The following is an 897,370-nucleotide window of genomic DNA, read 5'->3' on the forward strand; positions in this document are numbered from 1 at the left end:
GAAAAATTTGTGCTGCGACGCAACACTCCAACGAGCAGAACCGGATTGTAGGAACGCTTTTATACATCGTCAAGAATAACGAACCAGAAAGTAATAGCCTTTGGTTATATGTAACAATGTCCTTTTCGCCGCTTTCACCTCCCCCCGATTCGGCGAAAGTCAGTACTGGTAAAGCATCGGAGCCATCCCCGCCGTGGCCGGCCAGGTAAAAAAATTTACAATTTGATGATGCAAATCAGGGCGATTTTTTTTCGCCTCGTCATGCGGATGTGCGGATAAATCCGCATCCATTACCCGGAAGAGCGCGTCGCCGCGCCTGGGCACCAACTGAATTCACTATGAAATACAACGACTTGCGCGATTTCATCGGCCAGCTTGAAGGCCTTGGCGAACTGAAGCGGATCGGCACGCCGGTGTCGCCCAACCTCGAAATGACCGAGATCTGCGACAGGCTGCTGCGCGCGGAGGGACCGGCAGTCGTGTTCGAAAACCCGAGCGATCCCCGGCGTGCTGGACACACTTATAGCGTGCCCGTGCTGGCCAATCTGTTCGGCACGACACGCAGGGTTGCGCTAGGTATGGGCGCCGAGAGCCTGGCCGACCTGCGCGACATCGGCCGCGTCCTGTCCGCGCTCAAGGAACCCGAGCCGCCGCGCGGCCTGCGCGAAGCGGGCAAGCTGTTCACGCTGGCGAAGTCGGTGTGGGACATGGCGCCCAGGCGCGTCGGCAGCCCGGCCTGCCAGGAGGTGGTGTGGGAAGGCAACGACGTGGACCTGGCCCGCCTGCCGATCCAGACCTGCTGGCCCGAGGACGCCGCGCCGCTGATCACCTGGGGGCTGGTGGTCACCAAGGGCCCGCACAAGAAGCGCCAGAACCTGGGCATCTACCGCCAGCAGGTCATCAGCCGCAACCAGGTGATCATGCGCTGGCTGGCACATCGCGGCGGCGCGCTGGATTTCCGCGAGCACGCGCTGGCCAGCCCCGGCAAGCCGTTCCCGATCGCCGTGGCGCTGGGCGCCGACCCCGCCACCATCCTCGGCGCCGTGACGCCGGTGCCGGATACGCTGTCCGAATACCAGTTCGCCGGACTGCTGCGCGGCAGCCGCACCGCGCTGGCCGGCTGCATCACGCCGACGCTGTCCGAGCTGAGCGTGCCGGCCTCGGCCGAGATCGTGCTCGAAGGCCATATCCAGCCCGACCCCGCTCACCCGAGCGGCTACCAGCACGCCCTCGAAGGCCCCTACGGCGACCACACCGGCTATTACAACGAGCAGGACTGGTTCCCGGTCTTCACCATCGACCGCATCACCATGCGGCGCGACCCGATCTACCACTCCACCTATACCGGCAAGCCGCCCGACGAGCCGGCCATCCTCGGCGTGGCGCTCAACGAAGTGTTCGTGCCGCTGCTGCAGAAGCAGTTCCCCGAGATCACCGACTTCTACCTGCCGCCCGAGGGCTGCAGCTACCGCATGGCAGTGGTGCGCATGAAGAAGCAGTACGCCGGGCACGCCAAGCGGGTGATGTTCGGGGTGTGGAGCTTCCTGCGGCAGTTCATGTACACCAAGTTCATCGTGGTGGTGGACGACGACGTGGACGTGCGCGACTGGAAGGAAGTGATCTGGGCCATCACCACGCGCGTGGACCCGTCGCGCGATACCGTGCTGGTGGACAACACGCCCATCGACTACCTGGACTTCGCCTCGCCGGTGTCGGGCCTGGGCTCCAAGATGGGCATCGACGCGACCGACAAGTGGCCCGGCGAGACCACCCGCGAATGGGGCCGCCCGATCCGCATGGACGACGCCGTCAAGGCGCGCGTCGACGGCTTGTGGGACTCGCTGTTCGCGCAGCGCGCCAGCGCCTAGGACACCATGTAAGATCACGCAACGCCACGCCGCCGCGCGCGGCAAAGTCAAAACCACGCCATCCGCACGTCCGCGACAGACGGACCCGAGGAGGAGACACATGACCACCCTTGAGGAAGGGAAACTGATGTGGACGCCGTCGCCGGCGTTCCGCGACGGCAGCCGCATCGCCGATTTCATGCGCTGGCTGGAGAGCGAGCGCGGCCTCGCCTTCGACGGCTATGCCGCCCTGTGGCAATGGTCGGTGACCGACCCGGAAGCCTTCTGGGACGCCATCCGCGCGTATTTCGACCTGCGCTTCGACACCGAACCGGTACGTGTGCTGGCCGACCCCGCCATGCCGGGCGCGCGCTGGTTCGAAGGGGCCACCCTGAACTACGTGCAGCAGGTGTTCCGCCATGCCGGCAGCGGCGCGCCGCGCCGGCGCGCGGCCATCCGCTTCGCCGGCGAGGCGGTCGGCGTGACGGAGCTGAGCTGGGACGCGCTCGAAGCACAGGTCGCCTCGCTGGCCCACGCGCTGCGGCAGATGGGCGTGGCGCGCGGCGACCGCGTGGCCGGCTACCTGCCCAATATCCCCGCCACCGTGGTCGCCTTCCTGGCCACCGCCAGCCTCGGCGCGATCTGGTCGGGCTGCGCGCCGGACATGGGCCAGGTCGCGGTGATCGACCGCTTCCGCCAGATCGAGCCCAAGGTGCTGGTCGCGGTGGACGGCTACCAGTACGGCGGCAGGCACCATGACCGCACGCCGGTGCTGGCCGACCTGGCCGCGGCCCTGCCTTCGCTGACCGACGTGGTGCTGGTGCCGTCGGGCCACGCCGACGCCGCCGCCCGGCCCCTGGCCCTGCCGCCGGGCATCCGCCGCCACGCGTGGCAGGACGTGCTGGCGCACCGCGTGGCGCTGGCCGTCGAGCCGGTGCCGTTCGACCACCCGCTGTGGATCGTCTATTCCTCTGGCACCACCGGCATGCCCAAGCCCATCGTGCACGGCCACGGCGGCATCGTCATCGAGCAGGTCAAGCTCATGGCGTTCCACAACAACCTCGGCCCGGACGACGTCTTCCACTGGTACAGCAGCAGCGGCTGGATCATGTGGAACGCGCAGGTGGCCGGGCTGCTGCTGGGCACCACCATCGCGCTCTACGACGGCAACCCGGCCTACCCGGATGCCGGCGTGCTGTGGCGCTTCGTGGAAGCCGCCGGCGTGACCGCCTTCGGCGCCGGCGCGGCCTTCTTCACGGCCGGCATGAAGGCCGGCATCGAGCCCGCCCGCGTGGCCGACCTGTCGCGCCTGCGCGCGCTCGGCTCGACCGGCTCGCCGCTGCCGGCCGAGGCCTACGACTGGATCTACCGCCACGTGCGCAGCGACATCTGGCTGGCGCCGATGAGCGGCGGCACCGATTTCGCCGGCTCCTTCGTGGCCGGCTGCCCGATCCTGCCGGTGTATTCCGGCGAGATGCAATGCCGCTGCCTCGGCGCGCGCGTGGAAGCCTTCGACGAAGCGGGCCGCGCGCTGACCGGCGCGGTGGGCGAGCTGGTCTGCACCGCGCCGATGCCGTCGATGCCGCTGTTCCTGTGGGGCGACGCCGACGGCAAGCGCTACCGCGACAGCTACTTCGACACCTACCCCGGCGTGTGGCGCCACGGCGACTGGATCAAGATCACCGCGCACGGCGGCGCCATCATCTACGGCCGCTCGGACGCCACCATCAACCGCCACGGCATCCGCATGGGCACCAGCGAGCTGTACCGCGTGGTGGAAGACCTGCCGGAAGTGCTCGACAGCATGGTGGTGGACCTCGAATACCTCGGCCGGGAATCCTACATGCCGCTGTTCGTGGTGCTGCGCGAAGGGCTCGTGCTGGACGAGCCGCTGCGCGAGACCATGCGCGCGCGCATCCGCGCCGCGCTGTCGTCGCGCCACGTGCCGAACGAGATCCTGCAGGTGCCGGGCGTGCCGCGCACGCTCTCCGGCAAGAAGATGGAGGTGCCCGTCAAGAAACTGCTGCTGGGCCACGCGCCGGACAAGATCGCCAACCGCGACGCCATGGCCAACCCGGACGCGCTCGACTGGTACTTCGCCTACGCGGAAGCGTTCCTGGCCGCGCGCGCCGGAGAGTCCGCCGCCGCCTGACGAGGCGGAACACGGACCGGCGGCGGACAAAAGGACGAAGGGACGAAGGAAGGGACGAAGGAACCCGGGCGCTGGACGCGCGTTCGGCGTTCAGAATTCCACTTCGAGCTCGCTGATCTCGTCCGGCTCCTTGCGCGCCTCCGCGATCCATTCCTGCAGTTCGGGCATGGCGAGGATCTGCTTGCAGTAGGCCACCGGCTGCGGATCGAGTTCCACGCCGTAGGTCAGGAAGCGCGTCACCACCGGCGCGTACATCGCGTCGGCCATGGTGCGCTGGCCGAACAGGAAGGGGCCGCCGTACTGGGTCAGGCATTCGGTCCAGATCTGGGTGATGCGGTCGATGTCGGCCTGGGCGCGCGACCACACCTTGAAGCCGGGGAAATGCCCCTTGAGGTTCATCGGCAAGGCCGCGCGCATGGCGGCGAAGCCGGAGTGCATCTCGCCGCAGATGGCGCGGCAGTGCGCGCGCGCGGCGCGGTCGTCGGGCAGCAGGCCGGCCTTGGGGCTGATCTCGTTGAGATACTCGGCGATGGCCAGCGTGTCCCACACCGTCACGCCCTGGTGGAACAACCGCGGCACGAGGATCGACGGCGACAGCAGCAGGATCTCCGCGCGCGCCGCGGCGTCGTCCGGCGGCACCAGTACTTCCTCGAAGTCGAGTCCCGCAAAACGCGCCAGCAGCCACCCGCGCAGGGACCACGACGAATAAGTCTTGCTGCTGATGGTCAGTGTCGTCTTTGCCATCGCGCCTCCTTGCCACTTCGATAAGCCATTGGGGCGCCCGCCAGCCCCGCAGGGAATTCCCGCCGCAATATCGTGCTAGGTGCTGCGTGCCGCCACTCCTACTATGTCGTTGTACTACATCGGGGGCGTGGCATGGCGGCCGATCCGGAGCCCTTCCCGGTGCGCCGCATGCGCGGCAAAGCGCCGCCGGGCGCGCGCACCGCCGCGGTGCGGCTTGCGGCACCAGCTTGAGGCCGCACTTGGGCGGCAGCCCGTCCAGGCACTTGCCGCACGCGGCGCAAGCGTCGCATTCGAACCAGAACCGGTCACCCGTTTCCCCACACGGACAGGCCCGCAAGCCTCATGCCAACGGAACGCCGTGGCACACATATTGCGGCGTATGAAGTCAACGCATAAAAGGGGGGGCGGCCATGCTGTATCAGGTGTACCAGACCTATGCGGACCTCATGCAGCCAGCGTGCAGCGTGGCCGACATGATGGCGGTGGCGCTGGCCGCCAACCCGCGCCTGGCCGCATGCGAGCCGATGCGCGCCACGCGCGCCGCCTGCGAGGTGCTGGCGCTGAGCCGGCTCACCCACCATCGCCCGGCCTTCGGCATCGACAGCGTCACCGTGGACGGCACGCCGATGCAGATCACCGAGGAGGTGGTGGCGCGCACGCCGTTCTGCTCGCTGCTGCGCTTTCGCAAGCACGGCGCGAGCCGGCAGCCGCGCGTGCTGCTGGTCGCGCCGATGTCGGGCCACTTCGCCACGCTGCTGCGCGGCACCGTGCAGACCATGCTGCGCGATCACGACGTGTACATCACCGACTGGCATAACCCGCGCGACATCTCGCTGGTGCACGGCCGCTTCGGCTTCGACGAATTCGTCCAGCACCTGATCGATTTCCTGCACGTGCTCGGCGGCGGCACGCACCTGATGGCGGTGTGCCAGCCCACCGTCGCCGCGCTCGCCGCCGTGGCCCTGATGGCGGAGGACGACGACCCGGTCCAGCCGCCCAGCCTGATCCTGATGGCGGGCCCCATCGACGCGCGCATCAACCCGACCAAGGTCAACGAACTGGCCACCAGCCAGTCCATCGAGTGGTTCGAGCGCACGCTCACCAGCTACGTGCCGCTGCGCTTCGCCGGCGCCATGCGGCGCGTCTATCCCGGCTTCGTGCAGCTGACCGCCTTCATGAGCATGAACGGCGAGCGCCACCAGCAGGCCTTCCGCGACCTCTACGACCTGCGCGCCAACGGCGAGCACAAGCGTGCCGACGCGATCCAGACCTTCTACGAGGAATACTTCGCCACCATGGATCTGAGCGCCGAGTTCTATCTCGAGACGGTGAGCATGGTGTTCCAGCGCTTCCTGCTGGCGCAGGGCCTGCTCGACGTGGGCGGGCGCCGCGTGGACACGCGCGCGATCCAGCGCACCGCGCTGCTCACGGTGGAAGGCGAGCGCGACGACATCTGCGCGATCGGCCAGACCATGGCCGCGCAGGACCTGTGCGAAAGCCTGCGCCCCTACATGCGCATGCACCACGTGCAGACCGGCGTCGGCCACTACGGGGTATTCAACGGCAAGCGCTGGGATGCGCAGGTCTACCCGATCGTGCGCAACACCGTGCACACGACTTCGTAGGCGAGGCAGGAGAGGGCCCCGGGCCCCCGGTCCCGGGGCCGCTAGGCGGCGCGATCCTGGGGCCAGGGCGTCACCGCCGGCACCGCGCACGGCCCCTCCACGTCGACCGTGGCGAAGTCGGCCGGCCCGACGATCTCCAGGTACTCCATGTCCGGCGAATAGTCGAACAGGTAGTGGGTGATGCCGGGGCGCTGGTGCACGCAGTCGCCGGTGGCGACCAGCGTCTCCTTGTCCTCGTACATGAAGCGCGCCCAGCCCTTGAGCATCAGCACCACGTGGAACTGGGCCTCGTGCCGGTGCCAGCCCGTGCCCTGCTCGGGCGGCTGGTTGGCCTTGACCAGTTGCACCAGCAACTTGCCGCCGGTGGCCTCGGCCACGCCCAGGTCGCGATAGAGGAAGAAGTCGCGCAGGCCCTGGTCGACAAAGGCGGTGTCGTGCGGGCGCACGTGCGAGAACTGCGTGGGGGAAAGAGCCGCGGCCAGGGCGCCGGCGGGTTCGCTGCTGGACTTGCTGTTGGACTCGGTGTCGGACTCGGCCATGACAAGCTCCTTTCGCTGGAGGGGAATGCGCTGCGATGCGACGCAACATCCGCGCCAGCGGGAAAGGCGGGCAGGACGCGGGGATCCGCGGGAAAATGTGGAGTCCGCGGCGCCAGGCGCGCCCGGCGCGCGGCAGCCGGCGGGCGGCATGCACCCGCGCAGGGCGCGCCGCGCGCCAGCCTTCTCCATGGCGGCACCGGCGCGGTGCCGGTTATGATTGGCCATTGCGGATCGCCATTGCGGATTGCCATTGCGCCCGACGTTGCACCCGTTCAGCTCCATTCCTTCATCGTTTCACCTTCTCGCCGAAAATCCTGCGCCGCATGCAAACGCAAACGCCCTCCTTCACGCAGTTCCAAGGCCAGGACCTGGTCCGCGTCGGCGGACAGGACGACTACCTGCTGCTGGCCCCGCAGGCCGGGGCGCGCCTGGTGCGCTGGGTGCATCGCGGCGAGGACATCCTGTTCTGGCCGGACCAGGCCGACTGGTCGCAGCCCGCCCGCGTGCGCGGCGGCAATCCGCTGCTGTTCCCGTTCATCGCCCGCCACTTCGTCGACGGCGTGCCCGGCGCCTGGCGCGATGCCGGCGGCACGGTGCGCGCGCTGCCCAGCCACGGCTTCGCGCGCGACCTGCCGTTCGCGCTCACCCGATACGAAGCCGGCAGCCACATCGCGATGACGCTGCAAGCCTCCGATGCGACGCGCGCGGGCTATCCGTTCGAATTCGCCTTCGAGGCCGGCTACCGCCTGCTCGAGGACGGCCTCGAAGCCACGCTGCGCACGCGCAATACCGGCACGCGGCCGCTGCCCTCGCCGCCCTCGCTGCCTTATTACGCCGGCCACCATTTCTATTTCGCGCTCGCGCACCAGGCGCGCGGGGCCGCCACGCTGGAGATGCCGCCGGCGCAGCGGATGCGCCAGCGAGCCGACGGCGCGCTGGACATCCTCGGCCCCGGCAGGGCGTGCTACCGTCTCGACGACCCGGGCCTGCAGGACACCTTCCACGTACTGCGCGAACCGCACGCCGCGCCGCGCGCCTGCATCCTGGCCATGCCGCCCAACCCCGCCGCCCCGCATGGCCGCCGGCTGGCGATCGAACTGGACGTGCCGGCCTCGCCGGCCGCCGCGCCGTGGTTCGCCGTCACCACCTGGTCCGAGCACGCCGGCTCCGACTTCTATTGCGTGGAGCCGTGGCTCGGCCTGCCCAACGCCATCCACCACGGCACCGGACTGCGCTGGCTCGCGCCGGGCCAGGAAGAGACCGCCGTGTGCCGCCTGCGCATCCTGGCATAGATTCCGCGTACCTCCGCGCACGAAGCCGCTTCAGTTTTCCTCCCCCGCAGCCGTAGACCGAGACAGCGCCCCGCTCCAACCAGAGGCGTTTTCCGTGCTGCGTTCCGTGCGCCGCGCAGCAGCGGACATAAAGCGCTGCACCCAAAGAGAGGAAGACGATGTTGAAGCACCTGTCCATCCGAGGCTATGTCAGCCTCATGGTCGTCCTGTTCGGTTTTACCCTGATGGTCGGGGCCGCGGCGGGACTGCTGTCCATGCGCGCCGGCAACGAATCGCTCAAGCAGATGTACACCGTCGACACCCCCGCGGTGGCCGACCTCGAAGGCAGCGCCGGCCAGTTGCTGCGCCTGCGCCTGGCCCTCGCCACCTACGCCTCGCTCACCGAGCTGAACGACCAGGAAGGCGCCAGCGCCGTGCTGGCGCGCTCCGGCCAGTACCTGAAGGCCTCCGACGAACGCCAGGCGCACTATCTCGCCTCGGCCGGCAACGGCGAGGAAGAGCAGCGCCTGATCAAGGACATGCAGGAAAAGCGCGCGAAGTTCCTCGGCGAAGGCGTCGAGCCGGCGCTGGCCGCGCTCAAGAGCGGCGACCGGCCGGCCTTCCTGCAGTTGCAGGCCCACAAGCTGCCGCCGCTCTACGGCGCCTTCGAAAAATCCATGCTGGCACTGGAAAAGCTCCAGCTCGACCGCGGCGCGCAGCGCTATGAGGAAGCGCAGGGCCGCTTCAAGGCCGTCAGCGCGGCGGTGGCCATCGGGCTGGTGGCCGCGCTGCTGCTGTCGTGGGCCGGGCGCGCGGCGCTGATGCGCGCCATCGTCGATCCCGTCACCGCCGCCATCGCCCAGTTCCAGCGCATCGCCGCGGGCGACCTGACCGGCCAGGTCGCCGTCACCAGCGACAACGAAATGGGCAGGCTCAGCGCCGCGCTGCAACAGATGCAGGCGTCGCTGATCGAGACGGTCGGCACCGTGCGCCGCGGCACCGAATCGATCAACGTCGGCGTGCGCGAGATTTCCGCCGGCAACACCGACCTCTCGCAACGCACCGAGGAACAGGCCGCCTCGCTGGAGCAGACCGCCGCCAGCATGGAAGAGCTCACCTCCACCGTGAAGCAGACCGCCGAGAACGCCAGGCAGGCCAGCCAGCTCGCGCACGGCGCCTCCGGGCTGGCCGCGCAAGGCGGCGCGCTCACGCAGCAGGTGGTTGGCACCATGCAGGACATCGTGGAGGATTCGCGCAAGATCGGCGACATCGTGGGCGTGATCGAGAGCATCGCCTTCCAGACCAACATCCTCGCCCTCAACGCGGCGGTCGAAGCCGCCCGCGCCGGCGAGCAGGGACGCGGCTTCGCGGTGGTCGCCGGCGAAGTCCGCTCGCTGGCCCAGCGCAGCGCCGGCGCGGCCAGGGAGATCAAGGGCCTGATCGGCGCCTCCACCGCGCGCGTGGAATCGGGCGCCGGCCTGGTCGAGCGCTCCGGCGCGACCATGACGGAGATCGTCGGCGCCATCACCCGCGTCAGCGACATCATGAACGAGATCGCGGCCGCCTCCGCCGAACAGAGCAGCGGCATCGACCAGGTCAACGTCGCCGTCGCGCAGATGGACGAGGTGACGCAGCAGAACGCCGCGCTGGTCGAACAGGCGGCCGCCGCAGCCGGCTCGCTGGAAGAACAGGCGCGCAAGCTGTCGGCGGCGGTGGCGGTGTTCCGCATCGGCGGCGCACAGGAGCGGCCGGCGCGCGGGGCCGCAACGGCGGCGCCGCGCATGGCGGCGCTCGCCGCGTGATCTCCGGCGAGTCCTCCGCGCGGGCGGCCTCGCCTTGCACATCGCCCGCGGCATCGGCCGCGGCCTGGGCGGCATCGAGGCCCCCACGGCAAGCATGCGGACCTCGCTCGAACTGACCCGCACCGCGCGCGCCGGGCGCATGGACGAGATCGGGCGCACCGTGGCCGCGCTCGACGCCGCGGTGGCCATCGCCGCGGCCACGCCGCCGCTCAGCTAGTTCTCCAGGCCGCGCACGTCGGCGTCGAGCCGCGCCGCCAGCGGCCATGCCGGCGATCTGCCGGTTCCAGGCATTCACTTTGCCGCCGGCGTTCTGCGTGCCGGCGATGACGGCGGAACCGCCGATTCCGTGGATCTCCACGCTTGGCCCGCCGGATCAACTCCCCGCCCCGCTTGCGCCGAATCACGCCCGTGTCACATCGGCTGCCTAGACTCGCTGCTTTTCATTGTCTCGGTCTTAAAACAACCAGACCGATTTCCTTCACATTCATGCGAACCCTCATGTCTTCCAACAGCGTGGCCCGGACGCTTGCCGCCTTGATCGTGGCAGCGACGCTCGCCGCATGCGGCGCCGACGACAGCGATGCGCCCGCGGCGGCTCCCCTCGATCCTGGCGCGGAACAGCCCGCGAAGCCCGCACCCGACAAGCGCTGCGCGCCCTGACGAACGCCCACGAATCCCACCAGCAATAAATCCAGAACAATGACTTCACGCCGCAACTTTCTGAAGACAGCGTCCGGCGCGGGCTTTGCCGCCGCGACGCTGGCCGCCTTCCCCCCGAGCATCCGCAAGGCGCTGGCCATCCCGGCCAACAACGCAACCGGCACCATCAAGGACGTCGAGCACGTGATCATCCTGATGCAGGAGAATCGCTCGTTCGACCATTATTTCGGCACGCTCAAGGGCGTGCGCGGCTTCGGCGACAGGTTCACCATCCCCCTGCCCAACGGCCGCAAGGTATGGCAGCAGGAGCGCACCGGCGGCGCCGTGCTGACGCCCTATCACCTCGACGGCAGCGCCAACAACGCGCAGCGCGCGGCGGGCGCCAACCATACCTGGGTGGACAGCCAGAAGGCCTGGGACAACGGCCGCATGACCAGCTGGCCAGCCAACAAGAAAGACATCTCCATGGGCTACTTCAAGGAGAGGGAGGTCCCGTTCCAGTTCGCGCTGGCCAATGCCTTCACGCTGTGCGACGCGTATCACTGCTCGATGCATACCGGCACCGACGCCAACCGCGCCTTCCACATCACGGGCACCAACGGTCCCAAGGCCGCCGGCGTCGCCTTCGTCAACAACGAGTGGGACGCGATCGACGGCCTGCCGGCCTCGGTCAACAAGGGCTACACGTGGAAAACCTACGCGGAGCGCCTTGAAGAAGCGGGGGTGAGCTGGATTTCCTACCAGAACATGCCCGACGAATGGGGCGACAACATGCTCGGCGCCTTCCAGCAGTTCCGCCGCGCCAACCTCGCGTCGGGCTTCCCGGTGTCCAGCGGCGGCTCGCCCGGCGTGCCTTACGCCAATACCGGCCAGGCCCTGCCCTACCACGCCTACGACGCGGCCACGGACAACGCCGGCAATCCGCTCTACAAGGGCATTGCCAATACGCTGCCGGGAACCACCCCCGAAAGCTATCTCGACGCGTTCAAGCGGGACATCCGCGAAGGCAAGCTGCCGCAAGTCAGCTGGATCAATGCGCCGTCGATCTATTGCGAACATCCGGGGCCGTCCAGCCCGGTGCAAGGCGCGTGGTTCCTGCAGGAAGTACTGGATGCGCTCACCGCGGTGCCGGAGGTGTGGAGCAAGACCGTGCTGCTGGTCAACTTCGACGAGAACGATGGCTACTTCGACCACGTGCCGTCGCCGTCGGCGCCGTCGCGCAACGCCGATTCGTCGCTGGCGGGGAAATCGACGCTCGCCGATGCGGACATGAGCTTCGAGTATTACGATCACCCCGCGCCGCCGGGCAGCAGCGGCCAGCCCGCGAAGGACGGCCGCGTCTACGGGCCGGGCCCGCGCGTGCCCCTGTACGCGATCTCGCCGTGGAGCCGGGGCGGCTGGGTCAACTCGCAGGTGTTCGACCATACTTCCGTGCTGCGCTTCCTGGAAGCGCGCTTCGGCGTCGTCGAGACGAACATCAGCCCGTTCCGCCGCGCCGTCTGCGGCGACCTGACCAGCGTGTTCAACTTCAAGACCCCCAACGACGAGCCCCTGCCGACGCTGAACGGCCGCAGCACGCGCGCCGCCGCGGACCAGTTGCGCAGCGCGCAGCAAGCGCTGCCGGCGGTGCCGCTGCCGGCGGACATGCAGTTGCCGATCCAGGCCAGCGGCACGCGCCCCTCGCGCGCGCTGCCCTACGAACTGCACACCAGCGCGCGCTGCAATGCCACCGGCCTGATGGAACTGGTGTTCTCCAACACCGGTTCGCAGGCGGCCGTGTTCCATGTCTACGACCGCCACAACCTCGGCCGCATACCGCGCCGCTACGTGGTCGAAGCCGGGAAAATGTTGAGCGACACCTGGAGCCCGCTCCAGGACAATCTCGGCATGTACGACCTCTGGGTCCTCGGCCCCAACGGCTACCACCGGCACTTCAAGGGCGACACCAACCGGATCGCCGATACCGGCATCGCGCCGGAGATCCGCGTGTGCTACGACATCGCCAACGGCGACGTCTACGTCGACCTGATGAACGGCGGCAGCCAGCCATGCAACTTCACCATCGCGCCGCAGGCTTACCGCAAGGACGGCCCGTGGCAGGTGACGGTCGCGGGCAAGGGCACCGAGTCCATGCACTGGTCGCTGGCCGGCAGCGGCCAGTGGTATGACTTCGCCGTGACCTGCGATGCCGACCCCGCGTTCTACCGGCGGTTTGCCGGACGGGTGGAAACGGGCAAGCACACGGTCAGCGACCCGGCCATGGGGGTGGGCACGGATCAGCCGGGCTGAACCGCGAGGGGCTCCCGGACTGGAGTGACGGGAGCCCTCCGGCGTCAGTGCGGCAAGCCCCGGGGTGGCGAGGCGCCGAAATGCTCCGGGCCTGCGAGTTATGCTAGAATCCGCGCCTGTTACGCCTTAGCGGGCGTCGTATAATGGCCATTACCTTAGCTTCCCAAGCTAAAGACGTGGGTTCGATTCCCATCGCCCGCTCCACTTCAGATTGAGACGAGCCGCCTTCGCCGCCTGGTCATCGACCGACCAGGCTCCGCCCGGCGGCTTTTTTGTTGCCATGCTTCCCCAAGATCCCAGTTCCGACCCGACGCCCGCCGACGAAGCGGGCAACGTACCCGACCCGGCCGCAGACGTGGCGCATCCGCGCCGCATCCGCTCGTTCGTGCGCCGCGCGGGGCGGACTTCCACCGGGCAGCAGCGCGCCATCGACGACCTGGGCCCGCGCTTCATCCTGCCCTACGCGCCACGGCCGCTGGACTGGGAAGCCACGTTCGGCCGCGCCGCGCCGGCGATCCTGGAAATCGGTTTCGGCATGGGCGAGACCACCGCGCATATCGCGCAACTGCGCCCGCAGGACAATTTCCTGGGCTGCGAGGTGCATGAGCCCGGCGTGGGCGCGCTGCTCAAGCTGATCGGCGAGCGCGGCATCGACAATGTGCGGATCATGCCGCACGATGCGGTCGAGGTCATCGCGCACATGCTGACCGACGGCTGCCTGGACGGCGTGCATATCTTCTTCCCCGATCCCTGGCACAAGAAGCGCCACAACAAGCGCCGCCTGGTGCAGCCGCCGCTGGTGAAGGTGCTGGCCAGCCGGCTCAAGCCGGGTGGCTACCTGCACTGCGCGACCGACTGGGAGGAGTACGCTCACCAGATGGTGGAAGTGCTGTCGGGCGAGCCGGCGCTGGAGAACACGTCGGATGCGCCGGGCGGCTTTGCGCCGCGGCCCGACTATCGTCCCGTCACCAAGTTCGAGCGCCGCGGCGTGCGGCTCGGGCACGGCGTGTGGGATGTGGTGTTCCGCAAGCGGGCCTGAACGCCTGGGGCCGGATCCGATGAAAAAGCGTGGCTGCTGGAGCCACGCTTTTTTTTACGTCCGCACCGGCGGCCGGCCGGGCTGCCCTGCGCGCGTCAGGCGTGCCAGGCGATCATTCCCGTATAGGCGGTGATCAGCACGATCACGCCGAACACGATGCGGTACCACGCGAACGGCTTGAAGTCGTGCGTGGCGACGAAGCGCAGCAGCCAGCGCACGCACAGGAAGGCCGACAGGAACGCGAACACGAAGCCGACCGCGAACACGCCGAGATCGTCGGCGGACAGCAGCGCGCGGGCCTTGTACAGCTCGTAGACGGTGGCGCCGAAGATCACCGGGATCGCCAGGAAGAACGAGAACTCGGTCGCCACCTGGCGCGACAGCCCGAACAGCATGCCGCCGATGATGGTGGCGCCCGAGCGCGAGGTGCCGGGGATCAGCGCGAAGCATTGCGCCAGGCCGACCTTGAGCGCGTCGCGCCAGTTCAGGTCGTCCACCGATTCGATGCGCGGCGCGCCGGCCTTGGCGGCTTCCAGCAGCGCGTTGCCGGCCGGGTGCGAAACCCGGCCGCGATGCGCCTCGCGCCATTCGGCCCACAGGATCACCACGCCGCCGACGATGAAGGCGGTGGCCACGGTGACCGGGTTGAACAGATGCGCCTTGATCCATTTGCCGAACACCAGCGCCAGCACGATCGCCGGCACCGTGGCGACGATCACGTTGATGGCGAAGCGGCGCGCCTTCTCGTCGGTGGCCAGGCCGCCCACCACGGTGGCGATGCGGCGGCGGAATTCCCAGCACACCGCCAGGATGGCGCCGAACTGGATCACGATTTCGAAGATCTTGCCTTTCTCGTCGTTGAAGTCGAGCAGCTGGCCGGCCAGGATCAGGTGGCCGGTGCTGGAGATGGGCAGGAACTCGGTCAGTCCTTCGACGATGCCGAGGATCACGGCTTTCAGGGCGAGCGCAATATCCATGCTGGTTGGGTGGGGCGAAGGATTGGAAAAGGAAAGAGGCCGCAAGGCGCCGGACCAGGAAACCCGCCGCGAACGGGCCGCGGCCGCGCGCTCACGGGCGGTTGATCTTGACGTTGATCCCGTTGGGCAAGACGGTGATTGTACCGGGCTCGACACTGCTGCCGGCAAGGCGCAGCTGGTCCGGGCGGAAGGTATAGAGCGGATAGCCCTGCAGCAGTTGCTCGGCCAGGACGCCGCCCAGCGCATTGAGCTGGCGCGCGAACTGCGGCGGCAGGCCACTGACGTCGAACTGCTGCACCTGCGGGTCCTGCAGCACCAGCGAGCGGCTGGGCGCGTCGTAGCGCAGGCCGCTGTCGAGCGCGAAGCGGCCGGTCAGCGGCTGGCCGAAGAACAGGCGGTTGTCGATGGTCGCGTCGAACTGCACGTTCACGCGGTTGCGTTCGGCATCGAGCGTGAGCCGCGGGTTGGCGAGCTGGATGTCGAACAGCTCCATGTAGCGCTTGTTGAACGGAAACTTGCGTTCCAGCGCGGCCTGCAACTGGCTTTGCGAGAAGGTGTAGTCGTTGCCGAACACGGCGCAGCCCGCCAGCGCGGCGGCGAGCGCGGTAGCACCACTTGCTGCCAGCCAGCGCCGGCGAGTCATCATGACCATCGTTGGTTTCCTTGCGTTCAGCCGGCCACGGCGGCGGGCGCGGGCGCCGTGGCGGCTTCCAGCCGCGCCAGCCATGCCAGCGCCTGCCCGCGCGAAGTGCCGCACATGTCGGCGGCGGGCCTCAGGCCGGCGCAGAACGCCGGCCGCGAAGGCTGCCCGAAGATCGCGCAGCGGCGGTCCGGCAGCAGTTGCACGCACGGCACGCCGGCAGGCTTGCCGTGCGGCATGCCGGGGATGGGCGACGTGATCGAGGGCGCGGTGCAACAAGCGCCACAATCCGGGCGGCAGGAGAGTTCAGACTGAGCGGGCATGGCAAAGGTTCAGGCGCGGACCGCGTCCGGCAGGCCGTATTGTGCCCCAAGCTTGCTGCGCCGCACCGCGCCGGCACGCATGCACACAGTCACCCATACGCGCACCGCGGCGCTCACATATCGCAACAATGGCGCGGCACAATGGCGCACATCCCCTGGCTTGACCGACTCCACCCGCTCCACTACATTACTGACCCAAGGGTTATTTATTGACACGTCTCGCAGAGAACGCGCCGGCATAGGCGCGCCGCGCCCCAAGTGAACAAGTCCCCAGACCAGAACCAAGCCGCGGCGAATCCCAGCAAGCGTTGGGCGCGCCGCAAGGCCGCGCGCCCGCAGGAACTGGTGGCCGCGGCGCTAGAACTGTTTGTCGAACGCGGCTACGCCGCCACCCGCCTGGAAGATGTCGCGGCGGCGGCGGGCGTGTCCAAGGGCACGGTATATCTGTACTTCGCCAACAAGGAAGAGCTGTTCAAGACGGTGGTGCGGGAGAACCTGGGGCCGGCGCTGGCCCGGGGCGTCGACCTGGTGGAGAGCTTCGAAGGCACCACCGCCGAGCTGCTGCGCGAACTGCTGCGCGGCTGGTGGGGCCTGATCGGCGCCACGCCGGTGGCGGGGCTGACCAAGCTCGTCATGGCCGAGGCGAATCACTTCCCCGACATCGCCCGCTTCTACCACGAGGAAGTGACGGTGCCCGGCGACGAGCTGTTCGCCCGCGTGCTGGCGCGCGGCATGGCCCGCGGCGAGTTGCGCGCGGTGCCGGCCAACCCCACCAGCTCGCTGATCTGCGCGCCGTTGATGTTCCTGATGCTGTGGCAGCGCGGGTTCGGGACGTTCTCCAATATCGAGATCGACCCCGAGGCGTTTATCGACAACCTGCTGCAGATGCTGCTGTTCGGCCTGACCACGGGCGCGGCGCGCGATACGCCGGTGCCGCCCAAGGTCGGGCCCTACGTCTGGGAACTGATGCAGCAGGAGCGGCAGGAGCAACGGGAACAGCAGGAACGACAGGAACGACAGGAAGCACTGGCACCGACCCAAACGCAGCAGGACGCGGCGGACACTCCGGCGCGGCCGCCGGAGACCGAATGACCCGACGCAGGAAGATACTGACAGGCGCGCTCGCCACCATCGCCGTGATCGCCGTGCTCGGCACCGCCGCCGCGGTGCGCAAGCCAGGCGCGGTACCAGCCGCCGCCACCGCCGCGCAGCCGGCCCCGGCCGGCCTGGTGGAGTTCCTCCCGTCCGACCTGGCCGAAGCCGCCGCGCAGGATCTGCACGTCTCGCTGCCGCTGTCCGGCGGACTGCGCGCGCTCAACCAGGCCTCGGTCAAGGCCAAGGTCTCGGGCGAGGTACGGCAGGTGCTGGTGCGCGAGGGCGAAGCCGTGCGCGCCGGCCAGGTCATCGTGCGCATCGACGCCACCGAATACCAGGCCAAGGTGGCCCAGGCCCGTGGCCAGATGCTGGCGGCGCGCGGCCAGTATGAAAATTCCCGGCAGACCTTCGAGCGCAACCGCGAGCTGGTCGCCAAGGGTTTCATCTCCAAGACCGCCTTCGACAACTACCAGAGCAACCTCGACGTGGCACGCGCCAACCTCGACGCCGCCCAGGGCGGGCTGGACGTCGCGCAGAAGGCGCTCGCCGACACCGTGGTCAGGTCGCCGCTGGACGGGCTGGTGGCGGCGCGCGCGGTGCACCCCGGCGAGAAGGTCTCGCCCGACACGCGCCTGGTCGACGTGGTCGACCTGCGCGCGCTGGAACTGGAGGCGCCCATCCCCACCGCCGACGTGGCGCGCGCCGCCATCGGCCAGGCGGTGCGGCTGGACGTGGAAGGCAGCGGCCGCTTCGAAGGCAGGCTGGTGCGCATCAATCCCTCCGCGGTGCCCGGCTCGCGCAGCATCATGGTCTACGTGCGCGTGGACAACCCCGACGCGCGCCTGCGCGCCGGCATGTTCGCGCAGGGCACGCTGGTGCTGGGCCACCGTGCGGGCGTGGTGGCCGTACCCGCCACCGCGATCCGCGGCGACGGCGGGCGCGCCTTCGTCTACAGCGTGGAAAACGGCGTGCTGGCCGAGCGCGAAGTCAGGCCCGGCATCCGCGACGAAGAAAGCGGGCTGGTGGAAATCGCCGGCGGCCTGGCCGCGGGCGCCCAGGTCGTGCGCAACAACCTCGGCACCTTGCGCGCGGGCAGCCGCGTCAAGCTGGTCAAGGCCTAGGGTCCGGAGCCAGGAGCGCGCCCATGTGGTTCACCCGCCTGTCGATCCATAACCCGGTGCTGGCCACCATGATGATGCTGGCCTTTGTCGTGGTGGGGCTGTTCTCCTACCAGCGGCTGTCGGTCGACCAGTTCCCCGACATCACCTTCCCGATCGTGGTGGTGCAGACCGAGTACCCCGGCGCCGCGCCGGAATCGGTGGAGTCGGACGTCACCCGCAAGATCGAGGAGATCGTCAACACCATCTCCGGCATCGACGAGATCTTCTCGCACTCGTACCAGGGCACCTCGGTGGTGGTGATCAAGTTCGACCTGTCGGTGGACGTGGGCCAGGCGGCGCAGGACGTGCGCGACAAGATCGCGCTGATCCGCCCGCAGTTCCGCGACGAGGTGAAGGACCCGCGCGTGCTGCGCTACGACCCGTCCGACGCGCCGGTGTTCTACCTGTCGGTGTCCAACGCGCCGGGCGCGCAGCGCAGCCAGCGCGAGCTGACCACCATCGCCGACCAGATCGTGCGCAAGCGCCTGGAAACCGTGCGCGGCGTGGGCGCCATCAGCCTGGTCGGCGGCACCAGGCGCGAGGTGGAGATCCGCATCCGCCCGGCCCAGCTCGAAGCGCTCGGCATCGGCGTGAACCAGGTCATGGACGCGGTGCGCAGCGAGAACCAGGAACTGCCGGCCGGCGAGCTGCGCTCCGCCGCCACCGAGACCGTGGTGCAGATCAAGGGCCGCATGGCCACGCCCGAGGCGTTCCGCAAGATCATCGTGGCGCGCCGCGCCGGCCAGCCGGTCACGCTGGACCAGGTGGCCGACGTGCGCGACGGCGAAGAGGAGCTGGAAAGCGTGGCCATGCTCGACGGCAAGCGCGCGCTGTTCCTGTCGGTGGTGAAGGCGCAGGGCCAGAACACCGTGGACACCGTGGACGGCCTCCTCAGGATGACCGACGAGGTGCGCCGCCTGGTGCCCGCCGGCGTGCAGCTCACCGTGGTCAACGACGCCGCGCGCGGCATCCGCAGCAGCGTCAGGGAAGTCCGCTCCACGCTGCTCGAAGGCGCCATGCTGACGGTGGCCATCGTCTTCCTGTTCCTGGGCTCGTGGCGCAGCACGGTCATCACCGGCCTGACGCTGCCGATCGCGCTGATCGGCACCTTCGGCGTGATGTACATGTTCGGCTTCACGCTCAACGTGATCACGCTGATGGCGCTGTCGCTGTGCGTGGGCCTGCTGATCGACGACGCCATCGTGGTGCGCGAGAACATCGTGCGCCACAACCTGATGGGCAAGGACCATCGCGCCGCGGCGCTGGACGGCACCAGCGAGATCGGCCTGGCGGTGCTGGCCACCACCTTCTCCATCGTCGCGGTGTTCCTGCCGGTCGGCTTCATGGGCGGCATCATCGGCCGCTTCTTCCATCAGTTCGGCGTGACCGTGGTGGCGGCCGTGCTGATCTCGATGTTCGTCTCGTTCACGCTGGACCCCATGTTGTCGTCGGTCTGGCACGATCCCGACCTGCACGGCACCGGCAACAAGACGAGCCTGTACGGCCGCACCGCCGGCCGCCTGCTGGACTGGTTCTCGGCGCGCATGGACGCGCTCGGCCACGGCTACGGCAGCATGCTGGGCTGGGCGCTCAGGCACCGCCTGGCCACGGCTGTCATCGCGGCCGCCACGTTCTTCGGCAGCTTCGCGCTGGTGCCGCTGATCGGCACCGAGTTCGTGCCCGCGGCGGACCTGGGCGAGACGCAGGTCGGCTTCACCACGCCGGTGGGCACCTCGCTGGCCGTCACCGAGGCCAAGGTCAGGCAGGTGGAAGCCGCGCTCAAGGCCTTCCCGGAAGTGGCCTACACCTACGCCACCATCAACTCGGGCAACGCCTCGGGCCGCAACAACGCGCTGGTGTCGGTGCGGCTGACCGACCGGCGCGCGCGCACGCTCACCACGGCGAAGCTCAACCCGATGATCCGCGCGCGGCTGGCGGGCATCGCCGGCATCACGCTGACCATGGTCGGCATGCCCGACGGCGCGGGCGGGCAGAAGGCGCTGCAGGTATCGATCCAGGGCGACGACCTGGAAACGCTGCGGCGCCTGTCGCTCGAGGCCGGCCGCCGCATGAGCGCCGTCCCCGGGCTGACCGACCTCGACTCCAGCATGAAGGACGACCGCCCCACCGTGGAAGTCCGCATCCGCCGCGAGCTCGCCTCCGACCTGGGCGTGGGCATCGCGCAGATCGGCAACGCGCTGCGCCCGCTGCTGGCCGGCGACGCCATCGGCGCCTGGCGCGCCCCGAACGACGAGAACTACGACGTGCGCGTGCGCCTGCCCAGAGACGCCCGCACCGGCATGGCCGACCTCAACGGCCTGATGATCGCCAGCACCCAGGCAGGCAGCGACGGCGCGCCGCGCATGGTGCCGCTGCGCCAGGTCGCCGAACTGGTGCCCACCACCGGCGCCAACCAGATCAGCCGGCGCGACCTCAGCCGCGAGGTGGAGCTGACCGCCAACACCACCGGCCGCTCGCAGGGCGAGGTGGCGCGCGAGGTCAGGGCGGCGCTGGACGGCATGAACTGGCCGGCGGGGTACAAGTACCGCTTCGGCGGCTCCACCAAGTCGATGAACGAGTCGTTCGGCTTCGCCGTGTCGGCGCTGGCGCTGGCGGTGATCTTCATCTACATGATCCTGGCCTCGCAGTTCGCCAGCTTCTTCCAGCCGGTCGCCATCATGACCTCGCTGCCGCTCACGCTGATCGGCGTGTTCGCGGCGCTGCTGCTGTTCCGCTCCACGCTGAACATGTTCTCCGTCATCGGCTTCATCATGCTGATGGGTCTGGTGACCAAGAACGCCATCCTGCTGGTCGACTTCGCCAACCAGGCCCGGCGCGGCGCCGACGGCCAGCCGCCGCTGCCGCGCGAGGCCGCGCTGGTGGCCGCCGCGCGCGTGCGCCTGCGCCCCATCCTGATGACCACGCTGGCCATGATCTTCGGCATGGTGCCGCTGGCCTTCAGCCTCGGCGAAGGCGCCGAGCAGCGCGCGCCGATGGGGCAGACGGTGATCGGCGGCATCATCACCTCGTCGATCCTGACCCTGGTGGTGGTGCCGGTGATCTACACCTACCTGGACGATTTCGGCGCCTGGCTGGGCCGGCTGTGGCAAGGCAAGCCCGCGGCGGCCCGGGCGGGCGTCCAGGCCCCGGCGGCGGACATGGCCGACCTGCCCGCGCGCGGGCCGGCCAGCGCGGAATGAAGCCGGCACCAGCGCGGGGCACGAGGCCGCGGCGCCGGCCGGATTGCGGCATGGAGGCGACACCTTGGCCCACGCGCTTGGGCAACTGTCTTGGCGAGGGGTTAAAATGCCAGGTTTGAATGGATTTCCCCCGGCCCTGGCACCGCGCGGCCGGACTCAGAACTGAACAAGCGGTTGGCACTGGAAGGAATGGCAAGATGGATCTCGAGAAAGCCCGATTCAATATGATCGAACAGCAAATCCGCCCGTGGGATGTGCTGGACCAGGAAATCCTGGACCTGCTGGCGGTGGTCAAGCGGGAACAGTTCGTACCGCAGGCGTATGCCGCGCTGGCCTTCGTCGACATGGAAATCCCGCTGCCGGGCGGCCAGAACATGCTGGCGCCGCGCGTCGAGGCCCGCATCCTGCAGGACCTGGCCGTGCGCAAGCATGAGCAGGTGCTCGAGATCGGCGCCGGCTCCGGCTACATGGCCGCCCTGCTGGCCCACCGCGCGCGCCACGTGCTGACCGTGGACATCCTGCCCGAGCTGGCCGCGCTGGCCCGCCAGAACCTGGCCGGCGCCGGCGTGGCCAACGTCGACGTGGCCGAAGGCAATGCCGCCGCCGGCTGGGCCGCGAGCGCTCCCTACGACGTCATCTGCATCTCCGGCGCGCTGCCCTCGGTGCCCGCCTCGATCCTGTCGCAGGTCAAGGTCGGCGGGCGCATCGCCGCCTTCGTCGGCACGCTGCCCGCGATGGAAGCGCAGATCATCACGCGCGTGAGCGAGACCGAGTACAAGACCGTCAACCTGTTCGAGACCGTCGTCACGCCGCTGACCGGCGCCGAGCAGCCGTCGCGCTTCCACTTCTGAACGGGACAGGCCACATGCAGGTCATCAACGCTCCCGAACTGGCACAGTGGCTGGCCGACGCCGGCCGCCCGCAGCCGGTGCTGCTCGACGTGCGGGAAGGCTGGGAGGTGCAGACCTGCGCCATGCCCGGCATCACCCATATCCCGATGGGCCAGATCCCGGCGCGCGCCGCCGAGCTCGACGAAGACGCCGACATCGTCTGCATCTGCCATCACGGCATGCGCAGCATGCAGGTGGCGGGCTTTCTCGAGCGGCAAGGCTTCGGCAAGGTCTACAACCTGACCGGCGGCATCGACGCCTGGGCCAGCCAGGTAGACCCGGCCATGCCGAAGTATTGACGGCGCCGCCAGGCGCCGGCACCAGGCAGTCCTTTTTCACGGCGCCGGCAGGCTTGCGGCGCCGGTCCCCTTGAACGCTGATCGATAGAAACCCACGCCGCGCGCACCCGCTGCCGGCCGACTGGAGATGTCATGAGGTTTGCGCTGAGGTATGCGCTGTTTCGTGTGCGGAGCCTGCCCGCGACGCGCCTGGCACTGACGGGCCCGCTGCTCGCGCTGCTGTACCTGCCGGCCGCGCATGGCGCCGACGACCTGCTCCAGGTCTACCGCGATGCCCAGGCCAACGATGCGCAGTTCGCCAGCGCCCGCGCCCAGCTGGCGGCCAGCCAGGAAAAGCTGCCACAAGGGCGCGCCGGCCTGCTGCCGCAGATCGCCGGCGCGGTAGGCGCTTCGCGCACCAAGGTCGACCAGTCCGCGCCGGTCGTCGGCGACCGCTTCATCAACGGCAACAACTGGGCGCTGCAGCTGACCCAGCCGCTGTTCCGCTGGGACCGCTGGGAAACCTACAAGCAGGGCGAGCTGGCCGCGCTGGCCGGCGAGGTCAGCTTCAGCCAGGCGCAGCTCGACCTGATCACGCGCACCTCGCAGGCCTACTTCGACGTGCTGGCCTCGCAGGACAACCTCTACCTGGCCGGCGCGCAGAAAAAGGCCATCGCCGAGCAGCTGGCGCAGGCCAAGCGCAACTTCGAGGTCGGCACCGCCACCATCACCGACGCCAACGACGCCCAGGCCCGCTACGACCTCGCCATCTCGACCGAGATCGCGGCGCAGAGCGACCTGGAAATCAAGCGCGCCAACCTGCAGCAGATCACCGGCAAGCCGGTCGACGAACTGCTCGGCCTGCGCCCCGCCGCCGAGCTGCCCGGCCCGGTGCCGGCCGACGTGAACACCTGGGCCAGCCAGGCCGAGGACACCAACCCGCAGGTCGGCCTGGCCCGCTACAACCTCGACTCCGCGCAGCGCGAGTACAACAAGGCGCGCGCCGGGCACCTGCCGACCGTCGACCTGGTCGCCTCCTACGGCTTCAACAATTCCACCGGCACCACCACGCAGACGGTCAACGTCGCCAGCCGCTACAACAGCGGCCAGATCGGCGTGCAGCTCAACGTGCCGATCTACAGCGGCGGCCAGATCCAGTCGCGCGTGCGCGAAACCATCGCGCTGGCCGACAAGGCCGCCAGCGACCTCGAGTTCGCGCGCCGCACCGCCGCCCAGAGCGCGCGCCAGAGCTACTCCGGGGTGTCCAACGGCCTGGCCCAGGTCAAGGCGCTGGAAGCCGCCGAGCATTCGGCGCAAAGCGCGGTGGAATCCAACGAGCTCGGCTACGAAGTGGGCGTGCGCATCAACATCGACGTGCTGAACGCCGAAGCGCAGCTCTACTCCACCCGCCGCGACCTCGCCAAGGCGCGCTACGACACCATCATGAACGGCCTGCGCCTGAAGGCCGCCACCGGCGCGCTGACCGAGAACGACGTGGTGCAGATCAATACGCTGCTGACCTCGGTGCCGGGGTCGATGTATAAGTTGCCGGAGAAGGTGAAGCTGGGCACGGCGGCGCCGGCCCCGTCGCACGGCCAGCGTGCTCGGCAGGAACGCCTGGCATTGCCCGCAGTGCCGCGTTCCTGACTCGGGAAATCCGCCCGGCCGCTACGCCGGCCGAACACTCGCGGCCGCGCGGCTGACGTCCGCCACCGTGGAGGGCTGCATGGCGGCCTCGAGATCGCCAGGAGCCTGCGCGGACCGCACCGTGCGCGCCTGCTGGCCCGCTAGACCCAGCAACAGCCCGATCAGCCCTGCATAGAACACCACGTTAGCCTGGTGTGCCGTGGTGACCTGGGTTAGGCCGCATATGAGGGAGGCCATCACGGCACCCAGACCCGCGCCGCACAGGCTGATGCCTTGCCCGTTGTGGCCCTCGCGGCAGGCGACCAGCGCACGCCCAAACAGCGCTGCCGGGACGAAAAACAACCCGAGCAAGGTCAGCAAGCCGGGAAGTCCGGTCGTAGACGCCGCCTCCACGACATCATCATGTGCATGCTCGAGCTTGCATGCTGGGGAGTCGGTCCATTGCTGGCAGAACGCCGACGCATGCAGAATGTTCGCGAACTGGCCAACGCCCACGCCGGTCCACGGATGCTCGACAAAATATTGCATGCCGATCTGCCAGATCTTCAAGCGCACACCCACCGAGGTATCGATATTGCCCAACTGGAATTGCTCGATCTCCTGCACTGCCTGGTCCAGCCTCTCGGATACTGGACTGCCGGGCACCATGTATGCGCCGACAGCCAGTGCGGCCGTGGTTGCGATCGAAACGAGAAACATACGTACGCTAAAACGCTGGTAGCGAATCAGGAGCATCGGAACCAGCGTCACCAGCAAGGCAACCACCGCGCCGCGCGTGCCATTGAGCATGAGGATGGACACCGCGCATAACACATTGAACCATGCTTCGGCATGCACACGGCGGCCATCGCCGGGACGCGCGAATCCGACCAGCGACAGTGCCGCGACCATGTTGGCAAAGGCAATCGGCTGCGTCCAGGCCGCGGGACGCGGATCGTGCAGTGCGAGGTATTGATAGCAGACGATTACCAGCGCAAAGAACAACGCAACCGTGATGCCTCGCCAGAGCTTGGCCGGATCGGGTGCCGTGCGAATCACCGTCCAGCAGGTCAGGATAGCCAGCAAAGATCGCGACGGATTGTCGATTACATTCCAAGGCGTGTGAAAGTAGAGCTTCGAGCCGACGTAGACCAGCATGAAGGCCAGCACCGCCAAGGCCAGCGGAACTAGGACCGCACCATGCTCCCGCCATGCGCGCCCCATTCCTCGCCACCCAGCCAACCCCAGCAGGACGACGCCCGCCAGGAACCCCCCGGCCCCACGCGGCACGCATAGGATCAATACAGGGAAGAAAAAGACAAGGATGTCGGCTAGCCAAGATAGCCGGTTTTTTTCAGGAACATTCATGGGGGTCACGATACCACGCGGCATGGCGCACGCCGCGAGGCAGTTCAAAGGCAGCCTGCATTTTAACGGATCGGTTGCGCCGCACCACGTAACCGCTCCTCCACGCTAAGCAACTGCCAGCGAATCGCCGGCGCATCCGCTGGCGGATTCGGCACCTGATACTCTCGCACGCGAAGCTTATAACTGACCCCGGGCTCGAAGTCGAGGCCCTCGATGGGACCATACCAAAGCTGCCAGGGCGCATCGGATGAATCACGCCAGCGGTAGCACTGCATGCGGCCAATACCCGGGCATTCCACACGTTGCGAGTCGATATAGACAATCCGCTCGCCGCCCGCCACCGCATCGATCTTCGCGCCGCGCCTGCCCACGCCTGCGCGCTCGACGAACTGCAGTAGGTCGCCGTCGGCGGTCTTCCAGATGATCTGGCGTCCGGTCGATCCCGCCGAGGGCTGCGTGCCCACGGTAGTGAACGGCGACTGCATGGCCTTGAGCAGCGCGCCTTCCAGTTCGCCGCGCGGCGGCATGCAGGCCATGCGCGTGCCGGCCATCCGGTCGAAGCGCATGCCGGCGTCGGTCTTGCCGTAGCCGCCGGTAAAGCGGTTGCAGCCGCTATAGCCGCTGACCGTGCCTTGCGCGGCGTCGATGCCGCTGTTGAATTCAAAGACGATGGGCTGGCCGTTGTCGCCGTGCGGAATCGGCCTGAGCGTGCCGTCGGGCTGTTGCCAACGCACCAGTTCCCAGCGGCTGGGGCCGCCGCTCTGCGTCTGGTTGAGGCTGGCGCCCGCGCCGGGGGAATCGGGTGCGGCGCCGGTGGCGCAGGCGCCCAGCGCCGCGACAAGCAGCACGGCCGAGGCGACGCGCGCTGCCCACGCAGCCGTCATGCGGGCGTGAGAATGGCGGGGGTTCTGCAGGTTCTGCATGGGATAGCTCCGGTTCGGGGGCGCGCGGCCTGGCCTGCCCGCGCCGCCCTGCGGGCGGCCCACGGGCCAGGTCAGGCCGCGAGACTGGCCCTCACGCGGGACAGTGTAGCGAACCACACAGCAGCGGCCCATCGGGCGCCGGCCTACATGCCGGCGGGGCCCGTGCTAGCGCGCCGCGCCGATCACCTGCGCCAGAGCCGCCATGGTCCGCTGCGTGGCGCCGCGATGGAGCACCGAGAATGCCCGCGCGGCATCGCGCATGGCGGCCAGGCCGGGCGCGTCGCCCAGCACCGTGGCGGCCGTGCGCATCAGTTCGTCCGCATCGGCCACGCGCCGGCAGGCGCCGGCGGCGATGGCGTCCTCGGTCGCCTGCGCGAAATTGAAAGTGTGCGGCCCGATCAGCACCGGCGTGCCCGCCGCGCATGCCTCGATCAGGTTCTGGCCGCCCAAGGGCAGCAGGCTGCCGCCGATGAAGGCAAGATCGGAAGCAGCGAAGTACAGCGCCATCTCGCCCATCGAGTCGCCCAGCAGCACGTCCGCCGTGACCGGCTCCGGCAAACCCGACTGTTCCCAGCCGGCGGCATCGCCGAACGCGCTGCGGCGCTGGAGCGAGAAGCCCTGGCGCGCCACCAGCGCCGCGACCTCGTCGAAGCGCTGCGGATGGCGCGGCACCAGCAGCAGGGCCGGGCGCGGCACGGCTGCGGGCGCGGGCGCGGCCAGTGCCAGCCAGCGCGCGAACGCGGCCAGCACCAGCGCCTCCTCGCCCTCGCGCGTGCTGGTGGCGGCAAACACGGCACGCGCGCCAAACCCTTTGCGCAGCAGGCGGCCGCGCCGCAGGCCGGCCTCGGGCGGCTCCATGTCGAACTTGAGGTTGCCGGTGACCTCGACCGCGGGCAGGCCAAGCGCGCGGAAGCGTTCGGCGTCGCCCTGCGTCTGCGCCAGCACCGCGGTGAAATCGCGGTACATCGCCGTGGCGGCCTGCCCGAAGCGCGCCGTGCGCCGGTAGCTGCGCGGCGACAGCCGGGCATTGACCAGCAGCAGCGGCACGCCCTCCAGGCGCGCGCCGCGCACTAGGCTGGGCCACACCTCGGTTTCCATCAGCATGCCCGCCACCGGCCGGAAATAGCGCAGGAAGCGGCGCACCAGCCAGGGCAGGTCGTAGGGCAGGTAGCACTGCGTTACGCGCGGCTGCGCACCGAACAGCTGGGCCCCGGTCTGGCGGCCCGTCGGCGTCATGTGCGTGAGCAGCAAGCGGTGAGACGGATAGCTGGCCAGCAGCGCCTCGATCAGCGGCTGGGCCGCGCGCGTCTCGCCCACCGACACGGCGTGGACCCACAGCCACGGACCAGCCGCGGGCAGCTTGCCGTAGGCGCCCAGGCGCTCGCCCACGTGCCGCACGTAACCCGGCTCCTTGCGCCCGCGCCAAACCAGGCGCAGCAGTGCCACCGGCAGCGCGACCAGCCACAGCAGGTTGTAGAGGGCACGCAGCATCAGCGCTCCAGCCCGCGCACGCGCCGCGCGGCGGCGTAGACCTCGCCCGGCGGCGGCACCACGCCATCGTCGCCCACGTTGGCGATGCTGTCCGACCAGTAGCCCTCGGTCTTCCAGCGCCAGGTGGCGGTATAGATTTCCACGGTGGGACGGCACAGCGCGGCGGCGATATGGACCAGCCCCGTGTCGACGCCGATCACCACCTCGGCGCGGTTGATCAGCCCGAAGCCCTGCATCACGGAAAAACGCGGCAGCACCTGCGCGCCTGGCACGCCGGCGGCAATCTCCTGCGCCGCGCGCCGCTCGGCCTCGCTGCCCCACGGCAGCAGCATGGCCAGGCCTTCCTCGGCCAGGCGGCGGCCGAGTTCGTGCCAGCTCGCCAGCGGCCATCGCTTCCTGGCGCCCGCGGTGGCATGGAAGCACACTGCGTAGCGCGCGGGCAGGCCTGCCCACAGCACATCGTCCACATGCAGGCTGCGCGCGCCTGGGCCGAAGAACTGCGGCGGCTCGGGCGGCGCGATGCCGGTAAGCGCGGCGCCCAGCAAGCGCGAGCGCCGCACCGAGTGGGTCTGCAGCGGCACGGTCACCGGCACGGTATAGAACAGCCGCGCGGCCGGCTCGTAGCCCGAGCCCTGCGTGGCATTGCCCAGCCCGATCACCGGCGCGCCCGGGCGGCGGCGCGCCACGCGCGCCACCACGGCGGTCTTGAGCAGGCCCTGGGTTTCGATCACGGCATCGTAGGCCTGCTCGCGCAGCGCGCGGCGGAAGGCGCCGATCTCGCGCCAGGCCGCGCCCTGGTAGACGCGCTTGCGCCAGCGCCGCAGCGCGAACGGAATCACCTTGCGCACCTCGGGCAGCAGGCGCACCAGGTCGGCATAGCCCTCTTCCACCACCCAGTCGATCTCGCATCCGGGCCAGCGCGCGCGCAGGTCGTGCACCAGCGGCATGTTGTGCACCACGTCGCCCAGCGACGAGACCTTGACCACCAGGATGCGCGGCCTCGCGGGCAGCGCGTAGGGCGCGGCGGCTTCGCCCGTGTTGCTCGTTTCGCCCGACACGGGCGCAGTCAACGGCATCCGCTCAGAACGGCAGTTGCGCGTCCGGCTTTTCAGCCAGGATCACGCGCTTGAATTCGGCCTGGATGCGGGCCAGCGCGGCATCGCTGTCGGCCTCGAAGCGCATCACCACCACCGGCGTGGTGTTGGACGGGCGCGCCAGGCCGAAGCCGTCGGCATATTCCACGCGCACGCCGTCGATGGTGATGACCTCGCGCGCGCCGTCGAACTTCGCGTTGGCGCGGATCTTGTCGAGCAGCGTGAAGGCCTCGCCCTCGGCGCACTTGAGCTGCAGCTCGGGCGTGCAGTTCGAATTGGGCAGCGCGTTGAGCACCGCGCTCGGGTCGGCGTGCCTGGAGAGGATCTCGAGCAGGCGCGCGCCCGTGTACAGGCCGTCGTCGAAGCCGTACCAGCGGTCCTTGAAGAACACGTGGCCGCTCATCTCGCCGGCCAGCGGCGCGCCGGTTTCCTTGAGCTTGGCCTTGACCAGCGAGTGACCGGTCTTCCACATCAGCGGCTCGCCGCCGTGCTGGCGGATCCACGGGGCCAGCTTGCCGGTGCACTTGACGTCGTAGATGATCTGCTGGCCCGGGTTGCGTGCCAGGATCTCCTCGGCGAACAGCATCAACTGGCGGTCGGGGAAGACCACCTGGCCATCCTTGGTCACCACGCCGAGGCGATCGCCGTCGCCGTCGAAGGCCAGGCCCAGTTCGCAGTCGGTCTCGCGCAGGCAGCGCATCAGGTCCTGCAGGTTCTCCACATGAGCGGGATCGGGATGGTGGTTGGGGAAATTGCCGTCCACCTCGCAGAACAGCTCGGTGACTTCGCAGCCGAGCGCGCGGAACAGGTCGCCGACGAAGGCGCCGGCCACGCCGTTGCCGGCATCCAGCGCGATCTTCATCGGGCGCGCCAGCTTGACGTCTCCGGTGATGCGGTCCAGGTATTGCTGGCGGACGTCGACCTGCTCATAGCCGCCGGCCCCGCTGGCGAACTGGCCTGCCTCGATGCGCTGGCGCAGCGCCTGGATCTGCTCGCCGTAGATCGCCTTGCCGCCCAGCACCATCTTGAAGCCGTTGTAGTCGGGCGGATTGTGGCTGCCGGTGACCATGATGCCGGAAGCGGCGCGGCGGCCGGCCAGCTCGACATTGGTGCCGAAATAGACCATCGGCGTGGCCACCATGCCCAGGTCGATCACGTCCACGCCCGCGGCGCGCAGCCCTTCGACCAGGCCGCCCAGCAGGTCGGGGCCCGACAGGCGCCCGTCGCGCCCGACCACCACCGCGCGCTCGCCCTGCTCCGCGGCGGCCGAGCCGAAGGACAGGCCGATCGCGCGCGCCACGTCGCGCGTCAGGGTCTTGCCGACGATGCCGCGGATATCGTAGGCCTTGAAAATGGAAGGATCTGCTTGCATGGGTCGCATCCTGTGGTAATCGGTCCAGGCGTGGACTGCCGCCGCCGGCGGAACGGCCGGCGGCGGCAAACGCGCCAAAGACCGTATTTTGCCGGAATGCGGATGACACGCCAGTTATAATCGTCCGGCTGTGCCCGAAATCGACGCCGCGGCCCTCGGGGCCGCCGCTGCCGGCAGCCTGCCCCGGCCGGCCGCCCCTAGTGCCTTGCCGTGCCTTGCCGCCTTGCCCGTGCCCTCTCCCCTGTCCGCCACCCGTCCGCGCGTTGCCTACCTGATCACGAACTCCGAGATCGGGGGAGCGCAGACGCACGTGGCCGACCTGCTGACCGCGCTGCGCGACCGCATCGAGCCGGTGCTGCTGGCCGGCGGCAGCGGCCCGCTGCTCGACCACGCCCGCGCCGCAGGCGCGCGCACCGAACGCCTGCCGCTGCTGGACAACGCCCTCTCGCCGCTGCGCGCGCTGGCCGCTTTCCGGCAGTTGCTGGCAGCGCTGCGCGCGGCCGCGCCCGACCTGATCCACACGCATAGCGCCAAGGCCGGCGCGCTGGGCCGGCTGGCCGGCTGGCTGCTCGGCGTGCCGGTGGTCTATACCGTGCACGGCTTCGCCTTCAAGGCCGCCGCGCCCGCGCGCCAGCGCCTGGCCGCGCGCGCGGTGGAATGGCTGCTGGCCCCGCTCACCACGCGCCTGATCTGCGTGGCGCAGGCCGAGCGCGAACTGGCCGCGGCCCTGCCGCTTGCCGCGTCGCGCATCAGCGTGATCCGCAACGGCATCGCCGACACGCCGGCGCGCGCCACGCCCGGCGCGCCGCTGCGCCGCATCGTCATGGTGGCCCGCCTGGCCGCGCCCAAGCGGGCCGACCTGGCGATCCGCGCCTTCGCGCGCGCCGCCCTGCCCGATTGCGAACTGGTGATCGCCGGCGAAGGCCCGCAACTGGAGGCCCTGCGTACCCTGGCCGGTGCCGCGGCGCCCGGCCGCATCCGCTTTGCCGGCGCGGTCGCCGACGTGCCGGCGCTGCTGGCGTCGGCCCAGGCGTTCCTGCTGGCCTCCGACCACGAAGGTTTCCCGTTATCGGTGCTGGAAGCCATGCGCGCCGGCCTGCCGGTTGCCGCCAGTGACCTCCCCGGCATCCGCGAGCAGCTCGACGACGGCGCCTGCGGCCTGCTGGTGCCCGGCAACGACGAAGCCACCTGGGCCGCCGCACTGCAGCGGCTGGCCGGCGATGCCAGCCTGCGCGCCGCGCTCGGGCAGGCCGCCCGCGCGCGCTGGGCGCGCGAATTCGGCCTAGCGCCGATGGCCGAAGCCACCTGGGCGGTCTACCAGCAGGCGCTGGCCGGCAGGCACCCAGCCGTGCGCGCGGCAGCCAGCAGCGGAGCCGGAACAAGATGAACAAGAGCCACAGCGTGGGCCGCGCCGCCCAGTTACCCCGTTCGCAGGGATCGGAAACCATCCGCCGCGCCAGCCGCATGCTGGTATGGGCTCTGTTCGGGCTGCTGCTGTTCGGCCTCAACGCCGCGCTGGCCGAACTGGCCCGCCACACCGGGCTGGTCACCCATGTCTTCACCCGCACCCTGCTGTGGTCGGTGCTGCCCTACCTGTTCGCCTTCGTGCTGCTGCACCGCTCGCTGCACCTGCCGGCAATGGAAGGCAACAGCCTGGTCGGCCTCGCCGCCACCCTGCCCTTCGCCGCGCTGCTGTTCGGCTTCGCCGCCTTCCATCTCGAATACTCGCGCGGCGCGCTGCTGCTCGGCTACCTCACCACGCTGGGCTGGATCTGGTTCGGCTACCGCCGCTTCGTGCGCAACTACGTGCCCGTATTCGGCTACACCGATGCCGCCACCCTGGCGCAGCTCGAACGGATCCTCGCCATGCCCGGCGCGGCGCCGGCCAGCCCCACCCGCTTCCAGGCCATCAGCTCGCTAGAGGAAGCCGTGCACTGCGACGGCCTCATGCTGGACCGCAATGCCACCGCCGACCCCGAGCGCACGCGCGTGCTGGCCCAGTTCAAGCTCAGCCACGTGCGCATGTACTCGGTGGAGCGCATCGGCGAAATGCTCACCGGCCGCGTCGGCCTGGCCCACATCGACGAGAACTTCCTCGACGACTACGCCGCCCACTACTTCTACAGTTTCACCAAGCGCGCGATCGACCTGGCCGCCGTGCTTTGCCTGGCGCCCGTCGCGCTGCCGGTGGGCCTCGTCGTGGGCCTCGCCATCCGGCTGGAATCGCCGGGCCCGGCGCTGTTCCGCCAGGCCCGCGTCGGCCTGTTCGGCAAGCCGTTCACCATGTTCAAGTTCCGCAGCATGGGATACGACGCCGGCGCCCCGGCGCAATTCGCCGCCCGCCGCGATCCGCGCGTCACCCGCGTGGGCCGCGTCATCCGCAAGTATCGCCTCGACGAGATACCGCAGTTGTGGAACGTGCTGGTCGGCGACATGAGCCTGATCGGCCCGCGCCCGGAGCAGGTGCCAATGGTCGAGGAGTTCGCCCGCACCATCGCCTACTATCCCTATCGTCACCTGGTGCGCCCGGGCCTGTCCGGCTGGGCGCAGGTGCAGCAGGGTTACGTCGGCACGCACGAAGAGACCGTCACCAAGCTCAGCTATGACCTGTACTACGTCAAGCACTGCTCGTTCGCGCTGGACCTGCTGATCGCGGTGAAGACGCTGCGGACGTTGTTGACGGGATATGGGGCGCGGTGAAGCAGCCACGCGGCCCCGGCCCGATTCGCCCGCCCATGCGCATCCTGCTGCTCAGCACCGGCCTGAAACTCGGCGGCGCCGAACAGCAGGTGGCCGCGCTGGCGCGGCAGTTCATCGCGCTGGGCCATGCGGTCGCGGTGGTTAGCCTCACACCCGGCTGCGAGGTGGACGTGCCCGGGGCGGCAACCCTGCTCTGCCTGGACATGCGCAAGACGCCCTGGTCGATGGCGCGCGCCTTGTGGCGCTTGCGCGGCTTCATGCGCGCATGGCGGCCCGACGTCATCCATGCGCACATGATCCACGCCAACCTGTTTGCGCGCGCGCTGACGCGCATCGCACGCACGCCGCCAGTGGTGTGCACCGCGCACAGCTATCGCGAGGGCGGCCAGTTGCGCATGCTCGCCTACCGGCTGACCGACCGCTGGGCCACGCTCACCACCCACGTCAGCGCCGACGGGCGCCAGGGCATGATCGATGCCGGCGCGGTACGGCCCGAGCGCATCGTCGTGGTGCCCAACGGCATCGACATCGAACGCTTCCGGCCCCGCCCCGAACTGCGGCAGGCCACGCGCGCCGCCCTCGGCATGGCGCCCGGCGCGATGCTGGTCCTCAATGTCGGCAGGCTGGTCCCGGAGAAGGCGCAAGACCTCCTGCTCGAAGCATTCGGCCGCCTCGACATGGCAACGGTACCCGACCGCACGCCGCACCTGGCGATCGCCGGTGACGGCCCCGAGCGTGCCGCACTGGCCAGCGCCATCGACCGGCTCGGGCTGACCGGCCGCGCCACGCTGCTGGGCATGCGGCGCGACATTCCCGAACTGCTGAGCGCGGCCGATCTGTTCGTCCTGTCCTCGCGCATCGAGGGCATGCCGCTTGTCATTGCCGAAGCGCTCGCATGCGGCTGCCCGGTCGTCTCCACCGATGCGCCCGGCGTCGCCGACATGCTCGGCGATGCGGGACAGATCGTCCCACGGGGCGACGCCGCCGCCCTGTCCGCCGCCATGCGCCGCGCGCTTGAGGCCGGCGCCGGCTCGCCCGAAGCCCAGGCCGCGCGCCGCCAGCGCATCGCCGCGCGCTTCGGCATTGAGGCGGTCGCCCGCCAGTGGCTGGACTGCTACGCCAGCCTCGCCGCCGCGCGCGGCGCGCGTTGCGCGGAGCCCGCCTGATGCGCCGCCGCGTTGCAGGCAACCTGTTCTGGATGCTCGCCGAGCGCGGCATCCAGGTCACCGCCGGCATCGGCATCGTCGCCATGCTCGCGCGCGCGCTCGGGCCCGAAGGCTTCGCCCACTTCCAGTACGCGCAGGCCGTGGTGCTGATCGCCGCCTCGGTCGCGCTGATCTGCGGCGGCGAAGTCGTCGTGCCCAGGCTGGTCGCCACGCCATCGCCGCAGGCGCAGCACCGGCTGCTTGCCCACGCGTTCTCGCTGCGGATCGGCGGCGCCGTGCTCGGCTACCTGCTGATGTGCGGCTACCTGCTGCTGCAACGGCCCGCCGCCGAAACCTGGGCCGCGGCGCTGCTGCTCGGCATCGCCATCCTGCTGCGCGAACCGTTCGGCATCGTGGTCGCCTGGATGCAGGCCCACACCAACAACCGGCCGAATACGCTGTTCAGCCTGGCCTCGCTGGCTGTCAAGGGAGGCCTCGTGGCGGCCCTGTTCACCGCGGGCGCGCACAGCGTGCCCTGGTTCGCCGGCGCCTTCGCCGCCGAAGCGGTCATCCTGGCCGGCCTGCTGGCGGTCTACTACCTGACGCACGCCGAACGCGGCCGCGTGCAATACGATTTGCGCTTCACCCGCGAACTCATGCGCAACGGCGCGCTGTTCTGGGTCAGCTTCATGCTGATGATGGGCGCGCGCCGGATCGACCAACTGGTGCTGCAGCCGGCGGTAACGCTCGCGGACTTCGGCGCGTATGCGGCCTGCATGCAGATTCTGGACAACTACACGGTGGTGGCCACCATCCTGGCCGCCGGCGTCGCACCGATCTACGTGTACAGCAGGGCCGAGTTCGCAACGGCACGCGCCAACATCGCCCGCATCGCCATCGGCATGACGGCGATCGGCCTCGGCGGCGCAGTCCTGATCGCCATCGGCGCGCCATGGATCGTCCAGTTGCTCTACGGCCACGCCTTCTCCTCCTCCGCCTCCCTGCTGCGCGCCGCCGCGCTCTCGTCGACGCTGATCTTCGCGGACGTCGGCCTGACGCTGCTGCCGGTCTATCTGCGGCGGCCCGAGTGGATCGCCATCAAATGGGGCGTGGTGCTCGGCGTCACGCTGGCCTTCGATCTCGTGATGGTGCCCGCCTACGGCGTCTGGGGCGCGGTAGGCGGCTATACGGCCGGCAATGCCGTGGCCGTGGCATTCGGGCTGTGGCTGTGGTGGCGCGGCAAGAAAGCCGCCGCACTGGCCACCTCATCCTCATGAAGACGCTGCCGACGATCTGCTTCCTGACCGGCACGCTCAACGCCTTTGCAGGTGCCGAGCGGATGACCGCGGTCATCGCCAATGCGCTCGCCGAGCGTGGATATCCGGTATGGATCCTGAGCCTGTGGGACGCTCGGAGCTGCTTTGCGCTGCACTCCGCCGTGAGGCATCACGCGCTGTTCGCACAGCGGCCGTCGTTCAAGCGAGCCTACTTGTCCACGGTTTCCGGCATCAGGCGTTTCGTCAGCGCACATCGCATCGATGTGCTGATCGAGGTGGACACCATGCTGACGTTGTTCACGCTGCCGGCAACGCTCGGTCTCAAGGTACGCCGTATTGCATGGGAGCATTGCCATTTCGACGAGGACCTGGGCAAGCCGGCGCGGCGGATTGCGCGGCGGCTTGCGGCCAGGTTCGATGATGCGGTGGTGGTGCTGACGGAGCGGGACCGTCAGCGGTGGATGGAGGCGCTGACGCCACGGTGCCGCGTCGAAGTCATTCCAAATCCGCTGCCGTTTCCATTTCCGGCCGTGCCTGCCAACCGCCAATCGAAGACGGTTCTGGCGGTGGGCCGGCTGGTGCACGCGAAGGGATTCGATGTGCTGTTGAATGCGTGGGCACTGGTTGCACCCGGCCATCCCGACTGGCGGCTCGAAATCGTCGGCGAAGGCGAAGAACGTACCGCGCTCGAATCGCTGGTCCGCGAGCTGGGCATTGCCAGTTCGGTCAGCATGCCGGGGACACGCCAGGACGTAGAGTCATGCTACTGCAGCGCGGCGATCTTCTGCCTGAGCTCGCGCTACGAAGGCTTCGGGCTGGTGTTGCTGGAGGCGATGGCGTTCGGGTTGCCGGTGGTGTCGACGGATTGCGAGACAGGGCCGAGGGAACTGGTGCGGGATGGAGAGAACGGGTTGGTTGCACGCCTTGAGAATTCTGGATCGTTAGGAGAAAAACTCTCAATATTGATGGACGACATGTCTTTGCAGGAAACGCTTGCGCGAGAGGGCAGGCACTTTGCCACCCCGTTCGGCACCGACGTGATCGCCACAAGATGGCAGCCGTTGCTTGCCGTGGTCGAGCGCACGCCCCATCTCGGCACCGTCTAGCAAGCTTGCGCCAGCAAAAGCAGGGAATGCGCATCAAAACAGGGCGATGTTGTGATCCGCGTTACAATCGACCACTCAAATGTACAAAGCTTCTTAGGCTTGTCCCCATGCCGTTTACACCAGAAAACTCGCCCGAGAACCTTTCCTCGAAAGCACTGCAATCGTTTCTCGCGAAATCCGCAAAGCTCCTGTTGGTAACCACTGTCATTGGCACTGCTGCCGCTATCGGATACTCCTTCTTCCAGCCGCCGCAGTGGACTGCGAAGATGACGGTGCAGATCGGCCAGGTGACGAGTCCTGGCGCGAGCGGAGGCAATACCAGCAAACTTATCGAGGCACAATTAACGGCATCTGACCGCTATAACCTGCCGAGCTTCCGCCTGGGCGTGCTCAAGAGCATGGGTCTGCCTACGCCGGATGCCGATCATGCGGAATCGGCGCTGCTCTTCGATTCGCTGCGGGCATCGCCAGCAAAAAGCCTGGATCTGATCAACGTCCAGGTCTCGGGATACTCTCGGGAACAAGCCATTCGTGCACTTGATGCCTCATTCAAGGCGCTGTCCGCAGAACATGAGAAGGTATATGCGCCTGCGATCGAACACATGAAAGCCGAACTCACTGACTCGTCGACGAAGCTTGCCGCAGCAGAACAGGACTATCAGCGGACATACACCACGCTGAAGTCGAACGAGAGTCGGACCACTACACAGGATCTATTCACTACCAATATCCTTGCCGTCGTCAGCGCGCGAGTCTTGACCCTGGGGCAGCAAAAGTTACAGCTTGAAGAAGGACTTGCGGACCTGAGGACCTACCCCACACGGGTGCTGGGAGAATACTACGCTCCCCAGCGCCCCTCGACGCCCGGCAAATTGCTGTATGCCGTAGCAGGCGCAGCCATCGGACTGATGGCCGGTCTCCTGATCGCGCTGGCGCGCAACACGCGTCGTTCGTAGGTGCCCGGGAGGGGAGGGCGAGCCCTGGCAAGATGAAGTCAGGGTTCGGGAAATATGCGTCTGCTATGGTCAAAAGGCTTTGACACGGTGGTCAGCTAGATCCGCTGATATCCTCCGCGCATCTGCTTGTGGATTACTTGCGCAGACAGCCGCTCCTGCGGATCCGCGGAATAGCGGTTGTCAGTGTGATTGAAGCAAACCGACTCCACCAGCTGAAAATGCGGAAACGCCGTGAACAGGCGACTATAGTCCAGTTTGTACGAGGTGATTTCAGCGCGGTGCGCGTAAGGGCGTGCGGTCGGCACGTCCGGCATGAAGTCCGTGATGCCGATCCAGCCACCATCGCGCAGGCAGCGATCCGCCTCGGCCACGACTCGCGTGATGTGTTCGCGGTCAACCAGGTAGAGGCAGAATCCGAACAGGGTGAAGTCCAGGGAATGGTCTGCAAAATCCAGCCTGTCCGCCGTCCCGACCCGCAGGTCCAGATGGGGAAACAACTGCAGACCCTTGCCAATCGCCTCGGCCGACGGGTCGATGCCGACGCCGCGGCACCCGGCCGCCTGGCAGATCGAGGCGAGGTTGACGCCCGATGAACTCCCGACTTCCAGTACCAGGTCGTCTTGCTTGATGTATTTCGTATACAGCGCCGCGGCCGCACTCAACTCGTCCGCGGAGCGCTTGTCGGAATAGAACGCGCGGTTGCGCTGGAAGTAGCGGTCGCCTTCCCCACCCGTTGAAAAAATTTCGTTCTGTCTTGCTGCCATTAAGGAATTCTCCAGTGTGGTCATGCGAAGGCCGATACGAAAAGATTGCACGGCGGCAACCCCCATGTACTTACTACAATACATGTACCATGCATTGTTAGAAGAGCCTAGCAGAGAGCCCCAACAGAAGAAAGGCCATCCAGCCCCTGTTGCCTATCGAATTTGTTTCAAAGAGATTCCAGCGTCATGGCAGCGCGCCATTGTGGCGCAGGAAGCAGCCGTACGGCGCACCTAGAACTTCGTTGCCACCAAGAGCAGCGAACCGCCAAATGGGAATCGCACCCCGACTTTGATGAACTGGCGCTCGATCGCCATGACCAGCAGCATCACGGCGTTGACAACAGGGTTGAGCCGCAGATCGGCCGCCGGATCGTACTCGGGAGAGTCCACCCGGTCAGGCCGGCGAGCCATATACATGAGGGGAAGCAGGAAACTCACGAACGAGGTCGTCAGGTCCACCGAAAATCCCGCCCGCTTCAGCTTGTCCGTCATCTCCGCGCGCGTATAGCGCCTCACATGGCAGGCCCGCTCATCCTGGTGACTCCACATGAACGGATGCTGCGGAACGGTTATCACGAGCTTTCCCTGTGGCTTGAGGGCCTTGTGGATCTCCGCGAGAACTCTCTCGTCCTCCTGGATATGCTCCAGCACGTCGAAGGTGCCGACGACATCGAACTCCGACCGAAATGGGATATCGCGTGCATCCATCTCGTAGAAATCGGCGGAAGGAACCCGCTTGCGCGCAAACGGCAATGCATTGCCGAACAGCTCGGTAGCCGAGAATTTCACCAGGGGCATTTCCTTCGCCAGCGCTGCAATCACGAATCCTGTGCCGCAGCCGATTTCGCAGAAGCTCGAGCCTGCCCGGAGCAGCGGCTTGGTCGCCCACAAAATGAGTTGATTCCTCGCCCGGAACCAGAAGCTATCGCTCTCGAGTTGGGCGAGCGTTGCGAAATCTTCCGCATGAAAACCCTCGCCCTGATTGACTTGTTGGCCTTGACGCATATCGGTGTCCGACACGGCCCCGGGGCCGCATAGCATGTTGGAATTCAATTTGGCCCGGCGCCAGTTCGCCAAGCCAAGGTACCGAGGTCGCTGACAGCATTGCCAGCAAGCACGCCCCTCGGGAGCGATGCAGCGGGACTGGCAACGACGTCAATCCGCACTAGGCGCGCTTGGTCAGAACCTCGGCGATCGTCTCGATCACTCGTGCCTGCTCTTGCGGCGAGAGCCCGACCCACAATGGCAGTCGCAGCAAGCGCTCTCCGGCCAAACAAGTCTCTGGAAGATCGCCTTCGGCCCGACAATAACGCAGTCCCGCCGGCGAGTTGTGAAGGGGAACGTAGTGAAAAACTGTCCAGATACCGCGCTGCTTCAGTTCAGCGATGACGTTCTGACGATCCAGCGACGAGGCAAGCAGAACGTAGTACATGTGGGCGTTGTGGCCACAGTCGGCAGGCACGATCGGCCGGCGCAGCGTCCCGTCGCGCTCCAGCGAGGCAAATGCCTGATGGTAGCGCTCCCAGATATCCAGCCGCTCACGCGTGATGCGCTCCGCCTCTTCCAGCTGCGCCCACAAAAATCCCGCCACCAACTCCCCGGGCAGAAAAGACGACCCGACTTCCTGCCAGGTGTACTTGTCGACCTCGCCGCGAAAAAACCGGCTGCGGTCGGTTCCTTTCTCCCGAATAGTCTCGGCCCGAATGCTGAATTCCGCATTGTTGACCAGCAACGCGCCACCCTCGCCCGAGATCACATTTTTGGTCTCATGGAAACTGTAGGCGCCGAGGTGTCCGATGCTCCCCAGAGCTCGCCCCTTGTAGGTCGACATCACTCCCTGCGCCGCGTCTTCGATCACCATCAACCCGTGCCGCTGCGCGATGCGCATGATGGTGTCCATCTCGCAAGCCACGCCGGCATAGTGGACCGGCACGATTGCGCGGGTGCGAGGCGTCAGAGCAGCCTCAATCAGTGACTCATCGATGTTCAGCGTGTCAGGCCGGATATCGATGAAGACGGGCTTGGCTCCCCGCAAAACGAACGCATTCGCCGTCGACACGAAGGTATAGGATGGCATGATGACTTCATCACCAGGCTCCAGGTCCAACAAGAGTGCCGCCATTTCCAGCGCCGCCGTACAGGAATGCGTCAACAACGCTTTGGCACTGCCGGTCTGCCGTTCGAGCCACGCGTGGCAACGTTTGGTAAAGGGCCCATCCCCCGCAAGCTGGCCATTGAAGTGCGCCTGCGCGATGTAATGGAGTTCCTTCCCGGTCATGTACGGGCGATTGAACGGCGTCGTCTTTTCTTTCATGTCATGACCCTGTACATGGTCTGCTTAAAGCTGGAAAAATGCCCGGACATCGGTTAATTCAGCCCTGGCTGGCCAGTATGGTACCGAATACGATGAATACCACACCGAATATCTTCAGCATGGACAAGGGCTCACCGAGCAACCAGGCACTGAGCATCAGCACTGCCACAAAACAAAGGCTGACGAAGGGATAGGCGTAACTCAGTTCGAACTTCGTCATCGCCACGATCCAGCACAGCGAAGCCAGGAACGCGGCAAAAATGCCCGAGAACACACCCGGGTCAAACAGCACGCGGATGACAAAAAGCGCCTTGTCCCAAAGCTCGACGGGCATCGTACCAAGCCGCTGCATGCGCCACTTCAGGATGACTTGACCATAAACGGTGAAGAAGATCGTCAAGAGAATCCAGAGGTAGTCCAGTGGACGTGCTTTCATCTAAATTGCATCATTGAAAGTTGAACGGGCCTACGACCGACACCACCGAATCCAACGGCGTCAGGAAACAGGGCGCGGCGACAGTTTCCCGCCGATGCGCGTGCCTCCGTAGAGGTTTTCGTAGTAGTAGGAGTTGAACCCCGCCGCCCGCATGGCCGCGGCCGTGCGATCTACGTCATACCCGACGCGATGGAGCGTAAACCCGGTGCCGTCCCATGTCGCAAAAGCGGCACCCGGATCGCCATCCCGCGGTTGTCCTACCGAGCCTGGATTGCAGTACGTTGCCTGCGCCCCTTGCCAGACGTACTGGACATGGAGATGCCCGGAAGCGAAGTAACGCCCGTCGAGATCGGCGAAATAGGCGTCGGAGGGCACGAGATATTCTTCGAGAGGATCGCGCCACCCGCCATGGATCATCCGCAAGCTTCCGGCCTCGAGTTCAAGTGGCAAAGCGCGCAGCCACTCCAGGTGTTCCACCGCAAGCACGGAACGCTGATAAGCCAGGCAGTCGTTCGCGCTCTGCGACCGCGGGCAAGGCTCACCACTGGCAAGATACCAGTCGTGGTTACCCATCAGCGTCGGAATATGCCGTTTGCGCAGCATGTCACAGCATGCATTGACTTCGCTGTAGTAACCTCCGACGTCTCCTAGGCAGTAGATCCCTTCGACCTGCATGGAATCCAGCGCGGCAAGCACGGCTTCCAGCGCGGTACTGTTGCCGTGTATGTCAGAAATGAGGCCGATCATGGATGACGTAGTCCTCGATATAACGCGCCGCAAACCCCTGCGAAATCATGGGCTGGTCGGGAAGCTTTCGCTTGATGAAATAGTCGACGCACATCTGGCTCTCGTTGTAACCAAAAGCCGCGCGCAGCGACGTGGACGAGGAGATGCGCGGATTGATCTCCAGCAGGCGCCACCCGCCCTCGTGAACGCGAAACTGCAGGTTGGTGGGCCCAAGCGGGTGAAAACGGGAAGCCAGCCGGGCGACGTCGGCGTCCAGCGTCGCGTCCCGCGCGACCCACGCCTTGGCGGTCGACCCGTCCGGCGCCAGCTTGCGCCTGAGCGTGATGGATGCCGCGATGCCGCCCGCTCCGTCACCAAAGATACCGACCGTATACTCCCCCTCATCCGACCCGACAATTGGCTGAGCGATCAGTTTGTCTCCCAGGTCGGTCGCGTGCGGTGCGAAGACTTCCGCCGACGTAACCCGCACAATGCCTTTCGAGGCATAGCTGCGACGCGGCTTCAGCAGGAACGGCACGCCCAGCCTGTCGGCCAGTTCGTCATAGCTACCCGAGGCCAGCGACGGAATGCGCACCCGGTCATTCGCCTCTTCCAGTGCCTGAAAGGTATGCCACTTGTCCTTGGACAGATCGACCAGAGCCTTGTCGTTGAGGACGCAGCGAATATGCCGGGCCTGCAGCGACTCGCGCGCGTCGGAAAGCCGGTGCAGATCCTGCTCGATGCCGGGCACGACGAGGTCGACGCCATGGCGCTCGACAATGCCGGCCAGCCAATCGAGGTAGCCGCTCGAACTCGTCAGCGGCGCCTGCTCGAAACCATCGCACCAGGCCTGTCCCACGGCATCCGGATAAATGTCGGCTCCAATTAGGCGATGCTCCGCGCCACTCGCGCGCAGCGAACGCAGTACGCCGTATCCGATGATTGCACCAACACCTGTCACCAGCACCGTGCTCATCGACCCTGCTCCATGGCCACGCACACGCGGCGTACTCTCGAAGAGCCCGAGCGGGATGGACCGAATCGGGAGAAAAAATCGTTCGACACAAGCTTGTCCATCAGCCGTGCGGCTCGGCTTCGGCGAGAAGCGCGCAGCTAAGCTCCGGGTAGCCGATCGCCAGTTGACAAAGAGCATCGGTGATGGCCGGGCTCAAGTCCAACTGCAGCAATTGGGCAGTGGTAAACGGCTTCAGGAAAATGCCTTCGATCGCGCAGATGTGGTAGCCGGCCTTCTCAAGTAGATCGAGCAGGCTCGCCTTGGAGTACTGCCGCAGATGTCCAAGCTCGCGATCCCCCTGTCCGAGCGCCATCATGTCCGCGAGCAGGCCCGCAGAGTGTCCCAGCCGACGATGCATGGACTCACCGTTCGGCACCGCCACGAAGCAGCGGCCGCCCGGCACCAGGAATCGCTTGAAATGCCGCAAGACAAGAGCCGGATCGACCACATGCTCAAGCACGAACCCCATCACGATGACGTCGAAGCGCTCTTCCGTCTCGAAGGATTCGAAATAGCTTTCGACGATCTCGGCAGTGCATTCCGGATGCTCGGCACGGAATTTCTCGATGACGGCGGCGGAGCCATCCACAACGAGGGTTCGCGCGAAGTAACGGGCAAACCGCAAGGTGGTATATCCATGCCCCACCCCCAGTTCGAGCACGCGCGCGGACGCAGGTACCTTATCGAGGATCCGCTTCGGATACCAGTTCAGTATCAGGTCATTGTCGAAAGAGTAGGCAAACCTCTCTCCGTATGCCTCGATGAATGAGTCAAGCCGATTAGTCACGTACAGGATTCCGGACAACGTTGCGGACGATATAGAGCGGGCGGCGTTTGACCTCCTGGAATATCTTGGCCACGTACAGCCCCAGCACTCCCAGCACGAGAATCATCGTGCCACTGAGAAACCATATCGACAGCATGACCGATGCGAAGCCGGACAGGACGGTATCGGGGGCCAGCAGCTTGCGCACCAGCAAGGCCACGCCGACGCCGATCGAGCCCAGCCAGATCAGGAGACCCAAGAGAAAAATGGCCGTGAGGGGGGCCACGCTGAACGAAGAGAAGGAATCCGCCACCTGGACCAGCTTGCGGGTCAGGCTATAGCTCGATGCCTGCGCGGCCGGCCGCTCGCTCTTGACCAGCAAGAGCTCCTCCTGCCTGAAGCCAGTCCATGCAAAGACGCCTGCGAGATAGAGCACGCGATCTCGCACCGAGAGCAATGCATCGACGTAGTCTCGCGTCATGAGGCGGCACGTCATCGGGTTGTGACCAATGCGTACCGAGGAGAACGCATTGAGCGCACGCCAGAACAGCTCTCCGAACGCGTTGGACCAGAAACTGGCGGTACGCTGGCGTTGCACGCCATAAACCACGTCCGCGCTGGTTTCATCCATGTGCCTGACAAACTCCAGGAGCCATTCTGGCTGCTCCTCCAGATCGGAATCGATCAGGAAAACACGCTCGCCCATCGCATGGCTCAGGCCGGCAACGATCGCGGCATGGTGGCCGAAATTGCGAGACAGGTCCACCACCGAAACCTTCGAGTCCGAAGCAGCCAGGATGGTCGCACGCTCCAGTGAGTCGTCAGGAGACCCGTCATTGACAAAGACAATCTCGTAGTCTTCGGTGACTTGACGCGCAGCAGCACTGACGCGGTCGTAAAACAGCGCGATGAACGGCGAAGAGCGATAGAGAGTGGAGACAATCGACAGCTTCATTTTCTTACATGCTTCATATAACGCGGAGCGTCTTCGCCGCAATTGAAAATCAGATCGAGTATGCTGACCCCGTGCTCGAATTCCCCCCAAAGCTGCGGATAAGGTTGGTAGCCGGAATAATCGAACCAGGAAACCCGGATACCACGCGCCTCAAATACGGCGACATCAAGGTAGTCTTGCGCGGCTGGCCCGGACACATATTCGGTCGCACCCGCCTGCCGGCAAAGTTCCGCCAGCCGTTCGGACCTGTCGCCACGTAATTCGTAGTCCGATGAATCCGAAATCTTCGTTGCGATACCAAGTTCCGCGCAGCCCCAGTCGAGCATGGCGCGATTCAGTTGCGACAAGTGTGTATATGCGCAATCTCGATACAACGGCTCCAGGCGCGCTGCGGTCTGCTTGAAGCAAGGCGCATGTCTGTAGTTCTGCTGCAGAATCTGCCAATGCGCGCGTGCCCAGGCAACGCCGTCGATCCGCGCCTCACGAATGGTCTGTCCGAAACGGCCACCTGTCTGCACCGGCACCGTCAGCCAACGCAAGCCCTGCTCGGTCTTGATCCGGTTGCGATTGCGCCAGTCGTTCTTGGTGTACTGGACACTATCGTACAGGACGAACTCGTCGACCGAGGCAATCATGTCGAAGTAGCCCTTCCAAGGCACGTAGTTGGACTGGACAATGGCGAGTTTTTTCATCTTGAAGTGCGTCGTATTACACTTTTATGGCGACTTGGCACGGCGTAGACGAAGCCGGCCACCGTTCCGGCCGCGGGGGATGGCCAACCGCAAGCGAAACCGGCTAGGGTGCCAGCCGCAGATTCTCTACCTTGGCACCCAGTGGCACCAAAGATTTTCCACTGTAGTCGCCCAGACCGTAGGTACCTTTGAATCCCGGGCAAAGAGCCGTATTCGGAAGACCATCTACCAGCGGCCTTTCCAAAAGGGCAGGAAGTAGCCAATACGCCTTGCATCCGATCTTCGCGACCAGGGTTTCGGGATTTTCGACCTTGATGAACACATCGTATGGCGTGTGGGCCCTTACCCGGTCAAGCAGCCCCAGCGTGTCCGAAAGATCCACGGGCGAGCGCTCGCTCCTGGCAAGAAACGTCCGTTTGAGAATCGGTCCCTGCAACGCGAACGCCGAAACCGCCACCAATAACGTCACGTACGCGAAAGCTGCCGACGACGAAGCCATCGGCAGGAAACCGACGAGCAGCAGCGGAAGCACCACCACCAGCGCCAGGGAGACAGCGTCCGTTCCGATCCATCCCAGCTCCCTGAACAGCGCGGACAGCGCCAGCCCGGCCGCCGCCATCAACACCAATTGGCCCAGCCCGACCCGATCCGGCCCCGAGGCAAGCCTGGCCGCGAGGAACGGTAGCGCCACGACAACAGGAATGCTCGAAAAATAATAAGCCGAGCCACCAGGCACATACAACGTCAACGACAACGCCAAGGCCGGCACGAGCAGGGCAAACAGCACCTGAAATTCCGCGCCCTTTACGTAGGCAAGACCCTGACTGCGCATACCAGCGCCAAAGCATAACCAGACCGGCAGGAAATGCACGGCCAGGAAAAACCATAGCTTGTGCGCAAGGTCCGTGAACAGGGGGCCGCTGACAAAAGTCTCGACAAAATCGAACGGCTTGACGAACACGACTTTCTCCGCGCTGTTGGCTGCCGCCACGATGAGGAAGTACATCAACGCCGACGCCAGCAAGACCGTCACCCAGTAGGCCGCAGTGCGGAAACGGGTCAGCCCGAACAAGCCGAATACGCACAGGCCGATTACGCCCACGCTGCCCTTGGCGAGCCCGGCGCAGACCAGGAGCAGCAGCGCTACGGCCAGCGAGAAATGGAAGCCCATACCACGTTCCGCCTCGATGCAACGCACGAACGTGGACAGCGAAGCTGCCAGCAGCACCAGCGAAACAAGGTAGGACTCGGACGCAATGTAACTGTCCCACAGTGCGGAGATGGCGAAGGCCCGTACCGCGATGCTGGCAAGAAACAGCAGTGCGATACTCAGCAGCGCGCGCCAGAACGGCAGTTGTCGATTCAGCCTGCAAGCCAGTCCCGCCAGGGAGAAAGCGAGCAATAGCGGGCCCATGCCGATATAGAAGTAGGCATAGCTCGCCAGGGTTTCAAAGCCACTGAGCGCGGCCAGTCCGGCAAATATCTTGTGCGAAAGCGTGTGATATCCAATCGGAACCAGGCCGTTCAGGCCGAGGGAGGCAACGCCATAGTGACCATACATCGCCGCGATCGCGGCATGGAAATAGGAGTCCAGCGTGAGGCCGCCTGCCAGAAGCGCGCTTTTGTACTGATAGTCAATGTAAATGCCTGAGCCCAGCATCGTCACCATCAGCACCGGCAACGCGAGCAGCGAGCGGCCGCGAACCAGCCATCCACGACCGAACAGGAACACGCATCCGATGGCGCCGAGGATATAAAGCGGATAGCGCAACGCAGGTACCAGTGGCAGACAGATCAACAGCACGACCATGGCCAGTGCGGCCGTGCCAGCCTGCCGCATTGCGAGAACAAGCAGAACATACAGGCCGGTCAACACCCCGCAAGTCAGGAGTGTGCGAGCCACCGCCTGCCAGGTAACGGCATTGAAGGCTAGCCCCGCCAGTAGCGCAATGAATAGCGTCGAGCCAAGCAAGTAACACTGGATAATGCCCCAGATCTCCTGCTTGCTTCCCTCAAGGGACAACCTCGTATCCATCGATGCCCTTTGCTCGGCCCCGGCTCCGCCTGCTACCCGCCGGGAGACGCGTGCGAAAGGCAGGGATTGCGAATTGCCGGCGTGAAGCTCGTTCGCCGCACCGCGGCCCGATAGACACTTACCGGGCATGGCCCAGCCGGCCCATTTCGGCCGCCACCCCGCGCAGGTAGTCTCGATACTCACATGCGGGCATCCGTACCAGCAATGCCTCGAACTCCGCCATCGTGAGGAATCCGCGGACCAGCGCCGCCTCTTCGGGACATCCGATCTTGACGCCCTGGCGCCGCTCGATCGCTTCGATATAAGCCGATGCCTCCTGCAATGCCGTGCTGGTGCCTGCATCCAGCCATGCAAAACCACGGCTCAGGCGATGCACCCGGAGCGCTCCACGCCGCAAGTACTCGAGATTGACATCGGTGATCTCCAGCTCACCACGCGGCGACGGACCGATCGTTCTGGCGATCTCGACCGCCTGGTGATCATAGATATAGATGCCGGGAACCGCATAGGCGCTGCGGGGATGAGCAGGCTTTTCTTCGATGGAAACCGCGTTGCCAGCCCCGTCGAACTCAACTACGCCGTAGCGCTGGGGGTCCTTGACATGGTAAGCAAAGATCGTCGCTCCTCCCCGGAACGCTGCCATGGCGCGCGGAAAATCGTCGCCGCCGGAAAAAATATTGTCACCCAGCATCAATACGACGTCGCCGCCATCGACGAAGTCTTCGGCAATAAGGAATGCTTGCGCAATCCCCTCCGGCCTGGGTTGCGGCCGGTATTCGATACTCACGCCCCATTGCTTCCCATCGCCCAGCAAGTGCTCAAAGCGCGGCAGATCCTTCGGCGTGGAAATCAGGCAGAAATCGCGTATCCCCGCGGCCATGAGCACGGTCAGCGAATAGTAAATCATGGGCTTGTCGAAGACAGCCTGCAATTGCTTGCTGGATATCTGCGTCAGCGGATAAAGGCGAGAACCGGTGCCACCGGCAAGTATGATTGCTTTCATGACAAATTCCTGGCTGCATCCGACTCGATGCATACCACTCCACGGCCACACCGTGGCGACTCGGATGTTGCTACGCCTACGCCGCTACGAGACAATGGCAGCCACGGTCCTGAGGATAATGCGCAAGTCCAGCCACATCGACCGGTTCTGCACATACTCCACGCAATACCGCAACTTGGCCGGCATCACTTCCTCGACATAGGTGCGCTCCGGATTCGCGCTCTTGCCAAGCAGCGCATTCTCGTCCTTGTACTCGATCGAGGCCAGATCGGTAATGCCCGGCCTCACGCTCAGCACGGTCTCGCGCACATCGGCCGGATACAGCGCCACGTACTTGGGCACTTCCGGCCGCGGCCCGACCAAGCTCATCTCGCCGGTGAACACATCAATCAGTTGGGCCAGTTCGTCAAGCTTGTACTTGCGCAAGAATGCGCCGCTGGCAGTGATGCGGCGGTCCGCGCCGATCGTGATCAGCGGCCCCTTCCCTTCGCCCGACACGACCATGGTGCGGAACTTGTGGATGCGGAACGTGCGCCCGTGCAGCCCCACGCGCTCCTGGCGGAAGAACACCGGGCCAGGTGACTCGCGTTTGATGGCGACGGCAATGGCAGCGAACACCGGTGCCAGCACGAGCAGACCGGCCGCGCTGGCGACCAGATCGAAGAGCCTCTTGATCAGCATCAGTTGAACGCGCTCCGAACTGTACGGATGACGCGCTCGACGTCTTCGTCGCGCATGCGCGTATACAGTGGCAGCGTGAGCGTGCGCTCGTAGATACGCTGGCTGACCGGGAACATCCCGGGCGTGAGCTGATAGGTGTCGCGCCAGTATGGCTGCAGGTGCAGCGGAATATAGTGAACGCTGCAGCCTATGCCTTGCTTGAACAGGTAGTCGATCAGCGCATCGCGCGTGCGCGGCGCGCCTTCGGCGAGCTGGATTACGTAGAGATGCCAGGAATGGATGTCGCCTTCGGCGGCGTGCGGCGGCAGGACCAGCGGCAGGTCGGCCAGCGCCTCGTCATAGCGGGCTGCGATGGCGGCGCGGCGCCGGTGGAACGCCTGCGCTTTCTTCAGTTGATGGATGCCGATCGCGGAGGCGACGTCGGTCATGTTGTACTTGAAGCCGGGTGCCACGATCTCGTAGTACCAGCTCGGCGCGGTCGATACGAAACGGTCGAACGCATCGCGGCTGATGCCGTGCAGGCGCATGACCTTGGCGCGCTTGGCGATCTCCGGGTCGCGCGTGACCACCATGCCGCCTTCGCCAGTGGTGATGGTCTTGTTGGCGTAGAAGCTGAACACGGTGGCGTCGGTGTCGAGCGTGCCGACCAGCTTGCCGCCGCTGGTCGCGGGCAGCGAATGCGCTGCGTCTTCCACCACGCGCAAGCCGTGCTTCTTGGCGATCGCGATGATTTTTTCCATGTCCGCAGCGCGGCCGCCGAAGTGCACCGGCATGATGGCGCGCGTACGCGGCGTGATGGCCTGCTCGATCGCATCCGCGTCGATGCACAGTGTCTCGGCGCTGACATCGACAAATACCGGGTGGGCGCCGAGGTAGCGAATGACCTCGGCGGTGGCGGTAAAGGTATGCGTGGTCGTGATGACTTCGTCGCCAGGGCCCACGCCCACGGCTTCCAGCGCCAGATGCAGGCCGGCCGTGGCCGAGTTCACCGCGATGGACTCTACTCCGCCGCCCAGGAACGCCGAGAAATCGCTCTCGAACTGCTTGGTCTTCGGCCCCGTCGTCACCCAGCCGGAGCGCAGCGTTGCCACGACTTCCGCGATCTCTTCTTCGCCGATTTCCGGCTGTGCGAATGGAAGGAACTCTGTTTTCATAATAATGATATGCGCCTTCTTAAGTGCGCCCCAAAAAAAGAGAGCCGCAGCAATTAGATCAATCCAACAATATCAAAGATATAGAAAATCTACCATCAAATTAATTTTATAAACACTCGGCACAACCGCCCCAATCTTACATTTCTTTCCCCATAAGATCTGCGAGATGGTCTTTATCGAAATAGCTTCTCATTATCTCTTCGTTTCCAAGATAGCGCTTATCAAATGAGTCAACCGAACCCACTATCCTCGCAGGATTTCCAGCTACCACTGAAAAATCAGGAATATTTCCCTTAACCACACTCCCAGCCCCGACCACACAGCCTCGACCGATTTTTGCACCAGGAAGCACGATTGAACTGGCCGCGATAAATGTGTAATCTCCAATCTCGACGGGTTCCCGAACATAGCCAATTCGATCCTCAACAGGAGTAGCAAGAAAATCTTTTCCAAGCAGCCGTATCGCTACATGGCTACTGTGAGAAAAAATACCGACAAATGCACCTATCTGGACCCCCTCACCAATCGAAACTCCATTGCTTGCATCCACAATTGAATGATGCCAGATCCAACAGTGATCGCCTATGGACAAATTCATGGGACTCAAAATAGTAGCCGTCGAACTGATTCGAGTATACTTCCGGAATGCGCAATCCTTTTTGCAAAAATATCCATACGCCATGAATGGGCGAAACAGAGTCGCAAACCCATTCATCAGAAAAGATATAATGTAGCCAAGGGGCGAAATATATAATTTCTTTAGCATAAATTCTATTACGCGAAATTAATCAGAAAAATTATACACAAAGCAATTTCTCAAACCAACGATTCAGTAAATTTGACGAATGCATCATGCTGCATATATTGATCAAATTTCGGTGCCAAAGCAGCTGAATTTTCCTTACAAACAGCAAGTGATGCATGATCATCAACTAGCACCGCGATAGCCGTCGCAAGAGACTCTGCATCCCCAGGCACATATTGTTTACCAAGATGATGATCAGCAATCAGGCGCCCAATCTCTCGCTCCAGCGAATTCACAATAGCAATGCCAGCCGCCAAATAATCATAGAACTTTATTGGCATTGACACCGTAGAACGCGCCAGATACGTACTCAGGCCGATATCGCAATATTTGTATATCAAATTGAGATCCTCGGGATCCAGGCGCCCCAAGTAAACGATATTACCCGTTGGCAATTTACAGACTGACTCGAGCAGGCCGCGTTGAGGGCCATCACCAGCGAAGAGAAATTTCACCGATTTCCCGACAAGGCATTCTGCACGGGCAGCCTGGATAATTGACTCCATGTCATAGCCCGCGCCTAAGGTACCGGCATAGATTACCCAGACCTCGCCTGGTTTCTTGGCATCAAGGCCCAGCTTTTGAAGCACCTCGCCACTTTCACTATCTATTGCCGCGCGTACCCTCGCGACATCGACCCCCCAGTAGGAAACCGCGGAGGGTACCCCAGGTGCCGCGCGAACCCCAATTTCCCGATAGTCCTCAGAAACACCGACGATTCCAGTACACGAGCGGAGTATGGCCGCACGTCGCATGTACAACGGTGCCAGCAGTACACGCTCTAGACCCTGAAGAGGTCGTGGCAATATCATGGCAAAAACCTCCGGCCATATATCAATCACATCGGCTACCAACTCCGCACCGATACTGCGTGCCATCTCCACAATAAATTTGCCGTAGAAGATTGATGGCTCCGCCAAGACGATCAGATCAGCCTTGTCCTTGGGATCCAACCTCACATGCTGAGCCAAATTCCGTGCAAAATTTCGCTCGCTGCGGATGCGTGCCAGAGAAACATGGCCGCTGTACGCGGTCGTTGGCACAATGCGTACGTTAACACCATTCTCCAGTTGCCGCTCTTCATATCCATCGCCACGAAATGTCTTGGAGCGATGCTCGAAGTTCGAGAGCCACCAGGTCACCTCGTGGCCAGCGCGAGCATAGGCTTCCGCCAGCATTGCGCTGCGGTACTCGCGCCACGCTTCGCCGGGCAGGCTACCGTAGGGATTGACAATCCAGACTTTCATTTGATGAATCTCGCGATCAAGTAAATTAGGCCGAACTGGAACATGACGAAGGGAAACATCATCACGTCTGCGACAAAGAGTATCGGGCTTGCCAACAGCACACACATCAGCGCCGTCAGACATCCAAGAGAGAGTATTGAAGGTGCGCTACGATACCAGCATTTACTGAGGGCAGTCAGTACACCAAGGATAGCCCCTGTCAAAATAAGCATACCCCATCCACCCTGCAAATAAAAAGCACCCGGCAGGGAGGGAAAAGCTCCCGCAAGGAACCAATCGGTATTGGGAGTCTGGATGATATGCAACTTTGCCGCCAAGCCCAGTGCCGTGATGAAAACCACAGTTGCAAAATTGTTCTCATACCCATAATCAGCTATCGCAACTGTAGTTGCAAAGCTATGTGAAAAATAAGAAATGGACATTACCGATAAATTCAGCAAACTGGTCAGCATTGACCTCGGATCCATGTCTTCCAGCCACGTACTTGGAAACAGACCAAGATCCTGGAGAACGCCATAAGAATAATCCGTCACCGACACTCCGGCAGCATCCGCGCGCTGAAGAAAAATAAATACGAAATACAGTCCACTGATGGAAACGAGCCCCAATGTCAGCCACCGCGATCTTCGACTCATCGCTGGGCCGCCAGCACGGTTTCTTCTACCCATCAAAATTCTGGTGGCAATATAGAACAACAGTGTCAGGATCAGCGTCGACCTGCCGCCCGTTAGCACAGTATTCGCAAAGGCGAGAAACGCTGCGCTCACCCCATAAACAATGACCCGCCTACCGAGATTGGCGTACGGAAAAAGGACGATTGCAGCTATATAGCAGGAACTTAGCAAATATCCCAAGGCACTAGCCGGGGACGATATCGCGCCCTCCCGTTCGGCTCCGAGCTCCCGCCATTGCTCTCGGGCGACAGCGAGGCCCGCCGAGTAATCTATCCCCTGCACCACGATCTTGTCATAAGCTAACGCAGCAGTTCCAAATGCGGACAGGATCAATGCAATCAGTACAAGCCGGCGATCGATCGTCCACCCCGGCATATCGGCCGAGGCATCTGGCCAACGCTCTACAGCCAGATAGCCAAGGGTCACCGCCAGTACAAAGATCAACTGAATCACAAACCCCAATAGCACCGCCTCCCCCATTGGCCTTACAGGCAGAATCAACTGCAGCAACCAATAGAAGCACCATGCGACGAGGAAACTCTTTAGTATCTTCACGACAAGTTCATCGACAGACACGAAAAACAGTGGAGCACATTTGATCGACCTCTAACCGCAACTCGTTCATCAGGGACCGTCGAGGCGCGCCAATGATGGCGACGCGACTGCAGCGAGGAAACGATATCCACACCATCAGATTCATTTCCCCCTCCCAACACGCGATGCAGTAAAACCAAATGCGAATGACAAGAACGAAAGCATCAATGTCAGGAAGGACAATCTGAAGAGCATCGGAAACGAGGCAACACAACGAGCCACGACAAGCCAAACAGAGATTGCACCCAACAAGACCGCTCCCTGACTGATGAATAATAAACGTGTCCTTGCAGAAATGATCAGATAATTGGACCAGAAATCCGAAGCTCGAAAAGCTGCAGCAGCCAAAAACAGCGGTATATAGTCCATCACTTCCGCATACTGGCGGTAATGAGTATCAATTCCCCACTTGATGATATAGAATCCCGGAACAGCGCTCACAGCCAGGGCAGCAAATATTCCAAGCGATACCTTGCACGTTTGCAGGCGCACGGACTCGGGACCGTCGTAGTAGACGCGCGCGGCAAGCCCCGGAAAGAGGTTGGCATTGATGGTCGCCTGGAAAGTCGATGCCATCGAGAGTAGTGTCCAGCCAAAGGCAAACTGAGCAAAAACCCTTTTGTCCAATACGTCCACAGCAATCCAGCGGTCGACGTTCTGAATTAGAAAAGCAAGAATCACGCTGAACAGAAGACCGCTGGCAACGTGCCATTCCGAACTGCGGAGGTGGCGAACGGCCAGGCGTGGCAGCAGACTGAGTCCCAACGGGAAGCGCTGCCCTGCCCGTACGGATGCAATCACCGTTACGGCGGCTGTGAGCCCTAGTTCCGCCACAAGGACTGCCTCTGCGCTACCCCATTTCAAAGCCGCGCATAGTCCGGCGATGGAGACAACGCAGCTACGCACGAACAATGTGATGGCAAACTCGACCTGCCTCAGCCGACTCTTGCTTTCCGTGGAGATCACGCCGAAGAGTTGGTTGCTCAGGCCGTGGAATGTGGCAAGTGCCAAGAGCAATCCCGCCGCCCCGGCAAGTGACGCACCCGTCAGGCTCAGAATGATGAGGGGAACAGCGGAGGCAAGAGTCACGAGTGTGACCTTGCTCATCAACACCATGCCACGCATGACACGCCCAGCCACGAACAATCGCGGCATATCCCGTTGCATCAGCAAATAGAGACCAAATGCGTTGACCATCCCGAGCGATGCGGAAATCAGCAGGCCGACGCTAAGAGTCCCGAATTGCTCGACATCGAGCACTTTGGCATACGCGAACATGCGGCACATCATCAGAATGGCCGCAAATCCGTTTAGGCAGGTGGTTACAAGATTTCTCTTATGGCTCATCGGTTATCGCGCTGTCGCCTCTCTCCACAAGGCCGTGCTCAAATCGGGTAACTTGTACCCCCAGGACGATTCTGCGGCCTTGAGGTATTCGGGTACGACGGGACACCCCCCAACTTGCCGTGGGCTAATTTCCGCGATACGGCACTCTGGCTCCTGACCGCGCCAAAAGCCGGGGACGGGGCAAACTGGTTAGCACCACTAAGGATACGAGGCAATCTCGTCGCACTTTTGTGCCCGGACTCTTCCGGTCCGCATTATCTATCGCCGATCGGCATGCGCTCGCGGATTGCATCCAGGTAACGAAACACGCCGCGACGATGCACGGCACGGTAAGTCTGCGGAATCGGTTTCTGCGCCTCGCGCAGTTCTTCCCAGCGCCGCTCATGCAACAGCTTCAGCACGCGGTCCTCGCCGATGGTATCCGAGGCGACTTCCGCATCGTCCGCCTCGATATGGCGGGTGCGCAGCAGGCGCTCGAGCCGCGTAGCATCCGGTTCCGGATTGTACGCATACTGTGTGGTCGTCCTGGCGCGGATGTCGTCCACGTACTGGTTGAAGCGAAAATTGAACGTGTAGGCAAAGCGCAGCACCTGCCGCGCGATCTCGTCCGGGTCTTGCCGGCCGACCATGGCCAGGTTGGGCGCATCGTCGGGACCATAGAGCTGGATCTGGAAGCCGGCCGTCTGGTAGATCGACGTACCGAGGGCGATGACCTGCTTGCCCAGCGCGCCAGCTTCGAACGCGGCGCTGCCGCCGTTGACTACCACGGCATCGGCCTGGGCGATCAGGCCCAGCGTGTTCGCCCGCTCCTTGCTGCCGATGATGTGCACGCCGCGCCGCTGCGCCCACTCGGTATACATACGCTCGGCAAGGCTGCCATCCCGCAGGCCGATCTTCTCTCCCCAGTTCGGGTGGCAGCGCAGGATGCAACTGGCCGGATCCACTTCGAGATGGTCGAACAGGAAGTCCAGCGCGGCGATCTGGTTTGGCCACCTGGTACGCCAGTCAGGATGCCCGTCGAACTCATTCAGGCTGCTGGGCGTGATCAGCAGCTTCAGGCCGTTGCGCTGCACCGGCCACGCGAGGTCCTCGGCATTGCGGTTGTAGGCACGCCATTCCAGCGTATTGGTGCGCAGGAAGCGGGCCGCGAGCAGCGAAGCCACGATGCGCGCCTGCGGCTCGGTAAGCGGCTTGTCCTTGTACGCGGCGACCACGCGGCCCACCTCATCGAGGGCCAGGCAATTCTGATCCGGAATCAGCAGGAGCCCGTCGCCGAACCAGGTGCGTTCCACCGAGATGAACGGAATGCCCTTGGCCTTGGCCGCTTCGAGCAACGCGCGCGGACCTTCCATGCGGCCGTTGAAGCAGATGATCCCGTCGAGCTTGCGCTCCTCGATCCAGCGGCTGGCCGCGGCGAAGGCCTCGGCCGAACCGGTGGCAAGCCGCTGGTGCAGCGCATGAAACTCCCCGGTCTGCTTGTCGGACTGGCTTTCGGTACGCAGGATGGTGCAGGCCCCGGAGAAGCCCCACTGCTGCGCGGAGTCCGCCGCGGCGGCGGCACCCGCGGGATCGCGATAGCGGCGCATCGAGTCGACCCCCGGCGCAAAGGAGCGAATCCCGCCCATGGTGCACTTCAGGCATTCCTTGGTGGCACTCGAATCGTCGCGCAGCTCGCGCGTGTAGCACTCCGACAGCGCGCTGTCGCAACTCAGATAGAACACCTCGTGCCCGCGCGCCTTCATCATCGACGAGAGGAAGTAGACGTGCTCGACGTGCGGGCGATAAGCGTAAATTGTGGCGAAACCGAGACGCATATAGTAATAGTTATGGGGCAAACGAGACAGCCGCGGCGAGACGGCGACGTGCCGGACTCAAGCGAGCAGGTCCCAGGCAAGCGGCGTCCCGCGGCTGATATCCCGCTTCACGGCGCGGCCAAGTACCTGGTCGAGGTGCCGCGGCGCGAGACCGAAGCCCGGGCGGATGGCGCGCACGCTGGACGCGTCGAGTACGTCGCCGGCCTTGAGATCGCGCGTGATGTAAAGCGAGCGGCGGAACACCAGCGACTTCTGCTCCGCTTCGGTGGGGCCGTAGCTGACGCTGCCAAGGCTTTGCCACGCGCGGCGCGTTTCCACCACCAGCGACTTGAACTCGGCAGGCTCGAGCGAGAACGTCGAATCCACGCCACCGTCGGCACGGTCCAGCGTGAAGTGCTTCTCGATCACGGTGGCGCCCATGGCGATGCTCGCTACCGACACGCCCACGCCCATGGTGTGGTCCGACAGGCCCACCTCGCAGCCGAACAGCTCTCGCATATGGGGAATGGTGCGGATATTGGTATTCTCGGGCGAGGCCGGATACGTGCTGGTGCACTTCAGCAGGATCAGGTCCTTGCAGCCCGCTTCGCGCGCCGCGCGCACGCTCAGGTCCAGCTCGGCAATGCTGGCCATGCCGATAGAGATGATCATCGGCTTGCCGGTCCGCGCCACCTTGCGGATCAGCGGAATGTCGGTGTTCTCGAACGACGCGATCTTGTAGACGGCGGCGTCGAGCCCTTCGAGAAAGTCGACCGCGCTGTCGTCGAACGGCGTGCTGAACGGAATCATGCCGTGCCCGCGCGCGCGCTCGAAGATCGCCTTGTGCCATTCCCAGGGCGTGTGCGCCTCATGGTACAGCTCGTAGAGTGACTTGCCCTTCCACAGACTCTTGGGATCCGAGATGAAGAACTCGCGCTCGCGGATATCCAGGGTCATGGTATCGGCCGTGTAGGTCTGGATCTTCAGCGCATGCGCGCCAGACGCAGCCGCGGCGTCGACGATTTCCAGGGCGCGGTCGAGCGACTGGTTATGGTTGCCGGACATTTCCGCGATCAGGAATGGCTCATGCTCGCGGCCGACGAGGCGTCCGCCGATATTGATCGTCATTTCGATGCTCCTTCGGGCGAGAAACACAGCGCGCGCAGCGCCTGCCGGTCACTCTCCCATTGATGACTGAATTTGGCGAAGCAGAGGATGTCCTCGCGCCGGCCTTGTTTCACATAGTGCTCGACGAGGCGGCCCTCTTCCCTGAAACCGAGCTTGCGATGCAGGCCCACCGACCCCTGGTTGAAGGCGAACGCTTCCGAGGCCAGCTTGTACATGCCCAGCGTATCGAACGCGTGGGCCAGCGACAGGTAAGCGAGCGCCGAACCGGTGCCTTTGGGCAGATTCTGCTCGCCCAGGTAGAAGCCCCAGGTGCAGCGTTGGTGTTCGCGGGTGATGCCGGTAAACGAACTGAAGCCGGCCGGCACGCCTCGCAGGGCGAACACCATGAACGACGCGTTCGGATGCTGCAGCGCCGAGGCGAACCAGCGCTCATGCTCCTCGGGCCTGATCAGGTGGTCCGTATACATATTGCTGCGCACCGGGTCGCTGTTGCGCCAGGCCAGCAGGATGTCTTTGTCGCCGAGGCGGATCGGACGCAGCTCGCAGTCGTCGAATCTATGCATGGGGCATGCCTTCGCAGATCAGGTCGGCCGCGGTCCGGGAACGGCGCCGGGTCAGTTCGCGGGCGCGCCGGGACAAGGCCATGCGGCCAGCCGTGTCGGCGCTCAGTGCCGCCACCGCACGGCCCACGGCTTCCGGCGTGACCGCCGCGACATCGCCCAGATTGACGATATAGCCTGCCGCCGCCAGGTCGGCGGCCGACCTGCGCTGGTTATCGGCCAGCACAATGGCAATCGTCGGCAAGCCGAGGAAACAGCGCTCCCAGGTGGCCGAGCCGCAGGCGCCGATGGCCAAGTCGGCCTGCGCCATCAACTCAGCCATATTGTCCACTTGTACATGGAGGCGGGCGTTCGGCGTGCCGCCGCACAAGGCCCGCACCTGCTCGCGGTGCGGAGCGGACGCGCCCAGCACCACGTCGATGGCGACACCGGCGCGGGCCGCGTCTTGCAGGCCGAGCAGCGCGATGCCGGTGGCGTTGTCCTGGTCCATCCCGCCCATGAAGAGCAGGATGCGCCTGACGGGGCCCGCTTCCCGGCTCAGCGTGCCGGCCGCGGCGGCGAATTCCGGCCGTAGCAGGGCATAGCCGGGACCCAGCAGGCAGGTACAGTGCGGTGGCACCAGCCCGGCGTAGCGCCGGTCCATGTCGCTGTAGTAATTCTGGTCGAACAGGAGGTCGCAATCGTGGCGCCGATCGGCCACGTCGTCGATGGCCATGATGCGCGGCGCATGGCGGCGCATCGCCTGCTCCCAGCGCCAGTCGATGCCGTAGTGGTCGACCACCAGCCAGTCTGGCGACCAGCCCGCCAGCGCCGCCGAACTCTGCGCGAGATCCTCTTCCCAGCGCACGCCCAGCCACGCGCTGTGGGCCAAGTCGCCGGCCGGCGCCGCCGGCACGGCCGGAGGCAGCACGTGGCACGGGTAGCCGCGCTGTACGAGCAACGCCTGGGCACCGCCTTGGTGGGCGCGGCTGATGAAACGCACGTCGGCGCCGCGCGCGCGCAAGGCATCGGCCAGCGTCAGGCAACGCATGACGTGGCCCGACCCGATCTGCACGGAAGCGTCGGCGCGAATCGCAACCCTCATGGCAATCAGCGCACCTTGAACAGCGGCTCGAGCGGGGCGCACTTCAGCATCTGCTCGATGCCGCCGTCGCGCACCGCCTGGACCAGCATCGGCAGGGTATGGTCATAGGCCGAGAACAGCTTGGCGATGTCCGTGTCGGTATGCTTGTAGCCCATGTTGTGCGTGCCGAAGGTCAGGATGCCCTGGGCCAGCATCTCCTGCATGAACAGGGTCTTCAGGTGCCACATCGGGTAGCGCGCGGTGTCCTTGATCAGCAGGAAGCTCCAGCTCGGATGCCCGGAAACCGAGAGAAAATCGTCCGCGCCGAGCGCGGCGATGCGCTGGCGCAGGCCGTCGATCACCACCTGCCCCTGGCTAACCAGGGTGGCGGTGACAGGCTCGCGCTCGAGCTTCTTCATGGTGGCCAGCGCTGCCGCCAGCGACAGCGTTTCGCCGCCGAACGTAAACGAGAAGAAGATCTCCTCCATGAGCTGCATGACATCGGCCCGGCCCGCGACGGCGGAAACCGGATAGCCGTTGGCCAGGCCCTTGCCGAAGGTAGCCAGGTCGGGGGTCACGCCGAACAATTGCTGGGCGCCGCCGTTGGCATAGCGGAAGCCCGTGATGGTTTCGTCGAACACCAGCAGCGCGCCGTGCTTGTGCGCCAGTTCCTTGACCGCCTGCAGAAAGCCGGGAGCCGGCTCGACCACGTTCATCGGTTCGAGGATGACGGCGGCAACCTGATCCGGGTGCGCCTTGAAGATGGCGTCGAGACTGGCAATATCGTTGTATGCCCAGGCATGCGACAGGTCGCGCGTGGCCTGCGGCACGCCGCGGTTGCGCGCGGTGGTACCGATATACCAGTCCTGCCAGCCGTGATAGCCGCACACCGCCACGTGATCGCGGCCGGTGAAGGCGCGCGCTACGCGCACCGCGCCGGCGGTGGCATCGGAACCGTTCTTGCCGAAGCGGACCTTTTCCGCGCAGGGGACCATCGACACCAGTTGCTCGGCGACTTCCATCTCGAGGCGGTGCGGCAGCGAGAAGATGATGCCGTCCTCCAGCTGGGCCCTGACCGCGGCATCGACGTCGGGATCGCTGTAGCCCAGCGTCAGTGCGCACAGGCCGCTGATCATGTCGACGTACTCGTTGCCGTCGACATCCCACACGTGGCTGCCACGGCCGCGCTCGATGAAATACGGCGACACGCCGAACGGGTATTGCGTGCGGCTCTTGCTGAACGTCTGCGAGCCGAGCGGAATCGTGCGCAAGGCGCGTTCGAGCAGGGCTTCGGACTGTTGGTAGCGTTGCGACATGATGTTCACACCCTTCGAGGTAGTTGGTCGTCTTGCACAAGAGATTTGAGATAGCCTGCGTTGCGGACCTGGCCAGAGTTGATCTCCAGCAGCTCCGGCCGCTGCGCCATCAGGCGCAACACGTCGGCCATCAGGAAGGCGGGGTTGTCGCCGTACAGCGCCTGATAGACGGCCTCGACGAACATCAGGTCGGAGGGCTCGTCCACGGTCCACCGCAGCGACGAAAGATCCTTTTCGCGCGTGAGGCCGCCCAGCCGGAAGCGCTCCGGATGCTGGTAGATGAACGAAGTCACATGCTCGCGCTGCGAGGGCAGGCTGGCTTCGCGCCAGATCGTCTCGAGCACGCTGAAGCGGAATACCTCCACATCCAGCCCGTCCGGATAGGTGGGCGGCAGAACGTTGCTGGCGTAGTCGTAGCCGCCCTCGAGATAGAAATCGATCACGGCATCGATGACCTCCGGATCAGCCAGCGGGCAATCGGCCGTCAGCCGCACCACGTGTTCCGGCCGGATATCCCTCACTGCCGAGTAGAAGCGGTCCAGCACATCGTCGAGGCTGCCGCGGAACACCTCGACGCCGGCCGCGGCGCAGCAGGCCGCAAGCGCGTCATCGGAGGGGCTGTCGCTGGTGACCACCATCAGGCGGCCGATGTTGCGGGCGCGCCGCAGGCGTTCGATCTGGCGCAGGATCATCGGCTCGCCGAGCAGCGGCTTCAGGACTTTGCCCGGCAAGCGCGTCGAGCTCGTGCGCGCCTGCAGCAGTGCCATCACGGTCATGGGTGCTCCTTCTTCAGCGCGGGCCAGTTCGACGGTGTGACGGCCGCCGACGGCGCCATATTGCATTCTGCGAAATCGAGAGAGAGACAGGCCGCGCTACGCTCCCAGGCCGAGGCTATCTGCTCGAGCTGGCCCTGGTCGAGCACGCCGACCACGACGTGGTCGATCGCGCCTTGCTGGCGCAGGAACGCAAGGCTGCCTTCGAGCTGGCTCGCGCCGGCCTCCCTGCATATTGCCTGGAAGCGGCCAAAGCCGGGCGCCAGCGCATGCAGGAATGCCGGCAACTGCTGGGACAGCAGGATGCCTTGCAGGAATGCCGAGCGCGTGTGGATCTCCACGCCGGCAGCCTTGAGGCGCTGCAGTTCGCCGGAACCGGTGAAGGACTGGTCCAGGACATTGAGCGGCAACTGCACGGCATCGATGCCGAAATGCTGTGTCGCGGCGCGCGCCTCTTCGACGCTGTAGACCGATACGCCGAGACGCTCGACCAGCCCTTGCGCCTTGAGCGCGTGCAGCGCGGCGTACAGTTCCTGCCCGCCTTCGCCCAGCAGGTCGCCCGCGTGATGCACCAGCAGGCCATCCAGGCGGCCAACGCCGAGATTGCGCAGGGAATCGTGCACGCCCTGCACCACGCGCCGGACCGCGGTGGCATCCGCCGCCGCCCCGCCGAGCGGCAACGTCTTGGTATAGAGCCGGAACGCGTGCGCCTCGCCTGCGCAGCGGCCCAGCACGCTTTCACTCTGCCCGTATGCCGCCGCCGTGTCGAGCACCGCCAGCCCAAGCTCGCGGGCCCGGCGCAGGATGCGTACCACCTCGTCTTCGGAAACTTGTCCCGCGGTATTCGTGATGCCGTAGGGCAATCCGAACTGCACGGTTCCCAGTGCCAGCTTCATGCAAGGATCCCGCGCAGGGTGGAGGCAACGTATTCCTGCTGCTGGTCACTCAGCCCCGGGAACATCGGCAGGCTGATCGCGCCGGCGTAGTACGCCTCGGCCCTGGGAAAATCGCCCGGCTTGAAGCCAAGTTCGCGATAGTACGGCTGCGTATGGACCGGGATGTAGTGCACGTTGACGTGGATGCCGGCGGCCCGCAGCGCGTCGAACACGGCCTTGCGGCGCGCGGCATCGTGCAGCACGACGGGATACAGGTGCAGGCCGGACAAGCCGTCGGGATGCTGGTAGGGTACCGTCAGCGCCGCTCCGGCCAGCAGTTCGCCATAGCGGTGCGCGATCTGGTGGCGCCGTGCCACGAAGGCGTCGAGACGATGCATCTGGCTGACGCCGAGCGCCGCCTGCATGTCGGTCATGCGGTAGTTGTAGCCCAGCGCGATCTGCTGGTAGTACCACGCGCCGTCGGCCGGCCCTGTCATCTCGGACTGGTCGCGCGTGATGCCGTGCGAACGCGCCTTGCGCATCGCTTCGGCCAGATCGGCGCGGCGGGTCACGCACAGGCCGCCTTCGGCCGTCGTGATGACCTTGACCGGGTGGAAGCTGAAAACGGTGATGTCGGCGTAGTCGCCGCATCCGATCGGCTTGCCCAGGTAGCGCCCGCCGATGGCGTGGGAAGCATCCTCGATGATGGCGAAGCCATACCGGTCGCCAAGCGCGCGAATGGCCTTCATGTCGCAGGACTGGCCGGCGAATGCCACCGGAATCACCGCCTTGGGCAACGCATTGCGCGCCGCGGCCTCCTCGAGCTTGGCGGCGAGCGCATCGGCACACATATTGTAGGTACGCGCATCGATATCGACGAAGTCGACGCAGGCGCCGCAGTAGCGCGCGCAGTTGGCCGACGCGACAAAGGTATTCGGCGTCGTCCAGACCGTGTCGCCGGGTCCTACGCCAAGCGCCATGCAGGCGATGTGCAGGGCGGAAGTCGCGCTGTTGACGGCAACCGCGTGCCCACCGCCGACATAGGCCGCGACGGCGGCCTCGAAGGCCGGCACCGCCGGGCCCTGTGTCAGGAAATCGGACTTCAGGACGGCTACCACCGCCTCGATGTCTTCCGCCGAGATGTCTTGCCGGCCGTAGGGAATCATGCCATCGCCTTGGCGTTGAATTCGCGGATTTCCTCCGGAGAGAGGAAATGCGGGTTGTTGCCGGAGTTGTACTCGAAGCCCTGGCTGACGCGCGTGCCGGTCTCGCCCAGTGCATTGACCGTGTAGTCGATGTCCGAGTGGTGGAACTTGATGGTCGGGCGCAGGACGTAATGGTCCTCGAATTCGAGCGTCAGGTGGGAGTCGTCGGCGGGACACATGATCTCGTGCAGCTTCTCGCCGGGGCGGATGCCGATCACGCGGGTGGCCACGCCCGGCGCGACCGCTTCCGCCAGGTCGGTAATGCGGATCGACGGAATCTTCGGCACGAAGATCTCGCCGCCGTGCATGCGCTCGAAATTCTTCAGCACGAAATCGACGCCGTCCTGCAGGCTGATCCAGAAGCGGGTCATGTCGGCGTGCGTGATCGGAAGTTCCTTCTCGCCCCTGGCCAGCAGTTGCTCGAAGAACGGGACCACCGAGCCGCGCGAGCCGACCACGTTGCCGTAGCGCACCACAGCGAACGAGGTCTGGTTGGCGCCGACCATATTGTTGGCCGCGACGAACAGCTTGTCCGATGCCAGCTTGGTCGCGCCGTAGAGATTGATCGGGTTGGCTGCCTTGTCGGTCGACAGGGCAATCACCTTGTGGACGTTATTGGCGATCGCTGCGTTGATGACGTTCTCGGCGCCGTGGATATTGGTCTTGATGCACTCGAGCGGGTTGTATTCCGCGGCCGGTACCTGCTTGAGCGCGGCGGCATGGATGACGTAGTCGATCCCGCGCATGGCCTGCGAAAGGCGCTCGCCGTCACGCACGTCGCCGATGAAGTAGCGCATCGGCGGCGCGTCGATCTCTTGCTGCATCTCGAACTGCTTGAGCTCGTCGCGCGAGTAAATCACCAGGCGCTTGGGCTTGTAGCGGCGCAGAATGGTGCGCGCGTACTTCTTGCCGAACGAGCCCGTACCGCCCGTGATCAAAATAGACTTGTTATCAAACATTGCGTATCTCTTCTGAAATATGAGCGGGGCCGCTTATACAAAGCGCTTGAAATAATCGACCGTCTTGGCAAGTCCGTCGCGGAAATGCACCGAGGGGTTCCAGCCGATCACTTCTTCGGCAAGGCGGGTGTCCGGGCGGCGTTGCGTGGGGTCGTCGGCCGGCAGCGGCTTGAACTCGATGGTCGAGCGCGAGCCGGTCAGCTCGATGACGTGGGTCGCCAGCTCGAGCATCGTCATCTCGTGAGGGTTGCCCAGGTTCATCGGCCCGGTGAATTCCTTCGGCGTGTCCATCATGGCAACGAAGCCGTCGATCAGGTCGTCGACAAAGCAGAACGAACGCGTTTGCTTGCCTTCGCCGAACACGGTGATCGGCTCGCCGCGCAGGGCCTGCATGATGAAATTCGACACCACGCGGCCATCGTTCTGGTGCATGCGCGGGCCATAGGTATTGAAGATCCGTGCAACCTTGATCTCCAGGCCGTGCTGGCGATGGTAGTCGAAGAACAGCGTTTCGGCGCAGCGCTTGCCTTCGTCGTAGCAGGAACGGATGCCGATCGGATTCACATTGCCCCAGTACGCCTCGGGCTGCGGATGCACGACCGGGTCGCCGTAGACTTCGCTGGTGGAAGCCTGGAAGATCTTGGCGCCGAGCCGCTTGGCCAGGCCGAGCATGTTGATGGCACCATGCACCGAGGTCTTGGTGGTCTGCACCGGATCGTGCTGGTAGTGCACAGGCGAGGCCGGGCAGGCCAGGTTGTAGATCTGGTCCACTTCCACGAACAGCGGGAAGGTGACATCGTGGCGCATGAACTCGAAGCGCGGATTGCCCAGCAGGTGTTCGATGTTCTGCTTGGCGCCCGTGAACAGGTTGTCGACGCACAGCACTTCGTTGCCCTGCTCGATCAGGCGATCGCAAAGGTGCGAGCCGAGAAAGCCGGCGCCGCCGGTCACCAGGATACGCTGGCGGGAATTGTAATTTCGCATGTTCAAGACTTTGTTCTAGGAGCGGCCGATACCGAAATACTCGAAGCCCTGTTTCTTCATCGAAGACGGGTCGAAAAGATTGCGGCCATCGAAAATCAGGGGGGTCTTCATTTCGCTGCGCATGGCTTCGAAATCGGGGCTGCGGAAAGCCTTCCACTCGGTGACGATCACCAGCGCATCGACGCCATCCAGGGCCGCCTCGGGCCGGTCGGCGAAATGCAGGTGCTGCAAGGCCTCCGGCTGGCCGGCCAGGTCCTGGGCCAGCACGCGGCGCGCCTCCTCGGTCGCCACGGGGTCGTGCGCGTGCACCACGGCGCCGCGCGCGAGCAGTTCCTGGATGATGACGCGGCTCGGCGCCTCGCGCATGTCGTCCGTTTCCGGCTTGAAAGCCAGGCCCCAGATGGCGAAACGCTTGCCCGCCAGATCGTTGCCGAAGCGCGCCAGGATCTTGTCGATCAGCACGCGCTTCTGGGCCTGGTTGACCTGCTCGACCGCGTCCAGCACGTGCATCGACTGGCCGAACTGCGCCGCGGTCCTTGCCAGCGCCTGCACGTCTTTCGGGAAGCACGAGCCGCCGTAGCCGATACCGGCATACAGGAAGCTATAGCCGATGCGGGGGTCGGAGCCGATACCCTGACGGACCAGTTCGATGTCCGCGCCGACGCGGTCGGCGAGGTTCGCCAGCTCGTTCATGAAGCTGATGCGCGTAGCCAGCATGGCGTTAGCCGCATATTTGGTGAACTCTGCCGAACGCACGTCCATGAAGTACATGCGCTCATGGTTCCGGTTGAAGGGCGCATACAGCGCGCGCATCATCGCCTTTGCCTTGTCGCCGGCCTCGTCGGCGGGCACGCCCACCACGATACGGTCGGGACGCATGAAGTCCTCGACGGCGGCGCCCTCCTTCAGGAATTCCGGATTGGAGACGACCGCGCAGTCGAGATGGGATGCCTGGCGCTTCGCCAGTTCTTCCGCGACCGCGGCCTTGACCTTGTCAGCGGTGCCGACCGGCACCGTGGACTTGTCGACGATCACCTTGAACGCATCCATGTGGCGGCCGATGTTGCGGGCGGCTTCGATGACGTATTGCAGGTCGGCAGAGCCGTCTTCGTCGGGAGGCGTGCCGACGGCGATGAACTGGATATCTCCATGGGCCACGCTGGCGGCCACGTCCGTCGAGAATTTCAGGCGGCCCGCTGCGCGGTTCCGGTCGATCAGGGCCTTGAGGCCCGGTTCGTAGATTGGCACCCCGCCATCGTTGAGCAAATCGATTTTCTTGGCGTCTACGTCAAGGCAAAAAACATTGTTGCCCAATTCGGCCAGGCAGGTCCCTGTCACAAGCCCGACATAGCCGGTTCCGATAATAGTAATTCTCATTTCTCAAGCCAATATTTGCTTACACAAAGCGGCGGCCGGAAAATCTGCTCCGTCGCCATGACTCCGCATTCCCGAAAAATAATCCCGCCGCCTTACCAATCTTCACATTTCTAAATACAGACATCTTCCGATGCGCAATCGGGTATTGACGGCTCATAACTCGATTGGAGCGCTGCGGCCCGGCATGCAGGAATCTGCGGCCGGGTGAGGAAGACGAGGGGAAAGGCTGCGCGAGCGGTTGCGACAGGACGCAAGACCGCGTCCTGCCTCCGTCTCTTGCCCACTTGCCCATGGCTGGCACAGGACAAAAACTCCCGGCATTTTGCCATAGTTTCAGTGCCTCGAAACGAAATGGCGGCGTGGCGCGGCGTGCCCGGCACATGGCGTGCGCCCTTGGCCAGACCATCGTTCCGGCTTCAGCGCAGCAGGCGGATACGGGGTGCCGGCTCTTCATGCAGGTGGTCCTTGATGTCGCGGTCGGGACGGAAACCCGACACGCATTCGAGCAGAATGTTCCGGATCGCCTCGCAATCGTTGCAATCGCAGGCCGCGATAAGGCTGCGCATTTCTTCGTCGAGTTTCTCGCGGCTCAGGCAGGACTCGTCCGCTTTCATGATGCGCGGATGACCGGTGCCACTGACGGCGTCGCCGATCAGCAGTTCCTCGTAAAGCTTCTCGCCAGGGCGCAGGCCGGTAAATTCAATCTCGATATCGCCGCCCGGATTGTTTTCGTCGCGCACTTGGAATCCGCTCAGGTGAATCATGCGGCGGGCCAGGTCCACGATTTTCACCGGCTGGCCCATGTCGAGCACGAATACTTCGCCGTCGCCCCCCATCGCGCCGGCCTGGATGACAAGCTGGGCGGCCTCGGGAATGGTCATGAAATAGCGGATGATGTCGGGGTGGGTGACGGTCACCGGGCCGCCGCTCGCGATCTGCGTCCGGAACAGCGGCACCACCGACCCGCTCGACCCGAGCACGTTGCCGAAACGGACGATGCTGAAGCGCGTGCGCACGTGCGGCTCCTGCGCGAAGGCCTGCAGGCACAGCTCGGCCATGCGTTTACTGGCCCCCATGACATTGGTCGGGCGCACTGCCTTGTCGGTCGAGATCAGCACGAACGCCTCGACGTTGGCACGAATCGCCGCCTCCGCCGTGACGCGCGTGCCGACGGTATTGTTCAGGATGCCCTCGGTCATGTTGAACTCGACGATCGGCACATGCTTGTACGCCGCCGCATGGTAGATCGTCTGCACGCCGTAGCGGGACATGATCCCGTACACCCGCTCGCCGTTCTGCACCGAGCCGAGCACCGGCACCAGCTCGATCGACAGCCCCTTGGCCGCCATGGTCTGCTGGAGCTCGTACTCGAGCGCGTACAGGGCAAACTCCGACTGTTCATACAGGACCAGCCGCAGCGGGTTGTTCTTGATGATCTGCCGGCAAAGCTCGGAACCGATGGAGCCGCCCGCGCCGGTCACCATGACACTCTTGCCGTCGATATTGCTCATCAACAGCTTCTTGTTGGGCGTCACCACGTCGCGCCCCAGCAATTCGTCGATCTCGACCTCGCGCACATCGTCCAGGCGCACCTCGCCGGAAACCATCTCGGCCATGCCGGGCACGGCGCGCACCTCGACAGCCAGCGGCTCGATCGCGTTCACGATCTCGATGCGCCGGCTGCGCGATGCCGACGGGATGGCAATCAGCACTTGCTGAACCGAGAACCGCTTGACCAGCGCCGGCAACTCGTCCGCCCCGTGGACCTTGATCCCGGCGATGCTCAACCCCCGCTTGGCGACGTCGTCGTCGACAAACGCCACCGGTTCGTATTCGCTGCCCACGCCCAGCGCGACGGCAAGCTGGCGGCCGGCGTCGCCAGCGCCGTAGATGATGACCTTCTGCTCGCGGTGGCCGAACGATGGCAGCATCCTGAACGCCGCCCGCACGAAAAAGCGGCTGCAGACGATATACACGATGGCAAGCAGCCAGTAGATCAGCAATGCCCCACGCGGCACGTTGGACAGATTGAGGAAAAAAATCAGCGAACCGAATATGCCGATCGAAATGGTGACCGCGGCCACGATGGTCAGGATGGCCCTGTCCTCCATATACCGCACCACGGACCGGTACAAGCCAAGCTTGATGAAGACGGGAATCGCGACGAGGGAGGTAACGAAATACAGACCGATCGGATATTGCGAGCTGACCTGCCAATGATCCGTGCGCAACCCGACCGCGGACCAGAGCGACAGCGGCAGCAGAAAGAAGTCTAGTACCAGCATCAGAAGAATCTTCTTCTGACGCGACATCTCCGAGATTTTCTTGAGCAGCATGATTGTTTTTGAATTAGTCGTCACGGCGGGCTGCCGGCGCGCACGCCGGCATGGCCACGGCGCTCGCTTCAGTCAAAGACTTCGGCATCGGCAAGGAAAGCCCCGCGGCGATCCTTCTCCGACTGAATCGGCCGCCCTTCAAGAGGCCAGGAAATACCCAACTGCGGTTCGTCCCATGCGATGGTCCGTTCATGGCTCTGGCTCCAGTATTCTGTTGTCTTATAAATCACTTCCGCCACGCTCGATAACACCAGGAATCCGTGCGCGAAACCGGGCGGAATCCACAGTTGCCGGCCATTCTCGGGCGATAACGTCATTCCCACCCATTGCCCAAAACGAGGCGACTGGCGCCGCAGATCCACCGCCACGTCGAAGATTTCCCCTGCCACGACCCGGACCAGTTTCCCTTGCGGGGGCCCGAGCTGGTAATGCAGGCCACGAATCACGTTCCTGGCCGACAGGCTGTGGTTATCTTGCACAAAAATGCCGCCAAAACCCGTTGCGTTTTCGAACGCACGCGCATTGAAGCTTTCAAAGAAATGACCACGGTCATCGGAAAACAGCTTCGGTTCAAGTACCAGCACTTCCGGCAGGGCGGTAGAGGTCGCTTTCAGGCTCATGGCTGGCTCGCCTCCGGCAATATCTGATCGAGCAGGTGATGCACGCCCAGCCGCCAGTCCGGCAAATGGATGCCGAAGATCCCGCGCAGCTTGGCGGTATCGAGGCGGGAACTGGCCAGCCGGGCCGCCAGCAACGGATATTCGCTTGCCGGAATCGCCTGCAACTGCGCGGGACCGGCCTTCAGCGCCACACCCTTGTCCACGGCATACTGCAACACCTCCCTGGCATACCCATAAGGGCTGGTCTCGCCCGCCGCGGCAAGGTGATAGACCCCTTGCGGAAATGCCTGCCGCTCGCCGAACAACCACCTCCGCGCCACGATCTGGGCCGTCACGTCGGCGATCAGGGCCGCGCCCGTAGGGGCGCCAAAGCGATCCCGGATCACGCGGATCGCGGCCTGCTCGCGGCCAAAGCGCAACATCGTTTTCGCAAAATTATTGCCATGTACGCCTGCCACCCAACTCGTGCGCAGAACAAGCGCAACCGGCCCTACGGCAGCGATGGCCTGCTCTCCTGCCAGCTTACTCCGCCCGTACACGGAAATGGGATTCACAGCATCGGTTTCCACATAGGGAACGTCCTGGCGCCCATCGAAGACACAGTCTGTCGAATAGTGCACCAGCAGGCTGCCGAGGCGTTTCGCTTCCTCGGCAAGAATGCCGACGGCGGTAGCATTGATGGCGAATGCGCCTTCCGCGTCGGTCTCGGCCCTGTCCATGCCAGTGCACGCCGCCGCATTGACGATCACATCCGGGCGGCATTCCCGCACGGCGTGGCGGATCAGATCGGCGCGCGTCAGATCGCAGGCGGCGCGGTCGAGCGCGACCACGCGCCCCAGGGAAGCCAGGGACCGCCGCAATTCGAATCCCACCTGACCGTTGCTTCCTGTTACAAGAAGCGTCGGCACATGGAATGGTTTATTGCGCACATCAGTCATTCTCGCGCCTTCCGATATGCCCCGGAGGTCACATGGGAAACCCACTGCTGATTGGCCAGATACCAACTGACAGTCTTGCGCAACCCGCTCTCGAAAGTCTCGGCGCAAGTCCAATCCAGCTCGGCCTGGAGTTTTTGCGAGTCGACGGCGTAGCGCCTGTCGTGGCCGGGACGATCGGCAACAAACGTTATCTGTTCCCGGTACGAGCCGGATGCCTTGGGCCGCAGTTCGTCCAGCAAATCGCACAGCTTCCGCACCACCTCAAGATTGGTTTTTTCGTTGCCACCGCCGACGTTGTAGGTTTCCCCGGGGCGTCCGCGGGCCAGTATCGTTCGGATGGCAGCGCAATGGTCTCCGACGTACAGCCAGTCCCGCACGTTGAGCCCATCGCCGTAGACCGGTAAGGACTCGCCTCCGAGGGCCCGCGTGATGACCAGCGGAATCAGCTTCTCGGGGAAATGGTAAGGGCCGTAGTTGTTCGAGCAATTCGTGGTCAGAACCGGCAGGCCATAGGTATGGTGATACGCCCGGACAAGATGGTCGGCGGCCGCCTTGGATGCCGAATATGGACTGTTCGGAGCGTAGGCGGTGGTTTCCGTGAAGGCAGGGTCACTTTTATTCAGTGAACCGAATACTTCGTCCGTGGACACCTGCAGGAAACGAAAAGCCTCGCGTTCCGCGACGGGCAAGCCTAGCCAGTAGGCCCGAGCGGCCTCCAGCAAGGTAAACGTGCCGACGACGTTGGTCTGAATGAATGCGCCCGGGCCTTCGATCGAGCGATCGACGTGACTTTCCGCGGCAAAGTGAACCACGGCGCGTGGCCGGTGCCTGTCGAAGAGCTGGTCCAGCGCCGCCCTGTCGCAAATGTCGGCGCGGCAGAAGATATGGCGACTATTGCCCCGCAGCGATGCCAGGGACTCTAGGTTGCCCGCATACGTCAGCTTGTCCACGTTGACGACCGCGTCCGCGCTGTCGTCGCGCAGCCAGTCAAGAACGAAATTGGCGCCGATGAAACCGGCACCACCAGTGACAAGTATGTGGGACAAGACCAGTGCTCCCTGCTATCTGATATTCGAGAACGCGGCGAGTGCCAAGTCTCCGCCTGACCCGATAGGGCGGCGTCATGTTAAGTATTTGCAGAAGTGGCGGTATTCTATCCGACAGAATCCTCCCGCTTAAGATACCCCTCCATCTTTTTGTAGCCTGTTGTAACGTATCTGTGCAGCCAAATGCCAAGCGGGCAACGACTTGGCGCAATGCTTAACCGGCCCTTATTTGTGACCCAAAATCATCATTTCGCCATCGGCGACCTCCAAGGCTGCGCCGGCTCGCTCGACGAACTGCTTTCCCGCCTGCCTCCCGACAGCGCCCTGCGCTTCGTCGGCGACCTCATCAACCGTGGTCCGGCCTCGGCGCGGACCCTCCGCACGGTGCGCGAACTCGGTGCCCGGGCCGAATCCGTCCTCGGCAACCACGACATCCATTTCCTGGCGGTGGCCGCCGGCGTGCGCAAGCGCGGGCGCAGCGATACGCTGGATGACATTCTTGGCGCGCCCGATTGCGACGAATTAATCACCTGGCTGCGCCATCGGCCGATGGCTATCCATGAAAACGGCTTCCTCCTCGTCCATGCCGGCGTGCTGCCGCAATGGAGCGCGGACCAGACCATGGAGCTGGCGCGGGAGATCGAAGCTCAGCTGCAGGGCCCCGACTGGCAATCCTTCCTCGCCGGCATCTTCGGCAACGCCGCCGACCGTTGGGACGACAATCTGCGCGGCATCGAGCGCCACCGGGTCGTCGTCAACGCGCTCACGCGCCTGCGCTTTTGCAGCGCGGATGGCGTGATGGACCTCAAGACCAAGGAGGGGCCGGGCGGCTCGCCGGCGGGTTATATGCCGTGGTTCGACGTCCCTGGCCGCCGCACCGAGGACACCACCGTGGTGTGCGGGCACTGGTCCACGCTCGGGCTGGTGATGCGGCCGAACCTGATGGCGCTGGATACCGGCTGCGTCTGGGGCGGCAAGCTGACCGCCGCGCGGCTGGCGGCGGATCCGGCCGGGCGGACGCTGGTGCAGGTCGAGTGCCCGCAGTACTGCGACCCGCTGGCCTAGCGCAGCCGGTCTATTGCGACGTAGCCGGCGCGGGCGAGCCGTCGTCCGCGAGGCCGGACAGGTCGTCGGCGGGCGCGGCCGCGCTACCGGCGCCGCTGGCGCTATTGACCCGCACCACCGCGTCCACGGCATGCTGCCGGGCTCCCTGGCTCAGGTGGCTGACCACTTCCCGCGCGGCCTCGGCCAGTTCGCGGCGGCTTGCCGACGATGCCCGCAGCGCGGGAGCGAAGCTCAGGCGCGCCGTGATCGGTCCCGCGCGCAGTACCGCGTTGAGCGTATCCATCAGGCTCAGGTCGTCGATATAGGCGGGCGCGGTGGTCGGCTGCCCGGTGGCGGCGGCGAGATAGGCCAGCCCGACCGGCTGTACCGGCAGTCCGCCGGAAATCGGCGCCTGCATCAGGTTGGCGTGAAACGGCAGCACGCTGGTGCCGTCGGTGGTGGTGCCTTCGGGGAACACGCAGACCAGGTCGCCCTGCAGCATCACGTCGGTGATGGCGTGCAGCACGCGGTGCGCGTCGCGCTTGCGGGCGCGTTCGATGAAGATGGTCCCGGTATGGCCGCACAGCCAGCCGATCACCGGCCAGTCGCGGATCTCCGACTTGGCGACGAAGCGCGGCGGGTACCAGCTGTTGATGACGTAGATGTCCAGCCAGGAGATATGGTTGGACACCACCATCGCGCCGCGCGGCGGCATTTCGCCGGGCTCCAGGCCCTGGACTTCGAGCGTGATCCCGCAGATGCGCAGCAGCCGGCGCGACCAGCGCCGGATGTGCCAGCGCCGGGACGATGCGCCCAGCCACGGGAACAGCACCGCACAGGTGACGATGCCGCGCAGCAGGTGGAGGATCAGCGCGGTCTTGCGCAGCCAGATCATGCGAGGCTCTCCGGCACCGGTTCAGTGCAGTTCGTGGACGACGTGGCCGCTCACGAGCGTGGTGCGCACGCGGCCGCGCATGTCGTAGCCGAGCCACGGCGAGTTCTTGCCCTGGCTCTTGAGCGCGCGCCGCTCGACCTTCCATTGCTGCTCGGGATCGAAGATGCAGATGTCGGCGGTGCTGCCGCTGGCCAGGGTGCCGGCCGGCAGGCCGAGCACGCGCGCGGGCTCGGAGGTGATGCGGGCGAGTGCGCTGGCGAGCGGGACCTTGTGTTGTTCGGCCCAGCGCAGCGTCAGCGGCAGCAGCAGTTCCAGCCCGGTGGCGCCGGGCGAGGCCTCGGCGAAGGGCAGCAGCTTTTCGTCGTCGTCCACGGGAGTGTGGTCGGAGCACAGGGCGTCGATGGTGCCGTCGACCAGCCCGGCGACGATGGCGTCGCGATCGCGGCCGCTGCGCAGCGGCGGCGAGAAGCGCATCTGCGAGTTGAAGTAGCCGATATCCATGTCGGTCAGCGAGACGTGATGGATATTGACGTCGCAGGTCACGGCCAGCCCTTCGCGCTTGGCCTGGCGCACCAGTTCGATGCCGGCGGCGGAGGACAGGCGGCACAGGTGCACGCGAGCGCCGGTGCTGCGCATCAGTTCGAAGATGGTGTGCAGGCGCACGGTCTCGGCGATCACCGACACGCCTGACAGGCCCAGGCGCGAGGCCACGGCGCCGCTGGCGGCCACGCCGCCGCCGAGGTACGGGTCTTCGGGGCGCAGCCACACGGTGAAGCCGAAGGTCTGCGCGTACTGCAGCGCGCGCAGCAGCACCTGGGTGTTATGGACCGGGGCTTCGGCCTGCGAGAAGCCGACGCAGCCGGCCTCGGTAAGCTGCGACATCTCGGTCAGCGTTTCGCCCTTGAGGCCGAGCGTGAGCGCGCCGAGCGGGTAGACGTGGGTCTGGTTGAGCGTGCGGGCGCGGAACTTGAGCATCTCCACCAGGCCGGGCTCGTCGAGCACGGGATCGGTGTCGGGCGGGCAGACCAGGCTGGTCACGCCGCCGGCGGTGGCGGCGGCCACTTCGGATTCGAGCGTGGCCTTGTATTCGTAGCCGGGCTCGCGCAGGCGCGCGGAGAGGTCGACCAGGCCGGGGCAGACCACCAGCCCGCTGGCGTCGATGGTCTTGTTGGCGTGGAAGTCCGCCGGCGCGCTGCCGACGCCGACGACCTTGCCGGCGGCAATGTAGAGGTCTTGCTGCGCGTCGACGTTCGCGGCCGGGTCGATCAGGCGGCCGCCTTTGATGTGGATCTTCATATCGTGTCGCTTGGCTTGTTTCGGTTGTTCTGGCTGGGCGCCCGGGGGCGGTCGCGGTCAGTCGTGGTTCCCGGCCACGATCCCCATCACGGCCATGCGCACGGCGATGCCGAAGGTCACCTGGTTGAGGATCACGGATTGCGGGCCGTCGGCCACGGCGGAGTCGATCTCCACGCCGCGGTTCATCGGGCCCGGGTGCATCACGATGGCGTCCGGCCTGGCCAGCGCCAGGCGCTCGGGCGTGAGGCCGTAGGCCTTGAAGTATTCCTGCGCGGACGGGAGCAGCGCGCCGCTCATGCGCTCGTTCTGCAGGCGCAGCATGATCACCACGTCGACGCCCTTGAGCCCTTCTTCCATGTTGTGGAACACGCGCACGCCCATCTGCTCCAGCCCGGACGGCAGCAGCGTGCGCGGGCCGATGGCGCGCACCTCGGGCACGCCCAGCGTGGTCAGCGCGTGGATGTCGGAGCGCGCCACGCGCGAGTGCAGGATGTCGCCCACGATGGCCACCGTGAGCTTGGTGAAGTCCTGCTTGTAATGGCGGATGGTGTACATGTCGAGCAGCCCCTGGGTGGGGTGCGCGTGGCGGCCGTCGCCGGCGTTGATCACGTGCACGTGCGGCGCGACGTGCTCGGCGATCAGGTACGGCGCGCCGGAGCTGGCATGGCGCACCACGAACATGTCGGCCGACATTGCCGACAGGTTGTTGATGGTGTCGAGCAGCGACTCGCCCTTGCTGGTGGACGAAGCGTTGATGTTCAGGTTGAGCACGTCGGCCGAGAGCCGCTTGGCGGCGATCTCGAAGGTGGTGCGGGTGCGCGTGGAGTTCTCGAAGAACAGGTTGAACACGCTCTTGCCGCGCAGCAAGGGCACCTTTTTCACGTCGCGGTCCGAATCGGACAGCGAGACGAACTGGCTGGCCGTGTCGAGGATGTGCGCGATCATCTCGCGCGACAGGCCTTCGATCGACAGCAGATGCTTGAGCTCGCCGTTCTTGGTCAGTTGCGGGTTGCGAAACGTCTTGATCATGGCAGTGGAAGAGAGCCGGGCGGCGGCGATTGGCTGGTCTGGAGCGGACTTGTTCGTTGCTGAGCTTGCAGGCCGGGCCCGCGTGCCGGGCAGTTGCCCGCGCGCCGGCCCGGCCTGCGGGCGGCCTCAGTTGCCGGTGGCCTCGACGGCAAAGGCGAAGCGCATGCCGGCGCCGCTGCCCTGGTGCGACAGCACCAGCGTGGTGCCGGGCGGCAGCTCGATGTGCGCGGCGACGAAATCGGCGGCGGCCGGCAGTTCGCGGCCGCCGCGGTCGGCCAGCACGGCCAGCGCCACGCGGGCCGGACGGCCGTAGTCGAACAGTTCGTTGACGGCGGCGCGGATGGTGCGGCCGGTGGCGAGCACGTCGTCGATCAGCAGGATCCTGCGGTCCTGCACGTCGAACGGCAGCGTGGTCGGCTGAGCCTGGCTGTGCAGGCCCTTCTTGGCGTAGTCGTCGCGGTGGAAGGCGACGTTGATGACCCCGTGGCCGGCCAGCTGCAGGTCGGCGGCCAGCCGCTCGGCGATCCAGGCGCCACCGGAATAAATGCCGGCCACCGACCACTGCGCGCGCTCGGCGGCAGGCAGCGCGGCCTGCACCTGGTCACGCAGCGTGCGGTAAAGCGCCTCGGCGTCTGGAGAGGGAGTCTGGGTCATAGGGGATGCTGGTCGAAGTACTGTTGCAGGATAAGTCGGGCGGCCTCGGCGTCGAGTTCGCCGGGCCGGTAGCCGGCCATCTGGGCCAGGCGCGAGGTGTAGCGTTCGTCCACCCACTCCACCGGCAGGCCGAAGCGGCCGTTGAGCTGGTTGCCGAAGCGGCGGGCGAGCCGCATCGAAGGCTGCTCGCCGCCGTCCGGATTGACCGGCATGCCCACCACGAACCGCACCGGCGCCCATTCCCTGACGAGCGCGGCCACCGCCTCGAAGCGGGCTTCCACGGTGGGGTTGGGCAGGATGACGAGGGGCCGCGCCTCGCGCGTGATGAAGTTGCCGAGCGCCACGCCGATCTTCTTCTCGCCGTAGTCGAAGGCCAGGACGGTACCGTCGGCGGGCAGCGGGCGCGGCGTGGACGCCGCTGCGCCCTCAGGCATGCCCGGCCTCGCCCGAGAGCATGGTGAAGTCGATGCCCAGCAGGCGGATGGCGGCGGCGAAGCGCTCTTCGGGCGGCACGCTGAAGATGATCTCGGGATCGGCCTGGACCGTCAGCCAGCCGTTGCGGCTGAGCTCGTCCTCAAGCTGTCCGGCGCCCCAGCCGGCATAACCCAGCGTGAGCAGGAAGCGGTGCGGGCCGCTGCCGTTGGCCACGGCTTCCAGCACGTCCTTGGAGGTGGTCATCTCGAGCCCGCCGGGCACGGCCAGCGACGAGACATAGATGCCGACCGGATCATGCAGCACGAAGCCGCGCTCGGTCTGCACCGGGCCGCCGAAGTACACGGGCTGCTGCGCCACCGGCTGGATCTCGAGCTTGAGGTCGATCTTGTCGAACAGCGTGGCCATGTCGATGTCGATAGGCCGGTTGATCACCAGGCCCAGCGCGCCGCGGTCGTTGTGCTCGCACAAATAGACGACGGAACCCGAAAAAGTCGGGTCTGCCATGCCGGGCATGGCAATCAGGAACTGATTGGTGAGGTTGATTGGGGCTTCCAGCGTCGCCATCCCTGCATTTTATCAAATCAAAGCCGTCCGTCCGGAAAAGATTCACCCATGCCGCGGTGCAGCATGGCGACGCTTTCCGGTCCCGGGTGCGCGTCGCCGCGTGCCCTATTCCTTGCGCGTGAGGGCGGCGAGGTCGTCCGGCGTCAGCCAGCGCCACTCGCCCGGCGCCAGTGCCGGCTCCAGCACCAGCCCGCCGATGGCGCTGCGGTGCAGGGCTTCGACGTGGTTGCCGGCCGCGGCCACCATGCGCTTGACCTGGTGGTACTTGCCTTCCGACAGGGTCAGGCGCAGGCTGCGCTCGCCGGTGGCCTCGCAGGCCACGGCGGCGATCGGCGCCGGCTCGTCCTCCAGCTGCACGCCGGCCACCAGCGCGCCGACCTGGGCCTGCGTGACCGGCTCGGCGGTCGTTACCTCGTAGACCTTGGGCACCTTCTTCTTGGGCGAGGTCTGGGCGTGGATGAACTGGCCGTCGTCCGACAGCAGCAGCAGGCCGGTGGTGTCCTGGTCGAGCCGGCCCACCGCCTGCACCTCGCGCTGGCGCAGCGGCACCGGCAGCAGGTTGTACACGCTGGGATGGTGGCGCGGGCGCTGCGAGCACTCGTAGCCCACCGGCTTGTTGAGCATCAGGTAGGCCTTGGTGTGGCCGATCCATTCCTCGCCGTCGACGGTCAGGCGCAGCCCGTCGATCTCGAACTGCGCGCGCGGGTCTTCGCACAGCACGCCGTCGACCTCGACCAGGCCGGCGCCGATCAGGTCGCCGCAGTAGCGGCGGGTGCCGAAGCCTTGCGATTGGAGAATGCGGTCGAGTGTGGTGGCCATGTCTTGCTTCTTGCTGTCTGGAATACTGGAGTTCTGTGAATCCGGAAAACCGGGAAATGCGTGCAACCCTGCGGGCCGCGGCGTGGCAGCCGGCGAGCCCTATGCTAGGGTAGCAGGCTTCATCCCGAGGAGTGCCGATCTTGCCTGCCCTGCCCGCCGCCGCGCGCCAGCCCTACCGGATCGACCGCCGGTTCGAACGCGGCCTGGTCTGGTTCCGGCGCGACCTGCGCGCCGACGATCACGCGGCGCTGCATTATGCCCTCAAGCACTGCCGCCAGGTGTGGTGCGTGTTCGTGTTCGACCGCGACATCCTCGCTGCCCTGCTGGCGCGCGGCCCGGCCGCCGACCGCCGCGTCGAGTTCATCCTCGCCTCGCTGGCCCCGCTGGACGCCGCCCTGAAGGCAGCGGGCGGCGGCCTGATCGTGCTCGATGCCGCGGCGCGCGCGGCCATCCCCGCGCTGGCCGCCGAGCTGGGCGCCGAGGCGGTCTTCGCCAACCACGACTACGAACCCGCCGCGCACGCACGCGACGCCCATGTCAGGCAGGCGCTGGCGGACGCCTCCCGCGTCTTCTTCACCTTCAAGGACCAGGTGATCTTCGAGCGCGACGAGATCCTGACCGGCCAGGGCACGCCGTTCTCGGTGTTCACGCCGTACAAGAACGCCTGGCTCAAGGCGCTGCTGCCGTTCGACCTGCGGCCCTACCCGGTCGAGCCCTACCTCCCGGCGCTCGCCCCGGTCCCCAAGGCCCATGCGCGGGCGCTGCCCACGCTGCAGGCGCTCGGCTTCGCGCCGTCCAACCTGGCCGAAATCGCCATGCCGGCGGGCAGCGCCGGCGCCCACGCGCTGCTCGACGACTTCAGCGCGCGCATGGGCGACTACGCCCGGCGGCGCGACTACCCCGCCCTGCGCGGCCCGAGCTACCTCTCGGTGCACCTGCGCTTCGGCACGCTGTCGATCCGCACGCTGGCGCGCGCGGCCCACGAAGCCGTGCTGCGCGGCGGCGCCGACAGCGCGGGCGCCGCGACCTGGCTGTCGGAGCTGATCTGGCGCGATTTCTATTTCATGATCCTGCACCACCATCCGCGCGTGGCCGCCGGGCACGCCTTCCACCCGGCCTACGACGCCATCCGCTGGACGGACGGCGCCACCGGCGAGCGCTATTTCCAGGCCTGGCGCGACGCCCGCACCGGCTATCCGCTGGTGGACGCGGCCATGCTGCAGATCAGGCAAAGCGGCTATATGCACAACCGGCTGCGCATGGTGGCGGCCAGTTTCCTGGTCAAGGACCTCGGCGTGGACTGGCGGCGCGGCGAGCAGTACTTCGCCGGGCAGCTCAACGATTTCGACCTGGCCGCCAACAACGGCGGCTGGCAGTGGGCGGCCTCGACCGGCTGCGACGCCCAGCCCTACTTCCGCATCTTCAACCCGGTCACGCAGTCGGAGAAGTTCGATCCGCAGGGGCGCTTTATCCGCAAGTACCTGCCCCAGCTGGCGCGGCTGCCGGACAAGTACGTCCACGCGCCGTGGACCGCGCCGGACGACGTGCTGGCGGCGGCCGGCGTGAAGCTGGGGGAGAACTATCCGCGCCCGCTCGTGCAGCACGACGTGGCGCGCAAGGAGACGCTGGCGCGTTATGCGGTGGTAAAGGAGAAGCACCCGGAGAAACGCCCACCGGAGGCGCCGGAGGGCGAGGAAGGGGCATGACGGCCTGGCCGCCCGGCCCCGCCGCTAGGCCGACAGCATGGCGCTTTCGCGATAGTGCTTCTGCGCTTCCTCGGGCCGCTCGGTTTCCTCGTACAGCCGGCCCAGCGCCAGGTGCGCGCGCACCCGCAGCCGGCGCTGCGATTCGTCGTCGGCATACCTGAGCGCGCGCTCGAAGCTCGACTGGGCCTTGCCCCACAGTTTCTCGCCCAGGCACAGCATGCCCAGCGCGAAATACAGGTCGGCGTCGACCGGATGCTGCGCCAGCCATTTCTCGGCCTGCTGGATCTGCGGCAGCGCGTGTCCCGGCTCGGCGCATTCGGCATAGCGCAGCACCAGCCGGCTGTCCCAGTTCACCTTGAGCGCGTCTTCCACGATCTTGCGCGCTTCGTCCTGGCGGCCGAGCGCGGCGAAGTAGCGCGCGGCGGGCTCGGCGATGCGGGCGGCGCGGCGCTCGTCGGCGGACAGCGAGCGCCACAGGTCCTGCAGCGCCTCGCCGTCGTGGCGGCGCTCTTCCAGCAGCGCTTCGCAGGCCAGTTGCTTGAGGCGCAGCGCCAGCACGGGGTGCAGGGCATTGCGCTTTTCCAGCGAGCGCGCCAGGCGCAGCACCTCGGACCAGTTCTTCAGGTGCTGGTGCGCGCGCAGCGCGATGCGCTGCACGTGGATCTGGCGGGCGCCCTGCGACTGCAGTTGCGCGATGGTTTCCAGCGCGCCTTCGGCATCGCGCGCGTCGACCAGCAGCTCGGCCATCGACACCAGCCGCGCCTGTTCGCGCTCGGGGTCGGTGACCTGCGTCATCCAGGCGTCGCGCCGCTCCATTTCCTGCATGCGGTGCGCGGCGCGCGCGCCGATCAGCGCCGCGGTCTGGGCCTGCTCGGGCCAGGCCTGGGCTTCGCGCGCGGTGCGCTCGGCGCGGGCGAAGCGGCCGGCGAACAGGTTCTCGATCGACTCGCGCAGCGCGGCCTGCGCGCGGTTCATGCGGCTGCGCTCGCGGTAGGCGGCCGCGCGGCCCGGCATCTCTGACAGGTGCCGCACCGTGGTGAGGATGGTCCAGACCACGAAGAACGCCAGCAGCAGCAAGGCCAGCGCCAGGTTGAGCGACAGTTCGACCCGGTACGGCGGGTAGAACAGCACCACGTTGCTTTGGTTGAATTGCGTAAACAGCGCCAGCCCGACCGCGCCGCCAAAAAGGATCGCCACCCAGAACAGAAGCCGCATGCGCTACTCCTTCTTGAGCGCCTGCAGCGCGCCGAGGCTGTCCGCCATGGTCGGCAGCTGGACCGACACGGCGCCGGCCTGCGCCTGCTTAAGCAGTGTCAGCGTCGCCTGCACGCGGCGCGACTTGGTATCGAAGTAGCGGCCGATCATGGCCTGCGCGGCGGCCAGGTCGTTGCGGAACACCGGCTCGTTGCGCGACAGCAGCGCCAGGCGCGCGTTGAGCAGGCGCAGCTTGACGTTCTCGCGCAGGAACCAGCCCTGGTCGCCGGTCAGCAGCAGCGCCTGGGCGTCGTCCACGCGGCGGATGCGGATGACCTGCGTCAGCTCGTCGCGCACGCTGTCCCACAGCCCGCCGAACCAGTTGCCGATGGCCTTGCCCGCCGATACCGCGGCGGCCTCGGTGCGCGCGCCGCTCCTGGCGCCGGCGCCTTTCTCCGCCCGGGCCTCGGGCCTGGCCTCGGCCTTGCGCGCGTCGGCCTCGCTGCGCTCGAGCATGCGCTCGCTGGACAGCAGCGGCAGCGTGTCGATCTGGTTGATGGCTTCGTCGAGCTTGATGGCCGCGCCGGTCAGGTCGGTGTCAGGCACCGCCTTCATGCGCGCGACGTCGCGCGCGATGGCCCGGCGCAGCAGGTTGTACTGCGGCTTGTCGGTGCGCGCCAGGCGGGTGTCGGCGCTTTGCAGCGCGGCCAGCGCCACCTGCACGTTGCCGGTCAGCTGGAGCTGCTGGCCGGCGTTGGTCAGCAGTTGCTGGATCTCGGCGATCTCCCAGTCGTCGCGGTTGCGCATCAGGTCCTGGTAGACCTGTTCCAGCGCGGACTGCTTGTCGCGCGCCTCGCCGAGCTGGCCGTCGAGCGCGCCGACCTTGGCCTGCAACTCCTTGACGGTGTCCTGCGCATTGCGCGACAGCACGCGCGTTTCCTGCACCAGCGCGTCATTGCTCTGCTGGCGCCGCGCGAGCTCCTGCGTGAGGTGCTCGACGCGGTTCTGCAGCCACCAGAAGCCGCCGCCGATGGCAAGGAGCAGCAGGACCAGCAGCGGCCACCACGGACTGACGCGCGCCGCGCCGCGGGCGGGCTGCGCCGCGGGCGGCGGGCTGGTGGCGGGAGGAGCGGTAGCGGTATGTTCTTGCGTCACGCGATCGGCCTTCGTTGACGTGGTTGACGTGGTTGACGGTATGACGGCAGCGGGGCCGTCCGGCTCGCCCCGGGGCGGGGCCGGCGCCATGGGCACCACGGGCGCCACGGGCGCGGCGGCGGGCAGCACCGGCATCGGCGCCGGCGGGCCGGCATGGGCCTGGGCCCACTGGCGGCACGCGGCAAGCAGGCCTTCGTCCCCCGGCGCGGCGCGCAGCACATGGACAAAGCCCAGCTCGGCGGCCTGCTCGGCGATTCTCGCATGGGGCGCGATGCACTGCACCTGGCGCAGGCCCGCCAGCTCCTGGGGGCTGAGCGCCTCGCGGGCCATGCCGTCGAGATTGCGCACGGCCTCGGAGCTGGTCAGCAGCCAGGCCTGCGGCGGCGCGCCCGGCTTCAGGCCATCGCGCACGGCTTGCCACTGCATGCTGCCGGGCGCGGGCACGGAGCGCTGGTAGGCCTCGACGGCGCGCACCTCGGCGCCGGCGCCGCGCAGGCGCTCGGCCAGCCAGTCGCGCCCGCCGTTGCCGCGGATGATCAGCACCGGGCGCCCGGCCAGCGCCGCGGCGCCGAGCTGGCTTTCGATCTGCTGCCACAGGGACTCGGAGTCGAAGCGGGTGTCGCCGTTGTCGACACCGTTGTCGGCACCGTTGTCGGTGCTGTTGTCAGCGCCGTCGCCGTTGTCGTTGCCGGCGTTGCCCGCCTCCTGCGCCTGGCTGCCCGCGGGCGCGATCACGCGGTAGCCGGGCGCGGCGATGCCGCGTTCGGCCAGCGCGGCCACGCTGGCCGGGCCGACCACCGCGAGCGGCACGGTGTCAGGCCAGCGCGCCGCGGGCTTGTCCTGCACCTGGGCCAGCGCGTCGAGCGCGAAGGCCACGGCATTGGGGCTGACGAACACCACCAGCGCGAAGTCCGCCAGTTGCGCCAGCGCGGCGCGCAGCGGGCCCTCGTCGGCCGCAGGGCCGATCGCCAGCAGGGGAAAGCCGAGCACGTCCAGGCCGGCTGCCGAGAGCGCCTCGGTCAGTTGCCGGGACTGCCCGGCGGGTCGTGTCACAACGACGGTCGGGCGGGGCATGTGCCGGCCTCAGGCAGGAGCTTGCGGCGAAGCCGGGTCCGCCAGCGCGGCCAGGATGCCGTCGGCGCCCTGGCCGAGCAAGTCCCGTGCGACCGCATTGCCGAGCGCCTCGGCGCGGGCCACCGCGTCCTCGCCTTCGACCACCGCCGAGGCACTGGCCCGCACGCTGCGGCTGCCGTCGGGCATGGCCACGAAGGCATCGATATGCAGCTGCGCGCCGTCCCAGCGCGCGTGCGCGGCCAGCGGCACCTGGCAGGAGCCGCCCAGCAGGCGCGCCACGACGCGCTCGGCGGTCACCGCCAGCGCGCTCGGCGCGTGGTTGAGCGGGGCGAGCCAGGCGGCCAGCTCGGGGCGGCCGGCGGGGATCTCGATGCCCAGCGCGCCCTGGCCGGCGGCCGGCAGCGAGCTGACCGGGTCGAGCACGGCGCGGATGCGGCCGGCCAGGCCCAGGCGCTTGAGCCCGGCCGCGGCCAGGATGATGGCGGCGTAGTCGCCGCGGTCCAGCTTGCCCAGGCGCGTGTCGAGGTTGCCGCGCAGCGGGCGGATTTCCAGGTGCGGGTAGCGCGCGCGCAGCGCGGCCTCGCGGCGCAGGCTGGAAGTGCCCACCACGGTGCCGGCGGGCATCTCGCCGAGCGAGCCGAAGCGCGCCGAGACCAGCGCGTCGTGCGGATCCTCGCGCTCCATGACGGCGGCCAGCGCAAACCCGGCGGGTAGCTCCATCGGCACATCCTTGAGCGAGTGCACGGCGAGGTCGGCGCGGCCTTCGGCCATCGCGATCTCCAGCTCCTTGACGAAGAGCCCCTTGCCGCCGACTTTCGACAGCGTACGGTCTAGAATCTGGTCTCCGCGGGTCGTCATGCCCAGGATGGACACATCGCACGCGGGATAGTATTGTTGCAACGCAGCACGCACATGCTCGGCCTGCCACATCGCCAGACGGCTTTCGCGGGAGGCGATGACAAGCTTGCGCGGCGCGGCGCCGGAAGGGGACTGGGAGACGGATGCTTGCATCCGCGCATGTTAGCACGCACCCCAAGCCGCTCCAGGCCACGAATAAGAGATACGAGACAACAGGAGATTGCATGACGCAGCAAGCTGCGCGCCCTGCCGGCCGGCGCAAGCCCACCGCCAGCCGGGCCGACGCCCCCGATGCCGCCACGGCCCTGGCCGCGGCTCCCGCAAGCCCCCCCGCCACCCCGCCCGCCCCCCGCGCCAGACCCGCCAAGGCCGCCAAGAGCACCAGGAATGTCGCCAGGAGCCGTCCGGCCGCACCCGCGCCCGCCGCCGGCACCCCGGCGCGGCGCGCCAGCGACAAAGACCTGCCGCTGCGCGAAGACATCCGCTTCCTCGGCCGCCTGCTGGGCGACTGCGTGCGCGAGCAGGAAGGCGAACCGGCCTTCGAGCTGGTCGAGACCATCCGCCAGACCGCGGTGCGCTTTCGCCGCGAGAACGACCGCGCCGCCGGCGCCGAGCTCGACCGCCTGCTCAAGCGCCTGTCGCGCGACCAGACCAACTGGGTGGTGCGCGCCTTCAGCTACTTCTCGCACCTGGCCAATATCGCCGAGGACCAGCACCACAACCGCCGCCGCCGCGTGCACGCGCTGGCCGGCTCCCCGGCCCAGCCCGGCAGCCTGGCGCACGCGCTGCAGGCCATCGACGCCGCCGGCGTGTCGGGCAAGACCCTGCGCGAGTTCTTCGACGAAGCGCTGATCGTGCCGGTGCTCACCGCCCACCCGACCGAGGTGCAGCGCAAGAGCATCCTGGATGCCGAGCGTGAGATCGCCCGCCTGCTGGCCGAGCGCGACCTGCCCATGACCGCGCGCGAGCGCGACCAGAACACCGCCCTGCTGCGCGCGCGCGTCACCACGCTGTGGCAGACCCGCATGCTGCGCAACACCCGCCTGATGGTGGTGGACGAGATCGAGAACGCGCTCTCTTATTACCGCACCTGCTTCCTGCGCGGCATCCCGCAACTGATGAGCGAGCTGGAGGAGGACATCGCCGCGGTGTTCCCCGCCTCGCGCCGCCACAAGGGCGCGGCGGCCGCGGCCGGTCCCGCGCGGCTCGCGCCCTTCTTCCAGATGGGCTCGTGGATCGGCGGCGACCGCGACGGCAACCCGAACGTCACCGCGGCCACGCTGGAGCAGGCCGCGGGCAAGCAGTCCTCGCTGATCCTGGAGTGGTACCTGGACGAGGTGCACGCGCTCGGCGCCGAGCTGTCGATGTCCAGCCTGATGGTGGAAGCCAGCCCCGAACTGCTGGCGCTGGCCGACGCCTCGCCCGACCACTCCGACCATCGCGCCGACGAGCCCTACCGCCGCGCGCTGATCGGCATCTACGCGCGCCTGGCGGCCACCTGCCTGGCCGTCAACGGCCAGGCCGCGCCGCGCCACCCGGTGGCCGACGCCGCCCCGTACGCCGATGCGCAGTCGTTCGCCGCCGACGTGCAGGTGGTGATCGACTCGCTGCGCGCCCACCACGGCGCGGCGCTCGCGCGCGCGCGCATCGACGCGCTGGCCAAGGCCATCGCCGTGTTCGGCTTCCACCTCGCGTCGATCGACATGCGCCAGGTGTCCGACGTGCACGAAGCCGTGATCGCCGAGCTGTTCGCCGCCGCCGGCGTGGAGGCCGACTACGCCGGCCTGCCCGAGGCGCGCAAGCTGGAGCTGCTGCTGGCCGAGCTGCGCCAGCCGCGCCTGCTGACGCTGCCCTGGCATACCTACTCCGAGCAGACCCGCAGCGAGCTGGCCATCCTGGACACAGCGCGCCAGCTGCGCGCGCGCTACGGCGCGCGGGTGGCGCGCAACTACATCATCTCGCACACCGAGACGCTGTCAGACCTGGTCGAGGTGATGCTGCTGCAGAAGGAAGCCGGCATGCTGCGCGGCGCGCTGGGCAGCAAGGCCGACCCGGCCCGCATGGAACTGATGGTGATCCCGCTGTTCGAGACCATCGAGGACCTGCGCAACGCCGCCGGCATCATGCAGTCGCTGCTGGAGCTGCCGGGCTTCGCCTCGGTGATCGCCGGCCACGGCGGCGAGCAGGAAGTGATGCTGGGCTATTCGGACTCCAACAAGGACGGCGGCTTCCTGACGTCGAACTGGGAACTCTACAAGGCCGAGCTGGCGCTGGTGCAACTGTTCGAGCAGCGCCGCGTGAAGCTGCGCCTGTTCCACGGCCGCGGCGGCACGGTCGGGCGCGGCGGCGGCCCGACCTACCAGGCCATCCTGTCGCAGCCGCCGGGCACGGTCAACGGGCAGATCCGGCTGACCGAGCAGGGCGAGATCATCAACAGCAAGTTCGCCAACGCCGAGATCGGCCGGCGCAACCTGGAAACGGTGATCGCCGCCACGCTGGAAGCCTCGCTGCTGCCCACGCAGAACGCGCCGAAGGAGCTGGCCGCGTTCGAGGCGATGATGCAGCAGCTCTCGGACCGCGCCTTCGCGTCCTACCGCGACCTGGTCTACGACACGCCGGGCTTCAAGGACTACTTCTTCGCCACCACGCCGATCACCGAGATCGCCGACCTGAACCTGGGCTCGCGCCCCGCCTCGCGCAAGCTGATGGACAAGAAGCACCGCCGCATCGAAGACCTGCGGGCGATCCCGTGGGGCTTCTCGTGGGGCCAGTGCCGGCTGCTGCTGCCGGGCTGGTACGGCTTCGGCAGCGCGGTCAAGGCGGTGCTGGACGCGGCGCCGGACGACAAGGCGCGCAAGGCCGTGCAGGCCACGCTGCGGCGCATGGTCAAGTCCTGGCCGTTCTTCTCCACGCTGCTGTCCAACATGGACATGGTGCTGGCCAAGACCGACCTCGCGGTAGCCTCGCGCTACGCGGCGCTGTGCGAGGACGCGGCGCTGCGCAAGACCGTGTTCGCGCGCATCAGCGCCGAGTGGCACCTGACCTGCGACATGCTGGCGCTGATCACCGGGCGCCAGGAACGCCTGGCCGACAACCCGCTGCTGGCGCGCTCGATCAAGAACCGCTTCGCCTACCTCGACCCGCTCAATCACTTGCAGGTGGAGCTGCTCAAGCGCTACCGCTCGGGCAAGGACGGCGACGACATCCGCGTGCGCCGCGGCATCCACCTCACCATCAACGGGGTGGCGGCGGGCCTGCGCAACAGCGGCTGAGCCAGCCCCGGGGGCTCGCGCGGGGAACCGCCGCGGCCCCGGGGACGCCGGCATTGTGCCGCGAGCATCACCCGCAGCGGCAGCCGGCGCGGCGACGCTGCGGGCCGGACGGCGCGGGCGCGCCGCCGGCTTCCACGCCGCCTGCCGCCGGCGCCGCCCACAAGCCGGGCTGGGAAGGCGGCGGCAGCGATATAATCGCCGTTTCCCCGATTTTCCCGCTCGCGCCGCGGTGCCGCCGCCGGCCTGCGAGCCAACCCAGCCTTACCGCCCATGACCTCCCAACTTGCCAAGAAAGGCGAAGCCTGGTCCGCCCGCTTCTCCGAACCGATGTCCGACCTGGTGAAGCGCTACACCGCGTCGGTGTTCTTCGACAAGCGCCTGGCGCTGTTCGACATCCAGGGCTCGCTCGCGCATGCCGCCATGCTGGCAAAGCAGGGAATCATCGCCGAGGCCGACCGCGCCGAGATCGAGCGCGGCATGGCGCAGATCCGCGGCGAGATCGAGGCCGGCAGCTTCGAATGGAAGCTCGACCTGGAAGACGTCCACCTGAATATCGAGGCGCGCCTGACCGCGCTGGTCGGCGACGCCGGCAAGCGCCTGCACACCGGGCGCTCGCGCAACGACCAGGTGGCCACCGACATCCGCCTGTGGCTGCGCAGCGAGATCGACGCCATCACCGGCCTGCTGGGCGCGCTGCGCGGCGCGCTGCTGGACCTGGCCGAGAAGAACGCCGACACCATCCTCCCGGGCTTCACCCACCTGCAGGTAGCGCAGCCGGTCACCTTCGGCCACCACCTGCTGGCCTACGTGGAAATGTTCACGCGCGACGCCGAGCGCATGGCCGACTGCCGCCGCCGCGTCAACCGCCTGCCGCTGGGCGCCGCCGCGCTGGCCGGCACCAGCTACCCGATCGACCGCGAGTTCGTGGCGCAGCAGCTGGGCTTCGACGGCGTGTGCCGCAACTCGCTGGACGCCGTGTCCGACCGTGACTTCGCCATCGAGTTCTGCGCCGCCTCGGCGCTGGTGATGACCCACATCTCGCGCTTCTCCGAGGAGCTGGTGATCTGGATGAGCCCGCGCGTGGGCTTCATCGACATCGCCGACCGCTTCTGCACCGGCAGCTCGATCATGCCGCAGAAGAAGAACCCGGACGTGCCGGAACTGGCGCGCGGCAAGACCGGCCGCGTCAACGGCCACCTGGTCGGCCTGCTGACACTGATGAAAGGCCAGCCGCTGGCCTACAACAAGGACAACCAGGAAGACAAGGAACCGCTGTTCGACACGGTGGACACCGTGGCCGACACGCTGCGCATCTTCGCCGACATGGTGCCGGGCATCTCGGTCAAGCCGGAGAACATGCGCGCCGCCGCGCTGCAAGGCTACGCCACCGCCACCGACCTGGCCGACTACCTGGTCAAGCGCGGCCTGCCGTTCCGCGACGCGCACGAAGCCGTGGCGCACGCCGTGCGTGCCTGCGACGACCGCCGCTGCGACCTGGCCGACCTCACCGTGGCCGAGCTGCGCGAAGCCACCGGCCTGGGCGACAAGGCCGCGCTGATCGGCGACGACGTGCATGCGGTGCTGACGCTGGAAGGCTCGGTCGCGGCGCGCGACCATATCGGCGGCACCGCGCCGGCGCAGGTGCGTGCGGCGATCGCCGCCGCGCGCGCGGCGCTTTGAACGAAACGCAGGCCGCCGGCGTAAGTTTCACGTAAGCTCCGCACCGGATGGAAAGCCGCCAGGGCGCATGCCCTCGGCGGCTTTTTTATTGGCCGCCGATATTTGCGCAATGCGGTAGGTATTAGCCCCAAGCGCCGATGCATTTTGTTACAGATAAACTAATCGGCGCAAAAACAGGGGGAGACAACCCATGTATTACTTGCTTGGTCTGTCACGGCAGATCGACAGGTTGAATCAGCACACGGGCAGGCTTGCAAACATCATGATCCTGCTGTCGTGCCTGATCAGCGCAGGCAACGCCCTGCTGCGTTACGGCTTCAACCTCAGCGACAACTGGCCGCTCGAACTGCAGTGGTACATGTTCGCCATCGCCGTGATGTTCGGCGCGTCATACACCTTCCAGCGCAACGAGCACGTGCGCGTGGACCTGATCTACGGCAACGTGTCCGAGCGCGCGCAGCACTGGATCGACATCTTCGGCATCGTCGTCTTCCTGCTGCCGTCGTGCGTGCTGTTCGCCTGGCTGTCGTGGGAATCCCTGTTCCTGCCCTCGTGGCGCATTCTCGAGCAATCCGGTAATTCCGGCGGCCTGCCGCGTTACCCGATCAAGCTGGTGGTGCCCCTCGGCTTCGCCCTGCTCGGCCTGCAAGGCGTGTCCGAGCTGATCAAGCGCATTGCCGCCCTCAAGGGCCTGGTGCGCATCGAATCGAAATACGAGAGGCCGGTGCAATGACGATTCCGTTGGAATATATGCCGCCGCTCATGTTCGGCGGCCTGGTGGTATTCATGCTGATCGGGTTCCCGGTCGCATTCTCGCTGTCGGCGGTCGGCCTCGCGTTCGGCTTCCTCGCCATCGAGTGGGGCTATTTCCCGGTCAGCTTCCTGCAGGCGGTGCCGAGCCGCGTGTTCGGCAGCGTGCTGGCCAACGAGCTCTTGCTGGCGATCCCGTTCTTCACCTTCATGGGCGCGATCCTGGAGAAGTGCGGGCTGGCCGAGGACATGCTCGACTCGATGGGCCAGCTGTTCGGCCCGGTGCGCGGCGGCCTGGGCTATTCGGTGATCATCGTCGGCTTCATCCTCGGCGCCATCACCGGCACGGTGGCGGCCCAGGTGATCGCCATGGCGATGATCTCGCTGCCGGTGATGATGCGCTACCGCTACAACATGAAGTACGCCACCGGCGTGCTGGCGGCCTCGGGCACCATCACCCAGCTGGTGCCGCCGTCGCTGGTGCTGGTGGTGCTGGCCGACCAGCTCAAGACGCCCGCCGGCAGCGCCGACGTGGGCAGCATGTACCTCGGCGCATGGGGCCCGTCGGTGGTGCAGATCGCGCTGTTCGCGCTCTACACCTTCGTGCTCACGCGCATCAAGCCCGACTGGCTGCCGCCGGTGCCGCAGGAAGAGCGCACGCTGCACGGCTGGGCGCTGTGGCGCAAATGCCTGCGCGGCATCGTGCCGTGCGCGGTGCTGATCTTCCTGGTGCTGGGCACCATCATGCTGGGCATCGCCACCCCCACCGAGTCCGGCGCCATGGGCGCGGTCGGCGCGCTGGTGCTGGCGGTGCTGCGCGACCCCGGCTTCGGCAAGCTGGACCGCACGCTCTACCGCATCGCCATCGCCGCCACCGGCATCGCCATCGTGGCCGGCTTCTTCGCCTTCGGCTCGCACCTGTTCCGCATTCCGCTGGCGGTGGTCTACCTCGTCATCGCCTGGCTGCTGCTGCGCGCGGGGCAACTGACCGGCCTGCGCCTGCTGATCGTCGATGCGTACCAGTCGACGGCGCGCATCACCGCCATGGTGGTGTTCATCCTGATCGGCTCCACCTGCTTCTCGGTGGTGTTCCAGGGCGTGGACGGCGGCGCGTGGGTGGAGCACATGTTCACCTCGCTGCCGGGCGGCTGGATCGGCTTCCTGCTGGTGGTCAACCTGTTCATCTTCTTCCTGGCGTTCTTCCTCGACTTCTTCGAGATCGCCTTCATCGTGGTGCCGATGCTGGCGCCGGTCGCGGTCAAGGTGCTGGCGCCGGTGGTGGCCGACTCGATGGGCGGCAACCCCGAAGCGGCCGCCACCGCGGCGCTGGTGTGGTTCGGCGTGATGCTGTGCGTGAACATGCAGACCTCGTTCATGCACCCGCCGTTCGGCTTCGCGCTGTTCTACCTGCGCGGCATCGCCCCCAAGGAAGTCAAGAGCTCGGACATCTACTGGGGCGCGCTGCCCTGGGTCGGCCTGCAGCTCATCATGGTGGTGATGGTGATGTTCTGGCCGGGCATGGTCACCATGTTCCTCGACAAGGGCTCGCTGCACCATAGCAACGCGGCGGAGGTGTCGATCCCGCTCGGCGGCGGCGACAGCGGCGGGGCCTCGGCGCCGCCGGCGGGCGGGGCCGGCACGCTCGAGCTGCCGTCGGCCCCGGCGCAGGACGAGCCGGCCGCGCCGCAATTCGAGTTCGACAAGAAGAAGTGAGCGGGCGGGCGGTGGGCCTGCCATCTCAAGGCCCCGCCTGGCGGGGCCTTGAGATGGCAGGCAAGCCTCCGGTTGCCGAAGGTTTGCTCCCCTCTCCCATGAAATGGGAGAGGGGCCGGGGGAGAGGGCGGGCACCCGCATTTGGCGAAAGCCCTCACTTCGTGGAAGCTCTGGCCCTCTCCCCCGCCCCTCTCCCGCAAGCGGGAGAGGGGAGAACACAAGCGGCACGCTGGCTTTGCCGGCAGTCCGAAGGTCCCGCACGCGGGACCTTTTTCTTTACCCGCCGCGCCAGGCCGCTCAGGGCAGCAGCACGATCGCGCCGGTGGTGGCGCGCGCCTCGGCCGCGCGGTGGGCCTCGGCGACCTGCTCCAGCGGATAGCGCGCGCCGATGGTGGCGCGGATCGCGCCTTGTTCGATGGCCTGGAACACGTCCGCCGCGTTGGCGCGGAAGGTCTGCGTGTCGGCGTTGTGCGGGAACACCGAGGGCCGGGTCAGGAACAGGCAGCCCTTCTTGTTGAGCAGTTCCGGCTCGAACGCCGCCACCGGGCCCGATGCCGCGCCGTACAGCGCCACCAGCCCGAACGGCGCGGTGCAGTCGAGCGAGCCCATGAAGGTATGCTGGCCGACCGAGTCGTACACCACGCGCGCCTTGCGCCCGCCGGTGGCGTCGATCACCTGCCGTACCCAGTCCGCCTGCGCATAGTCGACGGCGACATCGCAGCCGGCCGCCAGCGCGGTTTCGCACTTGGCCGGCGAGCCGGCCGTGCCGATCACCGTGGCGCCGAGCGCCTTGGCCCAGCTGCTGAGGATCTGGCCCACGCCGCCGGCGGCGGCATGCACGACCACGATGTCGCCGGGCTGCACGCGATGGGTCTTCTTCACCAGGTACTGCGCGGTCATGGCCTTGAAGAAGACCGCCGCCGCGGCCACCTCGTCGATGCCCTCGGGCAGCTTCACCACCTTGTCGGCGGCCACGTTGCGGCGGTCGGCGTAGGCGCCGATGCCGGCGTTCATGTAGACCACGCGATCGCCTTCGCGCAGTCCCTCCACGCCCTCGCCCACCGCCTCGACCACGCCGGCGGCCTCGTGGCCGAGGCCGGTCGGGCTGGGCAGCGGATACTTGCCCGCGCGCTGGTACACATCGATGTAGTTGAAGCCGATGGCGGTCTGGCGCAGCTGGACCTCGCCCGCCGCCGGCGCCGGCAGCTCCGCCGTTACCAGCCGCATCACCTCGACGCCGCCGAACTCTGTCAATTCCACCCTACGCGCTGAAGCCATTTCCACTCCGTCAGATTGGATTTCCACGTGCCGATGCCGCGCCGCGCCAGGTGCCGCCGCAGCTCACGCGCCACTCTAGCGCATTCCCGCGCAGGCTGCCGGGCAGGCACGCGGGCGCGGGCAATGAAAAAGGCCTCGCTTGCGCGAGGCCCCGGGGGTGCCGGCAAAGGCAGTCTGGCCGGTCCGGCGCGGCTTCAGCCGCTCTGCTTCACGCAGTCGACGAAGTACGCCCTGCCGCCGCCTTCGACTTCTTCCTCCACCAGGCCGTGGATGTCGGTTTCGAAGCCGGGGAACAGCTTGTTGAAGTCGCGCGCGAACTTCAGGTACTGCACGATGATGTGGTTGAAGCGCTCGCCCGGGATCAGCAGCGGGATGCCCGGCGGGTAAGGCGTGAGCAGGATGGCGGTGACGCGGCCTTCCAGCTCGTCCACGGCCACGCGCTCGATCTCGCGGTGGGCCATCATGGCCCAGGCATCGGAAGGCTTCATCGCCGGCTCCATGTCCGACAGGTACATCTCGGTGGTCACGCGCGCCACGTCGTTGGCCTTGTAGACGCTGTGGATGGCATCGCACAGGTCGCGCAGGCCCATGCGCTCGTACTGCGGGTGCTTGGCCACGAACTCGGGCAGCACGCGCCACAGCGGCTGGTTCTGGTCGTAGTCGTCCTTGAACTGCTGCAGCTCGGTCACCAGCGAGTTCCAGCGGCCCTTGGTGATGCCGATGGTGAACATGATGAAGAACGAGTACAGCCCGGTCTTCTCGATGATGATGCCGTGCTCGGCCAGGTACTTGGTGACGATGGCCGCCGGGATGCCGCGCTCGCTGAACTCGCCGTCCACGTCCAGGCCCGGGGTGATGATGGTGGCCTTGATGGGGTCGAGCAGGTTGAAGCCGTCGGCGAGGTCGCCGAAGCCGTGCCAGCGCTCGTTGGACTTGAGCATCCATTCCTCGCGGTCGCCGATGCCGTCCTCGACCAGCGCGTCCGGGCCCCACACCTTGAACCACCAGTCGCCGTTGTTGCCGGCTTCGTAGTCGCCCTCGACCTTGCGCATGGCGCGGCGGAAGTCGATCGCCTCCTGGATGCTTTCTTCCACCAGCGCGGTGCCGCCCGGCGCTTCCATCATCGCCGCGGCCACGTCGCACGAGGCGATGATCGAGTATTGCGGGCTGGTCGAGGTGTGCATCAGGTACGCCTCGTTGAAGCGGTAGCGGTCCAGCTTGCGCGTCTCGGAGTCCTGCACGAGGATCTGCGAGGCCTGCGACAGGCCGGCCAGCAGCTTGTGCGTGGACTGCGTGGCGAACACCAGCGCGTCCTTGCTGCGCGGGCGGTCTTTGCCGATCGCGTGCATGTCGCGATAGAACTCGTGGAACGCCGCGTGCGGCAGCCAGGCTTCGTCGAAATGCAGCGTGTCGATCTCGGTCGCCAGCATTTCCTTGATCTGCTCGGCGTTGTACAGCACGCCGTCGTAAGTGCCCTGGGTGATGGTCAGGATGCGCGGCTTCTGGTTCTTCGCCTGGCTGGCGAACGGGTGCGCGGCGATCTTGCGGCGGATGGTCTCGGGGTCGAACTCGCTCTTCGGGATCGGGCCGATGATGCCGTAGTGGTTGCGCGTGGGCATCAGGAACACGGGAATCGCGCCGGTCATCATGATCGCGTGCAGGATCGACTTGTGGCAGTTGCGGTCCACCACCACGATGTCGCCCGGCGCCACGTTGGCATGCCACACCATCTTGTTCGAGGTGGAGGTGCCGTTGGTGACGAAGTACATGTGGTCGGAGTTGAAGATGCGCGCGGCATTGCGCTCCGAGGCCGCCACCGGGCCGGTGTGGTCGAGCAGCTGGCCGAGCTCGTCCACCGCGTTGCAGACGTCGGCGCGCAGCATGTTCTCGCCGAAGAACTGGTGGAACACCTGGCCGACCGGGCTCTTCAGGAACGCCACGCCGCCCGAGTGGCCCGGGCAGTGCCACGAGTACGAGCTGTCCTGCGCGTAGGCGATCAGCGCCTTGAAGAACGGCGGCGCCAGCGAATCGAGGTAGACCCGCGCCTCGCGGATGATGTGGCGCGCCACGAATTCCGGCGTGTCCTCGAACATGTGGATGAAGCCGTGCAGCTCGCGCAGGATATCGTTGGGGATATGGCGCGAGGTGCGGGTCTCGCCGTACAGGAAGATCGGCAGGTCGGTGTTGCGGCGGCGCACTTCGTTGACGAAGGCGCGCAGCTTCTCGATGGCGGCCGCCTCGGGGCGGTCGTCCTCGCTGACGAACTCGTCGTCGTCGATCGACACGATGAACGAGGACGCGCGGCTGGACTGCTGCGCGAACGAGGTCAGGTCGCCATAGCTGGTCAGGCCCATGACCTCCATGCCTTCCTGCTCGATGGCCTGCGCTAGCGCACGGATGCCCGAGCCGGAAATGTTCTCGGAGCGGAAGTCTTCATCGATGATGATGACGGGAAAGCGGAATTTCATGGGGCATCCTTGGACGGCAGGAAGGACTTGAGCCACATGGCCCGGGGACGCACTCCCCTGGGCGGCATGTGGCTCGACATTCGGGTTTGGCGCGCGGCCCGCCGGCGCTCACTCGGGAGCCGGCGCATGCCGCGACGCGCGCATTGTAAAGCGATCAGGTCTTCGGCAGTGTGACACCGTGCTGGCCCTGGTACTTCCCGCCGCGGTCGGCATAGGAAGTCTCGCAGATCTCGTCGCTTTCGAAGAACAGCACCTGGGCGCAGCCCTCGCCGGCGTAGATCTTGGCAGGCAGCGGCGTGGTGTTGGAAAACTCCAGCGTGACGTAACCCTCCCACTCCGGCTCGAACGGGGTCACGTTGACGATGATGCCGCAGCGTGCGTAGGTGCTCTTGCCCAGGCAGATGGTCAGCACGCTGCGCGGGATGCGGAAATATTCCATCGTGCGGGCCAGCGCGAAGGAATTGGGCGGGATGATGCAGACATCGCCCTTGAAGTCCACGAACGATTTCTCGTCGAAGTTCTTGGGATCGACGATGGTGCTGTTGATATTGGTGAAGATCTTGAATTCGTCGGCGCAGCGGATGTCGTAACCGTAGCTCGAGGTGCCGTACGAAACGATCTTGCGGCCGTCGGACTCCCGTACCTGGCCGGGCGCGAACGGCTCGATCATGCGGTGCTGTTCCGCCATGCGGCGGATCCACTTGTCGGATTTGATGCTCATAAGGGTACCGGGATGAACAAATGTGGGCAGGCTCGGGCCCGGCCGGCTGGCAGCCTTGCCTGGCCGGGCAGCGGGAACGCTGCTCGCATTTGCTCACGGCACGCCGGACCTGCCGGGGCCTCGCGATGGGCCGCATTGTACAACCAATCGCCGGCGCTCCCGCCAGCGGACGGGGCGGCCCGCCGCGGACGGCGCGGCGCGGCCCGCCAGGGCAGGCGCGAGGCCGGAAACCGGCTGCGGCCGGCGTGCGCGCAAGGCGCGCCGGGAGGCGGCCGCGCGGTGCCGCAGCGGCCCGCCGCGCCTCCCGCGCCGCGCGTCAGGACTTGGCGATGACGCCGCAGGCGACGCGCCCGCCGGAGTTGCCGGTCGGCTGGGTGCGGTAGTCGTCCGGGTCCTTGTGCACCACCACCGCGCGGCCCACCACGCTGGTGGGGCCGGGGGCCACGGTCACGCCGGTCAGCTCGAAGCTGGCCTGGGCGCGGCCGCTGGCGTCGGCACGCAGGTTGTTGATGTCGCCGGCATGGTGGTCGGGCATCGACATCGAGCCGTGCGGCTTGCCGGTCGGGTTGAAATGGCCGCCGGCGCTCATGGCATCCGGGCTCGAGCAATCGCCCTTCTCGTGCACGTGGAAGCCGTGTTCGGTGTTGGGGGGCAGCCCGGTCACGTCGGCCTTGACCAGCACGCGGTCGCCGCGCTGGGTGAAGGTCACGGTGCCTTGCGTGGCGGTGCCGCTCTTGGCGTCGAGCCTGGCCACGGCGTTGTCGCCGCCGTCCATGCCCATGCTGCCGCAGCCGGCCAGGGCGCCCGCTACCGCCAGACCGAAAAGTACGCGTACATGCTTCATGCCGAACCTCCTCTCACGGTGTTGTGCGGCTGATTGTACCGCTGCCATGTGATGCGCTGGGGGGACTTTGGTGCGGGATGGCGCGCGCCGGCGGGCAAGCGGCGGGCGCGCGCGGCCGGGCGCACGGTCAGTGGCCCGGCCGGGCGCTCAGGCCAGCCCGAGCGCGCTGGCTTCGACCGCCACGAACGCCGCGAAGAGCCGCGCCACGCGCGCATAGAAGCAAGCCCGCGGGTGCGCGGCCAGGGTGCCGCCGAAATCGTCCGCCCACGGCAGCAGGTGGCGCGCGAAGAAGCGCCGCTGCTCGGCGGGGCCGCCGGCGCCGGCCTGCTCGCCCGCCATCAGCACGCGCATCACCTCGCACAGCGTGCCGAGGTGATCCTCGCTCTCGCCGACACCGGCGCGCCTGACCAGGCCATAGCGCGCCAGGTCGCCGCGCAGCGCCGGCAGCGCGCAGCCCCGCGCATAGCCGCCGCCCTGGAGCGGGACGGGGGCGGCCGCGGCGCCGTCCCGGCCGAACAAGGCCTGGTATTCGCCCGCCGCGTCGGCGGCGGCGGTGCCGGATGCCGCGTCGCACAAGCCGTTCCACGCGTCGCCCAGCGCCGTCCCCGCGTCGTCGCCGTGGGCGCGGTTGGCGGCGATATGGTGCAGCAGCACGGCATCGGGCGCGCGGTAGAACAGCGTGGCCAGCAGCCCGTACAGGTCCGCGCGGGCCGCATCCTCGGCGCGCGCGGCGGCATCGATGGCGGCGTCGGCCGCCGGCGGGATCAGCCGGATCGGCTGGAAGTCTGTCATCTGGCGGTCAGGTGGCGGCCGTCAGGCCAGCGGCCGTCAGGTGTTCTGCACCACGATGCTGGGGAACTTGCTGGTCATGTCGCGCGCGCGGTCGGCCACCTTGACCGCCACCTTGCGCGCCATCGCCCGGTACAGCTCCGCCACCGGGCTGTCCGGATCGGCCACCACGGTCGGGCGGCCGGTGTCGGCCTGCTCGCGGATCGAGCGGGTCAGCGGCAGGCTGCCCAGCAGGTCCACGTGGTAGTCCTCGCACATCTTCTCGCCGCCGCCCTCGCCGAAGATATGTTCGACGTGGCCGCAGTTCGGGCAGCAGTAGACCGCCATGTTCTCGACGATGCCGAGGATGGGAATGCCCACCTTCTCGAACATCTTCAGGCCCTTCTTGGCGTCCAGCAGCGCGATGTCCTGCGGCGTGGTGACGATCACCGCGCCGGTGACCGGCACCTTCTGCGACAGCGTGAGCTGGATGTCGCCGGTGCCCGGCGGCATGTCGACGATCAGGTAGTCGAGGTCGTGCCAGTTGGTCTGGCGCAGCAGCTGCTCCAGCGCCGAGGTCACCATCGGGCCGCGCCACACCATCGGGTTGTCCTGCTCGATCAGGAAACCGATCGAATTGGCCTGCAGGCCGTGGCCTTCGAGCGGCTCCATGGTCTGGCCGTCCGACGACTCGGGCCGGCCTTCGATGCCGAGCATCATCGGCAGGCTCGGGCCGTAGATGTCGGCGTCCAGCATGCCCACGCGCGCGCCCTCGGCGGACAGCGCCAGGGCCAGGTTGACGGCGGTGGTGGACTTGCCCACGCCGCCCTTGCCGGAGGCCACGGCGATCACGTTCTTGACGCCGGGCAGCAGCTTGACGCCGCGCTGCACGGCGTGCGAGACGATCCTGGAGGTGACCGCCACGCTCAGGTTGGCCACGCCCGGCAGTTGCCGCAGCGCAGCAGAAACCGCCTCGCGGATCGGCTCGAGCTGGCTCTTGCCGGGATAACCCAGCTCCACTTCCAGCGACACGTCGCCGCCATCGACGCGCACGTTGCGCGCCGAGCGGGTGGACACCAGATCCCGGCCCGTGTTCGGGTCGATCACGGTGCGCAGGACTTCGGTAACCTGGTCGGTGGTGAGGCTCAAGACAATCTCCGCTGCTGGATGGGTGGATATGGGGAAGGCGCGTACTGTATCAAAGTATGGGCCAGGCGCTGGCCGAGGGTGGCGCGGGGACGACAAGCCCATGCGCGGCGCATGGAATTACACGCACTTACAACTGTCACAGGCTCATGCTTGTGCACCCGGCATCATGTCCTTATTGTAGTGCGCCAGTAACGCCGCTCCGCGAGATACCGCCGGATACTTGTATTCACGTGCCTTCCGCGCTATTTCTAGCGGTGTCGTGCGCACCGTGTCAAAAAAAACCAGCCAACAAGATTCGTCCTGAAGGAGAAAGCATGAAACTCAAGCTCGTCAGCCTCGCCACCGTCGCCGTGCTCGCTGCCGGCTGCGCCACCGAACAAGGCACCCAGACCGCGGTCGGCACCGGCGTGGGTGCCGCGGTCGGCGCCGGACTGGGCAACCTGATCGGCGGCAACACCACCGGCACGCTGGTCGGCGCGGCGGTGGGCGGCGCCCTGGGCGGGGCCACCGGCTACAACTGGAACGCGATCCGCGGCAAGCTGAACAAGGACACGGCCGGCACCGGCACGCAGATCACCGAGCAGCCGGACGGCTCGCTGAAGGTGAACATCCCCAGCCAGGTGACCTTCGATACGGACAGCTCGACCATCAAGCCGTCGTTCCGCGCGGTGCTCGACCAGGTCGCGCAGACCCTCGGCCAGCACCAGGACGTCTCGGCCACCGTGGTCGGCCATACCGACAGCACCGGCAATCCCAGCTACAACATGCAATTGTCGCAGCGCCGCGCGCAGAGCGTGGCCACCTACCTGGGTGACCGCGGCGTCGCGCGCAACCGCTTGTCGGCCGAGGGACGAGGGCAGACGCAGCCGGTGGCCGACAACGCCACCGAGGCGGGACGGGCACAAAATCGCCGCGTCGAAATTTTTTTGAAACCAATTCAAGGATGACGCGGTCATAGAAACAGGTACCGCTTGTCACCGTTGCTGGCTCGCGATGGGTGACTGACCTCCCGGGCGGTACCTGATTTCTCCTCCTTTTCCGTTGTGGAAAGCTGCGCCGGCTCTGACCGGCGCTTTTTTTGTCCGCACGCCGCCAAGTGGCACATAAGTCACCAACGTGGACGCTTGCCCTGCGCCGCCCTGTCCGTGCCGCCGCGCGCCACCCGCGCCGGCGGCCCCGCTTGCTAGAATAGCCATCCTGCGGCACGCGCCCGCCTCCGGCGGCGGCGCGCCGCCCGCTTTCCCGTTTACCCCCTGACCGGCAATTCCTCCATGACCGCACGTCGCATCCTCGTCACATCTGCCCTGCCATACGCCAACGGCCAGATCCATATCGGCCACCTGGTGGAGTACATCCAGACCGACATCTGGGTGCGCTTCCAGCGCATGATGGGCAACGAGGTCTACTACGTGGGCGCGGACGACACGCACGGCACGCCCGTGATGCTGCGCGCCGAGAAGGAAGGGATCACGCCCAAGCAGCTGATCGACCGCGTGTGGACCGAGCACAAGCGCGACTTCGACAGCTTCCTGGTGTCGTTCGACAACTACTACAGCACCGATTCGGACGAGAACAAGCAGCTTTCCGACAAGATCTACCTGGCCCTGCAGGCCGAGGACCTGATCGCCGAGCGCGAGGTCGAGCAGTTCTACGACCCGGTCAAGAACATGTTCCTGCCGGACCGCTTCATCAAGGGCGAATGCCCGAAGTGCGGCGCCAAGGACCAGTACGGCGACTCCTGCGAGGTGTGCGGCACCACCTACGCGCCCACCGACCTGAAGAACCCGTATTCGGTGGTCTCGGGCGCCACGCCGGTGCGCAAGTCGTCGGCCCACTACTTCTTCAAGCTGTCCGACCCGCGCTGCGAGACCTTCCTGCGCGAGTGGGTGGCCGACCTGGCCCAGCCCGAAGCCGCCAACAAGATGCAGGAATGGCTGGGCGCCGAAGGCGAGGCCTCGACCTTGTCGGACTGGGACATCTCGCGCGACGCGCCCTACTTCGGCTTCGAGATCCCGGGCGCGCCGGGCAAGTATTTCTATGTGTGGCTGGACGCGCCGATCGGCTACTACGCCAGCTTCAAGAACCTGGCCGAAAAGAAAGGCATCGACTTCGACGCCTGGGTGGGCCCGCACTCCACCGCCGAGCAGTATCACTTCATCGGCAAGGACATCCTCTATTTCCACACGCTGTTCTGGCCGGCCATGCTGCGCTTCTCGGGCCATCGCACGCCGACCAACGTGTTCGCCCACGGCTTCCTGACCGTCGACGGCGCCAAGATGAGCAAGTCGCGCGGCACCTTCATCACCGCCCAGAGCTACATCGACACCGGCATGAACCCGGAATGGCTGCGCTACTACTTCGCCGCCAAGCTCAACGCCAGCATGGAAGACCTCGACCTGAACCTCGAGGACTTCATCGCGCGCGTGAACAGCGACCTGATCGGCAAGTACGTCAATATCGCCAGCCGCGCGGCCGGCTTCCTGGTCAAGCGCTTCGACGGCGTGGTGGACGAGGCCGCGCTGGCGCACCCGCTGCTCAAGCAGCTGCGCGAGGCCGCGCCGCAGGTCGCGCAGCTGTATGAAAGCCGCGAGTACAGCAAGGCGCTGCGCCTGGTGATGGAGCTGACCGACAGCGTCAACGCCTTCGTCGACACCGAAAAGCCGTGGGAACTGGCGCGCGACGACAGCAAGCGCGCGGCCCTGCACGCGGCCTGCTCGGTCTCGCTCGAGGCGTTCCGCCTGCTCACCGTCTACCTCAAGCCGGTGGTGCCGCAGATGGCCGCCGGCGTGGAGCGCTTCCTCAATATCGAGCCGCTCGACTGGCGCGGGATCGACCGGCAGCTGAGCGCGGCGCGCCCGGTGCAGCCGTATTCGCACCTGATGACGCGCGTGGACGCCAGGCAGGTCGACGCGCTGCTGGCCGCCAACCGCGATTCGCTGCAAGCCGCCGCGCCGGCCGGGGGTACCGCCGGCGCCGATGCCGGCGCCGCCGCCATCGAGCCCGTGGCCGAGACCATCACCATCGACGACTTCGCCAAGGTGGACCTGCGCGTGGCCAAGATCGTGGCCTGCCAGAAGGTGGAGGGCTCCAGCAAGCTGCTGCAGCTGACGCTGGACGTGGGCGAAGGCAAGACCCGCAACGTCTTCTCCGGCATCCAGTCGGCCTACGCGCCGGAGCAGCTGGTGGGCAAGCTCACCGTGATGGTGGCCAACCTGGCGCCGCGCAAGATGAAGTTCGGCCTGTCCGAAGGCATGGTGCTGGCCGCCTCGGCCGCCGACGAGAAGGCCACGCCGGGCCTGTGGATCCTGGAGCCGCACGAGGGCGCCGTGCCCGGCATGCGCATCCGCTGAGCGCGCGCCGGCGCGCAGCGCTTGCGCACCGGCCCCGCCCGCCCCGGCCCCGGCCAGACCGCCGGCCGGGGCGATTGACGACACCGCGCCGGCAAGCCCATACTGCATTCCTGCCCGCTACAGGGCGTTGATGGAGTACGCAGGCATGCCCGACAGCGTTCCCGGCCACGCTCCCGTCGCCGGCACTCCGCGCAGCGGACCTCGCCTGCGCCAGCCCTTCCCCCTCGCCGCCTTCCACCCGCGCCTGCTCGACAGCCTGCGCGGCTACGACCGCGCCACCTTCGCCAAGGACCTCGCCGCCGGCCTGACCGTGGGCGTGGTGGCGCTGCCGCTGGCGATGGCCTTTGCCATCGCCTCGGGCCTGCCGCCGCAGGCCGGCCTGTTTACCGCCATCATCGCCGGCTTCCTGATCGCCGCGCTGGGCGGCTCGCCGGTGCAGATCGGCGGCCCCGCCGGCGCCTTCATCGTCATCGTCTACGGCATCGTGGCGCGCTACGGCGTGGCCAACCTGCTGATCGCCACCATCCTGGCCGGCGCGCTGCTGTTCGCGATGGGGCTGTTCCGGCTCGGCACGCTGGTGCGCTTCATCCCGGTGGCCATCGTGATCGGCTTCACCAACGGCATCGCGGTGCTCATCATGGTGTCGCAGATCGGCGATTTCCTCGGCCTGCGCACCGGCAAGCTGCCGGGCGACTTCCTGTCGCAGATGCGCGTGCTGGGCCAGGCCCTGCCCACCATCTCGTGGCCCACGGTGGCGCTCGCGCTGGGCTCGCTGGCGGTGGTGGCGGGCTGGTCCCGTCTCGCCCTGCTGGCCGGGCGGCGCCGGCATGCCACGCCGGCGGACCCGCCATCCGCGCCGGGCCGCGGCGCCCGCATCCTGTCGATGGTGCCCGGCACGGTGGTGGCGCTGGTGCTGGCCACCGCGCTCAACGCGGTGCTGCACCTGCCGGTGGAAACCATCGGCACGCGCTTCGGCGGCATCCCGCAGGGCCTGCCGCCGTTCGCGCTGCCGCACCTGAGCTGGCAGCTGGTGCAGCAACTGGTGGCGCCCACGCTGACCATCGCCCTGCTCGGCGCCATCGAGTCGCTGCTGTGCGCGCGGGTGGCCGACAGCCTGATCGACGACCGCCACGACCCCAACCAGGAACTGATGGCGCAGGGCATCGCCAATATCGTCACGCCGTTCTTCGGCGGAATACCGGCCACCGGCACCATCGCCCGCACCGTCACCAATGTGCGCAGCGGCGGGCGCACGCCGGTCGCCGGCATCATCCACGCCGCCACGCTGCTGCTGATCATGCTGGCGGCGGCGCCGCTGGCCAGCGCCATCCCGCTCGCCACGCTGGCCGCCATCCTGCTGTACGTGGCGTGGAACATGGGCGAATGGCATGTGTTCGGGCTGGCGCACCTGAAGCGCTTCAGCAACAACTACCGCATCATCATGCTCGGCACCTTCGCGCTGACCGTGGTGTTCGACCTCACCGTGGCGGTGCAGGTGGGGCTGGTGCTGGCCTGCCTGTTCTTCATCTACCGCATGGCTTCGCTGACGCAGATCGAGGCGATCGCGCCGGCCGAGCTGCCGCCGGCGGCCGGCGGCGCGCTGCCGGCGGGCAAGGTGCAGGCCTACCGCATGACCGGCGCGCTGTTCTTCGGCGCGGTCAACAAGGTGGAGGCGCTGATCGACCCGCGCGACCGCAGCCAGCCGGCGCCGGCGGTGCTGATCCTGGAGGTGGGCAAGCTGGTGGCGCTGGACACCACCGGGCTGGACACGCTCGACGCGCTGCGCCGCACGCTGGCGCGCCGCGGCGGCACGCTGGTGGTGTGCAATGCCGCCGCCCAGGTGATCTCGCTGATGCGGCGCGCCGGCTTCCTGGAGCGGATGGGCCCGGCCAACTATTGCGACACGCTGGCCGCGGCCTGCGCCCGCGCGGGCGTGCTGGTGGCCGAACGGGATGCCCGCGATGCCGGAGCCGCGGCCGGGGCCGCCTCCGCCGCGCCGCCGGCCTAGCTAGCCGCCCTGCGTCTTCGACGGATCGTCGCTGCGCGAGGTGTGGGTCACCTTGCCGGCGGCGTCGAAGTGCACGTTGAAGAAGGCCTTGTCCTGCGAGCTTTCCCACCAGCGGTAGCCCCACACCTCCTCCTGCTTGAGCGCGAACGCTTCCACCTTGGTGGGCTTGCCCAGCAGGCGGCGGATGTCGTCGCGGCTCATGCCGGCGCGCACGCGCGCGAAATTCTGCGCGGTCAGCACCTGCTCGATGGCGCTGACCTTGCCGTCGGCGCCGATGGTCACCATCCACGTGGTGGCCCCCTCGGGCCCGCGCGGGTATTCGAGCCGGCGCGCGCCGTTGTCCTCTTCCCACACGATTTCCGGGCGCCCGGCCTGGCGCCGCACCTCCTCCTCGCCCGACTGGCCGATCACGATGCCCTTGAACAGTTCGCTGTCGGGCTTGACGGCGTTCCACACCGAACGCGCGCCCTCGCCCGCCTTCTTCATGGCTTCGTCGACCTTCTGCTGGTCGCACCCGAACAGGGCGAGCACGGAGGAAATCAGTCCCATGGCGGCAAGGCGCCGGTACGGCGCGTGAGTGGAGGAAAGGCGCCCGCCTGGCTCAGCGCGCCGCGGCATCCGAGGCGGCGCCGGCCGGCGCGGTGGTGCTGTCTGTGTTGTCGGTGGCGGTATCCTGGCTGGCATCGGTCTGGCTCCTTGCGCCCGCGGCGCGGGCAGGGGTGCCGCTGAACAGACTGGCCCAGCGGTCGAAGCGGCGATTGAACAGCACGGACAGGCCGTTGATCGAGCCGCCCTTGGCAATCAGCGACCAGCGCCGCGAGAAGGCCCACGTCAGCTTGACCACGTTGGAGGCGCTGGTCAGGCTCTGCTCGTAGCCGACCGAGATCTTCTCGGTCACCGCCTTGCCCACGCTCACCACCTGCTGGTCGTTCAGGCCCGCCGTGCTCGGGCCGATCGAGAATTCGTCGATGCCCAGATGCTGGACGATCCCCTTGCCGGCGCGCCCGCCCAGCATGCCCAGCGCCGCGCCGCCCAGCGCGCCGGCGTTGAGCTGCTGCGTCTGGCCGGCGGTATTGCTTTCGGCCCCGTAGCCGAACATCAGCCACGACAGCTTGTCCTCGTCCGGCACGTTGGGCTCGGACACCAGCCGCACGCGCGGCAGGCGCACCGTGCCGGTCACCTCCACGCCGGCCGATACGTCCTGGTTGCGGCGCATGGCGCGGATGTTCAGGTTGGGATTGTCCACCGGACCGTTGAAGTTGACGATGCCGCGCTCGATGTCCAGCTTGCGCCCGAATGCCTCGTAGGTGCCCTCGGTCACGCGGATGGTGCCGGTGGCGCGCAGCGGCGTGAGCGGCGCGCTGCGCACGCCGAGCTGCCCGCCCAGCTTGAGGTCGGCGCCCGCGCCGCGGAAGCGGAAGTTGTCGCCCAGGTCCAGCGTGAGGTCGATCAGCGGGCTGAAGCGGCTGGCCGGCTTGGTTTCCGGCACCGGCGTAGCGGCCGTCTTCAACTCGCGCTGGTCGCGCCGGCGCACCACCACCACGTCGTCGCCCAGCACCGGGGCGCTCGCCTTGGGCAGGTCGAACAGCCCGCGGTCCACGCGGAACTTGCCGCGGATCACGATCTGGCGGTTTTCGTTGAGGATGCTGGCGTCGCCGGAAACGATCAGCGTGCGCTCCGGGCTGGCGAAGATCTGCAGCTTGTCGGCCACGATCTTGCCGGTCAGGTTGGGATCCGTGTCGCCCAGCTTGATGTTGCCGGTGGCGACGATCTTGCCGTCGCCACCGTGGAACTCCACCTGGCGCAGCTCGATCGTGTTCTGGTCCAGCGCCACGCGCACGACGCCGTCGGTCAGGCGGATGCCTTCGTCGTACAGCGTCAGCGCGATGGCCTCGCCGTCGATGTTGCCGGTCAGCAGCGGGTTGCCCACCGTGCCCGCCAGCCGCAGCACGGCTCCCACCCGGCCCTCGAACGCATATTGCGGGCCGCTCAGCGCCTCGAGCGTCTTGAGCCGGGGAATGTCCGCCGTCACCTTGCCCGCCAGCGCGGAGGCCGGCGTCACCGTCAGCAGCCCCTGTTCCTGCAGCAGCCCGGCCGAGGCGTCCACCGTAACCTTGCCGAGCCGCGACGCCTCGATGCCGCCGCGCAGGTTGATGCGGTTGCCGGCCAGGTCGGCGCGCAGCGCGGTCTCGCCCAGGCCCAGCGTGGTGTACCCGCGCCCCGCGTTGACCGACATGTCGCCGCTGCGCCGGCGCAGTTCGGCAAAGCCGGCCGCGGTCTCGGCCAGCGTGACGTTCCAGCGCCCGTCCAGCACCAGGTCCGAGCGCACCGGCGGCGCCTCGCCGGTGAAGGCTTCGGCCAGGCGCAGCAGGTTGCCCACCTGCAGGCCGTCCAGGTTGCCCTGCGTGCGGATGCGCCCATGGTCGAACTCGAAGCCGTCGACGTTGACGCGGGCCCGCTCGAACTGCAGGCCGGCCGCGCCCAGCTTCACGCGCTGGTCCGCCACCTGCAGCGGCGCCGGCGCCAGCAGGCGCACGTTGACGGTGCCGCGCTCCTCCAGCGTGCGGATGGTGCCGCTCCAGCCCGCCGCGCCCTGCCAGGCGCCCTGCCCGGCCAGGGTCAGGTCGAGCGGCTTGTCGTGCATCGCGCCGGCCGCCTTCAGCTCGAACGCGTGGCTGGCCTGGGTGCCGCTCAGCGTAGCGTCGAGCGTGCGCAGCGAGGCGAACGGGCCGCGGTAGTCGCGCACGTTAAGCTGCAGCGCCAGCGTGCCGTTCAGGCCGCCGCGCAGCTCCGCCTTGCCGCTCGCGCTGGCCACCTTGTGCGGGCCGACCGCCAGCGCCTGCGCGCTGTAGCTGCCGGCCACCTCGGGCCTGGCCAGCGTGCCGGTGATGTCGGCGTCGAGCTTGAGCAGGCCGGCCACGCCGAACTTGAGCCGGTCGAGCTGGGGCGCGTCCACGTGCAGCCTGAGGCGGTCGCCGCGCGCGCCGAAGCTGCCGTCGAGCCGGGCCTGGTTGCCGGCCATGTCGAGCGTGGCCTGGCTCGGCAGCAGGCGCTCGCCGGCCAGCCGCAGCTTGCCTTCGCCGCGCATCGGCAGGCCGGCGTAGACGCTGTCGCGCACCGTGAAATCGAGCGACACGCGCCGCTCGGGCGCGAGCGTGCCGCTGGTGGCGAACTCCGCATTGATGTTGCCCGGCGCCACCTCGGCCAGCCGCGCGGGATCGAAGTTGGCCAGCCGGCCCTTGAAGCTGAAGGGCTGCTGGTCCTTGAGCGAGAGCTTGCCCTCGGCGTTGAGCGTGCCGTTGCCGATGCCGGCGCGCAGCGCGGTCAGCGTCACCGCGTCGGCGTCGAGGCGCGCGTCGGCAAACAGCTTGAGCTCGCCGCCGGACAGGTCCACCGCCACGCTCTGCCGGCCCGGCTCCAGCCGCACGATCACCGGCCCGGACAGGCGCACGCGGTTCAGGCTGCCGTGCAGGGCCTTCGGATCGAGGCCGCGCACGTCGAGGTCGAAGCCGCCGCGGCCGTCGCGCAGCGCACCGCTGCCGCGGATCTCGCCGCGGCCCGGCAGCGCCACGCGCAGGTCGCGCACCACCTGCGACGCCTCGCTCACCTCGATGCGCGCCTCCGCCGATTCCACCGGCAGGCGCTGCGCGTCGAGCGGACCGGCCTCGTGATTGACCACGCGCACCTCGCCGGCCACGCGCAGCGGCGCCGCGCGGGCGGGTGGCGCCACCGGCGCGGACGCCCCGGCGGCGGACGCCGGGGCCGCCGAGGGGGCGGACGGCGCCAGCGCCGGCGCCGCGGCTTCCTCCACCGGCCGCAGGTCGGCATGCACGGACAGGTTGGCGCGCGGCGCCGAAGGGCTGAACAGCTGCGGATTGATCTGTTCGCCGTCGACGCGCACGTGGGTAAACGGCACCTTGCCGAACGGCGTCAGGTCGGCGGCCGCGCGGCCGTGCAGGCGGTCGCCGCTGGCCTCGGCCTGGGCGTGCAGCGCGGCCAGCGAGCCGCTCGCGCTGGCGCTGATATGGAACGATTCCTTCTGCCAGCTGCCTTCGAGCAGCGCCCCGCCGGTGAGCGCGAACGGCGCCTGGCCGGCGATCTGCGCGTTGGCGGCCAGCTTGCCGTAGGGCGTGAGCAACTGGTCGATGCTGGCGCGATGGCGCAGTCCGTCCGAATGGAGCGTGCCCGCCAGCCCGGAGAACACCAGTTCGCTCGGCGTGGCCGGCGGCCCCTGCAGCAGCGCCAGGCGCTCCAGCGTGAGCGCGTCCACGTCCACCGCGAGCGGCAGCTCGAGCGACCGGGGCAGCGTGGCCGGCGCGCTGTCGGGCGCGGCCGGGGGCAGCCGCAACGTCACCTTGCCGATGCGCAGCCAGCTCACGTGCAGTCGCGCCGGCGACCAGCCCAGCGCCCACTCGCCCTCGGCTCGGTCCACCGTGACGCGGGTCTGGCCGCTGGCGAAGACCACGTCGCGCAGGCGCAGCCCGCGCGCCACCGTGCCGCCCTCCAGCGTGCCGGACAAGGCGCCGGCGGACAGCCGCGTCGCCAGCGACCACAACTGGCGCGTGCCGGCTTCGGTGCGCAGCGCCAGCACCGCCGCCAGCACCGCGGCCACCAGCGCCAGCAGCACCAGCGCGGCCAGCCACGCCAGCCAGCGCCACAGGCGCCGGCGGCCCGACCGCGGCGGCGGCGGCCCGCTGTCGCGGGCCGGCACCGGGGGCATGTCGGGAATGCTCATGCGGCGGATCCTCTGCGGGCGGGCTCGCGCATCGTCATCAGAAAGCGACTCCCAGCGAAATATGCGGGCGGAACTGCTTCTCCTGGATGCCGTAGCCCACGTCGAGCTGCACCGGGCCGACCGGGCTGCGCCAGCGCGCGCCGATGCCCACGCCGTTGTAGAGCCTGACGCCGGTCAGGTTGTCGGTCGCGGTGCCGGTATCCCAGAATATCGCCACGCCCCAGTCGTACAGGAACCAGTATTGATACTCCAGGCTGGCCGTGCCCAGGTATTTGGCGGGCAGCACGCTGGCGCCGCTGCGCGTGCCGATGGACTGGTAGCCGTAGCCGCGGATCGAGTCCGTGCCGCCGGCGCGAAAGCGCAGCGAGGCGGGGATCCCGGCCACGTCGCCATGCGTGATGTCGGCGCCCAGCTCAAGCCGCGCCACCACCAGGTCGCGCTTGCCCACCGGGATGTACTGGCGGATGCGGCCGTAGACGCGGAAGAAGGTCTCGTCGCTGAGCACGTGCTTGGCCGCCACGCCCAGCTGCGTGTTGATGACGTTGCCGCGGCGGGGAAAGACCGGGTTGTCCACGTCGCGCCGGGTCCAGGCGAAGGCCGGCACCAGCGCGTGGCTGAGCTGCGCCTGCTCGCCGTAGGGCTGCAGGTTGTCGTAGTAATAGTCGAGCGAGAGCGTGGTGTCGTACTTCTCGCGCGAGCGCGAGCGCTTCAGGCCGGTGCGCAGGCTGGTCAGGTCGGTGCTTTCCAGGTCGATGGTGCGTTCGTAGCTGCCGTAGACGCTGTTGCGGTAGGTGCGCGTGTCGGGCGGCATGGCCACCTCGGCGAAGGCGTACTGGCGCTTCTGCTCGAGGCGGGCCTGCGAGTCGAACACCCAGGCGCGGTTGAACAGGTTGTAATAGGAATAGCGCCCCTCCACCTGGGCGCCGGTGTCGGTGGTGTAGCCCACGCCGGACGAGAGCCGGTTGGCCGGATATTCGCGCACGCGCACGTAGACCGGCGCGGTCACATGGTCGGCATTCTGGTCCAGCGGCGGGTCGGCCTGCTCGCTGGCCTTCTGCTCGTCGCTCTGGTCGGCGTCGCCCTGGCTGCCCAGGTCGATCTCCACATTGGAGAAATACGGCTGGTTCTGGATCGCGCGCTGGAACTCGAGCAGCCGTTCCACGCGGTAGGGCTCGCCCTCCGACAAGGGATTGACGTTGCGGATGATCTGTTCGGGATAGCGGCGCAGGCCGCTGATCCGCAATGGCCCCAGACTGTAGGCCGGGCCGCTGGCATAGCGCGCGCTCAGGTCGGCGGCCTGCTCGTCGGGGTCGACGCGCGCCTGCGAGCCGGTCAGCCGCGCGCCGTAGTAAGTATGGCTCTGCAGCTCGACCAGCGCGTCCTCCTTGGCCTTGCTCCAGTCCGCCTGGCGGAACGGCTCGCCCACCGGCAGGCCCCACTTGGCGCGCAGCTCGGCCACCTGTGCCGGCGACTGCGTGGCGGCGGGGCCGGTCACGTCCACGTCCACCGCGTGGATCAGCGTGCGCGCGCCGGGGTCCACGGTGACATGGACGGTGCGCTGGTCGCCGCTGCCTTCCACCCGGGTGGTGGTGGTCGGGTCGAAATAGCCCTCGGTGGAGGTGAACTGGCGCACCTGCTCGCCCACGGTCTCGACCATGTAGTCGAACTGGTCCGGCGAGATGTCGTCGCGCGTGCGGTAGCGCGACAGGTCGAGGTGCTCCTCGAGCATGTCCTTGATCGCCTTGGGCGCCTCCACCTCGACCTTGTAGGTGGCCGCGGCGGGGAGCGCGCACAGCGCGAGGGCGACCGACACGGCCGCCGGCAGCAGCCGCGGCAGCCGCGGCGGGCGGCGCGGGACGGACGCTTTCCCCGGCGGCGGGCCGGAGGGCGCGGCAGGCAGCAGGCGCTCGTTCCCTGGATCCATCCTCATCGATCGGTGCACATCATGCGAAGTCGACATTTGACCACATCGGGCGCCCCGCCTGCCGCCGCGGCCCAAAAAGACCCCGGCCGGAAACCGCGCGCCGGGGCCCGGGCGGGTCCGCGCGGACCCGCTTGCGCGCAAACCCCTGCCGGCGCCCGCCGATACGGTAAAATCCCGGCTGCTTCTTCAATCTCACAAGTTTTCCGCCATGGCCGCCTACGAATCGGATATCACCCAGTTCCTGAAGTCGCTCAAGGAAGAGCATCCTTCCCTGGAGGCAGAACAGCGCCAGGGCCGCTCCCTGCTGTGGGACAAGGCGCCGATCAACCTCGAGGAGCGCGATCGCGCCCTCGCCTCGCGCGTGGCGCAGAAACCCTACGTCTACTCGCTGGACTGAGGCGTCCGCTGCGCCGCCCCCGCCCCCGATGAACCAGAGCGAGCAGGACAAGCTGTCGCTGGCGATCGAGCTGCCGAGCGTCGCGCCCGGCCAGGACTCCACGCCGGCGGCGGTCGACGGCATGGCCTTCGCGCGCCTGTACGGCGAGCCGCTGTTCAAGCTGCCGCAGGATCTCTACATCCCGCCCGATGCGCTCGAAGTCTTCCTGGAGGCGTTCGAAGGCCCGCTGGACCTGCTGCTGTACCTGATCCGCAAGCAGAACTTCAACGTCCTCGATATCCCGATGGCGCAAGTGACGCGCCAGTACCTCACGTATATCGAGCAGATCCGCAAGAGCAACCTGGAACTGGCCGCCGAGTACCTGCTGATGGCGGCCATGCTCATCGAGATCAAGTCGCGCATGCTGCTGCCGGTGAAGAAGACCGACAGCGACGAGGAAGCCGAGGATCCGCGCGCCGAACTGGTGCGCCGCCTGCTGGAATACGAGCAGATGAAGCTCGCCGCGCTGCGCCTCGACCAGCTGCCGCAGCTCGGCCGCGACTTCCTGCACTCGCAGGTGTACATCGAGCAGAGTCTGGCGCCGCGCTTCCCCGACGTGGAGCTGCCGGACCTGCAGGCCGCCTGGGCCGACGTGCTCAAGCGCGCCCGGCTCAACCAGCACCACAAGATCTCGCGCGAGGAATTGTCGGTGCGCGAGCACATGAGCAACATCCTGCGCCGCCTGCAGCATGCGCGCTTCATGGAGTTCAGCCAGCTCTTCGACGAAGCGGTGCGCTCCGGCAAGGGCGTGCCGGTGGTGGTGGTCAACTTCATCGCCATGCTCGAGCTGTCGCGCGAGTCGCTGGTCGAGATCACCCAGGCCGAGCCGTTCGCACCGATTTATGTGCGATTGGCGTACATTCCCAACTGATCCGCGCCGGCCAGCGCCGTCCGAACGGCGCGACATGCTCTACAATCCGCCGACAGCCGGCGCCGACAAGAGCGCCAGCCCGGCCGGCCTCCCGCCGCCATCCGCGCAGAACCGCGCCGGGCACACTCCTACCACGACCAGCACACCAACTTCATGAAAGTCATTTCCTCCATTCACGAGTTGCGGGACCAGTTGCGCGGGCAGAACCGGGTGGCCTTCGTGCCGACCATGGGCAACCTGCACGAAGGCCACCTGTCGCTGATGCGCCTGGCGCGCCAGCACGGTGACCCGGTGGTCGCCTCGATCTTCGTCAACCGGCTCCAGTTCGGGCCCAACGAGGATTTCGACAAATACCCGCGCACGCTGCAGGACGACATCGAGAAGCTGCAGAAGGAAGGCGTCTACGTCCTGTTCGCGCCCACCGAGCGCGACATGTATCCCGAGCCGCAGGAATACCGCGTCGAGCCGCCGCACGACCTCGGCGACATTCTCGAAGGCGAGTTCCGCCCCGGCTTCTTCAAGGGCGTGTGCACCGTGGTGATGAAGCTGTTCTCGTGCGCGCAGCCGCGCGTGGCCGTGTTCGGCAAGAAGGACTACCAGCAGCTCATGATCGTGCGCCGCATGGCCAACCAGTTCGCGCTGCCGATCGACATCGTGCCGGCCGAGACCGTGCGCGCCGAGGACGGCCTCGCGCTATCCTCGCGCAACCGCTACCTGACCCCCGATGAGCGCGCCGAGGCCCCCGTGCTCTACCGGACCCTGCACCAGGTGCGCGACACCGTGCTGGCCGCCGACAGCGCCAGCGCGGACCTGGCCGCCATCGAGGCCGGCGCCGTGTCCGCCCTGGCGGCGCGCGGCTGGAAGCCGGACTACGTGGCGGTGCGCAAGCGCGTCGACCTGCAGCCGCCCAGCCGCGACGAACTGGTCGCCGGCGAGCCGCTGGTGGTGCTTACCGCCGCCAAGCTCGGCGCCACCCGCCTGATCGACAACCTCGAGATCTGAGTCGCGGGCAAAGGCCCGGTCATGAAAAAGGGGCGTCCGCGGACGCCCCTTTTCTGCTCCGACGGAGGCGCCCCAGCCTCACGCCCCCTTCACCCCGCCGACCTGCGCGCGCTCCATCGTGCGCACCACATGCCTGCGGTGGCCGCGCCGCCGCTTCCACCAGATCAGGAAGCCGGTCACGCCGAACGCCAGCGGCGCCAGGCCGAACGCCGAGATGAAGATCCGCCCCGGCAGGCCGAACGCTTCGCCGGTGTGCAGCGGGTACATCCAGTTGAGGAAGGTGTCGCCGGCGGCGGCCTTCAGCGGGTCGCGCACCGCCACGCGCTGGCCGGTATGCGCGTCGAGCCAGAGCCGGGTGGCGCCGGTGTCGCGGCGCACCTCGCCCGGCTGGCGCAGGCGCACTTCGAACGGATCGCCGGGCTTGCGCGGGAAGCTCACGCGGGTGACATCGGCCTCCGGGTAGAGGCCCCGCGCGGCGGTGACCGCCTGCGCGATGCCCAGCAGCGGCGTGCCGGCCGGCGCCGGCGCCGAAACCGGCTTGCCCGGCGGCGTCACCGTCATGACGCTGGCCACGATCGGCGTCACCCACTTGGGCAGGTTCAGGTACCAGCCGGAGAACGCCATGGTGGCCAGCACCGGCGCGGCGAGGATGCCCGCGGTGCGGTGCAGCGAGTAGTTGAAGCGCGACCACGAGCCGCCGTGGCTGACGCGGAACGCGCGCAGCAGCGCGCGCGGCCTGAGCTTGGGCAGCCACAGCAGCACGCCGGCGACGATCAGCACCAGCAGCAGCATGCCGGTCACGCCGAGGATGGTGCGCCCGGTCTCGCCGGACAGCAGGTAGTGGTGCAGCTGGAACAGCGTGGGCATCAGCAGCGGGCGCGACAGGCCGGGCTGGCCCCAGATGCGCTCGCCCTTCACGGCCAGCGTGACCGGATCGACCATGACCTGGCGCGAGCGGCCCTCGCCGCCCGGCCCCTTGACCGGATACCAGGCCACGAAGACCTCGCGCGGCGAGGACGGCAGCATCATCATGCGCGGCCGGCCATAGTGCGGGTCGGCTTCGAGCCGCTCGGCGACGGCCTTGACGGTGGCGGGCGCCAGCGGCATCGGCACGTCGGCCGTGGCGCTCAGCAGCTCCGGGTTGATCAGGGCGTCGAGCTCGTCGCGCCAGGCGATGGTGGTGCCGGTCAGCCCCAGCATGATGAACAGCAGCCCCACCGACAGGCCGATGTACAGGTGGGTCTTGACGAGGACGACGCGCAGGCGGCCGGTGACCATGAGGACGGGATATCTGTATGTGGGGTGGGTACGGCGCACGGCATGCCGGCGGAAGCACCTTGCCCGCCGCCGGCAAAAATGAGAATGCGAAGGATTCGCGATTCTAGCAGGACGGCCGCGCGGCTGTGTATCCGCTGTGTGTCAGCGCCGGCCGGCGCGGGAGTTGGGGCAAAATGGCGAGCCTGACCAGCACCGCAAGCCGAACACACCGAACATGACCAGGACGATCGAACTGACGCCCGCCGGCCCGCGCGATGCGGCGCTGGTCGCCTCGCTCCACGCGCGCAGCTGGCAGCACGCCTACCGCGGCGTGCTGCCGGACGGCTATCTGGAGCAGGAAGCCCCGGCCCAGCGCCTGCGCACCTGGCGGGCGCGGCTGGTCGATGGCGCCGAGGCGCCGCTGGAAGTCACGCTGGCGCGCGTGGACGGCGAGCCGGCCGGCTTCTCCTGCCTGCAGCCGCACGCCGAGCCGGAGTTCGGCATCTACCTGGATAACCTGCATGTGATGCCGCAGTGGCACGGAATGGGCGTGGGCAAGCGCCTGTTCGCCGCGTGCGTGCGCCGCGCCATCGCCGGCTGGCCCGGGCAGCCGCTGTTTCTCTACGTGCTGGACGCCAACGTGCAGGCGCGCGGGTTCTACCGGCGGCTGGACGGCATCGAGGGCGAGCCGTTCGACGACCCGTTCCCGGGCGCGGACCTCATGGTGGCCGTGCGCCGCGTCAGCTGGAACGACCTGGACGCCCTGCTCGCGCGGCTGGGCGGCTAGGCCGCCGGTGCGCCGGCCGGGGCGGACGGGTCGGACGCGCCCGCCCCGGCCGCCCCGGCGGCCGCATGCGGCGCGGCGGCCCCGGCGGCGGCCGGGTCCAGCCAGCCGATGATGGGCTGCCACTGCTCCCAGTCGCGCGCCACCCGCGACGGCGCCACGTCCCACAGGGTCAGGCCGTGCGCGGCCAGTTGCACGTAGTTCTGCGTGTCGCGCAGGAAGCCCAGCACCGGCAGCCCCAGCCCCGCCACGAAGCGCTGCAACTGCTCCGCCGCGCGCGTGCGCAGGTCCACCCGCATGCCGATCACGCCCACCGCCACGTCGCCGTGGCGCACGCGCTTGTCGTCGGCCAGGCGGGCCAGGAAATCCTGGGTGGCGAGGATATCGAACATGGAGGGCTGCAGCGGCACCACCACGCGGTGGGCCAGCTTCATCACGTCGTTGAAGCGCCAGCCGTGCAGGCCGGCCGGGGTGTCCAGCACCACGTGGGTGGTGCCCTTGGGCGGCCGGGCGATATGGTCCGAGCTGATTTCCCAGGTGGCGATCGCGGGCGCCGTGGGCGGGCGCAGGCCCAGCCACGCGCGCGAGGATTGCTGGCGGTCCGTGTCGCCCAGCATCACCGCGTGGCCGGCGCGGGCAAAATAGCCGGCCAGGTTGGTGGCCAGCGTGGTCTTGCCTACGCCGCCCTTGGGATTGGCGATCACGACTACGGGCATTTCGGGGACTCTCCGCTAGCGGTTTCCAGGGCGGCCGCGGGCGCGCGCCGCATCGGCTCCTGCCGCCCGGGACATCGACGTTGCCGGCCCCCGGCGGCGCGGGCCCGCGTGCGAGTTTAGCAGTTGGCGGCGGCTGCGTGACTGCCGCCGGCGGGCGCTTGCAGCGGCGCCAGCAGCGCTTGCAGGTCGAGGTGGGCGGCCAGCGTATCGGCCAGGCGCTCCAGCGAGGCCTCGCGCAGCGCGGCCAGGTCCACGCCTTCGGCCCGCGCCAGCCCGGCCCAGCGCAGCAGCGCGCCGCAGGCGGCCGGCTGGTCGAACAGGCCGTGCACGTAGGAAGCCAGCACCTGGCCGTCCTCCGACAGCGCGCCGTCCACGCGCCCGCCGTCGAGCCACAGCGCCGGCCGCGCCAGCGCCGGGCCGGTGGTCACGCCCATGTGGATCTCGTAGCCCTGCACCGCGGCATCTGCGGCATCTGCGGCCGCCAGCGCCAGGCGCCCGGCCACCACCCGCAATTGCTTGTGGGGCGCCAGCTCGGTGCCGTAGTCGAGCAGGCCGAGGCCGTCGCTGCCGCCGGGCGGGCCTTCGTAGCCGGCCGGGTCTTCCACGCGCCGGCCCAGCATCTGCATGCCGCCGCAGATGCCGATCACCTTGCCGCCGTAGCGCAGGTGGCGCCGCAGCGCCGCCTCCCAGCCGTTGGCGCGCAAAAAGGCCAGGTCGGCGCGCACGCTCTTGCTGCCGGGCAGCACGATCAGGTCCGCCGGCGGAATCGGCATGCCGGGGCCGACGAAGCGCAGGTCCACCTGCGGATGGGCGCGCAGCGCGTCGAAATCGGTGTGGTTGGAAATGCGCGGCAGCACCGGCACGATCACGCGCAGCAGTTCGCCCCGCTTGGCCGCCTGCGCGCCGACGATGGCGTCCTCGGCGTCCAGGTGCAGGCCGTGCAGGTAGGGCAGCACGCCCAGCACCGGCTTGCCGGTGCGCGCCTCCAGCCAGTCCAGGCCGGGCTCGAGCAGGGCGATGTCGCCGCGGAAGCGGTTGATGACGAAGCCCTTCACGCGCGCGCGCTCGGAGTCCGACAGGCAGTCGAGGGTGCCCACCAGGTGCGCGAACACGCCGCCGCGGTCGATGTCGGCCACCAGCACCACCGGGCAGTCCACCGCCTCGGCAAAGCCCATGTTGGCGATGTCGCGGTCGCGCAGGTTGATCTCCGCCGGACTGCCGGCGCCCTCCACCAGCACCACCGCGTAGGCGTCCGCCAGGCGCCGGTGCGACGCCAGCACCGCCTGCATCGCCACCGGCTTGTAGGCGTGGTAGTCGCGCGCGCTCAGGTCCATGCGGGCCTGGCCGTGGATGATGACCTGCGCGCCGGTATCGCTGCTGGGCTTGAGCAGCACGGGATTCATGTCGGTGTGCGGCGCCAGCCCGGCGGCCTGCGCCTGCAGGGCCTGGGCGCGGCCGATCTCGCCGCCGTCGGCGGTAACCGCGCTGTTGAGCGCCATGTTCTGCGGCTTGAACGGCGCCACGCGCACGCCGGCGCGCGCCAGCAGGCGGCACAGGCCCGCCACCAGCGTGCTCTTGCCCGCGTCGGAGGTCGTGCCCTGCACCATCAAGGTACCGCGCAAGCCACCCGGCAGCGTGCCGGGACCGGCTTTGGAGAGAGGATTTTGCATCGCGGAATTATCGCACCCGCGCCGGGCCGGCCGGCCTCATCGCGAGCGTGCGGACCCCGGATGCGCCCGCTACAATACCCGGATGACTCCGGCCCATGCCTCCGCCACCGCCACCGAGCCCGCCGCCACTGCCACCGCCGCGCCGCAAGGCGAACGTGCGCCCCACGCCGCCGCGGCACCGCACGCTGCCGCCGCCGGCGGGCCGGCGCGGCAGCTCACGCTGGTGCTGGGCGGCGCGCGCTCGGGCAAGAGCCACTTTGCCGAGCAGCTCGCCGCCGACCATGCCGCGGCCACCGGCGGCCCGGTCACCTATATCGCCACCGCGCGCCACGACGACGACAGCGCCGACGAGGAAATGCAGCTGCGCATCGCGCTGCACCGCGCCCGCCGCCCGGTCGAGTGGGGCCTGGTCGAGGCGCCGCTGCACCTGGCCGACGCGCTCTACGCCAATGCCACCCGCGACGGCTGCGTCCTGGTCGACTGCGTCACGCTGTGGCTCAACAACCTGATCTTCCTCGACGCGCGCAGCTATCCCGAGCACGGCCTGGTGACGCCGCCGGCCGAGTTCACCGAGGAAATCGACGCGCTGCTGGCCGCGCTGCCCACCCTGCCCGGCCACGTGATCCTGGTCTCCAACGAGGTCGGCTTCGGCGTGGTGCCGATGGGCGCCATCACCCGCTTCTACGTCGACGAGCTGGGCCGCCTCAACCAGAAGCTGGCCGCCGCCGCGGACCGCGTGCGGCTGGTGGTCGCCGGCATTCCCGTCAGCGTCAAGGGCGCCGATCCGGCGTGCTGATGCTGTCCGCGCTTTTCGACTGGCCCGCCTGCGTGGCGGCGGCCGTGGCCGGCGTGCTGCTGGACCAGTGGCTGGGCGAGCCGCGCCGCTGGCATCCGCTGGTGGGCTTCGGCAACCTCGCCGCCGCGCTCGAGCGGCGCGTCAACCGCGGCGGCGCGCCGCTGCGCCAGCGCATCGCCGGCATCGGCGCGTGGCTGCTGATGGTGCTGGTGCCCGCTGCGCTGGCCGCCCTGCTGGTGCAGGCGGCCGCGCACCTGAGCGTGGCGCTGGCCTGGCTGCTGCAGGCACTGGCGCTGTACGCCGCGCTCGGCGCGCGCAGCCTGCACCAGCACATCGCGCCGATCGCCGCCGCGCTGGCGCGCGGCGACCTTGCCGAAGCGCGCCGCCTGACCGCGCGCATCGTCTCGCGCGACACCGCCGACGCGGACGGCGAGGCGGTGGCCCGCGCCGCCTGCGAGTCCGCGCTGGAAAACGGCAACGACGCCGTGTTCGGCGCCCTGTTCTGGTTCCTGGTCGGCGGCGCGCCGGCCGTGGTCGCCTTCCGCCTGGCCAACACGCTCGACGCGATGTGGGGCTACCGCACGCCGCGCCTCGTGTATTTCGGCTGGGCCGCGGCGCGGCTGGACGACCTGCTCAACCTGGTTCCCGCGCGCCTGACCGCGCTGTCGTACGCGCTGCTCGGCCACACCGCGCAGGCGCTGCGCTGCTGGCGCGCGCAGGCGCCGGCCTGGTCCAGCCCCAACGCGGGCCCGGTCATGGCCGCCGGCGCCGGCGCGGTGGGCGTGGCGCTGGGCGGCCCCGCGCGCTACCACGGCGAGTGGGAAGACCGCCCGTCGCTGGGCGCGGGCGTGGCCCCCGGCAGCGCCGAGGTACGGGCCTGCCTGCGGCTGGTGCGGCGCACCTTGTGGCTATGGCTGGCCCTTGCCGCCGCCAGCGCCATCCTCCTTCATTTCTTGCCCGCATGACCATGCCCATCCGCCACGGCGGCGACCTGCTCGCCGCCGAGCGCCGCTACGGCCGGCCCGCCGCCGGCTGGCTCGACCTCTCCACCGGCATCAACCCCGACGGCTATCCGGTCCCCGCCCTGCCCGCCGACGCGTGGCAGCGCCTGCCGCAGGACGACGACGGCCTCGCCGCGCTGGCCGCGCAAGCCTACGGCGCCGCGCACGCGCTGCCGGTAGCCGGCTCGCAGGCCGCCATCCGCGCGCTGCCGCTGCTGCTGCGGCCGGGCCGCACGGGCGTGGCGGCGCAGGGCTACAGCGAATACGCGCCCGCCTTCGCGCGCGCCGGGCATGAGGTGGTGGCGCTGGCCGAAGCGGATTTCGCGCGGCCGGACCTGCCCGCGCGGCTCGACCACCTCGTGGTGGTCAACCCCAACAACCCCACCGCGCGCACGCTGGCGCCGGACACGCTGCTGCGCTGGCACGCGCAACTGGCCGCGCGCGGCGGCACGCTGCTGCTCGACGAAGCGTTCATGGACTGCACGCCCGCGCTGTCGCTGGCGGCGCATGCGCACCGGCCCGGGCTGGCGGTGTTGCGCTCGCTCGGCAAGTTCTACGGGCTGGCCGGCGTGCGCTGCGGTTTCGTGCTGGCCGAACCGGCCCTGCTCGAGGCGCTGGCCGCGCATCTCGGCCACTGGACCGTGGCCGGCCCGGCGCGCGCGGTGGCGCGCCTGGCGCTGGCCGACACGGCCTGGCAGGATGCCGCGCGCGAACGGCTGCAGCGATCCGGCGAGCGCCTCGCGGCGCTGCTGCGCGCGCACGGGCTGGCGCCCGCAAGCCATCCGCTGTTCAGCTGGATCCCGCATGCCGGCGCCGCGCAGCTGCACGATGCGCTGGCGCGGCAAGGCGTGTGGACGCGGCTGTTCGACGCGCCCGGCGGCGACGCGCCGCCGAGCCTGCGCCTGGGATTGCCGCCGGCGCCGGCCGAAGCCTGGCAGCGGCTCGACGCCGCGCTGGCCAGTGCTTGCGGCCACTCATCCAATCCCACCCACGCATAAGCCGCACATGAGCCGCCCGCCGATGATCCGCGCCCTGCTTCCCCTCTCCGCCCTGCTTGGCTGCGCCCTGTGCGCCGGCGCCCACGCCGCCGTCTCGGCGGTCGACGACACCGGCCAGACCGTCACGCTGGAGCAGCCCGCGCGGCGCGTGATCTCGCTGGCGCCGCACGTCACCGAACTGCTGTTCGCGGCCGGCGGCGGCGAGCGCATCGTCGGCACCGTGAGCTACAGCGACTATCCGCCGCAGGCGCGCGAGATCCCGCGCGTGGGCGACAACAAGGCGCTCGACCTCGAACGCATCGCCGCGCTCAAGCCGGACCTGATCGTGGTGTGGCGCCATGGCAATGCGCAGAAGCAGACCGACCGCCTGCGCGCGCTCGGCCTGCCGCTGTTCTTCAGCGAGCCGCGCAAGCTCGACGGCATCCCCGGCAATATCGAGCGGCTGGGCGCGCTGATGGGCACCGGGCCCGCCGCCGGGGCCGCCGCGGCGAACTTCCGCCGGCAGATCGACAAGCTGCGCCAGACCTACGCCGCGCGCGCGCCGGTGACGGTGTTCTACCAGGTCTGGCAGCAGCCGCTGATGACGCTCAACGGCCAGCACCTGATCAGCGACGTGCTGGCGCTGTGCGGCGGGCGCAACCTGTTCGCCAGCGAATCGCTGCTGGTGCCGACGGTCTCGGTGGAGTCGGTGGTGGCCGGCAATCCCGAAGTCATGATGACCGCCAGCATGGGCGCCACGCGCGCCGACCGCCCGCTGCCCGACTTCGCCATGTGGGAGCGCTGGAAGCAGGTCACGGCGGTGGCGCGCGACAACCTGTACGCGATCGACGGCGACCTCGTCAACCGCGCCGGGCCGCGCCTGGCGCGCGGGGCGGAGATCATCTGCAAGGACCTCGACGAAGCGCGCGCCAGGCGGCCCGCGCAGTAGCGCCGGGGGCGGATCGTCAGATCCGGTTCCACCAGCGCAGCCGCGCCGCGCCGCCGCCCAGCGCGAAGCGGCAACTGGCGCCGAACGCCAGCTCCCAGCCGAGCGTGGTGGCCAGCGGCACGCCGAGCCAGTGCGCGGCCAGCATGCGCATCGGGCCGGCGTGCGTGACCGCCCAGACGCAGTCGGGCGAATCCGCCGGCAGCGCATCGGCCCAGGCCGCCACGCGCGCCATGGCCGCGGCCGCGCTCTCGCCGCCATGCGGGGCCGCGTGCAGCAGGTCGGCCGCCCAGGCATCCAGGTCCGCGCGCGGCACCGCGTCCCAGGCCTGCCCTTCCCAGTTGCCGAAATCCAGCTCGCGCAGGCGCGCGTCGGGCTCGGGCACGAGCGCATGGCCCGCGGCCAGCAGCGCGGCGGTCGCCTGCGCGCGCCGCAGCGTGCTGCACAGGATGCGCTGCGGCACCAGCCCGTCGAGCGCCGCCAGCATGCGCGCCGGCGCGGGCGAGACGGGCTCGTCCAGCGCGAGGTCGAGCGCGCCGTAGCACAGGCCCGCCGCCACCTGCGGCTGCGCGTGGCGGATCAGGACCAGGTCCATGCCGCCGCCACCAGGTAGACCAGCAGTTCGGCCAGTTGCTGCGCCATGCCGAGGCAGTCGCCGGTATAGCCGCCGATGCGCCGCACGAAATAGCGGCCCAGCAGCCAGCGCAGCGCCAGCAGCGCGGCCAGCACCGCCGCGGCAAACCCGGGCGACACCAGCAGCAGCGGCAGCGCGCCGCACAGCAGCGCGAACGCCAGCCCGAAGCCGGACAGGCGCTGCGCCACCGGCCGGGCCTTGCCTTCGGGGCGCACGTAGTCGAGCGTGGCGAGATAGCTCACCGCCATGGCGCGGCTGGCGCCGTGCGCGGCCACCAGCACCAGCAGCAGGTCCGCGGTGCCGCCGCGCATGGCGATGGCCAGCAGCAGCTGCCACTTGAGCAGCAGCGCCACCACCAGCGCGATGGCGCCGAACGCGCCGATGCGCGAGTCGTGCATGATGCGCAGCACGTCCTCGGGCCGGTAGCCGCCGCCGAAGGCGTCCACGCAGTCGGCCAGGCCGTCTTCGTGGAAGGCGCCGGTGGCCAGCAGCGTCGCCGCCATGCCGAGCAGCAGCGCCACGCCGGGCGGCCACCACTGCAGCGCGCCCCAGCTCGCCAGCGCGCCGAGCGTGCCCACCAGCAGGCCCACCAGCGGGAAATAGCGCGCCGCCGCGTTCAGGTAGTGCGGCGCGAAACCGACCCAGCGCGGCACCGGCACCCGCGTGAAGTAGCCGACCGCGGTGAGGAAGTAGCGAAGTTCGTCGAGCATGGGCCGGTGCGGGAGGGGGCTGAAAGAGAAGAAAGCGATCCGCGCAGTCTACGCCGACGCCGTGCTGACGCCGGCGCCGCCGAAGGTGGCCATTTCGCGCAGGAAGGCGGCGGCGGACACCAGCAGCGGGTAGGCCAGCGCGGCGCCGGTACCCTCGCCCAGGCGCAGGTCCAGCGCCAGCAGCGGCTCGGCGCCGAACTGCGCGAGCAGCCTGCGGTGGCCGTGCTCGTGCGAGCAATGCGAGAACACGCAGTAGTCGAGCACCGCGGGATCGAGGCGCTGCGCCACCAGCAGCGCGGCCGAGGCGATGAAGCCGTCCACCACGATCACCATGCGGCTGGCCGCCGCGGCCAGGAAGGCGCCGGCCATCATGGCGACCTCGAAGCCGCCGAACGCGGCCAATGCGTCGAGCGGCTCCACGGCATCCGCGTGCAGGTCCAGCGCCTGCGCCAGCACCGCGCGCTTGCGCGCCAGGCCGCTATCGTCCAGCCCGGTGCCGCGGCCGATGCATTCGTCGAGCGGCGTGCCGGTGAGCCGGCTCATCAGGCAGGCGGCCGACGAGGTATTGGCGATGCCCATCTCGCCGAAGGCGATCGCGTTGGTGCCCTGCTGCGCGTGGCGCAGCACGCGCGCCATGCCGGCGGTGAGCGCCGCCTCGGCCTGCTCCGCGCTCATCGCGCGCTCCCGCGCGAAGTTGTGCGTGCCGGCGGCGATGCGGCAGTTGACCAGCCCCGGCGCGGCCGGCAGCGGCGCGCGCACGCCGGCGTCCACCACCTCCAGCGCCAGCCCGTGCTGGCGCGCGAACACGTTGATGGCGGCGCCGCCGCCGAGGAAGTTGAGCACCATCTGCGCCGTCACCTCGGCCGGATAGGCGCTCACGCCGGCATCGGCGATGCCGTGGTCGGCGGCGAACACGATCACCGCCGGGCGCCGGAGCGCGGGCGCGGTGCTGCCGGTAATTAGGCCGATCTGCAAGGCCAGCGACTCGAGCCGGCCGAGCGCGCCGAGCGGCTTGGTCTTGGCATCGATGGCGGCCTGCAGCGCCGGGCGGAGGGAGGCATCGAGCGGGGCGATGGCGGGAAACTGCATGATGTCCGAATACTCGTAGTCGTTCTGGAGTCGCGTGGCGCGAGCTTACATCTCGATGCCGCGCTGGGCCTTGATGCCCTGCTTGAATGCGTGCTTGACCGGCGTCATCTCGGTCACCGTGTCGGCCGCGTCGATCAGCGCCTGCGGCGCGCCGCGGCCGGTGATCACCACGTGCTGCATCGGCGGGCGCGCGCGCAGGTCGGCGATCACGGTGTCCACGTCGAGGTAGTGCAGCTTGAGCGCGATATTGAGCTCGTCCAGCAGCACCAGGTCGACGGCCGGATCGCGCAGCAGGCCGCGCGCCACTTCCCAGGCGGCCTCGGCCTTGGCCACGTCGCGCGCGCGGTCCTGGGTCTCCCAGGTATAGCCTTCGCCCATCACGTGGAACGCGCACTGGTCCGGGAAGCGGCGCAGGAACATCTCCTCGCCGCTCGGGATCGCGCCCTTGATGAACTGCACCACGGCGGCCTGCATGCCGTGGCCGAGCGCGCGCACCACCATGCCGAAGCCGGAGCTGGACTTGCCCTTGCCGTTGCCGGTGGTGATGACGATCACGCCGCGCTCGTCCTGCGCGGCGGCGATCTTGGCGTCGACCACGTCCTTCTTGCGCGCCATGCGCGCCTTGTGGCGCTCGTCGCGTCCGGCGTCTTGCGGCGTGGGAGCGGTGCTGGATTGGGGTTCTGTCATGATGAAGCTCCGTCTTGTTCGGTAGGTCCGCCCGGTTGCGGATGAAAGGCGCCGTGCGCGATCAGCGCGGTGTGCCGGCCGTCGCTGACGCTGACGATGGGCGTGCGCAGCGCGTGCGAGCAGTGCGCCGGGGTGAGGACGTCGGCAGCCGGGCCGTGCAGGCACAGGCCGTCCTCGGCCAGCAGCAGCGCGTGGGTGGCGTAGCGGCGCGCCAGGTTGAGGTCGTGCAGGATCACGACGACGGCATGGCGGCCGGCGCGCGCAAGTCCCGCCATCGTGTCCAGCACCATGATCTGGTGGCGCAGGTCGAGGTGGGCGGCCGGCTCGTCGAGCAGCAGCAGCGGCGCCTGCTGCGCCAGCGTGGCGGCCAGCGAAACGCGCTGGCGCTCGCCGCCGGACAGGGTCAGCACGTCGCGCGCGGCGAGCGCGTCGAGATCGAGTTCGCGCATCACGGCGGCCACGATGGCATCATCCTCGCGGCGCGCCCAGCCCCAGCCGGACAGGTGCGGGTGCCGCCCCACCGCGACCGCGTCGCGCACGCTCATCGAGAAGGTATCGCTCACCGCCTGCGGCAGGTAGGCGCGCTGCAGCGCCAGCGCGCCCGGAGCGATCTCCGGCGGCGCGCGGCCGTCGAGCAGCACCGCGCCGCCGTCCGGCTTGCGCAGCCCGGCCAGCACCGACATCAGCGTGGACTTGCCGACGCCGTTGGGGCCGACGATGCACCATAGCTGGCCGGCCTGCACGGACAGGGTCAGGCCGTCGAGCAGCGTGCGCGCGCCGGCGCGCAGCTGCAGGGCCTGCAGCGCCAGCACGGGGCAGTTCGAGGCGGGTTCGTTCCAGCTTGGCATCGGCATCAGCGCGGCCTGCGCAGCAACAGGAAGAGAAAGGTCGGCACGCCGAGCAGCGCGGTGATCACGCCCACCGGCAACTGCGCCGGCGCGATCACGGTGCGCGCCGCCAGGTCGGCCGCCATCAGCAGCGCGCCGCCCAGCAGCGCCGAGGCCGGCAGCAGCAGGCGCTGGTCGTTGCCCCATGCCAGCCGCACCAGGTGCGGCACCACCAGCCCGACGAAGCCGATCGAGCCGGCCGAGGTGATGGCCACCGCGATCGCCACCGAGGCCAGCACGAACACCGACACGCGCACCGCGCCCACGTGCACGCCCAGCGCCTGCGCCACGGTCTCGCCCATCAGCATGGCATTGAGCGAGCGCGCCAGCGGCATGGCCAGCAGCACGGCCAGCACCAGCGCGCCGAGCGCCACGCCGTAGCTGGCGGTGCCGCCGAGATCGCCGGTCAGCCAGAACAGCATGCCGCGCAGGCGCGCCTCGGGCGCCACGCTCAGGATCAGCGTGATCAGCGCGCCCCAGCCCGCGGCCAGGATCACGCCGGTCAGCAGCAGGCGCGAGCCGGCCTCGTGGTGGCCGCCCTGCACCTGCGGATGCAGCAGGTCGCGCCGCGCCAGCGTGGCCACCAGCACCATCGAGAACAGCGCGCCGCCGGCGGCGCCGGCCTGCACCATCCACAGCGGCCACATCATCAGCATGGCGCCCAGCGCGCCGGTGGCGGCGCCGCCGGACACGCCCAGCACGTAGGGCTCGGCCAGCGGATTGCGCAGCAGCACCTGCATCAGCGCGCCGGTCAGCGCCAGCAGGCCGCCGCAGGCGAACGCCGCCACCGCGCGCGGCAGGCGCAGCTCGCGCACGATGGCGCTGGCGGTGTCGGCCGTGCCGGCACCGCCGCCGGCGAGCGCATGCCACACCTGCGCGGCGGTCAGCGGCACGCTGCCCACCGCCAGCGACAGCAGGAACACCGCCGCGCCGGCGGCGGCGAGCATCAGCCAGACGGCGAGCGCGCGCCGCATCTCAGGCCGCCGCCATCAGCGCTGGCGCCAGCCCAGCGTGACAAAGCCGGCGCGCCCCTGCGTGTTGTAGGGATAGGCGAGCTGGTAGTTCTTGTCGAACAGGTTTTCCACGCGGGCGGCGATGAACCATTGCTTGTCGATGTTGTAGCGGGCGTTGAGGTTGACGATACCGTATCCGCCCAGCGTGCGCGAGCCGCTGTCCAGGCGCGCCGACGAAACGATCCACTCGCCGCCGAGGCGGAAGTCGCCGAACTGGCGGCCCACGTCGAAGGCGGCATGGCGGCGCGCGCGGCGCAGCAGTTGGGTGTTGCTCTGCTCGTCGAGCGGATTCTGGAAGGTCACGCTGGCGCCCACGTCGGTGCCCAGCAGGCGGGCGCGCCACGAGGCCTCGATGCCCTGCACCCTGGCCTTGGCGACGTTCTGCGCCAGGTACAGGCCGCCGGGCTGCGGCGCCGAGACGATCAGGTTGTCGTAGCGGGTCTCGAACGCGGTCACGCGCAGCAGGCCGGCGCCGTCGGTGCTGTACTGCGCGCCCAGCTCGACCGACCTGGCGCGTTCGGGCTGGATGCCGGGCTGGCCGTAGCCGGGGTAGTACAGCTCGTTGAAAGTGGGCGCGCGGAAGGCATTGCTGGCATTGGCGATCAGCTTGAACGCCTCGGTCAGGTTATAGCCGTAGCCGGCGAAATAGCTGGCCTGGCTGCCGAAGTCCGAGTAGTGGTCGTTGCGCACGTTGAGCTGCAACTGGTGCTTGCCCAGGCGGCCGTCGTAGCCGCCGAACACCGAGGCGATATTGCGCACCGGCGTGGTGTACGAACTGGAATCCAGCTCCTGCTGCGCGTACTCGGCGCCGAACAGCAGCGTGTGGGCGGGCGCCAGCGCGTATTCGTTCTGCCAGGTGTATTGGCGGTTGCGCGTGTTGAAGCGGCTGTCGAACAGGCCGTTCCTGGTGGTGGTGCTGCGGTCTTCGCTCTGCGCCACCTTGAAATGCGTGCTCCAGTCCCGGCCCAGCTTGCCGTTAACGAAACCCGATACCGTGTAGAGCTCGCTGTTCATCCACCAGACGTCGGTGGGCTTGCCCGAGGTGCTGTCGTAGGACAGCTTGCTCTTGGAGTAGTAGGCCGTGACGCCCGCGTCCCAGTCGCTGGTGAAGCGGTGCTTGACCTGGCCCGAGATGCTCTTGTTGTCGTAGGGATTGTCGTTGGGGTTGGCCTTGGGCTGCTGCTGGGTGTTGACGGCGGAGAAGCCGTCGGTCTTGAAGACCGAGCCGGTGACGTTGAACGAGGTGTCGCCGACCTGGCCGCCGTAGCCCACCGTGGCCTGGCGCGTATTGTTGCTGCCGTACTCGATCTGCGCGTTGGCGGTGGGCGGCTGGCCCGCGCCGGTCTTGGTGAAGATCTGCACCACGCCGCCGATCGCGTCCGAGCCGTAGAGCGCCGACACGTTGCCGCGCACCACTTCGATGTGGTCGATCTGGTCGGGCAGGATGTTGGCCAGCTGCGCCGTGCCGCTGCTGGCCGACGAGACGCGCACGCCGTCGATCAGGATCAGGGTCTGGTTGCCGTTGGCGCCGCGCATGAACAGCGTGGTATTGGCGCCCATGCCGCCGTTGGCGGCGAACTCCACGCCGGCCTGCGAGCGCAGCAGCGTGCGCAGGTCGGGCGCCTGCGAGTTGACGATGTCCTGCTGCGTCACCACGGTGGTGTGCGGCAGCGCCTCGGTCAGCGCCTGCGCGGTGCGGGTGGCGGTCACCACCACGGGGTCGAGCTGCGCCGCGGCGGGTTGCGCAGCCGCGGCCGGGGCGGCCGGCTGTGGCGCGGAGGCCGGTGCGGGCTCGGCTTCGGGCGCCGGCTGCGCATGGGCAAGGCCGTGCGCGCCGGCGGCGAGCAGGGCGAGCAGGCCGGCGGACCACGACCGCAAGACGGAAACGGGAGCGCGCGCGGAAACGGAAGCGGAAACAGGAGCAGACTGGCGGAACGCCGGCAATGCCGGTCGGCTCGGCCGGGAAGACGATGAGCGCATGATGCGAAGAGGGAGAGAGCAGCCTGGTCCGTTCCCCCGCGGACCGTCTGGCGACGAAGCGCGCCACGCATCCGGTGGAAGGCGGCGCACTCTCGTCCAGGCCGGTATCCGGGCTGGCGACACCAGTCCGACCGCCTTCCCGGACCTTGCGGTCCAGTGGCTGATGGGTCGGCCTTGCGATGCTTCCGATCGCGGTCGCTTACCGTTGCGGGGGCAGCACAGGTTGGCCCGGCACGCGCCCTGGCGGCGGCGGCTGGCTCCCTGTTTCCCGTTGAACTGCAACCCTGTAGTGAACAGGATTGCGAGCACCTGGAACGTGCGCGAGTGTAGGCAGTTTCACGGCGAGCGTCAATGACGCCCGCAAGTACCCCGGCGCCGCGCCAAAACGCGTGGAAGCAGGCAAAAAAGCGCCGCAGCGGCGCCGGTTGGGCGACGTTGCATGCAACTTCGGCGCGCTGGCCCGGTCACACCGGGCTGCTTTCACGTCTGCGCGCGGAGCGCTTGGGCTAAAATCCCAGAACCCGAGACCCTAGATATGACAGGCTCTATGCTCACAGAACTCGAACAACTCGCCGCCAAGATCGGGCGCGTGCTGCACCACGCCGATACCCTGGCAGCGGAGAACCAGCGCCTGCGCGAGGAGATCGAACGCCTGCAGGCCGAAGCCAGCCAGCTGCGCGGCGACCGCGAGGCCATGGCGGCCGACCGCGAGTTGCTCAATATCAAGATCGAGGAAGCGCAGCTGCGCATCCAGTCGATCCTCGACAAGCTCCCCACCGCAAGCGACGCGCGCCAGCTCGACCTGCTGGGCGAGGGCGACACGGCTGGCCGCGCCGCGAGCGCCCAGGGCGCCCGCACCGCCGACAGCGCCCATGTCAAGGCACCCGGAGAAAACGCATGAGCAACAAGCAAGTCGAAGTCAGCATCGCGGGCCAGTCCTACCGCTTTGCCATCGCGCCGGACAACGAGGCCGCGCTGCTGGAGGCCGTCGCCCTGGTGGACGACCAGATGACCCGCCTCAAGAGCGGCGTCTCGGCCAAGGGCGTGGAGCGCGTGGCGGTAATGGCGGCCATCAGCATTGCCTCGGACCTGCTCTCGCTCAAGCGCAAGCAGCAGGAAGACGGCGCGATCCCGGTGGACGCCGTGCGCGCGCGCATCCGCGAGCTCAACGAGCGCGCCGACGAAGCGCTGCGCCAGTATGCCCACGTGGGCACCAACACGCCGGCGCCGCGCGGCTGAAGGCGCGCGCCGCGCGGCGCGGTGCCCCGCACGGCACAGTTGTGGCGGCAGCATGACCGCGGTGTGCCCGAGGTGCCGCGCGCGTCGGCAAAATGTAACGGCCCGGCACGGCGGGCTTGGTATGAAATGCCCGGCGGTGTATAGTGGAGCCAAGTCGCGCCAAGCCACATAGTCGCGACACCAAAGGTCGGGTTATCGTGCCTGGCCGCCGTTTTCATCCCATCCAAGTTAGAAACGGCAAACGTCTGACAGTCTGCGGAAGTGGTTGGTCCTGCGGCGAACAAAGTCAGACGTTTGACAGTTTCCCTGCCTGGTTCGTCAGGATCATATTCCTTGAACCGATAAGCATTTGTTGGTGCGGGACAATGCCGTGTGGGCGAGCGCGTCGCTTGGTTCAAAGTCTGCAGTCGGGACTCCCTGAGTCAGTGATGTACCCAAAATACGGCTTCCGCAGCCACTCTGAACCTCACTTGGGTTCAGGATGCCGATCCAGCGGCCGAGGCGGGGACCCCCTAAAAGGGCGGTGGTTTCAGACCACCGCCCTTTTTCCTTTTGCGCGGCATTTTTCCTGCACTGCGTTTTCCTGCGCCGCACGCATTCCCGTGCCGCGCGTATGCAGTGCCTGCTTGCGCGCCACGCCTGCGCTTCGTTTGCGCGCCGCCGACGCGCCTGCGCCCACCTTGAGTCCACGGTTTTCTTTTGGCCGGGCTTGCTGCACCATAGCGCTGTCGCCAACGCCACTCCGCCATGAGCCAACACGCCAATGAGCCGCTCCTCGCAAGCCACTGCCGCTGACCGGGCCCGCCAGTACTGGCTGATGAAATCGGAACCGGACGAGGCCAGCATCGACACCCTCGCCGAGCGCGGCACCCTGCCCTGGACCGGCGTGCGCAACTACCAGGCGCGCAATTTCATGCGCGACGCCATGCGCATCGGCGACGGCGTGCTGTTCTATCACTCGTCGTGTCCGCAGCCCGGCATCGCCGGCCTGGCCGAGGTCTGCTCGCAGCCCTATCCCGATCCCACCCAGTTCGACCCCGAGAGCGATTACTACGACGCCGCGGCCAGGCCCGACGCGCCGCGCTGGATGCTGGTCGACGTGCGTTATGTCGCCAAGGGTCCGCTGATCTCGCTGGCGGACCTGCGCGCGCACGAGGAACTGGCCGACATGGCCGTGCTACGGCGCGGCAACCGCCTGTCCATCACGCCGGTGACGCCGGCCGAATGGCGCTTCATCACCACGCGGCTGATGGGCTGACCTGCGCGCCGCCCCCGCGCGCCCTTCCCCGGCGCATCGACGCCAGCCACATCCACCACACCGATGAGGTCGATTCCCGTTCCATGAATGTCTCCCTGATTCCCGGGCTGCTGCTGCTCGGCGCCTTCACCGGCTTCTGCGCCGGCCTGCTCGGCGTCGGCGGCGGCATGCTGATGGTGCCCTTCCTCACGCTGCTGTTCACCTACATGGCCTTCCCGCACGAGGCCATCATCCACATGGCGATCGCCACCTCGATGGCCACCATCCTGTTCACCTCGCTGTCCTCGGTGCGCGCCCACCACCAGCGCGGCATGGTGCGCTGGAAGCTGGTGCTCGCGCTGGCGCCCGGCATCCTCGCCGCCGGCCTGATCGGCGGCGGCAAGGTCTTCGCCGCGCTCAAGACCGGCGGGCTGTCGCTGCTGTTCGCGGTGTTCGTCGGCTTTTCGGCCTGGCAGATGCTGCGCAACCGCAGGCCCGCGCCGCACCGCCAGCTGCCCGCCACGCCGGGCATGCTCGGCGCGGGCGGCGTGATCGGGTTCCTGTCCAGCCTGGTGGGCGCCGGCGGGGGCTTTGTCTCGGTGCCGTTCATGACCTGGTGCAACGTGCCCATCCACAATGCCGTGGCCACCTCGGCCGCGCTCGGTTTTCCCATCGCGGCGGCCAGCGTGACCGGCTACGTGTGGAGCGGACTGGACCAGGCCGGGCTGCCGGCGGGCTCGCTCGGCTATATCTACCTGCCCGCGCTGGCGGTGATCGCGCTGGCCAGCGTGCTGACCGCGCCGCTGGGCGCGCGCACGGCGCACCGCCTGGACGTGGCGCAACTGAAGAAGGCCTTCGCGTGCCTGCTGTTCTGCCTGTCGGCCTACATGCTGTGGAAGGCCTGGCAGGCGTTCTAGCGCGGGGCGCCGGAAACATGTGGATACAACGTTGTCGCCGCGTATCGGAACAATCACTTGCGCGGCGCGTCTGACACGCATCGTTTTAACGGGAGAAACCATGAAAAAACTGCTTGCCGCCACGCTGCTGGGCACCACCGCCATGATCGCTTCCGCGCAGGGCGGCGGCCCGGCCCGCGACGCCGCGCCCGCCGGCGTGCTGTCGCTGTCGGCCCAGGCCGCGACCGACGTCCCCACCGACGTGGTCCACCTGACGCTGGCCGCCGAGCAGGAAGGCGCCGAACCGGGCGCGATCTCGTCGGCGCTGTCGGCCAAGGCGCAGGAAGTGATCGCGCAGGCCAAGCGCACCAGCGGCGTCCAGGCCGAATCGGGCGGCTTCACCATCAACCCGTCCACCGACCGCAACGGCCGCATCAGCACCTGGCGCGGGCGCGCCGAGGTGATCCTGCAATCGCGCGATTTCACCGCGGTATCCCGGCTGGCCGGCCAGCTGGCCAGCCAGATGCAGGTGCAGAACATCGCCTTTTCGCTCTCGCGCGAAGCACGCCAGGCAGCCGAAGCCAGGCTCACGGAACAGGCCGTGGCGTCGTTCCGCGGCAAGGCCGACACCACCACCAAGCTGTTCGGCTACAGCAGCTACGCGATCCGCGAAGTGCAGGTCAACGAGATCGGCGCGGTGCAGCCGATGCCGCGCATGTACGCGGCCAAGGCCATGATGTCGGACGCGGCGCCGGTGCCGGTCGAGGGCGGCAAGGCCCAGGTCACGGTGACGGTGAGCGGCTCGGTGCAGATGCTGAAGTAAGCCGCGCCACGCGCGCCAGGATGCGCGCGTAGTCCTCCGGCGTATCCATGTCGGTGGTGAAGCGGTCGTGGCCGGCCTCGTGGACGAAGACGTCGTCCGGGTGGTCGGCGATCAGCTTGCGGCAGCCCGGGTTGACGTGCCCGGCCACGACCTCCGCGGCATAGCTGGCCGAGAACGCCACCGGGTTGCCGCGCTGGCCCGCGTGCACGGGCACCACGATCGCGCCGCGCGGCATCGCCGCGAACGCGCGCAGCAGCTCCAGGTAGTCGGCCGCTTCCAGCAGGACCTGGTCGGCCAGGCACACCAGCACCACGCTGCACGGCATGCGCAGCGCCGCCACGCCGGCCGCCACCGAAGTCATCTGCCCTTCCTCGTAGCGCGGGTTCGGCTGGAAATCGACCGGCAGGCCAGCGAGCGCGCCGATCACCTCGCGGCCCTTGTGCCCCGTCACCACCACGATCTCCTGCGGCCGCGCCGCCAGCAAGGCGCGCACGGTGCGCCGCACCGCCGGCTCGCCGTCCAGCGGCAGCAGCAGCTTGTGCTGCCCGCCCATGCGCGACGACATGCCGGCGGCCAGCACCACCGCGGAGAAGGCCGGCAACGCCGCGTCCGCCGGCGCACTCAGATGGTCGCTCACGTGGTCTCCCGCACGCCGCGCGCCGCCGGCAGGTATTTGTCCGGCTCGCGCTCGAACTCCACCTTGCAGCCGTCGCAGCAGAAATACACGCGCTGCCCGCCATGCTCGATCACATGCCTGGCCGAGGCGATGTCGACCGCCATGCCGCACACCGGGTTGACGTAGCGCGCAGCCGGCGCGGGCGCGGCCGGCGCCATCGATTCGCACGGCAGCACCACCGGCAGCGCGTCCGCATGCTCGGCCGGCGCCTGCGCGGCCCGTTCTTCCTCCATCTGCCGGCGCAGCGCCACCAGCCCGGCCACCGCGCCGAGCGCGATTTCCTGCGGCGTGCGCGCGTGGATATGCGGGCCGGCCGGCGCGTGCAGCGCGGCCAGCCGCTGCGGCGCGATGCCGCGCCGGTGCATGGCCTCGCGCAGCGTCTGCGCCTTGCGCTGGCTCGCCACCAGCAGCACCGCCGCGGCCGGGCCGCGCAGCGCGGCTTCCAGCGCGTCCTCGTCGGCGTCGCCCTGGGTGGCCACCAGCACCAGCCGCGGCGCCAGCGCGGCGAGCGCGGCCGCGTCGTAGCCTTCGACCACCTGGCGCAGGCCGAGCGCGGCCAGCGGTACCGTCACGCTGGCCGCGGCCGCCACGGCGAAGCCCATGCGCTGCGCCAGCACGCAGGCCTCCAGCGCGGTGGGCGTGGCGCCCAGCACCAGGGCCAGCGGCGGCGGCAAGGTCGGCTGGATGAACAGCTCCAGCGTGCCGTTGCTCGCGCACGGCATGGCGTGCATCTCGACGCCGTCCTCGGCCGCCGCGGGCGCGTTGCTGATGCGCAGCAGCTTGGGGGCGCCGGTGCGGATCGCCTCCAGCGCGGCCTGGATCACGATGGCGCGCGAGCAGCCGCCGCCGACCCAGCCGTGCAGTGCGCCGTCCTCCTCCAGCAGCGCCTGCGCGCCCACCCAGGCCGAGGTGGGCGGCTGCGCGCGGATCACGGTGACCACGGCGAACGGGCGCAGCGCCTCGGTCAGCCGCTGCTCGCGCTGCAGCAGCGCTTCGCCGCCGGTGGCATCCGCGGCGGCGCCGGTGGCGGTGTCCGCGGTGGGGTCTATGGTTGCGTGGTTCATGGCAGGGTCCGGAACGTCGTTTACTGCAATACCGACAGCACTTGCGGCAGCACCTGCCGCAGGCTCGCCAGGTCGCGCGCGCCAGCCAGCAGGTCGAGGTACGGCAGCGCCGCCGACATGCCCGCGCTGGCCGGCGTGAAGCCGGGCTGGCCCATCAGCGGGTTGAGCCAGACCAGCCGGCGGCAGCGCCGCCGCATCTTGTGCAGGGCCTCCTGCAGCAGGCCGGGCTCGCCCGCGTCGTAGCCGTCGCTGACGATCACCACCGCCGTGCGCGAATGCAGCAGCGCCGCGCCGTGGCGGCGGTTGAACGCATCCAGGCTCTCGCCGATGCGCGTGCCGCCGGCCCAGCCCGCCGACAGCAGCGCCAGGCGTTCCTGCGAGCGCCACGGGTCGGGGTCGCGCAGCGCCTGCCCCACGTTCGCCAGCGCGGTGTGGAAGATGAAGCAGTGCACGTCGGCCAGCCGCGCGCTCAGCACGCGCGCCAGGCGCAGGAAGAAAAAGCTGTACAGGCTCATCGAGCGGCTCACGTCGAGCAGCAGCACGATGCGCGGGCGCTGCCGCCGGCGCTGCCGCCACGCCAGCTCCAGCGGCTGGCCGCCGCGCGGCACGCTGCGCCGGATGGTGGCGGCCATGTCGATCAGGCGGCCCGACGCCGCGCTGCGCTCGCGCCGCGTCTGCACGCCGCGCAGCCGCTGCGCGAAGCGCCGGATCGCGTCGTCGATGGCGAACAGCGCGTCGGGCTGGTTGAGATGGCGGAAATCCGCGTGCGCCAGCGAGTCCGCCGCGCTGGCGCCGCGCGCCGCCGCGCTGCCCTGCGCGGCCAGCCCGTCCGCCTCGGGGCCGGCGCTGGCCAGCGCGGTGCCTTCGCTGTCGTCGCGCGGCCCGGCCTCGCGCCGCGGCTCGAGGCGCCCGGCGCCGCTGGCCTGCGCCGGCGCCAGCGCGCGCCGGTTGGGCCGCTGGAAGTAGGCATCGAACAAGGCGTCGAAGCGGCGCCATTCCTCGGCGCGCGAGCACAGCAGCGCGCGCAGGCTCCAGCGCAGCAGTTCGCTGTCGAGCTGGCCCATGCGCCGCGCCACCTCCATCGAGGCCGCCATGTCCTCGCTCGCCACGCGAAAGCCGTTGGCGCGCAGCCAGCCCGCGAAGCCGGTGTAGCGCGACACCAGCCGCGCCGCCAGATCCGCTTCGGGAGCGCGCTGCGCGGCGCCGGGCAGCGCGCTCAGCATGCGGCCGCCAGTTTTTCGACGACCGGGCGCGTCAGCCCGGCCAGGTCCGCGCGCGTCTTCACCAGCGCGGACAGCGAATCCATGATCTGCTCGGCGCCGCCCGGGTCGAGCGCGCTCACGCCCAGGCGCAGCAGGGCCGAGGCCCAGTCCAGCGTCTCGGCCAGCCCGGGGCGCTTCTGCATGTCCATCTGCCTCACCGCCTGCACGAACTCCACGATCTGCCGCGCCAGCGCCTCGGGCACGTCCGGCACCTGCATGCGCACGATCAGCAGTTCCTTGTCGAAGCCCGGGTAGTCCACGTACTGGTAGAGGCAGCGGCGGCGCAGCGCGTCGGAGATCTCGCGCGTGCCGTTGGAGGTGAGCACCACGTAGGGCCGCTCGGCCGCGCGGATCACGCCCAGCTCGGGGATCGACATCTGGAAGTCCGACAGCAGCTCCAGCAGGTAAGCCTCGAACGCTTCGTCGGTGCGGTCGATCTCGTCGATCAGCAGCACCGGCGCCGGCGTGGCGGTAATGGCGTCGAGCAGCGGGCGCTTGAGCAGGTAGCGCTCGGAGAAGATGTCCTGCTCCTTGTCGGCCACCGGGCGCGGGTCCTGCTCCAGCAGCTTGATCGCCAGCAACTGGTGCTGGTAGTTCCACTCGTAGAGCGCCGAATGGGCGTCCAGCCCTTCGTAGCATTGCAGGCGGATCAGGCGCGTGGCGAGCAGCCGCGCCAGCGCCTTGGCCACCTCGGTCTTGCCCACGCCGGCCTCGCCTTCGAGCAGCAGCGGGCGGCGCATCTCGAGCGTCAGCAGCATGGTGGCGGCGAAGCTGCGTTCGGCGATGTAGCCATGCTGCTCCAGGCGCTGCTGCAGCGCCACCACGTCCGGCATGCGGTCGGTGGGCATGGCGCCGGCTCCTCCGTCAGGTGGCCTTGTGCGAGAAGATCCCGCGCAGCCAGTCGCGCAGCACCGCCCACGCCAGCGCAAGGCCGTTGAGCTCCGCGCGCGGCGGCGGCGGCGCGGCCGGGGCCGCCGCGGAGGCCGCCGCCGGCGCGCCGTCGCCGGCAGGCGCCGCCGCCTCCTGCGCGGGCGCCGGCGGCGCCTGCCGCGACTGCGCCAGCGCGTCGAAGTTGGCCGCGAACTGCTTGAGGATCTGGTCGGCCACGGTGTTCATCATGCGCCCGCCGAACGCGGCCGCCTTGCCGCTCATGGTCACCTCGCTCCTGCCGGACAGCGCGCAGGCCGCGCCGCTGCCCTGCACGGTCGCCAGCAGGTCCATCGACGCGCCCGAGGTGCCGGTCGAGTCCGCGCCCTTGCCGGCCAGGTGCAGGCTGCGCGCGGCCGGGTCGAGGCCCAGCACTTCGATGTCGCCCTTGAACGACATCGTGGCCGGGCCGAGCCGCACGACGATGGTGCCCTTGTAGTGCGTGTCGTCCACGCGCTCGGTGATGGTGGCGCCCGGCATGCAGCCGGCCACCGCGGCGATGTCCTGCAGCGACTGCCAGGCCGCGTCGGCGCCGGCGGCGAGAGGGAATACCTTTTCGAGCACGACTTTCATCAGCTTGTCCTCGCAGGCTTGCGCGCCGCGGCGCGGCGCGCGTGGGCGGGCCCGGCGTCAGCGCTGCGCCAGGCCGAGCGCGCGGCATTGCTGCCAGACGCGGTAGGCGTTGTGCGGCATGTTCATGTGCGTGATGCCGAGGTGGGCGAAGGCGTCGACCACCGCCGAGGTGAAGCACGGGATCGAGCCCACGTGCGGCGACTCGGCCACGCCCTTGGCGCCGATCGGGTGGTGCGGCGACGGCGTGACGGTGAAGTCGGTGTCCCAGTGCGGCGTCTCCAGCGCGGTCGGCACGAAGTAGTCCATCAGCGTGGCGCCGAGCAGGTTGCCGGCCTCGTCGTAGGGCATCTCCTGCCCCATCGCCACCGCGAAGCCTTCGGTCAGGCCGCCGTGGATCTGGCCCTCGATGATCATCGGGTTGATGCGCGTGCCGCAGTCGTCGAGCGCGTAGAAGCGGCGCACGCGCGTCTCGCCCGAATGGCGGTTGATGTCGAGCACGCACAGGTAGGCGCCGAACGGGAACGTGAAGTTGGGCGGATCGTAGTAGTCCACCGCCTCCAGCCCCATCTCCATGCCTTCGGGCACGTTGTTGTAGGCGGCCCAGGCCACTTCCTTCAAGGTCTTGAACTTGCCCGGCGAGCCCTTGAGCACGAAGCGGTCGAGATCGAATTCCACGTCGTCGGGGCCGGCCTCGAACAAGTGCGCGGCGATCAGCCTGGCCTTCTCGCGGATCTTGCGCGCCGCGCGCGCCACCGCCGCGCCCGCCACCGGCGTCGAGCGCGAGCCGTAGGTGCCGAGCCCGTAAGGCGCGGTGGAAGTGTCGCCCTCCTCCACCTGGATCACCGAGGCGGGGATGCCGGCCTCCGACGCGATGATCTGCGCGTAGGTGGTCTGGTGGCCCTGCCCCTGCGTGATAGTGCCCATGCGCGCGATCGCCGAGCCGTCCGGATGCACGCGGATCTCGCACGAGTCGAACATGCCGATGCCGAGGATGTCGCACGCCTTGGACGGCCCGGCGCCGACGATCTCGGTGAAGGTGCACACGCCGATGCCCATCAGCCACTCGGCCTTGGGGTCGGCGCGGCGCGCGTCCTGCTCGGCGCGCAGCGCGGGATAGTCCACCGCGGCCAGCACCTTGCGCAGCGCGGGCTCGTAGTCGCCCGAGTCGTACTCCAGGCCGAGCGGCGTCAGGTACGGGAACTGGTCCTTGCGGATGAAGTTGCGCAGCCGCAGCTCGGTCTTGTCGATGCCGAGCTTGAGCGCCAGCACGTCGATCATGCGCTCGATCAGGTAGACCGCCTCGGTCACGCGGAACGAGCAGCGGTAGGCCACGCCGCCCGGAAATTTGTTGGTGTAGACGCCGTCGACCGAGACGAACGCGTTGGGGATCGCGTACGAGCCGGTGCAGACGTGGAACATGCCGGCCGGCCACTTGGTCGGGTCGGCGCAGGCGTCGAAGGCGCCGTGATCGGCGACGACGTTCACGCGCAGCGCCTTGATGCGCCCGTCGCGGTCGGCGGCCAGCTCGCCCTTCATGTGATAGTCGCGCGCGAACGCGGTGCTGCTGAGATTCTCCGCGCGCGACTCGATCCACTTCACCGGCCGGCCCAGCACGATCGACGCCACGATGGACACCACGTAGCCCGGATACACGCCCACCTTGTTGCCGAAGCCGCCGCCGATGTCCGGCGAGACGATGCGGATCTTCGATTCCGGGATCGCCGACAGCATGCCCACCACGGTGCGCACCACGTGCGGCGCCTGCGAGGTGATGTACACGGTCAGGTCGCCGCGCGCCTTGTCGTAGGACGCCACGCAGCCGCAGGTTTCCAGCGGGCACGGGTGCACGCGCGGATACAGCATCTCCTGCGCGACCGTGACCTCGGCGTTGTCGAAGGCGCGGTCGGTCTTGTCCTTGTCGCCGATCTTCCAGTTGAAGATGTGGTTGGGATGCCGGCGCGCGCCGTGCGCGCCCACCTGCTTGTCGCGGATGTCCTCGCGGATCACCGGCGCGTCGGGCGCCAGCGCCTGGTGCGGGTCCACCAGCGCGGGCAGTTCCTCGTACTCCACCTCCACCAGCTCGGCGGCGTCGGCCGCCACGTAGCGGTCGTCGGCCACCACGAAGGCCACCTCCTGGTTCTGGAAGCAGACCTTCTCGTCGGCCAGCACGGCCTGCACGTCGCCGGCCAGCGTCGGCATCCAGTGCAGCTTGAGCGGCTTGAGGTCGTCGGCGGTCAGCACCGCGTGCACGCCGGGATGCGCCAGCGCGCGCGACTTGTCGATGCGCTTGATGCGGGCGTGCGCATAGGGGCTGCGCACCATCGCGCCGAACAGCATGCCCGGCATCTTGATGTCATCGACATAGGTGCCCTTGCCCTGCAGGAAGCGCGGGTCCTCGCGGCGCTTGCGCGAGCAGCCCATGCCCTCCAGCGCGGCGAGGCGCTCGGCTTCGGCGTTCATCGTTCCCATGGTGCGTCTCCGTGCGTCTGCTTGAGACACCGGGCGCGGCCATCGCGCGCCCGGCATTGCCTGTTGCCCGTCCTGCCGGCCGCGTCAGTGCGCCGCCTCGTCCATCAATGGATGCGAGGTCTGCACCGCTTCGCCGCGCAGCTTGCGGGCGGCATACTGCACCGCTTTGACGATGTTCTGGTAACCCGTGCAGCGGCACAGGTTACCGGCCATCCAGTAGCGGATCTCTTCCTCGCCCGGGTCGGGGTTTTCCTGCAGGAGGCGGTACGCGCGCATCAGCATGCCGGGCGTGCAGAAGCCGCACTGCAGCGCATGCTCCTGCATGAAGGCCTCCTGCAGCGCATGCAGCTCGCCGCCCTGCGCCAGGCCTTCCACGGTCAGTACCTGCGCGCCCTCGGCCTGTACCGTGAGCACCGTGCAGGACTTGACCGACATGCCGTCCAGGTCCACCGTGCAGGCGCCGCAGTGCGAGGTCTCGCAGCCGATGTGCGGCCCGGTGTGCAGGCAGCGCTCGCGCAGCGTGTGGATCAGCAATTCGCGCGGCTCGGCCACCACGTCGGTGTCCTTGCCGTTGAGCTTGAACGACACCATCACTTTCTTGATCATGTCCGGTCTCCGCTGGGGGCCTGCAATGGTTTCGACAATCGGGACGGCAATCAGTGCGCCGCGCGCGAGAAGGCGACGCGCAGCGCCCGCTGCGTCATCTCGCCCGCCATCGCCGTCTTGTATTCGGCGTCGCCGCGCAGGTCCTCGGCCGGGTCGCAGATGGCCATCGCCAGCCGCGCCGCCTCGGCAATGGCCGCGTCGTCGAGCGGCTTGCCGCGCAGGCTCTGCTCGGCGTCGGTGGCGCGGATCGCCGTGGGCGCGACATTGGTCAGCGCGATGCGCACGTCCTCCACGCTCTCGCCGCGCAGGCGCAGCATCACGGCCGCGGCGGCGGTGGCGAAATCGCCCGACTTGCGCTTGAGCTTGGCATAGCAATGGCCGCTGCCCTGCGCCGGCACCGGGATGCGGATTTCCGTGAGGATCTCGCCCGGCTCCAGCAAGGTCATGTAAGTGCCGAGAAAGAAGCCGTCCGCCGGCACCACGCGCTCGGCCAGCCTGCCGGCCAGCACGAAGGAAGCGTCCAGCGCCATCATCAGCGCCGGATGGTCGTTGCCGGGATCGCCGTGCGAGATATCGCCGCCGATGGTGCCGCGGTAGCGCACCTGCGGGTCCGAGATCAGGCGCGCGCCCTCCACCAGCAAGGGACATTTTTCCTGCAGCAGGGGCGACCAGATCAGTTCGTTCTCGGTGGTCATCGCGCCGATGCGCAGCTCGCTGCCTTCCTGGCGGATGCCCTTGAGCCCTTCGACCTTGCCGAGGTCGATCAGGTGGGCCGGCTCGGCGAAGCGCAGCTTCATCATCGGCAGCAGGCTGTGCCCGCCCGCCAGCAGCTTGGCGCCGTCGCCGTATTCTTCGAGCATGGCGACCGCTTCGGGCAGCGTCTTCGGCGCATGATATTCAAACGGGCGGGGTATCACGCTGGTCTCCTTGTCTCGCATCGGCGCCTGCGCCGCCGGCGCCGTGCCGGCCGCTTGCGCGCCTCGCTGTGTTTTCAGAAGCATTTCATAATGCAGCGCAGCAAAGCAATGTGACTTCCCGAACGCACGGCAAGCCTGCGCCAACCGCCGGGAAACTTGCACGAACTACAGTGGGGACGTACAACAGAATGGCCGCGCAGGCGCGCGATAGGCCGACGTCTAAACCAGGAGATTGCAATGGACCGCCTTGCGCCGTTCACCCCGCCAGCCCCCGAGGTGCGCCGCAACGAGACCTTCCAGCACAAGCTGGAACAGTTCAACCCGGGCATCGTCTGGCTCGACGCGCAAGGCCGCGTCACCGCCTTCAACGATGTTGCGCTGCAGATCCTCGGGCCCGCCAGCGAGCAGTCGCTGGGCGTCAGCCAGGACCGGCTGATCGGCATCGACGTGGTGCAACTCCACCCGGAGAAAAGCCGCGAGAAACTACGCTTCCTGCTGCAGTCCGAGGACGCCAGCGGCTGCCCGGTCAAGTCGCCGCCGCCGCTGGCGATGATGATCAACATCCCCGACCGGGTGCTGCTGATCAAGGTGTCCAAGATGACCGGCAGCAGCGGTGTATGCGGCACCTGCATGATCTTCTACGACGTCACCGACATCACCACGGAGCCACACCAGGCACTCGCGGCCGGCAGCGCCCCCATGCCGCGCCGGCTGTTCAAGATCCCCGTGTACCGGAAGAACCGCGTGATCCTGGTGGACCTCAAGGACATCGTGCGCTTCCAGGGCGACGGGCACTACACGACGATCGTCACCAGGGACGAGCACTACCTGTCGAACCTGTCGCTGACCGACCTGGAGATGCGGCTCGATGACAGTATTTATCTGCGGGTGCACCGCAGCCATATCGTCAGCCTGGCTTATGCGGTGGAAGTGGTGAGGAACGAGGAACGCGTGCAGCTTGTCATGGACGATGCGCAGCGCACGCTGGTGCCGGTGAGCCGGGCGAAGATTGCGGAGTTGAGGGAGAGGTTGGGGGTGGCGTAGGGGGGATTTTTTCGTTCACATTAAAATTATTTCAAACTCAATTGTTTATTTCAAAAATAAACCCCTTAAAATCTTAAAACATTGAATTCAACATCAAATTCAAAATCTTAACGTCAAAGTCAAAGGCTTTCGCTCCCCCGGAGCGACCTACTTTCTTTTTTCCGAAAAGAAAGTAGGCAAAGAAAGCGGACTGCCTGGCCGGCAGGGGCAGAAACGTTGGGTTTCTGATTGTCTGGTGGTTTCGTGGTGGGGCCTGTGGTTCTGCTCGCATCCTGCCGTTACCGGTGCGGGCGGCCACTAAGCTGCGGGTTTTGTTGGTTTCGGGGTCAGACCTATGATGGCGGGCGCACTGCTTGTCCGGCCATCTACCGTTACCGGTTTTGGCGGCCACGACGTAGCACCCTCATAGTTTCGTGGTGGGCGTGGTGGACCGGGGTACGAGTGTGCCGGGCTCGTCTCAAGCCGGGGCCACCGCGCCCACCACGAAACCAGTGCCGTGCCCATGACGTGGCATCCGCCCCGGTCGCGGCAGCAGCCTGAACTACCTGGGCCAATGCCATCATGCAGCGCCACCACGAATCCAGCTCCGCTCGCAGAATAGTGGCCGCCAAAACCGGTAACGGCAGGATACCAGCAGAACTACAAACCCCACGACGAAACCATTAACATTAATAATCCCAACGTTTCTGCCCCTGCCGGCCAGGCAGTCCGCTTTCTTTGCCTACTTTCTTTTCGGAAAAAAGAAAGTAGGTCGCTCCGGGGGAGCGAAAGCCTTTGACTTTGATCTTAAAGACTTTGAAGTCAAGATTTTGACTTAAAATCCAAATCCTTCAAATCAAAAACCCAAGAAAAACCCAATCACGCCCGGGCCGCCAGGCCCAAAAACACCCGAGCCCCCCTTAATCCCCCCCAAACTGCACCCTCAACAAATTCTTCTGCACCTTCCCCATCGTATTCCGCGGCAGTTCATCGACAAGATGCACCCGCTTCGGCACCTTGAAATTGGCAATCCGTCCCTTGAGCGAGCCGATCAGGCTGGCCTCCTCCAGCGCCGAGCCGGGCTTGCCCACCACCACCGCCACCACGGCTTCGCCGAAATCCGCGTGCGGCACGCCGATCACGGCGCTTTCGGCCACGCCGGGCATTTCGTCGATGAAGCTCTCGATTTCCTTCGGGTAGACGTTGTAGCCGCCCGAGATGATGAGGTCCTTGCTGCGGCCGACGATGGTCAGGTAGTCGTCGGGCACCTTGCGTTCGCCGGCGTGGCTGAGGATGGTGCCGCCGAAGCGGCCGACGTCGCCGGTCTTGAACCAGCCGTCGGCGGTGAATTCTTCGCGGGTCTTCTCGGGCATGCGCCAGTAGCCCTTGAACACGTTGGGCCCGCGCACCTCCACGTTGCCGATCTCGCCGGGCGCGCAGGGCTTGCCGTCGCCGTCGACCACGCGCACCGACACGCCCGGCAGCGGCTTGCCGACGGTGCCGCCGATCCGCTCGCCGTCGGCGGCTTCGTATGGGTTGGAGACCAGCATCACGGTCTCGCTCATGCCGTAGCGCTCGAGGATGGTGTGGCCGGTGCGCTCGCGGAAGGCGTCGAAGGTCTCCATCAGCAGCGGCGCGGAGCCGGACACGAACAGGCGCATGCGGCGGCAGGTGTCGTCGTCGAAGCGCGGCTCCTGCAGCATGCGCACGTAATACGTGGGCACGCCCATCATCACGGTCGAGCGCGGCAGGAACCTGAGGACCTGGGCCATGTCGAGGCGGGGCGCCCAGATCATCTTGGCGCCGGCCAGCAGCGCGCCGTGCGAGGCCACGAACAGGCCGTGCACGTGGAAGATCGGCAGCATGTGCAGCAGCACGTCGTCGCTGCGCCAGCCCCAGTATTCGTGCAGCGTCTTCGCGTTGGAGGCGAGGTTGCCGTGCGTGAGCATGGCGCCCTTGCTGCGGCCCGTGGTGCCGGAGGTGTACAGGATGGCGGCGAGGTCGTCGGCGCCGCGCGCCACGGTGGCGAAGGTATCCGGCCTGCCGGCCGCGCGCGCCAGCAGCGAGCCGGAGCGGTCTTCGTCCAGCGTGAACACGTGCCGGGTGCCGTGGCGGAACGCCACCTTGGACACCCACGGGAAATTGGCGCTGCTGCAGACCACCACGTCGGGCTCGGCGTTGCCGATGAAGTAGTCGATCTCGGCTTCCTGGTAAGCGGTGTTGAGCGGCAGGTAGACGTAGCCGGCGCGCAGCGTGGCGAGGTAGAGGAACAGCGCCTCGGGCGACTTCTCCGCCTGCACCGCCACGCGCGCGCCTTCGGGCAGCTTGAGCGCGGCCAGCAGGTTGGCCAGCTTGGCGGTGGCGCGGTCGAGGTCGTCCCAGCTGTAGTACAGGCCGTCGTGGGTTTCGATGCAGCAGGCGCTGCGGTCCGAGGGGAAGCGCGATTCGAACAGGGCGAACAGGTTGGCGTTCATGTTGCGGAAGATATAGAACGGGATCGTCAGTAACATTGGCAATCGGGGGCCGGGGCCGCGGGCCGATAGCCCGAAAGGTCAATGAGGCAGTACGAGTGTGGTTAGGCGGACTTCGTCAAGCCCGGACTTGAGGCTGGCCGACAGCCGGCCATGATAGGCCCGCCGCTAGTGCCCGGTAAAGCGCGGCGCGCGCCGGGCCAGGAAGGCGGCCACGCCTTCGGCATGGTCCGCGCTCTCGCCGTAGCGGAAATGCGCGGCCAGTTCGTGCGCGTCGAGCGGCTCCGGGGCGGGCGCCAGGCGGCGGATGGTCTCCTTGTTGATGCGCGCGGCCAGCGGCGCGCCGGCGGCGATGCGCGCGGCGGTGGCGGCCACATCGCCGGCCAGCGCGGCGGCCGGCACCACGCGCGTGAGCAGTCCTTTCTCGCGTGCCTCGGCCGCGTCGAACACGCGGCCTTCGAGCAGGATCTCCAGCGCCACGGCGCGGCCGGCCAGGGCCAGCAGGCCGCCCAGCTCGCCGGGCGCCATCGGGAAGCCGAGCCGGTTGATGGGCACGCCGAAGCGGCTGTCGGCGGCGGCGATGCGCAGGTCGCAGTGGCAGGCGATCTCCAGCCCGCCGCCCACGCAAACCCCGTCGATCATCGCCACGGTGGGATGCAGGCATTGCGCCACGGCGGCCAGCGCCGGGGCGATGGTCTCCATGTGGTAGCGGCGCAGCGCGGCGGCATCGCCGCGCTCCTGCGGGAATTCGGCGATGTCGGCGCCGGCGGCGAAGTTGCCGCCGGCGCCGCGCACCACCACGCAGCGCAGCGACTCGTCCGCCGACAGCCGCGCGAAGCCCCGCGCCAGCGCGCGCCACATCGCCACCGAGATCGCGTTGAGCTTGCCCGCGTTGGCCAGCGTGACCGTGGCGACGTCGCCGTCGCGCGTGATTTCCACCGTGCCGCTCATGCCCCTGCTCCTGCCATCATCACCATCCCCTTGCGTCGAATCGGTCGAATCAATCGAATCAGTCGATCTTGGCGCCGGACTGCTGCACCACCTGCGCCCAGCGCTTGATCTCGGCGCGCTGGAACTGGGCGAACTGATCCTGCGTGAAGGCCGGCGTGTCCGAGCCGTTGGCCAGCCAGACCTGCTTCATCTCGGGCGTGTTGAGCGCCTTTTCCACTTCGGCGTAGAGCTTGTCGACGATATCCTTGGGCGTGCCCTTGGGCACCCACATCGCGTACCAGGTGGAAACGTCATAGTTGGCCACGCCGGCCTCGGCCGCGGTCGGCACGTTGGGGAACGCGGCCGAGCGCTTGTTCGACGCCACCGCCAGCGCCTTGATGCGCCCGGCGCGGATATGCTGGGCCGAGGAGCCGAGGCCGTCGAACACCATGTCGACCTGCCCGGCGATCAGGTCCGACAGCGCCGGCCCCGCGCCCTTGTACGGGATATGCGTGATGAAGGTCTGGGTCTGCAGCTTGAACAGCTCGCCGGCGAGATGGTGGGACGAGCCGTTGCCGGCCGAGCCGTAGTTGAGCTTGCCCGGGTTCTTCTTCGCGTAGTCGATCAGCTCGCCGAGCGTGTTGGCGGACACCTTGGCCGGGTTGACCACCACCACCTGCGGCGGCTGCGCGATCACGGTGACCGGGATGAAATCCTTCTCGATGTCGTAGTCGAGCTTCTTGTAGAACGACGGCGCGATGGCGTGGTGCGCGCCGCCGATGAACACCGTGTAGCCGTCCGGCGCGGCCTTGGCCGCGATGCTCGCGCCCACCGTGCCGCCGGCGCCGCCGCGGTTGTCGATCACGAACTGCTTGCCGAGCTGCCTGGAAAGCTGCGCGGTCAGCGGGCGGGCGAAGGCATCGGTGCCGCCGCCGGCCGGGAACGGCACGATCACGGTGATCGGCTTGGACGGCCAGGTGTCGGCCTGTGCCGCGGGGGCTGCCATGCCGAGGGCCGCGCCGAGCGCGCAGGCCAGCCCGGCCAGTTGGAACTGACGACGTTTCATTGCTCTGTCTCCTGTGTCTTTTCTCTGCGGAAAGTCAAACCACGGAACTGCCACCACAACAAGGCCATGGCCCGGCGAAGGACCTCGCCCGGGACCCGGCCAGGATCACAAGAACTTCCCCACGGCGCGGCTGATGCGCGGGTTGCCATTGCCGAGACGCGCCAGGTTGTCATCGAGCGCCTCGGGCACGTACAGGTAATTCACCATCATGCCGCACGACTGCGCGCGGCCCTTGCGCGACAGGTCGGCGGCCCAGTTCAGGCGCTCCACGCAGGCGCCGTTGCCGAGGTGGAAGCGCGCCACGGGGTCGGCCGGCATGTCGTGGTGGCGCTCGCGCACGAGGAAATGCGCGGCCAGCGCCAGCGCGGTGTCGCGCACCACGGCGTCTTCCCGGGCGCCCTTCTCGTGCGGGCCGTCCGCGGCGTCCGCGCCGCCGGCCAGCGCCGCCAGCCAGCCCGCGCCGTCGGCGGGCGGCTCGCCGTGCTGCTCGCGCCAGCGCGCCAGGCGCTTGTCGCCCAGCACCCCGGCCACCGCCGCGCCGTCGCGCTTGCGCAGCCAGTCGGCGAAGCCGGGAATGGGCGAGAGCGTGGCGAACTGCTTGAGCTTGGGAAACTCGCGCTGCAATTCCTCGATCACGCGCTTGAGCAGGAAGTTGCCGAAGCTCACGCCGCGCAGCCCGGCCTGCGTGTTGGAGATGGAATAGAAGATGGCCCACTTGACGCGGCGCAGGTCTTCGAGCGGCGCCGCCTCGTCGAGCAGGGCATGCACGTTGGCCGCCAGTTCCGGCACGAAGGCCACCTCGACGAAGATCAGCGGCTCGCGCGGCATGCGCGGGTGGAAAAAGGCATAGCAGCGCCGGTCGGAATCGAGCCGGTTGCGCAGGTCCGCCCACGAGGCGATCTCGTGCACGGCCTCATAGCGGATCAGTTTTTCCAGCAGCGAGGCGGGCGAGTCCCAGGTGATCGGCTGCAGTTCGAGCAGGCCCACGTCGAACCAGTTGGAGAACAGCGCCTCGAGATCGTCGTCGAGCGGACGCAGGCCCGGCATGCGTTTTTGCCAGCGCAGCATGTCGGCGCGCAGGCCGATCAGGAAATGCAGGCCGCACACGCTGTCGCCCTGCTGCCCGTGCAGCGCGGCGATCCGCTTGAAGAAACGGATGCGCGCGTTGGACAGCGCCTGCGACAGGCCGGGCGCGGCATTGCCATTGCCATCGGCGCCTTCGCCCGCCTCGCCCGCCTCGCCGCTGGCCGCCACTTCGGCCAGCACGCCGAGCATGGCCTGCCGTGCGTCGTCCCCCGCCGCCTCGTACCCGGCGCGCCACGACTGCGCGGCGGCATTGGCGGCGCCGTCGGTCAGGCGCGCGTCGAAGCACTGGCGCAGCTGCTCGCGCTGGCGGCGCAGCACGCGCGCCGGCAGCGCCGCCGGGGCCGTGTCCACGCGCGCCTCGGCCCTGGCTTCCGGCTTGCCGGCGCCGCGCTGGCCCTTGCGGCCCCACCAGCGGCCGAAACGCGAGAACAGGTTGCCGCCCGAAGACTCGGGGCCGGCAAGAGGGGCGCTGACTTTCTGCTCGCTGCTCAGGGAATCCATGGCGTACCTGCTATCGGACTGTCAAATGGCCGGGTATCGGGCGATGCATGCCGGACGACGGGCGCGGCGCTAGCGGGCGGCAGCCTTGCCCGGCGCCGCGGCGGGCGGCCCGGCAGCCTGCGCCTCGGCCGCGTCCAGCGCCCGGAGCGCGCCGCGCTGGCGCATCAGGTGGGTCTTCATCAGCGCTTCGGCGCCTTCGGAGTCGTGCGCCTTGAGCGCGGAGAACACCGAGAGATGCTCCGCGCACGACTCGCGGATGCGGCCCGGCAGCTTCAGGCTCTTGTGGCGCGACAGCCGCAGCACCTTGCGCAGGTCGCTGATCAGGCCGGACAGCCAGCGGTTGCCGGCCAGCCGCTGGATCGCCTCGTGGATCTGGTAGTTGGTTTCATAGTAGGCGTCGATGTTGCCGTCCTGCGCGTAGCGCGACAGATCGGCGTGCAGGTTTTCGAGCGCGTCGAGGTCGGCGGCGCCGGCGTTGCGCGCGGCCTCGAAGGCGCAGCGCCCTTCGAGCAGGGCCATCAGCGGAAATATCTCGTCGAGATCCTGCTCGGACAGCGCATTGACGAAGCAGCCGCGGCGCGGCTCCAGCCGCACCAGCCCCTCGGCGGCCAGCACCTTGAGCGCCTCGCGCAGCGGCGTGCGGGAGATCCCCATCGATTCGGCCACGCTGGCTTCGTCGATCCAGGCGCCGGGCATCAGCGCATGCTCGTCGATCAGGGTACGCAGGCGCTCCGCGACTTCGAGATACAGGGCCTGCTGGATGATGCGCATGGAGTTCTCCGGCGGGAACGTGGCAATGGCATCGAGGTGGCCGCGGCGGCACTTTCGCCAACTCAATAATTCATAATTATGAATAACGGCGGCGTTAACACAACAAGAATCGATGTTGCGCAGCGGCAAGCGGGATTTGTGAAGGCGTCGAACGAAACCGGGAAAGATGCGCCCACGCCGTGCGAGCTGGCCCAGGCAAGATGTTCTCCCCCTCCCCTCATGGGAAGAGGGGAGCAAACCGAGGGCAATGAACAAGCGCTGCGCCTCAGCGCATCGACGCGCGCACCGCCTCGCCGTGCCGGTAGGCCCACACCAGCATGGCGATGCCGGCCAGGATCATCGGCATGCTGAGCCACTGGCCCATCGAGAAATTCAGCGCCAGCAGGCCGAGGAAGTTGTCCGGCTCGCGCGCGAACTCGGCCAGGAAGCGGAAGCCGCCGTAGCCGATCAGGAACGCGCCCGAAACCGCGCCCATCGGGCGGGGCTTGCGCGCGAACAGCCACAGGATGATGAACAGCGCCACGCCCTCGCCGGCGAACTGGTACAGCTGCGAGGGATGGCGCGGAATGTTGTCGCCGGCCTGCGGGAAGACCATGCCCCACGGCAGGTCGGTGGGGCGGCCCCACAGCTCGCCGTTGATGAAGTTGCCGATGCGCCCGGCCGCCAGGCCGCACGGGATCATCGGCGCGATGAAGTCGGTCACTTCCATCCAGTGGCGCCCGCGCAGCTTGCCGAACAGCCACATCGCCACGATCACGCCGAGGAAGCCGCCGTGGAAGGCCATGCCGCCCTCCCACACCTTGAAGATCTCGAGCGGGTGGCTGAAGTAGTAGTCGGCCTTGTAGAACAGCACGTAGCCCAGGCGCCCGCCCAGGATCACGCCCAGCACGCCGAAGAACAGCATGTCGTCGAGGTCCTTGACGGTCCAGCCCTGCGCGGCGATGTGCGGCTGGCGGATGCGCAGGCGGCCGAACCACAGGAACATGATGAAGCCGGCCAGGTACATCAGGCCGTACCAGCGGATGGCCAGCGGACCGAGGTGGATGGCGACCGGATCGAATTGCGGGTGAATCAGCATGTTTGCCGTGAAGTAGGTTGTGGAACCGCGCCGCGTACCGGTGTACCGGCGTACCGGAATACAGGAGCCAGCACGCGGGCGGGAAATCAGCCGGCGGCCGCGTCCGGCTTTATGCCAGCGTTTTGCGTCACGGTCATGGCAGAGGCCAGCGCGCCGGCGATCTCGATGAAGGAACGCAGCACCGGGCTGACGCTGCCGGCGCCCGCCTCGCGCCACACCAGCCCGGTCTCGATGTCGGGCCCGGCATCGCGCAGCGGCAGGTAGGACACCCCGGTGCGGCGAAGGTTGCACAGCGAGGCCGGCACCAGCGCCACCCCCATGCCAGCCGACACCAGGCTGACGATGGTCTGCATCTGGATGGCCTCCTGGGCAATCGCCGGCGTCAGCCCTTCGCGCGCATAGCAGCCCGTAATGATGTCATAAAACGCCGGCGCGCTTCGCCGCGGGAAGATGATGAGGGGCTCATGGGCCGCGTCGCGCAGCGCGATGCCGGCCTGCGCGCCGGTGCCGGCCGCGCTGTCCGGTGCCGCGCCGCGCGGCTGCCAGCCCTGCGGCACGGCCAGCACCAGCGGCTCGCGCACCAGCGGCAGGTAGGACACGCCGTGCGGCATGGCCGGCAGTTGCGGGCGGATCACCAGCCCGGCGTCGATGGCGCCTTCCATCAGCGCCTCCAGCTGGATGTCGCTGGTGGCCTCGCGCAATTGCAGCTGCACGTTGGCGTGGCGCGCGCGGAAGCGCCGCAGCAGGTCCGGCAGGATGCCGTAGTCCGCGGTGCTGACGAAGGCCAGCGAAAGCGTGCCCGCCTCGCCGCGCGCCAGCCGCTGGGCCAGCCCGGGCAGCGCCGCGGCGTCGGCCAGCACGCGGCGCACCTCGGGCAACCATTGCTGGCCGGCCGGCGTCAGCGCCACCGAACGGCGCGTGCGCAGGAACAGCGGCACGCCGATTTCCTCCTCCAGCGCCTGGATCTGCTGCGACAGCGGCGGCTGGGTCATGGCCAGGCGCCGCGCGGCGCGGCCGAAATGGAGTTCTTCCGCCACCGTGACGAAGTACCGCAGCTGGCGCAGGTCCAATCGGCCTCCTGATATGTTTTTCGACTCAATAGAGGTTGAATAATATATTTGACACGATAAAACGCAAGCGGCATGCTTTCGCCCACAACACGGCAGACGCCCGCGCGGGGCCCAGGCCACCCCCGAAACCACCGCGCGGGCCAGCACCCATTCCCCGGAGATTCCCCATGGCATTCAACAAACGCTCGCAGCACATCACGCAAGGCGTGGCGCGCTCCCCCAACCGCTCGATGTACTACGCGCTCGGCTACAAGAAGGAAGACTTCGACAAGCCGATGGTGGGCATCGCCAACGGCCACTCGACCATCACGCCGTGCAACTCCGGCCTGCAGCGCCTGGCCGACGCGGCCGTGGCCGCCATCAAGGACGCCGGCGCCAACCCGCAGATCTTCGGCACCCCGACCATCTCGGACGGCATGTCGATGGGCACCGAGGGCATGAAGTACTCGCTGATCTCGCGCGAAGTCATCGCCGACTGCATCGAGACCGCGACGCAGGGCCAGTGGATGGACGGCGTGGTGGTGATCGGCGGCTGCGACAAGAACATGCCGGGCGGCATGATCGCGCTGGCGCGCACCAATGTGCCGGGCATCTATGTCTACGGCGGCACCATCAAGCCGGGCAACTGGAAGGGCAAGGACCTGACCATCGTGTCGTCGTTCGAGGCCGTGGGCGAATTCACCGCCGGCCGCATGAGCGAGGAAGACTTCGAAGGCGTGGAAAAGAACGCCTGCCCGTCGTCGGGCTCGTGCGGCGGCATGTACACCGCCAACACCATGAGCTCCTCGTTCGAGGCGCTGGGCATGTCGCTGCTGTACTCGTCGACCATGGCCAACCCGGACCAGGAGAAGGTCGACAGCGCCGCCGAATCGGCGCGCGTGCTGGTCGAGGCGATCAAGAAGGACATCAAGCCGCGCGACATCATCACGCGCAAGTCGATCGAGAACGCGGTCTCGCTGATCATGGCCACCGGCGGCTCCACCAACGCCGTGCTGCACTACCTGGCGATCGCCCACTCGGCCGAGGTGGAATGGACCATCGACGACTTCGAGCGCATCCGCCGCAAGGTGCCGGTGATCTGCAACCTCAAGCCCTCGGGCCAGTACGTGGCGACCGATCTGCACCGCGCCGGCGGCATCCCGCAAGTGATGAAGATCCTGCTCAAGGCCGGCCTGCTGCACGGCGACTGCCTGACCATCACCGGCCGCACGCTGGCCGAGGAACTGGAAAACGTACCCGACACCCCGCGCGCCGACCAGGACGTGATCCTGCCGATCGAGAAGGCGCTGTACAAGGAAGGCCACCTCGCCATCCTCAAGGGCAACCTGGCCGAGGAAGGCGCGGTCGCCAAGATCACCGGCCTGAAGAACCCCGTCATCACCGGCCCGGCGCGCGTGTTCGAGGACGAGCAGAGCGCCATGGACGCCATCCTGGCCGACAAGATCAACGCCGGCGACATCCTGGTGCTGCGCTACCTGGGCCCCAAGGGCGGCCCGGGCATGCCCGAGATGCTGGCCCCCACCTCCGCCATCATCGGCAAGGGCCTGGGCGAATCGGTCGGCTTCATCACCGACGGCCGCTTCTCCGGCGGCACCTGGGGCATGGTGGTCGGGCACGTCGCGCCGGAAGCGCACGTGGGCGGCAATATCGCACTGGTGCAGGAAGGCGACTCGGTCACCATCGACGCGCACAAGCTGCTGCTGCAGCTCAACGTGAGCGACGAGGAACTCGCCGGGCGCCGCGCCGCATGGAAGCAGCCCGGCCCGCGCTATACGCGCGGCGTGCTGGCCAAGTTCGCCAAGCTGGCATCGACGGCAAGCAAGGGGGCGGTGACGGACTGAGGTTTTTTGGTGGTAGGTTTGGGGGTCGGTCTGGAACTGGGCCCGAAGAAAAAAACCCGCGATTTCTCGCGGGTTTTTTTCTTGGCGCTTTTCTTATTTTTGCGGGAATTGTTTAACGTCAATTTCTTGAATTCAAAGATCATTGATTAATTGATTAACGTCAAAATCAAATTCTTTAAAATCAAAATCTTAACTTCAAAGTCAAAGGCTTTCGCTCCCCCGGAGCGACCTACTTTCTTTTTTCCGAAAAGAAAGTAGGCAAAGAAAGCGGACTGCCTGGCCGGCAGGGGCAGAAACATTGGAATTGCTGATTGTTGGTGGTTTCGTGGTGGGGCCTGCGGTTCTGCTGGCATGCTGCCGTTACCGGTGCGGCCCACCACGATCTTGCTGGCGGTATTGGTTTCGGGGTCAGACCTATGATGGCGGGCGCACTGCTTGTTCTGCCATCTGCCGTTACCGGTTTTGGCGGCCACGACGTAGCACCCTCGTGGTTTCGTGGTGGGCGTGGTGGCCCCGACTTGAAACGTAGCCCGGCACACTCGCGCCCCGGTCCACCGCGCCCACCACGAAACCAGTGCCGTGCCTATGACGGGCCCATCCGCCCCGGTCGCGGCAGCAGCCTGAACCACCTGGGCCATCGCCATCATGCAGCGCCACCACGAATCCAGCACCGCTTGCAGAAGCGTGGCCATTAAATCCGGTAACGGCAGGATGCACGCAGAACTACAAACCCCACCACGAAACCATTAATACTAGAAACACTGTTCGGCTCTGCCCCTGCCGGCCAGGCAGTCCGCTTTCTTTGCCTACTTTCTTTTCGGAAAAAAGAAAGTAGGTCGCTCCGGGGGAGCGAAAGCCTTTGACTTTGACTTTGACTTTGACTTTGAAGACTTTGAATTTGAATTTGAATTTGAGATTTTGATTTTAAAGCCTTTAACTTTGAACCCCCTTCAACACCCAAACTTAACCCTCCAAAACCATCCCCCCAACTCAAACCCCACCCGGATCCCTCTCAATCTCCTCCAGCGTGGCATCAAGCCACTCCACCAGCCGTGCCTCCAGCGCCTGCGTCAGCTCGGCGGCCAGTTGCGCGGTCAGCGGGGCCAGGCGCGACTGCAGCGTGGCTTCGGTATGGGCTTCCACCACCTGCGGCCACTCGGTGCGGAAACGCATCATCACGCGCGTGAGCAGCTCGCTGCGGACCGCGCGCAGTTCTTCGTCGCTGGGCGGCGCGGCATGCGCGGCGGCGTGCGGCATGCCGTGCGAGACCGAGTAGGCGCCGTCCTGCACGGAGGGGTTGGGCTGCCCCAGCGCCGGCACCTCGGGCATCGGCGTGGCGGCTTCGCGCGGCACGACCACGTGGGTCGCGGGGCCGGGCCAGGCCGGTTCGCGGGCAATGTGCGGCTGGGGCGGGCTGACGGGCGCGGGCGCGGCATTGGCATCCTGCGGCGCGTCCTGGCGGGCGGCATCGGCGGGCAGGTCGATGACTTCGGTCAGCAGCGGAATGCTGTCGTTGGGTCCGATGCGCGGGATCACGCGCGAGGTGGTGCGTTCGGTCATGCGGCCTCTCCCCTGGACTGGCTGGCCTGCGCGATGTCGTGGTGGGCCAGCGGATAGCCGCGCTCGCGGTAGAGGCGGAAGCGCTCGCGCCCGGCGTCGCGGTCGGCGGCGTCGCTGCCCACCACCTCGATCATGCGCTCGAAGCTGGCGAACTGCGCGGGCGGCTGCGTGTCCAGGTTGATCAGCAACTGGTGATGCGGGGCCTGGTCCAGCGTGGCGGCCAGCACGATCGGCGTGACCGCGGCCTGGGGGCTGTCGACGCCGCAGTGCGGGAGGAAGTCCAGCGGCGAGAACGTCCACAGCCGCGCATCGAGCTGCGCCAGCTGCTCGGGCGCGCCGTGCACCACCAGCTTCTGGCCGGCGCCGTAGGCCTTGCGGATCAGGCGGCAGGCGTAGCCGAGCTTGTCGGGCACGTTGCTGTGGAAGTCGATGCGCGTCATGGTCAAAAGCGATCCTCTGCGGAAGCCGGCGCCCGCGGGCGCCGGCCCGCGCCTGGCGTCAGCCGGCGCGGTCCATCAGGAACTGCGCCAGCAGCGGCACCGGGCGGCCGGTGGCGCCCTTGGCCGCGCCGCTCTTCCAGGCCGTGCCGGCGATGTCCAGGTGGGCCCAGTCGTACTTCTCGGTGTAGCGCGCCAGGAAGCAGGCCGCGGTCACGCTGCCGGCCGGGCGGCCGCCGATATTGGCCATGTCGGCGAAGTTGGACTTGAGCTGGTCCTGGTAGTCGTCGTCCAGCGGCATGCGCCAGGCGGTGTCCATGGCCTTGCGGCCGGCCTGCAGCAACTGGTCGGCCAGGCCGTCGTTGCGTGCGTACAGGCCGCTGTTCACGTTGCCCAGCGCGATGATGCAGGCGCCGGTCAGCGTGGCCACGTCGATCACCGCGGCGGGCTTGAAGCGCTCCACGTAGGTCAGCGCGTCGCACAGCACCAGGCGGCCTTCGGCGTCGGTGTTGAGGATCTCGATGGTCTGGCCGGACATGCTGGTGACCACGTCGCCGGGCTTGGTGGCGGTGCCGCTGGGCATGTTCTCGCAGGTGGGCACCACCGCGATCACGTTGAGCTTGAGGCCCATCTCGGCCACCGCCTGCAGCGTGCCGAGAACGGAGGCCGCGCCGCACATGTCGTACTTCATCTCGTCCATGCCCTCGCCCGGCTTGAGCGAGATGCCGCCGGTGTCGAAGGTGATGCCCTTGCCCACCAGCACCACCGGCGCCTGCTTGGCCGAGGCGCCGTCATAGCGCAGCACGATGAACTGCGGCGGCTCGACCGCGCCCTTGGTCACGGCCAGGAAGGCGCCCATCTTGAGCGCTTCGATCTGCTTGCGGCCCAGCACTTCCACCTTGAGCTTGTGGCGCTTGGCGATGGTGCGCGCGGTGTCGGCCAGATAGGTCGGCGTGCAGATGTTGGAAGGCAGGTTGCCGAGGTCCTTGGTCAGCTCCATGCCGCCGGCGATGGCCGCGCCGCGCACCACGGCCTGGGCCGCCGCCTTGGCGTCGGCCGCGTCCACGGTCAGCACCACCTTGCGCAGGCCGGTCTTGTCCTTGGCATTGGCGCCGGCGCGCTTGAGGCCGGGATGGCGCTCCAGCAGGCGGTAGCCCGCTTCGCGGATCAGCGTGACGGTCGTGATCAGGCGCCACGACAGGTCGGCGGCGTTGCCGGCCTGCTGCGAAGCCTGCTGCTGCGCCAGGCACCACAGCACGCTGGCGGCACGCGTGCCGGACAAGGCACGCAGAGCCGTGCGCACGGCTTCGGCGAAGGCTTTCTCGTTGAACTCGCCCTCCTTGCCCAGGCCCACCAGCAGCACGCGGGCCGCGCCCACGCCGGCCACCTCGTGCAGCATCAGCTGCGTGCCGCGCTTGCCCTCGAAATCGCCGAGCTTGACGAGCCGCGCCACCAGGCCCTTGGTCGCGACGTCGAGCGCCTTGGCCACGCCGGCCAGGCTCTGCCCTTCGAACAGGCCTACCACCAGGCAATCGGTCTTGGTCGCCAGGAAACCATTTTGGCCAGCTTTGCTCCAATCCAAGGCTTTTGTGCTAAATTCCATCGCGCTTCCTTCCAGGGGCTCGTCCAAAGAAAACCCCTATTATCCGCGATTTGCTGCCGCCGGTCCGCTATCCTGACTAGCAAGCCTTCCGGCGCACCATCGCCCGCGCCGGCCGGCAGTCCGGAACCGACAACGCATGATCTTTCAACAAGCCCTGCGTCGCGAGCTCGCCTACACCGCCGGGGCGGTGTTCCTGGTCATGCTGACCTTCATGCTGACCTCGCTCGTGATCCGCATCCTTGGCATGGCCGCCAACGGGCAGGCCAGCCCGAACGACGTCCTGATGCTGATCGGCCTGGCCACCATCGGCTACCTGTCGATCCTGCTGTCGGCCACGCTGTTCATCTCCACCCTGATCGTGCTCACGCGCTGGTACAAGGATTCGGAGATGGTGGTGTGGTTCTCGGCCGGCATCTCGCTGCGCGACCTGGTCAAGCCGGTGCTGCAGTTCGCCGCGCCGTTCATCATCATGTCGCTGCTGCTGGGCATGTTCGCGTGGCCGTGGGCCAACCAGCAGAGCGCGCTGTTCCGCGACCGCTTCGAGCAGCGCGGCGTGCTGTCGATGATCGCCGCGGGGCGCTTCATCGAGCCGGCCAAGGCCAACTACGTGCTGTTCATCGAAAGCATCGACGCCGACATGACCCATGCGCGCAATGTCTTCGTGGCCAGCGCGGAAGCGGGCAAGATCGGCGTGTCGCTGGCCCACCAGGGCCAGTTCCGCACCATGCCCAACGGCGACCGCCTGGTGGTGATGGAAAACGGCCGCCGCTACACCGGCCTGCCCGGCAAGCTCGACTACCGCATCGTCGAATTCGACCAGTACGCCGTCAAGGTGGACAACAAACCACCCGAGAGCGAGGCCGACCTGCCCACCAAGAGCCGCGACACCATCGACCTGCTGCGCAACCGCAGCAACGAGAACCTGGGCGAGCTGCTGTGGCGCATGTCGCTGCCGCTGCTGGCCTTCAACTTCGTGCTGATCGCCATCCCGCTGGCCTACGTCAACCCGCGCCTGGGCCGCTACACGCCGCTGGTGTTCGCGGTGCTGATCTACCTGACCTACAGCAACCTGATCAATCTCTCGCAGGCCTGGGTGCGTTCCGGCTCGATCCCGTTCGCGCTGGCCTGGTGGCCGTTCCACCTGATCGCGCTGCTGGGCGCGGTGGTGCTGTTCCGCTACCGCCAGAACATCAGCCTGGGTGGGTGGCGGGCCGTGCTCGGCCTGCCGCGCAAGACGCGCGCGGGAGGCCAGGCATGAGGTTCCTGCGCGTCTACGAGCGCTATTTCGGGCGCCTGATCTACGGCGTCTTCGCCTTCATCCTGTTCGCCGTGCTGGCGCTGTTCGTGTTCTTCGACATGCTCAGCGAACTGGAAAGCGTGGCCGGCAGCTACACCTCGCTGGTGGCGTTCTTCCACGTCATCCTGCAGGCGCCCACGCGCATCTACGAGGTGCTGCCGATCGCGGTGCTGATCAGCGCGATCTACGTGTTCTCGCAACTGGCCAGCCAGTCCGAGTACACCATCTTCCGCGTGGCCGGCCTCAATACCCGGCAGGCGCTGTTCTCGCTGTTCAAGCTGGCGATCCCGCTGGCCATCGCCACCTTCATCTTCGGCGAGTTCATCGGCCCGCAGGCCGAGCAGTACGCGCAGAAGGTCAAGCTGGAGGCGCTCGGCGCCACGGTGTCGGCCGGCTTCCGCTCGGGCGTGTGGGTCAAGGACCGCGACCGCGACGCCGCCCAGGGCCACGAGGTCACGCGCTTCGTCAACGTGGTCGGCCTGCGGCCCGACCAGAGTATCACCGGCGTGACCATCTACGAGTTCGACGACCAGTACCGGCTGAGCGTGATCCGCGTGGCCAAGGAAGGCCGCTACCAGGGCAGCCAGTCCTGGCAGCTCAGCGATGTCACCGAGACCCATTTCCTGGAACTGCCGCGCGGCGAGCCCGGCAAGGCCGACGCGCTGGCGCCGGTGTTCCGCGGCGAGCAGAAGTCCGTGCCCAGCATGACCATGCGCTCGGAGCTCACGCCGCAGATCCTGTCGGTGCTGCTGGTCGAGCCGGAACGCATGTCCACGCTGGACCTGTTCCGCTACATCCGCCACCTGCGCGACAATAAGCAGGACACGCAGCGCTACGAGATCGCGTTCTGGAAGAAAGTGGTCTACCCGCTCACGCTGTTCGTGATGGTGGCGCTGGCCCTGCCCTTCGCCTACCTGCACGCGCGCGCCGGCGCGGTGGGCGTGAAGGTGTTCGGCGGCATCATGCTGGGGCTGTCCTTCCACCTGTCCAACACGCTGTTCTCGCACGTGGGCCTGCTGCACACCTGGCCGCCGATCGTCTCGGCGCTGATCCCCGGCACGCTGTACCTGCTGGTGGCGCTGGGCGCATTGCGCTGGGTCGACCGGCACTAGGCGCGCCATGGACAACCCCGCCGCCCCCGCCAAAGCCCTGGTCCTGTTCGGCCACGGCGCGCGCGACGCGCGCTGGCGCGAGCCGTTCGACCGGCTCCACGCGAAGCTCGCGGCGGCCCTGCCCGGCAGCGCGGTACGCCTGGCCTTCCTGGAACTGATGACCCCTTCCCTGCCCGACGCCCTGGCCGAACTGGCCGGCAGCGGCGTGGCCGACATCACCGTAGTGCCGGTATTCTTCGGCCAGGGCGGCCATCTGCGGCGCGATTTGCCGGTGCTGCTGGATGATTGCCGGCGGCGCCATCCTGGTGTGGAGATTCGCTGCGCGACGGCTGTGGGGGAGGCTGAGGGGGTGTTGGATGCGGTTGTTGCTTATTGTGTGGGGGTAGCGAAGTAAGGTGAGGGGCCTTGCTCGGGCTGCTGTGGACCTGGCGGCTCGGGCTTGGTTGGTAGTTCTTGCTTTGGGTCCTTGTTCTAGCTGCTGTGGGCCGGAGGCTCGAACGGTATTGGTGGTACGGGCTTGGGAGAGATCGTCACTTTTCTTTGTCTCGGCGTGTGTCAAGGTAGTTGTCGCCTTGAGACGTGCCCGGTTTTGACTTGAGAAGTCATCCGATTCAAAGCAACCCCGCACACTCGCGCTGGGTCCACCACGCCCACCACGAAACCAGTGCCGGTGCTATGCCGTGACCACCAAAACCGGTAACGGCAGATGCCCGAACCAGCAGTGCGCCCGTCATCATAGGTCTGACCCCGCAACCCATACCGCCAGCCAGATCGTGGCCAGCCGAACCGGTAACGGCAGCAGGCCAGCAGAACCGCAGGCCCCACCACGAAACCACCAACAACCAGCAACACTGTTCGGCTCTGCCCCTGCCGGCCAGGCAGCCCGCTTTCTTTGCCTACTTTCTTTTCGGGGAAAAGAAAGCAGGTCGCTCCGGGGGAGCGAAAGCCTTTGACTTTGAAGTTGACGTTAAGAAGTTGAAGTTGAAGCAAAAACCCCAACTCCCCCTTATGCCGCCCGCGTAATCCCCTCCACCGGCAACCCCTCCGTCTCCCTCCTCCCCAACGCCTCCCCAATCATCAACAAACTAGGCTGCGCCGGGTCGATCCAGGCGGCCGCCTCGCCCGCCGCCATCTGCCGCAGCGTGAATTCCCGGCTGCGCTGGCGCGGCGAAGTGGCGGCCTCGACCACCCACGCGGGCGTGGCGGCGGGCTTGCCATGGGCGATCAGTTGGGCGGCGATCGACGCCGCCTGGTCGCGGCCCATGTAGTACACCAGCGTATCGGCCTTCACGTCGGCCTCCACGTCGATGGTGCCGGCGGCCTTGCTCTGCGTGGCGAAGGCGACGCTGCGCGCCACGCCGCGCCTGGTCAGCGGCTTGCGGATGGCGGAGGCGGCCGCCAGCGCGGCGGTGATGCCGGGCACGATCTCGTACTCGATGCCGGCCGCTTCGAGCGCCTGCAGTTCTTCGTCTGCGCGGCCGAACAGCATGGGGTCGCCGCCCTTGAGGCGGACCACGCGCTCATGCTTGCCGGCCATGTCCACGATCTGGCGGTTGATGAACAACTGCGCGGTGGAGCGCTGGCCGCAACGCTTGCCGACTTCCACCAGTTGCGCCTGCGGACACCAGGCCAGCATCTCGGGCGATACCAGCGCGTCGTGCAGCACCACCTGGGCTTCGCCCAAAAGCCGTGCGCCACGCACCGTAATGAGGTCCGCGGCGCCGGGACCCGCGCCGATCAGATAGACCTTGCCCATTGCCTTGCTCCTTAGCCTTCGCTTGCCTGTTCGCTACGCTTTATACACGCTCAGGCGAATGCACGGATCATGCCCGCCGCCACCGTGTGGTTGGTGGCTTCGTCGATCAGCACGAACGCGCCGGTGGCCGGATTGTCGCCATAGACGTCGCAGACGATGGGCTTCTGCAGCGAGAGCTGCACCGAGCCGATGTCGTTGAGGCTGATGTCGTGGCGGCCGGTTTCGTGCGACAGCGTGTGCACGTCCAGCACGCGGTCCACCGACGACACGCGCGCGAACACGGTGGCCGTGGTGTGCTTGAGCACGTACTTGCGCGCCGGGTTGAGCGATTCGTCGTCGAACCAGCACAGGTCGGCGGTCAGCTTCCTGGCCGATGCGCTGTCCGCGCCGGCGGCGACGAACATGTCACCGCGTGATACATCCACGTCCTCGGACAGGCGCACCGTGACGGTCTCGCCCGTGCTGGCCGATTCCGCCACGCCGTTGGGCGTCAGCACCTCGGCCACCACGGCGTCGCGGTTGGCGGGCAGCACGCGCAGCTTCTGGCCCACGCGCACGGTGCCGGCCTCGACGCGGCCGGCATAGCCGCGGAAATCGTCGGCCTGGGCACCGTCCTGGCGGATCACCAGCTGCACCGGGAAGCGCAGCGCGGCATCGCCCGCGGGCGCGGGCTCTTCCACCGGCAGCGCCTCGAGCAGCGGCAGCAGCGGCTCGCCCGCGTACCACGGCATGGCCTGGCTGGCGTGCACGATATTGTCGCCGCGCAGCGCCGACACCGGCACGTAGCGCACGTCCTTCAGGCCAAGCTGGCCCGCCAGCTCGGTGTAGGCGTTGCGGATCTGGTCGAAGCGCTCTTCGCTGTACTCGACCAGGTCCATCTTGTTGATGGCCACGATCACGTGCTGGATCTCCAGCAGCTTGAGGATGGCCGAATGGCGCTTGGTCTGCGCCAGCAGCTCGGCGCGGCCGTCGCTCACGGTCACGCGGGTGGCGTCGACCAGCACGATGGCGGCATGCGCGGTGGACGCGCCGGTCACCATGTTGCGGGTGTACTGCTCATGCCCCGGCGTGTCCGCGATGATGAACTTGCGGCGCGCGGTGGAGAAATAGCGGTAGGCCACGTCGATGGTGATGCCCTGCTCGCGCTCGGCCTCGAGGCCGTCGGTCAGCAGCGAGAAATCGATCTGCTCGCCGGCGGTGCGCTTGTTCTTGGCGCGGGTCAGCGCGGTCAGCTGGTCCGACAATACGGCCTTGCTGTCGTACAGCAGGCGGCCGATCAGCGTGCTCTTGCCATCGTCGACCGAACCGGCGGTGATGAAGCGCAGCAGGCCTTGGTGTGATGCTTGGTTGCTCATGATCAGATCCTTTGTTCCCCGGGGCGCTCGCTGCGGCGCGGATGCGCGAGGCAGCGCCAGGCGCGCGGGGCGACGTGTGCATCGGTGCACGGGCACCGCGCAACGGCGCGACGTGCCCGCCTATGCGTCCGGTGTCAGAAATAGCCTTCTTTCTTGCGGCGTTCCATCGACGCCTCGCTGGTCTGGTCGTCCATCCGCGTGGCGCCGCGCTCGGTGATCTCGGTCACCGCGGTCTCGGCGATGATCTCGATCGGCGAGGCCGCCACGCTGGCCACCGGGCACGTGCAGCTGATGTCGCCGACGGTGCGGAAGCGCACCGACAGCACCTCGCTCACGTCGCCGTCCTGCTTGGGCGTGATCGGCGTGACCGGCACCAGCAGGCCGTTCTTGCGCACCACTTCGCGCTCGTGCGCGTAGTAGATCGGCGGCAGCTCCAGCTCTTCGCGGGCGATGTACTGCCACACGTCCAGCTCGGTCCAGTTGGAGATGGGGAACACGCGCATCTGCTCGCCGGCCGCCATGCGGGCGTTGTACAGGCTCCACAATTCCGGGCGCTGGGCCTTGGGGTCCCACTGGCCGAACTCGTCGCGGAACGAGAAGATGCGTTCCTTGGCGCGTGCCTTTTCCTCGTCGCGGCGGGCGCCGCCCATCAGCGCGTCGTACTTGTGCGCCTCGATGGTTTCCAGCAGCGTCACGGCCTGGGCCGCGTTGCGCGAGTCGGTTTCCTTGCGCAGGCGCACGGTGCCGCGCTTGATGGAGTCTTCCACATGGCCCACCACCAGGCGCGCGCCAAGCTCGGCCACGCGCTGGTCGCGGAACGCGATGACTTCCGGATAGTTATGGCCGGTGTCGATGTGCACCAGCGGGAACGGCAGTTCGGTCTTGCGGTCGCCGAGGCGGAAGGCCTTGAGCGCCAGGTGCAGCATGACGATGGAATCCTTGCCGCCCGAGAACAGCAGCGCCGGGTTGCGGCACTCCGCCACCACCTCGCGGATGATGTAGATGGATTCCGCCTCGAGCTTGTCGAGGTGATCGTTCTGTACCTGCAGCAGGTGCGCCACGTCCGGCGCGCCCTTCAGTTCGTTCATGATGCCCATGTCGTCTCGGCCTCAATGCTTGATGTTCTGTTCGTGGAGCCCGCACTCTTTCGAGTCCTTGCTCTCCCACCACCACCGCCCGGCGCGCACATCCTCGCCGGCGCGCACCGCGCGCGTACACGGCTCGCAGCCGATGCTCGGGTAGCCCCTGGCATGCAGCGCGTTGACCGGCACGCCGTGGCGCTTCAGGTAAGCCCACACCTCGGCCTCGGTCCAGTCGGCCAGCGGGTTGAACTTGGGGATGCCGCGCGCCTCGTCGATTTCCTCGAGCGGCAGCTCGGCGCGCGTGACCGCCTGCTCGCGGCGCTGGCCGGTCAGCCACGCGTCCGCATGCGACAGCGCGCGGTTCAGCGGCTCCACCTTGCGGATGCCGCAGCAGCTCTTGCGCAGGTCCACGCTGTCGTAGATGGCGTTGAGGCCGTTCTTCTTGAGGTAATTCTCGATGGCCTCGGCGTCCGGCGTGAACCGCTCGATGTCGTAGCCGTAATGCGCCTTGACCGCGTCCAGCACGGCCAGCGTCTCGGCGTGCAGGCGGCCGGTCTGCAGCGTGAACACGCGGATGCCGGCGCGCACGGCTTCGCTGCCGCGCAGGATGGCGTCGGTCACCACCATGTCCTCGGCGGCCAGGCTGGAGGCAAAGCGCGCGCGGAAGAAGCGCCCGGCGATGCCGGCCAGGCGCAGGCCCAGCTCGCGCTCCTTGGCTTCGAGGTCGGCGATGCTGCCGGTGTATTCCGGCGCCGCCCACAGCGCGGGCGGGCGCAGCGACGAAAGCGACCCCTCGGCCTCGGGCGCATCGGCGGGCGGCGACAGCACGCTCACCGGCACGCCGGCGATGGAGATCCCGTTCATGCCGTTTCCCTGCCCAGCGCTTCGGCGCGGTTGCGGCGGAACAGCGGCAGCGGCTCGTCCACCGACGCCTGGTAGGCCACGGTGAACTCCGTGAAGCCCTTGATGGCGTCTTCGATGTTCTTGTCGGCGCGCACGGCGAAGGTGTCGAAGCCGCAGCGCTTCATGAAGTTGAGCTGGTCGCGCAGCACGTCGCCGATGGCGCGCAGCTGGCCGGCCCAGTGGTAGCGCGTGCGCAGCAGGTAGGCGGTGGAGAAGCCGCGGCCGTCGCGGAACACCGGGAAGTCCACCGCCACCACGGACACGCTGCCGAACGCGGCCTGCGCGTCGGCGGGCTCGTCCTCGGGCGCCAGCCAGATGCCGGTGATGTCGGCCGCGCGGCCGGCCAGCACGCCGTCCTTGTGCGCGAGCCACGCGGCGAGCGGGAACAGTACCTGGTCCTTGCCCTGCGCCGCGGCGGCGATCTGCTCGTCGGTCAGCGGCTGGCCTTCGGCGCCGCGCAGCACGGTCCAGGCATCGTCGAGGATGACCGGCGTCGGGTGGGCGCCTTGCGTGCCGCGTTGCAGTTGAATGATCTTTGCCATGTCTTGTTTCTCCGGTGCTCAGGCTTCGGCGCGTTCGCGCTGCCCGCTGGTACGGCCCTGGGCGTACACGCGCTCCTTGAACGGCGCGATGCCGATGCGGCCCAGCACGTCGATGAAGCGTTCGTCCTCGTGGCGGTTGGCCACGAAGGTGTCGATGATGCGCGACACCACGTCGGGCATTTCCTCGGCCTTGAACGACGGGCCGATCACCTTGCCGATCGCGCTGGCGTTGCCCTGCGCGCCGCCCAGCGTGACCTGATACCACTCCTCGCCATCCTTGTCCACGCCCAGCACGCCGATGTTGCCCACGTGGTGGTGACCGCAGGCGTTGATGCAGCCCGAGATGTTCAGCGAGATCTCGCCCAGGTCGTGCACGTAGTCGAGGTCGTCGAAGCGCTGCTGGATGGCCAGCGCGATGGGGATCGACTTGGCATTGGCCAGCGAGCAGAAATCCCCGCCCGGGCAGGCGATGATGTCGGTCAGCAGGCCCACGTTGGCGGTCGCCAGGCCGGCCTGCTTCGCTTCCTGCCACAGCGCGTACAGGTCGCGCTTCTTCACGTCCGGCAGCACCAGGTTCTGCTCGTGCGCCACGCGCAGTTCGCCGTAGCCGTAGCGGTCGGCCAGGTCGGCCACCAGATCGATCTGCGCGTCGGTGGCGTCGCCCGGGGGCGACACCACGCCCGGCTTGGTCGACAGCGTCACGGCCGCGTAGCCCGGCACCTTGTGCGGATGGACGCTGCGGCTCACCCAGCGGGCGAAGGCCTTGTCTTCCAGCAGGTGCTTTTCATAGGAAGCATCGGTGTCGGCCAGCTTGTCGTAGGCGGGCGGCGCGAAGTACTGCGCCACGCGGTCGAACTCGGCCTGCGTGATGGTGGCGGGACCATCCTTGCTGAACTGCCATTCTTCCTCGACTTCCTGCGCGAACTTCTCCACGCCGATGGCCTTGACCAGGATCTTGATGCGCGCCTTGTACTTGTTGTCGCGGCGGCCGTAGCGGTTGTACACGCGAATGGCCGATTCCACGTACGACAGCAGGTGCTGCCACGGCAGGTCTTCCTTGATCACCGAGCCCAGGATCGGGGTGCGGCCCAGGCCGCCGCCGGCCAGCACGCGCAGGCGCGTCTCGCCGTCGGCGTTCTTGTAGGCGTGGATGCCGATGTCGTGCATCTGCACCACGGCGCGGTCGTCGGCCGCGGCGGTGATGGCGATCTTGAACTTGCGCGGCAGGAAGGCGAATTCCGGCTGGAAGGTGCTCCACTGGCGCAGCAGCTCGGCCAGCACGCGCGGGTCCACGGATTCGTCCGGCGCGACGCCGGCGAACTGGTCGGTGGTGATGTTGCGCACGCAGTTGCCCGAGGTCTGGATGCCGTGCATTTCCACGCTGGCGAGGTCGGCCAGCACGTCGGGCACGCGCTCCAGCTCCATCCAGTTGTACTGGATGTTCTGGCGGGTGGAGAAGTGGCCGTAGCCGCGGTCGTAGGTGCGCGCGATATGGGCCAGCATGCGCATCTGCTTGCTCGACAGCAGGCCGTACGGAATCGCCACGCGCAGCATGTAGGCATGGCGCTGCATGTACAGGCCGTTCTGCAGGCGCAGCGGCAGGAACTCTTCCTCGCTCAGCTCGCCGGAGATGCGGCGGCGCACCTGATCGCGGAACTGGGCTACGCGCTCGTTGACGATGCGCTGGTCGTACTGGTCGTACTGATACATGGTGTGGGTCCGTTCAGTATTCGGTGTATGCGGTAAGGCGTTGAATTCAGGAGACGAGCTTGATGGCGACCAGCGTCAGCGTGGTCGCCAGCGCGGCGCGCACCAGCCGCTCGGGCAGCGCCCGCGACAATTGCGCGCCCAGCCAGATGCCGGGGATCGAGCCCACCAGCAACGACAGCAACAGATTCCAGTCCACCGTGCCGAGCCACACATGGCCCAGCCCGGCCAGCGCCGTGAGCGGCACGGCGTAGGCAATGTCGGTGCCGGCCACTTCGGCCGGCTTCATCCGGGGATAGAGCAGCAGGATCAGGGTGGCGCCCACGGCGCCGGCGCCGATCGAGGACACCGTCACCAGCACGCCGATCACGGCGCCCACCAGCACGGTGGCCACGGCCTGGGCGCGGCCCTGGAGGTGAAAGCGGGGATTGCGCGCCAGCCAGTCCAGCATCTGCTTGCGGAACAGCAGCGACAGCACGGTCAGGATCACCGACACGCCGATGGCCATGCGGATCGCGTACAGCCACCGCGCGTCGAGCTCGCCGGCGCTCTTGAGCACCAGGATGGCCGCCGCGGCGGCGGGAAGGCTGCCGATGCACAGGCGGCGCACCACCTGCCACTGCACGTGGCCGTGCGCGCGGTGCGCGAGCGTGCCGAAACCCTTGGTGATGGAGGCGAAAGCGAGGTCGGTGCCGACCGCCGTGGCCGGCGAGAAGCCGAACATCAGCGTCAGCAGCGGCGTCATGAGCGAGCCCCCTCCCACCCCGGTCAGGCCGACGAGGACGCCTACTAGCAGACCGGAAACGGTATAGGCAAGGGACATGGGGCGAGCGCCGGGCCGGTGAGCGCCGCGGCCGCCGGGATGCCAGGCGCGCGCGGAGAATCCGACCATTCGTTAACAAAGTTCGAGAATCGTAATAAACTGGCCTCATATCTCAAACTAATAAGAAGTTGTTTGTTTATACGACCTCAGTTATATGAATCTGCATCAGTTCCGCTTTGTGCGTGAAGCCGTACGTCAGAACTACAACCTGACCGAAGCCGCAAAAGCGCTCTACACATCACAGCCAGGCGTGTCGAAGGCCATCATCGAGCTCGAGGAAGAGCTCGGCGTGGATATCTTCACTCGCCACGGCAAGCGCATCCGCAGCCTGACCGAGCCGGGGCGGCGCATCCTGGTGTCGGTGGAAAAGATCCTGCAGGAGGTGGAAAGCCTCAAGCGCGTGGGCAAGGACTACGCCGCGCAGGACCAGGGCAACTTCACCATCGCCACCACCCACACGCAGGCGCGCTACGCGCTGCCGCGCGTGATCGCCGAGTTCACCAGGCGCTACCCCAAGGTGCGCCTTTCCATACAGCAGGGCAACCCGAGCCAGATCGCCGACATGGTGCTGCACGACCAGGCCGACCTCGCCATCGCCACCGAAGGCATCTCGGCGGACAAGAACCTGGTCTCGCTGCCCGGCTACCAGTGGCAGCATGTGGTGGTGACGCCACCCGACCACCCGCTGCTGGAGAAGAAGCACCTGGCGCTGGAAGACCTGATGGCCTACCCCATCATCACCTACGACCTCAACTTCGCCGGCCGCCCCAAGATCAACAAGGCGTTCGAGTTGCGCCACCTGGAGCCGGACATCATCCTCGAGGCCATCGACGCGGACGTCATCAAGACCTATGTGGAGATCGGCCTGGGCATCGGCATCGTCGCCGGCCTGGCCTACGATGCCGAGCGCGACCGCAACCTGCGCGGCATTCCCGCCGGCCACCTGTTCGGCACCAATGTGACGCACCTGGCGGTCAAGCAGGGCGCCTACCTGCGCAGCTTCGTGTATACCTTCATCGAGCTGTTCTCGCCCACGCTGAACCGCAAGCTGGTGGAGCAGGCCATGTCCGGCGACCACGAAGCCTACGAACTCTGATTTCCCCAACGGCACCGGCGTGGCCGGTGCCGGCGGCGCGCCCCGGCCTGGCGCGCCCTGGCCGCCCCCGCTCCTGCTCCCACGCGGGGCCGGCTTACCGAACCTGGCCTGAACCCGATATGACGAATCAAGTACAAAGCACCATCCACTGGACCGAAGACGGCGAGGACCGCAGCGCCAACTGGCGCTCGGAGTCCAATATGCCGCCGCCCCGGCGCGTGGTCGTCGCCGACGACACCACCAGCGCCGACACCGCCTACCGGCTCGCCTGCGAAGGCACCGGCCTGCTCTGGCGCGGCGACTTCCAGAACGCGCGCCAGCTGCTGCAGGCGCTGGCCCGCCGCGCCGACAAGCCCAAGAAAGCGCACCGCAACAAGGCCCAGGCCAAGCCCACCCCCACCGAGGCGTTCCACCTGCACCGCCAGGCGCAGTCCCAGCGCGCCCGCACGCTCGGCATGCTGCTGCTGCCGTTCGAGGCCGACCACAGCGTGCCGCTGCGCCGCGCGCCCGACGTGCGCGAAGCCTGCCTGGAGGCCCACGGCGAAGCCGGCGCCCCCTACGTGGCCACCATGCGCGAGCTGCTCGGCCTGATCGGCGCGCACGAATGGCGCAAGAAGGGCGTGGAGATCCCCGCGCTGGGCGAGCGCATCCATCCTTACTACGGTGTGTTCTCGCCGGTGCGCGGCGAATACATCGACCTCGTGGCCAAGGCCCAGTTGCCGGCCGGCGCCACCGAGCTGGCCTTCGACATCGGCACCGGCACCGGCGTGCTGGCCGCCCTGCTGGCCCAGCGCGGCGTCAAGCGCGTGATCGCCACCGACCAGGACCCGCGCGCGCTGGCCTGCGCGCGCGACAACATCAGGCGCCTGCGCCTGGACGGCCAGGTCGAGGTCACCGAAGCCGACCTGTTCCCGGAAGGCCGCGCCGCGCTGGTAGTCTGCAATCCGCCGTGGGTGCCGGCACGCGCCAATTCCCCGATCGAACATGCCGTGTACGACCCGGACAGCCAGATGCTCAGGGGCTTCCTGGCCGGCCTGGCGGATCACCTCGAACCCGGCGGCGAAGGCTGGCTGCTGCTGTCGGACCTGGCCGAGCACCTCGGCCTGCGCACGCGCGAAGCGCTGCTGGGCTGGATCGACGAAGCCGGCCTGAAGATGCTGGGACGCCTGGAAGTCAAGCCGCGCCACCCGAAGACCGCCGACCAGGACGATCCGCTGCACGCGGCGCGCGCGGCGGAAGTGACTTCGCTGTGGCGGCTGGGAGCGAAATAGGCGTTCGAGCATGGCAGGCCCGGGCGGCCTGCCTGCGGCAGCGGCACTAGGCGCCGGAACGCGCCGCGGGCCGCTGCGGCGCGCGCAGCGGCGGCCCGAGGAATTCGACCCCCCAGCGCTGGCCGAACGCGGCAAGCGCCGCGGGATCCGGCCTGCCCGCGCGCATCGCCTCGCCGAGCTCGGTGAAGAAGGCCAGGGCGTCCATCCCCGGCATGATCGTCACGAGCTGGCTCGCGGGCGTGTCGCCGATGTTGACGAAGCCGTGGGCGCAGCCGCCGGGCACCGTGACCATCTCGCCCTGGCGCACCTCGAACTGCCTGCCGTCGACCTCGAACAGGTAGCGCCCGGCCGTCACGTAGAAGATCTCGGTCTCGCCGTGGCGGTGCAGCGGCGGCCCGAAGCCGGGCGCGTTGGTGGTCTCGACGATGGCGACGCTGCCGCCGCTGACGTACTGCGGCAGGCGCACGCGCAACTGCAGGCCGATCGCCGGAATCGCGATGCGCGGTTCGTCGGCCTGCGAAATCGATAGCTGGAACGGCATCGCCACACCCCCTTCTCCATGTCTGCACCGACTGCATTGTAGGCACGGAAAATGAGGCGGGAATGAGGGCGGCCGCCCCCGCGGCCGGCGGGCGCTCAGCCGGCCAGCTTGCGGAACGCCTCCAGCACCGCCTCGCCCTTGAACGGCTTGACGATCCAGCCCTTGACGCCGGCGGCCTTGCCGCGGTCCTTCATGGCGGGGCTGCTTTCGGTGGTCAGCATGACGATGTTCACGGTCTTGTTGCCGAGTTCGCCGCGGATCTTCTCCACCATGGTCAGGCCGTCCATATTGGGCATGTTGACGTCGCTGATCACCAGCCGGATGCCGGAGCCCGCCTTCATCTTGGCCAGGCCGTCCTTGCCGTCCACCGCGGTGTCCACGTCCAGTCCGTTCTTCCTCAGGAAGCCCGCCACTTCGTCGCGCACGGTGCCCGAATCGTCCACCACCAGAATCTTTGCCACTTTTTTCCCCTGTCTTGTTCAGTCAGAACAGCTCTAGTTCCCCGCCGCTCTCTTCGACAGCTTCTTCGTCTGCCACGAAGTCGAGCGGCGCGCTCGTAAATACGCACACCGTCGCGCCGAGCTGCACGGTGTCGTTGATCGAGACGTCGTACGCGGCGCGATAGTCCGGCCCGAGGCCGTCGATGTGCGCCACGCAATTCGCGCTCAGCACGTACGGCGTCGACATGCCGAGGTCCGGGAAATGGCGCAGCAGGTCCTGGTTGATGGCCCCGCAGCAGAGATTGCCGGTTTCCACGAACGCCTCGCGCAGCGCGCCCTGGGCGCCCTCGCGCATGAAATACGCGCGGGTGGCCTCGTCGTCCTCGAAATGCAGGATCAGCATCAGCCGGAACACCACCGACGAGATGGTCAGCACCACCACCTCGGCATCGGCCCGGCCATGCGCCCGGCCATGCGCCCGGCCATTGTCGCGCTCATGCGCCAGGCCCTTCGGCGCCGGCGTGACGACGCAGGCGTCGCCGGCCTGCACGGGCAGCCGGGACTGCGCCGCGCGGTGGAAAATGCGTTCGAAACTATGCTGTGCGCGAGGACTGATCACGTTGATGCCTGTTCTCTGATGCCGATTGCCCGATGCCGCCCGCCGGATGCTCGATGCCGCCCGGTCGCGCTCAATGCAGCCGCGCCTGGAACTGGCTGGCCAGCGCCTCGACGCTGCTCAGCGACGCGGTGATCATCTTGCCGCCGGCCTGGATGTCCTGGAACGTGGCGGTGGTGGTGAGGTCGTTCTGGTGCAGGCTGTCGCTGTAGCTCTTGGACAGCGCCTCCGAGCGCGCGGCCAGCTCCCTGACCTCGCCGGCCACCACGGCGAAGCCGCGTCCCACCTGCCCCGCGCGCGCCGCCTCGATCGAGGCGTTGAGCGAGACGATCACCACGTGCCTGACGATGGACGACAGCTCCTGGTTCTGCTCGTGCATGGCCTGGTTGCGCGCCATCAGCGAGATCATCTGCTCATGCCAGCGCTCGAAGGTGGCGGCCAGCCCGCGCAGGCGCCCGGCCTCGCCGGCGATCTGCCGGGCCTGGCCGGCCCACTGGTCGCGCTCCTCGCGCGCGGCCTTGAGCGCCGCGCGCTGGCCGTCGGCGGCCTCGGCCTGGCGCGCCGCCTCCTCGCGCAGGCGCTGCACCAGCGCCTGCAGCGCCTGCTGCTCGCGCTCGGCCCCCGCGGCGCGCTCGCGCAGCTCGGCGCCGGCCCGCGCCAGCGCGCCAAGCTCGCGGTCGGCATCGGCGCGCAGCTGCGACAGCGCGCGCGCCTTGTAGAAGCGGTGCGCGCACAGCGCCAGCACCGCGCTCACCGCGCCGCCCGCGAGGGCGGCCAACAGATACTGTCCAATCACAAGCAATCCTTCCGGTTTAGCTGCATCAGATGGAGTTGGCGGCCGCGGCCTGCCCGGCCGCCGCGTTCGTCATCATGGCGACGCTGTCCACGGCAAGCCGGTCCGGCAGGCAGACGATGGTCTGGAACTGGCGGAACGCGGCGCCTTCGCGGTCGTCGGTGAAGCGCAGCTCGATGCTGCCCTGCGCGCGCGCCAGGAAATCGTGCACGGCATCCATGCCGACGCCGCGCCCCGATACCGCGGTGACGGCCGGCGCGGTGGAAAAGCCCGGGCGGAAGATGAACTGGGCGACCTGCGCATCGGCCAGCGCGGCGCCGGCCTCGATCCAGCCGCGCTCGGCGGCGATGCTGCGGATGCGGTCGAGGGCCAGGCCGCGGCCATCGTCGCTGAGCGTGATCTGCAGCATGTCCTGGTCGACACCCGCTTCGATCTCGATCGTGCCCGCGGCCGGCTTGCCGTGCGCGAGGCGCGCCTCGGGGGCTTCGATGCCGTGGTCGATGGCGTTGCGCAGCAGGTGCGTGAAAACGTTCTCCAGCAACGCGCCGGCCTCTTCGTGCACGCGGTAGCCGTTGTCCTGGATGCGCACCACCGGCGTTTCCTTGCCCAGCTCGCCGGCCAGCGAAGGCAGCGAACCGAGCACGCCCGCCAGCGCTTCGCCGAGGCTCTGCGTTTCGAGCAGGCGCAGCGTCTGGTGCACCGCCTTGCGCATCGACACCAGGTCGTGCAGGTTGTCCGGATTGGCGGCCTCGAGCAGGCGCAGGCTCTCGCGGATGCGCTCCTTGCCGGCCATCAGCAGCGGCGCCGCGCCGCCGCCCTGGCCGCGGCGGCCCAGGCTCACGGCATTGATGTGGGCGTAGCGCTCCACCGCCTCGCGCACGCGCGCCAGTTCCTGCATCAGGCTGTCCTGGTCCCAGCCGTGGCTGCCGTGCCCGGCCTGGCGCAGCGATTCGTAGCGCTGCTCGGTCTCGTGCACCACGTCGGTCAGGTGCTGCAGGTTGTAGGTGCGCGCGTTGCCCTTGATGGTGTGCATGTTGCGGAACAGCGCGGCGATGGCGGCGCTGTCCGCCTCCGAGTACTGGCGGATGATGCGCTCGTTCTCGTGGATGAAGCTGTTCGAGCTTTCGATGAACTGGTGGAACTTCTCCTGACTCACCGACAGGATCTCGCCGATGATCTCCAGGCTGCGGCGCTGCTCGCTGGCCTCGGCCGCGAGCTGGCGCAGCTGCGTCACGTCGCGCACGCACAGCATCAGCCGCGTCACCGTGTCGGCGTCGTCGGTGATGGCCGACCAGCTCAGGTCCAGCACCTTCACGCGGCCGTCCGGCATGCGCCGCGCCACCTCGCCCGCCAGCAGGTGCTGGTTGAACACGAAGTTGATGCCGTCCTGGCCCAGGCACGCGCCCACCGCCGCCTCGATCTGCGACAGCGCGTCCGCGCCCAGGTCGGTGTCGGCGAACACCAGTTGCATGAAGTCGCGCCCGGCGATGTCCGGGGTCTCGAAGATTTCTTCCAGGTACACCGAATACTCCGGGTGCACCGTGCCGCCTTCCACCACCGTCAGGATGCCCTGCTGCATGTTCTGCAGGATGGCCTGGATGTCGGCGGTCTTCTGCCGCAGCAGCGCCGCGTTCTCCTGGATTTTCTCGATCATCCGGTTGAACGCCACGATGGAATGGCCGATCTCGTCCATGCGGCCCACCGGCACGCGCCGCGTGAAGTCCTGGCTGGTGGCGATCTCGCTCATCATCGCCTGCATGCGCGTGAGCGGCCGGGTGATCTGCCGGTACAGCAGCGCGCCGATCGCCGTCAGCAGAACGATGGCCACGCCGCTGACCACGCCGATGGCGGTGGCCGTGGTCGCCAGCTTGCCGTTCAGCCCGGTGATGGCCTCGTCCTTCTCGCGGTTCTTTTCCACGCGCAGCGTATCGACGATCTTCTCCATCTCGTCGCGATAGCGCGCCACGTTGGCGAACAGGAAGGCCTGCGCGATCTCGTTGCGGCCCGCGGCCTTCATCTCGGCGGTCTCGCTGATCGCGCCGAAATAGTTGTCCAGGCTCTCCCCGGCCTGCGTCAGCAGGCCCTTCTGCGCCTGCCCGTTGGCGCCCCTGGCCTGGCGCGCGAGCGCCTCGCGCAGCGCCGCCTCCTTGGCCTTGAGCTCGTCCTGCGCCTGCGCCACCAGGTTGCCGTCCGGCGCATAGACCAGCGCCATGGTGGCCAGCTGCACGTCCTTCACCAGCGACACCACATCGGCGGAAGCCAGCGCGCTGGGCACCACGCCTTCCGTCACCTGCCTCACCTCCGAAGCCCCGGCCCGGGTCTGGTAGACGGCATAGCCGCCTATCGCCGCCAGTGCCACGAACATCAGGACTACCAATAACGTAATGCGATGACGGATGGTCATGCTCTAAGCCCCTGTCTGCAAGCGTGTCAAGCCCTATATAAAGGGAAAATTGCCCGTTTTAAACGGAACGAATAGTCGTGCGCCGTGATTATTGCTAAGTGAGTGTGACCGAGCGATGACGCACCGTTGCGCCGGCCACACCCCGCCGCCCCTCGCAAGTGGGGTTCATCGGTCCCCGCAGATCTGCCGCACGCGCGCGCGCCCTTGCTGCCCGCCGACACGCGCCGGACGTGGCTTGCGCGCGCCCCGCCCGTACCACCTCGGTGCCATCAGGCTGTCATGCCGCTGTCACCTGCCGCCACTAGCCTCGGCGCCACCTGGGGAGGACGAGCCATGCAAGGTCTGGTTGGGTTGCTGGAGAAAACGGAAGCCGGTCGCGAGGTTCTCGGGCAGCGCGCCGGCACCCTCGACCGGCGCAGCCGCGCGTTGCTGATCATGGTCGACGGCCGCACCAGCATGGCCGACATGGTCAGCCGCGCAGGCCAGCTCGGGCTCGACGCCAGCGCCGTCATGCAACTGATCGACGGCGGCCTCGTCAAGCTGGCGGCCGGCCCCGCCGGCGCAGCGCAAGGCGCGCCGGCCGCACAGCCCGCCGCACCGGCCGCACCGGCCGCCACGCCGTCCCCCGCCCCCGCCCCCGCCGAAGCCGGCAGGAAACGCTCCCTCGCCGCCGCGCGCATGTACCTGATGGACGTGATGGCGCGCACCTTCGGCACCTCCGACCATCCGCTGCGGGCCCGGCTCGTCGAAGCCACCGACCGCGCCGCGGTGGAACTGGTGTTCGACGCGTTCCAGGTCCTGCTCAACGACACCGCCAGCCCGTCGCTGGTGGCGCATATCGAGTCCTCGTTCCGCGAGCTGCTGCCGCTGGGCTGAAAAACGCCCGCGGCGCCACCCCGACGAAAGAATTCCGCCCGGCCTGTCGATTTCCCCCACACTGAACCGTCGTCCGGATAGCGGGCCGCACCGGCACCGCCCGTCACCCATGCGCCGACAGGCAAAAAGGAGATCAGACATGGCATACATCGATGGATTTGTCGTTCCCGTTCCCACCGCCAACCGCGAGATCTACAAGAAGATGGCCGAAACCGCGGCCGTGGTCTTCAAGGACAACGGCGCGCTCGCCCTGGTCGAATGCTGGGGAGACGACGTGCCCGAAGGCAAGGTCACCTCGTTCTCCATGGCCGTGCGGCGCAAGGAAGACGAAACCGTGGTCTTCTCCTGGATCACGTGGCCCGACCGCCAGACCCGCGACGCCGGCATGAAAGCCGCGATGGAAGACCCGCGCCTGAAAAACCACGGCGAGATGCCGTTCGACGGCCAGCGGATGATCTTTGGCGGATTCGAGGTGCTGGTGGACGCCTGAGCCCGCGGGGCGCCACGCCGGCGGGCGTGCCCGATGGCGCACCTGCGCCGGCGGCGGCGGGATGGCGCAGGTGAACGCAGGCCGACAAGGGCAGAGGAGAACGACAAGTCGACGGAAGATAAGGCTTACCGGGCGCCATCGCCGTGCCAGAATAGCGGCGATGGCACCCCTCATCCGAAGGGGCTTCAGTGCGCGACCCCCAAGCTTCCGATCACACGACTCAAGCCGGTTTCCTCCCATGAAGACACTGCTCCTGACCCTCCTCTACGCAGCGCTGTCCGCATTCGGCGCCCCAGCCTTCGCGCAGATCGACGACCAGTCGCATCCGCAGGCACTGATCCAGACCGCGACCCAGCAAGTGCTCAACGAAGTACGCAGCCGCGCTGTGGCACCGGACGACATCCCGCGCATCACGGCCATCGTGAACCGCGACATCCTGCCCTACACCGACCTGCGCCGCACCACGCAGCTCTCCATGGGCCGGTACTGGCGCACGGCGACGCCGGCGCAGCAAGAGCAGATCATCGAGCAATTCAAGATACTGCTGATCCACACCTACGCCGGCGCCATCGCGCAACTCCGTCCCGACCAGCAGATCGCCTACCCGCCCTCGCGCTTCGAGCCCACCGAGACCGACGTGGTGGTGCGCACGGTCGCGCTGGACACCGCCAGCGGCCAGCCCGTGCAGATCGACTACCGCCTGCACAAGACCCCGCAAGGCTGGCGCGTGTACGACCTGAACGTGATGGGCGCCTGGCTGGTGCAGACCTACCGCCAGCAGTTCAACGAGATCATCCAGCAAGGCGGCGTGGAAGGCCTGCTGCGCTCGCTCACCGAACGCAACAGGCTGCCGGTGGTGGTCAAGCAGTGAAGGCCGGCGCGCCCGGTGGCGCGCTATCCGGCGCGCGCCCGGCCGCATGACGGAATGACCCACGCATCCCTCGCGTTCCCTCCGGTCCCGCCGAGGGACCGGCGCCGGCACTCCCAAGGGAAATAGCGCCCGCGCTCCACATCGTCCTTTGCGCGCGATCCGCAGCCGCATCCGGCGGCGGCTGCGACGGTGCCCGCAACACCGTGCCATCCGCGCAATCCGTGCGTTGCCTCCGGCGCATCGCCGCGCGCCGCCTTGTCACGATTCCACCGCGCCACGTCCTCCGGTTCCCCCGCGGCCCGGCCCGCCGGCCCGCGCTCATCAAACGAAAAACCCGACAGGATCGTCGAAATAACCCCGGGATTTCGTCTCTGGCGCGTAACCCTGCTCAGCTTAAATTCGCCCACCCCCAACCTCATCACAGGTAGCGAGAGCATGCGAGCAGACCACCCGGCTTCTCAGGCGTCATCCCCCTTCCCTCTGCTGCGGGCGCGGCTCGCGCGGCGCCCTCGCGGCCGCATGCCGGTGCCGGAACGGGCAAGCGCGGGCCCGCAGCGGCAACGCGCGGCCGGGCTGGCCTGCTCGCTGGCCCTGGCCACGGCGCTGGCAGGCGCGCTCGGCGGTTGCGGCGGCGGTGGTGGCGGCAGTGGCAGCGCCGACGCGGCGCCGCCCGCGGCCGCGCCGCCCACGGCGCCTTCGGGCCCGGTGGCGAACCGCACGCTGCTGGTCGACCTCGACGGCGTGACCTACGGCGCGCTGCAGAGCGGCATCGCCGCGGGCGCGCTGCCCAATCTGGCGAAGCTGCAGATCCAGCTCGCCTACAGCGGCGGCATCGCCGGCACGCCGAGCCAGCAACCGAACCTCGACACCCCGGGATGGGCGACGCTGCTGACCGGCACGTGGGCGGCGCGCCACCAGGTGAACTCGGACGCGCCGAAGCAGGCCATGCACAGCAGCACGCTGTTCCAGGCGGCCAGGGCGGCGAGCACCGGCCTGAACGGCGCGGCGGTGGCATCGGCCGGGCTGGCCCAGCTGCTGTCCTCGGATCATGGCGCGGGCTACCTGGATACGCTGGCCGACTGCTCGCAGAACACCACCGTCGCCGACTGCGTGACGACCCAGGCGACGCAGATGATCGGCGGCAACTACGCCACGGTGGTGGCGCAGTACCACACCGCCAAGGACGCCGCGCTCGACTACGGGCTCGGCTCGTCCCAATACGCGGGAACGCTCGCGCAACTGGACAAGGCGGTCGGCAGTCTCGTCGCGGAAACGGCGAAGCACGCGGACAGCCGGTGGCTGGTGGTGGTGACCGGCAACCACGGCCTGAGCGCCGCCAGCCAGGACGACGGGCTGCCGCTGGTGCCAGAGTCGGCCACCTTCCTCGGCCTCAACCAGAGCGCCGGCAATGGCGCTCACGGCGTGGGCGTGGCGGTGCCGGCGGCACTGGGCGACCTGTACGCGTACGCCAGCATCGCCGACGTGGCGCCGACCCTGCTCGGATACCTGAACCTGCTGCCGGCCGCGAAGGACTATGCGATGGACGGCGGCAGGCTGACCGGCACGCAGCCGGTGTCGCAACTGGCCGCCACCGTGAGCGACAACAACTCGGCGAACGCGAGCGTGGTGCTCAACTGGGCGGCGCCGGCCAGCGGCGCGATCACGGTGCTGCGCGACGGCGAGGTGATCGCGTCGAACCTGCCGGCCGGGACGGCCACCTACACCGACAACCAGCTGTCGCAGATCCTGACGGCGAAGGGCACCTACCAACTGAGCTATACGGTGCAGGTCGGCGATGCGCAGGACATGGCGCTGCGGGCAACGCTCGCGCCGCCGGTGTCGTATGTCCCGCCGGTGCCGCTGGCCGCCACGCTGGCCAACGGGCTCGTCAGCTACTACCCGTTCAGCGCCTCGCTGCCGCCGGCCGACGCGCTCGGGCACAGCACGATGGGCCCCTACGCGAACGACCTGCCCGCCACCGCCGGGCTGGTCGTGCCGGGCCCCTTCACCGGCACCTACGGCCTGCTGGTGGACACCAACTTCGTGGACACCAACGGCTTCGAGGGCTACAAGATGACGCCGGCGACCGGCTTCGACATCGCCAAGGGCACGGCGCCGCAGTTCACGATCGGGTTCTGGTTCAAGGTGCCGTCGTGCATCGCCACCAACGACGTGCCCATCATTTCCAACAAGAACTACGTCAGCGGCGGCAACGCAGGCGTGGCGATCGGCCTGTTCTCCAGCAGCGGCAACCAGTGCGGCATCGCGTTCAACATCGGCTCCGGCGGCGGCGTGCGCGCCGACGGCCCGACCAGCCCGTACACCCAGGTCACCGTGAACCGGTGGATCTATATCGCGTTCTCGGTCGACGGCGTCGCCAAGACCATGAACATGTACGTGTTCGATCCGGTGACCGGCATCGCCAACAAGGTCGCCGCGGGCAAGTCGACGGGCACCGTGGATCTGTCGAAGCTGTCGCCGTTCTCGCAGTGGGGCATCGGCGAAGACGGCACCGGCACCTATCTGATGAACAAATGCAACGGCACGGTGACGCCGCCATACACCCCCGGCAAGTGCGCGACCGCGCCCACCTACCAGGAATGGTTCGGCGACCTGGCGATGTGGAACCGCGTCCTGACCGACGCCGAACTGCAGTCGATCTTCCTGTCGAACAAGCCGCTGTCCACGCTGCAAGCGAACTAAAGGGTACGCCGATGACATCGAAACTCTTCCCCGCGCCGCGCCGCGCCGGCGTCCGGCTGCGCATGCTGGCGGCGGCGGGCGCGGCCTGCGCCGCATGCCTGCTGGTCTCCGGCTGCGGCGGCGACGACGGCGCGCCGCCGGCCCCCGCCCAGGCAACCGTGCCGGGCAGCACCGCGGCGCTCGGCGCCGGCGGCGTGACCGGCGAGGTGCCGATCGTGGCGGCGCCCGCGCCCGGCCCGTGCGCGGCATCCGGCACGCCGGCGCTGCCGTCGCCGCTGCTGAACTCGCGGCTCGACTGTGCGCCCTGAGCGCGCGGCCACGGTCACGCACCCACCCCGACGACTTCCAGACACGGATCATCATGACCAGAATGAACCGCCGCCAGTTCCTGCGCACCGCCGCGGCCGGCGCCGCGCTCGGCGCCTTCCCGCCGGCCATCCAGCGCGCGCTGGCCATCCCGGCCAACAACGCGACCGGCACCATCAACGACGTGCAACACGTCATCATCTTCATGCAGGAGAACCGCTCGTTCGACCACTACTTCGGCACCATGCCGGGCGTGCGCGGCTATAGCGACCGCTTCACCATCCCGATGGCCTCGGGCAACCCGGTGTGGATCCAGCAAGGCGCGTCCGGCACCGTGCAGCCGTACTACCTCGACCCCAGCAAAGGCAACGGCCTGTACGTCGGCGGCGCCCACGACTGGTCCGACCAGCAGGCCGCGTGGGACGGCGGGCGCATGGCGGCGTGGCCCAAGGCCAAGAACATCAACGCCTCGATGGGCTACCTGCAGCAGGCCGACCTTCCGTTCCACTGGGCGCTGGCCAACGCGTTCACGATCTGCGACGCGTACCACACGTCGATCCATACCGGCACCTTCACCAACCGCATCTTCCTGTGGAGCGGGACGAACGGCGCGAACGTCGCCAACCAGGCCGTGGTGAGCAACGACAACTACGGGCCGCTAGGCCCGTCGGGCGCCGGCCTGACGTGGACCACCTATCCGGAACGCCTGCAGGCCGCCGGGGTGAGCTGGAAGGTCTACAACAACCCCAGCAACAACAGCAGCAACAACCAGCTCGCCGCCTTCGCCAGCTACCGCGCGACGAACGAGCGGCTGCAGGCCCAGGGCTCGCCGAGCGCGCCCTACTCGGCCGAGATGGAAGCGCTCTCGCCGCTCTACAAGGGCTACGGCAACACCATGCCGGACGGCGGCTACCTGCAGGCGCTCGCCGACGACATCGCCGCCGGCACGCTGGCCCAGGTCAGCTGGATCGTGGCGCCGGCCGCCTACAGCGAGCATCCGATCTCGTCGATCCCCAACCAGGGCGCCTGGTACATCCAGACACTGCTGGACATGCTCACCGCCAACCCCGAGGTGTGGAGCAAGACGGTGCTGTTCATCAACTACGACGAGAACGACTGCTTCTTCGACCACATGCCGCCGCCCGACCCGCCCTGGCGCAACGCGGACGGCACCTATGCCGGCAAGTCCACCGTCGACACCTCCAGCGAATACTTCACGATGCCCGCGCCGCCCGGAGACTCGACCCAGCGCACGCCCGACGGCAGGCCGTTCGGCCCCGGCGTGCGCCTGCCGATGCTGGTCGTCTCGCCGTGGAGCGCCGGCGGCTGGGTCAACTCGCAGGTGTTCGACCATACCTCGACGCTGCGCTTTCTCGAGCAGCGCTTCGGGATCGCGGAGCCCAACATCAGCCCGTGGCGGCGCACCGTGTTCGGCGACCTGACCTCGTGCTTCAACTTCAGCACGCCGAACAGCGCCAGGCCGGCGCTGGCCACGGCGCCCACCAAGGCCCAGGCCGACGCCGCCTACTCGCAGCAGGCCGCCGCGGGTGGCGTGCCGGTGCCGGCGGTCGGCTCCGTGCCGCTGCCCCGGCAGCCGCTCGCGGCGCGGCCGTCGCGCGCGCTGCCCTACCACCTGCACACCAGCGCCAACGTGGACCTGGCGCACGGCCAGGTGTGGCTGACCTTCGGCAACACCGGCACCCAGGGCGCGGTGTTCCACGTCTACGACGAGCTGAACCTGGCGGACTACCCGCGCCGCTACACCGTGGAAGCCGGCAAGGCGATCTCCGACGCATGGAACGCCCTCGCCGACAACGCCGGCAAATACCGCCTCTGGGTGCTCGGCCCGAACGGCTACCACCGCCAGTTCACCGGCGACATGGCGCAACTGGCAAGCGGCCCCAACCCGGAAGTGCGCGTCTGCTACGACCACGGCAACAACGCGGTCTACCTGACGATCATGAACACCGGCGACGCCCCCGCCACCGTGACGGCGACCGCCAATGCGTACCGCACCGACGGGCCGTGGACCTATACGGTGAATCCGGGCATGCAGGTCGAGCCGTACTGGACCCTCGACGCCTCCGGCAGCTGGTACGACTTCACGCTGGCCATGGGCACCAGCTTCGCGCGGCGCTTCGCCGGGCGGCTCGAGACCGGCAAGGACGGCGTCAGCGATCCCGCCATGGGCGTGGCGTGAGACGCCGGCAGGAAAGCGGCCCGGGCGGCGAACGCCCGGCGCCGCGCCGCCGCCCGGACGCCAGGCGCGCCGGTGACATGCAGCCATCACGATCGGCCCGCATGATGTCGCCTTTCAGAGCCGTGAAAGGGCCGGGAGAGGCTACCGTGACGTTCAACCAGATACGCGCGTTCATCGCCGTCGCACAGTATGGCGGCTTCGCGGCCGCGGCTCGCACGCTGGGGATCAGCCACAGTACCCTCAACTCCCAGGTCCAGATGCTCGAGCGGGAATACGGCGCCGAGCTGTTCCACCGGCGCGGCCGGCACGTCGAGCTGTCCGCGCTGGGCCTCGAACTGCTGCCGCTGGCCCGGCGGATGATGGCGCTCGAAGGCGACATGTCCGCGCTGCTCGACGACAGCGGCAAGCTGCGCCGCGGCCTGCTGCGCGTCGGCGCGGTCGGCCCGTTCCACGTCACCGAGATGATCGAGGCCTACCACGCCATCTATCCCGGCATCGGCTTGTCCGTCACGCTCGGCAACTCCGAGGTCGTGCTCGGCGACCTCGACAAATACGTGTGCGACGTCGGCGTGCTGGCCAGCCGGCTGCCCGACGAGCGCTACTACATGCAGCCCTACGCGCGCTATCCGGTGATCGCCTTCGTGCACGTCGACCACCCGTTCGCGCGCCGCGAATCGATCGCGCTGCAGGAGCTGGCCGGCAAGCCGCTGCTGATGCGCGAACCCGGCTCCACCACCCGCAAGGCCCTCGAGGACGCCCTGCTCGAACACGGCGTGACCGTGCAGGTAGCGATGGAAATCGGCAGCCGCGAAGCACTGCGCGAAGCCGTCGCCCGCGGGCTCGGCGTGGGCACCGTCTCCCAGTCCGAATACGTGCCCGACCCAAGGCTGCGCCCCGTGCGCATCGCGGGCGACGTGGTGTCGACGCATATCCACGTATGCTGCCTGCGCGAGCGGCGCGAAAGCCGGCTGATTTCGTCTTTCTTCGAGGCGGTCGAGCGTTGCATCGGACGCGCAGAGGGGCGGACGGTTCGCAGTCCTGAAGGGGCATCCCGCCCGGATGCCTAGTGCATTTCACCACCGCGATCGCGAAATATCCCCATCGAGAATCCGACGCTTCTGACGCCTGCACGGGTGGATCGCCAGCATCATGCCGTGGCACCGCATTGCACGGAGATCCGCCATGGCCCGCCAGTCCGACCTGCGCTTCACCTTCGCCGTCGTCGGCGGCGTCGACTTCGAGGTCATCGCGTTCGATCTCGACGAGGCCCTCTCCGAGACCTTCCGCCTCGACGTGCAGTTGGCCCATGCCGATCCCGGCCTCGACTTCGCCGCCATCCTCGACCGGCCCGCCCTGCTCACCCTCTGGCGCGGCGACGAACCCGTGCGCCATGTCCATGGCCTGGTCAGCGGCTTCGAGCAGGGCGACACCGGCTTTCGGCGCACACGCTACCGCGCCGTCGTCGAGCCCGCCCTCGCCCGCCTGCGCCTGTCCTCCAACTGGCGCATCTTCCAGACCCTCTCCGTGCCCGAGATCCTCCGGCGCGTGCTCGACGACCACGGCCTGGCCGCCCGCTACGAGCAGATCGTCACCGCCGGGCACCTGCCCCGCGAGTACTGCGTGCAGGCCGGCGACACCGACCTGTATTTCCTCGAGCGCATTGCCCGCGAGGAAGGCTTCTACTTTGCCTTCCGCCATGACGCCGACGGCCACCGCCTGATCCACAGCGACCGCCTGTTCGTGCAGGGCCGCATCGCCGGCGGGCCCGTGCTCTACAACCCCAACCCCGGCGGCGACCAGCCCGAGCCCGCCCTGCGCCGCTTCACCTACTCCGAGAACGTGCGCACCGCACGCCTCACCCAGCGCGACTACACCTTCACCCATCCCCAGTACGACCAGGAACACGCCCCGCTCGGCGCCGACCTGGAGCACCAGAAGACGCATTACGCGCACTACGCCTACCCGGGGCGCTACAAGCGCGACGAAGCCGGCAAGCCCTTCACCGAGGCGCGCCTGCGCGGCTACCGCCGCGACGCCCGCCTCGCCCGCGTCGGGGGCGACGACCCGCGCCTGGTGCCCGGCCTGTCCTTCGAGCTCACCGGCCACCCACGCCAGGATATGAACCGCGGCTGGCGCCCCGTGCGCCTGCGCCACCACGGCGTGCAGCACACCAGCCAGGCCGAGGAGAGCGCCGGCAGCGAACAAGGCACTCACTACAGCTACACCGCCGAGCTGGTTCCCGACCGCACCGAGTGGCGCGCCGAGCCGCTGCCCAGGCCGTGCATCGAAGGGCCGCAATCGGCCACCGTGACCGGACCGGCCGGCGAAGAGATCTACTGCGACGAATGGGGCCGGGTCAAAGTGCAGTTCCCGTGGGACCGCCAGGGCAGGCACGACGAGCACAGCTCCTGCTGGATCCGGGTGGCGCAGAACTGGGCCGGCGCCACCTGGGGCCACATGGCCATCCCGCGCATCGGCCAGGAGGTCATCGTCGACTTCTGGAGCGGCGACCCGGACCAGCCGGTCATCACCGGCCGCACGTACCGATCGAACCAGTTGCCGCCGTACGCGCTGCCACACCACAAGACCCGCATGACCATCAAGAGCCAGACCCACAAGGGCGAGGGCTACAACGAACTGCGCTTCGAGGACGAGAAGGACCAGGAGGAAATCTTCGTCCACGCGCAGAAGGACCAGAACATCCACGTCAACCATCACGAAACCACCTTCGTCGGGCATGACCGCAGCGAGCAGGTGCAGCACGACGAGACCGTCGCCATCGGGCACGACCGCAAGGAGACCGTGGGCAAGGACGAGCAGGTAACCGTCGGCCAGGACCGCCGGCATGACGTCGGCCAGGACGATTTCCAGACCGTCGGGCGCAACCACACGATCCGGACCGGCAAGGATCGTACGGAAGAGGTGGGCAACAATCGCCGCGACAAGACCGTTGCCCACCACTGGGTGGAGATCGGTGGGCATGCCGAGACGACCGTGCAGGGCCACCACAAGCTGCAGGCCGGGCAGAGCATCGAGCGCAAGACCGCGCGCTACGAACTGCAGGCCGGCCAGGTGGCCCGCCTGTGCGGGCCTGGCGGCACCATCACGCTGGACGACAGCGGCATCACCGTGGACGGCATCGCGATCTATCTCAAGGGACCGTTGAACCGACAGGCCGGAGGCGGGGGCAACACCACCGCCATCGACGGTACGCCCGCCGCCGGCGAACCCATTTGTATCAGTTGCTGGCTCAAGGCCGCCGTCCAGCGCAAAGCCCTGATGAAGGTGGAAGCATGATCGCCCGCCAGCTCCTGCAGGCATTCAGCGAGGACCTGCACTATAACGCCGGCGCACGGCCGTGTTACCTGATGGCCTTGATCGACATGGCGATGCTGACCCAAGCGCAACGCGAACAAGTGACCGCGCGCTTCGAGGGATTGCTGCACCCTCTGCTGCTCGACCCGGACTATGCCACGCTGCAACCCTTGGGCGCGATGCTGGCGGGCACGGACGAAAGCAGCCCGGCCGGCTTCGACACCCTCATCGCCAAGGCCAGCGGCTATGGTACCGACGTGATCCAGGCCTGGGTGACCAGCCTGTGGCCTCCCGACATGCTGGCCCGCCACTTCAGCCACGCCACTTTCGCGCAAGGCGGCGATGGCGAACGCTACCTGCTGCGCTATTACGATCCCCTGGTCTTGCCGGTCCTGCACCGCACGGCCAGCCCGGCCTGGGTGAGCTGGTTCTTCGCTCCCATCCTGTCCTGGTGGTTTGCCGGCGCCACGACGGAACACCCGCGCTGGAGCCGCATCCGCGGCGGCGCGCGCCTGCCGCAGCCCTCGCCGCCGGCGCTGACATTGACCGACGCCCTGTGGGAAGCCCTGGTTTCCGACCCGCTGCCGCATCAGTTGCTGCACACGCTGGAACAGGAAGCTCCGGCCGTCTTCGCCAGCGACTGCCGCGGCGTGCGCCTGGCGCAGATAGAAGCCCAGCTCGACGCCGCCCGCCAGCATGGACTGAGCCGCCACGACGACCTGACCACCTACGTCCTGGTGGGGTTGTCGATACCCGCTGCGCGCCTGGCCGCCGATCGCGACTGGCAGGATGCCGTGAAACGTGCCCTCACCGATCAACTTCCGCTGAGCCAGTCGCTGGCAGCTCTGCAGCACCGGGCAGACCCAAAGAGGCCGCAATCATGACCACGAACTCGCCTGCCACGCTTCTGCCCCAGGCACTTCGCGTTGCCCAGAAAACACGCAGGGACGAAGCGCCCGGTCCTTGTGTCGAGTGCAAGACGGAGGTAGCCATCCTGCCGCTGCGCTATGCGGTCCTCGCCCACGGCGACCTGAAGGCCTTGGACAAACTGGCGCCACAGCTATCGTCCAATCTCGGCAAGAACTTTCCGGCATTCGACAAACTCAATGTCCGGTACGCCGTGCGCAGCCTGCGAGAGGGATATCTCTATGCCTTCGTCAAGCGCCTGGGCAGGGAATGGTCCTGCGAGAGCGCCTGGCATGCCGTGCCTGCCGGTGTATTCCATCCGGTCTGGCCGTATGCGCCCCACCAGCCGATCTCCGAGACCCAAGGCATTCAACTGCGGAGTGGCTGGACCATTTGCTTCAAGGCGCCGGAGGATGTCGAAGAGCTGCGCCTGCTGTTTACCCCGGATCCGCTCACCAAGCGCATGGTGGATGACGTGCGCGACAATACCGCCTTGCGCGACAAGCTGCAGCAATTCGACATTCGGGAAATTGCCAAGACCTGCTCGTTTGCCGCCGACGTGCTCGACCCGTCCGCGATCGACGGCACCCTGTCGGATGCCATTGCCGGCACCGACAAGGCTCTCGCGCCGGTGCTCGCCGGCCAGCTCTACTCCAGCCCGGATTACGAATACCACGCGCAATGGGTAGCCTCGGAACTCAAGGAAACCGACCGCCGCGCACGCGGTTGCGCCGTGGTACTGCACGACCCCATCGGCATCACCCAGCAGCTCAACGCATGGCGAAACGAGGCGGCGGAACAACTCAAAGACTACCTCGGCCGCAAGAACCGGAAAGGCATCAGCAATGAACGCATGATCCTGGTAGCCCAGGCGTTCGACGACGTCAGGCAGCTGTTCGAAGAAAAATCGGCCGCCATCGCAGCGCAACACTACATCGATATCGAGCGCGCCAAGCTCCAGGACCCAGGCGCCGCCGCGACCCGCGGCTGGGTGCTCGGCAAGGAGCAGGACGCCCGCTGGAAACGGGCCGCAGAGCAACACATGAAGGACTACGAGGCGACCATCCGCGCGCGGGTGCAGACGAAGCTCGACAGCGGCGAATACCGCAATCGATTCGAAACCAGCTACGTCAATCCGCCGGACCCGCAGGCCGCCCTGCAGGTCCAGGCCATGAAAGCCAACCTGGCCAACTTCGAGAAGCAATGCAAGGCGCTGGAAGAATTGGCCGAGGGCCGCTCCAACGATCACCATAAATGGCTGCAGAGCGAGCAGTTGCTCTCGGCCCTGGATGTCTACGACAACAAGGACCACGCCAACGGCTGGCACTTCTCCGGCCAGACGGGCTTGTGCGTCCTGGGCGCGGAGGGTTGCAAGGCCACCGCCGATATCATCCAGAAGTGGTGGGAGGGCAGCGCCACCGACCGCGCCAATCTTGCCATGCGAGGCTTCGCGCTGAACCAGAAGGACATGCTCGCGGAGATGGCGCGCATGAAGGAGGCGGCCAAAGCCGCCCCGCTGCCCGTCACCGGGGCCGATATCTACGACTACACAGGCAAAAGCCTGGAGCGGGCCAAGACTCTGGGAGACATGTTCGACAAGGCCAACGGGCTGTACGAGGAAATGGAAAAGGCCGGCAATGCCAGGCTCGCCGGCGGCGCACCCGCCTGGTACACCAGCCTGGGGCGTCAGACATTGCGCCGCGCGCCCAAGGGTATGGAGTGGTTCGTCCACGGCTTCAGCCGCTCCTTGCTGGCCGCTGGCATCGGCAGGCAAGCCGTCAAACTGCGGCTCAAAGAGCTGCAGGCGATCGGGCGCAGCGCCGACCCCAAGTTCTTGCGCGCGCAGGTCAAGCGCAATGTGAACTTCGCCTTCGCCACCGAACTGGTCGATGCCCGCTCCAGTGAATTCTACAAAGTGCGCGCCAGTGGCTGGCTATTACTGTTCGAGGCCGCCCTGCTCAGCCATAAATGGCTCAAAGGCACCCAGGACGAAAAGGAAAAAACGGAGTTGAGCGCAGCCGCCATAACAACCTTCGCGGCAAGTCTGGAAGTGTTGGCCTGCGGCACCGAGGTGGTGCTACGCCAGTATGCCGCTGGCAGTACAACGAGCGTGGGAGCTGCGGTCTTTCTTGGTGGACTCAAGTTGTGGGGAGCGGCGCTGGCTACGACAGTTGGCATCTATCTCGTCAGGTACGACTGGTCGGATGCAAACGAGGCTCGAAACCATGGAAATAGTTGGCTAAGTATTGCATATCTCATCCGTTTTTCAGTAACAGTTTCCATGATTGCAAGCCAGGCCAGCATTGCATTTGCGGCGGCGGGGCCAATGCTCAAATTGTCAGTCGAGCGCGCAGTTTATTCTCGTTCGTCCACCTTGTTTAGCGCTCTTTCCAGATCCGCTGCATTCCTCGGCAAAGAAACTTTCGCCCTATTAATGCAACGCATCCTGTTTCGTGGCACCGGGGTCGTACTGGTCGTTAGTGCATTCATCGCTATTTTCGATGATGACGCCCTGCAAAAATGGTGCAAACGTACTATGTATCGCGGACCCAAGTTCGATCGGGAAAAGCCGTATAAGGATACGAAAGAAGAACTCGCCGGTCTGTACGGCGGACTGCACGAGGTGTTCTAATGTACTACGTAGAGTGGATGGCATGGTTGCTCAACATCAAGTCTGACCAATGGTTTGAGGAGAACATGGGAGAGGCCGAAGACTCAAAGAAATCACTGATGGAACCCGTGTACGCAGAATCCGTGACCGAAGACAAGGCGCGTCAGGCGGCGAAACGGTTCGCATATGCTGAAACGCGAGGGCCGGTCTATGCTTGCAACGACACTTATCTGGAAATGCGGTGCGGTGGCATGGAGGATAAGCGCGGGTTGGTAACTTTTATCTCGGGGGCTTTTGTTCTTCTCTTGTTCGGCATGTGGGTTGACTTTGCCTTGCCCATCTATTTGGCCTTGATCAGAGGCAATGAACCCGTATTTGGCAGGCCTTTGGATATTGGCGATATTTTCTATGCCGTGTTCGTAACATTAATTTCAGGTACACCTCTCTGGTTCTATTTCAAATACGCCTTCCGATTCACGCGCCTGGAAGCGCTGACCTCCCGCCACTTGCTCATTCGTTTCAACCGTATCACGCGCCAGGTCTATCTACATCGTCCTCCTAGCTGTGGCGGGATTGTGGTCGTGCCCTGGGAGGGCGTCAGCACGGAGGAAATCGCCGGGCAGCGTCTCCTTGTTGGCTGGTTTCCTGGCGACACGCCGTTGCCCTTTCCCGTCATGGCCTTCGTCGGCAAGCAAAGCAGCAGCGCGGACGACCTCAAGGCGGAGTGGGAATTCATCCGCCGCTACATGAACGAGGGCGGCCTGCAGGCCATTCCGAAGCCGCGCATCAGTTCGCAGTTGCCATTGCCGTGGCAAGCCTTCATCGCGCAATTCGAGGCATCAGGTCCCTTCCTGCACAATGGCGGCCCTCTCATCTGGTTGGGCTGCCTGATGATTTCGCCGGCCTTCGTCATCGTTGGCCTGTCGCACTGGGCATCGCTGCTGTTGTGCTGGCGACCGCGCTGGCCCAAGGTCCTCCGCGAGGCCGGCCTGCCGGGCAAGCCCGTACCCGCCTTGTCCACCGCCGATGACTACCCGCCCGGCGTCCGCGAGCAGCTGTTGGCCAACGAACACCGCTGGGCCGTGCGTCCTGGCAGGCGGCCCGAGCGGAAAGGCAGCGCCCGCGGCACGGATCGTTCCATCCGCGGGCAGCCTTGATTGCCGCCGTCGGCAGTCCATCTTCTTCCGCCGGCATCGTGTGATCAGCTGACGCGGCGCGAAATGAATCCGCGCAGATGCGCCAAGCAGTTTTCGTCGTCAAGTGCGCGGCTTCAGCCAAATCGCCATCCGCATCAAGCAGGCCCAATATTGCCCAGGCCGTCGCCGGCCCGCAGCAAGGCACCAGCCCTACGAGGAATCGGGCGCGGGATGCGCTACATGAGCGGCTGTAGCGGCCATGGCGCCTCCGTGAAACTGGCCTGGCCTCTCCACGACAACCACTATTTACCGTCGCACCGCCCCGATGCTAGCCTGCCCCGGCCCCTTCCCTCCACCAAGGAGACCGCATGCCCACCTTCACCACCTTGCGCATCGACCAGGACCCGCAATTCCCCCGCATCGCCCGCCTGCTGCTGAACCGCCCCGAGCGCCTGAACGCGATCACCGACGACACGCCGCGCGAGATCCGCGCGGCGGTGGAGTGGGCGCAGGCCAACGACGAGGTGCATGTCATCGTGGTGGAAGGCGCGGGCAAGGGTTTCTGCGGCGGCTATGACCTGGCCGACACGGCGCAGCAGTCCATCGAGCATCCGTGCCAGCAGGAGCAGTACCCGTGGGATCCGATGGTGGACTACGCGTACATGAAGCGGAACACCGAGGATTTCATGAGCTTGTGGCGCTGCAGCAAGCCGACCATCGCCAAGGTGCATGGCTATGCGGCGGCGGGCGGCAGCGACATTGCGCTGAGCTGCGACCTGCTGGTGATGGCGGAGGACGCGCGCATCGGCTACATGCCTACGCGCGTGTGGGGTTGCCCGACCACGGCGATGTGGACGTTCCGGCTGGGGCCCACGCGCGCCAAGCAGATGATGTTCACCGGCGACACCATCGACGGGCAACAGGCGCTGGCGTGGGGACTGGCCAACGAGATCGCGCCGACGGCCGGACTCGATGCGGCGGCGATGCGGCTGGCGCAGCGCATCGCGGGCGTGCCGCGCGCGCACTTGGCGATGCACAAGATGGTGGTGAACCAGGTGATGCTGACCATGGGGCTGGAGCAGACGCAGATGATGGCGACGGTGTTCGACGGCATCACGCGGCACAACCCGGAGGGGCTGTGGTTCCGCCGCTATGCGCAGGCGGAGGGCTTCAAGGCGGCGGTGCAGTGGCGCGACAGCGGCAAGCCGATTCCGGAAGGGGACGAGGCGCGCGCGCTGATCCGGGAGATGGAGGCGAAGGCGCGGCAGCCGGAATGAGCGATGCCGCCGGCCCTGCGCCGGCGACGCCGCGCAGGCGCCTCACATTCCCCGGAACAGATCGGCGTAGAGCCGGCTGACGCCCAGCTTGTCGGCGCAGCCGCGCAGGCTCAGCGTGAGCTTGCCGGCATCGTCGCGCGTGGCGGTGGCGATGGCGTCGGCGCGCACGATGGTGCCGCGGTGGACCTGCCAGAATACCTGCGGATCCAGCCGCGCCTGCAGCTCGCGCAGCGGCAGGCGGATCCAGTGCTGGCCGCCGGCGGTGACCACGCGCACGTATTTGTCGTCGGCTTCGAAGTAGATCACTTCGGCCACCGGCACCATGGTGATGGTGCTGCCGGCGCTGGCCTGGATCACCTTGAGCGGCTCGGCGGCGGGCGCGGGCTGCAGCGGCGTGCCGGCGCCGAGCAGCGCGCGCAGCTGGGCCAGCGTGGCGTCGAACGCGGGCGCCTGCGCGCGGTGCGCGAGCGCGGCTTGCAGGCGGGTGCAGGCCTTGGCCAGGCGCTCGGGCTGCACGGGCTTGAGGATGTAGTCGGCGGCGGCCTGCTCGAAGGCGTGCAGCGCGTAGCTGTCGAAGGCGGTGACGAACACCAGCAGCGGGAACGGCTTGCCATCCGCGGGCCAGTCTTCGGCCAGCGCCTGCGCGGCCTCCAGGCCGGACATGCCGGGCATGCGGATATCGAGGAACAGCAGGTCCGGCTGCAGCCTGAGCGCCTGCGCTACGGCGGCGGCGCCGTCGCCCACGGTCGCCACGATGCGCAGGGCCGGCCACAGGCGGGCAAGTTCGGCCTGCAGGTCGGCGGCGAGCAGGGCTTCGTCTTCGGCGATGAGGGCGGTGGCTTGCATGGAGCGTGCGGGGGGCGGGTTCAGGGAAGCGGCAGGCGCACGGTGGCAAGCGTGCCGCCGGCGCCGTCGGCGGCATTGTCGAGCGCGAAGCTGGCGCGGTTGCCGTAGAGCTGGGCCAGGCGCTCGCGCACTTGCGCGGTGCCAAAGCACGATGCGCCGGGCGCCGGCGCGAGCGGCATCACGCGCAGCCCGATGCCGGTGTCGCGCACGGTGAGCACCAGCGCGTTGCCGTCCCGGCGCGCGGCGAGGCGGATTTCGCCGCCGTCCAGCTTGGGCTCGAGGCCGTGCTTGATGGCGTTTTCCACCAGCGGCTGGAGCAGCAGCGGCGGCACCGGCAGGCCGGCGAGCCCGGGCGGCAGGTCCAGCGCGGTGCGCAGGCGCGGGCCCATGCGTACCTGCATCAGGCCGAGGTAGTCCGCGATGCGCGCGAACTCCGACGACAGCGGGTGCGGGCCGGAACGCGACGCCTCCAGCGTGGCGCGCAGGAAGGCGATCAACTGGTTGAGCATGAGCTGGGCGCGTTGCGGGTCCTGGCCGATCAGCACGCGCAGGTTGCCCAGCGTGTTGAACAGCATGTGCGGCTCGAGCTGGGATTCCAGCAGGCGCAGCTGGTTCTCGGCCGCGCTGCGCATGGCGGCCTGCTCGCGCGCGGCCATCGCGGCCAGGCGCCCGCGCGTGTAGAAGACATAGCTGATGCCCAGCGACAGCACCGCCACCACGATCGTGCTGACCATCAGCGCGCGCGGATTGCGCACCAGCTCGGCGGGGCTGCCGCCGGTGCCGGTAAGCCAGGCGGCCAGCGCGCTGCCGGCGAAGTAGCCCAGGATGCCCGACACCAGCACCCACGGGAACATCAGCCGCCAGCCTGGCCAGGGGCGCCCGCCCGGTGCCGGCGCGTGTTGCCTGAAGCCCAGGCGCAGCAGGCCCTGGCGGCCGGCCTGGATCAGTGCCTGGATCATGGCGGTGATGCAGGCCGAATAGACCAGGTTGATGCCGAACGGCTCGCGGTACAGCGCGCTGAAGAACAGCGCGACGCCCAACGCCACCGGCACGCCGATGCGCAGTTCGCGCAGGAGCCAGTGCGTGGAACGGTCGGTGGCAGCTTGCATGGAGACGGTAGTGTGAATGCGCAAGGCGCGGCGGGCTCAGCCGAGGGCACCGGCCGGCGCCGCCTGCCTGGCCGCGCGCCACATCGCCAGCCCGCGTGCAAGGAAGATACCGCTAACCGCGCCGCAAGCAAAGCCGGCCGCGAGCGCGGCGCGCGGGTCCGCCAGCCACGCGGCGTGCATGGCCTGGCCGGCGCCCAGGCTGAAGCGCACGGCGAACATGCCAAGGATGAGCGCCAGCGGCATCCAGCTGCCGGGCACCAGCAGGCAGCGCCCGGCCGCGGACCAGCGGATGCCGGCCCAGGCGCCGGCCATGTTGCACAGCACCAGCGCGAGCGCGGCGCCCACGGCCCAGGCGCCCAGCGCGCCTGGCTGGCCCGGGAAATAGCCGGGCACGCCGGACAGCGACAACAAGGCCATCGCGCCCGGCAGCGCGGCACCGCGCAGCAGCGTCATCCGGCGCGGCACGGCCTGGGCACGGCCCACTGCGATCAGCGCGGCCAGCAGAAACCAGACCCAGGCGGGGGTGTGCTGGAGGAGGTCTGCGTTCATGGCGTGCTCCGTCAGGTGGTTGGGGATGCGGCATGGTGACGGCCCCGGCCGGCACGCGGGAGCGGCCCGCGACGAAATGCAGGTGCGGTTCGCCAGATGCAGCCCGGCGGGCGCGAACCGCGGCGGGCTCGGGAACGAAGCCGCCGTTTTTTCCGGCACGGCAGCGTTCGCCAGCGTCGGCCCTCTCCCCACCCCTCTCTCCCGCGAGCAGGGCGAGTGGAGCAAACCCGCGTCCCCGGCCGCGTGAGCGCCCCCCAAAACCAGGCGCTACGTCCGCCGGACCTTGGCCGCGGCAACGGCCTGCGCGGGACGCCGCGCAACGCGGCGCCGGGCCGGTGCCGGCAAAGCGGGCGCCGCAGGCCCGCCAACCTCCGCCGCCGCGCGGAACACTTCCAGGATGCGCGCCAGGTCGCGCTGTTCGCCCGCTTCGAGCGGCACGGCGGTGGCGATGGCTTCGATGGTCCGCGCCGTCGCGCGGATCTCGTCGGCGGGCGCGCCCTCGAGCAGCGCCGGCAAGGCGCCGATGGCCGCGTCCGGCGCGATCCTGAGCAGGCTCGCCTGCCGGCGCACCATCCGCTTGAACGCCGCGAGGCCGGCCGCATCGTGCAGGCCGTGCCCGGCCGTGCCGTGCGATGCGTCGCGCGCCGCGTGCAGCGAGCGCGCCAGGTTGAAGCGGCGCTCGTCGGCCTCGCCCTGCGAATGGAGGATGTACAGCATGGCGCGCATGCCGGCTTCCTGCAGCCCGCCCTTGTCGATTTCGCCGCGCAGGGCCTCCAGTTCCGCGGCGACCAGGGCGCGGTGCTCGGGCGTGGTGCCGGGATGCTGGCGCGCGCTGTCGCCGGCGCCGTGGTTCAGGCCGGCCAGCGCCTGTATCCACGGATTGCCGTAGATGGCTTCGAAGGTCTTCTCGCAGGCGTCGTCGCGGACGTCGCGCCACTGGTCGAGCGCGGTCTCGATGATGCCGGACCACGCGTTCTGCATCCGCAGGAACGGGTTGTCCGCCGGCACCGGCTGGCGCGCCTCGCGTTCCTCGCGCACCTGCCCGGCCAGGCCCGCCACGCTGCGCGCGAGCGGATTGCGGTCGGACCATAGCTGGTAGGACACGCGCAGCGGCTGCAGCGCCTGCGCCCACCACGCCGATTGCGGCGTCACCCAGCCGCGCACCCACGGCTGCACCGCGCTGCGGTACAGGCCCAGGTTCACCTCCGACACGCGCGCGGCGGTGGCGAAGCGCCAGTCGCTCTCGGCATCGGGCTGCACGATCTTGCGCACGTCTTCGATGCCGCGCCTGGCGATGGAGAGCAGGTACGGGCCCTCGACCAGCGCGCCGCCCGGCGTGTCGGCGGTCTTGTCGCTGATCTGCGCCTGGTAGATGCCGGCGGGCAGCACGTCGATCACGTCGATATTGCTGACGAACTCGCGGTGCTCCTTGCGGCCGGTGCTGCCCGAGACGAAGATGCCGAGGTGGCCGATGCTGTCGTGCGTGGCGTAGACGATGGTCTGGTCGTGGCCGAGCACGTCGTCGTCGTCGCGGTACATGTCGGTGATCCAGCCCAGCGCCTGCGGCGGCGGCGTGATGTTGTCGCCGTAGGAGCAGAACACCACGATGGGCGAGCGGATGTGGCGCAGGTCCAGGCGCGTGCCGTCCGAGGTGATCAGCGACGCCGTGGTGAGCTTGTTGCCGACGAAGAGGTTGTCGACGATGTACTGCATTTCCACCGCGTTGAGGAAGACGTGGCCGCCCCAGTATTTCTCGAAGCCGAGGTAGCGCGGCGCCTCGGTATCGACGTTGGCGTAGAGCTGGTACGACTTGCCCCACAGCGTGTTGGCCGGGTTGAGGTTCTCGAAGTTCTGCACCAGCCAGGCGCCGTCGAAGCGGCCGTTGCCGAGGTCGCCGGTCAGCGCGGTGAGCCAGCTGCCGCCCAGCAGCCCGCCAGAGTAGCGCATGGGGTTCTTGCCGCGCCAGCCGGCCCAGTAGGACAGCGGCGCGCCGGCCAGGATGATGGGGCCGAACAGGTCCGGGCGCATGGCGGCGGTCATCATCACCTGCCAGCCGGCCTGGCAGTTGCCGATCACGGCCGGCTTGCCGGCGCTGTCCGGATGCAGCGCGATGACCTTCTCCAGGAAGGCGGCCTCGGCCAGCATCACGTCTTCCACGGTCTGGCCCGGCACCGGGTCCGGCAGGAAGCCGACGAAGTAGCACGGATGGCCGGCGCGCAGCGCGGCGCCGATCTCGCTGTCGCGCTTGAAGCCGCCGATGCCCGGGCCGTGCCCGGCGCGCGGGTCCACCACCACGAACGGGCGCTTGCCGGGCACGGCCGGCGCGTCCTCCGGCGCGGCGATGCGCACCAGCCCGTAGTTGACCGGGCGCGGCAGGTTGCGGCCGTCCATGACCAGCTCGGCGGCGAAATCCAGCACGTTGGGCACGGCCTCGGCCAGGTGGGCCAGGTACTGGTTGCCGCGCTGGCGCATGACGTCGGCGTACAGCACGCCGCGCTGCCAGGTGTCGGTGGCGTAGGCTGCCGCCGCGGCCCAGTCGAAACCGGGATAGCGCAATGCGGGGGACTGGCTGGCGTATTCCTTGGATGACATGGCGGTCTTGCTCCTGAAGGTCGACGCGCCGGGGGCGAGCGCGAGTGGAGTGGGTGCGGCGGAAGTGGCGAAGCGGCCAATGTGGCGGAGGTGGCCAATGTGGCCGATGTGGCCCATACCGCGCTCAAGCCATCTGGCTGATGGTCTTGCGGAACCGCCGCAGCGAAATCACGAACAGTATGGCCCCGATGGCCAGCAGCGCCAGGAACTGCGGCCACACCACGCCCGGCCCCGCGCCGCGGAACAGGATGGCCTGGCTGAGTTCGACGAAATGCGTGGTGGGCGCGGCCAGCATCACGTTCTGCACCAGCACCGGCATGCTCTCGCGCGGCGTGTTGCCGCCCGAGAGCATTTGCAGCGGCAGCAGCACCAGGATCAGCAGCATGCCGAACTGCGGCATGCTGCGCGCCAGCGTGGCCAGGAAGATGCCCATCGCGGTGGTGGCGAACAGGTGCAGCGCGGCGCCGGTGAGGAACAGCGCCACCGAGCCGCCGATCGGCACGTGCAGCGCGCCGTGCACGATCAGCAGCAGCGACGCCGCCGCCGCGGCCAGCACCACCAGCCCCATCGACCACACCTTGGCCAGCATGATCTGCGCGGGCGTGACCGGCATCACCAGCAGGTGCTCGATGGTGCCGTGCTCGCGCTCGCGGATCAGCGCGGCGCCGGTGAGGATGATCGACAGCATGGTGATGTTGTTGACCACCTGCATCAGCGCGCCGAACCAGGCCTGCGTCAGCGTGGGGTTGAAGCGCACGCGCACGGCCAGGTCCACCGGCAGCACCGCCGTGTCGCGGTAGCGCTGCAGGAACTCGCGCACCTCGCCGGAGACGATCTGCTGCACATAGCCGTTGCCGGTGAACGCCTGGCTCATGCGGGTGGCATCCACGTTGAGCTGCACCACGGCCGGGCGCCCGCCCAGCAGGTCGCGCTGGAAGTTGGGCGGGATATTGAGCGCGAAGGTGTAGTCGCCCGCATCCATGCCGGCGTCCTCGGCCGACGAGGTGATCATGCGCGGCTGGGTGAACTGCGGCGGGAAGAACGCCGAGGCAATGCGCGCCGACAGCGGCGAGTTGTCTTCGTCGACGATGGCGATGGGCGCCAGGTGCAGCGTGTCCGGCTGCGCGGTGGCGGCGGAATAGACCGAGGCGGTGAAGGTGTAGACGATCAGCACCAGCATCATCGGGTCGCGCGCCAGGCTCCACAATTCCTTGCAGCCGAGCCGGTAGACGTTGACCAGCAGGCGCAGCCACCGCTGCCCGCGCATGGCGGCCGGCGCGGGTGCCGGCGCCGCAGCGGGGATGGCGGCGGCGGGCGCGGTGCCGGTGTCGGATGCACGTGGAAACGGCGCCATCACTTCTCCTGCTTGTCGAGCAGCATGATCGTGGCGCCGAGGATCACCGGCACCGCCGCCAGCAGCGGCCAGAAGGCGGCATGGAGGTCGGCGAAGCCCAATGCCTTGTTGAACACGCCCCGGCTGATGATGAGCATGTAGGTGGCGGGATAGACCTCGCCGATCAGGCGCGCGCTGCCTTCCATCGAGGACACCGGCGTGAGCATGCCGGCGAACTGGATCGAGGGGATCATGGTGCCGATGATGGCGAAGAACATCGCCGCGATCTGGCTGCGCGTGAAGGTCGAGGCCAGCAGCCCGATGCCGGTGGCCACCACGTTGAATACCAGCACGCCCGCCAGCAGCGCGAAGAAGTTGCCCTTGACGGGCACGCCGAACACGGTCACGGCCAGCAGCGCCATCAGCAGGAAATTGAGCATGGCCAGCAGCACGTAGGGCAGTTGCTTGCCGACCAGGAACTCGGCGCGCGTGACCGGCGTGACGTACAGGTTGAGGATGGAGCCGAGCTCCTTCTCGCGCACCACCGACAGCGCGGTGAGCATGGCCGGCAGCATCAGCAGCAGCAGCGGCACCACCGCCGGCACCATGGCGGGCAGGCTCTTGACGTCGGGGTTGTAGCGGTAGCGCGTCTCGATGGAGAACGCCGGCGCGGCGCGCTGGCCGAGCCGCTCGCGCGCCTGCGTCTCCAGCCAGTTCTGGTGCATGCCCTGCACATAGCCCTGCACGGTCTCCGCGCGCGACGGCATGGCGCCGTCGATCCACGCGCCCACCTGCACCGCCTTGCCGCGCGCGGCGTCGCGCGCGAAACCGGGCGGGATCTCGATGGCCAGCGACAGCTCGCCGCTGCGCATGCGGCGGTCCAGGTCGTCGTAGTCGGTGATGGGCGCGTGCTCGATGAAATAGCGCGAGCCGGCGATATTGAGCGCGTAGTTCTGGCTCAGCGTGGTCTGGTCGCGGTCGAGCACGGCGTAGCGCAGGTCTTCCACGTCCATGCTGATGCCGTAGCCCATCACGAACATCAGCACCACCGAGCCCACCAGCGCCAGCGTGGCGCGCACCGGGTCGCGGCGCAGCTCCAGCGTCTCGCGCCACAGGTAGCTGATCATGCGCGCCGGCGAGAAGCCGCGGTGGCGCGCGGGCGCCGCCGCGTGCGGAGCAGCCGGCGCGGCAGCGGCCACCGGCGCGGCGGACTGCGCCTCGGCCGGCGTGCCGCCGCCGGCTTCCACCAGGTAATCGATGAAGGCCTCCTCCAGCGTGGCCGCGCCGCGGTCGCCGACGATGCGCGCGGGCGGGTCGCTGACCAGCACCTTGCCGGCGTGCATGAGCGAGATGCGGTCGCAGCGCGCGGCCTCGTTCATGAAGTGGGTGGAGATGAAGATGGTGACGTGGTCCTGCCGCGACAGCGCGATCAGCAGGCGCCAGAAGCTGTCGCGCGCCACCGGGTCGACGCCGGAGGTGGGCTCGTCGAGGATCAGCAGTTCCGGCTTGTGCACCATCGCCACGGCCAGCGACAGGCGCTGGCGCATGCCCAGCGGCAGGCTGTCTGGCAGGCTGTCGAGCACGTCGCCGAGCGCGAAGCGCGCCACCATCTCGTCCACGCGCGCGGGCACCTCGCCCTCGGGCACGTGGAACAGGCGCGCGTGCAGCACCAGGTTCTGCCGCACGGTGAGCTCGCTGTAGAGCGAGAACGCCTGCGACATGTAGCCCACGCGGCGGCGCGTGTCGATGTCGCGCGGGTTCACCTCGTTGCCGAACAGCCAGGCCTGTCCTTCGCTGGCCGGCAGCAGGCCGGTGAGCATCTTCATGGTGGTGGACTTGCCGCAGCCGTTGGAGCCGAGGAAGCCGAAGATCTCGCCGCGGCGGATGCGGAAGTCCACATGGTCCACCGCCACGAAGTCGCCGAAGCGCATGGTCAGGCCCTTCGCCTCGATGGCGACCGGCGTGTCGTCGCCGATGCGCAGCGGCGCGATCTCCACCGGCTGGTAGCCCTGCTTCTTGTCGTCCGGCAGCAGGCCGACGAAGGCGGATTCGAGGTCCGCCGCGCCGGTGCGCGCGAGCAGCTCCGCGGGCGTGCCGGTGGCGAGCACCTTGCCGGCGTCCATCGCCACCAGCCAGTCGAAGCGCTGCGCCTCGTCCATGTAGGCGGTGGCCACCAGCACGCTCATGCCTGGCCGCTCGCGCCGGATGCGCGCGATCAGGTCCCAGAACTGCGCGCGCGCGAGCGGGTCCACGCCGGTGGTGGGCTCGTCCAGGATCAGCAGGTCGGGGTCGTGGATCAGCGCGCAGCACAGGCCGAGCTTCTGCTTCATGCCGCCGGAGAGCTTGCCTGCGGGCCGCGCCAGGAACTTGTACAGGCCGGTGCTGCGGGTGAGGTCGTCGATGCGGCGGCGGCGCTCGGCCGCGTCATGGCCGAACAGGCGCGCGAAGAACTGCAGGTTCTCTTCCACCGACAAGGTGGGATACAGGTTCTTGCCCAGCCCCTGCGGCATGTAGGCGATGCGCGGGCAGACCGCGTCGCGGTGCGCGCGGCTGGCCATGTCGCCGCCGAGCGCGTGCACGGTGCCCGCCTGCACCGCGCGCGCGCCGGCCACCAGCGCCAGCAGGCTCGACTTGCCGACGCCGTCCGGCCCGATCAGGCCGATCATGCGGTCGGCCGGAATGTCGAGGTCGACGTGGTCGAGCGCCACGGTCTTGCGTCCATAGTGCAGCGAGACGCCGGCCAGCCGCACCACGGCGGGAACGCGCCCGTCTGTCATGGCCTACTCCGGCAACCTGACCGCGAGGCTGGCCGGCCAGGCCACCTTCGGGTCCACGCGCACCCACGCCACGCCCGGCAGGCCGGTCTTGACCAGCTTGAGGTGCTTTTGCAGCAGCTCGCGGCTGATCTGCGCCTTGACGCGGAACATCAGCTTCTGGCGCTCGCTGGCGGTCTCCACGGTCTTGGGCGTGAACTGGGCGGTGCTGGAGACGAACGAGATGCTGGCCGGGATCACGTACTGCGGCGCGGCGTCCAGCACGATGCGCGCCTCCGCGCCCATGGCCAGCTTGCCGGCCTGCGCCTCGGGCAGGAACAGCGTCATGTAGACGTCGGACAGGTCGACCAGGTTGAGCACCTTGCCGCCGGCGGCCAGCACTTCGCCGGGCTGCGCCACGCGGTATTGCACGCGGCCGTCGCGCGGGGCCCTGAGTTCGCTGTCGGTGATGTCGGCTTCGATGCGGTTGATGGTGGCCTGGGTGGCCTGGACCGTGGAGCGCACGCCGGTCACCTGCGCGCGGGCGGCTTCCACCGCGGACTGCGCCGCCGCCACCTGCGCGCGGGCCGCCGCCACGGCGGCGCGCGCGCTGCGGGCACGGGCGCGGTCGTCGTCGAGTTCCTGGATCGAGGAGGCGCCCTCCTTCGACAGCGTCTGCGAGCGCGACAGCCGGCGCTCGGCGGCATCCAGCTCGGCCTCGCGCTGCGCCAGCAGCGCTTCCGAGGTGGCCTTGTCGCTCAGGCGCGCGGCGGCCTGCGCCTCGGCCGCGGCCACGCTGGTGATGGCCTGCTGGTGCTGGGCGCGCGCTTCGTCGCTCTGGGCCTGCAGCACCTGCACCTGCATGCGCGCCAGCGGCTGGCCGGCTTTGACGAAATCGCCCTCGAAGACCAGGATGTCGTCCACGCGGCCGGCCAGCTTGGTGGCTACGTCGACTTCGGTGGCCTCGATGCGGCCGTTGCCGCTGGTGAAGCCCGGGCCGGGCCCGGTGTCGCGCAGCGAGGTCCAGGCGTACCAGCCCCCGGCGGCGGCGGCCAGCACGGCCAGGACGGGAACCAGCTTCTTGGCAGGGAGTTTCATCGGGAATGACCTTGGCTCATTGCGTTGGCTCATTACGGGGGAGGCGCATCCGCCTGCGCGGGCCGGGCGGCGTCGATGGCGGTGCCGCCGCCGCCCAGCGCCGCATAGAGGCTCACGCGGCTGGCCAGCAGCGCGCGGCGCGACTGCACGGCCTGCTGCTCGACGGCGAGCAGGTCGCGCTCGGCGTCCAGCACTTCGAGGAAGGCGGCGGCGCCGTGGTCGTAGCGCAGCTTGGCCAGGCGCGCGCGCTCGGCCTGCGCGGCCTGGGTGGCCTGCAGGATGTCCACCTGCTCGGCCAGCCAGCGGCGCGCGGACAGCGCGTCGGCCACGTCGCGGAAGGCGCCCTGGATGGCGCGCTCGTACTGCGCCACGGCCTCGGCGCGCTGCGCCTCGGTCAGCGCGAGGTTGGCGCGCAGGCGGCCGCCCTGGAAGATCGGCAGCGTGATGCCCGGCGCGAAGTTCCACGCCAGGCTGCCGCCGCGGAACAGGCCGCTCAGGTCCGCGCTGGCGGTGGCGAGCGAGCCGGTCAGCGTGATCTGCGGGAAGAAGGCGGCACGCGCCGCGCCGATATTCGCGTTGGCCGCGCGCAGCTGGTATTCGGCGGCGATGATGTCGGGCCGGTTCTCCAGCAGCGCGGAAGGCAGGCCCGGCTCCAGTTCACGCATCAGCTCGGCGTCGCCGATCAGTCCGGTGGCGGGCGCCATGTCCACGGGCCGCCCCACCAGCAGCTCGAGCGCGTGCGCCTGCGCGGCGCGCTCCTGCTCGAGCTGCGCCGCCAGCGCGCGCGCCTGTTGCCACAGCGTGGTGACTTCGGTCAGTTCCAGCCGCGAGGCGGAGCCGACCTGCTCGCGCCGGCGGAAGATGCGCAGCGACTCGGCGCGGCTGTCGATGGTGCGCCGGGCCAGCATGATGCGCTCGTCCAGCTCGCGCAGCGCCAGGTAGGTTTGCGCGACCTGGGTGATCAGCCCTTGCCCGACCGCGCGCTGCGAGGCCTCGCTGGCCAGGTAGCTGTCCAGCGCGGCGTCCTTGAGGCTGCGCACGCGGCCCCAGAAGTCGAGCTCCCACGGGCTCAGCGCCAGGCCCACCTGGTACTGGCTGGTGATCAGCGGGCGGCCGGTGAAACTGAGGTCGCCGGGCACGCGCTGGCGCGTGTCGCCGGCCACGGCGGCGAACGAGGGAAACTGGTCGGCACGCTGGATGCCGTAGGCCGCGTAGGCCTGCGCCACGCGCGCGGCGGCGATGCGCAGGTCGCGGTTGTTGTCGAGCGCCTGCGCGATCAGCTCGCGCAAGGTGGGATCGGCGAAGTAGTCGCGCCAGTCCAGCGCGGCGGCGCTGGCGGCGGCCGGCTGCGCGGCGGCATCGGGTTCCCACGAGGCGCGCACCGGCGCCGGCGGCCGCGTATCGGGCGGCGCCATCGAGATGCAGCCGCCCAGCACGGCGGCCAGCGCCAGCGACCCCACGCACGCCAGGATACGCCTCGGGTCCGGCAGGAAGGTTGGCGTCGGGAAGAGGGCTGGTGGCATCGGTTCCGTTGGGTCCGCGCGGGACGCCGCGGTATGCGGTGCGCCCTGGAGGCTGGATGGCATCCCCGGTAGGGGACTCCTGATTCTAGAGAGGATTCCCCGGCACATATCTGATATGTATCAAATGCCGCGCCCTTCCTCGAAGGAATCCGAGAGCCGTGACGGATGCCGCGCCTCAGTCCACCCCGATCATCCGCCGCACCGCGCGCAGCAGCGCGCCGTCGCGCTCGGCAAAGGCATCCACCACGCTGAAATGATGCCTGCCCGGCATCGGCACGTGCGCCGCGCCGGGCACCGACACATTGGCCGGCCACGCCGCGCGCAGCAGCGCGGTCTGGCGGTGATACTCGCCCGACTCCAGCTCGCCCACCGCCGTCACCAGCGGCGCGGCCGTGGCCGGCAGCAGCCGCGCCGGCGACATGCGCGCCACGTCCTGCTCGGTCAGGCGCAGGTCGGCCAGGAACGGCGCGCGGCGCAGCGGTTCCAGCTCGTGCAGGCCGCTGACCGACACCGCGCCCTTCACCAGCCCGGCGGGCAGGTCGCCGGCCAGGCCCGGCCAGTGCGTGGCCAGCATCATGGCCGCCATGTTGCCGCCCACCGAATGGCCCGCGACGAAGATGCGGGCGCGGTCATGGCCGAGCCGCTCCGACTGGCGGTACAGCCAGGCCACGCTGCGCACCGCCTGCAGCAAGATGGCCGCCACCGTCACCGCCGGCGCCAGCGCGTAGTCGACCACCGCCACCGACACCCCGCAGCCCGGCAGCGCATTGGCCACCAGGCTGTGGTCGCGCTTGTCCAGCGCGCGCCAGTAACCGCCGTGCAGGAACACCAGCAGCGGCGGCGCGCTGCCCTCGGGGTCCGCGTCGGCGGGAAAATAATCGAGCCGCTCGGCATCGGCGTGCGGGCCGGGCACGGCATCGGCGTAGCTCAGGTCCTCCAGCCAGCCGGTGCGCTCGCGCACCTGGCGCGACAGTTCCGCCCAGCGGGCGATGTCGGCGGGATGGTCCGGCACCAGGGCGCGGTTGTTGTATTCGCGGTCGAAGAAGGCAGGATCCTGCGACGGCAATCGCGCAAGGCTGGCCAGGGAGGGCGGGTTCGGCATGGGTCTCCGGGGGCGTTGTACCGAAGCCGCCATTCTTTGTGTTGATGCGGCGGCCTGCGGCAAGAAGAAGGGACCGGTGCCGCGGCGTGTCCGGCCAGTCCGGTGGACTCGGGACCGTCCGGCAGCCAGGAAGAAGTCGCTGCGGCGACGACAATGCTAGCCGAGTTCGCACACGGCCTTCCAGCCGGAAAAATCCCCAAATCGGAAGGAATCGTCTGCCCGCGGGCAGCGAAGGCGGCGATCGATCCGCCGGCGCGCCACGCGGGACAGCCCGGCGGCCAAGAGCGGCAGGACAGTCGCCCCCCTGTCAGGGGGCGGCGCCCAGGTTGTGGGCGATCAGGATTTGCGGCATAATTCCCGGCTCAGCACAGTGCTGGCCCGCCGGATTCCCGGCACAAGCCGCCGGCACCCACTCCGCCCGGGTGGTGAAACAGGTAGACGCAGGGGACTCAAAATCCCCCGCCGCAAGGCGTGTCGGTTCGAGTCCGACCCCGGGCACCAACAGCACGTCCAACAACCTCCATAGCCGTCCAAGAACCCCGCATTAGCCCCTGATTTTGCTGGGTTTTTTCCTTTTTGGCATCCGACGATGTCCAACTAGATCCGAAAAAGCTGATGGTATATTCGTTGGTACCTACTCCACCCCTGTTGGTATCAATCGCCCCATGAGCCTCACCGACCTAGCTGTGCGCAACGCCAAGCCCCTGGACAAGCCGTACAAGATGACTGACGGCGACGGCATGTTCCTGTTGGTACAGCCGAACGGCGGAAAATATTGGCGACTCGCCTACCGCTACCTCGGCAAGCAAAAGACATTGGCCCTGGGCGTCTACCCCGAAGTGAGTCTGGCCTCGGCCCGACAGCGGCGAGCGGAGGCACGCGAGAAACTGGCGGCAGGATTTGACCCTGGTGAGCTCAAGAAAAGCGACAAGCGCACTGCGCGCCTGGCAGCGGAAAACTCGTTCGAGGTGGTTGCAAACGCATGGCTAAAGGAGCACGGAAGCACCGTGACCCCCAAACAATGCGAAAAAACACTCTCGCGCCTCAAGAACGATGTCTATCCCTGGCTGGGAAAGCGCCCGATTACCGAAATCGAGGCCCCAGAGATCCTGGCAGTGCTGAAACGGATTGATGGCCGGGGAGCGCGCTTTACCGCGCACCGCGTGCGCAGCGAAATCGGCCGAGTGTTTCTCTACGGCGTCAAGGAAGGGCTCTGCACCAGTAACCCCGCCGCGGCTCTGGTCAAGGCGATCCCACCAGCGAAGGCCACGCACTTTGCGTCGATCACCGAACCGGCGAAGGTTGGTGAAATGCTCCGCGCCTTCGATGGTTTCAGCGGCACCTTCACGGTTCTATGCGCCCTCAAGCTGGCGCCGCTAGTATTCGTCCGGCCGGGGGAATTGCGCAAGGCAGAATGGGCTCAATTCGACCTTGAGAAAGGGGAGTGGCGCTATCTGGTCACAAAGACCAAAACGGAACACCTCGTTCCGCTCGCCACGCAGGTCGTCCAAATTCTCAAAGAACTGCAAGCAGTGACGGGTAACGAGCGATATGTGTTTCCGGGGGCTCGCTCCAGGCAGCGCCCTATGAGCGATGCTGCGATCAACGCCGCGCTGCGCCGGCTCGGCTACGACACGCGCACGGAGATTACCGGTCACGGCTTCCGTGCGATGGCTCGCACCATTCTTCATGAAGAACTGGAGCAAAAGCCCGAGGTGATCGAGCACCAGCTCGCGCACACGGTCCCCGATGCACTCGGCGCGGCATACAACCGCACTAAATTCATTAAGGACCGGCGAGTGATGATGCAGAAGTGGGCAGACTATCTGGATCAACTCAAGGCTGGGGCGAAGATCATCCCGTTGCTGGCGGTAAGTTAAGCCACGCGCAACATGAACTGATGGCGGCTGGATCCTCATTGATGCGCATGATGCGCGCTCAGCTACGAATCCGTGTTGTCCAGTGGCTGGAGCGGCCCCCTGAGACGCTGGACACAGTCCCCCACTTACAATAGCGGATAGTTGGCTCTTCTTGCTTCTAAGCGGTCACACAGATCAGCGAAAAACCTTTCTTTTTGCCCGACGCGCCCGCGGCTCGCGCATAGTCCCAGCTAGTTAACGGCAGCCATGCCGCACGACTTCACCCCGCTTTAGGAGGGCGGCCGTTCCAGGGGTCATCCCGCAAAATCGGGGGCCGCGCAGCGGCTGCATGCCGCGCTCGCGCGCATGAGTTGCCGCCAGCTGGCGGCGATTTCCCTCTTGAAACGACAAGAACGACGGATGAGCATAAGCCCGGAATCCCCGCGAGACATCTACCTGAACGTCTCGCGCGAAGTAGAGAGTATTTTGCGAAGGCTTGGCAGCGCATCGGAGGACCAGCAGGTATCGGAGGCCAAGAAGAATACCCGCGCCATCCTCGAGAAGTTCCAGCGAGACATCGAAGGCAATATCGCCGGGCTCGAGCGCCATGCCGAATGGGACACCTTCACCATCGCCTTTTACGGCGAAACCAATGCCGGCAAGTCGACCATCATCGAGACGCTGCGCATCATGCTGGGGGAACAGAGCAAGGCTAAGGCTCAGCAGGCCTTCCGGACACTGCGGGAAGAACTTGGCGTCAGCGAGGAGAATCTCGAGGCCCTGCGCCAACGAATCCGGCAGGGCGACGCACTGCTTACCGAGTTGCAGGCGCGCCTTGACGGACTCGTGCCGTACTATGATGAGCAGGAGCAGGCCTGCCGCGACGAGATCCACCGCCTGCATGCGCTGGTGGTCGAGAAAAAGAGAACGGCGACACTCTGGCAGAAGTTCCTGAACCGGCTGCGCCAGTCGCCTGAAGAACAGACCTTCACCGGCGCAGAAGCCGGCCTGCGGGCCCTGCTCGCCGAGAGGAACGGCGCCGTCGAAGACGTCGCGCGGCAGCAGCGCGAGACGCTGGATACAAAGCAAGCTGCCGAACGAGAACTCGAACGCGTGGAGCGCGACCAGCACAAGCTGGAAGCGCTGGCCGACGGCGTAATCATCGGTAACGGGCGCTCCGACTATACGCTCGAGACCCGAGGCTACGCATTCGAAGCCGGTGGCCACAAATTCACCTTGCTCGACGTTCCCGGCATCGAAGGCAAGGAAGCCATGGTCATGGACGGCATCCGCTCGGCAGTGCAGAAGGCCCACGCCGTATTCTATGTGACGGGCAAAGCTGCGGCTCCGCAGAAAGGCGACGAGCATACCAAGGGCACGTTGGAGAAGATCAAGGAACACCTCGGCGCGCAGACCGAGGTCTGGACCCTCTTCAACAAGCGCATCACCAACCCCATGCAGCTAGAGAAGGGCGGGCTCGCCAGCCAGGACGAACTCGAGAGCCTGCAGGACCTCGACGAAAAAATGCGCGAGCAGCTCGGCGAGCACTACCAGCGCGTCATCCCGCTGAGTGCCCAGCCCGCGTTCCTAGCCGTTGCCGACTGCCTGGTGCCCGGCTCACAGAATGCCAAGAGCAAGGACAAGTTCCTCGCCAGGCTCAAGCCCCAAGAACTGCTGCAGCGCTCGAACATGGAGCAGTTTCGCGAGCTTCTGGCCGGCAACCTTGTGCACGACTACAAGACCAAGATCAGGCGCTCCAATTTCAACAAGGCCAACCAAGTGGTCAAGACGGCGTCGGATGAGGTCGCCAGGATCCAGCGTGATTCGTTCAAGCCGCTGGGACAGCAGCTAAAGCAGGACGCAAATGGCTCCCGCGAGCAACTGACCATCGCGCTCCGAACGCTTAAAACACGCCTGGAAACGGAAGGTGAACGGACGATCACCGGTTTCAAGAACGCCGTGCGCAGGCGCATTTACGCACGCATCGAGTCCGACATCGGCAACGATACCTTCAAGAACGCGCTCGAATCCTGCATCAGGACCGAGCAGGCCAGCCTAGAACAGCGCCTGCCCGGGCTGATGGAGGCCGAACTGAATACCTTCAAGGCGGAGATCGCAGAGGTCGTCGAGCAGTTCCAGCAATATGCCAGCGAGTTGGTTGAGACCTACGGCAAGATCGGCATGGGCCAGTTGGACAGCTCGTTCGAGCTGAAGATCAGCATTGACAACGGTCTCAAGATATCCAACCTGCTTGGCTCGCTGGTCGGCGGAGTGCTGATGATCTGGAACCCGGCCGGGTGGGTCGCGCTGACGATCGGCGCCATTACGCTGCTGGTCAGCCTCGGCAAGGCCCTCGTCGGCTTCTTCAGCTCCAGCTACAAAATGTCCCAACAGCGCAAGTCGGCCGACCAGAACCTGGAGACCATCGCAGACAAGATGCGCGACTCGCTGCGCGGAAGCCTGGCCGTCGCCTTCCGCGAACTGGAGGAAAACGTCGAGATCATCAAGGAAGCGCTGAACGAGCCTGTCCGCCAGGTTGACGAAATCAGTGCGACGCTCCTCAAGTCCGTGGCAGAGCTAAAGAAACTATCCAAAACCATCGAAGCCGTAGGTGCACAGTAAATGGAAAAGACCCTAGACACCTTCAAGGCGCAACAATCCCGCGCCCTGGACATCTTGGAGAAGCTTCAGGGCTTCCTGCAACAAGGCGAAAGCGTCGGCGTGCAGATCGATCCGAACCTAAAGGCCAAACTGCAAACGGCCATCCAGGACGTAGCCGAAGAAAAGCTCAGGATTGCACTAGTTGGCGGCTTCTCGGAGGGCAAGACCTCTATCGCTGCGGCCTGGATGGAGCAACTGGACAAGTCCACCATGAAGATCAGCCACAAGGAATCGTCCAACGAAGTGAAGGTGTACGACGTGGGCTCCGATTTCGTACTGATCGACACCCCCGGGCTGTTCGGCTTCAAGGAACAATACAATGCGCAAACCCACCTCGTGGAGAAGTACAAGGACATCACCAAGAAGTACGTGAGCGAAGCCCACCTAGTGCTGTACGTAATGAACTCGACCAACCCCATTAAGGAAAGCCACAAGGAAGACCTGATGTGGCTGTTCCGCACGCTGGACCTCCTGCCGCGCACGGTGTTCGTGCTGAGCCGCTTCGACGAAGTCGCCGACGTGGAAGACGAGCGAGAGTACCGGGAAAGCCTGGCGGTCAAGCGCGACAACGTCAGCGACCGCCTGCGCAACCTGATCTGCCTGGACGCCGTCGAGACGGCCGCTCTGGCGATCGTCGCTGTGGCGGCGAACCCGTTCGACATGGGCACTGAGTACTGGCTGTCAAACCTGGACAAGTTCAAGACCCTCTCCCACATCGCCACGCTGCAAGCAGCCACGTCAGAGAAAGTCAAGGCCAACGGCGGCGCCGCAGCCATTGCCGAGGCCACAAAAGCGAGCATCATCCGCGACGTCCTGACCAAACAGCTGCCAGTGGCGGTCGCCAACGACGAGAAGATCGGCCGTGAGGTGGACAAGCTCGAAGCGATGAACACCAGGCTGGCCCGCCAGCTCGCTTCGACCGAGGGCAAGATCTCGGCGGTGCGCGTAAGCCTGCGCGAGTTCGTCTCCGACTACTTCACGGACCTGATCCTGCAGGCAAAGGGGGCGAGCCTGGCCACCTTCACCGAATTCTTCGAGCGCGAAGTGGGCAACAACGGCATTGTGCTGACGACGCGTCTGCAGAACGAGTTCGAGCGCCAACTGCAGGCGGTCACCCTGGAAGTCAGCAGGATGAAAATCGGTTTCAACACAGAAATCAACCACTTCAATAGTGCGGTCAAAGTGCTCGGTAAGCAGGGCCTTGACTACATGCTTAAGAGCAACCTGATCAATAACTCCACGGTGCTGGCGACGCGGGATGGCATCGTCGCCATTGCAAAAACGGTCGGGGTAGACTTGGGCAAGATGCTGAAATTCAAGCCCTGGGGAGCCGTCAATCTGGCCAAAGGAATCAACGGCGTGCTGGCCTTCGCGGGCCTAGCCCTGGAGGCCTGGGATAGCTGGGAGCAGGCCAAGCGCGAGGAGAAGTTCCGCGAGTCGATCGAGATGATGGTCGCAAACTTCAACAACCAGCGGATGGAACTGCTGCAGTTGATCGACGGGGTGCACTTCGTCGACCACTTCTTCTCCGAATACATCGAACTACGCAGCAACGTGGCGGAGGTGCAACTGGACGTGGTGCAGCGTCGGCAGCAGCGCGACCGCTTCAATGCATGGCGCCAAGCGGGCGAGGCCATCGACGCCGAGTTCACCGTCCTGCAGGACTGATCTGTTCAGGTCGTGCTTGCGCGCAAAGCGCGCCAATGACATCGTCGACGACAACAGCGTCTGCACCATCTGGCATCTGTACTCCGCCGAGAAGCGGCGCCTTGGCTCCCAACGATAACGACCTTCTTGATCCTTAGCAGACTCCGACATAGATCCCCACTTATCGATAGGTGGGGACTTATTGTTCTTATCGATGCTTCAGCGTCTAGACGGTGCTGCCCGGGCGCTTACCCTAAACATGAACCTTCGCACTATTTTCTTCGGAACCATTGCACTCCTGAGCCTCGCCTTCGGTATCAAAGACTTATTTCATCAAGCGTACTTTGGCGCCGTATCTGGAATTCTCGTTGCGGTGTCAATGGGCTTGATTGCCTTAACGGGCGAGAGCATCTTTGAAGAGAGCTCGCTTGCACAAGTCATCGTACTAGCTGCAGGGGCACTTGGCATTCCTGGCTTGTTCCTTGACAAAAGCCCTTTCTCGGTTGACAAGCAACGAGCACATGCGGAACTAACTCGATCGTTTGCGGAGCTGGTCGCAGATGACCGCGCCCTCAGGACACCTGTAGAGGCCCAACTGGCCAAAGCCGGGCTATTTGCTTGTGCCGGCAAGGAGTACTCCGACTTAGCGAATGTTGCCATGTCGGCCGGTAAGCAAATTCATCTCGGTCCCGTAACCTCTACGCTTGACAGAACATATTCTGAAGCGCTAGGCACCGCCCCAGCGGACGGTTGTCTGGGAGCCTTCCGGATGCTGTACAAGATGAACCCACAGGCATTCACGCTCTTGGAAGTCGATACCGCAAAGCAATTGCTCAAGGATGAAGGCTAATCTTTCGGAGCGAGAATCCATAGGTCTCCCTCTCTACTCCCCTTTGCCGTTTATTAACCCCATACTTCCATCTTCAGGCCTCGCGACGATGGGGCACCACGGCATCGTCACACACTAATCCGCCCAATCCTCATGCCGTACCGGCAGTCGATTCACCTCGTCCCGAATCTGCCGCCATTGCGGTATGAACCTGTCCATCAGGGACTGAATCCGTGAACCGCAGGACCACATCAGTTTCAACGTAAAGACATGCCCAGATGTCCCAGCCGTGCCTTCAGGCATCAGTGGGATGAGACGAAATAGTCAGCCGACAGTTCCGCCTCCCCGCTCCATCGATAAGCCACGAGTGGGCCACCGTTGCCCGCGCTGTAATCGACGCACACCACGGCCGACGACAAGACATCCGGCCTGCCGGTCATCCAGTAATGCCCGACGAAGACGGGCTTGTCGTCAGCGTAGGAAACCCTTGCACTCCCGGGAAGATCGGCATCTGGAAGCTGAACTCTGGTTTCGTGAGAAACCATGGCCGCCTGGCGATAATTGGTGGCTGACCCGTCCCACCAGCGAATACGGGCCTCATGTCGGGTATGTCCCGATTTGTCCTTGAAAGTGCGACCGGGCGGGAGCGGGACTTCCACACCCTTCAGAAGCGTTTCGACCAGACGGTATTCCAGCGTATCTTTGCGGCTCGCCTTGACCATCATCTCGATATCCAGCAGACGTCCGGGCCTCAGAAGTGGCTCAAGCTCCGCAATTGCGTCGGAGTGCCAGCAAGCATGAATCACCCTCAGTTCGGGGAGATCCAGCCAGAGAGGCAGGGAAAGAAACCACTCGATGATCTCGGCGTGGAGATCGGAGTTGCGCTCCACCTCATCGAGGAATGCCTGATGCTGTTTCCTGTTCTTCTGCCCCACTTCACCTTCGCGGGTGCGAAGGTATTTGTCGCTTTGGTCAGGATCTCGCAGATACCAGGCGATGGCATTGAATTCATGATTTCCCATGACGGCCAGTGCGCTGCCGGCCTGCACCATGGGGCGCACGATGTTGATCGTTTCTAGCTGATGCGGCCCGCGGTCAATGAAATCACCAACGAAGATGGCGGTCCGCTCCGGGTGCCGAAATGCCCCTTCTCGTTCGATGTAACCCAGGCGCACCAAGAGTGATTGAAGCTTGCGCGCCTCGCCATGGACGTCGCCGATAATGTCATAACCCATCATTGCTTTGTTCCGATATTTCTCAGGGGCCAACGCTTCTCGCGCCCTGGAACCTGCGCATAACCCTTGCCGCTTTGCGCTGGCAAGCTGCGATGAAACGTGGCATTGATAATCGTTAGTTCTGGACGCAGTAATTTCCCGCGCTGTGATACCCCGAAGGACACGGTCCGTTCTTGGGAATCACATTCTTCGGATTTGCGCTGTTGGCTATGCAATAGTTGCCTTCGCTATGCCAACCCGGCGGACAGGTGCCGTTCTTTGGAATAGCGGGTTTCGCGTTTGCGTTTGGCACGCACGTGTTGCCGGCAGAATGGTAACCAGGCGGACAGGATCCGTTCTTGGGGATCGGCATAGCTTGCATTGTCATGGACTTTTCCTTTTCATTCGGCGTTAATGGCGCCGCCGAACGCGCCTTGGGGATTAAAAGTCGGAAGGTGTCGAAAAATCCAGAACTGAATTTCCGCGGAAGCAACAGGATGAGTCCCCCAATTCATTTATTCTAATACATTTTTCTCGCACGTATTGCGGAACATAAGAGATTCCGAAAAATTAGAACAGCAAAAAAATGTGCCCTTAGCGTGCCTTTGACGGCACCACTAGGAACCGATCGAAAGAGGCCATATCCGATGGCAAGAAGTTGAGGCGCGCACCATCAACCTAACAGAGCAGCGAGTCCTGGAGGCTCGTAAACCTCACTGGGGCGAGCGCAATTATCTCGACCACATCCGGGCCTCGGCCGAACGCACGGAAAAACAACAGGCAAGAGTGCTGGCGTGCTTCCTATCAGTCCCCCTGAACAAGTTCACAAGTCAAGTCCTCGCGGACATGATGAACAACGAAAGAGCCAAGCGACCGACTGCAGTCAGCCAAGCGTACCGCTACCTTAGAGCCTTCATTCGTTGGCTACAGGACGTACCTCCGTACCAAGGAATTGTGCCGGCAGATCTTTACAAATCCCGCCAAATCCGCGATGGATTGCCGAAAGCCAAAGTTAAGGACGGGGACTGCCTGGAGCGCTTGCACCTTGCCGCATGGTTCCGAGAAGTTCAGGCGATCTCGAATCCAATCATCTCCGCTTACCTGCAGGGCTTGCTTCTGACAGGCGCGCGCCGCGAAGAACTTGCGAAGCTCGAATGGAAAGATGTCGACCTAAAAGCCCGCCGCATGACGCTGGACGACAAGGTGGACAAGGACAATGGACGCACCATACCCATTCCGCCCTATCTCGCCTCCCTTTTCGGCAAGCTCAAAACTCAAGGTGAAGCCTATGCCCAGAAAAAAGAGCGCGCTCCATCTCCCTACGTTTTCGAAAGCAAGTCAGCTGACCGTGGCTACATCGCGGAACCCCGCATTGCTCACAACCAAGCTCTGGAGCGCGCAGAATTAGCGCATGTCAGCCTGCATGGCCTACGCCGCTCCTTTGCCACGTTGGCGGAAGAATCTGGCGCGGCAAGCGGACTGATTGCTCAAATCCAGGGTCACCGGCCATCGGCCATCGCCGAGAAACACTACAAACGCCGATCGCAGGAGGTTTTGCTGGATTGGCACACCAAGATCGAAGCCTGGTTCCTCGAACAGGCCCGCATTCCATTTGAATATACCGAACCAGTCAAGAATTACCTCGCAGATCTGCGACGCACTAGCACGAACGGAAATTGATCCTCCGTTGCCCCGTCTACCCGCAGTTCAAGACCGAGATTGACGACCTCGGCATCCATTTCCTGCACATCCGCTCGAAGCACCAGGACGCGATGCCGCTGATCATGACGCACGACTGGCCCAGCTCTATCGTGGAGTTCCTAGAAACCATCGATCCGTTGATTAATTCGACCGCACATGGCGGCACGTCCAAGGATGCATCCCATATTGTGTTGCCGTCGCTCGCTGGCTATGGCTTCAGCGATAAGACCCGCTTCCCAGCTCGCTCCTATCATCAAGGCACTGGATGCTCGCGGCAGGGGCAGCGCTGACGAGAATGCAGCGCCACGGAGGCCGGTGGCATCGGCGCGAACCGCGCGTGCTCAAATTGGCCTGCGGCCGCCCGCTGCCTCAGTGGGAGGCCAGTGCGGCGTCGAGGTGCGTGCGGTACCTCGACGCTGCCCGGACTGGACCCATCTACCGGGACACGCTGCTAACGCGCCATCACATGCTAGCGCCCCCGATGGCCATGCGGCCGCACAGTTCCTACGCCTGCTGCGCGCGCGGTGGTCTCGGTGCCGTAGGAAAGCTGGCTGATGAGCCGGTCCAACGCCAGGATGCCGACCACCAGCCGGTGCCAGGCTCTGTCAACAGCATCCGCGCATAGCTCATGGACCGCAAGGCCACCAGCCGACGCGGCAGGCCGAGATAGAGCGCGATGAACAACACCAGCATGGCGGCCACGAAAGCTTTGAAGGAAAAGAGCCAGTCTCTTCCGGAAGGCTAAGTCATCATCGCGGTCAGGACTCCGCGCTGCCGGGGAGGGCGATGTTGCCGGCGCTGTCGCGCGCCGCAGCTGCAGCGCGCGACAGCGCGTCGAGCACGCGCAGCGCACCCTCGAAATCCTGTCCGCTGAGACCCGCGAACACACCCTACCGTCGCACTTAGCCAGTTCCCGCAACATCAGCTCAAGTTTCCATGCCTAGCCCGCACGCGAGCGATTCTCGATTGCCGCGAAGCAGTGGCAAGCCGTAACCAAGCATGAATAGCGCAGCTTCGACCTTACGTAGACCCTGCGCGCCAGCACACCACAGCGCATCCGACGAAAGACGCGCGGCTCCCAGTACCCAGCTCGCCCGCACATTCGCTTTGGCCCAAGCCGCGTCATCATCATTTTTCAATTTGCCGAACACGAAGCCGTCGCCGGATGGATTCCTCCGAATAGGCTACCAGGGCAATCCACTTGGATCGCCCCGCCCTCACCCGACTTCAGGACGCCTTGCGGAAACCCGCCGTACCAAAGAACACATTGGGCTTGCAATAGACAGCAAGCAGCAGGCAGCCCTCATCCGAATGCGTCTCGTGCAGCTAGCCAGGCTGCCGCCAAACGAATTGACCCGCGCGGCAGATGCCGTCGTGGTCGTAAAACGATCCCTCCAAGACATAGCTCTGCTCGATTTCCGGATGCTTGTGGAAAGGCAGAACCGCGCCCGGCTCCCACTTCAGCAGCACTGTCATCTCGCCTGCTTCGTCGTTGCGATAGCCGATCCAGAGGAACGTCCCATCACAACGATGGAACGCCTCTACTCGACGACAGCCGCTGTCGAAGCGCTTGTCGTAGATGAGGGCGATATCGTGACGGGTGATGGCGTGATTCTCGGGATCGATACGACTCCCTATCTGCTTGAGCGCTATCTTGGACCAGAGGTTTGCAGTGAGACCGCGCAGATCATGGAATACGGCGCCGCGCTTCGCGCCAATCAAAGCCGACTCCCTACGCGCCTCGCAAAGTAAAGCCCATACATAGGCTCGTATGATGGAGATATCCTTCTCACGACGGGCTGGCGGCCATTAGCACGTCACCTCACAGTCCGTCGTGCCGTGATTTGACCCCACGGCATTTTTCTTCCGACCGCGCAGTGAGACTGCGCGTTTTTTTGCACGACACACATCCATGTATCTGCAGCGGTGGATCGCAAAGCGCAACTTGATAGTGGATGCGCTACAGCGCCTAACAAGGCTCGCAATGCGCCGTAGTAGCCCTGCAGCATCGGCGCTCGTTTGCGAGCTGACCACCGCACAAAGCGGAGCCTCACGCCACATGACGTCCGACGTGTTCGCTAGTGAGTCCACGGAGGAATGCGAGTGAACACAAGAACACCTCTCTGCAGTGATGTCTGGGTGGCCATCTGTACGGATGTGCTCAAGCAGTACCCTCAAGACTTCTAAACGAGATGTTCTACCAGAGAAACGAGATTCTCTCGTGTAGTACTTTCGATTCTCGATCCGACGGCGCCACATAACTCACTCCTCATCGCCAGCAGCGCACATATCTGCATCAGGACCAACTATGGGGTGCATTGACCATAATGATAGCACCGGCTATCATTAGAATATGCGGTCCCGATAGTACTTTTAGCCTCCGACACGGCAGTTCGCCAGCGCGAGCATGCAAGCCTCGGAAGGGTCTTGCCAGGTTGATCGATCAAGGAGGCGAGGTGGTGTCAAAGGCCGGGCTACAGGCATCAGTTCGTTGCGATTGGTGCGGAGACTTGGAAGACTACTGCCGCTATCACGACAAAGAATGGGGCTTCCCAGTTCAGGATGACACACGGATCTTCGAAAAGGTCTGTCTGGAGGGATTTCAAGCCGGTTTGAGTTGGCTGACGATCCTTCGCAAGCGCGAGGCGTTTCGTGAGGCCTTCTCCGATTTCGAGATTGAGCACGTCGCTCGATTTTCTGAACGCGATGTTCAGCGACTGTTGGGCAATCGAGGCATTGTGCGACACAGAGGAAAAATCCAAGCGGCCATTCATAACGCCAAATGTGCGCAGGAAATGCTAAGGACGGAGTCATCCCTGGCTGCCTATTTCTGGCAATACGAACCCGACCCGAGGAGTCGTCCAACACGCGTGACACTGGAGGTGTATCGCGCGATGACCATCAGCCCAGAATCCATCGCCCTATCGAAGGATTTGCGAAAGCGCGGCTGGCAGTTTGTCGGGCCAACGAACATGTATGCCTTGATGCAGGCGCTGGGCTTGGTGAATGACCACGTGGAAGGCTGCTGGGCTCGGGATGCTGCATTTCGCGCCCGAGAGAAATTCAAGGTCCCACGTACATGACTACGCCCGACAGGTGCAGATTAAAAGAGTCTCCCCGATAGCGAGGTGTGACGGAGAGAACGTGTAAGGGGTGAGGGAAGATGGACCGGTTACATGCCATGGAGGTGTTCGTACGCGTAGTAGAGGCTAATAGCTTCTCCCGGGCTGCGAACGTCCTGCATATCTCCCGTACCTCTGTGACGATGATCGTCAAGAATCTAGAAGGGCATCTTCGGGTGCCCTTGTTGCAGAGAACGACACGCACCGTAAAGCTTACTCCTGAGGGAGAGGAATACTACGAGCATTCTCTGAGAATCCTGGCCGAGGTATCTGAAATGGAAGCCGTGATGGGAGGACCCGGAAATGGGCCTCGCGGCAAACTGCGCGTAAGCATGCCGGCCATCATAGGAAAATGGCTGGTCACTTCTCAACTGCAGCACTTCCATTCGACGTATCCGGACATAGCACTGACTCTGTCGTACTGTGACAGATGGGTGGACCTCATCGGAGAAGGTGTAGATTGCGCAGTCCAAGCCGGCGAGCTTGAGAGTTCCAGCTTCTTAATCGGACGTCGCCTAGCTGATATGCAGAAGATTACCGTGGCAACCCCAGATTACGTGCGACGCCATGGGCATCCCGAAGACATCGAAGATCTGAAGAATCACCAGGCACTGCACTATGTGTCGAGCAAGACAAACCGCCCCACGGATCTGAGTTTTCGAGTGGAGGGCGAGTGCCTAGATGTGCCGATGATGGGCAAGCTCAGTTTCCACGACGTCGAAGCATATGTCGAGTGTGGACTCACCGGCCTCGGGATATTGCAGCCTCCACGATTCATGGTCGAGGAGCACTTACGCATCGGTTCGTTTGTGGAGATTCTGCCGCAGTGGAAGCCAAGCTCACTACCCGTCTCGGCAGTCTATCCACAGAACCGCCATCTTCCTCCGAAGGTCAAAGTTTTCCTGGATTGGATCACCAAACTTTTCGAGCAGTCAGACTTGTTCGCGTTGGAAGATAGACCACGGAAGATACCGACGATGGCGGCCCCCATGCCTGGCTGCCCACTTCTGAGAGATAGCAAGAGAGGCTAAGCAGCTTTCGATGGCGACGCTCCTTGGGCCTTCTTCTTTGGCGGTGAGAGTATCAGCTTTTTGGTTTCGACCGCCGCAGCATTAAGTATCTCTCTCGCGAGCTCCGAATTGGACGGATTAATAGCTCTCGCGATAGCCACTACTCCAGCCAAAGAGGTCACCAGAAACAGCGCTCTGCGACGCGCCAGAGCCGGAGAGAGTGTCCTGCGCAGCGAGAACTCCATCAGCTTGGCAATCTCCGCCGTGCCGTCTGCAAAGGCCGCCATCACGCTCTTCGGCTGACGTGCAATCTCACCCGCATAAGCGGCCAGGGGGCAGTTGACCGTCGGATCCTGGCTCAATGCATAGAGCAGATAGTCGTCTATGTAAGCCAGAGCGCCGTTGCGGTCGCTGCTTTCGGCTTCCCAGCGTTCGCAACGCGAAGCTAGGTCAAGTCGGCAAGCTATCGCCGTGAGCTCGTCCTTGGAGGCAAATTGCCGATAGAACGCCCCTTGGGTCAGCCCTGCCTTCGCGCTGATCTCTGCGACACTCGCGCCATCGAATCCCTTCTCTTTAAGCAATAGTCTGGCGGCGTCGATCAGGGCTGCCCGGTTCTCAGCTACCTTTTCCTTGCTGACTTTCATGGTGCTGCCTCTTGTGCATCCACATCGCGTGCGCATCTGCCATCGCGATGCAGTCGATGGACCGCAGAAGTCGGGTCCCGCTGTATTGTTCAATTATACCAAACATTCTATTTTCAAATAATGACTTGAGAAGATGATGGTTTATCCGCTACTGTCCTAACGTCAGGATGCGATTCATTACGATCTCTTTCCGGCGACTCTTAGCTCTCCGTGGGAATTGCCGGTTTCTTCATCGGAAGGCTCCAGGTTCGGTTGGCTGCGTCCTGACTTTCTCTTATCCTCTCTCCCTGGCTGCTCCCGCAGTCAGGGAATTTTTTTGAGAGAAAAGGTTTGCAGCGATCTCTCGGATGACGGAGTTAGTCGAACAGAGAAGAGCTCGCGGCAGTGGCGCCCATTGCAACGCAAAGCGTTTTTCAATCGCTCGTCGCACGCTCTTAGCAACGGCGCTATAAGCGCGGAGATTGACTTTCGTTGCTAGACCTGGCCTCCATCCAGTCTAGTTTGTCCTGCACAAACCACCAACAGGCCAAGGTTACTGGTGCTCCTTCTCGATGGCACCCATCCGGCGCACCATCATCGCTACGCGGCCTGGACACATTATTGGCGCGTTCTTTCCAAAGCTAAATTGTTTCGTTGTGATAAATAAATCTTTCAGCATATTGAACTTGATTTCATAACACAAGTGACGATATTTTTCTAATCGGTTATAGCGAAATACGTTTCGATTTAGCTCATATGCCTTTTCCCTCTACCTGTCGTCTGAGCCTGACCCCGTGTCGAAACTCGAATGGTGCTCGCACGTCCTGACCTTTCTCCCCCGTCCCCTGGGCCGAACCGTACCGGCGGCCCAGGGGTTTTTTTTGGTACCGCAGAGTTGATAGAACGTGCGCTCTCGGAAATGCAGCATCCAATCCGATCGCTTTCGTTTCGTCCCACTGCTCGCAGAACGCTCGATTTATCGAAATTGACTCAATAGACCCGAGTCCCGACTACGCGATTTGGTGTGAGATTCCGCTGCAATGTGGCGATCGGGCCTGCTGGTTGCCCAATGAGCTCAATGAGCATCCGACGTCTGGTCATGCTAGCCACCGGCAATGATTGTTATCCGGGCGCGGGAGAGCGTCGCGGGCTGCGCGCAGAAAATGCGCTGCAAACGGCACAAATAGCCACATCAGGGGCGTGAACTGCCGCTTTGATGGTCCCTATATGTGCATTAAAATCCACAAACGTCCGACTGAAATCGCTGCTCCACAATGCGAGCCCGATTCCTCAGCCATCTCCCCATCCTGTGGGGAAATGTTTCCCGGCGCAGCCGGATACTGCTTTTCCGCTTCCGTTCATACACTTGCATCACCGGGTTCACATTGATCCGATTCACAACGGATTGGAAATAAAGTAACCCAATTTCGAGCGGTGTTGATTTGCTTTACCGCATGATAAATCGACGCCTTTTAGCTCTTATTGTTGATTCCGATTGACGTACTTTTAAATTGCGAAATTATCATGTCCAAGCTTTTTTCGACTGTTAAAGTTGGTGCCTACGAGATTTCCCACCGCGTTGTGATGGCGCCTGTATCGCGTATGCGCGCAGCAGAAGGTGCAATCCCGACGCCGCTGATGGCAACCTACTATGGCCAGCGCGCCTCCAAGGGAGGCTTCATGCTGACTGAAGCAGCCGCAGTAACCATGGGCGGCAACGGCTATCTGGGCTCGCCCGGTATCTACGATGACAGTCAAATTGCTGGCTGGAGTCTCGTCACCCAGGCAGTGCATGCAAAGGGCTCCAAGATTTTCATGCAGCTCTACCACGCTGGCCGCCAGTCGCATGCTGAGCTCCAACCCGATGGCGGCGTCCCCGTTGGTCCGTCGGCAATTCCTCACAGCGGTGTTGCTCACACCCGTGGCGGCTGGGTCCCGGCCACGCCGAACCGCGCCCTTGAGCTACACGAGATCGCTGACCTTGTGGAGAGCTTCCGTGCCGCCGCACAGCGCGCGGTGGAAGCTGGGTTCGACGGCGTTGAACTCTATGCGGCAAATGGATACCTGTTCGACCAGTTCCTCCAGGACGGCAGCAACAAGCGCACGGACACCTATGGGGGTTCGCTCGAGAATCGCGCGCGCCTGCTGGTCGAAACGATTCGCGCCGTCCTCGATGTGGTTGGTGATGGGAAGCTTGGCGTCAGGCTGAGCCCGAGCGGGGTATTCAACGATGTGTCGGACTCTGACCCCGTCACGCTCTTCACCTACGTCGCGCAAGAGCTTGCCAGGTTCGACCTGGCATACGTGCACATCATTGAGCCGCGCATCACGGGCGCTGGTGAAACAGAGGGGGCGAACCCGGATGCCATCGCTGCTCGGCATATTCGCAAGCACTACCCCGGCATCATCATCGCTGCCGGTGGATTCACCGGCAGCACGGCGCAGGAAATTGTCGATGCGGGCGATGCAGACCTCGTGGCGTTCGGTCGCCACTTTGTGGCCAATCCTGATCTGCCAGAGCGGCTGCGCAAGAACCTTCCCCTGAATGCTTATGACAGAGCAACGTTCTCCGGCGGCACGGAAGTGGGCTACACCGACTATCCGTTCTACGGCGAGGAAACGCGGGCCGCGGCCTGAGGCATCAATATCTGAGCGCGAGGGCGCCTGTAGCGGCCGCCCTCCAACCGTGAAGACCGCGGGATGGATCTCCTGGCCACTGCTCATTCGAGCTCTTGGATTCCGCGGATTCCCTTTGGAGCAGAGGGCAGTCAGGGCTTGTGAGCACGCGTAGCGATGGCAGTACTTCCCAATACCGCAAACCTAAGAACGAATCATGAGGATCTTTGACTTCCCCGATTTCCCGAATCCGCTTCGCGTCCGCATCGCACTGGCTGAGAAGAATCTCGGCTCTCTGATCGACTTCGTCTTCGTCGATTTGCCCGGGGCCGAGCACAAGCAACAGCCGTTTCTCGCGATAAATCCGGAAGGTACGGTGCCCGTTCTCGAACTCGACGACGGAACCTACCTCTCGGAATGCACCGCGATTATCGAGTACCTGGACCATGTGGAAGGCAAGCCGATGCTAACTGGAACTACGCCCAGGCAGCGCGCGGTGATCCATATGATGCAAAAGCGTGCGGAGCGCGAGTTGCTTTACGCCGTAGGCCACTACTTTCACTACGGGACGCCAGGCCCCGGCCCTATCTTGATGTCGTACAAGCGTCCGGAATGGAAGGCACGTGCCGAGTGGGCGGGCTTCGAGCGTGACCGAGCTATGGAGGCCATGTGCTACTTCAACGACCTGTTGGCGAAGCAACCATTCGTAGCTGGACAAGAATTTTCGATGGCAGATATCACCGTGTGGGCAGGGTTATATTTCGCACGCGTTGCCAAGCTGGAGATTCCCGAGGACCTCACTGCCCTCATGGCGTGGCACATCGAAATGAGCCAAAGACCGTCCGTCGTTTCCCCGGCATGACAACCTGACGGGCACGCCTTTCCACATCTCACTACGTCCAATCTTTCGAACATCAATGACGCGCGCAAATCGCGTCTCACATCTGGAGCTTGAAATGAAACTGCAAGATAAAGTGGCATTCATCACAGGCGGCACCTCCGGTATTGGTCTGGAGACTGCGAAGCTGTTTCTGACCGAGGGAGCGAAGGTTGCTATCGTTGGCTCCAATGCCGAACGCCTCGCAGCTGCCGGCAATGCGCTGGGAGGAAAGGCTCTCACCGTACTGGCGGATGTCAGAAAGGTCGCGGATATCGAGCGTGCTGTCGAGGAAACACGTGTGAAGTTTGGTCGTATAGACGTCGTTTTTGCCAATGCTGGCGCAAGCACTGTAGCGCCGCTCGAAGCCATCACGCCCGAATACATCGAAAGCAACTTTGCGCTCAACTTCAACGGCGTGTTCTTCACCATCCAGAAGGCGGTGCCCTTCATATCCAATGGCGGTAGTATTGTCGTGACCACATCGTTCCTCAACGAGGTAGGGATGCCTGGACTGTCCGTCCTGGCTGCCACGAAGGCTGCTACCCGGTCGCTCGTCCGCACACTCGGCGCGGAATTGGCCGGCAAGGGAATTCGTGTCAACGCCGTGAGTCCTGGCACGATTGCGACTCCGTTCTACGGGAAGATGGGCCTTTCCGAGGCTGATCTCCAGCAAGTTGCTGCGAGCCTGCAGGAAAAGGTACCCCTCAAGCGGTTTGGTTTGCCCGTCGAATTGGCCAAGTCAGTGCTCTATCTCGCTAGCGACGATTCTTCGTATACGAATGGAATCGAACTGGTGGTGGATGGTGGTCTGACGCAGGTCTGACGTAGTCGCGTCCGGAACATCGCCGAAGCCCTGGTTGCCCCTACGTCATAGAGACGTAAGGGCGACCAGAGTACTCCTCCTTTGGCGATTGGCTTCACCGCTCAACAGGGGAAGACCAAGATGGCCCGGACTTCGACACAACGCAGGTTTCGACTCTGCTGTTTCTTTGGTTTTCAAATTTTCGCACTGCCCACGATACGTTATCGCGGCAATGCCGGCGACTGCCAGCATGATGCAGTCCTATGCCGATCCTGCGGTCCATATGGGATTCGGATGCGACTACTCCCACCACCTCAACAAGTATGAGGTTCGGCTACTGTGGAACTCCAGTTTCGCTGGGAGCAATCCGCAGGGTTGGCAGACCACGTTGCCTTGGGCCGTGTGCTCCATTCGGGGTGGTCCGTCTCCACGTTGAACCCTTGCGTGGATACATCCGATAGCATCTTTCTCTTACAATCATGCCATCGATCTTAAAATGGGCAAATGACGTGGACCGTCTGGAAGCCATGGCGATGCTATTAAGTGCCGTCGACAAGGGAAGCTTGTCCGCAGCTGCACGCGAAATGAAGATCCCCGTCTCTACGCTAACCCGCAGAGTCACGGATCTTGAGGAATTTCTCGGTACCCGCCTGCTCACCCGGACAACACGCAAGCTGACGCTGACAGACGCGGGTGCCGCCTATGTCGCAGCGGCTAGACGGATTCTTGATCAGGTTCACGACCAGGAACGCGAAGCAACGGGGGAGTTCACCTCTCCTCGGGGTGAATTGGTCATTACTACCCCAGTCCAGCTCGGCAGACTCCATGTTCTGCCCATCGTTAACGAATTTCTGTCCCTATTTCCAGACATTTCGATCAAGCTGCTGCAGTCTGACCGTAATGTAGATCTAGTCGACATGCATGCTGACCTGGCAATACGCATTGGAGAGCTCGCCGACAGCAGCATGATTGCTACGCGAGTAGGAATGCTGCGCCCAGTCCTGTGTGCGAGCCCCGCCTTCCTGGAGAAGTACGGAGTCCCGCGCGAGCCTGACGCTCTTTCCAAGATTCCGTCTGTTGTTTTCAACAGCCCATATTTGTCGCCATGGCGATTCCGGCTACCGCAGACGGGAAAAACTATTACGGTCGTAGTCGACCCGCGGCTCCAGGTGACATCTCCAGACGCCGCGGCGGATGCTGCATCTGATGGCGTGGGCGCAACCTTGCTCCTCGAACACGACATCGCGGAAGCACTGGCAGCCGGTCAACTGGAAATCCTGCTGCCGGAATTCGAGGTCGAACCGGTACCAGTGCACATGATCCATGTTTCGCGCAGCCTGATGCCAATCAAGCTGCGCAAGTTCATCGATTTTGCCGCGCCCAAGCTCCGGCAGTCCCTCTCCGGATTTGGGAAGACAGTGGTCCTTGAGCGTCAGCCATCTTGATAGTCGGCCGTCGCCAGCAGTGCGTGACGGCCGTTTCAAGGCTCAGGAGATCATCTCTAGAGCCAGTGCGATACCTTGGCCACCACCGATGCACAGTGTGACGATTCCTCGCTTAAGGCCGTCTCGTTTCATCGAATGAAGCAACCGTGCTGTCAGGACGGCGCCTGTTGCGCTAATCGGATGCCCGTGCGCGACAGCGCCACCCTCCACATTGATCAGGTCTTCGGGCAGCCCTAGCTGTTTTCCAACAGCCAGCGGGACAGCAGCGAAGGCTTCATTTATTTCGATGCGCTCCACATCGCCAAGTGACCATGCGGCTCGTTCTAGCGCCAGTCGGACTGCTGGAACGGGCCCTAGTCCGAACATACTGAGCTCAACGGCGGCTACGCCAAAAGACACGAGACGCGCCATAGGCTCGATGCTCCTGTTCTCTGCTGCCGCCTGGTCAGCAACAATCATTGCGGCGGCGCCACTATTCAGGCCCGGAGCATTGCCCGCGGTGATACTGCCATCAGCCCGGAAGGCTGATTTGAGCTTTGCCAGGATTTCAACGGTTGTATCCGCACGAGGCGCCTCGTCGATGGCGAAGCTTTCGGTTCCCCGCTTGCCTTCTAGTTCAATGGGGACAATCTCGGCTTCAAGCCGACCGGCTTCGCGAGCGGCGGCGAAACGTTGTTGCGAGCGGGCTGCGAATCGGTCTTGATCCTCGCGAGTTAGCTGCGAAGCCGTCACGAGGTCTTCCGTGTGCCAGCCTGAGTGTTCCCCCGAGAACGCGTCTAGCAAGCCATGGGTCAGCATGCTGTCAAGGATCTCCGCCGGCTCCATTCGATAACCCCAACGGGCCGCGCCCATCAGATAGAGAGGACGGTCCATGTTCTCCGCGCCTCCGACAAGCGCCATCTCAGCTTCACCGGTGGCAATCTGTTGAGCGGCTGTAACGATAGCTTGCGCGCCAGAATCGCAGACTCGGTTGATGGTCATCGCGGGGACCGATTGGCGCAGCGCAAGGTCTCACGAAAGACAATCGCGCCGAGTTCGGTGGTCGGCGTGGATTTGAGAGCGCCGTTGTATGCACCGATGGCCGTCCTTACGGGTGGCAGAGCACAACATTCAGATTTCTCATTGGAACACTCCATCATAGAGACCAAGATAGTCCCGCTTTCCCAGCGGGACGCCGATGTGCCTAAAGATATCGTAGGCAGTTGTAATGTGGAAAAAAAAGTTGGGATAGCGGTTCCACTTCATCTAGGACTTGTTTTGGCTGCAGACTGAGAGATCCGCTTCTTCTATGGCAGTAAAGATCCGCTTGCACATGCCGTAATAATAGGCACCTTCCTCGGTCAAGCTGACGTTGCGCGTAGTGCGGCGGAATAGTGCAACACCCAGCTGTGATTCCAACAGAGTGATGCTCCGCGAAATCGTCGACTTCGGTATGCCCAAGGCTTGGGAAGCGCGGCTAAATCCGCCATGGTCGACGATGTGCGTGAAGACCCGCATCGAAGCCAGTTTGTCCATGATAACTACCTTACTATTGGAAGCTGGCCTGCATGCATTCTCGCAAGCAACACCATCACACGTTGATTGGTTGGCTAGGCGGGGACTCGGATGGCAGGACGCTGGCACATTTCGGAGTGCCATGCTCTGAGCGATTCACATCCTGGTGGCTCGTCTATGCCTAGGGACGATGCAACGTGCAGCGCCGACCATAGCGTAATGTCCGCCATAGAGAATCTGTCGCCAGCGACGTATGGCTGTGTTGCAAGCACATCGTCAAAGTAATGCATACCGCCGAGTGCCCTCTCTCGCTCAAGCGCAGCCCATTCTGGGCGACCATCTCAATGGGGCAATTGAAACGCTTCCAACGCCAAGCGTCCACCTGGGGTGCCGTAGTAGAAATAGCCTCCGAGAGCGTATAGGAGTTCCTGCTCCGCGCACCTCTGCATTCTCTGCACCAGCGCTCGTTCCTTCTGAGTCGTACCGGTCAGAACAGGACTCCCATCGAGGTTGTCGAGATGCTCGGTGATAGCAGTCACCCCAGAAACGAAGGTGCCGTCATCGAGCTCAAGTATTGGTACCGCACCGCCAGGATAGATGTCGGCGAAAGGCGCCTCGTCATGCGCGCTAGTGGGCATGTCGATTTCGACGAGTTCGATTTGATCGGACAGGCCCTTTTCGGCCAAGGCAACGCGAATCCGCAAAGAATCTGTGGAAGTTGAAACGTCATATAGGTGCATGATGTGCTCTTTGAATTCCTTTTTGTGTCAATGAGGCGCTGAAGTTGCCTCGCAATCATCCCTTCATCGAAGTCAGATTGCGCACACACGCTACTGACCGGTCTGTTTCCTATAACGATACAGACCGGTATGTAGTGAGTCAAGTTCTCGTGGTAGAGTGTGGCTATACAAGCAGAGGAACAGGCCAGATATGCCAGCGCTTCGAGCAGGCCGACAAGCGGAAGAATTAGGTACGGATGTGCGGCAAAAGGTGCTGGACGCCGCTTCGGACCTGTTCTACACACAAGGTGTCCGTGCTGTTGGCGTGGATTTGGTGATTCAAAAGGCCGGGGTTGCCAAGACCAGCCTGTATCGATATTTCGGCACGAAGGACGACCTGGTGGCCGCCTATCTTGAACGCGAAGACAAGGCGTTCTGGGAGACATGGAACGAGGTCGCCGCGAAACACACCGACGATCCCGGGGCAGAATTGGATGCTCATCTGGAGTGGATCGGTCTGCGTGTCAATGACCGTTGCTACCGAGGCTGTGCGCAGATCAATGCAGCTGCAGAATTTCCCGACCCTGACCATCCCGCCCGCAAGGTCGCAGCTGCCCACAAAAGCGAAATGCGCCGCCGCTTAAAGGCGATTGCCACGCGACTCAATGTCGCGGACCCGGACAGAGTTGCTGGTCAGCTGACCGTTTTGATTAACGGCGCTTTCGTTAGTATGCAAGTTCTTGAGCCAGATGAAGCCGTGATGCTTCTTCAAAGTGCAGCAAACGCTGTGCTCGCAGCAAACCAGGCAAGCTAGATTACACGCTCATCGATATCTCCGGAAGACATTTGCTGCGGGCGGCACGAGCACTGATGGCAATCTATCTTGATCTTGATATATATCTGCGGGTCGAGGACTACATGGCCATTGAGGAGTTGCCCAAACAGTCCCAATGTCCCATAGGTTTCTTCTTTGGATCGACCATCGGGAACCTGGAACCTCACGAGGCAATTGGCTTCTTGCGGCGCGCCGTAATGCTGCTAAGAGTCATTAACAAAACCATGTCATCGAACGGCGCCGGATGGACGTTAGCTGATAGCATGGCATGAAAGAAAATCAACAACGAACTGTGGAAGGCATTGCAGCCGCTGCTGCCGACGGTGGAGCTCATTTGGCGATTGCGAGCGAAGCTCCCAGCACTTCTCTCACAGCGGAGTTGAGATCGTCTTCAAACTTTGCCTCGTCCTCTGGATTTTTGCGGTCACGCAACATCGCCGCCATATGTTGAAGCGCGGCGACGGTGCGTGAGACTTGCCGTACGAGATAGCCTCGTACTCCACTGTCGGAGGGACCGAGTATGTCACCAACCTGAGAAGACGGAAGCTCGATCAACTGTTGCAAGGCGGCCCTGATGGACGAAATCGAGTCGACCACGACCGATGCCGAAGCGACGCTGGGCGTAGTATCACCAGCTTGGAGCTCGTTCTTGAGCGCGATAAATTGATCGCCAGTGCCGAACTCTGTGATAGCCGCGTCCAATATCGCCATCGCTTCGTCCCGGAGCCTCAACTCGGATTTTGCAAGTACGATGATAAGCTCAAGTTCTGCGCTTCGCATCTCCTGACGACGCGCAGCCATGCTCTCCAATGCGTGCTCAGGCCTTTGCAAGGCCAACATGAGCAGCGCACGATTGGCGAGCAAGTTGTTGCTGGCTAGCTTCCCGTCCACGGCGATGGCAGCATTGATTTCCAGAAGGAGGCCCTCGCCCGCCACCTTGTCCGCACCGGTCAATGGATGAAGCGTTGGCCCCAGAAGCTGCTGAATGGCAACTGCAAAGACGTTCTCCTTATATGCAGGGGCCGCACCGGGACGCGTTGCGAGGCGCTGCAGCACAACCCGAGCATCTGCTAGATCACCGTTCGGGCGCAGCAGTTGGGAGGTCGCTCTGTAGAAGTCCAGTTGATCGCGCGCTTGCTGCGTCGTGAGCGTATCCAGTCCTGACGGGATTACCGCGACATCGAGTGCGATCCAGTTCTTCTCCTTTAGAAGCAGCCGAAGCCCAAGGCCAAAAAAGACAAGCCGGAATTGCGACGACGCGCGATCTAAAATCTGCTCGGCGTCATCCAGGTGTCCCGGGCAAGCCCATATTCGCCAGCGACCAACAAGGACTTGATACGATGCTGTAGCTCGGTCCACGTCCAAGGCGTTGAAGCCTCTCCCGTCTTCAGCTGCTGCAACCTCGCTTGGATGCTGAGCTTTGTCGCTGCGGGCAGATTCTGGCAAATCTCAGCAAGAAGCACCGGGTCGTCGGACTGAGCGAGCACCTACAGCATGGCTTCCTTATTACTGTTGTCAAGCCTTCGCCATGCGGCTGTGAGGTCTTGTGCTGACGAGCCTTCTTCACGCGCAAGAAAGCGACTTGGGCTATACCTATCCGTGAGGGCTCCGACGCGCCCTTTTTCGGCATGCTCAATGACACTGCGCGAAATGAGCGTTTGCAAAGCGTCGCAAAGCTCCGTCGGCACGGCGCCGTCAAGTCAACCGGCCACGGCGCGTGCGAGCAACCGCACATGCCCTCTCAATGTTTGAGCGATGGTAGAGCGCAGGGATGGCCTCTCATCGTCCGGCGTCTCTCGCGGCAGCTTTGCGCTATCGAATGGGATTAGTAGCGCATCTCGGTTGGACGCGGCTTGTGCGAACGCGGTCGTGACGAGTCGCGCGGCCAGTTCTGCGGACAAGCTGGACGCACCGCATGGAGATCCCTTTAGCCTCATCGATTCGGCGCAAGTAGGATTGTTTAGAAGAACTAAACTCTGCTTTCCGATCAATGATCCAACGCATGAGACCAGGTTGGCTTAAGCTTTCATATTGACAATGCGAAAGCCACTCTCTGGTAGTCCGGAGCAGCGATCCCAGGCGAGACAAAGACACATCTCTGAGTCGATCCCGATTGGTTTCGCCAGAATTGGTGGCTGGGTGGATCCACTGATATGAGCAATGAACGAGGCCGCCCCCCGCAACCCCAGAAGGGTCGTGGGGCCATCAGCAACGTCCAGGGACGATTCGAGCGCGAACAGCGTGAGATGTTCGATGATGGCTGGGCTGAGCCAATCGACGAGAATCAGCGTGAGATTGATTCATCCCCACCGAAGTTGCTGACTCAGGTAACCATTGAGCACGCAAGGTCTATTCTCACGCGCAACAGTTCCCCAGACATCCGTTTCGACGTTTCGCTCAATCCCTATCGGGGTTGCGAGCACGGTTGCATCTATTGTTTTGCGCGGCCGTCCCACGCCTACCTGGATCTTTCCCCAGGACTAGATTTCGAGACGAAACTCTACGCCAAGACGAACGCCGCGGCGCGTCTTCGTGAAGGGCTTTCCAAGCCGTCCTACCGCTGCGAGCCGATTGCGCTGGGAGTAAACACGGATGCCTATCAACCGATAGAGCGAGAACATCGCATCACGCGCGAGATTCTCGAGGTGCTGCATGAAATCGACCATCCCGTTGCGTTGATAACCAAATCGTCACTAATTGAACGCGATATTGATCTATTGGCACCGATGGCCGAAAAGCGCCTTGTTTTCGCGGACATCACAATCGCGACGTTAGATGCCGACATTGCCCGTACACTAGAACCCCGCGCGGCAACACCGTCGCGCAGGCTGCGCACGATTCGCGAGCTTTCCAGCGCGGGCATACCCGTGGGCGTTAGCGTCGCGCCGATCATCCCTTTCATCACAGAGCCAGACCTCGAACGGATTCTCGAAGCTGCACAGGAAGCAGGCGCACGATACGCGAGCTATGTTGTGCTGCGTCTGCCGTGGGAGGTGAGACCATTGTTCCTCGAATGGCTCGAGGCTCACTATCCGGATCGCGCCGAGCGCGTGATGAACCGCGTGCGTGAGATGCGCGGAGGCAAGGATTACGATGCAGACTTTTCCCAGCGGATGAGTGGCACTGGAATTTGGGCAGATTTCCTGAGACAGCGATTTTACAAAGCTGCTGACCGTCTCGGCTTGAGCTATAAGCGGCTGAGACTCGATACATCTCTATTCCGTGCACCTGAACGATCACCTGCGTTGGAAACCTCTCGCAAGCGCAAGGACGACAGGCAGGCTCCCCTCTTCTGACAGTGGCAGGAATTGCGCGAATGCGCCGAGGATGCGAATCAAGCTGATGTCGCACTCCGTGGACATCGCGCTCGCCTGGTGCTCTAGTATGGCGTCGAATTTTCAAGCGAGATGATTGCTCGCTTAGCCGGAAGAAACATCAAGAAGCATCTCCCCGCCCAATGTTCGGCTATCTCCAGGCAATTCTTAGCGAGAATAGCCCGCGCCATTTGTACGGTGATAGCCCAATAGGCCGCCACTCACCCTATGGTGCTTACCGCTGCCGCTCGTCTTCAGCTCGATGCGAAAAGGATGACACCGGCGGCGCACCAAGCGCAGCTATTCCACGGCCACACCACTCTAGAAGAAATGCTTGCACGCAATTGCACCATCGAATCATGAATGGAACAAACATGTATTGTTCCGATACACAGAACGATTCTTTTGGAACATAGAACTTGAGTCTATGCATCCGCCGAGACTATGTTTTCAACAGTTAGACAGGATTTTTATCGCTGTCCTACGCACATTCATTCCATCGAAGCACAGGATCGACTCGGCGTCGAAATGAAAGATGCCTCCTCATTCAGCTTTCTCGCTCCCACGTGATGTCGCCCTGTTGCTTACGCCGCGAAGTGCACCCCTACTGCTGCAGCGGCTCATCTGCAGTTTGGTCGCTGGCCAGCGACTTCTTCGCCCCAGTTCGCTTCTTTCCCGCGGATTTGGAAGGAAGCTTTGCCAACCGCTTCTTCGCTTCTTCGAGGATCTGATCCGACAGACCCGGGTCGTCAATGATTCGCGACATCGTTACTGCGCCAATCATCGCAGACAACGTAAAGATCGCATCGCCTTTCGCCTCTTCCGAGTCGAAATACTCCGACGTGACGTCGATCAGCCCACGGAATCCATTCGAAGCAGCACGCCTGGTGTCTTCATCTGCTCGGGCAAGTTCACTTCCAAGCGCTACCAAGGGGCATCCGCCCAAGCGATCGTCCCGATACTCAGCGGATAAGAAATCTTGAATGTGATTCAAGAATTGCTCCGCCCCGCCTTCTGCGGCTGCCTCAGCTTTCTCTACTAGTGACCCCATGCTCGCCGCACAGGCCTCCGCGACGAGCTGATCTTTGGAAGAGAAGTGACGATAAAAGCCCCCGTGGGTAAGACCAGCGGCTGCCATGATTTCCGACACGCCTGTCGCATGAATACCGTTGCGCCGGAACATCCGCACCGCAATTTCCACGATCCGCCGTCTTGTCTCGGCAGTTTCTGCCTTCGACTTCTTCATTTGCAAGCTCCTTCAGGTCGCATGCGAGGCCGGTCAGAGCCCCGTATCGACTACGTCTGAACTATCGGTCAAAAAAATTATAGTGTCAAGCGCTCATCTAATTCTTGACTTTTTAGATGACGGATTTTATCTTACCTCCAGATAGCGTCAAGCAGTCATCTAACGCGGCCAACTGGCCGGGGAGGTTGGGGAGCCGCAGACGCTTCGGAATTAACCGGTGCCGGCTTGGGTGTGCTCAGCGGCGCAATCCCTCTCTAAGAGCAAACGAGGAATGAAGATGAATGACGACATCACCCGGCTGGACGCCGGAAGTAGCGCGAGCCAGGCTTCCCGCAGGAAGGGGACGACACTCTGGGTGGGCTCAATCGCCGCAGCAGCTGTAGTGGTGGCAGGCGGTGCATTGACGCTTTACACGGGAGGCTCGAACAAGGTGCAGGCCGCTCCGACGAAAGCACCAATCGTCTCGGTGAGCTCACCATTGCAGCGAGACATCGAGACGCGAATTGGATTTCTGGGTCAGTTCTCACCTGTCAAGAATGTGGAGCTTCGCGCTCAGGTCGGCGGCACTTTGAAGCAAATCAACTTCAAGGATGGTGACATCATTCGCGAGGGCGACGTCCTCTTCGTCATCGATCCAGAGCCTTACGAAATCACGCTTGCCAAAGCGCAAGCGCAGCTTGAAAGCGCAACCGCCCGGCTCGAATTGGCTGGGCGTGAACTGACCCGTGCGGAGACGCTGAAGAACACCGACGCTGGCACGCAACAGAACGTTGAGCAGCGTCTGGCGGAAAAGAGAGCCGCCCAGGCCGCAGTGAATGACGCGAAGGCACAGATTCGCGATGCGCGATTCGACTTGGAGCGCACACGAGTCAAAGCGCCCTTTACGGGACGCATCGGCACGCACCAGGTTTCAGCTGGCAACATCATCGCCGGCAGTCGTGCAGCGAACGGTCCTACCACCCTGCTTGCCACCATCGTGTCGATGGACCCGATTTACCTGAACTTCGACATGAGTGAAGCTGACTACATGAGGTTTCAGCAACAGCGCGCTAAGGAAAAAGGGCCGCTTGCGAACAAGATCGAGCTCTCCCTCAATGGCGAATCGAAGTACGACCGCCAGGGCACGCTGGACTTCCTCGACAACACCCTGGACCGCTCGAGCGGCACGATTCACGCGCGCGCCACGATTCGTAATCCCGACCTGGTGCTGACTCCCGGTGGATTTGCCCGTATCCGTCTGGCTGTAACCACACCTGAACCCACTTTGCTCGTGCCGGATGCTTCAGTGATGGCGGACCAGTCGGAACACATCGTCCTCACAGTAGGCAAGGACAACGTCGTCACTCCGAAGAAAGTTGAAATTGGCGATCTTCGCGGGGGGCTTCGCGTGGTCCGCTCCGGTCTCGCAGCCACGGACCAGGTCGTAATCGACGGTGTGCCTTTCGCAGCGCCCGGCTCCAAGGTTGCGCCGAAGCCGGGTTCTATCACGTTCGCCGAACAGGACTGATGCCATGAAGCTCGCTCACTTCTTTATTGACCATCCACGGTTCGCCGCAGTGCTCAATATTTTCCTGGTGCTATTCGGCTTAGCAGCCATGACAACGCTGCCGGTCGCACAGTATCCGGACATTGTCCCGCCAACGATCCAGATCACGACGACGTACCCCGGTGCATCAGGCGAAACCATCGCTCGCACAGTGGCTACGCCGCTTGAGCAAGCCATCAACGGCGTGGAAAACATGTCGTACATCAGCAGCCAGTCGACCGGCAATGGCTTGCTCACCATTACCGTCATCTTCAAGATTGGCACGGATCCGAATACCGCGCTGATGCTGACTCGCAACCGTGTACAGGACACATTGTCGCGACTGCCTCAGGAAGTTCAGCTCCAGGGTGTCCAGGTAAAGAAGACGATCCAGGCGTTGCTTCTTGGCGTGCATGTCTACTCGCCTGACGGCTCGCGTAGCGCGGAGTATCTGTCCAACTACATGCTTCGAGTCCGTGATGAAATCGCTCGAATCCCAGGCGTTGCAGACTTTTGGGCTTTAGGTGAACGGCGCTATGCAATGCGTATCTGGGTCGATCCGGATAAGGCGGCTGCATACAACATCAGCGCGAGCGAAATCATGGCGGCTCTCCGTGCACAGAACGCTCAAGTCTCAGCGGGTGCGCTGAATGTTCCTCCTGTCGCAAATAGCGCAGCATACCAAGTCAACATTGAAGCGCTTGGCCGTTTGACGACCCCTGAAGAGTTTGGCGACATCATTGTCAAGTCCGACAATAAGGGCCGCGTTACTCGCATCCGCGACGTAGGTCGCGTCGAACTTGGCTCGGTAGATTATGGATCGAAAGCTTATGCTGATCGCCACGTGTCTGCACCGTGGTGGGTCATTGCCACGCCAGATGCCAACGTGGTGGAAGTGCAGCACGCGGTCTGGGACAAGATGGCGGAACTCAAGAAGGACTTCCCGCCGGGCGTCGACTATATCAAGATCTATGATCCGACCAACTTCGTTACATACTCCATTGATGAAGTCATTCTGACCATCTTCATCGCTATCATCCTAGTCGTCGGCGTCGTCTACATCTTCCTCCAGAGCTGGAGAGCAACGATTATTCCGGTGATTGCTATCCCGATTTCGCTGCTCGGCACCTTCACGGTTCTGGCTGCGCTTGGAATGTCCGTGAACAATCTATCCCTATTCGGGCTAGTTTTGGCGGTAGGGATCGTAGTAGACGACGCCATTGTGGTGGTCGAGAACGTCGAGCGGAACATGAGTCTTGGTATGTCGCCGCTTGAGGCAGCGCACCAGACGATGACCGAAGTTTCGACAGCGCTGATTGCCATTGCGCTGACGCTGTGCGCAGTGTTCGTGCCGACGGCCTTCATCTCCGGGATCTCTGGCCTCTTCTTCAAGCAGTTCGCCATCACGATTGCCGCTTCGACGGTCATCTCCTGCTTCGTCTCGCTGACGCTGAGCCCGGCTCTGTGCGCAGTCATGCTGAAGCCGCATGACCATACTCATGCAAAGGCTCACGGCATCGGCGCATTCTTCCGTCTATTCTTCGGGAAGTTCAACTACGGCTTCGAATGGCTGTCGGATCGCTACGGCAAGGTGACTGCTCGTCTGGTCCGCGCTGGTGTGGTCGTTGCCGCGGTGTATGTTGGTCTGATCGGTCTTACTGGCCTGCAAATGTCCCGTATGAGCACGGGTTTTATCCCAGAACAGGACATCGGCTATTTGGCTGTCATCGTCATGTTGCCGCCTGGCTCGAGCTTGGAGCGCACAGACAAGGTCGTTCGCGAAGTCAACGAGATTGCCCTCAACACCCCTGGTGTTACGCATACTTCGCCTACCACTGGCTTTGATGTCACGACGTCGACTGTGTCGCCGAACGTTGGGACGATCTTTACGTCTCTGCCTTCGCTCTATGGCGAGCACATGAAGGGGGTGACCGCTGCATCGATGGTCCAGACTTTGCGGGAACGCTTGTCTGTCATCAAAGACGCTTACGTCATCGTCGTGCAGCCGCCGGCAGTTCAAGGGCTAGGTGCCGCAGGCGGCTTCAAGATGATGCTCCAGGACCGCGATGGACTGGGGCCTCAGGCGCTGGCCAAGGCAGCGAACGCTCTCGTTGCTGCAGCTAACAAGGATAAGACGTTTGGTGGTGTCTTCACGCTGTACAACGCTGGCTCGCCTTCGATCTATGCCGATATTGACCGTCTCAAGGCTGAAAAGATTGGCCTCACGACTACCGACGTCTTCTCGACGCTGCAGCTCTACCTCGGCTCGCAGTATGTGAACGACTTCAACTACCTTGGTCGCACCTATCAGGTGCTCGCTCAAGGGGATGAAGCGTTCCGTAAGACGCCCGGAGATATCGCCCGACTCAAGGTTCGCAATGCGGACGGAGAGATGGTGCCGATCGGCTCAGTAGCGACGTTTAAGGATCAGACTTCTCCGTATCGAGTACCGCGCCACAACCTGTTCCCTGCCGCAGAGGTGATGGGTGCCGCAGCACCTGGTGTTGCATCCGGTACGGCTATGAAGCGTATGGAAGAGCTGGCCAAGGAAGTACTGCCTCCGGGCATTGGCTTCGAATGGACCGACCTGGCATACCAGCAACAACAGCACGGCATTCCAACGATTGCAATCTTCGCGGCTGCCGCACTGTTTGTGTTCCTGGTGCTGGCCGCGCAATATGAAAGCTGGAAGACGCCTCTGGCCATCGTGCTGATTGTTCCGATGTGCTTGCTGGCTTCGTCCTCTGGCCTCCATTTGCGCAATATGCCGATCGACATCCTGGCTCAAATTGGATTCGTGGTGCTCCTTGGGCTAGCGGCGAAGAACGCGATTCTTATCGTGGAATTCGCCAAGCAACGGCAAGACGAAGACGGCGCCAATGCTGAAGATGCAGCTGTGCATTCGGCTCGGACCCGTCTGCGCCCGATTCTGATGACATCGTTCGCCTTCATCGCAGGTGTCGCACCTCTGGTTGTAGCAACCGGCGCAGGCTCAGAGATGCGCCAATCGCTGGGCACCGCGGTGTTCTTCGGGATGCTGGGTGTGACGATATTCGGCCTGATGTTTACCCCTGCTTTCTACAGCATGATTCACCGCGTCCGTAACAACCCGGCTGTATCGGGTGTTCTGAGCCGGTTCCGTATTGGGAGGTCAGCATGATCCGCATCCCTTCGAAGCTGTCCAAGACAGCAGTAGGTACTCTGTTGTTGACCGCCCTGTTGGCTGGCTGCGCAGTAGGCCCTGACTACACAGCGCCGAAGAACGACTTGGCTGCATTCCACAGCACGGCAGCGGCGGCTGGAAAGGCCGCTTCCGCCCCGTCCTTGGAAAACTGGTGGCATGGGTTCAACGACCTGATGCTGGTCAACATCGTGCAGCGTGCTCTGGGGCAGAACCTGGACTTGGCAGCATCGATAGCTCGTGTGCAACAAGCGCGAGCTGTGGCAAGCAGCGCAGGCGCGCAGCTTCTGCCCACCGTTGATTTCGATGCTGCGGCCGGTTACACGCACCAGAGCTTGCGTGGTCCTCTTGGCTCTGTCGCATCCGGGAGCCCTGGGTTCAAGCGCAACACGCCCTTCTACACCGTCGGCCCTGCCGCAAGCTGGGAAATTGACCTGTTTGGCGGGTTGCGTCGCGGGACTGCGGCCGCTGAGTATGAAGCCATCGCGGCCGAGGCCGACCATGCAGGGACTCGCGTGATTGTTGCGGCCGATGCAGCGGACGCGTATTTCCAGATCCGCGGCTATCAAGCTCGACTGGCTATTGCCGGGAAGCAGATTGAAACGGATGAGCGCCTGCTGGGCCTGGTCAAGGATCGTTACAACGCTGGCGCGGCGCAAGGACGTGAGGTCGCGCAGGCGGACGCGCTACTGAAGCATGCTTTGGCCTCAGTGCCGGCTCTACGCATCGGCCTGGAACAACAGCTCAATCGACTCGACGTTCTGATGGGGGTGCAACCAGGCACATACGCCCAGGAACTCGGTGCTGAAAGCGAGATTCCTGCTGTTCCCGGCGTGCCTGCTGATGCCGAGCCACAAGACGTTCTTCGGAGGCGCCCAGACATCATCGCTGCAGAACGCCGTCTGGCTGCCTCCAGCGAGCGGATTGGCGTAGCGATTTCGGATTACTACCCCAAGATTTCGCTGTCTGGAGCACTGGGATTTGACAGTTTGAACGCTGGCAAGCTCTTCACCTCCTCGGCGTTCACGGCGACTGGCGGCGGAGCCTTGCGCTGGAGACTGTTCGATTTCGGCAAGGTAGATGCTGAAGTAGCACAGGCGAAAGGGGCGAACGCAGAAGCTTTGGCGCTCTATCGCAAAGCTGTTTTGCGCGCTGCCGAAGACGTTGAGAACGCGTTCACGACACTCACGCAAACGGAGATCCATGTAGTCCAGCTTCGTGATGAAGTCCAAGCGCTGTTGAAGGCGCGCGACCTATCTGAGCAGGCCTACAAGGCTGGCTCCATTACCTTGACCGACGTTCTCGATGCTGACCGGCAATTGCTAACTGCGCGCGATGAGCTAGATGCGAATCGGGCGAATGCTGCGAGAGCTGCAGTCGGCGTATATCGAGCGCTCGGTGGCGGATGGGAACCTCCTCCTGCCAATGTGGCGAAAGCTAGCTAACTCTAAGACCGAGGACGGAGAAGGCGGCTTGGTCCAGCTTCTCTCCCTCAACTATCTGGCATGGCGCCGTTGTGCGCCATCAACCTGGAGTGAATGATGTCGAAAATTGTAGATACCTTCCGTAAGCTGCATGCCAACCCTTTGCCCCTAATCCTCGCAAACGCATGGGACGCGGGTACTGCACGCATCGTTGAAAATCTTGGCGCAGCAGCTGTGGGCACTACCAGCGCCGGCGTAGCTTGGTCTCTTGGATATATCGATGGTCGGACGTTGCCCATCGAGGAAACTGTGGGCGCGGTGCAGCGAATGATGCGTGTACTTAGCGTCCCTCTCACAGTCGATGTCGAGAATGGTTACTCGGACAAACCAAAGGTTGCAGCTGACAATATCATGCGACTGGTAGACCTCGGTATTGCGGGCATCAACATCGAGGACGGAACCGATGATCCGTCAGTGCTTGCTTCCAAAATCGAGGCTATCTCAACTGCAGTTGCCAAGAGTCGCACGAGTCTGTTTATCAACACTCGCTCGGATGTGTTTCTTGCTGGCTTAGCTCCCAAGGCCAAACTTGTCGAAGAGTCCATCCGTCGCGCCAAGATATATGCGAAGGCAGGAGCGGATGGCCTCTTTCTTCCAGGAATCTTGATGCCCGAACAAATTGCTGAGGTCGTGAGCGAGATTGATCTGCCTCTCAATGTCATGGCGTGGCCCGGGCTACCGGATGTGTTTGCGCTCGCGAAACTGAACGTCCGTCGTCTCAGCGCCGGCTCGGGGATCTCGCAGGTCAGCTTTGGCACGACCGAGGCACTCGCACAAGAATTCCTCAAATCCGGCCGTCTTGGACTAAGTGCGAATGCCATGCCGTACGGAAAACTTCAGGAGCTCATGGGTTAGGTCTCGCTCAATACAGAGCCGCCAGGGTGTGTGCTTGGAGCCAGAGCAGATAGCGTCAAGCACACGAAACTTACCTAAGTGGCCGACTGATTCTGAATCAGCTTGCCTTTCTTCTTTGGCAAGCCGCCTGCCCCTCCTCCCATAACAACTTGGAGACAAACAATGCTTGAGCTTCGCCCAAACTGTGAGCACTGTAACAAGGACTTACCGCCCGACTCTGCCGACGCAGTGATCTGCAGCTTCGAGTGCACGTTTTGTAGAGAGTGCGCAGACGGAGTTCTGAACCATAAATGCCCCAACTGCAGCGGCAACTTTGCTCCGCGGCCTGTTAGGCCTGCAGAGCTCCTCGAAAAATATCCAGCCTCTATCGAACGCATCTGGAAGCCGACGAATACCGAATCACCAAAAGAAGGCTGACGGATTGCCTAGGTTGCGACGAGCAGCGCGTAAAGTCGATGGCTTTTGCGAATACTGCCTCCCAAGCAGGCATTATTCCATGGCCACTAGGTCATCTCTACGTATCGTGCTGAGCAGACCTATTGGCGGACGATACTTCGTTATCGTAGTGCAGAAGCTTGGCATCATGAGCGTGCCTCTGTCTTCGAATCCGAGACGGAGGCGCTCGCGTCCATCGAGCGGGAATATCCCGAAGCCGACGTATCCAGAATGGCCGGGGAGCGACGCGCATCGCGAAGGACGCAACCTCGTTGAAAACGAAAGACCTAGCCGCATTCATCGTCACGGTACGCAATATTCGCTGCGCGATACGTGATAAGATTATTGGCTACAATCTGATGCAATAGTCTCTAGTCACTCGGTCATCGTCATGCTGCAGAAGAAGATTCGTATTAAAACGCTTTATCTTGATATTACGTCCCAAGCATATGCGAGGTGGATGAGCAATACGCAAGAGTCGGCGTTCTTGGAGCCAATCGCCAAGGCGCCACAGGCGATCTGGCTCACCAGCACAGCTGCAATTCAATATCTCGGTCATAAATTGGCAGCAGCTGCAGCAGCGAATGAAATTGCGGTGCTTGTCTTGTACAACATTCCAAAGCGCGATGATAGCGGACAATACTCATCCGGCGGGGCTCGTAGCGAGCAAGAATATCGAGACTATATTAAGCGGATTTGCGATTTCATCGATGACAAGCAGGTAATGGTCATCGTCGAACCTGATGCTGTACCGGATATGCTAAATGATGACTTCGACGCAAACGACAAAGCCTGGCGCACGAGGTTGATTATTCATGCGATAGACGAGTTGTCGCGCCTTCAGAACACCGATGTCTATCTGGATTGTGGTCATTCGGACTGGCCAGATGAAGCCAAACTCATGACTTGGTTGGACGGCGAAAGGATTCTGGACCGCGTGACGGGCTTGGCACTGAACGTTTCGAATTTCAGGTCTACCGAGGCCTGCCTCCAGCGTGCACGCCGAATCATCTTTAGGACGGACGCGTCACAAGAATTGCCAGTGATCGTTGATTGCAGTCGTAACGGCGCAGTCGTCGATCTTACAGGCAAGGATGCTTGGTGCAACCCACTGGGTGCGCGACTCGGTGATGAACCATCATTGACGGTCGACGGTTTTCATGGTCAGTTGTGGATCAAGCGGCCGGGTGAATCTGACGGAGACCGTAACAGTAAGACATCTGCAGGTGGTTTCGACCTCGAACTTGCCAAACGACTGCTTGGCATGTCGTAAGATTTTATCGAGCTCTTAGGCTGGGGACTTTCGCCTGAACTCTTCGCGCCTCGCCTGACGCTCAGCCTGGAAGCCTGCACTTACGAAAGCTTCCAGGTCTTGCCGCGACACCGGCATCCCACAATGGTCACAAACGTTCGCAAAGTGCGTATGCCAAATTGTCGAAGAGCCTTGGGGCGCAATGAAAGGCGTATCCCAAGGCGGATCTAGGCAGCATGAGCTTTCTTCAGAGACTGCGCTCCATTTCATCGAGCGTCTTCGAGAAGTGCAAAGAACCCTTCTTCGTCCAAGAGCTGGCGCACCCCGTCGTGCTCGCCAAATTTCTTGGTAGTCACCCACCATTCTCCGTTCGAACTCAGTGTCAGCTGGGCGTCGTATCGCAGGCCTTTCACCCCGATGACGCCAGCGGAACCGATGGCGCGTACATGTAGCGGGACGAACGATACGTGCTTGTCTTTGAACCGAAGCGTGTACGACTTCGTCAGAACATTTTCTTGGTCACAGAGTGTACGAGCATCCGAGACGCTTAACTGAATCCTCCCCTCTAGCCAAGCGCCAATTAGCTTGCCAAGTTCCTCGACTGCATTCTGAAACTTTTGTACCGCGTCATGGCCCGTTACTTCTACTTGGTCATAATTCACGAGACTTTGGAAGAATCTTTCCTTTGCGCTACTCATGTTGGCCTCCTGCCGCGATGTGCGAGTGGATATTGGGACGGCCACCATATTGTGCCGCGATATCTATTCGCAGGCTGTGAACACAGAATTCACTTTTCTTGACCATTGCCCGGATCGCCTCTTCCCTAAAGCGTCTCCTACTCCTTTAAATACATATCGAGTCGATGTGCAGCGTTCCTGAGATGTCGTTCGGCAGCCGCAGCAGCTGCGTCAGCATCGCCTGCAGCGTAAGCGCCCGGTCAGCACCGTCTAGACGCTGAAGCATCGATAAGCACAATAGGTCCCCACCTATCGATAAGTAGGGACCTATGTCGCAGTCAGCTAAGGATCAGGAAGATCGTTATCGTCGGGAGCCAAGGCGCCGCTTCTCGGCGGAGTACAAATGCCGGATGGTGCAGACGCTACTGTCATCGACGATGTCGTTGGCGCGCTTTGCGCGCGAGCACGATCTGAACCACAACCAACTGGCCAGATGGCGTCGCGAGTACGAGCAAGGCACGTATGGACCGATGGCGCAGGCGGGCGTGGAGTTCGTTCCAGCATGCGTCGGTCCGATAGGCAGTTCGTCCTCGCAAGTGGCCTCGTGCACCGGAGCGATAGCGACCGTTGAGCTTCATCTGGCCAAGGGCAGGATCGTGATGCACGATGTCGGCGTGGACTGTCTGCGCGCGCTCGTCGAGGCGCTACGATGATTGGCTTGCCTGCGGGAACACGTGTGTGGGTCGCCGCGGGCATCACCGACATGCGCTGCGGCTTCAATGGTCTGGCCGCCAAGGCACACACCACCCTGTCCGAAGATCCATACAGCGGTCACGTCTTTGTCTTCCGTGGCCGGCGCGGAGACCTCATCAAGGTGCTCTGGTGGAGCGGTGACGGTCTCTGCCTGCTGGCCAAGCGCCTGGAGCGAGGCCGCTTCGTCTGGCCGCAGGCTGACAGCGGCAAGGTCCACCTGACGCCGGCGCAGCTCTCGATGCTGCTCGAAGGCATTGACTGGCGTAAGCCAGAACGCACCTGGCGACCGACACTCGCCTTGTAAACTGCTGCGCCGCTTCCTACACTGCGGAGCATGCAAACCGATCCCGCCACGCTTCCCGATGACATCGCCACCCTGAAGGCGATGATCATTGCGCGCGATAGCGCGTTGCGAGATCACGCGATCGAGATCGAGCACCTCAAGCTGCTGATTGCCAAGCTCCGGCGCCTACAGTACGGCCATCGGTCCGAGAAGCTGGACCGGCAGATCGAGCAGCTCGAACTCAAGCTCGAAGAACTGCAGACCGATGAAGGCGTCGCTGCGGCAAGTGCACCTCGCGCGCACACTGCCCGTGGCAACGGTGGACGCAACCCGCTACCTGCGCACCTGGAACGCGAAGACGTCATTCACACGCCGGCGGAGACCACGTGCTGCGCATGTGGTGGTGCCTTCAAAGTCCTTGGCGAAGACATCTCCGAACAACTCGAACTCGTCCCTGCACGGCTACGTGTCATCCGACATCGGCGCGTGAAGCTGGCCTGCACCGGCTGTGATCGCATCGTGCAGGCGCCCGCGCCCAGCCGTCCCATCGATCGTGGCATCCCCGGCCCGGGACTGCTGGCCAATGTACTGGTCTCAAAGTTCTGCGACCACCAGCCGCTGTATCGCCAACGCGTTCGCTGGGAACGTGAAGGGATCGACCTGCCCGAGTCGACACTGGGCGACTGGGTCGGCGGATGTTCGGCATTGCTCAGCCCGCTGGTGGCTGCGGTGCAACGCTATGTAATGGGTGGCAAGAAGGTGCACGGCGACGATACGCCGATCCCCGTACTGGCGCCTGGCAATGGCAAGACGAAGACGGCACGGCTGTGGACCTATGTGCGGGACGACCGGCCATCGGCTGATGCCGCGCCACCCGCGGTGTGGTTCGCCTACTCGCCCGATCGCAAGGGTGAACATCCTCAACATCATCTGCGATCCTTCGCCGGCACCTTGCAAGCCGATGCGTACGCTGGCTTCAACGCGGTCTATGAAACAGGCAGAGTGCAAGAAGCCGCCTGCTGGGCGCACGCCAGACGCAAGTTCCACGAGTTGCATATGGTCCGGCCCAATGCCGTCACCGAACAGGCCTTGGCGCGCATCGGCGAACTCTATGACATCGAGCGCGAGATCCGAGGGCAGCCACCGGACCTGAGGCGCGAGATCCGGCAACGCGAGGCCGTACCTCGGCTCGCAACGCTCAAGGCCTGGCTAGAAGGGACCGCGCCCAAGCTCTCACGCAAGTCGGACACCACGGCGGCGATCCTCTACACGCTCAAGCGTTGGGACGCGTTCACGCGCTATGCGGACGATGGGCGCCTGGAGATCGACAACAACAGCGCCGAGCGCGCGTTGCGCGCCGTCGCCCTTGGCCGAAAGAATTTTTTATTCGCGGGAGCTGACAGCGGCGGGGAGCGAGCCGCCGCAATGTACACCCTCATCGGCACCGCCAAGCTCAACAACCTCAATCCCGAGGCGTACCTGCGCCATGTGCTGAGCCGCATCGCCGATCATCCGATAAACCGGATCGACGAGCTGCTGCCCTGGGCCGTCGCTGCCGAGTTGGCGACCCTCGACGCGCCAACGCCATAACTCCATCAAGCATCACGACCTGGCTTCGCCGACCGTCGTCAAGGACGATGATGGCCGGATGCTTACGTCCTTTCGCAGAGCCTTTGAGCGGCTGAAGAAAGATGCTCCAGAGCGAATGAACAAAGGGACACCCGTAACGCAAAACAACGTTGCGAGGGAAGCAGGAAGGGACCCAACTGCGTTAAGGAAGACGCGATATCCGAGCTTAGTAGCGGAGATTCAAAAGTGGGTTGAGCAACAAGCGGGTGCCTCTCGACCCAAGAAAGGTATGTCTACAACCGAGCGAATCGCGAGGCGTCGCTCTCTTGACGAGAAACTGGAAGAATTTCGGATTCAGCGCGATCATGCGCTTTCGCTATTGGTCGAAGCAGATGCATTGATCTTGGATCTAAAGCTTGAGAACAATCGCCTCCGCGCGCAACTCGCCAAAACAAATTAATAGCGGGTCAAGACGGCATCCAGATACGCCGTCGGTTTTTTGCCGGCTGCGGCATCCAAAAAGAGTTCGATGACCCGGGTAGGGTAGAGCCAAGCGGGACTTGGATTGCTTTCCGGCCACTGATGGCGACTATTAGTTCATCCTCTATGGCGGCGAAGCAGCCACGAATCGCTTCGGACACGACGTCCGCAGGCGAATCTCCATAGATTTGCTACCAGCCCCGCGGGATGTCAGCGCCAATCAGTCGAAGTGGTGGAGCTGGCCAATGCGGCCGCTAGTTAAGTGAGCCTTGCCAGTGTGCCCGGTGACCACCTGGCCCAAGTACAAGATTCGATACGTGCGGCCGCTGAGCGGCTGAGTGGATTAGAAGGGATCACGACACTTGAGGGAGACCTTGGCAATTTGCTCGCGGGCGCATGTCATATCACGGCAATTCATGCGTCCTTCAGCCTTTATCCCTTCCGCTCCATGTAGACAATCACAGTCGACCAACTCGACGTGGGATCCTCGGCGCTGCTAAACAAACGCGAGGCTTGGTCCACTAAATATGCTCACCGATAGGACTACAACACATGCGCGTAACAGCCTCCCGGCTGTATTTGGCGACTGATGCGAATGATCTGCTATATTGCGCACCGTTAGCCAATCAGATGATATTCCTTTTTTCGACTCGCCACCCAATTCTTCATACGGGATACATCCTGAAGGAATGCGTCACTGTCGCTCTCCAAGAGTAGCATTTTCGCTGACGAATGATCGATCACATGAACGCCTTTATGCTCAAGAATCTGCTCGATATCTTTTTGAGGCGCCGCGCCCGGGCCTCTAAAGTATAAGACGTAAGTGCTCATGAGAGCCCCCATTCATTTGGGTAAGCCGACGCCGACATCCTGCTTGGCGAATCCCAGTGCATCACATTTAGCGTAGAGCAGTTTCAGCAGTTCCGCTAGGCGTTCCGGTGTCCGAGGCTTGCCGGTTAGCGTGGGCTCATCCGACAGCAGACAGGCCGCGACCCCGCTGATCACCGGGGTCGCCATGGATGTTCCATCCAACGCGGCATAGCCGTCTGTGCCGATCGTGGATACGATGCCAACTCCCGGTGCAGCCAGATCTACTTTCCCAAAATTTGAGAAAGCAGGGACAAAGTCATCTGGATCCGTGCCGTGCGCTCGCCTCGACAGCCAAGCATGAATCGTGCCGGCGGGGAATGTGTTCGCACGACCAACCGCTCCGACGGATACTACTTTTGGATGCGCAGCAGGGTGGCATACCTGTGGCTGACCGAAATTGCCTGATGCCGCAACAACTAGGACACCTGCCGCCGCCGCATCCTCCACTGCCGATTCCAGTCCGGGATCGCTATCAACGTCTCCAACGCTCAGATTGATGATATCTGCACCGTCTTGCATGGCTGCGAGGACCGCCTGAATCAGGAGGTAGTTGTCGGTTTTGCCGCTATCCTGCTCGAAGACCCGATAGCTCAGCAACTGGGCGTTCGGAGCAACTCCGCAGACCACTCCATTCGCGCCGATGATTCCCGCTACGTGAGTACCGTGGCCGATGCCATTGTCATTGACCAGATTGTACGGAGGACTCGCCACGACCGTGGTGCGCTTCCCAACATTTGGCAGGTCCTTGTGCTGATCCACGCCCGTATCTACAACGGCGACCCGCACACCGCGTCCGCCCCGACTCATAACCGAGGGGTAGTGATGCTTTTTGCAATCTGCAAATGCAGCATCAAGCTTTTGCAAGGTAACAGTCTTCAGGCCATTTGCCGCATACAACGCAGGCTCGAACGCGGCCCAAAAATCCGAGAACGTCGAGACTACACAATCGGCAAAGCCCACTGGTGCGGAAATCGCCACATCCCCAAGGGCAGAGGTTATTCCGTGAATTGAACCGCCGATAGGCAGAATAAGCCGGACCTTTGCGCCGGCAATTGGAGTGCCGTTTTGGTCAGTGACCTTGATTTGAAAGGTGTTGGCTGGCGGTAGCGGAGCCGGAGGCACACTGGCCGTGATGCTAGCCAACAGGGCGCTGTCGATGCCCGCGATAAGCGAATAAGCCTTCAGCGGGTACAACTCTACTCGTGAACCAGTGCGTTCGATCGCTGCACGCTGGTCTTCTGTGACCTCAACAAGCGCCACGTCAGAATCAAGGGCTCCTCGCTCGACGGGAATCATGCCTTCGATGGACCCTGTTACCGCAGTCAACGCATCTGCAAGCGGATCTCGCGGCTTCGCGGACGATTGCCAGAAACCAGATCCACGCATGCCTTCTGCGCGACGCCGTACGCGCACAACATACTTTGCTGCCACCTCGTTCACACTGCCTCCTCAGTTTGTATTTCAGCCACGTGGCCTGATCCGCAGCGCCGTGCGGATGTCATTCAATTGCAACGCTGAACCCGCGATTAACTCTTGGCGCAATTCGTCGTATACATCCGCCTGCTTTTCCGGATCCGAAATCGTCAGGATAGCCGCAAACGCTATCCCTTCCTCCGGGAATTCGGCTTGGTCACGTGCAATGTAGTTGACAGTTAAACGCCAGTCAGATGATTGACCAACCCCCTTTAGCTGTCCTTCGAGGACCTTCACCGGACTCCATTTCAAGCCATCGACCAGCAATGACGCCTCCCTGGAGGTGCGCTTCAATCCGTATGAATGTACCGGCTTGACACGTGAGACATACCGAGTTTTTCCGTCCACAAGCTGCTCTTCGTCCTCATCCTCGTTGTTGACCGGCCCGAGTGTTGCCTGGCGAAGTGACGGCTCGAGCATAATCCGCGCGGCCTCAGCGCCGTATCGAAAGTCAACCGGCGGTGAATAGACAAGTGTGAGGCGAGCATTGCCGCGGCAGGAACCATCCGGACCGACCATCGCGCGAGGCCACTTGAAATCGATGATCGTGTTCTCTTTTATATGCAGCGAGTCAGCAACGACGACACCGAATGTATGCCGATCGAGAGTTAGGATATCTTCGCTGGATGCTGGAAATCCAAAGCCAACGAGATTTCGCGCATAACGCTTTACCGACCGCCCGGAAAGCGGCGCTTTCAAATGCGCGCTATGTAGCAGCATCGCCAGCAACACTTCTCTTGGCGCTGTTCCCTCGAGTTCAGCATCCAGCATTGCAAGCGTTTTCGCGACAAGCGGGGTGGCGTAACTGGTCCCCTGGACCGAGACGCGATTGCCAACCTTGTTGGTTGTATGCAATCCTGTAGACTCCCCATCACCCGCCGCCCCGCCAATCTGACAGACGTCGGGCTTGATCGACCCCCGCACTCCAGGTCCGCGCCTGCTATACCTTGCTGGCGCGTCCGGTAGACAACCTGGAACGCCATGACCATTGGTAGCCCCGACCGATATGTTGAGCAGCGAATCGGCCGGTCCGTACAATGTATCCATCTTGGATTCGATGAGTTGCGCGGCCGCGTAAGAAGGACGCCGATCCCACTCCGGCCGAGCATCATTTTCACGAGCGTTTCCGGCCGAGATGACAAAAAACACGTCATGTTTGCGGGCGATCTCATCGAGACGCGTTGCCTCTTCGCTGAATTGGCGTGTTGAGACCATTATCTGGTTGTTCAGGCTGAAATTAAAGACCCGAACTCCATGCTCCTGCCGCACATGTGCAACTATAGTTTCGAGCCGGTCAAGAAACTGACCCGATCCATTGGCATAGTAGTCGCCAGCGTGGACGTTATCCTTGTCTGGCTGCATGACTATATCGATAAGCCAGCATCCGTCTTGTTCAAGCCGGCCCATATATTGCCCATTAAACGAGTCGGCCCCTACTAGCAATCCAGCAATATTGGACCCATGTGTCAGGTCCCGATGGTCCTCGTCGATCTCCGTGTACCGACCAACCACCCAGTCTTTGAACTGTGCAGAAATGCCACCATCAACGATGGCAACCATAGGATAAGCCTGGCCCTGCTGCGGCGCGGGAAGATTCAGTGGCACCAAAGCGGGCGCATCCGATTGCCCTCGCCTCAGGCGCTGTTCTCCCAGCGCAGATTCGGTGAACCCAGCCTGCTTGTCGATTGCAAAAACCGTCGGCACCGAAACCCGACGAACATTCGGGTGCGCGCCAAGGAGTTCCAAAAGCTGCAAATGGTCCGACGGATTCAGACTCCCGTCCTCCCGCAAGTGTTCTGAGACCAGTTTCAAGTCTTTCGCACCGCGAATGATGGCAAAACCTGGACTGTCCGTCAGTCCAACATACACGCTCGGCACCAAACCTTCTTCATCGCCAAAGACAAGGTAAACGCCAATTTTTTGCCCGAGCTCTCTCACAGTCTTGAGGAACGACGCCGCTGGACTATCACCCTTCACGCGCGGCACGCCCTGAGCAGCAAGACTCGCAACCGACTCGAACAGTTGGACCGAGTACATCGGCGCAAGCCGATGCTCCTCGAATACCTCGATCGCTAGCCTCGCATCGGGCACGCTACGGTCGCCGACCGACCAAAGACTCAGTTGCTCAATTGCGCCAACCTCGGAGCGTGCGCGCGTAGTGTCAAGAACGATCCGCCCCCTACGATCCCGCTTTCTCCGCGTTTCAGGCTCGATGCCATCAACGTCTGAACGAACCCGCTCAAGGGACGTGGCGCTTACCTTGACTATCAGTTCGCCAATGTCGCTGTTCCCAACAACAGGATTCTCGTCCGGTGTAAATAACCGCTTGACGGGCCGATGAGTTTTCGCCCAGGCCTTCTCCTGCAGAGTCACCTTGACGAATCCAGAGGAACAGAAACGCTGTGCACTCTGATGCAAGACCGCTTGTACCTGCTGAATCTCCGAGGAGATGCGCGCCTTGTGAGCTGCCAGTTCGTTATCGCGGTCAGCAAAGAAATCTGTTTTCTTGCCTCCTGGATTGACAACGCGCTCCCTTCTCAGGTTCTTCGAATTTGTGACGTAGAGAAGTGGGTATTCTGCAGCCATGTCGCCCCCGAAATTACAGGATCAATTTAACCAACGAGCTATTGTTGTCCGATTAACAGAAAACGCCTGAGCCAATTCAGGCACGGAAAAATTATAACAGTTAGCAAGGAGTCCAGCGATTTCCCTGTCCGGTTTTGAAATTTCAGCAAGGTTCACTTTGGAAATCCGAGCTGCATGCGTGTACGCGATCATTCTCAGCCGCTCAACAAGCGCGATCGTTGCCCCCTGAAGCACCCAGCTTTTTCTGATCGATCGTACAAAGTCTTCGACCTCGGCTCCGGACGTGCCCTGCAACAGCCACGTGATCAACTTCAGCTCCCCTGCGGCAAATTCCAGAGGCATCGCATATTTTCGGATTATCGACATCCGCTCTACCGTACCGGGCTTCGGCAGCTCCATCTGAATCTCGAAACGACGCCAAACGGCAGGATCCAGGAGTTGCGGGTGATTGGTAATACTGAAAGTGAGGCCGTGCGCGGCGCGCTCGTCGATATTCTGCAAGAGGGTATTGACGACGCGTTTGATCTCACCGACTTCGTTCGGATCATCTCGCAGCTTCGCAATCGCATCGACTTCGTCAAGCAGCAACACAGCCCGATGGCGGTTTGCGAAGGCGAAAAGGTTTCCGATATTCCGCGATGTCGTACCAAGGAAGGATGACATCAGCCCATCAAGCCTCGCGAGGATGACTGGGAGACCGAGCCTCGAGGCCAGCCAGAGCGCAAGCTGCGTCTTACCGGTTCCCGGCTCGCCAAAAAACAAGCAACTCCTCGCGGGCTGGATGCCTACCTGAAGTAGCTCGGCAGATCGCTGCCATTCGGCTACAAATGACTCCAGGGTTGCATGAAGCTCGCTTGCGAGAATGGGAGGGGCCGACGGCAGGTGGTCACGATACAGGACACTTGCTAGTGGCGCTGCCGTCTCTCGGTCCACGGGAATGCGCGACGCGCGCGTCAGATTTTCACCGGGCAGGGCGATCGAGATCGCGTCCTTCTCGAGCGTATTAGGCGCAGCAGCCTCGGTGTCGCCAGGTGCCGTCGCGTTGCTCTCTGCGAGGAGCGCTCGAATAATAGCCCCCCCATCCGGGTCTCCCCTCTCGGCGACGATCTCCGACAGCCGTGACACGAGCGACCGGGAGCTCTCATTGTCCGAGATCGCTGCGCGGCATACATCGGTGAGAAGCGAAAAATGAATCGTTTTTTGGCGTTTCACGTGCAGGTTTTCTTGCAAAAGATGCAAATAACACTACAAACCGTGCAACTTCGTCAAGTACTTTATCCCAGCAGACGTGAGGCCACCACGACGGCGGCTTCACCGCCAAGACTAGTGGGCAGCGACAGCCTGCGTCAATTGCAGCGCAGTCCACAGCTCGTAGGCGCGCCCGCTCGACAGGCCCCATGCCAGCGCAAGGAAGAGGGAGCCGAGCGCTGCTCCAAATACCGACGAATATCGTGCGGTCAAGCGAGAAAGAAGATTCGTCGGCGACAACGTTTGCGCAATCAGAGTGCGAAGCGACACGAGAACAGTCACGAGGAGGGCCAACGCGCAGGAAATCACGGCTCCCTCGGCTTCGAGAACCACGCGACACCCGTCGGCAGACAGTCTGCTCCACATCTCAACAGCGCTGACCTGCTGCGCAAACGACAGGAGGTCCGGAGAGATCCGGTCGTTGAAATTCGTCATCATAAAAAGCCCAGCAATACTTAACATTCCTACTGGCAATCCGTTGACAGCAACCTTTAGCTTCGCACCTTCTTCCTGCCACGCGGCGGCAACGATGGCGATCAGGACGGGGACTACGCTCGTCAGGAAACCCACACGTAACACAAGATGCACGGTTTCGAAGTGCTTCAGGTACAGCCACGCAAAAAGAACTGAAACAGCGAACGCGCCGACAAGCACAGCGGGCATATCTGTCGAACCCACCGGTCGCTCCCCGCCCGGCCGGATATTTGTGATACGCACATTGGAGATCGACGTGTTTCCACTGTTATCTCCGAATGTGTTTCGATCACCCTTAACGTTGAATACGTTGTTCTGGAACTTACTCATTTTTCGTCCATTATTCCGGTTAACTGGAAATTGCCCTGCGCCTAACGGCGTCACGGATTGATCACGCCGCCGCTACGAACCCCGAGTTCAGGCTCGCGAAGTCAGTTCGATTTGGCACAACGCTACGGTACTCAAGGTCAAAGAGATTGATATCGATGACGTCGTGGGCATGGCCGCCGTGCAGCACCCGCAACAGTTCGGACATAGCCAGTGCTGCAGTAAAGACGCCGACGAACGCTGCGCCTACGGCCTTACCGGCGAGCGTCGTTACGCCACACTGATCAAGGCGCCCCTCCCGAAGCAAAGCGTCATACGCCCCGTTTGGAGCCTCCTTCGCGCGCTCCTGCCTTAGCGGCCAGACATCGACTGCCGCCCGCGAGCCCGGAAAGGTATGAATGCGTGCACACTGGAAATCGTCGAAGCGACTTCCAAGTCCAGCTTCAACGATGAAGGGAAAGCCGACCGTATCGAGCAGACGTCTCGCCACCGGATTGTCGACGCCGCATAGCAGTACTCCGGGGTCACTTTTTCCGCGCCGTGTATCCCCCTCAAATAGTCGTTCAACAAGTCGGGTGCTGAATCCTCTTTCCTCAAGCCAGCTCGCGACAACGCGCGTCTTCGGGCGTCCCACATCTGTCTGGCGGCTGACAACCGACGTGCTTTCCGTCGACTTCGATACGGAATCCGTATCCTGGACGATCACTCGTGCCTTCGAAGTTGCCGACGTGTCATATGGCAGCATGCCGAGGCACCAAGCGTACGCCTGCCCAAGATGTCCAAGGCCAAGCATCCAAATGTCGGATGGCAGATAGGTGAGCGGTGGCCCGTCGCTTGCCGCGGAGGCCCACGCGGGTGTGGCCGGATCCCAAAGAGAAATGCCGAGTGTCCGCCTGCCGGCGAGCGGCGAGATCCCGCTCACAGACAGGAATGCCTCGCCTACGGCGAGTGCTGCAGCGGCGACGGACGCGAGCGGCATGACGTAGCCTTTCACTTCGCCTGGATGGTCGCTCGCGGGAGCGATTCCGGCACGCCAGCCGCAGGTAACCAGTCTCACGTGAAAGCCCGACGCCAGCACGCCCGTAGTCTCGCCAATCGATACTACCGGGGTCTGCCCTGGCGTACCGATCTTCGCGCCTGCCTGCAGCAATGCGTCTACAAGAGTACCGGTGTGCCCGATACACGGGTGGGCTGGCGCATCCAGTTCGACGGATACGTAGACCCCACCGAGAAACACACGTCGGGCCAGCTCTACCGCTGTGAGCGCGGCGATCTGTCCGTGCTGCAGTCGCGCATGGTTCGCGTCGATGTGGAGCTGAAGTCTGTAGCCATCGAGTATCGCCTCTGCTTCCTCGAAGGTTTTCGCACGTCCGCTGTCGACGAGCTGTTTCAACGTTCGGTTGACGGTTTCGCTGTTGATGGTTTCGGTCATAGTGCCACCTAGATGCCGACGTAGAAAAAGTTAACCCTGTCTGTATTCACGACCGTGTGCCACTGTCGGCCACCGAGATAGCGATAGAGGCCCAGCGAGCCACGTCGCACTTCTCCCTGCGCGTAGTTCGGCACGATCAGCGAGATGTGACCGATGACGGAAATCATTGGGTTGAGCTGATCCGATTCACTCTGTTCCGGCCCGCCGGGATGCGTATGAACATCGGCCACAACCTGCAGATTCCGCTGGCGGCAGTACGCCCACAGCTTTCCCATGCTTGCACCGTTCAACTGCACGAAGCCTTTGTCGAGCGCATGGGGATCAATGTCATCGTACAGCACGAAGTCGCTAATGACCCGTGCGGTATCGTCTATTGAGCCTAGTAGAAAAGCACCACTTTCCCGGTGGCCAGCTCCCCGCTCGCGCAAGCCGCGCAACAACCTGCGCCACACGAACATGTCACACGCAAGCTCATGCTGCGGCGACCAGAGGCGACGTAAAGTCCGCCGAATGGAGTAGTTCATAGACTGCCTCGATATATTGGACGATGGATCCATCTGGCCGCCACAGTTTGGCGGGCATCTGGGCAATCCATCCAGGGTGGGTCGCGATAGTTACGCGGTCACAAGGAAGGTAGAGCGCGGTGCCAGCGTTCCAATCAAGTCGGAACACCTCCCCGACTCGACCGCCCTTGCTGCGAGGCCAGTGTGCGTCTGTCAGCCTCATGTTCGCGTTGACATCCCACAACTGTGCGGTGGGTGGTTGCGCGGGATATCCAGAAAGTTCAAACCGCAGAACGAACGTGCCAACCGACGCCGAGACCTCGATCAGGGCGATGGGCCACTCGACTCTGATGAGGTTCCATCGCCCGTCAGCGACGCCCATGCGGAATACCGGCTGCTCGATACTCACGGAGAATGCCCGGTGGTCCGGTGAAAGGGTGTCGGTCGCCGTGCTCATGTCTTACCCCTGGATCCGCTCGTTCGGTACGAGGTCGAACGCAACCACGCATGCATGACCTTGCGTGAGAGAACCGATATGAGTCGACGGCGAAGGACGTGTCAATGTGCCATGCAGTTGAAGAACATGTTCCGCAGCATGCGACGGGTCGACACGGAATTTCTCATCGGCCCATGCCTTAACAGCTGCTACCGTCTTTGAGGGTGAGAATTGATGCTTCGCCTCCTGACCGTTGAAGTACACAAGTACTTCGACCTTGAGGTGGCGATGGACATGGACTTTCGGATGTTGCTTTTTCTTCAGCAGGGCAAGAAAGGCTTCTTCCGTGATCGGCTCATCGCCGCCCTCCTCGAACACGAGGACTTCTTCGATTTCCATATCGTTGCCGATCAAGAGTTCCTTGAAAACCTTGAGATTCAGACCGTCGAACTGCTCGATGGCGTAAACTTGAGTAGCGCTTTGCTTTTGGACAAAAATAGTCATTTTTGACAACCCTCAAAGAATTAGGCACTGGCGAGCGTTCTCGCCGGCCCTGTACTTGAGAGATCGGAATCTGACGGGAAAAGCGGAAAGCAAGATCGTCAGATTTTTGTCTTCCATGCATCTCTGGGGAAGACGTCCTAGATCGTTAGGGGAGCAATGGCCATCGTGGGCGGGGTGGGCCACGCGCTTGAACGGCTTGAGGCAATCGTTGATGCCTTCGACTAGATTGTTAGCGAATGGCCTGCGAATATGGATCGGGTTCCGCGACCGATATGGCACTTTGATGACCATGCAAAACTGACCCACCTAAGCTGAGATTTTTCATCAAAAACTGACCCACATGTTGGCGCTCGAGTCCGGCCGGCCAAGTGCAGACCATGTACTGAACGTACTTGCCCGACTGAAGACTGCTGGCAGGGATAAGACGGATGGAGTGCAGACGTCGTTCAGGTTGAAAGAGGAGCCAGTCGCCAACGTCCACCGGTATGAGCGCCTGCGCTCGGTACATCAACCGGAGGACGGCCATGTCGAATGAGACCGTTGCTCAACTCAAAGCCCTCAAGCTGCACGGCATGGCGCGAAGCTGGCCAGAACTGCTTGGCCAGGCTCGGCATACTGGCTTCGAACCAGAGCGGTTCATGGACCTACTCCTGCAAGCCGAGACCGCCGACCGGCTGGTCCATCGCCTATCAGATGGCAGCAGCCCGCTTCCCTGCCCATCGAGACCTAGCAGGCTTCGACTTCAGTCAAGCCTCTGTGGACGAGAATCTGGTGCGGGAGCTGCACACTCTGCGCTTCTGCGACTCGGCGCGGAACATAGTGTTCATCGGCGGGCCCGGTACCGGGAAGACCCACTTGGCCAGTTCGCTGGGCATTGAGGCTATCCAGCAGCACGCCAAGCGAGTGCGCCTCTATTCGACAGTCGAGTTGGTGAACCAGCTCGAAGCGGAGAAGGCGGCGGGTAAGCCCGGCCAACTAGCGCATCGCCTAATGTATATGGATGCCGTGATTCTGGATGAGTAGGATTACTTGCCCTTTACCCAGACCGGCGGTGCCCTGCTGTTCCATCTGTTCTCAAAGCTCTACGAGCGGACCAGCATCGTCATCATCACGACCAACCTGAGCTTTACGGAATGGGCAAACGTGTTCGGAGACGCCAAGCTGACCATAGCTCTGTTAGACCGCCTGACCCACCACTGCCACATTGTGGAGACAGGGAATGACTCGCGGCGCTTCCGTAACAGCAGCACCGTAGAGAAAAAACGCGTCTACCAGGAAGGCCAGCGCAAAGGCCATGCCATCACCCTGAATCGATTCACCTGAGTAGGGTCAAGCGCGCTGTGGGGTGGGTAAAATTTAGATGAAAACACTGGGTCAGTATCCGGTGGAAATCAACAACCTGCTGAAAGACACCGGATGCATTGACCGGGAACGACTGCTACCAGTGACTTCATCCTGAAGTGAACGGACAGTCGGTAGCTAGGGTAAAAACCATTCAATGCACCGGGATCTATCTTACGGCCTCACAAACGGATTACATAGGGAGCTGCCTGATTCTGTGATCATTGGCATCACTCGTCCTGCGACAGCGTCAATAGCAGTCGGTCAGCGCTTTCCTGATCAAGACCACACGAATGTAGCGCGTCCGCGAATGACTCTGGCGGCTCTGAACCCGCCGAGCTTTGGGCGAAAGCGAGACGCACGAATTGCTGGGGCGCCCTGAAATGCGCTTCAAGCTCCGAAATCGATATTGCCAGGAGACGGGCGAGTCTTTTCACGAATGCTGCTGGGATCGTGTTAGGAAGCACCTGCCGATCGCGCAGCTTCTTAATGAAAGAGGATGGGACGCCGAGTTGTGTCATCAATTCACTATAGCCTCCCGAATCGAGTCGTGCGATGGGATTCCCTGCAGCTACAACATTCGGTTCGGCCTTAGCTGCTGCCTGCGCTCCAAAACGAAGGTTGTGAAACCGGCTGATCGCCCATTCCGCAACCGGATCGTGCGCCAGGACCGGCTCCGTGTCGCCCCGCAAGCGGACCTGAACCAGCACTGCAGCGCATTGCAAGAGCTCGCGCTCGAACTCCGGATACTGGCTGACGTACGCTTTCAACAGGCGCTCGTCCGGCAGGTCCTGCTCCGTCGAGAACTGCAGCAGGACTTCCTCTAGCGTGTCATGCTTGGATTGTGCGTTCAATTTTCACTCCTTAAGTTTTCGAGCTTCTCGCGGGCCCGTTTTTGGCGGTTTCTCACGGTTCTGCTGTCGACCTGGCATAGGGTCGAAATCGTCGACTCCTCCTTGTCGAGCGATTCGCTCTTGAGGCCAAGAATCGTATAGATCATGACCTCCTGTTCGTCCGCCGGGAGCTTCGCTAACGCATCGAGCACCTGTCCTGTGAAGACGCCTCGTTCAGGCTGACTTAGGCCGAGCGGCATCTGGGGAACCTTGCCATCGGCCAGCGTGCCCTCCATTTCGTTGCCCTCGTCGTCTTCACGCTCACACATCGGGACGATTCTCGACTGATGGATACGCATGCGCTTGCTTTCAGTCGACACCAGCGCACAGATAGCGTTATCGAAAAGCACCTCGTAGAAATCCAGCCTTTCGCAGCCGTGGCCACTCGCATCACTAGCGAACATGTCCACAAACCGGCCCATCACGTTCTCGGCGGCCTCTTGCTCTGCTCCGACGCCTCTCGCTCGCAAAAGCGAGCGGACGCGGGGCGTTACACGCCGCATAAGCGTATCAACCAGTTGGTTCAGCAATGCGCGTCGTCCTTCGCGCTGCGCATCGCGCGCCAGAGCGAGCAAACACTCACTCTGGATAGACCCTGCGGATTTCCGTGGCATCACCTTAACGCGACGGATCAGTTCGGATTCAGATAGCCGCTCGAGCATCGCCAGTTCCTGTTCAGTCGCGGGCAAACGCTGCATGGGGGTTCCATGAACCGTTTTTTTGGTCAGTTTCCTGGGCATGTATCCTCCGATTCGCCTGCCTCTACTTCCTAGATAGGAGGGCACTCAAAAAACCGGAAAGTGGTTGAGAGATATTTTTTTGCTTGGCCCTCCCCCCTCTGAGCGCTGCTCAAGGGAATGTACAGATGTTCGAGACATAGGCGCGTCAGGTGGGAACACGGTAGTAAGCGGAGAAGTCTGCTCAAGCTAGAGCCATGCTCCAACAGTTTGAACACGGCTGGGAGGAGCAGGACAGCATCTGAAGCGCCCGATGGGCATGATGTCAGATTATTTTCTACGGGCTCAGAGATTGCTCACGGTTTCGGCGATGTACCGCTACAGGAGAATATCCCTGACGAGGTTGACTATTAGCCGCTTTGGTAGCCTTGACGGAGCAGGTGCCTGGACCTTCATCCACTAGTATGCGCGGGCACTAGAGAGATTATCCAGCGCAATACCGACGCAGTCGCTGGTGCGCGCGTCGCGGAACTGCGCCGCAACCTTGAACGCCTCAAGCGCTATGACGATGCTACTCTGCTGCTGGCCAATGCGCAGGCGGAAGCTGCCTTGACAGCCTATCGCGCTAACACGGGTTCGCTGCTGGCGGTGGCGGAAGCGAATCACCGCGCCATCGATACTGCACTGGAACGGCTAACCCTGGAACAACGCACGACGAGGCTCTGGGCCGAACTGACGTTCTTGACGCCACTGCCCGAACCTGCCACCAAGGACTTCAAATGAACCCACGACTGAAGCTTGCCGCTTAGTGCCTGGCTTTGATCGGTGCGGCCGGATATGCCGGCTATCGCTACGGCGTTTCGCAGGGCACGTCCACGATGCCCGGCAAACCGGCGACGAGCGCGACAGCGAAAGCTAGTGATAGCGATCCGCAAACGGGCAAAAAGGTTCTCTATTGGCACGACCCGATGGTGCCGGGCCAGCGCTTTGACAAGCCTGGAAAATCGCCCTTCATGGACATGCAACTAGTACCGCTCTATGCCGACGGTGACGGTTCCGGCGGCAGTGGAATCTCCATCGACAGTCGCGTGACGCAGAACCTGGATATCCGCATCGCTGAGGTAAAGGCCGCTCGCATGGGTGCCATGCTTGAGGCACCCGGCAATGTCGCCATCGATGAGCGCAGCATCCAAGTGATCCAGGCGCGCACCACCGGCTTCGTGCAGCATGTGGGAGTGCGAGCCACGCTCGATTCGGTCCGAAAGGGTCAGACACTGATCACTCTCTATGCACCCGACTGGGTGGCGGCGCAGGAGGAGTACCTGGCGGTCGCCCGAATGCCTCAAGAGTTACAGGGCGACTTGGCGGATGCGGCAAAAGCGCGCATGCGGCAAGCCGGCATGACACCGGGGCAAGCCGATGCCGTCGCCCGTTCGGGCAAACTTCAGACAGGGCAAGGCATCGCCAGCCCGTTGGACGGCGTTGTCACTGAGATCACAGTGCGCGAAGGCATGACAGTCACCCCGGGCATGACACTTTTCCGGTTGGCGGATCTTGGTCAGGTCTGGGTGATTGCCGAAGTGCCGGAAGCACAGGCGCACGGTATCGCACCCGGACAATCCGTCACGGTATCGGCCACCGCCGCCCCGGAACCCGTGAACGGCAAGGTCGATGCGATCCTGCCCGACGTCAATCCCGCCACGCGCACCCTCAAGGTACGCATCGTCTTACCCAACAAGCAACACCGGCTGGTGCCCGGCATGTTTGCCAACGTGCGGTTCGACAGCGGCGATCGCCAGGACGTCCTGCAGATTCCATCCGAGGCCGTGATTCGTACGGGCCAGCGCAACGTCGTGATGGTCGATGCGGGGCCGAAAGGTTATGTGGCCACGGAAATCCGCACAGGCCATGAATCCGACGGCATGACCGAAGTCGTCTCCGGACTGAATGCCGGGCAAAAGGTTGTGACGTCGGGCCAGTTTCTGATCGATTCCGAAGTCAGCCTGCGCGGCACGTCGGACCGGCTGGCTTCGCCGGCCGGTGCATCCGCGCCCGCCGCGACTGTGCTGGAGCATGAGGGGATCGGTCGCATCGAAGCTGTGAACGCTGCGGGCCTGACAATTTCGCATGGACCGATTCCTTCGGCACAGTGGGGCGCTATGACGATGGATTTCGCCGCGCATGACCCTGCAATGCTCAAGGGGTTGAAACCTGGCGACCGCATCCTGTTCCGTTTCAGCCTGGACCAAGACGGTGCCGCCACGCTATCGTCGGTACAGCCGACCGGTGCTGAAGGAGCCAAGCCATGATCGCGCGCATCATCCTGGCGTCGATACGCAATCGCTTCCTGGTGCTCCTGGCCACGGTCATGCTCACGGCGTGGGGGCTGTGGGCGGTGCGCCGCTCGACGCGTTGCCAGACCTGTCCGATGTGCAGGTGATCATCCGTACTCCATTCCCGGGGCAGGCACCGCAACTGGTCGAAAACCAGGTCACCTATCCGCTGACCACGACCATGTTGTCTGTGCCGGGGGCCAAGACCGTACGCGGATACTCTTTCTTCGGGGATTCGTTCGTCTACGTCCTGTTCGAGGACGGCACCGACCCATACTGGGCGCGCTCGCGCGTGCTGGAGTACCTGAATCAGGTGTAGTCACGCCTGCCGGCAGCCGCCAAACCGGCGCTGGGGCCGGATGCCACCGGCGTCGGCTGGATCTATGAGTACGCGCTGGTGGACAAGACCGGGCGGCACGACCTCTCACAACTACGCGCGCTACAGGAGTGGTTCCTGCGCTTTGAGTTGAAGTCACTGCCCAATGTCGCTGAGGTCGCTCCCATCGGCGGGATGGTGAAGCAGTATCAGGTCGTATTGCAGCCGGATAGGCTGCGCGCCTTCAACATCCCCCAGTCCAGGATCCTGGAGGCTTTGAAGGGTACGAACCAGGAGGCCGGAGGCTCAGTACTTGAACTTGGTGAAGCCGAGTACGCGGTGAGAGCCTCGGGGTACCTGAAGACGCTCGATGATTTCTGGCAGATTCCGCTAGTGACCAGCGAAGCAGGCATTCCTGTACGGCTCGGCGATGTGGCCACGGTCCCGTTCGGTCCCGAGTTGAGGCGCGGTATCGCCGAACTCAATGGCCAAGGCGAGGTCGCCGGCGGTGTCATCGTGATGCGCTCGGGCAAGAACGCCCTGGAAACCATCGAGGCAGTCAAGGCCAAGCTCGCCGTGCTACAGAAGAGCCTGCCGGCAGGCGTCGAGATCGTCACCACGTACGACCGCTCGTCCCTGATCAATCGCGCGGTGGACAATCTGACGCACAAGCTGATCGAAGAGTTCATCGTCGTCGCGCTGGTCTGTCTGATCCTCCTGTTCCACCTGCGTTCGGCCGTGGTGGCCATTGTTTCGCTGCCGTTGGGGGTACTAGCCGCCTTCCTGGTCATGCGCTACCAGGGCGTCAATGCAAACATCATGTCGCTGGGTGGCATCGCCATTGCCATCGGCGCCATGGTCGATGCTGCGGTCGTCATGATCGAGAATGCGCACAAGCATCTCGAGCACTGGAATGCGGACAATCCCGGAAGGGAACTCTCCGGGGAGGAGCGCTGGCGTGTGATCGGCGAATCGGCGGCGGAGGTGGGCCCTGCACTGTTCTTCTCGCTGCTGATCATCACACTCTCCTTTGTGCCGGTGTTCACGCTGGAAGCGCAGGAGGGACGGCTGTTCTCACCACTGGCCTTCACCAAGACTTACTCGATGGCCGCAGCCGCTGGGTTGTCGGTGACCCTGGTGCCAGTATTGATGGGATATATGATCCGGGGCAGGATCCCCAGCGAACAGTCCAATCCGCTCAACCGATGGCTGATACGTGCATACCAGCCGATGTTGGCCAAGGTGCTGACCTATCCGAAGACCACGGTGGCCATTGCAGCAATTCTGCTGGCCGCGACCGTCTGGCCGATTACGCGAGTTGGCGGCGAGTTCATGCCGCCCCTTGATGAGGGTGACCTGCTCTACATGCCCTCTGCGCTGCCCGGCCTTTCCGCAGGTAAGGCCGCGCAATTGCTCCAGCAGACGGACAGGCTGATCAAGACTGTGCCAGAGGTTGCCACCGTGTTCGGCAAGGCGGGTCGCGCGGACTCGGCGACCGACCCGGCGCCGCTGGAGATGTTCGAAACCACGATCCAGTTCAAGCCGCGCGATCAATGGCGCGCCGGCATGACGCCGGACAAGCTGGTCGAAGAACTCGATCGCGTGGTGAAGGTGCCGGGCCTGTCGAACATCTGGGTATCACCGATCCGCAACCGGATTGACATGCTGGCCACCGGTATCAAGAGCCCGGTGGGCATTAAGGTGGCGGGCACGGACCTGAAGGAAATCGATCGGCTTGCCACGCGCATCGAGGAAGCCGTGAAAACCGTCCCGGGCGTCACTTCCGCGCCGGCGGAGCGTCTGTCTGGCGGACGCTACATCGACGTCAATATCGACCGGATGGCGGCGGGCCGCTATGGCCTAAACATCGAGAACGTCCAGAGCTTTGTGTCCTCTGCCGTCGGTGGCGACAATGTGGGGGAAGTGGTCGACGGATTGGCGCGCTTTCCAATCAATGTCCGCTATCCACGCGACTACCGCGATTCGGTGGAGCAATTGCGCGCCTTGCCCATCGTCACGGATCGAGGGCAGCAGATCACCCTATCCGATGTGGCACGCCTTGAAGTGGTGCAAGGCCCGCCGATGCTGCGCAGCGAAAACGCCCGTCTGTCCGGTTGGATCTACGTGGACATTCGCGGACGTTATCTGCGCTCAGCGGTCCATGACATGCAGGCAGTGGTGGCCAAGGCGGTGCCGATGCCAGCGGGCTATTCCCTCAGTTGGTCGGGGCAGTTCGAGTACCTGGAGCGGGCCACCGCAAAGCTGAAGGTAGTGGTGCCGTTCACACTACTGATCATCTTCGTCTTGCTTTATCTGGTGTTCGGCCGCCTTGATGAAGCACTGCTGATCATGGGCACGCTGCCGCTGGCGCTCATCGGCGGCTTCTGGCTGCTCTATGCGCTCGGCTACGACTTATCGGTGGCCGGCGTGGTCGGCTTCATCGCATTGGCCGGCGTGGCGGCCGAGTTCGGCGTGATCATGCTGCTCTACCTCAAGCACGCCTGGAACGAGCGAGAAGACAGAGGCAAAGCAAGCCTACCCGCGCTGCTGGAAGCCATCCAGGAAGGCGCGGTGCAGCGTGTCCGTCCCAAAGCTATGACGGTCGCGGTCATTCTCGCTGGCCTGATTCCCATCATGTGGTCGCATGGCACGGGCTCGGAGGTCATGCAGCGCATTGCGGCCCCGATGGTCGGTGGCATGGCGACCGCGCCCTTGCTTTCCCTGTTTGTTGTCCCGGCGGTGTACCTGCTGATACGCAAACGCCAGACAAAATCTGTCTCCCTTTCCACCCACCCCTCGCTTCCAGAGGAAACGCAATGAAACACGTCAACACTCTCGCATTCGTTCTCTCCCTTACGGCCGCCTCGGCGGCATTCGCGGCTGGATCCATGGACGGCATGGACATGAAAAGCATGGACATGAAGCCGTCTGCCGCATCGCCGAAGGCTCCGCAGCCTGTCGCAGCAGAAGTCAAGAAGATCGATGCCCAAACCGGCAAGGTAACACTCAAGCACGGCCCGATTGACAACCTCGGCATGCCCGCCATGGTGATGGCGTTTCCTGTTAAGGGCCGCGCTTCGCTACAGAACTTCAAGGAGGGCGACGCGGTTTCCGTTACGTTCGACAAGATCAACGGCGAACCGGCCGTCGTAGACATGAAGCGACGGTAAGCGCACGCAATTGCATGCGGTCGCTGTCGGTGGCATGCAATTGTCGTGCGACCCAATGCATCGGATTTCTTCGAAATAAGCCCGAGCGCCCAGCTGATGCGACCACTATATCTTCCGTCCAACGTCGTAATGGCGCACTTGGTCACCCTGGCGCTGACATTCTGTGCGATATGCTGGTTCGCCTGGCATCTCAGGCGCCATCATGGCACTCGTCGCCAGCGGACATCAATACAGGTGGCTCGCCCGCGCAAGAGGCGTCGCAAGCCAGGGGGAAGTCGCAAGTAAGCTGATTCTAGATAATGCAACAGCGTGCCTTGCGACGCCGGCAGCTACGCTTCGCCATCGGATGACCGCTCAACTCTCGTAGCCGCTATTGGGCGTTACGCAACGGATGACCGAGAAGGGTCGGTCAGGGACAACCACCTTCCCTGGCCAACGGCCGGCTCAGTCCGGCCACGAACGGCCGTTCGCATCTTACAGACTTTCTCTAAGGATCGAATGCAGTCGGTTGCATTCAAACCGTGTGGTAGATTCGTCTTAGCTGGCACGCTCCAGCGCGTACAGGTATGTTATTCCGAGGAATTACATGGGCCAAGCTAAGTTGAAGCAGCAGGACGCGTTCGCACGCAATCTAATAGAAGAATGGGAAAGCCGCGATTGTATCGACTTTGCTGTCGCACTCGCACGGCGCACTGGCTGGCTGCTACATGTTGACTGGTGGTCTACGTCGTCGCAGCGCCCCTCCGAAGACTGCAAAGAAAGCAACTTCTACCCGCTTCGTGTTTACGTGGCCGACAACGCAGATAAGATTTTTGATCCACGCGGCGTGATGTCGATTTTCGACTTTGCCGAACGGATCGTCAGAAGGCAAGTACGCGAGCGCGGTTTCAACAGCGGTGGCGTGCTGACTCGGTTCTATGCCGAGGACCGATTCGCGGAATTGCCTTTGCGCTACCAGCCCGATGAACAAATGGTCAGCCAGGCGCTTGCAGAAATCGAGGGGCACCGTAGCTTTCTTGCACGCATCCCCTCAAGAAATCCTTCCGGCATAGCCGCGCATCATGCCGCGCGCCTCAGCTTTGGATCGTGCGCAGTCTTTGCTGAAGCAATGCGCGAACATGCCGGGTTACAACCTACCGCACTTCTTGCCACGCGGTTTTTGCCAGGATGGGAAGGAACACAGATAAGCAAGCGCGGCTATTTTCACAGCGTTGTACTGCACTCGGATGGAGCAGGTGAAGACGCATGGGGAAAAGCGCCACTGAGTGACATAGCGTCGCGATATGGCGTCGCGGAGTTTGTAACGAGCGAGGAAGAGCATCGTACGGTGATTCAGCGCCTCAAACAGACTACACCCGACGTGTACGCGACGCGATACTCAGAAGCGCTTTCACTCATACAGGAGCACACTGATAGGTACGAGTAGATGCGCCACGTAGCGTTATCGCATAATCGACTTCACCTACGGCAAATACCGCAGTTCGCGCTTTCATGGGTTCAAAGGGAGCGGTCTGTTCGAATCCAGCTTACGGTTTATTCAATTGCTCACGCGTTTCGACTTCGAGCGACTGGCTGGAGTGAATGGCCGCAGTAGCTTGGACGCGGCCGAACATGGTGCCGAGTCCAACGTCGGCTCTGGGTTCTGCGACACTCGCGGCCATGGCTGCAGCCACCGCTAGTTTGTTCGCCTGAACGGTGTTTGGGCCAACCCATGCATCTCTCTAATGCAACTCTATTGCATCAGTTCGGCGACACTGCCCCACCCCCAACCGCCAGTTTTCGAACGTCCGTGCCGACATTTGAAAATGGCCGGCTGTACGACATTTGAGCAAAGCCTAGACAATGCGCGATCCTAGGCATTCGGTCGCCCCACGTTGACAACCGTAGCAGTATCCTGGCCCGCACAGCCTTGATCCCAAGATTTTTCAATCACATATCACTGACGTGAACCCGCCCCGGTATTGCCGTGAGGCGGCTCATCCATCGAGTTCTCTCTTCATGGAGTCAGCGTGATACCTATCCAACGACCTTCCCGACCGCTTCTGGTCATCGTCATCCTCGAGACCAGCAGACACGCTCGCCTCGACAATTTCACCAACCGCACGAAGGCTGCGCCGCGCTGCCGACTCACGGACAGCGGTGCAACAACGCGCCCGGCCTGTACGCTCCCGGGGAACACGCAATGACGCCGCCCTGCCCTCGCTGCAATTCCACCCGGATCGAAACACGCGACTACGCCCGCAAGGGCGCTGGCATCATCGGCGGCATTGCCGGCGCGGTGGGCGGTACCTCGGCCGCAATCGGCGGCGCGGAAGCTGGAGCCCTTGTCGGCTCGGTCGGTGGCCCCTTCGGTACGATCGCGGGCGCCATCATCGGTGGTCTCGTGGGCGGCGCCACGGGCTGCGTCACCGGCGCGCGGATCGGCGAGGCGATCGACGACGCCGTCCTCGACAACTTCCGCTGCCTTGATTGTCAACACGTCTTCAGCGCGCGCAGGCGCGAGTAGTTCCTTCAGCGTGACACCACGCCGCCTGCGTCGGCTGTCTCAATTCCCTGTGAGCCCGGCCCGCCCGCCGGGCTCTATGCCTTTTATGTCCCGCCACCATGGCTTGCGGTTACCACATCCCTCGCTCCGACGCATGACGGTCTCGAACATGACCTGGCTGTGAAGCAAGTCTAGGTGAAACGCACAGGCCTGCGTATTCTCGGCACCCTCGAACAATTCCGGGCTGCGCCTGCGTAACCAGCCTCGATTACCATGGCCGCCCCGTCTACTCCGGCAACACCGAATCGACCAGAACCTGGAGACACACGGCGCCGACGACATCGAATTCCGGGACGACTGGCGCGTTCCCCTTTCTGCATTTAACTCATCTCTTGGAGCCCGGCCTTGGCCGGGCTTTTGCATTTTTCTCTCTACAAGGATTTCTATCATGCATCTCGTACAAACAATGGCCTATGCTAACGAAACGCCCTGGCACGGCCTCGGCAACAAGCTAGCCGCGAATCAACCGCTCGAGGTCTGGGCCGATCGCGCCGGCATGAACTGGCGCATCGAGGAATCTGAAGTTCGCTTCGTCTCCGGCAACGCTGGACTGGGGACTATTCACGCATTCCCAGAACAGAAGGTGCTGTACCGCTCGGACACCAATGCGCCGCTCTCCGTTGTCTCTAGCCGCTACCAGGTTGTGCAACCTGCTGAGATTTTGGAGTTTTATCGGGATCTCACCGAGGTCGGCGGCTATGAACTGGAAACGGCGGGCGTGCTCAAGGAAGGCCGCAAGTTCTGGGCGCTCGCCAAGACCGGCCAGAGCGCCACGCTCAAGGGTCGCGACAAGGTCAATGGCTACCTGCTGCTGGCCACGGCCTGCGATGGAACGCTAGCGACCACCGCGCAGTTCACGTCGGTACGCGTGGTCTGCAACAACACCCTGTCAATTGCCCTGAGCGACAGCACCGGCGCCGTCAAAGTCCCGCATCGCAGCCAATTTGATGCGCAGGCAGTCAAGCGCCAGCTCGGCATCGCCATCTCCTCGTGGGATGGCTTCATGGCCCGCATGAAGGCGCTCTCTGAGTGCCGCGTCAAGGATGATGCCGCAGAAGCGTTCTTCCGGCGCGTGCTGACCTATCCCACGGGGAATGCCACGGATCGGCCTGCCGCCAGCGTCAACGACAGCGCGATCAAGACGGTACAACAACTCTACACCGGGCGCGGCAAGGGCGCGCTGCTGGCCTCGGCGGACAGCACCGCCTGGGGCCTGGTCAACAGCATTACCGAGTTCGTCGATCACCACCGCCGCGCTCGCAGTGATGACCACCGTCGCGATGCGGCCTGGTTCGGCGCGGGGGCTGCGCTCAAGCAGAAGGCGTGGGACGAAGCAATGAAACTGGTTGCATGATGACTCCGCAGCTTTCTGCTGCCTCTACGGCATAGCCGCCCGGCCGGGATGTTCCCGCCGGGCATTTTTTTATTCAGGAGGACGTATGTCTCAAGCGGTAATGACCGAGCGCGGCCGGAATCGTCCGGCATTGCGCCTGGTGGACACCAAGGGATTGAGCCGCGAAGACTGGCTCGCCGTGCGCAAGACCGGCATCGGTGGGTCGGATGCCGCCGCAGCGGTCGGACTCAATCCCTATCAGAGCCAGTTGGAATTGTGGCTGGAGAAGACTGGGCGGGATGCGGGCCTGGTCAAGCCCGACCCCATGGATACCACCGAGCCGGTGTACTGGGGCTCACTGTTGGAGCCGATCGTGGCAGCGGCCTATACCCAGCAGACCGGACGCCGGGTGCGCAAGGTCAATGCGGTCCTGCGTCATCCGACCGTGCCCTACATGCTCGCCAATATCGACCGGGAGATAGTAGGCGCGCCGGACGTGCAGATCCTCGAATGCAAGACGGCTGGAGAGTTCGGCGCACGGCTGTGGCGCGAGGGTGTACCGGAATACGTCCAGTTGCAGGTTCAGCATCAGCTGGCGGTGACCGGCAAGCAGGCCGCCGACGTGGCCGTGCTGCTCTGTGGCCAGAAGCTGGAAGTGCACCGGATCGAGCGGGACGATGCCCTGATCGGACAGTTGATGCTGCTGGAAGCGCGTTTCTGGCAATGCGTGGAAAGCGACACCCCGCCGCCTGCCGATGGTTCGGATTCGGCCGATGCCGCGCTGCGCTGCCTGTACCCGCAGGACAGCGGCCAGACCGTGGATTTCAGTGGGGACCGTCCGTTGAGCGCGACCTTTGCAGATTTGGTGGCCTTGCGCGCCGAAATCGCCCTGCGCGAAGGGGCTGAGGCCCGCCTCAAGCAGACGCTCCAGCAAGCTATGGGCGACGCCTCCCGGGCGCAATTCGAAACCGGCGAAGTCACCTTCAAGCGCAGCAAGGATAGTTCCGGCGTTGACCTGAAGCGCCTGCTCGCCGATCACGCCGACCTTGCCACGCAGTACGCCATTACCAAGCCCGGCTCACGCCGGTTCCTGATTCACCCTCATGGAGACAACCCATGCTCAAAGGCTTGAGTATCACCCCGCCCGTCATCGGGCGGATTTCCATCGGCCGCGTGGTCGAGAAGAACGGCAAGCGTCTGCCGGAGAAAGATGACCAATTTACCCTGACCAGCCAGATCCAGGGCCGCGACGGGTGGGTATTGCACCCCCTCGACGAAACGCTGCGCAAGGGCGCCAACGGCAAGCTGCGCGCGGTTCCCGTGCGTCTACTCTTTAATGATCCAAATTTGAATTTGCGTGCCGAATACTCCCTGTTTGATCGCGAGACCGGGCGGCCGGTCTGTGTGGGCAACGGTGAAACCTGCAAGCGGATGGGCAACGACGGCCTGGCCACGCTGCCCTGCCCGTCGCCAGACGGCTGCGGATTCGGCAAGGCTGGCGGCTGCAAGCCCTATGGGCGGCTGAACGTCATTGTCGGGGACGAGGACGAGATGGGTTCGTTCATCTTCCGCACGACCTCTTACAACAGCATTCGCACACTGGCCGCGCGCCTGCACTACTTCGGCGCGGTGTCGGGTGGGCTGCTAGCCTGCCTGCCGCTGGAATTGAAGCTGCGCGGCAAGTCCACCACGCAGAGCTACCGGTCCGCCATTTATTACGTGGATCTGGGTGTGCGTGCCAGCAGTACGCTGGAAACGGCAATCGCGGACGCCAGAGAGTTGAATGACAGGCGGCGCACGGCCGGATTCGATCAGGCAGCGCTGGACGAGGCCGCCCGGCTCGGGTTCAGCAATGGCGCGTTCGAGGACAGCCCAGAAGAAGCGGCTGCGGTCGTGGATGAGTTTTACCCCGCAGCCACGCATGGCGGGCCGGCATCGAGCGGTGACGGATCGGCCACGGGTGAGGCACCGGCAACGACGCTGCGTGACAAGCTAGACCGGCAAGCGGCGCTGCTCGGGGGCAAAGCAGCATGATAGGCGTTCGCCGCAGTGTCCTGGTACTGGCGGCGAGCGCGACAGTGACTGCGATCTGCCTGTCCGTGCTGGCTGGGTGGCAGCGTGGGGGTTCCCTGCCGGAGCGGTTGGTGTGGGTGGCAATCGGTGTGGTTCTCGTTGCCTGCGCACACCTGCTGCCAGCCCTGGCCCGGGAGTCGCCACCGGCGGTGCGCGGCGCGGCAACCGTGCTGTGGGTGGCCAGCCTGCTCACAACGTCGTACGGTCATCTGACCTTCTTCCTGCTCGCCCAGCGGCATGTCGGGGAACTGCGGGCGGCCACGCTACCTGTTACCGCGTCGCAGCCAGGCCGCAGTCTCACGGTCGTCATGGCGCAACGGGCCGACGTCACCGCACGACTGGCGGCGGCCAACGCGCAGCGCTGTACCGGCAACTGCCCAACGCTGGAAGGCCGGCGTGTCGCACTGGCTGCCACGCTCGATGCGCTGGAGGCCGAGACCGAAGACATCCGGCGCGGGCAAGTCGCGCAAGATCGGGCGGTGGAGCAGCATGACGCCGCGATAGCCGATCCGGTCACGGCGCGATTGGCGGCGTTACTCGGCACGACAGCCGCCCGGGTCGACCTGCTGTCGGGGCTGACGTTCGCGGCCGTCCTGGAAGGTGTCGCCTGCCTGCTATGGACCGTCACGCTGCGACTACCGCTACCGTCTCCAGATGCTCCGCCGGTCATACCTCCCGTCATCCCCAGTAATACCCCAGTCGCGCCGAGTCACGAGCCGGAGCCAGGCAGTCACGCGTCCGTGACTGGCGCCGTCACGCCGCAGGCTTCCCCTGGCCCTGCCAGTCATGCCGGGGCAGAGGACGACCTGACGCGACTACGCCAAGCCGTCGCAGCCGGTGAACTACGTCCGACCGTCACCGGCATCCGCCGGCATCTGGGCTGCTCCCAGGCCAGGGCATCGGCATTGCGCCGTCAGCTCGAATTCCTGCCCGGCGTCTCGTAGCCCGTCCGGCGTCTCCCCCGACGCTGGACGTTTTTGCTGACGTTCCAATGACCTCATTCGCGCATCCGGCTCGCCCGGAGGACCGCGTTCGTCCTGACGTTTTACATTCCCTGGAGATAAACCATGCAACAGACTCCCCTCGCGGCCGATCGCACCAAGCCGGTCGAAGCACCGTGCTCGGCAGCAACTTTTACCCCTCGCTTCGCACCCGGCCAGGTGCTTGCCACGCCTGCCGCGCTGGCGGCGCTCGCCCAAGCCAACGTCACCCCGCAGTCCCTGCTGCGACGGCATTTGTGCGGTGATTGGGGCGACCTCGATGAGCTAGACCATCAGCAGAACAATTTCGCGCTGGCAATGAGTGCGCGGCTGTTGTCGAGCTACGCCCTGCCCGGAGGCGGGAAGGTGTGGGTCATTACCGAGGCGGACCGCTCGGTGACAACCGTACTCCTGCCGGAAGACTATTGACATGGCAACGGCCCACCTGCCATCAAGACTGCGCACACCTGCTCGTGTCATGCTCGGCAACGTCTTCGTCTCGCTGGGCGCGCTGACTGCACTGAGCGCCGCTCGCACCCCGCTTGTCTACGTCTTGATTCGCCATGCGCGCGGTGATTGGGGTCAGATCACTGACGAAGATTGGCAACGCAACGAATACGCGCTGGCAACCGGAGATTACCTGCTGTCCAGCTATGTGCTATCGACCGGCCAAAAAGTCTGGGTACAGACAACAGGAAACCGTGCCGTGACATTCGTACTGCTTCCCGTGGAGCAAATGAGCTTGTCCCGCTTCCACGGGAAGCACTGCGAAGCTAGTGAGTCTCCACTTTAGCGACGCGCCAAGCGAGCGGACAGGCGTTCGACGATCTCGACCACCATAGTTCGGTCGTGATGACTCAGCTTCGAGAGTAGCCGCATCAAGTAATTGGCCTGATCGCTGGAGCGGTTGCTGGCCTCGGTCAGCAGGTCTGACGTCTCGCACTGAAAAATATCGGCCAGTTCGGCGAGCCGCCCGATGGTGGGCATCACCACGCCCCGCTCCATGCGGGAAACCGCCTCGTTACCAATTCCCAACCGTTCCGCGACCTGCTCCTGCGTCAGGTTGGCGGCTGCACGCTGTCTTGCAATCGCCCGTCCCACCACGCCGCCCAGTTGATCCATGTCTACTTTGTGCATGCCCTCTCCACGTCCACCTAAATGGTTGGGCATCGTCTTGTTGACATGAAGTGCTTTTGAGGTTGATATTCAACCTTTTTAGTCGTTAACCTGTTCGTTGCTGGCCAAACGGCTCGCCGTCATCGAGACCCTTTTCCGCTTCGACAGGCGGCTGCGATCCCAATCCGGGCTTGTGTCCCCATCCGCAATGGCCAGCACTGCACGACTTATTTCCAATCCAGGTTGCAATGAAGAACAAACAATTCAAGGAACTGATCGGTCCCCAGGGCCGTTTGATATCGCTGTTCAGAACAGTCCGGGCCGTCCCATTCAGCCTGGATCTGCCCGTCTTCGGCACCGTGTCGACCCTCGACGAGGTGCTCAACATTCACGACAACTTTGCCAAAGGAGAACTCCGGCACCCTGACATTGAAGACCATCTGTCCCACTCGGCGCAGCCTGTCGTGGTGGATTGCGGCGTCAACATCGGGGTGACGATCCGCTGGTGGCACTTCCTCAACCGGAAGGTGCGCGTCTTCGGCTTCGACATGATGAGCGAGGCCCATGCCTTCACCCAGGATCGCATTGGCACCTCGGGAAGCTGGTATGAGCCCATCACGTGCGCCCTGTCCGCGAGCGAGGGAGACAACCTCGAGATCAGCTTCGATGATCCACTCTTCGGAGAGAACAGTGTCAGCGCGACGGGACGCAGGCAGAAGCGCACCATCGAGACGGGCACGCTCGATGCGCGCCTGGAGAAATACGAGCTCGCGCAAATCGATCTGCTGAAGATCGACATCGAGGGGCACGGCGCCGAGGCATTGAAGGGCGGATCACACACGCTTCGGCGAACCCGGTATGTCCTCTTCGAAACGCACACCCGGCAGGAGATCTCCGACGCCTCGATCCTTCTTCATGACGCAGGTTTCCGGCTGATTGCCATGCGCAATCGGACGCTGGTCTACGCGCGCGACACCGGCACAAGCCCGATACAGGAGTAGCCAGGGTAGCCGCATCCGTCTTCAGATCCCCTTTCAGATTCCATCGTGCGGGCCGCCGTCCCCCCACAATGACCGCCTCTGACGGGGATTCAGGAAGGATCCGTCACCCATCTTTCATCAATTTTCCGATCCAGAAACAACATGGTGCTTTGGCGCCAACGTTGAGCCTCGCGCGCCTTCTTCGCGAGGCTCCATCCTTCAACAAGGAACCATCAATGAACCGATTCAACCTCAAACCAACCCTTCTGGCCGGCGTCTGCGCTTCCATGCTGGCCGCCTGCGGTGGCGGCGGGGATAGCAGCAACCAGCTTGCACCTTCCGCGCCAGCCACGCCCACGCCCGCCATCACCGGCAAAGCCATCGACGGCTACCTCGTCGGCGCAGCCGTCTGCCTCGACCTGAACAGCAACAACGCCTGCGATGCGAATGAGCCAAGCGCGATCACCGATGCCGATGGCAACTTCTCGCTGCCCTACAGCGGCGATGCCAGCGGCAAACGGCTGCTCGTGCAAGTCACCCCCTCCACCCGTGACCTCGCCCGTCCCGCCAGCTTCCAGTTCCCGGCGAGCTTCACTCTCTCCAATGTCGCGACAGGCTCTGCCGCCCAGGTCGTCACGCCTCTGACCACCATGGTCGCGGCGCAGATCGAAGCCGGCTTCACCCAGGCCGAAGCCATCGCCGCCATCCGGGCGCTCCTGGGCAGCCAAGTCGACCCGATGGCCAACTATGTCGCCGACGGCGACGCCGCAACGGCCACGGCCGCCAGCCAGATCGTCGACAAGGTGACCGCCTTTGCGTCAGCGGGCAAAGCCGATCCGGCGACGATTCGCCACGTGCTCAACGCCATCCTCGCCAAGGGCGACATCGCCTCCGTCACCCAGGCGGATGTCGATACCCAGGCCAGCAAGCCCGTGTATGCACAGGCCAACGCCGCGGAAGTCCTCGCCAAGCCACTCTACAGCTTGGTGGAGGCCGATACGGTCTATCTCGAGGGACTCATCATCCAGTCCGTCCAGCAGATTGCCAACGGGATGCTCCAGACGACCTATCAAAAGCGGCCGGTCAAGAGCGATGTCTGGACGGACGTATCCGCCGAGGACTCATTGAGCTATCTGGATCCGCGCGCCCAGTTCGTCATGAAGGCCGATGGCACATGGTCGGACATGCTCACGCCCGATCAATGGCGCGCGGCACAACCGCTATCCGCAACTGGCGTCACGCTATCGGGCACCGATCCGGTCACCGGTATCGGCTTCACCCTTGAGGAGCGCCGCGTCGACCTGAGCCATCAACCCATGACGATGGCCGTCTCAGGCACCCAGTTCGGCCCCGACGTCTCGTTTTACCCGGCGCACAGCACACCGTTTCCTGCAGGGACGACCGGCTATATGGGCATCCAGTCGTATGCCGGCGACCGCATCGTGCTGCCGCTGGGCCTGAGCAGCGGGTGCGAGTTCCCCTACCTGAAGGATGGCACATGTCCCAGGGGTCCCTCCTGGGCGCCTGACGCCGGCCTCAACCTGCCCCCGTACGACCCGAGCCGCCCGCGATACGACCCGAACCAGCCGCTCAATGACGCCAAGCTGCCAAGCCCCCTGACCTCCCTGCAGCAACTGGTCGGTCGCACGCTCATCGAGCCTGTCATCACCGGCGCCGAAGTGCAAATTTCCCCCGACGGCAAGGCGCAGTGGACTGTGGGCTGGTCAGCAGGAGGCACCCCGAACAAGTTTGTCAACGCCACCTGGACGGTCTACGCTCGCAACCCGAACGTGATAGTGTTTGACATGTCACGCTCGGATGCCGCTGCCGTGGCGGGGCTGAACGATAAAGCCTGGTCCATCGGCCAGGGCGCCAAGCTGGTCATGGCGTTGCGAGGCGGCCAACTGCAGAGTGGAGTGCTCTTTCCCGCTGGCTACGCGCAGCGAACCGTGCAGTTTGCCAATGCCCTGCCCAGCCAGCTCGCCATGCCAGCGGATCTGAGCCAACTGATGTCGAAACAGGTCAAGCAGACCAAGTAACTCCCTAGCCAGCGCAGGTGACAAGCTGGAACTCAATACCGGCCGGTACGTCTTTTCGATGTCCGGCCGGTCTTTTTTTGTCGTCGTGCAACCTGAATAAACAAGCGCCATTTTTTCTCCACCCCATGAATACCTTCGAAGATGCCTTGCTCGCCCATCGCCGAGGCGATGTGGCGACGGCCGCGCAAGGCTACCGCGCTGCCATCGCCCAGAATCCCGGCCATGCCCAGGCACTCCACCTGCTTGGCCTGCTATACCATCAACAGGGACAACACGATCTCGCCATCTCGCACATCGAGCGCGCCGCCACATTGCAGCCTCAAGATGCGACGATCCATCTGAATCTCGGCATTGCCCTGCGCGCTGCCGGCCGCACTGACCAGGCCATCGCGTGCTTTCGCAAGGCATTGGCACTGTCACCGACCATGGCGGCTGCCCACTACAACCTCGGCAACGCTTATGCTGCCGAACAGCGTCATACCGATGCAGTCGAGTCGTTCCTCGACGTCGTTAAACTGCAGCCCAACGACCTAGCTGCGCTCAACAACCTCGGCAATGCACTGCTGGCCCTCCAGCGCCATCGGGAGGCAGTGGATGTATTGGAGCGGGCGCTGCAGCTCGCACCAGGGCACGCCTTGCTGCATAACAATCTCGGCATTGCGCATCACGCCCTCCAGGAGACGGACCGGGCCATCGGGCACTTTACGGCAGCCGCTGCCGCGGATCCCGGCTATGTGTCTGCCCACATCAATCTGGGCAACCTCCTCCATGCGCAAGAGCGCAACGCCGCAGCCGCCGTGGCCTTCGAGACCGCGCTGGCATGTGACCCGGCCTCGGTCCCCGCCCTGGTGGGCGCTGGTAGTGCACTCAGCGCGATGGAACGCTATGCCGAGGCCGTCGCTCACCTGGAGTCAGCGGTTCGCCTCCAGCCACAGCTGGTGCCGGCCTGGTACAACCTGGGCTGCGCCCGGCTTGCTCTGCGTGCCTACGGCGCTGCGCTCGAGGCCTTCGACCAGGTCCTGCGCCTTGCCCCCGGCTTTGCCCCGGCCCACCTCAATCGGGCCCATACCTGGCTGGCCATGGGGGACTACCAGCGCGGGTGGCCTGAGTATGAATGGCGGTTCCAGACCATCCATTCCGTTCCATCCTCTCCCACATCCGACCTGCCTCGCTGGCACGGTGAAGCGTTGGACCATCAGGTTCTGCTCATCCGGGCCGAGCAAGGCTTGGGGGATACGCTCCAGTTCGTCAGATTTATTCCCCTGGCGGCGCAGCAAGCACCTCCTCTCGTCCTGGCAGTGCAACCGGAGCTCGTCCCGCTGCTGGATCCCAATGCCAAGGCGTGGGGCGTCAAGTTGATCGCCCAAAACGATCCCTGTCCGGAAGCCACCCTCCAATGTCCCTTGCTGAGCCTGCCGTACCGACTCGGCATGACATTAGAGACATTGCATCCTCCCTCGCCCACGCCTTATCTGGCGGCACCAGAAAGCTATCGGGCCAAATGGTGCAATGCGCTGCAGGATCTCAAGCGCCGCAAGATCGGGCTGGCGTGGTCTGGCCGCATCCGGCGCAACGAGAACCGCGCCATACCACTGGCAAAGCTCGCGCCTTTACTCGCGCTGGACCATATCGACTGGGTCATTCTCCAGCACGATATCGGTGAGGTCGATCTCGATATGCTCAAGAGCTCCCCGCATGCGGCGCGCATCCATCGCTTCGATGACACTGTGAAGGACTTTGCGGATACGGCCGCGCTGATGGAACAACTCGATGCTGTCGTCTCCATCGACACGTCGGTGGCTCACTTGGCCGGCGCGATGCATAAACCGCTGTGGCTCATGCTGCCATTTGCTGCCGACTGGCGCTGGTTTGCGGGATCCGAGTCCAGCTTGTGGTACCCGGCAACCCGACGGGTTTACCAGTCACAGCCAGGCGACTGGGGATCCGTCATTCAGGAAATCGTTACCCACCTGAGGCAAAAGCTCTCGCGTTCAAGTTGAGGCTACTGGCCTGCCCCTCACCCCAGTTGCGGGGTGAGAGGCATCGCAGCTGCTTTTTTTTCGTTCTGGTTCTGTGGGGGTGGTCAAGGGTCCCTAGACGACCCAACGCGGTCCCTCCAATATCCACAAAGCAGACGCTGGTGGTGCGGTCAGAGCACGCTCATCCACCCTGATGCTTCAAGGTGTCCGATGAACAAATCCAATGAATCGCGTGAGAGATCCAATGTCGCGACATAACCGCCTTTGCGATGAGGTTCGATACGTTTTACCAACGTAACTCCCGGGGCTCCTTCAAGGGTCCGGCGCAACACCTCAATCTCTGTCGCTGCGTCGGCCAAAGGGGAGTTTCGCCTCATCAGTCGGAGGCCGAAAGGCACAACTTTCAGCACGTGCGTCGACCATAGAGCGTCAAATTCAGCTGCAGTGATTGTGGTACCGATGAACTCAGCGGCGGCGTTAATCTCGGTAAGCGGCGGAACCGGAAGCAATCCTAGCTCAGTCCCATGAGCCGTGTGTTCGGCCCAGGCGTACCCAACCCGCCCATCTGCAAAAAACTCGAGCTTTCGAATTTCCATGCGTTGCTCGTCGAGCTCTGAGACAAGACGCGTAGGTTCCGTTCCCAGCGAGTGACGCCACTGAACGTCAATGAACTCGCATCGCGAGTTCTTCTGCCATCGCTTTGCCAATGAAAATGCGCGATGACGCAGTCGCTGCTCGATGGTAGGACTTTGCGCTAATGCGAGTAAAAGATCTGCCAACTCGGCATCAATTGGTTGGCCTGACTCTATCCATCCAATCGCGAGGCCAATCCAGTAATCCAAGCCCGACATGAGCCCCGCGACAACGGATTCTCTTGCTGATGATTCGCTATGAGATGCAGTCGAGTGGGGCTGTTCAAGTGGAAGAAGCTTGCTGCTTGGATTCTCGTGCATGTGTCTATGGTCGATAGCTAGGGAACTTGGTGCAGGACCTCGGCAAGGTTGGACATTCTATGCTTCGATGACCTCGCGCAGCCGGCCTAAGTCTGGCGACTCCGATTCGATGTAGAGAATATCGTCCGCCGAGCCTGTCACGTTGTCAGCGATGCCAATGACGAAATCGCGCCCGAATTGCAAGCGCAGATGGGCCAAGCGTGCAACGACACGCCCTATGTCAGCAAACCATTCGCATCGCTCGCGTCCGGGGTCGAGTAGTGCCAAGTTGATTCCAAGGTCCCAATCCGGCAAATCGCCTGGGCGACTCCAACGGCCACGCTCTTCTGGTTGACTACGAGCGGGCGTGAAAGGACCCAGCCCTGCGAGGCAACGAGCTCGACGAACTCCCCCTCGATGTCCACGACGTCGTCGTCGAGATCTGAACCATCTACGTATGCATACAGGGTGTGTTGTTGCATGGCGCTCTGGATAGTTGAGGACACGATCTACGCATTGTGTACAATCTAGTCGTTGATGTCGACTGGCGGCTTATGGCCGCGAACAGCCATTGTAGCTGCGGCGTGCTGCTCGAGCCGGTTCGCGACGGCGATACGGTAGTGGATGTGGCCAAGGCGTCAGCGCCGTACGTGATGGGAACAAAGGGACGGCACGCAGTCTATCAACGATCAGATATGGGGCACCTGATTATCCCAAATTACGTCCGACGTGCCCGCGATGCCGGTCGAAGCTTGAGCGCCCGGACCGGCATAACCCCGGTCATGGCACTATTTCCAGCGACGCCCCGACCGAGAGCCTTCCGACTTAACAAAAGCATCGGCGAAGCCGGTGCCTTCTGACAGATTGCTCCGCGCGGCAGCGTCACCCGATACTGCGCTTTCAACGCCAACCGATGGACCGGACTTACCAATCACAGAAGCCCTCAAGCCGTTTGCTGATCGCCGCTTCCGCTTTCTGATTCGTGCCAAGGCCGAATCAAAGCTGTCGGGCGTGAAATGGCAGCCCGCCCCCACTAGAACGTCTCGCACCTGCGAGCGATCATATCCACGCACAAGCAGGGCTTCCACTTCATCGATAACCGTCGCCAACCGCGCCGTCATGGAATTTTGCCTACAATCGGCCGCACGTGCTCGCAGGCGTTGAATCAGTTCGCCGTCTGAAAGCGAGGCTGCCGATTGCCCCATACCTGCATCTGCTTTGCCGGTGTAGTCCACCTGGTCTGCACTCCCTTTGCCTAGTAGGAGCACGCATTATGCACGGAAAGTGCACGCACAATGCACGCTCCCACAACGACTTACTAGGTGTCCGCCTTAGCCTGGTCGAAAGAGCCGGCGTCGAGCGAATCTGCCTGCACGCTGTGCGTCGGATCACCATCGAGCTTGGGCTTCACGGTACGCGGACGACCCGCTTTCTTCTTTTCCTTGACCCGGCTCGTACCGAACACGTGGCTGTCGCCGTGCTTGATCGTGAGGATCTGGTCCGCTTTCGTCATGTAGCGGATGTTGATGCGCAACGCCTCGCGCTTCTCACGGTCGTCCCAGTTGATCACGCCCGTACCCACGCCGTGGCCGTACTTCTCATGGAAGGCCTTGTTGGCGTTGCTGTTCCAGTACTGGCCCTTGCCACCCGTCATCTTGACCCAGTACTCCCCGATCTGCTTGGCGATATACACGTCGCGGCACGAATCTGCTGCGTTGTAGAAAATCAGCAGGTGCATGTGTAGGCCAGACTCATCGCCCTCCTCCAGCTTCCAGATGTAGTCATCGATGCCGCGCAGCAGCTTGTTGCCGCGGCGGTTGTTGAAGAACTGCTTGCGATACGCCTGGATCTCCTCGAAGGTGGTATCGTGACTGCGAAACCCGAAGTGCAGCATCAGCACAAGCGTGCGCGACTTGTTCTCGAACACTTGTCGCTCGACGGCCAGAGCCGTTGCCTCATTACGCTCCGCATTGCGCTTGCGTGCGCGCAGGCGGCTCTCGAACGCCGACGAAGCAACGATATCGCTGACGTGGTCACGCACGTCGTTGAAGATATCTGCGTGCGTCTTGCGCATGTCAGGATCGATCGTCTCGGGCTTACGGAACTGGAAACGCGCTGGCAACCCCACCGCCTCAATCGCCTCGATGACCGCCAGCACATGCGGGCTGTAAACGAAACGCAACAGCGGAGCGCAGTGTCCCCAAAAGTACTTGAGGGAGTTGAAGTACCCACAGGCCGCCGCCTTCGCCGTTGGCTTGACGACCGGCTTGCCACCCTCCTCGGTCTGGATCTCGAACCCCACGCTGCCTTTGTCGCATGCGATATCGCGCACCATGCGCTCCATGGCAACAAGGTAACGTCTGTTAGCCCGGAATTCCCCACTCACCTCGGGTGTATCCTCGCAGCCGTCGAACGACGCAGTGTTCCGCGCCAAATCCGAGTACTCGTAGTATTTGATGTAGTTGTCCTCTTCAAACGACATCATAACCTCCTATCTATATCGCAACGCGACAGCACATCCGTGTGCTGCCACTGGCAGTTGCGTTTAACTGAATCCCTGCGAAGGCAGGGTGACTGCCCTTCGCCCCTCTTATCACTCGCCCTGCGACCTCATGCGACTCATATGCCTGGCCATAAACCGTCAATTTCCAGCCGATGTGCCAATGCATTGACATGCTTTAGCAGCAGCACTGCTAACTACTGCATGCCATCGCCACCCTTACAGCACTCCCCGATTGGGTATTAATAGCGGAGCAAGCATTCCCTATGCAGTAGCATTCATTACATTTCATCGTTGCATTGCATTACATAGGTTCCATAAATAACTCCCGACATATCCTAACAATTCACACGGACCTTCCGATTAAAGCCCCCTTATAAAGCTGCGAAACAACCTCTTCTCGGGATATACTGATTTATGCCAAAATCAGATGGTCGAAACACTCCCTGCCGATGGCAGGAACATCCTGAGCCGGTCAGCATCCGACAAGAGGCTCTGCCAACCCGCTACGCGAGGGACCGGATCCACCTATAGTCGTAAGTTGTAGAGTTTCGGACTTAAGTTGTATGCACGGGTCGCAGTTCGTATCCTTCTAGTCAAGTCATCGCTTCGTGCTGCGGCGTGGTGTGCAGATTGGTTTCCGCCGCTACTTTTATTTCAATTGATTTTTAGATTTTTTTGACTGCGCTGGCCGACTGCCACCGTCGTGTCATATGCCACGACGGCAACTCGACATGCTCCGTGTTGCGCGCCAACAAAACAACGCACCATAATTAAAATACCGCGAGAATATATGGGCCTCAGATTTCCACACCTCCACAATTCACCGTAATCACCTTATATTGCCCACCATACTTGTATCTCACCCTGATTTTTGATAGGTCTCGACGCAATCTACGAAGCCATTTTTTACTTACGGTCCTATATCCCTTCAAAAAAGAATTGAACAGAGATCAGCGGCACTCAATGTAAGCACCGGATCGGCACGTTACAAGAATGCACAAATGATGGTCAATATTGAAAAAAACGGAAAAACAAAAGCTCCGTCCAACGACGTCCAATCCGATCCAGCCGGATCCAATCGCATTTTTTATTTGTGCAAAAATACAACACCACAACGACGGCATAGTGCAATTCTGGCGACGCTCAACACGTTGTTTGGTCCTAGAGACCAACCAATGCGTCGGGCATCACCATGGATGACCCGTTAGGTCAGTTCCAATGTGCCGTGCTCTCGATATTGCTGTTGATAGCCCATTACGCGGCAGCGCGCTGTGCACGCGAAGCAAGCCAGGCCTCGACCTCGTGCTCGTAGAAGCCCACGCAGCGTGCGGTCAACAGGATTTTGGGCGGAAATGTCGGGTCCTTCGCCATGAGCACGTACAGCGTCGCGCGAGACAGGCCAGTGCGCTCGATCAGTTGAGCCATGCGCAGAATGCGCAGGGCCTTGCCGAACTGAAACACCATCTGTGTTGCATTTGCCGAGGGGGCATGCAAATTGGGGAACGATTGTTGCGGCGGGGCTGAGTTGTGACGAAAGGTCGACATATCAAGATTCCTTGAGAATGAAGGCGAACGGGAAGTCGGATCCGCGCCCGCCGGTTACGGCTTGCGCCGCTCGGTAGGAATCTTGAAATTTCTAGGGGGGTATAAATCAACCCACTGACGTGCCCCCTTGTCCAGCAACGGCCTGAGGATCCAGTTTCTAGCCTATTTATAGTCAGGGGTGCCAGGTAGCGGACTTCTTCTGTCCATGTCCTGGCTTTCTTCCGGCTCGCGACTTCCTGGGAAACCCGTGTTTCTTAAAAAGCTGATTCAGGCGAGACTCACTAATGCCGTGCATTTTCGCAACCACCTTCCCTGTGTGCAACTTGTACTCCTCATACAACTTCTGCACCTGCTCTCGAGACCACGGGGTGCCAGCCTTGCGAGACTGCCGAACCATATCGGCCTTATCTGACGGTCCATTGCCGGGGGAAGGGCCATCAGCATCTCGATAGGGGATGCCGGACTCTCTCAGGAGGTTGATCGCCAACGTGCGCGAAAGAAAATAATGGCCTCGTCCAAGTCGAGCATCAAACGTCTCTATAGGGTGTCCGGCTCGGTCAACGATATTTAGCCCCTGGGAAAACTCCTCTTCAAGAGCGATCATCCCATGTTCGGCAAAGAAATCATCATGGCGGCGACGCTGCAATTCAACGTAGCTTTCAGTCACCAAGATTGGTTCCCAGTACTGCTCCTCGACGAGTTGCAGCGTCTCCATCTTTTCCCGAAAACCGGCCAAGAATCGCCCCTGCTCCCATTCGGACATCGGGTATACCAATGGCGGCAACTCATCCAGCAGGGCCGCCAGCAGCATTCTGTTTTTTAGGCTTAGCCTCGCCGGCAAGGAGTGCTCGGACATCATCCCGCGAATAGGTAGCGAAAGCTGAACCCCCGCCATGAAAGGGGGACACGGGATCGCATACGGCGTCGGATCGAAAAGTGCAGCCGGGAAATCGAGAGTTGCTTGTTGTTGCATGCGCTCGCCCGATGCGGAACCCTCAGATCTCGCCTTAAAGCTGTAGTCCACCATTTTCGAGCCAGTGATACATGCCATACCCGTCGCGCCTTCCTCTGGCACTGGATGGCGGAACGATGCGACAGCGCGCGCCAGATCATGGCAATCAATAAGTTCACCACCAGGCAACTCAACAGCAGGGGTAAGCACTTGGATCCTCCAAATTACAGACATAGGCCGAATTTAAGCTCTCAGCAAGGGATTCGGTTTTTGGGGCAAGCTCACTCAGGAAGATATTCGACATAGTTGTAGGTGCCCCGTCCCTATACGAACTGCCGGCCTTCGTGTCTCCACAGGCTATCGGCAGAGCATCGTAAAATTTAAGCGAGGGGCTATACCCCCAGCGGTCCGGTGGAAGTCTTGAGGCAGCGATAGACAACATCGGCAGACGCGAGATAAGGCTTGGGAAACGTTGGTACTTTTGATGGTATGCCTGGAATGGAAATATTTTTTATTCCAATAAATTCAAATACTTATACTTACAATTTGAGTCCGACCCCGGCACCATCTCTTCCCAGCAGTTCGGAAACAAGACAGCCCGCGTTCGGAAAACGAGCGCGGCGCACATGCGTGCGCCCTGCCCTTCGCCGGTGCCGCGCGCGTGGCGCGCAATGCCCGTCGGGGCCACGGCAACCGGGCCGCCGTGGCCCGACAGTTCAGCGCGCCGCCTCCGCTTCCCCATTGAGCAAACTGCGCGGAATCAGGACGATCAGCACGCAACTCACCAGCAGGCACGCGCCGAGCGCATAGGTGCCGTTGTTGATGTCGCCGGTGAGTTCCTTGGCCACGCCGGTGATCATCGAGCCGGTGAAGCCGGACAGGTTGCCGATGGAGTTGATCAGCGCGATGCCGGCAGCGGCCGCGGGGCCGGACAGGATCTGGCCGGGGAAGGTCCAGTAGATCGGCATCAGCGCGAGGATGCCGCAGGTGGAGATGGTCAGCAGGACGATCGACAACTCCACGTGCCGGGCGAACGCGGCGCTCAGGATCAGGCCCACGCCGCCGATCAGGGCCGGCACCGCGGCGTGGAAGCGGCGTTCGCCGGTCTTGCGCGAATGGCGGGCGTTCCAGATCATGGCGACGATGGCGCTCAGGTAGGGAATCGCGGTGAGCAGGCCGATGTGGAAGGTGTTGGTCACGCCCGAGGCGCGGATGATCGACGGCAGCCAGAACGCGAGGCCGTAGAAGCCGGTGTTGAACGTCAGCAGGATGAAGGTCAGCAGCCACACGCGCGGGTTCTTCAGCGCGGCGCCGACGCGGTGCGACTTGTTGCTGTTCTCGCGTTCGAGATTGCGCTCGAGCACGGCCTTTTCTTCGTTGCTCAGCCACTTCGCCGAGCGGATGCCGTCGCCGAGCGCGAACAGCACCAGCACCGCCACCAGCACCGAGGGAATGCCTTCGAGCAGCAGCATCCACTGCCAGCCGTGCATGCCGAACATGCCGTGGGTCTGCTCCATCAGCCAGCCCGAGATCACGCCGCCGACCGTCAGGCTCAGCGGGATCGCCACCAGGAAGCCCGACATCGCGATGCTCTGGCGCCTGGCCGGAAACCAGTAGTTCATGTAGAGGATGACGCCGGGGAAGAAGCCGGCCTCGCACAGCCCCAGCAGGAAGCGCAGCGAGTAAAACATGGTGGTGGTCTGCACGTGGAACAGCTCCGCCAGCGGCACCACGAACGCCAGCGAAGACGAGACGATGCCCCACGTGACCATGATGCGGGCGATCCAGAAGCGCGCGCCGAAGCGGTGCAGCAGCAGGTTGCTGGGCATCTCGAAAATGAAATAGCCCCAGAAGAACACGCTGGCGCCGATGGCGTAGACGGTATCGCTCATGCCAAGGTCGCCGAGCATCTGCAGCTTGGCGAAGCCGACGTTGACGCGGTCGAGGTAGGCCACCACGTAGCACAGCAGCAGCAGCGGCAGGATCCGCAGCATGACCTTGCGGTAGAGGCGGTCTTCGGACGTATCGGCGGCCGCCGGGATGGCGGCGGCCTGCGTGATGGTGGGCATGAACTTGTCTCCCGTTTCTTATATGGCTTCCGGCCCCACGCTGATGGCAGGGTTACCTTGCTGCCGCGCGGGAATGCGTTCGCGGCGGGCCGGAAGAGGTTCAGGCGGCGAATCCATTCGCCGCGGATCAGTGACGACACCGGTCTGGCACCGGCCGCGTGCGCTTCGCAAAGCTGGCGGCGAGGTCGGCCATGGTTATTATGGTACCGGTAACATTTCGGAGTGGAATGCGGACCCGCGAAACGCTCTGATACCGGTAACGAAAAATAGCACAGAGGCAATCGCGGCTTCAAGCCCGCGGCGCCAAGGGTATTCCCTTAGCGAGGCGCGCGCGCAGGATGGCGGTCATGTGGCCGGTATCATATGCGCACCTTTCACTCCTCCACCGCGCCAACCGATGGCCAATACCCCCGCTGCCCGCCACACCGCGACGCGCCAGTCCGGACCGCCCCGCATGTCGGATGTGGCCCGGCTGGCCGGCGTTTCCAAGATGACGGTCTCCCGCGTGCTGGCGGGACACAGCGTGGCGCAGGCCACGCGCGAGCGCGTGCAGCAGGCCATCGACGAGCTCGGCTATGTGGCCGATGCGGCGGCCGGCGCGCTGTCTTCCGGGCGCTCCGAATTCGTCGCGGTGCTGGTGCCGTCGCTGTCGAGCTCCAACTTCTCCGACACGGTGCGCGGGCTGAGCGACGCGCTGGAGCCGCACGGGCTGCAGTTGCTGATCGGCGACACCGACTATCACCTCGAGCGCGAGGAGCGGCTGGTGCGCTCCATGCTGCGCCACCAGCCGCGCTGCGTGGCGCTGACCGGCTCGCAGCACACCGAGACCACCCGCATGCTGCTGCAGCGCTCGAATATCCCCGTGGTGGAAATGTGGGACCTGCCCTCCGCGCCGATCGACACCGCGGTGGGCTTTTCCAACGTCAAGGCCGCGCGCGCGATGGTGCGCTACCTCGCCGAGCGCGGCTACCGTCGCATCGGCTTCCTGGGCGGCGCCAGCGAGCTGGACCGGCGCGGGCTGGACCGCATGAAGGGTTACCAGGCCGAGATCAAGGCGCTCGGGCTGGGCGAGCCGCGCGTCATCCGCCTGGGCGAGTCGCCCGTCACCATGAGCCACGGCGGCCCGGCCATCGCCGCGCTGCTGGCGCAGTGGCCCGATACCGACGCCGTCATGTGCGTGAGCGACATGTCGGCGTTCGGCGCCATCATGGAATGCCTGCGCCGCGGCCTGTCGGTGCCCGGCGACATCGCCGTGGCGGGCTTCGGCAACTTCGAAGTGGCCGCCTGCTGCTATCCGGGCATCACCACCATCTCGGTCGATGCGTACGGCATCGGCATGCGCACCGGCGAGGCGCTGCTCGCCGCGCTCGACGCGCGCGAAGGCGCCGGCGCGGCCAAGGCGCCGCCGAAAAGCGTCAAGATCGACTACGCCGTGCTGGCCCGCGAAAGCGCCTGAAAATACCGCCGGCGGACCAGCCTGGCGAGCCGGCCACGCTGGCCGCAGGCACCTGTGCAGGTCCGCGCATGCGTGCTAACATCCGAAATTGTTACCGGTAACTTAAACCCGCGGAACCCGGCCGCGCCTGCGCCCGATGCGGTACACGCTGCCGCGCCGGCACCGGTAAGCATCCCAGGTACGCACCACAGGCAAGCACCACAAACAGATCCTCACGGAGACAAGCAAGATGTCCCAATCCACGCCGCGCCGGCTGCGCAGCCAGAACTGGTTCGACGACCCGTCCCACGCGGACATGACCGCGCTGTACGTCGAGCGCTTCATGAACTACGGCCTGACCCGGGAAGAGCTGCAGTCGGGCCGGCCCATCATCGGCATCGCGCAGACCGGCAGCGACCTCGCGCCGTGCAACCGCCACCACATCGAGCTGGCGCAGCGCACCAAGGCCGGCATCCGCGACGCCGGCGGCATCCCGATGGAATTCCCGGTGCATCCGCTGGCCGAGCAGAGCCGCCGCCCCACCGCCGCGCTGGACCGCAACCTCGCCTATCTCGGCCTGGTGGAAATCCTGCACGGCTTCCCGCTCGACGGCGTGGTGCTGACCACCGGCTGCGACAAGACCACGCCCGCGTGCCTGATGGCCGCCGCCACGGTCGACCTGCCGGCCATCGTGCTGTCGGGCGGGCCGATGCTCGACGGCTGGCACCAGGGCAAGCGCGTGGGCTCGGGCACGGTGATCTGGCACGCGCGCAACCTGCTGGCCGCCGGCGAGATCGACTACGAAGGCTTCATGGAGCTGACCACGGCTTCGTCGCCGTCGATCGGCCATTGCAACACCATGGGCACCGCGCTGTCGATGAACAGCCTGGCCGAGGCGCTCGGCATGTCGCTGCCGGGCTGCGCCAGCATCCCGGCGGCCTACCGCGAGCGCGGGCAGATGGCCTACGCCACCGGCAAGCGCATCGTCGACCTCGTGCGCGAGGACGTGCGGCCGTCGCACATCATGACGCGCGCGGCCTTCGAGAACGCCATCGTGGTGGCGTCGGCGCTGGGCGCCTCCAGCAACTGCCCGCCGCACCTGATCGCCATCGCCCGCCACATGGGCATCGAGCTGAGCCTGGAAGACTGGCAGCGCGTGGGCGAGCAGGTGCCGCTGCTGGTGAACTGCATGCCGGCCGGCGAATACCTCGGCGAGAGCTTCCACCGCGCCGGCGGCGTGCCGGCCGTGCTGCGCCAGATCGACGCGGCCGGGCTGCTGCGCCGCGAGTGCCTGACGGTGTCGGGCCGCCGGATCGGCGACATTGCCGGCGCCGCGCCGGATGCCGACCACGACGTGATCCGCACCGCCGAAGCGCCGCTCAAGCACGGCGCCGGCTTCATCGTGCTGTCGGGCAATTTCTTCGACAGCGCGATCATGAAGATGTCGGTGGTGGGCGATGCCTTCCGCCAGACCTACCTGAGCGAGCCCGGCGCGGAGAACACCTTCGTGGCGCGCGCGATCGTGTTCGAGGGGCCGGAGGACTATCACGCCCGCATCAACGATCCCGCGCTGAAGATCGACGAGCGCTGCATCCTGGTGATCCGCGGCTGCGGCACGGTGGGCTATCCGGGCAGCTCGGAGGTGGTCAACATGGCGCCGCCCGACGACATGGTCAAGCGCGGCATCACCTCGCTGCCGTGCATGGGCGACGGCCGCCAGAGCGGTACCTCGGCCAGCCCCTCGATCCTCAACATGTCGCCCGAGGCGGCGGTGGGCGGCGGCCTGGCGCTGCTGCGCACCAACGACCGCATCCGCGTGGACCTCAACGCGCGCAGCGTCAACCTGCTGGTGGCAGAGGACGAGCTGGCGCGCCGCCGCGAGCACGCCACCTTCACCGCGCCGCCGTCGCAGACGCCGTGGCAGGAACTGTACCGCAAGCTGGTGGGCCAGCTGTCCACCGGCGGCTGCCTGGAGCCGGCCACGCTGTACCTGAAGGTGATCGAGGAACGCGGCGAGCCGCGCCACTCGCACTGAACGCCCGCCAACGGCGCCCCACGACCGACTTCCTTGCCGACTTCCTTGCCGACCCATGCGAACTCTCTCTCCCTCCGCCTGCCTGCCCGCTGACCTCGACCAGGCGCTGCTGGCCGGCCGCGTCTGGCGCCGCGCCGGCGGCCACGAAGGCCCCTGCGTGGTCGCCGTGCGCGGCGGCCAGGTCTTCGACATCACCGCCACCGTGCCCACCACCGCCGACCTGTTCGAGCGCGCCGACGCCGCCGGCATCGTCCGCCATGCCCCCGGCGAAGCGCTCGGCAGCGCCCAGGCGCTGCTGGCGGCGGCGCTCGCGGGCGACGCCGGCGCGCCCGTGCGCCTGCTCGCGCCGTGCGACGTGCAGGCCATCAAGGCCTGCGGCGTCACCTTCGCCGTCAGCCTGATCGAGCGCGTGATCGAGGAGCAGGCCGGCGGCGACCCGGCCCGCGCGCGCGACGTGCGCGAGACCATCACCGCGCTGATCGGCACCGACCTGTCGCAGATCGAGCCCGGCTCCGAGGCCGCCCGGCGGCTCAAGGCCGAACTCGAGCGGCGCGGCGCGTGGTCGCAGTACATGGAGGTCGGCATCGGGCCCGACGCCGAGGTGTTCTCGAAATCGCAGCCGATGTCGGCGGTCGGCTTCGGCGCCGACATCGGCCTGCATCCGGCCTCGGTGTGGAACAACCCCGAGCCGGAGATCGTGCTGGCGGTCAACAGCGCCGGCACGGCGGTGGGCGCCACGCTGGGCAACGACGTCAACCTGCGCGACATCGAAGGCCGCTCCGCGCTGCTGCTGGGCAAGTGCAAGGACAACAACGGCTCGTGCGCGATCGGCCCGTTCGTGCGGCTGTTCGACGAGCACTTCACGCTGGACTCGGTGCGCCGCGAAAGCGTGTCGCTGCGCGTCGAGGGCGCCGGCGACGGCTTCGTGCTCGACGGCATCAGCCACATGAGCGAGATCAGCCGCGACCCGGCCGACCTCATCGCCCAGACCTGCGGCCGCCACCACCAGTATCCGGACGGTTTCATGCTGTTCCTCGGCACCATGTTCTCGCCGATCAAGGACCGCGATGCGCCCGGCGCCGGCTTCACCCACCACCTCGGCGACGTGGTGACCATCTCCGCACCCGCGCTCGGCGCGCTGGTCAACACGGTGGGCCTGTGCACGGAGATCGCGCCGTGGACCTTCGGCGTGCGCGCGCTCTACCGCAATCTCGCGCAGCGCGGGCTGCTCGGCGCCGCCTGACGGCGCCGGCCGGCCCGCTGCCGCGCCGCAGCGGGCAAGGCCCGGGCCCTGCCCGGGCCGCCCTTCCCTCCTGCCGCCCCAGGCTTTTCCTGCCGCATGCCGCACGCCACGCACCGGCGCATCCCCTGCGCCGTCCGCCGCACATCGATACTGCTTAAATCACAAACAAAAGCTTTCAGCACGCGCACCAACTTGTGGCAGTGATAATGGCCCACGCCATCCCGCGCCGCCGGCAACGCGGCGCCGTTCCATGGAAGCCATCGTCCACCTGCTCGCCACGCAACCCGAGATCGCCCTGTTCCTGGCGCTGGCCGTGGGGCATGCCGTGGGCGCGGTCAAGGTGGGGCCGTTCCAGCTCGGCGGCATCTGCGGCACCCTGATCGCCGCGCTGGTGATCGGCCAGAGCGGCGCGCGGCTCGACGCCGACGTGCGCAACGTCTTCTTCGCGCTGTTCATCTTCGCGCTGGGTTTCACCGGCGGCCCGCAGTTCTTCGCCAACGTGGCGCGCAGCTGGCGCATCGGGCTGCTGTCGCTGGTGGAAGTGGCCACGGTGCTGGCGCTGATGTCGCTGGCGGTGGTGGCGCTGAACCTCGACCAGGGCACCGCGGCCGGGCTGCTGGCGGGCGCGGCAACCGAGTCGGCGGTGATCGGCACGGCGTCGGAGGCCATTGCGCGCCTGGGCGTGTCCGCCGAGCGCGTGCGCGAGCTGCAGACCAATATCGTCACGGCCTATAGCGTGACCTACCTGTTCGGCCTGATCACCATCGTGCTGTTCACCAGCCAGATCGCGCCGTGGCTGATGCGCATCGACCTGCGCGAGGCCGCCGCCGCGCTGTGGCACAAGCTCGGCGGCGAAGGCGACATGGGCGCGCGCCAGTATGCCGCGCTGCCGCCGCTGGTGGGACGCCTGCTGGAAGTGCGCGGCGGGGCAGGGCGCACCGTGCTGCAGGCCGAGCAGGCGGTCTCGCTGGGCGTCACGGTCCGGCGCCTGCGCCGCGACGGCGTGACCTTCAAGCCGGAACCCGGCGAATTGCTGCGCGCCGGCGACGTGGTGCTGGCCTATGGCCGGCGCGAGGCGATGGTGCGCTTCGTGCAGGACACCGGCACCGAACTGGCCGATCCCGCCGGCGACACCGACATGGAAACGGTGGCCCAGGTGGAGCAGGACGTGCTGCTCGCGCGCCGCGAGATCAGCGGCCTGACGCTGGCCGCGCTGCGCCGCATGGCCAGCGTGGGGCTGGGCCGCGGCGTGTACATCGACGGCATCAGCCGCGTGGGCCGCCCGATCCCGGCGCTGCCCGACACGGTGCTCGAGCGCGGCGACGTGCTGAGCCTGAGCGGCCCGTCGGAGGCGGTGGAGCGCGTGGTGCCCGAGCTGGGCTACCGCGTGGTGCCGACCATCAAGACGGATTTCGTGTTTCTCGGCATCGGCGTGCTGCTCGGCATGCTGCTGGGCCGGCTCGACCTGCGCCTGGGCAGCGTGGACCTGACGCTGGGCACCGGCGGCGGCTGCCTGGTGTCCGGCCTGGCCTTCGGCTGGCTGCGCGCGCGGTTGCCGCTGATGGGCTCGCTGCCCTCCTCGGCGGCGGAGATCCTCAAGGATTTCGGGCTGGCCACGTTCATCGCGGCGGTGGGCCTGTCGGCCGGGCCGGATGCGATCAAGCTGGTGAAGACCTATGGCCTGGCGCTGCCGGTGGCGGGCGTGCTGATCTCGGTGGTGCCGGCCTCGCTGTCGCTGCTGATCGGCCGCTGGCTGAAGATCGAGACGCCGATCCTGCTGGGCGCGGTGGCGGGCCAGCAATGCAGCACGCCGGCCATCATGGCGCTGACCGGCGCGGCCGGCAACAGCACGCCGGTGATCGGCTACACCATCACGTATGCCATTTCCAATGTCCTGCTGCCGCTGATGGGGCCGATCGCGGTGGCGGTGGCGGGCGCGCTGGCGCACTGAGGGCCAGCACCGACCGGCGAGCGCGCGGCACGGCGCGGAGCCGACCGATTTATCACGCAGCAGGAGCACAGCATGGAATGGTTGCACGGCATCTTCCAGAAATCCCCTGAAGCGGCGCTGTTCCTGTCGCTGGCGGTGGGCTACGCGATCGGCAAGATCACCTTCGGGCGGTTCCAGCTGGGCGGCGTGGCCGGCTCGCTGCTGGCGGCGGTGGTCATCAGCCAGGTGGGCGTGGAGATCGACAACGGCGTCAAGGCGGTGATGTTCGCCGTGTTCATCTACGCGGTGGGCTACGAGAGCGGGCCGCAGTTCTTCAACTCGCTCAACCGCAGCTCGCTGCGCGAGATCGCCATGGCCATCTTCATGGCGGTGGTGGGGCTGGCCACGGTGGTGATCCTGGCCAAGCTGTTCCACCTCGACAAGGGCCTGGCCGCGGGGCTGGCTGCCGGCGGCATGACGCAGTCGGCCATCATCGGCACGGCCGGGGACGCCATCACCAAGCTCGGGCTGTCGCCCGCGGAGGTCAAGACGCTGCAGTCCAACGTGGCGATCGGCTATGCCGTGACCTACGTGTTCGGCTCGCTGGGCGCCATCATCGTGTGCGTGAACATCCTGCCGCGCTTCATGAAGACGGACCTGAAGACCGATGCGAAGAAGGTCGAGGCGGCCATGCACGGCGGGCTGCCGCAGTTCGGCCCGGGCCAGCGCGGCGCGCTGCCGCGGCTGGTGGGGCGCGTGTTCCGCGTGACCGGCGCGGCCGGCAAGACGGTGGCGCAGATCGAGACGCGCGGCGAGGACCTCGTCACGGTGGAGAAGGTGATGCGCGGCGGCAAGGCGCTCGCGGTCACGCAAGAGCTGGTGCTCCAGCCCGACGACCTGGTGCTGCTGGTGGGCCGGCGCGACGCCATGGTGCCCACCGCGCTGGTGATCGGCGAGGAAGTGGCCGAACCCGAAGGCATGGGCGTGGTGATGCAGACGCGGCGCGCGGTGTTCACGCACAAGGACATGAACAACAAGTCGATTGCCGAGATCATCGGCATGGTGGAGCGCGAGCAGCGCCACGGCGTCTACATCGAACACCTGGAGCGCTATGACCATCCGCTGCCGATCCTGCCCGAGCTGAAACTGCAGCATGGCGACATCATCACCTTCTACGGCACGCCGGCCGACACCGCGCGCGCGGCCAAGGCCGCGGGCTACGAACTGGTGCCGAGCGAGAAGACGGACTTCGTCTACTTCGGCGCCGGCGTGCTGGTGGGCCTGCTGATCGGCCTGCTGGTGTGGCGCGTGGGCTCGATCCCGCTGACCCTGGGCGCCGGCGGCGGCGCGCTGCTGTCGGGCCTGGTGTTCGGCTGGGCGCGCTCCAAGCATCCCATGTTCGGCGCCATGCCGACCGCGGCCTGCCAGTTGCTCAAGGACTTCGGGCTGGCGGCCTTCGTCGCCATCGTCGGCATCAACTCCGGCCTGCAGGCAGTGACCACGCTGCGGCAAAGCGGGCTGACCATCTTCCTGCTGGGCGCGGTGGTGACGCTGCTGCCGCTGTTCCTGACCATGCTGTTCGGGCGCTACGTGCTCAAGTACGACAACGCCGCGCTGCTGGCCGGCGCGCTGTCGGGTTCGCGCAGCGCCAACCCGGCCTTCGGCGGCATCCTCGAGAAGGCCGAGAGCCCGGTGCCGACGGTGCCGTTCGCCATCACCTACGCGCTGGCCAACGTGCTGCTGACCCTGCTGGGGCCGCTGGTGGTGGGCCTGGTGTAGGTGTGCCGCGCGTGCCCTTTTCCGTTCCGCCTTGCCGTTCCGCTTTCCGGACCCCGACACCGCCCGCGCACCGGCGCCGGCCGGCGCGGTCCCTCGCCAACCAGCCTTACCTGGAGCAAGTGATGACCAAACCTGACCTTTCCAAGCTGTCGAGCCTGTCGCCATTCGAACTGAAGGACGAGCTCATCAAGCTGGCCGGCAGCGACGCCGACCGGCACATGCTCAACGCCGGGCGCGGCAACCCCAACTTCCTGGCCACGGTGCCGCGCCACGCCTTCTGGCAGCTCGGCCTGTTCGCCATGCGCGAATCGGAGCGCTCGTTCTCCTTCCTGCCCGAAGGCGTGGGCGGCTTTCCGCGCCGCGAAGGCATCAGCGAGCGCTTCGACCTGTTCGCGCGCGAGAGCGCCGACACGCCGGGCGTGAAGTTCCTGGCCGGCGCGGTGTCCTACGTGCGCGACCAGCTCGGCCTGAGCGCGGGCGATTTCCTCTACGAGATGTGCGAGGGCATCCTGGCCTGCAACTACCCGGTGCCGGACCGCATGCTCAGGCTGTCCGAGAAGATCGTGGCGCAGTACATCCGCAAGGAGATGATCGGCGACCACCCGTTCACGGGCAAGTTCGACCTGTTCGCGGTGGAAGGCGGCACCGCGGCCATGACCTACCTGTTCAACACCATCCGCGAGAACCACCTGCTCAAGGCCGGCGACACCATCGCGCTGGGCATGCCGATCTTCACGCCGTACATCGAGATCCCCGAGCTCAACGACTACCAGCTGGTGGAGCTGTCCGTCGACGCCGATCCGAACCAGCGCTGGCAATACTCCAACAAGGAACTGGACAAGCTGCGCGACCCCAAGGTCAAGGCCTTCTTCCTGGTCAACCCGAGCAACCCGCCCTCGGTGCGCATGAGCGACGAAAGCCTGGAATACCTGGCCTCGATCGTGGAGGAGCGGCCCGACCTCATCATCCTGACCGACGACGTGTACGGCACCTTCGCCGACAACTTCGTCTCGCTGTTCGCCATGTGCCCGAAGAACACCATCCTGGTGTACTCGTTCTCCAAGTACTTCGGCGCCACCGGCTGGCGCCTGGGCGTCATCGCCACCCACCAGGACAATGTGTTCGACGCGCAGATCGCCAAGCTGCCCAAGGCGCAGCGCGACGGCCTGCACAAGCGCTACAGCTCGATCACCACCGAGCCCGACAAGCTCAAGTTCATCGACCGCCTGGTGGCCGACAGCCGCACGGTGGCGCTGAACCACACGGCGGGGCTGTCCACGCCGCAGCAGGTGCAGATGGTGCTGTTCTCGCTGTTCTCGCTGATGGACACGCCCGACAACTACAAACAGGCGATGAAGCGGCTGATCCGCAGCCGCAAGGCGGCGCTGTACCGCGAGATCGGCATCGCGCCGCAGGACGGCGACCCCAACGCGGTGGACTACTACACGCTGCTCGACATCGAGCAGCTCGGCGGCAAGGCCATCGGCCCGGACTTCGTCAAATGGGTGCTCAGCTCGGCCGAGCCGGTCGAGCTGCTGTTCCGCCTGGCCGAGGAGGCCGGCGTGGTGCTGCTGCCCGGGCGCGGCTTCGGCACGCGCCACCCGTCCGGACGCGTGTCGCTGGCCAACCTGAACGAGTCCGACTACGTCAAGATCGGCCGCTCGATCCGCAAGCTGTTCGAGGAATACGTGGAGCGCTACAACAAGGCCACCGGCAGCAAGGCGCGCAAGGACGTGACGAAGAAATAGGCCGGGGCCGGCAAGCGCGGGCCGAAGAGCAAGCCGGAGAGCGGGCAAAGAACGGGCAAAGAACGGACCAAGAGCGGACCAAAGAGCCGGCAACGCGCGGCGCGGCAATAGCGGAAATGTCCGCATCCCGCCGCCGCGCGGCTCTGGTATGGTTGGCGCTCCGTCGAACGTCGCCAGCCGGGCGCTACGAGCCGCATGCCGCCATCCTTGTCACCGCTGTCCTCACTGCCCGCCTTGCTCTCCCCCACCGTGCCCGCCGTCTGGCTGGCCGCGCTGCCCGATGCCGTGGCCGCCGGCCTGTCCTCGGGATGGCCGTGGCTGTTCACGCTGGCCGAATGGCTGATCCGCCTGGCCATGCTGGTCTACGTGCCGCAGCGCCGCGCGCCGGCGGCGGCGCGCACCTGGCTGCTGCTGATCTTCTTCCTGCCGTGGCTGGGCCTGCTGCTGTATGCGCTGTTCGGCCGCATCTACTATCCGAAGTCGCGCCGCCTCAAGCTCGCGCGCATCAACCAGGGCATCGAGCGCGTGCGCGGTCCGCTCGAGCGCTTCGCGCCGGCGCAGCCGCTGCCCGCCGGCGTGTCCGCCGACGCCGCCGGCCTGATCGAGCGGCTCGGCTCCTACTGGCCCATGCGCGGCAATGCGGTGGAACTGATGGACAGCTACGGCACCGTGGTCGCGCGCATGATCGCCGACATCGACGGCGCCGCGCGCCAGGTCCACCTGCTGGTCTACATCTACGCCGCCGACGCCACCGCGCGCGCCTTCACCGACGCCCTGCTGCGCGCCGCCGCGCGTGGCGTGCAATGCCGCCTGCTGGTGGATGCGCTCGGCGCCCGCGCCGGCTGGCGCGCGTACGCGGACGAACTGCGCCGGGGCGGCGTGGAAGTAGTGCAGGCCCTGCCGATGCGCTCGCTCTCCGCCGTGCTCAAGGGCAAGAGCGCGCGCTTCGACCTGCGCAACCACCGCAAGATCCTGGTGGTGGACGGCCGCATCGGCTACATCGGCTCGCAGAACGTGATCGACGCCGAATCCATGCCCGGCCTGCCCAACGAAGAACTGGTGGCGCGCGTGACCGGCCCGGTGGTGACGCAGTTGCAGGCGGTGTTCCTGGCCGACCGCTACCTGGAAACCGGCGAGACCGCCAACGGCGGCTTCATCGCGGAGAATTTCCCGCCGCCCCAGGCCACCGGCGCGCACACCGCGCAGATGCTGCCCAGCGGCCCCGGCTACGGCACGCAGAACGCGCAGATGGCGCTGGTCAGCATGATCCACCGCGCGCGCGAACGCGTCGTCATCACGACGCCCTATTTCGTCCCCGACGAAGCCTTCCTGCAAGCGCTGCAACTGGCCTGCTACCGCGGCGTGGCCGTGCACCTGGTGCTGTCGCAACGGATCGACCAGCGCTTCACGCAGGCCGCGCAGGAAGCCTACTTCGGCGCGCTGCTGGACGCGGGCGTGCAGATCCACCTGTACCAGCCGGCCTTCCTGCATGCCAAGCACGTCACCATCGACGACGAAGTCGCGATGGTGGGATCGACCAACATGGACATCCGATCGTTCGCGCTCAACGCGGAAGCCGCGCTGGTCATCTACGACCGGGCCGTCGTGGCGCGCATGCGGGAGATTCAGGAGCGGTACTTTTGCCACAGTGTGCAGGTGGAACGGGCCGCTTGGCAGCGGCGGCCGCTGCGGCGGCGGACTTGGCAGAATCTTTGCCGGTTGGCGGATTCGTTGTTGTAGGGGGAGGGGTGATTTTTTGTTGGATTTTATATTTTATGTTTTGATACTTACCAATTTATTTTATTTAACTTTAAATTCAAAATATTAAAATAAAAGTCTTAAATTCAAAGTCAAAGGCTTTCGCTCCCCCGGAGCGACCTACTTTCTTTTTTCCGAAAAGAAAGTAGGCAAAGAAAGCGGACTGCCTGGCCGGCAGGGGCAGAAACGTTGGGGTTTCTGGTTGTTGGTGGTTTCGTGGTGGGGCCTGTAGTTCTGCTAGTATCCTGCCGTTACCGGTTTTGGCGGCCACTATTCTGCGAGCGGCGCTGGATTCGTGGTGGCGCTGCATGATGGCGTAGGCCCAGGTAGTTCAGGCTGCTGCCGCGACCGGAGCGGATGCCAAGTCATAGGCACGGCACTGGTTTCGTGGTGGGCGCGGTGGCCCCGGCTTGAGACGAGCCCGGCACACCCGCGCCCCGGTCCACCACGCCCACCACGAAACCATGAGGGTGCTACGTCGTGGCCGCCAAAACCGGTAACGGCAGATGGCAGAACAAGCAGTGCGCCCGCCATCATAGGTCTGACCCCGAAACCAACAAAACCCGCAGTTTAGTGGCCGCCCGCACCGGTAACGGCAGCATGCCAGCAGAACCACAGGCCCCACCACGAAACCATTAACACCAGTAATCCCAATGTTTCTGCCCCTGCCGGCCAGGCAGTCCGCTTTCTTTGCCTACTTTCTTTTCGGAAAAAAGAAAGTAGGTCGCTCCGGGGGAGCGAAAGCCTTTGACTTTGATTTTAAAGATTTTGACGTTAAGACTTTGTCTTTAAGACCCTGACTTTAATAAAAATACAAATAAAAAATCACCGCCCCTCGACAAACCCCAACACCGTCTCCAACATCACCCTCAATGCAGGCTGAATCCGCGTAGCCAGCGCTTCCTCATAGGCAAACGGATAAACCTCACTCATATACGCCGACTGCGTCAGCTCAAGCTGCACGGCATGCACGCCTTGCGCAGGCGCGCCGTACTGGCGCGTGATATAGCCGCCCTTGAAACGCCCGTTCAGCACCGCGGTGTGGCCCGGCACGGCGCTGGCGATGTCCAGCAACTGGCCGGCCAGCGCCGCGTCGCAGCTGGCGCCGTTGGCGGTGCCGAGATTGAAGTCCGTCAGCTTGCCCTCGAAGAAGCGTGGCAGCACCGAGCGGATCGAGTGCGCGTCCCACAGCGCGATGGTGCCGTGCGCGGCGCGCAGGCGGGCGAGTTCCTCGGCCAGCGCCGTGTGGTACGGGCGCCAGACCGCTTCGCGCCGCGCGGCGATCTCGTCGTCGGCGGGCAGGATGGCGTCGGCGTAGAGCGGGGTCTTGTCGAAGGTGTCGACCGGGCACAGGCCGGTGGTGTCCTGGCCGGGATAGAGGTTGGCGTTGTCGGGCGGGCGGTTCAGGTCGACCACGTAGCGCGAGTGCGTGGCCACGAGGATGGAGGCTCCCAGTTCGCGCGCGAAATCGTAGAGGCGTTCGAGGTGCCAGTCGGTGTCGGGCACGGTGCGCGCCTCGGCGGTGAGGCGGCCGGAGACCGAGGCCGGCAGGTAGGTGCCGACGTGGGGCATCGACACCAGCAGCGGGCGCGTGCCGCGATGGAGCGTGAAGGCGGGGGTATCGGTAGAGAAGGACATATCGTTCTGTTTGCAACGGTTTGCAACGGGTACGCGAAAAGGTACGGCTTCCATCCTCGCGCTGCGGCGCCCGGATGCTTGTCGTGTCAAGCATCCGGGCGCGCGACGGCGCCGGAATTCAGTCGGTCAGCAGGCTGGCGCGGGCGGCGGAGAAGCGCTCTCCCGCCTGCGGCTGCAGCGGGTGAGCGCCATGCTGCACGCGGATGCGGCCGGCGGTGCGGACTTCCGCTAGTGTCTCATGCCCGTGGTTGGCGAACACGTGGACGGCCAGCGCCTGGCTGCCGGGAAGGCCGGCCAGCGCCGGGTGGGCGCCGTCGAGCACGGCGAAATCCGCCTGCTGCCCCACCGCCAGCGCGCCGATGGCGCGGCCCGAGGCGCGCGCGCCGCCGGCCGCGGCGTCGAGGTAAAGGCGGTCGGCCACCTGGTGGTGGGTATCGGAGGCCAGCACGTTGCGGCGCTGCAGGCCGAGGCGCTGGCCGTATTCGAACAGCCGCAGCTCTTCGGCCACGCTGACGCTGGCGTGGCTGTCCGAGCCGATGCCCCACGCGCCGCCCTGGGCCAGGTAGGGCGCGGCGTCGAACACGCCGTCGCCGAGGTTGGCCTCCGTGGTGGGGCAGATGCCGGCCACCGCGCCGCTGTGGGCCAGGCGGCGCCGTTCGTCCCAGTCCATGTGGGTGGCATGCACCAGGCACCAGCGCGCGTCCACCTCGGCGTGGTCGAGCAGCCAGGCCACCGGGCGCGTGCCAGTGAGGGTGATGCACTCGTCCACCTCGCGCTGCTGCTCGGCGATGTGGATATGCACCGGCGCCTGCGCGTCCATCGCGCGCAGGCCGGCCACGGCTTCGGCCAGGCTTTCCGGCGGCACCGCGCGCAGCGAGTGCGGGGCCAGCCCGAGGCGGGCCTGTCCGTGGCAATGCGGGGCCAGCCGCGCGAGCAGGTCGAGCATGGCGCCGGTCTGGTGGAGGAAGCGGCGCTGGTCGGCCAGCGCGGGCTTGCCGCCGAAGCCGGCGGTCTGGTACAGCACCGGCAGCAGCGTGATACCGATGCCGGCATTCCGGGCCGCGCGCAGCAGGCGCAGCGACATCTCGGCCGGCTCGGCGTAGGGCTTGCCGTCCTCGCCGTGGTGCACGTAGTGGAACTCGCACACGCTGGTATAGCCGGCGCGCAGCATCTCCACGTAGAGCTGGGTGGCGATGGCTTCCAGCGTATCGGGCGACAGCCGCAGCGCGAAGCGGTACATCAGCTTGCGCCAGCTCCAGAAGGAATCGCTCTGGCCGCCGTCGCCGGCCGGCTCGCTGCGGTACTCGGTCAGCCCGGCGAAGCCGCGCTGGAACGCGTGCGAATGCAGGTTGGGCATGCCGGGCAGCACCGGACCGGCCGCGTGCGGCACGCCGGCGGCATCCGCGGCGCCCGCATCGGGCCGCACCGTCACCAGGGTGCCCGTGCCATCCCACTGGAACAGGACGTTGCGCGCCCAGCCGGCGGGCAGCAGCGCCTCGGTGGCAAACAGGGTTCCGGCGTTCATGCCCGTCCTCCCACCGCGCGATATAGCCGGCCTTGCCGCACTACCGCCGCGGCCGGATTGCGGCCGAACCAGTAGGCCAGCTCGGCGGGGGATTCGACCCGCCACAGCACGAAGTCGGCGCCGCGCCCGGCCGCCAGGATGCCGTGGCGGTCCGCCGCGCCGAGCGCGCGCGCGGCGTGCCGGGTGACGCCGGCCAGGACTTCCGGCACGGTCATCCTGAACAGGGTGCACGCCATATTCATCATCAGCAGCAGCGAAGTGACCGGCGAGGTACCGGGATTGTGGTCGGTGGAAATCGCCATCGGCACGCCGTGCCGGCGCAGCAATGCGAGCGGCGGCAGGTTGGTGTCACGCAGGAAATAATAGGCGCCGGGCAGCAGGACCGCCACCGTGCCGGATTCGGCCATGGCGGCCACGCCCGCTTCGTCCAGGTGCTCCAGGTGGTCGGCGGACAGCGCGCGGTGGCGCGCGGCCAGCACGCTGCCGCCCAGGTTGCTGAGCTGCTCGGCGTGGAGCTTGACGCGCAGGCCGTGGCGCGCCGCGGCCTCGAACACGCGCTCCGTCTGCTTCAGGCTGAAGCCGACCGACTCGCAGAAGGCGTCCACCGCGTCGACCAGCCCTTCCCCGGCCAGCGCCGGCATCATGGTGTCGCACACCAGCGCGATGTAGTCGTCGGCGCGGTCCGCGTATTCCGGCGGCAGCGCGTGCGCGCCGAGGAAGGTGGTGTGCACCGTCACGCCGAAGGCCTCGCCCAGGCGGCGCGCCACGCGCAGCTGCCTGCGCTCGGTGGCGAGGTCCAGGCCGTAGCCGGACTTGATCTCGATCGCGGTCACGCCCTCGGCCAGCAGCGGCGCCAGGCGCGCGGCGGCGAGCGCGAACAGCGTGTCTTCGTCGGCCGCGCGCGTGGCGCGCACGGTGGAGACGATGCCGCCGCCGGCGCGCGCGATCTCTTCGTAGCCGGCGCCGGCCAGGCGCATGGCGAATTCGTCGGCGCGCTGGCCGCCGTAGACCAGGTGCGTGTGGCAGTCGACCAGGCCGGGCGTGATCCACGCGTTGCCGGCGTCGTGGCGCGGCAGGCCGGCGTAGTCGGCAGGCAGTTCGGCGAGCGCGCCGAGCCACGCGATGCGGCCATCCCGCACGACCAGCGCCGCGTCGCGGATGGCATTGGCGGGATCGGCATCGGGCAGCAGGTGGCAGCGGTGCCAGACGCCGTCGGCCGGGGTGGCCTGCGCCGGATTCTGATTCATCGGGAATTCTCCATGACGAGGGTGACGCACAGGCAAAGCGCGGCTCCCGCCGCGGCGCGCACCTGCCGCGCGGCGGCCACGCCTTCGGCGAACAGCAGGCCGTCGCCGGCGGCTAGGCCCTCGCCGCCGCTATGCCAGGCGCCCTCGATGACAAACACCAGCACGGCATCCGTGCCGGGCTCGAGCGTGAAATCGCCATGCTGCGCGGCCACGCGGGCGCGGCACTGGCCGCGGCGCGTCATCACGTTGAAATCGCGCGTGGCGCCGGCGACCAGCGTGGCCTGCACGCCGCGTTCGCCGGCGAAGGCGAATGGCACGCCGACCTTGTCGAGCCGGTGGTCGAAGCTGCCGTCGTCGGCCAGCAGGCGCACGCCGGCGCCGCCGAGCAGCACGATCTGGCGGTCGACGCCGGGGAAGGCCGAGAACGGGCCGTCGGCGGCGATGTCCGCCACGCTCACGCGCCACTGGAACGTGTCCATGCCGGCGCCAGGCGGGAAGGCCGCGATCTCGCGCGTGACGCCGCCGCCGTTCTTCCACGGCTGCGGCGCCAGCGCGGCGAGCGAGAAGCGCCGGGCGCCGCTCATGCGCCCTGCCCCTTCGGCAGCATCGGCAGCATCGGCAGGTGGAGGCCCTTCTCGTGCGCGCAGTCGATGGCGCTCTGGTAGCCCGCGTCCGCATGGCGCATCACGCCGGTGGCCGGATCGTTCCACAGCACGCGCTCGATGCGCCTGGCCGCGGCGTCGGTGCCGTCGCACACGATCACCACGCCGGCATGCTGCGAGAACCCCATGCCGACGCCGCCGCCGTGATGCAGGCTGACCCAGGTGGCGCCGCCCGCGGTATTGAGCAGCGCGTTGAGCAGCGGCCAGTCGGAGACCGCGTCGGAGCCGTCGCGCATGGCTTCGGTCTCGCGGTTGGGGCTGGCGACCGAGCCGGTATCCAGGTGGTCGCGGCCGATCACCACCGGTGCCTTGAGCTCGCCGTTCTTCACCATCTCGTTGAACGCCAGGCCGGCGCGGTGGCGCTCGTCCAGTCCCACCCAGCAGATGCGCGCGGGCAGGCCCTGGAAGGCGATGCGCTCGCGCGCCATGTCGAGCCAGCGGTGCAGGTGGCGGTCCTCGGGGAACAGCTCCTTCATCCTGGCGTCGGTCTTGTAGATGTCCTCGGGGTCGCCCGACAGCGCCACCCAGCGGAACGGGCCCTTGCCGCGGCAGAACAGCGGGCGGATATAGGCCGGCACGAAACCCGGGAAGTCGAAGGCGTTGCGCACGCCTTCGTCGAACGCGACCTGGCGGATATTGTTGCCGTAGTCCAGCGTGGGCACGCCCATCTGCTGGAACGCCAGCATGGCGTCGACGTGCTTGACGATGGATGCCCTGGCGGCGGCCTCGACGGACTTCGGATCGGCCGTGCGCGCGGCTTCCCATTGCGGCACGCTCCAGCCTTCGGGCAGGTAGCCGTTGACGAGATCGTGCGCGGAAGTCTGGTCGGTGACGATGTCCGGTCGCATGCCGCCGGCCTGCGCGCGCCTGGCCAGTTCCGGCATGATCTCGGCGGCGTTGCCGAGCAGGCCGACCGAGATGGCCTGCCGGTTGCGCGTGGCCTCCTCGATCATCGCCAGCGCTTCGTCGATGGTGGTGGCTTTCTTGTCCACATAGCGCGTGCGCAGGCGGAAATCGATGCGCGACTCCTGGCATTCGATGGCCAGCACGCACGCGCCGGCCAGCACGCCGGCCAGCGTCTGCGCGCCGCCCATGCCGCCGAGCCCGGCGGTCAGGATCCACTTGCCGGCGAGGTCGCCGCCGTAGTGCTGGCGGCCGGCCTCGACGAAGGTCTCGTAGGTGCCCTGCACGATACCCTGCGTGCCGATGTAGATCCACGAGCCGGCGGTCATCTGGCCGTACATCATCAGGCCGGCGCGGTCGAGCTCGTTGAACTTGTCCCAGGTGGCCCAGTGCGGCACCAGGTTGGAGTTGGCGATCAGCACGCGCGGCGCGTCGGCATGCGTGCGGAACACGCCGACCGGCTTGCCGGACTGCACCAGCAGCGACTCGTCCTCGCCGAGGCGGCGCAGGCTGTCGAGGATGGCGTCGAAGCACTCCCAGTTGCGCGCGGCTTTGCCGATGCCGCCGTACACCACCAGATCCTGCGGGCGCTCGGCCACGTCCGGGTCCAGGTTGTTCTGGATCATGCGGTAGGCGGCTTCGATCAGCCAGTTCTTGCAGTGCAGCTCGGTGCCGCGCGGCGCGCGGATCTCGCGGCGGCCGCGCCGGGCGGCCTCGGTGAATTGGTGTTCGTTGGCGTTCATCTCTGGTTCTCCTGCATGTCCGGTGTCAGGCTGCGCTGCGGTAATTTCGAATGTGTCGCTTCGGGGGGAGCCGGCCAGGCGCCACCGGAAGCGAAGCCGATGGTTTCACGAGGCATGCGACGGCAGCACCGCCCGCACCGCCTCCGGCCAGCCCGCGCCCGCGTCGCCCTGCGTGACCCACTGCTTCATCGCCTCGATGTCGGGCGCGAGATAGCGGTCGCCGTCGACGAAGGCCACGCGCGCGCGGATGCGCGCGATCTCGCTTTCGATCAGCGGGGAAGACTGCAGCGGGCGATGGAATTCGATGCCCTGCGCGGCGGCCATCGCTTCGATGCCGACCACCACCGCGGTGTTTTCCGCCATCTCGCCCAGGCGGCGCGCGCCGTAGGTGGCCATCGACACGTGGTCCTCCTGGTTGGCGGAGGTGGGCAGGCTGTCGACGCTGGCCGGATGCGCCAGCGACTTGTTCTCGGAGGCCAGCGCGGCGGCGGTGACCTGCGCGATCATGAAGCCGGAGTTGAGGCCGCCGTCGCGCACCAGGAACGGCGGCAGGCCGGACAGGCCGGTGTCGAGCAGCAGCGCGAGCCGGCGCTCGGAGATGGCGCCGATCTCGGCGATCGCCAGCGCGATGATGTCGGCGGCGAAAGCGACCGGCTCGGCGTGGAAGTTGCCGCCGGAGATCACGTCGCCCTGCCCGGGGAACACCAGCGGATTGTCCGAGGCGGCGTTGGCCTCGATGCCGAGCACGCGCGCGGCGTGCTGCAGGTTGTCCAGGCACGCGCCCATCACCTGCGGCTGGCAGCGGATCGAATACGGGTCCTGCACGCGGCCGCATTGCTGGTGCGAATCGACGATGCGGCTGCCGTCGAGCAGCGCGCGCACCGCGCCGGCCACGGCGATCTGGCCGGGCTGGCCGCGCGCGGCGTGGATGCGCGCGTCGAACGGCTTGACCGAGCCCTTGATGGCTTCCAGCGAGAGCGCGCCCGCCACCAGGCCGGCGGCCAGCAGGTCCTCGGCGGCGAACAGGCCGGCCAGCGCCAGCGCGGTGGAGACCTGGGTGCCGTTGAGCAGCGCCAGGCCTTCCTTGGGGCCCAGCGTGAACGGCGCCAGCCCGGCATGGGCCAGCCCTTCGGCGGCGGGGCGGCGCTGGCCGCCGATCATCACCTCGCCCACGCCGATCAGCGTGCACGACAGATGCGCCAGCGGCGCCAGGTCGCCCGAGGCGCCGACCGAGCCCTTGGCGGGGATGCACGGCGTCACGCCGTGGTTGGCCAGCGCCAGCAGCGCCTCGATGATCTCGGGGCGGATGCCGGAGTGGCCGCGCGCCAGGCTCACGGCCTTGATGGCGAGGATCAGGCGCACGGTGTCGGGCGCGAGGTCGGCGCCGGTGCCCACGCTGTGCGACAGCACCAGGTTGCGCTGCAGGTCGGCCAGCTTGTCGTGCGGGATGCGCGTCTGCGCGAGCTTGCCGAAACCGGTGTTGATACCGTAGACCACGGCGTCGGCGTCGATGATGTCCTGCACGGTGGCCTGCGCGGCGCGCACGCCGGCCCACGCGGCATCGTCCATCGCCAGGCGCACTTCGCCGCGGTGGATGCGGCGCAGCTCGGCCAGCGTGACGGCGCCGGGCTGCAGGGTCAGCAGCGGGCGGGCGGCGGCTGGCCTGGTGCTGATATCGGTGCTGGTGTCTGTCATTGATCTGCTCCTGTCTATGCGGCCGCGCGCGGCATGGCGTCGTCCGGCCGCGCAATGCCGGCGTCCGGCGGGTCAGCCGAAGGCCGGGTTGCCGTCGGCGCGGAAGCGGCTGCCGAGGCGATAGCGGTTGCCTGGGTGCAGGCAGCGCACGAAGGTAACGGGCGTGCCGCCGGTCCAGGTGCGGCGGGTCAGCAGCAGGCAGGGCTGGTTGCCGGGCATTTCCAGCCGCGCGGCCTGCTCGGGCGTGGCGGCGATCGCGTCCACCACGTGTTCGATCTGGTCGTACGGCACATGGCGCAGCAGGTACTCGCCGGGCTTCATGGCGCTGGCCGCGGCAAAATCCTGGTTGATGAAATCCGGCGCCACGCGCGGGTTCACATAGCGGTCTTCGAGCTGGACCGGCACGCCGTCCTCGCGGTGCACGCACACCGAGTGGAACACCGATTCGCCGGTGCGCAGGTCGAGCGCGGCGGCCACCTCGGTAGAGGCGGCCACGCGCTCCACCAGCATCACGTCGCAGGCGTAGTCGTGGCCGCGCAGGCGGATCTCGTCCTGCAGGTTGACCACGCTGAGCAGCGTGGACTGCGGCTTGTGCTCGGCCACGAAGGTGCCCACGCCGGCCACGCGCACCACCCTGCCCTGCTCGGCCAGCTCGCGCAGCGCGCGGTTGACCGTCATGCGCGAGACGCCGAAGCGGGTCACCAGTTCCTGCTCGGACGGCACGCGGTCGCCCGGCTGCCACGCGCGGCTCTGGATCTGGCGCGCGATGTACTCCTTGACCTGCCGGTACAGCGCGGCGGGCATGGCGTCGGGCACGCCGCGGCGGGCGGGGGTGGCGGCTTTCATGGCGTCAGTGCCCGGCCGAGGCCATCGCTTCGGCGCGGATTTCCTCGGTCAGCACGGCCTTGAGCTCGGAGAACCCGGGCGAAGTCTTGATGGTGTAGTGGCGCGGGTGCGGGAAGTCCACCTCGACGGTGCGCTTGATGCGGCCGGGCCGCGCCGAGAACACCGCCACGCGGTTGGCCATGAAGATGGCCTCGTCGATATCGTGCGTGACGAACAGCACGGTCTTGCGCGACGCCTCCCAGATGCCCAGCAACAGCTCCTGCATCAGCACGCGGGTCTGGTTGTCGAGCGCGCCGAACGGTTCGTCGAGCAGCAGGATCTTGGGGTCGTTGGCGAGCGCCCGCGCGATGGCCGTGCGCTGCTGCATGCCGCCCGAGAGCTGCTTGGGGAAATGGTGCTCGAAGCCGCGCAGGCCCACGCGCTGGATGAAGAAGTCGCTGCGCTCGCGCTGCTCGGCCGCGCTCATGCCGCGCTCGCGCAGGCCGAAGCGCACGTTCTGCTCGATGGTCAGCCACGGAAACAGCGTGTACGACTGGAACACCATGCCGCGCTCGGCGCCGGGGCCGGTGACCGGCTGGCCGTCGAGCAGCACGCGCCCGGTGGTGGGCGCGTCGAGCCCGGCGACGATGCGCAGCAGCGTGGACTTGCCGCAGCCGGAGGGCCCGAGGATGGTGACGAAGTCGTTGTCCGCCACGTCGAAATCCGTGGGCTGCAGGGCCACGGTCTGGCCGCCGCGCGGATCGGCGAAGGTACGCGAGACCTGCTGGATGGACAGCGCGCTCATTTGATCGAACTCCACGGGAACAGCCGCCGGTTGGCCAGCTTGAAGGCGAAATCGGACACCAGGCCGATGCAGCCGATCACGATGATGCCGAAGATGATCTGCCCGGTGTTGAGCAGCGCCTGGCTGTCGGTGATCATGTGGCCGATGCCGGACGACGAGCCGATCAGCTCGGCCACGATCACGTAGGTCCAGGCCCAGCCCAGCACCAGGCGCAGGATCTCGGCGATCTCGGGCGCCGCGCCCGGGATCAGCACGCGCCGCACGATGCCGCTGCTGGTGGCGCCCAGCGTGTAGGCCGCCTCCACCAGGTCGCGGCGCGCGCCGCCCACGGTCACCGCCACCATCAGCACGATCTGGAAGAACGAGCCGATGAAGATCACCAGCACCTTCTGCGCCTCGCCGATGCCGGCCCACAGGATCAGCAGCGGAATGAAGGCCGAGGCCGGCAGGTAGCGGCAGAACGACACGAACGGCTCGAAGAACGCCTCGGCCGCCTTGTACGCGCCCATGAAGATGCCCAGCGGCACGGCCAGCGCGGCGGCCAGCACGAAGCCGCCCAGCACGCGCCACACGGTCATGCCGATGTCGCCGATGAAGTTGTACTCGGCGAACAGCAGCACGCCTTCGCGCGCCATGGTGAGGGGATCGGCCAGGAAAGTGCGCGGCACCATGCCGCCCAGGGTCACCGCCGCCCACGCGCCGAAGAACAGCACGAAGAACAGCAGCCCCAGGGTCCAGCGCGCGCGCGGCGAGACCGGCGCCAGCGGCGCCAGCCAGGGATGGCGGCGCGCCGGCGCGGCGGCCGCGGCCGCCGGCGCGCCGGGGGAAGCGGAGGCGGCAGAGGAGGCGGAAGAAGAAGCGGAAGCGGGATGAACCTGCGGCATGGCGAGCGCCTTCCTTACTTGATGAAGCGCGCGTCGTACAGCGCCGTGACGTCGGGAACCTGGCGGATCACGCCGATCTCGAGCAGCACCTGGCCGGCTTCCTTGCTGAAGCTGGCCAGCTCGCCGGCGAAGAACTTGCGGTTGGCCTCGCGGTCCTGCCAGCGCAGGTAGGCCGACGACCTGGCGAACTGCTCGCCGCTCTGCTTGACGGCCGCCCCCATGATGTCGTTGGCCCTGGCCGGCTCGGCCTTGATCATGTCGAGCGCCTCGAAGTAGCTGTCGACCAGCGCCTGCGCGGCCCTGGGATTGTCCTTGAGCCACTTGGGCGCGCAGCCCAGCGTGTCCATCACCATCGGGTAGTCGAGCGTGGTGGCGAGGATCTTGCCCTTGTCCGGGTTCTGGCGCACGCCGGAGAGATACGGCTCGTAGGTCATGGCCGCGTCGTTCTGGCCGGAGATGAAGGCCTGCGCGGCCGCCTGCGGCGACAGCGTGGTGGTCTTGACGTCCTTCAGGGTCATGCCGTTCTTCTTGAGCATCCAGGCCAGGCCGAAGTACGGCGCGGTGCCGGGCGCGTCGACGCCGACGGTCTTGCCCTTGAGGTCGGCGAAGCTCTTGACGTCGCCACGCACGGCCAGGCCGTCGGCGCCGTAGGACTTGTCGAGCTGCACGATCTGGGTGATGGGCACGCCGTTGGCATTCCAGGCCACGTGGGTTTCCACGGTGGTGGCCGCGCACTGGATGGCGCCCGAGGCCAGCGCGAGGTGACGGTCCTTCTGCGGGATCATCTTGATGTCGACTTCCACGCCATGCTTCTTGAAGATGCCCGCCTTGTCGGCCAGCGTCAGCGGCGCGAAGCCGGTCCAGCCGCTCATGCCGAGCGTGACCTGCGTGGCCTGCGCGTGCGCGGCGCCGGCGGCGCCCAGCATGGCGATGGCGCTGGCCGCGGCCAGCGCGCCGCCGCGAATGCGAAATCCCGGGGTACGAAATCCCATCTTCCTTGGCTCCCTTGGTGTGATGCGAACGATGGCCGCGCCGCCGCCGGCGCCGGCCGGACCGCCCGGCTCGTGGCGGCGCCGTACCTGCGGCGCCGCTCGTTTCCAGGCAATTTAGCAATCCTGTATATACAAGTCAATGCGGTAGTTAACCCGAGCCGGCCCGAACAACCGGCGTCGACGGCACCTGGCCATGGAGCCGCGCGCGGCCGTGGAGGGGCGGACGGCGCGCCCCTCCACGGCGCCGGGCGCGGGCTGCAAAACAGTGCCTGCGGCGGTTCGGCGCACCACGCGGGTGCCTCGCGCCGGGAAAAGACGGCTTGCTGTCTATACAGGATCGGGCGAGCCAACGGAAACGCAAATGCCGTGCCACCGCCGGCGCGTGCCGCGCGGCGGCATGGCCGGCTCAGGCATCGAAGAAGGCGCTCACCGTGGGATAGCGCAGGCGCAGGCGCAGCTCCCGCTTGAGACGGGTGTTTTCCAGCCGGCGGGATTCGCTCATGAAGCTGAGCAGGTTCGGCTCGACCGCCTCGCGCAACTGCGCGCGATTCAGGCGCGGCGGGCGCGGCAGGCCGCGGCGGTCGGCGACGAGATCGAAGTAGTCGGCCATGCGCATCTCGGTGTCGTCGCTGGCGTGCACCACGCGCTGGGCGCGCCCGCGGAACAGCGATGCCACCATCGCGCGGGCCAGGTCCAGCGCATGGATATGGTTGGTGTAGACGTCGTCCTGCGGCGCCAGCGCCGGCGTGCCCCTGGCCAGGCGGGCCAGCGGCAGGCGGTTCTCGGCGTAGATGCCGGGGATGCGCACGATCGAGGCGCGCCAGCCGCTGTCGCGCCCGAACTGGCGCACCGCCCGCTCGGCGGCCACGCGGCGCCGCGCGCGCGCGGTCTGCGGGCGCACCTGGTGCGATTCCTTGAGCCGCGCGCCGGCGCGGTCGCCGTACACGCCGGAGGTGCTGGCGTAGACGAAGGCCGGGCGCGCGGGCCGACGCGCAGGCCGTTTGTCGCCCTGCTCGGGTAGAATGGCGGGCTTGGCAGACCAGCCGGCGGCGCGGGCCGGCGAGCGCCGCCGGGCGCCTCGCCGCAAAGCGTGCAGCAGCGCCAGCGTGCGCGGGTCGCCCTCGCCGGCGGCCGGCGGCGGCGCCAGGTGCAGCACGCGGCCGGCCAGTCCGGCCAGGCGCGCGAGCGTGGCCGGGCGGTCCAGGTCGGCCAGCAGCGGCACGGCGCCGCTGTCCCGCAGCTCACGGCGGCGGGATGGCTGCGAAGTGGTGGCAAAGACGCGCCAGCGCGTCGACAGAATACGAAGGCAGCGCGTGCCCACGTCCCCGCAGCCTACGATCAGCAGGCGCGGCCGGCCCAGGCGGCGTCGCGACAGTTTTTTGCTCATAGAGTGATTATGGCTTACCAAGTTACCGTCATGCCCAGCGGGCGCCAGTTCGAAGCCGCCGCCGACGAGACCATCCTCGCCGCGGCCCTGCGCCACAGCGTCGGCCTGCCCTACGGCTGCAAGAACGGCGCGTGCGGTTCCTGCAAGGGCCGCGTCACCGCGGGCAGCATCGTGCAGGGCGACCATGCCGCCTCCGCGCTGTCCGCGCAGGAAGAGACCGAGGGCCGCGCGCTGTTCTGCTGCGCCAGGGCCAGCTCGGACATCACCATCGAATGCCGCGAGGTGCAGGGCGCCGGCGACATCCCCATCAAGAAGGTGCCGTGCCGCGTGGCCAGCCTGGAGCGCGTGGCCGACGACGTCATCGTGGCCCGCCTGCAGTTGCCCGCCACCGAGCGCCTGCAGTACCTGGCCGGCCAGTACGTGGAATTCCTGCTGCGCGACGGCAAGCGCCGCAGCTATTCGATCGCCACGCCGCCGCACCAGGAAGGCCCGATCGAGCTGCACTTCCGCCATATGCCCGGCGGCACCTTCACCGACTACGTGTTCGGCGCGAAGGAAGGCCAGCCCGCCATGAAGGAGCGCGACATCCTGCGCTTCGAAGGCCCGCTGGGCAGCTTCTTCCTGCGCGAGGATTCCGACAAGCCGATCATCCTGCTGGCCTCGGGCACCGGCTTCGCGCCGATCAAGGCCATCGTCGAGCATGCCGCCTACACCGGCATCACGCGCCCGATGACGCTGTACTGGGGCGGCCGCCGCCCGGCCGACCTGTACATGAACGCGCTGTGCGAGCAGTGGGCGCGCGAGCTGCCCAACTTCCGCTACGTGCCGGTGATCTCCGACGCGCAGCCCGCCGACGACTGGGACGGCCGCACCGGCTTCGTCCACGAGGCGGTGATGGAAGACCACGCCGACATGGCCAACTTCGAGGTCTACGCCTGCGGCGCGCCGGTCATGGTCAACGCCGCGCGCAAGGACTTCTCGCTGCGCTGCGACCTGCACGAGGACGCCTTCTTCGCCGACTCGTTCACCTCCGAGGCCGACATGCACCCGGCCCCGGCGGCCTGAGCGCCGCGCGCACCGTCCTGTTGCCGCAACAATGCCCGGCCCGTCCAAAATTCGTTTTGACAGCCGGGCGCATGCGCCTTATATTTGCCGCCATGAACTACGCAATGGTCCGACGCAGCTACCGTACGATGCTCCCCACCGGGGTGCCGCGCGGCTGACCGTCCATCGCTTCTGTTCAGGTCGACAAGCCACGGGCAACCCCCGTGGCTTTTTGTTTTCGTGCGCCGTTTCACGCGCCTTCTCACGCGTTTTCCCACGCACCCTTTTGCGCGCGCTTACCCGCTCTCCTCTCCCCCGTTTCTCGCCGACCCCTGGAGTCCGCCATGGCATTTGCTGAGTACCCCGTCCAATCCCTGATGTACATCACCAACCGGCCCGAACTGGTCTTCACCGAAGGCAAGGGCTCGTGGCTCACGGACCATAACGGCAAGCGCTACCTGGACTTCGTGCAGGGCTGGGCAGTCAACTGCCTGGGCCACTCCAGCCAGGTCATGACCGACGCGCTGGTGGCGCAGGCAGGCAAGCTGATCAACCCGAGCCCGGCCTTCTACAACGAGCCCATGCTCAGGCTGGCCGGCCAGCTCACCGAGCACAGCTGCTTCGACAAGGTCTTCTTCGCCAACAGCGGCGCCGAGGCCAACGAAGGCGCGATCAAGCTGGCGCGCAAATGGGGCCGCAAGCACAAGGACGGCGCGTACGAGATCATCACCATGGACCACAGCTTCCACGGCCGCACGCTCGCCACCATGAGCGCGTCGGGCAAGGCCGGCTGGGACACCATCTTCGCGCCGCAGGTGCCGGGCTTCCCCAAGGCGGACCTGAACGACCTGGCCTCGGTGGAAAAGCTGATCACCGACAAGACCGTGGCGATCATGCTCGAGCCGGTGCAGGGCGAAGGCGGCGTGATCCCCGCCACGCGCGAGTTCATGCAGGGCCTGCGCAAGCTGGCCGACCAGCACAAGCTGCTGTTCATCGTCGACGAAGTGCAGACCGGCTGCGGACGCTGCGGCACGCTGTTCGCGTATGAGCTGTCGGGCGTGGAGCCGGACATCATGACGCTGGGCAAGGGCATCGGCGGCGGCGTGCCGCTGGCGGCCCTGCTGTGCAAGGCCGAGGTGGCCAGCTTCGAGGCCGGCGACCAGGGCGGCACCTACAACGGCAACCCGCTGATGACCGCGGTGGGCAGCGCCGTGATCGGCGAGCTGACCAAGCCGGGCTTCCTGCAGGGCGTGCAGGAAAAATCGGCCTACCTGAGCGAGCAGCTGCTGGCGCTGTCGGCGGAATTCGGCCTGGGCGGCGAACGCGGCGAAGGCCTGCTGCGCGCGCTGGTGCTGAACAAGGACATCGGCCCGCAACTGGTCGAGGAAGCGCGCGAGATGCAGCCGGAGGGCCTGCTGCTCAATTCGCCGCGCCCGGGCCTGCTGCGCTTCATGCCGGCGCTCAACGTCACCACCGAAGAGATCGACCAGATGATCGGCATGCTGCGCACGCTGCTGAAGAAGCTGGCCTGACCGGCCTTGCCGGCTCCGCCCCGCGGGGCCGCGCGGACGTGAAAAAGCCCGGTGCAGGTTGAACTGCACCGGGCTTTTTTCCAGGCTTTTTCCAGGCTTCGGCCGGCGCGTTCGCGCCGGCGGCGCCGTCATTCGCCGAGGTAAGCCGCCCTCACCTTCGGGTCGTCCAGCATCTGCTTGGCGTCGCCGCTCATGGTGACCAGGCCGGACTCCATGACATAGCCGCGGTGCGCGGCCTGCAAGGCCAGGCGCGCGTTCTGCTCGACCAGCAGCACGGTCACGCCCTGCGCCGAAATGTCGCGCACCACCTCGAAGATCTTCGCCACCATGATCGGCGACAGGCCCATCGAAGGCTCGTCGAGCAGCAGCAGCTTGGGCTGGCTCATCAGCGCGCGCGCCATCGCCAGCATCTGCTGCTCGCCGCCGGACATGGTGCCGGCGAGCTGGTTGGCGCGTTCCTTCAGGCGCGGGAAGATGCCGAACATGCGGTCGATGTCGGCCTTGATGCCGGCTTCGTCGTCGCGCGTGTAGGCGCCCATCTGCAGGTTTTCGGTGATGGTCATGCGCGCGAACACGCCGCGGCCTTCCGGCACCATCGCCAGGCCCTGCTTGAGCAGCGTGTAGCTGGGCACGCCCTTGATGGACTTGCCCATGTACTCGACGTCGCCGCCGGCCCAGCCCTGCAGGCCGGTGATGGCCTTCATGGTGGTGGTCTTGCCGGCGCCGTTGGCGCCGATCAGCGTCACCAGCTCGCCGTCCCGGATCTCGAGGTCGATGCCCTTGACGGCCTGGATGCCGCCGTAGGCCACCTTCAGGCCGGAAATCTTCAGTAGAGTGTCTTTCATCGTCTCTTTCCCCCGTCAGTGCGCCGGGGTACCGAGGTAAGCCTCGATCACCGCTGGATTGTTCTGGACGTCTTGCGGCAGGCCCTGCGCGATGACCTTGCCGTAGTCGAGCACGGTCAGGCTGTTGCACAGGCCCATCACCAGCTTCACGTCGTGCTCGATCAGCAGGATGGTCTTGCCGTCGCTGCGGATCTTGTCGAGCAGGCCGCGCAGTTCCACCTTCTCGGTGGCGTTCATGCCGGCGGCGGGCTCGTCCAGGGCCAGCAGCTTCGGCTCGGTGGCCAGCGCGCGGGCGATCTCCAGGCGGCGCTGGTGGCCGTAGGACAGGTTGCGCGCGGTGAAGTTGGCGTACTTGCCGATGCCCACGTACTCGAGCAGGTCGTGCGCCATGTCCTCGATGCCTTCTTCCTCGCGCCGCACGGCGGGCGGGCGGAAGACGGCGCCGAAGATGCCGGCCTTGGTGCGCACGTGGCGGCCCACCATGACGTTTTCCAGCGCGGTCATCTCGCCGAACAGGCGGATGTTCTGGAAGGTGCGGGCAATGCCCGCCTTGGCCACTTCGTGCACGGCGGTCGGCTGGTAGGCCTGGCCGCCCAGCATGAACTCGCCCGAGTCGGGCGTGTAGAGGCCGGTGATCACGTTGAAGAACGTGGTCTTGCCGGCGCCGTTGGGGCCGATCAGGCCGTAGATCTGGCCCGGGCTGATCTGCAGGCCCACATCGGACAGGGCCTGCAGCCCGCCGAAACGCTTGTTGACCCCCTGTACCGACAGGAGGAAGTTTCCATTGCTCATCTCGTCCTCCTCGTCAGAAACGGCCAACGCTGCCGGCGCGGCGCACGACCGGGCGGTCTTCCTTGCGCGGCGACGGCCACAAGCCGGCCGGGCGGTACAGCATCACGATCACCAGGGCCAGGCCGAACAGCAGCTGGCGCAGCACCTCGGCGTCCACGATGGCGTGGCCGAAGATCATGCGCTGCGCCGGTTCCGCCACCACGCGCAGCAGTTCCTGGAAGCCGACCAGCAGGATGCCGCCCAGGATCACGCCCGGGATATGGCCCATGCCGCCCAGCACCACGATGGCGAGGATGTAGATGGACTCCCACAGCACGAACGATTCCGGCGAGACGAAGCCCTGGAACGCGCCGAACACCGCGCCCGAGGCGCCGCCGAACGAGGCGCCCATGGCGAAGGCCAGCAGCTTGACGTTGCGGGTGTTGATGCCCATGGCCTTGGCGGCGATCTCGTCCTCGCGGATGGCGACGAAGGCACGGCCGATGCGCGAGTTCTGCAGGCGCAGGCAGATGAACACGATCACGATGACCAGGAACACCAGCAGGTAGTAGTACATGAACACCGGCGTGAACTTGAGCCCGAATATCTCGTGCGACTTCGAGAAATCGAAGCCGAAGATATGGACCGGGTCCACCGCCGTGATCCCCTTCGGCCCGTTGGTGATGTTGATCGGGCGGTCCAGGTTGTTCATGAAGATGCGGATGATCTCGCCGAAGCCCAGCGTCACGATGGCCAGGTAGTCGCCGCGCAGCTTGAGCGTCGGCGCGCCGAGCAGCACGCCGAACGTCGCCGCCACCACCACCGCGATCGGCAGCACGAACCACATCGACAGGTGCAACCCGTTGGGGAACAGGTTGTGGATCCATTCGAACTGGTTGGACAGGTGGGGCGAGCCGAGCAGCGCCATCAGGTAGGCGCCGACCGCGTAGAAGGCGATGTAGCCGAGGTCGAGCAGGCCGGCAAAGCCCACCACGATGTTCAGGCCGAGCGCCAGCATGATGTAGATCAGCGCGAAGTCGAGCACGCGCACCCAGTAGTTGCCGCCCAGCGTCTGCACGAGGAACGGCGCGCACAAGGCGACCACCAGGAAGGCAAGCAGCGCGGCCAGGGTCTTGGCCGGCGTCTTGGTCAGCGGCGCGGGTTGCGCCGTGGATGGAATCGGGGCACTCATGGATTCTCTCCTCAGGCGCGTTCGGAAACCCGCTCGCCCATGATGCCGGACGGACGGAACACAAGGACGACGATCAGCACGATGAAGGCGAACACGTCCTGGTAGTTGGAGCCGAAGACCCCATTGGTCAGGTCGCCGATGTAGCCGGCGCCCAGCGCTTCGATCAGGCCCAGCAGCATGCCGCCGACCATGGCGCCGGCAAGGTTGCCGATGCCGCCCAGCACCGCGGCGGTGAACGCCTTCAGGCCGGGGATGAAGCCCATGTAGAAGTGGGCGTTGCCGTAGTTGGTGGCCATCATCACGCCAGCCAGCGCGGCCAGCGCGGCGCCGATCATGAAGGTGGCCGAGATCACGAAGTTCGGGTTCACGCCCATCAGCCCCGCCACCTTCTGGTTCTCGGCGGTGGCGCGCATGGCGCGGCCGAGCTTGGTGCGGTTGACCAGCGTCAGCAGGCCCGCCATGACCATCAGCGCCATGCCGATGATGACGATTTCCTTGCCGGTGATGGTGGCGCCGGTCGAGCCGATGTCGATCGGGCTGGACGGCAGCAGCTGCGGGAACGTCAGCGGATTGCGCGACCAGATCAGCATGCCCATCGTCTGGAGGATGATGGAGACGCCGATGGCGGTGATCAGCGGGGCCAGGCGCGGCGCATTGCGCAGCGGCCGGTAGGCGACCCGCTCGATGGTGTAGGCCAGCACGGCGCACACGGGCATGGCGATCAGCGTCGCGATGACCAGCGTGAGCCACTCGGGCAGGCCCGGGGCGATTTTCTGGATGCCGAGGATGGCTGAGAGGGCAGTCAGCGCGCCGATCATCAGGACGTCGCCGTGGGCGAAGTTGATGATGCCGAGAATGCCGTAGACCATGGTGTAGCCAAGTGCGATCAGCGCATAGATGCTGCCGAGCACCAGACCATTCACGATCTGCTGGATAAAGATATCCATGAAAACTCCTTGCTCCGTCCGAAGCTCCGCGGCATGGAGTGGTTGCCGGGCGGACGGTAATGTGTGAGTGGTTTGGTAGTGTGTTATGTGCTGGTAAGCGGCCTGCCTAGTCCACCCATGGTAAGGATGCTATACGTTCGGCGAGGCTAAAAAAACGGCACCGCAAAGTGCTCGCGGTGCCGTTCGGATGGGCCGGTAAGCCCGGATTACATCTTCACGACGTCGAGGACGGTCTTCTTCTTGTCCTTGTATTCGTAAAGGGTGATCGTGCCTTCCTTCATGTCGCCCTTGTCGTCGAAGGCGATGTTGCCGATCAGGCCCTTGTAGTTCGTCTTGGGCATTTCGGCCAGGATGGCTGCCGGTTCGGTCGAGTTGGCGCGCTTCATGGCGTCGACGATGACCATCACGGCGTCATAGGTGAACGGTGCGTAGATCTGCACCGGGGTGTTGAAGCGAGCCTGGTAGCGCTTGTCGAAGTCCGCGCCCTGGTCCATCTTCGACAGGGCCAGGCCTGCTTCCGAGCAGATGATGTTGGACACGGCGTCGCCGGCCAGCTCGGCCACCTTGTCGGTACACACGCCGTCGCCGCCGACGATCTTGGCGCCGATGCCGAGTTCCTTGGCCTGCTTGGCGAACGGGCCGCCGGTGGCGTCCATGCCGCCGTACATGATCACGTCGGGCTTCTTGCCCTTGATCTTGGTCAGGATGGCCTTGAAGTCGGTGGCCTTGTCGTTGGTGGCTTCACGCGCCACCACGTTCACGCCCGAAGCCTTGGCGGTCTTTTCGAACTCGTCGGCCAGGCCCTTGCCGTAGGCGGTGGCATCGTCGACGATGGCCACGGTCTTGGCGTGCAGGCTCTTGGTGGCGTAGTTGGCCAGCGCCGGGCCTTGCTGGGCGTCGGTGGCGACCACGCGGAAGGTGGTCTTGAAGCCCTGCTTGGTGTAGTCGGGGTTGGTCGACGACGGCGAGATCTGCACGATGCCGGCATCGCTGTAGATCTTGGAGGCGGGGATCGACACGCCCGAGTTCAGGTGGCCGACCACGGCCACGACCTTCTCGTCGACCAGCTTCTGCGCCACGGCGGTGCCGGTCTTCGGATCGCCCGCGTCGTCTTCGCCGACCAGTTCGAGCTTGATCTTCTTGCCGTTGATTTCCAGGCCGGCCTTGTTGACTTCTTCCACGGCCAGGCGGGCGCCGTTTTCATTGTCCTTGCCAAGGTGAGCGATTCCGCCGGTGAGCGGGGCCGCGTGGCCGATCTTGACTACGGTTTCACCGCTGCCGGCTGCGGGAGCGGCTGCGGCAGCAGGTGCCGACGCTGCCGCATCGGCCGGCTTTTCTTCCTTCTTGCCGCAAGCAGTAACCAGCGCCACTGCGGCTGCGATCGGCAGAATCTTGGCAAACGTGATTTGCATGAGTGATCTCCTAGGATTCACATGATCAGGGTAAACCAACGCCCCCCGGACGTTTCCCCTGAACCGCCTTTGTTTAGTTTCAATTTGAAACGCGCGAATTGTATCCCCTTTTTTTGCGGATGCAATATGCGACGCAACAACCTGAAGGATTAACCCACAAATTGAGCTAGGGAATTTCCCCAATGCACACATTGGGGCAATTCCCGCCTACTCGCGGGCTAGCCTTCGTTACTAACAAGAATCGTGCCTGCCTCTGTCCAGACCCTGCTTTTGCTGCGCTTGCGTCACTCACGGTAAGGCCGTATTAAATAGGCGTTTCATTTAATAGGAGCCCGTCGCTTCTAATACAAGACCTTAATTGCCCGGCACCATAATAGGGAAACTCCTAACTCTAGGGAATTCCCTTATTTGTCTGCCACCTCAGACACGTATATGCGAATGCGCACCGCCGCCGTGCATTATCGGCGGCGCCGCGCAATATATTCATGCTTCATTCTGGTGCGGTCCGGCGGCCCGGCCAGGGTGGCCGCCGGCAGGCGCGCGACATTGGCATGCGATGCCCCGTGAAAGAGCACGCGCGCTCCGGACCGGGAACGGCGGCGCGCGCAGTCGGCGCGCAGTCGGCGCACGCGTAGCCGGCGCGTGCGGCCAGGCGGGGGGGACAGGAAAGGAAAAGAGAAAGCGGCCGGCGCATGTCGCCGGCGCGGCGGCACGGCCCGCGAACGGGCCGGTGCCGGGGATGGCGCAGGTCAGACCGAAGGCACCAGGCCGCGCGGCAGCGGGAAGGACATCTTCTCCTCGATGCCGTCGAGCGCGCGCACGTGGCGCACGCCAAGCAGGCGCAGGCGCTCCACGATGGACTGCGCGAGCGCTTCCGGCGCGGACGCGCCGGCGGTCAGGCCGATGCGGCGCTTGCCCGCGACCCACTCCGGCCGGAGCTGGTCGGGCGAGTCGATCATGTAGGCCGGCACGCCGAGGCGCTCGGCCAGTTCGCGCAGGCGGTTGGAGTTCGAGCTGTTGGGGCTGCCCACCACGATCACGACTTCCACCTGCGGCGCCATGAACTTCACGGCGTCCTGGCGGTTCTGCGTGGCATAGCAGATGTCCTGCTTCTTGGGCTCGCGGATCTGCGGGAAGCGCGCCTTGAGCGCGGCGACGATCTCCAGCGTCTCGTCCACCGACAGCGTGGTCTGGGTCACGAAGGCCAGGCGGCTCGGGTCGGACACGTCCAGCCGGGCCACGTCCTCGGCCGACTCCACCAGCAGCATGCCACCCTCGGTCTGGCCCATGGTGCCCTCGACCTCGGGATGGCCGGCGTGGCCGATCATGATGATCTCGCAGCCTTCGGCGCGCATCTTGCCCACCTCGACGTGCACCTTGGTCACCAGCGGGCAGGTCGCGTCGAACACGTTGAGGCCGCGCACGGTCGCGTCGGCGCGCACTTCCTTGGACACGCCGTGCGCGCTGAAGATGACGGTCGAGCCGGACGGCACTTCCTCGAGCTCCTGCACGAAGATCGCGCCCTTGCGGCGCAGGTCCTCGACCACATAGGCATTGTGGACAATCTCGTGGCGCACGTAGATCGGCGCGCCGTAGCGCGCGAGGGCACGCTCGACGATCTCGATGGCGCGATCCACGCCGGCGCAGAAGCCGCGGGGCTGCGCCATCAGGATCTCGGCTTCGGCGGCTGTGGTGAGTTCGGACATGCGGGAATTCAGTTCAATGCGGCCGGCGCGGGTCCGGCCTGGTTCAGCTTAGAGAATGCCGATCAGCTGGACGTCGAACAAGATGGTCTGTCCGGCCAGCGGGTGATTGAAATCGAACAGCGCGGCGGTTTCGCCGATCTCCTTGAGCACCCCGGCGTACTTGCCGCCGCCGGGCGCATTGAACTCGACCAGGTCGCCCGGCGTGTAGTTCTCTTCGAACGAACTGTTTTCGCGCAGCGTGGCGAGCGACACCCGCTGCAGCAGTTCGGGGTTGCGCGGGCCGAAGGCATGCTCGGGCGCCAGGCGGTAGGTCATGCGCTCGCCCTCGGGCATGCCCAGCAGGGCCTGCTCCAGGGTGGGCGCGAACTGGCCCTGGCCCAGCAGCAGCGTGGCGGGCTTTTCTTCGAACGTACTGATGACTTCCGTGCCGTTCTCGAGGGAAATGCGGTAGTGCAGGGTCAGGAACGAGTCCGGCTGCACGGTCTTGCGACCGTCAGCGGCGCCGCCCTGCGGCCCTGACGCAAAAGTTTGCAGATTCATGGGTGCTCAACCAGTCGACAACCCGTATTGTAAGCGACTCGACCGCGCGCCGCCTTGTCCTTGCCCGGCGCGCGCCGCCACGCAATGCCATTGTTCCGGGGGGATCGTGTCATGCGCATTACCGACTGGCCCAGCAGCGAACGGCCACGCGAAAAATTGCTGCGCGAAGGAGCCGCCGCGCTGTCCGACGCCGAGCTGCTGGCCGTTTTCCTGCGCGTGGGCGTGTCCGGCAAGAGCGCCGTCGACCTGGCGCGCGAGCTGCTGAACGATTTCGGCACGCTCAGCGGCCTGTTTTCCGCCAAGGTGGAAGAACTTGCCCGCGTCCGCGGCATGGGTACCGCCAAATACGCCCAGTTGCAGGCCGCCCAGGAACTGACGCGGCGCGGGCTGGCCGAGCGCCTGACGCTGCCCGGCGGCCTCGATTCGCCGGCGGCGGTGCGCGACTACCTGCGCCTGACCCTGTCGGCCTACGAGCACGAGGTCTTCATGTGCCTGTTTCTCGACGCGCGCAACCGGCTGCTGGCCAGCGAGGAACTGTTCCGCGGCAGCCTGACGCAGACCAGCGTCTACCCGCGCGAGGTGGCGCGCCAGGCTTTGCTGCATAATGCGGCCTCCGTGATCGTGGCGCACAACCACCCGTCCGGCAACGCCCTGCCCAGCAGCGCGGACCTGGCCATGACCCGCTCGCTCACGCGCTCGCTGGCGCTGATCGACGTCAGGGTGCTCGACCATTTCATCGTGGCGGGCACGACGATCCACTCGTTCGCGGAGCATGGCGATCTATGATCGCACGCACGGCAAAGGCGCCTCGTGCGCCATATGCACAGCGAAATAGTGCGCAACACGTCACTAATAACTTGCCCGCGCACGGTAAACTGCGGAAGGCATTGATCCACCGGAGCTTTCCGGTCTATAATGCCCGTTTTGCTGAAGTCTTAACCGCTGCAGTCCGGGCCGCGCGCCTTTTGTTGATCTGTTGCGAACATTGTCCACGAATAGAAGATTTAGGAGTGCTTCATGGCACGCGTCTGTCAAGTGACCGGGAAAGCGCCGATGGTCGGCAACAACGTTTCCCACGCAAACAACAAGACCAAGCGCCGTTTTCTGCCCAACCTGCAGAATCGTCGTTTCTTTGTTGAATCGGAAAACCGCTGGGTGAGCCTGCGCGTCTCGAACGCCGGCCTGCGCCTGATCGACAAGAAAGGCATCGACTCCGTGCTCGCCGACCTGCGCGCACGCGGCGAAGTCTAATTAGGAGTACATCATGGCCAGCAAAGGCGGACGCGATAAAATCAAGCTGGAGTCGACCGCAGGTACGGGTCACTTCTACACGACCACGAAGAACAAGCGCACCATGCCGGAAAAGATGGAGATCATGAAGTTCGATCCCGTCGCCCGCAAGCACGTGTCGTACAAGGAAACCAAGATCAAGTAATTGATCCTTGCGTTCCGCATGCCGATTCGCGCGGCATGTCCGTGAAAACCCCGCATCCGCGGGGTTTTTGCTTTTCCGGGCCGGGCCTTTTGCCTTTCCGGCGCCCTCCTGCCTTTCCGTCGCGCGCACTTCCGCCACTTCCGCGTTTCGCTCCCGCCTCCGCATGCCCACGTCATGTCGCGCCGGGTGTACACTTTCCAGCTTTCCTGCCTCCCGGCCGCGCGCCGCGCGCCCCTTCGCATCATGAACTTCGATGTCGCCATTGTCGGCAGCGGACTGGCCGGTCTGACGGTCGCGCTGCAACTGGCCGACACCCATCGGGTTGTCATCATCTGCAAACGCGCCATGACCCAGGGCGCCAGCGACTGGGCCCAGGGCGGCATCGCGGCCGTGCTCGACTCCGGCGACAGCCATGACGAGCACACGCAGGACACGCTGGTGGCCGGCGCGGGGCTGTGCGACGATGGTGCCACGCGCTTCATCGTGGAGCACGGGCGCGAAGCGATCCAGTGGCTGATCGACCGCGGCGTGCCGTTCACGCGCGACGAGCAGGCCGAACTGGGCTTCCACCTCACGCGCGAAGGCGGCCACAGCCGCCGGCGCATCATCCACGCCGCCGACGCCACCGGCCACGCGGTGGTGACCACGCTGACCGAGCAGGCGCGCAGCCACCCGAACATCACCGTGATCGAGGACCACTTCGCGGTGGACCTCATCACTTCGCGCAAGCTGGGCCTGCCGGGCAACCGCTGCTACGGCCTCTACGTGCTCGACGACGCCAGCGGCGAAGTGCGCACCATCACCGCCACCCACACGGTGCTGGCCACCGGCGGCGCGGGCAAGGTCTACCTGTACACCACCAACCCCGACACGGCCACCGGCGACGGCATCGCGATGGCATGGCGGGCGGGCTGCCGGGTTTCGAACATGGAGTTCATCCAGTTCCACCCGACCTGCCTGTACCACCCCTACGCCAAGTCCTTCCTGATCTCCGAGGCGGTGCGCGGCGAGGGCGGCCTGCTCAAGCTGCCCGACGGCACGCGCTTCATGCCGGAGCACGACGAGCGCGCCGAACTGGCGCCGCGCGACGTGGTGGCGCGCGCGATCGACTTCGAGATGAAGAAGCGCGGCCTGGACTACGTGCACCTGGACATCAGCCACCAGCCCGAGTCCTTCCTGCGCGAGCACTTTCCCACCATCCATGCGCGCTGCCTGGAGCTGGGCATCGACATCGCGCGCGAGCCGATCCCGGTGGTGCCCGCGGCGCACTACACCTGCGGCGGCGTGGTGACCGACACCGCCGGCCGCACCGACCTCGCCAACCTCTACGTGGTGGGCGAGACCGGCTGCACCGGCCTGCATGGCGCCAACCGCCTGGCTTCGAATTCGCTGCTGGAGTGCATGGTGATCGGCCGCGCCGCCGCGCTCGACATCGCCTCGCAGGACAAGGCCGGCCAGCCCGACATCGCGCTGCCCAAGTGGGACGAGAGCCGCGTGGCGGACGCCGACGAGGAAGTCGTGGTCTCGCACAACTGGGACGAGCTGCGCCGCATGATGTGGAACTACGTCGGCATCGTGCGCACCAGCAAGCGGCTCGAGCGCGCGCAGCACCGCATCAGCCTGCTGCGCGAGGAGATTGCCGAGTACTACGCCAACTTCCGCGTGACGCGCGACCTGCTCGAACTGCGCAACCTGGTCGAAGTGGCGTCGCTGATCGTGGACAGTGCCTACTCGCGGCATGAGAGCCGCGGCCTGCACTACAGCAGGGACTATCCGGACACGCTGCCCAAGGCGCTGCCGACGGTCATGCAGCCGGTGTTCAAGCGGGAAGCGGGGAAGTAGGCAGGCGGGGAGGGTTCTGGCTTTCCTCCCCTCCCCCGCCCGTGTGAAGGCCGAGGGTTCAGAACCTGGCGCGGCTGTGCCGCGCTAGGCCAGGATCCTCAGCGAGTAGTCCGTGGCGCGCACGTCCTTCGTCAGCGCGCCCACCGAGATCCGGTCCACGCCGGTTTCGGCGAACACGCGGATGGTGTCGGCATTGACCCCGCCGGACACTTCCAGCAAGGCGCGGCCGTCGTTGATGCGCACGGCGTCGTGCATCATCGGCACGGTGAAGTTGTCGATCAGGATCGATTTCGCGCCGGCGGCCAGGGCTTCTTCCAGCTCGGGCAGGTTTTCCACCTCCACCTGCACCGGCACGCCGGCCTCCAGCGCGTGCGCGGCCTGCATCGCTGCGGTGATGCTGCCGGCCGCCGCGATGTGGTTTTCCTTGATCAGGATGCCGTCGTAGAGCGCGAGGCGCTGGTTCTCGCCGCCACCGACGCGCACCGCGTACTTCTGCGCCAGGCGCAGCCCCGGCAAAGTCTTGCGCGTATCCAGCACGCGCGCGCGGGTGCCCGCGATGATGTCGGCGTAGCGCCGCGTGGCCGTCGCCACGCCGGACAGCAGCTGCAGGAAATTCAGCGATGGGCGTTCGGCGGTCAGCAGCGCGCGCGCCGGGCCGGCGATTTCGCATACCGCGGAATCGGGCGCCATGCGCGCGCCTTCGGCCTGCAGCCAGCGCACTTCCAGCGCCGGATCGACGGCGCGCATGCACGCCTCGAACCAGGGCTGGCCGCACAGCACGGCCTGTTCGCGCACGATCACGCGCGCCTGCGCGCGCTTGCCCGCCGGCACCAGCAGGCCGGTAAGGTCGCCGCTGCCGACGTCCTCGGCAATGGCCGCGCGCACGTTGGCTTGCAGCGCCTCGGCAAGCGCGGCGCCGAAACTGTCGAAAATGGGGTTGATGCTCATGCTGGCTACCTTGCTCCCGTCGCTCATGCCGGACCGATTCCCTTGAACAGTGCCTGCTCGGCGGCGAGATCCCCGCGCGGGCGCACATTGGCTTTCTGCTGCGCGGCGAAGTCGAGCATGCGGTCGATGCAGGTCACGGCCTGGCGGCTGATGCCGGCATCGACATGGATTTCGTTGTGGCCGCGCTCCAGCACTTCGGCCAGGTTGGTCAGCGCGTTCATGGCCATCCACGGGCAGTGCGCGCAGCTCTTGCACGTGGCGCTGTTGCCGGCGGTGGGCGCCTCGATGAAATGCTTGCCCGGCGCCGCCATGCGCATCTTGTGCAGGATGCCGTTGTCGGTGGCGACGATGAACTCGGAGGCATCCAGCTCCACCGCGGCCGCGATCAGTTGCGAAGTGGAGCCGACCACGTCGGCCTGTTCCACCACGTGGGCCGGCGATTCCGGATGGACCAGGATCTTGGCCTTGGGGAATTCGCGGCGCAGCAGGTCCAGCTCGATGCCCTTGAACTCGTCGTGCACCAGGCAGGAGCCCTGCCACAGCAGCATGTCGGCACCGGTCTGCTTCTGGATGTAGCTGCCCAGGTGCCGGTCGGGCGCCCACAGGATCTTCTCGCCGCGCGCGTGCAGGTGCTCGACAATCTTCAGGCCGATGCTGGAGGTCACCATCCAGTCGGCGCGCGCCTTCACGGCGGCGCTGGTATTGGCGTAGACCACCACGGTGCGGTCGGGGTGCGCGTCGCAGAACGCGGCGAATTCGTCGGCCGGGCAACCCAGGTCGAGCGAACAGGTCGCGTCCAGGTCCGGCATCAGCACGGTTTTCTCGGGGCTCAGGATCTTGGCGGTCTCGCCCATGAAGCGCACGCCGGCGACCACCAGCGTCTTGGCCGGGTGGTCGCGGCCGAAGCGCGCCATCTCGAGCGAGTCGGACACGCAGCCGCCGGTTTCCTCGGCCAGGTCCTGCAGGTCGGCATCCACGTAGTAGTGGGCCACCAGCACGGCGTTGCGCGCCTTCAGCAGTTCCCTGATGCGCGCCTTGAGCGCGGCGCGCTCCGGGACGGACAGCACCGGCGGCACTTTGGCCCAGGCATGGGCGACGCAGCTCGCGCCCTCCGGGGACGCCGCCGAGAGGTTCGGTTTCTCGAACTCGACGGTCTTGATCGTTTGTGGGGTCATCTCCGTTACTCCTCTTGGCCGCCGCGTGTCTCGCCGCTGGCCCTGACATGGGGGAGTTTAGCGAAAACAAAAGCCCCGCCAGGGGCGGGGCTTTCGGGCGCAGTGCATTGTAGCAGGCCGCGCCGGATCAGGCTGCGGCCCGCCACTGGCGTTGGGCCTTGGCGGCCTTATGCGTAGCGGCGCAGGCGCAGCGAGAAATCGTGGAGGGCCTGGATGCCGCTGGCCTCGGCGCGGTGGCACCAGGCCTGCAGCTGCTGCAGCAGCTGTTCGCGCGTCAGGTTGGAGCGGCCCCAGATCGCGGCCAGCTCGCGGCGCATTTCCACGAAGGTATGCAGCGACTTGTTCTGCTCCACGATGTTCGCCAGCTGCTGGCGCTGCGGGTCGGCCAGCTTGGCCTCTTCGCGGTGGAACCACTTGCGCGCCGGCTTGAAGCTGCTGTACTCGGCCACGCTGGCTTCCTTGAGCTTTTCCAGTTCCTGCTTGTACGCGCTCTTGACGGCCTTGGCATAGCGCGCCATCACGTCATAGCGGTTGGCGATGATGGCTTCCAGCGTGTTGTGGTCCACCGGACGGGCCTCCACCAGGCGCGCCTTGGGCGGGGTCTTCTTGACCTTGGCCAGGCCGACCGCCTGCATGGCGCGGATATAGCCCCAGCCCACGTCGAACTCGTACCACTTGATCGAGAACTTGGCCGAGGTCGGGTAGGTGTGGTGGTTGTTGTGCAGCTCTTCGCCGCCGATGATCAGGCCCCACGGCGACACGTTGGTCGAAGCGTCCTCGCAATCGTAGTTGCGGTAGCCCCACCAGTGGCCCAGGCCATTGATGATGCCGGCGGCGTGGATCGGGATCCACAGCATCTGCACGGCCCACACGGTCAGGCCGATCACGCCGAACAGCGCGACGTCGACGATCAGCATCAGGCCCACGCCCTGCCAGCCGAAGCGCGAATACACGTTGCGCTCGACCCAGTCGTCGGGCGTGCCGTGGCCGAACTTGGTGATGGTCTCGCGGTTCTTGGACTCGGCGCGGTACAGCTCGGCCCCCTCGAGCAGCACCTTGCGGATGCCCCGGGTCTGCGGGCTGTGCGGATCTTCCTCGGTCTCGCACTTGGCGTGGTGCTTGCGGTGGATGGCGGTCCACTCCTTGGTGACCATGCCCGTGGTCAGCCACAGCCAGAAGCGGAAGAAATGCGCGGCAACCGGATGCAGATCCAGCGACCGGTGCGCCATGCAGCGGTGCAGATAGATGGTGACACCCGCGATGGTGATGTGCGTCACCACGAGGGTGTAGATCACGATCTCCCACCAGGACCAGTTGGCAAGGCCGTTCGAGGCCCAGTCAAGAATAGTGTCGAACAAACTGTTCTCCGTCGATTAAACAGGTGCTATTGCGGCACGACAGGGCGGACCGCAAACAGGTGCAGAAAAAAGGACTGCAAATTCAGTGATTGCGTCATATGGCGCCTGCCGGAAACCCCGGCATTCGCCGGAGCCCCCCGGGCATGCGCGTCTGGCGCCTTGGGCAATTGCTGCCTGCCGGCGGGACTGGGCACGAGCCGCTGCAATCTGGCGGCTGTCTGATGTGGGGGCGGGAGGTCGAAACTCGGAACCCGCAACTAATGTAATTCTACCGGATCGCCATCGAGCGGACATCCGTTTTTCCCCGGATTTGACGGTAAGCAACGCAGAACGTTCCGCAAGGTGCCCCAAACGTCCCGCCCAGGGCTAGGCCGCGCCGCCTTCGCGCGGGGCGGAATCCGCCAGAAGCGTCCGATCCGCCGCTTCCGCGCCCTGCCCGCCCGCCTGCGCTGCCGCCTGCCCCAGCATCCTCACCTCGCGCTGCGGATACGGGATCGAAACGCCATGTTCGCGGAACTTGCGCCATATGGCCCGGTTCAGCGCGGATTGCACCCCCAGCTTGCCGTTCTGCGGATCGGCGATGTAGCCGGCGAGCTCATATTCGATGCCATTGTCGGCGAACGCCACCAGAAACGCCGCCGGTGCGGGCTCCGCCAGCAAGCGGGGCACGCCCTGCGCCGCTGCCACGAGCAGGGCGAGCACCGTTTCGGGGTCGGACGCGTAGTCGGCCTGCACACGTGTCGCCACGCGCACATTGGTATTGGAAAACGAATGGTTCTGCACCGCCTGGGCCACCAGTTGCTCGTTCGGCACCAGGGTTTCGCCGTCGCCGTTGCGCACCACGGTGTAGCGCGTGCGGATCTGCGAGACGATGCCGGTGTACTTGTCCACCGTGATCTGGTCGCCCAGTTTGACCGAGCGGTCCAGCAGGATGATGAAACCCGAGATGTAGTTGCTGGCGATCTTTTGCAAGCCCAGGCCCAGGCCGACACCCAGCGCGCCGCCGAAGACCGACAGCACGGTCAGGTCGATGCCGACCAGCGACAGGCTCAGCAGCAACGACACCAGCAGCAGCAAGGCCTTTGAAAGCCTTGTCAGGACCACTTTCAGGTTGCTGTCCAGCGCGGTCGAGCGCATCAGGCGCTCTTCCAGCCACGAACCGAACCACATCGCCACCAGCACGGTGAGCAGGATCCACACCATGGCCACCAGCGTGTCGGCCAGGCTGATCTTCTGCTTGCCGCCGACCGAGAAGCGCACCGACTCCATCCAGCCGACCACGTCCCACAGCAGGCCCAGCACATAGAGCGCCATGGCCGCCCACACCAGCGTGGTCAGCACCTTCTCCACCAGCAGCAGCATGCCGTGCAGCTGGCCGCTGCCCGACATCACGCGCCGCAGGATATAGAAAGCGAAATAGAGGAATGTGATGCCGAACAGCGGCACCAGCGCCAGCCGCAGCACGCTGACCGACATCAACTGCTCCAGCCCGAAGCGCGCCACCGTCACCAGCAGCCAGCCGAACAGCGGGAACATGGCGCGCTCGAGGCTGGCGGCGGCAAAGCGCAAGGCAAAGCTGGAGCCGTCGTAGCGGGCTTCCAGCCGCTTGACCACCAGCCGCGCCAGCGGCCACGCCACCGCCAGGCTGGCGGCCAGGACCACCAGTTGCCAGATGAAGCCGGGCCCGCCGGCGTCGCGGATCAGGTCGTCGAGCATGCGGCCAAAGGCAGGATGCGATACATGGAGTTCGGTCAGGGAATTGGGGTTCATGCTTGGATGTGGCTGGCCGGGCGCGCACACGGCAATCGGCGCCGCCGGCGGGCGGGCGAGGCGCCCTGCGCCCGGCCCGCGAAAAGTCAGCCATTCTAGCCGCCCGGGGCGCGGCAGCCCACTCCCCGGATCCTGGCGGCCTCAGGGTGGCCCCCGGTGGCCGGCCTCATGGCAGCCTCAACGCGGCCTCAGCCGCAGCGCCCCCGGCAACCCGGCGGGTTGCGCCATGGCGCGGCCGCGCGCCGCAGCCGGACCGGCAGGTCGGCGCCGGGATGCAGCGCGCCGGCCAGCAGGCCGACGCAATAGTCGATCACCCGCGCGCGCCCCGGCGGATTCAGCATGCCGTGGTCGAGGCCCTCGACGGTTTCGATCTGCAGCATGCCGAAGCCGGCCAGGCCTTCGAGCCGCGGCCCGAAGAAGCGCGCCAGTTCGTACGGACCCGGATCCTCCGGCCCGAACAGCAGCCGCAGCACGGTGCCGCGCGCATCGAGCGTGCGCAGCAGCGCCTCGATTTCCCGCTGCTCGGCCGGCGGCGGCTTCGGCAGCACCGATGCCGCATCGGTGCCGGGCATCCCCTCCTCCGCCGTGGGCGCGCTGCGGCCATGGATCAGCCAGCGCGGACGGGTGAAGGTTTCGCGGCGCATCAGCCGCTGCAGGTTGACCAGCACGGCGCCCACCACGCCCGGGTGCGCCGCGGCCGCATGCAGGCTGACGTTGGCGCCGTAGCTCACGCCGAACACCACCACTTCGCCGTGGCCGCGGGCTTGCAGCCAGTCGCACGCGGCGACCGCGTCGCGATAGCCCTCCGGGTCGGCCGGCACCGCCTCCTTGATGGCCTGCGCGCCCACGCTGGCGTCGCCGATGCCGCGCACGTCGATGCGGAACGAGGCCACGCCGTGCTCGGCCAGCCGCCGCGCCAGCATGACGCCGCCGCGGCCGGCGCCCACGTGATGGGTGCCGCCCGCGTTGTTGATCAGCACGGCAGGCCGGCCCGGCCGCTGCGCGCGCGGCTCGCACAACATGCCGAACAGGCCCTGGCCGAAACGCGCCGGCGTTTCCACCCAGGCGGCGGCGCGCAGGCACGGCGCCACCGCCGGCACCGCTGCGCCGGCCGAGTCGCCCGCCACGTCCGCCGCCATGTCCGCCGCAGGGTCCCCGGCCGGCGCCATGGCGGCGAGCCAGCCGGCGACCGCGGCGAAGGTTGCCTCGGGCGGCGTGCCGTGCAGCGGGTCCTGCAGCCAGCCCAGCACCTCGGGAAACGGCACGGTGCTGACCTGCGCGCCCAGCGCCGCGTAGCGGCGGGGCAGCGCTTCGCCGGGCCCCGCGCCGGCGATGAAGATGCGCGGCGCCGGGGCGCGCGCGGCGGCAAGCAGGTCGATGCGGGCGAACGCCGCGATGTCGGCCGCCGTGAAATGGATGCCCAGGATGTCGGCGCCTTCCGGCGCGGGCGCCGAAGCCTCGTCCTCCGTCACCGCGCGCCCGGCCAGCGAGCGCCAGGTCTGGGCGATCATGCGCATCTCGCGCATCAGCATGCGGCCGCTCGCGGCCGGCGCGAGCAGCGCCAGCCCGGCCACGTCAAGCCCGCCGGCGCGGCGCGCGGCCGCCAGCGCGGCCAGCGCGGCGCCGCCGCGCACGCCGAGCAGCACGATCTCGCGCGCGCCGGACAAGCGCCGCAGCAGGTTGCCGGCCTGGCCGATGGACGCCACGCATGCGTCGACGCAGGAAGCGGGCGCCGCGCCATCGCTGCCCTCCCCCGAATCCGCCGCATCCCGCGAATCCCCCGTGCCGGGATAGTCGAACCGCAGCACCGGCACGCCTTGCGCCGCGAGCCGCTCCGCCAGGCGCGCCAGGCCGGCATGGGTCCACAGCGCTTCGTGGCCGACCGCGTTGCACAGCACCACCGCGCGCGGACCCGCCGCCGCGTGGTACCAGCCGAAACATCCGTCGAAGTGCAAAGGCGTCATGGGCGAACTCCGTGCGCGCCGGCGGCCCGGGCCGCGCGGCCGGACCGGCGCGGATCTCAGACCGCGGCCGCGCCGCTGCGCTGGCGCGCCGTCCCCGCGCCGGCGGCGTCGAGGTGCTCGCAGCGCGCCAGCAACTGGGCGCGGTCGATCTTGCCGTTCACGTTGATGGGAAATCCATCGAGGCAGACCACGCGGTCGGGCCGCGCGTAGACCGGCAGGCTGTGCTTGCAGGCGTGGCGGATGCGCGCCAGGCGCGCGCCCCTCACGCCCGGCGACTCGCCCGCAGGCCCCAGCACGAACGCCACCAGGCCGATCGGCTTGCCGGCCTCGTCCAGCGGCCATGCCAGCACCGCGCACTGCGCGCTGCCGCTGGCGGCCTGCACGACCTGCTCGATCTCCTGCAGCTCGATGCGGTTGCCGCGGATCTTGACCTGCGTGTCGATGCGCCCGTGGTAAAGCAGGCCATCGGGCGACTCGCTCACGGCGTCGCCGCTGCGGTACCAGCGGCGGCAGGCACGCCCCGGATAGGCGCGCGCGAAGAAGCGCTCGCCGTCGAGCGGGTTGGCCGACAGGTAGCCGCGCGCGAGCTGCGCGCCGCCGATCAGCAGCTCGCCCTGCGCGCCGGCGGCCACCGGCACCAGGTGCTGGTCGACCACCACGGTCTCGATGCCCGGGTAGGGCTGCCCCAGCGGCACCACCGGGCGCGACGCATCGGCGAGAAAGGCCGGCGTGAGCTCGAAGGTCAGCACGATGACCGTGGTTTCGGTGGGTCCGTAGCCGTTGACGATGCGGGTGTTCGGCGCGGCCCGCGACCAGGCTTCGGCCAGGGTCTTGGGCAGGGCCTCGCCGCCCATCAGGGTCATCCTCACGCTGGGGAACGCGCCCGGCGCCAGCTTGCGGAACTGCTGCAGCAGGGCCAGCACGGAGGGCACGCTGGCCCAGTGGGTGATGCCGTGCTCGCGGATGAAGCCGGCCAGGTAGAGCGGGTCCTGCAGCGTCGGCACGTACAGGCACGCGCCGTTGGCCCAGCACACGTGCACGTCGTGCACCGAGAAATCGAAGGTGAGATCCGCGAACTGGCTGAAGCGCGCGCCGGGCTCGCAGGGGTAGCGCCGCATCTGCGCCTCGACGTAGGCCACCGCGCTGCCGTGCGGGATCATGACGCCCTTGGGCGGGCCGCTGGTGCCCGAGGTGAAGATCAGGTAGGCAAGGTCGTCGGCGGCGACGGTGGCGGGCCACGCTGCCGGCGGATCGTGCACGAAGGGCGCGGACGGCGGCGGCACCGGCGGCGCGTTGCCGGCGGCGGCATCCCACGCCTGCGCGTCGAGCATGACGATGCGCAGGTCGGGCGGCAGCAGCGGCAGCAGCGCCGCGAGCTGCGGCGCGCAGACATGGTCGACCAGCATCACGCGCGCGCCCGAACGCGCGATGATGGCGGCATTGCGCGCGGCCGGGAACCGGGCGTGGATCGGCACGTAGGCCATGCCGGCGGCCAGCGCGCCGAGCAGTCCGGCGTAGGCGCAGGCGCTGCGGTGCGCGAACAGGATGCAGTTGCGGTTGGGGCCGCCGGCGAACGGCGCCAGCGCCAGGCTGATGCCGTGCGCGCGCGCGCGGACTTCGCCGTAGGTGTAGTAGCGGCCATCGACCCACAAAGCGTGGTCGCCGGGCCGCCGCGCGGCGGACTCGAAGAAAAATGAATGCAGCATTCCCCCTCCCGTCACTGGGCGCCGGCCCGGATACGCCGGAACGACCGCTTCCCTGTCGAAATCGCGCTGGCTGGAATGGGCCGCGCCTGTCGCGCGCCCGATCTTCGCCGGCGCGGCGCTGTCAGGTCAAGGTAGACGGCTTCGCACCACAAGACAAGTTGCGCCGCCTTAAATGTATTGAACCAGGACCGGTGGCAAAGCCGCCCGGATGGAGGAAGGAAATGTGGGCCGGCGCACCTTCACGCAAGGACGCCGCCGCCTGGGCAAGGGCCCGCGCGCACGGCCCGGCGGCCCGGCGCGGCGCCCAGCCAGAAGGCTTAGTCCGCCGAAACGGGTGGCGGGAAAAGACAATGGCGTGGCCGAATGCGGCGGTATCGGCAACATCCACGGTATCGGCGGTAGCGGGCAGGGTGGCGGCATTGCCGCATCAGATCACGCCCTGGCTCCGCAAGCGCTCCAACGCCTGCGGCGCCAGCCCGAGCGCGCCATAGATGTCCGCGTTGTGCTCGCCCACCGCGGGGCCGCTGCGCGGCGCGGGCGCGTCGTGGCCGGAAAAGCGCGGCACCACGCAAGGCGCGGGCACGCTGCCGAGATCCGGGTCGGGCAGGCGCACGACGGCGCCGCGCGCCTGGAAATGCGGGTCGTCCAGGATGTCGGCGATGGTGAAGATCTTGCTGAACGGGATCTCGTGCGCCGCCAGCGCGGCGGCCGCATCCGCGTACGCACGCGCGGCAAACCATGCGGCGATCTCGGCATCGAGCGTATCGATATGCCGCACGCGCGACGGATTGCTGCCATAGCGCGCGTCCAGCGCCATCTCGGGCCGCCCGAGCGCCGCGCACAGGCGGCGGAAGATCGGGTCGGACGATGCCACCAGGGAGACCCAGTGCCCGTCCGCGGTCGCGTACATGTTGGACGGCGCGGTGTAGGTCGCGCGGTTGCCCGCGCGCTGGCGCACCTGGCCGAGCTGCTCGTGTTCCACGGCGAGCGGCTCCAGCAGGCGGAACAGCGCCTCGGTGGCGGACAGGTCGATCTCGCGGCCCGGCATCGCCGCGCCGGCGGCGTCGCGCCGCCGCTCGGCCACCGCCGCGGCAATGGCGAAGCCGCCGAACAGGCCGGCGATCATGTCGCCCATCGGGTAGTTCATGTGCAGCGGCGCGCGGCCGGGCTCGCCCGCCAGGTTGGTGAAGCCGCTCATGGCCTCGAACACGCGGGCGAAGCCGGCGCGGCCGGCATAGGGACCGGTCTGGCCGAAGCCGGTCAGGCGCAACACCGTCAATCGCGGATTGGCGGCATGGAGCGTGGCGAGATCGAGGCCCCAGCGGTCCAGCGTGCCGGTGCGGAAATTCTCCACCAGCACGTCGAACTCCGGCAGCAGCCGCAGGAACAGCGCCCGCCCCTCGGGCTTGCGCACATCCAGCGTGATGCCGCGCTTGCCGCGGTTGGTGACCTTCCAGTAGAGCGGCAGGTCGCCCTTGACCGGCGCCAGGCCACGCAGCGGGTCCGAGCCGTCGGGCAGCTCGAGCTTGACCACGTCGGCGCCCATGTCGGCGCACAGCGTGCTCGCGAACGGCGCGGCCACCACGGTCGCCATGTCGAGGATGCGGATGCCGGCCAGCGGGCCGGCGCCGCGGGAAGTCTGTGCAGCGGTGTCTTGCATGATGGATGGCTCAGGTCTGCCCGAGCGGGCCGCAGGCCCGGCGGACTTGGGAAATAACGGACTTGGGAAATAAAAAAAAGCCGGCTCAGTCCGGCATGCGGACCACGTAGCGCCCGCGCGAGGTGCGCGCCAGCATGCGCGCCATCGCCCCGGGCAGCGCGTCGAACGCGATGACGCTGGCGATGGCCTCCAGCCGGCGCGGCCGGTAAGGGCCGGCGATCTTGGCCCACACGTGCTCGCGCAGCGCCATCGGGCTGTTGGCGTTGATGCCGATCAGGCGCACGCCGCGCAGGATGAAGGGCAGCACGTTGCCGTCGAAGGCCGCGCCGCCGGCATTGCCGAAACTGGTCGCCACGCCGTCCGGCTGCATCGTCCGCAGCATCCAGGCCAGCACCGCGCCGCCCACGGCGTCCACGGCGCCGGCCCATGCGCCGCGCTCGAGCGGCTTGCCCGGCGCCAGCGCGACATCGTCGGCAAGGATGTCCGACGCGCCCAGGCCGCGCAGGTACGCATGCGCGTCCGGCTTGCCGGTCAGCGCGGCCACGGCGTAGCCGCGCGACGCCAGCATGTCGACGGCGATGCTGCCCACGCCGCCGGTGGCGCCGCTGACCACCACCTTGCCGGCATCCGGGGCGAGGCCGTTGTGCTCCATCCAGTGCAGGCACAGCCCCGCCGTATAGCCTGCCGCGCCCAGCGCGCTGGCCTCCAGCAGCGACAGCCCCGCCGGCAGCGGCATGACCCAGCCGCCGGGCACGCGGGCATATTGCGCATGGCCGCCGTCGTGGTCCACGCCGATGCCGAAGCCGTGCACCACCACGGCGTCGCCCTCGCGCAAGCGCGCATCGCGCGAGGCCGCCACATGGCCGGCCAGGTCGATGCCGCCGATGCGGGGGTAGGTCCGCACGATGGCGTTGCGCCCGGCGGCGGCGAGGGCGTCCTTGTAGTTGAGGCTGGAATAGGCGACGCGGATCAGCACGTCGCCGGGCGACAGGTCGTCCACGCGCAGCTCGACGAAGCGCGCGCCGGGCGCGCCGCCGCCGTCCGCGTGCAGGCGGTAGGCAAGGAAGGTGGACATGGCTTGGAATCTCCGGGGCATGGCCATATGCCCGCGGACATGCGGACATCGCGGCCATGCGGCTGCGGTGTTTCAGGGACGCAACTGCTGGCTGAAGATGCGGCGCGCCAGCGTGGCGCGGTGCAGCTCCGAGGCGCCGTCGTAGATGCGGAACGGGCGCAGCTCGCGCTGGATCATCGACACCGGCGTATCGTCGGATACGCCCAGCGCGCCCATGATCTGCACGGCGCGGTCGGCCACGCGCCAGACCGCCTCCGAGACGAACACCTTGACCATGGCCGACTCGTGCTTGACCGGCAGGCCGGCGTCGAGGCGCTGCGCGCAATCGCGCACCATCAGCCGGCACGCGTGCAGGTCGATATGCGCGTCCGCCACCATGGCCTGCACCTGCTGCAGCTCGCTCAGGCGCTGGCCGAACGACTCGCGCTGCGCGGCATGGTGCTGCGCGATCTCCATCGCGCGCGAAGCGCGCCCGATGAAGCGCATGCAGTGCGACAGCCGGGCCGGCTCCAGCCGCGCCTGCGCATAGGCAAAGCCCTGGCCGATCTCGCCGAGCACCGCATCGGCGCCGACCGCGCACTGCTCCAGCACGATCTCGCCGTGGCCGCCGACCTGGTAGCCGTCCATGCTGCCGATATTGCGCACCAGCCGGTAGCCCGGCTGCGCGGTATCGACCACGAACAGGGTGGGACCGTGCGCGGTCTGCGCCAGCACGATGGCAAACGCCGCGCCGACGGCGCCGCTGATGAACCACTTGTGCCCGTTCAGCACCCAGCCGCCGCCGGCACGCTCGGCCACCGTGCGCAGCATGGACGGATCGGAGCCCGCGCCCGGCGCCGGCTCGGTCATGGCAAAGCACGAGCGGATCTCGCCGCGCACCAGCGGCATCAGGTAGCGCGCCTGCTGCGCCGGCGTGCCCTGCTGCAGCAGGTTGATCATGTTGGGCTGGTCCGGCGGCGCGCAGTTGAGCGCGGGCGCGCCGAGGAAGCTGCGCCCGGCCTCCTCCAGTACGCCGGCGCGCTGGCGCCAGTCCAGGCCGAGACCGCCCAGCTCGCGCGGCAGCTGCGGCGCGTAGATGCCGGCCCGGCGCGCCAGGTCGCGAAGTTCGCGCGTGACGGCGTCGAGCGCCGCGACGTCGTGCGCCAGCGCCGGGTCCTCGCGCGGGATGGCGTGGCGCTCGACGAATTCGCGCGTGGCCTCGCGCAGTCCGGCCTCGCGGGCGTCGCCCGCAATCTGAGCATGCATGGGAGCGCCCCTCAGTCCAGCGTGGTGCCGGTCGACTTGACCAGCGCCGCCCACCAGCGCGCATCGCTGCGGATCTGCGCGGCGAACTGTTCCGGCGTGTTGCCGACCGGCTCCGCGCCGAGATCGACCAGGCGCTTGCGCATGTCCTGCGAGGACAGGATCTTCACGGTGGCCTGGTTCAGCCTGGCGATCACCGCCGGCGGCGTGCCCGCGGGCACCATCAGGCCCTTCCATGCGGTCACCACGAAGCCCTTGACGCCGGCTTCCTCGGCGGTCGGCACGTCGGGCAGCGCGGAGGCGCGCTTCTCGCTGGCCACCGCGAGCGCGCGCAGCTTGCCGGACTGCACGTGCGGCATCAGCGCCGGCATGTTGTCGATCATCAGGTTGATGTGGCCGGCGATCAGGTCGGCCACCGCCGGGCCGCTGCCCTTGTAGGGCACGTGCTGCAGCTTGACGCCGGCGAGCTGGTTGAACAGCTCGCCGCCGAGCTGGGCCGGCGAGCCGTTGCCGGGCGAGCCGAAGCTGAGCTGCGCGGGATGCGCCTTGGCATATGCGATGAATTCCTTCAGGTTGCGCACCGGCAGGCTGGCGTTCACCACCATCAGGTTGTGCTCGCGCACCAGCATGGTCACGGGTACCAGGTCGCGCGCCGGGTCGAACGGCATCTTGGCGTAGAGGCTGGGGTTGATCACGGTGGGACCGGCCGCGGCCAGCAGCAGCGTGTAGCCGTCGGCCGCCGCGCGCGCGACCACCTCCCCGCCGATGTTGCCGCCTGCGCCTGGCCGGTTTTCCACGATCACGGTCTGCCCCAGCTCGTCCTTGAGGCGCTCGGACAGCAGCCGCGCCAGGATGTCGGTGGAGCCGCCGGGCGCGAACGGCACCACCAGCCGGATCACCTTGGCGGGATAAGCGGCGTCCGCCAGCGCGGGCCGCAGCGGGACCAGCGCGCCCAGCAGCAGGGGCAGGACGGCAAGAATGCGCTTGAACATGATGTCTCCTCGTCGGGTATGCGGGGGCAGGCTAGCCGCGCGCCGCGGCAAGCGCGAGCGTACGCTTGGCGATGTTGAGCTGGTGGATCTGGCTGGTGCCTTCATACAAGCGGAACAGCCGCACGTCGCGATAGAAGCGCTCGATGCCGAAATCGGCGATGTAGCCGTAGCCGCCGAACATCTGCACGCAGCGGTCCGCCACGCGGCCGCACATCTCGGACGCGAAGTACTTGCACATCGACGCCTGCATGGCCACGTCCTCGCCGCGGTCGCGCGCGCGCGCCGTTTCCAGCACCAGCGCGCGCGCGGCGTGGATCTCGGTCTGGCAGTCGGCGATCATGGCCTGCACGAGCTGGAACTCGGCCAGCGGCTGGCCGAACTGGCGGCGCTCGCTGACGAAGCGCACCGCTTCGTCGAGCATGCGGATGGCCGGCCCCGTGCACAGCGCGGCAAGGTGGATGCGCTGCTTGTTGAGCACCTTCATCGCGGTGCGGAAGCCCTGGCCTTCCTCGCCGCCGACCAGGCTGGCGGCCGGCACGCGGCAGTCCTGGAAATGCACCTCGGACACCGGCGAGCCAGCCTGCCCCATCTTCTGGTACGGCTGGCCGGTGCTCAGGCCGGGCGTGCCGCGCTCGACCAGGAAGGCGGAGATGCCGGCGGCGCCGGCGCGCTCCGGGTCGGTGCGCGCCATCACGGTAAACAGGCCGGCGATGGGCGCATTGGTGATGAAGCACTTGCTGCCGTTGAGCACATAGTGGTCGCCGTCGCGGCGCGCGCTGGTGCGCAAGGCGGTGGCGTCGGAGCCGGCCTCCGGTTCGGTGAGCGCGAAGGCGCCGGTGAGCGCGCCGCTGGCCAGCAGCGGCAGGTAGCGCTGCTTCTGCTCCGGCGTGCCGTCGGCCACCAGCGCCTCCGAGCCGATGCCGGTATTGGTGCCGACGCGCGCGCGGAACGCCACCGAGCACTGCGACAGCTCGATGGCCGCCAGCACCAGTTCCTCGGTGGTCATGCCGGCGCCGCCATAGGCTTCGGGAATGGAATAGCCGAACATGCCCGCCCCGGCCATCTCGTCCACCAGCGCCGCCGGCACCTCGTCGCGCGCGGCGACCTCGGCCTCGCGCGGCACCAGCCGCTCGCGCACGAAACGGCGCAACTGCGCCTGGAACGCCGCGAAGGCTTCCGGATCCCTGATCATCTGTCTCGCTCCATTGTGCGTTCCGCCCTTGCAGGACGGTATGCGCAGCAGCGTAGCAAGCGGCGCGCGGAAACAGGACCGTTGTTTCGCTATCTTGAACACCGCGCGTGCCGCCGGCAACGCCACGGCGGGCGCCGGCCGCTATGATGGAGGCTCGTCCCCGAAGGCCCTTTCCCATGCCCAGCCGCCCGCATCATCCCGACCCGGCCTTCGCCACCACGCTGGCGCACGGGCTGGCGCTGCTGCAGTGCTTCCGCGTGGGCGAGCCGGTGCTCAGCAACAAGGAGCTGGCCGAGCGCACCGGGCTGTCCAAGGCCACCATCTCGCGCCTGACCTGCACGCTGGCCGCGCGCGGCCTGCTGCACTACGACAACGCGCTGCGCCGCTACCGGCTGGGCACCACCACGCTGTCGCTGGGCTATCCGCTGCTGTCGAGCATGCGCGTGCGGCAGCTGGCGCGCCCGCTGATGAAGGCGCTGGCCGACCGCGTCGGCGGCTCGGTGTCGCTCGGGCTGCGCGACCGCCTGCGCATGGTCTACGTGGAGACCAGCCGCGGCCACGAGGCCATCGCGTTCCGGCCCGACATCGGCGCCACGCTGCCGCTGCTGGCCACCGCGATGGGCCGCGCGTGGCTGTGCCAGGCGCCGCCGGCGGTGCGCGACGGCGTGCTCGCCGCCTTGCGCCATGACGAGCCCGCGCAATGGCGCGCGCACGGCGCGGCGCTGGATCAGGCCGCGCGCGACCTCGCCACGCATGGCTTCTGCCTCTCGCGCGGCGAATGGCAGCCGGACGTGCATGCGGTCGCGGTGCCCATGCGCGACCCCATCGACGGCGACGTCCTGGTGTTCAACTGCGGCGTGCCCGGCGCGCGCATGACGCCGCGCAAGCTCGAGCGCGACATGGGGCCGCGGCTGCTGCGCATGGTGCGCGGCGTCGAGGCCGCGCTGCGCCAGCCATGACCATGCCGCCCGCCGCCGAACGCGACCGCCAGTTCGCCGGCACGCTGGCCAGCGGCATCGACCTCCTGCTGGCCTACCGGCCCGGCGAGGCGCTGCTGGGCAACGCCGAGTTCGCGCGCCGCACGGGCTTGTCCAAATCCACCGTGGCGCGGCTCACGCACACGCTCTGCGCGCTGGGCTACCTGCGCCGCGACGCGCTGCTGGGCAAATACCGCCTGGGCGCGGCCGTGCTGTCGATGGGTTATCCGCTGCTGGCCGGCATGCAGGTGCGCCAGACCGCGCGGCCGCTGATGAAGGCGCTGGCCGACCACGTCGGCGGGGCCGTGTCGCTGGGCCTGCGCGAGCGCACGCGGATGATCTATGTGGAGACGGCTCGCTCGACCGACAGCCTGGTGGTCACGCCCGATATCGGCGCGGCGCTGCCCATGCTCACCACCGCCATCGGCCGGGCATGGCTGGCGCGCGCGCCGGCCGCGGAACGCACCGAGGTGCTCAACCGGCTCAGGCTGGAAGACCCGGCCGCTTTCCGCCAGCTCGCGCCGGCGGCGGAGAAAGCCCGGCAGGACTTCGCGCGGCGCGGCTATTGCATCAACCGCGGCGAGTGGCGCGCGCAGGTGTACGGCTTCGCCGTGCCGATGCTGCAGCCGGTCGACGCGCAATTGCTGGTGGTGAACTGCGGCGTGCCGGCGCGGGCCGGCAGCTTTGCCGCGGTGGAAAAGGACGTGGCGCCGCGGCTGGTGGCCCTGGCGCAGGCCATCGAAGGCCTGCTGGGGATGCGGTGAGGAACGGTGCGGCGGGAAGCGCGATGAAAAAAGGACGCTGCCTGGCAGCGTCCTCGGTGTCCTCGGTGTCCGTAGCGTCCTGGTGCTGCTGCCGGTACCGGGCGCGGCGGCCTTGGCCTTAGCCGACGCGCTCCAGCACGGCGGCGAAGAAGCCGTCGGTCTGGTGCAGGTGCGGATAGAGCGCGAGCATCCCGGCGTCCTCGGGCAAGCCCGGCACCACGATCTTCTGCTCGGCCAGCACCTGCGCGGCCGGCACCAGGCGGAAGCCCGGATGCGTGGACAGGAAACCGCGCACGATGCCTTCGTTCTCGGCTTCCAGCACGCTGCAGGTGGCATAGACCACGCGCCCGCCGACCTTCACCAGGCGCGCGGCGGACTCCAGGATCGAGGCCTGCTTGGCGGTCAGTTCCAGCACCGACTGCGGCGACTGGCGCCACTTCAGGTCCGGGTTGCGCCGCAGCGTGCCCAGGCCGCTGCAGGGCGCGTCCACCAGCACGCGGTCGATCTTGCCGGCCAGGCGCTTGATCTTGGCGTCGTGCTCGGAGTCGATCTGCACCGGATGCACGTTGGACAGCCCGCTGCGCGCCAGGCGCGGCTTGAGGTTGGCCAGGCGCTTCTCGGACACGTCGAAGGCATAGAGGCGGCCAGTGGAGCGCATCAGCGCGCCCAGCGCCAGCGTCTTGCCGCCCGCGCCCGCGCAGAAGTCGACCACCATCTCGCCGCGCTTGGGCGCGACCAGGTTGCACAGCAGCTGGCTGCCTTCATCCTGCACTTCGACCAGGCCGTTGACGAACAGCGGCAACTGGTTGAGCGCGGGCTTGCCGGCCAGGCGGATGCCCGCGGGCGCCATCGGCGTGGGCTCGGCCTTGAGGCCGGCGGCCTCCAGCTCGGCCAGCGCGGCTTCGCGCGAGGTCTTGGCCAGGTTGGCGCGCAGGTCCAGCGGGGCCGGGCGCAGCCAGGCGTCGCCGAGCGCTTCGACGAAGGCCTGGTCGTGGCGCGCGGCGAGCTCGTCGAACAGCCATTCGGGCAGGTTGGCGCGCACGCGCGGCGCCAGGCTCGAGCGCTCGATGGTGGTCAGGCGGTCCAGCCATTCGCCTTCCTCGGGCAGCAGGAACGGCGTGAGGACATCGCGGCCGAGCGTGGCGGCCAGGCCCAGCAGGGCCAGGCGGCGCTGCGAGGCGCCCGTGCCGCTGGCGGCGAACTGCGAGAATTCGACGCGCCGGCGCAACACCGCGAACACCGCCTCGGCGATGATGCCGCGCTCGCGGTGGCCCAGCTTGGGGTTTTCGCGGAAGTAGTAGCTCACCACCACGTCGGACGGACGCGTGAACATCAGCACCTTGCCCAGCAGGCGGTCGATATGCTGGATATGCACGGCGTGCAGGCCGCCGTGCGGCGCCCGGCCCTGCTGCGGCGCGTGGCCGTCGCGGCTGTCGCCGGTGCGCGCGGCCTGGCGGATCGGGGTGGCCTTGCGCTTGTTGCGCACGGGCTGGCGCGCTCCTGTGGTATTCCGGCTCATGACTGCACCTCCGTAGCGGCAGCAAAGGCCGTAAACAACTGGGATTCTGGGGGTTCGACGCTGACCGCGCCGGCGTGCACGCGCAGGCGGTCCTCGACGAACCAGCGCACCGCGCGCGGGTAAATGACGTGTTCGGCCGGCAACAGGCGCTCGGCCAGGCTGTCCGGCGTGTCGCCCGGCAGCACGTCGAGCGCGGCCTGGGCGATCACCGGGCCGTGATCGAGCTCGGGCGTGACGAAATGCACACTCGCGCCGTGGATCTTGACGCCGGCCTCGATGGCCTGGCGGTGCGTATGCATGCCGGGAAAGCACGGCAGCAGCGAAGGATGGATATTGAGCATGCGCCCCGCGTATTTGTCGACGAAGCCCGGGGTCAGGATCCGCATGAAGCCGGCCAGTACGACCAGGTCGGGCGCGTGGGCATCGATGGCGGCGGCCAGGGCCGCGTCGAAGGTGGCGCGGTCGGCATATTCGGTGTGGTCCACCACGCCCGTGGCCACGCCGTGGGCGGCGGCGAACTGCAGGCCCTCGGCATCGGGCCGGTTGGACAGGACGGCCGCCACGCGCGCTGGCCAGCCCTCGGCGGCACAGGCGCGGACGATGGCTTCCATGTTGGAGCCACGCCCTGAAATCAGGATAACGATATTTTTCATCGCGCAATTCTACCAAGGCAGGGCCCATACACGGCCGAAGCGAGCGCATTAGGCACTTAAAACACGCGAAACGACCGTTGGCAAGCCGGATGGCATGGCCTGCGCGCAACGTCGTTAGCTTGTTCATGGATTGTGACGCCTCGCCCGCTCTGCTAGAGTGGCTGCTATCGTCCACGCGCAGACCGTTTCACGCGGCTTCAAGTGACAACAAGGACGAAGTGGAAAATTAGACGGGAAATCGCATGTCGAACGCTGCACCGACCTTGCTGGTGGTCGATGATCATCCCATGGCCCTGTCCGGCACCACCGCCTTCCTGGCGGAAGTGATGCCCGACGTTGCGGTCCATGCCGCCGGCAGCGCCAAAGAGGCGCTCAATACATTGCAGCAGGGGCTGAGGCCCGACATCGTGCTGCTGGACATCTGGCTGACCGACGGCACCGGCTTCGACGCTATGCAGGCGCTCAAGACGCTGGTGCCCTCGGCGCGCTTCATCTTCATGTCCGCCGAAGCCACGCCGGAGATCGTGGGCCGCGCGCGCGCGCTGGCCGCCTACGGCTTCGTCGGCAAGCACCTCGACGCCAATGCCTTCACCGCGGCCGTGCGCAAGGTGCTCGCGGGCGACACCTCGTTTCCTTCAGACGAAGCCCTCAGCGGCCGCGCCCAGTCCTTCGGCCCGGCCCACGGCATCCCGGTCACGCCGGCGGAACTCGGGCTGACGCCGCGCCAGGGCTCGGTGCTGGCGCTGGTGCTGGAAGGACTGCCCAACAAGGTCATCGCGCGGCGCCTGGGCCTGACCGAGAACACCGTCAAGGAACACGTCTCGGCGATCCTGCAGCGGCTCGGCGTGCGCACGCGCATGCAGGTGATGTCGCGCATGGAGCGTTTCCGCCTGCGCCAGTAAGCGCCCGGCCAGCCCGGCAGGGCCTTCCCCCTCCCTCTCCTCTCCTCAGGCGGGACGCAGCCAGCGCCGCAGCAGCAGCCGCAGCGCCGCCGGATCGACCGGCTTGGGCAGCACGAAATAGCCCGCCTCCTCGGCCGCCGCCAGCGCATCGGACTTGAGGTCGCCCGACAGCAGCGCGCTGCGCGCCTGCGGCTGGGTGTTCTGCCAGCGCTCGAGCAGGTCCAGCCCGTTCTCGCTGCCCGGCAGGCGCAGGTCGCAGAAGATGATGTCCGGCCTGAGCCCTTGCATGAACAGGTGGTCGGCGTCCGCGCCGTGCGCCGCGCAGGCGACCTGGATGCCCCAGGCTTCCATCAGCGCGATCCAGGCCTTGCGGATCTGCGTGTCGTCGTCCACCACCAGCACGGTGCCGCGCAGGTGGTCCGGCTTGGTCTCCTCGGCCGCCGCGGAGGCGCGCACGGCGCGGATGGTGGCCACGGTCTCGGCCTCCACCGGCGCCAGCGAGAACCAGAACACCGAGCCGCGCCCCGGCACCGAGCGCACGCCGTAGGTGCCGCGCATCAGGCGCACGCACTCCTTGAAGATGGCCAGCCCCAGCCCCAGCCCCTGGGACGGGTCGCGCTGGGGGTTGTGCACCTGGTAGTACGGCGAAAAGATGTCCGGCAGGTGCTCCGGCGTGATGCCGGCGCCGGTGTCCCACACTTCCACGCGGATATGCTTGCGGCGCTCGCGCGCGGTCACCAGCACGCCGCCGCGGCGGGTATAGCGCAGCGCGTTCTGCACGAGGTTGAACAGCGCCCGGCGCAGCAGCACCGGCTCGGCCATGGCGAACAGTTCCTCGGGCACGCGCGGGGTCAGGGTCAGGCCGCTTTCGCGCGCGTCGGCGGCGAACTGGCTCATCACCTCGTTGATCAGGTGGCCCAGCTCGCACGGCTCCAGCGTCGGCAGCACCTTGCGGCCCTCGAGCTTGGACAGGTCCAGCAGCGAGCGGAACAGCAGGTCGATGGTCTGGGTGCCGGCGGCGACCTGCTCGACCAGCGGGTGGAGCGAGGACGACTTGTTGCGCGCGCGCAGCGCCTCGACCAGCATCACCAGCGCATGCACGGGCTGGCGCAGGTCATGGCTGGCGGCGGCCAGGAAGCGGGATTTCTCCTCGCTGGCGTGCAGCGCCCGCTCCTTTTCCTCCTGGAACTGCTTGGCCAGCCGCCGGCTGTCGCTCTCGAGCTGGATGGCCCGCACCAGCGTGCGCTGCAGGTTCAGCGCATGGCGCGTGAGCATGATGGCGTAGACCACCAGCAGCAGCTGCACGTAGGTGCCGTGCCCGGGAAACGCGTAGTCGGCCAGCAGGATGTTGGGCACCAGGATCGGGATGCCGGCATAGACCAGGTTCGACGGCACCGGCGACTGCGCGGTGACGCCGCCGGCCAGCACCCCCAGCGCCAGCAGGTAAAGCACGCTGGAGAACACGGTGGAGCCGGTGAACAGGTGCAGCAGCGCGGAGCTGCCCCAGGTCAGGCCGGTGAGGAAGGCCAGCGCCCGCATATTGGCCCACCATTTGCGCGTATGGGCCGAGCGGCTCATGGTGGCGCCGTCGCGCAGGTAGCCGTAGTAGAACCACGTGGAGGCGGTCGCCAGGACCAGCATCACGCCGCACCAGCCCAGCAGCGCGGCATGGTCGGCGGCGGACCAGAAGGCGACGGCGGTGAGCGCCGGCAGCACCAGCGAGGCAACGGTTGCGGTGGGAGAAACGCGGTGGATGGTCGCCAGCAGCTTGGCCCGCGTTTCGGTATCGAGCGGAGGCCCTGGCGGCGGCAGGATTCGGTTGAGCAGCGCGTTCAATGGAAGGGCTGGGGCGTCGGATGCGATCCGCCGTATCATGCCGCCTTTTGGGGAGCGGCGCCACGCCGATGGGCCGATCCGTGCACAAAAACGCCAGCCTGCGTGCCGGGCCTGGCGCCTCCGGGGAACTCGTCCCCCATTCGCCTTATAATGCTCGCTTTACCCAAACGCTTGACGCCGTCCTCGTGAAAGTCTTCCGTGGCCTGCCCAATGCCGAGAGCCGGGCGCCCTGCGCCCTCACCATCGGCAATTTCGACGGTGTCCACCGCGGCCACCAGTCGCTGCTCGCGCGCGCGCGCGCGGCGGCCGACGCGCGCGGCCTGCCGCTGTGCGTGATGACCTTCGAGCCGCACCCGCGCGAGTTCTTCACCCCGGACAAGGCGCCCACCCGCATCGCCCTGCTGCGCGACAAGCTCGAGAGCCTGCGCCGCAACGGGGTCGACCGCGTGGTGGTCGAGCATTTCAACGCCCATTTCGCCGCCCAGTCGCCGCAAGCCTTCGTCGAGAACGTGCTGTGGCACGGCCTGCACGCGCGCTGGCTGCTGGTCGGCGACGATTTCCGCTTCGGCGCGAAGCGCGCCGGCGATTTCGCCTACCTGCAGGAGGCCGGCGCCCAGTTCGGTTTCGACGTGGAGCAGATGGGCTCGGTCTCCGAAGGCGGCGTGCGCATCTCCAGCTCCGCGGTGCGCCAGGCGCTGGCCGGCGGCGATCTCGAGCATGCGCGCCGCCTGCTCGGCCACGGCTACGCCATCAGCGGGCACGTGGTGCACGGCCGCAAGCTCGGGCGCGACCTGGGCTTTCCCACCATCAACCTGCGCATCTCGCACAAGCGGCCGGCGGTCAGCGGCATCTTCGTGGTGCAGGTGCACGGGCTGGGCGAGCATCCGGTGCCCGGCGTGGCCAGCATCGGCGTGCGCCCGACCATCGAGGATGCCGGCCGGGTCCTGCTGGAAGTGCATCTGTTCGACTTCAGCCAGAGCGTCTACGGCAAGCTGGTGCGGGTCGAGTTCATGAAGAAGCTGCGCGACGAGGCCCGCTTCGACGGCCTGGAGGCGCTGACCGCGGCCATCGCCAAGGACTGCGCGGATGCGCGCGCGTTCTTCGGCCTGACCGTGCCGGGCTCGCCCGAGGGCACGCCCCCGGCCGCGGGCGGGCGCGACTTCGCCACCTCCGCCACCGACCGAATTAGCTAGCGCCCCGTTCCCGCACCGCGGGACCCGGGTCGCTACCCCTTCAAACCCGAGGCTTCCCCGCAGCCAGCCCACGCCGTACCGCGCGCCCGCAGCCAGCCGAGCTGGTGCCCCGCGCGCCAACCGAATTGCCCCGAGAATCGACATGTCCAACGACAAACGCGCCAAGCCCGAAAAAAGCAAGTATCCGGTCAACCTGCTCGACACCCCGTTCCCGATGCGCGGCGACCTGCCCAAGCGCGAGCCGCTGTGGGTCAAGCAGTGGCAGGACAAGCAGATCTACAAGAAGATCCGGGCCGCCCGCAAGGGCGCGAAGAAGTTCATCCTGCATGACGGCCCCCCGTACGCCAACGGCGACATCCACATCGGCCATGCGGTGAACAAGATCCTCAAGGACATGATCATCAAGGCGCGCGGCCTGTCGGGCCTCGACGCGGTCTACGTGCCGGGCTGGGACTGCCACGGCATGCCGATCGAGATCCAGATCGAGAAGCAGTTCGGCAAGGGCCTGCCGGTGCAGGAAGTCCAGGCGAAGGCGCGCGCCTACGCCACCGAGCAGATCGCCCGCCAGAAGCTGGACTTCGAGCGCCTGGGCGTGCTGGGCGACTGGGACCATCCCTACCTGACCATGAACTACAGCAACGAAGCCGACGAGCTGCGCGCGCTGGGCAAGATCATGGAGAAGGGCTACGTGTTCCGCGGCCTCAAGCCGGTGAACTGGTGCTTCGACTGCGGCTCGGCGCTGGCCGAGGCCGAGGTCGAGTACAAGGACAAGACCGACCTTTCCATCGACGTGGGCTTCCCGTTCGCCGAGACCGACAAGCTGGCCCATGCGTTCAGGCTGCCGGCCGCGCAACTGGCGGCCAAGCCGGGCTGGATCGTGATCTGGACCACCACGCCGTGGACCATTCCCTCCAACCAGGCGCTCAACGTGCATCCGGAGGTGGAATACGCGCTGGTCGACACGCCGCGCGGCTACCTGATCCTGGCCACCGAGCGCGTCGAGGAACAGCTCAGGGTCTACGGGCTCGAGGGCAGCGTGCTGGCCACCACCACGGGCGCGGCTCTGGCGGAGATCCGCTTCCACCACCCGCTGGCCGGGACCGACGCCGGCTACGACCGCCTCTCGCCGGTCTACCTGGGCGAATACGTCACCACCGATACCGGCACCGGCATCGTGCACTCGGCGCCGGCCTACGGCGTGGAAGACTTCCAGTCCTGCAAGGCGCACGGCATGACCGACGCCGACATCATCAGCCCGGTGATGGGCGACGGCGTCTACGCCAGCACGCTGCCGCTGTTCGGCGGCGAGAAGATCTGGGACGCCAACCCGAAGATCGTCGCGGTGCTGGAAGCCTCGGGCAACCTGTTCAATTCGCACAAGTACACCCACAGCTACATGCACTGCTGGCGCCACAAGACGCCGATCATCTACCGCGCCACTTCGCAGTGGTTCGCGGGCATGGACGTGGACCCGGCCGACGACGGCCCCACCCTGCGCGAAACCGCGCTGGCCGGCATCGAGGCCACCGAGTTCTACCCTGCCTGGGGCAAGCAGCGCCTGCACAACATGATCGCCAACCGGCCGGACTGGACCCTGTCGCGCCAGCGCCAGTGGGGCGTGCCGATGGCCTTCTTCGTGCACAAGGAAACCGGCGCGCTGCACCCGCGCACGCCGGAACTGCTGGAAGAAGTGGCCAGGCGCGTGGAGCAGCACGGCATCGAGGCCTGGCAGACGCTGGACCCGCAGGAACTGCTCGGCGACGAGGCCGCCCTGTATGAAAAGAACCGCGACACGCTCGACGTCTGGTTCGACTCCGGCACCACGCACTGGACCGTGATCCGCGGCTCGCACCGCGCGGACCTGTACGATCCGTCGGCCGACCTGCCCGACGGCCGCCTGGCGGACCTGTACCTGGAAGGCTCGGACCAGCATCGCGGCTGGTTCCACTCCTCGCTGCTGACCGCCTCGATGCTGTACGGCAAGCCGCCCTACAAGGCGCTGCTCACGCACGGCTTCACCGTGGACGGCGAAGGCCGCAAGATGTCGAAGTCGGTCGGCAACACGGTCTCGCCGCAGGAGGTGTCGAACAAGATGGGCGCCGAGATCATCCGCCTGTGGGTGGCCTCGACCGACTACTCCGGCGAGCTGTCGATCTCCGACGAGATCCTCAAGCGCGTGGTGGAAGGCTACCGCCGCATCCGCAACACGCTGCGCTTCCTGCTGGCCAACCTGGCCGACTACGACCACGCGCAGCATGCGCTGCCGGCCTCGGAATGGCTGGAAATCGACCGTTACGCGGTGGCGCTGGCCGGCCGCCTGCAGCGCGAGATCCTGTCGCACTACGAGGCCTATGAGTTCCACCCGGTGGTGGCCAAGCTGCAGACGTTCTGCTCGGAAGACCTGGGCGGCTTCTACCTCGACGTGCTCAAGGACCGCCTCTACACCACGGCGCCCGGCTCGCAGGCGCGCCGCGCCGCGCAGAACGCGATCTACCACATCACCCAGGCCATGCTGCACTGGATGGCGCCGTTCCTTTCGTTCACCGCCGAGGAAGCGTGGCAGATCTTCGGCCACGGCACCGCGCACCGCGACACCATCTTCACCAGCACCTACTACGAGGTGCCGGCGGTCGACGAAGCCGACGACCTGCTGCAGAAGTGGCACACCATCCGCGACGTGCGCGCGGAAGTCACCAAGCAGCTCGAAGCGGTGCGCGTGGACGGCGAGATCGGCTCGTCGCTGCAGGCCGAGGTCACCATCCAGGCCGGCGGCCCGGTGCTGGCCGCGCTGCAAAGCCTGGCCGACGACCTGCGCTTCGTGCTGCTGACCTCGGCGGCCAAGGTGGAGCCGGCACCGGAGGGCGGCGACCTGCTGGTGACCGTGACGCCGTCGGTCCACGCCAAGTGCGAGCGCTGCTGGCACTACCGCGCCGACGTCGGCCGCGACCCGGCCCATCCCACCCTCTGCGGGCGCTGCGACAGCAACCTGTTCGGCGCCGGCGAACACAGGAGCCACGCCTGATGGCCGCCACCACCACGCGCGGCGCGCGCGCCGGCAAGCGCGCCAGCAAGGGCAGCAACACCACGCCGCTGTTGTGGCTGGCGTTCGCCCTGCTGGTGATCGTGCTCGACCAGTTCTTCAAGATCGTCATCGTCAGGACCTTCGCCTACGGCGAATCGCGCCCGGTGACCGGCTTCTTCAACCTGGTGCTGGTCTACAACAAGGGCGCCGCCTTCAGCTTCCTGGCCGACGCCGGCGGCTGGCAGCGCTGGTTCTTCACCGCGCTGGGCGTGGTGGTGGGCCTGTTCATCGTGTGGATGCTGTACCGCCACACCGGCCAGCGCCTGTTCTGCTTCGCCATCTCGCTGATCCTGGGCGGCGCCATCGGCAACGTGGTCGACCGCGTGGCCTACGGCCACGTGATCGACTTCCTCGATTTCCACGTCCGCAACTACCACTGGCCCGCGTTCAACGTGGCGGACTGCGCCATCACGGTGGGCGCGGTGCTGCTGATCATCGACGAGCTGCGGCGCGTGCGCCGGCACTGAGCGCGCCGGGCGCCAGCGAGCGCCGCGCTCAGTAGCGCACGGCGTACCAGGCGTGCTTGAGGTATTCGGCAAGCACCGCGCCCGCTTCGTAGACCACCAGCGACTTGTCGAGGCTCACGCCGGGGTGGACGCCGTGGGCGCCCCACTCGACCTCGCCCCAGCTCTGGCGGAACGATTGCAGGGCCCGGCTGGTGTGATACCAGCTGGTCACCAGCACCGCCCGGCGGGGTACGAACCGTTCCAGCTGCGCCCGCGTCATGCGGGCGTTTTCCATGGTGCTGCGCGACATGCACTCGTAGCCGATGCGCCCGCGCGGCACGCCGGCCATGACCAGGCGCCGCACGTTCAGCAGGCAGTCGCCGGTGCCGGTGACGAACACGAACGGCGCCACGCCGGCGTGGTACAGCTCCGCCGCGCCGATCACGCGCTCGCCCGACTCCCCGCCCAGCACCACGATCCAGTCCGCCCGCGCCGGCACATCCTCGCGCGGCAGCCAGTCCTTGGCGAAGGCCAGCAGCAGCAGGGCCAGCGCCAGGCCGGCGGCCAGCAGCAGCAGGATCCGGTTCTGCAGGCGCAGCGGATGCTGCGGGCGGTGCTGGCGGAACAAGGGACGTGGCGACATGAGGACGGTGGGAAAGTGAGAGGCCGGGATGGCCGGGAACGCCGGCGGCGGCGCGCGGCAAACGCGCGCGCGGGCAAGCCGGTATTATTGACGTTTCTCCGGCGCAGCGGCATGCAATTGCAGGGCAATTGCCAGGCAAGCCAGCCGCGGCACCCGGATCACACCTTCGAGCAAAGAGCATATCCATGGATCTGCGAGGCAAGCATCTCGTCCTTGGCCTGACCGGCGGCATCGCCTGCTACAAGTCGGCCGAGCTGGTCCGCCTGCTGACCAAGGCCGGCGCCACCGTGCAGGTGGTCATGACCGAGGCCGCGACCCAGTTCATCACCCCGGTCACCATGCAGGCGCTGTCCGGGCGGCCGGTGTTCACCTCGCAGTGGGACGCGCGCGTGGGCAACAACATGGCCCATATCGACCTCTCGCGCGAGGCCGACGCCATCCTGATCGCGCCCGCCTCCACCGATTTCCTCGCGCGGCTGGCACACGGCCTGTGCGACGACCTGCTCTCCACGCTGTGCATCGCGCGCGACTGCCCGCTGCTGGTGGCGCCCGCCATGAACCGCCAGATGTGGGGCGCGCCGGCCACGCAGCGCAATGCCGCCCAGCTGCGCGCCGACGGCGTGACCATCCTCGGCCCGGGCAGCGGCGACCAGGCCTGCGGCGAGATCGGCGACGGCCGCATGCTGGAGCCGGCGGAGCTGGTGGAAGACCTCGTCGCCTTCTTCCAGCCCAAGCCGCTGGCGGGCCGCCGCGTGGTGATCACGGCCGGGCCGACCTTCGAGGCCATCGACCCGGTGCGCGGCATCACCAACCGCTCCTCGGGCAAGATGGGCTTTGCCATCGCGCGCGCGGCGCGCGAGGCGGGCGCCGACGTGATCCTGGTGGCCGGGCCGACCGCGCAGCCCACGCCGCGCGGCGTGGCGCGCGCCGACGTGGAAAGCGCCCAGCAGATGTTCGATGCGGTGCTGGCGAACCTGACCGGCGCCGACGTGTTCATCGCCGTGGCGGCGGTGGCCGACTGGCGCCCGGCCGAGGTGGCCACGCAGAAGCTCAAGAAGGCGAACGACACCGACACGCCGACGCTGCGGTTCGTGCAGAACCCGGACATCCTCGCGGCCGTGGCGGCGCGCGCGAACGCGCCCTACTGCGTGGGCTTCGCCGCCGAGAGCGAGAAGCTCGAGCAATACGGCGAGCAGAAGCGCCAGCGCAAGAATGTGCCGCTGCTGGTGGGCAATATCGGCCACCAGACCTTCGGCCTCGACGACAACGAGATCGTGCTGTTCGACGCCAGGGGCGTGACGCGCCTGCCGCGCGCGGACAAGCTGACGCTGGCGCGCGACCTGGTGGCCGCCATCGGCCAGCGCCTGCCGGCACGCACATGAGCGCCTGCCGCTGAACCCCGGCCGCCCGACCCTTCGCACGAGTCCCCTTCCGCACGAGTCCCCACATGCCTGAAAGCAAACCCAAGCTGCGCCTCTCGGTGCTGGACCAGAGCCCGGTCATCGCCGGCCACAGCGCGCGCGACGCGCTGGCCGCCACGGTGGAGCTGGCGCAGGCCGCCGACGCGCTCGGCTACACGCGCTACTGGTGCGCCGAGCATCACGGCCTGCGCGGCGTGTGCAACCCCGCGCCGGAAGTCATGCTGGCGCGCCTGGGCAGCGTCACGCAGCGCATCCGGCTGGGCTCGGGCGGCGTGATGCTGCCCTACTACAGCCCGTTCAAGGTGGCCGAGCAGTTCCGCATGCTCGAAGGCCTGTTCCCGGGCCGCATCGACCTCGGCGTGGGCCGCGCGCCAGGCGGCGACATGCGCACCGCGCAGGCGGTGGCGATGGGCGACTACAACCGCGGCGACCATTTTGCCGAGCAGGTGCAGGATCTGTCCTGGCTGCTGCGCGGCGAGGTGCCGCCGGGCCACATCGCCGAGGGCGTGGTGCTGCAGCCGGAGATCGATACCCGCCCCGAGCTGTGGGTGCTGGGCTCGAGCGACTACGGCGGCGCGCTGGCGGCCAGGCTGGGCCTGCGCTTCGCCTTCGCCCACTTCATCAACCCGCACATGGGCCACGCCGTGGCGCGCCACTACCGCGAGGACTTCACGCCCGCCTACGACGAGCGGCCGTACAGCGCTGCGGCGATCTTCGTGATCTGCGCCGATACCGAGGCCGAGGCGGCGGCGCTGGAGCGCGCGGTGGACCTGCGCCGGCTGCAGATGGCCTACGGCGTCAACGCGCCGATCCCGTCGCTGGCGCAGGCCGCGCAGCACGAGCCCACCGAGCGCGACCGCCTGATCGTCGAGCGCGAGCGCCCGCGCACCATCTGCGGCACGCCGGAGCAGGTCGCGCAGCGCATGCTGGACCTGCGCGAGCGCTTCCAGGCCGACGAGCTGGTGGTGCTGAGCGTGGCCGCCAGCTACGCGGCGCGGCTGCGCACCTACGAGTTGCTGGCGCAGGCCTTCGATCTTTCGGCGCAGTGAGGCCGGCCGGCGCGGCGGCCCGTTCGGCTATCATCCCGGGTTGCCAACGTTTTTCGTTTCCGGGACCGACCAGCCATGACCATCGAAGCCAATCCGACCGTCGAAATCAAGGTGCTCGACGCACGCCTGCACGAGTGGGGCCTGCCCGCCTACCAGAGCGACATGGCGGCGGCGATCGACCTGCATGCCTGCCTGGATGCGGCGCTCTCCATCGAACCCGGCACGCCGGCGCAACTGGTGCCGGCCGGCATCGCCGTGCACATGGGCAATCCCTACATGGCGGCCACCATCGCGCCGCGCTCGGGCCTGGGCCACAAGAAGGGGCTGGTGCTGGGCAATTCCATCGGCGTGATCGATGCGGACTACCAGGGCCCGATCATGGTCAGCGTGTGGAACCGCAACGCGCCCGGCACCGAGCCGATCGTGATCCAGCCGGGCGAGCGCATCGCGCAGATGATGTTCGTGCCGGTGCTGCGGCCGGTGTTCAGGACGGTGGAGGATTTTTCCGCGGATACCGCGCGCGGCGCGGGCGGCTTCGGCTCGACCGGCGTGCATCACGCCGGCAAGGGCGCCTGAGCGCCCCGGGCCGGGAAGGCAGGCGCGCTCAGTGCGCCTGTTCGAACAGCAGCGCCACCCCGCCGGCCAGCGCGGCCGGGATCAGGCTCTGCGCCGGGCCGAGGTCGACCGCCCCCACACCGGCGTCGCGCCAGCCCGCGCGGGCCGCGGCGAGATCGGCGGTGCGCAGCCGGATGGCGGCATAGCCGGGCACCGCGCGCCGCACCTGCTCGGTGCCGGTGGCCGCCGACAGCGCCTGCGGCGTGGTCACGACCAGCGTCGCGCCGTCCAGCGCCAGGCTGCAGATGTGATCGTTGAGCTGGGTCATCTCGCCGCCGGTGAGTTCGGCGTAGGCGCGGCCGGCCGCGTCCACCAGCGCCGGCGCCACCACCAGGAACATGGTGGCGATGCCGGTGGCGCCGTTGGCGTGCGTGGTCCACTCGGGACGCCACAGCAGTTCCGGCGTGAGATGCTCGCAGAAGAAAAAGCGCGCTCCCGGGGCGTCGTCGATGGCGGTGACGCGGAACGTGGCGGGATGCTCGCTGCCGTCGTCCAGCCGCACCGGGCGCGAGAACTTGACCGGCTCCGAGGCATGCCAGCCGTCCGCGCGCAGCTGCGCCGCCGCCGCGACGCCGTCGGCGCTCTTGCAGGACAGCGCGGCGCAGCCGCCGCCGGCCTGCTGGGCATCCCAGTAATACTGGCGCGTGGGGCTGGGCGCGGTGACGTGCAGCAGCTCCAGGTAGTCGCGCTCCAGCATCACGCAGTGGTTCTGCGAGCCGAGCGTGTGGTAGCCGCGCGGCGTCAGGGTGAAGCCGAACCCGCGCCACGCTTGCGCAGCGGCATCGAGGTCGGGGCACACCATCACGGCATGGTCTAGCGGTTCCGTCGTCATCGCTACCTCTGCAATTTGCTGCAATCAATCGAACTGGATATTGGCCTTGCGCGCTACCGCCTGCCACTTGTCGTGCTCATGCCGCACCAGGCTGGCGAGTTCGGCGGGCGTGCCGCCGACGATCTCGAAGCCCTGCATGGCCAGCGCATCCATCACGCGCGGCTGCCGCAAGGCTTGCACCAGCGCATCGTGCAGGCGCGCCACCACCGGCTCGGACAGGCCGGCCGGGCCGAACACGCCGATCCAGGAATAGGCCTCGAAGCCGCGGTAGCCCTGCTCGCTCACGGTCGGCAGCTGCGGGAACTGGCGCAGCCGCGTGGTGCCGGTCACGCCCAGCAGCTTGACCGTCTTGGCCGCCACGTGCGCCTGCACGGCGGCATAGCTGGAGAAGAAGACGTCGACTTCGTTGGACAGCACGGCCTGCACCGCCGGGCCGCCGCCTTTGTATGGAACATGGAGGAAGCGCACCCCGGCCTCGGTCGCCAGCGCCTCGGCCGCCAACTGGTTGAGGCTGCCCACGCCAGACGACGCGTAGTGGATGCTCTCCGGCTTTTCGCGCGCCATCGCCACCAGTTCCTTCACGTTGGAAGCCGGCAGCGAAGGGTTGGCGGCGATCACCAGCGGAAAGCGCACCAGTTGCGAGATCGGCGTGAAATCGCGGAAGGTGTCGTACGGCAGTTGCTTGTAGGCAAACGGGTTGATGGCGTGGGTGTCGAACGCCATCAGCAAGGTGGTGCCGTCGGGCTTGGCGCGCGCCACCGTGCTGGAGGCGATCAGGCCGCCGGCGCCCGGCTTGTTGTCGATCACCACGGTCTGGCCGAGGCCGGCCTTGAGGCCGGGCTGCAGCTGGCGCGCGACGATGTCGACGCTGCCGCCGGGCGGGAACGGCAGCACCATCGAAATGGGCCGCCCGGGGCCGCCAATGGGGGCATCGCCGCCCTGGGCGGCGCGGCCGGGCACGGGAATCAGGGGCATCGCGCCCAGCGGCAGCGATTTGAGCAGCAGGCGGCGCAGCCGCGAGCGGTCGGTCAGGGACATCGGGTACTCAGGCGAATGGCGGGCTCGACGCGGCTGCCGTGGCAGCCGCACCCGGCCACAACAAAAAAGGGCGGCATTGCTGCCGCCCTGTATTTTGCCCGAGGATAGCACGAATTGCTGACGGCAGGCCTGCCGTCCGCCTTCGTGGCCCGCGCGTGCGCCTTACACCTCTGCCTTCTCGTTCTCGGGTGACTCCGGCGGTTCCGGCGGCTCCGCCGCGGCTTCGGTGAAGTCGAGCTTGATCTGGTCCTGCTCGTCGAGATCGACCACCACCTTGCCGCCCGAGACCAGCTTGCCGAACAGCAGCTCGTCGGCCAGCGCCTTGCGGATCAGGTCCTGGATCAGGCGCTGCATCGGCCGCGCGCCCATCAGCGGGTCGAAGCCCTTCTTGGCGAGGAACTTGCGCAGTTTCTCGCTGAAGCTGGCTTCCACCTTCTTCTCGTGGAGCTGTTCCTCGAGCTGCATCAGGAACTTGTCCACCACGCGCAGGATGATTTCCTCGTCCAGTGAGCGGAAGCTGATGATGGCGTCCAGGCGGTTGCGGAACTCCGGCGTGAACATGCGCTTGATGTCGGCCATCTCGTCGCCCTGCTCGCGCGCCGAGGTGAAGCCGATGGTGGCGCGGTTCATGGTCTCCGCCCCCGCGTTGGTGGTCATGATGATGATCACGTTGCGGAAGTCGGCGCGGCGGCCGTTGTTGTCGGTCAGCGCGCCGTGGTCCATCACCTGCAGCAGGATATTGAAGATATCCGGGTGCGCCTTCTCGATTTCGTCCAGCAGCAGCACGCAGTGCGGCTTCTTGGTGACGGCCTCGGTCAGCAGGCCGCCCTGGTCGAAGCCCACGTAGCCCGGGGGCGCGCCGATCAGCCGGCTCACCGCATGGCGTTCCATGTACTCGGACATGTCGAAGCGCAGCAGCTCGATGCCCATGATGAAGGCAAGCTGCTTGGCGACTTCGGTCTTGCCGACGCCGGTCGGGCCGGAGAACAGGAACGAGCCGATCGGCTTGTCGGTCTTGCCCAGGCCGGCGCGCGACATCTTGATGGCCGAAGCCAGCGCCTCGATGGCCGGGTCCTGGCCGAACACCACCGACTTCAGGTCGCGGTCCAGGGTCTGCAGCTTGCTGCGGTCGTCCTGGTTGACGCTCTGCGGCGGGATGCGGGCGATGCGCGAGACGATGTCCTCGATCTCGCCCTTGCCTATGGTCTTCTTCTGCTTGGACTTCGGCAGGATGCGCTGCGCGGCGCCTGCCTCGTCGATCACATCGATGGCCTTGTCCGGCAGGTGGCGGTCGGTGATGAAGCGGGCCGACAGCTCGGCCGCGGCAGTCAGCGCCGCCGCCGCGTACTTGACGCCGTGGTGCTCCTCGAAGCGCGACTTCAGGCCGCGCAGGATCTGCACGGTCTGGTCGACGGACGGCTCGACCACGTCGATCTTCTGGAAGCGGCGCGACAGTGCGGCGTCTTTCTCGAAGATGCCGCGGTATTCCGTGAAGGTGGTCGCGCCGATGCACTTGAGCTGGCCCGACGACAGCGCCGGCTTGAGCAGGTTGCTGGCGTCCAGCGTGCCGCCCGAAGCGGCGCCCGCGCCGATCAGCGTGTGGATCTCGTCGATGAACAGGATCGCGTTCGGATTGTCCTTGAGCGACTTGAGCACGCCCTTGAGGCGCTGCTCGAAATCGCCGCGGTACTTGGTGCCGGCCAGCAGCGCGCCCATGTCGAGCGAGTACACGACCGCCTTTTCGAGGATGTCGGGCACTTCGTTCTTGGTGATGCGCCAGGCCAGGCCTTCCGCGATGGCGGTCTTGCCGACGCCGGCCTCGCCCACCAGCAGCGGGTTGTTCTTGCGCCGGCGGCACAGCACCTGGACCACGCGCTCGACTTCGCTCTCGCGGCCGATCAGCGGATCGATCTTGCCGGCCTTGGCCAGCACGTTCAGGTTCTGGGTGAACTGCTCGAGCGGGCTTTCCTTGCCGTCGCCGCCTTCGCCCTCGGCCGCGCCCTCGCCATGCTTGGCGGGCTCGGCCTGGTCCTTGCGGATGCCGTGGCTGATGAAATTGACCACATCCAGCCGGGTCACGCCCTGCTGCTGGAGGTAGTACACCGCGTGCGAGTCCTTTTCGCCGAAGATCGCGACCAGCACGTTGGCGCCCGTGACTTCCTTCTTGCCGTTGGAAGTGGACTGCACGTGCATGATGGCGCGCTGTATCACGCGCTGGAAGCCCAGCGTGGGCTGGGTATCCACCTCGTCGGTGCCGGGCACCACCGGGGTATTGTCCGCGATGAAATTCTTCAGGCTGGTGCGCAGGTCCTCGATATTGGCTGCGCAGGCGCGCAAGACTTCCGCTGCCGTGGGGTTGTCAAGCAACGCCAGCAGCAGGTGCTCCACGGTAATGAACTCGTGGCGTGCCTGCCGCGCTTCAACAAACGCCATGTGCAGGCTGACTTCCAATTCTTGCGCAATCATGCTTCCTCCATCACGCACTGCAACGGATGACCCGCCTGCCGCGCGTGCGTTGACACCAGCTCGACCTTCGTCGCCGCGATATCCCTGGTATAGATACCGCAAACCCCCTTGCCTTCCCGGTGGACGGTGAGCATGATCTGCGTCGCCGTCTCCCGGTCCCTGCTGAAATACTGCTGCAGGATCATCACGACGAACTCCATCGGGGTGAAGTCGTCATTCAGCAGCAGCACCTTGTACATGGCGGGCGGTTTGAGCGCCTGCTCTTTCCGCTCCAGTACGGTGCCTGCTTCGCGTTGTGGGACATTTGCCAGCCGTGTAGCCATGGCTTTATTCTAACCCTTACGCACAACTCTGCAATTTGGGGAAAAGACACCGGATTCAAGAGGCCGATGCAGCGGCCGTCGAAATTCCGGAGATGCCGAATGCATCCGGGGACACTCGGGGAGCGCAAGGGCGCCGCCGGGCTCCAATCCCCTCCAAAATACCACCTACCGCCGTTCCTTTCCCGCCACACCCTACGGAGAGTGGGGAATCTGCCATCTTGACAGTGCGCGGGTTTGACAGAAGAATCGATCGCACATTCAGTCTGGTAACGCGAGCCAAGCAATAATCCGGACTTGGGTGATCCGTGAGCAGGGAGGCCCACGAATCCGGCGGCGGCGAGTCAGCATCCAGAAACTGGCCGCCACGCGGTACCCGCAAGTCGTGCCATCGTGCCCGGCCGGTCCGACCGGCCCGAGCGCTAGGCCGCATGCCGGGTACCCGGCTGGCCGCGGCGCTTTCCCCCGCTCGTATCCTGCTTTTTTTGTTGGGGGAGTTTATGGCAAGCGGTATCGTCAAATGGTTCAATGACGCCAAGGGCTTTGGGTTCATCAAGCCGGACGACGGCGAAGAAGAACTGTTTGCGCACTTTTCGGCCATCCAGATGAGTGGCTTCAAGACCCTGAAAGAGGGTCAGCGCGTGTCCTTCGAAATCATCCAGGGTCCCAAGGGCAAACAAGCCACCAATATCCAGGACGCTGCCTGAAGACGCTGTGCATGGCCGCACCAGCCGGCAGAGCTAGCGGCGGCCACGAAAGGATGCGGGGGAGTTCTCCCCGGAACGGGATCGGCCTGTAGCCCCCCGGAGACCGCCCGGCCTCAACCGCCGGGGTGCCTGGTCCGGAAAAAAGCAGGCTGAACAGCAGTACGCGGCGCATCCGTCAAAAAGCCCGGTCAGGTCAATGCCGGGCTTTTTGTTTGCCTGGACGCCGGTGCGGCCGCTCCCCGCTGCGCCGCCCGCGCCGGACAGGCGCGAGATTTTGGCGGACGCGGACGGGTCAATGCCACCTGGCGAACTCCTCCTGCAGGAATTCCACGCAAGCCCGGACCTTGGCGGACGTCGCCAGCCGGCCCGGGTAGACCGCCCAGACGCTCGCCGGCTGCGTGAATCCGGGCAGCACCTGGACCAGCCTGCCCTCCTCCAGCAAGGGCCGGACATCCCAGATCGACCTCAGCACCACACCCCTGCCCGCGAGCGCCCACTGCACGGCGACTTCGCCGTGGTTGGTCGTCAGCGGCCCCGACACCTTGATCGATTCCACGGCGCCGTCGCGCTGCAGCCGCCACACGCCGAACGGGTGATCGCGCTCCTTGATGATCAGGCACTGGTGGCGGGCCAGGTCTTCCAGCCGCTGCGGCGCGCCGTGCCGCTCGATGTATGCCGGTGACGCGCACAGCACCCGGTGATTGGGCGCCAGTTTCCTGGCGATCAGGCTGGGGGCGATTTCGTCGCCGATGCGCACGTCGAGGTCGAAGCCTTCGCTGGCGACGTCGACGAGCCGGTCGAACAGATCGAGGCGCAGCGCCAGCTTGGGATAGCGGTCCGACATCCTGGCCAGCGCGGGCGCGACGATATGCCGGCCGAAACCGAAGCTGCTGGAGATCCGCAGCGTGCCGCTCGGCACGCGCCGGGTATCGGAGACTTCGGTGACGAGATGCTCGACGTCGTCGAAGATCCGTTGCGCCCAGGCATAGACTCCCTCGCCCGCCTCGGTGACCGAGACCCGCCGCGTCGAGCGGTTGAGCAGGCGGGTGCCGAGACCCGCCTCGAGCACGCCGATCCGCTTGCTCACATAAGCGGCGGACACGCTCAGCGCCTCGGCCGCCGCGCTGAAGCTGGCGCGCCGGGCCACGGCGCAGAACACGCGCAGATCGTTGAGGTTGAGATCGGCGGCGCGCTCCGGGGTCCAGCGGTCGTCAGCTTTCATTGTTCACGGATCGTGCAGAGTGGATTAACCAAAGCCTCATTTTATTCCCGCTGGGGATGAACAAAAATTGGCGGCATCGTCATTGTTTACGGAGCGTGTTGATGAAGCCCAGATATCTTATCGCCGTCATCCCCGGCGACGGCATCGGCCTGGAGGTCATGCCCGAGGCGCTGCGCGCGCTCGATGCGGTCGGCAAGCGCTTTGGCATCGAGCTGGAGTACCGCCACATCGAATGGGCCAGCTGCGCCTACTACGCGCAGCACGGCCAGATGATGCCGGACGACTGGAAGGCCCGGCTCCAGGAATGCGACGCGATCCTGTTCGGCGCGGTCGGCTGGCCGGCCGAAGTCCCCGATCACGTCTCGCTGTGGGGATCCCTGCTCAAGTTCCGCCGCGAATTCGACCAGTACATCAACCTGCGGCCCGCGCGCCTGTTCGACGGCGTGCCCTGCCCGCTGGCGAACCGCAAGGCCGGCGACATCGATTTCTGGATCGTCCGTGAGAATACCGAAGGCGAGTATTCGTCCGTCGGCGGGACGATGTTCGAAGGAACCGAGCGCGAGTTCGTCGTGCAGCAGTCGGTCTTCACCCGGCACGGCAGCGAGCGGGTATTGAAGTTCGCCTTCGACCTGGCACAGCGCCGCGAGAAGACGCTGACCGTGGCGACCAAGAGCAACGGCATCGCCATCAGCATGCCCTGGTGGGACCAGCGCGCCGCCGAGGTCGCCGCGCAGTTCCCGGACGTCCGCTGGGACAAGCAGCATATCGACATCCTGTGCGCGCGCTTCGTGATGCAGCCGGACCGCTTCGACGTGGTTGTGGCCACCAATCTCTTCGGCGACATCCTGTCCGACCTGGGTCCTGCATGCACCGGCACCATCGGCCTCGCGCCTTCCGGCAACCTGAATCCCGAACGCGCCTTTCCCTCGCTGTTCGAGCCCGTGCACGGCTCGGCGCCGGATATCGCCGGCAAGAACATCGCCAACCCGGTCGCCATGATCTGGTCGGCGGCCATGATGCTGGATTTCCTCGGCAACGGCCAAGGCGCCGAACATGACGCCCACGAGGCCATCCTCGCCGCGATCGCGGCCGTGCTGAAGGAAGGCCCGCGCACCGGCGACCTCGGCGGCAAGGCCACCACCACCGAGGTGGGGCAGGCCATCGCGGTGCGGCTGGCGTAGGCGGGCGCAGAGGACCCCGGAGAGCCCCGAGGACGCGCAGCGCCGGGCAAAAAACCCCGCGGCACACAGTGCGCGCGGGGGTTCGCTGGTCTTCCGCCGGACGAGGCGGGGCGGGAGTACTTGCCGCTTACATGTTGTCGATCATCACCTGGCCGAAGCCCGAGCACGACACCTGCGTCGCGCCTTCGAGCAGGCGGGCGAAGTCATAGGTGACCTTCTTCGACAGGATCGACTTTTCCATCGACGAGATGATCAGGTCGGCGGCCTCGGTCCAGCCCATGTGGCGCAGCATCATTTCGGCGGAGAGGATTTCCGAGCCCGGGTTGACGTAGTCCTTGCCGGCGTACTTCGGCGCGGTGCCGTGGGTGGCCTCGAACATGGCCACGGAGTCCGACAGGTTGGCGCCGGGGGCGATGCCGATGCCACCCACCTGGGCGGCCAGCGCGTCGGAGATATAGTCGCCGTTCAGGTTCAGCGTGGCGATCACCGAGTACTCGGCCGGGCGCAGCAGGATCTGCTGCAGGAAGGCGTCGGCGATGGCGTCCTTGACGACGATTTCGCGGCCGGTCTTCGGGTTCTTGAACTTGCACCACGGGCCGCCGTCGATCGGCTCGGCGCCGAACTCCTTCTGCGCCAGCTCATAGGCCCAGTCGCGGAAGCCGCCTTCGGTGAACTTCATGATGTTGCCCTTGTGCACGATGGTCACCGAGGGCTTGTCGTTGTCGATCGCGTACTGGATCGCCTTGCGCACCAGGCGCTGGGTGCCCTGGCGGGAAACCGGCTTGACGCCGATGCCCGAGGTTTCCGGGAAGCGGATCTTCTTGACGCCCATCTCGTTCTGCAGGAAGGCGATCAGCTTCTTGGCCTGCTCGCTTTCCGCTTCCCATTCGATGCCGGCATAGATATCTTCCGAGTTCTCGCGGAAGATGACCATGTCGATCTTCTGCGGCTCGCGCACCGGCGAAGGCACGCCCTTGAAGTAGGCCACCGGGCGCAGGCAGACGTAGAGGTCCAGCTGCTGGCGCAGCGCCACGTTCAGCGAGCGGATGCCGCCGCCGACGGGCGTGGTCAGCGGGCCCTTGATCGACACCACGTATTCCTTCAGGGCCTGCAGCGTCTCGTCGGGCAGCCACACGTCGGGACCGTAGACCTTGGTCGACTTCTCGCCGGCGTAGATCTCCATCCAGGAGATCTTGCGCTTGCCGGCGTAGGCCTTGGCCACGGCGGCGTCGACCACCTTGATCATCACCGGGGTGATGTCCAGGCCCGTTCCGTCGCCTTCGATGAAGGGGATGATCGGATTGTCCGGAACATTCAGCGAGAAATCCTGGTTGACCGTGATCTTCTCACCGGCCGGAACCTTGATGTGTTGGTACATGACGTCTCCAGTGCGGAACGGGGGATTGGAACAGGCCGCCAGGCGCGCAGGCCGGGCGGCGAGATATGGGGGAGCGCGGGGCATTTTAGCGGGGATCGGCGCGGCCGCGATGACGCAGCGCATCATGGCCAGCACCCGGTGGCACGCTATATGCATTCCAGTCTTATATAAGACATAAGACCGTTTTCCATTATGCAGCAAAATTCCGCGTTCCGCCATTGCCGCGGCACGGCGCGGGGCTTGCCCGGGCGCGCGGCTGCGGCATACTGGCGCCCGCCGGCGCCTTGCCGGCAACGCCCCCGCATCCGCATGACCCTGATCGCCCTGAACAAACCCTTCGGCACCATGAGCCAGTTTTCCGCGCACCCGTCGCGCCCGACGCTGGCGGACTGCGTGGCGCTGCCCGGCGTGTATCCGGCGGGCCGGCTCGATGCCGACAGCGAAGGCCTGCTGCTGCTGACCGACGACGGCGCCTTGCAGGCGCGCGTGGCCGATCCGCATCACAAGCTGCCGAAGACGTACCTGGTCCAGGTGGAGAACGAGCCCGGCGCGGGCGCGCTCGCACGGTTGCGCCAGGGCGTGGACCTTGGCGACTTCCGCACCCTGCCCGCGCGGGCGCGCCTGATCGGGGAGCCCGGCTTCCTGTGGCCGCGCCAGCCGCCGGTGCGGTTCCGCGCGGCCATCCCGACGCAATGGCTGGAAATGGAGATCCGCGAGGGCAAGAACCGGCAGGTGCGGCGCATGACGGCGGCGGTGGGCTTTCCTACCTTGCGCCTGGTGCGCGTGAAGATCGGCGCGCTCGACCTGCGTGCGCTCGGGCTGGCGCCGGGGCAATGGTGCGAGATCTCGCCGGCCGATCTGGGCCTGGCGGAAACTGCCGCGCCCCGCCCGCGCGTCGCCCCCGGCGCGGACAAGGCGCGCCGGCCGGCCGGACGGCAAACCCGCGGCCCGGCGCGCCCGCGGCGATAAAGTTACAAAAATTAACAGATCGGGGGTCAACGGCCGGCCATCGGGTTTCGTTTTTGACAGTGACACGTCGCACACGAGTCACTCTTTCGAATCGATTCAACCTTCCGAGGTAGATAGCATGAACAAACTGATCGCTGCTCTGGTTGCCGGCCTGTTCGCCACCGGCGCTTTCGCTCAAGCCGCCGCTCCCGCAACGGCTGCCCCGGCCGCCGCGGCGCCCGCAGCGGAAGCTCCGGCCGCCAAGCCGGCCAAGAGCAAGAAGAGCCACGCCAAGCACGCCCGCAGCAAGACCAAGGCTGCTCCGGCCGCCAAGGCCGACGCTCCGGCTGCCCAGTAAGTTCATTGCTGGCGCGCCGGACCTAGCGTCCGGCATGCGAAAGGCAGGCTGCCCGCGGGCGCCTGCCTTTTTTGTTGGCCGCGCCGGGCCATCCAGGCAACCCAGCGAAACGATCGCGCCAGCCGCGCAGGCAATAGCTGCGTTATGCTGGCGGCTGTCCTGAACCCGTCATCCGCCGTTTTCCTTCCGTTTCCCTTCCATGCGTCCTGTCCTCCCGTTCCTTCTCGCCGGCGGCTGCGCCGTTGCCTTGCTGGGTTCCGCGTTTGCCCAGGCTCCCGCCGCCGGCCTGCCGGTCAGGCAGCTCACCGCGGGCATGTACGCGATCAAGGCGGAAATCGCCGCCACGCCGGAATCCCGCGAACTGGGCCTGATGTACCGCAAGAGCATGCCAGCCAACGAAGGCATGCTGTTCGTCTTCGAAGACAAGGCGGGGCACTGCTTCTGGATGAAGAACACCGACCTGCCGCTGTCGATCGCCTTCATCGCCGACGACGGCGCCATCGTCAACATCGAGGACATGGCGCCCCAGACGGAAGACAACCACTGCCCGCGCGCGGCCGTGCGCTACGCGCTGGAGATGAACAAGGGATGGTTCGCGCAGAAGGGCCTGAAGGCCGGCGCGAAGATCGGCGGCCTGCCGCAGCCGCGCTAGCGCAACGGCGCGCGGCGCGCGCGGCCGCCGCGCGCCGCGGCGAGATCAGTCGCGGAAGTTGTTGAAGTCCAGCGGCGCCTCGGAGACGTCCTTGCGCAGCAGCGCGATCACGCCCTGCAGGTCGTCGCGCTTGGTGCCGGACACGCGCACCGCGTCGCCCTGGATGCTGGCCTGCACCTTGATCTTGCTGTCCTTGATCATGCGCACGATCTTCTTGGCCAGGTCGCCGGTGACGCCCTTCTTGATGGTGATGACCTGCTTGACCTTGTCGCCGCTGATCTTCTCGGTCTTGCCATAGTCGAGAAAGCGCACGTCCACGTTGCGCTTGGCCATCTTGCTGATCAGCACGTCCTTGACCTGGCCGAGCTTGAAGTCGTCGTCGGCGAAGGCGGTCAGCTCGTTCTCCTTGTGCTCGACCCGCGCGTCCGATCCCTTGAAGTCGAAACGGGTGGTGATTTCCTTGTTGGCCTGCTCGACCGAGTTCTTCACCTCGACCATGTTCGCTTCGCACACTATGTCAAACGACGGCATTGCATTCTCCTTGTCTTGCTTGTTGCTGATGTTGCGGCGTAGCGCCGCCCGCCCGCGGCGGGCCGGCGGCGGCGCTTACGTATAATCCAGCCTACCCTGCAGTGCGGCGCCGCCGCGCGGCCGCCGCTTCACCTTTTCCTTGCATGGCAGATTTCCACGAATTTTATCCCCTGCGCCGCCACAATACATTCGGATTCGACGCGCGCGCGCGCTTCGCCGTGCACGTGCGCAGCGAAGCCGACCTGCAGGCGGCGCTGGCCGATCCGCGCGCACATGGCCTGCCGCTGGTGGTGCTGGGCGGCGGCAGCAACGTGGTGCTCACGCGCGACCTGGACGCCCTGGTGCTGCTGATGGAAATCCCGGGCTACGCGGCCAGCGCGGCCAGCGCGGCCGACGATGCCTTCCTGGTGACGGCGGGCGCCGGCGAGAACTGGCACGGGCTGGTCTGCCGCACCATCGCGGACGGCATGCCGGGCCTGGAAAACCTGGCGCTGATCCCCGGCACCGCGGGCGCCGCGCCGATCCAGAACATCGGCGCCTACGGCGTGGAGCTGCGCGAGCGCTTCGACAGCCTGCGCGCGTGGGACCGCCAGTCCGGCGCATTCGTGACCCTGACGGGCGAGCAGTGCCGCTTCGCCTACCGCGACAGCCTGTTCAAGGCCGAAGGGCGCGACCGCTACATCATCACCGCGCTCACGCTGCGCCTGCCGCGGCCGTGGCAGCCGGTGCTGGGCTATGCGGAACTGGCGCGGGAAATCGCCCGGGACCCGGACGCGCCGGTCAGCGCCGAACGCATCCGCGATGCCATCGTCGCCATCCGCTCGCGCAAGCTCCCGGACCCGGCCGAGATCGGCAACGCGGGCAGCTTCTTCAAGAATCCGGTGGTGGATGCGGCGCAGCGCGATGCGCTGCTGGCCGAGCATCCCGGACTGGTCAGCCATGCCCAGCCCGACGGCAGCTACAAGCTGGCGGCCGGCTGGCTGATCGACCAGTGCGGGCTCAAGGGCCTGCGCGACGGCGCGGTCGGCGTCTACGGCAAGCAGGCCCTGGTGCTGGTGCACCACGGCGGCGGCAACGGGCAGCAACTGCTGGCGCTGGCGCAGCGCATCGCCGAGACGGTGGCGGCGCGCTTCGGCGTGCGCATCGAGCCCGAGCCGGTCATCCTCTAGGCCGCGCCTCAGGCGAAGTGGCAGACGTAGTCCAGGGTTTCCTGCACTTCGATATCGAAGCTGCTATTACCCGGCACGTTGAACTGCTGGCCGGCGCCGTAAGTATTCCACTGCTCCTCGCCCGCCAGGCGCACGCGGCAGCTGCCGGCGTTGATTTCCATGATTTCCGGCGCGCCCGTGTTGAAGGTCAGCGCGGCGGGGAAGATCACGCCCAGCGTCTTGCGGGTGCCGTCCGGGAACAGCACGGTGTGGCTGACGCACTTGCCGTCGAAGTAGAGGTTGGCTTTCTTGACGACGGAAACGTTGTCGAACTGGCTCATGTCTTTGCTCCTTTGATGCGGTTCTGGGTGTCTCGATGGCCGGCATCGGCGGCGCTGGCGCGGCGCAAAAAAAGGGGCCGCGATGGCCCCTCCTTCCCACTGCCACGCCCGGCGCGCGCCGGGCCGGTAGCCGTCAGCGGGTTTTACTCGCCGCGCTGGCGACGTGCGTTCTCGGCGATGCGCATGCGCAGCGCGTTAAGCTTGATGAAGCCGCCGGCGTCGGCCTGGTTGTAGGCGCCGCCGTCGTCGTCGAAGGTCGCGATGGTCTTGTCGAACAGCGTGTCCTTCGAATCGCGCGCGACCACGATCACGTTGCCCTTGTACAGCTTGACGCGCACCCAGCCATTGACCTTGGCCTGGGTGTGGTCGATCAGGACCTGCAACGCGCGGCGTTCCGGGCTCCACCAGTAGCCGTTGTAGATCAGGCTGGCGTAGCGCGGCATCAGGTCGTCCTTCAGGTGAGCGACTTCGCGGTCGAGCGTGATCGACTCGATGGCGCGGTGGGCCTTCAGGATGATGGTGCCGCCAGGGGTTTCGTAGCAGCCGCGGCTCTTCATGCCGACGTAGCGGTTTTCCACCAGGTCCAGGCGGCCGATGCCGTGCTTGCCGCCCAGGCGGTTCAGTTCGGTCAGCACTTCGGCCGGCGTCATGCGCTTGCCGTTCAGGCCGACGATGTCGCCACCGTCGAATTCGATGTCGAGGTATTCGGCCGCGTCCGGCGCGTTCTCCGGCGACACGGTCCAGCGCCACATGTCTTCCTCGGCCTCGGCCTTGGGGTCTTCCAGGTGGCGGCCTTCGAACGAGATGTGCAGCAGGTTGGCGTCCATCGAGTACGGCGCGCCGCCCTTCTTGTGCTTCATGTCGATCTCGATGCCGGCCTTCTCGGCGTAGGCCAGCAGCTTCTCGCGCGACAGCAGGTCCCATTCGCGCCACGGGGCGATGACCTTCACGCCCGGCTCGAGGCCGTAGTAGCCCAGTTCGAAGCGGACCTGGTCGTTGCCCTTGCCGGTGGCGCCGTGCGACACGGCATCGGCGCCGGTGCTGCGCAGGATCTCGATCTGGCGCTTGGCGATCAGCGGACGCGCGATCGAGGTGCCCAGCAGGTATTCGCCCTCGTAGACCGCGTTGGCGCGGAACATCGGGAACACGAAGTCGCGCACGAACTCTTCGCGCAGGTCGTCGATGAAGATGTTTTCCGGCTTGATGCCGAACTTGAGCGCCTTCTGGCGGGCCGGCTCGAGCTCCTCGCCCTGGCCGATGTCGGCGGTGAAGGTGACCACCTCGCATTGATAGGTGTCCTGCAGCCACTTCAGGATCACCGAAGTGTCCAGCCCGCCGGAGTAGGCAAGCACGACTTTCTTGATATCGCTCATGTTCGACTCGATGCGCAAAGTAAGCGCGGCCGGCATGGTTGCCGGACACGCGAGAAATTGATGCGGAAAACCGCTATTTTGACACGTCCGCCCAGGCTTGGGCGGCACTTCCGGCCCTCAGGCCGCGTGGGCCCGCGGCATCGGCGCGCCGGATGTGCGCCATGCGCTGCGCGCGGCGGCGCCGGCCCGCGCCGCGCTCAGTAGCGGCCGCAGAGCAGGAATTCCATCAGGGCCTTCTGCACGTGCAGGCGGTTCTCGGCCTCTTCCCACACCACGCTCTTGGGACCGTCGATCACCGCTGCCTCGACTTCCTCGCCGCGGTGGGCGGGCAGGCAGTGCATGAACAGCGCGTCGGGGTTGGCGCGGTCCATCATTGCCGTGGTCACCATCCAGTCCTGGAACGCGCGCTTGCGCGCGTCGTTCTCGGCCTCGAAGCCCATGCTGGTCCACACGTCGGTGGTGACCAGGTCGGCGCCCTGGCAGGCGGCCAGCGGATCGGCGAACACGTTGACGAGGTGCGCGGCCGAAGCCGGCACCATCGCCGGATCGAGCTGGTAGCCCGGCGGCGCCGAGAAATGGAAGGTGAAGCCGAGCCGCTCGGCCGCCTGGATCCAGGTGTACGCCATGTTGTTGGCGTCGCCGATCCAGGCCACGGTCTTGCCGCGGATGCTGCCGCGCTGCTCAATGTAGGTGAACACGTCCGCCAGTACCTGGCACGGATGGTATTCGTTGGTCAGCCCGTTGATCACCGGCACGCGCGAATGCGCGGCGAAGCGCTCGATGATCTCCTGGCCGAAGGTGCGGATCATGATGATGTCGACCATGCGCGAGATCACCTGCGCCGCGTCCTCGATCGGCTCGCCGCGCCCGAGTTGCGAGTCGCGCGTGTTGAGGAACACTGCATGGCCGCCGAGCTGGTGGATGCCGGCCTCGAACGACAGGCGCGTGCGGGTCGAATTCTTCTCGAAGATCATGGACAGCGTGCGGTCGTGCAGCGGGTGCCATGTCTCGTAATTCTTGAACTTGGCCTTCAGAATCCGCGCGCGGTCCAGCAGGTACTCATACTCGTCGGGAGTCAGGTCGCTGAACTGGAGGTAATGCTTGATCGAAGTTGGGCTCATAAAACAAAGAAGGCGGCTCGGTGGGGGCACGCCGCCATGAAGGATTTCATGGCCTGAGCATGCCGCGGAGCCGCCTTTCGCGTCGCTTGCGCAATTTAACTGTAAGAATCATAAGGGATTATTTCTGCTTTGGCGAGCCTGCGCGGTGCGGCGAGGTGGCACCGGAGCTTATGCTCAGGTCTTATATAAGATATAATACTGGCTGATTCACGCGGGGCCAGGCATACCGATGCCACCGCCCGCCGCCGGCATCAAAAGTGCCCCCGCCGACACCGACGCCCCGCTGCCCAGGCCCGGAAAAGAAACGAACCAAACGTTTCCTGGCCGCGTCAAACGGGCTTTGCGTCTGGTCGAAGTCTGGCGGGTTTACCGTCGAGTCACCCGTCTTATCCCCGCAGTCCAATGAAGCCCAACGTTCGCGAATATTTCATCCAAGGCATCACCAAGGAAGGCAAGACCTTCCGTCCGAGCGACTGGGCTGAGCGGCTGTGCGGCGTGATGGCGCAATTCCGCCCCGAGGGAGACACCGGCGATCCGCGCATCACCTACTCGCCTTACGTGCGGCCCGTGATGACCGGCAACGTGAAGACCGTGGTGGTGGATGCGCGGCTGCGCGACATCGAACCCAAGGCGCTGGACTTCGTGCTCAACTTCGCGCGCGACAACAACCTGCAGCTGGTCGAGGCCTGCTCGATCGCGTAGGCGGACCCGGAGAGGTCCGGTGCCGCTGCGGCGGCAGGACCGCCGTCCGACCGCGGGCGGAGACGATGGAAAGCGCCACACAGAAAGAACCTGCCGGCGCATCCGCCAAAAAACAAAAAGCTCGTCGAATGACGAGCTTTTTTGCTGGGCACCGCAGCCCTGCGGTCCCACATTCCGGCTGCTTATCGTGCCGCCGCGCCCTGCGCCGGCGACCCGGCACGAGACAGCATGGCCGGCACGATGCCGGAGGCGCCTGGCATCGTGCCCGGCGCCGCAGCCGCTATCAGGCAGCCATCGACTTGATGGCCGACGACAGGCGCGACTTGTGGCGTGCGGCCTTGTTCTTGTGCACGATCTTCTTGTCGGCGATGGAGTCGATGATCGCTTGCGAGTTCTTGAAGATCTCGGCGGCGGCAGCCTTGTCGCCGGCTTCGATGGCCTTGCGGACGGCCTTCACGGCGGTGCGCAGACGCGAGCGCAGGCTGGAGTTATGAGCGTTTTGGGCGACGGCTTGGCGAGCGCGCTTGCGAGCTTGTGCGGAATTTGCCATTTAAGTAGATTTCCTGAATTCAGATGCGTGCTCCACGGACGTAACCGCAGGCACAATTAAGTGCACATCAAGCGACCCGGGATGCACTGGCACACGAATCCGGAACGCAACTATCCTTGTGAATCGGCAATTATACACACAAGAAAAAGCCGCTGGCAAGCTTGCCGGCATTTGCGGGCAAGCAGGTGACGCAAGGGGCCGCGCGCGGGGACGCCGCCGGGCCGAACCGTATAATACGCGCCACACCGGCCCGCCCCGCGTGGCCCCGATGCAACTTTGGCGCGCGCCCGGCGTCTCAAGCCGGTGCGCCGGCGGCACGCAGCATGCCGCCGCAGCCTCTCCCCCTTGCCGCCGACCACCTTGAACCTGCTCAAAGCGCTCGCCACCATCAGCAGCCTGACGATGCTGTCGCGCATCACCGGTCTCATGCGCGAGATCCTGATCGCGCGCGCCTTCGGGGCCTCGGACATGACCGACGCCTTCAACGTGGCCTTCCGCATCCCCAACCTGCTGCGGCGCATCTTCGGCGAGGGCGCGTTCTCGCAGGCCTTCGTGCCGATCCTGGGCGAATACCACAGCAAGCGCGGCGAGGGCGAGACGCGCGCGCTGATCGATGCCGTGGCCACGGTCATGACCTGGGTGCTGATGGGCGTGTCGCTGCTCGGCGTGATCGGCGCGCCGGTGGTGATGCTGGTGGTCGCCACCGGCTTTCACCGGCAGGGCGGCGAGACCTACGACGCGGCGGTCTTCATGACGCGCGTGATGTTCCCCTATATCGGCCTGATCTCGCTGGTGGCGCTGGCCTCGGGCATCCTCAACACCTGGCGCCGCTTCGCCATGCCGGCCTTCACGCCGGTGCTGCTCAACCTGTGCCTGATCGTGGCCGCGCTGTTCGTCGGGCCGCACATGGCGCAGCCGATCTACGCGCAGGCGTGGGGCGTGCTGGTCGGCGGCGTGCTGCAGCTGGCGGTGCAGATCCCGGCGCTGCGGCGGCTCGGCGTGATGCCGCGGCTGAGCTTCAACCTGCGCGCGGCCTGGTCCGATCCCGGCGTGCGCCGCGTCATGCGGCAGATGGCGCCGGCCCTGCTGGCGGTCTCGGTGGCGCAGATCAGCCTCATCATCAACACCAATATCGCCTCGCGCCTGGCCGCCGGCAGCGTGTCCTACCTGACCTACGCCGACCGCCTGATGGAGTTCCCCACCGCGCTGCTGGGCGTGGCGCTCGGGACCATCCTGCTGCCGAGCCTGTCGAAGGCCAGCGCCGAGGGCAACCGCGCCGAGTATTCCGGCCTGCTCGACTGGGGGCTGCGCCTGACCTTCCTGCTGGCCGTGCCGTGCGCGGTGGGGCTGTTCGTGTTCGGCACGCCGCTGACCGCGGTGCTGTTCAACTACGGCAAGTTCGACGCCCACGCGGTGGAAATGACGCGCCAGGCGCTGGTGTCCTACGGCACCGGCCTGCTCGGCCTGATCCTCATCAAGATCCTGGCGCCGGGCTTCTACGCGCGCCAGGACATCCGCACGCCGGTCAAGATCGCGCTGCTGGTGCTGGTGATCACGCAGTTGTCCAACTACGTGTTCGTGCCGCGCCTGGGCCATGCCGGACTGGCGCTGTCGATCAGCTTCGGCGCCACGGTCAACGCGCTGCTGCTGTTCCTGGGCCTGCGCCGCCGCGGTTTTTACACGCCGGCCCGGGGCTGGCCGCTGTTCCTGGCCCAGTTGCTGACCGCGGTGCTGCTGCTGGCCGGCATGCTGCTGTGGTTCGCCCGCACCTTCGACTGGGTGGGCCTGGGCGCCACGCCGCTGCTGCGCATCGCCCTGCTCGCCTCGTGCCTGGTACTTGCGGCGGTCGTCTACTTCGGTACACTGTGGCTCATGGGGCTGAGATACTCCGCTTTCAAGCGGAGAGCCGGCTAAGAGGCCCCGCCAGCCAGTCCGCCGGACGCCGCGCGCGGGAGTACGCGCGGCGCAGAGCCGGATGGCCGCGTGCGGTGCAGGGTCAAGGCAAGCGAGGTGGTGCCAGAATGAGTGCCAGAATGAGACAAGGCGGCCACGCCAGGACGGGCGGCCGCGCGAGCGCCGCCATGCCGGATTCGGGAATGCCGCGATGACAACCACGAAAGTCCTGGACTACTTCGCCAGCCTCGTGGCCGACGAGCACGGCATCCCGCTGACCGAGACGGTGCTTTCGATCGCCCAGGATGCCTACCCGGACCTGGACCTGCAGTCGGAACTGGCGGCGCTGGACGTGCTCGCGGTCCGGCTCAAGCGCCGCGTGGCCGACGGCACGCCGGCCATCCAGCGCCTGCGGCTGCTGAACCATTTCTTCTACCGCGACCTGGGCTTCGGCGCCAACGCGAACGACTATTACGACCCCGACAACTCGTACCTGAACGTGGTGCTCAAGCAGCGCCGCGGCATCCCCATCTCGCTGGCGGTGCTCTATATGGAACTGGGGCAGCAGATCGGGCTGCCGCTCAAGGGCGTGTCCTTTCCCAACCATTTCCTGGTGCGGATGTCGATACCGGCCGGCGAGGTGGTGGTGGACCCGCTCACGGGCGAGACGCTGTCCAAGGAGCAACTGCAGGACATGCTGGACCCCCACCTCGAGCGCGAGGGCATCGCCGATCCCAACGAGGTGCCGCTGGGCCTGTTCCTGCAGGTGGCCAGCCACCGCGAGATCGTGGCGCGCGTGCTGCGCAACCTCAAGTCGATCTATCTGCAGGAATCGCGCTGGCAGCGCCTGCTGGCGGTGCAGAACCGGCTGGTGATCCTGCTGCCCGGCTCGATCGAGGAAGTGCGCGACCGCGGCCTGGCCTATGCCAACCTGGAGTGCTTCCGCCCTGCGCTGGAGGACCTGGAAGCCTATGTGATGGCGCGGCCCGACGCGGCCGACACCACCCAGATCCGCGACCGCATGCCGGCGCTGCGCCTGATGAGCCGCAGCGTCAGCTGAACGTCCGCCGCGCTCAGGACGTGCGGCGCTTGCCGCCGCGCACCAGCTTCCACAGCCCGCCCAGCACCAGCGGCACGATGGCCGCGCCGATGCCGGCCAGCACGATCAGGTTCAGGTATTGCTTGATGAACGGCAAATTGCCGAAGAAGTAGCCGGCGAACACCAGGCCCAGCACCCAGGCGGCCGCGCCCAGCACGTTGAACAGCTGGAACTTGGCGAAGGTCATCTGCGACACGCCCGCGACGAACGGCGCGAAGGTGCGCACGATCGGCAGGAAGCGGGCCATCACCAGCGTCTTGCCGCCGTGGCGCTCGTAGAAATTGTGCGTCTTGCGCAGTGCCGTCTGGTCGAGGAAGCGCCAGTGCCCGTCGAACACCTTGGGGCCCACCCAGCTCCCCACCAGGTAGTTGACGGTATTGCCGCCGATGGCCGCCACCAGCAGCAGCCCGACCAGCGCCCATTCGTTCATGGCGCCCGTGGCGCAGAAGGCGCCGGCAATGAAGAGCAGGGAATCGCCCGGCAGGAACGGCAATACCACCAGGCCGGTCTCGGCAAAGACGATGGCGAAGAGGATGGCATAGACCCACGCGCCGTAGTTCTGGATCACGGTGCCCAGGTATTTGTCGACGTGCAGCAGCATGTCGATGAACTGCAAAGCGATATCCAATTCGATCCCCGTTATAGATTTAGCCGACATCATACAAGACCGGACCGGCGCCAAAGTCACCCGGGGCGGGCACCGGCCGGGCGCCCCGCACACGTATAATTCCGCCCATGCCTGCCGAAGCCATCCGCCCCGCCCAGCCGCCCCGCCCCATCCGCCCGCTGCCCGACCAGCTGATCAGCCAGATCGCGGCCGGCGAGGTGGTGGAGCGTCCCGCCTCCGTGGTCAAGGAACTGCTGGAAAACGCGCTCGACGCCGGCGCCACCCAGCTCAACATCCGCCTGGAAGAAGGCGGCGTGCGCCGCATCGTGATCGCCGACAACGGCTGCGGCATTCCCGCCGCCGAGCTGCCGGTCGCGCTGATGCGCCATGCCACCAGCAAGATCGCCTCGCTCGACGAACTCGAGTCCGTGCTGACGCTGGGCTTTCGCGGCGAGGCGCTGGCCTCGATCGCCTCGGTTTCCGAGCTGACCCTGACCAGCCGCACCGCCGACGACGCGCATGCCACGCTGGTGGCCGCCGATACCGGCAAGGTGCAGCCGGCCTCCGGCGGCGTCGGCACCACCGTCGACGTGCAGCACCTCTACTTCAACACGCCGGCGCGCAGAAAGTTCCTCAAGTCGGAGCAGACGGAGTTCGGGCATTGCCTGGAGATGGTCCGGCGCGTGGCGCTGGCGCGCCCCGACGTGACCATCACGGTCCATCACAACGGCCGCCCGATGGAACACTGGAACGGCGGCGACGTGGCCACGCGCACGGCCCAGGTGCTCGGCGCCGATTTTGCGCGCGCCCGCCTGCCGCTCGACGAGGAAGCCGACACCCTGCACCTGTACGGCTTCGCCGGGCTGCCGACCGCCTCGCGCGGCCGCCCGGACCAGCAGTTCTTCTTCGTCAACGGCCGCTACGTGCGCGACAAGCTGCTCACGCACGCGGTGCGCAGCGCCTACCAGGACGTGCTGCACGGCGACCGCTTCCCGTCCTACGTGCTGTGCCTGGACCTGCCGCCGGAGATGGTGGACGTGAACGTGCACCCGTCCAAGATCGAGGTGCGCTTCCGCGAATCGCGCGCGGTGCACCAGTTCGTCTACCACGCGGTGCAGCGCTGCCTGGCCCGCCAGGCCGGCGAACAGGGCGACAGCCTGCATAGCAGCGCCGACGCCGAAGACGGCGGCGCGGCCGCCATCCTGCCGCGCGGCGGCATCGGCGGCATCGGCGGCCTGGGCGGCCTGGGCGGCGCCCAAGTGGCAAGAAGCGGCACGGCGGGCGGCGGTATCGGTGGTGGTGGCGGCAGCGCCCGCCCCTGGGTCGACTACACCGCCGCCGCGCGCCAGACCGAGCTCGGCGTCGCCCAGCCGCGCCAGGCCTACCTCGGCATGGTGCGCGACGCGATCCAGCCCGGCGGCGGCTTCGTGCGCCCCGCCGCGCCGGCGCCCGGCGGCCATGCGGGCGGCGAATCCACGCCGCCCGCATGGCTGGCCGATGCCCGGGCCGCGCGCGAGAACGACCCGCCCGGCCTGCTCGACGCCGGCCCGCCGCCGGATGCCGCGGCCGACGACGCCAACCCGCTCGGCTTCGCCATCGCCCAGCTGCACGGCATCTACGTGCTCGCGCAGAACGCGCGCGGGCTGGTGCTGGTGGACATGCACGCCGCCCACGAGCGCATCCTCTACGAACAGATCAAGACCGCGCTCGACGCGCGCGAACTGGCGGTGCAGCCGCTGCTGATCCCGGTCACGCTGACCGCCAGCCCGGTGGAGATCGGCGCCGCCGAGGAACACCAGGACACGCTCGCGCTGCTGGGCTTCGACATCGCGCCGGTCTCGCCCACCACGCTCGCGGTGCGCGCCATCCCGGCCCTGCTCAAGCAGGCCGACACCGAGGCGCTGGCGCGCGACGTGCTGCGCGACCTGCAGTCGTTCGGCGGCTCGCGCGTGCTGGCCGAGCGGCAGAACGAGCTGCTCGCCACGCTGGCCTGCCACAACGCCGTGCGCGCCAACCGCAAGCTCACCGTGGAAGAGATGAACGCGCTGCTGCGCCAGATGGAGCAGACCGAGCGCGCCGACCAGTGCAACCACGGCCGGCCCACCTGGGTGCAGTTGTCGGTGGCCGAGCTGGACCGCCTGTTCCTGCGCGGCCAGTAAGCCTGCCGGCCCGCTTCGCACCACACCGCACCGCATCGCCTTGACCGTCCCCGCCTCCGCCGGCCACGCCGCGCCCGTCGTCTGCCTGCTCGGCCCCACCGCCTCGGGCAAGACCGCCGCCGCGCTGGCGCTGGCGGCACAGGCGCCGGTCGAGATCATCAGCCTCGATTCGGCGCTGGTCTACCGCGGGATGGACATCGGCACCGCCAAGCCGTCGGCCGCCGAACTCGCCGCGGTGCCACACCACCTGATCGACATCATCGACCCGGCCGAGAGCTATTCGGCCGCGCAGTTCGTGGCCGACGCCGAGCGGCTGATCGGCGAGATCCGCGCGCGCGGCCGCGAGCCGCTGGTCGTCGGCGGCACCATGCTTTACTACAAGGCGCTCACGCAGGGCCTGAACGACCTGCCGCAGGCCGACCCCGCCGTGCGCGCCGAACTCGATGCGCTGGCCGCCGCGCGCGGCTGGCCGGCGCTGCACGCGATGCTGGCCGAGGTCGACCCGGTCACCGCCGCGCGGCTGGCGCCCAACGACGCGCAGCGCATCCAGCGCGCGCTGGAGATCCATCGCCTCGCCGGCCAGCCGATGTCCGCGCTGCTGGCGCGCCAGGCCGACGAGCGCACCTTCGCCGGCGCCGCCGACCGGCGCTACCGCGTGATCGCGCTGGAGCCCTCGGACCGCGCCGTGCTGCACGCGCGCATCGAGGCGCGCTACGACGCCATGCTCGCCGGCGGCTTCATCGAGGAAGTGGAACGCCTGCGCGCGCGCGGCGACCTGCAGCCGACGCTGCCTTCGATCCGCTGCGTGGGCTACCGGCAGGTGTGGGAATACCTCGACGGCGAGACCGGCTACGCCACCATGCGCGAGCGCGGCCTGGCCGCCACGCGGCAGCTCTGCAAGCGCCAGCTGACCTGGCTGCGCAGCACGCCCGAGCGCGAGGTGGTGGACTGCCTGGCGCCGGATTACGTGGCGCAGGTGGCGCGGCTGGCCGGCATCGGACAGGCGTAGCCGGCGTCCTGGCGCCGCAAATACAACTGCAAATACAACAATTGCACCAGGATCGGGGCCCGCGAGATGGCTAGGCGATAATCACCGCTTATTGACTGACGATACCGCCACCAGCCATGCCCGCCCCCGACTTCGTCCTGCGCCCCGCCACCGCCGCCGATTGCGAAACCCTGTTCACGCTGATCTCGGCGCTGGCCGAATACGAGAAGCTGACCCACCTGGTCGAGGCCACGCCGCAGAAGCTGCACGAAGCGCTGTTCGGCCCGCGCCCGCTGGCCGAGGCGGTACTGGTGGAAGTGCCCGGCGCGCGGGGCCCGCAGGCGGTCGGCTTCGCCCTGTTCTTCCACAATTTCTCCACCTTCCTGTCCAGGCGCGGCCTGTACCTGGAAGACCTCTACGTGGATCCGGCCTGGCGCGGGCACGGCATGGGCCGGGCGCTGCTCAGGCACCTCGCGGCGCTGGCGGTCGAGCGCGGCTGCGGCCGTTTCGAGTGGACCGTGCTGGACTGGAACACGCCGTCGATCGACTTCTACCGGGCCATGGGCGCCGACGTCCTGCCGGACTGGCGCATCTGCCGGGTGACCGGCGACGCGCTGGCGAAGATGGGCGCGCCCGGCTGAAGCCCGGCCCGCAAGAAAAAACGGCACATGCTCGCGCATGTGCCGTTTTTTCTTGCGGACAGCCGGAACGCTCAGACCACCACGGTCTGCGCCTGGCCCTCGGCGCGCTCGCGGATCTCGCCGATCTGCCACACGGCTTCGCCGGCGGCCTGCAGATGGGTGATGGCGCGTTCGGCATCTTCCCTGGCCACGATCACCACCATGCCGATGCCGCAGTTGAACACGCGGTGCATTTCGTCGTCGGCCACGTTGCCCTGGGCCTGCAGCCACTGGAACAGCGGCGGCAGGGTCCAGGCGTCGCGCTGCAGCACGGCGGTCACGTTCTGCGCCAGCACGCGCGGCACGTTCTCGGTCAGGCCGCCGCCCGTGATGTGGGCCATGCCCTTGACCGGCAGGGTCTCGATCAGCGACAGCAGCGGCTTCACGTAGATGCGGGTGGGCGCCATGATGGCGTCCTGCAGGCGCTGGCCGTGGAAGTCGGCGTTCAGGTCCGGCCTGGCCACCTCGATGATCTTGCGCACCAGCGAGTAGCCGTTGGAGTGCGCGCCCGACGAGGCCAGGCCCAGCACCACGTCGCCCGGCACGATGGTGCTGCCGTCGATGATGCGGCTCTTCTCGACCGCGCCGACGGCAAAGCCGGCCAGGTCGTATTCGCCGTCGGGGTACATGCTCGGCATTTCGGCGGTCTCGCCGCCGATCAGCGCGCAGCCGGACAGTTCGCAGCCATGGGCGATGCCCTGGATCACGGTGGCGGCGGTTTCCACGTCGAGCTTGCCGCAGGCGAAATAGTCGAGGAAGAACAGCGGCTCGGCGCCCTGCACCAGGATGTCGTTGACGCTCATGGCCACCAGGTCCTGGCCCACGGTGTCGTGGCGGTTGAGCTGGAAGGCCAGCTTGAGCTTGGTGCCCACGCCGTCGGTGCCGGACACCAGCACCGGCTCCTTGTATTTCTTCGACAGTTCGAACAGCGCGCCGAAGCCCCCGATGCCGGCCATCACGCCTTCGCGCATGGTGCGCTTGGCGAACGGCTTGATGCGGTCGACAAGCGCGTCGCCCGCATCGATATCGACGCCGGCATCGCGGTAGGAAAGGCCTGCCTGGCCGGAAGTGGGGGATGCGCTCATAGAACCTGCTCGTCCTGGGGGTATGAAGTGAGGAATGCGGCGCTCGCGACGGCGATTTGCGGCCGCGAGTCCAGTAGAATCGCAATTTTAACGGATACAGGCTTCCGGCTTCCAGTTTCCGGTTCTTCGCGTCATGAAGTCTTGCCCCCGCTCCTCCCGGATGCACACCATCGCTGCCTTGCCCGGCCGGCGCGCCCGCGCGCGGGCCGCGGTCGGCGCGGGCGCGGCGCGGCGCGCCGGCCGGGCAGCAGGCCTTCTCCCCAGGTAACCGAAAAGCCATGTATCCGCGCCCCAAGCAGCTTTCGCTTGAACTTGGCAGTCCGCCGCCGTCGACCTTCGAGAATTTCTTCGTGGCCGCCAACCGCGAGCCGGTGCAGCGCCTGCGCGACCTGGCGCCGGCGGTGGCGCAGGAGCGCGCACCCGACCGGCTGATCTACCTGTGGGGCGAAACCGGCTCGGGCCGCACCCACCTGCTGCACGCGGTGTGCGAGAGCGGCTACCACGCCGGCATCCGCTGCCGCTACCTGAGCCCGCACCACGCGCTGTCGGACTTCATCTTCGACCCCAGTTGCCAGCTCTACACAGTGGACGACGTGGAGCTGCTCGACGAGGCACGCCAGATCGCCGTGTTCTCGCTCTACAACGAAGTGCGGGCCCACGTGCGCACCGCGCTGGTGGTGGCCGGCAGCGTGGCGCCGCTGGCCATGCCGGTGCGCGAGGACCTGCGCACGCGGCTGGGCTGGGGCCTGGTCTACCAGCTCGCGCCGCTGTCGGACGAAGACAAGATGACGGCGCTGGTGCAGGCCGCGCGCGAGCGCGGGCTGCAGCTTTCGCCCGAGATCCCGCACTGGCTGGTCACGCGCCACTACCGCGACATGCCCAGCCTGATGGCCCTGCTGGACGCGCTCGACACCTATTCGCTCGAGCGCAAGCGCGCCGTCACCCTGCCGCTGCTGCGGGAAATGTTCGCGGAGCTGCGCGAGTGAGCGCAGGCTGTCGGCCCCGTCCCCGCAGGCCCTGGCATGCCCCGTGCTTGCCTGCGTTGGCGCGCAGCGACGCCAAGAAACCGGCAACAATCACGTTAATGTAAAATCGCCGCCCATGAATCTGGCATTGTTCGACCTCGACCACACCCTGCTCCCGACCGACAGCGACCACGAATGGGGGCGCTTCCTCGTGCGCCTGGGCGTCGTCGACGAGGAAACCTACCGCCGCAAGAACGAGGAGTTCTACGGGCAGTACAAGGCGGGCACCCTGGATATCCAGGCCTTCCTGCGCTTCGCGCTGGCCCCGCTGGCCGCCAATCCGCGCGACCGCCTGGAAGCCTGGCGCAAGCAGTTCATGCGCGAAGTGATCGATCCGGTCATCACGCCGCAGGCGCGCGCGCTGGTCTACAAGCACCTCGACGCCGGCGACCTGTGCGCGGTGGTTACCGCCACCAACAGCTTCGTCACCGCGCCGATCGCCGCCGCCTTCGGCATCAAGCACCTGATCGCCACCGAGCCGGCCACCGCCAGCGGGCAGCCGGACGGCGCCTTCACCGGCGAAGTGGCGGGCCTGCCCAGCTTCCGCGAAGGCAAGGTCGCCCGCGTGGAAGCCTGGCTCAAGAGCATGGGCACCCAGTGGGATGCCTTCGAAACCACCACCTTCTACAGCGATTCGGCCAACGACCTGCCGCTACTGGAAAAGGTCAGCGAACCGATCGCCGCCAACCCGGACGATCGCCTGCGTCACCACGCCGCCGCGGCCGGCTGGCGCATCATGGATCTGTTCTGACGTGATCAAGAAGCTAATCAACCGGCTGCTCGGCAAGCCGGGCCCCCAGCAGCGCCCCGCCAAACGCCGTGGCCAGCGCGCCGGCACGCCGCGCATCGTGACCCACGACGAGCACCAGATCGACCAGTCGCTGATCTCGCGCAACGCCATCAAGGTCACCTCCACGCTGCAGCAGGCCGGCTACCAGGCCTTCATCGTGGGCGGCGCGGTGCGCGACCTGCTGCTGGGCATCAAGCCCAAGGACTTCGACGTCGCCACCAACGCCACGCCCGACCAGGTGCAGGCGCTGTTCCGCCGCTCGCGCATCATCGGCCGGCGTTTCCAGATCGTGCACGTGACCTTCTACGGCGGGCGCGAGCAGGAAATCATCGAGGTCTCCACCTTCCGCGCGCTGGTCGACGCGGTGGCCAGCGAGACGCTGCCCGAAGGGCGCCGCCTCAAGCGCGCCGAGCTCGACAGCAAGACCCACGCGATCGACGCCTCGGGCCGCGTGCTGCGCGACAACGTCTGGGGCTCGCAGGCCGAGGACGCGGAGCGCCGTGACTTCACCATCAACGCGATGTACTACGACCCGGCCGAGCAGACGGTATATGACTACCATCACGGCATGGAAGACATCCGCGCGCGCACGCTGCGCATGATCGGCGACCCCGTCACGCGCTACCGCGAGGACCCGATCCGCATGCTGCGCGTGGTGCGCTTTGCCGCCAAGACCGGCTTCGGCATCGACGAGGACACGCGCCAGCCGATCGCCGACCTGGCCTCGCTGATCCACAACGTGCCGAGCGCGCGCCTGTTCGACGAGATGCTCAAGCTGCTGATGTCCGGCCATGCCTGGGCCTCGCTGCAGGAGCTGCGCAAGGCCGGCCTGCACCGCGGCCTGCTGCCGCTGCTCGACGTGGCGATCGAGCAGCCGATGGGCCAGCGCTTCGTGCAGCTGGCGCTGGACAACACCGACCAGCGCGTGCAGGTAGGCAAGCCGGTGTCGCCGGGCTTCCTGTTCGCCGCGCTGCTGTGGCACCACGTGCTGCAGCGCTGGACTGCGCTGCGCGAGCAGGGCGAGCACGCCATCGCCGCGCTCAACACGGCGATGGACGACGTGCTGGAGCGCCAGACCGGCCAGCTCGCCATCCAGCGCCGCTTCGTCACCGACATGCGCGACATCTGGGGCATGCAGCCGCGCTTCGAGAAGCGCGTGGGCCGCATGCCGTTTCGCCTGATCGAGTCGCCGCGCTTTCGCGCCGGCTTCGACTTCCTGCAGCTGCGCAGCGACTCCGGCGAGCAGCCGGCCGAGCTGGCGCGCTGGTGGCAGGACTTCCAGAATGCCGACGGCGAAGGCCGCGAGGCCCTGATCGACGCCGTGCGCCCGCCGCGCGGCGGCAGGCAGGGCGGCGGCGGTAGCGGCGGCGCCGACGGCGGCGAGCCGTCCACCGACTGGGACAGCGGCGCCGGTGGCGAAAGCGGTGGCGAAAGCGGCGGCCCGGCGCGCAAGAAGCGCCGCCGGCGCAGTCCGCGGAAATCGGATAAAGTTTCCTCCCGGAGTGATATGGACGCGAGCCAGGATTCCGGCTCCGGTGAAGACCGGAACGCCGGCAAGGTACGCGTCCAGCCGGAGGAATCTTAATGACAGTTGCCTTTATCGGCATCGGGGCCAACCTGGGCGATGCCCGGCAGGCCCTCAAGGATGCCATCGTGTGCCTGGCCCAGCAGGTCGGCATCACGGTGCTGGCGAGATCGTCGCTTTACCGCACGGCCCCGGTCGACGCGGGCGGCGACGACTACTTCAATGCGGTGGTGAAGGTGGAAACCTCGTTCACCGCGCCCCAGCTGTTGCGCATCTGCCACCACATCGAGGACCAGTTCGGCCGCGAGCGCCCGTTCCGCAACGCGCCGCGCACGCTCGACCTGGACCTGCTGCTGTTCGGCGACGAAATCCACGGCGACGAGCATCTCACGGTGCCGCATCCGCGCGTGGCCGAGCGCGCCTTCACGCTGGTGCCGCTGCTGGAACTGGACCCCGCGCTGGTGATCCCGGGCCAGGGCCCGGCCGCCGGCTTCCTGCCGGCGGTCAATACGCAGCGCATCGAGAAGTTCTCGTTCTGCCAGTGCACGCGGCAGAAAGCGGAAGCGCGCGACGCTTCCTGACGGCGCGGCATCCCGGGGCGCGCGCCAAGGCGCTTCCCCGCTGCGCCCCCCTGGCCCACCGGATCCGCCCATGCTCGAACATCTGCGCAGAATCGTGGTGGAAGGCCCCGTCGGGGCCGGCAAGACGGCGCTGGCGCAGCGCCTGGCGCAAACCCTGCGCACCGGCGAACTGCTCGACGCCGCCCGCGACGACCCCTTCCTCGAACGCTACTACCGCGAACCGGCGCGCTACGCCCTGCCGCTGCAGCTGTCGCTGCTGAACCGGCGCGCGCAGCAACTGCAGGCGTGGCAGGCGGCGCTGCTGGCCGGCCAGCGCATGGTGGGCAACTTCCTCCATGCCCGCGACCGGCTCTATGCCGGCCTGACGCTGCCCGAGGACGAGCTGGCGCTGTACGACGCCCTCGCCGCGCGCCTGCCCGCGCAGGGCCAGCGCACGGACCTGGTGATCGTGCTGCAGGCCTCGCCGGCGCTGCTGCGCGAGCGCATCGCGCGGCGCAACGCGCCCGGCGAGTCCAGCATCGACGACACCTACCTGGAGCGCCTGTGCGGCGCCTACGGCGAGCTGTTCCACCGCTACGACGAGGCGCCGGTGATGATCGTCGACACCGCCCACTTCAGCCCGGTGGACAACGACGGCGATTTCCGTACACTACTGTCGCGCATCGAAAACATGCGCGGCCGCAAGGCCTTTCTCAATCTCGCTGCGCCCTGACAGGTTCCCGCCTGCCAGCCCGACCATAACGACAGCAGCCGCTGCCGCGCACCACGGCAAAGCGGATTGCAGGGGACAACGGCCCGCCGCATGGCCTGAAGCGGCCCGCCCGGTTCCCGTCTCTCTACCGGCCCAACGTCATGAGCTACCTCCTCGACCCCTCCCGCAAGACCATCACCATCCCCAAGCTGCAGGCGATGCGCGCCGCCGGCGAGAAAATCGCCATGCTGACCGCCTACGACTCCAGCTTCGCCGCGCTGCTCGACTACTGCGGCGTCGAGGTGCTGCTGGTCGGCGATTCCCTCGGCAACGTCATGCAGGGCCAGCAGACCACGCTGCCCGTGACGCTGGAACAGGTGGCCTACCACACCGAATGCGTGGCGCGCGGCAACCAGAGCGCGCTGCTGGTGGCGGACCTGCCGTTCGGCACCTACCCCACGCCGGAGACCGCCTTCGCCAGCGCGGCCGCGCTGATGCGCGCGGGCGCGCACATGGTCAAGCTCGAAGGCGGCGACTGGCTCGCGCCGACCGTGAAGTTCCTGGTCGAGCGCAGCATCCCGGTGTGCGCGCATATCGGCCTGACGCCGCAGTCGGTGCATGCGCTGGGCGGCTTCAAGGTGCAGGGCAAGACCGACGAGAGCGCCGCGCAGCTCAAGCGCGATGCGCTCGCGCTGCAGGCCGCGGGCGCCCAGATGATCGTGATGGAAGCGGTGCCGGCGGCGCTGGCGGGCGTGGTCACGGGCCTGCTGACGATCCCCACCATCGGCATCGGCGCGGGCGTGGACTGCTCGGGCCAGGTGCTGGTGCTGCAGGACATGATCAACGTCTACCCGGGCCGCAAGGCCAAGTTCGTGCGCAACTTCATGGAAGGCGCCGGCTCGATCGAGGCCGCCGTGCGCGCCTATGTGGCGGCCGTGAAGGACGGCAGCTTCCCGGCGGCGGAGCACACCTTCTCCGCCTGACCGCGCCCGCTTTGCCCGCTTTGCCCGCCCTGCCCGCCCTGCCCGCCCTGCCTCAGCCGGCGGCCAGCACCGCCGGCAGCACGCCGCGCAGGGCGTTGGCAACCGCCAGCGCCTCGCGGCGCGCCAGCATGGCGCGCGTGACCACCGCCTCGCGCACCGGCCCGCCCAGGTAGCGCGCGCCGTCGGCCAGCACCGCCGCGCGCATCACGCCGGGCAGGATGTGCGCGGCCAGCGGCGGCGTCAGCCAGGCGCCGTCCACCTTGACGAATACCGAGCTGCGGCCGCCTTCGAGCAGTTCGCCGCGCGTGTTGAAGAACAGGCTGTCGAAGGCGCCGGCGCGTTCGGCGGCCTGCCAGCCGGCGTCGAACACGGCGCGCGCGCTGGTCTTGTGGCAGCGCAGCGGGTCCGCGTCCGGCAGCGGCTGCGGCGCCAGCAACACCGCCGCCGGCGAGGTGGCCAGCGGCGCCAGCGCGCCGTGCGTCACGGCGATGCCGCCGGCCTTGTCCAGCGCCAGGCGCAGGCGCCACGCGCCGGTGCCGAGGCCTGCCGCGGCTTCGCGCGCCGCCGCCCGCGCGCGCGCCGCGTCGAGCGCGAAGCCAAGGCTGGCAGCCGAGGCGGCCAGCCGCGCCAGGTGCCGGTCCAGCCGCTGGCAGGCGCCGTCCTCCACGCGCATGGTCTCGAACAGCGTGAAGCCCGGATCGTGCGCGGTCAGGAAACGGGCCTTCCAGCCGCATTCGGCGTACTCGCCGGCGGCGTCGCTGTCGTGGACGATGCCGCCGCCCACGCCCATCTCGCCCGCGCGCAGGCCATCGGCGCCCGGCGCGCCCAGCACCAGCGTGCGGATCGCCACGGATAGCGCGAAGGCGCCCGGGAACCCGGCGCCGCTCCCGGTGCCCGGCGCATCGATCCAGCCGATCGAACCGGTGTAGAGGCCGCGCGGCGACCGCTCCAGCTCACCGATGATCTGCATCGTGCGCCGCTTGGGCGCGCCGGTGATCGAGCCGCACGGGAACAGCGCGCGCAGCAGCCCGGCCACGGTCGTGCCGGCGCGCGCGGTGGCGGTCACGGTGGACGTCATCTGCAGCACCTGCCCGAACGGCTCGACCACGAAGCGCGCCGGCACCGCCACCGTGCCCGGCACCGCCACGCGGCCCAGGTCGTTGCGCAGCAGGTCCACGATCATCACGTTCTCGGCGCGGTTCTTGGCGTCGGCGGCCAGCGCCGCGGCGGCCCCGGCATCGCGCGCCGGGTCGCCGCTGCGCGGCGCGGTGCCCTTCATCGGCCGCGTGACGAGGTGGCCCTGCCCGTCGTGCCGCACGAACAGCTCGGGCGACAGCGACAGCACCCAGCCGTCGCCGGGCAGGCGCGCCAGCACGGCATAGGGCACCGGCTGCGCGGCGCGCAACGCCGCATAGAGCGCCGCCGGCTCGCCGAACGCGCCGAAGCGCAGGCGCTGGGTGAAATTGACCTGGTAGGTGTCGCCGGCCTCGATCCACGCGTGGATGCGGGCGATGGCGGCGTGGAAAGCCGCCTCCGTGGTATCGGCGGCGATGTCCGTCACGCCGGCCGGCGCGCCTCCATGCCCGCCGGCCAGCCACGATGCGACCGCCTGCGTGTCGAGCCTTTGCATCCGCCGGAACCACAGCAGCCGCAGCGCGCCGTCGTGGAACGGCAGCGCATGGTCCACCTTGACCGGCACCCCGGCCAGCGGGCCGCCGAATTCGTACGGCGCGAACAGCGTGGCATGCCAGCCCTGGCGCCAGCCTTCCGCCAGCATGGCGTCGAGCGCATCGAGCGCGCCGCCGCCGGGCAGCACGTCCTCGCGCACGAAGCCGGTGTACAGGCGCGAGACGGCCGCGCCGGGCGCGGCGGTGGCATCGTCGAGCAGGACGAACGGTTCGGGCGAAGCAGAGGGGGAAACGGGAAGAACTGCCACGAGAAAATCACCAGCGTCGGTTGGGCGGCCGCGAAACGCAGCGATATCGCATTATCGCGCGCTTGCCCTCTCCCCCGGCCCCTCCCGCTTCGCGGGAGAGGGAGCAAACCACCAGGACACGGAAACTGCCCGGCTTCCCATGAACGTCTGTGGTCTCGCCTCTCCCGCCTGCGGGAGAGGGGCCGGAGGAGAGGGCAGGCGCACGCCGAAGCCACCGGCAGCAAGAACCGCCACCGGCAACCTCCTCGCCCCGGAAAAACAAAAAGCCGGCCACGCGCAACAGCATGGCCGGCCACTCGCCGCGAGCCGAACCGGCTTAGCTGAAGAAGCTCTTCACCTTGTCGAGCCAGGATTGCTCCTGCGGGCTGTGGCGCGAGCCGCCTTCGTGCACCGAGCGGTCGAACTGGCGCAGGATGTCCTTCTGCGCCTCGGTCAGCTTGACCGGCGTTTCCACGTTCACATGCACGTAGAGGTCGCCGGGATAGCCCGAGCGCACGCCCTTGATGCCCTTGCCGCGCAGGCGGAAGGTCTTGCCGGCCTGGGTGCCTTCGGGCACCGGGAAGCTGGCCTTGCCGCCTAGCGTGGGCACTTCCAGGTCGCCGCCCAGCGCCGCGGTGGCGAACGAGATCGGCATCTGGCAGTGCAGGTCGTCGCCGTCGCGCTCGAACACCGGGTGCGGGCGGATGTGCACTTCCACGTACAGGTCGCCCGGGGGGCCGCCGTTGATGCCCGGCTCGCCGTTGCCCGAGGAGCGGATGCGCATGCCCTCGTCGATGCCGGCGGGGATCTTCACCTCCAGCGTCTTCTGCGACTTGATCTTGCCCTGGCCGTGGCACTTGGTGCACGGCTTGGGGATGTGCTTGCCGGTGCCGTGGCACTTCGGGCAAGTCTGCTGCATCGAGAAGAAGCCCTGCGACACGCGCACCTGGCCCGCGCCGTGGCAGGTCGGGCAGGTCTCGACGTTGGTGCCGGGCTCGGCGCCATTGCCGTGGCAATGCTCGCACTCGTCCCAGTGCGGCACGCGGATCTGCGCCTCGTGGCCGTGCGCGGCCTGCTCGAGCGAGATCTCCATGCTGTAGCGCAGGTCGGCGCCGCGGTACACCTGCGGGCCGCCGCCGCTGCGGCGCCCGCCGCCCTGGCCCTGCTGGCCGAAGATGTCGCCGAAGATGTCGCCGAAGGCCTCGGCGAAACCGCCGTAGCCCTGGCCGCCGCCACCGAAGCCGCCCGCCATGTTGGGGTCGACGCCGGCGTGGCCGTACTGGTCGTAGGCCGCCTTCTTCTCGGGGTCGGAGAGCATCTCGTAGGCCTCCTTGACCTCCTTGAATTTCTCCTCCGAATCCTTGCTGTCCGGATTGCGGTCCGGGTGGTGCTTCATCGCCAGCTTGCGATACGCCTTCTTGATATCGTCGTCGCTGGCGTTCTTGCCCACCCCGAGCACTTCGTAGTAGTCACGTTTTGCCATGGTGGCTGGTTACCTGATTGGCCCCGCGGCGCGTAAGACCCGCCCGGGCAAATAGCAAAGAAAATAGCAAAAAAGCCGAGCGCGGCATCCGACGGCGGTGATCCGCTTGGTCCGATGTCCGTCGCCCGGCGTGGGGACAGGGGCTGGCGGCGGTGTCGCGCACCGCGCCCCTCCCCAGCTCATCCATTACTTCTTGTCGTTGACTTCCTTGAATTCGGCGTCCACGACGTTGTCGTCCTGCGGCTGGGCCTGCTGCTGGCCCGCACCCGCGCCCGCGGCACCGGCCGCGCCCGCGCCGCCCGCTTCGCCGGCCTTGGCCTGCATGTCGGCGTAGACACGCTCGCCCAGCTTCTGGCTGGCCTCGGACAGCGCATTGACCTTGGCGTCGATCTCGGCCTTGTCGCCACCGCGCGCGGCGTCTTCCAGTTCCTTGATCGCGGCTTCGATCTTTTCCTTCTCGCCCGCTTCGAGCTTGTCGCCGTATTCGGCGACCGCCTTCTTGGTCGAGTGGATCAGCGCGTCGGCCTGGTTGCGGGCGTCAGCCAGCTCGCGGGCCTTCTTGTCTTCCTCGGCGTTGGCCTCGGCGTCCTTCACCATGCGCTGGATCTCGTCTTCCGACAGGCCCGAGTTCGCCTTGATGGTGATGCGGTTTTCCTTGCCGGTCGCCTTGTCCTTGGCGCCCACGTGCAGGATGCCGTTGGCGTCGATGTCGAACGACACTTCGATCTGCGGCAGGCCGCGCGGCGCCGGGGCGATGCCTTCGAGGTTGAACTCGCCCAGCAGCTTGTTGCCGGTGGCCATTTCGCGCTCGCCCTGGAACACCTTGATGGTCACGGCCGGCTGGTTGTCGTCGGCGGTCGAGAACACCTGCGCATGCTTGGTCGGGATGGTGGTGTTCTTGGTGATCATCTTGGTCATCACGCCGCCCAGCGTCTCGATGCCCAGCGACAGCGGCGTCACGTCCAGCAGCAGCACGTCCTTGCGGTCGCCCGACAGCACCGAGCCCTGGATCGCGGCGCCCACGGCCACGGCTTCGTCAGGGTTCACGTCCTTGCGCGCTTCCTTGCCGAAGAATTCCTTGACCTGTTCCTGCACCTTGGGCATGCGGGTCATGCCGCCGACCAGGATCACGTCGTCGATCTCGCTGACCTTGACGCCAGCGTCCTTGATCGCGATGCGGCACGGCTCGATGGTGCGGGTGATCAGTTCTTCCACCAGCGCTTCGAGCTTGGCGCGCGTCATCTTCAGGTTCAAGTGCTTCGGGCCCGAGGCGTCCGCCGTGATGTACGGCAGGTTGATCTCGGTCTGCTGCGAGCTCGACAGTTCGATCTTGGCCTTTTCCGCGGCTTCCTTCAGGCGCTGCAGCGCGAGCACGTCCTTGGAAAGGTCGACGCCCTGGTCCTTCTTGAACTCGGCGATGATGTAGTCGATGATGCGCTGGTCGAAGTCTTCGCCGCCCAGGAAGGTGTCGCCGTTGGTCGACAGCACTTCGAACTGCTTCTCGCCGTCCACGTCCGCGATCTCGATGATCGAGATGTCGAAGGTGCCGCCGCCGAGGTCATACACGGCGATCTTGCGGTCGCCCTTCTCGTTCTTGTCCAGGCCGAACGCCAGCGCGGCCGCGGTCGGCTCGTTGATGATGCGCTTGACGTCGAGGCCGGCGATGCGGCCGGCGTCCTTGGTGGCCTGGCGCTGCGAGTCGTTGAAGTAGGCCGGCACGGTGATCACGGCTTCGGTCACCGGCTCGCCGAGGTAGTCCTCGGCGGTCTTCTTCATCTTGCGCAGCACTTCCGCCGAAACCTGCGGCGGCGCCAGCTTCTGGTCGCGCACCGACACCCATGCGTCGCCGTTGTCGGCCTTGACGATGGAGTACGGCATCAGGCCGATGTCCTTCTGCACTTCCTTTTCTTCGAACTTGCGGCCGATCAGGCGCTTCACCGCATACAGGGTGTTGCGCGGATTGGTCACCGCCTGGCGCTTGGCCGGCGCGCCCACCAGGATCTCGCCATCTTCCATGTAGGCGATGATCGACGGGGTGGTGCGCGTGCCTTCCGCGTTTTCGATCACCTTGGGCGTATTGCCTTCCATGATCGCGACACAGCTATTGGTGGTACCGAGGTCGATACCGATGATCTTACCCATTTGTTCCTCTCCTCTTGAGCCCCGCTATCCGCGGGCGCTGCAATTCGTCCTGGAGTCCGAAATGTGGCCGTCCGGGGCCATTTCAAGGGCGGCGGACGCAATTCCGAGTAATTTTCTCGGTTTTTCCAGGTGTTCAACGGCAGGCCGGCGGGGCGGCTTGAGCGCTGGCGCGCCAAAGCGGGCGCCGACCCGTTATTTATGACTTATTTGTCACTTTCGGCAACACGGCCGCGCTGCCACAGCACGTCGCCGCCGCCGGCGGCGCGGTTCAGCACGCGCGCCAGCACGAACAGCAGGTCCGAGAGCCGGTTCAGGTACTGGCGTGGCGCCTCGTTGAGCGCCTCCTGCGCGCCCAGCGCCACCAGCGCCCGCTCGGCCCGCCGGCAGACCGTGCGGCAGACGTGCGCCACGGCCGCGGCGCGGCTGCCGCCGGGCAGGATGAACTCGGCCAGGCGCGGCAGGGCGGCGTTGTAGTGCGCCAGCCATTCGTCGAGCTGCAACACCTGTTCCGGCTTGACCAGCACGTAGCCGGGGATGGACAGCTCGCCGCCGAGGTCGAACAGGTCGTGCTGGATGTGCAGCAGCGCCGCGCGCACCTCGCCGGGCAGGGTCTCGGCCAGCAGCACGCCGAGATTGGAGTTGAGTTCGTCGACCTCGCCGATGGCGGCGATGCGCACGCTGTCCTTGCCGGTGCGGCTGCCGTCGCCGAGGCCGGTGGTGCCGCCGTCCCCGGTGCGGGTGGCGATCTTGGTCAGGCGGTTGCCCATGCGGGTCTCCTGCGGTGGCGATCCCGCATTATGGCGCGCATCGGGGCCGCGGCGGGGGCGCCTGCCGCGCGCCGGCTCCGGCGCCCGATGTGCTGCGGCGGGCAGGCGCGGCGTAGAATACGGGATTCGCCCGCGACGCCAGCGGGTACCAGTGCCGGCACCGTCGCGCGCCGCCCGTTGCGGGCCGTCGCCCCACGGCAGCCCGCCGCCGCAGTCCCGCCGGAGACACCATGAACCATCCCACCCCCCATGCGGCGCTGGCGCGCCAGCCCTTGCCGGCCGCCGTGCGCGAGGCCCTGCAGGCCCGTTTCGGCGAGCGCTTTTCCACCTCCTCCGGCGTGTGCGAGCACCACGGGCGCGACGAGTCGCCGTTCCCGCCGGCCGCGCCGGACGGCGTGGTCTTCGCCCACAGCACCGAGGAAGTGGCCGAGGTGGCGCGCCTGTGCAACGCGCACCGCGTGCCGCTGATCCCCTACGGCGCCGGCTCCTCGCTCGAAGGCCACCTGCTGGCGGTGGCCGGCGGCATCAGCCTGGACCTGTCGCAGATGAATCGCGTGCTGTCGGTGCAGGCCGAGGACCTGAACGTGACCGTGCAGCCGGGCGTGACCCGCAAGCAGCTCAACCAGGAAATCAAGGACAGCGGCCTGTTCTTCCCGATCGACCCGGGCGCCGATGCCTCGCTGGGCGGCATGTGCGCCACGCGCGCCTCCGGGACCAACGCGGTGCGCTACGGCACCATGCGCGAGAACGTGCTGGCGCTGACCGTGGTCATGGCCGACGGCCGCATCGTCAAGACCGGCACCCACGCGCGCAAGTCGTCCGCCGGCTACGACCTGACCCGCCTGATGATCGGCAGCGAAGGCACGCTGGGCATCATCACCGAGGTCACGGTGCGGCTCTACCCGCAGCCGGAGGCCATCTCCGCCGCCATCTGCGCCTTTCCCAGCATGGGCAGCGCGGTGCGGGCGGTGATCGACACCATCCAGCTCGGCGTGCCCGTCGCGCGCGTGGAGTTCGTCGACGCGCTGGCCATCCGCGCCATCAACCGGCACGACAACCTCGCCATGCCGGAAATGCCGCATCTGTTCTTCGAATTCCACGGCACCGAGGCCGGCGTCAGGGAACAGGCCGGGACCGTGCAGCAGATCGCCGCCGAGCACGGCGGCCAGGGCTTCGAATGGGCCACCCGGCCGGAAGACCGCAGCCGCCTGTGGAACGCCCGCCATACCGCCTACTTCGCCATGCTGCAGCTCAAGCCGGGCTGCCGCGCCGTCACCACCGACGTATGCGTGCCGATCTCGCGGCTGGCCGAGTGCGTGACCGAGACCGAGCGCGACCTCGACGCATCCAGCCTGCCCTGCCCCATCGTGGGCCACGTCGGCGACGGCAACTTCCACGTGGCGATCCTGACCGACCCGGCCAGGCCGCAGGAGCTGGCCGAGGCCGAGGCCATCAACCGGCGCATCGTGGAGCGCGCGCTGGCCATGGGCGGCACCTGCACCGGCGAGCACGGCGTGGGCCTGCACAAGATGGATTTCCTGGTCAGCGAGCACGGCGAGGATGCGCTGGACCTGATGCGCGCCATCAAGAACGCGCTCGATCCCAACCACATCCTCAACCCCGGCAAGATCTTCCGCGCGACGCGCTGAAGCCGCGCATGGCCGCCGTGTTCAACCGCGTCCCGCCGCTGCACCTGCTGATCGCGTTCGAGGCCGCCGCCCGCCTGGGCAGCTTCGCGCGCGCGGCGGAAGAGCTGTCGGTCACGCCCAGCGCCGTGTCGCACCGCATCAAGAACCTCGAGGAACTGTGGGGCGAGGACCTGTTCGTGCGCTCCAACGCCGCGCTGCGGCTGACCGCCGCCGGCACGCGCTATCTGCGCAACGTGCAGGACGCGCTCAAGTCCCTCAACGAGCTGGCGCGGCCCGAGTACAACAAGCAGCGCACGCGCCTGCGCGTGGCCATCCCGCCCACCTTCGGCCGCCAGCACCTGGTGCCGCGCCTGCCAGAGTTCACCGCGCTGTACCCGCACATCGACACCGAGCTGCATCTGGCCATCCCGTTCCTGGACGTGAAGGCCGAGGACACCGACGTGGAGATCCGCTACGGCACCGGCCGCTACCCGGACCTGAAGACGACGAAGCTGCTGGTCGAGCCGGTGTTTCCCGCCTGCGGGCGCGAATACTACGAGCGCATCGACGGCCGCTCCGTCACCCGGCCCGAGCACCTGCACAACCTGGTGCTGCTGCGCAGCCCGCTGGAGCCGTGGAAGCCGTGGTTCGAGACCGCCGGGCTGGACTGGGCGGAGCCGCAGACCGGCCCGCAGTTCAACGACATCGGCCTGATGCTGGAGGCCATCGCCTCCAACCAGGGCGTGGCGCTGGTGCGCCAGCGCATGGCCCGCCAGTGGCTGGCGCTGGGCCAGATGGTGCGCCTGCTCGACATCGAATCGGTCTCGCCGCACGGCTACTACATCGTCGAGCGCGAGCAGGCGCCGCTCAAGCCGGAGGCGCGCTATTTCGTCGACTGGCTGCTGGGGCTGGAGTGGTAGCGGCGCGGCAGGGATGTGGCGCCGGCGTAGCGCGCCGGTGACGTCCGGCGCCGGCCGCCGGTGCTAAGCTGGAATCGCGCGCCTGCCCCGCGCCTGCCATGCCCCGGCGCGCCGCCGGCATGAGCGATTTTGATCGGCCTGCCATGCGGAATTCACGTCGCCGCGGTGCGGCGCGGCCGCCGGGCTGCGCTATAGTCCTTGCTCCCCACCCGCTCGCGCGCCGCCCAGGCGCCTGCCGGCGGCCAATACAGGAGTTGTCATGAACGCCCCGCACGAAGTCTCCCTGGTCACCGACGACGGCCGCCGCGCGGCGCTGCTCGAAGGCCTGGCGAAAATCCTGCCCGATGCGGCCCTGTTGTGGAAACCCGAAGACACCGCGCCCTACGAGTGCGATGGCCTGGCCGCCTACCGCCAGCTGCCGCTGGCCGTGGCGCTGCCCGACAAGGAAGAACAGGTCTGCGCCATCCTGCGCCTGTGCCACGCGCTGCAGGTGCCGGTGGTGCCGCGCGGCGCGGGCACCAGCCTGTCCGGCGGGGCCATGCCGATCGCCGCCGGGCTGGTGCTGTCGCTGGCCAAGTTCAAGCGCATCGTCAGCGTGGATGCGCGCTCGCGCACCGCCGTGGTCCAGCCGGGCGTGCGCAACCTCGCCATCTCCGAGGCCGCCGCGCCCCATAACCTCTACTACGCGCCGGACCCGTCCTCGCAGATCGCCTGCACCATCGGCGGCAACGTCAGCGAGAACTCGGGCGGCGTGCATTGCCTGAAATACGGCCTCACGGTGCACAACGTGCTGCGCGTGCGCGCGGTGACGATGGAAGGCGAGGTGGTGGAATTCGGCTCCGCGGCGCCCGACGCGCCGGGGCTGGACCTGCTGGCCGTGATGATCGGCTCGGAAGGCATGCTGGCGGTGGTCACCGAGGTGACCGTCAAGCTGATTCCCAAGCCGCAGCTCGCCCAGGTGATCATGGCCAGCTTCGACGACGTGGCCAAGGGCGGCGACGCGGTGGCCGACGTGATCGGCGCCGGCATCATCCCGGCCGGGCTGGAAATGATGGACAAGCCCGCCACCGCCGCCGTGGAGGAATTCGTGCGCGCCGGCTACGACCTCGACGCCGCCGCCATCCTGCTGTGCGAGTCGGACGGCACCACGGAGGAAGTGGCCGAGGAGATCGAGCGCATGAGCGAAGTGCTGCGCGCCTCGGGCGCCACGCGCATCGCCGTGTCGCAGAGCGAGTCCGAGCGGCTGCGCTTCTGGAGCGGGCGCAAGAACGCCTTCCCCGCCGCCGGGCGCATCTCGCCGGACTACTACTGCATGGACGGCACCATCCCGCGCAAGCACATCGGCACGCTGCTCAGGCGCATCGAGGAAATGGAGCGCAAGTACCGCCTGCGCTGCATGAACGTGTTCCACGCCGGCGACGGCAACATGCACCCGCTGATCCTGTTCGATGGCGCCGACCAGGACGAATGGCACCGCGCCGAGCTGTTCGGCTCGGACATCCTGGAAAGCTGCGTGGAGCTGGGCGGCACCGTCACCGGCGAGCACGGCGTGGGCGTGGAAAAGCTCAATTCGATGTGCGTGCAGTTCGCGCCCGAGGAGCGCGAGATGTTCTTCGCCGTCAAGGCGGCCTTCGACCCCGCGCGCCTGCTCAACCCGGACAAGGCCATCCCCACGCTGGCGCGCTGCGCCGAGTACGGCCGCATGCACGTCAAGCGCGGCGTGCTGCCCCACCCCGACCTGCCGCGCTTCTGAACATGGCAGGCCAGAAAGCCGCCGCGCGCGGCCAGCAGAAGCACGCCGCGCAGGTCCGCCAGCGCCTGGGCAAGCCCGAATCGGGCTGGCGCGAGCGCTGGTACACCATCATCTTCGAGGCCGACACGCACGCCGGGCGGCTGTTCGACATCGTGCTGCTGCTGTGCATCGTGGCCAGCGTGCTGGTGGTGGTGTTCGACAGCCTGCCGGCGGTGAGCCTGCGCCTAGGCACCGCGTTCACGGTGGCGGAATGGCTGTTTACGCTGCTGTTTACGGCCGAGTACGCAATGCGCATCCTGGTGGTGCGGCGCCCGCTGCGCTATGTGTTCAGCTTCTTCGGCGTGGTGGACTTCCTGTCGATCATCCCGACCTGGCTGGCCTTCTTCGTGCCGGAACTGGCCTTCCTGATCGACGTGCGGCTGCTGCGGCTGCTGCGCGTGTTCCGGATCCTCAAGCTGACCGTGTATTTCGAGGAGGCGCAGATCCTCTACCGCGCGCTGGCCAACAGCCGGCGCAAGATCTTCGTCTTCCTCGCCACGGTGTTCATCATCACCGTGATCCTGGGCACCGTGATGTACGTGGTGGAAGGCCCGCAACACGGCTTCACCAGCATCCCGGTAAGCATGTACTGGGCGGTGGTGACGCTGACCACGACCGGCTTCGGCGACATGGTGCCGAAGACGCCGCTGGGGCAGTTCATCACCTCGCTGACCATCCTGCTGGGCTACGGCATCATCGCCTTTCCCACCGGCATCGTCGGCGCGGAGCTGGCGGCCAGCATCCTGAAGCGCCCGCTGACCACGCGCACCTGCACGCACTGCCTGAGCGAGGGGCACGACCCCGACGCGGGCTACTGCAAGCACTGCGGCAACGCGCTGCCGCCTTACCGCGACGAGCGGGACGAGCGGGACGAAAGCGGAGGCGACAACAAACCCCTGCCCGCCGCGGCCAAGTCGCCGCCGGGCTGATCCCGCGGCCACGCGCCCCGAACCGGGCCCACATCGAAAACCAGAACCAGCCAGCACCCATGCCAGCCGACCAGCAAGCCACTCTCGACGCCTTTCGCGACACCATCCGGCGCGCCACGGACGCGCGCACGCCGCTGCGCCTGCGCGGCGGCGGCAGCAAGGATTTCTACGGCCAGCAACTGCAAGGCGAGGTGCTCGACACGCGCGGCTACAGCGGCATCGTCGACTACGACCCGCCCGAGCTGGTGATCACCGCGCGCTGCGGCACGCCGCTGGCCGAGATCGAGGCGGCGCTGGCCGAGCGCCGCCAGATGCTGGCCTTCGAGCCGCCCCATTTCGGCGCCGGCGCCACGCTCGGCGGCGCGGTCGCGGCGGGCCTGTCGGGCCCGCGCCGGCAGGCGGTGGGCGCGCTGCGCGACTTCGTGCTCGGCGTGCGGGTGATGGACGGCCGCGGCGACATCCTGGACTTCGGCGGCCAGGTGATGAAGAACGTGGCGGGCTATGACGTCTCGCGCCTGATGGCCGGCTCGCTGGGCACGCTGGGGCTGATCCTGGAAGTCTCGCTGAAGGTGCTGCCGGTGCCGTTCGACGACGCCACGCTGCGCTTCGCCATGGGCGAGGCCGAGGTGCTCGAGCGCCTCAACCAGTGGGGCGGACAGCCGCTGCCGGTCGCGGCCTCGGCGTGGCACGACGGCGTGCTGCACCTGCGCCTGTCGGGCGCGGCGGCGGCGGTGCGCGCCGCGCGCGAGCGCCTGGGCGGCGAGGCCGTGGCGCCGGACGAAGCCGTCGCGCTGTGGCGCGCGCTGCGCGACCAGCAACACCCGTTCTTTGCGCCGGTGCAGGCAGGCCGCGCGCTATGGCGCATCGCCGTGCCCACCACCGCCGCGCCGCTGGCGCTGCCGGGCGGCGGCCAGCTGATCGAATGGGGCGGCGGCCAGCGCTGGTGGCTGGGCGGCGCCGACAGCGCGGCCGATGCCGCCGCCGTGCGCGCCGCCGCCGCTGCCGCGGGCGGCCACGCCACGCTGTTCCGCAACGGCGACAAGGCTGCGGGGGTGTTCACGCCGCTGGCCGCGCCGCTGCACGCGATCCACCAGCGCCTCAAGGCCGGCTTCGACCCCGCCGGCATCTTCAATCCGCAGCGCATGTACGCCGGCCTCTGAGCCGCCGGCCAGGCCCCACCCATCCCAAGCAAAGGCACCGGAGAGTCCCCCCACCATGCAAACCACCCTGGCCGAATTCCTGCGCGGCACGCCCGATGGCGAAGAAGCCAAGTCCATCGTCGGCAAGTGCGTGCACTGCGGCTTCTGCACCGCCACCTGCCCTACCTACCAGCTGCTGGGCGACGAGCTGGACGGCCCGCGCGGGCGCATCTACCTGATGAAGCAGGTGCTCGAAGGCCAGCCCGTCACCGAAAGCACGCGCCTGCACCTGGACCGCTGCCTGACCTGCCGCAACTGCGAATCGACCTGCCCCTCTGGCGTGCGCTACGGCCGCCTGGTCGACATCGGCCGCAAGGTGGTGGACGAGCGCCTGGAGGCCGAGGGCGTGCGGCGCCCGGCCGGCGAGCGCTTCGCGCGCTGGGCCCTGCGCGAAGGCATGACGCGCCCGGCGCTGTTCGGCACGGCCATGCGGCTGGGCCAGCGCGTGCGCCCGCTGCTGCCGCAGGCGCTGCGCAACAAGGTGCCCCGCCCGGTTGCCGCCGGCGCGTGGCCGCGCAACGCGCATGCGCGCAAGATGGTGCTGCTCGACGGCTGCGTGCAGCCGTCGATGTCGCCCAACATCAATGCCGCCACCGCGCGCGTGCTCGACCGCCTCGGCGTGCAGCTGCTGGTGGCGCGCGAGGCCGGCTGCTGCGGCGCGGTGCGCTACCACACCGGCGACCACGACGGCGGCCTCGACAATGCGCGCCGCAATATCGACGCGTGGTGGCCGCTGGTGGAAGCCGGCGCCGAGGCCATCGTCATGACCGCCTCGGGCTGCGGCGTGATGGTCAAGGAATACGGCCACCTGCTGCGCGACGACGCGCGCTACGCCGAGCGCGCGCGCCGGATCTCGGCGCTCACGCGCGACCTGTGCGAGCTGCTGCCGGACTTCGCCGACAACCTGCAGGACATGGCCGGCGCCGCGCGGCGCGCCGGCAACGGCCAGCGCGTGGCCTACCACCCGCCCTGCACGCTGCAGCACGGCCAGCAGCTGCGCGGCCGCGTGGAGGCGCTGCTGACCGCGCTGGGCGTGGACGTCCGGCTCTGCGCCGACAGCCACCTGTGCTGCGGCTCGGCCGGCACCTACTCGGTGCTGCAGCCGGCGCTGTCCTACCGCCTGCGCGACGACAAGCTCGCCAACCTGCAGGCCTCGAAGCCGGACGCCATCGTGTCGGCCAACATCGGCTGCATCACGCACCTGCAGAGCGGCACCGACACGCCGGTGCAGCACTGGATCGAACTGGTGGACCGGCTGCTGGAGTAAGCGGCCGCGGCCGGCTGTCGCACCCCGCCGGCCGCGTCCGTCGCTGCGGGTTGGCTCCCCAGGGTTTGGCTCCCTAGGTTTGGCTCCCCTCTCCCGCTTGCGGGAAAGCGCGTGGAAACACGCGTGGTCTTCTCGCGGCGCCGGCGCATCTGCCGGCGGGGGCCGCTCCGGGTTACCATGCGGCTGCCCCAGATCCGCACGCTCCGGCGTGCCCTTCGCCATGCTCCAGACCTTCGCCATCCTCCTCGTCTTCCAGTCCGTCGGGGAAGCCCTCAGCTATGCCCTGAGCCTGCCGGTGCCCGGCCCGGTGATCGGCATGATCCTGCTGTTCTGCTGGCTCGCCCTCGACGACCGCATCCTGCCGGTGATCCAGGGCACCACTTCCGAGCTGCTCAAGCACCTGTCGCTGCTGTTCGTGCCGGCCGGGGTGGGCATCATGGTGCATGCGCACCGCATCGGCGGCGAGTGGCTGCCGATCGTGGTCGCGCTGGTGCTGTCCACCTGGCTGGCCATCGCCACCACGGCGCTGGTGGCGCGCGCGCTGATGGGCCGCGCGCGGGCCGGCGACGGAGAGCGCGCATGATGACGCCGCGCCTCAACGAAATCTGGGTCTACCTGGCCGCCAGCCCGCTGCTGGGGCTGACCGCCACGCTGCTGGCCTATGTGTTCGCCTTCCGCGTCTACGAGCGCGCGCGCTTCTCGCCGCTGGCCAACCCGGTGATGATCGCCGTGGCCATCCTGGTCACGCTGCTGACCGTGACCGGCACGCCATACAAGACGTACTTCGACGGCGCGCAGTTCGTGCACTTCCTGCTCGGCCCGGCCACGGTGGCGCTGGCGGTGCCGCTGTACCTGCAACTGCCCAAGCTGCGCCGCCATGTGCTGCCGCTGCTGGGCGGGCTGCTGGCGGGCTCGCTGGTGGCGGTGGTCTCGGCGGTGGGCATCGCCTGGCTGCTGGGCGCGTCGCCGGAGACCATCCGCTCGCTGGCGCCCAAGTCGGTCACCATCCCGATCGCCATGGGCGTGGCCGAGAAGATCGGCGGCCTGCCGTCGCTGACCGCCGTGCTGGTGATGCTGACCGGCATCATCGGCGCGGTCAGCGCGACGCGGCTGCTGAACCTGCTGCGCATCACCGACTACACCGTGCGCGGCTTCGCCACCGGGCTGGCGGCGCACGGCATCGGCACCGCGCGCGCGTTCCAGGTCAACCAGGAAGCGGGCGCCTTCGCCGCGCTCGGCATGGGCCTGAACGGTGTGCTGACGGCGGTGATGGTGCCGGTGCTGGCGGCATGGATGCCGCGCTGAGCGCCGCGCGGGGCACGGTGGCGGGGGCGGTGGCGGAGGCCGCACAAATGGCTGCTGACAGCACGTTGTCAGGAGCCCCCGCGCATGATCGGCCACTCCAACCCCAACCGCAGAGGTCATCATGAGTGGACTGATCAACTGGCTTGAAATCCCGGTCGCCGACATGCCGCGCGCCATCCGCTTCTACGAGCAGGTGTTCCAGACCGGCCTCAAGCGCGAGACCATGGAACAGGTGGACATGGCGGTGTTCGACAACATGGAGCCCGGCGGCGCGCTGGTGGCGGGCGAGTCCTACCGTCCCTCGGCCGACGGCTGCGTGCCGTACCTGCACGCGCCGGGCCTGGCGGCGCTGCTGGCGCGCGTGCAGGCCGCGGGCGGCAAGACCGTGTTCGGCCCGCTGCAGCTGCCTGGCGACATCGGCCATATCGCGCATATCATCGATACCGAAGGCAACCGGATCGGCCTGCACCAGCCGCTGGCGGGCTGAGCAGGCCGGCCCGAAGCCGCGCTGCCAGACGCACCCTTGCCAACCTCCCCGCCCGCGACATGAACCGAGCCCGATGAGCCGCCGCGCCGACCGCCTTTTCCAGATCGTCCAGGTGCTGCGCGGGCGCCGCCTGACCACGGCGGCGCTGCTGGCGCAGCGGCTCGGCGTGTCCGAGCGCACGGTGTACCGGGACATCCAGGCGCTGTCGCTGTCGGGCGTGCCGGTCGAGGGCGAGGCGGGCATCGGCTACCGGCTGCGCGCGGACTACGACGTTCCCCCGCTGATGTTTACCGCCATGGAAGTCGAGGCGCTGGTGGCCGGGCTGCGCCTGCTCAAGGCCTGGGGCGGCGGCGCGCTGGCCGCCGCGGCCGATCCCGCGCTCGAGAAGCTGGTGGCGGCGCTGCCGCCGGCGCGGCGCCATGCGGCGCAGCAAAGCCGCGTGTTCGCGCCCGAGTTCGTCAACCATCCACAGGTGCGCGACGCCTTCGACGTGGTGCACGGCGCCATGAACGCGCAGCGCCTGCTGCGCCTGGACTACACCGACGCGCAGCAGCGCGCCACCGACCGCGTGGTGCAGCCGCTCGGCCTGTTCTTCTGGGGCAACAACTGGCTGCTGGCCGCGTGGTGCACCACGCGCACCGACTACCGCAGCTTCCGCCTCGACCGTTGCCGCAGCATCGTCATGCTCGACGACCGCTTCCACGAAACGCCGGACCGCTCGCTCAACGGCTTCCTGCGCGCGGTGCAGGCCAGCGGAGCGGGCCCCGACACCCCCGCTCGCCCGTAGTGCCGAAGGCGCGGCTTACGCCGGCTCGGCCAGCAGCTTCTCGATGTCGCCCTTGATGTCCTCGGGCTTGGTGGTCGGCGCGTAGCGCTTGAACACCGTGCCGTCGCGGCGCAGCAGGAACTTGGTGAAGTTCCACTTGATGGCTTCGATGCCCAGCACGCCCGGCTTCTCGGAAGTCAGCCAGCGGTACAGCGGATGCGCGCTGGCGCCGTTGACGTCGATCTTGGCGAACATCGGGAAGGTGACGTGGAAGCGCGCTTCGCAGAACTGGCCGATCTGCGCGGCGTCGCCGGGCTCCTGCTTGCCGAACTGGTTGCACGGAAAGCCCAGCACTTCCAGGCCGGCGGCGGCGTATTGTTCCTGCAGCGCCTGCAGGCCGGCGTACTGCGGCGTGAAGCCGCATTCGCTGGCGGTGTTGACGATCAGCAGCACCTTGCCGGCAAAGCGCGACAGCGGCACCGGCTCGCCGGCAAGCGAACTGGCTTCGAACTGGTAGACGTTGCTCATGGCGGCTTTCCTTGGTTGGCCCGCGCGGCGCGCCGGCTTCAGATGACGTTGAGATGCTCGGTGCCGGCGCCGAGGTCGCTTTCGCGGTCGCGCGAGCCGTGCAGCTTGATCATCAGGCGCAGGTCGTTGAGCGAGTCGGCATTCTTCAGCGCGTCTTCGTAGCTGATCTTGCCGGACTCGTAGAGATCGAACAGCGCCTGGTCGAACGAGACCATGCCCTGCTCGCGCGATTTCTTGATGACTTCCTTGAGCGCGTGGATCTCGCCCTTGAAGATCAGGTCGGCCACCAGCGGCGTGCCGATCATGATTTCCACGGCCGGCACGCGGCCCTTCTGGCCCTGGCGCGGCAGCAGCCGCTGCGAGATCATCGCCTTGAGGTTGAGCGACAGGTCGATCAGCAGTTGCTGGCGCTTTTCCTCCGGGAAGAAGTTGACGATGCGGTCGATGGCCTGGTTGGCGTTGTTGGCGTGCAGCGTGGCCAGGCACAGGTGGCCGGTCTCGGCGTACTGCATCGCGTACTCCATGGTCTCGCGGTCGCGGATCTCGCCGATCAGGATCACGTCGGGCGCCTGGCGCAGCGTGTTCTTCAGCGCGATGTGCCAGGAGTCGGTGTCGATGCCCACCTCGCGCTGCGTGACGATGCAGTTCTGGTGCGCGTGCACGTATTCGATCGGGTCCTCGATGGTGATGATGTGCCCGTACGAATGCGCGTTGCGGTGGTCGAGCATGGCCGCCAGCGAGGTCGACTTGCCCGAGCCGGTGGCGCCGGTGACGATCACCAGGCCGCGCTTGGCCATCACGATGTCGTGCAGCGTCTGCGGCAGGTCGAGGTCGTCCACCGACGGGATGCGCGTGTTGATGGTCCGCACCACCATGCCCGCCTTGCCCTGCTGGATGAAGGCCGAGACGCGGAAGCGCCCGGCGTTGGGCACCGAGATGGCGAAGTTGCACTCGTGGGTGCCGTCGAACTCGGCGATCTGGCGCTCGTTCATGATGGAGCGCACCAGGCCCAGCGCCTGGGCCGGGATGAGCGGCTGCTGCGAGACCGGCGTGATCTTGCCGTCGACCTTGATCGCGGGCGGGAATTCGGCGGTGATGAACAGGTCCGAGCCGCGGTTGTTCACCATCAGCTCGAGCAGGTCGTTGATGTACTTGGCGGCGGAGTCGCGGTCGAGCATGGCGGTCACCTGGTTCGGGTACGCCGGGTACGGCGTCGTTCGGTTGCGCGGCCGGCGTCAGCCCGCGAAGGAGTCGGGGTTCTTGGCGATGGCGCGCGCGTCGTTGTAGCCGATCAGCCCGCGCTTGATCAGGTCCGACAGGCACTGGTCCAGCGTCTGCATGCCGAGCCCGCTGCTGGTCTGCATCATCGAGTACATCTGCGCGATCTTGTTCTCGCGGATCAGGTGGCGGATGGCCGGCGTGGCGATCATGATCTCATGCGCGGCGGTGCGGCCGTTGCCGTCGCGCGTCTTGAGCAGCGTCTGCGAGATCACCGCCTCGAGCGATTCGGACAGCATGGTGCGCACCATGTCCTTTTCCTCGGGCGGGAACACGTCGACGATACGGTCGATGGTCTTGGCCGCCGAGCTGGTGTGCAGCGTGGCGAACACCAGGTGGCCGGTTTCCGCCGCGGTCAGCGCCAGGCGGATGGTTTCCAGGTCGCGCAGCTCGCCCACCAGCACCACGTCCGGATCCTCGCGCAGGGCCGAGCGCAGCGCGTTGGCGAACGAGTGCGTGTGCGGCCCCAGCTCGCGCTGGTTGATCAGGCTCTTCTTGGAGGTGTGCACGAACTCGATCGGGTCCTCCACGGTGAGGATGTGGCCCATGTCGTGGTCGTTGCGGTGGTCCACCATCGCCGCCAGCGTGGTGGACTTGCCCGAGCCGGTGGGCCCGGTCACCAGCACCAGGCCGCGCGGCTTCATGCACAGGTCGGCGAACACCGCCGGCGCGCGCAGGTCTTCCAGCGTCAGCACCTTGGAGGGAATGGTCCGGAACACCGCGGCCGCGCCGCGCTGCGTGTTGTACGCGTTGACCCGGAAGCGCGAGAGGCCGGCGATCTCGAACGAGAAGTCGATCTCCAGGCGTTCTTCATACTGTTTGCGCTGGGTGTCGCTCATGATGTCGTACACCATGGCGTGGACATCCTTGTGCGCCATCGCGGCCACGTTGATGCGGCGCATGTCGCCGTGGATGCGGACCATCGGCGGCATGTCCGCGGACAGATGAAGATCGGACGCCTTGTTCTTGACGGCGAAAGCCAATAGCTGCGCGATGTCCATCTATAATGACCCCACCCTATTTTTGTCGTACTTTGTTGTACTTCTTGATATGTTCGCCGGATTATGTCTGTAATCGCCGCCAACTTGCAAGCCGTGCACCGGCGCATCGCGGCAGCCGCACAACAGGCCGGACGGGTGGCCGCCGACGTCACCCTGCTGGCGGTTTCCAAGACCTTCCCGGCGGATGCCGTGCGGGCCGCCTTCGATGCCGGCCAGCGCGCTTTCGGCGAAAACTACGTGCAGGAAGGCGCCGACAAGATCGCGCAGCTGGCCGACCTGCGCGCCGCCATCAGCTGGCATTTCATCGGTCCCCTGCAAAGCAACAAGACGCGCATCGTGGCCGAGCGCTTCGACTGGGTCCACGCGGTGGACCGCCTGCGCATCGCCGAGCGGCTGTCGGCGCAGCGCCCGGCAGAACTGCCGCCGCTGCAGGTCTGCCTGCAGGTCAATATCAGCGGCGAAGCCAGCAAGAGCGGGGTGGCACCTGAAGAAGTGCCCGCGCTGGCGCGCGCGGTGGCGGCGCTGCCCGGGCTGCGGCTGCGCGGGCTGATGGCGATTCCCGAGCCGGCCGCGGACGTGGCCGCGCAGCGCCGGCCGTTCGCCGCCATGCGCGCGCTGCTCGCCGCGCTGCGGGCGCAAGGCCTGGACGTGGACACCCTGTCGATGGGCATGTCCGCGGACATGGAAGCCGCCATCGCCGAAGGCGCCACCCTGGTGCGCATCGGCACCGCGATCTTCGGCGGACGCGACTACGGCCGCGCGCCGCAGGCGGCCGGCGCGGCGCCCGTCGCCCACGGCTGAACACCCCCGCCCCCCTGCGGTGGCCCTTTCCCCTTCCAGCAAGAAACAGAGACAACCGATGCTCGACACCCTCACCTTCGGCTTCCTCGGCGGCGGCAACATGGCCACCGCCCTGATCGGCGGCCTGATCGCCCGCGGCGTGCCCGCCACCTCGATCCGCGTGGTCGATCCGTTCGAGGATGCCCGGGCGCGCCTGCGGCGCGACCATGGCGTGCATGCGTCGGGCACGCCCGACGCCGCCTTCGGCGCCAGCGACGTGCTGGTGCTGGCGGTCAAGCCGCAGCAGTTCCGCGACGCCGCCGCGTCGCTGGCGCCGTACCTCGCCGACAACCTGATCGTCAGCGTGGCCGCCGGCATCCGCCTGTCCGACATGCAGCGCTGGTTCGGCGGCCACCCGCGCCTGGTGCGCGCCATGCCGAACACCCCGGCGCTGGCCGGCCTCGGCATGACGGGACTCGCCGCCGCGCCCGGCCTGGGCGAGCGCGACCGCGCGGTCGCCGGCGCGCTGGCCGAAGCGGTGGGCAAGTGCGAGTGGGTGGAGGGCGACGCGCAGATCGACGCCGTCACCGCCATCTCCGGCAGCGGCCCGGCCTATGTCTTCTACTTTATCGAGGCGATGGAGAAGGCCGCCGCCGAACTGGGCCTGAGCGCCGCGCAGGGACGCGCGCTGGCGGTGGAGACCTTCCGCGGCGCCGCGGCGCTGGCCGCGCAGTCGGCGGAGCCGGTCAGCGTGCTGCGCGAGCGCGTGACGTCCAAGGGCGGCACGACCTACGCGGCGCTGACGTCGATGCAGGCCGCGGGCATCGGCGACGCTTTCGTGAAAGCCATGCACGCGGCGGCCGCGCGCGCGACCGAGATGGGCGCGGAGTTCGGCAAGGATTGAGCGGAAGGCGCGAGAAATGGTGGCGCAAACCCGGAGCCATGAACGGAGCCGACGGTTTTTTCCGGCACGGCAGCATTTGCAAGCCCACGCCCCCTCTCCCGCAAGCGGGAGGGGAGCAAACCCAAAGCCCAGGAATCAGCGCAGCGCGTAGGCCGCCGCCGTCCCGGCGAACACGAACGCGCCCAGCCAGTTGTTGTGCCGGAACGCCGCGAAGCAGCGCATGCGGTCGCGGCCGCGGATCAGCGTGTAGTGATAGGCCGCGCAGCCGGCCGCGGCCGCCAGCCCCGCCCAGTAAGGCCAGCCCAGCCCGAGCCGGGCGCCGGCCCACGCCATCAGGCCGAGGAAGGCCGCATAACAGAGCATGATGGCCGCCACGTCGAAGCGGCCGAAGGTGATGGCCGAGGTCTTCATGCCGATCAGCAGGTCGTCGTCGCGGTCGACCATGGCGTAGGCGGTGTCGTAGGCCACCGCCCAGAACACATTGGCCAGCAGCATGATCCACGCCACCGCCGGCACCTCGCCCCGCACCGCGGCGAAGGCCATCGGGATGCCGAAGCCGAAGGCGATGCCGAGATAAGCCTGCGGGATGGCGAAGAAGCGCTTGAAGAACGGATAGGTGGCGGCGATGATGGCCGCCGCCACCGCCAGCCACCTGGTCAGCGCGTTGAGCGGCAGGACCAGCACGAAGGCCAGCAGCGCCAGCACCGCCGCCACCGCGATGGCTTCCCACGCGGCGATCTTGCCCGCCGTGAGCGGGCGCTCCCTGGTGCGCTTGACGTGCTTGTCGAAGTCGCGGTCGGCCCAGTCGTTCATGGCGCAGCCGGCCGAGCGCATCAGGAAGGTGCCGGCGAAGAAGATCCAGAACAGGCCCCAGGCGGGCGGGCCGCCGGCCGCCATCCACAGCGCCCACAGCGTGGGCCACAGCAGCAGCAGCGTGCCGATGGGCTTGTCGATGCGCACGAGGCGCGCGTACAGGGCGAGGCGTTCGAGCATGGCAAGGGTCCGCGCTGCGCAGGGCGGACGGAAAAGCTGGGACTTTGAACGAAAAACGCGCCTCGAGCCGGTAGCCGGTACCGGTCGAGGCGCGCGAGGCGGCCGGCGGTCAGCTGAGCCGGCGCGGGCGCCCGGACGACAGCCGCGCGACGCCCGGCCGGGCATCGACGGGCCGCCGACGCCGGCCTTCGGCGGCGCTCAGGCCAGCATCGAGCGCAGCATCCATGCGGTCTTTTCGTGCGTCTGCATGCGCTGGGTCAGCAGGTCGGCCGAGGGCTCGTCGCCGGCGGCGTCGATCACCGGGAACAGCGAGCGCGCGGTGCGCACCACGGCTTCCTGGCCTTCGACCAGCTTGCGGATCATCTCGGTGGCTTCGGGCACGCCCTCTTCCTCGGCGATCGACGACAGGCGGGCGTATTCCTTGTAGGTGCCCGGCGCCGGGTAGCCCAGCGCGCGGATGCGCTCGGCGATGGAGTCCACCGCCAGCGCCAGTTCGGTGTACTGGGTTTCGAACATCAGGTGCAGCGTGTTGAACATCGGACCCGTGACGTTCCAGTGGAAGTTATGGGTCTTGAGATAGAGCGTGTAGGTGTCCGCCAGCAGCTTCGACAGGCCTTCTGCGATCTTCTTGCGTTCTTTGTCCGAAATGCCGATGTTGACGCTCATCTCATTCTTCTTTGCCATGATAGGTACGCTCCAAATCCGGGGGTGGCCACGAGAACTGCCGCGCTACGGAAAACGCGGCACAACCCGCACATTATGGCATCACCCGCCGAAGACCGACAAACCGCCCGACAAAGTCCGGGCCGCGTCCAGGAACATCGCGGCCGCACCCAGCGCGATCACCGCCATGCCGATTTCCTTGCGCCACAGCTTGCGCTGCAGGCGCGCGGCATCGGCGCGGCCGCCCCGGTCGTGCGCGTCGTGGCGCAGTTGCTGCAATTCGCTGACGAACATGTCGATCATGGCCATGATGGTTCTCCTGGTCCTGCGTTGCCGTCCCGCCCGCGCCTCCGGGCGGCGGCGGGACGGCGCGGCTTCGTTACTTCAGGTTGAGCGCGCGCTTGACGCCTTCGCCGTAGGCCGGGTCGGCCTTGGTGAAGTGCTCGATCTGCACGCGCACGATCTCTTCGGGCACGCCCTGCATGGCGGCCGCGATGTTCGAGTACAGGCGCTGGCGCTGCGCCTCGTCGAACAGGCGGAACAGCGCGCCGGGCTGGCTGTAGTAGTCGCCGTCGACGCGGTGGTCCCAGTGGTCGGCGGCCTGCCCGTCGAGCGCCAGCGGCGGTTCGATGGCGCGTTCGCTGGATGCGAAGGCGCCTTCGCGGTTGGGCTCGTAGTTCAGCTTGCCGCCCTGGTTGCCGTCCACCCGCATCGCGCCGTCGCGGTGGTAGGTGTTGTACACCGGCACTTTCGGCGCGTTCACCGGGATCTGGTTGTGGTTCACGCCCAGGCGGTAGCGCTGCGTGTCGCCGTACGAGAACAGCCGGCCCTGCAGCATCTTGTCGGGCGAGAAGCCGATGCCGGGCACCACGTTGGCCGGGTTCATCGCCACCTGCTCGACTTCGGCGAAGTAGTTGTCCGGATTGCGGTTGAGCTCCAGCACGCCCACGTCGATCAGCGGGTAATCCTTGTGCGGCCACACCTTGGTGAGGTCGAACGGGTTGAGGTGGTACTTGGCGGCGTCGGCCTCCGGCATGATCTGCACGCGCACGTTCCAGCGCGGGAAGTTGCCCTTTTCGATGTTCTCGAACAGGTCGCGCTGGGCGCTTTCGCGGTCGCTCGCCACCACCTTGGCCGCTTCCTCGTTGGTCCAGTTGGCGATGCCCTGTGCCGACTTGAAGTGGAACTTGACCCAGAAGCGCTCGTTGGCCGCGTTGATGAACGAATACGTGTGCGAGCCGAAGCCGTGGATCTGGCGGTAGTTCTGCGGCAGGCCGCGGTCGCTCATCAGGATGGTGACCTGGTGCAGCGATTCGGGGTGGCGCGACCAGAAGTCCCACACGGCGATGGGGTCGCGCAGGTTGGTGTGCGGGTTGCGTTTCTGAGTGTGGATGAAGTCGGGGAACTTGAGCGGGTCGCGCACGAAGAACACCGGCGTGTTGTTGCCGACCACGTCCCAGTTGCCTTCGTCGGTGTAGAACTTGATCGAGAAGCCGCGCACGTCGCGCTCGGCATCGGCCGCGCCGCGCTCGCCGGCCACGGTGGAAAAGCGCATGAAGACCGGCGTCTGCTTGCCGACCTGGGCAAATACCGAGGCCTTGCTGTACTTGCTGATGTCCTGCGTGACGGTGAAGGTACCGTGGGCGCCGGAGCCCTTGGCGTGCACGCGCCGCTCGGGAATGACCTCGCGGTCGAAGTGAGCGAGTTTCTCGAGGAACCACACGTCCTGCAGCAACATGGGACCGCGCGGGCCGGCGGTCTGGGAATTCTGGTTGTCGGCGACCGGCGCGCCCGCGCCGGTGGTGAGAATGTCCTTGTCCTTGCTCATCATGACCTCTTTTTGTGGGTGATCGGGAAGTTCTGGCTGGGGGAACCGGCTTGGCAGGCCGCTGGGTAATTTCAGTACACCCGGGCGTAACAGGCAAGGCAATCGGCCACCGCGCCTGCCAGCGTGCGCAGGAGATTGCCCTGGTCGGTGGATTCAATGCTGTTCATCTGCGGCTCCCTTGGATGATCGGCACGCAATGTGTCGATGGAGGCAGTCTACGGACAATCTATTAAATTAGAAATTCAATAATTTCTAACTATGAAATAGGCGTCACCTATGTCGACCGGGCGATACCGGGAAATCAGCGGAAACGGGGAAGGGAGAAAACGCCGGGACGGGCAGGACACCCGCCCCGGACGGGGATGCAGAGGCCGGCTCAGGCGGCTTCGGCCAGCTCCTTGGCGGCCAGCTTGCTCACGCCGGGCAGCTCGCACGCGGCCACCGCGCGGCGCAGCGCTTCCATGGCCGGCAGGCGGGTGAAGCTCTTGCGCCAGGCCAGCACCACGCGCCGGTCGGGCACCGGGTCGGTAAACGGCACGTAGGCCAGCAGGTCGTTCTTGCCCGGCTTGAGGTCGGGCACCGAAGTGCGCGGCAGCACCGTGATGCCGACGCCGCTGGCCACCATGTGGCGGATGGTTTCCAGCGAGGAGCCTTCGAAGGTCTTCTGGATGCCGTCGGCGGCCTGCGAGAAGCGCGACAGCTCCGGGCACACGCCCAGCACCTGGTCGCGGAAGCAGTGGCCGCTGCCCAGCAGCAGCATGGTCTGCTGCTTGAGCTCGTCGGGATCGACGTGGCCGGCGTTCTCGAGCTGGTGGCCGCGCGGCACCGCCACCACGAACGGCTCGTCGTAGAGCGGCTGCACCGTGAGGCCGGAGTCGGCGAACGGCTCGGCCATGATGGCGCAGTCGATCTCGCCCTGCTTGAGCAGCTCGATCAGCTTGACCGTGTAGTTCTCCTGCAGCATCAGCGGCATCTGCGGCACGGTCTGGATCATTTGCTTGACCAGCGACGGCAGCAGGTAGGGGCCGATGGTGTAGATCACCCCCAGGCGCAGCGGCCCGGCCAGCGGGTCCTTGCCCTGCTTGGCGATCTCGCGGATGGCCATGGTCTGCTCGAGCACGCGCTGGGCCTGCGCCACGATCTGCTCGCCGATGGGCGTCACCGACACCTCGGAGGTGCCGCGCTCGAAAATCTGCACATTGAGCTCGTCTTCCAGCTTCTTGATAGCGACCGACAGGGTCGGCTGCGACACGAAGCAGGCTTCCGCCGCCCGGCCGAAATGGCGCTCGCGCGCCACGGCGACGATGTACTTGAGTTCGGTGAGCGTCATGACTTATCAATTCCCGTTAGGCGATAGATTTTACCTTCGATTCACGGTTCTGTCAGAGCCCGCCTTCGATGCGGCGCATACGCGGCTCCGGCGCCCCGGCAGGTGGCGGCCGGGCATCTTCTTGGTGCAGAACCGCCGGCTTTTGGCAGCTCAGGCCTTGAGGAAGTGCTCGCGCCCGCCAAGCCAGCGCAGCAGGTGGGCCTCCACCGCCTCGGGGTAATGCGCCAGCATCAGCTCGGCGGCTTCCCGGGCGTAGTCGACCAGCCAGGCATCGGTTTCCAGGTCGGCGAAGCGCAGCATCGCCTCGCCGGACTGGCGCGCGCCGAGGAATTCGCCGGGGCCGCGGATCTGCAGGTCGCGCCGGGCGATCTCGAAGCCGTCGGTGGTTTCGCGCATGGTGGCCAGGCGCTCCTTCGCGGTGGGCGACAGCGGCGCCTGGTACATCAGCAGGCAGACCGATTCGGCGCTGCCGCGCCCCACCCGGCCGCGCAGCTGGTGCAACTGCGCCAGGCCAAAGCGCTCGGCATGCTCGATCACCATCAGCGAGGCATTGGGCACGTCCACCCCGACCTCGATCACGGTGGTGGCCACCAGCACCTGCAGGCGGTTGGCGATGAAGTCGCCCATCACCGCGGCCTTCTCGGCCGGCGGCAGGCGGCCGTGCACCAGCCCCACCTTGAGCTCGGGCAGGGCCGCCACCAGGGTTTCGTAGGTTTCCACGGCGGTCTGCAACTGCAAGGCTTCGCTTTCCTCGATCAGCGGGCAGACCCAGTAGACCTGGCGGCCGTCGGCGGCGGCGTGGTGCACGCGCCCGATCACCTCGTCGCGGCGCGCGTCGTTGACCAGCCGCGTCACCACCGGGCTGCGCCCGGGCGGCAGCTCGTCGATCACCGAGACGTCGAGATCGGCGTAGTAGGTCATGGCCAGCGTGCGCGGGATCGGCGTGGCCGACATCATCAGTTGGTGCGGCACGGTCTCGGCGGCCGCGCGGCCGCGCGCGGGCGCCGCCGCGGGCTCGGCCTCCGCCTTGCCGCGCAGCGCCAGGCGCTGGGCCACGCCGAAGCGGTGCTGCTCGTCCACCACCGACAGCCCCAGCCGGGCGAACTTCACGCTGTCCTGGATCAGCGCGTGGGTGCCGATGACCAGCCGGGCCTCGCCCGACTCCACCCGCGCCGCGGCCTCGCGCTTGGCGCGCGCCTTGAGGCTGCCGGCCAGCCACACCACCGGCACGCCGAGCGGCTCCAGCCACGCCGAGAGCTTGCGGAAATGCTGCTCGGCCAGGATCTCGGTGGGCGCCATCAGCGCGGCCTGGTAGCCGGCGTCGATGGCCTGGCAGGCCGCCAGCGCGGCGACGATGGTCTTGCCGCTGCCGACGTCGCCCTGCAGCAGGCGGTGCATCGGGTGCGGCGCGCCCATGTCGGCGGCGATCTCTTCCACCACGCGCTGCTGCGCGCCGGTGAGCCTGAACGGCAGCGCGTCCAGGAAAGCGCTGAGCAGTCCGCCGGCGCGGCGCGGCATCGGCGGCGCGCTCTTGTCGCGGCGCGCGGCCTGCGAGCGCTTGAGCGAGAGCTGCTGGGCCAGCAGCTCGTCGAACTTGATGCGCTGCCAGGCCGGGTGCGAGCGCTCGGTCAGCGCGTGCTCGTCCACCTCCTGCGGCGGCGCGTGCAGCAGGCGCAGGCACTCCGGCAGCGGCCGCAGCTTGAGCTGCGCCAGCGGGCCCTGCAGCACCGGCTGGGGCAGCGTCTCGGGCAGCGGCGTGCGGCCCAGCGCGCCGCCGATGGCCTTGCGCAGGTAGGCCTGCGGGATGCCGGCGGTGCTCGGGTAGACCGGCGTGAGGCGGTCCGGCAGCGCCTCGCCGGGCGCCACCGCGCGCACCGCGGGATGGACCATCTCGGCGCCGAAGAAGCCGCCGCGCACCTCGCCGCGCACGCGCAGGCTGGCCCCCACGGCCATCTGCTGGGCCTGGCTGCCGTAGAAATTGAGGAAGCGCAGCGTCAGCTCGCCGCTGTCGTCGGCGATCTTCACCACCATCTGGCGGCGCGGGCGGAAGGTGACCTCGTTCGAGGTGACCACGCCCTCGACCTGCGCCGCCAGGCCCAGCCCGGCGCGCCGGATCGCCTCGGCGATCGGCAGCAGCGTGGTCTCGTCCTCGTAGCGCATCGGCAGGTGCAGCACCAGGTCGACGTCGCGCCTGAGGCCGAGCTTGTGCAGGCGCGCCATGGCCGAGGACGGCTTGCCCGCCGCCGTGCCCTTGGCCGCCGCGGCCTTGCCCGGCCGCCCCGGCTTGCCCGCGGCGCGCGCGGGGCTGTCGGTGGTTTCCTGGGTCGGGTCGGGAGCGGTTCCTGGCATCGGGCGGGCTGGGGTGGCGAAGGGAAGGCGGCGGCAAGCCTGTCCGGGTTGGCGCCGGCGGCGTCGATCGCGCAAAACGCCGCAATCGGCCGGCAAATAGGCGATATCATGCGCGCCCGGGCGGCGCTGCCGCCTCAAGCCTTACAATATCGGATTCGCCGATTGTACCTATGCCGGCCGCGCCACCGCGCGGCCGGTAGCCGTTTTTGCCCGTATTTGCCCGTATTCGCCCCCCTATGCTGACGTTGTCCGATTTCGATTTCCCGCTTCCGCCTGAACTGATCGCGCAGACCGCCCTGCCCGAGCGCGGCGCCAGCCGGCTGCTGGTGGTGGAAACCGACGCGCAGACCGGCGCCACGCGCATGGCGGACCGCGGCTTTGCCGACGTGGTGGATTACCTGCGCCCGTCGGACCTGCTGGTATTCAACGACACGCGCGTGATCAAGGCGCGCTTCTTCGGCCACAAGGGCAGCGGCGGCAAGGTCGAGGTGCTGGTCGAGCGGGTGCTGGACGCACATAGCGTGCTGGCCCAGGTGCGCGCCTCCAAGACCCCGCCCGAGGGCAGCCGGCTGCGCCTCGCGGATGCCTTCGACGTCACCGTGGGCCCGCGCGTGGACCAGTTCTTCACGCTGCGCTTCCCCGAGCCGGCGCTGGACCTGATCGAGCGGTACGGCCGCCTGCCGCTGCCGCCCTACATCACCCACGACCCCGACGCCTACGACGAGACGCGCTACCAGACCGTCTACGCGCGCGCGCCCGGCGCGGTGGCCGCGCCCACCGCCGGCCTGCATTTCGACGAAGCGCTGTTCGCCCGGCTCGACGCGCTCGGCATGCGGCGCGGCTTCCTCACCCTGCACGTGGGCGCCGGCACCTTCCAGCCGGTGCGCACCGAGAACCTGGCCGAGCACAAGATGCACGCCGAGTGGTACGAGATCTCCGAGGACCTGGCCCGGGCCGTGCGCGAGACGCGCGCCGCCGGCGGCCGCGTGATCGCGGTCGGCACCACTTCGCTGCGCGCGCTGGAATCGGCCGGCGCGGCCGACGGCACGCTGGCCGCGGGCCGCGGCGACACCGATATCTTCATCACGCCCGGCTACCGTTTCCGCGTGGTGGACGCGCTCATCACCAATTTCCACCTGCCCAGGTCGACGCTGCTGATGCTGGTGTCGGCGCTGGCCGGCGTGGAGCCCATCCGCGCCGCCTACCGCCATGCGGTGGCGCAGCGCTACCGCTTCTTCAGCTACGGCGACGCCATGTTCCTGACCCGCCAGCCGCAGCCCTGAGCGCGCCGCGCCAGCCCGAACCCGACTCCAGGATATCCGCCATGCTCGACTTCGAACTGCTCACCACCGACGGCAATGCCCGCCGCGGCCGCGTCACCCTCAACCACGGCGTGGTCGAGACCCCGATCTTCATGCCGGTCGGCACCTACGGCTCGGTCAAGGCGATGTCGCCGCTCGAACTCAACGAGATCGGCTCGCAGATCATCCTCGGCAATACCTTCCACCTGTGGCTGCGCCCCGGGCTGGAAGTGGTGGAAAGCCACGGCGGCCTGCACCGCTTCATGGGCTGGGACAAGCCGATCCTGACCGATTCGGGCGGTTTCCAGGTGTTTTCGCTGGGCGCGCTGCGCAAGATCACCGAGGACGGCGTGACCTTCGCCTCGCCGGTCAACGGCGACAAGCTGTTCCTCTCGCCCGAGATCTCGATGCAGATCCAGCGCACGCTGAACTCCGACATCGTGATGCAGTTCGACGAGTGCACGCCCTACGAGATCGAAGACCGCCCGGCGACCCACGAGGAAGCCGCCGCCTCCATGCGCATGAGCCTGCGCTGGGCCAGGCGCTCGATCGACGAATTCAACCGCCTGGCCAACCCCAATGCGCTGTTCGGCATCGTCCAGGGCGGCATGTTCGAGGACCTGCGCGACGAATCGCTGGCCGGCCTGTCCGAGCTGGACTTCCACGGCTACGCCATCGGCGGGCTGTCGGTGGGCGAGCCCAAGGAAGACATGATGCGGGTGCTGGAGCACGTGGCGCCGCGCCTGCCGGCGCACAAGCCGCACTACCTGATGGGCGTGGGCACGCCCGAGGACCTGGTCGCCGGCGTGGCCGCCGGCGTGGACATGTTCGACTGCGTGATGCCCACCCGCAACGCGCGCAACGGCTGGCTGTTTACGCGCTTCGGCGACGTCAAGATCAAGAACGCGGCCCACCGCAACGACACGCGGCCGCTCGACGAGAGCTGCGGCTGCTATACCTGCCGCAACTTCTCGCGCGCCTACCTGCACCACCTGCACCGCGTGGGCGAGATCCTGGGCGCGCGCCTGAACACCATCCACAACCTCCACTACTACCTGCAATTGATGGCCCAGATGCGCGAGGCCATCGAGCAGCACCGTTTCGAAGCCTTCCGCGCGCGCTTTGCCGCGGACCGCGCGCGCGGAGCGCAGTAGGCGGCACCCGGGGCGAGGCGCCGGGCGCCCGGAACTTTCCGCCGGACGCCGGTCGAATACGCGGGTCCGGCGCGCCTGCCGGGGCGGCGCGCAAGGCGCCCCGAACAAACCCGCAAATCCCCGCAAATGCCCCGATCGGGCATGGAAGGCGGTTGCAAGCGGGTGGTAGAATGACCGACTAACTGATTGACTTTGTGACGGAGAAGCGACGTGCTGATTTCTAACGCATTTGCCCAGACTGCCGGGATCACCGGCGGCGCGGCGGGTGGCCTGATGAGTTTCCTGCCCATCATCCTGATGTTCGCGGTATTGTGGTTCATCATGATCCGCCCGCAGATGAAGCGCCAGAAGGAATCGAAGGCAATGCTGGAAGCCCTGGCCAAGAACGACGAAGTCGTCACCGCCGGCGGCATCCTGGGCCGCGTGACCAAGGTGAACGAGCAATACGTGACGCTGGAGATCGCAGCCGGCACCGAAATCACGGTGCAGAAGAACGCCGTGACCACGGTGCTGCCGAAGGGCTCGCTGAAGTCCCTCTGAGCCGCGCACCGCGGGCGGCGCGCCGTACGCGACGCCGCTCCCGCAGCTCATTTTGACCGCTTTACTGCTTTTTCGCCGGCTTTTTCGCCCTTCCCGGCACGCCATTAGCGCGCGTGCCCCTGCAGCCGCCTGATCCAGCCCGGGTTGTCCGTGGATGCCAGGCGGCTGTTTGCCAACCGGTGCGGGTGCCCGATACCCCGCTGACAGTACCGTCCGACGGTATTCTCGGCCCCGCCAACCGCAGAACGACTGGCCAAAGATGAATCGTTATCCGCTTTGGAAATACCTCGTGATCCTAGTGGCGCTGGCCATCGGCATCATCTATACGCTGCCGAACTTCTTCGGCGAGGCGCCTGCCGTGCAGGTCTCCTCGGCCAAGGCCACGGTCAAGGTCGACCTGGCCACGCAGAAGCAGGTCGAGCAGGTCCTGGCGCAGAACAGCCTGCAGCCCGACGGCATGTTCTTCGACGTCAACGGCCAGACCGGCTCGGTCAAGGCGCGCTTTCGCACCACCGACGAGCAGCTCAAGGCCAAGGACGTGCTGACGCGCGCGCTCAACCCCGACCCCAACGACGCCACCTACGTGGTCGCGCTCAACCTGCTGTCGGGCTCGCCGCGCTGGCTGACCGCGCTGCACGCGCTGCCGATGTACCTGGGCCTGGACCTGCGCGGCGGCGTGCACTTCCTGCTGCAGGTGGACATGAAGGGCGCGGTCGACAAGAAGCTCGACAGCCTGGCCGGCGACGCGCGCACGCTGCTGCGCGACAAGGGCATCCGCCACGGCGGCATCGACCGCGACGGCGAGCGCCTGACGGTGCGCTTCAACAACGCGGACGACGCGGGCAAGGCGCGCGGCATCCTCGCCGACAACCTGCGCGAGCTGGCCTTCACCGCCGACGGCAACAATCTCACCGGCGTGTTCACCGATGCCGCCCGCCGGGCGGTGCAGGACGCGGCGGTCAAGCAGAACATCACCACGCTGCACAACCGCGTGAACGAGCTCGGCGTGGCCGAGCCGGTGATCCAGCAGCAGGGCTCGGACCGCATCGTGGTCCAGCTGCCGGGCGTGCAGGACACCGCCAAGGCCAAGGACATCATCGGCCGCACCGCCACGCTGGAGGCGCGCCTGGCCGATCCGGACGCGCCGCGCAACCCGCGCCCGGGCGATCCGATCCCGTTCGGCAGCGAACTGTTCACGCAGGGCAACGGCGCCCCGGTGGTGCTCAAGAAGCAGGTCATCTTCACCGGCGACCGCATCGAAAGCGCCTCGGCCGGCTTCGACCAGAACCAGCGCCCCTCGGTCAACATCAAGCTCGACGCCCAGGGCGGGCGCGTGCTGCGCGACGTCTCGCGCGAGAACATCGGCAAGCCGATGGGCATCGTGCTGTTCGAGAAGGGCAAGGGCGAAGTGCTGACGGTGGCGACCATCCAGTCCGAACTGGGCTCGAGCTTCCAGATCACCGGCTCGTACTCCACCGAGGCCGCCAACGACCTGGCGCTGCTGCTGCGCGCCGGCTCGCTGGCCGCGCCGATGGACATCATCGAGGAGCGCACCATCGGCCCGTCGCTGGGCGCGGACAACATCCAGAAGGGCTTCGACTCGGTCGCCTACGGCTTCAGCGCCATCGCCGTCTTCATGGTGCTGTACTACATGCTGTTCGGCGTGTTCTCGGTGGCCGCGCTGGCCGTCAACCTGCTGCTGCTGGTGGCGGTGCTGTCGATGCTGCAGGCCACGCTGACGCTGCCGGGCATCGCCGCCATCGCGCTGGTGCTGGGCATGGCCATCGACGCCAACGTGCTGATCAACGAGCGCATCCGCGAGGAACTGCGCGCGGGCGCCTCGCCGCAGATGGCCATCGCCACCGGCTTCGACCGCGCCTGGGCCACCATCCTGGACTCCAACGTGACCACCCTGATCGCCGGCCTGGCGCTGCTGGCCTTCGGCTCGGGCCCGGTGCGCGGCTTCGCGGTGGTGCACTGCCTGGGCATCCTGACCTCGATGTTCTCGGCGGTGTTCTTCAACCGCGGCCTGGTCAACCTCTGGTACGGCCGCAAGAAGAAGCTGCAGGGCGTGGCGATCGGCCAGATCTGGAAGCCGGGCTCGGACAGCCAGGGCACCGTCGCCAAGTAAGCGGCAACACGGCACAAGGCTGCCGCGCGCGGCGCGCGGCGGCCAATCAGCATAAGCACGGCGGCAAGGGCCGCCGTACAGAACAGGATTCAACATGGAATTCTTCCGCATCCGGCGCGACATTCCGTTCATGAAGCACGCGTTGGTCTTCAACGTGATTTCCTTCCTGACGTTTGCCGCGGCCGTGTTCTTCCTCTGGCACAAGGGGCTGCACCTGTCGATCGAGTTCACCGGCGGCACGGTGATGGAGGTCAACTACCAGCAGACGGCCGATCTCGAGAAGATCCGCGGCCAGGTCGGCAAGCTCGGCTACAGCGACGTGCAGGTGCAGAACTTCGGCACCTCGCGCGACGTGATGATCCGCCTGCCGATCCAGAAGGGCCCGGACGGCAAGCCCGTCACCTCGGCCCAGCAGAGCGAGCAGGTCATGGGCGCGCTGCAGGCCGCCACGCCCGACGCCAAGCTCCAGCGCGTCGAGTTCGTCGGCCCGCAGGTGGGCAAGGAGCTGGCCACCGACGGCCTGCTGGCGCTGCTGTGCGTGGTGGCCGGCATCGTGATCTACCTGTCGTTCCGCTTCGAGTGGAAATTCGCGGTGGCGGGCGTCATCGCCAACCTGCACGACGTGGTGATCATCCTCGGCTTCTTCGCCTTCTTCCAGTGGGAATTCTCGCTGTCGGTGCTGGCGGCGATCCTGGCGGTGCTGGGCTACTCGGTCAACGAATCGGTGGTGATCTTCGACCGGATCCGCGAGAACTTCCGCAAGTACCGCAAGATGACCACGCACGAGATCATCGACAATGCGATCACCAGCACCATCTCGCGGACCATCATCACCCACGGCTCGACCGAAATGATGGTGCTGTCGATGTTCTTCTTCGGCGGCCCCACCCTGCACTACTTCGCGCTGGCGCTGACCGTCGGCATCCTGTTCGGCATCTACTCGTCGGTGTTCGTCGCCGCGGCGCTGGCCATGTGGCTGGGCGTCAAGCGCGAAGACCTCGTCAAGGGCGACAAGAAGCCGGGCGAGATCGACCGCAACGACCCGAACTACGGCGCGCAGGCCTGACGGCCGCTGGCCGCCGCAATGAAAAATGGGCACCTCGGTGCCCATTTTTCTTGCCGCGCGGCAGCGGATCGGCCGCGGATCAGAACTGCTCGATCCACACCGCCAGGCGGTCGGCGGAGAATTCCGCGGTGTGTCCGGCCGAGCGGCAGACGATGGCGTCGCCTTCGCGCGTGGCCTTGAGCGCGCCGCCGGCCTCTTCCAGCCACAGCAGCCCGGCCAGCCAGGCGGCGTGCAGCGCCGAGACGTCCTGCTTGACCGGCGCGCCGAGGTATTCGGCCAGCGCGGCGGGCCGGGTCCACACCAGCGCGTCGCCGTCGCGGCGCACCGTGGCCGCGCCCTCGCCTTCAGCGCCTTCAGCGCCTTCGGCCAGCACCTCGGCCAGCACCGCCACCGCGTCGCCCGCGCCGCGGCCCGCGAAGCGCGCGCGCAGCGCGGCAAGCCGCGCCGCCACCGCGTAGCCGAAGCCGCCGCCGCGCTGGCTCTCCGCCGCCACGAGGTCGGCGTAATCCATCAGCAGCCAGTCCGGCTCGGGGTTCTGCACCCCGGCCAGCGCGGCCGAGGCGAGGTAGGTCTCCACCGGCTGGAAACGCGCGGGGCCGATCAGGCTGGCCGTGAGCGCGCGCACCAGCCCCACGCGCGTGGCGATGGTCTGCTTCTGCAGCACGCTCAGCTTTTCGCGCACGAGCTGGTCGCGTTCCTTGCGCAGGCCGGCCATCTCCAGCGCCTGCTTGAGCTCCATGCGCAGCGCGGTGATGTCCCACGGCTTCTTGATGTAGCGGTGGATCTGGCCTTCGTTGACGGCCGCGACGGTATGTTCGATTTCCGAATAGGCGGTGGTCAGGATGCGCACGATATGCGGGTAGCGCTCGCGCGCGTAGCGCAGCAGCTCGTTGCCGTACTCGCCTGGCATGCGCTGGTCGGAAACCAGCACCGCGAGGCTGTCGGCGTGGGCATCCAGCAGCGCCTTGCCTTCTTCGACCGAGCCGCCCGTCACCACTGGCGCCAGGGCGCCGATGGCACGCTGGAAATACTTGACTGCCGTGGCTTCGTCATCGACGAACAGAATCGCCGGTGATGGTGCCTGCGTGGCATTCGGTTCGTTCATCGATCACTCCTATGCATTCGACTCTTGGTATTGGGGAAATCCAGCGTGACGGTGGTACCCGCGCCGGCCGTTGACTCGATCCGGATGCCGCCACCGAACGACTGCATCACACGGTTGCAGAAAATCATGCCCAGGCCATTGCCGCCGGTGCTGGCGTGGGTGGTGACGGGATCCACCAGCAGGCGCCCCATCACCTCCGGCGGGATGCCCGGGCCGTTGTCGCAGATGCGGATCGCCGCCTCGGGTTCGGTCGCCACCACGAAGCGCAGCGACGGCGCGGCGACGCCGTCGAGCGCGCGCAGCGCGTTGGACAGCAGCGACGACAGCACCAGCGCCACGCAGTTGGGCAGCGTGCGCACGGCGAAGTCGTCCTCCATCTCCACCTGCACCCAGCCGCGCTGCGGCCCCGAGAACGGATAGGTGTCGAGCAACGAGGCGATCAGCCCGCCGGCGGTCACCTCGCGGCTGCCGGTGGCCTGCGTGCTGGGCCGGCTGCCGGTGCTGCGCACCGACTGCAGGAACGACGAGATGACCGCCAGGCAATACTGCGCGTTGTCGTGCATCGCGCTGGCCGCCTGGCCGATCTCGCCCTGGCGCTGCGGATTGTATTCCGCCGCGACCCGGCTTTCGATGCCGCGCGCGAAATTCGCGATCGCGGCCAGCGGCGTGTTGAGTTCGTGCGCGAGGAAGGCCAGCGTCTCGTCGATGGCCATCAGGCGCTGGTGGCGCATCGAGCGCTCGCGGTAGCGCTCGGCCGCCAGGCGCAGGGCGTCGCGCACCTGGCCCAGCCCGAGCGGCTTCTCCAGGATGCGGAACACCTCGCCGGTATTGACCGTCTGCAGCAGCATGTCCTTGTCGGCATAGGCCGTCACCAGCACGCGCACGATCTGCGGGTACTCGAGCGCCACCTGGCGCAGCAGGTCGCCACCGTCGCGGCCGGGCATGCGGAAGTCCGTCACCAGCACGGCCACGCGCGCGCTCTCGCGGCGCAGGATGCCGACCGCCTCGTCCGCGCCGCTGGCGAGCAGCACCTCGTACTCCGCGCCAACCGCGCGGGCGAAGTACTTGCATGCCATCTCCTCGTCGTCGACGTAGAGCACGGTAAGCCGGGGTTGCCTGGCGTCGCTCATGGCGTTCTCAGTCGGCGCGCGGCAGGTCGAAGCTGAACGAGGCCCACTGGCCAAGCTCGCTCTCGGCGAACAGGACCCCGCCGTGGCGCTCGATCACCGCATAGCTGATGGACAGGCCGAGCCCGAGGCCCTGGCCGACTTCGCGCGTGGTGAAGAACGGCTCGAACACGCGCGCGAGGTTCTCCGGCGCAATGCCGGGGCCGTTGTCCTTCACCGTCACGTGCAGGCGGCGCTCGACCCACTTCACGGTGGTGTGGATCGCCGGGCTGGGCGTGCCGGCCTTGCGCATGGCCAGCGCGGCGTTGGAGAACAGGTTGATCAGCACGCCGATCACGGCGGCCTCGTCGCCCAGCACCAGCGTGTCGGCGGGCAGCTCGCGCGTGACCGCGACGCCGCGCAGTTCGTGCGCGGTAAGGCGGATGGAGGAGTCGAGCGCCTTCTCGAACAGGAACGGCGTGCCCTCGGCCTCGGCCCCCGGCTTGCGGTAGGCGAAGGTCTTCAGGTCCGACACGATATGCTGGATGCGCTGCATGCCCTGCTTGGCGTCGACCAGGCATTCCTGCAGCATGGGCTCGTTCTTGGCCACCGGCTCTTCCATCGCGACCTCGATCGCCATCAGGCAGAAGTTCACCGGATTGTTGACCTCGTGCAGCAGGCCCGCGGCCAGCGTGCCGATGGCGGCCATCTTCTCCTGCTGCAGCATCTGGCCCTTGATGTCGACCAGCTTGCGGTTGATGACTTCCAGCTCGGCGTTCTTCTCCGCGACCTCGGCCTTGAGGCGGAACAGCATGAAGCGCGCGCGCTCGTTGAAGAAGGTATAGACCGCGCTGGCCGCGGCGGCGAACAGCAGGAACAGCGAATTGACGATGAAGGTGCCGACCGGCTCGATCCCGCCCGGATGGAACACGCAGGCCAGCAGGTAGAACAGGTAGGAGAGCAGGCCGAACACCAGGTTCTGCCACAGGCCGAACGGCAGCGCGATGCCGGAGGCGAAGATGGCCAGGTTCAGCCCCACGTAGTAGGGCGACTCCACGCCGTCGGTGTGCCAGATCATCCACGAGATCATGATCTGCGGCAGCAGCAGCCACGACAGGGTCAGCCACGGCGCGAAGCGGCGCCCGGCCGAGCTGTACAGCACCATGACGATGCCGGCGATCAGCAGGGACACCAGCACCCGCGCCACCGCGAACGGCGCCTGCAGCTGCGGGTACTGGCCGTAGTCCAGCCCCACGCCGAGCAGCACCAGCACGATGGCGGTATAGGCGCCGCCGCGGCTGAAGGCCAGGCGGAAGTCCGCCAGCTCGGTCTGGTAACCCGCGTAAAGTTGATTGGTGCTCATGGCTGGGCCGGCTGCTGGTGTGTCGCTGGTATGTCGGAACGGGTGTTCAGGATATGGTCGCTTCCGCGAACACGTTGACGCCGGTCTGGTCGACGTAGAGCTTGTGCCCGCTCGAGTGCTCGGGCAGCAGCATACTCATCCTGGCCTCGTCGCGGTAGATCAGGTACCACTCCAGCAGGTGTTCCATGCCGAATTTCTCGGGATTGGCCGAATGGACGTTGGTCACCAGCAACTGCCCGCCGGGGCGCGTGCGCGCGGCGAAATAGCTGAGCAGGCGGGCGCACACCTTGTCCGAGAGATAGTCGAACAGGCCGGCGCAGTACACCGCGTCGAACTCGCGCAGGCTGGCGTCGTCCGGCGCGATCTTGCGCTTGAGCAATTCGTGCACCGACTGGTGCACCATCTCCACCGACACCTTGTCCTTGTGGCCGGCCGCGGCCGCCGAGCGCTCGATCGAGGCCTTGGTATAGGCCAGCGTCTCCTCGCTGAAATCGACCAGCTGGAACGACAGCAGCTCGGGCTGCGGGTACTCGCGCACGAAGCGCTGGATCTCGAAGGCCGGCCCGCAGCCCACGTTGAGCACGCGGAACGGACGCCCGGCCGCGCGCGCGGCATCGGCCTGGCGCGACAGGAAATCGACCAGCAGGTCGATGCGGTTGCGGTGGGCGGTGGCCACGGCGGCCTTGAGGAAGGCCGTGTTGACGATCTGGAAGTAGGTGGTCGGGCCCTGCTGCGGATCGCTCAGGATCTGGTTCACCATCTCGTAGTCGCCGGCATAGCCGAGCGGCTTGGTGAAGGTGCGGTAGACGAACGGCGCGCGCAGCAGCAGCGGGTGCAGCGCGGACTGCGCGTAGGTGCGGTGCACCGGCGCGATCTCCGGGTCGACCTGCTCGGCCTCGCCCTCCAGGCGGTCCAGGTAGGTCTTGGTCTTGAGCATGATCGGCGTGGCCAGCTCGTAGAACACGTCCTCGCGCAGCCGCCCGTCGATCTTCGGCAGGTTCTCGGTCAGGTCGACCTGCTCGACCCAGCGCGAGACCTCGGAGAGGAAGGCGCGCATTTCGTTGACCACGATCTGGTAGTCGCGCCGGATATTGAAGCGCGCGTCCCAGTCGTTGATGAACAGCTCGGCTTCGCGCCGCACCGACTTGGGCTCGTTGGTCAGGTCGCTGAGCTCGCGCCATTCGTCGATGAGCGTCAGCGAAACCACCGCGGTGAGGCCGGTGTTGACCAGGCTCATCACCACCGCCTTGCCCAGGTACGCGTTCTTGGTGCCCATGCGCACACTCAGCTCGCTCAGCACCTCGCTGACCTGGACGATCGAGTACGGGTTGTAGATTTCCATCACCAGAGCTTTTCTCTGGAGATTGATAATTGTGCCCCGCACCTGCTCGCCCTGCGAGTTGCGGAAGCTGACCACCGGATCGATTTGCGTTTGGGAGTACACGGTATGGCGCCAGAGAAATCCGAGAAACGCTGCCGGCCGGCCAGTCCTTGCCTGACTTGGCCGGGTACAGCTCGTACGGCGAGGGGGATCGCTGCGATCGCTACGCTAGGCCGGCATCAAGGGGTACTGCTGGGATACATGTCGGTAATCGGTTGCGGGCATGGGCGTCCTCGGCTGATGGCAGGCAACGCACGCGACTACACCCTGGTGACTGTAAGCGGGAAAATGGCTGAAACGGCGACTGGGTGAGACTGTAACTGATTCTTGGCGAATCATTGTACTGTGGGCGCCAGGTGCCGACAACATAACGCGGCGGGAGCCCCGCGGCAAAGAAAAAGGCCGGGGATCGCTCCCCGGCCCTTGCCGTGCCACGTGCGTGCCACTTGCCGGGGACAGCGCCCCGGCAGGCCCGCGCGCTTAGTCCGCCCGCGCTTAGTCCGCCTTCACGCCTTCGACCTGGATGGCCAGCTTGACTTCGGGCTTGAAGCCCATCTTCACGCCGTAGTCGATGCCGAAGTCGGCGCGGTTGATGGTGCCCACGGCGTCGGCGCCGCAGGCTTCGCGCTTGAGCATCGGGTGCTGGATGCACTTGAACTCGCGGATCTCCAGCTTGACCGGCTTGGACACGCCGTGCAGCGTCAGCACGCCGTCGACCTCGGTCGGCACGTCGCCGTTGAACTTGGAGAACTTGCCCTTGTAGGTGGCTTCCGGGAAGGCCTCGACGTCGAACATGTCCGGGCCCTTCACGTGCTGGTTCAGCTTGGCGTTGCCGAAGTCGACCGAGGCGGGGTCGATCTTGACGTCGAGCGAGCCGGTCTTGGCCGCGCGGTCCAGCGTCACCGTGCCGCTCGACTTGTCGAACTTGCCGCGCCACACCGACAGGCCGCCCAGGTGATCCGCCTCGAAGCTCGGGTAGGTGTGGGTGGGATCCAGGTTGTAGGTCACCGTGTTGGCGGACGCCACGCCGAAGGCGGCGCTGGCGGTAATGGCCGCGGCAGCGGCGAGGATGGTACGCAGTTTCATGGGTGCTCCCGGCGAAAAAAGGAAATGGACAACGATGGAATGGTTATGGAAGCCGGCGCGGCGCGCTTACTTCTTGGCCAAGGTCACGATGTGGAACTTGATCTGGACGTCGTCGGCGACCACGGAAGTGTCCTTCCATTCGCCGTCGCCGATGTTGAACGTGGTGCGCTTGATCGGCAGCACGCCGTCGAACACCTGGCCGGCGGCGTCCTGGCGATAGGTGGCGGGCACCACCACGTCCACGGTCTTGCCCTTGATGGTGAGCTTGCCCGCCACCTCGTACTTGCCGGCGGCGCCGGCCTTGATGCTGGTGGACTGGAACACCGCCTTGGGGTATTTGGCCGCGTCGAACCACTCGCCGCCCTTGACCTCCTTGGTGGTCTCGGCGTCGCCGATCTCGAAGCTGGAGACGTCGATCTCGACCTTGGCCGAGGAGGTGGCCAGCTTGGCCGGGTCGAACGAGACGGTGGCGTCGAACTTCTTGAACTTGCCTTCCATCGGCACGCCGATCTGGCGGGCGGTGGCGGTAACCGTGCTCTTGCCGGCGTCGACCTGGGCCCAGGCAAGATTGGCGGCGATACCGGCGCTGGCCAGCGTGGCGGCCATCAGGAGCGCGCTCGGGCGGGGAATGCGTTTCATTAAAAACTCCTGTCGCTGAGAGGGCTGGTGCCCTCGGTCGGATTTTCGGATGATGCTGCGGGTGCCGCTTTACGCTTTACGCTTTGCGTTTTACGCCTTGCTTCAGGAACGGCAGCATGCGGGCCAGCGTGCCGTCGCGCTCGATGAACTGGTGCTTGACCGCCGCGGCCGCATGGATTACGACGATGGCGGCCATCAGGTAGTTCAGCCAGATATGCGTCTGCTTGAGGATCTCCGCTAGCCCCTCGTCCTTGCCGATCAGCACCGGCAGCGGCCACAGGCCCAGGTAGACCACCGGCACGCCGGCGGCCAGGCTGTACAGGTAGCCGGTCACGGGCACCACCACGATCAGCACGTACAGCAGCATGTGGGCCCCGTGCGCGGCGGCGGCCTGCCAGGCCGGCGTGCCCGCGGCCGGCGCCGGCGCGCGGTGGGTGGCGCGCCACAGCACGCGCAGCACGGCGATGGCGAACACCGTCACGCCCAGCCACTTGTGCCAGGAGAACAGCTTGAGCTTGAGCATCGACAGGCCCGGAATGCTGGTCATGTAGAGGCCCAGCGCGAAGGCGGCGAAGATCATCAGGGCGACGATCCAGTGCAGGCCGATCGCGGTCGCGCCGTAGCCGGCGGCGGACGATTGTGGTGAAGCAGCCCCGGCGCTGGCGCCGGTCTTGACTCGGGAATGCATGGAAGACCCCTGCCCGTGGCGGGCGTTTCATCGACTTCTGCAAAAAGCGCAACGGCGGCGGACTGACCGTCTGCCGTTGAATTCTCGCATTATTGAGCCGCGCGCAGGCGGGCGAATGGTCCGAAATTCATGGATTCATTCAAACCATTTGAAGTGACATTTCGCCGCGGGCCCCGCCAGACGAAAAAACCACCCCGCGGGGTGGTTTTTTCTTTCATGCCCGGTGGCGGCGGCCGCTGCGGCCGGCCCGCGTCAGGAAGCCGGGACCGACTCGGCCAGGCTCACGGCGCGCCCGATATAGCTGGCCGGGGTCATTTCCAGCAGCTGCTGCTTGGCGTCGTCGGGAATGGCCAGGCCGCCGATGAAGGTGCGCAGCGCCTCGCGCGAGATGCCCTTGCCGCGCGTGAGCTCCTTGAGCTGCTCGTACGGGTTGGGCACGCCGAAGCGGCGCATCACGGTCTGCACCGGCTCGGCCAGCACTTCCCAGCAGTTGTCGAGGTCTTCGTGCAGGCGCTCGGGGTTGGTTTCCAGCTTGCCCAGGCCGCGCAGGCAGGCCTCGTAGGCCAGCAGGCTGTAGCCCAGCGCCACGCCCATGTTGCGCAGCACGGTGGAGTCCGTCAGGTCGCGCTGCCAGCGCGACAGCGGCAGCTTTTCCGACAGGTGGCGCAGCACCGCGTTGCCCAGGCCGAGGTTGCCTTCCGAATTCTCGAAGTCGATCGGGTTGACCTTGTGCGGCATGGTCGACGAGCCGATCTCGCCGGCCTTGGTCTTCTGCTTGAAGTAGCCCACCGAGATATAGCCCCACACGTCGCGGTTCAGGTCGATCAGGATGGTGTTGGCGCGCGCGATCGCGTCGAACAGCTCGGCCATGTAGTCGTGCGGCTCGATCTGGATGGTGTACGGGTTGAAGGTCAGGCCCAGGCGCGACTCGATCACCTGCTTCGAGAACGCCTCCCAGTCGAACGACGGATAGGCCGACAGGTGCGCGTTGTAGTTGCCCACCGCGCCGTTCATCTTGCCCAGCAGTTCCACGCGCTGGATGCGCTCGATGGCGCGGCCCAGGCGCGCCGCCACGTTGGCCATTTCCTTGCCCAGCGTGGTCGGGCTGGCCGGCTGGCCGTGCGTGCGCGACAGCATCGGCTGGCGGGCGTTGGCGCGCGCCAGCTCCACCAGGCGCGCGTGCACGCGCTGCAGCGCCGGCACCACCACGCCGTCGCGCGCGCCCTTGAGCATCATGCCGTGCGAGGTGTTGTTGATGTCTTCCGAGGTGCAGGCGAAGTGGATGAACTCGCTGGCGGCTTCCAGCTCGGCGTTGCCCTTGACCTGTTCCTTGAGCCAGTACTCGACCGCCTTGACGTCATGGTTGGTGACGGCTTCGATTTCCTTGATGCGCCCGGCGTGCGCCTCGGTGAAGTTGTCCACCAGGGCCAGCAGCGCGGCCTCGGACGCCGGCGAGAACTTCGGCATGTCGGGCAGGCCGGCCTGCGACAGCGCGATCAGCCAGTGCACCTCCACCTTGACGCGGTTGCGCATGAAGGCGGCTTCCGAGAGCCACTCGCGCAGCGCATCGGCCTTGGAGGCATAGCGGCCATCGATGGGAGACAGGGCGGTGAGCGGAGAGAGCGAGGACGAGGACATGCTGGAAGACCGGAAGGAAGGGAAAGGACGGCGGCCTGATGCGATCTGGCGTCAAAAGAGCCCGGAAACAGATCGAAAGAGACCAATCAGGCGCGCCAACCGACCGGCGGCGCGGCGGAAAGCGGGCATTTTACCATCGTGGCCGCCGTTCTGTGGCCACCGCCGCGGCCGCCGCGCGGCGGCGCGTATCGGCACCACGACACCCGCACGGAGTTGGTGCAGGGCCGCCACATGCGGGGCACGGCGCACAGGTATACTCCCGCTCGCCAATCCACTAGCCTGTTATGAAGTGCATCGGGCATGCCGGCCGGACGCCTGACGCGCGGCCCGTCGTGCCAGAGAGCGCCGATGCACTTCATAACAAGCTCGAGGGGAGTCCATGAAGCTGTATGCATCGCAGACCAGTCCTTACGCGCGCAAGGTGCGCGTGGTGATGGCAGAAAAGAAGATCGACTACCAGATGGTGGAAGTGGATGTGTGGTCGCCCGACACCACCATCAGCCAGTACAACCCGCTCGGCAAGGTGCCGTGCCTGGTGATGGAAGACGGCGGCGCGATCTTCGACTCGCGCGTGATCGTCGAATACGTCGACACGCTCACGCCGGTCAGCCGGCTGATCCCGCAGGGCGCCCGCGAACGCGTGGAAGTGCGCTGCTGGGAAGCGCTCGCCGACGGGCTGCTCGACGCCGCCCTGCTGGCGCGCCTGGAGCACACCCAGCGCGAACCCGCCCAGCGCAGCGAACGCTGGGTCAAGCGCCAGCTCGGCAAGATCGACTCGGCGGTGGCGGCCATCGCCGACGGCCTGGCCGACCGCCCGTGGTGCTGCGACAACCACTACTCGCTGGCCGACGTGGCGGTGGGCTGCGCGCTGTCGTACCTGGACTTCCGCTTCGCGGACATCCCCTGGCGCGAGCGCCACCCGCGCCTGGCCGCCTACCAGGACAAGCTGGGCAAGCGCCAGTCGTTCATCGACACCGAACCGCCGCGCGCGTAAGCACGCGGCCGCGCCCGGGCGGGCGCGGCGTCCGGGCGGCGCGCGGTCCTCTCCGCTATCGGATGATGCCGCCGCCGAGGCAGACGTCGCCCTGGTACAGCACCGCCGACTGGCCTGGCGTCACCGCCCACTGCGCCTCGGCGAATCCCAGCCGCAGCGCGTCGCCCGCCAGCGCCGACACCGCGCACGGCGCATCGCTCTGCCGGTAGCGCGTCTTGGCCGACAGCGCGGTCCCCACCGCCGGGCCCTCGCCCGCCACCCACGACAGGTCCGCGGCCTCCAGCGCCGGCGTCAGCAGCCACGGATGATCGTGGCCCTGCACCACGTACAGCGTGTTGCTCGCCATGTCCTTGCGCGCCACGTACCAGGCGTCGCCGCTGCCTTCGCGGCTGCCGCCCAGGCCGATGCCCTTGCGCTGGCCCAGCGTGTAGAAGGCCAGGCCGATGTGCTGGCCGACTTCCTTGCCGTCCGGCGTCTTCATCGGGCCCGGGCTGGTGGGCAGGTAGCGGTTGAGGAAATCGCGGAACGGCCGCTCGCCGATGAAGCAGATACCGGTGGAATCCTTCTTCCTGGCGTTGGGCAGGCCGATCTCGGCGGCGATCTCGCGCACGCGCGTCTTGGGCATCTCGCCGAGCGGGAACAGCGTGCGAGAGAGCTGGGCCTGGTTCAGCCGGTGCAGGAAGTAGCTCTGGTCCTTGGTGTGGTCGAACGCCTTGAGCAGCTCGAAGCGGCCGTCCTGCGCCTGGCGCACGCGCGCATAGTGGCCGGTGGCGATGGTGTCCGCGCCCAGCGACATGGCGTGGTCGAGGAAGGCCTTGAACTTGATCTCGGCGTTGCACAGCACGTCGGGATTGGGCGTGCGCCCGGCCGAGTATTCGCGCAGGAAATCGGCGAACACGCGGTCCTTGTACTCGGCGGCGAAATTGACCGCCTCCACGTCCACCCCGATCAGGTCGGCCACCGAGACCACGTCCAGCCAGTCCTGGCGGGTCGAGCAGTATTCGCCGTCGTCGTCGTCCTCCCAGTTCTTCATGAACAGGCCGATCACCTCGTAGCCCTGCTGCTTGAGCAGCCACGCGGTCACCGACGAGTCGACGCCGCCCGACATGCCCACCACCACGCGCTTGCCACCCATGCCGCCACCCGTGCCGCCGCTCATGCCGCGCTCCCCGCGCCCTGCACCGAGACATGGGTGTAGAGCGCATCGAGCGCGAAGCGCTTGCCGGCCAGGTAATCTTCGACGCACGACAGCAGCAGCGGCGTGCGATGGCGCTCGGGGCAGGCGCGGATCTCGTCCGCGCTCATCCACACAGTGCGCACGATGCCCACGTCGAGCTGGCGCCCGGCGTCGAGCGCACCCAGCTCGCCGGTGAAGGCGAAGCGCACGTAGGTGATGTCGCCGCCCGGCCGCGCGCTGCTGCCGGCCGAGGCGGAACGCGCCATGTAGCAGCCCAGCAGCGCGCGCGGCTCGAAGGTGTGCGCGGTCTCTTCCAGCGTTTCGCGGATGACCGCATGCACCAGGCTCTCGCCGGGATCGAGGTGGCCGGCGGGCTGGTTCAGCCGCAGGCCGTCGGGCGTTTCTTCTTCCACCAGCAGGAAACGGCCGCCGCGTTCGATGACGGCGGCGACGGTGACGCTGGCTTTCCAGTCGTGTGACATGATGCACAAAATTTAGGCAATCCGGCATTCTACCGGCTGCCGCCTTTTCATGCATCCCGCCGCGCCGGCGCATCCCCGCCCGGCGCGGCTCAGGCGGGCAGCAAAGTGCGCTCCAGGTCCTGCGCGGCCGGCAGCAGGCCGATCGCCTGCTCGAGCCGCCCGCACAACGCGCGGCTGGCCGGCATCAGCGGCCGCCGGACCTCGGCGCCGGCCAGCCCGCACAGGGCCAGCGCGGCCTTGACCGGGCCCGGGTTGGGCTCCGAGAACAGCAGCGCGATCAGCGGCGCCAGGCGCGCGAACAGGGCGCGCGCGGCCTCGTGCCGGCCCGCCTCGGCCAGTTGCACCAGGCGCACGAACAGGTCGGGGCGGATATGCGCGCTGGCCGGCACCACGCCGTCGCCGCCGGCCAGCAGGTGGCCGAGCATCGCCTCGTCCTCGCCGCAGAGCACCGACAGCGCCTCGCAGCCGGCCAGCGCGCGCAGCCCCGCCGCGTCGCACTCCTTGACCGCCACGATGCGCGGATGGGCGGCCAGGCGCCGCACCAGCGCCGGCGACAGGCTGCAGCCGGTGCGGCGCGGCACGTTGTAAAGCATCAGCGGCCGCCAGGTGGCCTGCGCCACGCACTCGAAATGCCAGGCGATGCCGTCGTCGCCGGGCCGCAGGTAATACGGCGGCGGCACCAGGTAGCCGGCCAGGTCGAAGCGGTCGAGCTGGCGCACCTGCGCGCACACCGCGCGGGTGTCCACGCCGCCCACGCCGGCCATCACCGGCAGCGCGCCGTTGACCGCCTCCAGCACCGCGGCGGTCAACATCAGCCGCTCGGCCGGCGAGAGCAAGGCGCCCTCGCCCGTGGTGCCGAGGATGACGAGGCCGTCCACGCCGCTGGCGGCGTAGTACCCGGCCAGGCGCTGCGCGCACGCCAGGTCCGGCTCGCCGCCCTTGAACGGCGTCACCATCGGCAGCCACAGCCGGGGGCCGCCCGGCTTGCGCAGGCCGCCCGCCAGGGGCCCGGGTTCAATGCGCGGCATGGTCTTGCCCCAGCGGCGTGGTGACGCCGAACTCGGCGGCCGGCAGCGCCATCATGATGGCGTGCATGGCGGCATCGCGGCCGCCGCGCTCGACTTCCACGTGCACGGTGGTTTCGCCGTGGCGGTGGTCCACCTCGACCACGTAGATGCGCGCCAGCTTGCCGATCGCGGCATGCAGCGACTGGCGCAGCGCGAAGACCTGGCTGGACGCCACCGCCAGGCGCAGGCGGATCCACGAGCATGCGCTTTGCCCGGTTTCCGCCGCGGTGGCGTCGATGAGGGATACGGAAGGCGCGGGAGGCGCGCCGCGCCGTTCGGCGCGGGCGGATTCGGCGCGTGCATGGCGGCGGCGCGGCACGGAAACGAAGGCCACGGCAAGGCTCGACTGTCGCATGGGGTCGGGACCCGCGCGCGGCGGGTCGTCTGTGGTAGATGTAACGATGCTAGGCAGGCGGGCCTCAAGTTGATGCAACGATTGCCGCCCGCGCCGTCAAGAAGTCATCAAAACGGCCGCGCGGGCAGCGCGCTCAGAAGGCCTTGGTCAGCGAGGCGAACGCGGCCGCGCGGCCGATGTAGCGGCCGGACGCGCTGGTGTAGACCGAGCGGTGCGCGTTGGTGTCGATATACGCGACCGCCAGCGCGAAGCCCTTGCCCAGGTCCTTGGTCAGGCCCAGCTTCCAGTCGGTGTACGAGGCGTCGGTGACGTTGCGCACGTCCTGGTAGCCCACGTGCGCGTTCAGCGTCAGGTCCCAGAAGTTCAGCGGCACGTTGGCGCTCAGGTCGATGTAGGAGCTGTACTTGCTGTCGGCGAAGCCGAACAGGTTGGTCAGCGACTGCGAGTACTTCAGGAACACCGGGCCGTAGCCGGCGCCGACATACAGCTCGGTGGTGTTGGGGCGCGTGAAGCCGGCCGGGTAGTCGCCCGGGTAGTAGTACTGCAGCACGCCCATGTCGTAGTTCCACTCCAGGCCGGCGAGCGTGACGGTGTTCTTGAAGCCGCCGTAGAAGTCCATCTCGACCGGCGCCGAAACCTGCGGGTTGCTGTCGCCGAGCCAGCTGATGTTCGAGTTCCAGTTGCCGACGTAGAAGCCGCTCGCGTGCGCGTAGTCGAAGCCGCCTTGGATGGCCGGGCGGCGGTTGGTCTGCATCAGGCCGCGGTAGCGGTATTCGCTGGCCAGCGTCACGTTGGCCGAGAACGTGTGCGGCGAGGCGTCGGCCGGCGCGGCGTCGGGCGCGCCCTGGGCACGGGCGACGGAGGCGACGGACATGGCGGACAGGAGCGCGGCGCCGGACAGGAAGGCAGCGCAGGCGCGCGGGGCATCGAGGCGGAAAACAGTCATGGAAGGCTTGGCGGAAAACGGGGACGTCGATCGGAAAAGCGCCATCGGCGCTGCCGCGCGGCACTGGCCGCGCGGCGACCGGAACAGTACGGGAGCGCATCTCAAATCGGTGTCAAGAAAGCGCGGATGCGCCAAGCAAGCGCATAAAGACGCCAGCCGCGAAGCGCCCCGGAACGGGCTTGCGGGCGGGCTCGCCGGCGGCGGCCATGCAGCGCGCGGATGGCGGTCATGCGCGGTCCGGCCTTGTTGCGCAAAAGCCGAACGGCCGGTCACCACGGACCGTCAGTTTCCTGTAAGCTGCGGAAAAATTGTGCGCCGCGCCCGGCTCCGGCCGCGCGCGGCGGAACACAAGGGACCCGGCGCGGCACAGGGTCCGGGACGTCCGCCCCGCGGCACAGCCGAGCCAGGCCAGGCCGAGCGGGACAGAGCAGTGGCATTGTCGGAATGAAACTGAAACGATGCGGTTCCGGACAGGCACCCAGCCTTGCCGCGCCGCATCGCCAGGATCATTTTGACAGCGCCTCGAAGACGCCATCAAAAGGAGAAATTGACGATGCACATCGGCATCCCGCAGGAGACGCGGGCGGGTGAGACCCGCGTCGCCGCCACCCCCGAGACGGTCAAGAAGTACGTCGCGCAGGGCCATCAGGTCATCGTGCAGTCGGGCGCCGGCGTGCGCGCCAGCCAGCCCGACGTGGCCTACGAGGCGGTCGGCGCCACCATCGGCACCGCGGCCCAGGCGCTGGGCGCGCAACTGGTGCTCAAGGTGCGCGCGCCGGACGATGCCGAGCTCGCGCTGATGAAGCCGGGCGCCGCGCTGGTCGGCATGCTCAATCCCTTCGACGCCGACAACAACGCGCGCATGGCGCGCGCCACGCTCACCGCCTTCGCGCTCGAAGCCGCGCCGCGCACCACGCGCGCGCAGAGCATGGACGTGCTCTCCTCGCAAGCCAATATCGCCGGCTACAAGGCGGTGCTGGTCGCCGCCCACCATTACCAGCGCTTCATGCCGATGCTGATGACCGCCGCCGGCACCGTCAAGGCCGCGCGCGTGCTGATCCTCGGCGCGGGCGTGGCCGGGCTGCAGGCCATCGCCACCGCCAAGCGGCTCGGCGCGGTGATCGAGGCCTCCGACGTGCGGCCCGCGGTGAAGGAACAGATCGAATCGCTGGGCGCCAAGTTCCTCGACGTGCCGTTCGTCACCGACGAAGAGCGCGAGATCGCGCAGGGCGTGGGCGGTTACGCGCGGCCGATGCCGCCGGACTGGATGCGCCGCCAGGCCGAGCTGGTGCACGAGCGCGCCAAGGCCGCCGACATCGTCATCACCACCGCGCTGATCCCGGGCCGCCAGGCTCCGGTGCTGCTCAGGGAAGAAACCGTGCAGGCCATGAAGCCGGGCTCGGTGGTGGTCGACCTGGCCGCGGCGCAGGGCGGCAACTGCCCGCTCACGGTGGCCGACGAAGTGGTGGAGCGCCACGGCGTCACGCTGGTCGGCCATACCAACCTGGCCAGCATGGTGGCGGCCGATGCCTCGGCGCTCTACGCGCGCAACGTGCTCGACTTCCTCAAGCTCGTCATCGACAAGGACGGCCAGTTCACGCTGAACCTCGAGGACGACATCGTGGCGGCCTGCCTGATGTGCAAGGACGGCCAGGTCATCCGCGGCGCCAGCTGAAAGCGCGCCGGCGGCGCCGGTGGCGGCCGGCCAGCCTTAGAATGGCGCCAGGCGGTTCCCGGCGCGCCTGCGCGCCGCGGCATCCGCCGGCACGGCCGGCGCACGCGCACCGGCCCCTTTCCCGGCGGCCCGCGGGCTTGCCCCCGGGCTCACACGGCAACAAACCAAGGACGTATCACCCATGCAACGCATCATGCTCCGCGCCAAGCTCCATCGTGTCACCGTGACGCAGGCGGACCTCCACTACGAGGGCTCATGCGGCATCGACGAGGACCTGCTCGACGCGGCCGACATGAAGGAGTTCGAGAAGATCGAGCTGTACAACGTCAACAACGGCGAGCGTTTCTCCACCTACATCATCAAGGGCGCGCGCGGCACCGGCGAGATCTCGCTCAACGGCGCGGCCGCGCGGCGCGCGCACCTCGGCGACCATCTCATCATCTGCACCTACGCGCCGATGAGCGACGAGGAAATCGCCACCTACAAGCCCAAGGTCATCCTGGTGGACGACAACAACGGCATCAAGGAAATCAAGAAGGTGTAAGCGGCTCCCGGCCCCCCGGTCCGCTTCCCGCGGGCCAGCCGGGAGGAGCCGTCCGGCCGTCCATCGGCACGGACTTCGCGCGTCGCCGGCAACGGCGGCACGCATGCGAGAAGCAAGCGCAGCATCGGTCGGCACGGCCAGGTGCGCCGGGCCAGGCAGAAGAACACGGGACAACCGCGCGCAACGGCATTCAGGGCATTCAAGCAACGGAGGAGTAGGCGATGGAAATGGTGAACCACACGGTGATCAACCTGATCATCTTCGTGCTGGCGATCTACGTGGGCTACCACGTGGTCTGGACGGTGACGCCGGCCCTGCACACCCCGCTGATGGCCGTGACCAACGCGATCTCGGCCATCATCATCGTCGGCGCCATGCTGGCCGCCGGCCTGACCGAGGGCCTGGTGGGCCGCACCATGGGCACGCTGGCCGTGGCGCTGGCCGCGGTCAACGTGTTCGGGGGCTTCCTGGTGACCCAGCGCATGCTGGAGATGTTCAAGAAGAAGGAACCCAGGGCAAAGGCCGACGGCGCGGCCAAGGAGCACGGCAAATGAGCATGAACCTCGTCACCCTGCTCTACCTGCTCGCCTCGGTCTGCTTCATCCAGGCGCTCAAGGGACTCTCGCACCCGAGCACCGCGCGGCGCGGCAATGCCTTCGGCATGACCGGCATGGTGATCGCGGCGCTGACCACGCTGGCGCTCATCGTCAAGCTCAAGAACGAATTCCTCGCGGTCGGCGCGGGCCAGTCGCCGGTGGGCGAAGGGCTGGCGCTGATCCTGGGCGCGCTGGTGGTGGGCGGCGGCATCGGCGCCTACGTGGCGAAGAAGGTCGAGATGACCAAGATGCCCGAGCTGGTCGCGGCGATGCACTCGCTGATCGGCCTGGCGGCGGTCTTCATCGCGGTGGCCGCGGTGGCCGAGCCGGCCGCCTTCGGCATCACGCCGGCCGGTTCGCACGAGATCCCGATGGGCAACCGCATCGAGCTGTTCATCGGCTGCTTCGTCGGCGCCATCACGTTCTCGGGCTCGGTGATCGCCTTCGGCAAGCTGGCCGGGCGCTACAAGTTCCGCCTGTTCCAGGGCGCGCCGGTGTCGTTCGCCGGCCAGCACTGGCTGAACCTGCTGCTGGCGGTGGCGATGGTCGGCTTCGGCGTGACCTTCTTCCTGTCGCAGAGCTGGCTGCCCTTCCTGGTGATGCTGGCGATCGCCTTCGTGCTGGGCGTGCTGATCATCATCCCGATCGGCGGCGCCGACATGCCGGTGGTGGTGTCGATGCTGAACTCGTATTCGGGCTGGGCGGCGGCGGGCATCGGCTTCTCGCTGAACAACCCGATGCTGATCATCGCCGGCTCGCTGGTGGGGTCCTCGGGCGCGATCCTCTCGTACATCATGTGCCGGGCGATGAACCGCTCGTTCTTCAACGTGCTGCTGGGCGGCTTCGGCGGCGCGGCCGCGGGCGGCGCGGCGGGCGCGCAGCAGCAGCGCAACGTCAAGTCCGGCTCGGCCGACGACGCGGCCTTCCTGATGAGCAATGCCGAAACCGTGATCGTCGTGCCCGGCTACGGCCTGGCGGTGGCGCGCGCGCAGCACGCGCTCAAGGAACTGACCGAGAAGCTGGTGGAGAAGGGCGTGACCGTGAAGTACGCCATCCACCCGGTGGCGGGCCGCATGCCGGGCCACATGAACGTGCTGCTGGCCGAGGCCGAGGTGCCCTACGACCAGGTGTTCGAGATGGAGGACATCAACAGCGAGTTCGGCCAGGCCGACGTGGTGCTGGTGCTGGGCGCCAACGACGTGGTCAACCCGGCCGCCAAGACCGACCCCAACTCGCCGATCGCCGGCATGCCGATCCTGGAAGCGTACAAGGCCAAGACCATCATCGTGAACAAGCGCTCGATGGCGGCCGGCTACGCCGGCCTGGACAACGAGCTGTTCTACATGGACAAGACCATGATGGTGTTCGGCGACGCCAAGAAGGTGGTCGAGGACATGGGCAAGGCCATCGAGTAAGCCCGCCAGGGCGCCCGGCGCGGGCCGGGCGCCGTTTTCCGCCCGCCGGCGCCCCTCCCCTCCTTCCACCCCGCCGCGCCCCGGTTGCGCGGGTGCGCGGGCGCGCTATACTGGTTCCGGTCTTCGGCCACGGTGTGCACGCGGACCGATCCGCCGCCGGCGCCGCCGCATCGGCACCGGCCGCGCCGATCCACCCGCCCGAAGTGTCCGAGAGACACCCGTCCGAGAGACACCCAAGCCGAACGCAACATGACATTCAACCCCCAGGACAGGAATCTGTCGGTCTTCCATCACCCGATCCTGACGGTGCTCGTCGACGACAGCAAATCGTTCATCGACAGCCTGGCGTTCCAGATGGACCCGGCGCGCCCGGTGGTCACGTTCACCGACCCGCGCGAGGCGCTGCAGTGGGTGCGCGATACCTACACGCGCTTCACCGGCTTCCTGCCGGTGCGCGTGACCCACGACGACCTGACCTTCCTGACCGAGCGGCGCACCGTGCAGCTCGACATCGACCGCATCTACCGGCAGATCCACGACATCAACCGCTACGTGCAGCCGGGCGTGATCGTGGTGGACTATTCGATGCCGCAGATGAACGGGCTGGAGTTCTGCCAGGCGCTGCAGGACCTGCCGTGCAAGACCATCCTGCTGACCGGCACCGCCGACGAGGGCATTGCGGTGCAGGGCTTCAACCACGGCCTGATCGACCGCTACGTCAAGAAGCACGACAGCAACATGGTGGAGCGGCTGGACCAGGAGATCGACGCGCTCCAGCAGCAATACTTCGCCACGCTGTCGCGCACGCTGCGCGACCTGCTCACGCGCCACTCGTTTTCCTTCCTGTCGGACCCGGTGATCTGCGACCGCGTGCGCCAGATCACCGCGCGCTACGGCTTCGTGGAGTACTACCTCTATCCCAACCCGGCCGGCATCCTGATGCTGACGGCGCAGGGCCACGCCACGCTGATGGTGATCGAGACGCGCGCGGGGCTGATGAGCCAGGTGGAATCCGCCGAGGCCTACGACGCGCCCGCGGCACTGATCGAAGGCCTGCGCGAGGGCCGCATCGTGCCTTTCTTCTGGCCCGGCAACGGCATGTACACGCCGGCCTGCATCGACTGGGAGCAATACTGCCTGCCCGCCGAGCACTGCGTGGGCCGCGAGGATTATTTCTACGCGCTGTTCGACCTGCCGCGCCACCTGCTGCAGGAGCCCATCGTCAGCTTCCAGGACTTCCTGCAGGACTTCGGCCGGCAGCCCGAGCGCATCACCGGGCGCCGCTGAGCGGCGCCCGGCGGGAACCCGCCCGGGCCTCCCTGCGCTTCCCTTCCCTCTGGTTCCTTGCCTGCCGTCAGGACGGCGTCGTCGCGCCGTGGTTGCCGCGGTTGCCGCCGCGCACCATGTCGAAACGGAACAGGCGGCACTCGATATTGCCGTTGTAGAGCGGCGTGCGGCGCGATTCCTTGAGCCGCAGCCGGCGCGGCAGGCCGAGGTCGCCGGTGAAGACCCACACCTGCCAGCCGGCAAAGTTCTGCTTGAGCGTGGTGGCGAAGGCGCTGGCGAACTGGTTGGCGGCCTCGTCCTCGACGCCGTCGCCGGGCGCCTCGTCCTGCGGGCGGCGGCGCTCGCCGCGCACCGCGATGCGCTCGCCGTAGGGCGGGTTCATCAGCAGCATGCCGGGTGCGGCGAACGGCGGCTGCGCGAAGCGCGCGTCCACCTGCTTCAGGCGCGGCTCGCCCGGCAGGCCGGCGCGCTGCCAGTTGGCCTCGGTCATCGACAGCAGGTCGGTGGAAATGTCGCTGCCGGCGATCTCCAGCGGATCGGCCGCGGCGCGCTGGCGCGCGGCCTCGGCGTCGGCCTGCGCGGCGGCTTTCAGCGCCTGCCAGCCGCGCGTGTCGGCGCCCTTGAGCCATTCGAAGGCGAAGCTGCGGCCCGCGCCCGGCGCCAGGCCCAGCGCCACCTGGGTGGCTTCCACCAGGAAGGTGCCGCTGCCGCACATCGGGTCGTAGAACGGTTGTTCGGTCTGGCCCGGCACCCAGCCGGCCAGCCGCAGGATGCCCGCCGCCAGGTTTTCCTTGAGCGGCGCCTCGCCCTTTTCCATGCGCCAGCCGCGCTTGAACAGCGGCTCGCCCGAGGTGTCGAGGTAGAGCGTGACGTCGTGCTCGGTCAGGTGCGCATAAATGCGCACGTCGGGGCTGACGGTGTCCACGCTGGGACGCGCGCCGAGGCGCTCGCGCATGGCGTCGCACACGCCGTCCTTCACACGCAGGCCGACGAAGTTCAGGCTCTGCAGCGGCGAGCGGTGTGCCGTCACATCCACACGCAGCGTCTCGTCCGGCGAGAACCACTGTTCCCAGCGCTGGCCGCGGGCGAGATCGTAGATATCGTCCTCGCGGCGGTAGCCGCGCGCGGCCACGCGCATCAGCACGCGGCTGGCGATGCGCGAATGCAGGTTCACCGCATAGGCCGCCACCATCTCGCCCGAGAACGTGACGCCGCCCGGCATCTCGCGATGGACCTGGAACGGCGCGAGCGTGGCCATGCCGGGCCGGGCTGCGATTTCACGCAGCTCTTCGGCGAGCGCGCTTTCGAGGCCGCGCGGGCAAGGGGCAAAGAAGGCTTGGGACATGGCTTGGGATTTCCTGCAAACAAAAACGTCCGCCGCGGCGGACGGGGTCAGATAGCGCGCAGTGTACCGCGCCGCGGGGCTTCAGCCAGCCGCGAAGGCGCGCTCGAGGAAGTCCAGCCGGTCCTGGCCCCAGTAGGGCTGGCCCTCGTAGACGAACCACGGCGCGCCGAAGGCGCCGGCCGAAACCGCATCCTGGGTGTGCCGGGCGTAGTCCGCCTGCACCGCCTGGGCCTCGCTGGCCTTGAGCATGGCCGCGCCGTCCAGGCCGATGCCGTCGGCCAGCTGGGTCAGCGTGGCGGCGTCGGCGATGTTGCGCTGCTCGGCCCACAGCGCGCGGCCGATCACCCCGATCAGTTCCATGGCGCGCGCGGTGCCCTGCGCGAGCTGCACGGCGATGATCAGCCTGGCGGCGGCGTCGCCGGAAACCGGGAAATAGGTCGGGTGCGGATTGAGCGGCAGGCCCAGGAACTCGCTCCAGCGCGCCAGCTCCACCAGCCGGTAGGCCTGGCGCTGCGGCGGGCGCTGCGCCAGCGGCAGGCCGCCCGACACCGAGAACACCTTGCCCAGGTCGCAGGGCTTGAGATTGACCTGCACGCCGTACTTCGCCGCCAGCGCGGTGAAGCGTGCATGCCCTAGGTAGACGAAAGGCGATTGCGGGGAAAGATAGTAGTCGACCTGCTTGCTCATCATGTCCTCTGAACGGGGGGCGCGAGACAACGGCGCTTGGGACGGTGGGGAAACGGGGGAAATCGCCAAGGGGCGAAGGGGCTAAGGGGGCTAAGGGAGCGATGGCGAAAGCGGGGAAGCGGAACCGAGCGGAAACGATAAGGGAAAACGCCGGGCCACGCGCGTCTCGGATCAGAACGGCTTGACCACCACCAGGATCACCACCGCCAGCAGCACCAGCACCGGCAGTTCGTTGAACCAGCGGTAGAAGGTGTGCGAACGCGTGTTGCGCCCGCCTTCGAACTTCTTCAGCAGCACCCCGCAGCCGTGGTGATAGCCGATCAGCACCAGCACCAGCGCCAGCTTGGCGTGCATCCAGCCCTGGCCCGGGCCGCGCCCGATGCCGTAGCCGAGATAGAGCCACAGGCCGAACGCCAGCGCCGGCACCGCCAGCATGGTCATGAAGCGATAGAGCTTGCGCGCCATCAGCAGCAGCCGCTGCACGCCGGCGGGGTCGGTCTCCATGGCGAGATTGACGAAGATGCGCGGCAGGTAGAACAGGCCGGCGAACCAGGAGACGACGAAGACGATGTGCAGCGCTTTGACCCAGAGCATCGATTATCTAAAACGAGCGAAAGTAGTGATGAGAGATTTTTCCAGTTCCCTGAAGGATGGCAATACTCTTAGATGTTCAAAATCGGGGGTTTTCTCAGCCACCAAAGCGCGAATGCGCCTAACGGGAAGGCCTGCCAGTCTTCGCCCCTTTAAGCCGCTAGCCACACGAATTGCGTCAAACAGCTCCTCCTTTGGATCTGAAAGGCGCTCCCAATCCCCTGCGAGAGGAAGTCGCAACTTCTCTCGCCCATTCGGATTTCCCGCCGCAGCCCGGATCGCTCTTTCGCTACCCAGTAACCAAGCTTCCGTCATTCTCACAGGCACAATAGGGACCCAGTGTTGCACGCATTCCTTTGTCGCAGTCTCTATTTCCAGCAAACGATCTTCATAGGAAAGACGCTCTGCATCACGGTGGACAAAAAGCACCTCACATGGGTAAGCTCGAACAGCCTCTTCCACTCGCGCTCTCAGCCCATCACCTGCCGGAAGATCGTGCTGAGCAAACTGAGGGACTGTCCGCAAGGCTGGAAAATGGTTTTCAATTAGCCACTGAAGCGGCGCCATCAATGCACCATCTGATGTGCCATCGGCTAATAAAGTGTAGCGGACAGTCGTCAATGGGCAATCTCCCTCAAGGGCAACGTCAATTGAGTTTCCAGACGCTGGCGAACCGTTTCGCTTTGAGACCAGTCAGCCTCTTCCGGTTTACTAAGATATGCTACAAGTGTGCCTAGGGACGTCGGATGATGATCGGGCATAAGGGCTGCACGCCAAGTTTCCGCAACGAAGCTGAAATCCGTGTAGGTCGCACCATCTTGCCGATAGCTGCCACATACCACGAGATCCGCCGTGCGTAAACTTTGTACAACAAGCGGAGAATGGGTATTGATAATGACTTGTCTCAATGGATTGTCATCACCTACCGCCTCCTGAGGATCGACCGCCATATCTCGAAGCAGTCTTGTCATCGCGCTCACTCTGGATGGATGAATCCCATTTTCCGGCTCTTCCAGACAAATAACGCCACCGGCATCACGATCCGCATGCATGATCGCTAGGGCAAGGAATCGAAGAGTCCCATCTGACAATGCCTTTGCCGGGAAACTAATGCCATCTTTATTTGTCATCACCAACGTTTTGGTCTGGCGCCGCTCATCAATATCAACGGACAACTCACCGACGTCTGGGAGTAACTCGGAAAGACGACTTGCTATCAACCCGTCTGCCCCCAGCCGCCTAAGGGTGGCAGGCATATGAGCCCCGGTGGGAGATACTTTCACATCGCTAGGCGTCGAAAACTCGTCCTCTTTTCGGAGTGCGCTCGGCTCTAGTTGAAGCAGCACCCAAGACTCCATCTCTCTTCTTGCCGCAAAAGCAGTCGGACGATCAACGGAAGAAATGGTACTTAGAACCGTTCTACGAGCGCCTAAGGCAGAGAATCGCTCTGGGCGACCACTCTTACCATTTCCATCTTGGTGAACAAAAATGCTATCCTTGTCCTCGCTAGTTGAAATAAATGGCGAAGTCTTCGTCCCGCCTTTCACTGAGTCCCAGAACATACCCGATGTTGGAAAAAGGGCACCACGAAATTCACTTTTGGGAATATATCGAAGAGCTTCTTTGACCAGCAAAATTCTCTCTGATTCCACCTCATCGGTCGGCGTAAATCTGAGTTCTAGTTCATAGCGAAGCAATGCAACGCTTGGCTCTGCGCGCTGATTGAAATCATCGACGACTGAGCCTGGCACAATAAATTCCGCCGCGATCGCCATGGTGTCCCGCATTCCATCCCTAGTGCGGGTGAAGATCGAGGCGATGGGCCCCCCTGGCTTCTCACTCCGATCACGCACGCGTCTCGCGGCGTCCATAATCGGCATCCGAGTGAGATCGCTCAAAAACAAGATGACGTCAAAGAGATTTGACTTGCCCGCACCATTTTGCCCAGCGATACACGTAAAAGGACCGAAATGTACGGTAACGTCATCTAGACTCTTAAAACCACTGACACTGAGCTTTGTGAGCATTGCCCCCCCTACTTAGGTACGGATCTCGCCGTGCCCGAACACCACGTACTTGAGCGAGGTCAGGCCTTCCAGCCCGACCGGGCCGCGTGCGTGCAGCTTGTCGTTGGAGATGCCGATCTCGGCGCCCAGGCCATACTCGAAGCCGTCGGCGAAGCGCGTCGAGGCATTGATCATCACGCTGGCCGAGTCCACCTCGCGCAGGAAGCGCATGCCGGCGGTGTAGTTCTCGGTGATGATGGAATCGGTATGCGCCGAGCCATAGGTGTTGATGTGCGCGATGGCTTCGTCCAGCCCGGCCACGGTGCGGATCGCCAGTACCGGCGCCAGGTATTCCAGGCGCCAGTCCGCCTCGGTGGCGTCGACCAGCCCGGTAAAGCCGGCGGCTTCCAGCGTGGCGCGGGTGGCGGCGCACACGCGCAGCTCCACACCCTTCTCCTGGTAGATGCGGCACAGCGGCGGCAGCGCGGCGGCAGCCACGCCGGCGGCGACCAGCAGCGTCTCCATGGTGTTGCAGGGGGCGTAGCGCTGGGTCTTGGCGTTGTCGCACACGCGCACGGCCTTGTCGAGGTCGGCATCGGTGTCGATGTAGACGTGGCAGATGCCGTCGAGGTGCTTGATCATCGGCACGCGCGCTTCTTCCATCAGGCGCGCGATCAGGCTCTTGCCGCCGCGCGGCACGATCACGTCGACGTATTCGGTCATGGTGACGAGGCGGCCGACGGCGGCGCGGTCGGTGGTCTCGATCACCTGCACGGCCTGCTGCGGCAGGCCGGCCGCGGCCAGGCCCTCGGCCACCAGCGCGGCCAGCGCGGTGTTGGACTCGATCGCCTCGGAGCCGCCGCGCAGGATGGTGGCGTTGCCGGACTTCAGGCACAGCGCGGCCGCGTCGATGGTCACGTTGGGACGCGATTCGTAGATGATGCCGATCACGCCCAGCGGCACGCGCATCTGGCCCACCTGGATGCCGGTGGGGCGGAACTTCATGTTGCTGATCTCGCCGATCGGGTCGGCCAGCGCGGCGATCTGCTCCAGGCCCGCGGCCATGGTCGCGATGGCCTTGTCCGACAGCGTGAGGCGGTCGATGAAGGCGGCGTCCTGGCCGTTGGCGCGGGCGCGCTCGACGTCGCGCGCGTTGACCGCCTTGAGGTTCGCGGCGTCGCGGCGGATCGCGGCGGCGATGGTCAGCAGCGCGCGGTTCTTGTCGGCGGTGGAGGCGCGCGCCATGGCGCGCGAGGCGGCGCGGGCCTGCTGGCCGACGCGTTCCATGTATTGCTTGAGATCGAGCTCGTTCATAGTCCTGGCCGGCGAAGCGCGGCCCTCAATGCGTGTATTTTGCCGCGTGTATTTTGCCGGCAAGGCGTGAAAGGATCGTGGCAGGGCCGTGGCGCGCCGGACCTGCCCGGCCGGACCTACCGGGCCGGGTCTGCCTGTCCGGGCCTGGCCACGAGCAGCGCCAGCTGCAGCAGGCCGTCCCACGGCTCGGCCGGCATGCCCTCGGCGCGCAGGCCCTTGACCTGCCGGTCCAGCCTGGCGGCCATCGCCAGCGCGCTTTCGAGCTGCGGCAGCGACAGCCGCTGCGCTGCCTGCGGCACCAGCTTTTCGCGCGGTCCCCAGATGCGCAGCTCGCGGGTCAGCACGCCGACCGGCTTGCCGGCGGCCAATCCTTGCCGGACCTTGGATAATACGCGAATTTCCTCGGTCAGCGCCCACAGCACCAGCACCGTGGCCTGGCCCTCGCCGCGCAGCCCTTCGAGCATGCGCACCAGGCGCGGCACGTCGCCGCCGAGCATGGCTTCGGAGAGCTTGAAGACGTCGTAGCGCGCCACGTTGAGCACGGCATCGTGCACCTGCTCGAAGGTCAGCACGCCGGCCGGGTAGAGCAGGCCGAGCTTCTGGATTTCCTGGTGGGCGGCCAGCAGGTTGCCTTCGACCTTGTCGGCGACGAACTGCAGCGCGCGCCGGCCCGGCTCGCCCGGCTCCACGCGCTGCTGCTGCAGCGCCAGTCGCTCGCCCACCCAGGCCGGCAGGCGGGTGCGGTCGACCGCGTCGATCTTGAGGGAAACGCCGGCGCCTTCGAGCGCCTGGAACCATGCCGACTTGGCCGTGGCGAAATCCAGGCGCGGCAGCGTGACCAGCATCAGCACGTCCGGCGACGGCTGGGCCGCCACCGCGCGCAGCGCTTCGCCGCCGTCCTTGCCGGGCTTGCCGGAGGGAATGCGCAGCTCGACGATCTTGCGGTCGCCGAACAGCGACATCGATTGTTGCGCCTGGACCACCTGGCCCCAGTTGAAGCCGCGCTCGGCGGAAAGCACCTCGCGCTCGCTGAAGCCGGCCTCGCGCGCGGCCTGGCGCAGCCGGTCGACCGCCTCCAGCACCAGCAGGTGCTCGTCGCCGTGCACCACGTAGAGCGGCGCCAGCCCGCGTGCCTTGGCCTGGCGCAGGTGGGCGTCGAGTCCGTCGAGCTTGAGCTGCATGCCGGGGCGGCTCAGATCGCCTTGACCGAGGCCAGCCGGCGGATCAGCTGCTGCACGATGTCGCGCTGCATGTCGCGGTAGAGCTGCTGCTCTTCGTAGTCCTTGGCCAGCGTGTTGGCTTCGTTGTAGGTCAGGTCGCGCGTGAGCACCAGCTGCGACGGCGCGATCAGCTCCTGGCCGCCGGCATCGCGCAGGCGGAAGGTGAAGCGCTGGGTCAGCCGGTATTCGCGCACCACGCCGGCGGTGGTGAGCGAGAGGATCGTCTTGGTCCGGGTGTCCTGCAGCACGTCCAGCAGCGCGTCGGCTTCCTTGGGATCGGCCACGATGGTGGTATCCGAGCCGTTGCGGATGGCGCGGCGCAGGTCCGAGCCCATCAGCGAATTGGCGGGGATGCTCAGGTACAGCTTCTTGAACGCGAAGTCCGCGTTGCCGCGCATGTGAAAGCCGCAGCCGGCCACCAGGCCGGCCGCCAGCAGCGCCGCCAGGACCCTGCGCCGGCCCCGCGCGGGGCGGTCCTGCGCTCGGTCCGCGTGTCGGTCCGCGTGTCGGTCCGTGTCTCGGTCCGTCTGTCGATCCATACCGGGCAACTCCCTCCTTGGCTTGGTCACGGGCTTGGCGTGGGGCTGGGCGGCGGCGCCTTACAGCACCACGTTGACGAGGCGCCCGGGCACCACCACGATCTTCTTGGGCGCGGCGCCGCCGGCGAACTTGGCAACGGTCTCGCTGGCGGCGGCCATGGCCTCGATGGCGGCGCGGTCGGCATCGGCCGGCACCGTCAGGCTGCCGCGCACCTTGCCGTTGATCTGCAGCACGAGTTCGAGCTCGCTCTGCACCAGCGCGGATTCGTCCACCTGCGGCCACGGCGCGTCGAGCAGGTCGCCGTACTGCGCAGCGTAGCCCAGTTCCTGCCACAGGCCGTGGGTGATGTGCGGCACCACCGGATACAGCACGCGCAGCAGGATGCCGAAGCCTTCGCGGCGCGCGGCCGCGGTGGCGGCCTTGGCGCCTTCCAGCGCGTTGAGCATCTTCATGGTGGCGGACACCACCGTGTTGTACTGGATGCGCTGGTAGTCGTAGTTGGCCTGCTTGAGCACGCCGTGCAGTTCGCGGCGCAGCGCGGCGTCGCCGTCGCCGTACTGCGCGCCGGTGCCGGCCGCGGCGATCGCCGCGGCGTTGGCATGGCCGTAGTTCCACACGCGGCGCAGGAAGCGCGACGCGCCTTCCACGCCCGAGCCGCTCCATTCGAGCTGCTGCTCGGGCGGCGCGGCGAACATGACGAACAGGCGCGCGGTATCGGCGCCGTACTGGTCGATCAGCGCCTGCGGGTCGATGCCGTTGTTCTTGGACTTCGACATCTTCTCCACGCCGCCGATCACCACCGGCTGGCCGTCGGCCTTGAGCACGGCGCCCTGCGGGCGGCCGCGCTCGTCGGTGCTGACGTCCACCTCGGCCGGGTTGTACCAGGTCTTCTTGCCGGCCGCGTCCTCGCGGTAATAGGTGTCGTTGAGCACCATGCCCTGGGTGAGCAGGTTGGTGAACGGCTCGCCGAACCCGACCAGGCCCATGTCGCGCATGACCTTGGTCCAGAAGCGCGCGTACAGCAGGTGCAGGATGGCGTGCTCGATGCCGCCGATGTACTGGTCCATCGGCATCCAGTAATCGTTGCGGCCATCGACCATGGCGGCGGCGTCCGGGCTGGTGTAGCGCATGTAGTACCAGCACGAGTCGATGAAGGTATCCATCGTGTCGGTCTCGCGGCGCGCCGGCTTGCCGCACGACGGGCAGGTGCACGCGAGGAAGCGCGCGTCCTTGGCCAGCGGGTTGCCGGTGCCGTCCGGCACCAGGTCCTCGGGCAGCACCACCGGCAGGTCCTGCTCGGGCACCGGCACCACGCCGCAGTCCTCGCAGTGGATCAGCGGGATCGGCGTGCCCCAGTAGCGCTGGCGCGAGATGCCCCAGTCGCGCAGGCGCCAGGTGGTCTTCTTCTCGCCCAGGCCCTTCGCGCCCAGGTCGGCGGCGATGGCTTCCACCGCGGCCTGGTAGCCCAGGCCGTCGTACTTGCCGCTGTGGATGCAGGTGCCGTGCTCCTTGTCGCCGTACCATTCCTGCCAGGCTTCGGTGGAGAACGGCTGGCCCTTGACGTCCACCACCTGCCGGATCGGCAGGCCGTACTTGTTGGCGAAGGCGAAGTCGCGCTCGTCGTGCGCGGGCACGCCCATCACGGCGCCGTCGCCGTAGCTCATCAGCACGTAGTTGCCGACCCACACCTCGACCTGCTCGCCGGTCAGCGGATGCACCACCTTCAGGCCGGTGGGCATGCCCTTCTTTTCCATGGTGGCCATGTCGGCTTCCATCACCGAGCCGTGCTTGCACTCGTCGATGAAGGCGGCCAGCGCCGGGTTGGTGGCGGCCGCGTGGGTGGCCAGCGGGTGCTCGGCGGCGACCGCGCAGAAGGTCACGCCCATGATGGTGTCGGCGCGCGTGGTGAACACGTACAGCTTGCCGTCGCCGATCAGCCCACCGTCGTCGCCGGCGATGGCGTGCGGGAAGGCGAAGCGCACGCCCACGCTCTTGCCGATCCAGTTCTGCTGCATGATCTTGACGCGCTCGGGCCAGCCGAGGCCGTCGAGGTCGCCCAGCAGTTCCTCGGCGTACTCGGTGATGCGCAGGTAGTACATCGGGATTTCGCGCTTTTCCACCAGCGCGCCCGAGCGCCAGCCGCGCCCGTCGATGACCTGCTCGTTGGCCAGCACGGTCTGGTCGACCGGGTCCCAGTTCACGGTGCCGGTCTTGCGGTAGGCGATGCCCTTCTCCAGCATCTTGAGGAACAGCCACTGGTTCCAGCGGTAGTAGTCCGGGCTGCAGGTGGCGACCTCGCGCGACCAGTCGATGGCCAGGCCCATCGACTGCATCTGCTTCTTCATGTAAGCGATGTTGTCGTAGGTCCAGGCCGCCGGCGCCACGCCGTTGTTGAGCGCGGCGTTCTCGGCGGGCATGCCGAACGCGTCCCAGCCCATCGGCATCAGCACGTTGTGTCCCGTCATGCGCAGGTGGCGCGCCATCACGTCGTTGATGGTGTAGTTGCGCACGTGCCCCATGTGCAGCTTGCCCGACGGGTACGGCAGCATCGAGCAGGCATAGAACTTGGGCTTCTCGCTGCCGTCGGCCAGCGTCGCCCGCTCCGACACGCGGTAGGCATCGATGGCTTGCCAGTGTTGCTGGGCGGCTTGTTCAACGGCGGAGGGAAGGTATTTGTCTTGCATGTTCAGGACAACGGCGAGGCGCGTTGACGGGCGGAAAGCGTGGAAAAGAAAAGCGGCGGGCTGCCTTGCGGCGCCCGCCTGCGCTGGAATGCCGAAAGTGCCGATTATAACCGTCGCCACCGACGGCGCGGCGCGGCCCCTTACTTCAGGCCCAGCACGTCCTGCATGTCGAACAGCCCGGTGGGCTTGTCGGCCAGGAACAGCGCCGCGCGCACCGCGCCGTCGGCGTAGGACTGGCGGCTCGACGACTTGTGCGTGATCTCGATGCGCTCGCCGATGCCGGCGAACATCACGGTATGGTCGCCGACGATGTCGCCGCCGCGCACGGTGGCAAAGCCGATCGACCCGGGGTCGCGCGGACCGGTGTGGCCTTCGCGCGCGAACACGCCGCAGGTCTTCAGGTCGCGGCCGAGCGCCTTGGCCACCACTTCGCCCATCGCCAGCGCGGTGCCGGACGGCGCATCCACCTTGTGGCGGTGGTGGGCCTCGATCACCTCGATGTCATAGCCCGAGGACAGCAGCTTCGCCGCGGTCTCCAGCAGCTTGAAGGTGGCGTTCACGCCCACGCTCATGTTGGCGGCGAAGACCACGCCGATGCGCTCGGCGGCCGCGGCCAGCGCGGCGCGGCCGGCGTCGTCGAAGCCGGTGGTGCCGATCACCATCTTGACGCCGAGCCGCTCGGCCACGGCCAGGTGCGCCAGCGTGCCTTCGGGGCGGGTGAAGTCGATCAGGCAATCGGCGCCGGCCAGCGCCGCTTCGATGTCGGACGTGATCGTCACGCCGGTGGCGCGGCCGAGCACCAGCCCGGCATCCTGGCCCAGGGCCGGCGCGCCAGGCACATCCAGCGCGCCCGTCAGGGTCACGCCGGCGGTGGCGAGAACGTGTTCGATCAGCATGCGGCCCATGCGGCCGGAGGCACCTGCGATGGCGATATTCATGGCTTGTCGGCTATCGGAAAAAAAACAGGCCGGCCGCGCGGGCGGCCGGCATCCCGGGCGTGGCGGCCCGGAGGAGCGCTCAGTTGGCGGGGTTCTGGCCGGCCACGGGCGCCGAGGCGGAATCCTCGGTCAGCTTGCCGGAGATCGGGCTGCCGGCGGTGCCGGGGGCGCTGCCCGTGCCCGCCGGGGCGGCGGGGCTTGCGGCGGCATCCGCCGTGGGCGCGGCGTCGGCGGCCGGCGTCGGGGCCGGCGCGGCCGCCTCGGGGCCGCCCGCGGCCGGCGGCGTCGCGCCCACGGCCGAGGCCGCCGCGGCCGCGTCGATTTCCCTGCGCAGCGGGCGCTGGTTGGCCTGCAGCGCCTTCATGCCGTCGATCTCCGCGATCAGCTCGTATTCGGACGGCAATTCGTCGCCGCCGAACTTGACCAGCTTGTCGCCGTCGAAGAAGACCGTGTAGTGGCGCTGCTGCACCACCGGGGTGTTGCCGCGGCGGAACGAGAAGAAGTAATCCCAGCGGTTGCCGTGGAAGACGTCGGTCAGCAGCGGCGTGCCCAGCAGGAACTTGACCTGGTCGCGCGTCATCCCTTCGCGCAGCTGGGACGCGGCCTCGCGCGAGACGAAGTTGCCTTGCACGATATTGATACGGTACGGCGTGATCGCGTTGGCGAGCTTGCGCGACGTATTGTCGTAAGTGGAGCACGCTGCCATCAGCATGGCAGCGGCCAGCACAGAGGTAACCAGCGTCGGACGCATGGCGGACGAACGAAATGAACGCATGTATCTCGCTTCTAGAAGGGAGAGGAAAGTGCCGGTTCCGGCCCCCGCGGCCGTTGCCGCGAGACGGCTGGGGCGATGCATCACCGCGGGCGCAGCCTGGGGCAGCCGGCGGCGCTCCAGGCAACCGCCGAGGCGACTTTTGCCGCCAAAACCCTTATGATTCAATAATCCAGACATTGTACTCTAGGGAGTCACGCCCATGCCGAGTCCGGCGGACCTCAAAAACATCGGTCTCAAAGCGACCGTACCCCGTCTGAAGATCCTCGAGATCTTCCAGACCAGCGAGCAGCGCCACCTGAGTGCGGAAGACGTTTACCGCATCCTGCTCAACGAACAGATGGACATCGGCCTTGCAACCGTCTATCGCGTGCTGACCCAGTTCGAGCAGGCGGGCCTGCTCTCGCGCAACAACTTCGAATCCGGCAAGGCCATCTTCGAGCTCAACGAGGGCAAGCACCACGACCACCTGGTCTGCATCGACTGCGGCCGCGTGGAGGAATTCTACGATTCCGAAATCGAGCGGCGCCAGCAGAGCATCGCCAGCGAGCGCGGCTTCGCGCTGCAGGAGCATGCGCTGTCGCTGTATGGCAACTGCACCAAGCACGACTGCCAGTTCCGCCCCAAACGCTGACGGCGGCCTCCGGCGGCAGGCGGATTGCCGCGCACGATCATGAAAAAACCGGCGCGACGCGCCGGTTTTTCTTTGCCCGCAAAGCCGCGCCGGGGCGGCGCTCAGGATTCCTGCCGGTCCTGCTCGGCAACGATATGCAGGCCGCGCGCGGCGGCCGGCACGCCGACGAATTCGCCCACGACCTGGCGGAACAGCCCGCGCGCCCACACCAGCATCGGGTGGGTGTTGCGGCTGCGGTGCCAGAACATGTTCAGGCCCAGCGTGGTGTTGAGCTCGGCCGGCAGCGGAAAGGCCTTGAGGCCGTAGGTCTCGCAGGCCATGTCCTTGGTCAGCGCATTGACCGTGAAGATCATGTCGGTCTGCGCCGCCAGCTCGGACTGCGCGCGCCACGAATGCACGGTCAGCGTGGCGTTGCGCTTGAGCCCGCGCTGCTGCAGCGCGTAGTCCAGCGGGATCAGCGATGGCGCCGGGCGGCCGCTGCCGCCCGAATGCGCCATGAAGATATGGCCGCAGTCGAGATATTGCTCGAGCGTGCAGGTGCCCTTGAGCACCGGATGGTTCTTGCGCGCGCAAACCCAGAGGTTCAGCGAGGTGACCATCTCTTCCACGATCTCGGGGTGGCGGGTCGGGAACGGCGAGAACGCCAGGTCCAGCTCGTTGCCGCGCATGGCGGCCACGTCCGATTCCCACGAGTGGGACTCGACCAGCTTGATATGCAGTTCCGGCGCCAGTTGCTTGATGCGCAGGATGAAGCGGTTGAACACCGTATCGCCCAGTTCCGCCGCGAAGCCGATATTGAGCGTGCCGGTGGCCACGGCGGGGTCGAAATTGTCGGCGTCGCCCTCGTTGATCGAGGACCACAGGTCGAGCATGTCGCGGATCTTGGGGCCCAGTTCCAGGGCCCGCGGCGTCGGCGTGAGGCCGTGCGGCACGCGGATGAAGAGGGGATCGTCGAAGATCTCGCGCAGGCGACCCAGCGAATGCGATACCGCGGGCGCGGTCATGTGCATCTTTTCCGCGACATAGGTCGCGTTACGCTTGCTCAGCAACTCGGTAAAAATCACGAGAAGCTTGGTATCCACGTTCACCATGATCTCGCCCAGGTTAGATTGGAGGTCGCGAATGACATTGGCGTCACTTGCATAGGCTGCACATCAGTATTTCCAGCACTTTATCAGTGTAAGAGCAAAGCCGCGCGTGGAACAGGGATTCCACGCGCCGCCCACCCGCCGGGCGACCGATGGCCGGAATTGCCGAAATTGCCGGCACGATGGCAGCGGGATCCCCACGCGGGGACCCCCGGCGCCTCATGCCGGCGCGCAGCCCGGCAGCCTTACTTGGCCACCACGCGGACCATTTCCAGCACCTTGTTGGAATAGCCCCATTCGTTGTCGTACCAGCTCACGACCTTGATGAAGGTCGAATCGAGCGCGATGCCGGCTTCGGCGTCGAAGATCGAGGTGCGCGCATCGCCGCGGAAGTCCGTGGCGACGACCTTGTCCTCGGTGTAGCCCAGCACGCCCTTGAGCGCGCCCTGGCTTTGCGCCTTCATTTCGGCGCAGATCTCGGCATAGGTGGCGGGCTTGTCCAGCTCGACGGTCAGGTCGACCACCGACACGTCGGAGGTCGGCACGCGGAACGACATGCCGGTCAGCTTCTTGTTCAGCTCGGGGATCACCACGCCCACGGCCTTGGCGGCGCCGGTGCTCGACGGGATGATGTTTTCCAGGATGCCGCGGCCGCCGCGCCAGTCCTTGTTGGACGGGCCGTCGACGGTCTTCTGGGTGGCGGTGGCGGCATGCACGGTGGTCATCAGGCCGCGCTTGATGCCCCACTTGTCGTTCAGCACCTTGGCCACCGGGGCCAGGCAGTTGGTGGTACAGCTGGCGTTGGAGACGATCGCCTCGCCCTTGTACGTTTCGTGGTTCACGCCGTACACGAACATCGGGGTGTCGTCCTTGGACGGTGCCGACATGATCACCTTCTTCGCGCCCGCGTCGATGTGCTTCTGCGCGCCTTCCTTGGTCAGGAAGATGCCGGTGGACTCGACCACCACGTCGGCGCCGACCTCGCCCCACTTCAGCTCGGCCGGGTCCTTGACCGCGGTCAGGCGGATCTTCTTGCCGTTGACCACCAGCGTGTTGCCGTCGACCGACACTTCGCCGTCGAAGCGGCCGTGCACCGAGTCGTACTTCAGCATGTACGCCAGGTAGTCGGGCTCGAGCAGGTCGTTGATGGCGACCACTTCGAGGTCCTTGAAGTTGGCGATGGCAGCGCGGAACACCATGCGCCCGATGCGGCCGAAGCCGTTGATGCCGATCTTGATGGTCATGTTTATCTCCTGAGTAGCCTGACGATCGATGGATGCAAGAAAAGCGTTTGCCGGAGCGGGGCGGCCAGCGCCGCCGCGCCCGGGGAGCGGATTACCGTGCCAGCGTGTCGCGCACCGTGCGCACGACGTTCTCGACCGTGAAGCCGAAGTGCTTGAACAATACGCCGGCCGGAGCCGATTCGCCGAAGGTGTCGATGCCGACCACCGCCTGGACCTGGTACTTCCACCAGAAATCGGTGACGCCGGCCTCGACCGCCACGCGCGGCACGCCCGCCGGCAGCACCGAGGCCTTGTAGGCGGCGTCCTGCTTGTCGAACACGGTCGTTGCCGGCACCGAGACCACGCGCACGTGCACGCCGTCGATGGCCAGCTGCTCGGCCGCGCCCACGGCCAGGCCGACTTCCGAGCCGGTGGCGATGATCACCGCGTCCGGCAGGCCGGTCTTGGGATCGTTGCCTTCGCGCAGCACGTAGCCGCCGCGCGCGATATTGGCGCGGGTGGCGTCGCTGCGCTTCTGGAACGGCAGGTTCTGGCGGCTGAAGATCAGGCAGCTCGGGCCGTTCTCGCGGCGCACGGCCTGGGCCCAGGCGACCGCGGTCTCGGTGGTGTCGGCGGTGCGCCACACGTCCATGTTGGGGATCAGGCGCAGGCTGGCGACGTGCTCGATCGACTGGTGGGTCGGGCCGTCTTCGCCCAGGCCGATGGAGTCGTGGGTGAACACGAACAGCGTGCGGATCTTCATCAGCGCGGCCATGCGCAGCGCGTTGCGGCTGTAGTCCGAGAAGGTCAGGAAGGTGCCGCCGTAAGGGATGTAGCCGCCATGCAGCGTGATGCCGTTCATCACGGCGCTCATGCCGAACTCGCGCACGCCGTAGTTGATGTGGTTGCCCCAGGCATCCACGCGCACCGCCTTGCTGCCCGACCAGTTGGTCAGGTTGGAGCCGGTCAGATCGGCCGAGCCGCCGAGGAACTCGGGCAGCACCGGGCCGAAGGCCTCGATGGTGTTCTGGCTGGCCTTGCGGGTGGCGATGGTCTCGGCCTTTTCCTCGCACTTGGCCAGGAAGGCATCGACGGCGGCGTCGAACGCGCCCGGCAGCTCGCCGCGCATGCGGCGCTGGAATTCGCCGGCTTCGTACGGGAAACGCTCGGCATAGGCTTCGAACAGCGCGTTCCAGGCCTTCTCCAGCGAGCCGCCACGGGGCTTGGCGTCCCACGCCGCATAGACTTCGGCGGGCACTTCGAACGGCGCATGGGCCCAGCCCAGCGCTTCGCGCGTGGCCAGGATCTCCGCGCCGCCGAGCGGCGCGCCGTGCACATCGTGGCCGCCTTCCTTGTTGGGCGCGCCCTTGCCGATCAGGGTGCGGCAGCAGATCAGGGTCGGGCGGTCGCTGGACTTGGCCTCGGCGATGGCGGCGTCGACGGCGGCGGCGTCATGGCCGTCCACCGCGCGGATCACGTTCCAGCCGTAGGCTTCGAAACGCTTGGGGGTGTCGTCGCCGAACCAGTGCTCGACGTCGCCGTCGATGGAAATGCCGTTGTCGTCCCACAGCGCGACCAGCTTGTTCAGGCGCAGCGTGCCGGCCAGCGAGCAGGCCTCGTGGCTGATGCCTTCCATCAGGCAGCCGTCGCCGAGGAACACGTAGGTGTGGTGGTCGACGATGTCGAAGCCGGGGCGGTTGAATTCCTCGCCCAGCAGGCGCTCGGCCAGCGCCATGCCGACCGCGTTGGTCAGGCCCTGGCCCAGCGGACCGGTGGTGGTTTCCACACCGGGCGTGATGCCATATTCGGGGTGGCCGGCGGTCTTGCTGTGCAACTGGCGGAAGTTCTTCAGCTCGCTGACCGGCAGGTCGTAGCCGGTCAGGTGCAGCAGCGCGTAGAGCAGCATCGAGCCGTGGCCGTTGGACAGCACGAAGCGGTCGCGGTCGGCCCACTTGGGATTGGCCGGGTTATGCTTCAGATGACGGCCCCACAGCGCCACCGCGATGTCCGCCATGCCCATCGGCATGCCGGGGTGGCCTGAATTGGCCTGCTGGACGGCGTCCATGGCCAGGACGCGGATGGCGTTGGCCATGAGTTGGACGGGCTGCGAAGCGTGCGGACTGGCGGCGGGATGGGCGAGGTGGGACATGCGGCGGGAACCTGGCGGCGGGAAAAGCGCGATTTTACCAGAAGGAAACGGGGAGTCCGGCCCCCGGCGGGGGCGCCCGGCGGCGTGGCGCGCGCCCTGCCCCCGCGCCCGCGCGCGCGTTTCGACAGCGCCGGCGCACCCGCGTAAGATGCTCGTTCGCACCGCGCGCCGCGCCGCCAAGGCAGGCGCGGCGCGGCTTTCGGCAACCAGGAGACGACAGGAGACGATCATGACGAGACCGGCCAACACGCCCTGGCTCACCCCCTACCTGACGGTGTCCAACGGGCGCCGCGCGCTCGACTTCTACCACCGCGCCTTCGGCTTCAGCGCGGGGAACGTGGTCGACGAGAACGGCGTGCCCACGCACGCCGAGATGCACTACCGCGGCGAGCTGGTGGTGATGTTCGCGCCCGAAGGCGCCTGGGGCAGCACGGCGCGCACGCCGCGCTCGCTCGGCGTCGAATGCCCGCAGACCTTCTATGTGTATTGCGACGACGTGGACGCCATGCACGCGCGCGCCGTCGCCGCCGGCGCGGTCAGCCTGATGGCGCCCGCCGACCAGTTCTGGGGCGACCGCTATTGCATGGTCGAGGATCCCGACGGCTACCGCTGGGGCTTCGGCAAACCGCTGGAAAAGAAGGACGGAAGCGCCTGATGCCACCTCGTTTCTTCATCGACGCCGCGCTGGCCGCGCAAACCGACATGACGCTGCCGGAGGCCGTGGTGCGCCACGTGCAGGTGCTGCGGCTCAATCCGGGCGACGACATCACGCTGTTCGACGGCCGCGGCGGCAGCCACGCCGCCACGCTGCTCGAGATCGGCAAGCGCCATGCGCTGGCGCGCATCGGCGGGCGCGATCCGGCCGAGGCCGAGCTGCCGTTCCGCGTCACGCTGGCGCAGGGCCTGGCCGGAGGCGACAAGATGGACTGGCTGATCGAGAAGGCGGTGGAGCTGGGCGTCGGCGCGATCCAGCCGTTGCAGGCAGCGCGCTCGGTGGTGCGCCTGGCGGGCGAACGCGCGCAGAAGCGCCATGCGCACTGGCAGGCGCTGGTGGAAGCGGCATGCGAGCAGTGCGGGCGCAACCGCCTGCCCGCGGTCGCGCCGGTGGCCGGGCTGGACGCCTGGCTGGCGCGGCAGGCGGGGCCGGACGCGGACCCCGGCGCGCGCCTGCTGATCTCGCCGCGCGCCGGCCAATCGCTGGTATCGTTTGCCACGGAACACCGGCAGGGCCTGCTGGACGGCGGCGTGACGCTGCTGATCGGCCCCGAGGGCGGGCTGGCGCCGGAGGAAGAGGCGGCGGCGCTGCGCGCGGGTTTCACGGGGGTGTCGCTCGGGCCGCGTATCTTGCGTACCGAGACCGCAGGGCTTGCCTGCCTGGCCGCGCTCAACGCGGTGCTGGGCGGATTCTGACGGCGGCGGGCCATCCGGGTCCGGTGCCGCATTTCACCGAAGGAGTCGATCATGGGACTACTCGATAGCGTGCTGGGCGGGGTGCTCGGGCAGCGCGGCAGCGGCGAAACGGGCGCGGGCGGGCTGAGTCCGAAGATGATGATGGCGCTGGGCCTGCTGGCCATGCTGGCGATGCGCCACAAGGGCGGCGACGCGGGCGAAGCCGCGCCGCAGGATCCGGCCGGCGGCGGCGGCCTGGGCAGCCTCGGCAACCTGGGCAGCCTCGGCAACCTGGGCGGGCTCGGCGGCCTGCTGGGCGGGCTGCTCGGCGGCCAGGGCCAGCCGGGCGGCGCGCCGGCGCTGGGCGCCGCGGCCGGGGGCATCGGCGCCCTGCAGGAAATCCTGGCCCAGGCCGGCCTGGGCGAGCAGGTCAAGTCGTGGATCGGCACCGGCGACAACCAGCCGGTCTCGCCGTCCCAACTGGCCGGCGCGCTGGGCGGCTCCGGCGCGCTCGAATCGCTGGCCAGCTCCACCGGCATGTCGGCGGACGACGTGGCCGCGCACCTGAGCGAAGGATTGCCGGAGCTGATCGACAAGCTCACCCCCGCGGGCGAAGTGCCGCCGGCCGCATAAGCCGCGCCGGCGCTTGCGGCGCACAGGCAAAACAAAAGGCCCGCTCAGGCGGGCCTTTGTCATGGCTGGCCGGTCACGGCCGGCGCGCGGTCCGGGCGGGCTTCAGGCGAACGAGTAGAACACGCGGAACTGCACCTTGCGCTCGGCCCAGAACTCGGCGGCGTCCCGGAAGACGTCGAGCAGGACCTCGCGGCCTTCCTTGTCGAACTTCTGCGCGATCGGCAGGCCTTCGAGCACGATCACGAAACCGGGCTGCGCGCCGGCCTTGTGGATCAGGTCGGTCAGGCAGTCGGCCAGTGCGTCGAAGTTCTTGCCGAAATGCTTCGGGAACAGGAAGCTGGTGGCGATGGTGTCCAGCACCTCGGCCTTGCTCTGGCAATGCGCGCAGTTGGCGTACAGGAAATGCTGGCCAAGCTCGGCCGCCGCCTGGGCGAGTTCGGGCACGCGGAACGCGCGGATCGACTGGACGATGTTCGGACGCACCGTCTTGAACAGGTTCATGGCTCCCTCTTTGCTACCGTCGGTGCCAGCTGCGGGAACAGGTGCGAGCGGCGGTTGGTGCGAGAGCTCGTTGCGAGGCATCATCAACACATTGTCGTAAAGATTCCGGGCCTGGGTCTGCGCCCGCTGCCAGCCATCTCCGGCGCCGCGCTCTTCGCGGGCGGCAAGGGCGTCGCCCAGTCCGAAAATGTCAGTCATCATTTGGCTATCCGTTTGAAACTGTTGTAGTGGTCGTCCGTGTAATAGCAGTCGTTGGTGGCGCGTCGATCACCGCCACATACGATCCGTCTGGCTCCCCGGTTCCGGCTGTTTGTTTTCACCGTATATTCGCGGTAATAATCGCGCGGCTTCTGCGGCAGGGCACGCTCGTAGTTGCCGAATCTCGAGCCGTCCTTGGCATACGGAAACGGGCCGCCCGCTTCGATACGCTCCATCGTCAATTGCGCTTCATTGGGCAACTGCTGCAGCGGGATGGTTCCCGTGCCCGCCACGGGCGCCTCGCGCGCCTGCAGCGGCTGCAGCAATGCACACGACACCGCCATGCCCGCCAGCACCCGGCCCGCTGCCCGCGCCAGCGTTGCGGCTGAACCTGCGGCTGAAATCCATGGCGATGCGCGCTGCGTCAAAGGAATCTGGGAACCCACGTTGCTAGTCTTGTTTGGAGGCGCCCACGGGAAAATCCTGGCGCGGCAACGCGATTTCCGCGCCGCCGCGGCGACCTTCCTGCCTGCGCCCCGGACGGCGTGCGCGAAAACGGTGGCATCAAAAAACGGTGACATCGTCGCGCAGGTGTGCCCAACGCGCGCTTTAAGGGCATAAGGTTACGCGCATGCCGCCGAATAATCAATCCCCTGCATCTGCGAACAACGGAAAACTCCAATTGTTTCAAGGTGTTATTAACATGTGTGCGCGCACTTACCCTGCGCTTTGCTCCCCGCCGGGGTGGCGGGGCGGGACGAAAAAAAAGCCGGGCAAGCCCGGCTTTTCCTGGCGGCAGCGGCTTAGCGCTTGGCCGCCGCATCCACCACCACCAGCGCCGTCATATTGACGATGCGGCGCACCGTGGCCGACGGCGTGAGGATGTGCACCGGCGCCTTGACCCCCAGCAGGATCGGCCCGATCGCCACGTTGTTGCCCGCCGCCACCTTCAGCAGGTTGTACGAGATGTTGGCCGCGTCGATGTTCGGGCACACCAGCAGGTTCGCCTCGCCCTTGAGCGTGCCGTCCGGCACCAGCTGCTCGCGCAGCTTCGGGTCCAGCGCGCAGTCCCCGTGCATCTCGCCGTCCACCTCCAGCTCCGGCGCCCGTTCGCGCAGGATCGCCCGCGTTTCGCGCATCTTCTGCGCCGAGGCCGCCTCCGAGGTGCCGAAGTTCGAGTGCGACACCAGCGCCACCTTCGGCTCGATGCCGAAGCGCTTGAGCTCCTCGGCCGCCATGATGGTGATCTCCGCCAGCTGGCACGCGGTCGGGTCCACGTTCACGTGCGTGTCCACCAGGAAGATCTGCCGCCCCGGCAGCACCAGCCCGTTCATCGCCGCGTACACCTCGTTGGTGCCGCCCAGCACCTGGTCGATGTAGCGCAGGTGCGCCGCCGTGGTGCTGACCGTGCCGCACACCATGCCGTCGGCCTCGCCCTTCTTGACCAGCATCGCGCCGATCAGCGTGGTGCGCCGGCGCATTTCCAGCTTGGCGTACTGCTGGGTCACGCCCTGGCGCGCCATCATCTTGAAGTAGGCCTCGGAGTAGTCGCGGAAGCGCGGGTCGTTTTCCGGGTTGACCACGGTGAAGTCCACCCCGCCGCGCAGGCGCAGGCCGAAGCGCTCGATGCGGTGCGCGATCACCGCCGGGCGGCCGATCAGGATCGGGTTGGCCAGCTTCTCGTCGACGATCACCTGCACCGCGCGCAGCACGCGCTCTTCCTCGCCCTCGGCGAAGACGATGCGCTTCTTCTCCATGTCGACCTGGCGCGCCGCCGCGTAGATCGGCTTCATCAGCGTGCCCGAGTGGTAGACGAACTGCTGCAGCTGCAGGCGGTACGCGTCCATGTCGGCGATCGGGCGCGCGGCCACGCCGGACTGCATCGCCGCCTCGGCCACGGCCGGGGCGATCTTGACGATCAGGCGCGGGTCGAACGGCTTGGGGATCAGGTATTCGGGGCCGAACGACAGGTCCTGGATGCCGTAGGCGGTGGCGACGATGTCGCTCTGCTCCTGGCGGGCCAGCTCCGCCACCGCGTGCGCGGCGGCCACTTCCATCTCGCGCGTGATGGTGGTCGCGCCGCAGTCCAGCGCGCCGCGGAAGATGAACGGGAAGCACAGGACGTTGTTGACCTGGTTCGGGTAGTCGGTGCGGCCGGTGGCGATCACCGCGTCCGGGCGCACTTCCTTGACCAGCTCCGGCATGATTTCCGGGTTGGGGTTGGCCAGCGCCAGCACCAGCGGGCGCTCGGCCATGCGCTGCACCATGTCCTGCTTGAGCACGCCGGCGGCGGACACGCCCAGGAAGATGTCGGCCCCGTCGATGACCTCGGCCAGCTTGCGCTTGTCGGTCTTCTGCGCGAAGCGCGCCTTCTCCGGGTCCATCAGCTCGGTGCGGCCCTCGTAGACCACGCCGGCCAGGTCGGTCACCCAGATGTTCTCGAGCTTCATGCCCAGGTCCAGCAGCAGGTCCAGGCAGGCCAGCGCGGCCGCGCCGGCGCCCGAGGCCACCAGCTTGACCTCGCCGATGTCCTTGCCGACCACCTTGAGGCCGTTGATGACGGCCGCGCCCACCACGATGGCGGTGCCGTGCTGGTCGTCGTGGAAGACGGGGATCTTCATGCGCTCGCGCAGCTTGCGCTCGACGTAGAAGCACTCGGGGGCCTTGATGTCCTCGAGGTTGATGCCGCCGAAGGTGGGCTCGAGCGAGGCGATGATCTCGACCAGCTTCTCGGGGTCCTTCTCGTCGATCTCGATGTCGAACACGTCGATGCCGGCGAACTTCTTGAACAGGCCGGCCTTGCCTTCCATGACGGGCTTGGAGGCGGCCGGGCCGATGTCGCCCAGGCCCAGCACGGCGGTGCCGTTGGTGATCACGCCGACCAGGTTGCCGCGCGCGGTGTAGCGGAACGAGTTGGCCGCATCGGCCACGATCTCCTCGCAGGCCGCGGCCACGCCGGGGGAGTAGGCCAGCGCCAGGTCGCGCTGGTTCGACAGCGGCTTGGTCGGCGTGACGGAGATCTTCCCGGGGGTCGGAAACTCGTGATATTCCAGGGCGGCTTTGCGCAGCGCCTCACGCTGCTGCTGTTTCAGGTCGTCTTGGGGCGTGGGCTGCTGGGGACTGGTCATCGGCGCATCTTCCGGTCGGTGGAACCGTTGTAGACGTTATGGGAAACGAAATGGCGGGCCGGTTCCACATACCCGCGGTCTCTTCCTTCTGAACCTGGCATTTTATATTGTGAAATATTATTTCACAATAAGCGTTTTGCGCGGGGCAGCTTTGCGTTTCGGTACAATATGCCGCATGCCGCCAGCGTTGAACAGCGGGGCGTAAGCCACGCCGCCGCACCGCCGCGCCACCCCGGCGCCGGACGCCGCCCGGGCAGAATCCCGCCTCCATCCGTCCCATGCCATCTTCTTCGAGTGCCACCAGCCCGCAGAGTGCCCCGCTCTCCGAGTTCGACCTGATCCGCCGCTTTTTCACCCGTCCCGCGCGCAAGGCGGTGCTCGGCGTGGGCGACGACTGCGCGCTGATCGAAGGCCGCCCCGGCCACCACCTCGCCATCAGCACCGACATGCTGGTCAGCGGGCGCCATTTCTTCCCGGACGTGGCGCCGCGCGCGCTGGGCCACAAGGCGCTGGCGGTCAACCTGTCGGACCTGGCCGCCATGGGCGCCGAGCCGCGCGCCTTCACGCTGGCGCTGGCGCTGCCAGAGGCGGACCCGGCGTGGCTGGGCGAGCTGGCCGCCGGCATGCTGGCGCTGGCCGATGCCCACGGCTGCGAGCTGATCGGCGGCGACACCACGCGCGGCCCGCTCACGCTGAGCCTGACGGTATTCGGCGACGTGCCCGCCGGCATGGCGCTGCGACGCGATGCCGCACGCCCCGGCGACGACATCTGGATTTCCGGCACGCTCGGCGACGCGCGCCTGGCGCTGGGCGACTGCCGCGGCGAATGGCTGCTGCCCGAGCCCGACTTCACGCAGGTGCGCCCGCGCATGGACACGCCGGCGCCGCGCGTCGCGCTGGGCATGGCGCTGCGCGGCGTGGCGCATGCCGCACTCGACATCTCCGACGGCCTGCTCGGCGACCTCGGCCATATCCTGGAGCGCTCGCAGGCCGGCGCCCTGCTCGATGTCGACGCGCTGCCGCGCTCGGCCGTGCTGGCCGAGCAGCCCGAGGCGCGCCAGCGCGAATGCACGCTGGCCGGCGGCGACGACTACGAACTCTGCTTCACCGCGCCGGCCGGCGCCCGCGAGGAAATCGCCGCCATCGGCGCGCGCCTGGGGCTGCCGCTGGCGCGCGTCGGCAACATCACCCCCGAGCCGGGCCTGCGCCTGGTCGACCGCGCGGGCAACCCCTGCGCCTACGGCGGCGGCAGCTTCGACCACTTCGCCTCCCCCTGACAAGCGGTACCCGCCGTGTCATGATGCTGCCGTGCGGGGCGCCAGATCCCGCCCGGGCCGAAGCCGCCCGGGACAATCTCATCCAAACCAGACGAGCCAATCCTTGATGTCCGCCTACCCGCCCGGGCCCGCCGTGCACGATCCCGCCCTGACCCTGGAAGCCGGCCAGGCCGCCAAGGTGCTGCGCCCCACCGCGCGCTTCATGCTGTCGCACCCGGCCCACCTGATCGCGCTGGGCTTCGGCTCGGGCCTGTCGCCGGCCGGCCCCGGCACGGTCGGCACGCTCTACGCCTGGCTGTCCTACCTGGTGATCTCGATGTGGGTGCAGCCGGAGACCTGGCTGTGGATCGTCGCCGGCGGCTTCCTGCTCGGGCTGTGGGCCTGCGCCCGCACCGCGCGCGACATGGGCGTGCACGACCACGGCAGCATGGTGTGGGACGAGATCGTGGCGTTCTGGCTGGTGCTGCTGTTCGTCATGCCGACCGGCTTCTGGGGCCAGCTCGCCGCCTTCCTGTGGTTCCGGCTGTTCGACATCGTCAAGCCGGCCCCGATCGGGCACCTGGACCGCACGCTCAAGGGCCCCGGCCTGCGCGGCGGCTTCGGCGTGATGTTCGACGACGTGATGGCGGCCTTCTACACGCTGCTGGTGTTCGCGCTGTGGCGTTCGCTGTAACCGGCCCGATGCCGCCCCGAACCGACTCCCGAGCCTGCCCCTGAACTTGCCCCGCAACCCTCTTCACTGAATCCGCCATCATGTCCGTCAGCCGCTTGCTCGATCAACTCGCCGTCCAGGCCGGCATCTCCCTGAACGAGAAATCGCTGCTGCTCGCCACGGCGGAATCCTGCACCGGCGGCCTGGTGGCCGCGGCGATCACCGATGTGTCGGGTTCCTCGGGCTGGTTCGAGCGCGGCTTCGTCACCTATTCGAACGAAGCCAAGACCACCATGCTGGGCGTGCCGGCCAAGCTGATCCGCGACCACGGCGCGGTCAGCGAGGAAGTGGCCCACGCCATGGCCGAAGGCGCGCTGCTCAACAGCCGCGCCCAGGTCTCGCTGTCGATCACCGGCGTGGCCGGCCCCAACGGCGGCACGCCCGACAAGCCGGTGGGCATGGTCTGCTTCGGCTGGAGCAACCGCATCACCACGCGGGTGGAGACCCAGCGCTTCCGCGGCGACCGCCAGCAGATCCGCCGCCAGGCGGCCGAGCACGCCATCCGCGGCCTGCTCGAGCTGGTCCGCAACGAATCCTGAAGCTGCCGAAGATACTGAAGTCCCCGCGGCCCTGAACCGGGGCGGCCGGCTGGCCGCCCGGCACGCCGCCGTCAGCCCGCGCGGAAGCGGTTGATGGTCTCGCGCGTCTGCAGCGCGACATTGCGCGCGGCCGCGGCGAAGTCCTTCTCGCGGCTGGCGTAGAGGATGGCGCGCGACGAGTTGATCATCATGCCGGCGCCGCCGGCAGTGCGCCCGGCGCGCACGGTGGCCTCGATGTCGCCGCCCTGGGCGCCGATGCCCGGAATCAGCAGCGGCATGTCGCCCACGATCTCGCGCACCTTGGCGATCTCGGCCGGGAAGGTCGCTCCCACCACCAGTGCCATCTGCCCGCTGGTGTTCCAGCGCGTGGCGGCCGCCTCGGCCACCACCTGGTAGACCGGCTTGCCGTCCACCTGCAGGAACTGCACGTCCGAGCCGCCCGGGTTGGAGGTGCGGCACAGCACGATCACGCCACGGTCGGGATACGCCAGGTAGGGCTCGAGCGAATCCAGGCCCATGTACGGGTTCACGGTGACCGCGTCGGCCTGGTAGCGCTCGAAGGCCTCGATGGCGTATTGCTGCGCGGTCGAGCCGATGTCGCCGCGCTTGGCGTCCAGGATCACGGGAATGCCGGGGTGGGCGTCGTGGATGTAGGCCACCAGCTGCTCGAGCTGGTCTTCGGCGCGCTGCGCGGCGAAATAGGCGATCTGCGGCTTGAAGGCGCACACCAGGTCGGCGGTGGCGTCGACGATCTCGCGGCAGAACGAGAAGATGGCGCCGCCGGTGCCCGTCATGGACAGGGGCAGCTTGGCGGGGTCGGGATCGAGCCCGACGCACAGCAGCGAATCGTTGCGCTGCCAGGCTTCGGCCAGTTGTTCGGTGAAGGTCATGGAATGCTCGCTAGTCTGGGTCGGCCGCGGCGGCGCCCCGGGGCTGGCCCCGCGGGGCCAGGGCGGCGCTGCGCGCGGCGACGGTGGTTGCCAGCGATTTTACCCGCTGCGTGCTATCTTCTGCCGTTCTTCCCCGATACAAAGAGCGGCATCGCACACAGCCGCCCGCCCGCCATGTCCTTCGACCGCCGCAGCGTCATCCTGCTCGTCGTCCTCACCATCGCCTGGGGCGTCAACTGGCCCATCATGAAACTCGGCGTGGCGCACTTTCCCGCCATGGGGTTCCGCCTGCTGTGCATGGCCGGCGGCGTGCTGGCGCTGGGCCTGGCCCTGCGCGTGCGCGGCGAGCCGCTGCGGGTGCCGCCCGGCCAGTGGCCGACGGTGGTCAGGCTCGCCCTGTTCAACATGGTGGTCTGGCACCTGCTGGCGATCTGCGCGGTGAAGATGCTGTCCTCGGGCCGCGCGGCCATCCTCGGCTACACCATGCCGATCTGGGCCGTGGTGTGGGGCCTGGTGCTGTACCGCGAGCGCATCGGCGCGGCCGCCTGGACCGGCATCGCCTGCGCGCTGACCGGCACGGTCCTGCTGCTGTCGGGCGAGCTGGCCGCGCTGGCCGGCAGCCCGGCCGGCACGCTGCTGATGCTGTGCGCCGCGGCCGGCTGGGGCCTGGGCACGCAGATGATGAAGCGCAGCCGCATCGAGATGCCGGTCGGCGTGCTGACCTTCTGGATGCTGGTGGTGACGCTGCCCTTCCTGCTGCTGGGCACGCTGGCGTTCGAGAGCGGCTGGCGCCTGCCCGACGCGGTGGAATGGGGCGCCATCGCCTACAACGCGGTGGTGGTGTTCGCCTACTGCCACCTGGTGTGGTTCGTGCTGGCGCGCAGCCTGCCGCCGGTGGTGTCGAGCCTGTCGGTGATGTTCATCCCCGTGGTGGGCGTGTTCTCGGGCATGTGGCTGCTGGGCGAGCAGCCGCACTGGCAGGACTACGCGGCCATCGTGCTGATGTTCGCCGCGCTGGCCTCGGTGCTGCTGGTGCCGCTGCTGCGCCGGCGCCTGCGGGAGGCCCGTTCCGGCTGAGCGCGGCACCGTTGCGCGCAGGGTGCGGCGGCAGCGCCATTCACCCATATTTCACTTAACAAGCCCCCTGCGTTGGGCTACACTCGCGGCCATCATAATCCCGGAGAAACTACGTGGGCAGTAGCATCGGGTGTTCGAGTCGCCGCGGCGAAGCCGCGACCGCACCGAATGCCATGTCACTGCGGGCTGCGTAACGACGACCGCCGGAGCCGGCCCAGGCCGCTTCCACCGCCTCGTCGGACTTGCCCGCAGAACCATACTGCGGGTGAGCGTTTTTCCGTGTCCCTTGCCGGCGCACCGCCAGTGCGCGCCGCCTCGTTCCGGATCTTCCCTCCCCCGGCTTGCCAGCCATGAACGGCAAACGCCATCGCCTTGCGCGCGCTTTGCGCCGGCGCGCAGCGCGATCACGCTTGCCAGCGGCTTCCCGCCCTTGCGCCGCCACGGCCAGGGACGGGTTCGCTTCCATGCCCGGCCAGCCGCGCCTGCGCGTTTCTCCGCCAAACGCAACAAGGAAGCCCTGGGATGATCAACCTGTTCGTCCTGCAGAAAGGCCGGCTCGCACAGGAGCAGGTCGATGACCGCAATGAACTGCTGCAGCACAAGCCGATCTGGATCGACGTCATCAGTCCCGACGACGAAGAACTCGCCTGGATCAAGGAAGCCTACGGCGTAGCCCTGCCCGAGCTCGAGGACCTCGGCGACCTGGAGGCCTCGGCCCGCTACTTCGAGGGCGAGGACGAAAACATCCACATCCGCACCGACTTCCTGCTCGACGAGGAAGACATCTCGCGCAACGTGCGGGTGGCCTTCGTGCTCACGCGCGACGTGCTGTTCTCCATCCACGACGAAGACCTGCCGGTGTTCCGGCTGGTGCGCCTGCGCGCGCGCATGCGGCCGGGCTCGGTGCGCAACGCCAAGGACGTGCTGATGGACTTGTACGCGACCGACGCCGAATATTCGGCGGACTCGATCGAGGAAGTCTACGAGCGGCTGGAAGCGGCCAGCAGGCGCGTGCTGGCCGAGAACGTGACCGATGCCGCCGCGGCCGACGTGCTGGAAACCATCGCGCGCGAGGAAGACCTGAACGGCCGCATCCGCCGCAACGTCATGGACACGCGCCGCGCGGTCTCCTTCCTGATGCGCAGCCAGCTGCTGTCGGCCGAGCAGCAGGACGAGGCGCGCCAGATCCTGCGCGACATCGACTCGATCGAGAACCACACCGCGTTCCTGTTCGACAAGATCAACTTCCTGATGGACGCCACGGTCGGTTTCATCAATATCAACCAGAACAAGATCATCAAGCTGTTCTCGGTGGTATCGGTGGCGCTGATGCCGCCCACGCTGATCGCCAGCATCTACGGCATGAACTTCAAGCTGATGCCGGAGCTGGACTGGGCGGTGGGGTATCCGTGGGCGATCGCGCTGATGGCGGTGTCGGCGGCGGTGCCGCTGATCTATTTCCGCCGCAAGGGCTGGCTCAGCTGAGCGGCCGCCCGCGCCGGGCTTCCGGCCGGGCTGCCGGCCGGGCGCTCAGTCCGGCAGCGTGGCCGCGCCCATGCGGCGCGCGATGATGCCGGCCTTGGCCCTGAAGTTGACGCGCACGCTGGCGCAGTACGGCTTCTTGTCGAAGCACTTCGGCGCCGGCAGCGCCGCGGCCAGGCGCGCCGCCTGGCCCACGTTGAGCTTCGCCGCGCTGGTCTTGAAGTAGTGCTGGGCGGCGGCCTCGGCGCCGAACACGCCCTCGCCCCACTCGACCGAGTTCAGGTAGATCTCGAAGATGCGCTGCTTGTCCAGCCAGAACTCCAGCATCCACGTGATGGCCAGTTCCTGCCCCTTGCGCAGGTAGTGCTGCTCGGGCGAGAGGAACAGGTTCTTGGCCAGTTGCTGGGTGATGGTGGAGCCGCCGCGCACGATGTGCCCGCGCTTCTTGTTGCGCTCCCACGCATCGAGCATGGCGTCGAGCTCGTAGCCGGGATGGTTGACGAAGTCGGCGTCCTCGCTGGCGATCACCGCGCGCTTGAGGTTGCGCGAGATGTCGTCGTAGCCGACCCAGCGCCGGTCCACCCGGCAGCTCCAGAAATTGAAGCCGCACAGGCGCCAGTGCTCGGCGCGCATGAAGGCGGTGGACGACGGGTTCACATACTGCCAGGCGGCGATCTGCAGGAAGAAATACACCTGCATGGCCAGCACGCCGGCCACCGCGATGCCGATCAGCCAGGCCAGCCAGCGCAGCGGATCGAAGCCGCCCCCCGATGCGGCGGCGGAGCGGGCGGTGCGCCTGCGTTCTGCCATGACGGGTGCGCGCGGCCGGCCGGTCGCTCAGCGGGCTTGCCCGCCCGACGACTCCGCCTGCAGTTCCGCGCGCAGCTGCGCCAGCACCGGCGCGGTGGCGGGCCGCACGCCGCGCCAGTTGTAGAAGGCCTCGGCGGCCTGCTCGACCAGCATGCCCAGCCCGTCGCTGGTGCGCGCGCCGCTCTGCGCGGCGAACTTCAGGAACACGGTCGGCTCGGCGCCGTACATCATGTCGTAGGCCAGCACGCCCTTGCCCAGCAACCCGGCCGGCACCGGCGGCAGCTCGCCCTGCAGGCTGCTGCTGGTGGCGTTGATGACCACGTCGCAGGCGTCGTCGCCGGTCAGCGCGGCGAGCGCGTCGAAGCCGCCGCCCCACAGTTCCACGCCGTATTCGTCGGCCTGCTGCGCCACGTCCTCGAGGATGAAGCTGGCGCGCTCGGGCGTGCGGTTGGCCACAACGATCCGGTCCGGGCGGCACATCACCAGCGGCAGCATCGCGCCCATGGCCGCGCCGCCGGCGCCGAGCAGCAGGATGCGGCGGCCTTCGAGCAGCGTGTCGAGGTTGATCTCGATATCGCGCGCAAGGCCAACGCCGTCGGTATTGTCGCCATGGATCAGGCCGTCCTCGATCCACATGGTGTTGACCGCGCCGGCGCTCTCGGCGCGCGGCGTGAGGCGGTCGGCCAGGTCGTAGGCTTCGAGCTTGAACGGCACCGTCACGTTCAGGCCGTGGCCGCCGCCTTCGAAGAAGGCGCGCACGGTGTCGGCAAACCCGTCCAGCGGCGCCAGCAGGCGCTCATAGGAAACCGCCTCGCCGGTCTGCCGCGCGAAGGCGGCGTGGATGGCAGGCGAGCGGCTGTGCGCGATCGGGTTGCCGACCACCACATAGCGATCGGCGGTGGCGGGGGTCTGCGTGGTTTCTGTGGACATCATCTGGCCTGTAGGCGAGTTTCCAGGCCGCTGCGCGAAAACCTGAAGGTGGAGATCACTTCGAGAATATCCTGCCGCGCCTGCATCTGCGCGGTGAAGGCGCCGAACGGCGCGGCCGCGCGCACGATGGCCACCGCCTGGCGGTCCAGCGCCGGGTCGCCCGAGCTCTTGACCACGTCGATGGCGTCGATGTTGTAGCCGTCGCGGTTGTAGCCGAGCTTGCCCTGGCGGTTGACGTTGATCACCAGGATCAGCTGCCCGTACAGCGGCTTGCCGTTGCGCTGCGGGAAATCGGCGGTGCCGCGCGCCTCGATCTTCTGGCGCAGGCGGTCGTAGTACTGCGCGTATTCGACCTCCTGCGCGCTGGTGGCGGTGAGCTGGAAGCGCTTTGGCCGCTTGGCGTACTGCTCCAGGCTGCGGCCGATCTCGGCCTCGAGCTTGGCCATCTCGTCGAGCGAGGTGCGCTCGTCCTGGCCGCGCAGCGGCGTCTCGGTGCGCTGCTGGCCAGGCTTGAGCGGCTGGCTGCTGACCGCCGGCGCGGCCTCGCGCGCCTGCGTCATGAGGCGCTGCTGCTCCTGTTCGAGCTGCTCCACGCGGCGCTGCATCTGGCGCACCAGGTCGCCGTCCTTGGTGGCGGTCTGGGCCGGCAGCGGCGTGGTGGCGCGCTGCTGGTCCTGCTCGCCGCCGCCGTCGAGATTGGCCTGGGCCAGCACGGTCGGGTTGCGCGGGCGCTGCGCCGACTTGGAGTTGACCAGCACCACGTCGAGCGCGGCATCGGTGCGCTTGATCTCGAACGCCTCGGGCGCCACCACGCGCACGGTCAGCAGCAGCACGTGGGCCAGCACCGAGACGGCCAGCGCCTTGCTCATCGTGCTGCGGGTCTGCCACCAGTGGCGGGGAGAAAAGACGGCTTTCACGGCGGCGGCGCGGTTGCTGGCGTGGTTGGACGGGGCGTCGGCAGGGCCGGGCCGGGTTCCCGTGGGACCCGGCCCGGTTCAGACTGCGATTGTAAGGGAGCGTCCCGTTTTTTCCGAGGACGTCAGCCGGCCTGGCCGCCGCCGGTGTCGCGTGCGCCCGACGAAGCGCCGCCGGCGTCGCCTGGCGCGTCCGCCACACCGGCCGCGCCGGCCGCGTCGCCGCCAGCGCCATCGGGCGGCGTGCCGGCGGCGCCTTCGGCAGCCGCCTCCGCGGCCTCCTCGGCAGCGGCTTCGGCGGCTGCCTCGGCCGACACCTCGGCGGTCTCGTCGTCGCCTTCCAGCTCTTCCGACGGCAACTCGCCCTCGCCGGCGAAGACTTCCAGCACGCGGCACGACACCTCGAGCGAGATCTCGTCGGTGGCGCCGATCTCCAGCAGCACCTGGGTGCCGCGCGCGGCCTGGGCCAGCTCGGGCACGCGCGTGACCAGCGGGATCTCGGCAAAGCGCACCGCGCCTTCCTTGAGCACCGAGGCCATCATGCGCTCGCGCTTTTCCTGGCCCAGCCAGCGCAGGCACCAGTAGCGCTCCATGGTGGACTGGTGGTCGGCGTAGGCCGCATAGGTGCCTTCGAAGTCGGCCACGGCCGCCAGCAGGTCGGCGTCCTTGGGCTTGAACGGCGCCACCAGCTTGGCGGTGACGCCATGCTGGGCCACCGCCAGGATCTGCCACTGGTTGACCAGGTCGACATAGCGGCGCAGCGGCGAGGTGCTCCACGCGTATTGCGCCACGCCCAGGCCTTCATGCGGCGCCGGGTAGGTCTGCATGCGGGTGCGGTGCATGCCCCAGGCCTTCTGCGTGCGGTAGATGCCCGGCACGCCGTGGTCGGCCAGCAGCTTGCCCCAGGTGCTGTTGGCCAGGATCATCAGCTCGGCCACGATCTTGTCCAGCGGCGAGCCGCGCCGGCGCTGCTCGATGCGCACGCGCTCGCCGCCGTCCGGCAGCACGTCGAGGTAGAAGTTGTAGTCCGCGCGGTTGTGCGACTCCGGGCGCAGGCCGCTGGCCAGGCGCGCCTTCTGGCGCTCGTCGTGCAGCCAGCCGGAGAAATGCCAGAGCTGGGTCAGTTCGGGGCGGAACGGGTAGTCGCCGCTGCCGTCGGCCAGCGCGGCCTCGGTCACCACGTCTTCGAGCAGGTTGTGGCGCAGGTTGGCCGCGATCATGACCATCTCGGCGCGGGTCTCGCTGCCGAGGATCATCTGCAGCGCCGGGTCGTAATCGACATAGAGCGACAGCGCCGGGCATTCGCGCCCTTCCTGCAGCGTGTAGCGCTCCACCACGGCGTCGGGCAGCATGGTGATCTTGTCGCCGGGGAAATAGACCGTGGACAGGCGCTGGCGCGCCACCGCGTCGAGCGGCTCGCCGCGGCGGATACCCAGGCCCGGCGCGGCGATGTGGATGCCGACGCGGATCTTGCCGCCGTCCAGCGGCGTGACCGACAGCGCATCGTCGATCTCGGTGGTGGTGACGTCGTCGATCGAGAACGCCTGCACGGCCGCGCGCGGCAGCTCGCCGGCGGGCTCCGGCACCGCCACCTCGGGGAAGCCGGTGCCCTTGGGGAAGCACTCCGAGAGGAACTTGGCCTCGTGCAGCGCGCGCGGGCTGGCAATGCCGCCCACCGCCACCATCAGCCGCATCGGCGACATGCCCAGCGCGGTGCAGGCGGCGTCCATCGCCTTGTATTCGAGGCTGTTCTTGTCGGGCTTGAACAGCAGTTGCAGCGCCTTGCCGCGGAACGCGTCGGGCAGCGTCAGGGCCTTGAGCTGGGCCTCGTACTCGGCCTGCACCTGGGCCTGCTGCTTCTTGCGTTCGAGCGCGGCCAGGGCCGCCTTGAGCTGGTCTTCCGGCGCGCGCTGGTAGCGGCCCCGCCCCTTGCGGCGGAAATAGACCGGGTTGCCGTGCAGCGCCTGCGCCAGCGCGGCCTGCTGCACCACGCCCGCGCCCGCGCCGTAGTATTCGGCGGCCAGGTCGGCGAAGCCGAACTCCTCGTCCGCGGCGCATTCCCACAGGAAATCGAGGTCGATCTCGCCGACCAGCTCGGCGGTCTGGCGCACCAGCTCGATCGCCGAGGGCTGCGCAAACTGCAGCAGCACGTCGCGCGACTTGACCTTGGTGCGCTTGCCCGCGGGCAACTCCACCTGGTAGGCCTCGCCCTGCTGGGTCAGCACGGTGCCGGCGCGAATCTCGCCGCCTTCTTCGAACAGCAACTGCATGGATCGGTACTTTCAGAAATGCCGGGAGCCGCCCGGTGGAACCGGCGCCTGGCGTCAGGTAACGCCGCTCGGAACGGCCCGGCAGGAGAAATGATGCGAGGAGCCGCCTTCAGGCGAGGCGGCGGCCGGACCCGAGATGATACCGCACCGCGCCGGCCGCCAGCCGGGCGCGGCCCCGGTGGTCACAGCGACATGCCGCCGCTGGCCTCGATCGCCACGCCGTTGACGTAGCTGGCGTCGTCGCTGGCGAGGAAGGCATAGATGCTGGCGATCTCGGCCGGCTCGGCCAGGCGGCGCAGCCAGCACGAGGACTTCATGCCCTCCAGCACCTTCTCCGGCACGGTCTGCAGGATTTCGGTGGCGACGAAGCCCGGGCACACCGCGTTTACGCGCACGCCCTTGGGGCCCAGCTCGCGCGCCCAGGTCTTGGTGAAGCCGATCACGCCGAACTTGCTGGCGGCGTAGTTGGTCTGGCCGAAGTTGCCGTAGAGGCCGACCACGCTGGATGCATTGAGAATCACACCGCGACCCTGCTCGGTCATGATCTCCGCCACCGCCTGGGCGCAGTTGAACACGCCCTTGAGGTTGACGTCGATCACGGCGTCGAACTGGGCCTCGCTCATCTTGACCAGGCGCGCGTCCTTGGTGATGCCGGCGTTGTTGACCAGGATGTCGATGCGGCCGTGCGCGGCGAGCGTGGCGGCCACCATGGCATCCACCTCGTCGCGGCGGGTCACGTCGACCTTGAACGCCAGCGTGGCCGCGCCGGCCTGCGCGAGCGCCGCCGCGGCGGCGCGCACGCGTTCCTCCTGCACGTCGCACAGCACCACGGTCGCGCCCTCGGCGGCGAAGCGCTGCGCGGTGGCAAAGCCGATGCCGGCAGCCGCGCCGGTAATGATGGCAACCCGTCCCTGCAATTTCATGATGTCGGTCTCTTCTTCTTGATGGCGTTCTTGTTTGTGTTCTCTCTGCGTACTTGCTGACGTCCTGGCTACGGCCGCGGTTTCATGGCGTGCCGGCCAGCTCCGGCGCGCGGCGCGCCACCAGGTCCGGCAGGAAGACTTCGGTCACCAGCATGGCGCCGCCGCCGCGCCGGAACAGCGAGCGCCGCGCCGGCAGCGCCACGTTCGGGCCCAGCTCGCGCATGGCCGGCACCGCCCGCAGCAGGCGCTGGCGCAGCGGGTGGTGCGCCGGCAGGCGGGCAAAGGCGAACGGCTCGCGCCGCACGCGCGGGTCGACGAACAGGGCGCCGCCGAGCGGGCGCTCGCCCAGGCCGCGCAGGAAAGGCCAGTCGCGCCGGGCGTGCGCGGCGACCACCACGGTGTGGGCGAAGATGGCCGGCGTGCCGTCGCACATCAGCAGCACCTCGCGCGCCAGCGCGCGGCGGCGCGCCGGCAGCCCCAGGGCCTGCCATTCGTCGGCCAGCGCCACTTCCATGCGCTGCGCCAGGCGGCGCACGCGAAAGCGCGTCGAGGCGGCCACCAGGCGGGCGGTCAGCGAGCCCTCGCCGCACACCCAGCGCCGCAGGTTGGCGCCGATGGCGCGGTCCTCGGGCAAGTGGGCGTGCCAGGCGCTGCGGCGCAGGTGCGCCGCCTTCATGCTGCGTTCATGCCGGCATCTCCGGCATCTCCGGCTGCGCCGGGCCGCCGGGGCCGTAGCCGCAGAACGCCAGCACCTCGTCGACGTAGTCGGCGAATTCGCTGATGCCGTGGTCGCTGCCCTCGATCACGCGCGCATGCGCGCCGGGGAAGGCCGCCAGCATCTCGCGGTAGTCCAGCACCTCGTCGCCGGTGGCGGCCAGCAGGAGGTAGCGCTCGGGCCGGGTGATCGTCTCGACCCGCAGCGCCAGCAGTTCCTCCAGGTGATGCCGCTCGACCCGCACCGAGCCGCCGCCGTGCCACAGCGGCTGGTCGCCGAGGTAGCGCTCGAGGTCGGTCCACGGATGCACGGCCGGGTTGAGCAGCACCGCGCGGCAGCCGTGGCGCTCGGCCAGCCAGCGCGCGTAGAAGCCGCCCAGCGACGAGCCGACGATGGCCAGCGGCTGCGCGCCGCCCGCCTGCGACGCGGCGATGGCGGCCTGCGCCTGGGCGATGGCCGCCGCCGGCGACACGTTCAGCACCGGGCAGGCGTAGTAGCGCCCCGCGCCCCGGGCACGCATGCGCTCCTGCACCATGCGCGCCTTGAACGACTGCGGCGAGGAACGGAAACCATGCAGGTACAGCAGCATGCCGCGCCCCGCTCAGGCCGCCGCGCCGGCGGCGAAGGCATCCAGCAGCTTCTGGTGCACGCCGCCGAAGCCGCCGTTGCTCATCACCAGCACGTGGTCGCCCGGGCGCGCCGCGGCGCGCACCGCCCGCACCAGCGCGGCGAGATCGCTGAAGGCGGCGGCGCGCTCGCCCAGCGGCGCCAGCGATTCGGCCAGGTCCCAGCCGAGCGCGTCCTTGCCGCTGGCCGCGCCGTAGCCGAACACCAGGTCGGCCGCCTCCAGGCTGGCCGGCAGCTGCGCCTTCATCACGCCCAGCTTCATGGTGTTGGAGCGCGGCTCCAGCACGGCCAGGATGCGCGCCGCGCCGACGCGCCGGCGCAGGCCTTCGAGCGTGGTCTGGATGGCGGTCGGGTGGTGGGCGAAATCGTCATAGACGGTGATGCCGCCCGCCACCCCGCGCACCTCCATGCGGCGCTTCACGTTGGCGAAGCGCGCCAGCGAATCGATGGCCTGCGCCGGCGGCACGCCCACGTGGCGCGCCGCGGCGATCGCGGCCAGCGCGTTCATGCGATTGTGGGTGCCCTGCAGGGTCCAGTCGACGCGGCCTTGCACGGCGTCGCCGAACCAGACGTCGAAGCGGTCCCGCTGCGCGCGGGCCCCGTCCGGCTCGGCCCCGGCCGGCTCCCCCGCGCGCCACTCGCCCAGGCCGAACTGCTCGGTCTCGCTCCAGCAGCCGCGCTCGAGCACGCGCGCCAGGCTTTCTTCCATGCCGTTGACGATCAGCCGGCCCTGCTCGGGCACGGTGCGCACCAGGTGGTGGAACTGGGTTTCGATCGCGGCAAGATCCGGGAAGATGTCGGCGTGATCGTATTCGAGGTTGTTCAGGATGGCCGTGCGCGGGCGGTAGTGGACGAACTTGCTGCGCTTGTCGAAGAAGGCGGTGTCGTACTCGTCGGCCTCGATGACGAAGAAGTCCGATTCCGTCACCCGCGCCGACACGCCGAAGTTCTGCGGCACGCCACCCACCAGGAAGCCCGGCTGGTAGCCGGCGTCCTCCAGGATCCAGGCCAGCATGGAGGTGGTGGTGGTCTTGCCGTGCGTGCCGGCCACCGCCAGCGTCCACTTGCCGCGCAGCACATGCTCGCCCAGCCACTGCGGGCCCGAGGTGTAGGGCAGGTTGCGGTTGAGGATGGCCTCCATCAGCGGATTGCCGCGCGACACCACGTTGCCGATCACGAACAGGTCCGGCCCGAGCGCCAGCTGGGCCGGGTCGAAGCCCTCGATCAGCTCGATGCCCTGCGCCTCGAGCTGGGTGCTCATGGGGGGATAGACGTTGGCGTCGCAGCCGGTCACGCGGTGGCCGGCCTGCTTGGCCAGCACGGCCAGGCCGCCCATGAACGTACCGCAGATGCCGAGGATGTGAATATGCATGGAATTCGGGTCGCGGGGCGGCTCTGGCGGGCCGGGCCCCTGTTGCTACGGGATGGAAGGGGATTGTACCCGAGGGGTCTGGCGGCAATTGCCGGTATCTCGCCGGCGCGCGCGAACCCGCCGCGCCGCATAAACTCTAAAAGTCCAGCCTCCTCCCTCCGGTATCATCCCCCCATGTCACGCCGTCCGACCCTCGACCCCATCCGCCTGCGCGAGGAAATCGCCCAGGCCGCCGCCCGCATGATCGCGGAAGACGGCGCCGATTACGCCAGCGCCAAGCGCAAGGCCGCGCGCCAGCTGCTGGGCGACGTGCGCGTGGCCGGCGAGTGGCTGCCCGACAACGAGACCGTGGAAGCGGAGGTGCGCGCCTACCAGGCGCTGTTCCATTCCGACAGCCAGCCCCGCATCCTGGCCCTGCTGCGCCGGCTGGCGCTGCTGGCCATGCGGGACCTGGCGGGCTTCCGGCCTTACCTGGCGGGCGCCGTGCTCAACGGCACCGCGACCGAGCATTCGGATATCTATCTGCAGTGCTTTTGCGACAGCCCCAAGGACCTGACCCTGCACCTGCTGAATGCGGGAGTCGACTTCGACACCAGCGAATCGCGGCATTTCGCCGGCCGCGGCGACGTCGAGACGCTGAGCTTCCTGTGGAAAGGCCAGTGGCCGGCGCAGCGCGAAGCGCGCCTGCTGGCCGGCGAGGTCCGCGCCGAGCTCGGCCAGCCGGTCGGCATCCATATCGCGCTGTATGATGCGGACGACGAACGCGGCGCGGTGCGCGCCGATGCCGGCGGCCGCGTGGCGCGGGCCGACCTGGCCGCGGTGCAGGCGCTGGTGGCGCTGGCCGCACCCGATGTGCCCGGCACGCCGGCCGCGGCCTGACGTATAAACAGAGACAAGATAAAGACAAAGGCCGCCACGGTGCCGCCGCGCGCCTCGCTCCCGCATCCGACCCCACCCACTGCCATGACCGCCACCACCAGCCAACCCGCCCGCCGCAGCCGCCTCTGGATCTGGCTCGTCGCCATCGCCGCCGCCGTGGCCGGCGCGCTTGCCGGCCACTATGTGTTCTCGCCCAAGCCGGCCTCCGATGCCGCCGTGGAGACCTTCCTGAGCACCGAACTGCCCGACCCGCAGGGCGGCAAGCTCAGGCTGGCCGATTTCCGCGGCAAGACGGTGGTGGTGAACTTCTGGGCGCCGTGGTGCGGCCCTTGCGTGGAGGAAATGCCCGACCTGACCGCGCTGTACCAGGAGTATGCGGGCCGCAAGGTGGAATTTGTCGGCATCGGCATCGATTCGGCCAGCAATATCCAGCAGTTCATCAAGAAAGTGCCGGTGGCGTATCCGCTGGCGGTGGCCGGTTTCGCCGGCACCGAACTGTCGCGCAACTTCGGCAACGCGGCCGGAGGGCTGCCTTATACGGTGGTGATCGCGCCGGACGGCACCGTCACCTACCGGAAGATGGGTAGGGTTTCCCCTAGCGAACTGCGCTCGGCGCTACCGCGCGGATAACCCCAAGATCCTTGATTTGCGGTGAATTTCAACTAACCTTGTTCGATTGTCCCGCAATTTTTACGAATTACGCTCCATGTGGTGAAAAACGCCTGCCCCGGCGCGAAAATGCCGCCGGCGGCCGGAAAATCCGGGCTTGCCTATGTCTGCGCTGCTAGACAAATCACTCTAAGCTACGGTAATCTCCGCGCAATTTCGTTGAAATGGTCGAGCCGCCGTGATCGATACGCCGCCAGAAAGCCGCTCTGCCCGCTACCGCAAGGTGCTGGTCCTGCACGGGCCTAACCTCAATCTGCTGGGCACGCGCGAGCCGCAAACCTACGGGCATACGAAGCTCGTCGATATCGACCTGGCCCTGGCGCAGCGTGCGCGCGAAACCGGCCTTGCCCTGGCGACGTTCCAGTCCAACCACGAAGGCGCGCTGGTGGACCGCATCCATGCGGCGCGCGACGAGGGGGTCGACTTCATCATCATCAACCCGGCCGCCTACACGCATACCAGCGTAGCCTTGCGCGACGCGCTGGCCGGGGTGGCGATTCCGTTCGTCGAAGTCCACTTGTCGAACGTGCATCGCCGCGAGAACTTCCGTCATCACTCCTTCTTCTCCGATATCGCGGTGGGAGTGATCTGCGGACTTGGCTGGCAAGGCTACCTGCTGGCGCTGGACTATGTCCTCGGGCAGGCGCCTGAACCGGCGCCCCCCGCGGCCTGACCCGCCCGCTGATTTCGATTTCATGGACGATGACCGCGCCCCTGGCGCCTGCCTTGCCCGCTGCTCGCGGCGGACGGAGGCAATACGCCGGACGCATGCAATTTACCCGGACGCAGCCGCCACAGCGCAGCGCGCCGGACAACCCGATTCAGGAGGATAGAAGATGGACCTGCGCAAGCTGAAGACGCTGATCGACCTGGTGGCCGAGTCCGGCATCTCCGAGCTGGAAGTCACCGAAGGCGAAGGCAAGGTACGCATCGTCAAGGCGCCGCCCCAGGTGATCGCCGCGCCGGTGGCCATGCAGCCGGTGCAGGCGCTGCCGCCCGCGGCCGCTCCCGCCGCCCCGGCCGCCAGCGCCGAACCCGCTGCGCCGCAACTGCCTGCCGGCCATGTCGTGACCTCGCCGATGGTCGGCACCTTCTACCGCGCGCCGTCGCCGGGCGCCGCCGCCTTCGTCAACGTGGGCGACACCGTCAAGGAAGGCCAGACGGTCTGCATCATCGAAGCGATGAAGCTGCTCAACGAAATCGAGTCCGACAAGGCCGGCGTGATCAAGGAAATCCTGGTCGAGAACGGCCAGGCGGTCGAATACGGCCAGCCGCTCTTCATCATCGGCTGATACTGATCGGCATGCCGCGCCGCCCGCAGCCCGCGCCGGAAGATCCGGACGGCCGCGCCGGCGCCGGCGGACCGGACGTTCCCCGTCCGGCTGCCAGTTCCTCCGCCCGCACTCCGGCCGCGCCGCCGGGGAGCGCCACGAGCCACCGCGGCGGGACTGCCCTTCTCCTCGCAGAGAGTGACTATGTTTGAAAAAATTCTGATCGCGAACCGCGGTGAAATCGCCCTTCGCATCCAGCGCGCCTGCCGCGAGCTCGGCATCAAGACCGTCGTGGTCTATTCGGAAGCCGACAAGGAAGCCAAATACGTCAAGCTGGCCGACGAAGCCGTCTGTATCGGCCCGGCGCCCTCGCCGCTGTCCTACCTCAACATGCCGGCCATCATCTCGGCCGCCGAGGTGACCGACGCGCAAGCCATCCATCCGGGCTACGGCTTCCTGTCGGAAAACGCCGACTTCGCCGAGCGCGTGGAAAAATCGGGCTTCGTCTTCATCGGCCCGAGCCCCGAGAGCATCCGCCTGATGGGCGACAAGGTCTCGGCCAAGCAGGCCATGATCAAGGCCGGCGTGCCGTGCGTGCCGGGCTCGGAAGGCGCGCTGCCGGAAGATCCCAAGGAAATCCTGCAGATTGCCCGCAACGTCGGCTATCCGGTCATCATCAAGGCCGCCGGCGGCGGCGGCGGCCGCGGCATGCGCGTGGTCCACACCGAGGCGGCCCTGGTCAACGCGGTCAACATGACGCGCGAAGAAGCCGGCCGCGCCTTCGGCAACCCGGAGGTCTACATGGAGAAATTCCTGGAGAACCCCCGCCACGTCGAGATCCAGATCCTGGCCGACCAGCACCGCCAGGCGGTCTGGCTGGGCGAGCGCGACTGCTCCATGCAGCGCCGCCACCAGAAGGTCATCGAGGAAGCGCCGGCACCGCACATTCCGCGCCGCCTGATCGAGCGCATCGGCGACCGCTGCGCCGAGGCCTGCAAGAAGATGGGCTACCGCGGCGCCGGCACCTTCGAGTTCCTGTACGAGAACGGCGAGTTCTACTTCATCGAGATGAACACGCGCGTGCAGGTCGAGCACCCGGTCACCGAGATGATCACCGGCATCGACATCGTGCAGGAGCAGATCCGCATCGCCTTCGGCGAGAAGCTGCGCTGGCGCCAGAAGGACATCCAGCTGCGCGGCCATGCCATCGAATGCCGCATCAACGCCGAGGATCCGTTCAAGTTCATCCCGTCGCCGGGCCGCATCACCGCCTGGCACATGCCGGGCGGCCCCGGCGTGCGGGTGGACTCGCACGCGTATGATGGCTACTTCGTGCCGCCCAACTATGATTCGATGATCGGCAAGATCATCACCTACGGCGCCACCCGCGAGCAGGCCATCGCCCGCATGCGGATCGCGCTGTCGGAAATGGTGGTGGACGGCATCCAGACCAACGTACCGCTGCACCGCGAGCTGATGCTCGATGCCAACTTCGTCGAAGGCGGCACCAGCATCCACTATCTCGAGCATCGCCTGGCCCAGAAGACCGTGGCCAAGGGCGGCAAGATCTGAAGCCCGGCGCGGCCTGGTCCACTGCGTCAGAGAAAACGCCCCGGGTCGGCTGTGCATCGAGGCCGCAGGCTAGGCGCAAAGCGCAGCAATAGCTCGCTATTGCGAGCATTTGCAACGACGCATGCGGCCTTGAGGCGCAGTCGAACGGGGGTGCTTTGGAATGACGCAGTGGACTAACAACAACGGATCGACAAGGATCGCCAGTGGCATTTCAGGAATGTGTGATTGAAATCGCACAAGACCAGGCCGAAGCCTGGTCCGACGCGCTGTTCGACCTCGGCGCGCTGTCGGTCTCGGTGGAAGACGCCGATGCCGACACGCCCGACGAGCAGCCGCTGTTCGGCGAGCCCGGGCTGGAGCCGACGCGCCTGGCCTGGAACCGCTCGCGCGTGGTGGCACTGTTCGACGACGCCACCGACCCCGCGCTGGCGGTGGCCGCCGCCGCCAACGCGCTCGGCGCCGCCGCAGTGCCGGCCTACGTGCTGCGCCCGGTCGAGGACCAGGACTGGGTGCGCCTGACGCAATCCCAGTTCGCGCCGATCCGCATCGGCGAGCGCATCTGGGTGGTGCCGTCCTGGCACGAGGCGCCCGAGCCCGACGCCGTGGTGCTGGAGCTCGACCCGGGCCTGGCCTTCGGCACCGGCAGCCATCCCACCACGCGGCTGTGCATGCAGTGGCTGGAACAGAACCTCGGGCCCGGCGAGTCGGTGCTCGACTACGGCTGCGGCTCCGGCATCCTCGCCATCGTGGCGAAGAAGCTCGGCGCGGGCGACACGCTGGGCATCGACATCGACCCCAACGCGGTGGAAGCCTCGCGCCACAACGCGCAGCGCAACCGTGTCGAAGCCGCGTTCGCGCTGCCGCAGAGCGTATCCGAGGCCAGCTACGACCTGGTCGTGGCCAATATCCTGTCCAACCCGCTCAAGGTGATGGCTGCCATGCTGAGCGCGCGCGTGCGCCCGGGCGGCCGCCTGGTGCTGTCCGGCGTGCTGGAACGGCAGGCCGACGACGTCGCCGCCGCCTATGCGCCCTGGCTCGCCATGTCGGTATGGCGCAGCGAGGAAGGCTGGGTGTGCCTGCACGGCACCCGCGGCGAAGGCGCCGGCGTCCCGCACTGAGCCCGCCGATGGCCGCAGCCAAGCTCGTCACGCGTTGCCCGGCCTGCCGCACTGCCTTCCGGCTGGTAGCCGACCAGTTGCGCCTGCGCCAGGGGCTGGTGCGCTGCGGCCAGTGCGACACGGTCTTCGACGCGCGCGAGCACCTGATCGAGCTGCCCGCGCCCGAGGCGGCGCCCGCCGCCGAGCCGCAGGCCACGCAGGAGACGTCGGCGCACACCACGCCCGCCAGGCCACACCACCGCGCTGCGCGCACCCCGCACGAAAAGACCTTCGACGACACCCATGACGCCGTCCAGGACGGCGCCCACGAAGAGACCCGCGAAGAGACCCACGAAGCCGCGCATGCCCGTGCGCCGCGCGCCCCGCGCAAGCGCGCGCACGCCGAGGCGCATCCGGCGACGCATGCCGCGGCGGACGCCGCCGCCACGCAGCCGGCGCAAGCCGGCGCCGGACACGGCGACGCGCCGCCCGCGCCAGCCTTCGCCCCGCCCTTCGACCCCGGCTACGACGTGCCGGCGCTCGACGCGCCCACCATCATGCTGTACCAGACGCAGGCCGAGGCCGACCAGGCCGTGCAGGCCGCCGAGGCCGCCCGGCAGCAGGAGCGGGAGGCAGGCGGCACGGTCGCGGGCGTGGAAGACGACGAACCGTCCGCGGTCTTCGTCCCCGGTGTGATCGAGCAGGAGCCGGAAACGGCGGCAGCCCGCGAAGACGGCGTCGCGCCGGCGCAGACCGGGAGCGCGGCGGAAACGGACGCCGGGTCCGTGGCGGAACCACCCCGGGAGCCGGAAGCGGCCGCGGCAATCGAGACGACAGAGCCCGCCGCGACAGCAGCAGATGCCACCGCCGAGGCGGCTCCGGCGTCCGCGGCCACATCGTGGCCCACGCTGGACCCGAGGACGCTGTCCGACGACCTGCCGCCGTTCGCGCCCGCGGTCCGCGCGGCACCCGAAGAAGCCGCTGCCGCGCCCGCGGACAATGCTCATGAGGCACAGGCCGAGCCGACGGCCGCGCATGCCGCGACGCCACTGCCGCCACCGCCGCGGCCGCAAGCCGGCATCGACGATGCCACGCACACGGCCGGTATCGAAGAACATGCGGAAGAACATGCGGCCGACGCCCCGGCACCGGCCGCGCGGGAAAGCGGGCCCGCAAGCCATGCCGCGCCCGCCGAACCCGCCGCCGTCCCCAGCGCGAGCGGCTACCTGCGCGCCGAGGCCCAGGACGACTTCCCCGAGATCCCCGCCGCCGTCGCGCGCGAGCAGGCGGGGCGCCAGTGGGCCGGCCAGGGCACGCCCGACGCGCCGGTATTCGCGCCGGACTTCCTGCGCCACGCGCGCGCGCGCGATCCCGGCCCCGCCCGGCGCAAGCGGCGCCTGCAGAAGCTGGCGATCGCCGCGCTGGCGGTGGCGGCGCTGGCGCAGGTCACCTTCCTGGCGCGCAGCCAGCTCTCAGGCCAGTTCCCCCTGCTGCGCCCGGCCTTCGAGGCCCTGTGCGCGCCGCTCGGCTGCGAAGTGGCGCCGTGGCGCGACATCGACGCGCTGCGCATCGAAAGCTCGCAGTTGCAGAAGCAGGACGAGGAATCCGACGCCTACCTGCTGGCCGTCACCATGCGCAACCAGAGCCGCGCCACCGTGGCGCTGCCCGCCATCGAGCTGGTCATGACCGACCTGCAGGACCAGCTCCTGCTGCGCAAGGTGCTGCAGCCGGCGGACTATCTCGAGCCCGCGCAGAAGGCATTCGCCACGCTGGGCCTGCGCGCCGGCACGGAACTGCCGGTTCGGGTACGATTCCGGACGCAGCAGGCGGCGGCCAACTACCGCGTGCTGATCTTCTATCCCTGAATTCCACACGGGTTCGGCGCCCGCCCGGGCGCCCCCGCTGCGCGCCCCCGGCCCGCATGCTCGCCATGCGGGCCCTACATTTCACACAGGAGCACATATGAGCAACGTCACCCTCGGCGGCAACGCCATCGAAGTCGGCGGCAAGTTTCCGCAAGCCGGCGACAAGGCCCCCGCATTCTCGCTGGTCGGCAAGGACCTGAAGGATGTCGCGCTGGCCGACTTCGCCGGCAAGCGCAAGGTGCTCAACATCGTCCCGAGCCTGGACACCCCGGTCTGCCAGGCCTCGGCGCGCAAGTTCAACGAAGCCGCCAGCAGCCTGGCCAACACCGTGGTGCTGACCATCTCGGCCGACCTGCCGTTCGCGATGGGCCGCTTCTGCACCGCCGAAGGCCTGGCCAACGTGGTGCCGCTGTCGCTGATGCGCGGCGCCGGCTTCAAGGAGAGCTACGGCGTGGACATCAAGACCGGCCCGCTGGCCGGCGCGACCGCGCGCGCGGTGGTGGTGCTGGACGAGAACGACACCGTCAAGTACAGCCAGCTGGTGCCCGAGATCAAGAACGAGCCCGACTACGACGCCGCCCTGGCCGCGCTGAAGTAAGCGCGCCACCCGGCAGTCGCGGCCACCCGGTATCATGGGTGGCCTTTTTTTCGGCGGCCGCCGGCACCCGCGCGTGCCGGCGGCATTCGCCCGCCATCATCCGTTTACCCGATTCCCGATTACCCGCATTTGGAGAGAGCATGTCCAGCCTGATCTGTGGCTCCGTCGCCTACGACACCATCATGACGTTCGAGGGACGCTTCCGCGAACACATCCTGCCCGACCAGATCCACATGCTGAACGTGTCCTTCCTGGTGCCGGGCATGCGCCGCGAGTACGGCGGCTGCGCCGGCAACATCGCCTACACGCTCAAGCTGCTGGGCGGCGATCCGGTGGTCATGGCCACCGTGGGCGTGGACGCCGGGCCCTACCTGCAATACCTGCGCGGGCTCGGCATCAGCACCGAGCACATCCGCACCCTGCCCGACACCTTCACCGCGCAGGCAATGATCACCACCGACCTGGACAACAACCAGATCACCGCCTTCCACCCGGGCGCGATGAACCAGTCGCAGCTCTCGCACGTGCAGGACGCGCTCAAGGGCGCCAACCCGCCGGCGCTGGGCATCGTCGCGCCGGACAGCCGCGAGGGCATGCTGCACCACGCGCGCCAGTTCGCCGACGCCGGCGTGCCGTTCATCTTCGACCTGGGCCAGGCCATGCCGCTGTTCAACGGCGACGACCTGCGCCAGTTCGTTGAACTCGCCAGCTACGTCACGGTCAATGACTACGAAGCCCAGGTACTGCTCTCGCGTACCGGCTGGACCAGCGAGCAGGTCGCCGCGCAGGTGCGCGCCTTCATCGTGACCCACGGCGAGAAGGGCGCGAGCGTCCTGGCCGACCAGCGGCAGTACAATATTCCGGCCGTGCAGGCGGATCGCGTGGTCGATCCGACCGGCTGCGGCGATGCCTTCCGCGGCGGGCTGCTGTACGGCATCGAGCAAGGCCTCGACTGGGAAACCACCGGGCGCCTCGCCAGCCTGATGGGCTCCATCAAGATCGCGCACCAAGGTCCGCAGAACCACAAACCGTCGCGCGACGAAATCGGCCAGCGCTTCCAGTCGGCGTTCGGCTATCGCTACGAGTAACTTTTTCCGGGATCGATCTCATGCACACCCTGATTCGCACCAGCGCCCTCGCGCTCGCCGCCGCCGCCACGTTCGTGGCGGGCTGCGCCTCGCAATCGAACTCCGCCAGCATCTACACGCCCGGCCAGGCGCAGCGGGAGCAGACCCTGCGCTACGGCGTGGTGGAGAGCGTGCGTGAAGTGCTGATCCAGGGCGACCAGACCGGCGCCGGCACCATCGCCGGCGGCGCCATCGGCGGCATCGCCGCGGGCAGCACCATCGGCAGCGGCGGCGGCTCGATCGCGGCCGGCGTGCTGGGTGCCGTGCTCGGCGGCATCGCCGGCAGCGCGGCGGAAAACAAGATCAACCAGCGCCGTGGCCTGGAGATCACCGTCAGGCTCGACAACGGCGAGATGCGCGCCATCGTGCAGGACGCCGACGAAGCGTTCCGGCCCGGCGAGCGCGTGCGCCTGCTGTCCTCGGGCGGCACCACCCGCGTGACCCACTAGGAAATTGCCCTAGGACGATCCCGATGCCGTTGCGCGGCGTTGCCGCCGCGGCTTGGAGATCCGCCTGCGGCGACGTCTGCAGGCCCGCCAGGCCGCTCGCCGAGGCGCCGGCTCCCCACACGGAGCGGCGCCTTTTTTATTTGCCCCAGAACCGCCCCACGCCGCTCCACGCCGCTCCATGCCGCTGCGCGCGGCCATGAAAAAACCCGCCGGGCTTGCGCCATCGGCGGGTTGGCAAGACTGGCGTCTTGCAGACCGGATACGGCGTATCCGGTCGGTGCGGCACGCGCTGCGTGCCTTGGGGATTCCCTCGGGAATCCGTCGGCGGCACAGCTTACGGACGGGTGCCCGTCGGGAACGGCCACGCGGCGGCCGGGTTCAGCACGGTCTTCGAAGTGGTCGCGGGAGCGGCAGCAGGCGCAGCGGCAGGCTTGGCAGCAGGCGCAGCCTTCTTGGCGGCAGCCTTCTTGGCCGGGGCCTTCTTGGCAGCAGCAGCCTTCTTGGCCGGTGCGGCCTTCTTGGCGGCAGCCTTCTTGGCCGGCGCAGCCTTCTTGGCAGCAACCTTCTTGGCCGGTGCGGCCTTCTTCGCCACGACCTTCTTGGCAGCAGCCTTCTTGGCCGGTGCGGCCTTCTTCGCTACGACCTTCTTGGCGGCGGCCTTCTTCGCCGGTGCAGCCTTCTTGGCCGGCGCTGCCTTCTTCGCTACGACCTTCTTGGCAGCAGCCTTCTTCGCCGGCGCAGCCTTCTTGGCAGCCGGTGCAGCCTTCTTCGCCACGACCTTCTTGGCGGCGACCTTCTTCACGGCGGCCTTCTTGGCCGGGGCTGCTGCCTTCTTGGCAGCAGGCTTGGCGGCCTTCTTGGCCGCCGGTTTCTTCTTTGCAGTCGTTGCCATGGATAACTCCTTCACTAGAGAGTGAATATCGAATGACCTAAGTTGGCGACCCGACCGACCCGAGGCGCGATACAGCGCTGCGACCCCAATCGAGCGAGCGATTCATCGGCGCACGGCAACACTGCGTCCGCACGCTAATGAATTCGGTGGCAGGGGCACCGCGGCGCGCGGTGCGAATGTGGTCAAGCGGAGCCCGCAGCCGGGCTTCTGACGCTTGCCGCGCCCTGGAATATTCGATCTGCCCGCGCCATCCGCCGGATCGGCGCGCAGCATGAAAAGAAGAGATATCGGCCGGCACTGCCACGATGCGGGCTAGGCCACGCGCACCGCGGTCGGCATTCGTCTGGGGGTAGTTCGCCCATCCCGCTACTGGGCCAAAGGAGACTGCACGCGTTTTAGAAAACCAGTACGGCTTGGTCTGCGTCAAAGTTCTAGTGCTCCTGAGCTACCTGTCTCATTGCATCGAAGCTGGTGGCGCTCGTCGTCCGCCTGTCGTCGGCGTGTTGTCCTGCATCGCGTCCGACATCGCCGTTGGATCCTGCTGCGGCGATCCTGCTTCCGTCCTGCCTTGCTCTTCGTCCTGCCTCGCTCGTGCTTCGCACTTGCTTCGAGCTTGCCGGCACTTCGAGCTCGCCGTCTTGAGCTTGCTGTCCTGAGCTTGCCAACTTCGACGACCACAGCCATGCAATGAAGTGAGACTCTTGTCAAGGCGAATCATAATTCGTTTGTTCGGCGATGTTAAGAAAAAAGTGCAAAAAAACTTGCGCGCGCGCATGACAACTTCGTCGTCTTCATCGTTGCGCATCGCCTGCCCCGACTTCGCATGCGCGCGGCGCGCTCTCGACGCGTTCCATCGCAGATGAAAACCACCTCGCGCGAGCATGTCGGCGCGACAAAAAAGGCCGCGCGGCGCGCGCGCGAAATCATCGCCACGATGCTTCGGATTTTTCCGCGCGCGCATCGCCGCGCTTGCCGGGAGCGCGCTTGCGCGGCGTCTTCACCGGTTCTCCCGTCATCCCGGAAAGCCGCACGGATAAAGGCTTTCCGGGATGCAGCAAGCGGTGCGCGCCAACGCCGCGCGCAAGACTTGTCGAGGGCGAGTGCGCATCGCGCGATGCCGCTGCCGCGCCCGGCGCACGGTGCCGCGACACGGCGCGCGGCGTCTCCCGAACGCGTGTCGGCGAAGCTCCTGCACGACCTCTTCCGAGACGCCGCGCACGCGCGCACGCGCAGCGCGAACAGTGATGCGTCGACGCAACGGTTTGCGCATCGTCGGCGCGATGCGAGCGCAGCGAATCGGCTACGCGCATCGTCATGCGCGCCCGGCTCGCATCCGGCTCGCATCTTGTTCGCGTCAGGTTCGCTGTCGGCGCCTCGCCGACGCGCCCCTGCGATGCGCGAACGCCGTCTCTCGACACGCGCGCCGGCGCATCGATGCACAGCGGACCATCGCGCCGTCATCCATCCGCATGCATGTCGGTGACCGTCCGACTTCGCTCTCGCGCCGACGCGATTTTTTTTGGCGCGGTCCCGCGGCGCGAGCCAGCGATGCGGCAGCGTCGTTCGCCGCGGCCGGCGCACGCGTTGGCGATGCCGGCCAGGCGTCCGGCGAACCTGGGCATGCCGGCGGATCGCCCGCGCGGACCGCGGTGGCCGTGCCGGCGAGATGCCCGGCCCGCACTTGAAACGAACGCCTAGAGGATTGCTTCGGAGACCCGCAAAGGGGCTGGTTTGCTGCATGACAGAATTTCGCCATTGCCAGCAGCGGTGCGGGTTTCCGGGCAGCAGCGGGCATTCGCCTGGTGCGTACGCAAACACCGCCATCGCATTGCGGCTGGCGTGCTTCGCCAGTAGATTGGCGTGAGCGCGCCGCGCCGTCGCGCGCACCAACCTGAAGAGAGGAGAACCCGATGCACTTTACTGTCACCCACCGCGCCGCGCGCGCCGCCAGCACGGCGGCCCGCGTCGCCGTGCTGGCCGGCGCGCTGCTGGCCAGCGCCGCGGCGCTGGCCCAGTCCTCGCCGGTCGGCGCGTGGAAGACCATCGACGACAACACCGGCAAGCCGCGCGGCCTGGTGGAGATCACCGAGAGCAACGGCGTCTACAGCGGCAAGCTGGTCAAGAGCTTCGTCGACCCGGAGGGCAGGTCCAAGGTGTGCGACAAGTGCACCGACGCGCGCCGCGACCAGCCCCTCATCGGCCTGACCATCATCTCCGGCGTGCGCAAGACCGGCGACAACGAATGGAGCGGCGGCGAGATCCTCGACCCCGAGAACGGCAAGGTCTACAAGACCAAGATGTCGCTGACCGACGACGGCAACAAGCTCAACGTGCGCGGCTTCATCGGCATCAGCCTGCTGGGCCGCACCCAGACCTGGGAACGCGAGCGCTAGCCCCGCCTCCCGCGGTGCCCGTGCGGCACGGGCACCGCAGACACCTCCGCCCGCGCCATCGCCTCCACCGTCGCCGGCAACGGTCCCGGGCGAGTCGATTTCACCGTCTCCAGCTTCCTCGCCGTTGCCATCGCGAAGCGCTTCTTGCGCGACCGGCGACGACCTGTCGTCCCTGCTGCCGGCAGTGGCCCGCCCGGAGCGGGGTTCTTCACGCGCCCGGTCGGCGGCGTCGTTCTTGGCGCCGTTCCCAGCGCCTACGCGGACCGCGTGGAACGCAAGGCGGCGCAGCGCGCCGGCGGAATGAGGGTTAGCCCTCGGGAACCGGTTCAGCAAATTGACAGCTTTGCTGTTTATCATCGCCGGAAGCCGCAATACCGGCCGGGACTTGCCGTCCACGGCGCGCGGTAACCAGAACAGCCCATGCCGATCACGGCAGACGTGGCAAACCTGCTACTGGAGACAACCATGCGTATTTCCGCCACCAGCCGCGCGCTGGCCTTTGCCCTTCCCACCCTCTGCACCACGTTCGCCACCGGCCTCGCCACGCCCGCGCACGCCGCCGACGCGTGGCCCACGCACGTCATCAAGTTCGTGGTGCCGTTTACCGCGGGCGGCGCCAACGACCTGGTGGCGCGCGCCGCGGCCGACGCCGTCGGCAAGCGGCTCGGCCAGGCCGTGGTGATCGAGAACCGTCCCGGCGCCGGCGGCGTGGTGGGCGCGGACTATGTGGCCAAGGCCAAGCCGGACGGCTACACCTTCCTGGTGGGCGCGGTGGGCACCGTCACCAACGGCCTGATCCGCACCAAGATGCCTTACGCGCAGGACGACCTGATTCCCGTGTCGCTGGTCGCGGTGAGCCCGTCGGTGATCGTGGCCTCGCCTTCGCTGCCGGTGAACAACCTGAAGGAGCTGGTGGAGTACTCGAAGAAGCAGGGCGCGGCCGGCGCCAACTTCGCCACCGCCGGCAGCGGCAGCACGCCGCACTTCGTCGAGGAGATGCTCAAGGAGAAAGGCGCGGTGCTGACGGTGGTGCCGTACAAGAGCGGCTCGGAGAGCATCACCGCCGTGATCGGCGGCCAGGTCGCGGCCACCTCGGAGGCGAGCGTGGTGGTGCTGCCCAACATCAAGGCCGGCAAGCTCAAGGCGCTCGGCGCGACCTGGGACAAGCGCATGAGCGCGGCGCCCAACATCCCGACCACCGCCGAGCAGGGCATGCCGGAAGTGCGCATCGGCCACTGGGCCGGCATCTTCGCGCCCAAGGGCACCGACCCCGCCATCCTGAAGAAGATGAACGCCGAGATGAGCGTGGCGATGCAGACGCAGGAAACGCGCGACCGCCTGATCCCCAACGGCATCGAACCGGCCGGCGGCTCGCAGGAAAGCTTCGTGGCCTTCATCAAGGCCGAGCGCGAGCGGCTGGGCCGGATCGCCAAGGCCGCCAATATGACGGCGGAATAAGAAATTCTTTCAGCCGCCCGCGCGTGGCGGCGGCAATTGTCTGTACCGGGCCTGTTACACGCAGGCCTTTTTTTATTTTCGAATTGCGTCTCAAAAGACGCTTTTTAGGCTAAATGTGAGCCCTTGTAACCTAACGTAATGGCTTTGTCCTTAAATAAGGACATTAATACACTGAAGATAATGTCTGTGATAAAAATACAAAACTGAATTGCAACGCTAATCATTCGCATTTATATTCCGGCTCGCCCAACCCATTTGTCCCGCCGTTGGCCGAACCCGAAGGCACGCAACGTCGTTCCGCTGCCAGCCAGCTCGCCCCCCAATGGCCGTACCGGAACCGAGAAACGACATGAATCGCCGCACTCCGATCGCGACCGCCCTGCTCGCGCTCTTTGCCACTCCCGTTGTCACCCTGGCCCAGACGGCCGCGACCGATCCCGCCGCCGGGCAGCCGCCGGCAACGCTCAAGGAAGTGGTGGTGCAAGGCGGCCGTGCCAACGAAGACTACGGCGCGGTGAAGAATTCGGTCAGCAAGCTGCCCGAGGACCTGCGCGACGTTCCGCAATCGGTGACGGTGGTGAACAAGGCGCTGATCGACGCACAGGGCGCCACCTCGCTGGCCGACGCGCTGCGCAACGTGCCGGGCATCACCATCGGCGGCGCCGAGGGCGGCCAGATCGGCAACAACATCAACCTCAACGGCTTCTCGGCGCGCACCGACATCTACCTCGACGGCTTCCGCGATCGCGGCCAGTACTACCGCGACGTCTTCGCGCTGGATTCGGTCGAAGTGCTGATGGGTCCGTCGTCGATGCTGTTCGGCCGCGGCTCGACCGGCGGCGTGATCAACCAGGTCACCAAGAAGCCGTCGCTGAAGGCCGCCACCACGGTGACCGGCTCGGTCACCACCAACGGCATGGTGCGCGCCACCGCCGACGTCAACACGCCGACCGGCGACACCTCCGCGTTCCGCGTCTCGGCGATGGCGCAGGACGGCAAGCCCAGCACGCGCGACGAGATGCGCGCGATGGACTTCGGCATCGCGCCGTCGTGGAAGTACGGTATCGGCACTTCCACCGAGATCACCCTGTCGGCGCTGCTGCAGCACAACGAGGACATGCCCGACTACGGCCTGCCGGCCATCAACGGCCACCCGGTCAACGTCAACCGCAACACCTACTACGGCAACAACAACGACCACACGCGCCAGGACATCGTGGCGCTGTCCGCCGGCATCGACCACAAGTTCTCGCCGAACCTGCGCCTGCGCAACCAGACCCAGTTCAACTACGTCGAAACCGATGCGCGCGAGACCGCGCCGCAATCGGTGGGTGTCATCGGTGGCAATGGCCTGTTTACTGCCCTGACGAACACCAACCTGCCACTGTCGGCCCTGGTCGTGCGCCAGCAGAGCCACGACCGCAACATCCGCGACTACTCGATCTTCAACCAGACCGAGCTGACCGCCAAGTTCGAGACCGGCTTCATCAAGCACACGCTGCTGACCGGCCTGGAAATCGGCCACGACGGCTACGACAACCAGGCCTTCGGGCGCGCCAACCCCAGCGGCCCCTGCCCCGGTTTCGTCGCATGCGTCCCGGTGATCGACCCGGTCTACCAGAACTCGCCGCCGAGCGCGGTCACCACGCCGGGCAACCTGCAGGGCGCCTCGGCCAACACCATCGCCGTCTACGCCAACGACTCGATCGAGTTCACCAAGCAGTGGAAGCTGGTGGCCGGCGTGCGCTATGACCGCTATATCGCCAGCATCAGCAACTCCATCAACTCGCAGAACACCGCCGGCAACACCGCGCTGGCCAATGCGCAGCAGACCGTCAACTTCACCAGCGTGCGGCTGGGCGGCATCTGGCAGCCGACCGAGGCGCAGTCCTACTATGTGTCGTACGGCACCTCGTTCAACCCATCGCTGGAACAGCTGACCGGCACCGTCGGCCAGACCAACCTGGACCCGGAAAAGAACAAGTCGTACGAGGCCGGCGGCAAGTGGGACCTGGCCGGCGGCGACCTGTCGCTGACCTCGGCCATCTTCCGCATCACCAAGGACAACGCGCGCAGCCAGATCGACTCCACCACCTACGCGCTGACCGGCAAGATCCAGGTGGATGGCGCCCGCGTGGGCATCACCGGCCGCATCACGCCGAAGTGGCAGGTCTTCGCCGGCTATACCTACCTCGACGCGATCATCGAGAACGGCATCGCCTCCGGCACGCAGGGCAAGATCCCGGGCAACACGCCCAAGCACACCGCCACGGCCTGGACCAGCTACATGGTCCTGCCGAACTGGGAAGTGGGCGGCGGCGCCTTCTATATGTCGCAGCGCTACGCCAACAACACCGACACCACGCAGGTCGGCGGCTTCGTGCGCTGGGACGGCATGGTGGCCTACCACCAGCCCAAGTACGACGTGCGCCTGAACCTGTTCAACATCTTCGACAAGCGCTACTACGACGCGCTGATCCAGTCGGACGGCGGCCGCTCGGTGCCGGGCACGGGCCGCACCGCCATGCTGTCGTTCACCTACCGCATGTAAGCGCAGCCCTGCGCTGAGGTAAAGTGGCGTGACATCCAGCCACGCCTCCCGGCGCCGCCTCCCGCGGCGGCGCCGGCGCACCACCCTGCCGAGATCGCCATGCTTGTCTGCATTCCCAAGGTCCTCAACGCGGAGCAGCTCGCGGTGCTGCGCCAGCAGCTCGATTCGGCCGGCGCGGCCTGGGTCGACGGCCGCGTCACCGCCGGCTATTCCGGCGCGCCCGTCAAGTTCAACCAGCAGATCGACGAGCGCTCCGAGGTGGCCGCGCAATGCCAGCAGCTGATCCTCGCCATGCTGGAGCGCAATCCGCTGTTCATCAGCGCGGCGCTGCCCAATATCGTCTACCCGCCGATGTTCAACCGCTACGGCGAGGGCATGACGTTCGGCGCCCATGTGGACGGCAGCGTGCGCATCCACCCGCACAACGGCCGCAAGCTGCGCACCGACATCTCCGCCACGCTGTTCCTCAGCGACCCCGCCAGCTATGACGGCGGCGAGCTGCAGGTGGAAGACACCTACGGCATCCACAGCGTCAAGCTCGAGGCCGGCGACATGGTGGTCTACCCCGCCACCAGCCTGCACCAGGTCACCCCCATCACGCGCGGCACGCGCGTGGCCAGCTTCTTCTGGATCCAGAGCCTGATCCGCGACGACGCGCAGCGCGCGCTGCTGTTCGACATGGACAACGCGATCCAGAAACTGAACCAGACCGGCGCCGACGAAGGCGCGCGGCGCTCGCTGGTGGGCTGCTACCACAACCTGCTGCGCCAGTGGTCCGAGACCTGAACGCGCGCGGGTAGCGCCGCTCAGGCGAACTGCTCGGCCAGCGCGGCGCGCACCTGGCCCACCAGCGGCGCCTCGCCGGCGCGCGCGGGCAGCAGGAAGAATTCCGCGACCGGCAGCGCCGGCAGCCTGAGCCGGGCGATCGTGGCGGCATCGATGCGGGCCACGCCCGGCCCGATGGCGGACTCGTTCAGGCACGAGATGCCGAGCCCGGCGGACAGCGCCAGCTGCAGCCCGGCCACGCCGGAGGCGGAATGCGCCACCACATAATCGAGCCGGCGCCGCCGCAGCATCTGCACCACATACTGGTGCAGCGAGCAGGTATCGGGCAGCAGCACCAGCGGCAGCGGCGCGCCGGGCGCGCCGGCCTCGCCCGGCGCGGCCACCCAGGCCAGCGCCTCGCGGCGCAGCACCATGCCGCGCGCGCCGCGCCCGGCCGCCCCCTCCTTGCGTGCGCCGCGCGCGCCGGGCAGCCGCATCGACAAGCCGATGTCGAAGGCATCGGTCTGCGCGCCCGCCTCGATCATGCCGCTCTTCATCACGGTCACGTGCAGCCGCAGGTGGGGATAGTGCTCGCGCAGCCGGCGCAGCATGCCGGCGATCTCGCCCGGGCGGAAGTAGTCCGTCACCGCCAGCCGCAGTTCGCCGTCGAGCGTGTGCCCGCGCAGGTCCTGCAGGGCGAGGTCGGACAGGGCGAGGATGCGGCGCGCGTGTTCGAGCAGGCGCAGGCCGGCCGGCGTGGGCGCCGCGCCCTGCTTGCCGCGCACCAGCAGCGGCACGCCGGCGCGCTCCTCCAGCTTGCGCAACTGTTCGCTGACCGACGATTGCGAGAGAAACAGCCGGGGCGCCGCGGCGGACAGGCTGCCGGCGTCCGCCACGGTGACGAAGGTGCGTAGCTGATCGAGTTCCAGGGCGCGCATGGCAAGCTCCGACATGTTTCGGGATTATCGATGGATGGTATCGCAAATTCCCGTTTTTCCGATGGAAGGCAAAGCCCTAGACTGGCATCACCAAGCACCGGACGGCCGGATCCCCGGCCGCCAACCACGCCAGAAGGAGCCAGCCATGCCCCATGTCAACCTGCAGATCTCCGGCCAGCCCGACGCCGCCCTCACCCGCCGCAGCGCCGCCGCCGTGGCGCAGATCACGCAGCGCGTGCTCGGCAAGAAGCCGGAGGTGATCACCGTCGCCGTGCAGTACCTGGACCACGATCACTGGATCGTCGCCGGCGCGCCGCTCTCGGAGCACAAGCGCAACGCCTTCCACCTCGATATCAGCGTGACCGACGAAACCAATACCAAGGCGGAGAAAGCCCGCTTCCTGCGCGAGGTGTTCGAGGCCCTGTCCGAACTGGTCGGCAACGTGCATCCGGTCTCGTATATCCACGTGATCGATGCCCGCGCCGCCACCTACGGCTACGGCGGGCTGACGCAGGAGTACCGCTACCAGCACGGCTGAAGTGCCGCAAAAAGCCCCGCGCAGGCCAACTCTTGAGGAAGGACATTCCGCCGCGCGGCGAGCTGTGGCAAAGTCGCCCCCTTTGGACTGCGGGGGATGGCGCCACGAGCGCCGTCCCCGCGAAGATAAAAAGGAGAACCGATGTCCTTCCTCGTCGTGCTGGCCGCCCTGGCCTTCCTGATGCTGGCCGCCTACCGCGGCTACAGCGTCATCCTGTTCGCCCCGCTGGCCGCCCTCGGCGCGGTGCTGCTGACCGAGCCCGCCGCGGTGGCGCCGGTCTTTTCCGGCATCTTCATGGAGAAGATGGTCGGCTTCGTCAAGCTGTACTTCCCGGTGTTCCTGCTCGGCGCGGTGTTCGGCAAGGTCATCGAGCTGTCGGGATTTTCCGAATCGATCGTGGCCGCGGCCATCCGCTATATCGGCCGCTCGCGCGCCAACGCGGTGATCGTGGCGGTGTGCGCGCTGCTGACCTATGGCGGCGTGTCGCTGTTCGTGGTGGTGTTCGCGGTCTACCCGTTTGCCGCCGAGCTGTACCGCCAGAGCAATATTCCCAAGCGGCTGATGCCCGGCGCCATCGCGCTCGGCGCGTTCTCGTTCACCATGGATTCGCTGCCCGGCACGCCGCAGATCCAGAACATCATCCCCACCACCTTCTTCAAGACCACCGCGTGGGCCGCGCCGGTGCTGGGCGTGCTGGGCTCGCTGTTCATCATCGTCGTGGGCCTGTCTTACCTGGAATGGCGCCGCCGCGCCGCGGCCGCGCGCGGCGAGGGCTACGGCACCGAGCTGCGCAACGAGCCGGAGCGCAGCCACACCGGCCACCTGCCGCATCCGGCGCTGGCCTTGCTGCCGCTGGTGACGGTGGGCGTGGCCAACTTCGTCTTCACGCGCATGATCCCGCAGTGGTACGGCAGCAGCTACAGCGTGACGCTGCCCGGGCTGGCCAAGCCGGTGGAAACGCAGATCGCCACGGTGACCGCGATCTGGGCGGTGGAAGCGGCACTGCTGCTGGGCATCGTGGTGGTGCTGGCGACCGCCTTCGGCGCGGTGCGCGAGCGCTTTGCCGAAGGCAGCAAGAGCGCGGTCGGCGGGGCGCTGCTGGCGTCGCTGAACACCGCATCGGAATACGGCTTCGGCGGCGTGATCGCCGCGCTGCCGGGCTTCCTGGTGGTGAGCGACGCGCTTAAGAGCATTCCCAACCCGCTGGTCAACGCGGCGGTGTCGGTCAGCACGCTGGCCGGGATCACGGGCTCGGCCTCGGGCGGCATGAGCATTGCGCTGGCCGCCATGTCCGACACCTTCATCCACGGCGCGCAGGCCGCCGGCATCCCGCTCGAGGTGCTGCACCGCGTGGTGTCGATGGCCAGCGGCGGCATGGACACGCTGCCGCACAACGGCGCGGTCATCACCTTGCTGGCGGTGACCGGCCTGACCCACCGCGAGTCGTACCGCGACATCTTCGCGGTCACCGTCATCAAGACCCTGGCGGTCTTCTTCGTCATCACGGTCTATTACCTGACCGGCCTGGTCTGAGCGCGGCAGCGGGGACACCGCGCCCCGCCCACGCCCCCGCCTCGTGCCCCTTGTGCATCGCGCCGTCCTTGCCTAGTGTGGGTGGGTAGGCGGGCGGCCGCGCGTGCCTTGCGCGGCACGCGCGCTGCCCATCCCTTCCCGACGGAACCACTGCATGAGAACCGTGAATCTGCCCGGCGGCGAAGCCGTTCCCGCGCTTGGCATGGGCACCTGGAACATGGGCGAGAAGCCGGCCGCGCGCGCCGAGGAACTGGCCACGCTGCGGCTCGGCCTGGAGCTCGGCCTGCGCCTGATCGACACCGCCGAGATGTATGGCGAGGGCCGCTCGGAGGAGCTGGTCGGCGAGGCCATCGCCGGGCGCCGCGACGAAGTGTTCCTGGTCAGCAAGGTCTATCCGCACAACGCCGGCCGCAAGGACGCGGTGGCCGCCTGCGAGCGCAGCCTGCGCCGGCTCGGCACCGACCGGCTCGACCTCTACCTGCTGCACTGGCGCGGCGGCGTGCCGCTGGCCGAAACCATGGCCGCCTTCCTGGCGCTGCAGCAGGCCGGCAAGATCCGCCATTTCGGCGTCAGCAACCTGGACCTCGGCGACATGGAGGAATTGTGGCGCGTGCCCGGCGGCGAGCAGGTGGCGGTCAACCAGTTGCTCTACAACCTCACGCGGCGCGGCATCGAGTGGGACCTGCTGCCCTGGCTGCGGCGCCACGGCGTGCCGCTGATGGCCTACTCGCCGATCGAGCAGGCGGCGCTGCTGCGCAATGCGCGCCTGGCGCGCTTCGCCGCGCAGCACGGCATGAGCCCCGCCCAGGCCGCGCTGGCCTGGCTGCTGGCGCGCGACGACGTCATCGCCATTCCCAAGACCGGCCACCGCGAGCGCCTGCGCGAAAACCACGGCGCGCTGGCGCAGCGGCTCTCGCCCGGGCAGCTGGCCGAGCTCGATGCCGCCTTTGCGCCACCGCGCGGCCCGCACCCGCTGGAAATGCTCTGATCCCCGGCGTGGCCGCGGCCCGCCGCCACCGCGCCAGCCAAGGAACCCACGCCATGCCCATCGACTACGACGCCATCATCATCGGCACCGGCCAGGCCGGCCCATCCATGGCGGCGCGCCTGGCCGCGGCCGGGCGCAAGGTGGCCGTGATCGAGCGGCGGGCCTTCGGCGGCACCTGCGTCAACGACGGCTGCACCCCGACCAAGGCCATGGTGGCAAGCGCCTACGCGGCGCACCTGGCGCGCCGCGCCGCCGATTTCGGCGTGGTGGCGGGCGGCCCGGTCACGGTCGACATGGCGCGCGTCAAGGCGCGCAAGGATGGCATCGTCGCCAGGTCCAGCCACGGCGTGGAAGCCTGGATGCGCGGCCTGGAGAACGCCACCGTCTACCTGGGGCACGCGCGCTTCGAGGGCCCGGACACCGTGCGCGTGGGCGACACGGTGCTGCGCGCCGGCCAGATCTTCATCAACGTGGGCGGGCGCGCCTCGGCCCCGCCGATGCCTGGGCTGGAGCAGGTCGACTACCTGACCAATACCAGCATGATGCTGGTGGACAAGCTGCCGCGGCACCTGCTGGTGGTGGGCGGCAGCTACATCGGGCTGGAGTTCGGCCAGATGTTCCGCCGCTTCGGCAGCGAGGTCACCATCGTGGAGCGCGGCCCGCGCCTGATCCCGCGCGAGGACCCGGACGTGTCGGAGGCGATACGCGGCATGCTCGCCGCCGAGGGCATCGGCCTGCGCCTGGGCGCCGAGTGCATCTCGCTGGAACGGCGTGGCGCCGAGGTCGCCGTGAAGATGGCCTGCACCGAAGGCGCGCCCGAAGTGGTTGGCTCGCACGTGCTGCTGGCCGTGGGCCGCCGTCCCAATACCGACGACCTCGGCCTGGACCGCGCCGGCGTGGCCACCGACGCGCACGGCTATATCGAGGTGGATGCGCAGTTGCGCACCAATGTGCCCGGCATCTGGGCGCTGGGCGACTGCAACGGGCGCGGCGCCTTCACCCACACCGCCTACAACGACTTCGAGATCGTCGCCGCCAACCTGCTGGACGCGGCGCCGGGCGCAGCGCCGCGCACCGTGGGCGAGCGCATTCCCGCCTATGCGCTCTACACCGATCCGCCGCTGGGCCGCGCCGGCATGACCGAGCAGCAGGCGCGCGCGTCCGGCCGCCGCGTGCTGGCGGGCATGCGCCCGATGACGCGCGTGGCCCGCGCCGTGGAGAAAGGCGAGACGCAGGGCTTCATGAAGATCCTGGTCGATGCCGACAGCCGCGAGATCCTGGGCGCGGCGGTGCTGGGCGTGGGCGGCGACGAGGTCGTCCACTGCATCCTCGACACCATGTATGCGCGCGCGCCCTACACGGTGCTGCAGCGCGCCGTGCACATCCACCCCACCGTGTCCGAGCTGGTGCCGACCATGCTGGGCGAGCTGCGGCCGCTGGCGCCGGCAGCCTGAGCGCGGCCCGGCACCCGGCATGTCCACCACGCCGCTGGCCCAGGGGCCGTGCGACGACGGCGCGCTGCGCCACGCGCCACCCCCTGCCGACGGTCCCGGCTGCCCCCGCGCCGACGAGCCGTGGGTGCTGGCCGCCACCATCCTGGCGTCGAGCATGGCCTTCATCGACGGCACCGTGGTCAACGTGGCGCTGCCCGCGCTGCAGAAGGACCTCGGCGCCGGCCTGAGCGGCATGCAATGGGCGGTGGAGGCCTACGCGCTGCTGCTGGCGGCCTTGCTGCTGGTGGGCGGCGCGGCGGGCGACCGCTTCGGGCGCCGCCGCGTGTTCGCGCTGGGCGTGGCGGTCTTCGCCGCCGCTTCGGCCTGGTGCGGGCTGGCCGGCAATATCGGCCACCTGGTGGCGGCGCGCGCGGCGCAGGGCGTGGGCGCGGCGCTGCTGGTGCCGGGCAGCCTGGCATTGCTGTCGGCCTCGTTCGACGAAAGCCGGCGCGGCAAGGCCATCGGCACCTGGTCCGGCGCCACCGCCATGACCACCGCGCTCGGGCCGGTGGTAGGCGGCTGGCTGATCGAGCACCTGTCGTGGCGCGCCGCCTTCCTGGTCAACCTGCCGCTGGCCGCGGCGGTGCTGCTGATCGCGTTTTGGCGTGTGCCGGAAAGCCGCGCGCCAGCGCAGCCGGGCCCGCTCGACTGGCCCGGCAGCCTGCTCGCGGCGCTGGGGCTGGGCGGCGTGGTCTATGCCTTGATCGCCTCGCCGGAGCAAGGCTGGGGCCGGCCCGCCGTGTGGCTGCCGGCCGCCGCCGGCGTGCTGGCGCTGGCCCTGTTCGCGCGCGTGGAGGCGCGCGCGGCCAATCCGGTCATGCCGCCGGCGCTGTTCCGCTCGCGCGCTTTCCTCGGCGCCAACCTGCTGACCTTGCTGCTCTACGCGGCGCTCGGCGGCGGCCTGTTCTTCTTCCCGCTCAACCTGATCCAGGTGCAGGGCTATTCGCCGACCGGCGCCGGCGCGGCGCTGCTGCCCTTCATCCTGCTGATGTTCCTGCTCTCGGGCTGGGCCGGCGGCCTGGCCGACCGGCACGGCGCGCGCCGGCCCCTGATCGTGGGACCGCTGGTGGCGGCAGCGGGCTTCGCCCTGTTCGCGCTGCCAGGCGCCGGCGGCAGCTACTGGACGACGTTCTTCCCGGCCGTGGCGGTGCTCGGCGCGGGCATGTCGATCAGCGTGGCGCCGCTGACCACCACGGTAATGAACGCGGTGCCGCCGGGCACGGCCGGCACCGCGTCGGGCATCAACAATGCCGCCGCGCGGGTGGCGACGCTGCTGGCGATCGCGGGGCTTGGGATCGTGATGGCGGGGGTGTTCGGCCACCGGCTGGAGCGTGCGCTGGCGCGGCCGGGCGCGGTGCCGCCGCAACTGGCGCTGGCGGTGCAGGCGCAGCGCGGCCGGCTGGCCGCCATCGCGATCCCGCCGGCGGCCGATGCGCAGGCGGCCCGCCATGTCCGGCAGGCGGTGGACGAGGCCTTCGTGGCGGGCTTTCGCGCGGTGATGCTGCTGTCGGCGCTGCTGGCGGCCGGCGGCGCGGGCTGCGCCTGGTGGCTGCTGCCGGCCGGCCGGCGCGCGGCGCCCGCGATGCCGCCGGCCCGGCCCTGAGGGCCGCTCAGCGGCGCGGCGCGGGTGCCGTGCGCTCGCCCAGGTAGACCAGCAGCAACTCGTCCGGGGTCAGGCGCCGCAGCCGGGCCTCGCGGCCGATGGCGCGCTCCAGCTCGCTGAGCTGGAACGCCGCCACGCTCATGCCGGCCGCGCGCGCGTGGCGCTCGGTGATCGCCTTGAGCAGCGACACCACCTCGGGATTGTCGGCAAGAAAGCGCTCGTGGGCGAGCTGGAGGCGTTCGGGGGAGAGATTCATCGGAAGCGGACTGCCATGGAGTGAGGGGGGCCGTGCCCGCGCATTACACCACAGCGGCGGGCCGGCCGGCAGCCCGGTCAGTGCTGGCCGGCGTTGTAGCGCTCCCGCTCGACGTAGCGGACCACGTAGCTGCGGGTCTTGGCCTCGGTGTCCTGGGCCAGGCGGTCGGCGGCCTGGCGCGCGCTGTCGTGGCCGTGCGAGGACACCATCTGCGCATCGAGGTAATCGCGGAACGCGCCGCGCATGGCGTCGAGCGTGGGCTGGCATGCCTTGAGCGCAGCGCCGGCCAGGTCCTGCGCCGAGCCGCGCCCGGGCAGGCCGGCATCGGCCTTGTCCCTGGCGCAGGCGGTATAGTCGGCGCGCAGTGACTGCCACTGCGCATTGGCTGCGCTGAGCGCCTGCGGATCGGCCGCGAGCGGGCGCGAAGCGCAGGCCGCCAGCAAGGCGGCGGGAACGAGGACGAGAGCGGATTTGGCGAATGTCATGCTTCATGGACCGGCGCGGCCGGCGCCAGGTTCCTGCCAGGTCGGCAAAGCGCGGGAAAACCCCGCACCCGCACCCTTGCCGCCAATTTGTAGGACAGAGACGCCGCAAATTGCAGTTTCGTCCTACACCGTTTGAACCGGCCGCCTTGTATATTTCTCCAGAAACGCGGAGGTTTGAGCAGTACGCCGGGAAAAGGCGATGCAGAATTTTCCTGTGCGATTCACGTTTCTACAAGTGCCGATTACGCCTATCCTTGAGCACGGGGAGCGTGAAGTTTGCTCCGGGGTAACGGTGCAGTGCGGTAAAACAATCAGGAGAGTGAGTATGGAACGCAGATCGTTTCTGACGGCAGGGGCAGGACTGATAGTGGCTTCTTCGGGTTTGCTGGGCGCCTGCACCACCACGCCGAGCGCGCCTACCGACAAGTCGGCCAAGCGCCGCGAGATCGACAGCGGCGTGGACGGCGCGCTCAACAAGCTGTACGCCACGGCGGGCAGTTCGCGCCAGCTGGCCAACCGCGCGCGCGGCATCCTGGTCTTCCCCAACACGCTGTCGGCCGGCTTCGTGATCGGCGGCGAGTATGGCGACGGCGCACTGCGCACGGGCGGCGCCACGCGCGGCTACTACCGCATCATCTCGGGTTCGGTGGGCTGGCAGATCGGCGCGCAGTCCAAGGCCATCATCCTGATGTTCATGACCCAGGACGCGCTCGACAAGTTCGTCAACAGCAGCGGCTGGACCGTGGGCGGCGACGCCACCGTGGCGCTTGCCACCATCGGCGCCAACGGCACCATCGACACCAACACCGCCCAGCAGCCGATCGTCGGCTTCGTGGTGACCAACGCGGGCCTGATGGCGGGCCTGTCGCTGGAAGGCTCCAAGATCAGCAAGCTCGATATCTGATCCGGGGTCCGGGACGCAGGCAGGGGGCCGGGATGCCGCAGGCAGCCCGGCCCCCTGCCGCTTTGGCGCCACGCCGGCCGGCGCGCGGCTGCCTCGCCTCTCCAGTTGCCGCGCCTCGCCATTGCCTCCCGTTGCCTTGCGGCTCCCCGCGCCACGCACTTCACGCATTGTTACCGCACCGGTCACGCTAACCGGCTAGAATCGGTCCCTTTGGCCGAATTCCCATGTGGTTCAAGAATCTCCAGTTGCACCGTCTGTCCGCGCCGTGGACCCTTGCCGCCGACGAAGTCGAGGCCAGCCTCGCGCGCCATGCCTTCTTCCCGGGCACCAGCCTGGAAATGCAGACCCAGGGCTGGGCCTCCCCGCGTGAGAACGGCGCGCTGGTCCACCTGGTCGGCAAGCAGATGCTGCTGACCCTGCGCACCGAGAAAAAGCTCCTGCCCACCACCGTGGTCAACCAGGTCACCAAGGCGCGCGCCGCCGAGATCGAAGAGCAGCAGGGCTTCAAGCCCGGCCGCAAGCAGATGCGCGAGCTCAAGGAACAGGTGACCGAGGAACTGCTGCCGCGCGCCTTCAGCATCCGCCGCGACACCCGCGTGTGGATCGACCCGGTCAACGGCTGGCTGGCCATCGACGCCGCCTCCCCGGCCAAGGCCGACGAAGTGCGCAGCCTGCTGTTCAAGTCGATCGACCCGCTGCCGCTGGAAACGCTGCAGGTCAACCTGTCGCCGGTCGCCGCCATGACCGAGTGGCTGTCGAGCGACACCGCGCCGGCCGGCTTCACCGTGGACCAGGAGATCGAGCTGCAGTCCAGCGCCGAGAGCAAGGCCACCGTGCGCTACGTGCGCCATCCGCTCGATCCCGAGGACCTGCGCCGCCACATCGCCGCCGGCAAGCGCTGCACGCGCCTGGCGATGACCTGGAACGACCGCGTCTCCTTCGTGCTGACCGAGTCGCTGGCCGTCAAGCGCGTGGCTCCGCTCGACGTCATCAAGGAACAGGCCGATCCGGGCGCGCGCGACGAAGACGAGCGCTTCGACGGAGACTTCGCCATGATGGCGGGCGAGCTGGCCGGCCTGCTGGCCGACCTGACCGCGGCGCTGGGCGGCGAGCGCAAGACGGGCGAGGCAGCGGCCACCGAGCGCAAGGCCGCCTGAGCCGCCTGAGCCGCCTGAGCCGCCTGAGCCGCCTGAGCCGCCTGAAGCCGCCTGAAGCCGCCTGAAGCCGCCTGAAGCCGCCGCCCGGCCGCGCCGGCGGCGGCGGGCGGCGCGGTTCAGCCGCCCTGCTGCGCCACCAGCCTGGCGTCGATCTCGCGCGCCCGCGCCACCGCCGGGCGCGAGGTGGTGCGCCCGATGTAGGCCTGCACCGCCGGCGTGGCCTCCACCAGCTTGAATTGCGTGGTCCAGGCCAGCGCGGTACCCCACAGCACGTCCGCCGCGCTGAAGGTGTCGCCGAGCAGATAGGGGCCCTTCTCCAGCTGGGCGAACAGCGTGCCGATGGTGGTGGCGTAGTCGCCGTAGGGACACATCGAGCGCGGCGTCTCGCGCTGCTGCGAGTGGTCCACCAGCGCCGGCTCGAAGCTCGATCCGTAGAAAGCCAGCCAGCGCAGGTAGGGGCCGCGCAGCGGATCGGTCAGTGCCGGCGCGAGCTTCGCCTGCGCAAACAGGTCCGCCAGGAAGATGAAGATCGCCGGCTGCTCGGTCACCAGCGCGTCGCCGTAGCGGATCGCCGGCACCTTGCCCATCGGGTTGATGGCCAGGTAGGCCGGCTCGCGCTGCTCGCCGGCCTTCATGTTGAGCGAGTGCAGCCGGTAGGGCGCGCCCAGTTCCTCGAGCAGCGTCAGCGTGCCGGTGGAACGCGTGTTGGGCGAGTGGTAGAGCGTGATTTCGGGTTGCGTCATGGGTGGCATGTCTCCTGAAAACAGCGTGGGGAAAAAGCGGCGGCCTCGCCGGCCGCTCTGTTGCTTCATGGCTCCGCCCGCTAGTGTTGCATCGTTCGCCGCCTCGGGGAACCACGGCGGGCCGCGACTCAGGCAGGCCCGAGATGCGCGGCGAGGTAGTCGATCAGCACGCGCACCTTGGGCGGCAGGAAGCGGTTGGGCGGATACAGCAGCCACACCGGCCCCACGTAGGCGCGGGCCTGCATTTCCCAGTCGGCCAGCACGCGCGCCAGCGTGCCGTCGCGCAGCGCCGCGGCGGCGGCGAAGTCCGGCAGCGCGGCGATGCCCAGCTCCTGCTGCGCCGCCTCCAGCCGCGCGCCGGCGTGGTTGGCGATATAGCGCCCCTTCACCGCCACCGTATGGACCTCGCCGTCGCGGCGCAGGCGCCAGCGGTTGTCGTCGGCGGTCTCGCCGAGATAGAGGCAGTCGTGGCGCGCCAGCTCGCGCGGGTGCGCGGGCGTGCCGTGCGCGCGCAGGTAGGCCGGCGACGCGCACAGCACCCAGCGCACCGCGCCGAGCCGCCGCCCCGCCAGCCCCGGCGGCGGCCGCTCGGTCAGCCGGATCACGAGGTCGAGGTCGTGCTCGAGCGGATCGGCCTCATGGTCGGTAAACACCAGCCGCAGGTCGATGCCGCCGTGGGCGCGCAGGAATCCCGGCACCAGCGGATGGATCACCGTCTTGGCGAACGCGGTCGGCGCGCTCACGCTGACCGTGCCCTGCGGCCGCGCGGCCAGCTGGCCCGCGGCATCCACCGCGCCCGCGGCCGCGCTCACCATGTCGCGGCAATGGCGGTACACCTGCGCGCCCGACTCCGTCATGCGCAGCTTGCGCGTGGAGCGCTCCAGCAGGCGCGTGGCCAGCGCTTCCTCCAGCCGCTTGATCTGGCGGCTCACGGTCGACGGCGTGCTGCCGAGCTGGCGCGCGGCGAGCGAGAAATTGCCGGCATCCACCACACGCGCGAACACGGCCAGGTCGGGCAGCAGGGCTAGGAAATCGGTCGGGTTCATCGGCACGGGTCGGGATGAATGGGGGGCGGCGGGCGGCGGCCGGGCTGGTGACGCACGGCCTGGCGCATCTATGCATCGGCGACATAAAAGCTGTGCGCGCCAACCCGATTATCGGCGTCCACGCAAAGCCGGACAATGCCTCTCTCGCCTGTCTGCCTCCCGGAACCGCCCATGCCCGCCTCCACCACGCCCAAGCGCCTGCTGATCCTGTCCGACCTGATGCTGCTCGCCGTCGCCATCGTGTGGGGCAGCAGCTACGGCGTGGTCAAGGGCGCCCTCGCCTTCTATCCGGTGCTGGGGCTGCTGGCGCTGCGCTTCGGCATCACCTTCGTGATCCTGAGCCCCGCGCTGGCGGCGCTGCGCCAGGCCGACCGCGCCGCCTTGCGCGGCGTGCTCGGCACCGGCGTGCTGCTGCTCGGCATCTTCCTGTGCGAAACCTTCGGCGTGCTGCTCACGCGCGCGGCCAACGCGGCCTTCCTGATCAGCCTGTGCGTGGTGCTGACGCCGCTGGTGGAGTGGCTGCTGCTCAGGCGCCGCCCGGCACGCCTCGAATGGGCCGCGGTGGCGCTCTCGCTGGCGGGCGCGTGGCTGCTGGCCGGCGACGGCGCGCTCGCCTTCAACCCGGGAGACGCGCTGATCCTGGCCGCCGCGGCGCTGCGCGCGCTGATCGTCTGCGCGACCAAGCGCGTCATGCGGGCCGCGCCGTTGCCGACGCTGACGATGACCGCGGTGCAATCCGGCGTGGTGGCCGCCGGCAGCGCCGCGGTGGCGCTGGCGCTGATGCCGGCGCAGTGGCAGCCGCTGCCCGCGCTGGCCGGCCACGGCCCGTTCTGGGGCAGCGTGCTCTACCTGGTGCTGGCCTGCACGCTGTTCGCCTTCTTCGCGCAGAACTACGCCATCCGGCGCAGCAGCCCCACCCGCGTGGCCTTGCTGATGGGCAGCGAACCGGCCTTCGGCGCGCTGTTCGCCAGCCTCTGGCTGGGAGAGCGGATTTCCGCCACGGCCTGGGCCGGCGGCGGACTGATCGTGGCGGCCTCGCTGCTGGCGACGGTCCGGTTCGGCAAGGCGCAGCCCGCGCCCGGCGCGCCGCCGGCGCAGGACGGGGCGCCATCGGCTAAGCTAGCCGCTGGCACCGGCCAGGAGACCCCAGCATGACGATGACCCAGCAATATGCCGAGCACGAGCCCGCACGCGCCGAGATCGACGCCCTCAAGGGCGCCGTGCTGGTCGAGTTCGGCGCGCCCTGGTGCGGCTACTGCCAGCACGCCCAGCCGCACCTGGCCCGCGCGCTGGCCGCGCACGCGGGCGTGCGGCACTTCAAGATCGAGGACGGCAGCGGCCGGCGGCTGGGCCGCTCGTTCCACGTCAAGCTGTGGCCCACGCTGGTGTTCCTGCGCGACGGCGCGGAAGTGGCGCGGCTGGTGCGCCCGGACGGCCCCGAGGCCATCGAGCGGGCGCTGCGGCAGATCGGCGACTGACGGCCGCGCAAGGCCGGCGCGGACAAAAAAAGCCCCGCATGCCACAGGCATGCGGGGCTTGTCGGCAGTTGCCGGGCGACGGCCCGGCAGCACCTCAGTCCCAGCTCAGCGCGCCGCCGGTCTGGTACTCGATCACGCGCGTCTCGAAGAAGTTGCGTTCCTTCTTCAGGTCGATCATCTCGCTCATCCACGGGAACGGGTTTTCCTCGTTCGGGAACAGCTGCTCCAGGCCGATCTGCTGGCAGCGGCGGTTGCAGATGAAACGCAGGTAGCCCTTGAACATCGGCGCGTTCAGGCCCAGCACGCCGCGCGGCATGGTGTCCTCGGCGTAGCGGTATTCCAGGTCCACCGCCTTCTTGAACAGCTCGGTGATCTCGGCCTTGAACTCGTTGGTCCACAGGTGCGGGTTCTCGAGCTTGATCTGGTTGATCAGGTCGATGCCGAAATTGCAGTGCAGCGACTCGTCGCGCAGGATGTACTGGTACTGCTCGGCGGCGCCGGTCATCTTGTTCTGGCGGCCCATCGCCAGGATCTGCGTGAAGCCGACATAGAAGAACAGGCCTTCCATGATGCAGGCGAACACGATCAGCGACTTGAGCAGCTTCTGGTCGTTCTCGGGCGTGCCAGTGGTGAAGGCCGGGTCGGTCAGCGTGTCGATGAACGGGATCAGGAACTCGTCCTTGTCGCGGATCGACTGCACCTCGTGGTACGCGTTGAAGATCTCGGCTTCGTTGAGGCCGAGCGACTCCACGATGTACTGGTAGGCGTGCGTGTGGATCGCTTCCTCGAAGGCCTGGCGCAGCAGGTACTGGCGGCATTCCGGCGCGGTGATCTGGCGGTAGGTGCCCAGCACGATGTTGTTGGCGGCCAGCGAGTCGGCGGTGACGAAGAAGCCGAGGTTGCGCTTGATGATGCGGCGCTCGTCTTCGGTCAGGCCGTTCGGGTCCTTCCACAGCGCGATGTCGCGCGACATGTTGATTTCCTGCGGCATCCAGTGGTTGGCGCAGCCGGCCAGGTACTTTTCCCAGGCCCACTTGTACTTGAACGGCACCAGCTGGTTGACGTCGGTCGAGCCGTTGATCACGCGCTTGTCGGCGGCGTTGACGCGGCGGTCGCTTTGCACGGCGGCGGCGTTCGGGTGGTTGCCGAGGATGCCCGAGCCGGCCGGCTGGGTGGCGGCGGGCGGCAGCACGCCTTGCTGGTCGGCGCCGAGGCCGGCCTGCAGGGCGGGTTGGGGAGCGGGCTGCGGTGCAGCCGGCGGGGTGGCTTGAACGTCGTCGTCCCAGCTCAGCATGGTGTGGTTCTCCGTGGAATTCTCTAGTGGGCCGCACCCGCGGCCCACTCTGGGCTTGCGGGGGCGGCTTTCAGCTTACTGGCAGGCTTCGCACTCTTCGAAGCCGGGGTCGCCCGGACGCATGGTGCAGACCGCGCCCTCGGCTTCCGGCATGGCCGGCGCGGAGGCCGCGGCGCGGTCCAGGCCGGAGGCGGCCAGGCCGCCGTCGCTGCCCGACGACACGGCGTTGAGCGAGCCGCGCGACACGGTGGATTTCTCCACGTGCGTGGCCGCCATGGTGCGCAGGTAGTACGTGGTCTTCAGGCCGCGCAGCCAGGCTTGCTTGTAGGTGTCGTCCAGCTTCTTGCCCGAGGCGCCGGCCATGTAGATGTTCAGCGACTGGGCCTGGTCGATCCACTTCTGGCGGCGGCTGGCCGCTTCCACCAGCCAGCTCGGCTCGACTTCGAACGCGGTGGCGTAGATGTCGCGCAGGTCCTGCGGGATGCGGTCGATGCGCGACAGCGAGCCGTCGAAGTACTTCAGGTCGGCGACCATGACCTCGTCCCACAGGCCGCGCGCCTTGAGGTCGCGCACCAGGTAGTCGTTGACCACGGTGAACTCGCCCGACAGGTTGGACTTCACGTACAGGTTCTGGAAGGTCGGCTCGATGCAGGCCGACACGCCGATGATGTTCGAGATCGTGGCCGTCGGCGCGATCGCGATGCAGTTCGAGTTGCGCATGCCGTGCTGCTTGATGCGCGCGCGCAGGCCGGTCCAGTCCATCGACGAGGACATGTCGACTTCCAGGTAGCCGCCGCGTTCCTCGGCCAGCAGCTTGAGCGAGTCCTGCGGCAGGATGCCGCGGTCCCACAGCGAGCCGTCATAGCTGCTGTAGCGGCCGCGCTCCTCGGCCAGCTCGGTCGAGGCCAGGTAGGCGTAGTAGCACACCGCTTCCATCGAGGTGTCGGCGAACTTGACGGCCGCGTCGCTGGCGTACGGCAGGCGCAGCACGTGCAGGCAGTCCTGGAAGCCCATGATGCCCATGCCGACCGGGCGGTGGCGCAGGTTGGAGTTCTTCGCCTTGTCGACCGCGTAGTAGTTGATGTCGATCACGTTGTCGAGCATGCGCATGGCGGTGCGGATGGTCTTCTCGAGCTTGGCGTGGTCGAGCGCCTGGGTGCCGTCGGCCTGCTGCTTCAGGTGGGCCACCAGGTTCACCGAGCCCAGGTTGCACACGGCGATCTCGCTCTCGTTGGTGTTGAGCGTGATTTCCGTGCACAGGTTGGAGCTGTGCACCACGCCCACGTGCTGCTGCGGGCTGCGGATGTTGCACGGATCCTTGAAGGTGATCCACGGGTGGCCGGTCTCGAACAGCATGCCCAGCATCTTGCGCCACAGCTGCATGGCGGGGATCTTCTTGAACAGCTTCAGTTCGCCGCTGGCGGCCTTGGCTTCGTAGCCGAGGTAGGCCGCCTCGAAGGCGCGGCCTACCTTGTCGTGCAGGTCCGGGCAGGTGGCCGGCGAGAACAGCGTCCATTCGCCGTTTTCCATCACGCGCTTCATGAACAGGTCGGGAATCCAGTTCGCCGTGTTCATGTCGTGGGTGCGGCGGCGGTCGTCGCCGGTGTTCTTGCGCAGTTCGAGGAATTCCTCGATGTCCAGGTGCCAGGTTTCCAGGTAGGCGCATACCGCGCCCTTGCGCTTGCCGCCCTGGTTGACCGCCACCGCGGTGTCGTTGACCACCTTCAGGAACGGCACCACGCCCTGCGACTTGCCGTTGGTGCCCTTGATGTGCGAGCCGAGCGCGCGCACGTTGGTCCAGTCGTTGCCCAGGCCGCCGGCGAACTTGGACAGCAGCGCGTTTTCCTTGAGCGCTTCGTAGATGCCTTCGAGGTCGTCCGACACGGTGGTCAGGTAGCACGACGACAGCTGCGAGCGGCGCGTGCCCGAGTTGAACAGGGTCGGCGTGGACGACATGAAGTCGAACGACGACAGCAGCTGGTAGAACTCGATGGCGCGGCCTTCGCGGTCCTTCTCGTTCAGCGCCAGGCCCATGGCCACGCGCATGAAGAAGGCCTGCGGCATTTCGATGCGCACTTCGTCCACGTGGAGGAAGTAGCGGTCGTACAGGGTCTGCAGGCCGAGGTAGTTGAACTGGAAGTCGCGCTGGGCGTCCAGCGCGGCGCCCAGGCGGGCCAGGTCGAAGGTGGCCAGCTTTTCGTCGAGCAGCTCGGCTTCGATGCCGCGCGCGATGAACTTGGGGAAGTAGTCGGCGTAGCGCGACACCATTTCGGTCTGGGTCACTTCGGCGCCCAGGATTTCCTTGCGGATGGTGTGCAGCAGGATGCGCGCGGTGACCTGGCTGTAGGCCGGGTCCTTCTCGATCAGGGTACGCGCGGCCAGGATGGCCGAGTCGTAGACCTGGGTCATGGGCACGCCGTCGTACAGGTTCTTGAGCGTTTCCTTGAGGATCGGCTCGGCGCTGACGGCGTCGCCGAGGCCCGAGCAGGCGTTGTCGATCAGCGCGTGCAGCGAGCTCACGTCGAGCACGCGGGCCACGCCGCCGTCGGTCACGTTGAAGGTGGCGCCGCCTTCCTGCACGCGGGCAACCGCCTGGGCATTGGCCTGGGCGCGTTCCTGGGTGCGCTTCTCGCGGTACAGCACGTAGGAGCGGGCCACTTCATGCTCGCCCGAGCGCATCAGCGCCAGCTCGACATGGTCCTGCACGTCTTCGATATGGAAGGTGCCGCCGCTCGGGCGGCTGCGCAGCAGCGCGCGCACCACGTTCTGGGTGACCAGCTCGACCACTTCGCGCACGCGCGCGGAAGCGGCGCCCTGCCCGCCGTTGACGGCCAGGAAGGCCTTGGTCACGGCCACCGAGATCTTGCTCGGCTCGAACGCCACCACGGCGCCGTTGCGGCGGATGATCTTGTAGTCCTGGTAGTTGCCAGCGCCGGCAGCAGCGGGGCTCGACTGCGGGTTGGCTGCGACACCGGCGGCGACGGCGCCGGTGGAAAATTCGTTCTGGGCTGTCTGCATGAGGAACTCCTGTTCTTACCCGTGTTTTATGAGTGACAAAGAGCCCCGAGCAAAAAGACGCAAGACAGGAAAGGCTCGCCTGGCCCTGACCGGCCGGGGCGAACTGCATTGCTGGATTCTGCTGGGACTCTTGTGACGCGCCAGTCCTCGGGCGGACCGCACGCAACGCGCTGTAGCGCCGCGGCGGCAACTGCACACCTAGGCCGGCTCCCCGAAAAGCACCACTAGATATAGTGGTCGATGCGAAAAACTGGACTAAGTATAGTGAAATGAAGCGGCTTGACCAGTCTTGACAAGCGGCTTTTTGAAGCGGAGCCGGTGACGGCGGCGGCATGTGGCACCGTGCCGAACCCGCCAGCCCAAGAGACGCAAGGGATTCGGCCCGTCGGTGCGTTACCGCCCGATGAAAAGAAATTTTTTCGATTGCCCGGGCCGCTTCGATAGGGGCCGGACTTTATCAGGGTTTTCCCGTGTCCGCTCGATGCCCCCAGAGCGCGTGCCGCGCGCTTGCTTCAGGGCCGGTCTTTGCGGTAGGGCAGCATGCCGGCAGCCACGCCGGCGGCGGCCGCGAAGGCGGTCCAGTCGAAATGCGGGCCCGGATCGGTCTTGCGCCCGGGGGCGATATCGCTGTGGCCGGCCAGCGCGCGCACCGGATAGGCGGCGAGCAGCGCACGTACCAGCGCCGCGGCGGTGTGGTATTGCGCCAACGTGAACGGCTGGTCGTCGCTGCCTTCGATCTCGATGCCGATGGAAAAGTCGTTGCAGCGCGGCCGGCCGAGGAACTCGGACTGCCCGGCGTGCCAGGCCCGGTCCAGGCACGACACGAACTGCACCAGCTCGCCCGTGCGCGTCACCAGGAAATGCGCCGAGACACGCACATCGTGGATGGTGGCGAAAAACGGATGACGCGCGGGATCGAGCCGGTTCTGGAAGAAGGCCTCGATGTCGCCGCTGCCGAACTGGCCGGGCGGCAGGCTGATGTTGTGGATCACCACCAGCTCCACCGGCAGGCCGGCCGGGCGCGCATCGAAATTGGGCGACGGCACGCGGCGCGCGGCCGGCACCCAGCCCGACGGGTCGGGGCCGAAGGCGGCCGGGGCGGCGGGCGCCGGGCCGCCATGGACGTGCTCAGGCATCGCGCCCTCCGTGGGCAGCGGCATCCAGGCCCTCGCCGCCGGCGTCGTCGGCGGCATCCTCGCGGCCTTCGCGGATGCCCAGTTGCTGGATGCGGTAGCGCAGCTGGCGGAAGCTCAGGCCCAGCAGCGGCGCCGCCGCGGTGCGGTTGAAGCCGGTCTGCTGCAGCGCCTGCAGGATGAGGTCGCGTTCGAGCGCCTCGAGCCGGCCGGTCAGGTCGATCGGGAAGGTCACGCGCGCGGCCTCGGCGGCGCCGTCGCTGACCGGCGCGGGCTCGCCGTACGCGTCCGGCATCTCGGCGCGGCCGCCGGGGCGGGGCTCGGGCTGGAAGCCGGCAGCCACGGCCGGCGGCGGCGGGCTGCCCGGCGGCGCGGCGGGCGGCGCGCCGGCCTCCAGCGGGCCGAGGTCGCCCTCCTCGATGGCGTCGCCCTCGGCAAAGGCATAGGCGCGCTCGAGCAGGTTCTCCAGCTCGCGCACATTGCCCGGGAACGGATATTCCGCCAGGCGCTGCCGCGCGGCCGTCGACAGCCGCCTGGGGTGCCGGTCGCCATAGCGCACCGCCAGGTGCTCCAGGATGGCGTCGGACAGCACCGGCAGGTCCTCGCGCCGCTCGCGCAGCGTGGGCATGCGCAGCGCCAGCACGTTGAGCCGGTAGAACAGGTCCTGGCGGAACTGGCCGGCGGCCACCATCGCGGCCAGGTCCTTGTGGCTGGCGCACAGCACGCGCACGTCGACGTTTTCCTCGCGGCTGGCGCCGATCTTGCGCACGCGCCGCTCCTGCAGCACGCGCAGCAGCTTGACCTGCATGGCCAGCGGCAGGTCCGCCACCTCGTCGAGCAGCAGCGTGCCGCCGTTGGCGGCCTGGAAGAAACCGCCGCGCTCGGCGTCGGCGCCGGTGAAGGCGCCCTTCACGTAGCCGAAGAACTCGGACTCCATCAGCGTCTCGGGGATGGCGCCGCAGTTCACCGCCACGAACGGATGCGAGGCGCGCGTGCTGATGGCGTGGATGGCGCGCGCGGCGCGCTCCTTGCCGCTGCCCGACTCGCCGCTGATGACGATCGGCGCCATGCTGCGCGCCAGCCGCGACAGCGAGCGGCGCACCTCGTGCATGGCCGCCGAATGCCCGGGCAGCAGGTTGAAGGCGAGGTCCGCGGTGCCCGCCGCGGCACCGGCGCCATCGCCGTCGCCGCCCTCGGCCTGGTCGCGCTGCTGGCGCCCCAGCGCGTTGAGGATCAGGTTGCGCAGCTGTTCCAGCGAAACCGGCTTGGCGATGTAGTCGAAGGCGCCGGCCTTGAGCGCTTCCACCGCGTTGTCGGCGCTGCCGTAGGCGGTGATCACGGCTACCGGCACGCGCTCGGGCGCGCTGGAGAGCTGGCGCACGATGTCGATGCCCTGGCCGTCGCCCAGGCGCATGTCGGTGAGCACCAGGCTATAGCGGCGCGCGGCGAGCTGTTCGCGCGCCTCGGCCAGCGAGCCCGCCAGGACCACGTCGTGGCCCATGCGGCGGATCGAGATGTCGAGCAGTTCTCGCAGGTCGGCCTCGTCGTCGATGACGAGGATCGGATCGGGGCCTGGCGTCTTGAGGGACATGGATCTGGCGCGTGGTGAGGCGGGAGGCGGACGGGAAGCGGTCAGCCGCCGGCTTGGTCCGGCGCGTGGATGCGCAGGGTCAGCACGAAGGCCTTGGCCGGCAGTGTATCGCGTGCGGCGGGGGCCAGCATGCCGGTGCTTGCCAGCAGCGCGTCGAGCGAGATGGTGCCGTAGCGCACCTGGGCGTCGTTGGCGCCGCACAGTTCGCGCGCCATGAACAGGCCCAGGCCGGTGCCCTGCGCGTTGCTGGTGAAGAACGGCTCGAACAGCGTGCGCTGGTGCTCGCGCGAGACCTCCACGCCATCATTCCAGACGATCAGCTCGGCGTGGTGCTGGTCCAGCGCGTGGGCCAGCAGGCGGATCGCGCCGGGCAGGCGGCTGCAGTAGCGCCACGCATTGTCGAGCAGGTTGCCGAGCACCTGCTGCAACTGCGAGGAATCGAAGATGACCGGGCGCGCCACGTCCACCGTGAGCCGCACCGCGTTGGCGTTGATCTCGGCCGGGCGCGGCGTGCGGCTCGCGCCCATCGGGTCGTGGGTGGCGGAGCGCGCGCGCATTTCCAGCCGCCAGCGGTCGACGATCTCGGGCAGCGCCTGGTTCAGGTCGACCACGGTGCGCTCGGTGCGCGGGCGGCGCGACATCTGCAGCACGTCCGACACCACCTGGTCGAGCCGCTGCACGTTGTCGTGGATGATGCGCAGCAGGCGCGCGTCCACGTCGCCGTCGGGGCGCCCGCGCCCGGTCTCGGACAGCAGCTCGCTGGCCTGGCTGATGGCGGCCAGCGGATTGCGGATCTGGTGCGCCACGCTGGCCACCAGCCGGCCCATGGCGGCCAGCTTTTCCTGCTGCACCTGCTCGGCGATGCGCTCCCAGCTTTCGATATGGACCAGCACGGTGTCGCGCATCTCGCTGCGCAGCAGCGCTTCGTCCTCGGGCCGCCAGGCCATGGCCTCGTTCTGGGCGATGGCCAGGCGCAGCCGCGCGGCCGCCTCGGGCGTGAGCTCGTTCCAGGTGGCGGTGTCCATGGCCTGCTGCGCGCTCAGCGAGACCGACAGCGACGAGGCGAAGGTCGAGCGCAGGCTGGCCAGTCCCGGCAGCAGGAAACGCAGGCGCAGGCGCGTGTGCAGGATCGGGCCGCGCCCCGAGGACGGCCGCGACGGCAGCGGCAGCAACTGCAGGATGCGCGGCGCGTCGTCCTTGCTGCGCACCCAGTCGCGCAGCATCTCCATGAGCGGCTGCAGGCGCGGGATCTGGCGCAGGTCGAACAGGGCGTCGCGCCCGGTGCCGGGCGTGGTGGCGGCCTTGCCGCGCTCGGCCGGCTGCACGCCGAGCAGCACCACCGCGGCCGGGTTGGCGGCCACCACCGCGCCGTTGGCGCGCAGCAGCATCACGCCGTCCTGCATGTCGTTGACCATCAGCCGGTTGACCAGCTGCTGCAGGCGCAGCTCCTGCTCGCGCGCCAGCGCCAGGCGCTCCTGCGCGAGCTGGCGGTTGGCCAGCAGGTACATCAGCGAGGCCGCGATCATGAACACCAGGCCGTACAGCCCGGAGCCCAGCAGGCCGGCGTCGGCCTGGTGCAGCAGCAGGGTCTGCGCGAACGGGCTGCTCATCACCACCAGCGCCGAGACCGCCGCGGCGGACAGCGCGAACAGCAGGCTGGTGAGCGCGCCGGCCTGCAGCGCCGGCAGCAGGAAGATCATGGCCATGCCTTCGCTGCGGTAGCCCTGGGCGTGGAAGATCAGGCCGAGCAGGACCAGGTCGGCCAGCACCTGCATGTGCACGCGCAGGTGGAAGCCGCGCCGCCACCACAGCGCCGCGGCGGTCATGGCAAGCGCCATCAGCGCATAAGGCACCGCCAGCGGCAGCGCCGCCTGGCCCTGGCCCAGCGCCTGCGCCAGCCGCTCGGTCTCGGCGCGCTGGGCCGGCAGCCAGGCGTAGCCCAGCAGCAGCGCGGCCACCGCCAGGCGGGCCCAGCAGAAATAGCGCAGCAGGCGCCAGTGGAATTCAGGAGGCTCGGGCCGCCGCCACAGCGCGGCGACGGCGCCCCAGGCGCCGGCGCGGGTCCGGGACCGGAGCTGGGCCTGGGACTGGGACGCGGCGGGCCCCTTCATGCGGCGGCGTCGTCCGCGTCGCTGTCCGGCGGCAGGTGGGCGCGCCGGCAATAGTGCAGGCCGCGGTAGGCGATGGCCTCGCCGCGCGGCAGGTGCACGGCGCAGCGCGCGCATTGCACCATGGCTTCCTGCGGCGCCGCGGGCGGGCGCGGCCGGACGGCGCGCCGGCTGGCCTGGCGCTCTTCGGCGCGCTGGCGCAGCCACCAGAGGCAACCCAGCAACACGGCCAGGACGAGGACGATGCGTGCCATGCGGGGATCAGAGCCGGTGCAGGATGACTTCGATGACGAAACGGCTGCCCACGTAGGCCAGCAGCAGGATGCCGAACGAGGCGATCACCCAGCGCAGCGCCGTGCGCCCGCGCCAGCCGTAGAAGCTGCGCCCGGCCAGGATGCCGGCGAACATCACCCACGACAGCAGCGCGAACACGGTCTTGTGGTCCAGCCGGAAGGCGCGCCCGAACAGTTGCTCGGAGAACAGCAGGCCCGACAGGATGGTCAGGGTCAGCAGCACGAAACCCGCGCCGATCAGGCGGAACAGCAGCTTTTCCAGCGTCAGCAGCGGCGGCAGCAGGTCCAGCCAGCGGCCCACCCACTGCGCCGGCGCCGCGCCCTCGGCGGCCTGCGGCGAGCGGTTGAAGCCATGCAGGCGGCGCTCGGCCAGCAGCATCAGGAAGGCGTGGAAGGCGGCCAGCGTGAACAGCCCGTACGCCACGTTGGCGATGACGAAGTGCAGCTTGAACAGCGGCGCGGCGGCGTAGCCGAGGATCTGCGCGCCCGGGAAGGCCAGCGGGATCAGGCTGGCCAGCATCGCCACCGGGAACACGATCAGCCCGAGCCCGGCCAGCGAGAAGAAGAAGCTCTCGATCCAGTAGATGCCCACGCCCAGCCACAGCATGGCCGACAGCGCGAAGGCAAAGCCGAACATCATGCGGTCGGCCGGGAAGATGGTCTCGTGCAGCAGCAGGCCGTGGCTGGCCAGCGCGGCCAGCATCAGCACATGCCACCAGGCCGGGCGCCCCTCCCCGCGCGTGCCGCCGCCCTGCAGCAGCATGGTGGCGGTGGCGCCCCCCGCGGCGCCGCCGGCGGCGCCGGCAGCCGCCAGTTGCGGATTGCGCGTCGCCCAGCCGTGAAAGGCCAGGCCGCAATAGAGAAGTGCCGTCAAGGCATACAGTACAATGGCCATTTGCACAGTTTACCCTAGCGCCCCCGCCCCGGTGGCGCCGCGCTTGAGCCGCGCTCGAGCCGCGCGTGAGCCTGGCCCGGAACCTGCGCCCGGCCTCGCAAGGCGCCGGCCCCGCGCCGCCCAGGCCCCGAAACAAGCCCTACCCCCGGACTTCTCTGCCATGCTGGACAATCTCACTCAACGCCTGGCGCGGGTCGTCAAGACCATGCGCGGCGAGGCTCGCCTGACCGAAGCCAATACCGCCGAAATGCTGCGCGAGGTGCGCCTGGCCATGCTGGAGGCCGACGTGGCCCTGCCGGTGGTGCGCGAATTCATCGCCCGCGTGAAGGAAAAGGCGCTGGGCGAGGACGTGGTGTCCAGCCTCACCCCCGGCCAGGCCCTGGTGGGCGTGGTGCAACGCGAGCTGACCGCCGTCATCGGCGGCGAGGAAAGCCTCACGGCCGGCGACAAGAGCGGCGAGCTGAACCTGGCCGTGCAGCCGCCCGCCATCATCCTGATGGCCGGCCTGCAGGGCGCCGGCAAGACCACCACCGTGGGCAAGCTGGCCAAGTGGCTCAAGGAAAACAAGAAGAAGAAAGTGCTGACGGTGTCGTGCGACGTCTACCGCCCCGCCGCCATCGCCCAGCTCAAGACCGTGTCCGAGCAGGTCGGCGCCGACTTCTTCCCCTCCCAGCCGGACCAGAAGCCGGTGGACATCGCGCGCGCGGCGGTGGACTGGGCGCGCAAGCACTACCACGACGTGCTGATCGTCGACACGGCCGGACGCCTGGGCATCGACGAGGCCATGATGCAGGAAATCGCCGCCCTGCACGCCGAGCTCAAGCCCGCCGAAACCCTGTTCGTGGTCGACGCCATGCTGGGCCAGGACGCGGTCAACACGGCGCGCGCGTTCCATGACGCGCTGCCGCTGACCGGCGTGGTGCTGACCAAGCTCGACGGCGATGCGCGCGGCGGCGCGGCACTGTCGGTGCGCCACATCACCGGCCGGCCGATCAAGTTCGTCGGCGTGGGCGAGAAGCTCGACGGCCTCGAGCCGTTCTACCCCGAGCGCATGGCCCAGCGCATCCTGGGCATGGGCGACATCCTCGCGCTGGTCGAGGAAGCCCAGCGCGGCGTGGACATGGAAGCGGCCGAGAAGCTGGCCAAGAAGATCAAGAAGACGGGCGGCTTCGACCTCGAGGACTTCAAGACCCAGATCGGCCAGATGAAGAAGATGGGCGGCCTGGGCAGCCTGGTGGACAAGCTGCCGGCGCAGTTCGCCCAGCAGGCCCAGGGCGCCAACATGGACGTGGCGGAAAAGCAGGTGCGCCGCATGGAAGGCATCATCAACAGCATGACCGCCGCCGAGCGCGCCAAGCCCGAGCTGATCAAAGCCAGCCGCAAGCGCCGCATCGCGGCCGGCGCCGGCGTGCCGGTGCAGGAGGTCAACCGCCTGCTCAACCAGTTCGACCAGATGCAGGGCATGATGAAAAAGCTCAAGGGCGGCGGCATGATGAAGATGATGCGCTCGATGGGCGCGATGAAGGGCGGCATGAAGGGCCTCTTCAATCGCTGAGCGAAGCGCCCGATGAACCGCCGGGCCGCCGGCAGCAACGCATAAAGACAGTCAGAGACAGGATCGACATCATGATGAGCGCCGAACAGGCCCGCGAACTGTGGGCCAACTCCGAGGAAATCGTCAGCGCGCAAGCGGTGCAGGATTCGCTGGACCGCATGGCCGCCGAGATCACGGCCAGGATGGGCGACACCTTCCCACTGGTGCTGTCGGTGATGGGCGGCGCGGTGGTCTTCACCGGCATGCTGCTGCCCAAGCTGGCATTCCCGCTGGAGTTCGACTACATCCACCTCTCGCGCTACAACAACAAGACGGTGGGCGGCGAGATGCAATGGCGCGTGGCGCCGCGCGAGTCGGTCAAGGACCGCACCGTGCTGGTGCTGGACGACATCCTCGACGAAGGCGAGACCATGGCGGCGATCCGCCAGCGCATCATGGACATGGGCGCCACCAACGTCTACGCCGCGGTGCTGTGCGAGAAGGTGCTGCAAAAGCCCAAGCCCATGCACCCGGATTTCTGCGGCTTCACAGTGCCCGAGCGCTACGTCTTCGGCTGCGGCATGGACGCCCACGGCTACTGGCGCAACCTGCCCGCCATCAGGGCCTTGCGCTGACGATCGGCCACAGCGAGGCCAGCAGCAGCAGCGCCATCGCCACGTTGAACACGCGCAGCACGCGCGGCTGCGCCAGCCAGCGCCGCAAGGCCGAGCCGAACACCGCCCACATCGCCACGCTCGGCAGGTTGATCACGGCGAACACCCCGGCCAGCAGCAGCACGTTGAGCCACACGTTGCCGTGCAGCACATAGGTGCTGCACGCGCCCACCGCCATCACCCACGCCTTGGGGTTGACCCACTGGAACGCCGCGGCCCGCAGGAAGCCCATCGGCCGCGCCGCCTGGCGCTCCTGCATGCCGCCGGAGGTGGCCAGCTGCCACGCCAGCCACGCCAGGTAGAGCGCCGCCACCACGCGCAGGACCGTCCAGGTCCAGGGCAAGGCGGCGAACAGCGAACCCAGCCCGAGCCCGACCACCGCCACCATGAGGGCGAAGCCCAGGCTGATGCCGAGGATGTGCGGCACCGTGCGCGCGAAGCCGAAATTGACGCCGGACGCGAGCACCATCGTATTGTTGGGGCCGGGCGTGATCGACGACACGAGGGCGAACACGCAGAAGGCGGCGAACACGCCGGATCCGGCAACGAGCTGGGGAACTGCCATGACTGACTCCATCGGGGGGCGGACAATGAGGCAACCCAGTCTAGTCGAGCACTCCAATACAGTACCGGTACACTCGGCCAGAAAACTGGCGGTACGGCCTCTGCCGGCTGCCTAGGAACGCGCTGCCTGCAAGGCAGCCGCCGCCACCCATAGCGCGATGCCCCACAGCACCAGCCCGGTGGCCCGCTCCACGCCGCGCACGGAACGCGCGAAACGCGCGCGCACCGGCGGCCGGCGCACGCCCCAGGCCACCAGCAGGTCCCAGCCGAAGACCATGGCGAACATCCACAGGCCGTAGCCGAACTGCGCCGCGGCCGGCGTGCCGTTGCCGGCCAGCACCGAGAACAGGCTGGCATAGAACAGCGCGTTCTTCGGGTTGAGCACGGCCGACAGGAAACCGCTGACCAACTGTGCCGCGCAGCCGCCGCCCGGCGGCGGCTGGCCGCCGGCTTCGGGCAGCGCGGTTTCCCCGCTGGCCGACAGCAGGCGCCAGCCCAGCCACGCCAGGTACAGGCACCCGCCCCATTGCAGCAGCACGAGCACGCCCTGGCTGGCGCGCGTGGCGGCCAGCCCGGCCAGCGCCGCGCCGATGAACACGCCGTTGCCGAGCGCGATGCCCAGGCAGACGGCGGCGGCGCGCCGCACGCCGAGCACCAGCGAGCTGCGCACCACCAGGAAGAAGTCGGGCCCCGGGCTGAGCAGCGCGAGGAAGTGCGCGCCGGCCACCATGGCGAATTGGCCGAAGCCGGATGCGGCGCAGAGATCCATGCCAGTCCTTTCGTGTCGAACACGAAGTCTGGCCGCGGACACGGCTGGCGTATTGGAGAAAATTGCGGCGCCCGGCTCAACCGGCGCGGTGCTGGAAGCCGCGCGGCGTGAGCGCCACGCGCTGCTTGAAGGCGCGCTGGAAATGGCTCTGGTCGGAGAAGCCCAGATCCTGGGCGATGTCGGCCGGAGCGCCGCCCGCGCGCAGCAGGCGGCGCGCGTGGTTGATGCGCTGGTCGAGCTGGTAGGCGTGCGGCGTCATGCCGGTCTCGGCGCGGAAGGCGCGGATCAGCTGGTAGCGGCTCATGCCGGCGCCGCGCGCCATCTCGGCCAGCGGCAGCGGCTCGGCATGGCGCTCGCGCAGGGTCGCCACGATGCGGGCGAGCCGCGCGCGGCCGGCGGGCAGGCGCGGCGCGCGCACGGTCTGGCGCGGGTCCGCGCCGCCCAGCAGCGCGGCGACGAAGCTGGCCAGCGCCGCCTCCTTGCGCGCGCATGGCGCCGCCGAGAACAGCAGGCGGTTGAGCGCGCACAGGGCCGCGTAGGTATCTGCCGCGCTGGTGATGCGCACGCGCGCGAGCGCGGCCGGCAGCGCCGGCGCCGCGCCGTGCGCCGCCAGCACCGCGTCCGCCCAGGCCGCATCGATATGCAGCATCTGGTAGCTCCAGCGCCGCTCCGGCTCCGGGTTGCATGCGTGCACCTGCCCGGCGGGGATCACCACCACGTCGCCGGGCGACAGCCGCACCGTGCCGGCTTCGGTGCCGAACACGCTGTGGCCGCTGTCGACGGCGCCCACCGACAAGGTGGGATGGGTATGCGGCAGATAGGCTGCGCCGCTGTCGCTGGCGCAGCGGCTTTCGACGAACGGCATAGCCGGGTCGAACCAGTAGCGGCCGGGCCGGGCGGCCGTCATCCGGTGCGGTAGGGCCGCTCGCGCAGCCATTTGGTGGCGATCCACTTCTCGCCTTCCTCGACCGGCAGGCCGGCGTGCAGGGTACGGTCGTCCAGCGTGCCGTCGGTCTTGCGGTAGCTGAAATAGACGGCGTTGCCCTTGACCGGCGCCACTTCCAGGCCGAGCTTGGGAAACGCGGTGGCGCCGCCCGCCGGCGGGCTGTTGAGGTAGATCACCAGGGTGGCCACGCGCTGCCCGCCCACGCGGAGCTGGCGCGCCTCGCCGGGGCGCTGGGGATTGAAGAAATCGTAGTGCGGCTGGTATTCGCCTCCGGGCTTGTAGTTGAGGATCTGCAAACCCTCGCCGCGGTCGGCGGCGATGCCGGTCACGCTGGCGATGCAATCCTCGATGCGTTCGATCAGCGGGTGCTCGCCGACCTGGAACATGGCGCCCATGCTAGTGCGCGCGTCGATCAGGTTTTCGTCGCCGGTGTCCGGGTTGATGACCGGCGAGCGCGCCAGGCGGCCGCGCGCCAGCGTCACCAGGGCGTCGCACTCGGCGTCGGTGAGCAACTGCTGGAACAGCACCACGCGCGGCGCGGCCAGCGCGAACAGGATGGGAATGTCGCGCCCGCCATGGTGCGCGGTATTGCGCGCGGGGAAGCCGGCGGCGTGGATGCGGGGCTCGGCGGGGCCGGCGGCCGGGACGGTGTCCGCGACAGCGTCGCCATCCTCCGCCGTGCCGCGCGTGGCGGCCAGCGCCGCGCCGACCGTGGTGCGCGCGAAGGCGGCGTCGTAGCCCGACTGGCACATCGACCGCACCAGCGCGTCGGCGTTGAAGCCCTGGCGGATATGGCGCCGCAGCCAGCGCTCCAGGTCCGGGGAGGAACTGGCGTAGCCGGCCCTGCCGGTGCCGGTGCCTCCGCCTCCGGTTCCGCCAGGCGTGCTCATGAGGGGTTGGCCAGCCGCTGCGGCGAGAACGGATTGCGCGACGGCGCCTCGGGCGGCAGCACGCGCGCGCGCGCGGCGGCGGGATCGGGGTCGCCGGCCACCGTGACGCTGGCCTCGGAGTACTGCCAGCGCTTCCACGCCGCCAGCACCGCGTTGGGATATTCGGGCCGGCCGCGGCTGCCGTTGTAGCGGCCCAGCGCCAGGAACAGGTCGCCCTGCTCGCGGTCCAGGTAGTAGCGCAGGATGGTGCAGCCGTAGCGCAGGTTGCTTTGCAGGTGGAACAGCTTGCGCGCGTCGCCGTCGCCGATGCTGCGCGACCAGAACGGCATCACCTGCATCAGGCCGCGCGCGCCGGCGCCGCTGATGGCGTACTTGCGGAAATTGCTCTCCACCTGTACCAGCCCCAGCACCAGCGCCGGCTCCAGCCCGGCGCGCTTGGCCTCGTAGTAGGCGGTCTCGATCAGCTCGATGCGCACCTGCGGCTCGGGGATGCGCGCGGCGAGCCGGTGCGACATCTCCTCCAGCCATTTCACGTAGGCCAGCTGCTCGCCGCCGGTGGCGAAGGCCGGGCGCAGCGGCCGGCTGTCCGCGATGGCGGCGGCCAGCGCGCCGCGCACGGCGTCGGCCAGGTCTTCTTCCTTCTGCGCGCCGGCGTGCGCGGCCGCGCTCAGCGCCAGCAGCAGGCCGGCGCCGGCGCGCGCCAGGCGCAGGCACACGCGGCCGCGCAGGAGGAGGCGACGAGCGCCAAGGCGACTGCCCGCGGCGCGCATGGGCTCAGGCGGACAGCAGGCCGCGCACGTGGCCGACCACGTCGGCCACCGGCAGTTGCGTGGCCTCGGCGTCGCGCCGGCCCTGGTATTCGACGCGGCCTTCCTTCAGGCCGCGGTCGCCCACCACCACGCGGTGCGGCACGCCGATCAGTTCCCAGTCGGCGAACATGGCGCCCGGGCGTTCGCCGCGGTCGTCCAGGATCACGTCGACGCCGGCCGCCAGCAGCTCGGCGTGGATGCGGTCGGCCTCGGCCTTGACGGCTTCCGAGCGGTCGTAGCCGACCGGGCAGATCACCACCGCGAACGGGGCGATGGCCGCCGGCCAGATGATGCCGCGCTCGTCGAAGTTCTGCTCGATGGCCGCGCCCAGGATGCGGGTCACGCCGATGCCGTAGCAGCCCATCTGCATGGGCTGGGTCTTGCCGTTCTCGTCGAGGAAGGTGGCGCCCATCGACTCGGAATAGCGCGTGCCGAGCATGAACACGTGGCCCACCTCGATGCCGCGGCAGATTTCCAGCGTGCCCTTGCCATCCGGGGAAGCGTCGCCCGCCACCACGTTGCGCAGGTCGGCCACGGCCGGCTCGGGCAGGTCGCGGCCCCAGTTCACGCCGGTCAGGTGATAGTCCTTCTGGTTGGCGCCGCAGACGAAGTCGCTCATGTTGGCCACGGTGCGGTCGGCCACCACCTTGACCGGCTGCCTGGTGCCGATCGGGCCCAGGTAGCCGGGCGGCGTGCCGAAGGTTTCGACGATCTCGGCCTCGGTGGCGAAGCGGAACTCGGCCAGGCCGGGCACCTTGGAGGCCTTGACCTCGTTGAGCTCATGGTCGCCGCGCAGCAGCAGCAGCCAGATCTGCACGCCGGCCTCGCCGTCGGTGGCCAGCACGATCGACTTGACCGTGCGCGCCAGCGGGATGCCGAGCAGCTCGGCCACCTGCTCGCACTTGGCCTTGCCCGGGGTGGGCGTGTTCACCAGGTCTTGCGCCGGCGCGGCGCGCTCGGCCAGCAGCGGCAGGGCCTCGGCCGCTTCCATGTTGGCGGCGTAGTCCGAGGTGGGGCAATAGACGATGGCGTCCTCGCCGGTATCGGCGATCACGTGGAACTCGTGCGAGCCCGAGCCGCCGATGGCGCCGTTGTCGGCCGCCACGGCGCGGAATTCCAGGCCGAAGCGTTCGAAGATGCGCACGTAGGCGTCGAACATCTTGTCGTAGGACACCTTGAGGCCGGCCACGTCGCGGTCGAACGAGTAGGCGTCCTTCATGGTGAACTCGCGCCCGCGCATGATGCCGAAGCGCGGCCGGCGCTCGTCGCGGAACTTGGTCTGGATCTGGTAGAAATTGACCGGCAACTGCTTGTAGCTGCGGATTTCGCTGCGGGCGATGTCGGTGACCACTTCCTCGGAGGTGGGCTGCACGGCGAAGTCGCGCTCGTGGCGGTCCTTCAGGCGCAGCAGCTCGGGCCCCATCTTGTCCCAGCGGCCGGTTTCCTGCCACAGCTCGGCGGGCTGGATCACCGGCATCGACAACTCGACCGCGCCGGCGCGGTTCATTTCCTCGCGCACGATGTTTTCCACCTTGCGGATGACCCGCAGGCCCACCGGCATGTAGTTATAGATGCCGGCGCCGAGCTTCTTGATCATGCCGGCGCGCATCATCAGCTTGTGCGAGACGATTTCCGCGTCGGAAGGGGCTTCCTTGAGGGTGGAAATGAAGAATTGCGAGGCTTTCATCCGTTGCTTTCTCGTAAGGCCATGCCCGCCGCGCGGACCGCGGGCGGGGAGTGGCGCGAATTCGTTGCGCGCGTGCGCCTGAAACTGCGCTTTTTGCTCGGGGAAAACCAGCACCCCGTTGCACAAGCCGCATTACGCGCTTCCTTTATAATCGACGTAATTCTAAAGGATTCGAGGTGCAGTCATGCTCGATCGTGAAGGCTTTCGCCCGAACGTCGGCATCATCCTCATCAACGCACGGAACGAGGTGTTCTGGGGCAAGCGCATCGGCGAGCATTCGTGGCAGTTTCCACAGGGCGGCATCAAATACGGCGAAACGCCGGAACAGGCGATGTACCGCGAGCTACATGAAGAAGTCGGTCTGCTGCCCGAGCACGTCAGGATCGTCGGTCGCACGCGCGACTGGCTGCGTTATGAGGTGCCGGACAAGTTCATCCGCCGCGAGATCCGCGGCCATTACCGGGGACAGAAGCAGATCTGGTTCCTATTGCGCATGGCGGGCCGCGATTGCGACATCCGCCTGCGCGCCACCGACCACCCGGAGTTCGATGCCTGGCGCTGGAGCCACTACTGGGTACCACTCGATGCCGTCATCGAGTTCAAGCGCGAGGTGTACCAGCTCGCGCTGAACGAGCTGTCCCGCTTCCTGCAACGCAACACCCGCGCGCCGCTGAGCCCCTACGGGACGCACGGCGCGCACGGCAGGCACGCCGCGGCGCGGCCGGGCCGGGCGCCGGACGAGCATGCCGGGGCCAGCGGCCGCCTCGCGCACGAGCCGCAGGGCCCGTGCGACGACCAGGCCGGCGATCCCGGCCCAACACCGCCGGCCATGCCGGCGTCCACAGAACGGAGTACCGATGATTGAATCCGCCGGCCGGGGCTTTCGCTCCCGGCTGACCGCCGCCTGCCTGCTGGCGGCAACCCTGTCCCTGGGACTGGCCGGCTGCGGCAGCACCAAGCCGAACTACACCAGGGTGGACACCCCGGACGAGGAAGCCGAGGACTACACGCCCAAGAAGGAATCGAGCCTGTTCGCGCCGCTGTTCGGCCCGCGCGAATTCCACGAGGCCGCCACCCCGCTGCCGGCGCCGCCGCGCGATGCCGACCTGATCCCGTTCGAGGTGAGCCCGACCGGCAACTTCGACTTCGCCGTGGACGCCAAGTCGGTCTCGGTCGGCGCGGACGGCGCCGTGCGCTACACGGTGGTGATCAGCGGCCCGGGCGGCACGCGCAGCGCCAGCTTCGAAGGCTTCCGCTGCGACTCGTACGAGCGCAAGATGTTCGCCACGCTGCCCAAGGGCGCCACGCAATGGGTGCGCAACGGCAGCGACGACCGCGACGGCTGGATCCGCGTCGTCAAGGGCGCGCGCAACAATTACGCCGGCGCGCTCGCCGCCGACTTCTTCTGCGAGGGCCGCGGAGCGGCCGGCACGGCGGAGGAAATCGTCAGGCAGCTGCGCGGGGACGCGCCGCGCAAGAGCCTGTTCCCGCGCTGAGCGGCAGCGGGCCGCGATGAGGCAGGCGAACGACTGACAGACAGCATCGGCTTGCCGCTTGTGTTCTCCCCTCTCCCGCTGGCGTGGGAGGGGGGAGCAAACCGTCGATGATCGGAGGCTGCACCGGCAAACAAAAAGGCTGCACGATGTGCAGCCCTTTTGTTTCTAAACGCCCGCTCGCCGGTGCCGTCAGACCAGCACGAGATTGTCGCGATGGATCAGCTCGTGCTCGTTCTGGTGGCCCAGCACGCGCTCGATCTCCGAGGACGGCTTGCGCGCGATCAGGCGCGCCTCGGCGCTGGAATAATTAGTGATGCCGCGCGCCACCTCGCGCCCGCCGGCGTCGACGCAGGCGATCACCTCGCCGCGCGCGAACTCGCCTTCGACCTCCACCACGCCGATCGGCAGCAGCGACTTGCCGCCGCCGGTGAGCTTGTCGGCGGCGCCGGCGTCGATCACCACGCGCCCGCGCATCTGCAGGTGGTCTGCCATCCATTGCTTGCGCGCGTTCAGGCGCCCGGTCGGCGCCAGCAACTGGGTGCCGATGCCTTCGCCGCCGGCCAGCCGCTCCAGCACGTTAGCCTCGCGCCCCGAGGCGATCACGGTGTGGGCGCCCGACTTGGCCGCGCGCTTGGCGGCCAAGATCTTGGTCAGCATGCCGCCGCGCCCGATCGAGGTGCCGGCGCCGCCGGCCATGGCCTCGAGCTCGGGTGCGCCGGCCAGCGCTTCGTCCACGAAGGCGGCTTGCGGATCGCGGCGCGGGTCGGCGGTGTAGAGGCCGCGCTGGTCGGTCAGGATCACCAGCGCGTCGCCTTCGATCAGGTTGGTGACCAGCGCGCCGAGCGTGTCGTTGTCGCCGAACTTGATTTCGTCGGTGACCACGGTGTCGTTCTCGTTGATGATCGGCACCACGCCGAGCGACAGCAGCGTCAGCAGCGTCGAGCGCGCGTTCAGGTAGCGCTCGCGGTCGGCGAGGTCGGCGTGGGTCAGCAGCACCTGGGCGGTGCGGATGCCGTAGCGGCCGAACTGGCTTTCGTAGACCTGGGCCAGGCCCATCTGGCCCACCGCCGCGGCGGCCTGCAGCTCGTGGATCTCCCGCGGGCGGCGCACCCAGCCCAGGCGCTGCATGCCTTCGGCAATGGCGCCGGAGCTGACCAGCACGACTTCCTTGCCGGCCATGCGCAGCTTGGCGATCTGGGCCGCCCAGCGGGCGATGGCGTCGTGATCGAGCCCCTTGCCGTCGTTGGTCACCAGGCTGGACCCGACCTTCACGACGATACGTTTTGCCTGGGCGATGACCGATTGCATGGCGGGATCCTGTCTCCTGGGTACTACGGCTGTCGTTTGTCGTTTGTCGTTGGCGGGCGCGGACCGGCTCAGTCCTGTTCCGTGCCGGCCTGGTCGATATTGTGCAGGCGCTCGTCGAAGCGGATGTCCGGCTCCTCCAGCGCGGCGGCCTCCTCGGCCTTGATCGCGGCGAGGTGGTCCTTGATCGCGTAGATCAGCTCGCGGCAGCCTTCGCCGGTCAGGGCGGAGATGCGGAATACCGGGCCCTTCCACTTGTAGCGCTTGACGAAATCCTTGACGCGCTTCTCGCGCTCTTCCTCCGGCACCACGTCCAGCTTGTTGAGCACCAGCCAGCGCGGCTTGTCGTAGAGGCTTTCGTCGTACTTCTTCAGTTCGTTGACGATGGCGCGCGCTTCCGCCACCGGATCCACGTTCTCGTCGAACGGCGCCAGGTCCACGATGTGCAGCAGCAGGCCGGTGCGCTGCAGGTGGCGCAGGAACTGGTGGCCCAGCCCGGCGCCCTCGGCCGCGCCTTCGATCAGGCCGGGGATGTCGGCCACCACGAAGGATTGCTCGTGGTCGACGCGCACCACGCCCAGGTTCGGATGCAGCGTGGTGAACGGGTAGTCCGCCACCTTGGGACGCGCGTTGGAGATGTGGGAGATCAGCGTCGACTTGCCGGCATTGGGCATGCCCAGCAGCCCCACGTCGGCCAGCACCTTCAGCTCGAGCTTGATCATGCGGCGCTCGCCGGGCTTGCCGTCGACCTGCTGGCGCGGCGCGCGGTTGGTGCTGGACTTGAAGTGCAGGTTGCCCCAGCCGCCCATGCCGCCTTCGGCCAGGCACACGGTCTGGCCGTGCTCGGTCAGGTCGGCGATCAGGTCGCCGGTGTCCATGTCCAGGATCTGCGTGCCGACCGGCATGCGCAGCGTCACGTCCTCGCCGCCGGCGCCGTAGCAGTCCGCGCCGCGGCCGTTTTCGCCGTTGCGCGCCACGTGCTTCTTGGCGTAGCGGAAGTCGATCAGGGTGTTGATGTTGCGGTCGGCCACCGCGAACACGCTGCCGCCGCGGCCGCCATCGCCACCGTCCGGGCCGCCGAAGGGCACGAATTTCTCGCGCCGCATCGATGCGCTGCCATTGCCGCCATTGCCGGCAATGACTTCAATTCTGGCTTCGTCGATGAACTTCATGATGACCTTCCGTGGTGGAGCGGCCGCGATGCGCGTGCCCGGCCGGCATGGCGGGGACCGCACAGGCGGCGGATGGCGACAATCCCATTGTCGCCAGAAATGAAAAAGCCCCGCAAGTGCTGCGGGGCCTTCGTGCTGCAAAGGCGGTGATCAGGCTGCCGGAACGACGCTGACCTGCTGCTTCTTGGCAGCGCCCTTGACGGCGAACTGAACGTGACCGTCGACCAGGGCAAAGAGGGTGTGGTCCTTGCCAATGCCAACGTTCTCGCCCGGGTGCACGCGCGTACCGCGCTGACGCACGATGATGCTGCCGGCGTTGATGGCCTGGCCACCGTACACCTTGACGCCCAGACGCTTCGATTCGGAATCGCGGCCGTTCCGTGTGGAACCGCCGCCCTTTTTCTGTGCCATGACTAACTCCTGTCGCTTTACTTTACCTAGTTACGCTTGAATTCGATTTCGATGTGGACTGAGCGGCAGCTCAGGCAACGATCGCTTCGATGCGCAGCTCGGTGTAATTTTGACGATGGCCTTGACGCTTCTGGTAGTGCTTGCGACGGCGCATCTTGAAGATCTTCACTTTGTCGTGACGACCTTGGGAGATAACGGTAGCCTTGACGGAAGCCCCGCTAACCAGCGGCGTACCAAACTTGATTTGGTCGCCGGCGCCCACTGCGAGCACCTGGTCGAGCGTGATTTCTGCGCCAATGTCTGCCGGTATCTGTTCTACTTTAAGTTTTTCGCCAGCAGCAACCTTGTATTGCTTGCCGCCGGTTTTTACGACCGCGTACATTGTCGAACCTCTCGATGTGAAATAAAACGCCGAAAGCCAATGCCGGCCTGCCCCTGGCGCCCGTCCGCCCTGCCTTGGCAGGATGGCCCGGACCACCCGGACAGCCCAATTGGCGCCGGTTATCTCCCGCCGGCACAGCCGTGAACAACGCGCAAACAACGCAAAGCGGCCGGAGGAAACCCGTGATTCTATACGAGATCCGGGAAAAGTACAAAGAAAACAGGCACATAGCCTGCCCGGCGCCGTCCGGCGCACATTGTGCCGGCAGGCGGACCGGCCCGGCTCAGATCAGGTCCGCCAGCAGGAAGCCCGCCAGGGCGGCGAAGGCTGCCCACCAGGCAGTGCGGCGCAGCCGGCGACGCGAAGAGGAATGTCTATCGGTCATGCCCGCATTATAGGTCGCGGGGTCGCGCGCGGGTCGCGGGCGCGAGCCACGCGCCGGTCCCGGCCGCGCCCATGCCGCACCCCCCGTTCAGGGGACATACATACACCCGCATCGCTTATAATCGGCGGGTTTTGCGTAACGGTGAACATCTTGTCCCAGTCTTCCGCCACTGCCTTGCTTGCCCCGGTCGCTGCCGACATGCGCGCCGTTGATTCAGTGATCCGCCAGCGCCTCGCCTCGGAAGTGCCCCTGATCGAGCAGATCGGCGAGTACATCATCAGCGCCGGCGGCAAACGCCTGCGCCCGGTGATCCTGCTGCTGTCCGCGCGGGCCTTCGGCTACGACGGCCATCGCCACCACGACCTGGCCGCCGTGGTGGAGTTCATCCATACCGCCACGCTGCTGCACGACGACGTGGTCGACGAATCCGAGCTGCGCCGCGGCCGCCAGACCGCCAACGCGGTGTTCGGCAATGCCGCCAGCGTGCTGGTGGGCGACTTCCTCTATTCGCGCGCCTTCCAGATGATGGTGGACGCCGGCAGCATGCGCATCATGGAGATCCTCTCCAACGCCACCAACGTGATCGCCGAAGGCGAGGTCCTGCAGTTGCTGAACATGCACGATCCCGACGTCACCGTGGAGCGCTACCTGCAGGTGATCCGCTACAAGACCGCCAAGCTGTTCGAGGCCTCGGCCCAGCTCGGCGCCGTGCTGGCCGGCGCGGATGCCGCCACCGAAGAGGCCGCGGCCGAATATGGCCGCCGCATCGGCACCGCCTTCCAGCTCATCGACGACATGCTGGACTACACCGCCAGCGCCGAGCAGATGGGCAAGAACGCCGGCGACGACCTGCGCGAAGGCAAGCCCACGCTGCCGCTGCTGCACCTGCTCGAGCACGGCACCGAGGCGCAGCGCGCGCTGGCGCGCGACGCCATCGTGCAGGGCGGCACCGAGCACTTCGACGCGGTGTTCGCGGCGATCCACGACAGCGGCGCGCTCGAGGTCACCTTCGAAGCCGCGCGGGGCGAGGCCGAAGCGGCGGAGAAAGCCGCGCGACAGTTCCCCGACTCGCCGCTCAAGCAGACGCTGATCGACCTGTGCGCGTTCTCGCTGCAGCGCCAGTCCTGAGTCCCAGCCCCGAGTCCGCGTCGCCCCGCCAGGAAAAACACAGGAACACGCGCTTGCCTCTTCCCATCCGAAAAAAAGGCTGCTACACTTGTGTGCTTTCTCGCTGCAACAATATTTCTGGCGCCGCGATAGAAAAAAGCAAGAAAAACGGGGTGTAGCTTAGCCTGGTAGAGCGCTACGTTCGGGACGTAGAGGCCGGAGGTTCGAATCCTCTCACCCCGACCAGTTTTCACGGTCGGCAAGACCGTACAAAAAAGCCGCACAGCAATGTGCGGCTTTTTTTCGTCCATGGGTTTTGCCGGACTGTCACCGCGGGCCCCTCCCCCCCTCCCCCCGCGCCAGTAGGGTTGCGCGCGTGTCGCGCAAACGCCAACGCCGCTCCCGCCTCGCCTTTACAAAAAGTGACCCCGCCTGCAAACTGCGCCGATTCGGGGTCCTTCGGCCGCTTGCCGGCCGTCAGCTTTTTTTGCCATGACACTTGGTCTAGCTCTTGCACAGAGCCGGCGCATCGCGCCGGCCCTGCTCGCCCAGCTTGAACAGTCGGCACGAGAAAAAAAGTCGCAGCTGATCGACGAGATCATCGCCAGCGGCACCATGACTGCGCACGATGTGGCGATCTTCGCGGCTGATAAATATCAGCTGCCTCTCGTCGACCTGAACCAGTACAACCTGAACAAGGTGCCGGCGGCGCTGGCGGGCAACCGCGAGTTCCACGCCCACCGGCTGCTGCCGCTGGGCCGGCGCGAGAACCGCCTGGTGCTGGCCCTGTCCGACCCGGGCAACCAGGGCGGGCTCGAGGCCATCAAGCAGAAGTACAACCTGCCGGTCGATACGGTGGTCGTCGAGCACGACAAGCTGATGCAGTACGTGCGCTCCGCCGGCGAGGACGGCGGCGGCACCCTCAAGTCGCTCACGCCGGTGCAGGCCGAGCAGAAGATGATCGAGTACGACCCGGTCGCCTCCGCCGCCGCCCAGCGCAACAAGACCGCCGGCGACATCGACGACGCGCCGGTGGTGCGCTTCCTGCACAAGCTGCTGACCGAGGCCTTCCACCGCGGCGCCTCCGACCTGCACTTCGAGCCGTTCGAGACCTTCTACCGCATCCGCTTCCGCGTCGACGGCGTGCTGCAGGAGGTGGCGCGGCCGCCGGTCGACATCCGCGACAAGATCGCCACCCGCATCAAGGTGCTGTCGCGCCTGGACATCTCGGAAAAGCGCGTGCCGCAGGACGGCCGCATGAAGCTGCTGATCGCGCTGCCCAAGGACAAGAACGCGGAGAAGGACAAGGACGGCAAGGACAGCAAGGAGCCCAGGGAAGTCGTCGAGAAGGCAATCGACTTCCGCGTCTCCACGCTGCCCACGCTGTTCGGCGAGAAGATCGTGATCCGGATCCTGGAGTCGTCCTCCGACAAGCTCGACATCGACCAGCTCGGCTACGAGCCGGCGCAGAAGGCGCTGCTGCTGGACGTCATCAAGCGCCCCTACGGCATGGTGCTGGTGACCGGCCCCACCGGCAGCGGCAAGACGGTGTCGCTGTACACCTTCCTGAACCGGCTCAACCAGGGCGACATCAATATCTCCACGGCCGAGGACCCGGCCGAAATCCAGCTGCCCGGCATCAACCAGGTCAACGTCAACGAAAAGGCCGGCCTGACCTTCGCGGCGGCGCTGCGCTCGTTCCTGCGGCAGGACCCGGACATCATCATGGTCGGCGAGATCCGCGACCTGGAAACCGCCGACATCTCGATCAAGGCGGCCCAGACCGGCCACCTGGTGTTCTCCACCTTGCACACCAACGATGCGCCGACCACGCTCACGCGCCTGATGAACATGGGCGTGGCCCCGTTCAACATCGCCTCGAGCGTGCTGATGATCACCGCGCAGCGGCTGGCGCGCCGCCTGTGCACGTGCAAGCGGCCCGGCGAGCTGGCGCGCGAGGTGCTGGTCGACGCCGGCTTCCAGGAAGCCGATCTCGACGGCAGCTGGCAGCCCTACCACCCGGTCGGCTGCGAGCGCTGCAACGGCACCGGCTACAAGGGCCGCTGCGGCATCTACCAGGTGATGCCGATCACCGAGGCGATGCAGCAGATCATCCTGGCGCACGGCACGGCCCTGCAGATCGCCGAGCAGGCACGCCGCGACGGCGTGCTATCGTTGCGCGAAGCCGGCCTGTCCAAGGTGAAGCAGGGCGTCACCTCGCTGGAAGAAGTGCTGGCAACAACCAATATGTAAAACAACAAAGCATGTCATTTGGGGTCAATCATGGCGACACGCGCACCAGCCGCCGCCGCTCGCAAGGCGGCCGTGCCCAAGGGGAAATCCGGGCGTAAGGCGCCCACGCAGTACATCTTCGAGTGGGAGGGCAAGGACCGCAAGGGCAAGGTGTTCACGGGCGAGCTGCGCGCCGAGAGCCAGGCCGAGGTCAACGCCACCCTGCGCAAGCAGGGCCTCACCGTGGTCAAGCTCAAGAAGCGGCGCGCGGCGCGCGGGCGCAAGATCACCGAGAAGGACATCGCGTACTTCACGCGCCAGCTCTCGACCATGCTCAAGGCGGGCATCCCGCTGCTGCAGTCGATCGACATCATCGCGCGCGGCCATGCCAACCCCAATTTCACGCAGCTGCTTTCCGAGATCCGCTTCGACATCGAATCGGGCAGCAGCATGGCGCAGGCCTTCCGCCGCCATCCGCGCTACTTCGACACGCTCTACTGCAACCTGATCGACGCGGGCGAGCAGGGCGGTATCCTGGATGCCCTGCTGGAGCGCCTGTCGCTCTACATGGAAAAGACCATCGCGCTGAAGAGCCAGATCAAGTCGGCCATGATCTATCCGATCGCGGTGCTGACGGTGGCCTTCGCCGTGACGGTGATCCTGATGATCTTCGTGATCCCGGCGTTCAAGGGCGTGTTCTCGAGCTTCGGCGCCAACCTGCCGGCGCCGACGCTGGCCGTGATCGCCATGTCGGACTTCTTCGTCAACAACTGGTACCTGGTGATCGGCGTGCCGGTGTTCGGCATCGGCTTCTACCTGCGCAGCCTCAAACGCTCGGAGAAGGTGCAGCGCGCCAGCGACCGCCTGCTGCTGCGGCTGCCGATCTTCGGCTCGCTGTTCCGCAAGGCGGTGATCGCGCGCTGGACGCGCACGCTGGCCACCATGTTCGCCGCCGGCACGCCGCTGGTGGAGTCGATGGAGTCGGTGGCCGGCGCCGCCGGCAACTGGGTCTACTACGACGCCACCAGGGAGATCGAGCAGTCGGTGCGCATCGGCACCAGCCTGACCAACGCCATGCAGGCCACCCATGTGTTCGACAACATGGTGCTGCAGATGACGCAGATCGGCGAGGAGTCCGGCGCGCTGGACAACATGCTGCTGAAGGTGGCGGAGTTCTACGAGCGCGAGGTCGACGACGCCGTGGCCGCCATCTCCAGCCTGATCGAGCCGCTCATCATCGTGGTGCTGGGCGTGCTGATCGGCGGCATGGTGGTGGCGATGTATCTGCCGATCTTCAAACTGGGACAGGTGGTGTAAGGCATGCAGTGGCTGTTTTCCGCGCACGGCGCCGCTGGCGCGTTCTTCCCGCTGGCCGCGCCCGCGCAGGCCATCGCGTCGCTGGCGGTGCTGCCGCCCTGGTTCCTGGTGGCGGCGGCGGCGCTGCTCGGCCTGGTGGTCGGCAGCTTCCTCAACGTGGTGGTGCACCGGTTGCCGCGCATGATGGAGCGCGACGAGGCCAACTACATCGCCTCGCTGCGCGACGATCCGCTGCCCCACCCCGACACCTACAACCTGATGGCGCCGCGCTCGGCCTGCCCGCATTGCGGCCACGCGATCGGCGCGCTGGAGAATATTCCGGTGCTGAGCTACCTGGCGCTGCGCGGGCGCTGCTCGGCCTGCAAGGCGCCCATCGGCAGGCGCTACCCGCTGGTGGAAGCCGGCACCGCGCTGCTCACGGCGCTGGCCGCGGCCCACTTCGGCCCGACCTGGCAGGCGCTGGCGGCCATCGCCATGATCTGGGCGCTGATCTGCCTCACGCTGATCGATGCGGACACGCAGCTGCTGCCCGACCAGATCACGCTGCCGCTGCTGTGGCTGGGCCTGCTGCTCAACCTGGGCGGGCTGTTCGCGCCGCTGGCCGATGCCGTGATCGGCGCGGCGGCGGGCTACCTGCTGCTGTGGACGGTGTACTGGGTATTCAAGCTGGTGCGCGGCAAGGAAGGCATGGGCTATGGCGACTTCAAGCTGATGGCGGCGTTGGGCGGCTGGTTCGGCTGGCAGGCGCTGCCGGCGCTGGTGCTGCTGTCGTCGGTGGTGGGACTGTTGTTCGCGCTTGCCAATATCGCGCTGCGCCGTCAGGATCGCGATACGCATTTCGCCTTCGGCCCCTATATCGCCGGCGCCGGCCTGCTGGTGCTGTTCTTCGGCGCCAACGTGCTGCCGCTGGGCATCGCGAGAATCGGGGGAATCGCGGGCTGAGCGGCGCGCCGCCAACCCCACGCTAGCCTTGAGACAGACATGCTGCAAATCGGACTGACCGGAGGCATCGGCTCGGGCAAGACCCGCGTGGCGGACCTGTTCGCCGCGCGCGGCGCCGCCCTGATCGACACCGACCTGCTGGCGCACGAGATCACCGCGCCGGGCGGGCTGGCCATTGCCGAGCTGGTGGCGGCGTTCGGCCCCGGCTGCCTGCGCGCCGACGGCGCCATGGACCGCGAAGCGATGCGCGCGCTGGTGTTTGCCGACCCGGCCGCCAAGGCCCGGCTCGAAGCCATCACCCACCCGCTGATCCGCCAGCTGACCGAGACCCGCGCCGCCGAAATCCGCGCGGCGGGCCGGCATCCCTACCTGATCTACGTGGTGCCGCTGCTGGTCGAGTCCGGTACCTGGGCCAGGCGCGTGGACCGCGTGCTGGTGGTCGACTGCAGCGAAGCCACGCAGGTGGCGCGCGTGATGGCGCGCAACGGCTTCACGCGCGCGCAGGTCGAAGCCATCATGGCCAGGCAGGCCCGGCGCGCCGAGCGCCTGGCCTGCGCCGACGACGTGGTCGACAACGACGGCCCGGCCGAGGCGCTGGCGCCGCAGGTGGAGCGTCTGGACCGGCTTTACCGCGGCCTCGCCGCCGGCCGGGCACCAGTGTGAGCAGTGGCGCGCGAAGCACCTTTAGACTGCCGTTTCGTTGTCCTGCCCGGCGGACTCGCATAGAATGCGCTGGATACACGCGGGAAATGGCCGCATACTGCCAGCGACGCTGCCCGCCAACCCGCCCTGCCGCCCGGACAATCACTTGATTCTGTACGAATATCCTTTCAACGAACGCATCAGGACTCTCCTGCGCCTGGAGGACCTGTTCGATCGCCTGGATTATTTCCTCGGCCAGGATCACGCCTTGCAGCACCACGTGGCGCTGACGACGCTGTTCGAGATCATCGACGTGGCCGGCCGCGCGGATCTGAAGACCGACCTGCTCAAGGAGCTGGAGCGCCAGCGCCAGGCCCTGGCCGCGCTGCGCGCCAACCCGCAGATCGACCAGGGCGCGCTGGACGCGGTGGTCGGCGAGATCGAGCAGGCCATGTCGCAGCTCAACCAGGTGGTGGGCAAGGCCGGCCAGCTGCTGACCGACAACGAGTGGCTGACCAGCATCCGCAGCCGCGCCATCATTCCCGGCGGCACCTGCGAATTCGATTTGCCGGCCTACTACGCATGGCAGCACCGCCCGGCCGAGGACCGCCGCTCGGACATCCTCAAGTGGGCGCGCCCGCTGGTGGCGCTGCGCATGGGCACCAATACCGTGCTGCGCCTGCTGCGCGAGTCGGGCCAGAGCGGCAAGGTCATCGCCACCGGCGGCAGCTACCAGCAGATGCTGTCGGGCCGCAGCTACCAGCTCATGCAGGTGCTGCTGGACGACTCGCTGCTAGCCTTCATCCCCGAGATGAGCGCCAACAAATACATGCTGTGGGTCCGTTTCACGCAACAGGACGGCGACCTGCGGCCGCGCTCGGTGGATGCCGACATCCCCTTCCTGCTCAAGCTCTGCAATTTCTGAAGCGATGACAACCGTAGTCAAATGCCCCACCTGCGGCAAGGACGTGGCCTGGGTGCCCGAGAACAAGTTCCGGCCGTTCTGCTCCGAGCGCTGCAAGCAGATCGACCTCGGCGCCTGGGCTTCGGAGAAATACGTGATCGGCGGCAAGCCCGGCGAGAATCCCTCGGCGGAACAGGACGAGGAAGACTGAGGCGCCGAGGCGCCGCCTCAGCGCTTGCCTTCGTCAGCCAGCCACGCCACCACCGGCACCGTGGCTGGCAGCAGCGGCCCCACCTCGACCGGCGCCGACTGCCACGAGAAGGCCTGCCCTTCGCGCCCTTCCAGCTCGCCCGACCATGCCGTGACCTTGCAGAAATGCAGGCGCACATAGGCGTGCGGGTAATCGTGCTCCAGCACGTGCCAGCGCACGCACTGCGACACCGCGATGCCGAGTTCCTCGTGCAGCTCGCGCGCCAGCGCCTCTTCCACCGATTCGCCCGGCTCCAGCTTGCCGCCCGGGAATTCCCAGTAGCCTTCGTATGGCTTGCCGGCCGGGCGCTGCGCCAGCAGGAAGCGGCCGTCGGGCCGCACCAGCACGCCCACGGCGACCTCGGTCACCTTGCGCGCGGCGCCGCCGGCATTGTGCGCGGCCTCGCTCATGCCTGGCCTTCCGGCGCGGCGACGAACGGCTTGCCGTGCTTGCCGCCCCAGTCGCGCGCGAACTGCCAGGCCACGCGGCCCGAGCGCGAGCCGCGCTCCAGCGCCCACACCAGCGCGTCGCCGCGCGCGGCGGCCACGTCCTCGTCCGAGCAGCCGAAATGCTTGAGCCAGTGGCCGACGATGGCCAGGTACTCGTCCTGCTTGGGCGGGTAGAACGACAGCCACAGGCCGAAGCGCTCGGACAGCGAGATCTTTTCTTCCACCACTTCGCCGGGATGGATCTCACCGTCGTCGGTGTGGCGGTAGGTCTCGTTGTCCTTCATGTACTCGGGCAACAGGTGGCGGCGGTTGGAGGTGGCGTAGATCAGCACATTGTCCGACTGCGCGGCCACCGAGCCGTCCAGCGCCGACTTGAGCGACTTGTAGCCCGACTCGCCGTCCTCGAACGACAGGTCGTCGCAGAAGATGGCGAAGCGCTCCGGGCGCGCCGAGAGCTGCTCGACGATGTCGCCCAGGTCGCCCAGGTCGTCCTTGTCGACTTCCACCAGGCGCAGCCCGTCCTTGACGAAGGCGTTGAGGCAAGCCTTGATCAGCGAGGACTTGCCGGTGCCGCGCGCGCCGGTCAGCAGCACGTTGTTGGCCGGCAGGCGCTGCACGAACTGGCGCGTGTTGGCGACGATGGCGTCTTTCTGGCGCTCGATGTTCTTGAGATCGTCGAGGTGGATCGGCGGCAGCTGGCGGATCGCCTGCAGGTAGCCGATGTTGCCGAACAGGCTCTGCCGCTTGCGCCAGCGGAACGCTACCGCCTGCTCCCAGTCCGAGTCGGTCAGCTGGGGCGGCAACCATTGTTCAAGGCGGGCGAGGAAACTGTCGAGGCGGGAGGCGAGGTCGGACATGGCGGCTGGGCAGGAGAGGCGGGAAAGACGAAAGGCGAAAGGCGGATCCGGGCAGGAAGCCGGGGCCGGCGTCCGCGCGCAGCGGGCGCCGGCCCCCGGGGCGGGGCTTACGAACGGTAGTCCGCGTTGATCGAAACGTAGTCGTGCGACAGGTCGCAGGTCCATACGGTGGCGGCGGCGTCGCCGCGGCCGAGCGCGATGCGCACGGTGATCTCGGCCTGCTTCATCACCCGCTGGCCGTCTTCCTCGCGGTAGTCGGGATTGCGCCCGCCGTCGCGCGCGACCAGCACGTCGTCGAGCCACAGGTTGACGCGCTCGACCTCGAGGTCGTCCACCCCCGCGTAGCCCACCGCGGCCAGGATGCGGCCGAGGTTGGGGTCGGAAGCGTAGAAGGCGGTCTTGACCAGCGGCGAGTGCGCCACCGCGTAGGCGATCTGGCGGCATTCGGCGACGTCCTTGCCGCCTTCCACGCGGATGGTCATCAGCTTGGTGGCGCCCTCGCCGTCGCGCACGATCATCTGCGCCAGTTCCTGGGCGAGGTCCGTCACGGCGGCGCGCAGCGCCTCGAAGTCGGCGCCCTCGGCGCGCTCGATGGCCGGCGCGCCGGCCTTGCCGCTGGCGATCAGCACGAACGAGTCGTTGGTGGAGGTGTCGCCGTCGATGGTGATGCTGTTGAACGACTGGTCGGCCGCGTAGGACACCAGCGCCTGCACCACGGGCTGCGCCACGGTGGCGTCGGTGGCGATGAAGCCCAGCATGGTCGCCATGTTGGGGCGGATCATGCCGGCGCCCTTGCTGATGCCCGACAGCGTGACGGTCTTGCCGCCGATCTGCACGGTGCGCGAGGCGGCCTTGGGCTGGGTGTCGGTGGTCATGATCGACTCCGCCGCGGCCAGCCAGTTGTCCGGCTTCGCGTTGGCGATGGCGGCCGGCAGCGCGGCGGCGATGCGGTCCACCGGCAGCGGCTCCAGGATCACGCCGGTCGAGAACGGCAGCACCTGCTCGGCGGCGATGCCGAGCTGCGCGGCGAGCGCGTCGCAGGTGGCGCGGGCGGCGGCCAGGCCGGGCTCGCCGGTGCCGGCGTTGGCATTGCCGGTGTTGACCACCAGCGCGCGGATGCCCTTGCCGGCGGCCAGGTGCTCGCGGCAGACCTGCACCGGCGCGGCGCAGAAGCGGTTGCGGGTGAACACGCCGGCCACGGTGCTGCCTTCGGCCACGCGCACCACCAGCACGTCCTTGCGGTTGGCCTTGCGGACACCCGCTTCGGCCCAGCCGAGCTCGACGCCGGCCACGGGTTTCAGGTTCTCTGCCAGCGGCAGGGGCAGGTTGACGGCCATGTGCGTTCCTCTATGCGTTCTTTGTTGCTGGTTTGCTGGCGCCAGGCCGGAGCGGACCGCTCGTGCGCGGCCCGCGCGTCGCGGATTCCTCGCTTGTTTCCTGCGTGTCCTTGCGTGTTCCGCACCGCCCTGACGAACATGCCCGCTTGCGCGGGCATGTTTGCTGACTTCACCGTGCGCGGCTCAGCTGAGCTTGCCGTGGCACTGCTTGAACTTCTTGCCGGAGCCGCACGGGCAGGGATCGTTGCGCCCCACCTTGGCCATGCCGGCAGCCTCGGCCGCGGCGGCGTAGGCGATGCCGGCGCGCTCGGGCGCGGTGGCGGCCTCCGCGGGCTGGCTGGCCTCGTCGAACTCCTCATGCTTGTACTGCACGTTGCCGAGATGCGAGAGGCCTTCCTCGATCTGCTCCGAGGCCTGCTCGAGCTGTTCCGGCGACTGGATCTGCACGTTGAAGATCACGCGCGTGACCTCGACCTTGATCAGGTCCAGCAGCCGCGCGAACAGCTCGAACGACTCGCGCTTGTATTCCTGCTTGGGGTCCTTCTGCGCATAGCCGCGCAGGTGGATGCCCTGGCGCAGGTGATCCAGCGCGGCCAGGTGCTCCCGCCAGTGCGTGTCGATGCTCTGCAGCATGACCGAGCGCTCGAAGCCGGCAAACGACTCGCGGCCGACCTGATTGACCTTGCTTTCGTAGCGCTCGTCGGCGGCGCGCACGATCAGGTTGAGCAGTTCCTCGTCCTCGATGCTCTGCGCGGCCTCGACCGTGGCGGCCAGCGGCACGTCCAGCGACCATTCCTCGCGCAGCTTGGTTTCCAGGCCGGCGATGTCCCACTGCTCTTCCATGGTGTCGGCGGGCACGTGGTCGCGGAACATCTCGACCAGCACGCTCTCGCGCAGGTTCTTCACCATCTCGCCGACGTCGTGCGACTCGAGCACTTCGTTGCGCAGCTTGTAGATTTCCTTGCGCTGGTCGTTGGCGACGTCGTCGTACTGCAGCAGCTGCTTGCGGATGTCGAAGTTGCGGCCTTCGACCTTGCGCTGGGCGGATTCGATCGAGCGCGTGACGATGCCGGCCTCGATGGGCTCGCCTTCGGGCATCTTCAGGCGTTCCATGATCGCGCGCACGCGGTCGCCGGCGAAGATGCGCAGCAGCTGGTCGTCGAGCGACAGGTAGAAGCGCGACGAGCCCGGGTCGCCCTGGCGCCCGGCGCGGCCGCGCAGCTGGTTGTCGATGCGGCGCGACTCGTGGCGCTCGGTGCCGACGATGTGCAGGCCGCCGGCGGCCTTGACCTGCTCGTGCAGCGACTGCCACTCGTCCTTGAGCTTGGCGATGCGCGTGGCCTTCTCGGCTTCGGGCAGGCTGTCGTCGGCCTCGATGAAGCCGGCCTGCTTTTCCACGTTGCCGCCCAGCACGATGTCGGTGCCGCGGCCCGCCATGTTGGTGGCGATGGTGATCATCTTGGGCCGCCCGGCCTGCGCCACGATCTCGGCTTCGCGCTCGTGCTGCTTGGCGTTGAGCACCTGGTGCGGCAGCTTGGCCTTGTTGAGCAGGCCCGAGAGGTATTCCGAGGTCTCGATCGAGGTAGTGCCCACCAGCACCGGCTGGCCGCGCTCGTAGCAGTCGCGGATGTCGCGCACCACGGCGTCGTAGCGCTCGTTCGAGGTCTTGTAGATCTGGTCCTGGAAGTCCTTGCGCTGGGCAGCCCGGTTGGTCGGGATCACCACCACTTCGAGGCCGTAGATCTCCTGGAACTCGTAGGCTTCCGTGTCGGCCGTGCCGGTCATGCCGGACAGCTTCTCGTACATGCGGAAGTAGTTCTGGAAGGTGATCGTGGCCAGCGTCTGGTTTTCCTGCTGGATGGTCACGCCTTCCTTGGCTTCCACGGCCTGGTGCAGGCCGTCGGACCAGCGGCGGCCCGTCATCAGGCGGCCGGTGAATTCGTCGACGATCACGACTTCGTCGTTCTGCACCACGTAGTGCTGGTCGCGGTGGAACAGGCTGTGCGCGCGCAGGGCGGCGTACAGGTGATGCATCAGCGTGATGTTCTGCGGCGCGTAGAGCGATTCGCCCTCGCCGATCAGGCCCTGCTGCGCGAGGATTTCCTCGGCCTTTTCGTGGCCGGCCTCGGTCAGGTAGACCTGGTGGCCCTTCTCGTCGACGTAGTAGTCGCCGGGCTTCTCGACGCCGGTGCCGTCGGCCTTTTCCTCGCCGATCTGGCGCTCGAGCAGCTTGGGGATGCCGTTCATGCGCTGGTACAGGTCGGTATGGTTCTCCGCCTGGCCCGAGATGATCAGCGGGGTGCGCGCTTCGTCGATCAGGATCGAGTCCACCTCGTCGACGATCGCGTAGTGCAGCGGACGCTGTACGCGCTGGCCCGGATCGTAGACCATGTTGTCGCGCAGGTAGTCGAAGCCGAACTCGTTGTTGGTGCCGTAGGTGATGTCGGCCGCGTAGGCCGCCGCCTTCTGGTCGTGCGGCATCTGCGACAGGTTCACGCCCACCGACAGGCCGAGGAAGTTGTACAGGCGCCCCATCCACTCGGCGTCGCGCTGGGCCAGGTAGTCGTTGACCGTGACCACGTGCACGCCCTTGCCGGTGATGGCGTTCAGGTACACCGCCAGCGTGGCGGTCAGGGTCTTGCCCTCGCCCGTGCGCATTTCGGCGATCTTGTTGTCGTTCAGGACCATGCCGCCGATCAGCTGCACGTCGAAGTGGCGCATCTTCATGACCCGCTTGCTGGCCTCGCGGCACACCGCGAACGCCTCGGGCAGCATGGCCTCGAGCGACTCGCCCGCGGCGTGGCGCTGCCGGAAGGTCTCGGTCATGGCGCGCAGGTCGTCGTCCGACAGCGCCGCGAACTTCGGTTCCAGCGCATTGATCTGCGCGACGGTCCTGCCGTATTGTTTGACCAGCCGTTCATTGCGGCTGCCGAAGACTTTCTTGAGAAGGCCCGTGATCATCGATTGCTTTCACCTACGCGAGAGGTCTGCCGTGGTACGCCGCTGTGCCATGCACCGGCGGCCTGGCCGCCGGTCAGGCCGGCAGCCCAGGGCGAACCGCGCGAGGAAATAGGAAGATTGGCGCAAAACGCCGAGTTTATCACGCGCGGGTGTCACGACCGGAAGCAGGCGGCACGCCGCGCGATGCGCAAACCACACCCCGCGGCCGCCGCGCTTGACGTCCCCGCGCACCCGGTTCCCTTCGGACATCGGGGCGGGCCGGCAGTTCTTCAACCGCGCCGCGCCAAACCTCAGCGGATCGCGGTGCGGTCGGTCGGCTCGGGGGCCCGGGCGAGCTGCGCGGGTGCCGGCTTCGCCACCGCGAGGAAGCGGTTGGGGTTCTGCGGCACGCCGTTGACGTGCACCTCGAAGTGCAGGTGCGCGCCGGTGGAGCGCCCGGTCGAGCCCACCAGCGCGATCTGCTGGCCCGGCTTGACCAGGTCGCCGGGCTTGACCAGCATCCTGGCGCTGTGCGCGTAGCGGGTCTTGAGGCCGTTGCCGTGGTCGATGTCGATCAGGTTGCCGTACTCGGGGTGCCATTCGGCGGCCACCACCACGCCGCCGGCGGCCGCCACGATCGGGGTGCCGGGCGGCGCGGAGAAATCGACGCCGTCGTGCGGGGTACGGCGCCCGGTGAAGGGATCGAAGCGCCAGCCGAAGCCGGACGCGTCATAGCCGGACGCCACCGGCAGCACGCGCGGCACGCGGCGGTCCTCGCTCTGGCGGTCCAGCAGCGTGGTCGCCACCACGTCGAGATAGTCGGCATGCTGCTCGGCCTGGTCGGACAGGCGCGCCAGCGCGAGCTGCAGTTCCGGCAGGCTGGGCGCGCGCGACTGCGCCGACGGCGCCAGGCCGCCACGGCCGGGCGGCTGGCGGAAGTCGAACTCCTTCGGCGCGATGCCGGCCAGGCCGGAGACCCGCTCGCCGAGCGCATCCAGGCGCACCATGCGGGCCTGGATCTCGCCCACGCGGGCGGCCAGCACATTGAGGTTGGCGCGCAGGTAGGCGTCGTCGCCGGGAGCGCGGGCCGGCGCGGCGGACCCGGCCAGGCCGGCCCGCGCGGCGAACCAGGTGAGCGCCGACGAGGCCAGCGCGACCAGCAGGCACAGCAGCAGCAGGCCGGCAGCGAGGCGGCCGCGCGACAGCGTGAAATGGCGCACCTGCGGCAGGCGCGGATGAAGCACGATGATCTGCATGAGGCGGCTCCCTTCTCCCGATGCAAGGCCCGGCGCCGCACGCAAGCGGCGGCACGCTAGAATGCGCGCATGCGCATGTTCACCCACCACGCCCTCCAGACGCCCGCCGCCAAGCCGCTGAACGACTGGCTGGCCAAGGCCGGCCCGGTCTCGGCCCTGATGCAGACGGCGCGGGAACTGGCGGTACTGGAAACTGAGGTGCTGTCGCTCCTGCCTCGCGGACTGCAGGACGGCATCGCCGTGGCAGGCGTCAAGCAAGACGCCCGCGCCATCGGGCAAGGCCAGGGGGAGCGGACACTGCTGTTGCTGGCGGCCCATGGAGCCGCCGCGGCACGGGTGAGGCAGGTGGTGCCGACGCTACTTGGAAGACTGCAGCAGCGGGGCTCGCAGATTACCGCAATCCGGGTACGCGTTCAACCGGACGTGGGCCGCCACGGGGACTGGGACACCGGCCCGGTGGAGCGCCCCAGGAACGGCAGGATGTCGGCCAGCGGGCTGGCGAGCCTGGACCGGCTGGCGCGCGACCTGCCCGATTCGCCGTTGCGCGACGCGCTGAAGACGCTGCTGTCGCATCACGGACCGGGACCGGAGAAGGCCTGAGTCCGCGCATGAAAAAAGCCGGTCGTCCGACCGGCTTTGTCCTTGGGGCGCGCACCGCCCGCGGCTTACGCGAACGCCGGCTGCAACTGCGGCAGGAAAGCCGGCGGCGCGTCTTCGACGCGCTCGAACGTCACCACTTCGTAGGCTTCCTGGTCGGCCAGCAGGGCCCGCAGCAACTGGTTGTTGAGGCCGTGGCCGGACTTGTTGGCGATATACGCGCCGATCAGCGGGTGGCCGACCACGTAGAGGTCGCCGATCGCATCCAGGATCTTGTGGCGCACGAACTCGTCGCCATAGCGCAGTTCCTCGTTGTTCAGCATGCGGTGCTCGTCGAGCACGATGGCGTTGTCGAGGCTGCCGCCGCGCGCCAGGCCCATCTCGCGCAGGGCCTCGACCTCGTGGGCGAAGCCGAAGGTGCGCGCGCGCGCGATCTCGCGCACGTAGCTGGTGTCGGCGAAATCGATGGCGAAGGTCTGGCCGGTCTTGTCCACCGCCGGGTGGCGGAAGTCGATGGTGAAGGCCAGCTTGAAGCCGAAGAACGGCTCCAGGCGCGCCAGCTTGTCGCCTTCGCGCACCTCCACGGCCTTCTTCACGCGGATGAAGCGCTTGGGCGCGGACTGCTGCTCGATCTCGGCGGACTGCAGCAGGAAGACGAAGGACGCGGCGCTGCCGTCCATGATGGGGATTTCCTCCGCGTCGACGTCCACGTACAGGTTGTCGATGCCGAGGCCCGCGCAGGCGGACATCAGGTGTTCCACGGTGGAGACCCGCGCGCCGTCCTTCTGCAGGACCGAGGCAAGGCGGGTGTCGCCGATGGCGCTGGCGCTCGCGGGGATCTCGACCGCCTCGGGCAGGTCCACGCGGGTGAATACGATGCCAGTGTCTACCGGGGCGGGGCGCAGCGTCAGCGTCACTTTACGGCCCGAGTGCAAGCCAATGCCTACGGTCTTGACCAGGGATTTGATGGTGCGCTGTTTGAGCATGACGTTCTCAGCTATTATTAAAATCTATCGACTGAACTTACTGATATAGCGATTTTACCACCGCTTTGTTTGCTGCGCTGCGCCACTTTGTTTCGGTCTGTTAGATCGGTAAAAATCAGCCCCCACAAGTGTAATTTGCATCACTCGCGAGGGCTTGACTGTCACAATTGCGTATTAGATGCGCAACGACAGGCGCGCAACCCCGGCGCGCGACCTCTACGCGCCCAGCGCCGCCAGCACGGCTTCGGCGCTGCTGACCTTGAATTCGCCCGGGGCTTCGATCCACAGGCCTGTCACCACGCCGTCTTCCATCACCAAGGCATAGCGCTTGGAGCGCACGCCCATGCCGCGCGCGGTCAGGTCCATTTCCAGGCCTAGCTTGCGCGTCCATTCGGCGCTGCCGTCGGCCATCATGCGCACCTTGCCGGCCGTGTTCTGCTCGCGGCCCCAGGCGCCCATCACGAAGGCGTCGTTGACCGAGACGCACCACACTTCATCCACGCCGGCGGCGCGCAGCGCCTCGGCCTGGGCTACATAGCCCGGCACGTGCTTGGCCGAGCAGGTCGGGGTAAAGGCACCCGGCAGCCCGAACACCACGATCTTGCGGCCGCGCGCCAGCTCCGCCACCGAAAAGGCGTTGGGCCCGAGGCTGCAGCCGCCGGCCTCGGTGTCGAAGAATTCGTTCAGCGTGGCGTCGGGCACACGCGCTCCTGTTTCGATCATGCTGTCTCTTCCTGTCTCGGTAAAAACCCTGTCTAGCATCATAGTGCGCACATCCGCGGCGCCCAAGGCAGAGCCTGCGCGTTGCGCTGTCGGTGCTTTCCGACATGGGGGGCGGGCGGCGCGGCCCGATGCGGATCCAGTGCGACTCTAAACCTTAACCCTGGCGCGCGCTTGAGCTTGGACGTGCGGGGCGCAAACGTGCGGCAAGGGCGTGGTGCCGCACTGTGCCAGAAAAATGCAATGCGCGCGGCGATCTTGCGATCGCCGCGCGGACGGCGGCACATCCCGGCCGGGAACGGCGGGAGACCAGTCCGGGGAGGCGGCCGGAGGCACGCCTGTCCCGGCGACGGGATGCGAGCTGAGGGCGTCAGCGCGGGCGCGGCGCGGCAGGCTGCCGCTCAGGCCGCGGCCTCGGGGCGCAACACGGGCGGATAGGGAGCGCTTGCGTGTTTCGCTGTTCCGGGGCCACGGCCCGGCGGGCAGCCGGCCTGGAGGCCAGCACCTTGCCGTGCCGACTCAGTCCGCCTGCTTGCGCAGGAAGGCGGGGATATCGTAGGTATCCACACCCTTTTCCTGCAGCGCGGCGACATGGGCGGACGCCGATTCGCGCGAGCTGCGCCACACGGCCGGCGTGTCCAGGTTGCTGTAGTCCGGCGCGCTGCTGTGGCCCGCGTTCACGGTGTTGGCCATGTTGCCCATCATCTGCACCGGCATGTTGTCGGTACCGGTCTTGAGCAGGGTCATCGGCTGCTGCTTCTTGGCCGAACGGCCCAGGCCCGTCGCCACCACGGTCACGCGCAGTGCGTCGCCCATGGAGTCGTCGTACACCGTGCCGAAGATCACCGTGGCATCTTCCGCCGCGTAGCTGCGGATGGTGTTCATGACTTCCTTGGTCTCGGACAGCTTGAGCGAGCGGCTGGCGGTGATGTTGACCAGCACGCCGCGCGCGCCGGACAGGTCCACGCCTTCGAGCAGCGGGCTGGCCACGGCCTGCTCGGCGGCCAGGCGGGCGCGGTCCACGCCCGATACGGTCGCCGTGCCCATCATGGCCTTGCCCTGCTCGCCCATGACCGTCTTCACGTCTTCGAAGTCGACGTTCACCAGGCCGTCCACGTTGATGATCTCGGCGATGCCGGCCACGGCGTTGTGCAGCACGTCGTCGGCGCACTGGAAGCACTTGTCCATCTCGGCGTCGTCGCCCATCACCTCGAACAGCTTCTCGTTGAGCACCACGATCAGCGAGTCGACGCTGGACTCCAGCTCGCTCGAGCCGGATTCCGCCACCTTGGCGCGGCGCGCGCCTTCGAACTCGAACGGCTTGCTCACCACGCCCACGGTCAGGATGCCCATTTCCTTGGCCACCTGCGCCACGATCGGGGCGGCGCCGGTGCCGGTGCCGCCGCCCATGCCGGCAGTGATGAAGACCATGTGCGCGCCGCGCAGCGAATCGGCGATCTGCTCGCGCGCCTGCTCGGCGCAGTTGCGGCCCACTTCCGGCTTGGCGCCGGCGCCCAGGCCGGTGTTGCCGAGCTGCAGCACGCGCGAGGCGGAAGAGCGCTTGAGCGCCTGTGCGTCGGTGTTCATGCAGATGAATTCGACGCCTTGCACGCCGCGGCTGATCATGTGCTGCACGGCATTGCCGCCCGCGCCGCCCACGCCCACCACCTTGATGATGGTGCCGTCCTGCATTTCCGTTTCGATCATGTCAAAGTCCATCACTGCCTCCAAGAAGAATCAGCTGCCAAACGCTGCGGCCTCCCCGCCGCAACCCTTGGCTACTGAACAAGAAACCATCAAAAAGAACTGCCTGTTTCAACGGCCCGCCCCCGATCCGGTGGACAGCGCCGTCAATCTTTCCAAACCCTGCGCGCCGGCAACCTCAGAAATTGCCGACGAACCATTCCTTCATGCGGCCCCATACGTGCTTGACGGAGCCGCTCTGCACCGCCACCCGGCGCCCGCGCATGCGCTGCACGCGGCCTTCGAGCAGTAGTCCCATTACGGTCGAATAGCGCGGACTCTTGACGACTTCGTGCAGATTTCCGCGATATTCCGGCACGCCGACCCGAACCGGTTTGAGGAAAATGTCCTCGCCCAGTTCCACCATGCCCGGCATCATCGCCGTGCCGCCGGTGATCACCACCCCCGAAGACAGCAATTCCTCGTAGCCCGACTCGCGCACCACCTGGTGCACCAGCGAGTAGAGTTCCTCGATGCGCGGCTCGATCACCGCCGCCAGCGCCTGCCGGCTCAGCGTGCGGGTGCCGCGGTCGCCCACGCCAGGGACCTCGATCATGTCTTCCGGATCGGCGATGGCCTGCTTGGCGATGCCGTACTGCATCTTGATGTCCTCGGCATCGGGCGTGGGCGTGCGCAGCGCCATGGCGATGTCGTTGGTGATCTGGTCGCCGGCGATCGGGATCACGGCGGTGTGCCGGATCGCGCCTTCGCTGAAGATGGCGATGTCGGTGGTGCCGCCGCCGATGTCGACCAGCACCACGCCGAGCTCCTTCTCGTCCTCGGTCAGCACCGCCAGGCTGGAGGCCAGCGGCTGCAGGATCAGGTCGTGCACCTCCAGGCCGCAGCGCCGCACGCACTTGACGATGTTCTGCGCCGCGCTGACCGCGCCGGTGACGATATGCACCTTCACTTCCAGCCGGATGCCGCTCATGCCGATCGGCTCGCGCACGTCTTCCTGGCCGTCGATGATGAATTCCTGCGTCAGGATGTGCAGGATCTGCTGGTCGGTCGGGATGTTGACCGCCTTGGCGGTCTCGATCACCCGCGCCACGTCGGTCTGCGTGACCTCCTTGTCCTTGATCGCCACCATGCCGCTGGAATTGAAGCTGCGGATATGGCTGCCGGCGATGCCGGTGAAGACTTCGGAGATCTTGCAGTCGGCCATCAGCTCGGCCTCCTCCAGCGCGCGCTGGATGGACTGCACGGTGGCCTCGATATTGACCACGACCCCCTTCTTCAGACCCTTGGACTCCGACTGGCCCATCCCGATCACTTCATAGCTGCCGTCGGGGCGCAGTTCCGCCACCACCGCGGCCACCTTGGAAGTGCCGATATCGAGACCGACCAACAGGTCCTTGTATTCCTTGCTCATCGGGTTTTCTCCGCGTTCTTGCTCTTGAGTCGCGTCGGATTGTTTGTCGGATTGGTACTGGCCGCGGGCGCGCGGGCCTTGGCGGCCGCCGCGGCCTGCGCATCGGTCAGGAAGCGCACGTTGGCCGCGCGGATGGCAAATCCGTTCGGATAGCGCAGGTCCGCGTATTCGATCTGCTTGCCCCACTGCTCCGTGACCTGGGGCCAGGCCACCACGAAACGCTTCACGCGCTGCGCCATGGCGTCGCGCTCTTCATCGTTCTGCTCGCGCCCGAGCTCGATCACCATGCCGTTGGACAACCGCGTGCGCCACGCGTAGCGCGGCGACAGCGTCACCGCCAGCGGCTCGACCTTGAGCGGCTTGAACCATTCGCGCATGACCTCGAGCTTGTCCACCACGTCCGCTTCGCTGTCGGGCGGGCCGTCCAGCGCGAGCAGCTGCGCGTCTTCCTCGGCCTCGGCCGGGTTGGCGACGAAGATCTCGCCGTAGGTGTTGATCAGGCGGCCGCTGTCGGCATTGCCCCAGGTACCGAGCGCCTCGTGCTCCTCGACCTCGACCGCCAGGCCATTGGGCCATTCGCGCCGCACGCTGGCGCGCCGCACCCAGGGCACGGACTCGAAGCTCTGGCGCGCCTCGTTGAGGTCGAGCGTGAAGAAGTTGCCGCTCAGCTTGCCCAGCGCGTTGGCGCGCACGCCCGGCGCGTTCACGTGGCGCAGGGTGCCGCCCTCCATGGCCGACAGCTCCACGTGCGTGATGGCGAACACCGGCCGCTGCGCCAGCCACAGCAGGCCGGCGGCGAACGCCATCAGCGCCACCAGCGCATACAGCGTGGAGGCGATCAGGTTGAGCAGGCGAGTGTTGTGCCACATGGCTTGGCGCGTTTCCGGTCCGTCGGGTCAGGTTCGATGCAATCGTTTCTTGCGTTCAGTCGGGTTTCCAGGCTTCGTTCGGATGCAGGTCCAGCGTGGCGGCGGCCGTCACCTGCAGCACGAAATCCTCGTAGCTGATGCCGGCCGCGCGCGCCGCCATCGGCACCAGCGAATGGCCGGTCATGCCGGGCGAGGTGTTCATCTCGAGCAGGAAAGGCTTGCCGTCGGCGCGCAGCATCACGTCGGCGCGCGCCCAGCCGCGGCAGCCCAGCACGCGGAAGGACTGCACCGCCAGGCGCCGGACCTCGGCTTCGACCTCGTCCGGCAGGCCCGACGGGCACAAGTATTGGGTATCGTCAGTAAAGTACTTGTTTTGATAGTCGTAGTTGGCGCCGGGCGCGACGATGCGGATCACCGGCAGCGCTTCGGCGCCGGCGCCCTCCCCCACGATCGGGCAGGTCAGCTCGGCGCCGTCGATGAATTCCTCGGCGATGACGTCGTTGTCGAGTACCGCGGCCTTCTCGAAGGCGGCCTGCATCTGGCCCGCCTCGGTGACCTTGGTCAGCCCGATCGACGAACCCTCGCGCGCCGGCTTGACGATCAGCGGCAGGCCCAGTTCGGCCACCACGGCGGCAAGGTCGGTATCGGCGTGCAGCATGGCGAAGCGCGGCGTGGGCAGGCCGTGCGTCAGCCACAGGCGCTTGGTGGCCTGCTTGTCCATGGCCAGCGCGGAAGGCAGCACGCCGCTGCCGGTATAGGGCACGCCCAGCTGTTCCAGCAGACCCTGGATGGTGCCGTCCTCGCCGTAGCGGCCGTGCAGCGCGATGAAGACGCGGTCGAAGCCGGCCGTGGCCAGCTCGGCCACCGACTGCAGGCCCGGATCGAAGCCGTGCGCATCCACGCCGCGCGCGCGCAGCGCGGCCAGCACGCCGCTGCCCGACATCAGCGAGACCTCGCGCTCGGCAGAGCGGCCGCCCAGCAGCACGCCGACCTTGCCGAGCGATTTCGGGTCGATATTGGGATGGGCGACGAAGCTCATGCGTGGCCTCCCGCTTGTTGAGAAACCTGCTGCGAAAGCTGTTGCGAGACCAGCTGGCCCGGCACGCCGCCGATGGTGCCGGCGCCCATCGTCACCACGACGTCGCCGGGACGCGCGGCGTTCAGGATGGCCTGTGGCATTTCCTCGATCTGCTCCACGAAAACGGGTTCAACCTTGCCCGCCACGCGCAGCGCGCGCGTCAGCGCACGGCCGTCGGCGGCCACGATGGGGGTCTCGCCGGCGGCGTAGACCTCGGTCAGCAGCAGCGCGTCCACCGTGCCGAGCACCTTGACGAAGTCCTCGAAGCAGTCGCGCGTTCGGGTGAAGCGGTGCGGCTGGAACGCCAGCACCAGCCGGCGCCCCGGGAACGCGCCGCGCGCCGCGGCCAGCGTGGCGGCCATCTCGACCGGGTGGTGGCCGTAGTCGTCGACCAGCGTGAAGGTGCCTTCGGCCCCGTCCGCGCCGGCGCAGGCGACTTCGCCGTAGCGCTGGAAGCGCCGCCCCACGCCGTGGAACTCGCGCAGCGCCTTGACGATGGCGGCGTCGGCCACCTCCAGCTCGGTGGCGATGGCGATGGCGGCCAGCGCGTTCTGCACGTTGTGCATGCCGGGCAGGTTCAGCACCACGTCCAGCGGCGGCTCGGCGTGGCCGTTGAGCTGGCGCAGCACGGTGAAATGCATCTGGCCGTCGACCGCGCGCGCGTTGACCGCGCGGATCTGCGCGTCCTCGGCAAAGCCGTAGCGCACGATCGGCTTGGACACGAACGGCATGATCTCGCGCACGTTGGGGTCGTCCACGCACAGCACGGCGATGCCGTAGAACGGCAGGCGCTGGGTGAACTCCACGAACGCCTGCTTGAGCCGGGCGAAATCGTGCCCGTAGGTGTCCATGTGGTCGGCGTCGATGTTGGTGATGACCTCGATCACCGGGAACAGGTTGAGGAACGACGCGTCCGACTCGTCGGCCTCGGCCACGATGAAGTCGCCGGTGCCCAGGCGCGCGTTGGCGCCGGCCGAGTTGAGCCGGCCGCCGATCACGAAGGTGGGGTCCAGCCCGCCTTCGGCCAGCACCGACGCCACCAGGCTGGTGGTGGTGGTCTTGCCGTGGGTGCCGGCGATGGCCACGCCCTGCTTCAGGCGCATCAGCTCGGCCAGCATGACCGCGCGCGGCACCACCGGAATGCGCCTGGCGCGCGCGGCCAGCACCTCGGGGTTGTCGCCGGTCACCGCGGTGGACACCACCACGGCATTGGCGCCGCCGATGTTGGCGGCGTCGTGGCCGTGCATCACGGTCGCGCCCAGCGACGCCAGGCGCCGCGTGGCGGCGTTGCTGCCCACGTCGGAGCCCGAGACCTTGTAGCCCAGGTTCAGCAGGACCTCCGCGATGCCGCTCATGCCGGCGCCGCCAATGCCTACGAAGTGGATGTTCTTGACGATGTGCTTCATGAATCCGTTTGTTTCAATCCCTGGCCATCTGGCTGCAGATCTCCGCCACGCGCCGGGTCGCTTCCGGCTTGGCGAGACCGCGCGCCTGGTGCGCCATCTCTTTGAGTCGGGTCCGCGACAGCGAGGCCAGCGTCTGCGCCAGCCCGCTCGCGGTCAGTTCGTTCTGCTGGACCAGCAAGGCGGCATCCTGCAACGACAGGAATTGCGCATTGGTGGTCTGGTGGTCGTCCACGGCATGAGGAAACGGCACGAACAGTGCCGCCACGCCGGCGGCCGCCACCTCCGACACGGTCATGGCGCCCGCGCGGCAGATCACCAGATCCGCCTCGGCGTAGGCGCCGGCCATGTCGTCGATAAAGGGCAGCGTTTCCGCCTGCACGCCGGCCGCCTCGTAGTTGGCGCGCAGCGTGTCGATCTGCCTGGCGCCGGCCTGGTGCTTCACCAGCGGGCGCGCGGCTTGCGGCAGCAGCGCCAGCGCCTTCGGCACGACCTCGTTGAGCGCGGCCGCGCCCAGGCTGCCGCCCACCACCAGCAGGCGCAGCGGGCCGCTGCGGTTGTCATAGCGCTCGTCCGGCGCGGGCATGCGCGCGAGCTCGTCGCGCACCGGGTTGCCGGTCCATTCGCCGCCGGGCAGCGCATCGGGGAACGCGCACAGCACGCGGTCCGCCACCTTGGCCAGCACCTTGTTGGCCAGCCCGGCGATGGAGTTCTGCTCGTGCAGCACCAGCGGGCGCCCCAGCAGCGACGCCATCATGCCCGCCGGGAAGGTGATGTAGCCGCCCATGCCGAGCACCACGTCGGGCCGCACGCGGCGCAGCGCCCGCAGGCTCTGCCAGAACGCGCGCAGCAGGTTCAGCGGCAGCAGCAGCTTGGTCAGCGGCCCCTTGCCGCGCAGGCCGCCGAACTGGATGAACTCCATCGGGATGTCGTACTTGGGCACCAGCGTGGCTTCCATGCCGCTGCGGTTGCCCAGCCACACCACGCGCCAGCCCTGCTCGCGCAACGCGCGCGCGACCGCCAGCCCGGGGAACACGTGCCCCCCGGTGCCGCCGGCCATCACGAGCAGGGTGCGCGCAGCGGTCATACCTTCCCCCCACGCATCATCACCCGGTTCTCGTAATCAACCCGCAGCAGGATCGCCAGCGCGATGCAGTTCATCAGGATGCCCGAGCCGCCGTAGCTCACCAGCGGCAGGGTCAGCCCCTTGGTCGGCAGCAGGCCCAGGTTCACGCCCATGTTGATGAAGGTCTGCCAGCCGACCCACACGCCGATGCCCTTGGCCACCAGGCCGGCGAAGGTGCGGTCGAGCTGCAGCGCGGTGCGGCCGATCTCGAAGGCGCGGCGCACCAGCCAGTAGAACAGCACGATCACCACCAGCACGCCGACAAAGCCGAATTCCTCGCCGATCACGGCGAGGATGAAGTCGGTATGCGCTTCGGGCAGGTAGTGCAGCTTCTCGATGCTGCCGCCGAGCCCCACCCCGGTCCATTCGCCGCGGCCGAAGGCGATCAGCGAGTGCGTGAGCTGGTAGGCCTTGCCGAGCGCGTTGGCTTCTTCCCACGGGTTGAGGTAGGCGAAGATCCGCTCGCGCCGCCACGGCGAGGCCGTGATCAGCAGCGCGAACGCGCCCACCGCCACGCCGACCAGCCCGGCGAACAGCTTGCCGTTGATGCCGCCCAGGAAAAGAATGCCCATCGCCACGGTGGCCACCACCAGGAAGGCGCCCATGTCGGGCTCCAGCAGCAGCAGCATGCCCACCACCACCACCGCCACGCCCATCGGCAGGAAGCCCTTGCCCACGTTCTGCATCCACTCCTGCTTGCGCACGGTGTAGTTGGCGGCGTAGAGCACCACGGCCAGCTTCATCAGCTCGGACGGCTGGAAGTTCATGATGCCCAGCGGGATCCAGCGCCGCGCGCCGTTGACGCCCTTGCCGACGAAGGGCACCAGCACGATCACCAGCAGCAGCAGCGCGATCACGAACAGCTTGGGCGCGTAGCGGTCCCAGAACTTGACCGGGATCTGGAAGGCCAGCAGGCCGCCGGACAGGCCGACGAACAGCGCGAAGGCGTGCCGCGTGAGGAAATGGCTTTCGCGGTAATTGGCGTAGCGCGGCGAGTCGGGCAGCGCGATCGAGGCCGAGTACACCATCACCAGGCCGAGCGCGAGCAGCACGATCGACACCCACAGCAGGGGCTGGTCGTACTCCATCATGCGCGAGCGGGTCGGCTTGACGCCGGACACCGCGTCGCGCAGGCCACCCCAGGCATTGCCGATGGTGGCGCCGATAAACCCGCTGCGCTTGACCTGTGCGTCGCTCATGGCAGGATCCCCCGGGACATCGCCAGTTCTTCCACCGCGGAGCGGAACACGTCGGCGCGGTGCACGTAGTTGCGGAACATATCGAGGCTGGCGCAGGCCGGCGACAGCAGCACCGCGTCGCCGCCCTGCGCGGCGCCGGCGGCCAGCGTGACCGCCTGCTCCAGCGTGGCGGCGTCGGCCAGCGTCACGCCGGTGCCTTCGAGCGCGCGGCGCAGCTCGCCGGCATCCTTGCCGATCAGCACCACGGCGCGCGCGTACTGCGCCACGGGAGCGGCCAGCGGCGAGAAATCCTGGCCCTTGCCTTCGCCGCCGGCGATCAGCACCACGCGCTTGTCCAGGCCCGACAGCGCGGCCACGGTCGCACCCACGTTGGTGCCCTTGCTGTCGTCGAAATACTCCACGTCGTCCACGGTGGCGACCCACTCCACGCGGTGCGGCTCGCCGCGGTATTCGCGCAGGCCGTGCAGCAAGGCACTCAGCGGCAGGTCGATGGCGCGGCACAGCGCCAGCGCGGCCATGGCGTTGGTGGCGTTGTGCATGCCGCGGATATGCAGCGCGTCGGCCGGCATCAGGCGCTTGTGGCGCACCGGCACGGCCGGCTCCGCCTCGGCGGCGGCCTTGCGGCGGCGCGGCTTGTTCTCGCCTTCGGCCTCGCCGTCGGCCTCGGCGATCACCAGCCAGGGCATGCCGCCCTCGCGCAGCACGCCGAAACTGCCCGGCGTTTCCGGCAGGTCGGTGCCGAAGGTAACGGGCACGGTGCCCGGGCGCGCCATCTCCAGGCTCAGGCGGTCGTTGCGGTTGAGCACCTGCAGGCAGCCGGGCTCGCCCGGCGCCGGGCCGAACACGCGCGCCTTGGCGGCGGCATAGGCTTCCATGCTGCCGTGCCAGTCGAGGTGGTCCTGCGTGACATTGAGCACGGTGGCGGCGTGCGGCGCCAGCGTGTGCGTGGTTTCGAGCTGGAAGCTGGACAGCTCCAGCACCCAGACCTCGGGCAGCGTCGCCGAAGCGATGCAGGCGGCCAGCTTGTCCAGCGCCGACGGGCTGATATTGCCGGCCACCGCGACGCTCTTGCCGGCGCGCTCGACCAGGCGGCCGGTCAGCGCGGTGGTGGTGGTCTTGCCGTTGGTGCCGGTGATCGCCAGCACCTTGGGCGCGTAGCCCGATTCGGCCTGCAGGTGGGCCAGCGCCCGGGCGAACAGCTCGATCTCGCCCCACACCGGGATGCCGCGCTCGCGCGCCGCGGCCAGCAGCGCCGCGGTGGCGGGCTCGGCCGGCGCCAGGCCGGGGCTGATCGCCACCAGGCCGATGCCGTCGAGCAGCGCGGTGTCGAACGCGCCGCCGATGAACCGGGCCGAGGGCAGCTCGGCCTGCAGGAAGACCAGGTTGGCGGGAGCCTCGCGCGTGTCCGCGACGCGCACGGGGGCGCCGTACTGGCCGCACCAGCGCGCCATCGCCAGCCCCGACTCGCCGAGGCCCAGCACCAGCACATGAGGTTTCTGCAACTCGCCAAACACTTCGTTTTCCGCCCTTTTCGTTATGTTGTTACGTTGCTACGTTGTTACGTCGATTCGTCGCTGCCTCGATGCCGCCGGCAGCGCGCTCAGCGCAGCTTCAGCGACGACAGCCCGATCAGCACCAGCAGCATGGTGATGATCCAGAAGCGCACCGTCACCTGCGTTTCCTTCCAGCCCGACAATTCGAAGTGGTGATGCAGCGGCGCCATCCTGAACAGCCGCCGGCCTTCGCCGTAGCGCCGCTTGGTGATCTTGAACCAGGTTACCTGCAGCATCACCGACAGCGTTTCCACCACGAAGATGCCGCCCATCACGAACAGCACGATCTCCTGGCGCACGATCACGGCCACCGTGCCGAGCGCGCCGCCCAGCGCCAGCGCGCCCACGTCGCCCATGAAGACCTGGGCCGGGTGGGCGTTGAACCAGAGGAAGGCCAGGCCCGCCCCGGTCAGCGCCGAGCAGAAGATCAGCAGCTCGCCCGCGCCCGGGATGTGCGGGAACAGCAGGTATTTGCTGTAGACCGCGCTGCCCATCACGTAGGCGAACACGCCCAGCCCGCTGCCGACCAGCACCACCGGCATGATCACCAGCCCGTCCAGGCCGTCGGTCAGGTTCACCGCGTTGCTCGAACCGACGATCACCAGGTAGGTCAGCACGATGAAGCCCGCCACGCCCAGCGGGTAGCTCACTTCCTTGAAGAAAGGCACGATCAGGTTGGACTTGTAGGGCATGTCCAGCGACATGCCGCTTTCGACCCAGCCCAGGAACAGGTCCCACACCCGCACATTGCTGCTTTCCGACACCGAGAACGCCAGGTAGACCGCGGCCACCAGGCCGATCAGGGTCTGCCAGAAGAATTTCTCGCGGCTCGACATGCCGCGCGGGTCGCGGTAGACCACCTTGCGGTAGTCGTCCACCCAGCCGATCGCGCCATATCCCAGCGTCACCAGCATCACCACCCAGATGAAGCGGTTGCCCCAGTCGCACCACAGCAAGGTGGAGATGCCGATCGACACCAGCACCAGCACGCCGCCCATGGTGGGCGTGCCGGCCTTGACCAGATGCGACTGCGGGCCGATGGTGCGCACCGCCTGGCCGATCTTCAGTTCGGTCAGCTTGCGGATCACCCACGGGCCCAGGCACAGGCCGATCAACAGCGCGGTGAGGTTGGCCATCACCGCGCGGAAGGTCAGGTAGTTGAAGACCCGCAGGAAGCTGTAGTCGTTTTGCAGCCACTGGGCCAGAGCCAATAACATCGTGTTCCGTATTCCTTTCGACAACCGCCCGGCGGCGCCGGGCTTCTCGATTGCTTGCGATTGCTTGCGATTGCTTCGCGGTTACTTGACCAGGCGTCGCCGGCCACCGGCCGCACCCCTCACGCCCTTCATGCTTTCGGCGCGGACGTGTCTGCGACCAGCGCATCCACCATCCGTTCCATGCGCATGAAGCGCGACCCCTTCACCAGCACCGCGCCCGCGCGCGCCACGATGCCGTCCTCGTCCTGTGCCAGCGCGCCGGCCAGCGCCTCGGCGCTGTCGAAATGGCGCGCCTGGCCGCTGCCCCGCGCGCCGAACGCGCGCACCGCGTCGGCCATGGCGGTGCCGGTGCCCCACAGGGCCTCGATGCCGCGCGCGGCGGCGTAGGCGCCGATCTCCGCGTGGAAGGCCGGGCCCTGGTCGCCCACTTCGCCCATGTCGCCCAGCACCAGCAGGCGCGGCGCGGCAAACCCGGCCAGCACGTCGATGGCGGCGCGCACCGAGTCCGGGTTGGCGTTGTAGGTGTCGTCGATCACCAGCGTGCCGGCGGCGGTGTGCCTGGCCTGCAGGCGTCCCTTGACCGCGGCGAATCCCGCCAGCCCGGCGCGGATCGCCTCGTGGCCGACGCCGGCCGCCAGCGCGCAGGCGGTGGCCGCCAGCGCGTTGCGCACGTTGTGGGTGCCCAGCACCGACAGGCGGATTTCGAAGGCGCCGCCGGGCGCCGTGACCTGCATCACCTGCACGCCGTCGTCGAGATGCACGTCGGCACGCACGTCGGCGCCGGCGGCCAGGCCGAACGACAGCACGCGGCGCTGGCCGGCGGCCTCGCGCCAGATGCCGGCATGCGCGCCGCCGCCCTCGGCGTCGAGCGGGAACACCGCCACGCCGTCGGCGGGCAGCGCCGCGATGGCCGCCGCATGCTCGTGCGCCACCGCCTCCACGCTCACCATGAATTCCTGGTGCTCGCGCTGGGCGTTGGTCACCACCGACACGGTGGGCTGGGCGATGCCGGCCAGGTAGACGGTCTCGCCCGGGTGGTTCATGCCCAGCTCGAACACCGCCAGCCGGTGCGCGGCGCACAGGCGCAGCACCGTCAGCGGCAGGCCGATGTCGTTGTTGAGATTGCCGCCGGTGGCCAGGCGGGCGCCCTCCCCTACCGCCGCGGCGAAGATCGCGGCGATCATTTCCTTGACCGTGGTCTTGCCGTTGCTGCCGGTCACCGCCACCGCGGGCAGGCTGAAGCGGCGGCGCCAGCCGGCGGCCAGTTGCCCCAGCGCCAGGCGCGTGTCGGGCACCACGATGGCGGGCAGGCCGAGCGCGGTGTCGGGCTCGCGCTCCACCAGCACCGCGGCGGCGCCGCGCGCGGCCACGTCGGCGAGGAAATCGTGGGCGTCGAAGCGCTCGCCCTTGAGCGCGACGAACAGGTCGCCCGGCTGGACCGCGCGGCTGTCGGTGAGCACGCGCGAAAAGCCCGGCGCGGCCGCATCGGCGGCGCCGGCGGCAGCGGGCAGGGAAAGGCGCGCGCCGGCGATCCAGCCGGCGGCTTGCTGCAGATTGGTCATCATGTTCTGGTTCATGCCGCCACCCCGCGCGTGCCCAGCGTCAGCCGGACGTGTTCGCGATCGGAGAACGGCCGCTTGCGGCCATGCACTTCCTGGGTGGCTTCGTGGCCCTTGCCGGCCACCAGCACCACGTCCGCCGCGGCGGCGTGCTTGATGGCGTAGAGGATGGCGGCGGCGCGGTCTTCGATCAGGTGGGCGCGGCCGCGCTCGTCCATGCCGTCGGCGATGGCGTCCAGGATGTCGAGCGGGTCTTCGCTGCGCGGGTTGTCGCTGGTCAGCACGACTTCGTCGGCCAGGCGCTCGGCCACTGCACCCATCAGCGGGCGCTTGATCGGGTCGCGGTCGCCGCCGCAGCCGAACACGCACCACAGGCGGCCGTTGCGGGCCTGCGCCACCGGGCGCAGCGCGGCCAGGGTCTTGTCCAGCGCGTCGGGCGTGTGGGCGTAGTCGACCACCGCCAGCGGGCCGTCCTGGCCGCCGCCGAACAGTTCCATGCGGCCCTCGACCGGCTTGAGCGCGCGCAGCGCGTCGACGGCGGCGTCCCAGGCAATGCCGTTGGCCAGCGCCGCGCCCAGCACGGCGAGCAGGTTGCTGACGTTGAAGCCGCCGATCATCGGCGTGGCCACGTCGGCGCTGCCGAAACTGCCGTCCACGTGGAAGGCGGTGCCGGCGGCGGTGGCGCGCAGGCCGCTGGCGCGCAGCCACTGGCCACCCTTGCGGGTGGCGGCGGCCGCGCCGTCGACGCCGTATTCGATGACCTGCGCGGCGGCCAGCTTGCCCGCCAGCAGACGGGCGCCCATGCCGTCGTCGCGGTTGATCACCGCGGCGCGCAGGCCGGGCCATTGGAACAGCAGCGCCTTGGCCGCCTCGTACTCGGCCATGGTGCCGTGGTAGTCGAGGTGGTCCTGGGTCAGATTGGTCAGCACCGCCACGTCGAAGTGCGTGCCCGCCACGCGGCCTTGCTCGAGGCCGTGCGAGGACACTTCCATGGCGACCGCGCGGGCGCCGGCGTCGTGCAGCGCGGCCAGGCTGTCCTGCAGCTGCACCGCATCCGGCGTGGTGAAGCCGGTGGCGGCGAGCGCGCCGGGAAAGCCGGTGCCGAGCGTGCCGATGGTGGCGCAGGGCTTGCCCGCGGCCTGCAGCAGCCGCGCCAGCCATTGCGCGCAGGACGTCTTGCCGTTGGTGCCGGTGATGCCGGTCACCGCCAGGCCGCGCGCGTCGTTGCCGTACCACCCGGCCGCGATCGGGCCCGCCAGCTGGTGCAGGCCGGACACGGCCAGGTGCGGCACCGCCTCGCCATGCGGCCAGGCGAAACCGTCGGCTTCATGAATGATGGCGCTGACGCCGCGGGCGATGGCCTGGGCGATATGCGGGCGCGCATCGGTCGACAGGCGCCGGTTGCCCAGCACGTAGGCGAAGAACACGTCGCCCTGGGTCAGGCGGCGCGTGTCGCCGGTGAGGCGGGCGCCGGCGGGCGCGCGCCGGCGCAGCCAGGCCAGCGCGTCGGCGGCCTGGGCAGCGACTTCGAGGGGCAGCAGTTGGCGGCTCATTGGGTGGCGCTCCACGGCTCGCTTTCCTGCACCTTGTCGCTGACCACCAGCTGGCGGATCGGCGAATCGGGCTGCACGTTGAGCGCGCGCAGCGTGCCGCCGGTGATGGCGGCGAAGGCCGGGCCCGCGGCGGCGCCGCCATAGTGGCTGCCGGCGGTGGGCTCGTCCACGCTCACCGCCACGATGATGCGCGGGTTGGACATCGGCGCCAGGCCGATGAACGAGGCGCGGTACTTGCTGCGGTCGTAGCCGCGGCCGACGTGCTTGTAGGCGGTGCCGGTCTTGCCGCCGACGCGGTAGCCCATCACTTGGGCCTCGGGCGCGGTGCCGCCGGGCGCCGTGACGGTTTCCAGCATGCCGCGCACCTGGCGCGCCACCTCGGGCGACAGCACGCGCTCGCCGGTGACCGGGCCGTTGTTGCGGAACATGGTGACCGGGATCAGTTCGCCGTCATGGGCGAAGATGGTGTAGGCGTGGGCGATCTGGAACAGCGACACGGACAGGCCGTAGCCGTACGACATGGTGGCCTGCTCGATCGGGCGCCAGCTCTTGAACGGGCGCACGCGGCCGGCGACCGCGCCGGGGAAGCCGAGCTTGGGCGCCTGGCCCAGGCCCACGCTGGTAAACATGTCCCACATCTCCTGCGGCTTGAGCAGCATCGAGATCTTGGTGGTGCCGATGTTGCTCGACTTCTGGATGATGCCGGCCACCGTCAGCGCCCCGTAGTTGTGGGTATCGCTGATGGTGGCGCCTTCGTAGTTGAACTTGCCGGTGGTGGCGAACACCGTCGACGGCGTGACCCGCTTGAGCTGCAGCGCCAGCCCGATGGTGATCGGCTTCATCATCGAGCCGGGCTCGAAGGTGTCGGTCAGCACCCGGTTGCGCAACTGCTCGCCGGACAGGCGGGTGCGGTCGTTGGGGTTGTAGGTCGGCCAGTTGGCCAGCGCCAGCACCTCGCCGGTCTGGGCGTCCAGCACCACCGCGCTGGCGGCCTTGGCCTTGCTGCGCTCGACGATGGCCTTGACCTCGTTGAAGGCCAGGTACTGGATCTTGGCGTCGATGGAAAGCTGCTGGTCCTCGCCGTCGCGCGGGGTCTTGAGGATGCCCACGTCTTCCACCACGCGGCCCAGGCGGTCCTTGATCACCTGGCGCGCGCCCGACTTGCCGGCCAGCACCGGCTCGCGCGCAAGCTCCATGCCTTCCTGGCCGCGGTCTTCCACGTTGGTGAAGCCGACGATGTGCGCCATCGCCTCGCCTTCCGGGTAGAAGCGCTTGTATTCGCGGGTCTGGTGGATACCCTCGATCTTGAGCGCGGCGATCTTGTCCGCCGTGTCGGGCAGCACCTGGCGCTTCAGGTAGACGAAGCTCTTGTCTTCCGTAAACTTGCGGCGCAGTTCCTTGTCGCTCATGTCGAGCAGCTTGCCCAGCTCGCGGATCTTGTCCGCGTCGATCTGGTCGGGCACGTCCTCGGGGACCGCCCAGATGGCCTTGACCGGCAGGCTGGTGGCCAGCACCAGGCCGTTGCGGTCGAGGATCTTGCCGCGCGTGGCCGGCAGGTCGAGCGTGCGCTGGAAGCGCTTCTTGCCCTCGGCCTCGTAGAACTGGTTGCCGGGGCCCTGGATCCACAGCGCGCGCCCGGCCAGCGCCACGAAGGCGGCGAACATCATGAACACCACCAGCTTGGAGCGCCACATCGGCAGGCGCAGGCCCAGCACCGGGCTGGCGGCGAACTGGCCGGTGCGCGGGCGCGAGGGGCTGCCGCGCTGCTGGCCGCGCTGCGAGGGATGGGCGATGGTCATGGCTTGCTCCCCTCGGGCGCCGGAGCGGCCGCCGCCGCAGCGGAAGCCGCCGCGGCCGGCGGGGTGTCGAGCACCACGCCGGCCAGGTATTGGGTACGGCCGGGAATGACCGGCGTCATCTTGAGCTGGGCGCGGGCCGCGTCGGCGATGCGCGCGCTCTTGCCGAGCGCGCTCTGCTGGTACTGCAGGCGCGACCAGTCGATGTCGAGCTGCTTTTCTTCCGCCTGGGCACGCTCGAAGGCGACGAACAGCGTGCGCGCCTGGTGCTGCGCGCTCACCAGGGAGAGCGCGCAGAAGATCAGCGCGGCAAGCAGGAAGAAAGTCAGGCGGTTCATGCGCGGCCAGCCTGTGCGGGCGTGCTCGCCGGCAGTTTCTCGGCCACCCGCATCACGGCCGAGCGCGCGCGCGGGTTGGCGGCCACCTCGTCGGCGCCCGGCTTGACGCGGCCGAGCAGCTTGAGCGTGGGCTGCGGCAGCTGGTCGGCGCGCAGCGGCGCGCGGCGCAGGGCCGGGTCGGCATCCTGCTGCGGGCGGGCGTGCGCCTGCATGAACCGCTTGACGATGCGGTCCTCGAGCGAATGAAAGCTGATCACCACCAGCCGTCCCCCGGTCTGCAGCAACCCGTACGCCGCGCTCAGCCCTCTTTCGAGGTCCGCAAGCTCTTGATTGACGTGAATCCGTAGAGCCTGAAAGGTGCGGGTCGCAGGGTCCTGGCCCTTCTCGCGAGTCTTGACGGCTTTCGCCACGAGTGCGGCAAGCTCGGCCGTAGTGGCAAGTGGTCCGCCATGGCCGGGTTCGCTCCTGCGAGCAACAACCGCCTTTGCAATCTGTACAGCAAACCGTTCTTCCCCATAGTCCCGTATCACCCTCGCGATGTCTTGTTCATCCGCCTGCGCCAGCCACTCGGCGGCGGTGACGCCGCGCGTGGTGTCCATGCGCATGTCCAGCGGGCCCTCGAAGCGGAAGGAGAACCCCCGCTGCGCATCGTCGATCTGGGGCGAACTGATGCCCAGGTCGAGCAGTATCCCGGCCACCTTGCCGCGCCCCGCCAGCCGCTCGGCCATGTCGGCGAAGCTGGTGTGCTCAATGGAGAAGCGGGCATCCTCGATGGTGCCCGCCTCTGCGATTGCTGCCGGATCCTTGTCGAAGGCCACCAGTGCCCCGGCCGGCCCCAGCCGGGCCAGTATTGCCCGGCTGTGCCCCCCTCTGCCGAAGGTGCCGTCCACATAGACGCCATCGGGCCGCCAGACCAGGGCTTCGACAGCCTCGTCCAGCAGCACGGTGCGATGGCGCAGGGCGGTGGTCCCCGGCGTTTGGGTTGAGCTCATGACCTCGTCAGAAAGAGAAGTTCTTCAACGCATCCGGCATGCCCTGCGCCATCGCCTGCTGTTCCTTGGCGGCGTAGGTTGCGGCATCCCAGACTTCGAAATGGCTGCCCATACCGAGCAGCATGACTTCCTTGTCGAGCAGCGCGGCGCTGCGCAGCTCAGGCGCGATCAGCACGCGGCCGGCGCCGTCCATGTCGACGTCCGCCGCGTTGCCGAGGAAGATGCGCTTCCACCAGTGCGCGTCCATCGGCAAAGCGGCGATGCGGGCGCGGAAGTTTTCCCATTCGGGCCGCGGAAACAGCAGCAGGCAGCCATCCGGGTGCTTTGTCAGCGTTACCCGGCCCTCGGCCTGCTGTTGCAGCGCTTCACGGTGCCGCGCCGGAACCGACATCCGGCCCTTGGCATCCAGTGACAGCGCCGATGCGCCCTGAAACAAGCTCGCTCCCGATCCGCGCCGGCCGATCTACGGTCGGTTGGCGCGGTGAACCCTGTAAAGCCGACGTTGAGGGATGATCCCATAGCCAGCCCGCTTTTTCACACAAAAATACACTTCCTCACACTATTTCCCACTTTAGAGGAAGCGATTTGGCGGGTCAAGGCTCGCCGCAAGGCAACAAACCGGGTTTTTTTAATCAGAACAATGACTTAGCGCGCACTCCTCACGCACCGAAAAAGTGAATCCCTAATGAAATGAAGATCTTATGGAGGAAAGCAGAGAAACCACCTGAGAACAACCGGGGAAGGAACTGCCTGCCGCACGAAAATCCGCCTCGCGGGACCGATGGAAGGATACAACGTTTTGTTGTCTACCCCGCCCGCGCGGGGACCTGTGCCAGCCGGCCGCCGGACCGTCAGATCCGGTACGCGGCCGTGGTCATGACGCGCGACGCGGCCCGCATCATCGCGCGCACCGGCGCGGGCAGCGCTATGCCGCCGGCCTCGCGGGCGGTGGCGCCGTGGCGCACCTCGTCGTCGCGCATCTGCTCGAGGATCGCGCGCGAGCGCTGGTCCGCGGCGGGGAGCTGCCCGAGATGGCCGTCGAGATGCTGCTCGACCTGGCTCTCGGTCTCGGACACGAAGCCGAGGCTGACGCGGTCGCCGGCGCGGCCGGCCACCCAGCCGATGGCGAAGGCGCCGGCGTACCACAGCGGGTTGAGCAGGCTGGTGCGCGAACCGAGCTCGCGCAGGCGCTCGGCGCACCAGCCGAGATGGTCTTCTTCCTCGCGCGCGGCCTGGTCCATCTGCGCGCGCACCTGCGGCGTATGCGCGGTGAGCTTCTGCGCCTGGTAGAGGGCCTGCGCGCAGACCTCGCCGACATGGTTGATGCGCATCAGCCCGGCCACGTGGCGGCGCTCTTGCTCATCCAGCCCGCCGTCGTCCGGCGCCAGCCGCGCCGCCGGATTGGCCCGTTCAGCCCGCGTCACGCCTGCGATCGCGCGCAGGGCCACATCGAATTCGCGAATCAAGGTATCCATGGATGCATGCACTCGTGATTGCCCGCGGCCGTGTTTTCCGGCGCCGCCGGCACGGGACCGGACCCGCGCGGGTCCGCCCTCGGGATTTCCCGCATTGTACCGTGCCCGCCCTGGCGGCCGCCCCGCGGCGGCGCCAGCGGGCGCCTCGCCTGCGGCGCTCCCGATACTCCAAAACCCTGAGTTGTGAAAAGCTGACAAGGGCAGCACCCCCGATTGTGAAACAGGGGCGGTTTGTTACAGTAGTTGGCAACTTCTGACGAAGTTGGGTAAGCGGGAGATGGAGACTCAGGAGGTTTCCCCGCCGACCACCAATAATTCTTACATGGAGATCAACGAGCATGAAAAAATCGCTTCTCGCGCTGGCAGCGCTTGGCCTTTTTGCCGGTGCCGCACAAGCTCAGTCGAGCGTGACGCTGTATGGCGTCGTCGACATGAACGTCGAATACGTCAGCCATCTCGGCCCCACCGGCGACAACGCATACCGCCTGACGTCCGGCGGCCTGTCCGGCTCGCGCTGGGGTCTGCGCGGCGTCGAAGACCTGGGCAGCGGCCTGAAGGGGTTGTTCGTGCTTGAAAACGGTTTTGGCCTCGACGACGGCAAGTCGCAGCAGGGCAGCCGCCTGTTCGGCCGCCAGGCTTACGTGGGCCTGGAGAGCGCCCAGGTCGGCCGCTTCACCTTCGGCCGCCAGTACACCACGCTGTTCGACCTGCTCGCCAACTTCTCGCCCAGCGGCTACGCGACCCAGTACGAGCCGGTGGTGGCCCAGCTCGGCCTGAACTTCCGCTCGGACAACACCGCCAAGTACACCGGCGTGTTCGGCCCGGTGACCGCGATCGCGCACTGGTCGTTCGGCAACGGCGTGTCCGGCGCCGGCGAAGCCCCCGGCCAGTTCCGCCGCGACACCGGCTACGGTGCCGGCGTGTCGTATTTCGCCGGCCCGGTCGGCGCCACCATCGCCTACGACCAGTACAACCCGAGCGTGATGGCCGGCACCGCCTTCGCGGGCACCGGCACGGTCAAGAAAGCCGCCGTCGCCGCCAGCTATGCCTGGGGCCCGGCCAAGGTCATGGGCGGCTATCGCTGGGGCCAGAGCAAGGCACAGAACGAGACCCTGGTGCTGCGCGACGACTACTACTGGATCGGCGCCAACTACCAGGTCACCGCGGCACTGGGCCTGACGCTGCAGTACAACTATGACGACGTGAAGAACCAGAACGGCGTCAATGTGCCGAATCCGTGGGAAGTGTCCTTCATCGCCGACTACAACCTGTCCAAGCGCACCGACCTCTACCTGACCGCTGCGTTCTCGAAGAACGCCGGCCTGAACCTCGACACCTCGGCCATCGCCTTCGCCAACGGCTACCCCCTCGGCCCGGGCAAGACGACCATGCTCGGCGTGGGCCTGGGTATTCGCCACAAGTTCTGAGCGCATCCGCGCGGCTTTGCAAAGGCACCTCCGGGTGCCTTTTTCAATGGCGGGCCCGGCAGCCTAGGGCATCACCTCATCGGCACCTCCGGCGGCGGACTCTAGAATGCAGCAACCCTCGCGGCGCGCGACCGTGCCGCCGCGACCAGACCAACCAGGAGACACCATGCACCGCCACCGCCGCCGCGCCACCCTCATGCTGCTCGCCAGCGCCTGCCTCGGCCTGCTTGCCGGCGCCGCGCCGGCGCTAGCCGCCGATCCCTACCCGGCCAAGCCGATCCGGCTGGTGGTGCCGTTCCCGGCCGGCGGCACCACGGACATCCTGGCGCGCGCGGTGGCGGCGGAGCTGTCCAAGCTGCAAGGCTGGAACGTGGTGGTGGACAACCGGCCCGGCGCCGGCGGCAATATCGGCGCCGACATGGTCGCCAAGTCGGCGCCCGACGGCTATACGCTGCTGATGGGCACGGTGGGCACGCACGGCATCAACCAGTCGCTGTACGGCAAGCTGCCGTTCGACCCGATCAAGGATTTCGCCCCGATCACCGAGGTGGCGTCGGTGCCGAACGTGCTGGTGGTCAACCCCGCCTTCGCGCAGCAGAACCACATCAACAGCGTCCCCGACCTGATCGCCTACGCGCGCGCCAATCCCGGCAAGCTCAACATGGCGTCGAGCGGCAACGGCACCTCGATCCACCTCGCCGGGGAGCTGTTCAAGACCCAGACCCATACCTTCATGGTGCACTTCCCGTACAAGGGCAGCGGCCCGGCGCTGACCGACCTGGCCGGGGGCACCATGCAGCTCATGTTCGACAACCTGCCGTCCTCGATGGCGCTGATCAAGGCCGGCAAGCTCAAGGCGCTGGCGGTGACCAGCGCCAAGCCCTCGCCGGCGCTGCCGGGCGTGCCCACGGTGGCCGAGGCGGGCAAGCTGCCGGGCTTCGAGGCCAGTTCCTGGTTCGGGCTGCTGGCGCCGGCCGGCACGCCGCACGAGATCGTCGCGCGCATCCAGCAGGAAGTCACGCGCTCGCTGGCCACGCCGGCGGTGCGCGAGAAGCTGCTGGCCCAGGGCGCCGATCCGGTCGGCAATACGCCGGAACAGTTCGCCGCGTTCATCCGCGCCGAGCACATCAAGTGGGCCAAGGTCGTCAAGGACTCGGGCGCCAAGGTGGACTGAGCGCCCCGGCAGCACTGCCGATCCCCGCGCCGCCCGGCGCGGGAGGGCATATACTTGAGGCATCAAACAACTTGCCTGCCGCGATGCCCATCACGACTGCCGCCGAGACCACCGCCGACACTGCCGCCGGGGCTGCCGCCAAGGCCGGTGCCGGCGAACCGCCGGTCGATCTCGAAACCCGCGCCGACGATGCCAGCCACGACGGCCTGCGCCTGTGGCTGCGCCTGCTGACCTGCACCAACCTGGTGGAAGCCGACATCCGCTCGCGGCTGCGGCAGGACTTCGCCTGCACGCTGCCGCGCTTCGACCTGATGGCGCAGCTCGACCGCCACCCGGAGGGCCTCAAGATGGGCGAGCTGTCGCGCCGCATGATGGTCACCGGCGGCAATGTCACCGGCATCACCGACCAGCTCCAGGAGGAAGGCCTGGTATCGCGCGAGGCCCTGCCGAGCGACCGCCGCGCCTACCTGATCCGCCTCACGCCGGCCGGGCGCGCGGCTTTCTCGAAGATGGCGCGCGCGCACGAGGGCTGGATCGAGCAATTGTTCGGCGGCCTGCCGCAAACCGACCGCCGCACCCTGTTCCGCCTGCTGGGCCGGCTCAAGAGCGGGCTGGCCGGCGCATGAGCGCGCCCCGCTCCGCGCGCATTGCCGGCCCGCGCCTGCCGCGGCTGGCCGCCTGCCTGGCGCCGCTGCTGCTGGCGGCCGCCTGCCAGAGCGGGCCGCCGCAGCCCAAGGTCACGCCGCTCGACTACACCATCAAGCTCGGCCGCATCAGCGAAAAGACCGTGGCGGGCACCATGGACGCCCCCGGCACCGGCGCCTTCGGCTCGGCCGTGGGCGTTGGCGCGGCCGGCGGCAACGGCTGGGGCGGCGGCGGCATGAGCATGGGCTTCGCCGTCGACCTGAACCAGTTGCTCAACCCGCAGCCGCGGCCGCAGATCGAGCTCTACCAGTACAAGGTGACGGCGCTGGACGGCACCGTCGCCACCGTGACCGGCCCGGCGGCGCCCGGTCTCGATCCCGGGGCCTGCGTGCGCATGATCTATCCCGACGGTTCGCCGGGCCCGCGCATCGTCCCCTCTGCCGAGTGCTGAGGCGGCCCGGGACGATCCGGCCCGGGCGCAAATGAAATGGCCTCCCCTGGCGGGAGGCCATTTCACATCGGCAGCGCGCTTATTCCACCGTTATGCCCACCGTTATGCCACCGCTACGCCGCCTTGCGGCTGTCCCGCAGCTCGCGCCGCAGGATCTTGCCCACGTTGGTCTTGGGCAGCTCGCCGCGGAATTCCACGTACTTGGGCCGCTTGTAGCCGGTCAGCCGTTCCTTGCAGAAGGCGATCAGCTCGGCCTCGGTCAGCGCGGGATCTCTCTTCACCACGAACAGCTTGACCACCTCGCCCGAGTGCTCGTCGGGCACGCCCACCGCGGCCACTTCCAGCACGCCCGGGCATTCGGCAACCACGCCTTCGATCTCGTTCGGGTACACGTTGAAGCCGGACACCAGGATCATGTCCTTCTTGCGGTCGACGATCTTGGTATAGCCGCGCTCGTCCATCACGCCGATGTCGCCGGTCTTGAAGAAGCCGTCCGGCGTCATGACCTTGGCGGTCTCGTCCGGGCGGTTCCAGTAGCCGGCCATCACCTGCGGGCCGCGGATGCAGATCTCGCCGGGCTGGCCGAGCGGCACGTCGCGGCCGTCGTCGTCGCGGATGGCGATGTCGGTCGACGGCAGCGGCAGGCCGATGGTGCCGGAGAAGGCATCGGTGTCGGTGGGGTTGCAGGTGGCCGAGGGCGAGGTCTCGGACAGGCCGTAGCCCTCGATGATCGGGCAGCCGGTCTTGTCCAGCCATTTCCTGGCGACCGCTTCCTGCACCGCCATGCCGCCGCCGTTGGCCACGCGCAGGCCGGAGAAATCGACCTTGCCGATTTCGGGATTGTTGATCAGCGCGTTGTAGAGCGTGTTGACCGCCGGGAACATGTTGAACTTGTACTTCTGCAGTTCCCGGATGAAGCCCGGGATGTCGCGCGGGTTGGGGATCAGCACGCTCAGGCCGCCGCCGCGCATGCCCAGCAGGCAGCAGACCGTGAGCGCGAAGATGTGATACAGCGGCAGCGCCGTGATGGTGATGAGCTGTTCCACCGGCGCGCCCTTGGCCAGCGCCGGCTGCATCCATGCCTCGGACTGCAGCACGTTGGCGACGATGTTCCGGTGCAGCAGCACGGCGCCCTTCGACACGCCGGTGGTGCCGCCGGTGTACTGCAGGAAGGCGATGTCGTCCGGGCCGGTGCTGGCGGGCTGCAGCTGCAGCCGGCTGCCTTCCTGGAGCACGGTATTGAAGCGCACGCAGTTGGGCAGTTCCCAGGCCGGCACCATCTTCTTGACGTTGCGCACCACGAAATTGACGATGGCGCCCTTCAGGCCGCCCAGCAGGTCGCCCATGCTGGCCACCACCACGTGCTTGACCGGCGTGGCCGGCAGCACCTGCTGCAGCGTGGTGGCGAAGTTTTCCAGGATGACGATGGCCTCGGCGCCGCTGTCCTTGAGCTGGTGCTCGAGCTCGCGCGGGGTGTAGAGCGGGTTGACGTTGACCACCACATAGCCGGCGCGCAGCACCGCGGCCAGCACCACCGGGTACTGCAGCACGTTCGGCATCATGATGGCCACGCGCGCGCCGGGCTTCAGGCCGCGCGTCTGCAGCCACGCCGCGAATTGCCGCGACAGCCGGTCGAGCTCGCCGTAGGTGATGGCCTTGTCCATGCAGACGAAGGCACGGCGGTCGGCGTAGGTGCGGAAGGATTCCTCAAGCAGGGCGGCCAGCGAGCGGTACTGGCTGCCGTCGATCTCGGCGGGGACGCCCGCCGGGTAGTGCTTAAGCCATTGTCTTTCCATGCACCGTCTCCTGATTTTCTGAATGGTCGTTCGATTTTCGACAGATGCTAAACGCGCCACCCTGTTAAGACAACACGTTAGACGAAGTCCTCTGGACGAAGACCGCGGTTAGACGTGAAGTCTAGCGCACAGTTCGGGCGACCCACGGGAATTCCCTGATCAGGCTTCCACCGGCAGCACCATCTTCATCATATTGGTGGCCAGTTCCTCGGCCAGCGCGCGCGGCGGCAGGCGCCCGGGCTCGTGCCAGGTGTACATGAAGCCGACCACGCTGCCGATCGCGTGCGCGGTCACGCGCGCGTCGCCGTAGTGGAATACGCCGTCCCGCTTGCCTTCTTCGAGCAGCGTGTAGAGATCGCGGTAGAACGCGCGCGCCATGCTGCCCAGCCATGCCACGGTTTCGGGGCGCAGGTACTGGTTGTCGCGGAAGCTCAGCGTGGCCGGCACATAGCAGTCGATGCAGCGGCGCGCCATTTCCAGCAGGCACGCATGCAGGCGCTCGCGCACGGGCAGCGCCGGGTCCGCGGTCTCGCGGATGACCGGCAGGCAGGTCTGCGCCGATTCGCGGCACAGGATGTCGAAGATCTCGTACTTGTCCGTGAAGTAATAGTAGACCGCGGGCTTGGTCACGCCCAGCGCCCGGCACAGGTCGTTCATGGTCATGCCGGGATAGCCCTTGGTGTAGAACAGCTGGGCCGCGGTATCGAGAATCTGGCGGCGGCGCGCTTCCTGGCGCTCGGCGATGTGCGAACGCGCCGGCGCGGCGTCCGGAACGGCTTCCGGAGCAGGATCCGGCGCGGTGCCGGCGGGAACGGTTTTCTGTGCGGTCGACATGATGCGATTCTCGCATGCGGCAAGGGTGGCACGGACGGGGAGGCCGGCGCCGGGCGCGCTTGACGCCGCATGGCAATGCCCATAGCATCATACCAACGGGTACATAAATATACCAAAGAGTAAATTTCGCCAGTCCGAACCGGCCTGGCGGCCCAACCAGGAGACACCGCCGATGGACGAAACCACGTACCTGGCCGACCTGCACGCGCGCTGGCAGCGCGCCTGGCCCGCGCACCTGCCGCGTGCGCCGCAGTACCCACTGGGACGCCAGCCGCTCACCGCGATGCTGCGGCACTGGGCGCGCACGCGGCCCGCGCGGCCGGCGGTGATCTTCTACGGCCACGAAACCAGCTACGCCGAGCTCGACGCGCAAAGCGACCGCTGCGCGGCACTGCTGGCTTCGCACGGCATCGGCGCGGGCGACCGCGTGGCCGTGCTGCTGCCGAACTGCCCGCAGTTCCACGTGGTGTTCTTCGGCATCCTCAAGCTCGGCGCCATCTACGTGCCGGTCAGCCCGCTCTCGCAGCATGCCGAGCTGCGGCATGCGCTCATGGACAGCACGCCGCGCGCGCTGATCGCGCTCGACCAGCTGGTGCCGCTGGTGCGCGACACGCGCGACGCGCTGGGCGCGGACGATCCGCTCGCGCTGCTGTTCGTGACCAGCTTCGCCGAAGCGCTGCCGGCCGAACCCACGCTGCCGCTGCCGCCGATGGTGCAGGCCCCGCCCTGGCCGTGCGAGCCGGAAGACCGCGCCATCGCCCTGCTGCCCGCCATGGCGGCCTGCACGCACCCGGCGCCCGCCGCGCCGGTGTCGCTCGACATGCCCGCCGCGCTCAACTACACCGGCGGCACCACCGGCCTGCCCAAGGGCTGCATCCACACGCAGGGCGACATGGTGGACATGGCGGCGGCCTTCGGCGCGGTCTCGCTGGAAATCGCCGACGACACCGTGATGCTCGGTTTCTTCCCGGCGTTCTGGATCGCCGGCGAGAACCTGTGCCTGATCTTCCCCGCTTTCTTCGGCATCCCGCTGGTGCTGCTGGCGCGCTGGGATCCGGAAACCTTCATGGCCGCGGTGCAGCGCTACCGCGTCACCAACGCCTCGATGCTGGTCGACAATGCGGTGGAGGTGATGGAACATCCGCGCGCGGCGCAATACCAGTTGCGCTCGCTGCGCCACGTGGGCGTGTCGTCCTTCGTCAAGAAGCTCAACCTGCCCTACCGCCGCGCATGGCAGGCGCTGACCGGCTCCGTCATCGCCGAGACCGCCTGGGGCATGACCGAGACGCAGACCTGCAACACCTTTACCTGCGGCATGCAGGACGGCGACCTCGACCTGCGCGCGCAGCCCGTCTTCGTCGGCCTGCCGGTGCCGGGCACCGAATTCAAGATCTGCGATTTCGCCAGTGGCGCGCTGCTGCCGCCGGGCGCCGAAGGCGAACTGTGCGTGCGCACGCCGACCCTGCTCAAGGGCTACTGGAACCAACCCGAGGCCACGCACGAAGCGCTGCGCGGCGGCTGGTTCCACACCGGCGACATCGGCCTGATCGACGAACACGGCTACCTGCATTACCTGGGCCGGCGCAAGGAGATGCTCAAGGTCAACGGCATGAGCGTGTTCCCGGCGGAGATCGAGGCGCTGCTCGGCCAGCATCCGGCCATCCTCGGCGCGGCCGTGGTGGGCCGCGCCGACGAGGACCGCGGCCAGTTGCCGGTAGCTTTCGTCATGCTGCGGCCGGAGGCCGCCGGCACCGTCGACGCCGCCGCGCTGGTGCAGTGGTGCCGCGCCAACCTGGCGGTCTACAAGGTGCCGCTGGTGCGCATCGTCGAGTCCCTGCCGCTCACCGCCACCGGCAAGGTGCGCAAGCAGGACCTGGCGCCGCTGCTCGACGCGCCTGACTGACGCCGCGCGGCGCCTGGCCACCCTTCCCGCTCCGACTACCTTTCCCTCACCATGACGTTCCGCAAGCTACTGATCGCCAACCGCGGCGAGATCGCCATCCGCATCGCGCGCGCGGCGGCAAGCGCCGGCCTGGAGAGCGTCGCCCTCTTCAGCGAGGACGACCGCGACGCCCTCCACGTGCGCAAGGCCGACGGCGCCGTGGCGCTGCCCGGCACCGGCCCGCGCGCCTATCTCGACATCGGCGCGGTGGTGGCCGCGGCGCGCCGCAGCGGCTGCGACGTGGTGCACCCGGGCTACGGGCTGCTGTCCGAGAACGCGGACTTCGCCCAGGCCTGCCTGGACGCCGGCCTGGCCTTCGCGGGCCCGGCGCCGGACGTGCTGCGCCTGTTCGGCGACAAGGCCCGCGCCCGCGCGCTGGCGCGCGAATGCGGCGTGCCGGTGGTGCCCGGCACCAGTGACCCCACCACGCCGGAGGCGGCGCGCGCGTTCTTCGCCACGTTGCAGGCACGGGACAGCGGCGCCGGCATGATGATCAAGGCGCTGGCCGGCGGCGGCGGCCGCGGCATGCGCGCGGTGCACGCGGCCGCGGACATCGACGAAGCCTACGCGCGCTGCGTCTCCGAAGCCACCGCCGCGTTCGGCGACGGCGCGGTCTATGTGGAGCGCATCGTGCCCGCGCCGCGCCATATCGAGATCCAGATCGTGGCCGACGGCGCCGGTGCCGTGGTCGCCCTGGGCGAGCGCGAGTGCAGCCTGCAGCGGCGCCACCAGAAGCTGCTCGAGGTGGCGCCCAGCCCCGCGCTCGACGACGCCACGCGCGCCAAGCTGGCGCAGGCCGCGGTCACGCTGGCGCGCGCCAGCGCCTACCGCGGCATCGGCACCTTCGAATTCCTGCTCGGTGCGCACGGCGAGTTCTGGTTCATGGAGGCCAACCCGCGCCTGCAGGTGGAACACACCGTCACCGAGATGGTGACCGGCGTGGACCTGGTGCGGGCCCAGCTCGCCATCGCCGCCGGGCAAAGCCTGGCCCGGCTCGGCCTGGCCGAGGCGCCGGCGCCGCGCGGCATCGCGGTGCAGCTGCGCATCAACGCCGAGCACCTCGATGCGCACGGCCAGCTGCGGCCGGCCAGCGGCCGCATCGCGGCCTACGAGCCGCCCAGCGGCCCGGGCGTGCGCGTGGACGGCGCCGGCCACGCCGGCATGGCCGTCAACCCGCGCTTCGACTCCCTGCTGGCCAAGCTGATCGTGCACGAGCCCGGCGGCAGCTACGAGCGCGTGCTGGCGCAGGCCTACCGCGCGCTGTGCGAATTCCGCATCGAGGGCATCGACACCAACCGCCGCCTGCTGCAGGACCTGCTGCTGCGCGACGAGGTGCGGCGCAACGCCGTCCATACCCAGTACCTGGACGCCGTGCTGCCGGCGTTGGCGGCACAGGCCGGTGGCGACGCGCACCCGGCGCTGCACGCGCTCGGCGGCGACGGCGCACCCGCCATGCCCGCCACCGCCCGGGACGACGACCTGCCCGGCGACGCCCAGCGCGTCGGCGCGCCGATGGACGGCGCGCTCGCCGCGGTCCAGGTCAAGCCCGGCGACATGGTGCGGCGCGGCCAGACGCTGGCCATCATCGAGGCGATGAAGATGGAGCACCCGCTCGAGGCCCCGGTGGCGGGCGAGGTGCTGCGCGTGCTGGCGGCGCCCGGCGACGTGCTGCGCGCCGGCGCGCCGGTGATCGTGCTGGCCGCCGCCGCCGGCGCCGGCCACGCGCACCAAGCGGGCCCGGCGGCGGACCCGGCCCATGTCCGCGCCGACCTGCGCGCGGCGCTGGAGCGCCAGGCGCTGACGCTGGACGCCGCCCGCCCCGAGGCCGTGGCCCGGCGCCATGCCCGCGGCGGGCGCACCGCGCGCGAGAACATCGCGCAACTGTGCGACGACGGCTCCTTCATCGAATACGGCGCGCTGGCCATCTCCGCCCAGCGGCAGCGCCGCAGCGTGGCGGACCTGGAGCGCGCCACCCCGGCCGACGGCATCGTCACCGGCATCGGCACCGTCAACGCCGCGCGCTTCCCGGGCGGCGACGCGCGCTGCATGGTGCTGGCCTACGACTACACCGTGCTGGCCGGCACGCAGGGCTTCTACGGCCACAAGAAGCTGGACCGCATGCTGGCGCTGGCGCGCCGGTGGCGCCTGCCCGTGGTGCTGTTCGCCGAAGGCGGCGGCGGGCGCCCCGGCGACACCGACATGCCGGTGGTGGCCGGGCTGGACTGCGCCTCCTTCATCCAGTTCGCGCGGCTGTCCGGCCAGGTGCCGCTGGTGGGCATCGTGTCCGGCCGCTGCTTCGCCGGCAATGCCGCGCTGCTGGGCTGCGCCGACGTCATCATCGCCACCCGCGACGCCACCATCGGCATGGGCGGCCCGGCCATGATCGAGGGCGGCGGGCTGGGCGTGTTCGCGCCGGAGGAAGTCGGCCCGGCCAGCGTGCAGGCGCCCAACGGGGTGATCGACGTGCTGGTCGACGACGAGCCGGCCGCGGTGGCGGCGGCGCAGCGCTACCTGTCCTATTTCCAGGGCGACCTGCCGGAATGGGAGGCCGACGACGTACGGATGCTGCGCCACGCGATTCCCGAGAACCGGCTGCGCAGCTACGATATGCGCCAGGTGCTGGCCACGCTGGCCGACCGCGGCTCGGTGCTGGAGTTGCGCGCCGCCTTCGGTGGCGGCATGATCACCGCGCTGATCCGCATCGAAGGGCGAGCTTTCGGCTGCATCGCCAACAACCCGCGCCACCTGGGCGGCGCCATCGACGCGGCGGCGGCCGACAAGGCCGCGCGCTTCATGCAGTTGTGCGATGCGCATGGCCTGCCGGTCGTCTCGCTGTGCGACACGCCCGGCTTCATGGTGGGGCCGGAGGCGGAAAAGACCGCCACCGTGCGCCATGTGTCGCGCCTGTTCGTCACCGCCGGCGCGCTGCGCGTGCCGTTTTTCACGGTGGTGCTGCGCAAGGGCTACGGGCTGGGCGCGCAGGCCATGGCGGGCGGCAGCTTCGCCGCGCCGTTCTTCACCGTGGCGTGGCCCAGCGGCGAGTTCGGCGCGATGGGGATCGAGGGATCGATCCGGCTGGGCTTTCGCAAGGAGCTGGAGGCGGTGGCCGATCCGGCCGAGCGCGAAGCGTTGTTCGCGCGTATGGTGGATGCTGCGTACCAGCGCGGGCGCGCGCTCAACATGGCGAGCCACCTGGAGATCGACGCGGTGATCGATCCGGCCGACACGCGCCAGTGGCTGCTGCGCGGGCTGGCCTCGGCGCCGGCCGGGCGCGCGGCGGAGGCGGCCCCGGCGCGCCGCTTCATCGACACCTGGTAGGCTGGCGCGGGACGGGCGGAACGGGTGGAATCAACGGGGAAACCGACGCAAGGGGGTGGCGATGCTTCAAGAGTGGATGCGCCCGGCCGGCATGGCCGGCCGGCTGGCGGCAAGTGTGGCGGCGGCGGTATTCGCGCTGGCCGGGATGCTGCCGCTGCCGGCCAGCGCCCAGGCCGCGCCGCAGGATGGCCGGCCCGGGCCGGCCGCCGGCGCGGGCCCGATCAAGGTCGCGTTCATCGACCAGCTCTCCGGGCCGCTGGCCAACGTCGGCGAGATCTTCCTGGCCAACCTGAAGTTCGCGCTCGACGACGCCAACGCCCAGGGCGGCGTGCTGGGGCGCAAGTACGAGCTGCTCAGCTATGACAACAGGCTCTCGCCGCAGGCCAGCCTGAGCGCGCTGCAGAGCGCCATCGACGCCGGCGTGCGCATCGTGTTTACCGGCGCGTCCGGCTCGCCGGTAGTGACCGCGCTGGTCGAGGCCGTCAACCGCCACAACGAGCGCAACCCGGGCCAGCGCATGCTGGTCATCAACTACGCCTCGCTCGACCCCGACCTGACCGGCATGCGCTGCAGCTTCTGGCTGTTCTCCACCGAGGCGAACGCCGCCATGAAGATGCGCGCGCTGGCCAACTTCGCGCGCGGCGACCAGCGCATGCACAAGGTCTTCCTGCTGAACCAGGACTACACGCAGGGCCGCGTGTGGGCGGCGCTGGGCCGGCAGATGATCGCCACCGCGCGGCCCGACGTGGAGTTCGTCGGCGAAGCGCTGCATCCGCTGGCCAGGGTCAAGGACTTCGCACCCTATGTCGGCATGATCAAGGCCAGCGGCGCCGATACCGTGGTCACCGGCAACTGGGGGCAGGACCTGAGCCTGCTGGTCAAGGCGGCCGGCGACGCCGGCTACGCGCTGGACTACCTGAACAACAGCGGCGGCGGCGCGCCGGGCACGGTGGCGGCCGTGGCGCAGGCCGGCAATGCGCGCCTGACCTGGGTCGCCGAGTACATGCCCAACGGCGGCGACGCGGCGCTCGACGCGCTCGCCGCGCGCGTGCGGCAGACCCCGGCCGGCGAGTATTTCGCGCCGCGCGTGCTGATCGCCGTGCAGATGCTCGGCGAGGCCATGCGCCGCGCGCAGTCCGACGAGGCCGCCGGCATCGCGCTGGCGCTCGAGGGCATGCAGTACCGCTCGGCCGTGGGCGAGGTGCTGATGCGCAAGGGCGACCACCAGTTGCTGCTGCCGCAGGTGGTGTCGACCATCGCGCCGGTGGACGGCAAGACCGTGAAGGTGGGCGTGGAAGGCACGCAATACGGTTTCCGCTTCGACAGCATGACGCCGGGACAGGACCTGAGCCTGCCGTCGATGTGCCGGATGAAGCGGCCCGCGGGCGCCTGACGCGCCAAGCCCGCCGCTTGATCCGCTTGATCCCCTTGATCCGCTTAGTCCGCTTAGTCCGCTTAACCCGCCGGACCGCCGGACCGCCGGCTCAGGGCTTGGCCGCGCCCGGCGCGCCGGGCGCCGTGGGAGTGTCCGGCGCCCCGCTGGCGCGCGCCGCACCCGGCGCGGCGCCGCCCGCCGCGCTGCCGCCGGCCTGGATCAGCTCGCCACTGGTGGCCGGCGGCGCCAGTTCGCGCAGGCGCGCGTCGCGTTCGGCGCGCGGCAGTTCGCCGATGCGCCGGGCGGCCGCATAGAAGGCGGTCCAGTCGCCGCCGTTCTGCGCCAGCAGCGCCGTGAAGGCCGGCACCCATTGCTGGTAGGTCGCCACCGCGGCCAGTTGCGCGTTGGTCAGCGGCTTGTCGAACCAGCGGTCATAGCCGCTGTAGCCGCCCCACTCCGTCTTGAGCCGCGCGTACTGCGCGCGCAGCCCGGCGAAGATCTCCGCCTTGCCGGCGCGCTTGGCCTCGTCCGGCAGCGCCGAGCGGTACAGCGCGTCGAGGCGGTCGCGCGTCTCGAGCAGCATGGCGCGGAACTGCTGGCGGCGCAGGTCGTACTGGCGGTAGCTGGCGCGCGCGTCGGGCGACGCCGCCAGCGCCAGCCAGCGCTCCACGCCGGCGGTCTCCACCGCGGTGGCAAAGGACTCGTTGAAGGTGGTGTCGTTGCGCACGTACACCACCTGATGCGCCAGCTCATGGAAGATCAGCCGGGCCAGTTCGCCCTCGGGCTGGTAGACGAAGGTGTTGAGCAGCGGATCGTCGAAGTAGCCCAGCGTGGAATAGGCCGGGATGCCGGCCACGTAGGGCTCCAGCCCTTCCTTGCGCAGGCCCTCGGCGTAGCGGTCGGCATCGGCCTGGTCGTAGTAGCCGCGGTAGCTGATGCAGCCCACCACCAGGAAGCACCACTTGTGCAGCTCCATCGACAGCTCGGGCGTGGCGAACACGCTCCACACCACGTAGGGCCGGTGCAGGTTGGCGTAGCGCCGGTAGCTGCCGTTGTCGGGCAGCTTGAGCTCCTTCGAGGCGAAGTCGCGGATGGTGCCGGCCAGCGCCAGGCGTTGCGCCAGCCGCGTGTCCTTGGCCTGCTGCGCGGCGGCGATGGCGTCCGGCAGCGGGCGCGATTCCGCCATCAGGCCGAGGTGGCCGCCGATCGACTGCGCGTAGTAGCCCACCGTATCGCAGCCGGCCAGCACGGCGGCCAGCCCCAGCAAGGCCAGGGTCAGCAGCACGCGGCCCGGCCGGCGGCTCATGGCGCGACCGGCTCCGGCGTGGCTTCGGCCGGCGCCGGCGCGGCTTCCACCTGCACCAGGCAGTCGTAGAACACCGGGGCGCGGCCCAGGTCGGTCAGGCGCTGGCTGGTCAGTTCGTTGGCGTTCTTGCCGTCCGGGGCCAGCTTCTTCCACCAGATCGACAGCCCCACCACCAGGCCGCGCCGGGCGCGGTCGGTCACGCGGGCGCGCGCCAGCAGGCTGCCGCGGTCGTTGAAGGCGCGCACCATGCCGCCGTTGGCAATGCCGCGCGCGGCGGCGTCCTCCGGGTGGATGTCGAGGTGCGGCTCGCCTTCGGTGGCGCGCAGGCTGTCGACATTGACGAAGGAGCTGTTGAGGAAGTTGCGCGCCGGCGGCGAGATCATCGCTAGCGGATAGCGCGCGGCGAGCTCCGGCGCGGTGGCCGGCGTCTCGTACGGCGCCACGTAGCCGGGCAGCGGATCGAGGCCGTCGCGGCGCATGGCTTCGGAGTAGAACTCGCACTTGCCGGAAGCCGTGGCAAAACCGCCCTCGGCCAGCGGCGCGGCCGGCAGGTTGAGCTTCTGCCAGCCCTTTTCCTTGAGCGACTCCCAGCTGATGCCGGCCGCGCGCGGGTCGGACGCCACGATGGCCTGGGCGGCGATGTCCTCGTCGCTGTCGGCGAAGCACGGCTCGGTGAAGCCCATGCGCCGCGCCAGCCGGCGGAAGATCTCGGTATTGGGCAGCGCCTCGCCGAGCGGGGCGATGGCCTGGTTGTTGGCCAGGAAATAGGTGTGGCCGTAGGCCTTGTGCACGTCGACGTGCTCGAGCTGGGTGGTGGCGGGCAGCAGGATGTCGGCGTAGTCGGCGGTGTCGGTGCGGAAGTGATCCAGCACCACGGTAAACAGGTCCTCGCGGGCAAAGCCGGCGGCGACCTTGCTCGAGTCGGGCGCGACCGCCACCGGGTTGCTGTTGTAGACCACCAGCGCCTCGATCTTCGGGCCGGCGGCGCCGTTGCCGTCGTCGAGCAGCGCGTCGCCGATGGTGCTCATGTTGACCGTGCGCGGCAGCGCCGGCAGGCCGGGCAGCAGGTCCGGGCGCTGCAGGCGCTGCGTGTCGACCGGGAAAAAGCCGGAGGTGGACAACTGCAGGCCGCCCGCGGCATGGCGCCAGGCGCCCACCAGCGACGGCAGGCAGGCCACCGCGCGCACCGCCTGGCCGCCGCCATGGGCGCGCTGCATGCCGTAGTTGAGGCGGATCGCCACCGGCTGGCGCTCGCGCACGGCCAGGTTGCCGTACAGGCCGGCCAGCCATTCGATGTCCGCCGCGTCGACGCCGCACAACTCGGCCGCGCGCGCCGGGGTGAAGGCCTGCGCGCGCTCGCGCAACGCCTCGAAGCCCAGCGTGTGGCTGGCGATGTACTCGTGGTCGAGCAGGTCGTCGCGCATCAGCACATGCATGATGGCCAGCGCCAGCGCGCCGTCGGTGCCGGGCATGGGCGCGATGTGGCGGTGGCACTTCTCGGCGGTCAGCGAGCGGTACGGATCGATGGCCACCAGCGTGGCGCCGCGCCGCTTGGCTTCCTGCACGCGCGTCCAGAAATGCAGGTTGGAGGCGATCGGGTTACCGCCCCAGATGATGATGAGCCTGGCGTCGGGCACGTGCTCGATGTCCATGCCGAGGCTGGCGCCGTACGTATAGCGCAGCGCGGTGGCGCCGGCGCTGGCGCAGATGGTGCGGTCCAGCAGCGAGGCGCCCAGCTTGTGGAAGAAGCGCGCCGCCATGCTTTCGCCCTGCACCAGCCCCATGGTGCCGGCATAGCTGTAGGGCAGGATCGCCTGCGCGTCGCGCGCGGCGACGGCCGACAGGCGCGCGGCCACGGTGTCGAGCGCCTCGTCCCAGGAAATCGGCTCGAACTTGCCCGCGCCCTTGGCGCCCACGCGCTTCATCGGCGTGAGCAGGCGGTCGCGGTGGTAAGTGCGGTCCGGGTAGCGCGAGACCTTGGTGCACAGCACGCCCTGGGTGCCCGGATGGTCGGGGTCGCCCGCCACCTTGACGGCGCGCCCGTCCTCGACGGTAACGAGCAAGGCGCAGGTGTCGGGACAATCGTGCGGACAGGCGGCACGGACGATGCGGGAAGCCATGGGATCTCCTGGCATGACGAGTGGGGGCGGCGGCGCCGCGGGTGCCGGGAGTGGCTGGGCGGCCACACGCTGCGGGCCCGGCCGTGCCGCCCGGGCCGGGCTGCCGCCGGCCTTCGCCTGGCGCCAGGCCAGGGCCTCGCGTGTTGTACGCCGGCGTCGTCCCGACGAGCGCCGCTGGGAGAAATTGTCAGGCTCCGATTGTATTCGATTATGATAGCCCGGCGCTGCGCCGGGGCTCGATGCCCTGGCGCGGCGGCACGGCAGCGCCGGCGCAGACTGGCAGGCATCCACGGGTATAGAAACAGACCGTTTTCACGGGGTAACCATGCAAGTGCATTCTGGGGTCAGGGCCGGGCGCATCGCCGGCCTGCTGGTGGCGTGCGCCATCGGCTCGTTCATCGCCAGCGCCGGCGCACAAGGCAACGTGCAGCCCGGGGTCAGCGCGGACACCATCGTGCTGGGCCAGTCGGCGGCGCTCACCGGGCCCACCGCGGTGCTCGGCAAGCAGATGAATAGCGGCGCGCAGCTCTATTTCGATTTCGTCAACCAGCAAGGCGGCATATACGGCCGCAAGATCGAGCTCAAGGCGCTGGACGACTACTATGAGCCGGACGCCGCGGCCAAGAACACCCGCGCGCTGATCGACGACACCCACGCCTTCGCCTTGTTCGGCTACGTGGGCACGGCCACCAGCGAGGCCTCGCTGCCGCTGGCGACGCAGGCGCGGGTGCCGTTCTTCGCCCCGTTCACGGGCGCCCAGTCGCTGCGCCTGCCGTTCAACCGCTACGCCTTCCACGTGCGCGCCGGCTACAACGAGGAAACCGCCGCCATCCTGCGCCAGATCCAGACCACCGGCCTCAAGCGCGTGGCCGTGGTCTACAACGACGACGCCTACGGCAAGGCCGGGCTGGACGGCCTCGAGCGCGCGCTCAAGGCCGCGCCGGACAGCGGCGTGCAGATCGTCGCGCGCGAGGGCGTGGTGCGCAACACCACGGAAATCGGCGACGCCATGCAGGGCGCGATGAAGGCCACGCCGGACGCGGTGGTCATGATCAGCGCGTACAAGACCGCCGGCGCCTTCGTCAAGGAAGCGCTGCGGCGCGGCTACAACGGCCAGTTCTACAACGTGTCCTTCGTCGGCACGCAGGCGCTGGCCAAGGAAGTGGGCGCCAAGGGCAGCGGCGTGATCATCTCGCAGGTCATGCCGCACCCGGGCAACGCCACGCTGCCGGTGGTGCGCGAATACCTGCGCCTGCTGCAGGCGGCGGGCAAGCCCAACGAGTTCGACTACGCCAGCATCGAAGGCTTCATCGCCGCCAAGGCGTTCGTCGAGGGCCTGCGCCGCGCCGGCAAGGACCTCACCCGCGACAAGCTGATGGCCGCGCTGGAAACCATGAAGAGCTACGACCTGGGCGGCTATATCGTCAACTTCGGCCCCGACAGCCATGTCGGCTCGAAATTCGTCGAGATGACCATCATCAACTCGCGCGGGCAGGTGATTCGCTGAAGTCCGGGCGGCAATTCCGGACGGAGGCGGACGGCGGCCCGCGCGGCGGGCCGCCAGGTCAGGCCATGTCGTTCAGGTGGCAGGCCGAGAAGCGCTGCGGCGCGATTTCCCGGAGCAGCGGCTGCTCCTCCCGGCAGCGCGGCATGGCGTGCGGGCAGCGCGGGTGGAAATGGCAGCCCGGCGGCGGATGCAGCGGCGACGGAATCTCGCCCTTGATCGCCACGAAGGTCTTCTTGCCGACCTCCAGCTTGGGCGCCTCGGCCAGCAGCGCCTGGGTGTAGGGATGGTTGGGGCTGGCGAAGACGTCCTCCGCCGGCGCCGACTCCACCACCCGCCCCAGGTACATGATCACCACGCGGTCGCTGATGTGCTTGACCACGCCGAGGTCATGGCTGATGAACAGGTAGGTCAGGTTGAGATCCTGGCGCAGGCGCATGAACAGGTTCAGCACCTGGGCCTGGATCGACACGTCGAGCGCGGCGACCGATTCGTCGCACACCAGGAATTCCGGCTTGACCGCCAGCGCCCGCGCGATGCCGATGCGGGCGCGCTGCCCGCCCGAGAACTGGTGCGGGAAGCGGCGCAGCACGGTGGGGTCCATGCCCACGCGCACCAGCATGTCTTCCACATAGCGCTTCTGCTCGCCGCGCGGCACCATGCCGTGCACCACCGGCGCCTCGCCGACGATGTCCATCACGCGCAGGCGCGGGTTCAGCGAGGCATAGGGATCCTGGAAGATCATCTGGATCGCCAACTGCTTCTCGCGCTTCTTTTCCGGCGGCAGGCGGTCCAGGTCCACGCCCTTCCAGCGGCGCGCGCCTTCGGTCAGCGAATGCAGCCCGACCGCCATGCGGCCCAGCGTGGACTTGCCGCAGCCGGACTCGCCGACCAGCCCGACCACTTCGCCGGCGCGGATGGAGAGGTCGACGCGGTCGACCGCATGCACGACTTCCTCGCGCGCGCCGGCGCCGAACGCGTTGGCGATCTTGGCCGCCACGTCGAGCGATTTGACGAAGCGCTTGGAGACGCCTTCGAGCTGGAGGATCGGCGCGCCGGGGGTAGGTTCGGCAATGGGATCCGGCATGTGGGAAGCGAGGGCGGGGTCAATCACGGCGGCGCTCATGCGGCCTCCTGCTGGGACAGAACCGGATGGAAGCAGCGCAGGCGGCGCCCGTCGGCCGAGGTGTCGAGCGGGGGCGGCATCTTGCACACGTCGGTGGCATAGGCGCAGCGCTCGCGGAAGGCGCAGCCCGCGGGCAGGTTCAGCAGCGACGGCGTCATGCCGGGGATCTGCCGCAGCGGCGCGCCGCGCGGATTGCGCGACGGCGCCGAGCCGATCAGGCCGTGGGTGTAGGGATGCTCGGGGCGCTCCAGCACCTGGCGCACGTCGCCGGCTTCGACGATCTTGCCGGCATACATCACGCACACCGTGTCGGCCAGGCCGGCGACCACCGACAGGTCATGGGTGATCCAGATCAGCGCGGTGCCGGATTCGCGGCACAGCTTCTGCATCTCGTAGAGGATCTGGCCCTGGATGGTCACGTCCAGCGCGGTGGTGGGCTCGTCGGCGATGATCAGGTCGGGCTTGTTGAGCAGCGCGATGGCGATCGCCACGCGCTGGCGCATGCCGCCCGAGAACTGGTGCGGGTAGGCCTGCAGGCGCTCGTCCGGCGACGGAATGCCCACCCGCGCCAGCGCGTTGCGCGAGCGCTCGCGCGCCACCGCCTTGTCGACCTTCTCGTGCGCCAGCACCGCCTCGATCATCTGCGTGTCGATGCGCAGGACCGGGTTGAGCGTCATCATCGGGTCCTGGAAGATCATGGCGATGCGGTTGCCGCGCACGTCGCGCTGCTGCGCCGGCGTAAGGCGGCGCAGGTCGCGCGTGACGCCGTCGCGGCTGGTCAGCTCGATGCGGCCGTCCACCACTTTGCCGGGCGGGTCGATCAGGCCCATGATCGAGTAGCCGGTCATCGACTTGCCCGAGCCGGACTCGCCCACCAGCCCCATGATCTGGCCGCGGTCCACCGAAAACGAGACGTCGTCGACGGCGCGCGCCACGCCGGCGCGCGTGGAGAACTGGGTCTTGAGACCTTCCACCACCAGGGTAGGCTTGCTCATGTTCGCTCCTGTCGTGCTGCGTTACTGCGTCTGCAGGCGCGGATTGAGGACGTCGCGCAGCTGGTCGGCGACCAGGTTCATGGCCACGATGGTGACCACCAGCGCGATGCCGGGGAAGAAGCTGATCCAGTACTTGCCGGACAGCATGTACTGCTGGCCGTTGGCGATCAGCGAGCCCAGCGACGGCTCGGTGATGGGCACGCCCAGGCCGAGGAAGGACAGCGTGGCTTCCAGCGTGATGGCCGAGGCCACCTGCAGCGCCGCGATCACGATCAGCGGCGGCAGGCAGTTGGGCAGCAGGTGGCGAAACATGATCCGCCCCGGCGGCAGGCCCAGGCAGGTGGCGGCCTCGATGTATTCCTTGCGGCGCTCCACCAGCGCGGCGCTGCGGGTGGTGCGGGCGTAGTAGGCCCACTGCACCGCCACCAGCGCGATCACGATGTTGCCGATGCCGGGGCGCAGGAAGGCCAGCAGGATCAGCGCCAGCAGGATCGGCGGGAACGACAGCTGCAGGTCGGCCACGCGCATGATGAGGGCCTCGACGCGCCCGCCGAGGAAACCTGCGATCAGTCCCAGCGTGGCGCCCAGCAGCAGCGCGATCACGGTGCTGACCACGCCCACGCCGATGCTGATGCGCAGGCCGTACATGACCGCCGAGAGGATGTCGCGGCCCTGCTCGTCCGAGCCGAGCAGGAAGGTCATGCCGGCGGCGGACTGCTCGCCGGGGGCCAGCCGCGCGTCGAGCACGTCGAGCGTGGCCAGGTCGTACGGGTTCTGCGGCGACAGCCACGGCGCGAACAGCGCGATCAGCACGACGATGACCAGCAGCACCAGGCCGGTGACGGCGATCTTGCTGGAGAAGAACTGGCTGGCGAAGCGCCGCAGCGGGGTCTGCTCGGCGCGCGGCGCCGGCGCCGCGGTGGTTTCGGTTGCGGTTGTCATGGCTCAGCCCTTGTTGTCGGCGATACGCACGCGCGGATCGAGCACGCTGTAGATGATGTCCACGAACAGGTTGATCAGGATGAACAGCGTCACGATCACCATCAGGTAGGCCACGATCACGGGGCGGTCGAGCAACTGGATGGAGTCGATGATCAGCTTGCCCATGCCCGGCCAGGCGAAGATCGATTCGGTCACGATGGCGAACGCGATGATCGAGCCGAACTGCAGCGCGATCACGGTGACGATCGGGATCATGATGTTCTTGAGCACGTGCACGCCGACGATGCGGGTGTTGGACAGCCCCTTGGCGCGCGCGAACTTGACGTAGTCCTGCAGCATGGCCTCCTGCGTGCCGGCGCGCGTGAGCCGGATCACCATGGCGATATTGAGCAGCGACAGCGTCACCGCGGGCAGCAGCAGGTGGCGCAGCCCGTCCACGGTGAGGAAGCTGACCGGGATGCCGAGCAGCGACACGGTCTCGCCGCGGCCGTTGGACGGCAGCCAGCCGAGCTGCACGGCGAACACCATGATCAGCATCAGCCCCACCCAGAAGGTGGGCAGCGAGAAGCCGAGGATGGACACGCCCATGATGGTCTTGCCCGCCACGCCGTTCGGGCGCAGGCCGGCCCACAGGCCGAGCGGGATGCCGAGCAGCACCGCCAGCAGGATGGCGCAGATCGCCAGCTCCATGGTGGCCGGCATGCGCTCGAAGATCAGCTTGAGCGCGGGGGTGCCGTGCGCGAACGAGATGCCCAGGTCGCCGTGCAGCGCGTTGCGCAGGAAGATCCAGTATTGTTCCCAGAGGGGCTTGTCGAGCCCGAGCGCCGCGATGGTGCGCTTGATGTCTTCCTGGTCGGCCTGCGGATTGATCAGGATGTCGACCGGGTTGCCGATGGCGAAGACGCCGAGAAAAACGAGCAGCGACATGACGAAGAGCACGACCACGCTCTGCATCAGGCGCCGGATGATGAAAACCAGCATGTTCGGAAGCTTCCCTTCGCCGGTGGTTGCCACGGCGCCGGTCGGGCACCGCGTGGCTGCACCGGCAGTCGGCTTGTGGCTAGGCCCGGCTACCGTCCGGGGATGATTCTGCGGCAGGCGCCCGCCCAGACCGCGGGCGCCTGCCGGCAAAAGCCGACATTACCGTGCCGCGGGAGCGTGCCCTGGAGCGCGCCCCGCCGCCACGTCACTGCGGCCGGAAATTGTGCGCGTACGTCCGTTCGTCGGTACGCGGCACGTAGGTGATGCCCTTCTGGGTGGCCCAGGTCGTCACCTGTTGATGGATGGGGATGATACCGCCATCGTTGATGGCGATCGCGGTGGCTTCCTGCAGCAGCTTGGAGCGCTCGCCGTCATCCACGGTGGACAGGGCCTTTTCCAGCACCACGTCCATCTTCGGATTGCAGTATTCGCCCCAGTTGACGGTGCCGAAGCCCTTCTTGGCATCCTCGCAGGCCAGCAGCGCGCGCAGCGGCGAGCTCACTTCGCCGGTTTGCGCGCCCCAGCCCAGCAGGCCGAACGAGAACTCGTGCTTGATGCCCTTGGCCGAGTAGGTCGCCATCGGCATGCCTTCCACCTTGGTCGCGATGCCGATGCGGGTCAGGTTCTGGGCGATGGTCTGGGCGATCTTCTCGTCGTTGACGTAGCGGTTGTTCGGCGTGTGCAGCGTGATGCCAAAGCCGTTCGGGTAGCCCGCCTCGGCCAGCAGCTTCTTGGCGCCTTCGGGGTCGTACTTGACCGTCTTCAGGTTCGGGTTGTAGCCGAACAGCGTGGGCGGCACCAGGTTGTTGGTGGGCTCGGACAGGCCCTCCATCAGCCGGTCCTTGATGCCCTGGCGGTTGATGGCCATGCTGATGGCGGTGCGCACCCGCGTGTCCTTGAGCGGGTTCTTGTCCATCGGCGCGCCGTCCCTGGTCGTGACGAACGGCGACTTGTCGTGCTTGTCATCCGTATACAGGTAGATCACGCGGTGCGAGATCTTGGAGAAGAAGTTCAGCTTGGGGTCCTTGCGCACCTGCGGCAGGTCCGGCGTCGGCACGTTCTCGATGGCCTGCACGTCGCCCGACAGCAGCGCCGCCATGCGCGTGGCCGGGTTCGGGATGAAGCGCAGCGTCACCTTGTCCCAGGCCGGCTTCGGCCCCCAGTAGTCGGGGTTCTTGACCAGTTCGACCCGGTCGTCGCGCGCGTAGCTGACGAACTTGAACGGGCCGGTGCCGATCATGCCCTTGCCTTGCGCGAAATCGTCCGAGGTCAGGCCCTGCGTGGCCTTCTTCTGCACGACGAAGATCGACGTCAGGTCGTTCAGCATCAGCGGGTAGGGCGCGTTGGTGGTGAGCTGGATGGTGTACTTGTCGATCACCTTCTTGTTGATGATCGCCTTGGTGTAGACGTCGAACTTGCCGGGGCTGTTCTGGATGGTGGCCGGGCGGTCGAGCGACCAGACGATGTCGTCGGTGGTCAGCTCCGAGCCGTCGTGGAACTTCACGCCCTTGCGGATCTTGAATTCCCAGGTCAGGTTGTTGACCAGTTTCCAGGACTCGGCGAGGCCCGGGATGATCTTGCTGTCCGCGTCCATCTTCACCAGGCACTCGAAGACGTGCTCGGAGACGTTGATGTTGGAGAACAGGTTATAGAAATGCGGATCCATCGAGGTCGGCGGCGAACTCATGGCCAGCTTGAAATCCACTGCCTGGGCCTGGCCGGCAAGACCGAAGCCCATGACCGCGGCCACCACCATGGCACCAAATGCCTTCTTGCATGTGCGAAGGGACATCGCGCAACTCTCCAGGGAAGTAATCTAGCAAACGACTGTTGGGACAGCGAAGCGCACCGGCCACCGCGCCGCATTTTGGTGCGGCCGCGGGACGGCGGATGCGGCAGCGTTGCCGGGCAGGCACATCAAGCATGAACTGTTCCAGCAGTGGGCTACGCGGGGCAATGCGGGGAAACCCCCGCGGCCTGGAGGTGGCCCGTGGTCGACCGCGATATGACCCCGACGCGGCCCAGTGAGGCCTCCGATGCGGCCTCCGATGCGGCCCGGCGTGGCCGGCGCGGCGCCCGGCGCGGGCGCTCCGGCCAGCCGGCCGCTTTGGCGCTTTGTCCGCAGGCGTCGTATGATCCGGATATCCAACCGCCCACACTGGCAAACCGGCATCATGACTCTTCTCCCCGAAATCCTTAACGCGCAATCCGAAATGCGCGCCATCCGACGCGACATCCACGCCCATCCCGAGCTGTGCTTCAAGGAACAGCGGACGTCCGACGTGGTGGCGCGGAACCTCGCCGCGTGGGGCATCGAGGTCCATCGCGGGCTCGGCACCACCGGGCTGGTCGGCGTCATCCGCAACGGCAACAGCGGGCGCAGCATCGGCCTGCGCGCGGACATGGACGCGCTGCCGCTGCAGGAAGCGAACACCTTCGGCCACCGCTCGCAGCACGACGGCCGCATGCACGCCTGCGGCCACGATGGCCACACCACCATGCTGCTGGGCGCGGCCCGCTACCTGGCCGAGCACCGCAATTTCGACGGCACCGTCAACCTGATCTTCCAGCCGGCCGAGGAAGGCGGCGGCGGCGCGCGCGAGATGATCAAGGACGGCCTGTTCGAACGCTTCCCGTGCGACGCCGTGTTCGGCATGCACAACTGGCCCGGCATGCCGGCAGGCTCGTTCGGCACCACGCCGGGACCGTTCATGGCGTCGAGCAACGAGTTCCGCATCGTCGTGCGCGGCAAGGGCGCGCACGCCGCGCTGCCGCACAACGGCAACGATCCGGTCTTCACCGGCGCGCAGATCGTCTCCGCGCTGCAGGGCATCATCACGCGCAACAAGCGCCCGATCGACGCCGCGGTGATTTCGGTCACCCAGTTCCACGGCGGCGATGCCACCAACATCGTGCCCGACCAGGCCTGGATCGGCGGCACGGTGCGCACCTTCACGCTGCCGGTGCTGGACCTGATCGAGCGCCGCATGGAGGAGGTTTCCCGCGCCGTGGCCAGCGCGTTCGATTGCACCGTCGATTTCGAATTCCGCCGCAACTATCCGCCCACGGTCAACAGCGAGGCGGAGACCGCGTTCGCGGTCGAAGTCGCCGCCGAGCTGGTGGGCGCGGACAATGTCGACGGCAAGTACGAGCCGACCATGGGCGCCGAGGATTTTTCCTTCATGCTGCAGGAAAAGCCCGGCTGCTACCTGTTCATCGGCAACGGCGAAGGCGTGCACCGCGAGTCCGGCCATGGCCTCGGCCCCTGCATGCTGCATAACCCCAGCTATGACTTCAACGACGAGATCCTGCCGGTAGGCTCCACCTTCTTCGTCAAGCTGGTGGAGAAGTGGCTGGCCCCCGCCTGAGCGCATTCAGGCAGGCATAAAAAAGCGCCGGAGGACTTCCGGCGCTTTGGCTTTGCGATGCGGGGTTTTGCGGTGTTTTGCCGCGCGAACGGCCTCACTCGAGCGCGATGTCGCCGTACCAGCTCTCGGCATGGCTCTTGGTGTTGTCCGTGTCAGTCATGATGCCGATCGCCAGCACCTTGCCGGGATCGGTGCCGAAGGCCTTGCGGTAGTCCTCGCGCAGGTCGCGGCGGTGGCAGCGCCATTCGTTGGTATGCGCGGTGCCGGAATCGACCACGATCATGCGCACCCGCTCCGTGTGAGGGTTCGAGACCACGGTGCCTTCCGGCTTGCGGCTGCCCCAGACGTACATCAGCGTGGCGTAGGGCATTTCGCGCCCGGTGGTCAGCCGCGCCATTTCGTACATCAGCTGGTCCTTGAGCGACAGGCTGCCCTTATCGCCGTCGAACGCCACGAAGATGCGCAGCGGCGAGTCCTCGCGCGGCGCCTGGGAGTTGTCGGCGGTGCGGATCACATCGCGCGTTTTCCAGGTCCAGTTGAGCACGCCGGGATCGCGGCTGGTCAGCGGCACGTACAGGCCGGACGCCGAACTGTCGGCTTCTGCGTGCAACACGACGCGTTGATCGACTTCCGTGAGCGCATAGCGCGTGGGAATCTTGTTGCGGTTGACGGTCCAGGGTTGCCATCCCGGCGGCTCGCCGCGGCCGGCTGGCGCCGCGGAAAACAGCGGCAGGCGCGCCAGCAAGGGCGGCTCGGCAGCATCGGTGAGGGATTCGCCTTCGGCGCCGGCAGCGTTGGCGGCCATCAGCTTCTCGGGCGGACGATCGGCCGGGATGCCCGCCTCGGGCGGATTGGCCTGCTTGAGCGCTTCGATATGGGCCGCGAAACGGCCGCAATCGGTCGACGACAGAGCGGCAATGGCGCCGGGCCCCGACTCCACGGCCGCGGCCTGCTCCGCCGGAGCCGTTCCCAATGTGCCGCAACCCGCCAAAATGAGCGCGCCTACCACGCCGGTCAGTGCCGGCAGGCAAAATCTGGCCGCCATCGTTCCCCCGAACTGGATCCCGCGGCCTGCCGCGACGCGCATGGGCGCGGCCTGGCCTTGGTTTTCTCGACAATCTTTCGAACTGCGCAATGCATCGAACTGCTTCACGCAGTTTCCCGATCCGCGCTTGGGGGCTACGGTAACAGAACGATATGGGGGAAGGAAGGCTCCAGTACCCTGAGACGATCGTTCTGACGGACAAACGCGACAGTCGGGCAGCGGCTCAGGCGCATCGCCCCGAGCGGGCGAGGGAGAAGTGCGATGTACGGCGCAGGAATTTACGCGCCATAAAAAGCAAAACCCCCCAGTAGGAGGTACTGAGGGGTTTCAAGGGAGAGCCTGGCGATTACCTACTTTCACACGGGTATCCGCACTATCATCGGCGCGGAGTCGTTTCACGGTCCTGTTCGGGATGGGAAGGGGTGGTTCCAACTCGCTATGGTCACCAGGCATAAACGGTGTGCCGTGCTGGCGAACTGGCCAACACAGCAAATAGGGATGTAGTCAGGTTGTGTCTTGTATCGGCCAAGCTGCTGGGCAGCGGCACGCGATACACTCAACCAGGCAGAAACACACTGGTTATAGGATCAAGCCTTACGGGCAATTAGTACTGGTTAGCTTAACGCATTACTGCGCTTCCACACCCAGCCTATCAACGTCCTGGTCTCGAACGACCCTTCAAGGAGGTCAAGCCTCCAGGGAATCCTCATCTTCAGGCGAGTTTCCCGCTTAGATGCTTTCAGCGGTTATCTCTTCCGTACATAGCTACCCTGCGATGCCTCTGGCGAGACAACAGGTACACCAGCGGTACGTCCACTCCGGTCCTCTCGTACTAGGAGCAGCCCCCGTCAAGATTCCAACGCCCACGGCAGATAGGGACCAAACTGTCTCACGACGTTTTAAACCCAGCTCACGTACCTCTTTAAATGGCGAACAGCCATACCCTTGGGACCGGCTACAGCCCCAGGATGAGATGAGCCGACATCGAGGTGCCAAACACCGCCGTCGATATGAACTCTTGGGCGGTATCAGCCTGTTATCCCCAGAGTACCTTTTATCCGTTGAGCGATGGCCCTTCCATTCAGAACCACCGGATCACTATGTCCTGCTTTCGCACCTGCTCGACTTGTCGGTCTCGCAGTTAAGCACGCTTTTGCCATTGCACTTTAGGTACGATGTCCGACCGTACCAAGCGTACCTTCGAACTCCTCCGTTACACTTTGGGAGGAGACCGCCCCAGTCAAACTGCCTACCATGCACTGTCCCCGACCCGGATTCACGGGCCAAGGTTAGAACCTCAAACAAACCAGGGTGGTATTTCAAGGACGGCTCCACGCAGACTAGCGTCCACGCTTCAAAGCCTCCCACCTATCCTACACAGATCGGTTCAAAGTCCAATGCAAAGCTACAGTAAAGGTTCATGGGGTCTTTCCGTCTAGCCGCGGGGAGATTGCATCATCACAAACACTTCAACTTCGCTGAGTCTCGGGAGGAGACAGTGTGGCCATCGTTACGCCATTCGTGCAGGTCGGAACTTACCCGACAAGGAATTTCGCTACCTTAGGACCGTTATAGTTACGGCCGCCGTTTACCGGGACTTCAATCAAGAGCTTGCACCCCATCATTTAATCTTCCGGCACCGGGCAGGCGTCACACCCTATACGTCCACTTTCGTGTTTGCAGAGTGCTGTGTTTTTATTAAACAGTCGCAGCCACCATTTTATTGCAACCCCTTCACCCTCCTGGCGCAGGCCAGTCAAGCTACAAGGGCGTACCTTATCCCGAAGTTACGGTACCAATTTGCCGAGTTCCTTCTCCCGAGTTCTCTCAAGCGCCTTAGAATACTCATCTCGCCCACCTGTGTCGGTTTGCGGTACGGTCTCGTATGACTGAAGCTTAGAGGCTTTTCTTGGAACCACTTCCAATTGCTTCGCAGCACTAGGCCGCTCGCCCCGCATCCTTGAATTCCGCGCCCGGATTTGCCTAAGCGCCTTCTCCAATGCAGGGACCGGGACTTCCAACACCCGGACAACCTTCCGCGATCCGTCCCCCCATCGCATCATACGACGGTGCAGGAATATTAACCTGCTTCCCATCAGCTACGCATCTCTGCCTCGCCTTAGGGGCCGACTCACCCTACGCCGATGAACGTTGCGTAGGAAACCTTGGGCTTACGGCGAGGGGGCTTTTCACCCCCTTTATCGCTACTCATGTCAGCATTCGCACTTCTGATACCTCCAGCATCCTTTACAAGACACCTTCACAGGCTTACAGAACGCTCTCCTACCACGCACTTGCGTGCGTCCGCAGCTTCGGTGACTGGCTTAGCCCCGTTACATCTTCCGCGCAGGACGACTCGATCAGTGAGCTATTACGCTTTCTTTAAAGGGTGGCTGCTTCTAAGCCAACCTCCTGACTGTTTTAGCCTTCCCACTTCGTTTCCCACTTAGCCAATCTTAGGGACCTTAGCTGGCGGTCTGGGTTGTTTCCCTCTTGACACCGGACGTTAGCACCCGATGTCTGTCTCCCGTGATTGCACTCTTCGGTATTCGGAGTTTGCTATGGCGGGGTAATCAGCAATAGACCCCCCAACCATGACAGTGCTCTACCCCCGAAGGTGAGACACGAGGCACTACCTAAATAGTTTTCGGAGAGAACCAGCTATTTCCAGACTTGTTTAGCCTTTCACCCCTATCCACAGCTCATCCCCTAACTTTTCAACGTTAGTGGGTTCGGTCCTCCAGTACGTGTTACCGCACCTTCAACCTGGCCATGGATAGATCGTCTGGTTTCGGGTCTACACCCAGCGACTGAACGCCCTGTTCGGACTCGCTTTCGCTACGCCTTCCCTAATCGGTTAAGCTTGCCACTGAATGTAAGTCGCTGACCCATTATACAAAAGGTACGCCGTCACCCGTTTCCAGGCTCCGACTGTTTGTATGCATGCGGTTTCAGGATCTATTTCACTCCCCTCCCGGGGTTCTTTTCGCCTTTCCCTCACGGTACTGGTTCACTATCGGTCGATCACGAGTATTTAGCCTTGGAGGATGGTCCCCCCATCTTCAGACAGGATTTCACGTGTCCCGCCCTACTTGTCGTACACCTAGTTCCACAACGCTGTTTTCGCATACAGGGCTATCACCTGCTATGGCCGGCCTTTCCAGACCGTTCTGCTAACAACACTGCTAAAGAGTACAAGGCTCTTCCCATTTCGTTCGCCACTACTTTGGGAATCTCGGTTGATTTCTGTTCCTGCAGCTACTTAGATGTTTCAGTTCGCCGCGTTCGCTTCCCTGACCTATGTATTCAGTCAGGGATGACCCATGCGGGCCGGGTTTCCCCATTCGGACATCTCCGGATCAAAGCTTGTTTGCCAGCTCCCCGAAGCTTTTCGCAGGCTACCGCGTCCTTCATCGCCTGTGATCGCCAAGGCATCCACCACATGCACTTGTTCGCTTGACCCTATAACGAGTGTGTCTCAAACTTCGAGCCACGCATCGCTACAGGATGAGTTCTCGCATTTGTGCCGTATTCCAAGTCATCTTTCGATCACTTAAATACATTTCGGTTGATACAATCACAACCCGGTATCGTGTTGTACTGCAGCGTCTCATCAACGCTCACGACACCTTTACTACATCCCATATTGTTAAAGAACAGCCGATGTTTCCATCGTCTTGGCAAAGCCAAAGGCAAACGCTTTTCTCTCAAAGCGCTTGCCTTTGGACTGACCAACCCAAGGTAGTGGTGGAGGATGACGGGATCGAACCGACGACCCCCTGCTTGCAAAGCAGGTGCTCTCCCAGCTGAGCTAATCCCCCGATAACTTGGTGGGTCTGGTAGGACTTGAACCTACGACCCCCGCCTTATCAAGACGGTGCTCTAACCACCTGAGCTACAGACCCTTGGCTGTAACACCAAACAAACCGATAAGTGTGAACGCTCAACAACTTCTGCACGCTCTAGAAAGGAGGTGATCCAGCCGCACCTTCCGATACGGCTACCTTGTTACGACTTCACCCCAGTCATGAACCCTGCCGTGGTAATCGCCCTCCTTGCGGTTAGGCTAACTACTTCTGGCAAAACCCACTCCCATGGTGTGACGGGCGGTGTGTACAAGACCCGGGAACGTATTCACCGCGGCATGCTGATCCGCGATTACTAGCGATTCCAGCTTCACGTAGTCGAGTTGCAGACTACGATCCGGACTACGATGCGTTTTCTGGGATTAGCTCCCCCTCGCGGGTTGGCAACCCTCTGTACGCACCATTGTATGACGTGTGAAGCCCTACCCATAAGGGCCATGAGGACTTGACGTCATCCCCACCTTCCTCCGGTTTGTCACCGGCAGTCTCTCTAGAGTGCCCTTTCGTAGCAACTAGAGACAAGGGTTGCGCTCGTTGCGGGACTTAACCCAACATCTCACGACACGAGCTGACGACAGCCATGCAGCACCTGTGTCCACTTTCTCTTTCGAGCACCTAATGCATCTCTGCTTCGTTAGTGGCATGTCAAGGGTAGGTAAGGTTTTTCGCGTTGCATCGAATTAATCCACATCATCCACCGCTTGTGCGGGTCCCCGTCAATTCCTTTGAGTTTTAATCTTGCGACCGTACTCCCCAGGCGGTCAACTTCACGCGTTAGCTACGTTACTGAAGAAATGAATCCCCAACAACTAGTTGACATCGTTTAGGGCGTGGACTACCAGGGTATCTAATCCTGTTTGCTCCCCACGCTTTCGTGCATGAGCGTCAGTGACGTCCCAGGGGGCTGCCTTCGCCATCGGTATTCCTCCACATCTCTACGCATTTCACTGCTACACGTGGAATTCTACCCCCCTCTGACATACTCTAGCCTTGCAGTCACAAGCGCCATTCCCAAGTTGAGCTCGGGGATTTCACGCCTGTCTTACAAAACCGCCTGCGCACGCTTTACGCCCAGTAATTCCGATTAACGCTCGCACCCTACGTATTACCGCGGCTGCTGGCACGTAGTTAGCCGGTGCTTATTCTTCCGGTACCGTCATCCCCCCGAGGTATTAACCCAGAGGATTTCTTTCCGGACAAAAGTGCTTTACAACCCGAAGGCCTTCTTCACACACGCGGCATTGCTGGATCAGGGTTGCCCCCATTGTCCAAAATTCCCCACTGCTGCCTCCCGTAGGAGTCTGGGCCGTGTCTCAGTCCCAGTGTGGCTGATCGTCCTCTCAGACCAGCTACTGATCGTCGCCTTGGTGAGCCTTTACCTCACCAACTAGCTAATCAGACATCGGCCGCTCCTATCGCGCGAGGCCTTGCGGTCCCCCGCTTTCACCCTCAGGTCGTATGCGGTATTAGCTAATCTTTCGACTAGTTATCCCCCACGACAGGGCACGTTCCGATGTATTACTCACCCGTTCGCCACTCGCCACCAGGATTGCTCCCGTGCTGCCGTTCGACTTGCATGTGTAAGGCATGCCGCCAGCGTTCAATCTGAGCCAGGATCAAACTCTTCAGTTCAATACCTGTGTGACCCAAAAGGGTCTCGCTCTTTCGAGCGGTCGCTCACTCTCAGAAAACTGACTCGATCCCTCCGAAGAAGAACCGAACATGTTTTACTGTGCGAGCACTTTATAACTTGTAAGCTCCGGCGCTGTTACGCACCGGGCATCCGCTATCAAGCGCCCACACTTATCGGTTGTTTGTTTGTTAAAGAACGCACCGCGGTTCGCTTTGCTTACCGCGTCGCTGCTTCGTTGTCAGCAGCAGAGAAACGAGATTATGAAGAACTTTCTACGTTTCGTCAACAGGTTTCGCAATCTTTTTTTGCTCCAGCCAGCCGCGCCTTCCGCGCCGCCAACCTCCCCCATCAACCCCGCAACCCTTGTCCCGTCTGCTTTGCAGCGCGCTTCGTGTTGCGAGGGAGCGAATATTAAGGGAGGCATCCAACCTTGGCAATCGATTTGTTACGCAAATGTGAAAACAGGCCGAGGCGGGACGAATCAAGCCGTTGATCTTTAAGGGAAATACCGTATTTCTTAAAAGAACGGCGACATGAATACCCGATGGAGTTACTCGGGTATTCCCCTATCAAGATTCAGCGATGCTTGAACGCGGGGGCTCTTTTCTCCACAAAAGCAGCCATGCCTTCCTTTTGATCCTCGGTCGCGAAGGTCGAGTGGAACAGGCGCCGCTCCAGATGCACGCCCTCGGACAGGCTGGTCTCGTAGGCGGCATTGACCGATTCCTTGATCATCATGACCACCGGCAACGAAAAGCCGGCGATGGTCTCGGCCGCGCCCACGGCTTCCTCGAGCAGCTTGTCGGCAGCCACCACGCGCGACACCAGGCCGGCGCGCTCGGCTTCCGCCGCATCCATCATGCGCGCGGTCAGGCACAGGTCCATGGCCTTGGCCTTGGACACCGCGCGCGGCAGGCGCTGCGTGCCGCCGGCGCCGGGCATGGTGCCGAGCTTCACTTCCGGCTGGCCGAAGCGGGCGCTGTCCGCCGCGATGATGATGTCGCACATCATCGCCAGCTCGCAGCCGCCGCCCAGCGCATAGCCGGCGACCGCCGCAATCACCGGCTTGCGGATGCGGCGGATGGTTTCCCAGTTGCGCGTGATGTAGTCGCCCTTGTACGCATCCATATAGGAGTACTTGGCCATCATGCCGATATCGGCACCGGCGGCAAAGGCGCGCTCGCTGCCGGTAATCACGATGCTGCCGATGGCCTCGTCGGCGTCGAAGGCCGCCAGGGCTGCGCCCAGCTCGTCCATCAGCGCGTCGTTGAGCGCATTCAGCGCCTTCGGGCGGTTCAGGGTCACCAGGCCGACGCGCCCGCGGGTCTCGACCAGAATGTTCTCGTACGGCATGTCTTCTCCTCGTTTGAAGTGGATCGATATCAGTCGTCCGCGAGACGATACCCGCTCTGGCAACCGCTGGCTATATATGGGGCGGGACCGCCATGCGGCCAGGTTGGCACCCGCCGGCGGCTGAGGCACACTCGCCCCATCGTCCCGACCGGAGCCCGCAATGGCCAACCCGTTTGTCGCCAGATCGTTGCACCGCCGCCTCAGCGCGGCGCTCGGCAGTCTCGCGTTGCTGGTTGGCCTGCTGGGGGCGCTCGGGGCCTACCTGGTCGTGCACAGCCTGGGCAACCAGTTCAACGACGACCTCCAGGAAGCCGCCGCGGCCGTCCGCCCCACCCCGGCCGTGCCGCCGACGCGGCCGGACGGCGCGCCGATGCCGGCCAAGAACGTGGTGGTGCAGGTGTGGGGCCCCGGCGACGGCGCGCGCCCCGGCCACACCAGCGACCCCGGCGTGACGCTGCCCCGGGCCCGGCCCGGCTTCTCTTCGCTGGAGGCCGGCGGCAAGATCTGGGACGCCTTCGCTCTGCAGGCCGGCGACGCATACCTGCTGATCGCCGAGCAGCGCAGCGTGCGCAACGCCAACGCCTGGCGCGTCGCGCTGTGGGCGGCGCTGCCCGTGGTGGCGCTGCTGCCGCTGCTGGTACTGATCGTCCACATCACGGTGCGCCTGTCGCTGCGCCCGCTGGAGCAGCTCGGCCAGCGGGCCGCGCGGGCGGACCTGAACCACCTGCAGCCGCTGGAAGATGAAGAGGCGCCCGACGAGCTGCGGCCCTTCCTCGATTCGATCAACCGCATGATGGACCGGCTGTCGACGCTGATCGAGGCGGAGCGCCGCTTCATCGCCAACGCCGCGCATGAACTGCGCACGCCGATCACCGCGATGCAGTTGCAGGTCGACAACCTGCGCCACGCCACGCCCGCCGACCGCGGCGAGCGGCTCGACGAACTGCAGCGCGGCATCCGGCGCACCGCTTCGCTGATCTCGCAATTGCTGGGCCTGGCGCGCGCCGACATGGGCGGTGCGCAGAACGCCCCGCAGGCCGTGTCCCTGCCGCAGGTGGTGACCGACGTCATCGCCGACCTGCTGCCGCTGGCGATCGACCGGGGCGTCGATCTCGGCGCCGAGCGCCTCGACGATATCTCGCTGGTGTGCGCCGAGGCCGACCTGCGCGTGCTGGTCAAGAACCTGATCGACAACGCCATCCGCTACGGCGGCGCCGGCGGGACGGGCTGCCGCGTCGACGTCAGCGTGCTGCGCCAGGACGCCAGCGCGGTGATCGAAGTGGCGGACAATGGCCCGGGCATCCCGCCGGCCGACCTCGCGCGCGTGTTCGACCGCTTTTTCCGCGGCAGCGCGTCGGACGAGGAAGGCAGCGGCCTGGGCCTGTCCATTGCGCAGACGCTGGCGGCCAACCACGGCGGCCACGTCACGCTGGCCGGCCGGCCCGATGGCGCCACGGGCGTTGTGGCGCGGATCGTGCTGCCCATACAATAGCCGCGTTGACAGCCGCACTGGCCGCGTGGAGCCCACGCGGCAGCCACGCCGCCCGAGGGAGGACCGTTGCCATGAGAATCCTGCTGATCGAGGACGATCCGCAGATCGGCCAAAGCCTGGTGCATGCCTTGAAGGATGCGTCGTGCAGCGTCGACTGGGTGCGCAACGGCGATCTTGGCCGCTCCGCCATCGCGGACGGCTCCTACACCGCCATCCTGCTCGACCTCGGCCTGCCCGGCATGGATGGCATGGCGCTGCTGCAATGGCTGCGCGGCGACGACAACCCCACGCCGGTCCTGATCATCACCGCGCGCGACGATGTCGACACGCGCGTCGCCGGGCTCGACCTGGGCGCGGACGACTACGTCGTCAAGCCCTTCGAGAGCAAGGAGCTGCTTGCCCGCATCCGCGCCGTGGTGCGGCGCAAGTCAGGCTTCGCGAGCGCCACCATCGGCCACGGCCGGGTCACGCTCGACATCAACGCGCGCCAGCTGAGCTTCGACGGGCACACGGAAAACGTCTCCGCCCGCGAGTACGCGCTACTGCTGGCGCTGCTCGAGCGGCCCAACGCCATCCTGTCGCGCGAGCAGCTCGAGGAGCGGCTGTACGGCTGGGGCGAGGAAGTCGAAAGCAACGCCGTCGACGCCATCATCTACAGCATCCGCCGCAAGTTCGGCAGCACCGTCATCCGCAACGTGCGCGGGCTGGGCTGGAGCATCCCGGCGACGTAGCGTGGCGCGGCGCCGCCGTGCCGGCCCGGTCGGGCGCCGGCCGCACGGCAGCCGGGCGTCAGTAGATGCGCCCGCGGCTGTCCATCTCGCGCAGACGGCGGTCGAGTTCCTCCGCGTCGTCGGACGAGGCCAGCCAATCCTCGTTGCGGCGCTGCGCGCTGCGTTCCATCCAGTAATTCAACTTGAGCATCAGGGCTTCGAACATGGTGGTCTCCGGTAGGTGTCGAACCGGACCCCGCCGCCGTTCGTTCTGCGCCGCCGGGGTCCGTGCACCCCATGCTAAGCAGCCAGAATGAGACGAAAATGAGCGCGGCCTGCGCTGCCGCGCGCGCCGGCCCGCACCCCGCATCCGCGCCTCACGTCCCCTCACGCCTGCTCATTCTCTCCTCATTCTGGACGGCCACAATGCAGTCATCCCGATGCGGCCAGCGCGCGGCATCGACCAGCAAGGAGAGGATCATGAATGTCATGCGAAACCTGGCGGTTGCCGCCGTACTGACTTGCGGCCTCGTGAGCGGCGCCCAGGCGCGGGTGTTCGTCGGCGTCGCCGTGGGCGCGCCCGCGCCGATGGTGCCGGTGGTGCCGATGTACGTCGCCCCGGGCTACTACGCGCCGCCCCCCGTCTACGCGCCGCCGGTCTATGCCGCGCCGGTCTGTGCGCCGCCGGTCGCGGTCGGCTACTACGGTCCCCACTGGTATCCGCCCTACGGGGCGTGGCACTACGGCGTCGGCTACTGGCACCGGTGAGCGCTAGATGGCCATGCCGCCCGAGACCTCGATGCGCTGCGCGTTGACCCAGCGGTTGTCGCCGGAGAGCAGCGCGGCGATCATCGGGCCGACGTCGTCGGCTTCGCCGACGCGGCCCAGCGCGGTGATGTCCGCCACGCGCTTGTTCATTTCGGGGTTGTCGCGCACCATGCCGCCGCTGAAGTCGGTGGCGATCGCGCCCGGGGCGACGGTGTTGACGGCGATCCCGCGCGGGCCGAGCTCCTTGGCCATGCAGCGGGTCAGCACTTCGACCGCGCCCTTCATCGCCGCATAGGCCGCGACGCCGGGAAAGGCCACGCGCGTCAGCCCCGAAGAAATGTTGACGATGCGCCCGCCGTCGTTGATGAGCGGCAGCAGCTTCTGCGTCAGGAAGAACACCCCCTTGAAGTGAATGCGGTAGATGCTGTCCACCTCATCCTCGGTGGTCTGCGCGAAGGCGTTGTGCAGCGAGGTGCCGGCATTGTTGACGAGGTAGTCGAAGCGCGTGGCGCCCAGGCCAGCCAGTGCCTGCCCGACCTCCTGCACGAAGCGGTCGAACGATCCGCTGTCGCCGGCGTCGAGCTGGAGCGCGATGGCCTTGCGCCCCAGGGCTTCGGCCGCCGCGCTCACCTGCGCGGCTTCGGCGCGGTTGGCGTGATAGGTGAAGATCGAATCGACCCCGCGCCTGGCGAGGCTGAGTACCGTGTTGCGGCCGATGCCGCGGCTGCCGCCGGTGACGATGGCAACCGGGGCGCGTGAACCGGTGGCGATGCCGGCGGTGGTGGTTTCGGTAGTCATGGCTTGCTCCTGCAAGTGAGTGGTTCTGGCGTGGTGATAAGGTAGTCCGGCCACCGTCCGCGTTGAATGCCGAAACTCGCCTGTTTCTTGCCTAATCCTGCCCGGGTGGCTATAACGGCCGGGGATGCCAAGCCAAGCCCAGCGCCAAACACCAAACGCAACAGAGACCCGCAATGTCAGACGCCCTGCTGGATGCCGTCACCCGCTATACCGATGCGCAAACCGGGGCGAGCCCGTTCGCCACGGCCATCGACGGCCTCGCGATCCTGCGCTCGAACCGGGAGAAGCAGCCGTCCCACCTGATCTTCAAGCCCGCGCTCTGCATCGTCGTGCAGGGCGCGAAATGGACCACCTTCGGCGACAAGCGCTTCGACTACCGCGCTGGGCAGGCGCTGGTCGTCAGCATCGAGACGCCGGCCTTCGGCCGCGTCGTCGAGGCCAGTCCGGGCAAGCCGTATCTCGGCATCGTCATCGAATTCGACCTAGCGATCATGCGCGAAGTGATGGAAGCGATGGACGCGCCGCCGCAAGCGCACGGCGAGGCCCGCGCGGGCGTGTTCGTGACCGACTTCGACGGCCCGCTGGCCGACTGCGCGCTGCGCATGGTGCGCCTGCTCGATACGCCGCGCGCCATCCCGATGATCCATCCGCTGCTCATGCGCGAGATCAGCTACTGGCTGCTGACGGGTCCGCACGGCGGCGAGATCGCGCGGCTGACGCTGGCCAACAGCCATGCGCAGCGCGTCGTCGGCGCCATCCATGCGCTGCGGGAACGCTTCGCGCAGCCGGTGCGCATCGAGGACCTGGCGCTGGCCGCGCAGATGAGCCCGTCGGCCTTCCACCGGCAGTTCAAGGCGCTGACCTCGATGACGCCGCTGCAGTACCAGAAGCAGCTGCGCCTGCTGGAAGCGCGCCGCCTGATGGCGGCCGATGCCGCCAACGTCGAGACCGCCGCGTTCCAGGTCGGCTATGAAAGCCCCTCGCAGTTCAGCCGCGAATACTCGCGCATGTTCGGCTCGCCGCCGCGGCGCGACGTCGCCGCGCTGCGGGCGGGGGCCTCGTGAGCGACGGCGGGCCATTGAACACGGCGGGCCATCCCCGGCGCCGGCGATAACACCTTCGCATAGGGCCTTCATACCCCGGTCTGCCCTCCCCGCTGGCCGGGCCGGTCCCCGGCCATACCGGCGAGAGGCCGGCCGCGCGGCCGCATCATCCAGAGGTATCGGGCAGCGCAACGATCGTTCAGCGGGACCGTCCCCTCGTAGGGATAGGCCCCGCGATGGCGCCCGACTACATTGTTTTCACGGCAGTGCTTCGGATTTCCCGGACCGCCCGCCTGACATGCGCGACGGCCATCCGGCCATCACACATCGCGTCTGGTTCACATCCTTTCCTTGTCGATATATGGAGTCTTCCGTGAAAATTTCGTCTTATGCTGCATCGGTCCTGGCACTGTCCGCTTGTTTCTTTGCGTCGGCGAACGCAATGGCCCAGGATGCCAAGGTGGAACACAAGCCGGTCAAGAACATCGTCCTGGTCCATGGCGCCTGGGTGGACGGGTCCGGCTGGAAGCCGGTCTACGACATCCTGGCCAGGGACGGCTACCACGTCACGCTCGTGCAAGAACCGCTCACCTCGCTCGAAGACGACGTCACCGCGGCCAAGCGCGTGCTCGACCTGCAGAACGGCCCGACCATCCTGGTGGGCCACAGCTATGGCGGCTCGATCATCACGGAAGCCGGCACCCATCCCAACGTGGTCGGGCTGGTCTACGTCGCCGCGCACGCGCCGAACGTCGGCGAGGACGAAGGCGCGCTCGGCAAGGGCAAGCCCAGCTTCACCGCAAAGCAGGCCGGCGCGATCGAAAAGACCGAGGACGGCTATACCTACCTGAACCCGGCGGTCTTCCCGAAAGACTTCGCCGCCGACCTGCCGCTCAGGCAGGCCCAGTTCGAAGCGCACGGCCAGATCCTGACGGCCGCGAAGGTCTTCGGCACGCCGCTGACGGCCGCCGCGTGGACCACCAAGCCGAGCTGGGGCATCGTCGCCAGCGACGACAAGATCATCAACCCGGACCTGGAGCGCTGGTACTACGAGCGCGCGCACAGCCACATGACGGTCATTGCCGGCGCCAGCCACTCGGTCTACGAGTCGCGCCCGAAGGAAGTCGCCGCCGTCATCGAGGACGCGGCCAAGCACGCCATGTAATCCAGGCGCGGGCACGGCGAAGCGGCGCACGGGGTTCTCCCCCGTGCGCCGCTTGCGTTTACGCCGGCGGCCGGGGGCTGCTCGCGGACCGGCATCGCGGGCGGACAACGCTGCCGCCAGTCCGGTTCGCGGCGGAGGAAGAAAAAACCGCAAACGGCAGAAGACTCCGCATTGTGGAGTCCGATGGATCCGCCGGCATGCCGGACCTTGTGAAGTGCTTCGATAATCGTGCCAAAGCAAAAGCATTCACAACACAGGAGACTTCACCGTGACACCCTCACGCTGGCCGCGCCATCTGGCCGCGCTGCTGCTGGCCTGCGCAAGCGCGCTCGCACAGGCCCAGGCCTATCCCTCCAAGCCGGTACGCATCGTCGTGCCCTACGCGCCGGGCGGCGGCGTGGACGCGATGACGCGCCGCGTCGCGCAGAAGCTCACGGTCCAGACCGGCACCACCTTCTACGTCGAGAACAAGGCCGGCGCAAGCGGCACGATCGGCACGGCGCAGGTCGCCCGGGCGGCGCCCGACGGCACCACGCTGCTGGCGAACGACGGCACCTACACCATGCTGCCGTATGTCTTCAAGACGCTCACGTGGGACCACGCCAACGACCTCGTGCCGGTGACGACCACCTCCGTCTCGCCGGCGTTGCTGGCGGTCGGGCCGAACACGCGTTTCGCCACCGTGGCCGAACTCGTGCGCTACGCGAAGGCGCATCCCGGCGAGGTGACCTACGGCACCGGCGGCGTCGGCAGCTCGCTGCACTTCGCCACCGAGCAGTTCGCCCAGGCCGCCGGCATCTCGCTGCGCCACATCCCCTTCAAGGGCGCCGGCGAGGCCGTGGCGGCGGTGGCCGCGGGGACCGTGGACATCTGCATGGGCGGGCCCTCGTCGGCGCTCGCGCTGGTGCAGGGCGGCAAGCTGCGCGCGCTGGCGGTCAGCGGCTCGCACCGGCTCGCGGTGCTGCCGCAGGTTCCCACCTTCGAGGAGTCGGGCATCCGCTATGAGATGAGCTACTGGACCGGCCTCGCCGCGCCGAAGGGAACGCCGCCGGAAATCGTGGCGTTCCTGCGGAAAGAAGTGGCGAAGTCGATGGAAGAAGAGGACATGCGCGCGTACTACGCTTCGATCGGCGCCGACGCCGGCGGCATGCCGGCCGCGGAGTTCGCAACGTTCATGCGCAACGAGGTCGGCCGCTGGAAGTCCGTGGCGGCCGCGGCCGGCATCAAGCCGGAATGACCGGCATGGACAGCATGCATGCGACGCTCCTGGCGCCGGCCCCCCTGGTGTGCGAGGCGCTCGTCTTCAGCCGGATGCCGGACCGCTTCCGCACGAACACCGTCTCCGACTGGAGCGAGAGCAACCGCCCCGGCCATCCGGTCGACTCGTTTCTCGAGGGGCCGGTATTCGACCGCGCGGGCAATCTCTACGTGTGCGACATACCGCATGGCCGCATCTTCCGCATCTCGCCGGCGGGCGCATGGTCGCTGGTCGCGCAATATGATGGCGAGCCCAACGGGCTCAAGTTCTACGATGACCATCGCCTGATCGCCGCCGACTACCGGCGCGGCCTCGTGCTCATCGACGTGCGCGACGGCAGCGTGGCGCCGCACCTGCCGCGCCGGCACAGCGAAGGCTTCAAGGGACTCAACGACCTGATCTTCGACCGGGCCGGCAACCTGTACTTCACCGACCAGGGGCAGTCCGGCATGCACGACCCGCGCGGGCGGCTCTACCGCCTCGCGCCGGATGGCCGGCTCGACGTCCTCGTCGACGGCATCCCGAGCCCGAACGGCGTGTGCCTGTCGCCCGACGAACGCGTGCTGTACCTGGCCGTCACCCGCGCCAACGCAGTCTGGCGCGTGCCGCTGCATGCCGACGGCGGCGTATCGAAGGTCGGCGTGTTCTTCACCTCGTACGGGCCCGCGGGTCCCGACGGGCTCGCCATGACGAGCGGCGGCCTGCTGCTGGTGGCCAATCCGGGCCTGGGCTACGTGTGGGTGCTCAACGCGCGCGCCGAGCCGGTGATGGTGATCCGCAGCCCGGCGGGCACCTCGGTGACCAACCTCGCGTTCGGCGGGCCGCAGCGCCGCACCGTCTATTGCACCGAATCGTCGACCGGCACGGTGCTGCGCGCGACGATCGATCAACCGGGCGCGCCGCTGGCTTCGGGCGAGCGCACCCACACCATGGGGACCACATCATGATGCAAGACCTTCCGTCCGCGACCGCGCGCCGCATGCGACTGCGGCAGCGGCTGAGTTCCGGGCGCACGCTGTGGGTGCCCGGCGCCTACGATGCGCTGAGCGCGCGCATGATCGCCGATGCGGGGTTCGACGCCGTGGTGGTGAGCGGCTTCGGCGTGTCCGCGTCGATGCTCGGCATGCCCGACACCGAGCTGTACACGATGACCGAGAACCTGTCGGTGGTGCGCGCGGTGTGCCAGGCCGTGCCGGTGCCGGTGATGGCGGACTGCGATACCGGTTACGGCAATGCGATCAACGTGATGCGCACCGTCCATGAGTTCGAGGCGGCCGGCGCCGCGTCCATCACGCTCGAGGACCAGGTCTCGCCGAAGAAATGCCCGGCCGTCAGCGATGCCACCTCGCTGCTGCCGCTCGAGGAGGCGGCCGGCAAGATCCGCGCGGCCGTGGCGGCGCGGCGCGACCCGGCGCTGGCGATCATCGCGCGCACCGACGCGCGCACGCCCGAGGAGGCCATCGCGCGCGGCAAGGCCTATGCGCTGGCCGGCGCCGACGTGATCAAGCCGATCAGCAAGTGCTTCGACTCGTTCGAAGGCCTGGTGCGGTTGCGCGAGGCCACGCAGCGCCCGCTGGCGATCTCGCTGCTGGGCCAGCTCCAGCGCAACCTGAGCACCGCGCAGGTCGAACAGCTTGGCGGCATCTGCACGTTCCCGCTGCTGCCGCTGCTGACCGCGGCCGCCGCGCTGCGCAGCAACCTCGCCGCGCTGCGCGACAGCCTGCAGCCGGCGACCGTGCCGATCGCGCCCATGCGCGAGATGGATTTCAAGCAATGGATCGGCTTCGATGAGGTGGAGGCGCTCGAGCGCCAGTTCCTGCCTTCGACGAGCTGAGCGAGGAACGCCGGGCAAAAGAACCAGAGAAAAGAACGAGAGGAGACAAGACATGACCACCAGACGCCTGTTCTGCGGCGCGATGCTGCTCGCCACCGCGGGCGCCCTGCCCCTGGCGCGCGCGGCCGACGCCTGGCCCAGCCGCCCACTGCGCATCATCGTGCCGTTCACCGGCGGCAGCGGCGCCGATGCCAGCGCGCGCTTCTACGCCGAGAAGATGTCGCCGATGCTCGGCCAGCCCATCATCGTCGAGAACCGCCCCGGCGCCGACGGCGCCATCGGCATCATGGCGGTGAAGGCGCTGCCCGCGGACGGCTACACGATCCTGCAGGGCAGCATCGGGCCCATGACCGTCAATCCCGCGATCAACGCCGACCTCCAGTACGACCCGATGCGCGACTTCGTGCCGCTGACCGGCTACGGCCGCAACATGAACGTGATCATCGTGTCCAACGAATCGAAGCTCAACAGCTTCGCCGAGCTGCTGGCCAGCGGGCGCGCATCGCCGGCGGCGCTCAACATGGGCACGTTCTCGCCGACGCTCGCGCTGACCGGCGCCTGGCTCGCCAAGCTGGCCGGCGCGAAGTTCAACAACATTCCTTACAAGGGCCAAGGGCAGGTGATGACGGAGGTCATCGGCAACCAGCTCGATTTCGGCATGGTGGACCTCGGCGGCGCCTCCACGCTGATCCGCGCGGGCAAGGTGCGCGCGCTGGCGGTCACGGGCGACAAGCGGCATGCCGACTTCCCCTCGATTCCGACCGTAAAGGAGAGCGGCATCCCGGAATTCTCGCAATACAGCTGGAATGCGTTCTACGTGCGCGCCGACACGCCGGCGCCGATCCGCGCGAAGCTCGGCGAAGCCATCCGCACGGTGATGACGAGCGAGGCCACCATCCGCACGCTCTACGCGCCCAAGGGCAGCGAGGGCGTGCCGCTGACGCCCGCGCAGATGCAGGAACTGCAGCAGAACGAGATCGCGCGCTTTCGCCGCGTGGCGGCCGAAGTCGGCATGGTGGCACGATAAGAGGAGACCTGCCAATGTATCCCGCACCCAATCCCTTGCGGCGCAAGCTCGCCGCCGGCGAATGCATCACGGGCCTCTATATCCAGACCGCCAGCCCGGACAGCGTGGAGATCGCGGCGGCGGCCGGCTTCGACTACGCGATCCTCGACCAGGAACATGGCCCGTTCGGCCACGGCGCCACCGTCGAGCTGATCCGCGCGGCCGAAGCGACCGGCATCTGCCCGGTGGTGCGGGTGCCCGATCACGGCGCGGCGGGCCTGCGCAAGGCGGTGGAGGCCGGCGCGATGGGCGTCTACGTGCCTGACGTGCGCACCGCCGGGCAGGCCGCCGCCGCGGTGGCGGCCGTGCGGTTCCGCGTCGGCGAGAACGGCGGCATGCGCGGCGCATGCCCGACCGTGCGTGCCGCGCGCGCCCGCGGCGCCGCCGAATGGGAGCAGTACGTGGCCTGGTCCAACGCCAACATCCTGGTGACGCTGCTGATCGAGAGCGAACAGGGACTTGCCGATCTCGACGCGATCCTGGCGGTGCCGGGCGTGGACATGGTGGCGCTCGGCCGCTTCGACCTCGCGCACGAGATGGGTCTCAACGGCGACCGCTACGGCACTGCGATCAGCGGCATCTTCGAGACCTTCGTGGCGCGCGCCGAGCAGGCCGGGGTGCCCTACGTCACGCGCCTGCGTCCCGCCGAACCGGCGGCCATGCGCCGCGAGCGCCAGGCGTGGGTCGCGCGCGGCGCGCGCAACTTCACCATGGGGTCCGACCGCGAGTTCATGGCCAAGGCGTTCGGCGCGGCGCTCGCGCCGATGCGGGACTAGCCGGGCGGGCCAGGCTGCCCGGCCAGAATCGCCGCGCGCACGTTCTGCACATGCGCGGCGCCGGCGGCTTCGGCCTCGTCGGGATTGCCGGCCAGCACCGCCGTGGCGATGCGCCGGTAGTCGGCCAGCCGCATCTGCGGCAGCGACGCGAGGCGATGCTGCGCATGCACGATCGGCATGTGGATGGTCGGGAACAGCCGGCGCAGTTCGCGGTTGCCGCCCATCTCCAGCAGCGTGCGATAGAAATGCCGCCGCGCGCTCGAGAACACCTCGCCGGTGCGTGCCGGTCCGGCTTTCTCGGCGCTCGCCAGTTCCTGCACGGCCGCGCGCAGGGCCTGCGCATGCGCGCGGTCGCCGCTGCCACGCGCGGCGGCGCGCGCGAGCAGGCCGGTCATGCGCTCGGCCACGTCGAGCACGTCGAGCGTGTCCTGCAGGCTCAGGCGCCGGATCGCCGCGCCGCGGTGGCGCGGCAGCTCGACGATGCCCTCGGCGGCCAGCCGCTGCAGCGCCTCGCGCACGGAGTTGCGGCCCACGCCGAACTGCGTGGCGAGATCCGCTTCCACGAGCCGCTGGCCCGGCACGAAACTGCCGAGCTCGAGGCCGCTCATGATGCCGAAGAACACCGTGTCGGATGCGCTCGGGCCGGGATCGTCGGGCGCGCCGGCGGCGGAGGAGAGAGGTGCGGGTGCGGTTGTCACGGGCGCAATTCTAACTTCGAACGGAGCCGGCCGCCGCGCGGGAAGGACGGATGCGGGACGGATGCGGGACGGCACCGTGAACCCCGATTGACAAGACATGGATAAATCCTACAACATTGTCCTACAATCTGGAAAAAGGAGACAAGGATGACGGATACGCTGCTCGGCCTGCGCGGCAAGCGTGCGCTGGTCACGGGCGCCTCCAGCGGGCTCGGCGCGCACTTCGCGCAGCGGCTGGCCGCGCAGGGCGCCGAGGTGGTGCTCGCGGCACGGCGCCTGGACGCGCTGGAGGCCGTGGCGCACCGCGTGCAGGCATACGGGCGCGCGCAATGCGTGGCGCTCGACGTCACCGACGCCGCCTCGCGCGCGGCGATGGCGCGCGAGGTCGGCCCGGTCGACATCCTGATCAACAACGCCGGCCTCGTGCGCGAAGGCGCGGCGCTCGGGCATGCCGAGGCCGACTGGGATCTCGTGCTCGACACCAATCTCAAGGGCATGTTCTTCGTCGCGCAGGCGCTGGCGGCGGGCATGCGCGAGCGCGGCGGCGGCAGCATCGTCAACGTGGCCTCGATCCTCGGCCTGCGCCAGGCCGGCGGCGTGGTGTCGTACGCGGTCTCCAAGGCCGGCGTGGTCCAGCTGACGCAGACGCTCGCGCTCGAGTGGGCCCGCTACGGCATCCGCGTCAACGCGATCGCACCGGGCTATATCGACACCGAGCTCAACCGCGACTTCTGGCAGACCGATGCCGGCAAGGCGCTGATCGCACGCATTCCGCAACGCCGCCTCGGCCGGCTCGAGGACCTGGACGGGCCGCTGCTGCTGCTCGCGTCCGATGCCTCGCGCTACATGACCGGCGCCGTGGTGGCCGTCGACGGCGGCCACCTGGTCAACACGCTGTAGAGGTTGTTTCAAGACGAAGCGAAGCGGTCCTGGCCAGGCGCGGCCGCGGGCAGTACAGGCGGTACTTGCCGTGCCGCGCAACGACGCCGGGAGCTTTCTGAAACGACCACCAAGGAGATTCACATCATGTTCACCGCTTGTCCCACCGAAAGAAGCCGCGAGATCGCCGAGCGCGTCGAGCGCTTCGTGCGCGACGTGGTCGTGCCCTACGAGCAAGATCCGCGCTGCGCCTCGCATGGCCCGTCGGCTGGCCTCGTCGACGAGCTGCGCGCCCTGGCGCGCGCCGCGGGCGTGATGACGCCGCACATCCTGCCCGACGGCTCGCACCTGAGCCAGCGCGAAACCGCGGCCGTGCTCAAGCGCTCGGGCTTGTCGCCGCTCGGTCCGGTCGCCGTCAACACGATGGCGCCCGACGAGGGCAACATGTACCTGCTCGGCAAGGTGGGCACCGCGGCGCAGAAGGCGCGCTTCCTGGCGCCGCTGGTCAGCGGCGAGGCGCGTTCGGCCTTCTTCATGACCGAGCCCGCGGAAGACGGCGGCGCCGGGTCGGACCCGTCGATGCTGCAGACCACCGCGGTGCGCGAAGGCGACGGCTGGGTCATCCATGGCCGCAAGAAGTTCATCACCGGCGCGGAAGGCGCGACGGTCGGCATCGTCATGGCCCGCACCGGCGAGGGCGAGCACGCGCGCGCCACCATGTTCCTCGTCGACCTGCCGCATCCGGCGATCCGCATCGAGCGCGTGCTCGATACCATCGACAGCTCGATGCCCGGCGGCCATGCGCAGGTCCTGATCGACGGCCTGCGCGTACCCGCCGGCCAGGTGCTGGGCGAGGCCGACGAGGGCTTCCGCTATGCCCAGGTGCGGCTGTCTCCGGCGCGGCTGTCGCACTGCATGCGCTGGTTCGGCACCGTGACGCGCGCCGATGAAATCGCGCGCGCGTATGCCACCACGCGCAAGGCGTTCGGCAAGCTGCTGATCGATCACGAAGGCGTGGGCTTCATGCTCGCGGAAAACCTGATCGACCTGCAGCAGGCCGCGCTGATGATCGACTGGTGCGCCGGCGTGCTCGACGAAGGCTCGTCCGGCACCGCCGAAAGCTCGATGGCGAAGGTGGCGGTGTCCGAGGCGCTCTACCGCGTGGCCGACCGCTGCGTGCAGGTCCTGGGCGGCAACGGCGTGTCGCGCGACACCATCGTCGAGCAGGCCTTCCGCGAACTGCGCGCGTTCCGCATCTACGACGGCCCGACCGAGGTCCACAAGTGGTCGCTGGCCAGGAAGATCAAGCGCGACACGCTGGAGGCCGCCCGCCATGGCTGATTCCGGCGGCAAGGCCGGCGCCGCCACCGTGCCGGTGCGCGCGCAGCACCGCATCGACGAAGCCGCGCTGCTGCGCTGGATGGCGCAGCACGTGGACGGCTTCGCCGGCCCGATGCAGGTCGACCAGTTCAGCGGCGGGCAATCCAATCCGACCTACCGCGTGCGCACGCCCGGGCGCCACTACGTGCTGCGCCGCAAGCCGCCCGGCGAGCTGCTCAAGGGCGCGCACGCGGTGGAGCGCGAGGCGCGCGTGATGGCGGCGCTGGGCCGGGCGGGCTATCCGGTGCCCGGCGTGCACGGCCTGTGCACGGACGACGCCGTGATCGGCAGCTGGTTCTTCGTGATGGACATGGTGGACGGCCGCATCTTCTGGGACCCGAGTTTCCCGGAGGTGCCGGCGGACGGGCGCGGAGCCTACCTGCATGCGATGAACGCGAGCCTCGCGGCGCTGCACCGCATCGACCCGGCAGCGGTCGGCCTCGGCGACTACGGCAGGCCCGGCGGCTACGTGGCGCGCCAGATCGAGCGATGGTCGAAGCAGTATCTCGCCGACGAGGCCGCCGGGCGCCATCCGGCGATGGACCGCCTGGTCGACTGGCTGCCCGCGCATCTGCCGCGGTCCGACGAAACCTCGATCACGCATGGCGACTTCCGCGTCGACAACATGATTTTCCACCCGACCGAGCCGCGCGTGATCGCGGTGCTCGACTGGGAGTTGTCGACGCTCGGCGATCCGCTGGCCGACTTTGCCTATCACGCCATGATGTACCGCATGCCGCGCGACATCCTCGGCGGCCTCGCCGGCCTCGACCTGGCCGCAGCGGGGCTGCCCGACGAGGCGGCCTACGTGGCCGCCTATTGCGGGCACACCGGGCGCGCCGGCATTCCCGACCTGGATTTCTACGTCGCGTTCAACATGTTCCGCTTCGCGGCGATCCTGCACGGCATCCGCGGGCGCGCCGCGCGCGGCACCGCCGCCAGCGCCGACGCGCAGGCGCTGGGGGAGCGCTTCGCGCGCGTGGCCGACCTCGCGTGGGCACAGGCGGCACGCGTGCGCTGACGCCGCGCGCGCAACCCAGACATCACCGGAACGATATCCGGAGGAGACGACAGCAATGAACAAGGTATACGCCAGCGCGGCCGCCGCGCTGGCCGGCGTGGTGCGGGACGGGCAGACGCTGGCGGTCGGCGGCTTCGGCCTGTGCGGCATTCCGGAAGCGCTGATCGACGCGCTGCGCGACTCGGGCGCGCGCAACCTGACCGCGATCTCGAACAACGCGGGCGTCGATGGCTTCGGCCTGGGCAAGCTGCTCGAGACGCGGCAGATCCGCAAGATGATCGCCAGCTACGTCGGCGAGAACAAGGAATTCGAGCGCCAGTACCTGGCCGGCGAACTCGAGCTCGAGTTCACGCCGCAGGGCACGCTGGCCGAGAAGCTGCGCGCCGGCGGCGCCGGCATTCCGGCGTTCTTCACCAAGACCGGGGTCGGCACGATGGTCGCCGAGGGCAAGGAGGTGCGCGAGTTCGACGGCAGCCGGTACGTGATGGAGCGCTCGCTGGTGCCGGACGTCTCGCTGGTCAAAGCCGACGTGGCCGACCGCGCGGGCAACTTGCGCTTCCGCTATACCGCGCGCAACTTCAACCCGGCCGTGGCGATGGCCGGCAGGATCTGCATCGTCGAAGTGGAGAAGCTGGTCGAGACCGGCGCGATCGCGCCCGACGACATCCATCTGCCGGGCATCTACGTGCACCGCATCGTCGTCAACGCCCATCCCGAGAAACGCATCGAGAAGCGCACCACGCGCAGCGCCTGAGCAGGAGACCCCCGACATGCCCTGGACCCATGAGCAGATGGCCGCGCGCGCGGCCGAGGAACTGGAGGACGGTTTCTACGTGAACCTCGGCATCGGCCTGCCGACGCTGGTCGCCAACCATGTGCCGGCCGATGTGGACGTATGGCTGCAGGCCGAGAACGGCATGCTCGGCATCGGCCCTTACCCGACCGAAGACGAGGTCGATCCCGACCTCATCAATGCCGGCAAGCAGACCGTGACCACCGTGCGCGGCACCTCGATCGTCAGCAGCGACCAGGCCTTCGCCATGGTGCGCGGCGGCAAGATCGACCTGAGCATCCTCGGCGCGATGCAGGTCAGCGAGCGCGGCGACCTCGCCAATTGGATGATTCCCGGCAAGATGGTCAAGGGCATGGGCGGCGCGATGGACCTGGTGGCCGGCGTCGCGCGCGTGGTGATCCTCATGGAACACGTGGCGCGGCGCAAGGATGGCGGCTTCGACCTGAAGATCCTGCCGCAGTGCACGCTGCCGCTGACCGGCGTAGGCGTGGTGAGCCGCATCATCACCGATCTGGCGGTGATCGACGTGGTGCCGGCCGGGCTGCGCGTGGTGCAGCTTGCCCCCGGCGTGACGCCCGCCGAGGTGCGCGAGCGCACCGGCGCGCCGCTGATCTTCGGCTGACCGGCGCGCCGGCTGCGGGGCGCTGGGTCCGGACGCCGGCTCGCCTTGCGGCGCCGGCCGCGCGCTCACGGCTGGGGCGTCTCCTCGTCAAGGCGCTGCGCCGCTGCCGCGATCCGCGCGCGGACCTGGGGCACCCAGGCCGCGATGGCGGCGTCCGTCAGGCGGGTCGTCATGCCGGAAAAGCCGACCGATCTCTGCGGCGCGGGGCCCGGAATCGGCAGCGCGACCACGGACACCGCGCGGATCGTCAGGCCCCGCAACAGCGCAAACCCCTTGGCTTTCGCTTCTTCCACGAGCCGCTCCACGCCCGGCGCGTCGAGGCCGTAGAAGCCGTACCGCGGGGCATTATGGGCGATGCAGGCCGCCACTTCGCGGTCCGGCAGCGTCGCCAGCATCGCGATGCCACCGGCGCCGGCGCCCAGCGGCCGCCGCACGCCGACCGAAATGGGATGCGCCTGCACCGGGTTGGCGCCCATCGCCACGTCCACGCAGACCGAATCGAAGCCGTTGCGCCGGTTGAGGTAGATGGTCTCGCCGGTCAGCGCGGCGAGTTCGCGCACCAGGCCCTGGCAGGCCAGCACGTCCGCCGGGATCTCATCGCGCGTGAGCAGCCCGAGTTCCTGCACGAGCGGGCCCAGCACCAGCCGGTTGGAGCGTTCGTTGCGCGTGAGCATGCCGCAGGCGACCAGGCCCTGCACGATGCGCACGACCGTCGCCTCCGCCAGGCCGGAAGCCGCCACGACCTCCTTGAGCCGCATGCCGGAATGTCCGCCCATCGCGATCACGCGCAGCAAATCCACGGCGCGTTCGATGCTTTGCGTTCCGGTCCGTCGTTCTGGCATGGAGCTATCCGGCCTCGACGCGATTGCGGCCGGACTCCTTTGCCCGGTAGAGCGCCCGGTCCGCGCGCCTCATCAGCGCGTCGACGTCGCGTTCGCCGGCCTCGCGCGTGACCACGCCAATGCTGACGGTAAAGGGGATCGGCTCCACGCGCCACGCGTGCTCGAAATCCTGCTGCTCGACGCGCTGGCGCAGCCGCTCCGAAATGCCGCGCGCGAGCTCGGCATCCGCGCCGGGCAGGGCCGCGACAAATTCCTCGCCTCCCCAGCGGGCGAACAGCTTGGACTGGTGCGGGATCGACATGCCGACCTTCGCGAGCACGCGCAGCACCTCGTCGCCGACGTCGTGGCCATGGCTGTCGTTGATCTTCTTGAAGAAGTCGATGTCGAGGATGAACACCGACACGATGTCGTCGGTGCCGAGCACTTTATCGACGAAGTCCAGGAACTCGCGGCGATTCGGCAGGCCGGTCAGGGCGTCGGTCACGGCCTGCTTCTTCAGCAGATCGATCAGCCGGGCGCGATCGGTGATATCGCGGATGACCGCCGTGAACTCGGTCACGCCGTCCACGTTGATCTTGGAGATCGAGATTTCGACCGGGATGATGGTGCCGTCGCGATGCCGCCCGTACACACTGTTGCTCTCGTCCATGCGCGGCGGGCTCATCGAGCGCAGGTTCGTCTGCACCGAGTCCGCGAACTGCCGCACGTGCTGCGGATGGCGCGCGCGGAATTTCTCCGGCAGCAGGGTTTCGATGGGCCGTCCCAGCACCTCGGCCGACGTATAGCCGAACAGGTTCTCCGCCGCCCGGTTGAACATCGTGATGTTGCGCCGCTCGTCGATCGTGACGATCGCGTCGTACGCCGAGTCGACCACGGCACGAAAACGGGTGGTGCTGACCTCCAGCTTGTGCGCCAGATGCAGCTTGGCGGTGACGTCGATGCCCGTCACGAGGATTTCGGACACGGCCGCGCCGCTGCTCGCATGCCGGAACGGCTTGAGCGAGAGCCGCCAGCGACGCCCGCCCTCGGGGAGGTCGTGCGCCTGCACGAGCTCGTGCGATGCGCCGGACTCGAAACACGCCTGGAGTTTCCCGCGCAGCTCGAGCTGCCCGTCATCGGGAAACAGCGTATCGAACGCGACGGGAAATACCCGCGTGTCCGCGCGCGCGCCGCCGGTTATCCGGAAGAAGTGGTCGTTGCAGGCGGTGACGACCAGATTGTGGCGCGCATCGTGCCCGACGATGGCGACGGCGACCGCGATGCCGCCCTCGAAGTCCTGCGATTGGGTGAGCCGATCGGACATAAGTCTTGCTTTGCGGGAGCGTTGCCGCACCAATTCAAGTATCGTGAAAGCCATTGTTGCATAACCGGGCCTGGCGGATTCACGGGCCCGAGGCGATCTGCACTGCGGCAGGAAGCGATGAGAGACCGGACGGACATCCAAAATGGCGCGCGACCGCTTCCGCACCACCGGATATGTTGCTATTATTTGCCGACCGACTGGTCGGTTAATTTTTTCGGGCCGCAACATCTTCCGGCAACACCTTCTATATAGAAGAGAGAAGAGGGGCCGCGCGGTCCGCTACCAAGCCCCGCCGCGATACGCCCGGCGCAGGCCACCAGCCACCATCCTAGGCAGGAGACAACGATGCCAGACATGCCCCCTCAGGCCAGCCTGACTTCCGGCCCGGTATTGCTCGCCTGGCACGGCCAGGTCGCGGTCGTCACGCTCAACCGCCCCGACAAGCTCAACGCCTTCACGCGCGAGATGCATGCGGTGCTCCAGCAGGCGCTCGACCACGTCGAGACCGGCGGCGCCCGCGCGCTGCTGCTGACCGGCGCCGGCCGCGGCTTCTGCGCCGGGCAGGACCTGGCCGACCTGGACTTCACCCCGGGCGCCATGACCGACCTGGGCGAGCTGATCGACGTCTGGTTCAACCGGCTGATCCGCCGCCTGCAGAAGCTGCCCCTGCCGGTGATCGCCGCCGTCAACGGCACCGCGGCGGGCGCCGGCGCCAACCTGGCGCTGGCCTGCGACATGGTGCTGGCGGCGCGTTCGGCCAGCTTCATCCAGGCCTTCGTCAAGATCGGCCTGGTCCCGGATTCGGGCGGCACCTGGCTGCTGCCCAGGCGCGTCGGCATGGCGCGCGCGATGGGCCTGGCCATGACGGGCGACAAGCTCAGTGCCGACGAAGCCGAGAAATGGGGCCTGATCTGGGAAGCGATGGACGACCCGCTGCTGCCCGAGCAGGCGCTGGCGCTGGCCACGCACCTGGCGGCGCAGCCCACGCGCGCGCTGGCGGCCATCAAGCACGCCATGCAGGCCGGCGCGAGCCAGGGGCTCGATGCCCAGCTGGACCTGGAGCGCGACCTGCAGCGCGAGCTCGGCGCCTCGCATGACTACGCGGAGGGCGTGAGTGCCTTCCTGGAAAAGCGCGCGCCCCGCTTCAGCGGGCGCTGAATCACCGGCTCCACCCGCTCCACCCGCTTCCCCGCCCCACCAGGAGACCAGCTTGACCCACACTCCCCAGGCCCTCGCCGAAGCGGCCGCCGCCAGCATGTACGAAGCCGACGCCTGCAGCCGCTGGCTGGGCATCACCCTCGAAGCCGTGCGCCCCGGCTACGCGCGCCTGTCGATGCCGGTGCGGCCGGAATTCCTCAACGGCCACGGCATCTGCCACGGCGGGCTGATGTTCACGCTGGCCGATTCCACCTTCGCCTTCGCCTGCAACAGCCACAACATCAATACCGTAGCGGCCGGCTGCAGCATCGAGTTCCTCAAGCCCGTGCACGGCGGCGACCTGCTCACGGCCGAGGCCACCGAGCAGGTCCTGTCCGGGCGGCACGGCATCTACGACATCCGCGTGACCAACCGCGCCGGCGAGACGGTGGCGATGTTCCGCGGCAAGTCCGCGCAGATCAAGGGCCATGTGGTCGCCCCGCCCGGGCCGGCACGGTAAGCTCCCCGTCGGCACACCCGCCACAAGAAAGAACGCAAGCCAGAAACACAAGCCCCCGCGCAGGAGACACCATGAGCACGCGCCTCACAGATCTGCCGCTAGAGCCGATCGAGACCGCCGGCCGCGACGCATTGCAGGCCTTGCAGCTCGAACGCCTGAAATGGTCGCTCGACCATGCCTACCGCAACTCGCCGGTCTACCGCCGCAAGTTCGACGCCGCCGGCGTGCATCCGGACCAGTTGCGCACGCTGGCCGACCTCGCCCGCTTTCCGTTCACCGCCAAGCAGGACCTGCGCGACAACTACCCGTTCGGCATGTTCGCCGTGCCGCAGGACCGCATCGCGCGCATCCATGCCTCGTCGGGCACCACCGGCAAGCCCACCGTGGTGGGCTATACCCTGCAGGACATCGACAACTGGGCCACCGTGGTGGCGCGCTCGATCCGCGCGGCTGGCGCGCGGCGCGGCGACAAGGTGCACATCAGCTACGGCTACGGCCTGTTTACCGGCGGCCTCGGCGCGCACTACGGCGTGGAGAAGGCCGGACTTACCGCGATCCCGTTCGGCGGCGGCCAGACCGAGCGCCAGGTGCAGCTGATCCAGGATTTCAGGCCCGAAGTCATCATGGTCACGCCCAGCTACATGCTGGCGATTGCCGACGAATTCGAGCGCCAGGGCATCGACCCGTCCTCCACCTCGCTGCGCGTGGGCATCTTCGGCGCGGAGCCGTGGACGCCCGAGATGCGCCTGGCCATCGAGAAGCGCATGGGCATCTCGGCGGTGGATATCTACGGGCTGTCGGAAGTGATGGGGCCGGGCGTGGCCAGCGAATGCGCCGAGACCAAGGACGGCCCGACCATCTGGGAAGATCATTTCTACCCCGAGGTGATCGACCCGGACACCGGCGAGGTGCTGCCCGACGGCGAATTCGGCGAGCTGGTCTTCACCACGCTGAGCAAGGAAGCGCTGCCCATCGTGCGCTACCGCACGCGCGACCTGACCCGCCTGCTGCCGGGCAGCGCGCGCGGCGCCTTCCGCCGCATGGAGAAGGTCACGGGCCGTTCGGACGACATGATGATCATCCGCGGCGTCAATGTGTTTCCCTCGCAGATCGAGGAACTGATCCTCAAGCACGCCGAGCTGGCGCCGCACTACCAGTGCGTGCTGACCAAAGACGGCCACCTCGACGTGCTGACCGTGCGCGTGGAGTGCGCGCACGGCGTGGACCCGGCCGGCACGCAGCAGGCCAGCGCCCGGCTGACCTATGACATCAAGGCCTATATCGGCGTGACCGTGGGCATCGAGATCCTGCCCGCGGGCGGCGTGGAACGCTCGGTGGGCAAGGCGCGCCGCATCGTCGACCAGCGCCCGCGCTGAGCGGACGCCACGCCGGCCGCGCCGGGCCGCTTTAGCTGCGCGGCATCAGCACCCACATGCGGCCGCCCTGCTTCATGCGGCCGGCCGCCTCGCCGGCCGCGTCGCCGGCGCCCCAGAAGAAGTCCGCACGCACGCCGCCCTTGATGGCGGAGCCGGTGTCCTGCGCGAACATCAGGCGCTGGATCGGCTCGGCCGACAGCGGCCTGGTGGTGGACAGGAAGACCGGCACGCCCAGCGGGATCGTGGCCGGGTCGACCGCGATCGAGCGCTCCGCCGTGAGCGGCACGCCCAGCGCGCCGACCGGGCCCTCGTTGGTCGGCGGCAGCTCGCGGAAGAACACGAAGCGCGGATTGACGTTGAGCATCTCTTCCACGCGGCCCGGATTGGCGCGCGCCCAGCCCTTGATGCCCTGCATGGTGGCCTGCGCCGGCGTGATCTCGCCGCGGTCCAGCAGCCACTTGCCGAACGAGCGGAACGGCTGGTCGTTGGTGCCGCCGAAGCCCACGCGCATCATGGTGCCGTCCTGCAGGCGGATGCGGCCCGAGCCCTGGATCTGCAGGAAGGCGGCCTCCACCGCATCGTCCACCCACACCAGTTCCTGGCCGCGCAGCGCCGGGTTCTGCAGCAGTTCGCCGCGCGCCGGCAGCGGCCGGTTGCCCCACTGGGGCGGCTTGCGGTAAAGCGGAATCTGGTATTGGCCCTGGCGCGTGCGCGAGCCGTGCAGGATCGGCTCGTAGTAGCCGGTGATCAGGCCGTTGTCGGTGCCGTCGCCGTTGACCACGCGGTACGGCTGGAAGTTGGACTCGAAGTAGGCGCGCATGGCGCCCAGGTCGCCGGCATCGACCATCAGGCCGATGGCGCAGACGCGGTTCCATTCGGCACGCTTCTTGAGCGCCTGGCAGCTGGCCTGCAGCGCCGGCCACGCGGCGCGCACGTCGTCCTGGCTCCAGCCGCCGATCTCGGCCCAGCTGGCGGCCTGCAACTGGCCCTTCTGGCCGGAGGCGGCGGGCGGCGCCGCGGGACGCGTGCCGGCGGGCGCCTCGATGCGCGGCGGCGGCCCGCTCATGCAGCCGGCCAGCAGCGCCGCGGCCGTGGCCAGCGCGAGCCAGCCGAGCCGGCGCGCGCCCGCGGCGCCGGACACGGGCGCCGGCAGGGAAAAGGAGAAACGGGGAAAGGAATGCGGATAAGCCATCTTGTTTGGGTAAGAACGCGGAACCGCGAGGCCGGGCGCATCTGCCGATGCCCTACAATGCCCAGCGTCGCCTCCAAGTGATCCTGCCATGAGCCAGTTCTTCGAAGCCCATCCCATGCTGCTGTTTGCCCTCGAGGCCGGCGTGGCGCTCTTCCTGCTGATCTTCATCGTGGTCTGGACCATGGGCACGGCGAAGAAGAACCCGCGCCCCGCCCGCGCGCCGGACGATCATCCCTCGCGCGCCGGCCAGGCCGGCAGCCAGCCCGCCGCCGGCGCCCCACAGGACCAGGACAGCACGCCGGGCCGCTAGGTTCCGCGCGGGCGCTTCTGCCTGCGCCTGCATCCTGCCGGTGTCAATGGAGCATGCGCGGCAGCACCAGCGCAAACTCGGGAATCGGCACCTCGAAGCGGTGGCCGTCCTCGGCCACGCAGAAATACTCGCCCTTCATCGAGCCGATCGGCGTCGAGATGGTGGCCCAGCTGGTGTATTCGAAATGCTCGCCCGGCTTGAGCAGGGGCTGGTGGCCCACCACGCCAAGGCCCGCCACTTCCTGCGTGCCGTTGTCGCTGTCGGTGATCACCCAGTGGCGCGAGATCAGCTGCGCGGCCACTTCGCCGGTGTTGTGGATGGTGATGGTGTAGGCGAAGGCATGGCGCCCGCGCTCGGGGTCGGACTGGTCGGCCAGGTACTGGGTACGCACGGCCACGGAAAACGCGTATTCGCTCATTGTCGGCACATCACGGCAGGATAGGGTAGCCGCATTGTGCGGCAAGGCCGGGGGAGCGGCAAGCCGCGGCGCCGCCGGCCGGCTGCGGTCCCCCGCGCGGGAAGGGTAAAATACCGGTCTTCGCGCTGGATTTGCGCTGAACGCACCCCCACGAGCCGCCGCCATGAGCACTCCCGACTACCGCATCGCCCCGTCCATCCTGTCCGCCGATTTCGCCCGCCTGGGCGAAGAAGTCAAACGCGTGACCGCCGACGGCGCCGACTGGATCCACTTCGACGTGATGGACAACCATTACGTGCCGAACCTGACCGTGGGCCCGCTGGTGTGCGAGGCGATCCGCCCGCACGTGACGGCGCCGATCGACGTGCACCTGATGGTGCGCCCGGTGGACCGCATCGTGCCGGACTTCGCCAAGGCGGGCGCCAACATCATCACCTTCCACCCCGAGGCCAGCGAGCACATCGACCGCACGCTCACGCTGATCCGCGACCACGGCTGCCAGGCCGGCCTGGTGTTCAACCCGGCCACGCCGCTGAACTACCTGGACCACGTCATGGACCGCCTCGACGTGATCCTGCTGATGTCGGTCAACCCCGGCTTCGGCGGCCAGTCCTTCATTCCCGAGACGCTCAACAAGCTGCGCACCGTGCGCCGGCGCATCGACGAGTACGCCGAGCGCACCGGGCGGCGCATCCTGCTGGAAGTGGACGGCGGCGTGAAGGTGGACAACATCGCCGAGATCGCCGAAGCGGGCGCCGACACCTTCGTGGCCGGCTCCGCCGTGTTCGGCAAGCCGGACGCCGACGGCGGCTACAAGGGCGTGCTGGGCGCCCTGCGCGCCGAGCTGGCCAAGGTCGCCAAGGCCGGCCAATGAGCACGGCCCGGCTCAAGCGCACCGACTGGCGCGGCATCCGCGGCGTCATCGTCGACCTCGACGGCACCATGGTCGACACCGCCGGCGACTTCCATGCCGCGGTCAACGCCATGCTGGCGGCGCTGGCGCACCTGCATCCGCATCTCGGCCCGCTGGCGCCGCTGGGCCGCGAGGAAATCGTCAGCTTCGTCGGCAAGGGCTCGGAAAACCTGATCCGGCGCGTGCTGGACGCGCGCCTGTCGCCGGCCCACGCCAACGGCATGTTCGCCGACGCGCTGGCGCTGTACGACCGCGAATACCTGCGCATCAACGGCCAGTTCTCGCAAGTCTACCCGGGCGTGGCCGAGGGGCTGGCCGCGCTCCGGGCGGCCGGCCTGCGCCTGGCCTGTGTCACCAACAAGCCACATGACTTCACCGAGCCGCTGCTTGCCAAGACCGGGCTGGCGCGCTTTTTCGAGCTGGTCTACGGCGGCGACGCCTTCGCCCTGCGCAAGCCTGATCCGCTGCCGCTGCTCAAGGTGGGCGAGGCGTTCCGGCTCGAAGCGGCCGAGATCGCCGCCATCGGCGACTCGGAAAACGATGCCCTGGCGGCGCGCGCGGCCGGCATGGGCGTGCTGCTGGTGCCCTATGGGTACAACCATGGCAATCCTGTACAAGGCGTCGACGCCGATGGTATAGTCGATTCCATTGCCCAGGCCGCAGAGGTGCTTACCGCACATCGAGCACACCAAGCACATCAAGCGACCTGAGCAGCCTCCCGCGGCGCCGGATATTACCCACCGTTCCATCCGGACCGCCGCATCCAAACCGTAAATCGCTGAACACGATTTCATGTTCCTGAACCGCAAGCGCATCTCTTCTGGCAGTGATCGGCAGGCCTGGCCCTGGCGTCGCTGGCGTGCCTCCCAACAGGCGTAAAGTGCGTTCGCGAGTCTCCTGACCGCCCCCCTCTTCCCGGATCTGCTGCATCTGCGATGCACTAACATGGAACGGGGCCGGCCAGACCGGCAGGTTGCCGGACCTTCACAGATTTCCCCAGCCGCCCGACGTCCCAGGCCTTGCGCCTGCTGTCACCCGAACGCGCTGCACGCCTACCCCGGCCGTGCGCGGACTGCCGTTCCGCGCCAGGTCTTCCCGGGGCGGGTCTGACGACCTTCCAGCCCCAAGTTGCCGACATCGCGGCGAGCGCACAGCCCAGGGCACCGCGCCGCCGCACAAGAGGATCGACATGACCGAACTGGAATTCAAATCGCTGGCCGAGCAGGGCTACAACCGCATCCCGCTGATCGCCGAAGCCTTCGCCGACCTGGAAACGCCGCTCTCGCTCTACCTCAAGCTGGCGCAATCGCAGACGCGCGGGGTCAACACCTTCCTGCTCGAATCGGTGGTGGGCGGCGAGCGCTTCGGCCGCTACTCCTTCATCGGCCTGCACGCCCGCACCCTGCTGCGCGCCCACGGCATGCGCACCGAGGTGGTCACCGACGGCCGCGTGGTGGAAACCCACGAAGGCAACCCGCTCGACTTCATCGCCGACTTCGAGAAACGCTTCAAGGTGGCGCTGCGCCCCGGCCTGCCGCGCTTCTGCGGCGGCCTGGCCGGCTACTTCGGCTACGACGCGGTGCGCTACATCGAAAAGAAGCTGGCCAACACCCGCAAGCCGGACGACCTCAACCTGCCCGACATCCAGTTGCTGCTGTGCGAAGAGCTCGCCGTGATCGACAACCTGTCCGGCAAGCTCTACCTGATCGTCTACGCCGACCCGACCACGCCCGAGGCCTATGCGCGCGCGCGCCAGCGCCTGCGCGAGCTGCGCATGAAGCTGCGCCAGCCCGTGGACGTGCCGGTCACCAGCCCCTCGGTGCAGACCGACGTCTTCCGCGAGTTCGACAAGGCCGACTACCTGGCCGCCGTGCACAAGGCCAAGGAATACATCATGGCCGGCGACATGATGCAGGTGCAGATCGGCCAGCGCCTGGTCAAGCCGTACCGCGACGCGCCGCTGTCGCTGTACCGCGCGCTGCGCTCGCTCAATCCGTCGCCGTACATGTATTTCTACAACTTCGGCGACTTCCAGATCGTGGGCGCCTCGCCCGAGATCCTGGTGCGCCAGGAAACCCGCCGCAGCGGCGGCAACGGCGACCAGCGCGAGGACCACATCGTCACCATCCGCCCGCTGGCCGGCACGCGCCCGCGCGGCAACACGCCGGAGAAGGACGCGCAGCTCGCCACCGAGCTGCTCAGCGACCCCAAGGAAATCGCCGAGCACGTGATGCTGATCGACCTGGCCCGCAACGACATCGGCCGCATCGCCGAGATCGGCTCGGTCAAGGTCACCGACCAGATGGTGATCGAGAAATACTCGCACGTGCAGCACATCGTCAGCTCGGTGGAAGGAACGCTCAAGCCCGGCATGAGCAACCTCGACGTGCTGCGCGCCACCTTCCCGGCCGGCACGCTGTCGGGCGCGCCCAAGGTGCACGCGATGGAAATCATCGACGAGCTGGAGCCGCGCAAGCGCGGCATCTACGGCGGCGCGGTGGGCTACCTGTCCTTCGGCGGCGAGATGGACCTGGCCATCGCCATCCGCACCGGCATCGTCAAGGACGGCAACCTCTACGTGCAGGCCGCCGCCGGCATCGTCGCCGACTCCGACCCCGAAGCCGAATGGAGGGAAACCGAAGCCAAGGCGCGCGCCGTGATCCGCGCCGCCGAGCAGGTCCAGGATGGCCTGGACTCGGATATCTGACGGCCAGCGCGCCGCGGCCGCGCTACATCCCCCACCGCAGCGCCGGCGTATGCACCGGGCTGTCCCAGTGGCGCAGCATCTCGTCGTCGGGCACGCATAGCGTGACCGACGCGCCCGCCATCTCGAGCGAAGTGGTCAGCGCGCCGACCAGCGCGCGCGCCACGCGCAGGTCGCGCTGCTGCAGCCACGAGCGGACCGAATTGAACAGCAGGTAAAGCTCGCTCAGCGGCGTGCCGCCCAGGCCGTTCACCAGCACCAGCAATTCGGCGCCCGCGCGCGGCTTGAGGTCGTCGACGATGGCCGCGAGCAACTCGCCCGCGATGGCGTCGGCCGGCGCGAAGCGCGCGCGGCGCCGGCCCGGCTCGCCGTGGATGCCGACGCCGACCTCGATCTCGTCTTCCCCGATCTTGAACGTGGGCGTGCCCGCCGCCGGCACGGTGCAGCTGGTGAACGCCACGCCCATGGTCGCGGTGCGCTTGTTGATGCGGTCGCCGAACGCCTTGCATTGCTCCAGGTCGGCGCCGCTTTCCGCCATGCTGCCGACCAGCTTCTCGACGATCACGGTGCCCGCCACGCCGCGCCGCCCGGTGGTGTAGCTGGAGTTCTCGACCGCGACGTCGTCGTTGATGAGGACCATCGCGTTGGGCACCTCCGACATCTCCGATGCCATCTCGAAGTTCATCACGTCGCCGGAGTAGTTCTTCACGATGAACAGCACGCCGGCCCCGGTATCGACCGCCTCGGCCGCGGCCATCATCTGGTCCGGCGTCGGCGAGGTGAAGATCTGCCCGGGGCAGGCGGCATCGAGCATGCCGTAGCCGACAAAGCCGCTGTGCAGCGGCTCGTGCCCCGATCCGCCGCCCGACACCAGCGCGACCTTGCCGGGCCTTGGCGCCTTGCGCCGCACGAACACCGGCTCGCTGTTGAGCGTCACCAGATCGCCGTGCGCGGCCGCGAATCCGGCCAGGCTCTCGGCCAGGAAATCGTCGACGTGATTGATGAATTTCTTCATGGTCTCTACTCCTTGCCGTCGGCCGGCCGCGCCAGCCATTCGCACACCGCCTTGATCATGAGCTGGCTCGAGCGCGCGCCCGGGTCCAGGTGGCCGCGCGAGCGCTCGCCGAGGAACGACGCGCGCCCCTTGGTGGCGACCATGTCGCGCGTGGCCAGCATGCCCTGCTCCGCCACGCGCGGCAGTTCTTCGAGCACGGCGCGCGCCGATGCGCCCGCCGCCGCCAGCTCCTCGCCGCGCCTGGCCACGGGAATCAGCACGTCCATCATGGTCTTGCTGCCCACGCCGGTCTTGCCGCGCAGGCCGACCGCGTCGACACCCGCGGCATAGATGCGCACGAATCCCGCCACGTCCGCCGCCTGCGCGGGCACCGCCTTGGCCATGCCGCTGAGCAGCGAATAGAACAGCGGGCCGGACGAGCCGCCCACCGTGGACAACACCTTGGCCGCGGCCAGTTCCAGCGCCGCGCCGGGCGCCGCCGCCTCGATCTCCGCGCGCAGCGAGCGCAGCGCCTCCATGCCGCGCAGCAGGTTGAAGATATGGTCGCCGTCGCCGATCTGCTGGTCGAGCAGCGCGATCTCGTCCATGTTCTCTCTCAACGCCGCGCAGGCCGCGTCGATGCATGCCATGACCGTCTTGCCGTTCATGTCGGGATCCTCCTGCCGTCGGAACGGAAATATAAGAGGCTGCGTGCGGGCAGCGAAACGCCCACGGACTGGCCCGGGCTGAAATTGCGCTCGCCGGCGCTGGTCGCGACCACGGTGGTGCCCTGGTGGTCCAGGATCAGCAGATGCCGCAGCGGCGAGTATTCGAGCACCTTCAGGTCCAGCGCATGGCGCTCGTGCGCCTCGTGCACCACGATGTCTTCCGGGCGGATCGCCACCGTGGCGGTCTCCGCGGGCACCGCCACCGCGTCGAACAAGGCCGGCGGCAGCAGGTTGATGGGCGGCGAGCCGAGCCGCCGGGCCGCGCTCAGAGACGCCGGGTTGCCGTAGATTTCGCGCGGCGTGCCGATCTGCACCAGGCGGCCGTGCTCGAGAATGCCGATGCGGTCGGCCAGCGTGGTGGCCTCGACCTGGTCGTGCGTGACGTACAGGATGGTCGCGCCGATGGCGCGGTGCAGGCGCTTGAGCTCGATGCGCAGTTCCTCGCGCAGCTTCGCGTCGAGCGACGACAGCGGCTCGTCCATCAGGAACACGCGCGGCTCGCGCACCAGCGCGCGGCCGATGGCCACGCGCTGCATCTCGCCGCCCGACAGGTGCGTGGCCATGTTGCCGAGCTTGGGCGCGATATGCAGCATCTCCGCCACCGCCTGCACGCGCGCGCGGATCTGCGCCTCGCCGGTGCGCCGGCGCGGCGCGCGCAGCGGGAACGCCAGGTTGCCGAATACCGTCAGGTGCGGATACAGCGAGTACTGCTGGAAGATGAACGCCACGTCGCGCTCGGACGGGTGCACGGCGGTGGCCACCTCGCCGTCGATCAGCACGTCGCCGGCATCGGGCCGCTCCAGGCCGGCGATCAGCCGCAGCGTGGTGGTCTTGCCGGCGCCGCTCGGCCCCAGCAGCACGACGAACTCGCCGTCCCGCACGTCGATGGACAGGTCGTCGACCGCGGCCACGTCGCCAAACCGCTTCGACACATTGCGCAACTGGATGTCAGCCATGCCCGCCTCCCGCTTGCGTGGCGCCGGGCAGCAGGCGCCCGGACGACTGGTCGTAGAGCAGCGCGCGCTCCCGGCGCAGCGACAGGCCGACCGGCGCTCCCGCCGCCAGCCCCGCGTCCTTGCCGACGCGCGCGCGCACCATGCCCAGCGCGGTCTCGATCATCAGCACCTGGTGCGAGCCGAGGTACTCGTCGGCGACCACCCGGCCGCGCAACGGGCCGCGCTCGTCGAGCGCGAGATGCTCCGGGCGGATGCCGAGCAGCACCCGCCCGGCCGCCTGCCCGCAACGCGGGACCGGCACCGGCGCGCCGTGCAGCAGGACCTGCTCCTGGCCCGCGGCGACGGCGCCGTCGACCGGCAGGAAGTTCATCGGCGGGCTGCCGATGAAGTTGCCCACGAACACCGTCGCCGGATAGTGATAGATCTCGTGCGGCGAGGCGGCCTGCAGCACTTCGCCTTCGTTCATCACCACGATGTCGTCCGCCATGGCCATCGCTTCGCTCTGGTCGTGCGTGACGTACACCGTGGTGGCGGCGAGCGCATTGTGCAGCTTGCGCAATTCCAGGCACATCAGCTCGCGGAAATCGGCATCGAGCGTGCCCAGCGGCTCGTCCATCAGGAATGCCTTGGGCTGCCGCACGATGGCGCGGCCGAGCGCCACGCGCTGGCGGTCGCCGCCGGACAGGCCGCCGGTCTTGCGGTCCAGGATGCCTTCGATGCGCAGCATCCGCGCCGCCGCGCCGACCCGGGAAGCGATCTCATGGCGGGGCACGTGCTCGTTGCGCAGCGGAAAGGCGATGTTGTCGCGCACCGTCATGTGCGGGTAAAGCGCGAACATCTGGAACACGAAGGCGATGTCGCGCTCGCGCGCGCGCAAGGCCGTCACGTCCTCGCCGTCGATCAGGATCCGGCCGGCGCTCGGCAGCTCCAGCCCGGCGATCATGCGCAGCGTGGTGGTCTTGCCGCAGCCGGACGGGCCGAGCAGCACCACGAAGCGCCCGGCGCCGACGGTGAGGTTGGTGTTGCGCACCGCGACGAAATCGCCGAAGCGCTTGTGCAGGTTCGCCAGCGCGATGGTAGCCATGGCTCAGTCCGGGAAATGGCTGGTGACGACGAACGCGGCCGCGCCCGCCAGGATGACGGGAAACGACCACGTGAACAGCGCCAGCCAGAACGGCTGCACGAGCATGGCGACGCCCGCGCCGATCACCACGGTCGCGGCGCCTTCGCCGAAACGCCGGCGCAGCACGCGCGGGCGCCGCCGGGCAGGAGTGCTTTTCATTTGCGTACCGCTCCGAAGGTGATGCCGCGCAGCAGGTGCTTGCGCAGCACGACGGTGAAGAACAGGATCGGCAGCACGAACAAGGTGGTGGCCGCCGCCACCGCCGGCCAGTCCTGCCCGCCCTCGCCGATGATGAAGGGAATGAACGGCGGCATGGTCTGCGCGTCGCCGCTGGTCAGCAGCAGCGCGAAGGCGTACTCGTTCCAGGCGAAGATCAGGCAGAAGATCGCGGTCGCGGCGATGCCGGTGACCGCCTGCGGCAGCACCACCTTGACGAACGCCTGCAGCCGCGTATAGCCGTCCACCAGCGCCGCTTCCTCGTATTCGCGCGGGATCTCGTCCATGAAGCCCTTGAGCAGCCACACCGCCAGCGAGACGTTGACCGCCGTGTACAGCACGATCATGCCGAGGTAACTGTCGCTCAGCCCCAGCGCGCGGTACATCAGGTAGATCGGGATCGCCACCGCGATGGGCGGCATCATGCGCGTGGACAGGATGAAGAACAGCAGGTCGTCGGCCCACGGCACCTTGAAGCGCGAGAACGCATAGGCCGCGAGCGTGCCGAGGAAGACCGCCAGGAAGGTCGAGCCGAAGCCGATCACCAGCGAATTGACGAAGCGCGGCAGGACCTTGGAGGGCCCGGCGATGACCATGCCGCGCTTGCGCACGTCGCGCTCGTACCAGGTCTGCGCGGGCGGCAGGCTGGCGATGAACTCCGGGGTCTGCCGCGAGCGGATCGTGAACAGGTTGACGTAGCCTTCGAGCGAGGGCTGGAACGAAACCACCGGCGGATACGCGATGGCGTCTTCCTGCGTCTTGAAGCTCGTCAGGATGATCCAGACCATCGGCAAGGTCGCGATCAGCGCATAGGCGATCACCACGATGGCCGCGAAGGTCTTGCCGCGCGCGGTGGCGGCCACCACCGAATGGGCACCGGCGGGCGGTCTTGGCTTGCTCATCGCTGTTTCACCCGGTTGAGTGCCTTGATATAGATGTTCGCCGCGCCGAACACCGTGACGAACAGGATGATCGCCAGCGCCGACGAATACCCGGTCTGCCACTTCTCGAACGCGGCGCGCTTGAGCGTGATCGACACCGTCTCCGTGACCGAGCCCGGGCCGCCCGACGTCAGCAGGTTCACCAGGTCGAACATCTTGAAGTTCTCGATGGCGCGGAACAGCACCGCCAGCATCAGGAAAGGCAGCGTCATCGGCAGCGTGATCGACCAGAACTGCCGCCACGGCGTGGCCCGGTCCACTTCCGCCGCCTCGTAGATGTACTCGGGAATCGAGCGCAGCCCGGCCAGGCAGATCAGCATGACGTAGGGCGTCCACATCCAGGTGTCGACCATCACGATGGTCCACGGCGCGAGCGCCACGTCCCCGATCATCTGGAACGAGCCCGGCGCAATGCCCGTGAAGAAGCTCACGATGTCGTTGAACAGGCCGGTCTGCGGCTGCAGCAGGAAGGTCCAGAAATTGCCGACCACCGCCGGCGACAGCATCATCGGCAGCAGGATCAGCGTGGTCCAGAAGCTGTGCGTGCGAAAGCGCCGGTTGATCAGCAAGGCCAGGCCGAAGCCCAGCAGCACCTCCAGCCCCACCGACCAGAACACGAAGCGGGCGGTGACCTGCATGGCGTACCAGATGTCCTCGTCGGTGAGGATGTCGACGTAGTTGTCGATGCCGACGAAACGCGCCGGGATGCTCGGCATGTTCGACTTGAAGTTGGTGAAGGACAGCCGCAGCGCCCAGATCAGCGGGAAGATGTTGACCGCGAGCAGCAGCAGGATCGTGGGCAGGATGAACAGCCACGCGATCGCGCGGTCCGACAGCCCGCGCAGGCGCGCGCCGCCGCGCGCGGGCGCCGCGGCCTGCAGGTTCTGCGCGGGAAAAGGCTTGTCTGCCAGCATGGCTGACTCCTTGTCGCGAAGCGGCGGCGGGCGGCAGGCCGGAGGCGGTCCGCCGCGCCCCGCCAGCTTTGGTCTCGGTTCCGGTCCCGGTCCTCCGGCCTCAGTTCTTGCCTTCCGCCTTGAAGACCTTGTTCCAGTCCTTCACCAGCAGGTCGAGCGCCTCCTTCGCCGTGCCCTTGTCGGCAACCACGTAGTCGTGCACGCGCTTCTGCATGTCGAGCAGCAGTTCGGCATAGGCGGGCTCGGCCCAGAAGTCCTTGACGATCGACATCGACTTCAGGAATGCCGGCGCGAAGGGCTGGCTCTTGGGAAAGTCAGGCGCATCGACCACCGACTTGGCCGCCGAGTACCCGCCCAGCTCCCACCATTTCTTCTGCACCGCGGGCTGGGCAAACCACTTGATGTACTCGAGCGCGTCGGCCTTGCGGTCCGAGTAGGAGACCACCGAGATGCCCTGCCCGCCAAGCTGCGTGAACTGCTGCACCTCCTTCGGATTGACGAAGAAGCCGATCTTGTCGCCGCCCACGTTGGGGTCCTTGTAGAGGCCGGGGAAGAACGCGAACCAGTTCATCTGCATCGCCACCTGCCCGGACTTGAACGCGTCGAGCCCTTCCTGCATGTAGGCGTTGGTCATGCCCGGCGCCGTGCAGCACTTGTAGAGCGCCTTGTAGAACTCCAGCCCCTTGACCGCGCCCGGCGAGTTGACGAAACCTTCGAGGTGATAAGGCTTCTTCGGATCCTGGTACTGGAAGCCGAAGTTGTAGAGCACGTTGGTCACGCCCATGGTGATGCCCTCGGAGCCGCGCTCGGTGAAGATGTACGCGCCGTACACGGTCTTGCCGTCGATCTTGCGCCCCTGGAAGAACTCGGCGGTCTGCTTGAGCTCGTCCATCGTGGTGGGCGGCTCGAGATCCCGCTTGTACTTCTGCCTGAACTCCGCGCGCAGGTCCGGCCGCGCGAACCAGTCCTTGCGATAGGTCCAGCCCACCGCGTCCGCCATCGCCGGCAGGGCCCAGTAGTTCGGCGTGTTCTTCGGCCATTCGGCATACCCCACCACGGTCGCCGGCACGAAGTCGTTCATCGAGATATTGTTCTTCGCGAAGAAATCATTGAGCTTGACGTAGTGGCCGTTGACCGCCGCGCCGCCGATCCACTGGCTGTCGCCGATGATGAGGTCGCACAGCTTGCCGTGCGAGTTGAGCTCGTTGAGGAAGCGGTCCGCGTAGCTCGTCCATGGCACGAACTCGAACTTCATCTGGATGCCGGTCTTGGCCGTGAAATCCTTCGACAGCTCGACCAGCGCGTTGGCCGGGTCCCACGCCGCCCAGCACAACGTCAATTGCTTTGCCTGCGCGTGCGCCCCCGTTGCCAGCCCCAGCGACAATGCGGCCGCCGCCGTCACCCTTGCTATCAGACGTAACATTTTTGTCTCCTTGCAGCTTCCCAGGACTCCATTCCTGCTGACAGACAACGTCCATGCGCCGGGCGCTGTATTTCGGCTCTGGCAAATTCAAGCGTCAGTCCGCGTGTCGCGAGCTATCAGGCATGCGCATTCTCACGAAGATAAATCCGGGTCTCCGGCGTGGGGATCGCAAGCGCCCCGCGCACGTCGTTGAGGAAATCGACCGCGGCCAGGCCCGCGCGGTGCACGATGCCGCGCACGTCCTGGTCCAGGATCACGTCGATGGCGCGCCCCGACAACTGCTCGCGCGTGTCCGCCGTGCGCTCGTGGCCGATCAGGAAGATGCGCGGCTTGTCGCCCGACTCCTGCAGGGCCGCCGCGATGCCGCGGACGCCACCGCCGGTGACGTAGATGCCGACCAGGTCGTCGTGGCGCGCCAGCAGGCCCTGCACGGCCAGGTCGGCGCCGTCGTCGTCCTCGGTGAAATCCGGCTCGGCAATGCCGCGCAGGTTGCGGAAATCCTCCTCCAGCACCTGCGAGAAACCGGTGCGCCGCTCGACCTGGTCATGCAGGCGCGACGAGCCGGACAGCACCGCCACCGAGCCGATCCGCGTGCACAGGAAGCCGCCCATCAGCAGCCCGGCCGTGCGCCCCGCGATGCGGTTGTCGACGCCGACATAGGCGGCGCGGCGGCTGCCCGGCAGGTCGGAAAACGCCGTGACGACCGGCACGCTCGCGTCGCTCAGCTCTTCGATCAGCCGGCCCACCCACGGATAGTCGAGCGGCACCAGGACCAGCGCGTCGTAGCCGGCCGCCTGCTCGCCAAAGCGCGACGTGTCGCGCTGGCTGGAGAAATCGCACCGGTAGAACGAAGGGATGATGCGGTGCTCGCGAAAGAAACTGGCCGACAGCGCGATGTCGCGCTCGACCTGATCGAGGAAGCGGGAATTGATCTGCGGCAGCACGAACGCAATGCGAAACGCAGCCGCCTTCGGCGGGCGCCCGCGGCTGGCCCGATCGTCACGCAGGTCGGCGAGGGCCTGGCGCACGCGGGCAGCGGTCTCGGCACGCACGGAGGCATCATCGCGCAGCACACGATCGACCGTGGCGACGCTGACGCCGGCCCGGCGCGCAATCATCATACGTGTCGCCGGCATGGTCTCCTCCAGTGCCGAGATACGGTTCGTTTTGTATGTGTAAGGTAGTTTTCCGGCCGCCAAATGCAAGCATTTTCGCGGAGATAAATGCGTCATTTGCTGACGTCATTTCCGCTGCAATCGGCGGGGAAGAGGCGGTCGGTGGAAACGGGAATTCGACAGCGTCCGTGGCGAAAGACGCACTGCCGGCGGCGCGATGCGACCGCTCAGGCCGGCGCCGCTACGCACGCGGGTCCGCATCGGCGGTACCTCGCGCGTAACGCGCGGTTAGTCGCGCAGCTTCAATTCACGCAGCAGCGCATCAAGCTGGCCGAACGCGTCCTGCTGCCATTGCTCCGCAGTCCGCTCTCCCAGCACCCGGGAGTCCTGCACAAATTGCCTGACCGAGGTCGGGCCGAAGGCGTCGAAGGCCTCGAATTTTGCCGCGATGTGACGAAAGCCCGTCGCGCCGCTTTCCTCCCCGAGCAGTGGCCGGCCGCGGCGGCGGTGCGATCGTCGTATCCGCCCGCGGATTGCGGCGCCTGCGGGATTAGGCTTGCCACTTCATCCTCTCCTGACGCAGATGCCGGGCAGCCTCTTCGCCGCGCTCGTCCGCGAGAGTCAGATCCAGATAGGTCTGAACCGGACTGGTGCAAACGACATGGGGCGCCGGCTCGACTGTGTCGGACAGCAGCCCCTCATCCTTCGGAAGCACGATGACCACGTTTTCCCCCTGGGCGGCGGAGACAAGTTTCAGGGCTGTCTGGAGCTTCTTGAGCCCTTGCCCGGTGGCATAGAAATAGTGCGTACCTGTCCGGCCATAGGGCGCCAGCCAGCTGGCCGCCGAAAACGAAGCGAAGGCGGCGTCCTTCTTGCCGCTTTCGCCCATCACGCCGCGCGAGGCCTCTTCCAGCGCCCCCCCCGTGCAGCGTGGTGTAGAAGCGCTTGCGCTCGCCTGCGGGCGCTTCATGGCTGTCGCGCCATGCGTCCAGCAGCGCGTCGGGCTGGGACAGGTACAGCCCGTCACCGCCCGCCTGCGCCCACTCGCGGTCCAGCAGGCCGGTGCGTACGTTGCTCACGTGGCCCAGGCTCACGTTGCTGGCCTTCGACAGACGCTGAAAATCGAGATATGACTGAAATCCGGAAGCTGCGAGGATTTCCCGCCGCACCCGCCGACCCGGCCTGACAAGTCACCTCGCCGCCGGCCCATATCGACAGGCTCGGGGACATCAGGCTACAATGGCCGCGACTGTTTGCAGGCCGGAAAGCGCGGTTACCCCCTCCGGGCCCCGTTCCCAGCCTGCATATCGGTACACCGGACAACGAACCCGATTGATTCAGATGACCTGTATTGCAACGACGAATCTCGCTCAGTGGTGGCGCTTCCAATAGGAAGCGGCACGTCGTCGCGGTTTCGAACCGCACCTTGCCGCCGTATCGGGCGGGCAAGGTTGTAATCCAGAGAACCCCTCTCCCGGCACGGCGGCTCCAGTTCCCAGGAGATTGCCAGATGCTATCGCTGTACCCCGTCTCCCCCGTATCGTTGGCTCTTGCTCCATTGTCTTGGCGCAAAGCCCGTCACATTGCGTCAGCAGAATGGCGACCGCAGCATAAGAAACCGGCTTGCGGCCGCTTGGCGGCTCGCCCGCCTCATCGAGAAAGGGAAGCGATGCGAACCAGCAGCAGTGGTGCATGCCACCGCGCATAAGGCTCGAACGCCTGGCATCAACCCATTGAAAACCAAAAGGTTAGGATCACTATGCTGCTGATGATCGACAACTACGATTCGTTTACCTACAACCTCGTCCAGTATTTCGGTGAGCTGGGCGCCGACGTGCGCACCTACCGCAACGACGAGATCACGCTCGAGGGAATCGAGGCGCTCAAGCCTGACCATATCTGTGTCTCGCCCGGCCCGTGCAGCCCCAAGGAAGCGGGCATCTCGGTGGCGGTGCTGCAGCACTTCGCGGGCAAGGTGCCGCTGCTGGGCGTGTGCCTGGGCCACCAGGCCATCGGCGAGGCGTTCGGCGGCGAGGTGATCCGCGCCAAGCAGGTCATGCACGGCAAGGTCAGCCGCATCGAGACCACGCAGGAAGGCGTGTTCGCCGGCCTGCCCAGGCACTTCGACGTGACGCGCTATCATTCGCTGGCGATCGAGCGCGAGACGCTGCCGGCCTGCCTGGAAGTGACGGCCTGGACGCCGGACGGCGAGATCATGGGCGTGCGCCACAAGGAGTTCGACATCGAGGGCGTGCAGTTCCACCCGGAGTCGATCCTGTCCGAGCACGGCCACGCGCTGCTGGCCAACTTCATCAAGGCACGGCGATGAGGCGCCTCGACACCCCCATCGCCCCCACGCCCGCGCCTGCCCACGACACGAACGAGACCGCCATGTCCATCACGCCACAGGAAGCCCTCACCCGCTGCATCGAACACCGCGAGATCTTCCATGACGAAATGCTGCACCTGATGCGGCAGATCATGCAGGCGCAGATCTCCCCGGTGATGGCCGCGGCCATCCTGACCGGGCTGCGCGTGAAGAAGGAAACCATCGGCGAGATCTCGGCGGCAGCGCAGGTGATGCGCGAGTTCGCCAACAAGGTTCCGGTCAAGGACCGCGAGAACTTCGTCGACATCGTCGGCACCGGCGGCGACGGCTCGCACACCTTCAACATCAGCACGGCCTCGATGTTCGTCGCGGCCGCGGCGGGCGCGCGCATCGCCAAGCATGGCAACCGCGGCGTGAGCTCCAAGTCGGGCAGCGCGGACGTGCTGGAGGCGCTGGGCGTCAACATCATGCTCACGCCCGAGCAGGTCGGCCACTGCATCGAGCAGACCGGCATCGGCTTCATGTTCGCGCCGACCCACCACCCGGCCATGAAGAACGTGGCGCCGATCCGCAAGGAAATGGGCGTGCGCACCATCTTCAACATCCTGGGCCCGCTGACCAACCCGGCCGACGCGCCCAATATCCTGATGGGCGTGTTCCACCCCGACCTGGTCGGCATCCAGGTGCGCGTGATGCAGCGCCTGGGCGCCAAGCACGCGCTGGTGGTCTACGGCAAGGACGGCATGGACGAGGTCTCGCTCGGCGCCGCCACGCTGGTGGGCGAACTGAAGGACGGCGAGGTGCGCGAGTACGAGATCCACCCCGAGGACTTCGGCCTGTCGATGATCTCCAACCGCGGCCTCAAGGTGGCGGACGCCACCGAGTCCAGGGAAATGCTGCTCGAAGCGCTGACCGACGTGCCCGGCACGCCGCGCGAGATCGTCGCGCTCAACGCCGGCGCCGCGCTGTACGCCGCCAACGTGGCCGGCTCGATCGAGGACGGCATCCGCCGCGCGCGCGAGGCCATCGCCAGTGGCGCGGCGCGCGAGAAGCTCGACCAGTTCGTGCGCGCCACGCAGCAGTTCAAGTAATCCGGGCCGCCCGCCGTGGCGATATCCCCGATATCCCGCAACGATACGCCGCGGCGACACACCGCAAGAGAAACACGCATGTCCGACATCCTGAACAAGATCCTGGCCGTCAAGGCCGACGAGGTCAGCGCCGCGCGCAAGAAGCGCGACCTGCCCAGCCTGCGCGCCGAGGCCGAGAGCCTGCGCAGCGAGCCCGGCCTGGCGCCGCGCGGCTTCGAGCGCGCGCTGCGCGAGAAGATCGCCGCCGGCCACGCCGGCGTGATCGCCGAGGTGAAGAAGGCCTCGCCGTCCAAGGGCGTGCTGCGCGAGCACTTCGTGCCCGAGGCGATCGCCGAGAGCTACGCCAGCCATGGGGCGGCCTGCCTGTCGGTGCTGACCGACGTGAATTTCTTCCAGGGCCACCCCGACTTCCTCAAGCGCGCGCGCGGCGCCTGCCCGCTGCCCGCCCTGCGCAAGGACTTCATGATCGACCTGTACCAGGTCTATGAAGCGCGCACCTGGGGCGCCGATGCCATCCTGCTGATCGTCTCCGCGCTCGACCCCGGCCTGATGGCCGAGCTCGAAGCCTGCGCCCACGAACTCGGCATGGACGTGCTGGTGGAAGTGCACGGCGGCGAAGAACTCGACGCCGCGCTGCGCCTGAAGACGCCGCTGCTGGGCGTGAACAACCGCAACCTGCGCACCTTCGAGGTCTCGCTCGACAACACGCTGGCACTGTTGCCGCGCATCCCGTCCGAGCGCCTGGTGGTGACCGAATCCGGCATTCTCGGCCCGGCCGACGCGCAGCGCATGCGCGATGCCGGCGTGCACGCCTTCCTGGTCGGCGAGGCCTTCATGCGCGCGCCCGAGCCGGGCGTCGAGCTGGCCCGCCTGTTCGCCTGACCGGCCGATACCCCGCTCACCCGCATCGGCCAGCCGCACCGCTCACCTGCCACCCGCACCGCCCACCGGAACCGCTCACTGACATGGCCCAGGAAATCGAACTCAAGCTGGCGGTGCCCCACGGCGCCATGCCCGTGCTGGCGGCATGGCTGGACGCGCACGGCGAGGCCCGCGGCGAGCACGCGCTGCTCAACGTCTACCTCGACACGCCCGCGCGCGACCTGGCCCGCGCGCGCGCCGCGCTGCGGCTGCGCCGCCGCGGCGAGCAGTGGCTGCAGACGCTCAAGACCGCCGGCAGGAGCGATGCGGGCCTGGCCGCCCGCAACGAATGGGAAACCAGGATTGCCGCCGAGGCCATCGAACTCGGCACCTTCCCGCCCGAGGCGCGCCAGTTGCTGGCGCCGCTGGCCACCGCGCTGGCGCCGGTCTTCCGCACCGACTTCACGCGCCGCACCTGGCTGATCGAGCAGGACGGCGCGCGCATCGAGGCCGCGCTCGACGTGGGCGAGATCACCGTGCCCGGCACCGGCGCGCGCGATGCCATCCACGAACTCGAGCTGGAATGGCTGCCCGGCAAGGACGGCCAGGGTCCCGCGCAGGCCGATGCCGAAGCCGCGCTGCGCGCGCTGGCGCGGCGCCTGCAGCACGTGGCGCCGCTGCGGCCCTCCGACCAGAGCAAGGCCGCGCGCGGCTACCGGCTCGCGGGCACGGCCGACGCCTGAAGCGTGGCAGGCTTTCCCCGAACCTTTCCCTGATCTTTTTCCTGATCTTTTTCCTGATCTTTTTCCGGCAAGCATCCGCATGAGCAAACCCACGAGCGCGCAGGCCGACCTGTTCGCCCCGGCCGCCGCCAAGGCGCCCCCGGCAACCGCCGGCCTGGCCGCCCAGGCCGCCGCGCTGCCCTCCGCCTGGCGCGAACTGCTCGCGCCCTGCATGCACGGTGAAGGCTGGCGGGAGCTCGCCGCCTTCGTCGACGGCGAGCGCGCCGCCGGCAAGCCGGTGTTCCCGCACGACGTCTTCCACGCGCTGCACCTCACCCCGCCCGCAGCGGTCAAGGTGGTGATCCTGGGCCAGGACCCGTACCACGGCACCGGCACCGTCGGCGGCCGCGAGATCCCGCAGGCGCACGGCCTGGCCTTCTCGGTGCCGGACGGCGTGCGCGTGCCGCCGAGCCTGCGCAACATCTTCAAGGAGATCGCCGCCGAATACGGCGACGGCACGCCCGTGCCCGCCTCCGGCAACCTGGAAGGCTGGGCGCGCCAGGGCGTGCTGCTGCTCAACACGGTGCTGACCGTGGAGCAGGGCCAGGCCGCCAGCCACGCCCGGCGCGGCTGGGAAGCGGTGACCGACTGCCTGATCCAGGCCCTGTCCGCGGCGCGCCCCAACCTGGTCTTCCTGCTGTGGGGCAGCCACGCGCAAGCCAAGAAGCCGCTGCTGGCCGGCACCCACTACGTGCTGGAAGCGCCGCACCCGTCGCCGCTGTCGGCCCATCGCGGCTTTCTCGGCTGCGGCCACTTCAAGCTGGCCAATGCATGGCTGGAAAAGCACGGCATGGCGCCGGTGGACTGGCGCGCCAGCTAAGCCGCCCCGCCTTCGCGCTAGGCCGTCGGCAGGCAGTCGAAGCTGTCGAACACGCCTTCGCCACCTTCCACCTGCAGGCTGCCGACCTGCGCGGCCGGCGGCCCGTTGCGCATCCAGTCGCGCAGCGCCGCCAGCCGTTCCGGCGGTCCATAGGCCATCACCTCCACCGAGCCGTCGCGCCGGTTGCGCACCCAGCCGCCCAGGCCGAGCGCGCGAGCCCGGTCCTCGCAGGCGGCGCGGTAGCCCACGCCCTGCACGCGCCCCGTGACCACGATGTGCCAGGTTGCCGGGCGATGCGCCCATTGGGGTCCCGTGTGGTGTTCCGTCTGCTCCATGTATCCGCTCCGTCTGTCCGCTCCGTCCGCCCGCGCCGCTGCTTGAAACGGCTCTGAAATGCAATACAGGTAAACTAGCCGGCCACCCTGAGCGTTACCAGTATGGGCAGGCCGCTTGAGGTAACGCCGACAGCACAATGCCGCGCCGGCGCCCGGCCGGCGCTCCTTCCGGCCCACGCCCGCCCCCGCCCCGCACGCCGATCCATCCAGGCCCCGGGCCGTCCGGTTCCCGCCGGCAACCGCAGCCACCGAACTTCAGCCAAGACAATGCAGCAAGCCGAACACGACAAGGCCAGCGCGGTCGCCTCCCCTGGCTACGTCAGCCAGTTGCTGACCGCGCCGCCGAACCGCTTCGACCTGGCGCTGCTGCCGATCATCCTGGCGACGATCGTGCTGGTGGCCTTCGCCGCGCGGCAGATGGACGTGCCCTACCACCCCGGCCAGCCGCTGGACGTGCACCTGGACATCGCCTACCTGCCGTACTACCTGCTGCGCACCAGCATCCGCATGCTGCTGGCGCTGGTGGCGTCGCTGCTGTTCTCGTTCGCCTTCGCCGCGCTGGCCTCGAAGAACCGCACCGCCGAGAAGGTCATGGTACCGGCGCTGGACATCCTGCAGTCGATCCCGGTGCTGGGCTTCCTGTCGATCACCGTGACCGGCTTCATCGCGCTGTTTCCGGGCAGCCTGGTGGGGGTGGAGTGCGCGGCCATCTTCGCCATCTTCACCTCGCAGGCGTGGAACATGGCGTTCAGCCTGTACCAGTCGATCCGCACCATTCCCACCGACCTGGTGGAGGCCGCGGCCATGTTCCGGCTGTCCGCGTGGCAGAAGTTCTGGCGCCTGGAGGTGCCGTTCGCCATGCCGGGGCTGCTGTGGAACATGATGATGTCGATGTCCGGCGGCTGGTTCTTCGTGGTGGCGTCCGAGGCGATCTCGGTGTCCGGCAACGACATCAAGCTGCCGGGCATCGGCTCCTATATCTCGCTGGCCATCCAGCAGCAGAACCTGGCGGCGATCGGCTGGGCCATCCTGGCCATGCTGGTCGGCATCATCCTCTACGACCAGTTGCTGTTCCGCCCGCTCATTGCCTGGGCCGACCGCTTCCGCTTCGAGACCATGGCGCAGGAGAACGAGCCGCAGTCGTGGCTGCTCAACCTGCTGCGCCGCTCGGAATGGGTCAGCCTGCTGCTGGCCCGCACCGCCGCGCTGGCCGAGCGCACGCTGGCGTGGGGCTCGGAACGCAAGGCGACCGCATCGCGCAACGGCGACGGCCGGCGCGCGCTGTGGATCGAGCGCGCCAGCACCATCCTGATCACGCTGGTCGCGGTGGCGGCGCTATACCGCGTGATGCACTTCGTGCGCACCGAAGTGGGCTGGACCGAGGTCGGGCACGTGCTGTGGCTCGGCCTGCTGACCATGGTGCGGGTGGTGATCCTGATCTTCCTGGCCGCGCTGATCTGGGTGCCGATCGGCATCCGCATCGGGCTCAACCCGGCGGCGGCGCGCATCGCCCAGCCGGTGGCGCAGTTCCTGGCGGCCTTTCCGGCCAACCTGATGTTTCCGCTGGTGGTCATGCTGATCGTGCGCTTCGGCCTGAACCCGGAAATCTGGCTCAGCCCGCTGATGATCTTCGGCACCCAGTGGTACATCCTGTTCAACGTGATCGCCGGCGCCTCCGGCATTCCCACCGAGCTCAAGCTGGCCGCGCGCAACTTCGGCCTGCGCGGCTGGCTGATGTGGAAGCGCTTCCTGGTGCCGGCGGTGTTCCCCAGCCTGCTGACCGGGCTGGTAACGGCGGCCGGCGGCTCGTGGAACGCCAGCATCGTGTCCGAATACGTGACCTGGGGCGACCGCACGCTGGTGGCCACCGGCCTGGGCAGCTATATCGCGGAGATGACCGCCAAGGGCGACTTTCCCCGCATCGCGCTCGGCATCGGCGTGATGGCGGTGTTCGTGGTGGGCTTCAACCGCCTGCTGTGGAACCGCCTCTACCTGCTGGCGCAGGAACGCACCCGTCTTTGATTGCGCTTTGACCCGATCTTTCAGCATCCGCACCGGAATTCCATCATGGCCAGCTCCCCCGCCACCGCAGCCGCAACCGTAGCCGAACCCGTGGTCGAACTGCGCGGCGTCTCCAAGATGTTCCGCACCGCCGACCATACCGACCGCGCCGTGCTCGAAGGCGTGGACCTCACGCTGCGGCGCGGCGAGATCGTCGCCATGCTGGGCAAGTCCGGCTCGGGCAAGTCCACCCTGCTGCGCATCATGGCCGGCCTGGTGGGCGCCGACCACGGCGAAGTGCGTTTCCGCGGCCAGCCGCTGCGCGGCACCGCCGAGGGCATCGCCATGGTGTTCCAGTCGTTCGCGCTGTTCCCGTGGCTGACGGTGCAGCAGAACGTGGAGCTGGGGCTGGAAGCGCAGGGCGTGCAGAAGGAAGCGCGCGCGCGCCGCGCCGAGGCGGCCATCGACATGATCGGCCTGTCCGGCTTCAACAGCGCGCTGCCGCGCGAGCTGTCCGGCGGCATGCGCCAGCGCGTGGGCATCGCGCGCGCGCTGGTGACCGAGCCCGACCTGCTGCTGATGGACGAAGCCTTCTCCGCGCTCGACGTGCTCACCGGCGAGACCCTGCGCGACGAAATGCTGGACCTGTGGGAGGACGGCCGCACCAACATCAAGTGCATCCTGATCGTCTCGCACAATATCGAGGAGGCGGTCATGATGGCCGACCGCATCGTCATCCTGTCGAGCGACCCGGGCCGCATCCGCGCCGAGGTGAAGGTGCCCTTCCCGCGCCCGCGCAACCGCGACTCCGCCCAGGTGCGCGGCCTGATCGACGAGGTCTATACACTGATGACCTCGCCCGCCGCGCTGGGGCCGCGCGTCACCGCGCTGGCGGCCGCCAGCAATATCGGCTACCGCCTGCCGGACGCCGACATCAGCCAGATGGAGGCTATCCTCGACCTGCTGTGCGAGGCGCCTTTCCACGGCCGCGCCGACCTGCCGCACCTGGCCGAGGAGGCCGGCCTCACCGACGACGACCTGCTGCCCGCCTGCGAGGCGCTGCACCTGCTGCAGCTGGCCACCATCGAGCGCGGCGACATCACCGCCACTGGCCTGGGCCGCGCCTACTACGAGACCGAGCCGCCCGAGCGCAAGGTGCTGTTCGGCAAGCAGTTGCTGCTGCACGTGGCGCTGGCCGCGCATATCCGCCGCGAGCTGCAGCAGTCCGAGGACGGCGAGATCCGCGAGGAACACGTGCTGCGCGAGCTGGAAGACTTCCTCAAGCCGGAAGAGGCCGAGCGCGTGCTGACCATCGGCATCGAATGGGGCCGCTACGGCGAGGTGTACGAGTACAGCTACAACAGCGGCATGCTGACGCTGCCGCGCGAAGAGCCGCCCCAGGCGCCGGGCGCCGACACGCAGCCCTGACCCCGGCGCCGGCGGGACGCTAGCGCCGCCGCTGGCGCATGGCGCGGCCGATGGCGCCGGTGCGCAGCGCGATCTTGGCGGCGTCCTCGCGCAGCGCGCGCAGGCGGCGCTCCAGGATGGCGTTGGCGCTGCGCCCGGTGGAACTGGCCGTGCTGGCGGCGGCGCCGGCATCGCGCGCGGCGCTGGCCACGCGGGCCAGCTCGCCCGAGGCCGCGGCCTGCACCAGCACGTCGGCGCGGCGGCGGTCGGCGGAATCGGCCAGGCGCGCGCGGCGCGCGCTGGCCTCGTCGGCGCTGGACGTGGCATCCACCGCGGCATTGAGCACGGCCGCCGCCATGGGCGCGGCGCCCGCCGCGGCGGCATGGCCCGGCCCCGCCGCGCTGCCGGCCTTCGGCGCGGCATGCCCCGCCCCGGCCGCGCCCACTGCGGCGGCCGCGGCGGTGGCCGGCTCTCCCGGCCGCACGAATCCCACGCCGCGGCCGCCCGCGCGGTCATCCTCGACCAGCCGCTCGCTCGCCAGCGCCAGGCTGTGCGTGGCGGCATCGGTGGCCTGGCGGATGGCGGCCTCGGCCGCCGGCACGTCGAGCTCGCCGTAGTGCTCGCGCACCTGGATGCGGGCCGCCGCCACGTGCGCGGCCACCAGGTAGTTCTGCACGATGAAGCGGTTCAGGTTGTCCACCGCGCGGTGCCGGCTCTTGGGTTCGTCGAGCATGCGCTGGAACGAGCCGATCAGCGCCGACAGACTGTCCATGAACTGCTTGCGCTGCACGCGGTAGGCAAAGTCGTCCTTGGCCACGCGCAGCAGCAGGTCGCGCGTGGCGGCGATATAGCGGCGGTTGGCCTGCAGCACGTTCTCCACCAGCGCGGGCAGCGCGCGGTATTCCCAGCTCGGCAGCACGAAACTGAACACCGAGGCGAGCACGCCGCCGATCACGGTATCGATGAGCCGCTCGCCGGCCGCCGTGGCGCCCGGGATCAGCAGGTGGATCTGGATCAGCACCTGCACGCAGGCGGCCACCGCCGTGTAGCGGTACTTGATGGTGGAAAATGCCGTGCCCGCCACCAGCGCCAGGAACAGCACGCCCAGCAGCAGCAGCGGCTGGTGCACCACCTTGAGCACCGCCACCGAGATCGCGCAGCCGATCAGCGTGCCGATCAGGCGGTCGTTGTAGCGCTGTTTGGTCATGCTGAAGTTGGGCTTCAGGATGACGATGATGGTCAGCAGGATCCAGTAGCTGTGCGAGACGTACGGCAGGTGGTCGGCGAGCCACAGTCCCGCGCTCACCGCCAGGGTGATGCGCAGCGCGAAGCGGAAGGCCGGGGACTTCCAGTTCAGGTTGTCGCGCAGCACCTTCAGCTCATAGCGCTGGCGCGTGAGGAACGGCGTCATGTCGGGGCCCGGCAGCACCTTGCTGGGCTCCACCGGCGTGCGCGAAGCCTCGTGCAGTTGCGCCACCAGCGCGATGGCACCCTTGATCATGTCCAGCGTCTCGGCCAGCGCGGTCATCGCCGCGGGCTGGATGTGGTGATGGCGCAGCTGCGCGATCTCGGACTCGACCGCGCGCAGCTCGTCCCGGTAGTCCACCTCGGCATAGGAGTAGCGCCCGCGCGTGATCTCGTAGGCGATCGACTCCACGTCCTGGCACATCAGCTGCACCAGCCGGCGCAGGTGGTCCAGCACCGGCGTGCCGGCGAAGGTCTGGCGCAGCAGCGGGTAGTCGGTGTTGGTGGAGAGGATGTACTCGTACAGGTCCAGCATGCGCAGGTGCGTCTGCACCAGCAGCCCGTCATGCGTGGTGCGGTTGCCGCGCAGCACCAGGTCGCGCGCGGCCTGCTGGCGCTCGGCCACCACGATCTGCTGGCGCACCAGCTGGTTGAACTGCGCCTCGTAGTCGTTGCCGGCGTCGTAGAAGCCGGCCTTGATCTCCAGGTAGCCGGCCATCTCGTACAGCGCCTCGGCCAGCACCTGCTGCTTGGTGCGCCGCTGCGTGGCCCAGCTCACCACCATCGCATAGCCCATGTAGGCCGCCGCCCCCACGCCGAACAGCAACGCGTGCTCCACCGCGCGCCGCACCACGAAGTCTTCGTTGACGGTCAGCGTCATGACGAACAAGGCCGAGAACTGCAAAGGCAAGGTCTTGTTGCCGTACGCCGTCATCATGCCGGCCATGAAGGTCACCAGCACCAGCACCACCGGCATCACGCGCGGGAACGGCGTGGCCAAGGCCACCGCCAGCGTGACCGCGGTGCACAGCAGCACGCTGGCCAGCATCTCGTTGAACTTGTGGTTCAGCGGGTTGGGCAGGTCCATCAGGCTGGTGCACAGCGCGCCGATCGACACCACCATGGCGGTGGGCAGGTCGGTGAACTGCATGGCGATCAGCGCGGCGCCGATCACCCCCGTGGCCGAGCGCAGGCCGCGATAGACATAGTGCGAATAGACGAAGGTGCGGGCGTCGTGCGCGTATTGCATGTGGTGGCTTGGGGCTGGCCTCGGGGAGCGGAGCGTGGCCGGCCTACTGGCCCAGCCAGCGGGCCCGCATGGCCTGGCGGCCACCCTCTGCCGTCACCGTGTACTGCGCGGCCGGCTCGCGGGCGAAGGTCACCGGCAGCACATGCAGCTCGTCGCGGCGGAACACATGGCATTCGGCGCGGTCGCCGGCGCGGTAGCGCGCCAGCAGCTTGTCCAGCTGCCCGGGCGCCACGCGCAGGCCGTCCACCGCGGCCAGCAGGTCGCCCGCCGACAGCCCGGCCGCCTGGCCGGCGCCGCCGTCGAGCACCTGGGTGATGCGCACCCAGCCGTCCTCGGTCTTGGTCTTGATGCCGAGCGCGGCATTGCGCTCCGGCTTGGCGGGCACGGCCTTGATGCCGAACGGCTTGAACAGCGCCGCCAGCGGCAGCTCGCCCGTGCCTTCGGTCAGCGAGCGCAGCAGCGCGCCCAGGCGCAGGCCGGTGACTTCGTCGATGAGGGCGTGGACCTCGGCCTCGGTCACGCCGCGCTGCTGCGCGCCCGGCGCGTAGAAGCCGCTGCCGTAGCGCTGCCACAGCGCGCGCATGACGTCGTCGAGCGAGCGGCGGTTGCGGGTCCTGGCGCGGATGGTGAGATCCAGCGCCAGCGCCACCAGCGAGCCCTTGGTGTAGTAGCTGACGATGGCGTTGGGCGCGTTCTCGTCCTGGCGGTAATACTTGGTCCAGGCGTCGAACGAGCTTTCGGCCACGCTCTGCTTGGTGCGGCCGTTGCCGCGCAGCACGCCGTTCCAGGTCTTGGCCAGCAGTTCGACGTACTGCGCCTCGGTGATGCTGCCGCTGCGCACCAGCATCAGGTCGTCGTAATAGCTGGTGAAGCCCTCGAACAGCCACAGCAGCGGCGTGTGGGTTTCCTCGCGCAGCCGGTACGGCACGAACGCCGCGGGCTTGATGCGCTTGACGTTCCAGGTGTGGAAATACTCGTGGCTGCACAGGCCGAGGAAGGTGCGGTAGCCTTCGGTGGACTCTTCCTTGCCGCGCGCCGGCAGGTCCGCGCGCGCGCACATCAGCGCGGTGCTGGCGCGATGCTCCAGGCCGCCGTAGCCATCCGTGGTGACCATCGTCATGAAGACGTAGCGGCGGTTGCTGTCCAGGAACGGCGCGCGCTCGGTCTTCGGCTCGAACAGGCGGATCTGCGCTTCGCAGATCTGCTTGAGGTCGCGGCACACGCGCTCCAGGTCCAGCTGCGGCACGCGGCCGGTGAAGACCACGTCGTGCCGGGCGCCGCAGGCGACGAAGCTGCCCAGCGTGAAGGTGCCCATCTCGACCGGATGGTCGACCAGCTCGTCGTAGTCGGCCACCTGGTAGCGGCCGAAGCCGTAGCGCCGTGCGCCGCCGCGGCCCGGGGCCTCGCGCATGGCGGTGGCCACGCGCCAGCCGGCATAGGCTTCGCCCGCGGGCGGCAGGATGTCCACCGTGCAGGGCTGGTGCTCGTGCCCCTCGGCGCAGAGAAAGACGGAGCTGCCGTTGAAGAAGCCGTGCGTGGCGTCAAGGTGCGCCGCGCGCACCGACAGATCCCACGCATAGACTTCATAGCTCAGCGTCAGCGGCCCGCTCACGGGAGCGGCCTGCCAGCTCTGCTTGTCGAGCTTGGTCAGCGCGACCTGCTTGCCGTTCGCATCGGCGCGGATGCGCACGATGTTGCGGGCGAAGTCGCGGATCATGTAGCTGCCGGGAATCCACGCCGGCAGGTAGAACTGCTGGCCGGCGGGATCGGGGGCGTCCACCGTGACGGTGACGGCGAACAGGTGCGCTTCGGGTTGAAGCGGGGCGATGGCGTAGTGGATCGGCTTCATGAGCGTGATTGTAGCGCCATGCCCGGGGGCGCCTCCGCGCCGCGCCGCGCCGGTGGCCGGCTTGCGGGTCGAGGCTCGGGCGGGCTCCCGCCGGCCTTCAGGCGTTCACGTTCACCACCACGCGTCCGCGCATGCCGCCCTCGACGATCTTGCGGCCCGCCTCGATGGCGCCGGACAGGCCGACCTCGCTGGTGATGGCGCGCAGGCGGTCCGGCTGCAGGTCCGCGGCCAGCCGCTGCCAGGCCTGCTCGCGCCTGGCCATCGGCGCCATCACGCTGTCGATGCCATACAGCGTGATGCCGCGCAGGATGAACGGCGCCACCGAAGCGGGGAAGTCCAGCCCCTGCGCCAGCCCGCAGCACGTCACCGCGCCGCCGTAGCGCACCTGCGCGCAGGCGTTGACCAGCGTGTGCGAACCCACCGAATCCACCACCGCGGCCCAGCGCTCCTTCTGCATCGGCTTGCCGGGCTGGCCCAGCGCGGTGCGGTCGATCACCTCGGCCGCGCCCAGCGCCTTGAGGAAATCCGCCTCGGCGGTCTTGCCGGTGGACGCCGCCACCTGGTAGCCCAGCTTCGACAGCAGCGCGATCGCCACCGTGCCCACGCCGCCCGAGGCGCCGGTCACCAGCACCTCGCCGTCGCCCGGCTTCACGCCCGCGCGCTCCAGCGCCAGCACCGACAGCATGGCGGTGTAGCCGGCCGTGCCGATGGCCATGGCCTGCTGCGCGGTGAAGGCATCGGGCAGCCTGACCAGCCAGTCGCCCTTCAGGCGCGCGCGCTGCGCCAGGCAGCCCCAGTGCGTCTCGCCCACGCCGAAGCCGTTGAGCACCACGCGGTCGCCCGCCTGCCAGCGCGGGTGCGCGGACTCCAGCACCGTGCCGGCGCCGTCGATGCCCGCCACCATCGGCCACTTGCGCACCACCGGCGCGCGGCCGGTGATGGCCAGGCCGTCCTTGTAGTTGATGGTGGAATAGTCGACCGCGACCAGCACGTCGCCGTCGGCCGGCAGTGCGGATTCTTCGAGCGCGGTGACGGCGGCCTGGGTGGCGCCGCCGTCCTGGGTCAGCAGCAATGCCTGGAACGTCATGATGTCTCCTTCCGGTGTATGCGGATATCGAAAACCTGATGAACGAGGCGCCGGCCGGCCCGGCACGCGCGGCGCCGGAATGCCGGCGCGAAGCTTACTTCTTGAGGCTGGCGAGCTTGCGCTCGAGCGTGGCGGCGTCGGCCGCGCCGGGGATGCGGGTGCCGTCCATGAAGAACACGGCCGGGGTGCCGGTGATGTTGAGGCTCTGGCCCAGCGTCAGGTTCTCGTCCACGGGCGTCTTGCAGCTGCCGTTGCCGGTCAGCGCCACGCGGTTGAGCATCCAGTCGCGCCACGCCTTGGTGCGGTCGGACGCGCACCAGACCTGCTTGGCCTTGACCTCCGAATCCGGCGACAGCACCGGATAGAGGAAGGTATAGACCGTGATGTTGTCCATCTGCTGGAAGGTCTGCTCGATGCGCTTGCAGTAACCGCAGTTCGGGTCCGAGAACACCGCCACCTGGCGGCTGCCGTCGCCCTTGGTCCACCTGATGGCGCGCGCCAGCGGCAGGTCCGACCACTTGATGCGGTTCAGGTCCGCCACGCGCTCCTCGGTCAGGTTGGTGCCGGTCTTGGTGTCGACCATCTCGCCATTGATGACGTAGCGCCCGGTGGCATCGGTATAGACCACCTGGCCGCCGATATTGACCTCGAACAGGCCCGGCACCGGCGTCTTGCCCACGCTCTTGACCTCGGCGCGGCCGCCCAGCATCTTCTGGATCGACTCCTTGATGCGGTCGGTGCCGGGCTCGCTCGCCGCCATGGCGTGCAGCGCGAAGCCGGCCGCCGCCAGGCCGCCGGCGATGGTGGCGACGGTGGCCGACAGTGCGGGACGGCGGCGCAGGAATTGCAACATGATGACTCCAGGTATCCGGTGATCCGGCGCGTGGCGCTCAGGGCTCAGCCCAGCGCACGACCGATGAGAAAACGTTTGAGCAGCGGCTGGCCGCCCACCGCCCGCATGCCGGCATTGCGCACCGTGCGCGCCATGCCGCCCGGCAGCGAAAACAGCCGGTGCAGGCCGTCGGTGGCGGCCGTCAGCGACAACAGGTCCGTGGCGCGCGCCCGCTCGTAGCGGCGCAGCAGGCGCAGATCCCCTTCGCTGCGGAAAGACTCTTTGGCGGCCATCACGCGGCCAAGTTCCGCCACGTCGCGCAGGCCCAGGTTCATGCCCTGCCCGGCCAGCGGATGCACCACGTGGGCCGCGTCGCCCACCAGCGCCACGTGCGGCTGCGCGAACTGCTCCGCGCGCTGCAGCACCAGCGGGAAGCCCTGCGCCGGCGTCACGCAGCGCAGCGTGCCGAACTGCCGGCCCACCGCCCCGCTGGCGGCCTGCATCACGGTGGCCGCCAGCGCCTCCGGCGACAAGGCCAGCAGCTCCGCCGCGTGGCCCTCGTCGGCCGACCACACCATCGACACGCGCCGCCCCGGCAACGGCAGCAATGCCAGGATCTCGCCGTTGGCCGGCTCCTCGTCCGCCATCAGCTTGGCCGGCGCGCCCAGGAACCATTGCCAGGCCGTATCCTGGTGCGGCTGCTCGCATTCGAAATTGGCCACCACGCCAAGCTGACGGTAGCGCCGCTTGGAGACCGGGATATGACACTGGTCGCGCAGCCACGAGCGCGCGCCGTCCGCGCCCACCACCAGCGCCGCGCGCACCTTGTCGCCGCCGGCCAGCGCCAGCGTGGCGCCATCGTGGTCGCGCTGGAATGCCGCGGCGGTATCGTCGAACCAGTGCACCTGATGCTGGAACCGCAACGCCGTATCCAGCACGCGCTCCACCTGGCCCGACTCGATGATCCAGGCCAGTTGCGGCACCGTGGCCGCATACGCCGAGAAATGCAGGTCGCCCGCGGCCGAAGCATTCTCGCGCGCCGCGCTGGCATCGCCGAACACCCGCATGTCGCATACCGGCTGCACCCGCGCCGGATCCAGCGCCTCCCACACGCGCAACTGCGCCAGCAACGCCTGCGAACTGGCGGAAAACGCGTAGATGCGGCTGTCCCACTGGTCCGCCTCCGGCGCGCTCGCCTGCGGACGCGGCGCGACCAGCGCCACCTGCATGCCCTGCTGGGCCAGCAACAACGCGCAAGCCTTGCCGACGATACCGCCGCCGACCACGGCAACCTGGAAACGGGAGGGGGATGGACGAGTCATGGGGGGATTATAGCCATCCCGGCACATGGGCCCGCGCCCGTCCCGTGCGCCGGCCAGCGCGGCGCCGGACGGCAACGGGCAGCCAAGCCGGGCACGGTGCGCGCACGCCCATCCGCTAGAATAGGGGTTTTGCTATTTCAAGCCTTCTACCATGAGCCTCAAATGCGGCATCGTCGGCCTGCCCAACGTCGGCAAGTCCACGCTGTTCAACGCCCTGACCAAGGCCGGCATCGCCGCCGAGAACTATCCGTTCTGCACCATCGAGCCCAATGTGGGCGTGGTGGAAGTGCCGGATCCGAGGCTCGCCAAGCTGGCCGAGATCGTCAAGCCCGAGCGCGTGCTGCCGGCCGTGGTCGAGTTCGTCGACATCGCCGGCCTGGTGGCGGGCGCCTCCAAGGGTGAAGGCCTGGGCAACCAGTTCCTGGCCAACATCCGCGAAACCGACGCCATCACCCACGTGGTGCGCTGCTTCGAAGACGACAACGTGATCCACGTGGCCGGCAAGGTCGATCCGCTGTCCGACATCGAAGTGATCAATACCGAACTGGCGCTGGCCGACCTCGCCACCGTCGAAAAAGCCCACGCCCGCTATATCAAGCCGGCGCGCGCCGGCGACAAGGAAGCGCTGCGCCTGGTAGCCGTGCTGGAAAAGGCCCAGGCGGTGCTCAACGAAGCCAAAGCCGTGCGCACGCTCGACCTGTCGGACGAAGAATGGGCCGCCATCAAGCCGCTCTGCCTGATCACCGCCAAGCCCACCATGTACGTGGCCAACGTGCGTGAAGACGGCTTCGAGAACAACCCCCACCTGGACGCCGTACGCGCCCACGCCGCCAAGACCAAGTCGCCGGTGGTGGCCGTGTGCGCCGCCATCGAAGCCGAGATCGCCGACCTCGACGACGCCGACAAGGCCGAATTCCTGGCCGACCTCGGCATGGAAGAACCGGGCCTGGACCGCGTGATCCGCGCCGGCTTCACCCTGCTCGGCCTGCAGACCTACTTCACCGCCGGCGTGAAGGAAGTGCGCGCCTGGACCATCCACGTAGGCGACACCGCCCCGCAGGCCGCCGGCGTGATCCACACCGACTTCGAACGCGGCTTCATCCGCGCGCAGACCATCGCCTATGAGGACTTCATTACCTACAAGGGCGAGCAAGGCGCCAAGGAAGCCGGGAAGATGCGGGCGGAAGGAAAGGAATATGTGGTGAAGGATGGGGATGTGATGAATTTCTTGTTTAACGTCTGACTGGCAGGAACTGTTCGACCAAGATTCATCAACTTCCAGGTATCCCTTGAACCCCGCGCAAATGCGGGGTTTTTTGTTTCCTGTAGGTTCTTGTCGTTCGTTGTAATCCTGGTGGAACGTGGGTATCGAAAGGTACTGCGTCGAAAAGATGCTGCCTTCTCTGCTTCAGTCTGCCCAGGGCTTGGACAGGTTCCGACGAGAAAACTCCTCGCTTGTCCAGGCCATGCGGCGGCCTGCCATTTGCTACCATTTTGGTATCATGCTAGAGTGGGACATGCGCATCATCGCCCTTTCCACTTTGCGGACGTTCTGGGAATCCCGTCCCGATGCCGAAACGCCATTGCGGTCGTGGTATGCCCTGGCAAGTCGTGCCGCCTGGAAGACGCCGGCAGACATCAAGGCCGCCTACGGGAATGCCAGCTTCACCGGAAACAACCGGGTGGTGTTCAACATCAAAGGCAACGACTACCGTATGGTGGTGTCCGTGCGCTATGACAAGGGCTTGATGTACGTCCGATTCCTCGGCACGCATCGCCAGTACGACAAAATCGACGTCGAGACGATTTGAAGGAGCCCGACATGGAACTCAAGCTGATTCGCACCAAGAAGGACTACCGGGCAGCGTTGGCTGAAGTTGATCGCCTGTGGGATGCGCCTGCAAAATCACCGGCTGCCGACCAACTGGACGTGCTGACTCTGCTGATCGAGCAATACGAGCGCGAGCATTTCCCGATTACCGATCCTGACCCCATCGACTTCCTGGACCACGTCATGGAGGCGCGCGGCTTGACACGCAAGGACCTGGAGCCCTACATCGGGCCGCGTGGCAGGGTGTCCGACATCCTGAACCGCGTCCGCCCGCTGACGCTGGAAATGATCCGCAAGCTGGCCGAGGGCTTGAAGCTGCCCGCCGAGGTGCTGATTCGCCCCTACCACCTGCGGCAGGCGGATGAAGAGCTGGCGGCCTCCTGACAGCCATTGATCAACAACGGCACAGATCTGTTTACCCTCATTCGTCATCCGCCGATAACGCAGAATCAAGATCGACCTCGACGCCACCGACCGAGGACTGAAGGCGATGCCATCTGGTCGTCCTTGCCGATCCCGGCATACAGCAGGCCCAGGTGGGCGTGGTAGCCGGGTGGCGGCGTGGCGCCGGCGGCCGCGATCTTCTGCATATCGCGCTCGAGCGCTTCGATCTGCGCCTGCTTGGGCTCGCCCTTGAAGTATTCGTAGACCTGCGGCTGGTAGCTTTCCCACTGGTACAAGGTCTTGGGCCCTGCGCAGCCCGCCAGCAACACGATTCCCGTCAAGGCCGGCACGACGGCGCGCCACGGCCGGTACTGCTTTTGCTTTTTGACTTCTTTCACTTCTTCTCCTCTTCGACAAACTAGCCGGCTTTACGGATTGCCCGGCTTCCACGCGCCGCTTTCGATGCCGGTGATCAGGTTGGTGACCGCTTCGCGCATGGCCAGGTCGAGCACCTTGCCGTTGAGCGTGGAGTCGTAGCTCTGCGTGCCGCCGAAGCCGATGATCTCGCGGCTGGACAACGCGTATTCGCCGGCGCCCTGGCTCGAGAACACGACTTCCGAGGTGGCGATGTTGACCACGTTGAGCGCAACCTTGGCGTAGGCCACCTGGGACTTGCCGCGGCCGAGGATGCCGAACAGTTGCTGGGCGCCGACTTCCTTGCGGCCGAACTCGGTCACGTCGCCGGTGATCACGTAGTCGGCGCCCTTCAGGCGTTGCGCCTGGCTCTTGATGGTGGCTTCGCGCTTGATCTCTTCCATATTGTCGCGGTCGAGCACGTTGAAGCGGTTGCTCTGCTGCAGATGGGTGACCAGCACGGTCTTGGCCTGTCCGCCGAGGCGGCCGATGCCGTCCATTGCCCCATGAAACAAAGGATTTCCGCTTTGCGGGGCGGGTGCGGAAATCCAGCCACCCGAAAAGGGTAACGGCAATCGACGGGCAAGCACCCACCCTTCGCCGGTTGGGTGTACAACCGCAACGCGCGGCGCCTGCGGCTACGCCTCCCCCTGCAAGCCGCAGTGAAATCTCCCCGCCGATCGCCTAGACTGAAGCAGCCCTCAAGGCACAAGCGGGCCGGGACACGATGCTCCGGGCTCGCGGCCGGCGTGTAGCGTCGCCCCCATGTCTTGAAGACGATACCAATGAGGGCCTGCTCGCATGGATGCGCTTTGTAGCAAGCGCGCGACATGCCGCCGCGCCATCGATACGAGCAGTCTTATGCAACGGACCAACCGAGAGAAAATACTCGTGGAACCTGCAAACCCGCCCCCCCGCCACGCGTGGCTGCGCATCACCCTGCTGCTCCCCTACCTCGCCCTGCTGTGGCTGCCGTTCTATAACGATACGGAGCCGTCCATCGCGGGCTTCCCGCTGTTCTACTGGTATCAGTTCCTGTGGGTGCCGCTGACCTCGCTGCTGATCTACATCGTCTACCGGTGGGTCAGATGAGCGGCCCCATTCCCATCGATCCGGTGGCGATGGCGGTCTTCATCGCCTTCTTCGTGCTGGTCACGCTGGTGGGGTTCTTCGCCGCGCGCTGGAAGCGCGGGGACCTGACGCAGCTGCACGAGTGGGGCCTGGGCGGGCGGCAGTTCGGCACGCTGATCACATGGTTCCTGGTGGGCGGGGATTTCTACACCGCCTACACGGTGATCGCGGTGCCGGCGCTGGTGTATTCGGTGGGCGCGTATGGTTTCTTCGCGCTGCCTTACACCATCATCGTCTATCCCTTCGTCTTCCTGATCATGCCGAAGCTGTGGCAGATCGCGCATGCGCGCAACCACATCACGGCGGCGGACTACGTGCATGGCGAGTATGGCGGCAAGCTGCTGCCGGCGGCGGTGGCCATCACGGGCATCGTGGCGACCATGCCGTACATCGCGCTGCAGCTGGTGGGCATGGAGGTGGTGATCAAGGGGCTGGGCGTCAACGGCGAGGTGCCGCTGGTGGTGGCCTTCGTGATCCTGGCGCTGTACACGTACACCAGCGGCTTGCGCGCGCCGGCGATGATCGCCTTCGTCAAGGACATCATGATCTATATCGTGGTGATCGCGGCGGTGTGGCTGATTCCGTCCAAGCTGGGCGGCTACGGCCATGTGTTCGACGTGGCCGACAAGTACTTCCAGGCCAAGGGCGGCGCCACCGGCATCATCCTCAAGCCTTCGCAGTACACGGCCTTCGCCTCGCTGGCGCTGGGCTCGGCGCTGGCGGCCTTCATGTATCCGCATACGATGACGGCGGTGCTGTCGTCGTCGTCCGCCGCCACGGTGCGCAAGAACGCCATCTTGCTGCCGGCCTATACCTTGCTGCTGGGGCTGATCGCGCTGCTGGGCTACATGGCGATCGCGGCGGGCGTGCGCGTGAGTTCGCCGTCGGACGTGGTGCCGGCCTTGTTCGCCACGCTGTTCCCGTCGTGGTTCGTCGGCTTCGCGGCGGCGGCGATTGCCATCAGCGCGCTGGTGCCGGCGGCCATCATGTCGATCGGCGCGGCCAACTTGTTTACGCGCAACCTGTGGCGGCCGCTGGTGTCGCCCGACATCACGCCGGCGGCGGAGGCGTCCACGGCGAAGATCGTGTCGCTGGTGGTGAAGTTCGGCGCGCTGCTGTTCATCGTGTTCCTGCCCACGCAGTACGCCATCGACCTGCAATTGCTCGGCGGCGTGTGGATCCTGCAGGTCTTCCCGGCGGTGGTGTACACGCTGTACACGCGACGGCTCAACACCACCGGGCTGATGCTGGGCTGGGCGGTTGGTGTCGTGGTGGGCACCGGGCTGGCGGTTTCGCAGGGCCTCAAGCCGGTGTACGCGGTGCACCTGGGCAGCGCCACGTATCCGCTCTATATCGGGCTGATAGCGCTGGCGGCCAACACGGTGGTGACGTTCGTGGTGTCGCTGGTGACGCCGAAGCGCGCGGCGCACTGAGCGCTGCTCAGAGGGGCTGCAGGTTTTCGTCCCGCAGCCCTACCAGCAAGGCCTGTCCCTCTGCCCCCACGCGGAACTCGCCGAAGCGCGCCTTCTCGAAGCGCGCGCCCTGGCCTTCCTGGAAGAAATACGCGTCGGTCGATACCTGTACCTGCACGCCGCCCCAGCGCGACGGCACGGTCTGGAAGCGCAGCAGTTGCTCGCCGGCGGCAAGCGGCTCGCCGGCATGCAGGCGTACCAGGCCGGCTTCGCCGCGCGCATCGCGCCGGACCACGGCGACCTGCTCCCGTTCGGCGGGCAGGTCCTGCCGCTGGCGTGCCGCGCGGATGGCGTCGGCAATGGCGAAGTTGAGCGCCATGTAGTCGCCCTGCATCAGCGAGCGCGGATCGACGGGCGCCAGCCGCAGGTAGATGGTATCGCCGCGCGCGAGCAGATGCTCCTTGGTGCCGATGGCGGCGGCCGCCAGCCCGAGCGTGAGCGCCCAGGCAATCAGTATCCAGCGTTTCATGAGGGGCTCCTTGCGCTGCCGCGCCGCAGCCCGGCGCGCAATATCAGAATGGCAAGGCCGGCACCGGCCAGCGTGGCGGACTTGATCAGCAGTGTCCAGTGCAGCGCGCCGTAGTACCAGATAAAGCCGCCGGCCAGCGCGGCCACGGCCAGCCCGAGCCAGGGCAGCGAGCCGCGGCGCAACGCGAGGCCCAGCGCCAGCGCGGCGGCCACCACCGCGGGCGCGCCGGCCAGCAATGCGCTGAACAGCGCGGCGCCCGCGACGGCCGCGGCGCGTACCGGGACCGCCAGGCGCAGGCGGCCGCTCTCGGCCAATACGAAGGCGGCCAGCATCGCGCCGCACAGCGCGCCGGCCATCCAGTACGGCGTGGCGTGGCGCCCGGTCTCGACATCGAACAGGAACGCGTGAGGCGTGCCCAGGCCGGTCACCACCAGCGCGGCGCCCAGCGCAAACAGCAACGTGGCATCCGCGGCCGGCTCCAGCCAGCCGTGCCGGCCCGCGGCGCACAGCCGGCCCTCGGCCCACACGAATGCGGCCAGCAGCGCCAGCGCGAGCGGCGCCAGCCAGCCCAGCGACAGGGCCGTCCACTCCCAGGCATGGCGCAGGTCCGGCATCATCGCCAGTTGCAGCGCCACCGCCACGCCGCTCCACACGCCGAGCGCGCACAGGAAGCGGTGCAGCCGGTTGCGCACCAGCACGTAGAGCACGGCTTCGAGCAATGCCAGCGCGGCCCAGAAGGCGCAGGTTTCCAGCAGGCGGGTGCCGCCGTAAGCCTGGCCCGCGCCGAACACCAGCAGGTTCTGCCCGCTGAGGCTCACGGCCAGCGCGAACTGTTCGAGCGCGGTGCCGGTGCCGCGCCGGTACAGCACCGCCGCCAGCGCGATCATGGCGGCGCCGCACAAGGCCATCGCCACGCCGTTGTCGCGCGCGGCGACGAAGACCGAGCCGAGCAGGAAGGCAAGGAAGAAGATCGCGCCGAGCCAGCCGGCCGCGCCCATCAGCAGCCGCACCGCCCACGGCGTGCCGGCGTGTGCCTGTGCCGGTTGCCCGTGCACCAGGCCGCGCGCGGCGAGGTCCTGCCACAGCCGCTGCACTACCTCACGCTGGCTGTTCATGCCGGCTCTCCTTGCGCGGGGACCGCATCGTGCTGGCGCTGGGCGCGCAGCAGCCATGCGGCGGCAATGGCGGACAGGCCGATGGTCAGCAGCCCCAGCAGCAGGAAGGCGCCGAATCCGCTGCGGCTGCCCTCCAGCAACGCGCGCGCGGCGGCCGTCACCACCACCACGATGAGGGCGAAGCTGGCCAGGCTGAGCGCGACCACGTCGAACGCGCGCAGCCGGAACCAGGCCAGCAGCGCGCCCAGCGCCAGCACGGCCACGCCGAGCATGGCGGCGTCGAGGCGGCTTTGCAGGAGGCTGCCGATGCCGAGCCAGCCGGCGCAGGCGCACGCCAGCGCGGCCACGATGCGCGCGCCGGCCTGGCCGCGGAAGCCGAGCGCCGGCAGCGCCGCGCACAGCAAGAACCACAGCACAAGCTGCGCCAGCGTGGCGCCCAGCAGGAACAGCGTGGTGCCGCGCTCGCCCGCCGCGCCGAACAGCAGCTCGAACATGCCGCCCACGCCCAGCCGCACGCTGCAGTAGCGCAGCAGCGCCACGTTGGCCAGCACGATCACCAGCCACCAGTGCGGCGCGGCGCGCGCGGCCAGCGCCCACGGCACCGCCAGCAGCGCCCACAGCGCGAACAGTTGCCACGCGTCGGCGCCGCTCTGGTAGACCTGCCCGATCACGGCCAGCAGCACGCCGGCCACCATCTGCGCGCCGCACAGCGCGGCGCGGGCCGCCGTGTCCCCGGCCGGACGCAGCCAGGCGAAGGCGGCCAGCAGGCTCAGGGCGCCGGCCAGCAGCCCGAATTTGGCGAACTTGTGCAGGTCTTGCCAGTTGAAGGCGAAGAAGACGATCACGCCGGCGCACAGCAGCGCCGCGCCCAGCGCCAGCAAGGCGCGGTCCAGCCAGTGCCGCCACGCGGGCGCGTCGGGCTCGGCGCGCGGCCAGGCGGCGGCCACGCCGTCGGCGGCGATGGCATGCTGCTCGCGCCAGTGGGCCAGCGCCTGGCGCACGGCGCGCCGGTCTTGCATGCTTTGCATCGAGGATGGGTGCATGGAGGTCCCGTGTGATGGATACGCCTGTGCACTGTAGCAAACGCGCGCGCGGCCGCGCAGCTTTCCTTGCCGGCGCCGCCGCCGCTTTGCGGCCGCCCGGCGGGCCGGTATGCTGTGCGTTTTTCCGCCTGCGCCTCGGGGCGCCCCGCCATGACCCTCGGTATCCTCGCCGCCATCCACGATGAAGTCGACGGCCTCGTGGCCGCCATGCGCCACGACGACGCGCGCGCCAGCGTGCGGCGCATCGGCATGCGCGACTATCACGTCGGCCACCTGTACGGCCAGCCCTGCGTGCTGGTGCTGGCGCGCATGGGCAAGGTGGCGGCCGCGGCCACCACGGTGACGCTGGTGCGCGAGTTCGGCGTGGACGAGATCGTCTTCACCGGCCTGGCCGGCGGCATCGGCGCGCGCACGCGCGTGGGCGACGTGGTGGTGGCGGACCGCACGCTGCAGCACGACCTGGACGCGCGCCCGTTCTTCGCCCGCCACGAGGTGCCGCTGCTCGACCGCGCCGAATTCCCCGCCGACCCGGCATTGACCGCCGAGCTGCGCGCGGCCGTGGACGGCTACCTGCGCGAAGAACTGCCCGCGGCGACCCCCGCCGGCGTGCTGGCCCGCTTCGGCGTGAGCGCGCCCGCGCTGCATGTGGGCATGATCGCCAGCGGCGACCAGTTCATCGGCTCGCCGGCAGCCGCGGCGGAATTGCGCGAGCGCCTGCCGGGCGTGCTGGCGGTGGAAATGGAAGGCGCCGCGGTGGCCCAGGTCTGCCACGAATATGGCGTGCGCCATGCGGTAATGCGGACTTTATCGGACCGTGCCGACGATACCGCGCACGTGGATTTTTCCGCGTTCCTGACCGAAGTGGCCAGCCATTATTCGGAGGGAGTATTGGGGCGATTTTTGCGCAACCGGGGATAAACCACGCTGCCCGGCACCGCCTGCAATGGCCCGGGCAGGAATACCGGTCAGCGCCGCCGCGCCAGCCCCCAGGCCCCGACCAGCACGCCGGCGCCGACGATGCCGGCGAACCAGCCCGCCATCTGCCCGTCCGTGAACCAGTGCAGCGCGCGGCCGCCGTAGAAGGCCGCCAGCGCGCCAAGCGCCCCCAACACCACGGCCGCCGGCAGGCCGACCCGCCCCGAGGGATGGAGCGACCGCGCAGCGAGTCCGACCAACACGCCCACAATCAGCGTCCCAAGCATCACTTTCCCCGGAAATCCATGTCATGACGCGGCTTTTGCGCCACGAGCACCGGCGCCACGTGGCCCCGAGGATACGGTAAACCGCGCCCGGACCGCCCTTCCGAAGCAAATTTTGCATCGGGCGTTATAATGTAGCCCGGTTCGGCGGCGCAATGCGCCGGAGTCCGCCGCGTGAAAACCACGCCGCGGACTTGCCTTTTGAAGCCCGCGCGGCAGCCAGCCTGGAGCATGGCACCCCGCGGGGCCCGGTCCAAAGACATGTCCCCCACCATGCAACTGCTCGCGATCGGTATCAATCACACCACGGCGCCCGTCTCGCTGCGCGAACGGGTGGCGTTTCCGCTCGAGCAGATCAAACCGGCGCTGGGGGCGCTGCGCACGCACCTGGCGGGCAGGAACGGCACCGAAGCCGCCATCCTCTCTACCTGCAACCGCACCGAGATCTATTGCGCCACCGACGTGCTGGTCAACGGCGACGCCGGCTTCGAGCACACGCTGCGCTGGCTGGCGCAGCACCACAACGTGCCGGCCGGGGAGCTGGCGCCCCACCTCTATTCCCTGCCGCAGTCCGAAGCCGTGCGCCATGCCTTCCGTGTGGCCAGCGGGCTGGATTCGATGGTGCTGGGCGAAACCCAGATCCTGGGCCAGCTGAAGGACGCGGTGCGCACCGCCGGCGAGGCCGGCGCGCTTGGCACCTACCTGAACCAGTTGTTCCAGCGCACCTTCGCGGTGGCCAAGGAAGTGCGCGGCCAGACCGAGATCGGCGCGCATTCGGTGTCGATGGCCGCCGCCGCGGTACGCCTGGCGCAGCGGATCTTCGAAAGCGTCTCCACCCAGCGCGTGCTGTTCATCGGCGCGGGCGAGATGATCGAACTGTGCGCCACGCACTTTGCCGCGCAGACGCCGCGCCAGATCGTGGTGGCCAACCGCACCGTGGAGCGCGGCGAGAAGCTCGCCGAGCAACTGGCCGGACAGGGCCTGACCACCGAGGCGATCCGCCTGTCGGACCTGGGCGCGCGCCTGCATGAATTCGACATCGTGGTGTCCTGCACCGCCAGCTCGCTGCCCATCATCGGCCTGGGCGCGGTCGAGCGCGCGGTCAAGCTGCGCCGCCACCGCCCGATCATGATGGTCGACCTGGCCGTGCCGCGCGACGTGGAGCCCGAAGTCGCGCGCCTGGACGACGTGTTCCTGTACACCGTGGACGACCTCGGCGCCATCGTGCGCGAAGGCAACGCCATGCGCCAGGCCGCCGTGGCGCAGGCCGAAGCCATCATCGAGAGCCGCGTGCAGAACTTCATGCACTGGCTGGAAACCCGCAGCGTGGTGCCCGTCATCCGCGACCTGCAGGCCCAGGGCGAAGCCATGCGCCAGGCCGAGCTGGAGCGCGCGCGCCGCATGCTGGCGCGCGGCGACGACCCCGAGGCGGTGCTCGAGGCGCTGTCCGGCGCGCTCACCCGCAAGTTCCTGCACGGCCCCACCCACGCGCTCAACCACACCCAGGGCGACGACCGCGAAACCCTGCTGCGCCTGGTGCCGGGCCTGTTCCGCCACAGCAGCCACTCCGAGCGCTAGCAGCGCTCTTCCACCGGCGGCGCGCGTCCTGCGCACCGCCCGCCTTGCCTGCCGTGGCATTTGCCCGCGCAAGCCATCCCGACGCCGCCTGCCGGCATCCGCCCTAACCAGCTTCCTCCGCTTCATCGCGACCCTGCCCGGATACCCATGAAAGCCAGCATGCTAGCCAAGCTCGACCAACTGTCCGAGCGACTCGACGAAGTCAACGCCCTGCTCGCCCGCGAGGACGCCACCGCCAGGATCGACGTCTACCGCAAGCTCACGCGCGAGCACGCGGAACTGTCGCCGGTGGCCGAGCAGTACGCGCAGTACCGCCAGGCGCAGGAAGACCTGGCCACCGGGCAGGCCCTGCTGGACGACCCCGAGATGAAGGAGTTCGCGGCCGACGAGATCGGCGCCGCGCGCGCGCGCCTGGAAGCGCTGGAGATCAGCCTGCAGAAGCTGCTGCTGCCCAAGGACCCCAACGACGACCGCAACCTGCTGCTGGAAATCCGCGCCGGCGCGGGCGGCGAGGAAAGCGCGCTGTTCGCCGCCAACCTGCTGCGCATGTACACGCGCTACGCGGAGCGCCAGCGCTGGCAGGTGGAGGTGATGAGCGAATCGCCGTCCGACCTGGGCGGCTACAAGGAAGTCATCATCCGCATCGTCGGCGACGCGGCCTTCTCGCGCCTGAAGTTCGAGTCCGGCGGCCACCGCGTGCAGCGCGTGCCGGCCACCGAGGCGCAGGGCCGCATCCACACCTCGGCCTGCACGGTGGCGGTGATGCCCGAGGCCGACGAGGTGGCCGAGGTGCAGATCAATCCAGCCGACCTGCGCGTCGACACCTTCCGCGCCTCGGGCGCCGGCGGCCAGCACGTGAACAAGACCGACTCGGCGGTGCGCCTGACTCACCTGCCCACCGGCATCGTGGTGGAATGCCAGGACGACCGCAGCCAGCACCGCAACAAGGACAAGGCGATGAAAGTGCTGGCCGCGCGCCTGATGGACGCGCAGTTGCGCGCCGCGCAGGCCAAGGAGGCCAGCACCCGCCGCAACCTGATCGGCTCCGGCGACCGCAGCGACCGCATCCGCACGTACAACTTCCCGCAAGGCCGGGTCACCGACCACCGCATCAACCTGACGCTCTACAAGATCGAAGCGATCATGGACGGCGACCTGGACGAGTTGCTGTCGGCGCTGGCGGCGGAACACCAGGCCGACCAGCTGGCGGCGCTCGGCGAAGACCATTAATTGCAAAAAATGGCGGCGCGGCGCCGGCATTATCGGAGGCCGGTTATGTCGAGGCGGCCCCGATAACCCATATCGCGGCATATAAATCGGCCATCGACGAAAACCTTTGTATCTGTTGTAAATGCTTGAAACAGCACTGGCGTGGCATTTTTCGCTGTCTATAATCGATTTCGACTGAGCCGCCGCACAGAGGGCGGCGTGTCTACCCTCCTAATGGATAAAAGGACGAAATCATGAAGAAATTGCTCGCGCTGTTGATGCTCACCGCTGCCCTGACCGCCTGCGGCAAAAAGGAAGAAGCTCCCGCCACGCCTAGCGCCGACAGCGCCATGCAGAACGCCGCCGATTCCGCCAAGGCCGCCGCCAGCGATGCCGCAGCCGCAGCCAGCAATGCCGCCGACGCCGCCAAGGCCGCCGCCAGCGGCGCCGCCGCCGATGTCTCCGCCGCCGCCGAAAAGGCCAAGGTGGATGCCGGCAATGCGATGGAGCGCGCCAAGGAAGCCACCAAGGATGCCGTGAACGCCGGCGCCGACAAGGCCAAGGACGCCGTCAACAAGTAATGCCGCCGCGCGGACAAGCGCGCTACACTGCGAACCCCGTCAAGGCCCCCGCCCGGCGGGGTTTTCCTTTTTCCGGCGCCTTTTTTGGCTTTTTCCGGCTTTCCGGCACCCGTTCCGTCCGCCTGACTTCGATCCATGTCCAGCCATTCCTCCGCCCCGTCCGCTGTCCTGCCTGAAACGGTCACGGTGCACCAGGCCCTGGCGCTGGCCGCGGCGGCCGGCCTGCCGACGCTGGAGGCACGGATGCTGCTGACGCACGTCACCGGGCTGACCCGCACGCAACTGATCACGCGCGACGGCGACACGCTGGCCCCGGCCGACCGCGGCCGTTTCGGCGCGCTGCTGGCGCGCCGGCTCGCCGGCGAGCCCGTGGCCTACCTGCTCGGCGAGCGCGAATTCTTCGGGCGTCCGTTCCGCGTCACGCCCGATGTGCTGATTCCGCGGCCCGACACGGAGATCGCGGTGGAAACCGCGCTGAAGCGGATCGCGCCGCTGTCCGCGCCGCGCCTGCTCGACATGGGCACGGGCTCGGGCGCACTCGCCGTCACACTGGCCTGCGAACGGCCGGACGCGGAAGTCTGGGCCACGGATGTGTCGGAGGGCGCGTTGCGGGTAGCGCGGGAGAACGCGCACGCGCTCGGCGCGGCCAATGTGCGCTTCCTGATATCGGACTGGTATGCCGCGCTGCCCGACGGCCTGCGCTTCGACCTGATCGTCAGCAACCCGCCGTATATCCCCGCCGGCGACCCGCACCTCGCGCAGGGCGACCTGCGCTTCGAGCCCGTCGACGCGCTGACCGACCATGGCGACGGCCTGTCCGACCTGGCCGCCATCGTCGCCGGCGCCGCCGCGCGCCTGCACCCGGGCGGCTGGCTGCTGATGGAGCATGGCTACGACCAGGGCGCCGCCACGCGCGGCCTGCTGGCGGCGGCCGGGCTGGCCGAAGTCTTCACCGCGCGCGACCTCGCCGGCCACGAGCGCTGCAGCGGCGCGCGGCTCCTGGCGGCGCCGCCGGCACCCGACGGCGGCGCCTGAACGGGAACGGCCGATTCCGGTAAAATCGTTTCCTTCATGGCGTGCACTCCGCATGCCTGCCGATTTTCCCGCTTGCGGCATCCGGCGTGGCCGGCCCCGCGCAACCGAAAGAGACATCATGAGTGACGTGCAACAAAAGATCGACCAGATCGTCAAGGGCAGCCCGGTGGTCCTGTTCATGAAGGGCACCGCCCAGTTCCCGATGTGCGGCTTCTCCGGCCGCGCCATCCAGATCCTGAAGGCCTGCGGCGTGGACGCGCCGACCACGGTCAACGTGCTGGAAGACGAAGGCATCCGCCAGGGCATCAAGGAATACGCCAGCTGGCCGACCATTCCCCAGCTCTACGTCAACGGCGAATTCGTCGGCGGCTCGGACATCATGATGGAGATGTACCAGAACGGCGAACTGCAGTCGCTGCTCAAGGCCTGAGCACGCGATGAGCGCAGCCGGCGATGCAGGCGGTGGCGCGGGCGACCGCGGGACCGGCAGGCCGCGGCGCCTGATCGTCGCCATCACCGGCGCCACCGGCGCGGTCTATGGGGTGCGGCTGGTGCAGATCCTGCGCGCCGCGCCCGGCATCGAGACCCACCTGCTGATTTCGCCCGCGGGCGTGATGAACCTGCAGCACGAGCTGGACATGGGCAAGGCCGAAGTCGAAGCCTTCGCGCACGTCGTGCACAACGTGCGCGACATCGGCGCCACCATTGCCAGCGGCTCGTTCGCGTCCCACGCGATGGTGGTCGCGCCGTGCTCCATGCGCACGCTGGCCGCGGTGGCGCACGGCCTGTCCGACAACCTCATCACCCGCGCCGCCGACGTCACGCTCAAGGAGCGCCGCAAGCTGGTGCTGATGGTGCGCGAGACACCGCTGAACCTGGCCCACCTGCGCAACATGACCGCCGTCACCGAGATGGGCGGCATCATCTTCCCGCCCGTGCCCGGCTTCTACCAGAAGCCGCAGAGCGTGGCCCAGCTGGTGGACCATACCGTCGGCCGCGTGCTCGACCTGATCGACGTGCCGCAGACGCTGGCGCCGAGCTGGGGCGGGCTCAACGGCCAGGCCTGAGACCGCCGGAGGCCGCCTGCCGGCTTCCCGGCGTGCGCCGCGGCCTCGGTCCGCCTCAATGCCAGTAGCGGTAGCGGCGGCCGCCGTAATAGCCGCCACGGTAGCCGTAGTAGCCACCGCCATAGAACCCCGGCGTCACCACCACCGAGGGCGCGGCATACACCGGCGCCGGCGCCACGGCCACTTCTCCGCCGCCGCCGTAGCCATAGGCCGGATAAGCCGGATAGACCGCGCAGCCCCCGAGCAGGGCGGAGCCAGCCACTGCAATCCCAATCATCCACGTTTTCATTTTCGTTGTCCTTTGCGGGCAGGTGATGCCTTGCCCATGAGAACGTTATACGGGGCGGGTTGGTAATACAGGGTCAATGTGCTGTAACCGTTGTTACGAATGGAAACGGCCGGGTGTCGGTATATGGCATGGCGCCGCCTCGCCGGCGCCATGCCCGCATCTCACACCTCAAACCGTATCCCCTGCGCCAGCGGCAGCGCGTCGCCGTAGTTGATGGTGTTGGTGGCGCGCCGCATGTAGCCCTTCCACGCATCGGAGCCGGACTCGCGCCCGCCGCCGGTCGCTTTCTCGCCGCCGAACGCGCCGCCGATCTCGGCGCCGCTGGTGCCGATGTTCACGTTGGCGATGCCGCAGTCGCTGCCCGCGGCCGACAGGAAGCGCTCGGCCTCGCGCAGCGATTCGGTGAAGATGCACGACGACAAGCCATGCGCCGCGGCGTTGTTCAGCGCGATGGCTTCGTCCAGCGTGTCGTAGGGCATCACGTAGAGGATCGGCGCGAAGGTCTCGGTCAGCATGGTCTCGTGCTGCCGGTCGGTCAGCACCAGCGCCGGACGCACGTACTCGGCATTGGGGTAGCGCTCCGCCAGCACGCGCTCGCCGCCGTGCACCACGTTGCCATGCCCGCGGCAGCGCAGCAGCGCGCCGGCCATGGCGGCCCCGGCGGCGCCGTCGATGAGCGGGCCGACCAGCGTGGCGTCGGCGAGCGGATCGCCCACGGGCAGGGTGTCGAACACATGCATCAGGCGCGTGGTCACGGCGTCGAACAGGTCGGCATGGACGAAGGCGCGGCGCAGCGTGGTGCAGCGCTGCCCGGCGGTGCCGGCGGCGGAAAACGTGATGGCGCGAATGGCCAGTTCGAGATTGGCCGACGGCGCGACGATCGCCGCGTTGTTGCCGCCCAGCTCCAGGATGGCGCGCTTGAATTGCCCGGCGCAGGCGATGCCGACCTCGCGGCCCATGCGCGTGGAGCCGGTGGCGCTGATCAGCCGCACGTCGGCATGCGCGACCAGATGCTGCCCGAGCGCCTGCGCGCCGGTCAGCACGGTGGCGATGCCGGCGTGATGGGGCGCGGCGACATCCAGCACGCCGTCCAGCAGGCCCTGCACGGCGAGCGCGCACAGCGGCGTCTTCTCCGACGGCTTCCACACCACGCCGTTGCCGCACACCAGCGCCAGCGCCGCGTTCCAGGCCCACACCGCGACCGGGAAATTGAACGCCGAGATCACGCCGCACAGCCCGTACGGGTGCCAGGTCTCGCGCATGGCATGCTGCGGCCGCTCCGAGGCGATGGTCAGTCCGTGCAGCTGGCGCGACAGGCCGACCGCGAAGTCGCAGATGTCGATCATCTCCTGCACCTCGCCCAGCCCTTCCTGCAGGATCTTGCCGGACTCCAGCGAGACCAGCTGGCCGAGATGCTTCTTGTGCTCGCGCAGCACCTCGCCGAAGCGCCGCACCACTTCGCCGCGCACCGGCGCGGGCACCAGGGCCCAGCCGGCCTGCGCCACGCGCGCGCGTTCGATGCGCGCGTCGGCTTCGGCCGGAGTGCAGGCGGGGAGATGGCCGAACGCTTCGCCGTCGATGGGCGAGCGCACCGGCAGCGCGCCCGCGGGTCCTTCTTCGCCTTCGCGCCACGGCGCCGGCAGACCGATGGCCTGCCAGCAGGCCGCGAATTCCCTGGCTTTCATACCGTTGCCTCCTGGAGCGGGTGACGCGTGTAGTGTCGGCCGAAACGGTTGGCAAGGAAAGCGTCCAGCGGCATCGCTTCCTGCGGCACGAAGCCCTGCTGCGGCAGCACGCCGGTGGCCACGAGGTCCAGCGCGGTGCAGATGCCGGCCGCGGTGGTGAGCTGGATGGCGTTGAGGTGGCCAGCCCCGGTGTCCGTCCCGCCGATGCGCGCCGAGAACGACTCCTGCGTCAGGCGCCCGCGCGCGCCGCCGCTGCCGGCGGCATAACCGGTGGCGCTGGCGAACACGATCACCACGTCCTGCTGCGTGGCGGGAATCGCGCTGTCGAAGATCTCGCGCACCCAGTCGCGCCGCTCGCGCAGGCGCAGGTCGTCGAGCAGCAGCTTCATCACCGCGCAGTGGCCCGGATAGCGGATCGACTTGTAGTCCACGTCGCGCGCGCGGCCGGCCAGCGTCTCGGGCAAGGTGCCCAGTCCGCCGGAAGTGTTGAAGGCCTCGTATTCGACGCCGTCCAGCGCGAAGCTTTCCAGCCCTTCCAGCGCGGCCACCTCCACCCGGCGCCCGTCGACGATGGCCTCGCACGGATTGCAGTATTCGTTGATCAGCCCCTCCGTGCTCCAGGTCAGGTTGTACTTGAGCGCGTTGGTGGGATAGCGCGGCAGCGCGCCGACCCGCATCTTCAGGCCGAGCAGTTCGCCGCCGCCGCGCAGGAAGCGCTGCGCAAGCTCGTTGCCGACCACGCCGATGAAGCCCGGCGCCAGTCCGCACTGCGGCATCAGCACCGCGCGCGCGCCGGCCCCCAGCGCGCGGATGGCGTGGGTGGCGGCCACGTCTTCGGTCAGGTCGAAGTAATGCACGCCAAGGCTGGCCGCCACCGTGGCCACGCCCACCGCGGCATGGAACGGCAGCGCGTTGAGCACGGCATCGGCGCCGCGCAGCAGGGCCGCGCAGTCCTGCTCCCGCTCCAGCGTGCCGGCGCCCACCGCGATGCCTTCGGGCAGGCCCTTGAGCTGCGCGGGGTCGCGGTCGACCAGCATGACGCTGTAGTCGCCGCTGTCATGCAGCATGGCGGCAATGGTGCGGCCGATCTTGCCGGCGCCGAGCACCACCACGCGCAGCGGGACCGGGAAGACGCCCGTGGCCGGCGCGGTGCCGGCCGGGGCCAGCAGGCTGGGGGGATCGAGCTTGCTCATGATGTTCTCCTGTCGGTATTGCGGTATTGCGGTATTGCCTGTGTTCGTTCGCTTCGGCTCCTCTGCGCCGGTGACTGAAGTATGGTTGCAGCCACAGTCGGAATGAACAGGCAAGATTGACGAAAACACCCCATAATCGAACGATTCGACAAGACCGATCGTCGAATCGGCATCCCTCTCCCTTTCGACGTCGCGACGTTGCGCCATGACCGAACTCGACCAGACCGACCGCCACCTGCTCGCGCTGCTGCAGGCCAACGCGCGCGAGAACGCCGCCAACCTGGCGCGCAAGCTGGGCATCGCCCGCACCACGGTGGTGGCGCGCATCGCGCGGCTGGAGCGCGGCGGCGTGATCGCCGGCTACGGCGTGCGGCTCGGGCAGCAGATGGAAGACCATGCCATCCTGGCGTTCTGCGGCCTGTCGGTCATGCCGAAGGCGGCGCCCGCGGTGGTGAAGGCGCTGCAGCGCTTCCCGGAGATCGAGGAACTGAATTCCGTGAGCGGTCCGGTGGACTACATGGCGGTGATCCGCTGCGACACGCACGCCCGGCTCGACAAGCTGCTCGACGAGATCGGCACGCTCGACGGCGTCAACCACACCACCACGTCGATCGTGCTGGCGCGCAAGATCGACCGGCGCCGCGCGGCGGCCTGAAGACACCGCAAATCCACCTCAGGAGAACAGCACGATGAGCAATCGCATCCGAGTCGCCGTGGGCGGCGTGACCGGCTGGGCCGGCGGCGAACTGGCGCGCGGCGTGGCGCACGCCGACGACATGACGCTGGTGGCCGGCCTGTCGCGCGGCGCGGCCGGCCAGACGCTGGCCGCACTGACCGCGCACAAGGGCACGCCCGGCGTGGCGGTGGCCAGCATCGACGAGCTGGCCGCGGGCAGCTTCGACGTCTACGTGGAGTACACCAGGCCCGACGTGGCCAAGCGCAACATCCTGCAAGCGCTGGCCAAGGGCGCGCACGTGGTGGTGGGCACCTCGGGGCTGTCCGACCAGGACTACGAGGAGATCGACGCCGCCGCGCGCCAGGCCGGGCGGGGCGTGCTGGCCTGCGGCAACTTCGCCATCACCGTGGTGCTGCTGCAGAAATTCGCCGAGATGGCCGCGCGCCACCTGGAGCACTGGGAGATCATCGACTATGCCAAGGCCGGCAAGATCGACGTACCCTCCGGCACCGTGCGCGAACTGGCCTACCGCCTCGGCCAGATCCGCGAGGCCAGACAGGTGGTGCCGGTCGACCAGGTGAAGGGCCCGAAGGAAACACGCGGCGCCACGCTGTCCGGCAGCCAGGTGCACGCGGTGCGCCTGCCCGGCTACCAGCTCGGCGTGGAAGTGATCTTCGGCTCGGATGGCCAGCGCCTGCACCTCAAGCACGAGGCCGGCGACGGCTCCAGGCCCTATGTCTCGGGCGCGCTGCTGGCAATCCGCAAGGTGAGCGGGCTGCGCGGCCTGGTGCGCGGGCTGGACAAGGTGATGGAGGGGCTTTGAGGCTTTGAGGCTTTCTTTGAAGCTTCGAGGCGTTGATGCGCAAACCCGGGCCGCAGGGCGGCCCGGCCGCCTTACCAGTTCTTCTTGTCCCCCGCCTTCCCGGCAGGCGCGCCCTTTGCCGCGGAAGCGGCTTCCTGGGGCTTGAGCTGCTGCGCCATCGCCGCGTCCTGGTTGGCCATCAGCAGGCGCGCCTGCGGCAGCAGCAGTTCCACCGTGCCGGTGTTCGGGTCTTCGGGAATGGCATACAGCTCCACCGTCAGCGGCCGCCTGGTCCAGCCGGCGTGCACGCTCTTGACGGGCTTGCCGGCCTTGTCCTTCATGTCGACCTGCTCGGAGCGGAACGGCTTGCCGTAGCGCGCGGTGAGGCTGTCCACGGCGGCCTGCTCGGAGCGGATGCCGTCGGTGGGCACGATCAGGCCGACCAGCGCGCTGCGGTCGACGAAGGCCACCACATGCGGGCCGTCCATGAAGGCGGGGCGCTTGTCGCGCGGCACGCCGACCTGGCGCATGACGCCGTCGCCGCGCACTTCCACGCACAGGGCGGTCACGTCGCGGCCATCGGGGGTGCGCTTGTCGGCGCAATCGGGCAGGTCCGGCAGCGGGCTGCCGATTTCCAGGCTGTCCAGCATCGGCGCGAACTTGTCGGCGCCATCCTTGGCCGCGGCGCCGGCCAGCGGCGAGAGCAGCAGCAGGCTGGCGGCGGCCAGCCCGGCGAGGGGGTATTTCATCCAGACTCCTGAGAAAAGCTGCGGATTGGAGCGCCCCCCGCGCGCGTGGTTCCGCCGGAGGCTATTGCGTCATACGGAGCACCGCGTTGGCCAGCACGGCCAGCAGCACCAGCAGCAGGCCCCACAGCAGCAGGCGCGGCACGCGGCTGGGCGGCAGCTGCCGCCGCGGGGAGCGCGCGCCGCGCGGCAGCGGCGCGCGCGGCCGGGCATGGCCATGCAGGCCGCGCGTGTGCCAGACCGTGTCGGGCCCGAGATCGCGCACGGCGGTGCTTTCCCTGGCCGGTGGCCTGGGCGGCTGCGGGCGCGATGGGCGCGTTGCGCGTGATGTACCCGATGCGCGCTGGGCGCCGTCGCTGCCGGACGGTCGTTGCGTGGCCATCTGTGCTCCCCGGTTCCTGGTGCCGGCGCGGATCGTCGTGTGCCGCCGGTACACGGCGCCGGGACCGTGGCCCCGGGCGCCGCCAATGGTAAGGCAAAGCGGCGGCGGGCACCATGTCTGGCGCGCCGCTTATGTGGCCGGGGGCACTTTGCGCGTGGCGGCGAGCGCTTCGCGGCGGAACGCGTGGGCGACGTGGTGATAGAACGGGTTCGGGCAGAACTGGCGCGCCACGAACGAGGACAGCAGCGCCGCGGCCAGCAGGAACACGGTGAGATCCTGCGAGCGCGTCATTTCCATCACGATCACGCTGGCGGTGATCGGCGCCTGGGTGGCGCCGGCCAGGAAGGCGGCCATCGACACCAGCGCCAGCACGCGCGGCTCGGTGAGCGGAATGGACAGGAAGGCCACCACGTGCTCGAGCGCCGCGCCGATGCCCGCGCCGATGGCCAGGCAGGGCGTGAAGATGCCGCCGGGAATGCCGGCGAAATACGACACCACCGTGGCCGCCAGCTTCGCCACGCCGAACCACAGCGTCGGCGCCGACTCGCCGTTGATCAGGTGGCTGGCCTGCGCGTAGCCGGTGCCGAAGGTGGCGCCGCCGCTGGCCACGCCGATCGCCGCCGCCACCAGCCCGCACAGCAGGGCGGCCAGCACCGGGTGGTCGAGCGGCCACGCCCGCAGGCGCGCCGGCAGCAGCGCCGGCATGCCGCCGATCAGGGCCTTGGCGAACAGGCCGCCGAGCGCGCCGTTGAACAGCGCGGCCAGCAGCACCGGGCCCCACGCGTCGTGCAGCGCGAGGATCGGCGTCTTGACGGCGAAGTACGGGTTGTTGCCGAAAATCGCCAGCGACAGGAAGCCCGCCGTCAGCACGCCCGACAACACCAGCCGGTCCCAGCGCACGGTGGTGCCGCGGCCGAGTTCCTCGATGGCGAACACCACCCCGGCCAGCGGCGTGTTGAAGGCCGCCGCCAGGCCGCCGGCGGCGCCCGCGGCGATCAGCGCGTTGGGATGGAAACCGATGCGGAAATGCAGGCGCTCCTGGCACCAGCGTCCCCAACTGAGCATGGCGGCCGCGCCGACCTGCACCGACGGCCCTTCGCGGCCGATGGAAGCGCCCGCGAGCAGGCCGCCCGTGGTCAGCAGCACCTTCCACATCGACTGGCGCAACGACACCAGCAGCGTCTGCGCCGGACCCGCCGGCGGCAGCCCGAACGAAGCGATCACCTGCGGGATGCCGCTGCCGCGCGCCTGCGGCGCCAGCCGCAGGGTCAGCCAGCGCAGCGCGGCCAGGCCCAGCGGCAGCAGCACGAACGCCAGCCATGGCGTGGCGGCGGTGACCCGCTGGTTCCAGTTCAGCGCCAGTTCGGCGATCCACGCGAAGACCAGGGAGAACAGCGCCACGCCGCCGGCGCCGCACATGAACACGGCATAGCGCAGGGTGGTGCGGGAGATGCGCCACATCTGGCGCGACTTGCGCCCGGCGGCCACGCGCGCGCGGCGGCGCAGCGCGCGCAGGCGCTCATGCTCGGCAGCGGCGCGCGCCTGCGCCCGGGTCTGGGCGCCGGCTTCGCGCCGGATGTCCTGCGGCGCGCCGGGGTCGGGGCTGGAGCCTGAGTCCGGCGCGGGACCCGGAGGCGATGGCGGTGGTGCTTCGGAGCGCGGGTCGGTCTCGGCGTCTTTCATGGAACGGCACAGGCGGAGAAATGCCGCGGGCAGCCCGGTGGGCCGGACACGTCACGGCGTCACGGCACTATACGCCGTTCGCCGTGCCGGGTCAGTCGCCGGCGCCCCTGCCGCCGGCGCGCTTCAGTCGAGCGAGATGTGGTTGGCCTGGATCACCGCACCCCAGCGCGCGCGGTCCGCGTCCACGTAGCGCTGCAGCTCGGCGCTGTCGCGCGGGCGCTGGATCACCAGCCCGAGCGCGGCGAAGGTCTGGCGGAACTGCGCGTCGCCGGTGGCCTTGGCGGCGGCGGCCTGCAGGCGCGCGACGGCCTCGGGCGGGGTCTGCGCCGGCACCGCCAGGCCGAACCACGTGGCGGCCTGGTAGCTGGGATGGCCGCTCTCGGCCACGGTGGGCACGTCGGGCAGCACCTCCAGGCGCTCCTTGCTGGTGACCGCCAGCGCCTTGAGCTTGCCGGCCTTGATGTGCGGCAGCGAGGTGCTGACCACGTCGATCATCAGTTGCACGTCGTTGGCCAGCAGCGCCGCCAGCGCGGGCGCGCTGCCGTTGTAGGGCACGTGGGTGAGGTCGATGCCGAGCTCGGTCTTGAGCATCTCGGTGGCCAGCTGCAGCGGGTTGCCCAGGCCGACCGAGGCGTAGTTGAGCTTGCCGGCGTTGGCCTTGGCGTAGCCGGCGAACTCGCGCACGTTGGCGGCCGGCACCTGGGTGTTGGTCACCACCACCAGCGGGATCTCGGCGGCGACCGAGATCACCTTGAAGTCGCGCCGGGCGTCGTAGCCGACCTTCTTGTAGAGCAAGGGGTTGAGCACCATGCTGGCGTTGCTGGCCAGCAGCACGGTGTAGCCGTCGGCGGCGGCGCGCGCCACGCTGGTGGCGGCGATCATGGTGTTGGCGCCGGGGCGGTTCTCCACCACCACCGGCTGCTTGAGCTCGCGGCCCATGCCGTCGGCCAGCGCGCGCGCGAGTTGGTCGGCCGAGCCGCCGGGCGTGTACGGCACCACCAGCTTGACCGGCCGGTCGGGAAAGGCGCCCGCCGCGGCGAGCTGCGCGCAGGCCAGCGCGCCCGCGCCGAGCACGGCGCGCCATGTGGAAATCCAGCGTTGCATTTGGTTGTCTCCTTCTTTCTTATGGTTTGCCTTGCGGTTCGCCGGCTTGCGCCGCCGGCAGGCGTGCCGCCGCCGCTCACACGCGGCGCGCGCGGCCCTCCCAATATTTGTCGCGCAGGCGGCGCTTGGCCAGCTTGCCGGTGTCGTCGCGCGGCAGTTGCGCCTCCACCACGATGGTGCGCGGTACCTTGAAGCCGGACAGGCGCTGGCGCAGCCATTCGATGACGGCGCCCTCCTCCAGGACGGCGCCCGGCACCGGCTGCACCATGGCCAGCAGGCGCTCGCCGTATTCGTCGTCGGGCACGCCGAATACCACGCAGTCGGCCACGCCGGGGTAGCGCACCAGTTCGTGCTCGATCTCGGCCGGGTAGATGTTCACGCCGCCGGAGATCACCATGTCGGAGGCGCGGTCGCAGATGAACAGGTAGCCGTCCGCGTCCAGGTAGCCCATGTCGCCGAGGCTGACCAGTCCGTCGCGGTCGATGGCGCGGCGGGCCGCTTCGTTGTTGCGGTAGGTGAAGTCGGGATAGGCCGGCTGGCGCACGTAGACCAGGCCGATCTCGCCGGGCGCGCAGGGCGAGCCCCGCTCGTCGAGGATGCGCACCTCGCCGTCGTCGACCGCGCGGCCGGCGGTGCCGGGCCGCGCGGCGGCGTCGGCGGGCGTGGCCACGGTGATCATGCCGGCCTCGCTGGAAGCGTAGGTCTCGTGGATGACCGGGCCGAACCATTCCAGCATGGCGCGCTTGACCTCGGGCGCGCACGGCGCGCCGGTGGACGCGACGAAGCGCAGCGACGACAGGTCGTAGCGCGCGCGCACCTCGGGCGGCACCTTGAGCATGCGCACGTACATGATGGGCACCAGATACAGCACGTCGATGCGGTGCCGTTCCACCAGCGCCAGCACCTGCTCCGGATCGAAACGCGCGCACAGCACCAGCCGCTCGCCCATCTGCAGCGCATTCTGGATGAACACGCCGGGCGCGCTGTGGTACAGCGGCGCGGCCATCAGCGCGCGGCAGCCGGGCACGATGCCCATGGTCTGGGCCACCACCGAGCGCATGCGCTCAAGCTGCGCGTCGAGCCGCTCCAGCGGAATCGGCGCGCGCAGCACGCCCTTGGGGCGGCCGGTGGTGCCGGAGGTGTAGGCCATGTGGCCGCGCGGCGCCACGCGCGGGCCGTCGTAGGGCGGCTGCGCGGCGAGCCAGCTGTCGTAGTCGATGGCGCCGGCGGGCGCGGGCGCGCCGGCTTCGGCGACGGCCAGCACCGGCAAGCCGGCCGGCACCACGGCGCGCACGCCGTCGAGCAGGCCGGCATGGACGATCAGCGCGCGCGCGCCGCTGTCGGCCAGCAGGAAGCGGATTTCCTCGGCGGTGAAGTGCCAGTTGATGGGGCAGTAGTAGGTGCCGGCGATGCGGCAGGCATGCACGATGTCGGCAAAGGCCGGATCGTTGCGCAGCAGCACGGCGACCACGTCGCCTTCGCCCACGCCCAGCGCGCGCAGGCCGCCGGCCAGGCGCGCGCCGCGCCCGAGCAGCGCGTCGCCGCTGCGGCGGCTGTCTTCGAACCAGAGATCGGCGGCCATCAGTCGGCTCCGGCGGCAGAGGACGCGGGCGCATTGACCGTGCGGCCGGCGCGGTCGGCGGCGTTCCGGGCGGCGATGCGTTCGCGCGCGGCCTGCCATTCGGCGTCGCCCCAGTCCAGGTACTGGGTGAAATAGGCGCCGTTGGCAAGATGGTCGCCGCCGTCCAGCGCGATGGTCTGCCCGTTGATCCAGGTATTGTCCGGCGCCAGCAGGAAGGCGGCCAGGTTGCCGATGTCCTGCGGCTGGCCGAGGCGGCCGGTGGGATTCTGCGCGCTGAGCTGGTCCTGCTGCGAATCCTGCGGACGCAGGCGCGAGCCGGCGCCTTCGGTCGGGATCACGCCCGGCGCGATGGCGTTGCAGCGGATGCCGTGGCGGCCCCACTGCACCGCCAGCGACTTGGTCATGGCGTCCACGCCGGCCTTGGACATGGCCGACGGCACCACGAACGGCGAACCGGTCCAGACCCAGGTCACCACGATCGACAGCACCGAGCCCGGGTGGCCGTCGCGGATCCAGCGCTTGCCGGCCGCCTGGGTGGCGTAGAAGGTGCCGCGGAAGACGATGTCGGAAATCGCGTGGAAGCCGTTGGGCGAGAGATCCTCGGTGCGGCTGATGAAGTTGCCGGCGGCGTTGTTGACCAGGCAGTCGAGCGGGCCGTGCTCGCTCCAGATGGTCTCCATCATGGCGTCCACGGCGGCGGCGTCGCGGATGTCCACCGCGTGCGTCGCCACCTTGGCGCCGTGGCGGCCGCGCAGCATCCCGGCGGCCTCGTCCAGCACCGGCAGGCGGCGCCCGCACAGGTGCAGCTCGGCGCCCAGCCCGGCCAGGCGCTCGGCCATGGCCAGGCCCAGCCCGGTGCCGCCGCCGGTGACCAGCACGCGCCGGCCGGCGAAAAGATCGTCCTTGAACATCGTTGTCTCCTGTCTGGCCCCGCGCATGCCAGTCCGGCGGGGGAGCACACACTGTAGTCCTGCCACACGGCATCGACAATTCCCGATAGCCGACTCACAATGTTGCGCTACAAGTGACAATCCCCCAGGGAATCCCGGATGGACCTCAACCTGATCCAGGCCTTCGTCGACATCGTCGAGGCCGGCAATTTGTCCGAGGCCGGCCGCCGGCGCGACGTCACGCGCTCGCAGGTCAGCCGCCAGCTGCGCGAGCTGGAGCAGCAGGCCGGCGCCCAGCTGCTGCGCCGGACCACGCGCCGGCTGGAGCTGACCGAGCCGGGCCGCTCGCTCTACCAGCACGGCCTGCGCATCCTGCAGGAGGTGGCGCTGGCGCAGGCCGAGATCGACAGCCTGGGCAAGACGCTGCGCGGGCACGTGCGCCTGAGCGTGCCCTCCGGCCTCGGCGATACCTTCATCGCGCCGCTGCTGCTGGAATTCGCCGGCGAGCATCCCGGCATCACGCTGCGCGTGTTCTTCGCCAACCGCGTGGTGGACCTGATCGCCGCCGAGATCGACGTGGCGCTCAGGGTCACCTCGCGGGCGCAGCAGGATTACGTGGCGCGCGACATCTGCGCGATCGACTGGCAGCTGTTCGCCTCGCCCGGCTACCTGGCGCGCACCGGGCCGCTGCACGCGCCGGCCGACCTGGCGCGCTGCCAGTTCCTGTGCCCGCCCTACCCGGCGCGGCGCTTCGTGCTCACGCTGGACCGCGGCGAGCAGCGCGAGCAGGTGGCGCTGGCGCCCTACCTGCAGTCCGAGCATTTCCCCTTCCTGATGCGCGCGGTGCGCGACGGCCACGGCGTGGGCCTGCTGCCGGCCTATGCCGGCTGGGACGACGTGCGCGCCGGCCGCATGGTGCGCGTGCTGCCCGAATGGCACGCCGAGGGCCTGGGCGACCGCCTGTACATCATCACCACGCCCAACCTGCATCCGTCGATGGCCACGCGCGCGCTGATCGACTTCCTGCGCGAACGCATCCCGGCGCTGGACGTGTTCGCCGGCCAGGCCGGCAGGCCCGCCGCGTGACGCCCCGGGGGCGGGCGCGCGCTCAGCGAGCCATCGGGTTGCAAGCTAAGATGCCGGGAAAACACCGCGGGAAAACACCGGCCCGCCGCACAAGACAGAAGAAAGCCGCCAAGCCCCGCCACGGCGGCGCCGGCGCGCACAAGCCGACCGATCCGCGGGCCGCACGGAGGAGGAGAACGAGACCATGGAACACATCCGCTTTGCCAGCGGGGCCAGGGCCGGCCATGCGTGAGCCGGGCGCCAATCCGCTAGCCGGCGCCGCGCTCGTCGCCGCAGGCGCCCCCGACACCGGCACCGCCTTCGCCCAGCCGCCCATGCGCGAGCTGACGCGCCGCATCCTGGCGCTGGCCGCGCCCACCAGCCTGATTGCCTTCCTCCAGGCCAGCGCGCAACTGATCGAAACCTGGCTGGCCGCGCGCCAGGGCACGGCGGCGCTGGCCGGCTGGGCGGTGGTGCTGCCGTTCGCGCTGCTGCTCCAGCAGATGTCCACCGGCGCCATGGGCGGCGGCGTGGTGTCCGCCATCGCGCGGGCGCTCGGCGCGGGCCGGCGCGACGAGGCGTCTTCGCTGGTGCTGCACGCGCTCATCATCGCGCTCACCGCGGGGCTGGCGTTCGCGGTGGCGCTGGCCGGCTTTCCGCGCGGCATCCTCGGCGCGGTGGCGGGCCAGTCCGCCGCCGAGGCAGCCGCCCTCTATGCGGTCTGGCTGTTCGGCGCCGGCGCGGTGCCGGCATGGCTGGCCAATACGCTGGCGTCCGTGCTGCGCGGCGGCGGCCGCCACGCGCTGGCCGCGCGCGTGCTGGCGCTGATGTGGATCGCCTTCCCGCCGCTGGCCTGGACGCTGGCCGAGCCGCTCGGCATGGGCCTGGCCGGCATCGGCGCGGCGCTGGCCGCGGTGTCGTGGGCGGCGGCGCTGGCGATGGCCGCGGTGGTGCTGCGCGGCGGCGCGGGTTTCGTGCCCACGCTGCGCGTGCGCCCTTCGCGCGCGCTGTTCGCGCGCATCCTGTCGGTGGGGCTGGTGGCATGCCTGCTGGCCTCGGTGGCCAACCTCACCACCATCCTGGTGACCACGCAGCTGCGCCACTACGGCACGGCGGCGGTGGCCGCCTACGGCATTTCGGCGCGGCTCGAATTCCTGATGATTCCGCTGGCCTTCGGCGTGGGCTCCGCGCTGACCGCGCTGGTGGGCGGCGCGGTGGGCGCCGGCGACTGGCCGACCGCGCGCCGCACGGCGTGGGCCGGCGCCTTGCTGGCGCTGGCGGTGGCCGGCACGGTGGGCGCGGCGGTGGGGCTGGCGCCGGCCGCGTTCGCCGGCTTCTTCACCAAGGATGCCGAGGTCGCCAGCGTCGCGGCGCGCGCCTTGTCCTGGGTGGCGCCCGCGTTCGGCGGCTTCGGCCTGGGCATGGCGCTGTACTTCGCCTCGATGGGCGCGGGCCGCATGCGCTGGCCGATGGCCGCGGGCGCCGCGCGCATCGCGCTGGCCGCCGGCGGCGGCTGGCTGCTGGCCACCGCGGGCGGCATGGGGCTGGACGGGCATTTCCTGGGCGTGGCGCTGGGCATCAGCGCCTACGGCGTGGTGACCGCGCTGGGCGTGCGCAGCGGGAACTGGTCGGCGCGCTGAGGGTGCGCCGGGGCGCACCGAGCGGCAGCGCCGCCCGTGCCATGTGAACAATTCGCGGCGCGCTCTTGAATCCGCGCCGGGCCAGCCTCAGCTACGGGATTCGCGCGCGGCGCGGCAAGAGGGCCCCGCCGCGCGCCCGCCGGACCCGGCATGCGCCGGATCCGCCTCAAACTCCCTGGAGGTGGCATGCCCCCTCGCACCACCGTTTTCGTGGCCGCCCTCGTGGTCGGCCTGCTTCATATCTATATCGGCGTGCGGCTGCTGCCCGACCTGCCGGTCGCCTTCGCGCTCAAGGCGCTGGCGGTGGCCTGGCTGGCCGTGTCCTGGCCGCTGATTCCCGCCGGCCTGCTGGCGCGGCGCCTGGACCAGCCCTGGTCCGACGCGCTCACCTGGGTGGGCATGCTGGCGATGGGCTTCTTCTCTTCCCTGCTGGTGCTGACGCTGGCGCGCGACGTGGCGCTGCTGGGCAGCGCCATCGCGGGCTGGCACCCGGCCTGGCTGCTGCCGCGCACGGCCGCGGCGGTGCCGCTGCTGGCGCTGGTGGTCACCGCGCTGGGCTTCTTCAACGCGCGCCGGCTGGCGCGGGTGGTGGAGGTGGAAGTGCCCATCGCCGGGCTGCCCGACGCGCTGCACGATTTCACCATCGTGCAGATCAGCGACATCCACGTCGGCCCCACCATCAAGCGCCCCTACCTGGAGCGCATCGTGGCGCGCGTCAACGGGCTCAAGCCGGACGCCATCGCCATCACCGGCGACCTGGTCGACGGCACCGTGCGCGAGCTGGCGCACCATACCGCACCGCTGGGCAGCTTGCAGGCGCGCCACGGCACCTACTTCGTCACCGGCAACCACGAGTACTACGCCGGCGCCGATCCGTGGATCGCCGAGCTGCGCCGGCTGGGCGTGCGCGTGCTGATGAACGAGCACGTGGTGATCGGGCAGGACGAAGACGCGCTGGTGCTGGCCGGCGTGACCGACTACACCGCCCACCGCTTCGACGAAAGCCACCGCAGCGACCCCACGCGCGCGCTCGAGGGCGCACCGCCGGCGGCGGCGGCGCGCGTGCTGCTGGCGCACCAGCCGCGCACCGCGCCGGCCGCGTCGGCCGCCGGCTTCGACTTGCAGCTATCCGGGCATACGCATGGCGGCCAGTTCTGGCCGTGGACCTTGTTCGTGCCGATGCAGCAGCCGTATGTCGCCGGGCTGAAGCGGCATGAGGCGATGTGGGTGTACGTGAGCCGGGGTACCGGCTACTGGGGGCCGCCGAAGCGGTTCGGCGCGCCGTCAGAGATCACGCGGCTGCGGCTGGTGAGGAAATAGCGCGGCAGGTGAAGAAAAAAAGGCCTCGCGATGCGAGGCCCTTGGTTGCCGACAACGTCGGCTTGCCGCTCTGTGTTCTCCCCTCTCGCCTTTCATGGTGTAGAGGGGAGCAAACCGTCCCTTCGAGACGCCGGTCTCAGCGCGCGATCGGCTTGTAGCGGATGCGCTTGGGCTTGGCGCCTTCCTCGCCCAGGCGGCGCTTCTTGTCGGCTTCGTATTCCTGGTAGTTGCCCGGGAAGAACTCCACGTGCGACTCGCCCTCGAAGGCCAGGATGTGGGTGGCGATGCGGTCCAGGAACCAGCGGTCGTGGGAGATCACCATCACGCAGCCGGCGAATTCCAGCAGCGCGTCTTCGAGCGCGCGCAGGGTTTCCACGTCGAGGTCGTTGGACGGTTCGTCGAGCAGCAGCACGTTGCCGCCGGCGATCAGCGTCTTGGCCAGGTGCAGGCGGCCGCGTTCGCCGCCCGACAGCGTGCCCACGTGCTTCTGCTGGTCCGAGCCCTTGAAGTTGAAGCGGCCGATGTAGGCGCGCGACGGCGTTTCGTAGCGGCCCACGGTCAGCACGTCGGCGCCGCCCGAGACTTCCTCGAACACGGTCTTGCTGCCGTCGAGCGCGTCGCGGCTCTGGTCCACGTAGGCCAGCTTGACGGTCGGGCCGACCTTGATCTCGCCGCTGTCCGGCTGTTCCTTGCCGGTCAGCATGCGGAAGAAGGTCGATTTACCGGCGCCGTTCGGGCCGATGATGCCGACGATGGCGCCGGGCGGCACCTTGAAGCTGAGGTTGTCGATCAGCAGGCGGTCGCCGTAAGCCTTGCTCACGCCGTCGAACTCGATCACTTCGTTGCCCAGGCGCTCGCCCACCGGGATGAAGATTTCCTGGGTTTCGTTGCGCTTCTGGTATTCCTGGCTGTTCAGCTCGTCGAAGCGGGCCAGGCGCGCCTTGGACTTGGCCTGGCGGCCCTTGGGGTTCTGGCGCACCCACTCCAGTTCCTTGTTCAGCGCCTTCTGGCGCGCCGATTCGGTCGACTCTTCCTGCTTCAGGCGCGCTTCCTTCTGGTCCAGCCAGGAGCTGTAGTTGCCCTTCCACGGAATGCCGTGGCCGCGGTCCAGTTCCAGGATCCATTCGGCGGCGTTGTCGAGGAAGTAGCGGTCGTGGGTCACGGCCACCACGGTGCCCGGGAAGCGCGTGAGGAACTGTTCCAGCCAGTCCACCGATTCGGCGTCCAGGTGGTTGGTCGGTTCGTCGAGCAGCAGCATGTCGGGGCGCGACAGCAGCAGGCGGCACAGCGCCACGCGGCGCTTCTCGCCGCCGGACAGGTTGCCGACCTTGGCGTCCCATGCCGGCAGGCGCAGCGCGTCGGCGGCGATCTCCAGTTGCAGCTCGGCGTTGTTGCCGTCGCTGGCGGCGAGGATCGCCTCGTACTTGGCCTGCTCGGCGGCCAGCGCGTCGAAGTCCGCGTCGGGCTCGGCGTAGGCAGCGTAGATCTCGTCGAGCTTCTTGCGCGCCTCGAACACGCCGCCCAGCGCCGCTTCCACCGATTCGCGCACGGTCTGCTCGGGATCGAGCTGCGGTTCCTGCGGCAGGTAGCCGATGTTCAGGTTCGGCATGGGCGTGGCTTCGCCCTCGATCTCTTTGTCGATGCCGGCCATGATCTTGAGCAGCGTCGACTTGCCGGAGCCGTTCAGGCCCAGCACGCCGATCTTGGCGCCCGGGAAGAAGGACAGCGAGATGTCCTTGAGGATGTGGCGCTTGGGCGGAACGATCTTGCCCACGCGGTTCATCGTGAAAACGTACTGTGCCATGCGAATCCGGGAAGTGTGTATGGGAATGGCGGCAGTGTAGCAAAACGCCCTGCCCGATCACGCCGCTTGCACGCATGCCGGCGCGCCGCTGGCGGCGGCGCCCTTGCAAACGGCGCGCCGGCACGCCATGTATCATCTTGCCTTTGCCGGCGCGGCCCGTTCCTGCCCCTCCGGGGTGCCGCCATGGGCCTCCCGCGCCGCCATCCGTCACAAGCCAGGATTCCAGCCGCAGCATGAGCAAACCCGCCCGCACCCTCACCTTCAAGTGCCACAAGTGCACCAAGCCCGTCACGCTGTTTCTGCAGAAGGCGTCGGCGTGTGCGCATATCCAGCCTTACCAGGGCTGGTGCAAGTGCGGCGAGCTGATGCGCCACGCCACCGGCGAGCAGGACGCCGTGCAAACCTTCGTCAGCACCGGCGAGATCGCTCATCACCACCACCACCATCATCATCACTGAGCCCCGGTGAGCCAGGCCAGCAGCCCCGCTTTCGCCGGCGCTTTCGCCGGCAATACCTGGCACCCCGGCGCCAAGGACCCGCTGCGCTTTCTCGGCGGGTATCCGCCGGACGTGCTCGAGCAGGTGCGCCAATTGGTCGCCGCCAACCGCCTCGGCGAGCATCTGGCCAGGAAGTATCCCGCGCGGCACACCGTGCAGACCGACCGCGCGCTATATGACTATGCCGGCGAGCTGAAGCAGGCATTCCTGCGCAGCGCGCCGCCGCTGCACAAGGTGGCCTTCGACGCCAAGATCGACACCGTGCACCGCGCGCTCGGCCTGCATACCGCGGTCTCGCGCGTGCAGGGCGGCAAGCTCAAGGCCAAGAAGGAAATCCGCGTGGCCTCGGTGTTCAAGGAGGCGCCGCCGGAATTCCTGCGCATGATCGTCGTGCACGAGCTGGCGCACCTGAAGGAAAGCGATCACAACAAGGCGTTCTACCGGCTCTGCGAATACATGGAGCCGGCCTACCACCAGCTCGAGTTCGACACGCGGCTGTACCTGGCGTGGCGCGAGCTCGACGCCGCGCAGGGCTAGCCCGCCACCAGCGTCTTCCGGTACGTGCCCGGCGCAGCCTGCCGGTGCAGCACGCATACCTGCACCTCGCCCGCGGGCGCGGCCTGCTCCACGCACGCCGCCAGGCGCGCCAGCACCAGGTCGGCCATCGCGGCCTGCATCGCTTCCGGGCGCGCATTGGTCATCACGAGGTGCGCCACCACGAAGCCGGTGGCGGGGTCGCCGCCGACCAGCCCGGCCTGCGCCACCAGCACGCGGCTCTTGAAATCCTCCAGGCGCGCGTAGCCCAGCGCCGCCATCTCGCGGTGCAGGCCGGCAAAGACGCCGGGAAAATCGATGCGGCCGGCCAGTTGCCGCGTGGTCTCCACGATCAGGTGCGGCATGGTCAGTCCGCCTTGACCGCGGCGGCGGTGACGGTGCGCGTCCAGCTCGCCTGGGCCTGCGCCAGGAACTGGCGGAAACCGGCCGCGTCGAGCGGGCGGGCCTCCACGCCGAGCGCGAGCAGGTGCTCCTGCACGGGCTTGTCGGCCAGCACGGCGTTGAGCTCGCGGTTCAGCCGCGCGAGGACGTCGGCGGGCACCTTGGCCGGCGCCATGATGCCGTACCACGGCGCCGCGTCGAAACCGCGCACGCCCTGCTCGCGCATGGTCGGCACGTTGGGCAACAGGGCCGAGCGCTGCGCGCCGGTCTGCGCCAGCGGCACCACGGTGCCGGCTTTGATGTGCTGCAGCAGCAGCACCGGGCTGTCGAACATCAGCGCGATCTGGCCGCCGAGCAGGTCGTTGATGGCCGAGCCCGAGCCCTTGTACGGCGAGTGCAGCAGCTTCGCGCCGGTGGCCTGCGCGAACATCGCGCCGATGATGTGCTGCGGCGTGCCGTTGCCGGCCGAGCCGTAGGCGATGGTGTCCGGCGCCGCGCTGGCGGCGCGCAGCAGCGCCGGCACCGAGTCGAAGCGCTGGCCGCGCGTGCCGCCCACCAGGATGAACGGCACCGTGCCGATCAGGCCCACGCCGGCGAGGTCCTTGGCCGGGTCGTAGGGCAGCGTCGGATACAGCGCCTTGCCCACCGAGATCGGCCCGACCGCGCCGAGCAGCAGCGTGTAGCCGTCGGCGGGCGCCTTGCTGACGTAGTCGCTGCCGATGGTGCCGCCGGCGCCGGGGCGGTTCTCCACCACCACCGATTGCTTGAGCCGCAATTGCAGCTCCTTGCCGACCAGGCGGGCCAGCGAATCCGTGGTGGCGCCGGGCGCGTAGGGCACCACCAGCTTGATCGGGCGGTCGGGCCAGTCGGCGCGGGCGGCGGAGGCGAGCGACAGCGCGGCCAGCGCGATGGCGGCGAACGCGGACGGACGGAAGCGGATGGTCATGGCGGTCTCCTTTTGTTTTCCTGTTGCCCCGTATTCCACCAGCCGCGGCATGTTCTGTAAAATGATGAATCGATTTTCAATTCATCACGACAGCTTATGCGACCCACCGCCACGCCCGCCACGCCGGACCTGCGCCTGGTACGCAGCTTCATGGCGGTAGCCCGCCATGGCAGCGTGACCGCGGCGGCCGATTCGCTCGGGCTGACGCAACCGGCGCTGTCGCAGCACCTGCGCGCGTTCGCGCAGAGCCTGGGCGTGCCGCTGTTCGGGCGCGTGGGCCGCCACCTCGAACTCACCGAAGCCGGGCGGCAACTGGTGCTTTCGCTGGAGCCGGTGCTGGACCAGCTCGAACAGGTGATTGCCGCGGCCGCCTCGCCGCGCGGCGCGGTCGAGGGCACGCTGCGCGTGGGCGCCATCCATACTTATCTTTCCGCGCTGGTGATGCCGGCCGCGCAGGCGCTGCTCGACGCGCATCCCGCGCTCGACGTGCAGGTCTTCGAGTTCGCCGCCGGCGAGGTCGACCGCGCCCTGCTCGACGGCCAGATCGACCTGGGCCTGGCCTTCGCGCGCGAGGCGCCCAAGCGCATCGCGCTGGTGCCGCTGTTCTCCGAGACGCTGGCGCTGATCGCCGCGGCGGGCAAGCTGCCCGAAGCGCCGGGCGGCATCACGCTGGCGCAGCTCGCCACGCTGCCGCTGGCGCTGCTGCCCGAGCGCTTCGCCATGCGCCGCCAGATCGACGCAGCGGCGCAGGCCGGGGGCTACAGCCTGCGGCCACGGCTGGAAGGGCCGAGCGTGGAAGCGCTGCTGCGCGCCGTGCCGGGCGGGCGCCTGTTCACCATCGCCAGCCCGCTGGCGCTGCACATCGCCGGCGCGCGCCGCAGCGCGGGGCTGGCCGGGCTGGCGCATGCGCCGGTGGCGCACCCCGGCTTTACCCGCACGGCGGCGCTGCACCGGCGCCGCGGCCGGCCCGACGGCGCGGCCGCCATGGCATTCATCGAAGCGCTGGACAAGGTCATCGGCGCCGCCGCCGCTGGCGGCTACATCACACCTGCCTGAGGCCGGATCGGCTTCCAGGCCTTCGACCTGTACCGCGTGGCCAACGGCAAGATCGTCGGGACTGGCACCTGGAAGACAACCTCACGCTGCTCGGGCAGATGGGCGTGAACCGGTAGCCGGCCACCCCGCGGCCGCCGGCTACCTGGCGGTGGACACGCGCCACACGATATTGCCCACGTCGTCCGCCACCAGCAGCGCGCCGCCCTTGTCGATGGCCACGCCCACCGGCCGGCCCTGCGCGTCGCCATCGCCGCTGAGGAAGCCGGTCAGCACATCGACCGGCACGCCCGCCGGCTTGCCGGCCGAGAACGGCACGAAGATCACCTTGTAGCCGCTGTGCGGCTTGCGGTTCCACGAGCCATGCTGGCTGACGAACATGCCGTCCTTGAACGGCGCCGGCAGCGTATTGCCCACCGACGAGGCCATGCCCAGCGAGGCTGTGTGCGGGCCGACCGCGTAGTCGGGCGGGATCGCCCTGGCCACCATCTCCGGCCGTGGCGGCTGCACGCGCGCGTCCACGTGCTGGCCGTAGTAGCTGAACGGCCAGCCGTAGAACGCGCCGTCCTTTACCGAGGTGATGTAGTCCGGCACGAGGTCGCTGCCGATCTCGTCGCGCTCGTTCACCGAGGTCCACAGCGCGCCGCTGACCGGCTCCCACGCCATGCCGTTGGGATTGCGCAGGCCGCTGGCGAACACGCGGTGCGCGCCAGTCTTCGGATCCACTTCCCAGATGGCGGCGCGGCCTTCTTCCTTGTCGATGCCGTTCTCGCCCGCGTTGCTGTTGGAGCCGACGGTGACGTAAAGCTTGCTGCCGTCCGGGCTGGCGATGACGTTCTTGGTCCAGTGATGGTTGATCGGGCCTGCCGGCAGGTCCACCACCCTGGCGCCGGGCGCGGTGATCTCGGTCTGGCCCTGCTGGTACGGGAAGCGCAGCACGGCGTCCGTGTCGGCCACATAGAAATCGTTGCCGACCAGCACCATGCCGAACGGCGAATTCAGGTCCTTGAGAAACACCGAGCGCGCGTCGGCCACGCCGTCACCATCGGTATCGCGCAGCAGCGTGATGCGATTGGCGCTCGGCACGCCCGCGCCGGCGCGCTTCATCACCTGCTTCATCACCCAGCCGCGGATGCCCTTGGCATCGTCGGGCTTGGGCGGCGCGTTGGACTCCGCCACCAGCACATCGCCATTCGGCAGCACATAGAGCCAGCGCGGATGATCGAGCTTGTCGGCGAACGCCACCGTGGCCATGCCCGGCGCCGCGGCCGGCTTCGTGCCATCCGCCCAGCCCTTGGCCGGGGCGATGTTCACCGTCGGCAGCATGGTCTTGTTGGGCGGCGGCAACTGCGGATTCGCGCCGGTGCCGGCGGACACCGGCAAGGTGGCGGACTCGCCGCAGGCGGCCAGGACGGCCGCCGTCAACAGGCACAAGGACAAGACCGGCAAGCGCTGCAAAGGCATGATGGGCTCCCTGCAAAAGACGGACGGCAAGCCCGCCGCGCGCGGCGGCGAGCCAGGCGAATGCAATACGGACGAATGCAATGCGCACGCGGCATCCGCGCGTGCGCATTTCACTATAGGAGCCGCCGGCCGCGCGCTCTGTCAGCCAGGCTGAAAGCGCGTGTAGGACAACGACGACGCGCGCGCAGGCGCTTCAGTCACAGGCGTAGCGGAACGCATCGTTCAGGTCCAGCGGCAGCACCAGCGTGCGCAGATGCGCCGCCCGGGCCGACGCGCACAGCGCGGCGCGCGTGGCCGCGTCCTTGTACTTCGCCGCGTACTCCACGTTGAACACCGCCTTGCCCTGCGCCGTCAACGGCGCATAGCTCGCGCACTCCTTGTACTGGAAGCACTGCTCGTTCACCGCGAAATCGAAATCGGTGGCCAGCGACGCCACCTGGTCCACGTCGTTCTTCAGGCCCGCCGCCAGCCCGCGCGCATGCGCCTCGGCGGCCAGGAAACGGTTGTAGTCCAGCTGCGTCGCCGCCGTCAGCGGAAAGCCCGGCTTGTTGGTATAGCCATCCACGTTGTCCGGGTCCACGCCATCGCAGCCCTTCGCGCGCGCCAGATCCATGCGCGCCTGCATGATCCTGCGCACGTTGGCCGAACGCGTATCCAGCCACTTCTCGCCCGCCCAGCCCGACAGGGCCTTGCCCATGTCCGCCGCCGCGAACTGCTTGAAATCCGGCCGCCAGTTCTCCGAGCTGCCCGCCGAGAAATAGCAGACCACGCGCCTGCCCTGCGCCTTGAGCGCGTCGATGGTGGCCTGCGGCGTGTCGAAGAGGTCGAGGTCGTAGACCTGCGCCGGGTAGCTTGTGTTGATGGTGCCGGTGAGTTGCAGTTGCCAGGTATCGGTGGCGACTGGCATCCAGTGGCCGGTGGCCGGCGTCTGCGACGAAGGCGAGGCTGTATTGGTCGCGACCGCGTTGGCCGACGAAATGGACTGGATGGCAGCACCCGGCTCCGCCGTGCCGCCGTCTCCGCCGCAGGCCGTGAGGAAGGCGGGGAGCAGCCATGCCAGGCGGATGAAGTTCTGGGACACGAAGATTCCTTTGGTTTGGATGGCAGTGGATGGGCGGCTTGAACTGGCGCTCAGCAACGTCGTCGGTTGCTTCCGCGCAGAGCTTAAGGGAATTGGGCTTCGATACGGTAGGGAAATTGGATGACCGGGGTAAGACAGGGTTTCATGCCGGTGATGTAATTGGAATTGATATCTGATATTCAGAATTATGTAGGCCTGAATATCGCAAAACAGTAAGCGCTTCATCAGCGCTGTTACTACAATGGTCCACCCGACGCTCGCGGTGCGTCCTGGCCGGATTGGGTCCTCGGCCGCCACACGCAGCGCACGCAATGTCGCCAAGAATAATCGAGAAAGAAATGGCCACGCTGATTCCCGCGCTTGGATCGGTCACGTCGCGCATGACCACCGGGGAAAAACGCTTTGCCGAGCGGCTGGAGGCAAAGCTCGAAGACGACTATCTCTGCTGGTACGACGTCGCCATCGGCGAGAAGACCCGGCATCCGGACTTCGTCGTATTCCATCCGAATCGAGGCTTGCTGGTGCTGGAAGTCAAGGATTGGCGACTGGACAACATTCGCGAGATCGACAAGCGCGATGTCACGCTGCTCACGGAGCGCGGACTGGTTTGCGAGATGAACCCGCTGGAGACGGCCCGCCAGTTCATGTTCTATGTGCTCGATCTGTTGCAGCGAGATCCGCAACTGGTTTGGCCAAGCGGTTCGCTGAAGGGCAAGCCGTTCTTCCCCTATGGTTGCGGCGTGGTGCTGTCGAATATCAAGCGCGCGCAGTTCGAACAGGCAAACCTGGGCGATGTACTTGCGCCGCACCTCGTCATCTGCAGCGATGAGATGACCGAGGGCGTGGATGCGGAGGCCTTCCAGAAACGCCTCTGGGAAATGTTCCCGATCAAGTTCAGCTTCAAGCTTTCGCTGCCGCAGATCGAACGGGTCCGCTGGCACCTGTTCCCGCAGATTCGCATGCCGGAGCAGCGCGGGCTGTTTGCCGAAGACGCGCTGGCGCCGCAGGATATTCCCGACATCCTGCGTGTCATGGATTTGCAGCAGGAACAACTCGCCCGCAGCCTCGGCGAAGGCCATCGCGTCATCCACGGTGTGGCGGGATCGGGAAAGACATTGATCCTCGGCTACCGTGCCGAGCATCTGGCCAAGGTGGCAACGCGACCCGTGCTCGTGCTCTGCTACAACAAGACGCTGGCAGCCAAACTCGCCGCCACCATGGCCGAGAAGGATATCGCGGACAAAGTTCACGTCTACAACTTCCATGCGTGGTGCTCGCGCCAGCTCGCCGCCTACAACATCGAGCGTCCTGCCGGGCGATCATCGGACGCGTTTTTCGAGTCAATGGTCGAGCGGGTGATCCAGGGCGTCGAGCGAAAGACCATTCCAGGTGGCCAGTATGACGCTGTCCTGATCGACGAAGGCCATGACTTCCGGCCGGAGTGGTTCAAGCTCGTAGTGCAGATGGTCAACCCGGAAAGCAATGCGCTGCTGGTGCTCTACGACGATGCGCAGTCCATCTACGGGCATGCGAAGAAACGCAAGTTCAGCTTCGCCAGCGTGGGGGTCCAGGCCAAAGGCCGCACCACGATTCTCAAGGTCAACTATCGCAATACGCAGGAAATCCTGTCGGTAGCGCGCGCCTTCGCCAATGAACTGCTGCGGCCGATGGATGCCGACGAGGACGAGGCGCCGACAGTCCAGCCGGTCGGCGCCGGGCGCAGCGGACCCAGGCCACTGGTGATTGAACTGCCGAGCCTTCATGCGGAAGCCGAGCGCATCGCCCAGATCCTGATCGACGAGAACCGCACCGGAACGCCCTGGGCTGAGATGGCGGTGCTGTACCGCCATTGGAGCGACGCGGGAAATACGATTGCCGACACATTCTCGCGCAAGGGCATTCCTTTCGAGACGCCGGCGATCAGCAAACGCTTCAAGCCCAGCGCCGACACCGTCAAGGTAGTGACGATACATAGCAGCAAGGGGCTGGAATTCCCGCTGGTGTGCATTCCCGCGACGGGCGCCGTCCACGAGAAGGACGAGTCAGAAGAAGACGAGGCCCGGCTGCTTTACGTGGCGATGACCCGCGCCACGCGGCAGCTCGTGATGACGTATGGGCAGGAATCCCGACTGCTCGACAGGTTGCGGAAGGCATCCGGAGTGGCGATGTAGGCTCAAACCGCTCATGCGTGGGTGTGCTGTTACGCAGGCACAGAGCCAATAGCGTGCCGCCACCGTCTGCAAAGTTCCCTCGACGAAGTTTTGCGCGAGCACGGCATTCTTGATCACGACAATTTCATCTTGGCCTAGACCCTGTGCCCACACTGGCGCCCAATGCTGGCCTTGCGATCATGTCCGACTGATGTTCGTTCGAGGCTTACTGGATGACCTAGCGCCAATCTAGGTCAGCACTCAACTTCGCCACAATGATGAGTCGCTATCGCAGATTTCCTCGAATTAAGACACGTCAGATTTACCGCGAGAACGAACATCGCGATACTCCCCTCTCGCGTACGACCTACACGGCGGCAATAAATGCAGCTCATTGGAAATACGATCCCATCGACCGTCCATTCTGAGGGGAGAAAGCATGGCAGTAACAACGCAACTTAGCGCTGGTCGTGATAGATGGCGGGAAGGCATCGACAACGCTACAGGCAACGAAAAATGGGACATGCACGACTGCTGCATCAGATCGGTGGTCGACGAGTTCAACGGTCACCTAGCAGATCAACCACACTACTTCCCGCTTGACTGGCATTTGATAAAGGCCATGATATGGGTAGAAACGGGAGCTGGTAGCCCACTTTGGGAGCAAAATCCAATCCAGATGGGTAACCCCGGAGATCCGGGCCTGAACGCCCTACTTGACGGCAAAGAGGGCGGCGACCTGATCCTTCCGCTCGCCCTACGCGGCGTGTTGAATCGAGGTAGCGTAAGCACCTCCACGAAGAACAATATTCGTGCTGGCGTAGGTTATCTGCTAATGCGACTGGCCGACTTCGCCATCAAGAGCATCCCGAACTCTGATCGAAGAACTTATGAGGTCAAGGTCAGACCCGGCGATAACCTCGATAGGATTGCGAGAATGCAGGGCACCACTATAGAGATGATGAAAGCACTGAATCCTGGCGCACATATTCTTCGACCAGGGCAAACTCTCATGTATCGCAAGGCTTCGATGAAGAAGGTCATCGTCGGCTGGAAGCCCAGGACTACATCAAACATCGCGCGCTATTACAACGGCGGCGGCGATGCCCGCTACGCGGAAAAGCTCAGCTACGTATTGCCATTGATCCGCCAACGGAACATCACGACGTGCGTCCAATAATAGCTAAAGCAATCATCGGCTGTCGCGTCTTGGCGCTTGCAATGACACTGAGCTCGACAACGACACAGGCAGCGCCCTTTACCGGCGTATTCCAGGGTCAGGGACGTGGATGCTGGGGCAAGCTCTACGTGAAAACGAAGACCCTTGAATGGAATACGCCCTACAGCGCTTGTGCAAGGACGCCCTACACTGTGATCGACAAAGACATGGACGCCGCTGCGCCCAGCATCGCCTTCGCGCTCCAGCACAAGAGCCGGTCATGCCGATACGAGATCGTTCAACTCGCGTTTGATCCCACCTATCCGGACTACTGGCTCGCCAGGGGCTATGTCTCTCGCGCAGACTACGAGAGCAGAAAGACGGCCAGCAACGCCGCGCAATCGAGAACGCTCTCGTGCGGTGTCCAGCGGCAAGACTGAAGGCTTACGCGGCGAGTTTCATTTCTCACACGACGTCAGATGGAGGCTGTGCAGAATTGTGTCGTGTTGGCGCAGGCCTGGGTACGAACAACGAAATGACGCCTCCCCTTTCGGCGCAGCCGCAGGACTCAACGGGCATCTGACGGTGATCAATCTTCAATAGATCCGACCAGCTCACGGTGCAATGCCACGTATTCCTGGGCGAGCTTGTGCCGCGGGTCCAGGTAGATCATCGGCCTGGCGTGCTGATGGGATTCGCGGATCTTCACGGACGAAGACAACCGCGAGCCCAGCACCGGCAGACCTTCGCTCACCAGCTCATCGACCAGTTGCTGGGGCAGGCTGGCGCGAGGCTGAAACTGATTGATCACGATGCCCTCGACTTCCAGCGCCGCATTGTGGTCCTGCTGGATCTCCTTCACGTTGTCCAGCAGCGCATACAGGGCACGGCGGGAAAAGTCGTCGCAATCGAATGGAATCAGGCAGCGCTCGACGGCAATCAAGGCCGAGCGGGTGTAGAAGTTCAGCGCCGGGGGCGTATCGATATAGATCGCATCGTACGTATCCAGCTCGTTCAACGCATCGCGCAGCTTGTAGATCTTGTAGCGCGACTCGAGCTTGCCATGCAGCGCATCGAGATCGGGATGCGCCGGCATCACGTCCAGATTCTCGAACGGCGTCGCATGCACGAACGAGGAGAACTCGACCGGCTTGAAGCTGTAGGTCAGCGCGGTCTCGAAGAAATCCGCCACCGTCGGGGTAGCCTCGCTGGCCTGCTTGCCCAGCAGATACTGGGTGGAATTTCCCTGCACATCCAGGTCGATGACCAGGGTACGCAAGCCCTCGCTGGCGCTGATCGCCGCTAGGTTGCACACAATGGTCGACTTCCCGACACCGCCCTTCTGATTGAATACGACGCGCCGCATTTGCCCTTCCCCCGTGGAATCTCCCGCCCAAAGTCAGGAGCTTACCGTCAGGCCGCGCGTTGTGCCTGCACTGCAGCATGAAGATTCGGGAGGATTGCGGCGCGTGCTTCCAGGAGCGAGGCGGGGGCGTCACTTCGCCGCGATAGGGCCCGGCCGCCCGGACGCCTTGACGGCCATGCATCGGTATGCGGTGCCGTTTGCACTGCCGAATTGGGGAAGACCGAAGCCTCACGCGATAAGCTTATTTTCACCTTGCAGCCGGGATAGTTGGTGCATCCTAGAACGGCACCATGGGTGCCAGTACGCATCCGCCTTTCTTTCGTTTGTGTTGCTGGCCGGACAGGACTTTACGGCTGGATTTGATAGATATTACACAAGGTGTTAAATATGGTTTCCGTGATCGTCGGTTGGGTTGACATGGAACGGACGGTCACCAAGAATGGGCCATCACCGAAACAACGGTGATCGGGCGTGAGAACCCGAGAGATCCCAAGGGCGAACAGCCGCGCCACGCGGCTTCTGTTCGCGCGCACGCGCACGCCTCTAGTTCAATGGCGGGCCGGGCGGGGCAGCCTTCGGGCTGGCCGGGATCCTTGGGTACCGGTTCTCACCCCCGCTGTCGGGCCCGCCACCCCTCACGTGAGAATGAGCGGCGGGCCTTCAACCTACCCAAGGAGGTTGTTATGGCTTTTGCTATTGCCATTGGTCTTCGACGCGATGCTGGTCAGGTCGCGCATCAACTACATCGCATTGGGGTCGTAGCGCCGGGGCTTTCCCATCTGGAGGTGAAGCATGGATAAGGCCACGACTCACGGGCGTCTCCTGGCAGCACGCAAACATCAGGATCTGGTTGCGGAGCTGGCTCACTTGGCGGCCGATGGAACGAGGATGAACCGCAAGCATGCAAGGCGCTTGGCGGGCGAGCTTCACGGTGTTAGCGAGCGCATTCGTGAAACAACCGTAGACGGGTGTGCAGAGCTGCTTGGGGTAAGCGCTGGCCTTGGCACAATGCTGGCCATGCTTCAACAGCGCGGCGATGCCTCCGTCGAGGACGATGGATTGCACTGCCTGCTTGCCGCGCTCAAGGAGAAGTTGGATCGTGCGGTGAACAGCGTCCAGGAAATGTTCTGAGGCGATTCGTCAATGTGCACTCCATGCCCGACGACTGCATGCGCCCAGAGTAAGCGCGAGCCTCGAAACGAAAACGGCCCCCATTTCCTTCTGGGGGCCGTTCTCAAATTCTGGTGCCGGCTGCAGGACTCGAACCCGCCACCTGATGATTACAAATCAACTGCTCTACCTGATGAGCTAAGCCGGCATGTTTGGTGCAGACCGCGATTCTACTGCATGCGGCGCGAAATGACGATGCCTGGGTGCGGCGCGGGCGGTACTTACTTCACCACCTTCAGGGAAGGCTTCTTGGCGCCGATGCGCGAGACCGGCGAGGGCGGCGTGGGTTCGTCGTCGCCGTTGTCGGTGGTGGCGTCGGCCGTGGCCTGGGGGGTTTCGCTTTCGACGGAGGAGAGCTTGGGCGGCGGGTTGTTTTCGCGTTCGGTGGCGGCCTGGGTTTCGGGCACGCTGCGCTCCACCGGGAAGGCCATGCCCTGGCCGTTTTCGCGGGCGTAGATGGCGAGCACGTTTTCCACGGGCACGTCGATCTTGCGCGAGACGCCGCCGAAGCGGGCGCTGAAGCCGATCCACTCGTTGCCCATGTCCAGGCCGCTGGTGGCGTCGAAGCTGACGTTGAGCACGATTTCGTTGTTCTTGACGAACTCGCGCGGCACGCTGGTGTTGGCGTCGACGAAGACGGCGATGTATGGCGTGAAGCCGTTGTCCGTGCACCATTCGTAGATGGCGCGGATCAGGTAGGGCTTGGTGGAGGTTTCAGGCATTGTGCTTCCAGTGGCGCGGGGCGCGCTCCGGGTGGCCCGAAGCGGGGGGCTTCGGGCCGGAGGGCCGGTTTAGCGGCGCATCACCTTTTCCGACGGGGTGAGCGCTTCGATGTAGGCCGGGCGGCTGAAAATGCGTTCGGCGTACTTGAGCAGCGGCGCGGCGTTCTTGGAGAGTTCGATGCCGTAGTGGTCCAGGCGCCAGAGCAGCGGGGCGATGGCGACGTCGAGCATGGAGAACTCTTCGCCGAGCATGTACTTGTTCTTGACGAAGATCGGCGCGAGCTGGGTCAGGCGGTCGCGGATGGCGGCGCGGGCGCGTTCGTGGTTCTTCTCGGCGGCCTTGCCCTTTTCGTTTTCGAGGGCGTAGACGTGCGTGAAGAGTTCTTTTTCGAAGTTGAACAGGAACAGGCGGGCGCGGGCGCGCTGCACCGGGTCGGCCGGCATCAGTTGCGGGTGCGGAAAGCGCTCGTCGATGTACTCGTTGATGATGTTCGATTCGTACAGGATCAGGTCGCGCTCGACCAGGATGGGCACCTGGCCGTAGGGGTTCATCACCGAGATGTCTTCCGGCTTGTTGAACAGGTCGACGTCACGGATCTCGAAATCCATGCCCTTTTCGAACAAGACAAGGCGGCAACGTTGGGAGAACGGGCAGGTGGTGCCCGAATACAACACCATCATGGTTGGATTCCTTTGATGCGGGGTCGATTGACTGGATCGGTATTCTGGCAGAAGCGGTATGCAGAAAGCAAATTAGATGCGCTTAAAGCACATTTATGCTGGATTTTGGCGGTCCGGGGCGATGCGCGGGGCACCTGGCCGCCATCGGTAGCCAGCGCTTATCAAGCAAGAAAGGCCGGAGCGACGCCGCTTTTCACAACGTCAGCTCCGGCCTTCCGCCCGGCGGGGGCTTGCCGCGCTTACTTGATGTCCTTCCAGAAGGAGGCGTTCAGGCGCCAGGCGAGGACGGTGAACACGCCGAGGAACAGCAGCACCCACACGCCGAGGCGCTTGCGCTGGTTCTGGGCTGGCTCGGCCATCCAGTCCAGGTAGCCGACGAGGTCGCTCACGGCCTGGTCGTACTCGAGCGTGCTCATCTTGCCGGGGGTGAGCTGCTCGAAGCCGGCGAACTTGTGCACCTTCTCGCCGTGCTCTTCGGCCTCGACGAACTTGGCGGCGCGCTGGCCCTGCAGTTCCCACAGCACGTGCGGCATGCCGACGTTGGGGAAGACGAGGTTGTTCCAGCCGGTGGCGCGGTCGTCGTCGCGGTAGAAGGTGCGCAGGTAGGTGTAGAGCCAGTCGTCGCCGCGCGCGCGGGCGATCACCGACAGATCAGGCGGGGTGACGCCGAAGAAGGCCTTGGCGTCCTTGGGCTGCATGGCGATGGTCATCATGTCGCCGACCTTGTCGCCGGTAAACAGCAGGTTCTGGCGGATCTGGTCGTCGGTGAGGCCAATGTCCTTGAGGCGGTTGTAGCGCATCATGGACGCGCCGTGGCAGTTCAGGCAGTAGTTCACGAACAGCTTGGCGCCGCGCTGCAGCGAGGAAAGATCGCTGGTCTGCACGGGGGCCGGCTCGAGGGGGTAGCCCCCTTCGCTGGCCATGGCGGGCGCGGCGGCAAAGCAGGCGCCGGCCAGCGCGAGAATCGAAAGCAGCTTTTTCATCGTGTGTCCTTGTGCTTTTGTCGGGGTTCGTCCGGGCTCAGTGCGGGTGGAACGTCACGCGTTCCGGCACGGGCTTGAACTGGCCGACGCGGCTCCACAGCGGCATGGTCAGGAAGAAGGCGAAGTACAGCAGGGTGCCAAGCTGCGACACCTTTTCGCCCACCGGCGACGGGGGCTGCACGCCCAGGTAGCCGAGCACGACGAACACGACCACGAAGACGATGAGGATGGTCTTGTGGAAGGCCGGGCGGTAGCGGATCGACTTCACCGGCGAATGGTCCAGCCACGGCAGGAAGAACAGGATCACCACCGAGCCGCCCATCACCAGCACGCCCCAGAACTTGGCGTCGATGAAGTAGAAGCCCACCGCCAGGATCAGGGCGATGGCGAGCGCGCCGATCTTGATGCGGACGTCCTTGCTGCGCAGGACCACCAGCCCGAGCAGCACCGCGAAGAACACCCACAGGATCGGCAGGAAGTTCGAGGTGGTGGCGCGCAGCATCGAGTAGAACGGCGTGAAGTACCACACCGGCGCGATGTGCGGCGGGGTCTTGAGCGGATCGGCCGGGATGAAGTTGTTGGACTCGAGGAAGTAGCCGCCCATTTCCGGGAAGAAGAAGATCACCGCGGAGAAGATCATCAGGAAGCCGCCCACGCCCAGCAGGTCGTGCACCGAGTAGTACGGGTGGAACGGGATGCCGTCCAGCGGGATGCCGTTCTCGTCCTTCTTGGCCTTGATCTCGACGCCGTCCGGGTTGTTGGAGCCCACTTCGTGCAGCGCGATGATGTGCGCGACGACCAGGCCCAGCAGCACCAGCGGCACGGCGATGACGTGGAACGAGAAGAAACGGTTCAGGGTGGCGTCGCTGACGACATAGTCACCGCGAATGAACAGCGACAGGTCCTGGCCGATCACGGGAATCGCCGAGAACAGGTTCACGATCACCTGGGCGCCCCAGTATGACATCTGGCCCCACGGCAGCAGGTAGCCCATGAAGGCTTCGGCCATCAGGCACAGGAAGATCAGGCAGCCGAAGATCCAGACCAGCTCGCGCGGCTTGCGGTACGAGCCGTACAGCAGGCCGCGGAACATGTGCAGGTACACCACCACGAAGAAGGCCGAGGCGCCGGTGGAGTGCATGTAGCGCACCAGCCAGCCCCAGGGGACTTCGCGCATGATGTATTCCACGCTGGCGTAGGCCACGGGAATGCCGGCGGGGTTGAGCGTGCCGTCGGGCTTGTAGTTCATCACCAGGAAGATGCCGGTGACGATCTGGATGACCAGCACCAGCAGCGCCAGCGAACCGAAGAAGTACCAGAAGTTGAAGTTCTTCGGCGCGTAGTACTTGGAGAGGTGGTCTTCCCAGAGCTGGGTCGCAGGGAAGCGTGCGTCGATCCAGCCGAGCAGGCCGGTCGTTTTGACTTGTTTTTCGGCCGCCATGGTCAAGCGTCTCCTTTTTCATCCTTGCCGATCACGATCTTGGTGTCGGACAGGAACTGGTAGGGGGGTACGTCGAGGTTTTGCGGGGCCGGCTTGTTCTTGAACACGCGGCCCGCCAGGTCGAAGGTCGAACCGTGGCAGGGGCAGAGGAATCCCGGGTCGGAACCGAGCTGAGGGTTGGAGCCGGCGGCGAAGGGGCCGGAGGGCGAGCAGCCGAGGTGGGAGCAGATGCCGACCACGACCAGCAGGTCCTTGTGGTCGGCGCGCGAGCGCGTTTCGTTCTTGCAGTACTCGGGCGTCTTCATGGTGAAAGGCACGTCCGAGTTGGGGTCGGCGACTTCGGAATCGGTTTTCTTGAGCGAGGCGAGCATGTCCTCGGTGCGCTTCAGGATCCAGACGGGCTTGCCACGCCACTCGACCGTCATCATCTCGCCCGGCTTCAAGGCGCTGATGTCAGCCTCGACTGGTGCTCCGGCTGCCTTGGCTTTCTCCGACGGCGCGAACGTGCTGACGAACGGCACTGCGACCGCCACGCCTCCGATGCCGCCAGCGACTGACGTCGCAATCAACCAATTGCGGCGACCCTTATCCACGTTCTTCACGTTTTGCTGGTCACTCATTCCAAACCCCAGGGGATGTCAAATTAGATTTTGCGTCAACCTAAAATTGTACCTTAGGCACATGCGGCATTGAAAGGCGCAGATTTGCTCACGTTCGCGCGATAATCGGCCAGAAAACAGCGATATGGCCTGCAGGCTTGCGTTACAGGCAGTGATGCGGCAGGCTTTTGTCCTAACGACCGTTCAACGTAAGCAACAGTGGGAGAAAAAGCATGGGGATGATGTCCGAGTTCAAGACCTTCGCAATGCGCGGCAATGTAGTCGACCTCGCGGTGGGTGTGATTATCGGCGCGGCGTTCGGCAAGATTGTCGATTCGGTGGTCAACGACCTGATCATGCCGGTGGTCGGGCGCATCATCGGCAAGCTCGATTTCTCCAATATGTTCGTGGTGTTGTCGGACCCGCCCGAGGGCGTGCCGCGCACGCTCGATGCCTTGAAGAAGGCCGGCGTGCCGGTGTTTGCCTATGGCAATTTCCTGACCATCCTGGTCAACTTCCTGATCCTGGCCTTCATCATTTTCATGATGGTGCGCGCCATCAACAAGCTGCGCGCCGAGGAGCCGAAGGCGGAGGAAGCACCGGCGCCGACGCCGGAAGACGTGGTCCTGCTGCGCGAGATCCGCGACAGCCTGAAGGCGCGCCAGGCCTGAGCGGCGGCCGCCCGCTGCGACAATAAGCCGCGCCTGTGGCGGCTTGCAGGGCGATCAGACCGGATTCGGGATGTCGATGAAGGTGTGGCGCAAACCGAACTGTTGCGCGAGATGCTCGCCGAGCGAGCGGATGCCGTAGCGCTCGGTGGCGTGGTGGCCGGCCGCGAGGTAGGCCACGCCGCTCTCGCGCGCGAGGTGGGTGGTCTGCTCGGAAATCTCGCCGCTCAGGTAGCAGTCCACGCCGGCCGCCACGGCGCCGTCGAAGTAACCCTGGGCGCCGCCCGTGCACCAGCCCACCGTGCGGATGAGCTGCTCCGGGTCGCCGATGGCGAGCGGCTCGCGCGCGAGCACGCCGCCCACGTGCGCGGCCAGCGCGGCCAGCGGCATGGATTGCGGCAGGGTGCCGGTCCAGCCGAGCTGGTCGTCGCCAAACCGGCCGGTGGGTGTAAATCCTAATTGCAGTCCGAGCTGGGCGTTATTGCCGAATTCCGGGTGATTATCGAGTGGCAGGTGATAAGCCAGCAGGTTCACATCCGCGCCAAGCAGGCGTTTCAGGCGGGCGTGTTTTTGGCCAATTACCCGCGCATCTTCGTTTTTCCAGAAATATCCGTGGTGAACCAAAATGGCATCGGCGCCGGCTTCGATGGCGGCTTCGACCAATGCAAGGCTTGCCGTCACCCCGGTGACGATAATTTCGACCTCCGCGCGACCTTGCACTTGCCATCCGTTCGGGCAATAGTCTTTGTATCGAGGGACCTGGAGCAGGTCGTTCAAGTACAATTCAAGATCTTTTGTTTTCATTTTCTGCCCAAACTCCAATATGTTGCGCCGTTTCTGGCTGTTCTTTGCCCAGGCTGTCACCGTTGTGCTGGCAGTGTGGTTCGTCGTGGCCACGCTCAAACCGGAATGGCTGCAGCGCGGCCGGGTGGCCGTGCAGTCCGGATCGCCCATCGTCGCGCTGAAGGAAGTCGTGCCCAACATAGCGGGCTCTTCGGCACAGGGCTCGTACAGCGACGCGGCCCAGCAGGCCATGCCGGCGGTGGTGAACATCTTCACCAGCAAGAACGGCAGCAAGCGCACGCCCAACAACCCGCAGGCGGAAGACCCGTGGTTCCGCTTCTTCTTCGGCGACCGCCTGCCGGAACGCCAGGAACCCGTGTCCAGCCTGGGCTCGGGCGTGATCGTCAGCGCGGAAGGTTACATTCTAACCAACCACCACGTGGTGGACGGGGCCGATGAGATCGAGGTCGCGCTGACCGACGGGCGCAAGGCGAACGCCAAGGTGGTGGGCTCGGACCCGGAAACCGACCTGGCCGTCCTCAAGATCACGCTGAAGGACCTCCCCGCGATCACCTTGGGCCGCATCGAGAACGTCAAGGTGGGCGATGTGGTGCTGGCGATCGGCAACCCGTTCGGCGTGGGCCAGACCGTGACCATGGGCATCGTGTCGGCGCTGGGCCGCAGCCACCTGGGCATCAACACCTTCGAAAACTTCATCCAGACCGACGCGGCCATCAACCCGGGCAATTCGGGCGGCGCGCTGGTCGATGCGCAGGGCAACCTGCTGGGCATCAACACGGCCATCTATTCGCGCTCGGGCGGCTCGCTGGGCATCGGTTTTGCCATTCCGGTGTCGACGGCCAAGCAGGTGATGGAGTCCATCATCTCCACCGGCAGCGTGACGCGCGGCTGGATCGGCGTGGAGCCGCAGGACATGACGCCGGAAATTGCCGAATCGTTCGGCCTGGAGGCCAAGGAAGGTGCGCTGATCGCCGCCGTGGTCCAGGGCGGCCCCGCCGACAAGGCCGGCGTGAAGCCGGGCGACGTGCTGGTTTCGGTCGACGGGCAGGCCATTTCCGACACCACGGCCCTGCTCAACGCCATTGCGCAGCTCAAGCCGGGCGCGGAAGCCAAGATGAAGGTGGTGCGCCGGGGCAAGCCGGCGGAGCTGACGGTGATGATCGGCAAGCGCCCGCCACCGCCGCGCCGCGCGCTGCCGCTGGACGAAGAGGAATAAATCAGCGCGGGCGTGGCGCCAAGTGCGGGCGCCCGCCGAATTGAGAGCTTTGCCCGACCCCGCCCTTGTGGCGGGGTTTTTTGTTTGGGCCATGCGCACGCCATTCGGTGCCGCATATCCCAGCCGCGGCACATGGCGGACTCGCCGCAATGCCCCGCGCGTACCCGGTGCTGCGCTCGCACGGTCAGGCAGCCAGCAGAAGGCAGTGCACAGGCACGCCTGTGCCGATGCCAGCATGCGGCGATCTGCCGCTCCCCCTGCCCATTTGCTGGCGCTTTCGCGAGCCGGGCAGGCAAGACGGACGAAGCGGCGAACCGGTCGCCGCCGTGCAGTCGCCGGTTGCCGGGTTCTGATTGCCCCCGCCATATCCCACGCCAGACCGGCGAGCAAGCCTGGCCAGGCAAGCCCCCGCGAATTACGGATCGCCAAAACGACAGAACGCCGGCATCCTTGCGGATGCCGGCGTTCTGCGCTCAAGCCAATCTAAAGCGAGCTTACGCCCGCGTTAAATTAGAACTTGTGGCGGATACCAACGGTAGCGCCGAACTGGTTCTGACCCGGGGTCACAACGGCGCCATCGGTCGGCGATGCGCTGTTGAAGCCGTTCACGCCCAGAGCCGAACCGCTCTTGTTCTTGACGTACGACAGCGAGGTGTACAGGTCGGTGCGCTTCGACAGAGCGTAGTCAGCCGTAGCAACGAAGTTCCACGGATCTGCGCTGGTGCTCTTGAAGTCTTGGTAGTACGCAGCGCCCGTCAGCGAGAACGCCGGGGTCAGCTGGTAACCAACGCCGAGCCAGTACAGGTTCGAGACGCTGTTGGTCAGAGTCGTAGCGGTGTTGGCAACGATTGCGCCCGGCAGAGCTGCGCCGTTGAACGAGTGAGCGTAACGGTAACCGGCGTAGACCTTTGCCGGTCCGATGGCGTACGTACCGGCAACGGTAGCACGACGGATCATCTGGCTGTTGGTCGTCGGAGCGGTGGTACCGTTGGTGCCGTTCGACTCGTCGTACGCAGCGCCAACCGAGAACGGACCGGCAGCGTAGCTAGCCGAGAACGCGTACTCGCGGCCAGCCGTGAACACGCCCGGGACTTCCTGGCCGTCACGTTGGAACGAGTACAGAGCTTGCACGGTCAGGCCCGAGAACGTGCCGATGTACTTGACGCTGTTGTCGGCACGCGAAGCGCCGATGTAGTTGTCTTGTGCGCCGATGCTGTAACGGGTCGAAATGGCCATCGGATCATAGATCAGGCCGAAGTCATAGAACGGAGTCTGATGACGACCCAAGGTCAGCTGGCCGTACTGGCTTTGCAGACCGACGAAAGCTTGACGGCCGAACAGGCGGCTGCCTTGGCCCGACGTGCCGCTATCGATGCTGAAGCCGCTTTCCAGGACGAAGATGCCCTTCAGACCGCCGCCCAGGTCTTCGATGCCGCGCAGGCCCCAACGCGAACCGGACTGGTTACCCGAAGTCAGGCGGAAGGAGTTGTTGTTGCCGGTGTTACCCACGGTGGCGTGGTTGGTGTATTCAATACCAGCGTCGGCCACGCCGTACAGGGTCACGCTCGATTGGGCATACGCACCACCAGCGGCCAGGGCAGCGACAGCGGCTGCAAACAGTTTCATCTTCATATCGACACTTTCCTTGTCAACTGATTGGGAAATCTTGGCTTGCCCAAGTGCTTGGGCGACGCATTTACCTCACGTCTGCTGCGTATTATGGGTCAGCCCCCCCAGCCGCCAGAAGGCTTTTTCGTCGTAAACCGTGGATAGCGGGGGATTTTGTTGTGATGTAGCAACAGCACGGAAAGGCATATTCGCCACTCCGGTGCAAAAGTATCGTGTCGCAGCTCTGCCGCCGAACCGCGGCGGCACACTCAGTCCGGCTGGGCTTCGCTGCCTGCGGGGTCCGCCACGACTGGCTTTGCGGTGAAGCGGGCCATGATCAGTCCCAGTTCGTAGAGCGCCACCAGCGGCACCGCCAGCAAGAGCTGCGACAGTACGTCCGGCGGCGTCACCACCGCGGCGATCACGAAGGCGCCGACGATCACGTAGGGCCGGATCTGCTTGAGCTTGTCCAGCTCGACCACGCCGAAACGCACCAGCACGATCACCACCACGGGCACCTCGAAGGTGATGCCGAACGCCAGGAACATGGTCATGGCGAAGCTCAGGTATTTGTCGATGTCCGTCGACATCTCGGCGCCGAGCGGCGCGTTGTAGTGCGCCATGAAATGGAACACCGTGGGGAACACCAGGAAGTAGGCGAAGGCCACGCCGCAGATGAACAGCACGTAGCTGCTGCTGACCAGCGGCACAATCAGCCGTTTCTCATGCTGGTACAGGCCGGGCGCGACGAACTGCCAGATCTGGTACAGCACCCAGGGCAGCGCGATCAGGAAGGCCACCAGCAGCGTGACCTTCATCGGCACGAAGAACGAGCCGGTCACGTCGGTGACGATCATCTTGCCGCCCTTGGGCAGGTTCTCCATCAGCGGCCGGGCGAACAGGTTGAAGATATTCGGCGCCCAGTAGATCAGGCTGACGAACACCAGGATCACGCCCGAGGCAGCCTTGACGATACGCGAGCGCAGCTCCACCAGGTGAGAGATGAAGGTTTCCTGCTGGCCTTCGTCCTGCGGGTCTTGGGGATCTTGGGAACGGGAGTCGCTCATGGCGTGGACCACTCAGCCGGGCGGGCTGGCATGGAAAAATCGGTGGCGGAATCGGAAACGGCACGGCGGCACGGCGCGCGGGTCGGAACGCACGACAGCGACAGCCGGCCGGGTACCGGCGTGATGACGAACCCCGTCATGCTCAATCGAAGAAAGAGCGTGCGGGGCCGGTGGCGGGACGATGGCGCTTGACGCGCGCGGCGCCGGATTGCGCCCACACGCGGACATTGTGCTGGCGCTTGTACCACAGTGGCTGCGCGCCCTGCTTGACGCGCCAGCTCTTGCGGCCGTTGTGGAGCTTGTGCGCCGTGCCCCAGGAGGGCACGTGGCCGCTGTCCGCGGCCGCCCCCGCCGGCGCGGCGCCGGCATCGGTGCCGGACAGCGCCTCGTTGAGGGACTGGGCGTGCTCGTGCACCTCCTTGTGGATGGTGCGCTCCACGTCGCGCGCGGCGTCCTCGAACTCCGTGCGCATCTTGCGCAGTTCGTCGAGCTCGACCTCGCGGCTGACCTCCGCCTTGACGTCATTGATATAGCGCTGCGCGCGGCCAACCAGCGCGCCGACCGTGCGCGCCACCTTCGGCAGCCGCTCGGGACCGATCACCACCAGCGCCACGGCGCCGATCAGTGCAAGCTTGGAAATGCCGAGATCGATCATGCGAGCTTAGGGAGGAAGGATCCGCCGCCCGGCCCTGCGGCATGCGGGCCTTCACGCAGGCGAACCTGCCGCGACAGGGCCGGCAGGCATGGCATGGCTGGCGGGAGAAGGAACATCGGGAAAGCCGGCAAGGGTCGTGTCGCGCTTACTGCTGGCGCGACTTTTCCTTGGCTTCGACGTCGATGGTGGTGCTGTCGCGCAGCTCCTTGGCCGGCGCGGCCGCCGTGGCGTCTTCGCCGTTGGGGTCCTTCATGCCGTCCTTGAAACCCTTCACGGCGCCGCCCAGGTCCTGGCCGATATTGCGCAGCTTCTTGGTGCCAAAGACCAGCATGACGATCACCAGCACGATGAGCCAGTGCCAAATGCTAAACGAACCCATTTTCTGCTCCTGATGAGGCCAGGGGCGGCACCTTGCCACCCCGGCCCGTTGTTCCGTCACTGAAGGCCATGCCGGGCGACGGTTGCCGGCACGGCGTCTGACCGTGGTCCATCCGGCCCGCGGTCCTGCATGGGTTGGCTGCAAGCCTGGCGCGCAGCCGGCTTTCGACAGCCGGGCACCGCGCTCAGGGCAGCGCCACCTTCCACTGGTTGCGCGGGCCGCCGAGCACATGCAGATGGAGGTGATAGACCTCCTGTCCGCCATCCGGGCCGGTATTGATCACCGTCCGGAAACCGTTCCCGCATCCTGCCGCACGCGCCAGCTCAGGCACCTTCAACATCATTTTAGCAAGCACAGCGCCATCGCCGGGTCCGCAATCGGCCAGCGAATCGACATGCGCCTTGGGAATGAGCAGGAAGTGTACCGGGGCTTTCGGGTGGATATCATGGAAAGCCAGCATATCGTCGTCTTCGTAGACCTTGTTCGACGCAAGCTCGCCCGCCACGATCCGGCAGAAGATGCAATTTTGCTGTGGATTCATGAAAATTTCATTGCGCGCTGCAAATTGAGCCGGATTTTCGTCACGTGGCCCATGCCGGGCCCGTTCCGGAACCTGCTCCGCTGCCTTGACCACTCCCGGCAGCCGGGACTCAGAAAGCCTGGTCCGGGTACATCGGCTTGCCATCGTTCAGGTAGAGCCAGCCTTTGACGATACGATACAGCATCCACAGGGACAAGATGCTCCACAGGGCAAAGGCCAGCGGAATCAGGATCACGGTGGCAAACAGCACGCCGCCGAGGACCGCCCACCCCACCGACCACCAGAAGGAGCGGATCTGCCAGGCGAAATGGGAGGCGTAGAGCGTGCCGCGCGTGTCGTCGCGCTTCACGTAGCCGACGATGATGGCAATCAGCGCGGTCACGCCACCGGTCAGCCAGAAAATGGCGTATAGCGCATACAGGATATGCGTGAGCTTGCGCAGGCTGGCGAGCCGGTCGCCGTCCGCCGTGATCACCTCTGCCATCTCGTCATGCTCCTCTTGGCTGTGGCCTGCCGCGGGCGCCGCATCGCCGGCGCCCGCGGCAAACCTTCAGGCGCCCGGCGCGCGGCGCGCCTTTTCCTCGAGGCCGGACAGGCCCTCGCGGCGGGCCAGCTCGTTGACCACGTCGGCCGGCTCCAGGCCGAAGCGGGCCAGCAGCACCATGCTGTGGAACCAGAGATCGGCCACTTCGTAGACCACCTTGCCGACGGCTTCCTGGCCCAGCCCGGCGGCGCGCGCATCCTTGGCGGCCATCACGGTCTCGGTGGCTTCCTCGCCGATCTTCTTCAGGATGGCGTCGTCGCCCTTGTGGAACAGGCGCGCCACGTAGGACTTGTCGGGATCGCCGCCGTTCTCGGGCTTGCGCGATTCCAGCACCGCGGCCAGGCGGGCCAGCACGTCGGTGCTGCTTGTCTGGTTGTCGCTCATGGCTTGGGCGCGTAGATGGTGGACGGGTCCTTGAGCACCGGCTCGACGGTCTGCCAGTCGCCGTTCTCGGCATCGCCCTCGAACTTCTGGAAGAAGCACGAGTGCCGGCCGGTATGGCAGGCGATGCCGTCGTTCTGCGTGACCTTGAGCAGCACCACGTCCTCGTCGCAGTCCAGGCGCATCTCATGCACCTTCTGCACGTGGCCGGATTCCTCGCCCTTGTGCCACAGGCGCTTGCGCGAGCGCGACCAGAACACGGCCTCGCCGATCTCCGCGGTGCGCTGGAGCGCCTCGCGGTTCATGAACGCAAACATGAGTACGTCGTTCGAGCCGACTTCCTGGACGATCACCGGCACCAGGCCGTTGTCGTCCCACTTCACCTTGTTGAGCCACTTCTTTGCCATGTCGGTTCGCCGTGTTCCAGAGTTCAGATCCGCACCGGGATGCCCTCGCGGGCCATGAATGCCTTCGCCTCGCCCACGGTGTGCTCGCCGTAGTGGAAGATGCTGGCGGCCAGCACCGCGTCGGCGCGGCCCAGCTTGATGCCGTCGGCCAGGTCCTGCAGCCCGCCCACGCCGCCCGAGGCGATCACCGGCACCGATACCGCGTCGCTGACCGCGCGCGTGAGTTCGAGGTCGAAGCCGCTCTTGGTGCCGTCGCGGTCCATGCTGGTGAGCAGCAGCTCGCCGGCGCCGCGCGCGGCCATCTCGCGCGCCCATTCGACCGCGTCGAGCCCGGTGGCCTTGCGCCCGCCGTGGGTGAAGACTTCCCAGCGCGCCGGCTCGCCGGGGGCGGAGCTGCGCTTGGCGTCGATCGCCACCACGATGCACTGCGAGCCGTAGCGCGCGGTGGCATCCGACACCAGCTGCGGGTTGGCGATGGCCGAGGAATTGACGCTGATCTTGTCCGCGCCGGCATTGAGCAGGCGCCGCACGTCTTCCACGGCGCGCACGCCGCCGCCCACCGTCAGCGGGATGAACACCTGCGAGGCCACCGCCTCGATGATGTGCAGGATCAGGTCGCGGCCGTCGCTGGTCGCGGTGATGTCCAGAAAAGTGATTTCATCGGCGCCCTGCTCGTCGTAGCGGCGGGCGATCTCGACCGGGTCGCCCGCGTCGCGCAATTCGACGAAGTTGACACCCTTGACCACCCGCCCGTTGGTCACGTCGAGGCAGGGGATGATACGTTTGGCTAGCATGAGGTTCCTTGCCCGCCGCCGGCGCTTGGCCCTCGCGGGCGCCGGCGGCTGCAACTGTGTCGCGCGGGGACGCGCGTGGTCTTACTGCTCGGCGCCGAGCTTGTCGGCAAGCGTCTGGGCCTCGGCGAAGTTCAGGTCGCCGGAGTAGATCGCGCGGCCACAGATGACGCCTTCGACGCCATCCTTCTGTACTTTGCACAGGCGTTCGATATCGGCCAGGTCCGACAGCCCGCCGCTGGCGATCACGGGGATGGTGGCGGACTGGGCCAGCTTGACGGTGGCGTCGATGTTGATGCCTTGCAGCATGCCGTCGCGGCCGATGTCGGTATAGATGATGGCTTCCACGCCGTAGTCTTCGTACTTGCGCGCGAGGTCGGCGACCTCGTGCCCGGTCAGCTTGCTCCAGCCGTCCGTGGCGACCTTGCCTTCGCGGGCATCGAGGCCGACGATGATATGGCCGCCGAACGCCGTGCAGGCGTCCTTGAGGAAGCCGGGGTTCTTGACCGCGGCCGTGCCGATGATGACGTAGGACAGTCCGCCGTCGAGCCAGCGCTCGATGGTGTTCAGGTCGCGGATGCCGCCGCCGAGCTGGATCGGAATCTCGTCGCCGACCTCGGCGATGATGGCCTTGATGGCGGCTTCATTGCGGGGCTTGCCCACGAACGCCCCATTGAGGTCGACCAGGTGCAGGCGCCGTGCGCCCTGTTCCACCCAGTGACGTGCCATGGCGGCGGGATCTTCGGAAAAGACGGTGGCCTGGTCCATGTCGCCTTGCTTGAGGCGTACACATTGACCGTCCTTCAGGTCGATGGCCGGAATGAGCAACATAAGCGTGAAGAGCGTGTTTGATTGAGAAAGAGAAGAAAGATGAGCCTAGGCCAGCATGGCCGTTCGGCCCGGTCCCGGTAAAGCCACTACGTCAGGATCAGGGATGCCAGTGCACGAAGTTCCGGTAAATCTGCAAGCCCATGGCGGCGCTCTTCTCCGGGTGGAACTGCGTGGCAAAAATATTATCGCGCGCCACCGCGCTCGTAAATACGACGCCATAGTCGGTCTCGCCGGCAATATGCGCCGGATCCTGCGCATGCACGAAGTAGCTGTGCACGAAATAGAACCAGCTGTCGTCGGGAATGCCTGCCCACAGCGGATGGGCCCGGACCTGCCTCACGCGGTTCCAGCCCATCTGCGGCACCTTGTAGCGCGAGCCGTCCGGCTGGGTCAGCCCGTCGAGCTCGAAGCGGATGACCTCGCCGGGCAGCAGGCCCAGGCACGGGGTGCTACCGCCCGCAGTCCTACTTTCCTTGCTCAGGTCGAACAGCATCTGTTCGCCAACGCACACGCCGAGCAGCGGCTTGCTGGCGGCGGCCTCGATCACGGCCTCCTGCAAACCCGAGGCGCCGAGCGCCGCCATGCAGTCCGGCATGGCGCCCTGGCCCGGCAGCACCACACGCTCGGCCGCGCGGATCGCCTCGGGGCGGTCCACCACCTGCACATCCGCCTCCGGCGCCGCGGCACGCAGTGCCTGCGCCACGGAGCGCAGGTTGCCCATGCCGTAATCCACAATTGCTATGGTAGTCATGATTTCAAAACAGGCAACAATGTCTTCAGCCCGTCCACAATGAATTCTACGGCCAGCGCCGACAGGATCAGCCCCATCAGCCGCGTGCCGATATTGATGCCGGTGCGCCCGATCACGCGGGCGATCGGGTCAGCGGCGCGGAACGTCATATATACCACTGCGCCGAGCACCACCCCGATCCCGACCAGGATCAGCAGCTGGTACCAGTGCTGCGTCTTGCCGGCGTAGACGATCACCGTGCTGATCGAGCCGGGCCCGGTCAGCAGCGGCAGCGCCAGCGGCACCACCGCGATGCTGGCCTTGGCCTCGGCCTCGTCTTCTTCTTCCGGCGTGGCCTTGGTGCGGCCGGTCTGGGCGTTCAGCATGTTCATCGCCATCATGATCATGATGAGGCCCCCGCCCACCTGCAGCGAGGCCACCGAGATATTGAAGAACTCGATGATCTGCTGGCCGAGCAAGGCCGAAATGCCGACCACGATCGCCACCGAGACCGACGCGATCCGGATGGTACGCAGCTTTTCCGCTTCCGTCTGCTGGGTGGTCAGGCTGATGAAGAACGGGATCGCCCCGATCGGGTTGATCAGCGCCAGCAGCGAGATGAACGACTTGAGCGTATCCATCGGGTCGGGCCTGGACGGTTGGTCTGGCGCGGGCCGCGCACGCGCCGTGACACGGCTTGGTGCGGGTCCCGCGTCACGGTCTGCTTCGGTACCGCGTTGATCGGAGGTTGTCGCAGGCGCGTGGCCGGCGGCGCGCGGCTTGTCCGCGCGCCGGCCGGCGTCAGCCTACCAGGGTGCCCTTGGTCGAGGGGATCGTGTTGCCCGCGCGCGGGTCCATCTCCACCGCCATGCGCAGCGCGCGGCCGAAGGCCTTGAACACGGTCTCGCACTGGTGGTGGGCATTGATGCCGCGCAGGTTGTCGACATGCAGCGTGACCGCGGCATGGTTGACGAAGCCGCGGAAGAACTCGATGGTGAGGTCCACGTCGAAGCTGCCGACGCGCGCGCGCGTGAACGGCACGTGGAATTCCAGCCCGGGACGGCCGGAGAAGTCGATCACCACGCGCGACAGGCATTCGTCGAGCGGCACGTAGCTGTGGCCGTAGCGGGTGATGCCCTTCTTGTCGCCGATGGCCTTGGCCACCGCCTGGCCGAGCGCGATGCCGATGTCTTCCACCGTGTGGTGGTCGTCGATATGCGTGTCGCCGCTGGCTTCGACCTCGAGGTCGAACATGCCATGGCGGGCGATCTGGTCCAGCATGTGGTCGAGGAACGGCACGCCCGACGCCAGCTTCTGGCGGCCGGTGCCGTCGAGATTCAGGGAAACGCGGATCTGCGTCTCCGATGTATTGCGGGTGACCTCTGCAACACGCATGGTGTTAATCCTGCAACGCCGCGGCAAAGGCGGCGAGAAATTGCGCGTTCTCTTCGGGGGTGCTGACCGTAACGCGCAGACAATTGGCCAGCAACGGGTGCATTTTACTCACGTTCTTGATCAAAACCTTGCGCGCGAGCACGCCGTCGAACACGCGCGCGGCATCGGGCACGCGCACCAGCAGGAAATTGGCGTCGCTGGGGAACACCGTCACCCCGGGCATGGCCGCCAGCGCCGCAGCCACGGCGGCGCGCTCGGCGCGCAGCAGCGCGGCCTGCTGGTCGAGCACGTCCACGTGTTCCAGCACGAACAGCGCGGTGGCCTCGGTCAGCACGTTGACGTTGTACGGCGGGCGCACCTTGTCGAACTGCGACAGCCACTCGGGCGCGCCGGCCAGGTAGCCCAGGCGGATGCCGGCCAGCCCCAGCTTGGACACCGTGCGCATCACCAGCAGGTTGCCGAACTCGGCCAGGCGCGGCATCCAGGTGTCCTGCGCGAACGGCTGGTAGGCCTCGTCCACCACCACCAGGCTGTGGCTGACCTCGCCCTGCGCCGCGCGCACGATGGCTTCCATGTCGGCGGCATCGAACGCGTTGCCGGTGGGATTGTTCGGGTAGGCCAGGTAGACCACGGCGGGCTGGTGCTCGGCCATGGCCGCCAGCATGGCGGCGCGGTCCAGCGTGAAATCCGCCTTGAGCGGCACGCCGACGAACTCCACGCCGGCGAACTGCGCCGAGATGGCGTACATGACGAAGCCCGGCACCGGCGCCAGCACCTTGGCGCCGGGCCTGGCCACGGCCAGCGCCAGGATGCTGATGAGCTCGTCGGAGCCGTTGCCCAGCAGCACGTCCATGCCCGCGGGCACCTGCATCGCCGCCTTCAGGCGCGCGCGCAGCGCTTCGCTGCTGGGCACCGGGTAACGGTTGAGCGCCACCTCGGCCAGGCGCGCGGCGAGCTGGCCGCGCAGCGCGTCGGGCAGGCGGTAGGGGTTCTCCATCGCGTCCAGCTTCACCAGACCGTGCGAGTCCGCCACATGGTAGGCGCCCATGGCGCGTACGTCGTCACGGATGATGCGTTCGATCAGGGAAGGCTGTACTGCTGACATTGGATTTACCTCTTGCATGGTCTGGGTGGTGGTGAAACCGTTGGCTGCCGCCGGCGGGCCGGCGGCAGCCTGATTGCCGCGGCGCTCAGTTACGCCGCAGGCGGTACTCCGCGCTGCGCGCGTGGGCCTGCAGGCCTTCGCCGTAGGCCAGCTCGGCGGCGATCTGGCCGAGCATCTGCGCGCCCTGCTCGCTCACCTCGATCAGGCTCGAGCGCTTCTGGAAGTCGTACACGCCCAGCGGCGACGAGAAGCGCGCCGTGCGCGAGGTGGGCAGCACGTGGTTGGGGCCGGCGCAGTAGTCGCCCAGCGATTCGCTGGTGTAGCGGCCCAGGAAGATGGCGCCGGCGTGGCGGATGCGCTCGGCCCAGTGGCGCGGGTTCTCGGCGGAAATCTCCAGGTGCTCGGGCGCGATCGCGTTGGCGATCTCGCAGGCCTCCTCCATGTCGCGCACGCGCACCAGCGCGCCGCGGCCGGACAGCGAGGCGCGGATGACCTCGCGGCGCGGCATGCCCTTGATCTGGCGATGTATGCTCTGCTCCACTTCGGCCAGGTAATTGGAGTCCGGGCACAGCAGGATGGACTGCGCCAGCTCGTCGTGCTCGGCCTGCGAGAACAGGTCCATCGCCACCCAGTCGGGGTCGGTGGTGCCGTCGCAGATGACCAGGATCTCGGACGGGCCGGCGATCATGTCGATGCCCACCGTGCCGAACACGCGGCGCTTGGCCGCCGCCACGTAGGCGTTGCCGGGGCCGACGATCTTGTCCACCTGCGGCAGCGTGGCGGTGCCGTAGGCCAGCGCCCCCACCGCCTGCGCGCCGCCGATGGTAAACACCCGGTCCACGCCGGCGATCTGCGCCGCGGCCAGCACCAGCTCGTTGCGCACGCCGCCCGGCGTGGGCACGACCATGATGACTTCCTTGACGCCGGCCACGCGCGCGGGAATCGCGTTCATCAGCACCGACGAGGGATAGGCCGCCTTGCCGCCCGGCACATAGATGCCGACGCGGTCCAGCGGGGTCACCTTCTGGCCCAGCACGGTGCCGTCGGACTCGGTGTACTCCCAGCTATGGCTGCCGCATTCGATCTTCTGCTTCTCGTGGTAGGCGCGCACGCGCGCCGCGGCCGCCTCCAGCGCCGCGCGGCGCTTGGGTTCGAGCTCCTCCAGCGCGGCTTCGAGCTCGGCCTGCGACAGTTCCAGCGCGGCCATCGAGCCGGCCTTCACGCGGTCGAAGCGCTCGGTGTATTCCAGCACCGCGGCGTCGCCGCGGGTTTTCACGTCGGCCAGGATCTGCGCCGCGGCGCGGTCGATGGCCTCATCCTCGCCGGCCTCGAAGGCCAGTACCTGGCGCAGCGCGGCGGCGAAATCCGGCTCGGTCGAATCCAGCCGGCGGATTACGAGATTTTCCATAGCGTTTTCGTTCATGACTCCATTCTCCGGGTCCATGCCCTTGTCCCTCTCCATCACAGCCTCTCCATCACGGCCTCTCCATCACTGCCTTCCCCTCGCAGCCGCCGCGCCGCACCCGTGCGGCACGCACGGCCTCAGGCCAGCGCGGCCGAAGCCCGTTCGAACGCCGCGAGAATCGGCGCCAGCCGTTCGCGCTTGAGCTTGAGGGCAGCCTGGTTGACCACCAGCCGCGACGAGATCTGCACGATCTCTTCCACTTCGACCAGGTTGTTGGCGCGCAAGGTCCCGCCGGTGCTGACCAGGTCGACGATGGCGTCGGCCAGCCCCACCAGCGGCCCGAGTTCCATCGAGCCATACAGCTTGATCAGGTCCACGTGCACGCCCTTCTTGGCGAAGTGCTCGCGCGCGGTCTGCACATACTTGGTGGCCACCGCCAGCCGCGCGCCCTGGCGCACGGCGCTGGCGTAGTCGAAGCCGGCCGAGGTCGCCACCGACATGCGGCACTTGGCAATGTTGAGGTCGATCGGCGCGTAGAGCCCGGCCATGCCGTGCTCCATCAGCACGTCCTTGCCCGCCACGCCGAAATCCGCCGCGCCGTACTGCACGTAGGTCGGCACGTCCGAGGCGCGCACGATGATGACGCGCACGTCCGGGTCCGAGGTGGGCAGGATCAGCTTGCGGGAGGTCTCGGGATCCTCGGTCACGTGGATGCCGGCGGCCTCGAGCAGCGGCATGGTTTCGGTGAAGATCCGGCCCTTGGAAAGGGCCAGCGTCAGCTGGTTCGGGGAGGGGCTCATCTGCGTCCTTGTTCTGTCTTGTCGTGCGCCTGGGGGCGTGCGTGCGCTCAGGCGATGCGGCGGATCTTCGCGCCCACCGCCGACAGCTTGTCTTCCATGCGGTCGTAGCCGCGGTCGAGGTGATAGATGCGGTCGATCACGGTCTCGCCCTCGGCCACCAGGCCGGCGATCACCAGGCTGGCCGAGGCGCGCAGGTCGGTGGCCATCACCCTGGCGCCGGACAGCCGGGGCACGCCGGTCACGACCGCGGTATTGCCTTCGACCGCGATGTCCGCGCCGAGCCGGCCGAGTTCCTGCACGTGCATGAAGCGGTTCTCGAAAATGGTCTCGGTGATGCGCGCCACGCCGCCTGCGATGCTGTTGAGCGCCATGAACTGCGCCTGCATGTCGGTGGGGAAAGCGGGGTATTCCGAGGTGCGGAAGCTGACCGCGTGCGGCCGGCCGGCCATGTGCAGGCGGATCCAGTCCGCGCCGGTCTCGATGGCGGCGCCGGTCTCGCGCAGCTTGTCGAGCACCGCGTCCAGCAGGCCCGGCGCGATGCCGCGCAGCACCACGTCGCCCAGCGTGGCCGCGGCCGCGCACAGGAAGGTGCCGGCCTCGATGCGGTCGCCGATCACGGTGTGGCTGGCGCCGTGCAGGCGCTCCACGCCCTGCACCACCAGGCGGTCGGTGCCGATGCCGTCGATGCGGGCGCCCATCTTGACCAGCAGGTGGGCCAGGTCGGTCACTTCCGGCTCGCGCGCGGCGTTCTCCAGCACGGTCTCGCCTTCGGCCAGCGTGGCGGCCATCAGCAGGTTCTCGGTGCCGGTCACGGTGATCATGTCGGTCACCACGCGCGCGCCCTTGAGGCGCCTGGCGCGGGCATGGATGAAGCCGTGCTCGATGGTGATCTCGGCGCCCATGGCCTGCAGGCCCTTGATGTGCTGGTCGACCGGGCGCGCGCCGATGGCGCAGCCGCCGGGCAGCGACACGCGCGCCTCGCCGAAGCGCGCCACCAGCGGGCCCAGCACCAGGATCGAGGCGCGCATGGTCTTGACCAGCTCGTACGGCGCCTCGGGCAGGTTGACGTCGGTGCCGTCGAGCGTGACGCGCGCGCCGTCCTGCGTGGCCTTCATGCCCATCTGGCGCAGCAGCTTGAGCGTGGTGCTGACGTCCTGCAGGTCGGGCACGTTGCCGAGCGATACGGTATCGGCCGCCAGCAAGCCCGCGCACAGGATCGGCAGCGCGGCATTCTTGGCGCCCGAGACGCGGATCTCGCCGCGCAGCGGGCCATTGCCCTGGATCTCGAGTTTGTCCATCTTCAGTCTTTTCCGGCCGGTGCGCATGGCGCGCGCCCGGCATCGTTCGTCACATTCCGCGCGCGGCGCCTCGGGGCGCCTGCGCGCGGTATCTGGTACCCGCGGGCCGCGCGGCGGCCCTGTTTGTTACGTCCGGCCTGTCGGGCGGCCAGCTTGATGTTCCGAGCGGTGCGTTTCCTACTTGGCCTGCGCGCCCTGCGCCTGCCATTCGGCGGGCGTCAGGGTCTTCATAGACAGCGCGTGGATCTCGGCGCGCATGCGGTCGCCCAGCGCGGCGTAGACCTGCTGGTGCCGCTGGATCAGGCGCTTGCCGTCGAACTGGGCGCTGACGATGGTGGCGAAGAAGTGCTGGCCGTCGCCCTCCACTTCGAGGTGTTCGCAGGACAGCCCCTGGGCGATGTAGTCCCTGACTTGTTGCGGTGTAGGCAGCATGATGAGTATTGGCGTTGGTTCGCGTGCGCAGCCGTGGCGGCGGGTTGGCTGAGGGCGGAGTTCAGTGGCGCAGCTTGTAGCCGCTCTTGAGCATGCGCAGCGCGACGGCCGCGAGCACGACGAAGGCCGTGCCCACCACCGCCAGGCTGTACGCCGGCGCCACGTCGGAGACGCCGAAGAAGCCGTAGCGGAAACCGTCGATCATGTAGAAGAACGGGTTGGCGTGCGACACCGCCTGCCAGAACGGGGGCAGCGAGTGGATCGAGTAGAACACGCCGGACAGGAAGGTGGCCGGCATGATCAGGAAATTCTGGAACGCGGCGAGCTGGTCGAACTTCTCCGCCCAGATGCCGGCGATCAGCCCCAGCGTGCCGAGGATGGCCGCGCCCAGCAGCGCGAACGCCAGGATCCAGCCGATGTAGGCGAAATGCAGGTGGGCGAACCAGGCGGTCACCAGCAGCACGCCCAGGCCCACGGCCAGCCCGCGCACCACCGAAGCCACCACGTAGGCGCCGAACATCTCCCAGTGGGACAGCGGCGGCAGCATGATGAACACCAGGTTGCCGGTGATCTTGGACTGGATCAGCGACGACGAGCTGTTGGCGAAGGCGTTCTGCAGCACGCTCATCATCACCAGGCCGGGCACCAGGAAGGCGGTGTAGCTGATCTGGTCGTACACCTTCACGCGGTCTTCCAGCACGTGGCCGAAGATCAGCAGGTACAGGATCGCCGTGAGCACCGGCGCGGCCACGGTCTGGAAGCTGACCTTCCAGAAACGCAGCACTTCCTTGTAGAGCAGCGTGCGGAAGCCCACCAGGCCGCCCACCGCCATCGGCGCCAGGTGCGCGTTGAGGGCGTCGGGCGCGCTGTCGAATTCGGTCGGCATCTTCATGCTGCGGCCTCCACCGCCGTATCCGGCAGCGCGCCGGGCATATGGCCTTCGCGGCGCATGATCTGCACGAACACGTCCTCCAGGTCTGCCTTGTTGATTTCCATGTCTTCGATCTCGCAGCCGGCTTCGCGGCAGGCGGCCAGGATGGGCTCGACCGCCGGAAAGCCGGACAGGCGCAGGCGCACCGCGCGCTCGCCCGGGTTGGCGGGCATGCGCAGCGGCTCCAGCGCGGGCGGCAAGGTACCACGGGAAAATGTCAGCGCAAGCTGCAGGCCGGCAAACTGGTTCAGCAGGCTGCTGGTGCGGTCCAGCGCCACCACCTCGCCGAACTTGAGCATGGCGATGCGGTCGCACAGCGCCTCGGCCTCTTCCAGGTAGTGCGTGGTGAGGATGATGGTGTGGCCTTCGCGGTTCAGGCGCGAGATGAACTTCCACAGCGTCTGGCGCAGTTCCACGTCCACGCCGGCGGTCGGCTCGTCGAGCACGATCACCGGGGGGCGGTGCACCAGCGCCTGCGCCACCAGCACGCGGCGCTTCATGCCGCCGGAGAGCTGGCGCATGTTGCTGTCGGCCTTGCTGGTGAGATCCAGGTTGGCCATGATCTCGTCGATCCAGTCGTCGTTGCGGGTCAGGCCGAAATAGCCCGACTGCAGGCGCAGCGTCTCGCGCACGGTGAAGAAGGGATCGAAGACCAGTTCCTGCGGCACCACGCCCAGCATGCGGCGTGCCAGCCGGTAATCGGACACGACATCGTGGCCAAGCACGCTGACGCTGCCCGAATCGGCGCGGTTCAGGCCCGCGAGAATGGAGATCAGCGTGGTCTTGCCGGCGCCGTTGGGGCCGAGCAGGCCGAAGAATTCGCCGCGCTCGACGGTGAAGCTGACGCCCTTGAGCGCTTGCAGGTTGCGGTAGCGCTTGCGAACGTCGGTGAGTTCGATGGCTTTCATGGCCGGATACTGTTTGGCAGGCGCTGCGGGCTGCGGGCTCGCGCGCCGGCCTCCTTGAAATGGCGGGGACCGCCTGGGTGCTTCGACCGGGTCTTGCGTCTGGTCCGTGCCTTTTGTGCCGGAACGGTCGAACAACCCGGAATTATAGGGGATGCGGGAGCAGTCCCGCTGTGTGCGCGAGGCGTGGCGCGTGCCATCGCCCGGGCATCGCAGTGGCAGGCGCCGGCTCGGCTGCCTGCCATGGATGCCGGTTCAATGTCGGTGGGAAGCCTGGTGGGAGGCGGCCTGCGGCGCCCTGGCGCCCGCCGCGGGCGCCAGTTGCAGCAGGGAATCGACGCCGTACAGCGCGGCCAGCTGGGCCAGTTGCGCCGGCACGCCGACGAAGGACAGCGCCCGCCCGCGGCTGGCGGCATCGCGCTGCCAGGCCAGCAGCACCGCGACCGCGGCCGAATCCACCTGGGCCAGCGCGCTGCAGTCCACCCGGTCCTCGCCCTGGGCCAGGCGAGCCAGCCCGTCACGCAGCACGGCGGCGGCGTTGCGGTTGGTCAGCGAGGTATCGAGCGAGAGCATCGGGAAGTGCGCAGGGTCCGGACAGGGCGCCTCGACGGCGGCAAAAGACGGAAAAAGACGGGAAAGCCCAAAAGGCCAAAAAACGCTCCCGCTGTTTTGGCGGGAGTGTCCATTGTAAAACACTTCGCCCGTCCATGTTGCGCCGCAACCTGCTTTTTGCGGCAGGCCGCGGCTGCGTGCGCTTCCGTTTCAGTTCTTGGCGTTGGCGAGCTGGCGGTTGCGGTCCTGCAGCGTCTTGATCACGCCTTCCACGCCCTGCTGGCCGACGATGGTGTTGAAGCTGCCCTTGTAGGCCTCCGTGAGCCACGCGCCCAGCACGTTGATGTCATAGACCTTCCAGCCTTGCGGGGTCTTCTCGAGGCGGTAGTCCAGCTGGATCGGGTCGCCTTTGTTGATGACCTGGGTGCGGATGGTGGCATCGGTATCGTCCGGCGCGCCGCGGTACGGGCGGAACTGCACCTGCTGGTCGCGGATCTGCGCGATCGCGCCCGAATAGGTACGGATCAGCAGCGTCTTGAACTCATCGGCGATCTGCTTTTGCTGTTCCGGCGTGGCCTTGGACCAGTTGCGGCCCATGGCGATCTGGGTGGTGCGCTGGAAATCCGCGTTGGGCAGGATCTTCTGCTCGACCAGCGCCGAGATCTTGCTGATATTGCCGGCCTGCATGTCCTTGTCGGACCGCACCGTGGCCATCACGTCGTTGACCACGGCCTTGACCAGCCCGTCGGGCGTGCTGGCATCCTGCGTCTGGGCGTGGGCGGCGCTGGCAAAGGCAGCAACAGCAAGAAAAGGCAGCAACAGTCGCTTCATCATTATCTTCTTCCTTGTCAATCGAACGCAGGACAAGCCGCGGCGCGGCGTGCCTGCGTATCCCGGCATTCCCGGCATTCCCGGCATTTCCGGCATTTCCGGCCTTCCCGACCCCGGGACCGGTAGTGGTCACGCCCGGTTGGAGTCGGGCGCACCCGGGGAGTTCGCGGCGCCGAAGCTTCCGGCGCCACATCCAAACATCTTGTTGCAGCGCTCACAGCCGTGTCACGTGGCACGGCGCGCGCGCCGGGGGCGCTCAGCGCGGAAAGCGGATGCCGGGCGGCATCTGCACCGGCGGCGTGGGCAGCGCCTGGTTTTCCTGCTGGGCATCGGCCGGCGGCGCCGACGGCGCGCCGTCCTCGTCGCTCTGCGGCGGATTGCCGTCGTAGATCTGGTACTCGCGGCGCTGCAGGTAGGCGTCGCGCAGGAAGCTGTACTTGTCCAGCGCGGCTTCCTCGATCAGGTTCGACGCGCTCAGCAGCGAGGCGCGCGTGCTGACGATGCGCACCCCGGTCAGCGTATTGCGGGCCCAGACCGGATCCAGGTAAGCCAGCGGATCCATCTGGCGGTCCACCAGCATGCCGGCGGTGTCGCGCACCGTGCTCGGCCCGAACAGGGGCAGCACCAGGTACGGGCCGGCCGGCACGCCCCACACGCCCAGGGTCTGGCCGAAGTCTTCCTTGTACTTGGGCAGGCCGGCCGGCGTGGCGATGTCGATCAGGCCGCCGATGCCCAGCACGCTGTTGATGGCCACGCGCATGGTGTCTTCCGCGGCGCGCGTGGGCTTGCCCTGCAGCAGATTGTTGATGGCCGAATAGACGTCGCTGACGTTGGAGAACGCGTTGTCGATCGCGGTGCGGATCGGCGAGGGAACGTAGTCGGCATAGACCTGCGCGACCGGCTTGAGCACAACCTTGTCGACGCCGTCATTGACGCGCATGACCTGGCGGTTGAACGGCTCGATGGGGTCTTTCGGATTCGCCGTGGGCCCGGTCGCGCAGCCCGCCATCAAGAAAGCGGCCGCAGCCGCCATCCACCATTTCCGTCCCCCGCGCCATTGCGCAGGGACACCTTTGCCGCTCATTTCAATCCCCCCGCGGGTGCGCTCGCCGCGCCGCCGCCCGCGTTATTGCCGCCGCCGGCACCTGCGTCCGCGGCTTTGTTGTACAGGAACTGCCCAATCAGGTTTTCCAGCACCACGGCCGACTGCGTCATGGTGATGCGCCCGCCGTCGGCCAGCATGGCGGTGTCGCCGCCGGCCTCGAGGCCGATGTACTGCTCGCCCAGCAGGCCCGACGTGAGGATCTTGGCCGAGGTGTCCTTGGGAAACTGGTAGCGCTTCTCCAGGTTCAGCGACACGGTGGCCTGGTAGGTCTTGTCGTCGAAGCGGATGTCCGCCACGCGGCCCACCACCACCCCGGCGCTCTTGACTGGCGCGCGCGGCTTGAGGCCGCCGATATTGTCGAAGCGCGCCTGCACGGCATAGGTTTCCTGGAACGACAGCGAGCTCATGTTGCCGGCCTTCAGGGCCAGGAACAGCAGCGCGACGAAACCCGCCACCACGAACAGGCCGACCCAGAAATCGAGGGTATTTCTTTTCATCTCTCGTCTCTTCTTCAAATACTGCACCGCGGCAACGGGCCGGATGGGACAACGGCCCTGCCGGCTCAGCTGAACATCAGCGCCGTCAGCAGGAAATCCAGCGCCAGCACCGCCAGCGAGGCAATCACCACGGTCCGCGTGGTGGCACGCGACACGCCTTCGGGCGTGGGCTTGGCCTCATAACCCTGGTACAAGGCGATGAACGTCACCGCGACCCCGAAAATAAAGCTCTTGATGACACCGTTGAGCACGTCGGCGCGCACGTCCACGCCGCTTTGCATCTGCGACCAGAACGCGCCGGCGTCCACGCCGATCATCTGCACGCCGACCACGTAGCCGCCCAGGATGCCCACCGCGCTGAAGATCGCGGCCAGCACCGGCATGGCCACCACGCCCGCCCAGAAGCGCGGCGCGATCACGCGCTGCAGCGGATTCACCGCCATCATCTCCATGGCGGTGAGTTGTTCGCCGGCCTTCATCAAGCCGATTTCGGCGGTCAGCGAGGTGCCGGCGCGCCCGGCGAACAGCAGCGCGGTCACCACCGGCCCCAGTTCGCGCACCAGCGACAGCGCCACCAGCAGGCCGAGCGCCTGCTCCGAGCCGTAGCGGTTGAGCGTGTAATAGCCCTGCAAACCCAGCACGAAGCCGACGAACAGCCCCGATACGGCGATGATCACCAGCGACAGGTTGCCGACGAAGAAGATCTGGTCGCTCACCAGCCGGAAGCGCCGCAGCAGCGCCGGCGACATCGCCAGCACCGTGAAGAACATGCGCGTGGCGTGGCCGAGCCCGCTCACCGAGCGCCGCACCGCGGCACCGATATTCGTGAAGAATCCCATCATCGGGGGGCCCCGCCGGTGAAGTCGTCGGCCAGCGAAGGCCCCGGATAGTGGAACGGCACCGGGCCGTCGGCCTCGGCGTGGACGAACTGGTGCACGAAGGGATCGGCCGAGGCGCGCAGCGCCTCGGGCTCGCCTTCGGCGACGATGCGGCCGTTGGCGATGAAATACACGTAGTCCGCGATCAGGAAGGTCTCGTTGACGTCGTGCGAGACGATGATGGTGGTGGCGCCGAGCGCCTCGTTGAGGCTGCGGATCAGGCGCGCGGTCAGGCCCAGCGAGATCGGGTCCAGCCCGGCGAAGGGCTCGTCGTACATCAGCAGGGTGGGGTCCAGCGCGATCGCGCGGGCCAGTGCCACCCGGCGCGCCATGCCGCCGGAGATCTCGGCAGGCATCAGGTCGCGCGCGCCGCGCAGGCCGACCGCGTTGAGCTTCATCAGCACCAGGTCGCGGATCATCGACTCGGGCAGGTCGGTATGTTCGCGCAAGGGGAAGGCTACGTTGTCGAACACCGAGAGATCGGTGAACAACGCGCCGAACTGGAACAGCATGCCCATCTGGCGCCGCACGGCATACAGGTCGTCGCGGCCCAGCGCCGGGATGTTGGCGCCCTTGAACAAAACTTCACCTTGCTGCGGCCGCACCTGGCCGCCGATCAGGCGCATCACGGTAGTCTTGCCGCAGCCGGAGCCGCCCATGACGGCAACCACCTTGCCGCGCGGAAAGCGCATGCTGAGGCCCGACAGGATAGGCTTGCCGCCCGCCGTGTAGGCGAAGTCGACAGCGTTGAGCTCGACGAGGTTTGAGGCGGATTCCGTCACGTTTGCACCGTTTTGGCAGTCCGCCATTATAAGGGCTACTACCTAGCGGTGCCCGGGCCAGTGTGGGGCAATCCACATCCATCGGCCGCAAATAATTGTTTCATCACTTTTTGCGGATAAAGAATTTCATGGATCACTTTTAGCGGACCGAGTCGTCAAGCCGGTCTATGGCTCGGTCGGGCCGCCCGCCTGCCGCAAGATCACTTGCCACTGGATCGACTCGGAACGGATCGCGGTGGCGAACGCCTCCGGCGAATCCCGCAGCGGCGTCAGTCCCGCCGCCAGCAGGCGGTCGCGCACCTCGCGCTCGCCCATCACGGCGTCGAGCTCGCCGGCCAGGCGCGCGACGATGGCGTGCGGGGTCTTGGCCGGCGCGATCACGCCGAACCAGGCACCCGCGCCATAGCCGTCCAGCCCCGACTCCTGCAGCGTGGGCACGGCGGGTGCCAGCGGCGAGCGCGCCATGCCGGTCACGCCCAGCAGGCGCAGGTTGCCGTTCCGGACATGGGCCTGCACCGCCGCGTAAGAGCAGAAACAGGCACTGATGCGGCCGGCGAGCATCTCCTGCACCACCGCGCCCTCTCCCTTGGCCGTCACCAGCGGCACACCGTTGGGTACGCCATGCACCGCGTATTCCGCATACAGGTGCGACGGGCTGCCGGCCTGGCCGGAACCGTAGCTGTACGACGCCGGGCTGGCCTTCACCGCGCCCAGCCACTGCTGCGGCGTGCGCATCGGCAGGCGCGCGTCGATCACCAGGAACAGCGGCATGGTGGCCACCCGCGCCACCGGGGTGAAATCGCGCACCACGTCGTAGGGCACCGGCTCCAGCCCGGGCTGGATCAGCATGGTGGCCTGGTGGAACAGCAGCGTATGGCCGTCGGAGCTGGCCTTGGCCACCACGTCGCCGGCCGTGGTGCCGCCCGCGCCGGGCCGGTTGTCCACGTCCACCGACACGCCCAGGCGCAGCGCCAGCCGCTCGGCCAGCATGCGCGCCACCGCATCCGGCACGCCGCCGGCCGGGAACGGCACGATCAGGCGGACCGGGCGCGCGGGAAACGTCATCGGGCGGGTGTAGGCGGTGGGGGTGGCGGCCGGCGGCGGCGCGGCTGGCCTGGCCTGGCTGGCGCCGCCGGAAACCGCCAGCAGGCCGCCGAGGCAAAGGGCCAGGCCCTGCGCCGCCCGACGGCGCAGGGCCGCCAGCGGGCGTGGCCGGTGCCCGGCGCGCAGCGGGAGCGGCGATCGCGGCGGCGATTGCAGCGGAGACAGCAAACCGGACGGCCTTGCCGCGGGGTGAAGCAACTTCGCCTTACCTCGCCAAAGTCGCGGAAAAATGCGCACTTCGGACATCAATTCCTCCGAGCCACGGGCGTTGCCGGTGACATATGGGTCGGCTGAAAAGGGGATGAGCGAGGCAGTCTTTGTTCTAATTGTCCGGTCCATTCTACGAACAATGGCCTGGGCCGCACAGACCACGTTAACCATAGCCGGGACAACCCTGTGCGCATGCGCGGCGCGGCGGAAATCCGCGCCCGGGCGCCGTCTATAATCGCCCGCCATGAACGAATCCATGAGCGAATTCATCCTCCGGCCGATGGCGGCCGCCGACCTGCCCGCCATACTCGGCATCCAGGCACAGTGCTACCGAGGCGCACTGCACGAGTCCGGCGCGGCGCTGGCCAGCCGGCTCGCGCTCTCGCCCGCCACCTGCTGGGTGGCCGCTCCGCCGGGCCGGCCACAAGCGCTGGCCGCGTACCTGTTCAGCCACATGTGGCCACGGGACGGCCTGCCACCGCTCGACGGCGTGCTGGCAAGGGACTGGGAGGGCGGGGAACTCACCTGGTTCGTGCATGACATGGCGGTGGCGCCTGCCGGACAGGGGCAAGGCCTGGCTCTGCGGCTTTACCAGGCGGCGCGGGCAGCGGCGCTCGATGCCGGGCTGCGCTCGTCGCGGCTGGTGGCGGTGCAGTCGGCGGCGGGCTGGTGGGGCCGGCTCGGATATCAGCAGATTGCGCCGGTCGGCGCGGCGCTGTCCGCCAAACTGGCGGTTTATGGAGACGAGGCGGTGTGGATGGGGAGGGAGTTGTAGTTTGCCGTGGGGCGGGGGATTGGGCCGATTGGGTTCTTCAGGTACCTGCCTGCACCAGTGGCGCCTGGCGATTTCTGGCTTGGTCAGCTTCAAAGTCAAAGGCTTTCGCTCCTCCGGAGCGACCTACTTTCTTTTTTCCGAAAAGAAAGTAGGCAAAGAAAGCGGACTGCCTGGCCGGCAGGGGCAGAAACGTTGGGTTTCCGGTTGTTGGTGGTTTCGTGGCGGGGCCTGTGGTTCTGCTGGCATCCTGCCGTTACCGGTGCGATCCGCCACGATCTTGCTGACGGCAGCGGTCTCGGGGTCAGACCTGTGATGGCGGGCGCACTGCTTGTCCGGTCATCTGCCGTTACCGGCTTGGGCGGCCACGACGTAGCGCCCTCGTGGTTTCGTGATGGGCGTCGTGGACCGGGGCGCGGGTGTGCCGGGCTACGTTTCATACTGGAGCCAGCGCCCGGAGCCAGCCGAGATTACATGTATGCGAACGGGGGCGCGAGCCCGCTCTCGGGCGCCTGACCGGCCAATCGGGCAACAAAAAACCCGCCCGGGGTTTACGCCCCCGGGCGGGTCATCCTGCGGCTCACGGCCGGCAAGGCGCGCAAAAGGCTCAGCGGGGCAATTCCGAATGCCCCATCAGGAACGCATCCACCGACCGCGCCGCCTGGCGCCCTTCGCGAATCGCCCATACCACCAGCGACTGCCCGCGGCGCACGTCGCCGGCGGCAAACACCTTGGGCACGTTGGTGTGATACGCACGCTCGCCTTCGGTGGAAGCGCGTGCATTCTTGCGCGCGTCGGTGTCCACGCCGAAGGCGGAGAGCAGCGACCCTACGGGGTTGGTGAAGCCCATCGCCAGCAGCACGAGGTCGGCCTTGAGGATGAACTCGCTGTCCGGTACTTCCTGCATCTTGCCGTCCTTCCACTCCACGCGGCAGGCCTTGAGCGCGGTGATCTTGCCGTTCTCGCCGATGAATTCCTTGGTCGCCACCGACCAGTCGCGCTCGCAGCCTTCGTCGTGCGACGACGAGGTGCGCAGCTTGATCGGCCAGTACGGCCACACCAGCGGCTTGTTCTCTTCTTCCGGCGGCTGCGGCAGCAGCTCGAACTGGACCACCGACGCAGCGCCGTGGCGGTTGGAGGTGCCGACGCAGTCGGAACCCGTATCGCCGCCGCCGATCACGATCACGTGCTTGCCTTCGGCGCGGATGTCGTTGGGGCCGTCGCCGGCGACTTCCTTGTTCTGCGGGATCAGGAATTCCAGCGCGTAGTGCACGCCGGCCAGGTCGCGGCCGGGCACGGGCAGGTCGCGCGGCACTTCCGAGCCGCCGGCCAGCACGACGGCGTCGAACTGGTCCTGCAGCGCCTGCGCCGAGATGGTTTCGCGCGCGTAGTTCTTGATGCCGGCCGGCAGTTCGCCGTCGGTCACCATCACGCCGGGGCGGAAAGTCACGCCTTCGGACTGCATCTGCTCGATGCGGCGGTCGATCAGCGTCTTCTCCATCTTGAAGTCGGGGATGCCGTAGCGCAGCAGGCCGCCGATGCGGTCGTTCTTCTCGAACACGGTCACGTCGTGGCCGGCGCGCGCCAGTTGCTGGGCGGCGGCCATGCCGGCGGGGCCGGAGCCGACCACGGCCACGGTCTTGCCGGTCTTGTGCCGGGCCGGCTGCGGCGCGACCCAGCCTTCTTCCCAGGCCTTGTCGATGATGGCGTGCTCGATCGACTTGATGCCGACCGGCAGCTCGTTGATGCCCAGCGTGCAGGCGGCCTCGCACGGGGCCGGGCAGATGCGGCCGGTGAACTCGGGGAAGTTGTTGGTCTGGTGCAGCACCTGGATCGCCGACTTCCAGTCCTGGCGGTACACCAGGTCGTTGAAGTCGGGGATGATGTTGTTGACCGGGCAGCCGTTGTTGCAGAACGGGATGCCGCAGTCCATGCAGCGCGCGCCCTGGATCTTCGCTTCGCTGTCGGACAGCGCGAAGACGAATTCCTTGTAGTGCTTCACGCGCTTGGTTACGGGCTCGTAACCTTCGTTCTGGCGCGGAAATTCGAGAAAGCCAGTCGCCTTACCCATGTTGCGTCCTTGGTCTTGCTGGGCAGGGCCGGCGCATGCGCCGGCCCTGCTGTGAGGTCAGTATCTTGTGAGCCGGCGGCGCGGGCTGCGCCGCCGCTCCTGCTTGGTCGGGCCCGCGGGCCCCGCCTGCCGAACGTCAGGCCGCGATGGCTTCCCGGTCGCTGTCCTTGGCTTCCTGTTCCTTCGCGTACATCTCGCCCAGGGCGCGCTTGTACTCGGTCGGGAAGACCTTGACGAACTTGCGGCGCGCCGTGGTCCAGTCGGCCAGCAGCGCCTTGGCGCGCTCCGAGCCGGTGAAGCGGAAGTGCTGCTCGATCAGGCCCTTGAGGATGGCTTCGTCGAGTTGGCGCTTGCCGCCGACCTTGTGCCAGGAAGCGGGCGACTGGCCTTTTTCCTGGTCCGCGGATGCCAGCACGGCTTCGAGCGCGACCATCGAGGTGTTGCAGCGCTTGTCGAACAGGCCGTCCTCGTCGTAGACGTAGGCCACGCCGCCCGACATGCCGGCCGCGAAGTTGCGCCCGGTGCCGCCCAGCACCACCACTGTGCCGCCAGTCATGTACTCGCAGCCATGGTCGCCGGTGCCTTCCACCACGGCGGCGGCACCCGAGTTGCGCACCGCGAAGCGCTCGCCGGCCACGCCGTTGAAGAACGCTTCGCCGGCGATGGCGCCGTACAGCACCGTGTTGCCGACGATGATGTTGCGGGTCGGATCGCCGCGGAACTCGTGCGGCGCGCGCACGATCACGCGGCCGCCCGACAGGCCCTTGCCGACGTAGTCGTTGCCGTCGCCCACCAGGTCCAGCGTGATGCCGTGCGCCAGGAACGCGCCGAAGGACTGGCCGGCGGTGCCTTGCAGCTGGATGTGGATGGTGTCGTCGGGCAGGCCTTCATGGCCGTACTGCTTGGCCACCACGCCCGACAGCATCGCGCCGACGGTGCGGTTGACGTTCTTGACCGGCTGGATGAACGACACGCGCTCGCCCTTGTCGATGGCCGGGCGCGCCTTGGCGATCAGCACGTGATCGAGCGCCTTGCCGGCTTCGACCGACAGGCCGTGGTCCTGGCGGTCGGTATGGAAGCGCGGCACCTCGGCCGGGAACGGCGCCTGGTAGAACACGCGCGAGAAATCGAGGCCGCGCGCCTTCCAGTGCTCGATGCCGGGCTTGGTGTCGAGCAGGTCGGCACGGCCGATCAGCTCGTCGAAGGTGCGGATGCCCAGTTGCGCCATGATCTCGCGGGCTTCTTCGGCGATGAAGAAGAAGAAATTCACCACGTGCTCGGGCTTGCCCTGGAATTTCTTGCGCAGCGCCGGGTCCTGCGTGGCCACGCCCACCGGGCAGGTGTTCAGGTGGCACTTGCGCATCATGATGCAGCCTTCGGCCACCAGCGGCGCGGTGGCGAAGCCGAACTCGTCGGCGCCCAGCAGCGCGCCGATGACCACGTCGCGGCCGGTCTTCATCTGGCCGTCGGCCTGCACGCGGATGCGGTTGCGCAGGCCGTTGAGCATCAGGGTCTGCTGGGTCTCGGCGAGGCCCAGTTCCCACGGCGTGCCGGCATGCTTGATCGACGACAGCGGCGAGGCGCCGGTGCCGCCGTCATGGCCGGCGATCACCACGTGGTCGGCCTTGGCCTTGGCCACGCCGGCGGCCACGGTGCCCACGCCCACTTCGGACACCAGCTTGACCGAGATGTCGGACACCGGGTTGACGTTCTTCAGGTCGTGGATCAGCTGCGCCAGGTCCTCGATCGAGTAGATGTCGTGGTGGGGCGGCGGCGAGATCAGGCCGACGCCGGGCACCGAGTAGCGCAGCTTGCCGATGTAGTCCGACACCTTGTGGCCGGGCAGCTGGCCACCCTCGCCGGGCTTGGCGCCCTGCGCCATCTTGATCTGGATCTGGTCGGCCGAGGCCAGGTATTCGGCGGTCACGCCGAACCGGCCCGAGGCCACCTGCTTGATCTTCGAGCGCAGCGAGTCACCGGCCTGCAGTTCCAGGTCGCGCACCACGGCGTCCGGCCCCAGCAGGCCCTGCATGGTGTCGCCCTGCTTGATGGGAATGCCGCGCAGTTCGTTGCGGTAGCGCTTCTCGTCCTCGCCGCCTTCGCCGGTGTTGGACTTGCCGCCGATGCGGTTCATGGCCACCGCCAGCGTGGCGTGGGCTTCGGTCGAGATCGAGCCCAGCGACATGGCGCCGGTGGCAAAGCGCTTGACGATCTCCTTGGCTGGCTCCACTTCTTCCAGCGCGATCGCGCGCGCCGGGTCGACCTTGAACTCGAACAGGCCGCGCAGCGTCATGTGGCGGCGGCTCTGGTCGTTGATGATGTTGGCGTATTCCTTGTAGGTCTGGTATGCGCCGCGGCCGTCGTCGGCACGCACGGCGTGCTGCAGCTTGGCCACCGAATCCGGCGTCCACATGTGCTCTTCGCCGCGGATGCGGAAGGCGTACTCGCCGCCGGTCTCGAGCATGTTTTCCAGCACCGGGTTGTCGCCGAAGGCGTCGTGGTGCAGGCGCAGCGCTTCCTCGGCCACTTCGAAGATACCGATGCCTTCGACGTTCGACGCCGTGCCGTGGAAGTACTTCTGCACCAGTTCGCGCGACAGGCCGATGGCTTCGAAGATCTGCGCACCGGTGTACGACATGTAGGTGGAGATGCCCATCTTGGACATCACCTTCTGCAGGCCCTTGCCGATCGCCTTGACGAAGTTCTTGACCGCCTTCTCGGGCGAGAGGTCGCCGGACAGGCCTTGCGCCATGTCGGCCAGCGTTTCCATCGCCAGGTAGGGGTGCACGGCTTCGGCGCCGTAGCCGGCCAGCAGGGCGAAGTGATGCACTTCGCGCGCGGTGCCGGTTTCCACCACCAGGCCGGCCGAGGTGCGCAGGCCCTTGTCCACCAGGTGGTGGTGGATGGCCGAGGTGGCCAGCAGCGCGGGAATGGCGACGTGCTCGGCGTCCACGCGGCGGTCCGACACGATCAGGATGTTGTAGCCCGAGCGCACGGCGTCCACCGCTTCGGCGCACAGCGAGGCCAGGCGGGCTTCGATGCCTTCCTTGCCCCAGGCCTTCGGATAGCAGATGTTCAGCTCGTACGAACGGAACTTGCCGCCGGTGTAGTGCTCGATGTTGCGGATCTTGGCGATGTCCTTGAAGTCCAGCACGGGCTGGGACACCTCGAGGCGCATCGGCGGGTTGATGTTGTTGAGCTCGAGCAGGTTGGGCTTGGGGCCGATGAACGACACCAGCGACATCACCATGTTCTCGCGGATCGGGTCGATCGGCGGGTTGGTGACCTGGGCGAACAGCTGCTTGAAGTAGTGGTACAGCGTCTTGTTCTTGGACGAGAGCACGGCCAGCGGGCTGTCGTTGCCCATCGAGCCGGTGGCTTCCTCGCCGGACAGCGCCATCGGCGCCATCAGGAACTTGACGTCTTCCTGCGTGTAGCCGAACGCTTGCTGGCGGTCCAGCAGGCGCGCATCGGGCTTCTTCTCTGCGGCCACGTCCTCGGGCTTGGCTTCGAGCTCGTCGAGCTTGATGCGCACGGCGTCGATCCAGCTCTTGTACGGCTTGGCGTTGGCCAGGTTGTCCTTGAGCTCCTTGTCGTCGATGATGCGGCCCTGCTCCATGTCGATCAGGAACATCTTGCCCGGCTGCAGGCGCCACTTCTGCACGATGCGCGACTCGGGGAACGGCAGCACGCCGGCTTCCGAGGCCAGCACCACGACGTCGTCCTCGGTCACGTAGAAGCGTGCCGGGCGCAGGCCGTTGCGGTCGAGCGTGGCGCCGATCTGGCGGCCGTCGGTGAAGCAGATCGCGGCGGGGCCGTCCCACGGCTCCATCATGGCGGCGTGGTATTCGTAGAAGGCGCGGCGGTTGTCGTCCATCAGCGTGTGCTGTTCCCAGGCTTCCGGGATCATCATCATCATCGCGTGGACGAGCGGATAGCCCGCCATCGTCAGCAGCTCGAGGCAGTTGTCGAACGAAGCGGTGTCCGACTGGCCGGGATAGATCAGCGGCCACAGCTTGGGCAGGTCGTCGCCGAGCACCGGCGAGGAGATCGCGCCGGTGCGCGCGTTGACCCAGTTCACGTTGCCCTTGACCGTGTTGATTTCGCCGTTGTGGGCGACCATGCGGTACGGGTGGGCCAGTTCCCAGGCCGGGAAGGTGTTGGTGGAGAAGCGCTGGTGCACCAGGGCCAGGGCCGAGACGGCGCGCGGATCCTGCAGGTCGAGGTAGTACTCGCCGACCTGGTTGGCCAGCAGCAGACCCTTGTACACCACCGTGCGCGCCGACATCGACGGCACGAAGTATTCCTTGCCGTGCTTGAGCTTGAGCGCCTGGATGGCGTGGCTGGCGGTCTTGCGGATCACGTAGAGCTTACGTTCCAGCGCGTCCGTGGTCATGATGTCGCGGCCGCGCCCGATGAAGATCTGGCGGATCACCGGCTCGGTCTTGCGCACGGTCGGGGACATCGGCATGTTGCAGTCCACCGGCACGTCGCGCCAGCCCAGCACGACCTGGCCTTCCAGGCGCACGGTGCGCTCGAGCTCCTGCTCGCAGGCCAGGCGCGAAGCGTGTTCCTTGGGCAGGAAGATCATGCCCACGCCGTACTCGCCGGACGGCGGCAGGGTCACGCCTTGCCTGGCCATCTCCTCGCGGTAGAACTGGTCCGGGATCTGGATCAGGATGCCCGCGCCGTCGCCCATCAGCGCATCCGCGCCGACCGCGCCGCGGTGGTCGAGGTTCTCCAGGATCTTCAGGCCCTGCAGGACGATCTCGTGGCTCTTCTTGCCCTTGATGTGGGCGACCATGCCGACGCCGCACGCGTCTTTTTCATTGGCGGGGTCGTACATGCCCTGGGCTTGCGGAAGCGAGGCGGGCGCGTGCGTGGCGGCGGACTCTGCGGCCTGCGCCAGCGTTGGCTTCGATTGGGATTGCGATTGGTCCACGGGCTTGATTCCGGTGAGGGCTGCGCAGCCAGCAGGGCAGACCGGAACGGGGGCCGCACTCTGCCACCTGGGCCGGCCGGAGCCGGGAGCGGGATGACGAGAGGGACAGCGGGGCCGCAGCGGCGTACGCAAGCGTGACGCGCCGCACAATGAATGTGGGTGGAGGAACTATAAAAGAATCATCCGAGTCTCGCAAAAAATTTAAATGGGGTCAGAACATATTTAAGCTCGCACCACAAACGGGATGGTCTTTAATTGGGGACATATTATTTCATGGTGCATGGCGAGATGTTTTGCGCACACGAATGCACCGTCCCGGCGCGCCGCCTACGCAGCGCTGGGTTCGGGATCGGCGCCGCCCGCGCTGCGCCCCGCCGGCCGCCCCTTCGGCAACGGCTGCACGCGGCGCGTGCCCTGGCGCTCGAGCTGGGCCAGGAAGGCTGCGTCGCCGAGCGGCCAGCCGCTGTGCGCATGGCTGCGCAGCGTCGCCAGCGAGGACGACGACAGGCCGTCGGCTGCCACCGACCGGTAGTTGGACTGCCGCTCGAACGGCGTATTGCCGAGTGCCCAGTAGGCAGAGTGATCGCTCACAAAGGGGCTGGCCTCGATGCCGGCGTGATGGCGGTAGCTGCTCCAGCGGTCCGCCTCGGGCTGCGTGACCTCGCCCGCGCGCACCGCATTGCCCTCCACGTACAGCATGGCCGGCAGCATCCACGCCGCCGGATCGAACACCGCGGAGCGGAAACGGCCGTCCCACAGCGTGCCGGTGCGTCCCGCGGCGCGGTTGAAATAGCGCGCGTAGCGACGCCCGATCGCCTGCATGGTCAGGCTCAGCGAGTCGGCCTGGCGCGGCGTGGCGACCAGGTGGACGTGGTTGGGCCGCAGCGCATAGGCGTGGATGGCCAGGTCGTGCTCGCGGGCCGCCATGCGCAGGCAGTCCAGGTAATGGAGATAGTCGTCGGGGCCGAGGAAGACCGGCTGGCGGTTGTTGCCGCGTTGCAGCACAAGGGCTGGCAGGCCGGTGGGCGAAAAACGGGGAAGTCGGGCCATGAGGAGGAACGCCTGGAATCGGAAGCCCGCGCCGACGGCGCGCGGACAAAACCCGATGATAGCGCAGGCGCGCGCTGATCCGTCCCCAATTTGCCGGGATGCCCAGCCCCGTGCGCGCGGCGTTTAGTCGCCGCCCTCGTGGACGGCAAAGATGCGGCGGTGCTCGCGGATCGCGTAGCGGTCCGTCATGCCGGCGATGTAATGCGCGATCAGGCGCGACTGGTCGCGCCCCTGCCCGGCCTGGTACTGCGGCGGCAGCAGCCGCGGGTCGCCCATGAAGGCGTCGAACAGGTCGGTGATGATGCGCTGCGCCTTGGCCGACATGCGCATCACCAGGTAATGGCGGTACAGGTGGCGGAACAGGAAGCGCTTGAGCTCGGCGGCCTCCTCGCGCACCGGGTCGCTGAAGGCCACCAGCGGGCCGGCGGCGCGCACCGCCTCGATATTGCGCGGATTGGCCGCGGCGATGTTGCGGCCGGTGGTCTCGATCAGGTCGACGATCAGGGTGTTGATCATGCGCCGGACGGTCTCGTTGATGGCGCGCCGGCCGTTGATGCCGGGGAAGGCGGCCATCGCCTCGGCGTGGTGGCGGCGCCACATCGGCACTTCGTCCATCTGCTCGAGCGTGAGCAGGCCCGAACGCAGGCCGTCGTCGATATCGTGGTTGTTGTAGGCGATCTCGTCGGCCAGGTTGGCCAGCTGCGCTTCCAGCGAGGGCTGCGCGCCCTCCAGGAAGCGCCGGCCCAGCTCGCCCAGCGCCGAGGCATTGACGCGCGAGCAGTGCTTGAGCACGCCCTCGCGCGTCTCGAAGGTCAGGTTCAGGCCGTCGAAGCCGCCGTAGCGCTCCTCCAGCTCGTCCACCACCAGCAGGCTCTGCAGGTTGTGCTCGAAGCCGCCGTGGTTCTTCATGCAGGTGTTCAGCGCGTCCTGCCCGGCGTGGCCGAAGGGCGTGTGGCCGAGGTCGTGCGCCAGCGAGATGGCTTCGACCAGGTCCTCGTTCAGGCGCAGGTTGCGCGCGATCGAGCGGGCGATCTGGGCCACTTCCAGGCTGTGCGTGAGCCGGGTGCGGAACAGGTCGCCTTCATGGTTGACGAAAACCTGGGTCTTGTACTCGAGCCGGCGAAAGGCCGTGCTGTGAATGACACGGTCGCGGTCGCGCTGGAACTCGCTGCGCGAGGAGGATGGCGCTTCGGCATGCACGCGCCCGCGCGACAGCGCGGAGCGGGCGGCATACGGGGCGAGGTGGCTTTCGAGGTCGGTCATGCGGCAATCCGGTCGGCATCCGGCCGCGGCTCGCGCCGCCGGCCGGGGTTGCGAGGCACAACCGATCGCGTCAGGCGACCGGCGCCTCGGTGGGCGGCCGCAGCACCGCGTGCTGCAGCGTAGCGCGCAGGTCGGCGTCCGGCACGGTGGTGATGAAGGCTTCGCCCAGCTTCCTGAGCAGGATGAACTTGACGCTGCCGGCTTCTGCCTTCTTGTCCACTTTCATCAGTTCGATGTAGCGGTCGGTGCCGAGTTCCGGCGCCACCACGGGCAGCATGGCCGCGCGCGTGAGCTGCACCACGCGCGCGCGCGTCTCGGTATCGATGAAGCCGAGCCGGTGCGACAGGTCGGCCGCCATCGCCATGCCGCAGCCCACGGCTTCGCCGTGCAGCCACTCGCCGTAGCCCATGCCGGCCTCGATGGCATGGCCGAAGGTGTGGCCGAAATTGAGGATGGCGCGCAGGCCGCCTTCGCGCTCGTCCTGGGCCACCACGGCGGCCTTGATCTCGCACGAGCGCTGCACGGCGAGCGCCATGAGGTCGGGGTCGCAGGCGTTGAGCGCGCGGATATTGCGCTCGATCCAGCCGAAGTACTCGGCATCGGCGATGGCGCCGTGCTTGATCACCTCGGCCAGGCCGGCGGCCAGCTCGCGCCCGGGCAGCGTGCGCAGCGTGTCGATGTCGGCGATCACCGCGTTGGGCTGGTGGAACGCGCCGATCATGTTCTTGCCGAGCGGATGGTTGATGCCGGTCTTGCCGCCCACCGAGGAGTCCACCTGGGCCAGCAGCGTGGTGGGCATCTGCACGAACGGCACGCCACGCATGTAGCAGGCCGCCGCAAACCCGGTCATGTCCCCGACCACGCCGCCGCCGAGGGCGACCAGCGTGGTCTTGCGGTCGGCGCCCGCCTTGAGCAGCGCGTCGAAGATCAGGTTGAGCGTTTCCCACTGCTTGAAGGCTTCGCCGTCGGGCAGGGTCACGGTGCGCACGGTCTTGCCGAGCGCGGCCAGCGTGGCCTCGACCCGGGCCGCGTAGAGCGGGCCGACCGTCTCGTTGGTGACGATGACGGCGTGGGTGCCGCGCACGTGGGGGCGCAGCAGCTCGGCCTGGTCGAGCAGGCCGGTGCCGATGTGGATGGGGTAGCTGCGCTCCCCCAGGTCGACTTCAAGGGTGATCATCGTGATTCCGGTCCTGCGCCGGTTGTGCGTCCGCGCTTTCGCCGTCGTCCTGCCCGGGCTCGCCCGGCTCTTCGGCGGCCACGCTGAAACCGGCCATTTCAAGTTGCATCAACACCATATTAGCAAGCTGGGCCACCGAGGGCTTGCCGGTTTCGATGATGAAATCCGCCACCTCGCGGTAGAGCGGGTCGCGCTCGCCATAGAGCGCCTCGAGCCGGCCCTTGGGGTCGGCGGTCTGCAGCAGCGGGCGGTTGCGGTCGTGGCGCGTGCGCAGCCACAGGTCGTGCGGACTGGCGCGCAGGTAGACCACGGTGCCGCGCGCCTTCAGGTGGGCCCGGTTTTCCGGGCGCAGCACCGCGCCGCCGCCGGTGGCCAGCACGATGCCGCTGCGCTGGCTCAGCTCGTCGATCATGTGCGCCTCGCGGTCGCGGAAGCCCGCTTCGCCTTCGTGCTCGAAGATGATCGGGATCCGCACGCCGCAACGCGCCTCGAGTTCGTGGTCCGAATCGAAGAAGGGATAGTTCAGGCGCCGGGCCACGGTTCGGCCGACGGTGGTCTTGCCGGCCCCCATCAGGCCGACAAAGAAGAGGTTCGGGCGGGTGGCTGTCACTGGCATGTCGGGCGGCAGCCGGGTCTCTGGCCGGCCACCGCAGTGGGAAACTGCATCATCTTCTTATGTTGAGGCGATCCGGGCAAGTGGCACGGAGTGCGCAGGCGGCGGCCCGCCCCGTGTCCGCCCTGCCCTCCGCGCCGCCCGGCCCGGCAATGAAAAAGGCCGCATCGCGCACGATGCGGCCTCCCAGTCTACTGCATCCGGCGTGTCCGGCGTGTCCGGCGTGTCCGGCGTATCGGGCGGCAAACCCGGCGACCAACCCGCCGCGGCCGGCGCCGGGGCCCGCGCTTATTTCAGCGAGACGCCCTCGTTGAGCACCCGGGGCGTCAGGAACACCAGCAGTTCGGTGCGGTTGTTGACCTTGGCGTTGTCCTTGAACAGGTTGCCCAGCACCGGGATGTCGCCCAGCCAGGGCACCTTGTTGACGTTGGTGGACTCGGTCTGGCTGTAGATGCCGCCGATCACCACCGTGCCGCCATTCTCCACCAGCACCTGCGTCTGCACATGCTTGGTGTCGATGGCAAAACCCGAGGTGGTCTGGATGCCCACGCTGTCCTTGTTGACGTCCACGTCCAGCAGCACGTTGCCTTCGGGCGTGATCTGCGGCGTCACCTCGAGCTTCAGGTTGGCCTTGCGGAACTGCACCGACGTGGCGCCGCTGGAGGTGGCGGCCTGGTAAGGCAGCTCGGTACCCTGCTCGATCAGCGCCTTGATGTTGTTGGCGGTGACCACGCGCGGGCTGGAGATGATCTTGCCGCGCCCGTCCGCTTCCAGCGCGGAAAGCTCGAGCGCGAGGAAACGGCCGGCCGAATTGCTGAACAGGCTCACCGCCACCGACCCCGGGTTGATGCCGTTGATCGCCGCCGCCGGCAGGCTCAGCGCGGGGCTGTTGTCCCAGGTGGCGTTCTGCGTCACCGGGCTCACCACGTTGGTGTAGGTATTGCCGTAGCCGGCGCCGGCGGTCTTGGAAGCGAAGCCGAGCCTGACGCCAAGGTTGCGGCTGAAGCTGTCGTTGGCCTCGACGATGCGCGCCTCGATGATGACCTGGCGCACCGGAATGTCGATCTTGCCGAGGAAGCTCTGCACCTCTTCGAGCTTGCTGCCGATGTCCGACACGAACAGCTGGTTGGTGCGCGGATCGGCCGTCAGCGAACCGCGCTTGGACAGCATGCGGGTGTTGCTGGCCGCCGCCCCGCCCACGCCGCCCACGCTGCCGAGCGCGCCCGGGTTGGCGAGCGCGCCGGCGCCGCCCGCGCCGCCGGTGCTGCCCACCGCGGCCAGGCCGAGCAGCATGCGCCGCACGTCCTCGGCGCGCTGGTAGTTGAGCTGGAACACCTGGCTGCGGATCGGCTCCAGGTCGTTGATCTGCTGCTGCGACTCCAGCTCGAGCTTTTCCTTGGTGGCCAGCTCGGCCTTGGGTGCCACCCACAGCACATTGCCGTTGCGGCGCGAAGCCAGCCCCTTGGCATCCAGCACGATCTGCAGGGCCTGGTCCCAGGGCACGTCCTTCAGGCGCAGCGTCAGGTTGCCCTGCACGCTTTCACTGGTGATGATGTTGAGGTTGGTGAAGTCGGCGAACACCTGCAGCAGCGAGCGGATGTCGATGTTCTGGAAGTTCAGCGAGAGCCGTTCGCCGCGGAAACCCGCGCCGCTGATCAGCTTGGCCGGGTCTTCCTTGACCGGGCGCACCTCGACCACGAACTGCGTGTCGGTCTGGTAGGAGCTGTATTCCCAGTTGCCGCGCGGCTCGATGGTCAGGCGCGTGCTGCCGTTGTTGTCGCCGGCGCGCATGCCCTGCACCGGCGTGCCGAAGTCGCTCACGTCATAGCGCCGGCGCAGGCCGTCGGGCAGCGCGGTGTTGAGGAAATCCACCACCACGTTCTGGCCCTGCTGGGCAATGTTGATGCCGGAGTCACGCGAGGACAGGTCCACCACGATGCGGCCCGCGCCGTCCGGGCCGCGGCGGAAATCGATATTGCGCAGGGTGGGCCGTCCGGCCGCCGCCTGCGGCGCCTGCGCCGGGGCCGGGGCGAAGGTCGGCGCCGCCGCGCGCGTGACCGGCGCGACGTTGTCGAGCAGCACCAGGAACTGGTTGCCGCGCACCTCGGTGCGGTAGCTGGCCGTGCGCGCGAGATCGAGGACCACGCGCGTGCGGTCGCCGATCTGCACCACATTGGCGCCCTTGAGCAGCTTGCCGCCGAAGTCGTATTGCGCGCGGCCCTGGGCGAAGCCGGTGTCGAGGAAGTCGATGGCGATCTTGGGCGGGTTCTGCGTGGTGAAGTCCGCCGGCTTCTGCGCCGGCGTGCCGGCCAGCTCGACCGTGAAGACGGTCTGCTCCCCCACCGTGGTGGCATCCACGCGCTTGACGGTATTGCCTGCCGCCGCCTGCGCCATCGCGGCCGGAGCGGCCAGTGCGAGCATCATCACCGCGGCGCCCGCGAGCGCCCGGTACCAGCGACCCATGATCATGCCGCCCCCTCCAGCCTCAGGCTGGTCATTTTCTCTTTCCACTCGGCTACCCCTTCCCGGACCAATTCGCGCAACACGATCTCCTGATCGCTGATGCGGACCACCCGGCCGTAGTTCTGGCCGAGATACTGACCCACCTTGACGTGGTGGATCTTGTTGTCTACCTGCACGACGCCGTAGGTCTCGCCATGCTTCTTCATGGCGCCCAGCATCTTGAAATTCTCCAGCGGGTAGTCCTCCAGCGGCTCGCGCTGCCGGCCGGACTCCGGCGAATCGGACAGGACCCGGTTGAGGTCGCCGATCTTGTTCTGGGCAAACGGCTCCGGCGCGCTGCGCCCGGCGTAGTCGCGCGGCACGTAGGGCTTGGGCTCGGGCAGCGGCGCGGGCGGGGGCGCCTTGGCGGCGCGCGCCTGCGCCATCCACTGGCGCAGGCCGTCTTCCTCGCTGGCGCCGCAGGCGGCCAGCATCACCATGCCGAGCAGCGCGCAGGCGCAGGCGCGCAGGCATGAAGCCCTGGTCGCCGACATCATTTCTTCGCTCCCGCGGCCGTCTTGGCCGTCTTGGCCGCCGCGGCTTCCGCCTTGCGCTGCGCCGCCTGCTCGTCGGCGTCGAGCGCGCGGTAGGCCATCGCCACGGCCTCCATCGCCAGCCCGCCGTCCTTGCCGGTGGTGAACTGCAGCCCCTGCATCGACACGATGCGCGACAGCGCGGCCACGTCGGCATTGAACTGCGCCACGTCGTGGTAGCGGCCGGTGACCTTCAGGTTGACCGGGATCTCGGCAAAGTAAGGCTTGATCACGGCGGCCTGCGGCTTGAACAGCTCGAACTGCAGGCCGCGCGCCACGCCGGCGTGGTTGACGTCGGCCAGCAGCGCGTCCATCTCGGTCTTGTTCGGCAGCTGGCGCTCGACCAGCGCCACGCGCTGCTCGACCTCGGCCTTCTGCTTGCGCAGCGCGTCCAGGTTGGCGACCTGCGCCACCTTGGACTGGTAGGCCTGCTTCAGGCTTTCCTGCTCGAGGTGCTTGCGGTCGAGCTCGTCGAGCTTGCCGCTCCAGTAGAACTGCCAGCCCAGCAGCAGCACCAGCACGGCGGCCAGCACGGCGAACAGCACGCGCGGCGCGGCCGGCCAGGTTTCCGGCTCGTTCAGGCTGAGGCCGCGGAACTGGGCGCCGAGGTCGTTGAGCGCGGCCAGCGAGATTTCGGTATTGAGTGCCATGGTCAGGTCAGCCCTTGCCCGCGCGGGCGCCCTGCGCCGCGGCGCCGCTGGCGGCGCCGGCACGGCCCTTCTTGCCGTCGTCGGGCACCTCGGGCGCGCGATAGGAGAAGCGCATGGAGAAGTCGAACAGGCGCCGCTGCTCGCGCAGGTTGTTGGTCATCATCACGGCCTTCGACTCGACCAGCTCGGCCTTGTCCAGCCAGCTCACCTGGCTGAGGTTGCGCAGCAGTTCCGACACGCGTTCGTTCGATTGCGCGATGCCGGTGACGGTAAAGGCGTCGCCGGCCTGCTTGAGCGTGGTCAGGTAGACGCCCTCGGGCACCTGGCGCACCAGCTCCTCGAGCAGTTGCACGGGGCGGTTGCGCTCGTTCTGCAGGCCCTCGATGGCCTTCTGCCGCTGCAGCAGCCCGTCGATGTCCTTGCGCAGCGTGTTGACTTCGCGGATCTGCAGGTCGAGGCGGCTGTTCTCGGTGGAGAGCACCTGGTTCAGCCCGGTCACCGCGTCGACGCGGCTGTCGATGTACAGGCCGCCGAGCAGCACCACCAGCGCGCCGGCTCCCGCCGCGCCGCCGAGCATGGCGTAGACCTTCTTGCGGCGCGCAGCCTTGCGGGCCTCGTGGTACGGCAGCAGGTTGACGGTCGGGATCGTGTTGATGGACATGCGGCTTCCCTCGCTGGCTTACTGCAGGCCGCGCAGCGCAAGCCCGGCGCTCACGATGTAGGCCGGCAGGTCGCGCTGGAGATAGCGCTCGTTGACCTTGCCGGCGGTCATCATGTTGGCGAACGGGTTGGCCAGCGTGGTGGTGATCTCCGTCTGCTGCTCGATCGCCGCCTGCACGCCGACCAGCGAGGCATGCCCGCCGGACAGCAGGATCTCGTCGACCCGGCCGATGCTGGACGACGACAGGAAGTTGCGCACGGCGCCCTGCACCTCGACCGCCAGGGCTTCCAGCGAAGGCTTGAGCAACTGGGTGCGCCAGGCTTCCGGCAGCGTGTTCTTGCGCTTCTTGATCTCCGCCTTGAGCGCGTCCAGCGTGAACATGCGCGCGGCGCTCTGGGTGAGCTGGTCGCCGTAGCTGTTGAGGGGCTGCTCGTAGAGTTCCTTCCAGCCCTGGTAGAAGATGGCCTTGGAGCGGCTGCCGCCCAGATGGACCACCACCACCACCGGCAGCTCCTTGGCCTCGGTCTCGCTGAGGTCGGGCGACACGCCCAGCATCTGCACCACCGAGCGCTGCACCGCGTATTCCTCGACGTCCATCACGTGCGGCTTGAGCCCGGCCATCTCGGCGGCGGTCACGCGCTCCTGCACGCGGTCGCTGTTGGCGGCGGTCACGCGCACGCCGATGCCGCCCTCGGTTTCGCTGGGGCCGATCACGGCGAAGTCGAAATTGACGGCTTGCGAAGGCGGATAGAGGCGGTGCGCCTCGGATTCCACCTGCACGTAGAGTTCATCCTCGGACAGGTTGTCCGGCAGGCTGACGGTCTGCGACTCGGTCAGCATCGAGGGCACGCCGAGCACGACGTCCTTGCCGCGGATACCGGCCTTGCCAAGCGCGCGCTTGAGGGCCACGCCCACCGCTTCGATATTGACCACGTTGCCATCGGCAACGGCATTGCGGTCCAGCAGCTCGCTGGCGCATTTTTCCAGCCGGTAGTCGTTCTTGCCACTGCCCACGGACAGTTCGACTACCTTCACGCTGGACGACCCGATGTCGACGCCGACCGTCGTGCGGCGCAACAACCCCGACAAGATACCTCGCCGCAAGGTGACCCCCTGACCGTTGAACTCGTCCTGGCTTGGCAGCTCTAATTGGGCGAGTCTGTTTGTTTCTTGGATGAAACGTTTTGCTCTTTTAGTTGGTGGATTCTCACAAAAACGTGGGGTGCTGGCAATGTGCCGGTTTGACCACGGTGGCTTTTCGCAGACGCCCCACGCAAAGCGTTGTCAAAATCCCACGGTAGTCCCGCTGCCCGCGCGCCAGACCCCTCTTCGCGTTTCATGCAGATATCAATCCCATTACATCTTGTAACAGCCCGATAGCGGCGTTCCCGCCACAGCGCGGCCGGAGGGCCCGATCCCGGGAGATATAATCCCCGGCACCCCTAACTAGGTAGTTCCCTTTATGGCCACAGCACAACCGAAGCCGTCCCTGCCCGCCCGCCGCCCGATCTGGATGCGGCTGACCTTTTGGGCCCTGGGCCTGCTGGTGGCCGGCATCGTGGCGGTGGCTCTGCTGGTGGGATATGCCCTGCTGGTGGCGGCGCCCAACCTGCCGTCGCTCGACACCATCACGGACTACCGCCCCAAGATTCCATTGCGCATCTACACCGCGGACAACGTGCTGATCGGCGAGTTCGGCGAGGAGCGCCGCAATTTCGTGCCGATCGCCGACATCCCCGATGTGATGAAGAAGGCGGTGCTGGCCATCGAGGACGACCGCTTCTACGAGCACGGCGGCGTGGACTTCGTCGGCGTGCTGCGCGCCGGCGTGGCCAACCTGCGCGGCGGCCTGTCGCAGGGCGCATCCACCATCACCATGCAGGTGGCGCGCAACTTCTTCCTCTCCAGCGAGAAGACCTACACCCGCAAGCTGTACGAAATGCTGCTGGCCTACAAGATCGAGGCCAACCTCTCGAAGGACCAGATCCTCGAGCTGTACATGAACCAGATCTACCTGGGGCAGCGCGCCTACGGCTTCGCCAGCGCGGCGCGCGTCTACTTCGGCAAGTCGATCAAGGACGTGACGCCGGCCGAGGCCGCCATGCTGGCCGGCCTGCCCAAGGCGCCTTCGGCCTATAACCCGGTGGTCAATCCCAAGCGCGCCAAGGTGCGCCAGGAATACATCCTGCAGCGCATGCGCGACCTGCGCTACCTCACGCCCGAGCAGTACGACCAGGCCATCCATGAAGAACTGAAGGTGCGCGGCGAGGGCAACGAGTTCTCCACCCACGCCGAGTACGTGGCCGAGATCGTGCGGCAACTCATGTACGCGCAATACCGCGAGGAAACCTACACGCGCGGCCTGACCGTCTACACCACGCTCAACAAGACCGACCAGGACGCCGCCTACGAGGCGGTGCGCTCGGGCATCATGAACTACGAGCGCCGCCACGGCTACCGCGGCCCCGAGGCCTTCATCGACCTGCCGTCCAGCCCGGACGAGCGCGAGCAGGCCATCGACGACGCGCTGCTGGAACACCCGGGCAGCGACGACCTGCGCTCCGCCGTGGTCACCAGCGTGTCGGCCAAGCAGGTCACGGCCACGCTGCTGTCGGGCGAGGTGGCCAATATCGAGGGCCAGGCGCTGCGCTTCATCGCGCCGTCGCTGGCGGCCAACGCGCAGCCCAAGGCCCGCATCCGACCGGGCGCGATCATCCGCGTGACGCAGGACGAAAAGGGCGCGTGGTCGGTCACCCAGCTGCCGGAAGTGTCGGCGGCCTTTATCTCGCTCAGCCCCGAGAACGGCGAGATCCGCTCGATGGTGGGCGGCTTCGACTTCAACCGCAACAAGTTCAACCACGTGACGCAAGCCTGGCGGCAGCCGGGTTCGAGCTTCAAGCCGTTCATCTACTCGGCGGCGCTGGAGAAGGGCTTCTCGCCCGCCACCGTGATCAACGACGCGCCGATCTCGATCGCCGACAACGGCGGCCAGGTGTGGGAGCCGAAGAACTACGACGGCAAGTTCGAGGGCCCGATGACCATGCGCCGCGCGCTGGCCAAGTCCAAGAACCTGGTGTCGGTGCGGATCCTGCGCGCCATCGGCACGCAATACGCCCAGGACTACATCACGCGCTTCGGCTTCGACGCCGACAAGCACCCCGCCTACCTGCCGATGGCGCTGGGCGCGGGCAGCGTCACCCCGCTGCAGATGGCCGGCGCGTACTCGGTGTTCGCCAACGGCGGCTACCGCGTCAATCCCTACCTGATCCAGAAGGTGGTCGACGCGCGCGGCAACGTGATCTCGGAAACCAGGCCGCAGCGCGCCGGCGAGGATGCCGTGCGCGTGCTCGACGCGCGCACGGCCTTCATCGCCGACAGCATGCTGCGCGACGTGGTGCGCACCGGCACCGCCAACAGCGCCAAGCAGCGCCTGGGCCGCAACGACCTGGCCGGCAAGACCGGCACCACCAACGATGCCGTGGATGCCTGGTTCGCCGGCTACACGCCCAAGCTGGTGGCGATCGCGTGGATGGGCTACGACCAGCCCAAGAGCCTGGGCGTGCGCGAGACCGGCGGCGGCCTGGCCCTGCCGATCTGGGTCGGCTACATGAGCAAGATGCTCAAGGGCGTGCCCGAGCTGCCGGAGCGCCAGGCGCCCGAGGGCGTGGTGATGGTGGCCGGCGACTGGACCTTCGAGGAGAATGCCGGCGGCGCCGGCGTGGCGTCGGTGGGGCTGGGCGACCCGTGGCCGGGCAAGCCGGACGAGAGCACGCAGTCGCCGGCCGACATCGAGGGCGAGAAGAAGCGGATCCTGGAGATGTTCGGCGGCGGGGGCTAAGCCCCGCCCGCGCAGGTTGTTCTGCCCGGGGTGGCGCCGGTATTCACCGGAATGCCGGCGCCACGCGGGCAGCGGCAATCCTCAGTTCAGCTGCAGCGTCACCCCGGCCTGCTGGCTCACGTACGCCGACAGCGCCGCATACAACTCCCCTCCCCCGCGCGTATCCAGCCATTGCCGGCCGTCGTGGCGGAAATGGAAGCCGCCCGCGCGCGCCGCCACCCACAGTTCCTGCATCGGCGCCTGGCTGTTGACGATGATCTTGGAACCGTCCTCGAACTCCAGCTCGATCAGGTTGCCGGCGCGGTTGATTTCGATGTCGGCGTCGGCCGCGTCGGCGGCCGTTTCCACCGCGCTTTCAAGCCGGTCCAGCTCTTGCTGGGCCAGGGCCAGGAACTCGCTTTCACTCATGGGGGGCATGCTAAACTCCAAGACCGCCCGGCCGGCGCGCATCAGGCGCCGCCTGGCCGGTAACGTGTTGAATCCAGTTTCGTTTTTCGTTGGTCCCGCCGTCGCGCCGCCTTCGCCGCGGGCACGCGCCGGACAACTCTTCTAGGACGACCCGATGTTGCGTCGTGTTGCGATTGTATCGGCGATTGCCGCCAGCCTTGCGATGCCCCTGCTGTCGGGATGCGGCATCCGCGGCCCGCTGACCATGCCCCGGCCGCCCGCCGCGCCGGCCAGGCCGACCGTACCGGACCCAGGCCTGGGCAACCCGAACGTGCCGAATCCCGCAGCCGCGCCGGCCGCCCCGGCAACCCCGCAGGCCGGCGGCGCGACCGCGCCGGCCACCCCCACCGCCAAGTAACCATGACCGCCTTCTTCCATCGCCACGACAGCGCGCTCGCAGTCGAGCACGTGCCGCTGGCGCGCATCGCCGCCGAATACGGCACCCCCACCTACGTCTACTCGCGCGCCGCGCTGACCGCCGCCTACCGGGCTTACGCCGCGGCGTGCCAGGGCCGCCGCGCGCGCGTGCAGTACGCCATGAAGGCCAACTCCAACCTGGCCGTGCTGCAGGTCTTCGCCGGGCTCGGCGCGGGCTTCGACATCGTGTCCGGGGGCGAGCTGCAGCGCGTGCTGGCCGTGGGCGGCGATCCGCGCAAGGTGGTGTTCTCGGGCGTGGGCAAGACCGCGGCCGAGATGGAACTGGCGCTGGCGCACGACGTGCTGTCGTTCAACGTGGAGTCGATCCCCGAGCTGGACCGCCTGAACGCGGTGGCCGGCCGCCTGGGCAAGCGCGCGCGCGTGTCGCTGCGCATCAACCCGGACGTGGACGCCAAGACCCATCCGTATATCTCCACCGGCCTGAAGGGCAACAAGTTCGGCGTGGCCTTCGAGGACGTGCTGCCGACCTACCGCGCCGCGGCCGCGCTGCCGCACCTAGAAGTGGCCGGCATCGACTGCCACATCGGCTCGCAGATCACCGAGGTCGCGCCCTACCTGGAAGCGCTGGACAAGGTGCTGGACGTGGTGGAAGCGCTGGAGCGCGAAGGCATCAGGCTCGAGCATATCGACGTGGGCGGCGGCCTGGGCATCACCTACGACCACGAGACCCCGCCGGACATCACCGGCTTTGCCCGCACGCTGCTCGACCGCGTGGCCGAGCGCGGCCACGGCCACCGCGAAGTGCTGTTCGAGCCGGGCCGCTCGCTGGTGGGCAACGCCGGCGTGCTGCTCACGCAGGTGGAATTCCTCAAGCCGGGCGCCGCCAAGAACTTCTGCATCGTCGACGCGGCCATGAACGACCTGGCGCGCCCCGCCATGTACGAGGCCTACCACCGCATCGAACCCGTGCAGCTGCGCGAGGCGGAACAGGCCGCCCCGGTGACCTACGACGTGGTCGGCCCGGTATGCGAATCGGGCGACTGGCTCGGCCGCGACCGCGCGCTGTCGGTACAGCCGGGCGACCTGCTGGCCGTGATGTCGGCCGGCGCCTACGGCTTCGTCATGAGCTCCAACTACAACACCCGCCCGCGCGCGGCCGAAGTGATGGTCGACGGCGACGACGTGCACCTGGTGCGCGGCCGCGAGCGCGTCGAGGACCTGTTCCGCGACGAGCGCCTGCTGCAGGGCTGAGCCGCTCCCTCGCTTGCCGGTGCGCCCGCGCTCAGCGGCGCGCCGGCGCCGGCTTGCGCCACCACCACCACAACCGCATGGCCAGCAGGCCGAACACCGCCGCGGCGTAGATCGACACCGTGCCGAAGTCGTGCTTGCCGGCCTTGTGCCACCAGTAGTGCAGGATGGCCAGCACGGCCACGGCATAGACGGCGCGGTGCAGCCATTGCCAGCGCTTGCCGCCCAGGCGCCTGACCATGGCGCTGGTCGAGGTGGCCGCCAGCGGCACCATCAGCGCGAACGCGGCAAACCCCACCGTGATGAAGGGCCGCTTGGCGATGTCCTTGATCATGTAGGCCACGTCGAAACCGCGGTCCACGGCCAGCCACAGCAGGAAATGCTGCAGCCCGTAGAAGAACGCGAACAGCCCGAGCATGCGCCGCAGGCGCACCAGCCAGGGCCAGCCGCTGAGCCGGCGCAGCGGCGTCACCGCCAGCGTGGCGCACAGCATCACCAGGGTCCAGGTGCCGGTCGAGCGCGTGACGAATTCCAGCGGATTGGCGCCGAACTGGCCGGTGAAGCCGAGGAACAGCAGGCGCAGGAAGGGCAGCAGCGCCAGCAGCCACACCGCTGCCTTGACGGCGCGCACGCGCCCGGGCGCGAGCGCGGCGAGGCCGGACCGCGCGGTGCCCTGCGCGGCGCGCGCGCCCGGCGCGCCGGCGCGCGGCGGGGACAGGTCCGGCGGGCCCATCAGAAAAACTTCCTCAGGTCCATGCCCTGGTACAGCGACGCCACCTGCGGCGCATAGCCGTTGAACGGCAGCGTCTTGCGCTTGGGCGCGAACAGCGCGCTGAAGCCGCCGCCGCTCTTGTCCTCGCCGATGCGGCGCTCGGTGGCCTGGCTCCAGCGCGGATGGTCCACGTCCGGATTGACGTTGGAGTAGAAGCCGTACTCCTGCGCCGCCGCCAGGTTCCAGCTGGTGCTGGGCTGCTTGTCGACGAAGCGGATCCGGACGATGGACTTGGCGCTCTTGAAGCCGTACTTCCACGGCACCACCACGCGCACCGGCGCGCCATTCTGGTTGGGCAGCACCTCGCCGTAGAGGCCGAAGGTCAGCAGCGTCAGCGGATGCATGGCCTCGTCCATGCGCAGGCCCTCGGTGTACGGCCAGTCCAGCACGCGGCTGCCCAGCCCGGGCATCTGCTTCTTGTCGTCGAGGGTGACGAATTCCACGTACTTGGCGCCGGGCTGCGGCTCCACGCGGCGGATCAGCTCGGCCAGCGAATACCCGCTCCACGGGATCACCATCGACCAGCCTTCCACGCAGCGCATGCGGTAGACGCGCTCCTCCAGCGGCATCAGGCGCAGCAGCTCGTCGATGTCGTAGGCCTTGGGCTTCTTCACCAGCCCTTCGACGGCAACCTGCCACGGCCGCGTGCGCAGCGTGCCGGCGTTGCGCGCCGGGTCGGACTTGTCGGTGCCGAACTCGTAGAAGTTGTTGTAGGTGGTGACGTCCTCGTAGGGCGTGCGTTTTTCCGGCACCACGTAGGCGTTGTTGGGCGTGGCCGGCAGCTTCCGCCCGTGCGGCGTCTGGGCCAGCGCGCGACGCGAGAACCACGGCGTCAGGGTGCTCCCGGCGGCGCCGGCCGCGGCCAGCGCCAGCAGGCGGCGGCGCGCCTCGAAGACGCCGCGCGGCGTGATCTCGCTGGCGGCGATGTCGCCGCCGCGCAGCCATTTGGGAGAGGGAATCAGCATCGTCGGGTTTCCTTGTTGCATGCAGGTTCGCGCACACCGGCCTGGGCCAGGCCGCCTGCACGATTGGACTTCGCGCCCGGCCGCTTGGTGCCGGCGCATCCTGGCATCTTTTTCGACATGGCGGCGGCTTCAGTCGTCCTGGTACTGGCGGTAGACGGCCTGCGCCAGCGCCAGCAGCGCGCCGCGCTCGAGCGGGCCGGCCAGGGCGAAACCGAGGTCGCGGTCCACCCAGTAGAAGGCCGCGGTGCCATGGCTGTCACCGGTGCCGGGCAGGCGCTCGAGCCGGAAGGCGGCGTCGGCCGTGCCCGGCGCCATGTGCCGCAGTTGCAGCGAGATCCGGCTGCCGTTGTCCGCCTCGTACATGAGCATGGCCGACGGGCCGCCTTCGGCCACGCCCAGGCGCCCGCCGATCAGGTGGAAGCCCTCGGCCCGCAGGTCGGGCACGCGCAGCGGCGCGCCCAGCCGCTTGGACAGCCAGGCCACCAGGTGCGCCTCGTCCGAGGCGGCCACCTCGACCGGGTGACGCACTTCAGGCGCATACACCACATGGCTGGCCAGCGCATCGCGCGCGAAACGCTCGGCCGGCGGCGTCAGCACGGCGAGGTCGCCGGCCTGGCCGCGGGCCAGCCAGCCGGCCGCGCCGCCGGCCACCAGCGAGGCCAGGCTCGCCGCCAGCGCCATGCGCCAGCCCGCCGCGCGCGCCGCCGGCGCGGCGGCGCGGCCTTGCAGCCTGGGCGGCAGCGCGCGCAGCGGCACGGCCTCGTTGAGCACGCCATCGAACGCGGCGTGCAGCTCATCGGCCTGGCGGCGCCAGTCGCCGACCCACCCGGCCGCCTCCGGGTGCGCCGCCAGGTAGGCCTCCACCTCGGCGCGGCGGGACGGGTCGAGCTGGCCGTCCGCGTAAGCGTGGAGATCGGATTCGTCGATCAGCGGCATTACTTGACTCGCTGCAATCCGGGGCCGCCAGGGTGGGCGGCGGTGGCCGGCGTGGCGCCGCCATCCATGAGTTCGCGCATCCGCTCGCGCGCGCGCGCCAGCCGCGACATCACGGTGCCGACCGGCACGCCCAGCACCTGCGCGGCCTCGGCATAGGTGAATTGCTCCAGGCCGACCAGCAGCATCACCGCGCGCTGGGCTTCGGGCAGCTGGGCCAGCGCGCGCGCCAGGTCGAGCCCGAGCGCGGGTCCGGGCGCAGCACTGGGTACGTCGGGAAGGGTGTCGGCAAAGGTCACGAGATCGGCTCGCCGGTAAGCATTGATGCGCAGCCTGTGCATCATGGTCAGCAGCCAGGACAGCAGCCCGTCGGCGCCGTCGCCCCACCATGCGCCGGCGCGCAGGCGGAAACGCCAGCGGTAGCGCAGGGCGCGTTCCAGCGTGTCCTGCACCAGGTCGTCGGCCGCTGCCGCATCCCCGGTCAGGCCGCGCGCGTGGCGCCGCAGGCGCGGCGCCAGCGCCACCAGCTGGCGGTCGAAGCCGTCCATGGCCTCAGGCAGCGCGCACCGCCATCAGGGCGTGGCGACGTGCCAGACGTTGTTGAGGTTGTCGCCGGTGCGGTCGCCCGGCTTGGCATCCTTGGCAAAGCGGTACAGCGGCTTGCCGCGGTAGGCCCACTGCTTGGCGCCGTCGTCGCGCGTGATGATGGTGTAGCTGCCCATCGGGCTGGTGCCCGGCGACGCCAGCAGCGGCGGCCAGTTGGTGGCGCAGCCGCCATTGCACGCGCTCCGGTCGCCGCTGTCGCGGTCGAAGGTATAGAGCGTGAGGCCTTGCGGATCGGTCAGCGCGCCGTTGGCGACCTTCACCGTGGGCGGCATGTTGCCGGCCCCGCCCATGCCACCCATGCCCGAACAGGCGGACAGCAGTACGGCGGAGCAGGCGAAGGCGAGCGCGGCAGGACGCGACAGCGAAGTCAGGGCAGGTACTGCAAAAAGGCGGGAACGAACCATGATGGGTGTCTCCATGCGGGTCGGCACCGACAACCGGCGCCGTTCCTTCAGTAAACACCGGATGTGACGTGTTTATTCCATGCGGGCGAAAAAAAACCCGCCGGACCAGCGGCGGGTTTTTCTTATTGCGTTGCGGCAACCGATTCAGAGTTCGCCGTAGCTGTGCAGGCCGGACAGGAACATGTTCACGCCGAGGAAGGCAAAGGTGGTGACCAGCAGCCCCACCAGCGCCCACCAGGCCGCCACCGTGCCGCGCAGGCCCTTCATCAGGCGCATGTGCAGCCACGCCGCATAGTTGAGCCAGACGATCAGCGCCCAGGTTTCCTTCGGGTCCCAGCTCCAGTAGCCGCCCCAGGCCTCGGCCGCCCACAGCGCGCCGAGGATGGTGGCGATGGTGAAGAACGCGAAACCGACCGCAATCGCCTTGTACATCACATCGTCGAGCACCTCGAGCGAGGGCAGGCGATCGGCCAGGATGCCGCGCTGCTTGAGCAGGTAGGCCGACGAAACCATGGCCGCCAGGGCGAAGGTGCCGTAGCCGATGAAGTTGGCCGGCACGTGGATCTTCATCCACCAGCTCTGCAGCGCGGGCACCAGCGGCTGGATCTCGCTGGCGTCGCGGCTGACCGTGTACCAGAGCAGGAAGCCGACCGCGGCCGACACCACCAGCATCACGAAGGGCCCGAGCGCGCGCGTGGCGTAGTGGGCTTCGTAGTACAGGTAGAACAGCGAAGTGATCAGCGTAAACAGCACGAACACTTCGTAGAGGTTGGAGATGGGAATGTGGCCGATGTCGGCACCGATCAGGTAGGACTCGTACCAGCGCACCAGCATGCCGGTGAAGCCTAGCACCACCGCCGCCCACACCATCTTGCTGCCGATCTGCATGCCGCTCTCGGCGCGCGCCAGCAGGCCGCCCCAGTAGAACAGCGTGGACAGGAACACCAGCGCGCTCATCCACAGGATGGCCGACTGGCTCGACAGGAAATACTTGAGGAAGAAGGCCTGCTCGGCGCGCGCGAGCTGGCCGTGATAAAGCTGGATGGCAGACAGCGACAGCACCGCCAGCGCCACCATCAGCAGCCGCAGCGGCTTCCAGTGCCAGCCCAGCAGCGCGAAGGTGGGCACCGCGGCGATCAGCACGCCCTTGTCGTAGACGTTCATCCACTCGCCGTAGCGCGTGAGCGCGAAGCCCGCGCCCGCCGCCAGCAGCAGCGCGAACAGCCAGTCGGCCCAGCTCAGCCGACGCAGGAACGACGGCTCCAGGTAAGCCTGGTCGCCGCCGGCGGTGCCGGCGCCCGTTCGGGCGGCCGTGCCCGCCGGCATGGCCGTCCTGGCCTGATTCACATTCGAAGACATAGTGGTTCTCTGCTTGATTGCGGGGGCGGCCTCATTCAATGCGCGGCCGGCATGCCTTGGCGGGCGTCACCGGTGCCGTCCGCGCTGCCTCGTACCGCTCTTGCCGTTCTTGTCGTTCTTGTCGTTCGTCTCGCGCTTGCCGTTCTCGCCGCCCGCTCCGGCCGCGCGGCCGACATCGTCGCGCAGGGCGGCGAATTCCTTTTCGAAATCCAGCGTGCGGCGCTGCGTGGACATGGCCATCAGCACGTGGCTGGCGGCGCCGTCGGCGCCGCCGCCCGCCGGGTCCTTGACCCACAGCCAGACGCGGCGCTCGCGGATGTAGAACATGGAAAACACGCCCAGCACCAGCAGCAGACAGCCAAGATACACGATGTTCTTTCCTGGCGCACGGGTCATCTGGAACACGCTGGCCTTGACCTCGGTGAAGTCGTCGAGCTGCAGGAAAACCGGCGCGGTGTAGAAGAAACTGTCCGACAATGCATTGATGGCCTGCTGCAGGAAAGCGCCGCTCTGCGCACTATTCGGCACCACCGGCAGGTTGTCCTGCGCCCGCGCCAGTTGCCACAGCTCCCACATCGCGCCGTTGAGGATCTTCAGCAGGACGTCGGCCGCCTTCTGCTGCTCGGCCTGCGGCACGGACTTCTCCAGGAACGCGGCGATCGCGGTGAAGCCGCCCGGCGGCGCCTGCGGACTGTTGCGCGCGGCGCCGGCGAACAGGTCGAGCGCGCGCAGCGCGCTCTCGGCAAGCTGGCCGCGCAGGGTCTCGCGCTCGGTGCCGGGCATCGACGCCAGCGCGAAGCGGCGCGCCGCTTCGCCGCGCAGCGCGCGGTCCTGCAGCGCGGCGCGCAGGCGCATCCAGTCCGCCACGCTGTTCTGCTCGTCGGCCGGAATGCGCAGGTAGCGGAACGGCTCGCTGGGCGAATCGCGCATGCCGGCCAGGAACACGGTCTGGCCGTCGAGCTGCACCGGCACCATGTAATTGTTGAACTCGCGCGCCTGGCCGTTGCGGTCGCGCAGCTTGTACTGCACCGACGGGCCCACGTTGCGCAGTTCCTTGGCGCGGTCCGGATTGACGGCCGAGCCGAGGTGCGACTCGAGCTTCTCGTTGAACGACTTGTGCGCCACGCCGCGCGCGTCGGGCTTGCCGGAAGCATCGGTGACGTTCTCGATGTTCATCAGGCGGAAATCGCTGAATTCCACCGTCAGGCCCTCGGCGTCCGCCGCGCTGCCGGTGCCGGCCAGCGGCGTGTTTGCGCCCACCGTGCCGGCGAAGGCGAAGGTCTTGCCGCTGCCGCCCTGCATCGGGTAGCCGACGAATTTCAGCCTGGAGCCGCCGTCCTCGAAGCTCGACTGGTAGATCGCCACGCCATCCACCACGAGCGGCTCGTTGACCTTGACGGTCGCCTCGGTGCGGCGGCCGGTGGCGCGGTCGGTGATGATCACGTCGGAGGCGAACAGCTTGGGCATGCCGGTCGAATAGTGCTCGACCGTGAATTTCTTGAGCGTGATGTTGAACGGCAGGTCCTGCACCAGCGCGCCGTCGGCGACGTTGAGGATGGCGGTGGACACGGTCGCGCCTTCCGGCACGAAGGCGTTGCCGCGGAAGCCCGGATTGCTGGCCGACAGGCGGTGCTGCGGCGGAATGTCGGTGATCACGGCGTTGCCGCTGATCGGCGTCTTGCCGCCGAACCACATTTGCGCGCGGATCAGCATGTCGCCGTCGAGCAGGCCGCCGATGCAGATCACCACGATGGCGGTATGCGCCAGGATATAACCGAGCTTGTTGGCCGCGCCCGCCTTGGCCGCAAGCAGCGTGGCGCCCTCGTGCGGCACGGCCTTGACGCGGTAGCCGCGGTTGGCCAGCAGCGCGCTCAGGCGCGCCACCGCGTCGGCGCGCGGGCGGCTGGCGTCGAACTCGGCGCGGTGGTGGAAGGCGCGCAGGCTGCGCTCGCGCACGTGGTCCTTCCACGAGCGCATGTCGGTGACCATCCTGGGCGCGTTGCGCGTCAGGCACAGCGAGGTGGAGACCACCAGGAAGGCCAGGATCAGCAGGAACCACCACGAGCCGTAGACCTTCTGCAGCGACAGCGTCTGGAACAGGTCGGCCCAGAACGGCCCGAACTGGTTGACGTAGTTGGGATACGGCTCGTTCTGCTTGAGGACCGTGCCGATCACGCTGGCGATGGCGATCACCGTCAGCAGCGCGATGGCGAAACGCATCGAGGACAGCAGCTCCACCGCGTCGCGCAGCAGGCGGTGGGAAGTCTTCAGGTGCAGTCCGGACGTGGAAGCGGTCGACATGTGCGGTGTGGCCTGGGGCCATCAAATAAAAAGAGGGTGGGCATGCTCGCGCAGGCCACCCTCTTCGATTGCTGCCGGGCTGCTTGGCTGCGCCGGCGCGGAACGACTGGTCGAGGTTGTTTCAGGCGGAAGCCTGGCGACAGTACATCAGGCGCGGCACGCCGCGCAACGGCGCCAGGGTTTCTTCTGAATTTACCTCTCAACGCACACCGGCGACATAGTCGGCGACCGCCTTGATCTCGGCGTCCGACATCCTGGCGGCGATCGTGCTCATCACGGTGTTGTTCTTGCGGGTGCCCTGGCGGAATGCGACCAGCTGCGCCTCGGTGTACTCGGACCACTGGCCGCCGATGCGCGGGTACTGCGCGGGAATGCCCGCGCCGGTGGGACCGTGGCAGGCCGCGCAGGCCGGCACGCCCTTGGCCGCGATGCCGCCGCGGTAGATCTTCTGGCCGGCTTCGATGGTGTCCTTGTCCTTGGCCGTGGCCGGCTTGAGGGCCTGCTTGGCGAGGTAGGCGCCGACGTCCTTCATGTCCTGCTCGGACAGGGCCGCCGCGTACGGCGACATGATGGCGTTGTTGCGGGTCTTGGCCTTGAAGTCGTCGAGCTGCTTGTGGACGTATTCGGAATGCTGGGCGGCCAGCTTCGGGTTGACGGCGGCGGCGCTGTTGCCGCCGGCGCCGTGGCAGCTCAGGCAGGCGGGGACATTGCGATCGGGAACACCTTGCGTGTACAGCGTCTCGCCCTTGGCCGGGTCGGCCTTGGCGGCGGGCTGCTCGGCTGCAGATGCCAGACCCGTCATGGCGGTTGCAGGCAGAGCCAGCGCCACGACAGCCAGAAGTTTCGCAATGCGGTTCATTCGCACACCTTCTCTGATTGTTTTGAATTCCACAGAGCACGCCGCTCAGCCTCCTGCCTGCGGTGAGGACGCGCAGGAACGGGACTTTGACATCGGAAATTCATCACGACGGCCGCCCGGCCGCCTGAACCAACCACGCCCAGACGCAAACCCGGATGGCGCCGCGCCCGTGCGAACGAATCGTGCGGATGCGGCGGACCGTGCGAATATCCAGGTAGCAGACCCCCGGCCCTGGCTTGCCCCGCTGTGCCGGCACCGGCTTCCTGGTGCCGCCGCAACGAGGCCGGAACTGCAGGCCGCGCTACCACGATGGAACGGACACGCAAGGCTTCCCTTTACGGAATGAGGCGCGCCAAGGATGCCACGCGTCACCCAATCGGGAGGCCGTTAACCGCGTTATTGTACAATAAATCGTGTGCCGGATAGAGGATGTGCGCGCCGCGACGCGGCCCGACGCCACCCCCCGGCCAACCCGGCGGCCCAAGTGCCGCCCGCCTCACTCACATCGGCGTGGTCGCGCCGGCAGCGCCAACGTCCCGCGCGCAGCTGCCGCCGCCCCGCCTCATTGCCCACGCGCATGTCCCTCCTACACCAGGCCCGCTTCTTCGTCACCGTCAACCACCTGCGCGACCTGCCTGCCACGGCGGTGCCGGAGGTGGCCTTCGCCGGCCGCTCCAATGCCGGCAAGTCGACCGCCATCAACGTGCTGTGCAACCAGAAGCGGCTGGCCTTTTCCTCGCGCACGCCGGGCCGCACCCAGCACATCAACTATTTCTCGGTGGCGCCGGTCAAGGCGCCGGACCCGCTGGCCTTCCTGGTCGACCTGCCCGGCTATGGCTACGCGCAGGTCTCGGGCTCGGCCAAGTTCCACTGGCAGGGGCTGCTGAGCGACTACGTGCAGACCCGCACGCAGCTCGCCGGGCTGGTGCTGATGATGGACGCGCGCCGCCCGTTTACCGACCTCGATTGCCAGATGGTGGAGTGGTTCCTGCCCACCGGCCGGCCCATCCACGTGCTGCTGACCAAGGCCGACAAGCTGACCAACAGCGAAAACGCCCTGGCCCTGCGCGAAACGCGCAAGGTGCTGGCGGGCTACGCCGAGCAGCTCGACACGCCCGTGGCGCTGACCGCGCAGCTGTTTTCCAGCCTCAAGCGGCGCGGTATCGAGGAGGCCCAGCGCGTGGTGGCCGGCTGGCTGGCGCTGCCCGAGGCGCAGCCGCCGGTGGCACCCGGCGCGGAACCGGCGCCGGCAGACGGCGCGCCCGGCCCGGTCGCCGAATAGGCCGGGCCGCGTACCCGTCGCGGCGAAAAGCGATGGGGATAAAGCGGCCGGCAAAAAAAACCCCGCTGCAAGCAACGGGGACGAACTTTCCCACCGGTTGAGGGTGGGTACCCGCTCAGGGAGGAGTAGCGGGGGACGCCACATCGCGCAAGCGCAACACAGGGTGTCCGCGAGTATGATAGCGGGCACGATCAAAAGTTTAGTTTTTCTTTCGGAGCGGCCTGCCCGGTCACTCGTCCGCCGCATGGCGGCCGGCCGCGGCAATTCCCGCCACGTCCTTCCGACTTCTCCCGATCCTTCCCCGATTCCCTCACCTCAAGCCATGTCCACTTTCCCCGAGTACCGTCCGCGCCGCATGCGCCGCGATGACTTCTCGCGCAGGCTGATGCGCGAAAACCGCCTGTCGCCGGACAACCTGATCTACCCGGTGTTCATCCTCGACGGCCACAACCAGCGCCAGAGCGTGGCGTCCATGCCGGGCGTGGAGCGCGTCTCGGTGGACCTGCTGCTGCCGGTGGCGGAGGATTGCGTGAAGCTCGGCATCCCGGTGATCGCGCTGTTCCCGGTGATCGACCCGTCGCTGAAGACGCCGGACGGCATCGAGGCGACCAATGCCGAAGGCCTGATCCCGCGCGCCGTGCGCGCGCTCAAGGACCGCTTCCCCGAGCTGGGCGTGCTGACCGACGTGGCGCTGGACCCGTACACCAGCCACGGCCAGGACGGCGTGCTCGACGACAACGGCTACGTGATCAACGACGTTACCGTCGAGATCCTGGTCAGGCAGGCGCTCACGCAGGCCGAGGCCGGCGTGGACATCGTGGCGCCGTCCGACATGATGGACGGGCGCATCGGCGCGGTGCGCGCCGCGCTGGAAGACAACGCCCACATCCACACCCGCATCATGGCCTACTCGGCCAAGTATGCCTCGGCGTTCTACGGCCCGTTCCGCGACGCGGTCGGCTCGGCGGCCAACCTGGGCAAGGGCAACAAGATGACCTACCAGATGGACCCGGCCAACACCGACGAGGCCCTGCGCGAAGTGGCGCAGGACATCATGGAAGGCGCCGACATGGTGATGGTCAAGCCCGGCATGCCGTACCTGGACATCGTGCGCCGCGTGAAGGACGAGTTCCGCTTCCCCACCTACGTCTACCAGGTCAGCGGCGAATACGCGATGCTCAAGGCCGCCGCGCAGAACGGCTGGCTGGACCACGACAAGGTCATGATGGAGTCGCTGCTGGCCTTCCGCCGCGCCGGCGCCGACGGCATCCTGACCTACTTCGCGCGCGACGCCGCCCGCCTGCTCACGCGCTGAACGGGCCCGGATGCAGCTGCTAGGCTTCTCCGCCAGCCAGGTCCACCAGCTTGCCTCGCTCGACGAGGCGCGCGACTTCCTCGCCGGCAACGCGGCGGCCCGCTTCGTGTGGGTCGACACGCCGATCGAGGAAGTCGGCATGGCGCCGGCGGCCTGGCGCGACAGCGTGCAGGTGCTGACCGGCGCCCCGGTGCTGGACCTGCACCTGCTCGACGCCACCAATCCCGCGCATCCGTCGTATTTCGATACGACCCATGCGTACGACATGGTGGTCTTCCGCAAGCTCACCTTCGAGACCAGCCGGCTGATCGCCGAGGCGGGCGGCGAGCCCGCGCCGGCCGGCGCCGCGGCGCCGGCCACGCCCAATCCGCCCAATCCGCCGGCACTGCCCGCCCGGCCTGCCGCCGCCGCGCCCGACAGCGCGGGCACGCGGCCGGCGGCGGCGAAGCCGCGCCGCTATCCGCCCGGCTTCCTGCCCGCGCTGGCGCGCATCGACACCCAGCCGGTCACCTGCTTCGTGTTCGACAACGTGCTGCTGACGGTGCGCCCGGCGCAATCGCGCACCCTCGACCAGGTGCGCCAGCGGCTGCTCGAGCTATGCCGCGAGCCGCGCCCGCAGTCGGCCGCTAAGGCACGCGCCAACGGGCACGCCGCGCTGGTGCACGGCATCCGGCCGCCGACGCGCCCCGAAGACCTGATGCTGCGGCTGCTCAATGCGATGGTGGACCGCTACCTGGAACTGCGCGCGCCGCTCACGCGCCAGCTCGACCGCTGGCAGCGCGCGCTGCTCAGCACGCGGCGCAGTTTTTCCAGCTGGGAGGGACTGCTCGACGCGCGCATCGAACTGCGCCGGCTCGAACACCTGTGCGAGGAGCAGCACGATGCGCTGCAGGAATTCCGCGACAGCCTGCTCGACAACAGCTACAGCATCGCCAGCGAGGGACAGGCCGGCGCCGCGGGCCGCGACGACGCGCTGCTGGTGCGCATCAACGACGTGATGGAGCATATCTCGCGCGTGCTGGCGCACGCGCGCCGGCTCGAGGATTCGATCGAGTCCGCCGTGCAGATCCATTTCTCGGCGGTGGCGCACCGCACCAACCGCACCATGCGCACGCTGACGCTGATCACCGCGCTGTTCATGCCGCTGACCCTGATCACCGGCATCTTCGGCATGAACTTCGAGCGCATGCCGTGGCTGCGCGAGCCGCAAGGCTTCTGGTGGTCGCTCGGGCTGATGGGCGCGGTGGTGCTGGTGCTGGGCGCGGTGTGGGCGCTGGGGCGGCGGCTGGACCAGAGCTGATCCCGCCGCGGCAGCGCCGGCTCAGGTGCTGGCCTTGGCGTCGAACGCGCGCGCCAGGCTGTCGAGGAAGCGCGCGGCAGGCTGGTAGCCGATCACGCGGACCGGCCGCTCGCGCCCGTCGGCGCCGTACAGGATGATGCCAGGCGGCCCGAACAGGCCGAAGCGCTTGAGCAGCGCGCGGTCGTCGGCATTGTTGCGGGTGACGTCGGCCTGCAGCATCACCACGCCGGACAGGCGCGCGCGCACGCGCTCGTCGCTGAAGGTGAAGCGCTCCATTTCCTTGCAGCTCACGCACCAGTCCGCATAGAAATCCAGCAGCACGGGCTGGCCGGCGGCGGCGGCCCGCGCCACGCGCGCGTCGAGCTCGGCCAGCGAGCGCACGCGCTCGAAACGCGGCTCGGCGACCTTGCCGGCGGCGGCCTCCGGAGCGGACCGCAGCGCGGCGAGGTGCGCCAGCGGCTGCAGCGGATCGCGGCCGCCGCTGGCCAGCCCCAGCAGCAGGATCGCGCCGGCCAGCGCGGCCAGCAGGCCGAGGCCCTTGCCCACGCGCGCCAGGCCGTGCGCGTCGGGGCCGAGCGCGTCGAAGGCGCTGAGGAACACCGCCGCCACCAGCAGCAGCGCGGCCCAGCCCGTCATGAGCGCCCAGGCCGGCAGCACCGGGCTGACCATCCACAGCGCCACGCCCAGCAGCAGGAAGCCGAAGAAACGCTTGGTCATCTCCATCCAGCGGCCGGCGCGCGGCAGCAGGTTGCCGGCGCCCACGCCCACCAGCACCAGCGGCACGCCCATGCCGAGCGCCATGGCAAACAGCGCGCCGCCGCCGCTGACGGCATCGCCGGTGCGCGCGATATAAGCCAGCGCGCCGGCCAGCGGCGCGGTCACGCAGGGGCCGACGATCAGCGCGGAAATCGCACCCATGACGGCGGCGCCGGCCAGTTGCCCGCCCGGGCGGCGGTTGGACGATTCCGTCAGCCGGGTCTGCCAGTGCTGCGGCAGCTGCAGCTCGTAAAGGCCGAACATGGAGAGCGACAGGGCCACCATCAGCGCGGCAAACAGCGCCAGCACCCAGGGCGCCTGCAGCGCCGCCGACAGGCCCTCGCCGAGCAGCCCGGCGGCCACGCCGACGCCGGTGTAGACCACGGCCATGCCGAGCACGTAGGACAGCGACACCAGCAGCGCGCGGCCGCGCGTGACGTGCTCGCCCACCACGATCGAGGACAGGATGGGCACCATCGGCAGCACGCACGGCGTGAAGGTCAGCAGCAGGCCAAGGCCGAAGAACAGCGCGGCGATCAGGCCGAGGTTACGGCTGGCCAGCGCGCCGGCGATGCGGTCGTTCTCGTCCGCCGCGGCGGGCAGGCGGCCGGCAGCCGCCTCGGGAGACGCGGATGGTGAGACCGGCGCGGCCGGGGCGGCATCGCCGGTGCCCGCCGGTGTGGCGTCCGCAGGTGTGGAATCCGCTCTCGCGCGCTTGCCGAACAGGCCGTCGAGCACGCCGCCGCCGACCTTGAAGACGTGCTCCTGCGGCGGATAGCACAGGCCCTTGTCGGCGCAGCCCTGCGAGGTCACCACCAGCGACCATTTGCCGTCGGCGGGCGCCGACTCGACCGGCACGCGGATGGTCAGGCCGCCGTGGTAGGTCTCCATCTCCTTGCCGAAGGTCTCGTCGAACTTGACCTTGCCGGGCGGGAAGTCGGGCGTGCCGAGCCTGACCGAGGCCGGTTGCGCCGCGAAGGCGAAGCGGTCGCGGTACAGGTAGTAGCCGTCGGCCACGTCGAAGCGGATCTCGACGGTGTGCGGGTCGACCTGGCGCGCGGCGAAGCGGAACGCCTGCTCGGGCGGCAGGAAGTCATCCTCGCCCGCCGCGCGCGCGGCGCCGCCGAGGCACAGCCACAGCACGGCCAGCAGCGAGACCAGGAAGCGCGCTGCGGCACCATGCCGCACCACTGCCGCCGGCTGGCGGCCAAACGCGCCCGACTCCACTGCGAAACCCATGCTCTGTCCTTGAAAAAACGTTGGTTCATCCGCCCGCCGCGAAGATCGCCGGCGCGGACGGCCGTTGCTATGCCTGCGCGTCCCCGGTCCCGGCCGGGCGCGTTTCCTCGGCCACCCACGCCAGGTAGGGCGCGAAACCCGCCACCACCGGCAGCGCCACGATCTCCGGCACCTCGTAGGGGTGGGCCAGGCGGATCGCCGCTTCCAGCGCGGCATAGCGGTCCTGCGTGGTCTTGATCAGCAGCGGCCATTCCCTGGCCGTCTCGAGCCGGCCGCGCCACCAGTATTCCGACTCGCATGGCGCCAGCCGGTTCACGCACGCGGCCAGGCGCGCTTCCAGCACGGCGCGCGCCACGCGGGCGGCGGCGCCGGCATCGGGCAGCGCCGTCATCACCAGGATCGTTTCGCTATCGCTCATTGTTCGCCTCCCACACGTCACTCGCCGCGCGTCATCGGTACGGGCGCAAGACCAGCCGCAAAACAAAAGAGCCAGGCATCAGCCTGGCTCGATTGTAAGCGGTGTCCGCGCCTGCCGCCGGGACCGATGGTCGCAGGCGGCGGGACGGCATCGACCTTATTCCGCGGCTTCTTCGGCCGGGGCTTCGGTGATTTCCGGACGGTCGACCAGCTCGACCAGCGCCATCGGCGCATTGTCGCCCTGGCGGAAGCCGAACTTCAGGATACGCGTGTAACCACCCGGACGGGCGTTGTAGCGCGGGCCCAGTTCGTTGAACAGCTTGGTGACCATGTCGCGGTCGCGCAGGCGGGCGAAGGCCAGGCGGCGGTTGGCAACGGTGTCCTTCTTGGCCAGCGTGATGAGGGGCTCGACAACCTTGCGCAGTTCCTTGGCCTTGGGCAGGGTGGTCTTGATCAGCTCGTGCTGGAACAGCGAGTTGGACATGTTGCGCAGCATCGCGAGACGGTGCGACGAGGTGCGGTTCAGTTTCCGCAAACCATGACGGTGACGCATGATGATTCCTTTATTGCAATGTTTGACCAGCTCTTCTATCGCTTGGCCGGGATCATCCCCGGTTCGGCGCGGGCCGGTAGTCGGTTGAAGCGGCCGGCACATGCCGGCTGCCGGAATCGCGGGCGCCGCGCGGAGGCCAGCCCCGCGCGGCACGCCGCGAAATTACTTCTCGAGACCCGCGGGCGGCCAGTTCTCGAGCTTCATGCCAAGGGTCAGGCCGCGCGAAGCCAGCACTTCCTTGATTTCGTTGAGCGACTTGCGGCCCAGGTTCGGGGTCTTCAGCAGCTCGTTCTCGGTACGCTGGATCAGGTCGCCGATGTAGTAGATGTTTTCGGCCTTCAGGCAGTTGGCCGAACGCACCGTCAGCTCCAGGTCGTCGACCGGGCGCAGCAGGATCGGGTCGATCTGCGGCGTGCGGCTCGAGGCGGCTTCCGCCGACGACTCGGTGCCTTCCAGCGCGGCGAACACGGACAGCTGGTCGACCAGGATGCGGGCCGACTGGCGGATCGCTTCCTCGGGCGAGATCACGCCGTCGGTTTCGATGTTCATCACCAGCTTGTCAAGGTCGGTACGCTGCTCGACACGCGCGGACTCCACCGCGTACGACACGCGGCGCACCGGCGAGAACGAAGCGTCCAGCACGATGCGGCCGATGACCTTGCCCGACTCGTCGCCGAACTTGCGCACGTTGCCCGGCACGTAGCCGCGGCCTTGCTCGACCTTGATCTGCATGTCGAGCTTGCCGCCGGCGGACAGGTGAGCGATCACGTGGCCGGGATTGATGATCTCGACGTCGTGCGGCAGCTCGATATCGGCAGCCGTGACCACGCCTTCGCCTTCCTTGCGCAGCGACACCGTGACTTCGTCGCGGTTGTGCAGCTTGAAGACCACACCCTTCAGATTGAGCAGCAGGTTGACCACATCTTCCTGCACGCCATCGATGGTGGAGTACTCGTGGACCACCCCAGCGATCGTGACTTCGGTCGGCGCGTAGCCGACCATCGACGACAGCAGCACGCGACGCAGGGCGTTACCGAGCGTATGGCCGTAGCCACGCTCGAACGGCTCCATCACGACCTTCGCGTGATGGTCGCCCAGCGGCTCTACGGCGATGATTTTAGGCTTGAGGAGTGCTGTTTGCATTAGGTTGTCCTTTTCAATACCCTCGGCTCGTTACACCGATAAGGCTGACGTATGGAACCTGAAAATCCCATCGTACGATGGGCAATAAGCCCGGCGCGCGGCAGCGCGTCGGGCTGAAAGTGAAGCTTGACGGGAAACGCAAGCCCCTGACCGTTCGATGGTGTCGGACAGATTCGAGCGATTAACGCGAATACAATTCGACGATCAGGCTTTCGTTGATGTCACCCGAGATATCGGCGCGGTCCGGCACTTGCTTGAAGGTGCCTTCGAACTTCTTCGCGTCAACGGCGACCCATTGCGGGAAACCCGATTGCTCGGCCAGCGACAGCGCTTCGGCGATACGGACCTGCTTCTTCGACTGCTCGCGGATGGTGATGACGTCGCCGGCCTTGACCTGGGCCGACGGCACGTTCAGGGCCTGGCCGTTCAGCAGGATCGCCTTGTGCGACACCAGCTGGCGCGCTTCGGCGCGGGTCGAGCCGAAGCCCATGCGGTAGACGACGTTGTCCAGGCGCGACTCCAGCAGCTGCAGCAGCTTTTCGCCGGTGTTGCCCTTGCGGCGGTCGGCTTCGGCGAAGTAGCGGCGGAACTGGCGCTCGAGCACGCCGTAGATGCGCTTGACCTTCTGCTTTTCACGCAGCTGGTTGCCGTAGTCGGAGGTGCGTGCACCCGAGGTGCGGCCGTGCTGGCCCGGCTTGCTGTCCAGCTTGCACTTGTCGGCAAGCGAGCGGCGTGCGCTCTTCAGGAACAGGTCGGTGCCTTCACGGCGGGAGAGTTTGGCCTTCGGGCCGATATAACGTGCCACTTTATCTTCCTTCCTGATCGATCGCGGCGCCTTCTGTACGCGCCGCGAGTCCGCCTTCTCCGCCCTTGCGGGGCGCCGAGTGGCGGACGGTGGGCTTATCCAGCGCACGCCCCGGAGGGAGTGCGCAAAAGCATGGCTAGCTGCGCCGGGCGGCGGAACAAGGCTTCGATCCGACAAACGCAAGGCGCAAAACGAAAACCTGCCGCAAAGCTGATGCAGCAGGTCAACGTGCGATAGTACCACACCGGAACGCCGGCAAGGAAACCCTGCCGGCTATCCGGGCAAGACGGCGTCGCTCAGATGCGGCGGCGCTTCGGCGGACGGCAGCCGTTGTGCGGCACCGGCGTCACGTCTTCGATCACCGAGATCTTGATGCCCAGTGCGTTCAGCGCACGGACAGCGGACTCACGGCCAGGGCCGGGACCCTTGATGCGCACGTCCAGGTTCTTGATGCCCTGGTCTTGCGCCACGCGGCCGGCGTTCTCGGCTGCGACCTGGGCTGCGAACGGGGTCGACTTGCGCGAACCCTTGAAGCCCTGGCCACCTGAGGTCGCCCACGCCAGGGCATTGCCCTGACGGTCGGTGATCGTGATGATGGTGTTGTTGAACGAAGCGTGGACGTGCGCAATGCCGTCGGCAACGTTCTTCTTGACCTTCTTACGCGCGCGCTGGGCGGCGTTGTTCGGACCTTTTGCCATTAGTTTCTTCCTCTGCCTTCGGCTTTACTTCTTCAGAGCCACGCCGGCCTTACGCGGACCCTTGCGGGTACGGGCGTTGGTGCGGGTGCGCTGACCGCGCATCGGGAGGCCCCTGCGGTGACGGACGCCACGATAGCAACCAAGGTCCATCAGACGCTTGATGTTCATCGTGGTTTCACGACGCAGGTCACCCTCGACCGTGGCCTTGCCGACTTCGTCACGAAGCTTTTCCAGGTCGGCGTCGGTCAGGTCCTTGACCTTCTTGTCAAACGGAACGCCGGTGGCCTCGCAAATCTTGCGGGCGCGCGAGCGGCCGATACCGTAAATAGCCGTCAGGCCGATCTCGGTATGCTTGTGGTTCGGGATGTTAACCCCTGCGATACGTGCCATTCGTCAATCCTCTTTACGATTAGCCTTGGCGTTGCTTGTGGCGGGGATCCGACGAGCAGATCACGCGCACGACACCGTTGCGCTTGATAACTTTGCAGTTGCGGCAAATGCGCTTAACAGAAGCCAGCACTTTCATGATTTTCCTCTTCCTTCAATTCCTGTTCGCTTCACTTCGTCCGAAAGACGATACGCGCGCGTGACAGATCATATGGAGTCAGCTCAACCGTCACCTTGTCACCCGGAAGAATCCGGATGTAGTTCATTCTCATCTTCCCGGAGATGTGGCCCAGCACTACGTGGCCATTCTCCAGTTTGACTCGGAACGTCGCATTGGGAAGGTTTTCCAGGACCTCCCCCTGCATCTGGATGACGTCGTCTTTTGCCATACCTAGCCCGTACCGACCCGGCTTCAGCGCAAGGTCAGATTACCCTTGAAATTCGCTTTCTTCAGCAGGGACTCATATTGCTGCGACATGACATAGGACTGGACCTGGGCCATGAAATCCATCGTGACGACCACGATGATCAGCAGCGAGGTTCCGCCAAAATAGAACGGAACGTTCCAGCGCAGTACCAGGAATTCCGGCAACAGGCAGACCAGTGTGATGTAGATCGCACCAGCCAGCGTCAGACGCACAAGGATCTTGTCGATGTAGCGCGTCGTCTGCTCGCCCGGACGAATGCCCGGAATGAAGGCACCGCTTTTCTTCAGGTTGTCCGCCACTTCACGGCTGTTGTACACCAGGGCCGTATAGAAGAAGCAGAAAAATACAATCGCAGCAGCGTACAGCAGGATGTAGACCGGCTGGCCCGGCGACAGCGTTGCCGCCAGGTCCTTGATGAACCGGCCCGCAGCGCCCGTCGAGTCAGAGGTGAACCAGCCCGCGATGGTCGCCGGGAACAGGATGATCGACGATGCGAAGATCGGCGGAATCACCCCGGCCATGTTCAGCTTCAGCGGCAGGTGCGACGACTGGCCGCCGTACACCTTGTTGCCGACCTGACGTTTGGCATAGTTCACCAGGATCTTGCGCTGGCCACGCTCGACGAACACCACGGCGAACGTCACGCCGGCGATGATCGCCACGATCAGGATCGACGCGATGATGCTCATGGAACCGGTGCGAACCAGCTCGAAGAGACCGCCGATCGCGTTGGGCAGGCCCGCCGCGATACCGCCGAAGATGATGATCGAGATGCCGTTGCCCAGACCCCGCTCGGTGATCTGCTCACCCAGCCACATCAGGAACATCGTGCCGGTCACCAGCGTGATCACCGCCGTGGCCCGGAACATCAGGCCCGGATCGATCACCAGGCCGGGCTGCGATTCCAGCGCGACCGCGATCGACAGCGCCTGGAAGGTGGCCAGGACCACCGTGCCGTAGCGCGTGTACTGCGTGATCTTGCGTTGACCCGCCTGCCCTTCCTTCTTCAGCGACTCCAGCTGCGGCAGCACGATCGTCAGCAACTGCATGATGATCGACGCCGAGATGTACGGCATGATGCCGAGCGCGAAGACGGTAAAGCGCGACAGCGCACCGCCCGAGAACAGGTTGAACATCCCGAGGATGCCACCCGACTGACTCTGGAAAAGCTTCGCAAGCTGTTCCGGATCGATGCCCGGCACCGGAATATGCGCTCCGATGCGGTACACGATCAGGGCCAGCACCAGGAACATCAGCCGGCGCTTGAGGTCGCCGTACTTAGCCGTGTTCTTGGCTTGCGCGCTTGCATTGGGTTTCGCCGTGGCCAAACGATGCTCCGACTGTGACTCGCCTATTGCTGCGAAATCAGCTGCTAAATTACGCCGCGATCTGACCGCCGGCGGCTTCGATCGCAGCCTTGGCGCCAGCGGTGGCGCCCAGACCCTTGATCGTCACCTTGCGGGTCAGCTCACCTGCCTTGATGACCTTGGCGCTCTTGACCAGATCAGCCACCAGGCCAGCCTGCTTCAGAACGAGCAGATCCACTTCGGCAGCTTCCAGACGCTCGATGTCGCGCAGGGTCACCTCGGCGGTGAATTCCTTCGTCAGCGAGGTGAAGCCACGCTTGGGCAGACGACGATACAGCGGCATTTGACCGCCTTCGAAGCCGACCTTGTGGAAGCCGCCCGAACGCGACTTCTGACCCTTGTGGCCACGACCGGCAGTCTTGCCCAGGCCGGAGCCGATACCGCGGCCGACGCGACGCTTGGCGTGCTTCGAACCGGCGGCCGGTTTCAGGTTGTTCAGTTGCATCTTGCTCTCCGTGTCCGGTATCAGGCCAGAACCTTGACCAGGTACGACACCTTGTTGATCATGCCGCGCACGGCGGGCGTGTCCTGCAGCTCCGACACCGAGTTGATGCGGCGCAGGCCCAGGCCACGAACGGTGGCGCGATGATCCTCGCGCGTGCCGATCAGGCTGCGCACGAGTTGCACTTTTACGGTTTGTTGCGACATTTCGTCCGACTCCTTAACCGAGGATGTCTTCGACCGACTTGCCGCGCTTCGCGGCGATCTCGCCGGGCGTGCTCATCTTCTGAAGACCGTCCAGCGTGGCGCGAACCATGTTGTACGGATTGGTCGAGCCGTGCGACTTGGTCACCACGTTGGTGACGCCCATCACTTCGAAAATCGCGCGCATCGGGCCGCCGGCGATCACGCCGGTACCTTCCTTGGCCGGCATCATCAGCACCTTGGCGGCGCCGTGCTTGCCCACGACTTCGTGTTGCAGCGTGCCGTTCTTGAGCGAGACCTTGACCATCTTGCGACGGGCTTCGTCCATTGCCTTCTGAACTGCCACCGGCACTTCCTTGGCCTTGCCCTTGCCCATGCCGATGCGGCCATCGCCGTCACCAACCACGGTCAGCGCAGCGAAACCGAGAATCCGGCCACCCTTCACCACCTTGGTGACACGGTTGACCGAGATCATCTTCTCGCGGAGGCCGTCGTCGCGTTCGTCCTGCTGGACTTTTGCTTGCATCTTTGCCATGACGTATCTCTCTTTGTGCGCTTAGAACTTGAGGCCGGCTTCACGCGCAGCGTCAGCCAGGGCCTTCACGCGACCATGGAAGCGGAAGCCGCCGCGATCGAACGCAACGGTCTCCACGCCGGCGGCCTTCGCCTTCTCGGCGATGCGCTTGCCAATCAGGGTCGCGGCGGCGGCGGTAGCACCGCTGCCGGTCAGTTCCTTGCGCACTTCTGCCTCGACGGTCGAAGCCGAAGCCAGCACTTGCGTGCCGCACGGCGAGTAGACCTGGGCGTAAATATGCGAATTCGTACGGAACACGGTCAGACGATTGACTTTCATCTCCGCGATCTTGGCGCGGGTCTGACGTGCACGGCGCAAACGAGCGTCTTTCTTGTTCATGATTGCACCCCTTACTTCTTCTTGGTTTCCTTCAGGATGACGCGCTCGTCCGAGTAGCGAACGCCCTTGCCCTTGTAGGGCTCAGGCGGACGGTACGCGCGAACTTCCGCGGCAACCTGACCGACTTTCTGCTTGTCCGCACCCTTGATGATGATCTCGGTCTGCGTGGGCGTTGCCGCCGACACGCCTTCCGGCATCGCATGGATCACGTCGTGCGAGAAACCAAGCTGGAGCTTCAGCGCAGTACCTTGCAGCTGGGCACGGTAGCCCACGCCGACCAGGTTCAGCTTGCGCTCGAAACCGGTGGTCACACCCTTGACCATATTGGCCACCAGGGCGCGCATGGTGCCCTGCAGTGCGTTTGCTTCGCGCGATTCGTCGGCCGGGACGAAGGTCAGCGTGTCGTTTTCGACCTTGACCTGGACCAGGCTGTGAATCGGCTGCGTCAGCGTGCCGAGCGGGCCCTTAACGGAGAGCACGCCAGCCGCCACATTGACTTCTGCGCCTTTGGGCAGCGCGATGGGAGCCTTACCTACACGGGACATGGTTACTCCTTACGCGACGTAGCAAAGAACTTCGCCGCCCACGCCAGTGGCACGTGCCTTGCGATCGGTCATCAGACCCTGCGGGGTCGAGATGATCGCGACGCCCAGGCCGTTCATCACTTGGGGGATGTCGCTGCGGCCCTTGTACACGCGCAGGCCGGGCTTCGAGACGCGTTCGATGCGCTCGATGACCGGACGGCCGGCGTAGTACTTCAGACCGATGCTCAGTTGTGCCTTGCCGCCTTCTTCCTTCACGGCGTAGTCGTCGATGTAGCCTTCGTCCTTCAGGACCTTGGCGATTGCCACTTTCAGCTTCGACGACGGCATGACAACCGACGCCTTCTGCACGCCCTGGGCGTTGCGGATGCGCGTCAGCATATCGGCGATAGGATCGCTCATGCTCATACTGTTTCTCCTGTAGCCTGTGCGTAATTACCAGCTGGCTTTCGTCAGACCCGGGATTTCGCCACGGAAGGCGATTTCGCGGATCTTGTTACGCGCCAGGCCAAACTTGCGGAAGGTACCGCGGGGACGACCGGTGATCGCGCAGCGATTGCGCTGGCGGGTCGGGTTCGCGTTGCGCGGGAGCTGTTGCAGCTCCAGACGAGCGCCATAACGCTCTTCTTCCGACTTTTCCTGGTCGTCGATAATGGCCTTGAGGGATGCACGCTTGCCGGCATACTTCGCCACGAGCCTAGCGCGCTTCTTCTCACGTTCAATCAGAGCCAATTTAGCCACGGTAACCCCTTAATTACGGAACGGGAACTTGAATGCACCGAGGAGTGCCTTGGCTTCCTCGTCATTCTTAGCCGTCGTCGTGATGCTGATGTTCAGACCGCGCAGTGCGTCGATCTTGTCGTACTCGATTTCGGGGAAAATGATCTGCTCTTTCACACCGATGTTGTAGTTGCCACGACCATCGAACGAACGGCCCGACACACCACGGAAGTCGCGCACGCGGGGCAGCGCCACCGTGACGAAACGATCCAGGAATTCGAACATGCGTTCGCCGCGCAGCGTCACCATCGCGCCGATGGGATAGCCCTGGCGGATCTTGAAGCCTGCGATTGCCTTCTTGGCCTTCGTCACCACCGGCTTCTGGCCGGCGATCTTGGTCAGGTCGCCCACGGCCAGCTCAATGACCTTCTTGTCATTGATGGCTTCGCCAAGGCCCATGTTCAGGGTGATCTTGGTGATGCGCGGCACTTCCATGACCGACTTGTAGCCGAACTGTTCGATCAGCTTCGGTACGACCTGTTCTTTGTAAAACTCTTGCAGACGTGCTGTCATGCTCAACTCCTATCCTTGCCCAGAATCAAGCTGCCACGACGGCGCCGGTGGTCTTCAGCACGCGCACGCGCTTGCCGTCTTCCACCTTGATGCCGACGCGCGACGGCTTGCCATTGGCATCCACGAGCGCAACGTTGGAAATATGCAGCGGCATGACCTTGTCGACCACACCACCGGTGGTGCCCAGCATCGGGTTCGGACGTGCATGCTTCTTGGCAACGTTCACGCCTTCAACCACGACCTTGTCGCCGAGCATGGCTTGCACGGTACCGCGCTTGCCCTTGTCTTTGCCGGTCAGGACGATGACTTCGTCGCCTTTGCGAATCTTGTTCATGGCGGCTCCTTACAGCACTTCCGGCGCGAGCGACACGATCTTCATGAAGCGCTCGGTACGGAGTTCACGAGTCACCGGCCCGAAGATACGGGTGCCGATCGGCTCGAGCTTGGTGTTCAGCAGGACAGCGGCATTGCTGTCGAACTTGACGAGCGAACCATCGGCACGGCGCACGCCCTTGGCGGTGCGAACGACGACGGCATTGTAAATATCGCCCTTCTTCACGCGACCGCGCGGCGCTGCGTCCTTGACGGTCACCTTGATGATGTCGCCCACGCTCGCATAGCGGCGCTTGGACCCACCCAGCACTTTGATGCACAGAACTTCGCGCGCACCAGTGTTATCGGCCACTTCGAGCCGGCTTTCTGTCTGAATCATGGTGTTATCTTCCCAACTTAATCCACCGGGCAACGCCCGCCGGTCAGTCTTGGTCCCGTCGGCCTCCGGCTTTGCGCCAGCAACCGTTTGGGTTGATCAACTTTGAAGTCGGTAGTTACCAGGCGGCCTGAACATGGTTAATCAGGAGCCGCTCGGCCTAGGTTCGCTCGGTCGATTCGCCGTGGTGATGGTGCTAGGGCGAATGCAACAAAGCGGAAGTCCAGGATTATAGCACATAACCCTGGACTCGCAAGTCAACCGAAAACCGTGTGGTTTTTTAGATGACGCGCGCAGCTTCGACCAGACGGGAAACCACCCAGGACTTGGTCCGCGAGAGCGGACGCGATTCCTGGATCTCGACCTTGTCGCCTTCCTTGTACTGGTTGGCTTCGTCGTGTGCGTGGTACTTCTTCGAACGCAGCACGTACTTGCCGTACAGAGGATGCTTGACGCGGTTTTCGATCAGGACCGTGACGGTCTTGTCCATCTTGTCGCTAACTACACGGCCGACCAGAGTGCGGCGAAGCGACGATTCCGTTTGTGCAGTTTCAGTCATTTCGTGGTCGCCTTCTCGTTCAGCACGGTTTGCACCCGCGCGATGTCCTTGCGCACCTTCTTCAGCTGGCTGGTGTTCTGCAGCTGTTGGGTGGCCTTTTGCATGCGCAGGCTAAATTGGGCCTTCAGCAGCTCGGAGAGCTCCTGGTTCAGCCCGGCGGCATCTTTGCCGCGAAGTTCGGATGCTTTCATCCCTGCTCTCCTTACGTCCCGACCTGGCGCACCACGAAATTGGTGGCGATCGGCAGCTTGGCGGCCGCGAGGCGGAACGCCTCACGTGCCAGCTCTTCGGTCACGCCATCCATTTCGTACAGCATCTTGCCCGGCTGGATTTCTGCCACGTAGTATTCCGGATTGCCCTTACCGTTACCCATACGGACTTCGGCGGGCTTCTTCGAGATCGGCTTGTCCGGGAAAATCCGGATCCAGATGCGGCCGCCACGCTTGATGTGACGGGTCATCGCACGACGCGCCGACTCGATCTGGCGAGCCGTCAGACGGCCACGGCCCATTGCCTTCAGGCCGAATTCACCGAAAGACACGGCGTTGCCACGGGTAGCCTTACCCGTGTTGCGGCCTTTCTGCTCCTTGCGGTATTTTCTGCGCTTAGGTTGCAGCATCGTTATTCTCCACTCTTCGCATCTGCGCCAGGCGCAGCGCGGCGACCGGCACCGGCGCCTGCACCACCGCGGCGGTTACCGCCCGGACGGCCTTCGCCTTCGCGGCGGCGGCCTTCGGGACGACCCGGACGGCGGCGACGTTCGTCTTGCGGCTCTTCCACCACCGGCGCATCGTTGCGGCCGAGGTGATCACCCTTGTAGACCCACACCTTGACACCGATGATGCCGTAGGTGGTTTCTGCTTCGGAGAAGCCGTAGTCGATGTCGGCGCGCAGGGTGTGCAGGGGCACACGGCCTTCGCGATACCACTCGGTACGTGCGATTTCGATACCGTTCAGACGGCCGGCGCTCATGATCTTGATGCCCTGGGCACCGAGGCGCATCGCGTTCTGCATCGCGCGCTTCATGGCGCGGCGGAACATGATGCGGCGCTCGAGCTGCTGGGTGATCGAGTCGGCGATCAGCTGCGCATCGGTTTCCGGCTTGCGGATTTCCTCGATGTTCACGTGCACGGGCACACCCATGCGGCGTTGCAGCTCGGCCTTGAGCAGTTCGATGTCCTCGCCCTTCTTGCCGATGACCACGCCCGGACGCGAGCTGTAAATGGTCAGACGTGCATTGCGGGCGGGGCGCTCGATGACGACGCGGCCAACCGAAGCGTTCTTGAGCTTCTTCTTCAGAAACTCGCGAACTTCGATGTCTTCCTTCAGCATGCCGGCGAACTTCGTGTTGTTGGCGTACCAACGCGAAGCCCAGTTACGGCTGACGGCCAGACGGAAGCCAGTCGGATGAATCTTCTGTCCCATCGTGACTCCTTAGTTGCCGAGCGTCACAGTGATGTGACAAGTTTGTTTCTCGATGCGGTTGCCGCGGCCCTTTGCTCGTGCCGTGAAACGCTTGAGCGAGGTGGCCTTGTCGACGAAGATGGTCTTGACCTTCAGTTCGTCGATGTCGGCGCCTTCGTTGTGCTCGGCGTTGGCGATGGCCGATTCGACCACCTTCTTCACGATCCCGGCAGCCTTTTTCGGGCTGAACGTCAGGACGTTGAGCGCGCGCTCGATCGGCAGACCGCGGATCTGGTCGGCGACCAGGCGAGTTTTCTGGGCGGAGATGCGGGCACCGCGATGAATCGCTTTCACTTCCATGATGGCACCTTACCTCTTCGCTTTCTTGTCAGCCGCGTGGCCCTTGAACGTGCGGGTGAGCGCAAATTCGCCGAGCTTGTGGCCGACCATGTTTTCCGAAACGTACACCGGCACGTGTTGACGGCCGTTGTGGACGGCGATCGTCAGGCCGATGAATTCCGGCAGAATGGTCGAGCGACGCGACCAAGTCTTGATGGGCTTCTTGTCCTTGCCGCCCGTGGCCGCTTCCACCTTTTTCAGCAGGTGGGCGTCACAGAACGGACCCTTTTTTGCGGAACGTGTCATGTCTAGGCTCCTACCTACCGATTAACGCTTGTGGCGGCGCTGCACGATCATGCTGGCAGTGCGCTTGTTGCTACGGGTACGGTAACCCTTGGCCGGGGTACCCCACGGCGAAACCGGGTCGCGACCAGCAGCGGTCTTACCTTCACCACCACCGTGCGGGTGGTCCACCGGGTTCATCACAACGCCGCGCACCGTCGGGCGGATACCGCGCCAACGGGTTGCGCCGGCCTTGCCGATGACGCGCAGGCTGTGCTCTTCATTGCCGACTTCGCCGATGGTGGCGCGGCACTCGATGTGCACGCGGCGCACTTCGCCCGAGCGCAGGCGCACTTGAGCGTAGATGCCTTCGCGAGCCAGCAGCACGGCGGAACCGCCGGCGGCGCGGGCGATCTGGGCACCCTTGCCAGGCAGCATTTCCACGTTGTTGATCGTGGTACCCACCGGGATGTTGCGGATCGGCAGGTTGTTGCCGGCCTTGATCGGCGCTTCCGAGCCGTTCTGGATGGCCTGGCCGGCTACCATGCCCTTGGTGGCGATGATGTAGCGGCGCTCGCCGTCGGCGAACAGCACCAGCGCGATATTGGCGCTGCGGTTCGGATCGTATTCCAGGCGCTCGACCTTGGCGGGGATGCCGTCCTTGTCGTTGCGCTTGAAGTCGACCACGCGGTAGTGGTGCTTATGACCACCGCCCTTGTGGCGGGTGGTGATGTGACCGTTGTTGTTGCGGCCCGACTTCTGGAATTGCTTTTCCAGCAGCGGAGCATGGGGCGCGCCCTTGTGCAGGTTGGGATTGACAACCTTCACCATGGAGCGACGGCCCGGGGACGTCGGCTTGGTCTTGACGAGTGCCATGATTACTTGGCCTCCGCTTCAAAATTGATTTCCTGACCCGGCTTGAGCGAAACGTAAGCCTTCTTCACGTGGTTGCGACGCCCCATGAAGCGGCCAAAGCGCTTTTGCTTGCCCTTTTGGTTCAGGATCTGAACGGACTGCACCTCGACCTTGAACAGCAGTTCGACTGCCGCCTTCACGTCTGCCTTGTTGGCATCGCGAGCGACTTCGAACACGACTTGTTCGTTCTTGTCGGCGACCAGGGTTGCCTTTTCGGAAACCACGGGCGCGAGCAGCACCTGCATCAAACGATGATCGTTCTTGGCTACTTGCGTCATTTCAGCAACTCCTCGATCTGCGCGACGGCTGCCTTGGTCACCAGCACCTTCTTGTAGTGCACGAGCGACAGCGGGTCAGCCTGGCGCGGCTCGACAACTGCCACGTGCGGCAGATTGCGCGAAGCCAGGTAGAGGTTTTCGTCGAGGCTGTCGGTGATGATCAGCACCGAGTCCAGGCCCATGGCCTTGAACTTGTCGGCCAAGAGCTTGGTCTTGGGCGCATCGACGGTGAAACCGTCCACCACGTTGATACGACCTTCACGTGCGAGCTGCGAGTAAATCGAGCGCATGCCGGCACGGAACATCTTCTTGTTGACCTTCTGGCTGAAGTTCTCTTCCGGCGAATTCGGGAAGATACGGCCGCCCCCGCGCCACAGCGGCGAGGAAGACATACCGGCACGAGCGCGGCCCGTGCCCTTCTGGCGCCACGGCTTCTTGGTCGTGTGCTTGACCTCTTCACGATCCTTCTGCTTACGGTTGCCGCTGCGAGCGTTGGCCTGGTAAGCGACGACGATCTGGTGAACGAGGGCTTCGTTGTAGTCACGGCCGAAGACTTCGGGCGAGGCGTCAACGCCCGCGCCGACTTGGCCATTGTCCTGGAGGAGCTTGAGTTCCATTGATTCGCTCCTTAAGCTTTGGCTTTGGCCTTGACGGCCGGGGTCACGATGACCTTGCCGCCCTTGGAACCGGGGATCGCGCCCTTGACCAGCAGCAGCTTGCGCTCTGCGTCGATCTTGGCGATTTCCAGGTTCTGGACGGTGCGGGTGACGTCACCCAGGTGGCCCGTCATGCGCTTGCCGGGGAACACACGGCCCGGATCCTGCGCCATACCGATGGAACCCGGCACGTTGTGCGAACGCGAGTTACCGTGGGTGGCACGACCCGATGCGAAATGGTGGCGCTTGATGGTACCGGCGTAGCCCTTACCGATGCTGACGCCCTGAACGTCGATCTTCTGACCGACTTCGAACAGGTCGACCGACAGCGAACCGCCAGCTTGCAGTTCGCCCGCCTTGGCGGCATCGATACGGAATTCGCGGATGATTTCGCCGGCTTCGACACCGGCTTTGGCGAGGTGACCCGCCAGCGGCTTGGTGACGCGGCTAGCGCGGCGTGCGCCGAAAGTGACTTGAACCGCGGTATAACCGTCGGTCTCGTCCGTCTTGATTTGCGTCACGCGGTTGTCGCCGACCTCGACCACGGTAACGGGAATCGAATCACCGTCGTCCGTGAAAATACGGGTCATGCCAACCTTGCGACCTACAAGGCCAAGGCTCATGGTTTGCTCCATTCCCAGCTGCGATTGGCCGGGGCTGATTGATACACGAAAACTGTGTTTGCAAACTGCGTTTGCAGCGCGAGGGCTTGCGCTAAAGAAGACTGCGCGCGGCCAAAACGGCCAGCCCACTACCCATAGACAAACGGGTAGCCTTACACTATATCGCACTGATTTGGAAAGAGCAAGCACCGCGTCGAATGTCGCCGAGCGTCGCGGGGCCGCGTGTTGCTTTGTGACGTTTTCCGCTGCTTTTGCCCGCCGATAGCGGCGCCCGGCGGGGCTTCAGCGCCCGGCCGCGTCCCCGATGCGGACGAATTCGCCGCCGTAGAACACCAGCGGCTCGCCCTCGCCCACTTCAAACCCGTCCACCGCGCCCACGATCAGCAGATGGTCGCCGACCGGGTCGGCGCGCTCGACCCGGCAGGCCAGCGTGGCCAGCGCGTGCGCCAGGTAGGGCACGCCGCGCGCGCAGCGCCGGTGCGCGACGCCCGCGAACTTGTCCGCCGCGGGCGTGGCGAAGCGGCGCGCCAGCTCGCCCTGCCCCGCCTGCAGGATGCTGACGCCGAAGGCGGCGCCGGGCGCGAAGTGCCCGGCGCTGGGCGAATGCAGGGCCAGGCTCCACAGGATCAGCGGCGGCGCCAGCGACAGCGAGGCGAAGGAGTTGACGGTGAGGCCGACCGGGCGGCCACCGGCGCCGCACGCGCCGATCACCGCCACGCCCGTCGCGTAGCGCCCGCAAACCTGCCGCAGAGCCCGCGCATCGCCGGTGGTGGCGGCCACCATCTCAGGCCGCCCGCGGCAGGTGCCGCTCGATCAGTTGCTGGCACGCCGCGGCGTCGGCCCACCACGGGAAGAAGTCCGGCGGGTTGTCGAAGCCGTTGGCGATGCGCGCGGCCAGCGCCGGCGCCTGCCCGGCGGCGCCCAGCAGCGCCAGGATATGGGGCGGCGGTGGCGTGAGCAGGGAGTTGGTCCAGTTGACCACGTCGCCCGCGTATTGCCAGTAGCGCGCGAAGGTCTGCTCCATCCAGCCGGCGTCGAAGGCGCGCTCGCCGTGGGCGACGATCGCGTCCAGGTAGACCTTGCAGCATTTGGCGGCGTTGTTCGAGCCCTGGCCGGTGATGGGGTCGTTGACGACCACCGCGTCGGCCATGCCGAAGACCAGCCGCCCGGACGGCAGCGTCATAACCGGGCGGCGCACGGTCGGCGTGAAGCGCCCGGCCAGGATGCCCTGCTCGTCGGTCAGCGTCACGGCTTCGCAGCGCGCCGCCTCCCACGGCAGCCAGGCGCGCAGGATGCGCAGGCTCTCGGCCAGGTGCTGCTCCGGCGAGCGGACCTCGCCCCAGCGGTCCATCGGGCCCCCCGGCACGCCTTCGAACACCATGATCTCGCAGGGCCCGCTCAGCGTCAGCGCCGGGAAGACGAAGTATTCGCCGACGCCCGGGATCAGGTTGAAGGCCACGCGCGAGAACGGGCTGCAGGGCTTCATGCCGTTCACGTAGGTCAGCGCCAGCGCGCGCTGCGGCGCGGTGAACGGGCTGCGCGCGGCATCGCGCTCGAAGCGGTTCACGATCTCGCCCTTGCCGGCGGCGAGCAGCACCAGGTCGTGCTCGGCGGCCAGCGCCTCGATCTCGGCGACGCCTGCATCGGCGATGCGCAGGTCGCCGCCGCGCTGCGCGAAGGCTTCCATCCAGGCCGGCATCTTCAGCCGCTGGTCCACCGCCTGCGCCGGCCGCGCGAGGCGGGCGGCCCAGTCGATCAGCTTCGCGCCGGGCTGCTCGGGATGCGGCACCGCCAGGCCGATGCCTTCGACCGGCGGACAGGCATCGCCCCACCAGTCGAGCGCGAGCTCGCGCTCGCACTGCAAGGCGCGGTCGAACATGCACTGGCTGGACATGACCTTGCCCGCGCGCACCTGGTCGGGCGTGCGGTTGGTCACCAGCGTGACCCGATAGCCCCGGGCCTGCAGGCCGAGGGCCATCTGCAGGCCGGACTGGCCGGCGCCGACGATGGCAATGCGTTGGCTCATGACGATCTCCTCGATATGGACAAATAGCTTCAGCCGGCCAGGCGGGAAATGGCGGGGACGTTCTGCTCCGGCCCCATCGCGGCATAACCGCCGTCGACGGCGTAGTCGGCGCCGGTGACGAAGCTGGCGTGGTCGGAGCACAGGAACAGCACCACCTGCGCCACCTCGTCCGGCTCGCCGGCGCGGCCGAGCAGGTGGAAGTCCGCCGCCACGCGGTCGGTGCGCGCGCGGTCGCCGCCGCTGACCTCGTCCATCAGCCGGCACCAGGTCCAGCCGGGCGAGACCGCGTTGACGCGGATGCGGTCCGGCGCGAGGTCCATCGCCATGCTGCGCGTGAGCTGGCGGATCGCGGCCTTGGAGGCGGGATAGAGCCAGCGCCCGGTCTGCGCCACGCTGGCCGAGATGCTGGTGAAATTGACGATGGCGCCGCCGCCGCGCTCGCGCATGGCGCCGTGCACGGCCTGCGCCAGCATGACGCCGGACACCACGTTGACGTCGAGCGCGGCGAGCCAGTCGCGGCGACTGGACTTGAAGCCGTCATCAAGATAGGTGCAGGCGAGGTTGACCAGGTAGTCGATGCCGCCGAAATGCCGCTTCACCTGCGCCACCGCGGCGGCGACCTGGGCGTCGTCGGTGATGTCGGCGCGCACGAACAGCGCGCGCTCGCCGAGCTCGGCGGCGATGCGCGCGCCGCCGGCGGCGTCGATGTCCAGAACGGCCACGCGCGTGCCGGCGCGGGCGAAGGCCCTGGCCACGCCGGCCCCGATCAGGGTGGCGCCACCACTGACGATGGCGACCTTGTCCTGCAGTCCTTTCATGACGTTGTCTCCCGATGTGGTGTGAGGCGTTGCCCGCGCAGCGCGGGCACGCGCTTTTCTTTGCTGTTTCGCTATGGATGCGCCGCAGCGGATGCCGGGGACGCGCGGCTACTTGCCTTCGCTCTCCTGCCAGCGCGCCATCAGCGTGTTCGACGGCAGCGTCTCGTCGAGCAGCTTGCGCGCCGTTTCCACGCCGGCCACGGGCAGGCCGGCGGGGTCGAGCTTGCCGATCTGCACCAGCACGCTGGCCTGGTCCCAGTAGATGTGCTCGTGGTAGAGCTTGTCGCCGCGGAACTTGACGATGGCGATCAGCGGGATCTCCACGCGCTTGCCGGTCGGCGGCACGCCGGGCAGCATCCAGTCGATCTCGCAGGTGTGGGTGAAGCAGAACAGCAGCTCGTCGACGATCTGGCTGGCGCCCACCGTGCGCGAGAGCGGGATCAGGGTGGTGTCGGGCGGGTTGCTGTGGACGAAGTGGTTGCTGTAGAAGCGCCTGAGCTGGCTGTAGCCCACGCCGCCGGTCATGGTCGGGATATGGTTGACGTAGGGCTCGGCCACCATCGTCGCCATGGTGGCGTCGACGTCGCGGGTGGCGAATTCGTATTCGCAGTGCTTGTCCCACAGCGCGGAGAAATCGTAGTGCGGGCCCATCTCGGCGCGCAGCGCGGCGATCGAGCGCTGGTGCGCCATCAGCGCGCTGGGGCGGTCGTAGTGTTCGCCGCCGGCCCGCGCGAACGCATGGTCGACGCCGGGATAGACGTACAGCTCGACCTGCTCCCGGCCGCCCAGCGCGGTGCCGATCCGGGCCTGCGCTGCGGGCGGACAGAAGCCGTCCCGCTCGGCCACGTGCAGCACGAGGCGGCCGCGTATGCCGCGGGCTTCGTCGAGCGCGTGCTCGATGCCCACGCCGTAGTACGCCACCGCGCAGGCCACGCCGTCCAGCCGGCAGGCGGCGAGATAGGCCAGCTTGCCGCCCAGGCAGAAACCCAGCACGCCGGTGAGTCCCGCGCATTCCGGGCGCGCGCGCAGCGCGGCCAGCGCGGCGCCCACGTCCTGCACGCCCGCGGCTTCGTCGAACTGCTGGTAGAGGCCGAGCGCGCGCTGGAAATCCTCGCCGCGGTCACCCAGCTCGATGCCGGGCGCGATGCGCCAGAACAGGTCGGGCACCAGCACCGTGTAGCCTTCCTCGGCGTAGTAGTCCGCCACCGCGCGCATGGTGGCGTTGACGCCGAAGATCTCCTGGCACAGCACGAGGCCCGAGCCCTTGCCGGCAGCGGGAGTGGCCAGGTAGGCGCTGAACGTGCCGCTGCCGTCGGCGGCGTGGATCTGGATGGTCTGGCCCATGGGCTGCGCTCCTTCTTGTCTGATTTGGGGGTGGGGCTGCCGTGCTATGGATGCCATCATGGGCGATCCGCACCGCAGCAAACTAGCCGCCGGCTGCAGCGGCTATCCGATTAGTGCAGGAAAATGCCGGCGCGGGCAAGCGCCGCGGCGGCGGCGCCCGGCGGCAATCCACTATAGTGACGCAGAGGAACCCGTCCGCCGGCCCCGCGCGGGCGCACCATGCCGCCACCGCGGCCACCTTCAGCAACGGCGCGCCATGACGCCGAGGAGCGAGACAATGCCGCAGCCCCCCGCTGCCACGGCCGCCGAGCCGCTGGCCGGCGCCTTGTTGTCGGACCCGAGCCGGCTGGTCTTCGCCTCGACCGACCACGCACGCACGCGCGCCGCGGTCGGCGCCGTTTTCAAGCCGCACAAGCTGACCATTGCCGGCACGGCACTGGCCGCGCGCATGCATCACGCGCCGCTCGGGGCGGTGTCGTTCAACCGGCTGGCCTACGGGGCCGAGGTGCGGATCGAGCCCGGGCCGCTCGAGGACTTCCTGCTAGTGCAAATGCCCGTCGGCGGCCACGCCGAGATCCGCTGCGGCAGGCAGCAGATCGTTTCCGACCGGGACACGGCCTCGGTGCTCACGCCGGCCGATCCGGTGCAGATGCGCTGGAGCAAGGACAGCGACCAGCTGATCGTGCGGGTGGAACGCGGCGCGCTGGAGCGGGTCTGCGCGGCCCATCTCGGGCACCGCCCGCAACAGGCGCTGCGCTTCGAGCTGGGCATGGCGTGGCGGCGCGCGGCGGCGTGGTACCAGTTGATGCACTACCTGGCCGACCTGCTGGCGCAAGCCCCGGACGCGGCGCGCCATCCGCTCACCGCCTGCCAGCTGGAGCAGTTGGTGATCGGCACGCTGCTGACGGTGCAGTCGCACAATCTCAGCGATGCGCTGCGGGCGCGCGGCAAGCCGCTGGCACCGCGCCATGTGAGGCTGGTCGAGGAGTACATCCATGCGCATGCCCATGCGCCGCTGACGCCCGCCGTGCTGGCGGAGGTGGCCGGCGTCAGCCTGCGCGGGCTGTACGCGGGCTTCCGGGAACACCGTGGCATCAGCCCGATGGCCTACCTGCGCGCGGTCCGGCTCGAGCGCGTGCGGCACGACCTGCTCGGCGACCGGACCATCGATTCGGTCACGGCAGCGGCCTTGCGCTGGGGCTTCAGCCACCTGGGGCGCTTCAGCGTGGAATACCGCAAGAGCTTCGGCGAACCGCCGGGCCAGACCTTGCGGCGGCGCGGGCCACCATGAGGCAAGGTGGCCATGCAGGGGGGCGGACACCGGGAGCGCAAAAACGAAAACGGCGAACCGAAGTTCGCCGTTTTGCGTTGCCCGAGGCCGCCTGGGGCGGCCTTGCGCGGAATAGCTTTACACCTTGATTTCGACGTCGACGCCTGCCGGCAGGTCGAGCTTCATCAGTGCGTCAACGGTCTTGTCGGTAGGATCGACGATGTCCATCAGGCGCTGGTGAGTGCGGATCTCGAACTGATCGCGGCTGGTCTTGTTGACGTGCGGCGAACGCAGGATGTCGAAGCGCTGGATGCGGGTCGGCAGGGGCACCGGGCCCTTGACGATCGCGCCGGTACGCTTGGCGGTATCCACGATTTCGGCTGCCGACTGGTCGATCAGGCGATAGTCGAAAGCCTTCAGGCGGATACGGATCTTCTGGTTCTGCATGATATTTCCTTAAAAGAGCGATGGGCGCGGACGCCCTGGAACATGGGAAAAGGCCAGCGGTATTGTACCGCCAGCCAGTTCCAGGAAGTTTTTTATCAGTCGAGGATCTTAGCCACGACGCCGGCGCCGACGGTACGGCCGCCTTCACGGATGGCGAAGCGCAGGCCTTCTTCCATGGCGATCGGGGCGATCAGCTTGACGGTGATCGACACGTTGTCGCCGGGCATGACCATTTCCTTGTCCTTCGGCAGCTCGATCGAGCCGGTCACGTCGGTCGTGCGGAAATAGAACTGCGGACGGTAGTTGTTGAAGAACGGCGTGTGACGGCCGCCTTCGTCCTTCGACAAGATGTAGACCTCGCCGGTGAAGTGCGTGTGCGGCTTGATCGAACCCGGCTTGCACAGCACCTGGCCGCGCTCGACGTCTTCGCGCTTCGTGCCGCGCAGCAGCAGGCCCACGTTGTCGCCAGCCTGGCCCTGGTCCAGCAGCTTGCGGAACATTTCCACGCCGGTGCAGGTGGTCTTGACCGTCGGCTTGATACCGACGATTTCGATTTCTTCGCCGACCTTGATGATGCCGCGTTCGATACGGCCGGTCACCACGGTGCCGCGGCCCGAGATCGAGAACACGTCTTCCACCGGCATCAGGAAGGTACCGTCAACGGCACGTTCCGGCGTCGGGATGTAGGTGTCCAGCGCGTCGGCCAGGCTCAGGATCGCCACTTCGCCCAGTTCGCCCTTGTCGCCTTCGAGTGCCAGCTTGGCCGAGCCCTTGATGATCGGGGTGTCGTCGCCGGGGAACTCGTACTTCGAGAGCAGTTCGCGCACTTCCATTTCGACCAGCTCGAGCAGCTCGGCGTCGTCGACCATGTCGCACTTGTTCAGGAACACGATGATGTAAGGCACGCCGACCTGGCGGGCCAGCAGGATGTGCTCGCGGGTCTGGGGCATGGGGCCGTCGGCGGCCGAGCACACCAGGATCGCGCCGTCCATCTGCGCGGCGCCGGTGATCATGTTCTTCACATAGTCGGCGTGGCCCGGGCAGTCAACGTGCGCGTAGTGGCGGTTGGCCGTTTCGTATTCGACGTGGGCGGTATTGATGGTGATACCGCGTGCCTTTTCTTCCGGCGCTGCGTCGATTTCGTCGTACTTCTTGGCCGAACCGCCAAACTTTGCTGCCAGCACCGTGGCGATCGCTGCCGTCAGCGTGGTCTTGCCATGGTCAACGTGACCGATCGTACCAACGTTCACGTGCGGCTTGGTCCGCTCGAACTTTTCCTTTGCCATTTTTCAGCTCCTAATGGTATGCAGTCTTTTATACAGTTCATTGCACCGCCGCACGGGTCGCGCGCGGCGGTTAAGCTTTACTTACTTGCCCTTGGCCGCCATTACGGCTTCGGCGATGTTCTTCGGCGCTTCTGCGTAGTGCTTGAATTCCATCGTGTACGTGGCGCGGCCTTGCGTGGCCGAGCGCAGCGACGTCGAATAACCGAACATTTCCGACAGCGGGACTTCGGCCTTGATGATCTTACCGCCGCCCACCATGTCGTCCATGCCCTGCACGATGCCACGGCGGGACGACAGGTCGCCCATCACGGTACCCGTGTAGTCTTCCGGCGTTTCCACTTCCACGGCCATCATCGGCTCGAGCAGAACCGGGCTGGCCTTGCGCATGGCGTCCTTGAAAGCCATCGAGCCGGCCATGCGGAACGCGTTTTCGTTCGAGTCCACGTCGTGGTACGAACCGAACGTCAGCGTGACCTTCACGTCCACCACGGGGAAGCCAGCCAGGATACCGGCCGGCAGCGTGTCGACGATGCCCTTTTCGACCGCCGGGATGTATTCGCGAGGAATCACACCGCCCTTGATGGCGTCGACGAACTCGAAGCCCTTGCCCGGCTCTTGCGGTTCCAGCGTGATCACGGCGTGACCGTACTGGCCGCGGCCGCCCGACTGCTTGACGAACTTGCCTTCGACGTCTTCGGCCTTCTTGCGAATGGTTTCGCGGTAGGCCACCTGCGGCGCGCCGATGTTGGCTTCCACGCCGAATTCGCGCTTCATGCGGTCGACCAGGATTTCGAGGTGGAGCTCGCCCATGCCCGAAATGATGGTCTGGCCCGATTCTTCATCGGTACGCACGCGGAACGACGGATCTTCGGCGGCCAGGCGGTTCAGGGCGATGCCCATCTTTTCCTGGTCAGCCTTGGTCTTCGGCTCGACAGCCTGCGAGATCACCGGCTCCGGGAACACCATGCGCTCGAGCACGATCGGCGCAGCCGGATCGCACAGCGTATCGCCCGTGGTGGCATCCTTCAGGCCCACCGCGGCGGCGATGTCGCCGGCCAGCACTTCCTTGATTTCTTCGCGCTGGTTGGCGTGCATCTGCAGAATACGGCCCAGACGCTCCTTCTTCTGCTTCACCGGGTTGTACACGGTGTCGCCCGAGTTGATCTTGCCCGAATACACGCGGAAGAAGATCAGCTGGCCAACGAACGGGTCGGTCATGATCTTGAACGCCAGCGCCGAGAACTTCTCGCTGTCGTCAGCCTTGCGCTCGAGCTTCTTCTCGTCGTCGCTTTCGTCCACGCCCTTGACCGGCGGAATATCGACCGGCGACGGCAGGAAGTCGATCACGGCGTCGAGCATGCGCTGCACGCCCTTGTTCTTGAACGCGGTGCCGCACAGCATCGGCTGGATTTCGCAGGCGATGGTACGGTCGCGCAGGGCCTTGACGATCTCGGCGCGGGTCAGCTCTTCGCCGCCCAGGTACTTTTCCATCAGCTCTTCGCTGGCTTCGGCGGCGGACTCGACCATCTTCTCGCGCCATTCTTCAGCGGTGGCTTGCAGCTCGGCCGGGATGTCCTGGTATTCGAACTTCACGCCCTGGCTGGCTTCGTCCCAGATGATCGCCTTCATTTCCAGCAGGTCGACGACGCCCTGGAAGCCGTCTTCAGCGCCGATCGGCACCACCACGGGCACCGGGTTGGCCTTCAGGCGGGTCTTCAGCTGGTCGTAGACCTTGAAGAAGTTCGCGCCGGTACGGTCCATCTTGTTGACGAACGCCAGACGCGGCACGCCGTACTTGTTGGCCTGGCGCCAGACGGTTTCCGACTGCGGCTGCACGCCACCCACTGCGCAGTACACCATGCACGCGCCGTCCAGCACGCGCATGGAGCGCTCCACCTCGATGGTGAAGTCCACGTGGCCCGGGGTGTCGATGATGTTGAAGCGGTGTTCGGGGTAGTTGCCGGCCATGCCCTTCCAGAAGGCCGTGGTGGCAGCGGAGGTGATGGTGATGCCACGCTCCTGCTCCTGCTCCATCCAGTCCATGGTGGCTGCGCCATCATGCACTTCACCGATCTTGTGGTTCACACCGGTGTAGAACAGGATCCGTTCGGTCGTGGTGGTTTTACCCGCGTCAATGTGAGCCGAAATACCGATATTGCGGTAGCGCTCAATGGGAGTCTTACGAGCCACTTTAATCCTCTATTCGTCCGTGAGGCGCCGGCATCTCATTGCCAGCGCCCGTAACACAAACGGGCGAGCGTGTCATGACACAGCCCGCCCGGCAACCAACGACGTAACCCGCGCGCCTTAGAAGCGGAAGTGCGAGAACGCCTTGTTGGCTTCGGCCATGCGGTGCACTTCGTCGCGCTTCTTCATTGCGCCGCCGCGGCCTTCCGATGCTTCCAGCAGCTCACCTGCCAGGCGCAGCGCCATCGACTTCTCGCTGCGTTTTTTCGCGGCCTCGCGCAGCCAACGCATCGCCAATGCCAAACGACGCGACGGACGGACTTCGACCGGAACCTGATAGTTGGCGCCGCCCACGCGACGGCTCTTCACTTCGACCACCGGCTTCACGTTGTTGATGGCAACGGAAAACACTTCGACGGGGGCCTTGCCTGCCTTCTTTTCGATCTGGTCGAACGCGCCGTAGACGATGCGTTCGGCAACCGACTTCTTGCCGTCCAGCATCAGCACGTTCATGAACTTGGCAACTTCAACGTTACCGAACTTCGGATCAGGCAGAATTTCCCGCTTGGGGACTTCACGACGACGTGGCATCTTCTTTCCTTTAGATTCAGTTGAGAGCGCGGCACAGATTTCCGGCTCTCCGGCCACCAACTAGCTTGCCTTCCATTCAGGCAAATTCGCCGGGTGACCACTTACTCGACGGCACGGCGCAAAAAACGCTCCGTTGTACCGCCGCCTGGTGACAGCACCATGACGCAACCGCCACAGGCCATCGGTTATTGCTTCGGGCCTCGGCCCAGGTTGCAAGCCGTACGGGCTTAGGCAGCCTTCGGACGCTTCGCGCCGTACTTCGAACGAGCCTGGCGGCGATCCTTCACGCCTTGCAGGTCGAGCGAGCCACGGACGATGTGGTAACGCACACCCGGCAAGTCCTTCACACGGCCGCCGCGGATCAGCACGACCGAGTGTTCCTGCAGGTTGTGGCCTTCGCCGCCGATGTACGAGATGACCTCGAAACCGTTGGTCAGGCGCACCTTGGCGACCTTACGCAGTGCCGAGTTCGGCTTCTTCGGCGTCGTGGTGTACACACGGGTGCACACGCCGCGACGCTGGGGGCAGTTCTCAAGCGCCGGGCTCTTGCTCTTGACGACTTCAGAGACGCGCGGCTTGCGAACCAGTTGGTTGATAGTTGGCATTGTTCAATCCAGCTTGGTTTTACGGAAAAACACCCCTCCGCCACAAGCAATGGGCCGGAAGGGCAACGACGGGTTTTGGGCGGGAAAAGTGAGCGGGCGCTCTTGAGACGGGACCTGTGGAAGTACAGACGGCCAAAGAGCGCGAGCTCGCCAGGGATCCCGCTGCGACCACACCGCCGGGACATCGTTGATCCCCCGGCCGGCTTGCCGATTGCGAACCGAAAGCCGCAAATCCGACAGGCGAGCGAAATCCAAAGCCAAAAACTCGAATCTGACATGCTAGCAGGACAACCGTAAACGGTCAAGTGGCTTTCGTATACGTATACCTTGGCGATCCCTATGCCGCCGCCGCCGCCCGGCCCGCTACACCGCGCCCAGCGTCTCCAGGATCGCGTCGCCGTAGCGCTCGAGCTTGGCGGCGCCGATGCCGGGCACTTCGGCCAGCGCCGCCAGCGAGTCCGGCGCGCTGCGGGCCAGTTCGGCCAGCGTGGCGTCGTGGAAGATCACGTAGGCCGGCACGCCATGCTCGCGCGCGGTGTCGGTGCGCCACTTGCGCAGTGCCTCCCAGTTGGCCAGCGCGCCGGCATCCATGTCGGCGGTATGGTCGGTGCGCGTGCCGCTGCCGCCGCGCGTGGCGCGCTCGCTGCTGCGGCCGGGCTTGCTGGCCTGCCGGCGCAGCGTGATCTGCATCTCGCCCTTGAGCACGGCGCGGGCCGACTCGCCGAGCAGCAGCGCGCCGTGGCCGCCGTGGTCGATCACCAGCAAACCGTGGGCGATCAGCTGGCGGAACACGGCATGCCATTCGGACACCGAGCGCTCGGCGCCGATGCCGAACGTGGAAACCTTGTCGTGCCCCCACTGGCGCACTTTTTCCGAGGCGTTGCCGCGCAGCACGTCGACCAGGTGGGTCGCGCCGAAATGGACGCGGCTGGCCTGCGCGGTGCGGTAGACGCACGACAGCGCCATCTGCGCCTCGCGCGTGCCGTCCCAGGTGGCGGGCGGCTCCAGGCAGGTGTCGCAGTTGCCGCACGGCTCGCTGGCTTCGTCGAAGTAGGCCAGGATGCGCACGCGGCGGCAACCCGCGGTCTCGCACAGCCCGAGCAGCGCGTCGAGCTTGGCGGACGACACGCGCTTGTGGGCTTCGTCCGCCTCCGACTCGTCGATCATGCGCTTTTGCTGCACCACGTCGCCCAGGCCGTAGGCCATCCAGGCATTGGCCGGCAAGCCGTCGCGGCCGGCGCGGCCGGTTTCCTGGTAGTAGCCTTCCATGCTCTTGGGCAGGTCCATGTGGGCGACGAAGCGCACGTCGGGCTTGTCGATGCCCATGCCGAAGGCGATGGTGGCCACCATGATGACGCCCTCCTCCTCGCGGAAGCGCGCCTGGTGGTGCTGGCGCACGCCGGCGTCCATGCCGGCATGATAGGGCAGTGCGTTGAGCCCCTGGCTGCTCAGCCAGCTGGCGGTGTCTTCCACCTTTTTGCGCGACAGGCAGTAGACGATGCCGCTGTCGTGGGTGCCGTCCGCTGCCAGGTGCTCGGCCTTGATGAAGGACAGCAGCTGCTGGCGCGCATTGTCCTTCTCGACGATGCGGTAGCGGATGTTGGGGCGGTCGAAGCTGGAGACGAAGACGCGCGCGTCATGCAGCGCCAGGCGCTCGACGATTTCCTCGCGCGTGACGGAGTCCGCGGTGGCGGTGAGCGCGATGCGCGGCACGTACGGGAAGCGCTCGTGCAGCACCGACAGCTGGATGTACTCGGGGCGGAAATCGTGCCCCCACTGCGATACGCAATGCGCCTCGTCGATGGCGAACACGCCGATGCGGGTACGCTCGAGCAGGTCCTGGAAACGCGGCGTCATCAGCCGCTCGGGCGCCACGTAGAGAATCTCGAGCCGGCCGGCGAGCAGGTCGCGCTCGACCGCGGCGGCCTCGGCGCCGCTGAGCGTCGAGTTCAGCACGGCGGCGCGCACGCCCGCCTCGGACAGGGCCGCGACCTGGTCCTGCATCAGCGCGATCAGCGGCGACACCACGATGCCGGTGCCCTGCCCCGCGCGCTGCCGCAGCAGCGCCGGAATCTGGTAACACAGCGACTTGCCGCCGCCGGTGGGCATCAGTACCAGGCAATCCCCGCCATCGGCCACGTGGTCGATGATCTCGGCCTGGCGGCCGCGGAAGGCGTGGTACCCGAAAACATCCTTGAGAATCGCCAGCGCGCGCGACATAGGGAAACGATAGCGGTGAAGCCGGAAAAGCCCCGGCAAGCCGGAAAGGCGTAACCATACCACTAAGGGCCCGGCGCAGACGTTTCCAACCGTTGCGCCTCGTGCATGCATCGCCCGTGCGCCCCGCGTGACGGCGCGCGCGGGCGACGATGGCGGCCGGCGGCGCCGCCATCCCGCCGGCACCGCCGCGCCTGCCTCAGCCCTGCAGGAAATCCAGCACCGCGGTGTTGAACGGCTCTACCTGCTCCAGGTTGGACAAGTGCGCGGCCGGCGCCAGCTCGACATAGCGCGCGCCGGGAATGGCCTGCGCCAGGAAGGCGCCGTCGCGCGGCGGCGTGGGCAGGTCGTTGGCGCCGGCGATCACCAGCGTCGGGCGCGTGATGGCCGCCACCGCTTCGCGCAGGTCCGAGTCGCGCACCGCGCGGCAGTTGGCGGCATAGCCGGCCGCATCGGTGGCGCCCAGCATGGCCAGCAGCGATGCCACCAGCGACGGCTGCTGCGCGGCAAACCCGGGGGTGAGCCAGCGCTCGACCACGGCCGCGGCGATCGATGCCACGCCGTCGCGCTCGACCGCCGCCGCGCGGTTGGTCCAGTTCTCGGGCGGGCCGATGTAGGCCGCGGTATTGCTCAGCACCAGGCGGTCGATGCGCTGCGGCTGATGCACGCCAAGCCACATGCCGGTGATGCCGCCCATCGACAGGCCGCAGAAATGCGCGCGCGCGATCTGCAGGTGATCCAGCAGGCCGACCACGTCCCCGCCCAGTTGCGCAATGGTGTACGGGCCGGGCGTCACCGAAGAGGCGCCGTGGCCGCGCGTGTCATAGCGCAGCAGGCGGAAGCGCTGCGAGAACGCGGCCACCTGGGGCTGCCACATGTCGAGATTGGTGCCGAGCGAATTGGACAGCACGAGCACCGGCAGGCTGGCGTCGCCGTCGAGGCGATAGTGCAGGCGGACGTCGGATAGGTCAGCGTAAGGCATGGTGTGCGGGACTCCGGTGGATCGGTGAGTTGGCGGCGCGGCTCAGTTCTGCGCGATGGCCGAGCCGTGCTGCGCCAGCGCGGTCACGGTGATGTCCATGTACGGATAGAGCGGCAGCGAGGTCAGCAGCGTGTGCAGCTCGTCGTTGTCCTTGACGTCGAAGATGCTGACATTGGCGTACTGGCCAGCCACGCGCCACAGGTGGCGCCACTTGCCTTCGCGCTGCAGCTTCTGCGACAGCGCCTTTTCGTCGGCCTTGAGCTGCTCGACGAACTGCGGGTCGAGCGAATGCGGGATGCGGACGGTCATTTCTGCCATGAACAACATGAATATCTCCTTGGCTTGGCGGTACGTCGTATTTCGTGCGTTGAATGAAAGATCACACTGTGGCGACCGGCGTCAGCGGCGAGCCGAGCGCGCCCGGCAGCCGCAGCGGCGGCGCGCTGAGGAAGAAGCGCGTGCGGCCGTTGGCGCGCAGCCAGCCGGCCAGCTCGCGCAGGTACCACAGCTCGCCCAGCGGCAGGCCGAGCTTGAACAGGCAGTGGTGATGCAGCGGCAAGGCCGGCGCGGCGCCGCTGGCCGGGCGCGCGGGAAAGCGCTCGACCGCGTAGTTGTCGGCCGCCAGCGCGGCGATGCCGCTGTCGGTGATCCATTGCAGCAGCCGCTCGTCGCGGCCGTCGAGCGCGGCGCAGCTGTGGTGCAGGCGCTCGGCGTCGGGCGTGCCGTTCATTTCCAGCACCATCTCGGCGAAGCCGGTGCGCAGCACCAGGATGTCGCCCTGGCCGATTTCCACGCGGTCGGCCTCGATCACGCGCATCAGGTCGTCGTAGCCGAGCGTGGCGAACTCGCGCCCGCGATGCTCGGCGACGTCCAGCAGCACGCCGCGGCCCTGGATGCCGTGCTCGGCGAAGTGCTCGATGCCCAGCGCCTTGGCGCGGCTGTGATCGTGGCCGCACGGGTGGGCGGCAAAACCGTCGGCCTCGGCGTAGTCGACCGGGCCGACGATGTCCTGGTTGGGACGGAAGCCGTTGTAGTAGACGCGCTCTGCCACGCCGTCGCCGTCGGCGTCGAACAGCGCGCCGACGTGCGCCAGCGAATCCCATTGCGTCGAGTACTGCAGCGACAGCAGGACCTGGTCGTCGCTGAGCACGTCGACCGCATTGGCATCGACCTTGGCCAGCGGGAAATTGACGTAGGCGATGCCTTCGCGGAAGGTCGGGCGCAACTGCGGCGGATGGCGCCGCACGTTGAGCGCGTTGCCGCCCGGCAGGTCGAGCGGCAGCGAGAGGCAGAAGGTGTTGCCGGTGCGGATCTCGCGCGCGGCGTCGCGCACTTTGTCCGGCGTGATGAGGTTCAGGCGACCGAGCTGGTCGTCAGGGCCGAACTCGCCCCAGTTGGAGCCGTCCGGCCGGTTCTTCCATCGCATGTTGATCTCGGGTCGGTTGCGCCGCCGGGCGCCTGCGCAGGCAGGTCGCCGCGGGGCGGCAGGCGGGCGGTCCGCAGGCCGCTCAGATGCAGGGCAGGTTCACAGGTAGCTTGCGCCGCCGAGGTACGCCTTGCGCCAGCGCGTGATGCGCACTTCGCCGAACAGGCCCGCCGCGGCGAAAGGGTCGGCGTCGATGAAGGCCTGCGTGGCTTCGCGCGTGTCGAGGTCGACGATGTAGAAGCCGCCGCCGGCATCGCTGCCGTCGTCGTTGAGCTTGGCGCCGCAGGCCAGCAGCAGCGCCTTGTTGGCCTCGAGGTAGGCAAGGTGGGCGGCCCGGTTGGCCTGGCGCACTTGCTGGTGGGCGGGCTTGTCCCAGGTTTCGATCAGGAACGGCATGGTGGTTTCCTCTTCGCGATTCGACGGGTTGGCGTACGGAGTGCGGTGCAATGCGGGCCGGCCGGCTTCAGCCGATCTGCGCGCCCCACAGCAGCAGCGCGCCGATATACACCAGGCCGACCCAGAACATCATGATCACGGTGTAGCCCATCACGTCCTTCAGGCTGAGCTTGGACAGCGCCAGCGCGGGCAGGATCCAGAACGGCTGCACGAGGTCGTTCCAGGCGTTGCCCAGCATCACCGACATCGAGGTCTGGCTGATCGAGCTGCCGATGGCCTTGGCGGCGTCGATCATGAACGGTCCCTGGATCACCCAGTGGCCGCCGCCGGACGGTGCGAAGAAGTTGATGACGAAGGAGCTGATCAGGCCCCAGAACGGCAGCGTCTGCGGCGTGGCGATGTCCACGAACACGCGCGAGATGCTGTCGACCAGGCCTGAGCCGGCCATGATCGCCATGATGCCAGCGTAGAACGGATACTGCAGGATGATGCCCGAGATGGTCTTGATGCCTTCGTTGAGCTTGGCCACGTAGTTGACCGGCGTGCCCAGCAGCAACACGCCCAGGAACAGGATCATGAAGTTGATCAGGTTCAGGTCGAGCGAGCCGCCGGCGCGGAAGTACAGCACGGCATAACCCGCGCCGCACAGGCCGATGGCCAGGCTCAGCAGGCGGCTGTTGTTGAGCCGGGCGGCCACGGTGCCGTCGCCGCCGAGGCTATGGCCGGAGCCCTGCGCAGCGGTGTCGGCGGCGCTGGCCTCGCGCTTGATCTCCACCACGTCGGCCGGGTTGCGCGGGTGCAGCCAGGCATTGAGCAGCGGCAGCGTCACCAGGACCACCAGGCTGGTCAGCAGCATCGGCAGCGAGAAGATGGTCTCGGACAGCGGCACCACGCCCATCGACTTTTCGAGCGGATGGCCCGGCGTGGAGATCAGCACCGGGATGCTGGCCGACAGGCCCAGCCCGTACATGGTGAAGCCGCTGTACGCGGCGGCGATGATGAGCGGGTAATGCACGCCGCGCACCTTGGTGGCGAGCTTCTTGGCGATGATGCCGCCGATCACCAGGCCGAAACCCCAGTTCAGGTAGCTGCCGATGGCGCCCACCAGGGTGGCGACGATCACCGCGCCGCGCGGCGTGTGCACGGCGCCGACGATGCGGTCGAGCAGGCGGTCGGTCAGCGGCGCGGCGGCGAGCACGTAGCCCATCGCCAGGATCACCGCCATCTGCGTGGTGAACGACAGCAGGTTCCAGAAGCCCTTGCCCCAGCTCAGGATCACCGCCGGGGCGGGTTGCCCCTCCACCAGGACCGCCATGACCATGGTCAGCAGCGTCAGCGCGATGGCGAAAACGAAAGGATCCGGCAAATACCGGCGCATCAGTTCGGTAAAGAAACCTGCGATCTTGCTCACTACTTGTCCCCACAAATGATGATTTTTATCGCCTGTCGAACTTGAGTTCTTTTTGCGAACAAACAAGCGATTTGCGTGGATGCTAGGACCATCGATGCGGGGGGTCAAGTCAATGAACTGGTCACTTCATTTCTTAATCAACAATAATTCGCCGCCATTTCCCGCAAGTACCTCCAAGTCGCCGGCTTCTGGCTGTATCCCGCGGTATCCAGCGGAATCCGCAAAAACATGGCCGCGACACTCGGCCGCGCCGCTGAAAGCCTGGTGTAAGCGCCGTGAAAGCCCGCCGAAAGACGCCGCGCGCGGACGCCAAACGCAGGACGAAAAAAAGCCCGGCTCGAAAGCCGGGCTTTTTCAACTTCTACTGCCTTTCGCTCTGACTCGGTCAGGCGGGGTGGAACACGGTCAATGCAATCAGACCGCGTCGCCCTCGCCTTCCGTCGTCGCCGGCACCACCGGCGGCTCGATGAAGAGCGACTGCTCTTCGTCGGAGATCGCCTGGGCGCGTTCGCGCTCGGCCGCCTCGCGCGCCTTGCGGGCACGGTGGTAGGCCAGGCCGGTACCGGCCGGGATCAGACGGCCGACGATCACGTTTTCCTTCAGACCGCGCAGGTCGTCGGTCTTGCCCATGATCGCGGCTTCGGTCAGCACGCGCGTGGTTTCCTGGAACGATGCCGCCGAGATGAAGCTGTCCGTGGACAGCGACGCCTTGGTGATACCGAGCAGCAGGTTTTCGTACGTGGCCGGACGCTTGCCTTCGGCGATCACGCGGTCGTTCTCGTCGAGCAGCTCCGAACGCTCCACCTGCTCACCCGGGATGAACTTGGTGTCGCCCACATCCGAGATCTGCACGCGGCGCAGCATCTGGCGCACGATCACTTCGATGTGCTTGTCGTTGATCTTCACGCCCTGCAGACGGTACACGTCCTGCACTTCGTCGACGATGTAGTGCGCCAGTTCCTCGATGCCCTTCAGGCGCAGGATGTCGTGCGGGTCCGCCGGACCTTCCACGATCATTTCGCCCTTGTTCACCACCTGACCGTCGTGGACCAGGACCTGCTTTTCCTTCGCGATCAGGAACTCGTGGGCGTTGCCGTCCAGGTCCGTGATCACCAGGCGTTGCTTGCCCTTGGTGTCCTTGCCGAACGAAGTCGTGCCGGTGACTTCCGCCAGCACGGCGGCGTCCTTCGGCGAACGGGCTTCGAACAGTTCGGCCACGCGCGGCAGACCCCCGGTAATGTCGCGGGTCTTCTGCGATTCGGTCGGGATACGCGCGAGCACTTCACCCACGTGCACCTGCTGGCCGTCCTTCACGGTGATCAGCGCGCCGACCTGGAAGCCGATGGTCACGGAGTGGTCCGTGCCCGGGATCTTCACTTCCTGGCCATTCGCGTCGAGCAGCTTCACCTGCGGGCGCAGGCCCTTGGTGGCAGCCGTGCGGCGCTTGGCGTCGATCACCACGAGGGTCGACAGGCCGGTGACTTCGTCCATCTGCTTGGCGACGGTCACGCCTTCTTCGACGTTCTCGAACTTGGTCGTGCCGGTGTACTCCGACACGATCGGGCGCGTCAGCGCGTCCCAGGTCGCCAGCTGCGTGCCGGCCTTGATGGCCTGGCCGTCCTGCACCAGCAGCGTGGCGCCGTACGGGATCTTGTGGCGCTCGCGCTCGCGGCCGTGGTCGTCGGTGATCAGCGCTTCGCCCGAACGCGAGATGACGATCAGCTCGCCCTTCGCATTGGTGACGTAGCGCATGGTCGCCGTGAAACGCACGGTGCCGGTTGCCTTCGCTTCCACGCTCGATGCCACCGCCGCACGCGATGCCGCGCCACCGATGTGGAACGTACGCATGGTCAGCTGCGTGCCCGGTTCGCCGATCGACTGGGCGGCGATCACGCCAACCGCTTCGCCGGAGTTCACCAGCACGCCGCGGCCGAGGTCGCGGCCGTAGCACTTGCCGCACAGGCCGTAGCGCGTGTCGCACGACAGCGGGGTGCGCACCTTGACTTCGTCCACGCCCAGGGCGTCGATGAGGTCGACCAGGTCTTCGTCCAGCAGGGTGCCGGCCTCGATCGCGGTTTCCTGGGTTTCCGGGTTCACCACGTCGGTCACCGTCACGCGGCCGAGGATGCGGTCGCGCAGGGCTTCGATCACTTCACCGCCTTCGACCAGGGCCTTCATGGCCACGCCGTTGGTGGTGCCGCAATCGTCTTCCACCACCACCAGATCCTGCGTCACGTCGACCAGACGGCGGGTCAGGTAACCCGAGTTGGCGGTCTTCAGTGCCGTGTCGGCCAGGCCCTTGCGGGCGCCGTGGGTGGAGATGAAGTACTGCAGAACGTTCAGGCCTTCACGGAAGTTCGCCGTAATCGGCGTCTCGATGATCGAGCCGTCCGGCTTGGCCATCAGGCCCCGCATGCCGGCCAGCTGACGGATCTGCGCGGCGGAGCCGCGCGCGCCCGAGTCGGCCATCATGTAGATCGAGTTGAACGATTCCTGCTTGACGGTGTTGCCGTCGCGGTCGACCACGTCTTCGTGCTGGAGCTGCTCCATCATCGCCTTGCCCACCTGGTCGCCGGCGGCGCCCCAGATGTCCACGACGTTGTTGTAGCGCTCCTGGTCGGTCACCAGGCCCGACATGTACTGCTTGTCGTATTCCTTGACCTTGGCTGCCGCGTCGCCAATGATCTTTTCCTTCTGCGGCGGCACCAGCATGTCGTCGATGGCGATCGAGATACCGGCGCGCGTGGCCAGGCGGAAGCCCGACTGCAGCAGCTTGTCAGCGAAGATCACGGTCTCGCGCAGGCCGCACTTGCGGAACGCGGTATTGATCAGGCGCGAGATTTCCTTCTTCTTCAGGGGCTTGTTCAGCACCGAGAAAGGCAGGCCCTTGGGCAGGATCTCGGACAGGATCGCGCGGCCGACCGTGGTGGCCTGCAGCGTGATCTTGGGCGCGAAGCGGGCATCGCCCACCGCGTCCTTGTCCACCATCTCGTACTCGGTGATGCGCACGTTCACGCGGGAAGCCAGTTCGACTTCCTTGTTCTCGTAGGCGCGGATCACTTCGCTGATGTCGGCGAACGTCAGGCCTTCACCCTTGCCGTTGATCTTGTCGCGGGTCGTGTAGTACAGACCCAGCACCACGTCTTGCGACGGCACGATCGACGGATCGCCGTTGGCCGGGAACAGCACGTTGTTGGACGCCAGCATCAGGGTGCGGGCTTCCATCTGCGCTTCCAGCGACAGCGGGACGTGCACGGCCATCTGGTCGCCGTCGAAGTCGGCGTTGAACGCCGCGCAGACGAGCGGGTGCAGCTGGATGGCCTTGCCTTCGATCAGCACCGGCTCGAACGCCTGGATGCCCAGGCGGTGCAGCGTCGGCGCGCGGTTCAGCATGACCGGATGTTCGCGGATCACCTCTTCGAGGATGTCCCACACCACCGCGGTCTGGCTTTCCACTTCCTTCTTCGCCGCCTTGATGGTGGTGGCGATGCCCATCGTTTCCAGCTTGTGGAAGATGAAGGGCTTGAACAGCTCGAGCGCCATCAGCTTGGGCAGGCCGCACTGGTGCAGCTTGAGCGTCGGGCCCACCACGATGACCGAACGGCCCGAGTAGTCGACGCGCTTGCCCAGCAGGTTCTGGCGGAAACGGCCGCCCTTGCCCTTGATCATTTCGGCCAGGGACTTCAGCGGACGCTTGTTGGCGCCGGTCATCGCCTTGCCGCGACGGCCGTTGTCCAGCAGCGAGTCGACCGCTTCCTGCAGCATGCGCTTTTCGTTGCGCACGATGATTTCAGGCGCCTTCAGTTCCAGCAGGCGCTTCAGGCGGTTGTTGCGGTTGATGACGCGGCGGTACAGGTCGTTCAGGTCCGAGGTCGCGAAGCGGCCGCCGTCCAGCGGCACCAGCGGACGCAGCTCGGGCGGCAGCACCGGCAGCACTTCCAGGATCATCCACTCGGGCTTGATGCCCGAGCGCTGGAACGCCTCGAGCACCTTCAGGCGCTTGGCGAACTTCTTGATCTTGGCTTCGGAGCCGGTGGCCTGCAGCTCGGCGCGGATCTGTTCGATCTGCTTCTCGATGTCGATGCCGCGCAGCAGTTCACGGATGCCTTCGGCACCCATCATGGCGACGAACTCGCCCTCGCCGTACTCGTCGCACTTGGCCAGGTAGTCGTCCTCGGACATGATCTGGCTCTTCTTGAGCGGGGTCATGCCGGGCTCGAGCACCACGAATGCCTCGAAGTACAGCACGCGCTCGATGTCGCGCAGCGTCATGTCGAGCACCATGCCCAGACGCGACGGCAGCGACTTCAGGAACCAGATGTGCGCGGTCGGCGCGGCCAGTTCGATGTGGCCCATGCGCTCGCGGCGCACCTTGGCCAGCGTCACTTCGACGCCGCACTTCTCGCAGATCACGCCACGGTGCTTGAGGCGCTTGTACTTGCCGCACAGGCACTCGTAGTCCTTGATCGGGCCAAAGATCTTGGCGCAGAACAAGCCATCGCGCTCGGGCTTGAACGTGCGGTAGTTGATCGTTTCCGGCTTCTTGACTTCACCGTACGACCACGAACGGATCTTCTCCGGCGAGGCCAGGCCGATCTTGATCGCGTCGAACTGCTCTTCCTGCTGAACCTGCTTAAAGAGATCGAGCAATGCTTTCATTGCAACTCCTTGTTTCGCCGCGGCACCGAAATCTCTTCGGGGCCACGGCATTCATCCTGTGGGAAAACCGTAGCTGGCAACCGGCGGGAGGCTGGCCGCGACCGGCCTCCCGCGCGCTCTCGATCAGTAGCGATCGAGGTCGATGTCGATACCCAGCGAGCGGATTTCCTTCACCAGCACGTTGAACGACTCCGGCATGCCGGCATCGATCGAGTGCTCGCCCTTGACGATGTTCTCGTAGACCTTGGTCCGGCCGTTCACGTCGTCGGACTTGACCGTCAGCATTTCCTGCAGCACGTAGGAGGCGCCATAAGCTTCCAGCGCCCACACTTCCATCTCGCCGAAACGCTGGCCACCGAACTGCGCCTTGCCGCCCAGCGGCTGCTGGGTCACCAGCGAGTACGGGCCGGTCGAACGGGCGTGCATCTTGTCGTCGACCAGGTGGTGCAGCTTCAGCATGTGCATCACGCCCAGCGTCACCGGACGCTCGAACGCTTCGCCGGTGCGGCCGTCGTGCAGCGTGACCTGCTGCTTGGACTTGGTCAGGCCCATTTCGCGGGCGATCTCGTCCGGGTAGGCCAGGTCCAGCATGCGGCGGATTTCGTCTTCGTGCGCGCCGTCGAACACCGGCGTCGCGAACGGCACACCCTTCTTCAGGTTGTTGGCCAGCTCGAGCACTTCCGCGTCCGACAGGCTGTCGAGGTCTTCCGGCTTGCCGCTTTCGTTGTAGATCTGGCCCAGCAGCTTGCGCAGGTCCTGTGCCTTGGCTTGCGCCTTGAGCATCGCGCCGATGCGCTGGCCCAGGCCGCGCGCGGCCCAGCCCAGGTGGGTTTCCAGGATCTGGCCCACGTTCATCCGCGAGGGCACGCCCAGCGGGTTCAGCACGATGTCGGCAGGCGTGCCGTCAGCCATGTAGGGCATGTCTTCGATCGGGGTGATCTTGGACACGACACCCTTGTTGCCGTGGCGGCCGGCCATCTTGTCGCCAGGCTGCAGGCGGCGCTTGACGGCCAGGTAGACCTTGACCATCTTGATCACGCCCGGCGGCAGTTCGTCGCCTTGCGTGAGCTTCTTGCGCTTTTCCTCGAAGGCCAGGTCGAACTCGTGGCGCTTCTGCTCGATGGCTTCCTTGACCGCTTCCAGCTGGGCAGCGACTTCCTCGTCGGCCGGGCGGATGTCGAACCAGTGGTACTTGTCCAGGTCGGCCAGGTACTCGCGGGTCAGCTTCGCGCCCTTGGCGAGCTTCTTCGGACCGCCGTTGACGGTCTTGTCGAGCAGCAGGCGTTCCAGACGCTGGAAGGCGTCGCCTTCCACGATACGCAGCTGGTCGTTCAGGTCCAGACGGTAGCGCTTCAGTTCGTCGTCGATGATCGACTGGGCACGCTTGTCGCGGGTCACGCCTTCGCGGGTGAAGACCTGGACGTCGATCACGATGCCGCTCATGCCCGAGGGCACGCGCAGCGAGGTGTCCTTCACGTCCGAAGCCTTCTCGCCGAAGATCGCGCGCAGCAGCTTTTCTTCCGGCGTCAGCTGGGTCTCGCCCTTGGGCGTGACCTTGCCGACCAGCACGTCGCCGGCTTCCACTTCGGCACCGATGTAGGTGATGCCGGACTCGTCCAGGCGCGCCAGCTGCGCCTCGGCGAGGTTGGAGATGTCGCGCGTGATTTCTTCCGGTCCCAGCTTGGTGTCGCGGGCGACGACCGACAGTTCCTCGATGTGGATCGAGGTATAGCGGTCTTCGGCGACCACGCGTTCGGAGATCAGGATCGAGTCTTCGAAGTTGTAGCCGTTCCACGGCATGAACGCCACCAGCATGTTCTGGCCGAGCGCGAGCTCGCCCAGGTCGGTCGAGGCGCCGTCGGCGATCACGTCGCCGCGGGCGACGAAGTCGCCGACCTTGACCATCGGACGCTGGTTGATGTTGGTGTTCTGGTTCGAGCGCGTGTACTTGATCAGGTTGTAGATGTCCACGCCGACTTCGCCGGCCACGGCTTCGTCGTCGTTCACCCGGATCACGATACGCATCGCATCGACGTAGTCCACCACGCCGCCACGGGTCGCCTGCACGGCGGTGCCCGAGTCGACCGCGACGGTACGCTCGATGCCGGTACCCACCAGCGGCTTGTCCGGACGCAGGCAAGGCACGGCCTGGCGCTGCATGTTCGCGCCCATCAGTGCGCGGTTCGCGTCATCGTGCTCGAGGAACGGCACCAGCGAGGCCGCCGCCGACACGATCTGCGACGGCGCCACGTCGATGTACTGCACGCGGTCCGGCGTGACCATGCGGGTTTCACGCTCGCTGCCTTCTCGCGACGACACCAGTTCGTCGATGAGGGTGCCGTCGGCGTCCACCGTCGCGTTGGCCTGCGCCACCACGTACTTGCCTTCCTCGATCGCGGACAGGTAGTCGACCTGGTCGGTCAGCTTGCTGTCGACGACCTTGCGGTACGGCGTTTCCAGGAAGCCGTACTCGTTCAGGCGCGCATACAGTGCCAGCGAGTTGATCAGGCCGATGTTCGGGCCTTCCGGCGTTTCGATCGGGCACACGCGGCCATAGTGGGTCGGGTGCACGTCGCGGACTTCGAAGCCTGCGCGCTCGCGGGTCAGACCGCCCGGGCCCAGTGCGGAGACACGACGCTTGTGCGTGATCTCGGACAGCGGGTTGGTCTGGTCCATGAACTGCGACAGCTGCGACGAACCGAAGAACTCGCGGATGGCCGAGGAGATCGGCTTCGAGTTGATCAGGTCGTGCGGCATCAGGTTTTCGGTCTCGGCCTGGCCCAGGCGCTCCTTGACGGCGCGCTCCACGCGCGACAGGCCGGCGCGGAACTGGTTTTCGGCCAGTTCGCCGACGCAACGCACGCGGCGGTTGCCCAGGTGGTCGATGTCGTCGACCTCGCCCTTGCCGTTGCGCAGGTTGACCAGGATCTTGATGGTCTCGAGGATGTCTTCGTCCTGCAGCACCATGCTGCCTTCGCCGCTCGGGCGGCCCAGGCGGCTGTTGACCTTCATGCGGCCGACGCGCGACAGGTCGTACGACTCTTCGCTGTAGAACAGGCGCTGGAACAGGGCTTCCACCGCGTCTTCGGTCGGCGGCTCGCCGGGGCGCATCATGCGGTAGATGGCGATGCGCGCAGCGGTCTGGTCGGCGGTGTCGTCCACGCGCAGGGTCTGCGACATGTACGGACCCTGGTCCAGGTCGTTGGTGTACAGCGTCTGGATCTGCTTGACGCCGGCTTCGCGCAGGTTTTCCAGGACGGTCTCGGTGAGCTCGTCGTTGGCGTTGGCGATCACCTCGCCGGTGTCCGGGTCGATGATGTTCTTGGCCAGCACGCGGCCCAGCAGGTAGTCTTCCGGCACGCTGATGAGCTTGGTGCCGGCCGAGTCCAGGTCGCGGATGTGCTTGGCGTTGATGCGCTTGTCCTTCTCCACCACGACGCGGCCGTTCTTGTCGGCGATGTCGAAGCGCGCGACTTCACCGCGCAGGCGCTCGGGCACGAACTCCATCTGCGCGCCTTCCGACTGCAGCGTGAAGTTGTCGAACACGAAGAAGTGCGCCAGGATCTGCTCGGGCGTCAGGCCGATCGACTTCAGCAGGATCGTCACCGGCATCTTGCGGCGGCGGTCGACGCGGAAGTAAAGGATATCCTTCGGGTCGAACTCGAAATCGAGCCACGAACCGCGGTAGGGGATGATCCGGGCCGAGAACAGCAGCTTGCCCGAGCTGTGGGTCTTGCCCTTGTCGTGCTCGAAGAACACGCCGGGGGAACGGTGGAGCTGCGAGACGATCACGCGCTCGGTACCGTTGATCACGAACGAACCGGTCGACGTCATGAGCGGAATTTCGCCCATGTAGACTTCCTGTTCCTTCACTTCCTTGACCTTGCCCGGATTTTCCCGATCGTTGATGATCAGGCGCACCTTCGCGCGCAGGGCCGAATGGAAGGTCAGGCCACGCTGTTGACATTCCTTGACGTCGAACGGCGGGTTGGAGAGATGGTAGGAGACGAACTCCATACGGGCGAGCCCGTTGTGCGACACAATCGGGAAGATTGCACTGAATGCCGCTTGCAGGCCCTCTGTTTTGCGACGCGAGGGTGGCGTATCCTCTTGCAGAAACTGAGTGTAGGATTCAATCTGAGTGGCAAGCAGGAAAGGAACCTGGTGAACCGTCGCGCGCTTCGCAAAGCTTTTGCGAATGCGCTTCTTTTCGGTGAAGCTGTACGCCATGGGATCTCCGAATCATCGCAGGGGCTGGCTGGACCTGGCGCAGCACCTGAGGTGTTCAGCGACTGGGAGGGGATTTGGCGGTTGGCCGCTACCAACCTCTGGCTGACGGTGCCCGCACGCTGCGAGCCGGCAGCTACGACGCGATGCGCCATGCCGGCTCGGGGGACACCCGACCAAACTTGTCTTCTGCAGTCGGTTCAGAAGACAAACATCAGCAACCACCTAGTGTGCCACTGATGTTTGGCCTCTGCTGAAGCTTAGGAAGTTACCTAGCCTTCAAGCATCGCTTGCGCCACATTACGGCGACTTGTTCCCGCTGTTCCGCGCTCCAGGTGTCGCATAAAACACACTTCGCAGAAGCGCAAAAAGGCTGGCGCCGGGAAACTCCCTTTGCCAGCCCCATCCGCGTGCCGCGAAATGGCACGCGAGCACAGCTTACTTGACTTCGACCTTTGCGCCGGCGTCTTCCAGCTTCTTCTTGGCTTCGGCTGCGGCAGCCTTGTCCACGCCTTCCTTGACGGGCTTCGGTGCGCCATCGACCAGGTCCTTGGCTTCCTTCAGGCCCAGGCCGGTGATTTCGCGCACGGCCTTGATCACGCCGACCTTGTTGGCGCCGACTTCGGCCAGGATCACGTTGAACTCGGTCTGCTCTTCGGCAGCGGCGGCACCGCCAGCGCCCGGGGCAGCAGCCACGGCCATTGCAGCGGCGGACACGCCAAACTTTTCTTCGAACGCCTTGACCAGGTCGTTCAGTTCCATCACGGACATCGCGCCTACGGCTTCGAGGATGTCGTCTTTGCTGATTGCCATTTGTTACTCCTGCTAGATTTGATTCGGTATCGGTAATGCGATCTTTTGAGCCGAGCTGCGGGCTTGCGCCTTAAGCAGCTGCGCCTTCGCTCTCGGCGGGGGCGGCTTCGCCCTCGCCCTTCTTGGCGGCCAGTGCAGCCAGCAGACGGGCGAAGCCCGACACCGGTGCCTGCATCACGCCAAGCAGCTGAGCAATCAGTTCGTCACGGCTCGGGATCGAGGCCAGTGCCTTGACGGCAGCAGCATCGAGCACGTTGCCGTCGTACGACGCTGCACGCAGAACCAGCTTGTCGTTGGTCTTGGCAAAGTCGTTCAGAACCTTGGCCGACGACACTGCATCTTCGGAAATACCGTAGATCAGCGGGCCGGTCATTTGCTCTGCGAGGCCTGCAAACGGCGTGCCTTCCACGGCACGGCGGGCCAGCGTGTTCTTCAGAACGCGCAGGTACACGCCTTGCTCGCGGGCCTTGGCGCGCAGCTTGGTCAGATCGCCAACCGCAATGCCGCGATATTCGGCCACGACGATGGTCTGGGCTTTGGCGACTTGCGCCGAAACCTCAGCAACGACGGCCTTCTTATCTTCAATATTGAGTGGCACGGTTAAGCTCCAAAACGATGCTTGTCCCCCGGATCGTCCGGGGCACGCACATCAGTCCAAACGAACGGCGTCCGATTGGCCCGAATCACCCGGGTCGTTGCCCGGATTCATCAATCCCTCGGGTGCGCCATCTGCGCTGGTGGGGCGGGAGGCGCCGCTGCCGGAGCAAAGCCCGGCCGCGCACGTTCCACCCGATTAAGGCGAGCCAGCCAGACTTCGGCCACGCCCGCCACCAGCGGTCTTTGATAACCAGCGGTGCCTGCCTGCTCGCGCCGGCGGGCACCACTGCCCAAAGCCTTGCTCCTGCCCGGTTGCCGCGCCTGCTCAGGCGCCGCTCCGGGCGGGAGACGACCCCGGCCTGGGCCGGGATCTTCGATTCTTTACCGCGGGCGACGTTATCGGGTCCGCCCGGGTATCCGCCGCCGGCCTCAGGCCGACAGCGAACCTTGTTCCACGCGCACGCCGACGCCCATGGTGGACGACACGGCGATCTTGCGCAGGTACACGCCCTTGCTCGTGGCCGGCTTCGACTTCACCAGCGCTTCGATCAGCGCGTTCAGGTTGCGCTTCAGGTCGGCGTCCTGGAACGAACGGCGGCCGATGGTGGCGTGGATGATACCGGCCTTGTCGACGCGGTACTGCACCTGACCGGCCTTGGCGTTCTTCACGGCCTGGGCCACGTCGGGGGTAACCGTGCCGACCTTCGGGTTCGGCATCAGGCCGCGCGGGCCCAGGATCTGGCCCAGCGTACCGACGACACGCATCGTGTCCGGCGAGGCGATCACCACGTCGAAGTTCAGGTTACCGGCCTTGACTTGCTCGGCCAGGTCTTCCATGCCGACGATATCGGCACCGGCTGCCTTGGCAGCTTCGGCCTTTTCGCCTTGCGCGAACACAGCCACGCGCACCGACTTGCCGGTACCGGCAGGCAGCACCACGGAACCGCGGACCACCTGGTCCGACTTCTTCGCATCGATGCCGAGCTGCACGGCTACGTCGATCGATTCGTCGAACTTGGCCGATGCGCAATCCTTCACCAGGCCCAGGGCCTCGTCGATCGGATAGAACTTGGTGCGCTCGATCTTCGCCTTGTTGGCGGCTGCGCGCTTCGAAAGCTTAGCCATTTACAGACCCTCCACGGTGATGCCCATCGAACGCGCCGAGCCAGCGATGGTACGCACGGCGGCGTCCAGGTCGGCGGCGGTCAGGTCAGCGTTCTTTGCCTTGGCGATTTCTTCAGCCTGGGCGCGGGTGATCTTGCCGACCTTGTCGGTGTGCGGCTTGGCCGAACCCTTGGTCAGGCCGGCGGCCTTCTTGATCAGCACGGTCGCCGGGGGCGACTTCATCACGAACGTGAAGCTCTTGTCGGCGAAGGCGGTAATCACCACCGGCACCGGCAGGCCGGGTTCCATGCCTTGGGTCTGCGCGTTGAACGCCTTGCAGAACTCCATGATGTTCAGACCGCGCTGACCCAGTGCCGGGCCCACGGGCGGGGAGGGATTTGCCTTACCAGCCGGAATCTGCAGCTTGATAAAGCCAATGATCTTCTTGGCCATCTCTACTCCAATCCGGATCCTTCGCTTATGGAAAGGATCCTGTTGAGTCGTAACGCGCTATCGCCGTGCCGCCGGCACGACCTCACGCTCCTCTTTGGGCATGTCTTTCGACCCGCCCTCTTCGTCCGCCGCCAGCCTTGCGGGCAGGCAGCGGGCAAAATCCTCAGACCTTCTCGACCTGGCCGAACTCGAGCTCGACCGGGGTGGCGCGACCGAAGATGGTGACCGAGACGCGCAGGCGCGATTTCTCGTAGTTCACTTCCTCGACGTTGCCGTTGAAGTCGGTGAACGGGCCGTCCTTGACGCGCACCATTTCGCCCACTTCGAACAGCGTCTTGGGACGCGGCTTCTCGACCCCTTCCTGCATCTGGGTCATGATCTTGTCGACTTCCCGCTGGGAAATCGGGCTCGGGCGGTTGCGCGCGCCGCCCACGAAGCCGGTGACCTTGCTGGTGTTCTTCACCAGGTGCCAGGTCTCGTCGGTCATTTCCATCTCGACCAGCACGTAGCCGGGGAAGAAACGGCGCTCGGTGACCGACTTCTGGCCGCCCTTGATCTCGATCACTTCTTCCGACGGCACCAGGATGCGGCCGAACTTGTCCTGCATTTCCGCGCGTTCGATGCGCTCCTGCAGCGCGCGCTGCACACTCTTTTCCATGCCGGAATAAGCGTGCACCACGTACCAGCGCTTCTTCGACGAAGGCGATTCCGCTGCGGGGACTTCCTGTTGTGCGTTATCCGTCATGTCCTATCCTTCATTTCCAGCCAAGCACGAGCGAAAAGATGACCCACTCGATGAGCTTGTCCGCAGACCACAGGAACACGGCCATGATCACGACGAAGACAAACACCAAGCCCGTCATCTGACCGGCTTCCTTGCGGGTGGGCCAGACGACCTTGCGGACTTCGCGATAGGATTCCTTGGCGAATCCGATGAAGTCCTTGCCCGGCGCCGAGACCAGCGCGACGACCACGCCCAGTACGATGCCACCGAACAGCGCGGCGCCGCGCACATAGGAGGGTTGCTGTGCCAGGGCATAGAAACCGATGACGCCGGCAACCACCAGTAGCACCGCTACGCCCAGCAACCACTTGCCGCTGGAGGCGTTAACGGTTTCGACGTTGGGATTGGCCATGTTTCGCAAACGAGACTAAGCCGCGTCACGATACTGTATCGCGACGCGGCTGATTGAATTGGCAGGGGCAGAGGGAATCGAACCCCCAACCTTCGGTTTTGGAGACCGACGCTCTGCCAGTTGAGCTATACCCCTAAAACAACTGTGGGGTCGGCGCTGACGCCAACCCCTCTGGCAACGGATACGGCCGGTTGGTGCCGTATCCGCTGATCGACCTTATCAGTCGAGGATCTTAGCCACGACGCCGGCGCCGACGGTACGGCCGCCTTCACGGATGGCGAAGCGCAGGCCTTCTTCCATGGCGATCGGGGCGATCAGCTTGACGGTGATCGACACGTTGTCGCCGGGCATGACCATTTCCTTGTCCTTCGGCAGCTCGATCGAGCCGGTCACGTCGGTCGTGCGGAAATAGAACTGCGGACGGTAGTTGTTGAAGAACGGCGTGTGACGGCCGCCTTCGTCCTTCGACAAGATGTAGACCTCGCCGGTGAAGTGCGTGTGCGGCTTGATCGAACCCGGCTTGCACAGCACCTGGCCGCGCTCGACGTCTTCGCGCTTCGTGCCGCGCAGCAGCAGGCCCACGTTGTCGCCAGCCTGGCCCTGGTCCAGCAGCTTGCGGAACATTTCCACGCCGGTGCAGGTGGTCTTGACCGTCGGCTTGATACCGACGATTTCGATTTCTTCGCCGACCTTGATGATGCCGCGTTCGATACGGCCGGTCACCACGGTGCCGCGGCCCGAGATCGAGAACACGTCTTCCACCGGCATCAGGAAGGTACCGTCAACGGCACGTTCCGGCGTCGGGATGTAGGTGTCCAGCGCGTCGGCCAGGCTCAGGATCGCCACTTCGCCCAGTTCGCCCTTGTCGCCTTCGAGTGCCAGCTTGGCCGAGCCCTTGATGATCGGGGTGTCGTCGCCGGGGAACTCGTACTTCGAGAGCAGTTCGCGCACTTCCATTTCGACCAGCTCGAGCAGCTCGGCGTCGTCGACCATGTCGCACTTGTTCAGGAACACGATGATGTAAGGCACGCCGACCTGGCGGGCCAGCAGGATGTGCTCGCGGGTCTGGGGCATGGGGCCGTCGGCGGCCGAGCACACCAGGATCGCGCCGTCCATCTGCGCGGCGCCGGTGATCATGTTCTTCACATAGTCGGCGTGGCCCGGGCAGTCAACGTGCGCGTAGTGGCGGTTGGCCGTTTCGTATTCGACGTGGGCGGTATTGATGGTGATACCGCGTGCCTTTTCTTCCGGCGCTGCGTCGATTTCGTCGTACTTCTTGGCCGAACCGCCAAACTTTGCTGCCAGCACCGTGGCGATCGCTGCCGTCAGCGTGGTCTTGCCATGGTCAACGTGACCGATCGTACCAACGTTCACGTGCGGCTTGGTCCGCTCGAACTTTTCCTTTGCCATTTCGCGACTCCTGTGTCGGCTGCGATATTGCCAGTGCGGTATTTGGTGCCCATGGGCAGGATCGAACTGCCGACCTCTCCCTTACCAAGGGAGTGCTCTACCACTGAGCCACATGGGCGAAACTTGACTACTGCTTTCTTGACTGCAACCCGGGCAATCTGGAGCGGGTGAAGGGAATCGAACCCTCGTCGTAAGCTTGGAAGGCTTCTGCTCTACCATTGAGCTACACCCGCCGGGTTACCACGCTTTCTGCTTCACCGACTACCGCCGGGTTACTGGTCTTGCTTAATTCTGGTGGAGAGGGCTGGATTCGAACCAGCGTAGGCGTAAGCCAACAGATTTACAGTCTGCCCCCTTTAGCCACTCGGGCACCTCTCCGCAGAGAACTTGTGATTATGGTGTAACTCATCAGGCCTGTCAAGCTTTTTCCATGCTATGCAAAGCGTGGAGACAGTGACGAGTTCAAGGCACGGCGCCATCCAGGCCGCCTGGCCGTACCACAACCACCAGCGCGCTCAAAAGAACACGCTCTCACCTTATAGGGTCGAGCCGGCAGCCCGGAAATGGCTTCCGGCCAGCGTTTCCGGGCGCTTCGTGCCAAGCCGCAAGGGACTTCACCCGGCCTCGGCGGGCAACAGCTAGCGCGCGCCATAAAAAGCAAAACCCCCCAGTAGGAGGTACTGAGGGGTTTCAAGGGAGAGCCTGGCGATTACCTACTTTCACACGGGTATCCGCACTATCATCGGCGCGGAGTCGTTTCACGGTCCTGTTCGGGATGGGAAGGGGTGGTTCCAACTCGCTATGGTCACCAGGCATAAACGGTGTGCCGTGCTGGCGAACTGGCCAACACAGCAAATAGGGATGTAGTCAGGTTGTGTCTTGTATCGGCCAAGCTGCTGGGCAGCGGCACGCGATACACTCAACCAGGCAGAAACACACTGGTTATAGGATCAAGCCTTACGGGCAATTAGTACTGGTTAGCTTAACGCATTACTGCGCTTCCACACCCAGCCTATCAACGTCCTGGTCTCGAACGACCCTTCAAGGAGGTCAAGCCTCCAGGGAATCCTCATCTTCAGGCGAGTTTCCCGCTTAGATGCTTTCAGCGGTTATCTCTTCCGTACATAGCTACCCTGCGATGCCTCTGGCGAGACAACAGGTACACCAGCGGTACGTCCACTCCGGTCCTCTCGTACTAGGAGCAGCCCCCGTCAAGATTCCAACGCCCACGGCAGATAGGGACCAAACTGTCTCACGACGTTTTAAACCCAGCTCACGTACCTCTTTAAATGGCGAACAGCCATACCCTTGGGACCGGCTACAGCCCCAGGATGAGATGAGCCGACATCGAGGTGCCAAACACCGCCGTCGATATGAACTCTTGGGCGGTATCAGCCTGTTATCCCCAGAGTACCTTTTATCCGTTGAGCGATGGCCCTTCCATTCAGAACCACCGGATCACTATGTCCTGCTTTCGCACCTGCTCGACTTGTCGGTCTCGCAGTTAAGCACGCTTTTGCCATTGCACTTTAGGTACGATGTCCGACCGTACCAAGCGTACCTTCGAACTCCTCCGTTACACTTTGGGAGGAGACCGCCCCAGTCAAACTGCCTACCATGCACTGTCCCCGACCCGGATTCACGGGCCAAGGTTAGAACCTCAAACAAACCAGGGTGGTATTTCAAGGACGGCTCCACGCAGACTAGCGTCCACGCTTCAAAGCCTCCCACCTATCCTACACAGATCGGTTCAAAGTCCAATGCAAAGCTACAGTAAAGGTTCATGGGGTCTTTCCGTCTAGCCGCGGGGAGATTGCATCATCACAAACACTTCAACTTCGCTGAGTCTCGGGAGGAGACAGTGTGGCCATCGTTACGCCATTCGTGCAGGTCGGAACTTACCCGACAAGGAATTTCGCTACCTTAGGACCGTTATAGTTACGGCCGCCGTTTACCGGGACTTCAATCAAGAGCTTGCACCCCATCATTTAATCTTCCGGCACCGGGCAGGCGTCACACCCTATACGTCCACTTTCGTGTTTGCAGAGTGCTGTGTTTTTATTAAACAGTCGCAGCCACCATTTTATTGCAACCCCTTCACCCTCCTGGCGCAGGCCAGTCAAGCTACAAGGGCGTACCTTATCCCGAAGTTACGGTACCAATTTGCCGAGTTCCTTCTCCCGAGTTCTCTCAAGCGCCTTAGAATACTCATCTCGCCCACCTGTGTCGGTTTGCGGTACGGTCTCGTATGACTGAAGCTTAGAGGCTTTTCTTGGAACCACTTCCAATTGCTTCGCAGCACTAGGCCGCTCGCCCCGCATCCTTGAATTCCGCGCCCGGATTTGCCTAAGCGCCTTCTCCAATGCAGGGACCGGGACTTCCAACACCCGGACAACCTTCCGCGATCCGTCCCCCCATCGCATCATACGACGGTGCAGGAATATTAACCTGCTTCCCATCAGCTACGCATCTCTGCCTCGCCTTAGGGGCCGACTCACCCTACGCCGATGAACGTTGCGTAGGAAACCTTGGGCTTACGGCGAGGGGGCTTTTCACCCCCTTTATCGCTACTCATGTCAGCATTCGCACTTCTGATACCTCCAGCATCCTTTACAAGACACCTTCACAGGCTTACAGAACGCTCTCCTACCACGCACTTGCGTGCGTCCGCAGCTTCGGTGACTGGCTTAGCCCCGTTACATCTTCCGCGCAGGACGACTCGATCAGTGAGCTATTACGCTTTCTTTAAAGGGTGGCTGCTTCTAAGCCAACCTCCTGACTGTTTTAGCCTTCCCACTTCGTTTCCCACTTAGCCAATCTTAGGGACCTTAGCTGGCGGTCTGGGTTGTTTCCCTCTTGACACCGGACGTTAGCACCCGATGTCTGTCTCCCGTGATTGCACTCTTCGGTATTCGGAGTTTGCTATGGCGGGGTAATCAGCAATAGACCCCCCAACCATGACAGTGCTCTACCCCCGAAGGTGAGACACGAGGCACTACCTAAATAGTTTTCGGAGAGAACCAGCTATTTCCAGACTTGTTTAGCCTTTCACCCCTATCCACAGCTCATCCCCTAACTTTTCAACGTTAGTGGGTTCGGTCCTCCAGTACGTGTTACCGCACCTTCAACCTGGCCATGGATAGATCGTCTGGTTTCGGGTCTACACCCAGCGACTGAACGCCCTGTTCGGACTCGCTTTCGCTACGCCTTCCCTAATCGGTTAAGCTTGCCACTGAATGTAAGTCGCTGACCCATTATACAAAAGGTACGCCGTCACCCGTTTCCAGGCTCCGACTGTTTGTATGCATGCGGTTTCAGGATCTATTTCACTCCCCTCCCGGGGTTCTTTTCGCCTTTCCCTCACGGTACTGGTTCACTATCGGTCGATCACGAGTATTTAGCCTTGGAGGATGGTCCCCCCATCTTCAGACAGGATTTCACGTGTCCCGCCCTACTTGTCGTACACCTAGTTCCACAACGCTGTTTTCGCATACAGGGCTATCACCTGCTATGGCCGGCCTTTCCAGACCGTTCTGCTAACAACACTGCTAAAGAGTACAAGGCTCTTCCCATTTCGTTCGCCACTACTTTGGGAATCTCGGTTGATTTCTGTTCCTGCAGCTACTTAGATGTTTCAGTTCGCCGCGTTCGCTTCCCTGACCTATGTATTCAGTCAGGGATGACCCATGCGGGCCGGGTTTCCCCATTCGGACATCTCCGGATCAAAGCTTGTTTGCCAGCTCCCCGAAGCTTTTCGCAGGCTACCGCGTCCTTCATCGCCTGTGATCGCCAAGGCATCCACCACATGCACTTGTTCGCTTGACCCTATAACGAGTGTGTCTCAAACTTCGAGCCACGCATCGCTACAGGATGAGTTCTCGCATTTGTGCCGTATTCCAAGTCATCTTTCGATCACTTAAATACATTTCGGTTGATACAATCACAACCCGGTATCGTGTTGTACTGCAGCGTCTCATCAACGCTCACGACACCTTTACTACATCCCATATTGTTAAAGAACAGCCGATGTTTCCATCGTCTTGGCAAAGCCAAAGGCAAACGCTTTTCTCTCAAAGCGCTTGCCTTTGGACTGACCAACCCAAGGTAGTGGTGGAGGATGACGGGATCGAACCGACGACCCCCTGCTTGCAAAGCAGGTGCTCTCCCAGCTGAGCTAATCCCCCGATAACTTGGTGGGTCTGGTAGGACTTGAACCTACGACCCCCGCCTTATCAAGACGGTGCTCTAACCACCTGAGCTACAGACCCTTGGCTGTAACACCAAACAAACCGATAAGTGTGAACGCTCAACAACTTCTGCACGCTCTAGAAAGGAGGTGATCCAGCCGCACCTTCCGATACGGCTACCTTGTTACGACTTCACCCCAGTCATGAACCCTGCCGTGGTAATCGCCCTCCTTGCGGTTAGGCTAACTACTTCTGGCAAAACCCACTCCCATGGTGTGACGGGCGGTGTGTACAAGACCCGGGAACGTATTCACCGCGGCATGCTGATCCGCGATTACTAGCGATTCCAGCTTCACGTAGTCGAGTTGCAGACTACGATCCGGACTACGATGCGTTTTCTGGGATTAGCTCCCCCTCGCGGGTTGGCAACCCTCTGTACGCACCATTGTATGACGTGTGAAGCCCTACCCATAAGGGCCATGAGGACTTGACGTCATCCCCACCTTCCTCCGGTTTGTCACCGGCAGTCTCTCTAGAGTGCCCTTTCGTAGCAACTAGAGACAAGGGTTGCGCTCGTTGCGGGACTTAACCCAACATCTCACGACACGAGCTGACGACAGCCATGCAGCACCTGTGTCCACTTTCTCTTTCGAGCACCTAATGCATCTCTGCTTCGTTAGTGGCATGTCAAGGGTAGGTAAGGTTTTTCGCGTTGCATCGAATTAATCCACATCATCCACCGCTTGTGCGGGTCCCCGTCAATTCCTTTGAGTTTTAATCTTGCGACCGTACTCCCCAGGCGGTCAACTTCACGCGTTAGCTACGTTACTGAAGAAATGAATCCCCAACAACTAGTTGACATCGTTTAGGGCGTGGACTACCAGGGTATCTAATCCTGTTTGCTCCCCACGCTTTCGTGCATGAGCGTCAGTGACGTCCCAGGGGGCTGCCTTCGCCATCGGTATTCCTCCACATCTCTACGCATTTCACTGCTACACGTGGAATTCTACCCCCCTCTGACATACTCTAGCCTTGCAGTCACAAGCGCCATTCCCAAGTTGAGCTCGGGGATTTCACGCCTGTCTTACAAAACCGCCTGCGCACGCTTTACGCCCAGTAATTCCGATTAACGCTCGCACCCTACGTATTACCGCGGCTGCTGGCACGTAGTTAGCCGGTGCTTATTCTTCCGGTACCGTCATCCCCCCGAGGTATTAACCCAGAGGATTTCTTTCCGGACAAAAGTGCTTTACAACCCGAAGGCCTTCTTCACACACGCGGCATTGCTGGATCAGGGTTGCCCCCATTGTCCAAAATTCCCCACTGCTGCCTCCCGTAGGAGTCTGGGCCGTGTCTCAGTCCCAGTGTGGCTGATCGTCCTCTCAGACCAGCTACTGATCGTCGCCTTGGTGAGCCTTTACCTCACCAACTAGCTAATCAGACATCGGCCGCTCCTATCGCGCGAGGCCTTGCGGTCCCCCGCTTTCACCCTCAGGTCGTATGCGGTATTAGCTAATCTTTCGACTAGTTATCCCCCACGACAGGGCACGTTCCGATGTATTACTCACCCGTTCGCCACTCGCCACCAGGATTGCTCCCGTGCTGCCGTTCGACTTGCATGTGTAAGGCATGCCGCCAGCGTTCAATCTGAGCCAGGATCAAACTCTTCAGTTCAATACCTGTGTGACCCAAAAGGGTCTCGCTCTTTCGAGCGGTCGCTCACTCTCAGAAAACTGACTCGATCCCTCCGAAGAAGAACCGAACATGTTTTACTGTGCGAGCACTTTATAACTTGTAAGCTCCGGCGCTGTTACGCACCGGGCATCCGCTATCAAGCGCCCACACTTATCGGTTGTTTGTTTGTTAAAGAACGCACCGCGGTTCGCTTCGCTTACCGCGTCGCTGCTTCGTTGTCAGCAGCAGAGAAACGAGATTATGAAGAACTTTCTACGTTTCGTCAACAGGTTTCGCAATCTTTTTTTGCTCCAGCCAGCCGCGCCTTCCGCGCCGCCAACCTCCCCCATCAACCCCGCAACCCTTGTCCCGTCTGCTTTGCAGCGCGCTTCGTGTTGCGAGGGAGCGAATATTAAGGCCACCCAAACACCTTGGCAAGCGTTTTCTGAAATGAATTTTCAGAAGCCCTAAAAGAGACCAAAGCACCACAAAAATGCCATGGCACGACGATACTGCGAATCAGATCCTTCTCACTCTCCTGAGCGCCGGGATGCCACATACTTTGCATTCCATTACTTCTATATAGAAGGAGACGTGGCCATGACGATCCGCATCGTGAGGCTGGGCTCGGCGCGCGCCGCCGACGAAGGGTTGCGCATCGGTACCGTGCGGCGGCCGCCGCGGGGCGTCCCCAAGGCGGAGTTCGCGTCGCGCAACTACTACGATGTCTGGTACCCGGAGCTCTCGCCGTCGCCGGACCTGGTTGCCCAGGCGCTGGCGATACACGAGAAGGACAACGACAAGGCGTGGCGCGAGTTCGAACGGCACTTCCGCGCGAAAATGGCGCGCCCCGAAGCCAGCCGCACGCTGGACTTGCTGGCCGCCCTGTCGAAGCAGACCAATTTTTCCCTGGGCTGCTATTGCGAGCAGGAGCGTCGCTGCCACCGCTCTATCCTGCGGTCGCTGCTTGAAAAGAGGGGAGCCGCGATGGCCTGACCGCCTCCGGAGAACGGAAGACTCGCGTCAGACCGTCTTCTGCGTGCCGGCGCAGGAGCGGCGAAACAGCGTGCGCAGCGCGCTCCACTGGATAGGCAGCAGCGGCGTGCTGTGCCGCACGGCATCGCGCCGGGCATAGTGGGCCAGCAGTTGCTGACCGACCGACTGCCGGAAATAAGAAGGCGTCGGGTAGTCCATGGTCATTCCCTATTGTGGTTCATCGGAAACGATAGTATACCGAATTTTGGTGCATCGCGTCATAACAGGGCGCACGCACGCATCGCAATGGTGCATTTCTGTTGCGGAAATGCCCAATAAAATCAAGGGCCGGGACGTTGTTCACGTCCCGACCCTTGATCATGCTGTTTTCGGCACATCGTATACCGATGCCGCACAGGTACCGCCTGCGCCGCGCTTCTAGCCTGCGCTCGCCGCCGTGCGGCCGCCCCGCTTGACCGGGCTGCCTGCGCGTGCTTCCTCGCCGCCATTTGGCGTGCCCGCCTCGGTGCCCGCCAGTTCTTCCGCGGCCTTGGCCGCGCTATAGACATGACGGGTGGCCAGCAGCGCAGCAAGATCGGCGTCGCCGGCAATGACCGCCTGCAGGATCTGCGCGTGCTCCTCCCAGTTCTGCCGCGCGCGCGGCACGTTGGCCGGCGCGAAGAGCAAGCCCGTACGCTCGCGCAGCGTGCGCACCATATCCTGCAGCACGCTGTTGGCGGCGATATTGCCCAGCACCTCGTGGAAGTGGGAATTCAGTTCGACAAAGCGCTCCGACCTGCCGCTGGCGGCCGCCTCGGTCCCCTGGCGCAGCACGTCATTGAGTTCGGCGAGCAGCCGGGGGTCGCGCCGCTGCGCGGCCAGCTTGGCGTTGAGCCCTTCCAGCGTGGCCCGCACCTCGACCATCTCCTTGGCAATATTGGGCGACAGCGTCGCTACCGATGCCCCGCGCCGCGGCTCGATGCGCACCAGGCCTTCGGCAGCCAGCGCGCGCAGGGCTTCGCGCACGGGGATGCGCGATACGCCAAGCTCGGTGGAAAGCTTGTTCTCCACCAGGCGGTCGCCCTGGTTGTACTCGCCGGCCAGGATGCGCTGCCGCAAGGTGTCGGTCACGAGCGCAAACAAAGGGGAATGCTGGGCACCAAGGCTGGTGCCGGCGGAATCCGATGCGGCGTGAGCGTGTTCGGTACCAGGGGCGTCGGACATAGATTCTGACTTCGGTCGGCAGGACACCGTCACCGGGCAAGCCGCGCAAGCGAGCCGTCGCGGACGGTAGTCAAAGGGATCGGGGGCCGCCAGGCTTTCCGTGGAGCGCAAGGCCATGGCAGCGATATTGTTCGCATTGTATACCGGCGCTGCGCCATTTTTGCGCGCCGCCATGTACCGGCCTTGCGCACGGTCAAGGGGGCCGCCAGCATGCCCTGTGGTCCGGGCGCCCCATGCGGCACGCTATGATGCGTGAGCCCGAAGCTCTCCAAACCCGACGCACCGATGGCACTGAATATCGTCTGGCTGTCTTTTTTCCTGCTGGCCTTCATCGTCGCCTGCATTCGCCTGGTGCTCGGCGATACCGCGGTGTTCCCCGCCATGCTGGCCAGCCTCTTCGACAGCGCGCGTACCGCGTTCGAGATTTCCCTGGGATTGGCCGGCGTGATGAGCCTGTGGCTGGGCATCATGCGCATCGGCGAGCGCGCCGGCGTGGTGGATGTCTTTGCGCGCGCCGTCAGCCCACTGCTGCGCCATTTTTTTCCGGGCGTGCCGCAGGGCCATCCGGCCCAGGGCGCCATGATGATGAATGTCTCGGCGAACATGCTAGGCCTCGACAACGCAGCCACCCCGCTCGGCCTGAATGCCATGCGGGAATTGCAGACGCTGAATGCGCACCCCGATACGGCCAGCGATGCGCAGATCATGTTCATCGTGCTGAACACGGCCGGGCTGACCTTGATTCCCACCTCGGTGATCGCCATGCGGCAGGCCATCGCCGTCAAGCAGGGCCTGGCGGGCTTCAATGCGGCCGACATCTTCCTGCCCACCCTGCTGGCCACCTTCGTCTCTTGCATGGCGGGCCTGCTCGCCGTGGCCTGGGCGCAGCGGCTCAGCCTGCTCAAGCCAGCCGTGCTGGGTACCTTCGGCGTGCTGGCCGCCGCGGTCGGCGGCCTTTTCGTGTGGCTGCGCCACGCGCCGCCGGAGCAGGTCAGCTCGCTCACCGCGCTGGTCGGCAGCGGCTCTATCCTCACATTGATCGTGGTCTTCCTGGCGTGCGGCGCCCTGCGTGGCGTCAATGTCTACGATGCGTTCGTCGACGGCGCCAAGGAGGGCTTCGGCGTGGCCGTGCAGATCATTCCCTATCTGGTCGCGATCCTGGTGGCAATCGGCCTGTTCCGCGTGACCGGATGCATGGACGTGCTGATGCGGGGACTTGCCGCCGGCTTTGCCTGGCTTGGGCTGGACACGGCATTCGTGCCCGCGCTGCCGGTCGGCCTGATGAAGATCCTCTCGGGCGCGGGCGCGCGCGGGCTGATGATCGATGTGATGAATACCTATGGCGTCGCCTCGTTCCAGGGCAAGCTGGCCGCGATCATCCAGGGATCGACCGAAACCACCTTCTATGTGCTTGCCGTCTATTTCGGCAGCGTCAACGTCCGCAACACGCGGCACGCGCTCGCCTGCGCCTTGTTCGCCGACCTCGCCGGGCTGTGTGCGGCGGTAGCCATTGCCTACGTCTTCTTCACCTGAATGCCGTGGGCACGATCACCGGCCGGCGCCCGAATGCCAAGCAAGGGAACCTAAAAAAACCGGCCCCGCCCGAAAAGCGCAAATTTCGTTGCTCAAAAGCAACATGTTTGTGAAGTAATACACGCTTGGACAACACGGCGCTTGGTGCGTCGCAACAAACCGTATATAGTGGAGTCTGTCTCCTCCACCACCTCGGTGGATTCCAACCCGCGCATGAACTGCGCGGGTTTTTTTTGCCCGAAATTCGGCCCTGCCCCCGGCATTTCTCTTTGAAACGTCGAGTGTTGGCAACGAAAGCGCCGCTCTGCCCCACTTGGGCGCGGACCTCCCATATTCCGCACCGCCGCAAGGCAGTACCGCACCGGAGCAGTGCAAAACAGCGGAAACGACGCCATATGTTGCATCGCAACATGCCGTGACTTAGAGTCAATCCATCCTTTTGTATCGGCGGCGCCCCCGCCTCGCTTTCGTCGACATGTTCTCCACGCCGCACCTGCCCCGGCCCGACGCCCCGATGCTGCAAAGGGGGCTGGTCTACGCCTGTGCGTTCCTGATCCTGGCCGGCACGGGCTGGCTGACGGACCAGCCGGGATACCTGTGGGCCGCCACGGCTTCGCTCTGGACCTGCCTGGCGGACCGGACCGGCACCGCCAGCGACCGGATCTCGGCGCTCGGTTCGGTCGGCGTGGGCGGCACGGCGGCGTGCGCGCTGGGCGCGGCGGTGGCCGGCTCTCCATGGGCGGCGCTCGCCGTGGTCGCCGCAGCCGGGCTGGCGGTGGGCCTGGCGGAAACCCGCGGGCCGGTGCCGGCGCTCTCCGCCAAGCTGCTTTACGTGATCCTGATCGCCGCCTGCCTGCTGCCGGCCGGAGATACCGGGCTGGCGGCGCACGTGTTCGAACGCAGCCAGGAGTTCCTGCTCGGCGGCATATTCGCCTGCCTGATGTGCCTGGTGCTGGTCCCTTCCGAGCCCGACCGGCGTCCGCGCGCCGAAGTCATGGCGGTCTTCGACGCCCTGCTGCGCTTTGCCACCGAGCTTGCCGGCCCCGGCCCGGTAGGCGATGCGGCCGCCTGCAAGCGCGACATACGGGAGCGGATCGAGGCGGCGCATCTTGCCATCGGCGCGCGCCGCAGCCTGCGCGACCCGCTGGCGCGGATGCGCTATGCCTACGTCGTCAGCCTGGCCGATGCCATCTTCGCGCTGCTGATCGTCGCTGCCGAACTGCGCGGCCGCATGGACACCACCGCCGCGGATCCCGCCGCCAGGGGCAGCGCCACCACGCTGCCGCTGCAACACCTGCAGCGCTGCGTCGCCGATATGCGCCTGCAAGTGGAGGAAGCCCTGGCCCGGACCGCGCCGGACCTGCTTTCGCTGTGCGCCGCGCTGGCCCACGAACTGCGGCGCCTGCACGCGCCGCTGGTCAATGCCGCCGCGCCGGCGCTGTATCAGTCGGCGCTGGCCGCCCTGTCCCGCTATCCGGCCTTCGCCGCCTGGCACGGCGCGCACCGCCGGCCGCGCCGCGCCTTCCGGCAACGCTGGCAGCGCTGGCGCGCCACTCTGTCCGAACACACGGCACGCGACGCCCGCGTGGCGCGCCACGCCGTGCGGCTGGCGCTGGCCGGCAGCCTGAGCCTGCTGCCCGCGCAACTGCTGCGCGTGGATCATGGCTACTGGGTGGCCGTCACCGTCATCATGGTGCTGAGTCCGCAACTGCAGACCACGCGCCGGATTTCGTTCCTGCGCTTCGCCGGCTCGCTGGCAGGCGCGCTGATGGCCTGCGCGATCGGCCTGGCCCACCCGGCCCCCCTGCTGGCGCTGGCGATCAGCGCGGCGTGCCTGGCCGCCGCCTACGTATTCCGGCTCGCCGGCAGCCCGGCGCTGTTCGCCTTCTTCCTGACGCCGGCCGTGATCCTGTTCTCGTGGGTGGGAGCGCCGGCGGCGGACAGCAGCCATTTCGCCGCCTTGCGCGGCATCGACACCGCGCTCGGCTGCCTGATCGCGCTGGCCAGCTACTACGTGCTGGCGCCGCGCGCCGAACTGTCGCGGGTGCACCGGCACAGCATCGAGACACTCGCCGCCAATGCCGTGTATCTGCGCGCGGCCTTTGCCGGCGCCGGCGCGTTCACGACGTCGCCCACGCGCTCGCCGGCCCCCACGCCCGCCCGCCTGGAGTCCCTGCGCATCGCCGCGGGCCGGACTTCGGCGCGGGCCGAACTCACGCTGCAACAGGCGCAAGCGGAACTCGGCCCCGAACTGGCGACCGCCTATGCCGGGCTTCACCTGAGCGCGCGGCGCATGGCCGCGCTGGCCGGCGTGGTGCGTGCCGGGCTGGAAGCGGAAGCCGGCGCCGGCGCGCCGCTGCCCGGCACGCAGGGCGCGCTGCAGATGCTGGCGGGGCGGCTGTCGGCGCTGGCGGCGCATCCTGGCGAAAACGCGCCGGCACGGACGGCCGCGGCGAATTCGGCCGGGGGCGCGGCGGCCGCGCCCCCGCTGGACCGCTTCCTGCTCGAGCAAGCCGCCTTTGCCGCCGCCCAGGCAGACGCGGCCGATGCGGCGGTCGCCGCCATCGGCCGGCTGGCGGCTGGACACGCCGCGGCAGGCGGGCGGCGGGTGCCCCATCCCGGTTGACGGCCGTCAAGCACGCCGCATCGGGCGGCGCGAGGCGGCATCGCTGCGCGCCGCGATCTCCTAGAATGGTGGCATCCCTCAGCGACCGGTGTGAGGCGCGCCATGCCCGAGATCTCATTTCCCCGCAGCGTTCCCGCCTATTGCGCGGCCAGCCTTACCCTGTCGTGCCCCGCCACGGTGAACGGCAAGCCGACGCTCTACTCGATCACGGCCGAAGCGCTCGAGACGCACTTCGGCGCCCGCTCGCCGCGCGAAGAGGACCTGGTCCGGGCCTTCACCAGCAACCGCCAGCGCATCGAGCACATCGCCCAAGGCCTGTTCGAACTGACCCAGGCCAAGGAAATCGTGCTGCGCAGCGGCCATATCCGCTTCGCGGGATAACGCGGGCCAAGCCGAGCGGGCGCGCCCCCGCGCGCTGCCGCTAGCCTTCCGCCGCCTGGCCGCGGACCAGCAGGACCGGCACGCTGGCCTGGCGGATCACCGACTCCGCCACGCTTCCCAGCACCAGCCTGCGCACCCCGCGCCGGCCGTGGGTACCGATCACGATCACGTCCGCGCCCCATGCGGCCGCGGCTTCGTTGATGGACGCCGCGATATCGCCGACAGTGGTGGGCTCATTCACCAGCCTCGCCTCGTACTTCACTTTCTCTGCCTCGAGCCGCCTGGCGGCCGCCGCGAGCGCGCGTTCGCCGCTCTCGGTCAGCGCCTGCTGGATCGGCGTCGGATCATAGTAGGCGGCATCGAACAGCATCTGGCTGTTGTCCACGACGTACAGGGCAAGCACCTGCGCCTCGCCGCCCACGGCCAGGCGGATCGCTTCGGTCAGCGCCAGGTCCGAGGTGGCACTGCCGTCCACCGCTACCACGATCTTCTTGTATGCCGCATTCGTCATTGCAGTTAGCTCCATGGGAAATCGCAGGAAGTGATGCCGGCGCCAGTGCGCCGGCCGCTATCGATAGTACTCGCCTCGCACGGCACTTGCCGGCGAGGCCCGCGCCGCGGCCAGCGGCGTCGCCGTCTGCACCCGTAGGCGCCCGGAGTTCGGCGAATCGCCGGTTTTGCCCCGCGGGCGCCGCCCCCGTCAGGAAGCGCGCATTGCATAATTGCCCCCTTGCTCGGCCACAGCGTTTGCCAATGGATCAGACTCAAGTCATCAACCAAGCCCGCCAGCGCCTCGCCAGCGGGGATTTCGCCGGCGCCCGCGCGGGGCTGGAAGCCCTGCTGGCGCAGGAACCCGGCCACGGCGGCGCCCTCGAGCTGCTGGGGCTGGCCGCGGGCAACCAGGGCGATTTCCGGACCGCGGCGGCCCATCTCGAAAGTGCCGCGCGGGCGGGCGCGGGGTCGCCCGAGCTGCACTACAACCTGGCGGTGGCGCGCCAGAAGCTGGGCGAGCACGAGGCGGCCATCGCCGCCTTCTCGCAGGCGGTGGCATTGCGGCCTTACTTTTTCGAGGCGCATCACGACCTGGGCCTGTCCCACGCGGCAGCGGGCGACGCGGCGGCGGCCGTGGCGGCCTTCGACGCAGCGCTGAGGCTGCGCCCGAACAGTTTCGAGGCGCTCTACAACAAGGGCAAGGCGCTGGGCGAGCTGGAACGCTTCGCCGACGAGATCGACTGCTACCAGCGCGCCATCGCGTTGCGGCCGAATTTCTCCGGCGGCTACGTCAACCTGGGCGTGGCGTTGCGCGACCTGCATCGCTTCGACGAGGCCATGCGCCAGTTCAAGAAGGCCGTCACGCTGGACGCCAACGATGCGCTGGCGCGCTGCAACCGCGCCCAGACCAACCTGCTGATGGGCGTCTTCGACCACGGCTGGCGCGAGTACGAATGGCGCTGGCTGGACGGCAGCCCCGTGCACCGGCTGCCCGGCAAGCCCTGGCTGGGCGAAGGCAGCCTGGCCGGCAAGGCCATCGTGCTGCACAACGAGCAGGGCTTCGGCGACACCATCCAGTTCATCCGCTACGTACCGGCCGTGGCGGCCCTCGGTGCGCGCGTGATCCTGCAGGTGCAGCCGGCGCTGGTGCCGCTGCTGCAAGGTCTGCCCGGCGTTGCCGAGCTGGTTGCCGAAGGCGACCCGCTGCCGGCGTTCGACTGCCATTGTCCGCTGATGAGCCTGCCGCTCGCCTTCCGCACCAGCCTGGCGACCATTCCGCCGGCGCCCCGCCTGCGCGCGGACCCCGAGCGCAGCGCCGCCTGGCGCGCGCGGCTGGAGTCCGCCCTCGCCACCGGCCGCCGGCCGCGCATCGGCGTGGTCTGGTCGGGCAGCACCTGGCACCCCAACGACCGCCACCGCTCGCTGAAGCTGGAACAGTTGCGGCCCGTGCTTGCCGCCGATGCCAGCTTCATCTGCCTGCAGAAAGAGGTGCGCGCGGCGGACCGCGCCACGCTCGAAGACCTGCCGCAACTGCTGGACGTATCGGACGAGCTCGCCAGCTTCGCCGACACCGCCGCCCTCATCGACAACCTCGACCTCGTCATCAGCGTCGATACCGCCGTCGCCCATCTGGCCGGCGCGCTCGGCAAGCCGGTCTGGCTGCTGCTGCCGTTCTCGCCCGACTGGCGCTGGCTGCTGGAGCGCACCGACTCGCCGTGGTACCCGGGCATGCGCCTGTTCCGCCAGCCCGCGCTGCGCGACTGGGACGGCGCGCTGGCCGAACTCCGCGCGGCGCTCGCGGCCATGCTGCGAGACGCGCCGCGCGGCTAGGCGCGGTGCCGGCAAGGCGTGCCGGCGCGAGCGCGCGGTGGCGAACCAAGGCGGCCGCCACACCGCGCCGGCGTGGCCGGCGGTGTGATTAAAATGGAAGCAGCCGCGCCGCGCATCCATATACAATCACGCCATGCAATATATTCATGTCGTCAACGGTGACGTAGCGGGCAACACGCTGCGGCAAGCCCTCGCCCAGGCCGCCCGGCCCGACCCGGTGGTCGTGCTGCGCGACGACCTTGCCGTCGGCCCGATCGCCGACGTCGACGGCAGCGGCCTCATCCGCTCGGGCTTCTGGCAGCGCGTGGCACCGCGCAGCGACATCGACTTCGCCGCCGAGATGCAGCAGGCGCTCGATCAATTGCATGCCCTGCGCAAGGAAGAAACCGAGATCGCCATCTGGCATGGCCAGAGCGCGTCCGACCAGTTGATGCTGCGCCGGGTGGTATTCCATCTCTACCAGTCGCCACAGCGCATCAACGAGGTGGCGATGGACCTGCGCGAGCTCGAAACGCCCGCGCGCGGCAACCTGGCCGCCATCGGCATGTATCCCGCGGCCCGCCTGGCGCGGCGCTTTTCCACCATTGCGCCGGTCTCGGTGCTGCGCCTGGGCCGGCTCGGCTACGAGTGGCAGCAGAACGTCAAGGAAAACGCCGACGTGCGCCTGTGGAAGGGCAACACGCTGGTGCCGGCCGCGTATCACACGGTGGACGACGTGATCCTGGAGCGCGCCCCGCTGGAATGGGCGCCGGCCGAGCAGGTGGTGGGAGCGGTGATGGGCGCGATCGAAGGCCTGCTGGCCAGCGACTGGTTCGTGTTCTGGCGCTGCCGCGAGCTGATCGGCGCCGGGCAGCTGGTGCTGCGCGGCAATGCCGACTCGCTGCAAACCTGCGAGCTGCGCCGCAATCTGTCCGCCGGCGGCGAATAAGCCGAGGCGCCCGCACAAGGCACGACCGGCCCGTTCAGCTCCGTTCCAGCCCATTCAGCCCGACCAACCCGACAGGCCCAAAACAAGCGGTTATAAGCGGACGTTTACATGGCCCGTACCAAGGCACCCGATTTCGAGGCGCAGCGCGAGCAGATCCTGGACCTGGCAGCCACCGCGTTCGCCGCCAGCAGCTATCCCAGCACCTCCATGGCCGACCTGGCCGCCGCCTGCGGCACCTCCAAGGCGCGCCTCTATCACTACTACGAGAGCAAGGAAGCGATCCTGTTCGACCTGCTCGACCGCTACACGCGCCGGCTGATGCTGATCGTGACCGAGGTGGAAGCCGAGGCCGAACGCCGCGGGCGCAGCGAGCAGGAGACCTTCGCCAACCTGATCCGCGCTTTCCTGGCCGAGTACGAAACCTCGCAAACCCGCCACGTCGCGCTCATCAACGACGTCAAGTTCCTCGCCGACGAGCAGCGCGACCAGATCCTCAAGCGCGAGCGCGACGTGGTGGCCGCGTTCTCGCGCCAGTTGCGCCGCGCCTATCCGGAGCGCGTCACCCGCGACAACCAGGCGGCGCTGACCATGACGGTGTTCGGCATGATCAACTGGACCTTCACCTGGCTCAAGCCGGGCGGCAAGCTGTCCTATGCCGACTTCGCCGAGATGGTGATCGACCTGCTCGCGGGCGGCCTGCCGGACGCGCCGCGCGGCGCCGCCTAGAACGCCGCCCGGCACGCCAGCCGGCGCGCCGCACGACGCCACCCCGCGGCGCGCGTCAGGACCAGTCCTCCTCCTCCCGGCGCCGGCGCTGGTCGCGGTCCTGGCGGAACATTTCCTCGAGCTCGTCGCGCGCCTGGCGCGCCAGCGAGACCAGCTTCTTCTGGTCCGTGTAGTGCGGGTAGAAGCGTTCGATGGCGGCGATGTTGTGGCGGCGAAAGCGAAGCGCCACCGAGCGCGCCTCGACCGGGTCGTAGCCCAGCCCTTCCAGCACGCCGCGGCCCAGCCGCAGCGATCCTTCGAAGACCTCGCGCTCGAACAGTTCCACGCCGCGGTCCTTGAGCTGGTAGACGTGCGAGACGTGGCGCGCGCGCGCATAGATGCGCAGGTGCGGGAAGCGCTTGCGCACACTGTCGATCAGCGCCAGGCTGTCCTCCATCCCGTCGATGGCCACCACCAGGATGCGCGCGCGCTCGGCGCCGGCCGATTCCAGCAGGTCCATGCGCGTGGCATCGCCGTAGAACACCTTGAAATCGTAGCGGCGCAGGAATTCGATCTGGTCGGGATCGTGGTCCAGCACGGTCACCCCGATGCCCTGCGCGTAGAGCAGGCGGCCGATGATCTGGCCGAAGCGGCCGAAGCCGGCGATCAGCACCGGGTTGTCCTGCGGCGCGATCACGTCGTCCGGGCGCCGCGCCAGCTTCGCCAGCCGCGGCGCCACCAGCCGGTCGTAGGCCAGCAGCAGCAGCGGCGTGGCCACCATCGACAGCGCCACCACCAGCACCAGCAGCGCCTCGGTGCGCGGCGGCAGCAGGCCGGCGCCGCCGGCCACGCCGAACACCACGAAGGCGAACTCGCCGCCCTGCGAGACCAGCAGCGCGAACAGCAGCCGCTGGCCGTGCGCGATGCCGAAGCGCGGCGCCAGCAAGGCCAGCACCGCGGTCTTGAGCAGCACCAGCCCGGCCACCAGCGCCGCCACCGTGCCCGGCGCCTGCATCAGCACGCCGAAGTCGATCGACATGCCGACCGCCATGAAGAACAGCCCCAGCAGCAGGCCCTTGAACGGCTCCAGGTCGGCCTCGAGCGCGTGCCGGTACTCCGAGTCCGCCAGCAGCACGCCGGCGAGGAAGGTGCCCAGCGCCATCGACAGGCCCACCGCGTCCATCATCAGCGCGATGCCCACCACCAGCAGCAGCGCGAAGGCGGTGAACATCTCGCGCATGTCGGTGCGCGCGATGAAGTTCAGCGCCGGGCGCACCAGGTAGCGCCCGCCTGCCACCACCGCGCCGATCACGCCGACCGCCTTGGCCGCGCCGAGCCAGCCCGCCGCGCCGGACGCCGCGGCCGCGCCGGCCTGCGCGCCGCCGGCCGCGAGCAGCGGCAGCAACGCGATCATCGGGATCGCGGCAATGTCCTGGAACAGCAGGATGCCGAAGCCGGCGGCGCCAGCCGGCGTGCCGAACAGGTTGCGCTCGGTCAGCGTGGCCAGCGCGATGGCGGTGGACGACAGCGCCAGCCCGAGCCCCGCCACCAGCGCCACCTGCCACGGCGCGCCCACCAGCGTGGCGGCGCCGCCGATCAGCACGGCGCAGGCCGCCATCTGGGCGCCGCCGTAGCCGAAGATCACGCGGCGCAGCTCCCACAGCTTCTTGGGCTCCAGCTCGAGGCCAATCACGAACATCATCAGCACCACGCCGAACTCGGAGAAATGCAGGATGGAGTCGACGTTGGTGACCAGGCGCAGCGCCCAGGGGCCGATCGCCACCCCGGCCAGCAGGTAGCCCAGCACCGCGCCCAGCCCGAAGCGGCGCGCCAGCGGCACCGCCACCACCGCCGCGACCAGGAAAACCACCAGGGCCACCAGGAAATCGTGTTGTTCCATGGCGCGCCCCTTCAGTCCGTCGCGACGCCGGCGGCGCCGAGCACGCCGGACACGCGGGCGATATGGCCGGCCAGCGCGTCCTTGTCCACCTGATTGGCGTCATGCAGCACCAGCGGCGCCAGCCAGTTCATGCCGCACAGCACGGCGGTCTGCGCCAGCGGCAGCATGTATTCGTCGATGCCGTGGCCGTGCGTGCCGTCGGGCCCGTAGGAATCGGCATGGCCGCCGGTGCTGGCGGCCACCAGCATGGACTTGCCGCGCAGCGCGGTGCCGCCCGGGCCATAGGCCCAGCCGCTCTCCAGCACTTCATCCATCCACAGCTTGAGCAGCGCCGGCACGCTGTACCACTGCACCGGGAATTGCAGCACCAGCGTGGCGGCGCGCGCCAGCGCGCGCTGCTCCTCGACCACGTCGATGTCGTAGTCGGTGTAGCGGGCATAGAGATCGTGCACGGTGACCGCGGGCAGCGCCCGCAGGGCGGAGGCCAGCGGCTGGTTGACGCGCGACAGGCGCGGCCTGGGATGGGCATAGATGACGAGGATCGGAGGCTCTGCCTTGGGGTCCACGAAATGTCCTGGAAAGCGTGCGGCGCCCGCCGGAACGACGGCATCGCAACAGGTAAGAGAACGAAGACTCACATGCGGAGGTGGCTCGGGCGGCTCCTGCCGCAGCGAAGTCCGGTGCCGCCGGCATGCGGCGCGGCAGGTGACCGGTATGCGGCGTTGCAACAAATCCACACCCGCGGTGCCCGACGGCACCATGAATCACACACTAAGCCTTTGATTTAATTGATGATAAACAAAAATTACAAAATGCGGCCAACTGGCACACCCTGGAACCTTACGTCAGGCTGACAATTCCACTACAATACTTTTTGCAATGCAGCAAGATAGTGTTTGCCCTCGGGCCCGGCTTTTCGCAGCCTCCCGCACTGGGTCCGGCGCCGAAAGTGCGTGGCCGAACACCTGCTGAGTGCTATTTTTATACCTGAATACGTCGCAAGGAAAACAAAGTGAATCCGCTCGAACTGAGCAAGGCCGTCGGGGCCGTATCCGACGAAGATCTCCGCCGTGCATCCGCAGCCGCGCAAGCCTCGCATCGCCCCACCACGCTGGTGCGCGAGCTGGCCGCGCATCATCGCTCGCGCCTGCTCAAGCATTTCCTCGCCCTGGGCGAGGAGGATCGCCTGCTCCGTTTCGGCCAGTCGGTCGGCGACCATGTGATCGAGGCCTATGTCGACAGCATCGACTTCGACCACGACACCGTGTTCGGCGTCTACGACGAGCACCTCGAACTGATCGGCGTGGGCCACTTCGCCAACCTGCGCGACAACACCCAGGGCCGCGTGGCCGAGTTCGGCGTGTCGGTGTCGCAGAGCGCGCGCGGGCGCGGCATCGGCAGCGCCCTGTTCGAGCGCGCCGCCATGCACGGCCGCAACAGCAACGTGCGCACGCTGTACATGCACTGCCTGTCGCGCAACGCCGCCATGATGCACATCGCCAAGAAGGCCGGCATGAAGGTGCAGTACGCCTACGGCGAGGCCGATGCCTACCTGGAGCTGCCGCCGGCCGATACCGTCAGCCGCCTGACCGAGGCGCTCGACGAGCAGGTGGCCGACCTCGACTACATGGTCCGCCGCAACCTGCGCGACGCGCGCCGCTTCGGCCTGCGCTTCTGGCGCTCGATGCTGCCGCAGAAACGCACGGCCTGACCTCGTCCCCGATTCTGGCTCCAGCCTCTGGCTCCAGCCCCGATGGCGCGCCCGCCCGGCGCGCCATTTTCATTGGCGCACGGGCACCGCGGCGCTCAGCCGCCCATCACCGGCAGCGCGGTGGTGTCCTTGATGCACTCCAGCGCGAAGCTCGAGCGCACGTCGATCACCGCCGGATGCGCCAGCAGGTGGTCCTTCATGAAGCGCGCGAAGTGCTCCATGTCTTCCACGTAGACCTTCAGCAGCAGGTCCATCTCCCCGGTCATCGCATGGCACGCGGCCACTTCCGGCCAGATCGCGATGGCGGCGCGGAACAGGTCCAGCGGCGCCTTGCCCTTGGGCGCGCCGCCGTGCTTCTCGAGCCGTACGTTGATGTAGGCCAGCAGCCCCAGCCCGATCCTGCCCGGCTCCAGCAGCGCCGCGTACTGGCGGATCACGCCGATCTCCTCCAGCCGCCGGATGCGTCTCAGGCAAGGGCTCGGCGACAGGTTCACGCGCTCGGCCACTTCCAGGTTGGTCAGTCTCCCGTTGGTCTGCAATACCTCCAGGATCTTCCTGTCGATCTTGTCCAGCTCCACCTTGCTCACGATATTGTTGCTCCGCAATATGTTTGACGGCAATTTTTTTGCGCAAATTTAGCAAGCTGTGCACAAGTATGCAATTTTTTGTGTGCTTCCGGACCTCGTGGCCGGCATTCGTTCTCCCCGGCGGCGCCGCGCTCCTCCCACGCGGCCGCCGCGCCTCCCCTGAAAACAGCGGCGACGGCAAAGCGGAATTTCGGCCGCCGTGCACTGGAACCGGGCATCCGGGACGCGAGCGTTGGGAAGGCAAGGATGGTGCCAAGGCCAGCGGCGCGGGCCGCCGCCGCAAGAAAAAAAGCGCGACCGTGCAGGTCGCGCTTTCCGATGTCCGCGGCGCCGGCCGCCGCGGGTTCCCGCCTGGACCGGATCAGCCGCCGCGGCTCGAAGGCGTTGCCGGGTTGGCCGGGTTGCGGTGCTGCTGGCGCCATTGGTCGTGCATCTTCTGCATGGCGGCACGGATCTCGTCCATGGTCAGCTTGCCGTCGTGGTTGGCGTCGAGCTGGTCGAAGCGCTTGGCCAGGCGCGGGAAACCGGCCTGGACTTCCGCCTTGGTCAGCGCGCCGTCGCCGTTCTTGTCGGCGGCCTTGAAGCGCGCCTCGAAGTCGGCCTGCATCGCCGCGCGGCGCTGCTCCCTCATGGTCTTGCGATAGGCCGCGAGTTCGCTCTTGTCGAGCTTGCCGTCGTGGTTGGTGTCGATCTTGTCGAACAGCGCATCGACCTCGGCCTTGGAGATGGTGCCGTCGCCGTCGGTGTCGAGCGACTTCAGCCATATGCCGCCGCCGTGCCCCATATGATGGCGCATGGCGCCTTGCGCGCCAGGTGCCGGCGTGGCCGGCGTGGCCGGCGCGGGCGCCGCGGTCTGCGCGAAAGCCGTGCCGCCCATCGCCAGGAACACCGCCGAAGCGGCCATGAAATTCCGGATCGAACGCGTCTTGAGATTGCCTTGCATGTCTTTGCTCCTTTTTCGTCTCGGTGGACTGGTACGGATTAGAACGCAAGGCAGGCGCGAAAGTTGGGTCCTCTAATACGTTGTTACGCGGCTCACAGTTGGGCGGCGTTCCCGTAAACCGCTGAAAGCATTGGTAAATATATGCGCCGCCGCGCGCGAGGCTCAGTCCTTGGCGGAAGCCGGCTCGCCCTGCGCGTTGACGGCCTGCCCCGGCAGCGATTGCTGCGGCACGGGAACGGGAGCGGCCGGCACCGGCATCGGCGTGGACAGCGGCGCCGCGGCGCCGGCCGGCAGCGCCGGCTGCGCGGGCGCCGCCGCGCCGCGCGTGACGATGGCCGGCACCGGCAGCGCGATTTCCTGGCGCACGCCGTTGCGCTCGATCACCACGCCGCGGTCGCGGATTTCCACCAGCCGCAACTGCGGCGACAGCGCGGTGCCCGCGCGCACCGCCTTGGGCGGGCCGCCGTCGAGCGAGAGAATGGCCGCGCCGGCGCCGCCGCCGCCGCGGCCGATCTCGGCAACCACGCCGATCAGCTGCACGTCGCGCACGCCGGACTGCGCGGCGCCGCCGAACAGCGTGCCGGCGGCGCCGGTCTCCACCGCCTCGGTCTGCGCCACGCGCGCGGTGCGCGGTACGGGAATGGTCTTCATGGCGCTGAAGGTCAGCACCCAGCGCGTGGCCAGCGCGCACAGCGCGACGAACAGCACCAGCGCCGCCAGGCGCGGCAGCCAGAGGCCGGCGGGGTTGAAGCGAAAGGCGGGCCGCATGGAAAGTTGCACGGGACGGAGCTGCAGCGGGCTGCAAAAGGGGGGAAAGCGCCAAGCCTACCAGAGCCGCGTGACAACTGTCTGCCCCTCGCCGGCACGCCGCGCGGGGCTGGCCGCTTGCGCGAGCACCCGCTCACAAAGCCGTCATCAAGTGGCGGTTATACTGTCCGGCCAGCCGCAGCGCCCCCGCGTCCGGGGTCCGGCGCTGCACCAGATATTCCAAATAGGCTATCCATGATGCGTAGGTTCGCTGCCAGTTTCTCCGATTCCGATTCTTTCCGCCGCCCTTCCCGTTCCCGGTCCCGCCGCCAGGCGCGCGGCTTCACGCTGATCGAGATCATGGTCGTGATCGTGATCCTCGGCGTGCTGGCCGCGCTGGTGGTGCCCAAGATCATGAGCCGCCCCGACGAGGCCCGCATCGTGGCCGCGCGCCAGGATATCTCGTCGATCATGCAGGCGCTCAAGCTGTACCGCCTCGACAACAGCCGCTACCCCACCACCGAGCAGGGCCTGGCCGCGCTGGTGGCCCGGCCCACCACCGAGCCCATCCCCAACAACTGGAAGGGCGGCGGCTACCTGGAAAAGCTGCCCAAGGACCCCTGGGGCCATCCCTACCAGTACCTGAACCCGGGCGTGCGCGGCGAGATCGACGTGTTCAGCTTCGGTGCCGACGGCCAGGCCGGCGGCAGCGCCAACGACGCCGACATCGGCAACTGGGAATAAGGACGCATCGCCCATGACCACGGCAGGCGTGCAGCCATGACCCCCGGGCCGCAAGGCCGCCGGCGCCAGCCCGGCAGCCACGGCTTCACCCTGCTGGAGTTGCTGGTGGTGATGGTGATCGCCGGCATCGTGATCTCGCTGGTCGCCGTCAACGCCTCGCCCAACGAGCGCGGCCGCGTGCTCGACGACGGCCAGCGCATCGCGCGCCTGTTCGAGCTGGCGCAGGAAGAGGCGCAACTGCGCGCGCGCCCGATCGCCTGGGAAGCCGATGTCACCGGCTGGCGCTTCCTGCAGGCCACGCCGGCCGGCTGGACGGCGTTCACCACCGATGTGTTCGCCCCCGCCAGCTGGCGCCTGCGCCTGGACAGCGTGGCCGTGACCGAGGGCGGCCGCGGCAACAACGGCACGCGCCTGGTGTTCGGGCGCGAGCTGATCGACGGCCCCCAGCACGTGGTGCTGGTGCGCGGCGACATCCGCGTGGACGTGGCCGGCGACGGCACCGGCCGCTATTTCGCCAGCACGCCATGACGCGCCCGCCCGCCCGCCGCCGCCCGGGCCGCGCCCGGCGCGGCTTCACCCTGATCGAAGTGCTGGTCGCGCTGACCATCCTGGCCGTGGCGCTGACCGCCGCCATGCGCGCGATGGGCTCGATGATCGAGGCCGGCAGCGCACTGCAGACGCGCATGCTGGCCGAGTGGAGCGCCGAGAACCACCTCGCCACGCTGCGCCTGTCCAAGACGTGGCCGGAGCCGGGCACGCGCGGCTATGCCTGCCCGCAGGGCGGCGTGCTGCTGTACTGCGAGGAAACCGTCTCGGGCACGCCCAACCCGTCGTTCCGCCGCGTCGAGATCGCGGTCTACCCGTCGGACGCCGACAAATCCGTGCGCCTGGCCTGGCTCGTCACCATCGTTCCCAATGAAACGCGCAACCTGCTCTGAACGGCGGCCCGGACCGCGCGCGCGCGCGGGCACCGGCACGCGCGGCTTCACGCTGCTGGAAATGCTGGTGGCCATCACCCTGCTGGCCGTGATCGCCGTGATCGCCTGGCGCGGCCTGGACGCCATGACGCGCAGCCGCGAGCGCCTGACCGACCACGACCAGCGCCTCAACACGCTCAAGCTGTTGTACGGGCAGTTCCAGTCCGACTGCGAGCACCTTTCCAGCCCCGCGCTGCTGCAGCGCAGCCCGGTAGAGATCGGCAACGGCCAGCTGTTGATGGTGCGCGACCGCCGCGACGAGGGCCGCCCCACCCAGTGGCAGGTGGTGGCCTACCGCCTCGACGGCGACACCGTGGTGCGCGCGGCCAGCCCGCCGGCGGACAGCCGCGGCGCGGTGCAGGCCGCGCTGCAGGCGCTGCGCCAGGCCGGCGGCGGCGGCAACCTGGTGCGCCCGCTGGTGGGCGACGCCGACGGCCTGTCGGCACGCGCGTGGGTGGAGCCGGGCGGCTGGCAGTCCGAGAACGGCCGCATCGCCGCGGCCCTGCTCAGCGGCAATGCCAGCGCCAGCGCGGTGGCCGCCTCCGCCGCGGGCGTCAGCCTCGGCGTGGCCACCACGGCGGTGCGCGCCATCGAGCTCAGCCTCTCGGCGCGCATGGGCGACGGCGACGCGCCGCGCTATTTCCAGAAAATCTGCATGACCGGCCTATGAGCATGCGCCCGCCCTCCCTCGCCCGCCGCCCGTCCCGCCGCCTCGCGCCGCGCCGCCGCCAGCGCGGCGCCGCCGTGGTGACCGCGCTGCTGGTGGTGACGCTGGCGGTGGTGGTGGTTTCCGGCATGCTGTGGCGCCAGCAGGTGCAGATCCGCTCCATCGAGAACCAGCGCCTGCTGGCCCAGGCCACCTGGATCGAGCGCGCCGCGGTCGACTGGGCCCGCCTGATCCTGCGCGACGACCAGCGCCGCACCAACGTGGACCAGTTGGGCGAGCCCTGGGCCGTGCCCATCGCCGAGACCCGGCTGTCGGATTTCCTCGGCGCCGCGCTGCGCACCGACCAGGAAGGCGAGACCTCCTTCCTCTCCGGCCGCATCCAGGACGCGCAGGCGCGCTTCAACCTCAGCAACCTGGTGCTGTGGAGCGCCAGCGAGTCGCAGGGCCGCGTGGCCACCGTCGACCCGTCCAGCGTGGCGACCTACCGCCGCCTGCTGCAGACGCTGGGCCTGAACGCCGCGCTGGCCGAGCCCACCGCGAGCTACCTGGTCAACGCGGCCATGGGCAGCGGCGGCGACGGCGACGGCGGCGGCAGCAGCCGGCCGTGCCTGCGCGCGCCGGACGGCGTCGACGACCTGCTGGCCATCCCGGGCTACACGCCGGACATCGTGGCGGCGCTCGAGCCCTTCGTCGACCTGCTGCCCGAGCGCACGCTGGTCAACGGCAACACCGCCGAGGCCGAGGTGCTGTCCGCGGTGATCGACAAGCTGCCGCTGGACCGCGCGCGCGAACTGGTGCGCCAGCGCGACCGCGCCTATTTCAACAATCTGTCCGACCTGCAATCCCAGCTGCGCACGCTGGCGCCGCAGTCCGACCCCAACAGCGCCGCCAGCACGCTCGACGTGCGCACCCACTATTTCCTGGTCTACGGCCTGATCCGCCACGAGCGCGCCGCCCGCATGCAGGTGTCGCTGGTCTACCGCGGCGAAGTGATGGGCAACGCCAACACCACCCGGGTGGTCTGGGTGCGCGACATCGACCGCATGCCCGAGCAACGCTGAGGCCGCCGGAATGCGCCGGAAAGCATCCCGCCAACTGTCGCCAAAGGCGCCTGCAGCCGTGGCTGGAGGCCGCCCGGCGACAGTCGTCAGACAGATACGTATTGACGCCAATTCGTCACACAGGCAAGGTATGCTCCGGCCCGGCGGAAGCGGTAGTCCAAGGTCTTGCGCTTCTTCGCCTGTCCAGTGCCGCCGGCAGCATCGCAGCCGGCGTCTTTCGCGCAGCGGAGCGCTCCGCCGCGCGGGCCGCCTGTCCCCCGCCATCGTTCATTGACGCCATTGCTGGCGCAGTAGCAAGGAAATCTTGAGCACCACCCTGTACGTCCGCCTGCCGCACAGGCCGCACGACCAGCCGCAACCCTGGCACTTCGGCGCCCTGCCGTTCGCGCTGGTGCGCGCGGCCGTCGCCGGGCGCGGGCGCCGCCAGGGCCCCCAGCCGGCGCCGCAGCTGTTGCGCGAAGGCCACGCTTCCATCGCCGAATTGCCCGCCGCCGAGCGCCTGGTCCTGATCATGGCCGCCAGCGACGTATTGCTCACCCCGGCCACGGTACCGCCGCTGGCGCCGGCGCGCCTCAAGCTCGCGCTGCCCAACCTGGTGGAAGACGTGCTGGCCGCCGATGCCCAGCTCAGCCACATCGCGGTCGGCCCCGCGCTGGACGCGCCCGCCGCCAAGGCCGCGGCCGGCGCCCGCCGGCGCCTGCTGATGGTGGCCGACCGCGCCTGGCTGCGCGCCGTGATGGACGCCTTCGCCGGCCACCGCCACCGCCGCCGCCACGTGCTGCCGGCACAGTTGTGCCTGCCGCTGCCGGCGCCCGTGCCGCCGGGCGAAGCTGAAACCGAAGGTGAAGGCGGAGGCGATGCCGCCGCCGCGGATGCCGCGCCGCTGGCCGCGCTGGCGATCGAGGCCGCCACCCTGACCAGCGCCTCGCCCCTGTTTGAAACGGAAGGCATGCCCGCGCCGGAGCCGGCCTCCCGCCTGTGGCAACTGACCGTGCGCAGCAGCGAGTACGCCGGCTATGGCCTGCTGCTCGGCGACGACGCGCTCGGCGCCTGGCAGGCCCTGGCCCCGCCGGGCGAGTGGCATGCCACGCCCGAGGCGCTCGCGCAGGCCGCGCCGCCGGGCGCGCATGCGCTCGGCTGGCCAGTGTGGATCGAAGGCGCGCAGGCCAGCCTGCTCGACCCCGCGCTCGACTTGGCCCAGTTCGAATTCGCGCAGGGCCGCGCCGACCGCTGGAACCTGCTGGCCTGGCGCCTGCCGCTGGCGCTGGCCGCCGGCCTGCTGCTGGTGCAGCTGATCGGCATGAATGCGCAGTGGCTGATGCTTGGCCAGGAAGAAAAGCGCCTGCTGGCGGGCCAGGAGCAGACGCTGCGCAGCGCCTTCCCGCAGATCCCCGTGGTGATCGACCCGCCGCTGCAGATGCGCCGCCAGGTCGACCAGTTGCGGCTGGCCAGCGGCCGCAGCACGCCCGACGATTTCCTGCCGCTGGCGGACCGCTTCGGCCAGGCCGCGCGCCAGCTCGCCCCCGACGCCCTGCTGGCGCTCGAATATCGCGGCCGCACCCTGTACGCCACCCTCAAGCCCGGCACCAACGCCGAGGCGCTGCGCAGCGCGGCGCGCCAGGCCGGCCTGGCCATGGAGCCGGACCAGAGCCCGCCCGACGCCGCGCGCGGCAACGCGCCGGCCGGCACGCGCTGGTCGATCAAGCCCAGCCTGTGAGCGCGCCCCGCCAAGTGAACCCGATGAAACAGACCGCATCCCAGTCCGCCGCCGCCGGACGCCAGCGCACCGCCGACCGGCTGGCGCGCCTGCGCCCGCGCGTGCCGCAGCGCTGGCAGGAGCGCTTCCAGGCGTTCTGGTCGGCGCGCAATCCGCGCGAACAGGCCATCCTGGCCGCCGGCAGCGCCGTGCTGGCGCTGGTGATCGGCTACAGCGCGCTGTGGGAGCCCGCCGCCGACGGCCGCGCCAGGCTCCAGCGCAGCCTGCCGCAACTGCGCACCGACCTCGCCGAGATGGAAACGCTGGCGCAGGAAGCGCGCAGCCTGGCCGCCAGCCCGGCGCCGTCGCTGCGCGGCGAGGCGCTCACCCAGGCGCTGCAGGACAGCCTGGCCCAGCACGGCCTCAAGGCCACGCGGCTGGCCAGCACCGGCGAGAACGGCGTGCAGCTCCAGCTCGACAAGGTGCCGTTCGGCGCCGTGGCGAGCTGGCTGCAGGACGTGCGCCAGCAGCAGCGGCTCAAGGTCACCGAAACCCGCATCGTCTACGTGGGCGCCACCGCGCTGGTCAACCTCACGGCCACGCTGCAAGGTCCGGCCGCCAGCCCCGGCGGGCGCGGCTGATGGCCCGCCTCGAGGCCCTCCGGCTGGCCCGCCGCGGCGTGCGCCGCCCGCTCGGCTGGCGCAGCCTGGGCTGGCTCGCGCTGGGCCTGGCCACGGTCGCGCTGACCGTGCTGGCGGCATTTCCGGCAACCTGGATCGCCGACGGCATCGCCAGCCAGAGCCAGCGCCGCGTGCTGCTGGCCGACGCCGAGGGCTCGCTGTGGAAAGGCAGCGCCACGCTGGCGCTGTCCGCCGGCGCCGGCAGCGAGACCGCCACCGTGCTGCCCGGGCGGCTGCAGTGGTCGGTGTCGTTCTGGCCGTTGCTGACCGGCACGCTGCGCCTGGTGGTGATGCACACTGAGGCCATGAGCGCCCCCGTGGGCGTGACCGTGACGCCGCTGGGCTGGACCGCCCAGGCCGGCGCCATCCGGCTGCCGGCGGCGCTGCTCGAAGGCGTGGGCGCGCCGTTCAACACGCTGCGCCCGGACGGCCGGATGCGCCTCGACTGGTCCATGCTGCAGGGCCGCTTCTTCCGCCGCGCGGGCGAGCCCGGCGACGGTGGCAACGGCAATGGCGGCGGCGGCGGCCTGACCGGCCACCTGACGCTGCGCCTCGAGCAAGTATCATCGGCCGTCAGCCGGGTGCGCCCGCTGGGCAGCTACCGGGCCGAGATCGACTGGGCCGGCGGCGCCGGCAAGCTGGAACTGACAACCCTTGCCGGGCCGCTGCACCTGCAAGGCAGCGGCACCCTGGGCCGCCAGGCGCGCTTCGAGGGCACGGCCAACGCCGACCCCGACGCCGCCGCGCAATTGGTGGGCCTGTTGAGCCTGCTGGGACGACGTGAGGACAATGTGACACGGCTGCGCTTCTGACCCAGGCGGCCGGTGCGCCTGTGCGCACCGCCCCCGCAGCCCGGAACCGATTATGAAAACCCAAGCTCTACGACCTTCGTTCAAGACCTGCTGCGCCCGCGCCACCGCGCTGCTGTGCGGCCTATCCCTGCTGGCGCCGGCGCCGCTGTGGGCCCAGCAACCGGCGCCCGCGCCCGCGCAGCCCGGCCAGCCGCCGGACCTGACCCCGCGCAACCGCGACCAGGTCGTGCTGAACTTCGTCAACGCCGATCTCGAATCGGTGGTGAAGGCGGTCGGACAGGCCACCGGCAAGAATTTCGTCATCGACCCGCGCGTCAAGGGCACGGTGAACCTGGTGACCGAGCAGCCGGTGTCGCGCTCGCAGGCGCTGGAGACGCTGGGCTCGGTGCTGCGCATGCAGGGCTATGCGATGGTCGAGAGCAACGGCTTCACCAAGGTGGTGCCCGAAGCCGACGCCAAGCTGCAGGGCTCGCCGATCGTGGTCGGCGGCGGCCACTCGCGCGGCGACCAGGTGGTGACCCAGGTGTTCCGCCTCAACTATGAGTCGGCCAACAACCTGGTGCCGGTGCTGCGGCCGATGATCGCGCCCAACAACACCATCACCGCCTACCCCGGCAACAACACGCTGGTCATCACCGACTACGCCGAGAACCTGCAGCGCCTGGCCCGCATCATCGCCGCCATCGACGCGCCGGCCTCGGGCGAGGTCGAGCTGGTGCCGCTCAAGAACGCCATCGCCAGCGATACCGCGCTGGTGCTGCAGAAGCTGCTGGACCCGGGTGCCGCGGGCGGTGCCGCCGGCGGCGCGCCGGGCGTCGACGCCAGCCTGCGCACCACCGTGGTGGCCGAGCCGCGCAGCAACGCGCTGATGATCCGCGCCCCCAGCCGCGCGCGCCTGCAGCAGGCCCGCCAGCTCATCGAAAAGCTCGACCAGCCCTATGCGCGCCCCGGCAACATCTGGGTGGTGCCGCTGAAGAACGCCGAAGCCACCAAGCTGGCGCAGACGCTGCGCGCCATCGTGGCCGCCGACAGCTCCTTCAGCACCAACCAGCAAGGCACCCCGGGCGCGGCCGGCGTGGGCGCCGCCGGCGCCGGCGGCCTGCTCAACACCGCCACGTCCACCAGCGGCCAGTACACCGGCGGCACCACGGGCAGTTCGCGCAGCGGCTACGGCTCGGGGTCCGGATCGGGCTTTGGCGCGGGCGGCGGCTCGGCCTTCTCGGCTTCGTTCGCCACCAACAGCCTGCCCACCACCGGCGGCATCATCCAGGCCGACCCGGCCACCAATTCGCTCATCATCACCGCCACCGAACCGGTCTACCGCAACCTGCGCGCCGTGATCGACGACCTCGACGCGCGCCGCGCGCAGGTCTACATCGAATCGATGATCGTCGAAGTGTCGTCCACCCAGACCGGACAGCTCGGCATCCAGTGGCAGGGCCTGCTCAGCTCGGGCAACAACAACACCAACGTGTTCGCCGGCACCAACTTCGGCACCGGCGGCCAGAACATCATCAACCTGACCGGCGCCGTGGCCGGCATCGCGGCCAACGGCGCCTCGGCCATCCCGTCGGTCTCCGGCCTCGTGCCGGACCTGGCCGGCCTGAACCTGGGCATCGTCAACAAGGCCGTCGGCCTGGGCGCGCTGCTGCGCGCGCTGGGCAGCGACGGCAGCGTCAACCTGCTGTCCACGCCGAACCTGATCACGCTCGAGAACGAGGAAGCCAAGATCCTGATCGGCCAGAACATCCCGATCACCACCGGCTCCTACGCGCAGACCGGCGGCTCCGCCTCGGTCACGCCGTTCCAGACCTTCGACCGCAAGGACGTCGGCATCACGCTGCGCGTCAAGCCGCAGATCACCGACGGCGGCCTGGTCAAGATGCAGATCTACCAGGAGTCCTCCTCGGTGGTGGCGGGCACCGCCACCCTGACGCAGGGCCCGACCACCAACGTGCGCTCGATCGAGACCAACGTGCTGGTGGACGACGGCCAGATCATCGTGCTGGGCGGCCTGATCGAGGACACCTACGGCGACAGCGTGCAGAAGGTGCCCGGCCTGGGCGACCTGCCGTGGATCGGCGGCCTGTTCCGCTACGAGAACAAGAACCGCGGCAAGACCAACCTGCTGGTGTTCCTGCGTCCCTACGTGATGCGCACCGCCGGCGCCACCGACCGCCTCACGCAGGACCGCTACGACTACATGCGCGGCCTGCAGCAGGGCTACGTGTCGCCCAACACCATGACGCGCGACACCAACACGCCGGTGCTGCCGCCCGCGGACGCGCCGGCCGCGCCGTTCGTCGACCCGCGCTCGCGCGGCCCGGTGCCGGGCCCGCTGCCGCTGGAGCAGACCTTGCCGCAGGCGCGCCAGCAGCCCGCGCCGGATGCCGCGGACGCCCAGGGCGCGCCGGGCCAGGCCGGCGCCGGCGCCGGCGGCGCGCCGCTGCCGCCGGGCATCAACCTCGGCAACGCCACGGTGGACACCGTGCGCGGCGCGAACTGAGAACCGGGACCCGCCATGGCAACTAGCACCGCCCCAGCCGCGCCGCCGGAGCCGCCCTCGACCCTGGCCGCGCGCCTGGTCCCGTACGGCTTCGCGCGCGAGGCGCGCCTGCTGGTCGCGCACCAGCGCGCCGACGGGCTGGAAGTGTGGGTCAGCAGCGGCACCTCGCCCGCGGCGCTGGCCGAGCTCACGCGCGTGCACGGCCCGCTGCGCCTGCGCGTGCTGGCCCCCGAGGCGCTCGAGCTGGCCATGTCCGAGGCCTACAACCGCCAGGACAGCGGCAGCGCCGCGCAGGTGGTCGGCGAGGTGGAGGGCGAGGTCGACCTGTCGCGCCTGATGCAGGACATTCCCGCCGTGGAAGACCTGCTCGAATCCGAGGACGACGCGCCCATCATCCGCATGATCAACGCGCTGCTCACGCAGGCCGCGCGCGAAGGCGCCTCCGACATCCACATCGAGCCGTTCGAGTCGTCCTCGGTGGTGCGCTTCCGCGTGGACGGCACGCTGCGCGACGTGGTGCGCCCGAAGAAGGCGCTGCACGGCGCGCTGATCTCGCGCATCAAGATCATGGCCCAGCTCGACATCGCCGAGAAGCGCCTGCCGCAGGACGGCCGCATCACGCTGCGCGTGGGCGGACGGCCGGTGGACGTGCGCGTCTCCACGCTGCCCACCGGACACGGCGAGCGCGCGGTGCTGCGCCTGCTGGACAAGGAAGCCGGCCGCCTGGACCTGGCCAAGCTCGGCATGGCGCCGGGCACGCTGCGCGGCTTCGACGGCCTGATCCGCCAGCCGCACGGCATCGTGCTGGTGACCGGCCCGACCGGCTCGGGCAAGACCACCACGCTGTACGCCGCGCTGTCGCGGCTCGATTCGCGCACCACCAACATCATGACGGTGGAAGACCCGATCGAGTACGACCTCGACGGCATCGGCCAGACCCAGGTCAACCCGCGCATCGACATGACCTTCGGCAAGGCGCTGCGGGCCATCCTGCGCCAGGACCCGGACGTGGTGATGATCGGCGAGATCCGCGACCTCGAAACCGCGCAGATCGCGGTGCAGGCCTCGCTCACGGGCCACCTGGTGCTGGCCACGCTGCACACCAACGATTCCGCCTCGGCGGTGACGCGGCTGGTCGACATGGGCATCGAGCCGTTCCTGCTGTCGTCGTCGCTGCTCGGCGTGCTGGCGCAGCGGCTGGTGCGCCGCCTGTGCCAGCATTGCAAGCGCGAGGAAGTGATCGAAGTCACGCCCGAGGAAGCCGACGCCCTGCTCGCGCAGGGCAAGCCGCTGCAGCGCGTGTGGCACGCGGTGGGCTGCGACAAGTGCGGCCACTCCGGCTACCAGGGCCGCATGGGCGTGTACGAGCTGCTCACCGTCGACGACGAGATCCGCACCATGATCCACCGCCAGTCGCCCGAATCCGAGATCAAGAAGGTGGCGCTGGCGCGCGGCATGCACACCATGCGCGGCGATGCGCAGCGCTGGATCGACAGCGGCGCCACCGCGCTGGAAGAAGTGCTGCGCGTGACGCGCGACTAGCCGGGACGTAGAAACCAGCCATGCCCGCCTACCGTTACGAGGCCGTAGACGCCGCCGGCAAGACCGACCGCGGCGTGATCGAGGCCGACAGCCCCAAGCAGGCGCGCACCCAGTTGCGCGCGCGCGGCCTCACGCCGCTCAACGTGGACCCGCTGGCCGGCGTGGGCGGGGTGCAGAAGAGCAGCACGGCGTCCTTCGTGCGGCGCCTGTCCACCCAGGAGCAGGCGCTGTTTACGCGCCAGCTCGCCAGCCTGATCGTGGCCGGCCTGCCGCTGGACGAGGCGCTGGCCGCGCTGGCCGACCAGGCCGAGCGCCGCTACGTGCACGAGCTGCTGGCCGGCATCCGCGCCGAGGTCATGGGCGGCAGCTCGCTGTCGCTGGCGCTGCAGCAGCATCCGCGCGATTTCCCGGACATCTACCGCGCGCTGGTCTCGGCCGGCGAGCACTCCGGCCACCTCGGCCTGGTGCTGGAAAAGCTGGCCGACTACATCGAGACGCGCAACACGCTCACCTCCAAGATCCGGCTGGCCTTCACCTACCCGGCGATCGTCACCGTGGTGGCCTTCGCCATCGTGATCTTCCTGCTCTCCTACGTGGTGCCGCAGGTGGTGAGCGTGTTCGCCAACACCAAGCAGAAGCTGCCCACGCTGACCATCGTCATGCTGGCGCTGTCGGATTTCGTGCGCAACTGGTGGTGGGCCGCGCTGGCCTTCATCGCCGCGGTGGCGCTCGGCATCCGCAGCCTGCTGCGCCAGCCCGGCGTGCGGCTGTCGTGGCACCGCTGGCTGCTGACCGCGCCGCTGCTGGGCAAGCTGATCCGCGGCTACAACACCGCGCGCTTCGCCAGCACGCTGGCCATCCTGGTGTCGGCCGGCGTGCCCATCCTGCGCAGCCTGCAGGCGGCCGGCGAGACGCTCACCAACGAAGCGCTCAAGGACAACGTGGACGACGCCACCACGCGCGTGCGCGAAGGCGCCTCGCTGGCGCGCGCGCTGGCCGCGCAGAACCAGTTCCCGCCGGTGCTGGTGCACCTGATCCGCTCGGGCGAAGCCACCGGCAACCTGCCGATCATGCTCGAGCGCGCGGCCCAGGGCGAAGGCCAGGAACTCGAGCGGCGCACGCTGTTCCTGACCAGCCTGCTGGAGCCGCTGCTGATCCTGAGCATGGGCGTGGTGGTGCTCCTGATCGTGCTGGCGGTGCTGATGCCGATCATCGAGATCAACCAGCTGGTGCGGTAGCGCGGCGGCGCCGGGCGGCCTCCCGGTTGCCGAAGGTCCGCTTCCGTCTCCCCGCGTGTATGCACATGGGAGAGGGGAGCAAACCGCCGGTGACGGACCGGCCTTGCCCACAACGTAAAACGGCGCCTTGCGGCGCCGTTCTTTTCGACAGGGATGGTGCGGGGCCGCTTATTCGGCGGCCTTCGCGGTCTTCTTCGGTGCGCGCTTGGCCGGGGCCTTCTTGGCTGCCGGCGCGGCCACCTTCTTGGCGGGCGCGGCCTTCTTCGCGGCCGGCGCCTTCTTGGCAGGCGCGGCGGCCTTCTTCGCCGGTGCCTTGGGCTTGGCTTTCGCCTTGGGCTTGGCCTTCGGCTCTGCCACGGGAGCTTCTTCGACTTCCTGGGCGTCCTGGGCGTCCTCGGCTTCTTCTGCTTGCGCAGTCTGCGCCGCGGCGGCCGGTTCCGGCGCCTGCGCCACTTCCGCGGCTTCCGCCACTTCGCCGGCCCGGGCCTGCGGCGCCGGCTCGGCTGCCTGCGCTTCGCTGGCCGGTTCGGCCACTTCGACCGCTTCTACCGGTTCCGCCCACCGGAACGACCTGACCGGCTCGATCGCCGCGACCGGCTCGACCACCGGCGCGATCACCGTGGCCGAAGGCGCCACGAAGATCGAGCGGTCCATCGGCCACGGCGTCTCGCTCAGCGTGACCTCGGGCTTGGGCGGCTTGCGGCGGCGCGCGCCGTCGGCGGTGCCGGCGCCGCTTTCCGCGTCGGCGTCCGCCTGCGGCTCGGCCTCGTCGAGGCCGTCGTCCGCCATCCCGAGCGCGTCCAGCGGATCGACCACGAACGAGGGCACCGCCTCGTCCTCCTGCTCGTCGGCGGCGAATTCGGGCAGCGGCGCAGGCTGGACGGGCAGCGCGGGCTGCTGCTGCGCCGGCGCCGGGCGCGCGCCGTTCGGCTGCTGGGAGCCCTGGCGGCCGTCGCCGCGACGGTTGTCGCCACGGCGGCCTTCGCGGCCTTCCCGGTTGTCGCGACCTTCGCGGCTTTCGCGATTGTCTCGGCCGTCACCCTGGCGACCCTCGCGGTTTTCGCGCGGCTCGCGCGGCTCGCGATTCTCGCCCCCCTGGCGCGCTTCGCCGCGGTTGTCGCGACTGCTGTCGCGGCTATCACGGCTCTCGCGGCCGTCGCGGTTCTCCACCGGACGGCTTTCCGCCTGGCGGTTCTCGCCCTGGCGGTTGTCACGGCTATCCCGGTTTTCGCGATTGTCGCGATTGTCGCGGCCTTCGCCCGGGCGGCCGTCCTGGCGGTGCTCGGCCGGACGGCTCTCCGCAGGGCGGTTCTCGGCGGGACGGTTCTCGCCCTCGCCCGGCCTGGCGCGGCGCTTGAGGCGCACCCACAGCGTCTTGTTGTTGCCGCCGTTGCGCGTCTCGACTTCGAACAGCCCGGTGGCGGCCACCAGTTCGGAGAGCTTGCCGTAGCCGTAGTTGCGCGAGTCGAATTCCGGCGCCTGCTTGGCGATATGGGTACCCATGCCGCCCAGCGTGGACCAGCCTTCTTCGTCGGATACGGCCTGCGAGGCGCTCTGCAGCAGGCGCACCAGGCGCGAATCCTGGCGCAGCTCGCCGCTGCTGCGCTTGCGCGCGGGCGCGGCGGCGCCATCGGCCTCCGTGTCGGTATCGGCATCGCTGTCGGCGCGCAGCACGTCGGCGAAGATGAACTTGTCGCAGGCGGTGACGAAGGGCTTGGGCGTCTTGCGCTCGCCGAAGCCGTACACGGTCAGGCCCTGCTCGCGGATGCGCGAGGCCAGGCGCGTGAAGTCGCTGTCGCTGGAGACGATGCAGAAGCCGTCGAAGCGGCCGGTGTACAGCAGGTCCATCGCGTCGATGATCATCGCGCTGTCGGTGGCGTTCTTGCCCACCGTGTAGCGGAACTGCTGGATCGGCTGGATCGAGTGCGAGAGCAGGCGCTCCTTCCAGCCGGCGAGGTTGGGCTTGGTCCAGTCGCCGTAGATGCGCTTGACGGCGGCCACGCCGTACTTGGCGACTTCGGCCAGCAGGCCTTCGACGATGGCGGGCGCCGCGTTGTCGGCGTCGATCAGCACGGCCAGGGTCGCGGTGCCCTGGCGGGAGGAAATGGTCATTTAGGGTCCTGGAGGCCGGTCGGCCTCGGGTGGGGCGGCTGCACCGCGGCGCGCTCCCGCAGGATATGGCGCACGATCCGCATCTGCCCGTTCGTTGTGCAAGCTGTTTGCAGCGCAGTGTACACGCGAAGCCGTGACGAGATGGGAAAGCACGTTTGCCGCGGGCGCATTTTTTGCTGCATCGCAAGGTGCCGCCCTTTTTGGGCCGGTGCTACCATGCAGCAAAGAGACACGGCCGTTCCAGCCTTCACGAGAGGCAGCGGGTGGCCGCCCACAACTGAAGTGAGTCGGCGATCCCGACTGCATTCCCCATAGAGGAGCACCCATGAATGCCCCCTTGACCCCGCCGGTCAGCGACGCCATCCGCCGCGCGCTCGAGAACGTTTCCCTGGACGACAAATATACGCTGGAAAGCGGCCGCATCTACATCAGCGGCACGCAGGCCCTGGTACGCCTGCCGATGCTCCAGCGCGAGCGCGACCGCGCCGCCGGCCTCAATACCGCCGGCTTCATCTCGGGCTACCGCGGCTCGCCGCTGGGCGCGCTGGACCAGTCGCTGTGGAAGGCCAAGGCGCACCTGGCCGCGCACGACATCGTATTCCAGGCCGGCCTGAACGAAGACCTGGCCGCCACCTCGGTGTGGGGCTCGCAGCAGGTCAACATGTACCCGGACGCGAAGTTCGACGGCGTGTTCGGCATGTGGTACGGCAAGGGGCCGGGCGTGGACCGCACCGGCGACGTGTTCAAGCACGCCAACTCGGCCGGCTCCTCGAAGCACGGCGGCGTGCTGGTGCTCGCGGGCGACGACCACGCCGCCAAGTCCTCCACGCTGGCGCACCAGTCCGAGCACATCTTCAAGGCCTGCGGCCTGCCGGTGCTCTATCCGTCCAACGTGCAGGAATACCTCGACTACGGCCTGCACGGCTGGGCCATGAGCCGCTACTCGGGGCTGTGGGTGGCCATGAAATGCGTGACCGACGTGGTGGAATCGTCGGCTTCGGTGGCGCTGGACCCGCACCGCGTGCGCATCGTGCTGCCCGGGGACTTCGCGCTGCCGCCGGGCGGCCTCAATATCCGCTGGCCGGACCCGCCGCTGGAACAGGAAGCGCGCCTGCTCGACTACAAGTGGTACGCCGGGCTGGCCTACGTGCGCGCCAACCAGATCGACCGCATCGAGATCGATTCGCCGCACGCGCGCTTCGGCATCATGACCGCCGGCAAGGCCTACCTCGACACGCGCCAGGCGCTGTGCGACCTGGGCCTGGACGAGGAAACCTGCGCGCGCATCGGCATCCGCCTGTACAAGGTGGGCTGCGTGTGGCCGCTGGAAGCGCACGGCGCGCGCGCCTTCGCCGAGGGCCTGCAGGAAATCCTGGTGGTCGAGGAAAAGCGCCAGATCATGGAGTACGCGCTCAAGGAAGAGCTGTACAACTGGCGCGACGACGTGCGGCCCAAGGTCTACGGCAAGTTCGACGAGAAGGACAACGCGGGCGGCGAATGGTCGATCCCGCAGAGCAACTGGCTGCTGCCGGCGCACTATGAGCTGTCGCCGTCCATCATCGCGCGCGCGATCGCCACGCGGCTCGACAAGTTCGAGCTGCCGTCCGACGTGCGCGCGCGCATCGCCGCGCGCATCGCGGTGATCGACGCCAAGGAAAAGAGCCTCGCGGTGCCGCGCGTGGCGGCCGAGCGCAAGCCGTGGTTCTGCTCGGGCTGCCCGCACAACACCTCGACCAACGTGCCCGAAGGCTCGCGCGCGCTGGCCGGCATCGGCTGCCACTACATGACGGTGTGGATGGACCGCAGTACCAGCACCTTCAGCCAGATGGGCGGCGAAGGCGTGGCATGGATCGGCCAGATGCCGTTCGCCGGCGACAAGCACGTGTTCGCCAACCTCGGCGACGGCACCTACTTCCACTCTGGCCTGCTGGCGATCCGCGCCTCGATCGCGGCCAACGTCAACATCACCTACAAGATCCTCTACAACGACGCGGTCGCCATGACCGGCGGCCAGCCGATCGACGGCAAGCTGTCGGTGCAGGACGTGGCCAACCAGGTCGCCGCCGAAGGCGCGAAGAAGATCGTCATCGTCACCGACGAGCCGGAAAAGTACAGCGGCGCCATCAAGCTGCCGCAGGGCGTGGACGTGCACCACCGCGACGAGCTCGACAAGATCCAGCGCGAGCTGCGCGAAGTGCCCGGCTGCACGATCCTGATCTACGACCAGACCTGCGCCACCGAGAAGCGCCGCCGCCGCAAGCGCGGCACTTATCCCGACCCGGCCCGGCGCGCCTTCATCAACGACGCGGTGTGCGAAGGCTGCGGCGACTGCTCGGTCAAGTCCAACTGCCTGTCGGTGGAGCCGCTGGAGACGGAGCTTGGCACCAAGCGGCAGATCAACCAGTCGTCGTGCAACAAGGACTTCTCCTGCGTCAACGGCTTCTGCCCGAGCTTCGTCACGGCCGAGGGCGCGCAGGTCAAGAAGCCCGAGCGCCACGGCGTCTCGATGGACAACCTGCCGGCGCTGCCGCAGCCCGAACTGCCCGGCCTCGGCCATCCCTACGGCGTGCTGGTCACCGGCGTGGGCGGCACCGGCGTGGTCACCATCGGCGGCCTGCTGGGCATGGCGGCGCACCTGGAGAACAAGGGCGTGACCGTGCTCGACATGGCGGGCCTGGCGCAGAAAGGCGGCGCGGTGCTCTCGCACGTGCAGATCGCCGCGCGCCCCGAGGAGCTGCACGCCACCCGCATCGCCATGGGCGAGGCGGACCTGGTGATCGGCTGCGACGCCATCGTCAGCGCCACCGACGACGTCATTTCCAAGACCCAGGCCGGCCGCACGCGCGCCGTCGTCAACACCGCGCAGACGCCCACCGCCGAGTTCATCAAGAACCCGAAGTGGCAGTTCCCGGGCCTGTCCGCCGAGCATGACATCCGCAACGCGGTGGGCGAGGCGTGCGACTTCATCAACGCCAGCGGCCTGGCCGTGGCGCTGCTTGGCGACACCATCTACACCAACCCGCTGGTGCTCGGCTACGCCTGGCAGAAAGGCTGGCTGCCGCTGTCGCTCGACGCGCTGGTGCGCGCCATCGAGCTCAACGGCGTGCAGGTGGACAAGAACAAGGCCGCCTTCGACTGGGGCCGCCACATGGCGCACGACCCCGAGCACGTGCTGTCGCTTACCGGCCAGCTCCGCAGCACCGCCGAAGGCGCCGACGTGGTCAAGCTGCCCACGTCGTCGGGCGCGCTGCTGGAAAAGCTGATCGCGCGCCGCGCCGAGCATCTCGCCGCCTACCAGGACGCCGCCTACGCGCAGACCTTCCGCGATGCCGTGAACAGCGTGCGCGCGAGGGAAAGCGAACTGCTCGGCAGCGGCAAGCCGCTGCCGCTGACCGAGGCGGTGGCACGCAACCTGTCCAGGCTGATGGCCTACAAGGACGAATACGAGGTCGCCCGCCTATACACCGATCCGGTCTTCCTCGACAAGCTGCGCAGCCAGTTCGAGGGCGAACCCGGGCGCGACTACCAGCTGAAGTTCTGGCTGGCGCCGCCGCTGCTGGGCAAGCGCGACGAACAGGGCCACCTGGTCAAGCGCGCGTTCGGCCCGTCCACCATGACCCTGTTCCGCCTGCTGGCGAAGCTCAAGGGCCTGCGCGGCGGCCCGCTCGACGTGTTCGGCAGGACCGCCGAGCGCCGCACGGAACGCGCGCTGATCGGCGAATACCGCGCGCTGCTGGACGAGCTGACACGGGACCTGAGCACGGCCAACCACGCGAGCGCCGTCGCGCTGGCCAGCCTGCCCGACGACATCCGCGGCTTCGGCCACATCAAGGATGCCAACCTGGCCAAGGTGCGCTCGCGCTGGGCGGCGCTGCTGGAGCAGTTCCGCCATCCGGAGACGGTACAGCAGGTGGCTTGAGTTGCAGCTCGGGCGCAGACCTGCGACGGCGCCCCGGTTGCCGTCAAACCCCGCGTTATTTGTAGCGCGGGGTTTTTTGTTCTTGGCCGCGCAATGTTCCGATCCGTTCCGGCCATCGGAGAAAACTCGGAGTCGTCTGATTGATTCCCCGCGGAGCGCCCTTTACGCTGCGGCTACAACACTGCCGGAGACGCCAGATGGATGACCAGAAGCGAAAGCGGATACTGAAAATCGCCGCCATTCTTCAAACCTTCCTCGCAGAAGACCTGGACATCGAGGTCGGGAATATGGAATTACTCGACGTCGGCGGGCGAATCGTGGAGGCCGTCCGAACCGAGTTCTACAACGAGGGGCTGCGCGCGGCCGCCAGGCTGATCGAAAACAAGCTAAGCGACATGGTCGAGCAGATATCTTTCCTGGAAGCTTATGAAGCCCAAGTTCAGCCTGGCGCAAATGCGGGACGTATGGATTGATGCCTACGCAAGCGGCGACATCGACCAACTGGATTTCGTCGAATGCGATCACTTCTTCGTCAAGCGGGGCGAGAAAATGCTCTCCAAGCGGCAACAACTCGGACATATCCGTTCGCGCGTGGCGGCAGGTACGTGGGACCGCCCACACGTGCGGGATGAGTCGATCGACGTGACCGAGCATGCCGCGTGGGCGACGGTCTCGGGCGTCGGCTCGATGATGAAAAACGCGAAGGCGTGCTCGCGCTTCAGCTTCGTGGAGCTGTGGCTTGTCAGCGGCGGACGGTGGCAAGTCGCTGCATTGTGCTACGAGGACCTCTCGCGCGCCGGGCAGGTATTGCCGCCACCCTGACCATCCTTCCATAGCGACGGTCTTCTCCCCTCTCCCGCCTGCGGCAGGGGCCGGGGGAGCGCCCCGGCGCCCGCCGACCCGGTCGTCACGCCATCACGCCGGCTGCGCCAGCGTCGTCTCGTTTTCCTTCACGTACATCGAGTTGCGCGGCCGCGCGAACACGCGCCGCACCATCGGTTCGAAGAACGACAGCGGCAGGTTGTCGTAGTCCTGCATGAAGGCGGCGCCGTCGTATTTGGCGCAGAACTCGGCGGTGCGCGCGAACAGCTCGGGCTGGCCGCGGAATTGCTCGCGCAGGTTGCGATCCAGGCCCAGGTGGTGGAAGAAGTAGTAGCCCTGGAACACGCCGTGCTTCTCCACCATCCACAGGTTCTCGGGGCTGACGAAGGGCTTGAGGATGGCCGCGGCGATGTCGGGATGGTTGAAGCTGCCGAGCGTGTCGCCGATGTCGTGCAACAGTGCGCACACCACGTATTCCTCGTTGCGGCCGTCGCGGTGCGCCAGCGTGGCGGTCTGCAGGCTGTGGGCCAGGCGGTCGATGGGGAAGCCGCCGCAGTCGCCGTCGAGCAGCCTGAGGTGGGCGAGCACGCGGTCGGCCAGGTTCTGCGCGAACGGCATGAACTCGGCGGAAATGGCGGCCCAGTCCTCGCGCGTGCCGTTTTCCATATGGCTGAAGGTGGCGCGGGCGGGCGCGGTCGTTTCGCTCATGGGGGTTGTCTCCTTTGCGGGTGGATCCCGTCGTCTTGGTCTTGGTCTTGGTGGGCCGATTCTGGCACAGGATTCGCGGCTACACTGTCAAGGATCCAACATTCCCGCCGCCGCGCGCGGCACGCCCAGCAGCATGCAGATCCGCCCCTACCGGCCCGCCGACGAAAACGACATCATCGCCCTGTGGCAGGCCTGCGGCCTGACCCGGCCCTGGAACGACCCGAAGAAGGACATCGCCCGCAAGCTCACCGAACAGCCCGAGCTGTTCCTGGTCGGCGAGGTGGACGGCCGCCCGATGGCCTCGGCGATGATCGGCTTCGACGGCCACCGCGGCTGGGTGTATTACGTGGCCGTGCATCCCGAGCACCAGCGCCGCGACCACGGCCGCCGCCTGATGGCGCACGCCGAGCAGTTGCTGATCGAGCGCGGCTGCCCCAAGATCAACCTGCTGGTGCGCACCGGCAACCACCGGGTGATCGATTTCTACCGCAGCCTCGGGTACGCGCAGGACGAGGCGGTCAGCCTCGGCAAGCGGCTGATCCCGGATTTGTAGGCGCATCGCGCCATCGGCAGGCCACCATGTTCCGCATCCTAGCCATCGATCACCTGGTCCTGCGCAGCGCCGACGTGCCCGCGCTGCTGCGCTTCTACGTGGACGTGCTGGGCTGCAGCGTGGAGCGCGAGCAGCCCGCCTTCGGCCTGACCCAGCTGCGCGCCGGCAGCGGCCTGATCGACCTGGTCGCGCTGGACGGCCCGCTTGGCCGGGCCGGCGGCGCGGGGCCGGGCGCCGAGGGCCGCAACCTGGACCATTTCTGCCTGCGCCTCGACCCGTTCGACGCCGCTGCCCTGGGCGCCCACCTGCTCGCGCACGGCGTGGAGCCGGGACCGGTGGAGATGCGCTTCGGCGCCGAGGGCAGGGGGCCGTCGATCTACGTGCGCGATCCGGACGGCAACGTGGTCGAGCTGAAAGGGCCGCCAACGGATGCATGATGCGTGACGCATGACGCGTGACGCGAACTAGGCATCCGGCGCGGTTCACCCTACAATTCCCGCTTCCCCCGCCGCCGCTCCAGGCGCGCCATGACACCTCGACACGCTGCTCCCGGCCCGGCGCCCCGCCCGGCTTCCACCGCTGCCGGTCCTGCCGGCTCTGCTGCCTCGGGCCGCCCGCCCATCTCGCCGCGCCAGCTGGTATGGACCCTCGGCGTCACCGAGACCATCTCCTGGGGCACGCTGTATTTCTCCTTCACCGTCTTCATCGGGCCGATGAGCGCGGCGCTGGGCTACTCCAAGCCCTTCCTCGCCGGCGGCTACTCGCTGGGCCTGCTGGTGTGGGCGATGTGCTCGTTCGCGGTGGGCCGGCTGCTGGACCGCGTGCCGGCGCGCGTGGTCATGGCCAGCGGCTCCGCGCTGGCCGGCGCGGGGCTGCTGCTGTGGGCATGGAGCCCGAACCAGGCGGCGTTCCTGCTGATGTGGATACCGCTGGGCCTGGCCATGTCCACCACGCTGTACGAACCGGCCTTCGTGGTGCTGCGCCAGGCCTTCGGCGACCACTACCAGAAGTCCATCATGACGGTGACGCTGATGGCCGGCTTCGCCAGCACGATCTTCGTGCCGCTGGCGCAATGGCTGGTGCTGCACCTGGGCTGGCGCGAGACGCTGCTATGCTTCGCCGCGCTCAACCTGCTGGTCTGCGCGCCGCTGCACGCGCGCCTGCGCTACGTGGCGCACGCCAGCTACGCCGCCGCGCCGGCGCCCGCGCCGCAGGCCGGGGCGGCGCAGCCCGGCATCGCCCGGTCGGCGCTGCGCCAGCCGGTGTTCTGGGCGGTGGTGCTGGCTTTCACGGCGCTCGCCGTGATCGCCTCGCTGCTGGGCGCGCACCTGATCCCGATGCTGACCGAGAAGGGCCTGCCGCTGGGCGAGCAGTTGATCGTGGCGGCGCTGATCGGCCCGGCGCAGGTGCTGGGGCGGGTGGTGATGATGCGCTTCCCGGTGCGCCATCCGCTGCGCCTGTCGCTGCCGGTCTACGCGGTGATGAGCGTGGGCCTGCTGTGCTTCGCGCTCGGCTACGGCAAGTGGCTGATGGTGGCGGCGCTGCTGTACGGCTGCGCCAACGGCATCAACACCATGCTGCGCGCGATGGCCATGCCGGAGCTGATCTCGCGCCATCACTACGCCACGCTCAACGGCCTGATGATGACCCCGGTGCTGCTGATGCAGGCCGCCGCGCCGTGGCTGGGCGCGCTGCTGTGGCGCGCCGCCGGCGGCTACTGGCTGATGCTGTGGGCGATGGTGGCGCTGGCGCTGGCCGCGCTGGGCGCCTTCGCCTTCGCCCTGCACCGGCGCGGCCTGCTGCGCCCGGCCGGCAGCGCGCTGGCATAGCGCGGCGTCATGCGCCCGACGCGCCGATGTGCGACGATGCGGGGCTCGAACACTTCGCTGCGCCTCCCGGGGCACCGCGCGCCAGGCCGGCGCGGCCGTCCGTGCCCTTCGTCGACATGCCCGATTCCTCCCCTGCCGAACTGACCCGTCCTCCCGCTCCCATCCCGGCCCCGGAGAGCCATGCCGCACCCGACGCGCGCCGCGTGGAGCACGCCGCGCGCGCCACCATGGCGCTGTTCTTCGTCAACGGCGCCACCTTCGCCACCTGGGGCGTCCATATCCCGACCATCAAGGCGCGCTTCGGCCTGTCCGACGCGGTGCTCTCGCTGGCCATGCTGGCGGTGGCCGGCGGCGCCATCGCGGCGATGGGGCCGGTGGGCCGCTGGGTGGCGCGCGTGGGCAGTGCGCGCGCCGCGCGCCTGAGCGGGCTGGTGTACGCCGTGGCCACGGTTGCCATCCTGGCCATGCCGGCGTTCGCGGCGCTGATCCCGGCGCTGGTGGTGTTCGGCATGGCCAACGCGGCCTTCGACGTAGGCATGAACGCGCAGGCCGCCACGGTGGAGAACAGCCGCGCGCGGCCCGTGATGTCGGCGCTGCACGGCATGTTCAGCCTGGGCGGCATGGCCGGCGCGGCCGCCGGCGGCCTGCTGATGGGGCTGGGCGTGCCGCCGCTGGCGCACGCGGCAGGCATGGCGCTGCTGACCGCGGCCGTCAGCGCCGGCGTGGCGCCCTGGCTGCTGGCCGACCACCCGGTCGCGCAGCCGTCGGCGCAGCACCGCGACCACGCGGTGAAGGCGCTCTGGCTGCTCGGGCTGATGGCCTTCCTCGGGCTGGTCGGCGAAGGTGCCATGTATGACTGGACCAGCGTCTACATGCGCGAGGTGGCGCAGGCGCCGGCGGCATGGATCAGCGCCGGCTACGCCGCTTTCTCGGGCGGCATGGCATGCGGGCGCTTCGGCGGGGACCGCCTGCGCGCGCGCTGGTCGGATGCCCGCACGCTGAAGATCAGCGCCTGGGTGGCCTTCGCGGGCATCGTGCTGGCGCTGCTGTGGCCGGCGCCGCTGGCGGCGCTGGCGGGCTTCACGCTGATGGGGCTGGGCGCGGCCAACATGGTGCCGGTGTTCTTCGTGGCGGCGTCGCGCCTGCCGGGCGTGGCGCCGGCCGAGGCGATCGCGCGGGTGGCGCGCTTCGCCTATGTCGGCCTGCTGCTCGGCCCGGTCATCATCGGCGGCGTGGCTCACGTCAGCAGCCTGCGCTACGGGCTGGGCGTGGTGGCGCTGACCATGGGCTGGATCGCGCTGGCGGGCGCGCGGCTGGCGCGGCCCTACCTGGGGGCCGGCAAGTAAGGCGCCGGTCCCGCTCAGGCCGCCGCGCCGAGCGCCGCCGGGGCCTGCGCGCCCATCCCCTCGAAGACGAAGGTATCCATCGCCAGCACGCCATAGGTGACGGCGTCGGCCACGCGCGCCACGGCGGCCGGCCGCGGCGCCGGCGCGGCAGTGCGCGGCCCCAGTGCGGCGCCGAGCGCCACGAAGAACGGCAGCAGGTGCTCGTCGGTCGGGTGCGCGCGGCGGGCGTAGGGGGCCTGCGCGCGGTAGTCGGCAATGCGGCTGGTGTCGCCGCCGGCGAGCGCCTCGCCGAGCGCGTCGGTCATCCAGCGGCGGAAGGCCTCGACGTACGATTCGGCCGGCGCGCCGTGCTGCTCGCGCGGCCCGCCCGCGCCGAACACTTCCTGCAGGTTGTGCGTGAAGCTGCCCGAGCCCATCACCAGCACGCCCTCGCCGCGCAGCGGCGCGAGCGCGCGGCCGATCCCGATCTGCGCGGCAGGCGGCAGGTACGGGTTGAGCGAAAGCTGCACCACCGGCACGTCGGCGGCGGGAAAGAAACGCCGCAGCGGCATCCAGGCGCCGTGGTCGAGCGGGCGGTCCTCGTCCTCCAGCACCACCGCGGCGCCGGGCACGCGCGCCGCCTCGACCAGCGCCTTGACGCGGCCGGCCAGCGCCGGCGAGCCGGGCGCGTCGTAGCGAAGTTCGTAGAGCGCGCGCGGGAAGCCGCCGAAGTCATGCCAGGCCTCCTGCCGCTGGCGCGTGCCGACCACCAGCGTGCTGTAGATCCAGTGCGCCGAGACCACCAGCACGGCGCGCGGGCGGCGCGCGCGCAACGGCTCGCCGAGCGCGTCGAGCGCGGCGCCGCTGGGGCCGGGTTCGAGCGCGAGCATGGGCGAGCCGTGGGACACATAGATGGCGGGAAGCATGATGTCTGCCTTCTGGTTCATGGACATGCATCAGTGTGGCAAAGTCCGGCGCCGCCGGCGGCGGCCATTTGCGCACACCTCCGTCAAAAAAGTTGAAGCCAGCGCGCCCCGCGCCGGCGCGCCAGCGTTGGGAGGCCCACACAACGCTTCAAACAGTCCGGCGCACCCCCGGCAATCGGCTTATGATGGCAAGCATGGGGCCCGGTCCCGTGCCGGCCAACCCCGCAACCCAAGGTGACGACGCGCGCCCCGGCGCGTCCGGTCGGAGAACATCGTGGTCAAGCGCACCGCCCGCAGCCCGAGACTGCCCCACGCGAACTGGTGGCAGCCGGGCGTGTATGCCAGCGGACCGGCTGTGCTCCTGTGGATCGCGGCGCGCCTGCCGGCGCCCTGGCTGGCCGACCTGTTCAACCTGCCGAATGCTGCCGTGCTGCTCAACCACGGCGGCGATACCGTGTTCGTGGCCGGCTGGCTGGCCAGCGCCGTGTGGCTGTGGCTTACGCGCCGCCGCGCCGCCATGCCGCCCGCCCCCAGACAGGCGCCGGACAGCGCCGCCAAACCCGGCGACCATACCCCGCACCGCATCGGCTGAAACGCCGCCGCGCGCGCTTTTCCCTCGCCGCGCCGCGTGCCCCCCTGTATGCCCCGCTGTATGTCCCTGTCATACGGGTGTAACCTTGTGGGCACACGCGGGGTTCGCCGCGCCGTCCGGAGGCCGTCGGCAGCCGGGAAATGGCCCGCAAATCCCTTACCATGCTGCCTTTCCGTCCGCCCGGGCCCGCTGCCCGCGCGCCGGACGCGGACCGCCAGTTTTTTCATCGCAACAAAAGCATCATGCAAGCCAACGCCGCCACCTCCCGGATTCCGGACATCTCCAAAGCCCAGCGACGAAAGGCCATCCTGGCCGCCACCATCGGCAACGGCCTCGAGTGGTTCGACTTCACCGTCTACAGTTTCTTCGCGCTCATCATCGCCAAGCTGTTCTTCCCCACCGGCAATGACCTCACTTCCTTCCTGCTGACCGTCGCCACCTTCGGCGTGGGCTTCTTCATGCGCCCGGTCGGCGCCATCGTGCTCGGCGTCTACGCCGACCGCGTGGGCCGCAAGGCGGCGCTGACGCTGACCATCCTGCTGATGGCGCTCGGCACCGCCATCATCGGCCTGGCGCCCACCTATTCGTCGATCGGCCTGTGGGCCCCGGCGCTGATCGTGCTGGCCCGCCTGATCCAGGGCTTCTCGGCCGGCGGCGAGGTCGGCGGCGCCACCGCCTTCCTGATCGAGCACGCGCCGGACGAAGAGCGCGGCGCCTACGCGAGCTGGCAGCAGGCCAGCCAGGGCATCTCCTTCATGCTGGGCGCGGCCATGGGCGCGCTGGTGATCAACGGCCTGGAGCCCGAGCAGGTCGACGCCTGGGGCTGGCGCATCCCGTTCCTGTTCGGCCTGCTGATCGGCCCGGTCGGCATGTACATCCGCTCCCACCTCGAAGAGCCGCCCGCGTTCGAGGCGCGCCGCGCCGAACGCAAGGCCAGCAAGGTCAAGTTCTCGCCGCTGACGCAGGTGCTGCGCGACCACCCGCGCGAAGTGCTGGCCGGCCTCGGCGTGACCATCCTGTGGACGGTCTGCACCTACGTGCTGGTGTTCTACATGCCGTCCTACGCCAAGCAGCAGCTCGGCCTCCCGCTGGGCGCCACGTTCCAGTCGACCGCCATCTGCGGCGCCATCATCCTGGTGCTGTGCCCGCTGATGGGCATGCTGTCCGACCGCGTCGGCCGCAAGCGCATGCTCGGCGCCGTGGCGCTGGCCATCGGCGTGCTGGCCTATCCGCTGTTCCACTGGCTCAACGTCTCGCCGACCACGCAGACGCTGCTGGAAGTGCAGATCGTGCTGGGCATCCTGCTGGCGGCCTTCACCGGCCCGGCGCCCGCGGTGCTGGCCGAGCAGTTCCCGACCGAGGTGCGCTCCACCGGCCTGTCGCTCGCCTACAACTTCGCGGTGACCATCTTCGGCGGCTTCGCCCCGCTGATCGTGACCTGGCTGATCACCTCGAGCGGCAGCAAGCTGGCGCCGGCCTACTACGTGATCGCCGCCGCCGCGGTGAGCTTCATCGCGCTGCTGTTCATGCACGACCGCACCGGCAAGCCGCTGCAATGACGCGCGGGCCGGCGCGCAGGTCCGCCGGCGCACGCTGACGAAAAAGGCCAACCGCGAGGTTGGCCTTTTGCTTTTCCGGCGCCGCCTGCTGCGCCTACTCCGCCTGCTCCTCGTCGTCGCCGTGGATGTTGATTACATGCCGCGCCTCGAACCACAGCGGCATGCCGGGCCCCATTTCCTCGGTGCAATAGGGCTGGTTGTCGAGCTCGCCGCTGTAGCGCTCGCCAGCGCGGCCGGTGACGACCACCCACATGCGCTCCACGTGCTGCTCGTCGCGGTCCTGGTCGTCGGTGGTGACGATGCGGAAGATCAGCTTGACGGCCTGGCCGGCCTGCAGCGCCTGGCGCTCTGCCAGCGGCGGGACCCAGAAGGTCTCGGGATAGGCCGCGGCGATGGCCTCGCCGTCGTCGAGCTGCCAGCCGTCGTCTTCCAGGGTGGCTAGTCGTTGTTCCATGTCGTTGTTCGCTGGTTGATGGGCCGGGATGGGCCGGGACGCCCGCGCCGGCGGGCATCCCGATGGCCGCATCGTATCAAAATGCCCGCCTGGCGGCGCGCGCGACAGGCCCGGCAAGCCGCCTTAAGATGGCGCATTCACACCAGGAAGAGAACCGAGACGATGCCTGCCAGAAAGCAAGCCACCCCGCCGGAGCGCCAGCGCTGCGGCTGGTGCGGGACGCTGGAAGATTATTGCCACTACCACGACAACGAATGGGGCTTCCCCGTCGACGACGACCGCCGCCTGTTCGAGAAGCTCTGCCTGGAAGGTTTCCAGGCGGGCCTGAGCTGGCTGACCATCCTGCGCAAGCGCGAGGCGTTCCGGCGCGCCTTCGCCAATTTCGAGATCGAGAAGGTGGCGCGCTTCGGCGAGAAGGACATCCAGCGCCTGCTCGGCGACGCCGGCATCGTGCGCCACCGCGGCAAGATCGAGGCCGCCATCAACAACGCGCACCGCGCGCGCGAGCTGCTGGAGACCGAGTCCTCGCTGGCGGCCTACTTCTGGCGCTTCGAGCCAGACCCGGCCAGCCGGCCCAAAGTGCTGACGCCGGAAGTCCTGCGCACGATGGCGATCTCGCCCGAATCCACCGCGCTGTCCCGGGATCTCAAGAAACGCGGCTGGCGCTTCGTCGGGCCCACCACCATGTATGCGCTGATGCAGGCGATGGGGCTGGTCAACGATCACCAGGACGGCTGCACCACGCGCGAAGAGGCGCTGCGGGCGCGCAAGGCGTTCAAGGTGCCGCGCTGAACGGACGTAAACGAAGGAGGGGCTGCTGCAGGGACGTATACCCATGCGCCGCGTTTACGCTGGTTCCCGCAACGGTCCTCTTAAGTCTTTCTGTATTGTTTACGTATACATAAATAGTAGTAGTAGGTAAACGTCGCCTCTTTCCGTGGATAAGCCGGTTTTTCCCTTTTGGCTCAGTGGCTTGCGGAAAAGATAAGCGCCTAGGGAATACCCTAGGAAACGGGGATATCTCAGGATGTATACGCAAGGTGCCGGCGGCGCCCCGAAGTTATGCGTATACGTCCCACAGCCCGCCCCCAGCCGGAACACAGCTTTCCGGCCCGCTTATCCCCAGCCGGCGGCGCAGTTATCCACAGCCGCGGGCGTTGAATGCCGCTCTCGGAAAGACTGAATTGCGCGTGGGCGGCGACGGCAAGGACGTGCGGCAACCGACGCGATTGTCCTGTGCGCAAGTGCGCCGCCGCCTACACTGGAAGTACCCTTAGCCGCCGGTGGAGGATGACGTGATGCTCGTACCTTGCATTACCGCCCTGCTCGCCCTGCCCCTGCTCGGGCTGGCCAGCGCCGCCCATGCCCAGCCGGCGCTGCCCGGCGCCGCCAGCGCGGCGGTCAGCGACGCCATCTCCAGCGCCGTGCAGCGGGGCGAGACCCCCTACCGCATGCCGCCGGCCGTCGCCAGCGAAGACGAGTCCCAGCGCACCGCGTGCGACGCGCTGCTGCAACGCGTCCGGGCCGCGCAGGCGCAGCAGTCGCTGGTCGGCACCCGCCGCACCATCGAGGCCACCCCGGGACTGACCAGCCCCAGCGCCGCGCGCGAGTCGGCGGTCCATACGCTGGAGGCGGACTACCGCTCGCGCTGCGCGCAGGCGCGCGAGGGGGGCTAGCTGCGCGGGCGCCATGGCAATGGTGGAGGCGCAATGAAAAAGCCGGCCCGAAAAAGCCGGCTCAAACGGGCCGGCTTTTTCGGGCCGGCCAAAATGAAAAGGCCAACCGCAAGCGGTTGGCCTTGGAATCTGGTGGACCGAAGGAGGATCGAACTCCCGACCTCTGCATTGCGAACGCAGCGCTCTCCCAGCTGAGCTATCGGCCCGTGACGCGAGATTGTAGCGTAGTTTCCGTTGCCGTATCAATCACGCCGCGTCAGGCCGCCATGCCGGCGTTGCCTTCCATGCCGCGCACGGCCGGCAGGTTCAGCGGCCGGGCCGTGACTTCGCCGGACGCGCGCAGCCACTGGGCCATCAGGTCCCAGACCGGCGGGCTGCCGGCGTGGCGCGCTTCTTCCGACACGGGCGCCCAGCCGGCCACCTTGTAGGTCTTGGCGGCGTCGATGGGCTGGCCCTTGAGGCGCATGTCGGTGATGCGGCGGCCCATGCCGGCGTTGGGGTCGATGGTGTATTGCAGGCCGCCCACGCGCACCATGTCGCCGCCCTGCTGGTAGTAGGGGTCGGGGTTGAACAGGTTGTCCGCCACGTCTTCCAGGATGGTCTTGATGGTCTCGCCCGTCATGGTGGTGACGGTGGTGTGCGGATAGGTGATGGCGGTCTGGTCCATCAGGCTTTCCATGGTGATGGCCTGGCCGGGCAGCAGCGTGGTGCCCCAGCGGAAGCCGGGCGAGAAGGCGATCTCGGCGCCCTGCACGTCCATGAGGCCGTCCAGGATGAGCTGGTCGAAGGTGCCGTTGAAGTTGCCGCGGCGGTACAGCAGGCCGGTGTTGCGCGCGAGCACTTCGCCGAGCTGCTTCTCGTACGGCGCGCGCACGCGGGCGATGAGCGCGTCCATGGCGGGATCGGCGGCGAGGTAGTTGGCGAACACGGGCAGCAGGCGGTAGCGGAAGTCGCGCACCTTGCCGTCCTTGACGTCGAAGTCGAGCACGCCGAGGAACTTGCCGTTGGAGCCGGCGTTGGTGACCAGCGTGGTGCCGCCGGCGTTCCCGACGGGCACCGGCGCGGGCATGCCGTCATGGGTGTGGCCGCCGAGGATGGCGTCGAGACCGCGCACGCGCGAGGCGAGCTTGAGGTCGACGTCCATGCCGTTGTGCGACAGCAGCACGACCACCTGCGCGCCCTTGGCGCGGGCCTGCCCGATGACCTGCTGGAGGTTTTCCTCCTGGATGCCGAAGGTCCAGTCGGGCACGAAGTAGCGCGGGTTGGCGATGGGCGTGTAGGGGAAGGCCTGGCCGATGATGGCGACCGGCACGCCGTTCATCTCGCGGATCACGAACGGGTCGAAGACGGGGTCGCCGAAGTCGCTGGTCTTGATGTTCTGCGCGAGGAAGGCGACCTTGCCCTTGAAGTCGCGCTCGACGATCTCGGTGACGCGCTCGGCACCAAGCGTCATTTCCCAGTGCGGCGTCATCACGTCGACGCCGAGCGCGAGCGCGGCGTCGACCATGTCCTGGCCGCGCGTCCACAGCGCGGTGGCGGAGCCTTGCCAGGTGTCGCCGCCGTCGAGCAGCAGCGCGCCGGGGCGGCCGGCCTTGAGCTGCCTGACCAGCGTGGCGAGGTGGGCGAAGCCGCCGACCTTGCCGTAGCGGCGCGCGGCCTCGGTGAAGTCGAGGCAGGTGAACGCATGTGCCTGCGCGCTGCCGGGCGCGATGCCGTAGTGGCGCAGCAGCGCCTGGCCGACCAGGTGCGGCGGCTTGTTGGCGTAGTCGCCCACGCCGAGGTTGACGTTGGGCTCGCGGAAATGGAGCGGGCGCAGCTGGGCGTGGCAGTCGGTGAAATGCAGCAGGTGCACGTTGCCGAAGCGCGGCACGTCGTAGAGCTTGCCGGCGGCCTGGGTGGCCTGGGCATCGGTGGCGGGAAAGGCCATGCCGCCGGCGCCGGCGATGGCCAGCACCTGCAGGAACTCGCGTCGGTTCATTGTCTCTTCCTGTGGACTGCGCGCGCCGGTGCCAGCCGCGGCCCGGCGTCCGGTGCCCGCTTCATGGCCGGCTATTTCGCGTAGCGGGCCAGCGCGGCGACTTCTTCTTCCAGCATCTCGCCCACTTCCTTCTGCACCACCTTGCCGCCGGCGTCGATCACGTACAGCTCGGGCAGGCCGCGCCGCTTGCCGAGCACGGCACGCAGCGCGGCGGTATCCATCGCGGCGGGGAAGGTGTAGCCGTGCTTCGCCATGTAGGCGCTGGCCTCCTTCGGGTCTTTGTCGATGTTGACGGCCAGCACCTGCAGGCCGCCGCTGGCGCCGCCGGTACTGTCGTAGAGCTTTTGCAGGCGCGGGTTCTGCAGGGCGCAGAACGGGCACCACGATGCCCATACCTCGAGCACCAGCGGCTTGCCGGCCCACTGCGCCGGCACCATGGTGCGGCCGTCGAGCAGCTGCACCGGCGGCAGGTGCACGGTGTCGCCGACGTCGAGCGCGGCGGCCGCGCCGCTCCAGGCCAGCGCGGCGAGCAACAGCGCGGTGCCGGTGCGGCGCGCCAGGCGGGCGGAGGCCATGGCCGCGGCCTTACTGGTTGACCGGCGAAGCCGGGTCGAGCAGCAGCGCCATCACGTCGCGGATCTGCTGCTCGGTCAGGATGCCCTTGTGGCCGAAGCGCGGCATGTTGGAGCAGGCGGTGTAGGCGCTGGAATCCCAGATCTTGCCCCAGGTGTACCTGACCACCGCTTCCGAGTTGCCGCGCAGCTTGCCGTACTGGTACAGCGAAGGGCCGATGTTGCCGAACGAGATCTCGGCCTTGGTCATCTGATGGCAGGCGTAGCAGTTGGCGCCGTTGACGCCGCCGACCGGGTCGGAGAACTGCATGCCGCGCCCGTTCTGCGCGGTCTTCTCGCCTTCCTTCCAGTCGCCGAGGTACTGGCCGTCGGCCGGGTACTTGACCTGCTTGAGCTCGGCGGCCTCGATCTTCTTCGCTACCGCGGCCGGCACCTTGGTGCGGTCGGCGTAGTCGCTGCAGGCCTTCTGCATGGCGTCGCGGTCGAGCACGCCTTCCACGGTGGCGGGGCCCTTGGACGAGAAGGAGCTTTCGATCAGCTTGCGCATGTCGGCGTCGGTGGCGCCGGCGGCGGCCCTGGCGGCGGGCTTGCCCTTGGCCGGCCTGGCGCTGTCCTGCGCATGGGCCGCGCCCGCGCAGGCCAGCATGGCGAGGGCGGCGGCGAGCGTGGCGAGTTTCGCTTGGTTGGCTTGTTTCATCTGTGCTCTCTCCCTGGCTCAGCGCTTCAAGGCCGGACCGTCGTAGGTGCCGCCGTTGGCGTTCTTCGCCAGGAACAGGGTCAGCGCGGTGATCACGTCGGAACCGTAGGCGGGCTCGGGAAAGCGCTGCTGGCGCAGGCAGTCGTAGAGGCGGTGCTGCATGGTGCGTACCTCGCCCTGCGAGACGCGGTAGGCCGGCCAGGTGGTGTAGGCGGCCTGCGCGCCCTGCTGGCTCAGCAGGTTGGGCAGGTCCTGCAGGCGGATGCGCTGGCCGTCCACGGCGTGGCAGGTGGCGCAGGCGAAGTCGTAGGCGCCGCCGCGGTAGAAGAACATCTTCTGGCCGAGCGCGTAGACGTGCTTTTCCTCGGGGGTGTCGAGCCGCACGTTCATCTTCACGCCGCGCGACTCGCCGGCCAGGAAGGCCACCAGGCGCTCGATGTCGGACGGCTTGCCGGTGGAGGCGAACGGGTTTTTCGTGGCCTCTTCCTGCGTCAGGCCCTGCAGCGTCACGCGGCAGTAGGCCAGGCGCTGCTCCAGGTCCATCACGCGGCCGGTGTCCTTGAAGAAGCGCGGCAGCTCAGCATAGGCGCCCTTGGTCACGCCGGGGCCCTTGCCGAGGTCGCATTGCTCGAGCGAGGCGTTCCTGGGGCCGGCCGGCTTTTTCCACAACTCCTCGCCGGCGGCTTCCCACAGCTCGGCGGGGTTGCCTTCGGCCAGCATCTGCCGGTACTTGGCGATTTCCTCGGCGGTGCTGCCCTGGGCATGCGCGGCGGCGGCGGCCGCCAGCGCTACGGTGCCGGCCAGCGCCAGCGCGGCGCCGGCATGGCGGCGTCTGTTGGTCTTCATGGGGCTCTTCTCCTGGGGCCTGTCGGACCCGGCGCGATGGCGCGCCGGGCCGAGGCCGTCTTATTGCTTGTCTATCCGCCCGGCCACCGGTTCAGGCCCGAGGTCAGGGCTTGATGTACGCGTAGCCTTCTTCGAACTGCAGGCGGGCCACTTCGACCACGCCGGCCGGCACCACCCTGGCTTCCATCGACAGGCTGGACTCGGGAATCTTGCGCGCGGCCAGCGTGTTGCGGCACACGCGGAACTCCACGCCCGAGCTGGCCAGCGAGGCGATGGCCGCCTCGAACGTATTGCCGCGCGCATCGCGCGCGCCTTCGACGATGAAGTCCACGCCGTAGCCGAAGGCCACCACCACGATCTTGGTGTCGGGCGCGGCGTTCAGGTGGTTGCGCAGGTTGGCCATCGCGCGCACCGCCTGGTCCGTGCCTTCCGACAACTGGTAGACCACCTTGACGCGCCCGCCCTTGCCGCCGGCCGCCGCCGCCGCCGGGGCGGCCTGCGCCGCCGCCCTGGCCGACAGGCCGATCGCCGCCAGTGCCGCCGTTGCCCTGATGAATGCTCGCCGCATGATCGCTATCCTTCCGGTCGCGCCCCCGCGCGCCACATGCGCCGGCCCGGGCCCGACATTCGCCCTGAACCATAGCAGAGGATGCCGGCGGCCGCTTGCACCGCGGGCGGCCTCAGGAAATGGTGGCTTCGTCGGTGCGCTTGTCGCCGCGGTTGTCGACCCAGGTCACCGTGACCTTGTCGCCCTTGGCGCCGCCCTTGAACTTGAAGTTCAGGAACGGATCCTTGGACACCGCCGGGCCGAACTGGGCCTGGAACACTTCCTTGCCGTTGCACACCGCGGTCACGTTCTGGATATGCCAGGCCGGGATGGTCTTGCCGTTCGCGTCCTTGCGCTGGCCGGTTTCCATGTCGTGCTTCATCAGGATCTTGACGTCGACCACGCCGCCGTTCTCGGCGGCTCGTACGCGCATCGGATCTGCCATGTTCTTTGCTCTCTCGGTGATGTTGGGGGCTGGGGATGCGGGCGATCGGGCGGCTTCAGCCGCCGCAGCCGCCGAGCGTCACCTTGATTTCCTTGGACGCCACATACCACTTGCCGCCGGCCTTGACGGCGGCGTACACCACCGAGGTCTGGCCCATCTTCACGCGCGTGGAGACGAACGGCTCGGTGCCCGCCGGGATGGTGAAATCCGCGGCCAGCGTGTTGGGGTTCTTTTCCACCAGGATGGCGATCTGCTCGGTGCCGGGGATGTTGCTGGTCACGGCGACCGGCACCACGGCGCCGTTCTCGGCGATGTCGGGCGCGTTGAAGACGATGGCGGTGCTCTTCTCGGTGCCGCTGCCGCCCAGCGCCTTGATCACGTCCGCCACGCTCTTGCCGTCGAAGGCGGTCTTGTTCCACTCGGCTGCCTGGGCTTCGCTGATGAGGCCGGTGGCGGCCATCAGGGCCAGCACCGAGGTGACCCGCAGCACGTCTCGTCGTTTCGAATTCATTGTTTCCCTTTCTCCTGCGTTTTCCGTTCCGGCCTGGTTTGCTGGCGGCCATACCGTGCCGCCCGTCTTCGGGGGGCGCTCGCGCGCCCCCGGGGTCCCGAAGCCGTGACCGGTCCGGGCAGGGCTTGCCCTGGGTGCCTTACTTGGCCGGGGCGCCTGCCAGCACCCACTCCACGACCGTCTTCAGGTCGGCATCGCTCAGGCCCGCGTTGGCCGGCATCGGCACCGGGCCCCACACGCCCGCGCCGCCGCCCTTGACCTTCTTGGTCAGCGTCGCCAGCGCGTTCTTGTCGCCCTTGTACTTTGCAGCCACATCCTTGTAGGCCGGGCCGACCAGCTTCTTGTCGACCTGGTGGCAACCCATGCAGGCGTTCTTGTTGGCGATTTCCTGGGCCTTGGCGGCGTCGACCGCCGCGTTGGCCGAGGCCGCGCAGGCCAGCATCAGGGTTGCAATGACAAACTGCTTCATGTTTCTCGCTCCGAATTTATGTGAGCCGTGGGGACGGCGAGGTGCCGCGCGCAAACGCGGCGGCATGCCGGCCGCCCCACCGGGCACGGAAGCGGCCAGCCCGCTATTTTGCCTCAAGAATCCAACCCACCACGGCGCGCAGGTCGGAATCGGGAATCTGCGCCTGCGGCGGCATCGGCACGCTGCCCCAGGCGCCCTGCCCGCCGGCGCGGATCTTGGCGGCCAGCGCCTCGTGCGCGTCCTGGCCCCGGTACCTGGCGCCGATCTCGGCGAAGCTCGGGCCGACCAGCTTGCGGTCGGGCGCGTGGCAGGCGGTGCACTGGTACTGGCCGGCCAGCGTGGCGCCCGCGGCCGGGGCCGGGGCGGCGGCGGGCGGCGCGCCGGCGGCCGCGCCGACGCCGCGCGTGGGGCCCACGGCGCGCTGCTGCGCGGCCAGGTCGCCGTGCGAATCGTGCGCATAGGCGGGCATCGACGACACCACCTTCACCGTGGCCGCGCAGTCGCGCATGCAGGCCGTGTTGCGGGTGTCGGGCTGGCCCCGCCCCGGCCACAGGCCGTGCCGCAGCGTCATGCCGTCGCGGTTCGGCATCTTCTGCTGCACCGCGGCAATGTTGCGCTCCGACAGCGTGAAGTCCGCCGGCACGATGTCGCCCAGGCTGAGCAGGTAGGCGGTGACCGCGTAGACCTCGTCCGGCGAGAGGCTGCGCGGCGCGTTCCACGGCATCGCGCGCCGGATGTAGTCCCACAGCGTGCTGACCGTGCTGACCTTCATCAGCGTGGTGCGGTAAGGCTGGTTGCCGGTCAGCGAGGCCACGCGCCCGCGCCTGGCGTCGTCGGCCGTGGTGCCGCCGACGAGCGGCGAGAACACCTCGTTGGACTCGCCGAAGTCGCCGTGGCACGAGGCGCATTTGCCGTCCCAGATGGCCTGGCCCTGCGACACCGTGCCGCTGCCGCGGGGCAGGCCCTGGAAATCGGGGCGCACGTCGATGTCCCAGGCCTTGACCTCGGCGGCGGTGGCCGGACGGCCCAGCGCGGCGCGGGCGGCGTCCGGGACGGCATCCGGGGCGGAAGCCGCGGAAGCCGCGGAAGCGGCGGGCGGCCACGCGGCCGCGAGCGCCAGGGCGAGGGCCAGGGCGAGTGCGGCGGCGCGCCCGCGCTCAGTCCACGTGGACATTGGAGACCTCGCCGCTGTCGGACACCTGCCAGCTCTGGATGGCGTTGTTGTGGTAGATCGAGCGCGTGCCGCGCACCGCGCGCAACTGCGCCAGGCGCGGCTGCACGTAGCCGGTCTCGTCGATGGCGCGGCTTTGCAGGATGGCGGGCGCGCCGTCCCACACCCAGTCCAGGTTGAAGCGCGTCAGGCACTTGGACAGCACCGGCGTTTCCAGCCGCGCGCTGCGCCAGTTGCGCCCGCCGTCGACGGACACGTCGACGCGCCGCACGCGCCCGCGCCCCGACCACGCCAGTCCGCTGATGTTGTAGAAGCCGCGCCCGACCATCTGCTGGCCGCCCGAGGGCGTGGTGATGACCGACTTGCATTCCTGGATCGAGGTGTACTGGCGCAGCATGCCGTCCGGCATCATGTCGACGTAGTGCACGGTCTCGTCCTTGGTATTCCATGGCCGGTCGCCCAGTTCCAGCCGGCGCAGCCACTTGACCCACGAGACGCCCTGCACGCCCGGCACCACCAGCCGCAGCGGGTAGCCGTTCTCGGGGCGCAGCATCTCGCCGTTCATGCCCCAGGCGACGATGATCTCGTCGGCCAGCTCCATCGGGATGGTGCGCGTCATGCCGGAGCCGTCGCCGCCCTCGGCCAGCAGGTAGCGCCCGCGCCTGAAGTCGGCGCCGGCATCGTCGAGCAGGACCTTGAGCGGCACGCCGGTGAACTCGCAGCACGACAGCATGCCGTGCGTGTACTGCACCGTGGGCACGGCGACGTTGCCCCATTCCATGCCGGTGTTGGCGCCGCACTCGATGAAGTGCATGCGCGACACGGCCGGCAGGCGCATCAGGTCGTCCATGGTGTAGACGCGCGGCGCCCTGAGCAGGCCGTTGAGCATCAGGCGGTGGCGCGCCGGGTCGATGTCCTGCCAGCCCTGGTGGTGGCGCTCGAAGTGCAGGCCGTTGGGCGTGATGATGCCGAAGAAACCCTGCAGCGGCGCGAACGCCACCGAGGCCGCGGAGACGCGCGTGAGGCCCGGCGATTCGCGCCGCGCCAGGTTTTTCTCGTAGGCGGAAGGCTGGCCGTAGGGGTGCGCGGCGACGGGCTGGCCGAGCGTGGTGGCCCAGGGCTGCGGGGCGAGGATGGCGTTCTCGCCCGCGCTGTCCGCCGCGCGGGCCCGGCCGCTGGCGGCGCCGGCCGCCAGCACCGCGGCGGCGCCGAGGAAGCTCCTGCGCAGGAAGGCGCGGCGCGCGCTGCCGGGCTCGCCCCAGCCGCGTTGCGCGACGTCCTGCTGCAGCGATGCGCTGACGAAATGCTCCGGCGCGCGCACGATGCGCCCGGGGCGGATCTGGTCCGGCACTGCGGTCTCCTCCGGCTTCGCGCGTGCGGCACGGAATGTGCCGCCGGCATGCCTGTCGTCTTCTGCGGCGCGCGCCATGCGGCGGCGCGCCGGTGCAAATCCCGGGGGCCCGCGCGCGCCGGCCGCGGCGCTAGCGTGCCCGGCCGCGGCGCGGCGCGGGCGCGGCCTGCGGCATGAAGCGCTCGACCATGCCCGCGGGCAAGGCGCTGTCTTCGAGCCGGCTGGCCACCTGCACGCACACCGTGCGGCACAGCTCCACCACGCTCTCGTCGGCGATGGCGTAGAACACCAGGTTGGCTTCCTTGCGCCGCGACAGCACGCCGGCGCGGTACATCGCGGTGAGGTGGCGCGACACATTGGTCTGCGACGAGCCCACCGTCTCCACCACCGTGCCGACCGGCTTCTCGCCGTCGCACAGGGCGTGCAGGATCTTCAGCCTGGTGGGCTCGGCCAGCAGGCTGAAGTATCCGGATACCTTTTCGAACACGCGGTCCATCTCGTCCATGCAGTCCAATATATTCGTATATGCGTAATTGCGCATATAGCGTTTACGCGGTGCGCGTTTACGTGGATGGGCGAATGCGCCGATGCGGGCGCGCGCGGCGGGCTCAGCCGAGCATGTCGCGCCAGATCGCGTCGGCCCAGCCCTGCGCGTAGGTGCCCTCGAGCGCGCTGGGCGCCGGCGACAGCCCGCCCGCGCCGGGCACCGTCAGCATGGTGCGCTGCGCCGCGTCGTAGCGATGCACGCTGGCGATGTGGATGGCCTCGCGCGCCGAGGTGAAGCTGTAGCAGGTGTTGTTGTAGAGCGGCTCGGGGTCGGGCTCCTGCCCGGCCAGCAGCGAGACGATGGCGGCGGCCGCCACCTTGCCGTGCTGGTTGGCCATGTGGCCGGACTTGGGCATCAGCGGCGCGATCTGGATGGCGTCGCCGAGCACGTGGACATTGGCCGCGGCCCTGGCCTCGAAGGTGAGGAAATCCACTTCGCACCATTTGCCGTTGGCGGTGGCCAGGCCGCTGGCCACGGCGATCGCGCCGGCGCGCTGCGGCGGCAGCAGGTTGATGACGTCGGCGCGCTCATCGTCCTGCACGTCGAACTTGAGCGTGCGCGTGGCGGGATCGACGTCGACGGTGTTGTACTGCGGCCGGTACTCGATCATGTCCTTGTAGCGCGTGGCCCAGGCCTGCCGGAACAGCGCGCCCTTGGAGGTCACGTCCGGGTTGGCGTCGAGGATCAGCACCTTGCTGCGCGGCTTGGCGCGCAGGAAATAGTCCGCCACCAGGCAGGCGCGCTCGTATGGCCCCGGCGGGCAGCGGTACGGCATGAGCGGGATGGTGATGGCGAAGGTGCCGCCGTCGCGCATGGCCTCGAGCTGGCGGCGCAGCGCCACGGTCTGCGCGCCGGCCTTCCAGGCGTGCAGGATCTGCTCGCCGCCGGGCTGCGCGAGGCCGGGAATCTCGCCGGACAGCATTTCCACGCCCGGCGACAGCACCAGCCTGTCATAGGGCAGCGTGCCGCCGCCGCCGAGCCGCACCACGCGGCGCGCCGCGTCGATGGCGCCGACGTGGTCGCGCACCACCTTCACGCCGTGGCGCGCGGACAGCGCATGGTAGGACAGGGTGATGTCGGCGATGGTCTTGCCGCCGCCCAGCACGTGGTTGGACAGCGGGCACGAGACGAAGCTGGCGGCGGGCTCGACCAGCGTGACCTTGATGCCGTGCCCGCTCCATTCGCGCAGGTAGCGCGCGGCGGTGGCGCCGCCGTAGCCGCCGCCGACCACCACCACTTTCGCCGCGCGCGTGGCGCCGGCGGCCTTCGCGGCCTGCGCTCCGAGCAGCGCCGTGCCGGCGAGCGCGCCGAGGAATTCGCGTCTTTGCATGGGTGTTCTCCTGACGGGCCGGGCGGCGGTTCAGCGCACGCCGGCGAACCAGCCCGCGATGGCTTCGATCTGCGCGTCGCTGTAGCCCCTGGCGATCTGCTGCATGACGGTCGCCTCGCGCTTGCCCTGCTTGAATTCCTGCATGAGGCGGACCAGCTCCGACTGGCTGCGGCCGGCCAGCGCGGGCACCGGGCTGCCGGCGGGAGCGCGCCCGGCGGGGCCATGGCAGCCGGCGCAGGCGGCGGCCCGGTTGCGCGCCTGCAGCGTGGCGTCAGCATTGGCGGCATCGGGGACAGCGGGCGCCTGCGCGCGCGCGGCGCTCGCCGCGATGAGCAGCGCCAGCGCTGCGAAGATGGCTCGTGCGGTGGTGGGGGTCATGGTTGGATTCCGGGAGCGCGCCGCGAGGCGTGCCAAACCCTATCACAACGCGCGCGGATGTGATGCGCGATACGCAGATCGATCTGCGCCAGCGGCGCGGCGGATGCCGGCGCCGGCGCCGTAACGGGTACGCGCGCGAACGGCCGCGGCGAAGGCGGCCTGCGCGTACCCGCCGCGGCGTCAGGGCAGGTTGCGGCCCGGCGGCAACGCCACCGGCGACGAGACCGGCGCGGTGACGGGGCTGGCCGTGGCGCCCGGCGCGGTGGTGTCGGGCGCCGGCAGCGGCGCCGGCTGTGCCGGGGCGGACTGGCCCGGCACGGCGCTGCCGCTTTCGCCCGGGGGCGGGTTCTGCGAGCTGGCGGCGGCGTCGAGCCGCGCGCGCTCGGTCTCGCTGATGTAGTCGAAGGCCTTGACCACCTTGACCACGCCGCTGGCATTGCGCGCCACGTCGGTGGCGCGGTCGCCCTCGGCCGGCGTGACCACGCCCATCAGGTAGACCACGCCTTTCTCGGTGACCACCTTGATCGAGTTGGACGGAATGCCCTCGGTGGTGATCAGCATGGTCTTGACCTTGCTGGTGATGTAGGTGTCCTGGCTCTGCGTGGCGAACGACGGCGACGACACGATCTCCAGCTCGTCGATCACTTCGCGCGCGTTGGGCAGCCCGCGCACGTATTGCTCGACCTGCTGCTTGACCTCGTTGTTCTTGGCCTCGCCGGTCAGCAGCACCTTGCGGTTGTAGACCGTGACGCTGACGCGGGCCTGGCCGTTGTAGCGCGAGTTCAGAGTGTTCTCGGCCTCGAGCTGCAGGCCGCGGTCGATGGCCTGGGTGCCGGTGGGCCGGCGGTCGGTGGCCATGGTCACGCCGCCGGCCATGGCGCCGGCGAGCACCGGGAAGCAGCCGGCGAGCTGCGTGGCGGCCACGGTCAGCGCCGCCACCGTGGTGGCGGTGCGGGCCAGGCGAGAGAGGCCGGCGAGGCGTCCGGCGGGACGGACGGTGCGGGATTCACGCGGGTTGGGCAGAGTCGTCATGCGGTCCTTGCTGGAAGCGGTGGGGCGGAAGTACGCCATGAAGCATGGGTTGCGGAAAAGCGGCGGCGCCGGGCGGGCTCAGCCCTCGCCCAGCAGCGCCTCGTCGATGCCGTCGCACAGGCAATGCAGGGTCAGCAGGTGGACTTCCTGGATGCGCGCCGTGCGCTCGCTGGGCACGCACAGGCTGACGTCGAATTCGTCGAGCAGGCCGGCGACCTCGCCGCCGCCCTTGCCGGTCAGCGCCACCACGCACATGTCGCGCTGCTTGGCGGCGGCCACCGCGGCCACCACGTTGGCGGAGTTGCCGGAGGTGGAGATCGCCAGCAGCACGTCGCCGGGCTGGCCGAGCGCCTGCACCTGGCGCGAGAACACCACGCTGAAATCGTAATCGTTGCCGACCGCGCTGAGGATGGAGCTGTCGGTGGTCAGCGCGATCGCGGCCAGCCCCGGCCGCTCGCGCTCGAAGCGGCCGATCAGCTCGGCGGCGAAGTGCTGGGCGTCGGCCGCCGAGCCGCCGTTGCCGCAGGCGAGGATCTTGTTGCCGCTGGTGAGCGCGCCCACCATGCGCTCGATCGCCGCGGCGATATGGGGCGCCATCACCGGCGCGGCCTCGCGCTTGGCGTCGGCGCTGTCGAAGAAATGTTGCTGGATGCTATCGATATGCATGGCTCGATCGGCCTTGTCTCAATCCCTGCCTGTGTCCGCGCGCGGCGCGCGCCGCGCGATACCGCGCATTATGACGCAGGCGCCCCCGCCTCCGCCCGCCTGCGGCTAGCCGCCGTCCGCGTCGAACGCGCCGCGGATCCATTCCAGCCGGCCCGGCTCCAGCGCCACCACGTCGAGCCGGCAGCCCGCGTCCGGGCCTGGCGCGTCTGCCTCCCGCGCGGCCAGGAAGTGCGCCGCCGCCAGCAGGATGCGGCGCTGCTTGGCCGGCGTGACGCTGGCCGCCGCGCCGCCGAAGGCGCGGCTGGCGCGCTCGCGCACTTCGACGAAGACCAGCGTGCCGTCGGCCTCGCGCATGACCAGGTCGATCTCGCCGCCTTTGCAGCGATAATTGCGAACCACGAGCGCCAGGCCCTGCCTTTCCAGGTAAGCCAGCGCGCGCGCCTCGGCCCGGGCTCCCCGGGCCTGCGTGGTGGATTTGAATGATGGATTCAACGGAAGTTCTCAAGCATGACTGACTGGATCTCCCTGGCGGCCGGCCAGTCCTACCCGTCCGGCACCCTGTACGTGGTGGCCACGCCGATCGGCAACCTGGCCGATCTCTCGCTGCGGGCCCTGCACGTGCTCGGCCTGGCCGACGCGGTGGCCTGCGAGGACACCCGCAATACCGGCCAGCTGCTCACGCGCGTGGGCCTGCACCGGCCGCTGCTGGCCGTGCACGAGCACAACGAGCGCGAGGCGGCCGAGCGCGTCAACGCGCGCCTGGCCGCCGGCGAGCGCATCGCCTATGTGTCGGACGCCGGCACGCCCGGCATCTCCGACCCCGGCGCGCGGCTGGTGGAGGCCGCGCGCGCGGCCGGCCACAAGGTGGTGCCGCTGCCGGGCCCGAGCGCGGCGGTGGCGGCGCTGTCGGTGGCCGGCGAGATGCTGGACAGCGGCGGCGGGCGCTTTACCTTCGCCGGCTTCCTGCCGCCCAAGGCGCGCGCGCGCGCCGAGGCCATCGCCGCGCTGGCCACGCTCGACCACGCCTGGGTCGTCTACGAGGCGCCGCACCGCATCGCCGACACCCTGGCCGCGCTGGCCGCCGCGCTGCCGGCCGAACGGCGCCTGCTGGTAGGCCGCGAGCTGACCAAGCTGTTCGAGGAAATCCCGGTGATGCCGGTGGGCGACGCGCCGGCCTGGCTGGCCGCCGACGCCACGCGCGCCAAGGGCGAGTTCGTGCTGGTGGTGGAAGGCGCGGCGCCGGCCGCGCCGGACGCCGGGCTGCCCGACGCGCGCGCGCAGCAGGTGCTGGCGCTGCTGCTGGCCGAGCTGCCGGCCAAGCGCGCGGCCAAGCTGGCCGCCGCCATCACCGGCGCATCCACCGATGCGCTGTACCGGCTGGCGCTGGCGCAGCGCGCCGGGAACGACGGCGAGGACGGCGAAGACTAGGAACCGGCGGGCGCCGCCGCGGGTCCTGGCCGGAGCGCGGGCCGCAAAGCGGACGGCGCCGGCCTGCCGGTTCCGCATCGCGCCGTCAGCGGTGCTTGCGCCGCGCCGCTGGCTTGCGCGCCTTGCGCGCGGCGCGCGGCGGCGGATCGGCGCTGGCGTCGGCCTGGTCGCTGCCACTGGCGTCGTCGCCGCCATCGCCGCTGTCGTCGTCCGGCCCGGTGGTCTGCGGGCCCAGCGCGGCGACTTCGCTGCGCGACAGGCGGCGGATCTCGACCTGGGTCGAGCCGTGATCGGTAAAGCCGAGGCGCCTGGCCGCGCCATATGACACATCGAGCACGCGGTTGCTGTGGTACGGGCCGCGGTCGTTGATGCGCACCACCGCCACCTTGCCGTTGCGCAGGTTGCGCACCAGCACCCAGCTATCGAGCGGCAGCGAGGGGTGGGCGGCGGTCATGGCGCGCATGTCGAAGCGCTCGCCGTTGGCGGTGCGGCGGCCGTGGAAGCCCTTGCCATACCAGGAAGCCATGCCGCGCTGCTCGAACGAGCCGAGGTCGGGCCGCAGGCCTTCGAACGAACCGGGACCGGTGTCGGCCAGGCCTTCGTTGTTGCCCCAGCGGAACAGGCCCCAGCCGTTGCCGCTCTCGTTCGCGGTCTGCGCCGCGCCATCCTTGCCGGCGTCCTTGCCATCCTTGGCGCCTTTCGCGGGCCTGGCGGCCTTGCCCGGACCGGGCGGTTTCACGGTGCTGGCGACCGGCGCGCTTTCCTGCTCTTCGCCCGCCGGAGGCAGTGCGCAGGCGGCCAGCGCCAGCGCGCATGCGGCGTGCACGCACAGACGGGCGATCCGCCCGGGGCGGGAAAGATAGGGGGGTAACCGGAGCATCGCGCGAGTCTAGCACCAGGCAGTTGTGCGTATGCTCTTGATTTTGTTACGAATTGTCTGTAACAAGGTTGAATAACGGCGAAAAACGGGGCTCCCGGCGCGTACCCGCGGCAGCGTGGCGGCGGGCGCGAGCCCAGTCCTGGCAAGGCTTTGCGGTGTGATGCGGGCATGGCTTCGGGCCGGCGGGAGCCGCGCCCCGAGGCCGCATCGCGTGGCGCGCCAGACGCTACAATGCACGGCACCCGGGCGCGCGCCGGCCAAGCGCGCCCGCACGATCCACCTTCCACGTCCCTCCCCGCCTGCCCATGCAAGTCCTCCTGATTCCCGTGACGCCCTTCCAGCAAAACTGCGCGCTGCTGATCGACGAGACCACCGGCCGGGCCGCGGTGACGGATCCGGGCGGCGACCTGGAACGCATCCACGCGGCGGTCAAGGAGCGCGGCGTGACGCTGGAGAAGATCTTCCTCACGCATGGCCACCTCGACCACTGCGCGGGCGCGGCGGCGCTGGCGCGCGAGCTGGGCATCCCCATCGAGGGCCCGCACGAGGACGAGCGCTTCTGGATCGACCAGCTGCCGGAGCAGACCACCCGCTTCGGCTTCGGCCATGCCGAGGCCTTCGAGCCGCAGCGCTGGCTCGATACCGGCGACACCGTGCAGTTCGGCAGCGAGACGCTGGAGGTCTACCACTGCCCCGGCCACACGCCGGGCCACGTGGTGTTTTTCTCGCGCGCGCACCGGCTGGCCATCGTCGGCGACGTGCTGTTCGCCGGCTCGATCGGCCGCACCGACTTCCCGCGCGGCAACCATGCCGACCTGATCCGCTCGATCCGCACGCACCTGTGGCCGCTCGGCGAGGACGTGACCTTCGTGCCGGGCCACGGCCCGGTCTCGACCTTCGGCGACGAGCGCAAGCACAATCCCTACGTCGCCGACCACCTGATCGACGTGGGCTGAGCGGCGCCGCTTCCCCACCTCCGTTCCCCGCAGCCATGGCAAAGAAACAGGCACCCGACACCCGCCCCGAGATCTACGTGAGCACCGACGTGGAGGCCGACGGCCCCATCCCCGGGCCGCACTCCATGCTGTCCTTCGCCTCGGCCGCGATGCTGGCCGACAAGACCGTGCTCGGCACCTTCTCGGCCAACCTGGAAACGCTGCCGGGCGCCGCCGGCCACCCGGTGCAGATGCAATGGTGGCTGACCCAGCCCGAAGCCTGGGCAGCCTGCCGCCGCGACCTGGAGCCGCCCGCGCAGGCCATGGTGCGTTATGTGGAGTGGGTGGAAAGCCTGCCCGGCAAGCCGGTCTTCGTGGCCTTCCCGGCCGGCTTCGACTTCACCTGGATGTTCTGGTACATGATGCGCTTCGCCGGCCGCTCGCCGTTCGGCTGGGCCGCGCTCGACATCAAGACGCTGGGCTTCGCCATGACCGGCCTGCCCTACCGCAAGACGGTCAAGCCGGCGCTGCCGGACGCCTGGAAGGATCCCTTGCCGCACACCCACGTGGCGCTGGACGACGCGCTGGAACAGGGCGCGCTGTTCTGCAACATGCTGGCCGAACTGCGCGCGCGCGAAGCCGCGGCGGCGGCGGCCAGCGCGCCGGGCGCCGCACCCGCCGCCTGAGGCCAGGCCGGGCGATGTCACGCAAAGCTCGCATCCTGCGCAGCGCGGCCTATAGTTAAGTCGTATATGGCCCCGAACCAGCGAGTTCAGGGCTGCCGCGCCGCCATGCCATATACGGCTTTCGCGTGCCCGGCCGGCGCGTGCCACGCCCAGGAGGTGTCGCCCATGCGTTTCCATCCCGAACTGCACCTCAGGCAGATGGCCGGCCGGCTGCACTGGCCGCACTGGTCGCATTTGCCGCAGGAAGCGAAAGAAACCCGCGAAACACCCAAGCCACACGCTGCGCGCAGCCAGGCGCACTGGCATTCCCTGCAGGAAGACGCCGAAGTCGCCAAGGCCACGCTCTATGTCAGCGCGGTGACGCTGGTGATCCTGCTGGTGGTGCTGGCTGCAATCGCTTTCGGTCAGGAGGCCCTGCACTGGCTGGGTGTTCATTAGACGACCCGCCTGAAGCAAATGTGTCTGTCTGACCGGGCCGGCCTCCACTTTACGTGGGGGCCGGTTTTATTTTGGACTTTGTTTTTTTGGGGAATGGATTTGATGCTGACGGTATTTTTTGATACCTTTGTCAACGTCTTTGAAATACCAACTTCAAAATCAAAATATTTAAAAGCTTAAAGTCAACATCAAAGTCAAAATCTTTAAAATCAAAGTCAAAGGCTTTCGCTCCCCCGGAGCGACCTACTTTCTTTTTTCCGAAAAGAAAGTAGGCAAAGAAAGCGGACTGCCTGGCCGGCAGGGGCAGAAACATTGGAATTGCTGATTGTTGGTGGTTTCGTGGCGGGGACTGCGGTTCTGCTGGCATCCTGCCGTTACCGGTGCGACCCACCACGATCTTGCTGGCGGTATTGGTCTCGGGGTCAGACCTATGATGGGGGACGCACTGCTTGTTCTGCCATCTGCCGTTACCGGTGCCGGCCACCACGACATAGCACCCTCGTGGTTTCGTGGTGGGCGCGGTGGACCGGCGCGCGAGTGTATGAGGTACGTTTCAAACGGGAGCCACTACGCCCACCACGAAACCAGTGTCGTGCCTATGACGTGGCATCCGCCCCGGTCGCGGCAGCAGCTTGAACCACCTGGACCATCGCCATCATGCAGCGCCACCACGAATCCAGCATCGCTTGCAGAATAGTGGCCGTTAAATCCGGTAACGGCAGAATGCACGCAGAACTACAAACCCCACCACGAAACCACCAACAATCAGAAACCCAACGTTTCTGCCCCTGCCGGCCAGGCAGTCCGCTTTCTTTGCCTACTTTCTTTTCGGAAAAAAGAAAGTAGGTCGCTCCGGGGGAGCGAAAGCCTTTGACTTTGAAGTTGACTTTGACTTTATGGTTTTAAAGACTTTGACTCTAGTCCTCCAAATCTATTAATCAAAAAAACCTCACCCCAACAACCCCACCACATTCTCCGGCGGCCGCCCGATCGCCGCCCGCCGGTTCCTCACCACCACCGGCCGCTGCAGCAGGATCGGATTGTCCGCCACCGCCCCCAGCACCTCCGCATCGGTAAGGCCGGGGTCATCCAGCCCCAGTTCCTTGTAGGGCGCCTCGTTGGCGCGCAGCATCTCGCGCACCGGCACGCCCAGCATGGTGTGGAGCTGCTTGAGGGTGGACAGCGTGGGCGGGGTCTTCAGGTATTCCACGATGTCGACCGGCTCGCCCAGCCGCGCCGCGGCGGCTTCCACCAGCGCCAGCGTTTCGCGCGACTTGGAGCAGCGGGGATTGTGATAGATGGTGATCATGGCGGGCCTCCTTGTCCGTGCGCGCCGCAGGCGCGCAAATCCGCACTATACAAGCGCGCCGGCGCCGGCGCAGCGGCTTCAGGCCGCGCCGTCCTGCTCCGGCGCGAGCTTGCGCAAGGCGGCCACGGTGGCGCGCAGCCCCGCGCGCAGCGGCTTGTCGTGGCGCAGCACCAGCGCCAGCGTGCGCTCCAGCGGCGGCGCCAGCGGCCGCACGGCGATGCCCGCGCGCGGCTGGCCCGGCGGCAGGGCCATGCCGGGCAGCACCGAATAGCCCAGCCCGGCGCCGACCAGCGCCTTGATGGCCTCCACGCTGTCGAGTTCCATCACCGGGCGCGCGCTCACGCCGGCGCGCAGGAACCATTCGTCCACCAGCCGGCGCGTATTGCCGCCCGGCGAGAACAGCGCCAGCGGCAGGCCGGCGAGGTCGGCTGGCGCCACCGTGGCCGGCAGCGGCGCGCCGTCGGCCGGGCCGATGGCGACGAAGGCGTCCTGCAGCACGGGGGTGATGTCCAGCATGCGTCCCGCGGCCGGCAGCGTGACGAAGGCCAGGTCCAGCGCGTTGTCTTCCACCGCCTTGAGCGCTTCGCCGGTGTTGAGCGTGCTGACCACGATTTCCAGCGCCGGCATGGCGCGGCGCAGCTCGCGCAGCGCCGCCGGCAACTGGTAGATGCAGGCGGTGGCGCCGGTGCCCAGCCGCACCCGCCCGACCGCGCCGCCGGCGTGGCGCGCCATGCTGTCGTCGGCCGCGGCCAGCGCGCCGGCCACGCCGCGCGCGTGGGCCAGCAGATCTTCGCCGGCGGCGGTGGGCAGCACGCGCCGGCCCACCCGCTCGAGCAGGCGCAGGCCGTAGCGCTGCTCGAGCTGGCGCACCTGCAGGCTGACCGCCGGCTGGCTCAGGCCGAGGCGCTCGGCGGCCGCCGAGAAACTGCCCAGCTCGCAAACCAGCGCGAAGGCATGCAGGAAATCGGGGTTGAGGTGGCGCATGGCAAAGAAATGCTTATGCCAAGCATAAGTTGGCGAAGTTTCCTTTATAGCATCGGCGCAAGGTAAGGTAGCGGCATCGTCAACGTCGCCCGGCCCCGCCGGGCTCCGACTCCGCCCTGAAGACAGATCCGCACCATGAAGACCCCGCTCGCCACGCTCTCCGCCGCCTCCGCCACCCCGCTGGCCGTGGCCAACGCCACCGCCGCCGTGCAGGGCAGCGCCGGCCTCGCCGTGCGCGACGCCGTGGCCGCCGACATCCCCGCCATCCAGGCCATCTACGCGCATCACGTGCGCCACGGCCGGGCCTCGTTCGAAGAGGTCGAACCGGGCGTGGACGACATGCGCCTGCGCCATGCCGAGGTGAAGCGCCTGGGCCTGCCTTACCTGGTGGCCGAGCGCGACGGCGTGGTGCTCGGCTACGCCTACGCCTCGGCCTACCGCACGCGCAGCGCCTACCGCTTCGCCATCGAGGACTCGGTCTATATCGACGACCGCCATCGCGGCCAGGGGCTGGGCCTGGCGCTGCTGGCGGCGCTGGTGTCGCGCTGCGAGAACGGCCCGTGGCGGCAGATGGTGGCCGTGGTGGCCTGCACCGCCAGCGGCGAGGGCGCCGGCTCGCTGGCGCTGCACGAGCGCGTGGGCTTCCGCACCATCGGCCGGCTGCAGTCGGTGGGCTTCAAGCATGGCCAGTGGATCGATACCGTGCTGATGCAGCGCGCGCTCGGCGACGGCGACGAGAGCCTGCCGGCGGAGCGCGTGGCCAAACCCTAGACGTTGTTTCAAGATGAAGCGAAGCGGTCCTGGCCAGGCGTGCGGCGGCGGACAGCACAACCGGTACGGCAAGGCCGCGCAACGGCGCCGGATCTTCCTGAAACGACTTCCTAGTCCAGCGGGATCATGAAGCGCAGGGCGGTGGCCAGCAAGCCGTTGCGGAAGTAGAAGCGCTGGCCGAGCGCATTGGCCAGCCCGGTGTCGAGCAGCAGCCGGCCGCAGCCGAGCGCGCGCGCCTCGGCCTTGAGCCGGTCCATCATCGCCGCGCCGTACCCGCCGCTGCGCTGGCCCTCGTCGGTGACGAGGTCGTCCACATAGCAGTGCACGCCATGCGTGAGGTTGTCGAGCACGCGGTACCCGGCCAGCGCCGCCGGGCGTCCCTCCTGCCACAGCGCCAGCAGGCGGTAGCCGGCGCCCTGCTGGCGGCGCCAGCGCGCCACGAACTCGTCGGCCGAGGCCAGATGCGGGCGCAGCTGCCGCATCAGCGCGAAACAGGCGCGCACTTCCGCTTCGGCTTCCACATGCCGGATCTGCCCGGCGGGCGCGGCGGCGCTCATGCCGCGCCGCGCGGCTGCGCCGGCGCCGGCGGCGAGAAGCGCAGGCTCACGGCGATGCGGTTCCACGCGTTGATATTGGCGATGGTGGCGGTGAGATGGGCCAGTTCGGCCGGCGCGAACTGCGTACTCACCGCTGCGTAGACGGCCTCGGAGGCGCTGTCGTGGCCCAGCAGCGTGAGCGCCTCGGTCCACGCCAGCGCGGCCTGCTCGCGCTCGGTGTAGATGCCGGCGTCGCGCCAGGCGGCGAGCAGGTCCAGCTTGCGCGCCTCCACCCCGGCGGCGCGCGCCAGGTTGAGGTGGAATTGCAGGCAGAACGCGCAGCCGTTGATCTGCGAGGCGCGCAGCTTGAGCAGCTCGGTCAGCGGCTTTTCCAGGCCGGCGTCGTCGACGGCCTTGGACAGCGCGCGCAGCGCGGCGGCCACGCCGGGCGCGATGCCGGTGAAATCGGTGTACTCCATGCGGGGATGCGTCGACATGCTGGCGTTCTCCTTTGCGGTCGGTGTCGGGATGGCGGCTGCGCCGATATCAGCCCTCGAACATAATATAAGAGCACTGATATTATAGGCAAGCGATCGGAACGCCGGGCAGGACGCCTTCAGGCGCAAACTATATGCGGGAAAATTTGAAGCTGCGGTTTTGATGCGGCCTTTCATTCTTCCGGTGAATGATTGAGGCAGGCAGCGGAGGCGGGCGCGACGGAATGCCCGGGTCCCGGGCCGGTGCCAGACAGGCCCCGGAGCACCAGCCCGGAACCGGGCAACCTTGCGGGCAGCGGGCGGCGCACTGTGGCGCCCCGCCCGGCTCGCCCATGAACGGCCTCAGCCCATCAGGTCCGACAGCGCCAGCGCCACCACCTTGGTGGCGCGGTTCAGGTCGTCGAGGCGCAGGTTCTCGTCCGAGTTGTGGCCGCGCGCTTCCATCAGCGTGCGCGGGCCGGCGCCGTACAGCACGGTCGGGATGCCGCGCGCGGTGTAGTGGCGCGCGTCGGTGTAGAGCGGCACGCCGTGCACGGGAATCTCCACGCCGAACACGGCCTCGGCGCGGCTCTTGAGCGCGCCGATCAGCTTTTCCACGCCCGGCAGTTCCGACAGCGGCTCGGCCAGGATGATGCGCTCGACCTTCACTTCGATGCCCGGGCGTTCCCTGGCCGCCTTTTCCACCACGGCGCGGATCTCGCCTTCGGCGTCGAAGCCGATTTCCTCGGGGATCATGCGGCGGTCGACGCGGAAGGTCACCAGGTCCGGCACCACGTTGGTATTGATGCCGCCCTTGATCAGGCCGACGTTCAGCGTGGCGGTGTCGATGCCCGGGGTCTGCGACTTGCGCGTGGCGAGTTCGGCGCGCAGCCCGTAGATGGCCTGCAGGATGTGGGTGGCGGCCTCGATGGCGTCCACGCCGGTGTGCGGCATGGCGGCGTGGCCCTGCTTGCCCTTGACCGTGACTTCCACGTGCAGGCAGCCGTTGTGGGCCGAGGTGATGCCATAGGAGAAGCCGGCCGAGATGGCGTAGTCGGGCTTGCTCAGGCCCTGGTCGAGCAGGTACTTGGGACCGATGTCGCCGCCGGTTTCCTCGTCGTAGGTGAACTGCAGCTCGACCGTGCCATCGAGCTTCGCGCCCTGCTTCTCGGCTTCCATCAGCGCCAGCACCGCGTAGGTGTAGGTGGCGAAGTCGGACTTGGACACCGCCACGCCGCGGCCGTACATGACCGGGCCGTGCTCGCTTCCGCCGATCTCGGCGCCGTACGGATCCTTGGTCCAGCCCAGGCCCGGGGGCACCACGTCGCCGTGCGCGTTCATGGCGATGGTGGGGCCGCCGCTGCCGAAGGTCTTGCGCACCACCAGGTTGGTGGCGCTGATCATGCCGGCGGCCTTGACCAGCTCGTCGGGCACCTTGTGCGCCTCGACCTTGAAGCCCAGTTCCTCGAGCAGCACCTTGGCACGCCTGCCGTGCGCGTCGCAGTCGCCGGGGGGGTTGTCGGAGGGCACCTTGACCAGTTCGGCCAGGAAAGCCTCCTGCGCGGGGCGCTGCGTGTCGATGTAGCTGGTGAGGGTGGTCTGCAGCGGGTTCACGTTGTCTCGTGCGGTCATTGTCTGGTCTCGGATGTTTGTGGCTTGCGTTTGCAGTCTTGCTCGCATGGGGGAAGGCGGTGGCCTGCGCGGCGCGCGGACCTAGCGCTGCGGCGCGAAGTGCTCGACGAAGTCGCTGAACACGGCCGCCGCGCTGGCCGCGTCGGCGGCGGTCATGGTTTCGGTGGGATGGTGGCTGATGCCGCCGTTGCCGCAGCGCACGAACAGCATGGCCACGTCGGCGATGGCGGAGATCGCCATGGCGTCGTGGCCGGCGCCGGACGGCAGGTGCCGCACCGGCAGGCCCTGGCGCGCGATGGCGCCGGCCCACTGCGCCTGCAGCCACGGCGCGCACGGCACGCTCGCGGCCTCGTGCGTCTTGCGGATCTGCACGCGCACATTGCGGCGCGCGCACACGCGCTCGATCTCCGCCAGCACGTCGTCCACCGCGGCCTGGCGCACGGCGTCCTCGCCGGCGCGGATGTCGATCGAGAACACCGCGCGGCCGGGCACCACGTTGGTGGCGCCGTTGGGCACGTTGAACTGGCCCACGGTGCCGACCAGCCCGGGCAGCCCGCCGCAGCGGCGCTCGATGAACAGGCCGATCTCGGCGCCGGCCATGGCGGCGTCGCGGCGCATGTCCATCGGCACCGTGCCGGCGTGGCCGGCCAGGCCCTCGAGCTCGACGAGGAAGCGGGTGGCGCCGGAGATCGCCGTCACCACGCCCAGCGGCAGCCCTTCGTTGAGCAGCACCGGTCCTTGCTCGATATGCACTTCCACGAAGGCCAGCACCTGCTCGCGCGGATGCGCGGCGGCGGGCAGCGCGGCCGGGTCGAAGCCGGCCGCGCGCATCGCTTCGCGCATGGTCTGGCCGGCGTCGTCCACGTTGTCGAGCACGTTGGTGTCGAAGGTGCCGGCGATGGCGCGGCTGCCCAGCAGCGTGGCCTTGAAGCGCACGCCTTCCTCCTCGGCGAAGCCCACCACTTCGATGGCGAACGGAAAGCGCCTGCCCTGGCGGTTCCACTCGGCCACGCAGGCCACCGGCAGGATCACGCCGAGGTTGCCGTCGTAGCGGCCGGCGTCGCGCACGGTGTCGAAGTGCGAGCCGGTGAGCAGCGCCGGCGCGCCGGGCGTGGCGCCCTCGTAGCGGCCGATCACGTTGCCCGCGGCGTCGCGCCGCACCGTCATGCCGGCCTCGCGCATCCACGCGGCCAGCTGCGCCGCGGCGCCGTGGTGGGCCTCGGTCAGGTAGGTGCGGGTGAGCATGCCGGGCTGCTCGGTGTGGACGGCCAGGTCGTCGGCCCAGGCCATGATGCGCGCGCCGGTCTCGACGGTGTCGGGGGCGGGCGTGAGGGTTGCTGCCATGCGTGTCTCCTGCTGGAAGTGCGCGAATGCGGGTGGCGTCGTCTCATGCAAGCACCGCGCCAGCGCCGCCGCACGCCACGGCTCTCGTGGCGAGAGCTCTATTCTGTGCGATTCATCTTAGCACAGTGAATTCAAAAATTGCATACAAAAATGATATGCACTATATTGACCGGCACGTTCCGACAATTCGCCGCCGACAATCCCGCCCGGACAGCGAATCGCGTGGATTCCGCTCCAACAGGGGGGCCATCCGCGAGCGCCGCCGCCTTCACCCGGCGCGGCGCTCGGCACGCCAGGCCGGCCGCCTTCGCCACGGCAGCGCAACGCAACGTGACGCGGCGGCAGCCGGCATTCCTGCAGCTTTTCGACAGGTCGCGCCAGCCTTCGCATGGACGCGCCGCATGGAGACAACGATGCACCCAGCAGTCCAGCAAGGTCCGGCTTCCGGCCGCCCGCAAACTCCCCCGCAGTCCCCCCTCGCGCGCTTCGCGCGCTCGCTGTTCGGCCAGGTCCTGATCGCCCTGCTGCTGGGCACCCTGCTCGGGCTGTTCTTCCCCGAGTTCGCCGCCAGGCTCAAGCCGCTCGGCGACGCCTTCATCAAGCTGATCAAGATGCTGATCGGCCCGATCGTGTTCTGCGTGGTGGTGGCCGGCATCTGCGGCGCGGGCGAGCTGAAGAAGGTGGGCCGCGTCGGCATCAAGGCGGTGTTCTACTTCGAGGTGGTCACCACCATCGCGCTGGCGCTGGGCATTGCGCTGGCCTACCTGTTCCATCCGGGCACCGGCATGAACGTCAATCCGGCCTCGCTCGACGCCTCGGCGATGGCGGCCTACGTGGACACCGCCGACAAGATCAAGAGCGCGGGCACGGCGGACTTCCTGCTCAAGCTGATTCCCAACACGGTGATGGGCGCCTTCGCCAGCGGCGACGTGCTGCAGGTGCTGCTGGTGTCGATCCTGTTCGGCTGCGCGCTGTCGCTGGTGGGCGAGCGCGGCCGCCCGCTGGTGGGCATCATCGACACCTTCTCGCACACGCTGTTCAAGATGATGGGCTTCATCATCAAGCTCGCGCCGCTGGGCGTGCTCGGCGCGGTGGCCTTCACCGTGGGCAAGTACGGCATCGGCTCGCTCAAGCAGCTCGGCTACCTGGTGGTGGTGTTCTACGGCGCGGTGGCGCTGTTCGTGCTGGTGGTGCTGGGCACGGTGATGCGCCTGTGCGGCTTCTCGGTGCTCAAGCTGATCCGCTACCTGCGCGCCGAGCTGCTGGTGGTGCTGGGCACGGCCTCGTCGGACAGCGTGCTGCCGCAGGTAATGAAGAAGCTCGAGTTCATGGGCATCAAGAAATCGGTGGTGGGGCTGGTGATCCCCACCGGCTACTCGTTCAACCTGGATGCGTTCTCGATCTACCTGACGCTGGCCGCGGTGTTCATCGCCCAGGCCACCAACACGCCGCTGGCGCTGGGCGACCTGCTCGGCATCCTGGCGGTGGCGCTGGTCACCTCCAAGGGCGCGCACGGCATCCCGGGCTCGGCCATCGTGATCCTGGCGGCGACGCTGTCGGCGCACCCGGCCATTCCCGCCATCGGCCTGGTGCTGGTGCTGTCGGTGGACTGGTTCATCGGCATCGCCCGCGCGGTCGGCAACCTGGTCGGCAACTGCGTGGCGACCGTGGTGGTGGCGGCCTGGGAAAAGGACATCGACCGCGTGCGCGCGCACGGCGTGCTCGACGGCAGGATCGACGCGGCCGAACTCGACGCCGGCCTCGCCCCGGCTCCGCACGAAGCCGCTCCGGCCGCCCCCGGGACGGCCCCGCTGCCCGGCGCGGCCGCGGGGCGCTAGAATCTGGGCATTCCTGATCACGAGAGGCCGCCCCGGCGCGCCATCATGCCCGAGCACATCGACCCTGCCATGACCGCCGAAGCGATCGCCGAAGACATCGTCGCGGCCATCGTTTCGCACCGGCTGCCGCCCGGCACCAAGCTGCGCGAGGAGGCGCTGGCCAGCGTCTACCGCGTCAGCCGCACCAAGGTGCGCGCCGCGCTGCTGATGCTGTCCAAGGACAAGGTCATCCAGATCGTGCCGGACAAGGGCGCCTTCGTGGCCAAGCCCAGCGCGGAAGAAGCGCGCGAGGTGTTCGCGGTGCGCCGCATCCTGGAAGCGGCGCTGGCCCGCGAGTTCGTGGCGCGTGCCGGCGCGGCCGACTACAAGCGCATCGACCGTCATCTTGCCGCCGAGAAAAAGGCGCTGGCCGGCAGCGACGCGCAGTTGCGCACGCGCCTGCTGGGCGACTTCCACATCCTGCTGGCCGAGGTGGTCGGCAACGGCGTGCTGACCGGCATGCTGCAGGAGCTGTCGATGCGCAGCGCCGTGATCACCATGCTCTACCAGTCGCGCCGCGATGCCGCCTGCTCGTCCGACGAGCACCGCGAATTCATCGAGGCCGCGCGCGCCGGCGACGGCGAGCGCGCGGTGGCGCTGATGGTGGAGCACCTGAACCACGTCGAGGCCGCCCTGCATTTCGAGGAACTGCCCGCCGCGCGCGGCAAGGACCTGGTCACGGCGCTGCTGGCCTGAACGGCGCGCCGATGTGCGCCGGCCTTGACCAAGGTCAAGGCGCGCGCGGCGGCGCTGCCCCATCATTGGAACCGTCATGAAGCTGCGGGGGCGCGCTTCATGACACTGGGTGGTCCCTCTGCGGATCCCCGCCCGCACGCCGGCCTGGGTGCGGGCTTTTTCGTTTGCGCGGCCGGTTCCGCGCGGCACAATCCCGCTCCCTTTCCGTTCCCTTCCTGCTCCCTTCCCGCTCCCTTCCTTGCGCGCCTCTTTCCCCGCTTGCCGCCGCCGGTTTGTTGCGCGCCATGCGCACCTCTGTTGCCTGGCATGCGCGTGATCGAATCGCGGCATCGGAGTAGGATGTCGGAGGCCCGGGCCAGGCACCGCCCGGCACCGCACAAAAAAGACAGAAGACAGGAGACCGCCATGACCCGTTCCGCCTCGCCCGCCGCGCACCGCCGCGGCTGAACCGCAGCGCGCCCGGCCGGCGCCGGCCTCATCCGATTTCCGCCATACCCGACCCGCTCCAGGGAGGAAAAGCCATGTCAAACGCGTGCAGGGACGGCGTGCCGTCCGGCAAGGTCGCCTTCATCGCCGGCACCATCGTCGACTGCGACGGCGGCAGCAAGCCCGGCGACGCCTTGGCCGACGCGCTGCATCCGCCCGGCAGGCCGGCCTGACCTTTTTCTTCGCCCCAACCGACAAGGACACAAGCATGACCTCTCCCGTGCTCTATCACGCCGCCGAAGGCGTGGCCACCATTACCCTGAACCGCCCCGACGTGCTCAACGCGCTCAACGCCGAACTGATGGCCGAGCTGCGCGCCTCGGTGGAGCGCGCCGCGCAGGACGAAGCCGTGCGCGCGGTGGTGCTCACCGGCAACGGCCGCGGCTTCTGCGCCGGCGCCGACCTGGCCGGGCGCCAGGGCGAGATGAAGGATTCCGGCACGCTGCTGCGCGAGCGCTACCACCCGATCGTGCTGGCGCTGCGCAACATGCCCAAGCCCGTCGTCACCGCGGTCAACGGCGTGGCCGCCGGCGCCGGCATGAGCCTGGCGCTGGCCGGCGACGTGGTGCTGGCCGGCCGCTCGGCCTCGTTCCTGCAGGCGTTCTCCAAGATCGGCCTGGTGCCCGATGCCGGCAGCACCTACTTCCTGCCGCGCTACGCCGGCGAGATGCGCGCCCGCGCGCTGGCCATCCTGGCCGAGAAGATCGACGCCGAAGAAGCGCACCGCATCGGCCTGGTGTGGAAGGTCCACGCGGACGACGCGCTGGCCGCCGAGACCGCCAAGCTCGCCGCGCACCTGGCGCAGATGCCCACCTTCGCCTACGGCCTGATCAAGGAAGCGCTCAACGCCAGCTTCGACAGCAACCTGCCCGACCAGCTCGAGCGCGAAGCCTCGCTGCAGACGCGCGCGTCGGCCAGCCAGGACTTCAAGGAAGGCGTGGCCGCGTTCCTGGAAAAGCGCAAGCCGCAGTTCAAGGGGCGCTGAGCCGCGGCGCTCGGACACCCGCGTGGACGATGATTCGCCAGTGGTTTGCTCCCCTCTCCCACAAGTGGGAGAGGGGAGCAAACAGGCAGCAGAGGGCAAATGCCAGCGGCTTGCCCGTGCGCGACGGCACGCACAAACCACACACCGGACACGGAGACCGACAACGATGACCCACCCGGCAGACGGCGCTCAGCGCATCGTCCTCACTATCGACCGCGGCGTGGCCGAGGTCAGGCTCAACCGCCCCGACAAGATGAACGCGCTCGACCCCGCCATGTTCGACGCGCTGATCGCAACCGGCCAGCGCCTGCTGCGCGAGCCGGACCTGCGCGCGGTGGTGCTGTCCGGCGAGGGCCGCGCGTTCTGCGCGGGGCTCGACATGCAGAGCATGGCCGGGATCGCCGCGGGCGCCGGCGACGGCATCGCCGCCGGCCGGCTGGCGGCGCGCACGCACGGCATCTCCAACCGGCCCCAGTACGCCTGCATGGTATGGCGCGAGTTGCCGGTGCCGGTGATCGCCGCGGTGCACGGCGTGGCCTTCGGCGGCGGCCTGCAGGTGGCGCTCGGCGCCGACCTGCGCTACGTCGGCGCGGACACGCGCATGTCGGTGATGGAGATCAAGTGGGGCCTGGTGCCGGACATGGCCGGCATGCTGCTGATGCGCGGGCTGGTGCGCCCGGACCGGCTGCGCGAGCTGGTCTACAGCGGCCGCATCGTCGGCGCCGAGGAAGCCTGCGCGCTCGGCCTGGCCACCGCGCTGGTGGACGACCCGCGCGCCGCCGCGCTGGCCGCCGCGCGCGAGATCGCCGGCCGCAGCCCCGACGCCATCCGCGCGGCCAAGCGGCTGCTGCAGGTCAGCGAGGACGGCGAGGGGCGCGATGGCGCCGCCATCCTGCGGGCGGAATCCGTCGAGCAGGATGGCCTGATCGGCACCGCCAACCAGCGCGAGGCGGTGCTCGCCAATCTCGAAAAGCGCGCGCCGGCATTCAAGCCGGCCGCCTAGCGCTCAGCCGCGCCGGCCGCCCCGCCGGCGCCACAGCGCCGCGTAGACCGTCACGTTGAGCAGCAGCACGAGCGCGCCCAGCACCAACTGCGTATGGCGCGTGAGGCCGTCCGGATAGATCAGCGGCATGATGTAGTGCTGCACGAAATCGCCGCCGTAGGCCTGCTGCCCGGCGCGCTCGCGCAGCGCGTTTTCCAGCGGCGTGAGCGGGCAGATCCAGCCGGTCCACTCCACCGCCACGCCCCACGCCGCCGCCGGCAGGTGCAGCCACGCCAGGCGCGGCCAGCGCAGCACCAGCAGGCCGCCGAACATCACGAACAGGATGAAGGCCAGGTGCGCCAGCACCACCGCATCGGCCAGCCATGGCGCGCTCATGGCGTGCGCCGCCCGGTCCAGTAGCCCGGCGCCGCGTACGCGGCCTTGAGGTGCTCGATGAAGAAGCGGATCTTGGCCGGCACGGGGCGCTGCTGCGGGTACACCGCGAGGATGTCGTAGTCCGGCAGCGCGTAGCCGTCCAGCACCGTGATCAGCTCGCCGCTCTCCAGTTGCGGCAGGATCTCCCAGGTGGAGCGCCAGCCCAGCCCCAGGCCCTCGCCGGTCCAGCGGTGCAGCAGCTCGCCGTCGTTGCAGTCGAGGTTGCCGTTCACGCGCACCGTCACCGTCCTGCCGTCCTGCTGGAAATACCAGCCGCGCTGCTGGCCGCCCTGCAGGTTGAACGCCAGGCAGTTGTGCTGCGCCAGGTCGTCCAGCGTGTGCGGCACGCCGTGGCGCGCGAAGTAGGCCGGCGTGCCGCACACCACGCGCTTGTTGGTGGCCAGCCTGATGGCGACGAAGTTCGGGTCGATGGCGCCGCCGATGCGGATGCCCACGTCATAACCTTCGCGCACCAGGTCCACCACGCGGTCGGTCAGGTTGAAGGAAATCTGCACCTCGGGGTTGGCCGCCAGGAACAGCGGCGCGTGCGGCGCCACGTGCTTGCGCCCGAACGCCGCCGGCGCCGACACGATCAGGTGGCCGGTGGCCTTGTGCTTGCCCTCGGCGATCAGCATCTCGGCGCGGTCCAGGTCCGCCAGCGCCTTCTTGCACTGTTCCATGAACGCCGCGCCCTGCTCGGTCACCACGATGCGGCGCGTCGAGCGGTGCAGCAGCTTCACGCCGATGCGCGCCTCCAGCGCATTGATGCGCCGCCCGATCATCACCGGCGTCACGCCCTGCGTGAGCGCCGCCGCGGCCATGCTGCCGTGTTCCACCACGGCGATGAACGCCTCGATCTGTTTGAGTTTGTCCATGCTCGTCCGTCTCCTGCCCGCCATTGTGGCGCATTTGGCGCAGGCGGCGTGCGCAGGGGTCAGCGCGGCTTGGGGCGGAACGGCTTGATGACGTATTTTTCGCCGTGCGCGGCGCAGTCGTCGGCGATGGAATGCCATCTCGCGTGCGTGACCAGATAGGTGCTGCCGTTGATGTCGTCCACCGTTTCCACGGTGTCCCGGCCGAGCTTGAGGTTGCGGCGCGCGGTGGTCAGTCCTGCCTCGCGCATGTCCCGGTATTCGCTTCCGTCCCAGAGGATGTTGGTCTTCTCCTCTTTCCAGTTCACCCACACCTGAAGATTGCCATCGGGCCATTCGTAACCGACGACGCAAAAATGATTGGTGACGCGGTTTTTCTTGTCGAACGCGACGCGTTGACGCATCGCTCGATCGGGACGGAGAAAATACGGGCTCTTAGACACGACGAAACGCCCCTTGGGAGGACTGCCGAATGTCGCCGGAAGATCGTCGGCGGCATTCGACAGTGCAGGCGCGGCGAAGCACAAGGCAAGCAGGATGCAGAGAGTCAGCGAGACGGAAGAACGAAGTGTCATGTCATTGCCCTCTCAATAGCGGATCGCGTCGGAATGCCTCGCTCAGGGTGTAGAAATCATTCCCGCCTTCCGTGATGAATTTCACGAAATTCTTTCCCGGGGAGTCTTCGCCTGCCGTCCGCCACGCGTACAGTCCGGTAGGGCATGGATCTGTGCCGGGATTGCTGCCTCTGGCAACGGCGATCGCGTTCGTCATGAACTCGCGCATGGCAGCATGGCGCGAGTCCGTGGCGTCGTTTGCAATCTTCACAAAATCCCGAAGATTCTTTTCCTGAATGCCGCGCAGCGCGGGATATTGCTCAAACCCCTCCACCTGATTCGGCGCCACGATCAGCGCCGCCAGCGTGCCCGCGTTGCCGGCGCCGAAGAATCTGGGCCCGAACTTGAGCCGGTTGAGCAGCACATGCCGCATCCATTGCATCGACAGCAGCGTGCGCGACTGGGAAACGAAGCCCGGCTGGCCGGGGCCTTTGGCCTCGGCCAGCAGCAGGCGCGCCAGCATGCCGGTTTCGTCGCCGGCAAGCGGCAGCGCCAGTGCCGGTTCAAGCTGAAACTCGACGCCCTGCGGGGCGTGGTCCGGTGCCCCGCCCTGCGTGTGGGCGGTCAGCGCCACGCGCGCCGCCGTGCGGACCTCGCCGATGTCGAGCTTGAGCTTCTGCTCGACGTTGCCGTCGCGCGCCGACACCACCGACACGCGCGCCGCCGGCGACGAGCTGGCGATGCGCAGGTGCTTGCGGTCGGGTCCGAGTCCCGACACCTTGAACCACAGGGTATTGCCGCCGATCAGGGGCATCCGGGCGGGCAGGCTGCTGCCGTCCATCCTGAGAAAAGGTGCCATTCATTCTCCTGAAGTGCCGCAAAGTCGACACCGCGGATCAGGCTAGTGCGCACCGCGCGCCCGTTCTCTCAGGCCTTTCCCAAAGCCGCCGCGGACATTTCCGTAATGGGCGCCATCTTGCGCGCCGTCTTGTTGTCCTACTGTGGTTCTCTTGTCGCTCACTTCGCCCCACGCCCCGGCGCCCGCCCGCGCGGCATCGACTGCGCGCAGTGCCGCACTTCCTTGCTGAACTCGGCGCACGCGTGCGTCATCAGGTCTTCCGAGCGGTAGACCAGGAACACGCGGAAGTCCGGCAGCTCGTCGCTGACCGGCAGGCGCACCAGCGCGGCGGGGTCGAGGCGCAGCGGGCCGCCGGTGCCTTCGAACACGAAGTCGGACCACATGCTGATCAGGTCTGTGCGCGTGGCGAGCTGCAGGCCGAGCAGGTTGGAGGCGCTCTGCACCACGCGCTTGGGCATGTCGAAGCGGTGCAGCCGCATCAGGCTGGCGAGCGGGCTGCCGGGGTCGTCGAGCGGGTCGAGCACGAGCCAGTCGGCGTCGAGCAGCGGGCGCAGCCGCCGTACCCGCCGCAGCGGGTGGCCGGCGCGCACGGCCAGCGACATGCCGGTGGAGAACAGCGGTTCCCACTGGAAGGCGCCGCTGCCGGGGCCGCCGTTGGAGGAGATCAGCCCGAGGTCGAGACGGCCTTCGCGCAGGCCTTCGAGGATCTGCTGCGGACGCATCTCGAACGCGCGCAGCGCCACGTTGGGAAAACGCTGGCGGAACGCGGCCATGGCGTCGGGCAGCGGGCCGCCGGAGGCCACCGCGGTGAGGCCGATATTGAGCTCGGCGTCGGCATGGCCGCGGATGGCCTCGATGTCTTCGAGCGCGTGGCGCAGCTCCTGCTCGACCAGGCTGGCGCGCTTGACCAGCGCCACGCCGTAGGCGGTCAGGCTGACGCCGCGCACCGAGCGCGACAGCAGCGTCACGCCGAGCTCGCGCTCGAGCTCGGCGATGGCCTTGGACAGCGCGGGCTGCGACACATGGAGCGCGCGCGAGGCTTCGTGGATGCTGCCGTGCTGGGCCACCGCCAGCAGGATGCGCAATTGCTGCAGTTTCATCGTCTCGCTTCCGTTGCCGTGTTGCTGTCCGCCGTGGTGCGCCGTGCCCCGCCGCAGTGCGGCAGCGCGCTGCCGGTACCTGCCCGCCGGGCCGCTTCCCGCCTGGGTTCTCGGTAGTTGTACCGATGGCGGGCGGGCGACGGTTATGACGGCGATGCCATTTGGTTATCAGGATGAAAATATATGATTTTCGGCGCGCCGTCTTTGCCTGAATACTTCAGCGCCAGGGAATCTTCATCCCCGCGCTGGACGCAGGCACCGCCCGCCTCCACGACCCCCGCAAACCAGTTCGTGGAGATCCGACATGAACGACGCCATCCTGCCCGCCGCTCCCGCGCTGGCGCCTTCCGCTGCGGCCGCCGCCAGCCCGGCGCGCGCGGGCCAGTTCCGCCTGATCGCCGCCTGCTCGATCGGCAATGCGATGGAGATGTACGACTTCACGGTCTACAGCTTCTTCGCCATCCTGATCGGCAAGCTGTTCTTCCCGTCCGACAGCGCCTATGGCTCGCTGCTGCTGGCGGTGGCCACGTTCGGCATCGGTTTCGTGATGCGGCCGCTAGGCGGTTTCGTGATCGGCAACTACGCGGACCGCCACGGCCGCAAGGCGGCCATGACGCTGACCATCGGCATGATGGTGGCCGGCACGCTGTGCCTGGCGGTGGCGCCGACCTACGCGCTCGCGGGCGTGTGCGGTCCGCTGATGATCGTGGCGGGGCGCCTGCTGCAGGGCTTCTCGCTCGGCGGCGAGATCGGCGCCTCCACCGCCATGCTGATGGAGGCCGGCGGCGTGCGCGGCCGCGGTTTCCGTATCAGCTGGCAGCTCGGCAGCCAGGGCATCGCGGCGCTGCTGGGCGCGCTCACCGCGGCCGTGCTGTACGGCACGCTGCCGGCCGCGGCGCTGGAAAGCTGGGGCTGGCGCGTGCCTTTCGTGCTGGGCCTGCTGATCGCGCCGGTGGGGCTGTACATCCGCGCGCATCTCGATGAAACCCATGTCGCCGAGGCGCGCGCGCCGAGTCCGCTCGGCACGCTGTTCCGCGAGCACGGCGGCACCGTGGCCAAGGGCATCCTCACCATCATCGGCGGCACGGTCGGCACCTACCTCGTGGTGTATTTCATGCCGACCTACATGATCCGCGAGCTGCACCTGCCGGCCTCGCTGTCGCTGCTGGCCGGCTGCGTCACCGGACTGGTGTGCCTGCTCGCGTCGCTGCTGTCCGGCTGGCTGGCCGATCGCCTGCCGCGCCGCAAGCCGCTGGTGCTGGGCGCCATGGCGTTCACGCTGGTGGCGCTCTATCCCGCCTTCTGGCTGATGACGCACTACCCGAGCGTGCCGCTGGTGCTGGGCCTGTCGGCGCTGCTGACCGCCAGCCTCTACCTCGGCTCCACGCCGATGCTGCTGGTGCTGATGGAGATCCTGCCGGCGCGCGTGCGCGCCAGCGGCCTGTCGGTGATCTACGCGGTGGGCGTGACGGTGTTCGGCGGCTCCTGCCAGTTCGTCGTCACCTGGCTGCTGGCGCGCACCGGCAACCTGATGGCGCCGGCGTTCTACATGATGGCCTGCGGCGTGGTGACCATCCTCGCCGTGCTGAGCATCCGCGAAAAGCCGCGAGCCTGAGCTTCCCCTCTTGCGCCACCTCTTGCGCCACCTCTTCCCCACCTCTTCCCCACCTCTTCGGCCACCTCTTCCGCCCTGCCCTTGCTTCCACAGGATTCCCACATGACCCGCGAACCGACCCTGACCCCGTTCCAGCTGCTGCCGCACCTGCTGCCCGGCATCACCGATATCCGGATCGACGCCGAGACCTTCATCGGCATCCGCCGCCAGATCCACGCGCAGCCCGAGCTCGGCTTCGAGGTGGGCGCCACCGGCAAGCTGGTGGCCACGCTGCTGGAAAGCTGGGGCTACGAGGTGCACACCGGCATCGGCAGGAGCGGCGTGGTGGGCCAGCTCCGGCTCGGCAGCGGCAAGCGCCGACTGGGCATCCGCGCCGACATGGACGCGCTGCCCATCGCCGAGAAGACCGGCCTGCCCTACGCCAGCCGGAACCCCGGCAAGATGCACGCGTGCGGCCACGACGGCCACACCGCCATCCTGCTGGCCGCGGCCAAGGCGCTGGCCGACAGCCGCGATTTCGACGGCACGCTCAACCTGATCTTCCAGCCCGACGAAGAGAACCTGTGCGGCGCGCGCGCGATGATCGAGGACGGCCTGTTCGAGCGCTTCCCCTGCGACGCGGTGTACGCGCTGCACAACATGCCGGGCGTGGCGGCCGGCACCTTCCGCGTGCTGCCGGGGCCGGTGAGCCTGTCGTCCGACGTGGCCGACGTGACCCTCAAGGGCGTGGGCGGCCACGGCGCCATGCCGCACCGCACGCGCGACACCATCGCGGCGGCGGCCGCGATCATCACCGCGCTGCAGACGGTGGTGGCGCGCAACGTGGCGCCCGACGACACGGCGGTGCTGTCGGTGGGCTTCATCCGCGGCGGCGCCACCCACAACGTGATTCCGGAAGCGGTGACGCTGGGGCTGAACGTGCGCGCCGCGCGCCCCGAGACGCGCGCGCTGGTGGAGCAGCGCATCCGCGAGATCGTCGGACTGACCGCGCAGGCGCATGGCGTGGAGGCGCACATCGACTACCGCCAGCTGACCCCGCCGATGGTCAACGCCGAGGCCGAGACGCGCCTCGCGCAGCAGGTCTGCGCCGCGCTGGTGGGCGCGGACAAGGTGGTGACGCAGGCGCCGAAGGGACTGAACGGCAGCGAGGATTTCGCCTGGATGCTCAACGCGGTGCCGGGCTGCTACCTGATCCTCGGCAACGGCGAAGGCGAGTTCGGCGGCTGCATGGTGCACAACCCGGGCTACGACTTCAACGACCGGGTGCTGCCGCTGGGCGCGGCGTGCTGGGTACGGCTGGCGCGGACCTACCTGGCGGCCTGATCCAGCGGCGCCGGGCTTTCTTCCCGGCTGTCGGGGCCGCCGAGGCTGTCCGGCGGCACCGGCGCCGGCGACGGCACGGCGGGCCGGGCCGCTGCCACGGGTACGTCCGGCGCGCGCCCGAGCTGCGCGCTGATCTCCGCGGCTTCGGCCAGCACATAGGCCAGCCGCCGCAGCGGCCGCGCCACCTGCAACTGCAGGAACACCACCAGCGCGGCGCCCGCCACGAAGGCCACGCCGTACAGCGACAGCAGCGGCACCAGGCCCGCGCCCTTGCGCGGCAGCTCCAGCAGGCCGGTGACCAGCATCAGCGCCAGCGGGCTTACCGCCACCAGCAGGCCGGCGGTCTTCGCCATGCCTTCCCACATCCGCAGATGCAATTCGACCCGGCGGCCGCGCGCGCGCAGCGCCTGGGCCGGGATGCGCGCGAGCGCGCGCAGCAGCGCGCTTTCGGCGTCGTCGTGCCGGTCGATCTGCTCGGCCAGCGGCCCGAGCGGGTCGCGCAGCCGGCGCAGCAGCGCGGGCGCATGGCTGAGCAGCAGGCCGCCCAGCCCGGCCACGCTGCCGGCCAGCAGGCAGTAGAGCAGGCGCAGCAGCCACGGCGCCGGCGCCCGGTGCTGCGCGCGGGCGTGGAGCACCGCGCCGGCCACCAGCAGCGCCGCCAGCGAGCAGCCCCAGAACAGGCCGAGCAGGCCGCGCTGCAGCCGCGCCGGATCGAGGCCGGCGGGGCGCGGGGCGGCGGTGTCGGGCGGGGATGACGGCCTGCGCTTGAGCGCGTCGAGCAGCTCGCGGGTGGTGGGGAGCCTGGTCAGCATGGCAATTCGGTTTGCGGTGAGTCATTTCCGCGCGCGGCGCCGGTGGCACGCGCACGTGCGCACATTGTCGCCATTTGGCGCGCGGGCAGGGATGCGCGGCGGCAGCGCGCCGGTCTTTTCCTGCAAATTCGCACGTATCGTTGCCGTCACACAACGTGCGGTAATCCGCCGTTGCGCCGTGGCGCAAATGACGCTCCACGGTCGAATTCCATACTCCGGGTATCGAATCAACTGATCCCGCTTCCCTTTATCCCGCACCGCCCGCGGGCATAGCATGGCCCCCAACAGTGAATCACCGCAATTCCCAGCATCCCGGCATTTCCCGGAACACATTGCAGGCACATTGGAGACAGACATGCCCAAGATGAGAGCAGTCGACGCGGCCATCGCCGTACTGGAAAAAGAAGGCGTCACCACCGCGTTCGGCGTGCCCGGCGCCGCCATCAATCCGTTCTACTCGGCGATGCGCCGCGCCGGCACCATCGACCATTTCCTGGCGCGCCACGTCGAAGGCGCGTCGCACATGGCCGAGGGCTACACCCGCGCCGAGGCCGGCAACATCGGCGTGTGCATCGGCACCTCGGGCCCGGCCGGCACAGACATGATCACCGGCCTGTACTCGGCCTGGGCGGACTCCATTCCCATCCTCTGCATCACCGGCCAGGCGCCGCGCGCGCGGCTGTACAAGGAAGACTTCCAGGCGGTCGACATCGAATCGATCGCCAAGCCGGTGACCAAGTGGGCGGTGACCGTGCGCGAGCCGGCGCTGGTGCCGCAGGTGTTCCAGCAGGCCTTCCACCTGATGCGCTCGGGCCGCCCGGGGCCGGTGCTGATCGACCTGCCGTTCGACGTGCAGGTCGCCGAGATCGAGTTCGATCCCGCCACCTACCAGCCGCTGCAGCCGTACAAGCCGGCCGCCTCGCGCGCGCAGGTCGAAAAGGCCATCGCCATGCTCAACGCGGCCGAGCGCCCGCTGATCGTGTGCGGCGGCGGCGTGATCAACGCCGACGCGGCCGCCCTGCTGGTCGAATTCGCCGAGCTGGTCAACGTGCCGGTGGTGCCGACGCTGATGGGCTGGGGCGTGCTGGCCGACGACCATCCGCTGCAGGCCGGCATGGTGGGCCTGCAGACGTCGCACCGCTACGGCAACGCGACCATGCTGGCGTCGGACTTCGTGCTCGGCATCGGCAACCGCTGGGCCAACCGCCACACCGGCAGCGTCGACGTCTACACGAAAGGCCGCAAGTTCGTGCACGTGGACATCGAGCCCACCCAGATCGGCCGCGTGTTCGGCCCGGACCTCGGCATCGTGTCCGACGCCGGGGCCGCGCTGGAACTGTTCGTCGAGATTGCGCGCGACATGAAGATGGCCGGCCGCCTGCCGTGCCGCAAGGGCTGGGTGGCGGACGTGCAGAAGCGCCGCCGCACCATGCGGCGCAAGAGCGATTTCGACAACGTGCCGGTCAAGCCGCAGCGCGTGTACCGCGAGATGAACCAGTACTTCCCGCGCGACGTGCGCTACGTCTCCACCATCGGCCTGTCGCAGATCGCCGCCGCGCAGTTCCTTTCGGTCAACCAGCCGCGCCACTGGATCAACTGCGGCCAGGCCGGGCCGCTGGGCTGGACCATTCCCGCCGCCATCGGCGTGAAGGTGGCCTCGCCGGAATCCGACGTGGTGGCGATCTCGGGCGACTACGACTTCCAGTTCATGATCGAGGAACTGGCCGTGGCCGCGCAGTTCAAGGTGCCCTACATCCACCTCGTGGTGAACAACTCCTACCTCGGCCTGATCCGCCAGGCGCAGCGCAATTTCGACATGGACTACTGCGTGCAGCTCGCCTTCGACAACGTCAACGCGCCCGAGCTGAACGGCTACGGCGTGGACCACGTCAAGGTGGTCGAAGGGCTGGGCTGCAAGGCGATCCGCGTGTTCAAGCCCGAGGACATCGCGCCGGCCTTCGCGCGGGCGCGCGAGCTGATGGCCGAGTTCTCGGTGCCGGTGGTGGTGGAGGTCATCCTCGAGCGCGTGACCAATATCGCCATGGGCACCGAGATCGACAACATCAACGAGTTCGAGCCCATCGAAGACATCGAGGAAGCCATCCTCGGCGAAGAAGTGGAAACGGCGTAAGCCAAGCAACGCAACCGCACCGGGCTGGCGCTTTTGCGCGGCGGCGCCGGTGCTCCAGATTCCGGAGAAAAGACATGCCAAAACTGGCCGCCAACCTGACCATGCTGTTTACCGAGGCGGGCTTCCTCGACCGCTTCGAGGCCGCCGCGCGCGCGGGCTTCCGCGGCGTGGAATTCCTGTTCCCGTACGCCTTCCACGCGGACCAGATCGCGGACCGCCTCAACCGCTTCCAGCTCGACCTGGTGCTGCACAACCTGCCGGCCGGCAAGTGGGACGCGGGCGAGCGCGGCATCGCCTGCCACCCCGACCGCGTCGGCGAGTTCCAGGACGGCGTGGGCGAAGCGCTCAAGTACGCCAAGGTGCTCGGCGTGCGCCAGCTCAACTGCCTGGTGGGCATCCAGCCGCAGGACGTCAAGCGCGAGCAGGCGCAGGAGACGCTGGTGGAAAACCTGCGCTTCGCCGCGCGCGCGCTCGCCGCCGAGCAGATCGACCTGCTGGTCGAGCCGATCAACACCTTCGACATTCCCGGCTTCTTCCTCTCGGGCACCCGCCAGGCGCTGGAACTGATCGGCCAGGTCAACGCGCCCAACCTCTACGTGCAGTACGACATCTATCACATGCAGCGCATGGAGGGCGAGATCGCCGCCACGCTCAAGGCCAACCTGCCGAAGATCAGGCACGTGCAGCTGGCCGACAACCCGGGCCGCAACGAGCCGGGCACCGGCGAGCTGAACTACCGCTTCCTGTTCCAGTGGCTCGACCAGATCGGCTACGACGGCTGGGTCGGCTGCGAGTACAAGCCGAAGACCACCACGGTCGAAGGGCTGGGGTGGCGCGCGGAACACGGCGTGCAGTAAAGACCGCCGCTTGTTTGCTCCCCTCTTCCGGAGAGGATGCTGGAGAGGATGCAGACCGCGATTGTCTGCGCCCCTCTCCCGCTCGCGGGAGAGGGGCCGGGGGAGAGGGCTGGTGCTTGCGAATGCCGCGGTGCGGGAAAAAACCATCGGCTTCATTTTTGGCCTCCATGCTGGACAACACCGCTGGCCTCGCTTGATGTGGCTCCTAGCCGAACCGCCCCTCTCCCCAGCCCTCTCCCCGTGAGGGGAGAGGGGGAACACCTTGCTTGGGCTAGCTCCGGCGGCTTGGGCCCACTCAAAAAAAAGCCGCTGGTTTCATTTCACTTTTTCGCTCCAAGGAGACAACACATGGCAAACCAACGCAACGTCGGCTTCATCGGCCTGGGCATCATGGGCGCGCCGATGGCGGGCCACCTGCGCGCGGCCGGCCACACGCTGTTCGTGCACGACGTGAACCCCGCGCCGCAGGCGCTCGTCGATGCCGGCGTCACCGTCTGCACCAGCGCCGAGGAAGTGGCCAAGCGCGCCGACATCATCGTCATCATGGTGCCGGACACGCCGCACGTCGAAGCGGTGCTGTTCGCCGACAAGGGCGTGGCCGCCGCGCTCAAGAGCGCGGGCAAGGAAGCCGCGCACGGCAAGATCGTGGTCGACATGAGCTCGATCTCGCCGATCGCCACCAAGGACTTCGCCGCGCGCATCAACAAGCTGGGCG

809 protein-coding genes, 13 tRNA genes, 6 rRNA genes, 1 other RNA gene, 13 pseudogenes and 1 riboswitch (1 of these 843 cut by a window edge) are annotated in these 897,370 nt (G+C 67.3%); of the genes and pseudogenes, 332 read left to right on the forward strand and 510 right to left on the reverse strand.

Annotated elements, in window-relative coordinates; all coding sequences use genetic code 11:
- Nucleotides 1-338: 338 nt before the first annotated feature.
- The gene (ubiD, locus tag ACKI2N_RS14520) at nt 339-1,868 is read left to right on the forward strand and encodes a 4-hydroxy-3-polyprenylbenzoate decarboxylase (protein WP_420993350.1); all 1,530 of its coding nucleotides are present in this window, start codon (nt 339-341) and stop codon (nt 1,866-1,868) included.
- A 100-nt stretch (nt 1,869-1,968) separates the two neighbouring features.
- Nucleotides 1,969-3,999, forward strand: a complete 2,031-nt coding sequence (locus ACKI2N_RS14525; protein WP_420993351.1) for an acetoacetate--CoA ligase — start codon at nt 1,969-1,971, stop codon at nt 3,997-3,999.
- A gap of 90 nt (nt 4,000-4,089) precedes the next feature.
- On the opposite strand, the gene ACKI2N_RS14530 is transcribed toward ACKI2N_RS14525, so the two are convergent.
- Nucleotides 4,090-4,743 carry a glutathione S-transferase family protein gene (locus ACKI2N_RS14530; protein WP_420993352.1) on the reverse strand — a complete coding sequence of 218 codons (654 nt, stop codon included), beginning with the start codon at nt 4,741-4,743 and terminating at the stop codon, nt 4,090-4,092.
- A gap of 410 nt (nt 4,744-5,153) precedes the next feature.
- On the opposite strand from ACKI2N_RS14530, the gene ACKI2N_RS14535 reads away from it, so the two are divergent.
- Nucleotides 5,154-6,368 carry a polyhydroxyalkanoate depolymerase gene (locus ACKI2N_RS14535; protein WP_420993353.1) on the forward strand — a complete coding sequence of 405 codons (1,215 nt, stop codon included), beginning with the start codon at nt 5,154-5,156 and terminating at the stop codon, nt 6,366-6,368.
- A 41-nt stretch (nt 6,369-6,409) separates the two neighbouring features.
- Here the strand turns inward: ACKI2N_RS14535 and ACKI2N_RS14540 are convergent, their stop codons facing one another.
- Nucleotides 6,410-6,907, reverse strand: a complete 498-nt coding sequence (locus ACKI2N_RS14540; RefSeq protein WP_420993354.1) for a cupin domain-containing protein — start codon at nt 6,905-6,907, stop codon at nt 6,410-6,412.
- Between the two features lie 323 nt (nt 6,908-7,230).
- On the opposite strand from ACKI2N_RS14540, the gene ACKI2N_RS14545 reads away from it, so the two are divergent.
- The 7 genes and pseudogenes from ACKI2N_RS14545 (at nt 7,231) to trmB (ending at nt 13,968) form a co-directional block, all read left to right on the forward strand.
- A complete protein-coding gene (locus ACKI2N_RS14545; protein ID WP_420993355.1) occupies nt 7,231-8,199 on the forward strand; it encodes an aldose epimerase in 969 nt (322 codons plus the stop codon).
- A 158-nt stretch (nt 8,200-8,357) separates the two neighbouring features.
- Nucleotides 8,358-9,980 carry a methyl-accepting chemotaxis protein gene (locus ACKI2N_RS14550; RefSeq protein ID WP_420993356.1) on the forward strand — a complete coding sequence of 541 codons (1,623 nt, stop codon included), beginning with the start codon at nt 8,358-8,360 and terminating at the stop codon, nt 9,978-9,980.
- Between the two features lie 34 nt (nt 9,981-10,014).
- The gene (locus ACKI2N_RS14555; protein WP_420993357.1) at nt 10,015-10,197 is read left to right on the forward strand and encodes a hypothetical protein; all 183 of its coding nucleotides are present in this window, start codon (nt 10,015-10,017) and stop codon (nt 10,195-10,197) included.
- A 281-nt stretch (nt 10,198-10,478) separates the two neighbouring features.
- On the forward strand, nt 10,479-10,640 hold the full coding sequence (locus ACKI2N_RS14560; RefSeq protein WP_420993358.1) for a hypothetical protein: 162 nt from the start codon (nt 10,479-10,481) through the stop codon (nt 10,638-10,640).
- A gap of 39 nt (nt 10,641-10,679) precedes the next feature.
- A complete protein-coding gene (locus ACKI2N_RS14565) occupies nt 10,680-12,929 on the forward strand; it encodes a phosphocholine-specific phospholipase C (protein WP_420993359.1) in 2,250 nt (749 codons plus the stop codon).
- A 129-nt stretch (nt 12,930-13,058) separates the two neighbouring features.
- Nucleotides 13,059-13,133: transfer RNA gene (locus ACKI2N_RS14570), tRNA-Gly, on the forward strand.
- Nucleotides 13,106-13,968, forward strand: a pseudogene (gene trmB / locus ACKI2N_RS14575) (tRNA (guanosine(46)-N7)-methyltransferase TrmB). Before ACKI2N_RS14570 ends, trmB begins: the two are co-directional and overlap by 28 nt.
- A gap of 95 nt (nt 13,969-14,063) precedes the next feature.
- On the opposite strand, the gene ACKI2N_RS14580 reads toward trmB, so the two are convergent.
- The 3 genes from ACKI2N_RS14580 to ACKI2N_RS14590 form a co-directional block, all read right to left on the reverse strand.
- Nucleotides 14,064-14,945 (reverse strand): undecaprenyl-diphosphate phosphatase, encoded by an 882-nt coding sequence (locus ACKI2N_RS14580; RefSeq protein ID WP_420993360.1) that lies wholly within the window; start codon nt 14,943-14,945, stop codon nt 14,064-14,066.
- Between the two features lie 91 nt (nt 14,946-15,036).
- Complete coding sequence (locus tag ACKI2N_RS14585; protein ID WP_420993361.1) at nt 15,037-15,597, reverse strand: DUF1439 domain-containing protein; 561 nt, start codon at nt 15,595-15,597, stop codon at nt 15,037-15,039.
- 17 nt (nt 15,598-15,614) lie between these two features.
- Complete coding sequence (locus ACKI2N_RS14590) at nt 15,615-15,908, reverse strand: YkgJ family cysteine cluster protein (RefSeq protein WP_420993362.1); 294 nt, start codon at nt 15,906-15,908, stop codon at nt 15,615-15,617.
- A gap of 258 nt (nt 15,909-16,166) precedes the next feature.
- Between ACKI2N_RS14590 and ACKI2N_RS14595 the strand changes: the two genes are divergently transcribed.
- The 6 genes from ACKI2N_RS14595 (at nt 16,167) to ACKI2N_RS14620 (ending at nt 24,178) form a co-directional block, all read left to right on the forward strand.
- Entirely contained in the window at nt 16,167-17,000 is an 834-nt protein-coding gene (locus ACKI2N_RS14595) for a TetR/AcrR family transcriptional regulator (protein WP_420993363.1), read from the forward strand.
- Nucleotides 16,997-18,124: an efflux RND transporter periplasmic adaptor subunit gene (locus tag ACKI2N_RS14600; RefSeq protein WP_420993364.1), complete on the forward strand. Its 1,128-nt coding sequence runs from the start codon at nt 16,997-16,999 to the stop codon at nt 18,122-18,124. Before ACKI2N_RS14595 ends, ACKI2N_RS14600 begins: the two co-directional genes overlap by 4 nt.
- Nucleotides 18,125-18,147: 23 nt before the next feature.
- The gene (locus ACKI2N_RS14605; RefSeq protein ID WP_420993365.1) at nt 18,148-21,363 is read left to right on the forward strand and encodes an efflux RND transporter permease subunit; all 3,216 of its coding nucleotides are present in this window, start codon (nt 18,148-18,150) and stop codon (nt 21,361-21,363) included.
- 197 nt (nt 21,364-21,560) lie between these two features.
- Nucleotides 21,561-22,214: a protein-L-isoaspartate O-methyltransferase family protein gene (locus ACKI2N_RS14610; protein ID WP_420993366.1), complete on the forward strand. Its 654-nt coding sequence runs from the start codon at nt 21,561-21,563 to the stop codon at nt 22,212-22,214.
- Nucleotides 22,215-22,228: 14 nt separating this feature from the next.
- Nucleotides 22,229-22,552: a rhodanese-like domain-containing protein gene (locus ACKI2N_RS14615; RefSeq protein ID WP_420993367.1), complete on the forward strand. Its 324-nt coding sequence runs from the start codon at nt 22,229-22,231 to the stop codon at nt 22,550-22,552.
- Nucleotides 22,553-22,684: 132 nt separating this feature from the next.
- Nucleotides 22,685-24,178, forward strand: coding sequence for a TolC family outer membrane protein (locus ACKI2N_RS14620; protein WP_420993368.1), 1,494 nt, complete (start codon nt 22,685-22,687; stop codon nt 24,176-24,178).
- 21 nt (nt 24,179-24,199) lie between these two features.
- Here ACKI2N_RS14620 and ACKI2N_RS14625 read toward each other — a convergent pair whose 3' ends face one another.
- From ACKI2N_RS14625 to ACKI2N_RS14645, 5 genes are all read right to left on the reverse strand, one after another.
- On the reverse strand, nt 24,200-25,525 hold the full coding sequence (locus ACKI2N_RS14625) for an O-antigen ligase family protein (protein ID WP_420993369.1): 1,326 nt from the start codon (nt 25,523-25,525) through the stop codon (nt 24,200-24,202).
- 62 nt (nt 25,526-25,587) lie between these two features.
- Nucleotides 25,588-26,409 carry an META and DUF4377 domain-containing protein gene (locus ACKI2N_RS14630; protein ID WP_420993470.1) on the reverse strand — a complete coding sequence of 274 codons (822 nt, stop codon included), beginning with the start codon at nt 26,407-26,409 and terminating at the stop codon, nt 25,588-25,590.
- A 204-nt stretch (nt 26,410-26,613) separates the two neighbouring features.
- On the reverse strand, nt 26,614-27,939 hold the full coding sequence (gene waaA, locus ACKI2N_RS14635) for a lipid IV(A) 3-deoxy-D-manno-octulosonic acid transferase (RefSeq protein WP_420993370.1): 1,326 nt from the start codon (nt 27,937-27,939) through the stop codon (nt 26,614-26,616).
- Nucleotides 27,939-29,015: a lipopolysaccharide heptosyltransferase I gene (waaC, locus tag ACKI2N_RS14640; protein ID WP_420993371.1), complete on the reverse strand. Its 1,077-nt coding sequence runs from the start codon at nt 29,013-29,015 to the stop codon at nt 27,939-27,941. The genes waaA and waaC overlap by 1 nt, the downstream gene beginning before the upstream one ends.
- A 4-nt stretch (nt 29,016-29,019) precedes the next feature.
- On the reverse strand, nt 29,020-30,405 hold the full coding sequence (locus tag ACKI2N_RS14645) for a phosphomannomutase/phosphoglucomutase (protein WP_420993372.1): 1,386 nt from the start codon (nt 30,403-30,405) through the stop codon (nt 29,020-29,022).
- Between the two features lie 229 nt (nt 30,406-30,634).
- Here ACKI2N_RS14645 and ACKI2N_RS14650 point away from each other — a divergent pair, with 229 nt between their 5' ends.
- From ACKI2N_RS14650 to ACKI2N_RS14675, 6 genes are all read left to right on the forward strand, one after another.
- Complete coding sequence (locus ACKI2N_RS14650; protein ID WP_420993373.1) at nt 30,635-31,792, forward strand: glycosyltransferase family 4 protein; 1,158 nt, start codon at nt 30,635-30,637, stop codon at nt 31,790-31,792.
- Nucleotides 31,789-33,105: an exopolysaccharide biosynthesis polyprenyl glycosylphosphotransferase gene (locus ACKI2N_RS14655; protein ID WP_420993375.1), complete on the forward strand. Its 1,317-nt coding sequence runs from the start codon at nt 31,789-31,791 to the stop codon at nt 33,103-33,105. Before ACKI2N_RS14650 ends, ACKI2N_RS14655 begins: the two co-directional genes overlap by 4 nt.
- A gap of 35 nt (nt 33,106-33,140) precedes the next feature.
- Nucleotides 33,141-34,271: a glycosyltransferase gene (locus ACKI2N_RS14660; RefSeq protein WP_420993376.1), complete on the forward strand. Its 1,131-nt coding sequence runs from the start codon at nt 33,141-33,143 to the stop codon at nt 34,269-34,271.
- Nucleotides 34,271-35,527, forward strand: a complete 1,257-nt coding sequence (locus ACKI2N_RS14665; protein WP_420993377.1) for a lipopolysaccharide biosynthesis protein — start codon at nt 34,271-34,273, stop codon at nt 35,525-35,527. Before ACKI2N_RS14660 ends, ACKI2N_RS14665 begins: the two co-directional genes overlap by 1 nt.
- A complete protein-coding gene (locus ACKI2N_RS14670; RefSeq protein ID WP_420993378.1) occupies nt 35,524-36,633 on the forward strand; it encodes a glycosyltransferase family 4 protein in 1,110 nt (369 codons plus the stop codon). The genes ACKI2N_RS14665 and ACKI2N_RS14670 overlap by 4 nt, the downstream gene beginning before the upstream one ends.
- Before the next feature lie 107 nt (nt 36,634-36,740).
- Entirely contained in the window at nt 36,741-37,589 is an 849-nt protein-coding gene (locus ACKI2N_RS14675) for a Wzz/FepE/Etk N-terminal domain-containing protein (RefSeq protein WP_420993379.1), read from the forward strand.
- 95 nt (nt 37,590-37,684) lie between these two features.
- On the opposite strand, the gene ACKI2N_RS14680 is transcribed toward ACKI2N_RS14675, so the two are convergent.
- The 32 genes from ACKI2N_RS14680 to rfbB all read right to left on the reverse strand — a co-directional run bounded on the left by ACKI2N_RS14680 (nt 37,685) and on the right by rfbB (nt 71,770).
- Entirely contained in the window at nt 37,685-38,377 is a 693-nt protein-coding gene (locus tag ACKI2N_RS14680; RefSeq protein ID WP_420993380.1) for a class I SAM-dependent methyltransferase, read from the reverse strand.
- A gap of 207 nt (nt 38,378-38,584) precedes the next feature.
- Entirely contained in the window at nt 38,585-39,358 is a 774-nt protein-coding gene (locus ACKI2N_RS14685; RefSeq protein WP_420993381.1) for a class I SAM-dependent methyltransferase, read from the reverse strand.
- A 160-nt stretch (nt 39,359-39,518) separates the two neighbouring features.
- The gene (gene rffA / locus ACKI2N_RS14690; RefSeq protein WP_420993382.1) at nt 39,519-40,667 is read right to left on the reverse strand and encodes a dTDP-4-amino-4,6-dideoxygalactose transaminase; all 1,149 of its coding nucleotides are present in this window, start codon (nt 40,665-40,667) and stop codon (nt 39,519-39,521) included.
- Between the two features lie 58 nt (nt 40,668-40,725).
- A complete protein-coding gene (locus tag ACKI2N_RS14695) occupies nt 40,726-41,103 on the reverse strand; it encodes an EamA family transporter (protein ID WP_420993383.1) in 378 nt (125 codons plus the stop codon).
- 60 nt (nt 41,104-41,163) lie between these two features.
- On the reverse strand, nt 41,164-41,850 hold the full coding sequence (locus tag ACKI2N_RS14700; RefSeq protein WP_420993384.1) for a metallophosphoesterase family protein: 687 nt from the start codon (nt 41,848-41,850) through the stop codon (nt 41,164-41,166).
- Nucleotides 41,831-42,805 (reverse strand): ATP-grasp domain-containing protein, encoded by a 975-nt coding sequence (locus ACKI2N_RS14705; protein WP_420993385.1) that lies wholly within the window; start codon nt 42,803-42,805, stop codon nt 41,831-41,833. Before ACKI2N_RS14705 ends, ACKI2N_RS14700 begins: the two co-directional genes overlap by 20 nt.
- A gap of 100 nt (nt 42,806-42,905) precedes the next feature.
- Entirely contained in the window at nt 42,906-43,631 is a 726-nt protein-coding gene (locus tag ACKI2N_RS14710) for a methyltransferase domain-containing protein (protein WP_420993386.1), read from the reverse strand.
- A complete protein-coding gene (locus ACKI2N_RS14715; RefSeq protein WP_420993388.1) occupies nt 43,624-44,565 on the reverse strand; it encodes a glycosyltransferase family 2 protein in 942 nt (313 codons plus the stop codon). Before ACKI2N_RS14715 ends, ACKI2N_RS14710 begins: the two co-directional genes overlap by 8 nt.
- Complete coding sequence (locus tag ACKI2N_RS14720; protein WP_420993389.1) at nt 44,562-45,257, reverse strand: WbqC family protein; 696 nt, start codon at nt 45,255-45,257, stop codon at nt 44,562-44,564. The genes ACKI2N_RS14715 and ACKI2N_RS14720 overlap by 4 nt, the downstream gene beginning before the upstream one ends.
- Nucleotides 45,258-45,360: 103 nt before the next feature.
- Nucleotides 45,361-47,292: a hypothetical protein gene (locus tag ACKI2N_RS14725; RefSeq protein WP_420993390.1), complete on the reverse strand. Its 1,932-nt coding sequence runs from the start codon at nt 47,290-47,292 to the stop codon at nt 45,361-45,363.
- A 118-nt stretch (nt 47,293-47,410) separates the two neighbouring features.
- Nucleotides 47,411-48,295, reverse strand: a complete 885-nt coding sequence (rfbA, locus tag ACKI2N_RS14730) for a glucose-1-phosphate thymidylyltransferase RfbA (protein WP_420993391.1) — start codon at nt 48,293-48,295, stop codon at nt 47,411-47,413.
- A gap of 84 nt (nt 48,296-48,379) precedes the next feature.
- Nucleotides 48,380-48,976 (reverse strand): sugar transferase, encoded by a 597-nt coding sequence (locus ACKI2N_RS14735; protein ID WP_420993392.1) that lies wholly within the window; start codon nt 48,974-48,976, stop codon nt 48,380-48,382.
- The gene (locus tag ACKI2N_RS14740; protein ID WP_420993393.1) at nt 48,976-50,130 is read right to left on the reverse strand and encodes a DegT/DnrJ/EryC1/StrS family aminotransferase; all 1,155 of its coding nucleotides are present in this window, start codon (nt 50,128-50,130) and stop codon (nt 48,976-48,978) included. Before ACKI2N_RS14740 ends, ACKI2N_RS14735 begins: the two co-directional genes overlap by 1 nt.
- A gap of 136 nt (nt 50,131-50,266) precedes the next feature.
- Nucleotides 50,267-50,728 (reverse strand): acyltransferase, encoded by a 462-nt coding sequence (locus ACKI2N_RS14745; protein ID WP_420993394.1) that lies wholly within the window; start codon nt 50,726-50,728, stop codon nt 50,267-50,269.
- Nucleotides 50,729-50,946: 218 nt separating this feature from the next.
- On the reverse strand, nt 50,947-52,182 hold the full coding sequence (locus ACKI2N_RS14750) for a glycosyltransferase family 4 protein (RefSeq protein WP_420993395.1): 1,236 nt from the start codon (nt 52,180-52,182) through the stop codon (nt 50,947-50,949).
- Nucleotides 52,179-53,411, reverse strand: a complete 1,233-nt coding sequence (locus tag ACKI2N_RS14755; protein ID WP_420993396.1) for an oligosaccharide repeat unit polymerase — start codon at nt 53,409-53,411, stop codon at nt 52,179-52,181. The genes ACKI2N_RS14750 and ACKI2N_RS14755 overlap by 4 nt, the downstream gene beginning before the upstream one ends.
- Nucleotides 53,412-53,552: 141 nt before the next feature.
- Entirely contained in the window at nt 53,553-54,797 is a 1,245-nt protein-coding gene (locus tag ACKI2N_RS14760; protein ID WP_420993397.1) for a hypothetical protein, read from the reverse strand.
- Nucleotides 54,798-55,051: 254 nt separating this feature from the next.
- A complete protein-coding gene (locus ACKI2N_RS14765; RefSeq protein ID WP_420993398.1) occupies nt 55,052-56,611 on the reverse strand; it encodes a hypothetical protein in 1,560 nt (519 codons plus the stop codon).
- Nucleotides 56,612-56,668: 57 nt separating this feature from the next.
- Nucleotides 56,669-57,718: a pseudaminic acid synthase gene (gene pseI / locus ACKI2N_RS14770; protein WP_420993399.1), complete on the reverse strand. Its 1,050-nt coding sequence runs from the start codon at nt 57,716-57,718 to the stop codon at nt 56,669-56,671.
- Nucleotides 57,715-58,281: a UDP-4-amino-4,6-dideoxy-N-acetyl-beta-L-altrosamine N-acetyltransferase gene (pseH, locus tag ACKI2N_RS14775; RefSeq protein WP_420993400.1), complete on the reverse strand. Its 567-nt coding sequence runs from the start codon at nt 58,279-58,281 to the stop codon at nt 57,715-57,717. Before pseH ends, pseI begins: the two co-directional genes overlap by 4 nt.
- Nucleotides 58,274-59,404 (reverse strand): UDP-2,4-diacetamido-2,4,6-trideoxy-beta-L-altropyranose hydrolase, encoded by a 1,131-nt coding sequence (gene pseG, locus ACKI2N_RS14780; RefSeq protein ID WP_420993401.1) that lies wholly within the window; start codon nt 59,402-59,404, stop codon nt 58,274-58,276. The genes pseH and pseG overlap by 8 nt, the downstream gene beginning before the upstream one ends.
- Nucleotides 59,368-60,657 (reverse strand): aminotransferase class III-fold pyridoxal phosphate-dependent enzyme, encoded by a 1,290-nt coding sequence (locus ACKI2N_RS14785; RefSeq protein WP_420993402.1) that lies wholly within the window; start codon nt 60,655-60,657, stop codon nt 59,368-59,370. The genes pseG and ACKI2N_RS14785 overlap by 37 nt, the downstream gene beginning before the upstream one ends.
- A 5-nt stretch (nt 60,658-60,662) precedes the next feature.
- The gene (locus ACKI2N_RS14790; protein ID WP_420993403.1) at nt 60,663-61,433 is read right to left on the reverse strand and encodes a cytidylyltransferase domain-containing protein; all 771 of its coding nucleotides are present in this window, start codon (nt 61,431-61,433) and stop codon (nt 60,663-60,665) included.
- Nucleotides 61,430-62,326: an aldo/keto reductase gene (locus ACKI2N_RS14795; RefSeq protein WP_420993404.1), complete on the reverse strand. Its 897-nt coding sequence runs from the start codon at nt 62,324-62,326 to the stop codon at nt 61,430-61,432. The genes ACKI2N_RS14790 and ACKI2N_RS14795 overlap by 4 nt, the downstream gene beginning before the upstream one ends.
- Nucleotides 62,323-63,471 carry a UDP-4-amino-4,6-dideoxy-N-acetyl-beta-L-altrosamine transaminase gene (pseC, locus tag ACKI2N_RS14800; RefSeq protein WP_420993405.1) on the reverse strand — a complete coding sequence of 383 codons (1,149 nt, stop codon included), beginning with the start codon at nt 63,469-63,471 and terminating at the stop codon, nt 62,323-62,325. Before pseC ends, ACKI2N_RS14795 begins: the two co-directional genes overlap by 4 nt.
- Nucleotides 63,468-64,469 (reverse strand): UDP-N-acetylglucosamine 4,6-dehydratase (inverting), encoded by a 1,002-nt coding sequence (gene pseB, locus ACKI2N_RS14805; RefSeq protein ID WP_420993406.1) that lies wholly within the window; start codon nt 64,467-64,469, stop codon nt 63,468-63,470. The genes pseC and pseB overlap by 4 nt, the downstream gene beginning before the upstream one ends.
- 33 nt (nt 64,470-64,502) lie before the next feature.
- Nucleotides 64,503-65,453, reverse strand: a complete 951-nt coding sequence (locus ACKI2N_RS14810) for a UDP-glucuronic acid decarboxylase family protein (protein ID WP_420993407.1) — start codon at nt 65,451-65,453, stop codon at nt 64,503-64,505.
- Nucleotides 65,454-65,468: 15 nt separating this feature from the next.
- Nucleotides 65,469-66,830: a UDP-glucose dehydrogenase family protein gene (locus ACKI2N_RS14815; RefSeq protein ID WP_420993408.1), complete on the reverse strand. Its 1,362-nt coding sequence runs from the start codon at nt 66,828-66,830 to the stop codon at nt 65,469-65,471.
- Between the two features lie 416 nt (nt 66,831-67,246).
- On the reverse strand, nt 67,247-69,166 hold the full coding sequence (locus ACKI2N_RS14820) for a polysaccharide biosynthesis protein (protein WP_420993409.1): 1,920 nt from the start codon (nt 69,164-69,166) through the stop codon (nt 67,247-67,249).
- Nucleotides 69,167-69,234: 68 nt separating this feature from the next.
- A complete protein-coding gene (rfbC, locus tag ACKI2N_RS14825) occupies nt 69,235-69,786 on the reverse strand; it encodes a dTDP-4-dehydrorhamnose 3,5-epimerase (RefSeq protein WP_420993410.1) in 552 nt (183 codons plus the stop codon).
- Nucleotides 69,783-70,715 carry a dTDP-4-dehydrorhamnose reductase gene (gene rfbD / locus ACKI2N_RS14830; protein ID WP_420993471.1) on the reverse strand — a complete coding sequence of 311 codons (933 nt, stop codon included), beginning with the start codon at nt 70,713-70,715 and terminating at the stop codon, nt 69,783-69,785. Before rfbD ends, rfbC begins: the two co-directional genes overlap by 4 nt.
- 5 nt (nt 70,716-70,720) lie before the next feature.
- Nucleotides 70,721-71,770: a dTDP-glucose 4,6-dehydratase gene (gene rfbB, locus ACKI2N_RS14835; RefSeq protein ID WP_420993411.1), complete on the reverse strand. Its 1,050-nt coding sequence runs from the start codon at nt 71,768-71,770 to the stop codon at nt 70,721-70,723.
- 210 nt (nt 71,771-71,980) lie between these two features.
- Here rfbB and ACKI2N_RS14840 point away from each other — a divergent pair, with 210 nt between their 5' ends.
- A complete protein-coding gene (locus ACKI2N_RS14840; RefSeq protein WP_420993412.1) occupies nt 71,981-72,835 on the forward strand; it encodes a symmetrical bis(5'-nucleosyl)-tetraphosphatase in 855 nt (284 codons plus the stop codon).
- A 10-nt stretch (nt 72,836-72,845) separates the two neighbouring features.
- Here the strand turns inward: ACKI2N_RS14840 and ACKI2N_RS14845 are convergent, their stop codons facing one another.
- From ACKI2N_RS14845 to ACKI2N_RS14875, 7 genes are all read right to left on the reverse strand, one after another.
- Entirely contained in the window at nt 72,846-73,709 is an 864-nt protein-coding gene (locus ACKI2N_RS14845) for a lysophospholipid acyltransferase family protein (RefSeq protein ID WP_420993413.1), read from the reverse strand.
- A gap of 21 nt (nt 73,710-73,730) precedes the next feature.
- On the reverse strand, nt 73,731-75,005 hold the full coding sequence (locus ACKI2N_RS14850; RefSeq protein WP_420993414.1) for a dihydroorotase: 1,275 nt from the start codon (nt 75,003-75,005) through the stop codon (nt 73,731-73,733).
- Between the two features lie 57 nt (nt 75,006-75,062).
- A complete protein-coding gene (locus ACKI2N_RS14855) occupies nt 75,063-76,034 on the reverse strand; it encodes an aspartate carbamoyltransferase catalytic subunit (protein ID WP_020206189.1) in 972 nt (323 codons plus the stop codon).
- 126 nt (nt 76,035-76,160) lie between these two features.
- Nucleotides 76,161-76,688 (reverse strand): bifunctional pyr operon transcriptional regulator/uracil phosphoribosyltransferase PyrR, encoded by a 528-nt coding sequence (pyrR, locus tag ACKI2N_RS14860; protein ID WP_420993415.1) that lies wholly within the window; start codon nt 76,686-76,688, stop codon nt 76,161-76,163.
- A complete protein-coding gene (ruvX, locus tag ACKI2N_RS14865) occupies nt 76,685-77,122 on the reverse strand; it encodes a Holliday junction resolvase RuvX (protein ID WP_420993416.1) in 438 nt (145 codons plus the stop codon). Before ruvX ends, pyrR begins: the two co-directional genes overlap by 4 nt.
- Nucleotides 77,115-77,687 (reverse strand): YqgE/AlgH family protein, encoded by a 573-nt coding sequence (locus ACKI2N_RS14870; protein WP_020206186.1) that lies wholly within the window; start codon nt 77,685-77,687, stop codon nt 77,115-77,117. Before ACKI2N_RS14870 ends, ruvX begins: the two co-directional genes overlap by 8 nt.
- Nucleotides 77,688-77,792: 105 nt before the next feature.
- Entirely contained in the window at nt 77,793-78,506 is a 714-nt protein-coding gene (locus tag ACKI2N_RS14875; RefSeq protein WP_420993417.1) for a 16S rRNA pseudouridine(516) synthase, read from the reverse strand.
- Between the two features lie 140 nt (nt 78,507-78,646).
- Between ACKI2N_RS14875 and ACKI2N_RS14880 the strand changes: the two genes are divergently transcribed.
- The gene (locus tag ACKI2N_RS14880) at nt 78,647-80,212 is read left to right on the forward strand and encodes a cryptochrome/photolyase family protein (RefSeq protein ID WP_420993418.1); all 1,566 of its coding nucleotides are present in this window, start codon (nt 78,647-78,649) and stop codon (nt 80,210-80,212) included.
- A 24-nt stretch (nt 80,213-80,236) separates the two neighbouring features.
- Here the strand turns inward: ACKI2N_RS14880 and ACKI2N_RS14885 are convergent, their stop codons facing one another.
- From ACKI2N_RS14885 to hemC, 3 genes are read right to left on the reverse strand one after another with little or no spacing between them, the layout of a single operon-like run.
- Entirely contained in the window at nt 80,237-81,427 is a 1,191-nt protein-coding gene (locus tag ACKI2N_RS14885) for a heme biosynthesis protein HemY (RefSeq protein WP_420993419.1), read from the reverse strand.
- Between the two features lie 3 nt (nt 81,428-81,430).
- Complete coding sequence (gene hemDX, locus ACKI2N_RS14890) at nt 81,431-83,635, reverse strand: fused uroporphyrinogen-III synthase HemD/membrane protein HemX (protein ID WP_420993420.1); 2,205 nt, start codon at nt 83,633-83,635, stop codon at nt 81,431-81,433.
- A gap of 9 nt (nt 83,636-83,644) precedes the next feature.
- The gene (gene hemC / locus ACKI2N_RS14895; protein ID WP_420993421.1) at nt 83,645-84,646 is read right to left on the reverse strand and encodes a hydroxymethylbilane synthase; all 1,002 of its coding nucleotides are present in this window, start codon (nt 84,644-84,646) and stop codon (nt 83,645-83,647) included.
- A 71-nt stretch (nt 84,647-84,717) separates the two neighbouring features.
- Between hemC and ppc the strand changes: the two genes are divergently transcribed.
- From ppc to ACKI2N_RS14915, 4 genes are all read left to right on the forward strand, one after another.
- Complete coding sequence (gene ppc, locus ACKI2N_RS14900; protein WP_420993422.1) at nt 84,718-87,765, forward strand: phosphoenolpyruvate carboxylase; 3,048 nt, start codon at nt 84,718-84,720, stop codon at nt 87,763-87,765.
- Nucleotides 87,766-88,035: 270 nt separating this feature from the next.
- Nucleotides 88,036-89,445 carry an argininosuccinate lyase gene (argH, locus tag ACKI2N_RS14905; RefSeq protein ID WP_420993423.1) on the forward strand — a complete coding sequence of 470 codons (1,410 nt, stop codon included), beginning with the start codon at nt 88,036-88,038 and terminating at the stop codon, nt 89,443-89,445.
- Between the two features lie 190 nt (nt 89,446-89,635).
- A complete protein-coding gene (locus ACKI2N_RS14910) occupies nt 89,636-90,178 on the forward strand; it encodes a TRAP transporter small permease subunit (protein ID WP_420993424.1) in 543 nt (180 codons plus the stop codon).
- Nucleotides 90,175-91,908, forward strand: a complete 1,734-nt coding sequence (locus ACKI2N_RS14915) for a TRAP transporter large permease (protein WP_420993425.1) — start codon at nt 90,175-90,177, stop codon at nt 91,906-91,908. Before ACKI2N_RS14910 ends, ACKI2N_RS14915 begins: the two co-directional genes overlap by 4 nt.
- 297 nt (nt 91,909-92,205) lie before the next feature.
- On the opposite strand, the gene ACKI2N_RS14920 is transcribed toward ACKI2N_RS14915, so the two are convergent.
- From ACKI2N_RS14920 to apbC, 6 genes are all read right to left on the reverse strand, one after another.
- A complete protein-coding gene (locus tag ACKI2N_RS14920) occupies nt 92,206-93,186 on the reverse strand; it encodes a quinone oxidoreductase family protein (RefSeq protein ID WP_420993426.1) in 981 nt (326 codons plus the stop codon).
- Nucleotides 93,187-93,380: 194 nt separating this feature from the next.
- A complete protein-coding gene (locus ACKI2N_RS14925) occupies nt 93,381-95,654 on the reverse strand; it encodes an Orn/Lys/Arg decarboxylase N-terminal domain-containing protein (protein ID WP_420993427.1) in 2,274 nt (757 codons plus the stop codon).
- Between the two features lie 154 nt (nt 95,655-95,808).
- Nucleotides 95,809-96,375 carry a dCTP deaminase gene (gene dcd / locus ACKI2N_RS14930; protein ID WP_420993428.1) on the reverse strand — a complete coding sequence of 189 codons (567 nt, stop codon included), beginning with the start codon at nt 96,373-96,375 and terminating at the stop codon, nt 95,809-95,811.
- 316 nt (nt 96,376-96,691) lie between these two features.
- Complete coding sequence (locus ACKI2N_RS14935; protein ID WP_420993429.1) at nt 96,692-97,219, reverse strand: superoxide dismutase family protein; 528 nt, start codon at nt 97,217-97,219, stop codon at nt 96,692-96,694.
- A gap of 147 nt (nt 97,220-97,366) precedes the next feature.
- Nucleotides 97,367-98,011, reverse strand: coding sequence for a TorD/DmsD family molecular chaperone (locus ACKI2N_RS14940; protein WP_420993430.1), 645 nt, complete (start codon nt 98,009-98,011; stop codon nt 97,367-97,369).
- A 36-nt stretch (nt 98,012-98,047) separates the two neighbouring features.
- A complete protein-coding gene (apbC, locus tag ACKI2N_RS14945; RefSeq protein WP_420993431.1) occupies nt 98,048-99,136 on the reverse strand; it encodes an iron-sulfur cluster carrier protein ApbC in 1,089 nt (362 codons plus the stop codon).
- Nucleotides 99,137-99,450: 314 nt separating this feature from the next.
- Here apbC and ACKI2N_RS14950 point away from each other — a divergent pair, with 314 nt between their 5' ends.
- The 3 genes from ACKI2N_RS14950 to ACKI2N_RS14960 all read left to right on the forward strand — a co-directional run bounded on the left by ACKI2N_RS14950 (nt 99,451) and on the right by ACKI2N_RS14960 (nt 104,494).
- Complete coding sequence (locus tag ACKI2N_RS14950) at nt 99,451-100,083, forward strand: OmpA family protein (protein ID WP_420993432.1); 633 nt, start codon at nt 99,451-99,453, stop codon at nt 100,081-100,083.
- 324 nt (nt 100,084-100,407) lie between these two features.
- Nucleotides 100,408-102,486: a methionine--tRNA ligase gene (metG, locus tag ACKI2N_RS14955; RefSeq protein ID WP_420993433.1), complete on the forward strand. Its 2,079-nt coding sequence runs from the start codon at nt 100,408-100,410 to the stop codon at nt 102,484-102,486.
- A gap of 145 nt (nt 102,487-102,631) precedes the next feature.
- Nucleotides 102,632-104,494: a SulP family inorganic anion transporter gene (locus ACKI2N_RS14960; protein WP_420993434.1), complete on the forward strand. Its 1,863-nt coding sequence runs from the start codon at nt 102,632-102,634 to the stop codon at nt 104,492-104,494.
- Here ACKI2N_RS14960 and bamE read toward each other — a convergent pair whose 3' ends face one another.
- From bamE to ACKI2N_RS14975, 3 genes are read right to left on the reverse strand one after another with little or no spacing between them, the layout of a single operon-like run.
- Nucleotides 104,495-105,043, reverse strand: a complete 549-nt coding sequence (gene bamE, locus ACKI2N_RS14965) for an outer membrane protein assembly factor BamE domain-containing protein (protein WP_420993435.1) — start codon at nt 105,041-105,043, stop codon at nt 104,495-104,497.
- Nucleotides 105,044-105,095: 52 nt separating this feature from the next.
- A complete protein-coding gene (locus ACKI2N_RS14970; RefSeq protein WP_420993436.1) occupies nt 105,096-109,229 on the reverse strand; it encodes a translocation/assembly module TamB domain-containing protein in 4,134 nt (1,377 codons plus the stop codon).
- 37 nt (nt 109,230-109,266) lie between these two features.
- Nucleotides 109,267-111,153 carry an autotransporter assembly complex protein TamA gene (locus ACKI2N_RS14975; protein ID WP_426989875.1) on the reverse strand — a complete coding sequence of 629 codons (1,887 nt, stop codon included), beginning with the start codon at nt 111,151-111,153 and terminating at the stop codon, nt 109,267-109,269.
- 208 nt (nt 111,154-111,361) lie between these two features.
- Between ACKI2N_RS14975 and ACKI2N_RS14980 the strand changes: the two genes are divergently transcribed.
- The 3 genes from ACKI2N_RS14980 (at nt 111,362) to panC (ending at nt 113,462) form a co-directional block, all read left to right on the forward strand.
- On the forward strand, nt 111,362-111,550 hold the full coding sequence (locus ACKI2N_RS14980; RefSeq protein ID WP_420993438.1) for a DUF3460 family protein: 189 nt from the start codon (nt 111,362-111,364) through the stop codon (nt 111,548-111,550).
- 28 nt (nt 111,551-111,578) lie between these two features.
- Nucleotides 111,579-112,460, forward strand: coding sequence for a segregation and condensation protein A (locus ACKI2N_RS14985; protein ID WP_420993439.1), 882 nt, complete (start codon nt 111,579-111,581; stop codon nt 112,458-112,460).
- Nucleotides 112,461-112,613: 153 nt separating this feature from the next.
- Nucleotides 112,614-113,462: a pantoate--beta-alanine ligase gene (panC, locus tag ACKI2N_RS14990; protein ID WP_420993440.1), complete on the forward strand. Its 849-nt coding sequence runs from the start codon at nt 112,614-112,616 to the stop codon at nt 113,460-113,462.
- A gap of 78 nt (nt 113,463-113,540) precedes the next feature.
- Here panC and ACKI2N_RS14995 read toward each other — a convergent pair whose 3' ends face one another.
- Nucleotides 113,541-114,740 carry a PepSY-associated TM helix domain-containing protein gene (locus tag ACKI2N_RS14995; RefSeq protein ID WP_420993441.1) on the reverse strand — a complete coding sequence of 400 codons (1,200 nt, stop codon included), beginning with the start codon at nt 114,738-114,740 and terminating at the stop codon, nt 113,541-113,543.
- A 214-nt stretch (nt 114,741-114,954) separates the two neighbouring features.
- On the opposite strand from ACKI2N_RS14995, the gene ACKI2N_RS15000 reads away from it, so the two are divergent.
- On the forward strand, nt 114,955-115,506 hold the full coding sequence (locus tag ACKI2N_RS15000; RefSeq protein WP_420993442.1) for a GNAT family N-acetyltransferase: 552 nt from the start codon (nt 114,955-114,957) through the stop codon (nt 115,504-115,506).
- Here ACKI2N_RS15000 and ACKI2N_RS15005 read toward each other — a convergent pair.
- Entirely contained in the window at nt 115,503-116,219 is a 717-nt protein-coding gene (locus ACKI2N_RS15005; RefSeq protein WP_420993443.1) for an AAA family ATPase, read from the reverse strand. The genes ACKI2N_RS15000 and ACKI2N_RS15005 overlap by 4 nt on opposite strands.
- A gap of 116 nt (nt 116,220-116,335) precedes the next feature.
- On the reverse strand, nt 116,336-117,889 hold the full coding sequence (locus ACKI2N_RS15010) for a cobyric acid synthase (protein WP_420993444.1): 1,554 nt from the start codon (nt 117,887-117,889) through the stop codon (nt 116,336-116,338).
- Nucleotides 117,890-117,971: 82 nt separating this feature from the next.
- Between ACKI2N_RS15010 and cobU the strand changes: the two genes are divergently transcribed.
- The 4 genes from cobU to ACKI2N_RS15030 are packed head-to-tail and all read left to right on the forward strand — an operon-like array spanning nt 117,972 to nt 121,612.
- Entirely contained in the window at nt 117,972-118,685 is a 714-nt protein-coding gene (gene cobU / locus ACKI2N_RS15015) for a bifunctional adenosylcobinamide kinase/adenosylcobinamide-phosphate guanylyltransferase (RefSeq protein WP_420993445.1), read from the forward strand.
- Nucleotides 118,685-119,650: an adenosylcobinamide-phosphate synthase CbiB gene (gene cbiB, locus ACKI2N_RS15020; protein WP_420993446.1), complete on the forward strand. Its 966-nt coding sequence runs from the start codon at nt 118,685-118,687 to the stop codon at nt 119,648-119,650. The genes cobU and cbiB overlap by 1 nt, the downstream gene beginning before the upstream one ends.
- Nucleotides 119,647-120,684: a threonine-phosphate decarboxylase CobD gene (gene cobD, locus ACKI2N_RS15025; protein ID WP_420993447.1), complete on the forward strand. Its 1,038-nt coding sequence runs from the start codon at nt 119,647-119,649 to the stop codon at nt 120,682-120,684. Before cbiB ends, cobD begins: the two co-directional genes overlap by 4 nt.
- Nucleotides 120,685-120,706: 22 nt before the next feature.
- Nucleotides 120,707-121,612 carry a cobalamin-binding protein gene (locus ACKI2N_RS15030; RefSeq protein ID WP_420993472.1) on the forward strand — a complete coding sequence of 302 codons (906 nt, stop codon included), beginning with the start codon at nt 120,707-120,709 and terminating at the stop codon, nt 121,610-121,612.
- A gap of 16 nt (nt 121,613-121,628) precedes the next feature.
- On the opposite strand, the gene cobC is transcribed toward ACKI2N_RS15030, so the two are convergent.
- From cobC to ACKI2N_RS15065, 7 genes are read right to left on the reverse strand one after another with little or no spacing between them, the layout of a single operon-like run.
- A complete protein-coding gene (gene cobC / locus ACKI2N_RS15035; RefSeq protein WP_420993448.1) occupies nt 121,629-122,204 on the reverse strand; it encodes an alpha-ribazole phosphatase in 576 nt (191 codons plus the stop codon).
- Nucleotides 122,189-122,953 (reverse strand): adenosylcobinamide-GDP ribazoletransferase, encoded by a 765-nt coding sequence (locus ACKI2N_RS15040; protein ID WP_420993449.1) that lies wholly within the window; start codon nt 122,951-122,953, stop codon nt 122,189-122,191. The genes cobC and ACKI2N_RS15040 overlap by 16 nt, the downstream gene beginning before the upstream one ends.
- Before the next feature lie 48 nt (nt 122,954-123,001).
- Nucleotides 123,002-124,042, reverse strand: a complete 1,041-nt coding sequence (gene cobT, locus ACKI2N_RS15045) for a nicotinate-nucleotide--dimethylbenzimidazole phosphoribosyltransferase (protein ID WP_420993450.1) — start codon at nt 124,040-124,042, stop codon at nt 123,002-123,004.
- 45 nt (nt 124,043-124,087) lie between these two features.
- Nucleotides 124,088-124,729, reverse strand: a complete 642-nt coding sequence (gene cobO / locus ACKI2N_RS15050; RefSeq protein ID WP_420993451.1) for a cob(I)yrinic acid a,c-diamide adenosyltransferase — start codon at nt 124,727-124,729, stop codon at nt 124,088-124,090.
- Entirely contained in the window at nt 124,726-125,577 is an 852-nt protein-coding gene (locus ACKI2N_RS15055; RefSeq protein WP_420993452.1) for an ABC transporter ATP-binding protein, read from the reverse strand. The genes cobO and ACKI2N_RS15055 overlap by 4 nt, the downstream gene beginning before the upstream one ends.
- A 5-nt stretch (nt 125,578-125,582) precedes the next feature.
- Entirely contained in the window at nt 125,583-126,590 is a 1,008-nt protein-coding gene (locus tag ACKI2N_RS15060) for a FecCD family ABC transporter permease (RefSeq protein WP_420993453.1), read from the reverse strand.
- Nucleotides 126,591-126,605: 15 nt separating this feature from the next.
- Nucleotides 126,606-128,609, reverse strand: coding sequence for a TonB-dependent receptor plug domain-containing protein (locus ACKI2N_RS15065; RefSeq protein WP_420993454.1), 2,004 nt, complete (start codon nt 128,607-128,609; stop codon nt 126,606-126,608).
- 82 nt (nt 128,610-128,691) lie between these two features.
- A riboswitch (cobalamin riboswitch) is annotated at nt 128,692-128,938 on the reverse strand.
- Between the two features lie 218 nt (nt 128,939-129,156).
- Between ACKI2N_RS15065 and ACKI2N_RS15070 the strand changes: the two genes are divergently transcribed.
- The 3 genes from ACKI2N_RS15070 to ssrS all read left to right on the forward strand — a co-directional run bounded on the left by ACKI2N_RS15070 (nt 129,157) and on the right by ssrS (nt 130,360).
- Entirely contained in the window at nt 129,157-129,510 is a 354-nt protein-coding gene (locus tag ACKI2N_RS15070) for a hypothetical protein (protein WP_420993455.1), read from the forward strand.
- On the forward strand, nt 129,507-129,848 hold the full coding sequence (locus ACKI2N_RS15075) for a cell division protein ZapA (protein ID WP_420993456.1): 342 nt from the start codon (nt 129,507-129,509) through the stop codon (nt 129,846-129,848). Before ACKI2N_RS15070 ends, ACKI2N_RS15075 begins: the two co-directional genes overlap by 4 nt.
- 300 nt (nt 129,849-130,148) lie before the next feature.
- A non-coding RNA gene (ssrS, locus tag ACKI2N_RS15080) (6S RNA) lies at nt 130,149-130,360 on the forward strand.
- Nucleotides 130,361-130,377: 17 nt separating this feature from the next.
- Here the strand turns inward: ssrS and ACKI2N_RS15085 are convergent.
- Entirely contained in the window at nt 130,378-130,569 is a 192-nt protein-coding gene (locus ACKI2N_RS15085; RefSeq protein ID WP_420993457.1) for a hypothetical protein, read from the reverse strand.
- Between the two features lie 42 nt (nt 130,570-130,611).
- On the opposite strand from ACKI2N_RS15085, the gene ACKI2N_RS15090 reads away from it, so the two are divergent.
- The 3 genes from ACKI2N_RS15090 to ACKI2N_RS15100 all read left to right on the forward strand — a co-directional run bounded on the left by ACKI2N_RS15090 (nt 130,612) and on the right by ACKI2N_RS15100 (nt 132,804).
- Entirely contained in the window at nt 130,612-131,106 is a 495-nt protein-coding gene (locus ACKI2N_RS15090; RefSeq protein WP_420993458.1) for an EVE domain-containing protein, read from the forward strand.
- An 83-nt stretch (nt 131,107-131,189) separates the two neighbouring features.
- A complete protein-coding gene (locus tag ACKI2N_RS15095; protein ID WP_420993459.1) occupies nt 131,190-132,002 on the forward strand; it encodes a sulfite exporter TauE/SafE family protein in 813 nt (270 codons plus the stop codon).
- Nucleotides 132,003-132,102: 100 nt separating this feature from the next.
- Nucleotides 132,103-132,804: an SIMPL domain-containing protein gene (locus ACKI2N_RS15100; RefSeq protein WP_420993460.1), complete on the forward strand. Its 702-nt coding sequence runs from the start codon at nt 132,103-132,105 to the stop codon at nt 132,802-132,804.
- Here ACKI2N_RS15100 and ACKI2N_RS15105 read toward each other — a convergent pair.
- The 8 genes from ACKI2N_RS15105 to ACKI2N_RS15140 all read right to left on the reverse strand — a co-directional run bounded on the left by ACKI2N_RS15105 (nt 132,764) and on the right by ACKI2N_RS15140 (nt 141,298).
- Nucleotides 132,764-133,441: a nucleotidyltransferase family protein gene (locus tag ACKI2N_RS15105; RefSeq protein ID WP_420993461.1), complete on the reverse strand. Its 678-nt coding sequence runs from the start codon at nt 133,439-133,441 to the stop codon at nt 132,764-132,766. The genes ACKI2N_RS15100 and ACKI2N_RS15105 overlap by 41 nt on opposite strands.
- Nucleotides 133,438-134,544 (reverse strand): XdhC family protein, encoded by a 1,107-nt coding sequence (locus tag ACKI2N_RS15110; protein ID WP_420993462.1) that lies wholly within the window; start codon nt 134,542-134,544, stop codon nt 133,438-133,440. The genes ACKI2N_RS15105 and ACKI2N_RS15110 overlap by 4 nt, the downstream gene beginning before the upstream one ends.
- 20 nt (nt 134,545-134,564) lie before the next feature.
- Nucleotides 134,565-135,767 (reverse strand): vWA domain-containing protein, encoded by a 1,203-nt coding sequence (locus tag ACKI2N_RS15115; protein ID WP_426989886.1) that lies wholly within the window; start codon nt 135,765-135,767, stop codon nt 134,565-134,567.
- Nucleotides 135,761-136,654 carry an AAA family ATPase gene (locus ACKI2N_RS15120; protein ID WP_420993464.1) on the reverse strand — a complete coding sequence of 298 codons (894 nt, stop codon included), beginning with the start codon at nt 136,652-136,654 and terminating at the stop codon, nt 135,761-135,763. Before ACKI2N_RS15120 ends, ACKI2N_RS15115 begins: the two co-directional genes overlap by 7 nt.
- 16 nt (nt 136,655-136,670) lie before the next feature.
- Nucleotides 136,671-137,306 carry an SRPBCC family protein gene (locus ACKI2N_RS15125; RefSeq protein WP_426989888.1) on the reverse strand — a complete coding sequence of 212 codons (636 nt, stop codon included), beginning with the start codon at nt 137,304-137,306 and terminating at the stop codon, nt 136,671-136,673.
- Between the two features lie 57 nt (nt 137,307-137,363).
- Nucleotides 137,364-139,775 (reverse strand): aerobic carbon-monoxide dehydrogenase large subunit, encoded by a 2,412-nt coding sequence (locus ACKI2N_RS15130; protein ID WP_420998457.1) that lies wholly within the window; start codon nt 139,773-139,775, stop codon nt 137,364-137,366.
- Between the two features lie 84 nt (nt 139,776-139,859).
- A complete protein-coding gene (locus tag ACKI2N_RS15135; RefSeq protein ID WP_420998456.1) occupies nt 139,860-140,381 on the reverse strand; it encodes a (2Fe-2S)-binding protein in 522 nt (173 codons plus the stop codon).
- Between the two features lie 50 nt (nt 140,382-140,431).
- On the reverse strand, nt 140,432-141,298 hold the full coding sequence (locus ACKI2N_RS15140) for an FAD binding domain-containing protein (RefSeq protein WP_420998460.1): 867 nt from the start codon (nt 141,296-141,298) through the stop codon (nt 140,432-140,434).
- Nucleotides 141,299-141,535: 237 nt separating this feature from the next.
- Here ACKI2N_RS15140 and ACKI2N_RS15145 point away from each other — a divergent pair, with 237 nt between their 5' ends.
- Nucleotides 141,536-142,342 carry a LytTR family transcriptional regulator DNA-binding domain-containing protein gene (locus ACKI2N_RS15145; RefSeq protein ID WP_420998455.1) on the forward strand — a complete coding sequence of 269 codons (807 nt, stop codon included), beginning with the start codon at nt 141,536-141,538 and terminating at the stop codon, nt 142,340-142,342.
- An 899-nt stretch (nt 142,343-143,241) separates the two neighbouring features.
- Here the strand turns inward: ACKI2N_RS15145 and ACKI2N_RS15150 are convergent.
- From ACKI2N_RS15150 to ACKI2N_RS15180, 7 genes are all read right to left on the reverse strand, one after another.
- The gene (locus ACKI2N_RS15150) at nt 143,242-144,795 is read right to left on the reverse strand and encodes a malonate--CoA ligase (protein WP_420998459.1); all 1,554 of its coding nucleotides are present in this window, start codon (nt 144,793-144,795) and stop codon (nt 143,242-143,244) included.
- A 165-nt stretch (nt 144,796-144,960) separates the two neighbouring features.
- Nucleotides 144,961-145,743 carry an enoyl-CoA hydratase/isomerase family protein gene (locus tag ACKI2N_RS15155; RefSeq protein ID WP_420998454.1) on the reverse strand — a complete coding sequence of 261 codons (783 nt, stop codon included), beginning with the start codon at nt 145,741-145,743 and terminating at the stop codon, nt 144,961-144,963.
- Nucleotides 145,744-145,801: 58 nt separating this feature from the next.
- Nucleotides 145,802-146,788, reverse strand: coding sequence for a Bug family tripartite tricarboxylate transporter substrate binding protein (locus ACKI2N_RS15160; protein WP_420998453.1), 987 nt, complete (start codon nt 146,786-146,788; stop codon nt 145,802-145,804).
- A gap of 105 nt (nt 146,789-146,893) precedes the next feature.
- The gene (locus tag ACKI2N_RS15165; RefSeq protein WP_420998452.1) at nt 146,894-148,375 is read right to left on the reverse strand and encodes a malonyl-CoA decarboxylase domain-containing protein; all 1,482 of its coding nucleotides are present in this window, start codon (nt 148,373-148,375) and stop codon (nt 146,894-146,896) included.
- A gap of 69 nt (nt 148,376-148,444) precedes the next feature.
- Nucleotides 148,445-149,146: a GntR family transcriptional regulator gene (locus tag ACKI2N_RS15170; protein WP_420998451.1), complete on the reverse strand. Its 702-nt coding sequence runs from the start codon at nt 149,144-149,146 to the stop codon at nt 148,445-148,447.
- A gap of 265 nt (nt 149,147-149,411) precedes the next feature.
- Entirely contained in the window at nt 149,412-150,224 is an 813-nt protein-coding gene (gene lgt, locus ACKI2N_RS15175) for a prolipoprotein diacylglyceryl transferase (protein ID WP_420998450.1), read from the reverse strand.
- Between the two features lie 86 nt (nt 150,225-150,310).
- A complete protein-coding gene (locus tag ACKI2N_RS15180) occupies nt 150,311-151,294 on the reverse strand; it encodes a LysR family transcriptional regulator (RefSeq protein ID WP_420998449.1) in 984 nt (327 codons plus the stop codon).
- A gap of 167 nt (nt 151,295-151,461) precedes the next feature.
- Here ACKI2N_RS15180 and ilvD point away from each other — a divergent pair, with 167 nt between their 5' ends.
- Entirely contained in the window at nt 151,462-153,135 is a 1,674-nt protein-coding gene (ilvD, locus tag ACKI2N_RS15185) for a dihydroxy-acid dehydratase (RefSeq protein WP_420998448.1), read from the forward strand.
- A 146-nt stretch (nt 153,136-153,281) separates the two neighbouring features.
- Here ilvD and ACKI2N_RS15190 read toward each other — a convergent pair whose 3' ends face one another.
- The 4 genes from ACKI2N_RS15190 to ACKI2N_RS15205 form a co-directional block, all read right to left on the reverse strand.
- Nucleotides 153,282-153,827, reverse strand: a complete 546-nt coding sequence (locus ACKI2N_RS15190) for a hypothetical protein (RefSeq protein WP_426989894.1) — start codon at nt 153,825-153,827, stop codon at nt 153,282-153,284.
- A gap of 298 nt (nt 153,828-154,125) precedes the next feature.
- Nucleotides 154,126-154,695 (reverse strand): hypothetical protein, encoded by a 570-nt coding sequence (locus tag ACKI2N_RS15195; RefSeq protein ID WP_420993712.1) that lies wholly within the window; start codon nt 154,693-154,695, stop codon nt 154,126-154,128.
- Nucleotides 154,692-155,135, reverse strand: a complete 444-nt coding sequence (locus ACKI2N_RS15200) for a DNA polymerase III subunit chi (protein WP_420993711.1) — start codon at nt 155,133-155,135, stop codon at nt 154,692-154,694. Before ACKI2N_RS15200 ends, ACKI2N_RS15195 begins: the two co-directional genes overlap by 4 nt.
- 58 nt (nt 155,136-155,193) lie before the next feature.
- Nucleotides 155,194-156,735 carry a leucyl aminopeptidase gene (locus tag ACKI2N_RS15205; protein ID WP_420993710.1) on the reverse strand — a complete coding sequence of 514 codons (1,542 nt, stop codon included), beginning with the start codon at nt 156,733-156,735 and terminating at the stop codon, nt 155,194-155,196.
- Between the two features lie 136 nt (nt 156,736-156,871).
- Here ACKI2N_RS15205 and lptF point away from each other — a divergent pair, with 136 nt between their 5' ends.
- From lptF to ACKI2N_RS15220, 3 genes are read left to right on the forward strand one after another with little or no spacing between them, the layout of a single operon-like run.
- Entirely contained in the window at nt 156,872-157,993 is a 1,122-nt protein-coding gene (lptF, locus tag ACKI2N_RS15210; protein WP_420993709.1) for an LPS export ABC transporter permease LptF, read from the forward strand.
- Entirely contained in the window at nt 157,990-159,144 is a 1,155-nt protein-coding gene (gene lptG / locus ACKI2N_RS15215) for an LPS export ABC transporter permease LptG (RefSeq protein ID WP_420993708.1), read from the forward strand. Before lptF ends, lptG begins: the two co-directional genes overlap by 4 nt.
- 7 nt (nt 159,145-159,151) lie before the next feature.
- Nucleotides 159,152-159,538, forward strand: coding sequence for a sirohydrochlorin chelatase (locus ACKI2N_RS15220; protein WP_420993707.1), 387 nt, complete (start codon nt 159,152-159,154; stop codon nt 159,536-159,538).
- A 612-nt stretch (nt 159,539-160,150) separates the two neighbouring features.
- Here ACKI2N_RS15220 and cobA read toward each other — a convergent pair.
- From cobA to ACKI2N_RS15255, 7 genes are all read right to left on the reverse strand, one after another.
- Nucleotides 160,151-160,900 (reverse strand): uroporphyrinogen-III C-methyltransferase, encoded by a 750-nt coding sequence (gene cobA / locus ACKI2N_RS15225; RefSeq protein ID WP_420993706.1) that lies wholly within the window; start codon nt 160,898-160,900, stop codon nt 160,151-160,153.
- 50 nt (nt 160,901-160,950) lie between these two features.
- Nucleotides 160,951-162,255, reverse strand: coding sequence for a sulfate adenylyltransferase subunit 1 (locus ACKI2N_RS15230; RefSeq protein ID WP_420993705.1), 1,305 nt, complete (start codon nt 162,253-162,255; stop codon nt 160,951-160,953).
- 134 nt (nt 162,256-162,389) lie between these two features.
- The gene (gene cysD / locus ACKI2N_RS15235; RefSeq protein ID WP_420993704.1) at nt 162,390-163,352 is read right to left on the reverse strand and encodes a sulfate adenylyltransferase subunit CysD; all 963 of its coding nucleotides are present in this window, start codon (nt 163,350-163,352) and stop codon (nt 162,390-162,392) included.
- 12 nt (nt 163,353-163,364) lie between these two features.
- Nucleotides 163,365-164,201, reverse strand: coding sequence for a phosphoadenylyl-sulfate reductase (locus tag ACKI2N_RS15240; RefSeq protein WP_420993703.1), 837 nt, complete (start codon nt 164,199-164,201; stop codon nt 163,365-163,367).
- A complete protein-coding gene (locus ACKI2N_RS15245; RefSeq protein WP_420993702.1) occupies nt 164,198-164,782 on the reverse strand; it encodes a DUF934 domain-containing protein in 585 nt (194 codons plus the stop codon). The genes ACKI2N_RS15240 and ACKI2N_RS15245 overlap by 4 nt, the downstream gene beginning before the upstream one ends.
- Before the next feature lie 18 nt (nt 164,783-164,800).
- On the reverse strand, nt 164,801-166,492 hold the full coding sequence (locus ACKI2N_RS15250; protein WP_420993701.1) for a nitrite/sulfite reductase: 1,692 nt from the start codon (nt 166,490-166,492) through the stop codon (nt 164,801-164,803).
- A gap of 46 nt (nt 166,493-166,538) precedes the next feature.
- Nucleotides 166,539-167,312 carry a sulfite exporter TauE/SafE family protein gene (locus ACKI2N_RS15255; RefSeq protein ID WP_420993700.1) on the reverse strand — a complete coding sequence of 258 codons (774 nt, stop codon included), beginning with the start codon at nt 167,310-167,312 and terminating at the stop codon, nt 166,539-166,541.
- A gap of 154 nt (nt 167,313-167,466) precedes the next feature.
- On the opposite strand from ACKI2N_RS15255, the gene ACKI2N_RS15260 reads away from it, so the two are divergent.
- Entirely contained in the window at nt 167,467-168,408 is a 942-nt protein-coding gene (locus tag ACKI2N_RS15260) for a CysB family HTH-type transcriptional regulator (protein ID WP_420993699.1), read from the forward strand.
- Nucleotides 168,409-168,527: 119 nt separating this feature from the next.
- A complete protein-coding gene (locus ACKI2N_RS15265; protein ID WP_420993698.1) occupies nt 168,528-169,679 on the forward strand; it encodes a methyltransferase in 1,152 nt (383 codons plus the stop codon).
- A 46-nt stretch (nt 169,680-169,725) separates the two neighbouring features.
- On the opposite strand, the gene ACKI2N_RS15270 is transcribed toward ACKI2N_RS15265, so the two are convergent.
- From ACKI2N_RS15270 to ACKI2N_RS15290, 5 genes are all read right to left on the reverse strand, one after another.
- On the reverse strand, nt 169,726-170,220 hold the full coding sequence (locus ACKI2N_RS15270) for a cupin domain-containing protein (protein ID WP_420993728.1): 495 nt from the start codon (nt 170,218-170,220) through the stop codon (nt 169,726-169,728).
- Between the two features lie 95 nt (nt 170,221-170,315).
- On the reverse strand, nt 170,316-170,681 hold the full coding sequence (locus ACKI2N_RS15275; RefSeq protein WP_420993697.1) for a response regulator: 366 nt from the start codon (nt 170,679-170,681) through the stop codon (nt 170,316-170,318).
- Nucleotides 170,682-170,703: 22 nt separating this feature from the next.
- On the reverse strand, nt 170,704-171,279 hold the full coding sequence (locus ACKI2N_RS15280; RefSeq protein ID WP_420993696.1) for a hypothetical protein: 576 nt from the start codon (nt 171,277-171,279) through the stop codon (nt 170,704-170,706).
- Between the two features lie 70 nt (nt 171,280-171,349).
- Nucleotides 171,350-172,072 (reverse strand): methyl-accepting chemotaxis protein, encoded by a 723-nt coding sequence (locus tag ACKI2N_RS15285; RefSeq protein ID WP_420993695.1) that lies wholly within the window; start codon nt 172,070-172,072, stop codon nt 171,350-171,352.
- Between the two features lie 25 nt (nt 172,073-172,097).
- Nucleotides 172,098-174,473 (reverse strand): ATP-binding protein, encoded by a 2,376-nt coding sequence (locus ACKI2N_RS15290; RefSeq protein ID WP_420993694.1) that lies wholly within the window; start codon nt 174,471-174,473, stop codon nt 172,098-172,100.
- A gap of 333 nt (nt 174,474-174,806) precedes the next feature.
- Between ACKI2N_RS15290 and ACKI2N_RS15295 the strand changes: the two genes are divergently transcribed.
- The 12 genes from ACKI2N_RS15295 (at nt 174,807) to ACKI2N_RS15350 (ending at nt 191,164) form a co-directional block, all read left to right on the forward strand.
- On the forward strand, nt 174,807-175,349 hold the full coding sequence (locus ACKI2N_RS15295) for a hypothetical protein (RefSeq protein ID WP_420993693.1): 543 nt from the start codon (nt 174,807-174,809) through the stop codon (nt 175,347-175,349).
- A 139-nt stretch (nt 175,350-175,488) separates the two neighbouring features.
- Entirely contained in the window at nt 175,489-175,839 is a 351-nt protein-coding gene (locus ACKI2N_RS15300; protein WP_420993692.1) for a DUF1428 domain-containing protein, read from the forward strand.
- A 238-nt stretch (nt 175,840-176,077) separates the two neighbouring features.
- Nucleotides 176,078-176,710, forward strand: coding sequence for an MlaC/ttg2D family ABC transporter substrate-binding protein (locus tag ACKI2N_RS15305; RefSeq protein ID WP_420993691.1), 633 nt, complete (start codon nt 176,078-176,080; stop codon nt 176,708-176,710).
- A 519-nt stretch (nt 176,711-177,229) separates the two neighbouring features.
- On the forward strand, nt 177,230-179,413 hold the full coding sequence (locus ACKI2N_RS15310) for an alkaline phosphatase family protein (protein WP_420993690.1): 2,184 nt from the start codon (nt 177,230-177,232) through the stop codon (nt 179,411-179,413).
- 11 nt (nt 179,414-179,424) lie between these two features.
- Entirely contained in the window at nt 179,425-179,721 is a 297-nt protein-coding gene (locus tag ACKI2N_RS15315; RefSeq protein ID WP_420993689.1) for a hypothetical protein, read from the forward strand.
- A 62-nt stretch (nt 179,722-179,783) separates the two neighbouring features.
- Complete coding sequence (locus tag ACKI2N_RS15320; protein WP_420993727.1) at nt 179,784-181,919, forward strand: phosphocholine-specific phospholipase C; 2,136 nt, start codon at nt 179,784-179,786, stop codon at nt 181,917-181,919.
- A gap of 146 nt (nt 181,920-182,065) precedes the next feature.
- Nucleotides 182,066-182,986, forward strand: a complete 921-nt coding sequence (locus ACKI2N_RS15325; protein ID WP_420993688.1) for a LysR substrate-binding domain-containing protein — start codon at nt 182,066-182,068, stop codon at nt 182,984-182,986.
- Nucleotides 182,987-183,101: 115 nt separating this feature from the next.
- Complete coding sequence (locus tag ACKI2N_RS15330; RefSeq protein ID WP_420993687.1) at nt 183,102-185,216, forward strand: type VI secretion system Vgr family protein; 2,115 nt, start codon at nt 183,102-183,104, stop codon at nt 185,214-185,216.
- On the forward strand, nt 185,213-186,118 hold the full coding sequence (locus tag ACKI2N_RS15335; RefSeq protein WP_420993686.1) for a DUF4123 domain-containing protein: 906 nt from the start codon (nt 185,213-185,215) through the stop codon (nt 186,116-186,118). Before ACKI2N_RS15330 ends, ACKI2N_RS15335 begins: the two co-directional genes overlap by 4 nt.
- On the forward strand, nt 186,115-188,772 hold the full coding sequence (locus ACKI2N_RS15340; RefSeq protein ID WP_420993685.1) for a T6SS effector BTH_I2691 family protein: 2,658 nt from the start codon (nt 186,115-186,117) through the stop codon (nt 188,770-188,772). The genes ACKI2N_RS15335 and ACKI2N_RS15340 overlap by 4 nt, the downstream gene beginning before the upstream one ends.
- On the forward strand, nt 188,772-189,908 hold the full coding sequence (locus ACKI2N_RS15345; RefSeq protein ID WP_420993684.1) for a hypothetical protein: 1,137 nt from the start codon (nt 188,772-188,774) through the stop codon (nt 189,906-189,908). Before ACKI2N_RS15340 ends, ACKI2N_RS15345 begins: the two co-directional genes overlap by 1 nt.
- A 347-nt stretch (nt 189,909-190,255) precedes the next feature.
- The gene (locus ACKI2N_RS15350) at nt 190,256-191,164 is read left to right on the forward strand and encodes a crotonase/enoyl-CoA hydratase family protein (RefSeq protein ID WP_420993683.1); all 909 of its coding nucleotides are present in this window, start codon (nt 190,256-190,258) and stop codon (nt 191,162-191,164) included.
- Nucleotides 191,165-191,206: 42 nt separating this feature from the next.
- Here the strand turns inward: ACKI2N_RS15350 and ACKI2N_RS15355 are convergent, their stop codons facing one another.
- From ACKI2N_RS15355 to ACKI2N_RS15395, 9 genes are all read right to left on the reverse strand, one after another.
- Entirely contained in the window at nt 191,207-192,010 is an 804-nt protein-coding gene (locus ACKI2N_RS15355) for a LytR/AlgR family response regulator transcription factor (protein WP_420993682.1), read from the reverse strand.
- Between the two features lie 20 nt (nt 192,011-192,030).
- Nucleotides 192,031-193,119: a sensor histidine kinase gene (locus ACKI2N_RS15360; RefSeq protein ID WP_420993681.1), complete on the reverse strand. Its 1,089-nt coding sequence runs from the start codon at nt 193,117-193,119 to the stop codon at nt 192,031-192,033.
- Nucleotides 193,120-193,155: 36 nt separating this feature from the next.
- Nucleotides 193,156-193,668 carry a DUF6622 family protein gene (locus tag ACKI2N_RS15365; protein ID WP_420993680.1) on the reverse strand — a complete coding sequence of 171 codons (513 nt, stop codon included), beginning with the start codon at nt 193,666-193,668 and terminating at the stop codon, nt 193,156-193,158.
- A 267-nt stretch (nt 193,669-193,935) separates the two neighbouring features.
- Nucleotides 193,936-196,260: a DUF3141 domain-containing protein gene (locus ACKI2N_RS15370; protein WP_420993679.1), complete on the reverse strand. Its 2,325-nt coding sequence runs from the start codon at nt 196,258-196,260 to the stop codon at nt 193,936-193,938.
- Between the two features lie 124 nt (nt 196,261-196,384).
- Nucleotides 196,385-197,509, reverse strand: a complete 1,125-nt coding sequence (locus ACKI2N_RS15375) for an ABC transporter permease (protein ID WP_420993726.1) — start codon at nt 197,507-197,509, stop codon at nt 196,385-196,387.
- Nucleotides 197,510-197,613: 104 nt separating this feature from the next.
- Nucleotides 197,614-200,370, reverse strand: a complete 2,757-nt coding sequence (gene rbbA, locus ACKI2N_RS15380; RefSeq protein ID WP_420993678.1) for a ribosome-associated ATPase/putative transporter RbbA — start codon at nt 200,368-200,370, stop codon at nt 197,614-197,616.
- Nucleotides 200,371-200,373: 3 nt separating this feature from the next.
- Nucleotides 200,374-201,444, reverse strand: coding sequence for an HlyD family secretion protein (locus tag ACKI2N_RS15385; protein ID WP_420993677.1), 1,071 nt, complete (start codon nt 201,442-201,444; stop codon nt 200,374-200,376).
- Between the two features lie 32 nt (nt 201,445-201,476).
- Complete coding sequence (locus ACKI2N_RS15390; RefSeq protein WP_420993676.1) at nt 201,477-202,967, reverse strand: efflux transporter outer membrane subunit; 1,491 nt, start codon at nt 202,965-202,967, stop codon at nt 201,477-201,479.
- A gap of 175 nt (nt 202,968-203,142) precedes the next feature.
- Nucleotides 203,143-204,069 (reverse strand): alpha/beta hydrolase, encoded by a 927-nt coding sequence (locus ACKI2N_RS15395; RefSeq protein ID WP_420993675.1) that lies wholly within the window; start codon nt 204,067-204,069, stop codon nt 203,143-203,145.
- A 416-nt stretch (nt 204,070-204,485) separates the two neighbouring features.
- Here ACKI2N_RS15395 and ACKI2N_RS15400 point away from each other — a divergent pair.
- The 5 genes from ACKI2N_RS15400 (at nt 204,486) to ACKI2N_RS15420 (ending at nt 211,086) form a co-directional block, all read left to right on the forward strand.
- Nucleotides 204,486-204,570 (forward strand) — tRNA-Leu (locus tag ACKI2N_RS15400).
- 164 nt (nt 204,571-204,734) lie between these two features.
- On the forward strand, nt 204,735-205,949 hold the full coding sequence (locus ACKI2N_RS15405) for a tyrosine-type recombinase/integrase (protein WP_420993674.1): 1,215 nt from the start codon (nt 204,735-204,737) through the stop codon (nt 205,947-205,949).
- 378 nt (nt 205,950-206,327) lie between these two features.
- Nucleotides 206,328-208,550, forward strand: a complete 2,223-nt coding sequence (locus ACKI2N_RS15410; RefSeq protein WP_420993673.1) for a hypothetical protein — start codon at nt 206,328-206,330, stop codon at nt 208,548-208,550.
- A complete protein-coding gene (locus tag ACKI2N_RS15415) occupies nt 208,551-210,257 on the forward strand; it encodes a LeoA/HP0731 family dynamin-like GTPase (RefSeq protein ID WP_420993672.1) in 1,707 nt (568 codons plus the stop codon).
- Between the two features lie 238 nt (nt 210,258-210,495).
- Complete coding sequence (locus ACKI2N_RS15420; RefSeq protein ID WP_420993671.1) at nt 210,496-211,086, forward strand: hypothetical protein; 591 nt, start codon at nt 210,496-210,498, stop codon at nt 211,084-211,086.
- A 281-nt stretch (nt 211,087-211,367) separates the two neighbouring features.
- Here the strand turns inward: ACKI2N_RS15420 and ACKI2N_RS15425 are convergent, their stop codons facing one another.
- The gene (locus tag ACKI2N_RS15425) at nt 211,368-212,303 is read right to left on the reverse strand and encodes a metallophosphoesterase (RefSeq protein WP_420993670.1); all 936 of its coding nucleotides are present in this window, start codon (nt 212,301-212,303) and stop codon (nt 211,368-211,370) included.
- An 822-nt stretch (nt 212,304-213,125) separates the two neighbouring features.
- Between ACKI2N_RS15425 and ACKI2N_RS15430 the strand changes: the two genes are divergently transcribed.
- Together ACKI2N_RS15430 and ACKI2N_RS15435 are read left to right on the forward strand one after the other, a co-directional pair.
- The gene (locus tag ACKI2N_RS15430; protein ID WP_420993669.1) at nt 213,126-213,959 is read left to right on the forward strand and encodes a tyrosine-type recombinase/integrase; all 834 of its coding nucleotides are present in this window, start codon (nt 213,126-213,128) and stop codon (nt 213,957-213,959) included.
- Complete coding sequence (locus ACKI2N_RS15435) at nt 213,956-214,270, forward strand: epoxide hydrolase N-terminal domain-containing protein (RefSeq protein WP_420993668.1); 315 nt, start codon at nt 213,956-213,958, stop codon at nt 214,268-214,270. The genes ACKI2N_RS15430 and ACKI2N_RS15435 overlap by 4 nt, the downstream gene beginning before the upstream one ends.
- 636 nt (nt 214,271-214,906) lie before the next feature.
- On the opposite strand, the gene ACKI2N_RS15440 is transcribed toward ACKI2N_RS15435, so the two are convergent.
- Nucleotides 214,907-215,131 (reverse strand): hypothetical protein, encoded by a 225-nt coding sequence (locus ACKI2N_RS15440; protein WP_426989912.1) that lies wholly within the window; start codon nt 215,129-215,131, stop codon nt 214,907-214,909.
- A 175-nt stretch (nt 215,132-215,306) separates the two neighbouring features.
- Nucleotides 215,307-215,702, reverse strand: a complete 396-nt coding sequence (locus ACKI2N_RS15445) for a cupin domain-containing protein (protein WP_420993667.1) — start codon at nt 215,700-215,702, stop codon at nt 215,307-215,309.
- Nucleotides 215,703-216,436: 734 nt separating this feature from the next.
- On the opposite strand from ACKI2N_RS15445, the gene ACKI2N_RS15450 reads away from it, so the two are divergent.
- Both ACKI2N_RS15450 and ACKI2N_RS15455 read left to right on the forward strand, forming a co-directional pair.
- Entirely contained in the window at nt 216,437-217,063 is a 627-nt protein-coding gene (locus ACKI2N_RS15450) for a DNA-3-methyladenine glycosylase I (protein ID WP_420993725.1), read from the forward strand.
- Between the two features lie 98 nt (nt 217,064-217,161).
- A complete protein-coding gene (locus ACKI2N_RS15455) occupies nt 217,162-218,133 on the forward strand; it encodes a LysR substrate-binding domain-containing protein (RefSeq protein WP_420993666.1) in 972 nt (323 codons plus the stop codon).
- On the opposite strand, the gene ACKI2N_RS15460 is transcribed toward ACKI2N_RS15455, so the two are convergent.
- Nucleotides 218,130-218,756, reverse strand: a complete 627-nt coding sequence (locus tag ACKI2N_RS15460) for a TetR/AcrR family transcriptional regulator (protein WP_420993665.1) — start codon at nt 218,754-218,756, stop codon at nt 218,130-218,132. The genes ACKI2N_RS15455 and ACKI2N_RS15460 overlap by 4 nt on opposite strands.
- A 1,503-nt stretch (nt 218,757-220,259) precedes the next feature.
- Between ACKI2N_RS15460 and ACKI2N_RS15465 the strand changes: the two genes are divergently transcribed.
- The 4 genes from ACKI2N_RS15465 to ACKI2N_RS15480 all read left to right on the forward strand — a co-directional run bounded on the left by ACKI2N_RS15465 (nt 220,260) and on the right by ACKI2N_RS15480 (nt 224,478).
- Nucleotides 220,260-221,372, forward strand: coding sequence for an alkene reductase (locus ACKI2N_RS15465; RefSeq protein WP_420993664.1), 1,113 nt, complete (start codon nt 220,260-220,262; stop codon nt 221,370-221,372).
- A 196-nt stretch (nt 221,373-221,568) separates the two neighbouring features.
- Nucleotides 221,569-222,213, forward strand: a complete 645-nt coding sequence (locus ACKI2N_RS15470) for a glutathione S-transferase family protein (RefSeq protein WP_420993663.1) — start codon at nt 221,569-221,571, stop codon at nt 222,211-222,213.
- Between the two features lie 94 nt (nt 222,214-222,307).
- Complete coding sequence (locus ACKI2N_RS15475) at nt 222,308-223,054, forward strand: SDR family oxidoreductase (RefSeq protein ID WP_420993662.1); 747 nt, start codon at nt 222,308-222,310, stop codon at nt 223,052-223,054.
- Between the two features lie 488 nt (nt 223,055-223,542).
- Nucleotides 223,543-224,478, forward strand: a complete 936-nt coding sequence (locus ACKI2N_RS15480; protein ID WP_420993661.1) for a LysR substrate-binding domain-containing protein — start codon at nt 223,543-223,545, stop codon at nt 224,476-224,478.
- A gap of 42 nt (nt 224,479-224,520) precedes the next feature.
- On the opposite strand, the pseudogene ACKI2N_RS15485 reads toward ACKI2N_RS15480, so the two are convergent.
- From ACKI2N_RS15485 to ACKI2N_RS15505, 5 genes and pseudogenes are all read right to left on the reverse strand, one after another.
- Nucleotides 224,521-225,601: pseudogene (locus tag ACKI2N_RS15485) on the reverse strand (thiolase family protein).
- Nucleotides 225,598-225,705 (reverse strand): annotated as a pseudogene (locus ACKI2N_RS15490) (DUF1993 family protein); the annotation flags it as partial. The pseudogenes ACKI2N_RS15485 and ACKI2N_RS15490, both read right to left, overlap by 4 nt.
- A gap of 18 nt (nt 225,706-225,723) precedes the next feature.
- Nucleotides 225,724-225,993: a LysR family transcriptional regulator gene (locus ACKI2N_RS15495; protein ID WP_420993660.1), complete on the reverse strand. Its 270-nt coding sequence runs from the start codon at nt 225,991-225,993 to the stop codon at nt 225,724-225,726.
- A 74-nt stretch (nt 225,994-226,067) separates the two neighbouring features.
- On the reverse strand, nt 226,068-226,262 hold the full coding sequence (locus ACKI2N_RS15500) for a glutathione binding-like protein (protein WP_426989916.1): 195 nt from the start codon (nt 226,260-226,262) through the stop codon (nt 226,068-226,070).
- A 51-nt stretch (nt 226,263-226,313) separates the two neighbouring features.
- The gene (locus ACKI2N_RS15505; RefSeq protein WP_420993659.1) at nt 226,314-226,712 is read right to left on the reverse strand and encodes a glutathione S-transferase family protein; all 399 of its coding nucleotides are present in this window, start codon (nt 226,710-226,712) and stop codon (nt 226,314-226,316) included.
- Between the two features lie 190 nt (nt 226,713-226,902).
- Between ACKI2N_RS15505 and ACKI2N_RS15510 the strand changes: the two genes are divergently transcribed.
- Nucleotides 226,903-227,505, forward strand: coding sequence for a TetR/AcrR family transcriptional regulator (locus ACKI2N_RS15510; RefSeq protein ID WP_420993658.1), 603 nt, complete (start codon nt 226,903-226,905; stop codon nt 227,503-227,505).
- A gap of 32 nt (nt 227,506-227,537) precedes the next feature.
- Nucleotides 227,538-227,663 (forward strand): annotated as a pseudogene (locus ACKI2N_RS15515) (hypothetical protein); the annotation flags it as partial.
- 26 nt (nt 227,664-227,689) lie between these two features.
- Here the strand turns inward: ACKI2N_RS15515 and ACKI2N_RS15520 are convergent.
- Both ACKI2N_RS15520 and ACKI2N_RS15525 read right to left on the reverse strand, forming a co-directional pair.
- On the reverse strand, nt 227,690-227,860 hold the full coding sequence (locus ACKI2N_RS15520; protein WP_420993729.1) for a hypothetical protein: 171 nt from the start codon (nt 227,858-227,860) through the stop codon (nt 227,690-227,692).
- Nucleotides 227,857-228,891 (reverse strand): hypothetical protein, encoded by a 1,035-nt coding sequence (locus tag ACKI2N_RS15525; RefSeq protein WP_420993657.1) that lies wholly within the window; start codon nt 228,889-228,891, stop codon nt 227,857-227,859. Before ACKI2N_RS15525 ends, ACKI2N_RS15520 begins: the two co-directional genes overlap by 4 nt.
- Before the next feature lie 788 nt (nt 228,892-229,679).
- Here ACKI2N_RS15525 and ACKI2N_RS15530 point away from each other — a divergent pair.
- Complete coding sequence (locus ACKI2N_RS15530) at nt 229,680-230,822, forward strand: PA0069 family radical SAM protein (RefSeq protein ID WP_420993656.1); 1,143 nt, start codon at nt 229,680-229,682, stop codon at nt 230,820-230,822.
- Nucleotides 230,823-231,444: 622 nt separating this feature from the next.
- On the opposite strand, the gene ACKI2N_RS15535 is transcribed toward ACKI2N_RS15530, so the two are convergent.
- Nucleotides 231,445-232,086, reverse strand: a complete 642-nt coding sequence (locus ACKI2N_RS15535) for a TetR/AcrR family transcriptional regulator (protein ID WP_420993655.1) — start codon at nt 232,084-232,086, stop codon at nt 231,445-231,447.
- Nucleotides 232,087-232,363: 277 nt separating this feature from the next.
- On the opposite strand from ACKI2N_RS15535, the gene ACKI2N_RS15540 reads away from it, so the two are divergent.
- The 6 genes from ACKI2N_RS15540 to ACKI2N_RS15565 all read left to right on the forward strand — a co-directional run bounded on the left by ACKI2N_RS15540 (nt 232,364) and on the right by ACKI2N_RS15565 (nt 240,839).
- Entirely contained in the window at nt 232,364-233,593 is a 1,230-nt protein-coding gene (locus ACKI2N_RS15540) for an efflux RND transporter periplasmic adaptor subunit (protein ID WP_420993654.1), read from the forward strand.
- Between the two features lie 4 nt (nt 233,594-233,597).
- Nucleotides 233,598-236,771 (forward strand): efflux RND transporter permease subunit, encoded by a 3,174-nt coding sequence (locus tag ACKI2N_RS15545; protein ID WP_420993653.1) that lies wholly within the window; start codon nt 233,598-233,600, stop codon nt 236,769-236,771.
- Nucleotides 236,768-238,237, forward strand: a complete 1,470-nt coding sequence (locus ACKI2N_RS15550) for an efflux transporter outer membrane subunit (RefSeq protein ID WP_420993652.1) — start codon at nt 236,768-236,770, stop codon at nt 238,235-238,237. The genes ACKI2N_RS15545 and ACKI2N_RS15550 overlap by 4 nt, the downstream gene beginning before the upstream one ends.
- 93 nt (nt 238,238-238,330) lie before the next feature.
- Nucleotides 238,331-239,131, forward strand: a complete 801-nt coding sequence (locus ACKI2N_RS15555; RefSeq protein ID WP_420993651.1) for an isocitrate lyase/PEP mutase family protein — start codon at nt 238,331-238,333, stop codon at nt 239,129-239,131.
- Between the two features lie 162 nt (nt 239,132-239,293).
- On the forward strand, nt 239,294-239,548 hold the full coding sequence (locus ACKI2N_RS15560) for a DUF1272 domain-containing protein (RefSeq protein WP_420993650.1): 255 nt from the start codon (nt 239,294-239,296) through the stop codon (nt 239,546-239,548).
- A gap of 409 nt (nt 239,549-239,957) precedes the next feature.
- Nucleotides 239,958-240,839 (forward strand): glycoside hydrolase family 6 protein, encoded by an 882-nt coding sequence (locus tag ACKI2N_RS15565; protein WP_420993649.1) that lies wholly within the window; start codon nt 239,958-239,960, stop codon nt 240,837-240,839.
- A gap of 245 nt (nt 240,840-241,084) precedes the next feature.
- Here ACKI2N_RS15565 and ACKI2N_RS15570 read toward each other — a convergent pair whose 3' ends face one another.
- Nucleotides 241,085-241,516 carry a hypothetical protein gene (locus ACKI2N_RS15570; RefSeq protein WP_420993648.1) on the reverse strand — a complete coding sequence of 144 codons (432 nt, stop codon included), beginning with the start codon at nt 241,514-241,516 and terminating at the stop codon, nt 241,085-241,087.
- 308 nt (nt 241,517-241,824) lie between these two features.
- Here ACKI2N_RS15570 and tnpA point away from each other — a divergent pair, with 308 nt between their 5' ends.
- Genes tnpA through tnpC form a run of 3 tightly spaced genes read left to right on the forward strand, consistent with a single transcriptional unit; the run spans nt 241,825 to nt 244,121 of the window.
- Nucleotides 241,825-242,208 (forward strand): IS66 family insertion sequence element accessory protein TnpA, encoded by a 384-nt coding sequence (tnpA, locus tag ACKI2N_RS15575; protein WP_420993647.1) that lies wholly within the window; start codon nt 241,825-241,827, stop codon nt 242,206-242,208.
- Nucleotides 242,205-242,552, forward strand: coding sequence for an IS66 family insertion sequence element accessory protein TnpB (gene tnpB, locus ACKI2N_RS15580; protein ID WP_420993646.1), 348 nt, complete (start codon nt 242,205-242,207; stop codon nt 242,550-242,552). Before tnpA ends, tnpB begins: the two co-directional genes overlap by 4 nt.
- Nucleotides 242,553-242,582: 30 nt before the next feature.
- Entirely contained in the window at nt 242,583-244,121 is a 1,539-nt protein-coding gene (gene tnpC, locus ACKI2N_RS15585) for an IS66 family transposase (protein ID WP_420993645.1), read from the forward strand.
- Between the two features lie 1,077 nt (nt 244,122-245,198).
- On the opposite strand, the gene ACKI2N_RS15590 is transcribed toward tnpC, so the two are convergent.
- The 9 genes from ACKI2N_RS15590 to ACKI2N_RS15630 all read right to left on the reverse strand — a co-directional run bounded on the left by ACKI2N_RS15590 (nt 245,199) and on the right by ACKI2N_RS15630 (nt 254,433).
- Nucleotides 245,199-245,411 (reverse strand): hypothetical protein, encoded by a 213-nt coding sequence (locus ACKI2N_RS15590; protein WP_420993644.1) that lies wholly within the window; start codon nt 245,409-245,411, stop codon nt 245,199-245,201.
- 12 nt (nt 245,412-245,423) lie between these two features.
- A complete protein-coding gene (locus ACKI2N_RS15595; protein ID WP_420993643.1) occupies nt 245,424-246,890 on the reverse strand; it encodes a S8 family serine peptidase in 1,467 nt (488 codons plus the stop codon).
- A 21-nt stretch (nt 246,891-246,911) separates the two neighbouring features.
- Complete coding sequence (locus ACKI2N_RS15600) at nt 246,912-249,509, reverse strand: S8 family peptidase (RefSeq protein ID WP_420993642.1); 2,598 nt, start codon at nt 249,507-249,509, stop codon at nt 246,912-246,914.
- A gap of 21 nt (nt 249,510-249,530) precedes the next feature.
- Nucleotides 249,531-250,721 (reverse strand): AAA family ATPase, encoded by a 1,191-nt coding sequence (locus ACKI2N_RS15605; protein ID WP_420993641.1) that lies wholly within the window; start codon nt 250,719-250,721, stop codon nt 249,531-249,533.
- A 111-nt stretch (nt 250,722-250,832) separates the two neighbouring features.
- Entirely contained in the window at nt 250,833-251,561 is a 729-nt protein-coding gene (locus ACKI2N_RS15610) for a hypothetical protein (RefSeq protein ID WP_420993640.1), read from the reverse strand.
- Between the two features lie 61 nt (nt 251,562-251,622).
- Nucleotides 251,623-252,990, reverse strand: coding sequence for a hypothetical protein (locus tag ACKI2N_RS15615; RefSeq protein WP_420993639.1), 1,368 nt, complete (start codon nt 252,988-252,990; stop codon nt 251,623-251,625).
- An 8-nt stretch (nt 252,991-252,998) separates the two neighbouring features.
- Nucleotides 252,999-253,514, reverse strand: coding sequence for a hypothetical protein (locus ACKI2N_RS15620; protein ID WP_420993638.1), 516 nt, complete (start codon nt 253,512-253,514; stop codon nt 252,999-253,001).
- Nucleotides 253,462-253,950: a DUF7665 family protein gene (locus ACKI2N_RS15625; RefSeq protein ID WP_420993637.1), complete on the reverse strand. Its 489-nt coding sequence runs from the start codon at nt 253,948-253,950 to the stop codon at nt 253,462-253,464. The genes ACKI2N_RS15620 and ACKI2N_RS15625 overlap by 53 nt, the downstream gene beginning before the upstream one ends.
- Nucleotides 253,951-253,953: 3 nt before the next feature.
- Nucleotides 253,954-254,433 (reverse strand): hypothetical protein, encoded by a 480-nt coding sequence (locus ACKI2N_RS15630; RefSeq protein ID WP_420993636.1) that lies wholly within the window; start codon nt 254,431-254,433, stop codon nt 253,954-253,956.
- Between the two features lie 343 nt (nt 254,434-254,776).
- On the opposite strand from ACKI2N_RS15630, the pseudogene ACKI2N_RS15635 reads away from it, so the two are divergent.
- Nucleotides 254,777-254,968, forward strand: a pseudogene (locus tag ACKI2N_RS15635) (IS21 family transposase); the annotation flags it as partial.
- A pseudogene (gene istB / locus ACKI2N_RS15640) lies at nt 254,958-255,756 on the forward strand (IS21-like element helper ATPase IstB). The pseudogenes ACKI2N_RS15635 and istB, both read left to right, overlap by 11 nt.
- Nucleotides 255,757-256,004: 248 nt before the next feature.
- On the opposite strand, the gene ACKI2N_RS15645 reads toward istB, so the two are convergent.
- Nucleotides 256,005-256,628 carry a hypothetical protein gene (locus tag ACKI2N_RS15645; RefSeq protein ID WP_420993635.1) on the reverse strand — a complete coding sequence of 208 codons (624 nt, stop codon included), beginning with the start codon at nt 256,626-256,628 and terminating at the stop codon, nt 256,005-256,007.
- Complete coding sequence (locus ACKI2N_RS15650) at nt 256,625-257,407, reverse strand: hypothetical protein (protein ID WP_420993634.1); 783 nt, start codon at nt 257,405-257,407, stop codon at nt 256,625-256,627. Before ACKI2N_RS15650 ends, ACKI2N_RS15645 begins: the two co-directional genes overlap by 4 nt.
- 417 nt (nt 257,408-257,824) lie before the next feature.
- Here ACKI2N_RS15650 and ACKI2N_RS15655 point away from each other — a divergent pair.
- The 12 genes and pseudogenes from ACKI2N_RS15655 to ACKI2N_RS15710 all read left to right on the forward strand — a co-directional run.
- Nucleotides 257,825-258,127, forward strand: a pseudogene (locus ACKI2N_RS15655) (TolC family protein); the annotation flags it as partial.
- 95 nt (nt 258,128-258,222) lie between these two features.
- Entirely contained in the window at nt 258,223-259,653 is a 1,431-nt protein-coding gene (locus ACKI2N_RS15660; RefSeq protein ID WP_426990849.1) for an efflux RND transporter periplasmic adaptor subunit, read from the forward strand.
- A pseudogene (locus ACKI2N_RS15665) lies at nt 259,650-262,813 on the forward strand (efflux RND transporter permease subunit). The gene ACKI2N_RS15660 and the pseudogene ACKI2N_RS15665 overlap by 4 nt, the downstream one beginning before the upstream one ends.
- Entirely contained in the window at nt 262,810-263,163 is a 354-nt protein-coding gene (locus ACKI2N_RS15670; protein WP_420993632.1) for a copper-binding protein, read from the forward strand. Before ACKI2N_RS15665 ends, ACKI2N_RS15670 begins: the two are co-directional and overlap by 4 nt.
- Before the next feature lie 586 nt (nt 263,164-263,749).
- Complete coding sequence (locus ACKI2N_RS15675) at nt 263,750-264,589, forward strand: hypothetical protein (RefSeq protein WP_420993631.1); 840 nt, start codon at nt 263,750-263,752, stop codon at nt 264,587-264,589.
- 756 nt (nt 264,590-265,345) lie between these two features.
- Nucleotides 265,346-265,669, forward strand: a complete 324-nt coding sequence (locus ACKI2N_RS15680; RefSeq protein WP_420993630.1) for a hypothetical protein — start codon at nt 265,346-265,348, stop codon at nt 265,667-265,669.
- Between the two features lie 427 nt (nt 265,670-266,096).
- Nucleotides 266,097-267,062 carry a DUF932 domain-containing protein gene (locus ACKI2N_RS15685; RefSeq protein ID WP_420993629.1) on the forward strand — a complete coding sequence of 322 codons (966 nt, stop codon included), beginning with the start codon at nt 266,097-266,099 and terminating at the stop codon, nt 267,060-267,062.
- Between the two features lie 85 nt (nt 267,063-267,147).
- Complete coding sequence (locus ACKI2N_RS15690; protein WP_420993628.1) at nt 267,148-268,173, forward strand: YqaJ viral recombinase family protein; 1,026 nt, start codon at nt 267,148-267,150, stop codon at nt 268,171-268,173.
- A complete protein-coding gene (locus tag ACKI2N_RS15695) occupies nt 268,158-269,075 on the forward strand; it encodes a hydrolase or metal-binding protein (protein ID WP_420993627.1) in 918 nt (305 codons plus the stop codon). Before ACKI2N_RS15690 ends, ACKI2N_RS15695 begins: the two co-directional genes overlap by 16 nt.
- A complete protein-coding gene (locus ACKI2N_RS15700) occupies nt 269,072-270,058 on the forward strand; it encodes a hypothetical protein (protein WP_426989928.1) in 987 nt (328 codons plus the stop codon). Before ACKI2N_RS15695 ends, ACKI2N_RS15700 begins: the two co-directional genes overlap by 4 nt.
- Nucleotides 270,059-270,181: 123 nt before the next feature.
- Nucleotides 270,182-270,523 (forward strand): hypothetical protein, encoded by a 342-nt coding sequence (locus tag ACKI2N_RS15705; RefSeq protein ID WP_420993626.1) that lies wholly within the window; start codon nt 270,182-270,184, stop codon nt 270,521-270,523.
- 1 nt (nt 270,524) lies between these two features.
- Nucleotides 270,525-270,887: a hypothetical protein gene (locus ACKI2N_RS15710; RefSeq protein ID WP_420993625.1), complete on the forward strand. Its 363-nt coding sequence runs from the start codon at nt 270,525-270,527 to the stop codon at nt 270,885-270,887.
- Here ACKI2N_RS15710 and ACKI2N_RS15715 read toward each other — a convergent pair.
- Nucleotides 270,884-271,231, reverse strand: a complete 348-nt coding sequence (locus ACKI2N_RS15715) for a helix-turn-helix domain-containing protein (protein WP_420993624.1) — start codon at nt 271,229-271,231, stop codon at nt 270,884-270,886. The two genes, ACKI2N_RS15710 and ACKI2N_RS15715, sit on opposite strands and share 4 nt — an antisense overlap.
- 227 nt (nt 271,232-271,458) lie before the next feature.
- On the opposite strand from ACKI2N_RS15715, the gene ACKI2N_RS15720 reads away from it, so the two are divergent.
- The 3 genes from ACKI2N_RS15720 (at nt 271,459) to ACKI2N_RS15730 (ending at nt 276,229) form a co-directional block, all read left to right on the forward strand.
- Nucleotides 271,459-272,211, forward strand: a complete 753-nt coding sequence (locus ACKI2N_RS15720; RefSeq protein WP_420993623.1) for an FkbM family methyltransferase — start codon at nt 271,459-271,461, stop codon at nt 272,209-272,211.
- A gap of 215 nt (nt 272,212-272,426) precedes the next feature.
- A complete protein-coding gene (locus tag ACKI2N_RS15725; protein WP_420993622.1) occupies nt 272,427-274,229 on the forward strand; it encodes a hypothetical protein in 1,803 nt (600 codons plus the stop codon).
- Between the two features lie 125 nt (nt 274,230-274,354).
- Nucleotides 274,355-276,229 (forward strand): tetratricopeptide repeat protein, encoded by a 1,875-nt coding sequence (locus tag ACKI2N_RS15730; protein WP_420993621.1) that lies wholly within the window; start codon nt 274,355-274,357, stop codon nt 276,227-276,229.
- 149 nt (nt 276,230-276,378) lie between these two features.
- Here ACKI2N_RS15730 and ACKI2N_RS15735 read toward each other — a convergent pair whose 3' ends face one another.
- From ACKI2N_RS15735 to ACKI2N_RS15765, 7 genes are all read right to left on the reverse strand, one after another.
- On the reverse strand, nt 276,379-277,161 hold the full coding sequence (locus tag ACKI2N_RS15735) for a DUF6881 domain-containing protein (RefSeq protein ID WP_420993620.1): 783 nt from the start codon (nt 277,159-277,161) through the stop codon (nt 276,379-276,381).
- Between the two features lie 57 nt (nt 277,162-277,218).
- Nucleotides 277,219-277,428 carry a hypothetical protein gene (locus ACKI2N_RS15740; protein ID WP_420993619.1) on the reverse strand — a complete coding sequence of 70 codons (210 nt, stop codon included), beginning with the start codon at nt 277,426-277,428 and terminating at the stop codon, nt 277,219-277,221.
- 500 nt (nt 277,429-277,928) lie between these two features.
- Nucleotides 277,929-278,375, reverse strand: coding sequence for a hypothetical protein (locus ACKI2N_RS15745; protein ID WP_420993618.1), 447 nt, complete (start codon nt 278,373-278,375; stop codon nt 277,929-277,931).
- 83 nt (nt 278,376-278,458) lie between these two features.
- Nucleotides 278,459-279,625 (reverse strand): hypothetical protein, encoded by a 1,167-nt coding sequence (locus ACKI2N_RS15750; RefSeq protein WP_420993617.1) that lies wholly within the window; start codon nt 279,623-279,625, stop codon nt 278,459-278,461.
- 1,272 nt (nt 279,626-280,897) lie between these two features.
- A complete protein-coding gene (locus tag ACKI2N_RS15755) occupies nt 280,898-281,188 on the reverse strand; it encodes a helix-turn-helix transcriptional regulator (protein WP_420993616.1) in 291 nt (96 codons plus the stop codon).
- 172 nt (nt 281,189-281,360) lie between these two features.
- Nucleotides 281,361-282,350, reverse strand: a complete 990-nt coding sequence (locus tag ACKI2N_RS15760; protein WP_420993615.1) for a hypothetical protein — start codon at nt 282,348-282,350, stop codon at nt 281,361-281,363.
- Nucleotides 282,351-282,856: 506 nt separating this feature from the next.
- The gene (locus tag ACKI2N_RS15765) at nt 282,857-284,209 is read right to left on the reverse strand and encodes an MFS transporter (RefSeq protein ID WP_420993614.1); all 1,353 of its coding nucleotides are present in this window, start codon (nt 284,207-284,209) and stop codon (nt 282,857-282,859) included.
- Between the two features lie 454 nt (nt 284,210-284,663).
- Here ACKI2N_RS15765 and ACKI2N_RS15770 point away from each other — a divergent pair, with 454 nt between their 5' ends.
- From ACKI2N_RS15770 to cls, 7 genes are all read left to right on the forward strand, one after another.
- Nucleotides 284,664-285,665, forward strand: coding sequence for a LacI family DNA-binding transcriptional regulator (locus ACKI2N_RS15770; RefSeq protein WP_420993613.1), 1,002 nt, complete (start codon nt 284,664-284,666; stop codon nt 285,663-285,665).
- A gap of 229 nt (nt 285,666-285,894) precedes the next feature.
- Nucleotides 285,895-287,679: an IlvD/Edd family dehydratase gene (locus tag ACKI2N_RS15775; RefSeq protein ID WP_420993612.1), complete on the forward strand. Its 1,785-nt coding sequence runs from the start codon at nt 285,895-285,897 to the stop codon at nt 287,677-287,679.
- A gap of 55 nt (nt 287,680-287,734) precedes the next feature.
- Nucleotides 287,735-288,922, forward strand: a complete 1,188-nt coding sequence (locus tag ACKI2N_RS15780) for a fumarylacetoacetate hydrolase family protein (RefSeq protein ID WP_420993611.1) — start codon at nt 287,735-287,737, stop codon at nt 288,920-288,922.
- Nucleotides 288,923-289,172: 250 nt separating this feature from the next.
- On the forward strand, nt 289,173-290,873 hold the full coding sequence (aspT, locus tag ACKI2N_RS15785) for an aspartate-alanine antiporter (protein WP_420993610.1): 1,701 nt from the start codon (nt 289,173-289,175) through the stop codon (nt 290,871-290,873).
- 72 nt (nt 290,874-290,945) lie between these two features.
- Nucleotides 290,946-292,631 (forward strand): aspartate-alanine antiporter, encoded by a 1,686-nt coding sequence (aspT, locus tag ACKI2N_RS15790; protein WP_420993609.1) that lies wholly within the window; start codon nt 290,946-290,948, stop codon nt 292,629-292,631.
- Nucleotides 292,632-292,753: 122 nt separating this feature from the next.
- Entirely contained in the window at nt 292,754-294,379 is a 1,626-nt protein-coding gene (locus tag ACKI2N_RS15795) for a bifunctional aspartate transaminase/aspartate 4-decarboxylase (protein ID WP_420993608.1), read from the forward strand.
- A gap of 195 nt (nt 294,380-294,574) precedes the next feature.
- Nucleotides 294,575-296,119, forward strand: coding sequence for a cardiolipin synthase (cls, locus tag ACKI2N_RS15800; RefSeq protein WP_420993607.1), 1,545 nt, complete (start codon nt 294,575-294,577; stop codon nt 296,117-296,119).
- A gap of 843 nt (nt 296,120-296,962) precedes the next feature.
- On the opposite strand, the gene hutG is transcribed toward cls, so the two are convergent.
- The 11 genes from hutG to ACKI2N_RS15855 form a co-directional block, all read right to left on the reverse strand.
- Nucleotides 296,963-297,775 carry an N-formylglutamate deformylase gene (hutG, locus tag ACKI2N_RS15805; protein ID WP_420993606.1) on the reverse strand — a complete coding sequence of 271 codons (813 nt, stop codon included), beginning with the start codon at nt 297,773-297,775 and terminating at the stop codon, nt 296,963-296,965.
- 118 nt (nt 297,776-297,893) lie between these two features.
- A complete protein-coding gene (locus tag ACKI2N_RS15810) occupies nt 297,894-299,300 on the reverse strand; it encodes a formimidoylglutamate deiminase (protein WP_420993605.1) in 1,407 nt (468 codons plus the stop codon).
- Complete coding sequence (hutI, locus tag ACKI2N_RS15815) at nt 299,297-300,547, reverse strand: imidazolonepropionase (protein WP_420993604.1); 1,251 nt, start codon at nt 300,545-300,547, stop codon at nt 299,297-299,299. Before hutI ends, ACKI2N_RS15810 begins: the two co-directional genes overlap by 4 nt.
- Nucleotides 300,544-301,131 (reverse strand): HutD family protein, encoded by a 588-nt coding sequence (locus ACKI2N_RS15820; RefSeq protein ID WP_420993603.1) that lies wholly within the window; start codon nt 301,129-301,131, stop codon nt 300,544-300,546. The genes hutI and ACKI2N_RS15820 overlap by 4 nt, the downstream gene beginning before the upstream one ends.
- On the reverse strand, nt 301,128-302,855 hold the full coding sequence (hutU, locus tag ACKI2N_RS15825) for a urocanate hydratase (RefSeq protein WP_420993602.1): 1,728 nt from the start codon (nt 302,853-302,855) through the stop codon (nt 301,128-301,130). The genes ACKI2N_RS15820 and hutU overlap by 4 nt, the downstream gene beginning before the upstream one ends.
- A gap of 105 nt (nt 302,856-302,960) precedes the next feature.
- Entirely contained in the window at nt 302,961-304,550 is a 1,590-nt protein-coding gene (gene hutH / locus ACKI2N_RS15830; protein WP_420993601.1) for a histidine ammonia-lyase, read from the reverse strand.
- Between the two features lie 72 nt (nt 304,551-304,622).
- Nucleotides 304,623-305,396: a histidine utilization repressor gene (gene hutC / locus ACKI2N_RS15835; protein ID WP_420993600.1), complete on the reverse strand. Its 774-nt coding sequence runs from the start codon at nt 305,394-305,396 to the stop codon at nt 304,623-304,625.
- Nucleotides 305,397-305,400: 4 nt separating this feature from the next.
- A complete protein-coding gene (locus tag ACKI2N_RS15840) occupies nt 305,401-306,180 on the reverse strand; it encodes an ABC transporter ATP-binding protein (protein ID WP_420993599.1) in 780 nt (259 codons plus the stop codon).
- A complete protein-coding gene (locus ACKI2N_RS15845; protein WP_420993598.1) occupies nt 306,177-307,064 on the reverse strand; it encodes an ABC transporter permease in 888 nt (295 codons plus the stop codon). The genes ACKI2N_RS15840 and ACKI2N_RS15845 overlap by 4 nt, the downstream gene beginning before the upstream one ends.
- 14 nt (nt 307,065-307,078) lie before the next feature.
- The gene (locus ACKI2N_RS15850; protein ID WP_420993597.1) at nt 307,079-308,056 is read right to left on the reverse strand and encodes an ABC transporter substrate-binding protein; all 978 of its coding nucleotides are present in this window, start codon (nt 308,054-308,056) and stop codon (nt 307,079-307,081) included.
- 406 nt (nt 308,057-308,462) lie between these two features.
- Nucleotides 308,463-309,443, reverse strand: a complete 981-nt coding sequence (locus tag ACKI2N_RS15855) for an NAD-dependent epimerase/dehydratase family protein (protein ID WP_420993596.1) — start codon at nt 309,441-309,443, stop codon at nt 308,463-308,465.
- 9 nt (nt 309,444-309,452) lie between these two features.
- On the opposite strand from ACKI2N_RS15855, the gene ACKI2N_RS15860 reads away from it, so the two are divergent.
- A complete protein-coding gene (locus ACKI2N_RS15860) occupies nt 309,453-310,508 on the forward strand; it encodes a CDP-6-deoxy-delta-3,4-glucoseen reductase (RefSeq protein WP_420993595.1) in 1,056 nt (351 codons plus the stop codon).
- Between the two features lie 323 nt (nt 310,509-310,831).
- Complete coding sequence (locus ACKI2N_RS15865) at nt 310,832-312,019, forward strand: acetylornithine transaminase (protein ID WP_420993594.1); 1,188 nt, start codon at nt 310,832-310,834, stop codon at nt 312,017-312,019.
- A 128-nt stretch (nt 312,020-312,147) separates the two neighbouring features.
- Here the strand turns inward: ACKI2N_RS15865 and ACKI2N_RS15870 are convergent, their stop codons facing one another.
- The 7 genes from ACKI2N_RS15870 to ACKI2N_RS15900 all read right to left on the reverse strand — a co-directional run bounded on the left by ACKI2N_RS15870 (nt 312,148) and on the right by ACKI2N_RS15900 (nt 319,432).
- Nucleotides 312,148-312,864 (reverse strand): ABC transporter ATP-binding protein, encoded by a 717-nt coding sequence (locus ACKI2N_RS15870; protein ID WP_420993593.1) that lies wholly within the window; start codon nt 312,862-312,864, stop codon nt 312,148-312,150.
- Between the two features lie 15 nt (nt 312,865-312,879).
- The gene (locus ACKI2N_RS15875; RefSeq protein ID WP_420993592.1) at nt 312,880-313,656 is read right to left on the reverse strand and encodes an ABC transporter ATP-binding protein; all 777 of its coding nucleotides are present in this window, start codon (nt 313,654-313,656) and stop codon (nt 312,880-312,882) included.
- Nucleotides 313,657-313,669: 13 nt separating this feature from the next.
- Nucleotides 313,670-314,827 carry an ABC transporter permease subunit gene (locus tag ACKI2N_RS15880; protein WP_420993591.1) on the reverse strand — a complete coding sequence of 386 codons (1,158 nt, stop codon included), beginning with the start codon at nt 314,825-314,827 and terminating at the stop codon, nt 313,670-313,672.
- Between the two features lie 11 nt (nt 314,828-314,838).
- Nucleotides 314,839-315,774, reverse strand: a complete 936-nt coding sequence (locus ACKI2N_RS15885) for a branched-chain amino acid ABC transporter permease (protein ID WP_420993590.1) — start codon at nt 315,772-315,774, stop codon at nt 314,839-314,841.
- Nucleotides 315,775-315,980: 206 nt separating this feature from the next.
- Nucleotides 315,981-317,186 (reverse strand): branched-chain amino acid ABC transporter substrate-binding protein, encoded by a 1,206-nt coding sequence (locus tag ACKI2N_RS15890; protein WP_420993589.1) that lies wholly within the window; start codon nt 317,184-317,186, stop codon nt 315,981-315,983.
- A 749-nt stretch (nt 317,187-317,935) separates the two neighbouring features.
- Entirely contained in the window at nt 317,936-318,892 is a 957-nt protein-coding gene (gene ispH, locus ACKI2N_RS15895; RefSeq protein WP_420993588.1) for a 4-hydroxy-3-methylbut-2-enyl diphosphate reductase, read from the reverse strand.
- Nucleotides 318,893-318,940: 48 nt separating this feature from the next.
- A complete protein-coding gene (locus ACKI2N_RS15900; protein ID WP_420993587.1) occupies nt 318,941-319,432 on the reverse strand; it encodes an FKBP-type peptidyl-prolyl cis-trans isomerase in 492 nt (163 codons plus the stop codon).
- A gap of 111 nt (nt 319,433-319,543) precedes the next feature.
- On the opposite strand from ACKI2N_RS15900, the gene radC reads away from it, so the two are divergent.
- From radC to nadB, 4 genes are all read left to right on the forward strand, one after another.
- Nucleotides 319,544-320,218 carry a RadC family protein gene (radC, locus tag ACKI2N_RS15905; protein WP_420993586.1) on the forward strand — a complete coding sequence of 225 codons (675 nt, stop codon included), beginning with the start codon at nt 319,544-319,546 and terminating at the stop codon, nt 320,216-320,218.
- Nucleotides 320,219-320,449: 231 nt separating this feature from the next.
- Nucleotides 320,450-320,683, forward strand: a complete 234-nt coding sequence (gene rpmB, locus ACKI2N_RS15910; RefSeq protein ID WP_006575661.1) for a 50S ribosomal protein L28 — start codon at nt 320,450-320,452, stop codon at nt 320,681-320,683.
- Nucleotides 320,684-320,696: 13 nt separating this feature from the next.
- Nucleotides 320,697-320,867, forward strand: coding sequence for a 50S ribosomal protein L33 (rpmG, locus tag ACKI2N_RS15915; RefSeq protein ID WP_006157508.1), 171 nt, complete (start codon nt 320,697-320,699; stop codon nt 320,865-320,867).
- A gap of 243 nt (nt 320,868-321,110) precedes the next feature.
- Nucleotides 321,111-322,709, forward strand: coding sequence for an L-aspartate oxidase (nadB, locus tag ACKI2N_RS15920; RefSeq protein WP_420993585.1), 1,599 nt, complete (start codon nt 321,111-321,113; stop codon nt 322,707-322,709).
- 84 nt (nt 322,710-322,793) lie between these two features.
- On the opposite strand, the gene nadC is transcribed toward nadB, so the two are convergent.
- The 11 genes from nadC to ACKI2N_RS15975 all read right to left on the reverse strand — a co-directional run bounded on the left by nadC (nt 322,794) and on the right by ACKI2N_RS15975 (nt 337,791).
- Nucleotides 322,794-323,657, reverse strand: a complete 864-nt coding sequence (gene nadC, locus ACKI2N_RS15925; protein ID WP_420993722.1) for a carboxylating nicotinate-nucleotide diphosphorylase — start codon at nt 323,655-323,657, stop codon at nt 322,794-322,796.
- 23 nt (nt 323,658-323,680) lie between these two features.
- Nucleotides 323,681-324,832 (reverse strand): quinolinate synthase NadA, encoded by a 1,152-nt coding sequence (nadA, locus tag ACKI2N_RS15930; RefSeq protein ID WP_420993584.1) that lies wholly within the window; start codon nt 324,830-324,832, stop codon nt 323,681-323,683.
- A gap of 167 nt (nt 324,833-324,999) precedes the next feature.
- Nucleotides 325,000-326,190, reverse strand: coding sequence for a DesA family fatty acid desaturase (locus ACKI2N_RS15935; RefSeq protein ID WP_420993583.1), 1,191 nt, complete (start codon nt 326,188-326,190; stop codon nt 325,000-325,002).
- A gap of 366 nt (nt 326,191-326,556) precedes the next feature.
- Entirely contained in the window at nt 326,557-327,960 is a 1,404-nt protein-coding gene (locus ACKI2N_RS15940; RefSeq protein WP_420993582.1) for a mechanosensitive ion channel family protein, read from the reverse strand.
- A 188-nt stretch (nt 327,961-328,148) separates the two neighbouring features.
- Complete coding sequence (locus tag ACKI2N_RS15945; protein ID WP_420993581.1) at nt 328,149-329,924, reverse strand: serine aminopeptidase domain-containing protein; 1,776 nt, start codon at nt 329,922-329,924, stop codon at nt 328,149-328,151.
- A gap of 56 nt (nt 329,925-329,980) precedes the next feature.
- Nucleotides 329,981-331,630: an amino acid adenylation domain-containing protein gene (locus ACKI2N_RS15950; RefSeq protein WP_420993580.1), complete on the reverse strand. Its 1,650-nt coding sequence runs from the start codon at nt 331,628-331,630 to the stop codon at nt 329,981-329,983.
- A 427-nt stretch (nt 331,631-332,057) separates the two neighbouring features.
- Nucleotides 332,058-333,290 carry a CaiB/BaiF CoA transferase family protein gene (locus tag ACKI2N_RS15955; RefSeq protein WP_420993579.1) on the reverse strand — a complete coding sequence of 411 codons (1,233 nt, stop codon included), beginning with the start codon at nt 333,288-333,290 and terminating at the stop codon, nt 332,058-332,060.
- A gap of 85 nt (nt 333,291-333,375) precedes the next feature.
- Nucleotides 333,376-334,365 carry an acryloyl-CoA reductase gene (locus tag ACKI2N_RS15960; protein WP_420993578.1) on the reverse strand — a complete coding sequence of 330 codons (990 nt, stop codon included), beginning with the start codon at nt 334,363-334,365 and terminating at the stop codon, nt 333,376-333,378.
- 72 nt (nt 334,366-334,437) lie between these two features.
- Nucleotides 334,438-335,610, reverse strand: coding sequence for an acyl-CoA dehydrogenase family protein (locus ACKI2N_RS15965; RefSeq protein ID WP_420993577.1), 1,173 nt, complete (start codon nt 335,608-335,610; stop codon nt 334,438-334,440).
- An 11-nt stretch (nt 335,611-335,621) separates the two neighbouring features.
- A complete protein-coding gene (locus tag ACKI2N_RS15970) occupies nt 335,622-336,599 on the reverse strand; it encodes a Bug family tripartite tricarboxylate transporter substrate binding protein (RefSeq protein WP_420993576.1) in 978 nt (325 codons plus the stop codon).
- Between the two features lie 31 nt (nt 336,600-336,630).
- Nucleotides 336,631-337,791, reverse strand: coding sequence for an acyl-CoA dehydrogenase family protein (locus tag ACKI2N_RS15975; protein WP_420993575.1), 1,161 nt, complete (start codon nt 337,789-337,791; stop codon nt 336,631-336,633).
- 176 nt (nt 337,792-337,967) lie between these two features.
- Between ACKI2N_RS15975 and ACKI2N_RS15980 the strand changes: the two genes are divergently transcribed.
- Nucleotides 337,968-338,750 carry an IclR family transcriptional regulator gene (locus ACKI2N_RS15980; protein ID WP_420993573.1) on the forward strand — a complete coding sequence of 261 codons (783 nt, stop codon included), beginning with the start codon at nt 337,968-337,970 and terminating at the stop codon, nt 338,748-338,750.
- Between the two features lie 2 nt (nt 338,751-338,752).
- Complete coding sequence (locus tag ACKI2N_RS15985) at nt 338,753-339,532, forward strand: IclR family transcriptional regulator (protein WP_420993721.1); 780 nt, start codon at nt 338,753-338,755, stop codon at nt 339,530-339,532.
- A gap of 118 nt (nt 339,533-339,650) precedes the next feature.
- On the opposite strand, the gene ACKI2N_RS15990 is transcribed toward ACKI2N_RS15985, so the two are convergent.
- Together ACKI2N_RS15990 and purN are read right to left on the reverse strand one after the other, a co-directional pair.
- On the reverse strand, nt 339,651-341,051 hold the full coding sequence (locus tag ACKI2N_RS15990; RefSeq protein ID WP_420993572.1) for an RsmB/NOP family class I SAM-dependent RNA methyltransferase: 1,401 nt from the start codon (nt 341,049-341,051) through the stop codon (nt 339,651-339,653).
- Nucleotides 341,048-341,704 carry a phosphoribosylglycinamide formyltransferase gene (purN, locus tag ACKI2N_RS15995; RefSeq protein WP_420993571.1) on the reverse strand — a complete coding sequence of 219 codons (657 nt, stop codon included), beginning with the start codon at nt 341,702-341,704 and terminating at the stop codon, nt 341,048-341,050. Before purN ends, ACKI2N_RS15990 begins: the two co-directional genes overlap by 4 nt.
- Before the next feature lie 242 nt (nt 341,705-341,946).
- Here purN and ACKI2N_RS16000 point away from each other — a divergent pair, with 242 nt between their 5' ends.
- A complete protein-coding gene (locus ACKI2N_RS16000; protein WP_420993570.1) occupies nt 341,947-342,606 on the forward strand; it encodes a response regulator in 660 nt (219 codons plus the stop codon).
- Nucleotides 342,607-342,651: 45 nt separating this feature from the next.
- On the opposite strand, the gene ACKI2N_RS16005 is transcribed toward ACKI2N_RS16000, so the two are convergent.
- Nucleotides 342,652-344,481 (reverse strand): hybrid sensor histidine kinase/response regulator, encoded by a 1,830-nt coding sequence (locus tag ACKI2N_RS16005; protein ID WP_420993569.1) that lies wholly within the window; start codon nt 344,479-344,481, stop codon nt 342,652-342,654.
- Nucleotides 344,482-344,627: 146 nt separating this feature from the next.
- On the opposite strand from ACKI2N_RS16005, the gene ACKI2N_RS16010 reads away from it, so the two are divergent.
- From ACKI2N_RS16010 to lspA, 3 genes are all read left to right on the forward strand, one after another.
- Nucleotides 344,628-345,635 carry a bifunctional riboflavin kinase/FAD synthetase gene (locus tag ACKI2N_RS16010; protein ID WP_420993568.1) on the forward strand — a complete coding sequence of 336 codons (1,008 nt, stop codon included), beginning with the start codon at nt 344,628-344,630 and terminating at the stop codon, nt 345,633-345,635.
- 142 nt (nt 345,636-345,777) lie between these two features.
- Entirely contained in the window at nt 345,778-348,657 is a 2,880-nt protein-coding gene (gene ileS, locus ACKI2N_RS16015) for an isoleucine--tRNA ligase (RefSeq protein ID WP_420993567.1), read from the forward strand.
- Nucleotides 348,657-349,184 (forward strand): signal peptidase II, encoded by a 528-nt coding sequence (gene lspA / locus ACKI2N_RS16020; protein WP_420993566.1) that lies wholly within the window; start codon nt 348,657-348,659, stop codon nt 349,182-349,184. Before ileS ends, lspA begins: the two co-directional genes overlap by 1 nt.
- A 28-nt stretch (nt 349,185-349,212) precedes the next feature.
- Here lspA and ACKI2N_RS16025 read toward each other — a convergent pair whose 3' ends face one another.
- A complete protein-coding gene (locus tag ACKI2N_RS16025) occupies nt 349,213-349,806 on the reverse strand; it encodes a YdcF family protein (RefSeq protein ID WP_420993565.1) in 594 nt (197 codons plus the stop codon).
- 185 nt (nt 349,807-349,991) lie between these two features.
- On the opposite strand from ACKI2N_RS16025, the gene coaBC reads away from it, so the two are divergent.
- The 3 genes from coaBC to dut all read left to right on the forward strand — a co-directional run bounded on the left by coaBC (nt 349,992) and on the right by dut (nt 352,852).
- On the forward strand, nt 349,992-351,188 hold the full coding sequence (coaBC, locus tag ACKI2N_RS16030) for a bifunctional phosphopantothenoylcysteine decarboxylase/phosphopantothenate--cysteine ligase CoaBC (protein ID WP_420993564.1): 1,197 nt from the start codon (nt 349,992-349,994) through the stop codon (nt 351,186-351,188).
- A gap of 65 nt (nt 351,189-351,253) precedes the next feature.
- Nucleotides 351,254-352,276 carry an LLM class flavin-dependent oxidoreductase gene (locus ACKI2N_RS16035; RefSeq protein WP_420993563.1) on the forward strand — a complete coding sequence of 341 codons (1,023 nt, stop codon included), beginning with the start codon at nt 351,254-351,256 and terminating at the stop codon, nt 352,274-352,276.
- A gap of 75 nt (nt 352,277-352,351) precedes the next feature.
- On the forward strand, nt 352,352-352,852 hold the full coding sequence (gene dut / locus ACKI2N_RS16040; RefSeq protein ID WP_420993562.1) for a dUTP diphosphatase: 501 nt from the start codon (nt 352,352-352,354) through the stop codon (nt 352,850-352,852).
- A gap of 28 nt (nt 352,853-352,880) precedes the next feature.
- Here dut and ACKI2N_RS16045 read toward each other — a convergent pair whose 3' ends face one another.
- The 4 genes from ACKI2N_RS16045 to clpS form a co-directional block, all read right to left on the reverse strand.
- Nucleotides 352,881-353,723, reverse strand: coding sequence for a VOC family protein (locus tag ACKI2N_RS16045; protein WP_420993561.1), 843 nt, complete (start codon nt 353,721-353,723; stop codon nt 352,881-352,883).
- A 24-nt stretch (nt 353,724-353,747) separates the two neighbouring features.
- Nucleotides 353,748-354,761 carry a Bug family tripartite tricarboxylate transporter substrate binding protein gene (locus ACKI2N_RS16050; RefSeq protein ID WP_420993560.1) on the reverse strand — a complete coding sequence of 338 codons (1,014 nt, stop codon included), beginning with the start codon at nt 354,759-354,761 and terminating at the stop codon, nt 353,748-353,750.
- Nucleotides 354,762-354,923: 162 nt separating this feature from the next.
- Nucleotides 354,924-357,227, reverse strand: a complete 2,304-nt coding sequence (gene clpA, locus ACKI2N_RS16055; protein ID WP_420993559.1) for an ATP-dependent Clp protease ATP-binding subunit ClpA — start codon at nt 357,225-357,227, stop codon at nt 354,924-354,926.
- Nucleotides 357,224-357,550, reverse strand: a complete 327-nt coding sequence (gene clpS, locus ACKI2N_RS16060) for an ATP-dependent Clp protease adapter ClpS (RefSeq protein ID WP_006157525.1) — start codon at nt 357,548-357,550, stop codon at nt 357,224-357,226. The genes clpA and clpS overlap by 4 nt, the downstream gene beginning before the upstream one ends.
- Nucleotides 357,551-358,047: 497 nt before the next feature.
- On the opposite strand from clpS, the gene ACKI2N_RS16065 reads away from it, so the two are divergent.
- Nucleotides 358,048-358,254: a cold-shock protein gene (locus ACKI2N_RS16065; RefSeq protein ID WP_420993720.1), complete on the forward strand. Its 207-nt coding sequence runs from the start codon at nt 358,048-358,050 to the stop codon at nt 358,252-358,254.
- Nucleotides 358,255-358,546: 292 nt separating this feature from the next.
- On the opposite strand, the gene ACKI2N_RS16070 is transcribed toward ACKI2N_RS16065, so the two are convergent.
- A complete protein-coding gene (locus ACKI2N_RS16070) occupies nt 358,547-359,476 on the reverse strand; it encodes a LysR substrate-binding domain-containing protein (RefSeq protein WP_420993558.1) in 930 nt (309 codons plus the stop codon).
- Nucleotides 359,477-359,577: 101 nt separating this feature from the next.
- Here ACKI2N_RS16070 and ACKI2N_RS16075 point away from each other — a divergent pair, with 101 nt between their 5' ends.
- Nucleotides 359,578-360,657: a tartrate dehydrogenase gene (locus tag ACKI2N_RS16075; RefSeq protein ID WP_420993557.1), complete on the forward strand. Its 1,080-nt coding sequence runs from the start codon at nt 359,578-359,580 to the stop codon at nt 360,655-360,657.
- 127 nt (nt 360,658-360,784) lie between these two features.
- Here the strand turns inward: ACKI2N_RS16075 and icd are convergent, their stop codons facing one another.
- On the reverse strand, nt 360,785-362,035 hold the full coding sequence (gene icd / locus ACKI2N_RS16080) for an NADP-dependent isocitrate dehydrogenase (RefSeq protein WP_420993556.1): 1,251 nt from the start codon (nt 362,033-362,035) through the stop codon (nt 360,785-360,787).
- Between the two features lie 309 nt (nt 362,036-362,344).
- On the opposite strand from icd, the gene ACKI2N_RS16085 reads away from it, so the two are divergent.
- The 3 genes from ACKI2N_RS16085 to ACKI2N_RS16095 all read left to right on the forward strand — a co-directional run bounded on the left by ACKI2N_RS16085 (nt 362,345) and on the right by ACKI2N_RS16095 (nt 363,993).
- Complete coding sequence (locus ACKI2N_RS16085) at nt 362,345-363,004, forward strand: pseudouridine synthase (RefSeq protein WP_420993555.1); 660 nt, start codon at nt 362,345-362,347, stop codon at nt 363,002-363,004.
- Nucleotides 363,005-363,122: 118 nt separating this feature from the next.
- Nucleotides 363,123-363,341, forward strand: coding sequence for a hypothetical protein (locus tag ACKI2N_RS16090; RefSeq protein ID WP_420993554.1), 219 nt, complete (start codon nt 363,123-363,125; stop codon nt 363,339-363,341).
- Nucleotides 363,342-363,540: 199 nt separating this feature from the next.
- The gene (locus ACKI2N_RS16095; protein ID WP_420993553.1) at nt 363,541-363,993 is read left to right on the forward strand and encodes a DUF192 domain-containing protein; all 453 of its coding nucleotides are present in this window, start codon (nt 363,541-363,543) and stop codon (nt 363,991-363,993) included.
- Between the two features lie 45 nt (nt 363,994-364,038).
- On the opposite strand, the gene ACKI2N_RS16100 is transcribed toward ACKI2N_RS16095, so the two are convergent.
- Nucleotides 364,039-364,524 carry a YajQ family cyclic di-GMP-binding protein gene (locus tag ACKI2N_RS16100; protein WP_420993552.1) on the reverse strand — a complete coding sequence of 162 codons (486 nt, stop codon included), beginning with the start codon at nt 364,522-364,524 and terminating at the stop codon, nt 364,039-364,041.
- 143 nt (nt 364,525-364,667) lie between these two features.
- On the opposite strand from ACKI2N_RS16100, the gene murB reads away from it, so the two are divergent.
- Entirely contained in the window at nt 364,668-365,693 is a 1,026-nt protein-coding gene (gene murB, locus ACKI2N_RS16105; RefSeq protein WP_420993551.1) for a UDP-N-acetylmuramate dehydrogenase, read from the forward strand.
- Nucleotides 365,694-365,701: 8 nt separating this feature from the next.
- Here the strand turns inward: murB and ACKI2N_RS16110 are convergent, their stop codons facing one another.
- The 3 genes from ACKI2N_RS16110 to argF all read right to left on the reverse strand — a co-directional run bounded on the left by ACKI2N_RS16110 (nt 365,702) and on the right by argF (nt 368,507).
- Nucleotides 365,702-366,013 carry a pyrimidine/purine nucleoside phosphorylase gene (locus tag ACKI2N_RS16110; RefSeq protein ID WP_420993550.1) on the reverse strand — a complete coding sequence of 104 codons (312 nt, stop codon included), beginning with the start codon at nt 366,011-366,013 and terminating at the stop codon, nt 365,702-365,704.
- Nucleotides 366,014-366,156: 143 nt separating this feature from the next.
- A complete protein-coding gene (locus ACKI2N_RS16115; RefSeq protein WP_420993549.1) occupies nt 366,157-367,386 on the reverse strand; it encodes an argininosuccinate synthase in 1,230 nt (409 codons plus the stop codon).
- A gap of 197 nt (nt 367,387-367,583) precedes the next feature.
- Nucleotides 367,584-368,507 carry an ornithine carbamoyltransferase gene (gene argF, locus ACKI2N_RS16120; protein ID WP_420993548.1) on the reverse strand — a complete coding sequence of 308 codons (924 nt, stop codon included), beginning with the start codon at nt 368,505-368,507 and terminating at the stop codon, nt 367,584-367,586.
- 402 nt (nt 368,508-368,909) lie between these two features.
- Between argF and ACKI2N_RS16125 the strand changes: the two genes are divergently transcribed.
- Nucleotides 368,910-369,209 (forward strand): DUF3579 domain-containing protein, encoded by a 300-nt coding sequence (locus tag ACKI2N_RS16125; protein WP_420993547.1) that lies wholly within the window; start codon nt 368,910-368,912, stop codon nt 369,207-369,209.
- A 283-nt stretch (nt 369,210-369,492) separates the two neighbouring features.
- Here the strand turns inward: ACKI2N_RS16125 and rpsT are convergent, their stop codons facing one another.
- A complete protein-coding gene (gene rpsT / locus ACKI2N_RS16130) occupies nt 369,493-369,759 on the reverse strand; it encodes a 30S ribosomal protein S20 (protein WP_020201740.1) in 267 nt (88 codons plus the stop codon).
- A 360-nt stretch (nt 369,760-370,119) separates the two neighbouring features.
- Between rpsT and murJ the strand changes: the two genes are divergently transcribed.
- Both murJ and ACKI2N_RS16140 read left to right on the forward strand, forming a co-directional pair.
- The gene (gene murJ / locus ACKI2N_RS16135) at nt 370,120-371,673 is read left to right on the forward strand and encodes a murein biosynthesis integral membrane protein MurJ (protein WP_420993546.1); all 1,554 of its coding nucleotides are present in this window, start codon (nt 370,120-370,122) and stop codon (nt 371,671-371,673) included.
- A gap of 190 nt (nt 371,674-371,863) precedes the next feature.
- On the forward strand, nt 371,864-372,712 hold the full coding sequence (locus ACKI2N_RS16140) for a SirB1 family protein (protein WP_420993545.1): 849 nt from the start codon (nt 371,864-371,866) through the stop codon (nt 372,710-372,712).
- 13 nt (nt 372,713-372,725) lie between these two features.
- Here ACKI2N_RS16140 and ACKI2N_RS16145 read toward each other — a convergent pair whose 3' ends face one another.
- Nucleotides 372,726-373,352, reverse strand: coding sequence for a VTT domain-containing protein (locus ACKI2N_RS16145; RefSeq protein ID WP_420993719.1), 627 nt, complete (start codon nt 373,350-373,352; stop codon nt 372,726-372,728).
- Nucleotides 373,353-373,486: 134 nt separating this feature from the next.
- Between ACKI2N_RS16145 and mutL the strand changes: the two genes are divergently transcribed.
- From mutL to ACKI2N_RS16160, 3 genes are all read left to right on the forward strand, one after another.
- Nucleotides 373,487-375,517 carry a DNA mismatch repair endonuclease MutL gene (gene mutL, locus ACKI2N_RS16150; RefSeq protein WP_420993544.1) on the forward strand — a complete coding sequence of 677 codons (2,031 nt, stop codon included), beginning with the start codon at nt 373,487-373,489 and terminating at the stop codon, nt 375,515-375,517.
- 40 nt (nt 375,518-375,557) lie between these two features.
- Nucleotides 375,558-376,526, forward strand: coding sequence for a tRNA (adenosine(37)-N6)-dimethylallyltransferase MiaA (gene miaA / locus ACKI2N_RS16155; RefSeq protein ID WP_420993543.1), 969 nt, complete (start codon nt 375,558-375,560; stop codon nt 376,524-376,526).
- A gap of 116 nt (nt 376,527-376,642) precedes the next feature.
- On the forward strand, nt 376,643-377,146 hold the full coding sequence (locus ACKI2N_RS16160; RefSeq protein ID WP_420993542.1) for a GNAT family N-acetyltransferase: 504 nt from the start codon (nt 376,643-376,645) through the stop codon (nt 377,144-377,146).
- A 71-nt stretch (nt 377,147-377,217) separates the two neighbouring features.
- Here the strand turns inward: ACKI2N_RS16160 and purM are convergent, their stop codons facing one another.
- Nucleotides 377,218-378,270 (reverse strand): phosphoribosylformylglycinamidine cyclo-ligase, encoded by a 1,053-nt coding sequence (gene purM, locus ACKI2N_RS16165; RefSeq protein WP_420993541.1) that lies wholly within the window; start codon nt 378,268-378,270, stop codon nt 377,218-377,220.
- Between the two features lie 278 nt (nt 378,271-378,548).
- On the opposite strand from purM, the gene hda reads away from it, so the two are divergent.
- The 6 genes from hda (at nt 378,549) to panB (ending at nt 383,865) form a co-directional block, all read left to right on the forward strand.
- Nucleotides 378,549-379,256 (forward strand): DnaA regulatory inactivator Hda, encoded by a 708-nt coding sequence (hda, locus tag ACKI2N_RS16170; RefSeq protein WP_420993540.1) that lies wholly within the window; start codon nt 378,549-378,551, stop codon nt 379,254-379,256.
- Nucleotides 379,257-379,371: 115 nt separating this feature from the next.
- Nucleotides 379,372-380,046 carry an HAD family hydrolase gene (locus ACKI2N_RS16175; RefSeq protein WP_420993539.1) on the forward strand — a complete coding sequence of 225 codons (675 nt, stop codon included), beginning with the start codon at nt 379,372-379,374 and terminating at the stop codon, nt 380,044-380,046.
- Between the two features lies 1 nt (nt 380,047).
- Nucleotides 380,048-381,670, forward strand: a complete 1,623-nt coding sequence (pcnB, locus tag ACKI2N_RS16180) for a polynucleotide adenylyltransferase PcnB (protein WP_420993538.1) — start codon at nt 380,048-380,050, stop codon at nt 381,668-381,670.
- Nucleotides 381,670-382,191, forward strand: a complete 522-nt coding sequence (gene folK, locus ACKI2N_RS16185; RefSeq protein WP_420993537.1) for a 2-amino-4-hydroxy-6-hydroxymethyldihydropteridine diphosphokinase — start codon at nt 381,670-381,672, stop codon at nt 382,189-382,191. The genes pcnB and folK overlap by 1 nt, the downstream gene beginning before the upstream one ends.
- 70 nt (nt 382,192-382,261) lie before the next feature.
- Nucleotides 382,262-382,903, forward strand: a complete 642-nt coding sequence (locus tag ACKI2N_RS16190) for a deoxynucleoside kinase (RefSeq protein ID WP_420993536.1) — start codon at nt 382,262-382,264, stop codon at nt 382,901-382,903.
- Between the two features lie 140 nt (nt 382,904-383,043).
- Entirely contained in the window at nt 383,044-383,865 is an 822-nt protein-coding gene (gene panB, locus ACKI2N_RS16195; protein ID WP_420993535.1) for a 3-methyl-2-oxobutanoate hydroxymethyltransferase, read from the forward strand.
- 52 nt (nt 383,866-383,917) lie between these two features.
- Here the strand turns inward: panB and ACKI2N_RS16200 are convergent, their stop codons facing one another.
- The 4 genes from ACKI2N_RS16200 to ACKI2N_RS16215 all read right to left on the reverse strand — a co-directional run bounded on the left by ACKI2N_RS16200 (nt 383,918) and on the right by ACKI2N_RS16215 (nt 390,172).
- Entirely contained in the window at nt 383,918-385,642 is a 1,725-nt protein-coding gene (locus ACKI2N_RS16200; RefSeq protein ID WP_420993718.1) for a chorismate-binding protein, read from the reverse strand.
- Between the two features lie 475 nt (nt 385,643-386,117).
- Nucleotides 386,118-387,263 (reverse strand): molecular chaperone DnaJ, encoded by a 1,146-nt coding sequence (gene dnaJ, locus ACKI2N_RS16205; RefSeq protein WP_420993534.1) that lies wholly within the window; start codon nt 387,261-387,263, stop codon nt 386,118-386,120.
- Nucleotides 387,264-387,449: 186 nt separating this feature from the next.
- Nucleotides 387,450-389,405 (reverse strand): molecular chaperone DnaK, encoded by a 1,956-nt coding sequence (gene dnaK, locus ACKI2N_RS16210; protein ID WP_420993533.1) that lies wholly within the window; start codon nt 389,403-389,405, stop codon nt 387,450-387,452.
- Nucleotides 389,406-389,608: 203 nt separating this feature from the next.
- Entirely contained in the window at nt 389,609-390,172 is a 564-nt protein-coding gene (locus ACKI2N_RS16215; RefSeq protein ID WP_420993532.1) for a cob(I)yrinic acid a,c-diamide adenosyltransferase, read from the reverse strand.
- A gap of 230 nt (nt 390,173-390,402) precedes the next feature.
- Between ACKI2N_RS16215 and ACKI2N_RS16220 the strand changes: the two genes are divergently transcribed.
- From ACKI2N_RS16220 to ACKI2N_RS16265, 10 genes are all read left to right on the forward strand, one after another.
- A complete protein-coding gene (locus ACKI2N_RS16220; protein WP_420993531.1) occupies nt 390,403-391,821 on the forward strand; it encodes an FAD-binding oxidoreductase in 1,419 nt (472 codons plus the stop codon).
- Between the two features lie 8 nt (nt 391,822-391,829).
- On the forward strand, nt 391,830-392,720 hold the full coding sequence (locus ACKI2N_RS16225; RefSeq protein WP_420993530.1) for a LysR substrate-binding domain-containing protein: 891 nt from the start codon (nt 391,830-391,832) through the stop codon (nt 392,718-392,720).
- Nucleotides 392,721-392,979: 259 nt separating this feature from the next.
- Nucleotides 392,980-394,473, forward strand: a complete 1,494-nt coding sequence (locus tag ACKI2N_RS16230; protein WP_420993529.1) for an FAD-linked oxidase C-terminal domain-containing protein — start codon at nt 392,980-392,982, stop codon at nt 394,471-394,473.
- Nucleotides 394,474-394,475: 2 nt separating this feature from the next.
- The gene (locus tag ACKI2N_RS16235) at nt 394,476-395,441 is read left to right on the forward strand and encodes an ion transporter (RefSeq protein ID WP_420993528.1); all 966 of its coding nucleotides are present in this window, start codon (nt 394,476-394,478) and stop codon (nt 395,439-395,441) included.
- A 59-nt stretch (nt 395,442-395,500) separates the two neighbouring features.
- On the forward strand, nt 395,501-396,601 hold the full coding sequence (gene glcE / locus ACKI2N_RS16240) for a glycolate oxidase subunit GlcE (protein WP_420993527.1): 1,101 nt from the start codon (nt 395,501-395,503) through the stop codon (nt 396,599-396,601).
- Between the two features lie 55 nt (nt 396,602-396,656).
- A complete protein-coding gene (gene glcF / locus ACKI2N_RS16245) occupies nt 396,657-397,907 on the forward strand; it encodes a glycolate oxidase subunit GlcF (RefSeq protein WP_420993526.1) in 1,251 nt (416 codons plus the stop codon).
- 220 nt (nt 397,908-398,127) lie between these two features.
- Nucleotides 398,128-398,490 carry a CidA/LrgA family protein gene (locus tag ACKI2N_RS16250; protein ID WP_420993525.1) on the forward strand — a complete coding sequence of 121 codons (363 nt, stop codon included), beginning with the start codon at nt 398,128-398,130 and terminating at the stop codon, nt 398,488-398,490.
- Complete coding sequence (locus ACKI2N_RS16255; protein WP_420993524.1) at nt 398,487-399,212, forward strand: LrgB family protein; 726 nt, start codon at nt 398,487-398,489, stop codon at nt 399,210-399,212. Before ACKI2N_RS16250 ends, ACKI2N_RS16255 begins: the two co-directional genes overlap by 4 nt.
- A 121-nt stretch (nt 399,213-399,333) precedes the next feature.
- On the forward strand, nt 399,334-399,699 hold the full coding sequence (locus tag ACKI2N_RS16260) for a VOC family protein (RefSeq protein ID WP_420993523.1): 366 nt from the start codon (nt 399,334-399,336) through the stop codon (nt 399,697-399,699).
- Between the two features lie 73 nt (nt 399,700-399,772).
- On the forward strand, nt 399,773-400,486 hold the full coding sequence (locus tag ACKI2N_RS16265) for a helix-turn-helix transcriptional regulator (RefSeq protein WP_420993522.1): 714 nt from the start codon (nt 399,773-399,775) through the stop codon (nt 400,484-400,486).
- A gap of 15 nt (nt 400,487-400,501) precedes the next feature.
- Here the strand turns inward: ACKI2N_RS16265 and ACKI2N_RS16270 are convergent, their stop codons facing one another.
- The 3 genes from ACKI2N_RS16270 to ACKI2N_RS16280 are packed head-to-tail and all read right to left on the reverse strand — an operon-like array spanning nt 400,502 to nt 403,272.
- Nucleotides 400,502-400,993, reverse strand: coding sequence for a glutathione peroxidase (locus ACKI2N_RS16270; RefSeq protein ID WP_420993521.1), 492 nt, complete (start codon nt 400,991-400,993; stop codon nt 400,502-400,504).
- Between the two features lie 38 nt (nt 400,994-401,031).
- The gene (locus tag ACKI2N_RS16275) at nt 401,032-402,171 is read right to left on the reverse strand and encodes a PilT/PilU family type 4a pilus ATPase (RefSeq protein WP_420993520.1); all 1,140 of its coding nucleotides are present in this window, start codon (nt 402,169-402,171) and stop codon (nt 401,032-401,034) included.
- A 57-nt stretch (nt 402,172-402,228) separates the two neighbouring features.
- Nucleotides 402,229-403,272, reverse strand: coding sequence for a type IV pilus twitching motility protein PilT (locus ACKI2N_RS16280; RefSeq protein ID WP_420993519.1), 1,044 nt, complete (start codon nt 403,270-403,272; stop codon nt 402,229-402,231).
- A gap of 63 nt (nt 403,273-403,335) precedes the next feature.
- On the opposite strand from ACKI2N_RS16280, the gene ACKI2N_RS16285 reads away from it, so the two are divergent.
- Both ACKI2N_RS16285 and proC read left to right on the forward strand, forming a co-directional pair.
- Nucleotides 403,336-404,073, forward strand: coding sequence for a YggS family pyridoxal phosphate-dependent enzyme (locus tag ACKI2N_RS16285; RefSeq protein ID WP_420993518.1), 738 nt, complete (start codon nt 403,336-403,338; stop codon nt 404,071-404,073).
- A 58-nt stretch (nt 404,074-404,131) separates the two neighbouring features.
- Nucleotides 404,132-404,956, forward strand: coding sequence for a pyrroline-5-carboxylate reductase (proC, locus tag ACKI2N_RS16290; protein ID WP_420993517.1), 825 nt, complete (start codon nt 404,132-404,134; stop codon nt 404,954-404,956).
- Nucleotides 404,957-405,091: 135 nt separating this feature from the next.
- Here the strand turns inward: proC and ubiA are convergent, their stop codons facing one another.
- The 6 genes from ubiA to recG form a co-directional block, all read right to left on the reverse strand.
- The gene (gene ubiA, locus ACKI2N_RS16295; RefSeq protein ID WP_420993516.1) at nt 405,092-405,949 is read right to left on the reverse strand and encodes a 4-hydroxybenzoate octaprenyltransferase; all 858 of its coding nucleotides are present in this window, start codon (nt 405,947-405,949) and stop codon (nt 405,092-405,094) included.
- Nucleotides 405,950-406,147: 198 nt separating this feature from the next.
- The gene (locus ACKI2N_RS16300; RefSeq protein WP_017226651.1) at nt 406,148-406,633 is read right to left on the reverse strand and encodes a Dps family protein; all 486 of its coding nucleotides are present in this window, start codon (nt 406,631-406,633) and stop codon (nt 406,148-406,150) included.
- Nucleotides 406,634-406,714: 81 nt separating this feature from the next.
- Nucleotides 406,715-406,921: a hypothetical protein gene (locus ACKI2N_RS16305; protein WP_420993515.1), complete on the reverse strand. Its 207-nt coding sequence runs from the start codon at nt 406,919-406,921 to the stop codon at nt 406,715-406,717.
- Nucleotides 406,922-406,991: 70 nt separating this feature from the next.
- Complete coding sequence (locus tag ACKI2N_RS16310) at nt 406,992-408,440, reverse strand: catalase (protein WP_420993717.1); 1,449 nt, start codon at nt 408,438-408,440, stop codon at nt 406,992-406,994.
- 376 nt (nt 408,441-408,816) lie between these two features.
- Complete coding sequence (locus ACKI2N_RS16315) at nt 408,817-409,770, reverse strand: LysR substrate-binding domain-containing protein (protein WP_420993514.1); 954 nt, start codon at nt 409,768-409,770, stop codon at nt 408,817-408,819.
- A gap of 150 nt (nt 409,771-409,920) precedes the next feature.
- Nucleotides 409,921-412,119 carry an ATP-dependent DNA helicase RecG gene (gene recG / locus ACKI2N_RS16320; RefSeq protein ID WP_420993513.1) on the reverse strand — a complete coding sequence of 733 codons (2,199 nt, stop codon included), beginning with the start codon at nt 412,117-412,119 and terminating at the stop codon, nt 409,921-409,923.
- Between the two features lie 236 nt (nt 412,120-412,355).
- Between recG and queA the strand changes: the two genes are divergently transcribed.
- The 5 genes from queA to secF all read left to right on the forward strand — a co-directional run bounded on the left by queA (nt 412,356) and on the right by secF (nt 418,311).
- Nucleotides 412,356-413,402 (forward strand): tRNA preQ1(34) S-adenosylmethionine ribosyltransferase-isomerase QueA, encoded by a 1,047-nt coding sequence (gene queA, locus ACKI2N_RS16325; protein WP_420993512.1) that lies wholly within the window; start codon nt 412,356-412,358, stop codon nt 413,400-413,402.
- A 41-nt stretch (nt 413,403-413,443) separates the two neighbouring features.
- Complete coding sequence (gene tgt / locus ACKI2N_RS16330) at nt 413,444-414,574, forward strand: tRNA guanosine(34) transglycosylase Tgt (protein WP_420993511.1); 1,131 nt, start codon at nt 413,444-413,446, stop codon at nt 414,572-414,574.
- Nucleotides 414,575-414,784: 210 nt separating this feature from the next.
- Nucleotides 414,785-415,114 carry a preprotein translocase subunit YajC gene (gene yajC, locus ACKI2N_RS16335; protein WP_420993510.1) on the forward strand — a complete coding sequence of 110 codons (330 nt, stop codon included), beginning with the start codon at nt 414,785-414,787 and terminating at the stop codon, nt 415,112-415,114.
- A 259-nt stretch (nt 415,115-415,373) separates the two neighbouring features.
- Complete coding sequence (gene secD / locus ACKI2N_RS16340) at nt 415,374-417,245, forward strand: protein translocase subunit SecD (protein ID WP_420993509.1); 1,872 nt, start codon at nt 415,374-415,376, stop codon at nt 417,243-417,245.
- A 94-nt stretch (nt 417,246-417,339) separates the two neighbouring features.
- Nucleotides 417,340-418,311, forward strand: a complete 972-nt coding sequence (secF, locus tag ACKI2N_RS16345) for a protein translocase subunit SecF (RefSeq protein ID WP_420993508.1) — start codon at nt 417,340-417,342, stop codon at nt 418,309-418,311.
- Between the two features lie 79 nt (nt 418,312-418,390).
- Here the strand turns inward: secF and ACKI2N_RS16350 are convergent, their stop codons facing one another.
- The 8 genes from ACKI2N_RS16350 to purB all read right to left on the reverse strand — a co-directional run bounded on the left by ACKI2N_RS16350 (nt 418,391) and on the right by purB (nt 427,317).
- Nucleotides 418,391-419,416: a response regulator gene (locus ACKI2N_RS16350; protein ID WP_420993507.1), complete on the reverse strand. Its 1,026-nt coding sequence runs from the start codon at nt 419,414-419,416 to the stop codon at nt 418,391-418,393.
- Nucleotides 419,413-420,546: an ATP-binding protein gene (locus ACKI2N_RS16355; protein WP_420993506.1), complete on the reverse strand. Its 1,134-nt coding sequence runs from the start codon at nt 420,544-420,546 to the stop codon at nt 419,413-419,415. The genes ACKI2N_RS16350 and ACKI2N_RS16355 overlap by 4 nt, the downstream gene beginning before the upstream one ends.
- 7 nt (nt 420,547-420,553) lie before the next feature.
- Entirely contained in the window at nt 420,554-421,885 is a 1,332-nt protein-coding gene (locus ACKI2N_RS16360; RefSeq protein WP_420993505.1) for a sensor histidine kinase, read from the reverse strand.
- Between the two features lie 46 nt (nt 421,886-421,931).
- Nucleotides 421,932-423,329, reverse strand: a complete 1,398-nt coding sequence (locus tag ACKI2N_RS16365) for a class I SAM-dependent methyltransferase (protein ID WP_420993504.1) — start codon at nt 423,327-423,329, stop codon at nt 421,932-421,934.
- Nucleotides 423,330-423,761: 432 nt separating this feature from the next.
- Nucleotides 423,762-424,352, reverse strand: coding sequence for a YceI family protein (locus ACKI2N_RS16370; protein ID WP_420993503.1), 591 nt, complete (start codon nt 424,350-424,352; stop codon nt 423,762-423,764).
- Nucleotides 424,353-424,418: 66 nt separating this feature from the next.
- A complete protein-coding gene (locus tag ACKI2N_RS16375) occupies nt 424,419-424,991 on the reverse strand; it encodes a YceI family protein (protein WP_420993502.1) in 573 nt (190 codons plus the stop codon).
- A gap of 76 nt (nt 424,992-425,067) precedes the next feature.
- Nucleotides 425,068-425,679, reverse strand: coding sequence for a cytochrome b (locus ACKI2N_RS16380; protein ID WP_420993501.1), 612 nt, complete (start codon nt 425,677-425,679; stop codon nt 425,068-425,070).
- A 252-nt stretch (nt 425,680-425,931) separates the two neighbouring features.
- Nucleotides 425,932-427,317 (reverse strand): adenylosuccinate lyase, encoded by a 1,386-nt coding sequence (gene purB, locus ACKI2N_RS16385; protein ID WP_420993500.1) that lies wholly within the window; start codon nt 427,315-427,317, stop codon nt 425,932-425,934.
- A gap of 379 nt (nt 427,318-427,696) precedes the next feature.
- Here purB and ACKI2N_RS16390 point away from each other — a divergent pair, with 379 nt between their 5' ends.
- Nucleotides 427,697-428,311, forward strand: coding sequence for a glutathione S-transferase family protein (locus ACKI2N_RS16390; RefSeq protein WP_420993499.1), 615 nt, complete (start codon nt 427,697-427,699; stop codon nt 428,309-428,311).
- 55 nt (nt 428,312-428,366) lie between these two features.
- On the opposite strand, the gene mnmA is transcribed toward ACKI2N_RS16390, so the two are convergent.
- From mnmA to ACKI2N_RS16415, 5 genes are all read right to left on the reverse strand, one after another.
- Nucleotides 428,367-429,446, reverse strand: a complete 1,080-nt coding sequence (gene mnmA / locus ACKI2N_RS16395) for a tRNA 2-thiouridine(34) synthase MnmA (RefSeq protein ID WP_420993716.1) — start codon at nt 429,444-429,446, stop codon at nt 428,367-428,369.
- 20 nt (nt 429,447-429,466) lie between these two features.
- A complete protein-coding gene (locus tag ACKI2N_RS16400) occupies nt 429,467-429,970 on the reverse strand; it encodes an NUDIX hydrolase (protein ID WP_420993498.1) in 504 nt (167 codons plus the stop codon).
- 89 nt (nt 429,971-430,059) lie between these two features.
- Entirely contained in the window at nt 430,060-430,998 is a 939-nt protein-coding gene (gene dapA / locus ACKI2N_RS16405) for a 4-hydroxy-tetrahydrodipicolinate synthase (protein ID WP_420993497.1), read from the reverse strand.
- On the reverse strand, nt 430,985-431,392 hold the full coding sequence (locus tag ACKI2N_RS16410; protein ID WP_420993496.1) for a hypothetical protein: 408 nt from the start codon (nt 431,390-431,392) through the stop codon (nt 430,985-430,987). The genes dapA and ACKI2N_RS16410 overlap by 14 nt, the downstream gene beginning before the upstream one ends.
- 133 nt (nt 431,393-431,525) lie before the next feature.
- Nucleotides 431,526-432,338 (reverse strand): TorF family putative porin, encoded by an 813-nt coding sequence (locus ACKI2N_RS16415; RefSeq protein ID WP_420993495.1) that lies wholly within the window; start codon nt 432,336-432,338, stop codon nt 431,526-431,528.
- A 553-nt stretch (nt 432,339-432,891) separates the two neighbouring features.
- Between ACKI2N_RS16415 and ACKI2N_RS16420 the strand changes: the two genes are divergently transcribed.
- The 5 genes from ACKI2N_RS16420 to ACKI2N_RS16440 all read left to right on the forward strand — a co-directional run bounded on the left by ACKI2N_RS16420 (nt 432,892) and on the right by ACKI2N_RS16440 (nt 437,855).
- Nucleotides 432,892-434,013, forward strand: coding sequence for a Re/Si-specific NAD(P)(+) transhydrogenase subunit alpha (locus ACKI2N_RS16420; RefSeq protein WP_420993494.1), 1,122 nt, complete (start codon nt 432,892-432,894; stop codon nt 434,011-434,013).
- A 181-nt stretch (nt 434,014-434,194) separates the two neighbouring features.
- Nucleotides 434,195-434,557, forward strand: a complete 363-nt coding sequence (gene panD, locus ACKI2N_RS16425; protein WP_420993493.1) for an aspartate 1-decarboxylase — start codon at nt 434,195-434,197, stop codon at nt 434,555-434,557.
- 221 nt (nt 434,558-434,778) lie between these two features.
- On the forward strand, nt 434,779-435,111 hold the full coding sequence (locus ACKI2N_RS16430; RefSeq protein WP_420993492.1) for an NAD(P) transhydrogenase subunit alpha: 333 nt from the start codon (nt 434,779-434,781) through the stop codon (nt 435,109-435,111).
- The gene (locus ACKI2N_RS16435; protein ID WP_420993491.1) at nt 435,108-436,568 is read left to right on the forward strand and encodes an NAD(P)(+) transhydrogenase (Re/Si-specific) subunit beta; all 1,461 of its coding nucleotides are present in this window, start codon (nt 435,108-435,110) and stop codon (nt 436,566-436,568) included. Before ACKI2N_RS16430 ends, ACKI2N_RS16435 begins: the two co-directional genes overlap by 4 nt.
- Before the next feature lie 249 nt (nt 436,569-436,817).
- The gene (locus ACKI2N_RS16440) at nt 436,818-437,855 is read left to right on the forward strand and encodes a response regulator (protein ID WP_420993490.1); all 1,038 of its coding nucleotides are present in this window, start codon (nt 436,818-436,820) and stop codon (nt 437,853-437,855) included.
- Between the two features lie 67 nt (nt 437,856-437,922).
- Here ACKI2N_RS16440 and ACKI2N_RS16445 read toward each other — a convergent pair whose 3' ends face one another.
- From ACKI2N_RS16445 to ACKI2N_RS16495, 11 genes are all read right to left on the reverse strand, one after another.
- Nucleotides 437,923-439,200, reverse strand: a complete 1,278-nt coding sequence (locus ACKI2N_RS16445) for a THUMP domain-containing class I SAM-dependent RNA methyltransferase (protein WP_420993489.1) — start codon at nt 439,198-439,200, stop codon at nt 437,923-437,925.
- A gap of 81 nt (nt 439,201-439,281) precedes the next feature.
- Complete coding sequence (locus ACKI2N_RS16450; protein ID WP_420993715.1) at nt 439,282-439,887, reverse strand: 2-hydroxychromene-2-carboxylate isomerase; 606 nt, start codon at nt 439,885-439,887, stop codon at nt 439,282-439,284.
- Between the two features lie 171 nt (nt 439,888-440,058).
- A complete protein-coding gene (locus ACKI2N_RS16455) occupies nt 440,059-440,481 on the reverse strand; it encodes a CopD family protein (protein WP_420993488.1) in 423 nt (140 codons plus the stop codon).
- A 3-nt stretch (nt 440,482-440,484) separates the two neighbouring features.
- Nucleotides 440,485-441,099 (reverse strand): hypothetical protein, encoded by a 615-nt coding sequence (locus ACKI2N_RS16460; protein WP_420993487.1) that lies wholly within the window; start codon nt 441,097-441,099, stop codon nt 440,485-440,487.
- Nucleotides 441,096-442,505, reverse strand: a complete 1,410-nt coding sequence (locus ACKI2N_RS16465; protein ID WP_420993486.1) for an AAA family ATPase — start codon at nt 442,503-442,505, stop codon at nt 441,096-441,098. The genes ACKI2N_RS16460 and ACKI2N_RS16465 overlap by 4 nt, the downstream gene beginning before the upstream one ends.
- A gap of 12 nt (nt 442,506-442,517) precedes the next feature.
- Nucleotides 442,518-443,798 carry a glutamate-5-semialdehyde dehydrogenase gene (locus ACKI2N_RS16470; protein ID WP_420993485.1) on the reverse strand — a complete coding sequence of 427 codons (1,281 nt, stop codon included), beginning with the start codon at nt 443,796-443,798 and terminating at the stop codon, nt 442,518-442,520.
- Nucleotides 443,799-443,914: 116 nt separating this feature from the next.
- Entirely contained in the window at nt 443,915-444,979 is a 1,065-nt protein-coding gene (holA, locus tag ACKI2N_RS16475; protein ID WP_420993484.1) for a DNA polymerase III subunit delta, read from the reverse strand.
- A gap of 11 nt (nt 444,980-444,990) precedes the next feature.
- Nucleotides 444,991-445,464, reverse strand: coding sequence for an LPS assembly lipoprotein LptE (gene lptE, locus ACKI2N_RS16480; protein WP_420993714.1), 474 nt, complete (start codon nt 445,462-445,464; stop codon nt 444,991-444,993).
- Between the two features lie 153 nt (nt 445,465-445,617).
- On the reverse strand, nt 445,618-448,242 hold the full coding sequence (leuS, locus tag ACKI2N_RS16485; protein WP_420993483.1) for a leucine--tRNA ligase: 2,625 nt from the start codon (nt 448,240-448,242) through the stop codon (nt 445,618-445,620).
- A gap of 140 nt (nt 448,243-448,382) precedes the next feature.
- Complete coding sequence (gene dapB, locus ACKI2N_RS16490) at nt 448,383-449,180, reverse strand: 4-hydroxy-tetrahydrodipicolinate reductase (protein WP_420993482.1); 798 nt, start codon at nt 449,178-449,180, stop codon at nt 448,383-448,385.
- A 79-nt stretch (nt 449,181-449,259) separates the two neighbouring features.
- Complete coding sequence (locus ACKI2N_RS16495) at nt 449,260-449,955, reverse strand: outer membrane protein assembly factor BamE (RefSeq protein ID WP_426989984.1); 696 nt, start codon at nt 449,953-449,955, stop codon at nt 449,260-449,262.
- Nucleotides 449,956-450,154: 199 nt separating this feature from the next.
- Here ACKI2N_RS16495 and fur point away from each other — a divergent pair, with 199 nt between their 5' ends.
- Complete coding sequence (gene fur / locus ACKI2N_RS16500; protein WP_420993480.1) at nt 450,155-450,586, forward strand: ferric iron uptake transcriptional regulator; 432 nt, start codon at nt 450,155-450,157, stop codon at nt 450,584-450,586.
- A gap of 101 nt (nt 450,587-450,687) precedes the next feature.
- Here the strand turns inward: fur and ACKI2N_RS16505 are convergent, their stop codons facing one another.
- The 3 genes from ACKI2N_RS16505 to tkt form a co-directional block, all read right to left on the reverse strand.
- On the reverse strand, nt 450,688-451,677 hold the full coding sequence (locus ACKI2N_RS16505) for a LysR family transcriptional regulator (protein WP_420993479.1): 990 nt from the start codon (nt 451,675-451,677) through the stop codon (nt 450,688-450,690).
- A gap of 242 nt (nt 451,678-451,919) precedes the next feature.
- Nucleotides 451,920-452,918: a type I glyceraldehyde-3-phosphate dehydrogenase gene (gene gap / locus ACKI2N_RS16510; protein WP_420993478.1), complete on the reverse strand. Its 999-nt coding sequence runs from the start codon at nt 452,916-452,918 to the stop codon at nt 451,920-451,922.
- A 91-nt stretch (nt 452,919-453,009) separates the two neighbouring features.
- Entirely contained in the window at nt 453,010-455,046 is a 2,037-nt protein-coding gene (tkt, locus tag ACKI2N_RS16515; RefSeq protein WP_420993477.1) for a transketolase, read from the reverse strand.
- A 229-nt stretch (nt 455,047-455,275) separates the two neighbouring features.
- Here tkt and ACKI2N_RS16520 point away from each other — a divergent pair, with 229 nt between their 5' ends.
- Genes ACKI2N_RS16520 through ACKI2N_RS16530 form a run of 3 tightly spaced genes read left to right on the forward strand, consistent with a single transcriptional unit; the run spans nt 455,276 to nt 457,068 of the window.
- Nucleotides 455,276-455,701 carry a VOC family protein gene (locus ACKI2N_RS16520; RefSeq protein WP_420993476.1) on the forward strand — a complete coding sequence of 142 codons (426 nt, stop codon included), beginning with the start codon at nt 455,276-455,278 and terminating at the stop codon, nt 455,699-455,701.
- Nucleotides 455,701-456,456, forward strand: coding sequence for a 16S rRNA (uracil(1498)-N(3))-methyltransferase (locus tag ACKI2N_RS16525; RefSeq protein ID WP_420993475.1), 756 nt, complete (start codon nt 455,701-455,703; stop codon nt 456,454-456,456). The genes ACKI2N_RS16520 and ACKI2N_RS16525 overlap by 1 nt, the downstream gene beginning before the upstream one ends.
- A gap of 51 nt (nt 456,457-456,507) precedes the next feature.
- Nucleotides 456,508-457,068, forward strand: a complete 561-nt coding sequence (locus ACKI2N_RS16530) for a YidB family protein (protein WP_420993474.1) — start codon at nt 456,508-456,510, stop codon at nt 457,066-457,068.
- Nucleotides 457,069-457,170: 102 nt separating this feature from the next.
- Here ACKI2N_RS16530 and ACKI2N_RS16535 read toward each other — a convergent pair whose 3' ends face one another.
- The 3 genes from ACKI2N_RS16535 to ACKI2N_RS16545 all read right to left on the reverse strand — a co-directional run bounded on the left by ACKI2N_RS16535 (nt 457,171) and on the right by ACKI2N_RS16545 (nt 460,895).
- Nucleotides 457,171-457,770, reverse strand: coding sequence for a barstar family protein (locus ACKI2N_RS16535; protein ID WP_029044427.1), 600 nt, complete (start codon nt 457,768-457,770; stop codon nt 457,171-457,173).
- The gene (locus tag ACKI2N_RS16540; protein WP_420993713.1) at nt 457,767-458,195 is read right to left on the reverse strand and encodes a ribonuclease; all 429 of its coding nucleotides are present in this window, start codon (nt 458,193-458,195) and stop codon (nt 457,767-457,769) included. Before ACKI2N_RS16540 ends, ACKI2N_RS16535 begins: the two co-directional genes overlap by 4 nt.
- Before the next feature lie 375 nt (nt 458,196-458,570).
- Nucleotides 458,571-460,895: an NADP-dependent malic enzyme gene (locus ACKI2N_RS16545; RefSeq protein ID WP_426989989.1), complete on the reverse strand. Its 2,325-nt coding sequence runs from the start codon at nt 460,893-460,895 to the stop codon at nt 458,571-458,573.
- Between the two features lie 278 nt (nt 460,896-461,173).
- On the opposite strand from ACKI2N_RS16545, the gene thiL reads away from it, so the two are divergent.
- The 3 genes from thiL to ACKI2N_RS16560 all read left to right on the forward strand — a co-directional run bounded on the left by thiL (nt 461,174) and on the right by ACKI2N_RS16560 (nt 463,423).
- Nucleotides 461,174-462,172, forward strand: a complete 999-nt coding sequence (thiL, locus tag ACKI2N_RS16550; protein ID WP_420996410.1) for a thiamine-phosphate kinase — start codon at nt 461,174-461,176, stop codon at nt 462,170-462,172.
- Nucleotides 462,173-462,278: 106 nt separating this feature from the next.
- Nucleotides 462,279-462,845 carry a phosphatidylglycerophosphatase A gene (locus ACKI2N_RS16555; protein ID WP_420996411.1) on the forward strand — a complete coding sequence of 189 codons (567 nt, stop codon included), beginning with the start codon at nt 462,279-462,281 and terminating at the stop codon, nt 462,843-462,845.
- A gap of 80 nt (nt 462,846-462,925) precedes the next feature.
- A complete protein-coding gene (locus tag ACKI2N_RS16560) occupies nt 462,926-463,423 on the forward strand; it encodes a CinA family protein (RefSeq protein WP_420996412.1) in 498 nt (165 codons plus the stop codon).
- A 71-nt stretch (nt 463,424-463,494) separates the two neighbouring features.
- Here the strand turns inward: ACKI2N_RS16560 and pyrF are convergent, their stop codons facing one another.
- On the reverse strand, nt 463,495-464,313 hold the full coding sequence (gene pyrF / locus ACKI2N_RS16565) for an orotidine-5'-phosphate decarboxylase (RefSeq protein ID WP_420996413.1): 819 nt from the start codon (nt 464,311-464,313) through the stop codon (nt 463,495-463,497).
- 174 nt (nt 464,314-464,487) lie between these two features.
- Between pyrF and ACKI2N_RS16570 the strand changes: the two genes are divergently transcribed.
- Together ACKI2N_RS16570 and corA are read left to right on the forward strand one after the other, a co-directional pair.
- Nucleotides 464,488-465,390, forward strand: coding sequence for a DMT family transporter (locus ACKI2N_RS16570; RefSeq protein WP_420996414.1), 903 nt, complete (start codon nt 464,488-464,490; stop codon nt 465,388-465,390).
- A 522-nt stretch (nt 465,391-465,912) separates the two neighbouring features.
- The gene (gene corA / locus ACKI2N_RS16575; protein ID WP_420996415.1) at nt 465,913-466,875 is read left to right on the forward strand and encodes a magnesium/cobalt transporter CorA; all 963 of its coding nucleotides are present in this window, start codon (nt 465,913-465,915) and stop codon (nt 466,873-466,875) included.
- Between the two features lie 45 nt (nt 466,876-466,920).
- On the opposite strand, the gene mtgA is transcribed toward corA, so the two are convergent.
- From mtgA to mpl, 8 genes are all read right to left on the reverse strand, one after another.
- Nucleotides 466,921-467,682, reverse strand: a complete 762-nt coding sequence (gene mtgA / locus ACKI2N_RS16580; protein ID WP_420996416.1) for a monofunctional biosynthetic peptidoglycan transglycosylase — start codon at nt 467,680-467,682, stop codon at nt 466,921-466,923.
- A gap of 27 nt (nt 467,683-467,709) precedes the next feature.
- Nucleotides 467,710-468,615, reverse strand: coding sequence for a shikimate dehydrogenase (gene aroE / locus ACKI2N_RS16585; RefSeq protein WP_420996417.1), 906 nt, complete (start codon nt 468,613-468,615; stop codon nt 467,710-467,712).
- Nucleotides 468,612-469,481, reverse strand: a complete 870-nt coding sequence (locus ACKI2N_RS16590) for an energy transducer TonB (RefSeq protein WP_420996517.1) — start codon at nt 469,479-469,481, stop codon at nt 468,612-468,614. Before ACKI2N_RS16590 ends, aroE begins: the two co-directional genes overlap by 4 nt.
- A gap of 170 nt (nt 469,482-469,651) precedes the next feature.
- Nucleotides 469,652-471,796, reverse strand: coding sequence for a ribonuclease catalytic domain-containing protein (locus ACKI2N_RS16595; protein WP_420996418.1), 2,145 nt, complete (start codon nt 471,794-471,796; stop codon nt 469,652-469,654).
- 182 nt (nt 471,797-471,978) lie between these two features.
- Nucleotides 471,979-472,719 carry a 3-oxoacyl-ACP reductase FabG gene (fabG, locus tag ACKI2N_RS16600; RefSeq protein ID WP_420996419.1) on the reverse strand — a complete coding sequence of 247 codons (741 nt, stop codon included), beginning with the start codon at nt 472,717-472,719 and terminating at the stop codon, nt 471,979-471,981.
- Between the two features lie 82 nt (nt 472,720-472,801).
- Nucleotides 472,802-473,395: a chorismate--pyruvate lyase family protein gene (locus ACKI2N_RS16605; protein ID WP_420996420.1), complete on the reverse strand. Its 594-nt coding sequence runs from the start codon at nt 473,393-473,395 to the stop codon at nt 472,802-472,804.
- 7 nt (nt 473,396-473,402) lie between these two features.
- Entirely contained in the window at nt 473,403-474,023 is a 621-nt protein-coding gene (locus tag ACKI2N_RS16610; RefSeq protein ID WP_420996421.1) for a YqiA/YcfP family alpha/beta fold hydrolase, read from the reverse strand.
- A 12-nt stretch (nt 474,024-474,035) separates the two neighbouring features.
- Entirely contained in the window at nt 474,036-475,433 is a 1,398-nt protein-coding gene (mpl, locus tag ACKI2N_RS16615) for a UDP-N-acetylmuramate:L-alanyl-gamma-D-glutamyl-meso-diaminopimelate ligase (RefSeq protein WP_420996422.1), read from the reverse strand.
- 174 nt (nt 475,434-475,607) lie between these two features.
- Between mpl and ACKI2N_RS16620 the strand changes: the two genes are divergently transcribed.
- From ACKI2N_RS16620 to ACKI2N_RS16665, 10 genes are all read left to right on the forward strand, one after another.
- Nucleotides 475,608-476,312 (forward strand): UDP-N-acetylmuramate--alanine ligase, encoded by a 705-nt coding sequence (locus ACKI2N_RS16620; protein WP_420996423.1) that lies wholly within the window; start codon nt 475,608-475,610, stop codon nt 476,310-476,312.
- 84 nt (nt 476,313-476,396) lie between these two features.
- A complete protein-coding gene (locus ACKI2N_RS16625) occupies nt 476,397-476,942 on the forward strand; it encodes a TlpA family protein disulfide reductase (RefSeq protein WP_420996424.1) in 546 nt (181 codons plus the stop codon).
- Nucleotides 476,943-477,159: 217 nt separating this feature from the next.
- Entirely contained in the window at nt 477,160-477,654 is a 495-nt protein-coding gene (gene aroQ / locus ACKI2N_RS16630; protein ID WP_020204292.1) for a type II 3-dehydroquinate dehydratase, read from the forward strand.
- A gap of 163 nt (nt 477,655-477,817) precedes the next feature.
- Complete coding sequence (gene accB, locus ACKI2N_RS16635; protein ID WP_420996425.1) at nt 477,818-478,273, forward strand: acetyl-CoA carboxylase biotin carboxyl carrier protein; 456 nt, start codon at nt 477,818-477,820, stop codon at nt 478,271-478,273.
- 183 nt (nt 478,274-478,456) lie between these two features.
- On the forward strand, nt 478,457-479,824 hold the full coding sequence (gene accC / locus ACKI2N_RS16640; protein WP_420996426.1) for an acetyl-CoA carboxylase biotin carboxylase subunit: 1,368 nt from the start codon (nt 478,457-478,459) through the stop codon (nt 479,822-479,824).
- Nucleotides 479,825-480,027: 203 nt separating this feature from the next.
- A complete protein-coding gene (gene prmA / locus ACKI2N_RS16645; RefSeq protein ID WP_420996427.1) occupies nt 480,028-480,942 on the forward strand; it encodes a 50S ribosomal protein L11 methyltransferase in 915 nt (304 codons plus the stop codon).
- Between the two features lie 8 nt (nt 480,943-480,950).
- Entirely contained in the window at nt 480,951-482,786 is a 1,836-nt protein-coding gene (locus ACKI2N_RS16650; RefSeq protein WP_420996428.1) for a DUF3426 domain-containing protein, read from the forward strand.
- A gap of 97 nt (nt 482,787-482,883) precedes the next feature.
- Nucleotides 482,884-483,384 (forward strand): thiol peroxidase, encoded by a 501-nt coding sequence (tpx, locus tag ACKI2N_RS16655; protein WP_420996429.1) that lies wholly within the window; start codon nt 482,884-482,886, stop codon nt 483,382-483,384.
- A 140-nt stretch (nt 483,385-483,524) separates the two neighbouring features.
- Nucleotides 483,525-484,472: a carbohydrate kinase family protein gene (locus tag ACKI2N_RS16660; RefSeq protein ID WP_420996430.1), complete on the forward strand. Its 948-nt coding sequence runs from the start codon at nt 483,525-483,527 to the stop codon at nt 484,470-484,472.
- Between the two features lie 20 nt (nt 484,473-484,492).
- The gene (locus ACKI2N_RS16665) at nt 484,493-484,960 is read left to right on the forward strand and encodes a hypothetical protein (RefSeq protein WP_420996431.1); all 468 of its coding nucleotides are present in this window, start codon (nt 484,493-484,495) and stop codon (nt 484,958-484,960) included.
- 334 nt (nt 484,961-485,294) lie between these two features.
- Here ACKI2N_RS16665 and ACKI2N_RS16670 read toward each other — a convergent pair whose 3' ends face one another.
- Together ACKI2N_RS16670 and ACKI2N_RS16675 are read right to left on the reverse strand one after the other, a co-directional pair.
- Complete coding sequence (locus tag ACKI2N_RS16670) at nt 485,295-485,852, reverse strand: histone H1-like DNA-binding protein (protein WP_420996432.1); 558 nt, start codon at nt 485,850-485,852, stop codon at nt 485,295-485,297.
- Between the two features lie 454 nt (nt 485,853-486,306).
- Nucleotides 486,307-486,813, reverse strand: a complete 507-nt coding sequence (locus ACKI2N_RS16675) for a hypothetical protein (RefSeq protein WP_420996433.1) — start codon at nt 486,811-486,813, stop codon at nt 486,307-486,309.
- A gap of 949 nt (nt 486,814-487,762) precedes the next feature.
- Between ACKI2N_RS16675 and ACKI2N_RS16680 the strand changes: the two genes are divergently transcribed.
- The 5 genes and pseudogenes from ACKI2N_RS16680 to ACKI2N_RS16700 all read left to right on the forward strand — a co-directional run bounded on the left by ACKI2N_RS16680 (nt 487,763) and on the right by ACKI2N_RS16700 (nt 493,040).
- Complete coding sequence (locus ACKI2N_RS16680) at nt 487,763-488,245, forward strand: DUF2147 domain-containing protein (protein WP_420996434.1); 483 nt, start codon at nt 487,763-487,765, stop codon at nt 488,243-488,245.
- Between the two features lie 51 nt (nt 488,246-488,296).
- A pseudogene (locus ACKI2N_RS16685) lies at nt 488,297-488,530 on the forward strand (MFS transporter); the annotation flags it as partial.
- A gap of 180 nt (nt 488,531-488,710) precedes the next feature.
- Nucleotides 488,711-489,703, forward strand: coding sequence for a Bug family tripartite tricarboxylate transporter substrate binding protein (locus tag ACKI2N_RS16690; RefSeq protein WP_420996435.1), 993 nt, complete (start codon nt 488,711-488,713; stop codon nt 489,701-489,703).
- A gap of 349 nt (nt 489,704-490,052) precedes the next feature.
- Nucleotides 490,053-492,254, forward strand: coding sequence for a TonB-dependent receptor (locus ACKI2N_RS16695; RefSeq protein WP_420996436.1), 2,202 nt, complete (start codon nt 490,053-490,055; stop codon nt 492,252-492,254).
- A 99-nt stretch (nt 492,255-492,353) separates the two neighbouring features.
- Nucleotides 492,354-493,040, forward strand: coding sequence for a Fe2+-dependent dioxygenase (locus ACKI2N_RS16700; protein WP_420996437.1), 687 nt, complete (start codon nt 492,354-492,356; stop codon nt 493,038-493,040).
- A gap of 20 nt (nt 493,041-493,060) precedes the next feature.
- On the opposite strand, the gene ACKI2N_RS16705 is transcribed toward ACKI2N_RS16700, so the two are convergent.
- Nucleotides 493,061-493,957, reverse strand: coding sequence for a LysR family transcriptional regulator (locus ACKI2N_RS16705; RefSeq protein ID WP_420996438.1), 897 nt, complete (start codon nt 493,955-493,957; stop codon nt 493,061-493,063).
- Nucleotides 493,958-494,102: 145 nt separating this feature from the next.
- Between ACKI2N_RS16705 and ACKI2N_RS16710 the strand changes: the two genes are divergently transcribed.
- The 5 genes from ACKI2N_RS16710 to ACKI2N_RS16730 all read left to right on the forward strand — a co-directional run bounded on the left by ACKI2N_RS16710 (nt 494,103) and on the right by ACKI2N_RS16730 (nt 500,112).
- The gene (locus tag ACKI2N_RS16710; RefSeq protein ID WP_420996439.1) at nt 494,103-494,495 is read left to right on the forward strand and encodes a tautomerase family protein; all 393 of its coding nucleotides are present in this window, start codon (nt 494,103-494,105) and stop codon (nt 494,493-494,495) included.
- 141 nt (nt 494,496-494,636) lie between these two features.
- Entirely contained in the window at nt 494,637-496,028 is a 1,392-nt protein-coding gene (locus tag ACKI2N_RS16715) for a GntP family permease (protein WP_420996440.1), read from the forward strand.
- Between the two features lie 154 nt (nt 496,029-496,182).
- Entirely contained in the window at nt 496,183-497,016 is an 834-nt protein-coding gene (locus ACKI2N_RS16720) for an aldo/keto reductase (RefSeq protein ID WP_420996441.1), read from the forward strand.
- A gap of 53 nt (nt 497,017-497,069) precedes the next feature.
- Nucleotides 497,070-498,470: an FAD-containing oxidoreductase gene (locus tag ACKI2N_RS16725; protein WP_426990001.1), complete on the forward strand. Its 1,401-nt coding sequence runs from the start codon at nt 497,070-497,072 to the stop codon at nt 498,468-498,470.
- A gap of 19 nt (nt 498,471-498,489) precedes the next feature.
- Nucleotides 498,490-500,112, forward strand: a complete 1,623-nt coding sequence (locus tag ACKI2N_RS16730; protein WP_420996443.1) for an MFS transporter — start codon at nt 498,490-498,492, stop codon at nt 500,110-500,112.
- Nucleotides 500,113-500,119: 7 nt separating this feature from the next.
- On the opposite strand, the gene ACKI2N_RS16735 is transcribed toward ACKI2N_RS16730, so the two are convergent.
- The gene (locus ACKI2N_RS16735) at nt 500,120-500,368 is read right to left on the reverse strand and encodes a DUF6388 family protein (protein WP_420996444.1); all 249 of its coding nucleotides are present in this window, start codon (nt 500,366-500,368) and stop codon (nt 500,120-500,122) included.
- A gap of 77 nt (nt 500,369-500,445) precedes the next feature.
- Nucleotides 500,446-500,853 (reverse strand): hypothetical protein, encoded by a 408-nt coding sequence (locus ACKI2N_RS16740; protein WP_420996445.1) that lies wholly within the window; start codon nt 500,851-500,853, stop codon nt 500,446-500,448.
- Nucleotides 500,854-501,178: 325 nt separating this feature from the next.
- Between ACKI2N_RS16740 and ACKI2N_RS16745 the strand changes: the two genes are divergently transcribed.
- Both ACKI2N_RS16745 and ACKI2N_RS16750 read left to right on the forward strand, forming a co-directional pair.
- Nucleotides 501,179-501,757 carry a BPSL1445 family SYLF domain-containing lipoprotein gene (locus ACKI2N_RS16745; protein ID WP_420996446.1) on the forward strand — a complete coding sequence of 193 codons (579 nt, stop codon included), beginning with the start codon at nt 501,179-501,181 and terminating at the stop codon, nt 501,755-501,757.
- Nucleotides 501,758-501,981: 224 nt separating this feature from the next.
- Nucleotides 501,982-502,914, forward strand: a complete 933-nt coding sequence (locus ACKI2N_RS16750) for a recombination-associated protein RdgC (RefSeq protein WP_420996447.1) — start codon at nt 501,982-501,984, stop codon at nt 502,912-502,914.
- A 116-nt stretch (nt 502,915-503,030) separates the two neighbouring features.
- On the opposite strand, the gene ACKI2N_RS16755 is transcribed toward ACKI2N_RS16750, so the two are convergent.
- Nucleotides 503,031-503,657: a glutathione S-transferase family protein gene (locus ACKI2N_RS16755; RefSeq protein ID WP_420996448.1), complete on the reverse strand. Its 627-nt coding sequence runs from the start codon at nt 503,655-503,657 to the stop codon at nt 503,031-503,033.
- 128 nt (nt 503,658-503,785) lie between these two features.
- Nucleotides 503,786-504,703 carry a LysR family transcriptional regulator gene (locus tag ACKI2N_RS16760; RefSeq protein WP_420996449.1) on the reverse strand — a complete coding sequence of 306 codons (918 nt, stop codon included), beginning with the start codon at nt 504,701-504,703 and terminating at the stop codon, nt 503,786-503,788.
- Nucleotides 504,704-504,874: 171 nt separating this feature from the next.
- Here ACKI2N_RS16760 and ACKI2N_RS16765 point away from each other — a divergent pair, with 171 nt between their 5' ends.
- Both ACKI2N_RS16765 and ACKI2N_RS16770 read left to right on the forward strand, forming a co-directional pair.
- The gene (locus tag ACKI2N_RS16765; RefSeq protein WP_420996450.1) at nt 504,875-505,858 is read left to right on the forward strand and encodes a DMT family transporter; all 984 of its coding nucleotides are present in this window, start codon (nt 504,875-504,877) and stop codon (nt 505,856-505,858) included.
- Nucleotides 505,855-506,181, forward strand: a complete 327-nt coding sequence (locus ACKI2N_RS16770; RefSeq protein ID WP_420996451.1) for a thioredoxin family protein — start codon at nt 505,855-505,857, stop codon at nt 506,179-506,181. The genes ACKI2N_RS16765 and ACKI2N_RS16770 overlap by 4 nt, the downstream gene beginning before the upstream one ends.
- Nucleotides 506,182-506,275: 94 nt before the next feature.
- Here the strand turns inward: ACKI2N_RS16770 and ACKI2N_RS16775 are convergent, their stop codons facing one another.
- The 7 genes from ACKI2N_RS16775 to ACKI2N_RS16805 form a co-directional block, all read right to left on the reverse strand.
- Nucleotides 506,276-507,475, reverse strand: a complete 1,200-nt coding sequence (locus ACKI2N_RS16775; RefSeq protein ID WP_420996452.1) for a ribonucleotide-diphosphate reductase subunit beta — start codon at nt 507,473-507,475, stop codon at nt 506,276-506,278.
- Between the two features lie 75 nt (nt 507,476-507,550).
- Nucleotides 507,551-510,493 carry a ribonucleoside-diphosphate reductase subunit alpha gene (locus ACKI2N_RS16780; protein ID WP_420996453.1) on the reverse strand — a complete coding sequence of 981 codons (2,943 nt, stop codon included), beginning with the start codon at nt 510,491-510,493 and terminating at the stop codon, nt 507,551-507,553.
- Nucleotides 510,494-511,005: 512 nt separating this feature from the next.
- Nucleotides 511,006-511,629 (reverse strand): 1,6-anhydro-N-acetylmuramyl-L-alanine amidase AmpD, encoded by a 624-nt coding sequence (gene ampD, locus ACKI2N_RS16785; protein WP_420996454.1) that lies wholly within the window; start codon nt 511,627-511,629, stop codon nt 511,006-511,008.
- Nucleotides 511,622-513,217 (reverse strand): sigma-54-dependent transcriptional regulator, encoded by a 1,596-nt coding sequence (locus ACKI2N_RS16790; RefSeq protein ID WP_420996455.1) that lies wholly within the window; start codon nt 513,215-513,217, stop codon nt 511,622-511,624. The genes ampD and ACKI2N_RS16790 overlap by 8 nt, the downstream gene beginning before the upstream one ends.
- A gap of 41 nt (nt 513,218-513,258) precedes the next feature.
- The gene (locus tag ACKI2N_RS16795) at nt 513,259-515,328 is read right to left on the reverse strand and encodes a sensor histidine kinase (RefSeq protein ID WP_420996456.1); all 2,070 of its coding nucleotides are present in this window, start codon (nt 515,326-515,328) and stop codon (nt 513,259-513,261) included.
- A complete protein-coding gene (locus ACKI2N_RS16800) occupies nt 515,325-515,579 on the reverse strand; it encodes a PP0621 family protein (protein ID WP_420996457.1) in 255 nt (84 codons plus the stop codon). Before ACKI2N_RS16800 ends, ACKI2N_RS16795 begins: the two co-directional genes overlap by 4 nt.
- Before the next feature lie 7 nt (nt 515,580-515,586).
- Nucleotides 515,587-516,513 carry a cytochrome C assembly family protein gene (locus tag ACKI2N_RS16805; RefSeq protein WP_420996458.1) on the reverse strand — a complete coding sequence of 309 codons (927 nt, stop codon included), beginning with the start codon at nt 516,511-516,513 and terminating at the stop codon, nt 515,587-515,589.
- A 160-nt stretch (nt 516,514-516,673) separates the two neighbouring features.
- Between ACKI2N_RS16805 and ffh the strand changes: the two genes are divergently transcribed.
- Entirely contained in the window at nt 516,674-518,068 is a 1,395-nt protein-coding gene (ffh, locus tag ACKI2N_RS16810) for a signal recognition particle protein (RefSeq protein ID WP_020205803.1), read from the forward strand.
- Between the two features lie 71 nt (nt 518,069-518,139).
- Nucleotides 518,140-518,682, forward strand: a complete 543-nt coding sequence (locus tag ACKI2N_RS16815) for a hypoxanthine-guanine phosphoribosyltransferase (RefSeq protein ID WP_420996459.1) — start codon at nt 518,140-518,142, stop codon at nt 518,680-518,682.
- Here the strand turns inward: ACKI2N_RS16815 and ACKI2N_RS16820 are convergent.
- The 6 genes from ACKI2N_RS16820 to ACKI2N_RS16845 form a co-directional block, all read right to left on the reverse strand.
- Nucleotides 518,666-519,286 carry a LysE family translocator gene (locus ACKI2N_RS16820; RefSeq protein WP_420996460.1) on the reverse strand — a complete coding sequence of 207 codons (621 nt, stop codon included), beginning with the start codon at nt 519,284-519,286 and terminating at the stop codon, nt 518,666-518,668. The two genes, ACKI2N_RS16815 and ACKI2N_RS16820, sit on opposite strands and share 17 nt — an antisense overlap.
- A 111-nt stretch (nt 519,287-519,397) precedes the next feature.
- Complete coding sequence (locus ACKI2N_RS16825) at nt 519,398-520,054, reverse strand: LysE family translocator (protein WP_420996461.1); 657 nt, start codon at nt 520,052-520,054, stop codon at nt 519,398-519,400.
- A 76-nt stretch (nt 520,055-520,130) separates the two neighbouring features.
- A complete protein-coding gene (locus ACKI2N_RS16830; RefSeq protein ID WP_420996462.1) occupies nt 520,131-520,919 on the reverse strand; it encodes a helix-turn-helix domain-containing protein in 789 nt (262 codons plus the stop codon).
- Between the two features lie 38 nt (nt 520,920-520,957).
- Complete coding sequence (locus tag ACKI2N_RS16835) at nt 520,958-521,890, reverse strand: 2OG-Fe(II) oxygenase (RefSeq protein ID WP_420996463.1); 933 nt, start codon at nt 521,888-521,890, stop codon at nt 520,958-520,960.
- Nucleotides 521,887-522,660, reverse strand: a complete 774-nt coding sequence (locus ACKI2N_RS16840) for a lytic transglycosylase domain-containing protein (RefSeq protein ID WP_420996464.1) — start codon at nt 522,658-522,660, stop codon at nt 521,887-521,889. Before ACKI2N_RS16840 ends, ACKI2N_RS16835 begins: the two co-directional genes overlap by 4 nt.
- Before the next feature lie 4 nt (nt 522,661-522,664).
- The gene (locus tag ACKI2N_RS16845; RefSeq protein WP_420996465.1) at nt 522,665-524,386 is read right to left on the reverse strand and encodes a proline--tRNA ligase; all 1,722 of its coding nucleotides are present in this window, start codon (nt 524,384-524,386) and stop codon (nt 522,665-522,667) included.
- 184 nt (nt 524,387-524,570) lie between these two features.
- Between ACKI2N_RS16845 and ACKI2N_RS16850 the strand changes: the two genes are divergently transcribed.
- Complete coding sequence (locus ACKI2N_RS16850; protein WP_420996466.1) at nt 524,571-525,251, forward strand: RNA pyrophosphohydrolase; 681 nt, start codon at nt 524,571-524,573, stop codon at nt 525,249-525,251.
- Nucleotides 525,244-525,882, forward strand: a complete 639-nt coding sequence (locus ACKI2N_RS16855; protein WP_420996467.1) for a CNP1-like family protein — start codon at nt 525,244-525,246, stop codon at nt 525,880-525,882. Before ACKI2N_RS16850 ends, ACKI2N_RS16855 begins: the two co-directional genes overlap by 8 nt.
- Before the next feature lie 189 nt (nt 525,883-526,071).
- Here the strand turns inward: ACKI2N_RS16855 and proB are convergent, their stop codons facing one another.
- The 4 genes from proB to rplU all read right to left on the reverse strand — a co-directional run bounded on the left by proB (nt 526,072) and on the right by rplU (nt 529,152).
- Nucleotides 526,072-527,190, reverse strand: a complete 1,119-nt coding sequence (gene proB, locus ACKI2N_RS16860) for a glutamate 5-kinase (RefSeq protein ID WP_420996468.1) — start codon at nt 527,188-527,190, stop codon at nt 526,072-526,074.
- Nucleotides 527,191-527,258: 68 nt separating this feature from the next.
- Nucleotides 527,259-528,359, reverse strand: coding sequence for an Obg family GTPase CgtA (gene cgtA / locus ACKI2N_RS16865; RefSeq protein WP_420996469.1), 1,101 nt, complete (start codon nt 528,357-528,359; stop codon nt 527,259-527,261).
- A 150-nt stretch (nt 528,360-528,509) separates the two neighbouring features.
- Nucleotides 528,510-528,770, reverse strand: coding sequence for a 50S ribosomal protein L27 (gene rpmA, locus ACKI2N_RS16870; protein WP_420996470.1), 261 nt, complete (start codon nt 528,768-528,770; stop codon nt 528,510-528,512).
- Between the two features lie 70 nt (nt 528,771-528,840).
- Nucleotides 528,841-529,152, reverse strand: a complete 312-nt coding sequence (rplU, locus tag ACKI2N_RS16875; protein ID WP_006576525.1) for a 50S ribosomal protein L21 — start codon at nt 529,150-529,152, stop codon at nt 528,841-528,843.
- 583 nt (nt 529,153-529,735) lie between these two features.
- Here rplU and ispB point away from each other — a divergent pair.
- From ispB to ACKI2N_RS16915, 8 genes are all read left to right on the forward strand, one after another.
- On the forward strand, nt 529,736-530,665 hold the full coding sequence (ispB, locus tag ACKI2N_RS16880) for an octaprenyl diphosphate synthase (RefSeq protein ID WP_420996518.1): 930 nt from the start codon (nt 529,736-529,738) through the stop codon (nt 530,663-530,665).
- A gap of 148 nt (nt 530,666-530,813) precedes the next feature.
- Nucleotides 530,814-530,890: transfer RNA gene (locus ACKI2N_RS16885), tRNA-Pro, on the forward strand.
- A 246-nt stretch (nt 530,891-531,136) separates the two neighbouring features.
- Complete coding sequence (locus ACKI2N_RS16890; RefSeq protein ID WP_420996471.1) at nt 531,137-532,897, forward strand: ATPase, T2SS/T4P/T4SS family; 1,761 nt, start codon at nt 531,137-531,139, stop codon at nt 532,895-532,897.
- 30 nt (nt 532,898-532,927) lie between these two features.
- Nucleotides 532,928-534,193, forward strand: a complete 1,266-nt coding sequence (locus tag ACKI2N_RS16895) for a type II secretion system F family protein (protein WP_420996472.1) — start codon at nt 532,928-532,930, stop codon at nt 534,191-534,193.
- A 3-nt stretch (nt 534,194-534,196) separates the two neighbouring features.
- A complete protein-coding gene (locus ACKI2N_RS16900) occupies nt 534,197-535,135 on the forward strand; it encodes a prepilin peptidase (protein ID WP_420996473.1) in 939 nt (312 codons plus the stop codon).
- 39 nt (nt 535,136-535,174) lie between these two features.
- Nucleotides 535,175-535,798 (forward strand): dephospho-CoA kinase, encoded by a 624-nt coding sequence (gene coaE, locus ACKI2N_RS16905; protein ID WP_420996474.1) that lies wholly within the window; start codon nt 535,175-535,177, stop codon nt 535,796-535,798.
- A gap of 145 nt (nt 535,799-535,943) precedes the next feature.
- Nucleotides 535,944-536,702 carry a cell division protein ZapD gene (zapD, locus tag ACKI2N_RS16910; RefSeq protein WP_420996475.1) on the forward strand — a complete coding sequence of 253 codons (759 nt, stop codon included), beginning with the start codon at nt 535,944-535,946 and terminating at the stop codon, nt 536,700-536,702.
- 4 nt (nt 536,703-536,706) lie between these two features.
- Entirely contained in the window at nt 536,707-536,892 is a 186-nt protein-coding gene (locus tag ACKI2N_RS16915; protein ID WP_420996476.1) for a DNA gyrase inhibitor YacG, read from the forward strand.
- A gap of 17 nt (nt 536,893-536,909) precedes the next feature.
- Here ACKI2N_RS16915 and ACKI2N_RS16920 read toward each other — a convergent pair whose 3' ends face one another.
- The 5 genes from ACKI2N_RS16920 to ACKI2N_RS16940 form a co-directional block, all read right to left on the reverse strand.
- Nucleotides 536,910-537,341, reverse strand: a complete 432-nt coding sequence (locus tag ACKI2N_RS16920) for an NUDIX domain-containing protein (protein WP_420996477.1) — start codon at nt 537,339-537,341, stop codon at nt 536,910-536,912.
- Nucleotides 537,338-538,237 (reverse strand): ATP-binding protein, encoded by a 900-nt coding sequence (locus ACKI2N_RS16925; protein ID WP_420996478.1) that lies wholly within the window; start codon nt 538,235-538,237, stop codon nt 537,338-537,340. Before ACKI2N_RS16925 ends, ACKI2N_RS16920 begins: the two co-directional genes overlap by 4 nt.
- 107 nt (nt 538,238-538,344) lie before the next feature.
- Nucleotides 538,345-539,574 carry a bifunctional glutamate N-acetyltransferase/amino-acid acetyltransferase ArgJ gene (gene argJ, locus ACKI2N_RS16930; protein WP_420996479.1) on the reverse strand — a complete coding sequence of 410 codons (1,230 nt, stop codon included), beginning with the start codon at nt 539,572-539,574 and terminating at the stop codon, nt 538,345-538,347.
- 183 nt (nt 539,575-539,757) lie between these two features.
- Nucleotides 539,758-542,535, reverse strand: coding sequence for a preprotein translocase subunit SecA (gene secA, locus ACKI2N_RS16935; protein WP_420996480.1), 2,778 nt, complete (start codon nt 542,533-542,535; stop codon nt 539,758-539,760).
- A gap of 290 nt (nt 542,536-542,825) precedes the next feature.
- The gene (locus ACKI2N_RS16940) at nt 542,826-543,770 is read right to left on the reverse strand and encodes a M23 family metallopeptidase (RefSeq protein WP_420996481.1); all 945 of its coding nucleotides are present in this window, start codon (nt 543,768-543,770) and stop codon (nt 542,826-542,828) included.
- Nucleotides 543,771-543,839: 69 nt separating this feature from the next.
- Between ACKI2N_RS16940 and ACKI2N_RS16945 the strand changes: the two genes are divergently transcribed.
- On the forward strand, nt 543,840-544,370 hold the full coding sequence (locus ACKI2N_RS16945; protein ID WP_420996482.1) for a hypothetical protein: 531 nt from the start codon (nt 543,840-543,842) through the stop codon (nt 544,368-544,370).
- Nucleotides 544,371-544,435: 65 nt separating this feature from the next.
- On the opposite strand, the gene lpxC is transcribed toward ACKI2N_RS16945, so the two are convergent.
- The 18 genes from lpxC to coq7 all read right to left on the reverse strand — a co-directional run bounded on the left by lpxC (nt 544,436) and on the right by coq7 (nt 565,346).
- Complete coding sequence (gene lpxC, locus ACKI2N_RS16950; RefSeq protein WP_420996483.1) at nt 544,436-545,353, reverse strand: UDP-3-O-acyl-N-acetylglucosamine deacetylase; 918 nt, start codon at nt 545,351-545,353, stop codon at nt 544,436-544,438.
- A 216-nt stretch (nt 545,354-545,569) separates the two neighbouring features.
- Nucleotides 545,570-546,076, reverse strand: a complete 507-nt coding sequence (locus tag ACKI2N_RS16955) for a peroxiredoxin (protein WP_420996484.1) — start codon at nt 546,074-546,076, stop codon at nt 545,570-545,572.
- A gap of 516 nt (nt 546,077-546,592) precedes the next feature.
- Complete coding sequence (ftsZ, locus tag ACKI2N_RS16960; RefSeq protein WP_420996485.1) at nt 546,593-547,792, reverse strand: cell division protein FtsZ; 1,200 nt, start codon at nt 547,790-547,792, stop codon at nt 546,593-546,595.
- Between the two features lie 163 nt (nt 547,793-547,955).
- Nucleotides 547,956-549,188: a cell division protein FtsA gene (gene ftsA, locus ACKI2N_RS16965; RefSeq protein WP_420996486.1), complete on the reverse strand. Its 1,233-nt coding sequence runs from the start codon at nt 549,186-549,188 to the stop codon at nt 547,956-547,958.
- On the reverse strand, nt 549,185-550,057 hold the full coding sequence (locus ACKI2N_RS16970) for a cell division protein FtsQ/DivIB (protein ID WP_420996487.1): 873 nt from the start codon (nt 550,055-550,057) through the stop codon (nt 549,185-549,187). The genes ftsA and ACKI2N_RS16970 overlap by 4 nt, the downstream gene beginning before the upstream one ends.
- A gap of 55 nt (nt 550,058-550,112) precedes the next feature.
- Nucleotides 550,113-551,096, reverse strand: a complete 984-nt coding sequence (locus ACKI2N_RS16975) for a D-alanine--D-alanine ligase (RefSeq protein ID WP_420996488.1) — start codon at nt 551,094-551,096, stop codon at nt 550,113-550,115.
- Nucleotides 551,093-552,541, reverse strand: a complete 1,449-nt coding sequence (gene murC, locus ACKI2N_RS16980; RefSeq protein WP_420996489.1) for a UDP-N-acetylmuramate--L-alanine ligase — start codon at nt 552,539-552,541, stop codon at nt 551,093-551,095. The genes ACKI2N_RS16975 and murC overlap by 4 nt, the downstream gene beginning before the upstream one ends.
- A 13-nt stretch (nt 552,542-552,554) precedes the next feature.
- Entirely contained in the window at nt 552,555-553,625 is a 1,071-nt protein-coding gene (gene murG / locus ACKI2N_RS16985; protein WP_420996490.1) for an undecaprenyldiphospho-muramoylpentapeptide beta-N-acetylglucosaminyltransferase, read from the reverse strand.
- Complete coding sequence (ftsW, locus tag ACKI2N_RS16990) at nt 553,622-554,863, reverse strand: putative lipid II flippase FtsW (RefSeq protein WP_420996491.1); 1,242 nt, start codon at nt 554,861-554,863, stop codon at nt 553,622-553,624. The genes murG and ftsW overlap by 4 nt, the downstream gene beginning before the upstream one ends.
- The gene (gene murD, locus ACKI2N_RS16995; protein ID WP_420996492.1) at nt 554,860-556,377 is read right to left on the reverse strand and encodes a UDP-N-acetylmuramoyl-L-alanine--D-glutamate ligase; all 1,518 of its coding nucleotides are present in this window, start codon (nt 556,375-556,377) and stop codon (nt 554,860-554,862) included. Before murD ends, ftsW begins: the two co-directional genes overlap by 4 nt.
- A gap of 86 nt (nt 556,378-556,463) precedes the next feature.
- Nucleotides 556,464-557,633 (reverse strand): phospho-N-acetylmuramoyl-pentapeptide-transferase, encoded by a 1,170-nt coding sequence (mraY, locus tag ACKI2N_RS17000; RefSeq protein ID WP_029043962.1) that lies wholly within the window; start codon nt 557,631-557,633, stop codon nt 556,464-556,466.
- A gap of 128 nt (nt 557,634-557,761) precedes the next feature.
- Nucleotides 557,762-559,210 carry a UDP-N-acetylmuramoyl-tripeptide--D-alanyl-D-alanine ligase gene (locus ACKI2N_RS17005; RefSeq protein WP_420996493.1) on the reverse strand — a complete coding sequence of 483 codons (1,449 nt, stop codon included), beginning with the start codon at nt 559,208-559,210 and terminating at the stop codon, nt 557,762-557,764.
- On the reverse strand, nt 559,207-560,745 hold the full coding sequence (locus ACKI2N_RS17010) for a UDP-N-acetylmuramoyl-L-alanyl-D-glutamate--2,6-diaminopimelate ligase (RefSeq protein ID WP_420996494.1): 1,539 nt from the start codon (nt 560,743-560,745) through the stop codon (nt 559,207-559,209). Before ACKI2N_RS17010 ends, ACKI2N_RS17005 begins: the two co-directional genes overlap by 4 nt.
- The gene (locus ACKI2N_RS17015; protein ID WP_420996495.1) at nt 560,742-562,544 is read right to left on the reverse strand and encodes a peptidoglycan D,D-transpeptidase FtsI family protein; all 1,803 of its coding nucleotides are present in this window, start codon (nt 562,542-562,544) and stop codon (nt 560,742-560,744) included. Before ACKI2N_RS17015 ends, ACKI2N_RS17010 begins: the two co-directional genes overlap by 4 nt.
- A complete protein-coding gene (gene ftsL / locus ACKI2N_RS17020; RefSeq protein WP_420996496.1) occupies nt 562,541-562,879 on the reverse strand; it encodes a cell division protein FtsL in 339 nt (112 codons plus the stop codon). Before ftsL ends, ACKI2N_RS17015 begins: the two co-directional genes overlap by 4 nt.
- Entirely contained in the window at nt 562,876-563,871 is a 996-nt protein-coding gene (gene rsmH, locus ACKI2N_RS17025; RefSeq protein WP_420996497.1) for a 16S rRNA (cytosine(1402)-N(4))-methyltransferase RsmH, read from the reverse strand. The genes ftsL and rsmH overlap by 4 nt, the downstream gene beginning before the upstream one ends.
- A gap of 7 nt (nt 563,872-563,878) precedes the next feature.
- Nucleotides 563,879-564,307 (reverse strand): division/cell wall cluster transcriptional repressor MraZ, encoded by a 429-nt coding sequence (gene mraZ, locus ACKI2N_RS17030; RefSeq protein WP_420996498.1) that lies wholly within the window; start codon nt 564,305-564,307, stop codon nt 563,879-563,881.
- A gap of 415 nt (nt 564,308-564,722) precedes the next feature.
- Nucleotides 564,723-565,346, reverse strand: a complete 624-nt coding sequence (coq7, locus tag ACKI2N_RS17035; RefSeq protein WP_420996499.1) for a 2-polyprenyl-3-methyl-6-methoxy-1,4-benzoquinone monooxygenase — start codon at nt 565,344-565,346, stop codon at nt 564,723-564,725.
- 338 nt (nt 565,347-565,684) lie between these two features.
- Between coq7 and ACKI2N_RS17040 the strand changes: the two genes are divergently transcribed.
- The 4 genes from ACKI2N_RS17040 (at nt 565,685) to ACKI2N_RS17055 (ending at nt 569,043) form a co-directional block, all read left to right on the forward strand.
- Entirely contained in the window at nt 565,685-566,773 is a 1,089-nt protein-coding gene (locus tag ACKI2N_RS17040) for a porin (RefSeq protein WP_420996500.1), read from the forward strand.
- A gap of 166 nt (nt 566,774-566,939) precedes the next feature.
- Nucleotides 566,940-567,947 carry a tripartite tricarboxylate transporter substrate binding protein gene (locus ACKI2N_RS17045; RefSeq protein ID WP_420996501.1) on the forward strand — a complete coding sequence of 336 codons (1,008 nt, stop codon included), beginning with the start codon at nt 566,940-566,942 and terminating at the stop codon, nt 567,945-567,947.
- A gap of 83 nt (nt 567,948-568,030) precedes the next feature.
- Complete coding sequence (locus ACKI2N_RS17050) at nt 568,031-568,573, forward strand: MarR family winged helix-turn-helix transcriptional regulator (RefSeq protein ID WP_420996502.1); 543 nt, start codon at nt 568,031-568,033, stop codon at nt 568,571-568,573.
- Entirely contained in the window at nt 568,570-569,043 is a 474-nt protein-coding gene (locus tag ACKI2N_RS17055) for a hypothetical protein (protein ID WP_420996503.1), read from the forward strand. Before ACKI2N_RS17050 ends, ACKI2N_RS17055 begins: the two co-directional genes overlap by 4 nt.
- A 113-nt stretch (nt 569,044-569,156) precedes the next feature.
- On the opposite strand, the gene ACKI2N_RS17060 is transcribed toward ACKI2N_RS17055, so the two are convergent.
- Both ACKI2N_RS17060 and ACKI2N_RS17065 read right to left on the reverse strand, forming a co-directional pair.
- Nucleotides 569,157-570,839 carry a long-chain fatty acid--CoA ligase gene (locus ACKI2N_RS17060; protein ID WP_420996504.1) on the reverse strand — a complete coding sequence of 561 codons (1,683 nt, stop codon included), beginning with the start codon at nt 570,837-570,839 and terminating at the stop codon, nt 569,157-569,159.
- Nucleotides 570,840-570,998: 159 nt separating this feature from the next.
- A complete protein-coding gene (locus tag ACKI2N_RS17065) occupies nt 570,999-571,673 on the reverse strand; it encodes a TetR/AcrR family transcriptional regulator (protein ID WP_420996505.1) in 675 nt (224 codons plus the stop codon).
- Nucleotides 571,674-571,845: 172 nt separating this feature from the next.
- On the opposite strand from ACKI2N_RS17065, the gene ACKI2N_RS17070 reads away from it, so the two are divergent.
- The 3 genes from ACKI2N_RS17070 (at nt 571,846) to ACKI2N_RS17080 (ending at nt 578,326) form a co-directional block, all read left to right on the forward strand.
- On the forward strand, nt 571,846-573,576 hold the full coding sequence (locus tag ACKI2N_RS17070; protein ID WP_420996506.1) for an AMP-binding protein: 1,731 nt from the start codon (nt 571,846-571,848) through the stop codon (nt 573,574-573,576).
- Between the two features lie 51 nt (nt 573,577-573,627).
- Nucleotides 573,628-576,933: a carboxyl transferase domain-containing protein gene (locus ACKI2N_RS17075; RefSeq protein WP_420996507.1), complete on the forward strand. Its 3,306-nt coding sequence runs from the start codon at nt 573,628-573,630 to the stop codon at nt 576,931-576,933.
- A 145-nt stretch (nt 576,934-577,078) separates the two neighbouring features.
- A complete protein-coding gene (locus ACKI2N_RS17080; RefSeq protein WP_420996519.1) occupies nt 577,079-578,326 on the forward strand; it encodes a branched-chain amino acid ABC transporter substrate-binding protein in 1,248 nt (415 codons plus the stop codon).
- Nucleotides 578,327-578,417: 91 nt separating this feature from the next.
- Here the strand turns inward: ACKI2N_RS17080 and ACKI2N_RS17085 are convergent, their stop codons facing one another.
- Nucleotides 578,418-579,614: an aminopeptidase gene (locus tag ACKI2N_RS17085; RefSeq protein WP_420996508.1), complete on the reverse strand. Its 1,197-nt coding sequence runs from the start codon at nt 579,612-579,614 to the stop codon at nt 578,418-578,420.
- Complete coding sequence (locus ACKI2N_RS17090; protein WP_420996509.1) at nt 579,611-581,734, reverse strand: molybdopterin-containing oxidoreductase family protein; 2,124 nt, start codon at nt 581,732-581,734, stop codon at nt 579,611-579,613. The genes ACKI2N_RS17085 and ACKI2N_RS17090 overlap by 4 nt, the downstream gene beginning before the upstream one ends.
- A 325-nt stretch (nt 581,735-582,059) precedes the next feature.
- Between ACKI2N_RS17090 and ACKI2N_RS17095 the strand changes: the two genes are divergently transcribed.
- Entirely contained in the window at nt 582,060-583,241 is a 1,182-nt protein-coding gene (locus ACKI2N_RS17095) for an ABC transporter substrate-binding protein (protein WP_420996510.1), read from the forward strand.
- A 58-nt stretch (nt 583,242-583,299) separates the two neighbouring features.
- Here ACKI2N_RS17095 and ACKI2N_RS17100 read toward each other — a convergent pair whose 3' ends face one another.
- From ACKI2N_RS17100 to ACKI2N_RS17120, 5 genes are all read right to left on the reverse strand, one after another.
- Nucleotides 583,300-584,364 (reverse strand): ABC transporter ATP-binding protein, encoded by a 1,065-nt coding sequence (locus ACKI2N_RS17100; RefSeq protein WP_420996511.1) that lies wholly within the window; start codon nt 584,362-584,364, stop codon nt 583,300-583,302.
- Entirely contained in the window at nt 584,361-585,359 is a 999-nt protein-coding gene (locus ACKI2N_RS17105) for an ABC transporter ATP-binding protein (protein WP_420996512.1), read from the reverse strand. Before ACKI2N_RS17105 ends, ACKI2N_RS17100 begins: the two co-directional genes overlap by 4 nt.
- A gap of 21 nt (nt 585,360-585,380) precedes the next feature.
- Complete coding sequence (locus ACKI2N_RS17110) at nt 585,381-586,301, reverse strand: ABC transporter permease (protein WP_420996513.1); 921 nt, start codon at nt 586,299-586,301, stop codon at nt 585,381-585,383.
- Between the two features lie 3 nt (nt 586,302-586,304).
- Nucleotides 586,305-587,282 carry an ABC transporter permease gene (locus ACKI2N_RS17115; RefSeq protein ID WP_420996514.1) on the reverse strand — a complete coding sequence of 326 codons (978 nt, stop codon included), beginning with the start codon at nt 587,280-587,282 and terminating at the stop codon, nt 586,305-586,307.
- A 205-nt stretch (nt 587,283-587,487) separates the two neighbouring features.
- Complete coding sequence (locus ACKI2N_RS17120) at nt 587,488-589,074, reverse strand: ABC transporter substrate-binding protein (protein WP_420996515.1); 1,587 nt, start codon at nt 589,072-589,074, stop codon at nt 587,488-587,490.
- Between the two features lie 382 nt (nt 589,075-589,456).
- Here ACKI2N_RS17120 and ACKI2N_RS17125 point away from each other — a divergent pair, with 382 nt between their 5' ends.
- On the forward strand, nt 589,457-590,650 hold the full coding sequence (locus ACKI2N_RS17125) for a M20 aminoacylase family protein (RefSeq protein WP_420996516.1): 1,194 nt from the start codon (nt 589,457-589,459) through the stop codon (nt 590,648-590,650).
- A gap of 94 nt (nt 590,651-590,744) precedes the next feature.
- On the opposite strand, the gene ACKI2N_RS17130 is transcribed toward ACKI2N_RS17125, so the two are convergent.
- The 7 genes from ACKI2N_RS17130 to ACKI2N_RS17160 all read right to left on the reverse strand — a co-directional run bounded on the left by ACKI2N_RS17130 (nt 590,745) and on the right by ACKI2N_RS17160 (nt 598,547).
- On the reverse strand, nt 590,745-591,695 hold the full coding sequence (locus ACKI2N_RS17130) for a DUF3047 domain-containing protein (protein WP_420996520.1): 951 nt from the start codon (nt 591,693-591,695) through the stop codon (nt 590,745-590,747).
- 337 nt (nt 591,696-592,032) lie between these two features.
- Nucleotides 592,033-592,145: ribosomal RNA gene (rrf, locus tag ACKI2N_RS17135) — 5S ribosomal RNA — on the reverse strand.
- A gap of 133 nt (nt 592,146-592,278) precedes the next feature.
- Nucleotides 592,279-595,157: ribosomal RNA gene (locus tag ACKI2N_RS17140) — 23S ribosomal RNA — on the reverse strand.
- Nucleotides 595,158-595,440: 283 nt separating this feature from the next.
- Nucleotides 595,441-595,516 (reverse strand) — tRNA-Ala (locus ACKI2N_RS17145).
- A gap of 7 nt (nt 595,517-595,523) precedes the next feature.
- Nucleotides 595,524-595,600, reverse strand: a tRNA-Ile gene (locus ACKI2N_RS17150).
- A 61-nt stretch (nt 595,601-595,661) separates the two neighbouring features.
- Nucleotides 595,662-597,193: ribosomal RNA gene (locus ACKI2N_RS17155) — 16S ribosomal RNA — on the reverse strand.
- The 16S, 23S and 5S rRNA genes sit together here with 2 tRNA genes alongside, the layout of an rRNA operon.
- A gap of 577 nt (nt 597,194-597,770) precedes the next feature.
- Nucleotides 597,771-598,547 (reverse strand): enoyl-CoA hydratase, encoded by a 777-nt coding sequence (locus tag ACKI2N_RS17160; RefSeq protein WP_420994326.1) that lies wholly within the window; start codon nt 598,545-598,547, stop codon nt 597,771-597,773.
- Between the two features lie 160 nt (nt 598,548-598,707).
- On the opposite strand from ACKI2N_RS17160, the gene ACKI2N_RS17165 reads away from it, so the two are divergent.
- Together ACKI2N_RS17165 and ACKI2N_RS17170 are read left to right on the forward strand one after the other, a co-directional pair.
- Complete coding sequence (locus ACKI2N_RS17165) at nt 598,708-600,039, forward strand: sensor histidine kinase (protein WP_420994327.1); 1,332 nt, start codon at nt 598,708-598,710, stop codon at nt 600,037-600,039.
- Nucleotides 600,040-600,110: 71 nt separating this feature from the next.
- On the forward strand, nt 600,111-600,770 hold the full coding sequence (locus ACKI2N_RS17170; protein WP_420994328.1) for a response regulator transcription factor: 660 nt from the start codon (nt 600,111-600,113) through the stop codon (nt 600,768-600,770).
- Nucleotides 600,771-600,828: 58 nt separating this feature from the next.
- On the opposite strand, the gene ACKI2N_RS17175 is transcribed toward ACKI2N_RS17170, so the two are convergent.
- Nucleotides 600,829-600,975, reverse strand: coding sequence for a DUF3563 family protein (locus tag ACKI2N_RS17175; protein ID WP_420994329.1), 147 nt, complete (start codon nt 600,973-600,975; stop codon nt 600,829-600,831).
- 254 nt (nt 600,976-601,229) lie between these two features.
- On the opposite strand from ACKI2N_RS17175, the gene ACKI2N_RS17180 reads away from it, so the two are divergent.
- Nucleotides 601,230-601,517: a hypothetical protein gene (locus tag ACKI2N_RS17180; RefSeq protein ID WP_420994330.1), complete on the forward strand. Its 288-nt coding sequence runs from the start codon at nt 601,230-601,232 to the stop codon at nt 601,515-601,517.
- Between the two features lie 3 nt (nt 601,518-601,520).
- Here the strand turns inward: ACKI2N_RS17180 and ACKI2N_RS17185 are convergent, their stop codons facing one another.
- Entirely contained in the window at nt 601,521-602,315 is a 795-nt protein-coding gene (locus ACKI2N_RS17185; RefSeq protein ID WP_420994331.1) for an SDR family NAD(P)-dependent oxidoreductase, read from the reverse strand.
- A 173-nt stretch (nt 602,316-602,488) separates the two neighbouring features.
- Between ACKI2N_RS17185 and ACKI2N_RS17190 the strand changes: the two genes are divergently transcribed.
- The 7 genes from ACKI2N_RS17190 (at nt 602,489) to ACKI2N_RS17220 (ending at nt 609,457) form a co-directional block, all read left to right on the forward strand.
- Nucleotides 602,489-603,379, forward strand: a complete 891-nt coding sequence (locus ACKI2N_RS17190; RefSeq protein ID WP_420994332.1) for an AraC family transcriptional regulator N-terminal domain-containing protein — start codon at nt 602,489-602,491, stop codon at nt 603,377-603,379.
- A gap of 340 nt (nt 603,380-603,719) precedes the next feature.
- Complete coding sequence (locus ACKI2N_RS17195) at nt 603,720-604,523, forward strand: alpha/beta hydrolase (RefSeq protein WP_426990030.1); 804 nt, start codon at nt 603,720-603,722, stop codon at nt 604,521-604,523.
- Between the two features lie 268 nt (nt 604,524-604,791).
- Complete coding sequence (locus ACKI2N_RS17200) at nt 604,792-605,760, forward strand: Bug family tripartite tricarboxylate transporter substrate binding protein (RefSeq protein WP_420994334.1); 969 nt, start codon at nt 604,792-604,794, stop codon at nt 605,758-605,760.
- 5 nt (nt 605,761-605,765) lie between these two features.
- The gene (locus ACKI2N_RS17205) at nt 605,766-606,728 is read left to right on the forward strand and encodes an SMP-30/gluconolactonase/LRE family protein (protein ID WP_420994335.1); all 963 of its coding nucleotides are present in this window, start codon (nt 605,766-605,768) and stop codon (nt 606,726-606,728) included.
- Nucleotides 606,725-607,615: an isocitrate lyase/PEP mutase family protein gene (locus tag ACKI2N_RS17210; protein ID WP_420994336.1), complete on the forward strand. Its 891-nt coding sequence runs from the start codon at nt 606,725-606,727 to the stop codon at nt 607,613-607,615. The genes ACKI2N_RS17205 and ACKI2N_RS17210 overlap by 4 nt, the downstream gene beginning before the upstream one ends.
- 52 nt (nt 607,616-607,667) lie before the next feature.
- Nucleotides 607,668-608,642, forward strand: coding sequence for a Bug family tripartite tricarboxylate transporter substrate binding protein (locus ACKI2N_RS17215; RefSeq protein WP_420994337.1), 975 nt, complete (start codon nt 607,668-607,670; stop codon nt 608,640-608,642).
- Between the two features lie 14 nt (nt 608,643-608,656).
- Nucleotides 608,657-609,457, forward strand: a complete 801-nt coding sequence (locus ACKI2N_RS17220) for an HpcH/HpaI aldolase family protein (protein WP_420994338.1) — start codon at nt 608,657-608,659, stop codon at nt 609,455-609,457.
- Here the strand turns inward: ACKI2N_RS17220 and ACKI2N_RS17225 are convergent.
- Nucleotides 609,454-610,065, reverse strand: coding sequence for a GntR family transcriptional regulator (locus tag ACKI2N_RS17225; protein WP_420994502.1), 612 nt, complete (start codon nt 610,063-610,065; stop codon nt 609,454-609,456). The genes ACKI2N_RS17220 and ACKI2N_RS17225 overlap by 4 nt on opposite strands.
- A gap of 237 nt (nt 610,066-610,302) precedes the next feature.
- On the opposite strand from ACKI2N_RS17225, the gene ACKI2N_RS17230 reads away from it, so the two are divergent.
- From ACKI2N_RS17230 to ACKI2N_RS17250, 5 genes are all read left to right on the forward strand, one after another.
- Nucleotides 610,303-611,055 (forward strand): SDR family NAD(P)-dependent oxidoreductase, encoded by a 753-nt coding sequence (locus ACKI2N_RS17230; RefSeq protein ID WP_420994339.1) that lies wholly within the window; start codon nt 610,303-610,305, stop codon nt 611,053-611,055.
- A 126-nt stretch (nt 611,056-611,181) separates the two neighbouring features.
- Nucleotides 611,182-612,375, forward strand: a complete 1,194-nt coding sequence (locus tag ACKI2N_RS17235) for an acyl-CoA dehydrogenase family protein (protein WP_420994340.1) — start codon at nt 611,182-611,184, stop codon at nt 612,373-612,375.
- Nucleotides 612,368-613,435 (forward strand): phosphotransferase, encoded by a 1,068-nt coding sequence (locus tag ACKI2N_RS17240; RefSeq protein ID WP_420994341.1) that lies wholly within the window; start codon nt 612,368-612,370, stop codon nt 613,433-613,435. Before ACKI2N_RS17235 ends, ACKI2N_RS17240 begins: the two co-directional genes overlap by 8 nt.
- A 55-nt stretch (nt 613,436-613,490) precedes the next feature.
- Nucleotides 613,491-614,189, forward strand: coding sequence for a CoA transferase subunit A (locus tag ACKI2N_RS17245; protein WP_420994342.1), 699 nt, complete (start codon nt 613,491-613,493; stop codon nt 614,187-614,189).
- 16 nt (nt 614,190-614,205) lie between these two features.
- Nucleotides 614,206-614,850: a 3-oxoacid CoA-transferase subunit B gene (locus ACKI2N_RS17250; RefSeq protein WP_420994343.1), complete on the forward strand. Its 645-nt coding sequence runs from the start codon at nt 614,206-614,208 to the stop codon at nt 614,848-614,850.
- Nucleotides 614,851-614,915: 65 nt separating this feature from the next.
- Here ACKI2N_RS17250 and ACKI2N_RS17255 read toward each other — a convergent pair whose 3' ends face one another.
- Both ACKI2N_RS17255 and ACKI2N_RS17260 read right to left on the reverse strand, forming a co-directional pair.
- On the reverse strand, nt 614,916-615,692 hold the full coding sequence (locus tag ACKI2N_RS17255) for an IclR family transcriptional regulator (protein ID WP_420994344.1): 777 nt from the start codon (nt 615,690-615,692) through the stop codon (nt 614,916-614,918).
- Between the two features lie 4 nt (nt 615,693-615,696).
- Complete coding sequence (locus ACKI2N_RS17260; RefSeq protein ID WP_420994345.1) at nt 615,697-616,995, reverse strand: sensor domain-containing diguanylate cyclase; 1,299 nt, start codon at nt 616,993-616,995, stop codon at nt 615,697-615,699.
- Nucleotides 616,996-617,349: 354 nt separating this feature from the next.
- Between ACKI2N_RS17260 and paaG the strand changes: the two genes are divergently transcribed.
- The 3 genes from paaG (at nt 617,350) to paaK (ending at nt 620,028) form a co-directional block, all read left to right on the forward strand.
- On the forward strand, nt 617,350-618,153 hold the full coding sequence (gene paaG / locus ACKI2N_RS17265) for a 2-(1,2-epoxy-1,2-dihydrophenyl)acetyl-CoA isomerase PaaG (protein ID WP_420994503.1): 804 nt from the start codon (nt 617,350-617,352) through the stop codon (nt 618,151-618,153).
- Nucleotides 618,154-618,205: 52 nt separating this feature from the next.
- Nucleotides 618,206-618,652, forward strand: a complete 447-nt coding sequence (gene paaI / locus ACKI2N_RS17270; protein WP_420994346.1) for a hydroxyphenylacetyl-CoA thioesterase PaaI — start codon at nt 618,206-618,208, stop codon at nt 618,650-618,652.
- Between the two features lie 71 nt (nt 618,653-618,723).
- On the forward strand, nt 618,724-620,028 hold the full coding sequence (paaK, locus tag ACKI2N_RS17275; RefSeq protein ID WP_420994347.1) for a phenylacetate--CoA ligase PaaK: 1,305 nt from the start codon (nt 618,724-618,726) through the stop codon (nt 620,026-620,028).
- 31 nt (nt 620,029-620,059) lie between these two features.
- Here paaK and ACKI2N_RS17280 read toward each other — a convergent pair whose 3' ends face one another.
- Nucleotides 620,060-621,220 carry a murein transglycosylase A gene (locus ACKI2N_RS17280; RefSeq protein WP_420994348.1) on the reverse strand — a complete coding sequence of 387 codons (1,161 nt, stop codon included), beginning with the start codon at nt 621,218-621,220 and terminating at the stop codon, nt 620,060-620,062.
- Between the two features lie 88 nt (nt 621,221-621,308).
- Here ACKI2N_RS17280 and ACKI2N_RS17285 point away from each other — a divergent pair, with 88 nt between their 5' ends.
- On the forward strand, nt 621,309-621,530 hold the full coding sequence (locus tag ACKI2N_RS17285; RefSeq protein ID WP_420994349.1) for a hypothetical protein: 222 nt from the start codon (nt 621,309-621,311) through the stop codon (nt 621,528-621,530).
- A 43-nt stretch (nt 621,531-621,573) separates the two neighbouring features.
- Here the strand turns inward: ACKI2N_RS17285 and apaG are convergent, their stop codons facing one another.
- A complete protein-coding gene (gene apaG, locus ACKI2N_RS17290) occupies nt 621,574-621,948 on the reverse strand; it encodes a Co2+/Mg2+ efflux protein ApaG (RefSeq protein WP_020201965.1) in 375 nt (124 codons plus the stop codon).
- A 163-nt stretch (nt 621,949-622,111) separates the two neighbouring features.
- Here apaG and rpe point away from each other — a divergent pair, with 163 nt between their 5' ends.
- The 3 genes from rpe (at nt 622,112) to trpE (ending at nt 625,568) form a co-directional block, all read left to right on the forward strand.
- Nucleotides 622,112-622,822 (forward strand): ribulose-phosphate 3-epimerase, encoded by a 711-nt coding sequence (gene rpe, locus ACKI2N_RS17295; RefSeq protein ID WP_420994350.1) that lies wholly within the window; start codon nt 622,112-622,114, stop codon nt 622,820-622,822.
- Nucleotides 622,819-623,571, forward strand: a complete 753-nt coding sequence (gene gph, locus ACKI2N_RS17300; RefSeq protein ID WP_420994351.1) for a phosphoglycolate phosphatase — start codon at nt 622,819-622,821, stop codon at nt 623,569-623,571. Before rpe ends, gph begins: the two co-directional genes overlap by 4 nt.
- A gap of 479 nt (nt 623,572-624,050) precedes the next feature.
- Entirely contained in the window at nt 624,051-625,568 is a 1,518-nt protein-coding gene (trpE, locus tag ACKI2N_RS17305) for an anthranilate synthase component I (protein WP_420994352.1), read from the forward strand.
- 22 nt (nt 625,569-625,590) lie between these two features.
- Here trpE and dhaK read toward each other — a convergent pair whose 3' ends face one another.
- The 11 genes and pseudogenes from dhaK to ACKI2N_RS17360 form a co-directional block, all read right to left on the reverse strand.
- Nucleotides 625,591-626,580: a dihydroxyacetone kinase subunit DhaK gene (gene dhaK, locus ACKI2N_RS17310; protein ID WP_420994353.1), complete on the reverse strand. Its 990-nt coding sequence runs from the start codon at nt 626,578-626,580 to the stop codon at nt 625,591-625,593.
- 5 nt (nt 626,581-626,585) lie between these two features.
- Entirely contained in the window at nt 626,586-627,227 is a 642-nt protein-coding gene (dhaL, locus tag ACKI2N_RS17315; protein ID WP_420994355.1) for a dihydroxyacetone kinase subunit DhaL, read from the reverse strand.
- A complete protein-coding gene (locus ACKI2N_RS17320; RefSeq protein ID WP_420994356.1) occupies nt 627,224-628,243 on the reverse strand; it encodes an ABC transporter ATP-binding protein in 1,020 nt (339 codons plus the stop codon). The genes dhaL and ACKI2N_RS17320 overlap by 4 nt, the downstream gene beginning before the upstream one ends.
- Nucleotides 628,236-629,327, reverse strand: a complete 1,092-nt coding sequence (locus ACKI2N_RS17325; protein ID WP_420994357.1) for an ABC transporter ATP-binding protein — start codon at nt 629,325-629,327, stop codon at nt 628,236-628,238. The genes ACKI2N_RS17320 and ACKI2N_RS17325 overlap by 8 nt, the downstream gene beginning before the upstream one ends.
- 3 nt (nt 629,328-629,330) lie before the next feature.
- Nucleotides 629,331-629,525: a hypothetical protein gene (locus ACKI2N_RS17330; RefSeq protein WP_420994358.1), complete on the reverse strand. Its 195-nt coding sequence runs from the start codon at nt 629,523-629,525 to the stop codon at nt 629,331-629,333.
- Nucleotides 629,522-630,484, reverse strand: coding sequence for a carbohydrate ABC transporter permease (locus ACKI2N_RS17335; protein WP_420994359.1), 963 nt, complete (start codon nt 630,482-630,484; stop codon nt 629,522-629,524). The genes ACKI2N_RS17330 and ACKI2N_RS17335 overlap by 4 nt, the downstream gene beginning before the upstream one ends.
- Nucleotides 630,481-631,437, reverse strand: a complete 957-nt coding sequence (locus ACKI2N_RS17340; protein ID WP_420994360.1) for a carbohydrate ABC transporter permease — start codon at nt 631,435-631,437, stop codon at nt 630,481-630,483. Before ACKI2N_RS17340 ends, ACKI2N_RS17335 begins: the two co-directional genes overlap by 4 nt.
- Before the next feature lie 100 nt (nt 631,438-631,537).
- Nucleotides 631,538-632,860, reverse strand: coding sequence for an ABC transporter substrate-binding protein (locus ACKI2N_RS17345; RefSeq protein ID WP_420994361.1), 1,323 nt, complete (start codon nt 632,858-632,860; stop codon nt 631,538-631,540).
- A 116-nt stretch (nt 632,861-632,976) separates the two neighbouring features.
- Nucleotides 632,977-633,996, reverse strand: coding sequence for a LacI family DNA-binding transcriptional regulator (locus tag ACKI2N_RS17350; RefSeq protein WP_420994362.1), 1,020 nt, complete (start codon nt 633,994-633,996; stop codon nt 632,977-632,979).
- Between the two features lie 267 nt (nt 633,997-634,263).
- Nucleotides 634,264-634,470, reverse strand: a pseudogene (locus ACKI2N_RS17355) (hypothetical protein); the annotation flags it as partial.
- A gap of 55 nt (nt 634,471-634,525) precedes the next feature.
- Nucleotides 634,526-635,087: pseudogene (locus ACKI2N_RS17360) on the reverse strand (type IV toxin-antitoxin system AbiEi family antitoxin); the annotation flags it as partial.
- Nucleotides 635,088-635,734: 647 nt separating this feature from the next.
- Between ACKI2N_RS17360 and ACKI2N_RS17365 the strand changes: the two are divergent.
- The 5 genes from ACKI2N_RS17365 to ACKI2N_RS17385 all read left to right on the forward strand — a co-directional run bounded on the left by ACKI2N_RS17365 (nt 635,735) and on the right by ACKI2N_RS17385 (nt 639,858).
- Nucleotides 635,735-636,304, forward strand: a complete 570-nt coding sequence (locus tag ACKI2N_RS17365) for an anthranilate synthase component II (protein ID WP_420994363.1) — start codon at nt 635,735-635,737, stop codon at nt 636,302-636,304.
- A gap of 62 nt (nt 636,305-636,366) precedes the next feature.
- Nucleotides 636,367-637,395 carry an anthranilate phosphoribosyltransferase gene (trpD, locus tag ACKI2N_RS17370; protein ID WP_420994364.1) on the forward strand — a complete coding sequence of 343 codons (1,029 nt, stop codon included), beginning with the start codon at nt 636,367-636,369 and terminating at the stop codon, nt 637,393-637,395.
- A gap of 78 nt (nt 637,396-637,473) precedes the next feature.
- Nucleotides 637,474-638,277, forward strand: a complete 804-nt coding sequence (gene trpC / locus ACKI2N_RS17375; RefSeq protein WP_420994365.1) for an indole-3-glycerol phosphate synthase TrpC — start codon at nt 637,474-637,476, stop codon at nt 638,275-638,277.
- 83 nt (nt 638,278-638,360) lie between these two features.
- Nucleotides 638,361-638,999 (forward strand): CYTH domain-containing protein, encoded by a 639-nt coding sequence (locus tag ACKI2N_RS17380; RefSeq protein ID WP_420994366.1) that lies wholly within the window; start codon nt 638,361-638,363, stop codon nt 638,997-638,999.
- 79 nt (nt 639,000-639,078) lie between these two features.
- Nucleotides 639,079-639,858, forward strand: coding sequence for a uracil-DNA glycosylase (locus ACKI2N_RS17385; protein ID WP_420994367.1), 780 nt, complete (start codon nt 639,079-639,081; stop codon nt 639,856-639,858).
- 17 nt (nt 639,859-639,875) lie between these two features.
- On the opposite strand, the gene ACKI2N_RS17390 is transcribed toward ACKI2N_RS17385, so the two are convergent.
- Complete coding sequence (locus tag ACKI2N_RS17390; protein ID WP_420994368.1) at nt 639,876-640,193, reverse strand: acylphosphatase; 318 nt, start codon at nt 640,191-640,193, stop codon at nt 639,876-639,878.
- Nucleotides 640,194-640,460: 267 nt separating this feature from the next.
- Between ACKI2N_RS17390 and ACKI2N_RS17395 the strand changes: the two genes are divergently transcribed.
- Both ACKI2N_RS17395 and ACKI2N_RS17400 read left to right on the forward strand, forming a co-directional pair.
- Complete coding sequence (locus ACKI2N_RS17395; RefSeq protein WP_420994369.1) at nt 640,461-642,215, forward strand: ABC transporter permease; 1,755 nt, start codon at nt 640,461-640,463, stop codon at nt 642,213-642,215.
- Between the two features lie 45 nt (nt 642,216-642,260).
- Nucleotides 642,261-643,622: a nitrate/sulfonate/bicarbonate ABC transporter ATP-binding protein gene (locus tag ACKI2N_RS17400; protein WP_420994370.1), complete on the forward strand. Its 1,362-nt coding sequence runs from the start codon at nt 642,261-642,263 to the stop codon at nt 643,620-643,622.
- A 19-nt stretch (nt 643,623-643,641) separates the two neighbouring features.
- Here the strand turns inward: ACKI2N_RS17400 and ACKI2N_RS17405 are convergent, their stop codons facing one another.
- The 5 genes from ACKI2N_RS17405 to ACKI2N_RS17425 form a co-directional block, all read right to left on the reverse strand.
- A complete protein-coding gene (locus ACKI2N_RS17405; protein WP_426990045.1) occupies nt 643,642-646,095 on the reverse strand; it encodes an FUSC family protein in 2,454 nt (817 codons plus the stop codon).
- 43 nt (nt 646,096-646,138) lie between these two features.
- Complete coding sequence (locus ACKI2N_RS17410; RefSeq protein ID WP_420994372.1) at nt 646,139-647,944, reverse strand: M61 family metallopeptidase; 1,806 nt, start codon at nt 647,942-647,944, stop codon at nt 646,139-646,141.
- 97 nt (nt 647,945-648,041) lie between these two features.
- Nucleotides 648,042-649,031 carry an MDR family oxidoreductase gene (locus tag ACKI2N_RS17415; RefSeq protein ID WP_420994373.1) on the reverse strand — a complete coding sequence of 330 codons (990 nt, stop codon included), beginning with the start codon at nt 649,029-649,031 and terminating at the stop codon, nt 648,042-648,044.
- 94 nt (nt 649,032-649,125) lie between these two features.
- A complete protein-coding gene (locus ACKI2N_RS17420) occupies nt 649,126-649,884 on the reverse strand; it encodes a DsbC family protein (protein ID WP_420994374.1) in 759 nt (252 codons plus the stop codon).
- Nucleotides 649,885-649,928: 44 nt separating this feature from the next.
- Nucleotides 649,929-651,185 carry a UbiH/UbiF family hydroxylase gene (locus ACKI2N_RS17425; RefSeq protein WP_420994375.1) on the reverse strand — a complete coding sequence of 419 codons (1,257 nt, stop codon included), beginning with the start codon at nt 651,183-651,185 and terminating at the stop codon, nt 649,929-649,931.
- Nucleotides 651,186-651,336: 151 nt separating this feature from the next.
- On the opposite strand from ACKI2N_RS17425, the gene ychF reads away from it, so the two are divergent.
- From ychF to ACKI2N_RS17440, 3 genes are all read left to right on the forward strand, one after another.
- Entirely contained in the window at nt 651,337-652,428 is a 1,092-nt protein-coding gene (gene ychF, locus ACKI2N_RS17430) for a redox-regulated ATPase YchF (RefSeq protein WP_420994376.1), read from the forward strand.
- A gap of 274 nt (nt 652,429-652,702) precedes the next feature.
- The gene (locus ACKI2N_RS17435; RefSeq protein WP_420994377.1) at nt 652,703-652,996 is read left to right on the forward strand and encodes a type II toxin-antitoxin system HigB family toxin; all 294 of its coding nucleotides are present in this window, start codon (nt 652,703-652,705) and stop codon (nt 652,994-652,996) included.
- An 11-nt stretch (nt 652,997-653,007) separates the two neighbouring features.
- Nucleotides 653,008-653,400 (forward strand): helix-turn-helix domain-containing protein, encoded by a 393-nt coding sequence (locus ACKI2N_RS17440; RefSeq protein WP_420994378.1) that lies wholly within the window; start codon nt 653,008-653,010, stop codon nt 653,398-653,400.
- A 65-nt stretch (nt 653,401-653,465) separates the two neighbouring features.
- Here ACKI2N_RS17440 and ACKI2N_RS17445 read toward each other — a convergent pair whose 3' ends face one another.
- The gene (locus ACKI2N_RS17445; RefSeq protein ID WP_420994379.1) at nt 653,466-653,798 is read right to left on the reverse strand and encodes a DUF4810 domain-containing protein; all 333 of its coding nucleotides are present in this window, start codon (nt 653,796-653,798) and stop codon (nt 653,466-653,468) included.
- Between the two features lie 30 nt (nt 653,799-653,828).
- A pseudogene (locus ACKI2N_RS17450) lies at nt 653,829-654,311 on the reverse strand (CsgG/HfaB family protein); the annotation flags it as partial.
- 394 nt (nt 654,312-654,705) lie between these two features.
- Here ACKI2N_RS17450 and ACKI2N_RS17455 point away from each other — a divergent pair.
- Complete coding sequence (locus ACKI2N_RS17455; protein ID WP_420994380.1) at nt 654,706-654,906, forward strand: DUF3311 domain-containing protein; 201 nt, start codon at nt 654,706-654,708, stop codon at nt 654,904-654,906.
- The gene (mctP, locus tag ACKI2N_RS17460) at nt 654,903-656,378 is read left to right on the forward strand and encodes a monocarboxylate uptake permease MctP (RefSeq protein ID WP_420994381.1); all 1,476 of its coding nucleotides are present in this window, start codon (nt 654,903-654,905) and stop codon (nt 656,376-656,378) included. The genes ACKI2N_RS17455 and mctP overlap by 4 nt, the downstream gene beginning before the upstream one ends.
- Nucleotides 656,379-656,385: 7 nt before the next feature.
- Here the strand turns inward: mctP and ACKI2N_RS17465 are convergent, their stop codons facing one another.
- From ACKI2N_RS17465 to ACKI2N_RS17475, 3 genes are read right to left on the reverse strand one after another with little or no spacing between them, the layout of a single operon-like run.
- A complete protein-coding gene (locus tag ACKI2N_RS17465; protein ID WP_420994382.1) occupies nt 656,386-656,886 on the reverse strand; it encodes a GDYXXLXY domain-containing protein in 501 nt (166 codons plus the stop codon).
- Nucleotides 656,883-658,001, reverse strand: coding sequence for a DUF4401 domain-containing protein (locus tag ACKI2N_RS17470; RefSeq protein ID WP_420994383.1), 1,119 nt, complete (start codon nt 657,999-658,001; stop codon nt 656,883-656,885). The genes ACKI2N_RS17465 and ACKI2N_RS17470 overlap by 4 nt, the downstream gene beginning before the upstream one ends.
- On the reverse strand, nt 657,998-659,029 hold the full coding sequence (locus ACKI2N_RS17475) for a DUF2157 domain-containing protein (protein ID WP_420994384.1): 1,032 nt from the start codon (nt 659,027-659,029) through the stop codon (nt 657,998-658,000). Before ACKI2N_RS17475 ends, ACKI2N_RS17470 begins: the two co-directional genes overlap by 4 nt.
- Nucleotides 659,030-659,194: 165 nt before the next feature.
- On the opposite strand from ACKI2N_RS17475, the gene ACKI2N_RS17480 reads away from it, so the two are divergent.
- Nucleotides 659,195-659,962 carry a 5'-methylthioadenosine/adenosylhomocysteine nucleosidase gene (locus tag ACKI2N_RS17480; RefSeq protein WP_420994386.1) on the forward strand — a complete coding sequence of 256 codons (768 nt, stop codon included), beginning with the start codon at nt 659,195-659,197 and terminating at the stop codon, nt 659,960-659,962.
- Nucleotides 659,963-660,009: 47 nt separating this feature from the next.
- On the opposite strand, the gene ACKI2N_RS17485 is transcribed toward ACKI2N_RS17480, so the two are convergent.
- Nucleotides 660,010-660,246 (reverse strand): GlsB/YeaQ/YmgE family stress response membrane protein, encoded by a 237-nt coding sequence (locus ACKI2N_RS17485; RefSeq protein WP_420994387.1) that lies wholly within the window; start codon nt 660,244-660,246, stop codon nt 660,010-660,012.
- A 270-nt stretch (nt 660,247-660,516) separates the two neighbouring features.
- On the opposite strand from ACKI2N_RS17485, the gene hemA reads away from it, so the two are divergent.
- The 6 genes from hemA (at nt 660,517) to ACKI2N_RS17515 (ending at nt 665,713) form a co-directional block, all read left to right on the forward strand.
- A complete protein-coding gene (gene hemA, locus ACKI2N_RS17490; RefSeq protein WP_420994504.1) occupies nt 660,517-661,821 on the forward strand; it encodes a glutamyl-tRNA reductase in 1,305 nt (434 codons plus the stop codon).
- 147 nt (nt 661,822-661,968) lie between these two features.
- Complete coding sequence (gene prfA, locus ACKI2N_RS17495; protein ID WP_420994388.1) at nt 661,969-663,051, forward strand: peptide chain release factor 1; 1,083 nt, start codon at nt 661,969-661,971, stop codon at nt 663,049-663,051.
- Nucleotides 663,052-663,284: 233 nt separating this feature from the next.
- Nucleotides 663,285-663,611: a hypothetical protein gene (locus tag ACKI2N_RS17500; RefSeq protein ID WP_420994389.1), complete on the forward strand. Its 327-nt coding sequence runs from the start codon at nt 663,285-663,287 to the stop codon at nt 663,609-663,611.
- A 135-nt stretch (nt 663,612-663,746) separates the two neighbouring features.
- Nucleotides 663,747-664,646 carry a peptide chain release factor N(5)-glutamine methyltransferase gene (gene prmC, locus ACKI2N_RS17505; RefSeq protein ID WP_420994390.1) on the forward strand — a complete coding sequence of 300 codons (900 nt, stop codon included), beginning with the start codon at nt 663,747-663,749 and terminating at the stop codon, nt 664,644-664,646.
- A gap of 118 nt (nt 664,647-664,764) precedes the next feature.
- Nucleotides 664,765-665,076: a Grx4 family monothiol glutaredoxin gene (gene grxD, locus ACKI2N_RS17510; RefSeq protein ID WP_035875397.1), complete on the forward strand. Its 312-nt coding sequence runs from the start codon at nt 664,765-664,767 to the stop codon at nt 665,074-665,076.
- Nucleotides 665,077-665,083: 7 nt separating this feature from the next.
- Entirely contained in the window at nt 665,084-665,713 is a 630-nt protein-coding gene (locus tag ACKI2N_RS17515; RefSeq protein WP_420994391.1) for a UbiX family flavin prenyltransferase, read from the forward strand.
- A gap of 55 nt (nt 665,714-665,768) precedes the next feature.
- Here the strand turns inward: ACKI2N_RS17515 and ACKI2N_RS17520 are convergent, their stop codons facing one another.
- The 3 genes from ACKI2N_RS17520 to ACKI2N_RS17530 all read right to left on the reverse strand — a co-directional run bounded on the left by ACKI2N_RS17520 (nt 665,769) and on the right by ACKI2N_RS17530 (nt 668,880).
- On the reverse strand, nt 665,769-665,990 hold the full coding sequence (locus ACKI2N_RS17520) for a hypothetical protein (protein ID WP_420994392.1): 222 nt from the start codon (nt 665,988-665,990) through the stop codon (nt 665,769-665,771).
- Nucleotides 665,991-666,163: 173 nt separating this feature from the next.
- Entirely contained in the window at nt 666,164-667,687 is a 1,524-nt protein-coding gene (gene amaB / locus ACKI2N_RS17525) for an L-piperidine-6-carboxylate dehydrogenase (RefSeq protein ID WP_420994393.1), read from the reverse strand.
- The gene (locus ACKI2N_RS17530) at nt 667,684-668,880 is read right to left on the reverse strand and encodes a saccharopine dehydrogenase C-terminal domain-containing protein (RefSeq protein ID WP_420994394.1); all 1,197 of its coding nucleotides are present in this window, start codon (nt 668,878-668,880) and stop codon (nt 667,684-667,686) included. The genes amaB and ACKI2N_RS17530 overlap by 4 nt, the downstream gene beginning before the upstream one ends.
- A 205-nt stretch (nt 668,881-669,085) precedes the next feature.
- On the opposite strand from ACKI2N_RS17530, the gene ACKI2N_RS17535 reads away from it, so the two are divergent.
- Both ACKI2N_RS17535 and dapB (ACKI2N_RS17540) read left to right on the forward strand, forming a co-directional pair.
- The gene (locus ACKI2N_RS17535) at nt 669,086-669,535 is read left to right on the forward strand and encodes an Lrp/AsnC family transcriptional regulator (protein WP_420994395.1); all 450 of its coding nucleotides are present in this window, start codon (nt 669,086-669,088) and stop codon (nt 669,533-669,535) included.
- Nucleotides 669,536-669,569: 34 nt separating this feature from the next.
- Nucleotides 669,570-670,379, forward strand: a complete 810-nt coding sequence (gene dapB / locus ACKI2N_RS17540; protein WP_420994396.1) for a 4-hydroxy-tetrahydrodipicolinate reductase — start codon at nt 669,570-669,572, stop codon at nt 670,377-670,379.
- A 71-nt stretch (nt 670,380-670,450) separates the two neighbouring features.
- On the opposite strand, the gene ACKI2N_RS17545 is transcribed toward dapB (ACKI2N_RS17540), so the two are convergent.
- The 6 genes from ACKI2N_RS17545 to ACKI2N_RS17570 all read right to left on the reverse strand — a co-directional run bounded on the left by ACKI2N_RS17545 (nt 670,451) and on the right by ACKI2N_RS17570 (nt 676,766).
- Nucleotides 670,451-671,107: a hypothetical protein gene (locus tag ACKI2N_RS17545; RefSeq protein WP_420994397.1), complete on the reverse strand. Its 657-nt coding sequence runs from the start codon at nt 671,105-671,107 to the stop codon at nt 670,451-670,453.
- Between the two features lie 61 nt (nt 671,108-671,168).
- The gene (locus tag ACKI2N_RS17550; protein WP_426990055.1) at nt 671,169-671,369 is read right to left on the reverse strand and encodes a hypothetical protein; all 201 of its coding nucleotides are present in this window, start codon (nt 671,367-671,369) and stop codon (nt 671,169-671,171) included.
- A 246-nt stretch (nt 671,370-671,615) separates the two neighbouring features.
- Nucleotides 671,616-673,169, reverse strand: coding sequence for a chloride channel protein (locus tag ACKI2N_RS17555; RefSeq protein WP_420994398.1), 1,554 nt, complete (start codon nt 673,167-673,169; stop codon nt 671,616-671,618).
- A 123-nt stretch (nt 673,170-673,292) separates the two neighbouring features.
- Nucleotides 673,293-674,273 (reverse strand): Bug family tripartite tricarboxylate transporter substrate binding protein, encoded by a 981-nt coding sequence (locus ACKI2N_RS17560; RefSeq protein WP_420994399.1) that lies wholly within the window; start codon nt 674,271-674,273, stop codon nt 673,293-673,295.
- 76 nt (nt 674,274-674,349) lie between these two features.
- A complete protein-coding gene (locus tag ACKI2N_RS17565) occupies nt 674,350-675,855 on the reverse strand; it encodes an acyl-CoA synthetase (protein ID WP_420994400.1) in 1,506 nt (501 codons plus the stop codon).
- Nucleotides 675,855-676,766 (reverse strand): SDR family oxidoreductase, encoded by a 912-nt coding sequence (locus ACKI2N_RS17570; protein WP_420994401.1) that lies wholly within the window; start codon nt 676,764-676,766, stop codon nt 675,855-675,857. The genes ACKI2N_RS17565 and ACKI2N_RS17570 overlap by 1 nt, the downstream gene beginning before the upstream one ends.
- A gap of 138 nt (nt 676,767-676,904) precedes the next feature.
- Here ACKI2N_RS17570 and ACKI2N_RS17575 point away from each other — a divergent pair, with 138 nt between their 5' ends.
- The 3 genes from ACKI2N_RS17575 (at nt 676,905) to ACKI2N_RS17585 (ending at nt 680,770) form a co-directional block, all read left to right on the forward strand.
- Nucleotides 676,905-677,831: a LysR substrate-binding domain-containing protein gene (locus tag ACKI2N_RS17575; protein WP_420994402.1), complete on the forward strand. Its 927-nt coding sequence runs from the start codon at nt 676,905-676,907 to the stop codon at nt 677,829-677,831.
- Between the two features lie 314 nt (nt 677,832-678,145).
- The gene (locus ACKI2N_RS17580) at nt 678,146-679,450 is read left to right on the forward strand and encodes an MATE family efflux transporter (RefSeq protein WP_420994505.1); all 1,305 of its coding nucleotides are present in this window, start codon (nt 678,146-678,148) and stop codon (nt 679,448-679,450) included.
- A gap of 186 nt (nt 679,451-679,636) precedes the next feature.
- Nucleotides 679,637-680,770, forward strand: coding sequence for a metallophosphoesterase (locus ACKI2N_RS17585; RefSeq protein WP_420994403.1), 1,134 nt, complete (start codon nt 679,637-679,639; stop codon nt 680,768-680,770).
- A 136-nt stretch (nt 680,771-680,906) separates the two neighbouring features.
- Here ACKI2N_RS17585 and ettA read toward each other — a convergent pair whose 3' ends face one another.
- The gene (gene ettA, locus ACKI2N_RS17590) at nt 680,907-682,574 is read right to left on the reverse strand and encodes an energy-dependent translational throttle protein EttA (RefSeq protein WP_420994404.1); all 1,668 of its coding nucleotides are present in this window, start codon (nt 682,572-682,574) and stop codon (nt 680,907-680,909) included.
- Nucleotides 682,575-682,807: 233 nt separating this feature from the next.
- Between ettA and ACKI2N_RS17595 the strand changes: the two genes are divergently transcribed.
- Nucleotides 682,808-683,032, forward strand: coding sequence for a hypothetical protein (locus tag ACKI2N_RS17595; RefSeq protein ID WP_420994405.1), 225 nt, complete (start codon nt 682,808-682,810; stop codon nt 683,030-683,032).
- A gap of 81 nt (nt 683,033-683,113) precedes the next feature.
- Entirely contained in the window at nt 683,114-683,608 is a 495-nt protein-coding gene (locus ACKI2N_RS17600) for a M48 family metallopeptidase (RefSeq protein ID WP_420994506.1), read from the forward strand.
- On the opposite strand, the gene ACKI2N_RS17605 is transcribed toward ACKI2N_RS17600, so the two are convergent.
- Both ACKI2N_RS17605 and ACKI2N_RS17610 read right to left on the reverse strand, forming a co-directional pair.
- The gene (locus ACKI2N_RS17605) at nt 683,605-683,970 is read right to left on the reverse strand and encodes a hypothetical protein (protein WP_420994406.1); all 366 of its coding nucleotides are present in this window, start codon (nt 683,968-683,970) and stop codon (nt 683,605-683,607) included. The two genes, ACKI2N_RS17600 and ACKI2N_RS17605, sit on opposite strands and share 4 nt — an antisense overlap.
- 2 nt (nt 683,971-683,972) lie before the next feature.
- Nucleotides 683,973-684,953, reverse strand: coding sequence for a tripartite tricarboxylate transporter substrate binding protein (locus tag ACKI2N_RS17610; RefSeq protein WP_420994407.1), 981 nt, complete (start codon nt 684,951-684,953; stop codon nt 683,973-683,975).
- A 96-nt stretch (nt 684,954-685,049) separates the two neighbouring features.
- Here ACKI2N_RS17610 and ACKI2N_RS17615 point away from each other — a divergent pair, with 96 nt between their 5' ends.
- Nucleotides 685,050-686,009: a LysR family transcriptional regulator gene (locus ACKI2N_RS17615; protein WP_420994408.1), complete on the forward strand. Its 960-nt coding sequence runs from the start codon at nt 685,050-685,052 to the stop codon at nt 686,007-686,009.
- Between the two features lie 138 nt (nt 686,010-686,147).
- Here the strand turns inward: ACKI2N_RS17615 and ACKI2N_RS17620 are convergent, their stop codons facing one another.
- Nucleotides 686,148-687,470 carry a PQQ-dependent sugar dehydrogenase gene (locus ACKI2N_RS17620; RefSeq protein WP_420994409.1) on the reverse strand — a complete coding sequence of 441 codons (1,323 nt, stop codon included), beginning with the start codon at nt 687,468-687,470 and terminating at the stop codon, nt 686,148-686,150.
- 193 nt (nt 687,471-687,663) lie between these two features.
- On the reverse strand, nt 687,664-688,449 hold the full coding sequence (locus ACKI2N_RS17625) for an endo alpha-1,4 polygalactosaminidase (protein WP_420994507.1): 786 nt from the start codon (nt 688,447-688,449) through the stop codon (nt 687,664-687,666).
- A gap of 440 nt (nt 688,450-688,889) precedes the next feature.
- Here ACKI2N_RS17625 and ACKI2N_RS17630 point away from each other — a divergent pair, with 440 nt between their 5' ends.
- The 3 genes from ACKI2N_RS17630 (at nt 688,890) to ACKI2N_RS17640 (ending at nt 692,300) form a co-directional block, all read left to right on the forward strand.
- On the forward strand, nt 688,890-690,722 hold the full coding sequence (locus ACKI2N_RS17630) for a DEAD/DEAH box helicase (protein WP_420994410.1): 1,833 nt from the start codon (nt 688,890-688,892) through the stop codon (nt 690,720-690,722).
- 418 nt (nt 690,723-691,140) lie between these two features.
- Nucleotides 691,141-691,881, forward strand: coding sequence for a LysM peptidoglycan-binding domain-containing protein (locus ACKI2N_RS17635; protein WP_420994411.1), 741 nt, complete (start codon nt 691,141-691,143; stop codon nt 691,879-691,881).
- A 41-nt stretch (nt 691,882-691,922) separates the two neighbouring features.
- Nucleotides 691,923-692,300, forward strand: coding sequence for a hypothetical protein (locus tag ACKI2N_RS17640; RefSeq protein WP_420994412.1), 378 nt, complete (start codon nt 691,923-691,925; stop codon nt 692,298-692,300).
- 149 nt (nt 692,301-692,449) lie between these two features.
- Here ACKI2N_RS17640 and ACKI2N_RS17645 read toward each other — a convergent pair whose 3' ends face one another.
- Entirely contained in the window at nt 692,450-693,226 is a 777-nt protein-coding gene (locus ACKI2N_RS17645) for a ParA family protein (RefSeq protein WP_420994413.1), read from the reverse strand.
- A 792-nt stretch (nt 693,227-694,018) separates the two neighbouring features.
- On the opposite strand from ACKI2N_RS17645, the gene ACKI2N_RS17650 reads away from it, so the two are divergent.
- Nucleotides 694,019-694,357 carry a DUF1484 family protein gene (locus ACKI2N_RS17650; protein ID WP_420994414.1) on the forward strand — a complete coding sequence of 113 codons (339 nt, stop codon included), beginning with the start codon at nt 694,019-694,021 and terminating at the stop codon, nt 694,355-694,357.
- Nucleotides 694,358-694,468: 111 nt separating this feature from the next.
- Here ACKI2N_RS17650 and ACKI2N_RS17655 read toward each other — a convergent pair.
- The 6 genes from ACKI2N_RS17655 to petA all read right to left on the reverse strand — a co-directional run bounded on the left by ACKI2N_RS17655 (nt 694,469) and on the right by petA (nt 698,843).
- A tRNA-Thr gene (locus tag ACKI2N_RS17655) sits at nt 694,469-694,544 on the reverse strand.
- Between the two features lie 73 nt (nt 694,545-694,617).
- Nucleotides 694,618-695,118 (reverse strand): ClpXP protease specificity-enhancing factor, encoded by a 501-nt coding sequence (locus ACKI2N_RS17660; protein ID WP_420994415.1) that lies wholly within the window; start codon nt 695,116-695,118, stop codon nt 694,618-694,620.
- Nucleotides 695,119-695,187: 69 nt separating this feature from the next.
- Nucleotides 695,188-695,799, reverse strand: a complete 612-nt coding sequence (locus ACKI2N_RS17665) for a glutathione S-transferase N-terminal domain-containing protein (RefSeq protein WP_035870642.1) — start codon at nt 695,797-695,799, stop codon at nt 695,188-695,190.
- Nucleotides 695,800-696,038: 239 nt separating this feature from the next.
- A complete protein-coding gene (locus ACKI2N_RS17670) occupies nt 696,039-696,782 on the reverse strand; it encodes a cytochrome c1 (RefSeq protein ID WP_420994416.1) in 744 nt (247 codons plus the stop codon).
- Nucleotides 696,783-696,819: 37 nt separating this feature from the next.
- Nucleotides 696,820-698,223 carry a cytochrome b gene (locus ACKI2N_RS17675; RefSeq protein WP_420994417.1) on the reverse strand — a complete coding sequence of 468 codons (1,404 nt, stop codon included), beginning with the start codon at nt 698,221-698,223 and terminating at the stop codon, nt 696,820-696,822.
- Between the two features lie 2 nt (nt 698,224-698,225).
- Nucleotides 698,226-698,843, reverse strand: coding sequence for a ubiquinol-cytochrome c reductase iron-sulfur subunit (petA, locus tag ACKI2N_RS17680; protein WP_420994418.1), 618 nt, complete (start codon nt 698,841-698,843; stop codon nt 698,226-698,228).
- 212 nt (nt 698,844-699,055) lie between these two features.
- Between petA and mscL the strand changes: the two genes are divergently transcribed.
- Nucleotides 699,056-699,493: a large conductance mechanosensitive channel protein MscL gene (mscL, locus tag ACKI2N_RS17685; RefSeq protein WP_420994419.1), complete on the forward strand. Its 438-nt coding sequence runs from the start codon at nt 699,056-699,058 to the stop codon at nt 699,491-699,493.
- Nucleotides 699,494-699,547: 54 nt separating this feature from the next.
- Here mscL and ACKI2N_RS17690 read toward each other — a convergent pair whose 3' ends face one another.
- Nucleotides 699,548-700,294 carry a Nif3-like dinuclear metal center hexameric protein gene (locus ACKI2N_RS17690; RefSeq protein WP_420994420.1) on the reverse strand — a complete coding sequence of 249 codons (747 nt, stop codon included), beginning with the start codon at nt 700,292-700,294 and terminating at the stop codon, nt 699,548-699,550.
- 19 nt (nt 700,295-700,313) lie between these two features.
- Here ACKI2N_RS17690 and ACKI2N_RS17695 point away from each other — a divergent pair, with 19 nt between their 5' ends.
- Nucleotides 700,314-701,510 (forward strand): Do family serine endopeptidase, encoded by a 1,197-nt coding sequence (locus tag ACKI2N_RS17695; RefSeq protein ID WP_420994421.1) that lies wholly within the window; start codon nt 700,314-700,316, stop codon nt 701,508-701,510.
- A 510-nt stretch (nt 701,511-702,020) separates the two neighbouring features.
- Here the strand turns inward: ACKI2N_RS17695 and ACKI2N_RS17700 are convergent.
- The 27 genes from ACKI2N_RS17700 to ACKI2N_RS17830 all read right to left on the reverse strand — a co-directional run bounded on the left by ACKI2N_RS17700 (nt 702,021) and on the right by ACKI2N_RS17830 (nt 723,710).
- A complete protein-coding gene (locus ACKI2N_RS17700; RefSeq protein WP_420994422.1) occupies nt 702,021-703,142 on the reverse strand; it encodes a porin in 1,122 nt (373 codons plus the stop codon).
- A gap of 245 nt (nt 703,143-703,387) precedes the next feature.
- Nucleotides 703,388-704,185, reverse strand: coding sequence for a twin-arginine translocase subunit TatC (gene tatC, locus ACKI2N_RS17705; protein WP_420994423.1), 798 nt, complete (start codon nt 704,183-704,185; stop codon nt 703,388-703,390).
- 142 nt (nt 704,186-704,327) lie between these two features.
- Complete coding sequence (gene tatB, locus ACKI2N_RS17710) at nt 704,328-704,840, reverse strand: Sec-independent protein translocase protein TatB (RefSeq protein ID WP_420994424.1); 513 nt, start codon at nt 704,838-704,840, stop codon at nt 704,328-704,330.
- 145 nt (nt 704,841-704,985) lie between these two features.
- The gene (gene tatA, locus ACKI2N_RS17715) at nt 704,986-705,219 is read right to left on the reverse strand and encodes a Sec-independent protein translocase subunit TatA (protein WP_420994425.1); all 234 of its coding nucleotides are present in this window, start codon (nt 705,217-705,219) and stop codon (nt 704,986-704,988) included.
- Between the two features lie 184 nt (nt 705,220-705,403).
- The gene (locus ACKI2N_RS17720; RefSeq protein WP_020202037.1) at nt 705,404-705,760 is read right to left on the reverse strand and encodes a histidine triad nucleotide-binding protein; all 357 of its coding nucleotides are present in this window, start codon (nt 705,758-705,760) and stop codon (nt 705,404-705,406) included.
- Nucleotides 705,761-705,869: 109 nt separating this feature from the next.
- Nucleotides 705,870-706,244, reverse strand: coding sequence for a DUF4870 family protein (locus tag ACKI2N_RS17725; RefSeq protein ID WP_420994426.1), 375 nt, complete (start codon nt 706,242-706,244; stop codon nt 705,870-705,872).
- 66 nt (nt 706,245-706,310) lie between these two features.
- Nucleotides 706,311-706,688, reverse strand: coding sequence for a phosphoribosyl-ATP diphosphatase (locus ACKI2N_RS17730; protein ID WP_420994427.1), 378 nt, complete (start codon nt 706,686-706,688; stop codon nt 706,311-706,313).
- On the reverse strand, nt 706,685-707,092 hold the full coding sequence (gene hisI / locus ACKI2N_RS17735) for a phosphoribosyl-AMP cyclohydrolase (protein ID WP_420994428.1): 408 nt from the start codon (nt 707,090-707,092) through the stop codon (nt 706,685-706,687). The genes ACKI2N_RS17730 and hisI overlap by 4 nt, the downstream gene beginning before the upstream one ends.
- Before the next feature lie 23 nt (nt 707,093-707,115).
- Nucleotides 707,116-707,886: an imidazole glycerol phosphate synthase subunit HisF gene (hisF, locus tag ACKI2N_RS17740; protein ID WP_420994429.1), complete on the reverse strand. Its 771-nt coding sequence runs from the start codon at nt 707,884-707,886 to the stop codon at nt 707,116-707,118.
- An 81-nt stretch (nt 707,887-707,967) separates the two neighbouring features.
- On the reverse strand, nt 707,968-708,714 hold the full coding sequence (gene hisA, locus ACKI2N_RS17745) for a 1-(5-phosphoribosyl)-5-[(5-phosphoribosylamino)methylideneamino]imidazole-4-carboxamide isomerase (protein ID WP_420994430.1): 747 nt from the start codon (nt 708,712-708,714) through the stop codon (nt 707,968-707,970).
- Nucleotides 708,715-708,811: 97 nt separating this feature from the next.
- Nucleotides 708,812-709,465, reverse strand: a complete 654-nt coding sequence (gene hisH, locus ACKI2N_RS17750) for an imidazole glycerol phosphate synthase subunit HisH (protein WP_420994431.1) — start codon at nt 709,463-709,465, stop codon at nt 708,812-708,814.
- The gene (locus tag ACKI2N_RS17755; protein WP_420994432.1) at nt 709,462-710,085 is read right to left on the reverse strand and encodes a YchE family NAAT transporter; all 624 of its coding nucleotides are present in this window, start codon (nt 710,083-710,085) and stop codon (nt 709,462-709,464) included. Before ACKI2N_RS17755 ends, hisH begins: the two co-directional genes overlap by 4 nt.
- Before the next feature lie 160 nt (nt 710,086-710,245).
- Nucleotides 710,246-710,839 carry an imidazoleglycerol-phosphate dehydratase HisB gene (gene hisB / locus ACKI2N_RS17760; RefSeq protein ID WP_420994433.1) on the reverse strand — a complete coding sequence of 198 codons (594 nt, stop codon included), beginning with the start codon at nt 710,837-710,839 and terminating at the stop codon, nt 710,246-710,248.
- A gap of 4 nt (nt 710,840-710,843) precedes the next feature.
- Nucleotides 710,844-711,944 carry a histidinol-phosphate transaminase gene (gene hisC / locus ACKI2N_RS17765; protein WP_420994434.1) on the reverse strand — a complete coding sequence of 367 codons (1,101 nt, stop codon included), beginning with the start codon at nt 711,942-711,944 and terminating at the stop codon, nt 710,844-710,846.
- An 85-nt stretch (nt 711,945-712,029) separates the two neighbouring features.
- Nucleotides 712,030-713,367 carry a histidinol dehydrogenase gene (hisD, locus tag ACKI2N_RS17770; RefSeq protein ID WP_420994435.1) on the reverse strand — a complete coding sequence of 446 codons (1,338 nt, stop codon included), beginning with the start codon at nt 713,365-713,367 and terminating at the stop codon, nt 712,030-712,032.
- 119 nt (nt 713,368-713,486) lie between these two features.
- Nucleotides 713,487-714,149, reverse strand: a complete 663-nt coding sequence (gene hisG, locus ACKI2N_RS17775) for an ATP phosphoribosyltransferase (protein WP_420994436.1) — start codon at nt 714,147-714,149, stop codon at nt 713,487-713,489.
- Between the two features lie 47 nt (nt 714,150-714,196).
- Nucleotides 714,197-715,447 (reverse strand): UDP-N-acetylglucosamine 1-carboxyvinyltransferase, encoded by a 1,251-nt coding sequence (gene murA / locus ACKI2N_RS17780; RefSeq protein ID WP_420994437.1) that lies wholly within the window; start codon nt 715,445-715,447, stop codon nt 714,197-714,199.
- Nucleotides 715,448-715,624: 177 nt separating this feature from the next.
- The gene (locus tag ACKI2N_RS17785) at nt 715,625-715,879 is read right to left on the reverse strand and encodes a BolA family protein (protein WP_420994438.1); all 255 of its coding nucleotides are present in this window, start codon (nt 715,877-715,879) and stop codon (nt 715,625-715,627) included.
- 61 nt (nt 715,880-715,940) lie between these two features.
- Nucleotides 715,941-716,711, reverse strand: coding sequence for an ABC transporter permease (locus ACKI2N_RS17790; protein ID WP_043365920.1), 771 nt, complete (start codon nt 716,709-716,711; stop codon nt 715,941-715,943).
- Nucleotides 716,712-716,767: 56 nt separating this feature from the next.
- The gene (locus tag ACKI2N_RS17795) at nt 716,768-717,718 is read right to left on the reverse strand and encodes an ABC transporter ATP-binding protein (protein ID WP_420994439.1); all 951 of its coding nucleotides are present in this window, start codon (nt 717,716-717,718) and stop codon (nt 716,768-716,770) included.
- A gap of 252 nt (nt 717,719-717,970) precedes the next feature.
- Nucleotides 717,971-718,288: an STAS domain-containing protein gene (locus ACKI2N_RS17800; RefSeq protein WP_420994440.1), complete on the reverse strand. Its 318-nt coding sequence runs from the start codon at nt 718,286-718,288 to the stop codon at nt 717,971-717,973.
- Nucleotides 718,289-718,477: 189 nt separating this feature from the next.
- Entirely contained in the window at nt 718,478-719,101 is a 624-nt protein-coding gene (locus ACKI2N_RS17805; RefSeq protein ID WP_420994441.1) for an MlaC/ttg2D family ABC transporter substrate-binding protein, read from the reverse strand.
- A 253-nt stretch (nt 719,102-719,354) separates the two neighbouring features.
- Nucleotides 719,355-720,131 (reverse strand): VacJ family lipoprotein, encoded by a 777-nt coding sequence (locus tag ACKI2N_RS17810; protein ID WP_420994442.1) that lies wholly within the window; start codon nt 720,129-720,131, stop codon nt 719,355-719,357.
- A gap of 47 nt (nt 720,132-720,178) precedes the next feature.
- The gene (gene mlaD, locus ACKI2N_RS17815; RefSeq protein ID WP_420994443.1) at nt 720,179-720,700 is read right to left on the reverse strand and encodes an outer membrane lipid asymmetry maintenance protein MlaD; all 522 of its coding nucleotides are present in this window, start codon (nt 720,698-720,700) and stop codon (nt 720,179-720,181) included.
- 65 nt (nt 720,701-720,765) lie between these two features.
- Entirely contained in the window at nt 720,766-721,542 is a 777-nt protein-coding gene (gene mlaE, locus ACKI2N_RS17820) for a lipid asymmetry maintenance ABC transporter permease subunit MlaE (protein ID WP_420994444.1), read from the reverse strand.
- Nucleotides 721,539-722,360: an ABC transporter ATP-binding protein gene (locus tag ACKI2N_RS17825; RefSeq protein WP_420994445.1), complete on the reverse strand. Its 822-nt coding sequence runs from the start codon at nt 722,358-722,360 to the stop codon at nt 721,539-721,541. The genes mlaE and ACKI2N_RS17825 overlap by 4 nt, the downstream gene beginning before the upstream one ends.
- Before the next feature lie 165 nt (nt 722,361-722,525).
- Nucleotides 722,526-723,710: a Bug family tripartite tricarboxylate transporter substrate binding protein gene (locus ACKI2N_RS17830; RefSeq protein ID WP_420994446.1), complete on the reverse strand. Its 1,185-nt coding sequence runs from the start codon at nt 723,708-723,710 to the stop codon at nt 722,526-722,528.
- 220 nt (nt 723,711-723,930) lie between these two features.
- On the opposite strand from ACKI2N_RS17830, the gene ACKI2N_RS17835 reads away from it, so the two are divergent.
- The gene (locus ACKI2N_RS17835; RefSeq protein ID WP_420994447.1) at nt 723,931-724,449 is read left to right on the forward strand and encodes a GNAT family N-acetyltransferase; all 519 of its coding nucleotides are present in this window, start codon (nt 723,931-723,933) and stop codon (nt 724,447-724,449) included.
- A gap of 604 nt (nt 724,450-725,053) precedes the next feature.
- Here ACKI2N_RS17835 and ACKI2N_RS17840 read toward each other — a convergent pair.
- The 11 genes from ACKI2N_RS17840 to pilM form a co-directional block, all read right to left on the reverse strand.
- Complete coding sequence (locus ACKI2N_RS17840; protein ID WP_420994448.1) at nt 725,054-726,517, reverse strand: glutamate synthase subunit beta; 1,464 nt, start codon at nt 726,515-726,517, stop codon at nt 725,054-725,056.
- A gap of 136 nt (nt 726,518-726,653) precedes the next feature.
- Entirely contained in the window at nt 726,654-731,363 is a 4,710-nt protein-coding gene (locus tag ACKI2N_RS17845; protein ID WP_420994508.1) for a glutamate synthase-related protein, read from the reverse strand.
- A 423-nt stretch (nt 731,364-731,786) separates the two neighbouring features.
- Nucleotides 731,787-732,509, reverse strand: a complete 723-nt coding sequence (locus tag ACKI2N_RS17850; RefSeq protein ID WP_420994449.1) for a transposase — start codon at nt 732,507-732,509, stop codon at nt 731,787-731,789.
- 123 nt (nt 732,510-732,632) lie between these two features.
- A complete protein-coding gene (locus tag ACKI2N_RS17855; protein ID WP_420994450.1) occupies nt 732,633-733,772 on the reverse strand; it encodes a deoxyguanosinetriphosphate triphosphohydrolase in 1,140 nt (379 codons plus the stop codon).
- Nucleotides 733,773-733,842: 70 nt separating this feature from the next.
- A complete protein-coding gene (gene aroB / locus ACKI2N_RS17860) occupies nt 733,843-734,949 on the reverse strand; it encodes a 3-dehydroquinate synthase (RefSeq protein ID WP_420994451.1) in 1,107 nt (368 codons plus the stop codon).
- A complete protein-coding gene (locus tag ACKI2N_RS17865; protein ID WP_420994509.1) occupies nt 734,936-735,520 on the reverse strand; it encodes a shikimate kinase in 585 nt (194 codons plus the stop codon). Before ACKI2N_RS17865 ends, aroB begins: the two co-directional genes overlap by 14 nt.
- Nucleotides 735,521-735,850: 330 nt before the next feature.
- Nucleotides 735,851-738,031, reverse strand: a complete 2,181-nt coding sequence (gene pilQ / locus ACKI2N_RS17870) for a type IV pilus secretin PilQ (protein WP_420994452.1) — start codon at nt 738,029-738,031, stop codon at nt 735,851-735,853.
- Nucleotides 738,028-738,561 carry a pilus assembly protein PilP gene (locus ACKI2N_RS17875; protein WP_420994453.1) on the reverse strand — a complete coding sequence of 178 codons (534 nt, stop codon included), beginning with the start codon at nt 738,559-738,561 and terminating at the stop codon, nt 738,028-738,030. The genes pilQ and ACKI2N_RS17875 overlap by 4 nt, the downstream gene beginning before the upstream one ends.
- Nucleotides 738,558-739,247: a type 4a pilus biogenesis protein PilO gene (locus ACKI2N_RS17880; protein WP_420994454.1), complete on the reverse strand. Its 690-nt coding sequence runs from the start codon at nt 739,245-739,247 to the stop codon at nt 738,558-738,560. Before ACKI2N_RS17880 ends, ACKI2N_RS17875 begins: the two co-directional genes overlap by 4 nt.
- Nucleotides 739,248-739,254: 7 nt before the next feature.
- Entirely contained in the window at nt 739,255-739,908 is a 654-nt protein-coding gene (locus ACKI2N_RS17885) for a PilN domain-containing protein (protein WP_420994455.1), read from the reverse strand.
- 18 nt (nt 739,909-739,926) lie between these two features.
- A complete protein-coding gene (gene pilM / locus ACKI2N_RS17890) occupies nt 739,927-740,997 on the reverse strand; it encodes a type IV pilus assembly protein PilM (RefSeq protein ID WP_420994456.1) in 1,071 nt (356 codons plus the stop codon).
- A 373-nt stretch (nt 740,998-741,370) separates the two neighbouring features.
- Here pilM and ACKI2N_RS17895 point away from each other — a divergent pair, with 373 nt between their 5' ends.
- Complete coding sequence (locus ACKI2N_RS17895; RefSeq protein WP_420994457.1) at nt 741,371-743,746, forward strand: penicillin-binding protein 1A; 2,376 nt, start codon at nt 741,371-741,373, stop codon at nt 743,744-743,746.
- A gap of 81 nt (nt 743,747-743,827) precedes the next feature.
- On the opposite strand, the gene cyaY is transcribed toward ACKI2N_RS17895, so the two are convergent.
- Entirely contained in the window at nt 743,828-744,163 is a 336-nt protein-coding gene (gene cyaY, locus ACKI2N_RS17900) for an iron donor protein CyaY (protein WP_420994458.1), read from the reverse strand.
- A 145-nt stretch (nt 744,164-744,308) separates the two neighbouring features.
- On the opposite strand from cyaY, the gene ACKI2N_RS17905 reads away from it, so the two are divergent.
- Both ACKI2N_RS17905 and lysA read left to right on the forward strand, forming a co-directional pair.
- Nucleotides 744,309-744,551, forward strand: coding sequence for a hypothetical protein (locus ACKI2N_RS17905; protein WP_420994459.1), 243 nt, complete (start codon nt 744,309-744,311; stop codon nt 744,549-744,551).
- 2 nt (nt 744,552-744,553) lie between these two features.
- Complete coding sequence (gene lysA / locus ACKI2N_RS17910; RefSeq protein WP_420994460.1) at nt 744,554-745,822, forward strand: diaminopimelate decarboxylase; 1,269 nt, start codon at nt 744,554-744,556, stop codon at nt 745,820-745,822.
- Between the two features lie 31 nt (nt 745,823-745,853).
- Here lysA and msrQ read toward each other — a convergent pair whose 3' ends face one another.
- From msrQ to ACKI2N_RS17950, 8 genes are all read right to left on the reverse strand, one after another.
- A complete protein-coding gene (gene msrQ, locus ACKI2N_RS17915; RefSeq protein WP_426990079.1) occupies nt 745,854-746,552 on the reverse strand; it encodes a protein-methionine-sulfoxide reductase heme-binding subunit MsrQ in 699 nt (232 codons plus the stop codon).
- Nucleotides 746,552-747,556 carry a protein-methionine-sulfoxide reductase catalytic subunit MsrP gene (gene msrP, locus ACKI2N_RS17920; protein WP_420994462.1) on the reverse strand — a complete coding sequence of 335 codons (1,005 nt, stop codon included), beginning with the start codon at nt 747,554-747,556 and terminating at the stop codon, nt 746,552-746,554. Before msrP ends, msrQ begins: the two co-directional genes overlap by 1 nt.
- A 129-nt stretch (nt 747,557-747,685) precedes the next feature.
- Nucleotides 747,686-748,492 carry an anti-sigma factor family protein gene (locus ACKI2N_RS17925; RefSeq protein WP_420994463.1) on the reverse strand — a complete coding sequence of 269 codons (807 nt, stop codon included), beginning with the start codon at nt 748,490-748,492 and terminating at the stop codon, nt 747,686-747,688.
- Nucleotides 748,492-749,037, reverse strand: a complete 546-nt coding sequence (locus tag ACKI2N_RS17930) for an RNA polymerase sigma factor (protein ID WP_420994464.1) — start codon at nt 749,035-749,037, stop codon at nt 748,492-748,494. Before ACKI2N_RS17930 ends, ACKI2N_RS17925 begins: the two co-directional genes overlap by 1 nt.
- 24 nt (nt 749,038-749,061) lie before the next feature.
- Nucleotides 749,062-749,499, reverse strand: coding sequence for a hypothetical protein (locus tag ACKI2N_RS17935; protein WP_420994465.1), 438 nt, complete (start codon nt 749,497-749,499; stop codon nt 749,062-749,064).
- Nucleotides 749,500-749,643: 144 nt separating this feature from the next.
- Complete coding sequence (ccsB, locus tag ACKI2N_RS17940) at nt 749,644-750,858, reverse strand: c-type cytochrome biogenesis protein CcsB (RefSeq protein WP_420994466.1); 1,215 nt, start codon at nt 750,856-750,858, stop codon at nt 749,644-749,646.
- Nucleotides 750,859-750,924: 66 nt separating this feature from the next.
- Nucleotides 750,925-753,159 carry a cytochrome c biogenesis protein ResB gene (locus tag ACKI2N_RS17945; protein WP_420994467.1) on the reverse strand — a complete coding sequence of 745 codons (2,235 nt, stop codon included), beginning with the start codon at nt 753,157-753,159 and terminating at the stop codon, nt 750,925-750,927.
- A gap of 199 nt (nt 753,160-753,358) precedes the next feature.
- Complete coding sequence (locus ACKI2N_RS17950; protein ID WP_420994468.1) at nt 753,359-754,018, reverse strand: c-type cytochrome; 660 nt, start codon at nt 754,016-754,018, stop codon at nt 753,359-753,361.
- Nucleotides 754,019-754,595: 577 nt separating this feature from the next.
- Between ACKI2N_RS17950 and yihA the strand changes: the two genes are divergently transcribed.
- From yihA to ACKI2N_RS17965, 3 genes are all read left to right on the forward strand, one after another.
- The gene (gene yihA / locus ACKI2N_RS17955; protein WP_420994469.1) at nt 754,596-755,300 is read left to right on the forward strand and encodes a ribosome biogenesis GTP-binding protein YihA/YsxC; all 705 of its coding nucleotides are present in this window, start codon (nt 754,596-754,598) and stop codon (nt 755,298-755,300) included.
- A 322-nt stretch (nt 755,301-755,622) separates the two neighbouring features.
- A complete protein-coding gene (gene hemB / locus ACKI2N_RS17960; RefSeq protein WP_420994470.1) occupies nt 755,623-756,615 on the forward strand; it encodes a porphobilinogen synthase in 993 nt (330 codons plus the stop codon).
- 10 nt (nt 756,616-756,625) lie between these two features.
- Entirely contained in the window at nt 756,626-757,915 is a 1,290-nt protein-coding gene (locus tag ACKI2N_RS17965; protein WP_426990085.1) for a magnesium transporter CorA family protein, read from the forward strand.
- A gap of 21 nt (nt 757,916-757,936) precedes the next feature.
- On the opposite strand, the gene dsbD is transcribed toward ACKI2N_RS17965, so the two are convergent.
- The 34 genes from dsbD to ACKI2N_RS18135 form a co-directional block, all read right to left on the reverse strand.
- Nucleotides 757,937-759,910, reverse strand: a complete 1,974-nt coding sequence (gene dsbD, locus ACKI2N_RS17970; RefSeq protein ID WP_420994472.1) for a protein-disulfide reductase DsbD — start codon at nt 759,908-759,910, stop codon at nt 757,937-757,939.
- Between the two features lie 67 nt (nt 759,911-759,977).
- The gene (cutA, locus tag ACKI2N_RS17975) at nt 759,978-760,328 is read right to left on the reverse strand and encodes a divalent-cation tolerance protein CutA (protein ID WP_420994473.1); all 351 of its coding nucleotides are present in this window, start codon (nt 760,326-760,328) and stop codon (nt 759,978-759,980) included.
- A gap of 156 nt (nt 760,329-760,484) precedes the next feature.
- Nucleotides 760,485-760,880, reverse strand: a complete 396-nt coding sequence (rplQ, locus tag ACKI2N_RS17980) for a 50S ribosomal protein L17 (RefSeq protein WP_130393142.1) — start codon at nt 760,878-760,880, stop codon at nt 760,485-760,487.
- A 162-nt stretch (nt 760,881-761,042) separates the two neighbouring features.
- Entirely contained in the window at nt 761,043-762,023 is a 981-nt protein-coding gene (locus tag ACKI2N_RS17985) for a DNA-directed RNA polymerase subunit alpha (protein WP_017225222.1), read from the reverse strand.
- Nucleotides 762,024-762,204: 181 nt separating this feature from the next.
- A complete protein-coding gene (rpsD, locus tag ACKI2N_RS17990; protein WP_420994474.1) occupies nt 762,205-762,828 on the reverse strand; it encodes a 30S ribosomal protein S4 in 624 nt (207 codons plus the stop codon).
- 296 nt (nt 762,829-763,124) lie between these two features.
- Nucleotides 763,125-763,526: a 30S ribosomal protein S11 gene (gene rpsK / locus ACKI2N_RS17995; RefSeq protein WP_017225223.1), complete on the reverse strand. Its 402-nt coding sequence runs from the start codon at nt 763,524-763,526 to the stop codon at nt 763,125-763,127.
- Between the two features lie 24 nt (nt 763,527-763,550).
- Complete coding sequence (gene rpsM / locus ACKI2N_RS18000) at nt 763,551-763,916, reverse strand: 30S ribosomal protein S13 (RefSeq protein WP_020203842.1); 366 nt, start codon at nt 763,914-763,916, stop codon at nt 763,551-763,553.
- A 19-nt stretch (nt 763,917-763,935) separates the two neighbouring features.
- On the reverse strand, nt 763,936-764,052 hold the full coding sequence (gene rpmJ, locus ACKI2N_RS18005; protein WP_006160433.1) for a 50S ribosomal protein L36: 117 nt from the start codon (nt 764,050-764,052) through the stop codon (nt 763,936-763,938).
- A gap of 31 nt (nt 764,053-764,083) precedes the next feature.
- Nucleotides 764,084-764,302 carry a translation initiation factor IF-1 gene (infA, locus tag ACKI2N_RS18010; protein ID WP_010812378.1) on the reverse strand — a complete coding sequence of 73 codons (219 nt, stop codon included), beginning with the start codon at nt 764,300-764,302 and terminating at the stop codon, nt 764,084-764,086.
- Nucleotides 764,303-764,325: 23 nt separating this feature from the next.
- Nucleotides 764,326-765,669, reverse strand: a complete 1,344-nt coding sequence (gene secY / locus ACKI2N_RS18015; RefSeq protein ID WP_420994475.1) for a preprotein translocase subunit SecY — start codon at nt 765,667-765,669, stop codon at nt 764,326-764,328.
- Nucleotides 765,670-765,718: 49 nt separating this feature from the next.
- Nucleotides 765,719-766,153: a 50S ribosomal protein L15 gene (gene rplO, locus ACKI2N_RS18020; protein WP_420994476.1), complete on the reverse strand. Its 435-nt coding sequence runs from the start codon at nt 766,151-766,153 to the stop codon at nt 765,719-765,721.
- A gap of 20 nt (nt 766,154-766,173) precedes the next feature.
- The gene (rpmD, locus tag ACKI2N_RS18025; protein ID WP_006160440.1) at nt 766,174-766,356 is read right to left on the reverse strand and encodes a 50S ribosomal protein L30; all 183 of its coding nucleotides are present in this window, start codon (nt 766,354-766,356) and stop codon (nt 766,174-766,176) included.
- Nucleotides 766,357-766,369: 13 nt separating this feature from the next.
- Complete coding sequence (rpsE, locus tag ACKI2N_RS18030; RefSeq protein ID WP_006160449.1) at nt 766,370-766,888, reverse strand: 30S ribosomal protein S5; 519 nt, start codon at nt 766,886-766,888, stop codon at nt 766,370-766,372.
- Between the two features lie 21 nt (nt 766,889-766,909).
- Nucleotides 766,910-767,266: a 50S ribosomal protein L18 gene (gene rplR / locus ACKI2N_RS18035; RefSeq protein ID WP_420994477.1), complete on the reverse strand. Its 357-nt coding sequence runs from the start codon at nt 767,264-767,266 to the stop codon at nt 766,910-766,912.
- Between the two features lie 11 nt (nt 767,267-767,277).
- Nucleotides 767,278-767,811, reverse strand: a complete 534-nt coding sequence (gene rplF / locus ACKI2N_RS18040; protein ID WP_420994478.1) for a 50S ribosomal protein L6 — start codon at nt 767,809-767,811, stop codon at nt 767,278-767,280.
- A gap of 9 nt (nt 767,812-767,820) precedes the next feature.
- Nucleotides 767,821-768,216: a 30S ribosomal protein S8 gene (rpsH, locus tag ACKI2N_RS18045; protein WP_017225229.1), complete on the reverse strand. Its 396-nt coding sequence runs from the start codon at nt 768,214-768,216 to the stop codon at nt 767,821-767,823.
- A gap of 27 nt (nt 768,217-768,243) precedes the next feature.
- Nucleotides 768,244-768,549 carry a 30S ribosomal protein S14 gene (rpsN, locus tag ACKI2N_RS18050; protein ID WP_081651439.1) on the reverse strand — a complete coding sequence of 102 codons (306 nt, stop codon included), beginning with the start codon at nt 768,547-768,549 and terminating at the stop codon, nt 768,244-768,246.
- Between the two features lie 9 nt (nt 768,550-768,558).
- Nucleotides 768,559-769,101, reverse strand: a complete 543-nt coding sequence (rplE, locus tag ACKI2N_RS18055) for a 50S ribosomal protein L5 (RefSeq protein WP_020203848.1) — start codon at nt 769,099-769,101, stop codon at nt 768,559-768,561.
- A 25-nt stretch (nt 769,102-769,126) separates the two neighbouring features.
- Nucleotides 769,127-769,435, reverse strand: a complete 309-nt coding sequence (gene rplX / locus ACKI2N_RS18060) for a 50S ribosomal protein L24 (RefSeq protein WP_017225232.1) — start codon at nt 769,433-769,435, stop codon at nt 769,127-769,129.
- Nucleotides 769,436-769,444: 9 nt separating this feature from the next.
- A complete protein-coding gene (rplN, locus tag ACKI2N_RS18065) occupies nt 769,445-769,813 on the reverse strand; it encodes a 50S ribosomal protein L14 (RefSeq protein ID WP_017225233.1) in 369 nt (122 codons plus the stop codon).
- A gap of 277 nt (nt 769,814-770,090) precedes the next feature.
- Complete coding sequence (rpsQ, locus tag ACKI2N_RS18070; RefSeq protein ID WP_020203849.1) at nt 770,091-770,369, reverse strand: 30S ribosomal protein S17; 279 nt, start codon at nt 770,367-770,369, stop codon at nt 770,091-770,093.
- Nucleotides 770,366-770,560 (reverse strand): 50S ribosomal protein L29, encoded by a 195-nt coding sequence (gene rpmC / locus ACKI2N_RS18075; protein WP_020203850.1) that lies wholly within the window; start codon nt 770,558-770,560, stop codon nt 770,366-770,368. Before rpmC ends, rpsQ begins: the two co-directional genes overlap by 4 nt.
- 11 nt (nt 770,561-770,571) lie before the next feature.
- Nucleotides 770,572-770,988, reverse strand: a complete 417-nt coding sequence (gene rplP, locus ACKI2N_RS18080) for a 50S ribosomal protein L16 (protein WP_006160465.1) — start codon at nt 770,986-770,988, stop codon at nt 770,572-770,574.
- Nucleotides 770,989-770,990: 2 nt separating this feature from the next.
- Nucleotides 770,991-771,794, reverse strand: coding sequence for a 30S ribosomal protein S3 (rpsC, locus tag ACKI2N_RS18085; protein ID WP_420994479.1), 804 nt, complete (start codon nt 771,792-771,794; stop codon nt 770,991-770,993).
- 9 nt (nt 771,795-771,803) lie between these two features.
- Nucleotides 771,804-772,133, reverse strand: a complete 330-nt coding sequence (gene rplV, locus ACKI2N_RS18090; protein WP_020203852.1) for a 50S ribosomal protein L22 — start codon at nt 772,131-772,133, stop codon at nt 771,804-771,806.
- A 9-nt stretch (nt 772,134-772,142) separates the two neighbouring features.
- Nucleotides 772,143-772,418 carry a 30S ribosomal protein S19 gene (rpsS, locus tag ACKI2N_RS18095; protein WP_420994480.1) on the reverse strand — a complete coding sequence of 92 codons (276 nt, stop codon included), beginning with the start codon at nt 772,416-772,418 and terminating at the stop codon, nt 772,143-772,145.
- A 21-nt stretch (nt 772,419-772,439) separates the two neighbouring features.
- Nucleotides 772,440-773,270, reverse strand: a complete 831-nt coding sequence (rplB, locus tag ACKI2N_RS18100) for a 50S ribosomal protein L2 (RefSeq protein WP_420994481.1) — start codon at nt 773,268-773,270, stop codon at nt 772,440-772,442.
- Between the two features lie 2 nt (nt 773,271-773,272).
- Nucleotides 773,273-773,587 carry a 50S ribosomal protein L23 gene (rplW, locus tag ACKI2N_RS18105; protein ID WP_006160473.1) on the reverse strand — a complete coding sequence of 105 codons (315 nt, stop codon included), beginning with the start codon at nt 773,585-773,587 and terminating at the stop codon, nt 773,273-773,275.
- Entirely contained in the window at nt 773,584-774,204 is a 621-nt protein-coding gene (gene rplD / locus ACKI2N_RS18110) for a 50S ribosomal protein L4 (protein WP_029043793.1), read from the reverse strand. The genes rplW and rplD overlap by 4 nt, the downstream gene beginning before the upstream one ends.
- Before the next feature lie 11 nt (nt 774,205-774,215).
- Complete coding sequence (rplC, locus tag ACKI2N_RS18115; RefSeq protein ID WP_020203858.1) at nt 774,216-774,866, reverse strand: 50S ribosomal protein L3; 651 nt, start codon at nt 774,864-774,866, stop codon at nt 774,216-774,218.
- Between the two features lie 282 nt (nt 774,867-775,148).
- Entirely contained in the window at nt 775,149-775,649 is a 501-nt protein-coding gene (locus tag ACKI2N_RS18120) for a flavin reductase family protein (protein WP_420994482.1), read from the reverse strand.
- 1 nt (nt 775,650) lies between these two features.
- Nucleotides 775,651-776,892 (reverse strand): styrene monooxygenase/indole monooxygenase family protein, encoded by a 1,242-nt coding sequence (locus tag ACKI2N_RS18125; RefSeq protein WP_420994484.1) that lies wholly within the window; start codon nt 776,890-776,892, stop codon nt 775,651-775,653.
- A 29-nt stretch (nt 776,893-776,921) separates the two neighbouring features.
- A complete protein-coding gene (locus ACKI2N_RS18130) occupies nt 776,922-777,710 on the reverse strand; it encodes an SDR family oxidoreductase (RefSeq protein ID WP_420994485.1) in 789 nt (262 codons plus the stop codon).
- 108 nt (nt 777,711-777,818) lie between these two features.
- Complete coding sequence (locus ACKI2N_RS18135; RefSeq protein ID WP_420994486.1) at nt 777,819-779,054, reverse strand: dienelactone hydrolase family protein; 1,236 nt, start codon at nt 779,052-779,054, stop codon at nt 777,819-777,821.
- Nucleotides 779,055-779,331: 277 nt separating this feature from the next.
- Here ACKI2N_RS18135 and ACKI2N_RS18140 point away from each other — a divergent pair, with 277 nt between their 5' ends.
- Nucleotides 779,332-780,345: an AraC family transcriptional regulator gene (locus ACKI2N_RS18140; protein ID WP_420994487.1), complete on the forward strand. Its 1,014-nt coding sequence runs from the start codon at nt 779,332-779,334 to the stop codon at nt 780,343-780,345.
- 117 nt (nt 780,346-780,462) lie between these two features.
- Here ACKI2N_RS18140 and rpsJ read toward each other — a convergent pair whose 3' ends face one another.
- The 29 genes from rpsJ to ACKI2N_RS18285 form a co-directional block, all read right to left on the reverse strand.
- Entirely contained in the window at nt 780,463-780,771 is a 309-nt protein-coding gene (rpsJ, locus tag ACKI2N_RS18145; RefSeq protein ID WP_006160488.1) for a 30S ribosomal protein S10, read from the reverse strand.
- 95 nt (nt 780,772-780,866) lie between these two features.
- Complete coding sequence (tuf, locus tag ACKI2N_RS18150; RefSeq protein ID WP_420994488.1) at nt 780,867-782,057, reverse strand: elongation factor Tu; 1,191 nt, start codon at nt 782,055-782,057, stop codon at nt 780,867-780,869.
- An 81-nt stretch (nt 782,058-782,138) separates the two neighbouring features.
- Nucleotides 782,139-784,247, reverse strand: a complete 2,109-nt coding sequence (fusA, locus tag ACKI2N_RS18155) for an elongation factor G (RefSeq protein ID WP_420994489.1) — start codon at nt 784,245-784,247, stop codon at nt 782,139-782,141.
- Between the two features lie 117 nt (nt 784,248-784,364).
- On the reverse strand, nt 784,365-784,835 hold the full coding sequence (rpsG, locus tag ACKI2N_RS18160; RefSeq protein WP_017224519.1) for a 30S ribosomal protein S7: 471 nt from the start codon (nt 784,833-784,835) through the stop codon (nt 784,365-784,367).
- Between the two features lie 227 nt (nt 784,836-785,062).
- The gene (gene rpsL / locus ACKI2N_RS18165) at nt 785,063-785,440 is read right to left on the reverse strand and encodes a 30S ribosomal protein S12 (RefSeq protein WP_006162330.1); all 378 of its coding nucleotides are present in this window, start codon (nt 785,438-785,440) and stop codon (nt 785,063-785,065) included.
- 363 nt (nt 785,441-785,803) lie between these two features.
- On the reverse strand, nt 785,804-787,660 hold the full coding sequence (gene recQ / locus ACKI2N_RS18170) for a DNA helicase RecQ (RefSeq protein ID WP_420994490.1): 1,857 nt from the start codon (nt 787,658-787,660) through the stop codon (nt 785,804-785,806).
- Nucleotides 787,661-787,856: 196 nt separating this feature from the next.
- Nucleotides 787,857-788,639 (reverse strand): 3-oxoadipate enol-lactonase, encoded by a 783-nt coding sequence (gene pcaD / locus ACKI2N_RS18175; protein ID WP_420994491.1) that lies wholly within the window; start codon nt 788,637-788,639, stop codon nt 787,857-787,859.
- Between the two features lie 42 nt (nt 788,640-788,681).
- Complete coding sequence (gene catC / locus ACKI2N_RS18180; RefSeq protein ID WP_420994492.1) at nt 788,682-788,966, reverse strand: muconolactone Delta-isomerase; 285 nt, start codon at nt 788,964-788,966, stop codon at nt 788,682-788,684.
- Nucleotides 788,967-789,018: 52 nt separating this feature from the next.
- Complete coding sequence (locus ACKI2N_RS18185) at nt 789,019-790,065, reverse strand: cyclase family protein (protein WP_420994493.1); 1,047 nt, start codon at nt 790,063-790,065, stop codon at nt 789,019-789,021.
- A gap of 99 nt (nt 790,066-790,164) precedes the next feature.
- On the reverse strand, nt 790,165-790,461 hold the full coding sequence (locus ACKI2N_RS18190; RefSeq protein ID WP_420994494.1) for a YciI family protein: 297 nt from the start codon (nt 790,459-790,461) through the stop codon (nt 790,165-790,167).
- A 67-nt stretch (nt 790,462-790,528) separates the two neighbouring features.
- Nucleotides 790,529-791,872 (reverse strand): short-chain fatty acid transporter, encoded by a 1,344-nt coding sequence (locus ACKI2N_RS18195; protein ID WP_420994495.1) that lies wholly within the window; start codon nt 791,870-791,872, stop codon nt 790,529-790,531.
- A gap of 414 nt (nt 791,873-792,286) precedes the next feature.
- The gene (gene rpoC, locus ACKI2N_RS18200) at nt 792,287-796,531 is read right to left on the reverse strand and encodes a DNA-directed RNA polymerase subunit beta' (protein WP_420994496.1); all 4,245 of its coding nucleotides are present in this window, start codon (nt 796,529-796,531) and stop codon (nt 792,287-792,289) included.
- A gap of 123 nt (nt 796,532-796,654) precedes the next feature.
- Entirely contained in the window at nt 796,655-800,761 is a 4,107-nt protein-coding gene (rpoB, locus tag ACKI2N_RS18205; RefSeq protein WP_420994497.1) for a DNA-directed RNA polymerase subunit beta, read from the reverse strand.
- 435 nt (nt 800,762-801,196) lie between these two features.
- Nucleotides 801,197-801,571 carry a 50S ribosomal protein L7/L12 gene (rplL, locus tag ACKI2N_RS18210; protein WP_420994498.1) on the reverse strand — a complete coding sequence of 125 codons (375 nt, stop codon included), beginning with the start codon at nt 801,569-801,571 and terminating at the stop codon, nt 801,197-801,199.
- A gap of 70 nt (nt 801,572-801,641) precedes the next feature.
- Nucleotides 801,642-802,169: a 50S ribosomal protein L10 gene (gene rplJ, locus ACKI2N_RS18215; protein WP_029044255.1), complete on the reverse strand. Its 528-nt coding sequence runs from the start codon at nt 802,167-802,169 to the stop codon at nt 801,642-801,644.
- A 428-nt stretch (nt 802,170-802,597) separates the two neighbouring features.
- A complete protein-coding gene (rplA, locus tag ACKI2N_RS18220) occupies nt 802,598-803,293 on the reverse strand; it encodes a 50S ribosomal protein L1 (RefSeq protein ID WP_420994499.1) in 696 nt (231 codons plus the stop codon).
- Nucleotides 803,294-803,725: a 50S ribosomal protein L11 gene (gene rplK / locus ACKI2N_RS18225; protein WP_006162338.1), complete on the reverse strand. Its 432-nt coding sequence runs from the start codon at nt 803,723-803,725 to the stop codon at nt 803,294-803,296.
- Nucleotides 803,726-803,888: 163 nt separating this feature from the next.
- On the reverse strand, nt 803,889-804,470 hold the full coding sequence (gene nusG, locus ACKI2N_RS18230) for a transcription termination/antitermination protein NusG (RefSeq protein ID WP_420994500.1): 582 nt from the start codon (nt 804,468-804,470) through the stop codon (nt 803,889-803,891).
- A 10-nt stretch (nt 804,471-804,480) separates the two neighbouring features.
- Entirely contained in the window at nt 804,481-804,861 is a 381-nt protein-coding gene (gene secE, locus ACKI2N_RS18235) for a preprotein translocase subunit SecE (RefSeq protein ID WP_420994501.1), read from the reverse strand.
- A gap of 59 nt (nt 804,862-804,920) precedes the next feature.
- Nucleotides 804,921-804,996 (reverse strand) — tRNA-Trp (locus ACKI2N_RS18240).
- A gap of 84 nt (nt 804,997-805,080) precedes the next feature.
- The gene (tuf, locus tag ACKI2N_RS18245) at nt 805,081-806,271 is read right to left on the reverse strand and encodes an elongation factor Tu (RefSeq protein WP_420994488.1); all 1,191 of its coding nucleotides are present in this window, start codon (nt 806,269-806,271) and stop codon (nt 805,081-805,083) included.
- A gap of 43 nt (nt 806,272-806,314) precedes the next feature.
- A tRNA-Thr gene (locus ACKI2N_RS18250) sits at nt 806,315-806,389 on the reverse strand.
- Nucleotides 806,390-806,430: 41 nt separating this feature from the next.
- Nucleotides 806,431-806,504 (reverse strand) — tRNA-Gly (locus ACKI2N_RS18255).
- Between the two features lie 59 nt (nt 806,505-806,563).
- Nucleotides 806,564-806,649: transfer RNA gene (locus tag ACKI2N_RS18260), tRNA-Tyr, on the reverse strand.
- Between the two features lie 322 nt (nt 806,650-806,971).
- Nucleotides 806,972-807,084, reverse strand: a 5S ribosomal RNA gene (gene rrf, locus ACKI2N_RS18265).
- Nucleotides 807,085-807,217: 133 nt separating this feature from the next.
- Nucleotides 807,218-810,096, reverse strand: a 23S ribosomal RNA gene (locus ACKI2N_RS18270).
- A 283-nt stretch (nt 810,097-810,379) separates the two neighbouring features.
- Nucleotides 810,380-810,455, reverse strand: a tRNA-Ala gene (locus ACKI2N_RS18275).
- Between the two features lie 7 nt (nt 810,456-810,462).
- Nucleotides 810,463-810,539: transfer RNA gene (locus ACKI2N_RS18280), tRNA-Ile, on the reverse strand.
- 61 nt (nt 810,540-810,600) lie between these two features.
- Nucleotides 810,601-812,132, reverse strand: a 16S ribosomal RNA gene (locus ACKI2N_RS18285).
- Between the two features lie 600 nt (nt 812,133-812,732).
- Here ACKI2N_RS18285 and ACKI2N_RS18290 point away from each other — a divergent pair.
- Nucleotides 812,733-813,128 carry a DUF488 domain-containing protein gene (locus tag ACKI2N_RS18290; protein ID WP_420996017.1) on the forward strand — a complete coding sequence of 132 codons (396 nt, stop codon included), beginning with the start codon at nt 812,733-812,735 and terminating at the stop codon, nt 813,126-813,128.
- A gap of 27 nt (nt 813,129-813,155) precedes the next feature.
- Here the strand turns inward: ACKI2N_RS18290 and ACKI2N_RS18295 are convergent, their stop codons facing one another.
- The gene (locus ACKI2N_RS18295; protein ID WP_420996149.1) at nt 813,156-813,326 is read right to left on the reverse strand and encodes a hypothetical protein; all 171 of its coding nucleotides are present in this window, start codon (nt 813,324-813,326) and stop codon (nt 813,156-813,158) included.
- 219 nt (nt 813,327-813,545) lie between these two features.
- The gene (locus tag ACKI2N_RS18300) at nt 813,546-814,331 is read right to left on the reverse strand and encodes a GntR family transcriptional regulator (RefSeq protein WP_420996143.1); all 786 of its coding nucleotides are present in this window, start codon (nt 814,329-814,331) and stop codon (nt 813,546-813,548) included.
- A gap of 285 nt (nt 814,332-814,616) precedes the next feature.
- Between ACKI2N_RS18300 and ACKI2N_RS18305 the strand changes: the two genes are divergently transcribed.
- The 3 genes from ACKI2N_RS18305 (at nt 814,617) to ACKI2N_RS18315 (ending at nt 818,871) form a co-directional block, all read left to right on the forward strand.
- Entirely contained in the window at nt 814,617-815,864 is a 1,248-nt protein-coding gene (locus ACKI2N_RS18305; RefSeq protein WP_420996018.1) for a nucleoside recognition domain-containing protein, read from the forward strand.
- A gap of 475 nt (nt 815,865-816,339) precedes the next feature.
- Nucleotides 816,340-818,490, forward strand: a complete 2,151-nt coding sequence (locus ACKI2N_RS18310; RefSeq protein WP_420996019.1) for an FUSC family protein — start codon at nt 816,340-816,342, stop codon at nt 818,488-818,490.
- A gap of 102 nt (nt 818,491-818,592) precedes the next feature.
- Nucleotides 818,593-818,871 (forward strand): DUF1488 domain-containing protein, encoded by a 279-nt coding sequence (locus tag ACKI2N_RS18315; protein ID WP_420996020.1) that lies wholly within the window; start codon nt 818,593-818,595, stop codon nt 818,869-818,871.
- 40 nt (nt 818,872-818,911) lie between these two features.
- On the opposite strand, the gene ACKI2N_RS18320 is transcribed toward ACKI2N_RS18315, so the two are convergent.
- Nucleotides 818,912-819,382: a universal stress protein gene (locus tag ACKI2N_RS18320; RefSeq protein ID WP_420996021.1), complete on the reverse strand. Its 471-nt coding sequence runs from the start codon at nt 819,380-819,382 to the stop codon at nt 818,912-818,914.
- A 242-nt stretch (nt 819,383-819,624) separates the two neighbouring features.
- Between ACKI2N_RS18320 and ACKI2N_RS18325 the strand changes: the two genes are divergently transcribed.
- From ACKI2N_RS18325 to ACKI2N_RS18335, 3 genes are all read left to right on the forward strand, one after another.
- Nucleotides 819,625-821,193 (forward strand): tetratricopeptide repeat protein, encoded by a 1,569-nt coding sequence (locus tag ACKI2N_RS18325; RefSeq protein WP_420996022.1) that lies wholly within the window; start codon nt 819,625-819,627, stop codon nt 821,191-821,193.
- A 133-nt stretch (nt 821,194-821,326) separates the two neighbouring features.
- The gene (locus ACKI2N_RS18330; RefSeq protein ID WP_420996023.1) at nt 821,327-822,121 is read left to right on the forward strand and encodes a DUF1835 domain-containing protein; all 795 of its coding nucleotides are present in this window, start codon (nt 821,327-821,329) and stop codon (nt 822,119-822,121) included.
- 108 nt (nt 822,122-822,229) lie between these two features.
- On the forward strand, nt 822,230-822,847 hold the full coding sequence (locus tag ACKI2N_RS18335) for a TetR/AcrR family transcriptional regulator (protein ID WP_420996024.1): 618 nt from the start codon (nt 822,230-822,232) through the stop codon (nt 822,845-822,847).
- 55 nt (nt 822,848-822,902) lie between these two features.
- On the opposite strand, the gene kefC is transcribed toward ACKI2N_RS18335, so the two are convergent.
- Nucleotides 822,903-824,726 carry a glutathione-regulated potassium-efflux system protein KefC gene (kefC, locus tag ACKI2N_RS18340; protein ID WP_420996025.1) on the reverse strand — a complete coding sequence of 608 codons (1,824 nt, stop codon included), beginning with the start codon at nt 824,724-824,726 and terminating at the stop codon, nt 822,903-822,905.
- A gap of 11 nt (nt 824,727-824,737) precedes the next feature.
- Nucleotides 824,738-825,292 carry an NAD(P)H-dependent oxidoreductase gene (locus ACKI2N_RS18345; RefSeq protein ID WP_426990111.1) on the reverse strand — a complete coding sequence of 185 codons (555 nt, stop codon included), beginning with the start codon at nt 825,290-825,292 and terminating at the stop codon, nt 824,738-824,740.
- A gap of 446 nt (nt 825,293-825,738) precedes the next feature.
- On the opposite strand from ACKI2N_RS18345, the gene ACKI2N_RS18350 reads away from it, so the two are divergent.
- Nucleotides 825,739-826,437 (forward strand): GNAT family N-acetyltransferase, encoded by a 699-nt coding sequence (locus tag ACKI2N_RS18350; RefSeq protein WP_420996027.1) that lies wholly within the window; start codon nt 825,739-825,741, stop codon nt 826,435-826,437.
- 95 nt (nt 826,438-826,532) lie between these two features.
- Here ACKI2N_RS18350 and ACKI2N_RS18355 read toward each other — a convergent pair whose 3' ends face one another.
- From ACKI2N_RS18355 to ACKI2N_RS18365, 3 genes are all read right to left on the reverse strand, one after another.
- Nucleotides 826,533-827,024 carry an Lrp/AsnC family transcriptional regulator gene (locus ACKI2N_RS18355; RefSeq protein ID WP_420996028.1) on the reverse strand — a complete coding sequence of 164 codons (492 nt, stop codon included), beginning with the start codon at nt 827,022-827,024 and terminating at the stop codon, nt 826,533-826,535.
- A gap of 361 nt (nt 827,025-827,385) precedes the next feature.
- On the reverse strand, nt 827,386-827,967 hold the full coding sequence (locus tag ACKI2N_RS18360) for an EF-hand domain-containing protein (protein ID WP_420996029.1): 582 nt from the start codon (nt 827,965-827,967) through the stop codon (nt 827,386-827,388).
- 162 nt (nt 827,968-828,129) lie between these two features.
- A complete protein-coding gene (locus tag ACKI2N_RS18365) occupies nt 828,130-828,735 on the reverse strand; it encodes a hypothetical protein (protein WP_420996030.1) in 606 nt (201 codons plus the stop codon).
- Nucleotides 828,736-828,972: 237 nt separating this feature from the next.
- Here ACKI2N_RS18365 and gspG point away from each other — a divergent pair, with 237 nt between their 5' ends.
- The 11 genes from gspG (at nt 828,973) to gspF (ending at nt 840,637) form a co-directional block, all read left to right on the forward strand.
- On the forward strand, nt 828,973-829,458 hold the full coding sequence (gene gspG / locus ACKI2N_RS18370; protein ID WP_420996144.1) for a type II secretion system major pseudopilin GspG: 486 nt from the start codon (nt 828,973-828,975) through the stop codon (nt 829,456-829,458).
- A 36-nt stretch (nt 829,459-829,494) separates the two neighbouring features.
- Nucleotides 829,495-829,986 carry a GspH/FimT family pseudopilin gene (locus tag ACKI2N_RS18375; RefSeq protein WP_420996031.1) on the forward strand — a complete coding sequence of 164 codons (492 nt, stop codon included), beginning with the start codon at nt 829,495-829,497 and terminating at the stop codon, nt 829,984-829,986.
- A complete protein-coding gene (gene gspI, locus ACKI2N_RS18380; protein WP_420996032.1) occupies nt 829,983-830,396 on the forward strand; it encodes a type II secretion system minor pseudopilin GspI in 414 nt (137 codons plus the stop codon). The genes ACKI2N_RS18375 and gspI overlap by 4 nt, the downstream gene beginning before the upstream one ends.
- The gene (locus ACKI2N_RS18385) at nt 830,374-831,105 is read left to right on the forward strand and encodes a PulJ/GspJ family protein (RefSeq protein ID WP_420996033.1); all 732 of its coding nucleotides are present in this window, start codon (nt 830,374-830,376) and stop codon (nt 831,103-831,105) included. The genes gspI and ACKI2N_RS18385 overlap by 23 nt, the downstream gene beginning before the upstream one ends.
- Before the next feature lie 2 nt (nt 831,106-831,107).
- Complete coding sequence (gene gspK, locus ACKI2N_RS18390; RefSeq protein ID WP_420996034.1) at nt 831,108-832,163, forward strand: type II secretion system minor pseudopilin GspK; 1,056 nt, start codon at nt 831,108-831,110, stop codon at nt 832,161-832,163.
- A 304-nt stretch (nt 832,164-832,467) separates the two neighbouring features.
- Nucleotides 832,468-833,880, forward strand: coding sequence for a type II secretion system protein GspL (gene gspL / locus ACKI2N_RS18395; protein WP_426990116.1), 1,413 nt, complete (start codon nt 832,468-832,470; stop codon nt 833,878-833,880).
- 23 nt (nt 833,881-833,903) lie between these two features.
- Nucleotides 833,904-834,500 (forward strand): type II secretion system protein M, encoded by a 597-nt coding sequence (locus ACKI2N_RS18400; protein WP_420996036.1) that lies wholly within the window; start codon nt 833,904-833,906, stop codon nt 834,498-834,500.
- Entirely contained in the window at nt 834,500-835,351 is an 852-nt protein-coding gene (gene gspN, locus ACKI2N_RS18405) for a type II secretion system protein N (protein WP_420996037.1), read from the forward strand. Before ACKI2N_RS18400 ends, gspN begins: the two co-directional genes overlap by 1 nt.
- A gap of 52 nt (nt 835,352-835,403) precedes the next feature.
- The gene (gspD, locus tag ACKI2N_RS18410) at nt 835,404-837,857 is read left to right on the forward strand and encodes a type II secretion system secretin GspD (protein WP_420996038.1); all 2,454 of its coding nucleotides are present in this window, start codon (nt 835,404-835,406) and stop codon (nt 837,855-837,857) included.
- A 15-nt stretch (nt 837,858-837,872) separates the two neighbouring features.
- Nucleotides 837,873-839,399 (forward strand): type II secretion system ATPase GspE, encoded by a 1,527-nt coding sequence (gene gspE / locus ACKI2N_RS18415; RefSeq protein ID WP_420996039.1) that lies wholly within the window; start codon nt 837,873-837,875, stop codon nt 839,397-839,399.
- 20 nt (nt 839,400-839,419) lie between these two features.
- Nucleotides 839,420-840,637, forward strand: a complete 1,218-nt coding sequence (gene gspF / locus ACKI2N_RS18420) for a type II secretion system inner membrane protein GspF (RefSeq protein WP_420996040.1) — start codon at nt 839,420-839,422, stop codon at nt 840,635-840,637.
- Between the two features lie 1,263 nt (nt 840,638-841,900).
- Here gspF and ACKI2N_RS18425 read toward each other — a convergent pair.
- Nucleotides 841,901-842,749: pseudogene (locus ACKI2N_RS18425) on the reverse strand (NYN domain-containing protein); the annotation flags it as partial.
- Between the two features lie 325 nt (nt 842,750-843,074).
- Here ACKI2N_RS18425 and ACKI2N_RS18430 point away from each other — a divergent pair.
- The 3 genes from ACKI2N_RS18430 to ACKI2N_RS18440 all read left to right on the forward strand — a co-directional run bounded on the left by ACKI2N_RS18430 (nt 843,075) and on the right by ACKI2N_RS18440 (nt 847,490).
- Entirely contained in the window at nt 843,075-846,668 is a 3,594-nt protein-coding gene (locus tag ACKI2N_RS18430; RefSeq protein ID WP_420996041.1) for an indolepyruvate ferredoxin oxidoreductase family protein, read from the forward strand.
- 197 nt (nt 846,669-846,865) lie between these two features.
- Nucleotides 846,866-847,141, forward strand: a complete 276-nt coding sequence (locus tag ACKI2N_RS18435; protein ID WP_420996042.1) for a DUF2164 family protein — start codon at nt 846,866-846,868, stop codon at nt 847,139-847,141.
- Nucleotides 847,095-847,490: a DUF4440 domain-containing protein gene (locus tag ACKI2N_RS18440; RefSeq protein WP_420996043.1), complete on the forward strand. Its 396-nt coding sequence runs from the start codon at nt 847,095-847,097 to the stop codon at nt 847,488-847,490. The genes ACKI2N_RS18435 and ACKI2N_RS18440 overlap by 47 nt, the downstream gene beginning before the upstream one ends.
- Before the next feature lie 93 nt (nt 847,491-847,583).
- Here ACKI2N_RS18440 and ACKI2N_RS18445 read toward each other — a convergent pair whose 3' ends face one another.
- Complete coding sequence (locus ACKI2N_RS18445) at nt 847,584-848,198, reverse strand: HD domain-containing protein (protein WP_420996044.1); 615 nt, start codon at nt 848,196-848,198, stop codon at nt 847,584-847,586.
- A 133-nt stretch (nt 848,199-848,331) separates the two neighbouring features.
- Here ACKI2N_RS18445 and ACKI2N_RS18450 point away from each other — a divergent pair, with 133 nt between their 5' ends.
- The 4 genes from ACKI2N_RS18450 (at nt 848,332) to ACKI2N_RS18465 (ending at nt 851,926) form a co-directional block, all read left to right on the forward strand.
- On the forward strand, nt 848,332-848,751 hold the full coding sequence (locus tag ACKI2N_RS18450; protein WP_420996045.1) for a GNAT family acetyltransferase: 420 nt from the start codon (nt 848,332-848,334) through the stop codon (nt 848,749-848,751).
- 26 nt (nt 848,752-848,777) lie between these two features.
- A complete protein-coding gene (locus ACKI2N_RS18455; protein WP_420996046.1) occupies nt 848,778-849,188 on the forward strand; it encodes a VOC family protein in 411 nt (136 codons plus the stop codon).
- Nucleotides 849,189-849,278: 90 nt separating this feature from the next.
- The gene (locus tag ACKI2N_RS18460; RefSeq protein ID WP_420996047.1) at nt 849,279-850,580 is read left to right on the forward strand and encodes an MFS transporter; all 1,302 of its coding nucleotides are present in this window, start codon (nt 849,279-849,281) and stop codon (nt 850,578-850,580) included.
- A gap of 227 nt (nt 850,581-850,807) precedes the next feature.
- A complete protein-coding gene (locus tag ACKI2N_RS18465) occupies nt 850,808-851,926 on the forward strand; it encodes an MFS transporter (RefSeq protein WP_420996145.1) in 1,119 nt (372 codons plus the stop codon).
- 14 nt (nt 851,927-851,940) lie between these two features.
- Here ACKI2N_RS18465 and ACKI2N_RS18470 read toward each other — a convergent pair whose 3' ends face one another.
- Nucleotides 851,941-852,831 carry a DODA-type extradiol aromatic ring-opening family dioxygenase gene (locus ACKI2N_RS18470; RefSeq protein ID WP_420996146.1) on the reverse strand — a complete coding sequence of 297 codons (891 nt, stop codon included), beginning with the start codon at nt 852,829-852,831 and terminating at the stop codon, nt 851,941-851,943.
- Between the two features lie 274 nt (nt 852,832-853,105).
- Here ACKI2N_RS18470 and ACKI2N_RS18475 point away from each other — a divergent pair, with 274 nt between their 5' ends.
- Complete coding sequence (locus tag ACKI2N_RS18475; protein WP_420996048.1) at nt 853,106-853,423, forward strand: hypothetical protein; 318 nt, start codon at nt 853,106-853,108, stop codon at nt 853,421-853,423.
- Nucleotides 853,424-853,665: 242 nt separating this feature from the next.
- Entirely contained in the window at nt 853,666-854,982 is a 1,317-nt protein-coding gene (locus ACKI2N_RS18480) for an MFS transporter (RefSeq protein ID WP_420996049.1), read from the forward strand.
- A gap of 94 nt (nt 854,983-855,076) precedes the next feature.
- On the opposite strand, the gene ACKI2N_RS18485 is transcribed toward ACKI2N_RS18480, so the two are convergent.
- The gene (locus ACKI2N_RS18485) at nt 855,077-855,436 is read right to left on the reverse strand and encodes a DUF2314 domain-containing protein (RefSeq protein WP_420996050.1); all 360 of its coding nucleotides are present in this window, start codon (nt 855,434-855,436) and stop codon (nt 855,077-855,079) included.
- Nucleotides 855,437-855,598: 162 nt separating this feature from the next.
- On the opposite strand from ACKI2N_RS18485, the gene ACKI2N_RS18490 reads away from it, so the two are divergent.
- Nucleotides 855,599-856,228: a DNA-3-methyladenine glycosylase I gene (locus ACKI2N_RS18490; RefSeq protein WP_420996051.1), complete on the forward strand. Its 630-nt coding sequence runs from the start codon at nt 855,599-855,601 to the stop codon at nt 856,226-856,228.
- A gap of 503 nt (nt 856,229-856,731) precedes the next feature.
- Nucleotides 856,732-857,112, forward strand: coding sequence for a hypothetical protein (locus ACKI2N_RS18495; protein WP_420996052.1), 381 nt, complete (start codon nt 856,732-856,734; stop codon nt 857,110-857,112).
- A gap of 130 nt (nt 857,113-857,242) precedes the next feature.
- Here ACKI2N_RS18495 and ACKI2N_RS18500 read toward each other — a convergent pair.
- The 17 genes from ACKI2N_RS18500 to ACKI2N_RS18580 form a co-directional block, all read right to left on the reverse strand.
- Nucleotides 857,243-857,318, reverse strand: a tRNA-Ala gene (locus ACKI2N_RS18500).
- A 50-nt stretch (nt 857,319-857,368) separates the two neighbouring features.
- Nucleotides 857,369-859,090 carry a thiosulfohydrolase SoxB gene (soxB, locus tag ACKI2N_RS18505; protein WP_420996053.1) on the reverse strand — a complete coding sequence of 574 codons (1,722 nt, stop codon included), beginning with the start codon at nt 859,088-859,090 and terminating at the stop codon, nt 857,369-857,371.
- 71 nt (nt 859,091-859,161) lie between these two features.
- Nucleotides 859,162-859,665: a TlpA family protein disulfide reductase gene (locus tag ACKI2N_RS18510; protein WP_420996054.1), complete on the reverse strand. Its 504-nt coding sequence runs from the start codon at nt 859,663-859,665 to the stop codon at nt 859,162-859,164.
- Between the two features lie 10 nt (nt 859,666-859,675).
- Nucleotides 859,676-860,359, reverse strand: a complete 684-nt coding sequence (gene soxX, locus ACKI2N_RS18515) for a sulfur oxidation c-type cytochrome SoxX (protein ID WP_420996055.1) — start codon at nt 860,357-860,359, stop codon at nt 859,676-859,678.
- Between the two features lie 18 nt (nt 860,360-860,377).
- Nucleotides 860,378-861,205 (reverse strand): sulfur oxidation c-type cytochrome SoxA, encoded by an 828-nt coding sequence (gene soxA, locus ACKI2N_RS18520; protein WP_420996056.1) that lies wholly within the window; start codon nt 861,203-861,205, stop codon nt 860,378-860,380.
- A 103-nt stretch (nt 861,206-861,308) separates the two neighbouring features.
- Complete coding sequence (locus tag ACKI2N_RS18525; RefSeq protein ID WP_420996057.1) at nt 861,309-861,773, reverse strand: DsrE family protein; 465 nt, start codon at nt 861,771-861,773, stop codon at nt 861,309-861,311.
- 112 nt (nt 861,774-861,885) lie between these two features.
- Complete coding sequence (gene soxZ, locus ACKI2N_RS18530; protein WP_420996058.1) at nt 861,886-862,197, reverse strand: thiosulfate oxidation carrier complex protein SoxZ; 312 nt, start codon at nt 862,195-862,197, stop codon at nt 861,886-861,888.
- 55 nt (nt 862,198-862,252) lie between these two features.
- A complete protein-coding gene (soxY, locus tag ACKI2N_RS18535; RefSeq protein ID WP_420996059.1) occupies nt 862,253-862,708 on the reverse strand; it encodes a thiosulfate oxidation carrier protein SoxY in 456 nt (151 codons plus the stop codon).
- A 139-nt stretch (nt 862,709-862,847) separates the two neighbouring features.
- Nucleotides 862,848-863,177, reverse strand: a complete 330-nt coding sequence (locus ACKI2N_RS18540) for a c-type cytochrome (RefSeq protein ID WP_420996060.1) — start codon at nt 863,175-863,177, stop codon at nt 862,848-862,850.
- A gap of 103 nt (nt 863,178-863,280) precedes the next feature.
- Nucleotides 863,281-864,351 carry a c-type cytochrome gene (locus ACKI2N_RS18545; RefSeq protein ID WP_420996061.1) on the reverse strand — a complete coding sequence of 357 codons (1,071 nt, stop codon included), beginning with the start codon at nt 864,349-864,351 and terminating at the stop codon, nt 863,281-863,283.
- Nucleotides 864,335-865,699 (reverse strand): sulfite dehydrogenase, encoded by a 1,365-nt coding sequence (soxC, locus tag ACKI2N_RS18550; RefSeq protein WP_420996062.1) that lies wholly within the window; start codon nt 865,697-865,699, stop codon nt 864,335-864,337. The genes ACKI2N_RS18545 and soxC overlap by 17 nt, the downstream gene beginning before the upstream one ends.
- A 130-nt stretch (nt 865,700-865,829) precedes the next feature.
- The gene (locus ACKI2N_RS18555; protein ID WP_420996063.1) at nt 865,830-866,240 is read right to left on the reverse strand and encodes an ArsR/SmtB family transcription factor; all 411 of its coding nucleotides are present in this window, start codon (nt 866,238-866,240) and stop codon (nt 865,830-865,832) included.
- Between the two features lie 67 nt (nt 866,241-866,307).
- Nucleotides 866,308-867,576: an NAD(P)/FAD-dependent oxidoreductase gene (locus tag ACKI2N_RS18560; protein ID WP_420996064.1), complete on the reverse strand. Its 1,269-nt coding sequence runs from the start codon at nt 867,574-867,576 to the stop codon at nt 866,308-866,310.
- A 30-nt stretch (nt 867,577-867,606) separates the two neighbouring features.
- Nucleotides 867,607-867,954, reverse strand: coding sequence for a c-type cytochrome (locus ACKI2N_RS18565; RefSeq protein WP_420996065.1), 348 nt, complete (start codon nt 867,952-867,954; stop codon nt 867,607-867,609).
- Between the two features lie 180 nt (nt 867,955-868,134).
- Nucleotides 868,135-868,986 (reverse strand): BON domain-containing protein, encoded by an 852-nt coding sequence (locus ACKI2N_RS18570; protein WP_420996066.1) that lies wholly within the window; start codon nt 868,984-868,986, stop codon nt 868,135-868,137.
- Nucleotides 868,987-869,064: 78 nt separating this feature from the next.
- On the reverse strand, nt 869,065-869,652 hold the full coding sequence (locus tag ACKI2N_RS18575) for a phosphoheptose isomerase (protein WP_420996067.1): 588 nt from the start codon (nt 869,650-869,652) through the stop codon (nt 869,065-869,067).
- A 105-nt stretch (nt 869,653-869,757) separates the two neighbouring features.
- Nucleotides 869,758-870,144 (reverse strand): YraN family protein, encoded by a 387-nt coding sequence (locus ACKI2N_RS18580; RefSeq protein ID WP_420996068.1) that lies wholly within the window; start codon nt 870,142-870,144, stop codon nt 869,758-869,760.
- Nucleotides 870,145-870,159: 15 nt separating this feature from the next.
- Here ACKI2N_RS18580 and rsmI point away from each other — a divergent pair, with 15 nt between their 5' ends.
- Nucleotides 870,160-871,080 (forward strand): 16S rRNA (cytidine(1402)-2'-O)-methyltransferase, encoded by a 921-nt coding sequence (rsmI, locus tag ACKI2N_RS18585; RefSeq protein WP_420996069.1) that lies wholly within the window; start codon nt 870,160-870,162, stop codon nt 871,078-871,080.
- A gap of 85 nt (nt 871,081-871,165) precedes the next feature.
- Here rsmI and ACKI2N_RS18590 read toward each other — a convergent pair whose 3' ends face one another.
- Nucleotides 871,166-871,960 carry a septal ring lytic transglycosylase RlpA family protein gene (locus ACKI2N_RS18590; RefSeq protein WP_420996070.1) on the reverse strand — a complete coding sequence of 265 codons (795 nt, stop codon included), beginning with the start codon at nt 871,958-871,960 and terminating at the stop codon, nt 871,166-871,168.
- Nucleotides 871,961-872,265: 305 nt separating this feature from the next.
- Here ACKI2N_RS18590 and ACKI2N_RS18595 point away from each other — a divergent pair, with 305 nt between their 5' ends.
- From ACKI2N_RS18595 to ACKI2N_RS18605, 3 genes are all read left to right on the forward strand, one after another.
- Nucleotides 872,266-872,916: an MBL fold metallo-hydrolase gene (locus ACKI2N_RS18595; protein WP_420996071.1), complete on the forward strand. Its 651-nt coding sequence runs from the start codon at nt 872,266-872,268 to the stop codon at nt 872,914-872,916.
- Between the two features lie 35 nt (nt 872,917-872,951).
- Nucleotides 872,952-873,581 carry an exonuclease gene (locus ACKI2N_RS18600; protein ID WP_420996072.1) on the forward strand — a complete coding sequence of 210 codons (630 nt, stop codon included), beginning with the start codon at nt 872,952-872,954 and terminating at the stop codon, nt 873,579-873,581.
- A 165-nt stretch (nt 873,582-873,746) separates the two neighbouring features.
- A complete protein-coding gene (locus ACKI2N_RS18605) occupies nt 873,747-874,019 on the forward strand; it encodes a hypothetical protein (RefSeq protein ID WP_420996073.1) in 273 nt (90 codons plus the stop codon).
- Between the two features lie 130 nt (nt 874,020-874,149).
- Here the strand turns inward: ACKI2N_RS18605 and ACKI2N_RS18610 are convergent, their stop codons facing one another.
- The 3 genes from ACKI2N_RS18610 to ACKI2N_RS18620 all read right to left on the reverse strand — a co-directional run bounded on the left by ACKI2N_RS18610 (nt 874,150) and on the right by ACKI2N_RS18620 (nt 876,312).
- Nucleotides 874,150-874,506 (reverse strand): hypothetical protein, encoded by a 357-nt coding sequence (locus ACKI2N_RS18610; RefSeq protein WP_420996074.1) that lies wholly within the window; start codon nt 874,504-874,506, stop codon nt 874,150-874,152.
- 462 nt (nt 874,507-874,968) lie between these two features.
- The gene (gene arsC / locus ACKI2N_RS18615; protein ID WP_420996075.1) at nt 874,969-875,328 is read right to left on the reverse strand and encodes an arsenate reductase (glutaredoxin); all 360 of its coding nucleotides are present in this window, start codon (nt 875,326-875,328) and stop codon (nt 874,969-874,971) included.
- A 78-nt stretch (nt 875,329-875,406) separates the two neighbouring features.
- Nucleotides 875,407-876,312, reverse strand: a complete 906-nt coding sequence (locus ACKI2N_RS18620) for a LysR family transcriptional regulator (protein WP_420996076.1) — start codon at nt 876,310-876,312, stop codon at nt 875,407-875,409.
- A gap of 135 nt (nt 876,313-876,447) precedes the next feature.
- Here ACKI2N_RS18620 and ACKI2N_RS18625 point away from each other — a divergent pair, with 135 nt between their 5' ends.
- Complete coding sequence (locus ACKI2N_RS18625; protein ID WP_420996077.1) at nt 876,448-877,083, forward strand: GNAT family N-acetyltransferase; 636 nt, start codon at nt 876,448-876,450, stop codon at nt 877,081-877,083.
- 110 nt (nt 877,084-877,193) lie between these two features.
- Here the strand turns inward: ACKI2N_RS18625 and ACKI2N_RS18630 are convergent, their stop codons facing one another.
- The 4 genes from ACKI2N_RS18630 to ACKI2N_RS18645 all read right to left on the reverse strand — a co-directional run bounded on the left by ACKI2N_RS18630 (nt 877,194) and on the right by ACKI2N_RS18645 (nt 881,071).
- Nucleotides 877,194-877,640: a GNAT family N-acetyltransferase gene (locus ACKI2N_RS18630; protein WP_420996078.1), complete on the reverse strand. Its 447-nt coding sequence runs from the start codon at nt 877,638-877,640 to the stop codon at nt 877,194-877,196.
- On the reverse strand, nt 877,637-878,116 hold the full coding sequence (locus tag ACKI2N_RS18635) for a carboxymuconolactone decarboxylase family protein (protein ID WP_420996079.1): 480 nt from the start codon (nt 878,114-878,116) through the stop codon (nt 877,637-877,639). Before ACKI2N_RS18635 ends, ACKI2N_RS18630 begins: the two co-directional genes overlap by 4 nt.
- 342 nt (nt 878,117-878,458) lie before the next feature.
- A complete protein-coding gene (locus ACKI2N_RS18640) occupies nt 878,459-879,727 on the reverse strand; it encodes a M20/M25/M40 family metallo-hydrolase (protein ID WP_420996080.1) in 1,269 nt (422 codons plus the stop codon).
- Nucleotides 879,728-879,808: 81 nt separating this feature from the next.
- Entirely contained in the window at nt 879,809-881,071 is a 1,263-nt protein-coding gene (locus ACKI2N_RS18645; protein ID WP_420996081.1) for an allantoate amidohydrolase, read from the reverse strand.
- Nucleotides 881,072-881,484: 413 nt separating this feature from the next.
- On the opposite strand from ACKI2N_RS18645, the gene ACKI2N_RS18650 reads away from it, so the two are divergent.
- The 5 genes from ACKI2N_RS18650 to ACKI2N_RS18670 all read left to right on the forward strand — a co-directional run bounded on the left by ACKI2N_RS18650 (nt 881,485) and on the right by ACKI2N_RS18670 (nt 886,118).
- Nucleotides 881,485-882,909, forward strand: coding sequence for a C4-dicarboxylate transporter DctA (locus ACKI2N_RS18650; protein WP_420996082.1), 1,425 nt, complete (start codon nt 881,485-881,487; stop codon nt 882,907-882,909).
- A gap of 45 nt (nt 882,910-882,954) precedes the next feature.
- Nucleotides 882,955-883,644 carry a GntR family transcriptional regulator gene (locus tag ACKI2N_RS18655; protein WP_420996083.1) on the forward strand — a complete coding sequence of 230 codons (690 nt, stop codon included), beginning with the start codon at nt 882,955-882,957 and terminating at the stop codon, nt 883,642-883,644.
- Between the two features lie 521 nt (nt 883,645-884,165).
- Entirely contained in the window at nt 884,166-884,303 is a 138-nt protein-coding gene (locus tag ACKI2N_RS18660; protein ID WP_420996084.1) for a hypothetical protein, read from the forward strand.
- Nucleotides 884,304-884,338: 35 nt separating this feature from the next.
- On the forward strand, nt 884,339-885,115 hold the full coding sequence (locus tag ACKI2N_RS18665) for an enoyl-CoA hydratase-related protein (protein ID WP_420996085.1): 777 nt from the start codon (nt 884,339-884,341) through the stop codon (nt 885,113-885,115).
- A gap of 166 nt (nt 885,116-885,281) precedes the next feature.
- Nucleotides 885,282-886,118, forward strand: a complete 837-nt coding sequence (locus ACKI2N_RS18670) for a crotonase/enoyl-CoA hydratase family protein (protein ID WP_420996086.1) — start codon at nt 885,282-885,284, stop codon at nt 886,116-886,118.
- Nucleotides 886,119-886,121: 3 nt separating this feature from the next.
- On the opposite strand, the gene ACKI2N_RS18675 is transcribed toward ACKI2N_RS18670, so the two are convergent.
- From ACKI2N_RS18675 to ACKI2N_RS18695, 5 genes are all read right to left on the reverse strand, one after another.
- Nucleotides 886,122-886,493 (reverse strand): DUF2784 domain-containing protein, encoded by a 372-nt coding sequence (locus ACKI2N_RS18675; RefSeq protein WP_420996087.1) that lies wholly within the window; start codon nt 886,491-886,493, stop codon nt 886,122-886,124.
- Nucleotides 886,490-887,407 (reverse strand): LysR family transcriptional regulator, encoded by a 918-nt coding sequence (locus tag ACKI2N_RS18680; RefSeq protein WP_420996088.1) that lies wholly within the window; start codon nt 887,405-887,407, stop codon nt 886,490-886,492. Before ACKI2N_RS18680 ends, ACKI2N_RS18675 begins: the two co-directional genes overlap by 4 nt.
- A gap of 59 nt (nt 887,408-887,466) precedes the next feature.
- Complete coding sequence (locus ACKI2N_RS18685; RefSeq protein ID WP_420996089.1) at nt 887,467-887,979, reverse strand: hypothetical protein; 513 nt, start codon at nt 887,977-887,979, stop codon at nt 887,467-887,469.
- Nucleotide 887,980: 1 nt separating this feature from the next.
- A complete protein-coding gene (locus ACKI2N_RS18690) occupies nt 887,981-888,817 on the reverse strand; it encodes a hypothetical protein (protein WP_420996090.1) in 837 nt (278 codons plus the stop codon).
- Between the two features lie 158 nt (nt 888,818-888,975).
- The gene (locus tag ACKI2N_RS18695) at nt 888,976-889,917 is read right to left on the reverse strand and encodes a LysR family transcriptional regulator (protein ID WP_420996091.1); all 942 of its coding nucleotides are present in this window, start codon (nt 889,915-889,917) and stop codon (nt 888,976-888,978) included.
- A gap of 304 nt (nt 889,918-890,221) precedes the next feature.
- Between ACKI2N_RS18695 and ACKI2N_RS18700 the strand changes: the two genes are divergently transcribed.
- Both ACKI2N_RS18700 and ACKI2N_RS18705 read left to right on the forward strand, forming a co-directional pair.
- Nucleotides 890,222-891,532, forward strand: a complete 1,311-nt coding sequence (locus tag ACKI2N_RS18700; RefSeq protein ID WP_420996092.1) for an MFS transporter — start codon at nt 890,222-890,224, stop codon at nt 891,530-891,532.
- Nucleotides 891,533-891,634: 102 nt separating this feature from the next.
- Nucleotides 891,635-892,855, forward strand: coding sequence for a M20 aminoacylase family protein (locus tag ACKI2N_RS18705; RefSeq protein ID WP_420996093.1), 1,221 nt, complete (start codon nt 891,635-891,637; stop codon nt 892,853-892,855).
- Here ACKI2N_RS18705 and ACKI2N_RS18710 read toward each other — a convergent pair.
- Nucleotides 892,840-893,667 carry a hypothetical protein gene (locus ACKI2N_RS18710; protein ID WP_420996094.1) on the reverse strand — a complete coding sequence of 276 codons (828 nt, stop codon included), beginning with the start codon at nt 893,665-893,667 and terminating at the stop codon, nt 892,840-892,842. The genes ACKI2N_RS18705 and ACKI2N_RS18710 overlap by 16 nt on opposite strands.
- A gap of 355 nt (nt 893,668-894,022) precedes the next feature.
- Between ACKI2N_RS18710 and gcl the strand changes: the two genes are divergently transcribed.
- From gcl to glxR, 3 genes are all read left to right on the forward strand, one after another.
- Entirely contained in the window at nt 894,023-895,798 is a 1,776-nt protein-coding gene (gene gcl / locus ACKI2N_RS18715; protein ID WP_420996095.1) for a glyoxylate carboligase, read from the forward strand.
- 74 nt (nt 895,799-895,872) lie between these two features.
- On the forward strand, nt 895,873-896,655 hold the full coding sequence (gene hyi, locus ACKI2N_RS18720; RefSeq protein ID WP_420996096.1) for a hydroxypyruvate isomerase: 783 nt from the start codon (nt 895,873-895,875) through the stop codon (nt 896,653-896,655).
- Between the two features lie 348 nt (nt 896,656-897,003).
- Nucleotides 897,004-897,370, forward strand: partial view of a 2-hydroxy-3-oxopropionate reductase gene (glxR, locus tag ACKI2N_RS18725; RefSeq protein WP_420996097.1) — the 5' end (the start) only. It continues 557 nt past the right edge of the window; only the first 367 of its 924 coding nucleotides appear in the window; its start codon is at nt 897,004-897,006; the stop codon falls past the right edge of the window.

Source organism: Cupriavidus sp. 30B13, from assembly GCF_049059565.2.
GTDB lineage: Bacteria > Pseudomonadota > Gammaproteobacteria > Burkholderiales > Burkholderiaceae > Cupriavidus.

What these genes read in the sequence shown, in the direction of transcription:
- ubiD (WP_420993350.1), top strand. Translation starts at nt 339, where the DNA reads ATGAAATACAACGACTTGCGCGATTTCATCGGCCAGCTTGAAGGCCTT.
- ACKI2N_RS14525 (WP_420993351.1), top strand. Translation starts at nt 1,969, where the DNA reads ATGACCACCCTTGAGGAAGGGAAACTGATGTGGACGCCGTCGCCGGCG.
- ACKI2N_RS14530 (WP_420993352.1), bottom strand. Translation starts at nt 4,743, where the DNA reads ATGGCAAAGACGACACTGACCATCAGCAGCAAGACTTATTCGTCGTGG.
- ACKI2N_RS14535 (WP_420993353.1), top strand. Translation starts at nt 5,154, where the DNA reads ATGCTGTATCAGGTGTACCAGACCTATGCGGACCTCATGCAGCCAGCG.
- ACKI2N_RS14540 (WP_420993354.1), bottom strand. Translation starts at nt 6,907, where the DNA reads ATGGCCGAGTCCGACACCGAGTCCAACAGCAAGTCCAGCAGCGAACCC.
- ACKI2N_RS14545 (WP_420993355.1), top strand. Translation starts at nt 7,231, where the DNA reads ATGCAAACGCAAACGCCCTCCTTCACGCAGTTCCAAGGCCAGGACCTG.
- ACKI2N_RS14550 (WP_420993356.1), top strand. Translation starts at nt 8,358, where the DNA reads ATGTTGAAGCACCTGTCCATCCGAGGCTATGTCAGCCTCATGGTCGTC.
- ACKI2N_RS14560 (WP_420993358.1), top strand. Translation starts at nt 10,479, where the DNA reads ATGTCTTCCAACAGCGTGGCCCGGACGCTTGCCGCCTTGATCGTGGCA.
- ACKI2N_RS14565 (WP_420993359.1), top strand. Translation starts at nt 10,680, where the DNA reads ATGACTTCACGCCGCAACTTTCTGAAGACAGCGTCCGGCGCGGGCTTT.
- ACKI2N_RS14580 (WP_420993360.1), bottom strand. Translation starts at nt 14,945, where the DNA reads ATGGATATTGCGCTCGCCCTGAAAGCCGTGATCCTCGGCATCGTCGAA.
- ACKI2N_RS14585 (WP_420993361.1), bottom strand. Translation starts at nt 15,597, where the DNA reads ATGGTCATGATGACTCGCCGGCGCTGGCTGGCAGCAAGTGGTGCTACC.
- ACKI2N_RS14590 (WP_420993362.1), bottom strand. Translation starts at nt 15,908, where the DNA reads ATGCCCGCTCAGTCTGAACTCTCCTGCCGCCCGGATTGTGGCGCTTGT.
- ACKI2N_RS14600 (WP_420993364.1), top strand. Translation starts at nt 16,997, where the DNA reads ATGACCCGACGCAGGAAGATACTGACAGGCGCGCTCGCCACCATCGCC.
- ACKI2N_RS14605 (WP_420993365.1), top strand. Translation starts at nt 18,148, where the DNA reads ATGTGGTTCACCCGCCTGTCGATCCATAACCCGGTGCTGGCCACCATG.
- ACKI2N_RS14610 (WP_420993366.1), top strand. Translation starts at nt 21,561, where the DNA reads ATGGATCTCGAGAAAGCCCGATTCAATATGATCGAACAGCAAATCCGC.
- ACKI2N_RS14615 (WP_420993367.1), top strand. Translation starts at nt 22,229, where the DNA reads ATGCAGGTCATCAACGCTCCCGAACTGGCACAGTGGCTGGCCGACGCC.
- ACKI2N_RS14620 (WP_420993368.1), top strand. Translation starts at nt 22,685, where the DNA reads ATGAGGTTTGCGCTGAGGTATGCGCTGTTTCGTGTGCGGAGCCTGCCC.
- ACKI2N_RS14625 (WP_420993369.1), bottom strand. Translation starts at nt 25,525, where the DNA reads ATGAATGTTCCTGAAAAAAACCGGCTATCTTGGCTAGCCGACATCCTT.
- ACKI2N_RS14630 (WP_420993470.1), bottom strand. Translation starts at nt 26,409, where the DNA reads ATGACGGCTGCGTGGGCAGCGCGCGTCGCCTCGGCCGTGCTGCTTGTC.
- waaA (WP_420993370.1), bottom strand. Translation starts at nt 27,939, where the DNA reads ATGCTGCGTGCCCTCTACAACCTGCTGTGGCTGGTCGCGCTGCCGGTG.
- waaC (WP_420993371.1), bottom strand. Translation starts at nt 29,015, where the DNA reads ATGCCGTTGACTGCGCCCGTGTCGGGCGAAACGAGCAACACGGGCGAA.
- ACKI2N_RS14645 (WP_420993372.1), bottom strand. Translation starts at nt 30,405, where the DNA reads ATGCAAGCAGATCCTTCCATTTTCAAGGCCTACGATATCCGCGGCATC.
- ACKI2N_RS14655 (WP_420993375.1), top strand. Translation starts at nt 31,789, where the DNA reads ATGAACAAGAGCCACAGCGTGGGCCGCGCCGCCCAGTTACCCCGTTCG.
- ACKI2N_RS14660 (WP_420993376.1), top strand. Translation starts at nt 33,141, where the DNA reads ATGCGCATCCTGCTGCTCAGCACCGGCCTGAAACTCGGCGGCGCCGAA.
- ACKI2N_RS14665 (WP_420993377.1), top strand. Translation starts at nt 34,271, where the DNA reads ATGCGCCGCCGCGTTGCAGGCAACCTGTTCTGGATGCTCGCCGAGCGC.
- ACKI2N_RS14670 (WP_420993378.1), top strand. Translation starts at nt 35,524, where the DNA reads ATGAAGACGCTGCCGACGATCTGCTTCCTGACCGGCACGCTCAACGCC.
- ACKI2N_RS14675 (WP_420993379.1), top strand. Translation starts at nt 36,741, where the DNA reads ATGCCGTTTACACCAGAAAACTCGCCCGAGAACCTTTCCTCGAAAGCA.
- ACKI2N_RS14680 (WP_420993380.1), bottom strand. Translation starts at nt 38,377, where the DNA reads ATGACCACACTGGAGAATTCCTTAATGGCAGCAAGACAGAACGAAATT.
- ACKI2N_RS14685 (WP_420993381.1), bottom strand. Translation starts at nt 39,358, where the DNA reads ATGCGTCAAGGCCAACAAGTCAATCAGGGCGAGGGTTTTCATGCGGAA.
- rffA (WP_420993382.1), bottom strand. Translation starts at nt 40,667, where the DNA reads ATGAAAGAAAAGACGACGCCGTTCAATCGCCCGTACATGACCGGGAAG.
- ACKI2N_RS14695 (WP_420993383.1), bottom strand. Translation starts at nt 41,103, where the DNA reads ATGAAAGCACGTCCACTGGACTACCTCTGGATTCTCTTGACGATCTTC.
- ACKI2N_RS14700 (WP_420993384.1), bottom strand. Translation starts at nt 41,850, where the DNA reads ATGATCGGCCTCATTTCTGACATACACGGCAACAGTACCGCGCTGGAA.
- ACKI2N_RS14705 (WP_420993385.1), bottom strand. Translation starts at nt 42,805, where the DNA reads ATGAGCACGGTGCTGGTGACAGGTGTTGGTGCAATCATCGGATACGGC.
- ACKI2N_RS14715 (WP_420993388.1), bottom strand. Translation starts at nt 44,565, where the DNA reads ATGAAGCTGTCGATTGTCTCCACTCTCTATCGCTCTTCGCCGTTCATC.
- ACKI2N_RS14720 (WP_420993389.1), bottom strand. Translation starts at nt 45,257, where the DNA reads ATGAAAAAACTCGCCATTGTCCAGTCCAACTACGTGCCTTGGAAGGGC.
- ACKI2N_RS14725 (WP_420993390.1), bottom strand. Translation starts at nt 47,292, where the DNA reads ATGGATACGAGGTTGTCCCTTGAGGGAAGCAAGCAGGAGATCTGGGGC.
- rfbA (WP_420993391.1), bottom strand. Translation starts at nt 48,295, where the DNA reads ATGAAAGCAATCATACTTGCCGGTGGCACCGGTTCTCGCCTTTATCCG.
- ACKI2N_RS14735 (WP_420993392.1), bottom strand. Translation starts at nt 48,976, where the DNA reads ATGCTGATCAAGAGGCTCTTCGATCTGGTCGCCAGCGCGGCCGGTCTG.
- ACKI2N_RS14740 (WP_420993393.1), bottom strand. Translation starts at nt 50,130, where the DNA reads ATGAAAACAGAGTTCCTTCCATTCGCACAGCCGGAAATCGGCGAAGAA.
- ACKI2N_RS14745 (WP_420993394.1), bottom strand. Translation starts at nt 50,728, where the DNA reads ATGAATTTGTCCATAGGCGATCACTGTTGGATCTGGCATCATTCAATT.
- ACKI2N_RS14750 (WP_420993395.1), bottom strand. Translation starts at nt 52,182, where the DNA reads ATGAAAGTCTGGATTGTCAATCCCTACGGTAGCCTGCCCGGCGAAGCG.
- ACKI2N_RS14760 (WP_420993397.1), bottom strand. Translation starts at nt 54,797, where the DNA reads ATGAGCCATAAGAGAAATCTTGTAACCACCTGCCTAAACGGATTTGCG.
- ACKI2N_RS14765 (WP_420993398.1), bottom strand. Translation starts at nt 56,611, where the DNA reads ATGCGTCTCGGTTTCGCCACAATTTACGCTTATCGCCCGCACGTCGAG.
- pseI (WP_420993399.1), bottom strand. Translation starts at nt 57,718, where the DNA reads ATGACGATCAATATCGGCGGACGCCTCGTCGGCCGCGAGCATGAGCCA.
- pseH (WP_420993400.1), bottom strand. Translation starts at nt 58,281, where the DNA reads ATGCATAGATTCGACGACTGCGAGCTGCGTCCGATCCGCCTCGGCGAC.
- ACKI2N_RS14785 (WP_420993402.1), bottom strand. Translation starts at nt 60,657, where the DNA reads ATGTCGCAACGCTACCAACAGTCCGAAGCCCTGCTCGAACGCGCCTTG.
- ACKI2N_RS14790 (WP_420993403.1), bottom strand. Translation starts at nt 61,433, where the DNA reads ATGACCGTGATGGCACTGCTGCAGGCGCGCACGAGCTCGACGCGCTTG.
- ACKI2N_RS14795 (WP_420993404.1), bottom strand. Translation starts at nt 62,326, where the DNA reads ATGAAGCTGGCACTGGGAACCGTGCAGTTCGGATTGCCCTACGGCATC.
- pseC (WP_420993405.1), bottom strand. Translation starts at nt 63,471, where the DNA reads ATGATTCCCTACGGCCGGCAAGACATCTCGGCGGAAGACATCGAGGCG.
- pseB (WP_420993406.1), bottom strand. Translation starts at nt 64,469, where the DNA reads ATGTTTGATAACAAGTCTATTTTGATCACGGGCGGTACGGGCTCGTTC.
- ACKI2N_RS14810 (WP_420993407.1), bottom strand. Translation starts at nt 65,453, where the DNA reads ATGCGAAATTACAATTCCCGCCAGCGTATCCTGGTGACCGGCGGCGCC.
- ACKI2N_RS14815 (WP_420993408.1), bottom strand. Translation starts at nt 66,830, where the DNA reads ATGAGAATTACTATTATCGGAACCGGCTATGTCGGGCTTGTGACAGGG.
- ACKI2N_RS14820 (WP_420993409.1), bottom strand. Translation starts at nt 69,166, where the DNA reads ATGCTGCTCAAGAAAATCTCGGAGATGTCGCGTCAGAAGAAGATTCTT.
- rfbC (WP_420993410.1), bottom strand. Translation starts at nt 69,786, where the DNA reads ATGAGCCTGAAAGCGACCTCTACCGCCCTGCCGGAAGTGCTGGTACTT.
- ACKI2N_RS14840 (WP_420993412.1), top strand. Translation starts at nt 71,981, where the DNA reads ATGCTTAACCGGCCCTTATTTGTGACCCAAAATCATCATTTCGCCATC.
- ACKI2N_RS14845 (WP_420993413.1), bottom strand. Translation starts at nt 73,709, where the DNA reads ATGATCTGGCTGCGCAAGACCGCGCTGATCCTCCACCTGCTGCGCGGC.
- ACKI2N_RS14850 (WP_420993414.1), bottom strand. Translation starts at nt 75,005, where the DNA reads ATGAAGATCCACATCAAAGGCGGCCGCCTGATCGACCCGGCCGCGAAC.
- ACKI2N_RS14855 (WP_020206189.1), bottom strand. Translation starts at nt 76,034, where the DNA reads ATGATCAAGACGTTTCGCAACCCGCAACTGACCAAGAACGGCGAGCTC.
- pyrR (WP_420993415.1), bottom strand. Translation starts at nt 76,688, where the DNA reads ATGACCCAGACTCCCTCTCCAGACGCCGAGGCGCTTTACCGCACGCTG.
- ruvX (WP_420993416.1), bottom strand. Translation starts at nt 77,122, where the DNA reads ATGCCTGAGGGCGCAGCGGCGTCCACGCCGCGCCCGCTGCCCGCCGAC.
- ACKI2N_RS14870 (WP_020206186.1), bottom strand. Translation starts at nt 77,687, where the DNA reads ATGGCGACGCTGGAAGCCCCAATCAACCTCACCAATCAGTTCCTGATT.
- ACKI2N_RS14875 (WP_420993417.1), bottom strand. Translation starts at nt 78,506, where the DNA reads ATGGCCACCACACTCGACCGCATTCTCCAATCGCAAGGCTTCGGCACC.
- ACKI2N_RS14885 (WP_420993419.1), bottom strand. Translation starts at nt 81,427, where the DNA reads ATGCGGCTTCTGTTCTGGGTGGCGATCCTTTTTGGCGGCGCGGTCGGG.
- hemDX (WP_420993420.1), bottom strand. Translation starts at nt 83,635, where the DNA reads ATGCCCCGCCCGACCGTCGTTGTGACACGACCCGCCGGGCAGTCCCGG.
- hemC (WP_420993421.1), bottom strand. Translation starts at nt 84,646, where the DNA reads ATGCAAGCATCCGTCTCCCAGTCCCCTTCCGGCGCCGCGCCGCGCAAG.
- ppc (WP_420993422.1), top strand. Translation starts at nt 84,718, where the DNA reads ATGACGCAGCAAGCTGCGCGCCCTGCCGGCCGGCGCAAGCCCACCGCC.
- argH (WP_420993423.1), top strand. Translation starts at nt 88,036, where the DNA reads ATGACCTCCCAACTTGCCAAGAAAGGCGAAGCCTGGTCCGCCCGCTTC.
- ACKI2N_RS14910 (WP_420993424.1), top strand. Translation starts at nt 89,636, where the DNA reads ATGTATTACTTGCTTGGTCTGTCACGGCAGATCGACAGGTTGAATCAG.
- ACKI2N_RS14915 (WP_420993425.1), top strand. Translation starts at nt 90,175, where the DNA reads ATGACGATTCCGTTGGAATATATGCCGCCGCTCATGTTCGGCGGCCTG.
- ACKI2N_RS14920 (WP_420993426.1), bottom strand. Translation starts at nt 93,186, where the DNA reads ATGGCTTCAGCGCGTAGGGTGGAATTGACAGAGTTCGGCGGCGTCGAG.
- ACKI2N_RS14925 (WP_420993427.1), bottom strand. Translation starts at nt 95,654, where the DNA reads ATGAAATTCCGCTTTCCCGTCATCATCATCGATGAAGACTTCCGCTCC.
- dcd (WP_420993428.1), bottom strand. Translation starts at nt 96,375, where the DNA reads ATGAGCATCAAATCCGACAAGTGGATCCGCCGCATGGCGGAACAGCAC.
- ACKI2N_RS14935 (WP_420993429.1), bottom strand. Translation starts at nt 97,219, where the DNA reads ATGAAGCATGTACGCGTACTTTTCGGTCTGGCGGTAGCGGGCGCCCTG.
- ACKI2N_RS14940 (WP_420993430.1), bottom strand. Translation starts at nt 98,011, where the DNA reads ATGACAGACTTCCAGCCGATCCGGCTGATCCCGCCGGCGGCCGACGCC.
- ACKI2N_RS14950 (WP_420993432.1), top strand. Translation starts at nt 99,451, where the DNA reads ATGAAACTCAAGCTCGTCAGCCTCGCCACCGTCGCCGTGCTCGCTGCC.
- metG (WP_420993433.1), top strand. Translation starts at nt 100,408, where the DNA reads ATGACCGCACGTCGCATCCTCGTCACATCTGCCCTGCCATACGCCAAC.
- ACKI2N_RS14960 (WP_420993434.1), top strand. Translation starts at nt 102,632, where the DNA reads ATGCCCGACAGCGTTCCCGGCCACGCTCCCGTCGCCGGCACTCCGCGC.
- bamE (WP_420993435.1), bottom strand. Translation starts at nt 105,043, where the DNA reads ATGGGACTGATTTCCTCCGTGCTCGCCCTGTTCGGGTGCGACCAGCAG.
- ACKI2N_RS14970 (WP_420993436.1), bottom strand. Translation starts at nt 109,229, where the DNA reads ATGAGCATTCCCGACATGCCCCCGGTGCCGGCCCGCGACAGCGGGCCG.
- ACKI2N_RS14975 (WP_426989875.1), bottom strand. Translation starts at nt 111,153, where the DNA reads ATGGATCCAGGGAACGAGCGCCTGCTGCCTGCCGCGCCCTCCGGCCCG.
- ACKI2N_RS14980 (WP_420993438.1), top strand. Translation starts at nt 111,362, where the DNA reads ATGGCCGCCTACGAATCGGATATCACCCAGTTCCTGAAGTCGCTCAAG.
- ACKI2N_RS14985 (WP_420993439.1), top strand. Translation starts at nt 111,579, where the DNA reads ATGAACCAGAGCGAGCAGGACAAGCTGTCGCTGGCGATCGAGCTGCCG.
- panC (WP_420993440.1), top strand. Translation starts at nt 112,614, where the DNA reads ATGAAAGTCATTTCCTCCATTCACGAGTTGCGGGACCAGTTGCGCGGG.
- ACKI2N_RS14995 (WP_420993441.1), bottom strand. Translation starts at nt 114,740, where the DNA reads ATGGTCACCGGCCGCCTGCGCGTCGTCCTCGTCAAGACCCACCTGTAC.
- ACKI2N_RS15000 (WP_420993442.1), top strand. Translation starts at nt 114,955, where the DNA reads ATGACCAGGACGATCGAACTGACGCCCGCCGGCCCGCGCGATGCGGCG.
- ACKI2N_RS15005 (WP_420993443.1), bottom strand. Translation starts at nt 116,219, where the DNA reads ATGCCCGTAGTCGTGATCGCCAATCCCAAGGGCGGCGTAGGCAAGACC.
- ACKI2N_RS15010 (WP_420993444.1), bottom strand. Translation starts at nt 117,889, where the DNA reads ATGCAAAATCCTCTCTCCAAAGCCGGTCCCGGCACGCTGCCGGGTGGC.
- cobU (WP_420993445.1), top strand. Translation starts at nt 117,972, where the DNA reads ATGACTCCGGCCCATGCCTCCGCCACCGCCACCGAGCCCGCCGCCACT.
- cbiB (WP_420993446.1), top strand. Translation starts at nt 118,685, where the DNA reads ATGCTGTCCGCGCTTTTCGACTGGCCCGCCTGCGTGGCGGCGGCCGTG.
- cobD (WP_420993447.1), top strand. Translation starts at nt 119,647, where the DNA reads ATGACCATGCCCATCCGCCACGGCGGCGACCTGCTCGCCGCCGAGCGC.
- ACKI2N_RS15030 (WP_420993472.1), top strand. Translation starts at nt 120,707, where the DNA reads ATGATCCGCGCCCTGCTTCCCCTCTCCGCCCTGCTTGGCTGCGCCCTG.
- cobC (WP_420993448.1), bottom strand. Translation starts at nt 122,204, where the DNA reads ATGGACCTGGTCCTGATCCGCCACGCGCAGCCGCAGGTGGCGGCGGGC.
- ACKI2N_RS15040 (WP_420993449.1), bottom strand. Translation starts at nt 122,953, where the DNA reads ATGCTCGACGAACTTCGCTACTTCCTCACCGCGGTCGGCTACTTCACG.
- cobT (WP_420993450.1), bottom strand. Translation starts at nt 124,042, where the DNA reads ATGCAGTTTCCCGCCATCGCCCCGCTCGATGCCTCCCTCCGCCCGGCG.
- cobO (WP_420993451.1), bottom strand. Translation starts at nt 124,729, where the DNA reads ATGACAGAACCCCAATCCAGCACCGCTCCCACGCCGCAAGACGCCGGA.
- ACKI2N_RS15055 (WP_420993452.1), bottom strand. Translation starts at nt 125,577, where the DNA reads ATGCCAAGCTGGAACGAACCCGCCTCGAACTGCCCCGTGCTGGCGCTG.
- ACKI2N_RS15060 (WP_420993453.1), bottom strand. Translation starts at nt 126,590, where the DNA reads ATGCGGCGCGCGCTCGCCGTCTGGCTGATGCTCGCCGCCGCCGGCGCG.
- ACKI2N_RS15065 (WP_420993454.1), bottom strand. Translation starts at nt 128,609, where the DNA reads ATGCGCTCATCGTCTTCCCGGCCGAGCCGACCGGCATTGCCGGCGTTC.
- ACKI2N_RS15070 (WP_420993455.1), top strand. Translation starts at nt 129,157, where the DNA reads ATGCTCACAGAACTCGAACAACTCGCCGCCAAGATCGGGCGCGTGCTG.
- ACKI2N_RS15075 (WP_420993456.1), top strand. Translation starts at nt 129,507, where the DNA reads ATGAGCAACAAGCAAGTCGAAGTCAGCATCGCGGGCCAGTCCTACCGC.
- ACKI2N_RS15085 (WP_420993457.1), bottom strand. Translation starts at nt 130,569, where the DNA reads ATGGTGCAGCAAGCCCGGCCAAAAGAAAACCGTGGACTCAAGGTGGGC.
- ACKI2N_RS15090 (WP_420993458.1), top strand. Translation starts at nt 130,612, where the DNA reads ATGAGCCGCTCCTCGCAAGCCACTGCCGCTGACCGGGCCCGCCAGTAC.
- ACKI2N_RS15095 (WP_420993459.1), top strand. Translation starts at nt 131,190, where the DNA reads ATGAATGTCTCCCTGATTCCCGGGCTGCTGCTGCTCGGCGCCTTCACC.
- ACKI2N_RS15100 (WP_420993460.1), top strand. Translation starts at nt 132,103, where the DNA reads ATGAAAAAACTGCTTGCCGCCACGCTGCTGGGCACCACCGCCATGATC.
- ACKI2N_RS15110 (WP_420993462.1), bottom strand. Translation starts at nt 134,544, where the DNA reads ATGAACCACGCAACCATAGACCCCACCGCGGACACCGCCACCGGCGCC.
- ACKI2N_RS15115 (WP_426989886.1), bottom strand. Translation starts at nt 135,767, where the DNA reads ATGCTGAGCGCGCTGCCCGGCGCCGCGCAGCGCGCTCCCGAAGCGGAT.
- ACKI2N_RS15120 (WP_420993464.1), bottom strand. Translation starts at nt 136,654, where the DNA reads ATGCCCACCGACCGCATGCCGGACGTGGTGGCGCTGCAGCAGCGCCTG.
- ACKI2N_RS15125 (WP_426989888.1), bottom strand. Translation starts at nt 137,306, where the DNA reads ATGAAAGTCGTGCTCGAAAAGGTATTCCCTCTCGCCGCCGGCGCCGAC.
- ACKI2N_RS15130 (WP_420998457.1), bottom strand. Translation starts at nt 139,775, where the DNA reads ATGGGAACGATGAACGCCGAAGCCGAGCGCCTCGCCGCGCTGGAGGGC.
- ACKI2N_RS15135 (WP_420998456.1), bottom strand. Translation starts at nt 140,381, where the DNA reads ATGATCAAGAAAGTGATGGTGTCGTTCAAGCTCAACGGCAAGGACACC.
- ACKI2N_RS15145 (WP_420998455.1), top strand. Translation starts at nt 141,536, where the DNA reads ATGGACCGCCTTGCGCCGTTCACCCCGCCAGCCCCCGAGGTGCGCCGC.
- ACKI2N_RS15150 (WP_420998459.1), bottom strand. Translation starts at nt 144,795, where the DNA reads ATGAACGCCAACCTGTTCGCCCTGTTCGAATCGCGCTTCCCCTCGGAC.
- ACKI2N_RS15155 (WP_420998454.1), bottom strand. Translation starts at nt 145,743, where the DNA reads ATGAGCGGCACGGTGGAAATCACGCGCGACGGCGACGTCGCCACGGTC.
- ACKI2N_RS15160 (WP_420998453.1), bottom strand. Translation starts at nt 146,788, where the DNA reads ATGAAACGTCGTCAGTTCCAACTGGCCGGGCTGGCCTGCGCGCTCGGC.
- ACKI2N_RS15165 (WP_420998452.1), bottom strand. Translation starts at nt 148,375, where the DNA reads ATGGATTCCCTGAGCAGCGAGCAGAAAGTCAGCGCCCCTCTTGCCGGC.
- ACKI2N_RS15170 (WP_420998451.1), bottom strand. Translation starts at nt 149,146, where the DNA reads ATGCGCATCATCCAGCAGGCCCTGTATCTCGAAGTCGCGGAGCGCCTG.
- lgt (WP_420998450.1), bottom strand. Translation starts at nt 150,224, where the DNA reads ATGCTGATTCACCCGCAATTCGATCCGGTCGCCATCCACCTCGGTCCG.
- ilvD (WP_420998448.1), top strand. Translation starts at nt 151,462, where the DNA reads ATGGCATTCAACAAACGCTCGCAGCACATCACGCAAGGCGTGGCGCGC.
- ACKI2N_RS15190 (WP_426989894.1), bottom strand. Translation starts at nt 153,827, where the DNA reads ATGGCCACGCTTCTGCAAGCGGTGCTGGATTCGTGGTGGCGCTGCATG.
- ACKI2N_RS15195 (WP_420993712.1), bottom strand. Translation starts at nt 154,695, where the DNA reads ATGACCGAACGCACCACCTCGCGCGTGATCCCGCGCATCGGACCCAAC.
- ACKI2N_RS15200 (WP_420993711.1), bottom strand. Translation starts at nt 155,135, where the DNA reads ATGACGCGCATCGACTTCCACAGCAACGTGCCCGACAAGCTCGGCTAC.
- ACKI2N_RS15205 (WP_420993710.1), bottom strand. Translation starts at nt 156,735, where the DNA reads ATGGAATTTAGCACAAAAGCCTTGGATTGGAGCAAAGCTGGCCAAAAT.
- lptF (WP_420993709.1), top strand. Translation starts at nt 156,872, where the DNA reads ATGATCTTTCAACAAGCCCTGCGTCGCGAGCTCGCCTACACCGCCGGG.
- lptG (WP_420993708.1), top strand. Translation starts at nt 157,990, where the DNA reads ATGAGGTTCCTGCGCGTCTACGAGCGCTATTTCGGGCGCCTGATCTAC.
- ACKI2N_RS15220 (WP_420993707.1), top strand. Translation starts at nt 159,152, where the DNA reads ATGGACAACCCCGCCGCCCCCGCCAAAGCCCTGGTCCTGTTCGGCCAC.
- cobA (WP_420993706.1), bottom strand. Translation starts at nt 160,900, where the DNA reads ATGGGCAAGGTCTATCTGATCGGCGCGGGTCCCGGCGCCGCGGACCTC.
- ACKI2N_RS15230 (WP_420993705.1), bottom strand. Translation starts at nt 162,255, where the DNA reads ATGAGCAACCAAGCATCACACCAAGGCCTGCTGCGCTTCATCACCGCC.
- cysD (WP_420993704.1), bottom strand. Translation starts at nt 163,352, where the DNA reads ATGGGCATCATGAACGAACTGAAGGGCGCGCCGGACGTGGCGCACCTG.
- ACKI2N_RS15240 (WP_420993703.1), bottom strand. Translation starts at nt 164,201, where the DNA reads ATGAACGGGATCTCCATCGCCGGCGTGCCGGTGAGCGTGCTGTCGCCG.
- ACKI2N_RS15245 (WP_420993702.1), bottom strand. Translation starts at nt 164,782, where the DNA reads ATGGCAAAGATCATTCAACTGCAACGCGGCACGCAAGGCGCCCACCCG.
- ACKI2N_RS15250 (WP_420993701.1), bottom strand. Translation starts at nt 166,492, where the DNA reads ATGTATCAGTACGACCAGTACGACCAGCGCATCGTCAACGAGCGCGTA.
- ACKI2N_RS15255 (WP_420993700.1), bottom strand. Translation starts at nt 167,312, where the DNA reads ATGTCCCTTGCCTATACCGTTTCCGGTCTGCTAGTAGGCGTCCTCGTC.
- ACKI2N_RS15260 (WP_420993699.1), top strand. Translation starts at nt 167,467, where the DNA reads ATGAATCTGCATCAGTTCCGCTTTGTGCGTGAAGCCGTACGTCAGAAC.
- ACKI2N_RS15265 (WP_420993698.1), top strand. Translation starts at nt 168,528, where the DNA reads ATGACGAATCAAGTACAAAGCACCATCCACTGGACCGAAGACGGCGAG.
- ACKI2N_RS15270 (WP_420993728.1), bottom strand. Translation starts at nt 170,220, where the DNA reads ATGCCGTTCCAGCTATCGATTTCGCAGGCCGACGAACCGCGCATCGCG.
- ACKI2N_RS15290 (WP_420993694.1), bottom strand. Translation starts at nt 174,473, where the DNA reads ATGACCATCCGTCATCGCATTACGTTATTGGTAGTCCTGATGTTCGTG.
- ACKI2N_RS15295 (WP_420993693.1), top strand. Translation starts at nt 174,807, where the DNA reads ATGCAAGGTCTGGTTGGGTTGCTGGAGAAAACGGAAGCCGGTCGCGAG.
- ACKI2N_RS15300 (WP_420993692.1), top strand. Translation starts at nt 175,489, where the DNA reads ATGGCATACATCGATGGATTTGTCGTTCCCGTTCCCACCGCCAACCGC.
- ACKI2N_RS15305 (WP_420993691.1), top strand. Translation starts at nt 176,078, where the DNA reads ATGAAGACACTGCTCCTGACCCTCCTCTACGCAGCGCTGTCCGCATTC.
- ACKI2N_RS15310 (WP_420993690.1), top strand. Translation starts at nt 177,230, where the DNA reads ATGCCGGTGCCGGAACGGGCAAGCGCGGGCCCGCAGCGGCAACGCGCG.
- ACKI2N_RS15315 (WP_420993689.1), top strand. Translation starts at nt 179,425, where the DNA reads ATGACATCGAAACTCTTCCCCGCGCCGCGCCGCGCCGGCGTCCGGCTG.
- ACKI2N_RS15320 (WP_420993727.1), top strand. Translation starts at nt 179,784, where the DNA reads ATGAACCGCCGCCAGTTCCTGCGCACCGCCGCGGCCGGCGCCGCGCTC.
- ACKI2N_RS15330 (WP_420993687.1), top strand. Translation starts at nt 183,102, where the DNA reads ATGGCCCGCCAGTCCGACCTGCGCTTCACCTTCGCCGTCGTCGGCGGC.
- ACKI2N_RS15335 (WP_420993686.1), top strand. Translation starts at nt 185,213, where the DNA reads ATGATCGCCCGCCAGCTCCTGCAGGCATTCAGCGAGGACCTGCACTAT.
- ACKI2N_RS15340 (WP_420993685.1), top strand. Translation starts at nt 186,115, where the DNA reads ATGACCACGAACTCGCCTGCCACGCTTCTGCCCCAGGCACTTCGCGTT.
- ACKI2N_RS15345 (WP_420993684.1), top strand. Translation starts at nt 188,772, where the DNA reads ATGTACTACGTAGAGTGGATGGCATGGTTGCTCAACATCAAGTCTGAC.
- ACKI2N_RS15350 (WP_420993683.1), top strand. Translation starts at nt 190,256, where the DNA reads ATGCCCACCTTCACCACCTTGCGCATCGACCAGGACCCGCAATTCCCC.
- ACKI2N_RS15355 (WP_420993682.1), bottom strand. Translation starts at nt 192,010, where the DNA reads ATGCAAGCCACCGCCCTCATCGCCGAAGACGAAGCCCTGCTCGCCGCC.
- ACKI2N_RS15360 (WP_420993681.1), bottom strand. Translation starts at nt 193,119, where the DNA reads ATGCAAGCTGCCACCGACCGTTCCACGCACTGGCTCCTGCGCGAACTG.
- ACKI2N_RS15365 (WP_420993680.1), bottom strand. Translation starts at nt 193,668, where the DNA reads ATGAACGCAGACCTCCTCCAGCACACCCCCGCCTGGGTCTGGTTTCTG.
- ACKI2N_RS15370 (WP_420993679.1), bottom strand. Translation starts at nt 196,260, where the DNA reads ATGTCATCCAAGGAATACGCCAGCCAGTCCCCCGCATTGCGCTATCCC.
- rbbA (WP_420993678.1), bottom strand. Translation starts at nt 200,370, where the DNA reads ATGACAGACGGGCGCGTTCCCGCCGTGGTGCGGCTGGCCGGCGTCTCG.
- ACKI2N_RS15385 (WP_420993677.1), bottom strand. Translation starts at nt 201,444, where the DNA reads ATGAAACTCCCTGCCAAGAAGCTGGTTCCCGTCCTGGCCGTGCTGGCC.
- ACKI2N_RS15390 (WP_420993676.1), bottom strand. Translation starts at nt 202,967, where the DNA reads ATGCCACCAGCCCTCTTCCCGACGCCAACCTTCCTGCCGGACCCGAGG.
- ACKI2N_RS15395 (WP_420993675.1), bottom strand. Translation starts at nt 204,069, where the DNA reads ATGCCGAACCCGCCCTCCCTGGCCAGCCTTGCGCGATTGCCGTCGCAG.
- ACKI2N_RS15405 (WP_420993674.1), top strand. Translation starts at nt 204,735, where the DNA reads ATGAGCCTCACCGACCTAGCTGTGCGCAACGCCAAGCCCCTGGACAAG.
- ACKI2N_RS15415 (WP_420993672.1), top strand. Translation starts at nt 208,551, where the DNA reads ATGGAAAAGACCCTAGACACCTTCAAGGCGCAACAATCCCGCGCCCTG.
- ACKI2N_RS15420 (WP_420993671.1), top strand. Translation starts at nt 210,496, where the DNA reads ATGAACCTTCGCACTATTTTCTTCGGAACCATTGCACTCCTGAGCCTC.
- ACKI2N_RS15425 (WP_420993670.1), bottom strand. Translation starts at nt 212,303, where the DNA reads ATGATGGGTTATGACATTATCGGCGACGTCCATGGCGAGGCGCGCAAG.
- ACKI2N_RS15430 (WP_420993669.1), top strand. Translation starts at nt 213,126, where the DNA reads ATGATGAACAACGAAAGAGCCAAGCGACCGACTGCAGTCAGCCAAGCG.
- ACKI2N_RS15455 (WP_420993666.1), top strand. Translation starts at nt 217,162, where the DNA reads ATGGAGGTGTTCGTACGCGTAGTAGAGGCTAATAGCTTCTCCCGGGCT.
- ACKI2N_RS15460 (WP_420993665.1), bottom strand. Translation starts at nt 218,756, where the DNA reads ATGAAAGTCAGCAAGGAAAAGGTAGCTGAGAACCGGGCAGCCCTGATC.
- ACKI2N_RS15465 (WP_420993664.1), top strand. Translation starts at nt 220,260, where the DNA reads ATGTCCAAGCTTTTTTCGACTGTTAAAGTTGGTGCCTACGAGATTTCC.
- ACKI2N_RS15470 (WP_420993663.1), top strand. Translation starts at nt 221,569, where the DNA reads ATGAGGATCTTTGACTTCCCCGATTTCCCGAATCCGCTTCGCGTCCGC.
- ACKI2N_RS15475 (WP_420993662.1), top strand. Translation starts at nt 222,308, where the DNA reads ATGAAACTGCAAGATAAAGTGGCATTCATCACAGGCGGCACCTCCGGT.
- ACKI2N_RS15495 (WP_420993660.1), bottom strand. Translation starts at nt 225,993, where the DNA reads ATGGACAAACTGGCTTCGATGCGGGTCTTCACGCACATCGTCGACCAT.
- ACKI2N_RS15500 (WP_426989916.1), bottom strand. Translation starts at nt 226,262, where the DNA reads ATGCATTACTTTGACGATGTGCTTGCAACACAGCCATACGTCGCTGGC.
- ACKI2N_RS15505 (WP_420993659.1), bottom strand. Translation starts at nt 226,712, where the DNA reads ATGCACCTATATGACGTTTCAACTTCCACAGATTCTTTGCGGATTCGC.
- ACKI2N_RS15510 (WP_420993658.1), top strand. Translation starts at nt 226,903, where the DNA reads ATGCCAGCGCTTCGAGCAGGCCGACAAGCGGAAGAATTAGGTACGGAT.
- ACKI2N_RS15520 (WP_420993729.1), bottom strand. Translation starts at nt 227,860, where the DNA reads ATGAGCTCCACCGTCGGCAGCAGCGGCTGCAATGCCTTCCACAGTTCG.
- ACKI2N_RS15530 (WP_420993656.1), top strand. Translation starts at nt 229,680, where the DNA reads ATGAGCAATGAACGAGGCCGCCCCCCGCAACCCCAGAAGGGTCGTGGG.
- ACKI2N_RS15535 (WP_420993655.1), bottom strand. Translation starts at nt 232,086, where the DNA reads ATGAAGAAGTCGAAGGCAGAAACTGCCGAGACAAGACGGCGGATCGTG.
- ACKI2N_RS15540 (WP_420993654.1), top strand. Translation starts at nt 232,364, where the DNA reads ATGAATGACGACATCACCCGGCTGGACGCCGGAAGTAGCGCGAGCCAG.
- ACKI2N_RS15545 (WP_420993653.1), top strand. Translation starts at nt 233,598, where the DNA reads ATGAAGCTCGCTCACTTCTTTATTGACCATCCACGGTTCGCCGCAGTG.
- ACKI2N_RS15550 (WP_420993652.1), top strand. Translation starts at nt 236,768, where the DNA reads ATGATCCGCATCCCTTCGAAGCTGTCCAAGACAGCAGTAGGTACTCTG.
- ACKI2N_RS15555 (WP_420993651.1), top strand. Translation starts at nt 238,331, where the DNA reads ATGATGTCGAAAATTGTAGATACCTTCCGTAAGCTGCATGCCAACCCT.
- ACKI2N_RS15560 (WP_420993650.1), top strand. Translation starts at nt 239,294, where the DNA reads ATGCTTGAGCTTCGCCCAAACTGTGAGCACTGTAACAAGGACTTACCG.
- ACKI2N_RS15565 (WP_420993649.1), top strand. Translation starts at nt 239,958, where the DNA reads ATGCTGCAGAAGAAGATTCGTATTAAAACGCTTTATCTTGATATTACG.
- ACKI2N_RS15570 (WP_420993648.1), bottom strand. Translation starts at nt 241,516, where the DNA reads ATGAGTAGCGCAAAGGAAAGATTCTTCCAAAGTCTCGTGAATTATGAC.
- tnpA (WP_420993647.1), top strand. Translation starts at nt 241,825, where the DNA reads ATGTCGCAGTCAGCTAAGGATCAGGAAGATCGTTATCGTCGGGAGCCA.
- tnpB (WP_420993646.1), top strand. Translation starts at nt 242,205, where the DNA reads ATGATTGGCTTGCCTGCGGGAACACGTGTGTGGGTCGCCGCGGGCATC.
- tnpC (WP_420993645.1), top strand. Translation starts at nt 242,583, where the DNA reads ATGCAAACCGATCCCGCCACGCTTCCCGATGACATCGCCACCCTGAAG.
- ACKI2N_RS15590 (WP_420993644.1), bottom strand. Translation starts at nt 245,411, where the DNA reads ATGAGCACTTACGTCTTATACTTTAGAGGCCCGGGCGCGGCGCCTCAA.
- ACKI2N_RS15600 (WP_420993642.1), bottom strand. Translation starts at nt 249,509, where the DNA reads ATGGCTGCAGAATACCCACTTCTCTACGTCACAAATTCGAAGAACCTG.
- ACKI2N_RS15610 (WP_420993640.1), bottom strand. Translation starts at nt 251,561, where the DNA reads ATGAGTAAGTTCCAGAACAACGTATTCAACGTTAAGGGTGATCGAAAC.
- ACKI2N_RS15615 (WP_420993639.1), bottom strand. Translation starts at nt 252,990, where the DNA reads ATGACCGAAACCATCAACAGCGAAACCGTCAACCGAACGTTGAAACAG.
- ACKI2N_RS15620 (WP_420993638.1), bottom strand. Translation starts at nt 253,514, where the DNA reads ATGAACTACTCCATTCGGCGGACTTTACGTCGCCTCTGGTCGCCGCAG.
- ACKI2N_RS15625 (WP_420993637.1), bottom strand. Translation starts at nt 253,950, where the DNA reads ATGAGCACGGCGACCGACACCCTTTCACCGGACCACCGGGCATTCTCC.
- ACKI2N_RS15630 (WP_420993636.1), bottom strand. Translation starts at nt 254,433, where the DNA reads ATGACTATTTTTGTCCAAAAGCAAAGCGCTACTCAAGTTTACGCCATC.
- ACKI2N_RS15650 (WP_420993634.1), bottom strand. Translation starts at nt 257,407, where the DNA reads ATGCCCAGGAAACTGACCAAAAAAACGGTTCATGGAACCCCCATGCAG.
- ACKI2N_RS15660 (WP_426990849.1), top strand. Translation starts at nt 258,223, where the DNA reads ATGCCCGGCAAACCGGCGACGAGCGCGACAGCGAAAGCTAGTGATAGC.
- ACKI2N_RS15670 (WP_420993632.1), top strand. Translation starts at nt 262,810, where the DNA reads ATGAAACACGTCAACACTCTCGCATTCGTTCTCTCCCTTACGGCCGCC.
- ACKI2N_RS15675 (WP_420993631.1), top strand. Translation starts at nt 263,750, where the DNA reads ATGGGCCAAGCTAAGTTGAAGCAGCAGGACGCGTTCGCACGCAATCTA.
- ACKI2N_RS15680 (WP_420993630.1), top strand. Translation starts at nt 265,346, where the DNA reads ATGACGCCGCCCTGCCCTCGCTGCAATTCCACCCGGATCGAAACACGC.
- ACKI2N_RS15685 (WP_420993629.1), top strand. Translation starts at nt 266,097, where the DNA reads ATGCATCTCGTACAAACAATGGCCTATGCTAACGAAACGCCCTGGCAC.
- ACKI2N_RS15690 (WP_420993628.1), top strand. Translation starts at nt 267,148, where the DNA reads ATGTCTCAAGCGGTAATGACCGAGCGCGGCCGGAATCGTCCGGCATTG.
- ACKI2N_RS15695 (WP_420993627.1), top strand. Translation starts at nt 268,158, where the DNA reads ATGCTCAAAGGCTTGAGTATCACCCCGCCCGTCATCGGGCGGATTTCC.
- ACKI2N_RS15700 (WP_426989928.1), top strand. Translation starts at nt 269,072, where the DNA reads ATGATAGGCGTTCGCCGCAGTGTCCTGGTACTGGCGGCGAGCGCGACA.
- ACKI2N_RS15705 (WP_420993626.1), top strand. Translation starts at nt 270,182, where the DNA reads ATGCAACAGACTCCCCTCGCGGCCGATCGCACCAAGCCGGTCGAAGCA.
- ACKI2N_RS15710 (WP_420993625.1), top strand. Translation starts at nt 270,525, where the DNA reads ATGGCAACGGCCCACCTGCCATCAAGACTGCGCACACCTGCTCGTGTC.
- ACKI2N_RS15715 (WP_420993624.1), bottom strand. Translation starts at nt 271,231, where the DNA reads ATGCACAAAGTAGACATGGATCAACTGGGCGGCGTGGTGGGACGGGCG.
- ACKI2N_RS15720 (WP_420993623.1), top strand. Translation starts at nt 271,459, where the DNA reads ATGAAGAACAAACAATTCAAGGAACTGATCGGTCCCCAGGGCCGTTTG.
- ACKI2N_RS15725 (WP_420993622.1), top strand. Translation starts at nt 272,427, where the DNA reads ATGAACCGATTCAACCTCAAACCAACCCTTCTGGCCGGCGTCTGCGCT.
- ACKI2N_RS15730 (WP_420993621.1), top strand. Translation starts at nt 274,355, where the DNA reads ATGAATACCTTCGAAGATGCCTTGCTCGCCCATCGCCGAGGCGATGTG.
- ACKI2N_RS15735 (WP_420993620.1), bottom strand. Translation starts at nt 277,161, where the DNA reads ATGCACGAGAATCCAAGCAGCAAGCTTCTTCCACTTGAACAGCCCCAC.
- ACKI2N_RS15750 (WP_420993617.1), bottom strand. Translation starts at nt 279,625, where the DNA reads ATGATGTCGTTTGAAGAGGACAACTACATCAAATACTACGAGTACTCG.
- ACKI2N_RS15755 (WP_420993616.1), bottom strand. Translation starts at nt 281,188, where the DNA reads ATGTCGACCTTTCGTCACAACTCAGCCCCGCCGCAACAATCGTTCCCC.
- ACKI2N_RS15765 (WP_420993614.1), bottom strand. Translation starts at nt 284,209, where the DNA reads ATGCCCACCATCACGCAGGCCGCCGCCATCCCGGCGGCCGCCGATACG.
- ACKI2N_RS15770 (WP_420993613.1), top strand. Translation starts at nt 284,664, where the DNA reads ATGTCGGATGTGGCCCGGCTGGCCGGCGTTTCCAAGATGACGGTCTCC.
- ACKI2N_RS15775 (WP_420993612.1), top strand. Translation starts at nt 285,895, where the DNA reads ATGTCCCAATCCACGCCGCGCCGGCTGCGCAGCCAGAACTGGTTCGAC.
- ACKI2N_RS15780 (WP_420993611.1), top strand. Translation starts at nt 287,735, where the DNA reads ATGCGAACTCTCTCTCCCTCCGCCTGCCTGCCCGCTGACCTCGACCAG.
- aspT (WP_420993610.1), top strand. Translation starts at nt 289,173, where the DNA reads ATGGAAGCCATCGTCCACCTGCTCGCCACGCAACCCGAGATCGCCCTG.
- aspT (WP_420993609.1), top strand. Translation starts at nt 290,946, where the DNA reads ATGGAATGGTTGCACGGCATCTTCCAGAAATCCCCTGAAGCGGCGCTG.
- ACKI2N_RS15795 (WP_420993608.1), top strand. Translation starts at nt 292,754, where the DNA reads ATGACCAAACCTGACCTTTCCAAGCTGTCGAGCCTGTCGCCATTCGAA.
- cls (WP_420993607.1), top strand. Translation starts at nt 294,575, where the DNA reads ATGCCGCCATCCTTGTCACCGCTGTCCTCACTGCCCGCCTTGCTCTCC.
- hutG (WP_420993606.1), bottom strand. Translation starts at nt 297,775, where the DNA reads ATGTCCTTCTCTACCGATACCCCCGCCTTCACGCTCCATCGCGGCACG.
- ACKI2N_RS15810 (WP_420993605.1), bottom strand. Translation starts at nt 299,300, where the DNA reads ATGAACGCCGGAACCCTGTTTGCCACCGAGGCGCTGCTGCCCGCCGGC.
- hutI (WP_420993604.1), bottom strand. Translation starts at nt 300,547, where the DNA reads ATGAATCAGAATCCGGCGCAGGCCACCCCGGCCGACGGCGTCTGGCAC.
- ACKI2N_RS15820 (WP_420993603.1), bottom strand. Translation starts at nt 301,131, where the DNA reads ATGAGCGGCGCCCGGCGCTTCTCGCTCGCCGCGCTGGCGCCGCAGCCG.
- hutU (WP_420993602.1), bottom strand. Translation starts at nt 302,855, where the DNA reads ATGAACGCCAACGAACACCAATTCACCGAGGCCGCCCGGCGCGGCCGC.
- hutH (WP_420993601.1), bottom strand. Translation starts at nt 304,550, where the DNA reads ATGACAGACACCAGCACCGATATCAGCACCAGGCCAGCCGCCGCCCGC.
- hutC (WP_420993600.1), bottom strand. Translation starts at nt 305,396, where the DNA reads ATGAAAGCCGCCACCCCCGCCCGCCGCGGCGTGCCCGACGCCATGCCC.
- ACKI2N_RS15840 (WP_420993599.1), bottom strand. Translation starts at nt 306,180, where the DNA reads ATGAGCGCGCTGTCCATCCAGCAGGTCTCGCGTACCTTCGCCGATCCG.
- ACKI2N_RS15845 (WP_420993598.1), bottom strand. Translation starts at nt 307,064, where the DNA reads ATGCCGCAGGTTCATCCCGCTTCCGCTTCTTCTTCCGCCTCCTCTGCC.
- ACKI2N_RS15850 (WP_420993597.1), bottom strand. Translation starts at nt 308,056, where the DNA reads ATGGGATTTCGTACCCCGGGATTTCGCATTCGCGGCGGCGCGCTGGCC.
- ACKI2N_RS15855 (WP_420993596.1), bottom strand. Translation starts at nt 309,443, where the DNA reads ATGAGCAAAAAACTGTCGCGACGCCGCCTGGGCCGGCCGCGCCTGCTG.
- ACKI2N_RS15860 (WP_420993595.1), top strand. Translation starts at nt 309,453, where the DNA reads ATGGCTTACCAAGTTACCGTCATGCCCAGCGGGCGCCAGTTCGAAGCC.
- ACKI2N_RS15865 (WP_420993594.1), top strand. Translation starts at nt 310,832, where the DNA reads ATGGCATTTGCTGAGTACCCCGTCCAATCCCTGATGTACATCACCAAC.
- ACKI2N_RS15870 (WP_420993593.1), bottom strand. Translation starts at nt 312,864, where the DNA reads ATGAAAGACACTCTACTGAAGATTTCCGGCCTGAAGGTGGCCTACGGC.
- ACKI2N_RS15875 (WP_420993592.1), bottom strand. Translation starts at nt 313,656, where the DNA reads ATGAGCAATGGAAACTTCCTCCTGTCGGTACAGGGGGTCAACAAGCGT.
- ACKI2N_RS15880 (WP_420993591.1), bottom strand. Translation starts at nt 314,827, where the DNA reads ATGAGTGCCCCGATTCCATCCACGGCGCAACCCGCGCCGCTGACCAAG.
- ACKI2N_RS15885 (WP_420993590.1), bottom strand. Translation starts at nt 315,774, where the DNA reads ATGGATATCTTTATCCAGCAGATCGTGAATGGTCTGGTGCTCGGCAGC.
- ACKI2N_RS15890 (WP_420993589.1), bottom strand. Translation starts at nt 317,186, where the DNA reads ATGCAAATCACGTTTGCCAAGATTCTGCCGATCGCAGCCGCAGTGGCG.
- ispH (WP_420993588.1), bottom strand. Translation starts at nt 318,892, where the DNA reads ATGTCCGAACTCACCACAGCCGCCGAAGCCGAGATCCTGATGGCGCAG.
- ACKI2N_RS15900 (WP_420993587.1), bottom strand. Translation starts at nt 319,432, where the DNA reads ATGAATCTGCAAACTTTTGCGTCAGGGCCGCAGGGCGGCGCCGCTGAC.
- radC (WP_420993586.1), top strand. Translation starts at nt 319,544, where the DNA reads ATGCGCATTACCGACTGGCCCAGCAGCGAACGGCCACGCGAAAAATTG.
- rpmB (WP_006575661.1), top strand. Translation starts at nt 320,450, where the DNA reads ATGGCACGCGTCTGTCAAGTGACCGGGAAAGCGCCGATGGTCGGCAAC.
- rpmG (WP_006157508.1), top strand. Translation starts at nt 320,697, where the DNA reads ATGGCCAGCAAAGGCGGACGCGATAAAATCAAGCTGGAGTCGACCGCA.
- nadB (WP_420993585.1), top strand. Translation starts at nt 321,111, where the DNA reads ATGAACTTCGATGTCGCCATTGTCGGCAGCGGACTGGCCGGTCTGACG.
- nadC (WP_420993722.1), bottom strand. Translation starts at nt 323,657, where the DNA reads ATGAGCATCAACCCCATTTTCGACAGTTTCGGCGCCGCGCTTGCCGAG.
- nadA (WP_420993584.1), bottom strand. Translation starts at nt 324,832, where the DNA reads ATGACCCCACAAACGATCAAGACCGTCGAGTTCGAGAAACCGAACCTC.
- ACKI2N_RS15940 (WP_420993582.1), bottom strand. Translation starts at nt 327,960, where the DNA reads ATGAACCCCAATTCCCTGACCGAACTCCATGTATCGCATCCTGCCTTT.
- ACKI2N_RS15945 (WP_420993581.1), bottom strand. Translation starts at nt 329,924, where the DNA reads ATGACGCCTTTGCACTTCGACGGATGTTTCGGCTGGTACCACGCGGCG.
- ACKI2N_RS15950 (WP_420993580.1), bottom strand. Translation starts at nt 331,630, where the DNA reads ATGCTGCATTCATTTTTCTTCGAGTCCGCCGCGCGGCGGCCCGGCGAC.
- ACKI2N_RS15955 (WP_420993579.1), bottom strand. Translation starts at nt 333,290, where the DNA reads ATGCAAGACACCGCTGCACAGACTTCCCGCGGCGCCGGCCCGCTGGCC.
- ACKI2N_RS15960 (WP_420993578.1), bottom strand. Translation starts at nt 334,365, where the DNA reads ATGTCCACCTTCCTTGCCTACCGCCTGCACGCGGACGGCGGCGGCGCG.
- ACKI2N_RS15965 (WP_420993577.1), bottom strand. Translation starts at nt 335,610, where the DNA reads ATGCATGCTCAGATTGCGGGCGACGCCCGCGAGGCCGGACTGCGCGAG.
- ACKI2N_RS15970 (WP_420993576.1), bottom strand. Translation starts at nt 336,599, where the DNA reads ATGTTCAAGCGCATTCTTGCCGTCCTGCCCCTGCTGCTGGGCGCGCTG.
- ACKI2N_RS15975 (WP_420993575.1), bottom strand. Translation starts at nt 337,791, where the DNA reads ATGATCAGGGATCCGGAAGCCTTCGCGGCGTTCCAGGCGCAGTTGCGC.
- ACKI2N_RS15980 (WP_420993573.1), top strand. Translation starts at nt 337,968, where the DNA reads ATGCCCAGCCGCCCGCATCATCCCGACCCGGCCTTCGCCACCACGCTG.
- ACKI2N_RS15985 (WP_420993721.1), top strand. Translation starts at nt 338,753, where the DNA reads ATGCCGCCCGCCGCCGAACGCGACCGCCAGTTCGCCGGCACGCTGGCC.
- ACKI2N_RS15990 (WP_420993572.1), bottom strand. Translation starts at nt 341,051, where the DNA reads ATGAGCCGGAATACCACAGGAGCGCGCCAGCCCGTGCGCAACAAGCGC.
- purN (WP_420993571.1), bottom strand. Translation starts at nt 341,704, where the DNA reads ATGAAAAATATCGTTATCCTGATTTCAGGGCGTGGCTCCAACATGGAA.
- ACKI2N_RS16000 (WP_420993570.1), top strand. Translation starts at nt 341,947, where the DNA reads ATGTCGAACGCTGCACCGACCTTGCTGGTGGTCGATGATCATCCCATG.
- ACKI2N_RS16005 (WP_420993569.1), bottom strand. Translation starts at nt 344,481, where the DNA reads ATGATACGGCGGATCGCATCCGACGCCCCAGCCCTTCCATTGAACGCG.
- ileS (WP_420993567.1), top strand. Translation starts at nt 345,778, where the DNA reads ATGTCCAACGACAAACGCGCCAAGCCCGAAAAAAGCAAGTATCCGGTC.
- lspA (WP_420993566.1), top strand. Translation starts at nt 348,657, where the DNA reads ATGGCCGCCACCACCACGCGCGGCGCGCGCGCCGGCAAGCGCGCCAGC.
- ACKI2N_RS16025 (WP_420993565.1), bottom strand. Translation starts at nt 349,806, where the DNA reads ATGTCGCCACGTCCCTTGTTCCGCCAGCACCGCCCGCAGCATCCGCTG.
- coaBC (WP_420993564.1), top strand. Translation starts at nt 349,992, where the DNA reads ATGGATCTGCGAGGCAAGCATCTCGTCCTTGGCCTGACCGGCGGCATC.
- ACKI2N_RS16035 (WP_420993563.1), top strand. Translation starts at nt 351,254, where the DNA reads ATGCCTGAAAGCAAACCCAAGCTGCGCCTCTCGGTGCTGGACCAGAGC.
- dut (WP_420993562.1), top strand. Translation starts at nt 352,352, where the DNA reads ATGACCATCGAAGCCAATCCGACCGTCGAAATCAAGGTGCTCGACGCA.
- ACKI2N_RS16045 (WP_420993561.1), bottom strand. Translation starts at nt 353,723, where the DNA reads ATGACGACGGAACCGCTAGACCATGCCGTGATGGTGTGCCCCGACCTC.
- ACKI2N_RS16050 (WP_420993560.1), bottom strand. Translation starts at nt 354,761, where the DNA reads ATGTCCCTGACCGACCGCTCGCGGCTGCGCCGCCTGCTGCTCAAATCG.
- clpA (WP_420993559.1), bottom strand. Translation starts at nt 357,227, where the DNA reads ATGATTGCGCAAGAATTGGAAGTCAGCCTGCACATGGCGTTTGTTGAA.
- clpS (WP_006157525.1), bottom strand. Translation starts at nt 357,550, where the DNA reads ATGGCTACACGGCTGGCAAATGTCCCACAACGCGAAGCAGGCACCGTA.
- ACKI2N_RS16065 (WP_420993720.1), top strand. Translation starts at nt 358,048, where the DNA reads ATGGCAAGCGGTATCGTCAAATGGTTCAATGACGCCAAGGGCTTTGGG.
- ACKI2N_RS16070 (WP_420993558.1), bottom strand. Translation starts at nt 359,476, where the DNA reads ATGAAAGCTGACGACCGCTGGACCCCGGAGCGCGCCGCCGATCTCAAC.
- ACKI2N_RS16075 (WP_420993557.1), top strand. Translation starts at nt 359,578, where the DNA reads ATGAAGCCCAGATATCTTATCGCCGTCATCCCCGGCGACGGCATCGGC.
- icd (WP_420993556.1), bottom strand. Translation starts at nt 362,035, where the DNA reads ATGTACCAACACATCAAGGTTCCGGCCGGTGAGAAGATCACGGTCAAC.
- ACKI2N_RS16085 (WP_420993555.1), top strand. Translation starts at nt 362,345, where the DNA reads ATGACCCTGATCGCCCTGAACAAACCCTTCGGCACCATGAGCCAGTTT.
- ACKI2N_RS16090 (WP_420993554.1), top strand. Translation starts at nt 363,123, where the DNA reads ATGAACAAACTGATCGCTGCTCTGGTTGCCGGCCTGTTCGCCACCGGC.
- ACKI2N_RS16095 (WP_420993553.1), top strand. Translation starts at nt 363,541, where the DNA reads ATGCGTCCTGTCCTCCCGTTCCTTCTCGCCGGCGGCTGCGCCGTTGCC.
- ACKI2N_RS16100 (WP_420993552.1), bottom strand. Translation starts at nt 364,524, where the DNA reads ATGCCGTCGTTTGACATAGTGTGCGAAGCGAACATGGTCGAGGTGAAG.
- murB (WP_420993551.1), top strand. Translation starts at nt 364,668, where the DNA reads ATGGCAGATTTCCACGAATTTTATCCCCTGCGCCGCCACAATACATTC.
- ACKI2N_RS16110 (WP_420993550.1), bottom strand. Translation starts at nt 366,013, where the DNA reads ATGAGCCAGTTCGACAACGTTTCCGTCGTCAAGAAAGCCAACCTCTAC.
- ACKI2N_RS16115 (WP_420993549.1), bottom strand. Translation starts at nt 367,386, where the DNA reads ATGAGCGATATCAAGAAAGTCGTGCTTGCCTACTCCGGCGGGCTGGAC.
- argF (WP_420993548.1), bottom strand. Translation starts at nt 368,507, where the DNA reads ATGAGCCCAACTTCGATCAAGCATTACCTCCAGTTCAGCGACCTGACT.
- ACKI2N_RS16125 (WP_420993547.1), top strand. Translation starts at nt 368,910, where the DNA reads ATGAAGCCCAACGTTCGCGAATATTTCATCCAAGGCATCACCAAGGAA.
- rpsT (WP_020201740.1), bottom strand. Translation starts at nt 369,759, where the DNA reads ATGGCAAATTCCGCACAAGCTCGCAAGCGCGCTCGCCAAGCCGTCGCC.
- ACKI2N_RS16140 (WP_420993545.1), top strand. Translation starts at nt 371,864, where the DNA reads ATGACAACCACGAAAGTCCTGGACTACTTCGCCAGCCTCGTGGCCGAC.
- ACKI2N_RS16145 (WP_420993719.1), bottom strand. Translation starts at nt 373,352, where the DNA reads ATGCTGCTGCACGTCGACAAATACCTGGGCACCGTGATCCAGAACTAC.
- mutL (WP_420993544.1), top strand. Translation starts at nt 373,487, where the DNA reads ATGCCTGCCGAAGCCATCCGCCCCGCCCAGCCGCCCCGCCCCATCCGC.
- ACKI2N_RS16160 (WP_420993542.1), top strand. Translation starts at nt 376,643, where the DNA reads ATGCCCGCCCCCGACTTCGTCCTGCGCCCCGCCACCGCCGCCGATTGC.
- purM (WP_420993541.1), bottom strand. Translation starts at nt 378,270, where the DNA reads ATGAGCGCATCCCCCACTTCCGGCCAGGCAGGCCTTTCCTACCGCGAT.
- hda (WP_420993540.1), top strand. Translation starts at nt 378,549, where the DNA reads ATGTATCCGCGCCCCAAGCAGCTTTCGCTTGAACTTGGCAGTCCGCCG.
- ACKI2N_RS16175 (WP_420993539.1), top strand. Translation starts at nt 379,372, where the DNA reads ATGAATCTGGCATTGTTCGACCTCGACCACACCCTGCTCCCGACCGAC.
- folK (WP_420993537.1), top strand. Translation starts at nt 381,670, where the DNA reads ATGACAGTTGCCTTTATCGGCATCGGGGCCAACCTGGGCGATGCCCGG.
- ACKI2N_RS16190 (WP_420993536.1), top strand. Translation starts at nt 382,262, where the DNA reads ATGCTCGAACATCTGCGCAGAATCGTGGTGGAAGGCCCCGTCGGGGCC.
- panB (WP_420993535.1), top strand. Translation starts at nt 383,044, where the DNA reads ATGAGCTACCTCCTCGACCCCTCCCGCAAGACCATCACCATCCCCAAG.
- ACKI2N_RS16200 (WP_420993718.1), bottom strand. Translation starts at nt 385,642, where the DNA reads ATGCTGGCGGAAGGCTGGCGCCAGGGCTGGCATGCCACGCTGTTCGCG.
- dnaJ (WP_420993534.1), bottom strand. Translation starts at nt 387,263, where the DNA reads ATGGCAAAACGTGACTACTACGAAGTGCTCGGGGTGGGCAAGAACGCC.
- dnaK (WP_420993533.1), bottom strand. Translation starts at nt 389,405, where the DNA reads ATGGGTAAGATCATCGGTATCGACCTCGGTACCACCAATAGCTGTGTC.
- ACKI2N_RS16215 (WP_420993532.1), bottom strand. Translation starts at nt 390,172, where the DNA reads ATGGGCAACCGCCTGACCAAGATCGCCACCCGCACCGGGGACGGCGGC.
- ACKI2N_RS16220 (WP_420993531.1), top strand. Translation starts at nt 390,403, where the DNA reads ATGAACCATCCCACCCCCCATGCGGCGCTGGCGCGCCAGCCCTTGCCG.
- ACKI2N_RS16225 (WP_420993530.1), top strand. Translation starts at nt 391,830, where the DNA reads ATGGCCGCCGTGTTCAACCGCGTCCCGCCGCTGCACCTGCTGATCGCG.
- ACKI2N_RS16230 (WP_420993529.1), top strand. Translation starts at nt 392,980, where the DNA reads ATGAACGCCCCGCACGAAGTCTCCCTGGTCACCGACGACGGCCGCCGC.
- ACKI2N_RS16235 (WP_420993528.1), top strand. Translation starts at nt 394,476, where the DNA reads ATGGCAGGCCAGAAAGCCGCCGCGCGCGGCCAGCAGAAGCACGCCGCG.
- glcE (WP_420993527.1), top strand. Translation starts at nt 395,501, where the DNA reads ATGCCAGCCGACCAGCAAGCCACTCTCGACGCCTTTCGCGACACCATC.
- glcF (WP_420993526.1), top strand. Translation starts at nt 396,657, where the DNA reads ATGCAAACCACCCTGGCCGAATTCCTGCGCGGCACGCCCGATGGCGAA.
- ACKI2N_RS16250 (WP_420993525.1), top strand. Translation starts at nt 398,128, where the DNA reads ATGCTCCAGACCTTCGCCATCCTCCTCGTCTTCCAGTCCGTCGGGGAA.
- ACKI2N_RS16255 (WP_420993524.1), top strand. Translation starts at nt 398,487, where the DNA reads ATGATGACGCCGCGCCTCAACGAAATCTGGGTCTACCTGGCCGCCAGC.
- ACKI2N_RS16260 (WP_420993523.1), top strand. Translation starts at nt 399,334, where the DNA reads ATGAGTGGACTGATCAACTGGCTTGAAATCCCGGTCGCCGACATGCCG.
- ACKI2N_RS16265 (WP_420993522.1), top strand. Translation starts at nt 399,773, where the DNA reads ATGAGCCGCCGCGCCGACCGCCTTTTCCAGATCGTCCAGGTGCTGCGC.
- ACKI2N_RS16270 (WP_420993521.1), bottom strand. Translation starts at nt 400,993, where the DNA reads ATGAGCAACGTCTACCAGTTCGAAGCCAGTTCGCTTGCCGGCGAGCCG.
- ACKI2N_RS16275 (WP_420993520.1), bottom strand. Translation starts at nt 402,171, where the DNA reads ATGCTCGACCGCGACTCCGCCGCCAAGTACATCAACGACCTGCTCGAG.
- ACKI2N_RS16280 (WP_420993519.1), bottom strand. Translation starts at nt 403,272, where the DNA reads ATGGACATCGCGCAGCTATTGGCTTTCGCCGTCAAGAACAAGGCGTCC.
- ACKI2N_RS16285 (WP_420993518.1), top strand. Translation starts at nt 403,336, where the DNA reads ATGTCTGTAATCGCCGCCAACTTGCAAGCCGTGCACCGGCGCATCGCG.
- proC (WP_420993517.1), top strand. Translation starts at nt 404,132, where the DNA reads ATGCTCGACACCCTCACCTTCGGCTTCCTCGGCGGCGGCAACATGGCC.
- ubiA (WP_420993516.1), bottom strand. Translation starts at nt 405,949, where the DNA reads ATGCTCGAACGCCTCGCCCTGTACGCGCGCCTCGTGCGCATCGACAAG.
- ACKI2N_RS16300 (WP_017226651.1), bottom strand. Translation starts at nt 406,633, where the DNA reads ATGGCAAAGAAGAATGAGATGAGCGTCAACATCGGCATTTCGGACAAA.
- ACKI2N_RS16305 (WP_420993515.1), bottom strand. Translation starts at nt 406,921, where the DNA reads ATGGCCATGATCGACATGTTCGTCAGCGAATTGCAGCAACTGCGCCAC.
- ACKI2N_RS16310 (WP_420993717.1), bottom strand. Translation starts at nt 408,440, where the DNA reads ATGAGCAAGGACAAGGACATTCTCACCACCGGCGCGGGCGCGCCGGTC.
- ACKI2N_RS16315 (WP_420993514.1), bottom strand. Translation starts at nt 409,770, where the DNA reads ATGACGCTCACCGAACTCAAGTACATCGTCGCCGTGGCGCGCGAGCGC.
- recG (WP_420993513.1), bottom strand. Translation starts at nt 412,119, where the DNA reads ATGCCAGGAACCGCTCCCGACCCGACCCAGGAAACCACCGACAGCCCC.
- queA (WP_420993512.1), top strand. Translation starts at nt 412,356, where the DNA reads ATGCTGACGTTGTCCGATTTCGATTTCCCGCTTCCGCCTGAACTGATC.
- tgt (WP_420993511.1), top strand. Translation starts at nt 413,444, where the DNA reads ATGCTCGACTTCGAACTGCTCACCACCGACGGCAATGCCCGCCGCGGC.
- secD (WP_420993509.1), top strand. Translation starts at nt 415,374, where the DNA reads ATGAATCGTTATCCGCTTTGGAAATACCTCGTGATCCTAGTGGCGCTG.
- secF (WP_420993508.1), top strand. Translation starts at nt 417,340, where the DNA reads ATGGAATTCTTCCGCATCCGGCGCGACATTCCGTTCATGAAGCACGCG.
- ACKI2N_RS16350 (WP_420993507.1), bottom strand. Translation starts at nt 419,416, where the DNA reads ATGAACGAACCGAATGCCACGCAGGCACCATCACCGGCGATTCTGTTC.
- ACKI2N_RS16355 (WP_420993506.1), bottom strand. Translation starts at nt 420,546, where the DNA reads ATGAGCGACGCCAGGCAACCCCGGCTTACCGTGCTCTACGTCGACGAC.
- ACKI2N_RS16360 (WP_420993505.1), bottom strand. Translation starts at nt 421,885, where the DNA reads ATGAGCACCAATCAACTTTACGCGGGTTACCAGACCGAGCTGGCGGAC.
- ACKI2N_RS16370 (WP_420993503.1), bottom strand. Translation starts at nt 424,352, where the DNA reads ATGAAACTGCGTACCATCCTCGCCGCTGCCGCGGCCATTACCGCCAGC.
- ACKI2N_RS16375 (WP_420993502.1), bottom strand. Translation starts at nt 424,991, where the DNA reads ATGAAACGCATTCCCCGCCCGAGCGCGCTCCTGATGGCCGCCACGCTG.
- ACKI2N_RS16380 (WP_420993501.1), bottom strand. Translation starts at nt 425,679, where the DNA reads ATGCATTCCCGAGTCAAGACCGGCGCCAGCGCCGGGGCTGCTTCACCA.
- purB (WP_420993500.1), bottom strand. Translation starts at nt 427,317, where the DNA reads ATGTCCTCGTCCTCGCTCTCTCCGCTCACCGCCCTGTCTCCCATCGAT.
- ACKI2N_RS16390 (WP_420993499.1), top strand. Translation starts at nt 427,697, where the DNA reads ATGAAGCTGTATGCATCGCAGACCAGTCCTTACGCGCGCAAGGTGCGC.
- mnmA (WP_420993716.1), bottom strand. Translation starts at nt 429,446, where the DNA reads ATGGGTGGCAAGCGCGTGGTGGTGGGCATGTCGGGCGGCGTCGACTCG.
- ACKI2N_RS16400 (WP_420993498.1), bottom strand. Translation starts at nt 429,970, where the DNA reads ATGTCACACGACTGGAAAGCCAGCGTCACCGTCGCCGCCGTCATCGAA.
- dapA (WP_420993497.1), bottom strand. Translation starts at nt 430,998, where the DNA reads ATGCCGCGCATTGAACCCGGGCCCCTGGCGGGCGGCCTGCGCAAGCCG.
- ACKI2N_RS16410 (WP_420993496.1), bottom strand. Translation starts at nt 431,392, where the DNA reads ATGCGACAGTCGAGCCTTGCCGTGGCCTTCGTTTCCGTGCCGCGCCGC.
- ACKI2N_RS16415 (WP_420993495.1), bottom strand. Translation starts at nt 432,338, where the DNA reads ATGACTGTTTTCCGCCTCGATGCCCCGCGCGCCTGCGCTGCCTTCCTG.
- ACKI2N_RS16420 (WP_420993494.1), top strand. Translation starts at nt 432,892, where the DNA reads ATGCACATCGGCATCCCGCAGGAGACGCGGGCGGGTGAGACCCGCGTC.
- panD (WP_420993493.1), top strand. Translation starts at nt 434,195, where the DNA reads ATGCAACGCATCATGCTCCGCGCCAAGCTCCATCGTGTCACCGTGACG.
- ACKI2N_RS16430 (WP_420993492.1), top strand. Translation starts at nt 434,779, where the DNA reads ATGGAAATGGTGAACCACACGGTGATCAACCTGATCATCTTCGTGCTG.
- ACKI2N_RS16435 (WP_420993491.1), top strand. Translation starts at nt 435,108, where the DNA reads ATGAGCATGAACCTCGTCACCCTGCTCTACCTGCTCGCCTCGGTCTGC.
- ACKI2N_RS16440 (WP_420993490.1), top strand. Translation starts at nt 436,818, where the DNA reads ATGACATTCAACCCCCAGGACAGGAATCTGTCGGTCTTCCATCACCCG.
- ACKI2N_RS16445 (WP_420993489.1), bottom strand. Translation starts at nt 439,200, where the DNA reads ATGTCCCAAGCCTTCTTTGCCCCTTGCCCGCGCGGCCTCGAAAGCGCG.
- ACKI2N_RS16450 (WP_420993715.1), bottom strand. Translation starts at nt 439,887, where the DNA reads ATGAGCAAGCAGGTCGACTACTATCTTTCCCCGCAATCGCCTTTCGTC.
- ACKI2N_RS16455 (WP_420993488.1), bottom strand. Translation starts at nt 440,481, where the DNA reads ATGCTCTGGGTCAAAGCGCTGCACATCGTCTTCGTCGTCTCCTGGTTC.
- ACKI2N_RS16465 (WP_420993486.1), bottom strand. Translation starts at nt 442,505, where the DNA reads ATGCTCACAAAGCTCAGTGTCAGTGGTTTTAAGAGTCTAGATGACGTT.
- ACKI2N_RS16470 (WP_420993485.1), bottom strand. Translation starts at nt 443,798, where the DNA reads ATGAACGAGCTCGATCTCAAGCAATACATGGAACGCGTCGGCCAGCAG.
- holA (WP_420993484.1), bottom strand. Translation starts at nt 444,979, where the DNA reads ATGCAGCTCAAGCTCGACGGACTCGACGCCCACCTGCGCCAGGCCAAG.
- leuS (WP_420993483.1), bottom strand. Translation starts at nt 448,242, where the DNA reads ATGCAAGACAAATACCTTCCCTCCGCCGTTGAACAAGCCGCCCAGCAA.
- dapB (WP_420993482.1), bottom strand. Translation starts at nt 449,180, where the DNA reads ATGAATATCGCCATCGCAGGTGCCTCCGGCCGCATGGGCCGCATGCTG.
- ACKI2N_RS16495 (WP_426989984.1), bottom strand. Translation starts at nt 449,955, where the DNA reads ATGCGTTCATTTCGTTCGTCCGCCATGCGTCCGACGCTGGTTACCTCT.
- fur (WP_420993480.1), top strand. Translation starts at nt 450,155, where the DNA reads ATGCCGAGTCCGGCGGACCTCAAAAACATCGGTCTCAAAGCGACCGTA.
- ACKI2N_RS16505 (WP_420993479.1), bottom strand. Translation starts at nt 451,677, where the DNA reads ATGGTGAACGTGGATACCAAGCTTCTCGTGATTTTTACCGAGTTGCTG.
- gap (WP_420993478.1), bottom strand. Translation starts at nt 452,918, where the DNA reads ATGACCATCAAGATCGGCATCAACGGCTTCGGCCGCATCGGGCGCATG.
- tkt (WP_420993477.1), bottom strand. Translation starts at nt 455,046, where the DNA reads ATGTCCCACCTCGCCCATCCCGCCGCCAGTCCGCACGCTTCGCAGCCC.
- ACKI2N_RS16520 (WP_420993476.1), top strand. Translation starts at nt 455,276, where the DNA reads ATGACGAGACCGGCCAACACGCCCTGGCTCACCCCCTACCTGACGGTG.
- ACKI2N_RS16525 (WP_420993475.1), top strand. Translation starts at nt 455,701, where the DNA reads ATGCCACCTCGTTTCTTCATCGACGCCGCGCTGGCCGCGCAAACCGAC.
- ACKI2N_RS16530 (WP_420993474.1), top strand. Translation starts at nt 456,508, where the DNA reads ATGGGACTACTCGATAGCGTGCTGGGCGGGGTGCTCGGGCAGCGCGGC.
- ACKI2N_RS16535 (WP_029044427.1), bottom strand. Translation starts at nt 457,770, where the DNA reads ATGATGACTGACATTTTCGGACTGGGCGACGCCCTTGCCGCCCGCGAA.
- ACKI2N_RS16545 (WP_426989989.1), bottom strand. Translation starts at nt 460,895, where the DNA reads ATGACCAGTCCCCAGCAGCCCACGCCCCAAGACGACCTGAAACAGCAG.
- thiL (WP_420996410.1), top strand. Translation starts at nt 461,174, where the DNA reads ATGCCATCTTCTTCGAGTGCCACCAGCCCGCAGAGTGCCCCGCTCTCC.
- ACKI2N_RS16555 (WP_420996411.1), top strand. Translation starts at nt 462,279, where the DNA reads ATGTCCGCCTACCCGCCCGGGCCCGCCGTGCACGATCCCGCCCTGACC.
- ACKI2N_RS16560 (WP_420996412.1), top strand. Translation starts at nt 462,926, where the DNA reads ATGTCCGTCAGCCGCTTGCTCGATCAACTCGCCGTCCAGGCCGGCATC.
- pyrF (WP_420996413.1), bottom strand. Translation starts at nt 464,313, where the DNA reads ATGACCTTCACCGAACAACTGGCCGAAGCCTGGCAGCGCAACGATTCG.
- ACKI2N_RS16570 (WP_420996414.1), top strand. Translation starts at nt 464,488, where the DNA reads ATGTCCTTCGACCGCCGCAGCGTCATCCTGCTCGTCGTCCTCACCATC.
- corA (WP_420996415.1), top strand. Translation starts at nt 465,913, where the DNA reads ATGATCAACCTGTTCGTCCTGCAGAAAGGCCGGCTCGCACAGGAGCAG.
- mtgA (WP_420996416.1), bottom strand. Translation starts at nt 467,682, where the DNA reads ATGGCAGAACGCAGGCGCACCGCCCGCTCCGCCGCCGCATCGGGGGGC.
- aroE (WP_420996417.1), bottom strand. Translation starts at nt 468,615, where the DNA reads ATGATGTCCACAGAAACCACGCAGACCCCCGCCACCGCCGATCGCTAT.
- ACKI2N_RS16590 (WP_420996517.1), bottom strand. Translation starts at nt 469,481, where the DNA reads ATGAGCAAGGCGCTGGCCGTCTCGGTGCTGGCCCACGTGCTGCTGCTG.
- ACKI2N_RS16595 (WP_420996418.1), bottom strand. Translation starts at nt 471,796, where the DNA reads ATGCAGTTGCTGTTCGAAGAAGGCGGCGAGATTCGCGCCGGCACCGTG.
- fabG (WP_420996419.1), bottom strand. Translation starts at nt 472,719, where the DNA reads ATGAAATTGCAGGGACGGGTTGCCATCATTACCGGCGCGGCTGCCGGC.
- ACKI2N_RS16605 (WP_420996420.1), bottom strand. Translation starts at nt 473,395, where the DNA reads ATGAAGGCGGCGCACCTGCGCCGCAGCGCCTGGCACGCCCACTTGCCC.
- ACKI2N_RS16610 (WP_420996421.1), bottom strand. Translation starts at nt 474,023, where the DNA reads ATGCTGCTGTACCTGCATGGTTTCCGTTCCTCGCCGCAGTCGTTCAAG.
- mpl (WP_420996422.1), bottom strand. Translation starts at nt 475,433, where the DNA reads ATGCATATTCACATCCTCGGCATCTGCGGTACGTTCATGGGCGGCCTG.
- ACKI2N_RS16620 (WP_420996423.1), top strand. Translation starts at nt 475,608, where the DNA reads ATGTCACGCCGTCCGACCCTCGACCCCATCCGCCTGCGCGAGGAAATC.
- ACKI2N_RS16625 (WP_420996424.1), top strand. Translation starts at nt 476,397, where the DNA reads ATGACCGCCACCACCAGCCAACCCGCCCGCCGCAGCCGCCTCTGGATC.
- accB (WP_420996425.1), top strand. Translation starts at nt 477,818, where the DNA reads ATGGACCTGCGCAAGCTGAAGACGCTGATCGACCTGGTGGCCGAGTCC.
- accC (WP_420996426.1), top strand. Translation starts at nt 478,457, where the DNA reads ATGTTTGAAAAAATTCTGATCGCGAACCGCGGTGAAATCGCCCTTCGC.
- ACKI2N_RS16650 (WP_420996428.1), top strand. Translation starts at nt 480,951, where the DNA reads ATGGCCGCAGCCAAGCTCGTCACGCGTTGCCCGGCCTGCCGCACTGCC.
- tpx (WP_420996429.1), top strand. Translation starts at nt 482,884, where the DNA reads ATGAGCAACGTCACCCTCGGCGGCAACGCCATCGAAGTCGGCGGCAAG.
- ACKI2N_RS16660 (WP_420996430.1), top strand. Translation starts at nt 483,525, where the DNA reads ATGTCCAGCCTGATCTGTGGCTCCGTCGCCTACGACACCATCATGACG.
- ACKI2N_RS16665 (WP_420996431.1), top strand. Translation starts at nt 484,493, where the DNA reads ATGCACACCCTGATTCGCACCAGCGCCCTCGCGCTCGCCGCCGCCGCC.
- ACKI2N_RS16670 (WP_420996432.1), bottom strand. Translation starts at nt 485,852, where the DNA reads ATGGCAACGACTGCAAAGAAGAAACCGGCGGCCAAGAAGGCCGCCAAG.
- ACKI2N_RS16675 (WP_420996433.1), bottom strand. Translation starts at nt 486,813, where the DNA reads ATGCGCGCGCGGAAAAATCCGAAGCATCGTGGCGATGATTTCGCGCGC.
- ACKI2N_RS16680 (WP_420996434.1), top strand. Translation starts at nt 487,763, where the DNA reads ATGCACTTTACTGTCACCCACCGCGCCGCGCGCGCCGCCAGCACGGCG.
- ACKI2N_RS16690 (WP_420996435.1), top strand. Translation starts at nt 488,711, where the DNA reads ATGCGTATTTCCGCCACCAGCCGCGCGCTGGCCTTTGCCCTTCCCACC.
- ACKI2N_RS16695 (WP_420996436.1), top strand. Translation starts at nt 490,053, where the DNA reads ATGAATCGCCGCACTCCGATCGCGACCGCCCTGCTCGCGCTCTTTGCC.
- ACKI2N_RS16700 (WP_420996437.1), top strand. Translation starts at nt 492,354, where the DNA reads ATGCTTGTCTGCATTCCCAAGGTCCTCAACGCGGAGCAGCTCGCGGTG.
- ACKI2N_RS16705 (WP_420996438.1), bottom strand. Translation starts at nt 493,957, where the DNA reads ATGCGCGCCCTGGAACTCGATCAGCTACGCACCTTCGTCACCGTGGCG.
- ACKI2N_RS16710 (WP_420996439.1), top strand. Translation starts at nt 494,103, where the DNA reads ATGCCCCATGTCAACCTGCAGATCTCCGGCCAGCCCGACGCCGCCCTC.
- ACKI2N_RS16715 (WP_420996440.1), top strand. Translation starts at nt 494,637, where the DNA reads ATGTCCTTCCTCGTCGTGCTGGCCGCCCTGGCCTTCCTGATGCTGGCC.
- ACKI2N_RS16720 (WP_420996441.1), top strand. Translation starts at nt 496,183, where the DNA reads ATGAGAACCGTGAATCTGCCCGGCGGCGAAGCCGTTCCCGCGCTTGGC.
- ACKI2N_RS16725 (WP_426990001.1), top strand. Translation starts at nt 497,070, where the DNA reads ATGCCCATCGACTACGACGCCATCATCATCGGCACCGGCCAGGCCGGC.
- ACKI2N_RS16730 (WP_420996443.1), top strand. Translation starts at nt 498,490, where the DNA reads ATGTCCACCACGCCGCTGGCCCAGGGGCCGTGCGACGACGGCGCGCTG.
- ACKI2N_RS16735 (WP_420996444.1), bottom strand. Translation starts at nt 500,368, where the DNA reads ATGAATCTCTCCCCCGAACGCCTCCAGCTCGCCCACGAGCGCTTTCTT.
- ACKI2N_RS16740 (WP_420996445.1), bottom strand. Translation starts at nt 500,853, where the DNA reads ATGACATTCGCCAAATCCGCTCTCGTCCTCGTTCCCGCCGCCTTGCTG.
- ACKI2N_RS16745 (WP_420996446.1), top strand. Translation starts at nt 501,179, where the DNA reads ATGGAACGCAGATCGTTTCTGACGGCAGGGGCAGGACTGATAGTGGCT.
- ACKI2N_RS16750 (WP_420996447.1), top strand. Translation starts at nt 501,982, where the DNA reads ATGTGGTTCAAGAATCTCCAGTTGCACCGTCTGTCCGCGCCGTGGACC.
- ACKI2N_RS16755 (WP_420996448.1), bottom strand. Translation starts at nt 503,657, where the DNA reads ATGACGCAACCCGAAATCACGCTCTACCACTCGCCCAACACGCGTTCC.
- ACKI2N_RS16760 (WP_420996449.1), bottom strand. Translation starts at nt 504,703, where the DNA reads ATGAACCCGACCGATTTCCTAGCCCTGCTGCCCGACCTGGCCGTGTTC.
- ACKI2N_RS16765 (WP_420996450.1), top strand. Translation starts at nt 504,875, where the DNA reads ATGCCCGCCTCCACCACGCCCAAGCGCCTGCTGATCCTGTCCGACCTG.
- ACKI2N_RS16770 (WP_420996451.1), top strand. Translation starts at nt 505,855, where the DNA reads ATGACGATGACCCAGCAATATGCCGAGCACGAGCCCGCACGCGCCGAG.
- ACKI2N_RS16775 (WP_420996452.1), bottom strand. Translation starts at nt 507,475, where the DNA reads ATGCTGAGCTGGGACGACGACGTTCAAGCCACCCCGCCGGCTGCACCG.
- ACKI2N_RS16780 (WP_420996453.1), bottom strand. Translation starts at nt 510,493, where the DNA reads ATGCAGACAGCCCAGAACGAATTTTCCACCGGCGCCGTCGCCGCCGGT.
- ampD (WP_420996454.1), bottom strand. Translation starts at nt 511,629, where the DNA reads ATGCCTGAGCACGTCCATGGCGGCCCGGCGCCCGCCGCCCCGGCCGCC.
- ACKI2N_RS16790 (WP_420996455.1), bottom strand. Translation starts at nt 513,217, where the DNA reads ATGTCCCTCAAGACGCCAGGCCCCGATCCGATCCTCGTCATCGACGAC.
- ACKI2N_RS16795 (WP_420996456.1), bottom strand. Translation starts at nt 515,328, where the DNA reads ATGAAGGGGCCCGCCGCGTCCCAGTCCCAGGCCCAGCTCCGGTCCCGG.
- ACKI2N_RS16800 (WP_420996457.1), bottom strand. Translation starts at nt 515,579, where the DNA reads ATGGCACGCATCGTCCTCGTCCTGGCCGTGTTGCTGGGTTGCCTCTGG.
- ACKI2N_RS16805 (WP_420996458.1), bottom strand. Translation starts at nt 516,513, where the DNA reads ATGGCCATTGTACTGTATGCCTTGACGGCACTTCTCTATTGCGGCCTG.
- ffh (WP_020205803.1), top strand. Translation starts at nt 516,674, where the DNA reads ATGCTGGACAATCTCACTCAACGCCTGGCGCGGGTCGTCAAGACCATG.
- ACKI2N_RS16815 (WP_420996459.1), top strand. Translation starts at nt 518,140, where the DNA reads ATGATGAGCGCCGAACAGGCCCGCGAACTGTGGGCCAACTCCGAGGAA.
- ACKI2N_RS16820 (WP_420996460.1), bottom strand. Translation starts at nt 519,286, where the DNA reads ATGGCAGTTCCCCAGCTCGTTGCCGGATCCGGCGTGTTCGCCGCCTTC.
- ACKI2N_RS16825 (WP_420996461.1), bottom strand. Translation starts at nt 520,054, where the DNA reads ATGGATCTCTGCGCCGCATCCGGCTTCGGCCAATTCGCCATGGTGGCC.
- ACKI2N_RS16830 (WP_420996462.1), bottom strand. Translation starts at nt 520,919, where the DNA reads ATGCCGTTCGTCGAAAGCCGCTGCGCCAGCGACAGCGGCGCAGCCTAT.
- ACKI2N_RS16835 (WP_420996463.1), bottom strand. Translation starts at nt 521,890, where the DNA reads ATGAGCACGCCTGGCGGAACCGGAGGCGGAGGCACCGGCACCGGCAGG.
- ACKI2N_RS16840 (WP_420996464.1), bottom strand. Translation starts at nt 522,660, where the DNA reads ATGCGCGCCGCGGGCAGTCGCCTTGGCGCTCGTCGCCTCCTCCTGCGC.
- ACKI2N_RS16845 (WP_420996465.1), bottom strand. Translation starts at nt 524,386, where the DNA reads ATGAAAGCCTCGCAATTCTTCATTTCCACCCTCAAGGAAGCCCCTTCC.
- ACKI2N_RS16850 (WP_420996466.1), top strand. Translation starts at nt 524,571, where the DNA reads ATGCTCGATCGTGAAGGCTTTCGCCCGAACGTCGGCATCATCCTCATC.
- ACKI2N_RS16855 (WP_420996467.1), top strand. Translation starts at nt 525,244, where the DNA reads ATGATTGAATCCGCCGGCCGGGGCTTTCGCTCCCGGCTGACCGCCGCC.
- proB (WP_420996468.1), bottom strand. Translation starts at nt 527,190, where the DNA reads ATGCAATCGGTCATCGCCCAGGCAAAACGTATCGTCGTGAAGGTCGGG.
- cgtA (WP_420996469.1), bottom strand. Translation starts at nt 528,359, where the DNA reads ATGAAGTTCATCGACGAAGCCAGAATTGAAGTCATTGCCGGCAATGGC.
- rpmA (WP_420996470.1), bottom strand. Translation starts at nt 528,770, where the DNA reads ATGGCACAGAAAAAGGGCGGCGGTTCCACACGGAACGGCCGCGATTCC.
- rplU (WP_006576525.1), bottom strand. Translation starts at nt 529,152, where the DNA reads ATGTACGCGGTCGTAAAAACCGGCGGCAAGCAATACAAGGTTGCTGCT.
- ispB (WP_420996518.1), top strand. Translation starts at nt 529,736, where the DNA reads ATGCGCGCCGTTGATTCAGTGATCCGCCAGCGCCTCGCCTCGGAAGTG.
- ACKI2N_RS16890 (WP_420996471.1), top strand. Translation starts at nt 531,137, where the DNA reads ATGACACTTGGTCTAGCTCTTGCACAGAGCCGGCGCATCGCGCCGGCC.
- ACKI2N_RS16895 (WP_420996472.1), top strand. Translation starts at nt 532,928, where the DNA reads ATGGCGACACGCGCACCAGCCGCCGCCGCTCGCAAGGCGGCCGTGCCC.
- ACKI2N_RS16900 (WP_420996473.1), top strand. Translation starts at nt 534,197, where the DNA reads ATGCAGTGGCTGTTTTCCGCGCACGGCGCCGCTGGCGCGTTCTTCCCG.
- coaE (WP_420996474.1), top strand. Translation starts at nt 535,175, where the DNA reads ATGCTGCAAATCGGACTGACCGGAGGCATCGGCTCGGGCAAGACCCGC.
- ACKI2N_RS16915 (WP_420996476.1), top strand. Translation starts at nt 536,707, where the DNA reads ATGACAACCGTAGTCAAATGCCCCACCTGCGGCAAGGACGTGGCCTGG.
- ACKI2N_RS16920 (WP_420996477.1), bottom strand. Translation starts at nt 537,341, where the DNA reads ATGAGCGAGGCCGCGCACAATGCCGGCGGCGCCGCGCGCAAGGTGACC.
- ACKI2N_RS16925 (WP_420996478.1), bottom strand. Translation starts at nt 538,237, where the DNA reads ATGTCCGACCTCGCCTCCCGCCTCGACAGTTTCCTCGCCCGCCTTGAA.
- argJ (WP_420996479.1), bottom strand. Translation starts at nt 539,574, where the DNA reads ATGGCCGTCAACCTGCCCCTGCCGCTGGCAGAGAACCTGAAACCCGTG.
- secA (WP_420996480.1), bottom strand. Translation starts at nt 542,535, where the DNA reads ATGATCACGGGCCTTCTCAAGAAAGTCTTCGGCAGCCGCAATGAACGG.
- ACKI2N_RS16940 (WP_420996481.1), bottom strand. Translation starts at nt 543,770, where the DNA reads ATGCAGATCATCGTGCTTCATCCGCGCCTGCCGCAGGTGCGCCATTTC.
- ACKI2N_RS16945 (WP_420996482.1), top strand. Translation starts at nt 543,840, where the DNA reads ATGCGCATGTTCACCCACCACGCCCTCCAGACGCCCGCCGCCAAGCCG.
- lpxC (WP_420996483.1), bottom strand. Translation starts at nt 545,353, where the DNA reads ATGCTCAAACAGCGCACCATCAAATCCCTGGTCAAGACCGTAGGCATT.
- ACKI2N_RS16955 (WP_420996484.1), bottom strand. Translation starts at nt 546,076, where the DNA reads ATGATCGAAACAGGAGCGCGTGTGCCCGACGCCACGCTGAACGAATTC.
- ftsZ (WP_420996485.1), bottom strand. Translation starts at nt 547,792, where the DNA reads ATGGACTTTGACATGATCGAAACGGAAATGCAGGACGGCACCATCATC.
- ftsA (WP_420996486.1), bottom strand. Translation starts at nt 549,188, where the DNA reads ATGAGCAAGGAATACAAGGACCTGTTGGTCGGTCTCGATATCGGCACT.
- ACKI2N_RS16970 (WP_420996487.1), bottom strand. Translation starts at nt 550,057, where the DNA reads ATGTGGCACAACACTCGCCTGCTCAACCTGATCGCCTCCACGCTGTAT.
- ACKI2N_RS16975 (WP_420996488.1), bottom strand. Translation starts at nt 551,096, where the DNA reads ATGAGCTTCGTCGCCCATCCCAATATCGACCCGAAATCGCTCGGCAAG.
- murC (WP_420996489.1), bottom strand. Translation starts at nt 552,541, where the DNA reads ATGAAGCACATCGTCAAGAACATCCACTTCGTAGGCATTGGCGGCGCC.
- murG (WP_420996490.1), bottom strand. Translation starts at nt 553,625, where the DNA reads ATGACCGCTGCGCGCACCCTGCTCGTGATGGCCGGCGGCACCGGGGGG.
- ftsW (WP_420996491.1), bottom strand. Translation starts at nt 554,863, where the DNA reads ATGAGCGACGCACAGGTCAAGCGCAGCGGGTTTATCGGCGCCACCATC.
- mraY (WP_029043962.1), bottom strand. Translation starts at nt 557,633, where the DNA reads ATGTTATTGGCTCTGGCCCAGTGGCTGCAAAACGACTACAGCTTCCTG.
- ACKI2N_RS17005 (WP_420996493.1), bottom strand. Translation starts at nt 559,210, where the DNA reads ATGAACCAGAACATGATGACCAATCTGCAGCAAGCCGCCGGCTGGATC.
- ACKI2N_RS17010 (WP_420996494.1), bottom strand. Translation starts at nt 560,745, where the DNA reads ATGAGCCGCCAACTGCTGCCCCTCGAAGTCGCTGCCCAGGCCGCCGAC.
- ACKI2N_RS17015 (WP_420996495.1), bottom strand. Translation starts at nt 562,544, where the DNA reads ATGACCATCGCCCATCCCTCGCAGCGCGGCCAGCAGCGCGGCAGCCCC.
- ftsL (WP_420996496.1), bottom strand. Translation starts at nt 562,879, where the DNA reads ATGAACCGCCTGACTTTCTTCCTGCTTGCCGCGCTGATCTTCTGCGCG.
- rsmH (WP_420996497.1), bottom strand. Translation starts at nt 563,871, where the DNA reads ATGAGCTCAACCCAAACGCCGGGGACCACCGCCCTGCGCCATCGCACC.
- coq7 (WP_420996499.1), bottom strand. Translation starts at nt 565,346, where the DNA reads ATGGATACCTTGATTCGCGAATTCGATGTGGCCCTGCGCGCGATCGCA.
- ACKI2N_RS17040 (WP_420996500.1), top strand. Translation starts at nt 565,685, where the DNA reads ATGAAAAAATCGCTTCTCGCGCTGGCAGCGCTTGGCCTTTTTGCCGGT.
- ACKI2N_RS17045 (WP_420996501.1), top strand. Translation starts at nt 566,940, where the DNA reads ATGCACCGCCACCGCCGCCGCGCCACCCTCATGCTGCTCGCCAGCGCC.
- ACKI2N_RS17050 (WP_420996502.1), top strand. Translation starts at nt 568,031, where the DNA reads ATGCCCATCACGACTGCCGCCGAGACCACCGCCGACACTGCCGCCGGG.
- ACKI2N_RS17055 (WP_420996503.1), top strand. Translation starts at nt 568,570, where the DNA reads ATGAGCGCGCCCCGCTCCGCGCGCATTGCCGGCCCGCGCCTGCCGCGG.
- ACKI2N_RS17060 (WP_420996504.1), bottom strand. Translation starts at nt 570,839, where the DNA reads ATGGAAAGACAATGGCTTAAGCACTACCCGGCGGGCGTCCCCGCCGAG.
- ACKI2N_RS17065 (WP_420996505.1), bottom strand. Translation starts at nt 571,673, where the DNA reads ATGTCGACCGCACAGAAAACCGTTCCCGCCGGCACCGCGCCGGATCCT.
- ACKI2N_RS17070 (WP_420996506.1), top strand. Translation starts at nt 571,846, where the DNA reads ATGGACGAAACCACGTACCTGGCCGACCTGCACGCGCGCTGGCAGCGC.
- ACKI2N_RS17075 (WP_420996507.1), top strand. Translation starts at nt 573,628, where the DNA reads ATGACGTTCCGCAAGCTACTGATCGCCAACCGCGGCGAGATCGCCATC.
- ACKI2N_RS17080 (WP_420996519.1), top strand. Translation starts at nt 577,079, where the DNA reads ATGCTGCCGCTGCCGGCCAGCGCCCAGGCCGCGCCGCAGGATGGCCGG.
- ACKI2N_RS17085 (WP_420996508.1), bottom strand. Translation starts at nt 579,614, where the DNA reads ATGAGCCGCCGGCCGGGCCGCGTGCTGCTGACCCTGGCCTTGCTGGGG.
- ACKI2N_RS17090 (WP_420996509.1), bottom strand. Translation starts at nt 581,734, where the DNA reads ATGGCTTCCCGCATCGTCCGTGCCGCCTGTCCGCACGATTGTCCCGAC.
- ACKI2N_RS17095 (WP_420996510.1), top strand. Translation starts at nt 582,060, where the DNA reads ATGCAAGTGCATTCTGGGGTCAGGGCCGGGCGCATCGCCGGCCTGCTG.
- ACKI2N_RS17100 (WP_420996511.1), bottom strand. Translation starts at nt 584,364, where the DNA reads ATGAGCGCCGCCGTGATTGACCCCGCCCTCGCTTCCCACATGCCGGAT.
- ACKI2N_RS17105 (WP_420996512.1), bottom strand. Translation starts at nt 585,359, where the DNA reads ATGAGCAAGCCTACCCTGGTGGTGGAAGGTCTCAAGACCCAGTTCTCC.
- ACKI2N_RS17110 (WP_420996513.1), bottom strand. Translation starts at nt 586,301, where the DNA reads ATGACAACCGCAACCGAAACCACCGCGGCGCCGGCGCCGCGCGCCGAG.
- ACKI2N_RS17115 (WP_420996514.1), bottom strand. Translation starts at nt 587,282, where the DNA reads ATGCTGGTTTTCATCATCCGGCGCCTGATGCAGAGCGTGGTCGTGCTC.
- ACKI2N_RS17120 (WP_420996515.1), bottom strand. Translation starts at nt 589,074, where the DNA reads ATGTCCCTTCGCACATGCAAGAAGGCATTTGGTGCCATGGTGGTGGCC.
- ACKI2N_RS17125 (WP_420996516.1), top strand. Translation starts at nt 589,457, where the DNA reads ATGACTCTTCTCCCCGAAATCCTTAACGCGCAATCCGAAATGCGCGCC.
- ACKI2N_RS17130 (WP_420996520.1), bottom strand. Translation starts at nt 591,695, where the DNA reads ATGGCGGCCAGATTTTGCCTGCCGGCACTGACCGGCGTGGTAGGCGCG.
- ACKI2N_RS17160 (WP_420994326.1), bottom strand. Translation starts at nt 598,547, where the DNA reads ATGCCGTACGAGAACATTCTGGTCGAGACCCGCGGGCGCGTCGGCCTG.
- ACKI2N_RS17165 (WP_420994327.1), top strand. Translation starts at nt 598,708, where the DNA reads ATGGCCAACCCGTTTGTCGCCAGATCGTTGCACCGCCGCCTCAGCGCG.
- ACKI2N_RS17170 (WP_420994328.1), top strand. Translation starts at nt 600,111, where the DNA reads ATGAGAATCCTGCTGATCGAGGACGATCCGCAGATCGGCCAAAGCCTG.
- ACKI2N_RS17175 (WP_420994329.1), bottom strand. Translation starts at nt 600,975, where the DNA reads ATGTTCGAAGCCCTGATGCTCAAGTTGAATTACTGGATGGAACGCAGC.
- ACKI2N_RS17180 (WP_420994330.1), top strand. Translation starts at nt 601,230, where the DNA reads ATGAATGTCATGCGAAACCTGGCGGTTGCCGCCGTACTGACTTGCGGC.
- ACKI2N_RS17185 (WP_420994331.1), bottom strand. Translation starts at nt 602,315, where the DNA reads ATGACTACCGAAACCACCACCGCCGGCATCGCCACCGGTTCACGCGCC.
- ACKI2N_RS17190 (WP_420994332.1), top strand. Translation starts at nt 602,489, where the DNA reads ATGTCAGACGCCCTGCTGGATGCCGTCACCCGCTATACCGATGCGCAA.
- ACKI2N_RS17195 (WP_426990030.1), top strand. Translation starts at nt 603,720, where the DNA reads ATGGAGTCTTCCGTGAAAATTTCGTCTTATGCTGCATCGGTCCTGGCA.
- ACKI2N_RS17205 (WP_420994335.1), top strand. Translation starts at nt 605,766, where the DNA reads ATGGACAGCATGCATGCGACGCTCCTGGCGCCGGCCCCCCTGGTGTGC.
- ACKI2N_RS17210 (WP_420994336.1), top strand. Translation starts at nt 606,725, where the DNA reads ATGATGCAAGACCTTCCGTCCGCGACCGCGCGCCGCATGCGACTGCGG.
- ACKI2N_RS17215 (WP_420994337.1), top strand. Translation starts at nt 607,668, where the DNA reads ATGACCACCAGACGCCTGTTCTGCGGCGCGATGCTGCTCGCCACCGCG.
- ACKI2N_RS17220 (WP_420994338.1), top strand. Translation starts at nt 608,657, where the DNA reads ATGTATCCCGCACCCAATCCCTTGCGGCGCAAGCTCGCCGCCGGCGAA.
- ACKI2N_RS17225 (WP_420994502.1), bottom strand. Translation starts at nt 610,065, where the DNA reads ATGAGCGGCCTCGAGCTCGGCAGTTTCGTGCCGGGCCAGCGGCTCGTG.
- ACKI2N_RS17230 (WP_420994339.1), top strand. Translation starts at nt 610,303, where the DNA reads ATGACGGATACGCTGCTCGGCCTGCGCGGCAAGCGTGCGCTGGTCACG.
- ACKI2N_RS17235 (WP_420994340.1), top strand. Translation starts at nt 611,182, where the DNA reads ATGTTCACCGCTTGTCCCACCGAAAGAAGCCGCGAGATCGCCGAGCGC.
- ACKI2N_RS17240 (WP_420994341.1), top strand. Translation starts at nt 612,368, where the DNA reads ATGGCTGATTCCGGCGGCAAGGCCGGCGCCGCCACCGTGCCGGTGCGC.
- ACKI2N_RS17245 (WP_420994342.1), top strand. Translation starts at nt 613,491, where the DNA reads ATGAACAAGGTATACGCCAGCGCGGCCGCCGCGCTGGCCGGCGTGGTG.
- ACKI2N_RS17250 (WP_420994343.1), top strand. Translation starts at nt 614,206, where the DNA reads ATGCCCTGGACCCATGAGCAGATGGCCGCGCGCGCGGCCGAGGAACTG.
- ACKI2N_RS17255 (WP_420994344.1), bottom strand. Translation starts at nt 615,692, where the DNA reads ATGCCAGAACGACGGACCGGAACGCAAAGCATCGAACGCGCCGTGGAT.
- ACKI2N_RS17260 (WP_420994345.1), bottom strand. Translation starts at nt 616,995, where the DNA reads ATGTCCGATCGGCTCACCCAATCGCAGGACTTCGAGGGCGGCATCGCG.
- paaG (WP_420994503.1), top strand. Translation starts at nt 617,350, where the DNA reads ATGCCCCCTCAGGCCAGCCTGACTTCCGGCCCGGTATTGCTCGCCTGG.
- paaK (WP_420994347.1), top strand. Translation starts at nt 618,724, where the DNA reads ATGAGCACGCGCCTCACAGATCTGCCGCTAGAGCCGATCGAGACCGCC.
- ACKI2N_RS17280 (WP_420994348.1), bottom strand. Translation starts at nt 621,220, where the DNA reads ATGGCTTATCCGCATTCCTTTCCCCGTTTCTCCTTTTCCCTGCCGGCG.
- ACKI2N_RS17285 (WP_420994349.1), top strand. Translation starts at nt 621,309, where the DNA reads ATGAGCCAGTTCTTCGAAGCCCATCCCATGCTGCTGTTTGCCCTCGAG.
- apaG (WP_020201965.1), bottom strand. Translation starts at nt 621,948, where the DNA reads ATGAGCGAATACGCGTTTTCCGTGGCCGTGCGTACCCAGTACCTGGCC.
- rpe (WP_420994350.1), top strand. Translation starts at nt 622,112, where the DNA reads ATGAGCACTCCCGACTACCGCATCGCCCCGTCCATCCTGTCCGCCGAT.
- gph (WP_420994351.1), top strand. Translation starts at nt 622,819, where the DNA reads ATGAGCACGGCCCGGCTCAAGCGCACCGACTGGCGCGGCATCCGCGGC.
- trpE (WP_420994352.1), top strand. Translation starts at nt 624,051, where the DNA reads ATGACCGAACTGGAATTCAAATCGCTGGCCGAGCAGGGCTACAACCGC.
- dhaK (WP_420994353.1), bottom strand. Translation starts at nt 626,580, where the DNA reads ATGAAGAAATTCATCAATCACGTCGACGATTTCCTGGCCGAGAGCCTG.
- dhaL (WP_420994355.1), bottom strand. Translation starts at nt 627,227, where the DNA reads ATGAACGGCAAGACGGTCATGGCATGCATCGACGCGGCCTGCGCGGCG.
- ACKI2N_RS17320 (WP_420994356.1), bottom strand. Translation starts at nt 628,243, where the DNA reads ATGGCTGACATCCAGTTGCGCAATGTGTCGAAGCGGTTTGGCGACGTG.
- ACKI2N_RS17325 (WP_420994357.1), bottom strand. Translation starts at nt 629,327, where the DNA reads ATGGCTACCATCGCGCTGGCGAACCTGCACAAGCGCTTCGGCGATTTC.
- ACKI2N_RS17330 (WP_420994358.1), bottom strand. Translation starts at nt 629,525, where the DNA reads ATGAAAAGCACTCCTGCCCGGCGGCGCCCGCGCGTGCTGCGCCGGCGT.
- ACKI2N_RS17335 (WP_420994359.1), bottom strand. Translation starts at nt 630,484, where the DNA reads ATGAGCAAGCCAAGACCGCCCGCCGGTGCCCATTCGGTGGTGGCCGCC.
- ACKI2N_RS17340 (WP_420994360.1), bottom strand. Translation starts at nt 631,437, where the DNA reads ATGCTGGCAGACAAGCCTTTTCCCGCGCAGAACCTGCAGGCCGCGGCG.
- ACKI2N_RS17345 (WP_420994361.1), bottom strand. Translation starts at nt 632,860, where the DNA reads ATGTTACGTCTGATAGCAAGGGTGACGGCGGCGGCCGCATTGTCGCTG.
- ACKI2N_RS17350 (WP_420994362.1), bottom strand. Translation starts at nt 633,996, where the DNA reads ATGCCGGCGACACGTATGATGATTGCGCGCCGGGCCGGCGTCAGCGTC.
- ACKI2N_RS17365 (WP_420994363.1), top strand. Translation starts at nt 635,735, where the DNA reads ATGCTGCTGATGATCGACAACTACGATTCGTTTACCTACAACCTCGTC.
- trpD (WP_420994364.1), top strand. Translation starts at nt 636,367, where the DNA reads ATGTCCATCACGCCACAGGAAGCCCTCACCCGCTGCATCGAACACCGC.
- trpC (WP_420994365.1), top strand. Translation starts at nt 637,474, where the DNA reads ATGTCCGACATCCTGAACAAGATCCTGGCCGTCAAGGCCGACGAGGTC.
- ACKI2N_RS17380 (WP_420994366.1), top strand. Translation starts at nt 638,361, where the DNA reads ATGGCCCAGGAAATCGAACTCAAGCTGGCGGTGCCCCACGGCGCCATG.
- ACKI2N_RS17385 (WP_420994367.1), top strand. Translation starts at nt 639,079, where the DNA reads ATGAGCAAACCCACGAGCGCGCAGGCCGACCTGTTCGCCCCGGCCGCC.
- ACKI2N_RS17390 (WP_420994368.1), bottom strand. Translation starts at nt 640,193, where the DNA reads ATGGAGCAGACGGAACACCACACGGGACCCCAATGGGCGCATCGCCCG.
- ACKI2N_RS17395 (WP_420994369.1), top strand. Translation starts at nt 640,461, where the DNA reads ATGCAGCAAGCCGAACACGACAAGGCCAGCGCGGTCGCCTCCCCTGGC.
- ACKI2N_RS17400 (WP_420994370.1), top strand. Translation starts at nt 642,261, where the DNA reads ATGGCCAGCTCCCCCGCCACCGCAGCCGCAACCGTAGCCGAACCCGTG.
- ACKI2N_RS17405 (WP_426990045.1), bottom strand. Translation starts at nt 646,095, where the DNA reads ATGCAATACGCGCACGACGCCCGCACCTTCGTCTATTCGCACTATGTC.
- ACKI2N_RS17410 (WP_420994372.1), bottom strand. Translation starts at nt 647,944, where the DNA reads ATGAAGCCGATCCACTACGCCATCGCCCCGCTTCAACCCGAAGCGCAC.
- ACKI2N_RS17415 (WP_420994373.1), bottom strand. Translation starts at nt 649,031, where the DNA reads ATGACGTTCCAGGCATTGCTGCTGACCCAGGACGGCGGCGCCACCCAG.
- ACKI2N_RS17420 (WP_420994374.1), bottom strand. Translation starts at nt 649,884, where the DNA reads ATGTTGCAATTCCTGCGCCGCCGTCCCGCACTGTCGGCCACCGTCGCC.
- ACKI2N_RS17425 (WP_420994375.1), bottom strand. Translation starts at nt 651,185, where the DNA reads ATGACTCGTCCATCCCCCTCCCGTTTCCAGGTTGCCGTGGTCGGCGGC.
- ychF (WP_420994376.1), top strand. Translation starts at nt 651,337, where the DNA reads ATGAGCCTCAAATGCGGCATCGTCGGCCTGCCCAACGTCGGCAAGTCC.
- ACKI2N_RS17435 (WP_420994377.1), top strand. Translation starts at nt 652,703, where the DNA reads ATGCGCATCATCGCCCTTTCCACTTTGCGGACGTTCTGGGAATCCCGT.
- ACKI2N_RS17440 (WP_420994378.1), top strand. Translation starts at nt 653,008, where the DNA reads ATGGAACTCAAGCTGATTCGCACCAAGAAGGACTACCGGGCAGCGTTG.
- mctP (WP_420994381.1), top strand. Translation starts at nt 654,903, where the DNA reads ATGAGCGGCCCCATTCCCATCGATCCGGTGGCGATGGCGGTCTTCATC.
- ACKI2N_RS17465 (WP_420994382.1), bottom strand. Translation starts at nt 656,886, where the DNA reads ATGAAACGCTGGATACTGATTGCCTGGGCGCTCACGCTCGGGCTGGCG.
- ACKI2N_RS17470 (WP_420994383.1), bottom strand. Translation starts at nt 658,001, where the DNA reads ATGAACAGCCAGCGTGAGGTAGTGCAGCGGCTGTGGCAGGACCTCGCC.
- ACKI2N_RS17475 (WP_420994384.1), bottom strand. Translation starts at nt 659,029, where the DNA reads ATGCAAAGCATGCAAGACCGGCGCGCCGTGCGCCAGGCGCTGGCCCAC.
- ACKI2N_RS17480 (WP_420994386.1), top strand. Translation starts at nt 659,195, where the DNA reads ATGACCCTCGGTATCCTCGCCGCCATCCACGATGAAGTCGACGGCCTC.
- ACKI2N_RS17485 (WP_420994387.1), bottom strand. Translation starts at nt 660,246, where the DNA reads ATGCTTGGGACGCTGATTGTGGGCGTGTTGGTCGGACTCGCTGCGCGG.
- hemA (WP_420994504.1), top strand. Translation starts at nt 660,517, where the DNA reads ATGCAACTGCTCGCGATCGGTATCAATCACACCACGGCGCCCGTCTCG.
- prfA (WP_420994388.1), top strand. Translation starts at nt 661,969, where the DNA reads ATGAAAGCCAGCATGCTAGCCAAGCTCGACCAACTGTCCGAGCGACTC.
- ACKI2N_RS17500 (WP_420994389.1), top strand. Translation starts at nt 663,285, where the DNA reads ATGAAGAAATTGCTCGCGCTGTTGATGCTCACCGCTGCCCTGACCGCC.
- prmC (WP_420994390.1), top strand. Translation starts at nt 663,747, where the DNA reads ATGTCCAGCCATTCCTCCGCCCCGTCCGCTGTCCTGCCTGAAACGGTC.
- grxD (WP_035875397.1), top strand. Translation starts at nt 664,765, where the DNA reads ATGAGTGACGTGCAACAAAAGATCGACCAGATCGTCAAGGGCAGCCCG.
- ACKI2N_RS17515 (WP_420994391.1), top strand. Translation starts at nt 665,084, where the DNA reads ATGAGCGCAGCCGGCGATGCAGGCGGTGGCGCGGGCGACCGCGGGACC.
- ACKI2N_RS17520 (WP_420994392.1), bottom strand. Translation starts at nt 665,990, where the DNA reads ATGATTGGGATTGCAGTGGCTGGCTCCGCCCTGCTCGGGGGCTGCGCG.
- amaB (WP_420994393.1), bottom strand. Translation starts at nt 667,687, where the DNA reads ATGAAAGCCAGGGAATTCGCGGCCTGCTGGCAGGCCATCGGTCTGCCG.
- ACKI2N_RS17530 (WP_420994394.1), bottom strand. Translation starts at nt 668,880, where the DNA reads ATGAGCAAGCTCGATCCCCCCAGCCTGCTGGCCCCGGCCGGCACCGCG.
- ACKI2N_RS17535 (WP_420994395.1), top strand. Translation starts at nt 669,086, where the DNA reads ATGACCGAACTCGACCAGACCGACCGCCACCTGCTCGCGCTGCTGCAG.
- dapB (WP_420994396.1), top strand. Translation starts at nt 669,570, where the DNA reads ATGAGCAATCGCATCCGAGTCGCCGTGGGCGGCGTGACCGGCTGGGCC.
- ACKI2N_RS17545 (WP_420994397.1), bottom strand. Translation starts at nt 671,107, where the DNA reads ATGAAATACCCCCTCGCCGGGCTGGCCGCCGCCAGCCTGCTGCTGCTC.
- ACKI2N_RS17555 (WP_420994398.1), bottom strand. Translation starts at nt 673,169, where the DNA reads ATGAAAGACGCCGAGACCGACCCGCGCTCCGAAGCACCACCGCCATCG.
- ACKI2N_RS17560 (WP_420994399.1), bottom strand. Translation starts at nt 674,273, where the DNA reads ATGCAACGCTGGATTTCCACATGGCGCGCCGTGCTCGGCGCGGGCGCG.
- ACKI2N_RS17565 (WP_420994400.1), bottom strand. Translation starts at nt 675,855, where the DNA reads ATGGCCGCCGATCTCTGGTTCGAAGACAGCCGCCGCAGCGGCGACGCG.
- ACKI2N_RS17570 (WP_420994401.1), bottom strand. Translation starts at nt 676,766, where the DNA reads ATGTTCAAGGACGATCTTTTCGCCGGCCGGCGCGTGCTGGTCACCGGC.
- ACKI2N_RS17575 (WP_420994402.1), top strand. Translation starts at nt 676,905, where the DNA reads ATGGACCTCAACCTGATCCAGGCCTTCGTCGACATCGTCGAGGCCGGC.
- ACKI2N_RS17580 (WP_420994505.1), top strand. Translation starts at nt 678,146, where the DNA reads ATGCGCGAGCTGACGCGCCGCATCCTGGCGCTGGCCGCGCCCACCAGC.
- ACKI2N_RS17585 (WP_420994403.1), top strand. Translation starts at nt 679,637, where the DNA reads ATGCCCCCTCGCACCACCGTTTTCGTGGCCGCCCTCGTGGTCGGCCTG.
- ettA (WP_420994404.1), bottom strand. Translation starts at nt 682,574, where the DNA reads ATGGCACAGTACGTTTTCACGATGAACCGCGTGGGCAAGATCGTTCCG.
- ACKI2N_RS17595 (WP_420994405.1), top strand. Translation starts at nt 682,808, where the DNA reads ATGAGCAAACCCGCCCGCACCCTCACCTTCAAGTGCCACAAGTGCACC.
- ACKI2N_RS17605 (WP_420994406.1), bottom strand. Translation starts at nt 683,970, where the DNA reads ATGCCGCACCTGATCGTGGAGACCACGCGGCAACTGGCCGGCCGCATC.
- ACKI2N_RS17610 (WP_420994407.1), bottom strand. Translation starts at nt 684,953, where the DNA reads ATGACCATCCGCTTCCGTCCGTCCGCGTTCGCCGCCATCGCGCTGGCC.
- ACKI2N_RS17615 (WP_420994408.1), top strand. Translation starts at nt 685,050, where the DNA reads ATGCGACCCACCGCCACGCCCGCCACGCCGGACCTGCGCCTGGTACGC.
- ACKI2N_RS17620 (WP_420994409.1), bottom strand. Translation starts at nt 687,470, where the DNA reads ATGCCTTTGCAGCGCTTGCCGGTCTTGTCCTTGTGCCTGTTGACGGCG.
- ACKI2N_RS17630 (WP_420994410.1), top strand. Translation starts at nt 688,890, where the DNA reads ATGGCCACGCTGATTCCCGCGCTTGGATCGGTCACGTCGCGCATGACC.
- ACKI2N_RS17635 (WP_420994411.1), top strand. Translation starts at nt 691,141, where the DNA reads ATGGCAGTAACAACGCAACTTAGCGCTGGTCGTGATAGATGGCGGGAA.
- ACKI2N_RS17640 (WP_420994412.1), top strand. Translation starts at nt 691,923, where the DNA reads ATGACACTGAGCTCGACAACGACACAGGCAGCGCCCTTTACCGGCGTA.
- ACKI2N_RS17645 (WP_420994413.1), bottom strand. Translation starts at nt 693,226, where the DNA reads ATGCGGCGCGTCGTATTCAATCAGAAGGGCGGTGTCGGGAAGTCGACC.
- ACKI2N_RS17650 (WP_420994414.1), top strand. Translation starts at nt 694,019, where the DNA reads ATGGATAAGGCCACGACTCACGGGCGTCTCCTGGCAGCACGCAAACAT.
- ACKI2N_RS17660 (WP_420994415.1), bottom strand. Translation starts at nt 695,118, where the DNA reads ATGCCTGAAACCTCCACCAAGCCCTACCTGATCCGCGCCATCTACGAA.
- ACKI2N_RS17665 (WP_035870642.1), bottom strand. Translation starts at nt 695,799, where the DNA reads ATGATGGTGTTGTATTCGGGCACCACCTGCCCGTTCTCCCAACGTTGC.
- ACKI2N_RS17670 (WP_420994416.1), bottom strand. Translation starts at nt 696,782, where the DNA reads ATGAAAAAGCTGCTTTCGATTCTCGCGCTGGCCGGCGCCTGCTTTGCC.
- ACKI2N_RS17675 (WP_420994417.1), bottom strand. Translation starts at nt 698,223, where the DNA reads ATGGCGGCCGAAAAACAAGTCAAAACGACCGGCCTGCTCGGCTGGATC.
- petA (WP_420994418.1), bottom strand. Translation starts at nt 698,843, where the DNA reads ATGAGTGACCAGCAAAACGTGAAGAACGTGGATAAGGGTCGCCGCAAT.
- mscL (WP_420994419.1), top strand. Translation starts at nt 699,056, where the DNA reads ATGGGGATGATGTCCGAGTTCAAGACCTTCGCAATGCGCGGCAATGTA.
- ACKI2N_RS17690 (WP_420994420.1), bottom strand. Translation starts at nt 700,294, where the DNA reads ATGAAAACAAAAGATCTTGAATTGTACTTGAACGACCTGCTCCAGGTC.
- ACKI2N_RS17695 (WP_420994421.1), top strand. Translation starts at nt 700,314, where the DNA reads ATGTTGCGCCGTTTCTGGCTGTTCTTTGCCCAGGCTGTCACCGTTGTG.
- ACKI2N_RS17700 (WP_420994422.1), bottom strand. Translation starts at nt 703,142, where the DNA reads ATGAAGATGAAACTGTTTGCAGCCGCTGTCGCTGCCCTGGCCGCTGGT.
- tatC (WP_420994423.1), bottom strand. Translation starts at nt 704,185, where the DNA reads ATGAGCGACTCCCGTTCCCAAGATCCCCAAGACCCGCAGGACGAAGGC.
- tatB (WP_420994424.1), bottom strand. Translation starts at nt 704,840, where the DNA reads ATGATCGATCTCGGCATTTCCAAGCTTGCACTGATCGGCGCCGTGGCG.
- tatA (WP_420994425.1), bottom strand. Translation starts at nt 705,219, where the DNA reads ATGGGTTCGTTTAGCATTTGGCACTGGCTCATCGTGCTGGTGATCGTC.
- ACKI2N_RS17720 (WP_020202037.1), bottom strand. Translation starts at nt 705,760, where the DNA reads ATGAATCCACAGCAAAATTGCATCTTCTGCCGGATCGTGGCGGGCGAG.
- ACKI2N_RS17725 (WP_420994426.1), bottom strand. Translation starts at nt 706,244, where the DNA reads ATGGCAGAGGTGATCACGGCGGACGGCGACCGGCTCGCCAGCCTGCGC.
- ACKI2N_RS17730 (WP_420994427.1), bottom strand. Translation starts at nt 706,688, where the DNA reads ATGAGCGACAACCAGACAAGCAGCACCGACGTGCTGGCCCGCCTGGCC.
- hisI (WP_420994428.1), bottom strand. Translation starts at nt 707,092, where the DNA reads ATGGCAAAGAAGTGGCTCAACAAGGTGAAGTGGGACGACAACGGCCTG.
- hisF (WP_420994429.1), bottom strand. Translation starts at nt 707,886, where the DNA reads ATGCTAGCCAAACGTATCATCCCCTGCCTCGACGTGACCAACGGGCGG.
- hisA (WP_420994430.1), bottom strand. Translation starts at nt 708,714, where the DNA reads ATGTTGCTCATTCCGGCCATCGACCTGAAGGACGGTCAATGTGTACGC.
- hisH (WP_420994431.1), bottom strand. Translation starts at nt 709,465, where the DNA reads ATGACTACCATAGCAATTGTGGATTACGGCATGGGCAACCTGCGCTCC.
- ACKI2N_RS17755 (WP_420994432.1), bottom strand. Translation starts at nt 710,085, where the DNA reads ATGGATACGCTCAAGTCGTTCATCTCGCTGCTGGCGCTGATCAACCCG.
- hisB (WP_420994433.1), bottom strand. Translation starts at nt 710,839, where the DNA reads ATGCGTGTTGCAGAGGTCACCCGCAATACATCGGAGACGCAGATCCGC.
- hisC (WP_420994434.1), bottom strand. Translation starts at nt 711,944, where the DNA reads ATGTCAGCAGTACAGCCTTCCCTGATCGAACGCATCATCCGTGACGAC.
- hisD (WP_420994435.1), bottom strand. Translation starts at nt 713,367, where the DNA reads ATGAACGAAAACGCTATGGAAAATCTCGTAATCCGCCGGCTGGATTCG.
- hisG (WP_420994436.1), bottom strand. Translation starts at nt 714,149, where the DNA reads ATGAGCCCCTCCCCGAACCAGCTGACGCTGGCCCTTTCCAAGGGCCGG.
- murA (WP_420994437.1), bottom strand. Translation starts at nt 715,447, where the DNA reads ATGGACAAACTCGAGATCCAGGGCAATGGCCCGCTGCGCGGCGAGATC.
- ACKI2N_RS17785 (WP_420994438.1), bottom strand. Translation starts at nt 715,879, where the DNA reads ATGCTGCCTACACCGCAACAAGTCAGGGACTACATCGCCCAGGGGCTG.
- ACKI2N_RS17790 (WP_043365920.1), bottom strand. Translation starts at nt 716,711, where the DNA reads ATGGCGGTGGGCGGCCTGGTGGGCTTCCGCACGCTGCTCTACAAGGAA.
- ACKI2N_RS17795 (WP_420994439.1), bottom strand. Translation starts at nt 717,718, where the DNA reads ATGAAAGCCATCGAACTCACCGACGTTCGCAAGCGCTACCGCAACCTG.
- ACKI2N_RS17800 (WP_420994440.1), bottom strand. Translation starts at nt 718,288, where the DNA reads ATGCTCTCGCTCGATACCTCGCTGACCAACCGCAACGCCGCCGCCGTG.
- ACKI2N_RS17805 (WP_420994441.1), bottom strand. Translation starts at nt 719,101, where the DNA reads ATGATGAAGCGACTGTTGCTGCCTTTTCTTGCTGTTGCTGCCTTTGCC.
- ACKI2N_RS17810 (WP_420994442.1), bottom strand. Translation starts at nt 720,131, where the DNA reads ATGGCGGCTGCGGCCGCTTTCTTGATGGCGGGCTGCGCGACCGGGCCC.
- mlaD (WP_420994443.1), bottom strand. Translation starts at nt 720,700, where the DNA reads ATGAAAAGAAATACCCTCGATTTCTGGGTCGGCCTGTTCGTGGTGGCG.
- mlaE (WP_420994444.1), bottom strand. Translation starts at nt 721,542, where the DNA reads ATGATGGGATTCTTCACGAATATCGGTGCCGCGGTGCGGCGCTCGGTG.
- ACKI2N_RS17830 (WP_420994446.1), bottom strand. Translation starts at nt 723,710, where the DNA reads ATGTCCGAAGTGCGCATTTTTCCGCGACTTTGGCGAGGTAAGGCGAAG.
- ACKI2N_RS17835 (WP_420994447.1), top strand. Translation starts at nt 723,931, where the DNA reads ATGAGCGAATTCATCCTCCGGCCGATGGCGGCCGCCGACCTGCCCGCC.
- ACKI2N_RS17840 (WP_420994448.1), bottom strand. Translation starts at nt 726,517, where the DNA reads ATGGGTAAGGCGACTGGCTTTCTCGAATTTCCGCGCCAGAACGAAGGT.
- ACKI2N_RS17845 (WP_420994508.1), bottom strand. Translation starts at nt 731,363, where the DNA reads ATGTACGACCCCGCCAATGAAAAAGACGCGTGCGGCGTCGGCATGGTC.
- ACKI2N_RS17850 (WP_420994449.1), bottom strand. Translation starts at nt 732,509, where the DNA reads ATGGCCCGACTTCCCCGTTTTTCGCCCACCGGCCTGCCAGCCCTTGTG.
- ACKI2N_RS17855 (WP_420994450.1), bottom strand. Translation starts at nt 733,772, where the DNA reads ATGACCGACCTCGAAAGCCACCTCGCCCCGTATGCCGCCCGCTCCGCG.
- aroB (WP_420994451.1), bottom strand. Translation starts at nt 734,949, where the DNA reads ATGATCACCCTTGAAGTCGACCTGGGGGAGCGCAGCTACCCCATCCAC.
- ACKI2N_RS17865 (WP_420994509.1), bottom strand. Translation starts at nt 735,520, where the DNA reads ATGGGGGCCGGCAAGACCACCGTCGGCCGAACCGTGGCCCGGCGCCTG.
- pilQ (WP_420994452.1), bottom strand. Translation starts at nt 738,031, where the DNA reads ATGATCATGGGTCGCTGGTACCGGGCGCTCGCGGGCGCCGCGGTGATG.
- ACKI2N_RS17875 (WP_420994453.1), bottom strand. Translation starts at nt 738,561, where the DNA reads ATGATGTCGGCGACCAGGGCTTCATGCCTGCGCGCCTGCGCCTGCGCG.
- ACKI2N_RS17880 (WP_420994454.1), bottom strand. Translation starts at nt 739,247, where the DNA reads ATGGCACTCAATACCGAAATCTCGCTGGCCGCGCTCAACGACCTCGGC.
- ACKI2N_RS17885 (WP_420994455.1), bottom strand. Translation starts at nt 739,908, where the DNA reads ATGTCCATCAACACGATCCCGACCGTCAACCTGCTGCCGTACCACGAG.
- ACKI2N_RS17895 (WP_420994457.1), top strand. Translation starts at nt 741,371, where the DNA reads ATGGCCACAGCACAACCGAAGCCGTCCCTGCCCGCCCGCCGCCCGATC.
- cyaY (WP_420994458.1), bottom strand. Translation starts at nt 744,163, where the DNA reads ATGCCCCCCATGAGTGAAAGCGAGTTCCTGGCCCTGGCCCAGCAAGAG.
- ACKI2N_RS17905 (WP_420994459.1), top strand. Translation starts at nt 744,309, where the DNA reads ATGTTGCGTCGTGTTGCGATTGTATCGGCGATTGCCGCCAGCCTTGCG.
- lysA (WP_420994460.1), top strand. Translation starts at nt 744,554, where the DNA reads ATGACCGCCTTCTTCCATCGCCACGACAGCGCGCTCGCAGTCGAGCAC.
- msrQ (WP_426990079.1), bottom strand. Translation starts at nt 746,552, where the DNA reads ATGGGCCCGCCGGACCTGTCCCCGCCGCGCGCCGGCGCGCCGGGCGCG.
- msrP (WP_420994462.1), bottom strand. Translation starts at nt 747,556, where the DNA reads ATGCTGATTCCCTCTCCCAAATGGCTGCGCGGCGGCGACATCGCCGCC.
- ACKI2N_RS17925 (WP_420994463.1), bottom strand. Translation starts at nt 748,492, where the DNA reads ATGCCGCTGATCGACGAATCCGATCTCCACGCTTACGCGGACGGCCAG.
- ACKI2N_RS17930 (WP_420994464.1), bottom strand. Translation starts at nt 749,037, where the DNA reads ATGGACGGCTTCGACCGCCAGCTGGTGGCGCTGGCGCCGCGCCTGCGG.
- ACKI2N_RS17935 (WP_420994465.1), bottom strand. Translation starts at nt 749,499, where the DNA reads ATGGTTCGTTCCCGCCTTTTTGCAGTACCTGCCCTGACTTCGCTGTCG.
- ccsB (WP_420994466.1), bottom strand. Translation starts at nt 750,858, where the DNA reads ATGTCTTCGAATGTGAATCAGGCCAGGACGGCCATGCCGGCGGGCACG.
- ACKI2N_RS17945 (WP_420994467.1), bottom strand. Translation starts at nt 753,159, where the DNA reads ATGTCGACCGCTTCCACGTCCGGACTGCACCTGAAGACTTCCCACCGC.
- ACKI2N_RS17950 (WP_420994468.1), bottom strand. Translation starts at nt 754,018, where the DNA reads ATGAACCGCATTGCGAAACTTCTGGCTGTCGTGGCGCTGGCTCTGCCT.
- yihA (WP_420994469.1), top strand. Translation starts at nt 754,596, where the DNA reads ATGTCCCTCCTACACCAGGCCCGCTTCTTCGTCACCGTCAACCACCTG.
- hemB (WP_420994470.1), top strand. Translation starts at nt 755,623, where the DNA reads ATGTCCACTTTCCCCGAGTACCGTCCGCGCCGCATGCGCCGCGATGAC.
- ACKI2N_RS17965 (WP_426990085.1), top strand. Translation starts at nt 756,626, where the DNA reads ATGCAGCTGCTAGGCTTCTCCGCCAGCCAGGTCCACCAGCTTGCCTCG.
- dsbD (WP_420994472.1), bottom strand. Translation starts at nt 759,910, where the DNA reads ATGGGTTTCGCAGTGGAGTCGGGCGCGTTTGGCCGCCAGCCGGCGGCA.
- cutA (WP_420994473.1), bottom strand. Translation starts at nt 760,328, where the DNA reads ATGAGCGATAGCGAAACGATCCTGGTGATGACGGCGCTGCCCGATGCC.
- rplQ (WP_130393142.1), bottom strand. Translation starts at nt 760,880, where the DNA reads ATGCGTCACCGTCATGGTTTGCGGAAACTGAACCGCACCTCGTCGCAC.
- ACKI2N_RS17985 (WP_017225222.1), bottom strand. Translation starts at nt 762,023, where the DNA reads ATGCAAACAGCACTCCTCAAGCCTAAAATCATCGCCGTAGAGCCGCTG.
- rpsK (WP_017225223.1), bottom strand. Translation starts at nt 763,526, where the DNA reads ATGGCAAAAGGTCCGAACAACGCCGCCCAGCGCGCGCGTAAGAAGGTC.
- rpsM (WP_020203842.1), bottom strand. Translation starts at nt 763,916, where the DNA reads ATGGCACGTATCGCAGGGGTTAACATCCCGAACCACAAGCATACCGAG.
- rpmJ (WP_006160433.1), bottom strand. Translation starts at nt 764,052, where the DNA reads ATGAAAGTGCTGGCTTCTGTTAAGCGCATTTGCCGCAACTGCAAAGTT.
- infA (WP_010812378.1), bottom strand. Translation starts at nt 764,302, where the DNA reads ATGGCAAAAGACGACGTCATCCAGATGCAGGGGGAGGTCCTGGAAAAC.
- rplO (WP_420994476.1), bottom strand. Translation starts at nt 766,153, where the DNA reads ATGCAACTGAACAACCTGAAACCGGCCGCCGGTTCGAAGCACGCCAAG.
- rpmD (WP_006160440.1), bottom strand. Translation starts at nt 766,356, where the DNA reads ATGTCGCAACAAACCGTAAAAGTGCAACTCGTGCGCAGCCTGATCGGC.
- rpsE (WP_006160449.1), bottom strand. Translation starts at nt 766,888, where the DNA reads ATGGCAAAGATGCAAGCAAAAGTCCAGCAGGACGAACGCGACGACGGC.
- rplR (WP_420994477.1), bottom strand. Translation starts at nt 767,266, where the DNA reads ATGAACAAGAAAGACGCTCGTTTGCGCCGTGCACGTCAGACCCGCGCC.
- rplF (WP_420994478.1), bottom strand. Translation starts at nt 767,811, where the DNA reads ATGTCCCGTGTAGGTAAGGCTCCCATCGCGCTGCCCAAAGGCGCAGAA.
- rpsH (WP_017225229.1), bottom strand. Translation starts at nt 768,216, where the DNA reads ATGAGCATGAGCGATCCTATCGCCGATATGCTGACGCGCATCCGCAAC.
- rplE (WP_020203848.1), bottom strand. Translation starts at nt 769,101, where the DNA reads ATGACAGCACGTCTGCAAGAGTTTTACAAAGAACAGGTCGTACCGAAG.
- rplX (WP_017225232.1), bottom strand. Translation starts at nt 769,435, where the DNA reads ATGAACAAGATTCGCAAAGGCGACGAAGTCATCGTCCTGACCGGCAAA.
- rplN (WP_017225233.1), bottom strand. Translation starts at nt 769,813, where the DNA reads ATGATTCAGACAGAAAGCCGGCTCGAAGTGGCCGATAACACTGGTGCG.
- rpsQ (WP_020203849.1), bottom strand. Translation starts at nt 770,369, where the DNA reads ATGACTGAAACTGCACAAACGGAATCGTCGCTTCGCCGCACTCTGGTC.
- rpmC (WP_020203850.1), bottom strand. Translation starts at nt 770,560, where the DNA reads ATGAAAGCATCCGAACTTCGCGGCAAAGATGCCGCCGGGCTGAACCAG.
- rplP (WP_006160465.1), bottom strand. Translation starts at nt 770,988, where the DNA reads ATGCTGCAACCTAAGCGCAGAAAATACCGCAAGGAGCAGAAAGGCCGC.
- rpsC (WP_420994479.1), bottom strand. Translation starts at nt 771,794, where the DNA reads ATGGGACAGAAGATTCATCCGACTGGCTTCCGTCTGGCCGTCAGCCGT.
- rplV (WP_020203852.1), bottom strand. Translation starts at nt 772,133, where the DNA reads ATGGAAGTGAAAGCGATTCATCGCGGTGCCCGCATCTCCGCCCAGAAA.
- rpsS (WP_420994480.1), bottom strand. Translation starts at nt 772,418, where the DNA reads ATGACACGTTCCGCAAAAAAGGGTCCGTTCTGTGACGCCCACCTGCTG.
- rplB (WP_420994481.1), bottom strand. Translation starts at nt 773,270, where the DNA reads ATGGCACTCGTCAAGACCAAGCCGACGTCCCCGGGCCGTCGCTCCATG.
- rplW (WP_006160473.1), bottom strand. Translation starts at nt 773,587, where the DNA reads ATGACGCAAGTAGCCAAGAACGATCATCGTTTGATGCAGGTGCTGCTC.
- rplD (WP_029043793.1), bottom strand. Translation starts at nt 774,204, where the DNA reads ATGGAACTCAAGCTCCTCCAGGACAATGGCCAAGTCGGCGCGGGCGTT.
- rplC (WP_020203858.1), bottom strand. Translation starts at nt 774,866, where the DNA reads ATGAGCCTTGGCCTTGTAGGTCGCAAGGTTGGCATGACCCGTATTTTC.
- ACKI2N_RS18120 (WP_420994482.1), bottom strand. Translation starts at nt 775,649, where the DNA reads ATGGTGGCCGCCACCACCGGCGATGCGCGGGCTCTGCGGCAGGTTTGC.
- ACKI2N_RS18125 (WP_420994484.1), bottom strand. Translation starts at nt 776,892, where the DNA reads ATGAGCCAACGCATTGCCATCGTCGGCGCCGGCCAGTCCGGCCTGCAG.
- ACKI2N_RS18130 (WP_420994485.1), bottom strand. Translation starts at nt 777,710, where the DNA reads ATGAAAGGACTGCAGGACAAGGTCGCCATCGTCAGTGGTGGCGCCACC.
- ACKI2N_RS18135 (WP_420994486.1), bottom strand. Translation starts at nt 779,054, where the DNA reads ATGGGCCAGACCATCCAGATCCACGCCGCCGACGGCAGCGGCACGTTC.
- ACKI2N_RS18140 (WP_420994487.1), top strand. Translation starts at nt 779,332, where the DNA reads ATGCCGCAGCCCCCCGCTGCCACGGCCGCCGAGCCGCTGGCCGGCGCC.
- rpsJ (WP_006160488.1), bottom strand. Translation starts at nt 780,771, where the DNA reads ATGCAGAACCAGAAGATCCGTATCCGCCTGAAGGCTTTCGACTATCGC.
- tuf (WP_420994488.1), bottom strand. Translation starts at nt 782,057, where the DNA reads ATGGCAAAGGAAAAGTTCGAGCGGACCAAGCCGCACGTGAACGTTGGT.
- rpsG (WP_017224519.1), bottom strand. Translation starts at nt 784,835, where the DNA reads ATGCCACGTCGTCGTGAAGTCCCCAAGCGGGAAATTCTGCCTGATCCG.
- rpsL (WP_006162330.1), bottom strand. Translation starts at nt 785,440, where the DNA reads ATGCCAACTATCAACCAACTGGTTCGCAAGCCGCGCGTCTCTGAAGTC.
- recQ (WP_420994490.1), bottom strand. Translation starts at nt 787,660, where the DNA reads ATGTCGCGCGCGCTGGCGATTCTCAAGGATGTTTTCGGGTACCACGCC.
- pcaD (WP_420994491.1), bottom strand. Translation starts at nt 788,639, where the DNA reads ATGCCTTACGCTGACCTATCCGACGTCCGCCTGCACTATCGCCTCGAC.
- catC (WP_420994492.1), bottom strand. Translation starts at nt 788,966, where the DNA reads ATGTTGTTCATGGCAGAAATGACCGTCCGCATCCCGCATTCGCTCGAC.
- ACKI2N_RS18185 (WP_420994493.1), bottom strand. Translation starts at nt 790,065, where the DNA reads ATGCGATGGAAGAACCGGCCGGACGGCTCCAACTGGGGCGAGTTCGGC.
- ACKI2N_RS18190 (WP_420994494.1), bottom strand. Translation starts at nt 790,461, where the DNA reads ATGCCGTTCCTGATCGAAACCTGGGACAAGCCCGCCCACCAGCAAGTG.
- rpoC (WP_420994496.1), bottom strand. Translation starts at nt 796,531, where the DNA reads ATGAAAGCATTGCTCGATCTCTTTAAGCAGGTTCAGCAGGAAGAGCAG.
- rpoB (WP_420994497.1), bottom strand. Translation starts at nt 800,761, where the DNA reads ATGGCGTACAGCTTCACCGAAAAGAAGCGCATTCGCAAAAGCTTTGCG.
- rplL (WP_420994498.1), bottom strand. Translation starts at nt 801,571, where the DNA reads ATGGCAATCAGCAAAGACGACATCCTCGAAGCCGTAGGCGCGATGTCC.
- rplA (WP_420994499.1), bottom strand. Translation starts at nt 803,293, where the DNA reads ATGGCTAAGCTTTCGAAGCGCGCAGCCGCCAACAAGGCGAAGATCGAG.
- rplK (WP_006162338.1), bottom strand. Translation starts at nt 803,725, where the DNA reads ATGGCCAAGAAGATCATTGGCTTTATCAAGCTGCAGATTCCGGCTGGT.
- nusG (WP_420994500.1), bottom strand. Translation starts at nt 804,470, where the DNA reads ATGACGGATAACGCACAACAGGAAGTCCCCGCAGCGGAATCGCCTTCG.
- secE (WP_420994501.1), bottom strand. Translation starts at nt 804,861, where the DNA reads ATGGCCAATCCCAACGTCGAAACCGTTAACGCCTCCAGCGGCAAGTGG.
- tuf (WP_420994488.1), bottom strand. Translation starts at nt 806,271, where the DNA reads ATGGCAAAGGAAAAGTTCGAGCGGACCAAGCCGCACGTGAACGTTGGT.
- ACKI2N_RS18290 (WP_420996017.1), top strand. Translation starts at nt 812,733, where the DNA reads ATGACGATCCGCATCGTGAGGCTGGGCTCGGCGCGCGCCGCCGACGAA.
- ACKI2N_RS18295 (WP_420996149.1), bottom strand. Translation starts at nt 813,326, where the DNA reads ATGGACTACCCGACGCCTTCTTATTTCCGGCAGTCGGTCGGTCAGCAA.
- ACKI2N_RS18300 (WP_420996143.1), bottom strand. Translation starts at nt 814,331, where the DNA reads ATGTCCGACGCCCCTGGTACCGAACACGCTCACGCCGCATCGGATTCC.
- ACKI2N_RS18305 (WP_420996018.1), top strand. Translation starts at nt 814,617, where the DNA reads ATGGCACTGAATATCGTCTGGCTGTCTTTTTTCCTGCTGGCCTTCATC.
- ACKI2N_RS18310 (WP_420996019.1), top strand. Translation starts at nt 816,340, where the DNA reads ATGTTCTCCACGCCGCACCTGCCCCGGCCCGACGCCCCGATGCTGCAA.
- ACKI2N_RS18315 (WP_420996020.1), top strand. Translation starts at nt 818,593, where the DNA reads ATGCCCGAGATCTCATTTCCCCGCAGCGTTCCCGCCTATTGCGCGGCC.
- ACKI2N_RS18320 (WP_420996021.1), bottom strand. Translation starts at nt 819,382, where the DNA reads ATGACGAATGCGGCATACAAGAAGATCGTGGTAGCGGTGGACGGCAGT.
- ACKI2N_RS18325 (WP_420996022.1), top strand. Translation starts at nt 819,625, where the DNA reads ATGGATCAGACTCAAGTCATCAACCAAGCCCGCCAGCGCCTCGCCAGC.
- ACKI2N_RS18330 (WP_420996023.1), top strand. Translation starts at nt 821,327, where the DNA reads ATGCAATATATTCATGTCGTCAACGGTGACGTAGCGGGCAACACGCTG.
- ACKI2N_RS18335 (WP_420996024.1), top strand. Translation starts at nt 822,230, where the DNA reads ATGGCCCGTACCAAGGCACCCGATTTCGAGGCGCAGCGCGAGCAGATC.
- kefC (WP_420996025.1), bottom strand. Translation starts at nt 824,726, where the DNA reads ATGGAACAACACGATTTCCTGGTGGCCCTGGTGGTTTTCCTGGTCGCG.
- ACKI2N_RS18360 (WP_420996029.1), bottom strand. Translation starts at nt 827,967, where the DNA reads ATGCAAGGCAATCTCAAGACGCGTTCGATCCGGAATTTCATGGCCGCT.
- ACKI2N_RS18365 (WP_420996030.1), bottom strand. Translation starts at nt 828,735, where the DNA reads ATGCGGCCCGCCTTTCGCTTCAACCCCGCCGGCCTCTGGCTGCCGCGC.
- gspG (WP_420996144.1), top strand. Translation starts at nt 828,973, where the DNA reads ATGCGTAGGTTCGCTGCCAGTTTCTCCGATTCCGATTCTTTCCGCCGC.
- ACKI2N_RS18375 (WP_420996031.1), top strand. Translation starts at nt 829,495, where the DNA reads ATGACCCCCGGGCCGCAAGGCCGCCGGCGCCAGCCCGGCAGCCACGGC.
- gspI (WP_420996032.1), top strand. Translation starts at nt 829,983, where the DNA reads ATGACGCGCCCGCCCGCCCGCCGCCGCCCGGGCCGCGCCCGGCGCGGC.
- ACKI2N_RS18385 (WP_420996033.1), top strand. Translation starts at nt 830,374, where the DNA reads ATGAAACGCGCAACCTGCTCTGAACGGCGGCCCGGACCGCGCGCGCGC.
- gspK (WP_420996034.1), top strand. Translation starts at nt 831,108, where the DNA reads ATGCGCCCGCCCTCCCTCGCCCGCCGCCCGTCCCGCCGCCTCGCGCCG.
- ACKI2N_RS18400 (WP_420996036.1), top strand. Translation starts at nt 833,904, where the DNA reads ATGAAACAGACCGCATCCCAGTCCGCCGCCGCCGGACGCCAGCGCACC.
- gspN (WP_420996037.1), top strand. Translation starts at nt 834,500, where the DNA reads ATGGCCCGCCTCGAGGCCCTCCGGCTGGCCCGCCGCGGCGTGCGCCGC.
- gspD (WP_420996038.1), top strand. Translation starts at nt 835,404, where the DNA reads ATGAAAACCCAAGCTCTACGACCTTCGTTCAAGACCTGCTGCGCCCGC.
- gspE (WP_420996039.1), top strand. Translation starts at nt 837,873, where the DNA reads ATGGCAACTAGCACCGCCCCAGCCGCGCCGCCGGAGCCGCCCTCGACC.
- gspF (WP_420996040.1), top strand. Translation starts at nt 839,420, where the DNA reads ATGCCCGCCTACCGTTACGAGGCCGTAGACGCCGCCGGCAAGACCGAC.
- ACKI2N_RS18430 (WP_420996041.1), top strand. Translation starts at nt 843,075, where the DNA reads ATGAATGCCCCCTTGACCCCGCCGGTCAGCGACGCCATCCGCCGCGCG.
- ACKI2N_RS18435 (WP_420996042.1), top strand. Translation starts at nt 846,866, where the DNA reads ATGGATGACCAGAAGCGAAAGCGGATACTGAAAATCGCCGCCATTCTT.
- ACKI2N_RS18440 (WP_420996043.1), top strand. Translation starts at nt 847,095, where the DNA reads ATGAAGCCCAAGTTCAGCCTGGCGCAAATGCGGGACGTATGGATTGAT.
- ACKI2N_RS18445 (WP_420996044.1), bottom strand. Translation starts at nt 848,198, where the DNA reads ATGAGCGAAACGACCGCGCCCGCCCGCGCCACCTTCAGCCATATGGAA.
- ACKI2N_RS18450 (WP_420996045.1), top strand. Translation starts at nt 848,332, where the DNA reads ATGCAGATCCGCCCCTACCGGCCCGCCGACGAAAACGACATCATCGCC.
- ACKI2N_RS18455 (WP_420996046.1), top strand. Translation starts at nt 848,778, where the DNA reads ATGTTCCGCATCCTAGCCATCGATCACCTGGTCCTGCGCAGCGCCGAC.
- ACKI2N_RS18460 (WP_420996047.1), top strand. Translation starts at nt 849,279, where the DNA reads ATGACACCTCGACACGCTGCTCCCGGCCCGGCGCCCCGCCCGGCTTCC.
- ACKI2N_RS18465 (WP_420996145.1), top strand. Translation starts at nt 850,808, where the DNA reads ATGGCGCTGTTCTTCGTCAACGGCGCCACCTTCGCCACCTGGGGCGTC.
- ACKI2N_RS18470 (WP_420996146.1), bottom strand. Translation starts at nt 852,831, where the DNA reads ATGCTTCCCGCCATCTATGTGTCCCACGGCTCGCCCATGCTCGCGCTC.
- ACKI2N_RS18480 (WP_420996049.1), top strand. Translation starts at nt 853,666, where the DNA reads ATGCAAGCCAACGCCGCCACCTCCCGGATTCCGGACATCTCCAAAGCC.
- ACKI2N_RS18485 (WP_420996050.1), bottom strand. Translation starts at nt 855,436, where the DNA reads ATGGAACAACGACTAGCCACCCTGGAAGACGACGGCTGGCAGCTCGAC.
- ACKI2N_RS18490 (WP_420996051.1), top strand. Translation starts at nt 855,599, where the DNA reads ATGCCTGCCAGAAAGCAAGCCACCCCGCCGGAGCGCCAGCGCTGCGGC.
- soxB (WP_420996053.1), bottom strand. Translation starts at nt 859,090, where the DNA reads ATGAACCGACGCGAGTTCCTGCAGGTGCTGGCCATCGCCGGCGCCGGC.
- ACKI2N_RS18510 (WP_420996054.1), bottom strand. Translation starts at nt 859,665, where the DNA reads ATGGCCTCCGCCCGCCTGGCGCGCCGCACCGGCACCGCGCTGTTGCTC.
- soxX (WP_420996055.1), bottom strand. Translation starts at nt 860,359, where the DNA reads ATGAAACAAGCCAACCAAGCGAAACTCGCCACGCTCGCCGCCGCCCTC.
- soxA (WP_420996056.1), bottom strand. Translation starts at nt 861,205, where the DNA reads ATGAAGACCAACAGACGCCGCCATGCCGGCGCCGCGCTGGCGCTGGCC.
- ACKI2N_RS18525 (WP_420996057.1), bottom strand. Translation starts at nt 861,773, where the DNA reads ATGCGGCGAGCATTCATCAGGGCAACGGCGGCACTGGCGGCGATCGGC.
- soxZ (WP_420996058.1), bottom strand. Translation starts at nt 862,197, where the DNA reads ATGGCAGATCCGATGCGCGTACGAGCCGCCGAGAACGGCGGCGTGGTC.
- soxY (WP_420996059.1), bottom strand. Translation starts at nt 862,708, where the DNA reads ATGAATTCGAAACGACGAGACGTGCTGCGGGTCACCTCGGTGCTGGCC.
- ACKI2N_RS18540 (WP_420996060.1), bottom strand. Translation starts at nt 863,177, where the DNA reads ATGAAGCAGTTTGTCATTGCAACCCTGATGCTGGCCTGCGCGGCCTCG.
- ACKI2N_RS18545 (WP_420996061.1), bottom strand. Translation starts at nt 864,351, where the DNA reads ATGTCCACGTGGACTGAGCGCGGGCGCGCCGCCGCACTCGCCCTGGCC.
- ACKI2N_RS18555 (WP_420996063.1), bottom strand. Translation starts at nt 866,240, where the DNA reads ATGCGCAATTACGCATATACGAATATATTGGACTGCATGGACGAGATG.
- ACKI2N_RS18560 (WP_420996064.1), bottom strand. Translation starts at nt 867,576, where the DNA reads ATGCAAAGACGCGAATTCCTCGGCGCGCTCGCCGGCACGGCGCTGCTC.
- ACKI2N_RS18565 (WP_420996065.1), bottom strand. Translation starts at nt 867,954, where the DNA reads ATGACCCCCACCACCGCACGAGCCATCTTCGCAGCGCTGGCGCTGCTC.
- ACKI2N_RS18570 (WP_420996066.1), bottom strand. Translation starts at nt 868,986, where the DNA reads ATGACGACTCTGCCCAACCCGCGTGAATCCCGCACCGTCCGTCCCGCC.
- ACKI2N_RS18575 (WP_420996067.1), bottom strand. Translation starts at nt 869,652, where the DNA reads ATGCATATCGATAGCATCCAGCAACATTTCTTCGACAGCGCCGACGCC.
- rsmI (WP_420996069.1), top strand. Translation starts at nt 870,160, where the DNA reads ATGACTGACTGGATCTCCCTGGCGGCCGGCCAGTCCTACCCGTCCGGC.
- ACKI2N_RS18590 (WP_420996070.1), bottom strand. Translation starts at nt 871,960, where the DNA reads ATGCTCCGGTTACCCCCCTATCTTTCCCGCCCCGGGCGGATCGCCCGT.
- ACKI2N_RS18595 (WP_420996071.1), top strand. Translation starts at nt 872,266, where the DNA reads ATGCAAGTCCTCCTGATTCCCGTGACGCCCTTCCAGCAAAACTGCGCG.
- ACKI2N_RS18600 (WP_420996072.1), top strand. Translation starts at nt 872,952, where the DNA reads ATGGCAAAGAAACAGGCACCCGACACCCGCCCCGAGATCTACGTGAGC.
- ACKI2N_RS18605 (WP_420996073.1), top strand. Translation starts at nt 873,747, where the DNA reads ATGCGTTTCCATCCCGAACTGCACCTCAGGCAGATGGCCGGCCGGCTG.
- arsC (WP_420996075.1), bottom strand. Translation starts at nt 875,328, where the DNA reads ATGATCACCATCTATCACAATCCCCGCTGCTCCAAGTCGCGCGAAACG.
- ACKI2N_RS18620 (WP_420996076.1), bottom strand. Translation starts at nt 876,312, where the DNA reads ATGCGCCACCTCAACCCCGATTTCCTGCATGCCTTCGCGCTGGTTTGC.
- ACKI2N_RS18625 (WP_420996077.1), top strand. Translation starts at nt 876,448, where the DNA reads ATGAAGACCCCGCTCGCCACGCTCTCCGCCGCCTCCGCCACCCCGCTG.
- ACKI2N_RS18630 (WP_420996078.1), bottom strand. Translation starts at nt 877,640, where the DNA reads ATGAGCGCCGCCGCGCCCGCCGGGCAGATCCGGCATGTGGAAGCCGAA.
- ACKI2N_RS18635 (WP_420996079.1), bottom strand. Translation starts at nt 878,116, where the DNA reads ATGTCGACGCATCCCCGCATGGAGTACACCGATTTCACCGGCATCGCG.
- ACKI2N_RS18640 (WP_420996080.1), bottom strand. Translation starts at nt 879,727, where the DNA reads ATGACCGCACGAGACAACGTGAACCCGCTGCAGACCACCCTCACCAGC.
- ACKI2N_RS18645 (WP_420996081.1), bottom strand. Translation starts at nt 881,071, where the DNA reads ATGGCAGCAACCCTCACGCCCGCCCCCGACACCGTCGAGACCGGCGCG.
- ACKI2N_RS18650 (WP_420996082.1), top strand. Translation starts at nt 881,485, where the DNA reads ATGCACCCAGCAGTCCAGCAAGGTCCGGCTTCCGGCCGCCCGCAAACT.
- ACKI2N_RS18655 (WP_420996083.1), top strand. Translation starts at nt 882,955, where the DNA reads ATGCCCGAGCACATCGACCCTGCCATGACCGCCGAAGCGATCGCCGAA.
- ACKI2N_RS18660 (WP_420996084.1), top strand. Translation starts at nt 884,166, where the DNA reads ATGTCAAACGCGTGCAGGGACGGCGTGCCGTCCGGCAAGGTCGCCTTC.
- ACKI2N_RS18665 (WP_420996085.1), top strand. Translation starts at nt 884,339, where the DNA reads ATGACCTCTCCCGTGCTCTATCACGCCGCCGAAGGCGTGGCCACCATT.
- ACKI2N_RS18670 (WP_420996086.1), top strand. Translation starts at nt 885,282, where the DNA reads ATGACCCACCCGGCAGACGGCGCTCAGCGCATCGTCCTCACTATCGAC.
- ACKI2N_RS18675 (WP_420996087.1), bottom strand. Translation starts at nt 886,493, where the DNA reads ATGAGCGCGCCATGGCTGGCCGATGCGGTGGTGCTGGCGCACCTGGCC.
- ACKI2N_RS18680 (WP_420996088.1), bottom strand. Translation starts at nt 887,407, where the DNA reads ATGGACAAACTCAAACAGATCGAGGCGTTCATCGCCGTGGTGGAACAC.
- ACKI2N_RS18685 (WP_420996089.1), bottom strand. Translation starts at nt 887,979, where the DNA reads ATGACACTTCGTTCTTCCGTCTCGCTGACTCTCTGCATCCTGCTTGCC.
- ACKI2N_RS18690 (WP_420996090.1), bottom strand. Translation starts at nt 888,817, where the DNA reads ATGGCACCTTTTCTCAGGATGGACGGCAGCAGCCTGCCCGCCCGGATG.
- ACKI2N_RS18695 (WP_420996091.1), bottom strand. Translation starts at nt 889,917, where the DNA reads ATGAAACTGCAGCAATTGCGCATCCTGCTGGCGGTGGCCCAGCACGGC.
- ACKI2N_RS18700 (WP_420996092.1), top strand. Translation starts at nt 890,222, where the DNA reads ATGAACGACGCCATCCTGCCCGCCGCTCCCGCGCTGGCGCCTTCCGCT.
- ACKI2N_RS18705 (WP_420996093.1), top strand. Translation starts at nt 891,635, where the DNA reads ATGACCCGCGAACCGACCCTGACCCCGTTCCAGCTGCTGCCGCACCTG.
- ACKI2N_RS18710 (WP_420996094.1), bottom strand. Translation starts at nt 893,667, where the DNA reads ATGCTGACCAGGCTCCCCACCACCCGCGAGCTGCTCGACGCGCTCAAG.
- gcl (WP_420996095.1), top strand. Translation starts at nt 894,023, where the DNA reads ATGCCCAAGATGAGAGCAGTCGACGCGGCCATCGCCGTACTGGAAAAA.
- hyi (WP_420996096.1), top strand. Translation starts at nt 895,873, where the DNA reads ATGCCAAAACTGGCCGCCAACCTGACCATGCTGTTTACCGAGGCGGGC.